This is a genomic window from Duganella sp. AC917 (assembly GCF_979258245.1).
In genome coordinates this window covers 5,480,879-6,403,624 of sequence record NZ_OZ409848.1, presented here as the reverse complement: position 1 = coordinate 6,403,624, position 922,746 = coordinate 5,480,879, and the positions used below count along the sequence as shown (strand labels likewise).

764 protein-coding genes, 14 tRNA genes, 6 rRNA genes, 9 pseudogenes and 3 riboswitches (1 of these 796 running past the window's edge) are annotated in these 922,746 nt (G+C 63.7%); of the genes and pseudogenes, 322 read left to right on the top strand and 471 right to left on the bottom strand.

Annotated features, from left to right (window positions below):
* Positions 1-19 carry the beginning of a TadE/TadG family type IV pilus assembly protein gene (locus tag ACZ0BA_RS27960; RefSeq protein WP_463454394.1) on the bottom strand. Its footprint begins 476 nt before the window's first position, so 19 of the gene's 495 nt are visible here — the first part of the coding sequence; it begins with the start codon at positions 17-19; its stop codon lies beyond the left edge, outside the window.
* A 410-nt stretch (positions 20-429) separates the two neighbouring features.
* On the opposite strand from ACZ0BA_RS27960, the gene ACZ0BA_RS27955 reads away from it, so the two are divergent.
* From ACZ0BA_RS27955 to ACZ0BA_RS27875, 17 genes are all read left to right on the top strand, one after another.
* Positions 430-2,103, top strand: coding sequence for a sensor histidine kinase (locus ACZ0BA_RS27955; protein WP_463454393.1), 1,674 nt, complete (start codon positions 430-432; stop codon positions 2,101-2,103).
* A gap of 14 nt (positions 2,104-2,117) precedes the next feature.
* A complete protein-coding gene (locus tag ACZ0BA_RS27950) occupies positions 2,118-2,798 on the top strand; it encodes a response regulator (protein WP_463454392.1) in 681 nt (226 codons plus the stop codon).
* Positions 2,799-2,939: 141 nt separating this feature from the next.
* Positions 2,940-3,188 (top strand): Flp family type IVb pilin, encoded by a 249-nt coding sequence (locus ACZ0BA_RS27945; RefSeq protein WP_463454391.1) that lies wholly within the window; start codon positions 2,940-2,942, stop codon positions 3,186-3,188.
* Between the two features lie 63 nt (positions 3,189-3,251).
* A complete protein-coding gene (locus ACZ0BA_RS27940; protein WP_315399693.1) occupies positions 3,252-3,425 on the top strand; it encodes a Flp family type IVb pilin in 174 nt (57 codons plus the stop codon).
* 27 nt (positions 3,426-3,452) lie between these two features.
* Complete coding sequence (locus tag ACZ0BA_RS27935; RefSeq protein WP_315399693.1) at positions 3,453-3,626, top strand: Flp family type IVb pilin; 174 nt, start codon at positions 3,453-3,455, stop codon at positions 3,624-3,626.
* Between the two features lie 290 nt (positions 3,627-3,916).
* Complete coding sequence (locus ACZ0BA_RS27930) at positions 3,917-4,090, top strand: Flp family type IVb pilin (RefSeq protein WP_463454390.1); 174 nt, start codon at positions 3,917-3,919, stop codon at positions 4,088-4,090.
* A 109-nt stretch (positions 4,091-4,199) separates the two neighbouring features.
* Entirely contained in the window at positions 4,200-4,775 is a 576-nt protein-coding gene (locus ACZ0BA_RS27925; RefSeq protein ID WP_463454389.1) for an A24 family peptidase, read from the top strand.
* Positions 4,776-4,871: 96 nt separating this feature from the next.
* On the top strand, positions 4,872-6,266 hold the full coding sequence (locus tag ACZ0BA_RS27920; RefSeq protein ID WP_463454388.1) for an ATP-binding protein: 1,395 nt from the start codon (positions 4,872-4,874) through the stop codon (positions 6,264-6,266).
* Positions 6,267-6,292: 26 nt separating this feature from the next.
* Entirely contained in the window at positions 6,293-7,144 is an 852-nt protein-coding gene (cpaB, locus tag ACZ0BA_RS27915) for a Flp pilus assembly protein CpaB (RefSeq protein WP_463454387.1), read from the top strand.
* A 33-nt stretch (positions 7,145-7,177) separates the two neighbouring features.
* The gene (locus ACZ0BA_RS27910; RefSeq protein ID WP_463454386.1) at positions 7,178-8,728 is read left to right on the top strand and encodes a type II and III secretion system protein family protein; all 1,551 of its coding nucleotides are present in this window, start codon (positions 7,178-7,180) and stop codon (positions 8,726-8,728) included.
* An 8-nt stretch (positions 8,729-8,736) separates the two neighbouring features.
* Complete coding sequence (locus ACZ0BA_RS27905) at positions 8,737-9,033, top strand: hypothetical protein (protein WP_463454385.1); 297 nt, start codon at positions 8,737-8,739, stop codon at positions 9,031-9,033.
* Between the two features lie 35 nt (positions 9,034-9,068).
* Positions 9,069-10,238, top strand: coding sequence for an AAA family ATPase (locus ACZ0BA_RS27900; protein ID WP_463454384.1), 1,170 nt, complete (start codon positions 9,069-9,071; stop codon positions 10,236-10,238).
* An 83-nt stretch (positions 10,239-10,321) separates the two neighbouring features.
* Complete coding sequence (locus tag ACZ0BA_RS27895) at positions 10,322-11,659, top strand: CpaF family protein (protein WP_463454846.1); 1,338 nt, start codon at positions 10,322-10,324, stop codon at positions 11,657-11,659.
* An 8-nt stretch (positions 11,660-11,667) separates the two neighbouring features.
* Positions 11,668-12,642: a type II secretion system F family protein gene (locus tag ACZ0BA_RS27890; RefSeq protein ID WP_463454383.1), complete on the top strand. Its 975-nt coding sequence runs from the start codon at positions 11,668-11,670 to the stop codon at positions 12,640-12,642.
* 9 nt (positions 12,643-12,651) lie between these two features.
* Entirely contained in the window at positions 12,652-13,587 is a 936-nt protein-coding gene (locus tag ACZ0BA_RS27885) for a type II secretion system F family protein (protein WP_463454382.1), read from the top strand.
* A complete protein-coding gene (locus ACZ0BA_RS27880; RefSeq protein WP_463454381.1) occupies positions 13,587-14,660 on the top strand; it encodes a LytR C-terminal domain-containing protein in 1,074 nt (357 codons plus the stop codon). Before ACZ0BA_RS27885 ends, ACZ0BA_RS27880 begins: the two co-directional genes overlap by 1 nt.
* A 41-nt stretch (positions 14,661-14,701) precedes the next feature.
* Complete coding sequence (locus tag ACZ0BA_RS27875; protein ID WP_463454380.1) at positions 14,702-16,960, top strand: Ig-like domain-containing protein; 2,259 nt, start codon at positions 14,702-14,704, stop codon at positions 16,958-16,960.
* Positions 16,961-17,016: 56 nt separating this feature from the next.
* Here the strand turns inward: ACZ0BA_RS27875 and waaF are convergent, their stop codons facing one another.
* Both waaF and ACZ0BA_RS27865 read right to left on the bottom strand, forming a co-directional pair.
* The gene (gene waaF, locus ACZ0BA_RS27870; protein WP_463454379.1) at positions 17,017-18,057 is read right to left on the bottom strand and encodes a lipopolysaccharide heptosyltransferase II; all 1,041 of its coding nucleotides are present in this window, start codon (positions 18,055-18,057) and stop codon (positions 17,017-17,019) included.
* Positions 18,054-19,100 (bottom strand): O-antigen ligase family protein, encoded by a 1,047-nt coding sequence (locus ACZ0BA_RS27865; RefSeq protein ID WP_463454378.1) that lies wholly within the window; start codon positions 19,098-19,100, stop codon positions 18,054-18,056. The genes waaF and ACZ0BA_RS27865 overlap by 4 nt, the downstream gene beginning before the upstream one ends.
* Positions 19,101-19,341: 241 nt before the next feature.
* Here ACZ0BA_RS27865 and ACZ0BA_RS27860 point away from each other — a divergent pair, with 241 nt between their 5' ends.
* The 3 genes from ACZ0BA_RS27860 (at position 19,342) to ACZ0BA_RS27850 (ending at position 22,616) form a co-directional block, all read left to right on the top strand.
* Positions 19,342-20,199, top strand: coding sequence for a glycosyltransferase family 2 protein (locus tag ACZ0BA_RS27860; protein ID WP_463454377.1), 858 nt, complete (start codon positions 19,342-19,344; stop codon positions 20,197-20,199).
* A 63-nt stretch (positions 20,200-20,262) separates the two neighbouring features.
* Positions 20,263-22,317, top strand: a complete 2,055-nt coding sequence (locus ACZ0BA_RS27855; RefSeq protein WP_463454376.1) for a glycosyltransferase family 9 protein — start codon at positions 20,263-20,265, stop codon at positions 22,315-22,317.
* 35 nt (positions 22,318-22,352) lie between these two features.
* Positions 22,353-22,616, top strand: a complete 264-nt coding sequence (locus ACZ0BA_RS27850) for a DUF6139 family protein (protein ID WP_463454375.1) — start codon at positions 22,353-22,355, stop codon at positions 22,614-22,616.
* An 11-nt stretch (positions 22,617-22,627) separates the two neighbouring features.
* Here ACZ0BA_RS27850 and ACZ0BA_RS27845 read toward each other — a convergent pair whose 3' ends face one another.
* Positions 22,628-23,233, bottom strand: coding sequence for a response regulator transcription factor (locus ACZ0BA_RS27845; RefSeq protein WP_463454845.1), 606 nt, complete (start codon positions 23,231-23,233; stop codon positions 22,628-22,630).
* Between the two features lie 34 nt (positions 23,234-23,267).
* Complete coding sequence (locus ACZ0BA_RS27840; RefSeq protein ID WP_463454374.1) at positions 23,268-24,872, bottom strand: sensor histidine kinase; 1,605 nt, start codon at positions 24,870-24,872, stop codon at positions 23,268-23,270.
* Between the two features lie 284 nt (positions 24,873-25,156).
* On the opposite strand from ACZ0BA_RS27840, the gene ACZ0BA_RS27835 reads away from it, so the two are divergent.
* Entirely contained in the window at positions 25,157-26,065 is a 909-nt protein-coding gene (locus ACZ0BA_RS27835) for a DUF535 family protein (protein WP_463454373.1), read from the top strand.
* 75 nt (positions 26,066-26,140) lie between these two features.
* Here the strand turns inward: ACZ0BA_RS27835 and dnaE are convergent, their stop codons facing one another.
* Together dnaE and ACZ0BA_RS27825 are read right to left on the bottom strand one after the other, a co-directional pair.
* On the bottom strand, positions 26,141-29,704 hold the full coding sequence (dnaE, locus tag ACZ0BA_RS27830) for a DNA polymerase III subunit alpha (RefSeq protein WP_463454372.1): 3,564 nt from the start codon (positions 29,702-29,704) through the stop codon (positions 26,141-26,143).
* A gap of 115 nt (positions 29,705-29,819) precedes the next feature.
* Positions 29,820-31,451, bottom strand: a complete 1,632-nt coding sequence (locus ACZ0BA_RS27825; RefSeq protein ID WP_463454371.1) for a hypothetical protein — start codon at positions 31,449-31,451, stop codon at positions 29,820-29,822.
* Between the two features lie 125 nt (positions 31,452-31,576).
* Here ACZ0BA_RS27825 and ACZ0BA_RS27820 point away from each other — a divergent pair, with 125 nt between their 5' ends.
* Positions 31,577-32,473, top strand: a complete 897-nt coding sequence (locus ACZ0BA_RS27820; protein ID WP_463454370.1) for a sulfurtransferase — start codon at positions 31,577-31,579, stop codon at positions 32,471-32,473.
* A gap of 46 nt (positions 32,474-32,519) precedes the next feature.
* Here ACZ0BA_RS27820 and ACZ0BA_RS27815 read toward each other — a convergent pair whose 3' ends face one another.
* Positions 32,520-34,058 carry a class I SAM-dependent methyltransferase gene (locus tag ACZ0BA_RS27815; protein WP_463454369.1) on the bottom strand — a complete coding sequence of 513 codons (1,539 nt, stop codon included), beginning with the start codon at positions 34,056-34,058 and terminating at the stop codon, positions 32,520-32,522.
* Positions 34,059-34,189: 131 nt separating this feature from the next.
* Complete coding sequence (locus ACZ0BA_RS27810; protein WP_463454368.1) at positions 34,190-35,305, bottom strand: acyltransferase family protein; 1,116 nt, start codon at positions 35,303-35,305, stop codon at positions 34,190-34,192.
* Positions 35,306-35,407: 102 nt separating this feature from the next.
* On the opposite strand from ACZ0BA_RS27810, the gene ACZ0BA_RS27805 reads away from it, so the two are divergent.
* Positions 35,408-36,502 carry an acyltransferase family protein gene (locus tag ACZ0BA_RS27805; protein ID WP_463454367.1) on the top strand — a complete coding sequence of 365 codons (1,095 nt, stop codon included), beginning with the start codon at positions 35,408-35,410 and terminating at the stop codon, positions 36,500-36,502.
* Between the two features lie 4 nt (positions 36,503-36,506).
* Here ACZ0BA_RS27805 and ACZ0BA_RS27800 read toward each other — a convergent pair whose 3' ends face one another.
* From ACZ0BA_RS27800 to ACZ0BA_RS27780, 5 genes are all read right to left on the bottom strand, one after another.
* Complete coding sequence (locus ACZ0BA_RS27800) at positions 36,507-37,853, bottom strand: TolC family outer membrane protein (RefSeq protein ID WP_463454366.1); 1,347 nt, start codon at positions 37,851-37,853, stop codon at positions 36,507-36,509.
* Between the two features lies 1 nt (position 37,854).
* Complete coding sequence (locus ACZ0BA_RS27795) at positions 37,855-39,213, bottom strand: HlyD family type I secretion periplasmic adaptor subunit (RefSeq protein ID WP_463454365.1); 1,359 nt, start codon at positions 39,211-39,213, stop codon at positions 37,855-37,857.
* Positions 39,214-39,219: 6 nt separating this feature from the next.
* Positions 39,220-41,010: a type I secretion system permease/ATPase gene (locus tag ACZ0BA_RS27790; RefSeq protein ID WP_463454364.1), complete on the bottom strand. Its 1,791-nt coding sequence runs from the start codon at positions 41,008-41,010 to the stop codon at positions 39,220-39,222.
* 373 nt (positions 41,011-41,383) lie between these two features.
* Positions 41,384-43,960 (bottom strand): beta strand repeat-containing protein, encoded by a 2,577-nt coding sequence (locus ACZ0BA_RS27785; protein WP_463454363.1) that lies wholly within the window; start codon positions 43,958-43,960, stop codon positions 41,384-41,386.
* Between the two features lie 420 nt (positions 43,961-44,380).
* Positions 44,381-45,682, bottom strand: a complete 1,302-nt coding sequence (locus tag ACZ0BA_RS27780) for a FecR domain-containing protein (protein WP_463454844.1) — start codon at positions 45,680-45,682, stop codon at positions 44,381-44,383.
* Positions 45,683-46,079: 397 nt separating this feature from the next.
* On the opposite strand from ACZ0BA_RS27780, the gene ACZ0BA_RS27775 reads away from it, so the two are divergent.
* The 13 genes from ACZ0BA_RS27775 (at position 46,080) to rffA (ending at position 63,024) form a co-directional block, all read left to right on the top strand.
* Positions 46,080-47,963 (top strand): CHASE2 domain-containing protein, encoded by a 1,884-nt coding sequence (locus tag ACZ0BA_RS27775; protein ID WP_463454362.1) that lies wholly within the window; start codon positions 46,080-46,082, stop codon positions 47,961-47,963.
* Positions 47,960-49,210 (top strand): tetratricopeptide repeat protein, encoded by a 1,251-nt coding sequence (locus tag ACZ0BA_RS27770; protein ID WP_463454361.1) that lies wholly within the window; start codon positions 47,960-47,962, stop codon positions 49,208-49,210. The genes ACZ0BA_RS27775 and ACZ0BA_RS27770 overlap by 4 nt, the downstream gene beginning before the upstream one ends.
* Positions 49,211-49,246: 36 nt before the next feature.
* Complete coding sequence (locus tag ACZ0BA_RS27765) at positions 49,247-49,996, top strand: Crp/Fnr family transcriptional regulator (protein WP_463454360.1); 750 nt, start codon at positions 49,247-49,249, stop codon at positions 49,994-49,996.
* A 120-nt stretch (positions 49,997-50,116) separates the two neighbouring features.
* A complete protein-coding gene (locus ACZ0BA_RS27760) occupies positions 50,117-50,917 on the top strand; it encodes an ABC transporter permease (RefSeq protein ID WP_463454359.1) in 801 nt (266 codons plus the stop codon).
* Positions 50,914-52,155, top strand: a complete 1,242-nt coding sequence (locus tag ACZ0BA_RS27755) for an ABC transporter ATP-binding protein (RefSeq protein WP_463454358.1) — start codon at positions 50,914-50,916, stop codon at positions 52,153-52,155. Before ACZ0BA_RS27760 ends, ACZ0BA_RS27755 begins: the two co-directional genes overlap by 4 nt.
* Complete coding sequence (locus ACZ0BA_RS27750; protein ID WP_463454357.1) at positions 52,152-53,444, top strand: FkbM family methyltransferase; 1,293 nt, start codon at positions 52,152-52,154, stop codon at positions 53,442-53,444. Before ACZ0BA_RS27755 ends, ACZ0BA_RS27750 begins: the two co-directional genes overlap by 4 nt.
* A gap of 11 nt (positions 53,445-53,455) precedes the next feature.
* Positions 53,456-56,380 (top strand): glycosyltransferase, encoded by a 2,925-nt coding sequence (locus tag ACZ0BA_RS27745; RefSeq protein ID WP_463454356.1) that lies wholly within the window; start codon positions 53,456-53,458, stop codon positions 56,378-56,380.
* Positions 56,370-57,569 carry a glycosyltransferase family 4 protein gene (locus tag ACZ0BA_RS27740; protein ID WP_463454355.1) on the top strand — a complete coding sequence of 400 codons (1,200 nt, stop codon included), beginning with the start codon at positions 56,370-56,372 and terminating at the stop codon, positions 57,567-57,569. The genes ACZ0BA_RS27745 and ACZ0BA_RS27740 overlap by 11 nt, the downstream gene beginning before the upstream one ends.
* A 174-nt stretch (positions 57,570-57,743) precedes the next feature.
* Positions 57,744-59,795, top strand: a complete 2,052-nt coding sequence (locus ACZ0BA_RS27735; RefSeq protein ID WP_463454354.1) for a hypothetical protein — start codon at positions 57,744-57,746, stop codon at positions 59,793-59,795.
* Positions 59,795-60,754 (top strand): glycosyltransferase family 2 protein, encoded by a 960-nt coding sequence (locus ACZ0BA_RS27730; protein WP_463454353.1) that lies wholly within the window; start codon positions 59,795-59,797, stop codon positions 60,752-60,754. Before ACZ0BA_RS27735 ends, ACZ0BA_RS27730 begins: the two co-directional genes overlap by 1 nt.
* Before the next feature lie 25 nt (positions 60,755-60,779).
* Positions 60,780-61,523 carry a GNAT family N-acetyltransferase gene (locus tag ACZ0BA_RS27725; protein ID WP_463454352.1) on the top strand — a complete coding sequence of 248 codons (744 nt, stop codon included), beginning with the start codon at positions 60,780-60,782 and terminating at the stop codon, positions 61,521-61,523.
* Positions 61,520-61,885 (top strand): hypothetical protein, encoded by a 366-nt coding sequence (locus ACZ0BA_RS27720; RefSeq protein WP_463454351.1) that lies wholly within the window; start codon positions 61,520-61,522, stop codon positions 61,883-61,885. Before ACZ0BA_RS27725 ends, ACZ0BA_RS27720 begins: the two co-directional genes overlap by 4 nt.
* Before the next feature lie 11 nt (positions 61,886-61,896).
* Positions 61,897-63,024 carry a dTDP-4-amino-4,6-dideoxygalactose transaminase gene (rffA, locus tag ACZ0BA_RS27715; RefSeq protein WP_463454350.1) on the top strand — a complete coding sequence of 376 codons (1,128 nt, stop codon included), beginning with the start codon at positions 61,897-61,899 and terminating at the stop codon, positions 63,022-63,024.
* Positions 63,025-63,137: 113 nt separating this feature from the next.
* Here rffA and ACZ0BA_RS27710 read toward each other — a convergent pair whose 3' ends face one another.
* The gene (locus tag ACZ0BA_RS27710) at positions 63,138-64,802 is read right to left on the bottom strand and encodes a DEAD/DEAH box helicase (RefSeq protein ID WP_463454349.1); all 1,665 of its coding nucleotides are present in this window, start codon (positions 64,800-64,802) and stop codon (positions 63,138-63,140) included.
* A gap of 354 nt (positions 64,803-65,156) precedes the next feature.
* Between ACZ0BA_RS27710 and ACZ0BA_RS27705 the strand changes: the two genes are divergently transcribed.
* Positions 65,157-68,312: a diguanylate cyclase gene (locus tag ACZ0BA_RS27705; RefSeq protein WP_463454348.1), complete on the top strand. Its 3,156-nt coding sequence runs from the start codon at positions 65,157-65,159 to the stop codon at positions 68,310-68,312.
* Between the two features lie 14 nt (positions 68,313-68,326).
* A complete protein-coding gene (locus ACZ0BA_RS27700) occupies positions 68,327-68,506 on the top strand; it encodes an oxidoreductase-like domain-containing protein (protein WP_463454347.1) in 180 nt (59 codons plus the stop codon).
* A gap of 37 nt (positions 68,507-68,543) precedes the next feature.
* Here ACZ0BA_RS27700 and ACZ0BA_RS27695 read toward each other — a convergent pair whose 3' ends face one another.
* From ACZ0BA_RS27695 to ACZ0BA_RS27680, 4 genes are all read right to left on the bottom strand, one after another.
* Positions 68,544-70,235: a methyl-accepting chemotaxis protein gene (locus ACZ0BA_RS27695; protein ID WP_463454346.1), complete on the bottom strand. Its 1,692-nt coding sequence runs from the start codon at positions 70,233-70,235 to the stop codon at positions 68,544-68,546.
* A 185-nt stretch (positions 70,236-70,420) separates the two neighbouring features.
* Complete coding sequence (locus ACZ0BA_RS27690; RefSeq protein ID WP_463454345.1) at positions 70,421-72,673, bottom strand: TonB-dependent receptor; 2,253 nt, start codon at positions 72,671-72,673, stop codon at positions 70,421-70,423.
* A gap of 226 nt (positions 72,674-72,899) precedes the next feature.
* The gene (locus tag ACZ0BA_RS27685) at positions 72,900-74,786 is read right to left on the bottom strand and encodes a putative bifunctional diguanylate cyclase/phosphodiesterase (protein WP_463454344.1); all 1,887 of its coding nucleotides are present in this window, start codon (positions 74,784-74,786) and stop codon (positions 72,900-72,902) included.
* A 614-nt stretch (positions 74,787-75,400) separates the two neighbouring features.
* The gene (locus ACZ0BA_RS27680; RefSeq protein ID WP_463454343.1) at positions 75,401-76,006 is read right to left on the bottom strand and encodes a LysE/ArgO family amino acid transporter; all 606 of its coding nucleotides are present in this window, start codon (positions 76,004-76,006) and stop codon (positions 75,401-75,403) included.
* 88 nt (positions 76,007-76,094) lie between these two features.
* Here ACZ0BA_RS27680 and ACZ0BA_RS27675 point away from each other — a divergent pair, with 88 nt between their 5' ends.
* A complete protein-coding gene (locus ACZ0BA_RS27675) occupies positions 76,095-76,988 on the top strand; it encodes a LysR family transcriptional regulator ArgP (protein ID WP_463454342.1) in 894 nt (297 codons plus the stop codon).
* On the opposite strand, the gene ACZ0BA_RS27670 is transcribed toward ACZ0BA_RS27675, so the two are convergent.
* Together ACZ0BA_RS27670 and ACZ0BA_RS27665 are read right to left on the bottom strand one after the other, a co-directional pair.
* A complete protein-coding gene (locus tag ACZ0BA_RS27670; protein WP_463454341.1) occupies positions 76,985-78,082 on the bottom strand; it encodes a histone methylation protein DOT1-like protein in 1,098 nt (365 codons plus the stop codon). The two genes, ACZ0BA_RS27675 and ACZ0BA_RS27670, sit on opposite strands and share 4 nt — an antisense overlap.
* A 118-nt stretch (positions 78,083-78,200) precedes the next feature.
* Positions 78,201-78,563, bottom strand: a complete 363-nt coding sequence (locus ACZ0BA_RS27665; protein WP_463454340.1) for a DUF5710 domain-containing protein — start codon at positions 78,561-78,563, stop codon at positions 78,201-78,203.
* Between the two features lie 131 nt (positions 78,564-78,694).
* On the opposite strand from ACZ0BA_RS27665, the gene ACZ0BA_RS27660 reads away from it, so the two are divergent.
* Complete coding sequence (locus ACZ0BA_RS27660; RefSeq protein WP_463454339.1) at positions 78,695-79,588, top strand: bifunctional helix-turn-helix transcriptional regulator/GNAT family N-acetyltransferase; 894 nt, start codon at positions 78,695-78,697, stop codon at positions 79,586-79,588.
* A 19-nt stretch (positions 79,589-79,607) separates the two neighbouring features.
* Here ACZ0BA_RS27660 and ACZ0BA_RS27655 read toward each other — a convergent pair whose 3' ends face one another.
* Positions 79,608-81,095 carry a tryptophan halogenase family protein gene (locus ACZ0BA_RS27655; RefSeq protein ID WP_463454338.1) on the bottom strand — a complete coding sequence of 496 codons (1,488 nt, stop codon included), beginning with the start codon at positions 81,093-81,095 and terminating at the stop codon, positions 79,608-79,610.
* Positions 81,096-81,295: 200 nt separating this feature from the next.
* On the opposite strand from ACZ0BA_RS27655, the gene ACZ0BA_RS27650 reads away from it, so the two are divergent.
* On the top strand, positions 81,296-81,958 hold the full coding sequence (locus tag ACZ0BA_RS27650; RefSeq protein WP_463454337.1) for a hypothetical protein: 663 nt from the start codon (positions 81,296-81,298) through the stop codon (positions 81,956-81,958).
* A 1-nt stretch (position 81,959) separates the two neighbouring features.
* Here ACZ0BA_RS27650 and ACZ0BA_RS27645 read toward each other — a convergent pair whose 3' ends face one another.
* Positions 81,960-83,063 (bottom strand): Gfo/Idh/MocA family protein, encoded by a 1,104-nt coding sequence (locus ACZ0BA_RS27645; protein WP_463454336.1) that lies wholly within the window; start codon positions 83,061-83,063, stop codon positions 81,960-81,962.
* 106 nt (positions 83,064-83,169) lie between these two features.
* Positions 83,170-83,796: a LysE family translocator gene (locus ACZ0BA_RS27640; RefSeq protein ID WP_463454335.1), complete on the bottom strand. Its 627-nt coding sequence runs from the start codon at positions 83,794-83,796 to the stop codon at positions 83,170-83,172.
* Positions 83,797-83,945: 149 nt separating this feature from the next.
* Here ACZ0BA_RS27640 and ACZ0BA_RS27635 point away from each other — a divergent pair, with 149 nt between their 5' ends.
* Entirely contained in the window at positions 83,946-84,425 is a 480-nt protein-coding gene (locus ACZ0BA_RS27635; protein ID WP_463454334.1) for a DUF3016 domain-containing protein, read from the top strand.
* A 70-nt stretch (positions 84,426-84,495) separates the two neighbouring features.
* On the opposite strand, the gene ACZ0BA_RS27630 is transcribed toward ACZ0BA_RS27635, so the two are convergent.
* The 8 genes from ACZ0BA_RS27630 to ybiB all read right to left on the bottom strand — a co-directional run bounded on the left by ACZ0BA_RS27630 (position 84,496) and on the right by ybiB (position 93,008).
* Positions 84,496-84,780 (bottom strand): hypothetical protein, encoded by a 285-nt coding sequence (locus ACZ0BA_RS27630; RefSeq protein WP_463454333.1) that lies wholly within the window; start codon positions 84,778-84,780, stop codon positions 84,496-84,498.
* 89 nt (positions 84,781-84,869) lie between these two features.
* Positions 84,870-84,948: transfer RNA gene (locus tag ACZ0BA_RS27625), tRNA-Ile, on the bottom strand.
* A 102-nt stretch (positions 84,949-85,050) separates the two neighbouring features.
* Positions 85,051-87,294, bottom strand: coding sequence for an RNA polymerase sigma factor RpoD (gene rpoD, locus ACZ0BA_RS27620; protein ID WP_463454332.1), 2,244 nt, complete (start codon positions 87,292-87,294; stop codon positions 85,051-85,053).
* Between the two features lie 511 nt (positions 87,295-87,805).
* Entirely contained in the window at positions 87,806-89,602 is a 1,797-nt protein-coding gene (gene dnaG / locus ACZ0BA_RS27615; protein WP_463454331.1) for a DNA primase, read from the bottom strand.
* 132 nt (positions 89,603-89,734) lie between these two features.
* Positions 89,735-90,184, bottom strand: coding sequence for a GatB/YqeY domain-containing protein (locus tag ACZ0BA_RS27610; RefSeq protein ID WP_463454330.1), 450 nt, complete (start codon positions 90,182-90,184; stop codon positions 89,735-89,737).
* Positions 90,185-90,315: 131 nt separating this feature from the next.
* Positions 90,316-90,528 carry a 30S ribosomal protein S21 gene (gene rpsU, locus ACZ0BA_RS27605; RefSeq protein WP_008451879.1) on the bottom strand — a complete coding sequence of 71 codons (213 nt, stop codon included), beginning with the start codon at positions 90,526-90,528 and terminating at the stop codon, positions 90,316-90,318.
* A gap of 205 nt (positions 90,529-90,733) precedes the next feature.
* A complete protein-coding gene (locus tag ACZ0BA_RS27600; RefSeq protein ID WP_463454329.1) occupies positions 90,734-91,951 on the bottom strand; it encodes a BaiN/RdsA family NAD(P)/FAD-dependent oxidoreductase in 1,218 nt (405 codons plus the stop codon).
* Between the two features lie 67 nt (positions 91,952-92,018).
* Positions 92,019-93,008 carry a DNA-binding protein YbiB gene (ybiB, locus tag ACZ0BA_RS27595; RefSeq protein ID WP_463454328.1) on the bottom strand — a complete coding sequence of 330 codons (990 nt, stop codon included), beginning with the start codon at positions 93,006-93,008 and terminating at the stop codon, positions 92,019-92,021.
* 112 nt (positions 93,009-93,120) lie between these two features.
* Between ybiB and ACZ0BA_RS27590 the strand changes: the two genes are divergently transcribed.
* Entirely contained in the window at positions 93,121-94,179 is a 1,059-nt protein-coding gene (locus ACZ0BA_RS27590; RefSeq protein WP_463454327.1) for a 3-deoxy-7-phosphoheptulonate synthase, read from the top strand.
* 11 nt (positions 94,180-94,190) lie between these two features.
* Here the strand turns inward: ACZ0BA_RS27590 and ACZ0BA_RS27585 are convergent, their stop codons facing one another.
* A complete protein-coding gene (locus tag ACZ0BA_RS27585; protein WP_463454326.1) occupies positions 94,191-94,505 on the bottom strand; it encodes a Rieske (2Fe-2S) protein in 315 nt (104 codons plus the stop codon).
* A 210-nt stretch (positions 94,506-94,715) separates the two neighbouring features.
* Between ACZ0BA_RS27585 and tsaD the strand changes: the two genes are divergently transcribed.
* Positions 94,716-95,756, top strand: a complete 1,041-nt coding sequence (gene tsaD / locus ACZ0BA_RS27580) for a tRNA (adenosine(37)-N6)-threonylcarbamoyltransferase complex transferase subunit TsaD (protein WP_463454324.1) — start codon at positions 94,716-94,718, stop codon at positions 95,754-95,756.
* Positions 95,757-95,782: 26 nt separating this feature from the next.
* Here the strand turns inward: tsaD and ACZ0BA_RS27575 are convergent, their stop codons facing one another.
* The 8 genes from ACZ0BA_RS27575 to ACZ0BA_RS27540 all read right to left on the bottom strand — a co-directional run bounded on the left by ACZ0BA_RS27575 (position 95,783) and on the right by ACZ0BA_RS27540 (position 101,358).
* Positions 95,783-95,965 (bottom strand): hypothetical protein, encoded by a 183-nt coding sequence (locus ACZ0BA_RS27575; protein ID WP_463454323.1) that lies wholly within the window; start codon positions 95,963-95,965, stop codon positions 95,783-95,785.
* 224 nt (positions 95,966-96,189) lie between these two features.
* Positions 96,190-97,425: a metal-dependent hydrolase gene (locus ACZ0BA_RS27570; RefSeq protein WP_463454322.1), complete on the bottom strand. Its 1,236-nt coding sequence runs from the start codon at positions 97,423-97,425 to the stop codon at positions 96,190-96,192.
* 9 nt (positions 97,426-97,434) lie between these two features.
* Positions 97,435-97,959 (bottom strand): AAA family ATPase, encoded by a 525-nt coding sequence (locus ACZ0BA_RS27565; RefSeq protein ID WP_463454320.1) that lies wholly within the window; start codon positions 97,957-97,959, stop codon positions 97,435-97,437.
* A 3-nt stretch (positions 97,960-97,962) separates the two neighbouring features.
* Positions 97,963-98,253 carry a DUF427 domain-containing protein gene (locus tag ACZ0BA_RS27560; protein WP_463454319.1) on the bottom strand — a complete coding sequence of 97 codons (291 nt, stop codon included), beginning with the start codon at positions 98,251-98,253 and terminating at the stop codon, positions 97,963-97,965.
* A gap of 13 nt (positions 98,254-98,266) precedes the next feature.
* Positions 98,267-99,328, bottom strand: a complete 1,062-nt coding sequence (locus ACZ0BA_RS27555; protein WP_463454317.1) for a sensor domain-containing diguanylate cyclase — start codon at positions 99,326-99,328, stop codon at positions 98,267-98,269.
* A gap of 109 nt (positions 99,329-99,437) precedes the next feature.
* Positions 99,438-100,091 carry a DsbA family oxidoreductase gene (locus ACZ0BA_RS27550; RefSeq protein WP_463454316.1) on the bottom strand — a complete coding sequence of 218 codons (654 nt, stop codon included), beginning with the start codon at positions 100,089-100,091 and terminating at the stop codon, positions 99,438-99,440.
* Between the two features lie 78 nt (positions 100,092-100,169).
* Positions 100,170-100,808 carry a glycerol-3-phosphate 1-O-acyltransferase PlsY gene (plsY, locus tag ACZ0BA_RS27545; RefSeq protein ID WP_463454315.1) on the bottom strand — a complete coding sequence of 213 codons (639 nt, stop codon included), beginning with the start codon at positions 100,806-100,808 and terminating at the stop codon, positions 100,170-100,172.
* A 58-nt stretch (positions 100,809-100,866) separates the two neighbouring features.
* The gene (locus ACZ0BA_RS27540; RefSeq protein WP_315213853.1) at positions 100,867-101,358 is read right to left on the bottom strand and encodes an aminoacyl-tRNA deacylase; all 492 of its coding nucleotides are present in this window, start codon (positions 101,356-101,358) and stop codon (positions 100,867-100,869) included.
* Between the two features lie 48 nt (positions 101,359-101,406).
* Between ACZ0BA_RS27540 and ACZ0BA_RS27535 the strand changes: the two genes are divergently transcribed.
* The gene (locus ACZ0BA_RS27535; RefSeq protein WP_463454314.1) at positions 101,407-102,414 is read left to right on the top strand and encodes an endonuclease/exonuclease/phosphatase family protein; all 1,008 of its coding nucleotides are present in this window, start codon (positions 101,407-101,409) and stop codon (positions 102,412-102,414) included.
* A 17-nt stretch (positions 102,415-102,431) separates the two neighbouring features.
* On the opposite strand, the gene ACZ0BA_RS27530 is transcribed toward ACZ0BA_RS27535, so the two are convergent.
* Positions 102,432-103,610 carry a putative bifunctional diguanylate cyclase/phosphodiesterase gene (locus ACZ0BA_RS27530; protein ID WP_463454312.1) on the bottom strand — a complete coding sequence of 393 codons (1,179 nt, stop codon included), beginning with the start codon at positions 103,608-103,610 and terminating at the stop codon, positions 102,432-102,434.
* Positions 103,611-103,827: 217 nt separating this feature from the next.
* Here ACZ0BA_RS27530 and ACZ0BA_RS27525 point away from each other — a divergent pair, with 217 nt between their 5' ends.
* Together ACZ0BA_RS27525 and ACZ0BA_RS27520 are read left to right on the top strand one after the other, a co-directional pair.
* Positions 103,828-105,063, top strand: coding sequence for an efflux RND transporter periplasmic adaptor subunit (locus tag ACZ0BA_RS27525; protein ID WP_463454311.1), 1,236 nt, complete (start codon positions 103,828-103,830; stop codon positions 105,061-105,063).
* Between the two features lie 2 nt (positions 105,064-105,065).
* The gene (locus ACZ0BA_RS27520; protein WP_463454309.1) at positions 105,066-108,194 is read left to right on the top strand and encodes an efflux RND transporter permease subunit; all 3,129 of its coding nucleotides are present in this window, start codon (positions 105,066-105,068) and stop codon (positions 108,192-108,194) included.
* A gap of 93 nt (positions 108,195-108,287) precedes the next feature.
* Here ACZ0BA_RS27520 and ACZ0BA_RS27515 read toward each other — a convergent pair whose 3' ends face one another.
* The 7 genes from ACZ0BA_RS27515 to ACZ0BA_RS27485 form a co-directional block, all read right to left on the bottom strand.
* Positions 108,288-108,467: a hypothetical protein gene (locus tag ACZ0BA_RS27515; RefSeq protein WP_463454308.1), complete on the bottom strand. Its 180-nt coding sequence runs from the start codon at positions 108,465-108,467 to the stop codon at positions 108,288-108,290.
* Between the two features lie 70 nt (positions 108,468-108,537).
* A complete protein-coding gene (gene xerD / locus ACZ0BA_RS27510; protein WP_463454307.1) occupies positions 108,538-109,443 on the bottom strand; it encodes a site-specific tyrosine recombinase XerD in 906 nt (301 codons plus the stop codon).
* Positions 109,419-109,916, bottom strand: a complete 498-nt coding sequence (locus tag ACZ0BA_RS27505) for a methylated-DNA--[protein]-cysteine S-methyltransferase (protein WP_463454843.1) — start codon at positions 109,914-109,916, stop codon at positions 109,419-109,421. Before ACZ0BA_RS27505 ends, xerD begins: the two co-directional genes overlap by 25 nt.
* Positions 109,917-110,404: 488 nt before the next feature.
* Positions 110,405-111,685: a TRAP transporter large permease gene (locus ACZ0BA_RS27500; RefSeq protein WP_463454306.1), complete on the bottom strand. Its 1,281-nt coding sequence runs from the start codon at positions 111,683-111,685 to the stop codon at positions 110,405-110,407.
* Positions 111,682-112,251: a TRAP transporter small permease gene (locus ACZ0BA_RS27495; protein WP_463454305.1), complete on the bottom strand. Its 570-nt coding sequence runs from the start codon at positions 112,249-112,251 to the stop codon at positions 111,682-111,684. The genes ACZ0BA_RS27500 and ACZ0BA_RS27495 overlap by 4 nt, the downstream gene beginning before the upstream one ends.
* Positions 112,252-112,326: 75 nt before the next feature.
* A complete protein-coding gene (locus ACZ0BA_RS27490) occupies positions 112,327-113,313 on the bottom strand; it encodes a TRAP transporter substrate-binding protein (RefSeq protein ID WP_463454304.1) in 987 nt (328 codons plus the stop codon).
* A gap of 54 nt (positions 113,314-113,367) precedes the next feature.
* Positions 113,368-113,589: a hypothetical protein gene (locus ACZ0BA_RS27485; RefSeq protein ID WP_463454302.1), complete on the bottom strand. Its 222-nt coding sequence runs from the start codon at positions 113,587-113,589 to the stop codon at positions 113,368-113,370.
* On the opposite strand from ACZ0BA_RS27485, the gene ACZ0BA_RS27480 reads away from it, so the two are divergent.
* The 4 genes from ACZ0BA_RS27480 to ACZ0BA_RS27465 all read left to right on the top strand — a co-directional run bounded on the left by ACZ0BA_RS27480 (position 113,579) and on the right by ACZ0BA_RS27465 (position 116,565).
* Positions 113,579-115,471: a PAS domain S-box protein gene (locus ACZ0BA_RS27480; RefSeq protein ID WP_463454301.1), complete on the top strand. Its 1,893-nt coding sequence runs from the start codon at positions 113,579-113,581 to the stop codon at positions 115,469-115,471. The two genes, ACZ0BA_RS27485 and ACZ0BA_RS27480, sit on opposite strands and share 11 nt — an antisense overlap.
* Positions 115,472-116,059 carry a response regulator transcription factor gene (locus ACZ0BA_RS27475; RefSeq protein ID WP_463454300.1) on the top strand — a complete coding sequence of 196 codons (588 nt, stop codon included), beginning with the start codon at positions 115,472-115,474 and terminating at the stop codon, positions 116,057-116,059. It begins immediately after the preceding gene.
* 64 nt (positions 116,060-116,123) lie between these two features.
* Positions 116,124-116,408 carry a BrnT family toxin gene (locus ACZ0BA_RS27470; RefSeq protein ID WP_463454299.1) on the top strand — a complete coding sequence of 95 codons (285 nt, stop codon included), beginning with the start codon at positions 116,124-116,126 and terminating at the stop codon, positions 116,406-116,408.
* A complete protein-coding gene (locus ACZ0BA_RS27465) occupies positions 116,359-116,565 on the top strand; it encodes a hypothetical protein (protein ID WP_463454298.1) in 207 nt (68 codons plus the stop codon). The genes ACZ0BA_RS27470 and ACZ0BA_RS27465 overlap by 50 nt, the downstream gene beginning before the upstream one ends.
* Before the next feature lie 6 nt (positions 116,566-116,571).
* On the opposite strand, the gene ACZ0BA_RS27460 is transcribed toward ACZ0BA_RS27465, so the two are convergent.
* The gene (locus tag ACZ0BA_RS27460) at positions 116,572-118,329 is read right to left on the bottom strand and encodes a DUF885 domain-containing protein (RefSeq protein ID WP_463454297.1); all 1,758 of its coding nucleotides are present in this window, start codon (positions 118,327-118,329) and stop codon (positions 116,572-116,574) included.
* Between the two features lie 67 nt (positions 118,330-118,396).
* Complete coding sequence (queG, locus tag ACZ0BA_RS27455) at positions 118,397-119,518, bottom strand: tRNA epoxyqueuosine(34) reductase QueG (RefSeq protein ID WP_463454296.1); 1,122 nt, start codon at positions 119,516-119,518, stop codon at positions 118,397-118,399.
* A gap of 83 nt (positions 119,519-119,601) precedes the next feature.
* Between queG and tsaE the strand changes: the two genes are divergently transcribed.
* Genes tsaE through ACZ0BA_RS27440 form a run of 3 tightly spaced genes read left to right on the top strand, consistent with a single transcriptional unit; the run spans position 119,602 to position 122,424 of the window.
* Positions 119,602-120,087, top strand: coding sequence for a tRNA (adenosine(37)-N6)-threonylcarbamoyltransferase complex ATPase subunit type 1 TsaE (gene tsaE, locus ACZ0BA_RS27450; RefSeq protein WP_463454842.1), 486 nt, complete (start codon positions 119,602-119,604; stop codon positions 120,085-120,087).
* The gene (locus ACZ0BA_RS27445; protein ID WP_463454295.1) at positions 120,051-121,535 is read left to right on the top strand and encodes an N-acetylmuramoyl-L-alanine amidase; all 1,485 of its coding nucleotides are present in this window, start codon (positions 120,051-120,053) and stop codon (positions 121,533-121,535) included. The genes tsaE and ACZ0BA_RS27445 overlap by 37 nt, the downstream gene beginning before the upstream one ends.
* 46 nt (positions 121,536-121,581) lie before the next feature.
* A complete protein-coding gene (locus ACZ0BA_RS27440) occupies positions 121,582-122,424 on the top strand; it encodes a D-hexose-6-phosphate mutarotase (RefSeq protein ID WP_463454294.1) in 843 nt (280 codons plus the stop codon).
* A 15-nt stretch (positions 122,425-122,439) separates the two neighbouring features.
* Here the strand turns inward: ACZ0BA_RS27440 and ACZ0BA_RS27435 are convergent, their stop codons facing one another.
* Positions 122,440-123,450, bottom strand: a complete 1,011-nt coding sequence (locus tag ACZ0BA_RS27435; RefSeq protein WP_463454293.1) for a carbonic anhydrase — start codon at positions 123,448-123,450, stop codon at positions 122,440-122,442.
* Positions 123,451-123,609: 159 nt separating this feature from the next.
* Positions 123,610-124,254 (bottom strand): VTT domain-containing protein, encoded by a 645-nt coding sequence (locus tag ACZ0BA_RS27430; protein WP_463454291.1) that lies wholly within the window; start codon positions 124,252-124,254, stop codon positions 123,610-123,612.
* Between the two features lie 137 nt (positions 124,255-124,391).
* Between ACZ0BA_RS27430 and ACZ0BA_RS27425 the strand changes: the two genes are divergently transcribed.
* Genes ACZ0BA_RS27425 through miaA form a run of 3 tightly spaced genes read left to right on the top strand, consistent with a single transcriptional unit; the run spans position 124,392 to position 128,267 of the window.
* Positions 124,392-125,315, top strand: a complete 924-nt coding sequence (locus ACZ0BA_RS27425) for a peptidylprolyl isomerase (RefSeq protein ID WP_463454290.1) — start codon at positions 124,392-124,394, stop codon at positions 125,313-125,315.
* A gap of 8 nt (positions 125,316-125,323) precedes the next feature.
* On the top strand, positions 125,324-127,309 hold the full coding sequence (mutL, locus tag ACZ0BA_RS27420; protein ID WP_463454289.1) for a DNA mismatch repair endonuclease MutL: 1,986 nt from the start codon (positions 125,324-125,326) through the stop codon (positions 127,307-127,309).
* A 1-nt stretch (position 127,310) separates the two neighbouring features.
* Entirely contained in the window at positions 127,311-128,267 is a 957-nt protein-coding gene (gene miaA, locus ACZ0BA_RS27415) for a tRNA (adenosine(37)-N6)-dimethylallyltransferase MiaA (protein ID WP_463454287.1), read from the top strand.
* Positions 128,268-128,280: 13 nt separating this feature from the next.
* Here the strand turns inward: miaA and ACZ0BA_RS27410 are convergent, their stop codons facing one another.
* Positions 128,281-128,685 (bottom strand): VOC family protein, encoded by a 405-nt coding sequence (locus ACZ0BA_RS27410; RefSeq protein ID WP_463454286.1) that lies wholly within the window; start codon positions 128,683-128,685, stop codon positions 128,281-128,283.
* 158 nt (positions 128,686-128,843) lie between these two features.
* On the opposite strand from ACZ0BA_RS27410, the gene ACZ0BA_RS27405 reads away from it, so the two are divergent.
* The 5 genes from ACZ0BA_RS27405 to ACZ0BA_RS27385 all read left to right on the top strand — a co-directional run bounded on the left by ACZ0BA_RS27405 (position 128,844) and on the right by ACZ0BA_RS27385 (position 130,776).
* A tRNA-Met gene (locus ACZ0BA_RS27405) sits at positions 128,844-128,920 on the top strand.
* A gap of 132 nt (positions 128,921-129,052) precedes the next feature.
* Positions 129,053-129,271, top strand: coding sequence for a DUF2515 family protein (locus ACZ0BA_RS27400; protein WP_463454841.1), 219 nt, complete (start codon positions 129,053-129,055; stop codon positions 129,269-129,271).
* On the top strand, positions 129,262-129,675 hold the full coding sequence (locus tag ACZ0BA_RS27395; protein WP_463454285.1) for a DUF2515 family protein: 414 nt from the start codon (positions 129,262-129,264) through the stop codon (positions 129,673-129,675). Before ACZ0BA_RS27400 ends, ACZ0BA_RS27395 begins: the two co-directional genes overlap by 10 nt.
* 322 nt (positions 129,676-129,997) lie before the next feature.
* Positions 129,998-130,375 carry a hypothetical protein gene (locus ACZ0BA_RS27390; RefSeq protein WP_463454284.1) on the top strand — a complete coding sequence of 126 codons (378 nt, stop codon included), beginning with the start codon at positions 129,998-130,000 and terminating at the stop codon, positions 130,373-130,375.
* Positions 130,369-130,776: a PIN domain-containing protein gene (locus tag ACZ0BA_RS27385; RefSeq protein WP_463454283.1), complete on the top strand. Its 408-nt coding sequence runs from the start codon at positions 130,369-130,371 to the stop codon at positions 130,774-130,776. Before ACZ0BA_RS27390 ends, ACZ0BA_RS27385 begins: the two co-directional genes overlap by 7 nt.
* Positions 130,777-130,808: 32 nt before the next feature.
* Here ACZ0BA_RS27385 and ACZ0BA_RS27380 read toward each other — a convergent pair whose 3' ends face one another.
* From ACZ0BA_RS27380 to ACZ0BA_RS27370, 3 genes are all read right to left on the bottom strand, one after another.
* Positions 130,809-131,279, bottom strand: a complete 471-nt coding sequence (locus ACZ0BA_RS27380) for a hypothetical protein (RefSeq protein ID WP_463454282.1) — start codon at positions 131,277-131,279, stop codon at positions 130,809-130,811.
* Between the two features lie 14 nt (positions 131,280-131,293).
* A complete protein-coding gene (locus ACZ0BA_RS27375) occupies positions 131,294-132,274 on the bottom strand; it encodes an extracellular catalytic domain type 2 short-chain-length polyhydroxyalkanoate depolymerase (RefSeq protein WP_463454281.1) in 981 nt (326 codons plus the stop codon).
* A gap of 189 nt (positions 132,275-132,463) precedes the next feature.
* Positions 132,464-133,390: a LysR substrate-binding domain-containing protein gene (locus ACZ0BA_RS27370; RefSeq protein WP_463454280.1), complete on the bottom strand. Its 927-nt coding sequence runs from the start codon at positions 133,388-133,390 to the stop codon at positions 132,464-132,466.
* A 110-nt stretch (positions 133,391-133,500) separates the two neighbouring features.
* Between ACZ0BA_RS27370 and ACZ0BA_RS27365 the strand changes: the two genes are divergently transcribed.
* Complete coding sequence (locus ACZ0BA_RS27365; RefSeq protein ID WP_463454278.1) at positions 133,501-134,586, top strand: tartrate dehydrogenase; 1,086 nt, start codon at positions 133,501-133,503, stop codon at positions 134,584-134,586.
* An 85-nt stretch (positions 134,587-134,671) separates the two neighbouring features.
* Positions 134,672-136,027, top strand: coding sequence for a dicarboxylate/amino acid:cation symporter (locus ACZ0BA_RS27360; RefSeq protein ID WP_463454277.1), 1,356 nt, complete (start codon positions 134,672-134,674; stop codon positions 136,025-136,027).
* Between the two features lie 17 nt (positions 136,028-136,044).
* Here the strand turns inward: ACZ0BA_RS27360 and ACZ0BA_RS27355 are convergent, their stop codons facing one another.
* Positions 136,045-138,381 (bottom strand): glycoside hydrolase family 31 protein, encoded by a 2,337-nt coding sequence (locus tag ACZ0BA_RS27355; protein ID WP_463454276.1) that lies wholly within the window; start codon positions 138,379-138,381, stop codon positions 136,045-136,047.
* A gap of 463 nt (positions 138,382-138,844) precedes the next feature.
* Between ACZ0BA_RS27355 and ACZ0BA_RS27350 the strand changes: the two genes are divergently transcribed.
* The 6 genes and pseudogenes from ACZ0BA_RS27350 to ACZ0BA_RS27325 form a co-directional block, all read left to right on the top strand.
* On the top strand, positions 138,845-141,742 hold the full coding sequence (locus tag ACZ0BA_RS27350) for a TonB-dependent receptor (protein ID WP_463454275.1): 2,898 nt from the start codon (positions 138,845-138,847) through the stop codon (positions 141,740-141,742).
* A 17-nt stretch (positions 141,743-141,759) separates the two neighbouring features.
* Positions 141,760-142,896, top strand: coding sequence for a glycoside hydrolase family 88/105 protein (locus ACZ0BA_RS27345; protein ID WP_463454274.1), 1,137 nt, complete (start codon positions 141,760-141,762; stop codon positions 142,894-142,896).
* Between the two features lie 13 nt (positions 142,897-142,909).
* Positions 142,910-144,193 (top strand): DUF2264 domain-containing protein, encoded by a 1,284-nt coding sequence (locus tag ACZ0BA_RS27340; RefSeq protein ID WP_463454273.1) that lies wholly within the window; start codon positions 142,910-142,912, stop codon positions 144,191-144,193.
* Positions 144,194-144,197: 4 nt separating this feature from the next.
* Entirely contained in the window at positions 144,198-146,552 is a 2,355-nt protein-coding gene (locus ACZ0BA_RS27335; RefSeq protein ID WP_463454272.1) for a beta-galactosidase, read from the top strand.
* 27 nt (positions 146,553-146,579) lie between these two features.
* Positions 146,580-147,041, top strand: coding sequence for an AAA family ATPase (locus ACZ0BA_RS27330; protein WP_463454840.1), 462 nt, complete (start codon positions 146,580-146,582; stop codon positions 147,039-147,041).
* A 54-nt stretch (positions 147,042-147,095) separates the two neighbouring features.
* Positions 147,096-147,518 (top strand): annotated as a pseudogene (locus ACZ0BA_RS27325) (DUF4276 family protein); the annotation flags it as partial.
* 64 nt (positions 147,519-147,582) lie between these two features.
* Here the strand turns inward: ACZ0BA_RS27325 and ACZ0BA_RS27320 are convergent.
* Complete coding sequence (locus ACZ0BA_RS27320) at positions 147,583-148,395, bottom strand: AraC family transcriptional regulator (protein WP_463454271.1); 813 nt, start codon at positions 148,393-148,395, stop codon at positions 147,583-147,585.
* A 123-nt stretch (positions 148,396-148,518) separates the two neighbouring features.
* On the opposite strand from ACZ0BA_RS27320, the gene ACZ0BA_RS27315 reads away from it, so the two are divergent.
* The 4 genes from ACZ0BA_RS27315 to ACZ0BA_RS27300 are packed head-to-tail and all read left to right on the top strand — an operon-like array spanning position 148,519 to position 152,120.
* The gene (locus tag ACZ0BA_RS27315; protein WP_463454270.1) at positions 148,519-149,451 is read left to right on the top strand and encodes a 4-hydroxyproline epimerase; all 933 of its coding nucleotides are present in this window, start codon (positions 148,519-148,521) and stop codon (positions 149,449-149,451) included.
* Entirely contained in the window at positions 149,448-150,554 is a 1,107-nt protein-coding gene (locus ACZ0BA_RS27310; RefSeq protein WP_463454269.1) for an NAD(P)/FAD-dependent oxidoreductase, read from the top strand. Before ACZ0BA_RS27315 ends, ACZ0BA_RS27310 begins: the two co-directional genes overlap by 4 nt.
* Positions 150,547-150,861: a (2Fe-2S)-binding protein gene (locus ACZ0BA_RS27305; protein WP_463454268.1), complete on the top strand. Its 315-nt coding sequence runs from the start codon at positions 150,547-150,549 to the stop codon at positions 150,859-150,861. Before ACZ0BA_RS27310 ends, ACZ0BA_RS27305 begins: the two co-directional genes overlap by 8 nt.
* On the top strand, positions 150,858-152,120 hold the full coding sequence (locus tag ACZ0BA_RS27300) for an FAD-dependent oxidoreductase (RefSeq protein ID WP_463454267.1): 1,263 nt from the start codon (positions 150,858-150,860) through the stop codon (positions 152,118-152,120). The genes ACZ0BA_RS27305 and ACZ0BA_RS27300 overlap by 4 nt, the downstream gene beginning before the upstream one ends.
* Before the next feature lie 11 nt (positions 152,121-152,131).
* Here ACZ0BA_RS27300 and ACZ0BA_RS27295 read toward each other — a convergent pair whose 3' ends face one another.
* The 5 genes from ACZ0BA_RS27295 to ACZ0BA_RS27275 all read right to left on the bottom strand — a co-directional run bounded on the left by ACZ0BA_RS27295 (position 152,132) and on the right by ACZ0BA_RS27275 (position 157,449).
* Complete coding sequence (locus ACZ0BA_RS27295; protein ID WP_463454266.1) at positions 152,132-153,124, bottom strand: LacI family DNA-binding transcriptional regulator; 993 nt, start codon at positions 153,122-153,124, stop codon at positions 152,132-152,134.
* Between the two features lie 112 nt (positions 153,125-153,236).
* Positions 153,237-154,640, bottom strand: a complete 1,404-nt coding sequence (locus tag ACZ0BA_RS27290) for an MFS transporter (protein ID WP_463454265.1) — start codon at positions 154,638-154,640, stop codon at positions 153,237-153,239.
* Between the two features lie 216 nt (positions 154,641-154,856).
* Complete coding sequence (locus ACZ0BA_RS27285; protein WP_463454263.1) at positions 154,857-156,155, bottom strand: MFS transporter; 1,299 nt, start codon at positions 156,153-156,155, stop codon at positions 154,857-154,859.
* A 90-nt stretch (positions 156,156-156,245) separates the two neighbouring features.
* The gene (locus ACZ0BA_RS27280; RefSeq protein WP_463454262.1) at positions 156,246-156,566 is read right to left on the bottom strand and encodes a thioredoxin family protein; all 321 of its coding nucleotides are present in this window, start codon (positions 156,564-156,566) and stop codon (positions 156,246-156,248) included.
* 10 nt (positions 156,567-156,576) lie between these two features.
* Positions 156,577-157,449 carry a ChaN family lipoprotein gene (locus ACZ0BA_RS27275; protein ID WP_463454261.1) on the bottom strand — a complete coding sequence of 291 codons (873 nt, stop codon included), beginning with the start codon at positions 157,447-157,449 and terminating at the stop codon, positions 156,577-156,579.
* Between the two features lie 235 nt (positions 157,450-157,684).
* Here ACZ0BA_RS27275 and ACZ0BA_RS27270 point away from each other — a divergent pair, with 235 nt between their 5' ends.
* A complete protein-coding gene (locus tag ACZ0BA_RS27270) occupies positions 157,685-158,017 on the top strand; it encodes a PEP-CTERM sorting domain-containing protein (RefSeq protein ID WP_463454260.1) in 333 nt (110 codons plus the stop codon).
* A gap of 69 nt (positions 158,018-158,086) precedes the next feature.
* Here the strand turns inward: ACZ0BA_RS27270 and ACZ0BA_RS27265 are convergent, their stop codons facing one another.
* Together ACZ0BA_RS27265 and ACZ0BA_RS27260 are read right to left on the bottom strand one after the other, a co-directional pair.
* Positions 158,087-158,488: a DUF3224 domain-containing protein gene (locus tag ACZ0BA_RS27265; protein ID WP_463454259.1), complete on the bottom strand. Its 402-nt coding sequence runs from the start codon at positions 158,486-158,488 to the stop codon at positions 158,087-158,089.
* Between the two features lie 12 nt (positions 158,489-158,500).
* The gene (locus tag ACZ0BA_RS27260; RefSeq protein WP_463454258.1) at positions 158,501-160,081 is read right to left on the bottom strand and encodes a sensor histidine kinase; all 1,581 of its coding nucleotides are present in this window, start codon (positions 160,079-160,081) and stop codon (positions 158,501-158,503) included.
* Between the two features lie 198 nt (positions 160,082-160,279).
* Here ACZ0BA_RS27260 and ACZ0BA_RS27255 point away from each other — a divergent pair, with 198 nt between their 5' ends.
* Positions 160,280-160,645, top strand: coding sequence for a hypothetical protein (locus ACZ0BA_RS27255; RefSeq protein WP_463454257.1), 366 nt, complete (start codon positions 160,280-160,282; stop codon positions 160,643-160,645).
* On the top strand, positions 160,638-161,483 hold the full coding sequence (locus ACZ0BA_RS27250; RefSeq protein ID WP_463454256.1) for an HDOD domain-containing protein: 846 nt from the start codon (positions 160,638-160,640) through the stop codon (positions 161,481-161,483). The genes ACZ0BA_RS27255 and ACZ0BA_RS27250 overlap by 8 nt, the downstream gene beginning before the upstream one ends.
* Before the next feature lie 135 nt (positions 161,484-161,618).
* Here the strand turns inward: ACZ0BA_RS27250 and ACZ0BA_RS27245 are convergent, their stop codons facing one another.
* Complete coding sequence (locus tag ACZ0BA_RS27245) at positions 161,619-161,951, bottom strand: hypothetical protein (RefSeq protein WP_090323567.1); 333 nt, start codon at positions 161,949-161,951, stop codon at positions 161,619-161,621.
* 524 nt (positions 161,952-162,475) lie between these two features.
* Here ACZ0BA_RS27245 and ACZ0BA_RS27240 point away from each other — a divergent pair.
* Together ACZ0BA_RS27240 and ybeY are read left to right on the top strand one after the other, a co-directional pair.
* The gene (locus ACZ0BA_RS27240; protein WP_463454255.1) at positions 162,476-163,567 is read left to right on the top strand and encodes a PhoH family protein; all 1,092 of its coding nucleotides are present in this window, start codon (positions 162,476-162,478) and stop codon (positions 163,565-163,567) included.
* Complete coding sequence (ybeY, locus tag ACZ0BA_RS27235) at positions 163,551-164,015, top strand: rRNA maturation RNase YbeY (RefSeq protein ID WP_463454254.1); 465 nt, start codon at positions 163,551-163,553, stop codon at positions 164,013-164,015. Before ACZ0BA_RS27240 ends, ybeY begins: the two co-directional genes overlap by 17 nt.
* Here the strand turns inward: ybeY and ACZ0BA_RS27230 are convergent.
* Positions 164,003-164,329, bottom strand: coding sequence for a YrhB domain-containing protein (locus tag ACZ0BA_RS27230; RefSeq protein WP_463454252.1), 327 nt, complete (start codon positions 164,327-164,329; stop codon positions 164,003-164,005). The genes ybeY and ACZ0BA_RS27230 overlap by 13 nt on opposite strands.
* Before the next feature lie 293 nt (positions 164,330-164,622).
* On the opposite strand from ACZ0BA_RS27230, the gene ACZ0BA_RS27225 reads away from it, so the two are divergent.
* The 9 genes from ACZ0BA_RS27225 (at position 164,623) to ACZ0BA_RS27185 (ending at position 174,307) form a co-directional block, all read left to right on the top strand.
* Positions 164,623-165,513, top strand: a complete 891-nt coding sequence (locus ACZ0BA_RS27225) for an HlyC/CorC family transporter (RefSeq protein ID WP_463454251.1) — start codon at positions 164,623-164,625, stop codon at positions 165,511-165,513.
* The gene (lnt, locus tag ACZ0BA_RS27220) at positions 165,513-167,084 is read left to right on the top strand and encodes an apolipoprotein N-acyltransferase (protein ID WP_463454250.1); all 1,572 of its coding nucleotides are present in this window, start codon (positions 165,513-165,515) and stop codon (positions 167,082-167,084) included. Before ACZ0BA_RS27225 ends, lnt begins: the two co-directional genes overlap by 1 nt.
* A gap of 99 nt (positions 167,085-167,183) precedes the next feature.
* On the top strand, positions 167,184-168,110 hold the full coding sequence (gene glyQ, locus ACZ0BA_RS27215) for a glycine--tRNA ligase subunit alpha (protein ID WP_463454249.1): 927 nt from the start codon (positions 167,184-167,186) through the stop codon (positions 168,108-168,110).
* A gap of 5 nt (positions 168,111-168,115) precedes the next feature.
* The gene (gene glyS, locus ACZ0BA_RS27210; protein WP_463454248.1) at positions 168,116-170,224 is read left to right on the top strand and encodes a glycine--tRNA ligase subunit beta; all 2,109 of its coding nucleotides are present in this window, start codon (positions 168,116-168,118) and stop codon (positions 170,222-170,224) included.
* Positions 170,225-170,806 (top strand): D-glycero-beta-D-manno-heptose 1,7-bisphosphate 7-phosphatase, encoded by a 582-nt coding sequence (gmhB, locus tag ACZ0BA_RS27205; protein WP_463454247.1) that lies wholly within the window; start codon positions 170,225-170,227, stop codon positions 170,804-170,806. It abuts the gene before it with no gap.
* Between the two features lie 68 nt (positions 170,807-170,874).
* Positions 170,875-171,567 (top strand): lysophospholipid acyltransferase family protein, encoded by a 693-nt coding sequence (locus ACZ0BA_RS27200; RefSeq protein ID WP_463454839.1) that lies wholly within the window; start codon positions 170,875-170,877, stop codon positions 171,565-171,567.
* A gap of 17 nt (positions 171,568-171,584) precedes the next feature.
* Positions 171,585-172,562: a M48 family metallopeptidase gene (locus ACZ0BA_RS27195; protein ID WP_463454838.1), complete on the top strand. Its 978-nt coding sequence runs from the start codon at positions 171,585-171,587 to the stop codon at positions 172,560-172,562.
* 351 nt (positions 172,563-172,913) lie between these two features.
* Positions 172,914-173,990: a patatin-like phospholipase family protein gene (locus ACZ0BA_RS27190; protein ID WP_463454246.1), complete on the top strand. Its 1,077-nt coding sequence runs from the start codon at positions 172,914-172,916 to the stop codon at positions 173,988-173,990.
* Positions 173,991-174,127: 137 nt separating this feature from the next.
* Positions 174,128-174,307, top strand: coding sequence for a hypothetical protein (locus ACZ0BA_RS27185; RefSeq protein WP_463454245.1), 180 nt, complete (start codon positions 174,128-174,130; stop codon positions 174,305-174,307).
* A 21-nt stretch (positions 174,308-174,328) separates the two neighbouring features.
* Here the strand turns inward: ACZ0BA_RS27185 and waaA are convergent, their stop codons facing one another.
* The 9 genes from waaA to rfbB all read right to left on the bottom strand — a co-directional run bounded on the left by waaA (position 174,329) and on the right by rfbB (position 183,403).
* On the bottom strand, positions 174,329-175,630 hold the full coding sequence (gene waaA / locus ACZ0BA_RS27180) for a lipid IV(A) 3-deoxy-D-manno-octulosonic acid transferase (RefSeq protein WP_463454243.1): 1,302 nt from the start codon (positions 175,628-175,630) through the stop codon (positions 174,329-174,331).
* A 5-nt stretch (positions 175,631-175,635) separates the two neighbouring features.
* Positions 175,636-176,661 (bottom strand): lipopolysaccharide heptosyltransferase I, encoded by a 1,026-nt coding sequence (gene waaC, locus ACZ0BA_RS27175; RefSeq protein ID WP_463454242.1) that lies wholly within the window; start codon positions 176,659-176,661, stop codon positions 175,636-175,638.
* Positions 176,662-176,664: 3 nt separating this feature from the next.
* Positions 176,665-178,047 (bottom strand): phosphomannomutase/phosphoglucomutase, encoded by a 1,383-nt coding sequence (locus ACZ0BA_RS27170; protein WP_463454241.1) that lies wholly within the window; start codon positions 178,045-178,047, stop codon positions 176,665-176,667.
* A 182-nt stretch (positions 178,048-178,229) separates the two neighbouring features.
* Positions 178,230-178,556 (bottom strand): H-NS histone family protein, encoded by a 327-nt coding sequence (locus tag ACZ0BA_RS27165; RefSeq protein ID WP_463454240.1) that lies wholly within the window; start codon positions 178,554-178,556, stop codon positions 178,230-178,232.
* A gap of 66 nt (positions 178,557-178,622) precedes the next feature.
* Positions 178,623-179,717 (bottom strand): glycosyltransferase family 4 protein, encoded by a 1,095-nt coding sequence (locus tag ACZ0BA_RS27160; protein WP_463454239.1) that lies wholly within the window; start codon positions 179,715-179,717, stop codon positions 178,623-178,625.
* 302 nt (positions 179,718-180,019) lie between these two features.
* Positions 180,020-180,877 (bottom strand): dTDP-4-dehydrorhamnose reductase, encoded by an 858-nt coding sequence (gene rfbD, locus ACZ0BA_RS27155; RefSeq protein ID WP_463454238.1) that lies wholly within the window; start codon positions 180,875-180,877, stop codon positions 180,020-180,022.
* On the bottom strand, positions 180,874-181,419 hold the full coding sequence (gene rfbC, locus ACZ0BA_RS27150; RefSeq protein WP_463454236.1) for a dTDP-4-dehydrorhamnose 3,5-epimerase: 546 nt from the start codon (positions 181,417-181,419) through the stop codon (positions 180,874-180,876). The genes rfbD and rfbC overlap by 4 nt, the downstream gene beginning before the upstream one ends.
* The gene (rfbA, locus tag ACZ0BA_RS27145; protein ID WP_463454234.1) at positions 181,416-182,321 is read right to left on the bottom strand and encodes a glucose-1-phosphate thymidylyltransferase RfbA; all 906 of its coding nucleotides are present in this window, start codon (positions 182,319-182,321) and stop codon (positions 181,416-181,418) included. Before rfbA ends, rfbC begins: the two co-directional genes overlap by 4 nt.
* 11 nt (positions 182,322-182,332) lie before the next feature.
* Entirely contained in the window at positions 182,333-183,403 is a 1,071-nt protein-coding gene (gene rfbB, locus ACZ0BA_RS27140; protein WP_463454232.1) for a dTDP-glucose 4,6-dehydratase, read from the bottom strand.
* A gap of 140 nt (positions 183,404-183,543) precedes the next feature.
* Between rfbB and ACZ0BA_RS27135 the strand changes: the two genes are divergently transcribed.
* Entirely contained in the window at positions 183,544-184,410 is an 867-nt protein-coding gene (locus ACZ0BA_RS27135; protein WP_463454231.1) for a symmetrical bis(5'-nucleosyl)-tetraphosphatase, read from the top strand.
* Between the two features lie 5 nt (positions 184,411-184,415).
* Here ACZ0BA_RS27135 and ACZ0BA_RS27130 read toward each other — a convergent pair whose 3' ends face one another.
* The 7 genes from ACZ0BA_RS27130 to ACZ0BA_RS27100 are packed head-to-tail and all read right to left on the bottom strand — an operon-like array spanning position 184,416 to position 190,607.
* Positions 184,416-185,861: a serine hydrolase gene (locus ACZ0BA_RS27130; RefSeq protein ID WP_463454229.1), complete on the bottom strand. Its 1,446-nt coding sequence runs from the start codon at positions 185,859-185,861 to the stop codon at positions 184,416-184,418.
* 52 nt (positions 185,862-185,913) lie between these two features.
* A complete protein-coding gene (locus ACZ0BA_RS27125) occupies positions 185,914-186,660 on the bottom strand; it encodes a lysophospholipid acyltransferase family protein (protein WP_463454228.1) in 747 nt (248 codons plus the stop codon).
* Between the two features lie 8 nt (positions 186,661-186,668).
* Positions 186,669-187,994, bottom strand: coding sequence for a dihydroorotase (locus ACZ0BA_RS27120; protein WP_463454227.1), 1,326 nt, complete (start codon positions 187,992-187,994; stop codon positions 186,669-186,671).
* Positions 187,995-188,002: 8 nt separating this feature from the next.
* Positions 188,003-188,968, bottom strand: coding sequence for an aspartate carbamoyltransferase catalytic subunit (locus ACZ0BA_RS27115; RefSeq protein ID WP_209724073.1), 966 nt, complete (start codon positions 188,966-188,968; stop codon positions 188,003-188,005).
* 19 nt (positions 188,969-188,987) lie between these two features.
* Positions 188,988-189,506, bottom strand: a complete 519-nt coding sequence (gene pyrR, locus ACZ0BA_RS27110; RefSeq protein ID WP_463454226.1) for a bifunctional pyr operon transcriptional regulator/uracil phosphoribosyltransferase PyrR — start codon at positions 189,504-189,506, stop codon at positions 188,988-188,990.
* Between the two features lie 9 nt (positions 189,507-189,515).
* On the bottom strand, positions 189,516-189,902 hold the full coding sequence (gene ruvX, locus ACZ0BA_RS27105; protein ID WP_463454224.1) for a Holliday junction resolvase RuvX: 387 nt from the start codon (positions 189,900-189,902) through the stop codon (positions 189,516-189,518).
* A gap of 30 nt (positions 189,903-189,932) precedes the next feature.
* A complete protein-coding gene (locus ACZ0BA_RS27100) occupies positions 189,933-190,607 on the bottom strand; it encodes a YqgE/AlgH family protein (RefSeq protein ID WP_463454223.1) in 675 nt (224 codons plus the stop codon).
* A gap of 202 nt (positions 190,608-190,809) precedes the next feature.
* On the opposite strand from ACZ0BA_RS27100, the gene ACZ0BA_RS27095 reads away from it, so the two are divergent.
* Entirely contained in the window at positions 190,810-192,255 is a 1,446-nt protein-coding gene (locus ACZ0BA_RS27095; protein WP_463454221.1) for a cryptochrome/photolyase family protein, read from the top strand.
* 21 nt (positions 192,256-192,276) lie between these two features.
* Here ACZ0BA_RS27095 and ACZ0BA_RS27090 read toward each other — a convergent pair whose 3' ends face one another.
* The 6 genes from ACZ0BA_RS27090 to ACZ0BA_RS27065 all read right to left on the bottom strand — a co-directional run bounded on the left by ACZ0BA_RS27090 (position 192,277) and on the right by ACZ0BA_RS27065 (position 201,871).
* Positions 192,277-197,796, bottom strand: coding sequence for a hybrid sensor histidine kinase/response regulator (locus tag ACZ0BA_RS27090; RefSeq protein WP_463454220.1), 5,520 nt, complete (start codon positions 197,794-197,796; stop codon positions 192,277-192,279).
* A gap of 38 nt (positions 197,797-197,834) precedes the next feature.
* Positions 197,835-200,138 carry a methyl-accepting chemotaxis protein gene (locus ACZ0BA_RS27085; protein ID WP_463454219.1) on the bottom strand — a complete coding sequence of 768 codons (2,304 nt, stop codon included), beginning with the start codon at positions 200,136-200,138 and terminating at the stop codon, positions 197,835-197,837.
* 80 nt (positions 200,139-200,218) lie between these two features.
* Positions 200,219-200,788: a chemotaxis protein CheW gene (locus ACZ0BA_RS27080; RefSeq protein ID WP_463454217.1), complete on the bottom strand. Its 570-nt coding sequence runs from the start codon at positions 200,786-200,788 to the stop codon at positions 200,219-200,221.
* A gap of 3 nt (positions 200,789-200,791) precedes the next feature.
* Positions 200,792-201,157, bottom strand: coding sequence for a response regulator (locus tag ACZ0BA_RS27075; protein ID WP_463454216.1), 366 nt, complete (start codon positions 201,155-201,157; stop codon positions 200,792-200,794).
* Between the two features lie 19 nt (positions 201,158-201,176).
* Positions 201,177-201,599: a response regulator gene (locus ACZ0BA_RS27070; protein ID WP_463454215.1), complete on the bottom strand. Its 423-nt coding sequence runs from the start codon at positions 201,597-201,599 to the stop codon at positions 201,177-201,179.
* 119 nt (positions 201,600-201,718) lie between these two features.
* The gene (locus ACZ0BA_RS27065; RefSeq protein WP_020701174.1) at positions 201,719-201,871 is read right to left on the bottom strand and encodes a rubredoxin; all 153 of its coding nucleotides are present in this window, start codon (positions 201,869-201,871) and stop codon (positions 201,719-201,721) included.
* 95 nt (positions 201,872-201,966) lie between these two features.
* Between ACZ0BA_RS27065 and thiD the strand changes: the two genes are divergently transcribed.
* A complete protein-coding gene (gene thiD, locus ACZ0BA_RS27060) occupies positions 201,967-202,818 on the top strand; it encodes a bifunctional hydroxymethylpyrimidine kinase/phosphomethylpyrimidine kinase (RefSeq protein ID WP_463454214.1) in 852 nt (283 codons plus the stop codon).
* 41 nt (positions 202,819-202,859) lie between these two features.
* A complete protein-coding gene (hemL, locus tag ACZ0BA_RS27055) occupies positions 202,860-204,164 on the top strand; it encodes a glutamate-1-semialdehyde 2,1-aminomutase (RefSeq protein ID WP_463454213.1) in 1,305 nt (434 codons plus the stop codon).
* Positions 204,165-204,208: 44 nt separating this feature from the next.
* Here hemL and ACZ0BA_RS27050 read toward each other — a convergent pair whose 3' ends face one another.
* Both ACZ0BA_RS27050 and ACZ0BA_RS27045 read right to left on the bottom strand, forming a co-directional pair.
* Complete coding sequence (locus ACZ0BA_RS27050) at positions 204,209-205,492, bottom strand: ABC transporter ATP-binding protein (RefSeq protein ID WP_463454212.1); 1,284 nt, start codon at positions 205,490-205,492, stop codon at positions 204,209-204,211.
* 15 nt (positions 205,493-205,507) lie between these two features.
* Positions 205,508-207,238, bottom strand: coding sequence for an ABC transporter permease (locus tag ACZ0BA_RS27045; protein ID WP_463454211.1), 1,731 nt, complete (start codon positions 207,236-207,238; stop codon positions 205,508-205,510).
* Between the two features lie 300 nt (positions 207,239-207,538).
* Between ACZ0BA_RS27045 and ACZ0BA_RS27040 the strand changes: the two genes are divergently transcribed.
* Complete coding sequence (locus ACZ0BA_RS27040; RefSeq protein ID WP_463454210.1) at positions 207,539-208,279, top strand: GAF domain-containing protein; 741 nt, start codon at positions 207,539-207,541, stop codon at positions 208,277-208,279.
* A gap of 204 nt (positions 208,280-208,483) precedes the next feature.
* Positions 208,484-210,115 (top strand): methyl-accepting chemotaxis protein, encoded by a 1,632-nt coding sequence (locus tag ACZ0BA_RS27035; protein ID WP_463454208.1) that lies wholly within the window; start codon positions 208,484-208,486, stop codon positions 210,113-210,115.
* A 75-nt stretch (positions 210,116-210,190) separates the two neighbouring features.
* Here the strand turns inward: ACZ0BA_RS27035 and corA are convergent, their stop codons facing one another.
* From corA to mpl, 9 genes are all read right to left on the bottom strand, one after another.
* Positions 210,191-211,159, bottom strand: coding sequence for a magnesium/cobalt transporter CorA (corA, locus tag ACZ0BA_RS27030; protein WP_463454207.1), 969 nt, complete (start codon positions 211,157-211,159; stop codon positions 210,191-210,193).
* Positions 211,160-211,300: 141 nt separating this feature from the next.
* Positions 211,301-212,011, bottom strand: coding sequence for a monofunctional biosynthetic peptidoglycan transglycosylase (mtgA, locus tag ACZ0BA_RS27025; RefSeq protein ID WP_463454206.1), 711 nt, complete (start codon positions 212,009-212,011; stop codon positions 211,301-211,303).
* Positions 212,008-212,826 (bottom strand): shikimate dehydrogenase, encoded by an 819-nt coding sequence (gene aroE / locus ACZ0BA_RS27020; RefSeq protein WP_463454205.1) that lies wholly within the window; start codon positions 212,824-212,826, stop codon positions 212,008-212,010. The genes mtgA and aroE overlap by 4 nt, the downstream gene beginning before the upstream one ends.
* Before the next feature lie 2 nt (positions 212,827-212,828).
* Positions 212,829-213,716, bottom strand: a complete 888-nt coding sequence (locus ACZ0BA_RS27015) for a TonB family protein (protein ID WP_463454203.1) — start codon at positions 213,714-213,716, stop codon at positions 212,829-212,831.
* A 64-nt stretch (positions 213,717-213,780) separates the two neighbouring features.
* Positions 213,781-214,491 carry a DUF6445 family protein gene (locus tag ACZ0BA_RS27010; protein ID WP_463454201.1) on the bottom strand — a complete coding sequence of 237 codons (711 nt, stop codon included), beginning with the start codon at positions 214,489-214,491 and terminating at the stop codon, positions 213,781-213,783.
* On the bottom strand, positions 214,488-216,542 hold the full coding sequence (locus ACZ0BA_RS27005; protein WP_463454199.1) for a ribonuclease catalytic domain-containing protein: 2,055 nt from the start codon (positions 216,540-216,542) through the stop codon (positions 214,488-214,490). The genes ACZ0BA_RS27010 and ACZ0BA_RS27005 overlap by 4 nt, the downstream gene beginning before the upstream one ends.
* A gap of 20 nt (positions 216,543-216,562) precedes the next feature.
* Entirely contained in the window at positions 216,563-217,156 is a 594-nt protein-coding gene (locus ACZ0BA_RS27000; RefSeq protein WP_463454837.1) for a chorismate--pyruvate lyase family protein, read from the bottom strand.
* 14 nt (positions 217,157-217,170) lie between these two features.
* A complete protein-coding gene (locus ACZ0BA_RS26995; RefSeq protein WP_463454198.1) occupies positions 217,171-217,749 on the bottom strand; it encodes a YqiA/YcfP family alpha/beta fold hydrolase in 579 nt (192 codons plus the stop codon).
* Positions 217,746-219,122: a UDP-N-acetylmuramate:L-alanyl-gamma-D-glutamyl-meso-diaminopimelate ligase gene (gene mpl / locus ACZ0BA_RS26990; RefSeq protein ID WP_463454197.1), complete on the bottom strand. Its 1,377-nt coding sequence runs from the start codon at positions 219,120-219,122 to the stop codon at positions 217,746-217,748. The genes ACZ0BA_RS26995 and mpl overlap by 4 nt, the downstream gene beginning before the upstream one ends.
* Before the next feature lie 88 nt (positions 219,123-219,210).
* On the opposite strand from mpl, the gene ACZ0BA_RS26985 reads away from it, so the two are divergent.
* The 8 genes from ACZ0BA_RS26985 to ACZ0BA_RS26950 all read left to right on the top strand — a co-directional run bounded on the left by ACZ0BA_RS26985 (position 219,211) and on the right by ACZ0BA_RS26950 (position 226,262).
* On the top strand, positions 219,211-219,870 hold the full coding sequence (locus ACZ0BA_RS26985) for a hypothetical protein (protein WP_463454196.1): 660 nt from the start codon (positions 219,211-219,213) through the stop codon (positions 219,868-219,870).
* A complete protein-coding gene (locus ACZ0BA_RS26980; RefSeq protein ID WP_463454195.1) occupies positions 219,863-220,408 on the top strand; it encodes a TlpA family protein disulfide reductase in 546 nt (181 codons plus the stop codon). Before ACZ0BA_RS26985 ends, ACZ0BA_RS26980 begins: the two co-directional genes overlap by 8 nt.
* 95 nt (positions 220,409-220,503) lie before the next feature.
* A complete protein-coding gene (gene aroQ, locus ACZ0BA_RS26975; RefSeq protein WP_463454194.1) occupies positions 220,504-220,941 on the top strand; it encodes a type II 3-dehydroquinate dehydratase in 438 nt (145 codons plus the stop codon).
* Between the two features lie 98 nt (positions 220,942-221,039).
* Complete coding sequence (accB, locus tag ACZ0BA_RS26970; protein ID WP_463454193.1) at positions 221,040-221,507, top strand: acetyl-CoA carboxylase biotin carboxyl carrier protein; 468 nt, start codon at positions 221,040-221,042, stop codon at positions 221,505-221,507.
* Between the two features lie 111 nt (positions 221,508-221,618).
* Positions 221,619-222,995, top strand: a complete 1,377-nt coding sequence (accC, locus tag ACZ0BA_RS26965; RefSeq protein WP_463454192.1) for an acetyl-CoA carboxylase biotin carboxylase subunit — start codon at positions 221,619-221,621, stop codon at positions 222,993-222,995.
* Positions 222,995-223,927, top strand: coding sequence for a 50S ribosomal protein L11 methyltransferase (prmA, locus tag ACZ0BA_RS26960; protein WP_463454191.1), 933 nt, complete (start codon positions 222,995-222,997; stop codon positions 223,925-223,927). The genes accC and prmA overlap by 1 nt, the downstream gene beginning before the upstream one ends.
* Before the next feature lie 8 nt (positions 223,928-223,935).
* Positions 223,936-225,312 (top strand): DUF3426 domain-containing protein, encoded by a 1,377-nt coding sequence (locus tag ACZ0BA_RS26955; protein WP_463454189.1) that lies wholly within the window; start codon positions 223,936-223,938, stop codon positions 225,310-225,312.
* A gap of 11 nt (positions 225,313-225,323) precedes the next feature.
* Entirely contained in the window at positions 225,324-226,262 is a 939-nt protein-coding gene (locus ACZ0BA_RS26950; RefSeq protein ID WP_463454188.1) for a carbohydrate kinase family protein, read from the top strand.
* 70 nt (positions 226,263-226,332) lie between these two features.
* Here ACZ0BA_RS26950 and ACZ0BA_RS26945 read toward each other — a convergent pair whose 3' ends face one another.
* Both ACZ0BA_RS26945 and ACZ0BA_RS26940 read right to left on the bottom strand, forming a co-directional pair.
* Complete coding sequence (locus tag ACZ0BA_RS26945) at positions 226,333-226,848, bottom strand: YggT family protein (protein ID WP_090323710.1); 516 nt, start codon at positions 226,846-226,848, stop codon at positions 226,333-226,335.
* 93 nt (positions 226,849-226,941) lie between these two features.
* Positions 226,942-228,066 carry a transcriptional regulator gene (locus ACZ0BA_RS26940; protein ID WP_463454187.1) on the bottom strand — a complete coding sequence of 375 codons (1,125 nt, stop codon included), beginning with the start codon at positions 228,064-228,066 and terminating at the stop codon, positions 226,942-226,944.
* A 1,049-nt stretch (positions 228,067-229,115) separates the two neighbouring features.
* Between ACZ0BA_RS26940 and ACZ0BA_RS26935 the strand changes: the two genes are divergently transcribed.
* Entirely contained in the window at positions 229,116-229,337 is a 222-nt protein-coding gene (locus ACZ0BA_RS26935; protein WP_463454186.1) for an FAD-dependent monooxygenase, read from the top strand.
* Positions 229,337-229,921: an FAD-dependent monooxygenase gene (locus tag ACZ0BA_RS26930; protein WP_463454185.1), complete on the top strand. Its 585-nt coding sequence runs from the start codon at positions 229,337-229,339 to the stop codon at positions 229,919-229,921. Before ACZ0BA_RS26935 ends, ACZ0BA_RS26930 begins: the two co-directional genes overlap by 1 nt.
* A gap of 52 nt (positions 229,922-229,973) precedes the next feature.
* Here the strand turns inward: ACZ0BA_RS26930 and ACZ0BA_RS26925 are convergent, their stop codons facing one another.
* The 10 genes from ACZ0BA_RS26925 to ACZ0BA_RS26880 all read right to left on the bottom strand — a co-directional run bounded on the left by ACZ0BA_RS26925 (position 229,974) and on the right by ACZ0BA_RS26880 (position 241,932).
* Positions 229,974-231,089: a ribonucleotide-diphosphate reductase subunit beta gene (locus ACZ0BA_RS26925; RefSeq protein ID WP_463454184.1), complete on the bottom strand. Its 1,116-nt coding sequence runs from the start codon at positions 231,087-231,089 to the stop codon at positions 229,974-229,976.
* A 96-nt stretch (positions 231,090-231,185) separates the two neighbouring features.
* Positions 231,186-234,125 (bottom strand): ribonucleoside-diphosphate reductase subunit alpha, encoded by a 2,940-nt coding sequence (locus ACZ0BA_RS26920; RefSeq protein ID WP_463454182.1) that lies wholly within the window; start codon positions 234,123-234,125, stop codon positions 231,186-231,188.
* A gap of 275 nt (positions 234,126-234,400) precedes the next feature.
* On the bottom strand, positions 234,401-235,021 hold the full coding sequence (ampD, locus tag ACZ0BA_RS26915; protein ID WP_463454180.1) for a 1,6-anhydro-N-acetylmuramyl-L-alanine amidase AmpD: 621 nt from the start codon (positions 235,019-235,021) through the stop codon (positions 234,401-234,403).
* On the bottom strand, positions 235,018-236,466 hold the full coding sequence (locus ACZ0BA_RS26910) for a sigma-54-dependent transcriptional regulator (RefSeq protein ID WP_463454179.1): 1,449 nt from the start codon (positions 236,464-236,466) through the stop codon (positions 235,018-235,020). The genes ampD and ACZ0BA_RS26910 overlap by 4 nt, the downstream gene beginning before the upstream one ends.
* Positions 236,467-236,479: 13 nt before the next feature.
* A complete protein-coding gene (locus ACZ0BA_RS26905) occupies positions 236,480-238,174 on the bottom strand; it encodes a sensor histidine kinase (RefSeq protein ID WP_463454178.1) in 1,695 nt (564 codons plus the stop codon).
* 15 nt (positions 238,175-238,189) lie between these two features.
* Positions 238,190-238,507, bottom strand: coding sequence for a PP0621 family protein (locus ACZ0BA_RS26900; protein ID WP_463454177.1), 318 nt, complete (start codon positions 238,505-238,507; stop codon positions 238,190-238,192).
* Positions 238,504-239,307, bottom strand: coding sequence for a cytochrome C assembly family protein (locus ACZ0BA_RS26895; RefSeq protein WP_463454175.1), 804 nt, complete (start codon positions 239,305-239,307; stop codon positions 238,504-238,506). Before ACZ0BA_RS26895 ends, ACZ0BA_RS26900 begins: the two co-directional genes overlap by 4 nt.
* Before the next feature lie 22 nt (positions 239,308-239,329).
* The gene (locus ACZ0BA_RS26890) at positions 239,330-240,127 is read right to left on the bottom strand and encodes an ABC transporter ATP-binding protein (protein WP_463454174.1); all 798 of its coding nucleotides are present in this window, start codon (positions 240,125-240,127) and stop codon (positions 239,330-239,332) included.
* Positions 240,124-240,957 (bottom strand): ABC transporter permease, encoded by an 834-nt coding sequence (locus tag ACZ0BA_RS26885; protein ID WP_463454173.1) that lies wholly within the window; start codon positions 240,955-240,957, stop codon positions 240,124-240,126. The genes ACZ0BA_RS26890 and ACZ0BA_RS26885 overlap by 4 nt, the downstream gene beginning before the upstream one ends.
* Positions 240,958-241,932: an ABC transporter substrate-binding protein gene (locus ACZ0BA_RS26880; RefSeq protein WP_463454172.1), complete on the bottom strand. Its 975-nt coding sequence runs from the start codon at positions 241,930-241,932 to the stop codon at positions 240,958-240,960.
* Positions 241,933-242,280: 348 nt separating this feature from the next.
* Between ACZ0BA_RS26880 and ACZ0BA_RS26875 the strand changes: the two genes are divergently transcribed.
* The 3 genes from ACZ0BA_RS26875 to ACZ0BA_RS26865 all read left to right on the top strand — a co-directional run bounded on the left by ACZ0BA_RS26875 (position 242,281) and on the right by ACZ0BA_RS26865 (position 246,578).
* Positions 242,281-244,470, top strand: a complete 2,190-nt coding sequence (locus ACZ0BA_RS26875; protein WP_463454170.1) for an NHL repeat-containing protein — start codon at positions 242,281-242,283, stop codon at positions 244,468-244,470.
* Positions 244,471-244,576: 106 nt separating this feature from the next.
* On the top strand, positions 244,577-245,944 hold the full coding sequence (gene ffh, locus ACZ0BA_RS26870; protein ID WP_463454169.1) for a signal recognition particle protein: 1,368 nt from the start codon (positions 244,577-244,579) through the stop codon (positions 245,942-245,944).
* A gap of 235 nt (positions 245,945-246,179) precedes the next feature.
* Entirely contained in the window at positions 246,180-246,578 is a 399-nt protein-coding gene (locus ACZ0BA_RS26865) for an SWIB/MDM2 domain-containing protein (protein WP_315213528.1), read from the top strand.
* Positions 246,579-246,650: 72 nt separating this feature from the next.
* Here the strand turns inward: ACZ0BA_RS26865 and ACZ0BA_RS26860 are convergent, their stop codons facing one another.
* The 4 genes from ACZ0BA_RS26860 to ACZ0BA_RS26845 all read right to left on the bottom strand — a co-directional run bounded on the left by ACZ0BA_RS26860 (position 246,651) and on the right by ACZ0BA_RS26845 (position 256,157).
* Positions 246,651-247,652 (bottom strand): LacI family DNA-binding transcriptional regulator, encoded by a 1,002-nt coding sequence (locus ACZ0BA_RS26860; RefSeq protein WP_463454836.1) that lies wholly within the window; start codon positions 247,650-247,652, stop codon positions 246,651-246,653.
* 186 nt (positions 247,653-247,838) lie between these two features.
* Positions 247,839-250,994 carry a glycoside hydrolase family 2 TIM barrel-domain containing protein gene (locus ACZ0BA_RS26855; RefSeq protein ID WP_463454168.1) on the bottom strand — a complete coding sequence of 1,052 codons (3,156 nt, stop codon included), beginning with the start codon at positions 250,992-250,994 and terminating at the stop codon, positions 247,839-247,841.
* A 90-nt stretch (positions 250,995-251,084) separates the two neighbouring features.
* The gene (locus tag ACZ0BA_RS26850) at positions 251,085-254,045 is read right to left on the bottom strand and encodes a TonB-dependent receptor (RefSeq protein ID WP_463454167.1); all 2,961 of its coding nucleotides are present in this window, start codon (positions 254,043-254,045) and stop codon (positions 251,085-251,087) included.
* Between the two features lie 363 nt (positions 254,046-254,408).
* Complete coding sequence (locus ACZ0BA_RS26845; RefSeq protein WP_463454166.1) at positions 254,409-256,157, bottom strand: M61 metallopeptidase family protein; 1,749 nt, start codon at positions 256,155-256,157, stop codon at positions 254,409-254,411.
* 139 nt (positions 256,158-256,296) lie between these two features.
* On the opposite strand from ACZ0BA_RS26845, the gene ACZ0BA_RS26840 reads away from it, so the two are divergent.
* The gene (locus ACZ0BA_RS26840; RefSeq protein WP_463454165.1) at positions 256,297-257,088 is read left to right on the top strand and encodes a hypothetical protein; all 792 of its coding nucleotides are present in this window, start codon (positions 256,297-256,299) and stop codon (positions 257,086-257,088) included.
* Positions 257,089-257,186: 98 nt separating this feature from the next.
* Positions 257,187-258,044 (top strand): annotated as a pseudogene (locus ACZ0BA_RS26835) (YifB family Mg chelatase-like AAA ATPase); the annotation flags it as partial.
* 463 nt (positions 258,045-258,507) lie between these two features.
* On the opposite strand, the gene ACZ0BA_RS26830 reads toward ACZ0BA_RS26835, so the two are convergent.
* The 4 genes and pseudogenes from ACZ0BA_RS26830 to ACZ0BA_RS26815 form a co-directional block, all read right to left on the bottom strand.
* Positions 258,508-260,046: a recombinase family protein gene (locus ACZ0BA_RS26830; protein ID WP_463454164.1), complete on the bottom strand. Its 1,539-nt coding sequence runs from the start codon at positions 260,044-260,046 to the stop codon at positions 258,508-258,510.
* Between the two features lie 276 nt (positions 260,047-260,322).
* Positions 260,323-260,580 (bottom strand): HigA family addiction module antitoxin, encoded by a 258-nt coding sequence (locus tag ACZ0BA_RS26825; RefSeq protein WP_463454162.1) that lies wholly within the window; start codon positions 260,578-260,580, stop codon positions 260,323-260,325.
* A gap of 234 nt (positions 260,581-260,814) precedes the next feature.
* Positions 260,815-260,958: pseudogene (locus ACZ0BA_RS26820) on the bottom strand (transposase domain-containing protein); the annotation flags it as partial.
* A gap of 112 nt (positions 260,959-261,070) precedes the next feature.
* Positions 261,071-261,448, bottom strand: a pseudogene (locus ACZ0BA_RS26815) (helix-turn-helix domain-containing protein); the annotation flags it as partial.
* A 104-nt stretch (positions 261,449-261,552) separates the two neighbouring features.
* On the opposite strand from ACZ0BA_RS26815, the pseudogene ACZ0BA_RS26810 reads away from it, so the two are divergent.
* Together ACZ0BA_RS26810 and ACZ0BA_RS26805 are read left to right on the top strand one after the other, a co-directional pair.
* Positions 261,553-261,882, top strand: a pseudogene (locus ACZ0BA_RS26810) (transposase); the annotation flags it as partial.
* A gap of 293 nt (positions 261,883-262,175) precedes the next feature.
* A pseudogene (locus tag ACZ0BA_RS26805) lies at positions 262,176-262,517 on the top strand (helix-turn-helix domain-containing protein); the annotation flags it as partial.
* Positions 262,518-262,651: 134 nt separating this feature from the next.
* Here the strand turns inward: ACZ0BA_RS26805 and ACZ0BA_RS26800 are convergent.
* Positions 262,652-263,029, bottom strand: a complete 378-nt coding sequence (locus ACZ0BA_RS26800; protein ID WP_463454161.1) for a hypothetical protein — start codon at positions 263,027-263,029, stop codon at positions 262,652-262,654.
* A 475-nt stretch (positions 263,030-263,504) separates the two neighbouring features.
* Between ACZ0BA_RS26800 and ACZ0BA_RS26795 the strand changes: the two are divergent.
* A pseudogene (locus tag ACZ0BA_RS26795) lies at positions 263,505-264,173 on the top strand (ATP-binding protein); the annotation flags it as partial.
* Positions 264,174-264,244: 71 nt separating this feature from the next.
* Here ACZ0BA_RS26795 and ACZ0BA_RS26790 read toward each other — a convergent pair.
* The 4 genes from ACZ0BA_RS26790 to ACZ0BA_RS26775 all read right to left on the bottom strand — a co-directional run bounded on the left by ACZ0BA_RS26790 (position 264,245) and on the right by ACZ0BA_RS26775 (position 269,635).
* Complete coding sequence (locus tag ACZ0BA_RS26790; protein WP_463454160.1) at positions 264,245-265,213, bottom strand: hypothetical protein; 969 nt, start codon at positions 265,211-265,213, stop codon at positions 264,245-264,247.
* Positions 265,214-265,330: 117 nt separating this feature from the next.
* Positions 265,331-267,031 carry a phospholipase D-like domain-containing protein gene (locus ACZ0BA_RS26785; RefSeq protein WP_463454159.1) on the bottom strand — a complete coding sequence of 567 codons (1,701 nt, stop codon included), beginning with the start codon at positions 267,029-267,031 and terminating at the stop codon, positions 265,331-265,333.
* 74 nt (positions 267,032-267,105) lie between these two features.
* A complete protein-coding gene (locus ACZ0BA_RS26780) occupies positions 267,106-269,451 on the bottom strand; it encodes a DOMON domain-containing protein (protein ID WP_463454157.1) in 2,346 nt (781 codons plus the stop codon).
* 13 nt (positions 269,452-269,464) lie between these two features.
* Positions 269,465-269,635 carry a hypothetical protein gene (locus ACZ0BA_RS26775; RefSeq protein ID WP_463454156.1) on the bottom strand — a complete coding sequence of 57 codons (171 nt, stop codon included), beginning with the start codon at positions 269,633-269,635 and terminating at the stop codon, positions 269,465-269,467.
* Between the two features lie 238 nt (positions 269,636-269,873).
* Between ACZ0BA_RS26775 and ACZ0BA_RS26770 the strand changes: the two genes are divergently transcribed.
* The 6 genes from ACZ0BA_RS26770 (at position 269,874) to ACZ0BA_RS26745 (ending at position 280,942) form a co-directional block, all read left to right on the top strand.
* Complete coding sequence (locus ACZ0BA_RS26770; RefSeq protein ID WP_463454155.1) at positions 269,874-271,172, top strand: glycoside hydrolase family 28 protein; 1,299 nt, start codon at positions 269,874-269,876, stop codon at positions 271,170-271,172.
* A gap of 2 nt (positions 271,173-271,174) precedes the next feature.
* Positions 271,175-272,665: a pectinesterase family protein gene (locus ACZ0BA_RS26765; protein WP_463454154.1), complete on the top strand. Its 1,491-nt coding sequence runs from the start codon at positions 271,175-271,177 to the stop codon at positions 272,663-272,665.
* A gap of 90 nt (positions 272,666-272,755) precedes the next feature.
* Positions 272,756-275,572: a TonB-dependent receptor plug domain-containing protein gene (locus tag ACZ0BA_RS26760; RefSeq protein WP_463454153.1), complete on the top strand. Its 2,817-nt coding sequence runs from the start codon at positions 272,756-272,758 to the stop codon at positions 275,570-275,572.
* A 16-nt stretch (positions 275,573-275,588) separates the two neighbouring features.
* Positions 275,589-277,253: a glycoside hydrolase family 43 protein gene (locus ACZ0BA_RS26755; RefSeq protein ID WP_463454152.1), complete on the top strand. Its 1,665-nt coding sequence runs from the start codon at positions 275,589-275,591 to the stop codon at positions 277,251-277,253.
* A gap of 14 nt (positions 277,254-277,267) precedes the next feature.
* Entirely contained in the window at positions 277,268-279,091 is a 1,824-nt protein-coding gene (locus ACZ0BA_RS26750; RefSeq protein WP_463454151.1) for a glycoside hydrolase family 28 protein, read from the top strand.
* Between the two features lie 12 nt (positions 279,092-279,103).
* Positions 279,104-280,942, top strand: coding sequence for a glycoside hydrolase family 28 protein (locus tag ACZ0BA_RS26745; protein ID WP_463454150.1), 1,839 nt, complete (start codon positions 279,104-279,106; stop codon positions 280,940-280,942).
* A gap of 6 nt (positions 280,943-280,948) precedes the next feature.
* Here ACZ0BA_RS26745 and ACZ0BA_RS26740 read toward each other — a convergent pair whose 3' ends face one another.
* Positions 280,949-282,568 carry a methyl-accepting chemotaxis protein gene (locus tag ACZ0BA_RS26740; RefSeq protein ID WP_463454149.1) on the bottom strand — a complete coding sequence of 540 codons (1,620 nt, stop codon included), beginning with the start codon at positions 282,566-282,568 and terminating at the stop codon, positions 280,949-280,951.
* A 212-nt stretch (positions 282,569-282,780) separates the two neighbouring features.
* On the bottom strand, positions 282,781-284,412 hold the full coding sequence (locus tag ACZ0BA_RS26735) for a methyl-accepting chemotaxis protein (RefSeq protein WP_463454148.1): 1,632 nt from the start codon (positions 284,410-284,412) through the stop codon (positions 282,781-282,783).
* 372 nt (positions 284,413-284,784) lie between these two features.
* Here ACZ0BA_RS26735 and ACZ0BA_RS26730 point away from each other — a divergent pair, with 372 nt between their 5' ends.
* The 3 genes from ACZ0BA_RS26730 to ACZ0BA_RS26720 all read left to right on the top strand — a co-directional run bounded on the left by ACZ0BA_RS26730 (position 284,785) and on the right by ACZ0BA_RS26720 (position 287,540).
* Positions 284,785-286,521 (top strand): M1 family metallopeptidase, encoded by a 1,737-nt coding sequence (locus tag ACZ0BA_RS26730; protein ID WP_463454147.1) that lies wholly within the window; start codon positions 284,785-284,787, stop codon positions 286,519-286,521.
* On the top strand, positions 286,518-287,024 hold the full coding sequence (locus tag ACZ0BA_RS26725; protein WP_463454146.1) for a hypothetical protein: 507 nt from the start codon (positions 286,518-286,520) through the stop codon (positions 287,022-287,024). Before ACZ0BA_RS26730 ends, ACZ0BA_RS26725 begins: the two co-directional genes overlap by 4 nt.
* Positions 287,025-287,198: 174 nt before the next feature.
* Positions 287,199-287,540 carry a DUF1840 domain-containing protein gene (locus ACZ0BA_RS26720; RefSeq protein WP_090323773.1) on the top strand — a complete coding sequence of 114 codons (342 nt, stop codon included), beginning with the start codon at positions 287,199-287,201 and terminating at the stop codon, positions 287,538-287,540.
* A gap of 27 nt (positions 287,541-287,567) precedes the next feature.
* Here the strand turns inward: ACZ0BA_RS26720 and ACZ0BA_RS26715 are convergent, their stop codons facing one another.
* Both ACZ0BA_RS26715 and ACZ0BA_RS26710 read right to left on the bottom strand, forming a co-directional pair.
* Positions 287,568-291,479 (bottom strand): two-component regulator propeller domain-containing protein, encoded by a 3,912-nt coding sequence (locus ACZ0BA_RS26715; RefSeq protein WP_463454145.1) that lies wholly within the window; start codon positions 291,477-291,479, stop codon positions 287,568-287,570.
* 80 nt (positions 291,480-291,559) lie between these two features.
* On the bottom strand, positions 291,560-292,453 hold the full coding sequence (locus ACZ0BA_RS26710; RefSeq protein WP_463454144.1) for a LysR family transcriptional regulator: 894 nt from the start codon (positions 292,451-292,453) through the stop codon (positions 291,560-291,562).
* 154 nt (positions 292,454-292,607) lie between these two features.
* On the opposite strand from ACZ0BA_RS26710, the gene ACZ0BA_RS26705 reads away from it, so the two are divergent.
* Positions 292,608-293,552: an aromatic alcohol reductase gene (locus ACZ0BA_RS26705; protein WP_463454143.1), complete on the top strand. Its 945-nt coding sequence runs from the start codon at positions 292,608-292,610 to the stop codon at positions 293,550-293,552.
* Positions 293,553-293,664: 112 nt separating this feature from the next.
* Here ACZ0BA_RS26705 and rrf (ACZ0BA_RS26700) read toward each other — a convergent pair.
* The 6 genes from rrf (ACZ0BA_RS26700) to ACZ0BA_RS26675 form a co-directional block, all read right to left on the bottom strand.
* A 5S ribosomal RNA gene (rrf, locus tag ACZ0BA_RS26700) occupies positions 293,665-293,777 on the bottom strand.
* 144 nt (positions 293,778-293,921) lie between these two features.
* Positions 293,922-296,794: ribosomal RNA gene (locus ACZ0BA_RS26695) — 23S ribosomal RNA — on the bottom strand.
* Between the two features lie 230 nt (positions 296,795-297,024).
* Positions 297,025-297,100, bottom strand: a tRNA-Ala gene (locus tag ACZ0BA_RS26690).
* A 24-nt stretch (positions 297,101-297,124) separates the two neighbouring features.
* Positions 297,125-297,201, bottom strand: a tRNA-Ile gene (locus ACZ0BA_RS26685).
* A gap of 63 nt (positions 297,202-297,264) precedes the next feature.
* Positions 297,265-298,793 (bottom strand): 16S ribosomal RNA (locus ACZ0BA_RS26680).
* The 16S, 23S and 5S rRNA genes sit together here with 2 tRNA genes alongside, the layout of an rRNA operon.
* A gap of 202 nt (positions 298,794-298,995) precedes the next feature.
* On the bottom strand, positions 298,996-299,229 hold the full coding sequence (locus ACZ0BA_RS26675) for a hypothetical protein (RefSeq protein WP_463454142.1): 234 nt from the start codon (positions 299,227-299,229) through the stop codon (positions 298,996-298,998).
* On the opposite strand from ACZ0BA_RS26675, the gene cobT reads away from it, so the two are divergent.
* The 3 genes from cobT to ACZ0BA_RS26660 are packed head-to-tail and all read left to right on the top strand — an operon-like array spanning position 299,222 to position 301,642.
* A complete protein-coding gene (gene cobT, locus ACZ0BA_RS26670; protein ID WP_463454141.1) occupies positions 299,222-300,259 on the top strand; it encodes a nicotinate-nucleotide--dimethylbenzimidazole phosphoribosyltransferase in 1,038 nt (345 codons plus the stop codon). The genes ACZ0BA_RS26675 and cobT overlap by 8 nt on opposite strands.
* A 12-nt stretch (positions 300,260-300,271) precedes the next feature.
* The gene (locus ACZ0BA_RS26665) at positions 300,272-301,060 is read left to right on the top strand and encodes an adenosylcobinamide-GDP ribazoletransferase (RefSeq protein ID WP_463454140.1); all 789 of its coding nucleotides are present in this window, start codon (positions 300,272-300,274) and stop codon (positions 301,058-301,060) included.
* Positions 301,061-301,063: 3 nt separating this feature from the next.
* Positions 301,064-301,642 carry a histidine phosphatase family protein gene (locus tag ACZ0BA_RS26660; RefSeq protein ID WP_463454139.1) on the top strand — a complete coding sequence of 193 codons (579 nt, stop codon included), beginning with the start codon at positions 301,064-301,066 and terminating at the stop codon, positions 301,640-301,642.
* On the opposite strand, the gene ACZ0BA_RS26655 is transcribed toward ACZ0BA_RS26660, so the two are convergent.
* Positions 301,598-302,356, bottom strand: a complete 759-nt coding sequence (locus ACZ0BA_RS26655; protein ID WP_463454138.1) for a DUF6445 family protein — start codon at positions 302,354-302,356, stop codon at positions 301,598-301,600. The two genes, ACZ0BA_RS26660 and ACZ0BA_RS26655, sit on opposite strands and share 45 nt — an antisense overlap.
* A 116-nt stretch (positions 302,357-302,472) precedes the next feature.
* Positions 302,473-302,691, top strand: a riboswitch (cobalamin riboswitch).
* Positions 302,692-302,788: 97 nt separating this feature from the next.
* Between ACZ0BA_RS26655 and ACZ0BA_RS26650 the strand changes: the two genes are divergently transcribed.
* The 12 genes from ACZ0BA_RS26650 to ACZ0BA_RS26595 all read left to right on the top strand — a co-directional run bounded on the left by ACZ0BA_RS26650 (position 302,789) and on the right by ACZ0BA_RS26595 (position 315,506).
* Complete coding sequence (locus ACZ0BA_RS26650) at positions 302,789-304,666, top strand: TonB-dependent receptor domain-containing protein (protein WP_463454137.1); 1,878 nt, start codon at positions 302,789-302,791, stop codon at positions 304,664-304,666.
* 101 nt (positions 304,667-304,767) lie between these two features.
* On the top strand, positions 304,768-305,790 hold the full coding sequence (locus ACZ0BA_RS26645) for a FecCD family ABC transporter permease (protein ID WP_463454136.1): 1,023 nt from the start codon (positions 304,768-304,770) through the stop codon (positions 305,788-305,790).
* A gap of 1 nt (position 305,791) precedes the next feature.
* Entirely contained in the window at positions 305,792-306,565 is a 774-nt protein-coding gene (locus tag ACZ0BA_RS26640) for an ABC transporter ATP-binding protein (RefSeq protein WP_463454135.1), read from the top strand.
* Positions 306,562-307,221, top strand: coding sequence for a cob(I)yrinic acid a,c-diamide adenosyltransferase (cobO, locus tag ACZ0BA_RS26635; protein WP_463454134.1), 660 nt, complete (start codon positions 306,562-306,564; stop codon positions 307,219-307,221). The genes ACZ0BA_RS26640 and cobO overlap by 4 nt, the downstream gene beginning before the upstream one ends.
* On the top strand, positions 307,215-308,516 hold the full coding sequence (locus ACZ0BA_RS26630; protein WP_463454133.1) for a cobyrinate a,c-diamide synthase: 1,302 nt from the start codon (positions 307,215-307,217) through the stop codon (positions 308,514-308,516). The genes cobO and ACZ0BA_RS26630 overlap by 7 nt, the downstream gene beginning before the upstream one ends.
* Positions 308,513-309,061, top strand: coding sequence for a bifunctional adenosylcobinamide kinase/adenosylcobinamide-phosphate guanylyltransferase (cobU, locus tag ACZ0BA_RS26625; RefSeq protein WP_463454132.1), 549 nt, complete (start codon positions 308,513-308,515; stop codon positions 309,059-309,061). The genes ACZ0BA_RS26630 and cobU overlap by 4 nt, the downstream gene beginning before the upstream one ends.
* Positions 309,062-309,063: 2 nt before the next feature.
* Positions 309,064-310,029, top strand: coding sequence for an adenosylcobinamide-phosphate synthase CbiB (gene cbiB, locus ACZ0BA_RS26620; RefSeq protein WP_463454131.1), 966 nt, complete (start codon positions 309,064-309,066; stop codon positions 310,027-310,029).
* Positions 310,022-311,002, top strand: a complete 981-nt coding sequence (cobD, locus tag ACZ0BA_RS26615) for a threonine-phosphate decarboxylase CobD (RefSeq protein WP_463454130.1) — start codon at positions 310,022-310,024, stop codon at positions 311,000-311,002. Before cbiB ends, cobD begins: the two co-directional genes overlap by 8 nt.
* A gap of 10 nt (positions 311,003-311,012) precedes the next feature.
* The gene (locus ACZ0BA_RS26610) at positions 311,013-311,918 is read left to right on the top strand and encodes a cobalamin-binding protein (RefSeq protein ID WP_463454129.1); all 906 of its coding nucleotides are present in this window, start codon (positions 311,013-311,015) and stop codon (positions 311,916-311,918) included.
* Between the two features lie 25 nt (positions 311,919-311,943).
* Positions 311,944-313,377 (top strand): cobyric acid synthase, encoded by a 1,434-nt coding sequence (locus ACZ0BA_RS26605; RefSeq protein WP_463454835.1) that lies wholly within the window; start codon positions 311,944-311,946, stop codon positions 313,375-313,377.
* Entirely contained in the window at positions 313,374-314,057 is a 684-nt protein-coding gene (bluB, locus tag ACZ0BA_RS26600) for a 5,6-dimethylbenzimidazole synthase (protein ID WP_463454128.1), read from the top strand. The genes ACZ0BA_RS26605 and bluB overlap by 4 nt, the downstream gene beginning before the upstream one ends.
* A gap of 36 nt (positions 314,058-314,093) precedes the next feature.
* Positions 314,094-315,506, top strand: coding sequence for a DHA2 family efflux MFS transporter permease subunit (locus ACZ0BA_RS26595; protein WP_463454127.1), 1,413 nt, complete (start codon positions 314,094-314,096; stop codon positions 315,504-315,506).
* Here the strand turns inward: ACZ0BA_RS26595 and ACZ0BA_RS26590 are convergent.
* The 15 genes from ACZ0BA_RS26590 to ACZ0BA_RS26520 form a co-directional block, all read right to left on the bottom strand.
* Positions 315,490-316,401 (bottom strand): phytanoyl-CoA dioxygenase family protein, encoded by a 912-nt coding sequence (locus tag ACZ0BA_RS26590; protein WP_463454126.1) that lies wholly within the window; start codon positions 316,399-316,401, stop codon positions 315,490-315,492. The two genes, ACZ0BA_RS26595 and ACZ0BA_RS26590, sit on opposite strands and share 17 nt — an antisense overlap.
* A gap of 67 nt (positions 316,402-316,468) precedes the next feature.
* Complete coding sequence (locus tag ACZ0BA_RS26585) at positions 316,469-318,484, bottom strand: beta strand repeat-containing protein (RefSeq protein ID WP_463454125.1); 2,016 nt, start codon at positions 318,482-318,484, stop codon at positions 316,469-316,471.
* Between the two features lie 69 nt (positions 318,485-318,553).
* Positions 318,554-320,578 carry an esterase-like activity of phytase family protein gene (locus ACZ0BA_RS26580; RefSeq protein ID WP_463454124.1) on the bottom strand — a complete coding sequence of 675 codons (2,025 nt, stop codon included), beginning with the start codon at positions 320,576-320,578 and terminating at the stop codon, positions 318,554-318,556.
* Positions 320,579-320,725: 147 nt separating this feature from the next.
* Positions 320,726-320,838 (bottom strand): 5S ribosomal RNA (gene rrf, locus ACZ0BA_RS26575).
* Positions 320,839-320,969: 131 nt separating this feature from the next.
* Positions 320,970-323,842, bottom strand: a 23S ribosomal RNA gene (locus tag ACZ0BA_RS26570).
* A gap of 230 nt (positions 323,843-324,072) precedes the next feature.
* Positions 324,073-324,148 (bottom strand) — tRNA-Ala (locus ACZ0BA_RS26565).
* 24 nt (positions 324,149-324,172) lie between these two features.
* Positions 324,173-324,249: transfer RNA gene (locus ACZ0BA_RS26560), tRNA-Ile, on the bottom strand.
* Positions 324,250-324,327: 78 nt separating this feature from the next.
* Positions 324,328-325,856 (bottom strand): 16S ribosomal RNA (locus ACZ0BA_RS26555).
* 396 nt (positions 325,857-326,252) lie between these two features.
* Positions 326,253-327,731 carry a GTPase domain-containing protein gene (locus ACZ0BA_RS26550; protein WP_463454123.1) on the bottom strand — a complete coding sequence of 493 codons (1,479 nt, stop codon included), beginning with the start codon at positions 327,729-327,731 and terminating at the stop codon, positions 326,253-326,255.
* A complete protein-coding gene (locus ACZ0BA_RS26545) occupies positions 327,728-329,200 on the bottom strand; it encodes a DUF2868 domain-containing protein (RefSeq protein WP_463454122.1) in 1,473 nt (490 codons plus the stop codon). Before ACZ0BA_RS26545 ends, ACZ0BA_RS26550 begins: the two co-directional genes overlap by 4 nt.
* A 58-nt stretch (positions 329,201-329,258) precedes the next feature.
* Positions 329,259-329,987 (bottom strand): phosphatase PAP2 family protein, encoded by a 729-nt coding sequence (locus ACZ0BA_RS26540; protein WP_463454121.1) that lies wholly within the window; start codon positions 329,985-329,987, stop codon positions 329,259-329,261.
* Positions 329,959-331,575, bottom strand: coding sequence for a phosphoethanolamine transferase (locus ACZ0BA_RS26535; RefSeq protein ID WP_463454120.1), 1,617 nt, complete (start codon positions 331,573-331,575; stop codon positions 329,959-329,961). Before ACZ0BA_RS26535 ends, ACZ0BA_RS26540 begins: the two co-directional genes overlap by 29 nt.
* A 181-nt stretch (positions 331,576-331,756) precedes the next feature.
* Positions 331,757-332,983, bottom strand: coding sequence for a sensor histidine kinase (locus tag ACZ0BA_RS26530; protein ID WP_463454118.1), 1,227 nt, complete (start codon positions 332,981-332,983; stop codon positions 331,757-331,759).
* Complete coding sequence (locus tag ACZ0BA_RS26525) at positions 332,970-333,659, bottom strand: response regulator transcription factor (protein ID WP_463454117.1); 690 nt, start codon at positions 333,657-333,659, stop codon at positions 332,970-332,972. Before ACZ0BA_RS26525 ends, ACZ0BA_RS26530 begins: the two co-directional genes overlap by 14 nt.
* Positions 333,660-333,683: 24 nt before the next feature.
* Positions 333,684-334,460: an enoyl-CoA hydratase gene (locus ACZ0BA_RS26520; protein WP_463454116.1), complete on the bottom strand. Its 777-nt coding sequence runs from the start codon at positions 334,458-334,460 to the stop codon at positions 333,684-333,686.
* A 72-nt stretch (positions 334,461-334,532) separates the two neighbouring features.
* Between ACZ0BA_RS26520 and ACZ0BA_RS26515 the strand changes: the two genes are divergently transcribed.
* Both ACZ0BA_RS26515 and ACZ0BA_RS26510 read left to right on the top strand, forming a co-directional pair.
* The gene (locus tag ACZ0BA_RS26515; protein WP_463454115.1) at positions 334,533-335,849 is read left to right on the top strand and encodes an MFS transporter; all 1,317 of its coding nucleotides are present in this window, start codon (positions 334,533-334,535) and stop codon (positions 335,847-335,849) included.
* A gap of 78 nt (positions 335,850-335,927) precedes the next feature.
* Positions 335,928-336,365: a universal stress protein gene (locus tag ACZ0BA_RS26510; protein WP_463454114.1), complete on the top strand. Its 438-nt coding sequence runs from the start codon at positions 335,928-335,930 to the stop codon at positions 336,363-336,365.
* A 9-nt stretch (positions 336,366-336,374) separates the two neighbouring features.
* Here the strand turns inward: ACZ0BA_RS26510 and mltA are convergent, their stop codons facing one another.
* Complete coding sequence (gene mltA / locus ACZ0BA_RS26505) at positions 336,375-337,598, bottom strand: murein transglycosylase A (RefSeq protein WP_463454113.1); 1,224 nt, start codon at positions 337,596-337,598, stop codon at positions 336,375-336,377.
* Positions 337,599-337,608: 10 nt separating this feature from the next.
* Here mltA and ACZ0BA_RS26500 point away from each other — a divergent pair, with 10 nt between their 5' ends.
* Complete coding sequence (locus ACZ0BA_RS26500; protein ID WP_463454112.1) at positions 337,609-337,740, top strand: hypothetical protein; 132 nt, start codon at positions 337,609-337,611, stop codon at positions 337,738-337,740.
* A 33-nt stretch (positions 337,741-337,773) separates the two neighbouring features.
* On the opposite strand, the gene apaG is transcribed toward ACZ0BA_RS26500, so the two are convergent.
* Positions 337,774-338,148, bottom strand: a complete 375-nt coding sequence (gene apaG, locus ACZ0BA_RS26495) for a Co2+/Mg2+ efflux protein ApaG (protein ID WP_090326982.1) — start codon at positions 338,146-338,148, stop codon at positions 337,774-337,776.
* 176 nt (positions 338,149-338,324) lie between these two features.
* Here apaG and rpe point away from each other — a divergent pair, with 176 nt between their 5' ends.
* From rpe to trpC, 7 genes are all read left to right on the top strand, one after another.
* Positions 338,325-338,990: a ribulose-phosphate 3-epimerase gene (gene rpe / locus ACZ0BA_RS26490; RefSeq protein ID WP_463454111.1), complete on the top strand. Its 666-nt coding sequence runs from the start codon at positions 338,325-338,327 to the stop codon at positions 338,988-338,990.
* Position 338,991: 1 nt separating this feature from the next.
* Complete coding sequence (locus ACZ0BA_RS26485; RefSeq protein ID WP_463454110.1) at positions 338,992-339,675, top strand: phosphoglycolate phosphatase; 684 nt, start codon at positions 338,992-338,994, stop codon at positions 339,673-339,675.
* A 212-nt stretch (positions 339,676-339,887) separates the two neighbouring features.
* Complete coding sequence (gene trpE, locus ACZ0BA_RS26480; protein WP_463454109.1) at positions 339,888-341,384, top strand: anthranilate synthase component I; 1,497 nt, start codon at positions 339,888-339,890, stop codon at positions 341,382-341,384.
* A gap of 1 nt (position 341,385) precedes the next feature.
* On the top strand, positions 341,386-341,949 hold the full coding sequence (locus ACZ0BA_RS26475) for an anthranilate synthase component II (protein ID WP_332854901.1): 564 nt from the start codon (positions 341,386-341,388) through the stop codon (positions 341,947-341,949).
* A 62-nt stretch (positions 341,950-342,011) separates the two neighbouring features.
* Entirely contained in the window at positions 342,012-343,049 is a 1,038-nt protein-coding gene (gene trpD, locus ACZ0BA_RS26470) for an anthranilate phosphoribosyltransferase (protein WP_463454108.1), read from the top strand.
* A gap of 12 nt (positions 343,050-343,061) precedes the next feature.
* The gene (locus tag ACZ0BA_RS26465) at positions 343,062-343,727 is read left to right on the top strand and encodes a LysE family translocator (RefSeq protein ID WP_463454107.1); all 666 of its coding nucleotides are present in this window, start codon (positions 343,062-343,064) and stop codon (positions 343,725-343,727) included.
* A 7-nt stretch (positions 343,728-343,734) separates the two neighbouring features.
* The gene (gene trpC, locus ACZ0BA_RS26460) at positions 343,735-344,535 is read left to right on the top strand and encodes an indole-3-glycerol phosphate synthase TrpC (protein ID WP_463454105.1); all 801 of its coding nucleotides are present in this window, start codon (positions 343,735-343,737) and stop codon (positions 344,533-344,535) included.
* A 29-nt stretch (positions 344,536-344,564) separates the two neighbouring features.
* Here trpC and ACZ0BA_RS26455 read toward each other — a convergent pair whose 3' ends face one another.
* From ACZ0BA_RS26455 to ACZ0BA_RS26425, 7 genes are all read right to left on the bottom strand, one after another.
* On the bottom strand, positions 344,565-345,773 hold the full coding sequence (locus tag ACZ0BA_RS26455) for a GGDEF domain-containing protein (RefSeq protein ID WP_463454104.1): 1,209 nt from the start codon (positions 345,771-345,773) through the stop codon (positions 344,565-344,567).
* Between the two features lie 240 nt (positions 345,774-346,013).
* Positions 346,014-347,843, bottom strand: coding sequence for a M61 family metallopeptidase (locus tag ACZ0BA_RS26450; protein ID WP_463454103.1), 1,830 nt, complete (start codon positions 347,841-347,843; stop codon positions 346,014-346,016).
* Positions 347,844-347,871: 28 nt separating this feature from the next.
* The gene (locus ACZ0BA_RS26445; RefSeq protein ID WP_463454102.1) at positions 347,872-348,456 is read right to left on the bottom strand and encodes a nucleotidyltransferase family protein; all 585 of its coding nucleotides are present in this window, start codon (positions 348,454-348,456) and stop codon (positions 347,872-347,874) included.
* 5 nt (positions 348,457-348,461) lie between these two features.
* Entirely contained in the window at positions 348,462-350,711 is a 2,250-nt protein-coding gene (locus ACZ0BA_RS26440; protein WP_463454100.1) for a xanthine dehydrogenase family protein molybdopterin-binding subunit, read from the bottom strand.
* Positions 350,712-350,722: 11 nt separating this feature from the next.
* A complete protein-coding gene (locus ACZ0BA_RS26435; protein WP_090326937.1) occupies positions 350,723-351,181 on the bottom strand; it encodes a (2Fe-2S)-binding protein in 459 nt (152 codons plus the stop codon).
* Positions 351,182-351,265: 84 nt separating this feature from the next.
* Positions 351,266-351,994 carry a DsbC family protein gene (locus ACZ0BA_RS26430; RefSeq protein ID WP_463454099.1) on the bottom strand — a complete coding sequence of 243 codons (729 nt, stop codon included), beginning with the start codon at positions 351,992-351,994 and terminating at the stop codon, positions 351,266-351,268.
* Positions 351,995-352,040: 46 nt separating this feature from the next.
* Positions 352,041-353,252 carry an FAD-dependent monooxygenase gene (locus tag ACZ0BA_RS26425; protein WP_463454098.1) on the bottom strand — a complete coding sequence of 404 codons (1,212 nt, stop codon included), beginning with the start codon at positions 353,250-353,252 and terminating at the stop codon, positions 352,041-352,043.
* 77 nt (positions 353,253-353,329) lie between these two features.
* Between ACZ0BA_RS26425 and ACZ0BA_RS26420 the strand changes: the two genes are divergently transcribed.
* Positions 353,330-353,405: transfer RNA gene (locus ACZ0BA_RS26420), tRNA-Phe, on the top strand.
* 104 nt (positions 353,406-353,509) lie between these two features.
* Positions 353,510-354,595, top strand: coding sequence for a hypothetical protein (locus ACZ0BA_RS26415; RefSeq protein WP_463454097.1), 1,086 nt, complete (start codon positions 353,510-353,512; stop codon positions 354,593-354,595).
* Between the two features lie 48 nt (positions 354,596-354,643).
* Here the strand turns inward: ACZ0BA_RS26415 and ACZ0BA_RS26410 are convergent, their stop codons facing one another.
* A complete protein-coding gene (locus ACZ0BA_RS26410) occupies positions 354,644-355,063 on the bottom strand; it encodes a hypothetical protein (protein ID WP_463454096.1) in 420 nt (139 codons plus the stop codon).
* 347 nt (positions 355,064-355,410) lie between these two features.
* Here ACZ0BA_RS26410 and ACZ0BA_RS26405 point away from each other — a divergent pair, with 347 nt between their 5' ends.
* The 9 genes from ACZ0BA_RS26405 (at position 355,411) to rnk (ending at position 361,183) form a co-directional block, all read left to right on the top strand.
* Complete coding sequence (locus tag ACZ0BA_RS26405) at positions 355,411-355,755, top strand: PAAR domain-containing protein (protein WP_463454095.1); 345 nt, start codon at positions 355,411-355,413, stop codon at positions 355,753-355,755.
* Between the two features lie 194 nt (positions 355,756-355,949).
* The gene (locus tag ACZ0BA_RS26400; protein ID WP_463454094.1) at positions 355,950-356,552 is read left to right on the top strand and encodes a lysozyme family protein; all 603 of its coding nucleotides are present in this window, start codon (positions 355,950-355,952) and stop codon (positions 356,550-356,552) included.
* Positions 356,549-357,103, top strand: coding sequence for a hypothetical protein (locus ACZ0BA_RS26395; protein ID WP_463454093.1), 555 nt, complete (start codon positions 356,549-356,551; stop codon positions 357,101-357,103). The genes ACZ0BA_RS26400 and ACZ0BA_RS26395 overlap by 4 nt, the downstream gene beginning before the upstream one ends.
* 81 nt (positions 357,104-357,184) lie before the next feature.
* Entirely contained in the window at positions 357,185-357,604 is a 420-nt protein-coding gene (locus tag ACZ0BA_RS26390) for a YidB family protein (RefSeq protein WP_463454092.1), read from the top strand.
* 24 nt (positions 357,605-357,628) lie between these two features.
* Positions 357,629-357,847, top strand: coding sequence for an antitoxin Xre/MbcA/ParS toxin-binding domain-containing protein (locus ACZ0BA_RS26385; RefSeq protein WP_463454091.1), 219 nt, complete (start codon positions 357,629-357,631; stop codon positions 357,845-357,847).
* Between the two features lie 148 nt (positions 357,848-357,995).
* On the top strand, positions 357,996-360,026 hold the full coding sequence (locus ACZ0BA_RS26380) for a S9 family peptidase (protein ID WP_463454090.1): 2,031 nt from the start codon (positions 357,996-357,998) through the stop codon (positions 360,024-360,026).
* A gap of 74 nt (positions 360,027-360,100) precedes the next feature.
* Positions 360,101-360,259 carry a hypothetical protein gene (locus ACZ0BA_RS26375; protein ID WP_463454089.1) on the top strand — a complete coding sequence of 53 codons (159 nt, stop codon included), beginning with the start codon at positions 360,101-360,103 and terminating at the stop codon, positions 360,257-360,259.
* Positions 360,260-360,265: 6 nt separating this feature from the next.
* Positions 360,266-360,442 carry a hypothetical protein gene (locus ACZ0BA_RS26370; protein WP_463454088.1) on the top strand — a complete coding sequence of 59 codons (177 nt, stop codon included), beginning with the start codon at positions 360,266-360,268 and terminating at the stop codon, positions 360,440-360,442.
* A 333-nt stretch (positions 360,443-360,775) separates the two neighbouring features.
* Positions 360,776-361,183 carry a nucleoside diphosphate kinase regulator gene (gene rnk / locus ACZ0BA_RS26365; RefSeq protein ID WP_463454086.1) on the top strand — a complete coding sequence of 136 codons (408 nt, stop codon included), beginning with the start codon at positions 360,776-360,778 and terminating at the stop codon, positions 361,181-361,183.
* A 90-nt stretch (positions 361,184-361,273) separates the two neighbouring features.
* On the opposite strand, the gene ACZ0BA_RS26360 is transcribed toward rnk, so the two are convergent.
* A complete protein-coding gene (locus ACZ0BA_RS26360) occupies positions 361,274-364,084 on the bottom strand; it encodes a M16 family metallopeptidase (RefSeq protein ID WP_463454085.1) in 2,811 nt (936 codons plus the stop codon).
* A gap of 111 nt (positions 364,085-364,195) precedes the next feature.
* Positions 364,196-365,881: a M28 family metallopeptidase gene (locus ACZ0BA_RS26355; protein WP_463454084.1), complete on the bottom strand. Its 1,686-nt coding sequence runs from the start codon at positions 365,879-365,881 to the stop codon at positions 364,196-364,198.
* A 129-nt stretch (positions 365,882-366,010) separates the two neighbouring features.
* Here ACZ0BA_RS26355 and ACZ0BA_RS26350 point away from each other — a divergent pair, with 129 nt between their 5' ends.
* The gene (locus ACZ0BA_RS26350) at positions 366,011-366,829 is read left to right on the top strand and encodes a DNA-formamidopyrimidine glycosylase family protein (protein WP_463454083.1); all 819 of its coding nucleotides are present in this window, start codon (positions 366,011-366,013) and stop codon (positions 366,827-366,829) included.
* Here ACZ0BA_RS26350 and ACZ0BA_RS26345 read toward each other — a convergent pair.
* A complete protein-coding gene (locus ACZ0BA_RS26345) occupies positions 366,771-368,186 on the bottom strand; it encodes a GntP family permease (RefSeq protein ID WP_463454081.1) in 1,416 nt (471 codons plus the stop codon). The genes ACZ0BA_RS26350 and ACZ0BA_RS26345 overlap by 59 nt on opposite strands.
* A 108-nt stretch (positions 368,187-368,294) precedes the next feature.
* Positions 368,295-370,151 carry a hypothetical protein gene (locus ACZ0BA_RS26340; protein ID WP_463454080.1) on the bottom strand — a complete coding sequence of 619 codons (1,857 nt, stop codon included), beginning with the start codon at positions 370,149-370,151 and terminating at the stop codon, positions 368,295-368,297.
* Positions 370,152-370,329: 178 nt separating this feature from the next.
* On the opposite strand from ACZ0BA_RS26340, the gene ACZ0BA_RS26335 reads away from it, so the two are divergent.
* The 4 genes from ACZ0BA_RS26335 to ACZ0BA_RS26320 all read left to right on the top strand — a co-directional run bounded on the left by ACZ0BA_RS26335 (position 370,330) and on the right by ACZ0BA_RS26320 (position 374,234).
* Entirely contained in the window at positions 370,330-371,502 is a 1,173-nt protein-coding gene (locus tag ACZ0BA_RS26335) for a TIGR04552 family protein (RefSeq protein WP_463454078.1), read from the top strand.
* Between the two features lie 81 nt (positions 371,503-371,583).
* Entirely contained in the window at positions 371,584-372,618 is a 1,035-nt protein-coding gene (locus ACZ0BA_RS26330) for a hypothetical protein (protein ID WP_463454077.1), read from the top strand.
* A gap of 117 nt (positions 372,619-372,735) precedes the next feature.
* Positions 372,736-373,749 carry a hypothetical protein gene (locus tag ACZ0BA_RS26325; protein ID WP_463454076.1) on the top strand — a complete coding sequence of 338 codons (1,014 nt, stop codon included), beginning with the start codon at positions 372,736-372,738 and terminating at the stop codon, positions 373,747-373,749.
* A 26-nt stretch (positions 373,750-373,775) separates the two neighbouring features.
* Positions 373,776-374,234, top strand: coding sequence for a hypothetical protein (locus ACZ0BA_RS26320; RefSeq protein WP_463454075.1), 459 nt, complete (start codon positions 373,776-373,778; stop codon positions 374,232-374,234).
* A 108-nt stretch (positions 374,235-374,342) separates the two neighbouring features.
* On the opposite strand, the gene ACZ0BA_RS26315 is transcribed toward ACZ0BA_RS26320, so the two are convergent.
* From ACZ0BA_RS26315 to ACZ0BA_RS26295, 5 genes are all read right to left on the bottom strand, one after another.
* Positions 374,343-377,501, bottom strand: coding sequence for a S8 family peptidase (locus ACZ0BA_RS26315; protein ID WP_463454074.1), 3,159 nt, complete (start codon positions 377,499-377,501; stop codon positions 374,343-374,345).
* 16 nt (positions 377,502-377,517) lie between these two features.
* Complete coding sequence (locus ACZ0BA_RS26310; protein ID WP_463454073.1) at positions 377,518-378,315, bottom strand: NF038120 family PEP-CTERM protein; 798 nt, start codon at positions 378,313-378,315, stop codon at positions 377,518-377,520.
* A 423-nt stretch (positions 378,316-378,738) separates the two neighbouring features.
* Positions 378,739-381,387, bottom strand: coding sequence for an aminopeptidase N (gene pepN, locus ACZ0BA_RS26305; protein WP_463454072.1), 2,649 nt, complete (start codon positions 381,385-381,387; stop codon positions 378,739-378,741).
* Positions 381,388-381,474: 87 nt separating this feature from the next.
* Positions 381,475-383,532: a S9 family peptidase gene (locus tag ACZ0BA_RS26300; protein ID WP_463454071.1), complete on the bottom strand. Its 2,058-nt coding sequence runs from the start codon at positions 383,530-383,532 to the stop codon at positions 381,475-381,477.
* A gap of 117 nt (positions 383,533-383,649) precedes the next feature.
* Positions 383,650-384,453, bottom strand: coding sequence for a hypothetical protein (locus ACZ0BA_RS26295; protein ID WP_463454069.1), 804 nt, complete (start codon positions 384,451-384,453; stop codon positions 383,650-383,652).
* 132 nt (positions 384,454-384,585) lie between these two features.
* Between ACZ0BA_RS26295 and ACZ0BA_RS26290 the strand changes: the two genes are divergently transcribed.
* From ACZ0BA_RS26290 to ACZ0BA_RS26265, 6 genes are all read left to right on the top strand, one after another.
* Positions 384,586-385,164, top strand: a complete 579-nt coding sequence (locus tag ACZ0BA_RS26290) for a TetR/AcrR family transcriptional regulator (RefSeq protein ID WP_463454068.1) — start codon at positions 384,586-384,588, stop codon at positions 385,162-385,164.
* Between the two features lie 70 nt (positions 385,165-385,234).
* Positions 385,235-385,945, top strand: coding sequence for an SDR family oxidoreductase (locus tag ACZ0BA_RS26285; protein ID WP_463454067.1), 711 nt, complete (start codon positions 385,235-385,237; stop codon positions 385,943-385,945).
* A gap of 382 nt (positions 385,946-386,327) precedes the next feature.
* Complete coding sequence (locus ACZ0BA_RS26280; protein ID WP_463454066.1) at positions 386,328-386,930, top strand: hypothetical protein; 603 nt, start codon at positions 386,328-386,330, stop codon at positions 386,928-386,930.
* A 191-nt stretch (positions 386,931-387,121) separates the two neighbouring features.
* Positions 387,122-388,477, top strand: coding sequence for an MFS transporter (locus ACZ0BA_RS26275; RefSeq protein ID WP_463454065.1), 1,356 nt, complete (start codon positions 387,122-387,124; stop codon positions 388,475-388,477).
* A 71-nt stretch (positions 388,478-388,548) separates the two neighbouring features.
* Positions 388,549-390,948 (top strand): S9 family peptidase, encoded by a 2,400-nt coding sequence (locus tag ACZ0BA_RS26270; RefSeq protein ID WP_463454064.1) that lies wholly within the window; start codon positions 388,549-388,551, stop codon positions 390,946-390,948.
* Positions 390,949-390,950: 2 nt separating this feature from the next.
* Positions 390,951-392,285, top strand: coding sequence for an alpha-amylase family glycosyl hydrolase (locus tag ACZ0BA_RS26265; RefSeq protein ID WP_463454063.1), 1,335 nt, complete (start codon positions 390,951-390,953; stop codon positions 392,283-392,285).
* A gap of 11 nt (positions 392,286-392,296) precedes the next feature.
* On the opposite strand, the gene ACZ0BA_RS26260 is transcribed toward ACZ0BA_RS26265, so the two are convergent.
* Positions 392,297-392,833 (bottom strand): DUF2058 domain-containing protein, encoded by a 537-nt coding sequence (locus tag ACZ0BA_RS26260; RefSeq protein ID WP_463454062.1) that lies wholly within the window; start codon positions 392,831-392,833, stop codon positions 392,297-392,299.
* Between the two features lie 139 nt (positions 392,834-392,972).
* Positions 392,973-394,376, bottom strand: a complete 1,404-nt coding sequence (locus ACZ0BA_RS26255) for a M20/M25/M40 family metallo-hydrolase (protein WP_463454060.1) — start codon at positions 394,374-394,376, stop codon at positions 392,973-392,975.
* Between the two features lie 158 nt (positions 394,377-394,534).
* Between ACZ0BA_RS26255 and ACZ0BA_RS26250 the strand changes: the two genes are divergently transcribed.
* The 4 genes from ACZ0BA_RS26250 to ACZ0BA_RS26235 all read left to right on the top strand — a co-directional run bounded on the left by ACZ0BA_RS26250 (position 394,535) and on the right by ACZ0BA_RS26235 (position 398,252).
* Complete coding sequence (locus ACZ0BA_RS26250; RefSeq protein ID WP_463454059.1) at positions 394,535-396,778, top strand: family 1 glycosylhydrolase; 2,244 nt, start codon at positions 394,535-394,537, stop codon at positions 396,776-396,778.
* Positions 396,744-396,819, top strand: a tRNA-Phe gene (locus ACZ0BA_RS26245). The genes ACZ0BA_RS26250 and ACZ0BA_RS26245 overlap by 35 nt, the downstream gene beginning before the upstream one ends.
* A gap of 235 nt (positions 396,820-397,054) precedes the next feature.
* Positions 397,055-397,966 carry a LemA family protein gene (locus ACZ0BA_RS26240; protein ID WP_463454058.1) on the top strand — a complete coding sequence of 304 codons (912 nt, stop codon included), beginning with the start codon at positions 397,055-397,057 and terminating at the stop codon, positions 397,964-397,966.
* A 58-nt stretch (positions 397,967-398,024) separates the two neighbouring features.
* On the top strand, positions 398,025-398,252 hold the full coding sequence (locus ACZ0BA_RS26235; protein WP_463454057.1) for a hypothetical protein: 228 nt from the start codon (positions 398,025-398,027) through the stop codon (positions 398,250-398,252).
* A gap of 52 nt (positions 398,253-398,304) precedes the next feature.
* On the opposite strand, the gene ACZ0BA_RS26230 is transcribed toward ACZ0BA_RS26235, so the two are convergent.
* From ACZ0BA_RS26230 to ACZ0BA_RS26220, 3 genes are all read right to left on the bottom strand, one after another.
* Positions 398,305-398,847, bottom strand: a complete 543-nt coding sequence (locus tag ACZ0BA_RS26230) for an FxDxF family PEP-CTERM protein (RefSeq protein ID WP_463454056.1) — start codon at positions 398,845-398,847, stop codon at positions 398,305-398,307.
* Positions 398,848-398,913: 66 nt separating this feature from the next.
* Positions 398,914-400,794: a S53 family peptidase gene (locus ACZ0BA_RS26225; protein WP_463454054.1), complete on the bottom strand. Its 1,881-nt coding sequence runs from the start codon at positions 400,792-400,794 to the stop codon at positions 398,914-398,916.
* 312 nt (positions 400,795-401,106) lie between these two features.
* The gene (locus tag ACZ0BA_RS26220; RefSeq protein ID WP_463454053.1) at positions 401,107-401,259 is read right to left on the bottom strand and encodes a hypothetical protein; all 153 of its coding nucleotides are present in this window, start codon (positions 401,257-401,259) and stop codon (positions 401,107-401,109) included.
* 33 nt (positions 401,260-401,292) lie between these two features.
* Here ACZ0BA_RS26220 and ACZ0BA_RS26215 point away from each other — a divergent pair, with 33 nt between their 5' ends.
* Positions 401,293-401,799, top strand: a complete 507-nt coding sequence (locus ACZ0BA_RS26215) for a host attachment protein (RefSeq protein ID WP_463454052.1) — start codon at positions 401,293-401,295, stop codon at positions 401,797-401,799.
* Positions 401,800-401,926: 127 nt separating this feature from the next.
* On the opposite strand, the gene ACZ0BA_RS26210 is transcribed toward ACZ0BA_RS26215, so the two are convergent.
* Positions 401,927-404,167, bottom strand: a complete 2,241-nt coding sequence (locus ACZ0BA_RS26210) for a sugar nucleotide-binding protein (RefSeq protein WP_463454051.1) — start codon at positions 404,165-404,167, stop codon at positions 401,927-401,929.
* Positions 404,168-404,356: 189 nt separating this feature from the next.
* Positions 404,357-405,130 (bottom strand): AraC family transcriptional regulator, encoded by a 774-nt coding sequence (locus ACZ0BA_RS26205; RefSeq protein WP_463454050.1) that lies wholly within the window; start codon positions 405,128-405,130, stop codon positions 404,357-404,359.
* A gap of 90 nt (positions 405,131-405,220) precedes the next feature.
* Here ACZ0BA_RS26205 and ACZ0BA_RS26200 point away from each other — a divergent pair, with 90 nt between their 5' ends.
* The 5 genes from ACZ0BA_RS26200 (at position 405,221) to ACZ0BA_RS26180 (ending at position 410,709) form a co-directional block, all read left to right on the top strand.
* A complete protein-coding gene (locus ACZ0BA_RS26200) occupies positions 405,221-405,883 on the top strand; it encodes an MSMEG_1061 family FMN-dependent PPOX-type flavoprotein (protein WP_463454049.1) in 663 nt (220 codons plus the stop codon).
* A 127-nt stretch (positions 405,884-406,010) separates the two neighbouring features.
* The gene (locus tag ACZ0BA_RS26195; RefSeq protein ID WP_463454048.1) at positions 406,011-407,702 is read left to right on the top strand and encodes a GH39 family glycosyl hydrolase; all 1,692 of its coding nucleotides are present in this window, start codon (positions 406,011-406,013) and stop codon (positions 407,700-407,702) included.
* Between the two features lie 353 nt (positions 407,703-408,055).
* On the top strand, positions 408,056-409,636 hold the full coding sequence (locus ACZ0BA_RS26190) for an isocitrate lyase (RefSeq protein WP_463454047.1): 1,581 nt from the start codon (positions 408,056-408,058) through the stop codon (positions 409,634-409,636).
* Positions 409,637-409,765: 129 nt separating this feature from the next.
* Positions 409,766-410,266, top strand: a complete 501-nt coding sequence (locus tag ACZ0BA_RS26185) for a type VI secretion system amidase effector protein Tae4 (RefSeq protein WP_463454046.1) — start codon at positions 409,766-409,768, stop codon at positions 410,264-410,266.
* Positions 410,263-410,709 (top strand): type VI secretion system amidase immunity protein Tai4, encoded by a 447-nt coding sequence (locus ACZ0BA_RS26180; RefSeq protein WP_463454045.1) that lies wholly within the window; start codon positions 410,263-410,265, stop codon positions 410,707-410,709. The genes ACZ0BA_RS26185 and ACZ0BA_RS26180 overlap by 4 nt, the downstream gene beginning before the upstream one ends.
* Before the next feature lie 47 nt (positions 410,710-410,756).
* On the opposite strand, the gene ACZ0BA_RS26175 is transcribed toward ACZ0BA_RS26180, so the two are convergent.
* From ACZ0BA_RS26175 to ACZ0BA_RS26135, 9 genes are all read right to left on the bottom strand, one after another.
* Positions 410,757-412,484, bottom strand: coding sequence for a methyl-accepting chemotaxis protein (locus ACZ0BA_RS26175; protein ID WP_463454043.1), 1,728 nt, complete (start codon positions 412,482-412,484; stop codon positions 410,757-410,759).
* Positions 412,485-412,639: 155 nt separating this feature from the next.
* Positions 412,640-413,590 (bottom strand): AraC family transcriptional regulator, encoded by a 951-nt coding sequence (locus ACZ0BA_RS26170; RefSeq protein WP_463454042.1) that lies wholly within the window; start codon positions 413,588-413,590, stop codon positions 412,640-412,642.
* Between the two features lie 115 nt (positions 413,591-413,705).
* Positions 413,706-415,250, bottom strand: a complete 1,545-nt coding sequence (locus tag ACZ0BA_RS26165; RefSeq protein WP_463454041.1) for a carboxylesterase/lipase family protein — start codon at positions 415,248-415,250, stop codon at positions 413,706-413,708.
* 176 nt (positions 415,251-415,426) lie between these two features.
* On the bottom strand, positions 415,427-418,300 hold the full coding sequence (locus ACZ0BA_RS26160) for a TonB-dependent receptor (protein WP_463454040.1): 2,874 nt from the start codon (positions 418,298-418,300) through the stop codon (positions 415,427-415,429).
* Between the two features lie 368 nt (positions 418,301-418,668).
* The gene (locus tag ACZ0BA_RS26155; RefSeq protein WP_463454039.1) at positions 418,669-419,334 is read right to left on the bottom strand and encodes a DNA-binding protein; all 666 of its coding nucleotides are present in this window, start codon (positions 419,332-419,334) and stop codon (positions 418,669-418,671) included.
* 107 nt (positions 419,335-419,441) lie between these two features.
* On the bottom strand, positions 419,442-419,846 hold the full coding sequence (locus ACZ0BA_RS26150) for a YgiW/YdeI family stress tolerance OB fold protein (protein WP_463454038.1): 405 nt from the start codon (positions 419,844-419,846) through the stop codon (positions 419,442-419,444).
* A gap of 117 nt (positions 419,847-419,963) precedes the next feature.
* Positions 419,964-421,331, bottom strand: a complete 1,368-nt coding sequence (locus tag ACZ0BA_RS26145) for an ATP-binding protein (protein ID WP_463454037.1) — start codon at positions 421,329-421,331, stop codon at positions 419,964-419,966.
* On the bottom strand, positions 421,321-421,986 hold the full coding sequence (locus ACZ0BA_RS26140) for a response regulator (protein WP_463454036.1): 666 nt from the start codon (positions 421,984-421,986) through the stop codon (positions 421,321-421,323). The genes ACZ0BA_RS26145 and ACZ0BA_RS26140 overlap by 11 nt, the downstream gene beginning before the upstream one ends.
* 110 nt (positions 421,987-422,096) lie before the next feature.
* A complete protein-coding gene (locus ACZ0BA_RS26135; protein WP_463454034.1) occupies positions 422,097-422,630 on the bottom strand; it encodes a GNAT family N-acetyltransferase in 534 nt (177 codons plus the stop codon).
* A gap of 121 nt (positions 422,631-422,751) precedes the next feature.
* On the opposite strand from ACZ0BA_RS26135, the gene ACZ0BA_RS26130 reads away from it, so the two are divergent.
* Both ACZ0BA_RS26130 and ACZ0BA_RS26125 read left to right on the top strand, forming a co-directional pair.
* Complete coding sequence (locus tag ACZ0BA_RS26130; RefSeq protein ID WP_463454033.1) at positions 422,752-422,886, top strand: hypothetical protein; 135 nt, start codon at positions 422,752-422,754, stop codon at positions 422,884-422,886.
* Between the two features lie 111 nt (positions 422,887-422,997).
* Positions 422,998-423,453, top strand: coding sequence for a fasciclin domain-containing protein (locus tag ACZ0BA_RS26125; RefSeq protein ID WP_463454032.1), 456 nt, complete (start codon positions 422,998-423,000; stop codon positions 423,451-423,453).
* Positions 423,454-423,524: 71 nt separating this feature from the next.
* Here the strand turns inward: ACZ0BA_RS26125 and nhaR are convergent, their stop codons facing one another.
* Positions 423,525-424,424 carry a transcriptional activator NhaR gene (nhaR, locus tag ACZ0BA_RS26120; RefSeq protein WP_463454031.1) on the bottom strand — a complete coding sequence of 300 codons (900 nt, stop codon included), beginning with the start codon at positions 424,422-424,424 and terminating at the stop codon, positions 423,525-423,527.
* Positions 424,425-424,540: 116 nt separating this feature from the next.
* Between nhaR and ACZ0BA_RS26115 the strand changes: the two genes are divergently transcribed.
* From ACZ0BA_RS26115 to ACZ0BA_RS26105, 3 genes are read left to right on the top strand one after another with little or no spacing between them, the layout of a single operon-like run.
* A complete protein-coding gene (locus ACZ0BA_RS26115) occupies positions 424,541-424,915 on the top strand; it encodes an HPF/RaiA family ribosome-associated protein (protein WP_463454030.1) in 375 nt (124 codons plus the stop codon).
* 12 nt (positions 424,916-424,927) lie between these two features.
* Positions 424,928-425,884, top strand: coding sequence for a TerC family protein (locus ACZ0BA_RS26110; RefSeq protein WP_463454029.1), 957 nt, complete (start codon positions 424,928-424,930; stop codon positions 425,882-425,884).
* A 23-nt stretch (positions 425,885-425,907) separates the two neighbouring features.
* Complete coding sequence (locus tag ACZ0BA_RS26105) at positions 425,908-426,330, top strand: tellurite resistance TerB family protein (protein WP_463454028.1); 423 nt, start codon at positions 425,908-425,910, stop codon at positions 426,328-426,330.
* A gap of 59 nt (positions 426,331-426,389) precedes the next feature.
* Here ACZ0BA_RS26105 and ACZ0BA_RS26100 read toward each other — a convergent pair whose 3' ends face one another.
* Positions 426,390-426,965 carry a histidine phosphatase family protein gene (locus tag ACZ0BA_RS26100; RefSeq protein WP_463454026.1) on the bottom strand — a complete coding sequence of 192 codons (576 nt, stop codon included), beginning with the start codon at positions 426,963-426,965 and terminating at the stop codon, positions 426,390-426,392.
* A gap of 159 nt (positions 426,966-427,124) precedes the next feature.
* Here ACZ0BA_RS26100 and ACZ0BA_RS26095 point away from each other — a divergent pair, with 159 nt between their 5' ends.
* The 3 genes from ACZ0BA_RS26095 to ACZ0BA_RS26085 are packed head-to-tail and all read left to right on the top strand — an operon-like array spanning position 427,125 to position 429,055.
* The gene (locus ACZ0BA_RS26095) at positions 427,125-427,916 is read left to right on the top strand and encodes a metal-dependent hydrolase (protein WP_463454834.1); all 792 of its coding nucleotides are present in this window, start codon (positions 427,125-427,127) and stop codon (positions 427,914-427,916) included.
* A gap of 18 nt (positions 427,917-427,934) precedes the next feature.
* Complete coding sequence (locus ACZ0BA_RS26090; protein ID WP_463454025.1) at positions 427,935-428,612, top strand: type 1 glutamine amidotransferase domain-containing protein; 678 nt, start codon at positions 427,935-427,937, stop codon at positions 428,610-428,612.
* 14 nt (positions 428,613-428,626) lie between these two features.
* Positions 428,627-429,055 (top strand): DUF2177 family protein, encoded by a 429-nt coding sequence (locus tag ACZ0BA_RS26085; protein WP_463454023.1) that lies wholly within the window; start codon positions 428,627-428,629, stop codon positions 429,053-429,055.
* 13 nt (positions 429,056-429,068) lie between these two features.
* On the opposite strand, the gene ACZ0BA_RS26080 is transcribed toward ACZ0BA_RS26085, so the two are convergent.
* Together ACZ0BA_RS26080 and ACZ0BA_RS26075 are read right to left on the bottom strand one after the other, a co-directional pair.
* Positions 429,069-429,845, bottom strand: coding sequence for an anti-sigma factor family protein (locus ACZ0BA_RS26080; protein ID WP_463454022.1), 777 nt, complete (start codon positions 429,843-429,845; stop codon positions 429,069-429,071).
* Positions 429,842-430,345, bottom strand: a complete 504-nt coding sequence (locus ACZ0BA_RS26075; RefSeq protein ID WP_463454020.1) for an RNA polymerase sigma factor — start codon at positions 430,343-430,345, stop codon at positions 429,842-429,844. The genes ACZ0BA_RS26080 and ACZ0BA_RS26075 overlap by 4 nt, the downstream gene beginning before the upstream one ends.
* A 106-nt stretch (positions 430,346-430,451) precedes the next feature.
* On the opposite strand from ACZ0BA_RS26075, the gene ACZ0BA_RS26070 reads away from it, so the two are divergent.
* Together ACZ0BA_RS26070 and ACZ0BA_RS26065 are read left to right on the top strand one after the other, a co-directional pair.
* On the top strand, positions 430,452-431,786 hold the full coding sequence (locus ACZ0BA_RS26070; protein ID WP_463454019.1) for a S8 family serine peptidase: 1,335 nt from the start codon (positions 430,452-430,454) through the stop codon (positions 431,784-431,786).
* A gap of 100 nt (positions 431,787-431,886) precedes the next feature.
* On the top strand, positions 431,887-432,486 hold the full coding sequence (locus ACZ0BA_RS26065) for a hypothetical protein (RefSeq protein WP_463454018.1): 600 nt from the start codon (positions 431,887-431,889) through the stop codon (positions 432,484-432,486).
* 170 nt (positions 432,487-432,656) lie between these two features.
* Here the strand turns inward: ACZ0BA_RS26065 and ACZ0BA_RS26060 are convergent, their stop codons facing one another.
* Together ACZ0BA_RS26060 and ACZ0BA_RS26055 are read right to left on the bottom strand one after the other, a co-directional pair.
* Entirely contained in the window at positions 432,657-433,667 is a 1,011-nt protein-coding gene (locus tag ACZ0BA_RS26060) for a LacI family DNA-binding transcriptional regulator (RefSeq protein WP_463454017.1), read from the bottom strand.
* A 6-nt stretch (positions 433,668-433,673) separates the two neighbouring features.
* Entirely contained in the window at positions 433,674-434,507 is an 834-nt protein-coding gene (locus ACZ0BA_RS26055; RefSeq protein WP_463454016.1) for a polysaccharide deacetylase family protein, read from the bottom strand.
* A gap of 232 nt (positions 434,508-434,739) precedes the next feature.
* Here ACZ0BA_RS26055 and ACZ0BA_RS26050 point away from each other — a divergent pair, with 232 nt between their 5' ends.
* From ACZ0BA_RS26050 to ACZ0BA_RS26015, 8 genes are all read left to right on the top strand, one after another.
* Positions 434,740-437,754: a TonB-dependent receptor gene (locus tag ACZ0BA_RS26050; protein ID WP_463454015.1), complete on the top strand. Its 3,015-nt coding sequence runs from the start codon at positions 434,740-434,742 to the stop codon at positions 437,752-437,754.
* Between the two features lie 103 nt (positions 437,755-437,857).
* Positions 437,858-439,411, top strand: coding sequence for a tryptophan halogenase family protein (locus tag ACZ0BA_RS26045; protein WP_463454014.1), 1,554 nt, complete (start codon positions 437,858-437,860; stop codon positions 439,409-439,411).
* Between the two features lie 19 nt (positions 439,412-439,430).
* The gene (locus tag ACZ0BA_RS26040) at positions 439,431-440,141 is read left to right on the top strand and encodes a SapC family protein (RefSeq protein ID WP_463454013.1); all 711 of its coding nucleotides are present in this window, start codon (positions 439,431-439,433) and stop codon (positions 440,139-440,141) included.
* Entirely contained in the window at positions 440,134-441,138 is a 1,005-nt protein-coding gene (locus tag ACZ0BA_RS26035; protein WP_463454012.1) for a cupin-like domain-containing protein, read from the top strand. Before ACZ0BA_RS26040 ends, ACZ0BA_RS26035 begins: the two co-directional genes overlap by 8 nt.
* Positions 441,139-441,151: 13 nt before the next feature.
* Positions 441,152-442,675 carry a tryptophan halogenase family protein gene (locus ACZ0BA_RS26030; protein ID WP_463454011.1) on the top strand — a complete coding sequence of 508 codons (1,524 nt, stop codon included), beginning with the start codon at positions 441,152-441,154 and terminating at the stop codon, positions 442,673-442,675.
* Between the two features lie 156 nt (positions 442,676-442,831).
* The gene (gene pulA / locus ACZ0BA_RS26025) at positions 442,832-445,924 is read left to right on the top strand and encodes a pullulanase-type alpha-1,6-glucosidase (RefSeq protein WP_463454010.1); all 3,093 of its coding nucleotides are present in this window, start codon (positions 442,832-442,834) and stop codon (positions 445,922-445,924) included.
* A gap of 124 nt (positions 445,925-446,048) precedes the next feature.
* On the top strand, positions 446,049-446,345 hold the full coding sequence (locus ACZ0BA_RS26020) for a PsiF family protein (protein ID WP_463454008.1): 297 nt from the start codon (positions 446,049-446,051) through the stop codon (positions 446,343-446,345).
* A gap of 103 nt (positions 446,346-446,448) precedes the next feature.
* A complete protein-coding gene (locus ACZ0BA_RS26015; protein WP_463454007.1) occupies positions 446,449-449,010 on the top strand; it encodes a chemotaxis protein CheW in 2,562 nt (853 codons plus the stop codon).
* A 39-nt stretch (positions 449,011-449,049) separates the two neighbouring features.
* On the opposite strand, the gene tcuC is transcribed toward ACZ0BA_RS26015, so the two are convergent.
* A complete protein-coding gene (gene tcuC / locus ACZ0BA_RS26010) occupies positions 449,050-450,363 on the bottom strand; it encodes a tricarballylate/proton symporter TcuC (protein WP_463454005.1) in 1,314 nt (437 codons plus the stop codon).
* A gap of 231 nt (positions 450,364-450,594) precedes the next feature.
* Between tcuC and ACZ0BA_RS26005 the strand changes: the two genes are divergently transcribed.
* Together ACZ0BA_RS26005 and ACZ0BA_RS26000 are read left to right on the top strand one after the other, a co-directional pair.
* Positions 450,595-451,251: a GIN domain-containing protein gene (locus ACZ0BA_RS26005; protein ID WP_463454004.1), complete on the top strand. Its 657-nt coding sequence runs from the start codon at positions 450,595-450,597 to the stop codon at positions 451,249-451,251.
* 103 nt (positions 451,252-451,354) lie between these two features.
* On the top strand, positions 451,355-453,244 hold the full coding sequence (locus ACZ0BA_RS26000; protein ID WP_463454003.1) for a putative bifunctional diguanylate cyclase/phosphodiesterase: 1,890 nt from the start codon (positions 451,355-451,357) through the stop codon (positions 453,242-453,244).
* 12 nt (positions 453,245-453,256) lie between these two features.
* On the opposite strand, the gene ACZ0BA_RS25995 is transcribed toward ACZ0BA_RS26000, so the two are convergent.
* Positions 453,257-454,147 carry a head GIN domain-containing protein gene (locus ACZ0BA_RS25995; RefSeq protein ID WP_463454001.1) on the bottom strand — a complete coding sequence of 297 codons (891 nt, stop codon included), beginning with the start codon at positions 454,145-454,147 and terminating at the stop codon, positions 453,257-453,259.
* Positions 454,148-454,276: 129 nt separating this feature from the next.
* Between ACZ0BA_RS25995 and ACZ0BA_RS25990 the strand changes: the two genes are divergently transcribed.
* On the top strand, positions 454,277-454,651 hold the full coding sequence (locus tag ACZ0BA_RS25990) for a nucleotide pyrophosphohydrolase (RefSeq protein ID WP_463454000.1): 375 nt from the start codon (positions 454,277-454,279) through the stop codon (positions 454,649-454,651).
* On the opposite strand, the gene ACZ0BA_RS25985 is transcribed toward ACZ0BA_RS25990, so the two are convergent.
* The 8 genes from ACZ0BA_RS25985 to ACZ0BA_RS25950 all read right to left on the bottom strand — a co-directional run bounded on the left by ACZ0BA_RS25985 (position 454,648) and on the right by ACZ0BA_RS25950 (position 465,836).
* Positions 454,648-455,565: an alpha/beta hydrolase gene (locus ACZ0BA_RS25985; RefSeq protein WP_463453999.1), complete on the bottom strand. Its 918-nt coding sequence runs from the start codon at positions 455,563-455,565 to the stop codon at positions 454,648-454,650. The two genes, ACZ0BA_RS25990 and ACZ0BA_RS25985, sit on opposite strands and share 4 nt — an antisense overlap.
* A gap of 91 nt (positions 455,566-455,656) precedes the next feature.
* Positions 455,657-458,125, bottom strand: coding sequence for a TonB-dependent receptor plug domain-containing protein (locus ACZ0BA_RS25980; protein WP_463453998.1), 2,469 nt, complete (start codon positions 458,123-458,125; stop codon positions 455,657-455,659).
* Between the two features lie 68 nt (positions 458,126-458,193).
* Positions 458,194-458,736 (bottom strand): RidA family protein, encoded by a 543-nt coding sequence (locus ACZ0BA_RS25975; RefSeq protein ID WP_463453997.1) that lies wholly within the window; start codon positions 458,734-458,736, stop codon positions 458,194-458,196.
* A 24-nt stretch (positions 458,737-458,760) separates the two neighbouring features.
* On the bottom strand, positions 458,761-459,180 hold the full coding sequence (locus tag ACZ0BA_RS25970) for a c-type cytochrome (protein ID WP_463453996.1): 420 nt from the start codon (positions 459,178-459,180) through the stop codon (positions 458,761-458,763).
* Positions 459,177-460,802 carry a flavin monoamine oxidase family protein gene (locus tag ACZ0BA_RS25965; protein WP_463453995.1) on the bottom strand — a complete coding sequence of 542 codons (1,626 nt, stop codon included), beginning with the start codon at positions 460,800-460,802 and terminating at the stop codon, positions 459,177-459,179. The genes ACZ0BA_RS25970 and ACZ0BA_RS25965 overlap by 4 nt, the downstream gene beginning before the upstream one ends.
* Before the next feature lie 389 nt (positions 460,803-461,191).
* Positions 461,192-463,069: a Mu transposase C-terminal domain-containing protein gene (locus ACZ0BA_RS25960; protein ID WP_463453994.1), complete on the bottom strand. Its 1,878-nt coding sequence runs from the start codon at positions 463,067-463,069 to the stop codon at positions 461,192-461,194.
* Positions 463,069-463,200: a hypothetical protein gene (locus ACZ0BA_RS25955; protein WP_463453993.1), complete on the bottom strand. Its 132-nt coding sequence runs from the start codon at positions 463,198-463,200 to the stop codon at positions 463,069-463,071. Before ACZ0BA_RS25955 ends, ACZ0BA_RS25960 begins: the two co-directional genes overlap by 1 nt.
* 314 nt (positions 463,201-463,514) lie before the next feature.
* Positions 463,515-465,836: a DEAD/DEAH box helicase gene (locus ACZ0BA_RS25950; RefSeq protein ID WP_463453992.1), complete on the bottom strand. Its 2,322-nt coding sequence runs from the start codon at positions 465,834-465,836 to the stop codon at positions 463,515-463,517.
* Positions 465,837-466,046: 210 nt separating this feature from the next.
* On the opposite strand from ACZ0BA_RS25950, the gene ACZ0BA_RS25945 reads away from it, so the two are divergent.
* Positions 466,047-467,042, top strand: a complete 996-nt coding sequence (locus ACZ0BA_RS25945) for an alpha/beta fold hydrolase (protein ID WP_463453991.1) — start codon at positions 466,047-466,049, stop codon at positions 467,040-467,042.
* Between the two features lie 103 nt (positions 467,043-467,145).
* Here the strand turns inward: ACZ0BA_RS25945 and ACZ0BA_RS25940 are convergent, their stop codons facing one another.
* A complete protein-coding gene (locus ACZ0BA_RS25940) occupies positions 467,146-467,412 on the bottom strand; it encodes a hypothetical protein (protein ID WP_463453990.1) in 267 nt (88 codons plus the stop codon).
* 64 nt (positions 467,413-467,476) lie between these two features.
* On the bottom strand, positions 467,477-467,767 hold the full coding sequence (locus tag ACZ0BA_RS25935) for a hypothetical protein (protein ID WP_463453989.1): 291 nt from the start codon (positions 467,765-467,767) through the stop codon (positions 467,477-467,479).
* Between the two features lie 215 nt (positions 467,768-467,982).
* On the opposite strand from ACZ0BA_RS25935, the gene ACZ0BA_RS25930 reads away from it, so the two are divergent.
* The 4 genes from ACZ0BA_RS25930 to ACZ0BA_RS25915 all read left to right on the top strand — a co-directional run bounded on the left by ACZ0BA_RS25930 (position 467,983) and on the right by ACZ0BA_RS25915 (position 474,287).
* Positions 467,983-469,617, top strand: coding sequence for a M28 family peptidase (locus ACZ0BA_RS25930; protein WP_463453987.1), 1,635 nt, complete (start codon positions 467,983-467,985; stop codon positions 469,615-469,617).
* Positions 469,618-469,721: 104 nt separating this feature from the next.
* Positions 469,722-473,042: a DUF6701 domain-containing protein gene (locus ACZ0BA_RS25925; RefSeq protein ID WP_463453985.1), complete on the top strand. Its 3,321-nt coding sequence runs from the start codon at positions 469,722-469,724 to the stop codon at positions 473,040-473,042.
* Between the two features lie 90 nt (positions 473,043-473,132).
* The gene (locus ACZ0BA_RS25920) at positions 473,133-473,834 is read left to right on the top strand and encodes a dienelactone hydrolase family protein (protein WP_463453984.1); all 702 of its coding nucleotides are present in this window, start codon (positions 473,133-473,135) and stop codon (positions 473,832-473,834) included.
* 9 nt (positions 473,835-473,843) lie between these two features.
* A complete protein-coding gene (locus ACZ0BA_RS25915) occupies positions 473,844-474,287 on the top strand; it encodes an acyl-CoA thioesterase (RefSeq protein WP_463453983.1) in 444 nt (147 codons plus the stop codon).
* A 16-nt stretch (positions 474,288-474,303) separates the two neighbouring features.
* Here the strand turns inward: ACZ0BA_RS25915 and ACZ0BA_RS25910 are convergent, their stop codons facing one another.
* Positions 474,304-474,798: a DUF3016 domain-containing protein gene (locus ACZ0BA_RS25910; RefSeq protein WP_463453982.1), complete on the bottom strand. Its 495-nt coding sequence runs from the start codon at positions 474,796-474,798 to the stop codon at positions 474,304-474,306.
* Between the two features lie 325 nt (positions 474,799-475,123).
* Here ACZ0BA_RS25910 and ACZ0BA_RS25905 point away from each other — a divergent pair, with 325 nt between their 5' ends.
* The 5 genes from ACZ0BA_RS25905 (at position 475,124) to ACZ0BA_RS25885 (ending at position 482,270) form a co-directional block, all read left to right on the top strand.
* Complete coding sequence (locus ACZ0BA_RS25905) at positions 475,124-476,629, top strand: DUF3369 domain-containing protein (RefSeq protein ID WP_463453981.1); 1,506 nt, start codon at positions 475,124-475,126, stop codon at positions 476,627-476,629.
* An 87-nt stretch (positions 476,630-476,716) separates the two neighbouring features.
* The gene (locus tag ACZ0BA_RS25900) at positions 476,717-479,197 is read left to right on the top strand and encodes a TonB-dependent receptor plug domain-containing protein (RefSeq protein ID WP_463453979.1); all 2,481 of its coding nucleotides are present in this window, start codon (positions 476,717-476,719) and stop codon (positions 479,195-479,197) included.
* A 24-nt stretch (positions 479,198-479,221) separates the two neighbouring features.
* A complete protein-coding gene (locus tag ACZ0BA_RS25895) occupies positions 479,222-480,154 on the top strand; it encodes an SAM hydrolase/SAM-dependent halogenase family protein (protein ID WP_463453978.1) in 933 nt (310 codons plus the stop codon).
* A complete protein-coding gene (locus ACZ0BA_RS25890; RefSeq protein ID WP_463453977.1) occupies positions 480,151-480,606 on the top strand; it encodes a nuclear transport factor 2 family protein in 456 nt (151 codons plus the stop codon). Before ACZ0BA_RS25895 ends, ACZ0BA_RS25890 begins: the two co-directional genes overlap by 4 nt.
* A 194-nt stretch (positions 480,607-480,800) precedes the next feature.
* Positions 480,801-482,270, top strand: a complete 1,470-nt coding sequence (locus tag ACZ0BA_RS25885) for a hypothetical protein (RefSeq protein ID WP_463453976.1) — start codon at positions 480,801-480,803, stop codon at positions 482,268-482,270.
* Positions 482,271-482,317: 47 nt separating this feature from the next.
* Here ACZ0BA_RS25885 and ACZ0BA_RS25880 read toward each other — a convergent pair whose 3' ends face one another.
* The 5 genes from ACZ0BA_RS25880 to ACZ0BA_RS25860 form a co-directional block, all read right to left on the bottom strand.
* A complete protein-coding gene (locus ACZ0BA_RS25880) occupies positions 482,318-482,680 on the bottom strand; it encodes an antibiotic biosynthesis monooxygenase family protein (protein ID WP_463454833.1) in 363 nt (120 codons plus the stop codon).
* Positions 482,680-483,867: a cytochrome P450 gene (locus ACZ0BA_RS25875; protein WP_463453974.1), complete on the bottom strand. Its 1,188-nt coding sequence runs from the start codon at positions 483,865-483,867 to the stop codon at positions 482,680-482,682. The genes ACZ0BA_RS25880 and ACZ0BA_RS25875 overlap by 1 nt, the downstream gene beginning before the upstream one ends.
* Before the next feature lie 99 nt (positions 483,868-483,966).
* Positions 483,967-484,473 carry a nuclear transport factor 2 family protein gene (locus ACZ0BA_RS25870; RefSeq protein WP_463453973.1) on the bottom strand — a complete coding sequence of 169 codons (507 nt, stop codon included), beginning with the start codon at positions 484,471-484,473 and terminating at the stop codon, positions 483,967-483,969.
* A 12-nt stretch (positions 484,474-484,485) separates the two neighbouring features.
* Positions 484,486-486,429, bottom strand: a complete 1,944-nt coding sequence (locus ACZ0BA_RS25865) for a GAF domain-containing sensor histidine kinase (protein ID WP_463453972.1) — start codon at positions 486,427-486,429, stop codon at positions 484,486-484,488.
* A gap of 109 nt (positions 486,430-486,538) precedes the next feature.
* The gene (locus ACZ0BA_RS25860) at positions 486,539-487,042 is read right to left on the bottom strand and encodes a hypothetical protein (protein ID WP_463453971.1); all 504 of its coding nucleotides are present in this window, start codon (positions 487,040-487,042) and stop codon (positions 486,539-486,541) included.
* Positions 487,043-487,262: 220 nt separating this feature from the next.
* Between ACZ0BA_RS25860 and ACZ0BA_RS25855 the strand changes: the two genes are divergently transcribed.
* Complete coding sequence (locus ACZ0BA_RS25855) at positions 487,263-489,857, top strand: YncE family protein (protein ID WP_463453970.1); 2,595 nt, start codon at positions 487,263-487,265, stop codon at positions 489,855-489,857.
* Between the two features lie 5 nt (positions 489,858-489,862).
* On the opposite strand, the gene ACZ0BA_RS25850 is transcribed toward ACZ0BA_RS25855, so the two are convergent.
* Complete coding sequence (locus ACZ0BA_RS25850) at positions 489,863-490,105, bottom strand: hypothetical protein (RefSeq protein ID WP_463453969.1); 243 nt, start codon at positions 490,103-490,105, stop codon at positions 489,863-489,865.
* A 260-nt stretch (positions 490,106-490,365) separates the two neighbouring features.
* On the opposite strand from ACZ0BA_RS25850, the gene ACZ0BA_RS25845 reads away from it, so the two are divergent.
* The gene (locus ACZ0BA_RS25845; protein ID WP_463453968.1) at positions 490,366-490,785 is read left to right on the top strand and encodes a hypothetical protein; all 420 of its coding nucleotides are present in this window, start codon (positions 490,366-490,368) and stop codon (positions 490,783-490,785) included.
* Between the two features lie 15 nt (positions 490,786-490,800).
* Here the strand turns inward: ACZ0BA_RS25845 and ACZ0BA_RS25840 are convergent, their stop codons facing one another.
* Positions 490,801-493,848, bottom strand: a complete 3,048-nt coding sequence (locus ACZ0BA_RS25840) for a CHASE domain-containing protein (RefSeq protein WP_463453967.1) — start codon at positions 493,846-493,848, stop codon at positions 490,801-490,803.
* 185 nt (positions 493,849-494,033) lie between these two features.
* Positions 494,034-494,753: a 7-cyano-7-deazaguanine synthase QueC gene (gene queC, locus ACZ0BA_RS25835; protein WP_463453966.1), complete on the bottom strand. Its 720-nt coding sequence runs from the start codon at positions 494,751-494,753 to the stop codon at positions 494,034-494,036.
* A gap of 219 nt (positions 494,754-494,972) precedes the next feature.
* On the opposite strand from queC, the gene ACZ0BA_RS25830 reads away from it, so the two are divergent.
* Together ACZ0BA_RS25830 and ACZ0BA_RS25825 are read left to right on the top strand one after the other, a co-directional pair.
* Positions 494,973-496,883, top strand: coding sequence for an autotransporter assembly complex protein TamA (locus ACZ0BA_RS25830; RefSeq protein ID WP_463454832.1), 1,911 nt, complete (start codon positions 494,973-494,975; stop codon positions 496,881-496,883).
* Entirely contained in the window at positions 496,883-501,457 is a 4,575-nt protein-coding gene (locus tag ACZ0BA_RS25825) for a translocation/assembly module TamB domain-containing protein (protein ID WP_463453965.1), read from the top strand. Before ACZ0BA_RS25830 ends, ACZ0BA_RS25825 begins: the two co-directional genes overlap by 1 nt.
* 31 nt (positions 501,458-501,488) lie before the next feature.
* Here the strand turns inward: ACZ0BA_RS25825 and ACZ0BA_RS25820 are convergent, their stop codons facing one another.
* The gene (locus tag ACZ0BA_RS25820) at positions 501,489-501,617 is read right to left on the bottom strand and encodes a hypothetical protein (RefSeq protein WP_463453964.1); all 129 of its coding nucleotides are present in this window, start codon (positions 501,615-501,617) and stop codon (positions 501,489-501,491) included.
* A 50-nt stretch (positions 501,618-501,667) separates the two neighbouring features.
* Positions 501,668-504,127: an alpha/beta hydrolase family protein gene (locus tag ACZ0BA_RS25815; RefSeq protein WP_463453963.1), complete on the bottom strand. Its 2,460-nt coding sequence runs from the start codon at positions 504,125-504,127 to the stop codon at positions 501,668-501,670.
* Between the two features lie 232 nt (positions 504,128-504,359).
* Here ACZ0BA_RS25815 and ACZ0BA_RS25810 point away from each other — a divergent pair, with 232 nt between their 5' ends.
* Entirely contained in the window at positions 504,360-504,893 is a 534-nt protein-coding gene (locus tag ACZ0BA_RS25810) for a hypothetical protein (RefSeq protein ID WP_463453962.1), read from the top strand.
* Positions 504,894-504,902: 9 nt separating this feature from the next.
* On the opposite strand, the gene ACZ0BA_RS25805 is transcribed toward ACZ0BA_RS25810, so the two are convergent.
* A complete protein-coding gene (locus ACZ0BA_RS25805) occupies positions 504,903-505,754 on the bottom strand; it encodes an alpha/beta hydrolase (protein WP_463453961.1) in 852 nt (283 codons plus the stop codon).
* 84 nt (positions 505,755-505,838) lie between these two features.
* Here ACZ0BA_RS25805 and ACZ0BA_RS25800 point away from each other — a divergent pair, with 84 nt between their 5' ends.
* The 3 genes from ACZ0BA_RS25800 to ACZ0BA_RS25790 all read left to right on the top strand — a co-directional run bounded on the left by ACZ0BA_RS25800 (position 505,839) and on the right by ACZ0BA_RS25790 (position 507,240).
* Positions 505,839-506,360 carry a DUF2975 domain-containing protein gene (locus ACZ0BA_RS25800; protein ID WP_463453960.1) on the top strand — a complete coding sequence of 174 codons (522 nt, stop codon included), beginning with the start codon at positions 505,839-505,841 and terminating at the stop codon, positions 506,358-506,360.
* The gene (locus tag ACZ0BA_RS25795) at positions 506,360-506,602 is read left to right on the top strand and encodes a helix-turn-helix domain-containing protein (RefSeq protein WP_463453959.1); all 243 of its coding nucleotides are present in this window, start codon (positions 506,360-506,362) and stop codon (positions 506,600-506,602) included. The genes ACZ0BA_RS25800 and ACZ0BA_RS25795 overlap by 1 nt, the downstream gene beginning before the upstream one ends.
* 101 nt (positions 506,603-506,703) lie before the next feature.
* Complete coding sequence (locus ACZ0BA_RS25790) at positions 506,704-507,240, top strand: hypothetical protein (protein WP_463453957.1); 537 nt, start codon at positions 506,704-506,706, stop codon at positions 507,238-507,240.
* Here the strand turns inward: ACZ0BA_RS25790 and ACZ0BA_RS25785 are convergent.
* The 5 genes from ACZ0BA_RS25785 to ACZ0BA_RS25765 form a co-directional block, all read right to left on the bottom strand.
* On the bottom strand, positions 507,237-510,071 hold the full coding sequence (locus tag ACZ0BA_RS25785) for an ATP-binding protein (protein ID WP_463453955.1): 2,835 nt from the start codon (positions 510,069-510,071) through the stop codon (positions 507,237-507,239). The two genes, ACZ0BA_RS25790 and ACZ0BA_RS25785, sit on opposite strands and share 4 nt — an antisense overlap.
* A 3-nt stretch (positions 510,072-510,074) precedes the next feature.
* A complete protein-coding gene (locus ACZ0BA_RS25780; protein WP_463453954.1) occupies positions 510,075-510,872 on the bottom strand; it encodes a hypothetical protein in 798 nt (265 codons plus the stop codon).
* Complete coding sequence (locus ACZ0BA_RS25775; RefSeq protein ID WP_463453953.1) at positions 510,865-512,244, bottom strand: hypothetical protein; 1,380 nt, start codon at positions 512,242-512,244, stop codon at positions 510,865-510,867. Before ACZ0BA_RS25775 ends, ACZ0BA_RS25780 begins: the two co-directional genes overlap by 8 nt.
* A gap of 138 nt (positions 512,245-512,382) precedes the next feature.
* On the bottom strand, positions 512,383-513,159 hold the full coding sequence (locus ACZ0BA_RS25770; RefSeq protein WP_463453951.1) for a DUF3108 domain-containing protein: 777 nt from the start codon (positions 513,157-513,159) through the stop codon (positions 512,383-512,385).
* A gap of 1 nt (position 513,160) precedes the next feature.
* Entirely contained in the window at positions 513,161-514,378 is a 1,218-nt protein-coding gene (locus tag ACZ0BA_RS25765) for a DUF3108 domain-containing protein (RefSeq protein WP_463453950.1), read from the bottom strand.
* Positions 514,379-514,509: 131 nt separating this feature from the next.
* Between ACZ0BA_RS25765 and ACZ0BA_RS25760 the strand changes: the two genes are divergently transcribed.
* Positions 514,510-515,316, top strand: coding sequence for a PhaM family polyhydroxyalkanoate granule multifunctional regulatory protein (locus ACZ0BA_RS25760; RefSeq protein ID WP_463453949.1), 807 nt, complete (start codon positions 514,510-514,512; stop codon positions 515,314-515,316).
* A gap of 34 nt (positions 515,317-515,350) precedes the next feature.
* Here the strand turns inward: ACZ0BA_RS25760 and ACZ0BA_RS25755 are convergent, their stop codons facing one another.
* From ACZ0BA_RS25755 to ACZ0BA_RS25735, 5 genes are all read right to left on the bottom strand, one after another.
* On the bottom strand, positions 515,351-515,533 hold the full coding sequence (locus ACZ0BA_RS25755; protein ID WP_463453948.1) for a hypothetical protein: 183 nt from the start codon (positions 515,531-515,533) through the stop codon (positions 515,351-515,353).
* A gap of 162 nt (positions 515,534-515,695) precedes the next feature.
* Complete coding sequence (locus tag ACZ0BA_RS25750; RefSeq protein ID WP_463453947.1) at positions 515,696-517,393, bottom strand: response regulator; 1,698 nt, start codon at positions 517,391-517,393, stop codon at positions 515,696-515,698.
* On the bottom strand, positions 517,390-518,148 hold the full coding sequence (locus ACZ0BA_RS25745) for a sensor histidine kinase (protein ID WP_463453946.1): 759 nt from the start codon (positions 518,146-518,148) through the stop codon (positions 517,390-517,392). Before ACZ0BA_RS25745 ends, ACZ0BA_RS25750 begins: the two co-directional genes overlap by 4 nt.
* Before the next feature lie 134 nt (positions 518,149-518,282).
* Positions 518,283-520,022, bottom strand: a complete 1,740-nt coding sequence (gene mnmC1 / locus ACZ0BA_RS25740) for an FAD-dependent 5-carboxymethylaminomethyl-2-thiouridine(34) oxidoreductase MnmC1 (protein WP_463453945.1) — start codon at positions 520,020-520,022, stop codon at positions 518,283-518,285.
* Positions 519,995-520,555: a DNA-3-methyladenine glycosylase I gene (locus tag ACZ0BA_RS25735; RefSeq protein WP_463453944.1), complete on the bottom strand. Its 561-nt coding sequence runs from the start codon at positions 520,553-520,555 to the stop codon at positions 519,995-519,997. The genes mnmC1 and ACZ0BA_RS25735 overlap by 28 nt, the downstream gene beginning before the upstream one ends.
* Before the next feature lie 108 nt (positions 520,556-520,663).
* Between ACZ0BA_RS25735 and ACZ0BA_RS25730 the strand changes: the two genes are divergently transcribed.
* Positions 520,664-521,128, top strand: a complete 465-nt coding sequence (locus tag ACZ0BA_RS25730; RefSeq protein WP_463453943.1) for an OsmC family protein — start codon at positions 520,664-520,666, stop codon at positions 521,126-521,128.
* Positions 521,129-521,138: 10 nt separating this feature from the next.
* Here the strand turns inward: ACZ0BA_RS25730 and ACZ0BA_RS25725 are convergent, their stop codons facing one another.
* The 3 genes from ACZ0BA_RS25725 to ACZ0BA_RS25715 form a co-directional block, all read right to left on the bottom strand.
* Positions 521,139-524,105 carry a diguanylate cyclase gene (locus ACZ0BA_RS25725; protein ID WP_463454831.1) on the bottom strand — a complete coding sequence of 989 codons (2,967 nt, stop codon included), beginning with the start codon at positions 524,103-524,105 and terminating at the stop codon, positions 521,139-521,141.
* 205 nt (positions 524,106-524,310) lie between these two features.
* Complete coding sequence (locus tag ACZ0BA_RS25720) at positions 524,311-524,838, bottom strand: DUF4142 domain-containing protein (protein WP_463453942.1); 528 nt, start codon at positions 524,836-524,838, stop codon at positions 524,311-524,313.
* A 155-nt stretch (positions 524,839-524,993) separates the two neighbouring features.
* Positions 524,994-525,488, bottom strand: a complete 495-nt coding sequence (locus tag ACZ0BA_RS25715; protein WP_090326449.1) for a winged helix-turn-helix transcriptional regulator — start codon at positions 525,486-525,488, stop codon at positions 524,994-524,996.
* A gap of 512 nt (positions 525,489-526,000) precedes the next feature.
* On the opposite strand from ACZ0BA_RS25715, the gene ACZ0BA_RS25710 reads away from it, so the two are divergent.
* Complete coding sequence (locus ACZ0BA_RS25710) at positions 526,001-526,819, top strand: response regulator transcription factor (protein ID WP_463453941.1); 819 nt, start codon at positions 526,001-526,003, stop codon at positions 526,817-526,819.
* Positions 526,820-526,862: 43 nt separating this feature from the next.
* On the opposite strand, the gene ACZ0BA_RS25705 is transcribed toward ACZ0BA_RS25710, so the two are convergent.
* The 3 genes from ACZ0BA_RS25705 to ACZ0BA_RS25695 form a co-directional block, all read right to left on the bottom strand.
* Entirely contained in the window at positions 526,863-528,410 is a 1,548-nt protein-coding gene (locus ACZ0BA_RS25705) for a methyl-accepting chemotaxis protein (RefSeq protein ID WP_463453940.1), read from the bottom strand.
* A 66-nt stretch (positions 528,411-528,476) separates the two neighbouring features.
* On the bottom strand, positions 528,477-529,070 hold the full coding sequence (gene pnuC / locus ACZ0BA_RS25700) for a nicotinamide riboside transporter PnuC (protein ID WP_463453939.1): 594 nt from the start codon (positions 529,068-529,070) through the stop codon (positions 528,477-528,479).
* Between the two features lie 37 nt (positions 529,071-529,107).
* Positions 529,108-530,316, bottom strand: a complete 1,209-nt coding sequence (locus ACZ0BA_RS25695) for a M48 family metalloprotease (RefSeq protein WP_463453937.1) — start codon at positions 530,314-530,316, stop codon at positions 529,108-529,110.
* Positions 530,317-530,584: 268 nt separating this feature from the next.
* Here ACZ0BA_RS25695 and ACZ0BA_RS25690 point away from each other — a divergent pair, with 268 nt between their 5' ends.
* From ACZ0BA_RS25690 to ACZ0BA_RS25680, 3 genes are all read left to right on the top strand, one after another.
* Positions 530,585-533,581: a TonB-dependent receptor gene (locus ACZ0BA_RS25690; RefSeq protein ID WP_463453936.1), complete on the top strand. Its 2,997-nt coding sequence runs from the start codon at positions 530,585-530,587 to the stop codon at positions 533,579-533,581.
* A 135-nt stretch (positions 533,582-533,716) separates the two neighbouring features.
* On the top strand, positions 533,717-535,081 hold the full coding sequence (locus ACZ0BA_RS25685; RefSeq protein WP_463453935.1) for a S41 family peptidase: 1,365 nt from the start codon (positions 533,717-533,719) through the stop codon (positions 535,079-535,081).
* Positions 535,082-535,257: 176 nt separating this feature from the next.
* Complete coding sequence (locus ACZ0BA_RS25680) at positions 535,258-536,040, top strand: substrate-binding periplasmic protein (RefSeq protein WP_463453934.1); 783 nt, start codon at positions 535,258-535,260, stop codon at positions 536,038-536,040.
* Between the two features lie 37 nt (positions 536,041-536,077).
* Here ACZ0BA_RS25680 and ACZ0BA_RS25675 read toward each other — a convergent pair whose 3' ends face one another.
* The 7 genes from ACZ0BA_RS25675 to ACZ0BA_RS25645 all read right to left on the bottom strand — a co-directional run bounded on the left by ACZ0BA_RS25675 (position 536,078) and on the right by ACZ0BA_RS25645 (position 547,688).
* Complete coding sequence (locus ACZ0BA_RS25675; RefSeq protein ID WP_463453933.1) at positions 536,078-537,250, bottom strand: zinc-binding metallopeptidase family protein; 1,173 nt, start codon at positions 537,248-537,250, stop codon at positions 536,078-536,080.
* Between the two features lie 231 nt (positions 537,251-537,481).
* Positions 537,482-538,126 (bottom strand): YdcF family protein, encoded by a 645-nt coding sequence (locus tag ACZ0BA_RS25670; protein ID WP_463453932.1) that lies wholly within the window; start codon positions 538,124-538,126, stop codon positions 537,482-537,484.
* Complete coding sequence (locus ACZ0BA_RS25665; protein ID WP_463453931.1) at positions 538,123-538,821, bottom strand: hypothetical protein; 699 nt, start codon at positions 538,819-538,821, stop codon at positions 538,123-538,125. Before ACZ0BA_RS25665 ends, ACZ0BA_RS25670 begins: the two co-directional genes overlap by 4 nt.
* Before the next feature lie 89 nt (positions 538,822-538,910).
* Positions 538,911-540,557, bottom strand: coding sequence for a hypothetical protein (locus tag ACZ0BA_RS25660; protein WP_463453930.1), 1,647 nt, complete (start codon positions 540,555-540,557; stop codon positions 538,911-538,913).
* A gap of 62 nt (positions 540,558-540,619) precedes the next feature.
* The gene (locus ACZ0BA_RS25655) at positions 540,620-541,591 is read right to left on the bottom strand and encodes a transglutaminase family protein (protein ID WP_463453929.1); all 972 of its coding nucleotides are present in this window, start codon (positions 541,589-541,591) and stop codon (positions 540,620-540,622) included.
* Positions 541,588-544,287 carry a circularly permuted type 2 ATP-grasp protein gene (locus tag ACZ0BA_RS25650; RefSeq protein WP_463453928.1) on the bottom strand — a complete coding sequence of 900 codons (2,700 nt, stop codon included), beginning with the start codon at positions 544,285-544,287 and terminating at the stop codon, positions 541,588-541,590. Before ACZ0BA_RS25650 ends, ACZ0BA_RS25655 begins: the two co-directional genes overlap by 4 nt.
* 44 nt (positions 544,288-544,331) lie before the next feature.
* On the bottom strand, positions 544,332-547,688 hold the full coding sequence (locus tag ACZ0BA_RS25645; RefSeq protein ID WP_463453927.1) for a transglutaminase family protein: 3,357 nt from the start codon (positions 547,686-547,688) through the stop codon (positions 544,332-544,334).
* A 281-nt stretch (positions 547,689-547,969) separates the two neighbouring features.
* Here ACZ0BA_RS25645 and ACZ0BA_RS25640 point away from each other — a divergent pair, with 281 nt between their 5' ends.
* Positions 547,970-549,184: an AAA family ATPase gene (locus ACZ0BA_RS25640; protein ID WP_463453926.1), complete on the top strand. Its 1,215-nt coding sequence runs from the start codon at positions 547,970-547,972 to the stop codon at positions 549,182-549,184.
* 100 nt (positions 549,185-549,284) lie between these two features.
* Here the strand turns inward: ACZ0BA_RS25640 and ACZ0BA_RS25635 are convergent, their stop codons facing one another.
* Entirely contained in the window at positions 549,285-550,892 is a 1,608-nt protein-coding gene (locus ACZ0BA_RS25635) for an alkaline phosphatase D family protein (RefSeq protein ID WP_463453925.1), read from the bottom strand.
* Positions 550,893-551,187: 295 nt separating this feature from the next.
* On the opposite strand from ACZ0BA_RS25635, the gene ACZ0BA_RS25630 reads away from it, so the two are divergent.
* Positions 551,188-552,099, top strand: coding sequence for a hypothetical protein (locus tag ACZ0BA_RS25630; protein ID WP_463453924.1), 912 nt, complete (start codon positions 551,188-551,190; stop codon positions 552,097-552,099).
* A gap of 52 nt (positions 552,100-552,151) precedes the next feature.
* On the opposite strand, the gene ACZ0BA_RS25625 is transcribed toward ACZ0BA_RS25630, so the two are convergent.
* The 13 genes from ACZ0BA_RS25625 to ACZ0BA_RS25565 form a co-directional block, all read right to left on the bottom strand.
* A complete protein-coding gene (locus tag ACZ0BA_RS25625) occupies positions 552,152-552,925 on the bottom strand; it encodes an enoyl-CoA hydratase (protein WP_463453923.1) in 774 nt (257 codons plus the stop codon).
* Between the two features lie 68 nt (positions 552,926-552,993).
* Positions 552,994-554,190 carry an acetyl-CoA C-acyltransferase gene (locus ACZ0BA_RS25620; protein ID WP_315397862.1) on the bottom strand — a complete coding sequence of 399 codons (1,197 nt, stop codon included), beginning with the start codon at positions 554,188-554,190 and terminating at the stop codon, positions 552,994-552,996.
* Positions 554,191-554,220: 30 nt separating this feature from the next.
* On the bottom strand, positions 554,221-556,620 hold the full coding sequence (locus ACZ0BA_RS25615; protein ID WP_463453922.1) for a 3-hydroxyacyl-CoA dehydrogenase/enoyl-CoA hydratase family protein: 2,400 nt from the start codon (positions 556,618-556,620) through the stop codon (positions 554,221-554,223).
* 18 nt (positions 556,621-556,638) lie between these two features.
* Positions 556,639-558,429, bottom strand: coding sequence for an acyl-CoA dehydrogenase C-terminal domain-containing protein (locus ACZ0BA_RS25610; RefSeq protein WP_463453920.1), 1,791 nt, complete (start codon positions 558,427-558,429; stop codon positions 556,639-556,641).
* A 46-nt stretch (positions 558,430-558,475) separates the two neighbouring features.
* On the bottom strand, positions 558,476-559,078 hold the full coding sequence (locus ACZ0BA_RS25605; RefSeq protein WP_463453919.1) for a TetR/AcrR family transcriptional regulator: 603 nt from the start codon (positions 559,076-559,078) through the stop codon (positions 558,476-558,478).
* A gap of 233 nt (positions 559,079-559,311) precedes the next feature.
* Complete coding sequence (locus ACZ0BA_RS25600; protein ID WP_463453918.1) at positions 559,312-559,686, bottom strand: RNA-binding S4 domain-containing protein; 375 nt, start codon at positions 559,684-559,686, stop codon at positions 559,312-559,314.
* The gene (gene clsB / locus ACZ0BA_RS25595) at positions 559,683-560,846 is read right to left on the bottom strand and encodes a cardiolipin synthase ClsB (RefSeq protein WP_463453917.1); all 1,164 of its coding nucleotides are present in this window, start codon (positions 560,844-560,846) and stop codon (positions 559,683-559,685) included. The genes ACZ0BA_RS25600 and clsB overlap by 4 nt, the downstream gene beginning before the upstream one ends.
* A gap of 8 nt (positions 560,847-560,854) precedes the next feature.
* Positions 560,855-561,682 carry an endonuclease/exonuclease/phosphatase family protein gene (locus ACZ0BA_RS25590; RefSeq protein WP_463453915.1) on the bottom strand — a complete coding sequence of 276 codons (828 nt, stop codon included), beginning with the start codon at positions 561,680-561,682 and terminating at the stop codon, positions 560,855-560,857.
* 131 nt (positions 561,683-561,813) lie between these two features.
* A complete protein-coding gene (locus ACZ0BA_RS25585) occupies positions 561,814-562,053 on the bottom strand; it encodes a DUF4160 domain-containing protein (protein WP_463453914.1) in 240 nt (79 codons plus the stop codon).
* Between the two features lie 73 nt (positions 562,054-562,126).
* Positions 562,127-562,588 carry a dihydroneopterin triphosphate diphosphatase gene (gene nudB / locus ACZ0BA_RS25580; protein ID WP_463453913.1) on the bottom strand — a complete coding sequence of 154 codons (462 nt, stop codon included), beginning with the start codon at positions 562,586-562,588 and terminating at the stop codon, positions 562,127-562,129.
* A 65-nt stretch (positions 562,589-562,653) separates the two neighbouring features.
* Complete coding sequence (gene aspS / locus ACZ0BA_RS25575; RefSeq protein ID WP_463454830.1) at positions 562,654-564,453, bottom strand: aspartate--tRNA ligase; 1,800 nt, start codon at positions 564,451-564,453, stop codon at positions 562,654-562,656.
* 61 nt (positions 564,454-564,514) lie between these two features.
* Positions 564,515-565,135 carry a DUF502 domain-containing protein gene (locus ACZ0BA_RS25570; RefSeq protein WP_315397839.1) on the bottom strand — a complete coding sequence of 207 codons (621 nt, stop codon included), beginning with the start codon at positions 565,133-565,135 and terminating at the stop codon, positions 564,515-564,517.
* A 69-nt stretch (positions 565,136-565,204) separates the two neighbouring features.
* Complete coding sequence (locus ACZ0BA_RS25565; protein ID WP_463453912.1) at positions 565,205-565,510, bottom strand: FmdB family zinc ribbon protein; 306 nt, start codon at positions 565,508-565,510, stop codon at positions 565,205-565,207.
* A gap of 251 nt (positions 565,511-565,761) precedes the next feature.
* On the opposite strand from ACZ0BA_RS25565, the gene ACZ0BA_RS25560 reads away from it, so the two are divergent.
* Positions 565,762-565,962, top strand: coding sequence for a hypothetical protein (locus ACZ0BA_RS25560; RefSeq protein WP_463453911.1), 201 nt, complete (start codon positions 565,762-565,764; stop codon positions 565,960-565,962).
* Between the two features lie 66 nt (positions 565,963-566,028).
* On the opposite strand, the gene ACZ0BA_RS25555 is transcribed toward ACZ0BA_RS25560, so the two are convergent.
* The 8 genes from ACZ0BA_RS25555 to ACZ0BA_RS25520 form a co-directional block, all read right to left on the bottom strand.
* Positions 566,029-566,631 (bottom strand): class I SAM-dependent methyltransferase, encoded by a 603-nt coding sequence (locus ACZ0BA_RS25555; RefSeq protein WP_463453910.1) that lies wholly within the window; start codon positions 566,629-566,631, stop codon positions 566,029-566,031.
* 2 nt (positions 566,632-566,633) lie between these two features.
* A complete protein-coding gene (gene ubiB / locus ACZ0BA_RS25550; RefSeq protein WP_463453909.1) occupies positions 566,634-568,202 on the bottom strand; it encodes a ubiquinone biosynthesis regulatory protein kinase UbiB in 1,569 nt (522 codons plus the stop codon).
* Positions 568,199-568,822, bottom strand: coding sequence for a ubiquinone biosynthesis accessory factor UbiJ (locus ACZ0BA_RS25545; RefSeq protein ID WP_463453908.1), 624 nt, complete (start codon positions 568,820-568,822; stop codon positions 568,199-568,201). The genes ubiB and ACZ0BA_RS25545 overlap by 4 nt, the downstream gene beginning before the upstream one ends.
* Positions 568,823-568,922: 100 nt before the next feature.
* Positions 568,923-569,894 (bottom strand): Tim44 domain-containing protein, encoded by a 972-nt coding sequence (locus ACZ0BA_RS25540; protein ID WP_463453907.1) that lies wholly within the window; start codon positions 569,892-569,894, stop codon positions 568,923-568,925.
* 17 nt (positions 569,895-569,911) lie between these two features.
* A complete protein-coding gene (ubiE, locus tag ACZ0BA_RS25535) occupies positions 569,912-570,646 on the bottom strand; it encodes a bifunctional demethylmenaquinone methyltransferase/2-methoxy-6-polyprenyl-1,4-benzoquinol methylase UbiE (protein WP_315397821.1) in 735 nt (244 codons plus the stop codon).
* Between the two features lie 74 nt (positions 570,647-570,720).
* Positions 570,721-572,013, bottom strand: coding sequence for an alpha/beta hydrolase family protein (locus ACZ0BA_RS25530; protein ID WP_463453906.1), 1,293 nt, complete (start codon positions 572,011-572,013; stop codon positions 570,721-570,723).
* 20 nt (positions 572,014-572,033) lie between these two features.
* Positions 572,034-573,314, bottom strand: coding sequence for an LLM class flavin-dependent oxidoreductase (locus ACZ0BA_RS25525; RefSeq protein WP_463453905.1), 1,281 nt, complete (start codon positions 573,312-573,314; stop codon positions 572,034-572,036).
* Positions 573,314-575,566, bottom strand: a complete 2,253-nt coding sequence (locus tag ACZ0BA_RS25520; RefSeq protein WP_463453904.1) for a TonB-dependent receptor — start codon at positions 575,564-575,566, stop codon at positions 573,314-573,316. Before ACZ0BA_RS25520 ends, ACZ0BA_RS25525 begins: the two co-directional genes overlap by 1 nt.
* Before the next feature lie 210 nt (positions 575,567-575,776).
* Between ACZ0BA_RS25520 and ACZ0BA_RS25515 the strand changes: the two genes are divergently transcribed.
* Together ACZ0BA_RS25515 and ACZ0BA_RS25510 are read left to right on the top strand one after the other, a co-directional pair.
* Positions 575,777-576,829, top strand: a complete 1,053-nt coding sequence (locus tag ACZ0BA_RS25515; RefSeq protein ID WP_463453903.1) for a LacI family DNA-binding transcriptional regulator — start codon at positions 575,777-575,779, stop codon at positions 576,827-576,829.
* Positions 576,830-576,838: 9 nt separating this feature from the next.
* Positions 576,839-577,768 (top strand): aliphatic sulfonate ABC transporter substrate-binding protein, encoded by a 930-nt coding sequence (locus ACZ0BA_RS25510; protein WP_463453902.1) that lies wholly within the window; start codon positions 576,839-576,841, stop codon positions 577,766-577,768.
* Between the two features lie 23 nt (positions 577,769-577,791).
* Here the strand turns inward: ACZ0BA_RS25510 and ACZ0BA_RS25505 are convergent, their stop codons facing one another.
* From ACZ0BA_RS25505 to ACZ0BA_RS25480, 6 genes are all read right to left on the bottom strand, one after another.
* Positions 577,792-578,190, bottom strand: a complete 399-nt coding sequence (locus ACZ0BA_RS25505; protein WP_463453901.1) for a PIN domain-containing protein — start codon at positions 578,188-578,190, stop codon at positions 577,792-577,794.
* 2 nt (positions 578,191-578,192) lie between these two features.
* Entirely contained in the window at positions 578,193-578,408 is a 216-nt protein-coding gene (locus ACZ0BA_RS25500; protein WP_463453900.1) for an AbrB/MazE/SpoVT family DNA-binding domain-containing protein, read from the bottom strand.
* Positions 578,409-578,475: 67 nt separating this feature from the next.
* Entirely contained in the window at positions 578,476-578,904 is a 429-nt protein-coding gene (locus ACZ0BA_RS25495) for a gamma-butyrobetaine hydroxylase family protein (RefSeq protein WP_463453899.1), read from the bottom strand.
* A gap of 25 nt (positions 578,905-578,929) precedes the next feature.
* Entirely contained in the window at positions 578,930-579,349 is a 420-nt protein-coding gene (locus ACZ0BA_RS25490) for an HIT family protein (RefSeq protein WP_463453898.1), read from the bottom strand.
* Between the two features lie 26 nt (positions 579,350-579,375).
* Positions 579,376-583,389: a DUF3683 domain-containing protein gene (locus ACZ0BA_RS25485; protein WP_463453897.1), complete on the bottom strand. Its 4,014-nt coding sequence runs from the start codon at positions 583,387-583,389 to the stop codon at positions 579,376-579,378.
* Between the two features lie 225 nt (positions 583,390-583,614).
* A complete protein-coding gene (locus ACZ0BA_RS25480) occupies positions 583,615-584,106 on the bottom strand; it encodes a YqaA family protein (protein ID WP_463453896.1) in 492 nt (163 codons plus the stop codon).
* Between the two features lie 276 nt (positions 584,107-584,382).
* On the opposite strand from ACZ0BA_RS25480, the gene ilvA reads away from it, so the two are divergent.
* From ilvA to rapZ, 5 genes are all read left to right on the top strand, one after another.
* Positions 584,383-585,918, top strand: a complete 1,536-nt coding sequence (gene ilvA / locus ACZ0BA_RS25475; RefSeq protein WP_463454829.1) for a threonine ammonia-lyase, biosynthetic — start codon at positions 584,383-584,385, stop codon at positions 585,916-585,918.
* A gap of 74 nt (positions 585,919-585,992) precedes the next feature.
* Positions 585,993-586,826 carry an NADPH-dependent 7-cyano-7-deazaguanine reductase QueF gene (gene queF, locus ACZ0BA_RS25470; protein WP_463453895.1) on the top strand — a complete coding sequence of 278 codons (834 nt, stop codon included), beginning with the start codon at positions 585,993-585,995 and terminating at the stop codon, positions 586,824-586,826.
* A gap of 318 nt (positions 586,827-587,144) precedes the next feature.
* A complete protein-coding gene (locus tag ACZ0BA_RS25465) occupies positions 587,145-587,627 on the top strand; it encodes a PTS sugar transporter subunit IIA (protein ID WP_315223119.1) in 483 nt (160 codons plus the stop codon).
* A 101-nt stretch (positions 587,628-587,728) separates the two neighbouring features.
* Positions 587,729-588,664 (top strand): HPr(Ser) kinase/phosphatase, encoded by a 936-nt coding sequence (gene hprK / locus ACZ0BA_RS25460; protein ID WP_315223117.1) that lies wholly within the window; start codon positions 587,729-587,731, stop codon positions 588,662-588,664.
* 4 nt (positions 588,665-588,668) lie between these two features.
* Positions 588,669-589,529, top strand: coding sequence for an RNase adapter RapZ (gene rapZ, locus ACZ0BA_RS25455; RefSeq protein ID WP_463453894.1), 861 nt, complete (start codon positions 588,669-588,671; stop codon positions 589,527-589,529).
* 16 nt (positions 589,530-589,545) lie between these two features.
* Here the strand turns inward: rapZ and ACZ0BA_RS25450 are convergent, their stop codons facing one another.
* The 8 genes from ACZ0BA_RS25450 to ACZ0BA_RS25415 form a co-directional block, all read right to left on the bottom strand.
* The gene (locus ACZ0BA_RS25450) at positions 589,546-590,628 is read right to left on the bottom strand and encodes an enoyl-CoA hydratase/isomerase family protein (protein WP_463454828.1); all 1,083 of its coding nucleotides are present in this window, start codon (positions 590,626-590,628) and stop codon (positions 589,546-589,548) included.
* A gap of 142 nt (positions 590,629-590,770) precedes the next feature.
* Positions 590,771-591,130: a ribosome hibernation-promoting factor, HPF/YfiA family gene (gene hpf, locus ACZ0BA_RS25445; protein ID WP_090326216.1), complete on the bottom strand. Its 360-nt coding sequence runs from the start codon at positions 591,128-591,130 to the stop codon at positions 590,771-590,773.
* A gap of 75 nt (positions 591,131-591,205) precedes the next feature.
* Positions 591,206-592,687: an RNA polymerase factor sigma-54 gene (locus ACZ0BA_RS25440; protein WP_463453893.1), complete on the bottom strand. Its 1,482-nt coding sequence runs from the start codon at positions 592,685-592,687 to the stop codon at positions 591,206-591,208.
* A 9-nt stretch (positions 592,688-592,696) separates the two neighbouring features.
* Entirely contained in the window at positions 592,697-593,449 is a 753-nt protein-coding gene (gene lptB, locus ACZ0BA_RS25435) for an LPS export ABC transporter ATP-binding protein (protein WP_315219209.1), read from the bottom strand.
* A 2-nt stretch (positions 593,450-593,451) separates the two neighbouring features.
* Positions 593,452-594,033, bottom strand: a complete 582-nt coding sequence (lptA, locus tag ACZ0BA_RS25430) for a lipopolysaccharide transport periplasmic protein LptA (protein WP_463453892.1) — start codon at positions 594,031-594,033, stop codon at positions 593,452-593,454.
* A gap of 37 nt (positions 594,034-594,070) precedes the next feature.
* Complete coding sequence (lptC, locus tag ACZ0BA_RS25425) at positions 594,071-594,664, bottom strand: LPS export ABC transporter periplasmic protein LptC (RefSeq protein ID WP_463453891.1); 594 nt, start codon at positions 594,662-594,664, stop codon at positions 594,071-594,073.
* 12 nt (positions 594,665-594,676) lie between these two features.
* Positions 594,677-595,207 (bottom strand): KdsC family phosphatase, encoded by a 531-nt coding sequence (locus ACZ0BA_RS25420; RefSeq protein ID WP_463453890.1) that lies wholly within the window; start codon positions 595,205-595,207, stop codon positions 594,677-594,679.
* Entirely contained in the window at positions 595,207-596,205 is a 999-nt protein-coding gene (locus ACZ0BA_RS25415; protein ID WP_463453889.1) for a KpsF/GutQ family sugar-phosphate isomerase, read from the bottom strand. Before ACZ0BA_RS25415 ends, ACZ0BA_RS25420 begins: the two co-directional genes overlap by 1 nt.
* A 128-nt stretch (positions 596,206-596,333) precedes the next feature.
* Here ACZ0BA_RS25415 and ACZ0BA_RS25410 point away from each other — a divergent pair, with 128 nt between their 5' ends.
* Entirely contained in the window at positions 596,334-598,316 is a 1,983-nt protein-coding gene (locus ACZ0BA_RS25410) for a cation:proton antiporter domain-containing protein (protein WP_463453888.1), read from the top strand.
* Between the two features lie 13 nt (positions 598,317-598,329).
* On the opposite strand, the gene ACZ0BA_RS25405 is transcribed toward ACZ0BA_RS25410, so the two are convergent.
* The 3 genes from ACZ0BA_RS25405 to ACZ0BA_RS25395 form a co-directional block, all read right to left on the bottom strand.
* Positions 598,330-599,526: a GGDEF domain-containing protein gene (locus ACZ0BA_RS25405; protein WP_463453887.1), complete on the bottom strand. Its 1,197-nt coding sequence runs from the start codon at positions 599,524-599,526 to the stop codon at positions 598,330-598,332.
* Between the two features lie 90 nt (positions 599,527-599,616).
* A complete protein-coding gene (locus tag ACZ0BA_RS25400; RefSeq protein WP_463453886.1) occupies positions 599,617-600,468 on the bottom strand; it encodes an MOSC domain-containing protein in 852 nt (283 codons plus the stop codon).
* A gap of 121 nt (positions 600,469-600,589) precedes the next feature.
* Entirely contained in the window at positions 600,590-602,224 is a 1,635-nt protein-coding gene (locus tag ACZ0BA_RS25395; protein ID WP_463453885.1) for an NYN domain-containing protein, read from the bottom strand.
* 202 nt (positions 602,225-602,426) lie between these two features.
* Here ACZ0BA_RS25395 and ACZ0BA_RS25390 point away from each other — a divergent pair, with 202 nt between their 5' ends.
* A complete protein-coding gene (locus tag ACZ0BA_RS25390) occupies positions 602,427-603,653 on the top strand; it encodes a glycosyltransferase (RefSeq protein ID WP_463453884.1) in 1,227 nt (408 codons plus the stop codon).
* 38 nt (positions 603,654-603,691) lie between these two features.
* Here the strand turns inward: ACZ0BA_RS25390 and ACZ0BA_RS25385 are convergent, their stop codons facing one another.
* Positions 603,692-612,190 carry a DUF4214 domain-containing protein gene (locus ACZ0BA_RS25385; protein WP_463453883.1) on the bottom strand — a complete coding sequence of 2,833 codons (8,499 nt, stop codon included), beginning with the start codon at positions 612,188-612,190 and terminating at the stop codon, positions 603,692-603,694.
* Between the two features lie 165 nt (positions 612,191-612,355).
* Positions 612,356-613,357 carry an aldo/keto reductase gene (locus tag ACZ0BA_RS25380; RefSeq protein WP_463453882.1) on the bottom strand — a complete coding sequence of 334 codons (1,002 nt, stop codon included), beginning with the start codon at positions 613,355-613,357 and terminating at the stop codon, positions 612,356-612,358.
* A gap of 116 nt (positions 613,358-613,473) precedes the next feature.
* Between ACZ0BA_RS25380 and ACZ0BA_RS25375 the strand changes: the two genes are divergently transcribed.
* Positions 613,474-614,424: a LysR family transcriptional regulator gene (locus ACZ0BA_RS25375; RefSeq protein ID WP_463453881.1), complete on the top strand. Its 951-nt coding sequence runs from the start codon at positions 613,474-613,476 to the stop codon at positions 614,422-614,424.
* 9 nt (positions 614,425-614,433) lie between these two features.
* Here the strand turns inward: ACZ0BA_RS25375 and ychF are convergent, their stop codons facing one another.
* Complete coding sequence (gene ychF, locus ACZ0BA_RS25370) at positions 614,434-615,525, bottom strand: redox-regulated ATPase YchF (protein WP_463453880.1); 1,092 nt, start codon at positions 615,523-615,525, stop codon at positions 614,434-614,436.
* Between the two features lie 275 nt (positions 615,526-615,800).
* On the opposite strand from ychF, the gene ACZ0BA_RS25365 reads away from it, so the two are divergent.
* Together ACZ0BA_RS25365 and ACZ0BA_RS25360 are read left to right on the top strand one after the other, a co-directional pair.
* Entirely contained in the window at positions 615,801-616,448 is a 648-nt protein-coding gene (locus tag ACZ0BA_RS25365) for a glycine zipper 2TM domain-containing protein (RefSeq protein WP_463453879.1), read from the top strand.
* Positions 616,449-616,569: 121 nt separating this feature from the next.
* A complete protein-coding gene (locus ACZ0BA_RS25360) occupies positions 616,570-618,399 on the top strand; it encodes a DUF885 domain-containing protein (protein WP_463453878.1) in 1,830 nt (609 codons plus the stop codon).
* A gap of 19 nt (positions 618,400-618,418) precedes the next feature.
* Here ACZ0BA_RS25360 and ACZ0BA_RS25355 read toward each other — a convergent pair whose 3' ends face one another.
* The 8 genes from ACZ0BA_RS25355 to ACZ0BA_RS25320 all read right to left on the bottom strand — a co-directional run bounded on the left by ACZ0BA_RS25355 (position 618,419) and on the right by ACZ0BA_RS25320 (position 625,893).
* A complete protein-coding gene (locus tag ACZ0BA_RS25355; RefSeq protein ID WP_463453877.1) occupies positions 618,419-619,729 on the bottom strand; it encodes an amidohydrolase in 1,311 nt (436 codons plus the stop codon).
* Between the two features lie 59 nt (positions 619,730-619,788).
* On the bottom strand, positions 619,789-620,370 hold the full coding sequence (gene pth / locus ACZ0BA_RS25350; protein ID WP_463453876.1) for an aminoacyl-tRNA hydrolase: 582 nt from the start codon (positions 620,368-620,370) through the stop codon (positions 619,789-619,791).
* Between the two features lie 110 nt (positions 620,371-620,480).
* On the bottom strand, positions 620,481-621,116 hold the full coding sequence (locus ACZ0BA_RS25345; protein WP_463453875.1) for a 50S ribosomal protein L25/general stress protein Ctc: 636 nt from the start codon (positions 621,114-621,116) through the stop codon (positions 620,481-620,483).
* Between the two features lie 162 nt (positions 621,117-621,278).
* Positions 621,279-622,229, bottom strand: a complete 951-nt coding sequence (locus ACZ0BA_RS25340; RefSeq protein ID WP_090326037.1) for a ribose-phosphate pyrophosphokinase — start codon at positions 622,227-622,229, stop codon at positions 621,279-621,281.
* A 147-nt stretch (positions 622,230-622,376) separates the two neighbouring features.
* A tRNA-Gln gene (locus tag ACZ0BA_RS25335) sits at positions 622,377-622,453 on the bottom strand.
* A gap of 80 nt (positions 622,454-622,533) precedes the next feature.
* Positions 622,534-623,412 (bottom strand): 4-(cytidine 5'-diphospho)-2-C-methyl-D-erythritol kinase, encoded by an 879-nt coding sequence (ispE, locus tag ACZ0BA_RS25330; RefSeq protein ID WP_463453874.1) that lies wholly within the window; start codon positions 623,410-623,412, stop codon positions 622,534-622,536.
* Positions 623,413-623,443: 31 nt separating this feature from the next.
* The gene (locus ACZ0BA_RS25325; protein ID WP_463453873.1) at positions 623,444-624,064 is read right to left on the bottom strand and encodes an outer membrane lipoprotein LolB; all 621 of its coding nucleotides are present in this window, start codon (positions 624,062-624,064) and stop codon (positions 623,444-623,446) included.
* A 50-nt stretch (positions 624,065-624,114) separates the two neighbouring features.
* Complete coding sequence (locus ACZ0BA_RS25320; RefSeq protein ID WP_463453872.1) at positions 624,115-625,893, bottom strand: tetratricopeptide repeat protein; 1,779 nt, start codon at positions 625,891-625,893, stop codon at positions 624,115-624,117.
* 162 nt (positions 625,894-626,055) lie between these two features.
* On the opposite strand from ACZ0BA_RS25320, the gene mutM reads away from it, so the two are divergent.
* The 3 genes from mutM to mutY are packed head-to-tail and all read left to right on the top strand — an operon-like array spanning position 626,056 to position 630,002.
* Positions 626,056-626,889, top strand: a complete 834-nt coding sequence (gene mutM / locus ACZ0BA_RS25315) for a bifunctional DNA-formamidopyrimidine glycosylase/DNA-(apurinic or apyrimidinic site) lyase (RefSeq protein WP_463453871.1) — start codon at positions 626,056-626,058, stop codon at positions 626,887-626,889.
* A 26-nt stretch (positions 626,890-626,915) separates the two neighbouring features.
* Positions 626,916-628,844, top strand: coding sequence for a dynamin family protein (locus ACZ0BA_RS25310; RefSeq protein WP_463454827.1), 1,929 nt, complete (start codon positions 626,916-626,918; stop codon positions 628,842-628,844).
* A 27-nt stretch (positions 628,845-628,871) separates the two neighbouring features.
* On the top strand, positions 628,872-630,002 hold the full coding sequence (gene mutY / locus ACZ0BA_RS25305; RefSeq protein WP_463453870.1) for an A/G-specific adenine glycosylase: 1,131 nt from the start codon (positions 628,872-628,874) through the stop codon (positions 630,000-630,002).
* Here the strand turns inward: mutY and ACZ0BA_RS25300 are convergent.
* From ACZ0BA_RS25300 to ACZ0BA_RS25255, 10 genes are all read right to left on the bottom strand, one after another.
* The gene (locus ACZ0BA_RS25300; protein ID WP_463453869.1) at positions 629,999-630,280 is read right to left on the bottom strand and encodes a hypothetical protein; all 282 of its coding nucleotides are present in this window, start codon (positions 630,278-630,280) and stop codon (positions 629,999-630,001) included. The genes mutY and ACZ0BA_RS25300 overlap by 4 nt on opposite strands.
* A gap of 7 nt (positions 630,281-630,287) precedes the next feature.
* On the bottom strand, positions 630,288-630,632 hold the full coding sequence (locus tag ACZ0BA_RS25295) for a hypothetical protein (protein WP_463453868.1): 345 nt from the start codon (positions 630,630-630,632) through the stop codon (positions 630,288-630,290).
* Between the two features lie 54 nt (positions 630,633-630,686).
* Positions 630,687-631,823, bottom strand: coding sequence for a deoxyguanosinetriphosphate triphosphohydrolase (locus tag ACZ0BA_RS25290; RefSeq protein WP_463453867.1), 1,137 nt, complete (start codon positions 631,821-631,823; stop codon positions 630,687-630,689).
* Between the two features lie 12 nt (positions 631,824-631,835).
* A complete protein-coding gene (gene aroKB, locus ACZ0BA_RS25285) occupies positions 631,836-633,479 on the bottom strand; it encodes a bifunctional shikimate kinase/3-dehydroquinate synthase AroKB (protein ID WP_463453866.1) in 1,644 nt (547 codons plus the stop codon).
* 51 nt (positions 633,480-633,530) lie between these two features.
* Positions 633,531-635,711: a beta strand repeat-containing protein gene (locus ACZ0BA_RS25280; protein WP_463453865.1), complete on the bottom strand. Its 2,181-nt coding sequence runs from the start codon at positions 635,709-635,711 to the stop codon at positions 633,531-633,533.
* Between the two features lie 72 nt (positions 635,712-635,783).
* Complete coding sequence (gene pilQ, locus ACZ0BA_RS25275; RefSeq protein WP_463453864.1) at positions 635,784-638,012, bottom strand: type IV pilus secretin PilQ; 2,229 nt, start codon at positions 638,010-638,012, stop codon at positions 635,784-635,786.
* Positions 638,009-638,560, bottom strand: a complete 552-nt coding sequence (locus tag ACZ0BA_RS25270) for a pilus assembly protein PilP (RefSeq protein WP_463453863.1) — start codon at positions 638,558-638,560, stop codon at positions 638,009-638,011. Before ACZ0BA_RS25270 ends, pilQ begins: the two co-directional genes overlap by 4 nt.
* Positions 638,557-639,231 carry a type IV pilus inner membrane component PilO gene (locus ACZ0BA_RS25265; RefSeq protein WP_463453862.1) on the bottom strand — a complete coding sequence of 225 codons (675 nt, stop codon included), beginning with the start codon at positions 639,229-639,231 and terminating at the stop codon, positions 638,557-638,559. The genes ACZ0BA_RS25270 and ACZ0BA_RS25265 overlap by 4 nt, the downstream gene beginning before the upstream one ends.
* An 11-nt stretch (positions 639,232-639,242) precedes the next feature.
* Positions 639,243-639,857, bottom strand: a complete 615-nt coding sequence (locus ACZ0BA_RS25260; RefSeq protein WP_463453861.1) for a PilN domain-containing protein — start codon at positions 639,855-639,857, stop codon at positions 639,243-639,245.
* Positions 639,857-640,933: a pilus assembly protein PilM gene (locus ACZ0BA_RS25255; protein ID WP_463453860.1), complete on the bottom strand. Its 1,077-nt coding sequence runs from the start codon at positions 640,931-640,933 to the stop codon at positions 639,857-639,859. The genes ACZ0BA_RS25260 and ACZ0BA_RS25255 overlap by 1 nt, the downstream gene beginning before the upstream one ends.
* A 308-nt stretch (positions 640,934-641,241) precedes the next feature.
* Here ACZ0BA_RS25255 and ACZ0BA_RS25250 point away from each other — a divergent pair, with 308 nt between their 5' ends.
* Entirely contained in the window at positions 641,242-643,629 is a 2,388-nt protein-coding gene (locus ACZ0BA_RS25250; protein WP_463453859.1) for a penicillin-binding protein 1A, read from the top strand.
* A 22-nt stretch (positions 643,630-643,651) separates the two neighbouring features.
* On the opposite strand, the gene ACZ0BA_RS25245 is transcribed toward ACZ0BA_RS25250, so the two are convergent.
* Both ACZ0BA_RS25245 and cyaY read right to left on the bottom strand, forming a co-directional pair.
* On the bottom strand, positions 643,652-645,664 hold the full coding sequence (locus ACZ0BA_RS25245; RefSeq protein WP_463453858.1) for an acyltransferase family protein: 2,013 nt from the start codon (positions 645,662-645,664) through the stop codon (positions 643,652-643,654).
* A gap of 107 nt (positions 645,665-645,771) precedes the next feature.
* Positions 645,772-646,101, bottom strand: coding sequence for an iron donor protein CyaY (cyaY, locus tag ACZ0BA_RS25240; RefSeq protein ID WP_463453857.1), 330 nt, complete (start codon positions 646,099-646,101; stop codon positions 645,772-645,774).
* Positions 646,102-646,140: 39 nt separating this feature from the next.
* Here cyaY and lptM point away from each other — a divergent pair, with 39 nt between their 5' ends.
* From lptM to ACZ0BA_RS25215, 5 genes are all read left to right on the top strand, one after another.
* Positions 646,141-646,404 (top strand): LPS translocon maturation chaperone LptM, encoded by a 264-nt coding sequence (lptM, locus tag ACZ0BA_RS25235; RefSeq protein WP_463453856.1) that lies wholly within the window; start codon positions 646,141-646,143, stop codon positions 646,402-646,404.
* Positions 646,405-646,409: 5 nt separating this feature from the next.
* Positions 646,410-647,687 carry a diaminopimelate decarboxylase gene (lysA, locus tag ACZ0BA_RS25230; protein ID WP_463453855.1) on the top strand — a complete coding sequence of 426 codons (1,278 nt, stop codon included), beginning with the start codon at positions 646,410-646,412 and terminating at the stop codon, positions 647,685-647,687.
* Between the two features lie 94 nt (positions 647,688-647,781).
* A complete protein-coding gene (locus tag ACZ0BA_RS25225; RefSeq protein ID WP_463453854.1) occupies positions 647,782-648,936 on the top strand; it encodes a helix-turn-helix domain-containing protein in 1,155 nt (384 codons plus the stop codon).
* Between the two features lie 173 nt (positions 648,937-649,109).
* Positions 649,110-650,678, top strand: coding sequence for a GH39 family glycosyl hydrolase (locus ACZ0BA_RS25220; RefSeq protein WP_463453853.1), 1,569 nt, complete (start codon positions 649,110-649,112; stop codon positions 650,676-650,678).
* A gap of 91 nt (positions 650,679-650,769) precedes the next feature.
* Complete coding sequence (locus ACZ0BA_RS25215; RefSeq protein WP_463453852.1) at positions 650,770-652,401, top strand: family 43 glycosylhydrolase; 1,632 nt, start codon at positions 650,770-650,772, stop codon at positions 652,399-652,401.
* Between the two features lie 54 nt (positions 652,402-652,455).
* Here the strand turns inward: ACZ0BA_RS25215 and ACZ0BA_RS25210 are convergent, their stop codons facing one another.
* The 7 genes from ACZ0BA_RS25210 to ACZ0BA_RS25180 all read right to left on the bottom strand — a co-directional run bounded on the left by ACZ0BA_RS25210 (position 652,456) and on the right by ACZ0BA_RS25180 (position 658,733).
* Positions 652,456-652,602, bottom strand: coding sequence for a hypothetical protein (locus ACZ0BA_RS25210; RefSeq protein WP_463453851.1), 147 nt, complete (start codon positions 652,600-652,602; stop codon positions 652,456-652,458).
* A gap of 5 nt (positions 652,603-652,607) precedes the next feature.
* The gene (locus tag ACZ0BA_RS25205) at positions 652,608-652,838 is read right to left on the bottom strand and encodes an Rpn family recombination-promoting nuclease/putative transposase (protein WP_463453850.1); all 231 of its coding nucleotides are present in this window, start codon (positions 652,836-652,838) and stop codon (positions 652,608-652,610) included.
* Positions 652,839-652,871: 33 nt separating this feature from the next.
* A complete protein-coding gene (locus ACZ0BA_RS25200; protein WP_463453849.1) occupies positions 652,872-653,486 on the bottom strand; it encodes a protein-methionine-sulfoxide reductase heme-binding subunit MsrQ in 615 nt (204 codons plus the stop codon).
* Between the two features lie 2 nt (positions 653,487-653,488).
* A complete protein-coding gene (msrP, locus tag ACZ0BA_RS25195; protein ID WP_463453848.1) occupies positions 653,489-654,466 on the bottom strand; it encodes a protein-methionine-sulfoxide reductase catalytic subunit MsrP in 978 nt (325 codons plus the stop codon).
* Positions 654,467-654,606: 140 nt separating this feature from the next.
* Positions 654,607-655,761: a c-type cytochrome biogenesis protein CcsB gene (gene ccsB, locus ACZ0BA_RS25190; protein ID WP_463453847.1), complete on the bottom strand. Its 1,155-nt coding sequence runs from the start codon at positions 655,759-655,761 to the stop codon at positions 654,607-654,609.
* Positions 655,762-655,840: 79 nt separating this feature from the next.
* On the bottom strand, positions 655,841-657,934 hold the full coding sequence (locus ACZ0BA_RS25185; RefSeq protein WP_463453846.1) for a cytochrome c biogenesis protein ResB: 2,094 nt from the start codon (positions 657,932-657,934) through the stop codon (positions 655,841-655,843).
* Between the two features lie 127 nt (positions 657,935-658,061).
* Positions 658,062-658,733, bottom strand: coding sequence for a c-type cytochrome (locus tag ACZ0BA_RS25180; RefSeq protein WP_463453845.1), 672 nt, complete (start codon positions 658,731-658,733; stop codon positions 658,062-658,064).
* 148 nt (positions 658,734-658,881) lie between these two features.
* Here ACZ0BA_RS25180 and yihA point away from each other — a divergent pair, with 148 nt between their 5' ends.
* The 4 genes from yihA (at position 658,882) to ACZ0BA_RS25160 (ending at position 662,017) form a co-directional block, all read left to right on the top strand.
* On the top strand, positions 658,882-659,613 hold the full coding sequence (yihA, locus tag ACZ0BA_RS25175) for a ribosome biogenesis GTP-binding protein YihA/YsxC (protein WP_463453844.1): 732 nt from the start codon (positions 658,882-658,884) through the stop codon (positions 659,611-659,613).
* Between the two features lie 22 nt (positions 659,614-659,635).
* On the top strand, positions 659,636-660,652 hold the full coding sequence (gene hemB / locus ACZ0BA_RS25170) for a porphobilinogen synthase (RefSeq protein WP_463453843.1): 1,017 nt from the start codon (positions 659,636-659,638) through the stop codon (positions 660,650-660,652).
* Between the two features lie 112 nt (positions 660,653-660,764).
* Entirely contained in the window at positions 660,765-661,349 is a 585-nt protein-coding gene (locus tag ACZ0BA_RS25165; RefSeq protein ID WP_463453842.1) for a TetR/AcrR family transcriptional regulator, read from the top strand.
* Between the two features lie 98 nt (positions 661,350-661,447).
* Positions 661,448-662,017 carry a DUF308 domain-containing protein gene (locus ACZ0BA_RS25160; RefSeq protein WP_463453841.1) on the top strand — a complete coding sequence of 190 codons (570 nt, stop codon included), beginning with the start codon at positions 661,448-661,450 and terminating at the stop codon, positions 662,015-662,017.
* A 48-nt stretch (positions 662,018-662,065) separates the two neighbouring features.
* Here ACZ0BA_RS25160 and acpA read toward each other — a convergent pair whose 3' ends face one another.
* Positions 662,066-664,207 (bottom strand): acid phosphatase, encoded by a 2,142-nt coding sequence (gene acpA, locus ACZ0BA_RS25155; RefSeq protein ID WP_463453840.1) that lies wholly within the window; start codon positions 664,205-664,207, stop codon positions 662,066-662,068.
* A gap of 146 nt (positions 664,208-664,353) precedes the next feature.
* Here acpA and ACZ0BA_RS25150 point away from each other — a divergent pair, with 146 nt between their 5' ends.
* Positions 664,354-665,619 (top strand): cytochrome-c peroxidase, encoded by a 1,266-nt coding sequence (locus tag ACZ0BA_RS25150; protein ID WP_463453839.1) that lies wholly within the window; start codon positions 664,354-664,356, stop codon positions 665,617-665,619.
* Positions 665,620-665,633: 14 nt separating this feature from the next.
* On the opposite strand, the gene ACZ0BA_RS25145 is transcribed toward ACZ0BA_RS25150, so the two are convergent.
* The 6 genes from ACZ0BA_RS25145 to clpP all read right to left on the bottom strand — a co-directional run bounded on the left by ACZ0BA_RS25145 (position 665,634) and on the right by clpP (position 671,739).
* Positions 665,634-665,834 carry a hypothetical protein gene (locus tag ACZ0BA_RS25145; protein WP_463453838.1) on the bottom strand — a complete coding sequence of 67 codons (201 nt, stop codon included), beginning with the start codon at positions 665,832-665,834 and terminating at the stop codon, positions 665,634-665,636.
* Between the two features lie 32 nt (positions 665,835-665,866).
* Positions 665,867-667,102, bottom strand: a complete 1,236-nt coding sequence (locus ACZ0BA_RS25140; protein WP_463453837.1) for an ABC transporter permease — start codon at positions 667,100-667,102, stop codon at positions 665,867-665,869.
* On the bottom strand, positions 667,099-668,355 hold the full coding sequence (locus tag ACZ0BA_RS25135; protein WP_463453836.1) for an efflux RND transporter periplasmic adaptor subunit: 1,257 nt from the start codon (positions 668,353-668,355) through the stop codon (positions 667,099-667,101). The genes ACZ0BA_RS25140 and ACZ0BA_RS25135 overlap by 4 nt, the downstream gene beginning before the upstream one ends.
* On the bottom strand, positions 668,352-670,337 hold the full coding sequence (locus ACZ0BA_RS25130; protein WP_463453835.1) for an HlyD family secretion protein: 1,986 nt from the start codon (positions 670,335-670,337) through the stop codon (positions 668,352-668,354). Before ACZ0BA_RS25130 ends, ACZ0BA_RS25135 begins: the two co-directional genes overlap by 4 nt.
* On the bottom strand, positions 670,334-671,005 hold the full coding sequence (locus ACZ0BA_RS25125) for an ABC transporter ATP-binding protein (protein ID WP_463453834.1): 672 nt from the start codon (positions 671,003-671,005) through the stop codon (positions 670,334-670,336). Before ACZ0BA_RS25125 ends, ACZ0BA_RS25130 begins: the two co-directional genes overlap by 4 nt.
* A 119-nt stretch (positions 671,006-671,124) precedes the next feature.
* Entirely contained in the window at positions 671,125-671,739 is a 615-nt protein-coding gene (gene clpP / locus ACZ0BA_RS25120) for an ATP-dependent Clp endopeptidase proteolytic subunit ClpP (RefSeq protein ID WP_463453833.1), read from the bottom strand.
* 159 nt (positions 671,740-671,898) lie between these two features.
* On the opposite strand from clpP, the gene ACZ0BA_RS25115 reads away from it, so the two are divergent.
* Positions 671,899-672,600, top strand: a complete 702-nt coding sequence (locus ACZ0BA_RS25115) for a sigma-70 family RNA polymerase sigma factor (RefSeq protein WP_463453832.1) — start codon at positions 671,899-671,901, stop codon at positions 672,598-672,600.
* A gap of 149 nt (positions 672,601-672,749) precedes the next feature.
* On the opposite strand, the gene ACZ0BA_RS25110 is transcribed toward ACZ0BA_RS25115, so the two are convergent.
* From ACZ0BA_RS25110 to ACZ0BA_RS25075, 8 genes are all read right to left on the bottom strand, one after another.
* The gene (locus ACZ0BA_RS25110) at positions 672,750-676,331 is read right to left on the bottom strand and encodes a M1 family aminopeptidase (protein ID WP_463453831.1); all 3,582 of its coding nucleotides are present in this window, start codon (positions 676,329-676,331) and stop codon (positions 672,750-672,752) included.
* Positions 676,332-676,340: 9 nt separating this feature from the next.
* The gene (locus ACZ0BA_RS25105) at positions 676,341-677,264 is read right to left on the bottom strand and encodes an ABC transporter ATP-binding protein (RefSeq protein ID WP_463453830.1); all 924 of its coding nucleotides are present in this window, start codon (positions 677,262-677,264) and stop codon (positions 676,341-676,343) included.
* 133 nt (positions 677,265-677,397) lie between these two features.
* A complete protein-coding gene (locus ACZ0BA_RS25100; protein WP_463453829.1) occupies positions 677,398-678,297 on the bottom strand; it encodes a hypothetical protein in 900 nt (299 codons plus the stop codon).
* A gap of 169 nt (positions 678,298-678,466) precedes the next feature.
* Positions 678,467-680,476 carry an FAD/NAD(P)-binding protein gene (locus tag ACZ0BA_RS25095; protein WP_463453828.1) on the bottom strand — a complete coding sequence of 670 codons (2,010 nt, stop codon included), beginning with the start codon at positions 680,474-680,476 and terminating at the stop codon, positions 678,467-678,469.
* 74 nt (positions 680,477-680,550) lie between these two features.
* Positions 680,551-683,700, bottom strand: coding sequence for an efflux RND transporter permease subunit (locus tag ACZ0BA_RS25090; protein ID WP_463453827.1), 3,150 nt, complete (start codon positions 683,698-683,700; stop codon positions 680,551-680,553).
* A 3-nt stretch (positions 683,701-683,703) separates the two neighbouring features.
* Positions 683,704-684,879, bottom strand: coding sequence for an efflux RND transporter periplasmic adaptor subunit (locus tag ACZ0BA_RS25085; RefSeq protein WP_463453826.1), 1,176 nt, complete (start codon positions 684,877-684,879; stop codon positions 683,704-683,706).
* Positions 684,880-685,074: 195 nt separating this feature from the next.
* The gene (locus ACZ0BA_RS25080) at positions 685,075-686,427 is read right to left on the bottom strand and encodes an ATP-binding protein (RefSeq protein ID WP_463453825.1); all 1,353 of its coding nucleotides are present in this window, start codon (positions 686,425-686,427) and stop codon (positions 685,075-685,077) included.
* Positions 686,424-687,152 (bottom strand): response regulator, encoded by a 729-nt coding sequence (locus ACZ0BA_RS25075; protein WP_463453824.1) that lies wholly within the window; start codon positions 687,150-687,152, stop codon positions 686,424-686,426. The genes ACZ0BA_RS25080 and ACZ0BA_RS25075 overlap by 4 nt, the downstream gene beginning before the upstream one ends.
* Positions 687,153-687,384: 232 nt before the next feature.
* Between ACZ0BA_RS25075 and ACZ0BA_RS25070 the strand changes: the two genes are divergently transcribed.
* Complete coding sequence (locus tag ACZ0BA_RS25070; protein WP_463453823.1) at positions 687,385-687,861, top strand: Spy/CpxP family protein refolding chaperone; 477 nt, start codon at positions 687,385-687,387, stop codon at positions 687,859-687,861.
* A 341-nt stretch (positions 687,862-688,202) separates the two neighbouring features.
* Here the strand turns inward: ACZ0BA_RS25070 and dsbD (ACZ0BA_RS25065) are convergent, their stop codons facing one another.
* Positions 688,203-690,119 (bottom strand): protein-disulfide reductase DsbD, encoded by a 1,917-nt coding sequence (gene dsbD, locus ACZ0BA_RS25065; protein WP_463453822.1) that lies wholly within the window; start codon positions 690,117-690,119, stop codon positions 688,203-688,205.
* Positions 690,120-690,289: 170 nt separating this feature from the next.
* Here dsbD (ACZ0BA_RS25065) and ACZ0BA_RS25060 point away from each other — a divergent pair, with 170 nt between their 5' ends.
* Positions 690,290-691,966, top strand: coding sequence for a M28 family peptidase (locus tag ACZ0BA_RS25060; protein ID WP_463453821.1), 1,677 nt, complete (start codon positions 690,290-690,292; stop codon positions 691,964-691,966).
* 70 nt (positions 691,967-692,036) lie between these two features.
* Here the strand turns inward: ACZ0BA_RS25060 and rplQ are convergent, their stop codons facing one another.
* From rplQ to rplC, 28 genes are all read right to left on the bottom strand, one after another.
* On the bottom strand, positions 692,037-692,435 hold the full coding sequence (gene rplQ, locus ACZ0BA_RS25055) for a 50S ribosomal protein L17 (RefSeq protein ID WP_090325907.1): 399 nt from the start codon (positions 692,433-692,435) through the stop codon (positions 692,037-692,039).
* 181 nt (positions 692,436-692,616) lie between these two features.
* Positions 692,617-693,594 (bottom strand): DNA-directed RNA polymerase subunit alpha, encoded by a 978-nt coding sequence (locus ACZ0BA_RS25050; protein WP_008444343.1) that lies wholly within the window; start codon positions 693,592-693,594, stop codon positions 692,617-692,619.
* Between the two features lie 109 nt (positions 693,595-693,703).
* Positions 693,704-694,327: a 30S ribosomal protein S4 gene (rpsD, locus tag ACZ0BA_RS25045; RefSeq protein ID WP_363503864.1), complete on the bottom strand. Its 624-nt coding sequence runs from the start codon at positions 694,325-694,327 to the stop codon at positions 693,704-693,706.
* 235 nt (positions 694,328-694,562) lie between these two features.
* Positions 694,563-694,967 (bottom strand): 30S ribosomal protein S11, encoded by a 405-nt coding sequence (gene rpsK / locus ACZ0BA_RS25040; protein WP_008444339.1) that lies wholly within the window; start codon positions 694,965-694,967, stop codon positions 694,563-694,565.
* A 14-nt stretch (positions 694,968-694,981) separates the two neighbouring features.
* Positions 694,982-695,347 carry a 30S ribosomal protein S13 gene (rpsM, locus tag ACZ0BA_RS25035; protein ID WP_019923475.1) on the bottom strand — a complete coding sequence of 122 codons (366 nt, stop codon included), beginning with the start codon at positions 695,345-695,347 and terminating at the stop codon, positions 694,982-694,984.
* Positions 695,348-695,374: 27 nt separating this feature from the next.
* Positions 695,375-695,488, bottom strand: coding sequence for a 50S ribosomal protein L36 (gene rpmJ, locus ACZ0BA_RS25030; protein ID WP_005663407.1), 114 nt, complete (start codon positions 695,486-695,488; stop codon positions 695,375-695,377).
* A gap of 20 nt (positions 695,489-695,508) precedes the next feature.
* A complete protein-coding gene (gene infA, locus ACZ0BA_RS25025; protein WP_005663428.1) occupies positions 695,509-695,727 on the bottom strand; it encodes a translation initiation factor IF-1 in 219 nt (72 codons plus the stop codon).
* A gap of 18 nt (positions 695,728-695,745) precedes the next feature.
* Positions 695,746-697,080 (bottom strand): preprotein translocase subunit SecY, encoded by a 1,335-nt coding sequence (secY, locus tag ACZ0BA_RS25020; RefSeq protein ID WP_463453820.1) that lies wholly within the window; start codon positions 697,078-697,080, stop codon positions 695,746-695,748.
* Between the two features lie 32 nt (positions 697,081-697,112).
* Complete coding sequence (rplO, locus tag ACZ0BA_RS25015) at positions 697,113-697,544, bottom strand: 50S ribosomal protein L15 (protein WP_090325894.1); 432 nt, start codon at positions 697,542-697,544, stop codon at positions 697,113-697,115.
* Positions 697,545-697,571: 27 nt separating this feature from the next.
* Complete coding sequence (rpmD, locus tag ACZ0BA_RS25010) at positions 697,572-697,754, bottom strand: 50S ribosomal protein L30 (protein ID WP_090325890.1); 183 nt, start codon at positions 697,752-697,754, stop codon at positions 697,572-697,574.
* A gap of 10 nt (positions 697,755-697,764) precedes the next feature.
* A complete protein-coding gene (gene rpsE / locus ACZ0BA_RS25005; RefSeq protein WP_026334874.1) occupies positions 697,765-698,283 on the bottom strand; it encodes a 30S ribosomal protein S5 in 519 nt (172 codons plus the stop codon).
* Between the two features lie 9 nt (positions 698,284-698,292).
* The gene (gene rplR / locus ACZ0BA_RS25000; protein WP_020704378.1) at positions 698,293-698,655 is read right to left on the bottom strand and encodes a 50S ribosomal protein L18; all 363 of its coding nucleotides are present in this window, start codon (positions 698,653-698,655) and stop codon (positions 698,293-698,295) included.
* A gap of 13 nt (positions 698,656-698,668) precedes the next feature.
* On the bottom strand, positions 698,669-699,202 hold the full coding sequence (gene rplF, locus ACZ0BA_RS24995) for a 50S ribosomal protein L6 (protein ID WP_090325882.1): 534 nt from the start codon (positions 699,200-699,202) through the stop codon (positions 698,669-698,671).
* A gap of 10 nt (positions 699,203-699,212) precedes the next feature.
* Positions 699,213-699,608, bottom strand: coding sequence for a 30S ribosomal protein S8 (gene rpsH / locus ACZ0BA_RS24990; RefSeq protein ID WP_008444325.1), 396 nt, complete (start codon positions 699,606-699,608; stop codon positions 699,213-699,215).
* Between the two features lie 14 nt (positions 699,609-699,622).
* Positions 699,623-699,928, bottom strand: a complete 306-nt coding sequence (rpsN, locus tag ACZ0BA_RS24985) for a 30S ribosomal protein S14 (protein ID WP_463453819.1) — start codon at positions 699,926-699,928, stop codon at positions 699,623-699,625.
* Positions 699,929-699,935: 7 nt separating this feature from the next.
* Positions 699,936-700,475: a 50S ribosomal protein L5 gene (gene rplE / locus ACZ0BA_RS24980; protein WP_090325878.1), complete on the bottom strand. Its 540-nt coding sequence runs from the start codon at positions 700,473-700,475 to the stop codon at positions 699,936-699,938.
* Between the two features lie 6 nt (positions 700,476-700,481).
* Positions 700,482-700,796, bottom strand: coding sequence for a 50S ribosomal protein L24 (rplX, locus tag ACZ0BA_RS24975; RefSeq protein ID WP_209723690.1), 315 nt, complete (start codon positions 700,794-700,796; stop codon positions 700,482-700,484).
* 9 nt (positions 700,797-700,805) lie between these two features.
* On the bottom strand, positions 700,806-701,174 hold the full coding sequence (gene rplN, locus ACZ0BA_RS24970; protein ID WP_008444317.1) for a 50S ribosomal protein L14: 369 nt from the start codon (positions 701,172-701,174) through the stop codon (positions 700,806-700,808).
* 268 nt (positions 701,175-701,442) lie between these two features.
* Entirely contained in the window at positions 701,443-701,715 is a 273-nt protein-coding gene (gene rpsQ, locus ACZ0BA_RS24965) for a 30S ribosomal protein S17 (protein WP_090325872.1), read from the bottom strand.
* Positions 701,712-701,903, bottom strand: a complete 192-nt coding sequence (gene rpmC, locus ACZ0BA_RS24960) for a 50S ribosomal protein L29 (RefSeq protein WP_090325867.1) — start codon at positions 701,901-701,903, stop codon at positions 701,712-701,714. Before rpmC ends, rpsQ begins: the two co-directional genes overlap by 4 nt.
* Before the next feature lie 12 nt (positions 701,904-701,915).
* Positions 701,916-702,335: a 50S ribosomal protein L16 gene (gene rplP, locus ACZ0BA_RS24955; RefSeq protein WP_020704376.1), complete on the bottom strand. Its 420-nt coding sequence runs from the start codon at positions 702,333-702,335 to the stop codon at positions 701,916-701,918.
* A 2-nt stretch (positions 702,336-702,337) separates the two neighbouring features.
* Complete coding sequence (gene rpsC, locus ACZ0BA_RS24950) at positions 702,338-703,156, bottom strand: 30S ribosomal protein S3 (protein WP_463453818.1); 819 nt, start codon at positions 703,154-703,156, stop codon at positions 702,338-702,340.
* A gap of 11 nt (positions 703,157-703,167) precedes the next feature.
* Positions 703,168-703,500: a 50S ribosomal protein L22 gene (rplV, locus tag ACZ0BA_RS24945; RefSeq protein WP_173595008.1), complete on the bottom strand. Its 333-nt coding sequence runs from the start codon at positions 703,498-703,500 to the stop codon at positions 703,168-703,170.
* A complete protein-coding gene (rpsS, locus tag ACZ0BA_RS24940; protein ID WP_008444295.1) occupies positions 703,497-703,772 on the bottom strand; it encodes a 30S ribosomal protein S19 in 276 nt (91 codons plus the stop codon). The genes rplV and rpsS overlap by 4 nt, the downstream gene beginning before the upstream one ends.
* Positions 703,773-703,782: 10 nt before the next feature.
* The gene (gene rplB / locus ACZ0BA_RS24935) at positions 703,783-704,610 is read right to left on the bottom strand and encodes a 50S ribosomal protein L2 (RefSeq protein ID WP_463453817.1); all 828 of its coding nucleotides are present in this window, start codon (positions 704,608-704,610) and stop codon (positions 703,783-703,785) included.
* The gene (gene rplW / locus ACZ0BA_RS24930; protein WP_090325850.1) at positions 704,610-704,924 is read right to left on the bottom strand and encodes a 50S ribosomal protein L23; all 315 of its coding nucleotides are present in this window, start codon (positions 704,922-704,924) and stop codon (positions 704,610-704,612) included. The genes rplB and rplW overlap by 1 nt, the downstream gene beginning before the upstream one ends.
* Positions 704,921-705,541 carry a 50S ribosomal protein L4 gene (gene rplD / locus ACZ0BA_RS24925; protein WP_090325845.1) on the bottom strand — a complete coding sequence of 207 codons (621 nt, stop codon included), beginning with the start codon at positions 705,539-705,541 and terminating at the stop codon, positions 704,921-704,923. The genes rplW and rplD overlap by 4 nt, the downstream gene beginning before the upstream one ends.
* 3 nt (positions 705,542-705,544) lie before the next feature.
* Complete coding sequence (gene rplC / locus ACZ0BA_RS24920) at positions 705,545-706,201, bottom strand: 50S ribosomal protein L3 (protein WP_090325842.1); 657 nt, start codon at positions 706,199-706,201, stop codon at positions 705,545-705,547.
* A 325-nt stretch (positions 706,202-706,526) separates the two neighbouring features.
* Between rplC and ACZ0BA_RS24915 the strand changes: the two genes are divergently transcribed.
* Positions 706,527-706,670, top strand: a complete 144-nt coding sequence (locus ACZ0BA_RS24915) for a hypothetical protein (RefSeq protein ID WP_463453816.1) — start codon at positions 706,527-706,529, stop codon at positions 706,668-706,670.
* A 224-nt stretch (positions 706,671-706,894) separates the two neighbouring features.
* Here ACZ0BA_RS24915 and ACZ0BA_RS24910 read toward each other — a convergent pair whose 3' ends face one another.
* Positions 706,895-707,098 (bottom strand): hypothetical protein, encoded by a 204-nt coding sequence (locus ACZ0BA_RS24910; protein WP_463453815.1) that lies wholly within the window; start codon positions 707,096-707,098, stop codon positions 706,895-706,897.
* A 32-nt stretch (positions 707,099-707,130) separates the two neighbouring features.
* Positions 707,131-707,328: a type II toxin-antitoxin system HicB family antitoxin gene (locus ACZ0BA_RS24905; RefSeq protein ID WP_463453814.1), complete on the bottom strand. Its 198-nt coding sequence runs from the start codon at positions 707,326-707,328 to the stop codon at positions 707,131-707,133.
* 177 nt (positions 707,329-707,505) lie between these two features.
* On the opposite strand from ACZ0BA_RS24905, the gene ACZ0BA_RS24900 reads away from it, so the two are divergent.
* The gene (locus ACZ0BA_RS24900; protein WP_463453813.1) at positions 707,506-708,090 is read left to right on the top strand and encodes a hypothetical protein; all 585 of its coding nucleotides are present in this window, start codon (positions 707,506-707,508) and stop codon (positions 708,088-708,090) included.
* A 66-nt stretch (positions 708,091-708,156) separates the two neighbouring features.
* On the top strand, positions 708,157-708,321 hold the full coding sequence (locus tag ACZ0BA_RS24895; protein WP_463453812.1) for a PEP-CTERM sorting domain-containing protein: 165 nt from the start codon (positions 708,157-708,159) through the stop codon (positions 708,319-708,321).
* Between the two features lie 103 nt (positions 708,322-708,424).
* Here ACZ0BA_RS24895 and ACZ0BA_RS24890 read toward each other — a convergent pair whose 3' ends face one another.
* From ACZ0BA_RS24890 to ACZ0BA_RS24870, 5 genes and pseudogenes are all read right to left on the bottom strand, one after another.
* A complete protein-coding gene (locus ACZ0BA_RS24890) occupies positions 708,425-708,703 on the bottom strand; it encodes a type II toxin-antitoxin system RelE/ParE family toxin (RefSeq protein ID WP_463454826.1) in 279 nt (92 codons plus the stop codon).
* A gap of 19 nt (positions 708,704-708,722) precedes the next feature.
* A complete protein-coding gene (locus ACZ0BA_RS24885; RefSeq protein WP_463453811.1) occupies positions 708,723-709,118 on the bottom strand; it encodes an antitoxin PaaA2 family protein in 396 nt (131 codons plus the stop codon).
* A gap of 184 nt (positions 709,119-709,302) precedes the next feature.
* A pseudogene (locus tag ACZ0BA_RS24880) lies at positions 709,303-709,371 on the bottom strand (DUF817 family protein); the annotation flags it as partial.
* Between the two features lie 346 nt (positions 709,372-709,717).
* Positions 709,718-710,713, bottom strand: coding sequence for a cupin-like domain-containing protein (locus ACZ0BA_RS24875; protein WP_463453810.1), 996 nt, complete (start codon positions 710,711-710,713; stop codon positions 709,718-709,720).
* Positions 710,714-710,781: 68 nt separating this feature from the next.
* A complete protein-coding gene (locus ACZ0BA_RS24870) occupies positions 710,782-713,775 on the bottom strand; it encodes a TonB-dependent receptor (RefSeq protein ID WP_463453809.1) in 2,994 nt (997 codons plus the stop codon).
* A 351-nt stretch (positions 713,776-714,126) separates the two neighbouring features.
* On the opposite strand from ACZ0BA_RS24870, the gene ACZ0BA_RS24865 reads away from it, so the two are divergent.
* A complete protein-coding gene (locus ACZ0BA_RS24865; protein ID WP_463453808.1) occupies positions 714,127-715,434 on the top strand; it encodes an ROK family transcriptional regulator in 1,308 nt (435 codons plus the stop codon).
* A 95-nt stretch (positions 715,435-715,529) separates the two neighbouring features.
* Here the strand turns inward: ACZ0BA_RS24865 and rpsJ are convergent, their stop codons facing one another.
* The 5 genes from rpsJ to rpsL form a co-directional block, all read right to left on the bottom strand.
* Positions 715,530-715,847, bottom strand: a complete 318-nt coding sequence (gene rpsJ / locus ACZ0BA_RS24860; protein ID WP_005663509.1) for a 30S ribosomal protein S10 — start codon at positions 715,845-715,847, stop codon at positions 715,530-715,532.
* A gap of 129 nt (positions 715,848-715,976) precedes the next feature.
* On the bottom strand, positions 715,977-717,167 hold the full coding sequence (tuf, locus tag ACZ0BA_RS24855; RefSeq protein WP_090325678.1) for an elongation factor Tu: 1,191 nt from the start codon (positions 717,165-717,167) through the stop codon (positions 715,977-715,979).
* Positions 717,168-717,238: 71 nt separating this feature from the next.
* Positions 717,239-719,344, bottom strand: a complete 2,106-nt coding sequence (gene fusA, locus ACZ0BA_RS24850) for an elongation factor G (RefSeq protein WP_463453807.1) — start codon at positions 719,342-719,344, stop codon at positions 717,239-717,241.
* 108 nt (positions 719,345-719,452) lie between these two features.
* Positions 719,453-719,923 (bottom strand): 30S ribosomal protein S7, encoded by a 471-nt coding sequence (gene rpsG / locus ACZ0BA_RS24845; protein ID WP_090325819.1) that lies wholly within the window; start codon positions 719,921-719,923, stop codon positions 719,453-719,455.
* A 157-nt stretch (positions 719,924-720,080) separates the two neighbouring features.
* On the bottom strand, positions 720,081-720,464 hold the full coding sequence (gene rpsL / locus ACZ0BA_RS24840) for a 30S ribosomal protein S12 (protein ID WP_025603541.1): 384 nt from the start codon (positions 720,462-720,464) through the stop codon (positions 720,081-720,083).
* Positions 720,465-720,755: 291 nt separating this feature from the next.
* Here rpsL and ACZ0BA_RS24835 point away from each other — a divergent pair, with 291 nt between their 5' ends.
* On the top strand, positions 720,756-722,465 hold the full coding sequence (locus ACZ0BA_RS24835; RefSeq protein WP_463453806.1) for a phosphoethanolamine transferase: 1,710 nt from the start codon (positions 720,756-720,758) through the stop codon (positions 722,463-722,465).
* 32 nt (positions 722,466-722,497) lie between these two features.
* Here the strand turns inward: ACZ0BA_RS24835 and ACZ0BA_RS24830 are convergent, their stop codons facing one another.
* The 3 genes and pseudogenes from ACZ0BA_RS24830 to ACZ0BA_RS24820 all read right to left on the bottom strand — a co-directional run bounded on the left by ACZ0BA_RS24830 (position 722,498) and on the right by ACZ0BA_RS24820 (position 726,236).
* Entirely contained in the window at positions 722,498-723,454 is a 957-nt protein-coding gene (locus ACZ0BA_RS24830) for a TIGR01777 family oxidoreductase (protein WP_463453805.1), read from the bottom strand.
* A gap of 146 nt (positions 723,455-723,600) precedes the next feature.
* Positions 723,601-725,208, bottom strand: coding sequence for a methyl-accepting chemotaxis protein (locus tag ACZ0BA_RS24825; protein WP_463453804.1), 1,608 nt, complete (start codon positions 725,206-725,208; stop codon positions 723,601-723,603).
* A 114-nt stretch (positions 725,209-725,322) separates the two neighbouring features.
* Positions 725,323-726,236: pseudogene (locus tag ACZ0BA_RS24820) on the bottom strand (LysR family transcriptional regulator).
* A 119-nt stretch (positions 726,237-726,355) separates the two neighbouring features.
* On the opposite strand from ACZ0BA_RS24820, the gene ACZ0BA_RS24815 reads away from it, so the two are divergent.
* Positions 726,356-727,225 (top strand): NmrA/HSCARG family protein, encoded by an 870-nt coding sequence (locus tag ACZ0BA_RS24815; RefSeq protein ID WP_463453803.1) that lies wholly within the window; start codon positions 726,356-726,358, stop codon positions 727,223-727,225.
* Here ACZ0BA_RS24815 and ACZ0BA_RS24810 read toward each other — a convergent pair.
* Positions 727,186-728,799, bottom strand: a complete 1,614-nt coding sequence (locus ACZ0BA_RS24810; RefSeq protein WP_463453802.1) for a MutS-related protein — start codon at positions 728,797-728,799, stop codon at positions 727,186-727,188. The genes ACZ0BA_RS24815 and ACZ0BA_RS24810 overlap by 40 nt on opposite strands.
* Before the next feature lie 195 nt (positions 728,800-728,994).
* Between ACZ0BA_RS24810 and ACZ0BA_RS24805 the strand changes: the two genes are divergently transcribed.
* The 8 genes from ACZ0BA_RS24805 (at position 728,995) to ACZ0BA_RS24770 (ending at position 739,955) form a co-directional block, all read left to right on the top strand.
* On the top strand, positions 728,995-730,263 hold the full coding sequence (locus ACZ0BA_RS24805; RefSeq protein WP_463453801.1) for an efflux RND transporter periplasmic adaptor subunit: 1,269 nt from the start codon (positions 728,995-728,997) through the stop codon (positions 730,261-730,263).
* Positions 730,264-730,294: 31 nt separating this feature from the next.
* Complete coding sequence (locus tag ACZ0BA_RS24800) at positions 730,295-731,032, top strand: ABC transporter ATP-binding protein (protein ID WP_463453800.1); 738 nt, start codon at positions 730,295-730,297, stop codon at positions 731,030-731,032.
* 10 nt (positions 731,033-731,042) lie between these two features.
* Positions 731,043-732,359 carry an ABC transporter permease gene (locus ACZ0BA_RS24795; protein WP_463453799.1) on the top strand — a complete coding sequence of 439 codons (1,317 nt, stop codon included), beginning with the start codon at positions 731,043-731,045 and terminating at the stop codon, positions 732,357-732,359.
* An 11-nt stretch (positions 732,360-732,370) separates the two neighbouring features.
* Positions 732,371-733,609: an ABC transporter permease gene (locus tag ACZ0BA_RS24790; protein ID WP_463453798.1), complete on the top strand. Its 1,239-nt coding sequence runs from the start codon at positions 732,371-732,373 to the stop codon at positions 733,607-733,609.
* A gap of 61 nt (positions 733,610-733,670) precedes the next feature.
* The gene (locus tag ACZ0BA_RS24785) at positions 733,671-735,029 is read left to right on the top strand and encodes a sigma-54-dependent transcriptional regulator (RefSeq protein ID WP_463453797.1); all 1,359 of its coding nucleotides are present in this window, start codon (positions 733,671-733,673) and stop codon (positions 735,027-735,029) included.
* Between the two features lie 53 nt (positions 735,030-735,082).
* The gene (locus ACZ0BA_RS24780; RefSeq protein WP_463453796.1) at positions 735,083-736,411 is read left to right on the top strand and encodes a sensor histidine kinase; all 1,329 of its coding nucleotides are present in this window, start codon (positions 735,083-735,085) and stop codon (positions 736,409-736,411) included.
* A 9-nt stretch (positions 736,412-736,420) separates the two neighbouring features.
* Positions 736,421-737,221 (top strand): spermine/spermidine synthase domain-containing protein, encoded by an 801-nt coding sequence (locus ACZ0BA_RS24775; protein WP_463453795.1) that lies wholly within the window; start codon positions 736,421-736,423, stop codon positions 737,219-737,221.
* A gap of 298 nt (positions 737,222-737,519) precedes the next feature.
* A complete protein-coding gene (locus tag ACZ0BA_RS24770) occupies positions 737,520-739,955 on the top strand; it encodes a TonB-dependent receptor plug domain-containing protein (protein WP_463453794.1) in 2,436 nt (811 codons plus the stop codon).
* Positions 739,956-739,959: 4 nt separating this feature from the next.
* On the opposite strand, the gene pdxR is transcribed toward ACZ0BA_RS24770, so the two are convergent.
* Positions 739,960-741,444: a MocR-like pyridoxine biosynthesis transcription factor PdxR gene (gene pdxR, locus ACZ0BA_RS24765; protein ID WP_463453793.1), complete on the bottom strand. Its 1,485-nt coding sequence runs from the start codon at positions 741,442-741,444 to the stop codon at positions 739,960-739,962.
* An 81-nt stretch (positions 741,445-741,525) separates the two neighbouring features.
* Here pdxR and ACZ0BA_RS24760 point away from each other — a divergent pair, with 81 nt between their 5' ends.
* Both ACZ0BA_RS24760 and ACZ0BA_RS24755 read left to right on the top strand, forming a co-directional pair.
* Positions 741,526-742,239 (top strand): pyridoxamine 5'-phosphate oxidase family protein, encoded by a 714-nt coding sequence (locus ACZ0BA_RS24760; RefSeq protein WP_463454825.1) that lies wholly within the window; start codon positions 741,526-741,528, stop codon positions 742,237-742,239.
* A gap of 175 nt (positions 742,240-742,414) precedes the next feature.
* Positions 742,415-745,150 carry a TonB-dependent receptor gene (locus tag ACZ0BA_RS24755; protein ID WP_463453792.1) on the top strand — a complete coding sequence of 912 codons (2,736 nt, stop codon included), beginning with the start codon at positions 742,415-742,417 and terminating at the stop codon, positions 745,148-745,150.
* A gap of 25 nt (positions 745,151-745,175) precedes the next feature.
* On the opposite strand, the gene ACZ0BA_RS24750 is transcribed toward ACZ0BA_RS24755, so the two are convergent.
* The 10 genes from ACZ0BA_RS24750 to ACZ0BA_RS24705 form a co-directional block, all read right to left on the bottom strand.
* On the bottom strand, positions 745,176-746,879 hold the full coding sequence (locus ACZ0BA_RS24750) for a hypothetical protein (RefSeq protein WP_463453791.1): 1,704 nt from the start codon (positions 746,877-746,879) through the stop codon (positions 745,176-745,178).
* The gene (locus tag ACZ0BA_RS24745) at positions 746,876-748,972 is read right to left on the bottom strand and encodes a hypothetical protein (RefSeq protein WP_463453790.1); all 2,097 of its coding nucleotides are present in this window, start codon (positions 748,970-748,972) and stop codon (positions 746,876-746,878) included. The genes ACZ0BA_RS24750 and ACZ0BA_RS24745 overlap by 4 nt, the downstream gene beginning before the upstream one ends.
* Positions 748,956-750,017, bottom strand: a complete 1,062-nt coding sequence (locus ACZ0BA_RS24740) for a hypothetical protein (RefSeq protein ID WP_463453789.1) — start codon at positions 750,015-750,017, stop codon at positions 748,956-748,958. Before ACZ0BA_RS24740 ends, ACZ0BA_RS24745 begins: the two co-directional genes overlap by 17 nt.
* Positions 750,018-750,044: 27 nt before the next feature.
* Complete coding sequence (locus ACZ0BA_RS24735; protein ID WP_463453788.1) at positions 750,045-750,962, bottom strand: DUF58 domain-containing protein; 918 nt, start codon at positions 750,960-750,962, stop codon at positions 750,045-750,047.
* Positions 750,962-751,957 (bottom strand): AAA family ATPase, encoded by a 996-nt coding sequence (locus tag ACZ0BA_RS24730; protein WP_463453787.1) that lies wholly within the window; start codon positions 751,955-751,957, stop codon positions 750,962-750,964. Before ACZ0BA_RS24730 ends, ACZ0BA_RS24735 begins: the two co-directional genes overlap by 1 nt.
* A gap of 2 nt (positions 751,958-751,959) precedes the next feature.
* On the bottom strand, positions 751,960-752,580 hold the full coding sequence (locus ACZ0BA_RS24725; RefSeq protein WP_463453786.1) for a DUF4159 domain-containing protein: 621 nt from the start codon (positions 752,578-752,580) through the stop codon (positions 751,960-751,962).
* A gap of 16 nt (positions 752,581-752,596) precedes the next feature.
* Positions 752,597-753,934 (bottom strand): TldD/PmbA family protein, encoded by a 1,338-nt coding sequence (locus ACZ0BA_RS24720; RefSeq protein ID WP_463453785.1) that lies wholly within the window; start codon positions 753,932-753,934, stop codon positions 752,597-752,599.
* Positions 753,935-753,937: 3 nt separating this feature from the next.
* The gene (locus ACZ0BA_RS24715; protein WP_463453784.1) at positions 753,938-755,575 is read right to left on the bottom strand and encodes a TldD/PmbA family protein; all 1,638 of its coding nucleotides are present in this window, start codon (positions 755,573-755,575) and stop codon (positions 753,938-753,940) included.
* A gap of 74 nt (positions 755,576-755,649) precedes the next feature.
* The gene (locus tag ACZ0BA_RS24710) at positions 755,650-756,987 is read right to left on the bottom strand and encodes a TldD/PmbA family protein (RefSeq protein WP_463453783.1); all 1,338 of its coding nucleotides are present in this window, start codon (positions 756,985-756,987) and stop codon (positions 755,650-755,652) included.
* A gap of 18 nt (positions 756,988-757,005) precedes the next feature.
* The gene (locus ACZ0BA_RS24705) at positions 757,006-758,643 is read right to left on the bottom strand and encodes a TldD/PmbA family protein (RefSeq protein WP_463453782.1); all 1,638 of its coding nucleotides are present in this window, start codon (positions 758,641-758,643) and stop codon (positions 757,006-757,008) included.
* A 484-nt stretch (positions 758,644-759,127) separates the two neighbouring features.
* Here ACZ0BA_RS24705 and ACZ0BA_RS24700 point away from each other — a divergent pair, with 484 nt between their 5' ends.
* Positions 759,128-759,949 carry a class I SAM-dependent methyltransferase gene (locus ACZ0BA_RS24700; protein ID WP_463453781.1) on the top strand — a complete coding sequence of 274 codons (822 nt, stop codon included), beginning with the start codon at positions 759,128-759,130 and terminating at the stop codon, positions 759,947-759,949.
* Between the two features lie 14 nt (positions 759,950-759,963).
* On the opposite strand, the gene ACZ0BA_RS24695 is transcribed toward ACZ0BA_RS24700, so the two are convergent.
* From ACZ0BA_RS24695 to ACZ0BA_RS24645, 11 genes are read right to left on the bottom strand one after another with little or no spacing between them, the layout of a single operon-like run.
* A complete protein-coding gene (locus ACZ0BA_RS24695; RefSeq protein WP_463453780.1) occupies positions 759,964-761,451 on the bottom strand; it encodes a methyl-accepting chemotaxis protein in 1,488 nt (495 codons plus the stop codon).
* A 44-nt stretch (positions 761,452-761,495) separates the two neighbouring features.
* Entirely contained in the window at positions 761,496-761,999 is a 504-nt protein-coding gene (locus ACZ0BA_RS24690; RefSeq protein ID WP_463453779.1) for a chemotaxis protein CheW, read from the bottom strand.
* A 9-nt stretch (positions 762,000-762,008) separates the two neighbouring features.
* The gene (locus tag ACZ0BA_RS24685; protein ID WP_463453778.1) at positions 762,009-763,697 is read right to left on the bottom strand and encodes a methyl-accepting chemotaxis protein; all 1,689 of its coding nucleotides are present in this window, start codon (positions 763,695-763,697) and stop codon (positions 762,009-762,011) included.
* 30 nt (positions 763,698-763,727) lie between these two features.
* Positions 763,728-764,798 carry a protein-glutamate methylesterase/protein-glutamine glutaminase gene (locus ACZ0BA_RS24680; RefSeq protein ID WP_463453777.1) on the bottom strand — a complete coding sequence of 357 codons (1,071 nt, stop codon included), beginning with the start codon at positions 764,796-764,798 and terminating at the stop codon, positions 763,728-763,730.
* Positions 764,795-765,301 carry a chemotaxis protein CheD gene (locus ACZ0BA_RS24675; RefSeq protein WP_463453776.1) on the bottom strand — a complete coding sequence of 169 codons (507 nt, stop codon included), beginning with the start codon at positions 765,299-765,301 and terminating at the stop codon, positions 764,795-764,797. The genes ACZ0BA_RS24680 and ACZ0BA_RS24675 overlap by 4 nt, the downstream gene beginning before the upstream one ends.
* A gap of 8 nt (positions 765,302-765,309) precedes the next feature.
* Positions 765,310-766,116 (bottom strand): CheR family methyltransferase, encoded by an 807-nt coding sequence (locus ACZ0BA_RS24670; RefSeq protein WP_463453775.1) that lies wholly within the window; start codon positions 766,114-766,116, stop codon positions 765,310-765,312.
* A 28-nt stretch (positions 766,117-766,144) separates the two neighbouring features.
* Complete coding sequence (locus tag ACZ0BA_RS24665; RefSeq protein ID WP_463453774.1) at positions 766,145-766,750, bottom strand: chemotaxis protein CheW; 606 nt, start codon at positions 766,748-766,750, stop codon at positions 766,145-766,147.
* Between the two features lie 21 nt (positions 766,751-766,771).
* Positions 766,772-768,976 (bottom strand): chemotaxis protein CheA, encoded by a 2,205-nt coding sequence (locus tag ACZ0BA_RS24660; protein WP_463453773.1) that lies wholly within the window; start codon positions 768,974-768,976, stop codon positions 766,772-766,774.
* Positions 768,977-768,995: 19 nt separating this feature from the next.
* Entirely contained in the window at positions 768,996-769,304 is a 309-nt protein-coding gene (locus tag ACZ0BA_RS24655; RefSeq protein WP_463453772.1) for an STAS domain-containing protein, read from the bottom strand.
* Positions 769,301-769,669, bottom strand: coding sequence for a response regulator (locus tag ACZ0BA_RS24650; protein WP_090325726.1), 369 nt, complete (start codon positions 769,667-769,669; stop codon positions 769,301-769,303). Before ACZ0BA_RS24650 ends, ACZ0BA_RS24655 begins: the two co-directional genes overlap by 4 nt.
* A gap of 30 nt (positions 769,670-769,699) precedes the next feature.
* The gene (locus ACZ0BA_RS24645; protein WP_463453771.1) at positions 769,700-770,821 is read right to left on the bottom strand and encodes a methyl-accepting chemotaxis protein; all 1,122 of its coding nucleotides are present in this window, start codon (positions 770,819-770,821) and stop codon (positions 769,700-769,702) included.
* A 335-nt stretch (positions 770,822-771,156) separates the two neighbouring features.
* On the opposite strand from ACZ0BA_RS24645, the gene aqpZ reads away from it, so the two are divergent.
* Together aqpZ and ACZ0BA_RS24635 are read left to right on the top strand one after the other, a co-directional pair.
* A complete protein-coding gene (gene aqpZ, locus ACZ0BA_RS24640) occupies positions 771,157-771,879 on the top strand; it encodes an aquaporin Z (RefSeq protein WP_463453770.1) in 723 nt (240 codons plus the stop codon).
* 181 nt (positions 771,880-772,060) lie between these two features.
* A complete protein-coding gene (locus ACZ0BA_RS24635) occupies positions 772,061-772,690 on the top strand; it encodes a Crp/Fnr family transcriptional regulator (protein ID WP_463453769.1) in 630 nt (209 codons plus the stop codon).
* A gap of 76 nt (positions 772,691-772,766) precedes the next feature.
* On the opposite strand, the gene panD is transcribed toward ACZ0BA_RS24635, so the two are convergent.
* From panD to ACZ0BA_RS24620, 3 genes are all read right to left on the bottom strand, one after another.
* Entirely contained in the window at positions 772,767-773,126 is a 360-nt protein-coding gene (gene panD / locus ACZ0BA_RS24630; RefSeq protein WP_463453768.1) for an aspartate 1-decarboxylase, read from the bottom strand.
* A gap of 109 nt (positions 773,127-773,235) precedes the next feature.
* Positions 773,236-774,843 carry a serine hydrolase gene (locus tag ACZ0BA_RS24625; RefSeq protein ID WP_463453767.1) on the bottom strand — a complete coding sequence of 536 codons (1,608 nt, stop codon included), beginning with the start codon at positions 774,841-774,843 and terminating at the stop codon, positions 773,236-773,238.
* Positions 774,843-776,690, bottom strand: coding sequence for a M1 family metallopeptidase (locus tag ACZ0BA_RS24620; protein WP_463453766.1), 1,848 nt, complete (start codon positions 776,688-776,690; stop codon positions 774,843-774,845). Before ACZ0BA_RS24620 ends, ACZ0BA_RS24625 begins: the two co-directional genes overlap by 1 nt.
* 132 nt (positions 776,691-776,822) lie before the next feature.
* Positions 776,823-777,008, top strand: a riboswitch (yybP-ykoY riboswitch).
* Between the two features lie 8 nt (positions 777,009-777,016).
* Here ACZ0BA_RS24620 and ACZ0BA_RS24615 point away from each other — a divergent pair.
* Entirely contained in the window at positions 777,017-777,592 is a 576-nt protein-coding gene (locus tag ACZ0BA_RS24615; protein ID WP_463453765.1) for a TMEM165/GDT1 family protein, read from the top strand.
* 182 nt (positions 777,593-777,774) lie between these two features.
* On the opposite strand, the gene ACZ0BA_RS24610 is transcribed toward ACZ0BA_RS24615, so the two are convergent.
* Positions 777,775-786,579: a GH36-type glycosyl hydrolase domain-containing protein gene (locus ACZ0BA_RS24610; protein ID WP_463454824.1), complete on the bottom strand. Its 8,805-nt coding sequence runs from the start codon at positions 786,577-786,579 to the stop codon at positions 777,775-777,777.
* Positions 786,580-786,826: 247 nt separating this feature from the next.
* Positions 786,827-788,923 carry an aminotransferase class V-fold PLP-dependent enzyme gene (locus tag ACZ0BA_RS24605; protein ID WP_463453764.1) on the bottom strand — a complete coding sequence of 699 codons (2,097 nt, stop codon included), beginning with the start codon at positions 788,921-788,923 and terminating at the stop codon, positions 786,827-786,829.
* Positions 788,924-789,104: 181 nt separating this feature from the next.
* Here ACZ0BA_RS24605 and ACZ0BA_RS24600 point away from each other — a divergent pair, with 181 nt between their 5' ends.
* The 3 genes from ACZ0BA_RS24600 to ACZ0BA_RS24590 all read left to right on the top strand — a co-directional run bounded on the left by ACZ0BA_RS24600 (position 789,105) and on the right by ACZ0BA_RS24590 (position 792,730).
* Positions 789,105-789,593: an Lrp/AsnC family transcriptional regulator gene (locus ACZ0BA_RS24600; protein ID WP_463453763.1), complete on the top strand. Its 489-nt coding sequence runs from the start codon at positions 789,105-789,107 to the stop codon at positions 789,591-789,593.
* A gap of 57 nt (positions 789,594-789,650) precedes the next feature.
* The gene (locus tag ACZ0BA_RS24595; protein WP_463453762.1) at positions 789,651-790,835 is read left to right on the top strand and encodes an HPP family protein; all 1,185 of its coding nucleotides are present in this window, start codon (positions 789,651-789,653) and stop codon (positions 790,833-790,835) included.
* A gap of 89 nt (positions 790,836-790,924) precedes the next feature.
* A complete protein-coding gene (locus ACZ0BA_RS24590) occupies positions 790,925-792,730 on the top strand; it encodes a DUF885 domain-containing protein (protein WP_463453761.1) in 1,806 nt (601 codons plus the stop codon).
* A gap of 79 nt (positions 792,731-792,809) precedes the next feature.
* Here the strand turns inward: ACZ0BA_RS24590 and ACZ0BA_RS24585 are convergent, their stop codons facing one another.
* Positions 792,810-793,268 (bottom strand): acyl-CoA thioesterase, encoded by a 459-nt coding sequence (locus tag ACZ0BA_RS24585; RefSeq protein ID WP_463453760.1) that lies wholly within the window; start codon positions 793,266-793,268, stop codon positions 792,810-792,812.
* 185 nt (positions 793,269-793,453) lie between these two features.
* Between ACZ0BA_RS24585 and ACZ0BA_RS24580 the strand changes: the two genes are divergently transcribed.
* Positions 793,454-794,881, top strand: coding sequence for a sensor histidine kinase (locus ACZ0BA_RS24580; RefSeq protein ID WP_463453759.1), 1,428 nt, complete (start codon positions 793,454-793,456; stop codon positions 794,879-794,881).
* Here the strand turns inward: ACZ0BA_RS24580 and ACZ0BA_RS24575 are convergent, their stop codons facing one another.
* The 14 genes from ACZ0BA_RS24575 to ACZ0BA_RS24510 form a co-directional block, all read right to left on the bottom strand.
* Positions 794,882-795,487, bottom strand: a complete 606-nt coding sequence (locus ACZ0BA_RS24575) for an ArsR family transcriptional regulator (RefSeq protein WP_463453758.1) — start codon at positions 795,485-795,487, stop codon at positions 794,882-794,884. It lies immediately after the preceding gene.
* A 345-nt stretch (positions 795,488-795,832) separates the two neighbouring features.
* Positions 795,833-800,065, bottom strand: a complete 4,233-nt coding sequence (gene rpoC / locus ACZ0BA_RS24570; protein ID WP_090325692.1) for a DNA-directed RNA polymerase subunit beta' — start codon at positions 800,063-800,065, stop codon at positions 795,833-795,835.
* A 114-nt stretch (positions 800,066-800,179) separates the two neighbouring features.
* A complete protein-coding gene (gene rpoB / locus ACZ0BA_RS24565) occupies positions 800,180-804,286 on the bottom strand; it encodes a DNA-directed RNA polymerase subunit beta (protein WP_463453757.1) in 4,107 nt (1,368 codons plus the stop codon).
* A gap of 298 nt (positions 804,287-804,584) precedes the next feature.
* Positions 804,585-804,959, bottom strand: a complete 375-nt coding sequence (gene rplL, locus ACZ0BA_RS24560; protein WP_463453756.1) for a 50S ribosomal protein L7/L12 — start codon at positions 804,957-804,959, stop codon at positions 804,585-804,587.
* A 90-nt stretch (positions 804,960-805,049) separates the two neighbouring features.
* A complete protein-coding gene (gene rplJ, locus ACZ0BA_RS24555; RefSeq protein WP_463453755.1) occupies positions 805,050-805,589 on the bottom strand; it encodes a 50S ribosomal protein L10 in 540 nt (179 codons plus the stop codon).
* A gap of 313 nt (positions 805,590-805,902) precedes the next feature.
* Entirely contained in the window at positions 805,903-806,598 is a 696-nt protein-coding gene (gene rplA, locus ACZ0BA_RS24550) for a 50S ribosomal protein L1 (RefSeq protein ID WP_090325687.1), read from the bottom strand.
* A gap of 2 nt (positions 806,599-806,600) precedes the next feature.
* Entirely contained in the window at positions 806,601-807,032 is a 432-nt protein-coding gene (gene rplK, locus ACZ0BA_RS24545) for a 50S ribosomal protein L11 (protein ID WP_093561569.1), read from the bottom strand.
* Positions 807,033-807,153: 121 nt separating this feature from the next.
* Positions 807,154-807,783 (bottom strand): transcription termination/antitermination protein NusG, encoded by a 630-nt coding sequence (gene nusG / locus ACZ0BA_RS24540; protein WP_463453754.1) that lies wholly within the window; start codon positions 807,781-807,783, stop codon positions 807,154-807,156.
* Entirely contained in the window at positions 807,783-808,166 is a 384-nt protein-coding gene (secE, locus tag ACZ0BA_RS24535) for a preprotein translocase subunit SecE (RefSeq protein ID WP_463453753.1), read from the bottom strand. Before secE ends, nusG begins: the two co-directional genes overlap by 1 nt.
* Positions 808,167-808,201: 35 nt before the next feature.
* Positions 808,202-808,277, bottom strand: a tRNA-Trp gene (locus ACZ0BA_RS24530).
* A 67-nt stretch (positions 808,278-808,344) separates the two neighbouring features.
* Positions 808,345-809,535, bottom strand: a complete 1,191-nt coding sequence (tuf, locus tag ACZ0BA_RS24525; RefSeq protein WP_090325678.1) for an elongation factor Tu — start codon at positions 809,533-809,535, stop codon at positions 808,345-808,347.
* A gap of 143 nt (positions 809,536-809,678) precedes the next feature.
* A tRNA-Thr gene (locus ACZ0BA_RS24520) sits at positions 809,679-809,753 on the bottom strand.
* A 54-nt stretch (positions 809,754-809,807) separates the two neighbouring features.
* Positions 809,808-809,881 (bottom strand) — tRNA-Gly (locus ACZ0BA_RS24515).
* 48 nt (positions 809,882-809,929) lie between these two features.
* Positions 809,930-810,014 (bottom strand) — tRNA-Tyr (locus ACZ0BA_RS24510).
* Between the two features lie 230 nt (positions 810,015-810,244).
* On the opposite strand from ACZ0BA_RS24510, the gene ACZ0BA_RS24505 reads away from it, so the two are divergent.
* Entirely contained in the window at positions 810,245-813,553 is a 3,309-nt protein-coding gene (locus ACZ0BA_RS24505) for a bifunctional diguanylate cyclase/phosphodiesterase (RefSeq protein ID WP_463453752.1), read from the top strand.
* A 55-nt stretch (positions 813,554-813,608) separates the two neighbouring features.
* On the opposite strand, the gene ACZ0BA_RS24500 is transcribed toward ACZ0BA_RS24505, so the two are convergent.
* Positions 813,609-815,192: a DUF3369 domain-containing protein gene (locus tag ACZ0BA_RS24500; RefSeq protein WP_463453751.1), complete on the bottom strand. Its 1,584-nt coding sequence runs from the start codon at positions 815,190-815,192 to the stop codon at positions 813,609-813,611.
* A 231-nt stretch (positions 815,193-815,423) separates the two neighbouring features.
* Between ACZ0BA_RS24500 and ACZ0BA_RS24495 the strand changes: the two genes are divergently transcribed.
* Positions 815,424-815,900: a chemotaxis protein CheW gene (locus tag ACZ0BA_RS24495; protein ID WP_463453750.1), complete on the top strand. Its 477-nt coding sequence runs from the start codon at positions 815,424-815,426 to the stop codon at positions 815,898-815,900.
* Here the strand turns inward: ACZ0BA_RS24495 and ACZ0BA_RS24490 are convergent.
* Both ACZ0BA_RS24490 and ACZ0BA_RS24485 read right to left on the bottom strand, forming a co-directional pair.
* Positions 815,897-816,922: a J domain-containing protein gene (locus tag ACZ0BA_RS24490; protein ID WP_463453749.1), complete on the bottom strand. Its 1,026-nt coding sequence runs from the start codon at positions 816,920-816,922 to the stop codon at positions 815,897-815,899. The two genes, ACZ0BA_RS24495 and ACZ0BA_RS24490, sit on opposite strands and share 4 nt — an antisense overlap.
* Positions 816,923-817,037: 115 nt before the next feature.
* Positions 817,038-818,189 carry a class I SAM-dependent methyltransferase gene (locus tag ACZ0BA_RS24485; RefSeq protein WP_463453748.1) on the bottom strand — a complete coding sequence of 384 codons (1,152 nt, stop codon included), beginning with the start codon at positions 818,187-818,189 and terminating at the stop codon, positions 817,038-817,040.
* 82 nt (positions 818,190-818,271) lie between these two features.
* Between ACZ0BA_RS24485 and ACZ0BA_RS24480 the strand changes: the two genes are divergently transcribed.
* The 3 genes from ACZ0BA_RS24480 to ttcA are packed head-to-tail and all read left to right on the top strand — an operon-like array spanning position 818,272 to position 820,469.
* Complete coding sequence (locus tag ACZ0BA_RS24480) at positions 818,272-819,075, top strand: SDR family oxidoreductase (protein WP_463453747.1); 804 nt, start codon at positions 818,272-818,274, stop codon at positions 819,073-819,075.
* A 34-nt stretch (positions 819,076-819,109) separates the two neighbouring features.
* Complete coding sequence (locus ACZ0BA_RS24475) at positions 819,110-819,508, top strand: dihydroneopterin aldolase (RefSeq protein WP_463453746.1); 399 nt, start codon at positions 819,110-819,112, stop codon at positions 819,506-819,508.
* Between the two features lies 1 nt (position 819,509).
* A complete protein-coding gene (ttcA, locus tag ACZ0BA_RS24470; RefSeq protein WP_463453745.1) occupies positions 819,510-820,469 on the top strand; it encodes a tRNA 2-thiocytidine(32) synthetase TtcA in 960 nt (319 codons plus the stop codon).
* A 72-nt stretch (positions 820,470-820,541) separates the two neighbouring features.
* Here ttcA and ACZ0BA_RS24465 read toward each other — a convergent pair whose 3' ends face one another.
* From ACZ0BA_RS24465 to ACZ0BA_RS24455, 3 genes are all read right to left on the bottom strand, one after another.
* The gene (locus ACZ0BA_RS24465; protein WP_463453744.1) at positions 820,542-822,323 is read right to left on the bottom strand and encodes a M14 family metallopeptidase; all 1,782 of its coding nucleotides are present in this window, start codon (positions 822,321-822,323) and stop codon (positions 820,542-820,544) included.
* Between the two features lie 82 nt (positions 822,324-822,405).
* Complete coding sequence (locus ACZ0BA_RS24460) at positions 822,406-823,995, bottom strand: S41 family peptidase (RefSeq protein WP_463453743.1); 1,590 nt, start codon at positions 823,993-823,995, stop codon at positions 822,406-822,408.
* 60 nt (positions 823,996-824,055) lie between these two features.
* Positions 824,056-824,967 (bottom strand): LysR family transcriptional regulator, encoded by a 912-nt coding sequence (locus tag ACZ0BA_RS24455; RefSeq protein WP_463453742.1) that lies wholly within the window; start codon positions 824,965-824,967, stop codon positions 824,056-824,058.
* A 104-nt stretch (positions 824,968-825,071) separates the two neighbouring features.
* On the opposite strand from ACZ0BA_RS24455, the gene ACZ0BA_RS24450 reads away from it, so the two are divergent.
* A complete protein-coding gene (locus ACZ0BA_RS24450) occupies positions 825,072-826,283 on the top strand; it encodes an MFS transporter (RefSeq protein WP_463453741.1) in 1,212 nt (403 codons plus the stop codon).
* Positions 826,284-826,331: 48 nt separating this feature from the next.
* Here ACZ0BA_RS24450 and ACZ0BA_RS24445 read toward each other — a convergent pair whose 3' ends face one another.
* From ACZ0BA_RS24445 to hppD, 4 genes are all read right to left on the bottom strand, one after another.
* Positions 826,332-829,025: a TonB-dependent receptor plug domain-containing protein gene (locus ACZ0BA_RS24445; protein ID WP_463453740.1), complete on the bottom strand. Its 2,694-nt coding sequence runs from the start codon at positions 829,023-829,025 to the stop codon at positions 826,332-826,334.
* Positions 829,026-829,208: 183 nt separating this feature from the next.
* A complete protein-coding gene (locus ACZ0BA_RS24440) occupies positions 829,209-829,388 on the bottom strand; it encodes a hypothetical protein (RefSeq protein WP_463453739.1) in 180 nt (59 codons plus the stop codon).
* Positions 829,389-830,121: 733 nt separating this feature from the next.
* Complete coding sequence (locus ACZ0BA_RS24435; protein WP_463453738.1) at positions 830,122-833,697, bottom strand: indolepyruvate ferredoxin oxidoreductase family protein; 3,576 nt, start codon at positions 833,695-833,697, stop codon at positions 830,122-830,124.
* Between the two features lie 128 nt (positions 833,698-833,825).
* On the bottom strand, positions 833,826-834,956 hold the full coding sequence (gene hppD / locus ACZ0BA_RS24430) for a 4-hydroxyphenylpyruvate dioxygenase (RefSeq protein WP_463453737.1): 1,131 nt from the start codon (positions 834,954-834,956) through the stop codon (positions 833,826-833,828).
* A gap of 125 nt (positions 834,957-835,081) precedes the next feature.
* On the opposite strand from hppD, the gene ACZ0BA_RS24425 reads away from it, so the two are divergent.
* Positions 835,082-835,603, top strand: a complete 522-nt coding sequence (locus ACZ0BA_RS24425; protein WP_463453736.1) for an Lrp/AsnC family transcriptional regulator — start codon at positions 835,082-835,084, stop codon at positions 835,601-835,603.
* 69 nt (positions 835,604-835,672) lie between these two features.
* Here ACZ0BA_RS24425 and ACZ0BA_RS24420 read toward each other — a convergent pair whose 3' ends face one another.
* From ACZ0BA_RS24420 to ACZ0BA_RS24355, 14 genes are all read right to left on the bottom strand, one after another.
* Positions 835,673-836,614 (bottom strand): UbiA family prenyltransferase, encoded by a 942-nt coding sequence (locus tag ACZ0BA_RS24420; RefSeq protein ID WP_463453735.1) that lies wholly within the window; start codon positions 836,612-836,614, stop codon positions 835,673-835,675.
* Positions 836,615-836,620: 6 nt separating this feature from the next.
* The gene (locus ACZ0BA_RS24415) at positions 836,621-837,580 is read right to left on the bottom strand and encodes a hypothetical protein (RefSeq protein WP_463453734.1); all 960 of its coding nucleotides are present in this window, start codon (positions 837,578-837,580) and stop codon (positions 836,621-836,623) included.
* Between the two features lie 66 nt (positions 837,581-837,646).
* Entirely contained in the window at positions 837,647-838,036 is a 390-nt protein-coding gene (locus ACZ0BA_RS24410; protein ID WP_463453733.1) for a DMT family transporter, read from the bottom strand.
* Between the two features lie 146 nt (positions 838,037-838,182).
* Positions 838,183-840,039, bottom strand: coding sequence for a protein-disulfide reductase DsbD (dsbD, locus tag ACZ0BA_RS24405; protein WP_463453732.1), 1,857 nt, complete (start codon positions 840,037-840,039; stop codon positions 838,183-838,185).
* Positions 840,036-840,935, bottom strand: coding sequence for an FAD:protein FMN transferase (locus tag ACZ0BA_RS24400; RefSeq protein WP_463453731.1), 900 nt, complete (start codon positions 840,933-840,935; stop codon positions 840,036-840,038). Before ACZ0BA_RS24400 ends, dsbD (ACZ0BA_RS24405) begins: the two co-directional genes overlap by 4 nt.
* A complete protein-coding gene (locus tag ACZ0BA_RS24395; protein ID WP_463453730.1) occupies positions 840,929-842,110 on the bottom strand; it encodes a DUF3570 domain-containing protein in 1,182 nt (393 codons plus the stop codon). The genes ACZ0BA_RS24400 and ACZ0BA_RS24395 overlap by 7 nt, the downstream gene beginning before the upstream one ends.
* 13 nt (positions 842,111-842,123) lie before the next feature.
* A complete protein-coding gene (locus tag ACZ0BA_RS24390; RefSeq protein ID WP_090325633.1) occupies positions 842,124-842,339 on the bottom strand; it encodes a DUF4266 domain-containing protein in 216 nt (71 codons plus the stop codon).
* Positions 842,336-842,830 (bottom strand): TlpA family protein disulfide reductase, encoded by a 495-nt coding sequence (locus tag ACZ0BA_RS24385; RefSeq protein WP_463453729.1) that lies wholly within the window; start codon positions 842,828-842,830, stop codon positions 842,336-842,338. Before ACZ0BA_RS24385 ends, ACZ0BA_RS24390 begins: the two co-directional genes overlap by 4 nt.
* 12 nt (positions 842,831-842,842) lie before the next feature.
* Positions 842,843-844,999, bottom strand: coding sequence for a choice-of-anchor D domain-containing protein (locus ACZ0BA_RS24380; protein ID WP_463453728.1), 2,157 nt, complete (start codon positions 844,997-844,999; stop codon positions 842,843-842,845).
* 43 nt (positions 845,000-845,042) lie between these two features.
* Positions 845,043-845,387, bottom strand: coding sequence for a JDVT-CTERM system glutamic-type intramembrane protease MrtJ (mrtJ, locus tag ACZ0BA_RS24375; RefSeq protein ID WP_463453727.1), 345 nt, complete (start codon positions 845,385-845,387; stop codon positions 845,043-845,045).
* Positions 845,388-845,509: 122 nt separating this feature from the next.
* Positions 845,510-846,187: a GNAT family N-acetyltransferase gene (locus tag ACZ0BA_RS24370; RefSeq protein ID WP_463453726.1), complete on the bottom strand. Its 678-nt coding sequence runs from the start codon at positions 846,185-846,187 to the stop codon at positions 845,510-845,512.
* Between the two features lie 52 nt (positions 846,188-846,239).
* A complete protein-coding gene (locus ACZ0BA_RS24365) occupies positions 846,240-847,538 on the bottom strand; it encodes a multifunctional CCA addition/repair protein (RefSeq protein ID WP_463454823.1) in 1,299 nt (432 codons plus the stop codon).
* A 5-nt stretch (positions 847,539-847,543) separates the two neighbouring features.
* Positions 847,544-848,257 (bottom strand): glutathione S-transferase family protein, encoded by a 714-nt coding sequence (locus tag ACZ0BA_RS24360; protein WP_463453725.1) that lies wholly within the window; start codon positions 848,255-848,257, stop codon positions 847,544-847,546.
* A gap of 24 nt (positions 848,258-848,281) precedes the next feature.
* Positions 848,282-850,276 (bottom strand): lytic transglycosylase domain-containing protein, encoded by a 1,995-nt coding sequence (locus ACZ0BA_RS24355; protein ID WP_463453724.1) that lies wholly within the window; start codon positions 850,274-850,276, stop codon positions 848,282-848,284.
* A 32-nt stretch (positions 850,277-850,308) separates the two neighbouring features.
* Between ACZ0BA_RS24355 and ACZ0BA_RS24350 the strand changes: the two genes are divergently transcribed.
* Positions 850,309-850,908, top strand: coding sequence for a 5-formyltetrahydrofolate cyclo-ligase (locus ACZ0BA_RS24350; protein WP_463453723.1), 600 nt, complete (start codon positions 850,309-850,311; stop codon positions 850,906-850,908).
* Positions 850,909-850,957: 49 nt separating this feature from the next.
* Here ACZ0BA_RS24350 and metF read toward each other — a convergent pair whose 3' ends face one another.
* From metF to metK, 4 genes are all read right to left on the bottom strand, one after another.
* Positions 850,958-851,785, bottom strand: a complete 828-nt coding sequence (gene metF, locus ACZ0BA_RS24345) for a methylenetetrahydrofolate reductase [NAD(P)H] (protein ID WP_463453722.1) — start codon at positions 851,783-851,785, stop codon at positions 850,958-850,960.
* On the bottom strand, positions 851,778-852,128 hold the full coding sequence (locus ACZ0BA_RS24340) for a phage holin family protein (protein WP_463453721.1): 351 nt from the start codon (positions 852,126-852,128) through the stop codon (positions 851,778-851,780). The genes metF and ACZ0BA_RS24340 overlap by 8 nt, the downstream gene beginning before the upstream one ends.
* 78 nt (positions 852,129-852,206) lie before the next feature.
* On the bottom strand, positions 852,207-853,634 hold the full coding sequence (gene ahcY, locus ACZ0BA_RS24335; protein ID WP_463453720.1) for an adenosylhomocysteinase: 1,428 nt from the start codon (positions 853,632-853,634) through the stop codon (positions 852,207-852,209).
* Positions 853,635-853,660: 26 nt separating this feature from the next.
* Positions 853,661-853,728: riboswitch (S-adenosyl-L-homocysteine riboswitch) on the bottom strand.
* A 178-nt stretch (positions 853,729-853,906) separates the two neighbouring features.
* Positions 853,907-855,073: a methionine adenosyltransferase gene (gene metK / locus ACZ0BA_RS24330; protein WP_463453719.1), complete on the bottom strand. Its 1,167-nt coding sequence runs from the start codon at positions 855,071-855,073 to the stop codon at positions 853,907-853,909.
* Between the two features lie 199 nt (positions 855,074-855,272).
* On the opposite strand from metK, the gene ACZ0BA_RS24325 reads away from it, so the two are divergent.
* From ACZ0BA_RS24325 to dapF, 3 genes are read left to right on the top strand one after another with little or no spacing between them, the layout of a single operon-like run.
* A complete protein-coding gene (locus ACZ0BA_RS24325; RefSeq protein ID WP_463453718.1) occupies positions 855,273-856,127 on the top strand; it encodes a lysophospholipid acyltransferase family protein in 855 nt (284 codons plus the stop codon).
* Entirely contained in the window at positions 856,124-857,002 is an 879-nt protein-coding gene (locus ACZ0BA_RS24320) for an LpxL/LpxP family acyltransferase (protein WP_463453717.1), read from the top strand. The genes ACZ0BA_RS24325 and ACZ0BA_RS24320 overlap by 4 nt, the downstream gene beginning before the upstream one ends.
* A 10-nt stretch (positions 857,003-857,012) precedes the next feature.
* Positions 857,013-857,876 (top strand): diaminopimelate epimerase, encoded by an 864-nt coding sequence (dapF, locus tag ACZ0BA_RS24315; RefSeq protein ID WP_463453716.1) that lies wholly within the window; start codon positions 857,013-857,015, stop codon positions 857,874-857,876.
* Here the strand turns inward: dapF and ACZ0BA_RS24310 are convergent, their stop codons facing one another.
* Positions 857,877-859,466 carry a tetratricopeptide repeat protein gene (locus tag ACZ0BA_RS24310; RefSeq protein ID WP_463453715.1) on the bottom strand — a complete coding sequence of 530 codons (1,590 nt, stop codon included), beginning with the start codon at positions 859,464-859,466 and terminating at the stop codon, positions 857,877-857,879.
* 458 nt (positions 859,467-859,924) lie between these two features.
* Here ACZ0BA_RS24310 and ACZ0BA_RS24305 point away from each other — a divergent pair, with 458 nt between their 5' ends.
* The 9 genes from ACZ0BA_RS24305 (at position 859,925) to ACZ0BA_RS24265 (ending at position 868,302) form a co-directional block, all read left to right on the top strand.
* Positions 859,925-860,986, top strand: a complete 1,062-nt coding sequence (locus ACZ0BA_RS24305; RefSeq protein WP_463453714.1) for a porin — start codon at positions 859,925-859,927, stop codon at positions 860,984-860,986.
* 162 nt (positions 860,987-861,148) lie between these two features.
* The gene (locus ACZ0BA_RS24300) at positions 861,149-861,817 is read left to right on the top strand and encodes a DUF484 family protein (protein WP_463453713.1); all 669 of its coding nucleotides are present in this window, start codon (positions 861,149-861,151) and stop codon (positions 861,815-861,817) included.
* A gap of 17 nt (positions 861,818-861,834) precedes the next feature.
* A complete protein-coding gene (locus ACZ0BA_RS24295) occupies positions 861,835-862,770 on the top strand; it encodes a tyrosine recombinase XerC (protein ID WP_463453712.1) in 936 nt (311 codons plus the stop codon).
* Positions 862,771-862,932: 162 nt separating this feature from the next.
* A complete protein-coding gene (locus tag ACZ0BA_RS24290) occupies positions 862,933-864,012 on the top strand; it encodes a CobW family GTP-binding protein (RefSeq protein ID WP_463453711.1) in 1,080 nt (359 codons plus the stop codon).
* Positions 864,013-864,124: 112 nt separating this feature from the next.
* A complete protein-coding gene (gene dksA / locus ACZ0BA_RS24285; RefSeq protein WP_090325594.1) occupies positions 864,125-864,571 on the top strand; it encodes an RNA polymerase-binding protein DksA in 447 nt (148 codons plus the stop codon).
* A 181-nt stretch (positions 864,572-864,752) separates the two neighbouring features.
* Positions 864,753-866,096, top strand: a complete 1,344-nt coding sequence (locus tag ACZ0BA_RS24280) for an STAS domain-containing protein (protein WP_463453710.1) — start codon at positions 864,753-864,755, stop codon at positions 866,094-866,096.
* Between the two features lie 91 nt (positions 866,097-866,187).
* Positions 866,188-866,730, top strand: coding sequence for an ATP-dependent protease subunit HslV (gene hslV / locus ACZ0BA_RS24275; protein WP_463453709.1), 543 nt, complete (start codon positions 866,188-866,190; stop codon positions 866,728-866,730).
* Positions 866,727-868,067, top strand: a complete 1,341-nt coding sequence (hslU, locus tag ACZ0BA_RS24270; protein WP_463453708.1) for an ATP-dependent protease ATPase subunit HslU — start codon at positions 866,727-866,729, stop codon at positions 868,065-868,067. The genes hslV and hslU overlap by 4 nt, the downstream gene beginning before the upstream one ends.
* Positions 868,068-868,095: 28 nt before the next feature.
* Entirely contained in the window at positions 868,096-868,302 is a 207-nt protein-coding gene (locus ACZ0BA_RS24265) for a hypothetical protein (protein WP_463453707.1), read from the top strand.
* Between the two features lie 45 nt (positions 868,303-868,347).
* Here the strand turns inward: ACZ0BA_RS24265 and ACZ0BA_RS24260 are convergent, their stop codons facing one another.
* Complete coding sequence (locus tag ACZ0BA_RS24260; RefSeq protein WP_463453706.1) at positions 868,348-868,947, bottom strand: outer membrane beta-barrel protein; 600 nt, start codon at positions 868,945-868,947, stop codon at positions 868,348-868,350.
* Positions 868,948-869,112: 165 nt separating this feature from the next.
* On the opposite strand from ACZ0BA_RS24260, the gene ACZ0BA_RS24255 reads away from it, so the two are divergent.
* The 3 genes from ACZ0BA_RS24255 (at position 869,113) to ACZ0BA_RS24245 (ending at position 872,492) form a co-directional block, all read left to right on the top strand.
* Positions 869,113-869,859, top strand: a complete 747-nt coding sequence (locus tag ACZ0BA_RS24255; protein WP_463453705.1) for a helix-turn-helix domain-containing protein — start codon at positions 869,113-869,115, stop codon at positions 869,857-869,859.
* A 243-nt stretch (positions 869,860-870,102) separates the two neighbouring features.
* Complete coding sequence (locus ACZ0BA_RS24250) at positions 870,103-870,822, top strand: hypothetical protein (RefSeq protein WP_463453704.1); 720 nt, start codon at positions 870,103-870,105, stop codon at positions 870,820-870,822.
* 38 nt (positions 870,823-870,860) lie between these two features.
* Positions 870,861-872,492, top strand: coding sequence for a methyl-accepting chemotaxis protein (locus ACZ0BA_RS24245; RefSeq protein ID WP_463453703.1), 1,632 nt, complete (start codon positions 870,861-870,863; stop codon positions 872,490-872,492).
* Positions 872,493-872,511: 19 nt separating this feature from the next.
* Here the strand turns inward: ACZ0BA_RS24245 and ACZ0BA_RS24240 are convergent, their stop codons facing one another.
* The 18 genes from ACZ0BA_RS24240 to gpmA all read right to left on the bottom strand — a co-directional run bounded on the left by ACZ0BA_RS24240 (position 872,512) and on the right by gpmA (position 893,317).
* Positions 872,512-874,782, bottom strand: a complete 2,271-nt coding sequence (locus ACZ0BA_RS24240; RefSeq protein ID WP_463453702.1) for a patatin-like phospholipase family protein — start codon at positions 874,780-874,782, stop codon at positions 872,512-872,514.
* Between the two features lie 9 nt (positions 874,783-874,791).
* Complete coding sequence (locus tag ACZ0BA_RS24235) at positions 874,792-875,520, bottom strand: type II secretion system protein N (RefSeq protein ID WP_463453701.1); 729 nt, start codon at positions 875,518-875,520, stop codon at positions 874,792-874,794.
* An 11-nt stretch (positions 875,521-875,531) separates the two neighbouring features.
* Positions 875,532-876,752, bottom strand: coding sequence for a type II secretion system inner membrane protein GspF (gene gspF, locus ACZ0BA_RS24230; protein ID WP_090325573.1), 1,221 nt, complete (start codon positions 876,750-876,752; stop codon positions 875,532-875,534).
* A 10-nt stretch (positions 876,753-876,762) separates the two neighbouring features.
* Positions 876,763-878,184 carry a type II secretion system ATPase GspE gene (gspE, locus tag ACZ0BA_RS24225; RefSeq protein ID WP_463453700.1) on the bottom strand — a complete coding sequence of 474 codons (1,422 nt, stop codon included), beginning with the start codon at positions 878,182-878,184 and terminating at the stop codon, positions 876,763-876,765.
* A gap of 14 nt (positions 878,185-878,198) precedes the next feature.
* Positions 878,199-880,514, bottom strand: coding sequence for a type II secretion system secretin GspD (gene gspD / locus ACZ0BA_RS24220; RefSeq protein WP_463453699.1), 2,316 nt, complete (start codon positions 880,512-880,514; stop codon positions 878,199-878,201).
* Positions 880,515-880,560: 46 nt separating this feature from the next.
* Positions 880,561-881,334: a type II secretion system protein N gene (locus ACZ0BA_RS24215; protein WP_463453698.1), complete on the bottom strand. Its 774-nt coding sequence runs from the start codon at positions 881,332-881,334 to the stop codon at positions 880,561-880,563.
* 28 nt (positions 881,335-881,362) lie between these two features.
* A complete protein-coding gene (gspM, locus tag ACZ0BA_RS24210) occupies positions 881,363-881,875 on the bottom strand; it encodes a type II secretion system protein GspM (RefSeq protein WP_463453697.1) in 513 nt (170 codons plus the stop codon).
* Between the two features lie 34 nt (positions 881,876-881,909).
* Positions 881,910-883,160, bottom strand: coding sequence for a type II secretion system protein GspL (gene gspL, locus ACZ0BA_RS24205; protein ID WP_463453696.1), 1,251 nt, complete (start codon positions 883,158-883,160; stop codon positions 881,910-881,912).
* 37 nt (positions 883,161-883,197) lie between these two features.
* Positions 883,198-884,190 carry a type II secretion system minor pseudopilin GspK gene (gene gspK, locus ACZ0BA_RS24200; protein ID WP_463453695.1) on the bottom strand — a complete coding sequence of 331 codons (993 nt, stop codon included), beginning with the start codon at positions 884,188-884,190 and terminating at the stop codon, positions 883,198-883,200.
* A complete protein-coding gene (locus tag ACZ0BA_RS24195; RefSeq protein WP_463453694.1) occupies positions 884,190-884,846 on the bottom strand; it encodes a PulJ/GspJ family protein in 657 nt (218 codons plus the stop codon). The genes gspK and ACZ0BA_RS24195 overlap by 1 nt, the downstream gene beginning before the upstream one ends.
* Positions 884,843-885,229, bottom strand: a complete 387-nt coding sequence (gspI, locus tag ACZ0BA_RS24190; protein WP_463453693.1) for a type II secretion system minor pseudopilin GspI — start codon at positions 885,227-885,229, stop codon at positions 884,843-884,845. The genes ACZ0BA_RS24195 and gspI overlap by 4 nt, the downstream gene beginning before the upstream one ends.
* Positions 885,230-885,231: 2 nt before the next feature.
* A complete protein-coding gene (locus ACZ0BA_RS24185; protein ID WP_463453692.1) occupies positions 885,232-885,708 on the bottom strand; it encodes a GspH/FimT family pseudopilin in 477 nt (158 codons plus the stop codon).
* 20 nt (positions 885,709-885,728) lie between these two features.
* Positions 885,729-886,172, bottom strand: coding sequence for a type II secretion system major pseudopilin GspG (gene gspG / locus ACZ0BA_RS24180; protein ID WP_363499372.1), 444 nt, complete (start codon positions 886,170-886,172; stop codon positions 885,729-885,731).
* Between the two features lie 206 nt (positions 886,173-886,378).
* Positions 886,379-888,511 (bottom strand): amidohydrolase family protein, encoded by a 2,133-nt coding sequence (locus ACZ0BA_RS24175; protein ID WP_463453691.1) that lies wholly within the window; start codon positions 888,509-888,511, stop codon positions 886,379-886,381.
* A gap of 37 nt (positions 888,512-888,548) precedes the next feature.
* Positions 888,549-889,301: a HesA/MoeB/ThiF family protein gene (locus tag ACZ0BA_RS24170; RefSeq protein WP_463453690.1), complete on the bottom strand. Its 753-nt coding sequence runs from the start codon at positions 889,299-889,301 to the stop codon at positions 888,549-888,551.
* 44 nt (positions 889,302-889,345) lie between these two features.
* Positions 889,346-890,989 carry a S41 family peptidase gene (locus ACZ0BA_RS24165; protein ID WP_463453689.1) on the bottom strand — a complete coding sequence of 548 codons (1,644 nt, stop codon included), beginning with the start codon at positions 890,987-890,989 and terminating at the stop codon, positions 889,346-889,348.
* A 14-nt stretch (positions 890,990-891,003) separates the two neighbouring features.
* On the bottom strand, positions 891,004-892,623 hold the full coding sequence (locus tag ACZ0BA_RS24160; protein WP_463453688.1) for a peptidoglycan DD-metalloendopeptidase family protein: 1,620 nt from the start codon (positions 892,621-892,623) through the stop codon (positions 891,004-891,006).
* A complete protein-coding gene (gene gpmA, locus ACZ0BA_RS24155) occupies positions 892,571-893,317 on the bottom strand; it encodes a 2,3-diphosphoglycerate-dependent phosphoglycerate mutase (protein ID WP_463453687.1) in 747 nt (248 codons plus the stop codon). Before gpmA ends, ACZ0BA_RS24160 begins: the two co-directional genes overlap by 53 nt.
* A gap of 108 nt (positions 893,318-893,425) precedes the next feature.
* Here gpmA and ACZ0BA_RS24150 point away from each other — a divergent pair, with 108 nt between their 5' ends.
* The 5 genes from ACZ0BA_RS24150 (at position 893,426) to ACZ0BA_RS24130 (ending at position 896,459) form a co-directional block, all read left to right on the top strand.
* Complete coding sequence (locus ACZ0BA_RS24150; protein ID WP_463453686.1) at positions 893,426-893,881, top strand: rhodanese-like domain-containing protein; 456 nt, start codon at positions 893,426-893,428, stop codon at positions 893,879-893,881.
* 15 nt (positions 893,882-893,896) lie between these two features.
* On the top strand, positions 893,897-894,157 hold the full coding sequence (gene grxC / locus ACZ0BA_RS24145; protein ID WP_463453685.1) for a glutaredoxin 3: 261 nt from the start codon (positions 893,897-893,899) through the stop codon (positions 894,155-894,157).
* Between the two features lie 158 nt (positions 894,158-894,315).
* Positions 894,316-894,795: a protein-export chaperone SecB gene (gene secB, locus ACZ0BA_RS24140; protein ID WP_463453684.1), complete on the top strand. Its 480-nt coding sequence runs from the start codon at positions 894,316-894,318 to the stop codon at positions 894,793-894,795.
* 118 nt (positions 894,796-894,913) lie between these two features.
* Entirely contained in the window at positions 894,914-895,357 is a 444-nt protein-coding gene (locus tag ACZ0BA_RS24135; RefSeq protein WP_463453683.1) for an SH3 domain-containing protein, read from the top strand.
* Between the two features lie 58 nt (positions 895,358-895,415).
* On the top strand, positions 895,416-896,459 hold the full coding sequence (locus tag ACZ0BA_RS24130; RefSeq protein WP_463453682.1) for an NAD(P)H-dependent glycerol-3-phosphate dehydrogenase: 1,044 nt from the start codon (positions 895,416-895,418) through the stop codon (positions 896,457-896,459).
* Positions 896,460-896,485: 26 nt separating this feature from the next.
* On the opposite strand, the gene ACZ0BA_RS24125 is transcribed toward ACZ0BA_RS24130, so the two are convergent.
* From ACZ0BA_RS24125 to mscL, 3 genes are read right to left on the bottom strand one after another with little or no spacing between them, the layout of a single operon-like run.
* Positions 896,486-897,175 carry a DUF2461 domain-containing protein gene (locus ACZ0BA_RS24125; protein ID WP_463453681.1) on the bottom strand — a complete coding sequence of 230 codons (690 nt, stop codon included), beginning with the start codon at positions 897,173-897,175 and terminating at the stop codon, positions 896,486-896,488.
* Positions 897,176-897,180: 5 nt separating this feature from the next.
* Positions 897,181-898,356 carry a Do family serine endopeptidase gene (locus tag ACZ0BA_RS24120; RefSeq protein ID WP_463453680.1) on the bottom strand — a complete coding sequence of 392 codons (1,176 nt, stop codon included), beginning with the start codon at positions 898,354-898,356 and terminating at the stop codon, positions 897,181-897,183.
* Positions 898,357-898,395: 39 nt separating this feature from the next.
* Positions 898,396-898,821 (bottom strand): large conductance mechanosensitive channel protein MscL, encoded by a 426-nt coding sequence (gene mscL / locus ACZ0BA_RS24115; RefSeq protein WP_463453679.1) that lies wholly within the window; start codon positions 898,819-898,821, stop codon positions 898,396-898,398.
* Between the two features lie 369 nt (positions 898,822-899,190).
* Between mscL and petA the strand changes: the two genes are divergently transcribed.
* From petA to ACZ0BA_RS24070, 9 genes are all read left to right on the top strand, one after another.
* A complete protein-coding gene (gene petA / locus ACZ0BA_RS24110) occupies positions 899,191-899,799 on the top strand; it encodes a ubiquinol-cytochrome c reductase iron-sulfur subunit (RefSeq protein WP_463453678.1) in 609 nt (202 codons plus the stop codon).
* 3 nt (positions 899,800-899,802) lie between these two features.
* Positions 899,803-901,215 carry a cytochrome b gene (locus ACZ0BA_RS24105; RefSeq protein ID WP_463453677.1) on the top strand — a complete coding sequence of 471 codons (1,413 nt, stop codon included), beginning with the start codon at positions 899,803-899,805 and terminating at the stop codon, positions 901,213-901,215.
* 34 nt (positions 901,216-901,249) lie between these two features.
* A complete protein-coding gene (locus tag ACZ0BA_RS24100) occupies positions 901,250-902,014 on the top strand; it encodes a cytochrome c1 (protein WP_463453676.1) in 765 nt (254 codons plus the stop codon).
* Between the two features lie 115 nt (positions 902,015-902,129).
* The gene (locus ACZ0BA_RS24095) at positions 902,130-902,741 is read left to right on the top strand and encodes a glutathione S-transferase N-terminal domain-containing protein (protein WP_017877976.1); all 612 of its coding nucleotides are present in this window, start codon (positions 902,130-902,132) and stop codon (positions 902,739-902,741) included.
* A 100-nt stretch (positions 902,742-902,841) separates the two neighbouring features.
* A complete protein-coding gene (locus tag ACZ0BA_RS24090; protein WP_463453675.1) occupies positions 902,842-903,324 on the top strand; it encodes a ClpXP protease specificity-enhancing factor in 483 nt (160 codons plus the stop codon).
* 26 nt (positions 903,325-903,350) lie between these two features.
* Positions 903,351-903,426: transfer RNA gene (locus tag ACZ0BA_RS24085), tRNA-Thr, on the top strand.
* Between the two features lie 200 nt (positions 903,427-903,626).
* Positions 903,627-903,890: a helix-turn-helix domain-containing protein gene (locus tag ACZ0BA_RS24080; protein ID WP_463454822.1), complete on the top strand. Its 264-nt coding sequence runs from the start codon at positions 903,627-903,629 to the stop codon at positions 903,888-903,890.
* 2 nt (positions 903,891-903,892) lie between these two features.
* Positions 903,893-905,239 carry a type II toxin-antitoxin system HipA family toxin gene (locus ACZ0BA_RS24075; protein WP_463453674.1) on the top strand — a complete coding sequence of 449 codons (1,347 nt, stop codon included), beginning with the start codon at positions 903,893-903,895 and terminating at the stop codon, positions 905,237-905,239.
* A gap of 73 nt (positions 905,240-905,312) precedes the next feature.
* Positions 905,313-906,224 carry a LysR family transcriptional regulator gene (locus ACZ0BA_RS24070; RefSeq protein ID WP_463453673.1) on the top strand — a complete coding sequence of 304 codons (912 nt, stop codon included), beginning with the start codon at positions 905,313-905,315 and terminating at the stop codon, positions 906,222-906,224.
* A gap of 13 nt (positions 906,225-906,237) precedes the next feature.
* On the opposite strand, the gene ACZ0BA_RS24065 is transcribed toward ACZ0BA_RS24070, so the two are convergent.
* Positions 906,238-906,951 (bottom strand): SDR family oxidoreductase, encoded by a 714-nt coding sequence (locus tag ACZ0BA_RS24065; protein WP_463453672.1) that lies wholly within the window; start codon positions 906,949-906,951, stop codon positions 906,238-906,240.
* 308 nt (positions 906,952-907,259) lie between these two features.
* On the opposite strand from ACZ0BA_RS24065, the gene ACZ0BA_RS24060 reads away from it, so the two are divergent.
* Positions 907,260-907,526 (top strand): hypothetical protein, encoded by a 267-nt coding sequence (locus ACZ0BA_RS24060; RefSeq protein WP_463453671.1) that lies wholly within the window; start codon positions 907,260-907,262, stop codon positions 907,524-907,526.
* Positions 907,527-907,580: 54 nt separating this feature from the next.
* Positions 907,581-907,715: a hypothetical protein gene (locus ACZ0BA_RS24055; protein WP_463453670.1), complete on the top strand. Its 135-nt coding sequence runs from the start codon at positions 907,581-907,583 to the stop codon at positions 907,713-907,715.
* Between the two features lie 191 nt (positions 907,716-907,906).
* Here the strand turns inward: ACZ0BA_RS24055 and ACZ0BA_RS24050 are convergent, their stop codons facing one another.
* The gene (locus ACZ0BA_RS24050; RefSeq protein WP_463453669.1) at positions 907,907-908,830 is read right to left on the bottom strand and encodes a LysR substrate-binding domain-containing protein; all 924 of its coding nucleotides are present in this window, start codon (positions 908,828-908,830) and stop codon (positions 907,907-907,909) included.
* A 162-nt stretch (positions 908,831-908,992) separates the two neighbouring features.
* Here ACZ0BA_RS24050 and ACZ0BA_RS24045 point away from each other — a divergent pair, with 162 nt between their 5' ends.
* On the top strand, positions 908,993-909,712 hold the full coding sequence (locus ACZ0BA_RS24045; protein ID WP_463453668.1) for a glutathione S-transferase family protein: 720 nt from the start codon (positions 908,993-908,995) through the stop codon (positions 909,710-909,712).
* A 35-nt stretch (positions 909,713-909,747) separates the two neighbouring features.
* Here ACZ0BA_RS24045 and ACZ0BA_RS24040 read toward each other — a convergent pair whose 3' ends face one another.
* The 3 genes from ACZ0BA_RS24040 to ACZ0BA_RS24030 all read right to left on the bottom strand — a co-directional run bounded on the left by ACZ0BA_RS24040 (position 909,748) and on the right by ACZ0BA_RS24030 (position 914,427).
* Positions 909,748-912,054, bottom strand: a complete 2,307-nt coding sequence (locus tag ACZ0BA_RS24040) for an ATP-binding protein (protein ID WP_463453667.1) — start codon at positions 912,052-912,054, stop codon at positions 909,748-909,750.
* A gap of 102 nt (positions 912,055-912,156) precedes the next feature.
* A complete protein-coding gene (locus ACZ0BA_RS24035; protein WP_463453666.1) occupies positions 912,157-913,926 on the bottom strand; it encodes a DUF885 domain-containing protein in 1,770 nt (589 codons plus the stop codon).
* Positions 913,927-913,977: 51 nt separating this feature from the next.
* A complete protein-coding gene (locus tag ACZ0BA_RS24030; protein WP_463453665.1) occupies positions 913,978-914,427 on the bottom strand; it encodes a cupin domain-containing protein in 450 nt (149 codons plus the stop codon).
* Between the two features lie 178 nt (positions 914,428-914,605).
* Between ACZ0BA_RS24030 and ACZ0BA_RS24025 the strand changes: the two genes are divergently transcribed.
* On the top strand, positions 914,606-915,256 hold the full coding sequence (locus ACZ0BA_RS24025) for a response regulator (RefSeq protein ID WP_463453664.1): 651 nt from the start codon (positions 914,606-914,608) through the stop codon (positions 915,254-915,256).
* 12 nt (positions 915,257-915,268) lie between these two features.
* On the opposite strand, the gene ACZ0BA_RS24020 is transcribed toward ACZ0BA_RS24025, so the two are convergent.
* From ACZ0BA_RS24020 to ACZ0BA_RS24005, 4 genes are all read right to left on the bottom strand, one after another.
* On the bottom strand, positions 915,269-916,243 hold the full coding sequence (locus tag ACZ0BA_RS24020; protein WP_463453663.1) for an alpha/beta fold hydrolase: 975 nt from the start codon (positions 916,241-916,243) through the stop codon (positions 915,269-915,271).
* Between the two features lie 155 nt (positions 916,244-916,398).
* A complete protein-coding gene (locus ACZ0BA_RS24015; protein WP_463453662.1) occupies positions 916,399-919,443 on the bottom strand; it encodes a sensor histidine kinase in 3,045 nt (1,014 codons plus the stop codon).
* A 122-nt stretch (positions 919,444-919,565) separates the two neighbouring features.
* Positions 919,566-920,351: a hypothetical protein gene (locus ACZ0BA_RS24010; RefSeq protein ID WP_463453661.1), complete on the bottom strand. Its 786-nt coding sequence runs from the start codon at positions 920,349-920,351 to the stop codon at positions 919,566-919,568.
* An 86-nt stretch (positions 920,352-920,437) separates the two neighbouring features.
* The gene (locus tag ACZ0BA_RS24005) at positions 920,438-921,439 is read right to left on the bottom strand and encodes an alpha/beta fold hydrolase (RefSeq protein ID WP_463453660.1); all 1,002 of its coding nucleotides are present in this window, start codon (positions 921,437-921,439) and stop codon (positions 920,438-920,440) included.
* 396 nt (positions 921,440-921,835) lie between these two features.
* Between ACZ0BA_RS24005 and ACZ0BA_RS24000 the strand changes: the two genes are divergently transcribed.
* Positions 921,836-922,651: a hypothetical protein gene (locus ACZ0BA_RS24000; protein ID WP_463453659.1), complete on the top strand. Its 816-nt coding sequence runs from the start codon at positions 921,836-921,838 to the stop codon at positions 922,649-922,651.
* Positions 922,652-922,746: the final 95 nt, after the last annotated feature.

Below are 922,746 nucleotides of genomic sequence, written 5' to 3'. Positions count from 1 at the left end.
GGTATCTATTCAAGTTCATCAAAAGGCTTCCGTGTGGCGGACAGCGAGGGGACAGGCGGGAGCGGACAACGCGCGGCACTGCGGCGGGGGCGAACCGGGCAACTTGCGCGCCGGGGCCGGCGCCACTGGATCGGGGTGGCGGTATGTCATTGTAGCGCGCTTGTTTTGTTTCGCGTAGTCATTTAATGTTTTCTTTCAACACCACCCGCGCGCGCCCGGCGATTGTCGCCGCCCCGGCGCCAGGCGGCGTCCCCAGACGCCGCTGGACAGGGCATGCTTCTATGCGTAGACTCCGACATGTCGTGAGCGCAACTATTTTGACTATCCTCTAATTTATGTCACTATAGTGAAACCAATGCTGTTGGGCAACCGTATACGTCCTACAGGCCGGGAGAGAGCAACACATTGGACAGCTTAGCCACAACTTTCATGCAGACAGCAACACACCAAGGTAACCGCGACGTCGCCGGCGCATCGATGATCTTCATCATGCGGTTGCTGCTGGCTGTCTCGGCGTTGCTGACGCTGTTCATCGCGCCGGACGACATGGGCGCCAGCGGCACGCAAGGCGCGCTGACCTGGCTCATCTTCACCGGCTACCTGGTGCACAGCGCCACCTTGCTGGTGGCCGCGCGCTACCACGGCAACCCGTTCTGGCACGGCAAGGTGGTGTACTGGCTGGACCTTGGCTGGTACTGCCTGATGATCTATTGCAGCGGCGGCGGCAGCAGCTATTTCTTTCCGTTCTTTTTCTTTGTGATCCTGACGTCGTCGTTCCAATGGGGCTTTGACGAAGGCGCGCGCATCACACTGGCCTCGGCGCTGGCGCTGACCGTGGCGACGTGGCTGGCAAACAACAGCACCAACCAGGCCCAGCTTTTATTGCGCACCACCTTTGTGCTCGCGCTGGGCTACATGATCGCCTACTGGGGTGGACTGGGATTGATACAGCGGCGCCGGCTTGGCCTGCTGCGCCAGGTCAGCCAATTGTCCAATCCACGTTTCGGCGTCGACCAGACCATCGCTTCGATCCTGCACCAGACCCGCGACTTCCACCAGGCCAGCCAGTGCCTGTTGCTGATGCGCGAGGGTCCCGACGAGCTGTGGCGGCTGCATTCGACCAGCGCCCAAGGCCAGGCGCGCCAGGGCACGCAGTCCATGCTCAGCGAGGCGGCCGCCGCGCCGCTGCTGGCGTTCCCGGCCGACCACCTGGTCCAGTACGGGCGCGCGCTGCATGCGCGCCTGCCGCGCACGCGCGAAGCGTGGAGCCGCGCGCGCACCGCCCCAAGCTGGCAGCGCCTCAGTGCCGACACCGTCGAGCCGCTGGCCGACCTGCTCGACGCGGCCTGGTTCGTCAGCGCGCCGGTGCCGCTGCGCAAAGGCGAGGGGCGCATCTACCTGGTGTCGGACCGGCACCGGCTGCATCGCGGCGATGCGGTGTTTTTACAACAGCTGGCGGCGCAAGTGTTCCCCGTCATTGAAAACATCATGCTGCTCGACCGCCTGGCGTCGGACGCGGCGTTCCGCGAGCGGCAAAAAATCGCCCGCGACCTGCACGACACCACCATCCAGCCCTACATCGGTTTGCGGCATGGCATCAGCGCCGTGCGCCAAAGCCTGGCGGCCGACCATGCCGCCGCCATCGAACTCGACCGTCTGCTCGACATGACTTCCCAGGTCATCACCGACATGCGCGCCTTTGCCAAGACCGTACGCCAGGGCGCCGCGCGGCAGGAGGCCGAACTGCTGGTGGCGCTGCGGCGCCAGGCCGGCCAGGTGCAGTCGTTCTACGGCATCGGCATCGAGGTGCGCGCGGCCGCCGATCTGAGCGTGAGCGACCGCCTGGCCGCCGAGGTGTTCCAGATCGTCAATGAAGGCATGAGCAACATCCGCAAGCACACGCGCGCGCGCAGCGGACTGATCGACTTGAGCAATGTCGACGGCCAGCTGCTGATCCGCATCGAAAACGACAGTCCGCAAGCGCCCGCGGTGAACTTCCTGCCAGGCTCGATTGCCGAGCGCGCCGCCGCGCTTGGCGGTACGATAGCGATCGAGCACCTGGCACGCGGCGCCACCGTCGTCAGCGTTGCCATTCCGGTCTAACCTTGGAACACGTCATGAGCACTGCCACCGCCTCCCCGATCCGCCTGCTGTTGGTGGACGATCACAAAACCATGCTGTGGGGTCTGGAAAAACTGATCGAAAGCGCCGGCGCCCGGCTGCAACTGGTCGGCACGGCCCACAACAACGACAGCGCCTTGCGCGAAGCTACCCGGCTGCGGCCGGACCTGATCGTGCTCGACCTCGACCTCGAGGGACGCAGCTCGATCGAGATCCTGCCGGCGCTGCTGGCCGATAGCGGCGCGCGCGTGCTGATCCTCAGCGGCAACCGCGACCAGTCGCTGCTGAGCGAAGCGGTACGCCTCGGCGCGCGCGGCGTGGTCGGCAAAGAGGCGCCGGCCGAGGTGGTGCTGGCGGCCATCGAGCAAGTCCATCGGGGCGAACTGTGCCTGGACCCGGCGCTGATGCAGGCGCTGCTCAACAAGATGGTCGCGCCGGCCCCGGCCGATCCGCAGGCCGCGCGCATCGCCGCGCTCACGCCCAAGGAACGCAAGATCGTCGCCATCGTCGCCGACAGCAACGGCGCGCCCAACAAGGACCTGGCTGCCAAGCTGTTCATCGCCGAGCCCACCTTGCGCAACAGCCTGACGACGATCTATCAAAAGCTCGGCGTCGCCAACCGGCTCGAGCTGTACGTCTACGCCACCCGGCACGGCTTGAACACGCCCATCGCGTGACACGGCGCCGGCTTCCCGCCGCGCCACCCCCCCTGCATTTCCCCCGCCAAGCCAGGCGGCAGGCCGCGCCCGTGACATTTGTCACGCGGCGGCGCGCGCATATGGTGACGATCCTCCCGCCGACAAAATGACATCCGTCTGATGTGGCGCAAAACGATCATCCGTAGAATTCATTACATCAGCAGCGCAAATGAAACAGCTGATAAGACGTCAGCCAGGAACGACCAACAGGAGTGCGGGATGCAAGGATCAAAAGGTAGGACGCGCGTCATCAGCCGGTTCATCGGCGATGCCAGCGGCGCCAGCCTGATCGAGTATGCATTGATCGCCGCGCTCGTTTCAGTGGTGGTCATCATTACGCTGCTAGCACTCTTAGGACCTAAAACCTGATCCCCGTTTTAGTGAAATGCCGCAGGAACTTTCGCAATCTCACTACATACAAGGAAACCAATCATGAACGCCATCAAAAATTTCATCAATGACGAAGCCGGCATCACCGCCATCGAATACGCCCTGATCGCCGCTGGCATCGCTGTTGTGGTCGGTACCGCCGCCACCGCCCTGGGTACCCAGGTCAAAGCCAAGTTCAACGCTGTGATCGTCGCCCTCGGCGGCACCGCTGTCTAATCGCTCCGCACGCAAAAGGAAACCATCATGAACGCCATCAAGAATTTCATCAATGACGAAGCCGGCATCACCGCCATCGAGTACGCACTGATCGCCGCCGGCATCGCCGTCGTGGTCGGCACGGCCGCCACCGCCCTGGGTACCCAGGTCAAGGCCAAGTTCAACGCCGTGATCGTCGCACTGGGCGGCACCGCAGTGTAATCGCGCCAACCGCGAAAACAAAGACCGGCCTGTGCCGGTCTTTTTTTATGTCCGCGCCGAGCCAGGCACCGCACAGCCGGCTGCGCGCATGACATTTGTCACGCTGCCGGGGCCGAAATCATGACGTTACTCCCGACCGCAAAGTGACATCCGTCCGCTGCCATGCATGACAAGCTTACGTAAAATTCAACACACCGTAGCGCAGTTGATTTGCTGGCATACCACAAACTTGTTTGCCGACACGCGCTATGCATCCGTTTCATAACCCCGAACGACACCAAGGAACCGCCATGCACGCGATCAAAAATTTCATCCACGACGAAGCCGGCATCACTGCCATCGAGTACGCACTGATCGCCGCCGGCATTGCCGTCGTGGTCGGCGTAGCTGCCACCTCGCTTGGCACCCAGGTCAAGGCCAGGTTCAATGAAGTGATCGTTGCCCTCGGCGGCACCGCGGTGTAAGCGGGATTCAAGCGCAAACGGGATCGGCCCGCGCCGGTCCATTTTTTTTGCCCTGCGCAAACATGCTGCGCTACTATCGACACACCCTTCCTTTCTGGCTGAACGCGTCATGAACAAGCTGCCCCTGATCCTGCTGTGCACCCTGCTGGCGCTGGCCGTCTGGAACGATCTGCGCACGCGCCGCATTCCCAACCTGCTGGTGTTCGGCGGCGCCGTGCTCGGCATCGCGCTCAACAGCCTGTACCCGGAAGGCGCCGGCCTGTTCATCACGCCGCAGGGGGGTATCGGCTTGCTATGGTCGCTCGCCGGCCTGGCCACCGGACTCGGGATGCTGCTGCCGATGTACGCCATGCGCGCGCTGGGCGCCGGCGACGTCAAGCTGATGGCCATGGTGGGCGCTTTCATCGGTCCGCTTGCGGTGGCAATCAGCGTGGTGCTGACCTTGCTGGCCGGCGGCGTGCTGGCGATCGCCGTCGCCGCCTGGACCGGCCGGCTGCGCGCCATGCTGCACAACACCTACCACATGGGCGTGTACGCTTTCATGCGCAGTCTCGGCGGCGGCCTGGCCAAGATCGAGGCGCCGGCCGAGGCCAGTGGCCGCCTGCCCTATGCGGTGGCGATCGCCGCCGGCACGCTGCCGTATCTGGTCTGGGGCGCATGGCGGGGCAAAGCGTTGTTTTCGTGAAAAGTGTGTCTTATTTTTGCCACGCAAGACACCTGACGTTGACGTAGATCAATTATCTGTCGACAATCTTCATATCAGTTTCACGACAAGGATTTCATGCACGCCGAGCCGGACCTCATGGCCGCCCACGCCGAGCGCGACGCTCCGGCCAACGCCCGCGCGCCACGCAGCATCGAGGAAACTGGACTGCCCTTCCTGTTCCTGACCGAACTGGTGGCCAAGGTCTTGTTCCAGCGCGGACAAGTACGGCTTCCCGAACTCGCTAGCCATTTGAAACTGAGCATCAGCGCGATCACGCCGCTGGTAACGTTTTTGCGCACCGAAAAACTGGTCGAGGTCACGCGCAGCGGCCACAGCGGCACGGACGCCGACCTGACCTACAACCTGACCGAAGCGGGCGCCCAGCGCGCCATCGCCTGCCTCAACCGCAACGCCTATGCCGGCCCGGCGCCGGTCACCCTGGCCGCCTACGTGGCCCAGGTGGCCGCGCAAAGCGTGCGCCACCTGCACGTCACGCGTGAGCATGTGCGCGCGGGTTTCCACGACGTGGTCGCCAACCAGGGCGTGCTCGACCAGATGGGCGCGGCGATGAACTCGGGCCGCGCGATGTTCATCCACGGTCTGGCCGGCAGCGGCAAGACCTTCCTTGCCGAGCGCCTGTGCAGCCTGCTACACGGCGTCATCGCCGTGCCCCACGCCATCATGGTCGACGGCGAGGTGGTGCCGTTTTACGACCCGGTCCAACACCGCGTGGCCGCCGGCGAACACCCGGCCGAGCCGGCCGAGGGCGGCGAACTGCTGCGCCAGCTCGACGCGCGCTGGGTGCGCGGCGTGCAGCGGCCGGCCGCGCTCACCGGCGGCGAACTGACACTTGAAATGCTGGATCTGCGCTTCGATCCCAACACCCGGCTGTACCAGGCGCCGCCACATTTGAAAGCCAACAACGGCATCTTTATCATCGACGACCTGGGACGCCAGCGTTGCTCGCCGCTGGAACTGATGAACCGCTGGATCGTGCCGATGGATCGTGGCGTGGATTATCTTTCGTTGCATACGGGCCACATTTTTCAGGTCCCTTTTGATGTAGTCGTGGTATTCTCCTCGAACTTCTTGCCAGAGCGATTATCCGACGGCGCCTTTCTGCGCCGGCTGGCCTACAAGATCGAAGTGCCGCCCCAAACCCAGGCGGAATATGAGCTGCTTTTCCGACAGGCGTGCACGCAATACGGCATGGAATTCGATGCCGACGCCTTCGCCTACCTGCTCACCGAACACCACGCAAAAGAAGATACGCCGTTGCTGGCCTGCTATCCGCGCGACCTGATCCGTCAGGTGCGCGACCTGGCCCGCTACGAAAACACGCCCGCGCGCGTCGACCGGCGTGCGCTCGACTGGGCCTGGAACAATTACTTCGCCGGCGCCGGCGCGCGCCGGGTCAGCGAACAACAGAAACAAGAACGCGAACGCCGCGACCGGCCGACGCCGGCCTGAGCACGACATAACCTGGAAAGCACAGCATGAGAAATACGCGGGCGTTGACGATGATAGGAGTGGCGCTGGTGATGGCGCTGGCGGCGGTGGTCCTGGCGGCCCAGTGGATCGCCGGCCAGTCGGCCAGCAACAGCAACAAGGTCGCCGTGGCGCTGCTCGACATCGGCATGGGCGCGCGCGTTACGCCCGAGCTGGTGCACATGGTCGACTGGCCGGTCAACTCGATGCCGCCCGGCGCCATCGTCGACGCCAAGGCGCTCGAGGGCCGCATCACGCGCACCGGCATCTTGCGCGGCGAGCCGCTGATGGAAAGCAAACTGGCGCCGGCCGGCACCAACGGCGGCCTGTCCGCCGTGGTCGCGGCCGGCAAGCGGGCCATGACGGTGCGCGTCAACGACGTCGTCGGCGTGGCCGGCTTCGCGCTGCCGGGCAACTTCGTCGACATCCTGGTCAACACCCAGAGCGACAGCGGCGGCGACACCGGCGTGCGCGAGCAAGCCATTTCCAAGATCGTGCTGGAACGTATCCTGGTGCTGGCCATCGCCCAGGAATCGAACCGCGACGACACCAAGCCCAAGGTGGTCAACGCCGTGACGCTGGAGCTGACGCCCGAGCAGGTCGAAAAGCTCGACCTGGCCCGCAGCGTCGGCACGTTGTCGCTGGTGCTGCGCAACCAGATCGATCCATTGTCGGCCAACACCGAGGGCGCCACCAAGAGCAGCCTGCTCGACGAAGGCAAGCCGCAGCCGGTGGCGCATGTGCCGGCGCCGGCCCCGGCCGCCCCCGTCGCGCCGCGAGCACCGCCACCGCGCCCGGCGCCGGCCGGCGACAAGGTCGAGATGATCAAAGGCCTCGAACGCAGTTCCCAGCAGTTCTAAACGATACAGCCCCTCACCAGAGAGATAGCCTTGATGACTGCATTCACGCGCGCGGCGCCGCCGGCGCCCTCCCGTCTTCCGCTGCTGGCCAGCGCCGCGCTGGCCGTGTGGTGCGCCCTGCCGGCCGCGGCCGCAGCCCCGGCGGCCCCGGTGGCCACGCCGGCCGCCACCACCGCGGGTACTGCGCGCAGCACCGAACTGGCCCCGCTGATGAACCTTTCCGAGGGCAAGTCGACCTTGATGCACCTGCCGTATCCGGTGGCGCGGCTGGCCGTCGGCGACGCCAAGGTGGCCGACGTCATGCTGATCAACCCGCGCGAAGTCTATATGCTGGGCAAATCCACCGGTTCGACCAACCTGATCTTGTGGAACAAGGCCAACCAGGCCACCATCATCGACATCGTGGTCGGCCTCGACACCACGGCGCTGCGCCAGCAGTTCGATCAGCTGTTCCCCAACGAAAAAGATATCCGCATCACCGTCTCCGGCGGGGCGCTGATCCTGTCGGGCGTGGTGAGCGACTCGGTGAAGGCGTCGCAAGTCATGGCGGTGGCCGGCGCCTACGTGCAACGCAACAGCCGCGCCGGCGCGCCGGCGGCGGCCCCCGCAGCGGCGCCGGCCGCCGGCGGCGACCCGGCGGCGGTGCTATCTTCCGCGACGCCGGCCACCACCGCCGCCGCGCCCGACAGCGCGGCGCCGGCCGGCGCGGGCGGCCGCGTGATCAATATGCTGGGCGTGGCCGCGCCACAACAGGTGATGCTGGAGGTGCGCATCGCCGAGATTTCCAAGACCCTGGTCGACCAGCTCGGGGCGAGCGTCGGCCTGGTCGGCAACAGCGGCAGCTGGACCTATACGCTGCTGAGCAATCTGCTCAGCGGCAATCCCGGCAAGATCGATGCCTTCAATTCGAAGAACGGCAAATTCCTCACCTTCGACGCGCAAAAGAACGACGGCCTGGTCAAGATCCTGGCCGAGCCGACGGTGATGGCCATCAGCGGCCAGGAGGCCAGCTTCCTGGCCGGCGGCAAGATCTTCATCCCGGTGTCGCAGGACAGCACCAGCGGCTTTCCGCGCATCACGCTGGAAGAAAAAGAGTATGGCGTGGCGGTCAAGTTCACCCCCACGGTGCTCGAAGGCGGACGCATCAACCTGAAAGTGGCGCCCGAGGTGTCCGAACTGAACCGCGAGGGCATCGGCATCACCTCCAGCACCAGCACCGCGACGTCGGTGCTGCCGTCGTTCACCACCCGCCGCGCCAGCACCACGGTGCAGCTATACGACGGCCAGAGCTTCGCCATCGGCGGCCTGATCAAGAACAACGTCACCACCAACATCAAGGCCTTCCCCGGACTGGGCGAGATACCGATCCTTGGCGCGTTGTTCCGCAGCAGCGATTTCCAGAGCGACCGCACCGAGCTGGTGTTCATCGTCACGCCGCACCTGGCCAAGCCGTTGCCGCCCAATCCCAAGCTGCCGACCGACGCGTATAGCGAGCCGAGCCGTACTGACTTCTTCTTGCGCGGCAAGCTCGAAGGCAGCGCGCCGCCGGCACCGCAAGGCGCCACCGGCTTTGACGTGAAATAGGACGGACCATGCCTGTCAACCTCGCTTCCATCGGCCGCCGCGCCGCCTCCCTGCTGGCGCTGGCCGCCGCCTGCGCGCTGTCGGGCTGCGCGATGTCGCCCAATATCGACCGCCAGTTCGGCGCCAGCGCCCGCGCGGCGGTGCTCCAGCAAACGCTCGATCCCCGCGCCGGCGACGACCGCCGGCCCGTCAACGGTCTTGACGCCCAAGCGGCCGCGGCCGCCTACGAGAACTACCAGCGCTCCTATTCGTCGCAGGGACAGCAGCAACAAAGCGGCTTCACCATCGGTTCCGGCCTCAAGTAAGCGGCCGGACCACCTACCAGCGAGCACGAACCAAATTGAAGATAGCCGTCATTTCCCGCGATGAGCGACACCTGGCCGACGTCATGCGCATGCTGCGCGCGCGCTCGCCCTCCGACGAGGTCGACCACCTGAACGGCGTGGCGCGCCTGTCGATGTTGGGCGAAGAACAGTTGCCGGACGTGCTGGTGATCGACCGGCCGTCGGTCGATGACGGCGACCTCGAACTGCTGGAGCGCTTCTCGGCGCAGCATCCGCGCGTCGCGTGCGTGGCGCTGTGCAGCGAGCGCGACCCGGATTTCCTGATGCACGCCATGCGCGCCGGCATCCGCGAGGTGCTGCCGTCGCCGGCCACCAGCGCCACGTTGAACACGGCCATCGAACGGATCGGCGAAAAACTCGAACGGCGCAGCCAGGCCAGCGGCAAGGTGCTGGCCTTCATTTCCTGCAAAGGCGGCAGCGGCGCCACCTTCCTGGCCACCAACCTCGGTTACGCGCTGGCGGCCAGCGGCAAATACAAGGTGGCGCTGATCGACATGAACCTGCAGTTCGGCGACGCCTCGCTGTTTGTCTCCGACCACAAGCCGCTGGCGACGTTGAGCGACGTGGCCCAGCAGATCCACCGCCTCGACCCGTCGTTCCTGGCCTCGAGCATGCTGGCCATCCTGCCCAACTACGGTGTGCTGGCCGCGCCGTCGGACCCGACCCACGCCAACGACGTCAAGCCGGACCACATCGACGCCATCCTCAAGCTGGCGCGGCGCCACTATGATTTCGTGCTGCTCGACGTCGGCCGCAGCCTCGACGCGGTGACCATCCGCGCGCTCGACCACGCCGACAATATCTATCCGGTGCTGCAAACCACGCTGCCGTACATCCGCGACGGCAAGCGCATGCTCAACGTGTTCCGCTCGCTCGAATACGCCAAGGACAAGATCAAGGTGATCGTCAACCGCCACGACAAGGGCGGCGAAATCAAGCTCAAAGATCTCGAGGGCGCCTTCGACACCGACGTCAGCATCACCATGCCCAACCACTACGACGCCGCCGCCCGCTCGGTCAACCAGGGCGTGCCGGTGATCCAGCTGGCGCCGACCAGCCCGCTGAGCACGGCGCTGGTCGAGCTCGCGCGCAGCCTGAGCGGCGAGGCCGCGCCCGAGCCGCAGGGCGGCGGCTGGTTGTCCAAACTGCGTCCGCGCAAGGCGTGACGGCGCCCCCGCCGTCCCCGCTCCGCCACCCTATTTTGTCCGCGTCCATCCGCCAAGGCTAAACCACCATGTCCACTCCACCGATCTCCCTGCGCGAACGACTCGAAAGCGGCGAAACCCGCGTGGCCGGCCAGCGCGCCGTCGCCATCGACAACCGCGCCTACCAGAAGCTCAAGCAGCGCCTGCACGCGCAGCTGCTCGACCGGGTCGACCTGGAAAGCATGCAGCGGCTGACGCAGGAGCAGATCCGCAACGAGCTGCGCAACCTGGTCGAAAAGCTGCTCGAGGAAGACGCGGTCGTCATCAACGACGCCGAGCGCAAGACGCTCACGCGCGACATCCAGAACGAAATGCTCGGCTTCGGCCCGCTCGAGCCGCTGCTCGAGGACCCGACCGTGTCCGACATCCTGGTCAACACCCACCGCCAGATCTACGTCGAGCGGCGCGGCAAGCTGGAACTGACCGACGTCACCTTCAGCGACGACGCCCACCTGATGAAGATCATCGACAAGATCGTCTCGCGCGTGGGCCGCCGCATCGACGAGTCGAGCCCGATGGTCGACGCCCGCCTGCCGGACGGCTCGCGTGTCAACGCCATCATCCCGCCGCTGGCCATCGACGGCCCGATCATGTCGATCCGCCGCTTCTCGGCCGACCCGCTGCGCCTGGCCGACCTGGTCGCCTACGGCAGCATGACGGCCGACATGGCCGAGGTGTTGCAGGGGCTGGGCAAGGCCAAGGTCAACATCCTGATCTCCGGCGGCACCGGCTCCGGCAAGACCACCATGCTCAACGTGATTTCCGGCTTCATCGGCCGCACCGAGCGCATCGTCACCGTCGAGGACGCGGCCGAGCTGCAACTGCAGCAGCCGCACGTGGTTCGCCTGGAAACCCGGCCGCCCAACATCGAGGGCAAGGGCGAGGTCAGCCAGCGTGCGCTGGTGCGCAACGCGCTGCGCATGCGCCCCGACCGCATCATCCTGGGCGAGGTGCGCGGCGCCGAGGCGCTCGACATGCTGGGCGCGATGAACACCGGCCACGAGGGCTCGATGGCCACCATCCACGCCAACACCCCGCGCGACGCGTTGACGCGGCTGGAGAACATGATCAGCATGGCGGCGGCCAACCTGCCGACCAAGGCGATGCGCCAGCAAATCAGTTCGGCTGTCGGCGTGGTGGTGCAGGTTTCGCGCATGACCGACGGCAAGCGCAAGGTCATGTCGATCCAGGAAGTGACCGGCATGGAGGGCGAGATGATCACGATGCAGGAGATTTTCACTTTCAAGCAGACCGGCCTGGGCGACGACGGCGCGGTGCACGGCCACCATACCGCCAGCGGCGTGCGCCCGCGCTTCATCGAGCGCCTGCGCAATTTCGGCATCAACGTCTCCACCGGCGCCTTCGATCCGGTGACCAAATAGGACCCGCCATGGACCTTCGTCTGATCCTGTTCGGCGCGCTGGTGTTCGGCGCCGTCGGCCTGCTGGTGTGGGGCGTTTTCACCGGCTGGAACAAAACCCGCAGCCCCGAGGCCGAACGCGTGGCCCGCCGCCTGCGCGCGGCCATCGGCGACAGCGGCACCGAACTGGCCGTGTCGATCACCAAGGAGCGCACCTACAGCCGCGATCCCGGACTGAACCGCCTGCTGACCGCCCTGCCCGGCATCGACCGGCTCGACCGGCTGCTGCTGCAAGCGGGGCGCACGATGACCACGGCGCAGCTGTGCGCGCTCATGCTCGGTTGCGCGCTGATCGGCTTCATCGTGTTCTCCAGCATGGGCCTGCCATGGCTCGCGCGTGTGGTGCTGGCGGCGCTGTGCGGCTGGCTGCCGGTGCTCGAGGCCATGCGCGCGCGCCGCCTGCGCATCACCCACATCGAACGGCTGCTGCCCGAGGCGCTCGACATGATGAGCCGCGCGATGCGCGCAGGCCACGCCTTTCCCACCGCGCTCAAGATGGTCGGCGAGGAGATGCGCGATGTGTTGGGCGCCGAGTTCCGCGTCGTCTTCGACGAGGTCAACTTTGGCGTGTCGATGCCGGACGCGCTGATGAACCTGGCCACGCGCGTGCCCAGCACCGATCTGCGCTACTTCGTCATCGCCGTGCTGATCCAGCGCGAGACCGGCGGCAACCTGACCGACCTGCTGACCTCGATCAGCGCCATCATCCGCGACCGCCTCAAACTGCTCGGCCAGGTGCGCGTGATGTCGGCCGAGGGCCGCATGTCCGCCTGGGTGCTGGGACTGCTGCCGTTCGCGGTCGGCGGCCTGGCCATGATCGCCAATCCCGGCTCGCTCGATCCGCTGTTCGTCGACCCGCTGGGACGCAAGATGCTGTACGGCGCGGCCGGCATGATGCTGATCGGCGTGCTGGCGATCCGCAAAATCACCCATATCCGGGTCTGAGGAGGCGCCATGACCCTGATCCAGATCATTTTCCTGGCCGTGCTGTTCGTGTTTGTCTTCGGCGGCATCCTGCTGGCGGTGCGCCTGCTAACGGTCAACCCTGTCAAGGACCGGCTCGAAGCGCTGCAGGAACGCAGCCAGGTGACCCGCCGCAGCGGCCGCTGGGTGGAGGCGGCCATCAACCTGGCCGCGCCGCTGGCCAAGCTGTCGGTGCCGACCGAGGGCTGGGAAAATTCGCCGGTGCGTACCCGCTTCATCAACGCCGGCTGGCGCACGCCCTCGACGCCGGGCCTGTTTTATGCCGGCAAGACCGGGCTGGCCGTGGCGCTGCCGCTACTGGTGTTCCTGTACCTGAGCAGCCGCGCGGCCGGGCCGGGGGACTTCAAGATGCTGTGGCTGGTTATGGCCGCCGGGCTTGGCTACTACCTGCCCAACGTCGTGCTCAACCACGTGCTCAAGAAGCGCCAGCGCGACATCTTTGAAAGCTTCCCGGACGCGCTGGACCTGATGACCGTCTGCGTCGAGGCCGGCCTGGCGATGGACGCGGCGCTGGCGCGGGTGGCCAACGAGATCGGCCTCAAAAGCGTGGTGCTGGCCGAGGAGCTGCAACTGGTGACACTCGAACTGCGCGCCGGCAGCGCCAAGGAAAAAGCGCTGCGCAACCTGGCGCTGCGCACCGGCGTCGAGGATGTCGACGCGCTGGTCACGCTGCTGATCCAGGCCGACCGCTTCGGCACCAGCATCGCCGATTCGCTGCGGGTGCAGTCCGAACTGCTGCGCACCAAGCGGCGTCAGCGCGCCGAGGAGCAGGCCGCCAAGATTTCGCTCAAGCTGCTGTTCCCATTGATTTTCTTCATCTTCCCGAGCTTGTTCGTGGTGCTGCTTGGCCCGGCGGTGTTAAATATTTACCGCAACCTGCTGCCGTCGCTGACGGGGACCAATTGATGGCCACCGTGGCGTGCCGTGGTCCTCGTTCCGCGCTGCTGCGGCTGCTGGCGCTGCTGACGCCGTGCGCGCTGCTGGCCGCCTGCGGCGCCGCGCCCACCCGTCCGCAATGGGCGGTGCAACCGATGACGCGCATCGAACACGCCGGCGGCGACGCCGCGGACGCCTTCTACCAGGTGGGGCGTTACCACCAACAGCGTGGCGAACCGGCCGCCGCCGCCGAGGCGTTCGCCCGGGCGATCGCGCTGCGGCCGGACCGTTTGGAAGCCCGCAACGCACAGGCGGTGCTACTGGCCGGACAGGGCCGGGAGGCCGAAGCGATCGCGCTGCTGCGACAGTTGCTGGCGGAGTTCCCGCAGGCGGCCCAGCCGCGCAATAACCTCGGTTATCTGTACCAGTTGCAGGGCCGGTCCGGGCAGGCGCGCGAGGCGTTCGAGCAGGCGCTGCGGATCGATCCGACGCACGCGCAGGCGCGCGCCAACCTGGCCGGCCTGATGCCGTCGGCGTCCACGCCGGCGCCGGCCGACCCGGTCGCGGCGCAGCCTGCGCCGGACGACTCGGCGGCCCGTCCACGGCTGCAACTGGTACAAGTGGCGCCGAACGAATTCAGCTTGCGCGCCCTTGCCGCGCCGGACGCGATGCAGGCAGCCGGCGCCGATCAGCGTCACGATGCCGATGTGGATGCCGATGCCGGCCCGGCGCAATCGATCCGGCTCCAGGTGGTCAACGGCAACGGTGTGCGCGGCCTTGGGGAACGTACCCGCCGGGTACTGGCGTCCAGCGGCGTCGCCACCGCGGCCAACACCGACGTGGTCAACCAGCGCGGCCACCACCAGCGCCGCACCGTCATCGAATATATTCCCGGCCAGCGTGCGCGCGCCGACCTGGCGCGCCTGGCGCTCAACGGCCCGGCGATGCTGTTGCCCGTGACCGGACTGCCCGGCGGGCTGTCGCTACGGCTGGTGCTTGGCAGCGACCATGCAGGTTCGATCCGGGTACCCGCGCCGCGCCTGGCAGCAACCACAAAACGCACCCGCTTGCCCCATGGACCGCTATTAACTATGCGCTATTAACGATGAATCAGCGCCGCCCCCCTTTTCATTCAGGAGTAATCATGCTCAGAACCACACCATCCCAGCGCTGGGCCAGCCACCTTATCGCCGCCTGCGGCACCGCGCTGGTCGCCATCGCGCTGACCGCGTGCGGCGGCGGCTCCGGCGGCGCCTCGGGCGGCTGCACCACGATCGATCCCAGCCGGCCCTCCAGCCTGCCTGGCTGCGGCAACGCTACTTCGCCAACAGGGAAGTCGGCCGTCACGTTGGCGCTGACCGATAGCGCCGGCGCCGTCGTCAGCAGCATCACGCCGGAGCGCGCCGCCACGGTCACCGCCGTCGTGCGGGATGCGGCCGGTCTGGTGGTGCCGGCCACGCTGGTCACCTTTACCAGCACCGACAAGACCGCCGTGTTCACGCCGGCCAACGGCGGCGCCATCACCGACGCCGGCGGCAAGGCCAGCATCACGCTGGCCGCCGGCACCGCATCGGGTGCGTTCGCGATCAGCGCCACCGCCACGGTCGCCAACGTGCCGGTGTCGGGCAGCGCCGCCTACAGCGTGCAGGCGCCGCAGCTGACGCTGGGCGCGCCGGTGATCGCACCGGCCACGCTGGCCGCCGGCGGCACCGCCAGCCTCACCGCCACCGTGCTCAACGGTAACGCACCGTATGCGCCGGCGCAGTCGGTCAGCTTCACGTCGCCATGCGTTGCCAACGGCAAGGCCCGCATCGCCTCGCCGGTCGTCACCGTCAACGGCGTGGCCAGCACCTCGTACACCGACCTCGGCTGCGGTGGCGTGGACGTGGTCACCGCCAGCTTCACCTTCAACGGCACTCCGGTCAGCAGCAGCGCCAGCCTGACGGTGCAACCGGCCAGCGCCGGCCAGCTGGCATTCGTGTCGGCCCTGCCGCAAAACATTGCGCTCAAGGGTACCGGCGGCGCCGGGCGCCAGGAAAGCGCCACCGTCACCTTCCGCGTGCTCGACCGCAGCGGCAACCCTGTTTCCGGCCAGGCCGTCGCTTTCGCGCTCAACACCAGCGCCGGCGGCCTGACGCTCAATCCGGCCAGCGCCACCACCGGCGCCGACGGACTGGTGACCACCACGGTCGCCTCCGGGACGGTCAACACGCCGGTGCGCGTGACGGCCAGCCTGCCCGGGACCGCCCTGAGCAGCTTGTCGGACCAACTCGTGGTGTCAACCGGGGTGGCGGAACAGAACAGCTTTACGCTGAGCGCGCTGGTCAAAAATATCGAAGGCGGCCAGTTCGCCGGCTGCGCCGCGCCGGCCGGCACCGTTGTCACCGCCCGCTTGGCCGACCATTTCCACAATCCGGCGCCGGACGGTACCGCCGTCAGCTTCACCGCCGAGGGCGGCTCTATCGATGCCTCGTGCCTGACCGGCCTGACCAGCACCACCCTGACCGATGGCACCGTCATCACGCAAAAGGGCACGCCGGGCGAATGCACGGTGCGCTACTGCGCCGGCAATCCGCGCCCGGCCGACGGCCGCGTCACCGTCCTCGCGTATGCGCTGGGCGAGGAGAGCTTCATCGATGCCAACGGAAACAACCAGTTCGACAGCACGGAAAGCTACACCGACCTGGGCGAGCCGTTCCGCAACGACCGCGCGGTCACCGACGGCAACGCCAACGGCGCCGACGACGTCTGGAAAACCGGCAGCGCGGTGCGCGCCAGCGGCGAGCAATACATCGATTCGAATGGCAGCGGCGGCTGGAACCAGAGCGGGAACGGCGCCTACAACGGCGTGCTGCAGGCCGCGCCCAACGTCAACACCGGCAACGCCAACACGGTGCATGTGCGGCTAGGCATGGTGATGGTGCTGTCGAACAGCGCGGCCAACGTGACGCTGCTGAACCAGGCGGTCAACGGCGCGCCGACCATCGGCACGCTGGCACTGGCGCAGTGCGTCAACGGCACGCCCTTTGTCAACACGCCGCGCAGCTTCCAGTTCGCCATCCGCGACGACAATCCGACCGTGTTCGCCGGCAACCAGCGCTCGGCGCACGCCGGGGATCCGCTGTGGCTGTTCGACCGGCCCGGCAATCCGCTGCCGGCCGGCACCGTGATCACGCTCACCGCGAGCAACGGCACGGTGATGGGCGGCTCCAGCTACACGGTCCAGAACACCAGCGCCGCCGATTCGGCAGCGTGGACGTACAACGTGCCGATGATCAGCGACGCCTCGCAGGACGCTTCCAGCCTGGTGTGTTCGAACACGCTGCGTACCGGCGCGCTGACCGTCACGGTGGTCACGCCAGCCGGCGTGGTCAGCCGTTTCAACTACCCCGTGACCGACTAGGGCGGGAAACAAAAACGGGCCGCGCAAGGCGGCCCGTCGTGTTCCGCGCGCGCGGCTCACATGGCCAGCATCGGCCGCAAACTTTGCCACACCAGCGCCGGCGCCATCTGCACCATGCAGTTCTGGTGCCCGAGCGGGCACTCGCGCTGCTTGCATGGCGAACAATCGAGCCGCAATGAAATCGACGCGGCCAGGTCCGAGAACGGCGGCGCGTGGCCGGGATCGGTCGGTCCGTACAGCGCCACCACCGGCCGGTTCAGCGCCGAGGCGATATGCAGCAATCCCGAATCGTTGGCCACCACCGCCGCCGTGCGGGCGATCAGCGCGATCGCCTCGGCCAGGCTGGTGGCGCCGGCCAGGTTGAACACGGCCGCGCCGGCGGGCATGGCGGCGGCCACTTCGGCGCACGCGTCCTTGTCCTTGGGCGAGCCGAGCAAGGCAATCTGCGTAGTGGCATCGTTAGCCAGGATGGCCTGGCCCAGGCCGGCGAAATGGCGCGCCGGCCAGCGCTTGGCGCCGCCGAATTCGGCGCCCGGCGCGAACGCCACCAGCGGCCGCGCCGGATCGATGCCGGTGCGCGCGCAGACGGCGGCGATTTGCGCGGCGCTGGCCACCAGCCGCGGACGCGGCAGCGCGGCCCGGAATGCTTGCGGCTGCGTAGCCAACGGCGCGCCGGCCAGCGCGGCGTAAAACGCCACCATCGGTCGCGGCGGCGTCTCGTCCCGATGCATGACGTTGATCAGGCCGTGCCGGCTCTCGCCCTTGTAGCCGACCCGCCGCTTGATGCCGGCCAGCCACGGAATCAACGCATATTTAATCGTGTTGGGCAGCACGTAAGCCTGGTCGTAGCCGCGCCGGCGCAACAGCCGCGCGTACTTCCAGCGCTCGCGCAGCTGCAGCGCGCCGTGGCGGAACGGCGTCTCCAGCACCTCGTCCACCTCGGCCATCTGGCGCCACACGGGCGACACCGCAGGCGGCGCCAGCACGTCGATCGGTTGCTCCGGATAAGCGGCGCGCAGCAATTGCAGCAAAGGCTGCGCCATCACGGCGTCGCCGATCCAGTTGGGCGAGATGACCAGGATGCGCGGCGCGCTCATGGCGCCGTCCGCGCGGCCGGGACCACGGGCTTGCCGGCCAGGCAAAAGCCGGCCAGCACGAACAGCATCAGCGCATAAAACATCGCCGCCCGCGTCGACCAGAAAATCACCTCGGTCAGGCCGAAACTGAAGTAGCTCAACGTCAGCAGCATGCCGGCCAGCGCCGGCGCGGCCACGCCGGGATGGCGCATCTGCCGCAGGAAAAACAGGAAAGGCACGACCAGGGTGGCCAGCCAGGCCAGCAGGCCGATGACGCCGCCGTAGACCAGTTGTTGCAGGATATCGTTGTGGAAGTGTTCGAACTCGAGCACGAAGGCCCGGCTCTCGCCGGTCTCGACCATGTGCTCGAGCTGCTGCCTGACGTCGCGCTCGCTAGCGCCCAGCAGCGGATGGCGCTCCATCACGCGCAAGGCGGTGCGCCACAATTCGAGGCGCACGCCGACATTGGTGTATTGCTGCTCGCCATCAACGTACTGGCGCACGTCGCTGATGCCTTGGTCGAAGCGGTCGCGGGCGCCCGTCTGCGGGATGAAATAGGTACTCACCAGCAAGCCCAGCCCCAGCAGCGCCAAGCCCTTGCGCAGCCGGCCGCGCAGCACGTGGCCGTAGCGCACCAGCAGCAACAACGACAACAGAATGGCGACCCAGCCGCCGCGCGTGCCGGTGGCGATCGAGCCGACCAGGCCGGCCAGCGCGCCCAGGCCGGGCCAGATAGCGGCGCGGCCGGCGAAATCGAGCGTGGCGGCCAGGCACAGCAAGCCCATGCACAGCATCAGGTCGCCGAAGGTGATGGCGTTGATCAAACCGCCCGGGCGTTCCATTCCCAGGCCCCAGCGCTGGTAGGCGATGAACCCGGCCCCGGCGAAGGCGCCGGCGATCAGTCCCCACCACAGCGCCTTGCGGCTGGGCCTGCACACCAGCACGCTTAGCATGGCGGTGGCCGAGAGCAGCATGCGCATCGGTTTTTCCAGGTTGCGCGTGCGGCCGTCGGGCATGGCGGCGATCACCGCCGCGACCAGCAGGAACAGCCCGAACGCTATCAAAACGCCACGAATCTCAGTAACATGAGGTAACAACGCTGGCGTCGCCCGGCGCCAATGGTAAAGTGCCAACACCAAAAACCCGACGCTGCACAAGCCCACGCCAAAGTTGGTAATCAAGACCAGAAACGGCAAACAAAAGACCAGGCTGTGGATAAAGACAGTGCGGACGGTGAACTTGGTTAAGGTATTATTCATTCATTTTTAGATATTATTACTACAGGGCATTTGTAGCGCTTATTACATGTCAGCCGTCAATATTTCACTCGTCATCACTACCTACAACCGGCCCGATGCGCTCACGGCCGTGGTCGACGCGTGCTTCGCGCAGTCCGACCTGGGGTACGAAATCATTATCGCTGATGACGGCTCGGGCCACAACACACGCCAGGCCGTGGCCGCGCTGCAGGCGCGCGCGCCGCTGCCGGTGCGCCATGTGTGGCAGGAAGACAAGGGATTCCGCGCCGCCCGCGCCCGCAACCTCGGCACCCTGGCCGCCAAGGGCGACTACATCATCTTTCTCGACGGCGACTGCGTGCCGCAGCGAAATTTTATCAGCCAACACAGAAAGCTGGCGCAACGCGGCCACCTGGTCTCGGGCAGCCGCGTGCTGCTGAGCGAAGCGGCCACCCGCCGAACCTTGGAACAGCACATCGACCTGCAGCGCCTGAGCCTGGCCCAGAAGCTGCGCTGGCGCCTCGGCGGGGACCTCAACAAGGTGCTGCAACTGATGATGACCTTGCCCGACTTGCAACGCTGCAGCAAACGCTTTACATGGCGCCGCATCAAGAGCTGCAACCTGGGCGTCTGGCGCAGCGACCTCGAGCTGGTCAACGGCTTCGACGAGAGCTTCCTCGGCTGGGGCCACGAGGACGCCGATCTGGTGATGCGCCTGTTTAACGCCGGCGTGATGCGCAAGGATGGCGCCTTCGCCACCGAAGTGTTCCACCTGTGGCATCGCGAAAACGCCCGCGACCAGGCCCGCAGCAACCGCGCGCTGGTGCGCCAGCGCGCGGTCGAACGCTGCACCTGGGCGGTGCGCGGATTGCGCGAGCAACAGGAGCCGGCGGCCCTTGCCGTTGGCCAGATAGTGCCGCAATGAACTGTTATAATCGGACCGTTCCACCCACACCATCCCGGCCCGCCGCCACCCATCCTCGCGCCCATGAATACTGCAAGTAACTCGCTGCCGCTAACCGAGACAGGCAGCCCGTTCGCTTCCGCATTGCTGTTCGCGCTGCCCGCGCTGGCTTTGGCGGCCGGCTACGGCGTCGGCGCGGCGCAAGTGGCGCTGTTGCTGATGTTCGTGCCGATTGTGCTGCTGCGCGCGCGTCCCGTCTGGAATGTCTACCAGCGCTACGGCGTCGAACTGGCCGGCGTGATCGCCGCCTTCTGCGCCTGGTTCGCCGTCGCGCTGCTGCGCGCGGTCTCGGGCGAGCCGATGCCGGCCGGCGCCGGAGTTGGCGCGCCGGCGCCGCTGTTGGCTTTGCTTGGCCTGGCCGGCATCGGCGTCATGTACCACTTGCGCCCGCGCGCGCGCCAGCTCTGGAGCGGGCTGTGCGCAGCCGGCCTGCTGGCCGCGCTGCTGGCGCTGTACCACCTGCCGGGTCGCGAGGCCGGCCTGCATCCCGCGCCAGCCTACGGCGACATGGCGCTTGCCTGCGGCCTGATGGGCTTGTGCGGCGCGGGCGCGCTGCGCCACACGCGGCTGGCCTGGCTGCCCGCGCTGGCGCTGCTGTGCGGCCTGGCCGCGTCGCTGCTGACGGGCGCGCACGGCTGGCTGGCCCTGGCGCTGGCGCTGATCCCGCTGCTGGTGTACGCGCGCGCGCTGGGCGACCGCCGCCTGCTGGCGCTGTGCGGCCTGGCGCTGGTGATCGCCTGCGTGATGCCGGCCGTCGGCATGGCCGGGCGTATCGGCGCCGCCTTTGACGAGGTGCAGCGCTACCTGGCCACCGGAACCGCGCTCGACGGCGCCGTGTTGCTGCTGCTGTACCTGGCGCCGCTGTGCCACTTCATTGTCCAGTTGCGCCGCCCGGACCGGGGCCAGCACCCGCTGGCGCTGGCCGGCCTGGTGCTGGTGGCGGCCTTTGTCGGCTTCAGCCTGGACGGAGCGCTGCCGCTGGCGCTGGCGCCCGAGCCGTTCTACGTGCTGCTGGTGGGCGGCCTGAGCGGCCTGTGCCTGGCGGCGCGGCATAATCCGCCGCCGCGCCGCATCATGATCACGCGCACCGACAACATCGGCGACGTGGTGCTGACCCTGTCGCTGGCCGGCTACCTCAAGCAAATCTACCCGCAGGCCGAAATCGTTTTCCTGTGCCGCCGCTACGCCGCCGCCGTGGTGGCCCAGTGCCGCCATGTCGACCGCGTGCTCACGCTCGAGGAGCTCGGCGACGACGCCGCCGGCGGCATGGCGCGCGCCAAATGCGACACCGTGCTGTTCGCCTTCCCGCGACGCCACCTGGCGATTGCCGCGCTGCGCGCCGGCATCGCGCGCCGGGTCGGCAGCAGCCGCCGCGTCTACCACTGGTTCACCGCCAACCGCCTGATCAACATCAGCGCCAAGAGGACGCCGCTGCACGAGGCCCAGCTCAGCTTCAAGCTGCTGCTGCCGCTGGGCATCGACTTTGTGCCGACCTTGGAACAGGTGTGGAAGCTGTACGGCCTGACGACGCCGCGCCACCCGGCCGCCGACGCCGTGCTGGCGGCGCCGGGCTTCAAGCTGATCCTGCATCCCAAATCGAACGGCAACGGCCGCGAATGGCCGCTGGAGCACTACACCACGCTGGCGCGCATGCTGGGCGCGGCCGGCGGCGTGCGGGTGCTGATCACCGGCAGCGCCGCCGAGGGCGAGCTGATCGCCAAACAGGCGCCGGCGCTGCTGGCGCTGCCGAACGTGGAAAACATGTGCGGCCGCCTCGACTTGGAGGCGTTCACGGCGCTGATCGGCGGCTGCGACGGCCTGATCGCCAGCGGCACCGGGCCGCTGCACCTGGCCGCCGCGCTGGGCCGGCCGGTGGTGGGCCTGTTCCCGCCGCTCAAGCCGATCGATCCGACGCGCTGGGCCGCCATCGGCCCGCGCGCGCACAACCTGGTCACGGCGCAGGCCTGCGGCAATTGCACCGATCCGGCGCGCTGCGGCTGCATGCTGGCGATCGCGCCGCAGCAGGTGTTCGACATCGTCCAGGGGTGGTGCGAAGAGGCGGCGCCGGCGGCCGCCTGAGCGGCGTGCGCGCCGGCAAATCAAAATCCGGTACTATGACTTTTTCGCCCCAAGGAGGACATGTCATGCGTGTGGATATTTATTGCCGAGATGAAGCACAAGGGAAGCACAGCTATTTAGCCGTGCCCGAAGGAAAGCCGATTCCCGAGGAAGCGACCAATACCGACTGGCACCCCGAGGCGCAGCGGGTCGAGGTCGACGACGACAGCGATGATCTGCCGCGCTATCACATCGTGCACCCGCTCGAGCAAATCGGCGCCAAGGGGTACGCCATCACCAGCCTGGACGAACAGCTGTAACGCAACGGGGGCTACGTCGCTGCGGCGTCGCCCTCATCCTCGAGCATGCTCAGCCGCACCAGGTCGGCGACGTTGCCGACACCCAGCTTGCTCATCAGGCGCGCCTTGTGCACCTCCACCGTGCGCACGCTGATGCCCAGCGCCGGACCGATGTCGCGGTTGTGGCAACCGCTCACCACCAATTGCATCACTTCCCGTTCGCGCGCGGTCAGGCCGGCCAGCAGGCTGGCGCCGGCGCTGCGGCGGCGCCGCTCGCCGGCGGCCAGGCGCGCGCGCGCCAGTCCCTCCTCGATGGCCGCGATCAGCTTGTCATCGTCGAACGGCTTTTCCAGGAAATCGACAGCGTCGGCGCGGAACGCCGCGCGCGCCGTGCCGACGTCGCCGTGGCCGCTCATGATGATGACCGGGATGCGGCAGCCGCGCGCGGCCAGCGCGCCCTGCAGCGCCAACCCGTCCATGCCGGACATGCGGATGTCGATCAGCAGGCAGCCGTTCCAGTCCGCCCGCCAGGCCCGCAGGAAATCCTCGCCGCTGGCAAACACCGCCGTCCGGTAGCCGCGCACGCCAAGCAGCAAGCCCAGCGCGTCGCGCACGGCCGCGTCGTCGTCGACGATCATCACCGCCAGGTCCAGTCCGCCCTCATGTTTCGCCTCATTCACCGCCATCGCCACCACGCTCCCGTTTCAATGTATCCGCCGTCACCACAGGCAGCGTCAGCCTGAAGATGCCATGCTCGCCCGCCTCGGCCCACAAGGCGCCGCCGTGCGCCTCCATGATAGCGCGGCTGAGCACCAAACCGAGTCCCAGCCCGCTGGCCTTGGTCGACACGAACGGCTCGAACAGGCCGGCCGCCAGCAGCTCCGGCACGCCGTGGCCGCTGTCCTCGACCGTCAGGCGCAGGTTGCCGTCGACGCCGCGCGCCGACACGGTGACCCGGCGCGCGCCGCGCGGGCGTGCCTGCGCCGCCTCGATGCCGTTGGCCAGCAGGTTGCGCAGCACCAGCGCCAGCTGCACCCGGTCGGCCAGCACGGCCAGCGCCGGCATCTCCCCGATCACCAGGTCGACGCCGTGCTCGCGCAGCGACGTCGTGAACTGGCGCGCCACCTCGGCCACCAGCGGCGCCGGCGCCACCGCCTCCAGCCGCAACGCGCCGCTGCGGAAGAAGTCGCGCAGGCGCCGCACCACCTCGGCCGCCCGTCCCGACTCGGCCACCATGTGGCCCACCGCGTCGCGCAGCAGCGCGCCGTTGTCGCCGCGCTCGAGCAGCAGTTCGCAAGCCTTGCCATAGGCGCCGAGCGCCGTTAGCGGCTGGTTGAGCTCGTGCGCCAGCGCGGCGGCCATCTCGCCGGCCGCCGCCAGCCGCAGCGAACGCTTCAACTCGCTCGACACCTGGCGCAGCTCGTCGACCATGATGCCGATCGAAAAACCCACCAGCGCCAGCGCCGCGTCGAGCATCTGCAGCTCGGGCACGGCGATGGCGACCGCGTGGTTCCACTTGACCAGGGCGCCGATGCCGGCCTGCAGCACGAACACCATCAGCGCCGCGCCGCGCAGGCCCTGGCGCGAGGCGGCCCAGATCACTGGCAGGAACAGGAAATAAAATTCCTTGAACTCGGACGTGGCGATGCTGCCGAACACCAGGTACAGCACGCCGCCGGCCAGCGCCAGGTAGGCCAGTGTTTCGGGCCGCCAGACTGCCGCGCGCAGCCGCTGGCGCCGCTCGGCGCCGGCCAGCATCCAGATCAGCGGCATCGACACCAGCGCGCCGACCATGTCGCCGATGCCAAAACGTATCACCGCCGCGTACCATTGCCCTGCCGGAATCAGGCCGCCCGCCGATAGCAGGCTGATGTAGACGACATCGTTGAGCACGGTGCCGACAGCGAGGATGGCGACCCAGTCGAACAGGCTGCGGCGGCACTCGAAGATGGCGCCGTCGGCGAAGCGGCGCCGCAGCGCCTGGCCGAGCATGCCGTAGCCAAAGGTCAGCCACAGCGACATGAGCACGGTAAGCGCCGGTCCGCCCGGCATCCCCCGCACCAGCACCTCGCCGGCAACCAGGGCGATGAACCAGGCCGGCGCCAGGCGCCAGCCGTAGCGCAGCCACAGCACCAGGCCCAGTGCCGGGTCGGGATTCCACGGCGTGATGTTCAGGCCGTACAGCGGATCGAGGTAGGTACTCCAGTCGAGCAGCAGATACAGCGCGATAAAGGCGGGAAAGCGCCAGACGCGCGAAGTGATCGGGGCAAAAGCCATCGGTGGCGTCCATGGGAGCGCGGGTGGCCAGGCGACACCGGAGGGAAACCCGTAATGCCGCGGCGGCCCGCCCGCGCGGTTCATATTTTCTGCTGCGCAATTATTAAGGGAAACACGTAGGGCTTTGCCCGAATTTACATGCCGTTACACAGAAGCTACCATTATCTTAACACGATGCAATTTGATTGCATCGTGAACAACAGCTCGTCACTGCCAGGCCGCCGCGACCGCGCGACGGGCGGTGTCCGCCCCGTCCGCCACAGCCCTTTCTTGAGAGACGCCTCATGTCGCAGCTGATCACCCTTCATTCCGGCACGGCCGCGTACACCGGCCTCAAACGCCTGTGCACCAGCATCAAGCTGGCCTGCCGCGCGTTGTCCGAACGCTCGGCCAGCAGCCGCTGGCTGCAACTGCTGAACTCGCATCCGATGTTCATGGACCTGGTCAAGGCCAAGCCGCAGCTGGTCTACAAGATCTACCGCCCCTACCTGAGCAAGAAATTCAGTTGCGACCAGCGCGTCGACCTGCTGGGCGCCCACTACCGCCTGATCCTCGGCCACGGCTTGACGGCGCTGACCTTGCGGGCGGCGCGCGCCAGCGTGCCGCTGGGCGCCGTCGAGGGCAAGTCCGGCATGGCCTACGAGGTTCGTCTGAGCGCGGTGGACCACATGGAGCGCGAGGGCGACCTGGCGCTGCAGCTGCTGCGCGGCGGCGAGCCGGTGTACACCTGCGCGTTCAGCTTTTTCGCGCTGGCGCTCGACACCCCCGGCCAGTCCGGCTACGGGGTCTTCGTCGGCTGCATGCAGGGGCCGCGCGACGCGCGCGGACTGGAGCTGATCCGCGAGGCCACGCGCGAGCTGCACGGCCTGCGGCCGAAGAATCTGATGGTCAGGCTGTTGGCGCGGATCGGCCACGATTTCGGCTGCGCCGAGCTGCGCCTGGTGGGCAACGACAACCGCGCCGCTTGGCGCGCGGCGCGCCAGGGCAAGGTACACGCCGACTACGACGCGCTGTGGAACGAACTGGGGGCCCAGCGGCGCACCGACGGCGACCACACGCTGCCGTGCGGCGCCCCGGCCGCGCCGGATCTGGCGCTGGTGCCGTCGAAGAAGCGTTCGGAGGTGCGCAAGCGCCACGAAACGCTGACGCGGCTGGCCGACGCCGTGTGCGCGGGATTGCGGGAGCGCCAATAGCGGACGGCGCACACCGCGCTTGCAGACCGGCGTCGGACCGCATGGCGTCCGACCGGATCGGGTTCGAGTCGCGGGTTAGTACTCGATTTCCACTTCGCTGGCGCCCAGGCCCTGCTTGAGCGCCAGCTGCAAATCGTCCGACGGCGCCACGCGCCAGCCCTCCCCCAGCTGCAACACGCACTTGACGCCCTGCGGCGCCACGCGCATCGCCACCGGCAGGCCATCGGCCATGCGGTGCGGCGCCAGCAACTCGGCCATCTTCTTGGCGTCGACATTGGTCGGCAGCGACAACGCCAGCTGCTTGCCGTAGTTGACGCGCGCGGTGACGATATCGAACACCCGCTCGGCCGAGATCCGCAGCCCGCCGGAGAAGCGGTCTTCCGACACCTTGCCGACGACGGCGAGGAACTCGTCGTCCTTGAACATGCGCTTGTTCTCTTCGAACACCTCCGAATACACGGTCACCTCGACCACCGCCGTCTTGTCGTCCAACGTGACGATGAGAATCTTGCCGCGCTGCGTCATCTGCGGCCGGATGCCTGTGATCACGCCGCACAGCATGCGCGGCTCGCGCGACGGCTCCAGTTCGGAGAGCTTGGTGCGGGCGAAGCGGCGTGCCTCCGGCGCGAACGAATCGAACATATGGCCCGACAAATAGAAGCCCAGCGCGATCTTTTCCTCGGCCAGCTTCTGGCGGTCGGTGAACGGCGCGCACTTGACGTACTCCGGTGGCGCCACCAGGTCGCTGTCGTCGCCGCCGAACAGGCTGACCTGGTTGGCCGCCTTGGCTTCCTGGTCGGCGCACTCCATCGCGAAGCCGACCGACGCCAGCAAAATCGCGCGGTCGATGTTGAGGCAATCGAAGGCGCCGGAGCGGATCAGCGACTCGATGGTGCGGCGGTTGATCTGCTTCTTGTCGACCCGCTTGCAGAAGTCGAACAGGCTGACGAACGGTCCGCCGGCGGTGCGCGCGGCGATGATCGCCTCGATCGCGCTCTGGCCCGAGCCCTTGACCGCGCCCAGGCCGTAGCGGATCTGCGTGACCTTTTTGCCGGTGGCCGACGGCGGCGGGCCGTCCGGCATGAAGCGGTAGTCGGACTTGTTGATATCCGGCGGCAGGATGGTCAGGCCGCAGATGTCGATCGAATCCTCGACCAGGATCTTGACCTTCTCGGTGTCGTCCATCGCCAGCGACATGTTGGCCGCCATGAACGCGGCCGGATGGTGCGCCTTCAGGTAGGCCGTGTGGTACGACAGCAGCGCGTAGGCGGCGGCGTGCGATTTGTTAAAGCCGTAGCCCGCGAACTTTTCCATCAAGTCGAAGATCTCGTCGGCCTTCTGCGCGGTCAGGCCGTCCTTGGCGGCGCCGGCGCGGAAGATCTCGCGGTGCTCGGCCATCTCCTCGGCTTTTTTCTTACCCATCGCGCGGCGCAGCATGTCGGCGCCGCCCAGCGAGTAGCCGCCGACGATCTGCGCCATCTGCATCACCTGCTCCTGATACACCATGATGCCGTAGGTTTCGGACAAAATGGATTCGGTGCGCGGATCGGGATAGTCGAACTTTTCGCCGTGCTTACGTTTGCAGAAGTCGGGGATCAGGTCCATCGGGCCCGGACGGTACAACGCCACCAGCGCGATGATGTCCTCGAAACGGTCGGGACGCGCGTCCTTCAACATGCCCTGCATGCCGCGCGACTCCAGCTGGAAGACGGCGACCGTCTTGGCCTTGGTCAGCAGCTCGTAAGACGGTCGGTCGTTCAGCGGCAGGCGCGCCAGGTCGAACTCGGCCTCCTTCGGATCGAGCGCCTTGATGTAGCGCACCGCGCGGTCCAGGATGGTCAGGGTGGTCAAACCCAAAAAGTCGAACTTGACCAGGCCCACGGCCTCCACGTCGTCCTTGTCGTACTGCGACACCACGCCGCCGTCGCCGCCCTGCGTGTACAGTGGGCAGAAGTCGGTCAGCTTGCCCGGCGCGATCAACACGCCACCGGCGTGCATGCCGATGTTACGGGTAATGCCCTCGACCTGCTGCGCCAGATCGAGCAGCTGCGCCACTTCCTCCTCGTTTTGCTGGCGCTCCTTGAGCATCGGTTCCTCTTCGATCGCCTCGGCGATCGACACCGGCTTGCCCGGCTTGAACGGAATCAGCTTGGAGACGCCGTCGCAGAAGTTATAGCCGAAGTCCATCACGCGGCCTACGTCGCGGATCGCGCCCTTGGCCGCCATGGTACCGAAAGTAGCGATCTGCGAGACCGCCTCCTTGCCATACAAATCCTTGACGTGCTGGATGACGCGGTCGCGCCCTTCCTGGCAAAAGTCAATGTCGAAGTCGGGCATCGAGACGCGTTCGGGATTGAGGAAGCGCTCGAACAGCAGGTTGTATTTCAGCGGGTCCAGATCGGTGATCAGCAGCGAATAAGCGACCAGCGAACCGGCGCCCGAACCGCGGCCCGGTCCGACCGGCACGCCGTTTTCCTTGGCCCACTGGATGAACTCCGCCACGATCAGGAAGTAGCCGGGGAACTTCATGTTGCAGATGGTATCGGTCTCGAACTTCAGGCGCGCCTCGTAGCGCGGCCGTTCCTTCTCGCGCCGCTCCGGGTCCGGGTACAGGTGGATCAGGCGTTTTTCCAGGCCGGCCTTGGACTCGGCCACCAGGAACTCGTCGATCGTCATGCCGGGCGGGGTCGGGAAGTTCGGCAGCTGCGGCTTGCCCAGCACCAAGGTCAGGTTGCAGCGCTTGGCGATTTCCACCGAGTTTTGCAGCGCCGCCGGCAGGTCGGCGAACAGCGCGCGCATTTCGGCCTGCGACAGGAAGCGCATGTTCTCGTTGAAGCGGCGCACGCGCTTGTTATTGGCCAGCATCTCGCCTTCGGCGATACAGGTGCGCGCCTCGTGGGCGATATACTCGTCGCCGGAGATGAACTGCACCGGATGCGTGGCCACCACCGGCAGGCCCAGTTTGGCCGCCAGCGCCACCGCATGGCGCACCTGCGTCTCCTGGTTGGCCTGGCCGGCACGCTGGATCTCGATATAGAAATGACCGGGGAAAATCGACGCCCACTTTTGCGCGTTCTTTTCGGCCAGCGCCGGGTTGCCGTTTTCGATGGCGATGCCGACGTCGCCGAAGTGGGCGCCGGACAGCACGATCAGGCCGTTGGCCGGATTATCGTCGGGCAGCAGGTCGTAGGTTTTCGACGCCAGCTCGGCCAGCCACTCGGTGCGGATCTCGGCGCGGCCCTTGTACTGGTTGGTCAGCCAGGCGGTCGACAGCAGCTCGCACAGCTGCAGATAGCCCATGCGGTTTTTGGCGAACAGCATCAGGCGCGACGGCTTGTCGCGGTTGTCGTCGTTGGTGATCCAGACGTCGACGCCGATCACCGGCTTGATGCCCTTGCCGCGCGCGCTCTTGTAGAACTTGACCATGCCGAACATGTTGGACAGGTCGGTGACGGCCAGCGCCGCCTGCTTGTCCTTGGCGGCCGCGCCGACCAGGTCGTCGATGCGCACCAGGCCGTCGACGATCGAGTACTCCGAGTGCACCCGCAGATGGACAAAGGCCGGACCGACCGGCGCCACCACGCCTTCATCAGGCGCCACGACGTGTTCCGCTAATTGCTCGTTTGCTACCATGTTCATATGCTGCCCACCGCTGGTTCAATAACCGGCTATTTTACAGCGGGGGCGGCTATTGCGAGGAATTTCCATCCGCCAGTCAGGCGCCACGCATCGCGGCAAGGGCTGGGACCAAGGCCTAGGGTTTTTCGACGGCCTTGCGGGCCGCCAGCAAGACCGCGCGGGGCGGCTGGTCCGACTGCGCGGCGATCGTCAGCAACTGCTGGAAATATGCACGCGCCGCGCCGGCGTCGCCGGAACGCTGGGCCGCCTGCGCGGCGCCATGGACCGACCAGAACCGGTTGGGCTGCTTGACCAGCGTCGCCTTGAATTGCGCCAGCGCCTGCGCCGGCTGCGCCAGCTGCAACAGCAATTCGCCCAGCATTTCGCGCGCAGGCACCAACGGCCCCGGCGTGATCGACGCCAGCTCGGTGACGTCCTCCATCGCCGCCGCCTGCTTCAGGCTGGCCAGCGCCCGCGCCGTGTCGCCCTCGGCGACCGCCAGCTGCGCGGCCACTTCCAGCCGCTGGATCTCGGTTTGATCGGCCCAGTAGTTGTCCTTGGCGGCGTTCATGCGGTCGCGCAGCGCGGCCAGCTCGGTCAGCGCCTGCTGCGCGGCCGGGAGATTCTTCAGGTGCGCCGCCCCCAGCCCGCGGGTGAAAACCGTGATCGAATCGGCGTATGCGAACGGGCTTTTGCGCGGCGCCAGCGCCAGCGCGCCGGCCCAGTCGCGGCGCTCCAGGCAGTAGCGCGCCGGGATGGCGGCGTTGGCGAAAAACGCCGCCGACGCCGGCGCCGCGCCGGTGGCGTTGGCCGGTTCGAAGCGCTTGAAGGTCTCGGCCGACGCCGTCACCAGACTGGCGGCAGCGGCGTCCTGCGCCGTCTGCAGGTAGGCGTACACCATGTAATCGCCCGCGTGCAGCTCGTCGGCCGGCTGGCCCGCCTTGTGCGCGGCCTGCGCCGACGCCAGATTGGTCGCGACCGACGCCTGCCAGTCGCCGATGCGGGTGAAGGTGTGCGACGGCATGTGCAAGGCGTGCGGCGTCGATGGTGCGATGGCGCCGTAGCGGCGCGCCGCCTGCGCCGCGCGCGCGGCCAGCTCCGGCTCGTCATAGGCGTGGATGATGTAGTGCGCCAGCCCCGGATGGTCCGGATATTTGGCAAACAGCGCTTCGAGCATGGCCCCGGCCTTGAGCTGTTTAGCGTAGGTCTTGTCGGTCGGATCGGCCGCCGCCGACAAGGCCAGCGCGTCGAAAATGCGCGCTTCGATATCGTCGGGATAATCCGCGCTGACCTGCGCCATTGCCGCTTCATAGGCGTTGAGGCGGGTCGCCTGGTCGATACGCGCCGCGTCCACATACAGGTGCGCCACCGCCTCCAGATACGCGCGCTCGCGCGCCGTCTTCGGCGGCCTGACCCGTCCGGCGTCGACCGCTTTGAGTCCCTGCGCCAGTTGCGCCGGAGACTTGAAGCCGGCGAACGGATTGCTCCAGCTGCTCAGCGCAATGCCCCAGTGCGCGACCCCGCAGTCCGGGTCGCGCCCGAGCACGGCGCGAAAGCCGTCGATGGCAGGACCGAACTGGAACGAGTGCATCAGGGCGACGGCGCGGTTGAAATCGGCCCCGACGGCGGCCGCGCACGAGGTGCTGAAATTGACGGTGCCGAGCGTTTCGGGCATGCCGTGGTGGTCGTGGTCCTGTGCCGTGGCGGTGGCCACTGTGGCCATCACGGCCAACAACAAGCACCCTGCGGCGGTGGCGGAGATACGCATTGGATCGGCTCCTGATGGCGGCTGCGGATAGTTGTCGATATTATCACACGGCGGCTAACCCGAGGCCAAACTCCGGCATTCGCGCGTATAATGTCGGCTTTCCCGTTTTTCGATCCGATCCCATCATGCTCGCTAATACCGCCTTACAAGCTGAAGCGCATGCCGCCGCCATCGCAGCCGCTGCCGCCCACGTCAACATCGCCGCCTACAAGTTCGTCACCTTCGACAACACCGAAGAGATGCGGCCGCTGTACCAGGACATCTGCCAGCGGCTCGGCCTCAAGGGCACCATCCTGCTGACGCCCGAGGGCATCAACATGTTCCTGTCCGGCCCGCGCTCGCATATCGACGAGTACCTGGCGTGGGTGCGCACCGACGCCCGCTTCGCCGACCTGGAGGTCAAGGAAAGCTATTCGGTCGAGCAGTCGCACAAGCGCATGCTGGTCAAGATCAAAAAAGAAATCATCACCATGCGCATGCCGCTGATTAAGCCCGAGGAAGGCCGCGCGCCGTTCGTCGACGCCAAGACGCTCAAGCGCTGGCTCGACACCGGGGTCGACGACAACGGCAAGCCGGTGGTCATGGTCGACACCCGCAACGATTTCGAGGTCGACGTCGGCACCTTCAACAACACGGTCGACTACCGCATCGCCAAGTTCACCGAGTTCCCGGAAGTGATCGCCGCGCACAAGCCCGATTTCGACGGCAAGACCGTGGTGACCTTCTGCACCGGCGGCATCCGCTGCGAAAAAGCGGCGATCCACATGCAGAACATCGGCTACGACAGCGTGTATCAGCTCGAAGGCGGCATCCTGAAGTATTTCGAGGAAGTCGGCGGCGACCACTACACGGGCGATTGCTTCGTGTTCGACTACCGTACCGCGCTCAATCCGAAACTGGAGCCGACCGAGACCGTGCAGTGCTTCGTCTGCCGCGCCGTGGTCACGCCGCGCCAGCAGCTGTCGCCGGAATATGTGTACGAGAAGTCGTGCCCGCATTGCTACGGCAAAAAGCAGGCGTAGTGCCGATCGGGCGGGCGGGTGCGTCCGGCGCCCACGCCCCTCCTCTTCATAGCACCTTGAGTTGCTGCCAGACCGGCACCTTGTCACGCAGGATGGCTTCAACGCGCGGCCGCAGTTCGGCGAGGTTGTCGGCATCCCCCTGTAGCGTCACGCCTTCCCTGGTCATGCTGCGACCCATCGCGACCAGCTTTTCCCATACCTGCTGGGTAACGGCGTCGCCGTATACCGTTCCTTTGCGCTGTGCCAGCACGCTGTAGACCAGGCGATCGAACACGTCGGCGCCAACGCCATTGCCCGCCAACGGCGAACACAGCACCTGGTATTCGTCGCCATAACGCAACAGCCGCACCAGCGCCGCGTTCATCCTTGCGGCGGCGTCGCTCTTGCCGCCGGCGTTCAGATACGCGACCGCCTGGCCAGTGTTGGCCAGCAGCACCGCCACCTCCATCAGACTGGTGATAGGCCGTCCCGCCAGCGCCGGCACCGCCTGCAATTCGCCCAGGGTATGCGGACGCGACGCCAAGGCGTCGCAGAAGGCGCCATACAGCTCGGCATTGCCGTTGAAGGTGCCCAGCGACGTCTTCAGTTCCGTGGTGCAGGCGCTGCGCGGCACCGCCAGCGCGACGCCGACCTGCGACAGTACCTCGGCCTGACGGATCGGGCTCATCTTGCGCAGGCCGCGCACGAACACGTCCTTGCGGAAAGCGTTATTGAGCATGTAGTCCTTCAGCGTTTCCTGCATGGCGCTGTCGGGGAAGGTTGCCACCACCGCCTGGCGTTCGGGCGTGAGGTACAAGCCGGGATACGCCATCGGCAACACCGCCGAGCCGGCATACTCCATTTTCGCCTTGGCCAGGTCGCGGGACACGTCGGCGTGGTACAGCGGCTGCCAATGTTTGTGCATGTATTCGTGCACCAGATAATTACGGTCGCCCGATTTCAGGCTGTCGAGTCTCAGCTTGATGGACGGATGCGCGTCGATGTAGCCCGACTTGGCTCCGACCAGGCGCTCGACGAAGCTGGCGGCGCCCTCCATCTCGACATTGCTGCGGTTGGGGAAGGCGTCGCCATATTCCACCAGCAAACGTTGCAGCGGCCCCGCGCCGGCCCAGCCGGGCAATGCGTTGTAACTGATATAGACCGCGCCGCCCGGTTTCAGATAGCGGCCGATGAAGTCGACAATATGCTGACGGTTCTCTGCCGTCACCCAGGTGTAGATGCCGTGCAGCGTGATGTAGTCGAACTGCGGCAGGCCGCCCGCCTTGCCTTGCGCCAGCTCTTCAAAACTGTTTTCCAGCAGCGTCAGATTGGACAACTGCGCGCCTGCGGCCAAGGCGCGGGCGCCGGCAACGTGCGCGGGATTGAAATCGGCCGCATAAAAGGTACCCTGCGGATTGGCGGCGGCCAGCACGTTGGCGGTCAGCCCGCGACCGAAGCCCAGCTCGAAATAGGTGAACGGTCCGGACAAGGTCGGCGGTTCATAGCCGTTCAATGCGCATACCAGATTCAGGTAGCCCGGCCCCTGCTCCGCGTAAAACCCGGTGGTGTATTCAACGTCCGATGCATAGCCTGCGGTCCAATCCATCTTTTTCTCCGTTCACGTATGCGAAATAGAACGGAAAGTATGACACTGTTTTAATTTTTCTGACAAGATGGACAACGAAACATCGGCCGCTTCGACGCGACCAGGCCGGGTCCGCCAGCGGCGCACCGGCGTCAGCGCGAGTTCTTGCCGGCAGCTTGCTGATCGTTGACGACGCCGTAGCTGCCGCGCAGCGCCAGGAACGGCAGCTCGATGGTGTGATAACTGAGCGTGGCAAGGCCCCACACCAGCGCGTACACCAGCGTCAGCGCCAACGCCGCATCGAGCCAACCGCTGCCGGTCCAGTGGACCATGCCGACGCGCTGGGCCAGTATCTGCACCACGCCCATATGCAGCAGGTAGAACGAGTAGCTGATCTTGCCGCCGTGCGTCAACGCGCGCCCGAACCAGCGCGGCAGCGCTGCGCGCCAGGCCACCCAGGCGACGATCACGCCCGCCCACACCAGGCTCTCCAGCATCGACCAACCGATCCAGAACGCCGACTTCGGCGCCGCCCCGAACGGCGCCACGTGCGCCTGCAGCGCGCTGGCGCACACGGCCAACACCATCGCCGGCGCCAGCAGCAAGGCGGCGTGCCGCTGCAACTGCGGCTGCCACCGCTGGAACGCCATCGCCGCCAGCATGCCGATGACGAACTGGTCGAAGCGCCCGACCGCCGTGCTGAAATACATCAGCGAGCTGTTGGTGCTGGCGCCATAGGCCATCAGCTTGAAAAACAGCATCAGCGCCAACACCTGCAACAGATAGCGCGCGCCGCGCTCGAGCGCGAAGCGGCTCAGCCACGGGAACACCAGGTAGAACATGAACTCGAGCGGGATGCACCACAGGGCGCCGGTCGCCACGCTGCGCGAGGTGGGCGAGTCGCCGAGGTTGGCCGACAGCAGGTACAGGATGTCCTGCGGCTCGAAAGTGTCGCGGTTGACCGAGAGCGCGACCACGAACAAGGTCAGGTACAACGGCGCGATGCGCAACAGGCGGTTGCGGATGAAGGGCCGGTAACTCAGCCGCCCCTGCCACTGGGCGATGCGCATGAACAAAAACCCGGACAGCGTGAAGAACAACGCCACCCCGGTGTGGCCTTCGTTGACGAGGCCGGCCCACGGCGTGTCCAGGCTGCCGCCACCCAACGCGCGCCACTGATGTGAGAAGTGAAACAGGAACACCAGCGTCGCCGCGACGCAGCGTAGCTGGTCGATGCGCTCGATGTAAGGCAGGTTCACGGATCTCATCGCCGGCCAATTCCTGATTGGATTGCACTATAATAACCCGCTTATCTCCTCCACGGTGAACCGCCGCGCGTCGGCCGCCGCACCAATTTTCCCCGGCCAGGCATGAACAAATTCATCTTCGCTAACCAGCTGCGCGGGATCGCCGCGCTGCTGGTCGTCATGACCCATTATTTCGGCACCTTTTTCGCCGAGCAGGACTTGCTGGCGGCCCGCACTTTCTCGCCCAACCTGCAGCTCACACCGGCACCCTGGGTCCACCTGTTCGAGCTGCCCTATCAGGGCCCGTTAGGCGTCGCGATCTTTTTCCTGATTAGCGGCTTTGTGATTCCTTATAGCTTGCAGAAAACCAGCAAGACCGGCTTTCTGCTCAACCGCATCTGCCGTATCTACCCCACTTATGCCGTCAGCCTCGGCGTGGGCACGCTGGCCATCGCCGCCAGCGCACAGTACTGGGGCCAGGCCTTCAGCTATGAACCCAAGGTACTGATGGCCAACGCGCTGCTGGTGCACAACCTGCTCAACCTTCCCTCGATGGATGCCGTCAACTGGACACTATCGGTCGAGGTCAAGTTCTACCTGCTGGCGGCGCTGGGAACGGCGGCTTTCTTCAGCCGCAAGCCGTGGTGGCAACTCGGCTTCCAGGCGTTTGCGGTGTGGCTCACGTGGTCTTGCGTCGACCGGAGCTTGACGCTGGTATTGATGGAGCTGAACTACATCCTCTTCATGCTGATCGGCGTATTGTTTCATCAGCACGTCAACGCGCGCATCAGTACCCGAACCCTGCTGTGGCGCATGCTGCTGTCGGTGGCGGTCTTCAGCCTGACCTGGTCGATCGGACCACAGCGCAGCCAATTCCCCGATGTGACGGTATGGTATTACCTCGCGCTGGCGGTGTTTGCGCTGTGCTATGCGTTGCGTGCACGCTTCCGGCCGCATCGCGTGCTCGATTTCCTGGCCGATATCAGCTATCCGCTGTACTGCGTACACAGCCTGGTCGGCTATGTGTCGATCAAAATCTTGCTGCACCAGGGCTTGCCGTATGGCGCAGCCGTGCTGCTGGCGCTGACTGGCGCGATCCTGTTGGCGTGGCTGCTGCATTTGACAGTCGAGCGCGGCAGCATGGAACTCGGCCGCAGGCTGGCAGAAGGCTTTGGGCGCGGCCGGCGGATAGCCGCCGCCGCGCCCCGGGAAGGTTGAGGATCTAGCGGAAGTATGCCGCCATGGCGCGCAGCGAATCATCGTCGAGCTTGCCTGAGGCCGATTTCAGCCGCAGCGTGCTGACCAGGTAGCCGTAGCGGGCCTGCGCCAGATCGCGCTTGCTCAGATAAAGCTGCTGCTGCGCATTCAACAGGTCCAGGTTGATGCGCACGCCACCTTTGATGCTGTGCTCGGTAGCCTGTATCAACAACTCGCCGGACGACACCGCCTTCTCCAGCGCGCGGATTTTCGCCGCACTGCTCAGCACCGACGCATATTGCTTGCGCAGCTCGATCAATACCTTGTCCGTCGTCGATTGCAAATCAGCCTTGGCTTTTTCCTGGCTGGCGACCGCCTGGCGCGTCGCCGAGCTGACCTGTCCACCGGAGTACAGCGGCACATTCAACTGGATGCCGATCGAGCGGACGGTGGAATCCTGGTTGTAGGTATCGACCGTGTTGGCCTTGTTCTTGCTGTAGGAGGCAATAAAATCGAGGCGCGGCGCGTGCCCGGCCTTGGCTTTATTGACCTCCTGATGCGCCGTCTCCACCGCATAACGCTGCGCCTGGATGTCGGGGCTATCGGCCAACGCGCCCGTCTTCAAGTCCTCCAGACTCCCGAGCGGAACCTGGCTGATCTTGAACGTTGGATTGAGGTCATCCAACCCCACCACGTCCTGACCGACCATCGCGGACAAGGTCGCCTTGGCGGTCTGCACATTGTCCTGTGCCTCCAGCACCTGCGCCTCGGCCAGATCCATGCGCGACTGGGTTTCAAGCATGTCGGTCTTGGTGCCCTCGCCCCTTTCAAACAGCTGATTGTTCACCTTTTGCTGTTCAGCATACATGTCGCGCTGCACCTCGGCCAGCCGCAACTGCTCGGTCGCGAACAACGCGTCGGTGTAGGCGGAGGCTACCCGCAAGATCAATTCTTGCCGGCGCGATTCGAACACTGCGGTAGCGTAATCGGTCTGTGCCAACCCTTGTTTGTAGCGGGCCCAGGAATCCATGCTGAACAAGGCCTGGCGCAGCTGCACCGATGCCTGGCGACTGGTATATTCCGGATGGGTCAACGACTTGTTACCGAGAATATTCACCGCCTCGACGTCGGCGCGGTTTTTACTGTTGGCATAGTTGGCGACGACGTTGGGCAACAGCAGACTGCGGCCGAGGATCTTGTTTTCCTGGCCGGCCAGGTATTCCTGCGTGGCAGCCTGGAACACCGAATCGTTGGTCAGCGCCGCTTGATACGCCTCGACCAGACCGAGTGCTGAAGCGTTGCCGCCATACACCATGAGTACAGCAGAGACGGCAGCCGCCAATGCATGTGTGCGCAAACTGAATTTCGCCACCTTAATCCTCCGACATCGACGTTTTGGCGCGGTCAAACACCGGTTTCAGCAAGTAGCTCATCATGGTGCGCTCGCCGGTTTTGACAAACATATCCACGGGCATGCCCGGCTGGATGTCCAGCTTTTTCATCGCGATGATATGGGCGCCGGTGTTGTCCACCCTGGCCTTGATCTTGTAGTACGGCGCGCCGGTCTTTTCATCGACGCTGCGGTCAGCCGACACCTGGATGATCTTGCCCGGGATGTGGGGTGTGCGGTTGGTGTTAAAGGCCGAGAACATCAACTCCACCGGCAACCCGACATGCACCTTGTCGACCAGATTGACGGCAAGCTGGCCTTCGACGATCAACTGATCGGAAGTTGGCACGATCTCCATCAGTTTGGCCCCGGGAGCGACCACACCGCCTTTGGTGAACACCGTCTGACCGACAACGATGCCGTCGACGGGGGAAGTGAGCTCGGTGTTGGCGACGTCGAAGTCCTGGCCGGAAATCCGGCTCACCAGCGCCTCGGCCTCGCGCTGGGTATCGGCCAGTTGCGTCCGCACTTCCTTCTGGTAATCCGATAACGTCTGGCTGCGCTTCATCTGCAATTCCAGCACCTGGCTGCGGGAGCGGCCGATGTTGCCGATATCTTCCGAGATGGCGCCGCTGGTCTGGACGAAGGTCCGGTCCAGATCGAGCATGCGGTTGCGCGCCACATAGCCGTCCTTGGCCAGGCTGCGCATGTTGTCGAGCTGCTCCTTCAAAATGTCGAGCTGCGCTTTTTTACTGTCGCGCGACTCCTGCAACCCCTTGATCTGTTGCTGAAGCCCGGCGATATTCTGGTCTATGCCGCCCAGTTGGCTCTGCAACGAGCTACGGCGCGACGAAAACAGCTGCTGCTGCAACGCGTAATTGGATTCAACGCGCGGGTCTTTACGGTCCGCCTCCAGCACGGCCGGGAAAGCGACCTGGCTCAAACCATCGCGTTCGGCCAGCAGGCGGGCTTCGGTGGCGCGCGCGGCAAAATACTGCGCGCGGGAAGTCTCGACCTGGGCGCTGGCCTGCACGCTGTTCAGCCTTATCAACAACTGCCCCGCCTTCACCACGTCGCCATCATGCACCAGGATATCCTGCACCTTGCCGGCACTTTGCGACTGGATCGCCTTGCGATTTCCTTCCGTGGTAACCGTACCCTGCAATGGCACGCCCTTGTCCAGCGGCGCCAAGGTTGCCCACAGCACGAAGCCACCCATGCCCAGCGCCACCACGAGCCAGCCCAACCGGCTGGCGGCGCGGGCATCGGTATTGACGGTTAACGGCGTGACGTCATGCGCGATGACCTCGGTGGCCGGTTCCTGCTTAGTAATGATCGCCATGTCTGCTTATTCCTGTTCGGTAGTGACGGCGCTTGGCGCCACGGGCGGCGTGCCCTGCGCTGCCAGTGCCTGCGCCTGGGCTTGTGCCTGCTGCGCCTGTAACTGTTTTTGATTGGCTTCCTGCAAAGCCTTCAGCACCTCGTTGGTGGGACCGAAGGCGGCGGTCACGCCATCGCGCAACATCAGCAACTTGTTGGTCGCGCCAATGATGCTGGTGCGGTGGGTAATCAGCACCACTGTCCTGCCGCGTTGACGCATGCCGTGGATGGCCTGCAACAGCGCCGCTTCGCCGACATCGTCGAGGTTCGAGTTTGGCTCGTCGAGCACCACCAGCGCCGGGTCGCCATACAACGCACGCGCCAAACCGAGCCGCTGACGCTGGCCGCCGGACAAGCCCGCGCCGCCGTCGCCCAGCACCGTGTCGTAACCCTCCGGCAGGTGCAAAACCATGTCATGGACGCCGGCGCGCTGGGCGGCCAGCACCACTTGTTCAGCATCGACCTTGCCAAAGCGCGCGATATTGTCGCTGACCGTGCCACCGAACAGTTCGATGTCCTGCGGCAGGTAACCCAGGTGCGGGCCCAATTCACCCTTGTTCCATTGATAGATATCGGCGCCGTCGAGGCGAACCTTGCCCATGACGGCAGGCCAGACGCCGACCAGCAACCGTGCCAGCGTCGACTTCCCGGAGCCGCTCGGGCCGATCACGCCCAGCACGTCGCCCGGCCCCAGGCCAAAGGTAATACCGCGCAGCACCGGCGTTTTCACACCAGGCGGCGAGGCAGTGACGCCCTCGACCGTGACCGCACCGCTCGGCTTGGGCAATTCCATGCCGGCGCCGCGCTCGGGATTATCGGCCAGCAGTTTGACCAGGCGGCCATACGCCGTCCGGGTGCTGGACCAGCTCTTCCAGACGCCGATCACCTGTTGCACCGGCGCCAAGGCCCGGCCAACCAGAATGGACGCGGCAATCATCATGCCGGCGGTCATTTTGTTCTCGAGGACCAGCAAGGCGCCAAAGCCCAACACCAGCGACTGCAGCGACACCTGCACAAACTTGGTAATCGCGCTGATCGTGCCGGATTTCTCGCTCGCTTGCGCCTGCAGGTTGAGGAACTTGCCGTGCAATTTAAACCAGCGCGCCTGCAGATTCGGCAGCATCCCCATCGATTCGATGACCTCGGCGTTGCGCAGGTTGTTGGAGGCCAGGTTGGTGGCCGCGATGGCCATTGTGTTGGCTTCCTGCAAAGGTTCGCGGGACACGCGCTCGTTGACATAGGCCAGCACGACCAGGATCACCGTCCCCGCCAGCGCGAAGAAGCCCAGCGAAGGCTCGAACACGAAGATGACGACCAGATACACGGGGAACCATGGCGCGTCGAAGAACGCGAACAAGGCGTTACCGGTCAGGAACTGGCGCAAATTGGTCATATCCTGCAGCGCCTGACCCGCGTTGCCGCCGGCCTGCTTGAGGTTTTGCTCGAACGCCGCGCTATACACCCTCTTGTTCAAATCCATGTCGAACTTGGCGCCCACGCGCACCAGCACAAAAGTGCGCACCAGCTCCAGCCCGCTCATCATCAGATAGGCGCCAACGATCATCAGGGTCAACATCAGCAGCGTGAATTCGTTGCGGCTAGCCAGCACCCGGTCGTAGACCTGCAACATGTATAGCGACGGCGCCAGCATCAACAGGTTGCTGATCGCGCTAAATACGCCGACGGTGACAAAAGTACTTTTGAACCGGGCCAGGACTTGCTCGATTTCATTTTTTGGATTGAGAAAATTAGTTTTCATGATCTTGCACTAAAGGCAATAGGGACCGCAAACAGCGGTGCGCGGAGCACACCGACGGAGTGACAGGGAGCGAAGTACGCGTCACGGAGAACGCTTGGGGTGCGAGAATGCAGACCGCACCTACATCAAAAAATGTGATCCCTGTCACAATTTCTGAAGCTTACCACAGAGCATTTACAAATACCAGACAGTCCACGGGTTTCACCACCAAAGTACGCCAAACCGCACGAACGGCAGCACAGGGCACCCTTCCAAGTGCGCCGGACGTAAAAAAACCCGCCCTGTGAGGGGCGGGTTTTTCATGTCAATCGAAAAGTAGCGCTGCTATTATCAGGTCAGACCACAACCGGCTGCCACAGCGCTACGACATCAATTAAGCATGGGTGCCGAAGGCGGTGGTCAGGTCAACGGTACCGGTCAGTTTAACGACCAGATCGGTTGCGTCCAGGCTACCAGCGGCCGAACCAGGAACGACCACGTCTTTGAACAGGTAGGTGTTGCCGTCAAATACGAACGAGACGATTGCCGCAACGCCACCAACGGCAGCAGAGTTGGATACGGTCGCAGCGTGTGCCAATGCCAGATCCAGGGTGGTGTCGCTACCAGCCAGGGTGAACTTCGACACTTGGGCAGCAATCGAACCGTCGATGGTCTTGCCACCGAACACCAGCACGTCGCTGGTCGAGGTCAGGTCAGCCGTTGCGGTTTCTTTGACTGCGTCGAAACCGGTAATGGTGTCCATTTTCTCGTAGGTCGAAACGGCGGTGATCACGTCATGGCCCGAGCCCAGAACAATGGTTTCTACCAGGCCAGCTTTGCCGGTGTAGGTCAGGCCGCCGGTCACTTCGCCGTCCAGGTTCAGACCGCCCAGTTTCGATGCGTCAACCGAGGTCAGAGCAACACCAGCCGAGTTGTCCAGGGTAACCGAGCCGTCGCCGGTCAGCACAACCGATTTCAGGGTGGTGTTGTTGGTGGCGTCAACCAGAATGGTCGAGCTAGCAGCGAAGAACGCTGGAGCATCTGCATCCGAGTAGTTCTGGGTGTTGACGGTCAGCAGGGTGCCAACGTCGCCACCGATGGTGGTGGAGATGGTTGCAGCGGTTTCCGAATGCACGGTCACGTTTGCGTTGGCTGCATTGACGGTGATGGTGCCGCCGGTTGCAACAGCGGTAACGTCAACGTTGCCACCGTAGGTCGCGCTGCCAGCACCGATTGCTGCGACATAGCCAACTGCCGAAGCGGTCAGGTCATCGTGAGCCACCAGAGCTTGCGAAGCGTTGGTGACGGTCGAAGCACCGACGAATTCCAGCGTGCTGAACTTGGTCAGGAAAGCAGCGTCAACCGAAGCGCCAGCGGTGAACTGGGCGGTTTCGACGCTGGTCACTGCTGCGCTCAGGGCTGCGAAGCCGGCTGCGTTCAGGGTGTAGCCGCCATCAACGATAACGGTGTCGTTGCCTTCGCCGCCGTTCAGGGACAGCGTGGTGCCGGCCAGAACTGCGCTGCCGAACGAGAACGCGTCGTCGCCTGCGCCGCCGTCAACGTTGACGGTGCCTTTGATGCCGGTCGCGCCAGTGGTGGTGCCCAGCACGCCGATAGCGATAGCGTCAGCGCCGTCGCCGGTAGCGACGTTCACGGTGGAGCCGGTTGCCAGCGAAACGCCGTTACCAGCGGCAGCTTTGGTGCTGAACGCGGTGTTGACGGTCACGACATCTTTGCCGCTGCCGGTGTTCAACGAGGTCACGGTTGGGCCAGTGGCCACGGTCAGGCCAACGCGGGAAGCCGAAGCGTCCAGGGTTGCCAGTGCGCTCAGGCCGGTGTGGGTGACAGCAACGTTGGTAACACCAACGTCACCAGCCAGCGACAGGGTCAGGGTTTTGATGGAGTCGGTGGTGTTGCTTTCATCCAGGATCACGGCGCCGGTGGCGGTACCGATAACCGAAGCGGAAGCCAGTTTGGCGCCATTCAGGGTCACGGTGCCGTCGGCTTTCACCAGTTTCACTGCGGCCGAGGTTGCGTCAGCAGTGGCGGTAACGGTGTTAGCAATACCGGTACCAGCGAAGGTCACGACTTGTTTAGCAACGTTTTTCACTTCGACACTGCTGCCATCGACGGCGATGTCGGTCGAACCAGTGTAGAAAGCGGCGTCAACAACAGTGGCAGTAGCAGCCAGGCCGGTGATGCTGATTTTTTCGATGTTCTTGACCGTGCCGACTTCAGCGTAGGTCGTTGCAGTCAGGTTCAGCGTGTCAACGCCTTGGCCGCCGTCGATCGTGTCGCCAGCTTGCAGGGTAGCGCTGGTGGCATTGAACGTGTCGTTGTAGATGGTGCTGGTGTTGGTCGGGGTGACCGGGGTGGTCACTGGCACGGCTGGAGCGTTAGGACCGAAGACGTCTGCACCAGCGGTCAGTTCGAACACAACACCGCGGGCAGCTGCGGCGGATGCCTGGACGGCGTCCAGCGAGGCCAGAGCGGCTTCCAGCGAGTCGTCGTCGGTGATGCCTGCCAGCCATTGCTTGGCAACCTGGTTAGCCGACGAACCCGAGTAACCGATGATCTGGTCGACGGTCAGGCTGTTGGTGAACTGGTCGGCAGCGGCGACTTTGTTGGTAACGGCGACCAAGTCGGCGTTCTGTGCGCTGTTAGCGATGGTGTAAGCAACGGTACCGATGGTCAGCTCGCCCGAATCCAGCTTGCCTGCCCAGTATTTCAGGCCGTTGACTTCAGCCGAACGGCCGAACAGGTTGATGTACAGTTGGTTAACGATTTCGAAGCTGCTGGCGCCATCGAACAGCGAGGTGTATTCGGTCGAGTTAGCGAACTGGCTAGCGATAGCTTCAACGCTGCCAGCTTTGTCGGCACGTGCTTGCCAGAATGCCAGACCAGCGGTGTCAGCTGGACGGTTGAAGTAAGCGATGTACAGCTGTTGAATAGCGGTAGTGGAAGTAGCCATTTATAAAACTCCTGGGGAACGCATTAAGTTGGATCTGCCGGGCTTTTAAAGCCCTTGCAGTACTACGGCAGTCATCATGGCAGAGGGAAACGCTGTTTGATGTGACGGTCATCACACGAATCAATAAATTTCGCCTTTTTCATGACTTTTTTAGTCGCCGATGGCAGTTTTAAATTAATTAACTGCCGCGCGAGATTATGGAAGAACCTAATTTGAAAATCAAGATTGATCTTTAATGACGAAACGATATCGACTTGCAGGCGCGAACCCGGATGATATCGGCATGATATTTAATCGGATACCGGGACATATTCAAGCGGCGCGCGCGGCTTAAATAACGGGCTATGTAGCGCGCCAGACGTGAAACGACCGCCGGGAGGCGGTCGTTGGGTGCTTAAAAGCCTGAGGCCGTTAGTCGTTTTATTTGTTCCAGTATGTGACGCCGTTGGCGACACGGGTAGCGTCCAACCTGGAATAAAACAAGTAGGCCGCGTCATTCCTGGCGCCCAATGTGCCATTGACATTCATGTTAATACTATTCCCGTTGGTGGCCGAACCGCCCAACTGGCCGTCGCGGGCGACTGCGCCGGTCGAACTGAGTTTAAAGCGGTCTGTCGCGGTAAGCAGATCAAACGAAGTCGCGAATGTCGCTTTACCGAAATCGACCAGCAATTTGCCGTTTTCGATCTTGGCCGCGTTAATGACGCCGGTCGCGCTGTTCTGAACCACGGCCTCGCTCTGGCTCAGGGCAAAGCCCGCGCTGCCCTGTGTCGGGGCCTGCCAATCGGCGCCTTTGGTGCGATAGATTGAATAATACTGATTGGTCGCGATCCGTTGCGAACCCTTTGCGGCCTGCTCGGAGGCGACCACATTGGCGCTTTTACCCGCCACCGCGGCCCAGCGTCCCCACACAATCTCGCTGTCGGGCACCGACGGCGCGGGAGGCGCGACCACCTCCGGTTTATCCGTGACCGGCACCTCCGGCGTCGACGGCGCGGTCGGCAGGTTGGCGACCTTCACCTGTTGCAACAACGCATCAGCTTTGCGTGGATCAAGGCTGGTCTCGCCGGCATTGGTCGCCGCCACCGGGCCTGCCGCCTTCGCCGTGGGTTCGTCGGGACGTGGCGGCGCGACGGCATCCGGCGCAACCCCGGCAGCATTGAGCAGCTTTGGTTCGGCCTGCCCCTTCTTTACTTGCAACATCTGACCCAGCTGGCCGGCAGCCAGTTCACGGCTGGCCGCGTGTTCGCATGGGCCGCCGCCGACCGGCGCGCAGCTGCCGCCGAAACCGCTAACCACGATGGCCCCCGACAGCACCGTGACATTCGAGGTTTGCTGATCGGTGAAGACGGTGAAGTCCGTGCCGCGCACACCAATGGCGGCCACCGGGGTGTTAAAGCGGAAATTCTGACGTGCCGCCTTGACGCCTTTGCCGGACACGCTGCGCGCGACGCCGGAAAGCAACTCGAACTTGACGCGCGTATTCTCCGGCTTTTCATTATCAATATGATAGGCCGTGATCCGCGCGCGGCTCGCGGGGCGCAGGATCAGCAAGCCGTCATCGACTGTTTTCACATATATATAGCCGGTCTTGCCGGTGACGATCTCGGCCCCCTCCAGCACCGCCTCGCCGAGTACGGCGGTCTTGTTGCCGGCGGTGACTTCGCCGCTGACAAAGACGATGCGGCCAGCCTCACCGGCCGCGGCGGCACCCGCCGCCACCGACAAGGCGAATGCCAGCGCGACGCCAAACAGGCGGGCGGCGGAACATGGCGAATTTAAACGAACCAACATAAGAGGGACTCCTTTTTTGTATCATCGAGCGGGGCTGCACCATTGTCAGTGACGCCTGTCACATCGATGTCCTTGCGACCTGCCCCCAGCGGGAATCCATGGCCGTTTCTCCAAAAAAACAACAGTTGCGCAGCCGGGCCCGCCAGCTTTTCACACTGTAGACGCAGCAGACATCAAATTCCATTATTGTTACTTTTGCTCACCAACGGCGCGGGCGAACGCTGCCCAACTAGCTGCAAGGCAACAACGTTAACCTGACCCAACACAAGGGCGTTATACTAGCGCAACCATCACAGGGCGCGACCCGCGCCAAATCTAACCGTTCATGCCATTCTCACCAACGCTACGCGCGCCGTTATCAAGATCCATTGCCGCGCGTGCGCCGATATTGTTGTGCGCCATGGTGGCGGTGGTGCTGGGCGCATGGTGCCAGTGGGGGGCAGGCGCCCCCGGCGATGAATGGCTGCGCGACCGGCTGCTGCGCCTGCGGGCGTCGGACGCGGCGGAAAACCGGCTGGTGGTCATCGACATCGACGAAGGCAGCCTGGCGGCGCTGGGCCCATGGCCCTGGCCGCGCGCGCGCCTTGCCAGCCTGGCCGAGCTGTTGCTCGGCCCCTATCAGGCACGCGGCGTGGCGCTGGACCTGGTATTTCCGGAGGCTGCGGACCGCGCCGGCGACACCCGTCTGGCCATGCTTGCGCAGTACGGCCCGGTGGTCCTGGCCCACGCATTCGATTTCAACGGCTCGCTGCCATTGCGGGTCGGCCACCCGACCGGCGGCTCGCCTGGCGCGCGCGGCCAAGCCATCGCCGCCAGCGGCGTGGTGGCCAACCATGCCGACCTCGCGGCCGCTAAAAAGATCGGCAATATCGGCTTCATTCCCGACCCGGACGGCATGTTGCGGCGGCTGCCCCTGCAAACCTGGTACGAGCAGCGCCGCTACCCCACCCTGTCGTTGGCGCTGCTCGAAGCGGCCGACAGCAAATTCCACATGCCGGCCGCAGCCGGTCCGCGCGGCATGGTTGGCAGCGCGAGCGACGGTTTGCTGCGCATTCCGTTCAGCCGCACTTGGGAGGCCTATACCGTCATTCCAGCCAGCATGATTCTGGCCCAGCAAGTGGCCCCGGCGCTGCTGGCCAACAAGCTGGTGCTCGTCGGATCCTCGTCGCTGGGCCTGTCGGACCGGGTCGCCACGCCGCTCAGTGCGTCCACCAGCGGGTTGCTGGTGCACGCCGCAGCGCTCAGTTCGCTACTTGACGCTGTCGAGGGCAGCGCGCCCGCGCCTTTGCCGGGCGCGGCCATCGCGTTATTGTTTACCGCTGCCGTGGGAGTGTTGTCCGCTCACACCCTGCTGCGCCGCTCGGCGTTGGCGAACATAGGCCTGTTGGCCGGCGCCAGCGTGCTATGGCTGGCGCTGGTGTGGACGCTGTTACCGCATGACGGCGTCTTCAACAGCGCCGGTCCGCTGCTGTCGTTTTTCTTCCTGCTCGCCGCCGGCGTGCCGTTCGCCTGGCAAATGTCGCAACGGCAGTCGCGCCGCTTGCTGGGCACGCTACGCCAGTACGTTGCCGACGCCGTGGTAGACCAGCTGCTGCGCCGCAACCTGGCCGATCCGCTGGCGCCGACCCGCTGCGAAGTCACCACCTTGATCGCCGACCTGGAAGGCTACACCAGCCACGTCGCCATCTTGCCGGTCGAGCAGGCGGCCCAATTGACGCGCGATTTCCTCGATTGCCTGACGCAGCCGGTGCTCGAGCAGCACGGCACGCTCGACAAGTACACCGGCGACGGCCTGGTGGCGTTCTGGGGCGCCCCGCTGCCCGTTGCCGACCACGCCGACCAGGCGCTGGCCGCCGCACGCGGCATCACCCGCGCCATGACCGCCTTCAATGCCGCGCGCGTCGCCCGGGGTCTGGTGCCGCTGCGGGTGCGCATCGGTATCGAAAGCGGCGTCGCCATGGCCGGCGACTTCGGCTCGAGCGCGCGCAGCATCTATACCGCCGTCGGCGACAGTGTGAACGTCGCCTCGCGCCTGGAGACGCTGGCGCGTGACTTGCCGCACGACATCATCATCGGCCCCGGCACGGCGGCGCTGGCGCAGCGCGAGCGCTTGCTGCCCATCGGCCAGACCACGCTGCGCGGCAAACAGGCGTTCACCGCCTTATACACGCTCGGCAGCCAGGCGCCAGCGGACGGAGTCCTGCCTTGAAGCGCAACCGTTGGTGTGCCCCCCTGCCGGCGCTGCTGTTCAGCCTGTTATGCCTGCTGTCGCCCGGCCTCAGCCAGGCGGCCGACGACACCCCGGCGCCGGCGGCGGCCGAGCCGGACCTGTACATGGATGCCATGCGGGCGATCGCCGCCGGCCGGCCGGACGACGCTGCCACGATCCTTGAACACATGCAGGCGCTGGGCGCGCGCCACGCGGGCGAGTGGCTGGAGCTGGCGCTGATCCACTGCGCGCTCGGCAACGCCGAGCGCGCCAGCGCCCTGTTTTCCGATATCGAGTCCCGCTTCTCCCCGCCGCCGGGGATCCAGGCCATCATCGCCCGGCAGCGCGAGCTGGGCTGCCTGGGCTGGCAGCCCAACCGCCTGTGGTCGGTGGGGATGACGCGCGGACACGACACCAACGCCAATCAGGGCGCCACCAACGGCAATATGCTGATCGGCGGCGTGCCGAGCGAGCTGCTGCCGGAATTCCGGCCGCAAGCCGATAATTTCAGCTCCGTCGCGGTGGACTACCTGCGCGAACTGAACCGCGCCGGCGACATCGCCTACGTGCAGGCGGTGGCGCGCCGTTACGACCAGTTGTCGCAATACGACACCACCTCGTTCTTCGGCAGTATCGAGCATAGCTTGCCGGTGCTGGGCGGCTGGCAGATGCGCGGATCGCTGCAGGCAGGCATCGGTACGCTGGGCGGGCGCCTGTACCAGCAACAGGGCCAGCTGCAACTGCGCGCCACGCCGCCGCTCAAGCTGCCGGACAATTTCCAGCTGCAACTGAGCGCCGGCGCGGCGCGCATCCACTACAAAACACTCAGCAACTTCGACGCCACCACCTTCGATGTGCGCACCCTGCTGGACTACCGCAAGGATACGCTGCGGCTGCAATCGAGCCTGGGCTACCTGGCCGACCAGGGCAACGACGCCCGGCCGGGCGGCGACCGCCGCGGCTGGTCGGCGCGGCTGTATGGCCGTCGCGCCCTGATCGGCAGCCTGCAGGGCGAACTCGATCTGAGCTACCTGCGCTGGCAGGGCGACAGCCTGTATTCGCCCGGCCTGATCGACCAGCGCCGCCGCCAGCACACCGGCGCCGCCCGCGCCGCGCTGATCTACCCGGTGGGCGCCCAGCACAGCGTGCAGCTGGAATGGCGTCTGGTCGAAAACCGCGAAAACATCTCGATCTTCCAGTACCGCAGTCAGCAGCTGCAACTGACGTGGCAATGGAACGCGCCGTGATCGCTGGCGTCCGGCCCGCTCTTGTAGAATAGCACCATGACTTCCTCTTCCATCAAGCAACCCGTGACGCCGCAGACCCCCGGCACGGCCCCGGCCATTCCGGCGGTCAACATCCAGGTGCATCTGCGCAAGATCCCGCTGCTGGCCGGCCTCACCGAGCCGGAGCTCGAGACCATCAAGGGCGAATTGCGCATACGGCAATATGCCAAGCGCGACGTGGTGCTGCAAAAGGGCGGCGAGGGCGACGGCCTGCTGTTCCTGCTGGCCGGCCAGCTGCAGGTGATCGACGTGACCGAGGACGGCCGCGCGATCGGCCTGCGCATGCTCGCGCCGGGCGACTTTTTCGGCGAGATCGCCGTCATCAACGGCTCCCGGCGCACCGCCTCGGTGCTGGCGATGTCGTCGGTGCTGGTGGCGTTCCTGCCGGCGCCGGCCGCGCTGCACATGTTTTCGCACTATCCGTCGGCCGCCAACCAGATGCTGCGCCACCTGGCCGCCAAGATCCAGCGCGACTCGGAATTCCGCTCGCTGCTGAGCATCAACGATACCAAGCGCCGCATCTACAGCTACCTGGTGCAGATGAAGACGCCGCAACAGCCCGGCTTGCCCGAGGTGGTGGAAAACCTGCCGACCCACCAGGATATCGCCAATATGATCAACACCAGCCGGGAGACGGTGACCCGGGCGCTGACCGCGCTGACCCAGCAGGGCATCATCCAGAAGGACATGCACCGGCTGATCATCGTCGATCCGCTGGCACTGCAGCGGCTGGTCGACGGCGTGTGAGGCGGGGTGGCCGGCGCGGTGCGGTATAATTGCCCGCTTTTTTACCGTCTCCGGCGGCGTTCGACTCTCTGAAAACATGACCATGCACACTCCCGCCCCCGCCGCCCCGAAAGTCCGTCCATGATATTCATGGGTCGCCTGCAAAATATCGCCAACTATCGCGGCTTCATCCTCGGCAGCGTGCAACGCGAGTTCCAGTCCAAGTACCGCAACTCGATCCTCGGCGCGGCCTGGACCGTGCTCAATCCGCTGGCCATGATCATCGTCTACACGGTGATTTTTTCGCAGGTGATGCACAACCGCCTGCCTGGCGCGAGCTCGGCGTTCGCCTACAGCATCTATCTGTGCGCCGGCGTGCTCACCTGGAATTTTTTCGCCGAAATCACTACCAAGGCGCAGTCGGTCTTTATCGACAATGCCGGTCTGATCAAGAAGATCAACTTCCCGCGCCTGTGCCTGCCGATCATCGTGGTGTGCAACGCCGGCGTCAACTTCGCCATCATCTTCGGCTTGTTTTCCGCATTCCTTGTGGTTTCGGGCAACTTCCCCGGCTGGGCGTATTTCGCCGTGTTCCCGGTGCTGGCGCTGCAGGTGGCGCTGGCCATCGGCCTGGGCATGATCCTCGGCGTGCTCAACGTGTTCTTCCGCGACGTCGGCCAGTTTTTCTCGATCAGCCTGCAATTCTGGTTCTGGTTTACACCGGTGGTCTACCCGGCCACGGTGCTGCCCGACGACGTGCGCCCGCTGCTGGCCTATAACCCGATGGCGCCGGTGATCCAGGCCTACCAGGACATCCTGGTCAGCGGCCACCCGCCGCACTGGCGCACCCTGCTGCCGACGGCCGTGCTGGCGCTGATCCTGTGCCTGCTCGGCATGCAACTGTTCCGCCGCCGCGCGGGAGAAATGGTGGACGAACTGTGAACGGCAGCATTCAAGTATCGAACCTGGGCAAGGCCTACCGGCGCTACCCGAGCCACCGCGCCCGCCTGCTCGAATGGCTGCTGCCGTCGCGCCCGCGCCACCAGAACATCTGGGTGCTGCGCGACATCAGCTTCAGTGTCGAGCCGGGCCAGGCGCTGGGCATCATCGGCATCAACGGCGCCGGCAAGAGCACCTTGCTCAAGCTGATCACCGGCACCGCCGCGCCCAGCACCGGCAGCGTGGCCATGCACGGGCGCGTGGCGGCGATGCTCGAACTGGGCATGGGCTTCCATCCCGATTTCACCGGCCGCCAGAACGCCTACATGTCCGGCCAGCTGCTCGGCCTGTCCGCCGACGACATCACGCGCCTGATGCCGGAGATCGCCGCGTTCGCCGAAATCGGCGAATACCTCGACCAGCCGGTGCGCGTGTATTCGAGCGGCATGCAGATGCGCCTGGCGTTCGCGGTGGCCACCGCGCGCCGCCCGGACGTGCTCATCGTCGACGAGGCGCTGTCGGTCGGCGACGCCTATTTCCAGCACAAGAGCTTTGAGCGCATCCGTGCCTTCCGCAACGAGGGCACCACGCTGCTGATCGTCTCGCACGACAAGGGCGCGATCCAGTCGATTTGCGACCGCGCCATCCTGCTCGACAAGGGCCGCGTCAGCAAGGAAGGCACGCCGGAGGAAATCATGGACCTGTACAACGCCATGCTGGCCGAGCGCGAAGGCGTCGAGGTGCGCCAGGAAGCACTCGAGAGCGGCAAGGTGCAGACCATCTCCGGCACCGGCGAGGCCACCGTCGCCGCCATCGCCCTGCTCAAGGACGACGGCACGCCGGCCGAGGTGCACGGTACCGGCACGCCGGTGAACCTGTGCATCGACGTTGACGTGCATGCCGACATCGCCGAACTGACCCTGGGTTTCCGCATCAAGGACCGGCTGGGCCAAAACATTTTCGGCACCAACACCTTCCACAAGCTGGTGCCGCTGAGCGGCCTGAAGGCGGGCCAGCGCGTGCGCGCGAACTGGCGCTTCCCGCTGATGCTCGGGCCGGGCAGCTACTCGGTGGCCACCGCGCTGCACAGCAGCGACAACCACCTCGGCCAGAACTACGAGTGGCGCGACCTGGCGCTGGTGTTCGAGGTGATGAACCTGCATCACAGTTACTTCGAAGGCAGCGCCTGGCTGAACCCTGACATCGACATTCACATCGCCCCCGGAGTTGCGCAATCATGAGCCTGACCTGCTACGCCCATCATTTCGAAGACGTGCTGCTGATGCGCGCGCTGGGCCATGTCGAGCGCGGCTGCTACCTCGACAGCGCCGCCAGCGATCCCGTGCACAGCAATGCCACGCAGGCGTTTTACGCGCGCGGCTGGCACGGGGTCAACCTGGAAACGTCGCCGTCGCTGCTGCGCCGGCTGCGCATCGCCCGCCCGGCCGACGTCAACCTGGCGCTGGCGGCCGCCGGCGCCGCCGGCGAAGCGCTGTGGTACGAAGTCGACCAGGCCGGCGCGTCCACCTTCGACGCCGCCCAGGCGCAGCGCGAGCGCGACGCCGGCCGCGCCGTGGTGCAGCACCTGGTGGCGCTGCAGACGCTGGACGCCATCTGCGCCGAACATATCGCCGGCGAGCTGCATTTCCTGCGCCTGGCCGACAGCGCCGCGCTCGCCGGCCTGGACCTGCAGCGCTGGCGGCCGTGGATCGTCGTGCTGCGCGCGCCCGGCCTCGCGCCGCTCGACACGCTGCACGCGGCGCGCTACCGGCTGGCCCACGCCGACGGCTACAACCAGTTCTATGTGGCCGACGAGCACGCCGCGCTGGCCGCCGCGCTGACGCTGCCGCCGCATCCGGCCGACAACTTCGTGCTGGCCGAGGATCATCACTACAGCCATCCGCTGGCCGAGTGGCGCGCGCGCACGGCCGCGGCCGAGGACGAGGCGCAGCAATCGCGCATCTGGGCCCAGGCCCACGTGCGCGAGTGGCGCGAAAAATTCGAACGCCTGAGCGCCGAGCAGCAACGCGCCGACCTGGCCGAGCAGCGCCTGGCCGAGATGAGCGGGCGGGCGCACCGCGCCGAGGCCCAGTTGCCGCACCTGAGCGCGCGCTCGGCGGCGGCCGACCTGGCCGAGCAGACGCTGGGCGCGGTGTACGCCAGCCTGTCGTGGCGCATCACCCGGCCGCTGCGCCAGGGCAAGCTCCACCTGGGCAAGCTGCGCGCCGGCAGCCGCGCGTTGCCGCGCCGCGCCGCCGGCGCCGTGCTGCGCCGGGTCAAAGGCCTGGCCGGCGTGGCGCTGCGCTTCGTCACCGCGCGGCCCAAGCTGTCGTTCTTCCTGCGCCGTAACATCGCCCGCCTGCCGTTCATGGTGCCGGTGATGCGCGCGCTCAAGCTGCGCTTGCAACTGAACAATAACCATGCGGGCGCGCCAGCGCCCATGCCCGCCGACCTGGATCGCCTGCCCGAAGCGGCGCGCCAGGCATTTGATGATCTGCGCCGCGCCAGCGGCCAGGCGCCCCGTTCCTGACCCGACCTCCTATGCGTATCGTAATCGACCTGCAAGCCTGCCAGGGTTCCAGCACCAACCGCGGCATCGGCCGTTATTCGATGGCCCTGCTGCAAGCGATGGTGCGCCAGGCCGGCGGCCACGAGCTGCATGTGGCCGTCAACAACCACTTCCCCGACAGCGTGCTGCAGCTGCGCCGCACGTTGGGCGCGCTGATGCCGCAAAGCCAGATCAGCGGCTACACCTTGCCCGCGCAGATCTGGGAACACCAGCCGCTCAACCACTGGCGCCTGCGCGCGGCCGAGCAATTGCGCGAGCATTATCTGGCCGGCCTGAAGCCGGACGTGGTTCACCTGTCGAGCCTGTTCGAAGGCCTGGGCGAGGACGCCTGCACCTCGGTTCTGCACGGCCGCGACCAGTTCGATACCGCCGTCACGCTGTACGATCTGATCCCGCTGATCCGCAAGGAAACCTACCTGACCGACCCGAACGTGGCCAACTGGTATTACCGAAAACTGCAAAGCCTGAAAAACGCCGAGCTGCTGCTGGCGATTTCCGGCCACTCGCGGCAAGAGGCGATGGACGCGCTGCAATTGGCGCCGCACCAGGTGGTCAATATTTCGTCGGCGGTCGACGACATCTTCGTGCCGCGCACCCTGGCGCCGGAGGCCGAGCTGGCGCTGCGCCAGAAATTCGGCCTGCAGCGGCCGTTCATCATGTACACCGGCGGCATCGACTACCGCAAGAATATCGAGGGCCTGATCGAGGCCTACGCCCGCTTGCCGGCCGCGCTGCGCCAGCAATACCAGCTGGCCGTGGTGTGCAGCATCCGCGAGGAAGACCGGCTGCGGCTGCTGGCGCTGGCGGCGCGGTTCGGCGTCCCCGACGGCGACGTGGTGCTGACCGGCTTCGTCTCCGACGACGACCTGGTGTCGCTGTACAACCTGACCGGCTTGTTTGTGTTCCCGTCGCTGCAGGAAGGCTTCGGCCTGCCGGCGCTCGAGGCGATGTCGTGCGGCGTGCCGGTGATCGGCTCCAACAACAGCAGCATCCCGGAAGTGATCGGCCGCGCCGACGCCCTGTTCGACCCGAACAAGGTGGCCGACATCAGCGCCAAGATGCACGAGGTGCTGGCCACGCCGGCGTTTGCCGACGACCTGCGCGCCCATGGCCTTAAACAGGCCCGGCTGTTCTCGTGGGACGCCAGCGCCAAGACCGCCATCGGCGCCTTTGAAGAGGTCCATGCGCGGCGCCAGCAGGCGCGCCGCGCCAGCGCGGCGGTGCCGCGCGCGGCCGCCACGCGGCGCCCGCGCATGGCGTATATCTCGCCGTTGCCGCCGGAACGCACCGGCGTGGCCGACCAAAGCGTCGAACTGCTGCCGGAACTGGCGCGCTATTACGACATCGACGTGGTGGTCAACGAACCCGAGGTCAAGGAACGCTGGATCGAGGCCAACTTCCCGGTGCGCAGCGTGGCATGGTTCGAGGCCAACGCCGGCCGCTACGACCGGGTGTTGTACCACTTCGGCAATTCCGGCTTCCACGCCCACATGTTCGACCTGCTGGCGCGCCATCCGGGCGTCGTCGTGCTGCATGACTTTTATCTGAGCGGCGCGGTGCACTACCTGTCGGCGCTCGGACGCGAACCCGATGCCTACGGCCACCGGTTGTACCAGTCGCACGGTTACGGCGCGCTGGCGCACGAGCTGGCCGAGGGCCGCGAGGCGTCCTACTACCGCTATCCGTTGAACAAGCCGGTGCTCGACCATGCGCGCGGCATCATCGTGCACTCGACGTATTCGCGGCAGTTGGCCGACCGCTGGTACGGCCCGGGCACGTCCGCCGACTGGCGCTACATTCCGCTGCTGCGGGCCCTGCCCGGCTCGCTGGACCGCGACGCCGCGCGCGCCGTGCTGGGCCTGACCGACAAAGACTTTCTGGTCTGCTCGTTCGGGTTGATCGCCATGACCAAGTGCAACGAGAAAATCCTCGAAGCGTGGATCAACTCCGAACTGGCCGGCGACGCCAACTGCCGGCTGGTGTTTGTCGGCGAAAACCATGTCGGCCCGTTCGGCAACGCGCTCGCGGCACGCATGGCCGGGCAGCGCAATGTGCAGATCACCGGCTTCGTGTCGATGGAATTGTTCCGCACCTACCTGGCGGCGGCCGATTGCGCCGTGCAGCTGCGCAGCCGTTCGCGCGGCGAGACGTCCGGCACCATCCTCGACAGCCTGGCCTACCGCCTGCCGACGATCATCAACGCCCATGGCTCCGCCGCAGAAATACCCGACCATGTGGTGATCAAGCTGCGTGACGAATTCCAGGACGAAGAACTCAGCGCGGCCATCATCCGCCTGCGCGACACCCCCGGCCTGTCCAGCCAGCTGGTCGACAACGCGCTCGAGTACATGCGGCGCGTACACCATCCGGCCGCAGTCGGCGCCGCCTACCATGAGGCGATCGAACACTTCTCCCGCCACAGCCCGCGCACCCAGTACGAACTGCTGGTCGGCGCGCTGGCCGACATCGGCGTGCCGGCCAACCCGTCGGAAGAAGACTGGATCACAGTGGCCGGCGCGATCGCCGCCAACGCCGTCGCCACCGGTTTGCCGCAGTTGCTGGTCGATGTGACCGGCACTGAGCAGGACGCGGCAGCGCAGGCGCTGTTGCTGGCGCTGCTGACAACGCCACCGGACGGCTACCGCGTCGAACCGGTGCGGCGCCTCCACGACAGCTATGTCTATGCGCGCCGCAGCACGCTGGCGCTGATCGGCCGCGAGCAACTGGTCATGGACGACGCCGTCGCCGACCTCAAGCCTGGCGACAGCCTGCTGGCACTGGGCGCCGAAGCGCCGGCGCCGTCGCTGGCGCTGCGCGGGATCGCGCTGCTGACGCGCGCCAACCTGGCCGCGCTGCTGCCGCCCGGCCACGCCGCAGGGGTAGCCGATGCGCACTGAGGCCATGCCGCAGCTGCTGATCGATTTGTCGGAACTGGTGCGGCATGACGCCCGCTCGGGCATCCAGCGGGTGGTACGCGGCATGTTGCAGGCACTGCTGGCGGCGCCGCCGGCCGGCCATGCGGTGCGCCCGGTGTACGACGCCGGCGGCTACTACGCCTACGCGGTCGCGCGCCAGGACGCGCACGGACAGCCGCGCTACGAGGCGGCCGACGCGGGCGAGGAACAGGCGCTGCAAGTGCGCGCCGGCGACCGCTTCATCGGCATCGATCTGAGCCTGGAAAGCGTGGTGCGCAACCGCGCCCTGCTCGCCAACCTGCGTCTGCATGGCGTGCAACTGTACTTCATGGTGTACGACCTGCTGCCCGTGCGCCAGCCGGGCTGGTTTGTCGATGGCCTGGCGGCAGCCTTCGGCCATTGGCTGCAGGCGGTGACCGAACTGGCCGACGGCCTGATCTGCAATGCCCGCGCCACCGCCGACGACCTGCTGGCGTGGCTGGAGCAGCATCCGCCGCGGCGCACACTGCCGCTCCATATCGGCTGCGCCGCGCTGGGCGCCGACCTGACCGCCACGCTGCCCACGCGCGGCGTCGGCGACGACGAAGCACAACTGTTGCAGCAGCTGGCGCAGCGGCCCACCTTGCTCATGGTCGGCACGCTGGAACCGCGCAAGATGCAGGGCCAGGCGCTGGACGCGCTGGAGCATTTGTGGCAACACGATACTGAGATGAACCTGGTGATCGTCGGCAAGCCCGGCTGGCGCATGGAGGCGCTGGCGAAACGCCTGCGCCGGCATCCCGAACAAGGGCGCCGCCTGTTCTGGCTCGAACGCGCCAGCGATGAACTGCTGCTGCAGCTGTACCGCGCCAGCAGCGCCCTGCTGGCCGCCTCGCGCGGCGAAGGCTACGGCTTGCCGCTGATCGAGGCCGCGCAGCACGGGCTACCCGTGATCGCCCGCGACCTGGCCGTATTCCGCGAAGTCGGCGGCGCCCACGCCTGGTACTTCCAGGCCGACGACGGCGCCCAACTGGCCGCCGCGCTCGACGCGTGGCTGCTGCTGCAGCGCGACGGCCAGGCGCCGGCCTCGGGCGCGATGCCGCGTCTCGACTGGGCCGCCAGCGCCAACGAGCTGTTGGCCTGCGTGCTCGCGCAACGCTGGTACCGGCGCGCGCCGCTGGCATTGCCGTAAGTTACAAATTATCACAAAATAAAACCGCCGGTCGCGCGCTGGAAATCCTCCGCACGCCAGTGTTTTCGGGCGTGCGGGCGATTTCAGACCAGTCGCGCCCGCCCGGGCATTATTGGCGATTTCACAATAGCCCGTTATACTGGGCGCTGTCTTTACAAGAATTTACCTCTCCTGATGCTTGCCACCCTCCCGCGCGGCAAACTGGTCCATCGCTCGCTGGTTGTATTGCTGGGCGTTAACCTACTGTTGCTAGCGTTCTATCTGGTGATCGATTACCAGTTGGTGTTTCACTCCGACTCCGCTGTCAAAAACCTGCTGGCGCAAGAGATTGCCGACACCGGCCAGTATTTTCCGCGCGACTGGAACTACGTCAACGGCGACCTGTGGGTGCTCAACACGCATACCTTCATCCTGCCGCTGCTCGGGTGGATGCACAACGGCTATCTGGCCCACGCCGCGTCCGACCTGGTGTCGGCCGCGCTGATCCTGTATGGCAGCTGGCTGCTCACCGGTCTGCTGGAACAAAGCCGGCTGGCGCGCCTGCTGGGCATGCTGGTGATCTCGGCCGGCATGTCGCTGATCATGGCCGAACACATCTACGGGCAGGCCGCGTACGGCTCGCTGTATTACATGGCCTGTCTGCTGCTGGTCGCCTACTGGTCGCTGAGCCAGGCGCGCGGCCGGGCACAGCTGCTGTGGGGCGCGGCCACCGCAACACTGACCGTGCTGGTGTTCTGGACCAACCCGCAGCGCGCGCTGCTGGTCTATGGTTTGCCGTTGCTGGCCGCCGGCACCGTTCAGCAGGCGCTGGAATGGCGCGATGCCCGCCAGGCGCAACGCCGTGTCGACCGGCGCCACGCGCTGGCCATGGGCGTGGTCGTGCTGGGTCTGATCATCGGCGCCGGCTTGAACTTCCACACGCTGGCCGGGGTGAACAACAATCAGGGCGTGACCGCGCTGCGCTGGCTCGACTTCAACGGCATGGCGCAAAACCTGGTGGCCGTCGTCGCCGGCGTGATGTGCCTGTTCGACGGGGTTCCGCATGCACAGGGCAAGGTGGCGTCCCTGGCCGGCGCCTATACGGCGTTGCGGGTCGTCGGCGCGCTGCTGCTGATCGTCATGCTGCCTTGGGGCGCATACAAGGCGCTGCGGCCGCAGCGCGGTCCGCGCCAGCTGGTCGTGGTGTTCGCGCTGGTCTCGTTTGCCACCAGCCTGTTCATCATGGTGGCCACGTCGCTGGCCGATATGCGGGCGCCCGAGTCGTCGGTGCGCTACCTGGTGCCGTCGCTGCTGTATCTGCTGCTGATCCTGGTCGGCGTGCTGCTGGACCGGCGGGCGCTGGCGCCGCTGCCACGCGCGGCCGGCATCGCCGCCGTGCTGCTGCTGGCGACCAGCGCGCCGACATCATATCTGTATCCGTTCAACGAAGTCACCGACATGCCCCGCCGCGGCCTGATGCTGAAGACGCCCGACCAGCAATTGGCCGACTTCCTGCAACAACAAGGTCTGCGCTACGGCTACGCCACGTTCTGGAACGCGGGCAAGGTCACCGTGCTGGCCGGCGGCGCCACGCGCGTGCGGCCGGTGGAACTGGCGCGCGGTTTGCCGCAACCGGTCCGTGTGCTCAGCTCGAACCGCTGGTACGCGCCGGCCGCCTGGCAAGGGCAGACGTTCCTGCTGCTGCGCGACGCCGAGATGGCGGCGCTGAACCTGCCACTGCTGGCCAGCTATGCGGGCCAGCCGCGCGTGCTGCGCTTTGCCGACGCCAACCTGCTGGTCTATCCGCGCAACCTGGCCGCCGTGCTGCCGGACTGGGACGTTGCGGCCAGCACGCCGGCGCACTACCGCATCGATGACAACACGCTGCACCAGCACGGCGCGATCGAGAACGGCACGCTGGTCATGCAAGCGGGCGAGCAAGGCAATCTGCACTATGGCCCGATGCGCATCGTGGCGCCCGGCGCCTACGCGGTCAGCTTTGCGATCGACACCGACGGCGCCGGCCAGGGCGACTTCGGCTTCGTCGATGTGGTCAGCGAGGGCGGTCAAAAAATACACGCGCGCCAGGCTATCGCAGCAGCCGGCAAACAACGCGTCATCTTACGCTTCGACACCAAAAAAACGCTCGACAGCGTGGAATTCCGCGCCTTCAGCAGCGGCCGCGGCCGCTTTACGCTGAGCGGTATCGACCTCGAACGCATCCCTACAGCTGTGGAGAACAAATAATGCCCGCAACACCCTTGATCTCGGTCGTGATCCCGGTCTACAAGGCCGAAAAAATGCTCGACGAACTATACCGCCGCCTGCGCGACGCGCTCGAGACGGTCAGCGCCGACTTCGAGATCGTGCTGGTCGAGGATTGCGGCGGCGACCGCTCGTGGGACGTGATCGAGCGCCTGGCGGCGGCCGACCCGCGCGTGGTCGGCCTGCAATTTTCGCGCAACTTCGGCCAGCACTACGGCATCACGGCCGGCCTGGACCATTGCCGCGGCGACTGGGTGGTGGTCATGGACTGCGACCTGCAGGACGCGCCGGAGGAAATTCCGCGCCTGTACGCCAAGGCGCGCGAGGGTTACGACGTGGTGCTGGCGCTGCGCGGTCCGCGCCAGGACCCGCTGCGCAAACGGGTGACGTCGTGGCTGTTCTACCGCCTGTTCAGCTTCCTGGCCGACATCGACATCGACGGCGACAGCGGCAACTTCCGCATCATGTCGCGCCAGGTGGTCGACAATTTCGGCCGCATGCGCGAGCAACTGCGCTTTTTCGGCGGCCACGTGCAGTGGCTCGGCTTCACCACCACCGGCCTGCAGGTGCGCCACGCCGAGCGCCTGGAGGGCGCCTCGACCTACACCTTCGCCAAGTTGTGCAAGCTGGCCGCCGACACCATCCTGGCCTACTCCGACAAGCCGCTGCGCATGGCCGCCACGCTGGGACTGACGATGGCGGCGGTGTCGTTCGCCTTCGGCGGCTGGCTGCTGGCGCGCGCGCTGCTGCAGGGCACGGCCATCCCAGGCTGGGCCAGCCTGATCGTCTCGCTGTACTTCATCGGCGGCCTGATCATCGGCATCCTGGGCATCCTCGGGATTTACCTGGGCAAGACCTTCGACGAGGTCAAGCGGCGCCCGCTGTACGTGCTGCGCCGCCTGACGCCCAACGCCGCGCCGACGCGCGCCCGGCTTGACTAACCGCCGACTTTTTCTGGAGCTTCCCATGCACATCACCCTCTCCGACATCGACCGCCAGCGCTTCGGCGTCACCGTCGCCAAGACCACGCTCGCCGGCGGCGAAGCGGTCGACGCAGTGATGGACTGGTGCGCCGACGCCGCCGTCGCGCTGCTGATCGCGCGCTGCCCGACCACCGAGGTGGCGCTGGCGCAGCGGCTCGAACAGGCCGGCTGCTTCCTGACCGACACGCTGGTGTACTACCGCAAACAGGCCATCGAAACCGACAGCGCGCCCCTGCCCGACGGCTACAGCACCCGGCTGGCCACGCCGGCCGACGCCGACGCGGTCGAGCGCCTGGCCGGCGCCACCTTCGCCGGTTACCTCGGGCACTACCACACCGACGGCCGGCTGCGCGCCGCCGACGCCGACCTGGTCTATTCGAACTGGGCCGCCAACGCCTGCCGCAACCCGGCGGTGGCCGACGCCGTGGTGCTGATCGAACACGCCGGCGCGATCGTCGCCTTCGCCACGCTCAAGACGCTGGCCGACGGCGCATTCGAGGGCGTGCTGTTCGGCGTGCATCCGGCGCACCAGGGCAAGCGCCTGTACCAGGCGCTGATGCGGCTGGCGCAGCACTGGGCCGGCGCGCGCGGCCTGGCGCACATGGTGGTGTCGACCCAGGTCACCAACCTGGCGGTGCAAAAGGTCTGGTGCCGCCAGGGCTTCGAGCCGTCGGGCAGTTTTTACACCTTCCACAAATGGTTCGACGCCCGAACGGAAGCGCCATGATGAATTATCTGTACATCGCCATGACCATCGCGCTGACCGTCTACGGCCAGATCATGCTCAAGCTGCAGGTCGGCAAGGCCGGGGCGCTGCCCGAGGCCGGCGCCGACAAGCTGCTGTTCCTGGTCAAGCTGCTGCTCAACCCCTGGGTGATCAGCGCCTTCGCCGCCGCCTTCCTGGCATCGGTGACGTGGATGGCGGCCATGACCAAGTTCGAGCTGGCCCACGCCTACCCGTTCATGGCGCTCAATTTCGTCATCGTGCTGCTGCTGGGCGCATGGCTGTTCAACGAGCCGCTGTCGATGCTGCGCATCGCCGGCGTCACCCTCATCTGCATCGGCACGGTCGTCGCCGCGCAAGGATAAAGGATAAAAACATGACCCCGATCCCGTTCAACAAACCCTTTATGACCGGCCGCGAGCTGTGGTACATCGCCCAGGCCCACACCAACGGCCACCTGTCCGGCGACGGCCAGTTCACCCGCCAGTGCCACGCCTGGCTGGAGAAAAAAACCGGCGCCCGGCGCGCGTTGCTGACCCACTCGTGCACGGCGGCGCTGGAGATGGCCGCGCTGCTGGCCGAGGTCGGCCCAGGCGACGAAGTGATCATGCCGTCGTACACCTTCGTCACCACCGCCAACGCCTTCGTCATGCGTGGCGCAGTGCCGGTGTTCGTCGACATCCGTCCCGACACGCTCAACATCGACGAGACCAAGATCGAGGCGGCCATCACCGCGCGCACCCGCGTCATCCTGCCGGTGCACTACGCCGGCGTGGCCTGCGAGATGGACACCATCATGGACATCGCCCGCCGCCACAAGCTGATCGTGGTGGAGGACGCGGCGCAGGGCATCCTGTCGACCTACAAGGGGCGCCCGCTGGGCAGCATCGGCCACATGGGCACCTACTCGTTCCACGAGACCAAGAACATCGTCGCCGGCGAGGGCGGCGCGCTGTTGGTGAACGACCCGGCGCTGGCCGAGCGGGCCGAGATCATCCGTGAGAAGGGCACCAACCGCAGCCAGTTCTTCCGCGGCCAGGTCGACAAATACACCTGGGTCGACATCGGCTCGTCCTACCTGCCCGGCGAGGTGATCGCCGCCTTCCTGTGGGCCCAGCTGGAGGAGGCCGAGGCCATCAACGCGCGCCGCATGGCGCTGTGGGAGGCTTACCACGCGGCCCTGGCGCCGCTCGAGGCCGCTGGCAAGCTGCGCCGCCCGATCATCGCCGAGGGCTGCGAACACAACGCGCATATGTATTACATCCTGCTGGAGTCGCTGGAAAAACGCACCCAGGTCATCGCCGACCTGAAACGCCAGGGCGTCAACAGCGTGTTCCACTACGTCCCGTTGCACAGCGCGCCGTACGGCCTGAAAAGCAGCCGCCACCACGGCGCCATGACCAATACCGACGCGCTGTCGGACCGATTGCTGCGTCTGCCACTGTGGGTCGGCCTGGAGACGGAGCAGGCGCGCGTGCTCGGCGCGCTGCGCGAGGCGCTGTAAGGCCGCCGCGCGGCCCGGCTTCGGCGTCCCGCCGGGGCAAAAAAAACCGCCAACGACGTTGGCGGTTTTTTTGCCTGTGCGGCGCGTTGCGGTGGCGCATCGCGCGCGGAAGCTTACTGCTTCGGCGCGCCGCCCAGCAGGAAGGCCAGCTTCTGCTTCGGCTTGGCGGTAGCGCCGCCCAGCGTGGCGCTTGGCGCCGGCGCGGCCGACTTGGCCGGCTCGTACGGCTTGAGGAACCATGGATCGACCTTGTCGCGGCGGCCCGAGCCGTATGGCGACGAACCGGCGCTGCGCGGGGCGCGCTCGCTGCGGTCACCCCGGTCACTGCGCTCGCCACCACGATCGCCCCGGTCCGAACGCTCGGACGGACGGCCGGCCGGCGCGCGGCCGGCGCTGTCGTCGCGGCGCGGACGGCGCTCGGCGCTGTCGCCGTACGACGGCGCCGGATTGAAGCCGGTCAGCTCGCCGCGTCGGATGGTTTGCTTGATCAGTTTTTCGATGTCGGCCAGCAGGCGCTCGTCCTTGTCCGAATAGATCGACAGCGCGTCGCCGGAGGCGCCGGCGCGGCCGGTGCGGCCGATCCGGTGCACATAATCCTCGGCGTTGTACGGCAGGTCGTAGTTGATCACGCACGGCAGATCGGTGATGTCGAGGCCGCGCGCGGCGACGTCGGTGGCGACCAGGATGTCGATCTCGCCCTTTTTGAACGACTCGAGCGCGGCCATGCGTTCCTGCTGCGTCTTGTCGCCGTGGATGGCCACCGCGCTCATGCCCTCCTGCTCGAGCCCCTTGGCCAGGCGCGAGGCGCCGATCTTGGTGTTGGAGAAGATGATCACCTGCTTGAGGTCGCGCTGGCGCAGCAGATGCGCGGTCAGCGCGTGCTTCTGGTTTTCCGGCACTTTATAGACCACTTGCGTGACCTTGTCGGCGGTCTGGTTGCTGCGCGCGACCTCGATCGTGACCGGGTCGGTCAGGAAGGTGTTGGCCAGCTTTTTGATTTCCGGCGAGAACGTAGCCGAAAACATCAGGTTCTGGCGCTGTTTCGGCAGCAGGTTGATGATGCGCTGCAGGTCCGGCAGGAAGCCCATGTCTAGCATGCGGTCGGCTTCGTCCATGACCAGCATCTGCACCTGACCGAGGCTGATGTTCTTTTGTTCGATGTGGTCCAGCAGCCGGCCCGGCGTGGCGATGACGATCTCGACGCCGGCCTTGAGGATGACGGTCTGGCCCTTCATGTCCATGCCGCCGAACACCACGGTCGAGCGCAGCGGCGTGTGCTGGGCGTAGGCCTTGACGTTCTCGGCCACCTGCACCGCCAGTTCGCGGGTCGGCGTCAGGATCAGCGCGCGCACCGGGTGGCGCGCCGGCGAGGTGCTGCTGCTGGCGTGGGCCAGCAGCATCTGGATGATCGGCAGCGCGAAGCCGGCGGTCTTGCCGGTGCCGGTCTGGGCTGCGCCCATGACGTCGCGCCCCTTGAGCAGCACGGGAATGGCTTCGGCCTGGATCGGCGTCGGGTGCACATAGCCCTGGTCGTTGAGCGCGCGCAGGATGTCCGGCGACAGGCCGAAATCGGCAAACCGGACTTGCTGCACTTGCGGGACTTCCAGCGGCGCGGGCGCCGCTGCTGGTGCTGGTGCTGCCGGTGCTTCTGGTGCATCTGGTTCTACTGGTGCATGCGCCTGCTGCGGCGCTGGCGCCTGGTGCGCCTCCGGCGTGGCGGCGGCTTCGGCGGCGGCCGGTTCGATGGCGGACGGGGTGGTGATCTCGGTTTCGGACATAGTGTATGCGGCGGTCCTGCGGCGGACAACCAAGCTTTCTTCAATTAACGACAAATTCTGCGCTGCCCGCCCCGGAGGCGCGCCCCACGACGGAGGCGGAACCGGGGAAGTGCGAAAAGGATGATGCGGTGGCAGCGCTATGGCAGCAAATACAACGAGCAGGAGACTATAAGCGCCGTAAACTATACCCTAAATACGGCAGATACGCTAAAAATGCCAGCTTTTATAGTGAAACCATTGCCTCAATGGCATGTATAATAGGGTTTCTGTAAAGAATGCAATCTGAATCCAGTCGGGCACCGCTCACTGACATGCAGCTCGTTACGCCATCGGATACCCCACCATGCTTGTGCTATGTTTGTGCTAATCACGGCCTTACGCCGCTGCCGTCGCCTGTTGCTGTCGCTCTCCTCCGCCGCCGCGCTGCCGCTGGCGTTGCTGGCAGTCTTGCTCACCGTGTCGCTGGCTGCCGCGCCGGGCGCCGCCGAGGCCGCGCCGTCGCCGTCGCTGCGCTTCAAGAAACTCGGCCCGCTGGGCGGCGACGAGCCGTCGATGCTGTCGATGATGCAAGACCGCAAAGGCTATGTGTGGGTCGGCACCCACACCAACGGCCTGTACCGCTATAACGGCTACCAGGCCGTCAAGTACACCAACATCCCCAACGACCCGACCAGCCTGCCCCACGACCGCGTCTCGGCCATCTACGAGGACAAGCAGGGCCGCATCTGGGCCGGCACCCAGGCAGGGCTGGCGCGCTTCAATCCCGAGAGCAACGACTTCACCGTGGTGGCGCCGCCCAAGGCGCCGAAGAACCATCGCATCGTCAAGAACATCATTTCCGACGGCAAGGACGGCATGTGGATCGGCAGCTGGGGCGGGCTGCAGCACTTCAATCCCAACACCGGCAAGTTCACCGTCTACGCCCACGACGACAACGACCCCGACAGCCTGGCCAGCAACGACCTCAACGCGCTGGCGCTGGACGACAAGGGCGGCGTGTGGATCGGCACCTGGCCCGGCGGCCTGGACTATCTGGCGCCCGGCGGCAAGGTGTTCCGCCACCACCAGGTCGACCCGGCGCCGGTGCCCGACGCCCGCGTCAACATCGTGCGCGCGCTGCGCTTCGACCATGGCGGCGCGTTGTGGATCGGCACCGAGTCCGGCGTGATCCGCTGGGACGGCAAAAGCGACTGGAACACCCGCAAGGCGATCGAGTCGCCGTACAGCCGCATCACCAATTTCGACGTCGACGACAAGGGCGTGCTGTGGTGCACCACCCTGTCGGCCGGGCTGCTGCGCTGGAACGAAGCCGACGGCAAGTTCGACCAGTTCGTGCACGCCTCCGACGATCCGTACAGCCTGCCGGGCGACAACCTGCGCGCGGTGATGCAAGACCGCGGCGGCATGCTGTGGATCGCCTCGTTCACCGACGGCATCGCGCTGGCCAACCTGTCGAGCGAGGGCTTCACGCGCCACGTGCCGTTCCGTATCGACCGCCGCTCGGCGCCGGCCAGCAACGCGTTGTTAAGCCTTGCGCGGGCGCCGGACGGGCGCCTGTGGATGGGCGGCAATGTCGGCATGAGCCTGTACGATCCGGCCACCAGCACAGTCGTCAAAAGCTACCACGCCGACGACAAGACGCCGGGCAAGCTGTCGCACGCGATCGTCTACAGCATGTTCCAGGACACGCGCGCGGACAAGGACGGCAAAAAGCCGCTGTGGCTGGGCACCTCGAACGGCTTGAACCGGCTCGACACGCCCGACAGCCCGTTCCAGGCCATCCACTTCGGCAACACGGCCAGCGACTACATCAACGCCATCGCGCCGGCCAGCGGCGGCGCGCTGTGGCTGGCCACCGGCAACAGCCTGATCCGCTACGACCCGCGCACCGACGCCCGCAAGTTCTATTACAACGACCCGCAGAACATCAGCAGCCGCAGCGTCAACGGCACCTCGGCGGTGCTGGAGGACGGCAGCGGGCGCGTGTGGGCCGGGTCCGAATGGAACGGCGGCGGGCTCGACCTGCTGGACCAGGCCAGCGGCAAGTTCACCCACTTCCGCCATGCCAACAACGACAGCGCCAGCTTGTCCGACGACAACATCGTCAGCCTGCACGAGGACGCCAAGGGACGCATCTGGGTCGGCACCAGCAAGGGCCTGAACCTGATGCAGACGCGCGCGGACGGCAAGATCGGCTTCAAGTCGTACGCGTCGGCGATGCGCGCGCACAAGATCCTGGCCATCGAGCACGACCTCGACGGCAATATCTGGTGCAGCACCATCGCCGGCCTGTACCGGCTCGATCCGGAGTCGGGCAAGGTCAGCCACTTCAGCGCGTCGGACGGCCTGACCGAGGGCTTCACGGTCAATTCGTCGGCCACCTCGGCCGACGGCGTGCTGTACTTCGGCGGCGTGCACGGCATGACCGCCGTGACGCCGGCCAACGTGCGCACCCGCTCGGTGCCGCCGCAGGTGGCCATCACCGACATCACCGTCTTCAACCACTCGCTGCAGAACGGCAAGCCGCGCGCCGACGTCAAGGCCGAGGGACCGGTGACGTCGCCGACCGCGCTGACATTGTCGTCCGAGGCGTCGGTATTCTCGCTCGAGTTCGCCGCGCTGCACTACACCGAGCCGTCCGAGAACCGCTACGCCTACCAGTTGCAGGGCTTCGACCGCGACTGGGTGCAGACCGACGCCTCGCACCGCAGCGCCAGCTACACCAACCTCAATCCGGGCCACTATGTGTTCCGGGTCAAGGCCGCCAACCACCTGGGCGTGTGGAACGAGGAGCCGGCTTCGCTGAAGATAACCATCACGCCGCCGTTCTGGCAGCGCTGGTGGTTCCGCCTGGGCATGGCGATCCTGATTGTCGGCTCGCTGGTGCTGGCCTACAAGATCCGCATCCACCGGCTGACCCGGCATCAGCTCGAGCTGGAGGCGCTGGTGGCCGCGCGCACCGGCGAGCTGGAGGAATCGAATCGCAAGCTCGCCGCGCTCAGCACCACCGATGGCCTGACGGGCGTGAGCAACCGCCGCGGCTTCGACCTGGCGCTGGAGGCCGAATGGCGGCGCGCCGCCCGCACCGGCCAGACCCTGGCGCTGTCGATGCTGGACGTCGACTACTTCAAGAAATACAACGACCACTACGGCCACCAGGCCGGCGACGCCGCGCTGCGCAGCGTTGCCGAGCTGATCACCTCGCACGGACGGCGCACCACCGACATCGTGGCGCGCTACGGCGGCGAGGAGTTCGCGCTGCTGGCGGCCGCCACCGACGCCACCGACGCCTTTGGCGCGGCCGAGGAGATTTGCGCGCAACTGGTGCTGGCGCGCATGCCGCACGAACAGTCGCCGTTTGGCATCATGACCATCAGCATCGGCGTGGCCGTGATCGTGCCGACCGAGGACACCTCGCCCGAGGTGCTGGTGGAGATGGCCGACCGGGCGCTGTACCGCGCCAAGGAAAAGGGCCGCAACATGGCGCTGCTGGCGATGCCGCCGTTGTGATGGAAGGGAATGCGATGAAGGCGGACGATCCCGAGCCGGTGGCGCCGCAGCCGCCGGACCCACGCGACTGCTGCCACAGCGGCTGTACCTGGTGTGTCGACGATATGTATCAGGATGAGTTGGAAAAGTACCGCGAGGCGCACAAAGCGTGGCAAGCGCGTCAAGAATCCCCGGAGAAACGCATGGCGGATTAGGCGGCACGCCGTAATCCCCCCTACGTGGAACCGTGGCTTAGAACGTTTCCCATTCGTCGCCATGGGCGACCTGTTTCACGGGCTTGGCCGGTTTCTTCGGCGCCAGCGCAACGCGCGCAGGCGCCGCCAGCGGCTTGCGCGCGACGCTGGCCAACGCCACCGGCGCGGCCACCCCGGCCGACCCGTTCAGCTTGAAGATACTGACCACCTCGCTCAACCGCGCCGCCTGATCCTGCATCGACTCGGCCGCCGCCGCGGCTTGCTCCACCAGCGCGGCGTTCTGCTGCGTGACCTGGTCCATCTGCGTGATCGCCACGTTGACCTGCTCGATGCCGTCGCTCTGCTCGGCGCTGGCCGAGGTGATCTCGCTCATGATGTCGGTCACGCGGGTGATGCTCGAGACGATCTCGTCCATTGTGGTGCCGGCCTGGTTGACCAGCTGCGAACCGGCCTCGACCTTTTCCACCGAATCGCTGATCAGCAACTTGATGTCCTTGGCGGCCGCCGCCGAACGGTGCGCCAGGTTGCGTACCTCGGTGGCGACCACGGCAAAGCCCCGGCCCTGTTCACCGGCGCGCGCGGCCTCGACCGCCGCGTTCAGCGCCAGGATGTTGGTCTGGAAAGCGATGCCGTCGATCACGGAAATGATGTCGACGATCTTGCGCGACGATTCGTTGATGGACGACATCGTGCCAACCACCTGCCCCACCACGTCGCCGCCCTTGATGGCGATGCCCGAGGCCGACTGCGCCAGCTGGTTGGCCTGGCGCGCGTTGTCGGCGTTTTGCTTGACGGTGCTGGTCAATTCTTCCATCGACGAGGCGGTCTCCTCCAGGCTCGACGCCTGTTCCTCGGTGCGCGACGACAGATCCTGGTTGCCGGCCGAGATCTCGGCCGACGCCGTGGCGATGGTGTCGGTGCCGCTGCGCACCTGGCTGACCAGGCGCTGCAGATTACCGTTCATGTCGCGCAGCGCGCCCATCAGCTGGCCCGTTTCGCAGGCGCTTTCCACCTCGATGGTGCGGGTCAGGTCGCCGCCGGCCACGGCGGTCGCCACCTCCACCGCTTGCCGCAACGGCGCCGAGACAATGCGGGCGATCCACAGCGCCAGCGCGATGCCGACGCCGATATTGATCGTCAGCAGGATGATCGAGGTCATGCGCGCGTTTTCGTAGGTGACGGTGGCGGCGTCGCTGGCCGCGTCGCCGCCGTCGACATTGAGCTTGACGAGCTTGTTGATCGACTCGGTGAGCGCCGCCATCGTCTTGGCAGACGAGTCGCGCGACAGCGCCCTCGCCTCGTCCTTCTGGCCGCCGGCGGAGAACTTCACAATCTGGTCATGGTCGAGCATGAAGGAGCTCCAGCCCTGGTCGAATTCGGCCACCAGCGCTTTTTCCTCGGGGCTGTTGATCAGCTTTTCGTAGGCCTCGCGATGCGCCTTTTGCGTGGCCAAGGTATCGGCCATGCGCTTTTCGTAGGTGGCAAACCCTTCCGGCTTGTCATTGATCATGTGCGCCAGCTCCCAACGGCGCATCTCGCCGATGTCGGTGCGCAATTCCAGCGCCATGCGCACGCTCGGCATCCAGTTTTCCGCAAGGTCGTTCGAGGCCTGGTTGACCTTGGCCGTCGACACCATCCCCGCCAAGCCCATCACCAACGTCAGCAACAGGACGACACCAAAAGAGACTATTAATTTGGTAGCGATTTTCAGGTCATAAAACCATTTCACGGCGCACTCCTCGAGCTCGAAAGACTCATAAGTATGAGCCGTTGAGCCGGGCACCACCAGCGCCGCGCAGCGTTTGTAGCCCATAAGCAACAAAGGCGTTCCACTCTCTAAACCTTGCGCGAAATGCAAAATTTATCGAGTGGAACGCCCCGCTCCGCGGTCGGCGGAGCATGCGCGGTGTCAGCTTACAGCTTGCCGGTCAAGGTCACGAAGACCTGACGCGGCGCGCCGGTCAGCAAGGTCTGCGCGGTACCGTTCGGATCGCGGGCCTGGAAGCCGTTGGTGCCGATGGTGCTGATGTATTCCTTGTCGAACAGGTTGGTCACGTTGACTTGCAGCGACAGTTCCTTGAGCATGCCCAGCGACTTCATCTTGTAGCCGGCCGACAGGTTGGCGAGCCAGAACGACGGCACGCCGTTGTCGTTCATATAGGTGTAGTAGCGCTTGCCGGTGAGCTTGCCGCCCAGCCGGGCGAACCAGCTGCCGGTCTCGTACGAAGCCTCGGTGCTGAACAAGTTGCGCGGCGCGTTGACCACGGTCTTGCCGCTGACCGGCACCAACGTGCTGCCGTCCAGGTAGTCCGACTTGTACTTCGAATCGTTGAAGGTGTACGAGTTGAACCAGCTGATTTCGCGGTTCAGTTTCCATACGGCGATCGCTTCCACGCCTTTGGTGTCGACCTTGCCGACGTTGACGAAGGTCGACGGGCAGCCGACGATGCCGGCGCAGGTGGCCACGCTCAGTTGACGATCGTCGAAACGGGCGTTGTACACGGCCAGCGAACCCTGGATCGCGGCGCGCTTGAAGCGGTAGCCAAGGTCGACGTTGGTGGAGGTTTCCGGCTTCAGGCTGGCGACCCCGGCGTTGTAGGCTTCCTGGGTCTGCGAGAACGGACCGCCCACGCCAGGCTGGTGCGCGCGCATGTTTTTCGAGGCCGAGGCGAACACTTCGTCGTCGGCGCTGAGCGCGTAGTTGACGCCGGCTTGCGGCAGGAAGTTTTTCTCGGCCGACAGCTTGCCGGCGGCGCGCGTGCCGACGATGTTGCGGGCGGCGATATCGACGCTCATGCTCTTGAAGCCGGCGTTGATCTTCAGCTTGCCGTCCATCAGGCTCAGGCTGTCCTGCACGTAGTACTGCGCGGTGGTGGTGATGAAGTTTTGCGCCCAGTCGGTGCGGAACGGGTTGCGCAGGTAGACCATGGTGTCGGCCGGGCCGGTGGCGGCGTAGTAGTTGCGGCTGCCCGTGTGGTCGGAACGCTCGCCCCAGGCGCCGGCGGTGATGGTGTGGTTGCCCAGGTCCCAGGTCAGGTCGGTCGTCACGCCGTGGCGCTTGATTTCGTATTCGGTGGTGCGGATCGAGATCGGATTGGCGGCGTCGGTGGCGACGTAAGGCGTGTACCAGTGGCCCTGGCCTTCGTTTTCGTGGTTGTAGACCGTGGTCTTCAGTTCCACCGTCGGCGAGAAGTTCAGGTCCAGGGTCAGGCCGCCCAGCGAATCCTTGCGCAGGCCGCCGGCCGAGTAATAGGCGTCGTCCAGGCTGTTGACGGCGCCGCTGAACTGGCCCTTGGCGGCGTTGACCGCGCGCTGCCAGTCGGGCTGGTAGTTGTCCCATTCGTAGCCGAGGCGGTTGAGCATTTCCTTCGACATGTCCTGGTAGTCGACTTCCTTGCGGTCGGAATGGTTGAAGAAGCCGGTCAGGCTGTTCTCGCCGAACTTGAATACGAAGCGCGAGTTGATCTGGTCCTGGTCCTGGGCGCCCTCGCCTTTGGTCTTGTCGGTGCGCTGGCGGGTGCCGCTGATGAAGGCCTTGACGGCGCCGTTGATCAGGCCGGTATCGACGCGGACGAAGGTGCGCGAGGTCGAGTCGCTGCCCAGGGTTTGCGAGGCGGTCAGGCCGCGCTCGTCGGTCGGCGCCAGCGTGAAGAACTGCACCGTGCCGCCCAGGTTGCTGGTGGAGGCGGTGCCCAGCGCGCCGGCGCCCTGCGACACCTGGACGCTGCCGATGTTTTCCGACGAAATGGCGCGGCTGATGTGCAGGCCGTTGTTGTTACCGTAGCTCATGTCGCCCAGCGGCACGCCGTCCAGCGTGAAGCCCAGCTGGCTCTGGTTGAAGCCACGGATGCTGAACGAGGTCGACCATTCATAGGCGCCGAACGGATCGGCGGACTGGAAGTTCACGCCCGGCAGCTTGTCGAGCACCTTCAACGGGCTGGTGCCCGGCAGCGCCTCGGCCAGATCGGCCTTGTTGATGTTCTGCACCTGGCGCGACTGGCCTCGGCCGGTGATTTCCACCGATTGCATCGGACCGGCCAGCGCGCCGGCGGCGGCTGCGCTGTCGGCGGCGTCGGCTGCATCGGCGGTGTCGGCCGCATACGCGTGGAAGGCCAGTGCTTGCAGGACCACCAGGCACAAAGGTTTCAGAGGGAAGCGCTGTTGCATGAGTGTTCTTCTTTCTTGCGGTTAGTGGAATGATCAACTCGCAAGATTGTAGGAACAGCATGTGACGTTACGATGACGATGTAATGACATCTGAATGACATGACAACAATTTGCAAAGCGAACCGGCCAAGAAGTCATCTTGCGGGACGCAGAAAACGTCATGTTGCGCGTGGTCATGTTTTGCAGCGGACGCGACGCCACCGGCAACCCTGGCCGTGGCGCCGGTTCACTGCGCGGCTGGTTGGCGCGCGTCGGCGAAGCGCAGCAGATCGTCCGGCGCGATCGGCCGGGAAAAGTGGTAGCCCTGCAAATAGTGACAGCCCATCTTCTCCAGGATCGCCGCCTGGCCGGCGGTTTCGACGCCTTCGGCCACCAGTTGCAGCCCCAAGCTGTGTCCCATGGCGATGATCGCGTTCACCAGGCTGTTGCTGCGCTCGCTGTGCTCGATGTCCATCACAAAGGCGCGGTCGATCTTCAAGGTGTGCAACTGGAACCGCGTCAGGTAGCTGAGCGACGAATAGCCGGTGCCGAAGTCGTCGAGCGAGATGCTCACGCCCAGGCTGCGCAAGCGGCCCAGCACGGCGCGCACCTGGCCGCCGTCGTCGATCAGCACCCGCTCGGTCAGTTCCAGCTCCAAGCGGCGCCCGTCCAGGCTGTTGCTGGCGAGGGCCTGCTCCACCAGGGTCACAAAGGCCGGGTCCGCCAACTGCCAGGCCGAGACATTGATACTGATCGTCAAATCGTCCAGCGGACCGCCGCGCCAGCGGGCCATCTGGCGGCAGGCCTCGTTCAGCACCCAAGTGCCGATGGCAACGATCATGCCGCTATCCTCGGCCACCGGAATGAAGCGGTCCGGCGGCACCCACCCCAGCTCGGCGCTATGCCAGCGCAGCAGCGCCTCCACCTTGGCCACCTTGCCGGTACCGGCGTCGACGATTGCCTGGTACAGCAGATTGAACTCGTCAGCCTCGATGGCGCCGCGCAAGGCGCCGTCGATCACCAACGCATTCTTGGCGGCGGCGTTCATCGCGTCATTGAAGAACCGCAGCTCGCCGCGCCCGGCTTTTTTGGCCTCGTACATGGCGATGTCGGCGTTGCGTATCAACATATCGCTATCGCTGCCGTGCAATGGATAGCACGCCACGCCAACACTGGCCGACACGGCGATCGCATGGTGCGACAGGTCGAAACGGCCGGCCATGGCGCTGATGACATGCCCGGCGCAGCGGCTGGCCATCGCGGTGGCGGTGCCGGGCGCCAGATCGGGCATGACAATGATGAACTCGTCGCCGCCGAAACGGGCCAGCACATCGTCGGGGCCCAGCACGGCGTACAGGCGGTGCGCCGTCTGGCGCAGCAGGTCGTCGCCAATGGCGTGGCCGAAGGAATCGTTGACGCGTTTGAACTTGTCCAGGTCGAGGAACAGCACCGCGCATTCGCGCCCTCCCGCCGCAGCGGCCGCAACCGCCTGCGCCAGCGAGACCGACACCGCATGGCGGTTGAAAAAGCCCGTCACCGGGTCGATGCGCGCGGCCTGGTAGAGCATGTCGTCCTTTTTCTTGCGCTCGCTTATATCGAGCAGCTGGACCAGGCAATACAGGCGACCGCGTTCGATGTAAGGTGACCCCATCATCTCGACCGGCAGCCTGGCGCCGTTGTGCAATCTAAACATTGCCGTTTCGGTCACTGGATACTGGACGTCCTTGGCATCCAAGCGGCGGAAATACTCGTCGGCCATGGCCGGGGTCAGGTCCGGCAACAGCTCGCACACGTGCTTGCCGATCAGGTCGGTGGCGCTGTCGAAGCCCAGCAAGCGGGCACAGCGCTCGTTGGCGACGTGGACATAACCGCGCCGGTCACGTATCAAAAACCCATGGCTGAGGCTGTCGATGGTACGCACGTAGCGTTGCTTGATCTCGTCCTGTACCGCATATATCAGCCCCAGCATCGACAATGTCTTGAGAATCGAGGTGCCGGCGAACCAAAGTAAATACAACGCCGGTTCCAGCGCAATGGACGATACGATGTTGAAGATACCGCGTGCCACCAGGGTATAGCCGAGCCAGCGGTAGCGCTGCTGGGCGCGGACCAGACGCACACCCATCCAGATCATGACAGCGCCGCTAATTGACGCGGTGGCCGGGGCGACCAAGTCATAATAAGCGTTCCACAACAGATAAAATATGCCGGTCAAGCCAGCGGCGGCGATTAATACCCTGCGCAAATGACTACGACGTAATGCCCCGAGAAAGTATTGGGTGCCGCTCCAATAACCCACCATGCCCGTTGTGAGCATCAGCGCGCATATAAACAAACGGATTTGATGCGGCATGAAATCGGTGCCAACAAACCACGTCATGACGCCGATCATTATCGCGATTTGGCCCACGCCCCAGAACAACGCATGTTTTTCTTTACGCTGGGTCAGCCAGAGAAAAACAAGCAAGGCGCTCAAAATGGCATCCGACGTAAAGGCCGCGGCCATTGTCGACTCACTTAAGTAATTGCCGGGTTCCATGCTGAAGTATTCCCAATGATCTGCGTGCCATATTTGGCAACTTTCAGCATTGTATGCGAAATGCCGACAGACACGTTCTCTGTGGAAATAAATCTACAACATGATTAGCTTACCAGGCGGGTAACCACCGGCTTCCGGAAGGAGAATGTGGTTTTCATGCCAAAAAACGGCACGTTCCAGCTGTTTTTCAGCATGACTGCACCGGCGGCTCACAGAAATAATGTGATCGCCAATATCCACATCACGACCGCGATCACGCCGTCCAGAATCTGCCACGCACGCGGACGCGAGAACACTGGTATCAAAAACCCGGCGCCGAATCCCAAACTGCAAAACCAGATAACTGAGGCCAGCATCGCTCCCAGCGCAAAATAAAGTCGTCCATCGCCGGGCTGCTGGCCACCTATCGATCCCAGCAGTACCACCGTATCCAGATAAACATGGGGATTTAATAAACTGAACGCCAGCATTGCCGCAATTACCGCACGCTGGCTGGTTGCGGGCTTGTTGTCGTCGCTTTTCATCCCGACCGGATTCAACGCGGAGCGCGCCGCTCTCACGCCGTACCAGAATAAAAATCCTGCACCGGCCAATTTAATCCAGAATAGCAAGGTCGGCGCCTCGACAATTAACTTCCCCATGCCGGCGACGCCGGCGCCTATCAGCACTACGTCGCAAATAATACAAATGGCTATACAGGTCAGCACGTATTCGCGTTTTAAGGCCTGCCTCAATAAATAAGCGTTTTGCGATCCGATGGCGACAATCAGCCCACCGCCCAGTCCCATGCCCTTCAAAAATGCGGCTACTTCCATGCGTCCTCCCCGTGTTGAAGGACGCCAGCTTAAACCGGGAACAAAGATAAGTATAATTAATATTACTGACCAAATATTAGGATCGCTAATGAGCAGAATCGACTATCGCGGACTGGCGGCGCTGGATGCCGTGATCGACCATGGCAGTTTTGACAAGGCTGCGGCAGCCCTGTCGATCACGCAATCGGCGGTGTCCCAACGCATCCGCATGCTGGAAAACAGCGCCGGCGAGTTGCTGATCGTGCGCAGCCAGCCGCCCGTGGCAACCGAAGCCGGCCAGCGGCTGATCGCCCATTACCGCCAAGTGCAACTGCTGGAAGCGGCGCTGACCGCGTTCCCGCACGCCGGTCCCGGCGCCCCTGCCCGGCCTGAAATCGCCATCGCCATCAATGCCGACAGCGCGGCGACATGGCTACATGAAGCGGTGGCGCCGCTGATGGGTACGGGCGACTGCATGCTGCATATTCGCCTGGACGACCAGGATCACACGATGACGATGCTGCGCGAAGGCCGTGTTTTCGGCTGCGTTACCAGTGAAACCGCACAAGTAGCCGGAACTTCCGCGACCCCACTCGGCGCGATGCGGTATTTGTGCGTCGCCAGTCCCGGTTTCGCCGCGCGCTGGTTCCCGCACGGATTTACCGCCGAGGCGGTTCAGCATGCGCCGAGCTTGCATTTCGACCGCAAGGACGCGCTGCAGACGCGCTTTATCGCGCAGCGCACCGGCTATACCGGGCGGGTGCCGCATCATTCCTTGTCGAGCTCGGAAGGTTTTGTGCGCTTTCTGGAGGCGGGATTTGCTTACGGCATGCTGCCGCTGCTCCAATGCGAAGCGCAGTTGAAGTCGGGAACGTTGGTGGATGTGGCGCCGGGACACGTGCTGGACGTGCCCCTGACCTGGCACATCTGGGATATTCAGACGCCGTTTACGCGGACGCTTTCGGACAGTATCATCGCGACCGCGCGCAAATGGCTGCTTTAGGCCGTGCCTGAGCGCGCGTCCATGGCGTCGAAGTCCTGCCGGACGCGCGCTTCCCACTCCGCCGGGTCTGGCTGATGCGGGCGCGTGATGTCCAGCGGCGGCAGCGATTCCAGTGTGCCGGTGCGCTTGTAAAGCATCACATTGGTCCAGGCGACCGTGCCGGCCGGGAAGTAATGCACCAACGTGAAGGCGGGATGCTTGAGCGCGTAGGTGGTGGTTGTCACCAGCGCACCCTCCTGCAACTCGCGCGCAAGTTTGTCGGCAAGCGCGTCCATCAGCGGGCCGAAACAGGTGCTGTACAAGAACACCAGGCTGGCGCCGCGCACGTCCACCTTGAACATGTCGCTTTCGACAAAGGCGATCCGCGAGGCGAGGCCGAGCAGGTGCTGGCCGGTGGTCGCTTCGCCGAAAGGCAAGGTCAGCGGGGCTTCCGGGGTGAGCGGCGTCGGCAGATGCGCCACGCCGCGCTCGGCCAAAACCAGCAGATTGTGCAGGCGCTGCAAGGCCATGCGATGGCGGTAGCCCATGCATTCGACGCCGATGCAGCGCTGGAAGGGAAACGCCAGCGCCGCCGACATCACCACCTTGCCCAGTCCGCTACCAAGATCGACCATGACGCCGCCGGGACGTATCGACGGCGCGATCGCGGCGAACAGGTTATCGAGCTCGTACCGCGCGAACTCGCCGTAGATGAGGCCGCCGTCTTCGATCAACCAGGCGCGGATTTCGTCATCGCTGATCTGTTGCAGGTCGCGGAAGCCGGGCGGTGGCGGTTGCTTGGGCAGCATGCCGTGAGGCTGTATGCTTGCCGGCAAAGTGCCGATCATCACGGCAAGATGCGGCCGCAGGCGCTGCAACAGGTACTCTCGGCGTGATTTGTCTTCCAGGCAGGCGCGCAGCGCATAGCCGACTTCGATGAATCCGAGAAAGTGGGAATCGGGCACCAAGTCCAGCAGCGGCCGCACATGCTTTTCACCACCTTGTATGCTTTGAAACAGCGCTTCAAAAACATCGGCGGGTTGCTTGAAGCTGGCGACTGGTGTGACCGGTCCGTCTTCAGTTCGAAAAACTGGCGGCGTGGTATGACTGTTCATCGGCGGCTTCGGGGTGGGTGTATCTCATACTGCATCTCATCAGTATTCTAGATCAGATCGATGCATTGTGTGGTCACTATCTCAATAGTTTCTATTTGAACACAGTATGAAAACGCTATCAACCCCGCAAACCGATGAGCAACCTGGCCACATCATCGTGCGCGGCCTGCCAGCCGGATGTCGCCAGCGCCGGCGCGCACACCGGGCACGCCTCGAACGGATTGCAGTCGTGCGGCAACTCCTGATACAGCTTGCCGATCACCGATTTGCCGATATAAGAGTCCACCGAGGCCGGCTTGGCCTTCGGCGCTGCGGCAGCCTTGGCCGGAACGAAATCGGCGCCGCCCGGCGGCAACCAGCGTTCGAACGCCTCGGTCGGCTTACCGTCCGGCACGTACCACGATTTGCGTTCGCCGTTCCAGCGCGCGCCCAAGGCCTTGGCCTCATCTTTTTCCGCGAACGGAACTTTAAGAAACATCATTTTCGCTACCTCCGCTGTGGAAACGCGCCATTTTACCGTCTGCCATGTGCGCCATGTTGACGCCACTGGACAACGGCGATATAGTTGCCAAACTACTTGCCAAAAGCAACCAATAATCTCATCGGAGCGATATGGATCAGCATGTGCGGCAACAGGCCGAGATGGTACGGCAGTTCAATCGTTTTTACACCGTGCATCTGGGCTTGCTGCGCGGGCGCTATCTCGACACCGACTACTCGCTCAGCGAAAGCCGGATGCTGTACGAGCTGTCGCAACGCCCTGGCTGCACCGCGAACCACCTGCGCACCAAGCTCGGCCTTGACGCCGGCTACATGAGCCGCATGGTGCGCTCGCTGACCGAACGCGGACTGATCGAAGGCGTACGGTCGACGCTGGACAAGCGCGCCATCCTGCTGAGCCTGACAACTAACGGCCAGGCGGTGATTGCCGACATCAACCATCGCGCCTCGTCGGAAACGGTACGCATGCTCGACCAGTTGGGTGAGGCGCAGCGCGCCGAGTTGCTGGCGGCGATGAACACGGTGCGGGAAATCCTGTCGCCGCCGTCCACCACCGTGGTGCGCGCCACGGCCGCACAACTGCATGACGCGCGGCACTTGCTGCATGAGTATTTCGACGTCATCGGCGTGGTGCTGCGCGACGACGACGACGCCATCCGCGCCTTCCTCGACGACGCCAGCTCGGCCATGTGGATCGCCTACGTGGACGGCGCCCCGGCCGGCTGCGTGGCGATGCGGCCGCTGCCGGACATCGCGGACGGCGGCGCGGTCGAGTGCAAGCGCCTGTATGTCGCCGACCGCTACCGACGGCGCGGCCTGTCACAGGCGCTGATGGCGGCGCTCGAGGACCACGCCGCGCACGCCGGCCACAGCGCGGTGTATCTGGACACCAAGGACGACTTGCACGCGGCGATCAGGCTGTACGATCAGCTGGGCTACGAGCGCTGCGAACGCTACAACGACAATCCGCAGGCCACCATCTTCATGCGCAAGCGGCTGGCTTGAACACCCGGATGGACAGGCTTTACCTGGCGACGGCGCGCGCCAGATAGTCGCCGACGTACGGCATCGTGGACACTTTTTGGATGATGTCCGCGCGCACCTGCGCCATGTGGGCTTGCAACGAGTCCCTGTCCATCGCGGCGACAAACGGATCGTCGACCTTCGGCACCACGCCCAACCCCAGCAACATCGAGATGAACGACGGATCGCCGAAACCGTCCTGATCGTAGATGACCACCCTGCCCGTCTCGCGGAACAGCTCGATCTGGTGGCGCACGCTGTCCGGGATCGGCATGTTGGCGCAGTAACGCCAGAACTCGGTATCGGTGCGCTGGGTCAGCTTGTAATGCATGATGATGAAGTCGCGCACGGACTCGTAGCGATACGCCATGTAGCGGTTGAACTCGGCGGTCGACTCGGGCAGGAAGTCGCGATCTGGGAAACACTCGATCAACTTGCCCACCGCGTTCTCGATCAGATTGATGCTGGTCGATTCCAGCGGCTCGATGAAGCCAGCCGCCAAGCCGAGCGCCACGCAGTTTTTGATCCACGATTTGCGGCGCCGTCCGGTGACGAAGCGCAGCTGCCGGGGTTCGTCGAGCGGCGCGCCGTCGAGGCCGTCGATCAGCACGCGGGCCGCCTCGTCATCGGTGGTGAACGCGTTGCTGTAGACGTGGCCGTTGCCGGTGCGGTGCTGCAACGGAATGCGCCATTGCCAGCCTGCCGCCTTGGCGGTGGCGGTGGTGAACGGTTCCAGCTTCTCGGCCTTGGCGCACAGCATCGCCAGCGCGCTGTTGCAGGGCAGCTGGTCGCTCCAGTCGTCATAGCCGGACTTGAGCGCGCCTTCGATCAGCAAGCCGCGGAAGCCCGAGCAATCGATGAAGAAATCGCCATCGATGCGGCGGCCATCCTTCAACTTCACGGCGGCAATAAAGCCGTCCTCCGGCCGCAGCTCGACGTTGTCGATGGTCGCCTCGATGCGCGTCACGCCACGCGCGATGGCGTACTCGCGCAGATGGATGGCGTACAGGGCGGCATCGAAATGGAAACCATAGGAATACGGATCCTCCGGGTTCGCCGGCGCAAAGCGGTGATTACGCGCCATCACCGTCGATATCGACCAGTTCTCATACGATGGAATGTTCTGGTCGACGCGCGCCAGGTGCAGCCAGTGCATGTGCGGCGACCGGCCAGCGATCTTCGGCCCGAAATCGCCGAAGCCATGGAAGAAACGGTTGCCGATATAGCCCCAATCCTTGAATTCGATCCCCAGCTTGAACGAGGCCTGGGTTTTGCGGAGGAATTCGGCGTGGTCCAACCCCAGCGAGGCGTTGAAATAGCGGATGGTCGGCAGGGTCGCCTCGCCGACGCCGACGGTGGCGATGTCGGGCGACTCGATCAACACGATCTGGCAGTCCTTGCCCAAGCGCTGGGCCAGGGGCGCGGCGGCCATCCAGCCGGCCGTGCCGCCACCAACGATCACTATCTTCTTCAACCTTCTGTCCGTCATATCGTCTCCTGGGTCTGGACAGTCGTACGCTGTCTCGCAGGAAATAAGTATAACAATGACTTCGTCGACAATAGCCGGGCTGGGCAAAATCAGCGGGTCAAAACGTCAAAATCGTAATCACCGGCACAACAAATGGACGCGGGATGCAAGCGACTGTGAGAAAATGGCGCCCAATATTTGACGATTCGACAGCACCCATCATGCCCACGATTGAACCTCTGACACTGACCTTGGCGGAACTGGCTACCCGCTGGAATATGACGGCAAAACAAGTTCTGGAATACGCCCCGGCCAATGGCTTGCCGATGTACTTCTACTTCGACGGCCTGGTATTCAATTTCGGCGATAAATGGCATCGCGCCAATGGCGACGCCAGCATCGCGCAGGACCTGGACTCGCACCAGACCCGCGCCGCCGCCATCGAAATCGATCTGCAACGGCAGACGCTGCACAAGCGTGGCCTGCTGAAGCTGACACAATGGGAAGAAGCGCTGACCGATGACGAGCTAAGCCATCAACAGGCCGAGGCAGATCGGCTGACGGAGGAGATTGTCCGGCTGACCGCGCTGCTCAAGCAACGCGGCGAAGACCGCCAGAACCATGTCCGCAACGGACTGCTGCGCGCCGCGCCCAGGACCTTGCATGAAATCGCCGAGCACGGCAAAACGCGGTTCCCGCAATTCGCCTTCATGCCGCACACGCCGCCCGGTGGCGAAGCGGAGGAAAAAGTCACCGCCGGCGCCGTCATCGCGATGGAAGACGGCTTTCCGCTGAAAGAACTGCTGACCGAGGACGACCTCGTGATCTCGATGCTCGACATCAAGATCGCCGAGGAAGCCGGCAATCACAAATCCAAGCGCTGAATTACAGCGCGATCCGCTTCTGCTCGCGCGCCGACTTGTAAATCGCCTCGATAATGCGCATGTCGCGCAACCCTTCCTCGCCGGGAACGATAGGCTCGCGGTTGTCGATCACGCATGTCGACATATGGTCGAGCTGGCCCGCCCACTGCGTCTTGCCCGGGCCCGGCGGCGGCGTGATCTCGTTGCTGCGGCCGTTTCCCACCCACAGGCGGTGGCCGCTGTAGGCGGTGCCAGGCTCCAGCTCGATCCGCCCTTTATCGCCCATCAGCAAGATATGGTTTTGATTGGCGCTGTACATCGACATGCACGAACCAATCACGCCCGACGGAAACTCCAGCTGGAACTCGATCATGTCCTCGACCTCGCGGAAACGCGGATCGGAACGGTCCGTGGTCTCCTTGGCGTACACGGCGATGGGCTCCTCGCCCGTCATGTAGCGCGCCGCCTGCAACGCGTAGATGCCGATATCCATCAGCGAACCGCCGCCCGACAGCGCCTTCTTCAAGCGCCATGACGAGTTCCCACCGGCAGTGAAGCCATGCTCGGAACGGAAATAGCGCAGCTTGCCGATCTCGCCGGCGCGGGCGCGGCGGATCGCCTCCAGGTTGTAGGGCTCGAAGTGGCTGCGATAGCCGATCATCAATTTCTTGCCGGCTTTTTTGCAGGCCGCGATCATCGTCTCGCACTCGGCGGCGGACAAGGCCATCGGCTTCTCGCACAGGATGTGTTTGCCGGCGGCGGCGCCACGCACGGTATATTCCTTGTGCATGAAAACAGGCAGGCAGATGTAGATGACATCGACCTCGGGATTGTCCTTGAGCTTGTCGTAGCTCTTGTAATCGTAGATGCCGGACTCCGGCACGCCGTATTCGGACGCCACGCGTTTGGCCTTGGCGGCGTCGCCGCTGACCAGCGCGACCAGTTTGCTGTGCTCGCAGTTTTTGAATTGGGGAATGATGACGCCGAGGCCGTAGCCGCCCAGGCCGACGATCGCATAACCGAGCTTGCGTCCGGGCGTCGCGGCCCATGCGGGCGCGCCAACCGCAGTGGCCGCCAGAGCACCGCCAGCGGCAAGAATAAGACTACGCCGATCCAAATCAATCATTCCCGTTTCTCCTTATTAGCGTTTATTTTGAACGCCAATTTTAGTATAGAAGCAACGCGCGCGATTGCATGAGGCCGGAAAAATCCGGCCGGGCCGGCGTCATCCTTTAACGCATGGCTGCGAACAAAGACACAAACATCGAGCCAGAGAAGGCCAGCAGCACGCCGGCGGCGATGCGATGCACCAGCGGCTGGCGTGGCGTCGCGCTCGGATAGGCCAGCACCGCCGAACCCATCGCGATCCACAGCGCGGCGATCGGCAACAACAGACTACTGAACAGCAGGTAAGCCTGCGACGTCGCGGCCATGCCATCGGTGAGCGGAGGGAACACCACGGTGGCGAAGAAGAACGCCTTCGGATTGAGCAGGGTCACAAAGAACAGTTCGCGCGGACCGATGGCCGCCTTGCCCGCAGCGCCGGCCTCGGGGGCGGTGCGCCACAACTTGATCGCCGAGTAAGCGATGTAGGTCGCCGCGCAGGCGCGCGCGACCGTGGGCGCCCAGGGCGCGATGGCGGCCGCCAGCGCCAGGAAGGCGCACCAGATGCTGATCGAGACCATGTAGCCGATCCATTCGGCAACGATCAAGCGCAGCGAGCGGCGGAGTCCATCGCGGCTGCCGGCAAGGAACAGCAGCGTATTGGTCGGTCCCGGCGTCAACAACACGGCGGCGATGGTCAGCGCCATCAACGTGGTGCCGTGCGGCGCCAGTTGCGACAGAGAAGGGAGATTCATTCAGTTATCCTTTTGAGTGCGCTTATCGGCAGCAATTTTGGCATGTATGCAACTAGATGCCCAGCGAAATATGCGCTGGATGAACGAGCGCTGGAATCGGCGTATATTAATAGTCACTGAGTTGGGTCTTCGCAAAGGATAGGTCATTCATGAATAAGTTCATCCGTAACGCCGGCGCGGCTGCCGCGCTCCTGCTTGCTTCCACGAGCGCCCTCGCAGCGGCGACGGTCACCTTTATCAATCCGGAAAAAATGACGGATGTGCCGCGTTTTTCGTCGGACCGCGAATCGATGGAGATGACCTTCCGTGATCACCTGAACGGACTGGCGTCCCAGCTACCGGCCGGACAGGAATTGAAGGTCGAGTTTATCGATATCGATCTGGCCGGCGATGTGTTCCCTAGGGTGCCGGTGCGGGATATCCGCGTGATGAAGGGCCAGGCGGACTGGCCCAGAATGCACATCCGCTACAGCATCGAGCAGGACGGCAAAGTGCTGCGCAGCGGCGACCGCGAATTGTCCGATCCGAATTATCTGATGGGCTCGCGCAGCTATAATCAGGATCTGTACGGGCACGACAAGCAGATGCTCGACGACTGGTTCAGGAAAGAAATCATCCCTGCGCGCTAGAGCGCGGCACTGGGCTGCCGACGGCGGGATGTAGACACATAAAAAAAGCCCGCTAACGCCGGGCTGGTTCTTACATAAGTCCAAAGTTCTTCAACAGCCCAGGTAGTATCTGCGCAAGGATGACGGCGGTGGCAACCCACAAAATAATCGTGGTCTTAGCCTCCGACACTGTTGCCCTGAGCTCGGCGATATCCGACTTTGTCGCGCCATTGGCTTTGATGATTCCAATATCCAATTTGATCGCGGCAAGCTCGGCGTCGAGTTTTTCAACGCGCTTTTCCATCCGCCCATCATCCGCGCTGTCAGATGCCTTGTCAATTGGAGGAGGCGACGGCGGTCGGATTTCGTGAGTCATCGTCATATCAGCAGAGTCGAAGAATCAATTTTCTAGGTGGACGAGTATCGCCAACCCTCTGTGTCCCTGCCTTATGTCACTACCGAATTTGGTGGGCCTCCCGTGAGTCGAACACGGCACCAACGGATTATGAGTCCGCTGCTCTAACCAAGCATGAGCTAGAGGCCCAAGGTATTGCAGATGCGCTGGGAACCGGCTAGCCCCTCTTACGCGCGCTCGCTTTTAAACGAACTCGCGAGCATAAGGGCTAGCACAGCAGCTAGTCAAGCCTTAGTTGCCTTCTAAGAAGCTTTTCAGCTTGTCGGAACGGCTAGGATGGCGCAGCTTGCGCAGGGCCTTCGCTTCGATCTGGCGGATACGCTCGCGGGTCACGTCGAACTGTTTACCGACCTCTTCCAAGGTGTGGTCAGTCGACATTTCGATGCCGAAGCGCATGCGCAGCACCTTGGCTTCGCGCGGCGTCAGCGAGTCGAGCACATCCTTGACGACACCACGCATCGACGCGTGCAGCGCCGCGTCGGACGGCGCCAAGGTGTTGTTGTCCTCGATGAAGTCGCCCAGATGCGAGTCGTCGTCGTCGCCGATCGGCGTCTCCATCGAAATCGGTTCCTTGGCGATCTTCATGATCTTGCGGATCTTATCCTCCGGCATTTCCATCTTGATGGCCAACGTCGCCGGATCCGGCTCGGCCCCGGTTTCCTGCAGAATCTGACGGGAAATCCGGTTCATCTTGTTGATGGTTTCGATCATGTGCACCGGAATACGGATGGTGCGCGCCTGGTCGGCGATCGAGCGGGTGATGGCCTGACGGATCCACCACGTCGCATAAGTCGAGAACTTGTAGCCGCGACGGTATTCGAACTTGTCGACCGCCTTCATCAGGCCGATATTGCCTTCCTGGATCAGGTCGAGGAATTGCAGGCCGCGATTGGTGTACTTCTTGGCGATCGAGATCACCAGACGCAAGTTGGCCTCGGTCATCTCGCGCTTGGCCTTGCGCGCCTTCATTTCACCGGCCGCCATCTGGCGGTTGATGTTACGCAGGTCCGGCAGCGGCAGCACGACGCGCGCTTGCAGGTCGATCAGGCGCTGCTGCAGTTCCTTGATTGTCGGAATGTTGCGACCGAGGATGGCGCTGTAGGCGTGGCCGGCGTTGACTTCGCCGTCGACCCAGTCCAGATTGGTTTCGTTGCCCGGGAAGACCTTGATGAAGTGGGCGCGCGGCATGCCGCACTTGTTGACGGCAACGTCGAGGATCTGCTTTTCGATGTGGCGCACTTCGTCGACCTGGCCGCGCAAGGTGTCGCACAGCTTTTCGACGACCTTGGCGGTGAAGCGGATGCCCAGCAGTTCGTACGAGATCGCTTCCTGGGCCTTGATGTAGGCCTTGGAGTTGTAGCCTTCCTTCTCGAAGGCCCGGCGCATCTTGTCGAACTGGGTGGAGATGACGTCGAACTTGTCGAGCGCGGCGTTCTTCAACGCTTCGAGCTGTTCGGCCGAGAAACCGGCGGCACCGGAGGCGCTCGCTTCTTCCTCTTCCTCTTCTTCCTCTTCTTCCTCTTCCTCTTCCTCGTCTTCCTCTTCGGTCGGCGCGGCCACGACCGGCGGCGCGACGTCGTCGCTGTCGTCGACCAGGCCGTCGACGATCTCGTCGATCTTGATCTCGTCGGCGCGGATGCGGTCGGACGCGGCAATGATCTCGGCGATCGTCACCGGGCAGGCGGAAATGGCTTGGATCATGTCCTTGAGGCCGTCTTCGATGCGCTTGGCGATTTCAATCTCGCCCTCGCGCGTCAGCAGCTCGACCGAGCCCATCTCGCGCATGTACATGCGGACCGGGTCGGTGGTGCGGCCAAAATCGGAGTCGACCGTCGACAGCGCGGCCTCGGCGGCGGCTTCGGCCTCGTCGTCGCTGGTGACGGTGGCCACGTTGTCCGACAGCAGCAGGGTTTCGGCGTCCGGCGCGTGCTCGTAGACGGCGATGCCCATGTCGTTGAAGGTGCCAATGATGCCCTCGATCGCTTCCGGATCGACGATATTTTCTGGCAGGTGGTCATTGATCTCGGCGTACGTGAGGAAACCACGTTCCTTGCCGAACTTGATCAGCGTCTTGAGTTTCTGGCGGCGGCGTTCGAGCTCTTCCTCTGTCGCTTCGGTGTCCGACGAGAAGGCGTCCTTGAGCAGCGCTTTTTCCTTGGCCTTGCGGTCCTTGGCCTTGGCCTTGTCGACGGCCTTGAGCTCGGCGCGTTCGACCGCGTTCAGCGCGGCGACTTCGTCGTTCTCCGGCTGGAATTCTTTCGGCTTGCGACCGCGCCGGCCCGGCACTTTGACCGATGGCAGCACATAGCCCGAGGTGTCGATGGCCGCGAGGGTGGCCGCGTCCGTGGTCTGGCTGACCACGGGCGGGTTGCCGCTGGCGACGCGCGTTTCCGACTTGTCCGCGGTTTTGGCGGATTGGGCGGTCACTTTGCTCGGCTTTGCAGCCGCGTTGGATTCAGGTTTCTTGATTGGCACAGGCGCTTTCGATTACACAACGACTTGCTTATTTAGGATAAAGTTTCTTGCGGTTCAATTTGTTTGGAACCTACGTCTTCGAACTTGCCGAGCAGTTCGACAATACTACGACTTACTTACACCCGGTCAGACAGATCGACGCGAACTCCACCGCTGTCGGCAAAATTCTACTGCATCCGGACACGTGCGTGGGGGCAAGAAACCATGACTAGGTTAGACAGCAAACAGAAGGTCCGCTGAGAGCGTCCCCACGGGAGGTTCGCTGACTAAACCAAAGCTGGCCCTGGCCGCCGACACTGCGTCTTTCCCATGTCGATCAAGAGCCTAACTTACTGAAAACAAACACACTTTGCACAAAAAAACGATGCCAAAAGACACAACACTTAGCGTTTTATTATAGCACGCCACTTTTCAATATCCAGAGGGAAGAAGCCCGCCTCCCCCTTCGGAACAATGACAAAAACATGACATCCCAAAACGCCGTGCAACGCCATCATATCGCACCGCAACATTATCGGTTCGCCAACTCCGCCTGCGCCTCGCGCAACAGTTGATCTTGTTGCGAAGTCAACTCCCGATAACGCACACCAATCTCGTCGGATGACAGCCCGGCGGCGAACAACTGACTTAATTCCTGCTTCAACGCGTCGTTCTTGACCTGGCGGATCGCCCCGCGCAGGAAAGCCCGCACTGCATCAAAATCGGACTCCGATTCCTTCACCACTTCGGCGATGATGCCGTCGTACTCGTCGCCCTGCGACTTCAGATGTTGCGCGAACGCCGCAAAACTGCCGTTCGGCCCCATCGCCTGCGCCGCCGTCACCAGCTGCGCCAAGCGCTCGGCCGGTTCGGCGCCGAAAAATTCAAACGCCTTCAACGCCGCCGCATCGATGTCGAGCGACAACGGCGGATGCGCCACCAGCAGCCGCACAATTTGCAATTCCAGCCCGACCGGCACCGGACGGCCGCTACGGGCAGGCGCCTTGCGGGCCACCGCCACCGGTTTGGCCAGTTCGAACAGCACTTCGATCTCGGACGGCGTGGTCTGCGTCAACTGCGCCAGGCCGCGCACGATTTGCAGGCGCAACGCCGTCGGCGTCATCGATTGCAGCAAAGGCTTGGCGTCGAACTGCGCGCGCGCCCTGCCCTCCGGACTTTGCAAATCATGCTCGCCGACCACTTCCTTGATCAGGAACTGCGATAGCGGCATTGCCTCGTGTATTTCCTGTTCGAACGCCTCCTTGCCATGCGCGCGGACGTAGCTGTCCGGGTCGTGCTCGGTCGGCAGGAACAGGAACTTGATCGTCTTGTTATCCGTCACGTGCGGCAAACAGGCTTCCAGCGCGCGCCGTGCGGCGCGGCGGCCGGCCTTGTCGCCATCGAAACTGAAAATCACCATGTCGGTCTGACGCAGCAGTTTCTGTACATGATGGGTGGTGCAGGCCGTGCCCAGGGTTGCCACCGCTTGCGGGAACCCCATCTGCGCCAGCGCCACCACATCCATATAGCCTTCCGTCACCAGCACATAACCCGCATCGCGGATCGCCTGGCGCGCCTCGAACAAGCCATACAGCTCGAAGCCCTTAGAAAATAAAGGCGTTTCGGGAGAATTCAAGTACTTTGGTTCGCCGTGGTCCAGCACGCGGCCGCCAAAGGCGATGACCTGGCCCTTGGTGTTTTTAATCGGAAACATAATCCGCTCGCGGAAGCGGTCGTACCGCTTGCGGTTGCCGCCGTCTTCGTCGACCTTGTCGATGACCAGGCCGGACTCGGCCAGCGCCACCGCGTCGTAGTCGGGGAAGATGCTTTTCAGGCCATCCCAGCCGGCCGGCGCGTAGCCCAGGCCGAAACGGGCGGCGATTTCGCCGGTCAGGCCGCGATTTTTCAGGTAGGCGATGGCGTCGGTGGCGCCGCGCAGCTGGGCGCGGTAAAAGTCGCAGGCCTGCGTCATCGCGTCCGACAGGGCCATGCTTTGCGCCTGCATCTGCGCGCGTTGCGCCGGCGGAATCTTGTCATCCTGCTCGGGCACCACCATGCCGACGTTCTGCGCCAGGTCTTTGACGGCGTCGACAAAGCCCATGCCCGAGTATTCGATCAGAAAGCCGATCGAGGTGCCGTGGGCGCCGCAGCCGAAGCAATGGTAGAACTGCTTGGTCGGGCTGACCGTGAAGCTGGGCGACTTTTCACTGTGGAACGGGCACAGGCCCATGAAGTTCGCACCGCCTTTTTTCAGCTGCACGTAGCGTCCGACAACGTCGACGATATCGACGCGGTTTAACAAATCGGAGATAAAAGATTGTGGGATCACAGGGCTGAACGGTCGGGTAATTTTTCAGACTATACCGCCGCGCCGATCCGGTTTTGATGCGAATCAAGGCACGGCAGCGGCAAAAACGGCGCCACGGTGATGTGCACGCGGCGCCGGCGCGTGGCACGCTGATTATGCCGGGGACAATGCCTTCTTGACCAGTGCCGATACAACGGTCATGTCGGCGCGGCCGGCCAGCTTCGGCTTGACGATGGCCATGACCTTGCCCATGTCCTGCGGACCGGCGGCGCCCGAGGCGGCCACGGCGGCGGTCACTTCGGCGGCGATTTCCTCGTCCGACAGGCCGGCCGGCATGTAGGCGGTGAGCACCAACAGCTCGGCTTTTTCGATGTCGGCCAAGTCCTGGCGGTTGCCGGCTTCGAACTGGGTGATCGAATCCTTGCGCTGCTTGATCATTTTTTCCACGATGGCGACGGTTTGTTCATCGTTGACCTCGATACGCTCGTCGACTTCCTTGCGCTTGATTTCAGCCAGGATCAGACGGATGGTGGCCAGGCGCGACGCTTCCTTGGCGCGCATCGCGTTTTTCATGTCTTCGGTGATTTGTTCTCTCAGGCCCATGTGGATTTCCCTTGGTAAATTAGTAGTGTAGAAATGCGAAAACCCGCTGCGGCGAGCCGGAGCGGGTATCTTTCTAACTCAACCCGCGGCGCAAGCGCCATGCTGCCGGGTTGAATCTGCGCAAAGCAGAATTAGAACAGTTTTTTCGGCAGCTGCTGGCTGCGGATGCGCTTGTAGTGACGCTTCACTGCGGCTGCCAGCTTGCGCTTACGCTCAGCCGTTGGCTTTTCGTAGAACTCGCGTGCGCGCAGTTCGGTCAGCAGACCGGTTTTTTCGATGGTGCGTTTGAAGCGACGCATTGCGACTTCGAACGGCTCGTTTTCTTTAAGGCGAATAGTGGTCATGTAAAAATTCAAACCGTTTGAGGTTATAGGGAGAAAGAGACTATAGCAGCTTTTGCAGCAAAATGGAACCCCACAGGCCGCGTGGGCGGCCCGTCGTGTGGTATTCCCTGCAAAAACAATGCGGCATCAGTGACACAACCTGAGGCAATCTTTCTATAACATCAACGATTGCACAAGCGCCGCTACAGCAGGAAAACCGAGTATATCAGACGGACTGCCCCGCCGCCACACCAGATGCCCACGCCCACTGGAAATTGTAGCCGCCCAGCCAGCCGGTCACGTCGACCGCCTCGCCGATGAAGTACAGGCCAGGCACCTTGGTCGCCATCATGCTCTGCTGCGACAACTCGCGGGTATCGACGCCGCCGCGCGTCACTTCAGCCTTTTTATAGCCTTCCGAGCCGTTCGGCGTCAGCGTCCACTGGTTGATGGCGGCGCCCAGCTTGCGCAGTTGGGCGTCGGGCAGGTCGGCCAGGCGGGCGTCCAGCGCGAAACCGTGCGCCAGCAGCAAGCCTTCGGCCAGACGCGCCGGCAGCCATTGCGACAACACATTGCCCAACTGCTTCTTGATCGTGCCCTTGCCCTCGATCAAGGTGGCAGCCAGATCCAGTTCCGGGATCAGGTTGATGACGATCGGCGTCCCCGGCGTCCAATAGCTGGAAATTTGCAGGATCGCCGGACCGGACAGGCCACGGTGCGTGAACAGTAAATCCTCTCGGAAGCGTCCGCCGGTCGGGTTGCGCCCCTTGAAGGAGCCGGTCTCAACGTCGACTTCCAGCGCGATGCCGGCCATTTCGACGAACGGCGCCCAGGCTTGCGGGTCGAACGTCAGCGGCACCAGCGCCGGGCGCGGCTCGACCATGCGCAGGTCGAACTGCTGGGCGATGCGGTAGCCGAAGTCGGTCGCGCCGATCTTCGGGATCGACAGGCCGCCGGTGGCGATCACCACGCTATCGGCTTCGATCGTGCCGCTATCGGTTTGCAGGACAAAGCCGCCCTCGCCACCACCGGCAGCACGTTCCACGCTCTGGACCTTGCACGGCATCCACCAGTGGACATCGCCGGCGGCGCACTCGTCCTTGAGCATTTCTATGATTTGTTCAGCCGAGTCGTCGCAGAATAGCTGGCCGCGATGCTTCTCGTGGTAGCCGATGCGATGCTTCTTGACCAGCGCGACGAAGTCGGCGGCGGTGTAGCGCGACAAGGCGCTCTTGCAGAAATGCGGATTCTCGGACAGGAAGTTGGCCGGGCCGGTGTTGATATTGGTGAAATTGCAGCGCCCGCCGCCGGAGATGCGGATTTTCTCGGCCAGCTTGGTGGCATGGTCGACCAGCACCACGCGTTTGCCGCGCTGGGCCGCCGTCGCCGCGCACATCATGCCGGCCGCGCCGGCGCCGATTACTGCCACATCAAACTTTGCCATATTGAGTTCCCATCAGATAAGGGGCGGTATTGTACGCGAGTCGCGCGGCCCGCCCCACGCTGCCGATTTACTCGATCGGCTCGCTGACCCGCTGGCGCGACTGCAAGGTGCGCGATACCAGCAGGCACTGCGCCACCTGCTCGGCGATCGACGGCGGCACCGGCACCGCGCCGCTCAGCACCGAGGCGATCCACTCGGCGGTGGCCGCAGCGCTCTTGTCTTCCGGCAGCAGCGGCAATTCGCCGACCTGGGTTTGCTTGGGCACCAGGGTCGTTCGCAGGCCGCCGTGGAACCAGTCGATCTGCTGCGCCTTGTTGGCGTTGGCCACGGTTTCGCCTTCGGTGCCGCGCATCAAAAAGGCGTCGCCGCGCTCGTGCAACGCCGACGTGGTGAAATATTCGCCCAGCATTTCCAGATACTCGGGGTGGGTGTAGGACACCAGCCGCAGCGCCGGTCCGGCGAACGGCTGCATGATCTTGACCAGGGTGTGGGTCGAATTGCGCACGCCCAGCCGGCGCCGCAGCGACAGCATGTACGCCAACTTCGGCGCCAGCGCGTCGATGGTGATGAAGGCGACGTGGCCCTTGGCCATCTCTTCCTCGGCCTCGGCGCGGTGGCGCACGGCGCTCACGCCCAGCGCCTCGAACACCTCGGCGCTGGCAACGCGGCCGAGGTCGTGCGCCACGCCGTGCACCAGCACCGGCACGCCCTCGCGCGCCAGCAGCATGGCCAGCAGCGGCGTCAGGTTGGCCATCTTGCGGGCGCCGTTGTAGCTTGGAATACACACCGGCGCGTACTGCCCCGGCGGCGCCGTCAGCGCCTCGAACGAGCCTTCGGCCGCGTCGAGGAAGCCGGCGATCTCTTCCACCGATTCGCCCTTGATGCGCATGGACAGCAAAATGCCGCCCAGCTCGAGGTCGGACACGCGTCCGTCCAGCATGGCTTGATACAGGTCGTGGGCGTCGTCGCGCGTCATGCTGCGGGCGCCGTTTTTGCCGCGGCCGATCTCCTTGATGAGACGGGCGGCGAGGAAGGGTTCAGTGTTCGATATCGTCATGACATCAAGCTTAAACGATTTTGCCGAAATGTGAAAAAACCTTACTGGCGGAACCGGTATTACCTAATTCGGCTACACTATGTATCTCCTCGAAAAGAAAAATAGTCCAATCATGATCTCCCCAGACATCGAAAATATCAACGTCACGTCATTCGCGCCGATGCCGTCGCCCGAAGCCCTGCACGGCAAACTGCCGCTGACCGACAGCGCCTCCGAGACCGTCATGAAGGGCCGCGAAGCCCTGCGCAACATCATCGACCGCAAGGACAAGCGCCTGTTCGTGGTGGTGGGACCGTGCTCGATCCACGACCCGGTCGCCGGCCTGGACTACGCCCGCCGCCTCAAGGCGCTGCAGGCCGAAGTGGCCGACACCATGCTGCTGGTGATGCGCGTGTATTTCGAAAAGCCGCGCACCACCACCGGCTGGAAGGGTTATATCAACGATCCGGACATGGACGACTCGTTCCGCGTCAATGTCGGCATGGAAAAGGCGCGCCAGTTCCTGCTGGACGTCTGCGAAATGGGCCTGCCGACCGCGACCGAGGCGCTGGACCCGATCTCGCCGCAATACCTGGGCGACCTGATCGCCTGGACCGCGATCGGCGCGCGCACCACCGAATCGCAGACCCACCGCGAGATGTCGTCGGGCCTGTCGACGCCGGTCGGCTTCAAGAACGGCACCGACGGCGACATCAGCATCGCCATCAACGCCATCCTGTCGTCGGCGCATCCGCACTCGTTCCTGGGTATCAACGCGCAAGGCAATGTGTCGATCGTGCGCACGCGCGGCAACGCTTACGGCCACGTGGTCTTGCGCGGCGGCGATGGCCGCCCGAACTACGATTCGGTGTCGATCGCGATCGCCGAGCAGGCGCTGGCCAAGGCCAAGCTGCCGGCCAATCTGGTGGTCGATTGCTCGCACGCCAACAGCTACAAGAAGCCCGAACTGCAGCCGCTGGTCATGGGCGACGTCATCCATCAGGTCGTGCAGGGCAACCAGTCGCTGGTGGGCGTGATGATCGAATCGAACATCGTCGGCGGCAACCAGAAGATTCCGGCCGATTTGAGCCAGCTGAAGTACGGCTGCTCGGTGACCGACGGCTGCATCGACTGGGAAACCACGGAAACCATGCTGCGCGACGCGCACCAGCAGTTGCTCAAGCGCCCCTGATTCGACACCTGTCAACCAAACGCCATCACCCTGGTGGCCACGCCAAACGACCCCGCCAGCGCCGCCTCGGCCTTGCTGGCCGGGGCGCCAAGTTCCTGCAGGTCCAGATAGACCTTGCAATCCTCGACCTTGACGGCATAGCGCCGTGCATTGCTTTCACGCGGCTCGACATCGACCGTCTCGAGCACGGCAAACACGCTTTCCTCGTCGGTGCGGAACAGCGCCACGCCCGGCAACTCCTGCCAAGCCAGTCCACGCGGCACCAGGCGCGCGCCGCTCAGCGGCACATCCTTCACTTTGCAAATCAGCTTCCATTGTTCCGACATAGCGCCCTCCGGCTGTCAACTTACGTCTCCTCTCTAAGCAAAACTGGTGCCACACGGCAAATCCGTTAAATCGAGGTCAAACCCTGTCCGATTGGCAAAGTTTCGCACCCGGCCGGTGCGGTGCGGGCATCGGCTGGTGCAGCGACGCAAGGTCAACGGGCGCGCTTTCCATTACAATGCCGGATTACACTTTCACTTTGCTGCCCTTCCATGATCGTTCTCGGCGTCGAATCCTCCTGTGACGAAACCGGCCTTGCGCTGTACGACACGCAACACGGCCTGCTTTCCCACGCCCTGTATTCGCAGGTGACGATGCATGAGGAATACGGCGGCGTGGTGCCGGAACTGGCGTCGCGCGACCACATCCGCCGCGCCATTCCGCTGCTGACGCAGGCGCTGGAAGACGCCGGCAAATCGCTGGCCGATATCGACGCGATCGCCTACACGCAAGGCCCCGGCCTGGCTGGCGCGCTGCTGGTCGGCTCGTCGGTCGCGTGCAGCCTCGGCCTGGCGTTGGACAAGCCAGTGCTGGGCGTGCATCACCTGGAAGGCCATCTGCTATCGCCGCTGCTGGCGTCGCAGCCGCCGGAGTTTCCGTTTATCGCGCTGCTGGTGTCGGGCGGCCACACCCAGCTGATGCGGGTGGACGGCGTCGGCCAGTACACCTTGCTGGGCGAAACGCTGGACGACGCCGCTGGCGAGGCATTCGACAAGTCGGCCAAGCTGCTGGGCCTGGGCTATCCGGGCGGCCCGGCGATTTCGCGCCTGGCCGAGTTTGGCGACCCGCTGGCGTACAAGTTGCCGCGCCCGATGCTGCACACCAAGGATTTCAATTTCAGCTTCTCCGGCCTGAAGACGGCGGTGCTGACGGTCGTGAAGAATCACGACGAGAAAGTCATCGCCAATATCTGCGAGCAGGACAAAGCTAACATCGCGCGCGGGTTCGTCGACGCGATTGTCGAGGTGCTGACGGCCAAGTGCGTGTCGGCACTTAAGCACACAGGGTTGAAGCGGTTGGTGATTGCTGGCGGGGTCGGGGCCAACTCCCAGCTGCGGGCTTCGCTGAACGAAGCCGCCGCCAAGAAAAAGTTCAAGGTGTACTACCCGGAACTCGAGTTTTGCACCGATAACGGCGCGATGATCGCTTTCGCGGGCGCGATGCGGTTGATGATCAACCCCGACGCGGCCAAACGCGACTATTCGTTCAATGTACGGCCGCGCTGGCCGCTGGACGAGATCAAGGTGGTGTAACGTTTAGCTCAAGGTTAGCCTTGGCCTTAGCCTTGGGCGAAGGCCATCGAGGCCAGCACGGCCAGGCCTACCAGTGGAATCAGGTATTTTGCTTTCACTTTGCCCAACGACACACCTTGCGCGGCGATGCGCTCGCTGCGCAGACGGTGCTCGTCTGCTGCCGACTCGTGGACCAAATTCGATTTTGCTTTATCTTCAGTTGCGTTCATAACGTCCTCCGTAAGATTCGATCTTCTTCCTTTCTCAATAGCAATGCAATTGTCGTGCCAAGAAGATTGGACAAAGTTTGTCCTAATCGATCTATTCTATGGATTTTTGTCTCAAACACACCACACGATACGGGTGGGCAAGCACTAAAACCGTGCATTTGCACCAATACTGTGGGCTGCACAGCAGCCACCGGAACAACCAACCCGGGCAAATTGCACCGATTTTAGTGTTGTGGTGACAGCAAATCCTGGCGCGGATAGCCCCAGCCAGGCACGGCCGCCGGGCACTCCGCTGCCGGTGCGATATGTAGCGTCGTAAAATTACCGCGCGGCGTCAGCGCGAAACGATAATCCGACAGTTCGCCCTTGGTCGTATCCAGCCACGGCGCGCGGCCGAAATGCAACCAGGCATCGACCTGACAGTTGCTGTTTTTCAAAGCGCGCAACTGGGCCAGACTGCCCTGCTTCGCCTCGAACTCCATCACCGACGACGACAACGCCCGCGCCGATTGCGATTCCACCAGCGCCGCCGGACACGAAAGCGGCGCCAGCCAGGTCGGCGCGACGCTGGCCACCCCGCGCCGCAAACGATAGCTTCCCGCAGCCTCGTGGCTCTCGACACTGATGTAACTCCAGCACAAAGGCTGCGACGGATACGCCGTCATCACCACATCGAGCACGCGCGACGACGTGTCGGCCTGGTGCAACGCCGTGATGATCAGCCGGCGTCCCAGTTGAGACGCCGCGCCCTGCACCGCGATAAAGCCGATACTGACGCCCAGCGCCAGCAGCAAGCCGGCCCTGCCCCCGGCCCGGGCGCGCCATTGCACCGTCCCGCACGCCAGCGCGACCACCAGCAGCGCGGCAAACGACGGCCAGCCCAGATATCCATGCGCCGCGAAGAACACCAGCGCCGCGAACAGAACGGCCAACCCGAGCCAACGGGCCCAGCGCCAGCGCATGATGAGCGCCATCGGCGTGCCAATCGCCACCCAGAACAGCGGTTCGACTATGAACACCATGTCGCCGAAGAACCAGCGGCCGCTGAACGGGTACCACGGATGCACGCCGTACGAATTGGTGTAGTCCATCAACAGATGCAGCGCGAAGCCCGCCGTGATGCTCGCCGCCAAGCCCCAGCGCGCCGTGCCGCTGGCCCTGAGCAGCGCCCGCGCCGACGGCCAGCACAGCCACAACAGCGCCGCCAGCAGCAAGGCCTGCGGCAGCGCCAGCAAGGCCGTGTGCGTATGACCGCGATGGTGCAGCAGGTAGCCCAGCGGATCGGGCAGCAGCCGCGTCAGGAACAGGTCGAGGTCGGGGAAATTGCTGGCCAGCGCGCACGACACCAACAGCAGACGATGCCGCACGCGCTGCGAAACGTCGTCCGCTTCGTGCTTGATGCTGCGATGTACCAATTCTCCAACGCCGAAACCGATGATGCTGTGGGTAATATTGTCCATGTGCCTAATCTAGATCGAGCAGCTGCTGCAGCCGGCGCGGGTAGTGGTTGAGAAAGTCTCGCGTGATGGCGAAGTGCTCCGTGTCCTCGTAGGCGACCTCGGTAATGCCGGTGCCGTCGAATGCGAGCGCGCATGCAGCGAGTCCGCGCTGGCGGACGTGCGGTCGAAGATCTCGTCCATGCGGGTGGCGACGTTGTGAAAGCTCTCGGCGCGGAAGAAGTACCGGTCGCGCGGCGCCTTGAAGCTCTTCGACAGCCGCAGCGCCTGATGCAACGGCGCCGCCTCCAGCGCCGTGTTGAGGCTGATGTTACGGCTGCCGCCGTCGATGCCGAAGCCCAGCGCCAGCGCGATCGATTCGAGCAGCGTCGATTTGCCGGCGCCGTTCTCGCCGATGAAAAACGTCACGTCCGGATGAAAGCTGATCGATTCGAGATCCCGCACCGACGGCACGTTGTACGGATGCCGGTCCCAGTCGACATCGTCGCCAAACTGCGCCGTGATCCTTTGCAGGTACGGCTTGGCCGACAACGCCATCGGCTAGCGCTGCACGTCCACGCCGCGCCAGAACGCGATGTGGTCCTTGATTTGCGCCGCCTTCTCGGACGGCTGCGGGTAGTACCAGGCGGCGTTCTCGTTGTCCTTGCCGTCGACGTTGACGGTGTAATAGCTGGCCAACCCTTTCCACGGGCAGCGGCTGGTATGGTCGCTGGCCTTCAGGTATTCGGACTTGACGGCCGATGGCGGAAAATAGACGTTGTTCTCGACGATTTCGACTTCGTCGTCGCTCGCTTGCGCGATGACAACGCCGTTCCAGGTAGCGGTGGGCATCAGGTGATTCCTTTCAGTGTCGTTCAAGGACCGCGCCTTCGACGCGGTTGCGGCCGGCGTGCTTGGCGCGGTATAGCGCGGCATCGGCCTGCCGCAGCAGGCTTTCGGCATCGTTGATTTCCATATGGTCGAACGCGCCGACGCCGAAGCTGGCGGTCACCGGCAGCGGCCGCGCGCCGGCGTAATGCAGCTGCGACTCGATTTTCAGGCGCAAGGTCTCGGCGAACTTCAGCGCGCCATCCAAAGGCGTGTTGGGCAGGATCACGCACAATTCCTCGCCGCCGTAGCGGCCGGCGATGTCGATCACGCGCACGCTCTCGCGCAACAGGCGGCCGACGCCGGCCAGCACCTGGTCGCCGACGGAGTGGCCGTGCTCATCGTTGACGCGCTTGAAGTGGTCGAGGTCGATCATCACGGCCGACAGCGGCGAGCGGAAGCGCTTGGCGCGCGCGGCCTCGAAGCGCAGCCGCTGCAGCAGCGAGCGGCGGTTGTGCAAGCCGGTCAGCTCGTCGGTGGTGGCCAGCAGCTCGAGCTCGCGCACGGCGTCGCCCAGGGTGCGTTCGCTGGCCCGCAATTCGATCAGCGCCATGACCTGGCGTCCCAGCCGCAACAGCAACGAGCGCTGCTCCGCGTCCAGGCTGCCGGGCTTGGTGTCCATGACGCACAGCGTGCCGATGGCGAAGCCGTCCGACGACGTCAGCGCCACGCTGCTGTACATGCGCATGTGCGGCGGGTTGACGGTCAGCGCCATGCGCGCGGTGCGGTAATCCTCGGTCAGGTCGGGAATCTCGGTGGCGGCCTCTCCCAGCACCGCCAGCGAGCAGTAACTCTCGCCGCGCGGCAACTCGCCCATGTGCATGCCGGCGCACGATTTGATCCACACCCGGTCGGCGTCGACCAGCGACACGAAGGCGTAGGGGACGTTGCAGATGCGCGCCGCCAGCTCGGTGAGGAAGCTGAAGTCTTCGCAGGCGGGGGAGTCGAGGATGTCGTAGCGGTGCAGCGCGGCCAGGCGGAACTGATCGGCTGGCGGGCGGGAGGTGGTCAGCGTGTGTACGTTGTCTGCGGCCAGCATTGGGGTTCCCCGGTAGCGACGTAGTCTTGTTATAGGTGGATACTACCAATTAATTTTATAACAAAACCATGCGTCACGGCGGGCCACCCCGCCGCTGACCCGTATATTTTTACGATTGCGACATGATTTCACGCAGCGCCTTTTCAAACACGGCCGCCGGTTGGCCGCCCGAGATCAAATGGCGTTCGTTGATAATGATTGCAGGCACCGAGTTGATGCCGTGGCGCTGGAAGAACTGCTCGCGCTCGCGCACCTCGGCGGCGTAGCGGTCCGATTGCAGCACCTCGGCGGCCACGGCCGTGTCCAGGCCCACCTCGCCGGCCACGCGCAGCAGCACCTCGTGCGAGCTCGGATCGTCGCCCAGCGTGAAATAGGCGGCAAACAGCGCCTCCTTCAGCGCGCGCTGCTTGCCATCGCCTTCGGTGTCGGCCCAATGCAGCAGGCGGTGCGCATCGAAGGTGTTGTAGATTCGACTACGTTTGTGCATGGCAAAATCGAAACCCACCTCGGCGCCGCGGGCGCGGATCATGTTGCGCGCCTGGTCCTGCTGCTCGGGCGTGGAACCGTATTTCTCGGTCAGGTGTTCGTCGATGTTCTGGCCTTCGGGGGCCATCTTGGGATTGAGTTCGAACGGCTGGAAATGCAGGCTGACGTCGGCATCGCCGCCGATATTGTCGAGCGCTTGTTCCAGCGACTTCAGGCCGATCGCGCACCAGGGGCAGGAAACGTCGGAGACGAAATCGATTTTGACGGGAGTGCTCATGCGGGGGCCTTTGCTGAAAGTGATAAGTCAGCATATAGCGGCGCTCGTCGCAAATTCAAGCGCCGGCCCCGCGATGCGTTAATTTTTTGCTTTGTTTTGCGTTTTGGCGGCGTCTTTGCTCTTGCTGCCGATGCGGCTTTCCTTGCCAGCGATCAAGTTCGAGATGTTCTTGCGATGACGGAAAATCAACAGCACGCACATGATGAACACGGCCCCCAGCTGCGGATCGAAGCCGAACAGCAGGCCGTAATAGAACGGCGCGAACAACGCCGCCACCAGCGCCGCCAGCGACGAGTAGCGGAACGCGAACGCCACCGCCAGCCACGTCACGAAGGTCGCCAGGCCCAGCCATGGGTTCAAGCCCAGCAGCACGCCTAACGCGGTCGCCACGCCCTTGCCGCCGACAAAGCGGAAGAATACCGGCCACAGATGGCCCAGGAACACCGCGATCGCCACCAGCGCGATGGTGGCGTCGCCGATCTGCAATTGCTGGTCGTAGCGCATCGCCAGCCACACCGCCAGCCAACCCTTGGCGCCGTCGCCGATCAAAGTGACGATGGCTGCCGCCTTGTTACCGCTTCGCAACACATTGGTGGCGCCGGGGTTTTTGGAACCGTAGGTGCGGGGATCGGCGATACCGAACAACTTGCTCGTGATCACGGCAAACGAGATCGAGCCGAGCAGATAGGCGGCTACGGTCATCCAAACTGTATTCATTGTTTCCTCAAAAAATGTGACATCCCCCGGGGGACCCGAGAATATACACTGCCAACGCTCAGTCGGCCAGAGCGCAGTGGACCGGCTTGGCCCCCAGCAGGTCGACCAGCACTTGCGGCGCGATGCCGACCAGATAGCCTTTCCTGCCGCCATTGATATAAATGGTTTCCAGCGCAAGGATGCTATCCTCGACGTACACCGGCAGCGCCTTGCGGGTGCCGAACGGCGAGGTGCCGCCGATCTGGTAGCCGCTGTGGCGCGTGGCCACGTCCGGTTTGCAGGGCTCGACCGACTTGCAGCCGATGCCGCGCGCCAGGTTCTTGGTGGATACCTTGCAGTCGCCGTGCATCAGCACGATCAGGGGTTTGGCGGCCTCGTCCTGCATCACCAGGGTCTTGACGACGTGGTGCTCGTCCACGCCCAGCTCCCGCGAGGACACGCTGGTGCCGCCATGCTCCTCGTAGTCGTACGGATGCTCGGTGAAAGGAACCTTGTGCTTGCGCAGAAACTGCGTCGCCGGGGTCTCGGAGATGTGCTCTTTTTTGGCCATGCGTGATACGCTGTTCGTGAAGGTTGTCGTCTACAGGAGTTTCTCATTATGCAGCAGGAAATTCGCTTTGCCACTTTCAATGTTTGCAATCTTTCCCAGCCTGGGGCGAAATTGTACGACAACTTGGCGCCGCTGACGGCGGACCATTACCAGGCCAAGGTCTTGTGGACCGCCCAGCAGCTCGACGAGCTCGACGCCGACGTCATCGGATTGCAGGAAGTGTTTTCGATGGCCGCGCTGCGCGACGTGCTGGCCGCCAGCCGCCGCTACCGCGAGGCGTCGCTGTCGGGCTTCGATCCTGCGCCCGATCCGCACACCGGCGAGCCGCGCCTGACGCCGCAGGTGGCGCTGGTGTCGCGCCTGCCGCTGGCCGCGCCGGCCCACGCCTATCAACTGTTTCCTGACGGTGTCGCCATGCCTGAGGGCAACCGCGACGCCGACCGCTTCGCCCGCGCGCCGCTGCACGCGCAGGTGGTGCTGCCGGACGAGCGCGTCATCGACGTGCTGGTGATCCATCTCAAATCCAAGCGCCCCGATTACCGCCACGGCGACCCCGGCGACGAGGCCATGCTGTACGCGCAGGCCAACCTGCGCTCGCTGATACGGCGCGGCACCGAGGCGGTCGCGCTGCGCGCGCTGCTGAGCCAGATGGACCGTGACGGCCGCCGCCCGCGCATCGTGCTGGGCGACTTCAACGACACCGCCGACGCCGTCACCACCACCATCGTCATGGGCTCGGGCTGCGTCGGGCTGGCCGACGAGGAACTGAGCGGGCGGCTGTTCGACAGCAACCAGATCCAGCGCGGCCGCGACCGCCTGCGCCATGTCGGCTACACCATCATCCACGAAGGCCATTACATGACCATCGACCATGTGCTGGTGTCGGAGGAATTCAACCCGGCGTCGCGTTTCGCGGTCGGCGAGGTGATGGATGTAACGTATCTGAACGACCATCTGTTGCAGGCCAAGCCGGAGGCGTCCGACCATGGGCAGGTGCTGGTGCGGGTGCGCATGTATGACGAACGCCGCGGCCGCGAGCGGGCCACCGAGATGTAACCAGACGTGTTTGGACATCAGCCGTCCAGCAGGCTTCCTAAGCCGTCCAGATCGCCATTCAGGCGGGCGTAGCGGCCCTGATACTGGTCGCAGCCGTTGTCGCGCAGGAAGCGCAGCTGCGCCTCGGTCTGCACGCCCTCCGCCAGCACCGTCAGCCCCAGGCTGTGCGCCATCGCGATGATGGCGTTGACCACCGGCGCGTGCACCACGGCATCTCCCCCACCGTCGCCCTCCCCGCCGCCGATGCCGCTGACAAACGACAGGTCGATTTTCAGCTTGTCCAGCGGATATTCCTTCAGATGCCCCACCCGCGTGTAGCCGGTGCCGAAGTCGTCCAGCGCCAGCCGCACGCCCAGCGTCCGCAGCGCACGCAACGTGGCGGCCGCGCCGGCGCTGTGCTTCATCAGCATCGCTTCCGTCAGTTCCAGCTGCAACAGCGCCGGCGGCAGGCCGGACGCCTCCAGCGCCGCGCGCACCTTGTCGACCAGATTCTTTTGCAGAAACTGCGTCTGCGATAAATTGACGCCGACCACCAGCGGATGGCCGGCGTCGTGCCAGCGCCGCGCCGCCAGGCAGGCCTGCTCCAGCACCCACTCGCCGATCCGCACCATCAGCCCGCTGTCCTCGGCGACGCCGATAAAGCGCTGCGGGCGCAGCAGCCCCAACGTCGGATGGTGCCAGCGGATCAGCGCCTCGGCCCCCAGCGGCCGGCCGCTGGCGATGTCGACCTCGGCCTCGTACTCCAGCGTGAACTGGCGGTTCGTCAGCGCGCGCCGCAACTCGTTCTCGAACGCCACCCGTTCGACGATCTGGGCGTTCATCTCCGGACTGAAGAACTGATAACCGTTCCTGCCGCTTTCCTTGACGTGGTACATCGCCAGGTCGGCGTTTTTCATCAGGGTTTCGATGTCGGCGCCGTCGTCGGGAAAAATGCTGACCCCGATCGACGTGCTCACGTGCAGCCGGTGAGGCTCGAGCACGAACTCCTGCGCGATGGCCTGCTGGATGGAGGCGGCCACGTGCGCGGCCTGCTCGATGCTGCCGATGTCGGCCAGGATGACGACAAACTCGTCGCCGCCCTGGCGGCTGACCGTGTCGACGCCGCGTACGCACTTGACCAGCCGCGCCGCCACATCCTTGAGCAGCAGGTCGCCGATATGGTGGCCGAGCGTGTCGTTGGAAGTCGACAAACACATGGCCCTCTCTTGGAGATCGCCCTCGCAGGCCTTCGCCATTCTTGCCCTTGCGGCGCAAGCGCCATTGACTTGCCTCAAACACCTTGATCCCGGTTTTTCGCGTTTCAGCCACGTTTTTGCACCACTCGTCGCATTTTGATGGCGACCGTCCTTGCAAATTCATAAAGTGCCAACATGCGCCGTCCCTCCGGCGCGACAACATTCGCAGAAGAACGATATGAAAATTGAAACCTTGCCCCTCACCTCCCTGCCCACCGTGCGTAGCAAAACCTGGCGCAAGCCGGCGATCGGACTGGGCGTCTTGATCGTGCTGGGCCTGGCCGCCGGCGGCTGGACCGTCATGCGCGGCAACCAGGCCGCCCCCACCGCGCCGGTGGCGCAGGCCGAGGGCAAGAAAGAGAAGAAACAGGAAGTCTTCGAACTGGCCAGCGGCGACATCGCGGCCATCGATGCCAGATCATTGGCGGTCAGCTTGCCCTTGTCCGGCTCGCTGGCGCCCCTGAGTTCGGCCACCATCAAGTCCAAGATCTCGGGCGTGGTGGAGGCCACCACGGTGCAGGAAGGCATGGCCGTCAGCGCCGGCCAGGTGCTCGCCCGCATCGACCAGGCCGACCTGCGCGCGCGCCTGCAACAGCAGCAGGCCATGCTCGACGAAGCCCAGGCCAAGCTGTCGATGGCGACCAAGAACGAAGCCAACAGCGAGGCGCTGCTATCGCAAAAGTACATCTCGCAAAACGCCTTCGATTCGACGCAGAACACGGTCGCGCTGGCGCGCGCCAACGTCAAATCGGCCGCTGCGATGGTCGAGATCGCCCGCATCGCGCTCAACGACGGCATCATCAAGGCGCCGATCAGCGGCATCGTCAGCAAGCGCCACGTGCAGGCCGGCGAAAAACTGGCGCCCGACATGCCCATCTATAGCATCGTCAACCTGGCGGAACTGACTTTGGAGGCGCAGGTGCCGGCCTCGGAAATCCCGCGCGTGAAGGTCGGGCAGGATGTGCGCTTCAAGGTCGACGGTTTCCAGAAACGCGAGTTTGCCGGCAAGGTGGCGCGCATCAACCCGGCCACCGAGGCCGGTTCGCGCGCGATGCTGGTCTACATCGCCGTGCGCAACGACGACAGCGCGCTGCGCGCCGGCATGTTCGCCAAGGGCAGCATCGTTACCGACCGCTCGGGTGTCGCGCCCATCGTGCCGATGACGGCGCTGCGCGACGAGCAGGGCAAGCAGGTGGTCTACAAGATTGAAAACGGCAAGGTGGTGGCGCAGCCGGTCACCCTGGGCTTGCGCAACGACGACGAAGGCTATGTCGAGGTCACCGACGGCCTCGACAAGGGCGCCAACGTCATCGTTTCCAAGTTGAACGCCGTCAAGCCGGGCGCGCAGGTCAAGCTGCCCGCGACCTTGACGCCAGCGACGCCGGCCAAAGCGGCCATGCTGGCGAAGGGCTGATCATGTGGATCACTAAAACCAGTATCCAGAACCCGGTGTTCGCCACCATGGTCATGGTGGCGCTCGTGGTGCTGGGCATGTTCTCGTACCGCGAACTGGGCATGGAAGCCATGCCCAACGTCGACATTCCCGGCGCGATGATCGAAGTCAATTACCCGGGCGCGTCGCCCGAGGCGGTCGAGAACGACATCACGCGGCCGATCGAGGAAGTGGTCAACACCGTCAGCGGCATCAAGACCCTGCGCGCCAACTCGTGGGAAGGACGCGGCGCCGTCTACGTCGACTTCGAGCTGTCGACCAATATGGACAAGGCGATGCAGGACATCCGCGACAAGGTCGCACAGGTGCGCCCGCGCTTCCCCAAGGAAGCCAAGGACCCGTTCATCGTCCGCTTCGAAGGCGAGAACAGCCGCCCCATCGCCCAGATCGGCCTGACCGCCACCGCCCACACCTTGCGCGAATTGTCGACCATGGCCGACCAGGTCATCGGCAAGCGCTTCCAGGGCGTGGCCGGCGTCGGCCAAGTGCGCCTGAACGGCATGGCCGCGCGCCAGATCCTGATCAGCCTGCGTCCCAACGACCTGACCGCGCAGGCCATCGGCGTCGACGAGGTCATCGCCGCGATCCAGGCCACCAACACCAACCTGCCGGCCGGCTCGATCAGCTTTGCCGGCAACGAGCAGCTGGTGCGCGTCGAGAACAAGATGAAGGAGGCGCGCGACTTCAACAAGATCATCGTCGCCCGCCGCGCCAACGGCCCGGTCTACCTGGAACAGGTGGCCACGGTGATCGACGGCGCCCAGGAGGAAATGTCGATTTCGCGCCTGAGCGGCCAGCGCGCCGTCACCATCGACATCACCAAGGTGCAGGACGCCAACGTGGTCGAGGTCGGCACGCGCATCCAGAAGGTGGTCGCCGAGCTGCAAAAATCGCTGCCGTCGGACATCACCTTGACCCTGCTCAACGATGAATCGGTCAAAGTGCAGAGCCAGCTCGACAACGTCAAGCGCACCATCATCGAAGGCGCCGTGCTAACCATGGTCATCGTGTTTTTCTTCCTGCACTCGTGGCGCTCGACCATCATCACCGGGCTGACGTTGCCGATCTCGGTCATGGCCAGCTTTATCGCGATGAAGGTGTTCGGCTTCACCTTGAACTTCCTGACCCTGATGGCGCTGTCGTTGTGCATCGGCCTGCTGATCGACGACGCCATCGTGGTGCGCGAGAACATCGTGCGCCACCTGGGCATGGGCAAGAACCACCGCAAGGCGGCCGAGGACGGCACCAACGAAATCGGCCTGGCCGTGATGGCCACCACGTTTGCCATCGTCGCCGTGTTCATCCCGGTGGCGTTCATGCAGGGCATCATCGGCCGCTTCTTCCTGCAATTCGGCATCACGGTCGCGGTGGCGGTGATGGTGTCGCTGTTCGTCAGCTTCACGCTCGACCCGATGCTGTCGTCGGTGTGGCCCGATCCGGTCAAGGACCGCTTCAAGTATGTGCCGTGGCTGGGCCGCCTGATGCATTGGCTGGAGGGCGGCGTCGACAAGCTGCACGTGGTGTACGGCAAAATCCTGGGCCTGGCGCTGCGCTGGCGCAAGCTGACCCTGGCGTTCGCCTTTGCGCTGTTCGCCGGCAGCCTGATGCTGGTGCCGATGATCGGCGGCGAGATGATGCCGGAGCAGGACAACGGCTGGGTCAACCTGCAGATGAAGACGCCGGTCGGCTCCAGCCTGGAATACAACGACAACAAGGTGCAGCAGGTCGAGGCCGCGCTCAAGGAATTCCCCGAAATCGCCCAGGTCATCGCCGTGGTCGGCACCGAGGACGGCCGCAACACCGCCCGCATCGACATGAAACTGGTCGACCGCAAGACCCACAAGCGGCCGTCGCAAAAAGTCATGGAAGGCAAGATCCGCGAACGCTTGTCCAAGATCGCCGGCATCACGATGTCGGTCGGCTGGAAGCCGATCTTCATTGCCATCCTCGGCACCGACGAAGGCAAGCTCGACACCGTTGCGCACCGCCTGATGGACAAGATGCGTCCGATCAAGGGACTGGTCGACCTGGAATATAGCCAGGAAGGCGCCAACCCGTCGACGACGGTCAAGATCAACAACGAGCTGGCCAGCGACCTCGGCCTGACCGTGCAGCAGATCGGCACCGCGCTGCGCCCGTTCGTGGCCGGCGACACCACCAGCCACTTCCTCGCGTCCGATGGCCAGAACTACGACGTCAATGTGCAATTGCCTAAGTCCGGCCGGCAAAAGGTGGCCGACCTGGCCGACCTGTCGCTGGCGTCGAGCAAGCTGGGGCCGGATGGCCGTCCGGTGATGGTGCCGCTGCGCCAGGTGGTCGACTTCGTGCCGTCGTTCAGCCCGCAAGTGCTCAAGCGCCAGGCGCTGCAGCGCCGGGTGGCGATTTACGCCAACACCGAAGGCCGTCCCGGCGGCGACGTCGACGGCGACGTGCGCAAGGCCATGAAGGAAATCGAGTTGCCGGACGGCGTGCGTTTCGACGTCGGCGGCAACGCCCAGGAGATGGAGGAAAGCATGACCTCGGCCATGGTCGCGCTCGGCATCGCGGTGATCTTTATTTATCTAGTGCTGGCGTCGCAATTCGGCAGCTTCCTGCAACCGGTGGCGATCATGATGTCGCTGCCGCTGTCGCTGATCGGCGTGCTGGTGGCGCTGCTGGCGACCGGCAGCACCTTGAACATCTTCTCGGTGATCGGTTTCATCATGCTGATGGGCTTGGTGACCAAGAATGCGATCTTGCTGGTGGACTTCACCAATCAGGCGCAGCGCGAGGGTGTGGGCCAGTTCGAGGCGATCATGAGCGCCGGCCAGGTGCGTTTGCGGCCGATCCTGATGACGACCTTGGCGATGGTGTTCGGCATGTTGCCGATGGCGATAGGCCTCGGGGAAGGCGGCGAGACGCAGGCGCCGATGGGCCGCGCGGTCATCGGCGGGGTGATCACGTCGACCATTTTGACCCTGGTGGTGGTGCCGGTGGCGTACACGTATCTGGACAACCTCGGCAAGCGCTGCGTGCGGTACTTCAAGCGCCGGCAGCATGCGGAGCATGAGGAAGCCGTCGAGCACCTGCACGTGGTAAGTAGAGCGGATTAGCGAAGCGTAATCCGCCATGAGCCGCCGATGGCGCATGCATGGCGGATTACGCGCTTCGCGCTAATCCGTCGTACGCGGAACCGTGGCTAAGCGTTATTCCTTGGCAGGCTCGGCGGCAGCATCGCCACCCTCTTCGTCCTCGACGACTTCGCCCTCCTCGGCCAGGCCCGGGTTGGCCTTCAGCTCGGCCTTGCGCCGGGCTTTTTCATCCGCTTTTTTCTTCTTTTCCAGCTCGCGCTGACGTTTTTCGTACTGGAAGTTTGTCTTCGCCATTTGCTACCTCTTCTCTATCCGGTTGATTACCTGCTTACATTATGACGTAGATACGGCCGATGCAAGTTTTTCAGCCTCGGGGATGATGTTGCGCATGCAGATGCTTCAAGCGTTCCCGTGCGACATGGGTGTAGATTTGCGTGGTGGAGATGTCGGAATGACCAAGCAATAACTGCACCACACGCAGATCGGCGCCATGGTTGAGCAAATGCGTGGCAAACGCGTGCCGCAGCGTATGCGGCGACAGCGGCGCCGTAATGCCGGCCTTCAGCGCATGTTTTTTGATCACCACCCAGAACATTTGCCGCGTCATCGGGCCGCCGCGTCCGGTGACGAACAGCGCATCGTCAACCTGGCCGTTGAGGATCACGCCGCGCGCATCTTTCACGTAGCGCTCGATCCATACCCGCGCCTGCTGCCCGAACGGCACCAGCCGCGTCTTGGCGCCCTTGCCGGTGACGCGCAGCACGCCGTCGTTCAGGCTGAGCTCGAGCATCTTCAGGTCCACCAGCTCCGACACGCGCAGGCCGCTGGCGTACATCAGCTCCAGCATGGTGCGCTCGCGCAGGCCCAGCGGCGTGTTGACGTCGGGCGCGGCCAGCAGTGCCTCGACTTGAATTTCGCTCAAGGTGTGGACGAAGCGATGCGGCTGCTTGGCCGATACCAGTTTCAGGCTGGGATCGTCGGTGATGCGCCGCTGGCGCAGCAGCAACTGATAAAAACGCTTGATCACCGACAGCCGCCGGTTGGACGAGGTCGCCTTGCCGCTGTCCTCGTGGCGCGCGGCGATATAGCCCTGGATATCGTGCGTGGCCACCGCCGCCAGGCCGGGCACGCTCGGCCGCTGTGACTCCAGCCAGCGGGCGAACAGGCGCATGTCGCGCCGGTACGCTTCCAGCGTGTTTTTCGACAGCCCGTCCTCGAGCCACAGGCTGTCGCAGAACTCGTCGATCAGAGCAGTGTTGTCTGTTGCCATGCGTACTCGCTCGATCCTTCGTGGGCCAGCAGCCAGCGCTTGATGCCCAGCAGGTAGCCGTTGGGGTCGTCGCTGTTGGCAAAGCCGCCCAGGCCGGCGGCGGAGGTGACGCGGTGGCACGGCACCACGATCGGGAACCAGTTGGCGCCGCAGGCCTGCCCCACCGCGCGCGGCGCGGAGCCGATGTGCCTGGCCAGTTCGCCATAGGTGCGCACGCTGCCGCGCGGGATCGAGCTGATGGCGCCCCACACGGTTTTCTGGAAGTCGGTGCCGGCCTGCTTGAGCGGCAAGTCGAAGCGGTGGTCGGCGTCCTCGCAATAAGCTTGCAGCTGGGTAACAGCCAGCACTGCGGTCGCGTCCTCGGCATCCTTCGCATCAAAATGGGGCGGCAAGTAACACAGCTCAGTGATCAGACCACTTGCGGTGCGCACGCCGATTTTCCCGAATGGCAATTCGACGATGGCAGAAAAAATTTCACGCTGTTGTTGTATATTCGTCACAGTTGATGCACCAAAAAAGATCTCCGTTGTCCTGACTCGCATATCGCAACGCACCATCATGTTGCGTGCCCGCGACAGTCCTTTGCCGAACAAGTCGCGCACGACCTCCGGCGGGCGCCGTGCAGCGCTGCCCGCCACGCCCGCATTGTAAAACGCCAGGCGAAAAAAAACGCACCAGAAGGTGCGTTTTTAAACCTGCTTCACGTTCCCGGTCGTTTGCGTGTCCCCGTAGCGCGCTTGTGGCGGCCTGCAGCGACTATCACAACGACATTCTGTAAAACGTGTGTCTCCTCGATCGATTGCCGGTATTAAGTACCGATTCTATCCACACTCCCCACCTACAATTCCTTGCTGCTATCACCGAACCAACTAGCTTATTCGGATTTCCTCTAGAGCGACGCCATCATAACGTATCTTTTTCGGTTTTTCCCGTTTTTTTCAGGTTGCAGCGCAGCGTTACTTTAAGAGTAAATTAAATTTGGGAGCCACAAAGAAATTTGTGGTACATATGTGACCAAAATCAAGAAGCCCAGCATTGTCAACAGCCATGGCCATACGGCAACGGTCAATTCGGTGATGCCCATCTTGGTAATACCGGAGGCCACGTACAGATTCAGGCCGACCGGCGGATGGCACATCCCGACTTCCATGTTGACTACGATCAAGATCCCGAAGTGGACCGGATCGATGCCTAATTTCATCGCTACCGGGAACAGAATCGGCGCCATGATCAGCACGATCGACGACGGTTCCATCACGTTACCGGCCAACAGCAGCAAGATGTTGGTCACCAACAGGAAGGTGATCACGCCCAGGCCCTGGCCGGTGATCCACTCGGCCATCGCCTGCGGGATGTTCTCGCTGGTCATCAGGAACGAGAACAGGATGGCGTTGGTGATGATGTAGAGCAGCATCGCCGACATCGCCGCCGAGTCCAGCAATACCTTGCCAACCTGCTTGAGCTTGAGATCCTTATAGACGAACACGGCAATGATGAAGGCGTACACCGCCGCCATCGCCGCCGCCTCGGTCGGCGTGAAGCTGCCGCTGTAGATGCCGCCCATCACGATGACGATCAGCAGCAGGCCCCAGGCGCTCTTGCGGAAGGTCGACCAGCGCTCGCCCCAGCTGGCTTTGGGCATGCGCGGATAGCCATGCTTGCGCGCCAGATACCAGGTGGTCAGGCCCAGCAGGAAGGCCAGCATAATGCCGGGCACCACGCCAGCCATGAACAGCTTGCCGACCGAGGTGTTGGTGGTGACCGAATACATCACCATCACGATGGACGGCGGGATCAGGATGCCCAGCGCGCCCGAGGTGGTGATGACGCCGGCGCCGAATGCCTTCGGATAGCCCTGGCGCACCATCGCGGGGAGAATGATCGAGCCGATCGCCACCACGGTGGCCGGCGACGAGCCGGAGACCGCAGCGAACAGCGCGCAGGCCAGCACGCCGGCCAACGCCAGGCCGCCGTGCCAATGGCCGACCATCGAACTGGCGAAGTTGATCATGCGCCGCGCGACGCCGCCGTGGGTCAGGAAATTACCCGCCAAAATAAAGAACGGGATGGCCATGATCTCGAATTTCTCGATGCCGGTGAACAGCTTGAGGGCCACCGTATCGATCGGCACCTCGGTCATGGTGAACAGGAAGGTCAGCACCGTCAGGCCGAGCGAGATGGAGATCGGCATGCCGGTCAACATCAGCGCCAGCAGCAGCACGAAGATAATCAGGGCGTTCATGCTTGGGCTCCTTTTTCAGCCTTCAATTCGTCGTCCAGACCCTCGACGTGCGAGTGGTCGTGCTTGGGCAATTCGCCGGTCTTGACGAAGGACACCAGCACCTGCAGGAAGCGGAAGCACATCAGGTAGGAGCCGAGCGGCACGGCCAGGTACACGATCCACATCGGCATTTCGAGGTCGGCCGAGGTCTGGTCGGTCTGCGCCATGTGGTGGACGAAGTTGGCGCCCAGGGTGCCGATGATGCCGGTGAACAGCGCGCCGGCCAGCAGGCCGAAGACGACGAATTTATTGCGCCAGGGCGTGCTCATGCGGTTGATGATGACGTCGACGCCGACGTGGATGCCGGTGCGCACGCCATAGGCCGCGCCGAACTTGGCCATCCAGACGAACATATAGATGCACGCTTCCTGCGCCCAGCTGGTATTGAGTTGAATCAGGTAATCCTGCAGGCCGGGAATCGGCAGCCCGGACAGGTAGCGGTGCAGCACCGATACGAAAATCAGAACGGTCGCCGCGCCCATGAGGGTCGCGATGATCCATTCTTCGAGTTTATCGAGGAATTTCATGGAGGGATCCTTCAGTGAGGAATTATGGACGGGGCGGCGAGCGCCACCCCGTCAGGCGAGCTATTTCAGTAAAACTTACTTTGCCGCTTCTTTGTTGATGGCCGAGATCAGGTCTTTACCGATCCGGCTTTCCATCGATTGCTGTACCGGCAGCAGGGCCTTGCGCCACTCCGCCTGTTCTTTCACGCTCAAGGTGTAGATCTCGGTCTTGCCGGTCTTCTTGATCGCTTCGAGCGCAAGATCGTTGTCGCGCTGGGCGATCGCCTTCTCGAAGGTGGTCGCTTCCTTCATCGCCTTGTCGAGCGCGGTGCGGATGTCCGGCGGCAGGCCGTCCCAGAACTTCTTGTTGACGATGACCGCGTAACCCAGGTAGCCGTGGTTGGACACGGTCACGTACTTCTGCACTTCATGCATCTTCTGCGTGTACATGTTCGATGGCGGATTCTCGGTGCCGTCGACCACGCCGGTCTGCAGCGCTTGATACACTTCCGAGAACGCCAGCACCTGCGGGTTGGCGCCCAGCGCGCGCATTTGCGCGTCCAGCACCTTGGACGACTGGATGCGCAGCTTCAGGCCTTTGAAATCGGCCGGCACGCGCAGCGGCTTGTTGGCCGACATGACCTTGAAGCCGTTGTCCCAGAACGCCAGGCCGGTGATGCCCTTCGGTTCCAGCTTCTTCATCAGACCCTTGCCGATTTCGCCTTCGGTAACGTTGTACAGCGCGGTCTTGGACGGGAAGATGTACGGCAGGTCAAAGGCCTCGAATTCCTTCACGCCCAGCGGGCCGAACTTGGCCAGCGACGGCGCCAGCATCTGGACGGCGCCCAGTTGCAGCGCTTCGAGCTCTTCCTTATCCTTGTACAGCTGGCTGTTTGGATAGACTTCGACCTTGACGCGGCCGTTGGTGGCCTTTTCGGCCAATTGTTTAAACCGCTCAGCGGCCTGGCCCTTCGGCGTGTCGGTCGCCACAACGTGGCTGAATTTAATGACGATCGGAGCTTGGGCGTAGGCGTTAAAGCTCAATGCTGCGCTCAGCACGAGCAATGCGTGTTTCAGTTTCATGAAGTCTCCAGAGGCGGTGTGAAAATACACTATTATTGTAGTTTGATAGATTCTTCAGGACAACGTCGCATTATTCAATTGTGGAAAACCACAATGATCCTTTTCCGCCAACGCTATACCCTGAGCGCCCATGACAAACCCGCATTCACAGCCGCTTTCAGCCCGACGCCCCAGCGCAAATTCGGCGCTGCGCTGGCTGCTGCCGATCGTGCTGGTGTTGTTTTTTCTCGCGATTTTAATTTGGTTGCCGTGGCAGGCGCGCCAGATGGAGAGCAACGAGCGTCAGGAACAGCTGATCGCCGATACGCTGTGGGTTGAGCAAACGATACGTTTTCAACTGGGACGCGACGAGGAAAGCCTGGCCGCGCTGGCGCAGGAGATCGGCCTTGGCCGCCTGACGCCGCAACAGGGCCACGACCGGCTGGCGCGGGTACTCCGGAACGGCAAGGAACTGCTGCGGGTGGTCTGGCTGCGCCCCGACGGCTCGCTGGCCGCCACCAGCGATCCGCAGGCCGCGCCGGTGGTGCTGACGCCGGCCTCCCGCGCGACCATGGAGCTGACCCGCAAGACCCGCAACGCCATGTACACGCAGCCCGAGGTCCAAGCGTCCAACCCCTCGGCCGCGCCGTCGGAAGTGCTGATGGATTATCACGTGCCGTTGTTCAGCGGCGCCGAGTATCTGGGCGACCTGGTCGCCACCTATAAAACCAGCGCCCTGCTCGACGAAATGGTGCCGTGGTGGTTCGCACAGGACAACCAGGTCACGCTGGTCGACCGCGACGACAAGGTGCTGGCGCGGCGCGCCGCCGCCGGCCCGGGTCATGGCGTCTACACCCACAAGCGCGCGCTCGACCTGCCGGGGGCCTCGGTGCGACTGGTGACGGACAGCGTCAAGAGCGCGCCCAAGCTGCTGCCCAATCTGCTGGTCGGCTCGGTCATCGTGCTGTCGCTTGGACTGTTATGGAGCCTGGTGGCGCTGTGGGGGCACATCTCGCGGCGCCTGGCCGCAGAGGGCGCGCTGCGCCAGCAGATGTCGTTCCGGACCGCGATGGAGAACTCGCTGGTGACCGGCCTGCGCGCGCGCGACCTCGAAGGCCGCATCACCTACGTCAATCCGGCGTTTTGCCAGATCGTCGGCTACCCGGCCGAGGAAATCGTCGGCCGCCTGCCGCCGATGCCCTACTGGGCGCCGGAGGCGATGGCGGAATACCAGACCCGCTTCGCGTCGGTGCTGGCGGGCCGCGTCACGCCGCAGTTCGAGACCTTCTTCCAGCGTCCCGACGGCCAGCGCGTGCCGGTGCTGGTGTTCGAGGCGCCGCTGGTGGACAACCACGGCAAGCAGACCGGCTGGATGGGCTCCATCCTCGATATCTCCGACCGCAAGCGCGTCGAGGAACTGAACCGCCAGCAGGAAGAAAAGCTGCAAGCCAGCGCGCGCCTGGCGACGATGGGCGAAATCGCCTCGATGCTGGCGCATGAACTGAATCAGCCGCTGGCCGCCATCTCCAGTTACACCACCGGCGCGCTCAATGTGCTGGGGCGCGCGCAGGACAACGGCAACGCGGTCGACGCCGGGCTGTTGAAGCCCGCGCTGGAACAGGCCAGCGCCCAGGCGCAGCGGGCCGGCCAGATCATCCGCAGCGTGCACGAATTCGTCAAGAAGCGCGAACCGCTGCGCCAGTCCGTCGGCATCCAGTCGCTGCTCGACGGCATCCAGGCGCTGATCGAGCTGCAGGCGCGGCAAAGCTACGTCTCGTACCAGACCAACATTCCCGAAGATTTGCCGGCGGTGCTGGCCGACCGCGTGATGATCGAGCAGGTGCTGTTGAACCTGACCCGCAACGCCATCGAAGCGATGCAGCACATTCCGCCACAGCGGCGCGTGCTCAACGTGACGGCGGAGTATGATGCGGCCACCGCGCAGGTAAGCGTGGCGGTGATCGACCAGGGCCACGGCATTCCGGACGAGGTGGCGCAGCGCCTGTTCTCGCCGTTTTTCTCGACCAAGGCGGAAGGCATGGGCATGGGACTGAACATCTGCCGGACTGCGATAGAATTCCACGGGGGCTCGCTCACGTACAGCCCCAATCCGCAAGGCGGGACCATATTTACGTTCGTGCTGCCGGCGGTGACGGTGGCCACGGAACAGGAGACTTAAATGCTGCATATCGTCGATGACGAAGCGGTCGTGCGCGACTCGCTGACCTGGCTGGCCACTTCGCGCGGCATCGCTTCGCGCGCCTACGAGGGCGCGCTAAAGTTCCTGCAACAGGTGGAGCTGGGCGAGTTCGACGCCGACGGCGACTGCCTGCTGCTCGACGTCCGCATGCCGGACATGAATGGCGTGGCGGTGTTCGACCAGCTGGCCGCGCGCGGGCTCACGCAGCGCCTGCCGGTGATTTTCTTGACCGGCCATGGCGACGTGCCGATGGCGGTCGACACGTTAAAACGCGGCGCCTTCGACTTCTTCGAGAAGCCGTTCAACGACAATCAATTGATGGACCGGGTGCAGGAAGGCCTGGCCGGCTCGCGCAAGGCCGGCGAAATGGCAGCGGTGCACGCGCGCCTGGCGACGCTGTCGGTGCGCGAGCGCGAGGTGCTGGACCTGATCCTGGCCGGCAAAATGAACAAGGTGGTGGCCGACCAGCTGGGCATCAGCATGCGCACGGTCGAGGTGCACCGCGCGCACATCTTCGACAAGATGCAGGTCAAGACGGCGGTCGAGCTGGCGGGCTTGCTGAAGTAAAGCCCCATCAACTTGCTTGATTTCCCTCATATCGCCGCCTAACATGGGATGACATGATCGCCCGATGATTACATGGGACGACAATAAACGGCGAGAAAACCTACGGAAACACGGCATCGATTTTGCTGACCTGGAAGCCGTTTTTGACTATCCAATGCTGTCCGAGCAGGACAGCGGCGCCGGGCACAACGAAATACGTTTAAAAAGCCTGTGCATGTTTCGCGGGAACGTTGTCGTCATGATCTGGACAGCACGTGACGACAACGCGCGCATCATCTCTTGCAGATACGGTGACAAACATGAAACGCAAAAGTATTTTAGAAACCTATTTCACCCAAGAACAAATTGACGCGGCAATTGCGAGGGCACCCGATTGGGTTGACGATCCGGATTCGCCTTACGATCCAAATGATGAGGCAGCGGTAGAGGCCTACTGGTCAAAGGCCAAGATCACGCTGCCCGGCCAACACCCGTTCCAAAAAACGCCAAAAAAAACGGGTACCTGACGCGCATCACCCCTTCTGCGTGGCGATCCACTCGTCCACCACTTTCTCCAGCACCGACAGCGGCACATCGCCCGTCTGCAGCACCGTGTTGTGGAAGCCTTTGATCGAGAACTTGTCGCCCAGCGCCTTCTCCGCCTTAGTGCGCAGGTCCAGGATGCGCAGCATGCCGATCTTGTACGCGCACGCCTGCCCCGGCATCACCACATAACGCTCCACCTCCGCCGCCGGAATGCCGTAATCGATGCCCTGCTGGCGGGTCCACTTCATCGCATGCAGGCCGGTATCGACCACCAGCCGCTTGGCGCGGAACAGCTCCGCGTCGAGCTGCCCCAAACGTCCCACGGTATCGCCGTCATACCACTTGTTTTCCGCCGCCAGCTGCTCCGCATACAACGCCCAGCCCTCGACATACGCCGAACCGGAACCGAACACGCGGTCGCGGCGATAGCGCGGCAGCCCGTTGTTCTCCTGCTGCAGCGCGATCTGGAAATGATGGCCCGGCACCGCCTCGTGGTACACCAAGGTGCGCATGCCAACGATGCGGAAGTCCGGTCCCGGCATCGGCGCCCAGAATACGCCCGGCAGCGTGCCGTCCTTGGCCGGCGCCGAGTAATGCGCGGCTGCCGTCTTCTCCGTGAACGCAGGCTCGCGCTTGACCACCACCGGCGCTTTCGGCGTGACGTCGAACAAATCCTTCGCACGCGCCTCGGCGTCGCGCATCAGCGCATCGTAGCGCGCCAGCATCGCCGGACGCGGGTCGGCTTCCTTCGGCTGCGAATCGGCTTCCAGCTTGACCATGCGCTCCTTGATGCCGCCATCCTTGTAGCCCAGCGACGCCAGCAAACCATCCATCTCCTTCTCGATGCGCGCCACTTCCTTCAGGCCGATCTCGTGGATCTGCTGCGGCGTGTAGTCGGTGGTGGTCATGCGGCGCAGCGCCAGCGCATACGCTTTATCGCCATTGGGCAGGCGCCACAGGCCGGCATCGGCGGTGGTGCGCGGCAGCTGCTCCTGCAACAGCTTGCGGGTGCGTTCGAAGGCCGGCAGGATGGCCTGCTTGACGGTGGCCGTGGCCTCGGCGGTGAATTTGGCCTGCTGCTCCGGCGAGACATCCTTCAACGCCGCCATGCGCTGCGCCAGCGAGGCGACCAGCACATTCTTTTCCGCGTCGCCATCGAGGAAGCGGTCCAGCTGCCCGATCGACGATTGCGTGATAAAGGTCGGCATCAGGAAGCCACGGCCGGCGGCGCCCTGCGCACGCGCGATGCCGGTGTCGATCTTGCCGGCGACGGCCTTCAGGCGCGCCAGATAGTTTTCGACGTCGCGCTTGTTGCGGATCGGATGCTGCTGCGACAGGAAGTTCACCAGCTGCACATGCAGGCCGGTGAACTGGTTGAATACGAACTGGTGATCCTCGAACGCCACCGCGTCGACCGTGCCCTGCAGGTTCCACGCGATGGCTGCGGCGCTGGCGCGCTGCTGCGGCGTCAGCGCCTTCTGGTCGATTGCCGCCAATTGTTTGAGCGAGGCTTTGGCCTCGGCCACCTGGGCCTTGCGGTATTCCGGCGTGTTCGGCGTCAGCGCGCGGTCCAACTGGTCCTGCTCCTTGCCGCCGAAGTACTGCTTCTGCGTGGCCTGTTCCGGATCGCTGCGCACCTTGGCGTTGGCGACCTTGTCGGCCCATGCGTCGAAGCTGACCGCCTGCGCGGCGAGGGAAAAGGAGGCGTCGGCGAGCAGCGCTATGAACCTGGTTGAAGTTTGCATGGGCATCGGTCTCTAAAGGGAAAATAACCGCATGAGTGTAGCCCAATCGGGCCACGCAAACCAGCGCTCAGGCCTGCGGCGCGGGCGCTTCGGCGTGACAGGCCAGCGCCCATTCGACATGCTCGCGCACCAGCGCCGACGGGTGCCGCAGCCGCGCCGTGAGCGCGCCGACGATCGCTGAATCGCCCCTGGCGCCGGCCGCCGCCGCGTTACCCAGGCCGACCGCCAGATTGCGCAGCCAGCGCTCATGGCCGATGCGGCGGATTGGGCTGCCCTCCATCTTGCGGTTAAATTCTTCCTCGCTCCAGCCGAACAACTCCACCATCGAAGCGCTGCCCAATCCATGGCGCTCGTCGAAATCGGGCAGCACCGCGCGCTGCGCGAACTTGTTCCACGGGCAGGCGGTCTGGCAGTCGTCGCAGCCGTAGACGCGGTTGCCGATCAAAGGCCGCAGCTCGAGCGGGATCGCGCTTTTCAGCTCGATGGTCAGGTAGGAGATGCAACGCCGGGCGTCGAGCCGGCCCGGCCCAAGGATCGCCTGCGTCGGGCAGATGTCGATGCACGCCGAGCACTGGCCGCAATGGGCGCCGGTCGGCGGGTCGACCGGCAGCGGCAGGTCGACCAAAAATTCCCCCATGAAGAACATCGAACCTGCCGTGCGGCTAAGCAGCAAGGTATGCTTGCCGCGCCAGCCCAGGCCCGCCTTCTCCGCCAGCGGCAGCTCCATCAGCGGCGCCGAATCGGTGAACACGCGGTAGCCGAAATCGCCGATTTCGGCCTTGACCTTGTCGGCCAGCTGCTGCAGCCGCGCGCGCAGCACCTTGTGATAATCCCTGCCGCGCGCGTAGACCGAAATGACCGCCGCCGACGGATCGTCAAGCCGGCGGCGTTCGCGCTCGCGCCAGTCCTGCGCACCGCCGTTTTCGTCGTCCCTCGGCAGATAGTTCATGCGCGCGCTGATCACCCGCACGGTGCCGGGCACCAGTTCGGCCGGGCGGGCGCGCATCATGCCGTGGGCCGCCATATAGTCCATTTCACCGTGCATGCCCGCGTCGAGCCACGCCCGCAAGCCCGCCTCGGCATGACTGAGGTCGATGTCGGTGATGCGGATTTCGGCGAAGCCCAGCTCCACACCCCAGCGCTTGATGCTGAGGGCAAGTTCGGCTAAATTGGATTCTGGCAAGGACATTCAGTGGCTTAACGAGGGTACACCCTGCAACGACGCGGGCGGTTACAATGGCTGGCGATCCAACCAACATGACATTCTATTCGATGCAGCACTTCACAGCCCATCTCCACGACGAAGCCGCGACCGCCGCACTGGGCGCGGCCCTGGCGCGCACGCTGGCGCCGGGCCTGACGATCTACCTGCACGGCGACCTTGGCGCCGGCAAAACCGCCCTCACCCGCGCCCTGCTGCACGCGGCGGGCCACGCCGGCACCGTCAAAAGCCCGACCTACACCTTGTCGGAACCATATCGGATCGATCTGGGCGGCCGCGCGGTGAGCGTCATCCATTTCGATCTGTACCGCATGGGCAGCCCCGAGGAATTCCTCGACGCCGGCTTCCGTGAAGACTTCAACGGGGACAACATCTGCATCGTCGAGTGGCCTGAAAAGGCCGACCGCGTGCTGCCGCCGCCCGACATCGACCTGTACCTGACCGTGGCCGGCAACGGCCGTGATGTAGAATTGCAGGCGTCCACCGCCCTGGGTAACTCATGCCTTCAAAGCCTCAAATTCGCTCCCAACATGTGAGCGCGGAGTCCACTCCGGCCGTCTCGCGGCGCACCGTCCTGAAGGCCGGCGCCACCCTCATGCTGTCGGTGACCTCGCTGGCGGCGCCGCTGCGCGCCAGCGCCGCGCAAATCCTGGCGGTGCGCGTGTGGCCGGCCGACGACTACACCCGCGTGACGCTGGAAAACGACGCCGTCCTCAAGGCCACCCACTTCATCGTCAAGGACCCGGAGCGCATGGTGGTCGACATCGAAGGGCTCGAACTCAATCCCACGCTCAAAAGCCTGGTGGCCAAGATCCAGTCCAACGACCCGTACATCAAGCAGGTGCGCGTGGGCCAGAACCGGCCCAACGTGGTGCGCCTGGTGTTCGATTTGAAGGAAGAAGTGCGGCCGCAGGTGTTCACGCTGCCGCCGGCGGGTAATTACAAGGACCGCCTGATCTTCGACCTGTATCCCGTCAAGGAAGTCGACCCGATCGCCGCGATGATCGAAAAGGGCAACTGGTCCAGCGACGGCAAGCCGCCGTCCGAGTCGGCATCCGCAGCCGCGGGCAGCACGCCGAAAGGCGACATGCCGCCGCTCAAACCGGGCGAAGCGGAAATGGCCGCCAGCGCGCCGACGCCGCGCGAGCAGCTCGAAGCGCTCAAGCCGGACATGAAGGCCGAGCCGCGCATCGAATTGCGCGACCAGGTCAGGACCGCCGAGGCCCAGGCCAAAGCCGCCGACAAGGCTGACAAAGGCGAAAAGAACAACGTGGTGAGGATGATCACCATCGCGCTCGACCCCGGACATGGCGGCGAAGACCCCGGCGCCTCCGGCAAGAACGGCAGCAGGGAAAAGGACATCGTGCTGGCCATCGCCAAGCGCCTCAAGGCCAAGCTGGAGGAAGCGCCCAACATGCGCGTGATGCTCACGCGCGACGGCGACTACTTCGTCCCACTCGGAAAACGCGTGGAAAAAGCGCGCAAGGTGCAGGCCGATTTGTTCGTGTCGATCCACGCGGACGCCTTCGTGCAGCCGACCGCGCGCGGCTCGTCGGTGTTCGTGCTGTCGGAAAAAGGCGCCAGCTCGACGGCCGCGCGCTGGCTGGCCGACAAGGAAAACCAGGCCGACACCATCGGCGGCGTCAACGTCAAGAACCACGACCGCCAGCTGGCCAGCGTGCTGTTCGACCTGTCCACCACCGCGCAGATCAACGACAGTCTGAAGCTGGGCAAATCGGTGCTGGGCGAGATCGGCGGCATCAACCGCCTGCACAAAGGCTCGGTCGAGCAGGCCGGCTTCGCGGTGCTCAAGGCGCCCGATATTCCGTCGATCCTCATCGAGACGGCCTTCATCTCGAATCCGGAGGAAGAAGCCAAGCTGCTCGACGACGGCTACCAGAACCAGCTGGCCAACGCCATCGTCAAAGGCATACGGCGTTATTTCGCCAAGAATCCGCCGCTGGCGAAGAACCGGCTGACCTGACCGGTATGACCGGCACCCATCACTTCATTCACCTTACGGAAGAACCATGGCTGTAGTTACGATGACAGAATTCGGCGCCCTGCCCGCAGTACGCCTTACCGCCGCCGATGGCGCGCAAGCGACGGTGTCGCTGTTCGGCGCCCATCTGCTGTCCTGGAAAACCGCCGACGGCAAGGAGCGCCTGTTCGTCAGTTCGCAAACGCCGCTCGACGGCAGCAAGGCGATACGCGGCGGCGTGCCGGTCATCTTCCCGCAGTTTAATGTGCGCGGCCCTGGCCTGCGCCACGGCTTCGCCCGCGTCAGCACCTGGCGCCTTGCGGACAGCGGCGGCGATGGCGGCCGGTCGTTCGTGGAGTTCAGCCTGAATCAGGACGATCTGGAGTCGGAACACGCGCAGGCTTGGCCGCACGCCTTCGAGCTGACCTTGCGCTTTACCCTGCACGGCGACGCCCTCGACGCCGATTTCACGGTCCATAACAGCGGCGCCCAGGCCTTCCCGTTCGGCGTGGCGCTGCACACCTATTACGACGTCGGCCACCTGAGCGCGACCAGCATCAGCGGCCTGCAGCACCAGCAGTATACCGACCATCATCTGAACACGGCCAGGCAAGAGCATCCGGCGCTGCACTTCACCGAGAAGCACGACCGCCTCTATCAATCGACGCCGTCGCTCACGCTGAACACGGCCAACGCCACGCTGCGGCTCGAGCAGCAGGGTTTCAGCGAATGGGTGGTGTGGAATCCGGGTCAGGCCGATGCGGCCGCGCTGGTCGACCTGGCCGACGACGAGTATCTGCGCTTCGTCTGCATCGAGCCGGCGCGCGTGGACCAGCGGCCGCTGGAAGCCGGCGCCGCCTGGACCGGCAAGCACCGCATCTGCGCCGACTGAGTTAAAGGCCCGTCCTTAGTTCGATTCTTTGATGATACGGCCGGAGCCCGGCTGGACCGGCCGCGAATTCAAGGGATACAGGCGGCTGAACAGCGCCAGCTGGGCCGGCGAGGCCTGCACCGGCTCCTTCATCACCAGCCATAGCACGCCCTCCTGGCAGGGCGGCGTCGTCATCGATCCCATGAAGGTGAAGTAGTCGCGCCGCGCCGGCAGCAGGTCCATCGGATCGAGCACCACCGACGGCGCCTGCGTCTCCAGTTTTTCCAGCGGCAGGTTATTCCACACCGTCTGGATCACCGGCTGCGCCTTGCCGCGCTCCAGCAGCAGCGCCAGCATGGCAATGCGCCCTTCCACGTCCTTGTGCACCAGGTGCACCACCATCTCATAGCCCTTGCCGTTGATGCGCTCCTCGGACGGCCGGTGAAAATGGAACTGCACCAGTTCATACATGCGGTTCTGCACCGTAAGGAAGTTGCCTCCTCCGACCATCACCTGCACCGTGTGGCCGTTGTCGGTGACGTTGAATGTCGACGGGTGGTAGTCAAAGCTGATCTGCTCCAGTTCGACCTTCATGCCGTCGCGGATATCGATCGGCGATTGGCGGTTGCCGCTGCCGCATTTGGCCCACGCGGGATTGATCTTGCCCCAGTTGGCGGGACCGGTCTCGCCTTCGTAAGACCAGGTATTGCTGAAGAATTTGGGCGCGGCCGGCGGCGGCGCGGCGGCAACCACCGCGGCCGCCTTCTTGGCCTTGGCCGCCGCGGCGGCCCGTGCCTGCTGGTTGGCGCGCATGATGGCCAGGCGCGCGGCGATTTTGGCCGACAGTTCGGCTTCCGCATCGGCTTCGGTCGGCTTGCGCACCGGCGAGGCCGATGCGCCCGATGTGCCGGATGCGCCGTCACGCGCGCCCACACCCGCGATCGGGGATTTCGCCGACGGCGAAATGAGCGGATCGGTTGCGGCGGCGGCGGTCGTGACGACGCAGCAGCAGGCAATCAGGGTGAGAAGGACGGGCACGGTACGCATGAGTTTCCAGAGTAAGAAGAATTACATACTGGTTTACGGATGCATTTGGGCAAAACTTGAGACGTGCCGACGTTGGCAGGGAGAATTATTTCTGGAAGAACCCGACGCGCGGACGGCGCGCCGGGGTTGATACAAGCGAGGAGCGAGGCTGGCTGCGGCTTAGCGGCCCATCACGCGGCGGCCCAGCTTCCAGGCGCCGCCCAGTGCCATCGGCACCACGGCCACGCCGACGCCGACCATGACGATCTCGGTCAGGTGGTCGCGCACCAGTGGAATGTTGCCGAAGAAATAGCCGGCCGTGGTCAGCAGAACAACCCACAGCACCGCGCCGGTGATGTTGTACAGCTGGAAGCGCGTATGCGTCATGTCGGACACGCCCGCCACGAACGGCGCGAAAGTGCGCACCACAGGCACGAAACGCGCCAGCACGATGGTCTTGCCGCCGTGTTTTTCAAAGAAGTCGTGGGTTTTGCGCAGGGCGTCCTTGTTCAGCCAGCGGTAATCGTGGGTGAAGACCTTCTGCCCGATGGCCTCGCCAATCCAGTAATTGAGCGTATTGCCGGTCACCGCCGCCGTAATCAGCAGGAACATCAGCAGCGCCAGGTTCATCTCGCCCACCGCGCACAGCGCGCCGGCGATGAACAACAGCGTGTCGCCCGGGAAGAAAAACAGCACGACCAAGCCGGTCTCGCAAAAGATAATCGCGAACAGCACCGCGTAAACCAGGGTGCCGTATTGTTGAATGATCACTTCCAATGTTTTGTCGACATGAAGGATCATGTCAAAGAATTGCGCGAAATCCATATTCTTCCCATAAAGTGTGCGCCGGAATCATACACCACCACTGCCGCGAACGCCCGAAGTTTCCAGCCGTTGCCAAGCAGTTTACAATCGTCCGTGTGCCCGCAGCAAGCGGACACGCCTAACCAAGGAGATTCCGGATGTCCCTGACCGATTTTCTACGTATTTATACTTACGCCATCCCGTTCACCGCGCTGGCCGCGACCGTCTCGGCGGCCGACCTCCCGGCCAGGCCGAGCGCCGGCGATCTGGTCAAACAATCCAAAGCCACCGACTGGCGTCCGCTCGACCCGAACAACACCCTGTACATGGAACTGCCGGGCGGACGCGTGGTGATCGAGCTCGCGCCCGACTTCGCGCCCCAAAACATCGCCAACCTCAAGACCCTGGTCAGGGAAAAGTACTTCGACGGCCTGGCGGTGCTGCGCTCGCAGGACAACTACGTGGCCCAGTGGGGCGATCCGGACATCGAAAAGAACCCCAAGCCGCTCGGCACCGCCAACGCCAAGGTGGCCGGCGAATTCACCGTCCCCATGGCCAATGATAAGCATTTTGTGCGCCAGATGGACTTCGACGGCTACGCGCCGCAAATCGGCCACTCCAACGGCTTCCCGGTAGGGCGCGATCCGAAGACCAAAACCACCTGGTTGGCGCATTGCTACGGGATGGTCGGCGTAGGGCGCGACAACGCCACCGATAGCGGCAACGGCGCCGAACTGTATGCCGTCAACGGCCACGCGCCGCGCCACCTGGACCGCAACATCACCGCGATCGGACGGGTGGTGTCGGGCATGGCGCTGCTGGCGACGCAGCCGCGCGGCGGCGAGGCGATGGGCTTCTATGGTGCGAACGAGACCAAAACGCCGATCAAATCGGTGCGTCTGGCGGCCGACGTGCCCGAGGCGGAGCGTAGCAACCTGGAGGTGATGCGCAGCGAGGCGCCGATTTACAAGCAGGTGATCGAGGCCCAGCGCAATCGCGGCGGGCCATGGAACAAGTTCTCGCCCAACTACGTCGAGTTGTGCAACGCGCCGATACCGGTGCGCGAGCGCCCGGCGTTATAATCCCTGCGATGAACGCGCCCGACACCACCACTCCCCGCTCTCCACGCCCGATCCAGGCCCTGCCCGACCAGCTGATTTCGCAGATCGCCGCCGGCGAGGTGGTCGAGCGGCCGTCCGCCGTCGTCAAGGAGCTGCTGGAAAACGCGCTGGACGCCGGCGCCACGCAAATCACCGTGCGGCTGGAGGAAGGCGGCGTCAAACGCATCGCCATCACCGACAACGGCCGCGGCATCCCGCCCGAGCAGATGCCGCTGGCGCTGGCCCGGCACGCGACCTCGAAAATCGCCTCGCTGAACGACCTGGAAAACGTCGGCACGCTCGGCTTCCGGGGCGAGGCGCTGGCGTCAATCGCCTCGGTGGCCGCCGTCACCCTGACCTCGCGCACCGCCGACGCCGCGCACGCGTGGGAAATCGTCGGCTCGCACAACGGCACCGTGGCGCCGTCGTCCGGCGCGCTGGGCACCACCATCGACGTGCAGGATTTGTATTTCAACACGCCGGCGCGGCGCAAGTTCCTCAAATCCGAGCAGACCGAATTCGGTCACTGCGCCGAAGTCGTGCGCCGCATCGCGCTGGCGCGGCCGGACGTGGCGTTCTCGCTCAGTCACAACGGCCGCACCATCGACCACTGGAACGTCAGCGAAATGGCCAAGCGCAGCGCCCATATCCTCGGCGACGGCTTTGCCGAGGCGCGCCTGCCGATCGACGAAAGGGGCGGCGCGCTGCGCCTGCACGGCTACGCCGGCCTCCCGACCGCCTCCAAGGCGCGCGCCGACGGCCAGTTCTTCTACGTGAACGGCCGCTTTGTGCGCGACAAGGTGCTGGTGCACGCGGTCAAAGCCGCCTACCAGGATGTGCTGCACGGCGACCGCTTCCCTTCCTATGTGCTGGCGCTCGAACTCGATCCGGTGCTGGTCGACGTCAACGTCCACCCGTCGAAGATCGAGGTGCGCTTCCGCGACAGCCGCGCGGTGCACCAATTCGTCTTCCACGCGGTGCAGCGCGCGCTGGCATCGACATCGGCCACCTCGCACGGCAGCGTGCCGTCGCCGCTGCCGGCGGCCGAAAGCCTGGGCAGTGCGGCCTGGCGCGGCGAGCAAACCTCGTTCGGACCGCTGCTGGGGCCCGCGCTTCTGGATCCGGCTTATTCGCCGACGTTCTCGCCGTCGCCGTTCGGATCGCGTAGTGCCGATGGCGCTAGCGCGGGCTTCGGTGCCGGCGCTGGCTATGGCACGCCGCGCTTTGGCGCCAACGAGGGCGGCGTCGCCCAGAACACCGAGAAGTATGGCGCGCTGTTCGGCGGCGCCGGCCGCATCGACGGCTACCGCGCCGAAGCGGATATGACACTGCCGCAAACGAGTCCGTTCACGGTATCCGCCGCCGCCATGGCGCAGGAGGAGTTCCCGCTCGGCTTCGCGCTGGCGCAGCTGCACGGCATCTACATCCTGGCGCAGAACACCAAGGGGCTGGTGCTGGTCGACATGCACGCCGCGCACGAGCGCATCCTGTATGAACAGTTAAAGAACGCGCTGGAGAGCCGTGTCGCCGGCGAGGAGATGCAGGTGCAGCCGCTGCTGATCCCGGTCACCTTCTACGCCGACGCCATCGAAGTGGGCACCGCGCAGGAACACCAGGAGACCTTGCAGGCGCTCGGCTTCGACATCGCCGCGCTGTCGCCGACCACCCTGGCGGTGCGCTCGGTGCCGGTGCTGCTGAAGAACGCCGACGCCCAAACCCTGGCGCGCGACGTGCTGCGCGACGTGCGCGAATTCGGCGGCTCGCGGGTGCTGATCGAGCGCCAGAACGAACTGCTTGGCACCCTCGCCTGCCACACGGCGGTGCGCGCCAACCGCATCCTGTCGACCCAGGAAATGAACGCCCTGCTGCGCCAGATGGAAACCACCGAACGCGCAGACCAGTGCAACCACGGCCGCCCGACCTGGGTGCAGGTGGAAATCGGCGCGCTCGATAAGCTCTTCCTGCGCGGCCAATAAGATGAGCGCACCTGTTTCAAAGCCGTTGGCGGTCGCCATCATGGGGCCGACGGCGTCCGGCAAGACCGCGTCGGCGCTGGCGATCGCCCAGCGCATCCCGTCCGAGATCATCTCCGTCGATTCGGCGCTGGTGTATCGCGGCATGGACATCGGCACCGCCAAGCCCACGCGCGAGGAGCGCGCCGCCGCGCCGCATCACCTGATCGACATCCTCGACCCGCTCGATTCGTATTCGGTGGCGCAGTTCCGCACCGATACGCTGCGGCTGGTCGACGAGATTGTCGCGCGCGGCAACCTGCCCTTGCTGGTCGGCGGCACCATGCTGTACTTCAAAGGTCTGGCCGATGGGCTGGACGACCTGCCGGGCGCCGATCCCGCCCTGCGCGCGGAGCTGGAAGAGGACGCGGCGCGCATCGGCTGGCCCGCGATGCACGCCAGGCTGGCCGCGCTCGACCCGGAAACTGCGGCACGGCTGGCGCCCAACGACGCCCAGCGCATCCAGCGCGCGCTGGAGATCTGCGCCTTGAGCGGCAAGCCGATGTCCGAGCTGCTGGCGCTGCGGGAGAAGACCGAACTGCCGTTCGAGCTACTGTCGTTCGCGCTGGAGCCGTCGGACCGCGCGGTGCTGCACCAGCGCATCGCGCGCCGCTTCGACATCATGCTGGAAGAATCGGAAGACGGTAATCTGATCACCGAAGTGGAAGTGCTGCGCCGGCGCGGCGACCTGCATCCGGGACTGCCGTCGATGCGCTGCGTCGGCTACCGGCAGGCGTGGGAATATCTGGACGGGACGATCGACTACGCGACCATGCGCGAGACGGGCATCATCGCCACGCGCCAGCTGGCCAAGCGCCAGTTGACGTGGCTGCGGTCCATGCCGGAGCGGGTGGCGCTCGATTGCCTGGCGCCCGATCCGGCCGGCGCGATGCTGGCGCGGATCGCCGAAAAGCTGGGCTAGCCCATTACGCCGCTTACGTCGTCGGCGGCGCCGAATCCATATAAATGATTTCCCACAGATGGCCGTCGAGGTCCTGGAAACCGTGGCCGTACATGAAGCCATGGTCCTGCGGCTCCTTGTAGGCGCTGCCGCCGGCCTCGATGGCCTTGTTGACCAGCGCCGTCACCTGGTCGCGCGACTCCACCTGCAGGCACACCAGCACCTCGGTCGAGGTGCGCGCGTCGCTCAGCGGTTTGGGTGTGAAGGTCTTGAAGCGCTCCTCGGTCAGCAGCATCACGAAGATGTTTTCGGCGACGATCATGCAAGTGGCGCCCTCGTCCGTGTAATGCTGGTTGAAGGAATAGCCCAGATGGGTAAAGAACTGCACGGATTTAGGCAAGTCGCGCACAGGCAAATTCACAAAAATATTGGTGGCCATACCATCTCCATTTCGTTATATGCTGATAGTTCTGACGTCAGGATACCAATATGCTAACGTTTTAGCGACCTCCACGCGCTTGCCTGCATTTTTTCGGAAAAATCTTTGGACCACTCTTGACAGTCCAAAGCCGAACCCCGATAATGCTGGGCGTTGCAGGTGATATAGCTCAGTTGGTTAGAGCACAGCATTCATAATGCTGGGGTCGGTGGTTCAAGTCCACCTATCACCACCAAGATTCCGAAAGCCGTAATTCATGAAAATGAGTTACGGCTTTTTTGTTTTTTTGTGCATCAACAAAACATCGCCCTTCCCGGCGACTACATTGGAGTGTCTCGACCATTGCACGGGACGCTCATGAAACGCTATCACATCACGCTCGGCGCCAGTACCACCGCCGGGGGCAAGGTCATCACTGCCAGTAGCTGGCGCCGCCTACATGTACGATCAACTGGCGCTGGGCTACACTGTTCTGTTCCTGGACATCTACCCCCTCCACAGGTTCTATATGCTGCGCGGTTTGAAGCATTTAGAAAAGTGCATTGGTGAGCGCACAAAAATCGCTGGTAGCGTTCTTTGCCGGTAGCGCAGGAGACGCTCGCTTTTGGTCGCGCCTATGACGATGTCCTCAAGGCCTTCGATATGATAGAGCGAAATCAGATAACAAAAAGTGTAGAACGGCTCGCGTATCATGAGCGAATCAATATACTCCAAGCGACCATTTACGATGATATCGCCATGAGGCGGGCACTTGATTTGAATCAATTCTCGTGGTTGACCGGCTTTCCAAGCGGTGTAGCCGCAGAGATTGGGCTAACGCTTTTTGCTGAATTTTGCAGCGTACAACGCGGGCGGAACATTGCCGAGGCGAGTGACGCCGCTGGCGGCCGTAAAAGCTTTCGCATAACGGTCATGGTGCACCGCACAGGGTGCTTTGGCCAGTTGACGTTGCAAAACTACCATTCGGCAAGCCTTCACCGCGATACTTAAGTCATTTGATTGGATCGAACAAAAATGAATTAGCGAAAAGTGTTGAGAGGTTGGCATGCCACGAGGAAACCAACGTGCTTCAAGCAGTCCGACCTGATGCATTTGCGGCATCCCTACTTTCGCCATCGACCATGCAAAAGAGCTTTCCAACCTCGAATACGCCGCGAATAAGAATCACCGCCTCGTTTCTGCAAAACCGCAAATACGCTGCTCTGAAATACGCTTCTCTGTATTCTCGACGCGCCGAAGGCCTTTCAGCCAATTTGCGCTACACTGGTTCATATGAACTGTCGACACGAGGTATGTCATGCGGAAAATAACTTTGGACATTGAGGATAGCCACTTCGCCGTGTTCGAACAAATAGCGCGAGCGAAAAACGTCGACGCGCTCGAGATTATCAGCAGGCAGATCAAGCAAACGGCGGGCCTTCTTGAGCAGGTAAGGCTGCTGACAACCGACAGCCTGGAGAACAGAATTTCCAAGGAGTTGGCGGCGTTAGGCTTTCTCGACCTAGCGGCGTGGGCCGGGAAAACGGATTTGAAACAATCGACGCTCGCCGAGGCGCAGACCAACACACTTGAGGAGCGCCGCGCTGCGCGTCTCGCCATACTGCTGCACGGCGGGCCGCTATGGGCTGGCGAAGAAGGAAAGCCGAAGGATGGTCTGGTCTACGAACAGGAGCTGCGCGCGGAATGGTGAGCGTACTTTTTGATAGCAATATTGTAATCGACCACATTCTCGGAATCCCGGAAGCCACCTTCGAACTGGCAGCCTACGACGACGCCGCGATCAGCGCCATTACTTGGATGGAGGCGACCGTCAAGCTCGACACGACGGCCATCAAAATCTTCGACACGATCCTGTTGCTGGCGGGGGTTAAGGTGATCCAGACGAACGACGAGATCATGCGACTCGCCTCTCAGTTGCGCAACACGTCTGGCAAAAAGCTGCCCGACTGCATAATACGCGCGACGGCGATCTGCCAGGGCCGCACCGTTATCACGCGCAACCCGGGGGATTTCGGGGGCGTCGGGCAGTGTCACGTCCCATACGAGATTCATGGCGGCGAAGTCAGCAACGTCAAGCCTCCTCTAGAATAGGTCAGTCCCGGCACCCGCAGAAAATCCAAGTTTCAGCCGACCTTCCGGCTCGCCCAATAACCATAATCGACATCGATGTTTTCCAGCAGCCCCAGGAAATCGGTGGCCTGGCTCGACAGCAGCTGGCCCAATTGCAAGGTGAGATTGCACTGCTTCTCCACCAGTTTGGACATGGTGTTGGCCTGCCGCAGCTGTCCGTAGTCTTCAAGCAGTATCGTGCAGCCCTTGCGCAAGTTCAGGCCCTGCTGATGCAGGCGCTGGCCGATGGCGGACGCCAAGTGCATCGATTCGCTCCACACGGCCGGGTCCCACAGCCGGGCGGTCAGCGCAAGCGACAGCGCGCCGTTGTTGATCATGCTCGCAGCGTATTTCTGCGTCAGCCTTTGCGCGGTCCTGGCATGCCGCACGTGCGTTTCCGCGCTGGCCTCAAGCGCGCCGGCTTCGGCCGCCAAGTCTGGTTCGGGGTTCGATTTCAATACAACGGCAACGGGGTATGGACTCAAGGCGTTCTCCATCATCAAGCGCAAAAGCGGTCCAGCATGGAGTGAATGGCCTTGATCTGCACGGCATCACGAGAGTAGTAAAGCGAATTCTTATCCCTGCAGCTGTAGCCCCACCAATCCCAGCAGCCATCCGGATTTTGCACGTCGCCGTTGTCGGTGCCTTCTGCCTGCGGATACAGCACGATGATGTCGTTGCTTTCGGCGATTTCGTTGTAGCCGGTGCTGACGATGTAGCGGTTGCCGTAGGGAGGCTGGTTGGCGACGTCGGCGCGGCCGCTGACGTAGTCGGTGTAGTTGTAGCCCTGTTTGCAGCCGTGCAGGGCGATATGCACGCGCGGCTGCTGCACCGCGCCGGACAGCACCCGCGACGGGATGTAGGCGTAGCCGAACTGGCTCATGCTGGTCCCGCGCGCCTCCGTGCCAAGAAACTCGTTCTGGTCGAAGCGCAGCAATTGGCCGGCGGCCCTGTCGGCGGGCGGCTTCAAGCCGGCGTAAATATGCCGCAGGATGTCGTGCGACTGCATGAAGCCGCCGTTGTTGATGTAAGGCGGCTGATTCGTCGCCAGCACCGAATCCTCGGGATTGTTAGTGATGATGCAATGGCGCGACGGCACGTTGTCGTGGTACGCGATGTTCTCCGCCTTCACGCCCAACGCCTCGTAGAACTGGCGGGTTTGCGCCACCACGTCGGAATACACCACGTCGTCCTGGCTGCCGGTGAAGATGTAGAGTCGGTCGTCGGCGAGATTGGCGACATCGTCGATCAAGCCCTCCCGGGCCGATTCCCGCGTCAGGGCGGCCAATTGCCGCGCATCGGGCGCGGTTTGCGGAATCAGGGGGCTCATGCAGATGTAGAGGGAATTCTCGATATAGGCATCCTCCTCCGATAACAACTGCCGCGAACGATAAGTCTCGGCGCAGCGGAACGGGCCGCCGGCGATGATGCCCGCCCCCGCGAAACTGGCCGAGCGCGCCAGGTGCAACTGCACCGTCATGAAGGCTCAGGATGACAGCCCCGAGATTGAATTTGCTGCTTCGACGCCCCGTACGATCCAAGTTGAACAATTTTTGCGCCTGCACTGACGAACATCGTGGTCTCCCTGTTGCGATGACAGTTGTAGCGACGTGCTGGCCTCGTGGAAACGCTATTGTCTGATCTCCCTGTTACTGGTTCTTGCGATTTATCAAAACTTTCGCTCAAACGTCTCGCTCAGGAAATCGACGAAGGTCCGTATCCGCGCCGACAACTGGTGCCGCTGTGGATACACGGCGTAGATGTCGGCGTCCGGCGTGCGCAAACCCGGCAGCACCCGCACCAGCCGTCCCGATTCCAGATAGCGCTCGACGTCCCACTCGGCGCGCATCAGGATGCCGTGGCCGTCCAGCGCCCAGTTGACGGCGATCTCGCCATCGTTGGTGGTCAGATTGCCGCGCACTTTGACCGACTGTGCGTCCCGCTCCGGCTCGCGTGCCGATTCGCGGCCGGCGAACAAACGCCACACCCCGTAAGCCTCGTCGCCCTGGCGGATGCAGATGCAGTTGTGGCGTCGCAGTTCGGCCGCCGACTTGGGCTCGCCGTGCAGCGCCAGATACTTCGGCGCGGCGCACAACAGGCGCCGGTTCGGCGCCAGCCGTTTGGCGATCACGCGCGCGTCGGACGGCGCGCCGAAACGGATGCACACGTCGAACTGGTCGTCGGCCAGCGCCGGCGGATCGACCGACAGCTGCAACTGCACGTCCACCTCCGGATAACGCAGCACGTAGCGTGAAATCGCCGGCGCGATGTGCAGCCGCCCGAAACCCAGCGTGGCGTTGACCCGCAACTGCCCTTTCGGCACTCCCTGCGATGACGTCAGCAGTTGATCAAGATCGGCGATCTCGCCCAGGATGCGCCGCGCATGCTCGAGCAGCACCTCGCCCTCCGGCGTCATGCTCATGCGCCGCGTGGTGCGGTTCACCAGCGGCACGCCGACGCGCGCCTCGATGATGGCGAGCCGCTTGCTGACCGCCGACGTGGTGATGCCCAGTTCGCGCGCGGCGGCGCTCAGGCTGCCGGCGCTGGCCAGCGAAACGATGAAGCCCAACTCGGCCGGCTGAAATCCGCTGCTCATGATCGATTGTGGAGTTTGAGGTTAACAATGGTTTGAGTTTAGCCCGCTAATGTGGCGCCGTCCGCCCGTTACAGTGGCCTCCACCCCGCCATTTCAACAGGAGACCATGCATGAAGACCTACCACATCGCCACCATTCCCGGAGACGGCATCGGCAAGGAAGTCGTACCGGCCGGCCAGCAGGTACTGGCCGCCCTCGCCGCCAACGGCAGCGCCTTCCGTTTCGAATTCGAAGGCTTCGACTGGGGCGGCGATTACTACCGCAAGCACGGCGTGATGATGCCCGCCGATGGTCTCGACGCCCTGCGCGGCAAGGACGCCATCCTGTTCGGCTCCGCCGGCGACCCGGACATCCCGGATCACATCACCCTGTGGGGCCTGCGCCTGAAAATCTGCCAGGGCTTCGACCAGTATGCCAACGTGCGCCCCACCCGCATCCTGCCCGGCATCGACGGCCCGCTTAAACGCTGCAAACAGGAGGATCTGAACTGGGTGATCGTGCGTGAAAACTCGGAAGGCGAATACTCTGGTGTCGGCGGCCGCGTACACCAGGGCCACCCGATCGAGGCGGCCACCGATGTCTCGATGATGACCCGCGTCGGCGTCGAACGCATCCTGCGCTACGCCTTCAAGCTGGCGCAATCGCGTCCGCGCAAGCTGCTGACGGTCATCACCAAGAGTAACGCCCAGCGCCACGCGATGGTGATGTGGGACGAGATCGCGCTGGAAGTGTCGCGCGACTTCCCGGACGTCACATGGGACAAGGAACTGGTGGACGCGGCCACCGCGCGCATGGTCAACCGCCCCGCCACCCTCGACACCATCGTCGCCACCAATCTGCACGCCGACATCCTGAGCGACCTGGCGGCGGCGCTGGCCGGCAGCCTCGGTATCGCACCGACCGGGAACATCGATCCGGAACGCCGCTATCCGTCGATGTTCGAGCCGATCCACGGCTCCGCCTTTGACATCATGGGCAAGGGCCTGGCCAATCCGGTCGGTACCTTCTGGTCGGTGGTGATGCTGCTGGCGCAGCTGGGCGAGCATGACGCGGCCGACCGCGTGATGCGGGCGGTGGAAGCCGTCACCGCCAATCCCGCGCTGCACACGCGCGATCTGGGCGGCACCGCCACCACCGCGCAGGTGACCGACGCCGTGTGCGCCATCCTCGGCGCCGGGGAGCGCCGCGCCGCCTAGGTCCTCCCCCAGTCAGCGTCCCGACCGGCCGGCAGAGCCCAGGCGGGATGCGCCCGACGCAGCACATACAACAGGAGACTTCACCATGTATAAGCGTTTCTTTGGAAAGCTGTACGTCCAGGTGCTGATCGGCGTGATCGCCGGCGGCTTGCTGGGCTTTTTCCATCCGCAGTTAGGCACCGACTTCAAACCGCTCGGCGACGCCTTCATCCGCCTGATCAAAATGGTGTTCGCGCCGGTCATCTTCGCGATGGTGGTACTCGGCATCGCCAAGATGGAGAGCATGAAGGAACTGGGCCGCGTCGGCGTGCGCGCCCTGATCTACTTCGAAGTGATGTCCACCTTCGCGCTGCTGCTCGGCCTTGTCGTGGTCAACGTCGTCAAACCCGGCGCCGGAATGAACATCGACGTCAGGACACTCGACACCAGCAGCATCGCCAGCTACACGGCGGCGGCCAGCAAAACCGGCGGCTTCACCGACTTCCTGCTGCACATGATCCCCTCCAGCGTCATCGACGCGCTGGCCAAGAACGACATCCTGCAAATCCTGGTGTTCGCAACCATGTTCGGCATCGCGCTGTCGCACATGGGCCGCCGCGCGAAGCCGGTGGTCGACTTCCTCGACGCCTTCTGCAACAGCATGTTCATCATGGTCACGATGATCATGCGGGTCGCCCCGCTGGCGGCGTTCGGCGCCATCGCTTTCACGGTCGGCAAGTACGGACTCGGTTCGCTGGTCTCGCTGGGCCAGCTGATGGGCAGCATGTACCTGACCTGCGTGGTGTTCGTGTTCGGGGTGCTGGGCGTGGTCGCGCGGTTGTCGGGCTTCAGCCTGTGGAAATTCCTGCGCTATATCAAGGAGGAGCTGTTCACCGTCCTGGGCACCAGTTCATCGGAATCGGTGGTGCCGCAGTTGATGCGCAAGCTGGAACACGTGGGCGTGTCCAAACCTGTGGTCGGCCTGGTGATTCCGTCCGGCGTGACCTTCAATCCGGACGGCCAATGCATCTACTACACGATGGCCGCCATCTTCATCGCCCAGGCGACCAACACGCCGCTGACCTTGACCGATCAACTGGTGGTCCTTGGGGTGCTGATGCTGACGTCCAAGGGTTCGGCAGGCGTGACCGGCTCCGGTTTCATCACGCTGGCGGCGACGCTCGCCTCGCTCGGGAACATTCCGGTCGCCGGCATGGTGCTGCTGCTCGGCGTGGACCGCTTCATGTCCGAGGCGCGCGCCATCACCAACACCATCGGCAACGCCGTGGGAACGATGGCGATCGCCCAGTGGGTGGGCGCGCTGGACCGCGACCGCATGCACCGGGTGCTGAACGGCGAATCGACGGAAGAGGAATTGCGGGCGCTATCGGCCAAGGTCGACGAGAACGACCAGGACGATAGCGATCCTCTGAAACACGTGGGGCGGATTAGCGCAGCCTAATCCGCCATGCGCCGGATTTACTTCCCGATCACCTTGACCAGCTTGGCCAGCGCCTTGTCACCGCCGCTCAAGCTTTGCGTGGCGTCGTTCCAGCGCAATTTGGTGGTGGTCGCGCCCTTGCCCTTCTCGTAGTCGTAGCTGGCGCCATCGTCGTCATACAGGTTGAACTCCCCGTCCCTGCCAGGATAGACATGGATGGCGGCGATCGCCTGTTTGGTCGCCGTCGACTGGATGTCCGCCCCGACCGGAACGATCGATCCCGCCTTGACGAACACCGGAATGCGCTCGATCGGCGCGGCCACCTTGACCCACTGGCCGCCGCTGAATTTCTGGTTGGTCCAGTAGTCGTACCAATCGGCGCCCGCCGGCAGATAAACATCCTTCTGCGTCTGTCCCTGCTCGGTCACGGGCGCCACCAGGAAGGCGGGGCCGAACATGTATTCGGTGCCGATATTGGCGACGTTCGGATCGCCAGCGAAGTCCATCCACAACGGACGCATGAACGGCGCGCCGGTGTCCCAGGTAGTCTTGGCGCTCGAGTACAGATACGGGATCAGACGGTAACGCAGGCGGTCGTAGTCAGCCAGGATGGTCTCGGCGGCGCGGCCGAACGACCACAATTCATTGCCCTTGCGGTCGCCGTGCACGCGCAACGTCGGCAGGAAGGTCCCGTACTGGAACCAGCGTGTGAACAGCTCCGGATAATCGTGATACTGGCCGATTACGTCGCGCGCGTCGGATGGATCGAGTAACGGCGCCTTGGTCGCGGTGGTGACCTGCGGCAGTCCCTGCCAGCCGCCGATGTCGTTGCCCCAGTAGGCGATGCCGGAAGCGGTCATGTTCAAGCCGGTCGGCACCTGGCGCGCCAGCGCTTCCCAGCTTGGATGTATATCCGATGACCAGAACAGCGCACCGGTGCGCTGCGAACCGAGATACGCGGCGCGCGACAGGATCAGCACACGCTTGTTCGGCTTCCAGGCGCGCATGCCCTGCGCCACGCCTTCGACGTGCAGCAGCGGGAACAGGTTGTGGTAACGGTCGCCCGATCCGATCGAGTAGAAGAAACCGTCCGGCACCAGGTCTGGCTCGGTCTCGTCGAGCCATGGATAGTCGAAGCCGCGCGCGAGGATATTGTCGCGCGCCTTTTGCCAGAACCACGCGCGCGCGGCCGGATTGGTCGGGTCGATCAAGCCACCGGTGCGGTCGGAGCGGAACGGCAGGCCATCGACGGTCTTGCCGTCCTTGTCCTTGAGCAGGTAGCCCTTGGCATCGAGCTCGTTGAAGTAGCGTCCCGACGTTTCGTAGCGCGGCCAGATCGAGATGATCGACTGCATGCCCATGTCGTGCAGCTGCTTGTTCATACCGTCCGGGTCGGGGAACTCGGCCGGGTTGATGTCCATCTGGCCCATGCGGGTCCAGTAGAACCAGTCCAGCACCATCACGTCGAGCGGATACTTTTTCTCGCGGTAGGTCTTGGCTACCTTCAGCATCAGGTCCTGACTGTCGTAGCGCGCCTTGGACTGGATCAGGCCAAAGGCCGCCTTGGGTGGAATCGGCGTTTTGCCGGTCAGTCGCGCATAGCCCGAATACAGCTCCTCCGGCTTGTCGCCCGTGATGACGAAGAAGCTGACGCGTTCCCCCACCTTGGACTGGAACACCGTGCGGCCGTTGATGCCGGCGACAAAGCGCGTGGCCGACGGGTTGTCCCACACGATGCCATAGGACTTGGAACTGACCATGAACGGCACGCACACGGTCTCGCCGGCCGGCGCGTCGTACCAGTGGGCGCAATCGATGGTGCGGCCGCGCAGGTCCAGCGCGCCGGTCGATTCCTGGTTCTGGCCCATGCCGTAGTAATGCTCGTCGGCCGGCGCGGCGAAGGCGGCGCCTACCTGGTAAGTCTTTTCGGTGTTGACGGTCTGCGGCGACATCTCCCAGCTATTCATACTGAGGATGGTCTCGCCCCTGGCGTTTTTGACCTGCAGCCCGACCGGCGCCAGTTGGGGCGCGAAGTACTTCTCGCCGGTGCTCGGCACGCGCGGCGCCGGGGCGGCGTTGACGTGCAAGGTCAGCGCGGACGAGGCGAAGGTATCGCCGTCGGCGCCGGCCGTGTGCTTGAAGGCGCTGGCGTCCGCGTGCTCGGCGATGATCCCGTAGCCCGGCGCCTTGAGCGCCTCGTCCTTGTCGGCCGCGATGGAGACGTGGACGATGTTCGGACCGTAGGCTTGCACCGATACCCAGGCGCCGCTGCGGTCGAGCGTGACGAGGGGCGCGGCCTGCGCGGCGCAAGTGAAGGAGAAAGCGAATGCGACGGCAAGCACCGGCGACGCGGGACGAAATGAACGCAGTTTCATGGGGTTGTTCCTGTGATTACAGGCCGATAATTTTGTCTGGATCGCAACGGGGTGGCAAGTGTGAAAATCACCAAACCGGCGACCGAAATTTAACGCGGGTTTCCGGGAATAACGTCCGAGCGCTTCTGAAGAGTTGCCGAAGCGTCAGTTTTTTGCCACAAGTCGTATAGAAAAATTGCGTCCGCCTATACGAAGTGGGAATAGCACCACACGGAAATAATCATCTTGGTGATTGTTTATGACTTTTATGACAATTCCCTGCTCATGCTTGCAAGTCACCCGCTTCCGCCCGACCGGCCTGCTGAGAGGGAAACCGCCATATTCTTCCCCTGCGGAAACCGTTTAACTTGCGGTCGATGAAACCGGGTCCGCAGGTTGCTCACTGTTTGCTAAATGACTAGTCTTGACTCTGCCAGGCAGGAGACGGCTTAGGCAACCCAGAAATCAAACACTGAGGATAAAAATGAAAAAGAAGACATTGGAGACGATGGTGGCGCTGGCGCTGGCCGCCATGTACACCCCGGGGGTGCTGGCACAGGAGACTCCCGCAACCGCCAGCGGCGAACCCGCCGTGGCCGCACCGACGGCCGCCGCCCCCACCCCTGCCCCTGCTCCGGCAGCACAAGACAAGGTCGAAACCGTGGTCGTCACCGGTTTCCGCTCCAGCCTTCAGAAGGCGCTCAATCTTAAAGCCCAGGCCATCGGCGTACGCGATTCCATCGTCGCCGAGGACATCGGCAAATTCCCCGAGGCGAACGTCGCCGAATCGCTGCAGCGCGTGCCGGGCGTGATCCTGAACCGCGACGAGTCGTCCGGCGAAGGCCAGCGCATCTCGATCCGCGGCCTGCCGACCGACTATTCGGTCACCACGCTGAACGGCGCGCCGGTCAACACCACGTCGACATCGACCATCGGCAGCGCGGCGCGCGGCTTCAACTACGACGTGTTCGCGTCCGAACTGTTCGGCCGCGTCGACTTCTACAAATCGCCACTGGCCGAGTTGACCGAGGGCGGCCTCGGTGGCGTGGTCGATTTGCAGACCCCGCGCCCGTTCGACAATCCGAAACGCACCATTCGCTACGGCCTGACCGACACCTACAACACCGCCTCCAAGCACCACGACCCGAACGGCTTCGTGCTGTACTCGAACACCTGGGACAAACTGGGCTTCCTGATCGGCGCCTCGCACTCGGGCAGCGTCAACACCCGCTCCGGCTTCGAAGCGACGGGTGGCTACAACAGCTCCTTCAACGGCAGCCAGAATCCGGTGAAAGGCAATTTCGCACTCAGCCTGGATTATGACGATCCACGCGCCAACCTGTCCGGCTATACCCGGGACCAGATCGACAAGGCCCTGCTGCCGCGCATCTACCGCTTCTACGGCTCGCAAAACGAGCGCACGCGCGACGGTCTGGTGTCGTCGCTGCAGTGGAAAACGCCAACGCTCAACCTGAGTTTCGACACGATGTACTCAAAGCTGGAGAACACCCGCGAGGAAACGCTGTTCGGCATCCTGGTGCGCAGCACCAAAACCAGCAACCGCACGCTGCCCGCTGGCGCCAACGGCAACAACGGCCTGATTCCCGTTGACGTGAAAATCGACCCGGCCACCAATCTGCTGACCGGCACCTTCGCCAACACCACCTACAACGCCGGCGCCGGCTACACCAAGGACGAAACCGAATTCGGTTACGGCGCCTTGAACGGCAGCTGGAAGGTCAGCGACAAATTGACCCTGACCGGCCAGGCCAGTTTGAACCAGAGCAGCGCCACCAGCGCCACCGGCCAATTGTCCGGCTTTATCTACGGCGCGCAATCGACCATCGACTACGGCAGCGACCATGTCTACCCGTCGATCTCGTCGCCGACCAGCTACACGGATCCGAACAACTGGAGCGGGTTCGCCGTCAGCACCGGCTGGACCAAGGAAACCGACAAGGGCAAGCAGGCGCGCGTTGTGGCCGACTGGGACTACGACCTGCCCGGCGAATGGACCGGCCACCTGAAGGCAGGCCTGACGTTCGTCTCCACCACCAAGGGCGTCAACAAGCGTAACGGCACCTCGCTGGCGACGGCAAAGTTGAACAGCATCGGCGCCGCCGGCATGCGCAACGGCATGACCAGCAACCTGCCGATCGATAACCTGGACTTCGGCGCCGGCTGGCCGCATTCGTGGAGCACCTGGGACAGCAACTACTTCTACTCGCAGTTCGATCCGAACACCTACAATCCGCAATCGGCGTTCACGCCTTCGCAAAGCTTCACCGCGCAGGAAGACGTCAAGACCGCGTTCGTGCAGTCGGACTTCAAGGGCAAAGTCGCCGACCACGAATTGCGCATCAACGCCGGTGTGCGCTTCTCCGGCACCGACACCAAGATCGACAACTTCAAGCAGCAGGGTGCAAGCCTGGTCTACTCGCCAAACCATGAACAAGGCTCGTACAGCAACGTGCTGCCGGCCGTCAGCGGCGCCTTCGACCTGACCGAAAACCTGATGTGGCGCGCCTCATGGGGCAAAACCATCACGCGCGCTTCGCTGTCCGTTATCGCGGCGCAGACGGTGATCCCCAACCAGTTCGACAACACCGCCACCTCGGGCAATCCCAACCTGCGCCCGCAGCAGTCGAAGAATCTGGACACCAGCCTGGAATGGTACTTCTCGCCAGGCAGCCTGCTGTCGGCGGCGTACTTCAAGAAGGAGCTGACCGATGCCACCGTCGCCAATACGCAGATCGTCACCTTCGGCTCCCTGGGCCTGCCCGACACCGCGCTCGGCCCGTTGTTCCAGGACGCCAGCGGCCGTGTCGATCCGAATCTAGCGATGACGCTGCGCAGCTACACCAACGCCGGCCGCCAGACCTTGAAAGGCTACGAGCTGGCTTACCAGCAGGCGTTCAGCTTCCTGCCTGCGCCGTTCAACGGCATGGGCGCACTGGCCAGCTACACGCACATCGATCCGTTCAACAGCGCCAAGTGGGTCACCAACGCAGGCAAGGAGATCGAAGTCAATTCGGTGCCGAAGTACGCCTACAGCACCACGCTGTATTTCGAGAACGGTCCGATCGCGATGCGCATGTCCTATAACTACAAGGGCAAGTCGCTCAACGGCGACAATCCGCGCAACCTGGGCGACGATTTGATACGCTGGCGCGCAGGCCGGGGCTACCTCGACGCCAACATCAGCTACAAGATCAACGAGAAGCTGGAGTTCCGCATCGACGCGCTTAACCTGAGCAACACGCTGGCCTTCGATTACTTCGAGGACGCGAGTGGCCAATACGGCAGCGGCAAGAAGACACGGATGGACTATGCGAAGTATGATGGCCGCACCATCAAATTCGGCATCCGCGGAAAACTCTAAGGGACCATCACCAACCTATGATGAAACGACTCTTCGCAACCGGCGCGATCGCGCTGGGTTTGGCCGGCTGCACTACCGTGCCGCCGGCGGTCGACACCTCCGAACAGGAGGTTGTCGCGATTATCAACAAGGTCAACGACTACTGGCAGCAGCGCGAAACGCCGCAGAAGTGGGCGTTCTGGGATATCGCCGCCTACCATACCGGCAATATCGAGGCCTACAAGATCACCGGCAATCCGCGCTACCGCCAGTATTCCGAGGATTGGGCCATCCACAACCAATGGCAGGGCGCGAAGTCCACCGACAAAACCAAATGGAAGTACCAGTACGGCGAAACCGACGAGCATGTGCTGTTCGGCGACTGGCAGATTTGCTTCCAGACCTACGTCGATCTGTATGAGCTGGACAAGGTCAAGGATCCGCGCAAGATCGCCCGCGCGCGCGAGGTGATGGAATACCAGATGAGCACCGCGCAGAAGGACTACTGGTGGTGGTCGGACGGCTTGTACATGGTGATGCCGGTGATGACCAAGCTGCATAAGGTCACCGGCGAGCGCAAATACCTCGACAAGCTGCACGAGTATTTCGACTATTCGAACAGCATCATGTACGACAGCGAAGAGCGGCTCTACTACCGCGACGCGCGCTACGTCTATCCGAAGCACCAGAGCGTCAACGGCAAGAAGGACTTCTGGTCGCGCGGCGACGGCTGGGTGTTCGCCGGCCTGGCCAAGGTGCTGGCCGACCTGCCGAAGGACGACGCGCACCGCGCCGACTACGTGGCCAAGTTCAAGGGCATGGCGCAGGCGCTGAAGAAGGCGCAATCGGACGATGGCTACTGGACCCGCAGCCTGCTCGACCCCGCGCACGCGCCGGGACCGGAAACCAGCGGCACCGCGTTCTTCGTCTACGGCTACCTGTGGGGCATCAATAATGGCGTGCTCGATCGCGACGAGTACCTGCCGACGGTACGCAAGGGCTGGAACTTCCTGAGCAAGACGGCGCTGCAGCCGGATGGCCGGATTGGCTACGTGCAGCCGATCGGCGACCGCGCCATTCCAGGCCAGGTGGTCGATCAGAATTCAACCACGCCGTTCGGCGTTGGCGCGTATCTGCTGGCGTCCTCCGAAATGGTGCGGCTGCTGAAAAAATAAGAACGGAGACACGATGGAACGACGCAATTTTATACAGGCCGTGATGGCCGGTTCGGCCGCCGCCACCGTCGCGAATGGCGCGCTGGCTGTGACGCCTGCAGCGGAGGCACCCGCCTCGACGGCCGGTGCCGACGGCAAGACCGCGCGCGCGCAACTGGCCGCGCTGGCGCAAAAAATGACCGAACCGGTGCTGACCAATATGGCGGCCGGCACGCTGAAGAAAAACTTCGCGCTGGAAGTGAGCCCCACGTGGGATGGCCGCAACAAGGGCGTGGCCTACCTCGAGTGCTTCGGCCGGCTGATCGCCGGCGTCGCGCCGTGGCTGGCGTTGGCCGACGACGGAACGCCCGAGGGCCGAACCCGCAAACGCCTGCATCAACTGGCGCTGCAAAGCTACACCAACTCGGTCGACCCGGCCAATCCCGATTACCTTCTGTGGAAAGGCCCGGGACAGACGCTGGTCGATTCGGCCTACTTCACCAATGCCCTGATCCGGGCGCCGAAAGCGCTGTGGGAGCCGCTCGACGCCAAAACCAAACAGCGCATCATTGCCGAGATCAAGTCGCTGCGCCGCATCGAGCCACCGTACATCAACTGGATGCTGTTCGCGGCCATGAACGAAGCCTGGCTGATGTCGATCGGCGAGGAGTTCGATCCGCTGCGCATGAACGTCGCGATCCGCAAGATCAACGAATGGTATGTCGGCGACGGCTGGATCAAGGACGGCGACGCCTTCCACTTCGATTACTACAATGCCTTCGTCATGCACCCGATGCTGGTGGAGATCCTCGACGTGCTCGATCAGAAAAAAGGCGCGTTCTGGAACGGCAAGCCGGAGGAGCTGCGCGCGCAGGCGGTCAAGCGCATGCAGCGCTACAGCGAGCACCTCGAGCGCTTCATCTCCACCGACGGCAGCTTCCCGCCGATCGGCCGCTCGCTGACCTACCGCACGGCGGCCTTCCAGCCGCTGGCGCTGCTGGCGTTGCGCAAGCAGCTGCCGGCCAGCCTGCCCGAGGGCCAGATCCGCGCCGCGCTGCAGGCGGTGCACAAGGCAGTGTGGACCGCGCCCGGCAACTTCACCAAGGACGGCTACCTGACCATCGGCTTCGTCGGCCACCAGCCGGAGCTGGGCGACTGGTACTCCAACAACGGCAGCATGTATATCGCCTCGGCCAGCCTGCTGCCACTGGGCCTGCCGGAGAGCGACAGCTACTGGACCTCGGCGCCACAGGACTGGACCCAGAAGAAGGCCTTCGCCGGCGCCCGTTTCCCCAAAGACTACCCAGTCAACTACTGATCATATGACCACATACAAGATTTCACGACGCGGCGTGCTGCGCGGCGCCAGCGCCGCCATGGGCGGCCTGCTGCTGCCGATGGCGGCCCAGGTCCACGCCGCCGCCTCCGCGCGCTTCGCCATCGGCGACAGCGACTTCCTCCTCGACGGCCAGCGCCTGCAGATCCGCTGCGGCGAAATGCACTTCGCCCGCGTGCCGCGCGAATACTGGACGCACCGCCTGAAAGCCATCAAGGCCATGGGCCTGAACACCGTGTGCGCCTACCTGTTCTGGAACTACCACGAATGGCGCGAAGGTAAATACGACTGGGCCGGCCAGCGCGACGCGGCCGAATTCTGCCGCCTGGCCCAGGCCGAGGGCCTGTGGGTGATCCTGCGTCCCGGTCCCTATGCCTGTGCCGAGTGGGAGATGGGCGGCCTGCCATGGTGGCTGCTGAAAAAACCCGGCGACAGCTTCCTGCGCACGCGCGACGCCAACTATATGACGCCGGCCAAGCGCTGGATGAAGGAAGTCGGCCGCGCGCTCGGCCCGCAGCAGATCACCAAGGGCGGCCCGATCCTGATGGTGCAGGTGGAGAACGAATACGGCTTCTTCGGCGAAGACCTCGACTACATGCGCGAGATGCGCCAGGGATTGCTGGACGCCGGTTTCGACGTGCCGCTATTCCAGTGCAATCCGACCAACGCCGTCGCCAAGACCCATCTGAAAGAGCTGTTCTCGGTGGCGAACTTCGGCAGCGATCCGGCGGCCGGCTTCAAGGTGCTCGACCAGGTGCAGAAAGGGCCGCGCATGTGCGGCGAATACTACTCCGGCTGGTTCGACACCTGGGGCGCGCCGCACCGCCGCGGCTCGGCCGCCGGCGCGGTGGCCGACATCCAGACCATGCTCAAGGCGAACGGCTCCTTCAGCCTGTACATGGCGCACGGCGGCACCACTTTCGGCCTGTGGGGCGGCTGCGACCGCCCGTTCCGTCCGGACACCACCAGCTACGACTACGACGCGCCGATCAGCGAAGCCGGATGGACCGGCGAGAAATTCCACGCCTACCGCGACGGCATGAAGCCCTACCTGATGGCCGGCGAAACGCTGCCGCCGCCACCGCAGCAAAACCCGCTGATCGCCATCGCGCCGTTCACGTTTAAGCAGTCGGCGACGGTGGCCTCGGCGCTGCCGGTGGACGCTATCAAGGCCGTCTCGCCGCAGCCGATCGAGCAGTACGACATCAGCCGGGGACTGGTGTCGTACAAAGTCACGCTGCCGGCCGGTCCGGCCGGCACGCTGGAAGCGGCCAAGGTGCGCGACCTGGCCTGGGTGTACGTCGACGGCAAACAGGTCGGCACCATGGACACGCGCTACCGCCGCTTCAAGGTCGACCTGCCGGCGCGCAGCCGCCCGGTGACCCTGGAGATCCTGCTCTACACCATCGCCCGCGTCAACTTCGGCGTCGAGATCCACGACCGCAAGGGCATGCACGGGCCGGTGCGTTTCGCCGGACAGCCGCTGGAAAACTGGGAAATCCGCGCCATCGACTTCGACGCCGACGGCGTGCTGCCGCCGCTGAGGTGGAAAACCGGCCGCGCCCAGGGTCCCGCCTTCTGGCGCGGCAGCTTCGACGCGCCGCAAACCGGCGACACCTTCCTCGACATGTCGAGCTGGGGCCAGGGCGTGGTGTGGGTCAACGGCCGCTGCCTGGGACGCTACTGGAACATCGGGCCGACGCAGACCATGTACCTGCCCGGCCCATGGATCAAGCGCGGCCAAAACGAGGTGGTGGTGCTGGACCTGACCGGCCCGCAAAGCGCGCGCATCGCCGGCTTGAAGGCGCCCATCCTCGACAAGCTGCGTCCTGAACTCGATCTGGCCCGGCCGCCGAACAAGGACAAGCCGGCGCTCGACGGCGTAAAACCGGCGCACGAAGGCGAGTTCCAGAACGGCGCCGCGACCCAGGATGTCAAGTTCGCGCAAGCGGTTAGCGGCCGCCAGGTGTGCCTGGAGTCGCTCGACGCCTTCGACGGCAAGCAGTTCGCCGCCATCGCCGAACTGGCGCTGCTTGGCGCGGACGGCAAGACGCTGAACCAGTCCAACTGGACCATCGCCTACGTCAGCAGCGAGGAACGCAGCAAGGAGGACGGCTCGGCGCTTAACGCGATCAACGGCCAGGCCACGGACTTCTGGCATAGCGCCTACAGCGGCAAGGCGCCGCATCCGGTCCATCCGCACCGCATCATCCTCGACCTGGGACAGTCGGACACCGTGGCCGGCCTTCGCTACACGCCGCGCCAGGGCGCCGACGGCGTGACCGGCCGCATACGCCACTACCGCGTCTACGTCGGCGAGCAGCTGGTCAAAACCGGCTGAAACCGCGTACCGGGTTCGCGCCGCCGCATTCCAGCGCGTGGCCCTTTTTTCCACGACTTCATCTTCGAGCCGGAGGCGAACGACCTGATACGACTGCGTTGGAAGCATAAGGGCAGCGACGACTATTTCGACGCGAACATGCTATCGGATGGCACGCTCAGGTTCATTTGCATGACGACCCTGCTGCTGCAACCGACGCTTCCGACAATGATCCTGCTCGACGAGCCGGAACTGGGGCTTCATCCGTTCGCCATGCAATTGCTGGCTGCGATGATGCGCTCGGCCAGCAAGGATACTCTGATCATCGCATCGACACAGTCCGTCACACTGGCCAACCAGTTCGATTGGCAGGACATGGTGGTGGTGGACCAGGTCGAAAACGCCTCTCATTTCCGACGTTTGCACGAAGAAGAGGTTGCGCATTGGCTGGAGCAATACAAGCTTGGCGATGTCTGGGAGATGAATGCCTTGGGAGGAACCCCTGAATGATCCGTCTCGGCATCAGCACGGAGGGCGCGACGGAGCGGGAAAGGGTTCGATCGCGTCAGCACGCTGTATGACTTCTACGGATTCAAAGGGCGCCAGGCACGCACCGTCGCCGAACTGGAAGTGGATATCGGCGCCTTGGCGGCAACCGCGCATCGGCCACGCCTGATCCCATATGTTCAACACTATGAATTTGAGGCGCTGCTGTTCGCCGTGCCCGAGCAAACAGTGGAATGGATGCAGGCCCCGCAAGCGCTCGCCCCGATGCGGGAAGCCGTTCAGCGTGCGGGCTCGGCGGAACAGGTCTACGACCGCGTCGAGACTAGTCCGTCGCATCGCATGAAGGCGCTGTTTAGCAACTACGACAGGAAACTGCACGGTCCCGAGATTGTGGAACTGGCGGGATTGGCTGCGATCCGACTGCATTGCGCACGTTTCGATGACTGGATCACACAGCTGGAAAGCTTGGCCGGTCGCTAAACGCACGCCCACATGACCAACAGCAGGGCGCGCAACCGGGTTGCAATCGCTGGCGCCGCGATAGTCACCTGAGCGCCGCCGCCCCGGGCTGCCGGGCCGGCTGGCCGGCGGGTTGGGCGGGCGCTTTGCCCGCCAGTTGGCGGTACTGGCTCGGTGTGACACCGGTGGTGGCCTTGAACTGGCGCGTGAAGGCGGAATGATCGCCGTAGCCGCAAGCCTGGGCGATTTCGGCCACGCTGGCGCCGCCGCCAAGCATGCGCGACGCCGCTTCAACGCGGGTCTGGATGATCATCTGCCTCGGCGTCAGCTGGAAAATACGCAGGAAATAACGCTCGATCTGCGCCACCGACATGTTGGCCGTACGCGCCAGTTCCGCCAGGTGCAGCGGCTGGCCATACTGCTCCTGTATCAGGTTCACCGCCGCCGCCACTTTGCGGTAGGCGGGATTTTTCTTGTCCGCCATCGCCAGGTCGCGCGAGATGCCGGTCAGGCCGACGATGCGGCCGTCGCCATCGCGCAGCGCCGTCTTGCGCGTCAGGCACCAGCCGGGATCGCGGCTGGGATACAAATGCAGCTCCAGCTGGTCCTCGATGTCGTTGCCCCCGGAGAGCACCGCCATGTCCTGCGCGACGTAGGACTGGCCGAAAGGATGGGCGAAGACTTCGGCCGGGGTGCGTCCGATCAGCGCCGATTTGTGCCGACGACCGCACCGCTGCACCAGCGTCTGATTGACCACCACATACCTCCCCTGCACGTCCTTGACAAAGAAAACCACGTCCGGCAGCGCGTCGAACAGTGCCTCGGCGAAGAAGGGATCGGCTATGCCTGCGCCCAGCGCTTGGCGTGCGGGGTCGTCGGGGAGGGATGAATTGTCCATGGCTGCGATTGTGCCAGCGCTGCGGCCGGCAGTCTGCTGTTTTTTAACGATTGTGCAGATTTCGTCATTTAACATGCGTAGGCGATGCAAGACAGCCCGGCTGCGGAAGCCTAATATTTGAGCATGAAAACCATCACCATCATCGACTCCCATACCGGCGGCGAGCCTACCCGGCTGGTCACCGGGGGCGGCCCGGACCTGGGCAACGGCCCGCTGGACGAACGCCTGGCGCTGCTCAAACGCGAACACGACACCTTCCGCTCCGCCGTCGTCTGCGAGCCACGCGGCTCGGACGTATTGGTCGGCGCGCTGTTGTGCGAGCCGCACGCCGCCGATTGCGCGGCCGGCGTCATCTTCTTCAACAACGTCGGCTACCTGGGCATGTGCGGCCACGGCACCATCGGCCTGGTGGCCTCGCTGGCCTTCATGGGCCGCATCGGGCCGGGCCGCCACCGCATTGATACGCCTGTGGGCGTGGTCGAGGCGGAGCTGCACCAGGATGGCAGCGTCACGGTCGACAATGTCGCCTCCTACCGCAGCCGCGCGCAGGTGAGCGTGGACGTGCCGGGATACGGCCTGGTCACCGGCGACGTCGCCTACGGCGGCAACTGGTTCTTCCTTGTCGCCGGCCACGGACTGGAACTGAACGTCGCCAACGTCGAGGCCTTGACCACCTACAGCGCCGCCATCGGCGCCGCGCTGGAGCACGACGGCGTCACCGGCGACGGCGGCGCGCTGATCGACCATATCGAGCTGTTCGCGCCATCGCGCACCGGCGCCGACAGCCAGAGCTTCGTGCTGTGTCCCGGCAAAGCCTACGACCGCTCGCCGTGCGGCACCGGCACCAGCGCCAAGCTGGCTTGCCTGGCGGCCGACGGCAAGCTGGCCGAAGGCGCGCTGTGGAAGCAGGAAAGCGTCATCGGCAGCGTGTTCGAGGCGTCCTACCGCTATCGCGGCGAGCAGCTGATCCCCAGCATCCGCGGCAAGGCATGGGTCAACGCCCAGGCGTCGCTGATCCTCGATCCGACCGATCCCTTCGTGTGGGGCATCCGGTGACCAACACCGACGTGATCGTCGTCGGCGCCGGCATCGTCGGCGCGGCCTGTGCGGACGCGCTCAGCGAGCGCGGACTGCGGGTGGCGGTCATCGAGCAGGACATCGCCGGCGGCGGCGCCACTGCCGCCGGCATGGGCCACCTGGTGGTCATGGACGACAACGCGGCCGAACTGGCGCTGTCGGCGTATTCGGTCTCATTGTGGAACGATCTGGTGGGCGAGCGCCCGCAGCGCCACGAGTACAGCGGCTGCGGCACCATCTGGGTCGCCGCCGATGAAGAGGAAATGGACGCCGCGCGCGTCAAGGCGCAAACGCTGTCGGCCTACGGCATCACCTGCGAACTGCTGTCGCCGGCGGCGCTGTACGCGCGCGAGCCGCAGCTGCGCGCCGGGCTGGCCGGCGGCCTGCTGGTCAAGGGCGATGGCCTGGTCTACCCACCCAAGAGCGCGCGCATCCTGCTCGACCGCGCGATGCGGCGCGGCGCCGTCACCAAGCGCGCAGCCGTCACCGCCATCGAGGACAACGGCGTGCTGCTGGCCGACGGCACGCACCATCAGGCGCAGCACATCGTGCTGGCCGCCGGCTCGCGCTCGTCGGCGCTGCTGCCGGAGCTGCCCGTGCAGCCCAAGAAAGGACACATCGCCATCACCGACCGCTACCCCGGCTTCGTCCGGCATCAGCTGGTGGAGCTCGGGTATATCAAAAGCGCCCATGCCGCCAGCGGCGATTCGGTCGCCTTCAATCTGCAGCCGCGCCCCACCGGACAAATATTGATCGGTTCCTCGCGCCAGTTCGACACCACCGATCCGGCGGTGGAGCCGGGCATGCTGCAGCGGATGCTCAGGCACGCCACCAGCTTCACGCCAGCGCTGGCGCAGCTCAACGTGCTGCGTTGCTGGACCGGCCTGCGCGCCGCCACGCCCGACGGCCTGCCGCTGATCGGACCGCACCCGGCGCGGCGCGGCCTGTGGCTCGCCACCGGCCACGAAGGCCTCGGCATCACCACCTCGCTGGCGACGGCGCAGCTGCTGGCCGGCCAGATGCAAGGCGAGAGCACGCGCATTCCCACCAATCCCTACCTGCCCCGCCGCTTCCATGTTTGAATTCGCCGCCCACACTTTTGCCAACAACCGCACCAACGGCGACACGGGCGATAGCATCACCGTCAGCATCGATGCCCGCGCCATCAGCGTGGCGCCCGGCGTCAGCGTGGCCGCCGCCATCGCCATGGCCGGCAGCATCGTCACGCGGCGCTCGGTCGGCGGCGCCGCGCGCGCGCCGTTGTGCGGCATGGGCGTCTGCCAGGAGTGCCGGGTGACCATCGACGGCCGCCCGCACCAGCTCTCGTGCCAGACCTTGTGCGCCGATGGCATGCACGTGCAGACCGGCGCGCTGGAGCGCGCGGCATGAGTCGCTACGACGTCCTCGTGATCGGCGCCGGGCCGGCCGGACTGGCGGCGGCGCATGCCGCCCGCGCCGGCGGCGGCAAGATCGGCATTGTCGACGACAATCCGCTGGCCGGCGGCCAGATCTGGCGCGGCGGCCCCGATCAACAAGCCGATCAGCGCGCGCAAACACTGTGGACCGCGCTGCGCGACGCGCCCGATGTCACCTTCCTGCCGCAAACGCGGGTGCTGTATGCGCCGGAAGCGGGCCAATTGCGGGTGCAAACGGCGGCAGGGTCGGACACGCTGCGCTTCGGCCATCTGATCCTGGCGACCGGCGCGCGCGAGCGGCTGCTGCCCTTCCCCGGCTGGACCCTGCCCGGCGTGACCGGCGCCGGCGGCTTGCAGGCGCTGGCCAAGGGCGGCTATCCACTGCGGGGCAAGCGGGTGGTGGTGGCCGGCAGCGGCCCGCTGCTGCTGGCGGTGGCGGCCACGCTCAAGCTCAAGGGTGCGCACATCATCGCCATCATCGAGCAGGCGGCCACGCCGGCGATGGCGCGCTTCGCGCTTGGCTTGCTGGCGACGCCGTCCAAGGTGACGCAGGCGTTGCGGCTGGCCGCGCAGCTCAAGGACGTGCCGTACCTGCGCGATAGCTACGTGCGCTCGGCGCATGGCGACGGCACGCTGCAATCGGTGATGGTCCAGCGCGGCAAAGGGCGCGAGCTCGAAACGCTGCAGTGCGACTACCTGGCCTGCGGCTACGGCCTGATACCGAATGTGGAACTGGCGCAGGCGCTCGGCTGCGCGACCGCCAGCATCGGGGCGCAAACGGTGGTCGAAGCGGACCACTGGCAGCAAACCTCGGTGCCCGGCATCTACTGCGCGGGCGAAGGCACCGGCGTGGGCGGGGTCGACCTGGCGCTGGTGGAGGGCCGCATCGCCGGCTTGTCGGCCACCGGCCAGATCGTGCCGACGCACGCCGATTTCGGCCAGCGCGCGCGCTGGCGCACATTTGCCGCCAGCCTGGCGCGCACCTTCGCGCTGCGGCCGGAGCTGGCCACGCTGGCCGGCGACGACACCATCGTCTGCCGCTGCGAGGACGTCTGCCACGGCGAACTGCGTACGCACACCGCATGGCGCTCGGCCAAGCTGCAAACGCGCTGCGGCATGGGGCCGTGCCAGGGCCGCATCTGCGGCGGCGCCACCGAAGTCTTATACGGCTGGCGTCCCGACGCGGTGCGCATGCCGATATCCCCGGCCCGGATCGACACCATCATCGCCTGAAGCCACGCGGCTTAATTGCGTTTGGCGATCGAGGTGCGCAGCACCAGTTGTGGTTCGATCATCGTGGTGTCCGACGGCGGCTTGCCGTCGATGGCGGCGATCAGCTTTTCCATCGCCGCCACGCCCATGCGCTCACTTTGCAGATCGACCGTGGTCAGCGCGGGCGACGTGTATTGGCCGTACTGGATGTTGTCGAAGCCGGCCACCGAGATGTCGGTTGGCAGGGTGAAGCCCAAGGTTTGCGCCGCCTTCATGAAGCCGAGCGCGATCAGGTCGTTGTAGCAGATCAAAGCGTCCGGATGCTCGGCGCCCAGCATGATGGCCGAGCACAGGCGCTCGCCCTCCGCCGACGTCGGCGCGCTGCCTTCGTAGACCGTCAATTCCTGCCCGTAGCCCTTCAGGCATTCCTGGATCGCGTCCAGCCGGTCCTCGTCGCGGCGCGAGCGCGGGAAGCGCAGGTAGGCGATTCGCTTGTGCCCCAGCGAGACCAGGTGCCGCACCAGCATGCCGGCGCCGCGATGGTCGTCGCTGCCGACCCACGGTAAATTCAACCGCGCCGGCCGGCCGAAATACACCAGCGGCTTGCCCAGGTCCATGACCCAGTCCATTTCCGATTCGAGCATGCGCGAGAAGATGATCAGCCCATCGACCCGCCGGCTGAGCGCCTCGAGCAAGGGCCGCTCGCGGTCGGGATTTTCTTCGGTGTCGACCAGCAGCAAGGTGTAGCCGTGCGCCAGCGCGACCCGGTTGGCGCCCTTGACGATGCTGGTGAAGTGGGGATTGCCGACGTCCAGCACCGACAGGCCGATGCTCTTGGTGCGCCCGGTGATCATCGATTGCGCCAGCGGATTGGAACGGTAGCCGAGGCGCGCGATGACGTCCTTGATGGTCGCCTCGACCGCCGGCGAAAAGCGCTGCGCGCCGTTGACGAATTTGGAGACGGTGGCCGTGGAGACACCGGCGGCCGCTGCGACGTCGCGTATGGTTGCTACATTTTTTTTCATGATCGGGTTGTCGGGTCGGCGCGGCGCCAAAGCGGCGATATTAGCACGCGCCGTTCAACCCTCCGGCGGCAGCGCCGGCCGGGAAGCCGACGCCGCGCCCAACCCGGCCCGCCTACAGGTCGGTGATTTCCTTATGGCGCGGCACCAGCGCCTTCATCACGCCCCACGCCACCAGGTAGGCCAGCGCGCAGATGGCGAACATGATCATGTAGCCGGTGCGGATGTCGTTGACCGATTTGTAGTAATCGAACACCCAGCCACCCAGCTTGGTCAGCGCGACGCCGCCGATGCCGCCGGCCATGCCACCGATGCCGATCACCGACGCCACCGATTTTTGCGGGAACATGTCCGACACGGTGGTGAAGATATTGGCCGACCAGGCCTGGTGCGCCGAGGCGCCCACGCCGATCAGCAGCACCGGCACCCAGAAGCTGATCTCGCCCAGCGGTTGGGCCAGCAGCACCACCAGCGGGAAGAAGGCGATGACCAGCATGGCCTTCATGCGGCCGTCGTACGGCGCGTAACCGCGCGACATGAAGTAACTCGGGAACCAGCCGCCTCCGATCGAACCGATCATCGTCATGCTATACAACACGGCCAGCGGCACAATGATGGCGTCGCCCTTCATGCCGTATTGCGCCGACAGGTAGGTGGGGAGCCAGAACAGGAAGAACCACCAGACGCCGTCGGTCATGAATTTACCGAAGGCGAAGGCCCAGGTCTGACGGTATTTCAGCAGCTGGAACCACGAGACTTTTTTGGCGGCGGCGGCCGACGCTTCTTCGGTTTTCTCGACCGGCTGCACCGAGTCGCTGCGGATGTAGGCCAGTTCGGCCTTCGACAGGCGCTTTTGCTGTTCCGGCTTTTCGTACAGCCAAAGCCACACGGCCATCCACAGGAAGCCCAGCGCGCCGATGATGATAAAGGCCGACTGCCAGCCGTACAGCGCGGCGATGACCGGCACCGTGATCGGCGCCAGGATCGCGCCGATGTTGGCGCCGGAGTTGAAAATGCCGGTGGCAAAGGAGCGTTCCTTCTTGGGGAAGTACTCGGCGGTGGCCTTGATCGCGGCCGGGAAGTTGCCCGCCTCGCCGACCGCCAGCACCGCGCGCGAAATCATGAAGCCGACAATCGACGGCACCAGCACCACGCCGAACGCGGCGCCGAGCACGGCGACGCCCTCGCCCATCGGCACCGAGAACGCGTGCAGGATGGCGCCGAGCGACCAGATGACGATCGCCACCACGTAGGCGGCCTTGGTGCCGATCTTGTCGACCACGCGGCCGGCGAACAGCATCGAGATCGCGTACACGAACTGGAAGGCGGCGGCGATGTTGGCGTAGTCGGTATTGGTCCAGCCGAATTCCTTGGACAGGTCGGGCGCCAGCAGGCTCAATACCTGGCGGTCCAGGTAGTTGACGGTGGTGGCAAAAAACAACAGTGCACAGATGGTCCATCGGTATTTACCGACGGTTTGGCCCACCACGTGCGGAGTTACTGGCTCGCTCAGGTTCATGGCATCACTTATGTTTTGGTTTTGGTGATGATCTCTCGGTCTCCACGAGATCACTTTAGTCGTATGTCATCGTACAACTATAAAATTTGTTAAGCAAGCACAAAGATCAGCCGGTTGAAGTGGTTATGCGCAAGAAAATGATTGATTCGTGACGCGGCGGCGCCGACCGCTGATCGGCGCCGCGTCCGCTCCAATGGAGCGGTGTTGTGGATGACCTCAGGCGGCCTTGGCGACGCGGGCGTCGCCGGTCCCCACCAGCAACAGCGCGATCAGGCTGATCACGGCCGCGCCGGACAAATAGTAGCCGACGTACTGCAAGCCGTAGTTGGTCGCCAGCCAGGTGGCGATGTACGGCGCCAGCGAGGCGCCGAGAATGCCGGCCAGGTTGAACGTCAGCGAGGCGCCGGTGTAGCGCACCTCCGGCGGGAACAGTTCGGACAGGATGGTGCCCAGCGGGCCGTAGGTCATGCCCATCAGCCCCAGGCCGAGCGACAGGAACACGGTAATCTGCACCAGGCTGCCGGAGCCGAACAGCGGCGCCAGCGCCAGCCCGAACACGGCGATCGCCGCCGAGACCCAGATCAAGGTGGTGCGGCGGCCGTAGCGGTCGGCCCACAGCGCGGCGACCGGGATCGTCAGGCCGAAGAACAGCACCGCGATCAATTGCTGGATCAGGAAATCCTTGCGGCTGAACTTGAGCGCCGTGGTGCCCCAGCTGAGCGCGAACACCGTCATCAGGTAGAACAGCACGAAGGTGGCCAGCGCGATCAGCGTGCCCAGCACCAGCACGCGGCCATGGTCGCGGAACACCGTCACCACCGGCACCTTGACGCGTTCGTTCTTGTCGAGCACCTTCTGGAAGTCCGGCGTCTCGTGGATTTTCAGGCGGATGTACAGGCCGACGATCACCAGCAGCGAGCTGGCCAGGAACGGGATGCGCCAGCCATAGCTGAAGAATTCGGCGTCGGTCAGCACTTCGCTCAGCAGCAGGAAAATGCCGCCCGACAGGAAGAAGCCGATCGGCGCGCCCAGTTGCGGGAACATGCCGTACCAGGCGCGTTTGCCCGGCGGCGCGTTCTCGGTGGCCAGCAATACCGCGCCGCCCCACTCGCCGCCCAGGCCCAGGCCCTGGCCGAAGCGGCACAGCGCCAGCAGCGCCGGCGCCAGCGTGCCGATCTGCGCGTAGGTCGGCAGCATGCCGATCACCACGGTCGAGATGCCCATCATCAGCAACGCCGCGACCAGGGTGGCCTTGCGGCCGATGCGGTCGCCGAAGTGGCCGAACACGGCCGAGCCCACCGGGCGCGCGAAGAAGGCGATGGCGAACGTGGCCAGCGACTGCAAGGTGGCGGCGGCCGGATCGCTGGCGGGGAAGAACAGCTTGGGGAACACCAGCACGGCGGCGGTGGCGTAGATATAGAAATCGAAGAATTCGATCGTGGTGCCGATCAGACTGGCAAACAGCACCGTGGATGGCGAATTGGTCTTGGACGATCCCGGTTGAGACTTGCTCATGCGTGAGGCTCCTGCGGATGGGTGGTGCGCCTCATCATACACACCACGTCCGCAGCTTGCCAAGCAGATATGATTGCTCTTTGTGAGCGGTTAGTGATCGATTTGCGACAGCCCGGCGGCGATTTCGCCGGGTGCGAGCGGACGCACCACGCGCGCCACTTCCTGGCCGTCGCGCAGGAAGATCAGTGTCGGCCACAGCTTGACGCGGTAGGAGCGGCCCAGCGGACGGCCGGGTCCGTCCTCGACCTTGTAGTGGTTGACGGCGTCATGCCCGGCCATCGCCTGTTGCAACGGCGGCTGCGCGGCCATGCAGTGCCCGCACCAGTTGGCGCCGAATTCCAGCAACGTGGCGCCGGGCATGGCGTCGATCTCGGCACGCTGCGGCGCCTCCGGAATGTAGACAGTTTTCATCTCTATCGTTCTATTTGGTCTTGAATTTGGCACATGGATCGGCGCGCTGTTGCGTCTTGAGGTTGTGCACCACGTCGTACAGGCCGGCACTGTCGCCGCCCTCCACAAAACCCTCGCTGCGCACGGTCAGTATAGGCTCAATCAGATTGAGCCAGCGCGCGACTCCGATGTCCTTGCGCACGTGTCCGTTGCCGGCGATTAGCACCACGTCGAGCGGCCGCTGGTCGCGGACGATCTTGGCCATCCAGATATCGCGGGCGACCTGGGCGTTGACCATGCCGTCGATCATCATCTCCGGCATCATGTTGCAGTGGCCGATGGCGATCTCCTTTTGCTGGGCGGCGCGAACGTCGGCCGGCAGCGGCTGGTCCAGCCGGTAGTCCTTGATGCTTTGCGGGTCGAAGGTGGCGGTGATGCCGTCGCGCACCACGCGCGAGGCGTCGGCGCGCGACAGGTTGCCGGCGACCAAAGGCAAGTGGTAGGTCAGCGCCAGCTGGATCAGCGGGTAATACAATTGCCAGTCCCAGCGGGCGCCATTGACGACGCGGATCACGCACTGCGCGTCGAGACAGCCTTTTTGCGCCTTGTTCAGCAAGTCCTGGTCTTCACGGTCGAACTGTTCCATGACGATGGCCGGCCGCCAGCCGCCCTCCACCCGCTGGCGCAGCAAATCATAGCGCAGCCGGTGCCCCGGGACATTGTCGTGTACCTCGCCCAGCAACCACACCTGCGGATTGGGGCCGACCGGTGCCGTCGCAGCCTCCCCGGCGTCCGGCGCCGCCGCTTGACGTGGGCCGCCGGCACACCCGGCCAGCGTTAACAGACCGACAAATATTGTCGTAAATCCAATTGTCCGCCAGCTTTTTTTATTTATGGATATCATCCTGCTCCTCACCTCTGCATTCGCAAAAAAGTTGCGGTAAATGCCAAATACCACCCGCTGTTGTTGCGGTGCAATAAAAAATTTCTCTGACATAAACACAGATAGTAATATGTTATGAATTGTGGTTTAATAGTCTTTGCGCAATAAACGTCCAACGCACTGCGGCCGCAAGTTTAGGGTGTCTGCATTAAATTGCTCTTAACGCCGCCGCCGCAGTATTGCCATAGGAAGAAATATGAAAATAACAAAACTTTTAACATCCCTGCTATTCGCGCTGAGCTTTGCCGGCGCGGCCCATGCCAAGGCCGACGCCGCACCTGCGACGCCTAACGCAACTGCAACAATTGACGCGGAAAAATGCGCGCCGGACTCGACAGCTCCATGCCTGACGGCCGACGACGACAATGTCGATCTCGCCGCGTTGCCGAAAGCCAGTCCGCCGCAGCAGGTCGACGCCGCCGCTTCCCCGGTGCCGGAACCGCAAACCTTCGCCATGATGGCGCTGGGTCTGGCGCTGCTAGGGTTCTCCTCGCGACGCCGCCAGCCATCGGCCAAGTTCGAGAACTAAGGCGCGTTACGTGGCACGACAAATCCCGCCCGGTGCGGGATTTTTTTCGTCCATTGGCACCAAGGGTCGTTAATCGGCGCCCGCCAATACGTAGTCGAAATCGTAGTAGTGTTTGCCGCCTTCGATGCGGATGTTCAAGGTGCCGCTGAGGCCTTCGAGCTCGTCCCGGCCCGAATCGGGCACCACGGCCACCGCCAGACTGGGCGATCCGCGCTCCATGATGCCGCGATGGTGCAACAGAAAGTTGCCGTGCCTGCCTTCGAGACTGCCCTCGACCCGCTCGATGGCCACGTACACGCCCGAGCCCAGTTCGCTGTCCATATAGGCCAGCATCTCCCCCTTGCCGCTGGCACTCAGCGCGCCATGGTATTGCTTGTCGAGCGACATGCGGCCCACGCCCGTGTCGGCCGCGACCGCCGACGTCGATTCCGGCTGCATCTTGACGCTGAACTCCCCTGATATCCTGCTCATCGCTGCTCCTGGTTACGCGGGCAGGCGCGCTTCCGCCTGCCCGCTGGTGTCGTCGACCGGCGTCACGCACGGCATGCGCAGCGTGAAACTGGCGCCATGGCCCAGCACGCTGGCGACCGTGACCGTGCCGCCGAATTGTTTGGCCATCAGGTTGAACACGATGTTCAGCCCGAGCCCGGTGCCGCCCTGTCCGCGCCGGGTGGTCACGAACGGATCGAACACCTTGTCCAACATTTCCGGCGCGATGCCCTTGCCGTTGTCGCTGACCCGCATCTCGATCCAGTCGCCCTGGCGCACAACGTCGATGGTGATGCGGCCTTCGTCGTCCGGCTCGAAGGCGTGGTCGACGCAGTTGAGCGTCAGATTGGTGATCACCTGCGCCAGCGCGCCCGGGTAGCTGTCGAGCATGATGTCGGGCGGGCAATCGATGCCGACCGCGATATGCGTCTTCTTCAGCTTCGGCTGCAGGCTGGACACGACCTCGTTGATATAGTCGCGCAATTCGAAGCGCCGGCGCGCCTCGCTGACCTGGTCGACGGCGATCTGCTTGAAGCTGTGGATCAGGTGGGCGGCGCGATAGGCGTTGTTCATGATCAGGCGCGTGCTTTCGGCGGCCGTGTCCAGATAGCGCAGGATGTCGGATTTCTTGATGTTGCCGCCCTCGACGGCCAGTTGCACCTTCTCGGTCGCCTCCATCAGCACCGAGGCGCTGGTCAGCGCGATGCCGACCGGCGTGTTGATTTCGTGGGCGACGCCGGCCACCAGGCCGCCCAGCGAGGCGAGCCGCTCGGCCTGCAACAGCGATTCCTGCGTACGGCGCAGGTCGGCCATGGCTTTGGCGGTGGCCTGGGCCGATTTGCGGGCCTCGTCCTCGGCCTCGCGGATGCGCTGGATGTTCGATTTGACCTTGCGCTGGATGGCGTTGAAGCCGCGGATGACCTCGCCGAGCTCGTCGTGGCGGCTGTCGGCCAGTTCCTCGACCTCGTCGCTGCCGCGCGTGGCCAGGTCGAACAAACCGTCGCGCAGGCGCTTGAGCGGGTCGAACACGATACGCAGCGACAACGCCAGCGCCGCCACCAAAATCAGGTCGAGCAGCAACACCTCGATCACCTTGCGGCGCACCTCGGCCGCCAGTGTGGCGTCGATCTGAGCGCGGCTGAAATTGACCACCACGCGGCCGACGATGACCGGCTTGAGCGCGGACCCGGCGGCGCCGGAGTCGCGATAGGCCAGGTCGGCGACCACCGGCGTGCCGGCGACGGCGGCGTCGTTCTCGATGGCGCTGATTTTGCCGTCCTCGTGGCGCAGGCGGCCTGAGAAAAGCCCGACCGAGGTGTCGTAGACGCGGATCGACACCAGTTCGGGCGGCATCATTTCGGCCGCGACGATGTTGTCGACCTTGGCCTTGTCCAGGTCCCACAGGGCTGACGGCAAACTGGTTTGCAGTCGCGTCAGCACACCCTGGCGCAGGCGCTGGCTGCTCACTTCGAGTTCGTGACCCAGGCTATATTGCGCATAGGTGCCGGAAATGCCCAGCACCAGGGTCACGATGACCACGAAGAGCAGCGTCAAACGGCCTTGAATACCAGACATCGAACAACCTCCCCCGACCACGTATTTGACGGCAACGTCCCAATGTACGGTATGGGCTGCGTCTTGGCAAGAATTTGGACCATCGACGCCGGGGGCGGCCCGCCGCCGGCAGACTTCCCCGGCGGGCAATGGTAATATCGAGACCTACGTGGGCCGCCCGAAGCGCCGGCCAACAACCCGAACATCACCGGAGGCACCATGGCGGGCAATTATCATCAACTGGCGATCGCCGAGGTGCGGCCCGGCATGGTCCTGTCCGACGTGCTGCTCGACGCCCAGGGCCATGTGCTGCTGCCGCAGGGCACCGTGCTGACCGAGGCCACGCTGGCGCTGATGCCGCGCCACGGTATCGCCGTGCTGCCGATCGTGCGCGAGGAAGTGGCGCCGGAGGTGGCGCAGGCCGTGCTGACCCGGCATCAGGCCCGTATCGACAGCCTTTTCCGAAAAAACGATGCCGACAGCGACAGCGACTGGGCTACCGCGCTGCTGCGCCGTTTCGTCACCGACTTCCGGCTCGGCGCGCCGGAACAGGAGCAGACCAGGGAGAACCCGGCACATGAGTAACACGCTCAGCTACGACGACGTCGTGCGCAACCTCGACGACCTGCCGTCGCTGCCCGCAGTGGTGATGGAATTGCTCAACAGCATAGACCAGGACGATGTCGATATCTCCGTGCTGGCCAAGAAGGTGTCGTACGACCAGGCGCTGACCGCCAAGACGCTGCGGCTGGCCAATTCGTCGCTCTACGGATTGCAGGTCAAGGTCACCACCATCCAGCAGGCGATCACCTACCTGGGTTTCCAGACCACCCGCAACCTGATCACGGCGGCGGCCGTCACCGGCTGCTTCGCCGAGGGCCACTGCCCCGGCTTTGACCACAAGGCATTCTGGCGCCATTCGATTGCCACGGCCGCCTGCGCCAAGGTGCTGGCGCGGCAAATGCGCTTTAATCAGGACTACGCCTTCACGGCCGGGTTGCTGCACGACATAGGCAGGCTGGTGCTGGTATCGTGCTTCCCGAACCAATATTCCATCACACTGGCCTACCGCGAGGAACACGACTGTTATTTGCTGGAAGCCGAACGCAAGGTGCTGGGCGTCGATCACGTCGACGCCGGCATGGCGCTGGCAGAACACTGGAATTTTTCCGACACGATGCGGCTGGCCATCGGCGGCCACCACGATCCGGAAGCGCCCGGCGCGGGCTTTTTGGCGACCATCATTCATGTGGCCGACGCCATCGTGCACGCGCTCGATCTGGCGCAGGTGCGGGACGATCTGGTCCCGCCCGTGTCCACCGTGGCCTGGACCGCGCTAGGCCTCGATGAGGAAATCTATCTGCAACTGTTCCGTGAAACCGAACTGCAGTATGAAGAAATTTCGATGGTGCTGCTGAGCTAACAGACTACGCTGACGGACTGTCTACCTGGACAAAACGCACGAAAACAAAGAACGCTACCTGCCGGCCGGTTGGACGCGACGTCGAATGGACGCAACGTCAACCGCGGCGCGGCAGGTGCGGAAGCTGCGGGCGCATTAATGACGCGCGTAGTTTCCGGCCTCGGCCTTTTCTGGACGCTCTTCAGGCTTCGGACGGCCCTGGGCATCGGACAGGCGGTACTTGGTGCGGCGGTCGCCCATCAAATCACGGAGGTCGCGAATGCTCATGCCGGTCACTTCGTGCATGCGGATCAGCAGCGAAGCGCCGACCGGCAAACGGTGGTGACGGATTTTGCTGATGACTGGCGGAGCCACTTCCAGCAGGCGCGACAGCGCGGCGTCGTTTTTCAGTTGCATCTTGCCGAGCAGTATGTCCAGCAGATGGTTCGGGTTATAGCTTTCTTGGGAAGCAAGAGCGTGGTGTGCCATGATTTTCCTCGGTGGTTGGTTGGAGAGATAGTGCTGGTCGGAACTTAAGGACAACTTAGAATTTATCAATTATCTGCATGTTGGATAAGCAGCTAACAGAGCGTCTAAATTACCTGCGGCCCGGCCTCCTAATTGCCTTTCGTGCAAGAGAATTCTATGCTTAAAGGGACTGCTCTAGCTGGCGGACGGTGGCCAAAGATTGTTTGACATCAACCGCCGGCTAGAAAACTTAACAACTATGCTATTTCATCACATGGGGCCGGAGGGTGTCGCACGCAACAACTTGTAGGAAACTGTTACATGAAGCAAGTTCATGCAGAGCAAGGCCGGTTCGCTACCCAGCGGCAATTGTGTCGTGGTTGGGGCAACGGCTGGCGGGCCGGGGACCGCTGTGGGCGGGCCCGGCAGTGGCCGGAGCCCCGCTTCAAAATGCGGCGCGGGCGCGGTTTGCATCGGCAAATTAAGCTAAACTAGCGCCTGCGCGCAGTGCGCCCCATCCCGCCTCATCTTATTTAGTCATTCCATTGAAAACCAAAACACCCGTTCAGCCGCATTATTTTGTTCCAGAGCCGCTCGATAACTCGCGCCTGGCCCATTTGTGCGGTCCCCTCGACGAAAACCTGCGGCAGATTTCCGCAGCGCTGGACGTCACCATCTTCCGTCGCGGCGAGAAATTCATCGTCAGCGGCCACAATGCAGAGCGCGCGGTACAAATCCTCGAGCAGTTCTACGCGGTCGCCAACAAGGTCGTCCCGATTGAAGAAGTGCAACTTGCGCTGGTGGAGCAGCGCGCCGGCCTGGCCGCAGCGGCCACGGCCGCCGCTGGGACGACCGCCTCCGGCGGCGACAGCAAGCCGCATTCGGTGGCCGAGGCGCCGTTCGTGGAGCCGGACATCAACAGCCCGGTGCTCAAGACGCGCCGCGCCGACCTGCGCGGGCGCACGCCGCACCAGATCCGCTATCTGCGCAACATTCTGGAGCACGACATCAGCTTCGGCGTCGGCCCGGCCGGCACCGGCAAGACTTATCTGGCCGTGGCCTGCGCCGTCGACGCGCTCGAGCGCGATGCCGTCAAGCGCATCATCCTGACCCGTCCGGCCGTCGAGGCCGGCGAGCGGCTCGGCTTCCTGCCGGGCGACCTGGCGCAAAAGGTCGATCCGTATCTGCGGCCGCTGTACGACGCGCTGTACGACCTGCTGGGCTTCGACCGCACGCAGAAAATGTTCGAGAAGCAGGTCATCGAGATCGCGCCGCTGGCGTATATGCGGGGGCGCACCCTGAACCACGCGTTCGTGATCCTCGACGAGGCGCAAAACACCACCGTCGAGCAAATGAAAATGTTCCTCACGCGCATAGGTTTCGGCAGCAAGGCCGTTATCACGGGCGACGTCACGCAGGTGGACTTGCACAAGAGCCAGAAAAGCGGCCTGGTGGACGCGGTCCAGGTGTTGAAGGATGTGCGCGGCATCGCCTTCAGCCATTTCAACAGCGAAGACGTGGTACGGCACCCGCTGGTGGCGCGCATCGTCGACGCCTACGAAACGGCGCACAACCACGAAGCCGAGATCGCTCCCCTACTCAAAGCCACCGCACTGAAAAATGTCCGTAAAAAATAAATTGACCTTGTCGGTGCAGTATCCCGATGCCCGTTTGAAAGAAGTCATCACCCGTGCGGCGATCCGCAAATGGATACAGGCGGCGCTGTTCGCCCCGGCCGAGCTGACCATCCGTTTCGTCGACGCCGACGAAGGGCGCGCGCTCAACAAGCAATACCGCGGCAAGGACTACGCCACCAACGTGTTGACCTTCGCCTACAACGAAGGCGAGGAACTGGATGACGACGCCCCCACGCGGGCCGACATCATCCTGTGCACCGACGTGCTGGAGAAGGAAGCAGCCGAGCAGAATAAATCGCTGGAGGAGCACACCGCGCACCTGATCGTGCATGGCGTGCTGCACGCGCAGGGCTACGACCACGAGGACGACGAGGAAGCGGCCGAGATGGAAGGCATCGAAACGGAGCTGTTGGCCGAACTCGGCTACGCCGATCCCTATGCGGAATGACTCAGGCGCCCATCAGCTCCGGCGTCGGACAGTTGGGAGATCGCCTGCTGCCAAGGCACTGCTGTGGGCAGCGTGGCGACCTCTCCGTCCCTGAGAACCAAAATTGGTCCGTTGCCTGCGAGCGCAAACATGGGGTCGCGGGTCCGGAGAAAATCGGCTGAATTGTAGAAAAACAGCCAGCCTTGCTTCAACTCTTTCGTTTCGGCGGCCAAAATGTGGAATTCATCGCCCGCCAACCTGCCAAGCTGCTCGACCTTTGCTTGAGCGATTTTTAGAGCGGCGCCGCGATTGAGCTTATCATTGAGCGTATCCATTAGTTGCTCCTTAAAAAACGAAACCCGGTGTAGCCGATGACCACTGCGGCTGCGCCGGTTTGCCCGTGTCGGATTGATGCGTCGAACCGTGCCGGCCAGGATACCCATTGCACGGCCACTATCGCAGGAAGAATTCGACCAGCATGCCCGATAAATCGGCCGGTGCGCTGAGAAAACTCAAACGTTATCTCGAGTCGTTCCCCCACAAGATTCGCTGTTTTTCCGTCAAAAACCTGCTAACTTCCGCTTTTGGTGTATCCTATACCCCTTCGTAACAACGGCTCACGCCTACTATGCAAGAGCACTCTAGTGGCGTCAAAACTGACGCCAAACCCCATCGGTCACTGTTTGAACGCCTGACCGCACTGATTTCCCCCGAGCCTGAGAACCGAGCGGAACTGCTCGAAGTTCTGCACGACGCGCACGAACGCAACCTGATCGACGCCGACGCCTTGTCGATGATCGAAGGCGTGTTCCAGGTCTCCGACCTGTCCGCGCGCGACATCATGATTCCCCGTTCGCAAATGGATGTCATCGACATCTCCAAGCCGATCGAGGAATGGATGCCGCAAGTGCTGGCCACGGCCCACTCGCGCTTCCCCGCCATCGAGGGCGAGCGCGACAAGGTAATCGGCATCCTGCTGGCCAAGGACCTGCTGCGCTACTACGCCGAAGAATCGTTCGACGTCCGCGACATGCTGCGCCCGGCCATCTTCATCCCCGAATCCAAACGCCTGAACGTGCTGCTGCGGGACTTCCGCGCCAACCACAATCACATGGCGATCGTGGTCGACGAGTACAGCGGCGTGGCCGGCCTGATCACCATCGAGGACGTGCTCGAGCAGATCGTCGGCGACATCGAGGACGAATACGACTTCGACGAGGAAGAGGACAACATCCTCTCGATCAAGGAAGGCGTGCACGGGCCGCGCTGGCGCATCAAGGCGCTGACCGAGATCGAGCAGTTCAACGAAGAGTTGGACACCTCGCTGCCGGACGACGACGTCGACACCATCGGCGGCCTGGTCGCCAAGCACCTGGCGCGCATGCCGCACAAGGGCGACATCTTCGACTATCAGGGCATGCGCTTTGAAGTGCTGCGCGCCGACGCCCGCCAGATCCACGTGCTGCTGGTGGAAAAACTGCCGCCCGCCCCCGACGCCGGCGCCGGCGCCACGCAATAATGCGCTTTCGCCGCGCCAATCCGAACGATCCGCCCAAGCCGCAGCGCAGCACCAAAGGTCGGATGATCATCACCCTGCTGGCCGGCGCGATGTGCGTGTTCGCCTTCGCGCCGTTCGGCTGGTGGCCGCTCGAGATCCTCGGTCTGGCGACCCTCTTCTATCAAGTGCTGCGCAGCGCCGATGTCAAAAGCGCTGGCCTGATCGGCTGGGCCTTCGGCTTCGGCTGGACCGCCGCCGGCACCCACTGGCTGTATGTCTCGCTGCACGACTTCGGCGCCATGGCCGCGCCGATCGCCGTCGCCGCCGTGCTGCTGCTGGCCTGGGGCATGGGCTTCTACGTGGCGCTGGCGATGGGCGGCGCGGCCTGGCTGCGCAAACGCTGGTCGCTGCCGCTGCCGGCCGCCAACCTGCTGGTGCTGCCGGCCATGTGGGCGCTGTTCGAATGGGTGCGCGCCTGGCTGTTCACCGGCTTCCCGTGGATGTCGTCCGGCTACGCCCACAATCACAGCCCGCTGGCCGGCTACGCGCCGGTCATCGGCGTCTACGGCCTCGGATGGCTGGCGGCCGTCATCGCCGGCGCCCTGCTTTTGCTGCTGCACCGCACCCGCATCAAGGCGGCGGTGCTGGTCGTCGCCATCTGTCTCGGCGGCGTCGGCCTGACGTACCTGCAATGGACCTACCCGGAAGGCAAGCCGATTTCGGTGCGTCTGCTGCAGGGAAACATCGCGCAAAGCGAAAAATTCGACGGCGCCCGCGTCATCGAGACGATGAAGCTGTACCACGACGCCATCACCGCCGCGCCGGCCGATTTGATCGCCACGCCGGAAACGGCCATCGTCATGCTGCCGCAGCAGCTGCCGCCGGACTACCTGCCCGGCATCGCCCAGTTCCTGACCCAGACCAACAGCAACCTGATACTGGGCATTCCGATGGCCGACAGCCAGGCCGCTTATTTCAACAGCGTGATCGGCCTGACGCCACGCCAGGGCAGCGGCTACTACCGCTACGACAAGCACCACCTGGTGCCGTTCGGCGAGTTCATTCCGCTCGGCTTCCGCTGGTTCGTCAACCTGATGTCGATCCCGCTGGGCGATCAGACCAGCGGCGCCGACATCCAGCCGGCGTTCCAGATCAAGGACCAGCGCGTGCTGCCCAACATCTGCTACGAGGACTTGTTCGGCGAGGAGATCGCCGCGCAGCTGAACCACCCGGCGCAGGACCAGCAGCCGGCCACGATGCTGCTCAACGTCTCGAACCTGGCCTGGTTCGGCGACACCATCGCCATTCCGCAGCATTTGCAGATCTCGCAAATGCGCACGCTGGAGACGGGCCGGCCGATGCTGCGGGCGACCAATACCGGCGCCACCGCCATCATCGACGGCCATGGCGTGATCCGGCACCAGTTGAAGGTCAACACCTTCGGCACGCTGGCCGCCAACGTTCAGGGCATGGCGGGCAGCACCCCCTTCATCATCTGGGGCAACAAGCTGTTCCTGCTGCTGGCGGCGCTGGCGTTGGGCGGCGCATGGTTTTGGGCGCGGCGCGCAAAAAACCAGGCCAAAGCGGCGTAATCTCCACAGGCTGCCGGCAAAACCCGCTAAAATTGCCGCTTTAGCATAACCGCAACCGCACGCCCCTCGCCCCGCGAGGCGTGCCATCGACCACACAAGATGCTGACATTTCAACAAATCATTCTGACCTTGCAAACCTACTGGGACAAGCAAGGCTGCGCCCTGCTCCAGCCGTACGACATGGAAGTCGGCGCCGGCACCTTCCACACCGGGACCTTCCTGCGCGCCATCGGACCGGAACCCTGGCGCGCCGCCTACGTGCAGCCGTCGCGCCGCCCGAAGGACGGGCGCTATGGCGAGAACCCGAACCGCGGCCAGCACTACTACCAGTACCAGGTGGTGATGAAGCCGGCGCCGGAAAACATCCTCGACCTGTATCTCGGTTCGCTGGAGGCGCTGGGCCTGGACCTGAAACAGAATGATGTGCGCTTTGTCGAAGACGACTGGGAGTCGCCGACCTTGGGCGCCTGGGGCCTGGGCTGGGAAGTGTGGCTGAACGGCATGGAGGTGACGCAGTTCACCTACTTCCAGCAAGTCGGCGGCCTCGATTGCAAGCCGGTGCTCGGCGAGATCACCTACGGCATCGAACGTCTGGCGATGTACCTGCAGGGCGTGGAAAACATGTACGACCTGGTATGGACGACGTGGGAAGAAAACGGCGAGACCAAGACGCTCAAGTACGGCGACGTCTTCCACCAGAACGAAGTCGAACAATCGGCTTACAACTTCGAGCATTCGAACGCCGAACTGCTGTTCGCCCAATTCAACAACCACGAATCGGAAGCCAAGCGCCTGATCGAGGCGCAACTGACCTTGCCTGCCTATGAGCAGATCATGAAGGCGTCGCACAGCTTCAACCTGCTGGACGCGCGCGGCGCCATCTCGGTGACCGAACGCGCCGCCTACATCGGCCGCGTGCGCGCCTTGTCGCGCCTCGTGGCGCAGGCCTACTACGAGTCGCGCGAGCGCCTGGGCTTCCCGATGGCCCCTGGCCTGGCTGCCCCCGCTGCTGAACAAACTGTATAAATAATATGACCCAGACCCTCCTCATCGAACTGCTGACCGAAGAATTGCCGCCGAAGGCGCTCGCCAAACTGGGCGCGGCCTTCGCCGCCGGCATCGTCAACGGCCTGAAAGTACGCGACTTCCTCGAAGCCGACAGCGTCGCCACGTCGTTCGCCTCGCCGCGCCGCCTGGCCGTCTCCGTCACCAACGTGCGCGCCACCTCGCCTGACAAATCGATCCGCGAAAAAGTGCTGCCGGTGTCGGTCGCGCTGGACGCCGCCGGCAACGGCACGCCGCCGCTGGCCAAGAAACTGGCCGCGCTGGGCTTCCCGAACCTGACCGTGGCCGATCTGGAACGCGCGCAGGACGGCAAGGCCGAGAGCTTCTTCCACACCTACACGGCGGCCGGCAGCGCGCTGCAATCGGGCCTGCAGGCCGCGCTGGAGGAATCGGTGGCCAAGCTGCCTATCCCTAAAGTGATGAGCTACCAGCGTCCGGACGGCGCCACCGTGCAATTCGTGCGTCCCGCCCACAGCCTGATCGCGCTGCATGGTTCGACCGTGCTGCCACTGACCCTGCTGGGACTGACCGCGTCGAACGTCACCGAAGGCCACCGCTTCCTGACCGCGCCGGGCCAACGCGAAGTCACCATCGCCGATGCCGACGGCTACGCCGACACCCTGAAATCCCAAGGCAAAGTGCTGGCCAGCGTCGAACAGCGCAAGGAACAGATCCGCGCCGACCTGCTGGCCAAGGCCGGCGCCGACCAGGTGCTGATGCCCGAATCGCTGCTCGACGAAGTGACCGCGCTGGTCGAATGGCCGGTGGTCTACGAGTGCCACTTCGAGGAAGAATTCCTGGCCGTGCCGCAGGAATGCCTGATCCTGACCATGCAGACCAACCAGAAATACTTCGCGCTGACGGACGCCGACGGCAAGCTGCGTTCGCGCTTCCTGATCGTCTCCAACATCGCCACCGATACGCCGGCCGCCATCATCGGCGGCAACGAGCGCGTGGTGCGTCCGCGCCTGTCCGACGCTAAGTTCTTCTTCGAGCAGGACAAGAAAAAGACGCTGGAATCGCGCCTGCCGTTGCTCAAGAACGTGGTCTACCACAACAAGCTGGGCACCCAGGCCGAACGCAGCGAGCGTGTCAGCGCGCTGGCCGGCTTCGTCGCCACCCAGATCGGCGGCGACTCCGCACTGGCCACCCGCGCCGCCAAGCTGTCCAAGGCCGACCTGTTGACCGACATGGTCGGCGAGTTCCCCGAGCTGCAAGGCATCATGGGCACCTACTACGCCCGCAACGACGGCGAACCGGAAGACGTGGCGCTGGCAGCCTCCGAACACTACCAGCCGCGCTTTGCCGGCGATGCGCTGCCGTCGACCGTCACCGGCACCGCCGTGGCGCTGGCCGACAAGCTCGAAACCCTGGTCGGCATCTGGTCGATAGGCCTGCAGCCGACCGGCGATAAAGATCCGTTCGCGCTGCGGCGCCACGCGCTTGGCGTGCTGCGCATGCTGATCGAAAAACGCCTGATGCTGTCGATCCGCGGCCTGCTCGATTCGGCCGCGCAGCAGTTCACCGGCATCGCCGGCTTCAAGGACCCGGTCATCGAAGTCACCGCCTTCATGCTGGACCGCCTGCGCGGCATCCTGCGCGAGCGCGGCTTCTCGCCGAACGAGATCGAAGCGGTGGTCGCCCAGAACCCGGACCGCCTGGACGACATCGTGCAGCGCCTGGAGGCCGTCAAAGCCTTCGCCGCGCTGCCGGAAGCGGCCTCGCTGGCCGCCGCCAACAAGCGCATCACCAACATCCTGAAAAAGAACGAGGAAGCGCTGGCCGCGACCGGCGGCGCCGGCGTCAACGCCGATTTGCTGCAGGACGAAGCCGAGAAGAACCTGGCCGCCGCCGTCACCCGCGTCCAGCCGGACATCGACGCCGCCTTCATCCGGGGCGATTTCGCCGACGCGCTCAAAACTCTGGCGCAGTTGCGCGACGAGGTCGACGCCTTCTTCAACGACGTCATGGTCATGGCGGAAGATGTCGCCCTGCGCAACAACCGTCTGGCATTGCTGTCATCGCTGCATGGCATGATGAACCGCGTGGCCGACATCTCGAAACTGGCGGCATAAATGGGTACGCCGTCCCTGAAACTGATCATCCTCGATCGCGACGGCGTCATCAACCATGATTCGCCCGATTTCATCAAGTCGCCGGCCGAGTGGATCCCCATTCCCGGCTCGCTGGAAGCGATCGCCCGCCTGAACCAGGCCGGCTATCGCGTGGTGATCGCGTCGAACCAGTCGGGCATCGCGCGCGAGTTCTTCGACATGACGACCTTGAACGCGATCCACGCCAAGATGCACCATCTCGCGCAGCAGGTCGGCGCCGACATCGACGCGGTGTTCTTCTGCCCACACGCGGCGGCCGACAACTGCGATTGCCGCAAGCCGAAGCCGGGCATGTTCAACGAGATCTCGCAACGCTACAAGATCAGCCTCAAAGGCGTGCCGGTGGTCGGCGACTCGCTGCGCGACCTGCAGGCCGGCTATGTCACCGGCTGCGTGCCCTACCTCGTCCTGACCGGCAAGGGCGAGAAAACCCAGCAAACCGGCGGCCTGCCGCCGGGCACCCTGGTGTTCCCCGATCTGGCGGCGATGGTGGTCCACCTGATCAAAACCAGCGTGCCGCCGGCGCTGCACATCGTTAGCTAACAAAGTATTTGGAGTCTGCATTGGGTCATCCCGTATTATTTTTGCGTTCCCTGATCTTCACCATCATCATGGTGATATCGACCGTGGTCTGGGCGCTGGTCTGCTTCCTGGTTGCGCCGCTACCGTATAACAAGCGCTTCTGGGTCACCGCCCGCTGGAATGTGTTCATCGTCTGGTGCGCCAAGGTTATCTGCGGCATCCGCTACGAGATCAAGGGCGCCGAGAATTTCCCGGACGCGCCGGCGGTGGTGCTGTCGAAGCACCAGTCGGCGTGGGAAACCATCTTCCTGCTGCCTAACCTGCCACGCCCGCTGGTGTTCGTCTTCAAGAAGGAAATCCTTTATATTCCGTTCTTCGGATGGGCGATGGCGCTGCTGCGCATGATCCCGATCGACCGCAAACAAGGCAAGAACGCGTTCAAGCATGTGGTCCGCCACGGCAAGCGCAGGCTCGCCGACGGCCAATGGATTATCATGTTCCCCGAGGGGACGCGGATTCCCGTCGGCCAGGCCGGCAAGTACAAAAGCGGTGGCACGCGCCTCGCCATCGCGACCGGTGCGGTGGTCGTGCCGATCGCGCACAACTCCGGCGAGTGCTGGCCAAAAAACTCTTTCATCAAACGGCCCGGCCTTGTTACAGTATCGATAGGTAAGCCAATTTCGCCAGAAGGACAAACTCCGGACGGCATGATGCAACAGGTGGAAACTTGGATAGAATCAGAAATGCGCGTCATTTCGCCCCACGCCTACAACGCTGGCTAGACGATCTCGCCACGTTGGTGAAGCCGGCGTCGCCGCAAGACGACGCCAGCCAGCTTGACCTGTTCGCACGGGAGGCGCAGGCGCAGGGTCAACCTTCCTCCACCAAAACCGTCTACACCTCGCCGGTGTGGTCGGTGCCTCCATCTTCCAGCAAACCTCCCCCGATTTCCCCGTATATCGCGCCCCCCGTGGAGGCGCTGTCGCCGCCCGCCCCTGCCATCCCGGTCAAGCCGCGCGTGACGCCGACGCCGCCCGAGCCGCCGCCGACGGCCAAGCGCCAGTTGATGGTCGGTGACTTCATCCTCGAATACGACCTGCGCCGCTCGACGCGCCGCTCGATCGGCTTCATGATCGACGACGACGGCTTGCGCGTGACGGCGCCCAAGCGCATCAGCATCGCCGAAATCGACAATGCGATCCGCACCAAACAGCACTGGATACTGAGCAAACTCAAAGAACGGCGCGAGCGCCGCGCCGCGCGGCTGCAAAAGCCGCCGGTGGAATGGATCGACGGCGCGCAGCTTCCGTACCTTGGGGCGGACATCACCTTGCGGCTGCTGGTGGGCGGGCGCAATCGCACCAGCTACAACCCGGCCACGCGCGAGTTGTCGATGGTGCTGGTACCCGGCGCCACCGAGACGCTGCTCAAGGAGCGCGTCAAGTCCTGGTATCAGCAGGAAGCCAAGGTGCTGTTCGAGCAGCGCCTGGACCTGTACGCGGCGCGTCTGGGTGTCAGCTATAGTTCGTTCGGCCTGTCGTCGGCCGGCACGCGCTGGGGCTCGTGCACGGTCGACCGCAAAATCCGCCTGAACTGGAAATTGATCCATTTCTCGCTGCCGCTGATCGACTATGTGGTTGCCCACGAACTGGCGCACACGCTGGAAATGAACCACAGCGCCGACTTCTGGAACACGGTCGGACGCATCTACCCTGCGTACGACGACGCGAAGAACCTGCTGCGCAAAAGGGCGCAGGAATTGCCTGTGCTGTTTTAAACCCGCCGTGGCCAGCGCCGGGCGACATGCTGAACCCGCAAAATCTCGACGACGCCCCCACGCACTCGGTATGGAATGACCGGCGGATCTCATTCATTTTGCTGTCGATAAGGCAGCGTCCCGCCGATTTCTCGCGCGCTCGACATGCCAGAGCCATCTTTTGAAATAACGCCATCGTGCCGGGTTCTACCGCCATCTCCGCTCTTAGTGCCGAGTCGTCCCTAGCACCTGACTATCATATTGCACCGCACAATTTTATTGCCTCATGGAATTACCTGTGGTATTTTGTCTCATGTTTGGCTTGATCTGAGTCAAAAAAACGGCAAATTGTGTCACTAAAACGGGGGTTATATGGGTCAGGTAAGTGCAACCAAGAAGATGGGTTTGGTACTGGGTGGCGGTGCGCCAAATTCACCATTGATCGCGGGGGCGCTGGCTGCATTCCTCGACCAGGAAGTTGAGTTCGACGTGATTTCCGCCTCCGGCGCGGGCGTGCTGATGGGGCTGCTGTACACGGCGCCGCTGGAAGGATCGCCGCGCGAAGCGCTCAAGCGCTGGGCCGACGCCGGTGTGGCCGACACGATCTACAAAATGATGCCCGTCAATTATAAGATTTTCCACAAGCCGGGCAAGGAAGCGGACGCCTTCCGTGGCGTGTTCACGCCGCAGGCCGGCAATCCGATGTTCCCGGGCCTGCCTAATGTGCTGAGCGGCTCGATCCCGTGGGCCGACTGGACCCAATTGATGATGTCGACGATGTCGCCGTCCAACCTGTCGTCCAAAAGCCTCGGTTTGTGCGCCCACGCGCCTTTCCTGGAAGGCTCGATCGACTTCTCGGCCATCTCGAAGATGAAGCCGGAGTTCTACATCAACGCCTACAACCTGAACCAGCACAGCATGAAGATCTGGGACAAGCGCGAGATCCAGGTCGAGCATGTGCGCGCCGCGCTGTCGTTCCCGCTGCTGTACGCGCCGACCACGATCGACGGCGAGGATTATATCGAAGGCGCCGCGCTGGAGACGTTGAATTTCGACCCGTTCATCGAGGGCAAGGGCGAGCACGCGGACACCGACGTGCTGGTGGTGCTCGACATCCTGGGCGACGAGCGCCTGCTGCGCAAGCCGCGCGACCTGTACGACGCATGGGTGGGCTCGATGATCACGCCGCTGGTCAACATCTCGAAGCAGCAATTGCGTTTGTTCGAGCTGGAACACAACACCGACCACAAAACCGGTGAGCCGAAGCGCCACATGCTCAAGCTTGAGCTGATGGCCGCCGTGCCCGATCAGCACATTCCGCACACGATGGACTGGTCGACGTCGAATATGCAACTGCTGTTCGACGTCGGCTACAAGGCGGCGACGCGTTTCTGCCGTCAGAACGCGGATGTGTTGCGCTTTGCCGAAGATACCGAGATGGCTGCTTAAGTACAGGCATTCGCGGCGCATGCCGGATGATGCCCCTCCGGCGCATCCGCTTTCTGTTTCTTTCCTGTTTTCAATCGGATCGGGGTGTTGCCTGGTCCGGTCTACAATGATTCGACCACGATTTCCCGGAGGCGAACATGAGCGAAAACGCACCAATCAACCCAGGCGACGAAGCGCCGGCCGGCACGCCGGGTACCGGCGAAGACGTCTGTCCGATTTGCCACGGCACCGGCAGCGTGCTTGAAGCGGACGATACCATCGCCTGCGGCAACTGCGGCGGAACCGGCGTCATTACCGAAGGCATCGGCGGCGGTTAGCACCACCCGAAATGGACCGGATCAGCGCTTGATGAGCGGCGCCAGCAACGCCAGCGTGCGGCGGGTGGCGCCGCGGTACTGGTTCGCGAACGCCAGAGCGCCCTGTCCCATCGCGGCGCGCGCGTCGTCGTCGCGCAACAGACGCGCGGCGGCGGTCACCAGCTCGGCCGCGTCGGCTACGCGCTGGGCGCCGCCGGCGGCCAGCGCATCCTCGGTCGATTCGGCGAAATTAAAGGTGTGCGGTCCGATCAGCACCGGCTTGCCCAGCGCCGCCGGTTCGATCAGGTTTTGCCCGCCCAGTGGCAGCAGGCTGCCGCCGACGAAGGTGCAGTCGCACGCCGCGTAATAGGCGAACATCTCCCCCATCGAATCGCCCAGCAGCACATCGATATACGCGGGAATGGCGCCTCCGTCCGCGCCGTCCAGCGCCAGCGCGCTACGCCGCTGAACGTTCAACCCCGCCTCGCCAACCATCCTTGCCACTTCGTCGAAGCGCTGCGGGTGGCGCGGCACGATCAGCAGCAGCACATTGGCCGGCAGCCCGGCACGCCCTTCGCGTACGGCCTTCAGTATCAGCGCCTCCTCGCCTTCGCGCGTGCTGGCGAACAGCAGCACCGGCCGCGCGCCGATGGCTTTACGCAGCGCCGCGCCGGTGGCCAGCGCCGTCTCCGGCACCACCACGTCGAACTTGATGCTGCCGGTGACTTCCACCTGCTTGACGCCGAGCGAGCGCACCCGCTGCGCGTCGGCCTCGGTCTGCGCGGCGACCAGCGAGATGCCGTGCGCCGCGTCCAAAATCAGCGAACCAAGGCGCCCCGCCTTGCGCAGCGAGCGCTCGGACAGGCGCGCGTTGGCCAGCACCACCGGCACACCGCGCGCGCCGCAGATGGCGATCAGGTTCGGCCAGACTTCGGTCTCCATCAGAATGCAGACCGCCGGTTTGAAATGCGCGATGAAGCGGCCGACCATGGTGCCGGTGTCGTACGGCAGATAAGATTGCGTCAGCCGTGCGCCATGTTTGGCAAACAGCGACTTGCCGGTGGCGCGGCCGGTCGGCGTCATGTGGGTCAGGATGATACGGCCGGTCGGATACTGCGCCAGCAGCGCGTCGATCAAGGGCTCGGCCGCGCGCGTTTCGCCGACCGACACCGCGTGCACCCACAGCACCGGACTGGCAGCCGACGAAGCCGAACCGTCGCCGTAAAACCCCAGCCGCTCGCCCCAGTGCCCGCGATAGCCAGGTTCCTTGCGGCCGCGCAGCCACAAGCGCGCCAGCACCAGCGGCAAGGCCAGCCACCACATCACAGAATAGAAGATACGCATGAAGCTCAGCCCAGCAAACTCCTGGCCGCAGCCAGTACTTCGGACACGGACGGCGGCGCGCCCCGATCGCCCAGATTGATGATGCGCGGCGACCAGTTACCCTCGGTCTTCCAGCGCGGCGAATCGGCGTAGATTTCGACCGTCGGCCGTACGAAAGCGGCGGCGATGTGCGTCAATCCGGTGTCGACGCCGATCACCAGCGCGGCATGGCGCGCCAGCAGCATGGCGTCCGCCATCGACAGCTTGGGCAGCACCCGCGCGTTCGGCAGATTGGCCGCCAGATGTTCGGCTTCGGCCTGCTCCTTCGGGGAGCCCCATGGCAGCAGGATGGTCATCGGCGCCAGTTCTCGTCCGAGGGCGATCCAGTTCTCCGGTGCCCACTTCTTGGGATCGCGCGCGGTGCCGTGGAAGTACACCACATAAGGCTCGGCCGGCATCCACGCAGGACGCGGCTCGTCGGCCGAGATTTCCGGCAGGCCGAAATCGGCCGGGGTGTCGACCTGGTAGCCCAGCGCGGCGGCTGCCACCAGGCGGCCGCGCGCCACCGCGTGCGTGCGCGGGTCGGTCGGAACACTCAGGTTGTGGAAAATGCGGGAGACGCCCTCGTAGCCCGAGCCCTCGCTGCCATTGGCCAGGCCGACCTTGCGGCCGCCCTTGACCACCCGCGCGGCGCCCATGATGATGCCGGTCTTGAGCAAGCCCTGGGTATCGAACACGTAGTCGTAGCGCTGCTGGCGCAAGGTACGGAAGAAGGCCTTGATCTCGGCCCGGGTCTCCGGCTTGCCCAGGCTTTTACGCCAGCGCCGCAGCGCGAACGGAATGATGGTCCGCACGCGGGCGTTGAGCCGCACCAGGCTGACGTAGCCCTCCTCCACCACCCAATCGATGTTCGCGTCGGGGAAGCGGCGGGCGATATCGGCCACCATCGGCAGGTTGTGCAGCACGTCCCCCAGCGAGGACACGCGCACCAGCAAGATGTTGAGCGGCTGGGGCTTGGACTTGGGCTGACCGTCGCCCGTTTGGTGCGACATCGCTTAGAAAGGCAGTTCCGCGTCCGGCTTGGCGGCCAGGATCACGCTCTTGAACTGGCCCTGGATGCGTGCCAGCGCTTCCGGCGTTTCCGCTTCGAAGCGCATCACGATCACCGGCGTGGTGTTGGACGAACGCGCCAGGCCGAAGCCGTCCTCATATTCCACGCGCAGGCCGTCGATGGTGATGATCTGCACATTGCCCGGGAATTTCGCATCCGCGCGCAGCTTGTCCATGACGATGACGTTTTCGCCTTCGCTCAGGTGCAGGTGCAGCTCGGGGGTGCTGTCCGACTGCGGCAGGGAATTGAGCAGCGCCGACGGATCGGCTTCGCGGGTCAGGATTTCCAGCAGACGCGCGCCCGAGTACAGGCCGTCGTCGAAACCGTACCAGCGGTCCTTGAAGAAGATATGGCCGCTCATTTCGCCGCCCAGCGGAGCGCCGGTCTCGCGCAGCTTGGCCTTGACCAGCGAGTGGCCGGTCTTGTACATCAGCGGAACGCCGCCGCTTTTGGTGATGTACGGCGCCAGGTGGCGCGTGCATTTGACGTCGTACAGAATCTGCGCGCCCGGATGGCGGGTCAGCACGTCGGCCGCGAACAACATCATCTGGCGGTCCGGATAGATGATCTGGCCGTCCTTGGTCACCACGCCCAGGCGGTCGCCGTCGCCGTCGAAGGCGATACCGATTTCGGCGTCGGTCTCCCGCAGCGCGCGAATCAGGTCCTGCAGGTTCTCGGGGTGGGCCGGATCGGGATGATGGTTGGGGAAGTTGCCGTCCACTTCGCAGAACAGCTCGACCACTTCGCAGCCCATGCCGCGATACAGGTCGCCGGCGAAAGCGCCGGCCACGCCGTTGCCGCAATCGACGGCGATCTTGATCGGACGCGCCAGCTTGACGTCGCCGATGATGCGCTCGAGGTACTGTGCGCGGATGTCATGGGTGCTGTAGGCACCCTTTTTCGAAGCAGACGAGCCGTCGTGGTCGACGATGCGCTGATACAGCGAGGTAATCGCTTCGCCGTGGATCGCTTCGCCGGCCAGCACCATCTTGAAGCCATTGTAGTCCGGCGGATTGTGGCTGCCGGTGACCATGATGCCCGACGCCGCGCCCAGCACATTGGTGCCGAAATAAACCATCGGCGTGGCCACCACACCCAGATCGATCACGTCGACACCGGCCAGCTGCAGGCCCTCGGCCAGCGCCGCCGTCAGCGACGGGCCGGACAGACGGCCGTCACGGCCGATCACCACCCTGGTCTCGCCCTTGTCCAGCGCGGCCTGGCCGAACGCCTGCCCGATCGAACGCGCTACGCCCGCATCCAGGGTTTTGTCGATGATGCCGCGGATGTCGTAAGCTTTGAAGATCGTTTTGGATAAGGAGACCATTTTGGATTTTTGATGTGCCTGCCAGGGCGATGCGGCGCCGGACTTCGGCGCACTGCCCCGCCCTGGACGCGGATTAGAGGAAAAATAGGTGCTGGCTGCGCTGTAGCAGACATAGCACGATAGTGTAAGTCTGATACCGGCGGCAGGCAAGCCCGCCGGCCGGTCGCGGGCGCTAAAAACGTTTAAACCTTCAGGCCGGCGATGTCTTTGCCGGCGTCCAGCCATTCCTTGACCCATTTCGGCTGCCGGCCGCGGCCGGTCCACTGCTGGCTTCCATCGGCCGGATTGCGGTAGCGCGGCGCCACCGCGCCGGTTTTCTTGCCGCTGCCGCTGCGGACCGGGGCGCCGGAGCCGACCAGCTCCTTGAGCGGAACGCCAACGCTTTGGGCGATGGCCAGTATTTGTTCGCGGGCTTTGGCCAGATCCTGGCCCTCGCGCTGTTTCAATTCGCGTTTCACTTGTTCTTGCAGATTGCGCAAATCCGCGGAAGACATATTCGACAGGTCCATTGGGCTTTCCTTTAGGTGATGACGATATAAAGCGCTGCGCGAATATATTACATCAAGCCCGGGAAATCATATTTTCTTATGGCGGATCATCCAGCGTGGCGCTTTAAAGCGGACAATGCGTACATAAATCCAGATGTAACTGCTGATAAACAAAATACAAAACACCATTAATACCCAGGTGTGGCGCCAGAATACGGTGGCGGGCAACACCGCCATCAGCGAAAACATCCACAAATACGGCGACGTCAGCGAATTGCGGCGTATCAGCGCGCGCGCCTCCTTGCGTCCGACCGCCCATTGCACCACGCGGCGGAAGATCAGGCTATGCAGATGGATACCGTCGGGCATGGCCGGAGATTTACCGCGCACGAACATTCGGCGATAAACCGAAAACAAGGTTTCAAAGGTTGGATATATTAATAACAACGCGGCGTACCAAGTGGAAACTTGCGGATTGCGCATTACCAAGAGCAATGCCAGTTCGCCCAACATAAAGCCGATGAAATATGCGCCGCCGTCGCCCAGGAATATCATGCCGACCGGATAATTCCAGATCAAAAAACCGGCGGTGGCGCCCGCGACCATCAGCGCGGCGATCAACACGAACATATCGTTGACCTGCAACGCGACATAGCCGAGCGAGAGCAGCATGCAAATGCAGACCACGCTGGCCAGGCCATTGAAACCGTCGATGATATTAACCGCGTTGGCCACGCCGGCCACCGCCAGCACCGTCAGCGGCAGCGTGATCCACACATACTGGATGGGCCAGGCGGCGAAGGGAAAGTCGATCCGGTCGATGCGCGCGTCGAGCAAGAAGTAGCCCAGCGCGGCGGCGGCCATGGTCAGCAACAGACGCCGCGTGGCGCTGACGCGGCCCGTGTAATCCTCGACGATGCCGCCGACAAAGGCGACCGCCGAACAGGCCAGCAGCGAAGCGAGCCAATTGCCCATGGCCGGCACGCGCCAGATGGAAATAGCCGAACTGAGCGCGACCGACAGGAATATCGACAGCCCGCCGATCCGCGCGACGTGGTGCGCGTGCACTTTCTGGACGCCGCCGAAATCCGAATCCAGCGCCGGCCCGTGCAATCTCGATTCTTTGATAACCAGCAGCGTCAGCAGCGCGGAAGCGATAAAGCTCAGTAAAAAGGAAAACATATTTTATCTATACAAAATTACCGGATGCGCTCGCCAGCACAAAGGCCAGTCATTGTCCGCCGGGTTGTCAGCACGCTAACCCGCGATTGTACCGGATTGGACACGGCAATCCTGAATTGATGGCGGGGACGCTGCATTGCGTCAAACCTCGCGTCAAACATTGTTGGCGTTTTTAACAACGGCGGCGATACATGGCACGGCCGCATCCGTTTGACGGTGCGCCGGCATCATAACAGCAGAAAATTGGTCGGATGCGATTGCTTACCAATCGATACAAATGACGGCCGCACTCAATCTATGCGTCAATCCATGCAAAGACGCAGCGCCGCTTTCCAATCCGGCACGTCGCAAAAGCGCGTCATCAGCCGCTGCGACGACAGCACCGAGTATTGAGGGCGCCTGGCCGGGGTCGGATATTCTGCGCTGGTGATCGGCACCACGCGGCACGCCAGTCCGGCCGCCTCGACGATCGCCTGCGTGAACTCGAACCATGTGGTGCTGCCCTGCGCGCTCAGGTGATAGACGCCGCTGTGCTGCGCCCACCAGTCCGCGCCGCCCGCACGCGCCTGCGCCAGCACCAGCGCCGAGGTGTCGGCGATGGTGCGGCTCCATGTAGGCGCGCCGTGCTGGTCGGCCACCACGCGCAACTCGTCGCGTTCCCTGGCCAGGCGCAGCATGGTCAGCAGGAAGTTCTTGCCGCGCATGCCGTACACCCAGCTGGTGCGGAAAATCAGGTGCGGAATGCCGGCCTCGGCGATGGCTTGCTCGCCGGCCAGCTTGCTGGCGCCATACACGTTGAGCGGTCCGGTCGTGTCGCCCTCCACGCGCGCGCCCGGCTGGCTGCCGTCGAACACGTAATCGGTCGAATAATGCACCATGGCCGCGCCCAGCAGCCCGGCTTCGCGCGCCATCAGCCCGGGGGCCTCGGCGTTGATGCGGTGCGCCAGCGCCGGCTCGCTCTCGGCCTTGTCGACCGCCGTGTAGGCGGCCGGATTGACGATCAGCCCCGGCTTCACGCGGCGGATCACGTCGCGCACCTGGTCCAGATCGGACAGATCCATGATCTGGCGGTCGACGGCCACCACCTCGCCCAGGCCCTGCAGGCTGCGCGCCAGTTCGTAGCCGACCTGGCCGGTGCTGCCGGTCAGCAAAATCTTCACGCGAACACCTCGGCCGCTGCCAGCGGCAGCGCCGCCAGGTCCTTGTTCGACAGGGTCGGCGTCAGCGCCAGCGGCCAGTCGACGCCGATGGCCGGATCGTTCCACAAAATGGCACGCTCGTGCTCGGGCGCCCAGTAATCGGTGGTTTTATACAGGAACTCGGCGTTCTCGCTGGTGACCACGAAACCGTGCGCGAAGCCGGCCGGTATCCACATCTGGCGCATGTTCTCCGCGCTGAGCTCGGCGCCATACCATTGCCCGAACGTCGGCGAACCCTTGCGGATGTCGACCGCGACGTCGAACACCGCGCCGGCGGTCACGCGCACCAGCTTGCCCTGCGGTTGCTGGATCTGGTAATGCAGCCCGCGCAACACGCCCTGGCGCGAGCGCGAATGGTTATCCTGCACAAAGGTGGCAGTGACCCCGGTCGCCTCGGCGAACTGGCGCGCGTTGTAGCTCTCGTAGAAGAAACCGCGCTCGTCGCCGAACACGCGCGGCTCGAGCACCAGCAAACCTTCCAACGGCGTGGTGATGACCTTCATCGTGGCACGACCTTATCTTCCAGGATCTGCAACAGGTACTGGCCGTAATTGTTCTTCTTGAGCGGTTCGGCCAGCTTGCGCAGCTGGGCGGCGTCGATATAGCCTTTGCGGTAGGCGATTTCCTCCGGACATGCGACCTTCAGGCCCTGGCGTTTCTCGATGGTGGCGATGAACTGGCCCGCCTCCAGCAGCGACTCGTGGGTGCCGGTGTCGAGCCAGGCCATGCCGCGTCCCATCACCTCGACATTGAGCTGTTGCTTCTCTAGGTAGACGCGGTTGACGTCGGTGATCTCCAGCTCGCCACGCGCGGACGGCTTGATGGCGGCGGCGATGTCGCACACCTGGTTGTCGTAGAAATACAGGCCGGTGACCGCGTAGTTGGACTTGGGCTCCTTCGGTTTTTCCTCGATCGACACGGCCTGGCGGTCGCCGTCGAACTCGACCACGCCGTAGCGTTCCGGGTCCTGCACGTGGTAGGCGAACACGGTGGCGCCGTCGACCTGTTCGCTGGCGTGGTTGAGCAGCGCGTCGAGATCGTTGCCGTAATAGATGTTATCGCCCAGGATCAGCGCCGACGGCGAGTCGCCGACGAATTCCTTGCCGATAATGAAAGCTTGCGCCAGGCCGTCCGGCGACGGTTGCACCGCATAGCTGATGCTGATGCCCCACTGGCTGCCGTCGCCAAGCAGGTCCTGGAAGCGCGGCGTGTCTTGCGGCGTCGAGATCAGCAGAATGTCGGTCATGCCGGCGAGCATCAGCACCGTCAGCGGATGGTAAATCATCGGCTTGTCGTAGATCGGCAGCAATTGCTTCGACACGCTCATCGTCACCGGATACAAACGGGTGCCGGAGCCGCCGGCCAGGATGATGCCTTTGCGGCGGTTGCCGGCTGTGGTGCCCATGGTGCCCATTATTATTGGCCTTCGCGATTAAAGTAGTTGGTTTCCACCCATTTGGCATAGCTGCCCGACTGCACGTCGTTCACCCACGGCTGGTTGTCCAGATACCACTGCACAGTCTTGGCGATGCCTGTCTGGAAGGTTTCGGCCGGTTTCCAGCCCAATTCACGCTCAAGCTTGCGGGCGTCGATGGCGTAGCGGCGGTCGTGGCCCGGACGGTCCTTGACGTAGGTGATCTGGGCCCGATAGCTGGCGCCGTCCGCTTTCGGGCGCAGCCGGTCGAGCATGTCGCACAAGGTGTGCACCACGTCCAGGTTGGCCATTTCGTTCCAGCCGCCGACGTTGTAGGTCTCGCCCAGACGGCCCGCCTCCAGCACCCGGCGGATGGCGGCGCAATGGTCGCTCACGTACAGCCAGTCGCGCACCTGCTGGCCGTCGCCGTAGATCGGCAGCGGCTTGCCCGCCTGCGCGTTGGCGATGATCAGGGGAATGAGCTTTTCCGGGAAATGGTACGGGCCGTAGTTGTTCGAGCAGTTGGTGGTGACCGTCGGCAGGCCATAGGTATGATGGTAGGAGCGCACCAGATGGTCGGACGCGGCCTTCGACGCCGAGTACGGGCTGTTCGGCGCGAACGCGGTGGTCTCGCTGAACGGCGCGTCGTCCGGGCCCAGCGTGCCGTAGACCTCGTCGGTGGACACGTGCAGGAAGCGGAACGCGGCCTTTTCCTGCTCCGGCAGCGCCGACCAGTAGGCGCGCGTGGCTTCGAGCAGGCTGAAGGTGCCGTTGATGTTGGTGTTGATGAATTCGCCGGGGCCGAGGATGGAGCGGTCGACGTGGCTTTCCGCCGCGAAGTGGACGATGGCGCGCGGCTTGTGCTGTTCGAACAATGCGAGCACCTGGGCCTGGTCGCAGATATCGCCGCGCACAAAGACATGGCGCGGGTCGTTTTTCAGCGACGCCAGATTGTTCAGATTGCCGGCATAGGTCAGCTTGTCATAATTGACAACAGGCTCGTCGGACTGCGCCAACCAGTCGAGCACAAAGTTTGAACCGATAAAACCGGCACCACCCGTAACAAAAATCATTTAGTATCCCGCAGCAAGAGTCAAAACAGTCGTAAGAGTGATTTTATGTGAAACTGCGCTGCCTACGGGCAAAAATCAACACTCGCACTCTGATTTCAGGGTAATTCAGTTTCCAAAGCAACGAACCAGAGAGCTACCATATGAAAACCTATGTAATCGGGGATTTACAGGGCTGTCACGAGCAGGCCTTGTCCATGCTCGACAGCATACGCGCGCACGCGGCCGAAGTCGGGGTGGCCGAGCCCGCCATCCTGTTCGCCGGCGACCTGATCAACCGTGGCCCGGATTCGCTGGCCACCCTGCGCCACGTGCGCAAATTGTGCATGGCCAGCGGCGGCCTGATCGACAGTGTGCTCGGCAACCACGACCTGCACCTGCTCGCGGTCGCCTACGGCATTCGCCCTGAACACAAGTCCGACACGCTGGCCGACATCCTGCACGCGCCCGACCGCGACGAGCTGATCGACTGGCTGCGGCGTCGTCCGCTGGCGATCCAGGTCCAGGGGCACGTGGTGGTGCACGCCGGCCTGCTGCCGCAATGGAGCGCCGACGAGGCCATCGCGCTGGCCGGGGAGGTGCAGCAAATGTTGCGCGGCCCGGACGACAGCTTCGCCGAGTTCCTGGCCGAAATGTACGGCAACCTGCCCGATCAGTGGTCCGACGACCTGCGTGGCGCCGACCGGCTGCGCTGCATCATCAACGCCATGACGCGGCTGCGCTTTTGCAGCGCCGACGGCGTGATGGATTTCAAGATGAAGGAAAGCGGCACGGCCGACGAAGGTTCGGGCCTGATGCCGTGGTTCGACGTGCCGGGCCGGCGCAGCGCGCGCGACACCGTGGTGTTCGGACACTGGTCGGCGCTGGGGCTGACGTTGAAGCCCAATTTGATCGGTCTTGACAGCGGCTGCGTGTGGGGCGGTCAGCTGTCTGCGGTGTGCCTGGAGGACCGTAGCGTGCTGCAGGTGCAATGCCCGGAGTTCCAGGAGCCGAGCAGCAAGAAAAAGTAAGCCCGTTAGCGCGGTTTGCGCAACCGTGCCAAACCTTTGATCGCGTATTCGTTTTTTGGATCGAGCGCCAGAGAGCGCTCGAAATGGGCGATGGCGCCCGCCGTATCACCGCGCCCGGCGGCGATGTCCGCCAATCCATCATGGCTGTACGCCGACGCCGGATACAACCCCAGCGTGAAATTGAACATGGCGGCGGCATCGACCGGCCTGCCCGCCTCGATCAAATCGTAAGCCAGATAAACCAGCGCCTCCTCGCCGCCGGCCGGCGCAGGCTGCAGGCCGCTATAATGTCTCATGCCGGCCTCGACGCCGTCGCGCGCGATCACATCCCACAACCCATCGCGCAACTGCGCGGTCGGCTGCTTCGTCGGCGCGCCGAACAGGATCGCCGCCAGCGCGTTGCCAACGCCGCCAGCCGAGGCCCGGTCGCTATTACTCAGCACGATCACGGTGACGCGTTCGGCGGGAAAGCGCAGCAGATACGTTGAAAATCCGTTCTCGCTACCGGAGTGCTCGATGCTGCGCCGTCCCAGTTTTTCACCGATTTGCACGCCATAGCCATAGCCCTTCTTCACCGGCGCAAACATCTCGTCGAGCGACTTGCGCGACAGCAGTCGCTCCGAATACAGCGCCTGGTCCCACAGCAGCATGTCGCCCACGGTCGACTGGATGCCGCCGGCCGCGTAGCTCACCGTCGGGCTCATGTAAGGAGCGTTGATGAACCGCGTGCCCAGCGAGTAATAACCGCTGGCGCGGTTCGGCAGCAAGGTCCGGCTTTCGTCGTATACCGTCTGCGACATGCCCAGCGGTGTAAAGATCTTTTCCCGCAGATAGTCACCGTAGGATTTGCCGGAGGCGCGCTCGATTACCACGCCGAGCAGCACATAGCCGGAATTGCTGTACTTGAATTGCTCGCCCGGTGTGAACCGCAACGGCAGATCGCGGAACAGCGCGACCAGCTCGGGACGCTTGTAGCTGCGCAAGGCCAGCACCTCGTCCCATTCGGACAGGCTGGAGTAATTTTCGATGCCGGAGGTATGCGTCAGCAGATGGCGCAGCGTGATCGGTTTCCAGGCGGCGGGACACTGGTCGATATACTGGCAGATGGGATCGCCCACCTTGAGCTTGCCCTGCTCCTGCAGCTGCATCACCGCCAGCGCGGTGAATTGCTTGGTCAGCGAGGCGATGCGGTAGACGGTTCGCGCCGTGTTCGGCACGTCGAGCTCGTAATTGGCCATGCCGTAGGAGCGACTGAAAACAGGCACGCCGTCGCGCGCGACCAGCACCGTTCCGCTGAAATGGTCGTGACGGGTCGAGGCCTGCAAATACGCATCGAACCGCGCGTCGAGCGGCAGCTCGGCCTCGACGGACTCGGCGGTGGCCGGCCGCGCAAACAGGCATGCGGCAAGCACCGATGCCATCCAAATGACTTGAATTGCCTTGCGCCGCATACGTCCTCCTTTGTCGAGGAGAACAGAATACCTCAAGCGCGGGCGGCGCGGCCTAGTGCGGCGCCGCCGTCACGCCCAAGGCGGCGGCCACGGCCTGGTGCGTCACCTCGGCCAGCTCGCGGCGGTGCGCGCCCATCGTGTCGATCGGCGGCAGCACCATCAATTTCGCCATCACCGGCGGGCCGTCGAGGATGGCGATGATGCTTTCGGCGAAGGTCATGTCGCCGATGAAATCGACCGACGGATGACGCGCGCCCTTCGGATCGACGTACGACAACGCCACCGGCTGCACCGGCACCTTGGCGTCGATCGCCGCCTCGAACAAATTGGCATGGAACGGCAGCAGGTTGCCCTGCGAAGAGGTAGTGCCTTCGGGGAAGAAAGCCACGCGCTCGCCGCGCTCCAACGTTGTCACCAGTCCCTTGAAGATATGCCGCAGATCGCGCCGGTTGCCGCGCGAAATGAACACGGTGCCGGCCTTCTCCGCCAGCCAGCCAGCCAGCGGCCACGAGCGGATCTCGGCCTTGGCGACGAAGTGGCTCGGGTGCAGGCTGTGGACGACAAAAATATCCAGCCAGGACACGTGGTTGGCCACCACCACCGCCCGCTCCAGCATCGGCGACGCCGCCTGCTGCTCGACGCTGACGTTGCACATCTTCAGCAACCGGGTCGACCAGCGGCGGATGTGGTCGTTACGCTTGTCCTGGCTTATCCACGGAAACACCGTGGCGCAGATTCCCATCCCCAGCAGCACGTGCAACATCACCCGCGCCAGGCGGAAGATCATCGAAATTTTCATTCAGAAAATCAGCCGCGTTGGTAGGCGACGTGACCGGCCACGATGGTGGTTTGCACCTGCCCCGTCAGGTTGTAGCCGACGAAAGGCGTGTGCTTGCCCTGGCTGGCCAGCGCCGCCGCTTCCACCGTCCAGGTGGCCTGCGGATCGAAGACGCAGACGTCTGCCACCGCGCCGACCGACAAGGTACCGGCGGACAGACCGGCAACCCGTGCCGCATCGGCCGTGATGCGCGAAATCGCCCGCGCCAGCGGCCCCATGGCGGCCTTGCCGGCGCCGTCGAGCTGGCCGGCGGCGTAGTCGTCGGCCCATTTCAGCGTCAACGACAGCAGCAGCTCCAGCCCGGTGGCGCCGGGCGAAGCTTCGCCGAACGGCAGCAGTTTTTCATCGTCGTCGACCGGCGTGTGGTCCGAGCACAGCGCGTCGATGGTGCCGTCGAGCAGGCCGAGACGGATGGCGTCGCGGTCGCGCTGGCTGCGCAGCGGCGGCGTCAGGCGCGCGTTCGAGTCGAAGAAGCCGATGTCGGCGTCGGTCATGTGCACGTGGTGGGCGCCGACGTCGCAGGTGACCGGCAAGCCTTCGTTCTTGGCCTGGCGCACCAGCTCGATGCCGGCGGCCGACGACAGGCGGCACAGGTGCACGCGGGCGCCGCTCGAACGCATCAGCTCGAAGATGGTGTGCAGCGCGATCGTCTCCGACATCACCGGCACGCCGGACAGGCCCAGGCGCGAGGCCAGCGGACCGCTGGCGGCGATGCCGCCACGGCCGATGTGCGCGTCCTGCGGGCGCAGCCACACCGTGTAGTTGAAGGTTTTGGCGTACTGCATCGCGCGCAGCAGCACGTTGGTGTCCTCGATCGGCTCCTCGGCCTGGGCGAAGCCGATGCAGCCGGCTTCGGTCAGCTCGGCCATCTCGGTCAGCGCCTTGCCCTTGAGGCCGACGGTGAGCGCGCCCAGCGGGTGCACGTGCGCCTGGTTCAGGGTTTTGGCGCGGTGCTTGAGCATTTCCACCAGGCCCGGTTCGTCGAGCACGGGGTCGGTGTCCGGCGGGCAGATCAGGCTGGTCACGCCGCCTTGCATCGCCGCCTGCATTTCCGATTCCAGCGTGGCCTTGTATTCGTAGCCAGGCTCGCGCAAGCGCGCCGACAGGTCGACGAAGCCCGGCGCGACGATCATGCCGACAGCGTCGATGGTCTGATCCGCCGTGAAGCCGGCCGGCGCTTCGCCGACCGCCAGCACCTTGCCATCGGCGATGTACAAGTCTTGCCTGGCGTCGATGCCGTTGGCCGGGTCGACCAAGTGGCCGTTCTTGATATGGAGTTTCTTATTCGAGTTCATTCCTGCTTTCATCCTTGCGTTCCCGCCACAATGCTCATCACCGCCATCCGTACCGCGATACCGAACGTCACCTGCGGCAAGATCACCGCCTGCGGACCGTCCGCCACCGCCGAATCGATTTCCACGCCACGGTTCATCGGCCCCGGGTGCATGACGATCGCGTCCGGCTTGGCCAGCGCCAGGCGCTCCGGCGTCAGGCCGTAGCTCTTGAAGTATTCCTGCGCCGACGGCAGCAGCGCGCCGCTCATGCGCTCGTTTTGCAGGCGCAGCATGATGATCACGTCGACACCCTTCAAGCCTTCTTCCATGTTGGTGAAGGTGCGCACGCCCATCTGCTCCAGGCCGCCCGGCAGCAAGGTGTGCGGGCCGATGGCGCGTACTTCCGGCACGCCCAACGTGGTCAGCGCGTGGATGTCCGAACGCGCGACGCGGCTGTGCAGGATGTCGCCGACGATGGCCACCGTCAGGTTGGTGAAGTCCTTCTTGTAGTGGCGGATCGTGTACATGTCCAGCAGACCCTGCGTCGGGTGCGCGTGGCGGCCGTCGCCGGCGTTGACCACGTGAACGTGCGACTGCTTCGTGTCATGCAGGTGCTTGGCGATCAGGTACGGCGCACCCGACTGCGCGTGGCGCACGACGAACATGTCCGCGTGCATGGCCGACAGGTTGTCGATGGTGTCGAGCAGCGATTCGCCCTTGCTGGCCGAGGATGCCTGGATGTTCAGGTTGATGACGTCGGCCGACAGGCGCTTGGAGGCGATCTCGAAGGTGGTGCGGGTGCGGGTCGAGTTCTCGAAGAACAGGTTGAACACCGACTTGCCGCGCATCAGCGGCACTTTCTTGACGTCGCGGTCCGAGATGCCGACGAACGACGAGGCCGTGTCCAGGATGTGATTGAGGATGGATTTGGGCAGTCCCTCGATCGACAGCAGGTGCTGGAGTTCGCCGTTTTTATTCAGTTGCGGATTGAGCATGGTGGTGGGGTCGTGGTGATTATGAGGCGTGGTCTATGGTGAGCGTGAAGGTGCCATCGTCGGCGCGCTTGAGCACCAGCGCCTGCCCTTGCGGCACGGCCACATGCGCGGCGACGAAATCGGCGGCCACCGGCAACTGGCGCTCGCCGCGGTCGACCAGCGCCGCAAGCATGATGCGCGCCGGGCGGCCGTAGTCGAACAGCTCGTTGATCGCGGCGCGCGTCGTGCGGCCGGTGTAGAGCACGTCGTCGACCAGCAGGATGTTGGCAGCGGCAACGTCGAAGCCGATGTTGGTCGGCTTGACCTCGGCCGGCAAGCCCTTCTTGGCGTAATCGTCGCGGTAGAAGGAGACGTCGAGCACGCCGCAGCGGGCCGACAGGCCCAGGTCGGCCGCGAGGCGCTCGGCGATCCAGGCGCCGCCGGAGTGGATGCCGACGATGGCGACGTCGGCAACGCCTTCCAGGCCGGCCTTGACGTCGGCCAGCAGGGCCGCGTACAGCGCTTCGGCATCGAGTTGGTGGGGGTTCAGTGTGGACATGGTGGTTCGCTAGGTTGCGTCGAAATATTGTTGCAGAATGATGGCGGCGGCGCGGTCGTCGATGACCTCGCCGCGTTTGGCGGAGATCACCGCCGACGAATAGCGCTCGTCGACCAGTTCGACCGGCAGGTTGAAACGGCCGTTGAGCTGGTTGGCGAACTTGCGCGCGCGCGCCGTCATGTCGTGCTCGGCGCCGTCGGGATGCATCGGCAGGCCGACCACGAGGCGGGCGGGTTTCCATTCGTCGAGCAAGGCCTGGATCGCGGCAAAGCGCGTGGCGTTGTCGACGGCGGAGATGACTTTGACTGGCTGGGCCTGGCGAATCATGGTGTTACCCATGGCAACGCCGATCCGTTTGACGCCGAAATCGAAAGCGAAGATGGTGTCGACACTCACGGTTGCCCAGACTCGAACAGGTCACGCGGATTACGCATGGCCGGCCTCGGATGTCAGCATCAGCGGATCGATGCCGAGCAGGCGCATGGCGGCCGTGTAGCGTTCCTCGATGGGCAGGTTGAACAGGATTTCGGGATCGGCGCCGACCGTGAGCCAGCCGTTGCGGCCGATCTCCTCTTCCAGCTGGCCCGGGCTCCAGCCCGAGTAGCCGATCGACACCAGCATCTGCGGCGGCCCTTCGCCGGCCGCGACCGCCTCGAGCACGTCGATCGACGTCGTGAACGCGATATCCTTGGTCACCGTCAGCGACGACGAGTAGCGGCTGCCCGGCGTGTGCAGCACAAAGCCGCGGTCGTCCTGCACCGGGCCGCCAAACATGATGGGCTCGTCCACGTGCGATTCCAGGCCCGTGCCCTCTTCCAGCTTCAGGTCTATGCGTTCGAACAACACTTGCATGGTCATATCGGTGGGTTTGTTGATCACCACGCCCAATACGCCGTTCTCGTTGTGCTCGCAGACGTACACGACGGTGCCGCCGAAGACAGGATCTTGCATGGAAGGCATTGCAATAAGGAAATGATTCGCCAGATTCAAGGATGGGGTGGCGCCGGTGCCGATCGGGCCCAACTCGTCAATCTCCTCCTGGGGTTCCCCCTTGCTCAGGGCCGATACAGGTAGAGTTTTGTCGATTTTGCTCTTCTTCATACGCGTTGCTCTCTCTGTGCTGGGTGCATGATGCTACCGTGCCGCCGCGACATCCTTGCGTTGTACCGTGCATTGTCCCGCGCTTGTCCTGGACAAATGCTGTAACATCGCGCCGCTGGCAGCTGTCTCTCTCACCGATAGTTTACACTGAATTGAGGGTGCGGCCATGATTGCGTTCCCCCACGAGATTGACACAGACCGAATGAAACTGAAATCGTCCCTGGTATGGCTGCGCCGCGATTTGCGCGTTTTCGACCATGTCGCCCTGAATCAGGCGCTGCAGGACAGCGCCACCGTGTATTGCGTTTTTGTCTACGATACGACCATCCTGGACGTCTTGCCTCGCCGCGACCGCCGTGTCGACTTCATCCACGCCAGCCTGGCCGAGGTGGCCGACGAGCTTGGCCTGCTGGGCGGCCACCTGATCGTGCGCCACGCCGATCCGGTCACCGACATCCCGGCGCTGGCGGCCGAGCTGGGCGTCGAGGCGGTGTTTTGCAACCACGATTATGAACCGCAAGCGATCGCCCGCGACGCCGCCGTGGCCGAGGCGCTGAAGGACGCCGGCCGGCGGTTCTTCAGCTACAAAGACCAGGTGATTTTCGAGAAAAGCGAAGTGCTGTCGCAAACCGGTGGCGTGTTCTCGGTGTTCACGCCGTACAAGAATGCGTGGCTGAAAAAGATGACGGCCGATCCATCGGTGCTGGCGCCATACCACATCGAACCGCACGCGGCGCGGCTGGCGCCGCCACCGTCGCCCGCGCCCACCCTGCCGACCCTGGCCGAGCTAGGCTTCGAACCCAGCAACCTGGCCGAGCTTAATATTCCGACCGGCATGTCCGGCGCGGCCACACTGTTCGACGATTTCCTGCCGCGCATCGCCGACTACAAGACCGCGCGCGACTATCCATCGGTCAAAGGCCCGTCCTATCTGTCGCTGCACTTCCGTTTCGGCACGTTGTCGGTGCGCCACCTGGTGCGCACGGTGGTGGACCTGATGGCGCGCGGCGCCGGCGGCGAAGGCGCGCCGGTCTGGCTGTCCGAGCTGATCTGGCGCGAGTTCTACGCGATGATCCTGTTCCACAACCCGCACGTGGTCGGCGGCGCCTACAAACCGGCCTACGATGCGATTCAATGGGAGACCGGACCGGAAGCGGACGAACTGTTCGCCGCGTGGTGCGAAGGCCGCACCGGCTATCCGCTGGTGGACGCGGCGATGGCGCAGCTGAACCAGACCGGTTATATGCACAATCGCTTGCGCATGGTGACGGCCTGCTTCCTGATCAAGGATTTGGGTATCGACTGGCGCCGTGGCGAAGCGTATTTCGCACTGCATTTGAACGACTTCGACCTGGCGTCGAACAACGGCGGCTGGCAATGGGCGTCGTCGTCGGGATGCGACGCGCAGCCGTACTTCCGCATTTTCAATCCGATCACGCAGTCGGAGAAATTCGAGGCCGGCGGTAAATTCATCCGGCGTTATCTCCCGCAGTTAAAAGACCTGGGCGACAAGGAAATCCACGCGCCATGGCAAACCCCGCGCATGCTGCCGCTGGATTACCCGGCGCCGGTCGTCATGCACGACGAGGCGCGCAAACGCACGCTGGAACGCTATGAAGTGGTGAAAAAACCCGCCCAGCCGGAGTAAGCGGCGAGGCGGGTACTGCGATCATTTCAACAAACCCGTGATCGTCTCCAACAACACCGGCTCCTGGAACGGTTTGCCGAAATACGCGTTCACCCCAAGCTGCAACGCGTAGTTGCGGTGCTTGTCGGCGCTGCGCGAGGTGATCATGATGATCGGAATATCCCTGGTCCGAACGTCGCCGCGCACATTGCGCGTCAGGTCGAAACCGTCCATGCGCGGCATTTCTATATCGACCAGCATCAGATCGGGCGTGATGTCCTGCAACTGCTCCAGCGCGTCCACGCCGTCCTTGGCCAGCACGACGTTGTAGCCTTCGCGCTCCAGCAGGCGCTGGGTGACACGCCGCACCGTCATCGAATCGTCCACCACCATGATGGACCTCGTGTTCGGACGCGCTTGGGCCGGATCGGCCGCGCGCGCGTAATTCCGCCTTGCCTCCGGCTGCTGCGCCAGATGCTGCACCAGCGCCACGGGATTCAGAATCAGCACGATATCGCCGGTCCCCAGCACCGTCGCCCCGGCGATACCGGCGAGGCGCGACAACTGCGGACCGATATTCTTGATGACCACCTCCCGGTTACCCAGCACCTCGTCGACCCGCACCGCCAGCCGCTCGTTGCCGTTCTTGAGCATCATCACGGGCGCCGACCGCTGTGCCGGCAGCGGCGTATCCGCCTCGCCGAGCAAGGCGGGCAGATAATGCAGCGCGGCCTGGTGTCCCTGGATCGGCACGAAGCCGTTTTGATGGGCCTCCGCCAGCGCCGCGTCCTTCATCTGCAGCACCTGCTCGACCAGGATGGACGGGAAGGCGTAGGTCTTACCGCCGGCATCGAGCAGCACCACTTGCGTGACCGCCAGGGTCAACGGCAGGCGGATGGTGAAGCGCGTGCCTTTGCCAGGCTCCGAAAACATATCGACGCGCCCGCCCAGCGATTGCGCCTCCGACTGCACGATGTCCATGCCGAGGCCACGCCCCGACAACTCGGTCAGCGATTCGGCGGTGGAAAAGCCCGGCTCGAAAATCAGATCGGCGATCTGCGCTTCGGTGACCTCGTCCTCCTCCAGCAGCAGGCCGCTGCTGATCGCCTTGGCGCGAATGCGTTCCAGATCGAGGCCGGCGCCGTCGTCGCTAAATTCGATGACCACCTCGTTGCCCTGCTGCGTGACCTGCACCAGCAGCTCGCCGGTCTCGTTCTTGCCCGCCGCACCCCGGGCGGCGCGCGACTCGACGCCGTGGGCGATGGCGTTGCGCAGCAAGTGCTCGAACGGCGCGGCCATGCGTTCCAGCACGCTGCGGTCGATCTCCACGGCGCTGCCGCGAATGTCCAGATTGACGCGCTTGTCCACTTCCTTGGCGCTTTGGCGCGCCACGCGGAACAACCGCTCGGAGATGCTGGCAAAAGGCACCATGCGCACCCGCATCAGGTCACGCTGCAGATCGCGCGTGAGGCGCGCCTGCTGCACCAGATCGTCGCTGGCGGCATCGACGCCACGGGTCAGGCTTTCGTGGAACGAGGCGACGTCGTTGACGCTTTCGGCCATCATCCGGGTCAGTTCCTGCAGCCGGGTAAAGCGGTCGAATTCGAGCGGATCGAATTCGCGGTCGCTCGACACCGACATGCGCGAGGCGATCTGCGATTCGGCCTGCATTTCCAATTCGCGCAGCTGGCGGCGCAAGCGCGCCAGGTTCTCCGAGAAGTCCAGCAGCGACGAGCGCAGGGTGCCCACTTCGTTCTCCAGCCTGGAGCGCGAAATCGATACCTCGCCGGCCTGGTTGACGAGACGATCGAGGATGTCGGCGCGCACCCGCACCAGCGGCGATCTGGCGCCTGCCGCCGGCTCTTCGCCCGGCGGCACCGGCGACGCAATGCCGGCGGCATCTTCAGCTTCGGGAGCGCCATCGCCGCCCGCCGCCGCCGGCGCTCCGGCCTGGATGCTTTCGACGTCGGCGGCAAGACCGGCGACACCTTCCTTCGACGCGGTCGGGTTGAACGCGTCCGGACGCTGCAATTGCTCGAACAGCAGCAAGGCATGGTCGTAGTGCGCGAGCAGCTCGTCGAACGCCTGCGGCGTGGCGAAGCCCGCGTGCACCATGTTTTCGATGTGGGTTTCGATTTCATGCGCGTGCTGGCCCAGGCGCATCGCGCCGGCCATGCGCGCGCTACCCTTGACAGTGTGCAGCAGGCGTAGCAGGCCTTGCGCGTGGGACGTGTCGGCGGGATCATGCTGCCAGGCGCGCAGCGCTTCGCCCACTTGCGGCAGCAGGTCGGCGCCTTCTTCGAGGAACACCGGCAGCAGATCGGCGTCCAGGTCGTCGTTGAAGAGCGCCGGCGCGGCGGCCAGGATTTCCGGCTCGGCCGGCGCCAGTTCGATGATCTCGGCATCCACTGCCGGCGCGGCCATATTCAGTGGCGGATCGGCGAAGGCGTCGTCAAAGGCCGCGTTGAACAGATCATCGATGCTGTCATCGGCACGCACTTCGGCCTTTTTCGGCTCCGGCGCGGCCACCGGGGCGTCGGATTCCGGAACGCTGCCGCTGATGACGTTGTAGGTTTCCCTGAACAGACGATCCAGCGGGGTCTCTTCGACTTCGGCTCCGGCTTTGGTTTCGTCTTCGGCCGCCTCCGGCTGCGGCGGCGTCGCGATGTTTTCCATCGTCTCGGCCATCATGTCATCCAGCCGCGCCTCGATATCCTGGCCGGCGCCAGGCGGCGTGGCGGCCAGTTGCTCGCTCAACTGCCGCAAGGCGGCGATCAGCTCCGGCTGCGCTGCGGGCATCTCGCCCTGCGCAAAACTCTGCAGCATCTGGCGGATGCGCTCTACCGCGAAGTCCAGCAAATCGTGCTGCGCCTGGTCCAGGTGCGGGGCCGGCGGCAGCAGCGATTGCAGCGTCGCCTCAAGCGCCAGCGCCACTTCGCGCAAGACCTTGAAGCCGACCGTGCCCGATGTGCCGGCCAGCGTGTGCGACGCCTGCAACGCCTCCGGATTGACCGGGCGGCGCGGCTCGTGACGCCACTCGCCGAAGTCCTGCTGCAACAGGCGAACCAGTTCGTCCGTCTCGTGCAGATAGATGTTGTACAGCGGCAGAGGGATGTCCAACTCGCCGATATGCTTGACGTTGTCGTCGCGCGGGGCCAGCGGCGGCGCCACCGTGGGGAAATCGATGACGTTGCCGGCCGCCGCAGGTGGCGCGGGTGGCGTTGGTGGCGTTTGTGGTGCCGGTGGTGCCGGTGGCGTGGTCTCCGCCGCAGGCGCTTCTTCCGCCGCCTGCTCGGCTTCCTCGATGAAGAACGCACCACCCTCCCGAACCCGCACGGCGGCGGCGATTAACGCGCCGGCATTGCGGTCCGAAACGCCGGCCGACGCCAGCTCGGCAACCCACGCCCGCAATTCCCGCGCGGCCGCGGCCAGCAACTCGAACAGCGCATCGGAAGAAGGCCGCTCCTCGGCCAGCCAGGTGTTCATCATCCGCTCGACCGCTTGCGCGGCGTCGGCGAACTGGTTCAACGCCACCATCCGCCCGCTGCCTTTGAGCGTATGGAAGGATCGGCGCAAGGTGATCAGGGACTGCTCGCTGGCGGATTCCGAACGCGGCTTGTCCAGCGTGGCGTCGACAAAGTCCAGCGTCTCACGCGCCTCGGCGATGAAGATCTCCAGCAGCTCGGCCTCCACCGCCGCGTCGCTGGCGGCGGGCGGCGGCGCCTCCGCCGGCATCGACGCCGGCGCCGGCGCAACCACTTCCTGATCCAGCACCGGTATCGATTCCGACTCCGCCATCTTCTTGAAGGGCACCGAGCGGAAAGTACCCTGCTGCGCATCGAAGGTGAAACGCTCGCGCGCGCCGGCCGCGTTCTGCGCCAGCATATCGACAAAGAATCCCAGTGCGCCGACATTTTGCGCGATGTCATCGAGCGCCTTCGACTCCTGCGTGGCATCGCCATCGCCGGCGGCCAGCGAAAGCACAGCAGCCTTGACGTGCTGCGCCGCCTTCATCGCGTCTTCTTGATCGAGCATCGCCAGCGCGCCCTGCAACTGATGCAGCACCGGATCGAGTTCCGCCAGCGAAGGACGCCGGGAAGGATCGATGTAGTACTCGTCGAGCACCTTCTCCACCTGGCGCAAACCGGTTTTCATTTCCAGCGCCAGCGCGATGGCGGTGTCGTCCTGCCGCATCTGCCGCGTCAGGCCGTTCTGCCACTGCGCCGGCTCGGGCGGCGTATCGCCGGACACCAGCGCCAGCAAACGTGCGCCTATCGTATCGGCACTCGCCGCGAAATCGGTCGGCAGATGACGAATGCGCTCCAATCCATGTTCGGCGAACAGCAGCGCGGTCGCCATTTCCAGCGCCAGCTCCTCGCTGCGCCCGGCCGAGACGGCGGTGCGCGCCACCTCGGCCAACTGGCGCATCAGCGCACTGAGGGCCGGGATATTGAGCTTGTCGCATTCGCACGCGACATCCGTCAGCGCCGTGTCGAACGCCGCATCGAGCGCGGGATCGATTTCCGCCTCGGCCAGTCTGTCCCAACTGGCCTTGGCCTGGACGATGCCGCTCTTGGCGCGCTCCAGCGCCTCGCTGTCGATCTGACCATAGCGGCGGGTTTCGTAATCGGCAGGCGCCAGGCCGTCAAGCGCGAACGCGGCGCGCATCTTCCTCGCAGCCGGCGATTCGGTGTCCGGGCCGGCCGCCGCGATGAAGAACAGCGCATCTCGCAACATCGTATCCGGTTGCGCCACCGTGCCCTGGCTCAGACGGCGAATTTGCAGATTGATCAATCCGAACAGCTGTTTCACATACAGGCCGCCCGCCAGTTCGCCACCGGCCACCAGCTCGGCGAAGCCCTGCATCGCCAGCCAGAAGGTGCGGGCCTTGTCGTCGCGCTGCGCATCGGCGACCAGCTTCACGGCATCGAGCAGCGCGGCGGCGTGTTCCCGCTGCTGCGCCGGCTCGGTGCTTTTCAGGTAAGGCAGCAGCGCGCGTTCGAAGCGCTGGCGGTAGGCCGGGTAGTCCACCAGAGCGTCGGCGCCGGCGCCGGCGCCGGAATGGGCGGCATCGGCGACATCGGGTTCCGGGATCCGCGACAAATCGGGGAAGAACAGGTCCGCCGGATGTATGCGGTCGCCGCCTATCATCTCCTGCACCGCGCGATAGTACGGGAACAGCCTGGCCGGCTGCGACGGCGCGCCCTCCAGCAGTTCCTCCAGATACTCGACCAGCGCCTGATAGAGCTGCGACACCGCCTCCACATGGTCGGTGCTGCACTTGACCGTGCCGGACTTGAAGCGGTCCAGCGCCGCCTCGGCCAGCTCCGTCATCTGGCTCACACCGTCGATATCGACCATCTGCAAGGCGCCGTGGGCCTGGTGCAAATGCGATTTCGCGTGTTGCAACTGCGTCGCCTGATCTTCCGCCGCCCTGCCGCCCGCTTCGACCAGCGCGGTCCTGGAGCGCGCCAGCGACTCCCGGATTTCGACCATCACCCAGGACAGGGGTCCGGTATCCAATTGCGGTTGCGGCGGTATCGAAAAATCAGTTGTGGTCATGCTTGCCTAGGCCTTTCGTTGAGGTGCGCGGCGTGCGTTCAGGACGCGATGCGGAATCGCGCCACCGAGTTTTTCAGTTCCTGCGCCAGCACCGACAGTTTATGGATCGATTGCGCGGTTTGCTGCGTGCCGTCCTGCGTCTGCTCGGTCACCGTCAAGATGTGTTGAATATCGTTCGCCACGCCGTTGGCCGATGTCGCCTGCTGGCCGGTGGCGAGCGAAATACCGGAAATCAGTTCTGCCAGGTGGTTCGACACCTGTGAAATGTCGTTCAGCGCCGTGCCGGCGGCATCGGACAAGCGCGCGCCTTCGACCACGCCCTGGGTCGATTTTTCCATCGCCGCGACGGCGTCGTGGGTATCGGTCTGGATCGTGCGCACCAGCGCGCCGATCTGCTTGGCCGCTTCGGCCGAACGCTCCGCCAGCCGCTGCACCTCCTCCGCGACGACCGAGAAACCGCGCCCCGCCTCGCCGGCCGACGCGGCCTGGATCGCCGCGTTCAGCGCCAGCACGTTGGTCTGTTCGGTGATGTCGGAAATGAGCTCGGTGATTTCGCCGATCTCCTGCGACGATTCGCCCAGCCGCTTGATGCGCTTGGAGGTGTCCTGGATCTGGTCGCGGATCTCGTGCATGCCCTTGATGGCGTTTTCCACCGCCGTCGACCCTTGCTGCGCCGCCGCCACCGACTGGCGCGCGACATCGGCCGATTCGCTGGCCGAACGCGACACATCGGTGATCTCGTTGGCCATCTTGGCGACGGTGGCGCTGGCGTCCTGGATCTCGCGCGACTGCCGCTGCGACGCCTGCAGCAGGTTGCTGGCGATGGTTTGCGCGTGGGTGGAAGCCTTGGTCACCTGCTCGGCGGTCGCGGTCACGCGTCCCACCAGCCCGCGCAGCTCTTCGACCGTGTAGTTGACCGAGTCGGCGATCGCGCCGGTGATGTCCTCGGAAACGGTGGCCTGCACCGTCAGGTCGCCGTCGGCCACCTCCTGCAGCTCGTTCATCAGCCGCAGAATCGCGGCCTGATTCTGGTCGTTCATGGCCTTGGCCTCCTCCTCCTGGCGCTGCGACTGCTGGCGCATCGCTTCGGCCTCCTGGCGGCGGCGGTCGGCGCCGCGCGTGCGGTTGTGGGAGTCCATCAGCAATACGCGGCCGATCGCCGCCGCCGTCATCAAGGTCAGCAAACCGCCGGCCACCATCAGCCAGAACGTCAGGTCGAGCGAATCCTGGTCTTCGCGGTACGCCTGCTGCAGCACCGACAGCCGTTGGCGCAGGGCCTCGTTGTCGTTGAAGATCAGCTGTTCGGCGGTCTTGGCGGCGCTGAATTTATCCAGTTTATTGAGGATCGCCGTCACCAGCTTTTGATATTCCTCGAAGTCGCCTTTTAGCGCGGTGAATTTATCCCGCAGGTCCGCATCCCGCACCGCCGCGATGCCCAGCGGCGCGCTGCCGTTGAGGAAACCGTCGACCGTGTTGCGGAACACCGTGGTGTCGCGCCCGAGCTGGAACGCGGTCTCCGAGCTGATGCCGCCGGCGGTCAGGAATTCACTGGCGCCACGGCTCATGCGCTGGGTCAGCATCGACAACCCGCCCAACGCGGCCAATTCCCGCCCTGTGCCGCCGCGTTGCAGCTTGATGGCGGTGATTTCCTCGGTGCGCGCCAGCAGGTCGGGCGACATCGTATTGAGTTTGCGCAGCGTCTTGTCCACCCCGCTCAAGTCCGACTTCAGGGTCAGGATGGTGTCGGCGGCGATGTCGGTCGCACTCCATTGCTTGCTTGCCGCAGCCACCACCGGCGCCAGCTCGGCGCGCGGCTCGCCGATTTCGCGGCCCTGGTAGGTGCCGCCGCGCGTCATCAGCCTGATGTCGTTATCGAGCTCCTTGCGGCTTTCCTCAAGCTGGCGGAAGCCCTCGGCGCTGCCCTGCACGGCGTTGGGCGCCGCCTTGCCGATGCGCTGGGAGTGCATCAGCGCGTCGCTGGCGACCTGGGTCTGGGCCGAGCGGTTGGCGCCGTGGATGAAGTTGAGCGCCACGAACAGCGCGCTCGCGCCCAGGCTTACCGCCAGCGCGGTCGATAAAATACTCAATTGGCGCTGCGCCGGCAGATGGCCGATCAGCGGAAGTTTGAAGGCTGCGGCGTCGGCGGGGGCCACGCGGGTGCCGAGACGGCCCAGCGCATCGCGCAAGCGCAGCGGCGCGCCGCCGTCGGCGGTGCCGGCGGTGGCCCCGGCGGCGGCATGCATGAACTGCGAATCGCCAGCCTCGCCGAATTCCGAATTCGCTGTCAGGTCCTGGTCGGCGCTGCGGTTGCCATTCGAGGAACTACCCATCTTGAAAGCCATACCACCCTCTCCGGATTAATTTATGCGACCCGCGCCGCGGCCCGCCCGTGTCGCCGCCAATCTTCCGCAGTGTACGTGCATCACAGGCCGACTTGCAGAAAAGCGGGATCGCGCACCAGCTGCGCCAGATCGATCCGGGTCCAGCATTGTCCCTCGGCGTCGTCGAAGTGCTGTCCGCACCATGCCGGCGCGGGGTCGGCAGGCGGCGGAGCGGCCTGCATGTCCGCCAGCTTGCGCAGGCCCAGCACGCGCCCGGCCAGCAGCGCGCAGTTAAAGCCGAGTCCCGGCGCGAAGGTGATCAGGCGGCGCTCCGAGACCGGGGTATCGTCGGCGCCGGCGCCCTGTCCCTGGTAGCGCGCCAAGTCGATCACGCCGGTCAGGTTGCCGCGAATATTAGCCAGGCCCTGGTACCAGGCGCGCGTCAGCGGCACCGGCGTCACCGGCTGCGGCGGCACGATCTCGCCGATCTGGGTCAGGTCCAGCAGGCACAGACGACCGCCGATCAGCACACCGAGTTCGCGCCCGCCGACATTGGCGCCGGTCTTGGCCGCTTGCATGCGCTCGAGCAGCTGCACCTGGTACTGGCGCAGGCGGCTGCGGCGTTCGGTGCCGGCCGGCGCGGCGGCGCTGTCGGGCGTGGTGTCGGTCATCGCCTAGCCCAGGGCGGCGATTTTCGCCAGCAGATCGGCCGCATCGACCGGCTTGACCAGATAATCGCGGGCACCCTGGCGCAGGCCCCAGATACGGTCGGTCTCCTGGTTTTTGCTCGAGCAGATAATCACCGGCAAATCCTGCAGCGCCGGATCGCGGGCGATCGAGCGCGTGACCTGGAAGCCGTTCGCGCCGGGCATGACCACGTCCATCAGAATCAGCTGCGGCTTGTCGGCCTTGATCTTGGCCAGCGCCTCCTCGCCGTTTTCGGCGACAGACACCGAAAAGCCGTTGCGCACCAGGATATCGGTCAGGTAGTAACGTTCGGTGGGCGAATCGTCGACGATCAAAATGCGTTGTATGGCCATAATTCCCTCTGCGGCTTTGTTATTCTGGTAACGGGACGGGCGCGCCGCCGGTGTGCTCGCGCACGGCGGCCAGCAGGCTATCCTTGGTAAATGGTTTGGTCAGATAGGCGGCCGAGCCGACCATCGCGCCGCGCGCGCGGTCGAACAGCCCGTCCTTGGAGGACAACATCAGCACCGGCGTGGCGTGGAATTTCGCGCTTTTTTTGATCAGCGCGCAGGTCTGGTAACCGTCCAGGCGCGGCATCAGGATGTCGCAAAACACCAGCGCCGGGTGGTGGTCGTTGATCTTGGCCAGCGCGTCGAAACCGTCTTCGGCCAGCACCACCTGGTAGCCGGCCTGGCTCAGGAAGATCTCGGCCGACCGACGTATCGTGCTGCTATCGTCGATCACCATGATTTTCAGGGCCGAATCGGGCACATTAGCTTGCGGCGTGGTCGTCATAATCGGGTCGCTGGGGTGATGCTACACGATAGCATAGGCGGAGCGGCCGGTGCGCCTTGCTGGCGCCGGCCGCCGCCGGCAGGCCCGGGCCGGGTGAATCCGGCACCGGCCGGCTGGCGTCAGATGGCGACCATCTCGAAATCGTCCTTGCGGGCGCCGCATTCCGGGCAGCTCCAGTTCATCGGCACGTCGGCCCAGCGGGTGCCGGGCGCGATGCCCTCGTCCGGAAGGCCGGCCTGCTCGTCGTAGATCCAGCCACAGATCAGGCACATCCAGGTCTGGAACTCCTGCGTTGTTTCATTGCTACTCACGTCTGCCACCCTTCAATCAAGTAAAATGCTGAATTAGGTATCTTAATCTACCAGCCGTGCAAAACCAAACTTCTCCTCTCATATTAAGCTTCGGCGCTGCCGATCCGGCCGGCGCGATGGGCGTCCAGGCCGACCTGGCCGCTTTTTCGGCCCTTTCGTGCACCGGACTGGCCGTCACCACCGCGTTGCTGATCGGCGACAGCGCGCGCGTCGAAGACGTGCAGGAAATCGATCCCGACTGGGTTTCCGATCAGGCCCGCGTGGTCCTGGAGGACATGACCATGGCCGCCTTCAAGGTCGGCGCGCTGACCAATATCGAGCAGGTGGCCGCCATCGCCGAGATCCTGTCCGACTATCCGGACGCGCCGCTGATCCTCGATCCGTTCAGCTCCCGCCTGCCCGACCTGCCCGACAACGACGCCGAGGAATTGCTCACCGCCGTGCGCCAGTTGCTGGTGCCGCAGGCGACCCTGCTGATGCTGTCGCTGGTGGAATTGGGCCGGCTGGCCGAAACCTGGCGCGAAGGCGCCGAGGACACGCTCGAATCGGATGTCGAACACCTGCTGGCCCTGGGCTGCGAATTCGTGCTTGTCACCGGCACCCCGGCTGGCACGCCGCAGGGCGACCCGACTTCACCCAACATCCTGGCCAACACCCTGTTCGGCGCCGAGGGCATGGTTAGCCACGACGCCTGGCAGCACCTGCCGGGCCCCTTCCTTGGCGCCGGCGGCACCTTGTCGGCGGCGATCGCCGCCTTCATGGCGCGCGGCGCCGACGTGCCCGAGGCGGTGGCGGCGGCGCAGGAATACACCGTCGGCGCGCTGGCGCACGCGCAGCGCTACGGCATGGGCAAGTTCGTGCCCAACCGCTTTTTCCATTTGCTGACCACGGCCGCCGACATGCAGTAAGCGCGGTCGCCGTCCACACACCTGATATTGAAGATGCCATCATGACCACGAACACGATCAACACCTCGAAAAACGATACCCTGTTCGCCCGCGCCCAGAAAACCACGCCGGGCGGCGTCAACTCGCCGGTGCGCGCCTTCCGTTCGGTCGGCGGCACGCCGCGCTTCATCACCCGCGCCGAAGGCCCGTACTTCTGGGACGCCGACGACAAGCGCTATATCGACTACATCGGCTCCTGGGGGCCGGCCATCGTCGGCCACGCCCACCCGGTGGTGGTCAAGGCGGTGCAGGAAGCTGCCGCGCGCGGCCTGTCGTTCGGCGCGCCGACCGAAGGCGAAGTGCTGATGGCCGAGGAAATCTGCCGTCTGGTGCCGTCGATCGAGCAGGTGCGCCTGGTGTCGTCGGGCACCGAGGCGACCATGAGCGCGCTGCGCCTGGCGCGCGGCGCCACGGGCCGCGACAAGATCGTCAAATTCGAAGGCTGCTATCACGGCCACGCCGACTCGCTGCTGGTCAAGGCCGGCAGCGGCCTGCTCACCTTTGGCAACCCGACGTCGGCCGGCGTGCCGGAGGACTTCGTCAAGCACACCCTGGTGCTGGACTATAACAATGTCGAGCAACTGGAAGAGGCGTTCGCCTCGTTCGGCGACGAAATCGCCTGCGTCATCGTCGAGCCGGTGGCCGGCAACATGAATCTGATCAAGGCCAGCGAGGCCTTCCTGCAGTCGATGCGCGCGCTGTGCACCGAACATGGCGCGGTGCTGATCTTCGACGAGGTGATGTGCGGCTTCCGCGTGGCGCTGGGCGGCGCGCAGGAACTGTACGGCATCAAGCCGGATCTGACGGCGCTGGGCAAGGTGATCGGCGGCGGCTTGCCGGTGGCGGCCTTCGGCGGCAGCGCCGAGTTGATGAGCAAGATGGCGCCGCTGGGCGCCGTCTACCAGGCCGGCACGTTGTCGGGCAATCCGGTGGCGGTGGCGGCCGGGATGACGACCTTGAAGATCATCCAGGAGCCGGGCTTTTACGAGAAACTGAGCGCCACGGCGGCGCGGCTGGCGGCCGGTCTGACCGAGGCGGCCAAGGAGGCCGGCGTGGTGTTCTGCGCCGATTCCGTGGGCGGGATGTTCGGTTTGTATTTCAGCGAGACGCCGCCGAACAACTATGCCGAGATGATGGCCGGCGACCGCGCGCGCTTCAACACCTTCTTCCACGCGATGCTGGACGAGGGCGTGTATTTCGCGCCGGCGGCGTTCGAGGCCGGGTTCGTGTCGGCGCAGCACAGCGATGCGGTGATCGACGAGACCATCGCGGCGGCGGGCCGCGTGTTCAAGCGGTTGGCCGCGTAAGAAGCCGCTGCCGGCTCGTACATGTACGAGCCGCCAGCAGCGCATCAAGTCTCGATGACGCCCGTATTGAAGTTGTACTCGAACAGATCCCCGTACCGCCCCCACTCGATCGCCACGCGCAACGCGCGCTCGGCCTCCTCGTCGCTCAGCGTGAACCGCAGCAGCTTGAGGAACAACTCCTCCGGCAAATCCCCGGACTTGTCCTGCTTGAGTCCATGGCAGATATACGCCACCAGCGGCACGTGCTCCAATAACTGCGCGCCGAACATCGCCTGCCGCTCGGCGTTGGCCGCCAGCGCATACCGCCCTCCCAATTCCGTCAGCAAAATATCGCCATTGGTCAGATAGGCGAAGCCCAGCAAAATAAGCGCGTTGAGCACCTCCAGCAGCTCGGCGTCGGTCAGCTCCGTCTCCTCGGCCAGCTGCGGCAAATCCGCCCGCCCGGAGAACGGCTCCTCGGCCAGCAGCTCCAGAATCCCCTCCATGTGGGCGATGTTCGCCTGCGGCAGGCGGTCGCCCAACTGCAGCTTGACCTCCTTCTCACTGATCAAACCGCGCCGTCCGGCGCCCGCCGTCATCAACTCGTAGACCTGGTCGATCAGATGACGCACCTCCGGCCCCTCCGCCTTGCGCGGCTGCGGCAGCGATATCGGCAGCTCGGCGCGCACCCGCCCCGGATCGCTGGCGAAGATCAGCACCCGGTCGGCCATCATCACCGCCTCCTCGATGTTGTGCGAGACCACCAGGATCGCCTTGGTCGGAATCCGCCCGGACTGCCACAGCTCGAGGATTTCCTCGCGCAGGCGTTCGCCGGTCAGCACGTCCAGCGCGGAAAACGCCTCGTCCATCAGCAGCACCTCCGGCTCCATCACCAGCGCGCGGGCGATGCCGACCCGCTGGCGCATGCCGCCCGACAGCTCGCGCGGCAGCGCGCCCTCGAAGCCGGACAGGCCGATCAGATCGATCACCTTTTCGGCGCGCTGCGCGCGCTCGGCCGCCGGCATGCCCTGCGCCTCCAGCCCCAGCTCGATATTTTTCTGCACCGTCAGCCACGGGAACAGCGCGAACGACTGGAACACCATGCGGATGCCGCGCGCGGTGCCGTACAGCGGCATGCCGCGATACAGCACCTGGCCGTCGTCGGCCGGAATCAGCCCCGCCATGATGCGCAACATGGTCGACTTGCCGGAGCCGGATTGTCCCAGCAGCGCGACGATTTCGCCCTCGTGCAGCGTGAAGTCCACGCCCTGCAGCACCGCGCGCGCGGTGCCGTCGGCGGCGCGGAAGTGTTTGCCGACCGATTTCAATTCAACGATAGGTGTGCTCATGGTGTGCTCCCGATTCTAGAAATGCAGCCGGCTCTCGGCCAGCTTGTACAGGCGGCGCCAGACGAAATGGTTGAAGCCCATGACGAAAATGCACATCACGCCGATGCCCAGCGCGATGCGCGGAAAGTCGCCGGCGGTGGTCATCTCGTTGATGTAGCTGCCCAATCCATGCGCCTTGACGTTGGTCGCGCCCCAGCTGACATATTCGGCCACGATGCTGGCGTTCCACGAGCCGCCCGACGCGGTGATGGCGCCGGTGACAAAGCTGGGAAAGATCGCCGGCAGCAGATAGCGCCGCCATTTGAGCCAGCCGGTCAAGCCGAAGTTCTGCGCCGCGTGACGCAGCTCGGTGGGGATCGTCGAGGCGCCGGCGATCACGTTGAATAGCAGGTACCACTGGGTGCCGAGGATCATCAGCGGCGACAGCCAGATATCCGGGTTCAGATGGAAGCGCATGATCAGTATCACCGCCACCGGGAACACCAGGTTGGCCGGGAACGCGGCCAGGAACTGCGCCACCGCCTGCGTGCGCGAGGCCCAGCGCGGATTCATGCCGATCCAGACGCCCACCGGCACCCAGATCACTGAGGCGAGCACCAACAGCAGCATCACCCGCAGCAGCGTGTAAAACCCGAGCACGAACACATGTCCGACTTCGCTCCAGCCGACCTCCGTGCTGATGAAATGCCCCAGAGTCCACAGCGCGTAAAACACCACGGCGGCGATGATCGCATCCCATACCCGCTGCGCGCCCAGCGCCTGGGTATGACGCCGCGCGCGGATCGAGGTGCCGTCGTGCCCCAGTCGGAACAGGGCGATGGAGCGCGACAGCAGCTCGCCGCACCACGCCACCAGCGCCTGCGTGCGCTCGGTGCGGCGCAGCCATGTCAGCAGCCACGATTGCTGGGCGGTGTCGCCGCCGGTTTCCTCGAAGCGGAACTTGTCGGCCCACGCCAGCAAAGGCCGGAAAAACAGCTGGTCGTACAGCAGCACGGCGATCAGCATGGCGAAGACCGCCCAGCCCATCGCGCCAAGGTCGCTGCGCTCGATCGCCAGCGCGATGTACGAACCGATGCCGGGCAGTTTGATGTTCTGGTTGGAGACCGAGATCGCCTCCGACGCCACCACGAAGAACCAGCCGCCGGACATCGACATCATCATGTTCCACAACAGCCCTGGCATGGCGAACGGCAGCTCGAGCCGCCAGAAGCGCTGCCAGCCGGAGAGCTGGAACACGCTGGCCGCCTCCGACAACTCGGCCGGCACATTGCGGAAGCCCTGGTAGGCGGAAAACGCCATGTTCCAAGCCTGCGACGTGAAGATGGCGAAGATCGCCGCGCATTCAACGCCCAGCAGGTTACCGGGGAACAGCGCGATAAAGGCCGTCACCGTGATCGACAGGAAGCCCAGGATGGGTATCGACTGCAGGATGTCGAGCAGCGGCACCAGCACTTTTTCGGCCAGCTTGTATTTGGTGGTCAGCGCGGCGAACACGCAGGCAAATACCACCGACGCGCCCAGCGCGATAAACATGCGCAACGTGGTGCGCAGCAGGTAGTAAGGCAGGTTGGTTGGGTCGAGCGACAGCGGCAAGGCCTGGCCAAGCTCGTAGGGACGCGCCATCTGCTGGCCGCCATAGGCCAGCAGCACGAAGACGGCCAGCACGATGGGCAGCAGCGCCCAGTCCCAGCGGTTGCCGCCGGCTTCGACCACTTGGCGGGGGAAAAATTGGCGTTTCTTGTTCATGACTTGTGGCCGGCAGAGTGTGACTGGCGGCCATTCTAAAGGAAACCGGTGTCAACTTTATTACAGTTACGAAAGTTCGCCGGTGCCAGCGCGCGACCGGACAGGCGAAGATGTTTTCTAAATGACGATTTTGATGATACTTCCGATCGGGTAGTGGCAATCATTGCATATAGTCATATTTTTGTTACTCATAAACAACTAAATCATCATTTTCGTCAATTTAAGTAATTTCCACACGGAAATTAAAGTACAATCGCTTCACGATGTGTTGCTCACTCCACCATGCAGAAAGCGAACCAGATGCCCCATAGCAAAGACTCCGTCCTGACCACACGCGCTACCGCCGAGCTGCTCGGGGTTGCCGTCAGCACGGCCCAGCTATGGATAGAAAATGGCGCGATTCCGTCGTGGAAGACGCCGGGCGGCCACCGCCGCGTGCGTCTGAGCGCCGTGCGGCGCCTGATGGAGCAACGCAGCGGCGAGAGCGCGCCTACCACCCCTGCCAAGGCCAGGCCCGCCAGTGACATCGAATTCCTGCCGGCAGCCGCGCCGCTGTATCCGGTCGCGCACGACGAGGCCGAACGCCTGCTGGCGCTCGACGCCGCGCGCCTGATCGACACGCCACCGGAGTCGGTGTTCGACCGCCTGACGTGGCTGGCCAGCCAGGTCACCGACTCGCCGATGGCACTGATCAGCCTACTGACCTCGCGCCGACAATGGTTCAAATCGCGGATCGGCGTGGAAGTGGGCGAGACGCCCCGCGACTGGGCTTTCTGCAGCCACGCCATTCTGCAAAACAGCCTGTTTGTGGTGGAGGACGCGACCCGCGACCCACGCTTCCAGGACAATCCGCTGGTCATCGGCGAGCCGCATATTCGTTTTTACGCCGCGTTTCCGCTGCTCGACGGCGGCAACCAGCCGCTGGGCACGCTGTGCATACTGGACCGCGAACCGCGCAAACTCAGGGACCGCGAAGTGCGCTCCCTGCGCGAACTGGCGGCGTTGGCATCGGAAGAAATTCAGCGCCGCGTTCCGCGCTAAGGATTGCATCGACACGCGCCGCCCCCGCCCTCGCCGGCGCGTTCAAACATTTAGCAATTATGCATCGATAGAAGCACATTCGTCGGCCTCGCCCAGCTCATGCGATCGCCAATAAAACAATATTGTCGCCGCCTCGCGGTCCCGTTTCCCCCACCAGCTGCCGCCGGATTTTGTGGAAACCCTCAACATGTCCCGGAAAATAATATGAACGCGTTTAAAAAACTCAAAATCGGTACCCAGTTAAGCCTCGGCTTTGGCATGCTCACCGCCTTCATGCTAATTCTGGCGGCCGTGTCGATTGTCGGCGTGTCCTCGATCGCCGACGCCGTCAAAAATCAGGACCGTCTCACCGACACCAGGCTGATACCGTTATACGCGGCGCGCGAAGCGTTGGCCCAAACCGGCCTGGCCGCGCGCAACGCCTATATCTTCACCGACGAAGCCCAGGCCGCCAAGGAACTGGCCATCGTCGACGAGCAAAAGGCGCTTTATCTGGCCGCGGTGGAAAAGATGACACCGGCCTTCGCCGGCAACGCCCAGTTCGACAAGGTCAAGACCGGCCTGCTGGCGATGGCCGAGGCACTGAAACAGCCGCGCAAACTGCGCGAAGGTCAGCAGATGGAAGCGTTCGGCAAGTTCCTGGTCACCGAATGCAGCCCGCTGCGCCGCCAGATCGTCGCCGACATCGCCGTGCTGGTCACGGCCGCGCAGAAGGAAGCCAACGCCGCCAGCGACTTGTCCGAAGGCCGCGCCGCCGCCGTGCGCAGCTGGGCCATCGCGCTGACCGTTGTCGCCTTCTTCCTGAGCGTACTGATCGCCACCCTGATCAAGCGCCTGCTGCTGAAACAGCTCGGCGGCGAGCCGGGCTACGCCGCCGAGATCGCCAACCAGATCGCCGAAGGTGACCTGTCCGTCGATGTCGATGTCAAGGAAGGCGACCTGCATAGCCTGCTGCACGCGATCAAGAGCATGCGCGACAGCCTGGCCTCGGTCGTCGGCCAGGTGCGCCACGGCACGGACGCGATCGCCAGCGCCTCGGCCGAGATCGCCCACGGCAACGAAGACCTGTCGTCCCGCACGGCCACGCAAGCGTCGTCGCTGGAAAAAATCGCCACCGCGATGGAAGAGCTGACCTCGACCGTGAAGCAAAACGCCAGCAACGCCCACCAGGCCAACACCTTGGCCCAGTCGGCCTCGTCGGTGTCGGAACAAGGTGGCGAAGTGATGCAGCAAGTGACCGACACCATGGCCTCGATCAACGAATCGTCGAAGAAGATTGTCGACATTATTTCCGTCATCGACGGCATCGCCTTCCAAACCAACATCCTGGCGCTGAACGCCGCCGTCGAAGCGGCCCGCGCCGACGAACAGGGCCGTGGCTTTGCCGTGGTCGCCAGCGAGGTGCGCAACCTGGCGCAACGCTCGGCCTCGGCCGCCAAGGAAATCAAGGCGCTGATCGACGACTCCGTCACCAAGGTCGGCACCGGCACGGACCTTGTGCAGAAAGCCGGCACGACGATGCACGCGGTGGTAGACAGCGTCAAGCGCGTGACCGAGATCATGGGTGAGATCAGCGTCGCCAGCGCCGAGCAGAGCCAGGGAATCGGCGAAGTGAGCAACGCCATCGGCGAGATGGACGGTATGACGCAGCAAAACACCGCGCTGGTCGAGGAAGCCTCCGCCGCCGCCCAGGAATTGCAGGAGCAGGCAGCCGGTCTGGCCGGTCTGGTCGGTCAATTCAAGCTGGCGGCCGATCGTGGCCGTGTAGCGTCGGCGCCGCCGGCCGCCAAACCCGCCAAGGCAAGCCGTCCAAACCTGCGCCTGGCACGCGCCTAATCCGGGGTCAAGTCTGGCATTCGGACACGAGGTGAGCCGTAGCGCCGTCAACATGACGGCGCGCGCCTCGTTAAGTTACTTCAACCAACCGCGCCGGCGGAAGTACCAGAACGGCGCAATGGCGCTGGTGATCATCAGTACCAGCGCGAACGGATAGCCGAACGCCCAATCGAGTTCCGGGAACCAGCGCTTGAAGTTCATGCCGTAGATCGATGCGATCAAGGTCGGCGGCAGGAACGCCACGCTGGCCACCGAGAAGATCTTGATGATCTTGTTCTGGTTAATGTTGATGAAACCGACCGTGGCGTCCATCAGGAAGTTGATCTTGTCGAACAAAAAGGACGTGTGGCCGTCCAGCGATTCGATGTCGCGCAGAATCTGACGCGCCTCTTCAAACTGCTCGGCATTGAGCAAGCGTCCGCGCATCAAGAAACTGACCGCGCGCCGCGTATCCATCATGTTGCGGCGGATGCGCCCGTTCAAGTCTTCCTCGTGGGCGATGGAGTTCAGCGCGGCGGCCGCGTCCTGGTCGGTGAACTGTTCCTGCAGCACGCGGCCGCTGACTTCTTCCAGATTCTGATAGATGCCTTCGAGCGCGTCGGCCGAATATTCGGCGTCGGTCGCGTACAGGTCCAGCAGCACGTCCATGTAGTCGGCGATCGAACCGGGCCGCGAGCGGGCGCGCATGCGCACCAGCCGGAATACCGGCAAGTCATCGGTGTGGACCGAGAACAGCATTTTGCGCGCCAGGATGAAGGCCACCGTGACGATGCGCGACGGGCCGTCCTCCTCTTCCAGCAGGAAGTCGGTGCGCAGGTGCAAATCGCCGTTTTCCGCTTCGTAATAGCGGGCCGACGCTTCGATGTCCTTGACTTCGTCCTCGCCCGGCAAGGTCACGCCGTAGATGGCTTTGACCCATGCGCGTTCGTCGTCCGTCGGGTCGGTCAGGTCGACCCACACCGGCTCAACCTGCTCCAGGTCCGAGCGGCTGTCGATGGGCACCTGGTTCAGTCGGCCATTCTGGAGAACGAAAACATTAATCATGGGTACGCGAGCCTTCTGGAAACAGCGCAAGTGTACCCGCAAAGCCCCTGCCGAGGCCAGCCTGCCACGCGGTTTTTCGCCCTATCGGGTCGCTTTTGCGATCATTTTATCGGTTGCGGCGGCAAGCCGGGCCAAACAATCCTACGGCAACTCCGCCGATCCCATGCGGCGCAGGATGACACCGGTGCGCCGCGCCAGATAGCCGGAGTCGCGGTGCGTGTCGTAGAAGCGCGGATTGGGCAGCATCACCGCCAGCTTGGCCGCCTGCGAGGCGCCGAGGTTGGCGGCGCTGACGCGGTAATAATGCTGGGCGGCCGCCTCGGCGCCGAAGATCCCCCTGCCGAACTCCACCACGTTCAGGTAGATCTCGAAGATGCGCTCTTTGTCCATCAGCGTTTCCAGCATATAGGTGATGATCAGCTCCTGGCCCTTGCGCAGGTAGCTGCGCGAGCCGGACAGGAACAGATTCTTCGCCAGCTGCTGCGTGATGGTCGATCCGCCCGCGACCACCTTGCTCTTTTTGTTGTTCTTCTCGTAGGCTTTTTGCAGCGCTTCCCAGTCCACGCCCTGATGTTCGGAGAAATTGGCGTCTTCGGAAGCGATAATGGCGCGTTTCAGATTCTTCGAGATGCGGTTGTACGGCACCCAGATCTGCTTGATCTCGGCATTCGGATTTTTCTCGCGCAACGCCGCTTCCTGCTGGCGCATAAAGCTGGTGCGCGACGGGTTATGGTCGACCCACCACCAGATCTGCAGGAAGAAATACAGCTGCACCGCCGCGAACAGCAGCACCGGCAAAATGAAAATCCATTTTACCCAGCTCCATTTGCGGCCACCCTTGGCCGCGCTCATAGCTGCTCGCGCAAGCGTTGCAATACGTCGCCGGTGGCAGGATGCACGCCGCGCCAGACGCTGAACGCCTCGGCCGCCTGCTCCACCAGCATGCCCAGGCCGTCACGCAGCCGTGCGCCGTGCTGAGCGGCGAACTGCAAAAATACGGTGGGGGACTTCGAGTACATCATGTCGAAAGCAAGCGCGCCCGGCGCGAACACCGAAGGCGACACCGGCGGCACCTCGTCGCCCAGGCTGGCGGAGGTGGCGTTGATGACGATGTCGAAAGCGCCGTCGATGTCGGCGTAACCGCAACCCGACACCACACCCTCGCCGCCCAGCGCGGCAAACTGTTCCGCCAGCGCCACGGCGGTGGCCACGGTGCGGTTGGCGATGACCAGTTGCGCCGGACGGTGTTCAAGGATCGGCAGCACGACGCCGCGCGCCGCCCCGCCCGCACCCAACAGCAGCACGCGTTTGCCGGTGATCGTCACACCGGCGTTGCCGACGATATCCGCCACCAGGCCGGCGCCGTCGGTGTTGTCGCCGATGATGCCGTCCTCGGTGAAATGCAAGGTGTTGACGGCGCCGGCCGCCTGCGCGCGTATCGTCAGCGCGTTGGCGACCTTGACCGCCTCCAGTTTGAACGGCACGGTAACGTTGGCGCCACGGCCGCCCTCGGCGATAAAGGCGTGCACGGCGGCGGCAAAGCCGTCCAGCGGCGCCAGCCGTTTTTCGTATTGCAGGTCTTGACCGGTCTGGGCCGCGTAGGCGGCGTGTATCTCGGGCGATTTGCTATGGGCAATCGGGTTGCCGAACACGCAATAGCGATCCATCGTTATCGTCCTCCGCCGCTCATGTCGGCTTGTAATTTGTCGTCGCGGGTAAATTTGAATGTCGTGACGATCACCCACAGATCGTCCTTGTCCGCCGACAGCATGTTCGGCGGGAATTTGCCGAACGGCGCGGCGCGGCGCACGATGTTCATGGCGGCGTCGTCCAGCGCGGCATTGCCGGAGCTGCGGTCGACCTTGATGCCGCCTTCCTTTTCATAGATCGTGCCGTCCTGGAAAACCGGGATCGACAGCACCAGCTGGCCGTACAGCTTGCGGCCGTTTTTCTGGGGGAAGTTCAGCGTACCGATGGCTTCGATCCGCTTCTGCAGCGTTTTGTAGTACATCGCATAGCCAACCCCGCGCGTACTCGGCGTGATGAAGGTTTTCTTCGGGCGCTTGTTCTGGTCTTCGATGGTTTCGCTGATCTCGGCGGCGCGGCGGGCGATTGCCTTGCTGGCGTCGAGCAGGTCGGCGCCGCTCGGCAGCGGATCGGGCGCGGTTTTCTCGGTCACCGGCGGCGCGTTGAACGGGTCCGGCTTGGCCACGCGGGTCAGCAGATTGCGCTGGCGTTCCTCGAGCTCGGCGATGCGGCGCTTGGCGGCTTTGATGCTTTCGCCGTCTTCCGTCTTGCGCATGTCCGGCAGTGGCGACTTGGAACGGCCCTTGTCGACGTTACCGCCGCCGTCCAGATTGGCCTGGGCCAGCGCTTCGGCCTTCAGCGGTGCTTTGCTGTGCTTGGCGTTGACGAGGATTACTTCCAGGCCGGGATCGGTTGGTTTGACCGGCGCCGGCGTCGGAGCGACAAAGCGCACCGCGAGCATGGCGGCGTGCGCAACCACCGAGATGCCGATGGCGATATACAGGAAGCGGTTTTCTTGGAAAGATTTCACGCGGCAGGCTTCAGTTTCGTCGGTTCAAGGCAGTGCGCTGATTTTAACCGATTTACCACCCTCATCAGGCGGCGTTGCGGCGCGAGTTGAAGAAGGCGTTGACGGTCAGCCGCCCCGTATGCACGTCGTCGCGCAGCAGCGCGGGGCTGTGGATGTCTGCGCTGTGCGGCACCGTGCCGTGGTAGAAAATGGCCCGGTTGAAAGCCGGCTGCGCGGTGTAGACTTTTTCAAAGTAGCGGTCCGAGGCCACCGCGTAGCCGTCGCCGGCGCCGGTCAGCGCGGTAAATGCCTGGCGATCCAGTACGCTCGATTGCAACACCATGTGCTCGAACTCGGACGCCGAACAGGTTTGCCGGAAGAAGCCGGTGCCGCCCAGGCGCGGATCCTCAAACAGATACAACACCATGGCGCCGGTACCTTCCCGGTTGGGCTGGGGCACGGTGTCGAAGTGACAGACGCGCTGCAAATTACGCAGCTGCGGCGGCTGCAGCGTGGCCAATGCCAGCCGTGTTGCCAGCATCGTGGTGCGGCGCGCGCCAAGCGGCTTGCGCACATGCTGGACCACGAACTGATCGAAGGCCTGGGTCATCTCCGGCGTCAGGTTCAGCTCCGGGCCTGGAAAGTAGTTGTGGTCGGCATCGCTGAATTCCGCGCGCGAGCGGCTGGCCAGTTCGATCATTTTGTGCGGTTCTAGCAGCAAGTCGTCGACGATGACCAGGTTTTCTTCACCGTACAGGGGTACGACGCTGATCTTGGCGCGCGGATTGAACATCATGCGGCCGGCGGCTCGCTCGCTGTCGCCTCTTCCGCTGCAGCGCTCGCTTCGGCCGTGTTTTCCTCGGCGGCTTCGGGATCATTGGCGTCGCCGGCGGGAATTGCTTCTTCTTCCTCGTAGTCCAGCTCGGCATCGGCGGCAACCGCTTCGGTGGTCGGGATTTCCAGGATGCGCGCTTCAATCGACAGATCGACCTCGTCCCAACGCAGGATGTCGATCTTGACCTGGGCGCCGCGCGCCACCGACGGCATGCCCGGCAGACGGATGATCAGCGGAATGTCGACCAGGCGCAACACCTCGTCCTTGAGCACGACGGCCTCGACCTGGCGGGCATTTTCCTGACCCAGCCAACGCAGACACCAGTAGCGCTCCATGTTCGACTGGTGGTCGCCGTAGGCCGCATAGGCGGCGTCGAACTGCGACACGATGGCGAACAGTTCCGAGTCCTTTGGCTTGAACGGTGCAACCAGCGGCGCCGTCACGCCGTGCTCGGCGCAGGCGAGGATCTGCCACTGGTTGACCAGATCGGTATAGCGGCGCAGCGGCGATGTGCTCCACGCATACTGATCGACACCCAGGCCCTGGTGCGGCGCGGCATGGGTCACCATGCGCACCTGCATCTTGGCTGCCCAGCCGCCGACGCCCTGGCCCTGGCTGCGGTAGATGCCCGGCACGCCGTGATCGTGCATCAGCTTGCCCCAGGTGCTGTTGGCGAAGATCATCAGTTCGGCGACGATCTTGTCCAGCGGCGCGCCGCGCTTGCGGCGGCTGACGGTGACGATATCGTTCTCGACGTAGAAGTTGAAGTCGACGCGGTTGTTCTGTTCCGGCTTGAGGCCGAAGCCTTCGCGCTTGACCATGCGCGCAGCCTCCAACACCTGCGCCCATTGCCAGATCAGGCCAAGCTCTTCCTTGTGCGGATAGTCGCCCTCGCCGCTGGCCAGGGTTTCCTCGTTGACCAGATCGTCCAGGTCGTTGTGGCGCAGATTGCTTTGGATCGGCACCATCTCGGCGCGGGTCTCGGTGGCGATCACCGACCAGTCGGCCGGATTCAGGGTCGCGTACAGCGACAGCGCCGGGCAGGTCTTGCCTTCGGCCAGCGTGAACGCTTCGACGATGCCGTCCGGCAGCATCGTGATCTTATCGCCCGGCATGTAGACGGTGGACATGCGCGCACGCGCCATCTTGTCGACCGCGTCGTCCGGCTTGATGCCCAGGCCTGGCGCGGCGATGTGGATACCGATCTTGACGTTGCCGTCGGCCAGCTTGGTGACCGAGAAGGCATCGTCGATCTCGGTGGTGGTGACGTCGTCGATCGAGAACGCCTTGACGTCGGCCAGTGGCAGCTTGGTCGGCGCGACAGGCACCGGCACGTCCGGGAAACCGGCGCCGCGCGGGAAGCTCTCGAACAGGAACTTGGCCATATGCAGCGCCTTGGGCGACTCCACGCCACCGGCCGCGAGCATCAAACGCTGCGGATTGGTGTGCAATTCATTGCAAGCCGCTTCCATCGCCTTGTATTCGATCGAATTCTTGTCCGGCTTGAACAGCAGTTGCATGACGATGTTCTTCATCGATTCCGGCAACTTGTTGGCCTTCAGTTCCTCGACATACTGGGCCTGGACCAGCGCCTGCTGTTTCTTTTTTTCGATGCCAGCCTGCGCCGCGCGCAGGGACTGCTCCGGCGCGGCCTTGTAGCGGCCACGGCCCTTCTTGTAGAAATAGATCGGCGCGGAGTGCAGGCTCAGGATCAGGCCGGCGGCTTCGGCCGGCAGCGGCGCGTGGCCGAAATACTCGGCGCCCAGCTCGGCGAAGCCGAACTCTTCCTCGCCCGCCACTTCCCATAGGAAGTCGAGGTCGATCTCGGCGGCAACGGTCTTGGCCTGTTCCATCAAATCCGTCGGCGACGGCTTTTCGTACTGCAGCAGCACGTCCTTGATCTTGACCTTGCTGCGCTTGCCGCTGGCCATCTCCACCTGATAGGCCTCGCCCGCTTGCGACATCATGGTCCCGACCTTGAAATCGCCGGATTCTTCGAAAAATAGATTCATTGCTCGCTTCTGTTCGTTGTTTATTCGTTATGACTGCGCAGGTCCAGCACGGAAGGCAGAAACACTTCCGTGACCAGCAGAGTACCCTGACGGCGCCGATATAAACAGCGCCGTGCATATAATATGCGCTCTCGCGGGGGCCCTTGATTCTCCAGGCCCAGGGCCGACGCCGCGCGTTGCGCCAGCGGATGCTCTTCCCGCAATCTTGCAAATTCAGAAACACCACGCCGCACGCGCGGGTCGCCAAACAATGTCGTCCCCAGCGAGCGCTCGCCCAGTGCACTAAATAAAGGCCAATCGGCGGCCGTGGCCGACATCGGCACCACCGTGTGCGCAAATACCACCGGCGTATTATCACATCGCAGCAGCACTTCCCTCTCCCACACGCGGCCCGGGCGGTGCAGACCGATCGCGGCGGCCTCGTCGGAAAGGCAACGCGCGACGCGCTGATGCAGGCACTGCACGCGGAAAGCCTGGCTGTGCGCCTTCAGTCTGGCGGTCAGCGAACCGTCGGCCGTCAGCCACGGGCGCAGGGACGGCGGCGCGTTCAACGCCAGCACATGCGGCTGCCATCGGGTCTGGCGCAGCGAGGCGCCACGGGTACCGGGCGCCAGCGAAAACGGCTCCCTCAACGGCCGGCCTCGACGCCGCAAAACTCCAGCACCGCATCCAGATATTCGGGAAATTCGGAAATACTGTGGTCGCTGCCGTCGATCACGTGCTGGCGCGCGCCCGCATAATGCTTGGCCATATCGCGATAGTCCAGCACTTCGTCACCGGTGGCGGCGATCAAAAAGTAACGCTCGGGCCGGGTGATCGGATCGACCGCCAGCGCGCGCAGCTCGTCGATGTATTCACGCTTGAACTCGAACGGCTCGTCGGAATGGAATTGCGTTGTCACGCCGACATGCTTGTCCAGATCCTGCAGCGGCACGATGGCCGGATTGAGCAGCACGGCGCGGCAGCCGATGCGCTCGGCCAGCCAGGTGGCGTAGTAGCCGCCCAGCGAGGAGCCGATGATACTTAACTCTTGCGCCGGCACGCCCTCTATTAAAGAGAGCGCCAGTTCCATCGCCAGCTTCGGCGAGGCCGGCAACTGCGGGCAAACCAGCTGGTCCGACAATCCCAGCGCCGCCATGCGCTCGCTGATCACGCGCCCCTTCATCGATTTCGGCGACGAGCGGAATCCGTGCAGATAAAGAATCATCGCGCCAGCGCTTCCAGGATTTTGTTGTGCACGCCGCCGAAGCCGCCGTTACTCATCACAATGATCTGATCGCCCGGTTGGGCCGCCTTGACGATGGCCGCGACCAGCGCGTCGATATCTTCGTAGGCGCTGGCGATCTTGCCCAGCGGCGCGAGCGCGTCGCCCAGGCTCCAGCCCAGCGCCTGCTCGCTGCCGTAGCCGAACACCAGATCGGCGTCGCCCAGGCTGCCCGGCAGCGCATCCTTCATCGCGCCCAGCTTCATCGTGTTCGAGCGCGGCTCGAGCACGGCCAGGATGCGGGCGGTCTTGCCGACCTTCTGGCGCAGGCCGCCAACGGTGGTGGCGATCGCGGTCGGATGGTGGGCGAAGTCGTCGAACACGGTGATGTTGTTGACCGTGCCGCGCAGTTCCATGCGGCGCTTGACGTTGTCGAACGTGGCCAGCGACTTGGCAGCTTGCGACACCGGCACGCCAACGTGGCGGGCGGCGGCGATCGCGGCCAGCGCGTTGGCGCGGTTGTGCTTGCCGGTCAGGTTCCACTCGACCTTGCCGACCGTTTCGCCGCTGAAAACGACATCGAAACTGCCGTCATCGTATTCCTTCATCACCCATGCCGCGCCGTCGTTGTTGCCCGACCCGCCAAAGCTTTCCTTCTCGCTCCAGCAACCGCGCTTGAGCACGCGCTGCAGCGACGCTTCGTCGCCGTTATAGATGACGCGGCCGATGCCGGGCACGGTGCGCACCAGATGATGGAATTGCGTCTCGATGGCGCCCAGGTCGGGGAAGATGTCGGCGTGATCGTACTCGAGGTTGTTCAGGATCGCCGTCTTGGCGTGGTAGTGGACGAACTTGCTGCGTTTGTCGAAGAAGGCGGTGTCGTACTCGTCGGCCTCGATCACAAAGAAAATCGATTCCTTGTCACCTTGAATCCGGGCCGAGACGCCAAAGTTCAGCGGCACGCCGCCGATCAGGAAGCCGGGCGCGTAGCCGGCGTCTTCCAATATCCAGGTCAGCATGGCCGAGGTGGTGGTCTTGCCGTGCGTGCCGGCGACCGCCAGCACCCAACGGTCCCTTAATATATGTTCGCCCATCCACTGCGGGCCGGACACATACGGCAAGCCGCGATTGAGGATTTCCTCGATCAGCGGATTGCCGCGCGAAACCACGTTGCCGATCACGTAGAGGTCCGGATTGAGCGCGGTCTGCTCGGGGCCAAAGCCCTGTATCAGTTCGATGCCCTGGGCTTCCAGCTGGGTGCTCATCGGCGGATAAACATTGGCGTCGCAGCCGGTCACGCGGTGGCCCGCTTCTTTCGCCAGGACCGCCAGGCCGCCCATGAAGGTGCCGCAAATACCGAGTATATGAATATGCATGGTGTGTAACAGGATCGATCCGCACAAGTGAATACGCGATTTTACCTGAGGCGACGCCGATTTCCCGGTTAAGAGTATTATCTCGTCCATGACGCCGAATGTTATCGAAGAAGTCCTGCTGCTCCGCGCCGAGATCGCCGCCGCGGCCGCGCGCCTGATCGCCCAGGACGGCGCCGACTACAACGCCGCCAAGCGCAAGGCCGCCAAGCAAATCCTCGGCGACACGCAACCGCCGCCGAACCTGTTGCCGGACAACGCGCAGATCGAAGCCGAAGTGCGCATCTACCAGTCGCTGTTCCATGCGGACACCCAACCGGCCCGGCTGTTCCGGCTGCGCACCCTGGCGGTCGACATCATGGAAGGGCTGGCCGCGTTCCACCCGTTCCTGACCGGCGCCGTGCTGAACGGCACGGCCGGCCCGCACGACGACATCCACCTGCAGCTGTTTGCCGACAGCGCCAAGGAAGTGGAGATCTTCCTGCTGAACCGCAATGTACAAATCGACATCTCCGAGACGCCGCATTTCAAGGGTCCACGCTACGATCCCGTGGAGACGGTCAGCTTCATGTGGCACAACGAAGGCGTGCATGCAGCGCTGTATGAGCTCGACGACATGCGTGGCGCCGTCAAAACCCGTGGCGACAAGCAGGTGCGCGCCGATGTCGCCGCCGTGCGCGCGCTATTAGTTAGTAGTACCCATACAAGCACCAACGAACAAAACCCCAACCAAAACCCCGATCATGAATAAAAAACATCTGGCCGCCTATGTCGGCGTCGCCCTCCTGTTCGCCGCCTCCGGCGCCTGGGTCGGCTACAACAAACAAAACGCCGCGCCGATCACCCAAACCGCGCCGGCCGGTGTGACCGGTCCGGTGGCCGCCCTGTACGGGCAGACGCTGCCGGATGCCAAAGGCGCGCCAACTGCGCTGGCCCAATATAAAGGCAAGGCGATGCTGGTCAATTTCTGGGCGCCGTGGTGCGCGCCGTGCGTGCAGGAGATGCCGGAGCTGTCCGAGCTGGCAGCCGGAGAACTCGGCAAGAAGCTGCAAGTTATCGGAATCGGTATTGATTCGCCGTCAAATATCGCGGCTTTTAGCGACAAATATAAAATTACCTACCCGGTGCTGGTGGCCGGCATGAGCGGCACCGACCTGTCGCGGCAGTTCGGCAACGCCGGCGGCGGCCTGCCGTACACCGTGCTGATCGGCGCCGACGGCCAAGTCAAGAAGACTTATCTGGGGCGCCTGAAGTTCGACGAGCTGCGTAAGGACTTGGCAACGCTGTAACGGGCGCCGACAGGCGGTGCGCGAGTTTTTTTCTCTTGCCAATGCCGGCAGTTGGCGGCAAAATGCGGAACTTTCGCGGAAAACGGTCTAGAACCATGGCAAAAAACCTCCTACTGCTCAACGGTCCCAACCTGAATTTGCTGGGCACTCGCGAGCCAGAGGTCTACGGCGCCAGCACCTTGGCCGACGTAGAACAAGCCGCCCAGGCCCAGGCCGAGGCGGCCGGTGCGACGCTGTCTTGCTTCCAGAGCAACCACGAAGGGGCGCTGATCGACCGCATCCATGCAGCCAGGACCGAAGGCGTGGACGCCATCGTCATCAATCCCGGTGGTTTGACCCATACCAGCGTGGCCCTGCGCGACGCCTTGGCGGGGGTCGCGATTCCGTTTGTCGAAGTGCATATTTCTAATATTTACCAGCGCGAGTCGTTTCGCCACCATTCATTCCTGAGCGCAATCGCATTAGGCACGATCTGCGGACTGGGTATCGAAGGATATCGGTTTGCCATCGACTTCGCCCTTAAAAGGCGTTAATCTACGCGATCTGCGCGCAACACTTACGAACTTAACGCGGTATTGCCCACGAGGCGGCGCCGCTCATACTTTACATAACAAGATATTCCGGGGGTTACATGGATCTACGCAAGCTGAAGACCTTGATTGATTTGGTCGCGGAGTCGGACATCGCCGAGCTCGAAGTGACCGAAGGCGAAAGCAAAGTACGCATCGTCAAATCGTCGGCCCTGCCGCAAAACCAGATGGTGATGATGCAGCCGCAAGGCATGCAGCCGCAGTACCATGCCGCTCCCGCGCCAGCCGCCGCGCCGGCCGCAGCAGCTGCCCCGGCCGTCGCCGCCGAGCCAACCGGCCACATAGTCAAATCGCCGATGGTCGGCACCTTCTACCGTTCGTCGGCGCCAGGTTCGGCCGCGTATGTCGAAGTGGGCGCCGTGGTCAAGGAAGGCGACACCCTGTGCATTATCGAAGCGATGAAACTGTTGAATGAAATCGATGCCGACAAATCCGGCACGATCACCCAGATTCTGGTCGAGAACGGCCAACCGGTCGAATTCGGCCAACCGCTGTTTGTGATAGGCTAAGTCCGGTTTGCGCCCTCCCCCTCGGTGACGGGCGCGCCGGCTTTGTTCCGCATTCCCTCCTCTACCTGACGTTGCCGGTCTCCGGTACTCACAGACATACGCGAACCTATCATGTTTGAAAAAATCCTTATTGCCAACCGTGGCGAAATCGCCCTCCGTATCCAGCGCGCCTGCCGCGAAATGGGCATCAGGACGGTTGTGGTCCACTCGGAAGCGGACAAAGACGCCAAATACGTGAAGCTGGCCGACGAGTCGGTGTGTATCGGCCCGGCGCCGTCGTCATTGAGCTATCTGAACATGCCGGCCATCATCAGCGCAGCCGAAGTGACGGACGCCGAAGCGATCCACCCGGGCTATGGCTTCCTGTCGGAGAACGCCGACTTCGCCGAGCGCGTGGAAAAATCCGGCTTCGTCTTCATCGGCCCGCGCTCCGAATCGATCCGTTTGATGGGCGACAAGGTATCGGCCAAGCAAACCATGATCAAGGCCGGCGTGCCTTGCGTGCCCGGTTCCGACGGCGCGCTGCCGGACGATCCGAAAGCCATCGTGCAAATCGCCCGCAAGGTCGGCTATCCGGTCATCATCAAGGCGGCCGGCGGCGGCGGCGGTCGCGGCATGCGCGTGGTGCACACCGAAGCGGCGTTGATCAACGCCGTGGCCATGACCAAGACCGAAGCCGGCTCCGCCTTCGGCAATCCGGAAGTGTATATGGAGAAGTATCTGGAAAATCCGCGCCACGTGGAAATCCAGATCCTGGCCGACGAACACAAAAACGCCGTCTGGCTGGGCGAACGCGATTGCTCGATGCAGCGCCGCCACCAGAAGGTCATCGAGGAAGCGCCGGCGCCGGGCATCCCGCGCAAGCTGATCGAAAAGATCGGCGACCGCTGCGCCGAGGCCTGCCGCAAGATCGGCTACCGTGGCGCCGGCACCTTCGAGTTCCTGTATGAAAACGGCGAGTTCTACTTCATCGAGATGAACACCCGCGTGCAGGTCGAGCATCCGGTGACCGAAATGATCACCGGCATCGACATCGTGCAGGAGCAGATCCGCATCGCCGCCGGCGAAAAGCTGCGCTTCCGCCAGCGCGACGTGATGCTGTCCGGTCACGCCATCGAGTGCCGCATCAACGCCGAGGACGCGTTCAAGTTCACGCCGTCGCCGGGCCGCATCACCTCTTGGCACGTGCCGGGCGGTCCTGGCGTGCGCGTCGATTCGCACGCCTACGCCGGCTATTACGTGCCGCCGCACTACGATTCGATGATCGGCAAGGTCATTTCATACGGCGCCACCCGCGAGCAGGCGATCCGCCGCATGCAGATCGCGCTGTCGGAAATGGTCGTCGAAGGCATCTCGACCAACATTCCGCTGCACCGCGAACTGATGATCGACGCCCGCTTCATCGAAGGCGGCACCAACATCCATTATCTGGAACAGAAGCTGGCCGACATGCCGGATCTGCATAAACTGAGTTTGAAGGCGCAATAATGAGCTGGACTGAAATCGTCATCGAAATCGCGCGCGACCACGCCGAAGCCCTGTCGGACGCGTTGATGGAAGTCGGCGCGCTGTCGGTGTCCGTGGAAGACGCCGACGAAGGCACCGACCAGGAGCGCCCGCTGTTCGGTGAGCCGGGCATGGAACCGACCGAAGCGGCATGGGATCATAGCCGCGTCGTGGCGCTGACCAACGAGGATGACGACCAGGCCGCCATCGTGGCCGCCGCCGCAGAGCAGATCAAGCTGGCGACCTTGCCGAAGTTCACCACGCGCAAGGTCGAAGAGCAGGACTGGGTACGCCTGACGCAATCGCAGTTCGCGCCGATTCACATCGGCAAGAACATCTGGGTCGTGCCGAGCTGGCACGAGGCGCCGGATCCTGACGGCCTGATCCTGGAACTGGATCCGGGCCTGGCCTTCGGCACAGGCAGCCATCCGACCACCCGTCTGTGCATGGAGTGGCTGGAAGCGAACCCGGCGCCTGCGAAGACCGTGCTCGACTACGGTTGCGGTTCCGGCATTCTGGCGATGGTCGCCAAGAAGGTCGGCGCCGGCGAGGTGGTGGGTGTCGACATCGATCCGCAAGCGATCGAATCGGCGGCCGACAACGCCCAGCGCAACAAGTGCGAGATCGAATACTTCCTGCCGGACACCTTCGCCCAGTCGAAGCATGCCGAGCAGAAGTTCGACATCGTGGTCGCCAATATCCTGTCGAGCCCGCTGAAGTTGATGGCGCCGATGCTGTCGGGAAGGGTCGCGCCCGGTGGCGCGCTGGTGCTGTCCGGCGTACTGGCGCGCCAGGCCGAGGAAGTGGCCGCCGCCTATGCCCCGTTCATCAAGCTCGGCGTCTGGGCGGAACAAGACGGCTGGGTCGCCCTGCATGGCCGGCTCGGCAGCGATGCGGTACCCGCCCCGCGCTAACGGCAGCGATGGCGCTCGCCACTAAATGCCCCCACTGCAGCACGACATTTCGGGTCGCTCATGACCAGTTGAAATTGCGTGGGGGCATAGTGCGCTGTGGCTCCTGCAATGAAGTTTTTGACGGCAACGCGGCGCTGCTCGAGCCGCTGGCCACGTCGCTAGCCACCCCGCAACCGGTCTTCGCGCCGGTTGTGTCCGAAGCACCCTACTCCCCTCCGCCACCACCCGCGCCCTTCGATGAAGCGGTGGCCGGGTCGGATAACCACACCTTCGAACCGCCAAACGACGAACCGATCTACACCTTGGAGCTCGACAGCGCGGTGGACGAGACCGCGCAGGAGTGGCAGCCTGATCACGAACCTGCCGGCGAGCCCGAAGCCGGGATCGAGCCTTTGATTGAGCCCGGGAGCGACCCCGTAACCGAGCTCGAACCCGAACCCATCGCCGAACCGGAATCCAGTTTCACCGACGAAGAGCAAACCGCCGCCACCGAACCGCCTGCGGAAGACCCGCTCGACATCAAGCCGATGACGCATGAGGAACTGGAAGCCGCGTTGGCCGCCGAACTGGCGCTGATGGAGCAAAGCATCGCGCCCGAGGCAGTTGATCAGCAAGCGCCGACGTCGCCAGCGACCGTCGACGCGCGCCAGGAACCGACGCTGGACCCCGACTCCCGCTACGACCTCGAGGAAGCCGACGAGGAAGCGCTGGTCCAGCTCGCCGCCGCCCGGGAGCGCGACACCACGCCCCAGCTGCCGACGTTGCTGCGCGCCGCCTCCGCCCCGTCGCAAGACCACTTCGCGCCGCAGGCCGAAGTCCACAGCGTCGAACCGCCGGAACCGAAAGTGGAACCCGAGGACCCGGACGAACCGACCTTCCTCAAGCGCGACCGGCGCCGGGAGCGCTACGGCAAGACCATCAACATCGCCATGGGCGTCGGCTCGCTGCTGCTGGTCGGTGCGCTGGCGGCGCAAGGCTTGACCACCTTCCGCAACCCGCTGGCGGCCAGCTACCCAGCACTCAAGCCGACCTTGGAGGGCATCTGCGCTACACTCGGTTGCAAGATCGAACTGCCGACCCAGATCGACCAGCTCGTCATCGAACAGGGCGAACTGCAAACCCTGAGCGAGACCACCTTCTCGTTCACCACCTTGCTGCGCAACCAGAGCACCACCGCGCAGGCGTGGCCGCACATCGAACTGGTGCTCGACGACGCCAACGACAAGGCGATTTTGCGTCGCGTGTTCACGCCGCGCGACTATCTTGGCGCCGACGTGGCGCTGGAAAAAGGATTCGCCCCGCGCAGCGAGCAATCTGTCAAACTGTACTTTGAATTGAAACAGCTGAAAGCATCCGGCTATCACATCGCAGTCTTCTACCCATAAAGAACTATCACATGACACAGACCTCCATCATCTGCGGCTCGCTCGCGATCGACACCATCCTGCAATTCCCGGGCCGCTTCGACAGCATCCTGCTGGCCGACCAGCTGCACAAAGTGAACGTCTCGTTCCTGGCGCCGACGATGCGCACGGAATACGGCGGCTGCGCCGGCAACGTCGCGTACAACCTCAAGATGCTGGGCGGCGAGCCGCGTATCGTCGGCGTCATGGGCCAGGACAACGCCGCCTACATCGAGCGCCTGCACAAGCTGGACATCTCGACCGACAACATCCTGATCAAGCAGGACGCCTACAACGCCCAATGCTTCGTCACGGCCGACGAGGACAACAACCAGATCAACGCCTTCCACCCGGGCGCGATGTCGTACGCCCACGAGAACGACGTCGCCAAGGCGGGCGCGGCGGCGATCGCCATCATCTCGCCGGACGGCCACCTGGGCATGCAAAAGCACGCCGCCGACCTGGCCAAGCTGCAGATCCCGTTCATTTTCGACCCGGGCCAGCAGCTGCCGATGTTCAACGGCGCCGAGCTGATCGCCTTCATCGACAAGGCCACCTACGTCACCGCCAACGACTACGAAATGGAATTGCTGATGGACCGCACCGGCCTGACCTTGCCGGACATCGCCAGCCGGCTGGAAGCGCTGATCGTCACGCGCGGCGAGCAGGGCTCGGAGATTTACACCAAGGGCCAGCGTATCGAGATTCCGGTGGTCAAGGTCGCCGAAGCGGTCGACCCAACCGGATGCGGCGACGCCTACCGCGCCGGTCTGCTGTTCGGCATCACGCAAGGCTGGAAATGGGAAACGACCGGCCGCCTGGCCAGCCTGATGGGTGCGATCAAGATCGCCAGCAAGGGCGGCCAGAACCACAAGCTGACCGCCGCCGAGATAGCAGACCGCTTCGAAGCGGCCTTCGGCTACCGGTACTAAAAGATGTGGGCGGCGTGCATGGCGGATTAGGCGGCACGCCGTAATCCGCCATGCGCCGCCAGCGGCCAGGTCAACGGCCGTTGAAGGCCATGCCCAGCAGGATCTGGGCGATCTGCAGCGCGATCAGCGCCACCAGCAACGACAAATCGAGATTGCCCACCAGCGGCACCACGCGGCGGATCGGCTTCAGCAGCGGCTCGTTGAGCGCGCGCACGAACGGCGCCAGCGGCGCGTGCGGATTGACCCAGCTGAAGATCGCCTCGACCACCAGCAGCGCCATGAAGCCGTACAGTATCCATTTGAGGAAGCGCTCGAACGCGGCCAGCAGCACCGCCTGCGCCGGCCAGCCGGCAAAGAACAGCACCGACGTCGCCAGCAGCACAATCAGGAAGGCGCCGATCAGGCTGGCCCAGTCGTAGCCGCCCATGCCGGGCACGATGCGCCGCAACGGCCGCACCAGCCAATCCGATAGCTGAAACGTGAATTGGGCCACCGATTGCGGCGGACGAACGCGGATCGCCTGCATCCAGAAACGCAACAGCAAGGCGCCGCCCAACAGCGTGGCGATGGCGTCCACAATCAACATAACAATACTAAGCACGGTCCCTCCAAAAAAAAGCCGCTGTGTGATTGTCTCACACAGCGGCCGGTTGCCTCAGCAGGCACCTAAGTATTTAGCTTAGGATGGACGCGTGCTGGTTGGGAACGGCCATGCGGCCGCCGGTGCCAACACGGTTTTTGCCGCAGGCGCGGCAGCAGGAGTGGCTGGCTTGGCGACAGCTTCCTTCTTCGGTGCGGCCGCTTTAGGGGCGGCTTTTTTCACGGCTGGCTTGGCTGCCGGAGCAGCTGCTGCCGCGGCGACTGGAGCGGCTGCCGGTGCTGGCGCGGCGGCTGGCTTGGCGGCTGGTTTAGCAGCTGCCTTGACAGCTGGTTTGGAGGCAGCTGCCGGCTTGGCTGCTGCCTTAACCGGCTTTTTTGCTGCTGGCTTAGCCGCTGCCTTTGCAGCTGGCTTGGCTGCTGTTTTTGCCTTGGCGGCTGGTTTGGCGGCGACAGCTTTTTTGGCTGCTGGTTTGGCGGCTGGTTTAGCTGCTGGCTTGGCTGCTGCTTTCGCGGCAGGTTTAGCGGCTGGCTTGGCGGCCGCTTTTTTCGCTGCCGGTTTGGCGGCTACTTTTTTTGCTGCTGGCTTGGCTGCTGCTTTTGCCGCTGGCTTGGCCGCTGGCTTGGCTGCCGCTTTTTTAGCGGCTGGCTTGGCTGCTGCTTTTTTAGCTGCTGGCTTTGCTGCTGGCTTGGCCGCTGCTTTTTTCACAGCTGGCTTGGCTGCTGCTTTGGCCGCTGGCTTTGCCGCTGGCTTGGCTGCTGCTTTTTTAGCGACTGGCTTGGCAGCTGCTGCTTTTTTCACTGCCGGCTTGGCTGCTGGCTTGGCTGCTGCTTTCGCTGCTGGCTTTGCTGCTGGTTTGGCGGCGGCTTTTTTCACGGCTGGTTTTGCAGCTGGCTTGGCAGCGGCTTTGGCAGCTGGTTTAGCGGCTGGTTTGGCGGCAGCTTTCGCTGCTGGCTTGGCGGCTGCTTTCGCTGCGACAGGCTTTTTCGCTGGGGCGGCGGCTTTAGTAGCGGCCGGTTTTTTTGCTGCTGGTTTCTTTGCGGCAGTTGCCATTTTTAGTTCTCCTTCATCGGGGATGGAAAATTCACATACAAGATTTAAACCCGTCCGGCCCCGGATTGGGCCAGGCGAATTATTCATCGGCACAAACAGGACACTGTTTGCGCTAATGAATTCGGCACCAGCTGAACTGCTGCAACCCCTCACGAGTGCAGCGCTTCAGCCATCTATCTGTCCGCCGTCCGTGGCCGGCGCGGCGTGCAGATACAAATCTTGTTGCGACGTTTTGCGGGTGGTCGGGCGTGTGCTCAGCTCCAGGGACCTACGTCGCAGCCATCTACCGTTTTCGTTTTCAAACAAAAAACCGCCCAACCTGAACCGAATCAGGAAAGACGGTTGAACAAAAACGGTTTGGTCTTGTGCATATCTTTGTGAATCTGTATCCCGTGATCGCGATCATTTCTGCGGTGTGCGTACTTCGAAAAAATACGCACATTTATAAACACACATTTTCAATCTCGTAAAGTACACGAAAACCTTGTCGGTACGCAACCGGCACGAGAAGTATTCGTTCGCTTTTTTTCGTCTTATGCTCGCCATTTCACATACGCGTGGCAGTTCGCGCTTGCTCGCTCGCGACATCGTGGTGCGATGTGCGCGCTCAATCGAGTTCGAAAATGCGCTGGCCGCGCCGCGCCAAAAAATCGCGCTTCAAAGCGAGCCAATTGCCGCTTGGGTGTCTGCGATGTCGCCAGCATCTGCGCTCGTCGCTCGCCACCATCTTCCGAATTCGAGAGCGCTGGCGCATCGCATGCGCGCTGTCGCTACTCACTGTTTTTAAATTCGTCGCGATTATGAGACAGAGTGCGGGGAATGGCAAGCGGAATACTGCGATGCGCGACGACGCGGCCGCGCGGCGGCGCGTGACGATGTGCGTCGGCGAGTGTCGCGCGCGCGCGGCGAGGTGTCGGCGAGGTGACGGCGATCCGTGTGTGATGGATCGGCGATCGGTCGGCGATGGGTCTGCGACCGCCGTTCGCGCGCACGCGTCCACCGCGTGTCCGACTATTGGGTATCGTCGTCGGAGCTCCGCTTCGCACGACAGCGGTTTGCGGCAAAGGCGTCGAGCCGCGCACCCTGGAAATCTTCGAAGCGCTCGGTGTGGCCGATCGCATGATGGCCGCCGCTGGCCTCTACCCGCCGCAACGCAAGTACGCGCCGACGGCGGCTACGACGAGCAGTCGTCGACCGAAGGCATGGCGCCCTCGCCCGCCGAACCGTCCAACCTGCCGTTGATGCTGCCGCAGTATTTAACGGAGGCCGTCCTACGCGACAGGCTCGCCGAACTCGGACACGCGCCGCGCTTCGCCCACGAGCTGACCGGCTTCGAACAGGATGGCGAAGGCATCACCGCGCGCCTGACGAAGGCTGACGGCATGACGACGACCGTGCGGGACAAATCAGTCTGTGTCCGCTGATGGGCACCGATCTGTTCAAGCTGCAAATGCCGGTGCCGCTCGACGGCGACATCGACACCTCGGACGCGACGCTGGCCGGTGTCATTGCCGACCGCACCGGCCGTGCAGGCATTGCGCTGCACGCGGTGCATTGGAGCTCGGTGTACGAAATGATTTCGCGGCTGGCGGACCGCTTCCGGGTCGGCCGCGTCTTCATCGCCGGCGACGCCGCCCACATCCACCCGCCGACCGGCGGCCAGGGCTTGAACACCAGCGTGCAGGATGCGTGGAACCCGGGATGGAAGCTGGCGGCGGCGGTAGGCGGCGCGGCGGGGCAGCCGTTGCGCCTATTTACGTTGCTGGGTGGCGGCGCGTGGACCTTGCTGCGCTACGAGCCGGCCGGCGCCGGCACGATCGCGCCGCGCAAGGGTTTGAGAATAGTGACTGCTGGAATGAGCGGCGAGCTGCGCGACGATGGTGGGTATCTGCGCGCGGCGTACGGCTTCGCGCCGGGGGATGTGGCCCTGATCCGGCCGGATGGGTACATCGGCGCGCTGGCAAGCGCTGAAGCGGGCCTGGAGCAGTACCTCGCGCGCTTCGTATAAATGAAAAAGCCCGGCGCGAAGCCGGGCTTTTGCCATGCCACTCAAACCGCCATCAATCCCAGTTCAGCGCGCCGCCGGTCTGGTACTCGATCACGCGGGTCTCGAAGAAGTTACGCTCTTTCTTCAAGTCGATCATCTCGCTCATCCACGGGAATGGGTTCTCTTCCTGGTCGAACAAGGTCTCCAGACCGATCTGCGTGGCGCGACGGTTGGCGATGAAGCGCAGGTAACCCTTGAACATGGTCGCGTTCAGACCGAGCACGCCGCGCGGCATGGTGTCTTCGGCGTACGCGTACTCCAGGTCCACGGCCTTGAGGAACAGCTGCTTGATCTCTTCCTTGAACGCCGGGGTCCACAGCAGCGGATTTTCCATCTTGATCGTGTTGATCAAATCGATACCGAAATTGCAATGCATCGATTCGTCGCGCAGGATGTACTGATACTGCTCGGCCGCGCCCATCATCTTGTTCTGGCGGCCCAGCGCCAGGATCTGGGTGAAGCCGACGTAGAAGAACAGGCCTTCCATCAAGCAAGCGAAGACGATCAGGGACTTGAGCAGCTTCTGGTCGTTTTCCACGGTGCCGGTGGTGAAGGCCGGATCGGTCAGCGTGTCGATGAACGGGATCAGGAACTCGTCCTTGTCGCGGATCGATTTGACTTCGTTATAGGCGTTGAAGATCTCCGACTCGTCCAGGCCCAGCGACTCGACGATGTACTGGTAGGCGTGGGTGTGGATCGCTTCCTCGAACGCCTGGCGCAGCAGGTACTGGCGGCATTCCGGCGCGGTGATGTGGCGATAGGTGCCCAGCACGATGTTGTTGGCGGCCAGCGAGTCGGCTGTGACGAAGAAGCCGAGGTTGCGCTTGACCAGGCGACGCTCGTCGTCGGTCAGGCCGTTAGGGTTCTTCCACAGCTCGATATCGCGCTGCATGTTCACTTCCTGCGGCATCCAGTGGTTGGCGCAGCCGGCCAGGTATTTGTCCCACGCCCACTTGTACTTGAAAGGCACCAGCTGATTGACGTCGGTTTTGCCGTTGATGATGCGCTTGTCGTCGGCGTTGACGCGCAACGCGACTTGTTCGGCGTTGGCTTCGCCGGTGGCCAGTGCGGCCTCGTTGACTGCTTGTGGTACCGCTGGTGCGGCTTCTTCGTCCCAGGACAGCGACATAGTGTGTTTCCTTCTGAATTCGTGTATTCGGTCTAAAAAGAACCGCCCGGACGGGCCGGGACGGTTCTCTCTCTATATATATTAGTCAGCGCCGGCTTATTGGCAAGCTTCGCATTCCTCGAAGCCGTCGTCGCCAGGACGCAGGTAGCAGGCTTCGCCGTCCGCTTCGGCGGTGACCGCCGGAGCCGCCGCAGCGACAGGGGCAGCGGCAGCCGCCGAGGCGATCGCGCTGGCCGACATGCCGCCGTCCACCGACACCGCGTTCAGCGCGCCGGTCTTCGAGGTCGACTTCTCGGTATGCGTGGCCGAGGTGGTGCGCAGGTAGTAGGTGGTCTTCAGGCCGCGCAGCCATGCCAGCTTGTAGGTCTCGTCCAGCTTCTTGCCCGAGGCGCCGGCCATGTAAATGTTCAGCGATTGGGCCTGGTCGATCCACTTCTGGCGACGCGATGCCGCTTCCACCAGCCAGGTCGGCGACACTTCGAACGCGGTGGCGTAAATGTCACGCAGGTCGTTCGGAATGCGGTCGATCTTGGCCAGCGAGCCGTCGAAGTACTTCAAGTCGGCGATCATGACCTCGTCCCACAGGTCGCGCGCCTTCAGGTCGCGCACCAGGTAGGAGTTGATCTCGGTGAACTCGCCCGACAGGTTGGACTTCACGTACAGGTTCTGGAAGGTCGGTTCGATACAGGCCGACACGCCGATGATGTTCGAAATGGTCGCGGTCGGGGCGATCGCCACGCAGTTCGAGTTACGCATGCCGAACTTCTTGATGCGATCACGCACCGGGGTCCAGTCCATCGCCGACGACAGGTCCTGCTCCAGATAGCCGCCGCGCTCTTCGGCCAGCAGCTTGACGGAATCCTGTGGCAGGATGCCGCGGTCCCACAGCGAACCTTTGTACGATTGATAATGGCCGCGCTCTTCCGCCAGCTCGGTCGATGCCAGGTAGGCGTAGTAGCACACCGCTTCCATCGAGGTGTCGGCGAAGGCCACGCACTCCGGCGACGAGAACGGCACGCGCATCATGTGCAGGCAGTCCTGGAAGCCCATCACGCCCAGGCCCACCGGACGGTGGCGCATGTTGGCGTTGCGGGCCTTGTCGACCGCGTAGTAGTTGATGTCGATGACGTTGTCGAGCATGCGCATCGCGGTGCGGATGGTCTTTTGCAGCTTGACGTGATCGAGCTTGCCCTCTTTCATATGGGCAGGCATGTTGACCGAGCCGAGGTTGCAGACGGCGATTTCGTCAGGGCCGGTGTTCAGCGTGATCTCGGTGCACAGGTTCGAGCTGTGGACCATGCCCACGTGCGACTGCGGCGAACGGATGTTGCATGGGTCTTTGAACGTGATCCATGGGTGGCCGGTTTCGAACAGCATCGACAGCATCTTGCGCCACAGGTCCAGCGCGGCGATCTTCTTGAACACGCGGATTTCGCCGGCGGCGGCCTTGGCTTCGTAGCCCAGGTAGGCTTTTTCGAAGGCCTTGCCGACCAGATCGTGCAGGTCCGGGCAATCCGACGGCGAGAACAGGGTCCAGTCGCCCTTTTCCATCACGCGCTTCATGAACATGTCCGGAATCCAGTTGGCGGTGTTCATGTCGTGGGTGCGGCGGCGGTCGTCGCCGGTGTTCTTGCGCAGGTCCAGGAACTCTTCGATGTCCATGTGCCAGGTTTCCAGGTAGGCGCACACCGCGCCTTTGCGCTTGCCGCCCTGGTTGACCGCGACGGCGGTGTCGTTGACCACTTTCAGGAACGGCACCACGCCTTGCGACTTGCCGTTGGTGCCCTTGATGTGGGCGCCCAGGGCGCGCACCGGGGTCCAGTCGTTACCCAGGCCGCCGGCGAACTTGGCTAGCAGCGCGTTTTCCTTGATGGCGTCGTAGATGCCTTCCAGGTCGTCCGAGACGGTGGTCAGGTAGCACGACGACAGCTGCGAACGCAGGGTGCCCGAATTGAACAGGGTCGGGGTCGACGACATGAAGTCGAACGACGACAGCAGGTTGTAGAACTCGATGGCGCGCGCTTCGCGGTCGCTTTCGTTCAGGGCCAGGCCCATCGCCACGCGCATGTAGAACGCCTGCGGCATTTCGATGCGGACGTCGCGGACGTGCAGGAAGTAGCGGTCGTACAGGGTTTGCAGGCCGATGTAGCCGAACTGCAGATCGCGGTCGGCGACCAGCGCCTTGGCCAGGCGGGCCAGGTCGAATTCAGCCAGCTTGGTATCCAGCAGTTCGTTCTGGATACCCTTGGCGATGTATTGCGGGAAGTAGGTGATGTATTCGGCGGCCGCCGCGCCCTGCGCGACTTCCTTGCCGAAGACTTCCTTACGGATCGTGTGCAGCAGGATGCGGGCCGTCACTTGCGAGTAGGCCGGGTCCTTTTCCATCAGCGCGCGGGCGGCCAGGATGGCGGACTTGTGCAGCTCTTCGACCGGCACGCCGTCGTACAGGTTTTTCAGCGTCTCGGCGACGATGGCGTCGGCGTCGACGTGCTTTTCCAGGCCGATGCAAGCGGCGTTAATCAGGCCGGTGACGCGGTCCATTTCCAGCGGCTTGCGCTCGCCGTTTTCCAGCACGTGGATTTGCGGCGCGGCGATCTTGGCGCTGGCGCCCTGCGCTTCCTTGAGCGCGCGGCGCTCTTCCATGTGTTTGGCGCGGTACAGGACATAGGCGCGGGCGACATCGTGCTCGCCGGAGCGCATCAGCGCCAGCTCGACCTGGTCTTGCACGTCTTCGATGTGGAAGGTGCCGCCCGATGGCTGGCGGCGCACCAGTGCCGTCACGACGCTGGCGGTCAGCTGTTCTACGAGTTCGCGGATGCGCGCGGAGGCGGCGCCCTGGCCGCCGTTCACGGCCAGGAAGGCCTTGGTGACGGCGATCGCGATTTTCGACGGTTCAAACGCGACGACCGCGCCGTTACGGCGGATGATGCGGTAATCACCGAGGTCGCCCGCTGCCGTGGACGGGCTGCTGGCGGTGCTCGCAGCGGCTGCTGGTACCAGCGCTGGATTGATGGTGATGTCTTGTGTAGATTGCATTTAAGCTCCCCGATAACGGCGTGCAGTCAGTGCTGCGCGGCTATGTTTGTAAATAAAAAGGCCAAAATGAAGCGATCAGCCACACCTGCCTGGCTGGTTAAACTACTTTAATATGGGTGGTGAGTTGGTCCAGAGACTTGCTGTGAATTTATTAACCAGTGTCATGTGAACTACTATATCTAGTGATTGTGAAGATCCGATCCACTGATTGTAGTGTTCCGATGAGGCTAATACAAGGGGAAATTTTTGCGTTTCCGCCATTTTTTCGGTTGACTTTACAGAACGCCTTTTACGAAGCGCAATACAGCGCTAGCGGCCACTAACCCGGCCTCCGATATCCGGGTTTCTTCACAGAATTTCCGCCAACTTTTAACATAACAGTTCCAATCGAACAACGGTCCCGGGTCGGTTTTCCGGCCCGGCGCGATGTCCTCGTGGCCCTGGACGTCGGTCAGCGGGTAGCGCCGCCGCAGCGCCTCCGTCAGCGCCGCCAGCGCCCCGTACTGCGCCGGCGCGAACGGCGTGTCGTCGGTGCCTTCGAGCTCGATGCCGACCGAGTAGTCGTTACATTTTTCGCGTCCGCGAAACGACGACGTGCCGGCGTGCCAGGCGCGCTCGTTGGCCGAGACGTACTGGATCACCGTGCCGTCGCGCCGCACGAAGAAATGACTCGACACTTTCAGCCCGCGCAGGTCCGCGAACGAAGGGTCAGCATTATAGTCCACCCGGCCGGTAAACAGGTCGGAGACGTGGGGACCGCCAAAACAGCCGCCCGGCAGGCTGATATTGTGGATCACCAGCAGCGTGATGTCGGCCGGGTCGGGACGGCAGTCGAAGTTCGGGCTGTCGTAGCGGACCGCCGCCGGCCACCAGCCGTCCGCGCCTATGTCGTTCATGCCTCGGGCTCCTGGATGTTCAGCTTTTGCATCTGATAGCGCAGTTGGCGGAAGCTGATGCCCAGCAGCTGCGCGGCCTGTGTGCGGTTGAACTGCGTTTGCGCCAGCGCGCGCAGGATGATGTCGCGTTCGACCTGGTTCAGGTAGTCGGGCAGGCTGGCCGGCAGCGGTTCCGGCTGCGGCGGCGGCGGCGTTGGCGCGGGCGGCTGCGCCTCGGCGTCCGCCTGCGCCGGGATAGTCGGCAGCGGTATCCACATCGGCGCAGACGTTGGCGATGGCCCCGCGCCCTTCAGCGCCAGGTCGGCCACTTCGATCACGCCGTCGTTGGCGAAGGCCAGCGCCCGTTCCAGGATGTTTTCCAGCTCGCGCACGTTGCCCGGGAAGGAATAGCCGCGCAGCGCATCAAGCACGCCTTCCCCCAGCGCCGCCTTGTGCTCGGAAGTGCCGAGCCGCTCCAGTATCGCGCCGGTCAGCACGCCCAGATCGTCGAGCCGCTCGCGCAGCGGCGGCAGACCCAGCTCGATCACATTCAGACGATAGAACAGATCCTGGCGAAAGCTGCCCTGCTCCACGCACTGCGCCAGGTTTTTGTGGGTCGCACTAATAATACGCACGTCGACCGGCTCCTCGGCGGTGGCGCCGATCTTGCGCACGCGCCGCTCCTGGATCGCCCGCAGCAGCTTGACCTGCATCGCCAGCGGCAGGTCGGCCACCTCGTCGAGCATCAGCGTGCCGCCGTCGGCCGCCTGGAAAAAGCCGTCGCGGTCGTCGGCGGCGCCGGTGAAGGCGCCCTTGCGATAGCCGAAAAACTCGGCCTCCATCAGCGCCTCCGGAATCGCGCCGCAGTTGACGGCGACGAACGGTTTGCTGGCGCGCGAGCTTTGCGCGTGGATTTCGCGCGCCGCCAGCTCCTTGCCGCTGCCCGATTCGCCGTGGATGGCGATCGGCGCCATCGAGCGCGCCAGCCGGGCGATCTGCGCGCGCAGCGACTGGATCACCGCCGAATCGCCCTTCAGGCGGCTGGCCGGCGGCGTCTCGCTGGCCGCCAGACCGGCCGGCGGCGCGGCGTTCAGGCGCAGCGCCGAGCGCACCATCAGGCGCAATTGGTCCAGCACCACCGGCTTGGAGATGTAATCGAAGGCGCCGGCCTTGAGCGCGACGACGGCGTTGTCGGCGCTGCCGAAGGCCGTCACCACCGCGATCGGGGTGTTCTTGTGGGCGGCGCACACCTCGCGCACCAGCTCCAGCCCCAGGCCGTCGGGCAGGCGCATGTCGGTCAACACCAACTGGTAATCCCGGTCGGCCCCGGCCAGCAGCGCACGCGCCTCCGCCAGCGTCGCCGCGCTGTCGACGTCCAGCCCCATTTTCACCAGGGTCAGTTCCAGCAGCTCGCGCAGGTCGGCTTCGTCGTCGACCACCAGCACGCGGGGAGAACGGTCGCTCATGGCACTGACTCCTCTACTTTTGCGCCGGCTGGGCGAAGGTGATCACAAAGCGTCCGCTGGAGCGGCGGCCGCCATCGGGGCTGTCGCGGCTATCGAAACGGTATTCGTAATCGAGCCTGGCCTCGTTATTCAAACACAATTCGCGCGCCAGATACAGCCCCAGACCCGTGCCTTTGCTCGATGTGGTGTAAAACGGCTCGAACAGGTGGGCCCGCACCTCCGGCGAGATGCCCGGACCGTCGTCCTGCACATGCAGCTCCATGCGCTGGGCGTGGTGTGGATGGGTGAGCAGGTCGATCCGGATCGATTGCGGCCCGCCGCTGGCATAGCGCACGGCGTTGTTTAAAAGGTTAAGCACCACCTCGCGCAGATGCAGCGGATCGAAGCGCACCATCGTGCCCGGCGCCACCGACAGGCCGACGATGTCCGCCGGCAGGCCGTGGTTGTTGATGAATTCCGACCGCAAGTCGGCCAGGAAGCCGTCCAGCGCCAGCGGCTCGTTGTTCGGCTGCACCTTGCGCGACAGCTGCAGGATGTCCTCGACCATGCGGTTGACGCGCGCGACGTTGTCGCCGACGATCTTGAGCAGCCGCAGATGAACGGTGCTGTCCAGGTCCTCGCCCAGCAGCGCGGTGGCGTGGCCGATGGCCGACAGCGGGTTGCGCACCTCGTGGGCGATGCTGGCCGTCAGGCGCCCCATCGACGCCAGCTTCAGTTGCTGCGCCTGATTTTCAATGCCCGTCACGTCCTGCAAAAAAATCACGCTGCGCTCGATGCCGGCGCCGGAGGACGCGGTATCGACCGCCGCGAAGCGCACCTTCAGGTGCGCGGACAGGTCGCGGCGCGCGCTCCACGCGGCGGTCAGCCCTTGCAGCGCGGCGTCGCTGAACGGCTTGATGGTGACGAACACGGTGCTGAGGGCGGGATCGTCGCGCCATTCGGCGTACGCCTGCGCCAATGGCGCCAGCGGCGCGGCGGCCGACAGCTTGAAGTTCAGGTCCGGGCCGACCAGTCCAAGCATCTGCCGCGCCGCCGGGTTGCCGGCCGAGACGCGCCCGTCCGGATCGACCACCAGGATGCCGTCGCCGATATTGGCCATCACCAGCCGGTTGACCGCCTGCTGCACATTGATTTCCACGCCGCGCCGGATCGCCAGCTCCTCCTGGCCGATCAATTTGCCGGCCATGCGGTTGACCACCAGCACGGCGGCAAAGAAGGCCGCGCCGTACAAGCCCGATTGCAGCAGGCCGTGCTGGCTCTCCATCGCCAGCAGCTGCCACACGCTTTCGCCCAGCATGAACAGCGTCACCAGCGCGGTGCAGAACAGCGCCAGCACCAGCGGCGCGAGGATGGCCGATCCGGCCAGCGGGAACAGATACAGGATGGCCAGGCCGCTGCGCACGCCGCCGCCGGCGAGGTACAGCAGCGAGATGACGGCCAGGTCGCAGGCGATCTGCGACAGCAGTTGCAGCAGGAAGCGGCGGCGCCAATAGACGGCCGTCAGCGCGAAGGCGATCGCCAGGGCCAGATAGCCCAGGCAGAGCGGAAGGTAGGGATATGCGCCGGCGGCGCGCAGGCCCCGGCTGTCAAAGCTCAGGTAGACCAGCAGCACCAGCGCGATGACCACGCGCGTTGCGTTGAGCGTTTGCAGCGAGCGCCAGAAGGTGGCGCGCGATTCAGCCGACAGGGCTTGCAGGCGCGCGACCACCGGCCGGCCCCGGCCTCAGGCCGCCGGCGCGGCGGCGTGCGCCGCGCAGCAGTAATCGCGGCCGTTGGCGTGGACTGCCTCCGAGGCGGGGAAGAAAATGCCGCACTTGGCGCATTCGAGCATCGTCTCGGCGTCGGCTAGCGCCTTGTCGGTGCGCGCCTTGTAGACGGTCTGGCCGGCGGCTTGGTCGCCCCGCTGCCCCGGCGGCACCTCCTGGTTCGGCGGCGGTTGACGGAACTGCTGCTGGTTGCGCTTTTGCGCGCTGCGGATTTTGCTGCGGATCGCGAAGATCACCAGGAAAATCAGTCCCAGCCAAAACAAAATACGGCTCATGCCCATCCTTTATGCAAAACCACTTCAAACACAAAACGGCTGCCGACATACGCCAGCAACAACGTCGCAAATCCGGCCAGGGTGAAGCTCAGCGCCGTCTTGCCGCGCCAGCCACGGAAGCGCCGGCCGGCCAGCAGCGCGGCAAACAACATCCATGACAGTAGCGTAAACGCCGACTTGTGGTCCCATTTCAGCGCCTGGCCGAACAGCTGCTCAGAAAACACGATGCCCGACAATACCGTCAAACTCAATAGCGCGAAGCCGAAACCTATCATGCGGAACAACAGCTTCTCCATCGTCAGCAGCGCCGGCAGCTGGTCCAGCGCGCCGGACAGGAAGCTCTTGCGGTCGGTCGCCGCGTGCAGGCGCGCCTCCTGCAGCGCCATCAGCACGGCGTGGAAGGCGGCGATGGTCAGGGTGCTGTAGGCCATGGTGGCGATGGCGATGTGCCAGCCAAACAAGGAGGTTTTGCCCTCCAGCGGAATCAGGTTGCCGGGGAAGATGGCCTGCAGCGCGGCGGCGATGGCGGCGCTGGGCATGACCAGGCGGCGCATGCCGTCCAGGCTGAAATTACGGTTTTCCAGCCAGTAGGCCGCCACGGAGACCCACAGGGCCGACGACAGCATGGCCGCGAAACCGATCCGCAGCGAGCCGGCCGCCGCCACCTCCAGCCACAGGCCGGCGCCGTGCAGCGCCCAGGCGGCCACCGTCACGGCCGAAATCAGGCTGGCGCGGCGCGATGGCAGCGCGGCGCACAGGATGTACAGCGCGATGGCTGCGATGAACAAGTAGGTCTGCATGTCCGGCAGTTTACACCATCGTTCAGTCGACGGCTGCCATCCTCAGTTCGTCGTTGTGGTGACGCTGCTGTTCCTCCATGACCAGCTGTCCCAGTTCGCGCTTCAGCGCATTGAATTCGGCGGCGGCCGGATCGCGCATGCGCGGCAGATCGACGATCAGGTCGCGCTTGACGGTGCCGGGCCGGTAGGTCATGACGACGATGCGGTCTGCCAGGTAAATCGCCTCTTCTATACTGTGGGTGACGAAGATGATGGTTTTTTTCAGCTCGGACCAGATGCGCAGCAGCTCGTCCTGCAGATTGCGGCGGGTAAGCGCATCCAAGGCGCCGAACGGCTCGTCCATCAACATGATCGGCGAGTCCAGCGCCAGCACGCGGGCGATCGCCACCCGCTGGCGCATGCCGCCCGACAGGTCCTTGGGAAAGCGGCTGCGGAAGTCCTGCAGCGACAGCATGCCAAGCAGCTTGTCGACGACGGCGTTGATCTCGGCCTTGGGCATGCCCTTGATCTCCAGGCCGAAGGCGACGTTGTCGGCCACCGTCATCCAGGGGAACAGCGCGTATTCCTGGAACACCATGCCACGCTCCGGTCCCGGTCCGGCCACCAGCTTGCCGTCGGCGGTGATGCTGCCCGACGTCGGCGGCGCGAAGCCGGCCACCGCGTTGAGCAGGGTCGATTTGCCGCAGCCGGAAGGCCCCAGCAGGCAGACGAACTGCCCTTGCGGGATCTCCAGGTTGATGTCCTTGAGCGCCACCAGTTCGCGGTCGGCGGTCTGGAACACCTTGCTGACATTCGATACGACGATATGGGTAGCGCTCATTGGTTCTCCAGTCCGCGGTGCCAGCGCAGCAGGTGGTTATTCAGCTTGTTCATGCCGACGTCGATGGCCAGGCCGATCAAGCCGATGCTGATCATGCCGGCGATGATTTTGTCCGACCAGAAGTACTCGCGCGCCTCCAGGATGCGGAAACCAAGGCCGTTGTTCACCGCGATCATCTCGGACACGATCACCACGATGAAGGCGGTGCCGATGCCGATCCGCACGCCGGACAATATATAGGGCACGGCCGCCGGCAGGATCACACGCAGGAACATGGTGCCGCCGCTGGCGCCCAGGTTGCGCGCGGCGCGCAGGTAGATGCCGTCGACCTGGCGCACGCCCGCGATGGTGTTCATCAGCACAGGAAAGAAGGCGCCCAGCGCGATCAGGAACACGGCCGGCGGATTACCGAGCCCGAACCACAGGATCGACAGCGGGATGTAGGCGATCGGCGGGATGGGACGCAGCAGCTGCACCAGGGGATTGAGCCAGTCGTAGACCTTGGGATTGGCGCCCATGGCCAGGCCGATCGGCAGCGCCAGGCCGGCGCCGATGACGAAGCCCACCACCACCCGATACAGGCTGCCGATCGAATCGGTGATCAACTCGCCGGAGACGGCCCACGACAGCCAGCTGCTAGCGGCCGGATCGTAGGGCTGCAGCGGCAGCAGGTAGGCGATCCACTTCTCCACCACCGCCAGCGGCGACGGCAGCACCTGCGGATTGACCCAGCCGAGCATCGCCACCGCCTGCCACAGCGCGATGACCACGGCCGGCACCACCATGCCGACGGCGGCTTGCCGCCATGAAGAATTGGAGGGGGCGGCCATTTACTTCACGCCCAGGGTCTTCTTGGCCGCGTCGAGCAGGTCGGTCTTGACCCAGTCCTTGGCCAGCGGCGGCTTGCTCATGCGGCCAACGCCGGTCTTGACCATGACGTCGGTGGTGATCTGGATATGCTCGGGCGTGATGTCGTAGCTGTACGGCGAATTGCCGATGGCGTCGTCGAAATCGTCCTTGGTGATCTGGCCCTTGAACACCACCTCGCGCACATACTTCTCGGCCAGCGCCTTGTTCTCGATGAAGCTCTTGGTCGCCTGCACGAAGCAGTTCATGAACCGCTCGGCCACCGGCCGCTTCTCTTTATAGAACTTCTCGGTCATGACCATGGTGCGCACCGGCTCGCCGATCGGCGTGTCGTAGGGCTTGAGGATCTCGCTGCCGAAGCCCTTGTTGATGGCCTGCGACGACTGCGGCTCCGATTGCATCATGGCGTCGATGTTCTTGCCCAGCAGCGCCTGATTGAGGTCGGCGTAGGCCAGGAACACCAGTTGCACGTCCTTGCCCGGCTGGTCGGCGAACGTCATGCCGTTCTTTTGCAGCTCGGCCAGCAGCAGCACCTCCTGGATGCCGCCGCGCGTGACGCCGACCCGCTTGCCCTTGAGGTCCTTGACGGTTTTCAGGTTCAGGTCGGTGCGCCCGACCAGCCGCGCCCCGCCCTTGGCGAAGCCGGCCACCACGTAGATCGGCGCACCGCCGGCGCGGCCGGAGATGGCCGCCTCCGACGCCGTGGTGCCGATGTCGAGCTCGCCGGCGATGATCGCCTGCATCACGTCCAGCCCCTTGGCGAAGATATGCTCCTCGACCTTGATGCCGCACTTGGGCGCGATCTCTTTTATATAGGAGACGGCGCCGTAGTGGGCGAACTTCAGGTTGCCAAGACGGACCACGTCTTGCGCCTGGGCGCCAGCGGCGCCCAACAATAAACCCACGCACGCCATCGTGCAGATCGATTTCAGTCCCATCCGTCTCTCCTCGACTCTCGACATGGCCGGCGGCCATCTTGTTGTGTGGCGATCATAGCAAGCAGGCGATCACTTGCCTATCGTCATAAAGCGGCCGCCGTTGCTATTTGTTACAAAACAACCCTGTCAGAGTGACAATGCGTGAGTATTAATCGACTGTGAGCGTTGATAATAAGCATGATGAGTTAATAAAGTGGCGTCTATACCCATGAGATTACAAAGTTCCACCATAGACGTTGACCTGGCTCAAAGAACAAAGCTTCGAAACGGCGCCGCGAATGCCCGGGGAAATTCTCGGCTCGGGCTGCCAATGCGGGGTGCAAACAAACCACACAAGGGACGTCCAGCATGAAAGTCAATAAAACATACACACGCCGTAAATTCGTCGGCACCGCGATCGGCGCGCTGGTCGCGGCCAACCTTGCCGCCTGCGGCGGCGGTGGCGGTGGGACCACCACCTCGCCCACCTCCCCGAGCACGCCGCCGACGCCGGACGCGCCACAAACGATAGGCCTGAGTACGACCTCGAGCCGTATCCTCGGTACCAAGCCGGTCACCGTGACGGCGGCGCTGGGCCGTAGCGCCGACGTCACCTGGGCGCTTGGCACGGGTAGCCTGGGCACCCTGTCGGCCACCACCGGCGCCAGCGTCACCTACACGCCACCGGCGGCAGCCGTGAGCGCCGCCACGCCGGTCACCATCACCGCCACCTCCGCCGGCGTGACGGCGACGGCCAAACTGGCGCTGCTGCCGGACCCTCGCCAGAGCGCCGGCCTGGCCTTGTTGGCCGGCTCGCTGGGCGGACGCGGCCTGATCGATGGTCAGGGCACGGCGGCGCGCTTCATGCAGATCGCCGCCATGGACGTCGACCGGAGCGGCAATCTGGTGGTGGCCGACAGCAAATACACGGCCGACTACCAAAACCGCTTCACCGTCATTCGCGTCATCAGTCCATCCGGCAACGTGCTAACGGCAACGCCGCTGGCGTCGCTCAGCTACGGCCATGGCGACGGCGGGCCCACCACGGCGCAAACCGCACGGGTCAGCGGCCTGGCCGTCGCGCCCAACGGCGACATCTATTTTGTCGACTACGACGACAGCGCGCGCCTGCGCGTGCTGCGTGGCGGACAGATCACTACGTTGCAAAGCAACCTGACCGCGAAACGGGTGGTGATCGACCGTGATGGCAACATCTACCTGTACAACGAGTCGCAGGTGCTGCGCGTGGCTGCCGACGGCGCCAGCGCCACCTTGTTGGCGGGGTCCGCCGACGCTGCGGCGCAGGCCGACGGCCAGGGCGCCGCCGCCCGCTTCAGCAGCATCAGCGACGCCACCACCGATGCCAGCGGCAACCTGTACGTCAGCGACAGCAACACGCTGCGCAGAATCACCCGCTCCGGCCTGGTGAGCACCGTTGCCGGCCTCGCCAGCGCGGAGTTCGACGCCGTCGACGGCAACGCAGCCACGGCGCGCTTCGGCAGATTGATGTCGATCTCGCTGGATAACAATGGCAACATCGTCTCGCTCGAAGGAGCAAGCAAAGCCGGCAAGTCGACTTACCTCGTGCGCCAGATCACACCAGCCGGGGTGACGAGCACGCTGTACCAGGGCGCGGCAGCGCCGTACACGGGCCTCTCCCCCGCCAACGGCACCGCGACGGACGTGACCATGCTGCGCTTCAACAACGCCACGCGTACCATTCAGCTGGCACGCACCGCCCAGATCGACCAGCTGAAGGGTGGAGCCGTACAAGCGTTGGCCGGCTTCGAAGGCGACAGCGATCGGGAAATCGATGGCCCCGGCGAGACCGCGCGCTTCGTGCGCCTGAGCCATTTGGCCGCCGATCTGGCGGGCAACGTCTACACGATCGACTTTGCCGAGCCGTTCGGCGGAGCGCGCAACGAGGACGCGCACGGTCTGTGGCTGCGCAAGATCGCGTTGGACGGCAACGTCAGCACCGTGGTGGCCGACAAGGATTTCGCGCTCAAGCCGAACGGCATCGTGGCCGACGCCGACGGCAACATCTTCCTGTCGGCGCGCGCGCCGCAAAATTCGCTGGCGACCCGCACGGGCGGGGCGATCTACAAGGTCACGCCCGCCGGCGCGGTCACGGTCTTCGCCGGCGCCCCGACAGCGTTCTCGACTACGCCCACCGACGGCACCGGCGGCGCGGCGAACTTCGTTGCGCCACAGCTCCAGGGAATCGACATCGGCGGCAACCTGTATGTCAACGACGCCGGCAAGATCCGCAAGGTCACGCCGCAGGCGGTGGTGACCACCATTACAGCGCTGCCGGCCGGCCTGAACGCGGCGCCGAACGGGCGGGTCTACACGGTGGACGCCGATCGCAATGTCATTGACGCCACCGATGCCGCCGGCAACAAAACCGTGGCAGCGGGGGTGGCAGGCTTGCCAGGTACCCGCCTGGGCGCGCTGCCGGCCGGGCTGGAAGGGCCTTACGACATCGTCCCGACCGGCCCGAACAGCTTTGCCGTGATCTCCGGCGCCGCCGTTCTGCGCCTGCTGCTGCCCAACTAAGCGGGCGCAGCGCCGCATCGCAGCCAACCGGGGTGCGATGCGGTAAAATGGCGGCCATTGCCCGGCCTGGCGCCGGGCGCCTCCACGTCCATACTCCAGGTGCATCATGCTAGATAATCTTACCCAACGCCTTGCCAAGGTCGTCAAAACGATGCGCGGCGAGGCCCGCCTGACCGAAGCCAACACCGCCGAGATGCTGCGCGAGGTGCGCATGGCCTTGCTTGAGGCCGACGTCGCCCTGCCGGCCGTGCGCGAATTCATCGCCCGGGTCAAGGAAAAAGCCCTGGGCGAGGAAGTGATCTCCTCGCTGACGCCGGGCCAGGCGCTGGTCGGCGTGGTGCAGCGCGAGCTGGCCACCTTGATGGGCGCCGACCTCGGCCCGGAGGCCACGCAGCTGAGCTTTGCCCAGCAGCCGCCGGCGATCATCCTGATGGCCGGTCTGCAGGGTGTCGGTAAAACCACCACCGTCGGCAAGCTGGCCAAATACCTGAAGGAAGAAAAGAAGAAGAAGGTGCTGACAGTGTCGGCCGACGTCTATCGTCCCGCCGCGATCGCCCAGCTGCAATCGGTGACCGCGCAGGTCGGCGCCGACTTCTTCCCGTCCACCGCGCAGGACAAGCCGGTCGACATCGCGCTCGCCGCGCTCGACTGGGCCAAGAAGCACTACCACGACGTGCTGATCATCGATACCGCCGGCCGCCTGGGCATCGACGAGGCGATGATGACCGAGATCGCCGCCGTGCACGCGGCCGTCAAGCCGATCGAAACGCTGTTCGTGGTCGACGCCATGCTCGGCCAGGACGCCATCAACACCGCCAAGGCCTTCAACGACGCGCTGCCGCTGACCGGCATCGTGCTGACCAAGCTGGACGGCGATTCGCGCGGCGGCGCGGCGCTGTCGGTGCGCCACATCACCGGCAAGCCGATCAAGTTCGCCGGCGTGTCCGAAAAGCTCGACGGCCTCGAAGCGTTCGACCCGGCCCGCATGGCCAACCGCGTGCTGGGCATGGGCGACATCATGGCGCTGGTCGAGGAAGCGCGCAAAGGCGTCGACAGCAAGGCGGCGGCCGACCTGGCGCAGAAGATGAAGGTCGGCGGCAAGTTCGATATGAACGACTTCAAGGCGCAACTGGGCCAGATGAAGAAAATGGGCGGCATGGCCAGCCTGGTCGACAAGCTGCCGGCGCAGTTCCAGCAGGCCGCCGGCGGCGCCAACATGGACCAGGCCGACAAGCAGGTGCGGCGCATGGTCGGCATCATCGATTCGATGACACCACAGGAACGCGCCAAACCGGAGTTGATCAAGGCCACCCGCAAGCGCCGCATTGCCGCCGGCGCCGGCGTCCAGGTGCAGGAAGTGAACCGCATGCTGACCCAGTTCGAGCAGATGCAATCGATGATGAAAAAGCTCTCCGGCGGCGGCATGATGAAGATGATGCGCTCGATGAAAGGCATGATGCCGGGCATGCGCTAACGGGGGGAACGGTGCGCGAAAGCGCCCCCGTCAGCGTGCTCCATAGCGGCGCGAAAGCGCGGAAATATGCGGGTTTGCGCCCCTGGACGGTGCACTGGCCCACGTAGCAAGGTATTTACGTGGTGTTTCCGGGCAAAAACGCGAAAAAGACTTGCATAAGGCTTAAAACCCCACCAATATTAGCCGGTGCGATCAATTGCGCAATTTTCCATGTGTTCGTTAAGGAGGCTCGAGAATGGCAACAGCCAAAAAAACCCCAGCAGCAGCACCAGCTAAGAAGGCCGCGGCCGCTAAACCGGCAGCCGCGAAAAAAGCAGCACCAGCAAAAGAAGCAGCAGCCAAACCAGCCGCAGTGAAAAAAGCCGCGGCACCGGCCGCCGCACGCAAACCGAATGCCGCATTCATGAAAGCGATGACCCCATCGACCGTGCTCGCAGCCGTCGTGGGCGCCACCCCGCTGCCACGTACCGAAGTGACCAAAAAAGTCTGGGACTACATCAAGAAGCTCGACCTGCAAGATCCGGCCAACCGCCGCATGATCAACGCCGACGACAAGCTGAAAGCTGTATTCGGCGGCAAAGCCCAAGTGTCCATGTTCGAAATGACCAAGCTCATTTCCGACCACCTGAAATAAGCGCAGCGGCCGCCAGGCCGCGCCGGAGATGCCTCCCTCGCCCACGCGACGGAGGCATTTTTTTTGCCCGGCTTAAAGGCCGGCCAGCGAGGCGTCGGACGATTCGCGCGTGATCAACGTGAACGGCAGCAGCTTGTGCTGCACCGGCGCGGGATCGCCGGCGCGGCGGCGGCGGATCTGGTCGATCAGCAGGTCCACGGCGGCGCGCGCCATGTCGCTGATCGGCTGGTGGATCGTGGTCAGTTCCGGCCAGACGGTGGTGGCGACCGGCGTGTCGTCGAAGCCGCACACCACCAGATCCTCCGGCACCTGCAGGTGCAGGCCGTGCGCGACCGCCACCACGGCGGCGGCCATGTCGTCGTTGGCGGCGAAAATCGCACTCGGACGGGTTTTGTGCGATAGCAGCTGGCGCGCAGCCATCAGGCCCGAGCGATAGGTGAACAGGCCGGGCGCGACACGCTCCGGCAACACCGCCAGGCCGGCTGCGGCCATGGCGTCCAGATACGCCTTGTAGCGCAGCTGCGCCGGCGTGTGCAACGGGTCGCCCTGGATGAAGGCGATGTCCTTGTGGCCGCGCCCCAGCAGGTAGCGCATCATCGCCAGCGCACCCTCGTAGTCGTCGATGCGCACGGCCGATACGCCGGCCACCGGACGGCCGGTGGCGATCGCCACGGTCGGCATGCCGATCTGGTCGAGCTGCTTCAGCGCCGACTTGGAATCGCACAACGGCGGCGGCACCAGGATACCGTCAGCGCCGTTGGCGATCAGCCGGGCGATGGCGCTGCGCTGGCTGCGCAAGTCCTCGCAGCGCTCCAGGATCAACTGGCCGCCGCTCTGGCTGCACTGGTCCATCGCGCCGACCAGGAACGCGCTCATGTAAGCCGAGCTGGGGTTGCTGTACAGCAGGCCGACGCCCAGGGTGCCGACCCGGGCCGCGCGCGCGGCGAAATTGACCTGGTAGTTCAGCGATGCGATCGCCGCCGTCACCTTGTCGCGCGTGGCGTCGGAGACGTGCGAGTTGCCGTTCATGACCCGCGACACCGTCATGGCCGATACTCCGGCAACGCGCGCCACATCATAAATGGTTGCGCCGCTCTGGCTACGATCAGTTTGTTTTACAGGCACGTGGTTCCCTTGCTGGCTGGTCAGCGATTCCTTGGTTGATCAAGTGTTTGATTATATGCGATTGCGCCCGGCTCTCCGGCGTGGCAACCCGCAGGCGCCACCGTCGGAAAGCCGGGCGTTGCACTCATCTCCGCGTTATTGCTTCACCACCGACGGCGCCACCGTGAAGCTGTAGCTGGCCGGCTGCTGCTTGATGCGGTACTTGGCGTGGGCGCGGCCATCCAGACTCCAGCCCGTATCGCCGCCGACACCGACCTGCGCCAGGTCGATCAGCAACGAGCCGTCGCCGTGCGGCGCGATCTCCGAGCTTTTCCACACGCCGCGCGGACGCAGGTACAAGTCCTCGTACGGGAAGGCCAGCGCGTTGACCGACAACGGCGCCGCGCCCCGGACGGTGATGCCGGCGCCGCGCGCGTCGAACAGCGACAGCCAGCGCACGTCGGTCTTGTTGCCGCTCTCCTGCGGACGGCTGTAGCCATGGTACTGGTCGGCCACCTTGCCGGTGTAGCGGCCGATGGCGTAGCCGGTGCTGCGGTCCGAGTACGATTCCTGCGGTCCCCGGCCATACCACTGCACGCCGTCGAGCGTGTTGTCGTTGTCGAAGCGCAGGCCCAGGCGCAGCGGATCGGGCAGGTCGTCGCGCAGCGGCGTGAAGGTCGAGGCCACGCCCAGCACGCCGTCGGCGTTCAGCGTGTAGACGGTTTCCCAGTGGGCCGCGCCGGCGCCAAAGCTGTACAGCACCTTGACGCTGTTGGCGCCCGTCTCCACCGAGCGGACATTGCGCTGCTCGGTGAAGGTCTTCCAGACCTTGTGCGTTTTCTCGACTCCGGTGCCTTCGTCGTTGTCGTTCAGGCCGCGCCAGAAGTTGGGCGTGCCGCCTTTGAGCAGGATCTTGCCGTCGACGATGTAGTTGATCAGGCCGGTCTTGGCGTCCATCCGCAGCGACGCCTTGCCAGCTTCAATACGGATGTCGTCGCCATTGCGCGACGGCTTGACGGCTCTGGCCGCCTTCGCCACCCTGGTCGCCGGCGCCAGCACGAACTGCGACCAGCCGATCACCGTGCCGGCGGCCACGCCCGGGGTGGACGCGTCCCTGGCCTTGGCGCGCAGCGTCAGCACCTGCTCGCCACCGCCTCCGCCGCCTGTCTTCGGCAAGCGCAGCGGAATGTCGCGCCGGGACGCCGCAGCCACGGCCGGCACCTTCAACACGCCCTTCGACACTTCGACGCCGTCGTTGGTGACCACCCAGTCGAAATCCAGACCGGAGGTGTCCCTGAAGTCGTAGCGGTTGACCACGGTGATGGTGCCGGAGGACGGCTTGCCCTCGAACACCAGCGGCGAGTAAACCTTCTGCACCTCGAAGTATTCGGGATCGGGCGTGCGGTCGGCGCGCAGCACGCCGTCGCCGACCACGCTGTTGTCGCCGTTCTTGGGGTTGACGTCGAAACCGGAGGCCCAGAAGCGGCGGCCCTTGTCATCGTTCATATAGACCGTCTGGTCGACCCAGTCCCAGATGAAGCCGCCCTGCAGCTTCTTGTTGGCGCGGATGACCTGCCAATAGTCCTCGAAGTTGCCCAGCGAGTTGCCCATCGCGTGCGCGTATTCGCACTGGATCATCGGCTGCTTGTAGCGCGGATCGGCCGCATAGTCGGCCATCTTCTCGATATCGTCGTACATCGGCGCGTAGATATCCGTGTACGTGTTGGGCAGGTGCTCCTCGCCGATGGTGCCGTGGCCCAGATAGCTGATCAGACGGGTCGGGTCGTTGTCGCGTATCCACTGCGCCGCGTTGTCGAAGTTGGGACCGGTGCCGGCCTCATTGCCCAGCGACCAGAAAATGATCGACGGCGCGTTCTTGTCGCGCTGGACCATGCGCGACACCCGGTCCAGATGGGCCACCTTCCAGTGCGGCTTGTAGCCCAGCTGGATCTTCTCGCGCTCGCCCACCATGCCTTTTTCCATGGCCTGGTCGCCGGCCTGCATATAGCCGTGCGACTCGATGTTGGCCTCGTCCATCACGTACAGGCCGTACTCGTCGGCCAGGTCGTACCAGCGCGGATCGTTCGGATAGTGCGAAGTGCGCACGGCGTTGACGTTGGCCTGCTTCATCATCTCGATGTCCTTGCGCATCAGCTCCATCGACATCACGCGGTACGTCACCGGGTCGTGTTCGTGGCGGTTGGTGCCCTTGATCATCACGCGCTTGCCGTTCACACGAACCTCGCCGCCGGCCACCTCCACCGTGCGGAAGCCGATCCGGCGCGACGTCGCCGACAGCAGCTTGCCGTCCGCGTCCTTGTATTCGACCACCATGCGGTACAGGTTCGGCGTCTCGGCCGACCACGGCTTGACGTTGCGAATCACGCCGTCCAGCGCCAGCTGCTCGCCCTGCACGCGGCCGCCGGTGCTCAGCACCGCCTTGTCGCCGTCGTACACGGTGACGACGATCTCGCCGCTCGATGGCGCGCCGGCCAGCTCGGCCTTCAGAGAGAACAGGCCGTCCTTGTAGGTCTTCTTGTCCAGCAGCGCCGTGACCGTGTAGTCGCGCAGGCGCGACTTCGGCTCCGCGTACACGTAGACGCTGCGCTCGATGCCCGACAGGCGCCAGAAGTCCTGATCTTCGAGATACGAGGCGTCGGCCCAGCGGTAGACCTCGATGGCGATGCTGTTCTTGCCCGGCTTGACGTACTTGCTCAGATTGAATTCAGACGGCAGCTTGGAATCCTCGGAATAGCCGACCTTCTCGCCATTGACCCAGATGTAATAGGCGGCGCCGGCAGCGCCGATGTGCAGGAACACATCGCGTCCGTCCCAGTCGGCCGGCACGACGAAATCGCGGCGGTAGGAGCCGACCTCGTTGAGCGCAGGCGGAATGAACGGCTCGGCCATCGGGAATGGATACTCGATATTGGTGAAGATCGGCTTGCCGAAGCCCTGCGCCTGGATCATGCCCGGCACCTGGATCGTCTTCCAGCCCGCGAGGTCGAAGTCGCTGCGATAGAACTCCTTGGGCCGCGTCTCGGGCCGCTCGGAATACGCGAACGACCATGTGCCGTCGAGCGACAGATAATACTTCGACGCGGCCGGATCGGCGGCGATGGCTTTTTCCGTGCTCTCGAAATTGAAAAAGGTCGCCTTCATCGGCTCGCGATTGACGGCGACCACTTCGGGCTGCTCCCACTCGGTCGGTGGCGCCGCGTACGTCGCCCCCATGGACAGGCTGGCCAGCGCCAGCAGGCAGGCGTGGACGGAACGGCGCAGCGCCATCGGTTTTACAATCTCTTTTGCCATCTGTGTTTATCTCCTTTATTGTTTTTAGTCCCAAAAACGAAAAAAGACGGAAGGGGCGACCTTCCGTCTTGTCCATGGCAGCGCCCCGGTTTATTTACCGAATTTGTAGCGCAATGCCAGGCTGAAGGTCCGTCCATTGCCGTAGTGCTGGCGTTCCAGGCTGGTTTGATACGTGCCCGGCTCGCCGACATAACGGTTGATTGCCTTGTCGAGTATATTCGACGCGTTCAACGATAGCGTAAACTCATCGGTGAGCTGGTAGTTTATCGAACCGTCGAGCACGCCGTTGGAATCCATGTATCGTGCGTCGATCGGATTGGCCGATACGCCGAACAAAATCGACTCCGAGCGCCAGGTATAGACCAGGCGCGCGGACAGCTTGTTGTCCTCGTACAGGCCGGAGATGCTGTAGCTGTTCTTCGACTGCATCGGCTGCGGCGTGGCCACGATGCGCGGTGCGGCCGCGGTGCCGAAGTTGACCGGGTTCGACGTGTTGACGTGGGTATACGAGCCGGCCACGCCAAAGTTCTTCCAGATGCCGTCGAAGGCGTCGAGGAAGTACTGGCCGCCCAGTTCGATGCCGCGCACATAGCCTTTTTCCGAATTGACCGACTTGGTCACCGAATACTGACCGCCGGTGCAGCCGTTGTCGGCCGAACCGGTGTACGGCACGGCAGTGCCCACTGCCTGGCACTGCGTAATACCGTTGAAGAAACCGCTGATCTCCTTGTCGAAAATCGCCGCCGACACGTAGTTCGACTTGCTGAAATAGCGCTCCAGCGAGAAGTCGAAGCTGTTGGCCGTTTGCGGACGCAGATCCGGATTGCCGACGTTTCCGGTGCCGGTGACCGGATTGACGGTGATGCTCGGATTCAGTTGATCCAGGCCGGCGCGCGTCATGCCCTTGCCGTAGCCGAAGCGGGCCAGGAAATCCTGCGTGATGTAGCCGGTCACGTTCAGCGACGGCAGCGCGTTGGTGTACGACGTCTCGCGGAAGATCTCCGGATAGCTGGTCGGCGTGGTCTGGTTGTTGATGGTGCGGGCGGTGGCCTTGCCCTTGGTGCGCACCACGCGCACGCCGACATTACCGGTGATGCGGTCGTCGAAGGCCGAGAACTCGCCCATCATGTAGCCGGCCAGCGTGTTCTCGCTGATCAGGCGGCGCGCGTCCAGGTTTTCAAGGTAGTCGCCCTCCTGGCGGATGCCGGCGTTGGGGAACTGCGTGGCGACCTGGTTGCCCAGCAGACGGTCCGGCGCATACACCAGGTAGCCGCCCGAATAACCGGTATCGCCCTTCATGAAGTTGGTCGGCGATTGTTCGACCTGGCCGACGCTGGCCACCGAGATGGCGTTCGACCGATTCGCGGTGAGCGCCTTGCCGTCGGTGGTCAGCGGCCGGCCGCTGAAACTGTAATTGTTGTAAGTGCTTTCCTGGTGCGCATAACGGCCGCCGACCTTGATGCGGCGGAGCAGGCCGTCGCCGACGATGTAGGCGGCGTTGAGGGCGGTCGCATAACCGCTGTCGTCCCACTTCTGGTTGGTGCCGTTGTTGTAGTCGCGGTAGACGAAGCTGGCCGGGTCGGTCAAGCTCGGACCGGCAAAGGTCAGCTGATGCGGCGCGCCATCGGCGACTCGCGTGGTCGACCAGCCCAGGCCGGGCGCCGAATCGAGATTGACGGAACGGTTGTCCTGCTTCTGCGTGGCCTTGACGTAGTTCACGTCCCATTTCAACGCCAGGTTTTCGGTTGGATTCCAGTCCACGCCGCCGGCGGCGACCCAGGTCTTGTACGGACGGTGCTCGTCGCCGCCGACCGTATTGATGCCGGAGTTGAGGAAGGTGCCGCTGCGCAGACGCTGGCCCACCAGCGTATCGTCGGCGCCGCCGTTGGTGTTGCGATTGGCCAGCCCCTCGGTGAACGCGAACGGCGTGGTCTGCAAGTTCTGCACGTTGGCGCCGTCAACCGAGTTCAGGCCACGGTAATTCTGGTGGTATTCATAGTAGGTGTAATTGAATTCGGTGTAGGCGCGCAGCGTGTTGTCGGCGCGGTAGTCGGCCGCCAGGTTCAGCCCTTTACGCTCGCGCATAATGGTCTCCTGGAACACGTTGTTGGTCAGCGCGGGCGCCGTCATCACATTGCTTGCCTGCTCGGCCGTCAGCCCGCGCAGATCGGGCGTATTGGCGCCGACGGTGGCCGAGGTCGGCAAGGTCGGCACACCGGTCAGCAGGTTGACATCCGAGCGGCCCACATATGCCGGGTTGGCCTGCGACGGATTGTTGGTGGTGTTGGCCGCGGCCAGGGCCGCGTATTCCGCGCTGTCGGCGCGGATCGCGCGCTTGAAGTTCGCGCCGCCATTGGCCGGGTTGTTATCCGAACGCCCGGTGCTCTTTTGATAGACGCCGGCCGCCATCAGGCCGATCTTGGCGCCGCCCGACAGGTTCCAGCGGTTGGCCACCAGGCCGAACACCTCCGGCTCGGTCTCCTTCGCCAGGTCGTTGTATTTGCCGGCGATGCCCATCGACACCGTCAACCCTTTGAAATCGCTCGGGTTGCGGGTGCGAACGTTGACCAGGCCGCCGATGCCGCCCTCGATATGCTCGGCGCTCGGGTTCTTGTACACGTCGACGCCGGCGATCATGGCCGGAATCGCGCCTTCCAGATTGTATTCGCGGCTACCGGCGGTAAAGTAGGCACGGCCATTGACCTGCGACGCGGTCTGCCCGGACAAGCCGCGAATCACCAGACCGGAGCCGGCGCCGACCGGCGAAGCGCCCTCGCCGCCATAGCGGTAGCCCTGCACGCCGGGCACCCGGGTCAGGGTATCGACGACGTTAGGATCGGGCAGCTTGCCGATGTCCTCGGCGGTGATGGAATCGACGATCTCGACCGAATCGCGCTTGATCGCCAGGGAAGACCGCGCGCTGGCGCGCATACCGGTGACAACGACAACTTCGGGTTCCTGGGCCAGCGCGCAAGGCGCCACCAATAACCCCTGCCCTACGGCGAGCGCGAGCGCGGACACCTGTAACGCGACAGTGACTTGCTTGTTCATTGAATGATCTCCGTTATTGTTTTACACGGGCTTTGTGCCCGTTTATTTGAAACGCTGCCATGATATCGATAACAGTTTTCGATTGCATTGTACGACAGTTCGACACTTGCGGATCGGTATGTCTCTTTTTTCTAACAGTAAAAAAAACCGGCGGTTTTGAGGCCGCCGGCCAAGAGCGACGGGATAAAGCTCCACTGGAGGCAAAGCGATATCCAGCGATGCCGCGACAAACACTGAGAAAACAAGACCCGGGGAGACCGGGGGTGTACCGACAACGTGTTATCGATAACAGTTCGGATCGTAGCACATCTTTTTAGGCGCTTGAATTATTTTGCGATTATTTTTTTCTTGCGTGCGATGGCGCTACAACTTGCAACTGCTATCGGCGACGCCGGGGACGCGCTGCCACGGCCACACCTGGACGCGCTCGCCGCGCGGCAGATAGGTGACGGGAAAACGGCGGCCGTCGCGGGTGACGTTGAGCGTCAACTTGGCGTCTTGCTGGCCCTGGATTTTATCCATCGCCACCGCATAGGTCACCACGTCGCCGTCGCGCAGACCGGCCTTGGCCGCCCCGCCACCGGCCTGCAGGCCGCGTATGGTTTTGACGTCGCCCGCCAGCGAGGCCGGCTCGAAACCCAGCTCGAAGCGGCGCACTTTTTTGGCCGTGCGCTGGAAGCACGGACCGAAATCGTCGGACTCGGGCACGATCACCTCGCCCGCCAGCATGGCCTCGTGCAGCGCCGCGCCAGACGGGCCCAGTTCGCGCGCCAACAACTGGCGCCACACCGCCGCCATGTCGGCCGGCTTGGTGTCCGACGCTGCGGTGGGCCGCCCGTTGCGCTTCTGGTTCATCTCCCGCACCAGGTCGTCGAGCGAACGCTTGCCCTCGGACGCCTTGCGGATGCGCGCATCGACCACGGCAAAGTACATCGCGCCGCGATCGTATGGCAAGGTGCGGATGCGCGTGTCCTCCCAAAAACGCGGCATGATGTCGGCGTCCGGCGTGGTGTTGAGCGCATCAGAGTAATAGCGCGCGGCCGTGTGATTCAGGTCGTCCAGGAACTGTCGCGCCGTGATCAGGCCGGCGCGAAACGGCGCCAGCGCCTGGTAATGCACGGCGATGCCCTCGTCGTACCAGGCCGCGTCGACGCCCTCGGTCCAGGTGTGCGCCATCTCGTGGGACAAGGTGATCTTCAGCTCGTCTTCCGTCACCCCCTTGCCGTGCGTGATGATGAACGAGCGCGTCAGCGCGGCGCCGCCGCCGGCGTTGATCGGGTTATAGCGCAGGAACACGCGATAAGGCGGCGGCTGCTTGTCATCGCCGAAAAAACCGTTCATCCACTGATGCAGCTTGCCGGCCCAGTCCATCAGCGGCGCCGGATCGTTGGAAGGCGTGCCAAGCCACGCGGACGAAAAGCCGGACGGCGCCGCCTCGGCCGGCACGCGCGTCATCGGGCCGGCCATGAAGATGGTCGACCACAAGCGCGATGGCGCCCCGTTCGGCAGGTTCAGGTCGCCGTCGCCGAAACTCGACGTGGCGGTGGAATCCGTCCCCAGCTTGGACAAGTCCCAGCGCAACGACAGCGGATAATTTTTGTCGCCCTCGGGCAGCAGCAGGAACACATTGCCGACGCCGGAAAAGCCTCCGCCTTCCGTGCGCAAACTGTACGGCGGCGCCGCGCCCCTGGCCGGCGGCGTGTTGTCGATCGGCGCCTGATAGTGGATCACGAGATCGCCCTGCACCTCGCGCGTGGACGACCAATGGCGTACTGGACCATCGGGACCTTTGACGTCACGCGCGGCCAGCGGCACCTCGCCAAAACCATCGCGCACGACCAGCTCCTTCAGCGTCAGCGCGACCGTCTCCACATTGGCCACCACGCGCGGCAGCTTAAACAGCGGCACGCCGACGGCCGCCTGCACGTTTGGTATCGTCATCGTCACATCGACCACGCCGCTGCCGGCATCGATATTGTCGGTCTGTTTGAGCGGCCCCGGCTGAAGCGTCAGCACCAGCGGCTTGGGCGCCTGCGCGGCGGCCGAACCAACGGCCAGAACGGCCAGCAACAGGAAAGCGACAACGCGACGCGCGGCAACGTCTGCAAACATGGGTGCTCCGAAATGGCTGAGGTAGCTACGACTTTACCACCCACCAACATTTCGCCGCGCAACGTAGGCGCGAAGGTAAAGTTCATGCCCAATCGGTCGTTAATAAATGATGGCCACCATTAACCGTAGAGGCGACACCATGGTAAATATCACCAACACCGGAAACAGGATAATGGACAGCAAGGTGTCTTCCGGCCTGATGGCTGAAGTGCAGAAATCGCCCGGCAGCGCGGCCTCTGCGGCCGGCCAGACCACAAATGTCGGGACAGTGTCGGGAGGCGCCTCGATCTCCACCTTGGCCGCCAGACTGTCAAAGGCATCGACATCGATTACGGAAAGCACGAATGGCCTGGACCACAATGCTTTGAATGCCAAAGCCGAAAAGAATATCCAGACCATCCTCTACCCTTTCGAGGGCGAACAAAAAGCGGCTGCGGCAAAACAGGTGCCGCAACCAAGCGACGCGGCCTCGGCCCAGTCCGCCTCCGCGGCCACGGCCACGGCCTATCTTGAAGGGAATGGAGCCAATCCGTTCAAGGGACTGTCGCGCGAGCAGCTTTCCACCATCTCCAACGATGACAGCGGTTCCTTTACGGTGAACGAAAAGCGGGCCGCCTACCGCCAGGCCCATAGTGAAGAAGAGGCGTGGCGCATGCAGGTGATTGCCAAAGCGGTTCAGGAATACGAAAGCTCGGGCAAATTGACGGAGTTCTTCAAGGAATCGTTAGCGCACTTCATGGACCTGCCCAAGATGGAGCAAGCTCTCTATCCGGAAGATTACGCCAGCGGGTTGGCCGATAAGATTAAGCTGGACTTCAATTACTTTACCCACTCGGCCGGGGATGGCGCCCCCGCGCCCGGCACGCTGGCCACTTTAAACACGAATGCCAATGCGTCGAATATCGCAGACCTGATCAAATTCCCCGACTGACAAGGAGTTATATTCGGCCCGTCTGCTCACCCGCAAACCTACCCCGCGCGCCGCTTCCTATACTGGTCTGATCCACGCCACCAGCCCAGGGGAAATCGATGAGTCTAGCCGTGTTGAAAAGCCGCGCCCTGGCCGGCATGGACGCGCAGGAAGTCAACGTCGAAGTGCACCTGGCCAACGGCTTGCCCGGCTTCACCATCGTTGGACTCGCCGACACCGAAGTCAAGGAAGCCAAAGACCGCGTGCGCGCCGCCATCCAGAACGGCGGCTTCGAGTTCCCCGCCAAGCGGATCACCGTCAACCTCGCGCCAGCGGATTTGCCCAAGGAATCAGGCCGCTTCGACTTGCCCATCGCGCTCGGCATCCTTGCCGCCTCCAAGCAAATCCCCTCCTCCCGCCTGCATCAGTATGAGTTCGCCGGCGAGCTGTCGCTGTCGGGAGAATTGCGGCCGATACGCGGCGCGCTGGCGATGTCGCTCGCCACCCGGCGCGACGGCGGCCGCCTGGCCTTCATCCTGCCGCAAGCGAACGCCGACGAGGCCGCTCTGGTGGCCGACGCCGCCATCTATCCGGCCAGTTCGCTGCTGCAGGTGTGTGCGCATTTCGCCGCCAAGTCGGCCGAGTCGATGCTCTCGCGCCACGAATCGTCGCCGCTGATCGTGCCGGTGGAATATCCCGACTTTGCCGACGTTAAAGGCCAGATCTTCGTCAAGCGCGCGCTGGAGGTGGCGGCGGCCGGAAACCACAGCATCCTGCTGGTCGGCCCGCCCGGCGCCGGCAAGACCATGCTGGCCTCGCGCTTCGCCGGATTGCTGCCGGCCATGACGGACGAGGAAGCGCTGGAAGCGGCCGCCGTGCAATCGCTGACGGGCGGCTTTCGCATCGACCACTGGAAGCGCAGGCCGTTCCGCTCGCCGCACCACACCTCGTCGGGCGTGGCCCTGGTCGGTGGCGGCAGTGTAAAACTCAAAATTATATGAGAAGATTAAAAATAAGTGAGAAAAAATAACGCTTTTTGACAGTCCGCTAGCAACGCGACTGAGTATAAAATCCAAGATACGAAATTTAATTCTCGTAAGAAATGCGCACTTTCCTATGAAATGCGATGCGCTTGGTGCAAACTGCACTGCGTTATTAGATAATTGCATGCAAAATTAAATTTGTTTTTCTATGCGTTCACGCTGAAAAATTTTCTTCCTGTGTCCTATGTCCGCGTAGCGCTGACAGAAGCTAGGCAAACTCATGTAGCGACATGGCGATGATGAACTTGTCAATCTAACAACTAAATGATTTGCCTACTTCACGTGTCTCATTTCAATTTAACAATGACATTGCAGACCATCTTGAGCGGACGCTTACCTCGACATGGTCAGCGAGCGGGAAGGCCTGATCCTATCGCCTAATGCTTCATCGGTTGCCTTACTTCGCTGAGCTGGTCGGTAGGAAAAAGTCCGAAAGATTCCACCGCTGATTTGCCGCATACCGTTTGATGCTGGATTCTGTAAAGGCAATCGCCCGTTGAGCAAGGTCGCCCGTTGGGAACAGTAAGTACGAGGTGATGCTCCTGTTCGTTCGGTCCAGTAATGCAACGAGCAAGAAGTCGCACGCCTCAGCTAAACGTGCAGGTATTCGCCATCGATAGTACCCATATTTGCTGTCGTGGGCACACCGAATGGCGCGCATCGATACCGTCACACTTCGGTTTATCCGCAGCGTGTGGGGCGCTTCCATCAATTCTGCCGTGGCGCCGGCGCTGACTGCGAGAGCGGTGGCCTCGGCCACCATGCGGTCACGAAATCTATAGTTCTGATCGCGAGTGATGAGGAAGTCGTTGTTCCGAAGGTTTGGAATACCTGCCTGGGTAAATGCATCAAACAGCGTACCGAAGTGGCGAGCAATAAGCCGTGCCGTTGGCGAGTCTGGATCGGCATCTATCAGGGTGCTCGATATGCGACCGTGCGCAGTGTAGATCCGCTGCATCGACGTAATCAGTTCTTGGTCGGCATATCGCCGATGGCGTCGCGCTCGCTCTCGCGCAACAGCCCTGAAAAGTTCTTCGGGGACGATGGGCGTGATGGCGCCATCGCATCGCACCCATTCCTCGGGAGGGTTCCTCACCGCAGTCTGGCGGAGCTTGAAGGATGCTTTATTGAATATCAGGTTCCCGATGTATTTTTCATTTTGAAGCATTCCTCGCACAATGTCGGACGTCCATGGACCGCCGGCTTCCGTTGCAACCTCTTGATCGTTTAGTACTGCAGCTATCTTCCTATCGCCCACGCGGTCCTCGGCATACCATTTGAATACCTGGTTGACGACTGCGATCTCTGCTTCCGGCCCAGGTACAAGCACCACGCGGTGGATCTGTAGGACCTTCCACTCGCCGGCCTTAAGGATTTGTATGATCTTCCCATCCGAATCGAGCAGTGCGCGCCGCAACCCGTAGCCAGGTGGTCCACCCGTTTTGAAACCCATCGTAATCATTCGGCATTGGCCAGCGAAGACCTTGGTCGATAGCTCCCTGCTATACTCAGCGGCAGCAGCTCGCTTGAGCGCCTTGATGATCGCGGTGAACGGCGAGCCGTCGTTCTCGAACAACTCGGCGCAGTAAGCAACGTTGACCCCATTCACTCGGCACAGGTACTCGTAATGGGCGCTCTCGTCGAGATCTTGAAATCTGCCCCAACGGCTGATGTCGTACACGAGGATAACCGTGAAGTCGTGCTGGCCCTGCACGTCCTCTATCATTCGAGTGAGACCCGGCCGCCCCTTTTTCGTGAGGCCGCTCTTTCCAGCATCTTCGTAGATCGTCACTAAGTCGAGATCATGACTGGCTGCGTAGTCCCTGATCCTGTCCAGTTGGTTAGATGTCGAGTACATCTGGCGCTCGGTAGACATGCGAACATAAGCCGCAGCGCGCCGGCGCAACTTGGGCATCAACTCTGAAGGCATCTTCATTCTCGTGCTCCTGGTAGCAGTAGGCTTGGCGCGCACAGGATAGCTGATTTTGCCGGAGGTGCTAGAAAGCGCAGTGCGAGCTCAATCGGCACGGCTTTGTCGCAGAGGAGAGCAGCCGCAAACGTGAGTCCATGACTCGGTACCAGGCTTCGTGCAGCAACGCAGAGAAGAATGTGATTTTTCATCCCTCCGAATATAAAGGTTTGGAGCAACTGGGGGTTGCGATTGATCAAGCTGCGCAATCCACTAAACTGTCCGCATTCCCCCCGTGTCAGTTTACAACCGCTGCTGACAACTATCCCTCACAAACGCATCATATTGCACCTGCATCCCTGCCCATAGTTGTGAACTCGTGCCGAAAGCCGCACCCAAGCGAGCACTTAGCGCTGGCGATATGCAACCGGTGCCGGCAATGATCTGCGCAAGCTGCTGAGAGTCGATCCCAAGATGGACGGCGGCGGAGTCTATGGTTGATTCGCCCAGGTATTCTTTCAACACCTCGCCCGGGTGCGGCGGGTTGTGCATCACGGTCATTGTGTTCCCCACGTCCTTAGCCACGCTATCAGCGTGTGAGTATGATAACTCGGTCTTCCCACACCGTGTTAGTTTGCTTGAAGAATTGCGGGTCCCAGCCAAGCCAATTTTTTAAGAAAAAGATCACATTTCAGAACGTCGTAAGCGTCCGCTCGGCGCCGTCTTAAGTGCAATGGTGATTTGATCGATGATCGCATCACACCGCTGGGAAGCGGCGTCATCTCGAAGGGCTGCTGGCAGGTTGCAGTTCCAAGGCAAGAATTCATCAACCCGGTTGACGGGATGATCGGCGATATGCGTCAGCACGTGACGCAACCAAGCTTCGGGGTCGACACCGTTCAGCTTGGCTGTGCCGATCAGCGAGTAGATCGCCGTGCCCCACGGGGTGACGCTGTCGATTTCAGCGAGGAAGCGGTCGCGCCGTGTCAACTTCTTCTCGGCGGGTTATTCGAGGTCGGAAAAGCTCTTTTACATGGCCATGGCAAACAGTAGGGATACCTGTTCGTTTGCTGGCCGGATTGACCCTCTCAGATTGACCCTCCCTCCAGGTCCTCGCGAACGCCGCGACCCTGTCGTAAGATCCCTCGAACCCCAATTCCTTTAGGTCCTCATGGATCTGTTTGAGCGTGCGCCGCTGCTTGCGCGACTTGGCCGCCTCGGTCTTGAGGAGCGCTGAAAGCTGGAATGCGTATTTGTCGATAGCGCGGGTGGAGCGCCGCTCAGCGTAGGCTGGCTCTATGGTTTCCGAGCGCAGGTAGCGCCGGACGGTGTTTCTGGAGATGCCCAACCGCCTGGCTATCTCTCTCAATGGGATCTGCTCGCGAATGTGCCAGCGTCGAATAATGCCTAGTAATGCCACGTCGATCACTCCAATTCCCCGCTCAATGTCATGAGCAGGATTGTGTCCTAAACGTGGGTCAGATTCGTTTGCAAATTATGCGGCAAAGTGGGTCATATTTCGCTGCAAATCAACACTGGTCGTCATCTTGTCCCAAGTGCCCGATAAAATCTCAGTGCACAACGGGGACCAATCGCCGCATCGCCCGCTGGGAACATGAAGATTCCCTCGATAGGATGAGCAAGCGGTTAGCTGAGCGCGGAGACGTCGCGAGAATCAGGCGGCAAACAGTCGAACATCCATTCGGCACGTTAAAAGCTTGGATGGGGGCTACGCATTTTTTAACTCGAACGTTACCGCGCGTCAAAACAGAGATGAGCTTACATGTTCTAGCTTACAACTTGAAGCGTATGGTGAACATCATGGGGCATCAGGCGTTGAAAGCGGCTTTGTTGGGGGCGTGAGCCCTTTTTAACTTCGACTTGCGAGTCAGAGAAAGACGTAGCCCACACGACGTGCCCGTTCGCGGCACAGAAAGTCGGGTTTTCACACAGCCTGGGGCGGAAGCAGTCCCTCGCTGCCCTTTGGGTGATGGCCATAGCCACAGCTGAGCGTTGGCCGTGACGAACGAGAACGAGTGGCGGCGTTCCATGCGATTGGGTGGCGCCGGTCAGCGGGAACAGGGGGCGGCGGCTTAGGAGAATCGGTGGCGGCAGTGATGAGAATATTCACTCATGACATTGAGCGGGGAATTGGAGTGATCGACGTGGCATTACTAAGCAGTATTCGACGCTGGCACATTCGCGAGCAGATCCCATTGAGAGAGATAGCCAGGCGGCTTGGCATATCCAGAAATACGGTCCGACGCTAACTGCGCTCGGAAACCATTGAGCCAGCTTACGCTGAGCGGCGCTCCACACGCGCCCTCGACAAATACGCGTGCCAGCTTTCAGCGCTCCTCAAGACCGAGGCTGCCGACTTGCGCAAGCAGCGGCGCACGCTGAAACAGATTCATGAGGACCTAAAAGAATTGGGGTTCGAGGGGTCTTACGACCGGGTCGCGGCATTCGCGAGGACCTGGAGGGAGGGGCAATCTGAGAGGGGCAATCCGGCCAGCAAACGAACACCGCGATCACACTAGGCCAATAAATTCGCATAGCCGGCTTTGGCGTGCTTGGTGAAGCCGACGACTGTCTTTTCGTTGAAAGAGATGTGTCTACAGCCATGGCGTCACTAAGGCTCAAACTTCCTGGATCTCGTCAGGGTTAATTTGCGTACTGCTGCAGTCGACTTCACTAGAGCACTATCGTTCAACTCCACAAATTGGCCGTCTCGATCGAACCATCCACGACGCAAAATCTTGCCGACGGTCTGAACAACCAACGAGGGGTCTCGCCCGTCAGCAACGTAGCTTGGCATGTCAGGCCTCAGCGCCAATTTCACTCCTGGCTTAGACAGAATGCTGGGCAGCAGAGTTAACGCCTTTACTCCTTCGGCAATGTTCTTCCGGTATTGCGCTTTAGTCGGTTTGGGCACCCGCATGGTTATTCCACCGAACTCAACCAGCACGGTGGCAGGCCGGCAAGGCATGGTCTGTTTGAGTTTTTTCACGACACTACCTCCTTGAGGATCAGGCCAGATTGTACAGCCGGGTATCCCATATCATGGGATTGTTCATAAGGATGCAAACTCTTTGATGCTCAAGCCAATCGCGGTGCGGACCTCTTCAGCCGCGAAAATCCTGTAGTGGCCGGCCTAAGGTTACCGTGTCAGGTACAGGATGAAAAGTCCTATGTCAGTGGCGATCCGCCTAAAACGATTGTTGAAAGTCAAAGGGTTATCAAGGTTTTAGAAGTGCAACGCTGTAGCGTAGGATCGCAAACCACGCTGGACCTGCAGTCACTGACCGCAGCTGCCTCAAACACACATAAAAAATCGAGGTCATAGCTGAAAAAATTTGCCTCCCGCGTCCCAAAGATTCTCAAGTAAGTATAATTTCTTCTCCTCAAATTGCGTAAATGTCGCACGAGTTCTCATCTAGTTCTAATTTTTCTGAGCGTTTTAAAGGCGGTTTTCTCATTCAATTTTAATTTTTACAGGCAGCGTGCCGCGCCCCGGCGAGATTTCGCTCGCGCATCGCGGCGTGCTGTTCCTTGACGAGCTTCCCGAGTTCGACCGGCGCGTGCTCGACGTATTGCGCCAGCCGATGGAGTCCGGCCACATCACCATCTCGCGCGCGGCGCGGCAGGCCGATTTTCCCGCCCACTTCCAGCTGATCGCGGCGATGAACCCTTGTCCGTGCGGATACAACGGCCACATCAGCGGCGTCTGCAACTGCTCGCCGGATCTGATCAAACGCTACCAGGGCCGCGTCTCCGGCCCACTGCTCGATCGCATCGACATGCAAATGGAAGTGGCCGCCGTCGAGCCGGACGTGCTCAGCGAAGACGCCAACGGCGAACACTCGGCCGTCATTTGCGCCCGCGTGCAGGCCGCCGCCGAAGTGCAGTTGCAACGCCAGGGCAAGCGCAACCAATACCTGACCACGCGCGAGATCGACCAGTTCTGCAGGCCCGACAAAGCCGGCAAGGCGCGCCTGAGGGCGTCGATGGAACAGTTTCAATGGTCGGGCCGCGCCTACCACCGCATCCTGCGCGTGGCGCGAACCATCGCCGACCTGGCCCATGCCGAACGCATTGGCGAGGCGCACGTCGGCGAGGCGGTACAGTATCGGCGCGCGCTGCGCGACCGTTAAGCGTCACGCTTCCCGAGTGATACCTTTGGCTGCCGCATCGCCGCCATCGACGGGTAACTCAATCCGCACTGTCAATGCTGATAGATCGTACCGACATTGCCGCTACCCGCCTGCGCTATGCTGGCGGTGAAGCCGTCACCGACCTGGATGATCGTTGCCACATTCAGCGGCTGCAAACCCGGAGCCGTGACGCCGCCCTGCATGATGGTCGCGGTGTTGAGATTGCCGGTCTGCAGGATGGTCGATCCGTTAAATGTCAGATGCTTGGTGACGGTCGCCGTATTGGCGTCGCCGTTCTGGTTGATCACCGTGGGACTCCGGCCGCCGTTGCCGGTGTATGTCACCTGGTTGTCCGAGCCGTTTTGAACAATCGACATCCCGTCGCCAAAACTGCTGTTGCTGCGGGTGACATCCGCATTGTTGCGCATGCCAGTCTGGGACAACGTGATACCGCCTGTGAAAGAGTCCGCATATTGGCGAAGTGCAATGGTGTTGCCGATGCCGTCCTGGATGATGAGCGGGCCGCCATATGCGGCACCGTGTTGATCGAGCGTGATGACATTATCGGCGCCGGTTTGCCGGGTCTCGGCGAGATTGTCGACGCTGGTCTGACTGATATAGATGGTATTGCGTGTCCCCGACTGCATCGCGGTGGCCGCCGGTGAAAAATTCGCTACCTGACTGATCAGCACCAGGTTATCGTCGCCGGCCTGGCTGACGGTGGCTGTGGCATGGGTGGTGGTTCGCTCCTGCAGGATGCCCGCAAGGTTGCGGTTGCCGTCTTGCGTGATGGTGGCTGCGCCTCGTGAGGTCCTCTGCACAATGCCGCCCGCCACCGTGGCGCCGCCCGCAATATTGTCATTGCCGGTTTGCGTGATGACGGCTTGGGCGATGGCGCGGGCGTTCTCCTGCTCGATCGCCGCGCTGTTGTTGGCGCCGGTTTGCGCTACTGCCGAGGTAATCTGCGCCAGACCGGCCTGGCTGTACGTCAACAAGGCCAACGACACGGCCAGCGTTGCTGCGGATAATTTCGTTTTCATGATCGCTCCTGAGGGGTGGAAGGGGTGGTACCACCCCACAGTGTCCGAACTCAGCGCGCATGATTTTGACAGCGATCACGGTCGGCCACGATAAGCGCAGCGGTTCACCCGACCGCTTCAGGTCCGCATCCAGAACTTCCATTCAGCCTGTTGCTTTGCCGATTTCAAGCGCGGCTTTTGCCAGCTCGGCTTGTCGTCCAGTTTCTGCCACGGCTGCTTGCCCGCCGCCGTCGTGGAGGCGACATACTGCCGCCAGCGGTAATGGTCGTAGACCGATATGATATGCGCGGCGTACGACTCCGCCACGGCCCGGTCGCCCTCGATGACCAGGAAATTCTCGTCGTTGCCCTCCGATGCCATCTGGGAGAAATTGTGCGAGCCGGTGACGACGACCGGGTGTGCGCCGAACGGATCGATGCACATGACCTTGCTGTGCACGAGGACCGAAATCTTCCCGCCGCGCATGAACTCGGCAGCCCAGAACGAAAACTGCTGCTTGATGCCGGAAGGCGTGAACACGTCCAGGTTCATCGGATCCGATTTGCTGCCGCCGATAAGCTCCGCCATCAGCGCGCCGTCGGCGCCACCGACAAAACGGTTCAACACGCCGCGCACGAATTGTCCTTCTGCGCGTTCCTCTAATATATCCAGCACCGGGCCGTTCGGGCCGGGCATGAAGGAGAGGAACAAGATGCCGTCCTGTGCGCCCTCGACCAGCGCTTGAAGACGTTTGAGATCGGCGTTCCGGACAGTGGGCGTGAACCACGGCTCGATGTCGGCCGGCGCGGCGGTGCCCGCATCCGGCGCGGCGTTGCTGGCCTTTAGCGTCGATGGCGCCTCGCTTCCGGCTTCCGCCAAACGATGCCATTGCTTCAGATATTGGCCGGCCAGCTCAGCGCCCTCGATCAGCACCGCGTTGTTGATCTGCGTGAACAGCCCCGTCGGCGTCAGGTTGGTGGAGCCGGTCCATACCGACACCGGCTGGTCGCCGTCCGCGACGACAATGAATTTGTTGTGCCCCAGCGCACCCGGCTTGCCGGGATTGGCTGTCATGCGGTCGATGACGACGCAGCCGGCTGCATGCACCTTCTTCCTGCTCTCGGCGTTGCCGTCCGGCTCCTTCACCTTGGTGCTGCCGTTGGCCAGCACGATGTGGGCGCGCGGTCCGAGGTCGCAAAAGCGCTGCGTGACCTCGTCGTCCTCCAGCTCGAATAGCGCCGCGTACAGGCGGATGTCGGGATTGCTGTCGGCGTCGTCGAACAGCTTGCGCAGCGCCAGGATCAGCGAACCGCCGCAGAAATCGCGCAGGAATTCGCTGGAGACGTCCGATATCCGCTCGACCAGTTCGGTCCCCGTCTCGATCTCCAGCTCGGCGGCGACCTTGGCCATCCAGCGCGACGCGGCCATCGGGCGGTTGAAGAAGCAGCTCAGCCGTCCGCCGGCCGGCTGCACGGCGCTGACCTCGACCCATGTGCTGGCCCATTCCTGCCGTGGCGTTAGCGCGCCGGGTGTGCCGACCATCGGCACGATGCGATACCTGGCCCGGTCGTTAAAGCTCAGCTCGTGGTCGGTCCAGCTATAGCGCTGAAACGGCCACACATCCGAAGGTTGCCGCTGATCGGGGCCGCCGTCCATATCCTTGGCGAAGCCGACCCGGTTCAGCAGGAATTCGGGTTGGTCCGGCACGCGCGTGACATCATCGCTTTGCAGCCACACCCGCTCGATGGCGAAGCCGATGCAATTTTCCAGCGCTTCGGCACGCCAGATCAGAAAGGCGTCATCGGTGTTGCAGTACACATTCAGTTGGACCTGGCCCATCTGTTCCTCCGTACCGAAAGTTTGAATAGCGGAACCACCATAGCAGCAGCTTGTGACCGGCACATGTCAGCGGCTTACATCTCCCACTGGAACTTCATCGTCAGCGACTTGCTCAGCGTATCCGGCGCCCGCGTCTGGTCGCGCGAATAGCCGACCGACAGCGAGCGGCCGTGGCGCCACAGGTGGCGATACAGCAGCGACCGGTGCACTTGTCTTTCCGCCCAAGGCTCCAGCCCGGAGACGCCGTCGTCGCGGCGCGCGGCCGAGGTGTTCTGCGCCAGCAGACGCAGCGAATCGGCCGGCGTGAAGTGCAACATGCCCAACCAGCGCCAGCCGTTATCGACAAAGGCCGGCCGCCCCAACGTTCCCTGCACCCAGGCGCGGTTGACGCGCTGGTCCAGCTCCACCGCCCAGCCGCGCGGCAACGCGAAGCGCAGGCCCAGTTCGACCAGCGCGTTGCCACCCCGGCCGACGCGGTCGGCGTCAACGTCCAGCTGCTTGCCCAACGTCACTTCGGACCTGAGCTTGGTGATCCATGGCAGCGGCGACGTTTCCAGCCCGAAGTGCAGCGCCGGTACGTCGTGCAAGGGCCCCAGGCGGCGTCCGCGCTGCTGGTCGAAGCCGAGGTTCGCCCAGAAATCCGTCTGGCGGCCGGCGCGGAACCAGATGCCCGGTTGCAGCTTGCGCTCGACGATCTGGTTGGCCTGCTGGCCGGAGAACGTGTCGGACAGCGTGCGGATCTCGTGCAGGCCCAGGTGCGCCTCCATCTCGTACGCCTCGAAGGCCGTGTTCGCAATGTCCAGCCGGCGCGGACCTAGCCTGCGGTTGAGGTTGATATCGGTCTTGACGATGCCCGTTTGCGGCACAAAGCCGTTGTCGTTGACAAAGCCCGGGCCGACCGCCTCCAGCTTCAACTCGTTCCACCAGCCCTCGGACAGGTGCGTGTACTTGCCGGACGCATAGGCGCCGCTGCGCGCCGGCACCCGCACCGTGGCCGCCACCGGTTCGTCGATGAAGCCGGCGCTGGTTTGCGAGTGCATCAGCAGCCAGGTCGCTTGCTGGCCGTCGCCGCGCCATTGGCCGTCGAAGCCGAACACCTGGTTGCTGCCGGCGTCGCCATAGTCGCGCTGCGAGACGAAGGCGCCGAGCAGCGCGCCGCCGGCATGCCAGCGCCCCCGCAGCAGGCTGGTCAGGGTGCGCCGCGTCTGGTCGTACTCGGCCGTCTCGTAGGGGCCGCCACGCAGCACGATGCCGCCCTCCTGGTCGCGCAGGCTCATCGCCGTGGCGTCGGCCTGCGCCGCGCGCCAGGTGCCGCGCAGGCCCCATTCCGGATCGGCCACGGTGCGAGAGTAGAAGGCCGCCAGCGGCAGGCCCAGCACATCGGCGCTTTCAAGGAAGAAGCCACGCTTCTCCGGCAGGCTCAGCGCGATGCGGCTGGCGCCCGACGATGTCGGCTCGTCGATTTCTACCTGCGAGAAGTCCGGGTTCAGGGTGGCGTTGAAGACGATGTCCGCGCGCGGCCGGGCGTTGATTTCCAGGCCCAGGCTGGCCTGTTTGCCGCGCTGGCGGCCGGCGCTGTCGCTGTCGCTGGTCGAGCGCAAGGTCAACTCCGGCTTGATGTCGACGAAGCTGCGGTCGCGCACGGCGGCGACCGTGCCGCCCATGCCGTCGATGTCCTGCATCACGCCGATGTGGCCGATGGTGTCGGTGGTCAACGGGGTACTGGTTAGCAGCAGGCCGCCGGCGTGCGGCACGTTGCGCTCGATCATCACACGCCAGGCCTTGCCGTCCGCATACGGAAAGCGCAGGTTGGATAGCGGCCAGCGCACTTCCATGCTGTAGCCGTCCGGCAGCAACTGAACGGCGGCGTCGATCGGGAAATCGGGCCCGAGATCGGACTCGTCCTCGTCGACGCGGTACATGCCGTCGTTCAGCACGCCGGCGATGTTGACGCGCACAAACTGGGCGGCGCGGCCGTGGCCGGTCGGGTCGAGCCAGATGCCAATGAAGTCCTGGTCCGTGCCGACCTTGTCGCGCCGCGCCAGCGAGCCGCGCATGTTTTCGGGCGTGGGGTCCCAGGCGCGAATGCCGAACACCAGCGCGCCGTCGTCGATCAGCAGGCGCACGCTGGTGCGCAACGCGGCTGGCGGCGTATTGCCGCTGTTGGGCAGAAACTCGTGGAAAGTGTCGAATTCCTGCGCGGTTTGCCAGGCGTCTTCGTTCAACGCGCCATCCACCGTCACCGGCGAACTTTTATCGATCAGGCGTGCCGGCATGGGCAGGACCTTGCGCTGCCCGCGCTCGGCGGTCTCCAGCGCCTGCACCTCGCACGTCGCGGCCAGGCCGGAAAGAAACAGCACGCCGGCAGCGATGCGGGCAGTGCTCGACACTTTGCTCAATACTTTGATTAATTGGTCCACGGCCGCCTTCAATTCAGTCGCGGCCAAGCGCGCCGCGCGGGCGGTAGTTTAAACTAAAGAAATATCTTTTTGAGAACTTTTTCAAGGCGGAAACGCTCGCTGTTCGATATGGCCGGTGTTGTGAAATCCACCAATGCGCGTAATGATTCTCGCCATCTGAACCTGGAAGCATGGTTTCGCTCATTCTTATCTGCTAATCTTTTTTCCGCACCACGTAATGAAACACGCAACACACCACCGAGCGACCTCGGCCACCATATCGACGTGGCCCTCGTCTTATCGGCGCGGAGTACGCGAGGTACTCCAGTGAGCGCTGCCGAAGCAGCGCCTATAACTGGAGACATGTCATGCGCATCACCAACTTAGGCCCGAAAAAACGGCCTATTGCAGTATTTCCTCCTTCGTCCCTGTTGGCTTCGGCCATGGCTGCGGCACTGCTGTGCATTCAGCCACCGGTGCACGCACAGGACACGCGCGACGTGCGCGAACCAACCCTGCCGAAGTCCTGCGCGGTCATAACCGCCGAGGCCGCCAAGCTTGGCCGCGACGACGCCGCGCGCATCCAGAAAGCCATCGACCAGTGCACCCGGGGCGGCGCTGTCCACCTGGCGGCAGGCGGCAACAACCAGTCCAACACCAGCTTCATCGCCGGCCCGCTGAGCATCGGCAGCGGCGTCACCCTGGTCGTGGACGCCGACGTCACGCTATACGCCAGCACCAATCCCATGCTGTTCGACAACGGCGAAAAAACCTGCGGCACGCTGGATGCGGCCGGCAAGGGCTGCCGTCCATTCATCACCGTCAGCGGCGCCAAGGGCGCGGGCATCATGGGCGACGGCGCCATCGACGGCCAGGGTGGCCAGCCGATCGAAGGCAAACCCGAAACCTGGTGGCAGATCGCCCGCCGCGCGCAAAAGGAAAAGCTGCGCCAGAACGTGCCGCGCCTGATCCAGATCGACAACGCCCGCGACTTCACGATGTACCGCATCACCTTGCGCAACTCGCCCAACTTCCACGTGGCGTTGAACAAGGTGGACGGCTTTACCGCCTGGGCAGTGCGCATCGATACGCCGCATGACGCGCGCAACAGCGACGGCATCGATCCCGGCGCCTCGCGCAACGTGACCATCGCCCACAGCTACATCCGCACCGGCGACGACAATATCGCCATCAAAGCCGGCAACAACGGCATGAGCGAGAACATCTCGATCCTGCACAACCACTTCTACAGCGGCCACGGCATGTCGATCGGTAGCGAAACCAATGGCGGCGTTCGCAACGTGCTGGTGGACGACCTGGACATGGACGGCACCACCTCCGGCCTGCGCATCAAAAGCAACGACCGGCGCGGCGGCGTGGTGACCGGCATCGTCTACCGCAACGTCTGCCTGCGCGGCAACCGCTGGCCCTTGTATATCGACACCAACTACGAGCCCGGCCCGGCCGGCCAGCTGATCCCGTCCTACACGGGCGTGCGCATGGAAAACGTGCACAGCCTGACCCCGGGCCAGGTGGACCTGCAAGGCTACGACGACGCCCATCCGCTGCGCCTGACCCTGAAGGATGTGGTGGTCGACGGCAACCCGCCGGTCAAGACCTCATCCATCAAACTCGACGGACAGCTCAACGCGCCGGACGCGCACGCGCTCGATTGCGCCAAGCGCTTCGCGCCCTTCCCCGAAGGCCCTGACGCCTGGCCGGTCAAAGTCGCGAGGCAATGATCATGCGGCTCCTTTTTACCGCCCTCCTCGGAGCGGCGTTGCCGCCGCATGGTCAGGCCGCCGACACGCCTGAATGGAAACTGTCGCCGATGGCGCGCGCCACCGACGTCCAGGTCGATACACCGCTGCGGATTGTCTTTGATCGGCCTTCGGTGCTCGGCACCGAAGGCGCCGTGCGCATCTACCGCGTTGCCGACCGCGCGCTGGTCGACGAGCTGCGCCCCGGCGAAGACACGGATGTCATCGGCAATCCGGGCCAGGAATACAAGCGCGTGGTGCGCTACAACCCGATCACCGTGCAGGGCAAGACCGCGACAATACAGCCGCACAGCGCCAAGCTCGACTACAACACCGAATACCAGGTCGTCGTCGACGCCGGCGTGTTCGCCAGCGCCAGCATCGGCCCGTGGACCTTCCGCACCCGCGCGGCGGCGCCGACCGGCGCCAGCCTCAGCGTCGACGATGACGGCCCGGCCGACTTCCGCACCGTCCAGGGCGCGCTCAACCACGCGATGGGCGGCTTGCCGCGCACGGCGCCGGTATCGATCCGCGTCGCCAACGGCCGCTACGACCAGTTGCTGTACCTGCGCGGCAAGGACAACATCACGTTGCACGGCGAAAGCCGCGACGGCGTCATCCTGGAAGCGACCAACAACGACGGCATCAATCCGGGAACCGGCGCCGGACGCGGACCGCTGACACCGGCAGCCAACGGCGGCCGCTCGGTGTTCCTGATCGAGGACGCCGACATGGTCACGCTCGACAACCTCACCATGGTCAACACGACCGTGCGCGCGCACAGCAAGGGCGGACAGGCGGAAACCCTGGTCTTCAGCAGCGACCAGGGACGGCTGGTGGTGCGCGACGCCAGCTTCTTCAGTGAGCAGGACACGATACAGGTCAAGGGCTACTCGTGGTTCCACCGCACGCTGATCGCCGGCAATGTCGACTTCATCTGGGGCGGCAACCGCGCCGCGCTGTTCGAGGACAGCGAGATCCGCACCGTCGGCGACAGCGCACACGCCGGGGGCGGCGGTTACATCGTGCAGGCGCGCACCGTCGCGGAGGGCGAGCCGGGCTTTGTATTCCTCGACAGCCGGTTGACGCACGGACCCGGCCCGCTGGGGAACGACGTTCCAGCGGGCAAAGCCTACCTGGCGCGGCAGGGACCGCCAGCCACGTGGGACAACGTCAGCTTCATCAACTGCCGCATGGACAGTCATATCGCCGCGCAAGGCTGGGCGACGAAAAAGCCGCAGACACCTGAAGCCAGACCGGGCGCCGGCTGGGGCGAGTTCGGCAGCATGGACATGGCGGGCCGGCCATTGGATGTCAGCCAGCGCACGCCGGGGCATGCGCTAACGGCGGGACAGGTCGCGGCCCGCTTCGGCAGCCGCCAACAAATTTTCAGCAGTTTTAACAACGGCAAAGGCTGGAATCCGGCCATCGAAACAAGCACAGAACCACGTGGGGCGGATCAGGCGAAGCCGTAATCCGCCATCGAAGAGTCGCCAAAAGAGTTCCACATTGCACCACCAAGCATCACCACAGACGTTCCACTATAAAAAAACAGGAGACTGAACATGACAACCACCACAAAACCGCAACTCACCCTCAGCGCCATCGCCCTCGCGGTGCTGGCCCTGACCAACCCGGCCCAGGCCCAGGGCCAGCAGTCCGACGACAGCATGACCCGCGTCGAAGTGACCGGTTCGTCGATCAAGCGCATCGCCACCGAAAACGCCCTGCCCCTGACCACCTACAAGGCCGAGGAACTGGAAGCCCAGGGCCTGACCACGATGTCCGAAGTGGCCACCTCGCTGGTCACCGCCTCCACCAACGAACCGGTCGGCGGCGGCGGTGGCGGCACCATGATCAATATGCGCGGCCTGAACACCAACCGCACCCTGGTCTTGCTCAACGGTCGCCGCCTGCCCAACGAGGCGGTCGGCGCCAGCTCGGTCAACGTCGATGTCGTGCCGATGAGCGCGGTCGAGCGGGTCGAGGTGCTGCGCGACGGCGCCTCCGCCATCTACGGCACCGACGCCATCGCCGGCGTGATCAACTTCATCACCAAGCGCACCGTCAACAAGGTCAGCGTGAGCGCCGGCATCGTCAAGCCGCAACGCTCCGGCGGCGGCGAACAAAACAGGTTCTCCATCACCGGCGGCATCGGCGACCTGAAGAAAGATGGCTGGAACGTTTTCGCGTCGCTCGACACGCAACGCCGCACCTCGCTGATGCAAAACAGCCGTCCGGAAATCTGGGACCCGCAACGCATCGTGCAACTGGGCGGCACCGCCTTCAGCAGCAACACCTCCGGCTCGTCCTCGTCGCCGGCCAACTACACGGTCTACAACAACGGCAAGCCGACCACCACCACCGGCAACCCGTACTGGGCCACCGGTTGCGGCAGCAACTACGACTCGCCTTACAGCCTGGCCTCGACCAAGGCGTCGGGCGCCGGCGCCAAGACCTGTATCCTGGACCCGAACCTGTATCCGCAGCTGCTGCCGGACAACAAGCAAACCACGCTGTTCACCAAAGCCTCGGTCCGCCACGGCGACGACAAGCTGTTCACGGTGGAGATGCTCAACACCGAATCCTATATCGATGCGCTCAATCCGCCGCAGGTGGTCGGTGCGCAAACCGATTACGATAAACTCAACCCCGGCGTGCGCAAGCCGCTGTTCATTAACAACAGCAGCAAATGGTATCCGGGCGGCAGCGGCGGCGTGCCGGCCGTGGCCGGCGTCACCGGCCAGGATCTGGCGCTGACGTGGAGCCTGGACGAACTGGGCGCGGCCGGCACGCACGACCGCCAGAACACCAACCGCATCGTCGTCGCCGACGAGGGCGCGGTCATGGGCTGGGACTACCGCGTCGGCTTCAACGCCGCCATGAGCGAACGCCGGGTCGGCTACAAGACCGGCTTCGTCACCACGCCGGGCCTGTACGCGGGCGTGGCCAACGGCACGCTCAACCCCTTCGGCAAGCAGGACGCCGAGGGCCGCGCCTATCTCGACAGCATCAGCGTCGACGGCGCGAATTACCGCACCGCGCGCGTCAAATATTTCGGTCCGGATTTCAACCTGTCGCGCGAGCTGATGCCGCTGGAAGGCGGCTCGCTGGCGGTCGCCATCGGCGGCGACCTGCACCGCGAAATGTACAGCGACCGCACCAGCATGCTCGCCAACGAGGTGACCTACAAAACATCCGGCGCGCCGGGCACCAATCCCAAGGGCGCGCGCACCATCGGCGGCCTGTACATGGAGCTTGACGCGCCACTGAGCAAGCAGCTCGATGTCACCCTGGCGGCCCGCGCCGACCATTTCAGCGATTTCGGTTCGACCTTCAACCCGAAAGCCAGCGTGCGCTGGGAACCGCACACCGCCGTCATGCTGCGCGGCACCGCCAGCACCGGCTTTCGCGCGCCAACGCTGCCGGAACTGTACGGCGCGGCCCGCACCCGCACGCCGTCGGTCAACCGCTGGGATGACCCGCTGCTGTGCCCGAGCGCGACGCCGTCGCAGCCAAACACCGGCACCTTGACCACCGACCCGCGCTACACCGGCCTGAACCTCGACCCGGCGCGCGTCTGCAACACCCAGCTGACCACCCTGACCGGCGCCAATCCGGACCTGCAACCGGAAAAATCGCGCACCTACACCGCCGGCATCGTGCTGGAACCGGTCAAGAACATGATGCTGTCGTTCGATGTGTGGGACATCAAGATGAAGGGCACCATCGCGCAGATCACCGAAGACACCATCTTCTCGGACGTCAACCGCTACAACAACCTGTTCACGCGCAATCCGGACGGCACCCTCGATTACATCGTCGTCACCCGCATGAACATGGGCGGCCTGCACACGCGCGGCGTCGACGTCAGCTTCCGCTACGTGGTGCCGACCAAGCAATGGGGCAAGTTCGGCGTCAACCTGGACGGCACCTATGTCGACCAGTACGAAGGCCAGAACGACGCCGGCGGCGCCTGGGTAGACAGCGTCGGCCGTCCGGGCGCGCTGGCGACCGGTTCGACCTCCGCCAATACCTACATCTTCAAATGGAAGCACAACCTGCGCTTCTCATGGAACTACGCCAGGTTCGGCGCGCAGCTGACGCAGTCCTACACCTCCAGCTACGAGGATACCAACGCGCTGCCGACGCAAAAGCCGGGGCAGCCGTTCTACAACGTGATCGACCACTACATCTTGTATAACCTGAGCACCAACTACAAGTTTTCGGACAATCTGAAGGTGACCTTTGGCGTCAACAACCTGTTCAACGAAGAACCGCCGCTGTCGAACCAGCGTTTGAGCTCGCGCGTGGTGTTTGCGCAAAACATCGCCAAACCGATCGGCCGCGCCTACACCTTGCGTGCGGAATACACTTTCTGATGCCATGACCAGTAACATGAAAACAATGAACCGCTACAAAGTCGCCGGCGCCGTGCTGCTGCCCTTCGCGCTGGCCGCGTGCCAAACCGGCCTGGCCGACGCGCCGGCCAAGCCGGCCTCCTCACCATGGGTATCGGATCTCGGCAACGGCCAGTACAAGAATCCCGTGCTGCACGCCGACTATTCCGACCCGGACGCGATCCGCGTCGGCGACACCTACTATATGACCTCGTCGAGCTTCAATAGTTCGCCGGGCCTGCCGCTGCTGACCTCGAAGGACATGGTCAACTGGGAATTGGTGGGCCACGCCTTGCCGGCGTTGGTGCCATCCGAGCGCTTCACCGTGCCGCGCCATGGCGAGGGCGTCTGGGCGCCGTGCCTGCGCTATCACGACGGCAAGTTCTGGATCTTTTACCCCGACCCCGATCATGGCATCTTCGTCATCACGGCGGACCGTTTCGACGGCCAGTGGAGCGCGCCGAGGCTGCTGCTGCCGGGCAAAGGCATCATCGACCCGACGCCGCTGTGGGACGACGACGGCAAGGCGTATCTGCTGCACGGCTGGGCCAAAAGCCGGGCCGGCTTCAACAACATCCTGACCCTGCGCAACATGGCGCCGGACGCCAGCAAACTGTTGGATACCAAGGGCGCCACGCTCATCGACGGTAACGCGATCAAAGGCTACAAGACGCTGGAAGGGCCGAAGTTCTACAAGGCCAACGGCTATTACTATGTGTTCGCGCCGGCCGGCGGCGTCGAGGAAGGCTGGCAGTCGGTGTTCCGCTCGCGTACCCTGAATGGGCCGTACGAGGTGCGCACGGTGCTGGAACAGGGCAAGACGGCAATCAACGGCCCGCATCAGGGCGCCTGGGTACGGGCGCAAGACGGCAACGACTGGTTCCTCCATTTCCAGGACAAGCACGCTTACGGCCGGGTGGTTCATCTGCAACCGATGCGCTGGGTCGACGACTGGCCGATCATCGGCGAAACCGGTCCCAACGCGGGCGCCGGACAACCTGTACTCACCCATGCCAAGCCGGTCGCCGGCGCAGCCATCAAGACGCCGCCGACCTCGGACGAATTCGACGGCGCGCGCCTCGGCCTGCAATGGCAGTGGAACGCCAACAGCAATGCCCGGTGGTATACGCTCACCGAGCGCCCCGGCCAGTTGCGCCTGTTCACGCAGGCGGCGCCGCAGGCTGCCGACTATGTCCGCGCGGCGCCGTCGATCCTGGCGCAAAAGCCGCCGGCGCCGGAGTTTGTCGTCAACACGCGCGTTCAGCTCAACGACGCCAACAACGGCGACCGCGCCGGCCTGATCGTCAACGCCATGCAATATGCGTGGCTGGGCCTGCGCAAGACGGCCGACGCCACCCAGCTGGTCTACACCACCTGCGGCCCGGCCGTGGTGCGCTGCAAGGAAACCGCGACCGTGGTGCTGCCGGCTGCCCCGTCGTCGCTGTATTTGCGCATGACCATGGCCGCCGACGCGATGGCCAATTTTGCCTATAGCACCGACAATGTGACCTTCCAGACCGTGGGCCAGCCGCTCAAGATCAGCAAGGGGCGCTGGGTGGGCGCGCAGATCGGCCTGTTCAGCGTCGGCGACGGCACGTCCCGCAACGCCGGCGCCAAGGCGTCGAGCCTGGATGTCGATTACTTCCGCGTCACGGCGCAATGATGGAGACGAATAAAATGACACAAGTAATGAACCCGCAACGCCGCAACGTCCTGCGTGCGGCCTCGGCCGGCGCCATGCTGGGCGGCGCCGCGCCGCTGGCGTTCGGCCAGGCCACGCCCGCCTCCGCCGCCGCATCAGCCGATCCTTGGGCTGCGGCGCAGCGCATCATCGACCGTTTCGCCAAGCCGCTCGTGTTCCGCAAGGAGGACTTTCCGATCACCAAGTTCGGCGCCAAACCGTGCAAGCTGGCCGAGATCACCACCACCGGCGGTGACGAGCCACTGAAGCGCATGTCGCCGGTCGCCAAGTCGCCGGACTGCTATCCGGCCATCGCCGCCGCCATCGCCGCCTGCAACAAGTCCGGCGGCGGCCGCGTGCTGATTCCCGCCGGCGCCTGGTACTGCGCCGGGCCGATTGTGCTGCTGTCCAACGTCAACGTCCATCTGGCGGCCGGCGCGGAAGTGTATTTCAGCGCCAACCCGAACGACTACGCCAAGTACGGCGACATCGATTGCGGCAAGAACGGCAAGCTGGTGATTTCGCGCTGGCAGGGCAACGATGTGCTGAACTTCTCGCCGATGATCTACGCCTATAACCAGCGCAACATCGCGCTGACCGGCGAGGACTGGACCAGCATCCTCAACGGCCAGGCCGGCGTGCCGTTCGACACCGGCGGCGGTTCCTGGTGGGACTGGAGCGGCAAGAACAAGCAGGCGCCCATGCACGGGCGCAAGATCAATCCGGCCAATCCGGAATCGCTGGCGGCGATCGCGCCGTCGCTGTCGGACGCCGAGCGCGCATTGATCCAGGGCACCCGGCCCGACTGGCGCACCGATTCGCGCTACCTGCCGGCGCTGTCCGAGGCCGGCGTGCCGGTGGCCAAACGCATCTTCGGCATCGGCCACTACCTGCGCCCGTGCATGGTCGAATTCGTCGGCTGCACCGACGTGCTGATGCAAGGCTACCAACTGCTCGATTCGCCGTTCTGGCTGCACCACCCGGTCAACTGCCGCAATGTCCATTTCAGCAAGGTGCGCATGGAAAGCAAGGGCGCCAACAGCGACGGCTTCGATCCCGAGTCGTGCGACACCATCCTGGTCGAAGGCTGCGTATTCAACACCGGCGACGATTGCATCGCCATCAAATCCGGCAAGAACCGCGACATCGCGGAAGGTCCGACGCGCAACATGGTGATCCAGGACACCATCATGAACAGCGGCCACGGCGGCGTGACCCTGGGCAGCGAGATGGCCGCCGGCATCGAGCACGTGTACGCGCAACGCATCGAGTTCCGCAACGTCCACTGGGACAGCGACCCGCTCGGCACGGCGATCCGCATGAAGACCAATATGAATCGCGGCGGCTTCCTGCGCCATTTCTATGTGCGCGATGTGACCGTGCCCAACGGCGTGAAGACCACACCGGGTTTCTACAATCCGCTGCCCGGCTCGGTCATCAAGCCGAAGACGGTGTCGACCAGCGGCGGCGGCCTGATCACCATCGACTGCGACTACGCGCCGGCCGACGACGACGTGCGCAACCGTCCGCCGTCGGTGTCGCACGTGCACATTTCCAACGTCAAGGCGGGCAACGTCAAGATCGGCGGCGCCGAGGTGTCGTGCTACCAGGCCATGGTGATCCTGGGACCGGTGGCGACTAGCTTCAACGGCAAGCCCGGCACGCCGGTGTTGCCATTGACCGACATCACCATCATCGACTGCGACTTCGGCACGCCACGTAACGCCGAGCAGCCATGGTTCACGCACAACGTCAAGGGACTGACGTTGAACAATGTGCGCATCGCCGGCAAGACCATCTCGACGGTCCTGGACACCTGAGGCGGGATGACGATGATCACTTCAACCACCCACGCAGCCCGCCGCAACTTCATGCAGACCCTGGCGGGCGGTACCCTGGCGCTGGCCGGCGGCCTGCCGGCGCAGTTGCTCGCGGCCCCGGCCACCCCCAACGATCCCTGGCGCCAGGCACAGGCCATCATCGACCGCGTATCGAAACCGCTCACCTTCCGCAAGGAGGATTTCGTCATCACGGCGTTCGGCGGCAAGGCGTGCGCGGTGGTGCCGATCAACGCCTGGGTCGGCTCCAGCGACCGCGCCGATATCCACACGCCGGCGCCGGATGCGACCGATTGCTATCCGGCCATCAGCGCCGCCATCGCCGCCTGTCACAAGGCCGGCGGCGGCCGCGTGCTGATCCCGGCCGGCAACTGGCTGTGCGGCGGGCCGATCGTGCTGCTGTCGAACGTCCACGTGCATCTGGCCAAGGGCGCGCACGTCTACTTCTCCGCCAATCCGCTCGACTACGCGCGCCATGGCGAATTCGACTGCGGCGCCAACGGCAAGCTGTCGCTGACGCGCTGGGAAGGCAACGATTGCCTCAACTATTCATCGCTGGTGTACGCCCACGGCCAGCGCAACATCGCCCTGACCGGCGAGGACTGGACTTCGATCCTCGACGGCCAGGCCGGCCTGCCCTTCCCCGGCGATGCCGACTGCTGGTGGTCGTGGAAGGGCCGCGAGCGCAAGGGCGAGGTGCACGTGCCGTTCACCGTGGGCAAGGTGCAGGAAAGGCCGAACCCGCGCAACCGCCCGCTGACCGAAATCGCGCCGCATCTGTCCGCCGAGGAGGCCAAGCGCATCGAGGGCGACGATCCGTGGTTCCTGTCCGATTCACACTACCTGCGGGCGCTGAGCGAGGCGCGCGTGCCGGCCAAACAGCGCATCTTCGGCGTCGGCCATTTTCTGCGGCCGCACATGGTGCAGTTCATCAGTTGCACCGATGTGCTGCTGGCCGGCTACCAGACCACCAACACGCCATTCTGGCAGCACAACCCGGTCGACTGCGCCAATGTGCACGTGAAAGGCATTTACGCCAACAGCATGGGCGCCAACAACGACGGCTTCGACCCGGAATCGTGCCGCCACGTGCTGATCGAGGGCTGCCAATTCAACACCGGCGACGATTGCATCGCCATCGATTCCGGCAAGGGTACGGATACGCAGTTCGGCCCGTGCGAGAACGTGGTGGTGCAGAATTGCCGCATGCACAGCGGCCATGGCGCGTTGACCTTGGGCAGCATCATGTCCGGCGGCATCCAGAATGTGTATGCGCAAAACCTGGTGTTCGAGAACGCCAACTGGAAGACCGATCCGCTTAACATCGCCATCCGGCTGAAAACCAATATGGCGCGCGGCGGCTTTTTGCGCAATTTCTACGTGCGCAATGTGCAGATACCGAACGGCATTCGCACCACGCCGGCGTTTTACAAACCGACGCCTGGCTCGGGGATTCCGGAGAAGACGGTAGCGGCGGGCGCCGGGGGCGTGATCACGTTCGACTGTGACTACAGTCCGCTCGACGATACCATCCGTACGCGGCCGCCGCTGGTGACCAACGTGCATATCTCCGGTATTACGGTGGGCAATGTGCAGACCGGGGACGGCAAGTTCTCGTGCTATCAGCCGATCGTCGTACTGGGGCCGGTGGCGGTCAATTACAACGGGCCGGGCAAGCCGCAGATTCTGCCGGTGAGTAATGTCACCATCAGCGACTGCGATTTCGGCACGCCGGTGGCCAAACAACCGGCGTATCTGTACAACGTCAAGGATCTGGTGTTGAAGAACGTCACCATCGCCGGCAAGGTGCACAACCAGCGATTGTCGTCGTAGCCGCCGTCAAATCGTCGCCAGCGCCAATTGGGGTGGCGGCCGCTTTTGCGGCTGCTGGCCCGGCGGCGCGGCACGTCCCTGCTCAAGCTTGAACACGCTGACCACCTGCGTCAGATGCGATGCCTGGCTCTCCAGCGCCGCCGTCGCCGCCGCCGCCTGCTCCACCAGCGCGGCATTCTGCTGAGTCACCGCATCCATTTCGTTGACGGCCTGGTTGATCTGCTCGATGCCGACCTCCTGCTCGCGGCTGGCCGCCGTGATTTCGCTCATGATGTCGGTGACACGCTGGATGCTGTCGACCACCTCGGTCATCGTGGTGCCGGCCTTGGCCACCAGCAGATTGCCTGCGTTGACCTGCTCGACGGAGTCGTTGATCAAGGTTTTGATTTCCCTCGCCGCGCTGGCCGAGCGCTGCGCCAGGTTGCGCACTTCCGAGGCCACCACCGCAAAGCCACGGCCCTGCTCGCCCGCGCGCGCCGCCTCCACCGCCGCGTTCAGGGCCAGGATGTTGGTCTGGAAGGCAATGCCGTCGATGACGCCGATGATGTCCGAGATCTTGCCAGCCGACGCATGAATGTGACCCATCGTCGTGACAACTTCCGTGACCACCGCGCCACCCTGGCGCGCGACGTCGACAGCGGACACGGCCAACTGATTGGCCTGGCGCGCGTTGTCGCTGTTTTGCCTGACGGTGGAGGTCAGCTCCTCCATTGACGACGCCGTCTCTTCCAGCGCGCTGGCCTGCTGCTCGGTGCGCGACGACAGGTCCAGGTTGCCGCTGGCCACTTCCGACGTCGCGGTCGAGATCTCGTCGCTGCCGGCGCGCACCTGGGCGACGATAGTGTTCAGGCTGCCGGTCATGTCATTCAGCGCCCGTAACAGCGCACCGATCTCGTCCTTGCTTTGCACGTCGACATGGCCGCTCAAATCGCCGGCGGCGACGGTCTGCGCCAACACCACGGCCCGGTTGACCGGCACCGTGATCGACCGCGTGATGAACCAGCCGATCAGCACCGCCATGATGGCGGCGGTCGCCGACAGGATGACGCTCAATCGCACGGCCGACGCCCCTCCAGCCGCGATTTCCTCACCATCTTTGTTCATCAGCGATTCCTGAAAATCCTCCATCGCGTTGATGGCGCTGAAATACGGGGTCTGTACCGCTCGTAATTCCTTGCTCACGTATTTCCCGGCCTGCTCCGGCTGTCCATCCTTGATCAGCTTGACGAGGGCGTTGCGCACCGCCGTGTAAGCGTCGCGCCGCTCACTCAGTGTCTTGAATAATTCCTTCCCCTTGGGCAGCGTCAGCAGGCTGTTCAGCTTGACGATGTACTCTTCGTTCGCCTTCAGCGACACATCCATCTTCTCCAGCTGCTCCCGTACTTCGGCCGGGTCGGCAGCACCAATGACGGCGTTGCGCAGCAAGCGCGCCTGCACATTGACCTCGGTCTGGATTTGCCGGGCCAGCGTCAATTTGACGAAGCTGTCGCCCAGGATCCGGTCCGTCGCCTGATTGATCAGGTTGATGCGGGTGATCGCGACCAGCGCCACGGCCACCAGCAACACCACCACCACGCCGAACCCCAGGCCCAGCCGCGTTCCGATTTTCAAGTTAGAGATGTTCATGATAGTTTCCGTTGGGATCAATTGGCACTGCAATCGTTCGATGTTGATCCAACGGCGGTAGAACATATTGCGTCACAGCAAGCGGAGCGGCTGCGTGTTGTTGTGGAGCGTCAGCATGCGCTTTGATAGCCGCAAACGTTAAACGGCGCGGCCAGGCCGCGCCGTTCAGGCGTGTCGTCAGGGAGGGGCGCCGCCGTGCGCGGCGGCAGTGCTCAGCCGGCCAGCGCCAGGCGTGGGGCCGACCGCCGCGCCGGCGAGGATGCCTGCACTGCTAGCGGCGGCGCCGTCCGCGCACCGTTATCGAGCTTGAACACGCTGACCACCTGCGCCAGATGCGCGGCCTGCTGTTCCAGTGCGCCGGTCGCTGCGGCGGCCTCTTCCACCAAGGCGGCGTTTTGCTGCGTCACGGTGTCCATTTCAGTGACGGCCTGGTTGATCTGTTCGATGCCGACTTCCTGCTCGCGGCTGGCAACGGTGATTTCGCCCATGATATCGGTCACGCGCTGGATGCTGGCAACCACCTCGGTCATCGTGGTGCCGGCCTTGGCCACCAACCGGTTGCCGGCGTCGACCCGCTCGACCGAGTCATTGATCAGGGTCTTGATCTCCTTCGCCGCACCCGCCGAGCGCTGCGCCAGATTGCGTACTTCCGACGCCACCACCGCGAAACCGCGGCCCTGTTCTCCGGCGCGGGCCGCCTCCACCGCCGCGTTCAGCGCCAGGATGTTGGTCTGGAAGGCGATACCGTCGATAACGCCGATGATGTCCGAGATCTTGGCGGCCGATTCGTTGATCTGCCCCATCGTGGTGACCACTTCGTCCACCACCACGCCTCCCTGGCGCGCCACCTCGACGGCGGAGACCGCCAACTGGTTGGCCTGGCGCGCGTTGTCGCTGTTCTGCTTCACAGTGGAGGTCAGTTCCTCCATCGACGATGCGGTCTCTTCCAGCGCGCTGGCTTGCTGCTCGGTGCGCGACGACAGATCCATATTGCCGGTGGCGACCTCGCCGGTGGCCGTTGCGATCTCGTCGGTGCTGACACGCACCTGGCCGACAATGCTGTTCAGACTGTGGTTCATATCCTTGAGCGCCTGCATCAACGAACCTATCTCGTCTTTGCTCTGCACCTCGATGCGGCTGCTCAAGTCGCCGGCGGCGACGGTTTGCGCCAGTGCGACGGCGTGGTTCACCGGAATGGTGATCGAGCGCGTGATCAGCCAGCCGATCAGCGCGGCGGCGATGGCGGCAATCGCGGACAGTGCCACCGTCACGCGCACGGCGAAAGCGCCATCGGCCTCGGCTTGCTCGCCCGACTTCTTCATCAACGATTCCTGGAAATCCGCCAACGCGTCGATGGACTCAAAGAAGGCATTTTGCGGCCCAACCAGTTCCTTGAGCAGGTATTTACCGGCCAGGTCCGGCTGGCCGTCCACCAAAAGCTTGACGGTAGCGTCGCGGGTGCTCGCATAGACATTGCGGCGCTCGATCAATGTGGCGAACAGCGCTTTACCCTTTTCCGTATTCAGCAGGCTCTTCAGTTTCGCGAGATTCTGGACATTCTTTTTCACCGACGCGTCCAGCTTGGCCAGCGAAGCCGTCACTTCGGCCGGATCCGCCGCACCGATAATGGCGTTGCGCAGATAGCGCGCCTGCACGTTTACCTCGGTTTGGATATCTTGGGCCACCGTGACCTTGACGTAACGGTCATTCAGGATTTCATCCGTCGCCTTATTGATCATGGCGATCCGACTGATGGCGATGAAAGACACGACCAGCAGTAAAACAACGACCACGCCAAAGCCAAGGCCAAGTCGGGTTCCGATTTTTAAGTTAGTGATTTTCATTATATTTTCCGTTTTCGAGCTGCGGTGGCAGCGATGTCAGTGACAAACGACATCGACGCCGGTACTGGCGGCATGAGGTCGCTTGCGCGAAAAGCGGCAGGAATCTGGACGCGAAGGGTGAGAGCTTGTCCCGGGGGCCTGGGGACGGAAGGCAAGAAGCTGAACAGGGCCATCACTGACCCAGAACCAACAATTGATAATCACATCTTATCGAAGATCAAGGAAATTGCCAATAGTAAATAAAAAATCGAAGGTTGCCCCCGCGCCCGGCGGTTATTGCTGAGGCTGCCAGTCCACACTCCCGCGTCGGCGCTCCGGAACATGGGCGTTGCTGCTATATTGCCTGATCGACATCCGACCGTTGGAATACGCATGACACGCCTGCCTTTGTATCTCGCCGCCAGCGCCTTGCTGGCCGGCTGCGCCACGACGCAACTTCCGCTGACCGACTTCACCGCCGGCTCGGGCGGCCCGCGCGCGCCGGAGCAGTTGGCGGTCACGTTTGAAAAAGCCGATCTGTCATTGCGCGTCGATCCGGCCACGCAAAGCATCACCGGCGACGCTGCCCTGACCTTTGTCGCCAACGAGCTCGCCACCGCCCCGCTGACCCGCCTCGCCGTCGAGCTGGACCGCAACCTGCCGGTCGACGGCGCCAGTGTCGACGGCGTGGAATTGGCGCGCTCGGCAATCAGCAATCCGGACGGACGCCTCTATTTAACCTTGCCGACGCCGCTGCCGGCCGGCGCCCGCGCCACCGTGCGCATCCGCTATCACGGCGTGCCGCATGTGGCCAGGCGCGCCCCGTGGGACGGCGCCTTCACCTGGAGCAAAACAACGGACGGCCAGCCGTGGATCGCCACCGCCGTCGAGGGCGAAGGGTGCGACCTGTTCTGGCCCTGCATCGACCATCCGATGGGCAAGGCCAAGTTGATCGACCTGCACATCAGCGTGCCGGCGCCGCTGGTGGTCGCCGGCAACGGCGTGGCGGTCGGCATGGACGAAAAGGACGGCTGGCGCACCTACCACTGGCGCGCCAAAAATCCCAGCACCTACGGCATCGCGCTCAACATCGGTCCCTACCACATGCTGTCGGGCGACTACGCCAGCCGCTACGGCAATACCATCCCGCTGCGCATGTGGTATCTGAAAGGACACGAAGCGCAGGCCAGGGGGCTGTTCGCCGAGTTCGCGCCGATGCTCGATTTCTTCGAACGCCGCATCGGCCCCTACCCGTTCGGCGACGAGAAAATGGGCGTGGTCGAAACCCCGCACCTTGGCATGGAACATCAAACCATCAACGCCTACGGCAACGGCTACCTGAAGTCGCCTTACGGCTACGACTGGCTGTTGCACCACGAACTATCGCACGAGTGGTTCGGCAACCAGATGACCAACGCCGACTGGGACGACATGTGGCTGCACGAGGGCTTCGGCAGCTACATGCAGCCGCTGTACCTGCAATGGCTGCGCGGCGAGATGGAATTCCAGGCCGAGCTGTTCAACCAACGCAAGTCGCTGCGCAACAAGGTGCCGGTGGTCGGCGGCAAACCGCAGCGCATCGAAGACGTCTACGACGACAAGCGCGGCGGTCCGGGCAACGACATCTACACCAAGGGCTCGCTGATCCTGCACACGCTGCGCAACCTGATCGGCGACGACGCCTTCTTCCGCGCCACGCGCCGCATGGTGTATGGAACCGAGCGGCCCGCTCCCGGCAACTTCCAGCCGCGCTGGAGCAGCACGAAAGAATTCACCGCCATCGCCAACGAGGTGAGCGGGCGCGACCTGGGCTGGTTTTTCGACGCCTACCTGTACCACGCGGCGCTGCCGGAACTGGTGGAGACGCGCAACGGCGGCACGCTGCAACTACACTGGAAGCTCAAGGACGGCGGTGCGTTTCCGATGCCGCTCGAGGTGCGCGTCATCGACGACCAGGGCGAGCGCATCGTTCGTCTGCCGATGAGCGATGGACGCGGCGAACTGCCGCTGGCCGCCAACGCGCACTATACTGTCGATCCGGCGTCCCGCGTGCTGCGCCAGGAGCCGCATATCGACGAGTGGAAGCGCGACGAAGACGAACGCAAAAACAAGAAAGCGAAGGCATCATGAAAAAGATTTCGCTGGCGCTGTTGATGGCGGCCGCATTGGCCGCCTGCAGTCCGCAATACGACTGGCGCGATTACCGCAGCAACGACGCGCCGTACGCGGTGCTGTTCCCCGGCAAGCCGGCCAGCCAGACCCGCGACATCAAGCTCGACGACGTCGATGTGAAGATGACGATGACGGCGACCGAGGTGGACGGCGTGGTGTTCGCGGTCGGCAGCGCGCAACTGGCGGACGCGGCACGCACCCCGGCGGCGCTCGAAGCGATGAAAACGGCGCTGGTCAAAAACATCGGCGCCACGGTGACCAAAAGTGCGGCGTCCGCAGCCAACCGGCAGACGGTGATCGATGTTGAGGCCAAGGGAAGCCGGAACGGCGAACCCATGCTGCTGATCGGGCGCTTCATCGCCAAAGACACGCGCATTTACCAGGTCATCGTCATGGGCCGCGAGAAAAACATCGTGCGTGACACCGTGGAAACCTGGTTCAGCTCCTTCAAATTGACCTGAAACCGGGTGCTTTGCTTAGAAGACACTTAATTGACGTGCGCTAACGTCCAGACAGATGAGCTCGTCTCTTGTAAAGTTTCCATGGCGTCCTAATGTGAACAGCAACGGCATGCCGCTGCTTCGTCATTCGGCGCACCGTAATACCTTTGATCAATAATACTAAGAAAGCGCATCATGTTAATTGCCTTCAAATCCAAATCCAGCCCCGAAGTCCTGATGTATCAGGAACACGCCCAGCGCATCCTCGACCTGCTGCATAAAAATCCCACGCGCGGCGTGATCACCGCCGCCGAAGCCGAACAGGCGCTGTCGGTGCTCGAGCACGAAGTGGCCGAAAGCAAACTCCATCCTGAAAACGATGTCGAGCACGACATCCACGCGCACGAGAAGGAAGAGAACGAGACGGTCGAACACGCCGTCATGCAGCGCGTGGGATTCCACGCGCGCGCCTATCCGCTGCTGGAGATGCTGCGCTCGGCCAAACAGGAAAACGAAAGCATCATCTGGGGCGTGTAACGCACTAAGCAGTGGGAATGCGGTGGGTCAATCCCCGGTCAGGCTCGCCTTGAGCGGCAGGTCGATCGTGAACCGCGTCCCCACTCCCACCACGCTGTCGACCCGGATGGTGCCATCGAGCAGCGACGTCACGATGTTATACGTGATGCTCAGTCCCAGTCCGTTGCCGCCCTGGCCCAGCTTGGTGGTGAAGAACGGATCGAAAATGCGCGCCTGGTGCTCGATGGCGATGCCCGCGCCGTCATCCTGAAACACAATCCGCACCCGCTCCGGTCCCAAGCGCACCGCCCACAGCCGTATCACGCCGCCGCTGCGCCCGTCGAACGCGTGCAGCAAGGCGTTGTTGATCAGGTTGATGATGACCTGGCCGTAAGGCCCGGGGAAGCTGTCCATCTCGATGTCGTCCGGTATTTCCAGATCGACCTGATGGCCCGCCTTGCGGATCTGGTTCTTCATCGTCGTGACGATTTCCTGGCTGGCCTGGTGCAGGTCGAAATGGCGCCGCTTGGCGCTGGCCTGATCAACCGCCACCTGCTTGAAACTGTTGACCAGCTCGGCCGCATTGCGCAAGCTGCGCATCAGCAAGGTCGACGCTTCGCGCGCGGCGTCGATGAACTGCGTCAGGTCGGAGCGCCGCAGCACGTTGCCGTTCTGGCGCAGTTCGATCTCGGTGGTCTTGTCCTCGAGCGTACTGGCGATCACCAGGCTGTTGCCGATTGGCGTGTTGAGCTCGTGCGCGACGCCCGCCACCAGCGAGCCCAGCGCCGCCAGTTTCTCCCGTTCGACCAGCTGCTGTTGGGTGTCCTGCAACTGCCGGTAGGAGTCCGCGTTGGCGAACGCCACCGCGACATACGAGGCCAGCGTGGTCAGCATGTCGACATCGATGCGGTGATAGGCGTGCGCACGGTAGCTGTGCACGGTGATGATGCCGCGCACCTGGCCGCTGACCGAAATCGGCACATAGATCAGCGAGCGCGGCTCGGTCGGCAGCGAGCCGTCTTCAAGCGTGCCCATATTGTCGACGCCGGACACCAGCGCCAAGTTGGCGATGTAGTGGGCGTACTCGGTTTCCAGGTCGTTGATGAAAACTTCCTCGGCATGGTTGATGCACCACACCGCCAGCTGGTTCGGCTCCAGCATGCTGCGCGTGTACGGCGTATAGCGCTTGCCCTTCTCCATCGCGAACGGATATTCGATCAGCTCCTGCTCCGGCCGGTAGATGCCGATGCCGAACACGCTCGCGTCCATCAGCGCGTGCACTTGCTGGTAGAGCATGGACATGATGGCCTCGCTGTCGAGATTGGCCGTGATGCGCCGGCCGATATCGGACAGCAGCGAGATATTCCGGTGCGCCATCTCCACGCTGTCCTTCTGCAGTTCGGCCTCCTGCCGCTGGCGTTCGATTGACTCCTTCTGCAGCACCAGCTCGCGCGTGCGGCTGCCGACCTCCTCCTCGAGCGCCTGCTTCTGCCGCATCAGCATGCGGATGCGGATGCGGAACAGCAAATACGCCGCGCCCACCGCCAGGCCGGCCATGAGCACGCGGAACCACCACATCTTCCACAATGGCGGCGTGACGATCAGCTCGAGCACCGCCGGCTCCGGGCTCCAGACGCCGTCCTTGTTGGCGGCGCGCACGCGGAATGTGTAGTGGCCCGGGTCGAGGTTGGTGTAGGTGGCGAAGCGCTTGCCGGCGTCGGTCGTCACCCATTGCGGATCGAACCCCTCAAGCTGATAGGCATAGCGGTTGCGCTGCGGATCGGCGAAATGCAGCGCGGCGAATTCGATCGAGAACATGACGTCGCGGTGGCTCAACGTCAGCGTTTTGGCCTCGCCCAGCGGGCCCTTCGGCAGCACGTCGGGACGCCGCACGTCGCTCAGAATCGATTCGTTGAAGATGAAGAAGTCGGTGATGGCGATCTGCGGCAGGCGGGGGTTGTCATGAATGGCGGCCGGCTTGAACGCCGTCATGCCCGCCAGGCCGCCGAAGTACATCGTGCCGTCCGTCCCCTTGTGTGCCGCGCCGATGAAGTACGAGCCGTCGATCAGGCCGTCCTTGGCCGTGTATTGCTTGAAAAAGCCGCTGTCGGGACTGAACATCGCGATGCCGGCGGTGCTGCTGATCCATAGCCGGCCGCTGTCGTCCTCCAGGATGCCGCCGATCGGATCGACGACGCCACCGTTCTGGCCCGGATAGTAGCGGAAACGGATATCGCCGTCAGGCTGAGGCAGGGCCTTGCACAGGCCGGCGGCAGTGCCGACCCACAGCACGCCTTTGCTATCTTCGAAAATGAACGGCACCCTTTTGTGGCTCAGACTGTCCGGCCGGTTCGGGTCGTGGCGGTAGTGGCGGAATTTACCGGTGGCGCGGTCGAAGCGGTTCAAGCCGTTCTCCGTGCCGATCCACAGGATGCCCTGCCGGTCCTCCAGCAACGCGTAGACGCGGCCGTCGACGCTGTCCGGATTGTCCGGGTCGGACCGGTAGACGGTGACGGCGTCGGTGTCCGGATCGACGCGGTGCAGTCCGCTGCGCGTGCCGGCCCAGATAACGCCTGCCCGATCGACCATCAGCCGCTGGATCGACAGCGAGTTCGGATCGGCGTCGAACGGCACCCGTGTGTAGCGGCCTGTGACCGGATCGCGGCGGGCCAGGCCGGTGGAGGTGCCCACCCACAAGCGGCCCTTGAGGTCAGTGGCCAGCGCGATGACCACGTCGCCGGGCAGGGTGCCAGAGTCGCGCTCGTCGCGGTGCCAGGACTCGATCGTGCGCTTGGTCACGTCCAGCCTGGTCAGGCCCTCGCCGGAACCGAGCCAGAGTTTGTTGTCGCCGGCGCCGACAATGGCGCGAACCTTGCTGTTGGTTACGCCGGGCAGTACCCCGGACGACTCCGTGTAGCGCTCGAAGCCACCGCTGTCGAGGTCAACCCAATCGGCACCGGTGTACCAGTTGCCGACCCACAGCGTGCCGGTGCGGTCCTGGTACAGCGCGGTGATCTGGTTGTCGCCGATGCCGTGGCGGTTCAGGCTATCCCAACGGTAGCTATGGAACTCGCCAGTGGCCGGGTCACGCCGTTTCAGGCCGTCCGCCTGGGTGCCGGCCCACAGGATACCGTCGCTGTCGTGCATCAGGACGTTGACACGCAGATCGCCGAATGGCTGCGATACCGCCGGCGGCAAGCGCCGTGGCGTGGCGCCGTCGACCCGCCAGGCCTGCAGGCCGGCCATGGCGCCAGCCCACACAACCCCGTCCGGCCCCACCGAGAGCGAGGTGATGTTGTTCGATGGTGTGGAAACGGTTTGGGGCGTCAGATGAAGAAATTTGGCGGCGCCTTGAGGCAGCATTTCCAACCCGCTGGCGGTGCCGATCCACAGATTGCCGGACTGGTCGCGCGCTACCGCATTGACGTGGTCATCGGAGATACTGTCCGGGTCGGCCGGCGCATGCCGCAGCGTGCGCACCTGGCCAGTATTGATATCCAGATGCTGCAGGCCCTCGCTAGTGGTCAGCCACAAGCCGTCCTTGCCGTCGCCGATGATATTGGTGACGGCGATGTGACCGGGCTTGATGGCTTGGTGGACGAAGCCGCCTATGGACGGATCGTAACGATCCAGACCGCCTTTACTGCCGACCCACAAGCGACCGTGTGTGTCTTCGTGAAGCGCCTGCACATAGTTGTCGAGCAAGCTGTGCGGATTGCCGGGGTCGTTCTTGAAGACAGTGACGCGGTAGCCGTCGAAGCGGTTCAGGCCGGCTTGCGTGCCGATCCAGATGAATCCCTTGCGGTCCTGGATTACCCGCGTGACGGACTCCTGGGTCAGGCCCTGCTCGACGCCCAAGTGCTCGAACCGCAGGCTGAGGGGCGCGGCACGGACGAGCGAACAGAATGCCAGCAGAAGCAGGCAGCAAAACCGCGCCGTACGCATCGCGAACACTGACATAGGGTTGCACTCCAATATTGACTATATTGTAATGCAGAAACGTCGGGGCGCAGGCATTTCGCTGCGGCATGGGACCGCTTCTATGGGCCGATTTGGGTCGAATCGCGCGCTAGCACGACCATCCAGTCGACGAAAGCTCGGACTGAAGGAGAAAGGTGGCGGTTGCGGGGGTAGAGCACCGAGAGGGGAACGGCTGGTCCGCTTTGCTCCGGAAGCACCCGGACCAGGCGGCCTGCCCCAAGGTGGGGCGCGGCCAGGTTGCTGGCGATGCGTATCAGTCCGAGCCCCTCCAGTCCGCAACTGATGTAGGCATCTGTGTCGTTCACGGCAAGTCTGCCGCGCATGCCGATTACCTGCTCGCCTTCGTCCGCTGTGAAACGCCAGTCCATAGCCCGCCCGGTACGCCCGGAATGAAATTCGACCACCTTATGCTGCGCAAGACTAGTCAGTGATGACGGAACGCCGTATTGCTCAATGTAGCGGGGCGAGGCGCAAGTAACCCACTCGAAACTTCCGATGTTTCTGGCCACAAGCAGAGCGGACGACTGCGGTGTGCCCGCGCGCACGACACAATCGATGCCCTCTTGGATCAGGTCCACAGTGCGGTCACCCAAGGTAAGCACCAAGTCGAGGTTTGGATAGCGATCCAGAAATACGTCGATGGAAGGCAGCACGACCGCCCTTGCGAATGATGAGGTCATGTCGACGCGCAACTGACCACGTGGCAAGTTCGCGCTGTCGGAGAACGCGGCCTCAACGCTTTCGATTTCGCGCAGCATCTGCACGCAGTGATCGTAATAAAAACTGCCATTAGATGTCAGGCGCAAGCTGCGGGTCGTGCGCTGCAATAAGCTGACCCCTAACATGGATTCCAAGTCTTGAATCGCCCTGCTCACCGTTGAACGGGGGATGGACAACGTCTTCGCCGCCCCGGCAAACGTTCCCGCTTCGACAACGCGTGAAAAAATTTGCATCGTGCGTAACCTGTCCAAATAAATCCCCTCTCGCTAAAACAAATCGATTATCCCATTTTTAGCAATTCACAAAGCCCGGTGGCACGGCTTACGGCGGTCGATGGCGATTCCTATACTTCCACTTTTCAACCACCGTACCTAATAAGGATTCGCCATGAACGACAACCTCGACTACATTGAACTCGATAATATGCTGGTGCTCGGCGCTGGAGAACTCGGCATGGCGGTCTTACGCCAGCTCATTCAACGCCGAGGAAAGCCGGAAAGTTCCCTTGCGGTTCTGGTGTCGCCGAACTCGGTCGCAGCGCCCACACCGAAACAGGCGCAGAATTACAAGGACTTGCGGGCTGCGAATGTCCAGCTCCTTCCTTTCGATCTTGTCGGCCGCGCGGACGCGGATTTGATCGCGCTATTAAGCCGGTTCCACACCGTGATCAATTGCACCGGTTTCGTCGCCGGGCCGGGCACGCAAATCAGGTTGACCAAAGCGGTACTGCAGGCTGGCGTTGCAAGGTATTTCCCGTGGCAGTTTGGTGTGAACTACGATGTCGTAGGAAAGGGTAGCGGCCAGCCAGTCTTCGACGAGCAATACGATGTAAGAAGTTTGTTGAGAGCGCAGGTACGGACCGAATGGGTGATTGTATCGACCGGGATGTTTACTAGCTTCCTTTTCGAGCCGGCTTTTGGGCTGGTCGATTTCGACGAAGGTATCGTGCGGGGACTGGGATCGTGGGACACGAAGGTGACCGTCACCACACCCGAAGATATTGGCAAACTTACGACAGAGATTTTGCTCGAACGTCCCAGAATAGTGAACAAAGTGATATATGTCGCCAGCGATACCCTCTCCTATAGTGAGTTCGCCGATGTGGTCGATGAGGTCATAGGGCGTCGTTTTCGACGTGAGTTATTGACTGTCGGTGGGTTAATCGCGGAACTAGACCGGCATCCGGGGGACGGCATGATGCGCTACCGGCTTGCGTTTGCAAGCGGCGACGGCATGTCGTGGGATAAAGCGACCTCCTACAACGCCGTACGAGGTATCCCGACAACAAATACCAAGGCATGGCTCCGACAGGACAAGCAACGCGAAGCTTAAACTCTGATGCGGCTGGCAAGTTGCCAGCCGTCGTCCAGACGGAAAAAAGCCCCACCGGCACTGAACGCGATCTTGAGCGCGTTCTGGCTGGTGGGGCTTTTTAATATAACTAGCCTGACGATAACCTACTTTCACACTGGTTGCAGCACTATCATCGGCGCAGAGTTGTTTCACGGTCCTGTTCGGGATGGGAAGGGGTGGTACCAACTTGCTATGGTCATCAGGCATTGACTTGTACTGGGCTGCGCGCATTCGCGTCGCCCTGAATCTGGAAGTAGTAAGTAATCAGTATCTCAATACTGGGTAATGAAGTTGTATCAACGAACGTTTCAACGTACTTCTTATTCAACCATAACCTGCTAAGGTTATAGGGACAAGCCGTACGGGCAATTAGTATCAGTTAGCTTAATGCATTACTGCACTTCCACACCTGACCTATCAACGTCCTGGTCTCGAACGACCCTTCAAAGAGCTCAAGGCTCTGGGAAATCTCATCTCAAGGCAAGTTTCCCGCTTAGATGCTTTCAGCGGTTATCTCTTCCAGACTTAGCTACCCGGCAATGCCACTGGCGTGACAACCGGTACACCAGAGGTCTGTCCACTCCGGTCCTCTCGTACTAGGAGCAGCCCCCTTCAAATTTCCAACGCCCACGGCAGATAGGGACCAAACTGTCTCACGACGTTTTAAACCCAGCTCACGTACCACTTTAAATGGCGAACAGCCATACCCTTGGGACCGGCTACAGCCCCAGGATGTGATGAGCCGACATCGAGGTGCCAAACTCCCCCGTCGATATGAACTCTTGGGAGGAATCAGCCTGTTATCCCCAGAGTACCTTTTATCCGTTGAGCGATGGCCCTTCCATACAGAACCACCGGATCACTATGTCCTACTTTCGTACCTGCTCGACTTGTCAGTCTCGCAGTTAAGCACGCTTATGCCATTGCACTATTAGCACGATGTCCGACCGTACCTAGCGTACCTTCGAACTCCTCCGTTACACTTTAGGAGGAGACCGCCCCAGTCAAACTGCCTACCATGCACTGTCCCCGACCCGGATAACGGGCCAAGGTTAGAACCTCAAATGAACCAGGGTGGTATTTCAAGGTTGGCTCCACGAGAACTGGCGTCCCCGCTTCAAAGCCTCCCACCTATCCTACACAGATTGATTCAAAGTCCAATGCAAAGCTACAGTAAAGGTTCATGGGGTCTTTCCGTCTAGCCGCGGGTAGATTGCATCATCACAAACACTTCAACTTCGCTGAGTCTCGGGAGGAGACAGTGTGGCCATCGTTACGCCATTCGTGCAGGTCGGAACTTACCCGACAAGGAATTTCGCTACCTTAGGACCGTTATAGTTACGGCCGCCGTTTACTGGGACTTCAATCAAGAGCTTGCACCCCATCATTTAATCTTCCAGCACCGGGCAGGCGTCACACCCTATACGTCCACTTTCGTGTTTGCAGAGTGCTGTGTTTTTATTAAACAGTCGCAGCCACCAGTTTATTGCAACCCGTTCACCCTACTGAAGTAAATCAGCCAAGCTACAAGGGCGTACCTTTTCCCGAAGTTACGGTACCAATTTGCCGAGTTCCTTCTCCCGAGTTCTCTCAAGCGCCTTAGAATACTCATCTCGCCCACCTGTGTCGGTTTGCGGTACGGTCTCGTATGACTGAAGCTTAGAGGCTTTTCTTGGAACCACTTCCGATTGCTTCAGAACCTAAGTTCCTCGTCCCAGTCCCTTGAATTACGCGCCCGGATTTGCCTAAGCGCCTTCTATGAACCAGAAACTGCCTATTCCAACAGGCAGACAACCTTCCGCGATCCGTCCCCCCATCGCATCATACGACGGTGCAGGAATATTAACCTGCTTCCCATCAGCTACGCATCTCTGCCTCGCCTTAGGGGCCGACTCACCCTGCTCCGATGAACGTTGAACAGGAAACCTTGGGCTTACGGCGTGGGGGCTTTTCACCCCCATTATCGCTACTCATGTCAGCATTCGCACTTCTGATACCTCCAGCATCCTTTACAAGACACCTTCGCAGGCTTACAGAACGCTCTCCTACCATATGCTTACGCATATCCGCAGCTTCGGTGACTGGCTTAGCCCCGTTACATCTTCCGCGCAGGACGACTCGATCAGTGAGCTATTACGCTTTCTTTAAATGATGGCTGCTTCTAAGCCAACATCCTGACTGTTTTAGCCTTCCCACTTCGTTTTCCACTTAGCCAATCTTTGGGACCTTAGCTGGCGGTCTGGGTTGTTTCCCTCTTGACGCCGGACGTTAGCACCCGACGTCTGTCTCCCAAGCTCGCACTCATCGGTATTCGGAGTTTGCAATGGTTTGGTAAGTCGCGATGACCCCCTAGCCATAACAGTGCTCTACCCCCGATGGTGATACTTGAGGCACTACCTAAATAGTTTTCGGAGAGAACCAGCTATTTCCAAGTTTGTTTAGCCTTTCACCCCTACCCACAGCTCATCCCCTAATTTTTCAACATTAGTGGGTTCGGACCTCCAGTGCGTGTTACCGCACCTTCATCCTGGCCATGAGTAGATCACTTGGTTTCGGGTCTACACCCAGCGACTATCGCCCTGTTCGGACTCGATTTCTCTACGGCTTCCCTATATGGTTAACCTTGCCACTGAATGTAAGTCGCTGACCCATTATACAAAAGGTACGCAGTCACGGAACAAGTCCGCTCCTACTGTTTGTATGCACACGGTTTCAGGATCTATTTCACTCCCCTCCCGGGGTTCTTTTCGCCTTTCCCTCACGGTACTGGTTCACTATCGGTCGATTACGAGTATTTAGCCTTGGAGGATGGTCCCCCCATATTCAGACAGGATTTCTCGTGTCCCGCCCTACTTGTCGCACGCTTAGTTCCACACATCGCATTTCACATACGGGGCTATCACCCGCTATGGCTCCTATTTCCAGAGGATTCTGTTATGCGTCATGCTAAAACGTGCAGGCTCTTCCCATTTCGCTCGCCACTACTTTGGGAATCTCGGTTGATTTATTTTCCTGCAGCTACTTAGATGTTTCAGTTCGCCGCGTTCGCTTTGCATACCTATGTATTCAGTATGCAATGACCTAAAAGGCCGGGTTTCCCCATTCGGAAATCTGCGGATCAAAGCTTGTTTGCTAGCTCCCCGCAGCTTATCGCAAGCTACTACGTCCTTCATCGCCTGTAATCGCCAAGGCATCCACCATGTGCACTTATTCACTTGTCCCTATAACGTTAGCCCCTGCGCCGCTGACCGCGCGTCTACAAGGAGCGTTTATAGGAATAAGAAGTACTACGTTGTTGCGTTTGTTGATACATACAATCATTACCCATCGCGCCACCTGTCGGTGTCGCGATCAATAAAAATTTACTTACTTCTTCCAGATTGTTAAAGAACGTACAGCACTTGATCTCTAAAAGATCAAATCTAAACCTTGTGGCTTACATTTGAACTCTTGGTGGAGGATGACGGGATCGAACCGACGACCCCCTGCTTGCAAAGCAGGTGCTCTCCCAGCTGAGCTAATCCCCCTGAGATTTAATACTAGGGTAAAACTGGTAGGGCTGGTTGGACTCGAACCAACGACCCCCGCGTTATCAACACGGTGCTCTAACCAGCTGAGCTACAGCCCCAAATGCTGTTCTTTATATTGACAGTCGATAAGTGTGAACGCTTAATGAAGAGTGCCACTCTAGAAAGGAGGTGATCCAGCCGCACCTTCCGATACGGCTACCTTGTTACGACTTCACCCCAGTCACGAATCCTACCGTGGTAAGCGCCCTCCTTACGGTTAAGCTACCTACTTCTGGTAAAACCCGCTCCCATGGTGTGACGGGCGGTGTGTACAAGACCCGGGAACGTATTCACCGCGACATGCTGATCCGCGATTACTAGCGATTCCAACTTCATGCAGTCGAGTTGCAGACTACAATCCGGACTACGATACACTTTCTGCGATTAGCTCCCCCTCGCGGGTTGGCGGCGCTCTGTATGTACCATTGTATGACGTGTGAAGCCCTACCCATAAGGGCCATGAGGACTTGACGTCATCCCCACCTTCCTCCGGTTTGTCACCGGCAGTCTCATTAGAGTGCCCTTTCGTAGCAACTAATGACAAGGGTTGCGCTCGTTGCGGGACTTAACCCAACATCTCACGACACGAGCTGACGACAGCCATGCAGCACCTGTGTGATGGTTCTCTTTCGAGCACTCCCAAATCTCTCCGGGATTCCATCCATGTCAAGGGTAGGTAAGGTTTTTCGCGTTGCATCGAATTAATCCACATCATCCACCGCTTGTGCGGGTCCCCGTCAATTCCTTTGAGTTTTAATCTTGCGACCGTACTCCCCAGGCGGTCTACTTCACGCGTTAGCTGCGTTACCAAGTCAATTAAGACCCGACAACTAGTAGACATCGTTTAGGGCGTGGACTACCAGGGTATCTAATCCTGTTTGCTCCCCACGCTTTCGTGCATGAGCGTCAGTTTTGACCCAGGGGGCTGCCTTCGCCATCGGTGTTCCTCCACATATCTACGCATTTCACTGCTACACGTGGAATTCTACCCCCCTCTGCCAAACTCTAGCCTTGCAGTCTCCATTGCCATTCCCAGGTTGAGCCCGGGGATTTCACAACAGACTTACAAAACCGCCTGCGCACGCTTTACGCCCAGTAATTCCGATTAACGCTTGCACCCTACGTATTACCGCGGCTGCTGGCACGTAGTTAGCCGGTGCTTATTCTTCAGGTACCGTCATTAGATCTCTGTATTAGAAAGACCCGTTTCTTCCCTGACAAAAGAGCTTTACAACCCGAAGGCCTTCTTCACTCACGCGGCATTGCTGGATCAGGCTTGCGCCCATTGTCCAAAATTCCCCACTGCTGCCTCCCGTAGGAGTCTGGACCGTGTCTCAGTTCCAGTGTGGCTGGTCGTCCTCTCAGACCAGCTACTGATCGATGCCTTGGTAGGCTTTTACCCTACCAACTAGCTAATCAGATATCGGCCGCTCCAGGAGCATGAGGTCTTGCGATCCCCCACTTTCATCCTTAGATCGTATGCGGTATTAGCGTAACTTTCGCTACGTTATCCCCCACTCCAGGGTACGTTCCGATATATTACTCACCCGTTCGCCACTCGCCGCCAGGTTGCCCCGCGCTGCCGTTCGACTTGCATGTGTAAGGCATGCCGCCAGCGTTCAATCTGAGCCAGGATCAAACTCTTCAGTTTAATCTCTGTTACTTTTGCCGTTTTACCGGCACTCTTATTGCTAAGAGGTCGCTCACTCAAAATACTGACAGGCCACTACTTGCGTAGCGCCTATTTCATTACTTCTTGTGAACATTTGATATTTTAAGTTTCATGCAACCCGAAGGTCGCATGTGCACTTTCATCAAACGTCCACACTTATCGACTGTTAATTTTTAAAGAACTACAATTCGGTACTGCTTGCTGCCTGCTGAAGAAGCGTTGTGTTCATCAGCGAAGAGGCAAGATTATGAAGCGTTTCGAACATCTCGTCAAGCACTTCATTTTTCCCCGCTTCATTCTGCAACACGCTGTTTTGTGTGCGTCGTTCTGCGAGGGGGCGAACTATAGCAAGGGCCGCCGCTGCTGACAAGGGTAAAATAACAAATTCATCGATCGCTAAGCAGGCCATGTTCATTCTTCCAACAATCTCCCCTATTCATAACGATGCGCTGGGCGCACTGCTCGACAAAGCTATTAACAACAAGACCAAACCACTGGGCAGTCTGGGGGTGCTGGAATCACTGGCCAAACAGATCGGCCTTATACAGAACACCCGCGAAGTCGCGCTGACGCAGCCGGCCATTCTGGTTTTCGCCGCCGATCACGGCATCGTCGCCGAAGGCATTTCCGCCTACCCGCAGGACGTAACGTGGCAAATGGTGGAGAATTTTCTGGCCGGCGGCGCTGCCATCAATATCTTCGCGGCGCAGAATAATTGCGACCTGCGCGTCATCGACGCCGGCGTCAATCACAACTTCGGCCCGCGCGACGGCCTGACCGACCGCAAGCTCGCCAACGGCACCCACAACTTCGCCCAGGAACCGGCGATGACCCACGCCACCTGCGAGGCGGCGCTGGCCGCCGGCATGGTTTTGGCGGCCGAATCGCATGGCAATGTGGTCGGCTTTGGCGAAATGGGCATCGGCAACACCACCGCCGCCGCCGCGTTGATGCACAAGCTGACGGCCATCCCGGTGGCAAATTGCGTCGGCGCCGGCACGGGACTCTCGGCCGACGGCATCCTGCACAAACAGCGCGTGATCGAAGCGGCGGTGGCCCGGCACGACGCCGTCACCGAACCGTTGGACGTGCTGGCCACCTTCGGCGGACTGGAAATCGCCATGATGGCGGGCGCCATGTTGAAGGCGGCCGAAATGCGCAAGGTGCTGCTGATCGACGGTTTCATCGTCACCAGCGCGCTGCTGGTCGCCGCCCGCCTGCAGCCGGCCATCCTCGATTACTGCGTCTTCGCGCACTGCTCAGACGAAAACGGCCATCGGGAGATGCTGGCCGCGCTGGACGCCAAGCCGCTGCTCAATCTCGGCTTGCGGCTTGGCGAAGGCACCGGCTGCGCGCTGGCGCTGCCGCTGCTGCACGCGGCAGTCAACTTCCTGAACCAGATGGCGACGTTCGAATCGGCCCAGGTCAGCGAGAAGTCCGAGTAAGGGGCAGGCTCAGTGCACCAACTCCGACTGTTCTTCACCGCGCTGCAGTTTTTTACGCGCCTGCCGATCCCGCGCTGGGTGGGCTTCGATCCCGCCTGGCTCAATCAGGCGTCGCGTTATTTCCCGCTGGTTGGCGTGGTGGTCGCGCTGATCACCGGGGCAGTCTACGCAGTCGCCTTCAAGTTCTTCCCTCCGGTGATCGCCGTCATCCTGTCGGTCGCCGCCGGCATCTACGTCACCGGCGCCTTCCATGAAGACGGCTTTGCCGACATGTGCGACGGTTTCGGCGGCGGCATGACACAGGAACGTGTGTTGGAGATCATGAAGGATTCGCGCATCGGCGCCTATGGTGCGATCGGTATCTTCTGCCTTCTGCTGCTGAAGTGCGCGACCCTGACCCGCATACCGCCGTTCGGTGTGCTGGCGGCCCTGCTGGTGGCGCATCCGATGTCGCGATTGATGGCGGTCTCGCTGATCTGGCGGCTGGACTATGCGCGCGCCGAGGGCAAGGCCAAGGCGATGGCGCAGAAAATGAGCACCAAAGAATTCGCCATCGCCGCCGTCACAGCCCTGCTGCCGGCGCTGATGCTTATATATCTCGGTTGGCTGTCGTGGACAATGCTGATCAGCGGACTCGCCTTCGCGCTGGCGGCGACCATCTGGCTGGCGCGGAAGTTCGTGCGTCGCATCGGCGGCTACACGGGCGATTGCCTGGGCGCGGTGCAGCAGGTGACCGAAGCGATCTTCTATCTGTGCGTGCTCGCGGGTCTTCACACCAGCGCGCAGTTTGAGTTTTTCTAAGCCATGCGACTGATATTGGTGCGCCACCCCAAACCGCTTGTCACGGCGGGCGTCTGTTATGGCAGCACCGATCTGGAAGTCGCTCCCGAGGAGCTCGAACGCACGCTCGCCGCGCTGGCGCCGCAACTGCCGGCGGGTTTGCCGGTCTATTCCAGTCCATTGCGCCGCTGTGCCGGACTTGCGGAGCGTCTGTCGAATGATCCGATCTTCGACGCCCGACTGGTGGAAATGCACTTTGGCGGCTGGGAGATGCGCCGCTGGGATGACATTCCGCGCGCCGACGTCGACGCCTGGGCCGCCGATCTGGTCAACTACCAACCGGGCGGCGGCGAGAGCGTATTGCGGATGGCGGCGCGGATCGCGGCCTTCCACGCCGACCTCCAGCGCCAGCTCGGCGCCGACGGCGAGGCGATCGTTATCTGCCACGCGGGCGCCATGCGGCTGCTATCGGCCTGCGACGCCGGCCTGGCGCAGCACGAGATGGCCCTGCAGGCGGCCCGGACGCCGCACCATATCGCCTACGGTTCCACGCTGATCCTAGGTCGCGGCCATGCGCAGCTTGAAGAACGCGTTGACCGTTAATCTGCCGACCGTCGGATCGTCGACCATCAGCTCCGGCGCCGTGATGTGCCCCGAGTGGAACAACTCTCCGTTGTAGAAGATCGCCCGGTTGAACTTGGGCGCAACGGTCAGCACCTTCTCAAAATGCTCGTCCGATGCAATCGCAAATGTCGCCGGCGCGGTCGGCACCCGCGACTCCCCCGCCATGTCCTTGCGCTTCAACTCGCGCAGCATTGCGTCGATCTCCTGTAGCGGAACCTTGGGTTTGAAAAAATTGGTGCCGCCTAGCCGCTCGTCTTTAAACAGATACAGCACCATCGCTCCGACACCCTCCATGTCGTCCAGATTGTAGGAGTCGCGGTGCGGTATGCGCTGGCCCTGCAACAGCTGCTCCGGACGCCGCGTCACCAGCGACAGGCGGCTGGTGATGCCGAGCACCCGGCGCGCCTTGAGCGGCGCGCGCGCATGCAGCAGAAACGCCTCCTGCACGCTGGCGACGAAACGTCCGGTCAACGTCAATTCCGGTCCGGGATAGTAATTACCGGCAGAGTCGACGAACTCACTGCGCTGGAGCGCGGCGTATTCCACCATCGTCTCCGGTTCCGTCATGAAGTTATCGACGATGACGCACTGGTGGCCGTCGAAAAGCGGCACCACGGTCACCACCGGACGCGGATTGACCATGGGGCGCAAAACCACCGGCGCGGATGGCGGGGCAAGACGAGGGTCGAACATGGAGACTCCAGCAACGGCAGGTGAACCACCTGCCAAGGTGGCGATAATGATAGCAAAAAAGCCAGGGGCAATTCAGTGGTTTATTTTTCACTAGTTATCAAGTCTCCCACCAAACCCGTATAATGACCGGCTTTGGTGCCCGCGCGTCCGTCCGGATGCGCAGTTAAACGGGAAACACGAAGCCGCCCTGCGGCCCACGTGTGCTGCCCCCGCAACGGTAAGCAAGTGTCGCGCGACGCGCGACAAACCAGCTCTGACAACCACTGTGCTCCGCATGGGAAGGTGAGATGGTCTAACTTGCCAGCCCGGATACCGGCCAAAGCAGGTGGAAGTGGGCGAACGGGATGTGCGCGCGCAGCTCTCGGTTTTCCGCTTCCGTTCAATCTGGCCCACGGGGAAGTAGGCCGGTTGCTTCTAACAGAAAAATAAATCATGTCCTTTACTACCTCCCGCCCGGCGGCACTGACCTCGCTGGCATTGGCAATGGCCGCCGCCTTCACGTACACCGGCGCCTACGCCGACGAGGCGCCCGCCGACACCGTCGTGGTGACCGCCACGCGCACGCCGCAACCGCTGGCCGACATCATCAGCGACACCGTGACCATCAAGGCCGAACAAATCGCCGAAGCCGGCGCCGGCTCCGTGGTCGACCTGCTCAAGCGCCAGCGCGGCATCGAAGTGACGCGCAACGGCGGCGCGGGCAGCTCGTCGAACGTCTACATCCGTGGCGCCAACAGCAATCAAAGCATTGTGCTGGTCGACGGCGTGCGTATCGGCTCGTCCACCACCGGCGCCGCCAACTGGAGCGCCATCCCGCTGACCGCGATCGACCATATCGAAATCGTCTATGGCTCGCTGAGCTCATTGTATGGCGCCGACGCCATCGGCGGCGTGATCCAGATCTTCACCAAAAAGGGCCAGGGCGCACCGGCGGTGACGGCGTTCGCCGGCTATGGCAGCGACAAGACGCGCGAAGCCGACGTGACGGTATCGGGCGCCACCGGCGGTGAACACAGCTTCGGCTATGCGGTCAGCGCCGGCAAGGAAAAGTCGGACGGCTTTTCGACTTCCCGCCCCGGCCTGACCTCGTACAACCCGGACGACGACGGCTACGACAAGGAAAACGTCTCCGGTCAATTCAGCCTGCAATTGGCCAAGGGCTACGAGGCCGGCGCGCTGTTCATGCATAGCAAACTCGATTCGCAGTACGACGCCCTGCGTGCCGGCTCCTACAACGTGCGCAGCAAGAACGTCATCGACACCGCCAGCGTCTACGCCAAGGCGCAACTGCTGCCGGTCTGGGACAGCCTGCTGCAATACTCGGAGACCAAGGACAAAGGCGAAAACTACACCAATGCCACCGCCGCCGGCTATGCGCGCATCAAGACCAAGCAAAGCTTCATCACGTGGCAGAACGACGTCCAGATCGGCGCCGATATGCTGCAACTGCTGTACGAGCACCGCGAAGAGAAGGTACAAAGCAATGGCTCCAACGGTGTGCTGAACCGCCAGCGCGATACCAATTCGTTCGCCGCCTCGTACAACGCCCGTCGCGGCGCCAATCTTCTGAGCGCGAGCGTCCGCCGCGACAACACGGTCTACGGCTCGCAGAATACCGGCTCGCTCGGCTACGGCTACAACATCACGCAGGCGCTGCGCGCCACCGCCAGCTACGGCACCAGCTTCCGCGCGCCGACCTATAACGAGTTGTACTTCCCGGAGTATGGCAATCCAAACAACAAACCGGAGAAAGGCCGCAACGCCGAAATGGGCCTGCGCTACGACGACGGCGTGAACGCGCTGAGCGCCGGCTACTATCGCAACCGCCTGACGGACATGCTCGTCAACATCAACCCATGCCCGTTCGGCCGCGCCGGCTATCCAAGCGGCTGCGCTTACAACGTCAATCGCGCGACGCTGGAGGGGATCACGTTGTCGGCCGCCACCAAGCTGGCCGGCATCAACCTCGCCGCCAACCTCGATCTGCAGGACCCGAAGGATGAGACGACGGGCAAGCGCCTGCAGCGCCGCTCCAAAAAGCACGGCAACGTGACCGCCGACTATGGCATCGGCGCGCTGAAGGCCGGCGTTGAGCTGGAAGTGTCGGGCAACCGTTATGACGACGCGGCCAACAGCAATCGCCTGGGCGGCTACGGTCTGGTGAACCTGTACGCGACCTACGCCTTCTCGCGCGACTGGTCGGCGCTGGTCCGCTGGAACAACATCGGCGACAAGCAGTACGATCTGGCGCGGTACTACAACACGCCGGGTTCGAAGGTGTTTGCGGGTATTCGCTACGGTTATAAATAGACACGAAAACACGTGGGGCGGATTACGGGGTTATCGCTAAGCCTTGCTTAAGCTTGTAATACTGTAATCTGCCAGTGCTTCCCACTCTCCGAAAGTAGTGCATGCATTCTTTCTCACGCAATCTGCAGCAGCGCGCCGCCGTCACCCTGACCGGCCTGGCCCTGTTCGCGTTTGCCAGCCTGGTTTTCTCGGGCATGACCGGTTCGGTCGCGATTCCCCTTTCCGACATTCCCGCAGCGGTCAACGATCTGCTGCACGGCCAGACCACCACCTTGTCGGCCACCCTGCTCGACCTGCGCCTGAGCCGCGCCATCACCGCCTTCGTCACCGGCGCGGCGCTGTCGCTGGCCGGCGTCATGATGCAGGCACTGTTGCGCAACCCGCTGGCCGATCCTTATGTCCTTGGCATATCCTCCGGCGCCTCGGTTGGCGCGCTGGCCGCGCTGATGTTCATGTGCGCCGCGTGGATGGTCGACGCGGCGGCCTTCGCCGGCGCGGTGGTGGTCTCGATGATGCTCTACATGCTGGCCCGGCGCGACCTGCGCGGCGGCGCGGCGGCCGAAGGCGGCACCGCCCTGCTGCTGCTGACCGGCGTGATCCTGTCGTCCGCCTGCATGGCGCTGGTCACCCTGATGCTGTCGATCGCGCCGGAGAGCCGCCTGCGCACGATGGTGTTCTGGATGATCGGCGACCTGTCCGGGGCGCCCCTGCGCTGGATGCCGTGGGTGGTGCTGGCCGGTGCGCTGCTCTTCGCGCTGCGCAACGCGCGCGCCATGAACGTCATGGCGCTGCACGCGGAAGCCGCCGCCACCTTGGGCATCCGCGTCGGCGCCTTGCGCAAAGGCCTGTTCTTCACCTCCGGCCTGTTGACCGCCAGCGCCGTCACCAGCGCCGGCAGCATCGGCTTCGTTGGCCTGATCGTGCCGCACGCCTGCCGCTTCGCGGTCGGTCCCGACCACCGCTTGCTGATCCCGGCGGCGGCGCTGGCCGGCGGTAGTTACCTGCTGCTCGCCGATACGCTGGCGCGCACCATCATCGCGCCGCAGCAGCTGCCCGTCGGCGTGGTCACCGCCTTGATCGGTGCGCCCGTGTTCCTGTACCAGCTGCATCGGCTGCGTAAATAATATGATCAGCACCCACGACCTCTCCCTGAAAATCGGCCAGCGCCAGCTGATTGCAGACCTGAACTGGATGGTCCGCGACGGCGAATGCTGGAGCGTCATCGGCCGCAACGGCGCCGGTAAAAGCACGCTGCTGCGCACCCTCGCCGGGCTGCGCCCGACCGATGGCGGCCATGTCGCCATCGGCGGACGGGCGTTGAACGACTGGCCGCTGGCCGAACTGGCGCGCCAGCGCGCCTTCCTGGCGCAGAGCCGCAGCGACGCTTTTGCCTACACGGTGATCGAAACCGTGCTATCGGCGCGCCATCCCTACCACGACAACCGCTACTGGGAAGGTGGCGAGGACCAGGCCATCGCCATGAAGTCGCTGGAGGCCATGGAGGTGGCCGAACTGGCCGCGCGCGACGTGCGCACGCTATCGGGCGGCGAGCGCCAGCGCGTAGCCATCGCCGCCATGCTGGCGCAGGACACGCCGTTGCTGCTGCTCGACGAACCGGCCAACGCGCTCGATCTGGGACACCAGGTCGGCGTCATGAAGCTGTTGTCGCAGTTGTGCCGCGAACAAGGAAAAACCGCCGTCATGATCGGCCACGACCTGACACTGGCGCACAGCGTCTCGACCCACGCGCTGCTGCTGATGGGCGACGGCCGCTGGCTGGCCGGCACCACCGCCGACGTGATGCGGGCCGATCTCCTGAGCGAATACCTGGGCCACCCGATTGACATCATCCAGCACGGAAAACGCAGCATCTTCATCCCCACCGAGGACCAGCAATGACCGACCAGAATAAAGACAGCAGCGCAGACGGCACTGCGACCATCAGCGCCGAGACAGCGGCGCTCAACGAACGCCATCGCGTGCGCATGGAGCGCAAGAAGGCGATCATCGACGCGCAGATCGCCGCCGCCGATAAACAGATCGGCATCATCATCGTCAATACCGGCAACGGCAAGGGCAAGAGCTCGAGCGGCTTCGGCATGGTGATCCGCGCGCTGGGCCACGGCATGAAGGTCGGCGTGGTGCAGTTCATCAAGGGCGCGATGCAGACCGGCGAAGAAGCCTTCCTGCGCCGCTTCCCGGACGAGGTGAGCTTCCACACGATGGGCGAAGGCTATACCTGGGAGACGCAAAACCGCGAGCGCGATACCGAAAAAGCGCTGCTGGCGTGGGAACAGGCCAGGAAATTCCTGGCCGATCCGAATATCGGCCTAGTGGTGTTCGACGAACTCAATATCGCGCTGAAGTACCGCTACCTGGACGTGGAAATGGTGATCAACGATCTGCTGGCGCGTCCGCCGATGCAGCACGTCGTCATCACCGGCCGGGGCGCGCCGCCGGAGCTGATCGCCATCGCCGACACCGTGACCGAAATGGAAGTGGTCAAACACGCGTTCAAGGCCGGCATCGGCGCGCAACTCGGGACCGAATGGTAATGACGACCAGGGCCCTTCTGATTGCCGCCGTGGCTTCCGGCCAGGGTAAAACCACGGTGACGGCGGCGCTGGCGCGCAAGCTGGTTCGGCTGGGCAAGCGGGTGCGCGTGTTCAAGTGCGGTCCGGATTTCATCGACCCGATGCTGCTGGAACGCGCCAGCGGCGCGCCGGTGCGCACACTCGATCTGTGGATGGTCGGCCCGGACCAGTGCCGCGAGCAGTTGGCGCAGGCGGCCGCCGAAGCGGATGTGATCCTGATCGAAGGCGTCATGGGACTGTATGACGGCACGCCGTCGTCCGCCGACCTGGCGCGCGAGTTCGGCGTGCCGGTGATGGCGGTGATCGACGCCTCGTCGATGGCGCAAACCGCCGGCGCGCTGGTGCACGGCCTGCGCGACTATGGACCGGTCGACATGGCGGGCGTCATCGCCAACCGCATCGCCAGCGAAAACCACGCCAAAATGGTGGCTGCGTCGCTGCGCGATATACCGTTGTTCGGCACCATGCCGCGCCAGACAAGATCGCTGCCGGAACGCCACCTTGGCCTGGTGTTGCCGGGGGAAGTGGGCGACATCGACGGCTTGCTCGACACGTTGGCCGACCAGTTGGTGTTCGACGAAGAAGCGTGGGACCGGCTGCGCGCCATCGACATCGCGCTTCCGGCGCCCGTGGTGCCGCAACCGCCTGCGACACTGGCCGGGAAAACCATCGCCATCGCGCGCGATCCGGCATTCATGTTTCTCTACCCCGCCAATCTGGACACCCTGCGCGCCCTCGGCGCGACCTTGACATTCTTCTCACCGCTGGCAGACGAACCGGTGCCCGCAGGCGCCGACGCGGTCTATCTTCCTGGCGGCTACCCGGAACTGCACGCCGAGACATTGTCGCTGGCGGCCACCTGGAAATCGTCCATCCGCGCCGTCCACGCGGCGGGTAGCCCCATCGTCGCCGAATGCGGCGGCATGATGGCGCTGGCCGATACGCTGGCCGACCAATCCGGAGCGATCTGGCCGATGGCCGGCCTACTGACCGGCACTGTGGCAATGCAGCCACGCCTGGCCGGCCTCGGACCGCAAGCTCTCCCCACGGAACAGGGTATCCTGCGCGGCCACACGTTCCATTACTCCAAATTAGCGACAACAGTGGAGCCGGCGGCGCATACTATTAAACATCCCTCCGCAATACAAGGTGAAGCCTGGTATCGCGCAGGATCGCTCACCGCTTCGTATTTTCACGCTTACTTCCCATCCAACCCGGCGGCCGTCGCCGCCCTGTTTTCAAGGAGTCCGGTATGACACGCACACTCGTTCTGGGCGGCGCACGCTCCGGTAAAAGCGCTTACGCCGAGCGCCTGGCCGTAGATTCAGGCAAGGAAGTCGTCTACATCGCCACCGCCACCGCCGGCGACGCCGAAATGGCGGCCCGCATCGCCCACCACCGCGCCAGCCGGCCCGGCGAATGGACCACCGTCGAGGAGCCGCTGGCCCTCGGCAACCAGCTGCTGCGATGGTCGTCCCCCGACCGCCTGATCATGGTCGACTGCCTGACGCTTTGGCTCAGCAACCTGCTATTCAGCAGCGGCGAGCAGTATCCGGAGGTCGGCGAGATCGCGCTGCCGGCGCTGTTCCACGAGCAGCAGGACATGCTGGCCAGCGCGTTGATCAAATGTACCAGCGACGTGGTGCTGGTATCGAACGAGGTTGGACTGGGCATCATGCCGGCCGGCGCCATCTCGCGCTGCTTCCTCGACGAGCAGGGACGGTTGAATCAATCGGTGGCGGCGATCTGCGACCGCGCGGTGTTCGTCGCCGCCGGCCTGCCGCTGGTATTAAAAGGATAGCCGTGCTGTCAGAGTTGAGCTTTTACGCCGTTGCGGTGTTGATGGTGGCCGGCGTATTGCTGGACTTTTTACTGGGCGAGGCGCGCCGCTGGCATCCGCTGGTCGGCTTCGGCAATCTGGCGATGGCGCTGGAACGCCGCCTCAATCGCGGCGGCTTGCGCTTCTGGCGCGGCGTGCTGGCTTGGGCGCTGGCGGTGCTGCCGCTGACCGCCATCGCCGCCTTGCTGGTTTGGCTGGCAGCGCCGCTGAGCGCCTGGTTGGTGTATGCGCTGCACGCCGTCATGCTCTACTTCGCGCTGGGCCTGCGCAGCCTGCGCGACCACAACCTGCCGATCGCCGAGGCGCTGGCGCGGGAAGATCTGCCCAACGCCCGCTTGCTGACGGCCCGCATCGTCAGCCGCGACACCACCAGCGCCAGCGAAATCGAACTGACCAAGGCCAGCGCCGAATCCCTGCTTGAAAACGGCAACGACGCCGTCTTCGGCACGCTGTTCTGGTTTATCGTCGCCGGAGGTCCCGGCGCTGTCATGTTCCGCATGGCGAATACGCTCGACGCCATGTGGGGCTACCGCACTCCCCGTCTGCTGCAATTCGGCTGCGCCGCCGCGCGCCTCGACGACGCGCTCAATTACCTGCCCGCGCGCCTGACCGCGCTGTCCTATGTGCTGCTGGCGCCAGGACTGCAAGGAAAACGGCGCGCCTGGGCATGCTGGCGCGCGCAAGCACCGGCGTGGAGCAGCCCGAACGCCGGTCCGGTCATGGCCAGCGGCGCCGGCGCGCTGGGCGTGCAACTGGGCGGCGCGGCCATCTACGACGGCGAGATTGAAGAACGGCCCCCGCTGGGCCAAGGGGAACCTGCCACCGGCGCCGATATCGCCCGCGCATGGCATCTGGTGGTCCGCACCACGGCGCTGTGGCTGTCCTGCGCGCTGGTCGCGGCTTTTATTTTAGAGTACGCACATGCTTGAACATGGCGGCAACCTGCGCGACGCCGCGCTGCGTTTCGGCCGTGACGACTGGCTCGATCTGTCGACCGGCATCAACCCGCGCTGGTATCCGGCGCCGCCGCTGCCGGACAACGCGTGGCACCGGCTGCCGGAAGCCGATCCCGAACTGGCACGCGCGGCGCAGGCCTATTACGGCGCCCCGCTGATGCTGCCGGTGGCCGGCACGCAGGCGGCGATACAAGCGCTGCCCCGGCTACGCAAGCCGTCGCGGGTGGCCGTCACCGCGCCTTCGTACGCGGAGCACGCGCACCATTGGAACGATCACGGTCACACGCTGACCCAAACGCCCTACGACGAACTGGATGCGGCGGTGGCGGTCAGCGATGTCGTCGTCATCGTCAATCCCAACAATCCCACCGGCGCCACGGTGCCGTCAGCGAGGCTGCTGGACTGGGCCGGGCAACTGTCGGCACGCGGCGGCTGGCTGGTCGTCGATGAGGCTTTCGGCGACACATCGCCGTACAACAGCGTCGCAGCCCGCAGCGGCATGCCGGGTCTGATCGTCCTGCGCTCGGTGGGGAAATTCTTTGGCCTCGCCGGCATTCGCCTTGGCTTCGTGGCCGCCCACCCGGACCTGCTGCGCGGCCTGGGCGACCTGCTCGGCCCCTGGACCATCAGCGGCCCGGCCCAGCACATCGCCATTGCCGCGCTGCGCGACACCCAATGGCAAGCGGGCGCGCGCGAACAACTTAATGCCGGCGGTGCACGCCTGCGTCAGCTATTGGCCGCACACGGCATCGCATCGAACGGCACGCCGTTGTTCCAGTGGTGGGGCGAGGAGCGCCCCGAGGCGTTCTGGCAGCACATGGCGGAACGTGGCATCTGGGTGCGGCTGTTCAAGCACGCCGCGCGAGGCGTTCGCCTTGGCCTGCCGCCCGACGAAGCGGGATGGCGACGCCTGCAAACAGCATTAACCGAATGGACCAACCAATGAAGACAAGTCAATGAAGACCAACCACCTCGCGCTGACACGCTGTCTGTTCGCGGCCGCCATCGCCGCATCTGTTTGCACCACTGACGCCAGCGCCGCCCCCATCAGCGTGCGCGACGACGACGGCAACGTCATCACGCTGCAAAAGCCGGCCCAGCGCATCATCGCAATGGCGCCGCATGTGACGGAACTGCTGTATGCGGCCGGCGGTGGCGACAGGATCGTTGGCGCCGTCACCTACAGCGACTTCCCGGAGGCGGCAAAAAAGCTGCCGCGCATCGGCACCAACCGCCAGATCGACATGGAGCGGGTGATCGCCATGAAGCCCGACCTGATCGTCGCCTGGATGCACGGCAGCTCCGAGCGCCAGATCGAGACGCTGCGCCAATTGGGCATTCCGATTTTCCACAGCGAGCCACTGAAGCTGGATGGCATTTCCGATAGCCTGCTGCGCCTCGGCCAGTTGATGGGTACCGAAAGCGTCGCGCAACCCGCCGCCGCCGACATCCGCAAGCAGTTCGCGTCGCTGGCCAAGCAGTACTCCAACCGGTCGCCGGTAAAGATGTTCTACCAGGTGTGGGACAGGCCGCTCTATACGCTCAATGGCGCGTCCATCGTCAGCGACGCCATGCGGCTGTGCGGTGGCGTCAACATCTTTGCCGACCTCAAAACCACCGCGCCGGTGGTCAGCGTGGAGGCGGTGCTGCAAGCCGACCCGGAGGCGGTCTTCGGCACCGCAGAGAAGGACTACGGCGGCGTCGCGTTGTGGAAGCCATATACCACCATGAAGGCGGTCCGCAACGACAACCTCTTTACGCTCGACGGCGAGCTGCTGAACCGCGCCGGTCCGCGCATGGTCGCCGGCACCACCGCACTGTGCGAAAAACTCGAACTGGCGCGCCAGCACAGGAAGAATTAACGTGAGTTTTCCCTATTCGACCCTGATGGTACAGGGCACCACATCCGACGCCGGCAAGAGCACCGTGGTCGCCGCCCTATGCCGGCTGCTCAAGCGCCAGGGCGTGCGCGTGGTGCCATTCAAGCCGCAGAACATGGCCCTCAACAGCGCGGTCACCGCCGACGGCGGCGAGATCGGCCGCGCGCAGGCGCTGCAGGCCATCGCCGCCGGACTGGCGCCGCACACGGACATGAATCCGGTGCTACTCAAGCCATCGAGCGACATCGGCGCGCAGGTCGTCATCCATGGCAAGGTACGCGCCGAGATGAATGCGCGCGACTACCACCAGTACAAAACCGTGGCCATGCAGGCGGTGCTGGAATCGCACGACCGCCTGCTGACGCAGTACGACAGCGTGATCGTCGAGGGCGCCGGCAGCCCTGCGGAAATCAATCTGCGCGAGCGCGACATCGCCAACATGGGCTTTGCCGAAAAGGTCGATTGTCCGGTCGTACTGGTGGCGGACATCGATCGCGGCGGCGTGTTCGCGCATATCGTCGGTACGCTTTCGTGCCTGTCGGAGAGCGAGCGTGCCCGCACCATCGGTTTCGTCATCAACCGCTTCCGGGGCGATATCAAACTGCTGGAGCCAGGCCTGGAATGGCTGGAGCGGCAGACCGGCAAGCCGGTGCTCGCCGTGCTGCCGTATCTTCACGGCCTGTTCCTCGACGCCGAGGATGCGGTGCAGCCGGTGCAGGCGTCGAAGGGCGCCTTCCGCGTGGTGGTGCCCAGCCTTCCCCGCATGAGCAACCACACCGACTTCGACGCGCTGCGCGCCCATCCCGACGTCGATCTGCATTTCGTGCGCCAGGGCGAGCCGATCCCGAAGGCCGACCTGATCATCCTCCCCGGCAGCAAGAACACGCGCGGCGATCTGGAATGGTTGCGCGCGCAGGGTTGGCCCAAGGAGATCGACCGCCACCTGCGCTACGGCGGTAAGGTCATCGGCGTATGCGGCGGCTTCCAGATGCTGGGGGGCAGCGTCACCGACCCCCTTGGCATCGAGGGCAAGGCGGGCGATTCGCCCGCCCTCGGCCTGCTCGACATGGTCACCGAAATGACTGCCGACAAACGCCTGGAGCAAGTCCGTGGCACCTGCGCCTTCGATGCCGATGGCGCCACCGTGGCAGGCTATGAAATCCACATGGGCACCTCGACCGGCGCCGCGCTGGCATCGCCGGCCTTCCTGATCGACGGCCGGCCGGAGGGCGCGCGGTCGGCCGATGACCAGATACTGGGCACCTACCTGCATGGCCTGTTCGATACGCCCGAAGCCAGCGGCGCGCTGCTGCGCTGGGCCGGTCTGCATTCGGACCATACCGTCGATACCTCGGCGCTGCGCGAGGCCAGTCTGGATCGCATCGCCGACGCCACGCAGCCGCTGCTGGACGCGCTGATCGCGCTGAAGAAAACGCCATGAACCGGCATGCTTATTCGGACGCCGAGATCGGGGGCGTCTACCGCGCCATACGCGAGCGGCGCGACGTGCGCCACTTCAAGCCGGGACCACTGGAGGAAGGCCAACTGCTGCGCTTTATCGCCGCCGCGCACAATGGACCCAGCGTCGGCCTGATGCAGCCTTGGCGTTTCATCCGCATCGCCAATCCGCAGCTGCGCGCCACCATCCATCAACACGTGAACGAAGAACGCATCAAAACGGCCGAAGCGCTGGGCCAGCGCGCGGAGGAGTTCATGCAGCTGAAAGTGGAAGGCATACTTGCCTGCGCCGAGGTGCTGGTGGTCGGCCTGGTCGACAAGCGTGAGCATTATGTATTCGGCCGCCGGACCATGCCGGAGATGGATCTGGCGTCGGCCGCGTGCGCGCTGCAGAATTTCTGGCTGGCGGCGCGCGCCGAAGGTATCGGCGCGGGTTGGGTGTCCATGTTCGATCCGCAAAGGCTGCGCGAGATTTGCGGCATGCCGGAAGGCAGCCAGCCGATCGCGGTGCTGTGCGTGGGGCAGGTGGAGGAATTTTACACCGCGCCGATGCTGGAGCTGGAGCGCTGGGACCAGCGCCGCCCGCTGAGCGAGATCATGTTCGAGGACCGCTGGGGAGCCGGTTTCGAGGAAATACCTCGCGCCCCATACATTCCGGCCTAATGACCCAACCTTGCCTTTTATGTGACAATTGAAGGCATGAATACTTCCGCCGCCAAGCGCTATCTGCCCTGGGTCGTCGCCACTGCCCTGTTCATGGAGCAGTTGGACTCGACCATCGTCAACACGGCGATTCCCAGCATGGCGGTCAGCCTGCAGGTCACACCGCTGAGCTTAAAAGCGGTCGTCACCAGCTATATCCTCAGCCTCGCGGTGGCGATTCCGATCAGCGGCTGGATGGCCGACCGCTTCGGCACCCGGCGCGTATTCATGTCGGCGGTGGCCATTTTCACGGTGGCGTCGGTGCTGTGCGGGCTGTCCCTCAATTCACCGATGCTGGTGGCCGCGCGGCTGTTGCAAGGACTGGGCGCGGCGATGATGATGCCGGTCGGACGGCTGGCCATCATCCGCACCTTCCCCAAGGCAGAGCTGCTGGCAGCGATGAACTTCGTGATCATCCCGGCGCTGATCGGCCCCTTGCTCGGCCCTACCGTCGGCGGCTTGATCGTCCACTGGCTCACGTGGCGCGATATCTTCTTCGTCAACGTACCGGTGGGCCTGGCGGCGATTTTCCTGGCTTACCGCTACATGCCCGACTATCGTGGCGACGGCGTGCGGCCGCTGGACCTGATCGGCATGGTCCTCTTCGGCACCGGCGTGGCGCTGCTGTCATGGCTGCTGGAGGTCTTCGGCGAACATAAACTCGATGCGACGTCGGCGACGGTGCTGCTGCTGATCGCCGGCAGCCTGCTGGCCGCCTACGTGTGGCATGCGAAGGATGCCAAATTCCCGCTGCTGCGGCTAACGCTGTTCAAGATACGCACCTTCCGGGTGTCGGTGATGGGAGGCTTCATCACGCGCATTGGTGTTGGCGGCCTGCCTTTCCTGCTGCCGCTGTTGTACCAGCTGGGCCTCGGCCTGCCGGCATGGCAATCGGGCCTGCTGATGATGCCGTCGGCCGCCGCCGCGATGGGCATGAAGTTCATCTCGGTGCGCGTGCTGGCCCGATTCGGCTACCGCCAGGTGCTCACCGTGAACACGCTGTTGATCGGTCTGACCATCGGCATGTTCTCGCTGGTCCATCAGGGTACGCCGCTGTATGTGATCGTGATGATCAGCCTTTGCCTGGGCTTTTTCAATTCGCTGCAGTTCTCCAGCATGAACAGCATCGCCTACGCCGATGTGGAGAACGCCGATTCGAGCATGGCCAGCACCATCGCCAGTTCGATGCAGCAGTTGTCGGTGAGTTTCGGCCTGGCCGCAGGTTCGCTGATCACCGGCTGGTTCCTCGGCGACCTGCCGCAGTCGAACCGCCTGGCGCTGACCTCCGCGCTGCACTACGCCTTCCTCACGCTGGCAGTGGTGACAATACTGTCGTCGTTGACCTTCTGGTCGCTGCGCAAGGAGGATGGCGAAAGTATCAGCAGAGGCACGGCTAGCCGCGCGGCTTGACGATCAAGCGGTTCACATACGGATCGAAGATCAGCGGCCCCTGGTAAATTTCGGGCGCATACTGGTAGGCGTAGCTGGGCAGCAGCGAGTACTGTATCTGCAGCATCAGGCGCGGTTGCCGCGCCGGCGCCGTACCCTTGTGGATGCCGGCGGTATCGACGGCAAAACAGAAACCGCGCGAACCGATCGCCGTCAACAGCTTCTCGGCGCCGTAGGTGCTGGCGATTTCGGTGTCGCTGTAGAAGCGCAGGCGCATCGGCGCCTGGGTCAGATGGCTGCCGTGCAGATAAACGTGCGGCCCGGCGTCGAGATCGACATCGGTCAGGTAGACCAGCACCTTCAGATAACGCCAGTCTTCGGAATCGCGGTGAAACGCCTGCAACGCGCTGCAATCCCCTTGCACCGGAAACGACCAGCGCAGCCCGAGCGCGGAAATCGTCGGCTTGCAGTCCATATAGCGGGCAGCCAGTCCCAGCAGCGCAGGGCTGTTGGCCAGCGTGAGGATATGCGGACAAGCAATGACGTCGCGCAGGTGGTAGTCGGCCACGCGCACACCGGCGGGCGCCTGCATCAGCGTGAACGAGGCGCGGTCACGGTCGCGGTCAAACAAGACCTTGTTTTTGAGATAATCCTTGATGTCGTCGCATTGCGCGCTGTCCAACAAGTTTCCCAGCGGCGCGTAGCCGCTGCCGCACAGGTCGGCCAGCGCCGTCTGCTCCTGCGCCGTATTCGCGTACAACTCTTTTCCCGATCCCTGTCGCGCGCGCAATGCGCCGCTCAGCGCGCGTACCACCATGCGGCGCAGTGCGGGCCGCGTGACGATGCGTTGGCTGTAATACAACAGGCTGTGCAACGGGGCGAAACGGCGGCCGGGGGTCAGCTGCGCATATTCCATGGGAAATTCCTTCGAGGTTCACCCCTCAGAAGGTAACAACCCGCCGCCCCGTGCGCTTTGATATCGGCTAAACCCCTTGCTTGCGACGGCGTACCATGGTCCCGATCAGGCCCAGCCCACCCAACAACATAGCGTAGGTGGCCGGTTCCGGCACGGCTGCGGCGGTCACATCGGTATAGGCGCCGTCGAAGCGGAATATCGCCCGTTGGCCGTTGATACTGGTCATGCCGATCAACGCCAGGAAGCTGGTGTCGCTCGAGTAGTCGCCCAGCAGGCGGAAAGCGTAGCCGCCCGTCGCGGCTTCGGTAAAGGACAGCGTCTTGCCGCTGACCACGGCGCCCAGGCCGTTGAAGGTCAGCGACGAAGCACCGAGTTGCACCGAGGCGTTGTCGAGCAACGACAAGCTGGCAAACGTTTGGCCGTCCGCGCCCGCGTTGGTCAGGCGTAGCGCGCCGCCGTTCAGGATCAGTTGGCTGCCGGCGGCGATGCGGTTGGCGCCGTCCAGGGTCAGGGTACCGCCGCTCAGCACGGTGGTGCCGGAGTAGGTGCTTACACCGGACAGCACCACGTCGCCGCTTTTAAATTCGACGCTGTTGAAATTGGAAATCGATCCGGCGTAGGCGAAGCTACCGCCGGCCTGGACCACCATCGTGTTGGCGCCACCGACGCCGCCATTGATGCTGCCGCTGATGCTGCCGCCGGTGATGGTCAGGCTGTTGTTGCCGCTGCCCATTTCGATGGCCTTGCCGCTGCTGGCACCGCTGATGTTGCCGCCCGTGACGATGACGGTCTTGTCGGCGCCGGTCTTGATGGCGGCGTTGACCGCGCCACCGCCCTGGATGATGGCGCCCGCCTGGTTCAGGATGGTGACGGTATGGCCGCTGGCCGCGCCGATGGCGACGATGGCCGAATCGCTCTGCCCGCGTATCAGGCCGCCGGCTTGGTTGGTGATGGTCGCGTTGCCGTACAGCCCTTCGCGCGTGCCGTTGCTCAGATCGTTGCCAGCCAGGGTGATGCCGCGACCGACAGCGTTGGTATTGCCCGCCGAAACCAATCCCTCGATCGTGCCGCTGTTGGTGACGACGCCGCCGCCGAAGCTGATGCCTTCGCTGTAAGCCAAGCCGTCGGCCGGCGCGCTGAAGGCGTTGACCGAGCGGATGATGCCGGTGTTGGTGATGGTGGCAAGACCGTCCACGTCCAGTCCGTCGCCATCGCCGGTGATGCCGCGACCGATGATGCTGCCGTGGTTGACGATATTGGCGGTCTGGTTCTTGTTGAAGCCGTCCAGATTGACGCCGGAGCCGTTGTTGCCGCGAACCACGCCGCCGGCCAGGTTGGTCAGGTCGATGACGAAGCTGGCGCCGGCATTGTCCTGGCCGCCGGTGATGCCGTGGCGCCCGCCTTCGATCAGGCCGGCCGCGCCGTTGACGATCTTGATGCCAGTGTTGCCCTGGGCGTCGACACCATCGCTGCTGGCGCCGCTGGTGGTCAGCGAGCGGATCGTACCGTTGTTGTTGACGACGCCATTCACGCCGGCGCGCACCGCGTCGGCCTCGGTCGCCTGCAGCAGGCCGCCGCTGAAGTTGTTGACGACGTTGGCGCCGCCGGTGATCGAGCTGAAGTCGACCGCCTGCGCGCCACCGGCGCTGGCGTTGAGCGAGATCATCGAGCCATAGTTGTTCAGGGTAACGCTGGCGTTGGCCTTGTTCATCTGTATCACGTCGGCGTCGGCGGTCTGCATCAGGGCGGCGCCATTGGTGGCGCTACCGTTGATGATGACCAGGCCGGTGGCCCCGGCGTTGTCGCGGATCGCGCGGCCGCTGCCTGTCTGGCGGATGGCGCCCTGGTTGTTGAGTGTCGCGTTGTTGCCGGTGACGGTCACCGCCACCGCACCGCCGCCCACGGTCAGGGAGCCGGCGGCGGTCACTGTGCCAGTGTCGTCCTTACCGAGCGTGCGGACGGTGCTGCTGGCGCCGCCGATGGTGAAGTCGGCCGCGAAGGCCGTCTGCATGGTCAGCGGCAAGGTCGCCGCGACCAGCAAGGCCTGGATGGCGGAGGAAGCTTTCGGCAGCGTGATCGTCATAATTTGTCCCGGATATTGTAGTAAGCAAACTTTCAATATCCCATAAAATTATGACAAGATCGTGACGCGTTAGAAGGCTGTCAGCGCCTTGCTGAACTTAATCAGCCACAGACGGCTTGGACGCTCGCGGTCGTCGCCACGGGCGACGCGGATCGTGTTGGCGGCGTTGCAACCGGATGCGCTGCTGGTGATGATCACGCCGTTCGCGTCGACATTGCACTTGGTGACATCGGCATCGTCCACCGCCACGCCGGCCGCATCGTAGACTTTGGTTTTGAGGCCGAAGTCATTGTCGTTGACCAGCGCGAGCGTGTTGCCATCGACGATGGTCAAACCTTCGGCTTTTTCCGCCAGCCAGCCAATTGCGTTCAGGTCGAGCAACTGCGTTTTCTTCAGTGTCACCACCGACTTCCAGTCGGCGCCATTGACGGCCGCGCCGCCCATGCTGCTCTTTTCCAGATCGGATGTTGTCGCGTTGTAGGCGGCCGCCGCGATATCGGTGGCTGCGCCGATCTCCACCAGCATCAGCTTGTTGAATACCTTGCCGCCGGGCGCGGCGCCCTGCTCGATCACGATGAACTTGCCGTTACCGAGCGCGACCACGTCACCCAGCTTGGCGTTGCCGGTGCGGCCATCCTGGTAGTCGGCGCGATCGAGCGGATAGGCGTACATCTTGCCCGACGTGCCGGTGGTCGGATCGAACTCAACCCAACGGGTGAAGCGCGCGTAGCGTTCCACTGCCTCGTTCTTGCCGGTCACCGCGTATGGCGCGTTGCCGTCGCTAAGCGGACTTTGCAGGAAGGCGTGCAGCTTGTCGGTGGACGTGTCCAGTGCCATGCCTTCCATGCCGCGATTGGCACGGCGCTTGAGGAAGATTTCCGGCAAACCGCTGCCGGGTGCGTACTTGTTGAGGATGATGCCGGTGGCCGGATCGATCTTGACGATGAACGGACCATACTCATCCGACACCCATAACACGTTGCGTTTCTTGTCGAGCACGATCGCTTCAGAATCGAGCCCGCCGGCGTTGAAGGTGGCTTTGCTGCTGGCGTCGTATTTCATCACGTCCATCACCGGCAGCTCGGCCGAATTGCCGACAGCGCCGGGTGCTACCGGAAGGCCGGAGGCGTTGATGTTGGCCGACACCTTGATCGGCGTGGACGCTGTCAGCACCGCGCCGGATTTTCCGACGGTGATCAGCCCAAACGCGGGCGTAAAGCTTGGCGACGGGAAGATCTTGGCGCCGGTAACGCCGGTGCCGCTCAAGGACGGCAGATTCGGGCCGTCGCCGTTGGGGCCGCGGTCGGTCAGGCCGTAGAACTCCAGGTCGCCATTGGCGTTGAGACCTTTGAAGGCGATCGACGATCCGTACGATGGCAGGAACCCCAGCGGAAAGTCTTCCTTGACCTTGGCGTTGCTGCCCTCGTAAGGGATGTAGAAATTGTTGGCCGCCTGGATTTGATAGCGGGTCACGCTGACGGCGACATCACCCAGCTGATTCTTTTGCGTGAAGGATTCGTTGACCGGCGTGCCGACCGTCGAGGCCAGCGTGTCTTCGAAGTGCTCACGCACAAGGGCCCGACGGTTGTCGTCGACGGTGCGGGCGGCGTACTTGGCGCCGGCGGCTTTCAGGTTATCGGTCATGGCGGTATTGAAAGTGGTGGCGGACGCGCCGAAGTCCGCGCTTTTGGATGCCAGCGCGGTCTTCACGTCGGCGGCGAGCTTGATGCCGTTCGACGGATCGCTATCTTCATCCAGCAGCTGCAGGGCCAGCAAGCGGTTGATCACTTTGACGTCCTTGATGTCGGTAACGCCAGCCAGTTGCAGCGGCGTGATGGTGGCCGCGCACGGTGCGCTGCCCAGGGCAATACCGCCGATACTGAAGCTGACGGTGTCGCCAGCGTAACACGTGAACTCGCCTTTGGAAGTCGTGCTGGCTTTGGCGGCGGTACCGGCGACATAGTCCAGGTTTTCCACCGCGCCATCGAGGAACACGCCGGTCATCGACGGGCGCGCGGGCGCCTCGTTGTCGCTGCCACCGCAGCCGGCCAGGACGGAGAATACAGCGAGCGACAATAAAGGAAGAGTTTTCATGCTGGACCGCCTCAAAGTGAAAAAGAGGCAAGTCTAGCGAGCGCGTGTGACGCAGGTATGACAGGGAATAGGGACGGAAAAAAGCCCCACCGGCACTGAACGCGATCTTGAGCGCGTTCTGGCTGGTGGGGCTTTTTAATATAACTAGCCTGACGATAACCTACTTTCACACTGGTTGCAGCACTATCATCGGCGCAGAGTTGTTTCACGGTCCTGTTCGGGATGGGAAGGGGTGGTACCAACTTGCTATGGTCATCAGGCATTGACTTGTACTGGGCTGCGCGCATTCGCGTCGCCCTGAATCTGGAGAAGTAAGTAAATGGGGTAATGAAGTTGTGTATCAACGAACGTTTCAACGCACTTCTTATTCACCACAACCTGCTAAGGTTATAGGGACAAGCCGTACGGGCAATTAGTATCAGTTAGCTTAATGCATTACTGCACTTCCACACCTGACCTATCAACGTCCTGGTCTCGAACGACCCTTCAAAGAGCTCAAGGCTCTGGGAAATCTCATCTCAAGGCAAGTTTCCCGCTTAGATGCTTTCAGCGGTTATCTCTTCCAGACTTAGCTACCCGGCAATGCCACTGGCGTGACAACCGGTACACCAGAGGTCTGTCCACTCCGGTCCTCTCGTACTAGGAGCAGCCCCCTTCAAATTTCCAACGCCCACGGCAGATAGGGACCAAACTGTCTCACGACGTTTTAAACCCAGCTCACGTACCACTTTAAATGGCGAACAGCCATACCCTTGGGACCGGCTACAGCCCCAGGATGTGATGAGCCGACATCGAGGTGCCAAACTCCCCCGTCGATATGAACTCTTGGGAGGAATCAGCCTGTTATCCCCAGAGTACCTTTTATCCGTTGAGCGATGGCCCTTCCATACAGAACCACCGGATCACTATGTCCTACTTTCGTACCTGCTCGACTTGTCAGTCTCGCAGTTAAGCACGCTTATGCCATTGCACTATTAGCACGATGTCCGACCGTACCTAGCGTACCTTCGAACTCCTCCGTTACACTTTAGGAGGAGACCGCCCCAGTCAAACTGCCTACCATGCACTGTCCCCGATCCGGATAACGGACCAAGGTTAGAACCTCAAATGAACCAGGGTGGTATTTCAAGGTTGGCTCCACGAGAACTGGCGTCCCCGCTTCAAAGCCTCCCACCTATCCTACACAGATTGATTCAAAGTCCAATGCAAAGCTACAGTAAAGGTTCATGGGGTCTTTCCGTCTAGCCGCGGGTAGATTGCATCATCACAAACACTTCAACTTCGCTGAGTCTCGGGAGGAGACAGTGTGGCCATCGTTACGCCATTCGTGCAGGTCGGAACTTACCCGACAAGGAATTTCGCTACCTTAGGACCGTTATAGTTACGGCCGCCGTTTACTGGGACTTCAATCAAGAGCTTGCACCCCATCATTTAATCTTCCAGCACCGGGCAGGCGTCACACCCTATACGTCCACTTTCGTGTTTGCAGAGTGCTGTGTTTTTATTAAACAGTCGCAGCCACCAGTTTATTGCAACCCGTTCACCCTACTGAAGTAAATCAGCCAAGCTACAAGGGCGTACCTTTTCCCGAAGTTACGGTACCAATTTGCCGAGTTCCTTCTCCCGAGTTCTCTCAAGCGCCTTAGAATACTCATCTCGCCCACCTGTGTCGGTTTGCGGTACGGTCTCGTATGACTGAAGCTTAGAGGCTTTTCTTGGAACCACTTCCGATTGCTTCAGAACCTAAGTTCCTCGTCCCAGTCCCTTGAATTACGCGCCCGGATTTGCCTAAGCGCCTTCTATGAACCAGAAACTGCCTATTCCAACAGGCAGACAACCTTCCGCGATCCGTCCCCCCATCGCATCATACGACGGTGCAGGAATATTAACCTGCTTCCCATCAGCTACGCATCTCTGCCTCGCCTTAGGGGCCGACTCACCCTGCTCCGATGAACGTTGAACAGGAAACCTTGGGCTTACGGCGTGGGGGCTTTTCACCCCCATTATCGCTACTCATGTCAGCATTCGCACTTCTGATACCTCCAGCATCCTTTACAAGACACCTTCGCAGGCTTACAGAACGCTCTCCTACCATATGCTTACGCATATCCGCAGCTTCGGTGACTGGCTTAGCCCCGTTACATCTTCCGCGCAGGACGACTCGATCAGTGAGCTATTACGCTTTCTTTAAATGATGGCTGCTTCTAAGCCAACATCCTGACTGTTTTAGCCTTCCCACTTCGTTTTCCACTTAGCCAATCTTTGGGACCTTAGCTGGCGGTCTGGGTTGTTTCCCTCTTGACGCCGGACGTTAGCACCCGACGTCTGTCTCCCAAGCTCGCACTCATCGGTATTCGGAGTTTGCAATGGTTTGGTAAGTCGCGATGACCCCCTAGCCATAACAGTGCTCTACCCCCGATGGTGATACTTGAGGCACTACCTAAATAGTTTTCGGAGAGAACCAGCTATTTCCAAGTTTGTTTAGCCTTTCACCCCTACCCACAGCTCATCCCCTAATTTTTCAACATTAGTGGGTTCGGACCTCCAGTGCGTGTTACCGCACCTTCATCCTGGCCATGAGTAGATCACTTGGTTTCGGGTCTACACCCAGCGACTATCGCCCTGTTCGGACTCGATTTCTCTACGGCTTCCCTATATGGTTAACCTTGCCACTGAATGTAAGTCGCTGACCCATTATACAAAAGGTACGCAGTCACGGAACAAGTCCGCTCCTACTGTTTGTATGCACACGGTTTCAGGATCTATTTCACTCCCCTCCCGGGGTTCTTTTCGCCTTTCCCTCACGGTACTGGTTCACTATCGGTCGATTACGAGTATTTAGCCTTGGAGGATGGTCCCCCCATATTCAGACAGGATTTCTCGTGTCCCGCCCTACTTGTCGCACGCTTAGTTCCACACATCGCATTTCACATACGGGGCTATCACCCGCTATGGCTCCAATTTCCAGTGGATTCTGTTATGCGTCATGCTAAAACGTGCAGGCTCTTCCCATTTCGCTCGCCACTACTTTGGGAATCTCGGTTGATTTATTTTCCTGCAGCTACTTAGATGTTTCAGTTCGCCGCGTTCGCTTTGCATACCTATGTATTCAGTATGCAATGACCTAAAAGGCCGGGTTTCCCCATTCGGAAATCTGCGGATCAAAGCTTGTTTGCTAGCTCCCCGCAGCTTATCGCAAGCTACTACGTCCTTCATCGCCTGTAATCGCCAAGGCATCCACCATGTGCACTTATTCACTTGTCCCTATAACGTTAGCCCCTTGCGACTAAACAAAGGAGCGGTTATAGAAATAAGAAGTACTACGTTGTTGCGTTTGTTGATACATACAATCATTACCCATCGCGCCACCTGTCGGTGTCGCGATCAATAAAAATTTACTTACTTCTTCCAGATTGTTAAAGAACGTACAGCACTTGATCTCTAAAAGATCAAACATAAACATACGCGGTGCGCGTTGCTTGCATTTGAACTTTTGGTGGAGGATGACGGGATCGAACCGACGACCCCCTGCTTGCAAAGCAGGTGCTCTCCCAGCTGAGCTAATCCCCCTGAGATTTACTACTAGGGTAAAACTGGTAGGGCTGGTTGGACTCGAACCAACGACCCCCGCGTTATCAACACGGTGCTCTAACCAGCTGAGCTACAGCCCCAAATGCTGTTCTTTATATTGACAGTCGATAAGTGTGAACGCTTGATGGCGAGTTATTGCTAACTCAGTGCTACTCTAGAAAGGAGGTGATCCAGCCGCACCTTCCGATACGGCTACCTTGTTACGACTTCACCCCAGTCACGAATCCTACCGTGGTAAGCGCCCTCCTTACGGTTAAGCTACCTACTTCTGGTAAAACCCGCTCCCATGGTGTGACGGGCGGTGTGTACAAGACCCGGGAACGTATTCACCGCGACATGCTGATCCGCGATTACTAGCGATTCCAACTTCATGCAGTCGAGTTGCAGACTACAATCCGGACTACGATACACTTTCTGCGATTAGCTCCCCCTCGCGGGTTGGCGGCGCTCTGTATGTACCATTGTATGACGTGTGAAGCCCTACCCATAAGGGCCATGAGGACTTGACGTCATCCCCACCTTCCTCCGGTTTGTCACCGGCAGTCTCATTAGAGTGCCCTTTCGTAGCAACTAATGACAAGGGTTGCGCTCGTTGCGGGACTTAACCCAACATCTCACGACACGAGCTGACGACAGCCATGCAGCACCTGTGTGATGGTTCCCTTTCGGGCACTCCCAAATCTCTCCGGGATTCCATCCATGTCAAGGGTAGGTAAGGTTTTTCGCGTTGCATCGAATTAATCCACATCATCCACCGCTTGTGCGGGTCCCCGTCAATTCCTTTGAGTTTTAATCTTGCGACCGTACTCCCCAGGCGGTCTACTTCACGCGTTAGCTGCGTTACCAAGTCAATTAAGACCCGACAACTAGTAGACATCGTTTAGGGCGTGGACTACCAGGGTATCTAATCCTGTTTGCTCCCCACGCTTTCGTGCATGAGCGTCAGTTTTGACCCAGGGGGCTGCCTTCGCCATCGGTGTTCCTCCACATATCTACGCATTTCACTGCTACACGTGGAATTCTACCCCCCTCTGCCAAACTCTAGCCTTGCAGTCTCCATTGCCATTCCCAGGTTGAGCCCGGGGATTTCACAACAGACTTACAAAACCGCCTGCGCACGCTTTACGCCCAGTAATTCCGATTAACGCTTGCACCCTACGTATTACCGCGGCTGCTGGCACGTAGTTAGCCGGTGCTTATTCTTCAGGTACCGTCATTAGATCTCTGTATTAGAAAGACCCGTTTCTTCCCTGACAAAAGAGCTTTACAACCCGAAGGCCTTCTTCACTCACGCGGCATTGCTGGATCAGGCTTGCGCCCATTGTCCAAAATTCCCCACTGCTGCCTCCCGTAGGAGTCTGGACCGTGTCTCAGTTCCAGTGTGGCTGGTCGTCCTCTCAGACCAGCTACTGATCGATGCCTTGGTAGGCTTTTACCCTACCAACTAGCTAATCAGATATCGGCCGCTCCAGGAGCATGAGGTCTTGCGATCCCCCACTTTCATCCTTAGATCGTATGCGGTATTAGCGTAACTTTCGCTACGTTATCCCCCACTCCAGGGTACGTTCCGATATATTACTCACCCGTTCGCCACTCGCCGCCAGGTTGCCCCGCGCTGCCGTTCGACTTGCATGTGTAAGGCATGCCGCCAGCGTTCAATCTGAGCCAGGATCAAACTCTTCAGTTTAATCTCTGTTACTTTTGCCGTTTTACCGGCACTCTTATTGCTAAGAGGTCGCTCACTCAAAATACTGACAGGCCACTACTTGCGTAGCGCCTATTTCATTACTTCTTGTGAACATTTGATATTTTAAGTTTCATGCAACCCGAAGGCTGCATGTGCACTTTCATCAAACGTCCACACTTATCGACTGTTAATTTTTAAAGAACTACAATTCGGTACTGCTTGCTGCCTGCTGAAGAAGCGTTGTGTTCATCAGCGAAGAGGCAAGATTATGAAGCGTTTCGAACATTTCGTCAAGCACTTCATTTTCCCCGCTTCATTCTGCAACACGCTGTTTTGTGTGCGTCGTTCTGCGAGGGGGCGAACTATAGCAAGGGGCGAGAGTTCCCGCAAGGACTTTTAAAGCCCAGCCGCAACATCCGGGTACAGTCGGATCAAGGTGGCGCTTGCTATCTGCTTGATCAACGCCGTAGCCGCCTCGGTGTCGGCCTTGTCCCGGCGCAGGTCGCTCCACAATACGATCAGCGCGGCATCATGCTTCGCCACAGTCTGCTCGACCTCTTCCTGCCAGAAGGCCGGCGCCTCGTTCTCCACGAAGTTGCCACGTCCGCGACCAAAATGGGCGACGGCCAGGTAGCGCAAAATGCCAACAACCACTAGATTGCGCATGAAGGCATCCGTGAATTGCACGGCGGGCTGGTTGCGGTCCGTACTGGAGTTGAATCCCCAGGCCGCGCCAGCAAAGGTCAGCGCACCGATCACGCCGCCGAGTAATGCGCCGCCGCCAAGGGTCAAACCGCCGGCCATCACGTCGGCGGACAATCCAGTCGCCGCGCCTGAAATCACAGCGCCCAGCAATCCCGCCTGCGCCTTATCTATGGGAGCACGCACGGCAAAGTTCTCGCGCACCCGCTCATTGATCTTGCCGGCATCGGTTGGGTCGAGCTGGTGCAGGATCAGCATTTCGCGCGTCGACTCCACCGTCGCTTGGTTCAGTCGGGCGATCAGATTGCCCATCGCGCGGTCCTGACGCTGCTGTTCCTCGTTCTTGCCGATGCCCACCACCTTCAACGCCGACTTGAGCATGCTCGAAGGCACGGCGTCTACCACCTCGCGATCGCGCGCCGCCGCCGCCAACTGTTTGGCCAGCAACCGTATTGCGTGATCGTAGCGGCGCGCGTTGGCCGCTTCCCACGTCGCGAACAAACGGGCGTAACCGGCCTGCTGCGATGTATCGAGCAATTTCCCGACCATTTCATAGAAGACGCGCTCATGCACCCAGCAGCGGGCGAAGGCATCCAGCGCCAGCACTTCGCGCACCGCCGGATATTGGGCCAGATGCTCGCGCCAACGCGCCTGCTCGGCCTGCTCTTCCGCAGCCGGCCTTGGCCGGCCGGTCTGGTTCAGGAGCACCACCACCGGCTTGCCGATCCAGTCCAATATCTTCATTTCCGCCGGCACATAGCCAGCATCTTTCGGATTTTCCGAGGAGTTGACCAGATAAAGAACGACGTCAGCGGATTCCTTTGCGGTGCGCAAGGCATTCTGGCTGAGCCAGAACGGCCGGTCGCGGTAGCGATCCAACACTTCCCGCAGGAACCAGCCGATCGGATTGCCCGACTGCCCCAGCCGCTTCAGCAACCGCACCGAATCGCCAAAGCCCGGCGTATCCCACAATTGCAGGCTGTCGCCTTGCGGCGTCGTCAGCAAGGTGTGCGACTCGGCGAAGATGGTGACATGCGCGGCGTCGCGCACTTCGCCGACATCCATGCCGACCAGGGTGCGCGCCAGGGTGGTTTTGCCGTTGTTGGTATGCGAAATCAGCGCGAACTGGATGTGCACCGCGTCTGCGGCGTTTTTTTCAATAGAAACACTCATGCGGCAGCCGACAGTTTCAGCCCGACGCCGGCGTCGAGCGGGTGGATGGACGGGTCAAGCAGATTCACGACGGTCGCCGTGGTCTGATGGAAGTGGCAAAACTCCTGCCACAGGGCGGTTCTTTCGGCAAGACCGCGCTGGTCGGCCTGGCCCATGCGCTCCACATACGAGGACTCGTCGAGCAGAACGGCCACGCCGCGCGGCGTCGCCTTGACCAGGTAGTCGAGGAAGGCGCCGTGGTTTTCCTTTTCAGGCGTGGCGGTCAGGTTGAACAGCACCGCCGTCATCGTCACGCCAGGATCGTTGAGGTCGACGTCGCGCAGCACCTCCTGCGGCTCCTCGCCGTACGAGGTCGACGGCCGCAGCATTACGCGACCCTGTTCGCCGAACAGCATGGTGGCGACCTGCCCCAAGCCACGGTGCCGGGCCTCATCGACGGTAAAGCTGAACGGCAACACGCGCAGCATGCCGCCGCTGCCCGCGCCGATGGTTTCGTTGAGTTTGCGGAAATACGGCTGATCGAGGTCGATCGGGAACCGCCGGCTCAGCCGCGCCGCGCGCCAGTTGGCGACCAGCGCCAGCACCAGACGCGGCAGCACAACCAGCAGGAAGATCGTTGCCGCGTACAGGTGGACCCAGCGTGCGCCACCCTCGGGCGCCGTGGTCTGCGGGAAGCGCAGCGCCGCGATCTCGGCCAGCGTGAATCCTTGCAACGGGAACACGGCGATGGCCGGCGCAAACAAAAACGACAGCAGGCTATGCACTTGGGTGGCGTCGAGGAAGGTACTCTCCCAGCCGGCCGCATACTGGGACAGAAGTCCACGGCCATACAAGGAGAGCACGGCGCCGAGCGCGAACATGGCCGCGCCCAGATGGATGGTACGGCTGAGCCGGGCCGTCGTCAGTTTGGCGCTCAGCTGCGACCACTCGCCCAGAAAACCGAGCAATCCGGTCGCCAGCACCGGCGGCACCTTGCGCGGCACCGCCAGCTTGCCGACGCTCAGGCGGCGGATCAGGCCCGACTGCGGCCCGCCGGTGGCACGCGCAGGAATGAGCAGGCTGATCAACAAGCCCAGATACACCAGCAGGTTCCAGACGATGATCAGCAGAAGCGGCGCCGACAGCAGATCGACGCGGTGCGGATCGGTGATGCGGTCCAGCGCGGCGCCCAGCGCCAGCGCCAGCAGCGGCAGCAACCACGCCAGCGCCCGCAAGCCGGTTGAGCGCCTGGCGAAACCGGCAAACGCCGGCGTGCGCTCGGCAAGGCGTTTCAGTATCTGTTCCGAACGTTGCTGCAGGAAATCGTCGGGCGTCACGTCCGCATGCTTGTCCGAGGCCTGCCATTGCGCCAGTTCGCGCGCGCTGCGGCTGGCGTACATGCGGTCATCTTCGCTGAGCACCTCTTTTTTCTGGTCGGCCAATTCGATGGCGCGCACCAGGACGACCTCCCTGGCAATCTGCTCGTTCATAGTACTCCCGTGTTTGGTCAAAGCGACAACTCACGGGATTGTGACCTAATTTCCCGAATCAGGCCAATTCCGCACGGCGCTCCGCCGGTCTGAGCGCGCGGTAGAGCGCGTCGACGACGAAAACCGCGATCCACATCGACCAGAGCGTATGCGTCAGAAAGTGCGCCCCGCGCAATTGCTGCATCCAGCCGACCTCCAGGCCAAACGCCAGCATCGCGCAGCCCACGGCGGCCGCCATCCGGGGACGATGCGGCAACCAGAACACGGCTAGCGCCACCAGCCATAAAGCGCTGGACGCATGGCCGCCCGGCAGGCACTGCCCCGGCGACACGCCGGCCGGCAAAAACTCCAGCAGCCGCACATAGGGCTCGTGGCCGCCGTAGCGTTGCAAGTCCCAAGGGCAATGGGAATCGCTGAAATGTTTCAATACGCTGATGCAGCTTGGCACCAGGATCGCCGACAACGCCAGCACGCGCAGGCCGACCCGGCGCGGTCCGTTCCAGCGGGACTGCGGACGTGCCCAATCCCATGCGGCCAGGGCAACGGCCGTCACGCCCATTACCTGCAGGATGGTCTTCAATATGCCGTGATTGAACCGCTCGGCCAGCCAGGCGTGCTGCCAGGGAAACGTGCCGCTGGCGCGGTCGAACATGGCGTCGGCCAGCGCCAAGTCGATATCGGTATAGTTACCGATCCAGAGGATTAAGATGCCCGATAGTATTAAAGCACTGTCGATAGTGCGCAGCGCGCCGCGTTGTTTAAGACTGGTTAGCGAGCGTACAGGCATGGAATATATCAAGTCGAGGATTGTAGACGGCGGTGCTGATGTTCAGCATGCCGAGGAATGAATGGAACACATTGTCGTGCGAGAACTCCTGCCCACGACGCGCCTCCAGGCAGCGCTGGTCCAGGTTGAAACGGTCGCGGTAGCCCTGGTCCAGCCACAGCATGAAGGGCACATGGCGCTGCTCGTCCGGCGAGATGAAATACGGCGCGCCGTGCAAGTACATATTCTTTTCGCCCAGCGATTCGCCGTGGTCCGAGAAGTACATGAACGCGGTGTCGACATTGTCGGCGGCGCCGGCCGCGCGCAACACGTCGATGGTCTTGCTCAGGAAATGGTCGGTATAGGCGATGGTGTTGTCATAGGCCGCCACGATGGACTCGCGAGAGCACTTTTCCAGCTCGTTGCTGGTGCATACCGGCCCAAAACGCTGAAACGCGGGCGGATAGCGCTTCCAGTACGCCGGTCCGTGACTGCCCTTCTGGTGCAGCACGATGACCAGGTCCTGCTTGGCGTCGCGGATGATTTCCGGCAGGCCCTGCAGCATGCGCTCGTCAAAGCACTCCTCGTCATTGCAGAACGGATCTCCAGCCTTCGGCTTCGACATGTCCTCATACGTCACGCGGTCGCACACGCCTTTGCAACCCGAATTATTGTCCCGCCACAGCACCTGCAAGCCGGCATGGCTAAGCACGTCGAGCAACCCCTCCTGCGCCTTCGCCTTGTCCTCGGAATAATTGACACGGGCGAAGCCGGAGAACAGGCAGGGAACGGAAATGGCCGTAGCCGTGCCGCACGATTGCACATTGTTAAAATTGAGCAGTCCCGCCTGACGCGACAACATCGGATTGGTGTCGCGCTTGTAACCATTGAGCGAGAAGTTCATCGCCCGCGCGGTTTCGCCGACCACCATGATGGTGACCGTGCGGCGCTTTTGCTGCGCCCACAAGGTACCCTTCATGGCGTCGCTGCCGAGCGGCGCGATAACCGTCGCGCGCGCCATTTTATGCTTGACGAAGGAGTTGCCCGCCTGGATGACATTGGTGGGCGTCAGCAGAAACCGCATCTGGCGGTACTCGCGCACGGCCGGCGCCAGGGTTTTGAAAAACACCATCATCAGCGCGCCGGCAACCAGCAGGGATACGACGATCACGGCGGGATTGATCAGCAGCGCGCGGCGCAGTGGCGGAAACTCCAGTTTGAGGTGATACACCAGCAATGAAGGCAACACACCCAGTAGCGCGATCGTCAGCACCAGGCTTACGCTAAGCAGCTCGGTGGCCTCGTGGACATCGGTTTCCATCACGTTCTGCAACATCGAAGCGTCGATGGCGATGCCATAGCGGTTCATGAAATAGCTGCTGGACGCGGTGACGAAAAACAGCAGGATCAGCACCGGCTTGATCACGTAGCGGAAGCTGAAGACAGTCAGGAAAGCGTTGAACGCCAACGTCAGCAGCGTGAACGACGCCAGATACAGCGGCACATTGGCCAGTTGCACACCGCCAGTGGCAACAAAGAAGATTTGCCAAAAGCTAAAGTTGTACACCAATACAAAGAAAGCGGCAGCAGCGAGGGTCAAGTGTTGCACATGGACGTGCCGCGATGCCAGGAACGGTTTGACGCGCAATAACGGCAGCAACCGCGCGCGATGATGACTAAGACTTAAATTCGGATGTACGTTCAACGGAGACTCCTCAATTCCAGCCTCCACCTTAGTCACCCGCCAGTCAACTCCGCGTCAAAGATGCGTTAAATTTACGTTAAATGCCTCATGGAAATCGAATTTCGAACACGCTGCCACCGCCGGCGCGCTCGCTGTACTCAAGATCCGCCCCAAGATAGGCGCAGATGCGCTGCACCAGGCCCAAGCCGAGTCCGGTGCCCGACGATCCGCTGGCCGTGATGGGGATGGCCTCGTTCACCAGACGCGCGCGGGCCGCCGCCGGCAAGCCGGGACCGGTATCCTCGACGATCAGCGAACGGCCGGCCAGGCGCACCACCACCTCGCCCTGCATGGTGTAAAGGCATGCATTCCGCACCAGATTGCCAATGGCGGCAATCAACAGTTCGCGCGGCGCGTAAATCATGAAATCGTCGCCGCCGGCATAGCGCAGCTCCAACGGCTTGGACACCGTCAAGCTCTGGCATCGCGCCGCTTCCTCGCTCGCCAGCCCGGCGGCCGACACCGACGTCATCTCCAGCATGTCCGGCGAGCGCGCCAACCGCAACAGCACCGTGACGGAATCCGAGGCGTCGCGCGCGGCGCGATAGATGCGCTCGGAAGCGGCCTGGATGGCGGGATTGGCATGGGCCTGCGTCATCAGGATTTCCGCCGCGCCCGTGATCACGGTCAGCGGCGTGCGCAACTCGTGGCTGACGTCGCCGGTGAAGAAACGCTCGCGGTCGAGAACTTCGGTCAACTCCTTGGTACGTGCCGAGAACGCGCGCGCCAGGATGCCCAGTTCGTCAGGGCTGTCCTGCAACGGCAGGTCCTTGCGGCGCGCCTGCACCGCCGAGGCCAGCCCCATGATCGGCGCGACCAGGCTGTTGCCGATGTACGCCCCGAACATCATCGAGCAAATCAAAAACCCAATAAACCCGATGGCAAACATGCCATACACCACGACCTCGATTTTTTCGTACGCGCTGGCATGGTCGACCACCGCGTACGGTCCGCTTTGGTCGTGCCCCGACCAGACATGCAAATCGACGCCATCGACCGTGATCTCGGTAGCACCTTCGGGCAATTCACGCAAAGAGAGCGGGATCTCGGCGCCGTGATGAAAACTCAGGCCGGCCGGCATTTCCACCGGCAAGCCGCCGGCGTGGCGCGGCGATGCCCAGGCGGCCACTTCCTGCAGGCGCTCGTCGACCAGTTTTACCTCGATGCCTTCGACGGCAACGGCGGCGATGACGGCGAAAAACAGGATGCCGGCGGCGGCGAAGGTCAGATAGGCGACGACGATGCGGCGGCGCAGGGATTTAAACGGTGGCATCGGAGGCTAGCAATTTGTAGCCGATGCCCGGAACGGTGCGCAGCATGGCGAATTCATATGGTTTGTCGAGCGCCTGGCGCAGCGCGTGGATATGCGTGCGCAGCGCGTCGCTGTCGGGACGGTCGTCGCCCCACACTTCCTGCTCCAGCAATTCACGCGGCACCAGCCTCGGCGCTTGCGTCATCAGGCATTTCAAAATGGTGTATCCGGTCTTGGTCAGGACCAGCGGCGTGCCGGCGCGCTTGACCTCGAAATTCTCGGTATCGAAGCGCAAGTCGCCGACGCTGAGCACGGCGGCGCCGGTGGTCTGTCCACGCGCGCGGCGCAGCAGGGCATTCAGGCGCACCTCGAGTTCGACCAGCGAAAACGGCTTGACCAGATAGTCGTCGGCGCCGCTGTCGAAACCGGCGACCTTGTCTTCCAGCGTATCGCGCGCCGTCAGCATCAGCACCGGCGTGGCGTCGCGCAATTCGCTGCGCAGCTTCTGGCACAGCTCCAATCCCGTCATGCCGGGCAGCATGACGTCCAGCACGATGACGTCGTACTCGTGCTGTGCCGCCAACGCCAGGCCGGCGTAGCCGTTCGCGGCCGAATCGAGCACGTGCCCTTTTGCCTCCAGAAAGGCGTACAGGTTCGCCAGAATGTCGGGATTGTCTTCAATAATCAGGATGCGCATGACAGTCTAGCGTCCACCTTACAGTTACAGGCCATCGAAATTGGGCGACCGTTTTTCCAGGAACGCCTTCATGCCTTCTTTTTGAGCAGGCGTGCCGAACGCGGCGTGGAACAGACGGCGCTCGTAACCCACGCCTTCCGTCAGCGGCACCTCGAAGGCACGGTTGACGGCATCCTTGACCATCATCGCCACCGAAGTCGGCATGGCGGCGATGATGGTCGCCGCGGCCAGCGTTTCCTCGATCAGCTTGTCGGCCGGGACGATGCGCGACACCAGGCCGATACGCTCGGCCTCGACCGCGTCGATGGTGCGGGCGGTCAACAGCATATCCATCGCCTTGGCCTTGCCGATCGCGCGCGGCAGGCGCTGCGAGGCGCCCGCGCCGGGGGTGACGCCGATCTTGATCTCCGGCTGGCCGAACTTGGCGGTGTCGGCGGCGATCAGGAAGTCGCACATCATCGCCAGCTCGCAGCCGCCGCCCAGCGCGTAGCCGGCCACGGCGCCCACCACCGGTTTGCGCACGCGCAGGATGTGCTCCCAGTTGCGGCCGATGTAATTGTCGCGATAAGTATCCACATACGTATAGTCAACCATGGCGGCGATGTCGGCGCCGGCCGCGAAGGCTTTCTCGCTGCCGGTCAGGACGATGCAACCAATTGCCGGATCGGCATCAAACTTGAACAACGCCTCGCCAAGTTCGTTCATCATGCGGTCATTGAGCGCGTTCAGCGCCTTTGGACGGTTCAGACGGATCAACGCCACTTTGCCGTGCACTTCAACGATCAGGTCTTCATATTGCATGGTTGTTCCTCCACGATGGAATATTATGGGGTCGATTGTAGCTCCTATCCTTGCCGCTGGTATTATTGAACCTTGGCAACTTACTTCGGCGAGCTTCCCATTTTTACCTCCCTGCGCCGCCCGCTGCGCGACAAGCTGGCCGCTGACCCTCTGCTGGGCAACAGCGATTTTCTGCGTTACTGGTTCAGTGCCATCCTCAACGGCTTCGGTAGTTATGTCGGCGCGCTGGCCGTGCCGCTGTGCGCCGTATTACTGCTCAAGGCCACGCCGGCGCAGATGGGCATGTTGGGCGCGGCGGCGGCAATGCCGTTCGCCTTGTTCGCGCTGCCGGCCGGCGTGGTGCTGGACCGCAATCGCAAGCTGCCGATTCTTCTGGCGAGCAAAGCCATCCAGGCCGCCGCACTGTTCAGCATCCCCGCCGCTTACTGGATGGGCGTGCTGTCGGTCGAATGGATGTACGCGGTCGCCTTCACCACCGGCGCCTGCAATGTTGTCGGCGGCGGCGCCGAGCAGGTGTTCCTGACCAACCTGATCGGTCGCGAGCGCCTGATGGACGCGCAATCAAAATTCGCCGCCACCGACTCGGCCTCGCGGTTGCTGGCGCCGGGCCTGGCCGGCGTGCTGATCCAATGGCTCACCGCGCCCTACGCGGTGCTGCTCAACGCCTTTGGTTTCGTGATGTCGATCCTGTTGCTGCGCAATCTGAAAGCCAACGATCCGCAACCGGCGCCGTCCGACAAACACCCGTTGCGCGACATCCGCGACGGCCTGCAATTCATCTGGAAGCAGCCATTGCTGCGCACCCTGGCCTGGAGCGTGGGCGCCTGGCACATGCTGTTTTACGGTTACGCGGCGCTGGCGGTGCTGTTCGCCACGCGCGACCTGGGCATGAGCGCGGGCATGCTGGGGGCCGCGCAAATGGTCGGCGGCCTCGGCGTGCTGGCCAGCTCGATGCTGCTCAAGCCGCTGAGCCAGCGTTTCGGCGCCAACGGCACCATCCTGATCGGCATCGGCCTGACCGCCGTCGCCTTTACGCTGATGCCGATGATACCGGCGGGGCTGTTCGGCTACCCGATGGCCAGCGCGGTGGCGTGCGCGGCCCTGTCGTTCTTCCTCGACTGCGGCGTGATGCTGTTTGTCATGCCTTATATGGCCGTCAGGCAGAAAGTCACACCGGACGCCTACCTCGGCCGCATGGTGTCGACGATGCGCTTCCTGACCATCGCGGTGGCGCCGCTGGGCGCGCTGACGGCCGGCTATATCGGCGAACATTTCAGCGTCCGCACCGGCCTGGCGTGCGTGGCGGTGGGCGCCATCGTACTGACCGCTTGCATGGCCATGTCAGCGTCGCTGCGCGAGGCCGAACAGCCGGCGGTGGCCCCGACGTAATCGTCCCTACCGTGCGCCGGAAATCCGGCCAAGCCATTAGGCTGACTCCAGTATCAACGATCCTGCCAGGAGTGCGCCATGTTCAAAACTATACTACTGCCGACCGACGGCTCGGAGCTGTCGGACAAGGCGACCGCGAAAGCGGTCGAGTTCGCGAAACTGAATCGCGCCAAGATCGTCGGCGTCACCGTGATCCAGCCGTTGCCGCTGGCGACGCTGGGCGACGGCAGCGGCGTGATCGATTCCGGCGAGCTTGCCGTCAAGATGCAGGAAGCCGCGCGCAGCTATATCGACAAGGTGGCCGCGGCAGCGCGCGCGGCCGACCTTCCATTCGAAGGGGTGATTTCAGTGTCGCACACCCCGTACGAGGAGATCGTCGAGGCGGCGAAAAAATTCGACTGCGACCTGATCATGATGGCGTCGCACGGCCACAAGGGCATCAACAAACTGCTGCTGGGCAGCCAGACCGACAAGGTGCTGGCGAACACCACGCTGCCGGTGCTGGTGTTGCGCTAGCGTCAGCGGTTACGGCTGTTTGGGCAACAACACCCAGACATTGCCGCGCTGCTTCATGCGGCCGGCGTTTTCGGCCGCCTCGGTGCCGAAGCCGAAGAAATAATCGACGCGGATCGCGCCCCGGATCGCGCCACCGGTATCCTGCGCCATCACCAGGCGCTGCAGCGGAATATCGCTGTTCGGCTGCGTGGTGGCCAGGAACACCGGCGCGCCCAGCGGCAGCTGCGAGGCATCGATCGCCACCGAACGCTGCGGCGTCAGCGGCACGCCCTGCGCGCCCTTAGGACCGACTTTAGGGTCCGGCAGCCGCTCTTCCTTGAAAAACACATAGCTCGGGTTCGCATTGAACAGCTCCTGCATGCGGGTCGGATGGCCGGCGACCCAGGCCTTGATGCCCTGCGCCGACGCCTGCTGCAGCGTCAACTCGCCCTTGTCCACCAGATACTTGCCGATCGATTTGTACGGATGACCGTTCTGGTCGGCATACGCCACGCGCACGGTTTCCTGCGTGTCGGTCAGCTGGACGCGGCCCGAACCCTGCACCTGCAGGAAGAACGCTTCGACCGGATCGTCGACCCACAATAATTCCTTGCCGGTGAAATCGGCCTTCTCGATCTCGGCGCGGGTCGCGTACGGCACCAATTTCTTGCCGACCAGCTTGCCGCGCAGGCGCATGCCCTTCAGCTCGGGATAGACGCCGGCCAGGTCGACGGTGATCATGTCCTCCGGCACCTTGAACAGCGGCGTTTGATACGGGCCGCCCTTTTTACGGGCGCCACGCAGCAGCGGCTCGTAGTAACCGGTGACCAGCCCATCGGTGGCGCCGTCCGGCGCAATCACCTGGTTCGGCACCATGAACGACTCGAAGAAGGTGCGGATGGCCTTGTCGTCAGCGGCGTCGACACTGCGCGCGATCGAGCACGATTCCTTCCACATCGGCTGCTTGACCAGCACCGTGCACGAGGACATGAAGGCCGGCCAGGCGGCGCGCACATCATCGCGGTCCCAGCCGGGCAGCGCGGCAAAGGTGGTCGGCACCATCCGCAGCGCGGTCGGAGCGGGCGGCGTGGCAGGCGCCGTCGGCGTGGCGGGTGCGGAAGGTACGGCGGGCACGCTTGGCGGCGTCGGCTGGCCCGCCGGCGTTTGCGGCGGGATCGGCGTGGTGGTGCACGCAGCCAGCGAAAGCGCGACGACGGACAGCGGAACGAGTAGACTACGACGTGTAAATGACATAAGGATAGCTATGTGGGTATTGATGTTGGAAGCATGCGTGGCGTTTTTCCTGCTGGTATTCATCGTCTGGTGGACGATGTACCAGGGCAAAGGCAAAGCCAAAAAGTTGCCCCCGCCTGAACAGGATAACGATCCGAAATAAGGGAAGAAGCCGCGCGGCCGGCAAGCACGCGGATCAGTGAAGCGTGCGCGGCAGCGACAGCACGAACTCGGGGATCTTGGCCTCGAACTGGTGGCCATCCTCGGCCACGCAGAAATATTCGCCGACCATCGAGCCCTGCTGGGTTTGCAACGCGGTGCCGCTGGTGTATTCGAAATGTTCGCCCGGCTGCAGCAGCGGCTGATGGCCGACCACGCCCAGTCCGCGTACCTCTTCGATGTGGTTGTTGGCGTCGGTGATGACCCAGTGGCGCGAGATCAGTTGCGCGGCCACGGTACCGGTGTTTTTGATCGTGATCGAATAGGTGAACACGAAATTGGTGCGTTCCGGATCGGATTGATCCGGCAGGTACTGGGTTCTGACCGACACAGTAAATTCATAAGTGGCCATCGAAATTCCTTAAGGCTGAGGCGTGGGGTCGTAAAAAGATCAATTGCGATTGTATATCGTCGGGAGCCCATTGCACCGCAAATCCGCAACCGGTGCAAGGAAGACGCGGCCGAAAACGGGCGCGGCCGGGCCGGGCAGCGTAAAATAGCGCATCTTTTTAATGCAGGCCTCACGTCATGTCCAATTTCCGTATCGCTCCAAGCATCTTGTCCGCCGACTTCGCCCGTCTGGGTGAAGAGGTACGCAACGTCGTCACCGCCGGCGCCGACATCATTCACTTTGACGTGATGGACAACCATTATGTTCCGAACCTGACCATCGGCCCGCTGGTATGCCAGGCCATCCGCCCGCATGTGGACGTGCCGATCGACGTGCACCTGATGGTCAAACCGGTCGACCGCCTCATTCCCGACTTCGCCAAGGCCGGCGCCAACATCATCACCTTCCACCCGGAAGCGTCCGAGCACATCGACCGCTCGCTGCAACTGATCCGCGACCACGGATGCAAGGCCGGCCTGGTGTTCAATCCGGCCACCCCGCTGAGCTACCTGGAGCACGTAATGGACAAGATCGACATGATCCTGATCATGTCGGTCAACCCGGGCTTCGGCGGCCAGTCCTTCATTCCGCACGCGCTCAAAAAGATCGCCGAAGCGCGCCGCCTGATCGACGACTCGGGCCGCGACATCATGCTGGAAGTGGACGGCGGCATCAAGATCGACAATATCGCGGCGGCAGCGGCCGCCGGCGCCGACACCTTCGTGGCAGGCTCGGCCATCTTCGGCCAGCCGGACTACAAGGCCGTCATCGACGCCATGCGCGCCAACCTGGCGGCGATTTAAGATGAGCGTGCTGGCAGGCGTACGCGCCGCAATCATCGACCTCGACGGCACCATGCTGGATACGATTCCTGACTTCCACGTGGCGATCAACGGCATGCTTGACGAACTGGGCCTCGATTCCATCGAGCAAGAGCAGATCGCGCTGATGGTTGGGAAAGGTTCGGAAAACCTGATCCGCTCGGTGCTGGCGCTACAGGCGGACGCGGCCGGCGTCGAGCAACGCTTCGACGCGGCGATGGACGCCTACCAGCGACACTACCTGGGCATCAACGGCCAGCACAGCACGCTGTACCCGGACGTGATCGAAGGCTTGACGGCGATGAAGGCCAACGGCCTGCGCCTGGCCTGCGTGACCAACAAGCCGATCGCCTTCACCACGCCGCTGCTCAAGCTAAAGGGCCTGGACGGCTTTTTCGACGTGGTCTACGGCGGCGATTCCTTGCCGCGCAAGAAGCCCGATCCGCTGCCGCTGCAAACCGTGTGCGCCGATTTCGATCTGCCGCCAGCGCAAGTGGTGGCCATCGGCGACTCCTCGAACGACGCGCAAGCAGCCCGGGCTGCGGGTTGCCCGGTGTTGACGGTGCCCTATGGCTACAATCACGGACAGTCTATACACGGGATCGATTCCGATGGTATAGTAGACACGCTGCTCGAAGCGGCAAGCCGTATTAGTTCGCAAAATTAACCTTTAGCTGAACCACACCTGACCGAATGTCTTCCATCAAAAAACACAATGTCAACCAAACCGGCTCGATTGAGGCCTGGCTTTGGCGACGCTGGCAATCCTGGCAAAACTAAGCCGAACTGATTGCTGTCGCACGTGCACGCGCACCCGACAGGTTTTTTGACAACCCACCGCCAACCCACACCCCTATGTTGGCGGCATGGAGACAAGACATGACCGAACTCGAATTCAAATCGTTGGCCAACGAAGGCTACAACCGCGTCCCGCTGATCGCCGAAGCCTTCGCCGACCTCGAAACTCCGCTCACGCTGTACCTGAAACTGGCCCAGACCCAGAACGCCGGCAAGAACACCTTCCTGCTTGAATCGGTGGTCGGCGGCGAGCGTTTCGGCCGCTTTTCCTTCATCGGCCTGCCGGCGACGACCGTGCTGCGTACCTTCGGCACGCGCACCGAGATCGTCAAGAACGGCGCCGTGATCGAAACCCATGAAGGCAATCCGCTCGAATTCGTCGAGGCGTACCAGAAGCGCTTTAAAGTCGCGCTGCGCCCTGGCATGCCGCGCTTCTGCGGCGGCCTGGCCGGCTACTTCGGCTACGACACCGTGCGCCACATCGAAAAAACCCTGGCCAACACGCAGCCGAAGGACGATCTGGGCCTGCCCGACATCCAGCTGATGGTGACCGAGGAACTGGCCGTCATCGACAACCTCTCCGGCAAGCTGTATCTGATCGTGTACGCCGACACCACACAGCCGGAATCCTTCAGCAAGGCGCGCCAGCGCCTGAAGGACCTGCGCATGATGCTGCGCCGTGGCGTCGACGCGCCGGTGACCAGCGCCTCGGTGCGCACCGAAACCATCCGCGACTTCCCGAAAGAGGAGTACCTGAAGGCGGTCGCCAAGGCCCACGAATACGTGATGGCCGGCGACTTGATGCAGGTGCAGATCGGCCAGCGCATCCGCAAGCCTTACGTCGATTCGCCGCTGACTTTGTACCGCGCACTGCGCTCGCTGAACCCGTCGCCGTATATGTACTTCTACAATTTCGGCGACATGCAGATCGTCGGCGCGTCGCCGGAGATTTTGGTGCGCAACGAAACCCTCCCGGACGGCGAGAAAAAAGTCACGCTGCGCCCGATCGCCGGCACCCGTCCGCGCGGTTCGACGCCGGAGCGCGACGCCGAACTGGCCAGGGAACTGCTGGCCGATCCGAAAGAGATCGCCGAACACGTGATGCTGATCGACCTGGCGCGCAATGACCTGGGCCGCATCTCCGAGATCGGCAGCGTCAAGGTCACCGACCGCCTGGTCATCGAAAAATACTCGCATGTGCAGCACATCGTCTCCAACGTCGAGGGTAAGCTCAAAGACGGCCTGTCGAACCTGGACGTGCTGCGCGCCACCTTCCCGGCCGGCACCCTGACCGGCGCGCCGAAAGTGCGCGCGATGGAAGTGATCGACGAGCTGGAAATCTCCAAGCGCGGCATTTATGGCGGCGCCTGCGGCTACCTGTCGTTCGGCGGCGAGATGGATGTCGCCATCGCCATCCGCACCGGCGTGATCAAGGACGGCATGCTGTACGTGCAGGCCGCCGCCGGCATCGTCGCCGACTCGGTGGCCGAGATGGAATGGCAGGAAACCGAAAACAAGGCGCGCGCCGTGCTGCGCGCCGCCGAACAAGTGCAAGATGGCCTGGATGGGGAGTTCTGAGATGCTGCTAATGATCGACAACTACGACTCCTTCACCTACAACATCGTGCAGTATTTCGGCGAACTGGGTGAGGATGTGCGCGTGTACCGCAACGATGAAATCACGATCGCTGAAATCGAGGCGCTGAACCCGGACCATATCTGCATCTCGCCGGGTCCGAAAGACCCGTCGCAAGCCGGCATCTCGATCGAGGTGCTCAAGCACTTCGCCGGCAAAAAGCCGATCCTCGGCGTGTGCCTCGGCCACCAGGCCATCGGCGAAGCGTTCGGCGGCAAAGTCATACGCGCCAAGCAGGTCATGCATGGCAAAACTTCTTTAATCGCGCATACGGGCGTGGGCGTCTTCAAGGACCTGCCCTCCCCGTTCACGGTGATCCGCTACCACTCGCTGGCAATCGAACGCAGCTCGCTGCCGTCCTGCCTCGAAGTGACGGCATGGACCGATGACGGTGAAATCATGGGCGTGCGCCACAAGGAGTACGACATCGAGGGTGTTCAATTCCACCCCGAATCCATCCTGTCGGAACACGGTCACGCACTGCTGAAGAACTTCCTGGTTCGTTAAGCGGCGCGCCGCCCCTCGGGGGCCGGCTCCCCATCGCGCGTTAAAATAAAGAAGGAACTGCCATGGCTATCACCCATCAAGAAGCACTGCTGCGCTGTATCGAACACCGCGAGATTTTCCACGACGAGATGCTGCACCTGTTCCGCCAGATCATGTCCGGCGAGATGTCGCCAACCATGATCGCGGCCCTGACCATGGGCCTGCGCGTGAAAAAAGAAACCATCGGCGAGATCGCCGCCGCCGCGCAAGTGATGCGCGAGTTCTCCACCAAGGTGCCGATGGCCGACACCACCGGCCTGCTCGACATCGTCGGCACCGGCGGCGACGGCGCGCACACATTCAACATCTCCACCGCGTCGATGTTCGTGGCGGCGGCGGCCGGCGCGCGCGTGGCCAAGCACGGCGGGCGCAGCGTGTCGTCGTCGTCCGGCAGCGCAGACGTCATCGAATCGCTGGGCGCCAACATCAACCTCAAGCCCGAGCAGATCGCGCAATCGATCGCGCAGACCGGCATCGGTTTCATGTTCGCGCCCAACCACCACGCCGCAATGAAGCACGCCGCGCCGGTGCGCAAGGAGCTGGGCGTGCGCACCATCTTCAACATCCTGGGACCGCTGACCAATCCGGCCGGCGCGCCCAATATCCTGATGGGTGTTTTCCACGCCGACCTGGTGGGTATTCAGGTACGCGTGCTGCAGCGCCTCGGCGCGCAGCATGCCATCGTGGTCTATGGCCGCGACAACATGGATGAAGTGTCGCTGGGCGCCGGCACCCTGGTCGGTGAACTGATCGACGGCGAGATCCGCGAATACGAAATCCATCCGGAAGACTTCGGCCTGCCGATGATCGCCAGCCGCAACCTGAAGGTGGCCAACGCCGCCGAATCGAAGGCGAAGATGATGGAAGCGCTGCGCGGAGAGCCCGGCGCGGCGTTCGACATCGTCTCGCTGAACGCCGGCACGGCGCTGTACGCGGCCGGCGTAGCCAGCTCGATCGAGGACGGCCTGGCGCGCGCGCGCGTGGCCATCAACTCCGGCGATGCGCTGAAAAAGATCGAGCAATTCGTGCAGGTCACGCAAAGCCTCGGCTCCACCAACTAAAGGGCGGCGTTCATGTACGGCATCCACGACCTGACGCTGTTTATCATCTCCGGCCTGCTGCTCAACATCATGCCCGGTCCCGATTCGCTGCTGATCATGACGCGCAGCGCGACCCAGGGCTGGCGCGCCGGTTCGGCCGCGGCGCTGGGCATCGGCGCCGGCACCATGATCCATATTTTCGCCGCCGCGCTGGGTTTGTCGGCGCTGCTGTCGACGTCCGCCGCCGCCTTCACGGTGGTCAAGTGGGTGGGCGCCGCGTACATCATCTACGTCGGCATCGGCATGCTGCGCGCCAGGCTGCGCGGCGAGGCCGAGGCGAAGACCGATGACGCCCTGGCCGCCGCCACCGCCGCCGCGCGTCTGCCCTACCGCAGGATCTTCTTCCAGGGTTTTTTGACCAATGTGCTGAACCCCAAGGTGGCCTTGTTCTTCCTGGCGTTCGTACCGCAGTTTATCTCGGCCGATTCGTCCAGCAAGCCGCTGGCGTTCGTCATCCTCGGCTGCATCTTCAATATCAACGGCATGTTATGGTGTAACGGCCTGGCCGTCTTCACCGCCTTCGCCAGCGCGCGGCTCAAGGTCAAGCCGCTGGTCGCCCTTTGGCTCAACCGCGTCACCGGCGGCCTTTTCGTCGCACTCGGCCTGCGCCTGGCGCTGGCGGAACAACAATCATCCTAGGTCTATCATGTCCGACATCCTGAACAAAATCCTCGCGGTCAAAGCCGACGAAGTCGCCGCCGCCAAAAAACACCGCGGCTTCGCCAGCCTGCGCGCCGACGTCGAAGGCAATGCCGAACTGCGCGCCGACCTGCGCGGCTTCGAGGCCAGCCTGCGCGGGAAAATCGCCGCCGGTTCCGCCGGCGTGATCAGCGAAGTGAAAAAAGCGTCGCCGTCGAAGGGCGTGCTGCGCACGGACTTCCGCCCCGCCGACATCGCCGTCAGCTACGCCGCCAACGGCGCCGCATGCCTGTCGGTGCTGACGGACGAACAATTCTTCCAGGGCTCCGAGGCCTATTTGCGCCAGGCGCGCGCCGCCTGCGCGATTCCGGTGCTGCGCAAGGACTTCATGGTCGACATTTACCAGATCTATGAAGCGCGCGCGATGGGCGCGGACGCGATCCTGCTGATTGTCTCCGCGCTGGACCACGGCCTGATGGCGGAAATGGAAGCCTGCGCCCACGAGTTGGGCATGGGCGTGCTGGTCGAAACGCACGACGGCGACGAACTGACGGCCGCCCTGCGCCTCAACACCGCGCTGGTGGGCATCAACAACCGCAACCTGCGCACCTTCGAGACGTCGCTGGCGACCACCATCGGTCTGCTGGACCGCATTCCGCCCGAAAAACTGGTGATCACCGAATCCGGCATCATGGTGCCGGAAGACGTCAAGCTGATGCGCGACGCCAATGTTCACGCTTTCCTGGTCGGCGAAGCCTTCATGCGCGCGCCGGATCCGGGCGCCGAGCTGCACCGCCTGTTCAATTAAGCGGCCAGTTCGGCGAATTCAGGCGGACATCACGCCGACGCGTGCAGCGGTAACACCGCCTCGGCGGCGATCTCTATGCGGTCGCGGCCGCGTTCCTTGGCGCAATATAGCGCCCGGTCGGCACGCAGCAAAATATTGTCCAAATCCTCATCCGGACTGACCTGGCAGGCGATGCCAATGCTGACCGTATAGGGCGGCAAGGCGGCCGCCGCCGCGCTCTGCTCGCTATCCGTTTCCGAACGCGGCGCCCTGAGCACGGTCTGGATGCGCTCCGCGACATGGTGCGCCCGCTCCAGCCCGGTAGCCGGCAGCAACACGATGAATTCCTCGCCGCCGAACCGCGCAACATGGTCGGAGGCACGTAGCGCCTTCGCGATCACCGACGCCACGTCGGCAAGGACTCTATCGCCTGTAGAGTGTCCATAGCAATCGTTAATCGCCTTGAAGTAGTCCAGATCGATGCTGAGCATGGTCATGACGGTCTGTTCCCGGCGCATCAGCGCGTGTTCCTTGGCATAGACCTCGGTGAAACCCCGGCGATTCAGCACTTGCGTCAACGGATCGAGCGTCGAGCGGCGCTCCAGTATCACTTGCAAGCGGCGCGTGGCCACAGTCATGAATCCCACCGTTAATAGCAGCGTCATGAAGTGACTGGTGAGCAGATACAGGTTTTGATGCGTGCCGCTCACGAACAGATTCATATCTTCGCTGCTGTGGGTCATTGCCAGAACCCCGCGTATCAACACCACCACCGACTGGAACAACATCAGCAAACCAAAAAACATGGTCGAGAAATGACGCTCGCCATATCCCCATATCAGCACTACTTGATAGGAATATAAAACAAAAGCCAGAATCGAAAAGATGGCGAGACGCCCGGAGTAATCAGGATTAACGATCACGTAGTAACCGCTTGCGATCATTCCCAAAATCCAAACGAACTGAAATAACCACCACGAACACTCACGGCTGTAAAACATTTGCGTGCCGATCAGCCCAAAACCAAGTCCCCATAAAATAACGGCGTTCGCGCACAAGGGCGACAATATATTACCAAGCAGGCCGCTGGTCGAGGCGTAGATCCCCGACCCGAACGCCAGCAATATCAGGCTGATCGACCATTGTTTCAGCCCTTTAATTTCTCGGGGAAAACTCGAGTGTGCTGAATACAGGACGACACTCATCGCAACGGCCATCACGGTCGACAGCAAAACGATAGTGGCGGGATCGAGTGGCATAACTTGCGGATCGGTAGCTGACCAATGGAGAGTTATGGTTAAATTTTAAACCAGTTTCACAGTTGCCGGAAAATTAAGCTCGCGAAAAACGCTGCGCTGCACAAAAATCTGACACCTATGCCTACGCACGTGCCGAATTTTGGTGGTTACATGCCAATATTTAGCATGCAATGAACGAAAAGAAACCGCCAGCGCCAGCAAAACGGTGAGCCGTTGCGGCGGTGGCGGCGATTGCGGTGGTTAGCGCGCGGCGCTGGGGCGCAGGGGACCGGTGGATTTCTTGGCGACCGGGTCCAGCGCCAGGGTGATGCCGGGCACCCGGTCGCCTTGCAGTGTCATACTGAAAGTCATTAATTCATCGCGGCGGAAGGCGTGCACTTCCACGGTCGAGCCCACGCCATAGCGCGAAAGCAGCGTTTCAAGATTGGTCGCAGTCACACGTAAGCCATCGATCGCCACCAATAAATCCCCGGCCGATAAACCGGCCAGATGCGCCGCGCCATTCTCATGCACACTCGACAATTTGCAGTCATTACCGTCGCGGCCGATATTCGCATCGAGGCTCGGTTTCGACGATTTACGTTCATCGCTATATTTAACGCCGAACGGCGCCAGCATCTTGGCCAGCGGTACATCCTCGGTACCGCGTATATATTTGTCGAAGAATGGTTTAAAACGCCCGCCGCTGATTTCATCGAATAGCGCTTCCACTTCGGCCGGCGTCACGCCGCGTCCGCCGCCGTTATAGAAATCGCGCCCATACCGCTGCCATAATGCGCGCATGACGTCGTCCAGCGATTTCGCACCGCCGGTTTTAGCGCGAATGCTTAAATCCAGCGCCAGGCCGATCAGCGAACCCTTCGTGTAATAACTAATGATAGCGTTCGGTGCGTTTTCATCCTGACGGTAATATTTACCCCAAGCATCAAAGCTTGAATCGGCGACGCTTTGTTTGGTGCGGCCGCTGCCGCGCAGGACGCTACCGATGGTTTTACCCAACAACTTGAAATAGGCCGGTTCGGCGATCAGGCCGGCGCGCACCAGCATCAAATCGTCGTAATAACTGGTGAATCCCTCGAATAGCCACAATAACGGAGAATAATTCTCGACTTGCAAATTGTACGGCGCGAACGCCGCCGGCTTGATGCGCTTGACGTTCCAGGTGTGGAAATACTCGTGGCTGCAAAGGCCGAGGTATTGCAGGTAGCCGTCGCTGATATCCTTGTTGACCGCCGTCGTGCTCGGCAAATCGGCGCGCGCGCAGATCAGCGCGGTCGAGGCACGATGCTCCAGGCCGCCATAGCCGTCGCCAACCGCCAGGGTCATGAAGACGTAACGGTCCATCGGCGCCTGCTTCGATTTCGGCTCGAAGAAAGCGATCTGGGTTTCGCAGATTTTCTTCAGGTCCGCGCTCAGGCGCGCCAAATCCAGGTTCGGCACCCGGCCGCTGATAACGATGTCGTGCGGGATGCCGTGGGCCTTGAAGGTGGCCAGCGCAAAATCGCCCTGCTCCACCGGATGGTCGATCAGTTCATCGTAATTGGCGGCGATGTACGTGCCGAAACCATAACGCTTGGCCTTCAGCTCCGGCAGCGACGTCGCCACGCGCCAGCTTTGCGCCGCTTCGTCGGCGGGACGCTGAATGTCGACCACGTGCGCCTGGTCTTCCTGTCCCAGTACGCGCAGGAATACGCTGGTGCCGTTGAAGAAGGCGTGGTTCTGGTCCAGATGCGCGGCGCGCACCGACAAATCCCAGGCGTAGACTTCGTACCGCAAGGTCAGCGGGGACGGGCCGCTTTTCAGCGGGTCCTTTTGTGGCGCCGCCTGCCACGAGTGTTTATCGAGTTTGGTCAGCGCGACCGGCTCGCCGTCCGACTCCGCGCTGATGCGCACGATATTGCGCGAAAATTCACGGATCATGTAACTGCCCGGTATCCACGCCGGCAGCGCGAAGATCTGGCCGTCCGGCGCCGGCGCGTCCACCGTCAGCGTGACGTGAAACAGGTGCGCCGCCAGATCTTGGCCGACGATGCTGTAAGCGATCGCCGGGTTCTTGTTCGGTTTCTTCATCTCGGTCCTTGTGTTGAGGTCCTGTTGTTTATACATCGCCGCGCAAATCTCCGGGCGTATCGATATCGCGCACCACGCCGGCGTCGTCGACCGGTAACTCGTTCACCGCATGGCTTTTCAGGATTTCGCGCGCGCCCTGGTCGCCCGATAGCGCCAGCAGCAGGGGCAAATGAAAGCTGCTGAAGGCGACCGGATTGCCGCGCCGCCCCTCAAACACGGGCGCCGCGATGCGCGCGCCCCGCTCCACCGTGGCGGCCAGCGCGCGGATGGTTTCCGGTCGCACGTAAGGCATGTCGCCCAACGCAATCACCCAGCCTTCCGCGCCCTTGGTGTGTTCGATCGCCGTCGTCAGCGACTCGCCCATGCCCAGATCGGCGTCGCCACAGACGCGCACCTGGCATCCGAGGGCGCCCAGCAGCGCGGCGACCTTGTCGTCGCCGGGCCGCACCACCGCCAGCACGCGCGGCAGCGCCGCCAGCATGTTCTTCGCGCTGGCGACGACCACCGCGTCGCCAGCGGCGCCGTGGACGGGTTGCAGCAGTTTGTTTTGAACGCCGGACGGATCGAAGCGTTTTCCCCGTCCGGCCGCCAGCAAAATACCCGTCAACGCCATGTTATCTACGCCTTGGCCGTGCTCAAATCGAACGGCAGCTTGCGCAGGCGCTTACCGGTCAACCTGAACAACGCGTTGGCGAAGGCCGGCGCCAGCGGCGGAAGGCCCGGCTCGCCGATACCGGTCGGCGGATCGTTCGACGGCACGATATGCACATCGATCACCGGCATGTCGGTCATGCGCGCCACCGTGTAATCGCTGAAGTTCTGCTGATCCACCACGCCGTCCTTGATCGTAATCGCGGCGCCGGGCAATGTCATGCCAAGCCCCATCAGTGCCGCGCCCTGGATCTGCGCCTCGATTGTCAGCGGATTGACAGCCGTGTTGCAATGGACGGCGGCGGTGACCTTGTTCAGCTTTGGCGAGCCGTCCTTGTTCACGGACGCCACCACCACGTAGGCCACCACGGTGCCGAACGCCTCGTGCACCGCCACGCCCCACGCCTGGCCTTTGGGCAAAGCCTTCTTGCCGTAGCCGGACTTGGCCACCGCCAGGTCCAGCGCCGCGATGTGGCGCTTGCCCTTCTCGCCCATCAGCTTTTTGCGGTAGGCGACCGGGTCCACCTTGGCCGCGTGCGCCGCTTCGTCGATCAGCGTTTCCATCACATAGGCGGTGTGGGTCGCGCCGACGGAGCGCCACCACAGCACCGGCACGTTGGCCTTGACCGCGTGCGCGCTCAGGTTCAACGGCACTTCGTACGGCTCGCCCATGCCCTCGACCATCGTCGAATCGACGCCGTCCTTGATCATCACCGCCTCGAACGGCGTGCCGGTGATAATCGACTGGCCGACGATGACGTGGTCCCAGGCGACGATGCCGCCCTTGGCATCCATGCCGATGTCGGCGCGGTGCACATGCGAAGGCCGGTAGTAGCCGCCCTTGATATCGTCCTCGCGGCTCCACACCACCTTGACCGGTTCGGTCTTGCCTGCGGCCTTCCAGACCTTGGCGATGTTGACCGCTTCGACCAGATAGTCGGAACTCGGCACCGCGCGGCGGCCAAAGCCACCGCCGGCCGTCATCGTGTTCAGCACCACCTGCTCCGGCTTCAGGCCGGCGGTGGCGGCGATGGCGCCATGATCGAAGGTCTGGAACTGCGTGCCGGCCCACACCGTGCAGCCGTCCGCGCGCAGGTCGACCACGCAGTTGAGCGGCTCCATCGGCGCGTGCGCCAGGTACGGGAACTCGTAGACGGCGGAGATCTTCTTGGCCGCGCCGGCCAGTTTGGAGGTGTCGGCCTTGCGCACCGGCGTGCCGGCTTTACGCGCCAGCGTCTTGAATTCCGCCAGCTGCTTGTCGCTGCTGACTTTCTCGACGCCGCTGGTGTCCCACTCGATGACCAGTGCCTCGCGGCCCATCTTGGCCGGCCAGTAGCCGTCGGCCACCACCACCACGCCGCTGCCGCCGCGATCGGTCGACACTTGCAGCACCTCGATCACGCCCTTGATGGCTTTTGCCTTGCTGGCGTCGAACTTGGCGACCTTGGCGCCGAACGCCGGCGGCCGCGCCACCAGCGCCACTTTGCTGTCCGGCGCCTTGAAGTCCATGCCGAATTGCTGCGTGCCGTTCGATTTCGCGGCCGCGTCCAGACGCTTGACCGGTGTGCCGATGATGGTGAAGTCCTTCGGGTCCTTCAGCTGGACGCTGGCGGGCACCGGCTGCTTCATGGCCGCATCGGCCATCGCGCCATAGGTTGCCGTCTGGCCGGCCGGGCCGGTCAACGTGCCCTTCGACGTTTTGATCTGCTCGGGCGGCACCTTCCACTGCTCGGCCGCCGCCGCGATCAGCATCGCGCGCGCCTTGGCGCCGATTTCGCGGTACTGGATATACGAGTGGGCGATGCTGCCCGAGCCGCCGGTGATCTGGATGCCGAACAGCGGGTCCTTGTACTGCTCCCCGGCCGGCGCCAGCGCGCCGACCATGTTCGACCAGTCGGCGTCGAGCTCCTCGGCGATCAGCATCGGCAGCGAGGTTTGCACGCCCTGCCCTATTTCAATGCGGTTGACCTGCACCGTCACCGTGTTGTCCGGCGCGATGCGCAGGAAGGCGTTCGGTTCGTAGACCTTGGCCGGCGGCTGCTGCGCGTTGGCGAGGCGGCCGGCGCCGGGCAGGAAAAAGCCCAGCACCAGGCCACCGCCGGCGACCGCGCCGGCCTTCATGAAGCCGCGGCGCGAGACGCCGCCGGTGGTTGTCGCGAAGCCGGCGCCGGGGGCCAGCGCGGCCATATTTTCCTGATTCAGCCATTCGATACGCATACGGTGCTCCTTTAAGCGATGGTGCTGGCGGCGTCTTTAATGGCGGCGCGTATGCGTTGATAGGTGCCGCATCGGCAGATATTGCCGCTCATGGCGTTGTCGATGTCCGCGTCCGACGGCTTTTTGTTCGTGCGCAGCAGCGCGGTGGCGCTCATGATCTGGCCACTCTGACAGTAGCCGCATTGCGGCACGTCGAGCTTGACCCAGGCGTCCTGCACGGCCTTGCCGATCTTGTCGTTTTCCATCGCCTCGATGGTGGTGATCTTCTGGCCGACGGCCGCCGAAATCGGCGTCACGCAGGAGCGGATCGGTTCACCGGCCAGGTGCACGGTGCAGGCGCCGCACAGCGCCGCGCCGCAACCGAATTTGGTGCCGGTCATGTTCAGGTTATCGCGCAGAGTCCACAAAATCGGCGTCGATGGATCGGCGTCGACCTGCACGTCCTTGCCGTTGATATTCAAGGTGATCATTCAATTCTCCTGGAGGGAAACCGCTTATGGTGCTTATAGGTATAGTGAGGGGACCGCGTGGGTCCCCTGATAGAACGGTAAGGCTTACTGTTTGAGCTTGGCGAACTTCGCCTCGAGCGCCTTGGTGTCGACCGCGCCCGGAATGCGCGAGCCGTCGGCGAAGAAGATCGACGGCGTGCCGGACACGCCCAGCTTGCGGCCCAGCGCCAGCACCTCCTGGTTAGGATTGGCGCACGATTCGGCTGCGGTTGCCGGCATCTTACCGTTCAACATCCAGTCGTCCCAGGCCTTGTTGCGGTCCGTCGCGCACCATACCCCGGCCGATTTGGTGAACGAATCCTCGCGCAGGATGTTGTACATGAAGGTGTACACGGTGACGTTGTCGATGTCCTTGAGCGTGGTTTTGCGGAACTGCTTGCAGTAGCCGCAGTTGGGGTCTTCGAACACCGCGATCACGCGCGAGCCGTCGCCCTTGACGGATTTCAGGGCTTTGTCCAGCGGCAGATCGGAGAACTTGATCTTGCTGATGTCGTCGATACGCTCGCGCGTCAGATCGGTGCCCGTGGTCAGGTTGAAGATATGGCCGTTGAAGACATAGGTGCCGGTTTTATCGGTGTAGAGGATCTCATTGCCCATGCGGATTTCATATAGGCCGGCGTACGGCGTGGCCTTGACCGAATCGACCTTCACGCCTTCGCCCAGGCGCGGCTCGACCAGCTTCTTGATCTCTTCCTCGGTCGGCGCGTTCTGGGCCTGACCGCAAGACGCCATCATCACAGACAACAACAGCAAAACGAACTTACTTTTCTTCATGACATCTCCGGTGACTACTGACAGACCATGCCGCCGCGTTTTTCACTCACTTGCCCATGGCGTGAGAGATCAGGCGGCGCTTCAGCACAGGTAATTTATCCAACAAGTTTAATCCCAAATTGCGGACCACGCGCAGGGGTTCGAGGTCGGCCCCGAACAGACGCGCCAGGCCATCGGTGGTCAGCTGCATCAGCAGCACGTCTTCCTTGCGCGCGCGCTCGTAGCGGGCCAGCACGCGGTCGTCGCCGACGCCGCGCTGCGGTTCGCGCTCGTCCAGGGTTTTCATCAGCTGCGCCACGTCGGCGAAGCCGAGGTTCATGCCGTGGCCGGCCATCGGATGGACCACGTGGGCGGCGTCGCCGACCAACGCCACGCGCGGCGACGTCATCGCGTGGGGACGCAGCAGGCGCAGTGGGAAATCGCGCACCAGCTCCGGTTGCAGCGGCGTCAGGGCGCCCAGTTTTTCGGCGGCGTAGACGGCCAGGCGCTCGGCGATCTGCGCGGCCGATTCCTCGCGCAGCCGGTCGGCCAGCAGGTCCGGCGCCGACCACACCAGCGACACCTGGTTCCCCGGCAGCGGCAGCAGCGCCACGATGCCCTCGGCGCCGGTGAACCACTGGTAGGCGGCGCCATGGTGCGGCTTTTCGCAAGCGAAGTTGGTCACCACGGCGCGCTGGGCGTAGCTGCGGTAATCGAGGCCGATGTCGCACTGGCCGCGCACCCAGGAATCGGCGCCGTCGGCGCCCACCACCAGCTGCGCCTTGACGCTGGCGCCGTCGTCCAGTTGTACGGTGGCGTGGTCGTCGCCACGCAGCAGCTCCGTCGCGCGGCCATGGACCAGGGTCACATTGCGGGAAAATTTGAGGGCGGCGTCGAGCGCCTGGCCGAGATTGCGGTCTTCCAGTATCCACGCCAGGGTGCCGGCGTGGGCGCCGTAGGCGTCGAACGACAGGTCGCCGGCGCGGGCGCCATCGCCCTGGACGATCATGGCGTCGACCGGCGCCACGCGGGCGGCGTCGAGCGCGTCCCACACCTTCAGCGACGACAGCAGATCGCGGGCGGTGTGATTGAGGGCGTAGACCCGCGCATCCCAGCCGGCATCGGCGGCGGCCGGCGCGGAAGACGACGGCGGGCATAGCAAAGCCACGCTCAGGCCGGACTGGGCCAGGCCCAGCGCGGTGGTCTTGGCAATCGCGCCATTGCCAACAATGCAAATGTCACTCTCGATAACGCGCGGCGGGGACGATGGATTATTCATCCACCCATTATAGCGTTTGTGTGCGCGAGAAATTGTTCCTTGCAATTTCGCTTCGGCCTGCTATAATTCTGCTCCTTGGCCTGGTAGCTCAGTTGGTAGAGCAGAGGATTGAAAATCCTTGTGTCGGTGGTTCGATTCCGCCCCGGGCCACCAAGATTAAAGAAATCCGCTTCGATAGCGGATTTTTTTCGCGCCCATAGATATCAAAAATATAATCAACAATGCCGCACAGCACGGCGCCACTTCCAGGGAACCTTATGATCCGCAACACATCGACCATCCTTTTATCTTGCCTGCTGGCGGCCTGTGGCGGCGGGGGTGGCGGGGGCGCCAATAGTAGCGCGGGCGGTGGCAGTCCCGTGGCCGCGGTCGATAAAACCAGTCCAAGCGTTGGCGACTCCGCTACCTACAAACTGGGCGGCTACACCATCACGAACGTCACGTCCCAATATCCCTACGATCCCCAATACGAAACGGAATTGACCACTGCGGTGTCAGGTACGAGCGCAACCGTCAAGACGCTGTACGGCGACCAATACACCGGTTGGTTCGACGGCAGCGCCACGCTTAAAGGGAGCTATCAAGCGGGAAGGTTCTTGTTCTGCAAAGCCACCTACGCTGCGGGGACGTACGGTCCGCCAGCGCAACTGGCACTGAATGCGACGTGGGACAACAGCACGTCGTTTACACGTGATTGCGGCTCGGCAGGCGGCGTAAGCACCAGCAAACTCGCCAGCAAGGGCACGGTTGTGGCGATCGAAAGCGTCACCGTCGCCGCCGGCACCTTTACCGCGTACAAACTGGTCGCCACCGTCATCGACGAGACGACGTCACCAGATCCCTTTGGAACGCCGAGTGTGAGGGAGAAGCTCACCACCAAGGTCACAAGTTGGCTTGATCAGGAGACCGGCGTCGAACTGAAACGCATCGCCGAGGAATTGGCCGACCCGGCCACCGGCACCCGCTACGATCGCGACGTGGTCACGCGTGAACTAGTCGGTCTGTCGCATGCCAGATCGGGACGCCAAGTTCCGGTCACCGAGCGTTTCGCCGGTCAAGGCTGGAAAGGAAGCTATTCAGGCAAGCTGAGCGGCACTTGCTTCGCCTACATCTTTACCGCCGGAGTGATCGACGCCCGCTGCGCGGAAGGCACCGCCACCGTAGCCACATTCTTCCCGGAAGGGACGATCAGTAACAGCGGCCAAGTCGCCTTCGCTCTGCCGGCTGGCGGCGCAAACACACCGAAGTTCACGGGCCAAGCCGAATCCCTGACTAAGATCAGCGGCACCTGGTCCGACGGCGCCGGCGGCACCGGAACCTGGGTATTCACCCGCGACAATTAAACCAGTGACGGACCGCTGCTGGTCATTGGCTAGCAGCGAGCCCGTCCCTTACTCTTTCTTTTCCGTGAATTCGTCATCGATCACCGTGTCATCGGTGGACTTGGCAGGGTTGCGGCCCGTGAATTTGAAGACGGACCCGAACAAGCGATCGAATATCGCGCGCCGCAACCAGGGCAAGGTCAGAAGAAACACCGTCGTGACGCCGATGGACAGCGCGGCCACGTAGTCGCCCTGCCACACAAAGTGCAACAAGCACAGTGCCAGAATACTCACGATGAGCGGGCGACGGACCGGCTTAGGCAGCAGACCAACGATGCGCGGCTTACCTTTCCTGATCCAGGGGAATCTCGCAAACAGAACGGCAAGCAGCAGGCCTGCGACGAACCGGCCCGTGCCAAGTTGATCGGCCAATACGCCGACGACAAGGAAACCGGTATAGGCCATGGTGCCGGCCAGTGCTGCCAGCACCAATAATGCGACAGCGGCCGTTAGCTTGGGCAGGCGAACCGCCGTTCTGACTAATAAAGGTAGGATTAGGGTGCTCCTGCAAGTTGGGTCGGATGACGATTGCAAATTCTAACAGCACTTTCCGGAACATCGCCACGCAAGCAGACCAACATGTCCCTGCACGTCGGCGTGACGCATCTAGCGTTGAACATGCACGAGTGCCGCCTCGGCCACGTCAATTCGCAACGTTGACGCAAACTGCAACACAGGCCTGCTAACTAGATGTTTTCTGCGAATGCGCAAACTACGTTGTTACGGTCAGCCAAATAATTCCTATTGGCCATGCACTGTGCGTGTGGGGAGAAAGTATGAAGCGCTACACAATTACGCTAGGGGCAACCACCACGGCGGGCGGCAAGGTCATTTCGGCATCTAGTCATGGCAGCATCAACGGTTCCCCGATTGCTCTCGAAAACGATTTGATTTTCTGCCCTGCCTGCAAATCCCAAGGGAAAATACGTTGCATGGAGCCACGTATTCCCGAGCTTTGGAACGGCAAAAAAGTGGCGTTGGAAGATGACCTCTGCCTCTGCGGATGCCCCACTCCGCCGCGTCTGGTGCCGAAGCAGTCTCTCCGATGCCAACAGCTCAGTGGTCCCGGCAACGAGGAAACGTCGACATCCTCCCAACAAGCCCCCCCTGACGCGGAGTAGTGATGAAAGATTGTTCGACGAGAGATTTCTGTTGTGTGATGAGGATACCGGTGTGCCTATGCCGAACACCGAGTATGCGATACGGCGGGCAAACGGCCAGTTGGAGTTCGGCGTTACGGACGCGGAAGGAAGGACTCATCTGCTTACGACCACCATGGAAGCAGAAACCGTTGACATCTATTTGTGAGGGCTAAATGACGACAACCATCACTTCTCCTTCCGGCCGCCCCCTTCATCATCGTGCGACCAGAAACACGACTCCACGCGAAGATGCAGAATCAAAGGTGGTGCGTATCAAGCGAAACAAGGAACAGCGATTGGCCGAGATGAGGGAACATCTGAAGAATCCCAACATCCAGGCGTTTCTCAAGGCCGTTGCCGATGCGGAAGGCGGCGGGTATGACTTCAAATACGGCGCGGTGAAGGGAAAGAAAAAAGACCCTTGGCGCTTTACCGACTACTCGACGCACCCAGGTCCGGGGAGCGGTGGCGTGACCGCGGCCTCAGGCATGTATCAAATCAACAAAATCACGTGGCAAGATCACGGTGAACGTCGCATGGGGCTGACGGACTTTACGCCGGAGACGCAAGACCTCATCGCAGTATCAATGCTTCAGGGGCGTGGCGTCATTGATCAGATTAAAGACGGAGACATCGAGGCTGGACTCTCTCAAGCATCGAAACAATGGGCTGCGCTGCCCGAGGGAAGAGGAAAGCCCGGCCGCTACAACCAACCCTATGCCGAATTCGATCGCTTCGAGGTGGCATATAAAGCTGCCGGAGGAACGACCAAGTGATTAAAATCGCAATCACACTGACGATTCTGATCGGCTTCGCCTCGCTCGCGCAAGCTGATCCAGCTATGCCACAGGTTGACGAAAAATTCGTCGATGCACGGAAACGGCTCCACGCAGCGGGTTGGAGGCCAGATCCGGGTTCCCATGCGTCTTCTGGCGAATACATGGCACTTGATAGGTTGCTTGTCCAGAATGGATACCTGGAAGTCGATTACTGCAGTGTCGGACGGCCCTTTTGTACTCTACAGTACGTCAAGGGAGAGGCATGCCTGCGTGTGCAGACACAAGGCGAACAAATCAGCGCTATGAAAGTTGAGCGATGGTCCAATGCCTGCCGGGATCGCCGGACAGACGAGCAAGCGCATGTGCTACCAGCCGACGTGCGCTATCTCGCGCAATGGAAAAGCGACTGCCAGGACTTCGGTCAATGTGAGGGAATCGATGCCTATTTGCGAGCAGCGAAGAAAAAGCACGCAAGAGATCCCGAGGTAATGAAGGTCCTTAACACTTACGGGACTTCCCTCGAAATCGAACCTGGCCCGACTCGGTAAGCCGCTTGAAGAAACTTGTGCTCTAATGGTCATAACACTTATGCGGGGTTCCGCGTTTCCAACCACCACCTCAAGGAGCACATGATGGGATTACTCGATCAACTGGCAGGGCAAGTCATCGGTTCGCTGGGCGCCCAGAGGCAGGACTCCGTCTCCCAAAGCGATCTGCTCGGCGGTGTGATGGGCTTGATTAACAACGCCGGCGGCCTGCAAGGCATCCTGCAGCAGCTGCAATCGAGCGGCATCGCGGACCAGGTCGCGTCGTGGATCGGCACCGGCGAGAACGCCCCCGTATCCGGCAACCAGATCGCCGACGCGCTGGGCGCCGACAAGGTCGGCCAGATCGCCCAGCACGCCGGCGTCGATCCCGAACACGCTGCCACCGGCCTGGCCCAGTTGCTGCCACAAATTATCGACAAGCTCACGCCCGGCGGCCAGGTTCCGCCGAACGAATTGCTGGAGCAAGGTCTAAGTCTACTGCGGGGCAAACTTTTCGGCTAAACCATAGTTAGGCCGACTTTTAATATGGACAAGCTATCCAAAAACACGATGAAGTGGCGCGCTGAAAAAGTATGGCTGCGCGCGCTAGCCGTCTTTGAGGATGAGCAATCGGTCAAATGCTGGCTCACTCAGGAAATCAGATCCTTGGGTGGGGTGACGCCTCTTTCGCTACTGGACACCCCGGCCGGGTACGAGCTTGTGTTCGATACGCTGTGCCGCATCGAGCAAGGGATCGTGTCGTAACGGCGAACACGACACGTAAGATCCACGCCTGTAAAACCCCGTCCACACCCCGGATTGTGCGTTCTGTCGCATGGTCAACCTGGCAACTTCATATTGGCCTATCATCGACTTGTGATTTTTTCATTCTTTCCACAACGATGAGGTCCATATGAAGCGCTACCTGCTGTCCGCCGCCGTACTCGCCACCATGCTGCCGGTCCATGCCCAGTCCAACGCCCCATCGGACGCCGCCGCGCCGGACGTGCCGCTGATCGAGCGCACCAGAATCTTCGGCAATCCCAGCAAAACCGGCGGGCGCCTCAGCCCGGACGGCAAGTGGCTGTCATGGATCGCGCCGCGCGACGGCGTGCTCAACGTATGGGTCGCGCCGGCAGCAGACCCGTCCAAGGCCCGCCCGCTCACCGAAGAAAAAACCCGCCCCATCCGTACGGTCATCTGGGCGCCCGATTCCAAACAGTTGATGTTCGTTCAGGACAAGGGCGGCGACGAGAATTTCCTGCTGTACGGCGTCGACATCGCCAGCGGCAAGCAAACCAGCCTGACGCCGTTTGAGAAGACCCGCGTGCGGCCTATCGCCTACAGCAACAAGGTCAAGGACCGCGTGCTGATCGGCCTGAACAACCGCGATGCGCGCTGGCACGACGTCTACGTCCTGGAACCGGCCACCGGCAAGCTGACCCTGCTGCTGCAAAACGACGGCTACGCCGGCTTCATCGCCGACGAGCAGCTCAACCTGCGCGTGGCCGAAAAAGCCCGTCCCGACGGCGGCACCACCTATTTCCGCTTGAAGGACGGCAAGCCCGATGGCGAACCGCTGGCCGACGTCGGCCTGGACGACTCGCAGACCACGGCGCCGCTCACGTTCACCGCCGACGGCAAGACGCTGTACTGGACCGATTCCCGCGGCCGCAACACCTCGGCGCTGGTGGCGCAAGACGTCGCCACCGGCAAGACCACGGTGCTGGCGCAGGATGCGCGGGCCGATATCTCCAACGCGCTGTACGATCCCAAAACCGGCGCGGTGCAGGCCTACAGCGTCGACTACCTGAAGCAGGAATATGTCGCGCTGACCCCAGCCCTCAAGGCCGACCTCGACTTCCTGAAGAAAAACCTCAACGGCCAGTTCACGGTGGGCACGCGCACCGAGGCAGACGACAAATGGCTGGTGACGGTCGATTCCGTCTCGGCGCCGCCTGCCACCTGGCTGTACGAGCGCAAGGGCAAACGCCTGACCAAGTTGTACGTGACCCGTCCGGAACTGGAAGGCGCGCCGCTGGCGCAAATGTATCCGCAGGAGATCAAGTCGCGCGACGGCCTGACGCTGGTGTCCTACCTGACCCTGCCGAAATCGGCCAACGCCGACGCCGCGGGCAAGCCAGGCAAGCCGGCGCCGATGGTGCTGCTGGTGCATGGCGGCCCGTGGGCGCGCGACGGCTACGGCTACAACGGCTACCACCAATGGCTGGCCAACCGTGGTTACGCGGTGCTGTCGGTCAACTACCGCGGCTCGACCGGCTTCGGCAAAAACTTCATCTCGGCCGGCGACCTGCAATGGGGCCGCAAAATGCACGACGACCTGATCGACGCGGTCGACTGGGCGGTCAAGCGCGGCGTCACCACCGCCGACAAGGTCGCCATCATGGGCGGCTCCTACGGCGGCTACGCGACCTTGGCCGGGCTGGCGTTCACGCCCACCACGTTCGCCTGCGGCGTCGACATCGTCGGCCCGTCCAACCTGTTCACCTTGCTGCAGACGATCCCGCCGTACTGGGAAGCGGGCAAGCAGCAGTTCTACAAGCGCATGGGCGACCCGACCACCGACGCCGGCAAGGCGCTGCTGAAGGAGCGCTCGCCGCTCAACTTCGCCGGCGACATCCAGCGGCCGTTGCTGATCGGCCAGGGCGCCAACGATCCGCGCGTCAACATCGCCGAGTCGGACCAGATCGTCGCGGCAATGGCGGCCAAGAACATTCCGGTCACCTACGTCGTGTTCCCGGATGAGGGCCACGGCTTCGCGCGGCCGGTCAACAACATCGCCTTCAACGCGGTGACCGAAAACTTTTTGGCCAAGTGCCTGAGCGGCCGCGCCGAACCGATCGGCAAAGCGCTCAAGCCGTCGACCGCGCAGGTCAAGCACGGCGCCGAGTTCGCGCCGGGATTGAAGGAGGCCATGGAGTAAGCAACATGGCGCGGCTGTCGGCCTCTCATTGCTACACTGGTGACACGACGACAGCCTCGCCAAGGAGCAACACCATGCATCCACAACTCGGACTGGTCTGCATCACCCAGTCGAAAGATGTGCGATACCGCACGGTCACCCGCAAGCGCCTGCTGGAGCTGCCGCCGGACGACGACCCCAGCGTGGCCGAGATGCAGGCAAAGGCGCGCGCGACCTGGTCCGATCCGGCGTAGCAGCTGGTGCATATTTCCAGCGGCCGCGACGGCTTCAACGATCGGCAGCATGCCGATCTGATCGACGTGATGCCGGCCTGCTATGTGCACGCGCCCTATATCGAGATCGAAGCCAAGTCCAAGGAAGAGGCTATTCGCAAGTTGCGCGCGTGGCAATCGGGCGCCGCCAGCACGGCGGTTTGACACGCGCACGTAGCGGCCCGCGCCCTGCCGGAGCTTGGTATATACTGGTTCCAGGCACCCTCGATATCGATTCCATCATGAACATGTTCCGCACTTCCGCGAGGAATCATTGTTCGTCCCTGAACGAGGGAGCATCGCCTGCGGCCGCCCCAACGGTGCGAGACTCCGCCGGCCTTTCCCGGGCTCGGTAAGCGCCTCGCGAGACTTCCCGGTCTTCTTCGCACTGCCGAGCCACCCCATAGCGACAACCTGACACGCGATCGCCCCCGCACGCGGCTGTGCCACGTCCGCCGTGCCTCGCTTATCTGCAACCACTTACCTGGAGCCATCATCATGCAACCGAAAATCATCGTCTCATCGCTCGACGCCGAACGGCTCGAGATCCTGCTCGACGCCCTGCCGCCCGCCCAGGCCGCCGCCCACGAGGGCCTGCTGGAGGAGCTCGGCCGCGCCGAGATCGTAGCGCCGGAGGACATGCCGGCCGGCGTTGTCACCATGAACTCGACCGTACGTTTCCAGATCGACACCCCGCGCGAGGAATTGCGCCTGACCTTGGTCTATCCGAGAGACCTGGCCACCACCGCCGACGCGATTTCGATCCTGACGCCGGTCGGCACCGCGCTGCTGGGCTTGTCCGTCGGCGACACCATCGACTGGCCGCGTCCCGACGGGCAACAGGTGCGGGTAAGCATCCTCGAGGTGTCGCATCAACCGGAACAGGCAACAGCGGCCGCAGGCTGATTTTCCTACCGCAGCCCGGTGTGCGGCCAAAAAAAATCCCCGACGGCGTCACAGCCGGCGGGGATTTTTTGCGGCCTTGTCGGCGCGCAATTACAGCGGATTGCCGTCGGCGTCGATCTTGCGCACTTCGCCCAGCTTGAGCTCGCGCACACCGCTCTCGACCTTGCTCATGTCGCCCACCACTACCCACACCAGCTTGCCCGGCGCGATGGTGCGCGCGGCCAGCGCGTTGGCTTGCTCCGGCGTCATCGCCAGCACCGTCTCGGTGAAGGTGTTGTAGTAGTTCTCCGGCAGCTTGTACTGCAGGATGGTGCCGTAGGCGCCGGCCAGCTGGCCGGCCGTTTCAAACGAGCCCGGCAGCGCCAGCGTTTCGTTGCTCTTGGCCTCGCCCAGCTCGCCGGCGGTGATCGGCTTGGCGCCGGCGATGTCGCCGTATTCACGCACCAGTTCCTGCAGCGCCTCCTTGGTCTTGTCGCTTTGCACCGGCGACGTGCTCAGGTACAAACGCTGGCCCACCGCCGGCGACAGGCTGGAACGCACGCCGTACGACCAATGCTTGTCCTCGCGCAGGTTCATATTGATGCGCGAGCCGAAGTTGCCGCCGAAGATGTTGTTGACCACACCAAGCTGCACCGCGTCCGGCGAGTTGCGCGGCGGCGCCAGCTGCACGCCGTAGATCACGCTCTGCAACGCGCCCGGCTTGTCCATCAAATAGACCACCGGCTTGTCGAACGGCGCCACCTGGGCAATGTTTTTCTTCGGCGTCTCGCCGGCCTTCCAGCCGCCAAAGGCTTTTTCCAGCAGCGGCGTGATCTCGGCCAGCGTGGTGTCGCCCACCACCAGCAAGGTCGCGTTGTTGGGCTTGAACCAGGCCTGGTGGTAATTGACCAGGTCGTCGCGGCCGATGCGGGCGACGGCCGCCTCCGTGCCGCTGCCGGTCAGCGGCAGCGAATAGGCGTGGCCCTTGCCATACACCAGCGCTGGAATCACGCGCAAGGCCATCGTCGATGGATTGGCTTTTTCACGCTGGATCGCGGCCAGCTGGTCCTTTTTCAAACGGTCCAGCTCATTTTGCGCAAAGGCCGGACGCAGCAGCACGTCGGCGTACACGTCCAGCGCCTTCGGCATCGTCGCCTTGAGCGCGTTGAGCTGCACGAAGGCGCCGTCGAGATTGGTGCTGACGGAGAAGTTTGCGCCCAGCGATTCGAATTCCTCGCTGATTTTGGCGGCGCTGCGCGTGGCCGTGCCCTCGTCGAGCATGTTGGTCGTCAGGCTTGCCAGTCCCGGCAATTGCTGCGAATCGGAGGCGTAACCGGCATCGACCATCATCGACAGGTTGACCACCGGCGCCGCATGCCGTTCGGCCAGCACCACCTTCAGGCCGTTCGACAACGTGGCCTTCTGCATCGGCGGCAGGTTCAGCGATTCGGCCTTGCCCAGCGCCGGCGGTTTGCTGCGGTCCAGCGCGGCCGTGGTGGCAAAATTGGTGGCGAACGGCTTGACTTCCAGCACATAGTCGCCGTCGGACAGCCAGGCGTTCATCGCCTGCTTGACCTGCGCCGGCGTGGCCGCCTTGACCGCCGCCAGATACACCTTGTAGCAGTCCGGATTGCCGGTGTAGGTGGTGCAGCTGGCCAGCAAATCGCTCTTGCCGCCGAATCCGCCCACGCGCTCGACAATGCGGGTGTACGAGGCCAAAATCGCCGTCTTGGCGATCTCCAGTTCGCTGGCGGTCGGGCCGGACTTCATCAGCGCGCGCAATTCCTCGTCGGCGATCGCTTCCATTTTGGCGGCATCGGCGCCCGGGCGCGCGGTCAACACGGCATAAAACTGGCCGGCGATTTCCGAGCTGTTGTTGCCGGCGCTGGCGTCGCTCGCCAACTGGTCCTTGTACACCAGCCGCTTGTAGAAGCGCGATGTCTTGCCGCCGCCCAGCACTTGCGCGGCCAGGTCGAGCAGCGGTTCGGTCGCGGTGTGTGCGCCCGGCACATTCCATACGCGATAGATCCGGCCCTGCGGCACCCGGTCCTCGACCGTGCCGCGATGGGTGCCGGTGCGCTTGGCGATCCATTCCTTGTGCTTGGCCAGCGGCGGGCCGGCCGGAATGTCGCCGTAATATTTCTCAACCTTCTCGCGCGCCTGTTCGGGCGTGATGTCGCCGGCCAGCACCAGCACCACGTTGTTCGGACCGTAATTGGCCTTGAACCAGTCTTGCACGTCGATCATCGACGCCGCGTCGAGGTCCGCCATCGAACCGATCGTCGTCCACGAGTAGGGATGGCCGGCCGGCCAGGTGTTCTCAGTCAGCAATTGGCGCGTGACGCCGTAAGGCTGATTTTCGCCCTGGCGCTTTTCGTTCTGCACGACACCGCGCTGCAGGTCCAGTTTTTTCTTGTCGAGCACGCCGAGCAGATGGCCCATGCGGTCGCTCTCGGCGAACAGCGCGAAGTCCAGCATCGAGGTCGGCACGTTCTGGAAGTAATTGGTGCGGTCGGGATTGGTGGTGCCGTTCAGGTCGGTCGCGCCGATCTGCTGCATGGAATTGATGTAGGTCTTGTTGAAATTGTCGCTGCCGCTGAACATCAGGTGTTCGAACAGGTGGGCGAAGCCGGTCTTGCCGGGTTTTTCGTTCTTGGAGCCGACGTGGTACCAGGTGTTGACGGCCACCACCGGCGTTTTGTGGTCCTCGTGGACCAGCAGGGTCAGGCCATTCTTCAGCACGAACTTGGTGTACGGAATATCGGGAATGGCGATGTCGGATTTGGCCGGTGTGCTCTTACTAGCCGCTGCGGGCTTCGCCGCTTCGGCGGCGGTCGCGGATTGCACGGCGCTAGCGGCAAGCAAGGCAATCGACATCGCGACGGACGCCGCGATCGTGGTACGGCGTGTGGACATGGTCATGCGGTATCTCCTCGTGATGGGAATGAGCCTTGTAATGTGCGTCCCTGCAAAAACGCGCCGGCATGATAGCCGGCGCGCAACCATTTTATTGCATTTTAGTTAAATATAAAACTATTTACGCTTGGCCGCCGTCGCATCGCGCGCCGCGCGGAACTCGGCGTCCGGCGCCCAGTTCGGCCAAGCCTTCGACTCGGCCAGATCGCGGCCCAGCGAGTACAACATGCCCAGGTCGTGCGCCATGCCCTTGAACGACCAGGCCGCACTCCATTCGTCCGACGGCTGGTGGTAGTTGTTGGTGGTGTAGCTCTCCTCGGCCTGTTTGCCGGCGCGCAGTCCGCCGTCGACGAAATCGTTGCCGGAACCGTAGGAAATAGCCGGCACGCCGCGCTTGGCGAACGGGAAGTGGTCGGAACGGAAGAAGTAGCCGGCCTCCGGTTTCGGATCGGCCGAGTAGACCAGGTTCCATTCCTTGGCCTTGGCGACCAGCTGGTCGAGCAGCTCGACCTTGGCGCTGCCGGAAATCGTGAAGTTGCGCGACACGCCCTGCGGGCTCAACGCGTCCATATTGATCACGCCGACCGTCTGCGCCAGCGGATACAGCGGATTCTGCGCGTAGTATTCCGAGCCCAGCAAGCCTTTCTCCTCGGCCGTGACAGCCAGGAACAGCACGCTGCGGGCCGGTGCCGGCGCCTTGCCGTAGGCGCGCGCCAGTTCCAGCAGCGCAGCCAGGCCGGTGCCGTTGTCGACCGCGCCGTTGTAGATCTTGTCGCCCTTGGCGTCCGCCAGGCCGACGCCGAGGTGGTCCCAGTGGCCGCTGTAGATCACCGTCTCGTCGGGCTTGCTGGCGCCGACGATGCGCGCGGCCACGTTTTTCGACGTGATCACCTGCGCGTCGACTGCGTAGTTGGCCGACAGGGTCACGTCCTTGAGCTGCACCGGCTTGAAGTCGCGCGTCTGCGCCAGCTTCTTGAGCGCCGCGAAATCCTGGCCGCCGCGCTTGAACAGATCGACCGCCAGATCGTGCTGTATCCATGCCTCCATCGGCGCGTGCGCCTCGGCCGGCTTCTTGCGCACGATGTCGTACATCACATTGGTGTTGGAATTCTTCACCGTCGGCCAGCCGTACGAGGCCGGCGCGGTCTCGTGCACGATGATGGTGCCCAGCGCGCCGCGCTTGGCCATTTCCTCGTACTTGTAGGTCCAGCGGCCGTAGTAGGTCATCGCCTTGCCGCCGAACTCGCCCTGGCCGGTCTCGAAATCGGGATCGTTGATCAGCACCACCGCCAGTTTGCCCTTCAGGTCGACGCCCTTGAAGTCGTCCCACTTGCGCTCCGGCGCGGTCACGCCGTAGCCGACGAACACCAGCGGCGCGTTCTTGAAATCGACCAGCTTGAGGCCGCTCATCGACGCGCGCACCGCCAGGTCGTCGCCCTGCTTGAGCTCCTGGCTGCCCTTGGCGTCCTTGACCGACAGCTTGACCGGGCCCTTGATCTCGAAACGGCCCAGCGGCACGTCCTGCGTCCAGCTGCGCTCGCCTTTTTTGCCTTTGACCGGATCGCCGCCCGGCTGCATGCCGGCCGCCTTGAACTGCTCGACCAGATAGTTGACGGTCTTGGTTTCGCCGGCGGTGTTCGGGCCGCGTCCTTCGAATTCGTCGGACGCCAGCACCTTGACGTCCTGCGACAATTTCTGCGGGCTGAATTCGGGACCGGTGGCCGCTTGCGCCAGGCCGGCGGCAAGCAGGGAAGTGATGAGCAGCGAATGTTTCAAGATAAACCTTTCAAGATAAACCTGCATGGGAAACAGATCGGCAATACTGCCATGAAACCACAAGTCCAGCAATCGAACGGCGCTCGGTGGGCTGGCGAACGGTGCGCTGCCGAGCGCCCGGGCACACTGATCCTTCATTGCGAACGGGAGCATTCCATGCCTGAAGGACCATCGATCGTCATCATGCGCGAGCAGACGGCCGGCTTCATCGGCAAAACCATCGTGCAGGCGAGCGGCAACACCAAGGGCGTCGACATGGACGCGCTGCGCGGCCAGCAGGTGCTGGACCTGCGCAGCTGGGGCAAGCACTTCCTGATCCAGCTGCCCCACCTGGCGCTGCGCATCCACCTGCTGATGTTCGGCAGTTACCGGATCAACGAGCGCAAGGACGCGACAGCGCGCCTGAGCCTGCTATTTGACGATGGGGACGAGCTGAACTTCTACACCTGCTCGGTCAAGACGCTGGAAGGCGACCTCGACAGCAACTACGACTGGCGCGGCGACGTCATGTCGGATCAATGGTCGGCGCCGGCGGCGCTCAAAAAACTGCGCGCGGCGCCGGACACGCTGGTGTGCGACGCCCTGCTCGACCAGGATATTTTTGCCGGCGTCGGCAACATCATCAAGAACGAAGTGCTGTTCCGCATCCGCGTCCATCCGCTGTCGACGGTGGGCGCGCTGCCGGCGGCCAAGCTGCGCGAGCTGGTGGCGCAGGCGCGCGTGTACAGCTTCGAATTTTTGGAATGGAAGAAAGCCTTCGTGCTCAAGCAGCACTGGCTGGCGCACACCAAACGCGTGTGCCCGCGCTGCGACCTGCCGTTCCACAAAGGCCATCTGGGCAAGACCAAGCGCCGCAGTTTCTATTGCACCAACTGTCAGAAGCAGTATCCGCCGGCGTTGGCGCCGGATGTGCCCCTTAAACCAGCCCGGTCACGTAGTAAACCGCGATCACAAAAAACACCGCCACCGTCTTGATGATGGTGATGCCGAAAATCTCGCGGTAGGATTGCTTGTGCGTCAGGCCGGTCACCGCCAGCAAGGTGATGACGGCGCCGTTGTGCGGCAAGGTGTCCATGCCGCCGCTGGCCATCGCCACCACGCGGTGCATGACCTCCAGCGGAATCTGCGCCGCCTCGGCCGCCCGGATGAACTGGTCCGACATCGCCGCCAGCGCGATGCTCATGCCGCCCGAGGCGGAGCCGGTGATGCCGGCCAGCGTGGTCACCGACACCGCCGCGTTGACCAACGGATCCGGCACGCTCTTGAGCGCGTTGCTGACGGCAACGAAACCCGGCAGCGCCGCGATGACGCCGCCAAAGCCGTACTCCGACGCCGTGTTCATCGCCGCCAGCAGCGCGCCGCCGACGGCCGCCTTGGTGCCTTCGGCGAAGGCGGCGCGCACCCGTCCAAAAGCCGTCACGACCACAAAGATGATACCCAGCAGCAGCGCGCCCTCGACCGCCCAGATGCCGATCAGCGCTTTGATCGGCGTGGTGATCGGCGCGTGCAGGCCGGGCAAGGCGTCGGCGGTTAGCGCGTAGCTCTCGCCGTACCAGACCGGTATCATTTTGGTCAGCGCGAAATTGACCACGCCCACCAGCACCAGCGGCGCCACCGACAGCAGCGGATGCGGCAACCCGCGCGCGGACGTCTGTCCCGCATCGGCGGACGCCGGCTTGGCCTTATCCTCGACGCCGTAGCCTTCGCCGGTGGCCATCACCGCGCGGCGGCGCCATTCCAGGAAGGCCAGGCCGGCCGCCAGCGTGGCGATGCCGCCTATCGTGCCCAGCCATGGCGCGGCCCAGCCCGTGGTCTTGAAGAACGTGGTCGGGATGATGTTCTGGATTTGCGGCGTACCCGGCAAGGTGTCCATCGTGAACGAGAACGCGCCCAGCGCGATGGCGCCCGGCATCAGCCGCTTGGGGATGTCGCTCTGACGATAGAGCTCGGCGGCGAACGGATACACCGCAAATACCACCACGAACAGCGACACGCCGCCGTATGTCAGCAGCGAGCACACCAGCACGATGACGGCGTTGGCGCGCGTACGCCCGATGTAGCGGATCGCCGCGACGACGATCGACTCCGAGAAGCCGGACATCTCGATCAGCTTGCCGAACACCGCGCCCAGCAGGAACACCGGGAAATACAGTTTGATGAAGCCGACCATCTTGTCCATGAAGATGCCGCTGAACACCGGCGCCACCGCGCCCGGATCGGTCAGCAGCACGGCGCCAAGCGCGGCCACCGGTGCGAACAGGATGACGCTGTAGCCGCGATAGGCGGCCAACATCAGGAACACCAGTGCGGCGAGAACGATCAGAAAGGACATGCCGGCTCCTACAATATTAGCTTCCTGCTATTTTAGGGTTAAACACAAGCCGCCGTCGCCCGCACGACCTTTTTTGCGCGCTTTTTTTCGCGCCTTTGTTCGGCCCGCTTATTTCGGCAGCACCGTTACGCCGCACATGCGGTAAGGATAAGGCTCCTTGCCGACGGCCGCCTGGTGGGTCGCGCAACTGCCGGCATCAAGCTCGAGCCCGTACTGCGCCAGATTTTGCGCGATCGTTTCGACGGTCGCGCGATCGAGCGCGGCCAGGTCGAGGCGGTACTTGGCCGGCAGGTCGAAGGTGCAACCGCCGTCCGGCAGGTTGCGCACCTCGACCGTGCGTTTGAGCAGCCAGGCCAGCTTGCGGCATCCGGACGGGCTGTCGGTCATGCCCAACGCTTGCGCGACGGCCAGCTTGCGCAGGCGCGAGCCGTCGCGATCGTTCCTGCTGGCGGCGAACAGCACATAGTGCGGGCCTGCACGTTCGGCAATCGCCTTTTCGCGCAGCGCCTGCCAGGCCGGCGATTGGGGGAAGCCGGTTCCGACCGAAATGACCTTGACCTCGTGCGGCAGAAAGATCGACATCCATGCCGACGGCGGATTGGGCTGGGCGAGGAAGACGATGCTTTGCGCCGGTGTCGCGAACGGCGGCACCTCGGCGCTGAACGCGCGCTCGCCCCACGCCTGGTGTCCCCAGTTAGCAATCGGAAAAACGCCAATCACCAGCAACGCCAGCGCCAGGCCCGCCAGCCGCTGCCGCGAAGGAGCCAGGTAGCGCCAGACGATCCAGATCATCAGCGGCGCCAGCAGTTCGAGCGGCACCAGATAGCGGTAGATGCTGAACATGCGCATCCAGACCACGTAGGCGACGGCAAAAAACACCAGCGTGAAGGCCCCACGCGGATCGAGCGACAGCGGCGCGGTGCGCGGCTGGCCGGCGTGACGGCCGGCGTTGGCGCCCGCCCCGGCGCGGCGCAGCAACCAGGCCACGGCGAACGCGGCCAGCAACAGGTACAGCAATGGCCATAGCGCCAGCTTCATCGACACCTCGGAGACGCGGCGCGGGTTGAAGGCGAAGATGAACGGCCACAGCAAATTTTCGATCCAGCCGACCGGCCGGAAATAGAAATCGATGACGCCGCTCTCGGTCGCCAGCGGGCTGTGGAAGATGTTGTTAAATTGCGGGAACAGCGGATTGCCAAAGGTGTTCCACATCTTGACGAACCACCAGCCGGCCGTGGCCGCCATGCCGACGAGCACGCCCACGCCGACCACCAGCGCCAGCCGCAAGCGCTGCCACCACGGCAGCGGCACCGTCAGCAAGGCCACGCACAGCGCCACGGCATAGGTCGCGTTGGTCAGCTTGAGTCCGGCGCTCATGCCCATGACCACGCCCGCGCCGGCCATTCCCAGCGCCGTCGCGGCGCGCCATTGCGGCAGCCCATCCCAGTGGCGCAGCACCATGTACAGCGAACCGAGCACGAATAGCGCCGTCAGGTTGTCGCCCATCGTGTTGCCGAGTTCGCTCAAGAATCCCGGCGCGAACATGCAGGCGCCGGCGAGCAGCAACACCAGGCGCTGGTGCTTGCCAACCAGCGCGCGCGCGATGCCCGCCAACAGCACGAAGTTCAGCCCGTGCAGCGCGCCAAGCACGAAACCGACCAGCGGCGGCGCCAACCAGCGGTTCAGAAAATAATACGGCAGGTCGATGGTCGGATTGAAATAGCTCTGGAACCCGGCAGGCGCCAGATCGACACCGATGCGCCCGGTCATCAACGCATGCGCGTTATACAAATGATAGTTGCGCATGTCCCAGCCGTCGTCCTGGCCGAGCCAGACCGACATCAGACCGAACAGCACGGGAACGAGCGCCACGACGAGGCGACCGGCGCGCGGATGATTGAGCCAGGCTGTGCGGCGGGCGAACCAGGCGTCGAAGGCCGCCAGGCGGATGTGCAGCGCTTGCATGACATTCCTCAGCATTGAAAACGAAAAATCAAGGCCGCCATTATAAGCTTGCGAAAAAGAAAACCCTAATCATTTGCCATTTGGCAATAAGAGACACTGTCGGCGGTAACCGGTGGTATCGATTGACGCTCGCGGAACAGGCTGCAATACTGGACCATCGCAGCCTTTGCAGGACGCTATGACCGAACTACGAGCCTCGCTGAAAAGCGGCGGCAGGTTCTCGCTGAACTGGAGCTATCTGAACGCCATCGCCAACGGCGTGTCGGCCATCGACCTTGGCGCGCTGGCGTTGCGCAACCTCCACGACGCGCGCCAGTTCGTGCGCGAGTACGGCTTCGACCTGGAGCAGCCGGCCGCCCCGGCCATCATTGCCCGCGCCCACCGCGAGGCGGTCGACTTCCTCGCCTGCACCTTCCTCGCCCCGGAGCAGGCCGGATTGATCCCGGACGAGGTCAGCCATCCCGACGATCCGTTGCAACTGCTGGTGTACGCCTCGCTGCGCGGCAACAACGTCGATGTGCGGCGCATGTGGTCGTGCGCCGTGCTCAAGGTCATGCACGGCATCTTCTACATCGACAACAACCTCAAGCTGCGCCACTTCCACGCCATCCGCGCGCAGGTGTTCGCCACGCTCGACGAGGTGATCCGCCACGACGGCGACCGCCACTTCCTCACCGACGGCGAGGTCTGCCTGCCGATGCTGCACTACGAGCGCAAGGACAACAAGGGCCGCAAGAGCATCCTGCTCAAGCTGCTGCAAAAGGCCGCCTACCTGGCCGCCGACATCTTCGACCACCTCGGCGTGCGGCTGGTGTTCGCCACCCGCTTCGAATGCCTGCTGGCGCTGCGCAGCCTGCAACGCGCGCACCTGCTATCGGTCACCAATGTCGACGCCGAGCGCACCCGCAACACCTTGCTCGACCTGGAGGCGGCCAAGCAGATCTTCAATAAATACCGCGCCCGGATCGAGCACAGCGACGACTATCCGTTCGAATTGCTGCGCACCATGGACGCCGAGCTGGCCGACCTGGCGCAGCCGCAGACGCGCTGCGACAACCCGCACAGCGGCAGCGGCTTCAACAGCATTCAGGTGACGGTGCGCAAGATGATCCACGTCCAGCCGGACCATCCCAACATTGGCGCCGGCGGCGAGCAGGAATACGACGTCGGCTTTTTCTTCGAGTACGAGATCCAGCTGATGGACCAGGCCAGCTACGAGCGCAGCCTGGCCGGCCCCGCCAGCCACGACGCCTACAAGCGGCGCCAAGTCGACACCGCGCGCACCCGCGTGTTCGGCCGCGACCTGCTGCGCTGGATCGAAGAGCAACAGCCGATGCAAGCCAGAAATTAAAAATTAGACAATTCATTGTCAGGCTGCTACGATGGCCGCCTTTTGCGCCGGCACTCCGCCGGCCTGGCAGCCTGGGTCATCATGAAACATCTCAGTATATTGCTCGCCATTGCCGCCACGCTTTCCGCCTGCGGCGGCGGCGGCTCCGGCGGTGGCGCCTCCAGCGCGCCCGCTGCGGTCGTCGACACCCGTCCGGTGGTCGATGTGGTACCGACCGCCGGCGATTTTTATTCGTACCGACAAGGACTTAATTTCACCACGGGCGAGCAGCCGGTGCCGTCGACGCCCGAGGCCACCCGGTTCTACACCAATGCGGTGCGCCAGGTCGGCAACGACGGTTCATGGGCGGAGACTGTCGCGTTGGCGACTCAAACCTCGCCCAGCACGGAATTTCGCTACCGAGCCGACGGCTCGCTGATGGCGACCAAGGATCAGGGTTGCAGCGTTACCTACACGGCGGTCAGCTACCTCGCACCGAAAGATCTGAAGGTCGGGGCCGAATGGAGCGAAAACTACAGCCACGTCGACAATGGCAACTGCTTTTTCGAGAACGAGGTAAAAATGACCAACAAGGCGGTAGCGTTGGAAACCGTCACGGTCAACGCCGGCACCTTCGACACGGTCAAGATCGTCTCGACGGGCCTCCCGGTAACATACCCGGGCTATACCGAAACGCGCGAAGAAACCGTTTGGTGGGAAACGTCGACCCATCGGCTCATCAAATCCGTCAGCCGTATCAACCACGTGTCGACCGACGGCAGCAAAGCGAGCTCTATCTCGAGTGGTGAACTGATCGGCTACGCCAGCGCCAAGCAGGGACGCCGGAATTTGAATATCGAGCGCTTCGCCGGTCCCTGGGCCGGATCGTATGCAGGCACATACAGTGGGCAGTGCCAAGGTCAAGTGAGCGAGACCGGCAAGCTCGACGCGGATTGCGGCGACGGTCAGTTCATCGTTCATGGCGACATCGACGTCAGCGGCAGAGGCACTTTCTACCTGACCGTGAATGGTGTCAAAGGCCCGAGTTTCAGCGGCGCCTTCGAATCGCTGTTGGGCATCAGCGGCGCCTGGTCCGCCGGCGCGGCATCGGGCACCTGGAAACTCGAACACCAATAATCGCGGCGGCGCGGCGGCGCGAGCGGTGCGCCGCCAAACGAGCCCCGGGGCTAACATCGAAAGATGTTGCCGGAGAAGATATTGTCATACGCCCCACACCGCTGCCGCCTTCGCTGCTTGCTTCGCTACCTGCTCCTGGCGGCGCTGGCCGGCTTTGCCGGCGGCGCCGCCGGTCAGGACGCCCCGGCCCGCGTCACCGTCAGCGCCACCCGCGATCCGGTCGACAAGTCCTATCGAAAAATGATCGCCGGCATGGACCGGTTCGAGCGCAACCGCGCGCTCGCGCCGCAGGCCTCCCTTCGCTTCCAGTTGCTGCCGCGTCTGCCGACCACGCGGCTCGACGGCATCACCTTGCGCGTGGTCGGCGACGCCGTCACGCTGCCGGTACCGGTGGCGCCCGATCACACGTTTACCCTCGACCGCAACAACCAGGCGCTGCGCGAAGACGCGGCGCTAATTGCCAGCAGCAAGACAAGCACCCTGACCTGGCGCGCGCAGGTGCGCAGTCCCAACGTGCCGCCCGGCATGCGCCGCCTCGGCGACCTGCGCCTTGAATGCCAGGTCGGCGCCGAAGCGGGACTGCTGTCGAACAACGCCACCGTATTCGCCTGGCTGGGCGAACTGCTCACCGATCCCGACCGCGTCTGCTCCTCCGTCGACGGCAACTACCTGTTCTTCGCCGAGCGGCCGCTATTCGGCGTCACGCTGCGCGACGGTGCGCGCACTGAAACATTGCCGTTTTCCATGCTGTACGCGGGCGGCACGCAAACCCCGGACACCCTGCCCTTCTGCGATTGCCAGGTCTTGCTCGACCGCAGCTTCTATGCGCCGATCTGGGACCGGGGCTGGCCCGACGATACGCTGGTGTCGTTCGACTACATGGACGACCCGTCCGGCCCCGGCGGCGTGGCCGTCGCCGACAGCCATCGCACGACTGCGCAAATGCGCGCCGCGCTCGGCCCGGCCATCGAAGTTAGCTTCGCCAGCGGTTATCAGGTCTGGCGCTATCAATATCCCAGCGCGAAGCCGCCGGCAAAGGCGGAAGGCGGCACACCGGTCACTGCTGAATTTGTCATCCTGTTCGGCCCAGACGGCGTCGCCCGCAAAGCACGATTGAGCGAGCCCTTGTAATGCCGCGACGAATGGATCATGATGAAATGATGACTATCCCATTCCGCCCCCTACGCCTTGCCGCGGCAAGCCTGTTGATATCTGCCGCCAGCGCCTGCGGCAGCGCGCCGCCGCCCGCCTCTTCGACGGCGGCCGCCGCACCGGCGCCGGTGGCCGGCAAGACCGAAACGCTGTGGAAAAAAATCCAGGCCGCAAACGCCGACACCAGTTGCGACACCCAAAGCCAATGCCACACGATCGGTGCCGGCTCCAAGGCCTGCGGCGGTCCGGAGCGCTACATCGCCTGGTCGAGCAAAAACAACGATGGCGCCATGCTCAAGGAGTTGGTCGAACAGCACAGCGCGGCCCGCCGCGCCGACGACAAGCGCGACCAAATGATGTCGACCTGCTCGATGATCAGCGACCCCGGCGCCGTCTGCCGCGCCGGCCAGTGCACCCTCAATCCGGGCGGCGGCAGCACCACCAATCCAAGCAGGGCGGATTAGCGAAGCGTAATCCGCCAAGCTCCGCCAACGGCCTAACCAGCAAGACCAAACAAAAAAACCCGCAAGCCCAACAGGCCTCGCGGGTTTTTTACCACCACATCCCAACGCTTAGAACGCCAGCGCCTCCTTGGTGCGCGAGTTCTTAAACAGCGGCAACGGATCGGTCGTATCGACATCGATCACCGTCGCGCCCTGCTTGACCCCGCCCAGCAGATAGTTCACCACGCCCACATGGCGCTTGCCGGCGTCCAGCCCGGACCAGCTGATACCCACGCTGGCGGTGCCGCCCACAGTGGCCGTGCTTGGCAGAACGACTTTCAGGTTGCCGGCGGTCGAAGGCTGCACCACCCAGCTCGACAACGCATAAGTCGCCTGTCCACCGTTCGGACGGTAACCGATCACGCAGACGTTGTAGTCGCCGGCCGCCGGCGCCACCATCTGGATGGTTTCGTTGGCCGTGTCGCTGCCGCTGCTGAGGATAGGCGTGTTGCCGCGCATAAGGATCAAATCCAGGTCCGAATCGCCGCTGACGGCGCCTGTCGTGTCCGCATCGAACAACGAGAAGCGCGCCAGCATGGTGCCTGCCGGGATGGTCACCGGATGCAGGTTGACGCCGGGTGCGGCGCCGGCCTGGCACAGCGCCGCGTTGCTCTGGTTGGTATTGGCGGTGGCGATGGTGCGCGTCTCGCGAGTAGCCGGCAGCAAGCCGCCCTTGACCGCGCTCATGGCGCCGGCGAAACCGGTGCCGACCGTGACGATCTTGCTGCCGGTGGTCGCCTCGCTATAGACGCTGGCCGCCGCCGACAGGCCGGTAGCGCGCGCCGTCAGCGGGCTGCGCACGACATGGGTGCCGTCTTTCCAGGTCAACACGCCGTATGCCCAGGTGTCGAGCGGCGCACCATTGCGGGTCAACTTGACCGTGTAGCTGGCCTTGGCGCCAGCCGCCAGTACCAGCGTGGACGGCTGCACCGCCACCGTGAAACCCGGCAGCGAAGCGGTCGCGTTGTAGGTCGCGGTGGTCTTGCCGACGTTGGTGACGGTGCGCGTCAAGGTCAGGTTGCCGAGCACGTTGGCGGCGGTCAGCGATGCCAGGTTCAGGTTGTACGCGGCGATGCCGCCGCCGATCGAGGTGCACTGGGCGGTGGTGTAGATCAAGCCCTGGCCGCACAGGAAGCGCGCGTAATCGAGCGGCGCGATGTCGTACACCAGGCCGGGATCGGCCGCCGAGTTCGGCGCGATATGGCCGGCGCCCTGGCCCCATGGCAAGGTGCCGGCGTTGGTGGCGGACGTGTCCCACGCGACCTTGGAGGTCAGGCCGTCGCTGAAGGTGTCGGTGGCGCTGGTCATCAGCGCCGACTTGATGGCCGACGGCGTCCAGTCCGGATGCAGCTGCCTGAGCAGCGCGGCCACGCCGGCCACGTGCGGCGAGGCCATCGAAGTGCCGCTGTAGAAGGCCCAGTCGGTCACCGGCGCCGGCGCTCCGGCGGCCACGGCGTCGCGCTGCGCGCGCGTCAGGTCGGCGGTGACGGCGGCCAGGATGTCGGTGCCCGGCGCGGTCATGTCCGGCTTGAGGATGTTGGCGTTGGCCACGTTCGGGCCGCGCGACGAGGAGCTCGACATGATCGGCGCCTTGATCGTCGGATCGAAACTGGCGCGCAGGTTGCCCAGCGAGGCGACCGCCGTGTTCGGATTGGCGGCGATGTAGCTCTTCAGGATGGCGGTGTTTTCCTTGGCGATATGCACCGTCGAGACGGTGTGCGCCTGGTTGATGATGGTCGCCGCGCTGCCTTCGATGTTGGCGATCACCACGCCGACCGCGCCGGCCACCTTGGCGTTGGCGCTCTTGTTGACCAGCACGTTACCGCCGCGGTCGCACACCAAAATCTTGCCGGCGACCTTGGCCGGGTCCAGCAGCGGCGCCACGGCGTCGCTGGCGCCATAGCAGCGGTTCAACAGGGCCAGATCGGCGCCCGGCAGGCCGGCGTCCTTGGCCAGCACCAGCGGCGAGGTCGGCGTGTTGGCGTTGCTCGACGCGCCGGTCAGCTTGGCGCCGCTGCCGGTGACGGCGTCGGCCAGGTACAGGCGGTTGTGGGTCGAGTTGCCGACCGAAGCGAGCCATGGGCTGATGTGGCCGACCGGTGCCGGCGCGGTCGCGCCCGGTCCCTGGTTGCCGGCCGAGGTCGAAACGAACACGCCAGCGGCGGTCGCGCCGAGGAAGGCCTGTTCGGTCGCGTCGGCGAACGAGCCACCGCCGGCGCTCGAACCGATCGAGAAGTTGATGACGTTGACGCCATCCTTGACCGCCTGGTTGATGGCCGCGACGCTGTTGGACGGGGCGCAACCGTTCTTGCCGGTGCCGGCATCGGTCCAGCACACCTTGTAGGCGGCGATGCGGGCGCGCGGCGCCATGCCGCTGACCTTGCCGAAGTTCAGTCCGCCGGTCACGGCGGTCACGCCGGCGTTGCCGGCCGCCGTGCTGGAGGTATGGCTGCCGTGGCCGCCATGGCCTTCGGTGCCGGCCACCGAATCGCGCGCCGACAGGAACTCGGTCCAGTGCAATTCCAGGTTAGGCTCCTTGAAGTAGCGCGCGCCGATCAGCTTGTTGTTGCAATTGGCCACGCCGAAGCCCTCGCCCGTGTCGCAGCTACCTTTCCATGTCGCTGGCGGCGCGTCGTAGACCAAGGTCGAGCCGCTATGGCTCGGATTGCCGTCGCCGTCGACGCGGTCGGCGTAGCTCGGGTTCTCGGGCCAGATGCCGCCGTCGATGATGCCGACCACGATGTTCTCGCCGGACAGACCCTTGCCGCCCAATTGCTCCCACAGGCCGCCGGGCTGGTCCAGGCCCAGGAAGGTCGGGGTGTAGCTGGTGTCGAGCTCCATGAGGGAGTCGGCCGTGATGGCGGCCACGCCGCTGTTCTTTTTGAGCGCGCGCACCTCGTCGTCGGTCAGCTTGGCGGCAAAGCCGTTGAACACGACGTCGTATTTATGGGTGATCTCGGCGGCGTTGATCGTGCTGATGACCTCGCTCTGCTTGGTATCCAGATAGTTGATGTACGCCTGCACCGAGGCGGCGTCGACATTGAGGCGCTGGCCCTGGGCCGGCATCGTCGCGGCCAGGCCGGCGACCTGGCCGGTGTAGGTGGCGACCGGCTTGTCGGTCAGTTGCACGATATACGAGCGGCGCACGGACTCGGCATTGGCCGGGCCGGCGCCGATCAGGGCGGTGGTCAGCAGCAGGACGGCGGCGGAAATAGGACGGAGTTTCATGTAATGTGTTCCTTGCTCAGGCGTTGATCGTGGTGGCAGCGGCTGCGGCGGCGCGCGACTTGGCGCGGCGGCGCGACATCAGGCCCACCAGACCCAGACCCAGGCCCATCATGGCGTAGGTCTCAGGCTCCGGCACAGGCGCGACCGGGCCCACGGCGCTGAGGTTGAGGTTATCGAAAGCGAACTGGGCCTGGTTCTCGGCGCCCGCCAGCGGGCTGTAGCAGCCACCGGCGCCGTCGAACAGGCAGGAACGAATGACCAGACTGCTGAGGCTGACATTACCGAAAGCCGTCAGCGCGGTGGTGACGAACGGCGAATTGCCCTGTGCATTGAGCAGCGGGAAATCGTAGGCGACCGAAATGGTGGCGCCATCGGTGCGCGTGCCCAGCAACGTCAGCTGACCATACGAATAGCTGGGCAGGCCGCCGAGCGGCGCCAGGAAGGCGTAATCGATGCTCGACACCTGGAAGGCCGCGTTGTCGCCGCGCGCCACCTTCAGGCCGCCATCATTGACGCCCAGGTAGAAGTGGCTGGTGTTGCCGGTCGGGCAGGCGGCGATCGCGCACAGGTAGGGGTCGTTGCCGTCGCCGACGGCGCCGGCGAAACCGGTGCCGTCCGGGCCGGCGGCCGGAGTGTCGAGCACGGTCATGGTGTAGCCGTGCTCGCTCAAGGTCTCGGTGCCGGCGTAAATCGACGGGGCGATGGATTCGAAATCGATCACGGCAGCCATGGCTGGCGTGGCGCTCATCAGCGCAAGGGCGCCGAGGATGGCGCCGGTGAATTTTTTCAGTTGCGCTTGCTTCGTGTGGTTCATTTCACTGCCCTTTTGATGAAAGTAATGGCGCCATGGCCCGCCGGTCGGATCGCCCGTGGGACCTATGTCTACTCTTTGTAGGTAACAATGAATATAAACAAACAACACATTTTCGGTAACTTAAGATTAAGAGTTATTATTCACTAATCATAAATATTTACCAAACAAAATCCGGCCCGCACTATGAAAGCGACGTCATCAACTTGTCACGAAATTGTGCAGATTTCATCACTTTTCTGTTGTTCTTTTACAAAACAAGAAATCCTAAACGAAACCAACCAACGTCGAAAAAACTATCGGAATGAACTAAATTCCTGCATTATTCAGCCATCTGCGCGCTTGTCGCTTTCATCCTCCGACAAAGGCCTCAGGCGAAAAAAAAGCCAGCGCATGGCTGGCTTTGTGACGTAACGACAGGGGCAACTAAAATACTGTCATTGCTTTCTTTATGGAAACACAACGCTCATCTTCCTGATGTTTTACCAAAAGAGAACGTTTAGTTCCGGTCGACAAGTCCGGTAATTTAACAATCGCCGCCTGTAAGCGCGCTACGCTGGCCGGCGTGCACGCCGCCGGTATCATCGTCTCCGCATACGATCGCATAAAGACCGGACCGGCAACCTTGTCGACCTGCCCCAGCGTCGACAACCGCTGATCAGCGCTGAGCTCGCTCAACGCGCCCTGGCCGGCGGGATACATGGCCCCCATCGCCTGACGGATCTTCGAAAACGGCAACTTGGTTTGCAGATCGCCGATATTGGCAAGCCACTCGGCCTTGACCTTGGCGTCCGGACGGATCACGCGCGCGGCCAGCGCGGCGGCCTGCCCGCTATCGGACTTGTCGCGTTCCTGCTCGGCCGCCAACAGCGCCTCGCTGCCCGCGAAGGCAAACCGGTTCAGGCGGTTGACGATATCCCAACGCACGTCCTGGCTGACATTCAGGCCCGGCACTACCAGCTTGCCGCTGAGGATGTCGGCCAGTTGCGTCAGCGCCTTCTGGCTGCTGGCCACGCCGACGAAGGTGGCAAACCAGCGCCGCTGGAAATTCTTGTCGGCGCTGGCGGCACCGGTCGCCGTGAACGCCATCTGCTCCAGCTGGGCGCCCACCTTGGCCCGGTACGCGGCCGCCTGCGGCCCCATATCGTCGAGATAGGCCCTGGACTGCGCCACCTTGCCAAGGATGTTGCCTAGCAGCGTGTAATCCTTCTCGCCCGGCGCCTGCGTCAGCACGGTGCCCAGGAAGGCGTTCAGCGGCAGCTTGCCGTCGCGCACGCTGTCCCACAGGCTTTGCCACAGCATCGACCGCAGCAACGGGTCGTCGACCTTGTTCAGCCCCGCCTGCGCGGTGGCGAACGATTTCTTATCCAGCTGCACCTTCGCGTAGCCCCAGTCCTGGTAGTTCGGATACACCAGGTCCGGACAGGCCTCGCCCTTGAGTTCCGGCACGGCGGTGGCGGCGCCCTTGTAGGTCACCGCGACGTTTTTGCCGAGCGACATGCCGTCTTTGCCCAGATTGAACAGGCCGATCTGCACGCGCTGCTCGCGCAGGGTCGGCATGGCCGCGCTTGGCGCGCTCTGATGCAGGCTGAACGATTTGATCTTGCCGCCGGCGCAGCTGAACTCGGCGGCGATGGTGTTCACGCCCGGCTCGTACAGCCATTCGCGCGTCCATGGGCCGAGGTCGCGGTTGGCGGCCTGGGCCAGGCTGCCGATGAAGTCGTCGAGCCTGGCGTTCTGGTAGGAATACTTGACCAGGTAGTTGTGCACGCCCTGGCGGAACACCTCCTCGCCCAGCAGGTGGCGCAACTGCTTCAACGTCGAGGCGCCCTTGGAGTAGGTGATCGCGTCGATGTTGTCGAAAGCGTTGGCGGTCGACGGCACCGGCGTTTCGATCGGGTGCGTGGTGACGCGCTGGTCCTGCGTGTACGCTTGCTGCTTGGCGTTGGAATAGAAGCTCTGCCAGGCGTGGCTGAACTCGGTAGCCTCGGCCGTCGCCAACGTGCCCATGAAGGACGCGAAGCTCTCGTTGAGCCACAGGCCGTTCCACCATTTCATGGTCACCAGGTCGCCGAACCACTGGTGCGCCATCTCGTGCATGATGACGCCGGCCAGGCTCTCGCGCTGCGCGGCCGTCATCTCGTCCTGGTGCAGGAAGGCGCGCTCGGCGAAGGTGATCGCGGCGGCGTTTTCCATCGCGCCGTACAGGAAGTCCGGCACCAGCAGCTGGTCGTATTTTTCGAACTGGTAGGGCACGCCGAAGTACTGATCGAAGAACTTCAGGCCACGGCTGGTGTAGCTGAACCAGTCCTTGGGCGAGACTTGCGCAGCGACCGACTGGCGCGCGAACAGGCGCATCGGATACGGGCCGCTGTTGTCTTCCCACACCTTGTAGGGGCCGGCGTGCATCGAGAAGTTGTACGGGCTGAGTTTTTTGCTGCGCGGGAAGGTCCAGCGCTTACCGCCATCGACCTCGGCCACACCCGATTCGCGCATCGTCGACGACACCACCCAGTCGGCCGGCGCGGTGACGCTGACCTGGAAGGTGCCTTTCAAGTCCGGCTGGTCGAACAGCGCGAACATCTGGTGCGCGGCGGCCGGTTCGAAGTGCGAATACGTGTAGACGCGGCCGTCGACCGGATCGACCATGCGGTGCAAGCCCTCGCCGTTGGTGCTGTGCAAGCGCGTGTAGGCGATGGCGACGGTGTTGCGTCCGGCCTTCAGATCGCCCGGCGCCACGGTGATGAACCACTGGTTGTATTGCGGCGTGACGGCCTTGCCGTTGACGGTCAGGCTGCCGATGGTGGCCTTGTCGAGGTCGATGGTCAGCGGCTGGCTGGCGTCGCTCAGGTCGAACGTTAGCGTTGTCGTGCCGGAGAAGGTTTCCTTGCCGGTCAGCGCGAATTCAAGCGTGTAGTCGACATTGCTGACGCGCGCCGAACGGGCGGCCGCGTCCTCCTGCGACAGGTAGGCGTTCTCGGCGCGCGCGGCGGTGGCGTTGGCTGCGGCGGCGGTGTCGGCAATGGCCGCGCCATAAGCGAGCACCAGCGCTGCGACGATCATACTTTTTTTCATGTTCACATCCCTCAATATGGAAACGCCCGCGATGTGGGCGGGCGTCGGGCGTCGGATCGGGCGATCCGGCACAGCTTATTTTTTAGCTTATTTCTTCAAATACGTATCGAGCCAGTCGATCACGGTGTGATGCCACAGCACCGAGTTGGCGGGTTTCAGCACCCAATGGTTCTCGTCCGGGAACACCAGCAGCTTGCTCGGTATGCCCTGGCGCTGCAGCGCCGTGAACGTGCCCAGACCCTGCGAGGTCGGAATCCGGAAATCCAGATCGCCCTGCACCACCAGCATCGGCGTCTTCCACTTCTTCACCTGCAGCGCCGGGTTGAACTTTTCGTGCTTTTCCGGCACGTCGTAATACGTGCCGCCGTTTTCCCACTCGGTGAACCACAGTTCCTCGGTGGCATACGCCATGCCGCGCGTGTCGAACACGCCGTCATGGTTGACGATGCACTTGAAGCCGTCGGACCAGTTGCCTTCGATCCAGTTCATCATGAAGCCGCCGTACGACGCGCCCAGCGCACAGCTGCGCTCGCGGTCCAGCCACGGGAATTTTTGCACCGCCGCCGCCAGGCCCTTCTGCAAATCCTCGAGCGGCTTGCCGCCCCAGTCGCCGCTGATCGAATCGGTGAACTTCTGGCCGTAGCCGGTCGAGCCGTGGAAATCGATGAACACGGTGGCATAGCCGGCGCCGGCGTACACCTGCGGGTTCCAGCGATAGCTCCACGAGTTGCCGAAGCTGCCCTGCGGTCCGCCGTGCACCAGGAAGGCGATCGGGTACTTGACGCCGGGCTTGGCGTCCCACGGCTTCATGACGTGGCCGTAGACGGTCTCGCCGTTGGCGCCGGCGAACGAAAACTGCTCGGATTCGCCGAACTTGACATCGGCCAGCGCGGCCTCGTTCAATTGGGTCAGCTGCGTGGCTTTTTCGCCGCTGCCGCCGAGCTTAAATTTGTACAACTGCGCGCCGGACGACAGGTTGGTCTGCGCCATGACGATGGTGTCGCGCGCAACATCGAAAGCGCTGACGGAGCCGGCGCCGGTGAGCTTGCTGACCTTGCCGCTGGCGGCGTCGATGCGGAACAGCGGATGCTGGCCGACATCGTCGGCGGTCGCCAGCAGCGCCTTGCCATCCGGCGTCCAGCGGTAGTCCGCGATCGAACGATCCCAACTATCGGCGACGGTGCGCTTCTTGCCGCTGGCGACGTCGACCAGCACCAGGTGGAAGCGGTCGGCCTCGAAGGTCGGCTTGTCCATCGCCAGGTAGGCCAGGGTTTTGCCGTCGGGCGAGTAGCTGGCCTTGGTGTCCCAGGCCTGGTTGTCGGCGCTCAGGTTGGTCGGCGCGCCGCCGGTGGCCGGCACCGTGTAGACGTCGTAGTTGGTCGACCATGCCTCGGTCTTGCCGGCGATGCGCGCGGCGAACACCACCGTCTTGCCGTCGGGGCTGAAGCGGTACTCGTCGCGGTCGCCGAACGGCTTGGACGGCACGTCGCCGTCGAGCGCGCCGCTCAGGCTGACCGGCTGCGCGCTGACCTTGCCGCTGGCGTCGATCGGCGCCGAGTACAGCACGTTGTTGCGCCCGTCCGCCCAGGTATCCCAGTGGCGCACGAACAGCTTGTCGTAGAGCTTGCCGCTGGCCTTGTCCTTGGCATTGGCGTCCAGCCGCGCTTTGGTGCAGGCCAGGTCGGCGCAATCGCGGAACACGGCCAGGCTCAGCGCCAGGCGGTCGCCCTGCGGCGAGACGCGGAAGTTGTCGACGTCGAGCGCGAGGTCGGTGACCTTGGCCGCCTCGCCGCCGGCCAGCGGCAGCCGCCACACCTGCGACGAGCCGGAACGGGCCGACAGGAAATAGACGGCGTCGCCGTTGGGCGACCATTCGGGATCGCTGCTGCTGGCGTCGGCCTGGGTCAGGCGCACCGGCGCGGCCTTGGGCGCGCGCAGGTCCAGCATCCACAATTGCGTGTTGCCGCGGTTCTTGTCCATATTGGTGGCGCGCACGGTGTAGACGACGCGGGTAGCGTCCGGCGACAGCGCAGGGCTTCCGACCCGTTCCATGTTGACCAGGTCTTCCACGGTGAAGCCGCGCGGCGCGGCCATGGCGCTGGAGGCCGCAACAGCGGTCCCAAGCAGCAGCAGGGGTAATCTCATTCGGGGATCTCCGACGTTGTAGAAAAATACCGGCTGGTGGCCGGTCGCCGAGCATCATACCAAGTTCGCGCGACGGCAAGTAAACTGTTACTTTACGCAACGTTAGCGCTGCCGCTGCTAGTGGTGCCTGGGGAAGTCGGTGACGAACTGGCGGAAGCCCGGCGTGTTGCGCGCCTGGGCGATGGCCAGCCAGTAAGCCTCGATTTGCGGCTGGTGCTTTTGGTAGAACGCCTGGTTGACCATCAGGTAGACAGGTGTTTTTTGAAACGGCGCCGGCAGCATGTCGATCTGTCCCCGGTACTTGCGCGCGATCAGCTCGGCGCCCTCATCGCGATCGGTCACCACCGCCGCCACCCGGTTGCCGGCCAGCTTGGCGAACACCTGCTCCACGCTCGAGGCGCCTTCGTCGACGACGATGTCCATTTCGCGCAACATCGGCATATGCAGCAGATCCGGCTGCGCCCCCACCGGCTGCCGACCCAGGCCGGTGAAGCGCTGGCCGTCCCAGGCGACCGTGCCGCCGCGCCGGCGCGATACGGCAAAGTTCAACTCGCCCACGCTGCGTGCCGGATCGGGCTGCGCGCCCGTCATCGGATAAGCGCCGAACGCGGCGCGCTCGGGCGTGAAGGCGGCCAGCATGGCATCCACCTCGCCTTTGCGCAGGCGGTTCATGCACTGGGACCGGGGCGCCACGAGGCGGCGGATCGCCACCGGTTGCAGCGCCGACGCGCGCCGCAGCAATTCCAGCGATTGACCGCAGCCGTCCGGAAACGTCATCGGCGAAAACGGCTGGTCGAATATGCACACCGTCAGCTCCAGCGGCGCCGCCCGCAACGACGCGCTCACCGTCAAACCCGGCAACAGGATGGACAGCAATGACAGTAACGACACGCCGATCCCGGCCTTGGCTTTGGTACGCACAGTAGACAATCCATATTCACCATCGGTACGCTAACTATATAGTTGGTATTCAACATTTGTCTATGAAACAATAATTACGTCAGCGACGAAACAACGCTTGACTTATCTAAGACGACCGGTCATATTACGCGTATGCCCAAACCCAATGTCAAAGAACAAATCGTCGCCTCCAGTCTCACCCTGCTTCACAGCAAGGGCTTCAACGCCACCAGTGTGCAAGACATCACTGCGGCGGCCGGAGTGCCGAAAGGTTCTTTCTACAACCACTTCACCAGCAAGGACGAGCTGGGGGTGGAGGTATTGCGCCGATACACCGAGCAGGCCGGACAGATCGGCGCCGTGTTGGGCGATGCCTCGCTGCCGCCGCTGCAAAGGTTGCGCGACTACTTCGGTTTGATGGTCGCCTCCAACGCGGCGAGCGAATTCAACTGCGGCTGCATGCTGGGCAATTTCAGCACGGAGCTGTCGAACCAGGTGCCGGCAGTCCGCCAACAGGCGCGGCAGTCGTTCGCGTCGATGGGCGCGATGCTGGAACAAGTCATCGCACTAGCCCAGCGGGAAGGCGCGATCGCCAGCACCCGCCCGGCTGTTGAGCTTGCCAACTTTGCCGTCGATGCCTGGCAAGGAGCGGTACTGCGCGCCAAGGCCGAGCAAGACCGCGCGCCGCTGGACCGCTTTGTCGACGTGCTGTTGAACCAGATTCTCGTGTAATCGTTTTTTTTCTCCGGTTTTAAGATGACCGGTCATATTGTAAGTTGAACCGCTACTGAAAGGTATTATCATGAACGTCAAAGACTCCGTCGTCCTCGTCACCGGCGCCAATCGCGGCCTGGGCAAAGCATTGGCCGAAGCCGCCCTCAAAGCGGGCGCGCGCAAGGTTTACGGCGGCGCCCGCAATCCGGCGTCGGTCACCCTGCCTGGCGTCACGCCGATCAAGCTGGACGTGACCAATGCCGATGACATCGCCGCCGCCGTCCGCGCGATTCCCGACCTGACCATCCTGATCAATAACGCCGGCATCTTCACCGGCACCGATCTGACCGCGCCCAATGCTTTAGCGGTGATGCAACAGGAACTGGACACTAATTTCTTCGGCCCGATGGCGCTGAGCTCGGCCTTCGCACCGGCGCTGAAGAACAATGGCGGCGGCGCCATCGTCAACGTGCTGTCGGCGCTTGCGTGGATCACGCTGCCGGGCACCGGCACCTACAGCGTCTCCAAGGCAGCGGCGTGGGCGCTGACCAACGGCCTGCGCGGCGAGCTGCAAGCGCAGAATACCCAGGTGCTGGCGGCGCACATGGGTTACATGGACACCGACATGGTGGCCGCGATCGAAGCGGCGAAAACCGCGCCGGCCGAGGTCGCGCGCCTGATCGTCGCCGCGCTGGAAAACGGTGACGACGAAGTGCTGGTCGACGACATCTCCAGGCAGGTCAAGCAGGGCCTCGGCGCACCGCGCGGCGCTTATCTGGGCACGCCGCCGGCGGGCTGATTCCACCGCACCGCAACAAAGCAAGCCGCGCCATTACAGGCGCGGTTTGATACAAAACTTTTTTTGATAGTGACCCGCAAACGCTCACACGGCTCAGGAAAATCGGCGCATAATTTCCCACTCAGTCAGGTTGAGTACGCATCAGTAATCACCGGCATGGCAGGTGTATAACGCGTTTTCCCCGCCGGTAATCTTCGAAGTTGGACGCCGAAGTTGACACTTATTATTGCAGCACAATTAATGATTTCTTACTAGTTGTGAACAATTGTAAATCGACGTTGAATGAGCTGAGCTCAGCGCTAAGGTAGACCCTCTACCCGCGCTGGCTGCAGTCACTCCTCGCTTGCCGCGCAGCCGAAGTCAGACGAATACGGGAAACGTTATGCTAACTGCCACTTATGTCTTACTGACACTTTCCATCGAACAGAAAAAAGAACGCCACTTTATCGCGCGGCTGCTGCAGCATGTGCAGTCGATCGCGCGCCGCCCGCAGGAGATCGATCCTGTGTTCATCGAATCCCAGCTCAAGGAGCTGACTAGCTTTGCCGAAGCGCGCCACCAGCGCAAGGTCGAGGCCTGCCTGATGCCGGCCGTGCGCGCGGCCGATGCCAGTTGCGCGGCGTTGATGAACGATCTCGAAACGCTCAGCCGGCTGGGCGGCGCGATGCTCAACGCGGTGCACAAATGCCTGCGCCGGGCGATGCGGCGCAGCGCCTCTCAGGGCAAATTCCTGTGCCGCACCATCGACCTGTATTGCCAGAATCTGCTCAAGCGCCTGGACAAGGAAGAACAGGAGCTGCTGCCGCTGGCGCAAAAAGTCATCTCCAGCGACGAGTGGTTCGAGATCGGCACCCAATTCCTGGCGCAGGAAGACGGCGACGCCGCCACCAAGCCCGAATTGCGGCCGCGCCGCAACGTCGGCGGCATCGGTTATAGCGCGCGCGACAACGACCGCGCGCTCGGCGCCAGCGCCGTCCGCATCTAATCCTCCTCCCTGCGCCACGATGGTGCGTGAAAACGCCGCCATCGTGGCGCTTTGTTGTTTTGAGTTCCCCATTGCGCCAAACGCTTGCCTAAGAATTTAGGCGCGGCTAATATCGGCTACATGCAGACCACTCTTGCCACCGCATCGTGAACCATGGCGCCACGCTTCTGCACCTGCGCGGCGCTGCCGGCATGGATGCAATCTACCGCAAGATCAGCTGGCGGCTGCTGCCGCTGCTGATGCTGTGCTGCGTGGTCGCGTACATCGACCGCGTCAACGTCGACCTCGCGCAGCGCCACATCCAGGACAGCCTCGCTTTCGGCAACCAGGTCTTCGCCTGGGGCGCCGGCGTATTCTTCTTCGCCTACGCGCTGTTTGCGGTGCCTTGCAATCTGCTGCTGGAAAAACTCGGCACGCGCAAAATCCTGCTGCGCATGATGCTCGGCTGGGGCGCGGCCACCGCCGCCGGCGCCTTCGTGCGCACGCCGCTCGAGTACTACACGATCCGCTTCCTGCTCGGCATGTGCGAAGCCGGCTTCTTCCCCGGCGTGATCCTGTATCTGACGTATTGGTATCCGGCGTCGCGGCGCGCGCGCGTGTTCGCGGTGTTCACCTCGGCCACGCTGGTCGGCGCTATCGTCGCCGGGCCGCTGTCGGGCGCCATGCAGCAGGCGCTGCATCTGCACAGCGGCATGCAAGGCTGGCAGTGGCTGCTGCTGGCGCAAGGCCTGCCGGCCGCGCTGCTGGGCATCGCCGCCTACTTCCACCTCGACGACCATCCGGACGATGCCAAATGGTTATCGGGTTTCGAACAGCAGATGGTGAGGCAGGATCTGAACCGCGACGAGGCGGCACTGGCCAAGGCCGCCGGCATCGATGAAGACGACGACGAGGATGACCCGCCGTCGCCGTTCGCCATCATCTGGTCGCTGCTCCGCGATCCGGCCATCTGCCTACTGGGCCTCGCCAACGTGCTGCTGGCCAGCGCCAGCTACGCGCTGGCGCACTGGGCGCCGGCGCTGATGCAGCGCTGGGGCGCCGGCGGCCCGCTGCAACCGGGCCTGCTGGTGGCGATCCCCGGTATCGCCGGCATCGTCGGCATGATCGCCATCGGCTACGACTCGGACCGGCGGCGCGAGCGGCGCGGCCATTTCATCGCCTGCATCGTGCTGGCCGCCGGCGGCCTCGGTCTGGCGATCGCCGCCGACAACGGGCTGGCATGGTCGCTGGCCGGCCTGTCGCTGGCGTCGCTGGGCATCTCGTCGGCGCTGCCGCTGCTGGTGGCCATCCTCACCGACCTGCTGAACCGCCAGCGCGCCGCCATCGGCATCGCGCTGGTGGGCGGCCTGGCGACGATGGGCGGCGCCGTCGGACCGGCATTGGGCGCGCGCGTGCTGGCATGGGGCGACAGCGCCGCCATGCTGGCCGCGCTGATCGGCATGTTCCTGACGGCGGGGCTGATCCTGCTGCTGGCGCTGCGCATGGCGCCGCGCCGTGGCGGCCCGGACGCCAAGGATGGACTGAGAGACAAGATGGCTCGTAACTGACTGTTGGGCTAGAATCGTGGACGCGTCGCAATCCGGCGCTCCCGTTCACCCAACTTCAAAGCGAACCATCCATGCGTTTTGTCCTGCCCTTCTCCACCACGCTGGCCGCCACACTGGCTGCGGCGTTCACGACCTTCGCGGCGCACGCCGCCACTGTAGCGCCTCCGACACCGATCACGCTGGACCAGGCCATGGCCAATCCTGACTGGATCGGCAACCCGGTGGAATCGGCATGGTGGGGCTGGGACAGCCGCCAGGTCTACTTCAAGCAAAAGCGCGCCGGCTCGCCGCTGCGCGACACCTTCCAGATCGCCGCCGGCGCGCCGAAACTGGTCGACGACAAGCAGCTGGCAAACCTCGACAGCGCCAATCCGGTCTACAACCGCGATCACACGCGCGCCATTTTGCTGCGCAACGGCGACCTGTTCGAACGTGACCTGAAAAGCGGCGCGCTGACACAAATCCTGCGCGGCACCACGCCGGCCGCCGATCCGCAATACACGGCCGACGGCGCCGGCGTGCAGTTCCGCGTGGGCAGCGACTGGTTCAGCTGGAGCCGCGCCGAGCGCCTGGTCTCGCCGGTGGCCGTGCTGCGCACCGCCAAGGACCCGGACGCCGCGCCCGACGCCAGCGCGCGCCGCGACCTGCAACTGCGCCTGCTCTCGACCCTGGCGCGCCAGAAGGAAGAGCGCGACGCGCTGCGCGAGCGCCGCAACCAGGAGCGCGGCGCCGACGCCACCCGCGCCCCCCAAGCGATCTACCTGGGCGAGAAGGTCGTTATCGAAACCAGCTCGCTGTCGCCGGACGGCCGCTACCTGCTGGTGGTCACCAGCGCTAAGGACGGCGACAAGCGACGCGTCGGCAAACTGCCGAAGTACGTGACCGAATCGGGCTACGAGGAAACCGACGACGAACGCAAACGCGTCAGCGACGAAGGCCCGCAGCCGCACCAACTGAAGCTGATCGAACTGGCCACGCGCAAGGTCACCGAGCTGTCGTTCGACGCCCTGCCCGGCATCAACGTCGATCCGCTGGCCGAGATGCGCGCCGCGCGCAAGCTCGATGCGCTCAAAGGCAATCGCAACGTGCGCTTCGAAAGCCGCGACGAATCGATTCGCTGGAGCGACAACGGCAAGCAAGTGGCCGTGATGGCGCAATCCATCGACAACAAGGACCGCTGGATCGCCACCGTGGACCTGGCCGGCGCCAAGCTGCAACCGGTGCATCGCCTGACCGATACGGCCTGGGTCAACAATCGTGGCAACGGCTTCGGCTGGCAGCCGGACAACAGCACGTTGTGGTACCAGTCGGAGGAAAGCGGCTACGCCCATATCTATCTGCAACCCGCCACCGCAGGTGCGGCATCGCGCGCGCTAACCTCGGGCAAATGGGAAGCCAGCAATGTCGAATGGTCGGCCGACGGCAAGACCGCCTACTTCCTGTGCAACCCGAAACTGCCGGGCACTTATGAAGTCTGCTCCAGCGGCACAACCGGCGGCGCGCTGAAGGAACTGACCTCGCTGGGCGGCGTGGAAAGCTTCACGTTGTCGCCGGACGGCCGCAAGCTGCTGGTGCGCTACTCGACCGCCTACATGCCGGCGCAAATCGCCACTGTCGATAGCAGCGGCGGCGCCGCCAAACAACTGACCGACACCCGCAACGCCGACTACAAGGCGCGCGAGTGGATCACGCCGCAAATCGTCGCGGTGCCGTCGACGCACGGCGCCGATCCGGTATGGGCCAAGCTGTATCGTCCGGCCACGCTGGAGCCGGGCAAAAAATATCCGGTCGTGATGTTCGTGCATGGCGCCGGCTATCTGCAAAACGTCACGCAGCGTTTCCCGGTCTACTTCCGCGAGCAGATGTTCCACAACCTGCTGGTGGAAAAAGGCTACATCGTGCTTGATATGGACTACCGCGCATCGCTCGGCTACGGCCGCAACTGGCGCACCGCCATTTACCGCCAGATGGGCCATCCGGAACTGGAAGACTACATCGACGGTTTGAACTGGATGGTGGCCAACCACCAGGGCGACGCCAAAAACGTCGGCATCTACGGCGGCAGCTACGGCGGCTTCATGACCTTCATGGCGCTGCTGCGCGCACCGGACCAGTTCAAGGCTGGCGCCGCGCTGCGTCCCGTCACCGACTGGACCACCTACAACCACGAATACACCGCCAACATCCTCAACACGCCGGAACTGGACCCGGAAGCGTACAAGGTATCGTCGCCGATCGAATACGCCGACAAGCTCAAAGGCCACCTGCTGATCGCGCACGGCATGATCGACGATAACGTCTTCTACCAGGACTCGGTGCGCATGGCGCAGCGCTTCATCGAACTGAAAAAGGACAACTGGGAACTGGCTTCCTACCCGCTCGAGCGTCACGCCTACGTGCACGCGGAAAGCTGGTACGACCAATACCGCCGCATCTATCAGCTGTTTGAACGCACGCTCAAAAAGGACTGACATTGAAACGACTTGCCACCTTGCTGCCGCTGGCAGCGCTGATTTGCACCCTTGGAGCGCCGCTGCAAGCGGGCGCGCAGAAAATCGCGCCGTCCGAGGTCACCGTCAAGCATCCGGCGTGGACGCGCAGCGCGAACATCTACGAAGTCAATCTTCGCCAGTACAGCAAGGAAGGCACGTTGAACGCCTTTGCCGCCACGCTGCCGCGCCTCAAGCAAATGGGCGTGGACGTGATCTGGCTGATGCCGATCCACCCGATCGGCGACAAGAACCGCAAGGGCGCGCTGGGCAGCTACTACGCCGTCAAGGACTACCAGGCGGTCAGCCCGGAGTTCGGCAGCATGGACGACCTGCGGCGCATGGTCAAACAGGCGCACGGCCTGGGCATGCACGTGATCCTCGACTGGGTGGGCAACCACACGGCCTGGGACCACCCGTGGACCAGCGAGCACGCCGACTGGTACAAGAAGAACGACAAGGGCGAGATCCACGCGGTCAGCTTCAAGAACGACAGCGGCGCCACCGAGGAATGGGCCGACGTCGTCGGTCTGGACTACGGCAACAAGGCGCTGTGGACGGCCATGACGGACGCGATGGCGTACTGGGTGCGCGAAGCGGGCGTCGACGGCTTCCGCGCCGACGCCGCCGGCATGGTGCCGACCGAATTCTGGGATCAGGCGCGCGTGAAGCTGGACAAGATCAAACCGGTGTTCATGCTGGCGGAAGCGGACGAGCCGGCGCTGCACGCGCGCGCGTTCGACGCCAGCTACGACTGGCAGCTGAACGGCATCATGCAGAAGATTGGAAAAGGCCAGGCCGGGGCCGCGGAGTTGAAAGCGTACGTCGCCAACCCGGCGAAAAGCTACGCGCGCGACGCCTACCGGCTGCAGTTCACCAGCAACCATGACATCAACTCATGGCAAGGCACGGACAAGGATTTGTACGGCCCCGCAGCCGGCGCGATGGCGGTGCTGAGCTACACGCTGCCCGGCATGCCGCTGGTGTACAACGGTCAGGAAGCGAAGCTGGAAAAAAAGCTGGCCTTCTTCGAGAAGGACGCCATCGACTGGAAGACCACCGAGCTGGAAGGCTTCTACGCGGGCCTGAATCAGCTCAAGAAGCAGAATCCCGCGCTATGGAACGGCAAGGCCGGCGGCACGATGCAGGTGCTCGACGTGATCAACGACCAGCTATTCGCGTTCCGCCGCCAGCAGGGCAAAAACACGGTGCAGGTGATCGTCAACCCGACCGGCGTACTCCAGAAATACAAGCTGTCCGGCGACGAAGGCCAGGCCGTCATCAAACCCTGGCGCTGGCGCATCATCGTCTCGGGATGACCCCCGGGTTTTTACCACATCAAATCGTCGGGGATCTGGAACGCTGCGTACGGGTCGTCCTCTTCCACTGGCGTGGTGGTTTTATTCACCCGCACCACCAGCGAGGCGTCGCGCTCGGCGATCTTGTCGGCAATCACGCGCGGCACCAGCTCCACCGCGCCGTTCATCACCACGATCACCAGCCGGCCCGCGACCAGATGCTCTCGCACCGCCGGCGAGACGAAAATCCGCTCGATCTTGGTGCCATGCGTGAAGTTGTAGGGGATGTCGCCCTTGCCCTTGTCCTGGCGGTTCTGCCGCACCATCTGCGCAATCTGCGCAACGATGGCTTTCTGATTGGCGGCGGCGTCGCGCTGCGCGTTCGCTTCGCGCGCGCGCTCGGCGTTCTTGCGCTGCACTTCCAGCGCCGCGATGCGCGCTTCGTCGACGGTCTGCTCGCCGGTGCGGCGTTCGACCTTCTTTTGCTTGCTCTTTTCCTGGTTGGCCAGTTTGACCTTGGTCTTGTCGACCAGGCCGGCTTTCAAAAACTGCTCTTGTAACGAGACCATATCGGCTACTCCGTAAATAGGCTCCGCCGCCAGCGCTGCGGCGCCGGAATGCGGAAAGACGCTAGCATAGCAAATATGGCGCGGCCGCCGACCTTTTTGCCATGGCCCTTTGCCGCCCTCGGGAGAATAAGATGGCGCCCTATTCCGTCGCCAGCCGCTTGGCCAGGCGGTACAGGTATTCCTGGCCGTCGTACAGCGACTTCACGCGGATATGCTCATTGAGGCCATGCGCGCCGGAGCCTTCCGGTCCGTGGAACATGCCGCTGATGCCATAGGTCCAGATGCCGGCGTTGTTCAGGAAGCGGCCGTCGGTGCCGCCGGTCGCCATTGTCGGGATCACGGGTACGCCCGGCCACATGTCGTTGCTGATCTCTTCCACCGCCTTCATCAGGGTTGGCGTCAGCGGCGGCATCGGGCTTACCACCCCTTCGCCGATGCGGGTGATCTTGATCTTGTCGTCGGCCAGCACGCGCTGCAAGGTCGCCTGCACCTCGTCGATGGGCTCTCCCGGCAGGATGCGGCAATTGACGGTGGCGCGTGCGCGCTGCGGCAAGGCGTTGTCGGCGTGGCCGGCATCGACCCTGGTCGCCACGCAGGTGGTGCGCACGGTGGAATTGTGGCTCGGATGGAGCGCGTACAGGCGCTCCAGCGCCGCTTCGTCCGGCGGCTCGCGCAGGATCGCCTTCATGTCGGCGGCCACCTGCCCCTGCTCGATGCCGGCCATGCGCTCGTAGTACGCGCGCGTGACGTCCGACAGCTTGAACGGGAACGCGAATTTGCCAAGGCGCGACAAGCCGTCGGCCAGATGATAGATGGCGTTGTCGCGATATGGCGTCGAGCTGTGTCCACCCGGATTGGTCACCTCCAGCTGGAAGCTCTGATACACCTTCTCGCCGGCCTGGATGCCGTGGCGGACCGGCTTGCCGTCCTTGTCCAACATGCCGCCGCCACCCTCGTTCAGCGCCAGCTCGGCGTCGATCAACGGCCGGTGGTGATTGAGCAGGTATTCGACGCCGTCGAATTTGCTCGGCACCAGTTCCTCGTCGCAGGTCAGCGCCATCACCAGATCGCGCTTGAGGGCGGTCTTTTCCTTTTTGTAGCGGATCATGTTGGCGACAAAGGCCGCCGCCATCGCCTTGTCGTCGGAAGCGCCGCGCGCGTAGAACACGCCGTCCTCCTCGATCAGTTTGAACGGATCGCGGGTCCAGTCCTCGCGTTTGGCCTCGACCACGTCGATGTGGGCCAGCAGCAGCAAGGGCTTGGCGCTGCCGTCGCCCTTCAGACGCGCGACCAGGTTGCCCTTGGCCGCCCCGCCGGGCGGCACCACGATGCGCAGGTCGGCATCCTTGTAGCCAGCCGCCTTGAGGCGCTTGGCCATTTTGGTGACGGCGACGGTGCACGAACCGACCGAATTGGTGGTGTTGGTCTCGACCAGTTCCTGATACACCTCGCGCATCTGCTTTTGCACCGGCGTCAATTCGGCGCCGTAGGCCGTGCCCAAGACCGCCAACCCCGCACCCAACCACCATGCCGCTCGTCCCATACCGCTCCCGTCGAAGTTGATTGCAAAATAGATAGCACAGCGATGAAATTAATACCCCGACATAATCGATGTCAAGGAAAGTGTCCGGTATTCAAGGCTGCGCCGGGGTCAGATTTTCTTGTCCATACTTATTGCAAGTTCGACTACTCAGCCACGTTATGACGACAAACAACGATCTGGAGCTCTGGGGCGGTCTGGAGGCGACCGTTAACCGGGTGCGCGACAACTATTTCAGCCAAATGGAACAGAACGGCCACGACGGCAGAATCAGCGACCTCGACCGCTTTGCCTCGCTCGGCATCACCTCGCTGCGCTATCCCGTGCTGTGGGAACTGGTCGCGCCAGACGGCCTCGACAAGGCGGACTGGTCATGGACGGACGAGCGCCTGCCGGCCTTGCGCAGCCTGGGCATCTCCCCCATCGCCGGCCTGGTCCACCACGGCAGCGGCCCGCGCGACACCAGCCTGCTCGATCCCGCCTTCCCCGAAAAGCTGGCCGCCTACGCCGGCGCGGTCGCCCGCCGCTATCCGTGGCTCGAGCAGTACACGCCCGTCAACGAACCGTGCACCACGGCGCGCTTTTGCGGCCTGTACGGGCTGTGGTATCCGCACGAGCGCAGCGACCGCGCCTTCGTGCGTGCGCTGCTCAACCAATGCAAGGGCGTGGTGCTGTCGATGCGGGCGATCCGCGCCGTCAACTCAAAGGCCAGGCTGGTACAGACCGACGACCTCGGCAAGACCTACAGCACGCCGGAAATGGCCTGGCAGGCCGAGTTCTACAACGAGCGCCGCTGGTTGCCCTGGGACCTGCTGTGCGGCATGGTCGGCCCGGCCCACGCGCTGTGGGACTACCTGCGCGAAAGCGGCGCCAGCGCCGACGAGCTGCAATGGTTCCGGGACAACCCATGCCCGCCCGATGTCATCGGCATCAACTACTACATCACCAGCGAGCGCTGGCTCGACCATCGGGCCGAGCACTACCCGCCGCAGGACGTCGGCGCCGACGGCTATGCCGACGTGGTCGCCGCCCGCGCGCTGGAAACGCCGCGCCCGGGCATCGGCCCGCTGCTGCAGGAGGCCTGGGACCGCTACGGCCTGCCGCTGGCCGTCACCGAAGCCCACATCGACGCCAACCGCGAAGACCAGTTGCGCTGGCTGCTGGAAATCTGGCAGGCCGCCGGGCAAGTGCGGCGCGACGGCATCGACGTGCGCGCCGTCACCGTGTGGTCACTGCTGGGCTCGTTCGACTGGAATTGCCTGGTCACCGAGCGCAAGGGCTACTACGAAAACGGCGCCTACGACCTGCGCGGGCCCGAGCCGAGGCCGACCGCGCTGGCGACGTTGATGCGCGAACTGGCCACCGGACGCGAGCCGTCCAGCCCGGTGCTGCGGGGGCTGGGCTGGTGGCGCCGGCCGGTGCGGCTGGTGTGTCCGCCGATGCCGTTCGGGCCGTCGCTGGTGCCGGAGCTAACGACGCCCCCGGAATCGGGCCGGCCGATCCTGATCAGCGGCGCCAGCGGCACACTGGGCGGCGCCTTCGCCCGGCTGTGCGCCGAGCGCCACCTGGCCTGCCACGTGCTGACGCGTCAGGAAATGGACATCGCCGACCCCGCCTCCGTGGACGCCGCGATCCGCCGCTATCGGCCGTGGGCCATCGTCAACGCCGGCGGCTATGTCCGCGTGCAGCGGGCCGAGCAGGACGTCGACCGCTGCCTGCGCGAAAACGCCAGGGGACCGGTGATCCTGGCGACCGCCTGCGCCCGCCACGCCATCGAACTGCTGAGTTTTTCCAGCGACCTGGTGTTCGACGGCAGCAAGGGCAGCCCGTATGTCGAAAGCGACCCGGTCGCCCCGCTCAACGTCTACGGCCAGAGCAAGGCCGAGGCCGAGCAGCGCGTGCTGGCGGTCCACCCGCGCGCGCTGATGGTGCGCACCAGCGCCTTCTTCGGCCCGTGGGACAAGCATAATTTCGTCACGCGCGCGCTGCGGACGTTGGCGGCCGGCCAGCCGTTCACCGCCGCGAGCGACCTGATCGTCTCGCCGACGTATGTACCGGACCTGGTCGACACCTGCCTCGACCTGCTGATCGACGGCGAGTGCGGCATCTGGCACCTGAGCAGCGGCAGCGCGCTGAGCTGGGCCGACTTGGCGCGGCGCGCGGCGGACTTGGCCGGGGTATCGACCGCGCGGCTGCAGGCGCGCCCGGCCACCGCGCTGGACATGGGCGCCGCCCAACCGGTGTTCAGCGCGCTGGGCAGCGAACGCGGCCAGCTGATGCCCCCGCTGGACGACGCGCTGGGGCGTTACTTGGGGGCGCTGGACGGGGGACTTGGCGAATCCAGACAGGACTGCTACAATAGCGCGCCTTGGCCTGGTAGCTCAGTTGGTAGAGCAGAGGATTGAAAATCCTTGTGTCGGTGGTTCGATTCCGCCCCGGGCCACCAAGAACAGTATCAAACAAAAACGCCAACCCATGCAGGTTGGCGTTTTTGTTTGTGGAAAGAAAAGCCCCCCTCTCTTCGATACCTCGTGCGTCGCACAGCGACCTGCAGGAAGTGCAATGTTATGATTACGTACATTTTCGTCAACGAATGACGAGGTGGCGTGTGATATTGGCTACAGCAGGCTGTTCCACCGGAATCGCCGCTTCGCTCCCAATCAATAACAAAGGATGTCCTCATGTCGGCACTGTTCGATTTCATCGGTACAATCATCAAGCTCGCGATATATACCGTCATCATCCTCGCTGTCATCGCGCTGTTCGGGTACAACCAGTTGCGCGCATTGTCGGAGGCCGTCAAGGCGGCCTTTTCCAACATCGGCGTGACCGCCCGCAAGCAGGTGAGCCTGACAAACCAGTTGATCGAAGCCGTCAAGGGCTATGCCGATACCGAAAAATTTGTGCATTTGAAAATCTCGGACGACATCTCGGCGGCCAATATCGCCCAGATCCAGCAGGATTCGCACTCGATGGTGTCGGCGATTAACGGCCTGGCGCAGCGCTATCCGGATCTGAAGTCGAGCCAACAGTACAACACCTTGATGGACGCCATCTACAACGTCGAAAACGACCTGGAGCGGCAACGCGAACGCTACAACGAGGCAGCGCGGGCGTACAACACCAAGCGCACGTCCATTCCGCACGTGTTTTACTCCGCGGCGCTGGGATTCCGCAGTGCTCCGTACCTGGACTTGCACAGCGGCGAACCGCAAGACATGGGCATGCTCAATTCCATGAACAATGACGACGGCGAACGCGTCAAGCAATTGCTCGGCGCAGTAGGTTCGCAAACAGCCACTGTGCTGCGTACCGTCAGCAATAAAGCCGTAGAGCATGGCAAGGTCGCCGTTAACGCGGCGCAGACCAGGATGAAGCAGAATATGGTCACCGAGTATTCGTATCTCGATCAGGACCGCAATCCGCAAGGCCCGGTATCGCTCGACACGCTGTCGCAACTGCAAACGCAAGGCAAGGTTTCGGCCACTACGCCGGTCATGGCGATCGGCGATAAAGTCTGGACCACGCTCGGCGCGGTTATCAACGTAGAGCGGACCACCGATGCCGCCCGCCACGGCGACACCGCGCTATAGGAATTCCGCTGTTCAGCAGACGTTTTTGCTTTATGCTGTATGGAACAAGGAGTCAAACGTGGTTTCTTCTTCTATCGCATCAACGTCGCTGGTTCTGCTATGCCTGACCGCTTGCGCGCCGGCCAAGCAGGAGCCAGCGTCGCCCGCCCCGTCCACAGCAGCATCGAGCGCCGCGTCCGGCCAGCGCTGCGCGCCTCCACCGCCGGCCACCGCCACCAGCAAGTTGCGCCATATCCCCGACGAAAACGATCCCTGCGCCAATTCGCGCGGCTTGCCGCCACGCTGACATAAAAAAAGCCGCGATCGCTCGCGGCCTTCTGTCGCAACAACCCGACGACTCAAGCGCGACGGCGACGCGCGGCGCCAGTGACGAACACCATGCCGACCAGCAGCATCAGCACGGTCGATGCTTCCGGCACTGCGGCCACCGGTGCGCCGAAAATCTGCCCACCGTAGGCGCCGCCGTTGACCAGGTAGGTGCCGGCGACAAACAAGCCATACGTCCCGGAGTTCAGGAACAACGGCGCACCGGTGACCGAACCGACATTGGTGCCGTCGACGCCGTACAGCGTAGTCTTGTCGCTGTAGTCGAAGATGGCGAAGCCGCTGTCGGGGCCGGCAAAGCTCACGCCGGGCGAGCCGACCTGCAGCAGCGAGGTGATCGACACCGAGATATTCTGCGCGTCCGGCACGTTGAACAGGAAGATGTCGGCGAAACTGGTGCCGGCGACGTGCGCGGTATCGTTAGCGCCGGCGAAGGTCCAAGTATTGCTGAACACGCCAGGTGGACCGATATCCTTGGGGATGAAGATATCGGCGTGCGCGGCGGCGCCGCACAAGGCCAGCGTGGCGGCTACGATCAGTTGTTTTAGGAATTTCATTTGCGATCCGTTTAGAAAGTTATATGGAGGCAGCGGCACTCGCCGCTGCGGCTGCTTACTTGGTGGTTATTTGACGCCCAGCACCTTGGCCAGCGCGGTCACGTCCAGCGATCCCAGCCCGGTGGCCGGGTTGTATCCGGCGGTCGACTGGTAATACTGGTTGGTGCCGGCGGTGATCGGTTTGAACGGCGAGCCCGGACCGTAGCCGTAGGTTTTAAAGGCGGCGTACAACTGCGGGTTGATCGGTCCGACGCGGCCGTTCAAGCCGGCGCTGATCAACGTCAGGATGCCGTTCAATTGCGGCGCGACAAAGCTGGTGCCGCCCGAACCGGTCGACCATTCGCCGTTGGTGTAGACCGCGTAACCGCTGTACGGGTCGGCATTGAGCGACACGTCGGGCAAGTTGCGGCCGGCGATGTTGGCCGGGACATCGAGGTAGTCGCCATAGCCGGGGCCATTGTTGAACACCGAGTTTTCGCACACCAGCGATTGGGCCGCGGCGGTTTTCTGCACACCAGGCAGGTTCTTCTGGAACGACGGCACGCCGTACAGGGCGCTGACGCCGCCGCCACCGCCCACGGCCAGATAGTCGGAATAATACAAGTCGGTCCCGTAGTGGGTGACGATGTAGTTCTTCAGGTAATCCCAACCCCAGGCGCGCTCGGTCGGCACCGTCACGTTGCCGAACTTGTGCGGCGAGGTGTTGGGCAGCGTGGTGCCGCCGGCGGCCAGCACCAGCGGATCGGCGGCCGGGAAATCAACGCCAAGCAAGGTGGTGCACTGCGGGTAAGGCAAGCCACGGTTGATGTCGAACGCGCCCGAGTCGCCACTGGCGGCGATCACCGGAATGCCTTGCGCCGCAGCCTGCAAGAACACGGTATGGAAGGCGGCCAGGGTGGCGTCGTCGGAATAGACTTCCGGACTGCCCCAGCTGACCGACAGCACGTCGACCAGATTTTCATCCACCGCTTGCGCGAACACGTCGATGAAGCCGGCGTCGGTGTTCGGCGCCAGATACACCCGCAGTTTTGCGCCCGGGGCCACGCCACCGGACTGCTGCACGTCAAGCGTGGTTTCGCCAGCGCCGTCGCTGCCGGGACCATCGGACGGGTTAGGACCGCCGTCCACCAGCACATCCACAATGCGGTCGGCGCTCACCGGGAGGCCCAGCTGATGCCAGTAAGCATACGCGTCCGATTGCAGATAACCGGCCAGCGTGGCGATGCCAACAGTCTTGCCGGCGCCGGTGATGCCGCGCGCATACAGCGGGTTGATGTTGTACTTGGCAGCCAGATCGACCGTGGTGTACTCGCCGGCGGAACCACCAATGGCGCCGGCGACCTTGATATTGATGTCGTTGACCAGCGGTCCCGTGCGCGGCAGCGCGGTCGAGCGTTTATTGAACCGCGATTTCGTGCTGATGCCGCTGACCGATTTCACCACCGACGCCAGCGCCGCAGGGATGGTCGGCGCGGTGGCGGGCGCCTGGTAGCGCGCGCCCAGCAACGAATAGCTGTGTACGGTGGAACCGAAAGCGGCGGCGATCTGGGCGTTGGTGCCGGTGGCGGTGATCTGCAAGTTATTGCCGAAGACCTTGTTGACGGTGAAGCCTTTGGACTTCAGGTAGGACAGCACCGCCGCGACCGACTCCGCGCTTTGCCCGTAGGCGGCGGCGAACTGTTTCGGCGTGATGAACTTGCGGAAGTTGGGACTGGCCGGATCGCTCAGACCAGCAATGAAGGCGTCGAGCTGATCGGCGTTGCGCAGCGCCAGCGACAGGGAAATGGTCTTCACATCCGTCGCGGCGGCAACGCCCAGATCGACGATGCGCGGATCGGCGGCGACGCGCGGTTTCGTCAGCGGCGCCGCAACGGGCACGTTGATGGCCTGCGCACCGCAGGTCACGGCCGCCAAGGCGGCGCACATTATCAAAAGCTTGCTGTTCATTTGATCCCTTTTCAGCTGGCGTAAATGTTAAATGACGAATGATGTTGGAAAGCCAACTCTAGCATCGCGTTATCTAAATTTATAACTATTTTTTTACATATGAAAAGTCGACAAATGTAGCGAATTGCTTTGGATCCATCGTTATTTTGCTTAGGGAAACCATGAATCGACGCCGCATCATAGGGGAAGCCGGATGCTGGAGATGATAGTAAATAGATCGTGAACTGTTAATTATCGATGATCCTTACGTGACCATCATGAAACAGTTAGAAATATATGTTGTATGTAACCATCATCTTGCAAGCCGGGCAGTCACGCCTCGATCACCAGCGATCTGAATAGAAGAAAATCCTTTCCGCGCGAAACAACTTCCACGGCTGCGCGGTTTTTTTTCAGCACGCCTATACTCACTTCACACGCATCGCCGCGCGGCGAAATCCGCTGCGCCGGGCGTTGCACCACCATTCAATATGATCGTAATAGTTGACAGGAGGTAGCATGCAAACGACTTGGATTATCGCCGCCAATGCCGGCCGCGCACGGTTCTTTTCAGAGTCCGACCCGGCCAAACCATTGCAAGAAATCGAAGACATGGTCAACTCCGCCGTGCGCTTGCGCGTGCTGGAAACGGAGTCCGACAAAATCGGGCCGACCGCCGCCACCAACAGCGGCCACAACATCGGCGGAACCCAGGGGGTGGGCTTTGCGCACAACGGCAAAGTCGGCGCGCCGAACAAAGCCTACCAACCGGCGCACACGCCGGCCGAGCAGGAAGCGGAGCAGTTCGCCAAGGATATCTCGAACTACCTGCTGAAAGCGCACCAGGAAGGCCGCTTCGAAAACCTGGTGATCTCCGCTTCGCCGCAATTCCTTGGCGCACTGCGCTCGTTCATGGACCCGCACGTCAAGGCACTGATCAAGAACGAGGTCAACAAGGACTACACGCACTCCAGCGGACAACAATTGCGTGAGCATCTGCAGGCGCACCAGGCCAAGCCGGAATAAGGCCGCATCGATCATTTGGAACAATCAACGACGGCCGCTTCAATCGCCCGGACATCGAACCCGGGCGTTTGAAGCGGCCGTTCTGCCGCCCGGCCGGGGCGGCCAGGCGTGTCGGGCAAGTCGCGGGCTACTGGTTCGAGCGCGCGGTTATATAGCGGTCCGGATCGGTATGCAGCGCGGCGTAACGCTCGAGCGCGCTCGACAGCGGCGGCAGCAGCACCGCCCGCTCGCTCCCCAGCGCGCTGTACGCAGGCCGCGCCGCGCGCGCATGCAAGCGCTGGGCCGGCACCTTGTGCAAGCTCGCCGGCTCGACCCCGGCCGCGCACGCCGCCATCGCCGCCAGTTCGGCCCACGTGACCGGGGTCGCGTTGCTCAGGTGCCAAATGCCTTTTTCCTTGTCTATCAACAGGTCCAGACAGGCATGCACCAGGTCCGGCACGTAGGTCGGTGAGACGACCATGTCGTCCGCAGCCGCGAAAGGCCTGCCGGCGCGCATGGCGTCGAGCGCCTGGCCGACGAAGTTGCGCTCGTCCCACGGGCTGAAGAACGCGCTGCTGCGTATCACCAGCGCGTTGGGATGGGTGTCGAGCACGCGGGTCTCGGCCTCGGCCTTGCTGCGGCCGTACACGCCCAGCGGCGCGACAGCGTCGCTCTCGACGTAAGGGCGTTCGGCCCGGCCATCGAACACCAGGTCGGTCGAGAACGTGACAAAGCGCAGGTCGTTGCGGATGCAGGCCAATGCCAATATCGTCGGCGCCAGGGTGTTTTCGCGGAAGCAGCGCTGCGGGTCGATTTCGGCCTCGTCGACCCGCACGTAGCCGGCGGCGTTGATCACCGCCCACGGCCGGTAGCGCACGATCGTCGCCTCGACCGCTGCCGGATCGGTCATATCCATCTCGGCGCGCGAGACGATGTGATAGGCCAGGTTGCGCCGCTCGCACAGGCGGGCGAACGCGCTGCCGAGCGCGCCGTTGGCGCCGACGATCAGGATCGGCTGGACGAAATTGTCGCGGCCGACATCGAACAGCCCGCTCAGGTCGGCCACCGCCATCGGCGCGGCGACCGGCTTGACCAGCAAGCGCTCCGGCCGGCGCCACCAGCCACGTCCCTGCAATACCGGATGGGACAACGGCCGTCCACTGGCCAGTTCGCGCATCATTGCCGCCAGCGCGGTTGGTCGCGGGCCGTTGCCGCGCACGTCGAACGGTCCCGGCTCGTAATAGCCCCGGCATTCGGAGACCAGGCAGTTCCAGTCGTACGATCCCAGCAACGCCCACACGGTGACCGCGCGGATGTCGGCGCCGGCGCGGCGTTCGCGGTTGGCCGCGCTCCATACCTCCAGCAGCCAGCGCAACTGGTCTTCGCGGTTGGCGTCGATATGCGCTTCGGTGACGGCCACGGGCAAGCCGTAACGCTCCCACACCTCCGCCAGCAATGGACCGACGCCCGGAGTCGGCGTGGCCAGCACACGCGGCGTTTCGATGTCGGCATACGTCTGGCCCCGATACTGTCCGTGATAGGCCACCGGGTAGCGGTGCAGCCGGTGGTCCAGCCAGCGCTCGCTGGTGGCGTAGTAGTTGACGCCGATGATATCGGGCGGGCAGGGATTGTCGCGGAACCACAGCAACTGCTCGGCGCCGATGCCGGTGCCCAGCAGATAGTCCCACATCGCATGGCCGGGGTCGACTTTGCCGCACAACAAATCCCACGTGAGCCAGCGCCGCTCGTTGAAAAATTTCACCAGCGGCTCCATCGGTTCGGTGCCGTAGTTCTTGCTGATGTCGTCGGTCTGCACCAGCAAGGCGTGCGGATTGACACGGCGTATCGCGCGCATCGCCAGCACCGTGCCGCGACACTCGTTGAGCAGCGCCTGCACGAAGCTGCGGTCGTCCTTCGCGTGCGGATACCAAACGCCGTACAGGCCGCTGAAGCGCGCGGTCGTCAGCGGTTCATTGACCGGCGTGTAGTATTCAACCCAGGGATACCGGCTCGCCACCGCCCCCGCGTAGTCAGCCAGCTTTTCAGGAAAGTCCTCGTCCAACAGGCTGGTGTGGCGGGGGCCGCTGCCGTGATGGAGCAGGCCGACGATAGGCGTGACGCCCAGTTCGCGCAAGGCCGGCAAGCGCAGGTCCGACCAGCTCCAGTCGGCGTCGGCAAGCTCGCCCGGCGCGGTGCGTTCCCATAAAACCGGGTAGCGGATGGCGCTGACGCCGAGCGAAGCGAAACGCTCGAGGTCCGCCAAACGGTCGGCGTGGCCGTTGCGCTCCATCTGGCTGAAATACTGATCGCGTACGCGATTGACGGTGCATTCAAGACCGCCCCAAAGCGCCACCGACGACTCGGCTGTGTCTGGGTTGTAGTTATTCATGATGATCCTCTGGCATGACGAAAGCTTCAGCTTAGGGAGGGTCTATCGCCCGGTCTGTGAGTTGCCTTACACACGAACGTATCGCGCCAAACTTACCGAAACGGCACACTCGGCCGCAGCGGACGGCGGCAATCGGCGGTCGATGCAGGCTGGCATGACAATCGGCTCATGCGTTAGCCGCGTGTGGTTCTATCCGCGCCGGTATGCGGCGGGCGTGTCGCCGAAGGTGCGCTTGAACAAGCTGATGAATGCACTGGCGCTGGAATAGCCCAGATCGAACGCGACCGCCTGCACCGGCATGCCCTCGGCAAGCATCGCCAGCGAGCGCATCAACCTGGCCCGTTGCCGCCACGCGGTGAAGTTGAATCCGGTCTCGGCGACAAACCGCCGGCTCAAGGTGCGCGCGCCGATGGCGGCCCAGTCGGCCCAACTGTCCAGATCGCGATCGTCGGCCGGATCGTCGATCAGCGCCTGCGCGATCTTTTGCAAACGAACGTCGGTTGGCAGCGGCAAGCCGAACGGCTCGATCGGCAGGGTCCGGATCTCGTCGAGGATCACTTCGACGATGCGCTGCCTGGCCTCGCTCCACTGGCCTTCCGGCCACGTGCTCGCGCGCAGCACCGCTTCCCGCAGCAGGCCAGAGGTGCGGATCGTGCACGGACGGCGCGGCAAATCATGGCATGCCTCCTCGGCCACATAGGCGCTCCAGCCATGAAACGGGCCGTGCGACCGGCCCGAGTGGAAATGATGCGGCGGCAACCACACCGCGTGGATTGCCGGCACGATCCAGACGCCGTCCTCCACGCCGACCGACAACAGTCCCTGCATCGACGCGAACAGCTGGCCACGGGAATGCCGGTGCGGTTCGGTCACCAGCTCTTCATTCTGGCGGCCCTCGACGACGAACACCACCGGGCCTTCCGATGAATTGCTGGCGTGACGGTTGATGGATAGTTTGGCCATGGCCGCATTTTGACATTGAATGGCATCGATGGTGTACAGCCGCCACCAAAATCGCATTACTCTGGAGTTTTAGCCACCAGGGAGCAAAGCATGCAAACAGCCGACGGTACACCCGAGAGCACCATAGACCAGCAAGCCGTCGATCTCGACGCCCTGTACGCGCCACCCTCGGAGATGATCCAGAAGGCGGTGCTGGACCACCTGGTCGATTTCCACCTGGAGTATCTGAAGGCGGCGACATTTTTCTGCCTGGCGACCGGCAGCGAACAAGGACTGGATGCCTCGCCGCGCGGCGGTCCCGCCGGATTCGTGCACGCGCTCGATGCGCACACGGTCGCCTTTGCGGATTGGCCGGGCAACAACCGCATCGAATCGCTGCGCAATATAAAACAGGACGGTCGCCTCGGCATGCTGTTTATCTTCCCCGGGCTGGAAATCTTTATGCGCATAAACGGCCGGGGCGAGCTATCGACCGATCCCGCATTGCTGGCGCGGCTGGCCGAGGGCGGCCGCCCACCGAAGACCGCGACCGTGGTGCGGATCGATCAGGTGCTGCTACATTGCGGCAAGGCCATCAACCGCGCAAAATTATGGCGCGCCGATTCTCAACTCGGTCCTGCCGCGCTGCCGACCGTCGGCAAAATAATCGCCGCCCTCGGCAAACGCGACAACCCGCAAGCGGCCATGGACGATGCGCAAATCGAACAGATCAACCAGCACTACGATCACTCGGTGCGGAACGACCTGTACTAGCGGTGCAATACCGAACGCCAGGGTTCCGATATCCGATTCGGTATGCCATCTGATCGAAATTTCATTGGACCGTCGAGCGGTATGGGCCTACCGTCGCCCAACAACCCGTTTCGACGAGAGAATAACAATGAAGAGACTACTCACCGCGCTTAGCCTGGCGGCCGGCGCGCAACTGTGCTTTGCCGCCCCGCCATCCGCCCCCGCCCCTTCCGTCCCGGTCAAGCTGACCATCGACGCCGCCACGGTCCAGGGGCCGATGACGCCGATCTGGGCCTGGTTCGGCTACGACGAACCAAACTACACAACCGCCCCCAACGGCAAGAAGCTGCTCAGCGATATCGCCGCGCTGAGCCCGGTCCCGGTGTACGTGCGCGCGCACAACCTGATGACCTCGGGCGATGGCAGCTACGCGCTCAAGTGGGGCTCGACCGGCATGTACAGCGAGGACAAGGACGGCAAGCCGGTCTACAACTGGACCATCATCGACCAGATCTTCGACACCTATGTCGAACGCAAGATGAAGCCGCTGGCGCAGATAGGCTTCATGCCGCAGGCGCTGTCGCAGCGTCCGCACCCGTATCAGCATCAATGGAAGCCCGGCACGCGCTACGAGGAGATCATGACCGGCTGGGCCACGCCGCCGAACGACTACGACAAGTGGGCCGAGCTGATCTACCAATGGGTCAAACACAGCGTGGCGCGCTACGGCCAGAAGGAAGTGGAAAGCTGGTACTGGGAAGTGTGGAACGAACCAGACGGCCATTACCTGATCGCGCCCGATACCAAGCTCGAATACTTCAAGATGTACGACTACGCGGCCGACGCCGTCAAGCGCGCGCTGCCGACGGCGCGCATGGGCGGGCCGCACACGGCGGGCGCAGGACGCTTCATGGACGACTTTCTGGAGCACTGCCTGCGCGGCAAGAACCACGCGACCGGCAAGACCGGTTCGCCGCTGGACTTCGTGGCCTTCCACGCCAAGGGCTCGCCCAAGCTGGTCGAAGGCGTGGTGCGCATGGGCATGAACACCCATTTCAAACGCCTCGACGAGGGCTTTGCGCTGGTTGAAAAATATCCCGAGCTCAAAGGTATCCCGGTGATCATCGGCGAATCCGATCCGGAAGGCTGCGCCGCCTGCGGCATGCAGACCAACCCGGAAAACGCCTACCGCAACGGCACCCTGTATTCGAGCTATACGGCCGCCTCGATCGCGCGCGAGTTCGACCTGGCCGCGCGGCGCGGCGTCAATCTGATCGGCGCGGTCAACTGGTCGTTCGAGTTCGAAGACCAGCCTTGGTTTGCCGGTTTCCGCGACCTCGCCACCAACGGCGTCAACAAGCCGGTGCTCAACGTGTTCCGCATGTTCGGCATAATGACGGGCGACCGGGTGGCGGTCGGTGGCGACCAGGCCTACGACGCCGCGCGCATCATGGCCGACGGCGTGCGCGGCGCGGGCACCGACATCAATGCGCTGGCCACCAGGGACAAACACAGCATCGCGGTGATGGTGTGGAACTACCACGACGACGACGTCATCGACGCCGGCTCGCCGGTGGAACTACGCATCGCTGGTATTCCCGCCAAGCAGGTAAAGCTGCGCCACTTCCGGGTCGACAACGACACCAGCAATTCCTACACCGCATGGAAGCGGATGGGCGGGCCGGCCAACCCGACACCGGTGCAAATCGCCGCGTTGCAGAAAGCCAGCGAACTCGCGCAAGTGGGCGCCACATCGACGCTGAAAACGGCGGATGGCAATGCTGTGGTGAAGATGCAACTGCCGCGCCAGGCCGTATCGCTGGTCATCCTGAGCTACTAGTCAACCGTCCACGTTCCAACAAATTCCCATGCATGCGTCACCAGTGGCGCATGCTTTTCGCTCTCCCCTCCCCGGCTCCACTCAACAGCTGAAACCCAGTTTCACATCGCGGGATCGCGCCGCAATCGCCAGCGGCTCAACCATATCATTTTTTGAAAATCGGTTTCACATGCCAAAATTCAGAAACTAAGCCTTTGAAAATAAACGAATAAGTTTATGTCCTATGTCTTATATAAGACCTTGATGCATCGCACCAAAATGCCCTACTATTTAGTCATGCGGTTCGCACTTGACGACATACCAGAACTCAACGATTTTCCCCAAACGCGCTTTTTTTCTTTCAGGAGATAGACATGTCCCAATATCAAGACGACATCAAGGCAGTAGCCGGTTTAAAAGAACAACAGGGCAGCGCCTGGAATGCGATCAACCCCGAGTCGGCCGCCCGCATGCGCGCGCAGAACAAGTTCAAGACCGGCCTGGACATCGCCCGCTACACCGCCAAGATCATGCGCGCCGACATGGCCGCCTACGATGCCGACTCGTCCAAGTACACCCAGTCGCTGGGCTGCTGGCACGGTTTCATCGGCCAGCAAAAAATGATCTCGATCAAGAAGCACTTCAATAGCACCGACCGCCGCTACCTCTACCTGTCGGGCTGGATGGTGGCCGCGCTGCGCTCCGAGTTCGGCCCGCTGCCGGACCAGTCGATGCACGAGAAAACCGCCGTCACCGCGCTGATCAAGGAGCTCTACACGTTCCTGCGCCAGGCCGACGCCCGCGAGCTGGGCGGCCTGTTCCGTGAGCTGGACGCCGCCGAGGGTTCGGCCAAGGCCGCCATTCAGGACAAGATCGACAACCACATCACCCACGTGGTGCCGATCATCGCCGACATCGACGCCGGCTTCGGCAACGCCGAGGCGACCTATCTGCTGGCCAAGCAATTCATCGAAGCGGGCGCCTGCTGCATCCAGATCGAGAACCAGGTGTCCGACGAGAAGCAATGCGGCCACCAGGACGGCAAGGTCACCGTGCCGCACGAGGACTTCCTGGCCAAGATCCGCGCCATCCGCTACGCCTTCCTGGAACTGGGCGTGGACGACGGCGTCATCGTCGCCCGCACCGACTCGCTCGGCGCCGGCCTGACCAAGCAGATCGCCGTGACCGCCAAACCGGGCGACCTGGGCGACCAGTACAACGCCTTCCTCGATTGCGAGGAAGTATCCGCCGACGCGCTGGGCAACGGCGACGTCATCATCAAGCGCGACGGCAAGCTGCTGCGTCCGAAGCGCCTGCCAAGCAACCTGTTCCAGTTCCGCGCCGGCACCGGCGAGGCGCGTTGCGTGCTCGACTGCATCACCTCGCTGCAGAACGGCGCCGATCTGTTGTGGATCGAAACCGAAAAACCGCACATCTCGCAGATCGGCGGCATGGTCAGCGAAATCCGCAAGGTGATCCCGAACGCCAAGCTGGTCTACAACAACAGCCCGTCGTTCAACTGGACCCTGAACTTCCGCCAGCAGGTCTACGACGCGATGAAGGAAGCCGGCAAGGATGTGTCGTCGTACGAGCGCAGCAAGCTGATGAGCGTGGAATACGACCAGAGCGAGCTGGCGATCACGGCCGACGAAAAGATCCGCACCTTCCAGGCCGACGCCGCCCGCGAAGCCGGCATCTTCCACCACCTGATCACGTTGCCGACCTACCACACCGCCGCGCTGTCGACCGACAACCTGGCCAAGGACTACTTCGGCGAGCAGGGCATGCTCGGTTATGTGGCCGGCGTGCAGCGCAAGGAAATCCGCCAGGGCATCGCCTGCGTCAAGCACCAGAACATGTCCGGCTCGGACATCGGTGACGACCACAAGGATTACTTCAGCGGCGAGGCGGCACTGAAGGCGGCCGGCAAGGACAACACGATGAACCAGTTCTAACCCGTTCCGGACGAGGGTCAAGAATGGCAAAAAGCTCGCTGCGGCGGGCTTTTTTTTTCGCCCGTGCGCGCAGATGGCGGATAATCGGCAAGCGTCCGATCCTGCACAACCTCAACCAAGGAGCACGGCATGACCCGTCCCCGTTTCAACGATGCCTGGGCCGCTTCGCTGCGGATTTACGACCACGACAATTCCGCAGCAAAGGTGGCGGAGGTGATCGGCGGCTATGTGGCGAAGAACATCAACAATCCCAATCCGGCCCAGCGCTGGGAAAACACCTGCGCCGTGCGCATGAGCTATATCCTGGGGGAAGCCGGTCTGACACTGCCCGCGATACGGGGCAAAACCGTGTCCGGCGAGGACAAGCGGCAGTACTTTTTCCGCGTGCGCGACCTGATCGCCTATCTAACGCGGCAATGGGGCAAACCCGAGGTCGTGGAAATGCCCGCAGCCGGCGGCGGCATCCTGGCCGGCCGCCAGGGCCTGGTCCTGTTCGAGGTGACCGGCTGGACCGATGCGCTGGGGCATGCCACGCTTTACGACGGTAGCGCCTGCTACGACAAATGTTATTTCAACGAACCCGGCGCGGCCTATCGCACGGACCGCGCCAACTTCTGGTCCCTGCAATGACATCGCTCCGCTTCATGGCGCTGTTCGCTTGCACCGTGCTGTCGGCGCCGGTCCTCGGCGCCGATCAACACGCCGATTCGCCACAGGCCGGCGCGCGCACCTATGCGCAGAATTTCAAGGACATGGTGCTGGCAAGCTGCCTGGCGAAGGCCTACGAGAAAGATCCAGGCGCCGCCACCGACGCCGGCAGTAGCGTCAGCGCGCTGCGCGACTGGACCTACTTCGATATGGAGAAAAGTCCCGAGGCCGTCGAGGCGCTGGTGGACGAGTTTTTGGCGCGCGACTACGCCAACCCGCTGGTCGAAGCGGAGATTAAGGACGTCCGCTTCGATTTCCTCAAGTGCATGGATCTGTATCACAGCAAGGGGCTCGACAAATTGGTCAAGCGGCTGGTCATCCATCCGAAGCGCAGCTACAGGCAAGAAAACCGCCAGCGCCGCTAGTTTTCCAACGCTGGTCTAAGCGTTCAATGCGGATGTCGCACGCCGGTTTAAAACTCTTCCCAGTCATCACCCTTGCCGGCCGCCGAGACGGACGCCGCCGGAATCTTCTTTGCCGGCTCCTTGACGCGGGCCGGCGGACGTTGCGCCGGCGCGGCGACCTTGCGAACCGGCTGGGCCGACGACACGCGTGGCGGGCGTGCCGGCGCCGCAATGGCCGGTCCGGCCGCGCTCGCCGCCAGCTTGAATACGCTGACCACGTCGGCCAGCCGCGCCGCCTGCTCCTGCATGGCTTCCGACGCGGCGGCCGCCTCTTCCACCAACGCGGCGTTTTGCTGGGTCACGTCGTCCATCTGCACGATCGCCTGGTTGATCTGCTCGATGCCGGAGGTCTGCTCGGCGCTGGCCGATGTGATCTCGGCCATGATATCGGTCACGCGCCGCACACTTTCGACCAGTTCGGTCATGGTGCCGCCGGCCTGGCGCACCAGCACGCTGCCGGCGCTGACCTTCAGGCTCGAATCGTCGATCAGCGCCTTGATCTCCTTGGCCGCGCCCGCCGAGCGCTGCGCCAAGTTGCGCACCTCGGTGGCGACCACCGCGAAACCGCGTCCCTGCTCGCCGGCACGCGCGGCCTCGACCGCAGCGTTCAGTGCCAGGATATTGGTCTGGAACGCGATGCCGTCGATGACGCCGATGATGTCGGATATCTTGCTCGACGAATTGTCGATCTCGCCCATGGTCTCGACCACCTGGCCAATGACGTCGCCACCGCGCCGCGCCACCGTCGATGCAGCCTCGGCCAGTGCGTTGGCCTGGCGCGCATTGTCGGCGTTTTGTTTGACGGTCGAGGTCAACTCTTCCATCGACGACGCGGTTTCCTCCAGCGAGCTGGCCTGCTGCTCGGTGCGCGACGACAGGTCCTGGCTGCCGGCGGCGACCTGGGCCGACGCCGAGGCGATGGTTTCCGTACCGCTGCGCACCGTGCTGACGGTGTCGACCAAGCTGTCGTTCATGGCTTTGAGTGCCTGCAGCAGCTGGCCCAGCTCGTCGCCCCGGTCGACCTCGATCCGGCTGGTGAGGTCGCCGGCGGCGACGGTGTTGGCCACGCGCAGCGCCTGCGCCACCGGACGCGTGATCGAGACGGTGATCACGTAGCCGAGCAAGCCGGCCAGCGCCAGGATCGCCGCGCTCAGTCCGATCATGATGTTACGCGTGGTGACATAGGTCGATTGCGCCTCGGTGGCGGCATTGTTGGCCGCCTGTGACTGCAGCGCGATCTGTTCGGCGATCGCCTTCTTGTACGCGCCCAGCACCGGTCTGAGCTGGCTCGACAGATAGGCGCGCGACTCTTCAGGTTTGTTATCGGCGATCAGCTTGAGCAAGTCCTCCTGGCCCTTGACGTACTTGGCGTTGGACTCGATCATCGAAGCAAGCAGCGTGCGTGCCTGCGGGATTTGCAAGGTGCGGTCGAGCGTGTCCAGGTTCTTCTGAGATTCCTGGCGCAGCCCGGCGATCAGCTCGGCCTGGCGCTGGCGGTCGGCCGCCTCATCCGTCAGCATCATGTTGCGCAGGGCGATGGCGATGTCGCTGATGTTCCGATTGAGCGCGTTGGCGGTTTCAATCTTGGGCATGCGGTCGTTGGCGATAAAATGGGTGCTTTCATTGACCTTGCCTATCATGGTCACGCTGAGCGCCGTGACGGCCACCAGCATCAAACAGATGGCGCCGAAGGCCAGCGCGAGTCGCTTGCCGATGTTGAGATTCGAGATTTTCATGAGTCACCTTGCGGAATTATGGACGTGGTCGGCGAAGATTTGTATTTCGGTACAGCAAGATACTATGTCCAATTTGGTGCATTTTCGATGGCTAAACGTTAAAGACCCCGTGAATTTAAAAACTTTCGCACCGTTCTGGTTCGAAAATACAACAATCACTGCGCCGGTTCGCGTTGAACGTTGAGTTGTTGGATGGCCTTGATGTGCCGCAGCGGCGGCGCGCCGAACATGCGGCGGTATTCGCGGTTGAATTGGGTCGGACTTTCATAACCCACGCGGAAGGCGGCGGTGGCCGCATCGGCCGCCTCGCTGAGCATCAACTCGCGCGCATGATGCAGGCGCAAGTGCTTTTGGTACTGGAGCGGGCTCATCGCTGTCATGGCGCGGAAGTGGTGGTGCAAGGTCGACACGCCCATCCGCGCGATCTCGGCCAGTTGCTCGACGCGCAGCGGCGCCATGTAATTTTCCTTGAGCCACGAAATCGCCGTCGCCACCCGGTTGGTCTGCGTGCCGGACAGCGCGATGCGCCGCAGGTAGGCGCCCTGCTCTCCGCTAAGCAGCCGGTACAGGATCTCCTCGTGGATGTGCGTGGCGAGAAAGGGGATGTCGCGCGGCGTGTCCATCAACCCGATCAGGCGGGCCAGCGCGTCGAACAGCCCGGTGGTGGCCGTCCCCACCGCGATGGCCATCTCCCCGCGCTGGGGCGCGCTGGCGCGCACATCGTGCTGCACGATGATGCGGCGCAGGCATTCCAGGTCCAGCCGCAGCAATGCCGCGTAGTAGGGCTCGGCGTCGCTGGCGTCGAGAATCTGCACCGTCGTCGGCAGATCGATCGCCGTGAGCAGGAAGTTCGATTCGTCATAGTCCAGGACCGCCGCGCCGACGACCACCCGCTTACGGCCACGAATGATCAAGGATACGCTGGGCTCGTAGATGCTGGAAAACGCTGCGGACGGTTCGGTCAGCCGATATAAGGTAAGACCCGGAATGCCGGTCTCGAGGACCGGCGAGCGCCAGTCCAGCCGCTCGCAATCGGCCAGGATGCGGCGCCGCACGGGCAAGGTCTGCTCGCCGACCGGACGGTCCTTCTGCTCTGATGCTTTCACTGGCGCTCCCGAAATCTCACCTTGCCAGTCTAGCCGTCCTCGTGCGGATTTCGCCAGCACATTATTTTCAACGACAGGATTGGGCAAGAGTTAGGCAGGATCGATCCAGGCGCGCCTATTTGAACATCGCGGGAAACACCGACAAGTCGGGCAGCGGATAACGTTTGAGTTCGGCCTTGTCGCCGATAAGCATCAGCGACGCGTTGGTGCCGTCGTAAGCGGGCCAGGCCGGCAGGCCCTTCCCTTCCGGACGGCCGGTGGCGGCGAAATTGACCCAAGTGCGGGCCAGCCGTCCCGCCAGCTCGCGGTCGGACGTGGTCCACGCGCGGCCATCCTTGTCGAGATTGTCGAACACGTACGGGATCTCGGCGCCGTGCCCCGCGCCGCAGCCATAGCCGCATGGCGTCGCCGGCTCGGCCGGCTGGTGCGCGAAATAGTAGGCGTACGACTTAGAACGGGCATGGCGCGCGTGCAAATCGGCCCAGGACAGGATGCCCCAAGCCCACCAGTCGTTGGTCAGCTGATCGATCGAAGCTTTCGCCTGTGCATCGGTGGCTCCGGGATAACGCGCCAGCAATGTTGCCGGCGGGGCGTAGCCGAGCAAGGTCGTAACCAGCTCGCGGTGCCTGGCGGCCGTGAACTCGGTGGTGTCCAGGATCTCCGGCGCCAGGTCCTTGCCCTCCTCGGCGTTCCAGCCGACCAGCAGCGGGACGTCGTTGTGACGGCGCTGGCGGTAGCTGGTGATCAGATCTTCGCGCAACACGTGGCCATCGACTATCGCCCGCGCCGACCATGCCGGTTTCTGCAATTGCTCAACGCCCATCGTCCGCAGTTTCGCCAGATTCATCGCGCCGAGGCCTTTCGCGTAGGCGAGCCCTTCGGCTTCGGCGCCGCGGCGGTCCAAGCGGGCTTGGTCGTCCGCATTGAGCGACAAGGCATAGCCGCTTTCGGCGACGGCGCTGTGGAACAAGCCTTTGGCCAGCGGCGAGCCGATGAGCACCCCGACCGAAGTGCCGCCGGCCGACTCACCGGCGATCATCACGCGGTTCGGATCGCCACCGAAGGCGGCGATATTGCTTTTGACCCAGCGCAGCGCCGCGATCTGGTCTTGCAAGCCCTGGTTGCCGGAGGCGCGCTCCGGCGACTCCGCCGACAGTTCCGGGTGGGAGAAGAAACCGAAAATGCCAAGGCGGTAGTTCAGCGTGACGACGATGGCGCCGTGCCGGGCCAGGTTGGCGCCGTCGAAGCCGGCTTGCGCGGCGGTACCGCCGTAGTAGCCGCCGCCGTGTATCCACACAATCACCGGCAGCTTGTCGGCCTTCTCCGGCGCCCAGACGTTGAGGTACAGGCAGTCCTCGCTTTTCGGGTGGGTCACCCACACGGCGGTCTGCGCGCAAGCGGCGGAAAAGCTGGTCGCTTGCTTGACGCCCTTCCACGGCACCACCGCCTGCGGCGACCGCCAGCGCAGCGCGCCGACCGGCGGCGCGGCAAAGGGCACGCCGAGGTAGGTGCGCATGGCGCCGGCGCGTGTGCCTGCGATTTGGCCGCCGGTGACGTTGACGGTAGCGGTGGGTTCCGCGTGATCGGCAGCAACGGCCGCAATGGCCGTCACGCCTCCGAGGTGCAACGCGACCAGGGTGGCCGCACGTAAATGTCTCATTATTATATTCTCCGATAATGGTCGGAATGCTACTCGCTTTATTGCTTGGCAATAGTGTGAATTTGCGCAGCACCGTTTTCGAAATTCACCAGCTGCTTGCCGCAAAAAAAACGCGCCGGGGACCGAAGTCCGCGACGCGCAAATGAAATCGCCCCCTTGCGGCGACTACTACATCGTTACATCTTCCAGCGCAGGCCAACCGCGACCGAACGTCCGATCTGCAGCGTACCGAAACTGGTCGTCTGCGGATTACCCGCACTGCCGAAGTGGTAATACTGCTGCTGCATTTCGTTGGTCAGGTTGACACCGCTGATATCGACCGACATGTTGTCGTTGATCTTGTACGACACTTGCATGTCCACACTCTTTTCCGGACGACGCCAGATACCGAGGGGATTGGCAAACTGCGCCGCTTCGTTGGTGGACAGGAAGCCGGAGCGCCACACATAGGACAAGCGCGCGCTGACCGGGCCCTTTTCGTAAGCCAAAGTGGCATTGTAGGACCTGTTGGACACGCCGAAGAACGGTGTCTCGAGCTGGGCGACGACGTCGCCGGCATCATTGACCTCGGGCACGTTCTGCGACGACTTCAGTTTCGTAAAGCTGCCCTGGAACCCCAGGCCGTCCAGCATGCTAGGCAACCATTTCGGGAAGTAAACCAGACCGAGCTCAACGCCACTGATCGTGCCGTCGGAAGCGTTGACCGGCGAGTTGATGACGTAGTCATAGCCGTTCGTATGGTCGCCGCCCGAGGTCGAGTTGCGGAACGGGTCGTTTGCCGGATCGACGTGCACCCTGCGGCGCAAGTCAACGACCAGACCCTCGATCTTGCGCTTGAACGCAGTACCGTAGAGTGCGCTGTCCTTTTGGAAATACCACTCGGCCGTCAGATCCAGGTTCTTCGAGCGCGTCGGTTCCAGGTCCGGATTGCCGCCGCTGCCCGAGCCATAACCCACCCTGGTCACGTCGTCACCGAGTTGCAGGACAGGATTCAAACTACCGAAGTTCGGGCGGCGCAGGGTTTGCCCATAGTTCGCGCGCAGTACGACATCCTTGGCTGGATCGTAAATCAAGGTCGCGCTGGGCAGGAATTTGCTGGTCGACTTGCTGGCAGTGGTCGGCGTGACCACCTTGGTGGTGGCATCAACCTTATAGAAAGTCATGTCGGTGTCGACCTTGACGTATCGCACGCCGAAATTGCCGCGCAGGCGATTGCCAAACAGCTCGTTTTGGGTATTCCCCATCAGGAACAAGTTGCTCGTCTTTTCATCGACCTGGAACGTCTTCTGCAGCCTCAGTTGGTCCGTCGTCAGGAAATTAGGATCGGTCGAGCTGAACATCTTGCGCCAGTCGTCGATATGGTCGCGGATGTAGTAGGCATTGGGCTCCACCCATGAGCGCGGCACGTTCGAGATATCCGTGCCGAAGTTCGAGTTGGTGGAGGAATACTCCGGACCGAGCGAGGCAAGGTTGCGGTTCAAGGTGCCCGATTGGTTGCGGTTGGCCTCCGACGCCTTGCGTTCGTCGAGGCGCCCGCCGAAGTGGATCGTCTGGAGCACACCCCAGTCGGCATCGTAGACGCCCGACAGATTGGCCGTCGCGGCACTCCCCTTGTTGCGGTTGGCGGTATCGTAGAACTGCGCAACATTCCACTTGGTCGGGTCGGTCAGGTCGGCATTGTTGTTGTTGAAGCCGAACGCCGTGTTGCCGCCGCCGGCATTGAAGTCGACGTTGATGGAAGGCGCGACGCGATCAATCCGGGTGGCTGTGAATTCCGATTGAAAGCTGCTCGATTGGTACGACAGATCACCATCCAGCCTCAGCCTGTCGCCGATATCCCACTTGCCGTTCAGGGCATACACGCGGGAATCGGTCGCCGATGTGGTGTAGTCGCCGCTGTTGAAGGCATAGACGCTACCGACATTGCGGCTCTTGATGATGTTCGTTCCCGGGAACGTCGTAATCGTCCCGGCAGGGTTGCTGCCGAGATCTCCCCACCAGTCGGCAAAGCTGAACAACAACTGGTTGAAGGCCTTGTCACGATAACCGCTGTACATCGATTCGAAGGTGTAGACCGAACTGCTGTTCGGCTTCCACTGCAAGGCGAGATTGGCGGCGGGACGCTCGCGCTTGCCCTGCAGGTCGCTCTGGAAAACGGCGTCACGCGACAGGTAGTAAGGATAGGCTTTGCCGTTGAAATCGAGCGTAGAACCGGCTGCCGTCGGCAAACCGGTACGGGTGCCAGGTGTCCAGATGCTGGTGTCGGTGATGCGCTGCAAGGGCGTGTAACCGGCGGGGACTTCGGCGGCATTGGGGCTGACAAACGGCACCATCGCGCCTGGCGTCACGCTTTCATTACGGTACTTCGTCCGGCTTGCCGACAGATTGACCAGGGCACCGACTTCGCCGAACGGGGTTTCCCAGCGGTTGCTTAACAAGGCGCTGAGTTGCGGGTTCGCCTTTTTCGCGGGATCGAGATAGGTCTCACGCGCCAAAAGCGAAACTTTCGACCCCTTGAAATCGAACGGGCGCAGCGACTTGACGTCAACCTGGCCCGCGATTCCAACCTCCAACTGGCTGGCGTCGCGCGTCTTGTAGACGTCGATCTGGCGAACCAGGTTCGACGGAATGTCCTGCAGCGCTACCTGGGTGCCGGACGCGGTAAAAATAGTGCGGCCGTTCCAGGTGGTTTGGACGTCGGGCAGGCCACGGATGGACAAGGTGCCGACCTCGCCGCCTGAGCGGTTGGTGACCTGGATCCCCGTCACGCGCTGCAGCGCTTCGACGACATTGTTATCGGGCAGCTTGCCAATGTCTTCGGCAACAATCGATTCCACAACCTGGTCGTTGGTGCGCTTGATCGCCAGGCTCTTGATCAGCGAGGCCTTGACACCGGTCACGACCACGGTGTCGATCGGCGCCGTCTGTTCGGCGGCCGCTTGCGCCCACACGGAGGCGCTGCTCAGGATGCCGGCGCCGGCCAGGACGGCGACCGACAGCTTGATTTTCAGATGGTATTGGGGGCGAGTCCCCGTGGCAGGTACGCTCATGTGTTTGTCTCCGAAATTATAATTTTTGTAAATGATTTAGTGCGCGAGCATGTTTTCTTGTGCTGCGAAACTAATCTTAAGGAGCGAACCAAGAGCAAACCAATCAAATTTTTCCGTGTTCTGATACCGAAACCGTTATGACAACATGCTCTGAGTCATGATGTTGGTCGCGGCCGGCCGCGCCCGCTGCGGTCGGTCGCCGGGCGTGGAGGCTGGGAAAGAGCTGGATGCGGTGCGTATCGGCGGCCGGGGTGGCGCCTGATGAGGGAAGAGCCCGCCATGCGCGGCGGGGCACAAAAAAAATCTGCGGCCACGCAACAAAACGTTGCGTGAAAGCCGCACCGGGATGCTTTCCGCAGTGACGCGGGTTATTCCGCCTTGCGCGGTTCGCCGCTGCGGGCCGCGAGCCGCGCCCGCAAATCCTTGATCTCCGCCGCGAAATTGTCGCGCGCCGTGACCGCGCCGACCAACTCCATCTGGGCGTTGAGCCGCGCGTCCGACAACGCGGCGGCGGCCGCCACGTTGCGCTCGATCTGCGCGCGCAGGTCGGCCAACTGGCTGTCCTTGCCCTCGATGGCCAACTGGTCTTTAGCCTTGCCCACCAGCGCATCGGTGGCGATCCGGCGCGCGTCGCGCAGCTCGGCCTGCAACTGGTCGATCTCCTCGCCGCGCTCGGCCAGGGTGGCCAGCAACTCCTCGCGCTCGGCTTCGAACTGCTCGCCGGACTTGAGCAAGACCTCCAGATCCTCTTCCGACTGCGCCAGCGCCTCGCGCGTGCCGGCACCGGCCTCCTCTGCCAATTGCTGGGCCCACTTGCCCAGCGCGATGGCGATCGGCTCGGGAATATCCAGCTTGGGCGGCTCGACCGGTTTGGCGTTGTGCGCGCGCCACGCCGTCAGATGCTTGTGCACGGCATTGACGGAGGCGCCGTCGAGCGCCTCGCAAACCGCCTCGATGGTCACCCGCGTGCCATCGCGTTGTAACTCATCGGCCGCTGCGGCGACCTGTTCGGCTGTGACTTCTTGACGTGACATTACCTGCTCCAGTGGAAATTTAACAAATACGATCCCACAAGATACAGTTATTGTTACGCGTCGGCAAGAATATTCCAGCGAACGTGCACACCGCGCGCACAGCTTGCTTAGTTGCTCACAACCTTGATTTGCTTGACGTCCAAGGTCGATTCGCCAATGGTTTCCTTATCAAACTCGCCGGTCAGCTCGACCAGCGTGTTCTGGTCGATTTTCACGCCGTCCGGGAAGCGCTTGGCGTCGATCTCGACCGTGATTTTGCCGCTTTGGTCGGCAAACTCGTATTCCTCGCCGCCCTTGTGGTTGACCAGCTTGCCCTTGAGCTTGACGTACTGGTCGTCCTTACCCTTGGCCAGCAGATCCTTGGCGGTCATCACAGGCACGCTCGACGGGCCGGAATAGCCGGCCGGCGCGGCGTTGGTGGACGGTCCGGCGTAGCCGCCGGTCTGGGCGAAGGCGAAGGCCGAACCGGCCAGCAGGGTGGTGATGCAAGAGATTTGGAGTATGCGTTTCATGGTCTTGTCCTTTGTGGTGGTGTGTCGTTATCGGAACCTGCGGTTTGTTGCAGGCACAGACGCATTACACCGATTGGACATTAACCGTATCTTAAAGAATCCTGTTCTTGCTGTGCCTCATCGATCCGGCCAATGCAGCGTGACGCCCAAACCTCGGCTGTCGAGGCCGGTGCCGAACACGATGTCGATGCCGTGCAGGTCGGCGATGCGCTTGACGATCGACAGGCCGAGTCCGCTGCCGCCCTGCCCCTGTCCCAGCACGCGAAAGAACCGCTCCGTCAGCCGCTGACGGCTGGCATCGTCGACGCCGGGGCCGTCGTCGCGCACGGTGATGCGGTCGCGGCCGGCGATGCTGCTCGCCGCCACCTCGACACGGCTTCCGGCAGGGCAATAGCGCAGCGCATTGTCAATCAGGTTGCGCAGCATAATCTCCAGCATCTGCGGGTTGGCGTCCAGCTTGTCCAGATCGCAGCGCGCGGTCAGCGTGATGCCGCGCTGCTCGGCCTCGCCGGCGTGGGCCGCAAGCAGCCGCTCGAACAGCGGCGCGAGCGCGACCGGCTCGCGCACCAGTTGCTCGCGTGCCAGCGGGTCGAGCCGCGCCAGCGCCAGGAGGCTGTCGACCAGCCCCGTCATTCGCGCGATATCCTGGCGCAGCTTCTGGAAGGATACCGCCAGATCCGGATGCTGCCGCTGCAGCAGTTGCACGCGCATGTGCAGCCCGGCCAGGGGCGTGCGCAGTTCATGCGCGGCATCGGCGGTAAAGCGACGCTCCGCTTGCAGCGCCGCGTCCAGGCGGCCCAGCACGCCGTTCAACGCCGTCACGATCGGCAATAGTTCGCGCGGCTGGCCGGCGGTCGGCACCAGCGCCAGATCGTCGGGCGTCTTGGCTGCGATGGCCGACGCGGTGCGGTGCAAGGGCTTGAGCACGCGGCCGGTCAACAGCCAGCACACCAGCGCCAGCAAGGTCAGAAACCCCAGCACCGGCAACCACAGCGACTCGGCAAGTTCTCCCAGGATATCGAAACGCTTCTTGTATTTCTGGCCGACCTGCACCTCGAAGCGGCGCTCGTCGTCGCGTACGATGAACACACGCCAGCGGCGCTCGTCGACCTCGGGATCGGCAAAGCCGTGGCTGTCGTCAAAGCCGGTGACAAACGGCCGGACCGGCGCGCCGCTGGTGCGCTGAATCACCCGGCCGTCGACGACGATCTGGTATTGCATGTCGACCTTGCGGCCACTCGCGCCGCCCGGCCTTGCCGACGCCAGCAGGCCGCGCTCGTTCCATTCGGTGGTGGCGGCCATGATCATGTAGCCGGATTCCTCCAGCGCGTCGTCGAACACCTCATTGGTCTCGTGCCAGGCGATGACGGTAACGATGCCCAGGCTGGCCAGCCACAGCACGGTGCTGGCGGCCACAATCACCGCCAGCAGGCGCCGCCGCAGCGACCACGGCGCACCGCCCGCCTTTGTCGGCTTAGTCGCCATGATTCTTCAGCCGGTAGCCGAGGCCGCGCACGGTGACGATGCTGTCGGCGCCCAGTTTTTTGCGCAGATTGTGGATGTACACTTCGATGGCGTTGCTTTCCACCTCATCGCCCCAGCCATACAGCGTTTCCTCGATCTGGGCGCGGGTGACGATGCTGTTTTTGCGCAGCAGCAGCGCATACAGCACGTGGTACTCGCGCGCGGTCAACGCCACCGGCTGGCCGCCCAGGCTGGCCTGCTTGGTCTCGATATTGAGTGCGATGTCGGCGTGCACCAGGTCATTGCTGACCTGGTGCACGCCTCGCCTCGCGGCCGCCCGGATGCGCGCCGACATCTCCTCCAGCTCGAACGGCTTGACCAGGTAGTCATCGGCGCCCAGGTCCAGTCCCTCGACCCGGTCGGCCAGCGCGTTGAAGGCGGTGATGAGGATGACCGGCACGGCGTTGCCGGTGGCGCGCAGCTCGGCCAGCAAAGCGTCGCCGGACATGCCCGGCAGGCCACGGTCGAGCAGCACGCAATCGTAGCGATGGGTCATCAGCGCGGTCTGGGCGGAATCGCCACGCTGCACCCAGTCGACCGCGTGCTGGTCCAGCCGCAGCCACGCGAGAATGGTTTCGCCCAGGGAGGTGTCGTCTTCGACTAACAAAATGCGCATTGGCTGACTCGGAGAGGAAGTTGCCGCCAGTATGGCGGAAAACATCGCCGAGCTTGACGCGTTTGGATGAACCGAATCTTAAGGTGCCCGCCTATCGGGCGGGCAGCGACTCAAAGACTTTGCGAGCCTTCGCGCTCACGCGTATAAACGCCGATTGGCTTGCCGTGCATCTGGACATCCGACTCATACGTCAGTCCAAGGCGCTGCGCGACGCGAAGAGATGATTCGTTGGCTGAAGCGATAAGCGCACGGACTTTCGGCTCGCGTCGAATTTGGAACGAATAATTCAGGGCCGCAGCCGCCGCTTCGTTCGCGAATCCTCGCCCCCAGTACGCACGATAGGTGTTCCAGCCAAGCTCCATCACCGTTGAATCCTCGCGAAAGAATGCGCCGACACTGCCGACCAGTTGCCCGGTCTGCCTGTCCTCAACCGCCCACCATCCGGCGCGATCAATCAGCCACAGTCCGGCCTGCGAACCGAAGATCCGCCATGCCGTATCGCGGTCAGCCGGCGGGAAATGGGCCGAGCTCACGGGATCCGTTAAATGATCGACGAATGCGCCAAAGTCCGCACGCCGATATTCGCGAAGCAGCAGTCGTTCGGTCTCAAGATGCGGAACGGACATGTTGAAAGTATTATTCATGAGGAAGTCTATTTTGCTTGTATCGATCGGGATAGCTGCCCGATACCGTGGATGAGAATAGCAGTTCATTTGTCGGCAAAGCTCACGAATATCCACGCAAACCTCAATTCCGGGGACCCCGATGAAACTACCGACCGCGACCGTTTTCCTGCTTGCCGCCGTTCTGCCCTCACCGCTTCTGGCTGCAGACCAGCCCGACCTGCGCGCCGAGATCCTGGCTGCGGACATCAGCGTCAACAACCCAACTGAACCGTAGTTGAACCGCATTTCACGCCGCACAGTACGACAAATAGCGGACAAGATCGCCGTTGACCTATAAATTGTGCACATGCCGGTTCGAAAAACGGTTCACTCAAAGGAGATTTACATGAAGAAGATCTTGATCGCAGCAGCTTTCACCATGGCTTTCGGCGCGGCTAGCGCAGCAGATATCGTCGATACCGCAAAATCGGCAGGTTCGTTCAACACCCTCGTGGCGGCTGTGCAGGCTGCCGGTCTGGTCGACACGCTCAAAGGTCCAGGTCCGTTCACCGTGTTCGCACCGACCGACGAAGCGTTCGCGAAAATCCCTAAGGCCAAGCTCGACGCCCTGTTGAAAGACAAGGCCGCGCTGACCAAGATCCTGACCTACCATGTGGTGCCAGGCAAAGTGATGGCCGCCGATGTAAAACCAGGCAAGGTCAAGACTGTTGAAGGCGAATCGCTGACCGTGACTGCCAAAGACGGCAAAGTAATGGTCGACAAGGCACACGTCACCAAGACCGACATCGCCGCCGACAACGGCGTGATTCACGTCATCGACACGGTTGTCATGCCTAAATAAGTCTTAAAGTCTTAACGATTGCGACGGGCTGGGTTTTGCTGATGCAGAACCCAGCCCTTTTCCGTTGCGCGTCATGCCGACAGCGTCTCCAGCGCGGCCTGGCGTATCGCCTGCGTGGCAGGGTGGCTGATGCGCCGCTCGGTCGTGATCGCATAGACTTGCTCGCGCAGCGAAGGGATGGTGCCGATCATCATCACGCCGTATTGCGCGCAGATGGCATCGGCGATCGCCGCCGGCGCGAAGAACAGCCCCGCCCCCGACTGCCCGAACGCCTTGATCATGGCGCTGTCGTCAAACTCGCCAATCACGCGCAGACGCGGCACGTGCGTGTGCAGCCACTGCATCAGCCTGGCGTGAATGGCGAAATCCTCCCCCGGCAACAACAGCGGCGCGTTGTTCAGGCACTCAGGAAACGCGCCGCTCAAGGTTGCCGCCAACGAGGTGGCCGCGAACACGCCAAGTTCGCTTTCGCCCAACAGGTGGTTGTAGCCGCGCACGCTCAGATGGCTGGGCATCGCGCGGTCCGTGATAATCAGGTCGAGCTTGTGCACCGCCATGTCGGCCAGCAGCGCGGCCAGCCGTCCCTCCCGGCAGATCAGCCTGGTCGGTTCGGCCAGCTCCAGCGCCGGCGCCACCAAGCGGCAGGCGACCGCCTTCGACACCGAATCGGAAACCCCTACCCGGAACGTGGTGATTTGTGTGGCGGACTGATCTTTGACCACTTCCAGCAAGGCGTCGCCGGCGCTGAAGATGTCCTCGGCGTGGCGCAGCACCCGGTTGCCGGTCTCGGTCAGTTCCAGCCGCCGCCCTACTCGCCGGAACAGCTCGACGCCGAGGGCGTCGGCAAATTCGGTGAGCTGGCCGGAAATCGATTGCGGCGTCAAATGCAGCTGTTCGGCGGCCTTGGCGATGCTGCCGCTGCGCGCCACCATCCAGAAGTAACGCAGGTGTTTGTAGTTCAAGGTGGCCATTATCATTCCTTCAATAGATCGCTTTTCTCGATGCTTTAACCAAGTATATTCGAATTGTACGAATGATTGGGCGCCCCTATCATGGGTCTTGTCATCCACCAAGAAAGGAAATGATCATGAACATCGCAATCCAATCGAACGGCCTGGTCCTGACCGAAAGCCTGCGCGCCTACGTGTATCGCCGACTGGAAACGTCGCTGGGCTGGGCGCTAACCCGCCGCCTGGCCGTGTGGCTGTCGGACATCAACGGTCCGCGCGGCGGCCGCGACAAGCGCTGCAAGATTCAGATCAGCCTGGACAACGGCAAGACCGTCGTCATCGAGGACACCGAGGAAGACATGTACGCCGCGATCGACCGCGCCGCCGAACGCGCCGACCGCGCGCTGGCCCGCCAGCTGTCGCGCAGCCGGGAATTCACCCACGACAAAGTGGCCACCTTGGCGCCGGCGGACGACGAGTCCGACGACAAAGACGAGCGGCATAACAATTAAGCGGAGAGTCGCATGACTGGAATCGAGAACATCGCCACCGCCCCCATGTGGGCGGGCTTCGTCGCCTTCGTGCTGCTGATGCTGGCCGTCGACCTGTGGGTCTTCGGCGGCAACAAGGCGCACAAGGTGACGCTGCGCGAGGCGGGCGCATGGTCGCTGGGCTGGTTCAGCCTGGCGTTGGCGTTTAACGGCGGCCTGTGGTGGTATTTGAACGGCACTGTCGGCGCGGAGATCGCGGAACAAAAATCGCTGGAGTTTCTGTCCGGCTACCTGATCGAGAAAGCGCTGTCGGTCGACAACGTCTTCGTCTTCCTGCTGATCTTCACGGCCTTCCAGGTCAAGCCGGAGTACCAGCGGCGTGTGCTGATCTACGGCGTACTGGGCGCGATCGTCATGCGTGCCATCATGATTTTGGCCGGCGCGTGGGTGGTGAAGGAATTCAGCTGGGTGCTGTACCTGTTTGGCGCGTTCCTGCTGTACACCGGCGTCCAGATGATCAGGGCGGTCGACGATGAACCGGACGTCAAGAACAACCCGGTGCTGAAATTTGCGCGGCGCCACTTGCCGGTGTCGGAGGCCGATCACGGCGAGAAGTTCTTCGTGAAGAAAGATGGCAAGCGCTATGTGACGATGCTGTTCCTGGTGCTGATCCTGATCGAGGTGACCGACCTGGTGTTCGCGGTCGATTCGATCCCGGCCATCTTCGCCATCACGTCGGACCCGTTCATCGTGTTCACGTCGAACATGTTCGCGATTCTTGGTCTGCGGGCGCTGTACTTCCTGCTGGCCGATATCGCAGACCGGTTCCACTTGCTCAAATATGGCCTCGCACTGGTGCTGTGCTTCATCGGCTTGAAGATGCTGTTGCTGCCGTGGATACACATCCCGGTCCACATCTCGCTGTCGGTGGTGGCTTTGCTGATCGCAGGTAGCGTCGTCGCCAGCTTGTATGCGACACGTAAGAAATAAACTAATTTTGAAGGAGTAAGACAATGCGACATTACGAAACCGATAGCGCCAGCGCCGCTGGCCGACTCGTGGCCCTGTGCATGGTAGTTGACGGCAATATGGCGCCGTCCGAACTGCAGGCGCTGCAACGTTCGCGGCTGTTGGAGTACATCGACATCGATATCGACAATTTCCACGACCTGGTCGACGATCTGTGCAAAGACATGCTGACCACCGCCGTCAAGCACGAGCACGTGGTGCTGGACGAGGCCACCATCGACGCCCTGCTCGGCGAGATCCACGACCCGGCGCTGCGCCGCCAGTTGCTGCGGGCCATGTGGAACATCGCCGACGCCGACGGCGTGCTGGCCGATGCCGAGGCCAAGCTGCTGTCCCGTGCCTGCGCGGTGTGGTCGGCGGAGTCGCACTTCGTCAAAGAGGAAGTGCGGCAACTAGCGATACGCTGACCCGACTGAACGGGCAGGCAACCGAAAAAGCCGTCACCGCAAACGCGGTGGCGGCTTTTTTATTTGGGCAACGGCAACACGCCAACCGACTTGAGCGTGCCGTCCGGCTGCGCCAGCGCCACCACCATCTCGCCCTGCGACAGGCTCTCGCCGACCAGCACGCGGATGTTGATGTCGTGGGTGACCAGCACCAGATTGCCCGGCGCCTTGTGCGCGGACAGATAAGTGCGCAGCGCGTGCACTTTCTTCTGGCGCGCGGCGTCATCGTCGTCGAACATCGAATCGACCATCGGCTCCGGCCGCACGCGCCCGAATGCCAGTTGCGCCGTATGGATGCAGCGGCACCAACGGCTCGACAGCACCTGCGACACCGGCACCGCCCGCTCGCGGAAGGCCGCGCCGATGCGGCGCGCGTCCTGCCGTCCACTATCCGACAGATTACGTTGGGTGGCACACACTCCGAGCTTAAAGTTTTCCGGGTCGCCGATGCCCGGAACGGTCGCCGCGTGCCGGATCAACACCACGTGGCCGCCTTCGCTCAGTCGGCGCCAGAGTGCGGCGCTGTCCGTTTCACCAGCACCGGCGGGGCTTGCGCCCAGCAGCGCCAGCATTCCCAGAAATGAACGACGTAACATGCAACCTCCAAATGAGCGATTTTGGACAGTATGGACCTTGGCTCGACAGTGTGACGCGCTCTTCGCATGTGGCGTATGCTAAACATTCACCCAGATTAACTTGAGGAGCACTCCATGTCAGGCACATCGAAGACGCTGCGCGCCATCGCGGCAACGCTGATGCTCACCACCGCCTTTGCCGCGTCGGCCCAAGAAAAAGCGGGCAACAAGACCGAAGTGCAGTGGCTGGGGCAGTCGACTTTCAAGATCACCACGCCCGGCGGCAAGGTCATCGTCGTCGATCCTTGGCTGACAAGCAACCCGAAAACCCCGGCCGCCTACAAAAACCTCGACGCGCTGGGCAAGGTCGACCTGATCCTGGTCACGCACGGCCACAACGACCACTTTGCCGACGCCCCTGCGCTGGCCAAGCTGAACAACGTGCCCGTCTACGGCCCGGCCGGGCTGATGCAATCGGTGGCGGCACTGGAGATCTTACCGGCCGCGCAAGCGGTACGCTTCGGCAAGAGCGGCACCGTCACGCCGCTCGGCCCGGACATCAAGATCACCGCCGTGCACGCCGAACACAGCTCGGAGCTGGGCTGGAAGAACCCGGCCACCGGCAAGGACGAGGTGCACGTCGGCGGCGAGCCGGTCGGCTACATCATCGAACTGGAAAACGGCTTCAAGATTTACCACATGGGCGACACCGGCTTGTTCGGCGACATGAAATTCATTGGCGACTACTACAAGCCGGATCTGGCGCTGATGCCGATCGGCGGCCATTTCGTCATGAGCCCGAAGGACGCCGCGATGGCGACCCGCGAATGGCTGCACCCGCGCTACGTGATCCCGATGCACTACGGCACCACGCCGCAGCTCAAAGGCACGCCTGCCGAATACAGCGCTGCGCTGGGCAACGGAAAAACCAAAGTCATGGCCATCAATCCCGGCGACAAGCTGGACTTTTAACCGATACAAAGGACACATATGAACATTCTCATGGTACTGACCTCGCACGACCAACTGGGCGACACAGGCAAGAAAACCGGCTTCTGGCTGGAGGAGTTCGCCGCGCCTTACTACACGCTCAAGGAAGCGGGCGCCAAGCTGACGGTGGTGTCGCCTAAGGGCGGCCAGCCGCCGCTCGACCCGAAGAGCGACGAGGCCGATGCGCAGACCGAGGCGACCAAACGCTTCAAGGGCGATCCGGAGGCGCAAGCGGCGCTGGCCAACACCGGCAAACTGGCCGACGTGTCGGCCGCCGATTTCGACGCCGTGTTTTATCCGGGCGGACACGGGCCGCTGTGGGATCTGGCCGAGGACCGCGACTCGATCGCGCTGATCGAAGCGATGATCGCCGCCGGCAAGCCGGTCGCCGCCGTGTGCCACGCGCCCGGCGTGCTGCGCCACGTGAACGGTCCGGACGGCAAGCCGCTGGTCAACAGCAAGAAGGTGACGGGCTTCACCAACACCGAGGAAGAGGCGGTCGGCCTGACCAAGGTGGTGCCGTTCCTGGTCGAGGACATGTTGCGCGAGCGCGGCGGCATGTATTCCAAGCTGGGCGACTGGCAGCCGTACACGGTCACCGACGGCCTGCTGGTCACGGGACAAAATCCGGCGTCGTCCGAAGTCGCCGCCGAAGCCCTGCTTAAACTGCTGAAATAAACCAAGGACACCGCATGGACAACGCCGTCACTTCCCTCAACACGCAGCAATGGCTGTTCGGCTACGGTGCCGCGCTGCTGGCGCTGCTGGCAATCGATGCGCTGTGGCTGACGTTCTACATGGGGCCGGCCTACAAGGCGGCCCTCGGCGACCTGCTGCTGGCCCAGCCCAGGCTGGCGTCGGCCGCCGCCTTCTACCTGCTGTTCGCCGTCGGCGTGGTGGTCTTCGCGGTGGCCCCGGCGCTGCGCGCGGGCAGCTGGCAAACCGCCGCCCTGTTTGGCGGCTTGCTCGGCCTGGTCGCCTACGGCACCTACGACCTCACCAATTACTCGGTCCTGAAAGCCTGGCCGCTCGGGTTGACGTTGATCGACATCGTCTGGGGTGGCCTGCTGTCCGCAGCGGCGGCAGTGGCCGGCTACGCGGCGGCCAACCGCTTCGGCTGATGGGCGGAAGCGGTCAGCGCTTCCAGTCGCGCTGCCTGGCCGCCTGCTCGGCTTGCGCATCGAGCGCGGCGCCGGCGATGCGCGCGTCGATCGCCTCCAGCACGGCCGACGGCATGGCGCTGCCGGCTTGACGATAGGCGCCGGTCTTGCCCTTGGCCGGCTCCGTCATCATCACCAGCTTCCACTGCTCGCCGCTGCGGCAGGCAAGGCCGGCCGACTGACGCATTATAAAGCTGCGGCACAGCGCGCCATCCGTGGCGGCAAAGCTGACACCGATATCGACCGTCCCTCCCTTGGTGCCAGCCAATTGCTGCGACAGCGCCACCGCGAGCGGCCCCTGCGCCACCAGCGCACCATCGGCGCCGGCCACGGCGATGGCCGTTGCGCCTTCCCGCGCGGCGCCACCGCCCAGCGCCACGCTGCCCACCAGCACCCCCATCGCCAGCGCGGCGGCCATGCCGCCCCATTCCGGCCACGACCAGCGACCACGCTGCGCCTGCCCGGCTGCCTGGGACGTTGCCGCATGATGCGCGGCGCCGGCCCGGGCGGCACGCACCGCGCTCAAATCGGCCACCTTGCCCGGCAACGCCGCCGCCACCAGCCTGGGCGGAACGGGCTCGTCGGCGATGCCGGCAAAGGCGGCGAACACGTCGGCCCGCAACGCCTGATGCTGCGCCACCCTGGCGGCGACGGCCGGATCGGTGCGCACCGCGCGCTCGACCTCGCTGAGCGCCGGCTCGGCCAGTTCGCCGTCGGCGTAGGCCATCAGGGTTTCGTCGGAAAAGCTCATGTCGCGGTCCTCTTTTGATCGGATAATATTTCCTGCAATGCCGCGCGGGCACGCACCAGGCGGCTGGTCAGGGTGCCCATCGGAATTTCCAGCACTTCGGATGCCTCCTTGTACGGCATGCCGTCAACCAGCACCAGCGCCACCACCATGCGGTGCTCCTCGGACAGCATGCCGACCGCCTTTTCGATCGCCATCCTTTGCTGCTGCGCTTCGGCCGCCTGGTCGCCGACGTGCTCGCCCGCCTCCGCCGGGGCGAACAGGTTGTCGCGCCGGATGCGCGAGCGCGCCTCGTCGATCCACGCGTTTTTCATGATGCGGAAGATCCAGCTGTCCAGGCGCGTATCCGGTTGCCATTGCGCGCTGCGCGCCAGCGCCCGCTCGACGGCAATCTGCACCAGGTCGTCGGCATCCTCCCGGTTGTAGACGATGCTGCGGGCGAACCGGCGCAAGCGCGGCAGCAAGGCGGCGATGTCGTTGTTGATGGTGGCGTTTGCGGTCATGGATACCAGGTAAACGTCGGGGCGATGGATTTTAATCCCTGTGCCGTTCGTTTATTCATCGGAAGCCCAATCCTTATACTATCATCCGTCCATTATGCTAAACAGAATGCTACCTAACGTGCAACGGCTGCGATTGGTTTTCGCGCTGGCGTGTACCCTTGCCGTCGGCACCGCCGAAGCGCAATTGCGCCTGCCGCAGGTGCAACTGCCGCAATTACCGCAAGTTCCGCTGCGCGATGGCCTCGACGGCAATGTGCTGCGCGAGCCGGGCCGGCGTCTGCTGCAACGCGCCGAGACGATCGACCTACGGGCGCTGCGCCTGGACCAGGTCGGCGACTTGCTCAAGCGTCACCGCGAAGCATTGGAGGCCGATCCGCGTGGCGAACCGGTGGTCCGGCACGAGATCCTGGCATGGTCGCCCGGCCCGGCCGGCATCGCGGCGGCCAGGTCCGCCGGCTTGATCGTCCTCAACGACGGTGGCGACGACGCCGTCACCGTGCTGCGCGTTCCCGGCGGCGCCGACACGGGCGCCATGCTGGAGCGCCTGCGCGCGGCCGATCCCGACGGCGTCTACGACTTCAATCATATCTATACAGGCAGCGCCAGCGCGCCGGACACCCCGGCCACGGTGGCGCCGCAGGGTACCGCGAGCGCGGTGCCGGCCGGCAAGCCCGGCGCCGCCCGTGTCGGCCTGGTCGATGGCGGCGTCGCGCGCGACCACGAAGTGTTTCGCGACGCCGCCATCGTCCCCTGGGGGTGCGACGGCGCCAGCCATCCGAACCCGCACGGCACGGCGGTGGCCGCGCTGATGATCGGCCGCGCCGCCGCCTCGCGCTTCACGGGCGTGGCGCCGGACGCCAGGCTGTACGCGGCCGACATTTATTGCGACAGCGCCACCGGCGGTTCGGCGTCGCGGATCGCCGGCGCACTGGCCTGGCTGACCAGGGAGCAAGTGGCGGTGGTGAATATCAGCCTGGTCGGACCGCCCAACCGGATACTCGAACAAGTCGTCAAACGCATGGTGCAACGCGGCCATCTGCTGGTGGCAGCGGTCGGCAACGACGGTCCCGCCGCGCCGCCGCTGTATCCGGCCAGCTATCCGGGCGTGGTCGGCGTGAGCGGAGTCGATGTCAAAGGCCGGCCGCTGCCCGAGGCGGCGCGCGGGCCGCAGGTGATGTTCGCCGCGCCCGGCAACCAGATGGTCAGCGCCGCCATCGGCGCGCCGCCCTACCGCACAGTGCGGGGCACATCGTTCGCCTCGCCCATCGTCGCCGCGCTGCTGGCCGGCCTGCTGGACCGGCCCGGCGTGGAAGCGGCCGGGCGGGCGGTGGCCACCGTGGCGAAAACCGCGTCCGGCGTCGCCGCCGGCACCGTCAGCAACGAAATCGGCTACGGCGTGGTGGGCGCGGCGTTTCGCCTCGATCCCTCGGCGTTTCGGTAATGTTCAAAAATATTTTCATCGTGATGGATTAAACGGCCGGGCCTGGACGTTTTCCTTATGACAGCTGCGGATCGTCCGCGGCGCTAACAAGGAGAACATCATGACAAACGTCACCATTGCAAAACAACTGATCATCGCCCTGTCCATCGGCGTCGCCTGCTCCGCGCATGCGCAATTGCTGGGGCGCGCGGGCGTGGGCGGCCTGGTCGGCGGCGCCGGCAGCATTGGCGGCCAGATGAGTGGCATGGGCTCGTTCACGCGTTCGGCCGCCGGGACGATCGATACGGACCAGTTGCGGCAGACCCGCAATGGCGCCGCCGAGACCCGTAATAGCGCCGCCGAGACCCGCAACGCGAGCGGCCAGGGCGGCGGCAACGCCAGCGGTGGAGCGCACGGAGCGATCGGCGCGGATAGTGGCGGCGCCGGCATGATCGCCAGCAGCGCTGTGCAAGGCGCGCGCGGCGCGGCCAGTCCGTTGCGCGACGCCGCCGGGACACAGGTGGACAGCACCCGTGACTATGCGCGGTCGAGTGCGGCGAATGCCTCGGGCGCCGTCAACGGCAGCCGCGAGGCGGCAGCGGCAGGGGCAGGCAACGGCGTTGCGACCGCCATGGCGGCGAAACCCTCGGTGAATGCCAGCGGTTCGGCGAGCGGCTCGACCAGCGGTTCGGCGGGCGCCAATGAATCGTCGTCGAACTAAGCTCCCCCATGGAGAGACGCAGGGCGGATTAGCGTAGCGTAATCCGCCATGCATGCGTAGTCGGCGGCTCAAAGATGGCGGATTACGGCGTTCCGCCTAATCCGCCCGACGGTCTCCAGACAGAAGCGGGGTTTAGTAGCCATGGCGTGTCGCCAGACGCGGCGGCGCGATCAGCCGCCCGCCTTGGCCAGCGATGCGCGCAACGTCATCGTCACCGGGAATTGATGCGTCACCGGCCGCTGCAAATCGTAGCAGCCGTTCAGCAGCGCATTGAGCCCGTTCTGCGTCATCTCGCGCCACGGCATGTGCACCGTCGTCAGGCGCGGCGCCGCGAACTCCGCGCTCGGCGTATCGTCATAGCCGATCACCGACAGCTCGCTCGGCACATGAATTCCCGCCTCCTGGAAATACGACAACGCGCCGACCGCCATCTCGTCGTTGGCGCAGAACAGCGCGGTGCAGGCGTAGCCCGACTCGATCAGCTCCTTGGCCGCCGACCAGCCGCCGGCCGGCGAAAAATCGCGCTCCACCAGCCATACCTTGCCGGTGTCGATGCCGTGCGCCGCCAGCTCGTACATGAAGGCGTCGATACGCACCACGTTGTCCGGCAAACTAGACGGCCCGGAGACCACGGCGATCCGCCGATGTCCATGATCGAGCAAGGCGCGCGCCGCCAACCGTCCGCCAAGCTGGTGATCGACGGTGAAGCATTGCCCGGCGATGCTGTCGAAGTGATGATTCAGCAGCACTACCTGATGCTGCTTGGCGCCCAGCGCGGCGATGTCCTCCTCCAGCAGCACGTTGGTCATCAGGATCAGCCCGTCGCAGCCGCGTTCGATGAGAAACTCGATGCCTTCGATCGCCTGCTGCCGCGCGCCGCCCAGCCCGACGCCGAACGCCACCACCATGTGCAGGCCTGCGGTACGCAGCTCGGTATCGATGATTTGCAGGATGGGCGTATAAAACGTCCCGCTCAGCACCGGGATGTAGACGCCGATCATGCGGCTGCTGCCGGACAGCAGCGAGCGCGCCGCGTGCGACGGCCGGAAATCCAGCGCTTCGATCGCCGCCCGCACCTTGGCGATGGTCGCCGGCGATACCGAGCCCTTGCCGCTGACCACCCGCGAGGCGGTCCCCAGTCCCACGCCGGCGAGGCGGGCTACGTCTTTAATGGTGGCCACGAGTCGTCACTTTTGCTTTTTTACGTAAGTCATGATGTTCAGGAAGGTGTCGGTCCAGTAGGTGTCCCGGTTTTCGGCAAGGTAGCGCACCAGTTCCTCGTGCGCCGCAGCGGTGGTCACCAAGTAATCGCCGCCGACGCCATGGAAGGTGAAGTTGACCATCGTCCCCCGCTCGCCCGCCTCGCGCACCAGCGCGATCAGCTGCTTGCCGCTCAACCCCTCGGGGGCCAGCACGTTGACCGCGTGCGGGTCGAGCGCGGCCATCGACGGTGTCACCGCTGGTCCGCCGCCGGCCTTGATGGCGACGAACTGCCCGGCGATGGCCGGCAAATAGCTGGCGCGGCCGCCCAATGCTAGGGCCACCGTATCGCCGCAGGGCACGGTGTAGGTGCGTTCGCGCCGGCCGTCGATCGCGGCCAGCATGGTGTTGCCGACCAGGACTTGCTCGGCCATCTGCGCCACGCTCACGGTATCGAGATCGCGTTCCGGTCGCACCCATTCATGCCCCGGCGCCTTGCCGGAACACTGGTGGAACAGGCTGTGGTTGCCCAGCTCGTGGCCGTGCGCTGCGGCCGCGCGCCACGCCGCCATGCGCTGCCCGACCGAGGGCGCGGACAACTGCAGGTAGAAACTGGCCTTCAGGCCGTATTTGTCCAGTGTCGGCAGGGCGATGTCGAGCTGCGAGTCGAGCGAGTCGTCATACGCCAGGCTGACGGCGGCGCGCGCGCCGTTGGGCCAGCGGAATTCGGCCGGGGTGGCCGCCTGTCCCTGATCGGCGGCCGCCGTCGGCTGGGTCAGCAATAACGCGACCGCCAGCGTCGAAAAAAACCGGATTATCATCCTAAGTGTCTCATTTTGGAAACGTTCCCATATGGTGCACGGCTTGTTTTGCCCTGTCAACGAAAACCCGGCGCGTTTCCATGTCATTCCAAATTGACTTTAAAAAACGAACGATGCTATATTTGCCAGTATCGAATGGAAACCTTTCCAAGATTGCTGGGATATTTGGAAAAGTGGCGATGATGGGGTAGCAGGCAACGCGAGAGCGGCTTATAAAAACACTGGAGACAACATGCATTATCCAAAGACACGACAAAAACTGATGACCTTGGCCGTGACCGGCGCCTTCGTGGCCTCGGCCACTGCCCTGCCGGCGTTCGCGCAAACCCAGGCCGGCGTTCAGGCGGCGCCGGTCGACGTCGCCGGCGAAGCGCCGGTGGTGCAAAGCGTGGTGGTGACGGGCCTGCGCCAGGCGCTGATCTCGTCGATGAACCTGAAACGCAATTCCGACGGCGTGGTCGACGGCATCGTCGCCGAGGACATCGGCAAGTTCCCGGACACCAACCTGGCCGAATCGCTGCAGCGCATTTCCGGCGTATCGATCGACCGTTCGATCGGCGAAGGCTCGAAGATCACCGTGCGTGGCGTCGGCCCCGACTTCAATATGGTGCTGCTCAACGGCCGCCAGATGCCGACCTCCAACCTGGGCGACCTGAACGGGCGCGCCTTCGACTTCGCCAACCTGGCGTCCGAGGCGATCTCGCAGCTGCAAGTGTATAAAACCAGCCGCGCCGACACCCCGACCGGCGGCATCGGCGCCACCGTCAACGTCATGACGGCGCGTCCGTTCGACCGGCCCGGCCTGCATGCCAGCTTCGGCGTCAAGGGCGTGTACGACACCTCGAACGACAACCTGCCGGCCGACGTCAAGGCCAGCAACTCGACCACGCCGGAACTGTCCGGCATCTACAGCAACACCTTCGCCGACGGAAAATTCGGCATCGCCATCACCGGCAGCTACCAGGAACGCAACCTGGGCTACAATACCGCCGCCGTCTCCAGCGGCTGGCACGGCCCGGTGCGCGGCGACGAAAACAGCTGGGGCTCGATCCCGCAACCGGGCGCCGCCGGCTCGGAAAACATCACCAACCGCCCCGGCCCGAACGACGTCTACATGGTGCCGCAGAACCTGAACTACAATTTCAACGGCGTCAAACGCCAGCGCACCAACGGCCAGCTGACCTTGCAGTTCAAGCCGGTCAAGGAATTGGTCACGACGCTGGACTACACCTATTCGGAAAACAAGATACAGACCAAGCGCAACGATATCAGCGCGTGGTTCAACTTCGGCCCGTCGGCCAGCTCCTGGACCAAGGGTCCGGTGTCGAGCCCGCTGAGCTATTCCGAGATCATCCCGCGCAACGCCACCGATCCTACCATCGGCACGTCCGACGTGGCCATGGGCGGCGCCGACTTCGCCACCAAGACGCAGAACAAATCGCTCGGCTTCAACGCCGTGTGGAAGCCGAACAACGACCTGCGCCTGGAGCTCGACGCGCACCGCTCGACCGCCACCTCCGGCGCCGACAGCCCGTTCGGCTCGAGCAACACGCTTGGCACGGCCAGCTTCAGCCGTGGCACCACCACCGCCGACTTCAGCCAGGATTTCCCTGTGCTGAGCATGGAAGGCGTGGACTTCACGAAGGCCGGCCAGCAAGTCACCGGCTCGAACTTTAACAATTCCTACATGCGCGGCGAGGTCGAACAGGCCCAGGTCAAGGGCGCGTGGAAGGTGTTCGAGGCGTCCGAACTGAAATTCGGCGCCGGCACCACCAAGGTCGACAACCGCTCGGCCTTCTCCAACAACCAGCGCGACACCTGGGGCGGCGCCACCAAGGCGGCCGACTATCCAAGCAACGTCTGGCACAAGGACACCATCCGCCAGTACTTCGACAAGATCGACGGCAGCGACAATCCCGCGCTGTTCAACCAGTTTTACACGTTTAACTTCGGCCAGGTGCGCCAGCTGGCGGCCACGGCGTCCGGCCTGCCGGCGCTGTACCTGCCGAAGAGCACCTTCGACAACGACTCGCGCGTCGAGGAAAAATCGAAGTCCGCTTACATCCAGTTCAATACCGACTGGGACACGGCGTTGCCGATCCGCACCGCCCTTGGCGTGCGCTACGAGAAGACCGACGTCACCTCGACCGCGCTGGTGCCCGCCGCCACGAGCATCAGCTGGGTATCGCAGAACGAATTGCCGGTCGCCTTTGGCGCGCCAACCTTCACCACCTTGACCGGCAAGTACCACAACATCCTGCCGAGCCTGGACTCGGACATCGAGCTGACGCCAACGCAGAAACTGCGCCTGAGCTATGGCCAAAGCATAGGCCGGCCGCGCTACGACCAGATCCAGGGCGGTACCACATTGAATTCGCTGGCGCGGGTCGACGGCGGCAGCGGCAACCAGGGCAATCCGGCGCTCAAACCGGTCAAGTCGAAAAACCTGGACCTGTCCTACGAGTGGTACTACGGCCAGCAGAACTTCTTCTCGCTGGGCTACTTCCGCAAGGATTTGACCAACTACGCGGGTCAGTCGACCTTCAACGCCACGCCGTTCAACCTGCACACGCCGGTCGGCGGCGCGCTGTGGAACGAGGCGCTGGCCAATGGTTGCGCGACGGCGGACACCACATGTATTCGCAACTACATCTTCCGCAACCATCCGACGGCGCCGGGTGTGACGCGCGGACCGGACGACAACGGCACCGGCAACGCCACCGGCACCATCGTCGGCCAACCGAACGATCCGATCGCCAACTTCAAGATCAACTCGTTCGCCAACCAGAAGAAAGCCAGCCTGGACGGCATCGAGGTGAACTTGCAGCACATGTTCGGCAGCAGCGGCTTCGGCATCTCGACCAACTACACGTATGTGAACTCGGGCCTGAAGTACGACAACGCCAGGCTGGGCGAGCAGTTCGCGCTGGTGGGGCTGAGCAACTCGTCCAACGTGGTCGGCATCTTCGAGAACGACAAGTGGACCGCGCGACTGGCCTACAACTGGCGCGGCGAGTTCCTGTCGTCGACCTTCGACTCCTACGGCCCTAACCCGCAGTACACCGAGTCGTACGGGCAGATCGATTTGAGCGTCGGCTACAACCTCAACAAAAACATCAGCCTGCAATTCGAGGTGATCAACGCGGGCAACTCGATCCAGCGGGTGCACGGCCGCACCAAACAGGCGGTGGAATCGGTCACCCAGGCCGGTCCGCGCTACATGATCGGGGCGCGCTATAAGTTTTAATAATCCGTATTAATGTAGTGTAATTACAACCCTCGAAGGAAAAGGCCGCTGCCCGTCAGCGGCCTTGTCGGTTATACTTTCTGCAATGATCTGGGACGTTCCAATGGCCAATGACTTGATCCGCCGGATAGTGATAGTGGGAGGTGGCTCGGCCGGTTGGCTGACCGCCGGCCTGATCGCGGCCGAACATCGCGCGACAGGCGGTGCGGCCCCGTCCGAAGGGTTGCAGGTGACCCTGATCGAATCCCCCGACGTCGCGCCGATCGGCGTCGGCGAGGGCACCTGGCCTAGCATGCGCGACACCTTGCGCCGCATAGGCGTGTCCGAAGCCGATTTTTTCCGCGAATGCGACGCCTCCTTCAAGCAGGGCTCGCGCTTCAACCGCTGGTGCACCGGCGCCGACCGCGACTACTATTTCCATCCGTTTGTGTTGCCGCAAGGCTACGGCGAAGCAAACATGCCGGAACACTGGCTGGCGCAGCATCCCGACGTGCCGTTTGCCGACCTGGTCAGCTACCAGCCGCATCTGTGTGCGCGCGGCAAGGCGCCCAAGCAGGCGGCCACGCCGGAATTCGCCGCTGTGGCCAACTACGGCTACCACCTGGACGCCGGCAAATTCGGCCTGTTCCTGCGCAAGCATTGCCTGGAAAACTTGGGCGTGCGCTATGTGCCTGACCATGTAACCGGCATCAATTCGGCCGCCAACGGCGATATCGCCTCGCTGCAAACGCAACGCCACGGCGCGCTCGAAGGCGACCTGTTCATCGACTGCACCGGCATGCAGTCGCTGCTGCTGGGCAAGCATTACGATATCGACTTCGTGTCCCAGAAGCATGTTCTGTACAACGACTCGGCACTGGCCGTGCAACTCCCCTACCCCGAGGCCAATTATCCAATCGCCTCGCAAACGTCGTCGACCGCGCAAAGCGCCGGCTGGATCTGGGACATCGGCCTGCCGACCCGGCGCGGCGTCGGCCACGTGTATTCCAGCGCGCACATCGGTGACGACCAGGCCGAGGCCGAATTGCGCGCCTATATCGCGGCAACCGGCGGGCCGGAGGACATCCCCGCGCCGCGCAAGCTGACCTTCGAACCCGGCTACCGCGCCAAATTCTGGCATCGCAACTGCGTCGCCATCGGCTTGTCGGCCGGCTTTATCGAGCCGCTGGAGGCGTCCGCATTGGCGCTGGTGGAAATGTCGGTCGCCATGGTCAGCGAAGACATGCCCGCCACGCGGGCGGCGATGGACATCGTCGCCAAACGCTTCAACGAACAATTTACCTATCGCTGGGAGCGGGTAATCGACTTCCTCAAGCTGCACTATGTGCTGAGCAAACGCCGCGACAGCGCCTACTGGCGCGACAACACCGCTGCCGTGCCGGAGCGCTTGGGCGAGTTGCTGACCTTGTGGCGCCACCGCGCGCCGTCGCGCAGCGATTTCAACCGCATCGAGGAAGTGTTCCCGTCGGCCAGTTACCAGTACATTTTGTACGGCATGGGCCACACCACAGAATTTACCAAGCAACATCCGCACGAAGCGGCGATGGCCGACGGCTATTTCCGCGAGGCGGCCAACCTGACACAGAAGATGCTGGACGCACTTCCCACCAATCGCGAGCTGATAGAGCACATCAAACGCCACGGCCTGCGCACATAATGACCAACAGAGACAAGTTATGCCAAAACCAGTATTACTCAACAACGTCGAGCACAAGAACCTGCGCGTGATCACCCGGCGCGGCGCACGCTTCGGCGATGCGCAGATGGCCGCGCCCACCTTCCCCGCCGAGTTCCGCAACATCCAGGCGTGCTACCCGATCGTCTTCCGCCAGACCACCGACGGCGTGGGTTTCGAGCCGATCGCGCTGCTCGGGTTCCAGGAGGGCGAGAACCTGTTCCTGCAGGGCGAGCGCTGGGACGCGGTCTACATCCCGATGCTGGTCGAGCGCCAGCCTTTCCTGATTGGCCTGGGCGGACCGGATGGCCAGGAGCTCACGGTACATATCGACATCGAGAACCCGCGCGTCAGCGACAGCGAGGGTGAAGAAGTCTTCAAGCCGCACGGCGGCACCACCGATTATCTGGAGCGCGTGAACTCGCTGCTGGCGGCGATCCACAACGGCATGCAGGACACGCCACTGTTCGTGGCCACCCTGGTCGAACACGAGCTGCTGGAAAGCTTCGTGCTCGATGTGGGCCTGGACGACGGTTCGCAAAACCGCCTGGCCGGCTTCCACACGATCAACGAGGACCGGCTGGCCGCGCTCAGTGGCGACGTCATCGCCAAACTGCACGCCGGCGGCCACCTGCACGCCATCTATATGGTGATCGCCTCGTTGTCGAATTTCCGCGCGCTGATCGACCGCAAGAACGCGCTCCATGCCTAAAGCGATACGCGAAATCGCCGGCGTCGGCCCGCACCAGCTGACCGACGACATCCTGACCGCCACGCAGCCGCTCGTGCTGCGCGGCCTGGCCGCGAGCTGGCCGATGGTGCGGGCGGCGCGCGAATCGCACGAGCAGGGCGACGCTTACCTGCGCCGTTTCTACGGCGACGCCACGGTCGGCGCGATGCTGGGACCACCGGAGGCCGAGGGCCGCTTCTTCTACAACGAAGACATGAGCGGCTTCAATTTCTATCCGGTGCACGCCAAGCTGACCGGCGTGCTCGATGAAATCCGCGTCAAGCGCGATATGGAAAGGCCGCCGACGGTGTACGTGGGTTCGACCAGCGTCGAAACCTGCCTGCCCGGCTTCCGCGAACATAACGACCTCGATCTCGGCGGCCGCGATGCCCTGATGAGCATCTGGATCGGCAACCGCACCCGCATCGCCGCCCACTACGACGTGCCGGATAATCTGGCGGTGGTGGCTGCGGGTCACCGGCGCTTCATGCTGTTCCCGCCGGAGCAGCTGAAGAACCTGTATATCGGCCCGCTCGACTTCACGCCGGCCGGCCAGGCCATCAGCCTGGTGGACATGTTGAAGCCGGACTTCGACAAGTTCCCGCGCTACGCCGAGGCGCTGGAACATGCGCAAAGCGCGGTGCTCGGACCGGGCGACGCCCTCTTCATCCCCAGCATGTGGTGGCACCACATCGAGGCGCTGGACGCCTTCAATGTCCTGGTCAACTACTGGTGGCAGCGCACGCCGGAATTCATGGATACGCCGACCAACGCCCTGATGACGGCTTTCCTGACGATGCGCGGGCTGCCGCCGGAACAACGTAAGGCGTGGCAGGAAGTCTTCCGTCACTACATATTCGAAGCCGACGAAGAAACGGCGGAACACATTCCCGAAGCGGCGCGCCACGTCCTGGCGCCGTTGACGGCAGATGGCGCGCGTGCGCTGCGCGCCCAAATACTAAAAAAGCTGAACCGATAAGGAGACCGGCAAAATGCAAGACCAAAACAAAGACTCAACCAATCGGCAACCGGTGCGCCGGGTCGTCATCTGCGGCGGTGGCACCGCCGGCTGGATGGTCGCAGCTGGCATCGCCAAGGTGCTGGGCAAGCGCCTCGACATCAAACTGATCGAGTCCGACGAAATCGGCACGGTCGGCGTGGGCGAGGCGACCATCCCGACGCTGATGAACTTCCACAATCTGCTGGAGATCAACGAGCAGGAATTCATGGCCGAGACCCAGGCCACCTTCAAGCTGGGCATCTCGTTCGAGCAATGGCGCAACGTCAAGGAGAACTACATCCACTCCTTCGGCTTCACCGGCGTCGATCACTGGACGGCCGGCTTCCAGCACTTCTGGCACAAAGGCGTGGAACGCGGGCTGGCCGGCGACTACGGCGACTACTGCCTGGAGCTGAAAGCGTCGCTGGAGCACCGCTTCGCGCACCTGCCCAACAACGGCATGAACTACGCCTACCACCTGGACGCGAGCCGCTATTCCAAGTATCTGCGCCGCCTGAGCGAACCGCGCGGCGTGCAGCGCATCGAGGGCAAGATCGTCCGCTACACCAAACGCGATAACGGCGACGTGCGCTCGATCGTGCTCGAATCGGGGCAGGAAATCGAAGGCGACTTGTTCATCGACTGCACCGGCTTCCGCGGCCTGCTGATCGGCGACGCGATGGAGGAACCGATGGAGGACTGGTCGCAATGGCTGTTCTGCGACCGCGCCATCGCGGTGCAAACCGAAGCGGTCGACGACGCCGTGCCGCTGACGCGCTCCATGGCGCACCAGGCGGGCTGGCAATGGCGCATCCCGCTGCAGCACCGGGTCGGTAATGGCATCGTCTATTCGAGCCGCTATCTGGACGACGACACGGCGCGCAAGCAGCTGCTGGCCAACGTCGAAGGACGCACGCTGATCGAACCGCGCGTGATCAAGTTCAAGCCGTGCCAGCGCAAGCAAACCTGGAAGGGCAACGTGGTCGCCATCGGCTTGTCGAGCGGCTTCCTCGAACCGATCGAATCGACCAGCATCCACCTGATCCAGCGCAGCGTGGTGCGGTTGATGCAGATCTTCCCGGCCGATGGCGTACGCCAGTCGGACATCGACGAATACAACGCCCAGTGCCAGCGCGAGATCGAGCACATACGCGACTTCATCATCCTGCACTACCACGTCAACAACCGCACCGACTCGCAGTTCTGGATCGACTGCCGCGAGATGAGCATCCCCGCTTCGCTCCAGCACCGCATCGATCTGTTCCGCGACACGGGCCGGGTGTTCCGCGTGCCGGACGAGCTGTTCGCCGAAAACTCGTGGATACAGGTGATGCTGGGCCAGGGGATCATGCCCCGGTCGCACCACCAGACGGCCGACCTGATGGGCGACGAGGAGCTCAAGCAATTCCTCGGCAACATCAAGTCCAAAGTCGACCGCACGGTGGTGCAACTGCCGACGCACCAGGCCTACGTGCAGCGTTACTGCGGGCGCCCGGAGTCCGTCAAAGCCGCATAGCGGTTACCAGCCCCACCCCGAACGCCGCTCGATAGCGGCGTTTTTTTGTGCCAAAAATATTTATCACTTTCACATTCTTAAAGTAGTAATATTACACAGCCATCCGTTCCACAGACGTTCGGAGGCCACCACACCATACAGACAATGGAGACGCGCATGACAACGCACTGTAGTTTACTTTCACGCCTGAAATATATTTCGGCACTGGCGATACTGGCCGCACTGGCAGCCTGCGGCGGAGGCGACACCGACGCCACCGCCACGCCAACCGCAAAAACCCTGGCCAGCACCACCATCGGCGCAGCGGCCAGCCCGCAAGCCGCCGGCACCATCCGCATGCACTACCACCGCGCCCAAGGCGACGAGGCGCAATGGGGCGTCTACTCCTGGGAAGGCCCGACCAATCCCAGCCCCGCCTGGATCACGGGCCGCTTCATGTTCACCCAAAGCGACGCCTTCGGCCGCTACGTCGACATCCCGGTCGACACGGCGAAAGCCGCGATCTCCTTCCTCGTCACCGACGGCAGCGGCAATAAAAACTGCGGCAACGATCAATCGGCCACCTTCAACGCGAACATCGCCAGCGTCGGCCAGGAAGTCTGGATGCTGGAAGGCGACTGCACCGTCTACAATACCGAGCCGGCCATCAGCCTCGGAAATCTGAACAGCGCCAGCGCGCACTGGCTGTCCGCCACCACCTTCGCCTGGCCCGGCGTGCCCGCCGGCGGCAGCTATAAACTGTATTACGCGGCCAACGGCGGCCTGGGGTCCAACCCCGCTGGCGTCACAGGCGCCGATGGCAGCATCGCCCTGAACCCGATCGGCGCCCTGCCGGCGGCGCTGCGTGAAAAATATCCGCACCTGGCCGGCGCCACCGCGCTGACCATGTCCAGCACCGACGCCGCCGGCATCGCCGCCCGCGCCAGCAACCAGTTTGCGATCGCGCAATTCGACGCCACCGGCAAACTGATACAAGTGACTTCGCTGCAAACCAGCGGCATGCTGGACGACGTCTTCGCCGGCGCCGCCAAGGCCTCGCTGGGCCTGATCTACAGCCGCAACGGCGCTCCCACCTTCCGCATCTGGGCGCCGACCGCCAAGGCGGTCAGCCTGAATATCTATCCCGACGCGAACAGCCCAAGCATCGCCACGCGCGCCATGGTGCGCGATGGCGCCAACGGCGTATGGAGCTACACCGCGCCGGACGCCAGCTGGGTCAATCGCTACTACTACACCTACAACGTGCAGGTGCTCTCGCGCTGGGCCGGCAATACGATCGTCAACAACACCGTGACCGACCCGTACTCGCTCAGCGTCAGCGCCAACAGCCAGCGCAGCTTCGTCGCCAACCTCGATAGCGCGGCCCTCAAACCGGGCGGCTGGGACCATCACAGCCTGCCGCGGCTCGACCAGCCGACCGACATCGCGCTGTACGAACTGCATATCCGCGACTTCAGCGCCAGCGACGCCAGCGTGCCCGCCACCCATCGCGGCAAATACCTGGCCTTCACCGACGAAGGCTCCAACGGCATGCGCCACCTGCGCGAACTGCGCAAGGCCGGCCTGACCCATATCCACCTGCTGCCGTCGTTCGACTACGCCAGCGTCAACGAAACCGGCTGCACCACGCCGTCGATACCGAACGCCGCGCCCAACGCGCCCGACCAGCAAGCGGCGGTGGAAGCCACGCGTGGCGCCGACTGCTTCAACTGGGGCTACGATCCGGTGCACTACACGGCGCCGGAAGGCAGCTATGCGACCAACGCCAACGACGGCGCGGTCCGCGTACGCGAGTTCCGCTCAATGGTGCAGGGCCTGCACGAACAAGGCCTGCGGGTGGTGATGGACGTCGTCTACAACCACACCAGCGCCTCGCAGCAAGGGCCGCTGTCGGTGCTCGACAAAATCGTCCCGACCTACTACTACCGCCTCAATGCGGCCGGCGGCATCACCAACGACAGCTGCTGCGCCGACACCGCCTCGGAAAACGCCATGATGGCCAAGCTGATGATCGACTCGGTCAGCACCTGGGCGCGCGACTACAAGGTCGACAGCTTCCGCTTCGACATCATGGGCTTCACGCCGCTGCCGGTGATGAAGCGGCTGCAGGCGGCCGTCAACGCCGCCGCCCAGCGCGACATCTACATCTACGGCGAGGCGTGGAACTTCGGCACCGTCGGCAACGACGCCCGCTTCGTGCAGGCGCGCCAGGCCAATATGTACGGTTCGGGCATCGGCTCCTTCAACGACAGGCTGCGCGACGCGGTGCGCGGAGGCGGCTGCTGCGACAGCGGCGCGAGCCTGATCAACCAGCAAGGCTTCATCAACGGCGCCTTCTACGATCCGAACGCGCAATCCACGCAAACCAAGGACGACTTGCTGCGGCTTGGGGATCTGGTCAAGGTCGGCCTGTCCGGCACCTTGCGCGACTATGGCTTCATCGACCGCACCGGCGCCTGGCGCAAGAACTCGCAGATCGACTACTTCGGCCAGCAGGCCGGTTTCGCCGCCAACCCGGCCGAAACCATCAACTACATCGAGGCCCACGACAACCAGACGCTGTTCGACCTGAACGCCTACAAGCTGCCGCAAGCGACCAGCATGGCCGACCGCGTGCGGGTGCAGAATCTCGGCGCGGCGATTAACATCCTGTCTCAGGGCATACCGTTCCTGCACGCCGGACAGGAAATCCTGCGCTCCAAATCGATGGACCGCGACAGCTACGACGCCGGCGACTGGTTCAACAAGCTCGATTACAGCTACCAATCGAACGGCTTCGGCGTCGGCTTGCCGCTGGCTGGCGTCAACCAGGAAAACTGGCCGCTGATGTCGCCCATCCTCGCCAACCCGCTGATCAAGCCGGACACCAACGCCATCGTCAGCGCGAAGGACTACGTCAACGACATGCTGGAGATCCGCCAGGACAGCGCCCTGTTCCGCCTGCCCACCGGGGACGAGGTATCGAAGCGGCTGCGCTTCCACAACACGGGACCGGCGCAGATCCCCGGCCTGATCGTCATGAGCATCGACGGTCGCGCCCCGCTGCGCAGCGGCGACGCCAAATACAAATCGGTGGTGGTGGTGTTCAACGTCGACAAAGTCGGCAAAACGATCGCCATCCCGGAACTGGCCGGCCGCAGGCTGACGCTGCACCACGTGTTGCGCAGAACCCGCACCGGCGACTACGACAGCGCCGGCGGCAGCTTCACCGTCGCCCCGCGCGCCACCGCCGTATTTGTCGAACGATAGCGAAAATTACCGAGCCGTAATCTGCCGGGCACGTGGAAACTGTCCTGGCAGCAGCAACATCAGTTATAGTCTTCATGTGGCCACGGGCCCGACCATTCGCATTTCGACCGCAGAGGAAACCATGATGAAAAAACTATTCGTTGCCAGCCTGATCCTGTCATTGAGCGGCGCGGTGTTTGCCGCCGAACCGACAGCCCAGCAAAGCAAAATGAAAACCTGTAACGCCGATGCGACCGGAAAAAAAGGCGATGAGCGCAAAGCCTTCATGAAGCAATGTCTGAGCGCCAAACCCGCAGCCGCGGCGCCGGAAGCAAAACTGACGCAGCAAGACAAGATGAAAAAATGTAATGCCGACGCCACCGGGAAAAAAGGTGACGACCGCAAGACATTCATGAAATCCTGCCTCAGTAACAAGGCTTAATCCAAAACCAGCGCCATCCACACCCGATGGCGTTTTTTTTCGCCACTTTCCCGTCTGGCATAAAAATTGCTGTGGAAATACTTTTTTATGTCGGATCCGGGATATGAAAACGCCACCAGCCGCAAGCGCCGACACCTTTTTGCCGTATATGCCGGACGTCGCGCGCTGCGAACTGTCGCTGCGCGAACTGAATCAAATGTGGCAGCTGATCGAGTCGTCGGCCAAGATGAACTGCCCGGCCGAGGCCCGCCTGCTGCTGCCGGCGATGGTGGCCACGCGCACCGGTTTCGCGCAGCTCGAAAGCGCGCTGATCGCCAATCTGGTGCAGGAAAAGGTGCGCCATGTGCTGGCCGACCTGGGCACCCAGGCGCGCTACGCGATCGATATCCTGGTGCGCAACCTGTTCGAGCGCACCGCCGATGTCGGATTCCTGGCCACCGATGTCGATCTGTGCCGCTTTGTCGCCGGAATCGGCGATGACTGCGAGGACGGCGTCGGCCTCGAAGCGGCGCGCCAACGCCTGTCCGATTACCGCGACAAATACACCGTCTACGACGAGATCCTGTTGCTGGACCTGGACGGGCGTGTGCTGGTGCAGGCCGATCCCGCCACGCCGGTGAACCACAGCCGCGATGCGCTGCTGGCCGCGACGCTTGCCGCCTCCGGTTACGTAGAGACCTTCCGCGCCACCGACCTGCGGCCCGGCAAACCGCGCGCGCTGGTGTATTCGCACCGCATGCTGCATCCGGACAGCGGCGAGCCGGCCGGCGTGTTATGCCTGTGCTTCAATTTCGATCAGGAGATGGACGCCATCTTCGCGTCCTACCGCGATCCGTCGCACCGCGCCAACATGCTGCTGCTCGACGCGCAGGACCGCGTCATCAGCAGCGCCGATCCGCTGTGGATACCGGCCGGCGTCAAGGTGCCGACCAACGTCGACGGCCTGTCGCAGCTGTTGATGTTCGGCGGCCGCGAATACCTGGTGCGCACTTTCCGCTCCGACGGCTACCAGGGCTATCCCGGCCCGGCCGGCTGGAAGGGACAGTTGATGATGCCTGTCGATCTGGCCTTCCGCAACGCCGCCGCCGATGCGCTGGGCGGTGTCGATCCGCAGTTGATCGAAGGCTTGCTGTCGCACGCGCAGGCATTCAGCCCTACCCTTCATGAGTTAATGAGCGCGGTGACACGCACCACCCGCACCATCGAACGCATCGTCTGGAACGGCAAGGTCACCAGCGCCGCGAACGAAGGCCACGGGCATCACAGCGGCAACGTCAACAAGCTCAATACCGTCCTCGATCAGATTACCGAAACCGGTGGCCGCAGCGATGCGATCTTTTCACGCTCGATCCAGGATCTGTACCAGACGGTGCTCACGGCCAGCATCAGCGAGGCCGAACTGACTTCGCGGCTGCTGGTCGATATGTTGGACCGCAATCTGTACGAGCGCGCCAACGATTGCCGCTGGTGGGCGTTGAGCGCGCAGCTGCGGCGCGGCCTGGCCTATCCGTCGACCGAACAAGCCGCCGCGATGAATGATGTCCTGGCCCACATCAACAGCCTGTACACCGTGTACGCGCGCCTGTTCGTCTACGACCGCACCGGCCGCATCGTGGCCAGCACCGGCGAGGGCGATGGCCGGCCGACCAGTATCGGCGCCCAGGTCGATAGCGCCACACTGGGCCGCGTTTGCGCGCTGCGCAGCGACCTCGATCACTATCCCGAACCGTTCGCGCCATCGGCCTTGTACGGCGGCGAGCCGACCTTCATCTATCACGCGGCGATCCGCCATCCGGAACAGACGTCCACGGTCGTCGGCGGCATCGGCATCGTGTTCGATTCGCGTCCCGAGCTGCTCAACATGCTGCACAGCGGCGTCGCCGGCCGCCGCAATATGCACGCCTTCTTCATCACACCGGATCGCTGCATCCTGTCGTCCACGGATCCCGCCTGTCCGCCGGGCGATACGCTGGCACTGGACGCCAGCCTGCTGGCGGCGGCCGAAAACGGCGCCGGCGACAGCGTCTCGCGCATCATGCTGCATGGCGGCCAATATGTGATCGCCGCGTGCACGCGGGCCTCAGGCTATCGCGAATTCCGCGCCGGCGCGAACGCGGATATCGAACAGCCGGTGCTGTCGGTGCTGATCGAGTCGTTCGGCCAGGTGCGCGACAAATCGGCGATGCCGGCGCCGCCGGCGCAGATCGAGCGCCGCAGCGACACCGGTCCCGATTTCGCCATCTTCTATGCCGGCCGCACGCTGATGGCGCTGAAGGCGGCGCGGATACAGGAGGCCGTACCCTTCGCCAAGGTGCAAAAAGCCGCCGGCAACAATCCGGCCCGGGTCGGCATGCTGGACGTGCCGCTGGCAGGCGGTAAAAAGCATTTTGTGTGGGTGTTCGATCTGGCGCTGCTGGCGACGGGCAAAGCCGGTGTGGTGACCGACAACAGCCAGGTGATGCTGGTGCACCTGGGCGACAGCACCATCGGCCTGCTGGTCGACGACCTTCATTCGGTGCAGCAGTTCGATACCGCCGACATGACCGAATCGCCGATGGGATCGGACCAGTCGGCGCTGGCGCCGCGCCTGATCAAGGCCAACCAGGGCAATCTGCTGATACAGGAAATCGATATCGAACGCCTGTTCGCGCGCCTGCGCACCTGACGGCGGCAGGCCGCGCGCGACCGATAATGTGACGGCGCCTTACGCGGCCATGCGGCCGGCCGGGGTATCGGCGCCCAGCATGCGCTGGCGACGATACAGGACCAAGGTGGCGCACAGGCCGCACGCCGCGGCAAAGGTCATCCACCAACCAGGCGCGCTCTTGTCGCCAGTGTATTCGATCAGGCCCGTGGCGATCGCCGGCGTGAAGCCGCCGAACACCGCCGTCGCCAGGCTGTACGCCAGCGAGAAGCCGACCGTGCGCACTTCGACCGGCATCACTTCGGTCAGCGCCACCACCATGGCGCCGTTGTAGCTGGCGTACAGGAAGGACAGCCACAACTCCACTTCCAGCATGTGGGCGAAGCTGGGCGCATTGACCAGCCAGTGCAGCGCCGGATACGCGGTCAGGATCGCCAGCGCCGAAAAGCACAGCAGCAACGGACGGCGTCCGACGCGGTCCGACAAGGCCCCCATCACCGGCAGCCAGATGAAGTTGGACACGCCGACGCACAGGGTGACGATCAGCGCCGCGCTGGTGGTCAGGTGCAGCACACTCTTGCCGAAGGTCGGCGTGTAGACGGTGATGAGATAGAACGACACGGTGGTCATCGCGACCAGCATCATGCCGGAGATGACGAGCGCCCAGTTGTTCAACATCGAACGGAAAATCTCCCTGACCTCGGGGCGGTGCTTGCGGGCCTTGAACTCCTCGGTTTCCTGCAGCGAGCGGCGGATTACGAACAGCACCGGCACGATCATGCAGCCGACGAAAAACGGAACGCGCCAGCCCCACTCGCCCACCTGCGCCGGCGTGAGCCACTTGTTCAAGCCAAAGCCCAGCGCGGCGGCCGCCACGACGGCGACCTGCTGGCTGGCCGATTGCCAGCTGACGTAGAAGCCCTTGCGGCCGGGCGTCGCCATCTCGGCCAGGTAGACCGAGACGCCGCCCAGTTCCACACCGGCGGAAAAGCCCTGCAGCAGGCGGCCGGTCAGCACCAGCAGCGGCGCAGCATAACCAATAGTGGCGTAGCCGGGAACGCAGGCGATCAGCAAAGTACCCATGGCCATCAGCGCCAGCGTGACGATCAGCCCCTTGCGGCGGCCCACGCGGTCGACATAGGCGCCGAGGAAGATGGCGCCCAGTGGCCGCATCAGGAAGCCGGCGCCGAAGGTCATGAAGGTCATCATCAGCGACGCCAGCTCGTCGCCGGCCGGGAAAAAGGCGTTGGCGATGGCGGTGGCGTAGAACCCGAACAGGAAGAAGTCGAACATCTCCATGAAATTACCGCTGACGACGCGGAAAACAGTGCCGGGGCGCGATTGCGCGTTTTTTGGTGTAGCGGTGGGTGTCATGTGGTCCTCGATGCGGTGCGGTTTCTCCGGGATCATACGCCCTTTGCACGTGACTTGCCGGACGCTAGCGGGTCGCGGCGGGACGGCGTCACGCCGCAAAACGTAGCCGCAGCGCAACACATCGACATTTTCTTGCAGTTCGTCGCAAAGATGTCGGTCGCGGTGGCCAAGTTCAGTAAAATCAACGTTATCAAAATAAGTAACCATTGAACAAACCATCAAGGATTCACCATGCGCCGCACCGCTTCCGCTGTCCTGACCACCGCCCTGATCGCCGCCCTGACCTCCACCTTGTACGTCGTCAGCGCCCCGGCGCTGGCGGCCGAGTCGACCCGCGCGCTGCCGCCGTTCATCGCCGTCAACGCCAAGGGCGCGTTCGCGATGACGGTCGAAGCGGGCAAGACGCAGTCGGTGGTGGTGCGCGGCGATGACAAGTTCGTCGCCGATCTGAAGACCGCGGTGGTCGACAACGAACTGCAGATCTCCATGCCGGACCAGAGCTACACCGGTTCCAGGGGCGACCCGCGCATCATCATCACGGTACCCACCCTGAGCCGCGTGAAGGTCGAAGGCGCCGGCGAAACCATCATCAGCAAGGTCAATACCGACCGCCTCGACATCGGCTACCTGGGCGCCGGCCAACTGGTCGCCAGCGGCAAGGTCAAGTACCTGCGCCTGAACGCCAAGGGCGTGGGCCAGGTCGACACCCACGCGCTGCACGCGGAGCGGGTCGATGTCAATTTCGAAGGCGTGGGCAGCGTCAGCGTCTACGCCAGCGATCTGCTCAACGCCGTGGCCAAGGGCATGGGCTCCCTGAACTACTACGGCAAGCCGAAAACCGTCAACAAATCGGTGTCTGGCATCGGCAGCGTCACCGCCGGGGACTGAAACGGGCCCGCCGGTCCGGTGACACGGGTCGCGATTGCGGGTACCATCAGGATCGGAAACCACCAATAACAATAGATCCATCGCACCTGGGGGGACGGCTAACGTGGCTGCGCCGAACGACATAGCGCACTGGCGGGCGCGGATTTTCGCCAGGCTGCTGCTGATCGTGTTCCTGCTCGGACTGGGCACGGCCGTACCCAGCATGCTGCTGGCCGCCAGCGAGGGCATGTGGTCGATCGTCGTCATCGACGTTATCGCGCTGTCGTGGCTCGGCGCCATCCTGCTGCTGCGCCGCCTCGCCTACACCATCCGCGTGCTCAACTTCCTGGCGGTCGCCTTCCTGGTCGGCGTCGGCCTGCTGCTCAAGATCGGGCCGGTCAGCCAGATCTACCTGATGGCCATTCCGGTGCTTGCCGCCCTGCTGCTCGGACTGCGCCCGGCGCTGTGGATGCTGCTGTTGGCAGGTCTCGCGGTGATGGTACTCGGGTTCGATGAAAACGCCAAGCTGCAAATCGAGGGCATGCCCGACCATGCGTTTCTCAAGTCGGCCATCATCTCGATCAATTTCATGTTCATCACGGCGGTGCTGACGTTGTCCTGCGCCGTGTTGCTGCAGCAGCTGGCGCGCTCGTTCGACGAGCTGCGGGCCGGCGCCGATTCGCTGGAGCGGCTGGCGTTCTTCGACGTGCTTACCGGCCTGCCCAACCGCCGCCTGCTGATGGACCGCATCGACACGCTGTTGGCCAGTTCCGCGCGCAGCGCCACCTTCAGCGCGGTGATGTTCGTCGATCTCGATCGCTTCAAAACCATCAACGACGCGCGCGGCCACGCGATCGGCGACGCGCTGCTGTGCAAGGCGGCGGAGCGATTGAGCCAGCTGGTACGCAAGGCCGACACTGTGGCGCGCATTGGCGGCGACGAATTCGTGGTGGTGCTGGCGCACCTGGCCGACGATCTGGAGAGCGCCACCCGTGCCGCCCGCGCGGTAGCCGAAAAAGTCCGCCTGACCATCGGCCATGAGTTCGAGATCGACGGCCAGCTGTACACCTCGACCGCCAGCATCGGCGTGACAATGCTGCCCAAACCGCGCCAGGGCCAGGAGCTGGAACAGACCGCGCACGACCTGCTGCGCGAGGCCGATACGGCGATGTACCGCGCCAAGGCCGAGGGCCGCAACGGCATCGCCTTCTTCGAGATGGCGATGCAGACGGCGGTCGAACACCGGCTGTCGATGGAACGCGACCTGGCCACCGCGCTGGCCGGCGGCGAGCTGCGAATGCACGTGCAGCCGCAGGTCGACCGCGACGGCCGCGCCATCGGCGGCGAGTTGCTGATGCGCTGGCCACTGGCCGGCGGCGCCATGGTGCCGCCGTCGGTCTTCATCCCGGTGGCGGAGGAATCGGGACTGATACTGGCGCTCGGCGCGTGGGCGCTGCGCCAGGCCTGCGAGGCGTTGCTGCTGCTGGAGCGCGCCGGCGTGTCGATACCGCTGTCGGTCAATGTCAGTCCCAGCCAGTTCCGCCAGCCCGATTTCGTCGCGCTGGTGCAGCGCACCCTGGCCGACACCGGCGCGCCCGCCGACCGGCTGATACTGGAGGTGACCGAGGGCCTGTTGATCGACAAGCTGGAGGAAACCGTCGGCCGCATGCACCAGCTGGCGGCGCTGGGGCTGCGCTTCTCGATCGACGATTTCGGCACCGGCTATTCGAGCCTGGCGTACCTGAAGAAGATGCCGCTGTATGAGCTCAAGATCGACCGCAGCTTCATCATCGACGCCCCCGACGATGCCAGCAGCGCCGCGCTGGTGCAGTCGATCCTGGCGATGGCCGGCCATCTGGGGCTGCACGTGGTGGCCGAGGGCGTGGAAACGCGGGCGCAGGCCGATTTCCTGATCGGCCACGGCTGCCCGTGCCTGCAGGGCTATTTGTATGCGCGGCCGATGCCGCTGGCGGCGATGATCGACCAGCTGACAAACAATACAGCCGCCGCGTAGGACCGATGGTCCTTACTGCAGTACGCTGACGCGCTTTCCGCTGACGCTGCGCTGCGCCGGGTTGCCGTAGACGGTGACCCTTCCCGAGCCGCTGGCGTCGGCCACCAGCGATTGGCTGACGGCGGCCGAGATGCTGCCCGAACCATGCGTGCTCAGTTCCGCGCTCTGGCTGGTCAAGCCGGCCAGATCGGCGCTGCCGGAGCCGTACAGGCGCACGATCATGCTGCGCACGCTGCCGCTGGCGTTGACGCCGCCGGAGCCGTGCAGGTCCAGGCTGAGGGAGTCGCCGCGCAGGTTCCCCAGGTTGAGCCGCCCGGAGCCATTCAGGCTGGCCAGCGTGGACCCGCTTTGCTGGCCGGCCGCGTCGATGCTGCCGGAGCCGTTCAAACGCACCTCCAGCCGGCTGACATTGCCCGCCAACTGCACCGAGCGCGAACCGTTCTGGCCCAGCACCAGCGGGCCGCCATTCAGGCCGCTGACCGACAGGCGCCCGGAGCCGTTCGAATGAATCTGGCGCAGCTGCGCGGTGGTGTAGACCACCCGCAGCGGATTGGCCGTCCGCACGCTGCCTTCGACCCAGACGCGCAAGGTGCCGCCGCTGGCGTCGGTGCGCAGCAGCGGCAGCAGGTTGCTGTCGCCTTCGACCTGCAGCGAGGCCGCCTCGCCGACGCGCACCTCGACCTGCAGCGGGCCGTTGATATCGATGCCGTCCACATTGGCGCCGACGACGGCGTCGCGCCGCTCGACGGCGACCTGGCCGTTGCCCTCGACCGCGCTGCCGCCGAAGGACGACTTGTACTGCATATTGCCATCGTCCGGGATGACGATGACAGCGCAGCCGGCCAGCGTGGCAAGCGTCGAGAAGGCGGCGATGGTGGCGAAGGCGATGGCTGAGCGGCGCATGTTCGGGTGTCCGTGAAGTTATATAGTGCTGCCACTATAGCCAGCGACCACGGTCCGCGCGCGCGTCATGCGACAAACCGTCGAAAACGGGGGCTGAAGCGCAAAATGGATGGTGCTAACATGGCGGCCATGGATACCACACCCGCCTCCCCTTCCCCGGATACCCTGACCGAGCTGCGCGAGCTGACGCGCGCCTTCGCCCGTGAGCGCGACTGGGAGCAGTTCCACACCCCGAAGAACCTGGCGATGGCGCTGTCGGTCGAGGTGGCGGAACTGGCCGAGCATTTCCAGTGGCTGAACACCGGCGCCGACGCCGAACTCGATGACGCCAAACGCGCAGGCATCCGCCACGAGCTGGCCGACGTGCTGCTCTACCTGGTGCAACTGGCCGACAAGAGCGGCGTCGACCTGCGCGCGGCCGCGCTGGAGAAAATCGCCCTGAACGCCGACAAATACCCGGCCGACCGGGTGCGCGGCGACGCCCGCAAGTCGACCGAGTACTAGCGTTCCGCCGGCGGCAGGCCGATGCCGAGCGCCTTGCGGATCTGCGCCGAGACGATGGACCACGACGGCGACGTCGCCGCCACCTCGTCGTAGTGGCTTCCCCCCGGCAGCAGGATCACCTCGGCCGCGTCGCCGGCGGCGATGGCGCGGCGCGCGTAATCGTGTCCGGCCCTTGCCGGCGACACGGTGTCGAATTCTCCGTGGATCAGCACCGTGCGCACGCCGGACGGCAGCATCTCGGCCGGCGAGGTGTCGGCAAAAACGTCCGGCCGCGCGGCGCTCGGCGTGCCGGCCAGCTGCGCGGTGTCGCGCTCGCAGCTGGATTTGATCAAGGCCGCCTCGTTGCGCAGGTCGGCCAGGCCGCCCAAGCTAATCACGGTGGGTACGGGCAGCGGATCGGCCATGTACAGAGGGCTGGTGCGCGGCAGGCGAGAACGCGAGCCGGCCCATTGCGCCAGGTGGCCGCCGGCCGAGTGCCCGACCAGCACGATGCGCGACAGGTCGAGGCGGTGCGCCGGCGCCAGCGCCCGCAGGCGGTCCACCGCGGTGGCGACGTCGTGGTACATGCCGGGGTAGCCGCCGCCCGCCTCGTCGAAGCGGCGGTATTCGACGTTCCATACCGCCACACCCTGGCGCAGCAGGTCGCCGGCGATGTTGCGCATTTGCGTGATGCCGCCGAACTCTTTGGTCCAGCAGCCGCCGTGGATCACCACCGCGACCGGAAACGGGCCGTCGCCGCTCGGTGCAAACAATTCGGCGAACTGGGACGGCGCGCCGCCATAGGCCACGTGCAGGCTGGGGGCGGGGCCGGTCAGGGCCAGGTAGTCCTGCAGGGTCATCGGCGCGGCGGCCCCGGCGCCGGCGCTACCGGCGATGGCGGCGGCCAGCAGGGTTCTGCCCATTGTTTTCAACATGCGTCGCTCCTTGGTGTGAAGGCGTCATGCTACACCATAAAAAAACCGCCCCTTGGGGCGGTCGTGGCCAAAAAAACGCGCCGTCAGGCAGTTACCACTTGTAGTTGGCGCGAACGTAGTAGTAGCCACCGTTGATGCCGAACGGCGAGAACGACGGCAGCACCGTCACCGCGGCGTTGTCCAGCGCGGCGCGCTGGTCGGCCAGCAGCGCCGGATTGACACCGTTCGGGTAGGTGTTGAACAGATTGTTCGCGCCCACCGCCACCGACCATGCCGGATTGACCTTGTAGCCCACTTCCAGATCGGTGATGGCCTTGGCCTTGATCTCGGTCTTGTGATAGACCGAACCATCTTCGCTGCCGTAGTCGTTCGACTTGCCGTAGATCGCCTCGCGCAGGTTGATGGTCCAGTCGCCGATCTTCCACAACGCGCCCAAATTGACGCGCAGCTTCGGCGAGGCCGTCTCCAGGTTCGAGATGGCGGTCTTGTCGAGCAGCGTTTGCGGCAGCAGCTGCGTCGGCGCCTGATTGATCTTGGTGACTTCGACCTTGTTGTAGTTGGCCGCGATCGACCAGTCCACGCGGCCATAACCGCCGTAGTTCTCGTTCAACGTGGTGACGAACTCCAGTCCCCGGCTGCGGGTGTTGACCGCGTTCGAGAAGATGTTGATACCGGTCTGGCTGACGGTGCTATCGAGTACGTTGCCGTTGGCCAGGATCGCCGCCGTGACGGCCGGCGAGTTGACCGCGCCGCCGGAACCGTACAAGGCGCCCGAACCGACGATACGGTCGCGGATCTTGATCTGGTAGACGTCGAACGTGATATTGAGATTGCTGGCCGGGTTGAGCACCATGCCGAGACTGAGGTTGGTGGAAGCCTCGGGCTTCAAGCCGTCGACGCCGACCAGGCGCGCGCCCGGCGAGTTGGGCGCCAGCTGCACGAAGGCGCTGGTCGGGCCGACGTTGGTGGCCGAGTAGTACGACTCGGCCAGGGTCGGCGCGCGAAAGCCGTTACTGAAGGTGCCACGCACGGCCGCCATCGGGGTCAGCTCGTAGCGCGAGGTCAGCTTGCCGACCCTGGCGCTGCCGAAGTCGGAGAAGTGCTCGTAGCGCCCCGCCAGGTCGACCGTCAAGTCCTTGATCGGATTGCCAGCGATGTCGATGTAGGCGGCCTTGTTGGTGCGGCGATGGCGGCCGGCGTCGGTCAGCGAGAAGCCCGGATACGACTGCGAACCTTCCTTGTAGCGCGAGGCGGCGTCGCCGGACTGGATCTCGTACTTGTCGATGCGGTGTTCGACGCCGGCGGCAAAGGTCAGCGGCTTGCTCCAGCCGACATCGAATTCGCGGCTCGACTCGAACGTGGTGGTGAGCTGGCTGGCGATGAAGGCGCCGGCCTTGAAGGTGGTCGGCGAGAAGCCGGTGTCGGCGAACAGCGAGGCGTTGGCCGAATCTTCGACGCCGATCTCGGACTTGTCACGGCCATAGGTGGTGCTCAGGTCCAGGTTCCACTCGGCCAGCTTGCCCTTGACGCCGCCGGTCCAGCCAAAGTCCTTCTGGTTGATCTTTTCCTTCGGCGAGAAGCCCTGCGGGTACATCTTCGGAATGCGGGTAGGCAGGCGGTAGTTCTCGTAGGCGCGCGCGACCTTCTCGCCATAGGTGGCGATGCTGTAGATCTGGACGTCCTTGCCGACGTCCCAGCCGAAGTTGGCCGCCAATACCTGCAGGTGGTACTGGGCGTCGCCCTGGATCTTGTTCAGGTACGGGTAGCCGGGAATCGACGTCATGCCCGGCGCGGCGGCAAGGTTGCCGGCGTCGAGCAGGCGCGGGTCGATGCCGCCACGGTCGCTGTAGTCGTGGTATTTCGATTCGGCCGTCACGCTCAGGAAGGCGTCCTTGAACGGTTCGAAGCCGACATTGGCCGAGCCGCCGACGGTCTTGCCGCCGCCGTCCCAGTAGCCGCCGCCGGTGGCCGACGCGGTGCCGCCATGGTCGTTCGATTTGAGGATGATGTTGATCACGCCGGCGATGGCGTCGGAGCCGTATTGGGCGGCGGCGCCGTCCTGCAGCACCTCGATATGGTCGATCGCGGACACCGGGATGAAGTTCAGGTCGGCCGCGGCGCCGCCCTGGTACGGGCCGCCCAGCACGGCCAGGTTGGCGGTGCCGTGGCGGCGTTTGCCGTTGATCAGTACCAGCGTGTTGTTCGGGCTCAGGCCGCGCAGGCGGGCCGACAGGGTCAGGTTGGCGGTGTCGCCGCCGAAGGCTTGCGCGGTGAACGACGGCAGGTTCTGGGCCAGCGCCTGGATCAAGTCCGGCTGGCCGGTGCGCATCAGCGAGGCCGAGTCGAGGACCTGGATCGGCGAGGCGCTGTTCTCGGCCTTCATGCCGCTCGAACGGGTACCGGTGACGATCACCGACCCGGCCGACGCGGCGTCCGGCGCGGCCGCCGCGTCGACAGACTCGGCGGCGGCGTCGGCGGATGGCGGCGCGGCGTACGCGGCGCCGATCGCCAGGGTGGACAACACGGCTGCGACGCCGATCTTGAGTGTGGCCTTGTGCATATTTAAATCCCCAGTTGATTTATAAGAAAATTAAGTAAGACCTGAACCCGAACCTGAAACTGAAAACCTTATTTTTTGGCGACCACCACCTCGATCTCGACCAGCCAGCCCGGATTGCTCAAACCGGCCACCTGCACTACGGCGCGCGCCGGCAGGTTGGTCTGGGCGCCGCCGAAGTATTGGGTGTAGGCCTCCATGAAGCCCTTGGTGTCGCCCTTGCCGCCCTTGGCCGGATCGCCGACCAGGTAGACGGTCATCTTGACGACGTCGGACATCTCCAGCTTCATGCCCTCGAGGATCTCCTTGATCTTTTTGAGCACCGTCTCGGACTGCGCCTTGGTGTCGCCGAAGGCGGCCAGCGAATCCGGCGCGGCGGTCTTGTCGATCACCGCCGGCACCTGGCCGCTGATGAAGTGGATGGTGGCCGTCGGCGGGATCGACACCGCCAGCGCGATCGGAAAGTCCGAACCGGGAATCTTGTGGCGCACGATGTCGGCCTTCTCCTCCATCTTCGGCGCCTTCGTGGCGGCCATCGCCGGCGATGCCGACAACAGGCCGACGGCGGCGGGTATCAACAGTGCGGCGACTACGTGGCTCAATGCTTTGGTCATGGTCTCGTCTTCCTTTGGTTGTAATCAGTGTTTGTTCGACATTTCGGCGCTGCCGAAATGGGCCACGCCCAGCGCGTCGCGCAGCTTGAGCACCTCGGCCTCGGTCAGCGCGTCGGCCTTGTTGCCCCAGCTGGCGCGCACATACGTCAGGATCGCGGCCATGTCGGCGTCGCTGATGTTCTCGCTGAAGTCGGGCATGCCGCCGCGCCCCTTGAGCAGCACGCCGGCCACCTCCGCGTGGTCGCCGGTGACGAACTTGTTGCCGGCCAGCGCAGGGAACGCGCCCGGGATGCCTTTGCCGGTGGCCTGGTGGCAGGCCGCGCAGTTTTTGAGGAACAGCGCCTTGCCGTCCGGCGCGGTCGTCTGCGCCTGCGACGGCGCCGTGGCGGCCGCCGCGAATGCCGCCACGATGGTCATCGCGGCCTTTAGTAACGTGTCCCTCATGCGCTGGCCCTCGCGTGGATTTTGGCGATCTGCTGCCACGCCGATTCGATGGCGCCGGCCTGCCAGCCGGTCAGGTAGCTCAGGTGCTCGCCGGCCAGCATGATCCTGCCCTCGCCTTCAAGCAGCGTCGGATAGGCGGCGGCGCGGGTCTTCTCGGTCCACTCGGCCCAGCCGCCCAGGTTGTACTGCACCCGGTGCCACGCCACCGAGAACGCGTTCTCGAATTCGTCGCGGTACTGCGGGAAGATTTTCTGGCCGGCGGCGACGGCGAATTCGGCGCGTTCGGTCGGCGTCAGCGCGCTGACCTCGATGGCGGCCGTCTGGTATTGGTAATACCCGAGCAGCACGCCCTTCTTTTTCTGCCAACCGTAGGACGGCATCGAGATGGTGTTGATGCCTTTGAGGTCGGTGAGCACGTGGCCGCCGTAGATGTTGTCGTCCTCTTCCCAGAAGCGGCGCTTCATCTGCAGGCCGATCTTGCCGACCGGCGCGTAGGCCACCGTGGCCACGGCCTTCTTGAAACCGTCGGAGAAATCGGTGTCGATCTGGCGCAGCACCGACAACGGGATCGTGCACAGACAGTAGTCGGCCGTCACGCTGGAAGCCTTGCCGGTGGCGGTATCCTTGAAGGCCACCGTCACGCCCTTGTCGTTCTGGCGGATGGTCTGCACCTCTGCGCGGTAGCGGATCACTTTACCGACGCGCTTTTCAAATGCCTTCGGGATCGCGTCCATGCCGCCGACCGGCTGGAACATGGTGGCCTGCATCGGGAAGTCCTGCACCGCGCTGTAGACGTTGCCCAGCTTGGACGCCAGCAGGTCCTTGAAGCCCAGTGGGTCGGACTGCTTGCCGGGTCCCGGCTCCATGCCGGCGCCGGGATAGACGGCGAACCCGCGTCCGGTGCGGCCCTTGTATTTCAGGTCGGCGCCGGCCAGCTGGCCCTCGTGCGCCAGATAGTCGAGCAGCAGGCGCTTGTCGTCTTCGGTCAGTTCGGCGTCGAGCTGGTTGTTCTTGATCGACTTGGCCAGCATTTCGTCGACGTGGCCGCGCATGTCGGACTTGACCTCCTTGATGCGCAGGCGCTTGCCGGCGAAGGGACCGGCGTTTTCGGAATATACATAGGAGTGGTCGTTCTCGTTGACCATCACTTCCAGCGGCACCTCGAACAGCCGCGTGTAGTGCAGGGTCGACTGGTGATGCAGCGGGATGCGCCACGGGCCGTGGTTGATGTACTGGCCCTCGTCGAACTCGCAGGTCTGTTTGTCGCCGCCCAACTCGGTCAGGCTGAAGCCCTTGCGGGCGGTCTGGCAACGGCCGCCGGCGAAGGCGCGCGCCTCCAGGATCTGGCATTGGTAACCGAGCTTGCCCAGCTCATAGGCGGCGGTCAGCCCGGCCAGGCCGGCGCCGAGGATCAGCACCTTCTTGCCTTTGCCGCTGCCGCTCAGCGCGGGCGGCGCGGATGCCGCCGAGCCGATGCCCATGCCCCAGGCGTTCATGGTATTTAACAGCAAGCCGGTGCCGCCGACGGCGGCGGCCCGGTACAGAAAGTCCCTGCGGGTGAATGAACTAATCGAACTAATCGAACTAAACGATTTAAACGGTTTTACTGTTTTGCTATCCATCTGCTTTCCTCACCAGTCTGCCTGAAATACCTTGGGTCACTTGCTTGCCCATAGTTCCAATCTAGCAAGGCGCGTGCCATACGGAACAAACAAAACAAACATGCTTCATGCCGAAGGAAAGCCTTATGCCATCAGGGCTCCCGTTATCGAACAATGTTTTTACATGGCCGAAGGCGGCACACTTGAGCCGTCGCGAAAAGCGCTACCGGCGACGAACTTTATTTGCGTGAAACGGACTTTATTCGGCGCGCGGCGCGGCCCGCGAGCGTGGGCATGGCGGGCCGGCGGCGGCGTGCGGCGGCGGCGCGCACCAGCAAGTGGCAGGCATCGAAACAGGGAATCGGAGGATGCACGACGCTGGACCGCGCCGCGCGCAAACAGACGGAAACTCAGCCCGCGAAGCTGACCAGCACCGGCGCGCCGCCGCGCGCCGACGACAGCGGTGCGGGCGACGCCGCCGACCCGCGCGGCAGGCGGGCGATTTCCTCGGCCGACAGGTGCCGCTGGGCGGCGCAGGCGTCGTCCATGTGGCAGGCGTGGAACTGCATCGGCGCGGCCGGATCGAGCAGGTAGATCATGTCCAGGTTGGACGGATCGTAGGCCACCTTGACGCTCCACGGGCCGCGCAGGCGCGCGCGGTCGAACCAGCGTTCGTTGATGGCGCGCGCGCAGGTGTAAGTACTTTCGAACAGGCGGATGCCGTCGGTGCCCACCTGCGCCGCCGCCACCGGCATCAGGCTGCAGCGGATCAGGTGCTCGGGATAGGTTTTGAGGCTGCCGCCGCGATGGGCCACACCCCAGTCCCACAGTTGGCGCGGGGTGGCGTTGCCGGCATGGCGCAGCGGGTGGCGGTTGTTGTAATACAGGATGCAGTCGATGACGATGCGGGTGAACTGCTCCAGATCGAGCACGCCGTCGAGCCGGCACGGCGCGCCCTCGTCGTCCGGCGCCAGCAGGCGGAAGCGTTTTTCCAGCACCGCCTTCCAGTCGCCCGGGCCGTCGTCGACGGCGACGCAGCGCAGGTTGAAGTTGTTGAGCAAGGCCGGGTCCATGCCCCCCTCGCCGCCGTCGCGGGCGGCTGTCAGCGCGGCGTTGGCGAACAGGGTTTCGGGCAGGTGGCGGCACGGCCATTGCGCCGCCTCGATGCGGCGGCCGAACTGCTGGCTGTAGCGCTGCTTGTCGGCGCCGCAGTTGGCCAGCGCCAGCATCGCCTGCGGCCAGCTGGCCGGCCCCAGGCCGATATAGACGCCGGTGACCAGGCGGCTGAACGAATCGAGCGCGAGATAGATGCGCGGGCGGCCGATCGCCTGCCGGCGGTCGGCGCGCGAGACCAGCCGCACCTCGGCGCAGACGGCGTCGAGGTAGAAGCCGGCGCCGGGACGGCCCGGCGGCAGCGTCTGCGGCGACAGCGCGGCCGGCTGGCCGTTGACGGAGGACGGCACGCCGGCGGCGGGCTGCCAGGGCGCGGCCGCGCCGTCGCTGCGGCGCGCCACCTCGGGCGGACGGTCGTCGTCGTGGTCGAGCCAGTAGTTGAACTGGCCGAACGTCGGCAGCACGGCGCTGCGCGCGGCCGGCGTGGTCAGGACGCGGCCCGATTCCTCGTCGATGCGGCGCTCGACGAAGAACTCGTCGAGCATCTGTTCATAGGCGCCCAGGCGCGAAAACTTGGCGTGGCCGGCAGCGTAGCGTGCGATGGCGACGCGGAAGGTGCGGCGGATCTCCTCGTCGGCGTTCAGGCCGGGACCTTCGTCGGCGCCGTTCTTGCGCGGGCGTCCGCGCTTGATGCCGGCCGAGGCCTGGCGCACCTTGCCCTTGCCGCCCGAATTGCAGTAGTCCGGCAGCAGCGCGTTGGGGGTTTGGCCGCGCTGCCAGTAGCGGCGCAGGTAGCGGTAGATGGTCGGATGCGAGACGCCATGGGTGCCGGTGGCGCGGGCGATCAGCTGGCCGCGCTGGCGGGCCTCGTAGATGCCCGGCTCGAGCGCCACCAGCGGTTCGATGATCTCCCAGGCGCGCGCCCGCAGTTGCAGGTGCTTCGGCGGCAGCAGGTCCTGGCTGACCACCATCAGATAAGGGTCGGCCGGCAGCACGCTGGCGCGGCCGGCCCGGATGTCGGCGTGCAGCACCGACAGTTGGACGAGTTCTACATCGGCCGAGCGGGCCGCCACGTCGAAGACATAGGCGTGGCTCTGCTCGGGAGCGATCCACAAAATGCGGACGGTGCGCGGAGACGGATGCGTATAGTGCAGCAGATCGTTCCGCAGTAACATCAGCGCCCCTTGACGGTAAATGGCTTGGTATCGACGATGATCGCGTACGGGCCGGCCTGATTATGCTCGCGCAGCATCTGCGGCTTGAGCGAATCGACAAAGATGTTCCACAGCTTCCTGAATGATGTCATCTCAATGCTCCGATCTAAACGACTTGTCTCCAGGTGGAGGCGCCTCGCATTGCGCACCTTTTATAGGGATGTGCTATCACATATGCAATAAGCGGGCCAGCCTTGCCGTCGAGCAGCTTCTCCTATGAGAGTGATTCATGCGGGGTTTTTCCGGGGTCGGGTTTGCGTCCGGTCAAGCTTTGTTTTGGTGCAACGCAACAGCTGCGCGCACCTTGTCTGTGCAACAACAAGATCGGTGCGGCGCAATGCAAAAACGGGACCTCGCGGCCCCGTTCTGGTGTGTTGACAGCGACGGGCATGACGCCCGCACCGCTTTAGTATTTCTTGCCGGCCGGCTTTTTCTTCGGCGGCGTCGACTTGCCCGATTCGGGCGGCATGCGGTCCGCGTGACTGATTTTCAGCTGCGCGCCGCCGACCCAGACCTTGCCGAGGTGCTTGAACAGCTCGTCGGGCATGCCGTCAGGCAGCTCGACCATGCTGTAGGTGTCGAAGATCTCGATGCGGCCGATGTGCTTGGCCTCCAGCCCGGCCTCGTTGGCGATGGCGCCGACGATGTTGGACGGGGTGGCGGCGTTGTTGCTGCCCACTTCGATGCGGAAGGCGCTCATCGGCAAGGAGACCTTGCCCGGCTTTTCCTTTTTCTTCTTCGGCGCGGCGTCGTCCAGTTCCGTAGCGTCGACGCGGGCGGCGCGCGCCAGCGGCGAGGCGGCCGGCTTGTCGGCCGCGCGGGCGGCTGGCTGCGCGGCGGCCGGCGCCCGGGCCGGGGCGGCGGCTTTGGCCGGCGCCGGACGGGCAGGAGCGGTCGAAGCCGCCGAACCCGGGGCCGATGCCGCCGGGGCGCCGTCGCCGCCATCGCGGCTGATGCGCAGCTGCTGTCCCGCGACCTTGATGCCGGCCAGGTGATCGAGCACGTCGCCGGTCAGGTTGTCGGGCATATCGAGCACGCTGTAGTCGTCGTAGATCTCGATGCGGCCGATGTGCTTGGAGTCGATGCCGCCCTCGTTGGCAATGGCGCCGACGATGTTACCCGGCTTGACGCCGTGCTGGTAGCCCACTTCGATGCGGAAGGTCTGCATGCCCGGATCGGCGGCGCGCACCACGCGTTCCTTTTTCGGGAAGCGGTCGGCGCGGTCCGGACGCTCGGCGCGGTCGCCGCGGTCGAAACGGTCGCCGCGGTCGAAACGGTCGCCGCGATCAGCACGATCGCCGCGGTCGGGGCGGTCGGGGCGGTCGCCACGGTCATGGCGCTCGAAGCCGACCTGTCGGCCCGGGCGTTCGTCCCAGGTGGCGGCGGCGGTCTGCTGCTTCTTATCGAGCAGCAGCGGCACGTCGCCGCGCGCCATCTTGGCCAGCGCTGCGGCGATCTCGATCGCCGGGATGTTTTGTTCGCGCTCGAAGTCCTCGATCAGCGACTGGAACTGTTCCAGCTCGCCCTGGGCCAGGGTTTCGCTGATCTGCGACTTGAATTTGGCGATGCGCACGTCGTTGACGGCCTGGATGGTCGGCAGCTCGAGCATGCCGATCGGCTGGCGGGTGGCGCGCTCGATCGATTTGAGCAGGTTCTTCTCGCGCGGCGTGATGAACAGGATCGCCTCGCCGCTGCGGCCGGCGCGGCCGGTGCGGCCGATGCGGTGGGTATAGCTTTCCGGATCGTGCGGCACGTCGTAGTTGACCACGTGGCTGATGCGCTCGACGTCCAGGCCGCGCGCGGCGACGTCGGTGGCGACCAGGATGTCGATCTTGCCGTCCTTGAGCTGCTGGATGGTGCGCTCGCGCTGCGCCTGCTGGATGTCGCCGTTGATGGCGGCGGCCGAGAAGCCGCGCGCCTGCAGCTTGCTGGCCAGTTCCTCGGTTCCGAGCTTGGTGCGCGAGAAGATGATCATGCCGTCGAAGTTTTCCGCTTCCAGGATGCGGGTCAGCGCGTCGAGCTTGTGCATGCCCGACACCAGCCAGTAGCGCTGGCGGATGTTCTCGGCGGTGCCGGTCTTGGCGGCCACGGTGATTTCCTTCGGGCTGCGCAGGTAGGTGTTGGCGATGCGGCGGATCGCCGACGGCATCGTCGCCGAGAACAGCGCGGTCTGGCGGCTGTCGGGCGTCTCCTGCAGGATGCGCTCGACGTCGTCGATAAAGCCCATGCGCAGCATCTCGTCGGCCTCGTCGAGCACCAGCGTTTTCAGTTTGGAGAGGTCGAGCGAACCCTTGTCCAGGTGGTCGATGACGCGGCCCGGGGTGCCGACGACGACGTGCACGCCGCGGCGCAGCGCCGACAGTTGCGGCCCGTAGCTTTGGCCGCCGTAGATCGGCAGCACGTGGAAGCCGGGAATATGCGCGGCGTAGGTCTGGAAGGCTTCGGCCACTTGAATCGCCAGTTCGCGGGTCGGCGCCAGCACCAGCGCCTGCGGCGAGGTTTGCTTGATGTCGATGCGCGACAGGATCGGCAGCGCGAAGGCGGCGGTTTTACCGGTGCCGGTCTGCGCCTGGCCCAGCACGTCGAGGTTCTCGAGCAGCAGCGGGATGGTGGCGGCCTGGATCGGCGACGGCGTCTCGTAGCCGACGTCCTTGAGGGCCTTGATCAGCGGCGCGCTCAGGTTCAGATCGGCAAAAAGGGTGATGGGGGAGGTTGGGGTGTCAGACATGGCGTCACTCACAAGTATGTTCGAATCGCCTAATTGCGAAAGAAATTTGGGCGTAGTTTACTCTGTCTCGCCGGTTTCAGCCTTTTTTTGGGTGAAAACGCCTGCTTTGCGGGTAAATTAAGGGCAAATTAAGGCTGATCCGACTGTTCTGGATTGCCGTCCTATCGTGCGCGCCCTATATTGGCCGCTCCCCCGCCCCTGGAGAATGCCATGCCGTCCATCCGTTCCGCCATCCTGGCCGCCGCTGTCGTGGCGAGCGCCCCCGCCCTCGCCGCCACCTACGGCCCCCAGCTCGAAGGCTTCGCCTACCCGCACAAGCTGCAGTACTACGCTTTCACGTCGCAAGGCAAGGACCTGCAGATGGCGTACATGGACGTGGCGCCCACGGCCAAGGCCAACGGCAAGACGGCGGTCCTCCTGCACGGCAAGAACTTCTGCGGCGCGACCTGGGAACAGACCATCACCGCCCTGAGCGCGGCCGGCTACCGCGTGGTGGCGCCCGACCAGATCGGATTCTGCGCCTCGAGCAAGCCGGAACACTATCAATACAGCTTCCAGCAGCTGGCCGCCAACACCGAGGCGCTGTTAAAGAGCATCGGCGTCAAACAGGCGGCCATCGTCGGCCACTCGACCGGCGGCATGCTGGCCACGCGCTATGCGCTGATGTATCCGGAAGCGGTGTCGCGGCTGGTGATGGTCAATCCGATCGGCCTGGAAGACTGGAAGGCGCTGGGCGTGCCGGCGCGCAGCGTCGACCAATGGTACGAACGCGAATTGAAGATGACGGCCGATGGCGTGCGCGCCTACGAGAAATCGACCTATTATGTGGGACGCTGGAAGCCGGAGTACGAGCGCTGGGTCGACATGCTGGCCGGGATGAACGCGGGGCCGGGCAAGAAAATCGTGGCGTGGAACTCGGCGCTGATCTACGACATGATCTACACGCAGCCAGTGGTCTATGAATTTCCGCTCTTGAAGGTGCCGACCTCGTTGCTCATCGGCGACGCCGACACCACCGCCATCGGCAGCGACATCGCGCCGCCGGCCGTCAAGGCGAAAATCGGCAAGTACGAGGTGCTGGGCAAGCAGGTCGCCAGGCAAATCCCGAATGCGCATCTGGTGGAATTCAAGGGCATGGGCCACGCGCCGCAGATGGAAGATCCGGCCGCGTTCCACCGCGCGCTGCTGGAGGAGCTGAACCGATAAAAAAAAGAGACGGGGCGTATCCCGTCTCTTTTTTCTTGCACCGCCCAGGCCCGAAGGTCCGGGGCGGCACGTCATGCGCTAGCTGATGATGCCTGCGACTTGATTACTTGACTGGCGCTGGAGCAGCTGGAGCCGCCGGAGTTGCCGGCTCCGCAGGCGCTGGCTTGGCAGCTTTTTCAGCCTTGGCCTTCTTGTGATGCGCTTTCTTTGCCGCGGTGTGCTCATGCGGCGCGGCCGGTGCGGCTGGCGTTGCGGCGGGTGCGGCGACCGGAGCTGCCGGTGCTGCAGGGGTGGCCGGGGTTGCAGGGGCCTGGGCGAAGGCGGCGCCTGCGAACAGGGTGGCGATCAGGGTAGCGGTAATCTTCTTCATGATATAAATCCTCTTAAAACGGTGTAAATTATTTAAATTATTTTAGTAAAACTGACCCTTTTTTTTACTTCTTCACTGCCACTTCTTTCACTTCTTTGGTTTCAACCGTCGTAGCCGTCGAGGTAGCGGGGGCAGCGACTTTGGATTCTTTGGTTTCCTTGACCGTCTTGACCTTGTGCGCGCCGTGCTTGTCGGCTTTGGCTTCGGTCTTCACTTCGGTCTTGGTGGTGGTGGTCTTTGCTTCGGCGGCGACGGCTGGTTTGGTCTCAGGCGTGGCGGGAGCGGCGGCTGGCGCCTGTGCGAAGGCTGCGGTGGCGAACAGGCCGGCGATCAGGGAAGCGATAATTTTGGTCATGATGTGTTTCCTTTTTCTGGTTTCGGCAGCGGGACCATCCCGTGTCGCATGAGCAGAAAACGGGCCGCGATCCGGATGAGTTGACCGTCCTTACAACCTCTTACCGACTCTTACACTCGCTTACAAACGGTCGAAAATCCAGTAAGATATCCCGCGTCAGCCGAACAACCCACAAGAACCCCGAGCACCCCAAGCCACACAACCCAGGAACCCCTATGCGTCTTACAGTGTTAGCCCTCGCCGCCGGTATCGCCTTCCAGGCTACGGCCCAAGCCCAGTCCCCGAGCCAACCACCGGTCATCGCCGAGGCGCCGCTGCGCGCCCACCTGTCCTTCCTGGCCGACGACCTGTTCGAAGGCCGCGGCACCGGCCAGCGCGGCGGCGACCTGACCGTGCGCTATCTGGAGACGCAGGCCGCCATCATCGGCCTCAAACCGCTGGCCGGCGGCGGCTACCGCCAGTCCGTCAAGATCGAGGGCACCAAACTGCTGCCCGGCAGCCTGGTGCGCTTCGACGCCGGCGGCAAGACCATCGCGCCCAAGACCGGCACCGAGATCGTGTTCGGCACCATGAGCGGCAAGCAGGACGTCACCGTCGACGCCCCGCTGGTGTTCGTCGGCTACGGCGCCAGCGCGCCGGAGGAAAAGTGGGACGACTACAAGGACGTCGACGTGAAGGGCAAGATCCTGGTCATGATGGTCAACGACCCGCAGCCGACCGCCGAGGAGCCCAACCGCTTCGCCGGCAAGGCCTACACCTATTACGGACGCTGGCTGTACAAGTTCGAAGAGGCGGTGCGGCGCGGCGCGGCCGGCGCGCTGCTGATCCACACCACGCCGTCGGCCTCCTATCCATGGAGCGTGCCGGCCAACAGCTTTGGCCACGAACGCTTCCACCTGGCCGGCAAGGGCAACCCGGTCGAGGGCTGGCTGCAGGAAGACACCGCGCGCGCGCTGTTTGCCGCCGCCGGTTTCGACCTGGACGACTTGCGTGCCAAGGCCGAGCGGCGCGACTTCACGCCGGTCGACCTGAAGATCAAGGCCCACGCCGAGGTACGCAGCGCCGTGCGCCAGATCGAACAGTTCAACGTGGCCGGCATCGTGCCCGGCACCGACGCCAAGCTGAAAGAACAGGCGGTGATCTATTCGGCCCACTGGGACCACCTTGGCATCGACGAGGGCGTGCGCCGCGACGACAAGACCGACCATACCTACAACGGCGCCATCGACAACGCGTCGGGCACCGCCGCGCTGCTGGTGATGGCCGCCGAGGCGGTCAAGCATCCGGCCAAACGCACCCAGATCTTCCTGTGGCCGGCGGCCGAGGAACAGGGCCTGTTGGGCAGCGCCGCCTACGTGCAAAACCCGGCCTGGCCGCTCGACAAGACCACCGCCGATCTCAACCTCGACAGCATGAACTTCGTCGGCAAGACCAGCGACATCGGCGTCGCCGGCGCCGAGCGCAGCAGCCTGTACGACACCGCCGGCGCGGTCGCCAAGAAAATGGGCCTGACCCTGGCGCCGGCCATTCCCGACCTGTCGGGCGCCTTCTTCCGCGCCGACCATTTCAATTTTGCCAAGGCCGGCGTGCCCGCGTTCAACGTCGGCTCGGCCGTGTTTTCCGGCGACGGCCACTTCACCTTCGTCAAGGACCTCGAGCCTTCGCGCGCCAAGCTGGTCGCTTTCAAGAAGGACTACCATCAGGTCAGCGACGAGTACCGCCCCGAGTGGGATTTGTCGGGCATGGTGCAGCAGGCGCAATTCACGCTGAACCTGGGCTACGCGGTGGCCAACGCCCCTGCCATGCAGACCTGGAAGGCCGGCGACGCCTTCGGCAAGGTCAAGCGCTAACGACGGCGCAACCGGGCGCCGGTCTATCTGGCCGGCGTCTGATATATGCCACAGAGCAACACCTGAAACGCCCTATAATGCTGACAGGCATGTTCGGGTGGCGTATGACTTTCAATTTCTTCAGGCTTGTCGTTTTATTCACGACGCCCGCGCTGCGGCGTGCCGGCGTCGCCCTCGCGCGCCTGCCGCTTTCGCTGGTGCCGGCCTTCTGGCTGACGCTGGCGCTGGCGCTGCTGTCGGCGGCCAATGGCGCACGCGCCGCCACCGACGCCTTCGATGGCGGCCAGGTCACCGGTTGCAAACGCGCCAACACCACCTACACCTGCGACACCCTGTCGCAAGCGAACGACATCACCATCGCCAGCGGCTATACGGTGGTGGTCGGCACCGACGTTGCCTTCACCTACTTCCAGGTACTGAAGATGAGCGGCAGCGCCGTGCTGCGCGCCACCGGCGACCTCGACCTGCGCGGCCTGCAGACCGCCAACACGCAGGTGGCCGGCGGCACGCTGCGCGCCAGTGACGCCTTCCTGCTGGGCGCCAACGACCAAACCGTGACCGCCAACGTCGTCGCCGCCACCATCACCACCGGCGGACCGTCGACCCGCATCAACGGCAACGTCACCCTCAGCGGCGACGCCAACCTCGGCTCGAGCACGACCATCACCGGCACGCTGTCGGCGGCGACGGTGACGGCCGGCGCCAGCCTGCGCATCGACGGCGGCATCGCCGCCAGCGGCACCGTCAACCTGAGCTCGAGCAGCGCCATCAAGGGCGGCATCACCGGCATCGCCGGCGTCAACGGCGGCAGGAGCGGCGCCGTCACCACCGGCTCCGGCTCGACCATCACCGGCAACATCGTCGCCTCGGCCTTCACCTTGGCCTCGGGCAGCACGCTGGCCGGCGACATCAACGCCCCCACGGTCGAGCTGAGCGCGGCCAACGCCATCGTCACCGGCAACATCACCGCCACCACCTCGCTGGTGGTCGGCAGCGGCGCCAGCGTCACCGGCAAGATCGACTCGCCCAAGGTCGATCTGAACGCCTCCGGCGTCACCATCAAGGGCGACATCAACGCCGGCACCTCGCTCACGATTGGCAGTGGCAACACCGTCAACGGCAACCTCACCGGCACCACGTTGACGATCGCCGCGTCCAACGTCATCGTCAACGGCAATGTCACGATGAAGGGGGACGTCGACATCGGCTCGGGCGCCACCATCAACGGCGACCTGTCGGCGCGCAACGTCACCACCCACGCCTCCGGCGACAACATCAACGGCAACGCCTCCGTCAACGCCATCTTCCTCGACTATGGCGCCACCGTCGGCAAGACCATCACCTGCACCGGTCCCGGCGCGGTCGGCTGCAGCTGCGTCACCAAGGCCGACAGCAACTACCAGCCCAGCTGCGGCGCCCCGCCCGCCTCGCAGGCCCACCACATCCAGATCAGCCACGGCGGCAGCGCCCTCACCTGCCAGCCAGAACCGGTCACGCTGACCGCCTGCGCCAACGCCGCCTGCACGGCGCCCCATTACAACGGCGCCACCCAGGTGACCTTGCAGCCTGGCGGCGGCGTCTTCACCATCAGCGGCGGCACCAACAACGCCGCCTCGGTGCGCCAGACCACGGCCGGCACGGCCATCCTGTCGGCCAGCGGCGGCGCCAACCCCAGCACCTGCGTCAACAGCGCCAACGGCGCCGCCCCGTGCCAGATGGTGTTCAAAGACGATGGCCTGAGCATCTCGGCGCCCGACCATGTCGCCATGACCGACGCCAGTGTCACGGTGCAGGCGCTCAAATCGGTCAACGGCGGCAAGAGTTGCGTGCCGCTGGTGGCCAACCAAACGGTCAACGTCAACTTCAGCTGCACCTACAGCAATCCGACCGCGGCCAAGGCGGCCAATGTGCCGCTGTGGCTGCGCGACAAGAACGCCGCCAGCGCGATCGCGGTCGCTTGCGGCGGCGCCGGCGCGGGCGTGCCGCTGGCGTTCGACGCCAACGGCGCGGCCGCCGCCAACCTGCAATATGCCGAGGTCGGCACCGTCGCGCTCAAGGCCGCCTACCTCGCGGGCGGCCTCGGCGCAAGCAGCCCCGACAGTGTCACGTTCACCGCCGCCCCGGCCGGCTTCACGCTCACCGCCAAACGCGTGGCGACCGCGCCGGCGCTGGCCGCCGGCGTGTTCGCCAAGGCGAGCGAACCGTTTACGTTGACGGTCAAAGCCGTCAACAAGAAAGGCGACGTCACCACCAACTTCGGTAAGGAGCTCACGCCCGAGAACATCAAGATCGAACCGGTCGTCATCGAACCGGTCGTGATCGCCCCGGCCATCGCTGCCGGCAAGCTGTCCGACCCCACCCAGCCCATCGTCAACGGCGTCGCCACCGACACCTATACCTTCGACGAGACCGGCACGGTCAAGCTGACCGCGCGGCTCGAGCGGCTCAGCGGCTACTACATGAACAACGCCAGCACCGGCTTCAAGACCACCGGCGAGACCGCATCCCAGCGCTTCATCCCCGACCATTTCGACACCGTGCTGATGACCAAAACGGAGATTGACGCGCTGCCGGCCAGCCGGCCCGACGCCCGCGTCATGAGCTGCGCCAACCTGGCCGCCATCAACCGGCCGTGCCCGGACGCGGCGGGCAGCTTCATCAACGCCGGCCAGCCGTTCCTGGTCAAGGTGCTCGCTTACACCGGCCCCGGCGCTTCGGCCGCTCTCTCTAAAAACTACACCGGCGCGTCGGCCAGGCCGATCACGCTGACGGCGGTGACGGCCGCCGGCGTCCCCACGGCGACCGTGCTCTGGAGCGGAACCGCCCTGCCCCGCTATGGTTTCAGCGCCGGCGTCGGCATGCCGGCCGACCCGGTTGGCAATCTGCCCAAGGTCGATCTGGGCGCGGTCTACCCGAACAAAGTGGCGCCCGTGACCGTCGCCCTGCGCGCGTCCGACAGCGAGGATGCCACCTCGAACCGCGGCACCGTCTCCGTCGAAGCGCCGCTCACGGTGGTCAGCGGCCGATTGGCACTGGGCAACAGCTTCGGCGCCCCCGCCGCCGCCCAGCCGGTCGGCGCCGCGGCCGAGTACTACATGGGCGCCAACGTCGGCTGGGTATTCAACCCCCAGATGAAGGTCAGCGCCCCATTGAGCGCGACCGCAGCGGTCTTCAGCAAGTGCGACAAGGGACTTAATACCGCCCAGTGCGGTTCGATGCGGGTCGCCATGCCGCCAAACCAGCTCGACCTCGTCAACGGCAGCGGCACCTTCCGCGTCACGCCGCCGAACCCGGCGCCGACCACCATCGGCACCGCCGAGGTGTCCCTGGGCACGCTGATCCCCTACCTGCCGAGCGGCCAGGGCCACCTGACTTTCGGCATCTACCGCTCCGGCCCGGTGATCTACCGGCGCGAGGCGTACTGAGCGCTGCCCGCCGCGCCACCCAACCGGGCGCGCTGCAAGGGCGCGCGAAACAAGGTACGATGGCCGCTTTCTGCCCCTACAAGGAACGCCATGGAAACCAATTCGAAGTGGATCGACGTCGACACCGCCGACGGCAAGTTTGAAGCCTACCTGTCGCTGCCGCGCTCGGGCAAAGGCCCCGGCATCGTGTTGCTGCAGGAAATCTTCGGCGTCAACCAGCACATCCGCAACGTCGCCGACCAGTACGCCGCCGACGGCTACGTGGTGCTGGCGCCGGATCTGTTCTGGCGCGAGGGCGCCCACATCGAACTGGCCTACGACGGCGACGGCTGGAAGCGCGCCGTCGAACTGATGAACGCCACCGACGTCGACAAGGCCCAGGCCGACATCGCCGCCACCGTCAAGTCGCTGCGCGCGCTCGACGCCGTCGGCGGCCAGAAGGTCGCCTCGGTTGGCTTCTGCTTCGGCGGCAAGCTGTCGTACCACACGCTGGCCAACGGCCTGGTCGACGCCGCCGTGTGCTACTACGGCGGCGGCATCCAGAATTCGCTCGAGCGCGCCGACCAGATCAAGTCGCCGATGCTGATGCACTTCGGCGGCGCCGACAGCCACATCCCGGCCGACGCCGTCAAAAGCATCGCCGAACGCTTCGACAGCAACGACCAGGTCGAGATCCACGTCTACGAGGGCGCCGAGCACGGCTTCAACTGCAACCACCGCGACAGCTACCAGCAGCGCGCCGCCGCCCAGGCGCACGGCCACACGCTGGTGTTTCTTGGCGAACAGCTGTAAAGGGGCGCCATGGCACGCCTGACGCTGGACTTCCCGGACGACCAGTTCTATTTCGAGACCCGCATGACGGTGCGCAGCACCGACATCAACGCCGCCAACCATCTGGGCAACGACTCGATGGTGTCGATGCTGTCCGAGGCGCGCGCGCTGTTCCTGGCGCACTTCGGCGCGCCGGAGATCGACGCCGACGGCCTGGGCACCATCGTCACCGACCTGGCGACGACGTTCCGGGCCGAGGCGCACGCGCGCGACCTGCTGCTGTTTGAGGTGGGGGTGATGGACTTCAACCAGTACGGCGGCGACCTGGTGTTCCGGGTCACGCGCCCGGCAGACGGCAAGCTGATCGCCATGGCCAAGTATGGCTTTGTGTTCTTCAACTTCCAGAGCGGCCGGGTCGCGACCATGCCGCCGGCCTTCCTGGCCCACTTCCCCAAGGTCAACCGGCTCGGCTGACGGCCGGCCCGGCGGCTCAGCGGCTGGCCACCTTCGGCACGATGGTCTTGCCGAACCACTCGTCGATCATCTGTTTCTCGTAGCGCAGCGCGTCGCTGTCCGAATGGCGGCCCATGCGCTGCTGGTAATTCATGTTCGACAGGCGCTCGTCGCCGCTGCGCAAGGTCTGGCCGTTCTCTTCCAGCGTATAGCGCAGGTGCATCTGCGGCCAGTCGGCGCCGCCCCGCATGATGCGGATATCCTCGCCACCGCTGCGGCGCGGCCACAGCTGTCCGGCCAGGTCGATGTCGAGCACCTCGATCTTCAGGTTCTGGCCGGCCGGCAACTGCTTGTTCAGCGAGGCGAAATACTGCGCGAAATCCTTTTGCAGGCGCTCGCGCTCGATCTGGCTGCGCGGCATGTCGGTAAATTCCTCCGGCTTGACGAACGTGACGCTCACGTCCGCCCACGCGGCGCCGCTGGCCAGCAGCGACAGGGCGGCGGCCAGCAAGGGTTTGGTCATCAGGCGCATTTTGCTACTCCTTCACGAATTCGGTTCGGATCTTCGACTAATAAATATAGACCTTTTCCGCCGACCCCGCCGCGCCTGAATCGATTTGTTACCAATACCCGCGCTGGCCCGCCCCGATTAAAATTTTTCACTTCGGGATAGCAAAATTGTCGGAATCAAAGTATTGTTCGGCATATACGTAGTGTTACGTGAAACCAACACCACGCCGCTCCCGCCCGATAGTGTTGTGCAAAGCAACAGGAAATTTTATTGCTTGTTGTTAATGGCGTTGGAGACGATTACAATCGAAAACTAATCCATACGTCATTTAGCGGAACGTTCCCTTATGTCCTTTTTGTCATCTGCCTCGCCCAAGTTAGCGCCGTGGAAAGTTCTGTTGGTCGATGACGAACCGGACATCCACGACATCACCAAACTGACCTTGAGCCGCTTCCGCCTCGACGGCCGCGCGCTCAGCTTCGTGCACGCCTACAGCGGCGCCGAAGCCAAGGAAGTGCTGGCGCGCGAAACCGACATCGCGCTGGTGTTCCTCGACGTGGTGATGGAAAAAGAGGACAGCGGGCTCGAAGTGGCGCGCTGGATGCGCCAGGACCTCGACAACCAGTTCACCCGCATCGTGCTGCGCACCGGCCAGCCCGGCCAGGCGCCCGAGGAAAGGGTGATCGTCAACTACGACATCAACGACTACAAAGAGAAGACCGAGCTCGACCGCACAAAGTTGTTCACCACCACCTTTGCCGCGCTGCGCGCCTACCGCGACATCATGAAGGTCGAGGACGCCCGCCGGGCCCAGGCCAACTACCGCGAAGGCCTGGAACGCGTGATCGCCGCCTCGGCCCACATCTTCCAGCAACGCAACCTCAAAGACTTCGCCAACGGCCTGCTGCAGCAAGTGGTCGCGCTGCTGCGCCTCGAGCACAGCATGCTGCTGCGCCTGCGCGGCGCCACCGCTTTCGGCGGCGAACAGGAATACGAAGTGCTGGCGCAGATCGGCGACGACGACGGCACCCTGCTCAGCGACGCCGTGCTGGCCCAGCTCGACGCGGCCAAGAGCAACAAGATCTCGCGCGTCGAGGGCGACACCTACATCGGCTACTTCCCCAACAACAGCGGCAAGGCCTCGCTGCTGATCCTCAAGGGCGTCGACGAAATCTCCGAGATCGACACCAAGCTGCTGGAGGTGTTCTGCTCCGGCGTCGCCATCGCCTTCGACAACATCCTGCTGACCCAGGAGATCACCGACACCCAGGCCGAGCTGATCCTGCGCCTGGGCGACGTGGTCGAATCGCGCTCCAACGAGGCCGGCAACCACGTGCGCCGCATGGCCGAGGTGTGCCACCTGCTGGCCACCGCCGCCGGCATGCCGGAAGACGAGACGGCCGTGCTGCGCCACGCCGCGCCGATGCACGACATCGGCAAGATCGCCACGCCGGACGCGGTGCTGCTCAAGCCGGGCAAGCTCGACGCTGCCGAATGGGAAATCATGAAGCAGCACCCAACGGTCGGCCTGTCGATCCTGGACGGCTCGCAGCGGCCTATCCTCAAGGCGGCGGCCGTCATCGCCCACCAGCACCATGAAAAATTCGACGGCAGCGGCTACCCGCAGGGGTTGAAGGGCCACGACATCCACCTGTACGCGCGCATCGTCGCCGTCGCCGACGTCTTCGACGCGCTGATGCACAAGCGCTGTTACAAGGACGCCTGGCCGATCGAGAAGGTGGTCGAGCACCTGCGCGAGGTGGCCGGCCAGCACCTCGACCCGGTGTATGTCGACCTGCTGGTGCAAAACATCGACCAGGCCGTCGCCATCAACGAGCGCTTCCCGGATTAAGCCGCATAAGCATATTTGCAATCGGTTGTTGTTGAAACGAATTCCTTGCTCGTAAGATACTGGTCCAGACCAAGCAAGGAATCCGTCATGCCGCGCCACACCCGCCCCCAGTTGCCCCTGCGCCGCAGCGTCATCGCCTGCGCGCTGTTGCTCTCCTCGTTGCCTGCCGCCCAGGCGCAAGACACGCCCGTCGCTGACACCGCCGCCATCGACCAGGTCACCGTGGTCGGCTCGCGCGCGCGCAACCGCACCGTGTTCGACAGCGCCGTGCCGATCGACCGCTTCGGCCAGCGCGAGGTGGAAACCGCGCTGGCCAGCGGCGACCTCGGCGCCGCGCTGCAAAGCCTGTCGCCGTCGATCAACTTCCCGCGCATCGAATCGAGCGGCGCGGCCGACTCGGTGCGCGGCATCCAGCTGCGTGGCCTGGCGCCCGACCAGGTGCTGGTGCTGATCAACGGCAAACGCCGCCATGCCAGCGCCGTGCTTGACACCGAAAGCAGCTTTGCCGGCACCGTGCCGGTCGACGTCAACGCGATTCCGCCGGGCGCCATCGACCACATTGAAATCCTGCGCGACGGCGCCGGCGCCCAATACGGCAGCGACGCCGTCGCCGGCGTCATCAACATCGTGCTCAAAAAGGCGCGCGCCGGCGGCTCGGCCTCGGTCAGCTACGGCGCCAACCACACCGACTTCAAGCCCACCAACGACACCAAGACCGACGGCCAGACCACCATCGTCAGCGCCGACTACGGCGTGCCGGTGGGCGACGCCGGCTTCATGCGCTTCGGCGCCGAAACGCGCGACCGCAACCCGACCAACCGCGCCGGCGCCAGCGACGCCGGCTGGACCTCGTGGAACGCGACGCCGCAAGACCTGGCGCTCGACGGCCAGGTGGTGTTCAAATCGGGCGACTCGCAGCAAAAAAACCACTACCTGTTCTACAACGCGCTGGTGCCGTTGGGCGCGGGCGCAGGTATCGATGCCTACTCGTTCGCCACCGTCAACAAACGCAAGTCCGACGGCAGCGCCTACTTCCGCTACCCGGGCGACCCGTCCAACGTGGCGGCCATCTACCCGAACGGCTACCGTCCCAACACCAACGGCGACATGACCGACACCAGCGTCGTCGCTGGCCTGCGCCTGGCCAGCGGCGCCTGGAACTGGGACCTGAGCGCGCGCCACGGCGGCAACAAGTTCGACTACGACCTGTCCAATTCGGTCAACGCCTCGCTGGGCGCGGCCAGCCCGACCAGCTTCCACCTGGCCACCTTCGACTTCAAGCAAAACGCCGTCAACGCCGACGTCACGCGCGAGCTGGACCTGGGCATCGGCGCGCCGGTCAACCTGGCGCTGGGCGCCGAGTACATGCGCGAGAGCTACCACAGCTCGCCGGGCGACCCGGCGTCGTACGCCGCCGGAACCGAACCGTTCGCGCCACCGGGCGCGCAGGCCGGTCCGGGCCTGCGCCCGCAGGACGCGTTCGACGGCAGCCGCTCGATCCGCTCGGTCTACGCCGACATCGAAAGCGACATCACCAGCCGCCTGCTGCTCGGCGCGGCCGCCCGCTACTCGGACTACAGCGACTTCGGCAGCGCCAGCACCGGCAAGCTGTCGGCGCGCTACAAACTGAGCGACGGCTTCCTGTTCCGTGGCTCGCTGTCGAACAGCTTCCGCGCGCCGGCGCTGGTGCAAACCGGCTTCCGCTTCTCGACCTTGAACTTCAACCAAGACGGCAGCGCGCTGCAAACGGCCTCGCTGCTGCCGGCCAGCGACCCGCTGGCGCGCGCGTTTGGCGCCGAATCGCTCAAACCGGAGAAGTCGACCAACCTGTCGATCGGCGCCGCCTGGCGTCCACAGCGCAGCACCAGCGTCACGCTGGATGCCTACCGCATCAAGATCCGCGACCGCATCACCCGTACCAGCGACCTGCAAAGCGACGCCGCCACCGCCTACCTGGCCGGCATCGGCCGCACCGACATCCAGTCGGTGGCCTACCTGGCGAACCTGCTCGACACCACCACCACCGGCCTGGACGCGGTGGTCAACCACGACCTGCCGTTCGCCGGCGGCAAGCTCGATTTGAACGCAGCGCTCAACCTGAACAAGACCCGCATCGACAAGGCGCGCCAGAGCTCGGCAGCGCTGTCGCAGATCGACCCCGACCTGACATTGTTGACCGACATGAGCCTGTTCCGCATCCGCAACGCCTCGCCCAGGAACAAGCTGGTGCTGAGCGCCGACTGGCAGGCGGCGCAATGGAGCCTGCAAGCGAAGGCCACGCGCTTCGGTCCGCTCAAGGACTTCTCGTACGACCAGGACGCCGAAGTCATCGACGGCGTCAACGCCCAGCGCTTCGGCGCCGTCTGGACGCTGGATCTGGAGGCGCAATACAAGCTGACCAAGCAGCTGACGTTGGCCGTCGGCGGCGACAACATCCTCGACCGCTACCCGCAGCGCGTGCGCCAGACCAACAACGCCACCTACGGCGGCGCGTTGCCGTACAATTTTATTAATCCGATCGGGCTCAACGGCGCCTATTTCTACGGCCGCGTACGCTACACTTTCTAAGCTCAACATTAATTCGGGAACAACATGAAGCTCTCCAAACTGCTCGCCACCGCCTGCCTCGGCGCTTTACTCACGGCCCAGGCCGCAGTCCACGCGGCCCCCGCCGACGCCAAAAACGCGCTGGTGCTGATGTCCGACTTCGGCACCTCCGACGGCGCCGTCTCGGCGATGCACGGCGTCGCCTTTGGCGTCGACCCGACCTTGCAGGTGTCCGACCTGACCCACAACATCCCCGACTACGACATCTGGCTCGGCGGCTACCGCCTGTACCAGACCGCCAACTACTGGCCCAAGGGCAGCGTGTTCGTCTCGGTGATCGACCCCGGCGTCGGCACCGCGCGCAAGTCGGTCGTGCTCAAGACCAGGGAAGGCCGCTACTTCGTCGGTCCCGACAACGGCCAGTTCACCTTGATCGCCGAGCGCGACGGCGTGGCCGAACTGCGCGAGATCGACGAAAAGGTCAACCGCCTGGCCGGCTCCGGCGAGTCCTACACCTTCCACGGCCGCGATGTGTACGCCTACGTCGGCGCGCGCCTGGCGTCGGGCGCCATCACCTTCGAGCAGGTCGGCCCGGTGCTGCCGAGCGAGTCGGTGGTCAAGATCGCCTACCAGAAGGCCGTCCGCCAGGGCAACACCATTCGCGGCATCATCCCGGTGCTGGACGTCAAGTACGGCAACGTCTGGACCAACATTCCAAAGGCGCTGTTCGACGAACTGAAGGTCGGCCTGCATGAGCAGGTACAAGTGCGCATCCTGCACAACGGCAAGCAGATCGACAAAGTGATCGCACCGTTCGAGCACACCTTCGGCGGCGTCGCCAAGGGCAAGCCGCTGGTCTACCTCAACAGCCTGCTGGACGTGGCCATCGCCATCAGCCAGGGCAACTACGCTGCCAAGCACAAGATCGAATCGGGCATCGACTGGGAAGTGGAAATCACCAAGGTGCCGTCGAAATGAAAACCGGTCTGCTGGCGTGGGCGTGCGCGCTGTCGCTGAACGCGCTCGCCGCGCCGTGCCTGCCGACCGCCGACCTGATCGAACGCGACCGGCAGTACGAGGAAGCGCTGCGCGTCGGCGACGTCGCCTTCCTCGACCGCTGGCTGGCGGACGATTACGTGTGGGTGCACAATCTGGCGTCGCAGACGGAAGGCAAGGCGGTGGTGCTGGAGCGTTCGAAGAAGCCCGCCGTCGTGCACAAATCGCGCGCCACCAGCGACGTCCACGCCCACATTGCCGGCGACACGGTCGTGCTGCGCGGCCTGAGCACGGTCGAGCAATGGAACGCCGACGGCAAAACCTGGCGCAGCAACCGCTACCAGTTCATGCGCACTTACGTCAACGTCAGTGGCGAATGCAAACTGCTGTCCGTGCAAACGATGAAGGTATGGTCCAGCCCGGCTAGCGAATAACCAGCGTAACCAGCGGGGTCAAGTCTGTCATTCGGACACAAGCTCAACAACCAGCGGGGTCAAGTCTGTCATTCGAACACAAGCTCAACAGCCTACGCCTGGGGCCGTGTCCGAATGACAGACTTGACCCTCGCAGATGCGGAACTGATATCGGTTACTATCTTGTCAACTCAACTTTGCCGATGTCACCATTCATGACTGTCTACAAGAAGCACCAGCTCCGCCTTCTGCCCCTGGCCTTGGCCGCGTTCGCCACGCCGTGCTTTGGCGCTACCGACTGGAACGCCATCGCCCAGGCCGACATGAAGTTCGCCATCGACAAGGTGCGCAGCGGCCACGCGGGCAGCGTCAGCGGTCAGATCGATGTCACGGCGCCGCTGGAAGCCGGCGCCCGCACCGGTATGCTGGAAGCGGCCGACGCCAAGACCGAGCAGGACTATAAGCGTGCGCTGGTGCGCTTCATCAACGGCTTCGGCGATCCGCATACCGCCATCCAGCTCGGCCTGACGACCAAAGCCTGGACCGGCATCGTGCTCGATCACGTCGACGGCAAATTCCGCGTGGTCTGGTCGGAACCCAACTGGCCGCAAGCGCTGCCGCCGCGCGGCGCCATCGTGCAGAGCTGCGACAACGTCTGGACCGGCACCTACCTGAAAAGCAATGTCGCGCCGTTCAGCAATCACAGCCTCGAGTACACCACCACGCTGAGCGAGCTGGCGCGCAAATCGATGTTCGACGTCGGCCTCGGCTGGACGCCAAAGCAATGCCTCTTCCAGCACGCCGACGGCAGCACCCGCCAATACGCGCTGCCGCTGCGCGCGCTGGACGACGGCATCGGCAAAGAGCGCCTCGACGCGGTACGCAAAAGCTACCAGGCCAAGGCGCGGCCGGTCGGCGTCTACCGGCTGGCGGCGGACAAGCAATGGGTGGGCATGCCCGACTTCAACGGCGGGTCCTCCGGCGACGCCTACACCGCGCTGTACCCGAAGTTGACCGCTCTCAAGAACACCGGCTGGATCGTCTTCGACCTGCGCGGCAACGGCGGTGGCGATTCCAGCTGGGGCAACCGCGCCCTGCAGGCGCTGTACGGCGAGGCGTACGGCGAAAACTTGGGCAACACGGCGGCCTACATTAAATCGCTGACCGCCGACCAGGCCACCATCGACCTGTACCGGCGCTATGCCGGGCTCAAGGAGTTTGCCGCCTCCAAGCCGGAGTTTGAACGAGTCATCCTGAAACTCGAAGCATCGTTGGCCAGGCACGAACCACTGGCGCAGGTCGACTACACCAGCAGGGAAGAAGCTGCGGCCATCGCCGCCAAGGTCAGCCGCCGGCCGGGCGGTCCGCGCGTGGCCGCCGTGATCGACCGTGGCTGCTTCAGCTCCTGCATGAACTTCGTGCAGCAGATCGCGTCGATGGCCGACACGGTGCTGCTGGGCGAACCGACCATCGGCTACTCGCCGTACGGCGAAAACGGCCAACACAAGCTGCCCAGCGGCCAAGGCGCGATTGTCGTCCCGTCGGCGATCTACACCGCTTTCCAGGCCACGCGCGAACCGTTCGTCCCGGCGGTACGCTACGAAGGCAACATGGCCGACGACGAAAAGCTGATGACATGGGTAAACGACACGCTAACCCGCATGACGCCAAATAGCCCGAGATAGACCCCGGAATGACGTACGGCGGATTAGCGCAGCGTAATCCGCCAAGCTCAGTTCGCGGCTCCGGCAGGTCCGTGCGCAACACGACTATCCTCCGGCGCCTGCGCCCGCTCAACCAATCCATAGTCGCGTATCACACCCGCGATGCGCAACCGATAATCGGCAAAAACCCCCGCCCTGCCCTGCGACTGCGCGGCGCGATGCTCCTCCGTATTGCGCCACAGCCGCACCGCCTCCTCATCGCGCCAGAACGACAGCGACAGAATCTTGTCCGGCTGGCTCAAACTCTGAAACCGCTCGATGGACACAAAGCCATCGATGCCGGACAGCAGCGGCGCCAGATCCGCCGCCAGCGCCAGATACTGCTGCCGCGCGTGCGCATGCGGCACAACCTCAAAAATAACAGCGATCATCACTGCTCCTCCGATCCGACATCAAAGAACTCCGGCAAGCGCGCATTGGCCGACCGCCGATAGTCCCAGCCAAGTCCCGCCCGCGCCAGCGCCGCCGGCAACGCCAGCAAATGCCGCACGGCCACCGTAGCGATCACAAACGCCAAACTCTGCCCCGGACAAGCATGACGCCCATGTCCAAACCCGGCCAGCGGACGATCCGGCCGCTCCAGCAGAAACGCATCCGGCCGCGTATGGACGTGCTCGTCACGCGCGGCTGCGGCCAGCAGGAGCAAGACGGCATCGCCCGGCTGCAACGTCACGCCTGCCACGCCCGTCGCCTGCGCGACAAAGCGCCGCGTATTCTGCACCGGAGGATCGAAGCGCGCCACCTCCCGCACCAGCGCCGCCGCCAGCCCCGGCTCCGCGCGCAAACGCCGCTCCAGCCCAGGCTGCCTGAGCAACGCCACGATGCAATTACCAATCAGTCCGGCGGTGGCCTCATGGGTTTGCGACAGCAGCCCGATAACATTGGCGACGATAGCCTCTTGCGCGCGCCAGCCCTCGTCGGCGGCGCGCCGGCACAGCTCGCCCAGCAGCGTGCCACGCGTCACCGCGCCCGAGCGCACAACCCCGGAAAATTGCTGGTTCAAGGCTTGCGCGGCGGTGTTCGCCTGGCTCAGTTGTTCGGCCGTCGACAACGGCGACAGGCAACGCACGAACTCGGCCACCGACTGCGCCACCAGCGGCAGTTCCGCGTCGCCGGTGCCCAGCAGCTCGGCCACCACATAGGTGGGCAAATCGAATATCCAGCGCGTGATGGCGGCGCCGTCCGCCAACCCGTGCCGCAGCGCCAGCCGCGCCGCCAGGCGTTCGGTGTCACTGGCGACCGATGCCGCATCCACCGCCGCCAGCGCCTGCCCGATGACACGCTTGGGAACAACATGTCCGCGTCCGTCGTTCATGCGTATCAAGCGGGAGAAGATCGCGCCGGCGCTGGCGCCTTCAATCGCCGCCGGCACCGGCTCCGCGACCGGGCGCACCAGGCAAAACGGGTTCTCCAGCACTTGCCGGATCACGTCGTTCCGACTGGCGATCCACAGCCGCAGGCCGGCGTCGAAATACAGGTCGGGACCCGCCAGCAACTGGCGGTAATAAGGATAGGGATCGGGATGGCTGGCTGCGGCAACCGCGTTGGATGGATGCATGGACGTTTTCTGTTTGCTGGGGCGGCAGGGGTGCCACCCGGAAAACGTCCATGTTACGGATTGCGCCGCCCCGACACTTCGCTCAGTACCGAAGCATCATTACTTCGCGTCGGCGTGTTCGTAGCTGAAGATGCGGGAAAGCTTCCACTCTTTGCCCTGCAAGACCCAAAGTTGCGTGAAAATCGCCCTGCCGGCCAGGAACTCGGGTTTATCCTTTGGTACGACGATGAACTGGTGTTCGCCGGTCGACAGATAGCCGTAGACGACATCGTCTTTGCGCATCGGGAAAAATTTAACGGTGCCTGCAATCACCTCCCTGCGCAGGGTATGGTCGCCGCTGCCCATCTCGCTGTTGACGGCAGCCAGTGCCCTCTTGCCGATCAGCGTGCCGCCACGATCATGGTAAAACTCGACATCGTCGGCCAGGAAGGCGTTCATGGCAACCGGATCGGCGCGATTATAGGCACCCCAGTAGGCGTCGTCCGCTTGCCGGACGGCGGCCTCGGTATCGGCCGGTTTCGGTTCGGCGGCCACCGCATGCGCGTGCGCCACAACAAAAATCGCGGCCAAAAGAATCGAACGCAAACCCATCGAATTAAAAACCATGTCAGCGACCTCTTATTTTCGTTTGATCTTGGGGAAGCGCAGCTTGTAGTGCAGGCCCATGCCCGGCGCGCTGGCGACCTTGATGGTGCCGCCCAACGCACCGGTCACGAGATTGAACAGGATGTGCCCGCCCAACCCGCTGCCGCCCGAGCCGCGCTTGGTCGTAAAGAACGGATCGAACAACTGCGCCAGCGTGCCGGTGTCCATGCCGATGCCATCGTCGCTGTACTCGAAAACGACCGCATCGCCATCGAGCTTGCCGGTGATCTTGATCTTGCCCGGCTGCCCTTCCTCGTAACCGTGCACCAGCGAATTGACCACCATGTTGGTGACGATCTGCGACACCGCGCCGGGGAAGCTGGCCATCTCGATGCGGTCCTCGCAGTCGATCTCGACGGCGATAGGCTTGCCCTTGAGCTTGGGCTGCAGCGACAGCAGCACCTCATCGAGGTACTTGCGCAGGTTGAAGCTGCGGATATCGTCGGACGACTGGTCCACCGCCACCTGCTTGAAGCTGCGCACCAGCGCCGCCGCCCGCTGCGTGTTGGTGGTCATGATGCGCAGCGACTGGTCGATGATGTCGAAGAACTGGTTCAACCCATCCTCGTCGAGCACGCCCGCCGCCATGTCCTCGCGCGTCAGCTTGAGCTCCTCCACCAGATGGCTGGTGGCCGTCACGCAAATGCCCAGCGGCGTGTTGATCTCGTGCGCCACGCCGGCCACCAGGCGCCCCAGCGAGGCCAGCTTCTCTTGCCGCACCAATTCGCCCTGGGCGTCCTTGAGCGAGGTCAGCGCGCTTTCCAGCGCCGCGTTCTGCTCCTCCAGCGCGTCCTTGGCGCGGCGAATCTCGCGCTCGGCCTGCATGCGCGCGATCGCCACCGCGACGTGGCTGGCCATGAAGGCCAGGATGTCGAGGTCGCCCTGGGTGTAGATGACGGCGGCGTCGTAGCTCTGCACGATGATCACGCCATAGGCCTGGTCGCCCAGCAGCATGGGCGCGCCCATCCAGCTGGCGATATCGACGTTGCCCAGCGGCTGGGCGATCTCGCCGGCGGCCACCAGCGCGTTCAAGCCAGCCTTGTCGAGCATGGCCGCCTGCTTGTGGCGCAGGATGTACGAGGACATGCCGATGCCGAAATCGAAGCGCTTGACCGGCGCCTGGTCATCTTTTTCATCGACAAAATACGGGATGCTCACTTCCTCGGTGTCCGGATGATAGATCGCGATCAGGAAGTTCCGCGCCGGCACCAGTTCGCTGATGATGTCATGCAGCCGCGTGTTGAGCACATTGCCGCCGGCGGTCGTCGCCGACAGGTTGGCCAGCTCGTACAGCGCGCGCTGGATGGTCTCGGCGCGGCGCCGCTCGGCCACCTCGTGCGCCAGCAGCGCGGTGCGCTCCTGCACCGCCCGTTCGAGCCGGTCCATGCTTTGCAGGCCGCGCAGCGCGCTCGAGACGTGGTTGGCGATCAGCGCGAACAGCGCCTGGTCCTCTTCGCTGAAGGTGTGCAGCTTGTCGTAGCTTTGAATGACGATCGCGCCCAACACCTGGTGGTTCTGGTCCAGCAGCGGGCAGCCCATCCAGTGCTCGGCGATGGTGCCGATGCCGAAGCCGGCGTTGTCCTCGCGCTTGGAGACGTGTTCGGCCGCCGTCATGACGATCGGCTTGCCGCTGGTGACCACCGCCGCCGTCGGCGACTCGCCCGCCTTGAGCTCGAACAACTCGTCGCGGCTGGGCGGCTCGTCGACCTCGTCGACGAAATACACGAAGCGCACCTGGTTGACCGGTCCCTCGTGGTCGCTCAGCGCGACAAAGAAATTGGCCGCGTACATGATGCGGCCCAGCGCCGCGTGCACGGACTGCAAAAACTCGCTGATATCGGTGCAAGTGCTCGATTTCTGCCCGATTTCAAGCAACATCGACTGAACGGCTTCCAGGCGGGTGAGACGACTTTCCATCGAATTTCCTAAGTGGGATTGATGCACAGAGGAAATACTATCAGGTCAACGCCGCCTGCGGCCAGCGCTTGTCGCAGAAAGCAACGTTCGGGCCGTGGTTTACCGCCAATCAGGGCTTTTTGTAGCCTTTTTCGATCCATGCCGACGCGCTGGTCACGCTCAGCTTGAACGTCGGCGCCACGCGCACCTGGGCGATCTGCTCGCCGTAGGGGTCGAACGCGGTCAGGGTGGCGTAGGCGTCGTCCTCGTCGGGCACGATATCGAGCGCGACCTTGACCTGGCCGTCGTCGGTGCTGACGAACACGTTCTTGTGCAACTGGGCGTGCAACTGCTGCTCGTGGCGGCGGATCACCTCGTTGGCGGTCTTGACCAGGGTGTTGAAGGCGTTGACGTCGAGCGGCTTGGGATTTTTCTTGTCGCGGCCCATGGTCCAGGGACCGACCAGCGCCGGCTCCGGCTCGCCGTCCTTGATCATCGCGACCGCCCAGCCCTCGTCGTCGTCGTTCTTGATCACGCGCGCGGTCCAGCCATTGCCCTGCCACACGCGCGCCTCCTGGATCGGGGCGTCGTCGGCGGGCTGTTCATCGAAATCTTCCGGGTAGTCGTTGCTCATGCTTGGGGCTCGTGTTGAATTGGGTCGGGGGTGGAATCATAAGCGGCCAGCACCCGAACAACAATAGCCAGCCAACGATCCCCTTCCTCAACCGGACAGGCGGGGCGAAACCAAACCTGCAACCAAGAAACTTACATAGACACTGTGGCAATGAAATGCTATAGTTGTTGATTTTATAAAATAAGACAGGCCATCGAGCCTGGTCCACCAGGGAATTATTGTGAACACTACTTTGCGCGCTTATGCGCTAGCGGCCAGCTTGGCCACCTTGGCCGCGTGCGGCGGCGGCGGCGGCGGCGGCAACAACGGCGGCGCCACACCGTCCCAGCCAACAGCGGGCGCGACGCTCAGTTTTTCGCCGGCGACGGTCACGGCGGCGCTAAAGGCGGGCGAGTCGAGCACTATCGCTATCAACGCCACCGTCAACCGACCATCGGACTTCACCAGCCCGACCGTTTTTGCCTACGTAACGGATACCCAGGGCGTGCTGCTGCCCCAGCTGGAATTTAGCGCCACCTCGGCAACCGCCTATACCGCCGTGCTGCACACTTCGCCCTCACTGGCCGTCGGCGCCTACAACGGCAATTTCACGGTCAAGGTCTGCCGCGACTCGGGCTGCGCCAGCCAGTATCCCGGTTCACCGATGCAGCTGCCGTATGCCATCACGGTCGGTCCGGCCTCGCTGCCGGCGCTCTCCGCCATGGCGACGCAGCCGTTGGAGACGGTGGCCAATCAGGGCGCGCCCACCCCGGCAGCGGTCCGCGTGTCGGTCCAGGCCGGCGGTCGCGAGTGGCGCGCCGCCGCCAGCGACGCCTGGATCCAGCTGAGCGGCAACAGCGGCAGCGGCAACGGCTTCTTCAATGTCGTCTATGACGTAGCGGCGCTGGCGCCCGGCGTCCATCGCGGCGCCATTACAGTGAGCACCACCGACGGCCAGAACGTTACGCTGCCGGTGGCGCTGACCGTGCTGTCGCATGCTTTCTCGGTTACCCAGTCGGGCGTCGAATTCAACGCCGTCAACGGCGCCCCGATCACGCCGCAGGCGATCTCGTTTAACATCGACGGCATTCCGGCCGGCGGCGCCTGGAGCGCCAGCGCGGCCAATCCGTGGCTCGGCGTCACGCCCGGCACCGGCACCACGCCCGGCGTGGCCACCTTGTCGATCGATGCATCCAAAGGCGCGCTGGCCAGCGGCAGTTACAGCAGCAGCGTACGCTTGACGTCGCCGTCGGCCGACCCGCGCCAGGTGCCCGTCACCCTTACCCTGACCGCGCCCACGCTGTCGCTCTCTGCCGCCAGCGTCACGCTGGGCGGGCCTTATGGACGCGACTGGAGCGCTGGCCAGACCGTCAACCTGAGCCTCAACACCGGCGCCAATAGCTGGCCATGGAGTCTGTCCGGCATGCCGGCATGGGCGCGCGCCAACAGCGCGAGCGGCAACGTCGGCCAAACCGGCGCCGCCATCACCTTCAGCGCGGCGCAAGCGGCGGCGGGCTCCGGCGCGACCAGCGTCGTGCTCACCGCGGAGGCCAAGGTCAATGGCGATACCGTCCGCCAGCCACTGACGCTGACCATCAACAAGGATAAGCATCGCCTGCTGCCCGCCGAAACCGGCGTCGCACTGGTCGCCACGCCGGGCTGGTCGCGCCTGACGCGCACGCTCACCGTGTCCGACAACATGGCCCTGGCCGCGCCGTGGAGCGCGAGCAGCAATCAATCCTGGCTCAGCGTGTCCAAAACCGGCAACACGCTCTCGCTGCGCGCCGACCCTGCCGCGCTGGCGAGCGACACGCTGCACATCGCCACCGTCACGCTCAGCTCGACCGACGCCACCGTGGCGCCGCCGGAGCCGATCCGGGTCGCCCTGTGGAACGGCGCCGCCGCGCCAGCGGCAATGGTCAAGACCAGCATCAGTTATGGCAGCCTGGTCGCCGACCCGATCCGTCCGTACGCGTATGCGCACAACGGCGGCACCGCCATCGACGTCTACAACGTCTATACCGCCCAGCGCATCGCCACCATTGCCGGTGTCGGTGCCGCGTTGGGCGACATGGCCGTCAGCCCCAACGGCGACCGCCTGTACGTCTACGATACCGCCAACGCCACCATGGTGGTGGTCGACCTGGCCGCGCAGCGCAAGGCGTCGAGCTGGGCACTGGCGAGCGCGGTGGTCGTCGGCTCGCATCTGCAGGTGATCCGTCCGAACGGTGTGGAAGTGGTACTGGCCGCCGACCGCACCGCCTACCTCAGCAACGGCAAGGCGGTCGGCGCCAGCCCGATGGGGATCGGCGCGGCGGCCGCATCGGCCGACGGCAAGCGGCTGTACGTGCAGGACGAAGGCTATAGCCCGGCGACCGTCTACAGCTACGCCATCGACTACTCGGAAGTGGGCGGCGGCTCGCTGTTCTCGGCCCAGACCGGCTCCGGCTGGTTCCTCGGCAACGCCTCCAACGGCGCCGACATCGCCGTGGCGGCCAACGGCGACCGCGTGTACGCCGCCAGCGGCGCGCCATACGCGTGCCGTACCATCGGCGCGGCCAAGCTGGACTTCATCGGCTTCCTGCCCGGCGGCGACGCCTATCCAAACAACGTCGAGGTCGGCAGCGACGGCCGCATCTACTGCGGCATTTCGGGCTGGTACTCGGCGGCCGACGTCTGGGTGTACGCGGCCGACGGCACGCTGCTCAGCACCGTGAAGTTCGCCGGATACGCGCGCGCGCTGCGCCAGCGCCAGATGGTGGTGTCAGGCGACGGCATGATGCTGCTGGCCCTGACCGACGATCCTTTGCTGGTATTCGTCCCCGTCGGCCCTTGAGCCCACTAGCACGTCATACCGGGATGGCGCTGGATGATCGGCGGCTTGAGCGGTGTGACGCGCGGATCGATCGCCGGATCAGGCTTGTGATAGCTGAACGGCGTGATGATGATAGGCGGTATGGTCGGCGGCGCCGATGGCGGACCTTTGGGGCCGCCGCCGGAGCGTTGCCGTGCGCTGCGTTGGCGCGTTGTCCGGTTCAGGATCGAAGGTAACGATTGACCCTCGCTTATTGCTAGCCATGCCATGGTAAAGCCCTCCCTGCGCAAGTCAGGTTATCAGTATAGGCAGGGATATCTTTAAATCAAGGAACAAGCGGATATTTGTTTCCTGATCGGCTATCGTTTTAACATCCAGCCGGCGCGCCGCTCGTCGCCGCCCGGCGTCGTTCCATCCCGCAAATCCGCCGTTCCGTCGCAATCCGATGGCCGGCGGCGGCGCGCATCGCTACAGTTCAACCATGCCAACGCGACACGGCAAACGAACAACAACCACCAAGGGATCGATCATGGACAGCAAACTCGGCAAAACCAGCAAAACCAGCAACACCAAAAAAGTGGTACTCGGCGTTTTCATCCTGCTGCTGGCGGTGTCGGTGTGCCAGGCGGTGTTCGGCGACGGTATGACCGTCAACGTCGACGGCGACGAGATGGGCGGTCCGTTCGGCGCCTTGCTCGGCATCGTGCTGGGCGCCGGCGGCCTGCTGATCGGCGCGCTGGCAATGACGTGCGCGGCAGTGTTTGTCGGCCTGGTGTTCGCCGGCGTCGGCATCGTCCTGGTCAGCTCGCTGGTGCTTGCCGGCGTACTGCTGGCGGCGGCGATCTCGCCCCTGCTGCTGCCGCTGCTGATCCCGATCGGCGTGTACTGGTACTTCAGCAGCCGCTCCCGCAAGCAGCGCCTGCGCGCCACGATGGAACACGCGGTCTGACTGTTACTCCCCCTTTCAACCGGAAGCGGCCGGGACCTGAACTCCCGGCCGATCCGCCTCGACATCGATCAGCACCACCCGGTTACGCCCGCCGCGCTTGGCCGTGTACAACGCCTGATCGGCCCGCACCAGCGCGGCGTCGCCGCCCGTCTGCTTGCCCCCCATCACCGCGATGCCGATGCTCACCGTCACCGTCAGCTGTAAGCCGTCGCCCAGGCACATCGGCGTATCGGCGATGCGCTGGCGCAGACGGTCCGCAAACACCGCCGCCTTGCCCAGGCTGGCGCCCGGCAGCAGGATCGCGAACTCCTCGCCGCCGATGCGGCCCCGCATATCGATCTTGCGCTGGTCCTGGCGCATCAATTCGCTCAGCTGGCGCAGCACGGCATCCCCGGCCGCGTGACCGTATTCATCGTTGATGCGCTTGAAATGGTCAAGATCGAGCAGCAGCACCGCCGTGCAGGCGCCGATGTCGCGCTGCAGCCGCTCCTGCTCCTCGGCCAGCCGGGTCATGAATTCGCGCCGGTTCGGCAGCCCGGTCAGGAAATCGGTGGTCGCCAGCACCCGCAGCTCGTCGTGCATGCGGCGTTTTTCGGTGGTGTCCAGCGTCGACACGATGACGAAATCCAGGCTGTCGGTGTGGCCCGGCATCACCAGCAAGGTCAGTTCGTTGAGGCGGGTAACGCCGTCGAGCCGCTCGAAGCTGCCCTCGCAGGAAAAAAAGCGCTCGCCGCGCACCAGCGCCGTGACCGCGCGCGCGAAGCCGGGCATGGCCTCGGCGTCGAAGTTCTGCGCCAGGGTGATCGCCGACATGTCCTTGTTGCCCGGCTCGACGCCGATCTGCCGCAGCGCCGAGGCGTTGACGTCGAGGATGCGCACCAGCGACGCCAGCCGCCGCACCTGGCTCGGATTGGCGCTCAGGTAGCGCTCCATGTCGTCGACGCCGGACTGCGCCAGCTCGGCCAGCGCGCCGCGCACGGCCGACCAGTCCTGCTCCCACAGCGCCACCGGCGCGTGGTCGTACAGGCTGCGGAAGCGCGCCTCGCCGGCGCGCACCGCCTCGGCCACCTGCGCCTGCTCGACGGCGATGCCGGCCAGCCGCGCGGCCTGCTCGATCAGCGCGATGTTGGCGATGCTGGGCAGGCGCGGCTCCGGGTGGAACACGGCGAAGCTGCCCAGCACATTGCCGCCGGCGCCGAAGATCGGATCACACCAGCACGACCCGAGCCGCGCCTGCACGGCCAGGTCGCGGTGCGCCATCCACGACGGCGCGTTGCGGATATCCTCGATCACCACGCGCCCGCGCGTGCGCACCGCCTCGCCGCAGGCGCTGTGCAGCGCGTGCACCGATGTGCCGTGCACGGCCGCGATGAAGAAGGCCGGCAGGCTGGGCGCGGCGGTCACCAGCAGGTGCTCGCCCGAATCGTCGAGCAGCAGCACGCAGCACATCAAGTCCTCGTTGTCGGCCTCGACGCCTTTGACCACGCTCTCGAGGATGGTTGGCAGCGGCGCGCCGGTGGCCAGTAATTCGAGCACGTGGCGCCGGGTCTGTTCGCGCCGTTCGGTGTGGGTGCGTTCGGTGATGTCGCGGAACGACCACAGCCGCGCCGGTTCGCTGCCCAGCCGCAAGCCGCGCGTGTGCTGCTCGATCACCCGCCCGTCCTTCAGCCGCAGCAACTCGTGCTGGGCCTCGACCGGCATGCCGCGCTGCACGCCCGGCAGCAGCATCTGCTGGTCGTCGTCGAGCCGCGCGCCGCTGCCGGAATGGTACAGCTGTTCATCCATATGGCGCATCAGCACGGCGCCGTCGGCTTGCCAGTCGAGGCACTCGGGCACGCTCCACAATTCGCGGAAACGGCGGTTGGAATTGAGCACCGAGCCTTTCAGGTTGTCGACCAGGATACCGTCGATGGTGGAATCGAGAATGCTGCGCAACATCGCCTGGCTGGCCTGCGCGCTGTCGGCCAGCACCATCAGCGCCGCCTGGCCGTCCTTGAGCTCCCCGGCCAGGATGCGGCTGCGCGCCAGCGCCCGGTGTGCGCGCACCCGGCCCCGCGTCAGCATCCACGCCAGCCACGCGGCCAGCACGCTGAGCGGCACGCCGAACGCGGCGATCATCGACGCGCGGTCGGGACGCGCCGATTTCCCCGGCAACAGCGAGATGCGCAGGGTCCAGCGGTGGCCGGCGACGGCGATCTGCTGCAGGCTAGCGTGCGAGGTGGCGCTGGCGGCCGGCGCGCTGTCGTACATGCGCGCCTCCGGCGCCACGCGGTCGCCGTCGTAGATCTCCACGTCCAGCGCGGCGGTGCGGACGCTGCCGAGCCCGGCCATCAGGTCGGCCACCCGGACCGGCGCGAACACCCAGCCCTTGATGGCGGCGCGCCGCTCGGTCCAGCTGCGCACCGGCTGGCCGGTAGTGTACAAGGGCAGCATGATCAGAAAGCCGGCCTGCGGCTGCTGGCCCTGGTCCTGCACCAGGCCGATGCGGCCGGTCATCGCCGGCATGCCGGAGTCACGCGCCTGCTCCAGCGCGGCGCGGCGCACGGGATCGGACGCGGAGTCGAAGCCGATCGCCCGACGGTTGCTGTCGTTGAAAGGTTCCATGAACAGGGTGGCCGCGTACCACGGGCGCGCGCCCGGCGGGACCACATGGTAGTGCGGATAGTCGGTGCGCCGCACGAGGGCCTCGTGCGCCTCGCGCTGCCCGGCGCCGATCAGCTCGATGTAGCCGATCGCCTGCACACCGGGAAAGTGCAGACTGAGCTCCTGCCCGGCCAGATAGGTGCGGAACTCGTCGCGGTCGACTTCGAGCGAGCTGTTAAACAGGCCCTGCACGCCGTACAGCACCTGGACATAGGTCTGCATGCGCTGGTCGAGCTGGTTGACCAGTTCGCGCACGCGGCCGTCGAAGTCGGCCTGGGCCTCCTGCTCGGCGTCGGCGCTGGCGCCCTGCCACAGCAAGGCGGTGACCCCGAGGCTGCCGGCCAGCACCAGCGCCGGCAGCACGCGCTGCGACAGCAGGACCTGCACCAGCCGGCGCAACTGTGCCTGGATATCGGCCATGTCCGGTTAACCTGGGACCTGCAACTGGTGTGCGTACGACATCGAGGGTGTTCCCCTGGCTAAGTTGCATTCGCTAACGAACTCATCCTTATCCTAACAGGGTCCAGTCCAAGTTGACAACAAAAGCGCTGTGTCAATTTAGCACTTGGTTTTCACTCAATAATGATGGCGCGACAAGCGGCGGCTCACACGGCCGGTTCACCTTCCGCCTGCACGAACTGCCGATACCCGCGCGCGCGCAGTTCGCACGCCGGGCAGGTGCCGCAGCCATAGCCCCAATCGTGCAGCGCGCCACGCTCGCCGAGGTAGCATGTGTGGGTGCCGTCGCGGATCAGGTCCACCAGCGGCTGGCCGCCCAGCTCCTGCGCGAGCTCCCAGGTCTGGCGCTTGTCGCGCCACATCAGCGGCGTTTCCAGCTTGATGCGGGTGTCCATGCCCAGGTTGAGCGCCACCTGCAGCGCCTTCATGGTGTCGTCGCGGCAGTCCGGGTAGCCGGAGAAATCGGTCTCGCACATGCCGCCGACCAGCACCGTCAGCCCGCGCCGGTAGGCTACCGTGGCGGCGACCGTCATGAACAGCAGGTTGCGTCCCGGGACGAAGGTGTTGGGCAGGCCGTTGGCCTGGGTTTCGATGGCGATATCGTGGGTCATCGCCGTCTGCGAAATCCGCGAGATCAGCGACAGGTCGATCATATGGTCCTCGCCCAGTTTGGCGTCCCAGCCGGGGTTCTGGGCGCGCAGGCGCGCGATGACGTCGGGACGCACGGTCAGTTCCACGGCGTGCCGCTGGCCGTAGTCGAAACCGATGGTTTCAACGCGCGCGTAGTGTTTCAGCGCCCAGGCCAGACAGGTGGTGGAATCTTGTCCACCACTAAAAAGCACCAGAGCGGAATCGGTAGGCAGCATGACATTTTCTTTCAGGGGTAACACGATGTTATATGTACGCCATCTTTAAGGGCGATCCGGTAACATGGCGCCTAGCGCACACCCTGATGGAGTCTCATGTTACCGGCATCGCCTGCAAAAAAAATGGCAAGATCACGAATTTTGGCACAACTTGCGCCAAAAGTATCTTGCCGCCACGCAGCATTTACAGTGTTACTGGCTTTTGCCACGGGCGCGCTGATGAATGCCGGTCCGGCTTTTGGACAAACCACGGACCAGACGCCGGCCCCTTCCACCGCTGCGGACGAAGGCCAGGCGGCCCCGCAAGCGGAAGCGGCCGCTGCCAGCCCCGCCCCGGTGGTGTCGGCCGGCATCAAGTATGACGTCAAGATCGACGCGCCCGAGCCGCTGGACGATCTGCTGGCCAAAAACCTCGATTTGATGCGTTTTCGCGGCAATGCCCGCATGACCCGCGAACAACTGTTCCGGCTGGTGCGCACCACGCCGGAACAAATCCGCACGCTGGTGGCGACGGCCGGCTATTACTCGCCCGAGGTCAGCGTCAAGCTCGACCGTGATGCGGCGCCGCTGGCGGTGCAGGTCACCGTCGCCCCGGGCCAGCCGGTGCGCGTGGGCGAGGTCGACATCGTGTTGCAGGGTTTCTCGCCCAATCCCGACCAGCGCGCCAGCAACCAGTTCAACGCCGACGCCCTGCGCGGCAGCTGGCCGCTGAAACGCGGCGAAATCTTCCGCCAGGACGACTGGGAAGCGTCCAAGCGCGCGATCTTGCGCCAGGTGGTGCAAACCCGTTATCCGCGCGCCCAGCTGCTCGAAAGCCAGGCCACCATCGACCCGGAAAGCCACCAGGCCAACCTGCGCGTGGTGCTCGACAGCGGTCCAGAGCTGCGCTTCGGCGAGTTGCGCATCGAAGGCTTGAAGCGCTACCCGGAATCGGTGATCACCAATCTGAACCAGATCGATCCGGGCGACTATTACAGCGAGGCGGCGTTGCAGTCGTATCAATCGCGCCTGCAGGACACCGGCTATTTCAGCAGCGTCGAAGTAAGCGCCGACATGAGCGCCATCCTCAACGAGCAACTGGAGGCGGCCGCCGCCACCACCCCGCCTGCGGGCGCCGAGCCCGGCGAAGCGGCACCCGCGCCGATGCCGCGCTCGGACAACGCGGCCTCGATGGCGCCGCTGCCGCTGCTGGTGCGCGTGACCGAGAACAAGCGCAAGAACGTCAGCGCCGGTCTCGGTTACAGCACCAACACCGGCAACCGCGCGTCGCTGACGTACGACGACCTGGCGATCTTCGGCCTGCGCCTGAAAAGCGCGCTGACCCTCGAGACCAAGCGCCAGACCGCGCGCGGCGACTTCTACTTCCCGGTCACGCCGGAAGGCTACAACCATAGCATCGGGGCCTCGTACGAGCGTAGCGACATCGAGGGCGAAGTCACGGCCGTCACCAGTATCGCCGGCAAGCGCGCATGGGGCACGCCGCTGCTCGAACGCAGCATCTCGCTCGAGCTGCTGAGCGAGACCAAGACCGTGGTCGGCCAGGAATCGGTCACCAGCAAAAGTTTGCCGGTGACCTACGCCGTCACCTGGCGCCGGGTCGACAACCTGCTGATGCCGACCAAGGGCTACGCGCTCAACGCGCAGGTGGGCGGCGCGCTGCTGCCGATCCTGACCGACGAGGCTTTCGTGCGCGCCTACACGCGCGGCATCTACTATCTGCCGCTGAACACCACCTCGAACATCATCCTGCGCGCGGAAATTGGCGCGCTCGGTTCGCGCAGCAAGGTCGGCGTGCCGGCCGTGTACCTGTTCCGCGCCGGCGGCGACCAGTCGGTGCGCGGCTACGCCTACCAGGAGCTGGGCGTCAAACAAGGCGAGGCCACCGTCGGCGGCCGCTATCTGGCCACCGCCAGCGCCGAATACCAGTACTGGTTCAAGCCGCAGTATGGCGCGGCGGTCTTCTACGATGCCGGTAACGCCGGCGACACCTTCAGCGCGCTGCATCCGAAGTCCGGCTACGGCATCGGCGCGCGCTGGAAAAGTCCTGTGGGTCCGATCAATGTCGATGTCGCGTACGGACACGCGGTTCAAAAATATCGTCTGCACTTCTCGCTGGGATTCACCTTCTGATGGCCGACCATAACAACACCGAGCAGCCTGGCGGTCCCGATTCCGCAGTCGCTCCCGCTAGTCCGCGTCCACGCCGCTGGCCGCGCCGCGTCCTGATTTCACTGGCGGTGCTGGTCGTGCTGCTGGCCGGCGCCTTCTGGCTGCTGGGCCGCGAATCGACCTTGCAGCAGCTGGTCGCGCGCGTCTCCAAGGCCAGCGGCGGCACCATCGCCGTCACCGACGTCAGCGGATCGCTGTACCACCGCATGCATATCGGTAAGCTGGTCTATCGTGGCAAGGACAGCGTCATCACCGCGCAGAACATCGACATCAACTGGTCGCCGCTGCAGTATTTTTCGGAAGGCCTGGCGATCAGCGAACTGCATGTCGTCGCATTGACGGTGCAAAGCAAAGACTCGTCCGAGCCGGCCAAGATGCCCGAATCGCTGGCCGCGCCGTTCCGCCTCAGTCTTTCGGACGCCCGGCTCGACAAACTGACGCTGGTCAGCGACACCGGCACCAACGTGATCGAGAACCTGCGCTTCGAACTGTATGGCGACAAGACCAGCTGGCACCTGCAGGACGCATCGGCCAAAACGCCGTTCGGCAACGCCAAGGCCGACCTGACCATCGCTGCCACCAAGCCGTTCGCGTTGCAAGGCAAGGCCTCGCTGACACAGGCGGCCGCCCCCGCCGTCAAGCAGTCCGCCGGAGCCAAACCGGCGCAACCCGCCGAAAGCGCGGCCGCCGTCCCGGCCCAGTTGAACGTGAGCGCCGGCGGCAGCCTGGCGCTGCTCAACCTCAAGGCGCAGGGCGAAGCCGGTCCGGCCAGCGGCGACGCCACCGTGTCGCTGGCGCCCTTCGACCCGATCATCCTGCGCGCCATCGACCTGACCGCGCGCGACGTCAACCCGGCCGGCTTCGAAGCCGGCCTGCCGGCGGCGAGGTTCAACCTCAAGGTCACGGCGGCGATCACGCCGGACCAGAAGCTGTCCGGCCAGTTCGCGCTGGTGAACCAGGACAAGGCCGGCCCCATCGACCGCGAGGCACTGCCGCTGCAAATCTTCAGCGGCCGCCTGGGTGGCACCTTGACCGCATCGCTGCTGGAAAACGTGCTGCTGGACCTGGGCGCGGCCGGCCACTTCACCGGCGGCGGCGACGTCCAGCGCAAGGGGCCCGACGCGGGCATCGACGCGGCCAACTTCAAACTGCACACCGACCGCCTCGATCTGAGCCACCTGCACACCAGCGCCAACAAAACGACGGTGGCAGGCGACATCGCGCTTTCCAGCACGCCAACCAAACAAACCCTGAACGCCAACCTGGCGCAGGCCGGCCTGAAGCTGGATGTGCAGGCCACCCTGGCCGACGCGATGCTGCAACTGCAACAGGCACGCTTGCAAGCGAAGAAAGGTACGATCAGCGCCACCGGTCAATTGGCCCTGAAGGACAAGCAGGCCTTCAGCGCCAAGCTGCGCGCCGACCACTTCGATCCTTCCGCACTGGGCACCGGTTTCCCGGTCGCCGATCTGAACGCCGACGTCAACGCCAGCGGCGCCATCGCGCCGGCGTGGCAGGTTGCCGCCGATTTCCAGATCAAACCAAGTAAATTGTTCGGCCAACCGCTGACCGGCAACGGTAAGCTCAAGGCCGACGCACAACATATCAGCGGCATTGACGCCAAGGTGACGATGGCGAAAAATAACGCCGAGATCACCGGCAGCTTCGGCGCGCCGGGCGAGAAGCTTCTGTGGAAAGTCGACGCGCGTCAGCTGTCGGCCGTCAGCAGCGATCTGCTGGGCGCGATCAACGCCAGTGGCGTCGTCACCGGCACCATGCAGGCGCCGCGCAGCAGTTTCGAGGCGGACGCCAAAGGCTTGGGGCTGGCCTCGGCCAAGCGTCCCGCGCCCGATAGCCTGATCCACGCCAGCGGCAACGTGGCGCTGGCCGGCGCCAAGAAAATCCCCGAAGTCAAAATGAACGGCACCGTGCAGCGCCTCAACCCTGCGGCGTTCGGCGCGGCGCAGAGTGGCGCCATCAACGCCACCTTCACCGCCGACGCGCAACTGTCGACCGACTGGCGCGCGGGCCTGAACCTGACCTTGCAGCCGTCCACCCTGGCCAGCGCACCGCTGACCGGCTACGCCAAACTGACGGCCAGCAAGGACGAAATCCGTGACGCCGACATCGACCTGCGCCTGGCCACCAACCGGCTGGTGGCCAAGGGCAGCTTCGGCAGCGCGCTCGATAAGCTGGAATGGAAGCTCGAAGCGCCGCAACTGGCCGCGCTCGGACCGCCGTTCGGCGGCGCGCTGCGCGCCAGCGGCACGCTGTCCGGCACCAGCGCACGGCCGGCGATCGCGCTCACGCTCGACGGCAGCGCCCTGCGCCTGCCCGGCCAGCAGCAGATCGCCGCCATCCGCGGCAGCGCGACGTTGGGCAATACGGTGGCCATGGCCGCCACTGTGCCGGCCAGCGCCTCCACCGGCGCGCGCCGCGCGGCCAATCGCGAAGGGAATAGAGACGTCACGGCCGACGTGCCGCTGGTGAGCGACATCGAAATCACGCTCTACGAATCGCCATCGATCAAGATCGACAAGGCCCGCCTGCAAACCAGCGGCTCGCGCAGCGGCCACACCATCGAGGTCAGCGCCAGCAATCCGCGCTTCGACGCCTCGCTGCGCGTCAAGGGCGCCTGGGCCGACGACGCCTGGACCGGTACCATCGACTCGCTGCAAAACAAGGGCCGCTTCGCGCTCAACCTGGTCGCGCCGGCGCCACTGCGCCTGGTGGCGCCGGACGGCAGCGGCGTCGCCGGCTTGACGCGTCCCGAGAAAATCTCGCTGACCAACGCCACCATCAAGATCCGTGATGGCGCGATCCGCATCGACAGCGTCGAGAAAAACGGCGGCGCGTGGCGCAGCAAGGGCCAGGCCAACGCCGTGCCGGTCAACTATCTGGGCCAGCTGTCCGACGCCTGGCGCGAGAACGTGCGCGGCAACCTGACCATCGGCGCCGACTGGGGTCTGAATCTGCAAGCGGGCACCAAGACCAGCGCCCCGGTGCTGGGCGGTTCGGTCCACGTGTTCCGAGAACAGGGCGACCTGACCATCATCGGCGCCGACCTGTCGCAGGCGCTGGGACTGACCAAGCTCGATGCACGCGTCGACGTCAACAACGGCACGCTGCGCACCCGGCTCGATGTGGATGGCACCCGCGTGGGCCAGGCGCGCATCGATGGCAGCGCGCAGCTGCGCGAAGGCCGCCTGGGCGACGACAGCCCGTTCACCTTGGAAGGCAACGCCAATATGGGTTCGCTGGCCTGGCTCGCGCCGCTGGCCGGCCAACCGGGACTGGAGATCGATGGAACCCTGAAGCTGGCCATTGCCGGCAGCGGCACGCTGGGAGCGCCGCAGCTGAATGGCGACATCAACGGCGAAAAACTGGTGGTCAACCTGCCCGACCAGGGCATCAAGCTGCGCAACGGCGTGCTGCAGGCGCGCCTGGGCGGCGACCAGTTGCAGCTTCAAAAGCTCAGCTTTGACGGCGCCCAGGGCCGCGCGCTGGCCGACGGCTGGATACGTTACGCCGGCAATGAGGCCACCATGGCGCTCAAGCTCACCGCCGACAAGCTGGAATTGCTGTCGCGTCCCGACCGCATCCTGGTCGTCAGCGGACAAAGCTCGCTGACGCGCGACGCCAAGCGCTTCCAGCTCGACGGCAAATTCCGCGCCGACCGCGCCAACATCGAGCTGGCGGGCGAAGGCGGGCCGACCATCAGCAACGACGTGGTCATCGTCGGCAAGGACGCGCCGCAGACCAAGGCGGCGCAAGGCATGCCGCTCAATGTCGATGTCGAAGCCGATCTTGGCGACGCCTTCAAGCTGCAGGGCAAGGGGCTGGACGCGCGGCTGGCCGGCGCGGTGCGCATCCGCATCACCGACCGCCGGGCGCCGCGCGTGAACGGCAGCATCCGCGTGGTGGATGGGACGTATGCGGCGTATGGCCAGAAGCTGGCGATCGATCGCGGCGTCATCAACTTCACCGGCGCCTATGACAATCCGGGCCTGAACATCCTGGCGGTGCGCCGTCGCCCCGAGGGCGAGCAGCTTAGCGAAACCAATGTCGAAGCTGGTGTGGAGGTGCGCGGCACGGCGCTGGCGCCGGCGGCCAAGCTGGTGTCGACGCCAACGGTGCCGGACAGCGACAAGCTGTCATGGCTGGTGCTGGGCCACGGCATCGAGAACACGGCCGGCAACGACATGGCGCTGCTCAGCACCGCCGCCGGCGCGTTGTTCGGCGGCAGCGGCGGTGGCGGCACGGGCAAGCTGGCGGGCAAACTGGGATTGGACGAACTGGGTGTGGGACAGGCGTCCGGTACGTCGTCGGCCGGCGCGGCGACGGGTTTGCAGAACACGGTGGTCACGATCGGCAAGCGCATCTCGTCGCGCGCCTACGTCAGTTTCGAACAAGGCGCGGGAACGGCCACCAGTCTGGTCAAGCTGCGCTACAAGCTCAATCCGCGCATCACCTTGCAGTTCCAGACCGGGACCAACAACGCGCTGGACGTGTTGTACACCTGGGCGTTCGACTAGCCGGTTGACTAACGACCAAACGCCCGGAGGGTCAGCTCGGATTGTGGTCGGGGACCGGGTCGTCCTGCGGCACCGGTTGTGGCACATGCGACGGTGACGGCGGCGCCGTGTCATCGTCCGGCAACGGATCGGGCGCGCGGTGGGAGGTGACGAATTCCATGATCTGCACTCCAGTAAAAGGGCGGGCGTCCATTCTACGACGCCCGCCGATTACACCGGTTTCGCCTGACGCACGTACTTGTCCAGCCAGGCGTTGGTCTCGTACAGCATGTGCAGGATCGATTCGCGCGCCCGATACGCGTGCGATTCCTTCGGCAGCATCACCAGCCGCGCCGTCCCGCCCAAGCCCTTGATCGCCTGGAACATCCGCTCGCTCTGCAACGGGAAGGTGCCGGAATTGCTATCCTCCTCGCCGTGGATCAGCAGCATCGCATCCTTGATCTTGTCGGCGTTATTAAATGGCGACATGGCCTGGTACACGGCCTGCGCCTGCCAGAACGGCCGCTCCTCCGACTGAAAGCCGAACGGCGTCAACGTGCGATTATAGGCGCCGCTGCGCGCGATCCCGGCGCGGAACAGGCGCGTATGCGCCAGCAGATTGCCCGTCATGAAGGCGCCATAAGAATGCCCGCCGATGGCGATGCGATGGCGGTCGGCCACGCCGCGCCGCACCACTTCGTCCACCGCCGCTTGCGCGTCCGCCACCAGCTGCGGCAGATAAGTGTCGTTGGGCTCCTCCTCGCCGCTGCCGACGATCGGGAACGACGGATTGTCCAGCACCGCATACCCCATCGCCAGGAAGGCCGCCGGCCCCCAGTAACTGACCGAGTTGAAACGGTACGGCGAACCGGTGGTCTGACTGGCCGCGCCGGCCGATTTGAACTCCTGCGGATAAGCCCACATCAGCAGCGGCAGCGGGCCGTCGCGCTCCTGCTCATACCCCGGCGGCAGCATCAGGGTGGCCGTCAGCTCGACGCCGTCGTTGCGCGGATAGCGGATCTGCTCCTTGCGCACGTCCTTCAACTGCGGCGTCGGATGCGGATAATCGGTCAACGCGCGCAGCTGCTTGCCGGCCGGTTTGGTCAGGTCGCGCAGAAAATAATTTGGCCGCTCGGTGGGCGACTCGCGCGTCGTCAGCAGCGAGGTGCCGTCGTCGTTGAGCACCGCCGCCACGTTCTCGAAATACGGCGCCTCGCTCTGGAACAGCCGCGTTTTCTGCTTGGTCGTCAGGCTCAGACGGTCGATGAACGGACGGTCGCCCTCTGGCGTGGCGCCGGCGCCGTCGAGCAGGATGGTGGTGCCCGGCCCGATCAGCAAGCGCGGGAAACCGGTGGCGTCGGCGCGCATCACCGGCGAGCCGGGACTGTTGTAGCGGTCCTCGTAGGAACCGGCGTAAATCAGTTCGGGAGGCGTCGACAGATGGCCGGGCGCGATCATCCATTGCTTGTAGTCGCGCGTCTTGTGCCAACGCTCGTTGATCAGCGCGACATCCTCCCTGCCCCAAGCGATGCCGGCATAGCGCATCGTCAGCCGCGCCAGCACCTTCGGCGGTTCGGCGAATGGCGCCGCATGCAGATACACCAGGTCGCGGATGCCGTCGACCACCGGCCGCGCCGGATCGCCGCCATCCTGCGCCTCGGCCCACACCAGCGAGGCCGGCGCGTCGGCCCGCCACGACACATGGCGCACGCCGTCGGAGACGGCGTCGTTCCCCGGCGGCAGGCCCTCCTCCAGCGGCAGGTTCGCCACCGTGTGCAGCAAATCGCCATCGAGGTTGCGCACGTCGACCCGCTCGCCGAAGCTGTTGGCCGGCACGATATACGAATACGGCCGCGTGATGCTTTGCGTGAGCAGGTACTCGCCGCCGGGCGCGATCGAGGTGCGCGAATACTGGCCGGGCGCGCCGATCATGCGTCCCTTGCCGTGCAAATCGAGCAGCACCATCTGCACCGTCACATAGTGCTCGAACAGGCGCGCGTCGTCCTCGTTCTTGAGCAAATCCTGATAGGTGCGCAGCTGGCGCATGGCGCCATCGGCCTCGCTGTCCTGCTGGATCGGGCCGGACGGAATGCCGGTCGACACGGGCGCTTTGCCCATGCCGGTCGGACGCCAGTGCACCAGCAACCCGCTGCTGTCGGGCAGCCAGTTGAAGCCGCGCGTGAGCACCGCCGACAGCGGCTGCGCCGACAGGCGGCTGGCTTTGCGGGTGGCGATATCGACCAGCCACAGTTCCACCGCGCCGCGCTCGCCCTTGAAGGCCATGTGGGTGAAGGCGAGGTGGCGCTGGTCCGGCGACCAGGCCAGGTCGGAAAGCCGCAGGCCGCGCGGCAGGCCACGTATCCGGGTTTCCTTCTGCGTGGCGATATCGAGTAGCGCCAGATCGGTGCCGAACGAGAAGCGCGACGACGAGCAGGTGCGCGGATTGATGCGCAGGCCGGCCAGTTTCAGTTCGGGCTGCGCCACTTCGGCGATGCCCGGCAAGGGCGGCGTTTGCACCACGGCGGCCAGGTCGCGCTGGGGACTGAGACTGAGCGCCGGCGCGCGCGGCGCATCGACGATGGCCTGCAGTGCGGCCGGCGGCAAACGGTAGCCGCCCTCCTGCGCACCGGCCTGCGGCGAGGCGGCCATCAAACCTAAATTCAGGGGCAGCATGGGGATCTGTTTGTTCATGGAGGTCCTTTCGGTCCAGAGGCAGGGGCTGCTGAGGTTCAGTGTGCTTATGCCGGACGCGAATGTCAATGCGTGCAGGCATCTGGTGACAGTCATCGTCACAATCAGTCGTGACAATCTGTAACGCCATGCTGCAACGCGCAACAGGGAATGCCGGTGCGCAGCCACGCTGGGGCCGCGCCGCAGTCTCGCGTACAATCGCAGTTCTTCGAATGACGCGGCTGGATAGACTATGGAAATGACAACGCTGACGTTGCTACTGCTGGTTCCCCTGGCGGTGTGGCGTATTTACTCGCGGCTCAAAAAAATGATGGTCCGCACCAAGTCCGAACTGTGGCGCCATTACACAATGGCGAGCGTGATGTCGTTGGTGCTGCTGGTAATGTTGGGCCTGCTGATCGGCAAATGGATCGCGCTCGGCGCACTGGTCGCGGGCGCCGTCGCCGGCGCGCTGCTGGGCCAGCGCAACCTGCGCCTGACGCGCCTGGAAAACAAGCCGGATGGCTTTTTCTACACGCCGGACCGCCGCATCCCCCTGCTGGTGACGATGTTGTTCGTCAGCCGCCTGATCTACCGGCTGTTCGAAGCGTACCTGCATATGCATGACGGCCTGGCGCTGGACCCGGACTTCCTCGGCAACCCGGTCACGGCGGTGGTGTTCGGCCTGCTGGCCGGCTATTTCGTTACCTACAGCCTGCTGCTGGTGCGTTGGCACAAAAGCCAGAAGCCGCTGCCACGCCCGATCGACATCTTCGACATCAAATAGGCGCCAGGCCTACAGCATCGCCACCTGCCGGATAAACGCGCAATACGCCGGCTGCGTGGCGGGACTCGACAACACGTCGTTATGCCCCGCCCCGGGCACCACCAGCATGCGCTTGGACCGCGACGGCATCGCCTCGTACACCTTGGCCGCCAGGCGCGGCGGCGTGACCTTGTCGTCGGCCCCCTCCAGCACCAGCGCCGGCCCGGCGTACCCCGCCACCGCCGCCACGTTATCGATGTCCGTCAGCGGCTCGCTCAACTCCAGTCGCACGAACGGCCAGACATACCAGGGCAGCATGGCGTTGCCCCAATCGCGCGCGTTGGTGGTGGTAGATTCCAGCACCAGCGCGCGCGCGGCCGGCCGCTGGCGCGCCACATAGGCGGCGATGAAGCTGCCCAGCGACTGCCCGTGCAGCACCACCCTGCCGGGATGCCGGGCGTTGACGAAATCAAAAGTCTGCAAGGCGTCGGCCTGCATCGCGGCGATGGTCGGCACGCCGGTACTACGGCCATAGCCGCGGTAGTCCACCATCACCACGTCCACGCCGCAGGGCGCGACCGCGTCGAGCACACCCCGGCCATGTTGGTCGAGATGGAAGGCGTTACCGCCGAAATACAGCACCGTCATCGCGTCGCCTGGCGATGCGGAACCGCGGCTGGCGGCCACGCCGGCCAACTCGCCACCGGCCACCGGCAGCGTGACCGGCGACAGCCGCCATGCGGGCGCGGCAGCCGCGTCCAGCATGCCTTCCGGCCGCGCATCGCCCGGCCGGTCCGGACGGATCACATTGCGCTCGGTAATTTGCACCGCGCACCCCGTCGACAAGACCAGCGCGAGGCCGGCGATCACCACATTTCTCATTTTCAGCTTTCGTTTTTAAAGGTAGAATTAAATATACAACAATAAGTATTTACTGTAAAACGATAAGTTTTTTGGGAGGTGACGATGAATACACGTTTTATCCGGTCGCTGCTGTGGCTGTTCCTTTGCATACAAACCATGTTTTTTGTCCTGGCGTGGACCACCTTCGAACCCGCAGTCGGCGCGGTGGTCGTGAACATGACCGCCACCGGCGTCGACTCGGCGGCCAAGTTGGCGATGACGCCCGGCCAGCGCGCGCTGTGCGCGCTGATCGCGCTACCGGCGCTGCTGACCTTGGGTTACGGACTGTGGCGGCTTGACCGCTTGTTGCTGAACTTTCGCCGCCAGGACCTGTTCACTTCGCAGTCGATCGGCCACCTGCGCATGTTTGCCGGCGCCACGTTGCTGTCGACGATACTGTCGATCATCGAGCCGCCGGCCCGCGCATTGGCGTTGTGGGGCGGGCGCAAGGGGCATCTCGAGTTCACGGTGGGCGTCAATTCGGAACAGCTGATGCTGATGCTGGTGTGCGCGCTGTTCTACCTGATCACGCGGTTGATGCAGGAAGGCCGCCGGCTGGCGGAGGAAAACGAAAGCTTCATCTGATGGCGATACTGATCAATCTCGACCTGATGCTGGCACGCCGCAAGATCAAATCGCGCGAGCTTGCGGCCTACGTCGGCATCACGGAACAGAACCTGTCGCTGCTCAAATCGGGCAAGGTCAAGGGCATCCGCTTTGCGACGCTGGAGAAGATCTGCGAGCGGCTCGAGTGCCAGCCCGGCGACATCCTTGAATGGACGCCGGACGATGCCGCAAGCGACGATGGCGGCGATGAAAGCGTATAAAAATGCCACGCCTTTTAAACGACAGTGCTATCGTTACGCAGCGGGACCGGATGCAAACGGTGCTATCCTGAAGTATCCGCACAGCAATAACTTGCATGACCATGAATACGTCTATCTACGACAAGACCGCCAAGGGCAAGGAGGAGATTGCGACGCGCAAATATCAGCTTGCGCCGCGTCTGCGCACCTTGCTGGTCCTGATCGATGGCCGGCGCACCGAGGACGAGCTGCTGCGCAATGTGGCGGGCTTGGGGCTAGGCGCTAGCGCGCTTGCCGAATTGCTCGAGCATGGCTACATCGTATTGGCGACCAGCTACGCTACCCTGGCCGAAGAACCCGCGCTGCCCGAAGCGGCATTGGCCGACACCGCGCCAACGCCGCAAGTGCAGGCGCCGAGCCCCGCGCAGCTCGCGCAGTTCCAGTTGATTTATGATTTCTACAACAAGACCATCAAAAATACCATCGGCCTGCGCGGCTTCACCTTGCAGCTGAAGGTGGAAAAAGCCAGCAGCGTCGCCGAACTGCGCGAACTGCGCCACCCCTACATCGAGGCGGTGCAGAAAGCGCGCGGCAGCGAAACCGCCGCCGCCCTCGCCCGCCAGCTCGACGAGCTGTTGGGCATCGCGCCTGCCGGCTAGGCCACCTTGGCGGCGGCGCCGTCGGTCCGGCGCTGCAGCACGAAGATTGGCTGCGCCCACTCGGTATCCTTCTTCTTTTTACTCGTGATGAGCGTCAGTTCGGAAGGATCGTAGACGTCCGTGTTGTGCGTCAGCGGTGTGGTCATCAGATACTGGGCGTCGGTGTTCTTCAGGAACTCGCCGACCAGCTGGATGTTACGGATATCCAGGTGGGCGAACGGTTCGTCGATGAACACGAAGCCGCCGGAGCCGTCTTCCGACTTCAGCAAACCAATCAGCAACACCAGCGATTTCATCACCTGCTGGCCGCCGGACGCTTCGCCGTCGTTCATGCCGATGATGCCTTTACCGTCGAACTTGAAACGCACGTGCAGGCCGGCCTGCGCCAGTTGCGTGTCGTCGTTCTCCAGCCGCACCGGGTCGGAGTGCACCTCGATGCCCGCCAGCTCGCCCAGCTCCTTGATGTTCTTGGAGTAGGTCTTGATGGTGTAGCGCAGCCGCTCCATATAAGCGCCACGGGCGTTGCCGGTGGCCTCGATGGCGCGGTTGTTCTGGTAGCGGCGCTCCTCGGTCTCGGACTGGCGGCCGCTGAGCTGATCGTTCAGCCGCTGGTATTGGTCGATGACCGTCGCATCGAGTTCCCAGTCGCTGCGCGCCAGGCTGGCCTCCAGGCTGTGGATACGCAGATTGACCTGGTGCGCGTTCTGATGATCGCCGACCAGGCGCAGGCGGCGTTCCGGACGACGCCAGCTTTTCGGCAGATGGCGCCACGCCTTGCGCAACGACAGCAAGGCGCGCGCATGATCGGCGCGCTGCTCGATCTGACGCTTGTTATTAAGGCGCATACCGGCTTCCGCTTCCGACAAGGCGAAGCGCGCGTTCTGCCACGTGGTGTCTGCGCGGGTGCGTGTGACAACCGCGTTCTTGATCAGGTTTTGCAGCTCGCCAAGGCGGGTGCCGACCTCGGTGCGTTCTTCCTTCAACGGCACGGCGTTGCGCGCCGCCTCGTCGAATTCGTCCTGGCGCGCGGCCAGTTCCTTGGCGGCATCGACACCGGCCAGGCGGGTTTTGAGCGCGCTGATTTCCGATGCCAGTTTCGAGACGATCAACGTCAGCGCGTCCTCCTGCGCCTCCAGCGCCGGCAGCGATCGTTGGATCGCTTCCATACGCTGCGTGCGGCCAGCGGAGCCAAAGCGGTAGCGCGAAGCTTCGACGAAGAGCGAGCGGCCGCCGCGGCGTTCGCGGTGGTAGGCGTCCGGCGTGATCCACTCTTCGTGGTTGCCCAATTTGGCGCCGGCATCGACGGTGTCCACGCGCGTGATGCGCGACAGCTGCTCCACCAGCCAGGCCGGAACCTTGGCCGAGAACTTCACCACCGACATCAGGCTGTCGTCCTTGACGGTTGGCGCGTTGACCAGGTCCGGCACGATGAAGTGGCGATAGCGTTCTTTTTCCGCCAGACGGTAGGCCGACGAGGCGTCGCTGGATTTATCCAGCAGCACCACCGAGGCATAGCCGCCAAGTACACCTTCGATCGCGCCCTGCCAGCGCGCATCCGTCACTTCGACGATATCGGACAGCATGGCGTGGCCGATGCCGGCGTCGTTCAACGCGCGGCGCATGGTGCGCTGGGCTTCCGGCTCCGGCATCGCGGTCTTGCCCTGCAACGCCGAGATGGTCGACAGTTCGCCGGCGATCTTGGCGGCGATGGCGTCGCGCGCATTGCGCTGGCGCGCCAGTTCGATTTCCTTTTCCTGCAGCTGCTGCGCCACTTCGGCCAGGTCGGCGCCGGAATCGGCGGCCAGCTTTTGCAGGCGCACTTTCTGCTCCAGCAGGCTGTCGAGCGGCTTGAGTTTGCCGTTGATGTGCGTCAGGCGCGTTTGCAGCGACGTCGACTCCTGCTCCAGCACTGTCTCGTGCTGCTGCGCGTCGGTCAGGGCCTTGGCCTGCGCCGCCAGTTGGTTGCGCTTGTCTGTGATCTGCTGGTCGGCCTGCATCAGCGGCTTGCGCGCCTCGCGCAACTGGCGGCTCACGTTGCCGTGCTTTTCGCGCGCCTCGTGGTATTCCAGCGTCGGAAGAACCTCTTCCTGCAGGTTGCGGCGTTCCTTGTTCAGGTCTTCCCACTGGTGGTAGTTGGCCACGCGCAGGCGCAGGCCTTCCAGGTTGGTCTTGGAAGCTTCCAGCTCCGTTTCGAAGCGTTTCAGTTCGACTTCGGTGTCGCGCTGATGGCGCTTGGCCTCGTCGTACGCGTCCAGCACTTCCTTGTCGCCGAAGACCTGGAACACCAGGTCAAGCAACTGGCGTGGCGCGTATTCGCACAACTTGTCGGTCTCGCCCTGCTCGAGCGCCAGCACTTTGGCCATCGCCGGCGACAGGCCGGCGTTGGCCAGGCGCTTGCGGTAGTTCTCGACGCCGAGCCAGTCGTTACCGGCTTCGCCGATGTCTTCGATCTGCACGTTACCGGGACGCATAAGGTACTGGCGCTTCCAGTCGCCGCCGTTCTTCTGAATCTGGCAGAACAGCGTGACCTCGTCGTCGCTGAAAAAGCCGGAGCTGCGGAACGGACGGTTCGACAGCTGCTTGCCGACGTTCTTGTTGTCGACCACGGCGCGCAGCCAGGCGGTCTGCTGGCCGCTGTGGCGCGCGTAGTGCTTGTAGGTGCGGCCCATCGAGCAATCGAGGCCGAACAAGGTGCGCAGCGCGTCGAGCAAGGTGGTCTTGCCGGAGCCGTTCTGGCCGGCGATGGTGATGATCTTGGCGTCCAGCGGGATGTTCTTGATGCGCTGCCAGTAATCCCAGTGGACCAGTTCTAACGATTTGATGTGAAACATGGTTTAGTCCTTGGTGGGCAGGTCGGTGTCGTCGGCGGACGGTGCGTCTGGCGGGCTGTCGGCCGGGATGTCGAAGGCCGGCACGTCGTCTTCCACGTCGGCCACCGGCTCCGCAACCGGTTCGTCGTCGTTGGCGGCGATCGGCGGCGTGCGGCGCGGCACCGGAATGACCTGCGCCGGCGAACGTTTGAAGACGTCGGCCAGCGCGCCGTTGATGATGCGCTCCTTCAGCTGGTCGGTGTCCATCATCAGGTCCAGCAGCGGGCCTTCGACGATGACGTCGCCACGGCGCTCGATGAAGCCGAGTTTCGCCAGGATGCCGAGGTTCATATCGAGGCGGGTCTTCTTGCCCAGCTTGTCGCCGAAGTCGGCCAGCAGCGCCTTGTAGGCGATGCCGATCGAGGTGTCCTCGGCGCGCGGCAGCGGCTTCTCGATGCCGAACATGTCGTTCTGCTCATCGTCCGCGTGCTGGTGGGTCTCCTGGCGCTCGCGCTTGGGCAGGATGATCTGCGCCCACAGCACGACCAGCAAGGCCACGCCATCGCGCGACAGACCGAAGTTATTGTTTTGCCAGACATCGCGCGCGCCGAAGATCTTCGGTTCGATGGCGCGGTGCAGCGCCAGCGTGACATGGTCGGCGTAGACGTTGTCGAGCAGTTTGAGGCCGGTGGCCAGCAGGCGCGCGTCGACTTCGGCGCGGAACAATTCGTCCGACAGCACGCGCTTGACCAGTTTGTCGTCGCGGCGCAGGTGTTGATGCGTCAGCAGGCGCGCGATCAGGATTTGGGAATCGTCATTCATCGGACTTGTCGCCTTCCGGTTTCAAAGAAAGTGAGAGGGAGGCCAGGGACATCGCCGCCACGTGCAAATCGGGCAGCTGCACCATTTCGTCGCAGGGGTTGAAGGTGACCGGCAGGCGCGCCAGGTCGCCGGTGGCGCCCTGCAAACGCGCCTCGTCGGCGTCGCCCAGCAACGGCAGCAGCGAGGCGCGGTAAGACGCCACCGCGAAGGTCGCCGGCAGGAGCGAATCCTGCACCGGGATCGATGGCGGCGGCTCGCCGGCGGCGCCCGCGGCCGGGAATTTGGCCAGGGTGGCGAAGTCGGACAGGCGTGACAGCCATTCGTCGAGCTCCTGCTGCATGGCCGGGCCGTCGCTGATGGTGGTCGGCGCGTCCTCGCCGGACGGCAGGCCGCCGGAGACGGCGCTGACGGCGCGGTCGGACAACAGCTCGGTCTCGGCGACGTCGATCATCTCGGCCGGGGTGATAAACAGCGGCACCACCGGCTGGTCGATGGCGCCTTCGGCCAGCGACGCCAGGTCCTCGTGCAGCAGCAGCCAGCGCTTGATGTCGGTGGTCGACAGGCCGGATTGGCCCAGGTGCACGCGCTGGCGCTCGATCTGGTTCAGGGCGCGCGAGAACATGCCCTGCATATTCAGCAGCGCCGATTGCGCGCGGCCGATGGCCTGCGCCGCGCGGTGGGTGGCGCTGTCGGCGTTTTCGTCGGCCAGGATGGCGCGCAGGATCTCGGAGCCCTTCTCGACCCAGTCGCACGCCATGTGCCACTTGGCCTGCGAAGCGCGCAGGCGGAACTCGGAGCCGGAAGCGATGGCGTCGGAGAATTCCTCGGTAAGTTCGACCAGGCGGCCCAGCAAATGCTGCAGCTGGTCGACGGTCACGCCGCCCATCACCTGGGCGCCGGCCACCTGCGACAGCAGATAGCCCATGTCGGCCGGATCTTCCTCTTTGCCCATCGCCAGCAGCGCATCGATCGCCGACAGCACGTTGCGCGCCATCGGCGTGACGCGGTAGACGGCATGCTGCGCGTCCCATGCCAGCAACTGGTTGGTGCGCAGGCGCATCAGCACCGTCTCCAGGCTCTCGGGCAGCAGATAGGCCAGGCGGGTGTTGATGTCGGCGCGGCTGAAACTGGCCGAAGCGGTGTCGGAGGCCAGCTCGCGCAGCACCAGCAGGCGCACCAGCACGCCGTCGAAACCGCCATGGAACAGCGCCGTGAACACTTGCAGCAGCGGCTGCGCGCGTTTCAGGTGGTAGACCTGCTCGATTTCGTCGGCCGAGATGTTCGGCTTGAAGTGGGCCTGGAGGCTGCTTTGGGTGTCTTGCTGGTCCAGCGCCGGATCGGACGCGGACTCACTTGTTATAGGTTCAATCATTCTCTGCCATTCTGGTCGCAACGCGATTGCAAATAGTGCAACAAAGCATCATCATCGCGGGGGCGTCAGTATAGCAGGCGGGCGGGGTCAGGTCCGCCATTTGTATACGGCCCCGGGCACGCGGGGCCACACACATAATTATTTCTTGGCAACTTTATCCAGCGTCTGGTCGACGAAATCGCCGTCGGCGTCCTTGAACACCACCCGTACCGGATACCAGTCCATCGACGGCGCCAGCCACAGGTCGACCTGCGAGCCCTTGTCGTCGTCGAGCGGCTGACGCACCAGGTGCACCGCGCTGACCTCGCCGGAGCCGGTCTGCACCGGCTCGACGTTGGCGACCTTGAAGCTCCACTGCTCGGCATTGCGGCGGCCGGCGACGAAGTACGCCCATTCGCTGCCCGGCTTGAACTTGTCCGCCGCAGCCCGCGCCTGCGCAGCGATCTGCCACTGGATGCTGGCGCGATCCTGCTCGCCGCCCTTGATCGGGTACGTCTCGTCGCCGACGCTGAAGCTGATGGTCTTGGTGTCGCGCTTGAAGCTGATGGTGTTGGCCTCCTTGCGGAAGCGCTTTTCATAAAACGCCACCGGCGCCAGGCCGTAGTCGTCGATCAGCCCTTCGCTGCGGGTTTCGAGGATCTTGCCGAAGATGGCGGCGCGGCTTTCCACCACCAGCGAGTATTTGCCGTCGCCGGCGCGCCACTGCACGCCGGCCGTGCCGTTGATGGTCAATCCGTGCTGTTTGGCGGTGATGTTGTAGCTCAGGTCCGCCGACGGCGGCGCGTTGTGCGCCCGCTTGGCGCTGGGATGCGGGCCGGGCGTGTCGTCGGCCGCGCGGGCGCCCGTCATGGCGGCTGCGGACAGGGCCAGCAGCACGGCGGCGCTCAGCAAACGGACGGTGTGGGATTTTTGCATGTTATTTTCCAGATTCTGTGATCGTAATATTGGAGACGGTTTGCGTGGTCAGCGCGCCGCTCGATTCGGTGTTGCGCATCTGTACCGGGTACCAGTTCATCCCCGGCGCCAGCCATATGTCGAGCCGCGACGAATACGTGCCCGGCTTGGGCGGCCGCGTCAGGTGCCAGGTGACCAGCTTGCCCATCTTGGTGTTGAGTTCTTCCTCGCCCACCAGCTGGAAGCGGAAGATCGTCGCCTCCTTCTCGTCGCCCACCTGCAGGTCGATATCGCCGCCGAACTGGTTGATGTCGGCGCGGCCGATGCCGCCCAACTGGAACGGCACCGTCGCCTTGTCCTGCGCCCCCGTCAGCAGCGGATAGCTGCGCTCGGACGCGGAGAACGTGATGGTGCCCTGGTCGCGGTTGAAATGGGTCGCGGTCTCCGCCCGGCGCGTGCGCTTTTCGGTGACCTTGACCGGTGCGATGCCGAAGTCGTCGATGACGCCCTCGCTGCGCAGCACCAACAAGTTGACGCGCGTCACCAGCAGGCTGACACCGGCTTCGAGCGAGGCGTCGTAACGGCTGCCGTCAGTATGCCACGTCATCGACGCGGAGCCCGCCCATTTGGTGCCGTCGGCGTCCACCCGCGCCACGGCCATGTCGAACTTGGCGGACGGCGGCAGATGCACTTTATAACGCCGCGTGCCCTGCGGAGCGACCTCGGCCGGCACGGCCGGCGCCGGTGTCGGCGTCTCGGCGGGCGCCGGCGGCGTGCCGGTTTGCGCCTTGCCCGCCCCGGGCTGGGACTGGCCGGCGCGCTTGCCGCCAGCCGGCGCGCCGTCGCCGCCATCACCGCCGCCACCGCCAACATCACCCGGCGCCGCAGCGTCACCGCCCGCCACCGGGGTGGCGGCGATGGCGAGCAGCGCGTCGGTCGCCGGCGCCGGTTCCGGCGGTGGCGGCAGCTCCCTCGGCGGCGGCGGGCGCTTGACGCGCGGACGCGGCGCCTCCTGCGGCGCCAGCGGCTTGACGTCGACCAGCGGCGCGCTCTCGACGCGCTTCGGCAGCGTCAGTCGCAATTGCGCCGTCATCACCGATGGCGGATGGGGCGAGGTGCGCGGCGCGGACGATCCAAGATGGTTGCCGGCCCAGTCGATTGCCGCCAAATGCAGCGCCAGCGTGGCCGCGCAGACGACCAGCAGGCGTCGGCGTTGAAAGAGGTAGGAAACAATCGTCATGGCGCTAGTTTAACGTGTTCGGCCAAAGCCATCGGTCCACCGCCGCGCACCGATGGAAATGTTGTCAAAATCTTTTTGAATGCGGCCCGGATATCTGCTACGCTGAAAGCTAAAATCCACAGGAGACAGATATGGCCAATACGCAAATGCCGCACATCCCGGGCGCCGGAGTGATGACGGATACTTTAGATTTCGTCAAAAACCTGTGGGGCAGCATGAGCGTGCCCGGACTCACCGCGCCGACGCTGTCGGTGGAGGAACTGGACAAGAAGATCAACGATCTGAAAGCCGTCGAGGCCTGGCTGAACCTCAACATGAGTATGCTGCGCGGCAGCATCCAGGCGCTTGAAGTGCAGCGCGGGACCATCGCCACGCTCAAATCGGTCGGCGCCAGCCTGGCGGCGGCGGTCAACACGGGCGCCAACGACAAGTCGATCTTCGAATCCAATCCGTACGCTTCGGCCTTCTTCCACCATGCGCGGGAAGCCGACAAGGCGCCCGCGAGCACGCCGTCATGGCCGCACGCACCTGCTCCGGCGCCGGCCCAACAAGCCGCGCCCAAGGCGCCGGACGCCGCGTCGCCGCCCAAGCCGGTCCCGGACGCCGCCGCCGCGCAGATGCCCAATCCCGCCGTGTGGTGGAATATGCTGCAGGATCAGTTCAAGCAGGCGGTATCGACGGCCATGGCATCCGAATCGATGATGGCCGATGCCGCCGCGCGCGCCACCGATACGGCGGTCAAATTCGCCAACGCCGCCAGCGCCACCGGCAAGCCCGCCGCGAAGGACGCCGACGGCGGCAGCGCGAAAGCGGCCAGCGCCACGTCGACCAACCCGGCCGCGCCCGACCAGGCGGCCGGCGACAAGCCGGCCACTAAAAAAGCCGCGGTCAAAGCCGCGCCGCCGAAGGCCGGCAAGCCCGGTTCCGACAAGCCTTAGCCGGTACACGGCGCCCCGCCGCCAGCGCCAGGCCTTACGCCAGGCGCTGGATGCGGATGGCGTCCACCATGCCGTCTTCCTGGCGCTGCACTTTTTCGATATCGATCAAGCCCTCCTCTTCGAGCAGCTTGGCGCTGTCGTGGGCGGACTGAAAACTGTCGAGCGTATCGCCCTTGGCGGCGACCGGCCGTATCCAGGCCACGCTGCCTACTTTCATCTTCGTATACACTTCTTTTGCGATATCACGCATATGGTTTTGCCCTTTATTTCAAGGCGCAGACAGGGCTGCGCCGCGATTCAGTGTAATCATTTGGTGACCCGGAAACAAGTTCGCTGTTGCGCCCATCCGTCACCGGGAACTGGCCGGCGTCGCTCGGCGTCAGTCCGCAATAGCGCCGTTGGCGGCCTCGTACTCGCTTGCCGCCGCCGCCGCCACCACGCCGGACACCGGCGCCAGCATCGCCAGCTGCTCCATCAACTGCGCGAACCGCAGCTGGCCCGGCGCGATCGCGTCGACGTGCATCAACACGCCGATGGCCTCCTCCGCCAGCTCGCGCACATAGCCCGTCTGGTGCAGTTGCGAGATCAGGATCTGCGCCGAATTAAACAGGATGCGCATATTGTGCGGCAGCGCCTTGCGCGCCACCCGCATCCATTCGACCGCCTCGATCAATTTGCCGGTCTTCCACAGCAGCACGCCGGTGTTCATCATGTCGGCCGCCTCCTTGCGCGAGGACTTGATCAACTCGACGCCCTCCTCGCCCATGCGCGCCTTGTCGAAAATCTTCTGCACCTCCTCGAGCAGCGGCGCGTTGTCATGGTTGTTGCGCGCCACGTAGCACAGCAAGGTCACCGGCGCCTCCTTGACGCCGACGGCGAACAGCAAGGTCGCCATATCGAGGCAGGTGGTGCTGTCCGGCCGCTGCTTGCTGTCGTCGGCCAGCAGCGCTTCCAGCTCGTCGCCGGATTTGCGGGCGCGCCGGAAGTCGCCGCTCTCGTGGTACACCAGGCCCTCGGTGATCTTGGCGCGCAAGGTGACCTGGTCGCCGCCGAACTGGTGGACCGCCGCGTTCAGCAAGCGTATCGCTTCCTTGGTGTCGTTCTTCTGGCCGCACACGCGCGCCAGGCCGAAATACGCGTCGACCGTCTTGGCCACCGAGTACTCGCCCATCTCTATGCATTTGCGGAAGGCTTTTTCCGCCACCGGGATATTACCGAGCTTGAGCGCCGTCTGCCCGAACGCGCGCTGGCGCGGCACCGAATTGGGCGACAGCTTGGCGGCTTTTTCCAGCACGCCGAAGGCTTCCTCGTGCTTGCCCTGCTGCTGGTACGACAGCGCCAGCTGGTCGAAGGCGTCGATGTAAAAGCGGTTGTCGGCGATCACCGCCTGGAACATCTGCTGCGCCGCTTCGAGTTCGCCGGCGCTCATGCGGATCTTTCCCAGGCCGCAGCGCGCCCAGTTGTAGTCGCGCTCCTCGAGCACCTTTTCGTACACCGCGCGCGCCTGTTCCGGCACGCCGCTTTTGAGCAGCAAGGTCGCCTTCATCCGCTGCAGGTCGATCTCGTGCAGCGGATAGAGCGCGATCTGCTCTTCGCACAGGCGCGCCGCGCGCAGGTAGTCCTTGTCGGCGAAGGCCTGGTCGATCTCGCGGAAGATCTGCTTCTTGTTCCACACGCGGTTCAGGCGCGTCAACAACACGCCTTCGGTGATCGGCTTGATGATGTAGGCGTCCGGCTGGTGCTCGGCCGCGCCCATCACCGACTCCACACTTTTCTCGGCCGAGACCATCAGCCACACGCTGCTGGGCAGCATCAGGTTGCGCAGGCGCGCCTCCTCCAGCACCTGCTGGCCGTTCTTGCCGTCGCCGAGGTTGTAGTCGCACATGACGACGTCGTAGCGCGTCTTCGACAGCAACACGATCGCCTCGCCGCCGCTGGCCGCTTGGTCGATATGCTTGGCGCCGAGGTTGCGCAGCGATTCGCGCAGCAGCTGGCGGATGCCGACGAAATCGTCGACCAGCAGATAGCGCTTCTCGGCCCAGTCGATCTCGCCGACAGCTTGGGTTTCCGCGCTCATGGCAGCCGCAGGATGAAGCAGCCGCCGCCCAGGGCGCCGCTGTTTTCCAGGGCGATGCCGCCGTGGCGCTGGCGATGCTTGTGCATCTTCGCCACTTCGCTGGAAAAGTACAGACCGAGGCCGCTGCTGTTGCTGAGGAAGTTGACCTTGTTCACGCCGGTCTTCATGGCGTCCGCGCCGGCTTCCAGGATCGCCGGCGGAAAACCGCCGCCGTTGTCCTCGACGCGCAACTCCAGATAATCGCCGTCGATGCGGATCGCCAGCCGCACGCGGTCGCGCGTGTAGCGGATGGCGTTGTTGATGGCGTGGACCAGCACACCGATGATCAAGTCCTCGTCGAAGGTCCAGATGGCGTCCGCCGGAAAATCGACGTCGAGCGTGACGCCGCGCGATTGCAGCAGGATGCGCGCCTGGCCCCTGACCTGGTCGACCAACTCGCTGACACGATGGGCGGCGGGATCGAACGGGTAACCGGGTTTGCCCACCTCCTTGTACAACGCAAGCAACTGGATCAGGTTGTCGTTGAGGCGGCGGGTCTGGTACAGCATCTGGCCCAGTTGCTCGTATTGGGGTTGCCCGGCGCTGGAGGAAGGCGGCGCGGCGGCGGGGGTGGACGCGGGGGTGGAGGCGGCGATCAGGTTCTCCAGAGTGCCGCTGAGCACGCTGATCGAGTTCTTCATGTCGTGCACCGTCGACGCCAGGAACATCAGCAGCTCTGGCGATCCCTCGTAGTGCTGCGCTTGGTCTTCGTCCATTTGTGCGGTGCTCGCGCCCGGTTCAAAGGCTGATTATATCCTGCGGGATATAGCCTAGCCAACGCCGGCGTCGCTAGTGTGCGCATGATATTTGCGCAAGCGCAACGCCGGTGTGGCGTCGGGAGCACTGCCGATCACTGGCTGCGGCGGCGCTCTTTGAGCAGGAAGCGGCCCGGATCGAGCGCGGCGACCAGGCTCGCCTCCAGCGGCGGCGGCGCGTTCTCCAGTTGACTGACCAGCAACTCGGCCATCAGCGGCGCCCAGATCAGGCCGCGCGACGCGTAACCCAGCAGGCCATACAGGCCGGGGTGGCGCGGCACGTCGCGCAGGCGTTCCAGGCGGCCGGCGGCGCCGTGGTCGGGCAAGGCGCCGCACAGCGGCAAGCGGTCCGGCGCGGCGCAGCGGAATCCGACCCGGCCCGCCAGCGGCGCGCTCGCCGCCAGCGCCGCGACGGCGTCACCCGGAACAATCTCCGCCAGCCGGGTGAGGTTTTCCAGCTGGCTGTCCGCGCGCAGTTGCGGATCGTCGTCGCTGTCGTAGGTCGCGCCGGCGCAGACAATGCCGTTGGCGGCCGGCGTCACGTACGCCTCGCGGCACACCACCAGCGGCAGCCGGGGGGCGCCCGCCGAGCCGGGATCGTCCAGCGTCAGGTGCGTGACCTGGCCGCGCAGCGCCGACAACGGCAGCTGCGCCGCCTGCGCGATGTCGACCGCGCCGGTGCCGCCGGCCAGGATCACCGTCGGCGCCCGCGCAATCGTCGCGCCGTCAGCTGCCAGCACGTGCCACTCGCCGTCGATGCGCCGCAACGCCAGCGCCTGCGTATGGAACAGACGGCGCAGGCGTTCGCCGCAAGCGTCCAGCATGGCCTCGCACAGCGATGCCGGCCGCGCCCAGCCGCCCTGCTCGAACAGCCAGCCGCCATGCGGCGTCTCGCCACCGAGCAAGCGGCCGGCGTCGGCGGCCGTCAGCCAGCGCGCGAACTCCGGCGGATAGTCCCATGCCGCCAACACGTCCTGCTGCACCCTGGCGTGCGCGGCGTCGCGCGCCAGTTGCAGCACGCCGCAATCGGCGCCGTCGAAGGCCTTGCCGACGCCACCCAAGCGACGCCACTCGCGCAGCGCGAACAGATAGGCGGCGCGGCTCAAGCGGGTCGGAATATTGTCGTCCTTCGACAGCAGCGGCATGAAGATGCCGGCCAGGTTGCCCGACGCCTCCTGCGCCGGCCGGGCGTGGCGCTCGATCAGCGTGACCTCCCAGCCATGGGCGCACAGGCGATGGCAGGCCGACGACCCGGCCAGGCCGGCGCCGATGACGATGGCGCGCCGCTGCGGTTCTTGTGGCGCTGGCGGCGCCGGCTTGCGGCTTCGATACACCGCGCCGACATCGCGCGAGCCGGCGATGGCGTCGCAGGCGAAACCGGCCGCCGTCAGCGCCCATACCAATGACTCGTCGGGTGCGTGCGCGTGCAAGGTCGCCTGCGGCGCGGCCAGCTTGGCCAGGCCGCGCGCGAAGCCCGAGACAAAATCCGGCGCACACGAGCAAATCTGGAAGTCGTCGACCCGCGCTTCGACTTGCGGCAATACGGCGTCGAGCGCGCCAACCAGCAGATCGAGCGTGACGTGGCCGTCATCGAGCACGATACGGTGGAAGCCTGGCACGTTCAGCGGCCATTGGTCGCGCAGCCGCGCATCGGCGATGCGCGCCGCCTCGGGCAGCGCCGGCGCGATGGCCAGGTAGTGCAGCGGCGCGCCCGCGGACGAAGATGCCGCCGCCCACGCGGCCAGAAACCGCGCGCCGTCGGCGAAGTCGGTATCGAGTACGACGCGCCGTGGCGCGCTTGCCGTCGTCACTTGCGCCGCTTCCGGCAGAAACACGCCGGATCATGATCGTCGACCATGCCGATGCCCTGCATATAGGCGTAAATGATGGTCGAGCCGACGAACTTGAACCCCAACTTGCCCAAATCCTTGGAAATGCGGTCCGACAGTTCGGTCTTGGCGGGGCGAGGATCGTCGCCCAAGACGATGGGCTTACCGCCGACATAAGACCACAGCAGCTGATCGAGGCTGCCGCCGCCGTCACGCAAGCGCAGGTAAGCCTGCGCGTTGGTGATCGCCGCCGCCACCTTCAACTTGTTGCGCACGATGCCGGCATCGGCCAGCAGCGCGGCCACCTTGGCGGCGTCGTAGGCGGCGATCTTGGTGGCGTCCCACTGGTCGAAGGCGGCGCGGTAGTTCTCGCGTTTATTGAGGATGGTCTCCCAGCTCAGCCCCGCCTGCGCGCCCTCCAGATTGAGCATCTCGAACAGGCGCGTCTCGTCGTGGCACGGCACGCCCCATTCGGTGTCGTGATAGTGCAGGTACAGGGGGTTGGCCGGATTGGCCCAGCCGCAGCGGATTTTGGTCATCGCATCGAGATCGCAGGTCATCGGGAGGGCAAGTATAGCAACCGGGAGGCGCCGCCGGCCAGCGGGTTAGAATGAAGCCCTTATCGACGCTAACGACAGGAGCTTTGCATGCAATTCGAGGCAACACTGGAATGGAAACGCGATGGACAGGATTTCCTTGGGCAGCGCTACAGCCGCGCGCACACGTGGCGCTTCGACGGCGGTGCTGTCGTGCCGGCGTCGTCGTCGCCGCTGTCGGTGCCGCTGCCGATGTCGGACGCCGCCGCCGTCGATCCGGAGGAGGCGCTGGTGGCCGCCGCGTCGAGCTGCCATATGCTGTTCTTCCTGTCGATCGCCGCCAAACGGGGACACACGGTCGACAGCTACACCGACCGCGCCGTCGGCACGCTCGGCAAGAACGCGCAGGGGAAGATGGCGATGACGCGTATCGCGCTGCGTCCGGCGATCGTGTTTGCCGGCACCGCGCCGCCCGGCGACGATGAACTGCACGCGATCCACCACGAAGCCCACGACAAATGCTACATCGCCAATTCGCTCAACTTCGAGGTGGTGGTGGAGGCGCCGCCGGCGTAGTCCGGCCGGCTCAGGTTTCCAGGTCGCTCGACAAGCCCACGCGCCGGCGCTCGCCGCCCAGCGACAGCGGTCCTTCCAGATTGCTGACCAGCCGCACCTCGCCCTCGCTCAACGCCTCGTCGAGCCGGTGCATCAAGCGCGGGAACAGACCGTCGGCGCGCGCGCGTTCGGTGCCGTACAACGCCGCCCAGGCGTTGCGGCCGGAGCGCTTGGCGATGTACAGGCCCTGGTCGGCCAGCTCCACCACCTGCGACCATGACAGCAGGCGCGGTTGCGAAGGCAGGAAAGGGAAACAGGCGAAGCCGATCGAGCAGGTCTTCGACAGGCGCACGCCGTCCGGCAGCACGAATTCGCGCTCGGCGACGACACGGCGCATGCGCTCGACCACCACGCGCGCGTCGTCGCGGTGGGTGGCGCGCGCCAGCACCAGAAACTCCTCGCCGCCCCAGCGGATCACGTAATCCGATTCGCGGAACACTTCGCGCAGGCGCTCGGTCATCTGCACCAGGATGGCGTCGCCGGCGGCGTGGCCGTAACGGTCGTTGACTTCCTTGAAGTGGTCGATGTCGACCATGAAGAACACCAGGTCGTGGGCCGCATGCGGCTCGCGGCCGGCCGGCTGCTGGCCGCGATGCTGGCCGCCGTCGTAGCCGCGCAAGCTCATGGCCACATCAGCGTCGACGTTGCGCAGGAAGAAGCGGCGGTTGCGCAGGCCCGTCAGCTGGTCGGTCAGGCTGACCTCCTCGAGCGCCTGGTAGGCGCGTTCGAGCTCCAGGTTTTTTTCCACCAGCTGCTCCTGCGTCGCGCTCAACGTCTTCAGGGTCGCCGCCACCTGCCGGTAGGCGCTGGCGTTATCGAGCGCGATCGCGCCGAACGCGCACAAGCTGCGGAAGATCAGCCGTTCGCGCTCGCCGTAGGCATTGGCGTGCAGCGACTGCACCGTCATCGCCCCCAGCACGCGCTCGCCCACGCGCAGCGGCGCGAACAGCAACGTCAAGGTCGGCAGGGTTCCCGGGATCAGGTTCGGCGTCAGGCCGGCTTCGCCCAGTTCGATCAGGATCTCGCGCCGCTCGCGCACGCAGCGCGATGAGTTGGCGCGCGGGTCCGCCAGCGAGTAGCGCACCTCCGGCAGCGGATTGCCCGCTTCGACGCCGAACGCGCACGACAACCACACGCCGTTCGGCTCGAGCAGGAAAATCGCGAAGTGCGTGGCGTCGAGCAGTCCGTGCACGTGGCGGTCGAGCGCGCGGAACACCGCCGCCGCGTCCAGGTGCGCGGTGATCTCCTGGCCGATCGCGCTCAGGTGCGCCAGCGTGGCGCTGGTTTGCTGCAGCACCTCGGCGCGCTGCGCCTCGGCCGCCGCCAGCTGGCGATGGTGCTCGGCCTCGGTCTGCGCGCGCTCGGTCTGGTATTGCACCTGCATGGCGATGGCGCGATTGGTGGCCTGCTGGCTGTGGGTCTGGTCGCGCGCCGCGCCGGCCCGCAGCGCGATCGCGTACGCGCGCGCGTGGTCGCCGATGGCGGCGTACTCGCGCGCGGTGGCGTCGAGCAGCACGCCGGGCACCGTATAGCCGTCGATGGTGGCGGCGATCTCCAGCGCCAGCAGCAGGTAGTGCAGCACCGGGTTGGGCGCCATCATCAGGTCAGGCTCGGGCAGTCCGTGGGCGGCGTGCTGGGCGTGGATGTCGGCCAGCACATTGAGCGCGGCGATCTGGCCCAGCGCGTCGCCATGCTCGCGCGCCAGCGCCAGCGCGCCGCAGACGGCGTCCAGCGCCTCGTCCGGCCGGTTCAGGTGCGACAGCGCGTGGGCCTGGCCGCGCCGCGCGCTGCTCTGGAAGTCGTTTTGCGCCAGCGCGTCGCCGCGCGCGGCCAGCCGGGTGAAGCTGTCGAGCGCGGCCGCGTGGTTGCCCAGGTCGAGCGCCAGGTCGCCCTGGTATTCCAGCGCCACCGCGTACGCGCGCGAGCCGGACAGCGGCGCCAGTATGGTCAGCGCCTCGCGTAGCAGGCTCTGCGCGGCCTCGCGCTGGCCCAGCTGGCGCAAGGTTTCGGCGGTCTGCATCAGGCACATGCCGATGGACAGCGGCCAGCCGGCCGGGCGCGCCAGGTCGAGGCCGCGCTGCATCCATTCCAGCGCCGCTTCGTGCGCGTTAAGGCTGGTGAAGCCGTTGCCGATGTTGGTGGCGATGATGATGGCGCGCCGAATCTGGCCGGTGATCAGCGCCATTTCAAAGCTGGGCATCAGATGGCCGATGGCGCGGCCATACTCGCTGCCCTGGAAGGCGCAGGTGCCGAAGTAGTCGCTGACCCAGCCGGCGGCGATCGGCGCCAGGCCGCCCAGATCGGCGCCGAAGCGGCCGTCCCATCGCTGCTGCGCGGCCCGCCAGTCGCCAAACGCCGCGCAAATGCCGGCGGCGGCGTCGATCACGTCGATCCGCACCGGATCGCCGCCGGCGCGGGCCGCCTCGCCGGCCAGCGCCAGCCAGCGCTCGCCGGCCGCGCTGTCGCCGCGGTCGTTGGAGACCCAGGCCAGCACCCAGCAAGCGTCGGCGCGCGCGCAGGCCGACGCTGCCCACGTTCCGTCCGCCATGGCGGACGCGCTGGTCGCCGGGGCGGCGGACATGGATGGGGAAGCGGAGTCGGAAGCTGAAACGGGAGCCGAATCGGCGGCGCAGCCGGCGGCGGCCTGCTCGAACAGCGACATTGCCTGTTCGGCCTGGTATTGAGCGGTGTCGAGCTGGCCTTCGAGCCACTCGGCCTCGGCGGCGATCAGCAGCAGACGGCCGCGCACCACCAGCGCCTCGTCCGGCGATAGCGCGCCCAGCAGCGGAGCGATGTCGGCCGACAGGGCGCGGGCGCGCGCAGGGTCGCGCTGGCGCAGATGCCAGGCGAGCGCCACGAGCAACGGCAGGCGCGCCGCGCCGGAAATTTCCGGCAACACCGCCTCCCACCGCGCCAGCTCCTCATCGAGCGCAAACATCTCCACCAAGTGACGTCCTTTGACTGTGTTTCATCCGACGGGCTAGTTGCCCGCACGCACTTAAACGCTGTGACAGCATTATTCCACAGTTTTCAGGCACCTCCGCCGCACGGCTCCAAGTGCCTGATTGCAAAGCGATTTCAGTTCCCGGTGGAAATTTTAAAGACGCGCCGGCGGCTGCCGCCAACCGGCTGCGACACTGTCATTACTGCGCTCTAGGCGCCCCGCCCTTGCCCGCGACCTGCGGCACGGCGTTCATGTGCTGATCAATGACGGGCTGCAACTTGGCCGCCAGCGCCTTGACATCGGGATCCTTCGCCTTTTGCTGGGCGTCGGTGACCAGTTTGTGGGCGACCTTATGGTCCTTGACACCGGCGTTGGCAATGTAAGCCTTGTCGAACTCCTCGCCGCTCAACGAGTTGAGCTTGTCGGCCATCTTCTTGTGCTTGGCATCGGGCTCGGACGGCAGAGTCACATTCTTGGCCTGCGCCACCTGTTTTACCTCTTGCAAGCCCTTCGTGTGGTCGTCCACCATCTTCTGGGCAAAGGACTTGACGTCGGGAGAAGTGGCTTTTTGCACGGCGATCGTAGCGGCGGCCACCTCGTTGACGTTGGCCTGCGCCATGTCCGTGAGATAACGCTGGTCGTCCTTGCCCAAATTTTGCGCAAAGGCCGCGCCGGCGGCCAGCAGCCCCAGGCACGAGGCGACGGCGATCCTGATCTTGTTGTTCATGACGGGTTCCTCATAAAAGATGACGAGGAACTAATTTTACAAAGGCTGGACAAGGGCGGACGCACCTTACGGCTATGCAAGAACGGCCCTAAAAAGCACGGCCACAAATAAAAAAAGCGCCGGCAAGCCGGCGCCTTGTAGGGGTATAACAACGCTTAGGAAGCGTGTTTGCTGATCTCGATCAAACGAGTACGCATGGTGTCGCTGGCGGCCGGGCCGGGAGCGAACATATAGTCTTCATCGTTGATGGCCAGGCCGCTGTTGGCGTCGACCAGCACCTGATCGGCCGGTTTGCCGGTTTCGCGGCTCACCACCAGCAGGCTGGCGCCTTCCGGTGCCAGGTGGTCGTTGCCCCAGGCGATAAAGGCCAGCAAGACAGGCTTGAAGTCGCGGCCGGCCTTGGTCAGCAGGTATTCATAGCGCGGTGGACGGGCGCTGTACTGGCGCCGTTCCATCAGGCCGCCCTCGACCAGGCCGGCCAGACGGCGGGTCAGCATGTTCGGGGCGATCTTCAGGCTTTTTTCAAATTCGTCGAAACGCGACAGGCCGTAGAAGGCGTCGCGCAGGATCAGAATGCTCCACCATTCGCCAACTTTACCCAGGCTGCGGGCGATAGGGCAAGGCATGCGGCCGAAATCGGTATGTTTCATGTGTAACTCCTCGGTTCAGATGAACAGGAAATGGGTGACAACACAGCGTGCGATGCGCCTTACGCGCATACCGGCTGTAACAACGTGTGACTCTTCTGCGAGCAAACCCCTGTGACCATGTGTGATTTTTCTGGTGTCAATTTCGTCTCCTCTTTTTTGCCCTGCGGTTTAAGTACTTTCCCTCTGAAACACAAGCTTCATCAACCGGTCGACATGGGGTGTTGGCCTGCCACCACGGACCACAACCGGGCCGCGCGCAGCGGCATCGGGATGTGCGCCTGGTTTTCATGTCTGCCCCCATAATTAACAATTGAGCGACGGTGCCTAAGTGTGTTGTACAGGACAATTTCCGTCCCTCAACACCTGAACCAATTATTGATGATCTAAAAAAACCGCGCTTTTGCTGCAAGTGACTACGGTTTTGGGAGCGTAGAAAACTATTAAAAATTTTTAAAAGATAGGCATAATACGCAACAGGGCGTGAAGAATTTATCAACCAAGCAAGGTGAACCATGCCGACGGCCAGCGACAGTACGCAGCGCAAAATCCTCATCGTGGACGACTCCGCGTTCGAGCAGCGCGTGCTGGTCGACCTGCTCAGCGAACTGCCCTACAAGGTGTCGGTGGCCTTCAACGGCCTGCAGGGCTACCAGTTGGCGCTGGCCAATCAGCCGGACCTGATCCTGCTGGACGTGCGGATGCCTAATATGGACGGCTACACGGCGTGCAGGTTGCTCAAAGCCAACCCTGTGACACAGGACATCCCGGTGATTTTCCTGAGTGGCGCCGACGCCGACGAAGAGCGCATCATGGGCCTGTCGATCGGTGGCGTCGACTATGTCTCCAAGCCGTTTTCGCCGGGCGAACTGGCGGCCCGCATCCAGGTACACCTGAACTTGTCGCGCCGGGTCAGCGACCGCGGCCAGCAAGCCTCCAACGACGCCGAGCCGGCTTCGGCCGTCCCAGCGGGCGGGGGCGACAGCGATCCGGACGCGGTGATCGTGGCGGCCGTCAAGCGCCTGATCGACGACAACCTGGCCAGCCTGCCGGGCCTGGCCGAGATCGCCCGCAGCGTCGGCACCTACCGCGAAAAGCTGTCCCAGATCTTCCGCGAGCAAACCGGCATGACGGTGTTCGCCTTCATCCGCGAGGCCCGCATCCGGCGCGGCGAAGAGCTGCTGCGCGACACCGACATGGATGTTCAGGACATCGCGCTGCTGATCGGATTTAACAATGCTGGCAATTTCGCCACGGCCTTCCGCGAGCGCACAGGCATCACGCCAAGCGCCTTCCGCAGCGCGAACCACCAAAGAAAAACGCCGCAGGCCTGATGGCCGGCGGCGTCCACGGTCGAACTGTTGACCGGATTGTTTTTTAGCGCAGCCGGAACACGCTGACCACCGCCGCCAGATTGGCGGCCTGCTCCTGCAGCGAACCGGCGGCGGCGGCCGCCTCCTCGACCAGCGCGGCGTTTTGCTGCGTCACCTCGTCCATCTGGGTGATGGCGCGGTTGACTTCCTCGATGCCGGTGCTCTGCTCGTGGCTGGCGGCCGAAATCTCGGCCACCACGTCGCTGACGCGGCGCACGCTGGCCACCACCTCGCTCATCGTCGTGCCGGCCCGCTGCACCAGCGCCGTGCCGCTGTCGACCTGGGTCACCGAATCGTCGATCAGTTGCTTGATCTCCTTGGCCGCCGCCGCGCTGCGCTGGGCCAGGTTGCGCACCTCGCTGGCGACCACGGCAAAGCCGCGCCCCTGCTCGCCCGCGCGCGCGGCCTCGACGGCGGCGTTCAGCGCCAGGATGTTGGTCTGGAAGGCGATGCCGTCGATCACGCTGATGATGTCGACGATCTTGCGCGAGGCCGCGCTGATCGCCTCCATCGTGGCGATCACCTCGCCCACCACCTGGCCGCCGTCGGTGGCCGTGCCGGACGCCGATTGCGCCAGCTGGTTGGCCTGGCGCGCGTTGTCGGCGTTCTGCTTGACGGTCGAGGTCAGCTCCTCCATCGCCGAGGCGGTCTCTTCCAGCGAGCTGGCCTGCTCCTCGGTGCGGCTCGACAGGTCGAGGTTGCCGCTGGCGATCTGGGCCGACGCGGTGGCGATGGTGTCGGTGCCGCCGCGCACCTCGCCCACCACCCGCAGCAGGCTGTCGTTCATGGCCTTGAGCGAGAGCATCAATTGCCCGGTCTCGTCCTTGCTGTTGCTGACGATGTGGCCGGTCAGGTCGCCCTCGGCGACGCGGCGGGCGATCACCACCGCCTCCTGCAGCGGCGCGGCGACCGCGCGCGACACGGTCGTCGCCAGTACCAGGCTGATGACGATCAGCGCCACCAAGGTGCCAAGGATCAGCTTGCGGGCCAGCGAAAACGTCTGCGCGGCCGAGGTGTCGGACGCCATGCTGCCGTCGTCGTTGATCTTGACCAGCGCGTCGAGCTGCTCGTTGACCTGGCGGAACACCTTGTTGGAGGCGCCACGGAACAGCGCCCGCGCCTCGTCCTTCTGGCCGGCGCGCGACAGCGCCGTCAGCTTTTTGCTTTCGGCCTGATAAATCTCCATGGTTTTCTGCAGTTCGGCGTAGATGCGTTTTTCCTCCGGCTCCGACACCAGCGTTGCGTAAGACGCCTGCTGTTTGCCCAGGGTTTCGAGCCGGGTCGCCATCGACTTCTCGGTGGCGGCCATCTCGGCATCCTCGGACAGCAAAATATGGGTCGATTCGGAGATACGGTAGCGCGACATCGAGTTCTGCACCTGGCCCAGGTAGCGCACGGCCGGCATCCAGTTGGTGGCGATGTCGGTGGAGGCCTGGTTGACCTTGGTCAGCTGGGTGATCGAGAACAGGCCGAGAAAGCAGGTCAGCGCGATCACCACCGCGAACGCCAGAATTAACTTCTTGCCTATTTTAAGATCATAGAACCATTGCATTTTGCGCTCCATATTTTTTCCACTTGGAAATGAATGATAGAGCGCGTGCCGGTCAAAGTCGATTCTTTATCGTAATTTCTCTGCACCTAGTTGTAGGTTAGCCTCTTGGCCGCGCATCTGCCGGCGCCAGAAAAACCAAGAGGCCAGCGCGTTGAGCCAGTACGCCACGTACAGCGCGGCTGTCAGGTACAAGCCCCGGCTGGCGTACAGTGGAATGGAGACGGTGTTGACCAGCAGCCAGAACGGCCAGGTCTGCAGCCGGCGCCCCATCAGCAGCAGTTGCGCGATGATGCTGAACATCAGCACGGCCGAGTCGATGAACGGCGCGTAGGCGTCGGTCCAGGCCTGCAGCATCAGGCCGTAGGCGGCGGTGGCGGCCAGGCCGGCCACGGCCATCGAGCCGACCAGCAGCGGCCGCGCGTTGGAAATCGGCAGCGCCCCGCCGCCACCGCCGGTCCACTGGCGCCAGCCGATCAGGCAGGTGACGATGAAGAAGCCTTGCAGCGCGACGTCGGCATACAGCCGGGAGCTATAGAACAGCGCCGCCAGCATCGAGCAGCCGATCACGCCCAGCCACCACGAATGTATATTGTTGCGCCCGGCGAGCACGATGGATAACGCCATGACGGCATTGGCGGCGATTTCCAGCGGTGTGGTCAAAAGTGCGTCCTTCGATGGGGGGTGGCGGATCGGCCAGCTACTCGCGGCAATCGGGCGGCAGCAGCCGGGCCGGAATGCCGTCGCTGCCGCAGCGCCATGCCACGCGCTTATTCTCGTCCAGGCTCGGCGTGAACGCAATAGCCTTGCCGCGATAGTTCAGGTCGGCCGGGAACACGTGCACCGCGCCGTTGGCGACGTCGACCGTGATGTTTTGCACCACGTGGTTGGGATCGGCCATCGCGTAGCCAGCCTGCTCCAGCGTGGCCGGGGCGCTGCCGTGGGCATAGAAATAGCGCTCCACCGCCGCCGTCGCCTCCTTGCCGACGCCGACCACCTGCGTCATGCGCGCGCGCGTGGTGTAGTCCTGGTAGGCGGGCACCGCCACCGCCGCCAGCACGCCAGCCAGCGCCAGCACCGCCAGCAGCGAACCGGCGCCGCCAACGCCCAGCCTTGGCACGAACAGCGCAAGCAGATAGGCCAGGCCGTGGCGGCCGGGCTGCTCGACCTCGTTGCCGCCGGCCAGACCGCGCACCACCGCCATGCGCTTGACCAGCCACGGATAGTCGCCGACCAGTTCGTGGAACGACATCCAGAAACCGGACGACTGCTGCGCCTGCGCGGCGTAGCCGGCCGTGCTCAGCTGGCGCCAGCGCTTGCCGCCCGCCGCCAGCGCCGACAGGCCAGCCTGTGCGCTGTCGAGATCGTCGCAGGCGTGGAAACCGTGGCGGTCGCACGTGTATTCGCGCGCGCGGGCGTACGCCGCGCCCAGCAGCGGAACAATCGAGGCCGGCGCCAGCAGCGCCGACCAGCGCAGGTGCTGGCGTTTGAGGTGGCCGATCTCGTGGCCGATATAGAAATTGATCGCGTCCGGGCGGTCCTCCAGCGCGTCGACCACGTCCGAATACAGCACGATGAAGTTGTTGCCGAGAAAGCGTATCGCAAAGGCGTTCAGGCTGCCGGCCATTTGCAGCAGGTAGGCCTCCGGCGCCTGCTCGAGGCCGAGCCGCCGGCAGCAGGCGTCGATGCGCTCGCGCAGGTCGGGAAACTGCTCGGCCGTGATGCGCACGCCGGTGCCCTTGAGCCAGGACACCAGCGCCGACTGCGCGAAACAATAAGTGATAAAGAACAGCAGCAAATAGACCAGCGCCATGCCCATGGTCGCCGCCAGCAGGCCGGCCCAGACGACTAGCGACACGGCCAGCATGATGCCGAACAGCGCTCTTTCGTTCTTGTACACCAATTCCATACGGCTCCCGGCCTGATAAAGTTTCCAGGAAGCTATTCTAGCGGCTTATTTGAAAAAAATACAACTCTTTCTGATAACGCCCGACGAGGGTCCCGTGCGGCGCATTGTAGTTAGCAAGCAACGCTGGACTCCGCAAAATCCTTCAATAAATCAACTACCTGATCGTTTCCGCAGCGCTGATTTTTCCCGCGTTGAACTCGCATATGATCGATTTTCCCTAGCAGGGAGAGACATCCACACAGCAACATAAAAAACCAAAAGGATACGCATGAAGAACCGGAACGCCCTTAGTCCGCTCAAACCATCCGTGCTCGCCGTCATTGGCGTGCTGGCCGCGATGGCCGCTCCCGCCCGCGCGCAAACCGCCGCGCCGACCGAACCGGCGCAGCCGGCCGCGCAGGCCGCCGACTCCGTCGTGGTCGTCACCGGCTTCCGCGCCAGCCTCAACAGCGCGCTGAACACCAAGCGCGCCAGCGACGGCATCATCGACGTCATCAAGGCCGAGGACATTGCCAAGTTCCCCGACGCCAACCTGGCCGAATCCTTGCAACGGGTGCCGGGCGTATCGCTCACGCGCGGCGACGGCGGCGAGGGCAAGCAGATCACCGTGCGCGGCCTCAACGCCGGCTTCACGCGCGTGCGCATCAACGGCATCGAGGGCGTGACCGCCACCGGCGCCTCCGACATCAACGGCAGCACCAACCGCGGGCGCGGTTTCGACTTCAGCGTGTTCGCTTCGGAGCTGTTCAATAGCCTGGAGGTGCGCAAGACCTCCGAGGCCAGCGTCGAGGAAGGCTCGCTTGGCGCCACCGTCGACCTGCGCACCGCGCGTCCGTTCGACTTCAAGGGCCGCACCTTCAGCCTGGGCGCACAGGAGATGCACAATTCGCTGTCGGAAAAATACAGTCCGCGCATGACGGCGCTGCTGTCCGACCGCTGGAAGACGCCGTACGGCCAGTTCGGCGCGCTGATCTCGGCCGCCTACTCGAAGCGCACGGTGCAGGAGGAAGGCTACGAGGCGGTCGAACTGCTCAGCGCCAGCAACGACGGCGGCTTTTGCGCGCCGGCCGGCTACACGCCGCAAAACCCCGCCAACAACGCCATTAAAGGCATCAACGCCGCCAATTGCGGCTTCGGCGTGCCGCGCACGTCCAACCTGGCCGCCTACAACGACGTCATGTCGCGCACCGACAACTACGGCGGCACGGTCGCCAATCCGCTGCCCGGCTCGGGCGCGTTCGCGCCGCGCATTCCGCGCTACCGCCGCTCGATGACGCAGTACGAGCGCTCCGGCGTGACCAGCTCGCTGCAGTGGCGTCCGAACGCCAGCACCGAGCTCAACCTCGATCTGCTGGGCGGCAAGTTCAACAACAAGCGCTACGACAACTACATCTCGGCCATCTCGTTCGGCCGCAGCCTCGGGCAATCGAACGGCAAGCCGCAAACGTCGATCCTGGAGAGCCACTTCAACGACGCCGGCAGCTGGGACTACGGCAAGTTCAACGCGGTCGACGTCCGCAGCGAGGGGCTGCTGGACGTCTACTCGACGCTGTTCCGCCAGCACGTATTGTCGGGCCGCCACGACGTCACCGACCGCCTGAAGATCGACTTCCTGACCGGCCAGTCGCGCTCGGACCTGGACGAGCCGCAACGCACCACGGTGCAACTCGACTCGCCCAACGCCAACGGCTACTCGTTCGACTTCCGCAACAACCGCAACGTGCCCGCGATGAACTTCGGCGTCGACGTCACCAACCCGAACAGCTTCAGCTTCGCGCCGCAGGAGGCCGACGGCACCTTCCACGGTCAGTTCGTCGGCCGCTATCTGCACACGCGCAACACGCTCAAGACCAACCAGATCAACGCCAGCTACGAGCTCAACGACAACCTGACCCTGCGCACCGGCTTCTCCAAGCGCGACAACAGCTGGACCAACGTCGAAATCGGCTCCGGCGGCAACGGCCTGGCCTTGCCGGCCGGCGTGGGCATGGGCGATATCACACGCCAGATCGGCGGCTTCGGCAAGGGCCTCGACGCCAGCGGCGTGCCCAGTTCATGGGCCGCCGTCGACCTCGACAAGTTCCTCAAGGTCTACAACATCGAGTGCCATTGCAGCGAGGTGCCGGGCTCGAGCTACAACTACCTGAACCAGGCCAACCGCGGCGTCGACGAGTCGATCAAGGCGCTGTTCCTGGCGGCCGACTTCAAGTACGACCTGTTCTCGATCCCGCTGCGCGGCAACGTTGGCGTGCGCCACGCCCGCACCAACGTCGACAGCTTCGCCCTGCTCAACGCCAACGGCGTGCTGGAGCCGGCGCGCTTTAAAAACAGCTACCGCGACTACCTGCCGGCGCTGAACGTCTCGGCCACGTTGCCGCACGACGTCATGCTGCGCTTCTCGGCCGGCAAAACGCTGGCGCGTCCGGAGTACACCGATCTGGCGCCGTCGACCACGCTCAGCACGCAGGTGCAGACGGTCACGATCGGCAACCCCAACCTGGCGCCGATCCGCGCCAAGACCTACGACGTGCAGGCCGAGTGGTACTACGCCAAAAACGCCATGGTGTCGGTGGGCGCCTTCCACAAGGATATCGGCACCTTCATCCAGGGCGTATCGGAGCGCGCGGTGTTCTCGACGCTGGGCTTGCCGGAGTCGATCCTGCTCGGCGGCGGTTGCAGCATCACCGGCGGCACGCCGGCCTGCGCCACCCTGCCCAACACCACGGTGGTGGTCAACCGCCAGGTCAACACGCCAGGCGGTCCGCTGACCGGGTACGAGTTCAACCTGCAGGCGCCTTTCAGCTTCCTGCCGGGGATCTGGGCCAATTTCGGCCTGCTGGCCAACTACACGCACGTCGATTCGAAGATCACCTACATCACCCGGGTGGACAATCCGAACACGGCCGCCAACGAGCTGCTGACGCGGCGCGCCAACTTCACCGGCCTGTCGCCCAAGGCGCACAACCTGACGTTGTTCTATGAGGACAAGCTGTTCAGCGCCAGGGTGTCGGCGGCGCATCGTTCATCGTATCTGCTCAACGTGTTGGGCGATGTGCAGGGGCACGACTTTACCGTGGTCGACGGGTCGACCAATATCGACTTCAGTATGTCGTACAACATCACGCCGCAATTGCGCATCAGCCTGGAGGGCCAGAACCTTAACGATACGCCGCTGCGCTATGGACGCGATAGCCAGCGCAACGACACCTTGCTGTACGTGCATTCGGGGCGCACGTTCGTGGTGGGCTTGAACTACAAGTATTGATCGTCCGATCAATGCTCCGCGCCACGGCGGCGATGACGCATTCCATGCCGTCAAAACCGCCGTTCGTCGCGCCCCGCTGGCCTTCGCCGCCAGCAAGCACTACAGTCATCCCATGATTTTTCCACATGGAACCAGATGACGCTCAATTCCCACCGCGCAAGCCTCGCCCTGCTGGCCGTGATCGCCGCGACCGCGCTGCTGGCCGCTCATTGTGCACGGGCGCAAACGGCACCTGTCTTCACGCCGGAACAATTGCGGGCCGACCTGCGGTTCGTCCAGGACGCCATCGCCAGCACCCATCCCGATCTCGGATTCTCGACCGACGCCGATCAATTGCGGCAAACCTACCGGCGCATCGATGCGCAACTGGACAAACCGATGACACGCGACCAAGCCTGGCGGGTGATGGCCACACTCAACCCCGTGTTCGCCGACGCCCACCTGGCCTTAACGCAGCCCGACGCTGGCGGCCAGAGCGAGTCCTTCCTCGCCGGCGGTGGTGGATTTTTTCCGTATGAGATGGTGGTAGACGCTCAAGGCGGTTTGGCCATCCGCGCCGAACTGGGCGGCGCCGCCTCGCCGCTGGCTGGGGTGCGCATAGAAAAGATCAATGGCGTACCGGCGCGACGCGTCGTCGCCGAGTTGCTGGAGCGCTGCCACGGCGACACGCCCGCTTTCCGCGCCGATCTGTTGTCGACCCGCTGGCCTTTCATGTACTGGAAAATGTACGGCGCCCCGGTCAGTTTCGACTTGCTGACTGCCGAAGGCCGCCAACTGCGCGTAAAGGCTGGCGGCAAATTACCGGCCTACCTGGACGGGCAATCGCAATTCGACCGCCAGTTCCGTTTCGAGCTGCTACCCGGCGACGCCGCGCTGATGACGGTCAACACTTTTTACTGGCCGGACAAAAAGCGGTTCACCGATTTCACTGAAAACGCCTTCACCCAGCTGCGCGACGCCAAGGTCAAGACGCTATTGATCGACGTGCGCGCCAACGGCGGCGGCAACGACGACATGTGGATCGATGGCATCCTGCGCTACATCGCCGACAAGCCCTATCGCTGGGCCTCGACGTACAAAAAGAAGGTGATAAAAGGCCGCGAGAGCGCCACCGAGAAACTGGGCGATGCGATCGACGGCACGATAGAAAAATGGCTGCCTCCGCAAACGGACGACCCGTTGCGTTTCAACGGCGTGACCTACGTGCTGGTGGGGCGCAACACCTATTCGTCGGCCATCCTGTTCAGCAACGTGGTACAGGACTTCGGCTTCGCCAGGTTGGCCGGCGCGCCAGGCTCGGCGCGAACGCGGCAAAGCGGCGGCACGCAGAATTTCGTGCTGGCAGCCAGCGGCTTGTCGCTCGGCGTGCCGCGCCTGATCTTCCAGCGGCCGTCCGGCGCGAGCGATGGAGCGCTGGTGCGCCCGGATCTGCCGCTGCCGGACAGCCCGTACGACAGCCGGCAACTGCTTGACGCGGTACTGGATCCGGCGCGACATTGACGTGGACCACGCGTCCGCCCGCCGTAGGCCCGACCGCCCAACGGCCGCCTCACTTGCACGATGCATGCCGTGATTGCCGGAGGAAATCGCCTTCCGGTAACAAAATTTTGCCGCAGCCGATAATCTGTGGGAGCATAGCCGACAGGAGCACCGCGTCGCGGTGCAATGGGGGCTGCTTGAAGCTGTTACGGCTGTTGAAATTCTGTGCAGGGCTATCGCTCTGCGTGCCGGGTCTGGCCGCCGAGGCGCCCGCGCTGCATTTCGCCGCCGAGGAGTGGCCGCCGTTTTTCAGCCGTTCGCTGCCGGGAAACGGTCTGACCGGCACGCTGATCGGCGCTGTGGCCACGCGCATGGGCTACGCCGCGCGGATCGATTATTTCCCGTGGAAGCGCGCGATGGAGGTCGGCCTGCACGACAGCGGCTACGCCGGCGTGGTGGCGTTGCTGCGCAATCCGGAGCGGGAGAAGATATGCTACTTTTCCAGCGCCGTCGGCAGCCGGCAGTCGGTGCTCGCCTATCTGACGGACAAACCGGTCACACCCGCCGCGCTGACGGAGCTGAAGGCGATGCGCATCGGCACGGTGGGCGGCTACTCGTACGGCGAGCAGTTCGACGAGCTCGCCCGCAGCGGCGTGTTGACCGTCGAACCGGCCATCAGCGACGAGATCAACCTGCGCAAGCTGCTGGCGCGCCGCTTCAGTGCCATCGTCATCGAAAAACGCATGCTGCGCTACTTGCTGGCCGCCGGGCCCTACACGCCGGCCGACCGTGCGCGCGTCGGCGTCGCCGACAACCTGTTCCCCACACGCAGCGTGCACGTTTGCTTCCAGCACACGCGTCAGGGTCTGCAACACCAGCAAGCGTTCGACGAAGCCGCGCGGGAGGTGGACCTGGCCAGGATCGAGCGCGACTACTGGCGCGACATGCAGGACGCGACCGCGCGGCCGGCGATGCCGTGAGCAGGCCGGCGGGTGCCTGCAGGGGCCGTCGTCGGCGTCACGCGGCCGCTTGTGGCTGCGCCGGGGGCTGTTGCGGCAACGGCGCCGCGGGTGCTTTCGTCTTCGGCGCCGCAGCGGCGGCCTTGGCGACCGGCTTGGGCTTGTCCTTTTCCACCTGCGCCAGCACTACCTTGTGGATGAAGTGCAGCTTCTCCTGCACCGGCGTCGGCAGCTTGAACGGATACGAGTCGGGCGTGCCGACGCTGCGGTTCAAGCTATTGAGCACATAGGTCAGCGCGAACCAGTCCGAGATAATTTCGTCGAAGGAATCGATCTTCAGTGGCGGCGCGGTGATCACCATTTCCGGTTCCTCCTTCTTGCGCGGCTTGAGCGACAGGCCGCAGGCGTGCGCGGTCTCCAGCGTATCGATCATGTGCAGGTAATGCGCCCACGTCTCGGCCCAGTCCTCCCACGAGTGCGAGCTGGCGTAGGTGCTGATGAAGTGCTGCTCCCAATCGGCCGGCGCGCCGTTCTCGTAATGTTTCTTCAGGCTCTCGCTGTAGTCTTCGCGCTCATCGCCAAACAGCTCGCGATAGCCGTCGATCCATTCGCTGTCGGCAATCAGGCGGTCGAAATAATAGTGTCCGCTCTCATGGCGGAAATGGCCCAGCAAGGTGCGGTAGTGCTCATGCATCTGCTCGCGCGTGCGCTCGCGCTGGGCGGGATCGGCCTCGGCGATATTAAGCGTGATCAGCCCGTTGTCGTGGCCGGTCATCACGCGCTCGTCTTCGCCCGGGCCGTCCTCCAGGAACTGGAAGGCCAGGCCGGCTTCCTCGTCGGTCTCCTTGGACACCGGCGTCAGGTGCAGCGAATACAGCGAATACAGCAGGCGGCGCTTGGCCGATTCGAGCCGCTGCCAGAACAGGTGGTTCTTCTCGTTGCTGAGCGTGGGAATGACGACGGTCAACTGGCAAGACGCGCAAAGCTCGTTCGGATCGTTGGCGTCGAGCATCCAATTACACACCTGATGGTTGACGTAGTTGCTGCATTGCTTGTAAAGGCGGCCCGCGTCATTTTTGTTCAGGCTGCGCCAGGTGCCCTCCCCCGCTGCCTCGAAGCTGCTGACGACGCGCTGCTCCGGCTGGTAGCCGAGCATGCTGTCGCAATTAAAGCACAGCGTGTTTTCGAAGAAGACTTGCTGTGCACACTTGTCGCAGTGAAAGGTTTTCATTTGGTTTGGACGATAGGTTGGTGCGACGCCGAAAGGCACGCTTGGCGACATCATACCCACGTGTAGTCCAGCGCTCAGTTAGGCAGCGCGCATTGCGGGTTTGCTTTACCATCAAACTATGGAGGGTCACCGGCCTGCTTCATTATTTTGACGGACGTATTTTCAGTTCGTACGACCTTGGATCCTGGAAGCCGGCACCGGGGTCAAGTCTGTCATTCGGACACGACCTCATCAGCCCAACTGCGGGTACTCCGCGCATCCGTCGATTTCCGCCAGGAAGCCCTCGGCTGTATAACGCGGGATCTTATCGAATTCGCTGAGCACGCGGGCGCGAAATTCCTCATGTTCATGCCAGCGATCTGCGGGAATATTGAAATAATTGACGGGTGCTACTGACAGGCTCAACCCCGGCCAGTGTTTTTGCAACGTCATCAGGTAGCGCCGGGTCGAGCACATTTTACCGATGACGACGACGCTGCGAATCGCGCTGATGTCCATCATTTCCGCCACCCTTGCCATGCCGAAGCGGACGTTTTCGCCGGTATTTGTCGCAGCGGTTTCCAGTATCAACGCGCTTTCAGGCATTCCGAGCTCCATCAGCCGCTCGGCAATCACGTCCGCCTCGGCCAACGGCAAGGCGCCGGTGCGTCCACCGGAGACCAGCAGGCGGCTAAACATGCCGCTCCGCCACAGTCCATGGGCAGCCTCGCAAAACTCCGGCACGCCATGGCGCGTCCCGAACAGAAATCCCAGGTCCGAAACGCTCGCCGGAAACGACGGCATGATGTAGTCCGCTATACGCTTCAACTCGTCATGTGACATTCCCTTGGTCAAAAGTCCGGCCGGACGCTCCGCGTCGGTGGCCGATGGCTTCAACGCCTTTCCGCCTGGCATAGCCCCTTCGGCGCCCAGTGGTGCACCAGGGTGGTGGGCGGCAACGAAGCATCATGCAAAATGAGCGCAAAACCCTTTCGAGGGTCCGGCCCCAAAGCCATAAGCAACATAGGCGGGCCGCCGCGCACGGTCATGCTGTTGCCTGCGCCGCGCCCGACCCGGACGCCGTCCGGCGTCTCCAGGCACGTATCGCCGCTGACCGCGTAAAACGCCTCGGGTCCCGAATGCACATGGATGGGGGCGGTCATGCCGGGGCTGAAGATGGACTGGAGGAACTCGGCGTCATAGGAAACGTTGCGGTCGACAACCATCGGCCCCACATCGGCGATGTGCTGGCCGTTGGGCGGACGCGTCCCGACAGGCCCGACAGTGAACAGCCAGATCTTGCCGAATGCGTTGATGACCGAGCCGTTGCCGCTCTCGGCCCGGGCAGCCTCCACGGTGGGGTAGTTATACAAGCTCCAATAGAGCGCATCGGCAGGAGGCTTACCCAGCGGTGCGTGCGCAAGCAGGCAGGCCGGGCCCGGCCGTTCGTTGTCCAGACCATCGGCATTGCAAGGCCGCGATGTCGCTTGGGCGAGTGCGGACGAGCTGGCCAGCAACAATACCGTCGCAGCAGCGCCCAGCATCGCCATTTTCGCCATCGACGCGATCGTCATTGCGTAGTTCGACACCATGAAACCTCCTTGGATAATCCCCGGATCAATCTCGCTCAACTTGTTCGAGCTCTAGCGCCACGAACGTTGCCTTGCCACTGGGTGCATTCCTATTTCGCGTCGCGCCCGGTTGGCGCCGTCAGCGCCGCCAGCACCTTATCGATATCGGCATGGTAGAACCGCGTTTGCCGCAGATACGGTTGCTGGCACGGCGCATTGAGCTTTCCGCCGTCCCGCAGGCCCAGTTCGATCCGCTGGCGGCCTGTGCAGGCTGCCGCGATGGCGTCCCCGGTGGCCGGGTTGCCAAACACCGGCAAGCCTTCAATGCGCGTCACGTAGGCGTCTTTTGCAAATGTTTTACAGCCTTTGATGCCGTCCAGGATGATCCCTTCCGGCGTCTCGGTCGTCCCGCTGCTGCCGCCGCAATTGTCCATCATTAACTTGACCATCGCGCGCAACACCATCGCGTCGCGCTGCGCCTGGGTTGGCGGTTGCGGCGTCGCCAGTCCGGTCGCGTCGAAAAGTTCGATCCAGTGTTGCGCCATGCTGCCGTCCGCGCCCAAGAGCGGGCCCAGCCAGCGTGGTTCGCACGGCACGGTGGCGCCGCACTCGAGCGATCGGCCGAAGTCCGGCTTGCCGCCGGCGCCGAGCTCCTTGTAAAAATTGTTGATGCGGGCCATCGCCGTGCCCGCACCCTGGCGCGCCGCCAGCACGTAGGTGTAGGCCGCCAGCCCACAGCTGTACTCGAGCCGGTTGCCACCGATGAAACGCGGCGACATGCCACGCCAGTTTTGCCGCTCCACGTACAGACTGCAATTGCTCCATGCCTGATCAAGATCGGCGGCCGCCTGCGCAGGCGTCAGCCAACCTTGCGCGACGGAGGTCATCCAGCGCAAAAATTCGCCGCCGCCTTCGTGGATCAGGCGCCGGTCGGCATATTCGTCAACCGCGTCGCGCAGCTGGAAGCGGTGGCTGAACTCATGCGCCACCAGCACTGTCAAGCTGGCCTCTTCGGTCGGACCCGGATCGGCGGGCCAGTTGAATAATGTCAGCCGCAGCACGTCGCTGGCGTCGCCGCCGATGCTCGGGCCACCCGGCCTGGTCGCGTACACCGCCGCCATGATCGGCGGCTTGTAACTGGCATCCGGCAACGCGCCGTGCAGGTAATTTACCGTGCCGGCTGCCACCAGCTTGATCTGGGCCACCGTCGCGTCGGACAGGCGCGGATCGAACCACGCCACCGGCTCGCCGTCACGCTGTGGCTGCACTGCCTGCAATAACAGCGCCGCCGTGTCCTCGCCGGCGTTGGCCTCCGCTACTTTCTGGTAGGAGCGGCCGTTCATCAGGATGCCCGGGGCGGAAAAGTGGTAATTGACCTTGCCGCAGCTGTCGGCCAGCGCGTAATTGGACAGGTGGACATACGTGCCCTGACCCAAAGGGAACGCCGCCGGATAGCCCGGCAGATCGGTCGCTGTCGGCACGCGGAAGCGCAGTACCGGACAAACACCCTTGCCGCGCGCGAGTTGATCGGCGCCGGCGGCGCCACAGTCGTCCAGCGCTTGCCAATTGGCGCGCGTTTTCGCGCCATCCGGCCCGTTTTTGACAAAGGGAACGGCGGCGCACTGCGGCGGCAAGGTGTAGTCCACTTCGATCGCATCGGGCTTCAACAGCCGCAGATGGACATCGACGCCCTGCCCGCTCGCGCCGGCCGACAAAGTCGACGCCATGGTGGTCACAACAATATGCCAATACTTCATCCGCGCCATCCCTGTCCCTGAATGTCTTTTGTTCGGCTATCTATCGGCATGCCGCCGCCGGTTCACCCCAGCTCCAGCGGCGTGACGGTGACGTTGACCTGCAAGCCCTGTTCTCCGCCGCCAAGCACGATGCCGCGCATCGGCGTGACGTCGCTGAAATCGCGCCCCCAGCCGGTGACGATGTGCTCGTGCTGCACCAGGCAGCGGTTGGTCGGGTCGAAATCGATCCAGCCCAGCGCCGGGTCGTACACCGACACCCAGGCGTGCGACGCGTCCGCGCCGATCATGCGCGGCTGCCCTTCCGGCGGGTGCGTCAGCAGGTAACCGCTCATGTAGCGCGCCGGCAGGCCCAGGCCGCGCAAGCCGCCGATCATCAGCTGCGCGAAGTCCTGGCACACGCCGCGCCGTCCGCTGAGCACTTGTTCGAGCGGCGTCGAGATGTCTGTGGCGGTGCTGTCGAACTCGAAATCGTCGAAGATCCGCTGCGTCAGGTCCAGCGCGGCGTCGAGCAGCGGCCGGCCGGCGCCGAAGCTTTCGCGCGCGTAGTCGGCCAGCTCCGCGCTCAGGCTCACATGCGGTGACGCGTACAGGTACTGGCATGCCTCCAATGTGGCGTCGCTGCGGTCGGTCAGCATCAGATCGCGCACCAGTTCCCACGGCGCGCTGTCGGCGATCTGCTCGAGCGTGCGGCGCGGGTACAGCGCCAGCGTCGATTCGACGTGCACCAGCAATGCGCTGTGCGGCGTGGCGATGCTGAAGTGGCGCGTCAGGTTGCCGAAGTAGTCGGCGCCGTCGGTGATGTCCTCGGCCGGCGGGTCGGTCACGATCCGGTGCGATTCCGTGCGCTGGTAGTCGAACGAGCGCGGTGTCATGTGCAGGTACTGCTGCGACAGCGACACCGCGCTCTGGTAGCCGTAGCGGGTCTGGTGCACCACCAGGTAGCGCGCGCATGCCGCCTGCGTTTGCGGCAGTGGCGTGTCGCTGGCGGTATTCGGCAGCGGGCTGGCGGTTTGCTGGGTTTGGGATGGCGTCATCGCGCGTATCCGGGCGCGCATGGCGTTTCGAACTTGTTTTGCGTACTGCCCGTGTAGCTGAAGAACTGCAATCCGATTTGCTCGGCCATCACTTCGCTGGCGTTTTGCACGCGCGCCAGCAGGTCGATCAAGCGTCGATTGCCGCCATAGAGATCGGCCTCCGGCGACAGCGACAGCAGCTCGCTGTGCAGCGGCGCGAGGTTGTGTTCGCCGCAAGGTCCGTAGACCTTGGCGATCTTGCGCAAGCCTTCAAGGACCCCGTGCAGCTGGTGACTGATCGAACGCGGATTGCTGTCGTCGAGGATCAGCAGGTCGAGCACCGGCAGCCATTCGGGCTGGGCGCGATAGCGGGCACGGTAGGTGACGATACTGTCGGACAGCTCGAGCACCCAGTCCAGGTTACCTTCCGGGTCCATGCCCAGCGCCGCCCGCAGCACCATGCTCTGGAATTGCAGCCGCTCGAGGCGCCGACCGAGCGACAGGAAGCGCCAGCCCATGTCGCGCGTCATGCCGTCCAGGCCGAAACCGGTCAGTGTCATCAAGGATGCGGCGGCGTCGTCGAGGATGGTCATCGCCTCCGATTGCGACGGCAGCGTGGCGCCGCCCGCGCGTTCGACCAGCCGGTTCAGCGCGCGCCAGTTGTCGACCGACAGCCGCTCGCGCAACTGGCTGGCGGTGTTATAGAGCTGTTGCTGCTGGCGCGCCAGTCCCGGCACGTCCGGCGAGACCACCGCCAGCAACAGCGCCGCTTCGATCTGGGCGTCATGCGCGATCACCGGCGGCGCTGGCTCCGGCTCCGGCGTGCCGCCCACGCTTTGGCTTTGGCTTTGGCTTTGTCCCTGGCTTTGACCCTGGCTTTGATCCTGGCTCTGGGTCTGCGTCTGCTGGTCCTGGCTTTGGGTTTGCTGATCCTGGCTCTGGCTCTGTTGGCTCTGTCGCTGCGCCGGCTCGGGTTCCGGCATGGGGGTCAGCTGGAACCAGGCGCACAGCGATTCGACGGTCGGCCATTCGGCGCCCGGATAGCCGGCGCGCACGTTGAAAACGATGTTGAGCGCCACCCGCAACAGCCGCGCGATGTCGTCGCAGCGTTCCGTGTGGCGGCCCAGCCAGAACAGGTTCTCCGCCATGCGGCTCGAGAGCTGCGTGTCGTCGCGCACCAGATCCTGCGCCGTCATGATGCGGGGAACGGGTTGCTGGTGACGCGCCTGCGAACTGGCCTGCACCCACGTGTCCTTGCTGCCACCACCGTGCTGCATGGTGATGACGCGCGCGTCCGGCCCGGTGGCCACGCGGGTCAGACCGCCCGGCATGACGACATAGCCGTCCGGCGTGGCGCACGCGAACACGCGCAGGCCGATCGAGTGCGCGTTCAGGCGCCCGGTGCCGGGCTGGTACACCGGCCCTTGCGACAGCCGCACCAGCTCGTGGGCGACGTAGTTGTTCGGGTTGGCCCGCATCTGCGCGATCAAGGTGGCGCGCGCGGCATCCTTCAGATCGCGCCCATAAACCGGCGGCTGGCGCAGTTGCGGGAACGCCGGCATGATCACCAGCTGGTCCAGTTTTTCGATCGCCTCTTCCAGCGCGGCCGGCTCGCCGCACCACCAGGTGGCCACCGACGGCATGCGCAGCGGCTGGCCTAGCAAGCGCTCGCTGAGCGCTGGCAGGAAGCCAAGCAAGGCGCCCGATTCCAGTAAATTCGAGCCAAGGCTGTTGGTGACCAGGACGTTGCCCCGGCGCGCCGCCTCGGTCAGGCCGGCCACGCCCAGCGCGGAGTCGGAGCGCAACTCCAGCGGATCGCAGAAATCGTCGTCGACGCGGCGCATGATGACGTGCACCCGCCGCAAACCGGACAGCGTCTTCATGAACACGATGCCGCCGCGTACCGTCAAATCGCCCGCCTCCACCAGCGGCAGCCCGAGGTAGCGCGACAGGTAGGCTTGTTCGTAATAGGTTTCGTTGTAAGGGCCGGGCGTAAGCAGCACGATCAGCGGCGCCTCGCCGGCGCGCAGAGGATGGGCGTCGCCATTGGCGGCGCAGCGGCGGCCCCACTGGGCCAGGCTGTCGCGCATGGTGCCGAAGAAGCCTTCGAGCGGGCGCACCTTCATGTCGCGCAGCAGCGCCGGGAAACTGCGTCCGATGATGGAGCGGTTTTCCAGCGCGTATCCGGCGCCCGACGGCGACTGCGTGCGGTCGGCGGTGGCCCACCAGCGGCCATTGGGCGCGCGCGCCAGGTCGACCGCGTAGAAATGCAGGGCGATGTCGTCCGGATGGCGCATGCCATGTGCGGCGCGCAGGAAGCCGGCGTGACCGTGAATCAGCGCCGGCGGCAGCAGCCCCTCCTTGAGCATATTCTGCGGACCATAGACGTCGCCCAGCAGGCGGTTCAGCAAGGTGGCGCGCTGGATCACGGCCGCCTCGATGCCCTCCCATTCCTGGCGTGGCAGGATCAGCGGCAGCAGGTTCAGGTCCCACGGCCGGTGCGTGCCCTTGGTGTCGCCGTAGACGGTATAGGTGACGCCGTTCTGGCGCACCTCGCGCTGCACCGTTTCGAGGCGCTGGCGCATCAAATCGGGCGCTTCGGCGCGCAAGCCGTCCAACATGGCGCGCCAATGCGGACGCGGCTCTTTCGAGGCGTCCAGCATTTCGTCGAAACTATCCGGTGCGGCCAGATATTTGGATAGCAGTTGCTTAGGCATCGCGGTCGATCGGCTTTTCTTCTAGTTTTTCTTCTATAGTGCGCTCAATCGGGCTGCCAGCGCAAATCGAGCGTCATCGGCAGGCTCGGATTCAGTGCTTCCTTGTACACATACATCTGCCCCGGCGTGTGCCCATGCGCCCAGAATCGGGCAAAGCGACGCGCCTCGGCGGCGTTGGCGTTGATCGGCGAGCTATCCTCGCTGCGCCCGCCCGGGTGCACCACGTGGTAGGTACAGCCGCCGATCGCGCGTCCGCTCCACGTGTCGACCAGGTCGAACACCAGCGGCGCCTGCACCCTTATGCTCGGGTGCAGCGCAGACCACGGGCTCCAGGCGCGGAAACGCACGCCGGCCACATATTCGCCCGGCACGCCGGTCGGATGCAACGGCAGCATGCGGCCGTTGCAGGCGACCACGTGGCGCCCGTCCGTCAGGCCGCGCACCAGCAGCTGCATGCGCTCGACCGACGAGTCGACGTAGCGCGCGGTGCCGCCGCCGGTCATTTCCTCGCCCAGCACGTTCCATGGTTCGATCGCCTGGCGCAGCTCCATCTCCACGCCCTCGTACACCACGGTGCCGAAGCGCGGGAAGCGGAATTCGATGAACGGATCGAACCAATGCTCCTCGAACTGGTAGCCGGCCGCGCGCAAATCGCGCGCGACGTCGCGGATATCCTGCGCCACGAAGTGCGGCAGCATCCAACGGTCGTGCAGCGCCGTGCCCCAGTGGACCAACTTGGCCTGGTAGGGCTGGCGCCAGAAACGCGCGACCAAAGCCCGCAGCAACAGCATCTGCAAAAGGCTCATACGCTCGTGCGGCGGCATCTCGAACGCACGGAATTCTACCAGACCGAGTCGGCCGGTCGGACCGTCGGGGGAATACAGCTTGTCGATCGAGAACTCGGAGCGGTGCGTGTTACCGGTCAAATCGACCAGCAGATTGCGCAGCAGGCGGTCGACCATCCACGGCTTGTCGCCCTCGTGGAGGGTCGGCAGCACCTTGTCCATTTGCTGGAAGGCGATCGCCAGCTCGTACAGATTGTCGTCGCGCGCCTCGTCCACGCGCGGCGCCTGGCTGGTCGGGCCGATGAAGGTGCCGGAGAACAGATACGACAGCGCCGGGTGGTTTTGCCAGTACGTGATCAGGCTTTTGAGCAGGTCCGGACGACGCAGCATCGGGCTGTCGGCGACAGTCGCGCCGCCGAGGGTGGCGTGGTTGCCGCCGCCGGTGCCGGTGTGACGGCCGTCGTTCATGAATTTTTCGGTGCCGAGGCGGGTCTTGCGCGCCTCTTCGTACAAGGTGGTCATGTTGTGCACCAGCTCATTCCAGCTGGCCGCCGGCTGCACATTGACTTCGATGACGCCCGGGTCCGGGGTCACGCTCAGCAGCTTGACGCGCGGGTCGCGCGGCGGCTGGTAGCCTTCGAGCCACAGCTTCATGTTCAGGTGCGCGGCGGTGGTTTCGATGGCCGTCACCAGCGCCAGGTAGTCCTCGATGCGCTTGAGCGGCGGCATGAACACATGCAGGCGGCCGCCGCGCACCTCGACGCACAGCGCGGTGTGGATCACTTCACGCGGCGCCGGCGCCGGGTCGACTTTTTTGGCGGCCGATTTGCGGGCGGCCAGATCGACCTCCGCATGCGACGGCACGCCATCGCCCTTGGCCGCCGGCGCCAGCGGCCCGCGCGGCTCGAACGGATCACGGTCGAATTCCGGCTCCTCGTCCTCCGGCTGCACCCATGGCAGCGCGTTGAGCGGCAGGCGCAGGCCGAGCGGCGATTCGCCCTCGATCAGGTACAGATGTTCGCGCTTGAGCGGCCAGGCCGACGTGCGCCAGGTGGTCGGCAAGGCGATCGACAGGCGCGCCTTGGCGTCGTCGGTCAATTCCTCGGGTTTAAGCGGCAGCACGTAGCCGGCCACCTCGCCAAGGCCGTTTTCCAGCAGGCGCGCCAGACGGCGGCGCTCCTCCGAAGACTTCAGGTCGGCCTTGAGCGGATCGAGGTTGACCGGCAGGTTCTCCTCGCGGCGGGCTTGTACCAACACGTCCTCGTAGGCCGGAATCGGGCTGTCGGACGGCAGGCCGAGGGTGCTGACCAACGCCTCGGTGAAGCGCTTGGCGTGTACGGCGTCGTAGCCGTCAGCCTTTTTCTCGTCCGAGAACAGCGCCTTGTTGCGCCAGATCGGCTGGCCGTCGGTGCGCCAGAAGATATTGAGCGCCCAGCGTGGCAGCGGCTCGCCCGGATACCATTTGCCCTGGCCGTAATGGAGCATGCCGCCGGGGGCGAAGTGGTTCTTCAGGCGCAGCATCAATTCGCCGGCCAGTTCGCGCTTCTTGTCGCCGTGCGCGAGGGTGTTCCATTCGGCGCCGTCCATGTCGTCGATCGACACGAAGGTAGGCTCGCCGCCCTGGGTCAGGCGCACGTCCATCGCTTGCAGGTCGTGGTCGACCTGCTGGCCGAGGGCGTCGATCTTGTGCCAGTCGGCGTCGGCGTACGGTTTGGTCACGCGCGGATCCTCGTGGATGCGCGTCACGGTCATCACGTGGTGGAATTCCACCTCGGAGACATCGGTGAAGCCGCTGACCGGCGCGGCCGACGACGGGATCGCGGTGCAGGCCAGCGGAATATGGCCCTCGCCGGCCAGCATGCCGGAGGTCGGATCGAGGCCGATCCAGCCGGCGCCGGGGATATAAACCTCGGCCCACGCGTGCAGGTCGGTGAAGTCGACATCGGTGCCGCTTGGGCCGTCGAGCGCCGCCTGGTCGGCTTTCAATTGAATCAGGTAACCGGACACGAAGCGCGCCGCCAGGCCCATGCCGCGCAGGATCTGCACCAGCAGCCAGCCGCTGTCGCGGCAAGAGCCGGAGCGTTTTTCCAGCGTCTCGGCGGGCGTCTGGACGCCAGGCTCCATGCGCACCAGATAGCCGATGTCGCCCTGCAGGCGCTGGTTGATCGCGACCAGGAAATCGTTCGTCATCAAATCTTTTTTGATGATGTCGCGGCGCGCCATGGCGATCCACTCGACCACCTCGGGATCTTCCTCGAAGTGCAGATACGAGCCCAATTCAAGCTTGAGCGCGTCTGGATAGGCGAACGGGAAATGTTGGGCGTAATCCTCGAGGAAGAAGTCGAACGGGTTGATGACCGTCATGTCTGCGATCAGGTCGACCGTGAAGTCGAGTTCCTTGGTCGCTTCCGGAAACACCGCGCGGCCGATGTAGTTGCCGTACGGATCTTGCTGCCAATTGAGGAAATGCTGCGCCGGCGTGATGCTCAGCGAATACGACAGGATCGGCGTGCGCGCGTGCGGCGCCGGGCGCAGGCGCACCTCGTGCGGCGACAGCGTCACAAGACGGTCGAATTTGTAGTTGGTTTTATGGTGCAGGGCGACACGGATGGCCATTCGGTAGTGCCTTTCGGTAAGTATTGCACGGGACGAAGGCAGGTGTCCTGCCGAGGCGCCGGAGATAATCTATTGTGTTGATGATAAAGCAGGATCCGTACCTGCGCCTGATGAGGTCAGCGGGTCGGCCCGGGAGATATTGACAAGGCGTTCACTTGCGTAAGGTTAGCCATAGTAGCTGAAAACGCCTGAAATCCCGGCACCCGACATGAATCCGGTCTTTATTGACCTTTATCCCGTTTGTGATAACTTTATCCAAGCACGGATAAAGCGGGATAAACATGAATCCTTTCTACTTTGCGAGGCCGGGACTCACCCAGGCACTGGTGCGCGACTTAACTGGTGGGAATTTGTTCAGCGATGCGGCCAACGGCATCTTCCTGGCCGCGCCACGACGCACGGGCAAATCCACGTTTCTGCGAAATGAGCTCCAGCCCGCGCTGGAAAACACCAACCGTGTCGTGGTCTACGTCGATCTGTGGAGTGACAAAAACCGGGACCCCGGGGCACTCATCGCCGAAGCAATCGGCAAGGAGCTTGGTAAGCACCTAGGCATCGTCGCCAAAACGGCTAAAGCGGCAGGGATCGAGCATGTCGGTCTGGGCAGTTGGCTGAAGATGGACCCGTCAAAAATTGGCAAGACAGATGGTCTGACACTGGCCGAGGCAGTGCGTGCGCTATGCGAAACTTCGGGAAAAGCGGTCGCGTTGATTATCGACGAGGCGCAACACGCGCTGACCAGCGTCCCGGGCGAGAGCGCCATGACCGCCCTCAAATCTGCCCGCGATCAACTCAACACGCCGGTTGCCGCAAACCTGCTGCTCATCATGTCCGGCTCCGATCGGGATAAACTGCTCAGACTGTTGAACACGAATGCCGCGCCATTTTTCGGTTCTGCCATCTCTATCATGCCGCAGCTGGGTGTGGATTTCATTGGCCACATCGCCGAATTGATCACTCACACTTATCCTCAGTTGGCGCCTGTCGACATTCCACTGCTATGGGAGGCATTTCAACGGTTTGCGCACAGACCTCAACCATTTGTCAGAACGCTGGGCCAAATCCTCAATCCCATCCATCCGCCGGCCCGGGGATTTGAGCGACAGGTGCTTGAGATGGCGGATTTGCAAAGAGCCGACGATGAGCGCGCGATGGAATCCGCGTACTTGGCGCTGCGTCCGCTTGAGCAAGCGGTGCTATGGCGCATGCTTGAACAAAGCGACCGGTTCCGGCCCTACGATGCGGACGCCCTCTTCTTTTATCGCGAAAAGACGGGGGAGAAAATTACCGCACAAAAAGCGCAAAACGCGATCGAGACATTGCGCATGCAGACGCCGTCGCTCATCTGGAAATCCGCGAAAGGCGAATACGCATTGGATGATACGGGAATGAAAACCTGGTTCAAACAGCGCTGCGAAGCAGGTCTTTGGCCGCCGCAGTCCCCGGACCTCAATGATCCCAAAGAGAATGGCCACGACGAGCAGCTAAACTCTTAGCCGCCGCGGCCCAAGTAGTCCGCAGGCGTTTAGACTTGACCTTGCCCCGACAGGCCAAGCCCGACGCCCGCTACCCGCGTACCCGCAACTTCTCTACGCTCTAAACACCCGCCGCCGGCAGCGTCTGTGCAAACTGCGAGACGCCGTCGAGGTTGAACAGCTCGACCTTCATCGCCTTGGTCTTCGGGTCGATATTGACTTCACCAAAAAACTGGTAGCCGGCAAACGGCGAAGAGTTCTGGATCAGCGGGCTTTTCGAGAATACCGCAGTCGGGCCGAAGGTTTTGTCGAGCACGCCCGGGCCGAAGGTGCCAGCATTCATCGGGCCGGCGACGAATTCCCAGAAGGGGGAAAAGTTCGTGTAGCGGGCCTGGGCGGGATCGTAATAGTGGGCGGCGCAGTAGTGGACGTCGGTGGTGATCCAGACCACGTTGGGGACAGCCTTGATGCTACTGAGCAGGCGAGCCATTTCGAGTTCGCGGCCGAGGGGAAGCCCGTCGTTGCCGTTGGCAAGTGCTTCCCATAAAGCTTCACCTTGGGCGTTCTTGCCATCGCCGACGTTCAGCCCGATCGGCATGTCTGCGGAGATGACTTTCCAGGTTGCGGTCGAGGCTTTCAGTCCGGCGATCAGCCATTCCACCTGTTCACGACCCATGAAGGCCGAACTGGCGTCTTCCACGGTTTGCAGATTGGTGCTGTTCGGACCACGGTAGCTGCGCATGTCGACGACGAATACGTCCAGCAGCGGGCCGTGCGATATCGTGCGGTAGATGCGCTGCGGTTCGCTTTGCTTGTAATAGCGCATCGGCGCGTATTCGAGGAAAGCGCGACGGCCACGGGTGGTGAGGGTCGCAATGCTTTTTTCGGTGTAGCGGGTGTCGGCCGATAAATCCTTGGAAGCGCTGTAGTTATTCGTCACTTCGTGATCGTCCCATTGCCAGACCTGCGGCACCTGGGCGGCGAACTTGCGGAAGTTCGCATCCATCATATTGTAGGCATGGCGGCCACGGTATTCCTTCAGCGTTTCCGCGACCTTGCTGACTTCTTCCGTGACAAGATTACGCCAGACCTGGCCGTTTTCCGCCGTTACCTGGGCCAGGATCGGACCGTCGGCATAAATCGTGTCGCCGTTGTGGATGAAAAAGTCCGGGTCGCGCAAACGCATCGCTTCATAGATTTTCATGCCGCCAAAATCGGTATTGATGCCCCAGCCCTGGCCGCACTGGTCACCGCTCCAATGGAAACGCACGGCCCGGGTGCCATCGGCGGGCGGCGTGGTCCTGAACTGACCCGAGATGGTTTCGCTTTCGATTTTCGAATTGTTGGGATCGACATAGCGCACACGCACGAAGACCGTCTGGCCGGCGGGCAACCCGGTCAGGTCGACACGGGTGGTGAAATCGGTGGCGTCGCTGGCAGTGGGACCGACGATGCGGCTGGCGTTGTTGAAACGGTCGCTGGTATCGTATTCGACAATCATCTGCGCGTTGCGGTCGCTGCGGCTCCAGATGATCGCCCGATTATCCGTAATGTCGCCAAACTGTAATCCCGACGGCATCTTGGGTCGTTCGTTCTCACTGACGCCGATTGCAATAGGGGTGGTGCCGCCGCCGCAGCCTCCAAGCAGCAGCGGGCCGCCCAATGCCGAACTGCCCACCAATACCCCACCCTGGGCCAGGAAACTGCGACGCGAAATCGATGAAGTCATGCTTGCTCCGATCATTTAAGAGCGAACAAGCTTAGGTTTTTAATATGACATGGCGATGAAATCGTCAATGGAACGGGCGCCGTCCCGGCGTACAACGCTACCGACGACCAGCAATGAGACGGCTATAGCAATTAAGTGGGAGGCCTATCAAAGTTTTCACCCAAGACGCCGTTAACCATCGAGTAGGGCAAAGAAAATTTAACCAGGCATGCATCTCTTAAGGAGCAATATCATCGCGTCCGTCGACAAACTGTCGAATGCCTCAATTCAGGGAGGCGCTAGCGCTACGAGCAAGATGTCTAGATCGCCGAATAACGCCGTCTCCAATCCCAACGGCTCGTTCGCCGCGACCGCCGCGAACACTTCAATGCGGGAGGTCGCCATTAGCGGACGTGGAATGCTGATTTCCAGACTTTTTGGTGGAGATGAAAGTACGTACACTGGCGAAGTCAGGACTAACAAAAACGATGGTACGGGTGCGTTAACGCCATTCCTCACGGCTCAGGATCGTGCATTACTGGAAGAAATGTATGTCTACTCGGTAGAAAATGGGATCGATTTGAAGCACGTGGACGCGCTCGGGGGTGATCTTGCCGGCTACCGAAAACATGGTAAGTCCGCGCCCCATGAAGGGCAATACGACCTTGAGGGGCACCAACGAACCGTCGAGCTGTCAGCGACTAACAAGGTTGCCGCCGAGAGAATTGCTGACAGCGACGCCTTAAACACCACACGGCTCGACGCAGGCTTCATTCAATCTGAGCTGGACACAAGTGGACATGCGGTGAATCACGCCTTCCTGGAACGCATGGTGGAGGTTTTTTCCATCGGCGGCGCCAGTGATCAAGCTACTTCCGCCAATCGCGGCCCGATTGCCGCATATAGTGCCGAATCCAACAAACTCGTCGTCAAGCACTCCGCCGATGTTCGCCTGGTGATCCCCGAGGCGGACTATACGAACATCGACGGTGTGGGACATTGGCGCACCCCGGAACTGGCGGAGCAGCACCGGCTTTCTCAACAAACAGCCGCCGGTACGGCCGTGTCCTCCCTGCTGAACGGCCGCAACCAGGACATTCAAGCCTTTTTAGATTTACTAAAAGGTTACGGCAAATTGAACAATATCCCTCAACAAGCGATCTCGCAATTGATAGGACTGCTCGACGGACCGACTGTGGCTGAAAATGATAGAAAGTCCAAAGTCTAATCCAGATTGAAGCCGGTTCCCAGAGGCCAATGACTCCGCCTGCGGAATCGAATCAGGTGAACTGGCTGAAATCCGGCTTGCGCTTCTGGAAGAAGGCGGTGAACGCTTCCTTTGCCTCCGGCGCCGTCAGCATCGCGCTGAACAGCTTGTTCTCGGCGGTGATGGTTTCGCTGACCAGTGCGTTGCGGCTGGCCTTCATCAGCTGCTTGGTGGCGCGGATCGAACTGGCTGGCAAGGCCACCAGCTTGGCCGCCTGCCCTTGCGCGAAAGCGAGCAGTTCGGCGGCCGGCAGTACGCGCGACACGAGCCCCATTTCCAATGCCTCTTGAGCGAGGAACGCTTCGCCCAGCATCAGCTTTTCGGCGGCGCGCGGGTAGCCGGCGATTTGGGTCAACAGCACGCTAGAGGCGAACTCGGGACACAGGCCCAGCTGCGAGAACGGCATCGAGAACTTGGCCGTATCGGCCGCATAGACCAGGTCGCAGTGCATCAGCAAGGTGGTGCCGATGCCGACGGCGGCGCCGGCCACGGCTGCAACCACCGGCTTGGTCGTGCCGCTGAGCGCCATCATGAATTTGAATACCGAGCGGTCTTCCAGCGTGCCGGACGACGGCGCCGTTTTCATGAAGTCTTCCAGATCGTTGCCGGCGGTGAAGATCTCGGGCTTGCCGACGATCAGGATGGCGCGCACGGCCGCATCCTGCTCTGCTTCGTTGATGGCGTCGGCCATGGTTTGGTACATCGCGGCGGTGATCGCGTTCTTGCGTTCCGGACGGTTGAATTCCAACGTCAGGACGCCGTTTTCCTTGCTGCTCAAAATATCCATGCTATCTCCATATGACAAGGGCGCCGTGGTTGCCCGACAGCGCCCTCTTTTTAATTACCCGATCAGACTTATACGCGCTCGATGATACCGGCCGCGCCCATGCCGGCGCCGACGCACATCGTCACCATGCCGTATTTCAGGTTGTTACGGCGCAGCGCATGCACCACGGTCGCGGCGCGGATGGCGCCGGTCGCGCCCAGCGGGTGGCCCAGGGCGATCGCGCCGCCCATCGGGTTCACTTTGGCCGGGTCGAGGCCCAGGTCGCCGATGACGGCCAGCGCCTGCGCGGCAAACGCTTCGTTCAGCTCGATCCAGTCCAGCTGGTCCTGGGTGATGCCGGCGGCCTTGCAGGCGTCCGGAATCGCAAACTTCGGACCGATGCCCATGATTTCCGGCGGCACGCCCTTGACGGCGAACGACGAGAACTTGGCCAGCGGGGTCAGGTTGTGCTCGCGCAGGAATTTCTCCGACACGACCAGCAGCGCGCCGGCGCCGTCGGACATTTGCGAGCTGTTCGCGGCGGTGACCGAACCCTTGGCGGCGAACACCGGCTTCAGCTTGGCCAGCGATTCCATCGTCGAGTCGGCGCGGGCGCCTTCGTCGGTGTCGACGGTGCGGGTTTTGACCTTGATTTCACCGGTGCTCAAATCAGGCGTGCGGGTGATGATCTCGACCGGCGTGGTCTCGTCCTTGAAAAAACCGGCCTGCTGCGCGGCGATGGCGCGGCGGTGCGATTCGACGGCGAACGCGTCCTGCGCTTCGCGCGACACTTTCCATTGCGTGGCGACCTTCTCGGCGGTCAAGCCCATGCCGTAGGCCATGCCGACGTTTTCGTCGGTGAACATGTTCAGGTTCATCGATGGGTGGTGGCCCATCATCGGCACCATCGACATCGATTCGACGCCGCCGGCGATCATGGCATCGGCTTCACCGACGCGGATGCGGTCGGCGGCCATGGCCAGCGCCGTGATACCCGAGGCGCAGTATCGGTTGATGGTGACGCCGCCGACGGTCTTCGGCAAGCCGGCCAGCAGCACCGCTTGACGGGCGATGTTGAAGCCCTGCTCCGCTTCCGGGAACGAGCAGCCGATGATGGCGTCGGTGATCAGCGCCGGGTCCAGACCTGGCGCCTGCGCCAGCGCCGATTGCAGCACGCGCACCAGCAGGTCGTCAGGGCGGGTCTTGTTGAACATGCCGCGCGGCGCCTTGCCGATCGGGGTGCGGGTGGCGGAGACGATGTATGCGTCTTGAATTTGTTTGCTCATTATGTTTCCTGTTCAGTATCGGTCGGCGGCTTAGTTGCGGACCGGCTTACCGGTTTGCATCATGCCCATGATCCGCTCTTGCGTCTTCGGATGGTTCAGCAGTTCCAGGAAGGCTTTACGCTCCATGTCGAGGATCCACTGCTCGCTGACGAACGAACCCTGGTCGATGTCGCCGCCCGAGACGATCTCGGCGATCATGTCGCCCAGCTTGAAGTCGTGCGCGGAGATGAAGCCGCCATCGCGCATATTGACCAGTTGCGCCTTGATGGTGCCCCAGCCGTAACGGCCGGTGACCTGGATCGGCGTCTTCAGCGGCGGACGATAACCCTTGTCGAACATGGCGCGCGCTTCAACTTTGGCAACGTGCAGCAGCTCGTACGGGTTGAAGACGATGACGTCGTCTTCCTTCAGGTAGCCCATCGCCTGCGCTTCGAGCGCCGACTTCGACACGTTGGCCGTGGCCGCGTTGGTGAAACCGGTTTTCAGGAATTGCAGGATGTCGTTGCCCTTGGCTTCCTTGAAGGCGCGCAATGCCGCTTCCTTCAGGCCGCCGCCGGCAGGAATCAGGCCCACGCCCACTTCCACCAGGCCGATGTACGACTCGATCGAGGCCACGCGCTTGGACGCGTGCAGTGCCATTTCGCAGCCGCCGCCCAGCGCCAGCCCGGCCACAGCGGCCACCACCGGCACGTTCGAGTATTTCATCGCCATGAAGGTGTTTTGCAGTTCGCTGATGATCGGATCGACCGCTTTCGCGCCGCCCTGCATGAACGCAGGCAATGCCGATTGCAGGTCGGCGCCGGCCGAGAACGCGCCGCCTTCGGCCGCGTCCGAGTTCCAGATGACCAGGCCCTTGAAGTTCTTCTCCGCTTCGGCCAACGCCTTGCGGTAGCCGGCGATGACGCCAGGGCTGATCACATGCATCTTGGTTTTGAGCGAGATGATCAGCACGTCGTCGCCGGTATGCCACAGGCGCACGTCGTCGTCTTCATGCACGGTGGTGCCGGCTTTCTTGCCGTCGATCTCGCCGCTGCCGAACACCGGCGCGCGGAATACCTGACGGTCATAGACGGACAAGGTCGAGCGCGGAACGAACGATTTCGACACGGCCGAGTACGAACCTTCCGGCGTGTGCACGCCGCCTTTTTCAGCGACCGGGCCTTCGAACACCCAGGCTGGCAGCGGCGCGGAGCACAGCGCGTTGCCGGCGTCGATGTCTTCCTTGACCCACTGGGCGACCTGCGTCCAGCCTGCCGCCTGCCACGTCTCGAACGGACCGGTGGTCCAGCCGAAGCCCCAGCGCATGGCGAAGTCGATGTCGCGCGCGTTGTCGGCCACGGTGTCCAGATGCACGGCGATGTAGTGGAAGGCGTCGCGGAAGATCGCCCACAGGAACTGGCCCTGTGGATTGGTCGATTCGCGCAGCGCTTTCATTTTCTTGACCGGATCTTTTTCCTTCAGGATGCGGGCGATGATGTCGGCGGCCTTGCCGCCGCCGGCGACGTACTCACCGGTGGCGAAATCCAGGCGTTGAATGTCCTTGCCGACCTTTTTATAGAAACCGGCGCCGGACTTCTGGCCCAAGGCGCCTTTTTCAACCAGTTTCGCCAAGACTTCCGGCGTCTTGTAGACGGCGGCGAACGGGTCGTTCGGCAGGTTGTCCTGCATCGTTTTGATCACATGGCCCATCGTGTCCAGACCGACCACGTCGGCGGTGCGGAAGGTGCCCGACTTGGCGCGGCCCAGCTTGGCGCCGGTCAGGTCGTCGACCACGTCCACGCTCAGGCCGAACTTCTCGGCTTCGTGAACGATCGCCAGGATGCCGAACACACCGACGCGGTTGGCGATGAAGTTAGGCGTGTCTTTCGCGCGCACAACGCCCTTGCCCAAGGTGGTGGTCAGGAAGCCTTCGAGCTGGTCGGCGATTTCCGGCTTGGTCGCTTCGGTCGGGATGATCTCGACCAGATGCATATAACGCGGCGGGTTGAAGAAGTGCACGCCGCAGTAGCGCGATTTCAAATCGGCGTCGAAGCCTTCGGACAGCTTGGTGATCGACAGGCCCGAGGTGTTCGAGGCGAAGATGGCGTTGGCGCCGATGTGCGGAGCGACCTTCTTGTACAGGTCGTGCTTCCAGTCCATGCGCTCGGCGATCGCTTCGATGATCAGGTCGCACTCGGCCAGCTTGGCCAGGTCGTCCTCGTAGTTGGCCACTTCGATCAGCGCGGCGTGGTCCTTGTTGCCCAGCGGCGCCGGCGACAGCTTCTTCAGGTTCTCGATGGCTTTCAGAACGATGCCGTTCTTCGGGCCTTCCTTGGCCGGCAGGTCGAACAGGACGACAGGTACTTTGGCGTTGACGCAGTGGGCGGCGATTTGCGCGCCCATCACGCCGGCGCCCAGCACGGCTACTTTTTTAACGATGAAATTGGTCATGTCGTTTCCTCTAGTCTCTTAGAACAGGTCGGCGTCGAGTGCCATCAGGTTGGCGGAGCCCGAACGTGCCTGGCGGATCAAGGTTGCGGTTTCAGGCTGCAGGCGGGCGAAGTAGAAGCGTGCGGTCGCCAGCTTGGCTTTGTAGAAATTGTCGCCGCTGTCCTCTTTGGCCAGTGCGATCTTCGCCATCTGCGCGAAGAAGTAGCTGTATACCATATGGCCGACAACGCGCAGGTACGGTACGCAGGCGGCGCCGACTTCGTCCGGATTCTGGAACGCTTTCATGCCGATTTCCATGGTGAGCTTGGTGACTTTGTCGCCCAGGTCGCCCAGCGGGGTGATGAATTCGCTCATCGCTTCGTCGGTGCCGTTGTCTTCGACAAACGCCTTGATCTTCTCGCCGAACTTGCGCAGCTTGGCGCCGTTGTCGCCCAGAATCTTACGACCCAGCAGGTCGAGCGACTGGATGGTGTTGGTGCCTTCGTAGATCAGGTTGATGCGGGCGTCGCGCACGTACTGCTCCATGCCCCATTCGGCGATGTAGCCGTGGCCACCGAACACTTGCATCGCTTCCGAGGTGGCGATCCAGGCGTTGTCGGTGATGAAGGCCTTGACGATCGGGGTCAGCAGCGCGACTTCGTCGGCCGCTTCCTTGCGCACTTCTTCGTCCGGGTGGTGCAGTTCGCGGTCGATCTGCAGCGCGACGTACGAGGTGAAGGCGCGCGCGCCTTCGGCAAAGGCCTTGCCGGTCAGCAGCATGCGGCGCACGTCCGGGTGCACGATGATGCGGTCGGCCGGCAGTTCCGGATTCTTCACGCCCGACAGCGAGCGCATCTGCGTGCGGTCCTTGGCGTAGATCAGCGCGTTCTGGTAAGCCACTTCGGTCAGGCCCAGCGACTGCATGCCCACGCCCAGGCGGGCCGCGTTCATGAACACGAACATGGCGTTCAGGCCCTTGTTCGGCTGGCCGATGATCCAGCCTTTGGCGCCGTCCAGGTTCATCTGGCAGGTCGAGTTGCCGTGGATGCCCATTTTTTCTTCGATGGCGCCGCAGGTGATCGGGTTGCGTTCGCCGACCGAGCCGTCTTCCTTCGGCAGGAACTTCGGCACCAGGAACAGCGAGATGCCTTTCGAGCCTTCCGGCGCGTCCGGCACGCGGGCCAGCACCAGGTGCAGGATGTTCTCAGCCATGTCGTGCTCGCCGGCCGAGATGAAGATCTTGTTGCCTGTGATAGTCCAGGAACCGTCGGCCTGCGGCAGCGCCTTCGAGCGCAGCAGACCCAGATCGGTGCCGCAGTGCGGTTCGGTCAGGCACATGGTGCCGGTCCACTCGCCCGAGACCAGCTTCGGCAGGTAGGTTTTCTTTTGGTCGTCGGTGCCGTGTTCCTTCAGGCACTCGTAGGCGCCGTGCGACAGGCCCGGGTACATGGTCCAGGCCTGGTTGGCCGAGTTCAGCATTTCGTAGAACGAGTTGTTCAGCAGCACCGGCAGGCCCTGGCCGCCGTATTCCGGATCGCACGCGAGCGCGGCCCAGCCGCCGTCGACGTATTGCTTGTACGCTTCCTTGAAGCCTTTCGGCGTCGTCACGGAGTGGGTCGCGGCGTCGTGCTTGCAGCCTTCGCGATCGCCCGAATGGTTCAGCGGGAACAGCACTTCCGACGTGAACTTGCCACCCTCTTCCAGCACCTGGTTGATGATGTCGGCATCGATTTCGGCGTAGTCCGGCAGTGCCTTCAATTCTTCTTGCACATTGAGCAGCTCGTGCAGCACGAATTGCATATCCCGGATTGGCGCGACGTATTGACCCATGTTTATTCTCCTGATGACTACTTAAATTAGTTTAAATGCGTGATGTTTAATGAGGTACTTCTGCATTACGGTACGATACGATCAAGCGTTCGAAGCCGACGCTGGCGCGCTCAAGGCTGCCCGGAATGCGCAGGAAGCGCGCATCGTGGTGCAGGGCCAGGATCAGGCCGTACATCTCGTAGACCAGCTGCTGCGGATCGGTGTCCGCTTGCAAGTCGCCGCATTCGATGGCTTGCTTCACGCAGCGCAGCAACGCGCCCTGCCAGGCGCCGACCATCGCCATCAACTCCTCGCGGATCGGTCCCGGACGGTCGTCGTACTCGACCGCGCCGCTGATGTAGATGCAGCCCGAGGCCACCTCCACGCTGACACGCTTGACCCAGCGCGCGAACATCGAACGAAGGCGCTGCAAACCGCGCGGCTCCTTGACGCTGGGGAAAAACACTTCCTGCTCAAAACGGTGGTGATACAGCTTCAGTACTTCCAACTGCAAATCTTCACGCGATCCGAAGTGCGCGAACACACCGGATTTGCTCATGTTCATCTTATCTGCGAGCAATCCAATGGTCAGGCCTTCGAGGCCGTCCCGGCTGGCCAAGTCCAGCGCCACATCCAGGATGGCCGCGCGAGTCAGCTCGCCCTTGCGCATAAATTTAGTTGAGGTATTAATAACTTGCATCCCAAGGTGTAGTTACATGGAGAAAAGAACATTCTGCTCCACTTCGTTTACTCCGTGTGAAAAAATTGCGAACGCTCGTACTATTATCCAATGGTGGATAAAAGTCAAACAGTACATTTAGAGGTGGGAGTCTATTGCTGCAGTGCGGCAATAGGGATGGAGGGAGGGAACGCGGCAAGCCCTCCACAGGCGGGTGGCGCCTGTTATGAAAGCTTGCCGATCTGCCGGCGGTCGCGCTTGGTGGGACGGCCCTTGAAATCGGCGGTCGGCTCGCGGAAGTTCTTGCGGTTCTCGGCCAGGTTGGCGCGCCGCTCGACGCTCTCGTCGGTTTCCTCGTACAGATTGCGGGCGATCGGCGCGGCCTGCCGCACGTCGGACAGGTTCATCACATCGATCTCCCACCGGTCGGAGCCGTTGTCGATGTCGAGCTTGTCGCCGATGCGCACCGCGCGCGCAGGCTTGACCTTGTCGCCGTTGACCTTGACCTTGCCCGCATCCACCGCGTCCGTGGCCAGCGAACGCGTCTTGAAAAAGCGCGCCGCCCACAGCCATTTATCCAGTCTGACACTATCGCTCAAGCGTATTTCCCCACGGAGAACAACCGCATCACGGTCCGGTAAAACACGAACGCGATTTCGTAACCGATGCGGCGGAAGCGGCCGACGTGCTCAAAGTCGTCATAACTGATCACCACGCCGTCGGCGACGGCCGCCTCGATGTGCCGGCGCAGGTTTTGCGCGAAGGCCGCATCCTTGATGATCACGTTTGCTTCCTGATTCAAAAACAGGCTCAAGCCGTCCACATTGCTCGAACCCACGGTCGCCCAGTCGTCGTCGATGACGGCCACTTTGGCGTGCAACTGGGTTTTATGATATTCCACCACTTTGACGCCGGCCGCAAGCAGCTTCGGATAGAACGAGTGCGCCACCGCATCCTGCAGCCAGATTTCGCCGACGCCGATCAGCAGCGTGACGTCGACGCCGCGCTCGGCGGCGGCGGCCAGCGCGTGGCGAAACTTGCGCCCAGGCGCGAAATACGGATTGGCAAGCAGCACGGTTTTACGCGCGCGGCCGAGCGCCTGCAAGTAGGCGCGCTGTATCGTCCGGCGGTTGCGCAAGTTGTCGCGCACCACGAAGCCGGCATGCACCATATTGGCGGCCGCGATCTTGTTGACCTTGCGCGCGTCGCGATACAGGCTGATGCGTTTCATCAGCCCCATCTTGCCCAGGCGCTGCCACTGCGTATCCGCCTCGACATGGATGGACGCCACCAGCGGGCCGCGCACCTGCACCGCGAAGTCCCAGCGCGGCGCCGACAGGCTGATCGCGTGGTTGTAGTCGCAGAACATGTCGTCGTTGATGTTGATGCCGCCGACCAGCGCGACCTCGCGGTCGACCACGCAGATCTTGCGGTGGGTGCGCGTGATGCCGCGTGTGAACCACGGATTGAAAATGCGGTGGTGCACGCCGGCGGCCTCGAGCTTCTCGTGCATGCAGTTGATCTTGCGGCGCCCGGTGCCCCACCAGTCGGTGATCATGCGCACGTCGACGCCGCGCCGGGCGGCGGCCGACAACGCGGCCAGCACTTTCTGGCCAGTCTCGTCGTCGGCGAAGATGTAGGTCTCGAAATAGATTTCGTGGCGCGCCGCGTCGATGGCGCCGATCAGGGCCGGGAAAAATTCAGTGCCGGTGTAGAGCAGCGTGACTTCGTTATCGGCAAGTAGTTTGACGGCGCCCATGGCGTTCCCTACCCCAGCGACAGCGACGCCACGATGGGCGCATGGTCGGACAGCTTGGCCCACAGGCTGCCGTGCATGACCTCGGCCGATTCGACCTTGAAGCCGCGCACGTAGATGCGGTCGAGCCGGAAGAACGGCAGCGCCGACGGGAAGGTCCGCGCCGGGCTGATGGTGGCCTTCAGGCTGGCCTTGCGGCGCAAGGTGCGCAGGATGCCGTCGACCTGCGCGTTGGTACCCAGCTCGTCGAACGCCTCGACCACGCCCAGCGCGTTGCGCAGCTCGCCGCTGAGCGTGTTGCGCCAATCGTTGAAATCGCCGGCGATGATGACCGGCTCGCCATCCGGCGCCGATTCGCGCACGGCCGAGATCAGCGCCTGCGTCTGCCGGCGTCGCCCCGCCTCGAACAGCCCCAGGTGCACCACGTAGCAATGCACCGGGCCGTGCTCGGTGTTGAGCACGCAATGCAGGATGCCGCGCTGCTCGTAGGCGTGGTCGGAGACGTCATGGTTGTTCATGTTGGCGATGGGGAACGCACTCAGCAGCGCGTTGCCGTGGTGGCCGTGATCGTACACCGCGTTCATGCCGTAGGCCGCGTGCAGGTGCCGCGACTCGCCGGCGAAGTATTCATGCTGCGCCGCAGCGGGCCAATGCTTTTGACCCAGCTGTTCGGCCCCGTATTTGGCGGCCTTGAGGTCATGCTTGCCTTGTACCTCTTGCAGAAAAACCACATCGGCGTTGAACAGGCCGATCGCCTGTTTAAGCGCCAGCACACGCGGCTCGGCGCGGATGGAGGACACTCCCTTGTGGATATTGTAGGTGGCGACTCGAATTTTCATACGAAACATTCTAACCCCGAGCACGGCTTCGTGTGCGTTCGCCTCCGCACATACCGATCCGCAGCACTCAGCCAGGACCGTCGTTGCCGGCTTGCCTGTCGTCCGAGGACACGACGATCCGGCTAGGTTCGTCAGGGATGGTCGAAATAGTCATTCCAGCGACTTAAAAAATCCAACCGGTAGTCGACGATGATGCGGATGATCTCGCGCACTTCAAGCGGGCTGAAGCCGACGTTGCGCACCACGGTCGCGCTCTCGATCCAGAACTTGGCGGACTTGCGGTCCTTGTCCACATGCAGGTGCGGCGGATCACCCCTGACCCGCCGGTGAAAATAGAAACGGTAACCCCTGAGCCGCAACAGCGTCGCCACAACATCCCCCGGAACTTGCTCCGAATTCCAAAGTATGCGCGGCACAGTCCGCCGCTATTTGATGCGGCACAAGTTAGCCAAGTTGCTTCAGAAGCTGCTGGGGAAGTTGCAAAATCGCTTCGGCATTGGAAAAAGAAAAACATTTATCGGCCGCTTCCAGATGCGGCAGCCAAGCGTAGTTCAGATGCTCGCGCGGACTAAGCGTGATGGCGATATCGCGCGGCACCTCCACGCTGAAAACATGCTCGGTGTTTTCCGTCACGCCGGGTGCGTAGCGGTGGCGCCAGACCGGGTAGATGGTGTAGATGTTGGACAAGTGCCAGTCGCGCAGCACGATGCGCTCGCCGTCGGCGACGATGCCGGTTTCCTCGAACAATTCGCGCGCGGCGGTCGCCAGCAAAGGCTCGTCGACGGCGTCGAGCGAACCGGTCACCGATTGCCAGTAGCCGGGCTTGTCGGCGCGTTCGATCAGCAGCACTTGCAGGTCGGCGGTATGAATCACCACCAGTACGGATTCAGGTATCTTATATGGCATAGGTTGGGACCAAAGAAAAAGGCGCCACGTGTGAACGTTGGCGCCTTTTCATTATGCCAGACTAATTAACTGGCGACTTTTGGCTCGACAGCACGCAGGCGGATATGCAATTCCTTCAGCTGCTTCTCGTCCACTTCCGACGGCGCCTGGGTCAGCAGATCCTGCGCGCGCTGGGTTTTCGGGAAGGCGATCACGTCGCGGATCGAATCGGACTTGGTCATCAGCGTCACGATACGGTCCAGGCCGAAGGCCAGGCCACCGTGCGGCGGCGCGCCGTATTGCAGCGCGTCGAGCAGGAAGCCGAACTTCAGGCGCGCTTCGTCGGCGTCGATCTTCAACGCGCGGAACACTTTCGATTGCACTTCCTCGCGGTGGATACGGATCGAACCGCCACCCAGTTCCCAACCGTTCAGGACCATATCGTAGGCCTTGGCGATGCAGGCGCCCGGATTGGTTTCCAGCATGTCCTCGTGGCCGTCCTTCGGCGCCGTGAACGGATGGTGGGTCGCGGTCCAGCGGTCGTTTTCCTCGTCGTGTTCGAACATCGGGAAGTCGACCACCCACAGCGGCGACCAGACGTCGTCGAACAGGCCGGCGTTCTTGCCGAATTCGCTGTGACCGATCTTCACGCGCAGCGCGCCGATGGCGTCGTTGACGATCTTGGCCTTGTCGGCGCCGAAGAAGATCAGGTCGCCGTCTTCGGCGCCGGTCAGCTCGATCACCTGGGCCAGCGCGGCGTCGTGCAGGTTCTTGACGATCGGCGATTGCAGGCCGTCGCGGCCCTTGGCCTTCTCGTTGACCTTGATGTACGCCAGGCCGCGCGCGCCGTAGATGGCGACGAACTGGGTGTACGCGTCGATTTCCGAACGCGGCATCTCGGCGCCCTTCGGTACGCGCAGACCGACCACACGGCCGTTAGGCATGTTGGCGGCGCCCGAGAACACTTTGAAGTCGACGTCCTTCATGACGTCGGTCAGGTCGGTGAACGACAGCTTGACGCGCATGTCCGGCTTGTCCGAACCGTATTTGCCCATGGCTTCCGAGAAGTTCATGACCGGGAACGGGTTGGGCAGCTCGACGTCCATCGTGTTCTTGAAGACGATACGTATCATTTCCTCGAACAGGTCGCGGATTTCCTGTTCGGTCAGGAACGAGGTTTCGCAGTCGATCTGGGTGAATTCCGGCTGGCGGTCGGCGCGCAGGTCTTCGTCGCGGAAGCACTTGGTGATCTGGTAGTAACGGTCGAAGTTGGCCACCATCAGCAACTGCTTGAACAGCTGAGGCGACTGCGGCAGCGCGAAGAAGCTGCCGGCGTTCACGCGCGACGGCACCAGGTAGTCGCGCGCGCCTTCCGGGGTCGACTTGGTCAGCATCGGCGTTTCGATATCGATGAAGCCCAGGTTGTCCAGATACTTGCGCACTTCCATCGTCACCTTGTAACGCAGGCGCAGGTTGTTTTGCATCTGCGGACGGCGCAGGTCCAGCACGCGGTGGGTCAGGCGGGTGGTTTCGGACAGGTTGTCGTCGTCCAGCTGGAACGGCACGGCAACGGAAGGGTTGAGCACTTCCAGCTGCGAGCACACGACTTCGATCTTGCCCGACTTCAGGTTGCTGTTGACGGTGCCGGCCAGGCGGTCCTTGACCACGCCGGTCACGCGCAGGCAGAACTCGTTGCGGACGTGTTCGGCGGCCTTGAAGACTTCAGCCTGTTCCGGATTGCAAACGATCTGCACCAGGCCTTCGCGGTCGCGCAGGTCGATGAAGATCACGCCGCCGTGGTCGCGGCGACGATGTACCCAGCCGCACAGGCTGACGGTTTGGCCAAGCAGCGCTTCAGTGGTGAGGCCGCAGTAGTGAGTACGCATTGAGGACATGTTATTTCTCGGTTCAGGTTAGATTGCTCGTGAATTCGGTGTGCTGCTGTTTTTACTTGCTGACGACTTCAATGGCTTGGGGCACGCTTTCCGGCGCCACCACGCCCATCGAGACGATGTACTTCAGGGCCGCGTCGACCGACATGTCGAGTTCGACCACATCCTTGCGCGCCAACATCAGGAAAAAGCCCGAGGTCGGATTCGGCGTGGTCGGCACGTACACGCTGACGTAGTCGCCCACCAGATGGTTCTTGACGTCGCCGCCGGGCGTGCCGGTCAGGAAGGCGATGGTGTACGAGTTCTGGTGCGGATACGGGATCAAGACCGCTTTGCGGAAGGCGTTGCCGGACGACGAGAACAAGGTGTCCGACACCTGCTTGACGCTGGAATAAAGCGAGTTCACCAGCGGAATGCGCTTGAGCAGCTTTTCCCACATGCGCACCACGTAGTTGCCGACCAGGTTATTGGTCAGCAAACCGGTCAGGAAGACGATCAGCACGGTCAGCAAGGTCCCGAGGCCGGGGATGTCGAAGCCGATCAGCGTGTGCGGCTGCCAGCGCTCCGGCACGAACAGCAACGACTGGTCCATCGTGTTGATGACCAGGCTCAGCACCCAGGCGGTGATCGCCAGCGGCACCAGGATCAGCAGGCCGGTAATGAAATATTTACGCATCGAAGACTCTTATATGGGTGCTCATGTGGGTGGAATGACGGGCGGCAGCGGCCCGGCCGCTGCCATCCTTCAGGCCGACCCCGTGCCGCTCGCCGGTTTGGCGGGCGTGCTCGCAGCCGCGTCCGCCTTGGGCGCGTCGGCTTTGGCCGCACCGTCCACCGGCCCGGTGGACACGCCCGTCGCCGGCGGCGTGCCGCCACGGAAGTCGGTCGCGTACCAGCCGGTACCCTTCAGCTGGAAGCCAGCGGCGGTCAATTGTTTCTTAAACGACTCCTTGCCGCACGACAGGCAAACAGTCAGCTGCGGGTCGGAAATCTTCTGCAAGACATCCTTGGCAAAACCACATGCCTCGCAGCGGTAAGCGTAGATCGGCATCTATTACTCCGCAAAAATCATCAAAACCCTGAATTATAAAGCTTTTTACATGCCCCTAGCTTGTTTCCTCTGGTTAAGCCCCGCAGGGCCCCTGAATGCTATCGATTTCATTTGCAAAATTTACTCGTAAATTATCTGGAAGCATGATTTAATACCGAACTCCAGCGCTGATTTCCCAATCCATGAATCGCCGCCACGATGCTGTCCTGACTCTCGACGCACGCGCATTCAAACCTTGATTGGGATATATGATGAAGAAATACCTGTTCGCCGGCTTGCTGGCCGCCACGCTGTTCTCCCCTGCCTTCGCGCAAAGCAAATTCGCCGCCGGATCGCCGGAACAACCTGTTCACCGCCGCACCGTTGTCGCCGCCATGGTATTGCTGGTTGTGCTCGGTTTGGTGAGGCAACCTCTGACCCGGCCGTCCAAGACACGCCACGTGGATGCCTGAGCGCCGAGTGCGCATGCATGGCGGATTACGCTACGCTAATCCGCCCCACGTCTCTCCTTGGCATTTTTAGCCATGTGGTCGCCGGCGCCAGATCATCCAGCGCTCCTTGCCTTCGAATACGGGGATGGAGTCGCTGACCGGGTCGTCGGCGATACACTCGAAATCTTGTCGCAATAGCAGGTCCAACTGCTCATGGCCGATTCCGAACGGCGGCCCTTTCGCCACATCGTCAAAAAAGAAATAGCCTGCCAGCAGTGCTCCGGCGGGCAACAACGCCGCCCAGCGCGCGGCCACCCTGGGCCACATCGCGCGCGGCATGGCGCACAAAAAGGCGCGCTCGTAAATCAGTTGCAACGGCCGCGCCGGTTGCCAGGCGAAGAAATCCGCCTCGACCACACGGTCCGCGTGCTCGCCAGCGGCCAGCTTGCCGGCCCGCACGGCCTGCGGCGAAAAATCGATTGCCGTAGCGTCCCAGCCTGCGGCGGCTAAAAACGCCAGCTCGTAGGCCGAACCGCAACCGGGTATCAAAGAAACCATCGGCGCGTTGGCGGCGGCGAAATTGCGCAGCGCCAGCGGCACGCCACCGCGATCCCACGGCGTGAAGCTGCGCGCAAAGCGTTCATCCCAGAACGCCGGCGACAAGGGATCGCGCTGCGCGAAGTCAGCCATGATCAGAGCAAATGGTGCCAGCGCGAATACAGCTGGAAGCCCGCCACGCCCAGCCCGACCGCGACGGCGAAATAGATCACCGCGCCGAGCAGGCGGTTGGTGCGCTGCTGTTCGTGGATCAGCACCTTGATCAGCTCGCCGTTGTCGGCCGGCTTCTCGCCCTGTTGCTCAAGCGCCCGATAAACCAGACGCGGCAGTTGCGGCAGGATCTGCGTGTAGCGCGGCGCCTCGGCCTTCAAGCGCTGCAACAGGCCTTGCCAGCCGACCTGCTCGGCCATCCAGTTTTCCAGATACGGCTTGGCGGTCTTCCACAGGTCGAGGTCGGGGTCGAGCTGGCGGCCCAGGCCTTCGATGTTAAGCAGCGTCTTTTGCAGCAGCACCAGTTGCGGCTGCACCTCGACGTTGAAACGGCGCGAGGTCTGGAACAGCCGCAGCAGGATCTGGCCGAAGGAAATATCCTTCAGCGGGCGGTCGAAGATCGGTTCGCAGCAGGCACGCACCGCCGATTCGAGTTCGTCGACGCGGGTTTCCTTCGGCGCCCAGCCCGATTCGATGTGCGCCTCGGCCACGCGCTTATAGTCGCGGCGGAAGAAGGCCAGGAAGTTTTGCGACAGGTAATCCTTGTCGTAGTCGTTGAGCGTGCCGACGATGCCGAAGTCGAGCGCGATGTAGCGGCCCAGGGTTTCAGGCTCGATCGACACCAGGATATTGCCCGGGTGCATATCGGCGTGGAAGAAGCCGTCACGGAACACTTGCGTGAAGAAAATCTCGACGCCGTCGCTGGACAGTTTTTTGAGGTCGACGCCAGCCGCTTCCAGCTTGTCGATCTGCGACACCGGCAGGCCGTGCATGCGCTCCATGACGATGACGCTGTTGGAACAATAGTCCCAGTACATTTCCGGCACCATCAGCAGCTTGGAATCGGCGAAGTTACGGCGCAGCTGGCTGGCGTTGGCCGCCTCGCGCATCAGGTCCAGCTCGTCGTGCAGGTATTTGTCGAACTCGGCGACCACTTCCTTCGGCTTCAGGCGCTTGCTGTCGGCCCACACGCGGCCGACCCACTCGGCGGCGATGTGCATCAGCGCGACGTCCTCGTCGATGGATTTCTTCATGCCCGGACGCAGCACCTTGACCGCAACCTGCTTGCCGTCTTTCAACGTGGCAAAGTGCACTTGGGCGATCGACGCCGACGCCACCGGCGTGCGCTCGAACGAGGCGAACAGTTGGTCCGGATGGGCGCCCAGCGATTTGCGGATCTGCGCGATGGCCAGGTCGGAATCGAACGGCGGCACCCGGTCCTGCAGGCGCGACAGCTCGATCACCAGGTCGGCCGGGATCAGGTCGCTGCGGGTCGACAGCACCTGGCCGAACTTGACGAAGATCGGTCCCAGGTCCTCGAGCGCCATGCGCAGGCGCACGCCGCGCGGGGCGGAAATGTCGCGCCAGAAAATGATCGTGTCGATGAGTTTGGCGGTGCGCGGCACTTTGAGGCCGGAAATGGCGATTTCGTCGAGACCGTAGCGTATGGCAACCCGCAGGATTTTCAGCAGGCGTAAAAATTTCAAAATCATTGGGTTCCCAGTTTCTGTTCCAGTTTGGCCAGGCGCTTGGCGGCCCGTTCCACGTCATCGCGCAGGCGCACCACGTCGGCCGAGAATTCCTCCACCGCCTGCGGGCGTATCAGCACCTGTTTTTCATCGAGCAGGAACTCGGCGACGTTTTCGGCCAGCTTCTGATGGCCCGTCTTGACCGCCTCGAACGCGGCCTTGGCGCCCGACACCATGCGCACCGCCGCCACCTGGCCGACCACTTTTTCCAGGTCCGATTCGGCCTCCCAGCGCAGCGACGTGCTCAGGCTGGAGATGGCGTTGGCAAAATCGGCGTCGCCCTCGATGCGCACATACGAAAAAGCACGCTCGCGGTTTTGCGCGATCAGCGGCAAGTCCGACAATTTGACCCTGATGGTAACCCGCGCCGCTTCATCGGCCGGTGCGGCCTCGAACATACCGTCGGCCGTCACGCGCAGGCGCAGCGCGACGGTGCCCGCGTCGATGCAGGCGACCTTACCGGCGTGGCGCTGCAACTCCTTGCGCGCCCATGGCGCCTGCGCCAGCAAATGGTTGACGGCCGCGCTGGCCGGCGCGGCGGCGGACAACAGGGCGGATAAGTGACTGAAATTCGGTGGGGTCATCGGTGGTCGTCGCTCAAACAAGTTCTTTACGCCAGAAAAACAAAACCGCCCGGAAAGCGGGCGGTCTCGATCTTACCAGTTCGCCGGGATTTCCCGGTGATCAGGCTAACTGTTGAATACCAGCAAGCAACCAGCCCGACGCGCCGGAGACCGGCTTGGTCAGGTTCCAGACCTCGTTGAACGGCTCGGCCAGCGCGTCCGGCGCGGGCTTGATCATGCCAACGAATTTGACGCTGGCCAGGTATTCGGTCTCGGTCGTCTCGATGCCCAGCAGCTCGGCATCAATGCTGACGACGTCGGTGTAATCCTTCTGCGCGCCACGTTCGTTGATCTGCATTTTCATCTCGGCAAATACTTCAGGCGTGGTGAACTCGCGGATGTCGGCGGTGTCGCCCTTGTCCCAAGCCGCTTGCAGGCGGATGAAGTTGCTTTTGGCAACACGCAGGAACGACACGGCGTCGAAATCGGCCGGCACGCCCCAAGGGGTGTGCGGCGCCGGCGCGGCCTGCACCGGCTGGTATTGCTGCTCAGGCTGCAGGCGCGAACCGATTTCCGGCGTGCCGCCGCTTGCCGGCGCAGTGTAGGCGTTGGCGTTGCCATTGTTGTTGCTGTAGGCATTGCCGCCGCCATTGAAGCCACCGCCGAAATTACCGGCTGCCGCCGGCGCCACGGTCGGCTGCGACTTGCGGCGGAACATGCGGAAGATGAAGTACGCGGCGCCGGCCAGCAACGCCAGCATCAACATCGTGCTCAGGATGCCGGCCATCGCGCCGCCAATACCCAGGTGCGAGAACAAAGCGCCCAAGCCCAAGCCCAGCAGCGCGCCGCCGAGAATACCTTTCCACATGCTCGGACGTTTGGCCGGCATCGCGTTAGGCGCGGCCGGCGCTGGCGCCGGGGCGGCCTGGCGCGGAGCCGGCGTCGGCGCGGCGGCCGGCGGCATGCGGTTGACGTTTTGCGATTGGCGGCCGATCGAACGATTGCCGCCGGCGGGACGCGCGGTCGCCTCGGCCAGCATCGTGAAGGCGGATACCGCGACAACCGCGGTAATCATCAGTTTTTTCATGTTCATGGTCATTCCTACAGTATTTACAGTTTGATACCGGTGTGTAAAGCGGCCACACCTGCCGTCAAGTTGTAATACGTTACCCGTTCCAGACCCGCCTCTTCCATCATGGTTTTGAGCGTGTCCTGGTCCGGATGCATGCGGATCGACTCGGCCAGATAGCGATAACTTTCGGCATCGCCGGCAATCTTCTGGCCCATCCAAGGCAACACCTTGAATGAATAAATATCGTACGGCTTCTGCAGAGGCGCCGCCACTTTCGAGAACTCCAGCACCAGCAACTTGCCGCCGGGCTTCAAAACGCGGCGCATTTCCGCAAGCGCCTGATCCTTGTGGGTCATGTTGCGCAGCCCGAAGGCGACGCTGACGCGGTCGAAATAGTTGTCGGGGAAGGGCAATTTTTCCGCATCACACAATAAGGTGGGGGTCAACAGCCCGCGATTCAAGAGGCGGTCGCGCCCAACGCGCAACATCGACTCGTTGATGTCGGTCAGCCAGACCTCGCCGGTCGGGCCGGCCTGCTTGGCGAATACCTTGGCCAGGTCGCCCGTGCCGCCGGCGATGTCGAGGCACTTGAAACCGGGGCGCACGGCCGCGTTGGCGATGGTAAATGTCTTCCACAGACGGTGCAGGCCACCCGACATGACGTCATTCATGACGTCGTACTTGGCGGCGACGGAATGGAAAACCTTGGCGACTTCGCGGACTTTGTCGTCTTCAGCGACCGTTTTGTAACCGAAATGGGTGGTATTTGTCATGGTGGCAGGCCTGTTAGTTTGCCTGCATTATACAAGCGCGCAGGTAATTTTCCCTCCCGCGCGCCCTTCAATGCCTATTGTGCCTGTCGTGCGGGCAGGTGACGCCACTCCAGCCCGAGCGCGGCGCGCTTGCGGAAGCCCTTCCACAGGCCGGGATCAGGCTTGATGGTGCCGTCGGCGGCCAGCGGCGGCAACTCCAGATACGGTTGCAGCGGCTGCGCCTTGAGGTGGACGCCGAGGAAAGCGGTCACGAAATGCTGGTTGATGTTATTGAGGCGGCGGCTGTCCCACACCGGCTCGGCGTAGGCCATGAAGTCGTCAAAGCTGGACCATGTTGCCGGTGACGGCGGATTCGGCGCCGAATTATGGCGGCCGCCCTGGTAAGTTAGCAGATAGCGGTCCGCGTTGACGGCGCCCTCGAAGATGCGCACCACGCCGTCCTTGTAGCCGGCCACGTCGTCCTGGTCGCCGCTGATGAACAGGACCGGCGTGCGCACGCCGGCCAGGCCTTCCGCATCCCACACCTTGTGCGCGCCGCCCCATGGCGCGAACGCCACCACCGCCTTGACGCGGGCGTCGCGGCGCGATGCGTAGTCGGCGTTGCCTTGCTGGTTCACGGCCAGCTTGCCGCCGGGGACATAGGCTGCGGCGGCGGCGCTGACACCCGCGCCGACCGTATTCAGCGCACCATAAGCGCCCATCGAATAGCCGATCAACGCGGTGTTGCCGGCGTCGGCCACGCCGGCGAGGAAATTGCCGCTTCCCGGCTTGGCCCATTCCGCTACCATGTCGAGCACAAACAGGTCGTCGAGGCGCCGATTCAGCAAGGTGCTGGCGAAACCCGCCTTGTCGGCGCGCGTCGATTCGGGATGGTCGATCGCCACCACGACGTAGCCCTTCGAGGCCAGGTTCTCGGTCAGGTAGCTCATTTGCAGCCGCGAGCCCGGATAGCCGTGCGAGACGATCACCAGCGGATAGCGTCCGGCGACCGGCGCCGCGTCGCGCGCCGCTCGGCCGTTGAACTGGAACGGGGTGTTGGGACGGGCGGGGTCGTTGGGGCCGGAGCCGAGAACGTCGGTATAAACCGTATGCTCCTTTTGCCCCGCCGCCAGCGTGGCCGGATACCAGACTTCCAGCGTGATCTTGCGGGTGTAGCGCGGGTTCGGATTGGCATCGCTGTAATGGAGCACGTCCAGCTGGTCCGCGTGCTCGGCGACCAAGGTGCGCACACCGACCGGCAACGCGCCGCGCGCGGCCAGCTCCGGCGCGTCGGGACGCAAGTCGCCGAAGTACTCCTGCGCGTGCAAAGGCGCGATGAACGCCGATACGGCCAATGCCGCGATCACAATCCTGCCAGCTAACTTCATGCTTGTCCTCGTCGATGAACTCATAACCCCAAATGCTCCCGCAGCGTCGTGCCACGGTACTCGGTGCGGAACAATCCGCGCCGCTGCAGTTCCGGCACCACCAGCGACAGAAAATCATCCAGCCCGCCCGGCAAGGCCGGCGCCATGAAATTGAAACCGTCCGCCGCCTCCTGTTCGAACCAGGCCTGCATCTGGTCGGCCACCGCCTGCGCCGTGCCGACCACGGTGAAGTGCCCGCGCCCGCCGGCGATGCGCTCGTACAGCTGGCGTATCGTCAGATGCTCGCCCTGTGCCAGATCGATCAGCAATTGCTGGCGGCTGCGCTGGCCGTCCTGCGTCTGCGGCAGTTCCGGCAACGGGCCATCCAGCGGATAGCCCGACAAATCGAAGTTGCCGATCATACGGCCCAGCAGCGCCAGACCGGCCTTCGGCTCGATCAACCGCTGCAACTCACCGAACTTGTCGTCCGCCTCGCCCTGCGAGCGCCCCACCACGGCGAACAAACCCGGCATCACCTTCAATGACTCCGCCGCCCGGCCGTGCGCCGCCACCCGCCGCTTCATGTCGCGGTAAAAATCCTGCGCCTTCGCCAGCGATGGCTGCGCCGTGAACACCACCTCCGCCGTGGCGGCGGCCAGGTCGCGCCCCGCCTCGGAACCGCCGGCCTGCACCACCACCGGGCGCCCCTGCGGACTGCGCGACACGTTCAGCGGACCAGCAACGGCGAAATGCGGGCCGCGATGATCCAGCTTGCGCAGCCTGGCGGGATCGATCAACCGGCCGCCATCCTTGTCGTTAATAAGCGCCCCATCTTCCCAACTATCCCACAATCCCGTGACAACCTGATGAAATTCGCGCGCCCGCTCATAGCGCGCAGCGTGCGCCACATGCTGGTCGCGGCCGAAATTAGCCGCTTCGGCCGCGTTGTCGGACGTGACCAGGTTCCAGCCCGCCCTGCCCTCCGATATCTGATCGAGCGACGCGAACTGGCGCGCCACCGTGTACGGCTCGTTGTAGGTAGTCGTGGCGGTGCCGATCAAGCCGATCTTGTCGGTCGACGCGGCCAGCGCCGACAACAACGTCAATGGCTCCAGCGCCGGCACGCCGCCGGTCAGCGCCAGGCTGTCGGCAAAGAATACCGCATCCAGGCAAGCCCGCTCCGCGCTTTGCACCTGCTGCCGGAATACCTTGAACGGATTGGATTCCAGGTCCGTCTTCGGATGCCGCCACGCGGCCACGTGGTGCCCGTGCCGCATCATGAAGGCGGCGATGCTCAGTTGCCTGGTCGGTGCGCCTGCCATCAGAACTCCTTACGCGCGGTGATGCCGAAATAACGCTCGTCGTCGCGCGGCACGGCGCGCGTGACGTAGCCGGTCGAGGTGACCAGATTGGTCGCGTAGGATTTGTTGGCCAGGTTTTTACCCACCAGCGCGATGCGCCAGCCACCTGGCGTCGACGACAAAGCGATGCTGGCGTTGATGACGCCATACGCGCCCTGGATCGCATCCGGCGACTGGAACAGGTCGAACTGCGTCTTGGCCTGATAGGTGTAGTCGGCCGAGAAGTCGACGATCAAGCCGTTTTGCAGCGGCAGCGCGTAGTTGGCGCGGGTGAAGGACTTCCACTTCGGCGAAAACGGCAGCGGCTGGCCATTCAGGTTGCACGAGGCCGTGGCCGCCGGCGGGCAGTTGAAGCTGTCGATAGTCGCGTCGGTGTAGGCCAGCGAAGCGGTCAACGTCAGCTCGCGGGTCGGCCGCGCATTGATATCCAGCTCGACGCCCTTGGTCGACACATCGCCGGCGTTGATCAGGCGCGTGATCACGGTGCCGGCGACGGTGTCGTAGAAGTTGGCCTGGTAGTTAGAATATTTGGTGTTGAAGACGGCGACGTTGGCGGTCAGCCGCCGATCGAAGGCGCTGGCCTTCAGCCCCAGTTCAAAGGAATCGGAGGTCTCCGGTTTGAGCGCCAGCGTGTCGCGGCCAAGCATGTTGAAGAAGACGTTGTAGGCCGGTCCCTTGTAGCCGCGCGAATACGTCGCGTAAGCATTCACGTCTCGCGACAGCTGGTACTGCAGCCCCACACGCCCGGAGTAGCCGTCCTCGCTGGTCGAGCCGCTGTTGCTTACCCCGGGCTGAACGCCGGGGAAGGCCGCCGTCGACGTCGACGTGCGGACATGGTCGTACGACAGTTCATCCTTGGTCCAGCGCGCGCCGGCGATGGCGCGCCACTCCGGCGTCAGATTGAACGTGCTTTCGCCGAACAGTGAGTAGCTGTCGTTCTTGACGCCATAGTCGGCGCGACCGGTGTTGGGCGCCGTGGTGGTGGTGACGATGCGCTGATAAGTTTCGCGGTCCTTGCCATGCAGGTAGAAGGCGCCGACGACGTATTCGAGGAACTGGTCCTTCGGCGACGCCAGGCGCAGCTCCTGCGACACCTGGCGGAATTCGACGGTGCCGATATCGCGCGTTGCCGGATACGCGGCCGAGATGCGCGCCGCTTCGGCCGCATTGCCGATAGCCGAGGTGCTGGTGTACTGCTGGTTGTCCCAGTCGCGCACCGCCGTGATGGAGGTCAGGGTGTAGCCGCCGTTGCGCCAGTCTACCTGCGCGGACAAGCCCTTGTTGGTATCGCGGATATCGCTTGGGATGTCGGTGTTGATGCTGCGGTTTTCGGTCGACGCGACGACCGGCGCGATCGCCTGCGAGAACGGTGCGCTGGTCGACTTGTAGGCCGTGAAGGACGGCGACGCGTTCGAGCGCAGGTAATCCGCGATCAGGCTCACGTCGAGATCCTTGTTCGGCGTGATATCGACGCGTGCGCGCACGCCCTTGCGATCGTAGCCATTGACCTTGCCGCCGCCGGCGTGCAGGTTGTCGACATTGCCGTCATAGTCCGCATACAGCGCGGTGACGGCGGCGGTGACCACGCCCGGCTGGATGGTGCCGGACAGGCCGGCGCGCACCCGCTTCTCGCTGCCCTCGTACCAGGAGGCGTCGACAAAGCCGCTGGTCTGCTCCGACGGCTTGCGGCCGATCACGTTCAACACGCCGGACGACGCGTTCTTGCCGAACAAGGTGCCTTGCGGTCCCCGCAGGATTTCAATGTGTTCGATGTCCAGCAGATCCAGCGTCGCCTGGCCCGGACGCGCGTACACCACGCCGTCGATCACGGTCGATACAGTGGGTTCCACACCGGGGGACGTCGAGATGGTACCGATACCGCGCACGAAGATCGTCGAATCCTTGTTGCCACCCTGCTGGCGGAAGGTCACGCTCGGCACTTCCTGCACGATGGTGTCGATGCTGGTGCGGTTGGCTTGGGCCAGGTCGTCGCCATTCAACACCGACACGGCCACCGGCACCGATTGCAGCGAGGCGTTGCGGCGCGTCGCGCTGACCGTCACGCTGGGAACGGCGGCGCTGTCGGCGCGTTCCAGAATCGGCGCGCTGGCCGCATCCAGCGCATCCGCCGCGTCCACCCCGCCGGCCCACGCCGAGCTGACAAGCAAAGCGCCCAACGTCAGCGCACCGATATTTTTACTGTTGTTCTTCATTGCCGATCCCTTGATTTGACAGCGCCGTTCGCGCCATATGCGGAAAATCCACTTTCATCGTCGAAGAACCAACTTAGTTCCCCGCCTGACGTTTGCTAGACTTTGAATGGTACCGATACCCTTTTTTTAGTGTCGGTGCGGGCCGATTTGAAGTCAAAGAATTAAAAAACCCATCGATATGTCTTTTTTAAATATGCGCAAACGAAGCCTATGAGCGAACCGGAAAGCACACGCAAACGCCGTGGCTCCGGCCGCGCGACCATCCACGACGTGGCGCGGCTGGCGGAAGTCGGCTCGATCACGGTGTCGCGCTACTTCACGGAGCCGGGCCGCGTCGCGGCCGCACGCAGCGCGCGCATCGCCGCCGCCGTCAAACAACTGGGCTACGTGCCCAATCTGATGGCGGGCAGCCTGGCGTCGTCGCACAGCCGCATCATCGGCATGGTGATCCCGAACATCTCCGGGCCGATTTTCGCCAGCACCATCCAGAGCTTCAGCGATACGCTCAGCCGCCACGGCTACCAGCTGCTGCTGGCGTCGAGCTATTTCTCGGCCAAGCAGGAGGAGAACGCGGTGCGCGCCTTCCTCGGCTGGAAGCCGGCGGCGCTGGTGGTGACAGGCCGGTTCCATAACCGCGCGACCGAAAAGCTGCTGAACACCGCCGGCATTCCGGTGGTGGAGACGTGGGACTACGATCCGCGCCGCAAGCCGATACAGGTTGGCTACTCCAACATCGCCGTCGGCGAGCAGGCGGCGCGCTATCTGTACGCCAAAGGCTATCGCCGCATCGCGTTTGTGCAAAACAGCCTGGCGGGCGACCTCAGTGCCGTGGACCGCAGCGACGGCTACGCGGCGGTGATGCGCGAGCACGGACTGGAACCGACTATCTACGTGCCGACGGCGGAGGCGCCGTTCGACGCCGGCAAACAGGCCATCGAGGCGCTGGCGCTGAAACCGGCGCGGCGTGGCGGCCAAGCCGAGGCGATCATCTTCGCCAACGACAATCTGGCGGCAGGCGCATTGCTGGCGGGGCAGCGCGCCGGCCTGGAGATGCCCGGGCAATGCGCGATCGTCGGCTTTGGCGACTACCCGTTCTCGCCGCTGCTGCTTCCCAGCCTGACCACGATCCGCCCGCCGGGCCGCGAGATCGGCGAGATCGCCGCGCTGCGCATACTGGAGCAGTTGGGCGTGCTGCCGGCGTCCGGCCAGGACACGCGTTTGAATCTGCTGGCCTGCGAACTTATCGAGCGCGAAAGCGCATAAAGGAAAACCATGAAGAACATCGTCGCCGGCTTGCTGCTGGCCCTCCCCCTGCTGGCGCACAGCGCGCCGGCCATCACCATCGGCTTCCAGAAAAGCAGCGGCTTGCTGGGCATCTTGAAGAATCAGGGCACGCTGGAGAAGGCCTTCGCCGGCGAGCAGATCAAGTGGATCGAATTCCCGGCCGGTCCGCAGATGCTGGAGGCGCTCAACGCCGGCAGCATCGATTTCGGCAGCACGGGGGCGCCGCCGCCAGTGTTCGGGCAGGCGGCCGGCATCGACCTGCTGTACGTCGCGGCCGAGCCGGCGCCGGTCAACAGCGAGGCGATCTTCGTGCCCAAGGAATCGACGGCGCGCACGGTGGCGGATTTGAAAGGCAAGAAGGTCGCGTTCCAGAAGGGATCGGGGTCGCACTTCCTGCTGGCGTCGGCGTTGCAGAAGGCGGGCTTGAAGCTCAGTGATATCAAGCCGGTGTACTTGTCGCCATCGGATGCGCGCGCGGCGTTTGTCAGCGGCGGCATCGATGCGTGGGTGGTGTGGGACCCATATTTCGCGTCGGCGCAGAAGTCGTATCAGGTGCGAGTGCTGAGCGACTACACCGGGCTGCCGCAGGCGAACGGATTCTATCTGGCGTCGCGCAAGTTCGCGACGCAGTCGCCGAAGGTGTTGGCGGCGCTATTGGGACAGGTGGCGCTGACCGGCCAGTGGGCCAACGGGCACACGAAGGAAGTGAGCGCGATGCTGGCGCCGCAAATGGGACTGCCAGCGGATATCGTGGCGACCTGGCAGCGCCGCACGCTTTATGGCGCGGTGCCGGTCAGCGCCGCCATCGCCGCTAATCAGCAGCGCGTGGCGGACGTGTTCTATCAGCAGAAATTGATACCGAAGCCGATCAATGTGGCAGGAAGCGTATGGCCATGGCAACCGGCCATCGCCAGATAACGCCCAAGTGACACCACACATGATTACCTCAACAAAGAGCAACTGGCCAATCTGCTGGCGCGCATATCAAAAGTGTACATCGGTGAACAACCGAGGGTTCGGCTGTGGGCAAGAATAAGACAGTTAGCGAAGTTGGCTTTGCTGTGGCCCCACATCTCCAAGGCGCGCGCAAGCTCTGGATCGTTTTCAAGCCGTACCTCGCCAGCCTCGAGCAAGCTTACAAGTACAGAGATTATTTCGGCCTTGGAATATTGGTAAGCGCTACGAAGCACCCATTCGCACTCCAGTACGACTAACGTTGTCACCAGGGCTAAATGGCCTGATGCTTTGGCTTTATTGATGAGTCCGGCTGCGAGCCGACACTGGGCGACATCGTCTTTCACGATGAATCGGATCAAGACGTTCGTGTCCAGTGAGATCATCGCTAACGCGACATCTGCTCAACCGGAACAGGTTCTTGCCCTTCTCGGTACAGCATTCCTTCAAGGTCCGTGATACTGCGATTTCGCGCCCTGACGATCGCTGCGCCGGTCAGGGACATCGTAATTCGGACGATATCACCGGGCTTGATTCTGAGCTGCTCTAGAATTTCCTTGGGCAATGTGACATTGCCATTTTCATCCGCAATAACATCACACATACTCACCTCCGTTTTCCTCCCAGCTTAGCGAAGAAAACCGAAAGCGCAAGTGCGCTGCGTCAGTGTCTCAGTGCTTATGCCCGCACGAAGGACCATGCACATGCGGCGCCGGCGCCGGGGTGTTGGCGGGATCGCGGCCGCTGTCGCCCTCAAGTCCGGAAGCGTGCAGGCGGTCCAGATAATCCTGCCACAGCTTGTCCTTCTCGTTACCCAGCTTGTACAGGTAATCCCACGTGAACAGCCCAGTGTTGTGTCCGTCTGTGAAGGTTGGCTGCACCGCATAGTTGCCGACCGGGTCCAGCGCCGCGATGCCCACTTCGCGTTTGCCGACTTGCAGCACTTCCTGGCCCGGACCGTGGCCCATCACTTCGGCCGACGGCGAGTACACGCGCATCAGCTCGAACGGGATGGTGAACGAGGCGCCGTCGTCGAAGGCGATGTCGAGTACCTTGGACTTGTTGTGGACGGTGATGGCGGTTGGATTCTTGGTACTCATAGGTGGTCTTTCAATCAGGCTTCAATCAGGCGTTCAGACGTTCGACAATGGCCGCGTGCAGCGCCGGCACCAGCGCGCGGCGCGCGGCCAGCACTTCCGGCGCAGCGGAACGCACCGCCGTGGCAAAGCTCGAGTTGGGGAAATGCGCATCATCCAGATAACGCGGAATCACATGCCAGTGCACGTGCGGCGTCATGTTGCCGAAGCTCGCGAGGTTAATCTTCTCAGGCGCCATCACGGCGCGCTGTGCCGACTCGACCGCGAACACAACCTCCATCACACGGCCACGCTCGGCCGCGCTCAGATCCGTCATCTCCTTGACGTGGTCGTTCCACACCACGCGCGTGAACCCGGGATATTCGGCATCATCGACGGCGATCACCGACAGCTGATCGTCGCTCCAGATGACGACGCCCTCGGCGGGCGCCGCCAGCAACTTGCACAAATCACAGGTGTGAGCAAACCCCGCCGTCACACCAGCACCCGCTCGATGCCACCGTCGTTGGCGCGCTTGACGTAATCGGCCATCCAGTTGTCGCCCAGCAGATGCTTGGCGATCTCGACGACGATGTAGTCGGCCGTGGTGCCGGCGTCCTCGCCGTAGCGCGACACGCCGCCCAGGCAGGCCGGGCAGCTGGTCAGGATCTTGACCTCGCCCTCGAAGCCGTCGGCGCGCAGCTTGTCGGCGCCCTTGATGACTTCCTCTTCCTTGCGGAAGCGCACCTGCGTCGAGATGTCCGGACGCGCGATCATCAACGTCCCGGAATCGCCGCAGCAACGGTCGTTCTTCTCGATCTTGACGTTGTCGTGGGTGGCGATCAGGCCGTTGACGGTCTTGGTCGCTTCCTGCAACTTCATCGGCGTGTGGCACGGCTCGTGGTACATATAACGCGTGCCCGTCACGCCTTCGAGGCGCACCTGCTTCTCCAGCAGATACTCGTGGATGTCCATGATGCGGCAGCCCGGGAAGATCTTCTCGAACTCATACGTCGCCAGCTGGTCGTAGCAGGTGCCGCATGACACCAGCACCGTCTTGATGTCCAGATAGTTGAGCGTGTTGGCCATGCGATGGAACAGCACGCGGTTATCGGTCATCATCTTCTCGGCCTTGTCGTACTCGCCCGAGCCGCGCTGCGGATAACCGCAGCACAGGTAGCCCGGCGGCAACACGGTCTGCACGCCCACTTCCCACAGCATCGCCTGCGTCGCCAGGCCGACCTGCGAGAACAGCCGCTCCGAGCCGCAGCCCGGGAAGTAGAACACCGCCTCGGTATCGGCCGTGGTCTTCTTCGGATTGCGGATGATCGGGATGACCTTATCGTCCTCGATGTCGAGCAGCGCGCGCGCGGTCTTCTTCGGCAGGCCGCCCGGCATTTTCTTGTTGATGAAGTGAATCACCTGCTCGCGCACCGGCGGCTTGCCGGTGGTCGGCGGCGGCGCCTTGGTCTGCTTCTTGGCGAATTTCTTCAGCAAATCATTACCCAGGCGCTGCGCCTTGTAGCCGATCCCGACCATCGCCGCGCGGGTGGCGTTGATGGTGGCCGGATCGGTGGCGTTGAGGAAGAACATCGCTGCCGACTTGCCCGGATTGAACGATTTCTTGTCCATCTTGCGCAGCAGGTTGCGCATGTTCATCGACACGTCGCCGAAGTCGATGTTGACCGGACAGGGCGTCACGCACTTGTGGCAGACGGTGCAGTGGTCGGCCACGTCCTCGAACTCTTCCCAGTGCTTGATCGAGATGCCGCGACGGGTTTGTTCCTCGTACAGGAACGCTTCGATCAGCGACGACGTCGCCAGGATCTTGTCGCGCGGCGAGTACAGCAGGTTGGCGCGCGGCACGTGCGTCGAGCACACCGGCTTGCACTTGCCGCAACGCAGGCAGTCCTTGATGCTGTTGGCGATCTCGCCGATATCGCTTTGCTGCATGATCAGCGATTCGTGGCCCATCAGCCCGAACGAAGGCGTGTAGGCATTGGACAGATCCGCTTCCATGCCCGGCAGGTTCAGCAGCTTGCCCTTGTTGAAGCGCCCTTCCGGATCGACGCGCAGCTTATAGTCGCGGAACGGGCCGATTTCTTCCTCGGTCAGGAACTCCAGCTTGGTGATGCCAATGCCGTGCTCGCCCGAGATGACGCCGTTGAGCGAACGCGCCAGCACCATGATGCGTGCGACGGCGGCGTGCGCCAGTTGCAGCATTTCGTAGTGGTCGGAGTTGACCGGCAGGTTGGTGTGGACGTTGCCGTCGCCGGCGTGCATGTGCAGCGCCACGAACACGCGCCCGCGCAGCACGCGCTTGTGGATCGCGGTCGCCTCGTCGAGGATCAGCTTGTAAGCCGCGCCGCTGAAGATCTGGCGCAGCTGGGCGCGGATTTCCTGTTTCCACGTCACGCGGATGGTGCGGTCCTGGACGATGTCGAACAAGGTCGCGTCAGGTTGTATCTTCAGGCGTTCGTCGAACACGGCCAGCAGGCGCTCCAGGCCCAGCGCGGCCAGTTCGCCGGTGACGGCGTTCAACGGCTTGTCGAGCTCGGACAGCAGATAGGTCCAGCGCGCGTGCACCTGTGCCAGCAACGCTTCTGCCTGCTGCACGCGGTCGCCCAGCATTTCCTCGTCGCCGACGCCATCGTCGGCGTCGTCGCTCTTGCCGATCGGCAGATTGCCGGCGGCGAAGAACTCGCGCAGTTCGTCGACCAGTTGCAGCTTGTTCTTGATCGACAGCTCGATGTTGATGCGCTCGATGCCGTCGGTGTACTCGCCCATGCGGTTGAGCGGAATCACCACGTCCTCGTTGATCTTGAAGGCGTTGGTGTGGCGCGCGATGGCGGCCGTGCGGGCGCGGTCGAGCCAGAACTTCTTGCGCGCCTCGGGGCTGACGGCGACAAAGCCCTCGCCCACGCGGGTGTTGGCGATGCGCACCACTTCCGACGCGGCCATGGCCACGGCGTTTTCGTCGTCGCCGACGATGTCGCCGAACAGCGCCATCTTCGGCAGCACGCCGCGTTTCGACTTGGTGGCGTAGCCGACCGCGCGCAGGTAGCGCTCGTCCAGATGCTCCAGACCGGCCAGGCGCAAGGTGGCGAACTGCTCGCCCTTGGCCGGCAGGCCGTCGAGGTAATCCTTGATTTCAACGATGGACGGGATCGCGTCGCGCGCCTGGCCGAAGAACTCCAGGCAGACGGTGCGCGCGAACTTCGGCATCTTGTGCAGGATCCAGCGGCCCGAGGTGATCAGGCCGTCGGTGCCCTCCTTCTGGATACCCGGCAGGCCGGACAGGAACTTGTCGGTCACGTCCTTGCCCAAACCTTCTTTGCGGAAGGTGCGGCCGGCGATCTCCAGGATCTCGGTCTTGAACGGCGCGCCTTTGGATTCGCCGCGCGCGCTGGGATGCGTCCACTCCAGTTTGAAGCGGGCCAATGGGGTGTCGTGGATCTTCGACAGATTGTGGTCCAGGCGCGTGACTTCGAGCCAGTCGCCGTTCGGATCGACCATGCGCCACGAGGCCAGGTTGTCGAGCGCGGTGCCCCACAGCACGGCCTTCTTGCCGCCCGCGTTCATGGCGATGTTGCCGCCGATGCAGGAGGCGTGCGCCGAGGTCGGATCGACCGCGAACACGAAGCCGGCTTTTTCAGCGGCTTCGGAAACCTTGTTGGTGATGACGCCGGCGCCGGTGTAGATGGTGGCGTATTCCTTGTCCAGGCCGGGCAGCACCTTCATCTCGACCGGGCCCATGTTGAGCAGCTTCTCGGTGTTGATGACGGCCGACATCGGCGTCAGCGGAATGGCGCCGCCGGTGTAGCCGGTGCCGCCGCCGCGCGGGATGATGGTCAGCCCAAGTTCGATACAGCCCTTGACCAGGCCGGCCATTTCCTCTTCGCTGTCGGGCGTGAGCACCACGAACGGATACTCGACGCGCCAGTCGGTCGCGTCGGTCACGTGCGAGATGCGTTTCATGCCGTCGAAGCAGATGTTGTGCTTGTCGGTGTAACGGCCCAGCACCTTGTAGGTGCGCTTGCGCAAATCGTAGACCTGCTTGAATTCCTCGCCGAAGTCGGCCACCGCCTTGCCGGCGGCGCGCAACAGCTTGACCACGTTGACGCTGCGCTGCTTGGCGGCGTCCGACTCGCTGCCGTCGTCGTCGATGGTCAGGCGGCGCTTGTCGACCTCGGCCAGACGGTGGTGCAGCGCGTTGATCAGCTCCTGGCGGCGCTTTGGATTGTCGAGCAGGTCGTCCTGCAGGTACGGATTGCGGCGCACGGCCCAGATATCGCCGAGCACCTCGTACAGCATGCGGGCCGAGCGGCCGGTCTGGCGGGCGCCGCGCAGTGCGTCGAGCAAGCTCCACGATTCCTCGCCCAGCAGCCGGATGACGATCTCGCGATCGGAAAACGACGTGTAGTTATAAGGAATTTCGCGGAGACGCTGGGCCTCCGGTCCGTGGGGCGTTTCCGCCAGCAGAGCTTGGATTTGTGCAGGAGCATTCATTATGCGATTGGACTTGTAAACAGTACCGGGGGAGTGTCATTCTAGCGTATTGCGACGCACCATGTCGGAACAGCCTTAGAAGCCGGGGGGACTCTCGCGTTGGCCGCCCTGCGCTATTAATTTGCGGATGAGCCCGATCACGTGTTATAAAATTCAATATTGCCGTTAAAAACGGAACGAAATTCAGAATCCAACGCATCGGGCGATACGATCCATTGCACCAGATTAGCCCAACATCTGCCCGATCCGGTGCCAGACGCCGTCCGGCACATACAACAACAAGGTCGTCATGGTCAGGTAGCGCAGCAGTTTGCCGACGCACATGTAGGCCAGGCTGGGCCAGAAAGGCAGCTTGAGCCAGCCGCCCAGGGTGCACAGCGGATCGCCGATGCCGGGCAGCCAGGCCAGCAACATGGTCTTGGCGCCGTAGCGCTCGAGCCAGTGGAACCAGCGGCTCTTGCGCTCCTTGGCGAAGGTGGTTTTGGCCTGGTAGCCGATCCAGTAATCGACCGCACCGCCCAAGGTATTGCCGACGGTGGCCACGGCAATCGCGCTCCAGAACAGTTCCGGATTGGCTTTGATGACGGCAAACACCGCCGGCTCCGAGCCCAGCGGCACCAGGGTGGCCGACACAAAGCTGATGAGAAAGACCGATGTCAGGCCCACTTCTGGCGCCGCGAGCACGTTGAGCAGCCAGGCGATTGCAGATTCGATCATCGGTTTCTTTAACGAGAAGAAAGTGTCCATTATAATGATCCGCACACCGCACGATTGAACCGCCCGGTCCTTGCCTACAGGCATCGGACCCGCGCCCTGCCCGACCCGGTCACCCGCCGGATAGTTAGCATCGACCCGCCGCGGAGCCTTCCGGGGTCAAGTCTGTCATTCGGACACGAGCTGTGCCGTAGCCGCTGTTACAGCACAGCTCGTGTCCGAATGACAGACTTGACCCCGGCGAAGGTTCCAGCCCTCTGGAATCACTGTTTGAAGACTATGACTATCGACTATCTGAAGAAAATCCTGACCGCGCGCGTTTATGACGTCGCTGATGAAACTCCGCTGGAACTCGCGCCGACCTTGTCGCAGCGTTACGAGAACCGAATTTATTTCAAGCGCGAGGACATGCAGAGCGTGTTCAGCTTCAAGATTCGCGGCGCCTATAACAAGATGGCCCACCTGAGCGACGCGCAGCGCAAGCGCGGCGTCATTTGCGCCTCGGCCGGCAACCATGCCCAGGGCGTGGCGCTGTCGGCGGCCAAGCTGGGCTGCCGCGCGCTGATTGTCATGCCAACCACCACCCCGCAGGTCAAGATCGACGCCGTCAAGGCGCGCGGCGGCGCCGACGTCGAAGTGGTGCTGTTCGGCGAGTCCTATACCGACGCCTACAACCACGCGCTGACCCTGGAACAGGAGCAGAAGCTGACCTTCGTCCATCCGTTCGACGATCCGGACGTGATCGCCGGCCAGGGCACCATCGGCATGGAAATCCTGCGCCAGCACTCCGGCCCGATCCACGCGATCTTCGTGGCCATCGGCGGCGGCGGCCTGATCTCTGGCGTGGCGTCGTACGTCAAGGCGATCCGCCCGGACATCAAGATCATTGGCGTGCAGACCATCGATTCGGATGCGATGGCGCGCAGCATCAAGGCCGGCGAGCGCGTCACCCTGGCCGATGTCGGCCTGTTCTCGGACGGCACCGCCGTGCGCCTGGTCGGCGAGGAAACTTTCCGTATCGCCCGCGAACTGGTCGACGACATCATCATCGTCGACACCGACGCCATCAGCGCGGCCATCAAGGACGTGTTCACCGACACCCGCAGCATCCTGGAACCGGCCGGCGCGCTGGCCATCGCAGGCGCCAAGGCCTACATCGAGCGCGCGGCAATGACCAAGGACCCAATCAAGAACGAGACGCTGATCACCATTGCCTGCGGCGCCAATATGAATTTCGACCGCCTGCGCTTTGTTGCCGAGCGCGCCGAACTGGGCGAGGCGCGCGAGGCGGTGTTTGCCGTCACCCTGCCCGAGCAGCGCGGCAGCTTCAAGCGCTTCTGCTCGCTGGTGGGGCCGCGCAATGTCACCGAGTTCAACTACCGTATCAGCGACAAGGACGAGGCGCACGTGTTCGTCGGCGTGCAGATCGCCGACCGTGGCGAGTCGGGCGCGCTGGCGCGCAAGTTCGAGGAGCATGATTTCAAGACCTTGGACCTGACCCACGACGAATTGGCCAAGGCCCACATCCGCCACCTGGTCGGCGGCAAGAGCGGACTGGCCAAGGACGAGCTGCTGTACCGCTTCGAGTTCCCGGAACGCCCGGGCGCGCTGATGCGCTTCCTCGACAGCATGGCGCCGAACTGGAACATTTCGCTGTGCCATTACCGCAGCCAGGGCGGCGACGTCGGCCGCATCCTGATCGGCCTGCAGGTGCCGTCCGAGGAGATGGGCGCGTTCGCGCAGTTCCTTACCACGCTCGGCTACCGCTACTGGGACGAGAGCGCCAATCCGGTGTACAAGCTGTTCCTGGGCTAGCAAGGCCTGGCGGGCTTGGAACGCGCGGGGTGAAATTAGGCTACCATTTCACCTTTACCGTTTCAAAGCCCGCCATGACCAACTCCGTCGACCTGTCCCCGCTGGGAAAAACCTCCGCCTACCGCACCGATTACGCGCCGGAGCTGCTGTTCCCGATCCCGCGCCAGGGCAAGCGCGACGAGCTGGGCCTGGCCGGCACGCTGCCGTTCTTCGGCGTCGATATCTGGAACGCCTACGAAATCTCGTGGCTGAACCAGCGCGGCAAGCCGCAGGTGGCGATCGCCCGCGTGACCTTTCCGGCCGATTCGCCCAACATCATCGAGTCGAAATCGTTCAAGCTCTACCTCAATTCGTTCAACCAGACCCGCCTGGAAAACGTGGTGGCGCTCAAGTCGCTGCTGCAACAGGACCTGACCGAGGCCGCCGGCGCCAACGTCCACATCACTATCACCCAGCCGGAGGAATTCGGCATGATCTCGATGGGCGAACTCGACGGGCTGCTGCTGGACCGCCTCGATATCGAGGTCGACAACTACAGCCCGTCGCCAGCAATACTGAAGGCCGCGCACGACGAGGAGCCGGTCGAGGAAAAACTGGTGTCGCACCTGCTCAAGTCGAACTGCCTGGTCACCGGCCAGCCCGACTGGGCCAGCGTGCAGATCCACTACGCCGGCCCGCAAATCGACCAGGAAAGTTTATTGAAATATCTGATCGGTTTCCGGGAGCACAACGAATTCCACGAGCAATGCGTCGAACGCATCTTCGTCGACATCCTGCGCGAATGCGCGCCGCAGCAACTGGCGGTGTACGCGCGCTACACCCGTCGCGGCGGTCTCGACATCAATCCGTGGCGCAGCAATTTCAGCACGGCACAGAAACCGCCCAACCTGCGCGGCGCACGTCAATAGCCAAAATCAGGCGTATGATGTGCTCAATGATGTGAACAATGATGCGTCTTTTGTAAGAAATGAGCGCATCGGCGTAAAAACGCGAAAAATCGGAAAACCCCGGCGGTTTGCAGCGAAAAACCGGCGTTTTCGTAGTTTATAACGCATAAATAGCAAATGCTTTCTGTGGTGCATATTTAATAACACCCGTGGCAGCCCAGCGCGCCGGCTGCCTGACGTCAAAGCAACGCCGGCGCGAGCGAATTCATGTTGCACGGCGCACAAACAAGCCTATAATTCGGCGGCACGCCTTGTGCGTCGTAACATTCTTATCGTCTTATGAATAACCTGAGCAAAATACTCTCCCTCGACAATGTGCTGCTTGATCTGGAAGTCTCCAGCAAGAAGCGGGCATTCGAGCAAGCCGGCCTGATCTTCGAAAACAATTGCGGCATCGCCCGCTCCACCGTCTCGGACAACCTGTTCGCGCGCGAGCGCCTCGGTTCCACCGGGCTCGGTCATGGCGTAGCCGTGCCGCACGGCCGCATCAAGGGCATGAAGAGCCTCAAATCGCCGCTGGCCGCGTTCGTCCGCCTGGCCGAGCCGATTCCGTTCGAGTCGCCCGACGGCAAGCCGGTCAACCTGCTGTTCTTCCTGTTGATTCCGGACCACGTCACCCAGCAGCACCTCGAAATCCTGTCGGAAATCGCCGAGATGTTCTCGGACGACGCCTTCCGCACCGCGCTGAGCACCGACCCGGACCCGAAATCGGTGCACTCGCGCATCATCAACTGGATGCCGAGCCTGCAGGCGGCAGGCTGACAAGCCGGCTCCGAAGTGGCTTGCAAGCATGAGGTGCTGGACAATAGGTTAAACTAGGGACGTAGCTCCACCTTAGTCCAACCTTGAGATAAAGACGACCCATGCTGCAAACGCCGCTGACGATACAAAGGCTTTACGACGACAATCGCGAGAGTTTGCAGCTCGGCTGGTTTGCCGGCTTTCCCGGCGGCGAGCGCCTGATCTCCGGCGACGTCGCCTCCGCCGCCGATCAGGTCGGCCACTTGAACACCATCCACCCGGGCCGCATCCAGGTTTTCGGGCACCAGGAAATCAATTACTACCAGCGCCTGAAGGCACTTACGCGCGCCCACGTCATCGGCGAGCTGATCGCTGGTGGCCCGCCGGCGCTGATCATCGCGCAGGGCCTGGAAACGCCGCCCGACATCCTCGCCATCTGCGACGAAAAAAACATCCCGCTGTTCTCCACTCCGTTACCTGCCGCACAGGTGATCGACTTCCTGCGCGTGTATCTTTCCAAGAAGCTGGCGCAACGCATCATCATGCACGGCGTCTTCATGGACGTGCTGGGCGTGGGCGTGCTGATCACCGGCGACTCCGGCCTCGGCAAGAGCGAGCTCGGCCTGGAACTGATTTCGCGCTCGCACGGGCTGGTGGCCGACGACGCGGTCGAGTTTTCGCGCATCGCGCCGAACATGATCGAGGGCCGCTGCCCGGCCTTGCTGCAGAATCTGCTGGAAGTGCGCGGGCTGGGCTTGCTGGACATCAAGGCGATCTTCGGCGAGACGGCGGTGCGCCGCAAGATGCGCCTGAAACTGATCGTGCATCTGGTGCGCCGTGGCGCGGCCGAGGAGGAAGTGGAGCGCTTGCCGTTCCAGTTCCCGACCGAGGACGTGCTGGGCCTGCCGATCCGCAAGGTCGTCATTCCCGTCGCGGCCGGCCGCAACATCGCGGTGCTGCTGGAGGCCGCGGTACGCAACACGATACTGCAATTGCGCGGCATCGACACATTACAGGAGTTCATGGAGCGCCAACGGCAAGCCATGAGCGGAGATTAAATTCATGCGCATCGTCCTCATCACCGGCATCTCCGGCTCCGGCAAATCGGTGGCCCTGAATGTGCTGGAAGACACCGGTCACTACTGCGTCGACAACCTGCCGCCGGCGTTGCTGTCGAACCTGGTCTCGACCCTGGCCGAGGAAGGCTTGCAGGCGCTGGCGGTGGCGGTCGACGCCCGCAGCGCCGAATCGCTGGCCTCGCTGCCGGCCGACGTCAAGCGCCTGCGCGAAGAGGGACACGACGTCAAGGTCATGTTCCTGACGGCAAACACGCACTCGCTGGTGGCGCGCTTCTCGGAGACGCGCCGCAGCCATCCGCTGTCGCACGAGCTGCGCCCGGGCCAGAATCCGGCCGCGCGCCGCACCTTGATCGAATGCATCATGGAAGAGCGCGAGCGGCTGTCGGCCATCGAGCAGTTGGGCCATGTGGTGGACACGTCCGAACTGAGCGCCAACAAGCTGCGTGCCTGGGTCAAGGATCTGGTCGCCAGCGAGGGTGCGCCGCTGACCTTGTTCTTCGAATCGTTCGCCTTCAAGCTGGGCGTACCGATGGACGCCGACTTTGTGTTCGATGTGCGGGCGCTGCCGAATCCTTATTATGATTTGACGTTGCGTCCGCTGACCGGGCGCGACACGCCGGTGATCGATTTCCTCGATGCCCAGCCGAGCGCCATCGAGATGCTGGGCGACATCCGCGCGTTTGTGGAAAAGTGGCTGCCGTTCTTCAAGACCGACAACCGGAGTTATCTGACGGTGGCGCTGGGTTGTACCGGCGGCCAGCACCGGTCGGTGTACATGGCGGAGAAACTGGCCGCGTATTTCCATCCGAACGAACGCGTGGTATTGCGCCATCGCGAGCAGTAGCGTCCGGCGAGGACGGTTAAAGGTGTCGCAGCGGGTGGGCATAGTCCGGCCACACCGGTTCGAATAGCCGCTGCACCATTTCCCCCGTCACAGCCTCCAACGACGGCGGATTCCATTTCGGCGCGTTGTCCTTGTCGATGACCAGCGCGCGCACGCCTTCGATGACCTCGCCATGCTCAAACACGCGCCGCACCAGCGCGCGTTCCATGCGCAGGCAGCCGGCCATCTCCAGCGCCGCGCCGCGTGCGATCAACTCGTGCGTCACGCACATCATCAGCGGCGACCGGCTCGCCATCGTGCGCACAGTTTCAAGCGCGAACGGGCTCGCGTCCGACTCCAGCGACGCAACGATCGCCGGCACCGACCCCGCGCCGAAGTGACGGTCGATGGCCGCGCGCTCAGCCTCCAGCTTGCTTGCCCCGGCATCGCCCCTGAACGGCTCGGCGAAGGCCGCGATCGCCTCGACCAGCTCCGCGCCCGGGGTAGCCTCCAGAATCGCGTACAGCACCTCCAGTTCGTCGGACGGCACATAGTGATCGGCCAGTCCCGCATACAGCGCATCGGCGGCGCCGATCGTCACGCCGGTCACGCCCAGATAGCGCCCCAGCCCGCCCGGCGCCCGCGACAGGAAATAGCTGCCGCCCACATCCGGGAACAGGCCGATATTCACCTCGGGCATCGCCATCTTCGTGCGCTCGGTGACGATCCGCACCCGGCTGTCCGGCCCGCTCTGCGCGATGCCCATGCCGCCGCCCATGACCACGCCGTCCATCAGCGCGATGTAGGGTTTGGGATAGCTGTGCACCAGATGATTGAGCGCATACTCCTCGGTGAAGAAATCTTCGATCAGCGCGCTGCCCGCTTGCGGCGTGGCGCGGCCGGCCTCGTAAAAGAAGCGGATGTCGCCGCCGGCGCAGAAGGCCTTTTCGCTGCTGCTGCGGATGACCACGGCTTCGACATCCGAGTCGTCACGCCAAGTCAGCAGCGCCGCCGTGATGGCGCGCAGCATTACCAAAGACAGGGAGTTCAACGCCTTGGGCCGGTCCAGCGTGATAAAGCCGGTGCCGTTGATGATGCTGGTGTGGACCAATTCGCTCATGATGCCGCCGTCGCGTGATAAAAAAGCCATTCTACCGCCGAAACGGGATAAATTATTTTCACCAGATCGCAGCCGGACACAAATCGCGGACACAAAAAAGGGCGCCCTTGCGCCCTTTGTTGGATGGTGCCGGAGGCCGTTGTTATAGGGCGGCGGCAGCGGGTTCGTAGCTATCCGGGAGATGCTTGATCGCATCGTGGCCGTGCTGCTGAACTTTGGATTTGTACTTCATGACCTGACGGTCAAGCTTGTCGACCAGGGTGTCGATGGCGGCGTACAGGTCTTGCGACAGGCTTTCCACGTAGACGGTCTTACCCGACATGCGCAGGTTGATTTCAGCCTTTTGCCGTTTTGATTTCTCTTTAAGGTTATCTACAGTCAGGATGACAGCAATATCAATAACTTGATCGAAGTGACGAGTGACACGTTCCAGTTTGTTCTGCACGTATTCGCGGATGGCCGCGGTCACTTCGAGATGATGTCCACTGATGGTCAGATTCATACACGCTCCTAAAGATAAATGTCGCTTACGGTCAGTGCCGCGCCCATTGCGGCCGGGCGCACAGTGACCAAGTCACTACAAAGACTTGCGGAGACTAACGGGAGGGATTTTCAACGCTTCGCGATATTTGGCAACAGTCCGTCGCGCAATCACCATGCCTTGTTCCCCCAGCATGTCCGCAATCTTACTGTCGGATAAAGGATTTTTAGGGTCTTCAGCTCCTGTCAATTGAACAATGAGTGCCCGTATCGCCGTCGAACTTGCTTCACCGCCCGCTTCGGTGGCGACGTGGCTACCAAAGAAATATTTCAACTCAAACATGCCGTGCGGCGTCAGCATGTACTTTTGAGTCGTTACCCGAGAAATAGTGCTCTCGTGTAAACCCAGTGTATCAGCAATTTCGCGAAGCACAAGGGGGCGCATGGCGACGGCGCCGTGCGAGAAAAAGTTCTTTTGTCTTTCTACTATCGCCTGGGCTACCCGCAGGATGGTGTCAAAGCGCTGGCGCATGTTCTTGATCAGCCACTTGGCCTCCTGCAGCTGGGCCCCCATTGCGCCCTCGCCCTTGCCCTGTTTGAGCAGGTTGGCGTACATGGCGTTGACCCGCAGGCGCGGCATGACGTCGTTATTCAGGCTCACCTGCCAGCCGCTGCGCGACTTCTTGACGATCACGTCCGGCACCACGTAATCGGACACGTCCGAGGCGAACGCCGAACCGGGATGCGGATTGCACAGGCGGATGACGGCTTGCGCCTCGCGCAGATCCTCGTCGTCGCACACGAGCGCCTTCTTCAGCTTGTTGAAATCGCGCTGGGCGAACCACGTCAGATGGTTTTCGACGATGGTCAGCGCCATGCGCCGCGTCACCAGCGCGATGCCGGGCAGGCGCTTGATCTGCAGCGCCAGGCACTCGGAGGCGTTGCGCGCGCCCACGCCCATCGGGTCGAAGCTTTGCAGCATCGACAAGGCCGTGCGCAGTTCGTCGATGTCGACTTCCAGTTCCTCCGGCAGGCGCGCGTGGATTTCTTCGAGCGGCTCCTCCAGGTAGCCGTTCTCGTCGAGCGCGTCGATGATCAGCTCGACCAGCGCGCGGTCGCGCATCTCCAGCACGGTCACGCGCATCTGCTCCATCAGGTGCTCGCGCAGGGTGCAGTGGTTGGCCTCCAGTTGCGGGCGCGCGTCCTCGTCGTCGGGCGCCTTGCTGCGGCCGGCGTCGCTCCAGTCGACATCGGCTTCGCTGCTGGTACTTTCGGTATCGGCGGCCGGGCCGTCGTAGTTGTCGGCGTCGGCCGGGGCCGGCGCGTCCTGCTGGTTCGGCGGGCCTTCGGGCGGCGCCTCGCCGGATGGCGCCTGCTGGCTGATGGCGCCGTCGGACAGCAGCCGCAGCGAGCGGTCGAGCGGATCGTCCAGACGTTCGAGCAAGGGATTATCGGTGAGCAGCTGCTCCAGTTCCTGGTGCAGCTCCAGCGTGGACAGCTGCAGCAGACGGATCGACTGTTGCAGCTGAGGTGTCAGCGCGAGGTGCTGCGACGTGCGCAGTTGCAATGACTGTTTCATGGGGCGCTATTACATTCTGAAATGTTCACCCAGGTACACGCGGCGGACCGACTCGTCGGCGATGATGTCGTCCGGCCGGCCTGAAGCCAGAACCGAGCCCTGGTTGATGATATACGCGCGGTCGCAAATGCCCAGCGTCTCGCGCACATTGTGATCGGTAATGAGGACGCCGATATTGCGCTCCTTGAGGAAGCGCACGATGCGCTGGATCTCAATCACGGCAATCGGGTCGACCCCGGCGAAAGGTTCGTCCAGCAGCACGAAACGCGGGTTGGTGGCCAGCGCGCGGGCGATCTCCACACGGCGGCGCTCGCCGCCGGACAGCGACAGCGCCTGGTTTTCGCGCAGCTTTTCGATTTGCAGATCGGCCAGCAGGGTATTGAGCCGTTCATCAATGGCAGCCTTGGATAAAGGCTTGCCGTCCACTTTCTGGATCTCGAGGACGGCGCGGATATTCTCTTCCACGGTCAGCTTGCGGAACACCGACGCTTCCTGTGGCAGGTACGACAAGCCGAGCGAAGCGCGGCGGTGGATCGGCAGCGAGGAGATGTCGACGCCGCTGATGTCGATGGTGCCGGCGTCCGACGGCACCAGGCCGACGATCATGTAAAAGGACGTGGTCTTGCCGGCGCCGTTGGGGCCGAGCAGGCCGACCACTTCGCCGCACTCGACTTGCAGCGACACGTCATGCACGACCTGGCGCTTGCCGTAGGTCTTTTGCAGGCCGCGTACGATCAGGGTGCTACCGCATGTTGGCTCCATGCTTATTTCCCCGCCGCTGGATTGGTTGCCGGGGCCGCCTTGACGGACGGCTGGATCACCATCGTGCTGCGGCCGGCGCCGGGTTTGCTCTCGCCGCTGGCGGTGTTTTTCACAGCGAAGAATTCGCGGCGGCTGTCGTACGAAATGAACTCGCCGTCGACCTGGCTGGCGGTCTTGCTGCCTTCGAGCTTCTTGATCTCGGCCTTCGAGAACAGTTTGACCAGTTCGGTCTTGCCATCGTATTCGATGCGATCGGCGCGGCCTTCGACCCACTGGTCGCCGGCGCCATCGAGCTTTTGGCGGAACGTCGCCTGCACGCCGGCGCCGCCGGTCAGCACCACGAACTGATAGCCTTCCGGGTCTTCGGTGACGACCGCCTTGGGCGACTTCATCAGCAAGGTGCCGCGCGTCAGCACGACGTTGCCGGTGAAGGTCTTGATCTGCTTGACGTCGTCGGCGTCGAGGTTGTCGAAGGTCACCTGGGTCGGCTTGTTGGAGTCGGCTTTTTCGGCATGGGCCGGGCCGATGGCGGCCAGCAGCAGCGCCGCCGCCGACAGCATCGCCTTCAAATTCAGTTTCTTCATCGTCGTGTCCTTCATATCTCTGTCTAGCTTGTATTAATTAACGAGGCGCCTTGGGCGGTATCGTGATCGTTCCGCGTCCGCCCAGTTGCAGCTGGCGCGTCGCGTTATTGGTTTTCATGCCGGTGCCGCTGGAGGTCGTGCTGCCCAGTTTCATCTCCACCGGCGCCTTGGTTTCCATCCGTTCCTCGTCCGGGAACACCGTCAAGGTGCTGGTCTGCAGACGCATCGCCTCGGCCTTGGGCGAGCCCGGCCGCACCACGTCGACGTTGCCGTTGAGCGTGACGCGCGTGTTGTTCTGGTCGACCCGCGCGGTGTCGGCGTGGATCGTCATCGGCGGCTGCTGGGTCGCCAGGCTGTTCAGGAACGGCTTGTCGATATCGGACGAGTCGTCGACCGGCCGGTGGGTCAGCTTGTCGCCGGAAATGATGTACGCCGGCTTGCCTTCCTTGGTCATGCGCACCAGGCTGAAGCGGTCGATGATGTAATCCGGCTCGTTGAGGAACTGGTCCGCCTGCTGCTCCTGGCCGGACTGGTTGACCACCTGCACCAGCCAAAAGCTGCCGACGGCGACAAACACGCCGATGATCATCGTCAGCGTCAGCTGCCAGCGATGTGCTGTTCTTTTACGCATGATTACACTCCGTCACACCATGAACTGCGCCAGCACGCGCTCGTACGTGCCTTGCGCGTGCAGCAGCAGTTCGCACACTTCGCGCACCGCGCCGCGCCCGCCCTGCGCCACCGTCACGTGATGCGCGCGCTCGATCACTTCCTTGCGCCCGCCCGGCACCGCCACCGCGAAACCGACCCGCGTCAGGATCGGCAGGTCGACGACGTCGTCGCCGATGAAGCCGACCTGTTCTGCCGTCAGCCCGGTTTTTCCCAGCAGCGCGTTGAACGGCGTCAGCTTGTCGTGCCCGCCCTGATGCACAAAGCCGATGCCCAGGTCGGCGGCGCGCCTGGCCACCTGCGGCGACACGCGCGCGCTGATGATGGCCGTTTGCACGCCGGACTCCTGCAGCAGCTTGATGCCCAGGCCGTCATATACGTTAAAGGTCTTCAACGCTTCGCCCTCGGCGCCGTAATGCAGGCTGCCGTCGGTGAGCACGCCGTCGACGTCGAAGATCATCAGTTTGACGCGCGCGGCGCGTTCCACATAAGTCAGCTCGGTCATCAGATTACCTTTGCACGGGTCAGGTCGTGGATGTGCAGCGCGCCGACCAGCTTGCCGTCGGCGTCGGTCACCAGCATCTGATTGATGCGGAATTGCTCCATCACGGCCACGGCGTCGACCGCCAGTTTTTCCGGCGAGATGCTGCGCGGATTCGGATGCATGACGTCGCGGATCACCACCTTCGTGAAGTCCTGGACCTTCTCGATCATGCGGCGCAGGTCGCCGTCGGTGAACACGCCGATCGGCTTGCCGCCGGCGTCGACGATGGCGGTCATGCCCATGCCCTTTTGCGTAATTTCCAGCAGCGCGTCCGTCAGTTTGACGTCGGCGCCGACCTTCGGCACGTCGTCGCCGCTGCGCATGACATCGCGCACGTGCGTCAACAGGCGCCGGCCCAGCGCGCCGCCCGGATGGGAGCGCGCGAAATCTTCTTCGCGGAAACCGCGCAGGTCCAGCAGCGCGACGGCTAGCGCGTCGCCCAGCGCCAGCGTCACCGTGGTCGAGGTCGTCGGCGCCAGGTTCATCGGGCAGGCTTCCTTGGCCACGGCCACGTTCAGGTGGACATCGGCGATCACGGCCAGGCTCGAGCCCGGCTTGCCGGTCATCGCGATGACTTTGCTGCCCATGCGCTTTACCACCGGCAAGATGGTCATCAGTTCGGCGCTCTCGCCGGAATACGAAATGGCAATGAAGGCGTCGTCGGCGGTGACCATGCCGAGGTCGCCGTGGGCCGCTTCGGCCGGGTGCACGAATAGCGCCGGCGTGCCGGTCGAGGCCAGGGTCGCGGCGATCTTGCGGGCGATGTGGCCCGACTTGCCGATGCCCGACACCACCACCCTGCCCTTGCAGTTTAGCAACAGGGCAATGGCGCGCACGACGCTGTCGTCGTCGCCCAGGCGGGCGTTGAGCGCGGCGATGGCGTCCGCCTCGTTTTGCAACGTTTCACGGGCGAGCCGCAATGCGTGCCCGGCCATATTTGCGTCAAAAGCTTTCAGCATTGTTTTTTCATGGGTTACACTCATACCCAAGTATAGCCGAATTGGGAAAGCAAAAAACTTGCCAGTCAAAACATAACGCCCGGCCTTGGCGACAAACAACTAAATATTATTTTACCGGCTATGTTGAAATGACGTTTTCACCCCTGGAATTAACCCTGATACTGCTCGGCAGCGCCGTGTTGGGCGTGGTGGCTTTCCGCATGATGCACCTGCCGCCGATGCTCGGCTACCTGGCCGTCGGCATCCTGATCGGCCCCCACGCGCTGGGCTGGGCCGAACAAAGCGAGGCCACCCACGGACTGGCCGAGTTCGGCGTAGTGTTCCTGATGTTCTCCATCGGCCTTGAATTTTCGCTGCCCAAGCTGATGGCCATGCGCGGCATCGTCTTCGGGCTCGGCATGGCGCAGGTGGTGTGCACCATAGGCGCCACCATGCTGTTCGGCTGGACCATCGCCACCCAGCTGCCCCCTTCCATCCAGATCAGCTGGCAAGCCTCGTTCGCGCTGGGCGGCGCGCTGGCGATGTCGTCGACCGCCATCGTGGTCAAGATGCTGACCGAGCGGCTCGAGCTCGAAAGCGAACACGGCCGCAAGATCATCGGCATCCTGCTGTTCCAGGATCTGGCCGTGGTGCCGCTGCTGATCCTGATCCCGTCGCTGGGCCAGCGCCCCGACGCGCTGGTCGAAACGCTGGCCTGGGCCGGCGTCAAGGCGGTCATCGTACTGGCGCTGCTGCTGTTCGTCGGCCACCGGCTGATGCGCGGCTGGTTCACCATCGTCGTCAAGCGCCGCTCGCAGGAGCTGTTCATGCTCAACCTGCTGCTGATCACGCTGGGCGCGGCGTGGATCACCGAAAAGGCCGGGCTGTCGCTGGCGCTGGGCGCCTTCGTGGCCGGCATGCTCATTTCCGAGACCGAATACAAGCACCAGGTGGAAGAGGACATCAAACCGTTCCGCGACGTGCTGCTGGGACTGTTCTTCATCACCATCGGCATGCTGCTCAACGTGCGCCTGGTGCTGGAGAACTGGTGGCTGGTGCTGGTGTTGCTGGGTGGCCCGGTGCTGCTCAAGTTCGCGCTGATCGCCGGCCTGGCCAAGCTGTTCGGCTCGTCCGACGGCGTCTCGATCCGCACCGGCCTGGCGCTGGCGCAGGCCGGCGAATTCGGCTTCGTGCTGCTGAATCTGGCCGGCGGCAGCAAGCTGATGGACCCGTTCATCATCCAGGTGGTGCTGGCGTCGATGGTGCTGTCGATGCTGGTGGCGCCGTTCATCATCGCCAAGTCGGACCAGATCGTCATGAAGGTGTCGAGCAACGAATGGATGATGCAATCGCTGGCGCTAACCAAGATCGCCAGCCGCACCATGTCCACCAGCAAGCACGTGATCGTCGCCGGTTTCGGGCGCAGCGGCCAGAGCCTGGCCACCTTGCTGAGCGAGGAAAACATCGAATACCACGCGCTCGACCTCGACCCCGAACGGGTACAGGAGGCGCAGACGGCCGGACGCCAAGTGTCGTACGGCGACGCCGCGCGGCGCGAAAGCCTGATCGCGGCCGGCATTTACCGTGCCAGCGCGGTGGTGATCACCTACGCCAGCACGCCGTCGGCGCTCAAGGTGCTGCATCTGGTGCACGAGCTGGCGCCGACGTTGCCGGTCATCGTCCGTTCGCACGACGACACCGACCTCGACCGGCTGAAGGCGGCCGGCGCGGCCGAGGTGGTGCCGGAACTGATGGAAGGCAGCCTGATGCTGGCCTCGCACGCGCTGGTGATGCTGGGCGTGCCGTTGCGGCGCGTGGTGCACCGGGTGCAGGCCGCGCGCGAGGAGCGCTACGCCTCGCTGCGCGGCTACTTCCGCGGCGTCAGCGACGCCGGCGAGGACGCGGACCTCGAGCGCCTGCACTCGGTCACGCTTGACGGCGGCGCCACCGCCGTCGGCCGCGCGCTCGGCGAGATCGACGTGCCCGGATCGGGCGCCGAGGTGACCACCATCCGGCGCGGCAAGACGCGGGTCGACGCCAGGCCGGACACGGTGCTCGAGGCCGGCGACGTGGTGGTGGTGCGCGGCGGTGCCGACGCCGTCACCCGCGCGGAAAACCGCCTGCTGCGCTAGCGGCCGGCCAGCCTCAATCCTGGTGCAGGGGGGCGGGTGCCGGCGCCGGCGGCACGCTGACCACGCGGTTGCGGCCGGCATCCTTGGCCGCGTACAGCAAGGTGTCGGCCTGGGCCACCCAGGCGCGCGCCACCGCCAGCGGGTCGCCTTCGGTCTCGCCCGGGTTCAGACACGCCACGCCGATCGACACCGTCACCGACAACTGCAGCTCCGGCGACAGCGCGATCATGGTGCCGGCGATGCTGGCGCGGATGCGCTCGGCCACAAAGGCGGCGCTGTCGAGGTCGGCGTCGATCAGCAGCACGACGAACTCCTCGCCGCCGAAGCGCGCCACCGCGTCCGAGGCGCGCAGCTCGTTCTTGATGCGCGCGGCCACCTCGCGCAACACATCGTCGCCGCCGCCGTGGCCGACAGTGTCGTTGACGCGCTTGAAATGGTCGATGTCGATGTACATGAACGAGATCGGATACGACTGGCGCCGCGCGCGGGCGATCTCCTCGAGCAGCCGGCGGTCGATGTAGCGGCGGTTGTAGACGCCGGTCAGCGAGTCGGTCAGGCCGATGTACTTGAGCATCTCGTTGCTGATGACGTTTTCAAGGCAGATTGCGATGATCGACGCCATGTGCTCGATGAAGTCGGTGCCCAGGCTGGGCGTGAAGCGGGTCGGATCGCGGCTGCCCAGGTTCAGGCTGCCGATGACGCGTTTGTTACGCAGCAGCGGCACCAGCGCCACACTTTGCAGCCCGGCCGGCGCGTTCGGGAACGCCCGCGCGTGGCGCTGCGCGTCGTACATGCCCAATAGCGGCTTGGGCGGCGGCGCGGCCGGCCCGCGCTGGCAGAGGTCGAAACCGAGGCCGTCGAGTTCCTCGACGAAGATCAAATCGGGAAAATCGGCGAACACCACGTCGAGCTTGAGCATGACCTCGCGGATGTCGGCGCCCTCGTCGACCAGGCTCAAGGTCACACTGTCGAGCTCGGAGATCACCGGCAGCACCCGGAAGATGGTGCCGACCAGCTCGGGGAAGTTGGCCGCGCCCACGATATTCAGGTCGAACGCCTGGTGGCGCGTCATGATCGAGTGGTTGCGTTCGGCCTGTTCCAGCAGATACGCCATGCGTGCCCGCAAAGCCTGGTTTTCGGCCGCCAGATCGTTCGCGCGCGCTGCGTGGTCGGTCGGCGTCGTTACTTTGCCAGTGGCGGTTTGCGTCATAGTTGCCCTTACTGTTCAGCCGGTTTTCATGTCATTGCAACATTACGCCAAGTTGTGCCCGTTGGGAATGCAAAAGGACGCCCAAATGCATTAAAACGCCAGTGTAACGACGATTTCCTGACCGACGCGCACGCGTTGGCCGTCGCCGGTGATCAAAATGCTGTTCATGCCGAAGCAAATGGCGCCGTCGAGCTCGGGCTTGGCGCGGTAGCCTTGCATGATGTCGAGCGGGTTGGGACCGAACACGCCGGTGGCCTGGTCGATCGACGGCATCGGGCAGCGCGGGCACGGTTTGACCGGTTTGAGCAGCGCGTCGCCCATCTGGAACGACTCGGCGTAGTCTTCCTCGAACGCCTCGATGCCGCCGATGACGAGGTTGGGCCGGAAGCGGTTCATCGGAATCGCCTCGCGGCCGGCGCCGCGCAGCTTGTCGTTGAGGTCGTCCAGCGAGGACTCGCCCACCACCAGGATCGGATAGCCGTCCGAGAACAGCGTGGTGGCCGGCACGCCCTTGGTCCAGGTCTCGCTGACGGCGCGGGTGGCGTTGGCGTGGAAGCGCGCCAGCCGGCAGCGCACGCCGATGGCCTTGCTGAACCATTCGGCGGTCAGGTCGTCGCAATCGTAGGCCAGGATGGTGTGTTCCCAGATTTGCGTCGACAGGGTCGGCGCCAGATCCGGGTCGGGCAGGCCGAGCGGAATCTCCAGGCGCAGCATGCCGGGCGCGCGCAGCTCCAGCGTATGGGCTTTCAGCGTGGGAGTGATGAGCGCCATGCGCGGATGCTCGCGTTGTGTCATGCACACGCCGTCCTCGTCGACGACCATCCATTCGCGGTCGTAGATCTGTTCGGTCATCAGTCCGGCCGTGGTCAGCGTGGCGTCCTGCAAGGCCACGCCGGCGCAGGATTTGATCGGATACAACGTCAGGGCGGAAAGGATGGGCATGAGGCGGCTACCTTTATGGCGGCATCCGCCGCACTGGTTAATAAGACCGTAACATTGTCATTATACGATCCACAGCCGCCCCTGCCGGGGCTTACTTTTTCATCCGCTTACCGTTCAGCGTTCACTCGTCCGACGCGGCGGCCTTGGGAGCGCGTGGCTTGCGGGGCGCGCGCGGCTTGGCCGGCTTGGCCGGAGCAGCTGGTGGCGCTTCGACCACTTCGGACTCGACCACCACCGGCGCGGCCGGCTCGGGCGCTGCCGCCACCGGCTCGGCGGCGGCGTTGCGGCCCTTGCCACCCTTGCCGCCCTTGGCCGGCTTGCCCTCGTCGGCCTGCGGCTTGGCGGCCGCTTTCACCTTGCGCGCAGGCGGCTTGGCGCCGCTTTTCTTTTTCGCCGGGACCGGCGCGGCCGCTTCCTCCGGCACGGCCTGCGCGGTGTCGGCATAATCGTCGGCGACCGGCAGATCGACCGCCAGTTCCGTAACAACAGGCGCCTCGGCGGCGGCCACGGCGCCCTGGCCGTTGCGCTCGCCCTGCTTGCGGCCGCCGCGATTGCCGCGTCCGCGGCCGCGATTGCGGTCCGAGTCGGGCTGCGACGATGGCTGCAACGCCGGCTGCGCGTCGCCCTGCGCGTCGGACTGAGCCTCGGCCTGGTCGACTGCCTGCTCCGGTTCGGTCTGCCACGCGGCATAGGCGGCCACCACTGGCGCCGCGTCGTCCGCGTCGTCGTCGGTGTTCTCGTCGCCGCCGTCCTGTTCGGCGCGCGCCTGCTGCGCCAGGCGCTCGGCCTGGCGTTCGGCAAAGCGCTCGGCGGCGGTGCGGCCGCGGCCGCGGCTGCGGCGCGATTCCTGCTTGCCGGCTTCCTGCGCCTCGACGCCAACGTTACCATTGTCGGATGCCTGCGTCTCGCCGGCGCCCTGCATGGCGCCGTTGGAGGCGCCGCTGCTGCGGTACACGTAGGCGCCGGATTTTTCGTCGCGGCCGAATTCGAGCAGGCCGCGCGCCTTGCATTCCTCGATCAGGTTGCCGAAGGTGCGGAAGCCATAATACGACTCGCTGAAGTCCGGCTTGCGGCGCTTGATCGCCTCTTTCAGCACGGAGGCCCAGATCTTGCCGCTGTCGCCGCGCTCGAGCACCAGCGCCTCGAAGGTGTTGACGGCGATTTCCACCGCCTGGTTGCGGCGCTTGTCCATTTCTTCGCGGCGGCCGCGCTCTTCTTCCGGCGAACGCTTGACGGCCGGCTTGTTGGCCTCGCCCGCGTCGCGCTTGGCGCGGCGGCTCTCGCGCACCAGGTCGTCGTAGAAGATGAATTCATCGCAGTTGGCCACCAGCAGGTCCGAGGTCGACTGCTTGACGCCGACGCCGATCACCTTCTTGGCGTTCTCGCGCAGCTTCGACACCAGCGGCGAAAAATCGGAATCGCCCGAGATGATGACGAAGGTATCGACATGCGACTTGGTGTAGCACAAGTCGAGCGCGTCAACGACCATGCGGATGTCGGCCGAGTTCTTGCCCGACTGGCGCACGTGCGGGATCTCGATCAGCTCGAAGTTCGCCTCGTGCATCGGCGCCTTGAACGCCTTGTAGCGGTCCCAGTCGCAATACGCCTTCTTGACCACGATGCTGCCCTTGAGCAGCAGACGCTCCAGCACCGGCTTGATGTCGAACTTGTCGTAATTGGCGTCGCGCACACCGAGCGCCACGTTTTCAAAATCGCAGAACAGCGCCATGCTGACGTTATCGTTGGAAGAAGCCATGAAGAGTATTTTTCTAGTGAGGGAATGAGGCGGTGCGGAACGCGAACGCGGCGGTCCGACGAGCGGATAATGCGACGATTATACCCAACAAAGGGCGCCGCGCCGCCAATCGTACAGCTGGGCTGACAAGCGCTGATGATTGACGGCAATGTATACTGGCCGTCAGCGCGGCAGCCCGCCGCGCCCGCACCGGGGTCACGCCTTGCAAGCACGCCATAAATATCTGTTTATCCACCAGAACTTTCCCGGCCAGTTCAAGCATCTGGCGCCCGCGCTGGCGGCCCGGGGACACGAGGTGGTCGGCCTCGGCATGTGCGAACCGAGCGTCGCCACCCCAGGCGTGCGCTACCTGCGCCACACGGTCGAGACCGCCGCCCAGCGCTCGGCCCCGTCCCAGCTCAAGGATTTGCAGGGCAAGCTAATGCGCGGGGAATCGGCCGCCGCCGCGCTGCAATCGCTCAAGGAACAAGACTATTCGCCGGACGTGATCGTCGTCCATCCGGGCTGGGGCGAGGCGCTGTTCGTCAAGGACGTCTTCCCGCGCGCCAAACTGCTGATCTACGCCGAGTACTACTACCAGGCCGAGGGCGGCGACTCCTTCTTCGATCCCGAGTTCTCGCGCCCGGACGCGGCGGCCGTGCAGCGGCTGCGGCTGCGCAACACCCATCTGCTGCACGCGATGTCGGCGGCGGACGGCGCCCTGTCGCCCACCAGATTCCAGCGCGACCGCCATCCGGCCTGGTTCCGCGAGCGCATCTCGGTCATCCACGACGGCATCGACACCGACCGCTTCCGTCCCGACGCCCACGCCTCGGTGCAATTGCGCTCGGCCGGGCTGACCTTGCGCCCCGGCGACGAGGTGGTGGTGTTCGTGGCGCGCCAGCTGGAACCGTATCGCGGCTATCACATCTTCATGCGGGCGCTGCCGGATCTGCTCAAGCGCCGGCCCAACGCGCGCGTGGTGATCGTCGGCGGCGACGGCGTCAGCTACGGCGCCGCTCCGCCCAAGGGCAAAACGTGGAAACAGATATTCCTCGACGAGGTGGCCGGGCGCCTCGATGGCGGCCGCGTGCATTTCGTCGGCAAGGTGCCGCACGCGGTGCTGACGCAATTGATGCAGGTGGCGGCGGTGTACACCTATCTGACCTACCCGTTCGTGCTGTCGTGGTCGCTGCTGGAGGCGATGAGCACCGGCTGCCTGATCGTTGCCTCGCGCACCGCGCCGGTGGAGGAAGTGATCGAGCACGGCCGCAACGGCCTGCTGGTGGACTTCTTCAACCACCAGGCGATGGCGGCGGCCGTGGCCGACGCGCTGGAACGTCGCGCGGAACTGCAACCTCTGCGCGACGCCGCCCGCCAGACCATCGTCGAGCGCTACGACCTGCAGCGGCAGTGCCTGCCGGCGCTGCTCGATTTCGCGCGGCCTTGAAGTAATCTTCGGACCGCGCCCGCTTCTCTATCGCCTCCTTAGATGATGTAGTCCGCCAGCGCCGTCGTCGGCGTGCCGACCAACACCGCCACCTGGGTCAGCTCGGCGGCGGAGACCAGCGCGTCGTTGCCGCTCGATTTGAACAGATACAACGACGTGGCGCTGGCGGTCGAGACGGCAAACAGCGCCGTCTGGCCCACCGTGTACGCGCCCTCGGCCGAGCCGATCACCTTGGCCGCGTTGGCGGTCGACGCCGTCGCCATCAGCTGGCTGAACACCACCAGCTCGGCCGCCGACCCGAAGACGCCCGGCGCGCTGCGCAGCATGGCGCCATCAAGTGTGGCGTCGCCGTTACCCAGCGCGAGGCCAGTCTGGCCGATGCGCAGTTGATCCGTACCCGACACGAAGTCGGTCACCGTGTCCGTGCCGGCCACGCTGTTGAACACGAAGGTGTCGGCGCCCGCGCCTCCGGTCAACGTGTCGCTGCCGGCGCCGCCGTCGAGCAGGTCGGCGCCACCGCCGCCGAGCAACTTGTTGGCGGCGCCGTTGCCGATAATCTGGTTATCCAGCTCGTTGCCGGTGACGTTGACCGCCTCCGCGCCGACCGCCGACGTGATGACCGCTTGCTCCACGTTAGCGGCCAGCAGATACGTGCCGGCGCCGGTCAGCGCCACACGCACCAGGTCGTATGCGCCCTCCGGCGTCTCGACGACCTTGTCGTTGACGTTGTCGACGACATAGACATCGCTGCCGTTGCCCCCTGTCATCGTGTCGGCGCCGGCGCCGCCGTCAAGGATATCGTCTCCGTCGGTGCCGAACAGGTTGTCGGCGCCGCTGCTGGCGGTGTTTTGCTGCACCTGCGCCAGCGTCATCAGGCCGGTATCGCTGAACTCGAAGTTTTCCACGTTGCGCACCGTGTACACATGACCGTCAGCATCGGTCAACACGGTGTCGGTGGCGTTCGGGCGGAAGATGCTGTAGCTGCCGAATGCGTTCAGGCGGAATAGGCCGTCCACGCCAGCGCCGCCGTCCACCGTTGCGCTGCTGCTTTTCTCCACGTAGAAGCGGTTGGCCATGCCGTTGCCGGTTCCGGCAAAAGCGCCGGCGCCGTCGTACACCAGGTCCTCGACATTGGCCGTGAGGGTGTAGGCGGCCAAGGTGGTAAACACGGCGTCGTAACCTTCGCCGGCGTTTTCCCGGACCTGGTCGCCGCTGTCGGCCACCACGTAGATATCGTCACCGGCTTCGCCGGACAGGGTGTCGTTGCCGGCGCCGCCGTCAAGCGTATCGTTGCCAAAGTTCCCGCGAAGGTTGTTGGCGGCGGCATTGCCGACCAGGTAGTTATTCTCCCAGTTGCCGACGATATTGATGGCGGCGGTGCCGCTGATGAAGGCGTCCTCCAGATTGACATCCATCTCGTAGGTGCCGGCCGTCGCGAACCCCACTTCGACCGTGTCGTGGCCACCGCCCGCCACCTCGTACGTGATGTCGCGCGGGGAGGACACCTTGTAGAGGTCGTCGCCACCAAGGCCTATCATCAGGTCGTCGCCGGCGCCGCCGTCGAGGATGTCGGCACCGGCGCTACCAAAGACGGTATCGCTGCCGGGGCCGACGCTGTTGGTGAGCGCCTGCTCCATCGTCATCGAGGTGTCGCGGAAGTCGAGCCACTCCACGTTGCGCACGGTGACCTTGGCGCCGGTGTAGTGCGTCAGCAAGGTATCCGTCGCGTTCAACCGCACGATGGTGTAGTTGCCGTAGTAATCCAGGCCCTCCACCATGTCCATGCCGACGCCGCCGTCGATGCTGTCGGCACCGGCCGACGCTTCGAACAGGTCGTCACCGATGCCGCCAAGCAGCGTGTCGTTGCCGCTGCCGCCCATCAGATAATCGTTGCCGGCGCCGCCGTCGAGCCGCGATCCGCCGCTGGCCGCCGCCATCACATTGTTGAGCGCGTTGCCGGTGCCGTTGAACGTGCCGGCGCCAACGGCAAACAGCAGCTCGACATTGGGGCCCAGCGTGTAGCTGGACAGGCTGGTCAGCACCGAGTCGATGCCGGCGCTTGCCAGCTCGCTGACCACGTCGCCCGTCTCGGTGACGATATAGATGTCGTCGCCGACGCCGCCGAGGAGCTGGTCCGCGCCGGCGCCGCCGTCGAGGGTATCGTTGCCGGCGCCGCCATTCAACACATTCGCGGCCGCATTGCCGATCAGCTCGTTATTCAGGGCGTTGCCGACGAGGTTGACCGCCACCCCGGCCGCCGCCGTCACCGTGGCATTTTCCACGTTGTCGGCCAGCGTGTAGGTGCCGGCCGCGAGCAGCGCCACCTGCACGGTGTCGATGCCGCTGTCCTGGTTTTCAAGGACGATACTGGCCTTGTCGGCGATCACATAGATGTCGTCGCCCATGCCGCCCTCGAGCGTGTCGGCGCCGAGGCCACCGTTCAATATATCGGCATCCGCGCTGCCAAGCAGGTGGTCGCCGCCGGGGCTGGGGAGATTGTATTGCAACTCGTCGACCGTCAGGCGCGCGTCGCTGAACTGCACCGATTCCACGTTGCGCAACGTAACGGTCTTGCCGGCGCTGTCGGTCAGCATCGTGTCGGTCACGCTGACGCGGGTCACCGTCACCTGGTCGTGGGCCACCGACTGCATCCAGACCAGGTCGTCGCCCTGGCCGCCGTCGACGGTGTCATTGCCGCCGCCACCGAAGAACTGGTCGGCGCCGGAGCCGCCGATCAGACTATCATTGCCGGTGCCGCCGGTCAGTAGATCGTTTCCGTCTCCACCGTCGATCTTGTTGCCGAAGTTGCCGCCGGTGATCTCGTTGTCGAGCATGTTGCCGGTGGCGGTGAAGGCGGCCTTGCCGGTGTAATTGAGCAGCTCGACGTTGGCAGTTATCGTATACGTCGCCAGCGTGGTGCGTACCAGGTCCCGGCCCGCCTCCACGGCCTCGGTGACCACGTCGACGGTGTCGTTGACGAGGTACACGTCGTCGCCATCGCCACCGAGCAGCTTGTCGCTGCCGGCGCCGCCATCGAGGGTATCGTTGCCGGCGCCGCCGGTCAGCGTGTTGGCGGCCGCGTTGCCGGTCAACAGATTGTCGAGGTCGTTGCCGGTCAGGTTGACCGCCACCGAGGCGGCCGCGGTCACCTTGCCGTTCTCGACGTTGTCACCCAGCGTGTAGGTACCGGCGGTGGCCAGCGCCACCAGCGCGGTATCGGTGCCGGCGTACTGGCCTTCGTTAATCACATCGCCCAGGTTATCGACGACGTAGGTATCGTCGCCGTCATAGCCATCCATCGTGTCGGCGCCGGCGCCGCCGTCCAGCGTTTCGGCCTCGGCGCTGCCGTACAGATGGTCCCTGCCGGCGCTCGGCACGTTGTACACCACGCTGTCGAGCAGCTGCGGACCGTCGGAAAACTCGAACAATTCCACATTGCGCACCGTCAGCACGTTACCCGCTTTGTCGGTGAGCACGATGTCGTCCGCGTTCGGCCGGGTGAGGACATAGTCGGCCCGCGCGCCGAGGCCGGTCAGCACGTCGATATCGGCGCCACCGTCGATGGTGTCCCTGCCGGTCGCGCCGGCGAAGGAATCGTTGCCGACGCCACCGGTCAGACTGTCGGCGCCACTGCCGCCGGTGAGCAGATCGTTGCCGGCGCCGCCGTCAAGCTTGTTGCCGGCGTTGCCGCCGGTGAGGATGTTGTCGAGCGCGTTGCCGTTGCCAACGAAGGCCGCCTTGCCGGTGTAGGCCAGGTTCTCGACATTGGCCGCCAGCGTATAAGTGGCCAGCGCGGTGCGCACGGCGTCGTTGCCCTCGTCCGCCAGCTCGGTGACCACGTCCGCAGCCACATCCACCAGATAAGTGTCGTCGCCGCTGCCGCCAACGAGCTTGTCGGCGCCGGCGGCGCCGTCGAGGGTATCGTTGCCGCCGGCGCCGATCAGCGTATTGGCGGCCGCGTTGCCGGTCAGCTGGTTGTCAACGTCGTTGCCGGTCAGGTTGACCGCGACCGAGGCCGAGGTCACCCTGGCGATCTCGACGTCGCCGCCCAGCGTGTAAGTGCCGGCGGTGCTCAGCGCCACCAGCGCGACATCGGTGCCGAAGTACTGGCCTTCCTCAATGACATCGCCGAGGTTGTCGATGAAGTAGGTATCGTCGCCATCGCCGCCATTCATGGTGTCGGCGCCGGTGCCGCCGTCCAGCGTATCGGCGCCGGCGGTGCCGTACAACCGATCGTTGCCGATGCTGGGAACGTTGTACAGCACGCTTTCAAGCGATTGTGGGCCGTCGGCAAACTCGAACGATTCCACGTCGCGCAGGGTGAGGACGTTGCCCGCCTTGTCGGTCAGCACGACATCGCCCGCGTTCGGCCGCGTGACGATGTAGTCGGCGAACTTGCCCAGGCCTTGCAGCACATCGGTGCCGGCACCGCCATTAATAGTGTCCTTGCCGGTCGCGCCGATGAAGGTGTCGTCGCCCAGGCCGCCAATCAGGTTGTCCGCGCCGGCGCCACCGATGAGTTGGTCGTTGCCCAGGCCGCCATCGAGCTTGTTGCCGGCGTTGCCGCCGGTGATCACGTTGTCGAGCGCGTTGCCGGTGCCGGTGAAGGCGGCCTTGCCCGTGTAGGCCAGGTCCTCGACGTTGGCCGTCAGCGTGTAGGTCGCGAGCGACGTCCGCACACCGTCGGCGCCCTCGCCCGCCAGCTCGGCGACGACATCGCCGGCCGCATCGACGACATAGCTATCGTCGCCGCTGCCGCCGACCAGCCTGTCCGCGCCGGCGCCGCCGTCGAGCCTGTCGTTGCCGGCGCCGCCGGTCAGCGTATTGGCCGCCGCGTTGCCGGTCAGTTCGTTGTCGAGTGCATTGCCGGTGAGGTTGACCGCAATGGACGCCGCCGCCGTCACGGTGGCGTTCTCCACGTTGGCCGCCAGCACATAGGTGCCGGCCGCCGTCAACGCCACCTGGACCAGGTCGACGCCCTCGGCGTCGTTTTCCAGCACCACGTCGGCCGCGTTGAGGATCAGATAGGCGTCGTCGCCGAGGCCGCCGCTCAGTGTGTCGACGCCGAGGCCGCCATTGAGCAAGTCGTTGCCATCGGTGCCGCGCAAGCTGTCATTGCCGGGACTCGCGATGTTGTCCTGCAGCTGCTCGAGCGTCCTGTCGCCGTCGGCGAACGCGAAGTTTTCCACGCCGCGCACGGTGAGCACGTTACCGGCGCCATCGGTCAGCACGGTGTCGGCCAGCGTAGGCCGCGTGACGACATATTCGCCGAACGTGCCCAGGCCCTGCAGCAGGTCGCTGCCGGCGCCGCCGTCGATGGTATCCTTGCCGGTCGCGCCGATGAACGTATCGTCGCCCAGGCCGCCGATCAGACTATCGGCGCCATTGCCTCCTGTTAGTTGATCGTTGCCGGCCGCGCCGTCGAGCTTGTTACCGGCGTCGCCGCCGATGATCACGTTGTCGAGCGCGTTGCCGCCGCCGGTGAAGGCGGTCTTGCCCGAGTACGTTAAATTCTCGACGTTGGCCGTCAGCGCGTAGGCCGCCAGCGAAGCCTGCACGGTATCCGTGCCCTCGCCCGTCAACTCGGTAACGACATCGCCAGCGGCCTCCACCACATACGTATCGTTGCCGCTGCCGCCGACCAGCTTGTCCGCGCCGGCGCCGCCGTCGAGCCTGTCGTTGCCGGCGCCGCCGGTCAGCGTGTTGGCCGCCGCATTGCCGGTCAAGATGTTGGCCAGTTCATTGCCGGCCAGGTTGACCGCAATCGAAGCCGCCGCCGTCACGGTGGCGTTCTCCACGTTGGCCGCCAGGGTGTAGCCACCGGCGGCCGTCAACGCCACCTGGACCAGGTCGACGCCCTCGGCGGCGCTTTCCAGCACCGCGTCGGCCGCGTTGAGGATCAAATAAGTGTCGTCGCCCAGGCCGCCGCTCAGCGTGTCGACGCCAAGGCCGCCATTGAGCAAGTCGTCGCCATCGGTGCCGTGCAAGCGGTCGTTGCCGGGGCTCGGGATGTTGTCGTGCACCTGCTCGAGCGTCTTGTCGCCGTCGGCGAACGCGAAGTCTTCCACGCCGCGCACGGTGATCACGTTGCCCGCGCCATCGGTCAGCACGGTGTCGGTCAGCGTTGGCCGTGTGACGACGTAATCGCCGAACTTGCCCAAGCCCTGCAGCAGATCGATGCCGGCGCCGCCATCGACGGTGTCCTTGCCGGTGGCGCCGGCAAAGGTATCGTTGCCCAAGCCGCCGATCAGATTGTCGGCGCCATGGCCACCGGTAAGCTTATCGTTGCCGGCCCCGCCGTCGAGCTTGTTGCCGGCGTCGCCGCCGCTGATGACGTTGTCAACGGCGTTGCCGGTGCCGCTGAACGCGGCCTTGCCGGTGTACTCCAGGTTTTCGACGTTGGCCGTCAAAGTGTAGCTTGCCGACGACGCCCTCACGGTGTCCGTGCCTTGGTCCGCCAGTTCGGTCACCACGTCGCCGGCCACGTCCACCCAATACAGGTCGTCTCCTGTGCCGCCGATCAACTTGTCGGCGCCGGCGGCGCCGTCGAGCATGTCGTTACCGGCGCCGCCGGTCAGCGTATTGGCCGCCGCGTTGCCGGTCAGGACGTTGGCAAGGTCGTTGCCGGTGAGGTTGATCGCCACCGTCGCGGCCGCCGTCACGGTGGCGTTTTCCACGTTCGCTGCCATCGTGTAGCCGCCGGCCGCCGTCAACGCCACCTCGACCAGGTCGAGGCCCTCGCCGGCGTTTTCCAGCACCACGTCGGCCCCGTTCAGCAGCACATAGGTGTCGTCGCCGAGGCCGCCGCTCAAGGTATCGATGCCGAGGCCGCCGTTGAGCACGTCGTTGCCATCGGTGCCGCGCAGCTTGTCGTTCAAGACGCTCGGCACGTTGTCCTGTACCTGCGCCAATGTCCGGTCGCCGTCGGCAAAGGCGAAGTTTTCCACGCCGCGCACGGTGATCGCGTTGCCCGCGCCATCGGTCAGCAGCGTGTCGGTCGCGGTCGGCCGCGTGACGACATAGTCGCTGAACTTGCCCAGGCCTTGCAGCCGGTCGTCGCCGGCGCCGCCGTCGATGGTGTCCCTGCCGGTGGCGCCGACGAAGGTGTCGCTGCCCAAGCCGCCAATCAGGTTGTCCGCGCCCTTGCCGCCGGTGAGTTGGTCGTTGCCGGCCCCGCCGTCGAGCTTGTTGCCGGCGTCGCCGCCGGTAATCACGTTGTCGAGCCCGTTGCCGGTGCCGGTGAAGGCTGCCGTGCCGGTGTATGCGAGGTTTTCAACGTTGGCCGTCAAGGTATAGGTGGCCTGCGAAGCGCGCACGGTGTCCGTGCCCTCGCCCGCCGACTCGGTGACCGCGTCGCCGGCCACATCCACCACATAGGTATCGTCGCCGCTGCCGCCAATCAGCCGGTCGGCGCCGCCGGCGCCGTTGAGCGTGTCGTTGCCGGCGTTGCCGGTCAGCGAGTTGGCGGCCGCGTTGCCGGTCAGGACGTTGTCGAGTGCATTGCCCACCAGATTCACCGCGACCGCGGCGCTGGTCACCGTCGCGTTCTCGACGTTGGCCGCCAGCGTGTGGGTGCCAGCCGCGGCATAGGCGACCTGAACCAGGTCGGTGCCTTCTCCCATGTGCTCGACAACGACGTCGCTGCCGACGTTGACCACGTAGGTGTCGTCGCCAAGGCCGCCGGCAAGCTGGTCGGCCCCGGCAGTGCCCTTGAGCGTGTCGTTGCCCGACACGATCACGTTGCTGGTGACCGATTCGCGCGTGCCCAGTCCATCGGTGTAGCTGGCGGTGACGGTGATCGGTTTGCCGACCTGCGCCGCCGTGAGCGTGAAGCTGTCCGAGGTCGCCCCATTGATAGGCACGCCGTCGGCCTTCCACTGGTAGCTGACCGTGCCGAGGCCGTCGGCGTCGGCAAGGGTATTCGAAGCACTCAGGATCTGGCCTTCGACCGCCGTGCCGTTGGCGATGACGGTCCCCGTCGCCGGGTTGTTGGGCGCGGCGCCAGTCACCAGCGCTATGGTTTGCGGCAACGCCGCCAGCGCCACGGCAAGCGAGGCGTTGTCGGTGACCGTCGTCAAGTACGCCTTGGCGAGCGCGGCGGCGGTCGGGTTGGCGTAGCCGCTGATTTCAGCCCCGGTATCGAGCCCTTCGGTGAACGCTTGGGCAGCGACGATCTTGTTGTTCAGCGCAGTCAAGTCTTCGAAGCGGGCGCCGTCCGCCAGCGTCGTCAGGAGATCTGCAACGGTGATGCTGCCCTTTTGCAGCAAATCGGCCCAGAAGACCAGGCCCGCCATCTCGGCGTGACGGCCGAATAAGTTCGCGTACATCTGGTCCACAATCTGCGCGTTGGACAAGCCGGCGATGGCATAGGCGAATTCCGCCGAAGTGGACAGGGCCGTTTTTACGGCGGCCAGTCCACTGGCGGGATTTTGTTCAACAGGCCCCAACCAGAAAGCAAGGCCGGCGGGATCGGCGGGACGGCCGAGATAGACAACGTAGAGTTTTTGAAGGTCGTGTACGTTGCCGCTGACTGCCATAACTACTTCTCCCGGGAAGCTGGTGCCAGCTTCCGTAATGGTTGGTGGATTTCCTAAGGATGTTGACAAGAATATTATCATTTCTCATAGGAAATGACCAATATAAATTACTAGACGGCCAATAAATGATTAATCGCAGCAACTAAACAGCGCCCGCGCCGCGGTTCAGCGCTCGACGAGGTCGAAGTCGCCCTGGGCGTAGCGGGCGCCCTGCACGCTCGCCGCGCTGAAGATGGCCTCGATGGCGTCCACGTCCGCTGGTTCGAGCGCCACGTCGGCGGCGGCCGCGTTCTCCTCGAGGTGGGCGATACCGCGCGCGCCGGGGATCGGCACGATCCGCTCGTCCCGGCCCAGCAGCCAGGCCAGCGCCAGTTGCGCCATCGTGACGCCGCGGCCGGCGGCCAGTTGCGACAGCCGGCCGATCAGCGCCAGGTTGCCGCGCAGGGCGGCCTCCTGGAAGCGCGGCAAGGTGCGGCGGAAATCGTCCGGCGCCAGCGCGTCGGTCGAGGTCAGCGCGCCGGTCAGGAAACCCCGGCCCAGAGGACTGTACGGCACGAAGCCGATGCCCAGCTCGCGGCACACGGGCAGCACGTGGCGCTCGGGGTCGCGGCTCCACAGCGAGTATTCGCTTTGCACGGCGGCGATCGGGTGCACCGCGTGGGCCCGTCGCACTGTCCCGGCCGACACTTCCGACAGCCCGAGGTGGCGCACCTTGCCTTCCTTGACCAGGTCGGCCATCGCGCCGACCACGTCCTCGACCGGTACCGACGGATCGGGGCGGTGCTGGTACAGCAGGTCGATCGCCTCGACGCCGAGCCGCCGCAGCGAGCCGGTCACCGCCTCGCGGACATGTTCGGGCCGGCTGTCGACGCCGGCCATGCGCTCCAGTCCCTGGCCGTGCGGCAGGATGCGGAAGCCGAACTTGGTGGCGATTTGCACCCGGTTGCGCACGCCGCGCAGCGCCTTGCCGACCAGCTCCTCGTTGACGTAGGGGCCGTAGACCTCGGCCGTGTCGAAGAAGGTGACGCCAAGGTCGACGGCACGTTCGATGGTGCGGGCCGAGACCGCGTCGTCGCCGCCGCCATAGGCGAAGCTCATGCCCATGCAACCCAGACCGATGGCCGAGACCTGCAAGCCGCCGTTGCCTAATTTCCGCTGTTTCATCATTTCCCTTCGTCGTTGAATAATAGAAAAGATGATATGTTTGCCTTACAATCAATACAATCAGCGGAAATCCACTTGTACCACTGAACAAATTTCATTAATCACGGAACTCCGTCCTGATGCGCCACGACCTCAACGAACTTGAAGTATTCATCGCCGTGGCGCGCCACCGCAGCTTTCGCAAGGCGGCGGAGGAAAGAAACGTCACCGCCTCGTCGCTGAGCCACACCATGCGGGCGCTGGAGGCGCGGCTGGGCATCCGCCTGCTGAACCGCACCACCCGCAGTGTCGAGCCGACCGAGGCCGGCAAGCACTTGTACGCGCGCGTGAGCGGCGTGATCGCCGACCTGGACCAGGCGCTCGACGAGGTCAACGGCTTTCGCGACACAATCCAGGGCGCGCTGCGGCTCAACGTGCCGCGCCCGGCGGCGCGCCTGCTGCTCGCGCCCCTGCTCGGCGGCTTTTTGAAGGTCCATCCCAACGTCACGATCGAGGTCGTCACCGACGACCAGCTGGTCGACATCGTCGCCGGGGGCTACGATGCCGGCGTGCGCTTCGGCGAGAGCCTGGCACTGGACATGGTCGCCGTCCCCATCGGCGCGCCGCTGCGCTTCGCCGTGGTAGCCTCGCCCGAATACCTGGCCGTGCATGGGCGCCCCGGCGCTCCGCTCGACCTGCGCGGCTTGCCGTGCATCGGGCGCCGCTTTCCCAGCGGCGTGGTTTATGCCTGGGAGTTCGCGCGCGACGGCGAAAACGTCGCTGTCGGCGTCGACGGTCCGCTGGTGCTCGACGACGACGAGATGATGGTCGACGCGGCCCGCGCCGGCGTCGGCATCGCGTTCGTCCACGAGTACTACGCCCTGGAGCACACCCGCCAGGGCACGCTGGTGCGGCTGCTGGACGCGTGGTGCCCGGCCATGCCGGGCTTCCACCTGTACTACCCCAGCCGCAGGCACATGTCGGCCGCATTGCGCAGCTTTGTCGACTGGTGCGTCAAGCACCGCCAGGACCAGGCGGCCGGCGCGGATGTGAAAAAGCCCCGTCTCGACGGGGCTTCGAAGTGGCGGTGAAACGAATGCTTAGACGTTGAACAGGAAGTTCAGCACGTCGCCATCCTTGACCACGTATTCCTTGCCCTCGGCGCGCATCTTGCCCGCCTCCTTGGCACCGCCCTCGCCCTTGTACTGGATGTAGTCGTCGTAGGCGATGGTTTGCGCGCGGATGAAGCCGCGTTCGAAGTCGGTGTGGATGACCCCGGCCGCCTGCGGCGCGGTGTCGCCGATGTGGATGGTCCAGGCGCGCACTTCCTTGACGCCGGCCGTGAAATAGGTCTGCAGGCCCAGCAGGTTGTAGGCGGCGCGGATCAGGCGGTCCAGCCCCGGCTCTTCCATGCCCATGTCGTTCAGGAATTCGGTCTTGTCGGCGTCTTCCAGGTCGGCGATCTCCGCTTCGATCGAGGCGCAGATGGCAACGATCGGCGCGTTTTGCGTGGCGGCGTAGGCGGTCAGCTGGTCGAGCAGCGGATTGTTCTTGAAGCCGGTGTCGGACACGTTGGCGACATACATGGCCGGTTTGGCGGTGATCAGGCACAGCGGCTTGATCAGGGCCATCTCATCGGCGTCCAGGCCCATGGCGCGCACCGGCTTGGCTTCGTTCAGGTGCGGCACGATGCGCTCCATGATGGCCAGCAGCTTGGCCGCGTCCTTGTCGCCCGAGCGCGCTTTCTTGTTTTCGCGGTGGATGGCTTTTTCCACGGTGCCCAGGTCGGCCAGCGCCAGCTCGGTCTGGATGACTTCGATATCGTCCAGCGGGCTGACCTTGCCGGACACGTGGATCACATTGTCGTCCTCGAAGCAGCGCACGACGTTGACGATGGCGTCGGTTTCGCGGATGTGCGACAGGAACTGGTTGCCCAGGCCCTCACCCTGCGAGGCGCCAGCCACCAAGCCGGCGATGTCGACGAATTCGACGATGGCGTTGACCATGCGCTCTGGCTTGACGATCGCGGCCAGCGCGGCCATGCGCGGATCCGGCACCTCGACCACGCCGACGTTGGGCTCGATGGTGCAGAACGGATAGTTTTCAGCCGGGATGCCGGCTTTGGTCAGGGCGTTGAAGAGGGTGGACTTGCCGACGTTGGGCAGGCCGACGATGCCGCATTGGAGACTCATGGAAAACCTTTAATAATCAAATGTTGCCGGCAAGCGGCTGGTGAAAAACGGCCGACTCGGGCGTTTTTGAATATTCCTGCTATTTAAAGCGTTCAAGGATCAATTGTACCTCCCCCGCCGCCAGTCTTCAAAAAAACCCGGCCGTCGGCCATGCCGATCATGCATTCAGGAACAATTGCTTACATTTGATACGAAATCTGCGTCACCGCGATGCGCCTGCCGCGCGTTAATTGCTTGTAATCATACAAGCCACTCAACACATAAAAGGTAGAAAAATGAACAACACATCCAATTCCAAGCTGCATCCGATGATCATGGCCGCCGCAGCCGCCGTTGTGCTGGTCAGTGGCGTGGGCGTTGCCGCCATCATGGGCTGGCTGCCTTCGTCGAATTCACACAATCAGGATCCGGCGCTGGCGCCCAACGGCCAGCCGCTGGTCGAACAATCGGCACCAGCCGCGCCGGGCCGCGACCAGGTGCGTGAACCGGTGCGTGAACAAGTCCGCGAACCCGTCCGCGAGCCAGTGCGCGACGTTGTGCGCGACAAGCCGGTCGTCAAGCACACGCCGGTCAAGAGCGCGCCTGCGGTCTGTAACAACTGCGGCGTGGTCGAAGCCGTCAACGAAATCGAAACCCGCGCCGAAGGCAGCGGCGTCGGCGCGGTCGGCGGCGCGCTGGTCGGCGGCCTGCTGGGTAACCAGGTCGGCGGCGGCAACGGCCGCAAACTGGCCACCGTGGCCGGCGCCATCGGCGGCGCGGTTGCCGGCAACCAGATCGAGGGCCGCGTCAAAGCCAACAAGAGCTATGACATCGTGGTGCGCATGAACGATGGTTCGGTACGCAAGTTCCACCAGACCGAGCAGCCATCGTGGCACCAGGGCGACGACGTGCGCGTGGTCGACGGCGGCCTGCGTTCGAACTAATCTGCTGGGCGGGATGGCAATGTCCCGGTCAATTGTTTAGTGCTAGACTTCCTGGAGAACAATTGCCCACGTCAAGATAAGCCGCCTGATGGGCGGCTTATCTGCTTACCAGGAAATGTCCATGCCCCACACTCGCTGCCGCGCTTCGCTGCGGACTTCGGTACTGATCACCACCCTCCTTTTTACCGGCGTCGGCATGTTGCCCGCTCAAGCCGCACAGACTTCCACAGCCCGGGCCGGCCAGGCGCAGCAACAGCTGGCCAAGCTGGCGGCCGCGTTCCACACGGCGCGCTGCAAATTCGATCCGCTGCTGTTTGCCACCGCCAACGGCGACAGCCGCTACAACGATCAAATCGGCCTGGCCATCTCCCCGTCGGTGCGCGCCGCCCAGTTCACGCTGTACCGCCAGATGCAAAAGCAGTTGATGGCCGTGCGGCGCGACCAGCTCGGCGAGCCGGACCAGCTGACCTACGATTTGCTGTCCTACGAACTCAATAACGCGATGCAGCTGGAGTCCTTCCCGGAACATCTGCTGCCGCTCAACCAGTTCGACAACGTCCCTAGCACCTTGGCCAATTACGCCGACGGCACCGGTTCGCAGCCGCTGGGCACGGTCGCGCAATATCAGGCCTACCTGAGCCGCCTAAAGCAGTTGCCGGGCTGGATAGACCAGGCCATCGTCAACATGAAGCAGGGCATCCGTGCCGGCATCGTGCAACCGAAGGCGATCACCGTGGCGATGCTGCCGCAGTTCCAGAACCTGCGCGCGGCCACGCCGGAAACAAGCGTCTACTATTCGCCGATCACGCGCCTGCCGGCGCAGTTCTCCGCCGCCGACAAGCAAAAGCTGACGGCGGCCTACCTGAATACCGTCGACACAAAAATCGCCCCGGCGCTGACCCGCCTGGTGGACTTCCTGCAAAACGAATACCTGCCGGCCAGCCGCGCAAGCACCGGTTGGAGCGCCCTGCCGAACGGCGCGGCGTGGTATGCGGCCCGCATCAAGGACAGCACCAACCTGCCGCTGACGCCGGACGCGGTGCACGCGCTGGGCCTGAAGGAAGTGGCGCGCATCCAGCAGCAGCTGACGGCGCTGGGCCCCAAGCTGGGCTACGACGGCCCGGAAAAGCAACTGCCGCAATGGATGGCCGGGCAACAAAAGTTCAACATCTTCACCACCGACGAGCAGGTGCTCGACGCCTACCGCACGCTGTACGCGACGGTGCAGGCCAAGCTGCCGACCTACTTCAGCCTGATCCCGAAAGGGAAGATGGAATTGCACCTGGAACCGGAGCTGACGCGCGCGACCGCCTCCGACCACTACACGCCGCCGGCGGCGGACGGCTCGCATCCGGGCGTGTTCTGGCCGGTGGTCAACGATCCCAAGCAATACAGCCGGGTCGACATGGTCAGCCTGTTCCTGCACGAGGGCGTGCCGGGCCACCACCTGCATGCCGCGCTGTTGAAAGAGTTGGATCTGCCGGACTTCCGCAAGTTCAGCACCGAAAACCCCAATAGCGCGGCTTATACAGAAGGCTGGGCCTTGTATTCGGAGACCCTGGGCCGCGAGCTGGGCCTGTACGACGATCCGGTTGCCTATTACGGCCACTTGAACGCGGAGATGCTGCGCGCCGCGCGCCTGGTGGTCGACACCGGCATGCACGCCAAGGGCTGGAGCCGGGAACAGGCGATCGCCTATCTGGCCGACACGCTTGGATGGAGCGAGGCGCGCGCGAAAAACCAGATCGAGCGCTACATGGTGTGGCCGGCGCAGGCGCTGAGCTACAAGATCGGCTCGCTGAAAATCCTGGAGCTGCGCGCGCGGGCGCAGGCGGCGCTGGGCGACAAGTTCAGCTACCAGAAATTCCACCAGGTGGTGATCGGCGACGGCACCTTGCCGTTGCCGATTTTGGAGGCGCGCGTCGACAAATGGATCTCGGCCAGCAAATAGCCGCGAGTTTTACGACCGCTTACTTTGCGAGCACGTTGAGCACCGCCAAGGTCATCGCCTGCGCCGCCGTCTTGATCGACGGCTCCGGCACCGGCGCGTAGTACGGCGAGTGGTTGAAGGCGATCGGCTTGCCGCCCGGCTTGTCCGCCTCGGCCACCGCCTTCGGATCGTAGACGCCGGTGAAGAAGAACATCGACGGAATGCCTTCGTTGGCGTACACCGAGAAATCCTCGCTGGCGGTCATGGCCGGCATGCGCGCAACATTGGCGTCGCCGAAGGCTTGCTTAAGCACGCCCTCGGTGCGGGTGACCAGCGCGTCGTTGTTAACGATGGCCGCGCCGCCGGTGATCAGCTCGACATCGGGCGCCGGCGCGTCCGCCATCGCGGCCGACGCGTTGGCGATGCGGCGCACGCCGGCCAGGATCTTGGCGCGCACGGCCGGGTTGTAGGTGCGGATGGTGCCGCGCACCTTGACCGAGTCCGGAATGATGTTGCCGACGCTGCCGCCGTTGATGGCGCCGATCGTCACGACGCCAAATTCCTTCGGATCTTTTTCGCGGCTGATAACGGTTTGCACGTCGACCACGAAGCGGGCGGCGATGGTGATCGGGTCGAGCGCCTTGTCCGGCGCCGAGCCGTGGCCGCCACGCCCCTTGAAGGTGATTTCGATAGCGTCCGAATTCGACGAGACCGGACCACTGTTATAGCCGATGGTGCCGTAGGCCAGCGGCCACGAGTGCAGCGCGAACGCGTAGTCCGGTTTCGGGAAGCGCTTGAACAGGCCGTCGTCGAGCATGGCCTTGGCGCCGGCGACGATTTCCTCGGCCGGCTGGCCGATGAACATCAGCGTGCCCTTCCATTGAGCTTTCATCGCCACCAGGGTGCGCGCCGCGCCCAGCCAGGCGGTCATGTGAACGTCATGGCCGCAGCTGTGGGCGACCATCGTATCCTTGCCGTCGAGCGTGGCGTGGGCCTTGCTGGAATAAGGAAAGCCGGATTTTTCCTCCATCGGCAGGCCGTCCATCTCGGTGCGCACCAGCACGGTCGGGCCGGCGCCGTTTTTATAGATCGCGACGATGCCGGTCTTGCCGACCTTCTCGGTGACGTCGAAACCGATGGCGCGCATCTCGGCGGCCAGCTTGGCGGCCGTGCGCACTTCCTGGAAGGCCACCTCCGGATGCGCGTGCAGATCCTTGTAGATCACATCGAGCTTGGGATACATGCCGTCGATCTGTTTGGCGACGGCGCCGCTGTCCTGTGCCTGCGCCGGCGTCTGAGCAACGGCAAACAATAAAGATGTTACGAGTGCGGCGATCGGCAAGCGCTTCATTGATGGCATCCTTAGTCTAGGAGAAATAGTTCCCTCAGCATACCATCGACACGGCGGCTTCAGACAGTATGTAGTTTCATCGTGGCGGCCTCGAACTTGCCTTCGACAATCAGCGGCATCACCTGCAGCGATTTCTCGATGGACTGCTCGATCAGGTCCTGGTCTTCGCGGCGCGGCCGGTGCAGCACGAAGTCGGCCACCTGCTGCTGCAGGCTGAGCGTGCGCGGATGGCCGATGCCGAGGCGCAGCCGCCAGTAATCCTGCGTGCCCAGCGCGGCGGTGATGTCCTTGAGGCCGTTGTGGCCGCCCGACGAGCCGCCCTTCTTCAGGCGCGCGATGCCGGGCATCAAATCGAGCTCGTCGTGCACCACCAGCACTTCGTCCGGGTTGATCTTGAAGAAGCGGCACAGGCCGCCGACCGATTGGCCGGAGCGGTTCATATACGTCTGGGGTTCCAGCAGATACACCTCGTGGCCGGCGACCGAGGCCTTGGCCATCATCGCGTTGTACTTGGTCTCGCGCTGCAGGCGCGCGCCGACGTCGTTGGCGAGGTTGTCGACCAGCCAGAAGCCGGCGTTGTGGCGGGTTTGTTCGTATTCGGCGCCGGGATTGCCGAGGCCGACGATGAGACGTATGGGCATGGGATGCTCAATTAAATAAACGATATTATCGGTCAAACGAAAAAAAACCCCCGACGGCCTTGGGCTAGCGGGGGTCCTTCATTGCCGCCGCATCGCTGCGGCGTTCAATATTACTTCTTGGCTTTAGCGGCTGGCTTGGCATCGGCTGCTGGAGCGGCTTCAGCGGCATCAGCTTCGGCCGACACGTGACCTGGCGGCACCGAAGCGGTGGCGATGGTCAGGTTGGTGCCGGCTGCAACAGCGGTAACGCCTGCTGGCAGGGTCAGTTCGTCGATGTGCAGCGAGGTGCCGACGTCGATGTTGGTCAGGTCGACGGTGATGAACTCTGGCAGGTCTTTTGGCAGGCACGACACTTCGATTTCGTTGGCGACGTGGCTGATGGTCGCGCCGTGCAGTTTGACTGCTGGCGAAACGTCGGCGTTGGCGAAGTGCAAAGCGACTTTCATGTGCACTTTCTTGCCTGCGTCGACGCGCTGGAAGTCAGCGTGCAGAACCAGTTGCTTGAACGCGTGGACTTGGAAGTCGCGCAGCAGCACTTGCTGGGTCTTGCCGTCGATTTCCAGATCCAGGATCGACGAGTGGAAGGCTTCTTTTTTCAGCGCGTGGTACAGCGCGTTGTGGTCCAGCGAGATGGTCACTGGCGCTTCGGTACCGCCGTAGATGATGCCTGGGGTTTGGCCCGAATTGCGCAGGCGGCGGCTCGCTCCGGAACCTTGCAATTCGCGTTTGAATGCAACAACTTTCATGTGTAACTCCAAAAATAACAAGGCTCGCGCCTCGTGTTATGAAGCCCCCGCGACCAGGGTGCTTCGAAAATGAGCTGACTGCGCTCATGAAACCGGGAAGTACAACGGCGCGCGAGGCATATTTGCCGCGCGCGCCGCTAAAAATAGTAGCGTCGTTTATCTTTAATCGATAAACAGGGAGATCACCGAATCGCCCTTGATGATGCGTTTGAACGTCTCTGCCAGCAATGGCGCACAGGTCAGCTGACGAATCTTGCCGCAGGCGCGGGCCGCGTCGGACAGCGGAATCGTGTCGGTTACGACCAGCTCGTCCAGCGACGAATTGGCGATGCGCTCGATGGCCGGGCCGGACAGGACCGCGTGGGTGCAATAGGCCACGACCTTGGTGGCGCCGCGCTCTTTCAGCACTTCAGCCGCCTTGACCAAGGTACCGGCGGTATCGACCATGTCATCCATGATGACGCAATTGCGGCCTTCGACTTCACCGATGATGTTCATCACTTCGGAAACGTTGGCTTTCGGACGACGTTTGTCGATGATGGCCAGGTCGCAGCCCAGGCGTTTCGCCAGCGCGCGTGCACGAACCACACCGCCGACGTCCGGCGACACCACCAGCAGGTCCTGGTAGTTCTTCTTCTGCAGATCGCTCAGCAGAATTGGCGAAGCATAAATGTTATCGACCGGGATATCGAAGAAGCCCTGGATCTGGTCCGCGTGCAGGTCCATGATCAGGACGCGTTCGACGCCGGCGCTTTCCAGCATGTTGGCCACCACTTTGGCCGAGATCGCAACGCGCGCCGAACGCGGGCGGCGGTCTTGACGGGCGTAACCGAAATAAGGGATGGCGGCGGTGATGCGGCCTGCCGATGCGCGTTTCAACGCGTCGACCATCAGGATCAACTCCATCAGGCTGTCGTTGGTTGGTGCGCAAGTCGATTGCAGAACGAAAACGTCTTTACCGCGAACGTTCTCGTTAATCTCGACCATCACTTCGCCGTCCGAGAATTTCGAAACGTTTGCCTTGCCGAGTGGAATGCCGAGATTTTTTGCGACTCCTTCTGCCAACGCAGGATTAGCGTTGCCGGTAAAAACCATCAGGTTTTCGTAAGCCATGGGAGTCCCAGAGATAGTCGATGAAATTTTTGATGTCGCCAGCGGAAGCCGCGTGGCGCTGTACTAGAATGATCCGCGCCGGGCGCGGACATTGATGCTTGCCTTGGCCGGAGACTAGTGCCTCGACGGTGTCGCAAGGAAAACGAATGGCAGGGGAACAAGGATTCGAACCTTGGTATGCTGGAATCAAAATCCAGTGCCTTAACCAGCTTGGCGATTCCCCTACGCAACTGACTGCTTGTCGCTACAACGGCGAGTATTTTATCGCCAATTTCACGCTAAGCCAAATCTTTTTTTTACCCGTCTACAACATTTGAGTGAGTGGATGCTGCATCAGCGCTTTGGCCTTCCATGCTTTCCACTTGGCGGGTACTTGTTGAAGTACCGCGTCGGCGTCTGCCTGGGTTGCCACTGCACAAAATACACAAGCACCGGAACCAGTCATCCTGGCATCACCGTGAGCACTGAGCCATTCTATCGCCTCTGCTACCGGCGGGAACAAACTCGTTGCCACTTGCTGTAAATCGTTCTTTCCGTACCCCTTCAAATCAGTTTGATTTTCGTGGTAGCTGGAAAAGTCCGTTATTATGACGGCCGGGGTATTCCTTGTCAATTGTTCTGAGCAAAAAATTGCCGCGGTCGGTACCGCCACCCCTGGTTCGATGACGACATACCAACAATCAGGCGCTTTCACCGGTTGCAGCGCCTCGCCCACGCCCTCGGCAAACGCGGTTTCGCCAAAAATGAAGAACGGGATGTCCGCGCCCAGCGGCAGGCCCAACGCCATCAACTCCTCCTTGGTTAGACCGGCGCCCCACAAATAGTTCAATACCATCAAGGTGGTGGCCGCGTCCGACGACCCGCCGCCCAGGCCGCCGCCCATCGGCAGCACCTTGTCGATGGCGATATCGACGCCGCGCGGCAAGCCGCCAGTGCGGCGCAGCACTTCGGCCTGCAACAGCCGGGCGGCGCGGATGATCAGGTCGCCCTCCTCCGGCACCCCTTCGATCGCGGTCACGCGGCGCAAGGCGTCGTCGTCGCGCAAGGTGAAATGCAGGGTGTCGCCATGGTCGACCAGCTGGAAGACCGTCTGCAGCAGGTGGTAGCCGTCGGCGCGGCGGCCATTGACGTGCAGGAACAGATTCAGTTTGGCCGGAGCCGGGCAATTCTTCAGACTGGTCATCGGGATTGGTGATCGGTGTTAACGGGCCGCGTTATTGTGCGGCGGGGTCGATGACGATGCGGATCGACATGTCGTCGACCTGCTGGCCCAGCGCGATGCGGGTGACGTCGATGCGTTTCGGCTGCGGCACGGCGGCCGCGTCATCCTGCCAGGACACGTAGTCGAGCTTCCAGCCGTCGCGGGTCACCACCGTGTCGCTGGCCGGCGAGGCGGTGAAGCGGCTGCCGTCGGCGGCGACCGCGTGGCCCTGCAGCCAGTCGCGCAGGCCGGAGACAGGCAAGGTCCAGCCCAGGGTTTGCCGGGTCAGGCTGTCGAGGTCGGAGGCGGTCCGGGTCGGCTCGCCGCTGCGCTTCAACGTCGCCGAGGTCGGCGTGACGTTGATGACGGCCACAGTCTGTCCGGTCGGCGAGATCAGGTTGACGTCGGTGTTGGCGGCCGTTTGCCGCCACGTGAACTTGCCGCTCAGCGACTCCTGCTTGCCGTCCCGGCTGTAATTGATGGCGATGCGGCCGGCCAGGTCGAGCGTGTCGCGATACGGCGCGACAGCGGTGGTCGAGCGTGGCGCGGAGGTCGTGGCGCAGCCGGCCAGAACGGCCAGCGCGCCGGCCAGTGCCAGCGCAGCCGCAGGACGGCGGAAAATGGAAATCGTCATCAGTGGTATTGGTTAAGGTTGAAATGCCGGGTTTGAATGGCAGAGTTTAATCACAGCTTTTGGTTCAGGCGCGCCAGCGTGTTCTTCAACGCATCGTTTTTCGGGTCTTTGGCCTGGGCTTCCAGCCAGATCTTTTGCGCGCCGCTGGTGTCGCCCTTGGCAAACAGCACTTCGCCCAGGTGCACGGCGATCTCCGGGTCGGCGCGCAGCGCGTAGGCCCGGCGCAGCAGCGACTCGGCCTCGTCCAGCTTACCCATGCGGAATTGTACCCAGCCCATGCTGTCCATGATGAACGGATCGCCCGGCGCCATCTTCATCGCCTGGTCGATCAAGGCGTAGGCTTCCGGCAGGCGTTCGTTGCGCTCGGCCAGCGAGTAGCCCAGCGCGTTGTAGGCGTGCTGGTTGTCCGGCGCGGCGATCATCACCTGGCGCAGCGCTTTTTCCATCAGCTCGACGTTGCCGAGCTTTTCCGCCACCAGGGCAAAGTCATACAGCAGGTCCGGATTGTCGGGATAGCGCTTGATGGCGTTCTCCAGCACCGTGTAGGCGGCGCGGGTGTCGCCGGCGTCGCGCAACAACTGGGCGTCGGTCTGGAAGATCTGCGCCTGGTCGGCGGGGTCGGCCGGGGTCAGGGCGGCCAGCTGCTTGCGGGCGCCGTCGACATCGCCCTTGCGCGCGGTCAGCGTCGCCATTTTCATGCGCGCGTTCAGGTACAGCTTGGGATCGTCGCCTTCGATTTTCTCCAGCCACTTGTAGGCGGCGTCGAAGTCGCCGCGTTGCTCGGCGATCTGCGACAGGATGAACAGCACCTTGGACGGGTCGCGCTCGTCGTCCGGATGGTCGTCCATGACGGTGATGAACCGCGTGAAATACTTTTCCGCCTCGGGCAGATCGTTGGTCTGCATCGCCATCACACCCAGCGCGTACAAGGTGGCGATGTTGTCGGGCTGGTCCTTCAGCAAGGTCAGGAATTGCTGCCGGGCCGGCTCGAGCTGCTTGGAATCGACCAGGATGCGGGCGTAGGCGGCACGCACCTCGCGCGCCTTCGGATATTTCTCCAGGAAGTCGGTCAACACCTTGCCGGCGGCGTCGATGTCGCCGGAAACCTGCGCCATCGTCAGCACCGCCAGCTCGGAGTCGGGCTTGATGGCCTGGGCTTTTTCCGCCTCGGCGCGGGCGCGCTCGGTATCGTTGATGGCAAAGGCGCCCTGCGCCAGGATCAGGTGGCTTTCCAGCATATCGTCATACGGCGCCAGTACGCGCTGCTGCATGGCGAAGGAGGCCGCCTTGTCTTTGGCGCGCAGCATGAATTGCTGCATTTGCATCATCGCCATGCCACGCTGGGCCGGCGGGGCGACCTTCAGGCGATGGGCGAAAATCGCTTCGGCCTCGCTCAGATCGTCGTTGACGACGGCAAATCCGAGGAAATACTGGGTTGCCTCGTCGGACTCGGGCGCCAGCTCGCGCCACAGGCGGATCGCCGCCAATGCCTCCTGGCCCTGTTTGGCGGCCAGCGCCATCTCGGCCGCGCGGCGGGCCAGGCGCGGATCGCGGGTCTGCTGGGCCAGCGACAGCATCGTGATATACGCGCCCTGCCATTGCCCCTGCTTGAATTCGAGCTCGGCCTTGGTGATGCGGAACAGCATGTCGCCGGTCAGCGCATTGTTAGGCAGCACTTCCGGGACCGGCGCGGGCGCCTCCACCACTGCGGCGGCGCTGTCGGGGGCGGCAGGGTCGGGGGCGGCACTGGACTCGCCCTCTTTTTGCGGCGCTATGGCGCACGCGGACAGCACGGCAGAGAGGGTTACAATGGCGAAAGCGTTTTTCAAGGGAAGATCCTGGTCAGCAATGGTCGGCAATTTGGCGATGATTCTACGCGCAACACATCGATCGCGTGTTTTGACTAGTGTAACCAAATATTTTGCCCCAGCCAGGTTGCGGCCGCTTTCCACGCCCCGATATTCGACGATTAGCCCTCATTTGACATCCACATGCCAGAATTACCAGAAGTTGAAGTGACCCGGCGCGGCGTCGCGCCCCATATCGAAGGACGCACCGTGCACGACGTGGTACTGCGCCGCGAGGGCCTGCGCTGGCCGTTTCCCGCCCAGCTGCAACAATTGCTGGCCGGGCGCGTGGTGGTGCGCACAGGGCGGCGCGGCAAATACCTGCTGGTCCATTTCGAGCACGGCACGCTGATCATCCACCTGGGCATGTCTGGCCACCTGCGGGTGATGGAAACGGGCATCGAGCCGGAAAAACACGACCATTTCGATCTGGTGGTCGAGGGGCCGCAGGGCAAGCAAGTGCTGCGCATGAAGGACCCGCGCCGCTTCGGCGCCGTGTTGTGGCATGACGATGCCGATGGCCTGCTGGAACACCACGTGCTGCTGCGCGCGCTGGGCGTGGAGCCGCTGGAAACGGGCTTTACCGGCAAATTGTTGTACGATCAGACCCGCCAGCGCAGCGCGCCCGTCAAGCAGGTGCTGCTGGCCGGCGATATCGTCGTTGGCGTCGGCAATATTTACGCCTCGGAAAGTTTATTCCGTGCGGGCATCAATCCGAAGACGCCGGCCAAGCGCATCAGCCTGGCGCGCTACGAGAAACTGGCGCAGGCGATCCGCGAGATCCTGGCCGAGGCCATCATCCAGGGCGGCAGCACCCTGCGCGATTTTATTAGCGTCAACGGCCAGTCGGGTTATTTCCAGCAGACGTATTTCGTCTATGATCGTGCTGGCGTGCCCTGCAAGGTGTGCGCGGCGCCGGTGCGGCAGATCAAGCAGGGGCAGCGGTCCACTTTTTACTGTGTGAACTGCCAGAAGTGAACTCTCAAACAAGGGCGGAAAGCATGATGGCCAGGGATTTCGAGCACTACAGCGCCTGGCGTCAGGGCGTGGTGACGGCGCTGAAAAATTACCAGTCCTGGGTGGCGGCCGCGTCGCTGACCGACGCCGCGACCGACCAGCGCATCGCCCGCACCCTGGCGCGGCTGGCCGACGATAAACTGTCGGTGGCCTTTGTTGCCGAGTTCTCGCGCGGCAAATCCGAGCTGATCAATGCCATTTTCTTTGCCGACTACGGCCAGCGCATCCTGCCGTCGGCGGCCGGCCGCACCACCATGTGTCCGACCGAGCTGATGTACGACCCCAGTTTCGCGCCATCGATCCGCCTGCTGCCGATCGAAACCCGGGCCGACAACCTGTCGACCGGCGATTACCGCGATCAGCCTTCGGCCTGGACCGTGCTGCCGCTGAACCTGGAAGTCGGCGCCGACATGCACGAGGTCTTCAAGCAGGTCAGCATGACGCGCCACGTGCCGGTCGAGGAAGCCAAGCGCTACGGGCTGTACGACGAGGACGATCCCGACATGCCGGTCACGCTCAGCGAGGACGGCAAGGTCGAGATTTCGCTGTGGCGCCACGCCATCATCAACTTTCCGCATCCGCTGCTCAAGCAGGGACTGGTGATCCTCGATACGCCCGGTCTGAACGCCATCGGCACCGAGCCGGAACTGACGCTGAATTTGATTCCGAACGCGCACGCGGTGCTGTTCATCCTGGCCGCCGACACCGGCGTGACCAAGAGCGACATCGAAGTCTGGCGCAACCACATCGGCGCCGGCGCCGGCCGCCTTGTCGTGCTCAACAAGATCGACAGCATGTGGGACGAGCTGCGCAGCCAGGCCGAGGTCGACGTCGAGATCGAACGCCAGCAGGCCAACGTCGCGCACGTGCTGGCGCTCGAGGCGCGCCAGGTGTTTCCCGTCTCAGCGCAAAAGGCGCTGGTGGGCAAGATCACGCAGGACAGCGCCCTGCTCGACCGCAGCCGCCTGCAGGCGCTCGAGACGGCGCTGTTCGACGAGCTGATCCCGGCCAAAAAGGACATCGTACGCCGGCAGTTGAGCGAGGAACTGCGCGCGCTGAGCGTGGCGCAGATGGCCCTGGTCAACGCGCGCTCGCGCGGCATCGTCGAGCAGCTGCACGAGCTCAAAAGCCTGCGCGGCAAGAACCAGACGGTGATTGCCCACATGATGCGCCGCATCGATGTCGAGAAAAAGGAATTCGACACCAGCCTGTTCAAGCTGCAGGCCACGCGCGCCGTGTTCACCCGCCTGTCGACCGAGCTTTACACCAGCATCGGCATGGACATCGTGCGCGACGATATCGACCTGGTGCGCGAGCAAATGCAGCGCAGCCGCTTTTTCACCGGCGTGCGCGAGGCGGTGCGCAACTACTTCGAACGCATCCGCGCCAACCTCGACGCTTCCGAGCGCAAGACGGTCGAGATCAGCGAGATGATGGGCGTGATGTACCGCCGCTTCGCCAGCGAGCACGGCTTGACCCTGGCGCTGCCGATGCCGTTTTCGCTGGCGCCGTACCGCGACGAGATCGCATCGATCGAGGCGATCTACTACAAGCAGTTCGGCACCGCGACCCTGATCACGACCAGCCGCGTGGTGCTGATGGAGAAGTTCTTCGACACCATCGCCTCGCGCGTGCGTGGCTGCTTCAAGTCGGCCAACAACGACGCCGAGGCGTGGCTGAAGGTGATCATGGCACCGCTGGAGGCGCAGATCCGCCAGCACAAGGAGCAGCTCAAGCACCGGCTGGCGTCGATCCAGCGTATCCACGACGCCACCGACAGCCTGGAACAAAAGATCGAGGCGTTCGAAAGCAGCCAGCAACAGCTGGATGCGCAAAAGCTGCGCCTGACCGAACTGGCGGCCGCCATCGGCACCGCCATCAACGCGGAATTCGTGGCGCTCGACGCCGCCGCGTGAATTTTCAAGATCTAATTTAGGAACACAATGAAGGTTGAAGTTGTTGAGAATTTTGCCGATCCGAGTTTTTCATCGGACCTGATCGGCTGGCAGAAACAGCATGGGCGCCACGCGCTGCCATGGCAAAACACCACCGACGCGTATCTGATCTGGCTGTCCGAAATCATGCTGCAGCAGACGCAGGTGTCGGCGGTGCTGGGCTATTACGCGCGTTTCCTGGAGCGCTTTCCGACCTTGCGCGACCTGGCGGCGGCGCCGGTCGAGGATGTCATGGCGCAGTGGAGCGGCCTGGGCTACTACACCCGCGCGCGCAACCTGCACAAGTGCGCGCAGCGCGTGGTGGCCGAGTATGACGGCGTGTTCCCGTCCGACCCGGCATTATTGGCCGAGCTGCCCGGCATCGGCCGCTCGACGGCGGCGGCGATCTCGGCGTTTTCGAGCGGCACGCGCGCGGCCATCATGGACGGCAACGTCAAGCGGGTGTTCGCGCGCGTGTTCGGCATCGACGCCTATCCGGGCGAGCGCCGCACCGAGGAGATGATGTGGCGCCGCGCCGAGGCGCTGTTGCCGGAGCAAGGCATCGAGTCGTACACGCAGGGCTTGATGGACATGGGCGCGACCCTGTGCACGCGCAGCAGCCCGTCGTGCGAACGCTGTCCGATGCAGCCGCGCTGCGTTGCCTTCGCCACCAACCGCACCAAGGATCTGCCGGTGCGCAAGCCGAAGAAAACCTCGCCGGAGAAGCATTCGGTGATGCTCGCGATTATCGACAACGGCCAGGTGCTGCTGGAGCAGCGGCCGCCGACCGGCATCTGGGGCGGCTTGCTGTCGCTGCCGGAGCTTGACGGCCATGTGCTGGCGGAAGACGACGACATCCCGGCGGCCGACGACGACGTGTTGATGCTGGCGGTCGGCAAGTTCGGCGAGATGGAATCGCACGAGCGACTGTCGACGGTCACGCACGTGTTCACGCACTACAAGCTGCACATCGCGCCGTACCGGGTGACGTTGGCGCGGCGCGTGCCGATGGCGGCCGAGGCCGGCCACGTCTGGTACGACGCCGCCAGGCTGGCCGACGCGGCGCTGCCGGCGCCGATCAAGAAGCTGCTGCTGGAGTTGATGGGCGATGCGCGCGATGCGCAGGCGCGGATGTTTTAGGAAAGAAGTTTGAGAAATGCCCATGCGACCGCAGGTGCGGCGAAACATGTTACGACTAACCACCACCGCAAGCGATCACGCTCCTTCAGCAACAGCTTCAATTCCAGCTCCGAGAGCTCCAATTTCAGCTCTCTTTTTGCCTCAGCCGATGCAATGGCAATGCGTGTCTCCATTTGTATCAGTTCCACTTTCGTAGCGAATGTAGCCTGCCTGCGGGCTGCGATGTAGGCCTCTACAGAACTAAAACTTCTTTCCGGATCATAGATTTGATCGCTCATATCCACCTCACGGGAATGTTCGAACGATGGCAAGCACAACGCCTGCGACGGCGACGATGGCCCCAACACTCCAGCGCAGATGCCGATTCCCCATGGCGAGAACTTTACTTTCCAAATCGGCTATTTTGATAGTCAGTCTCAGCTCCGCCGCACCTAATTCCGTGCGCAGTTCGGCCACATTCTCTTTGGTCGCGTAGTTGGACTGAATAACGGCGACGCGCCCCTCGAGGCGCACAGCATCCTCCTTAGTCGCGTAGTGATCGCGCGCAAAAGAAACCTCCGCACTCAGTGTCGCAGCGGCTTTCTCCACCGAAGTAAGGCGCTTATCGATTGGGGTGATTTGCTCGTCCATCACCCATGATCATCCTAACGACGTTGATGATCAAGAGTGTTCGATTGATTCGACTCAAAGCTCGTCGAGCGAGAAAAGACGGCGGTGTTCGCGGATGGCGTAGCGGTCGGTCATGCCGGCGATGTAGTCGGCGATCTTGCGCGCCTGCTTGCCGACGTCGCCCGATTTGTCCTGGTAATCCGGCGGCAGCAAGACGGGCTCGGCCATGAACGATTCGTACAGTTCGCGCACGATGCGGCTGGCCTTCACGCGCATGCGGTTGACCTTGTAGTGGCGGTACAGGTTCTCGCGCAGGAAGCGCTTGAGCTCGGTCGCGTCCTTGCGCATCGGATCGGAGAAACGGATCAGCGGCGGCGCCGCGCGCACATCGTCGATGCTCTTCGGCGCGGCGTCGGCCAGCAAGGCGCCGGAGGTGACGATCAGGTCGTCGGCCAGCGCCGTGATCAGGCGCCGCAACGTTTCGTAGATCGCGCGCCGTCCCGACAACCCCGGGAAGGTCTGCTGCACGTCGCGCCACAGGCGCGCGAAAAAATCGACCTGCTCCAGCTGCTCGATGGTGATCAGGCCCGAGCGCAGGCCGTCGTCGATGTCGTGGCTGTTGTAGGCGATCTCGTCGGCCAGATTGGTCAGCTGCGCCTCCAGCGACGGCTGCGTGCGGTCGATGAAACGCACCGCGACCGGTCCCAACAACCGGGCGTTGGTCAGCGAGCAGTGCTTGAGGATGCCCTCGCGCGTCTCGAACATCAGGTTCAGGCCGTCGTAGGCGCCGTAATGCTCTTCGAGCTCGTCGACCACGCGCAGGCTTTGCAGGTTGTGTTCGAAGCCGCCGTGTTCCTTCATGCATTCGTTGAGCACGTCCTGGCCGACGTGGCCGAACGGCGTGTGGCCGAGGTCGTGCGCCAGCGAGATCGCCTCCACCAGATCCTCGTTCAGGCGCAGGTTGCGCGCCAGCGAGCGGCCCACCTGCGCCACTTCCAGGCTGTGCGTCAGCCGGGTGCGGAACAGGTCGCCCTCGTGGTTGAGGAACACCTGGGTTTTGTATTCGAGCCGGCGGAACGCCGACGAATGGATGATGCGGTCGCGGTCGCGCTGGAACTGGCTGCGCGACGAATGCGCCGTTTCCGGATAGCGGCGGCCGGCGCCGCCCGCTGAATGGGCGGCGTAGGGAGCCAGGTACTCTTCGGGCAGCATCGTCGCCCCCGCCTAGACGCTGGCGGCCAGGGTGGCCATCAGCAGCTCGCGCGGCGCATTGGTGATGCTTGGCGCACCCAGCGGCTTGAGCAGGATGAACTTGATGGCGCCGCCCTCGTTCTTCTTGTCGACCTCCATCAGCTCGAGCCAGCGCTCGGCGCCCAGGTCCGGCGCCTTGACCGGCAGGCCGGCCGCCTCGACCAGCGCGCGCACGCGCGCCACGGTGGCCTCGTCGACCAGTCCCATGCGATGCGACAGGTCGGCCGCCATCACCATGCCGCAGCCGACCGCCTCGCCGTGCAGCCACTGGCCGTAGCCCAGGCCGTTCTCGATCGCGTGGCCGAAGGTGTGGCCGAAGTTGAGGATGGCGCGCAGGCCGCCCTCGCGCTCGTCCTGGCGCACCACGTCGGCCTTGATCTCGCACGAACGGGCGATCGCGTACGCCAGCGCGCCCTTGTCGCGCGCCATCAGCTTGGCGATATTGGCCTCGATCCAGTCGAAGAAGGCGGCGTCGATAATGGCGCCGTGCTTGATCACCTCGGCCAGGCCGGCCGACAGCTCGCGCGCCGGCAGGGTTTCCAGTGTCGACGTGTCGGCGATCACGGCGCGCGGCTGGTAGAACGCGCCGATCATGTTCTTGCCCAGCGGATGGTTGATGCCTGTCTTGCCGCCGACCGACGAATCGACCTGCGACAGCAAGGTGGTCGGCACCTGGATGAAATCGACGCCGCGCATGTAGCTGGCCGCCGCGTAACCGGTCAGGTCGCCGATGACGCCGCCGCCGAGGGCGATCAGGGTGGTCTTGCGGTCGGCCTTGTTGGCCAGCAGCGCATCGAAGATTTGCATCAGGCTCGGCCAGGTCTTGAACTCTTCGCCGTCCGGCAGCACGATAGTCGTTACTTGCTTGCCGGCACTGCGCAGTCCGGCCTCGACACGCTCCAGGTACAGCGGCGCGACGGTGGTGTTGGTGACGATGGCGACCTTGCCGCCGTGGACGTGGCGCGCCAGCAGCGCGCCGTCGGCCAGCAGCGCCGGGCCGATCGAGATCGGGTAGCTGCGCTCGCCCAGGTCGACATTCAACAGGATGGTGGATTCTTCGTTCATCGATGGTTCCGCTTGGGTGACGCAGTTGGGCGCGGCCTCGCAGGCCAGTCTCTCCAACTGGGTCAAAATGGATTGGACCATGGATTGTACGTTAGGTCGGCCGGTATCGATCACCACGTCGGCGATCTCCATATACAGCGGATCGCGCACGGCCATCAATTCCTCGAGCTTTTTGCGCGGGTCGGCGGTTTGCAGCAGCGGCCGGTTCTTGTCGTGCGCGGTGCGCTGCAGGATGCTGTGGACGGTCGTGCGCAGGTAGATGACGGTGCCGCGGGCCTTGAGGAAGGCGCGGCTGTCCGGATCGAGCACGGCGCCGCCGCCGGTGGCCAGCACCAGGTCCTGTTGGCCGGTCAGCTCGCGGATGACCTCGGCCTCGCGCCGGCGAAAGCTCGGCTCACCCTCGATCTCAAAGATCCAGGGGATGGAGGCGCCGGTGCGGGCCTCGATCTCGTGGTCCGAATCCATGAACCGCAGACCCAGTTTGCGGGCCAGAATGCGGCCGATGGTGGTCTTTCCTGCCCCCATCAGCCCGACTAGAAACACATTTTGCATGCACGATCCAACTAAATTGCGGGCGACGTCACCGGCCGGCCCGCACCTTGCTTAGTTGCGGTCACTGCACGATGTCGCCACCCCGTAAGGGCTGACCACGCCTGGTGGCGTAATGTTTTGATCACTGTAATCAGAGCTCAAGCCCATCAAGTGTACCAGAGAGGTGTACGAAGACTCCGTGCCGGAAGATGCCGCGCCGCGAATGGTCAGGTTGACGTCGAGCCAATTGACGAAGTTGCGCGGGTACACCAGCGACACGAGCGCGCGCCCGCTGGCGTCGGTGACCACGTTGGTGGTGACCGTCACCGGAATGCCCGGCTGCAGGCTGCCATTGCCGTTCAAATCCTCGCCCGGATCGAGAATCCCGTTGCTGTTCAGGTCCTCGTTGGCGCAGCTGGCCGTCTGCACCCGTTCCCACGGCCCCTGGGGCGCCTTGTAACTGAGCGCCCCCTTGTAGTAGCGGTCTGGCAACACCGAAGCGGTCAGCTTTACGCCCGGCACGGCGTTGCCGGCCGCGTCGGTGACGATGACGGCGTAGTCGGCCTGGTAGGTGGCGCTGTTCGGCACGCCGATGGTGTTGCCGGTGCCGGCGCTGATGAACAGCGATTTTTGCGCCACGGTCAGGTTGACCGCCGCTGTGGCGCCGGAGCCGCCGATCACCCGGGCCTGGATGCGCACGCCGTCGGTGGCGGTGGCGGTGGTCCCCGCCACAAAGCTGACGGTGGCCGAACCGTCGGCGGCGGTAAGCGCTTCGGACGGCTGCGTCAGCGTGCCGCCGCTCGGATCGGTGATGATGGAGAAGGCCACGATGGCGTTCTTGACCGGGTTGTTCTGCGCCGGACCGTCGCGCACCACGGCGCGCAAGGTGGCCTGCTGGGTGGTGCTGCCGGCCGTGTTGGCGCCGATCACGGCCGGATCGGCCTGCAGCGAGATGGTGGCCGTGGCCGTCAGCGGCGCGACAAATTCCAGTTCGGTCTGGGTGGTCAGGCCGGCCGCGCTGGCGGTCAGCGTGGCGACGCCGGGGCCGGTGGCGTTGAGATACGCCACCGCCGCGCCGCCGCTCAGCGGTAAGGTGCCGGCCAGCGGCGCCGTGCAGGCGGCGTCGCTGTAGACGACGCCGCGCGAGCTGGTGATGGTGACGTTGCCGATCGGGCCGCCGGTGACCGCCACCTGCTGGCAGCCGCCGATGCTGGCCGTGGCCTGCACGTTGCCGCCGGCGTTGAGCGAGCGGATCGCGAACGTCGACGAGTTGATGGTGATGCCGGCCGAGGCCGCCTCCCCCATCGCGCGCACGGTGACCACGTCGGCGCTGCCGCCGCTGGCCGTGTAGCTGAGGATCAGCTGGCCGGCGGAGTTGGTGACCGCCGCGCCGCCGCCCTTGACCACCAGCGTGTTGGCGTTCGAGGCGAACACCACCGGCTTGCCCACCAGCGCGTTGCCGGCCGAATCGACCAGTTTGACGGTGATGTCGTCGCTGGCGCCGACGTTGATGGTGCGCGCGGCGTTGATGGTCAAGCCGTTGCCGGCAACGTTGACGATGGTGGTGACCGGCGCGGCGCCGGCGGCCGTGGCGGTGATCCGGATCGCGCGCGAGGTGGCGTCGGCGCCGGTGCCGAGTTTCTCGGTGACGATGCCCTGGGCGTTGGTGGTGCGGCTGGTCAGCGTCAGACTGCCCGAATCGGCCCGCAGATCGACCGGCACGCCGGGCATGACGGTGTTGTTGGAATCGCGCACCAGCGCCACCACCGTCACCTCGTTGCCGGCGGTGCCGGCCGACGCCAAGGTGCCGGTGTCGGTGGTCAGCGACAAGGTCGGCACGGCGTTGACGACGTCGATCGTGACCGGGCTCGAGGTCCTGCCGCCGGCGCTGGCCGTCACGGTGATCTTGCGCAGCGCGCTGTCGCCCTTGACGCTGAGTTTTTCAACCACCTGGCCGGAGGCGTTGCTCAGCCGGTTGGTGCTGGTCACGGTGCCCGAGCTGGTGGCAAAGCTGACGGTTTCGTTGGCCAGCGCGTTGCCGCCGCCGTCCTTGACGATGGCCGTCAACGTCACCTCGGTGCCGTCCAGGCCGGACGATGCGATGGTGGCCGCATTGGCCGTGAGCACCACGCTGGCCGCCTTCGACGGCGCCACCCCGGCGCTGTTGGCGCCGGGCGAGCCGCCACCGCCGCCGCACGCCGCGAGCACGCCCGCGCACACCACCATCACCAGCCATCCCGTGAATTTTTTCATGACGTGTTCCTATCTTTACCAGAAATAAGTGCATCACTCGAATACGGCTGGCCGGGTCAGCGTGTCCGCATGTCAGCGGGTGGACAAACGCTCGGCGACGATCTTGGGTGTAATAAAGACCAGCAACTCGGTCTTGTCGTGGGTGCGCGAATTGGTGCGGAACAGATAGCCCAGCACCGGCACGTCGCCCAGCAATGGCACCTTGCTGGTGGTGTTGCGCTCGGTTTGCTGATAGATACCGCCCAGCACCACCGTGCCGCCGTTCTCGACCATCACCTGCGTCTTGACGTGCTTGGTGTCGATGGCAAAGCCGGCGCGCGTCTCCTGGCCCACGCTGTCCTTGTTGACATCGACGTCGATGACAACGTTGCCGTCCGGCGTGATCTGCGGCGTCACTTCCAGCCGCAGGTTGGCCTTGCGGAACTGGATCGACGTCGCGCCGCTGCTGGTGGCCACCTGGTACGGCAGTTCGATGCCCTGCTCGATCAGCGCGATGGCCTTGTCGGCGGTGATCACGCGCGGGCTGGAGATGATCTTGCCGGTGCCGTCGGCCTCCAGCGCCGACAGTTCCAGGTTGAGGAAGCGGTTGGCCGCCGACGAAAACAGGCTGATCGCCAGGCTGCCGGCCGGCACGCCGTTGATGTTGGCCGCCGGCAGGTTGACGAATTGCGTGTTGTCGAAGGTGCCCTCGGCGAGCGACACCTGGCCGGTGATCTGGCCGACACCGTTCATGTTGCCGCCGATGCCGACGCGGGTGTTGCCGTTGCCGATCTGGTAGCCGGCGTCGCCGCCACGGATGGTGCGCATGTCGGCGAAGCCGAGCTTGGCGCCGAGGTTGCGGGTGAAGGTGTCGCTGGCCTCGACGATGCGCGCCTCGATCAGCACCTGCTTGGTGGCGATGTCGGTCTTGGCGATCAGGCGGCGCACGTCCTCGAGCTTGGAGGCGATGTCGGTAACAAACAGCTGGTTGGTGCGCGGCTCGATGATGGCACTGCCGCGCTTGGACAGCATGCGGTTCTTGGCGTCGCCGCCGTCGATCCCGAACACGGTTTTGAAGGCCTCGGCCTTCTGGTAGTTGAGCTGGAAAATCTCCGACTTGAGCGGCTCGAGGTCGGCGATCTGGGCGCGTTGCTCCAGCTCCAGCTTTTCCTTGGTCAGCAACTCCTCCTTGGGCGCGATCCACAACACGTTGCCGTTCTTGCGCATGTCCAGGCCCTTGGCCTGCAACACCACGTCAAGCGCCTGGTCCCACGGCACCTCCTTCAGGCGCAACGTCAGGTTGCCGCTGACGCTGTCGCTGGTGATGATGTTCAGGCCGGAAATGTCGGCGATCGCCTGCAGCGCCGCGCGCACCTCGACGTTCTGGAAGTTGAACGACAGCTTCTCGCCACGGTAACCCTGCGAGCCCTGCGTGAGCTTGTTGGGGTCTTCCTTGATCGGCTTGATGTCGATCACCAGCTGGGTGTCGCTTTGATACACGGTCTGCTCCCACAGCCCGCGCGCCTCGACCGTCAGGCGCGTGTTATCGCCCTGCGGCACGCTGGTGACCAGCGACACCGGCGTGCCGAAGTCGCCGACGTCGAGCCGGCGACGCAGCGTTTCCGGCAGGCCCGTCTTGAGGAAGTCGACCACCACGCCGGTCGGCGTCTGGCGCACATCGACGGCCACCTGGTTGTTGGGCAGGTCGACCACGACCCGGCCCTCGCCGTTGGCGCCACGGCGGAAATCGAGGTCGCGCAGCATGGGCCGGCCCGTGGCGGCCGGGGCGGCGGCGGCGCTTGCAACAGCCGGCAGGCCCCGGGCGTCGACCGCCGTGGCCACGCCGCCGGAACCGTCGATGGTGAGAATGATGGCTTTGCCGTCGATGGCGGTGGCGTAGTTCAGACTGCGCTTGAGGTTGAAGACCAGGCGCGAGCGCTCGCCCGCCTGCACCACGTTGACGCTGCGCAGGTCGCCGGTATTGAACTCCTGCGTGGTCTTGCCGGTGCCGTTGACGGTGGCGCCGAGGTCCAGCGCGATACGGGGCGGGTTGGTGATGGCAAAGCCGATGGGGAGTTTGTCGGGCGGGTTTTTCAGCGCGATCCTGACGATGACATTAGCGCCTTGCTGGTTGGCGCTGATCGACTCGATGGCATTGGCGGCGACGGTGGAAGCGGAGGAGGCAGTGGGCGCGGTGGCCGGCTGGGCGTTGGCATACGGCTGCGGCGCCAGGGCCGAGGTCAGGGTCACGACCAACCCCAGGGCCCATAGCGGAGCGCGGCGGGCGGCCGGCGCGCGCCGGACCGTGATTCGAGCGGTCATTTGATATTCTCCTTGCTTTCCTGCAGTTCCAGCTTCGACATGCGTTCGACCCAGTCGCCGGTCGCATCCTGGACGATTTCCCGGATGCTGACCGCGTCCTCGGTAATGCCGGTGATCCGGCCGTAGTTCTGTCCGATATGCTGGCCTTTGACGACCTGGTGCACAGAGCGGTCGATCTGCAGCACCGCGTGCATCACGCCGCTCTTCTCGATGGTGCCGACCATCTTGACGGTGTCGAGCGGGTAGCTCTCCAACAATTCCTTGCGCCGCTCGACGTCCGGACGCAGCCCGCCGCCGGTGCGCGCGTCCAGCTTGGCCAGCTCGGCCAGCAGCTTGTTCGGATTGAACGGATCGACCACGTCCTTCTGCGCGTAGGCGAACGGGATGAAGGTCTTCGGCTCGGCCAGCGGCGGCACTTTCACCTTGGTCTGGGCGTCGACCTCGCGCATCCACGCGCGCACCTGCTGGGCGTCGTCGTCGCCGCAGGCAGCCAGCAGCGACAGCGCCGCCGTGATCAACCACCATCGAAGCGGGGTCCGGGCACTCATGATTTTTTCGCCGCCTTTTTCTTGTCGGCGGCCGCCTTGCGCTGCGCCTGCACTTCTTCCGGATCGAGGTAGCGGAACGTCTTGGCCACCGCCTCCAGGGTCAGCACGCCATCCTTGCCGGTGCCCAGCGCCATGTTGTTGAGGGTGACGATGCGCGACAGATTGGCCATGTCGCCGGCGAAAGCGCCGATGTCGTGGTAGCTGCCGGTGACCTTGATATCGATGGGCAGCTCGGCGTAGTAATCCTTGACCACAACCTGGGCCGGCTTGAACAGCTCGAACTGCAGGCCGCGTCCGGAGCCGGCCTGGTTGATGTCGGTCAGCAAAGCGGCCATCTCTGCCTTGCTGGGCAGCTGTTTCTGCAAGCGTTCGACATACTGGTCGACCTGCACCTTCTGGGCCCGCAGCGCCTCCAGGTTGATCGCCTGGCCGGTTTTGAAGCGGTATTCGTCGCGCAGCTTGAGTTCGGCCTGGGCGCCGGCGTCCTGCTCCTCGAACTGCGAGCTCCAGTAGCCGAAGTAGCCGGCCGCCATCACCGCCGCCGCCACGCCGATCGCGCACAGCAGGCGCGGCGCCAGCGGCCACTGGCCGGGATGACGGTCGTTGAGGTTGCGGAACTGGCCGGCCAGGCGCGCGCCCAGCTGGTTCAGATCGAGGTTTGTTGTCGCCATCGCCATCGCTCCTAGGACCGGGCCGACGGCTTGGGCCCGGCCTTGTCGCCTGGCGCGCCATCCTTGTCGCGCGGACGCTTGATATAAACCATCAAGTTGAATTCGACCACTTTCTTGCTGGTCTTGCCCTGGCCGAGCGCGGTGGACTTGACTTCGATCAAGTCCGGGCGCTCCAACCACGGCGACACGCCCGCCAGATTACGCAGCAGCTCGGACACGCGCTCCTGCGACTGCGCATAACCCAGCACCGACACCTTCTGCCCCTCCTGCTTGAAACTTTTCAAATAAACGCCGGGCGGGGTCTGCCTGACCAGCTCGTCAAGCAGGTAGACCGGCTGGTTGCGGTCGCCCTGCAAATCCTCGACGGCCTGCTGGCGCGCCTTGAGCGCCTCGATCTCCTGCTTCAATGTGGCGATCTCGGCGATTTTCTTGTCGAGCCCGCCGATGGCGGTTTTCAGCACCTGGTTGCGCTCGCCCTGGATCGAGATCGCGCGGGCGTTGTAGCCGCCCACCAGCAGCACCACGCCAACGCCGATGACGCCGCCCAGCGCCAGCAGCGCAAAGAAGGCGGACTTCTTTTGCTTGCGTTTTTCCTCGCGGTGGGGCAACAGGTTGATGCGTATCATCAGCCGAACCTCCGCAGCGCCAGGCCGCAGGCGACCAGGTAGGCCGGGGCATCGACGCGCAGCTGCGCCTCGCGCACCGACGCGCCCAGCTGCATGCCCTTGAACGGCGAAATCACGGCGTTGGCGATCCGCGTGCGGCCGGCCACCAGCTCGAGCAGGCCGGGGATGACGGCGCAGCCGCCGGCCAGGAACAGCTGGTCGACCCGGGTGTAGGGGGTGGACGTGTAGAAGAACTGGATCGCGCGCGTGACCTCCATCGCCGCGCTCTCGAGAAAGGGCGTGAGCAGCTCCGGCACGTAGTTGTCAGGCAGGTCGCCGCTTTTCTTGCGCGCCTCGGCCTCTTCGAACGCCATGCCATAGGCGCGCACGATGTCCTGGGTCAGCGAATTGCCGCCGAAGGGCTGCTCGCGCTCGTAGACGGTGGCGCCGTCGAGCATGACGGAGATATGGGTGACCTGGGCGCCGATCTGGAACAGCGCCACCACCTGGCCGGCGCCGGCCCCGGGCAATTGCGCGGTGACGCGGTCGAGCGCGGCGCGGGCGGCGTACGATTCGATGTCCATCACGGTCGCCTTCAGGCCGGAAGCCTCGGCGATGGCGACCCGGTCCTCGACCTTTTCGCGGCGCGAGGCGGCCAGCATGACCTCGATGTCCTCGGGCGAGTTGGCGGCCGCGCCGATGACGTCGAAGTCCAGGCTGACCTCGTCGAGCGCGAACGGGATATATTGGCTGGCCTCGGATTCGACCTGCACCTCGAGCTGGTCCTCCGACAGGCCGGACGGCAAGATGATCTTTTTGGTAATGACGGACGCCGGCGGCATGCCCAGCGCGGCCAGCCTGGCGCGGCTGCCGCTTTTCTTCCACACGCGCCGCACCACCTCGACCACCTGGTCCATGTTCTCGATGTTGCCGTCGACCACGGCGCCGCGCGGCAGCGGCTCGGCCGCGTAGCGCTCGAGGCGGACCTCGCCCTTGGCGCCCTGGGCCAGTTCCACCACGCGCACGCTGGAAGTGCTGATATCCAGGCCCATCAGCGGCGGACTGCCCTGCCCGAACAGCATCTTGAAGTCGATCATGCGAGTGTCTCCGGCGCCTCGACAGAGGCTGTGCCCTAAAAGCCTTGACGAGGCTGCTTCACGCCTAAGTCCGGCTTAAGCAAGCTCCCACATTAAATCGTGGCAATTTAAGTGTAAAGATATTTCTGCTGTGCACGATTATTCCAGTGTGAGGGTTTCGCCACACTTATTATCGACCGCGTGGCAGCAACAACAACTCCGTTGTTTTGTTGTCCATTGGAAAGTATTTCTGTCGCAAGGCAGAGCGCGCCGCAGGGGTAGTCGCTCGCTTATAATGCTTCGCACTCATAACAGAAAGATCGCACCGCATGGCTTCCTCCAATTCGGCTCCGCCCCCTTCCTCCGACAAGTCCGCCAACGGGTCGGGTAAAACCTCGGGTAAGAACGGCGGCAAAAAACCGGGCAAATCGCCGTCACGCTTCCTGCTCATGGCCGGCCTGTCGGTGCTCGGTCTCGGCGTGGGCGCCGTGCTGCTGGTGGTGTTCGGCCTGGCGATGGCCTACCCCAACCTGCCGGAACTGGACACGCTGACCGACTACCGCCCCAAAATGCCGCTGCGGATCTTCTCGGCCGACAACGTGCTGATCGGCGAGTTCGGCGAGGAGCGCCGCAACCTGGTGCGCATCAAGGACATCCCGGACGTGATGAAAAAAGCCGTGCTGGCGATCGAGGACGACCGCTTTTACCAGCACGGCGGCATCGACTACACCGGCATCCTGCGCGCGGCCGTGCACAACGCCACCGGCGGCGCCAAACAGGGCGCCTCGACCATCACCCAGCAGGTGGCCCGCAACTTCTTCCTGTCGAGCGAACAGACGCTCAAGCGCAAGGCTTATGAAGTCCTGCTGGCGTGGAAGATCGAAAAAAACCTGACCAAGGACCAGATCCTCGAGGTCTATATGAACCAGATCTACCTGGGCCAGCGCGCGTACGGCTTCTCGTCGGCCGCGCAGATCTATTTCGGCAAGAACCTGCGCGACATCACCGTGGCCGAGGCCGCCATGCTGGCCGGCCTGCCGAAAGCGCCGTCGGCCTACAACCCGGTGGTCAACCCGAAACGCGCCAAAACCCGCCAACAGTACATCCTGCAGCGCATGCACGCTTTGGGCTACATCACGGACACGCAATTCGAGACCGCCAAGGCCGAGCCGCTGAAGGTCAAGACCGACAGCAGCGAGTTCGGCGTGCACGCTGAATACGTTGCCGAAATGGCACGCCAACTGGTCTACGAACAGTTCAAGGAAGACACCTACACGCGCGGCCTGAACGTGTTCACCACCATCACCAAGTCCGACCAGGACGCCGCCTACCTGGCGCTGCGCAAGGGCGTCATGGATTACGAGCGCCGCCACGCCTATCGCGGCCCGGAGGCCTACGTCGACATCCCTGCTAAAAAGGAAGAGGCCGACGACGTCATCGAGACCGAGCTGGCCGACCACCCGGACAGCGACGACATCGTCGCCGCCATGGTGCTCAAGGCAACGCCGCAGCAGATCGTCGCCGTCACCGCCTCCGGCGAGGAGATCAAGATCGCCGGCGCCGGCCTGGAGATGGGCCGCTCGTGGCTGTCGGAAAAAGCACCGCCGAACAAGCGCATCCGCCGTGGCGCGGTGATCCGCGTGATGCAGGAGGGTAAGGACTGGGAGCTGACGCAGATGCCGCAGATCGAGTCGGCCTTTGTTGCGGCCAGCACCGAGGACGGCGCCATCAAGGCCATGGTCGGCGGCTTCGACTACAACCGCAACAAGTTCAACCACGTCACCCAGGCGTGGCGCCAGCCGGGCTCGTCGTTCAAGCCGTTCATCTACTCGGCCTCGCTCGAGCGCGGCCTGTCGCCGTCGACCATCATCAACGACGCGCCGATCTCGTTCGACGCCGGCCAGACCGGCGGCCAGGCGTGGGAGCCGAAGAACTACGACGGCAAGTACGAAGGTCCGATGACGATGCGCCGCGGCCTGACCAAGTCCAAGAACATGATCTCGATCCGCATCCTGCACAAGATCGGCGCCAAGTACGGCCAGGAGTACACCACCCGCTTCGGCTTCGACGCCGACAAGAACCCGCCGTACCTGACGTTGGCGCTGGGCGCGGGCAACGTCACGCCGCTGCAGATGGCCGGCGCCTACTCGGTGTTCGCCAACGGCGGCTACAAGGTCAGCCCGTACCTGATTTCCAAGGTGACCGACGCCGACGGCAAGATCCTGTCGCAGGCCAATCCCGACAAGGCCGGCGACGAAAAGAACCGCGTCATCGACGAGCGCAACGCCTTCCTGATGGACAGCATGCTCAAGGACGTGGTGCGCTATGGCACGGCGGCCAAGGCGCTGGTGCTCAAGCGGCCCGACATCTCCGGCAAGACCGGCACCACCAACGATTCGATCGACGCCTGGTTCGCCGGCTACCAACCCAAGCTGGTGGGCATCGCCTGGATCGGCTACGACCAGCCGAAAAACCTGGGCAACCGCGAGACCGGCGGCGGCCTGGCGCTGCCGATCTGGATCAATTTCATGCAGAAGGCGCTGAAGAACATCCCGATCGAGGAGCGGGCCGTGCCGGAAGGGGTAATGCTGGTGGGCGACGAATACTATTACGCGGAGAATCCGCCGGGCACCGGCGTGCACAACATCGACGGCGCCGCCCAGGGCACGCCGGCGGAAGAGAAAGCCAAGGACGCCGTCAAGAACGAGTTGTTCTGACGGCGCGGGCGGCAACGCGCCGTCAGCGCGGGTCGGCGCCGGTGACCGCCTTGACCAGCAGGCTCCTGCCCACCAGATCGGACGTGGCCGGCATGAAATGCCCGTAGTCGTAGCTGGTGATCCCCGTCTTGGGATCGTCGCCGATATAGGTCATGCAGCCGGACCGGTTGCACAGGAAGTCGATCAGATTGACATAGACCACGCTGTCGCTGCCGGGGAACCCGGCTTGCAGCGCGGCGTTGTAGTCGACGACGGCACGGTCGACGCCGGTGAAGGTACGGCGCGGCTTGGTCATCCATAGCTGCGTCATCATCAACTTGGGCAGATCCTCGCTCCAGTGCGGAGTCGGGCCGGTGAACACCACCTTCTTGACGCCCATGCCTTTGAGCCGTTCGGCGATCCGCTGGAATCCTTGCAGCGTATGGCTGGCGTTTTGACCAACCACCACCACATCCGGATGCGCTTGCAAAACGGTTTGCATGGCGAACCAGTTGCTCTGCTGGCATTGGTCGGTGCGCGACGGCGCCAGCGCCTCCACCGTCGGGTTGCAACCGGACGAGGCCACTTGCAGCACTTGCCAGTCGACCGGCAGGTTGCGGCGCAAGCCATACGACAAATGTTCGGCGTGGGAATCGCCCCACAGCAGCACCGCCTTCGGCTTGGCCGGATCGCGCTGGTAGCAGCTGGCCGGGATCGATGCGCGCGGCACCGACGTGACGTTGCCCGCGCGGTAGCGCTCGATATCGAAGAACTGGCATTCGACGTGGTATTTTTCAGGCAAGCCAATACGCTGAAAGAAACGCCACTGCGCCGGATTGTTCTCGAAGTAATCGGCGTATTGCTCGCGGCCATGGACGCGGAATTGAAAGCCGTCGCCATACCAGGTGGCGGCACCGATGCCGGCCAGTAGCGCCATCAGCGCCACCAGCAAACCATTTTTGAGCCCGGTGTTGCCGCCCGAACGGATCGGCTTTTCCAGCACGCGATAGCTGAGCCATGCAAGCAGCCCTGCCAGCACCATGGCGCCGGCGCGCAACCAGGTTGACGACGGTGCCCGCTCGATCAGCCGGATGAACACCAGCAGCGGCCAGTGCCACAAATACAAGGGGAAGCTGATCAGACCAATGGCAACCAGCGCGCGGTTGGCCAACACCACGCGGTTGATCCAGGCTTCGCCGCCAGCGGCGATCAGCAAGGCCGCGCCTAGCGTCGGCAGCAACGCCCACCAGCCCGGGAACGCGCGCGCCTCGGTGATACGAAGCAAGCCGACAACGATCATCGCGGCGCCCGTCCACGCTTGCAGGTTACGCCACAACACGCCCTGCATCAACTGCGGCTGGAAGCGTCCAAACAGGCCGTGGCCGCGCAATGTCATGCAGGCCAGCGCCGCGCCCGTGAGCATCTGCCAGAAGCGCGTCTGCGGCGAATAAAAGGCGCGGACCGCCTCCCCATGGACCGAAGCGACGTTGAGCCCGAACGACACCAGCGCCAGCGCGATGGTCAGCGACAGCAGCGGCCAGCCGCGGCGCGCGGCAAACCACAACAGCGCCGGCCAGACGATATAGAACTGCTCCTCCACCCCGAGCGACCACAGATGCAACAGCGGCTTGGTGTGCGCTGCGCTGCCGAAATAGCCGCTTTCTCCCCACAACATGAAATTGGCGATGAAACCGGCGCCGCCGGCGATGTGCTTGCCCAACTGGCGGTATTCGTCGCCCAGCATGACGAACCAGCCCAGCGCGTAGCACACCGCAAGCACCAGCGACAGCACCGGAAAGATGCGGCGTACCCGCCGGCCGTAGAAATCGGCAAAGCTGAAGCTGCCGCGATCGAGGTTGCCGACGATGATGGACGTGATCAGGTAGCCCGAAATGACGAAGAAAACATCCACGCCGATGAAGCCGCCCTTGAGCGCGCTCGGGAACGCATGGAAAATGATCACACACAAGACCGCGACCGCGCGCAGGCCATCGATGTCTGGGCGGTATTTCGGGTGGGCGGCTGGGACAGCGGGGACGGCGGGGAACTTGGCCATGGGAGACGCGGCCATCGGCATTGCACGATTCATTGGGGGCAGGAAGAGTAACTAGCTGCCAATTTTACCATGCCGCAATCCGCCCCCGGGCATGGCCGGGGTGCCGGTTACCCGAGCCTGACGGGAGCGCCGCCCTGGGCGCTGACGATCTCCGACAACGCCGCGAACAGCTCGGAGCCGTCGCGGGTATTGAGCCACTGGCCCTCCTTCTGGCGGTAGTGGAAACCGCCCGAGCGGGCCGCCACCCACAACTCCTGCATCGCCGCCTGGCTGTTGACGATGACCTTGGAACCGTTGTCGATGAACTCGATTTCCAACACATTGCCACTGCGGCTGCACTCGACGTCGACCATGTCGTCGTCGTTCAATCGGTCCAGGGCCGCCTCGATGGCGTCAAGGGTGGCTTCGGCCTGCGCCAGGAATTCTGATTCGCCCATGCTACACTCCAATATCTATAGTCAATCCATGATTTTATCGTGAAGTCCTCTTTCCGTTTGTTTATCGGCGCCGCCACCGTGGGTCTGACCGTATTATTGAGCGGCTGCGGCCAACCCGGCCCGCTGTACCTGCCCAACCCGACCGCCAAGCACGCCAAGAGCGGCGCGGCCAAGGTAACGCCCGCCAGCACCCCGGCCAGCCTCACGCCGGTCGCGCCAAGCGACACCCCTCCCGGTCCGGTCACGCCGGCTCCCGTGACGCCGTCCCCGGTTCCGTCCACTCTCCCAGTACCCCAACAATAATTCCTATGTCGCAATTTTCGTATCAAGACGGCGTGCTGCACGCCGAAGGCGTCGCATTGAGCGCCATCGCCGAACAATTCGGCACCCCAACCTATGTGTACTCGAAGGCCGCGCTGCTGGCCAACTTCGCCTCGTACGCCGACGCCTGCGCCGGGCGCGACGCGCTGGTCTGCTACGCGATGAAAGCCAACTCCAACCTGGCGATCCTGGACCTGCTGGCGCGCCAAGGCGCCGGCTTCGACATCGTCTCCGGCGGCGAGCTGCTGCGCGTGCTGGCCGCCGGCGGCGACCCGCGCAAGGTGATCTTCTCCGGCGTCGGCAAGAGCGTCGACGAGATGCGCCTGGCGCTGTCGCACGACATCCTGTGCTTCAACGTCGAATCGATCCCCGAGCTGCACCGCTTGAACGAAGTGGCCGGCGCCATGGGCAAGACCGCGCGCGTGTCGCTGCGCGTGAACCCGAACGTCGACGCCAAGACCCACCCGTACATCGCCACCGGCCTGAAGGCCAACAAGTTCGGCGTCGCCTTCGACGACGCGCTGGCCACCTACCGCACCGCCGCCACGTTGCCGCACCTGGAAGTGGCCGGCATCGACTGCCACATCGGCTCGCAATTGCTGGACGACGCCCCGCTGCTCGAAGCGCTCGACCGCCTGATCGAGTTGATCGACCAGCTCGGCGCCGAAGGCATCGAGCTGCACCACCTCGACATCGGCGGCGGCATCGGCATCGACTACCGCGAGGCCGGCGAAGCGGCGCCGGTGCCGGTGGCCGACTACCTGGGCCGGCTGTTCGCCAAAATCGACGCCTGGCGCGCCGCCCGCCACGACGGCAAGGCCATCAAGGTGATCTTCGAGCCGGGCCGCTCGATCGTCGGCGACACCGGCGTGCTGCTGACCCGGGTTGAATTCCTCAAGCACGGCGAAGAGAAGAATTTCTGCGTGGTCGACGCGGCCATGAACGACATGGCCCGCCCGGCGCTGTACCAGGCCTGGATGGACATGCAGCCGGTCTCGATCGGCAACGCCGACGCGCTGACGTACGACGTGGTCGGTCCGATCTGCGAATCGGGCGACTGGCTGGCGCGCGACCGCGCACTGGCGGTCGCCGCCGGCGATCTGCTGGTGATGCACACGGCCGGCGCGTACGGCATGACGATGGCGTCGAACTACAACACGCGCGGTCGCGCGGCCGAGATCATCGTCGACGGCACCGTCTGCCACGAGGTGCGCCGGCGCGAAAACCCGGCCGACCTGTTCGCGCTGGAATCGCTGATCAAGTAAGCCGGCGGTCGCCGCAGGAAGCCGCCCGCCGCCAGGCCGGCGGCTTCCTGCCTGATGACTCAGCCAAAAACAACCCATCCGCGCCCGGCCACCGATGCAGGAATTCTATAAAAAGACGCTGTATGGCTTTCTTGCGCTGCTCGCGGCCAGCGCGCTGGCCGGCTACGTCTGCCTGAGCCTGAGCTATCTGAGCGCGCCGCTGCTGCCGCTGCGGGACAGCGCCCTGCCCTGGCGCGTCAAGCCGGACTCCGACCTGCCGCAATCGCTGGCGCGCATCGACGCCGACAGCCGCCGGCTCGGTTTCAATTTCAAACTGTCGTCGGACGCCCGCTACCCCTTCGCCGCCGTCGGTCTGTTCTTCGCCGGCCGCGACGGCACGCCGGTGCACGTGGACCTGTCGCGCTACACGTCGGTGACCTTGCTGGCGAAGTGCAACCCGGCCAATACCTTAAGCCTGACCGCGTCGACCTTGGAGAAAAAAGTTTCCCGGCGCGGCGACTGGCTGACCTACCGCGCGCCATCGGCATTTTTCTCATGCGGCCGGAACGGCTCGTCGGTCGAGCTGGACCTGACGCGCCTGGAAACGCCGCAATGGTGGTTCGACATGTTCAAGCTGGACCTGTCGCACCAGGCGTACAAGCTGGACCAGGTGCCGAAAATCTCGATCGGCAGCACCTTCCAGAGCCCGAAGGACATCGATTCGCGCGTTGACATCGACAGTCTGGTGCTGACCGGCCGCGACTACCGCTACCTGACGGCGCTGGCGGTCCAGCTGACCATATCGTGGGCCGGCTTCGGCCTGTGGACGTTCCGCCGCCATACGCGCGCGCTGATCGCCGACGTCCAGGAAAAGCTGCGCAAGGATATGCCGATGGTGGCGTATCAGCAATTATCGATCGAACCGCACCGGGACAAGGAAAAGGCGACGATATTGCGCTTTATCGCCAGCGGCTATGCGAATGCGGAACTCGATCTGGATAAAATCGTCACCGAGACCGGTGTTAATCGAAACAAAATCAACGATATTCTCAAATCCGAATTCGGCCACACCTTCAGCGGCTATTTGAATAAAGTGCGGCTTACCGAAGCGGCGCGCCTGCTGGCAGAAAAAGAAACGGCGGCGGTGGCCGAAATCGCCTATTCGGTCGGCTACAGCAACGTCTCCTATTTCAACAAGCTGTTCAAGGAGGAGTACGGATGCACGCCGAAGGCCTTCCGTACCGTGTGCGCCCGCCCACCCGGCGCCTAGCCGCGCGGCGTGGTTAGCGCTAACACCAACTCTGAAATTCGTAGCAAAATCTGCATTGTCATAGCAATATCGCCGAAGCATGCTAGCGTGTTCAGCCTTCCGACGCTACGCTTGGCGATCCTGCCGCGTTGCCGACGCCGCGGTGTCCGTCCACCTTTAGAAAGCCGACACGAATGAGTCTGAAACCACTCGCAGCGATGCTGCTCAGCGCAGCCCTGATATTGCCAGTCCATGGAAACGCACAAGATCGCGTCGTCAATCTTGACGTCAATCAGGTTCAGGGAAAACTAAATAAAACCTTTAATTTTGCGATCGGCGCCGGCCGCGCCAACGAGGGTTTGCGCGCGGATTGGCAACAGCAACTGGCCGAAATAAAACGCGACGCCGGCTTTAAATATATCCGCATGCACGGTTTGCTCAGCGATGACATGGGCGTCTATAAAACCGACGCCAAAGGCAATGACGAATATAGCTTCCAATATATCGATGCGTTGTTCGATTATCTGCTGAGCATTGACGTCAAACCATTCGTGGAGCTCGGGTTCATGCCGTCGCCCTTGGCCAGCGGCGACAAAACCATCTTCTGGTGGAAAGGCAACGTCACGCCGCCGCGCAGCTATGAGCGCTGGGAAAAGCTGGTGCAGGCGCTGACCAAACACTGGACCGAGCGCTACGGCCGCGCCGAAGTGGCCAGCTGGTACTTCGAAGTATGGAACGAGCCCAACCTCGACGGCTTCTGGGCCGGCACGCAAGCCGACTACTTCAAGCTGTACGCCCACGCCGCGCGCGGGGTCAAGAGCGTCGATCCGAGCTACAAGGTAGGCGGTCCGGCCACGGCCGGCGCGGCCTGGATCCCGGAGATGATTGCCTACTGCAAGGAAAACAACGTCCCGCTGGACTTCGTCAGCACCCATACTTACGGCGTCGGCGAAGGCTTCCTGGACGAGTTCGGCACCAAGGGCACCGTGCTCAGCAAGGACGAAGCGGCGATCAGCGGCGACGTGCTGCGCAACCGCAAGGAAATCGGCGCCTCGGCGATGCCGAAGCTGGAGCTGCACTACACCGAATGGAGCTCGTCGTACACGCCGAGCGATCCGACGCATGACAGCTACCACCAGGCCGCCTACATCCTGCAAAAGCTCAAGCAGGTCGGCAACAACGCGCAATCGATGTCGTACTGGGTCTTCACCGACATTTTTGAAGAGCCAGGTCCGCGCTTCGAAGCCTTCCACGGCGGTTTCGGCCTGATGAACACGCAAGGCATCAAGAAGCCGGCGTATTTCGCCTACCAGTTCCTCAACCAATTGGCCGATAACGAGCTGAAGAATAACGACGCCCAGTCGCTGGCGACGGCCAACGCCAAGGGCGACGTCCAGGTGCTGCTGTGGGACTACACGCGCACGCTGCCGGAAGGCATCAACAACCAGCAATATTTCATCAAGGACCTGCCGCCCAAGAACAAGGGCAAGGTCGACGTGAAACTGCAAGGCTTGAAGAAAGGCACGTACAACGTCAGCATCGCGCAAGTCGGCTACAGGAAAAATGACGCCTTTACCGCCTTCATCGGCATGGGTTCGCCAAAACAGCTGACCCGGCCGCAAGTCGAAGCGTTGAAAGCCGAAGCCACCGGCAAGCCGTCCGAGCGCCGCACGGTGCGGGTGGGCGCCGACGGCCGCGCCAGCCTGTCGCTGCCGCTGCGCGAAAACGATGTCTACCTGCTCAAGCTCACCGCCGGCAAATAAGTCCAGCCCCCAACTCCGGGGTCAGCTCCCTATTTCTACACGGGCGGGTGCTCGCGCCCTCGCCCACCTGTTATTTGACTGGAGACAGCACGTGACCAATCAATCGCGCAGAGACGCGTTTAAAACCTTGCTGGCCGGCGCCGGTGCCGCCGGCCTCGGCATAGCACCGGGCGTCGCATCGGCGGCCGACTGCGCCGCAGCGCCCGCCGGGGCGGTAACACGCCAGTGGCGCCGTGGCATCGAGGGCCAACGCCAGGCCGATCAGGGCGACGGCACCTACATCAATCCGATCATCTCGGGCGACCATCCGGACCCGACCATCCTCAAGGACGGTAGCGACTACTACCTGACCTACTCGTCGTTTTACTCGTATCCGGGACTGGTGATCTGGCATTCGACCGACCTGGTCAATTGGCGGCCGGTCGGTCCGGCGTTGACTAAACCATTGGGCACGATTTGGGCGGTCGACCTGTGCAAGCACGACGGTAAATACTTCATCTACATCCCGGCCGCGCCGGATGGCAACACCTGGTCGATCTACGCCATCTGGGCCGACCGCATCGAAGGACCGTGGAGCGAGCCGGTGGACCTGAAAATCAGCGGTTGCATCGACCCCGGCCACATCGTCGGCGAGGACGGCAAGCGCTACCTGTTCGTCAACGGCATCCGCAAAATCCGCCTGGCCGATAACGGGCTGGCGGCCGACGGCCCGCTCGAGCAAGCGTATAAGCCGTGGCGCTATCCGGACGATTGGGTGGTCGAGAATTTCGCCCCGGAAGGCCCCAAGCTGCTTCGGCGCGGCAAGTGGTACTACCTGGTGACCGCCGTCGGCGGCACATCCGGACCGGTGACCGGGCACATGGTCATCGCCGCGCGATCGACGTCGATCCACGGGCCTTGGGAGCACTGCCCGCACAATCCGCTGGTGCGCAGCCTGAGCACGGCCGAGCCATGGTGGTCGCGCGGCCACGCGACCCTGGTCGAGGGTCCGGCCGGCGACTGGTGGATGGTCTACCACGGCTACGAGAACGGCTACCGAACGCTGGGCCGCCAGACCCTGCTCGAACCGATGGAATGGACCGACGACGGCTGGTTCCGCGCGCTGGGCGGCGATTTGTCCAAGCCGCTGACCAAACCCAGGGGCGGCAAGCCGGGGCCGGCCGGTCAGGCTTTGTCCGATGATTTCAAGCGCAACCGCTTCGGCGTGCAGTGGGCGTTCCACGACCCGGCCCCGGACGAGATGCAGCGGGCGCAATACACCGCGCAGGGATTGCGGATCGCCGGCCGTGGCGCGTCGCCGGCGGACAGCCGGCCGCTGACCTGCGGCGTGGGCGACCGCAATTACGAGGTCGAACTGACGATGGAGCTGAACGGCCAGGCCGAGGCTGGGCTGCTGCTGTTCTACAACCACAAGGCCTTCGTTGGGCTGGGCTTCACGCCGGAGCTGATCAAGACGTTCGAGTATGCGGAGGAACAACCGTGGATGCGCGCCAATCGGGCGACGTCGTCGGTGCGGGTGCGCATGACCAATGACGATCATGTCGTCACCTTCCGCTACTCGCACGACAACGGCAACACCTGGGTGCTGCACGGCTTGCGCATGGAGGTGTCCGGCATCCACCACAATGTGTTTGGCGGATTCCTGAGCTTGAAGGTGGGGATTTACAGCGCGGGCAGCGGGAGTGTGGTGCTGCGCGACTTTAAGTATCGGGCGTTGGCCTAGCGCGTGTGGTCGCTGGTCCGGTTGGCCGGGCTGGCGACCGCGATGCGGCGGAGGTCAAGCCGACTGCTTGTCGGCAAAGATTTCCCGAATCGTCTTGGCCTCGAACAAGCGGTCAAACCAGCGGTCGAGGTCCTCCATTCCGGCCCGTTCGATACGCTTGTCCAGGCGGGATGACAAAGGTCCAAAGCGCTTGATAAGCATTTGTCTTAACCGATCCCGGTGGACATCAAGCATCGCTTCGTTTCGGCAAAATTGCCGATGCTGGAAAGGGCTTCGCTACTCAATCTGCGTTGATCAACGAGAACGTAACGCTGTGCCGCTTGCAATGGTTGCAGATCCAGCGGCAGCGGCGCAAACATGTCTGACATGCTGGTGCAAGCCGACCACGGACGCTTGCCGTTGTATAGCACAACAGGAAAGACGGGCGGTAGTTGCAACGGTTGCGGCAGGGCGCGTGCAATCGTCGTGGACTACGCCGCCCTGGCTTTCACCCGCGCCCAGTACACGCGCATCAGCAGCAGCACGCCGAGTATCGTGCCGTAGATAATCGGTTCGGTGAAGTTGTGCTTGCCCGCCTTCATCCACCAGAAATGCAGGATCGCCAGCGGCGCGATGACGTAAATCAGGCGGTGCAGCCATTGCCAGCGCTTGCCGCCCAGGCGCTTGACCATGGCGTTGGTGCTGGTCACCGCCAGCGGGATCAGCAGCACAAAGGCAATGAAACCGACCGTGATGAACGGCCGCTTGAGCACGTCCTTCCACATCTCCGCGACATCGAAGAAGTGATCGAACCACAGGAAGGTCATGAAGTGCAAAAACGCATAGAAGAACATGTACAGCCCCAGCATGCGCCGCAGCTTGATCAGCCAGTTCCACCTGGTCAGCCGCCGCAGCGGCGTCACCGCCAAGGTGAAGCACAGGAAATACAAAGTCCAGTCGCCGGTGCCGCGCGTGATGAATTCGAGCGGCTCGACCAGTTGCCCGGTCAGCGTCAGGTACACCATGCGCAGCAAGGGCACCAGCGCCAGCAGGAAGACGGCAGCCTTGATCAGGCTGGCCTGGCGCGCGGTCGGATTGAATACCATCGTTAGAAGAACTTCTTCAGATCCATGCCGGCATACAGCGGCGCAACATCGTTGTAGCCGTTGAACATCAGCGTCTTGCGCTTGCGCGCCAGGAAGCCATCTTCGCCGATGCGGCGCTCGGACGCCTGCGACCAGCGCGGGTGGTCGACTTCCGGATTGACGTTGGAATAGAAACCATATTCGCGCGGCGCCGACAGGTTCCACGACGTGCGCGGCTGGTCCTTGACGAAGCGGATCTTGACGATCGACTTGCCCGACTTGAAGCCGTACTTCCACGGCAACACCATGCGCACCGGCGCGCCGTTCTGGTTGGTCAGGTTCTCGCCGTACATGCCCAGGGTCAGCAGCGCCAGCGGATGGTTGGCCTCGTCGATGCGCAGGCCTTCGGTGTACGGCCAGTCGAGCACGCGACTGCCGACGCCCGGCATTTGCTTCTTGTCGGCCAGCGTGATGAATTCGACGTACTTGGCGTTGCCGGTCGGCTCGACCTTTTTGATGATTTCGGAGAACGAATAACCGATCCACGGTATGACCATCGACCAGCCTTCCACGCAACGCAGGCGGTAGACGCGCTCTTCCAGCGGCGCCAGCTTCAGCAGCGCGTCGATGTCGAGCGTCATCGGCTTCTTGACCTCGCCTTCGATGGTGACGGTCCACGGACGGGTCTTCAAGGTGCCGGCGTTTTGCGCCGGGTCGCTCTTGTCGGTGCCGAACTCGTAGAAGTTGTTGTAGCTGGTGGCGTCCTTGTACGGCGTCTGCTTGTCGAGCGCCGAGTAGGCCGGATTGAGCTTGGCCGCCAGCTTGGGATTGGCGCCCTGCGCGAACGCTTCGCGGTTGGCCATTTCCAGCAACGCCGCGCTGCCGACCGCGCCAAGGGCGATCTGCTTCATGAAGCTGCGGCGCGATTCGTACAACTCGCGCGGCGTGATTTCCGACGAAAACGGCAGGTCGATGCCGTTGGGGCTACGCTTGATCAGCATGTTGACTCCAGAAAAGTGCAAGGTTCGGACGCGGGTACCAATAGCCTGAACATTACACTAATCGTTGCAACCCGCTGATTACATTGCGATTACATTTTGTTATCAAACCCGCAACCCGCAAGACGGGTTCGGCGTGCGGGTTAAAGTTTGCCGTAGGAATGCAGACCGGACAGGAACATGTTGACGCCCAGGAAGGCGAAGGTTGTCACCAGCAAGCCCACCAGCGCCCACCAGGCCGCCGGACGGCCGCGCAGGCCGGTCATCAGGCGCATGTGCAACCAGGCCGCGTAGTTGAGCCAGACGATCAGCGCCCAGGTCTCCTTCGGATCCCACGACCAGTAGCCGCCCCATGCCTCGGCCGCCCACAGTGCGCCGAGGATGGTGGCGATCGTGAAGAAAGCGAATCCGGCCGAGATGGCCTTGTACATGACGTCGTCGAGCACCTCCTCCGAGGGCAGGCGGTCCTTCAGGTAGCCCGACGTTTTCAGCAGATAGGCCGACGCGACCATCGCGGCCAGCGCAAAGTTGCCGTAGCCGATGAAATTGGCGGGCACGTGGATTTTCATCCACCAGCTTTGCAGCGCCGGCAGCAAGGGCTGGATCTCGGCGGCGTCGCGCGAGGTGGTGTACCAGAACAGGAAGCCGATGGCGGCGCTGATGATCAGCAGCACGAACGGGCCCATCTGGCGGGTGGCGTAGCGCTGCTCGAAATACAGGTAGAACATCGCGGTGATCAGCGAGAACAGGATGAAGACCTCGTACAGGTTCGACACCGGAATGTGGCCGACATCGGCGCCGATCAGGTAGGACTCGTACCAGCGCACCATCATGCCGGTCCAGCCAAGCACCACGGCGGCCCAGCTCAGCTTGGAGCCGAGGCTGGAAATCGACTCGGAGCGACCGGCAAAGCCTATCCAGTAGAACATGGTGGACAGGCAGAACATCACGCTCATCCACAGGATTGCCGACTGGCTCGACAGCATGTAGCGCAGCCAGAATTTGGTGGTGGCCATGTCCAGCTGGCCGTCGTACATCGAGATCGCCCACAGCGACAGCAGCGCCACCAGCGGCATCAGCCAGCGCACCGGCTTCCAGTGCCAGCCCAGCGCCGCGAAGGTCGGCGCGGCCAGCAGCAGAATGGTCTTCTCGTAGACGTCCATGTAATGGCCGTAGCGGTTCAGGCCGAACACCGCGCCGGCCAGCAGCGCCAGCGCGAAGACCCAGTCGTACGTCGTCAATCGCTTGAAATAGCCTGGCGCCTGGATATAGGTTTGCTGAGTTTTAGTAAGTTCCATCGTGTTCTCCGGTACCGCTGGGTTGCTGCCTGGTTGCCATAGTCTACTCCGATCCGCCGCGTCGATGCGCGACCGACCGTTACGCCCACTGCGGCAACTTCTCTTTCAAAGTTTCAAATTCGCGTTCGAAATCGAGCGTCTTGCGCTGCGTACTCATAGCCATCAAGGCCTCGGCGCCGTCGGCGTCCGCGCGGTCCTTGATCCACACCCACAGGCGGCGCTCGCGGATGTAGAACATCGAAAACACGCCCAGCACCAGCAGCGCGCAGCCGAGGTAGACCACGTTCTTTCCCGGCGAGCGCGTCACCTGGAACACCGACGCCTTGACCTCGACGAACTCGTCGAGCTGCAGGTACACCGGGGCGCCGTAGAAGAACGCGTCCGACAGCGCGTTGGTGGCCAGCAGCAGCCAGCGGCCGTGGCTCTCGTCGGCGCTCACTTCCGGCAGGCCGGACTTGGCGCGCGCGGCCTGCCACAGCTCCCACAGGCTGCCGTTGAGGATCTTCATGAACACTTCGGCGGTCTTCTCGCGGCCCGCCTCGGGCACTTGCTCCAGGAACTGCGAAATCGACAGGAAACCGGCGGCCTTGCTGTCGCCGGCGAACAGGGTCAGGCTTTTTCGCGCCGACGCCTCGATCTGCTCGCGCAGCGTTTCCGCGTTCGGTCCCTTGGGCGCGGCGCGCTCGGCGTAGCGTTTGGCGGCGGCGTCGCGCAGCGCCGGATCGGTCAGCGCCGCGCGCAGGCGCATCCACTCGTTGACGGTGTGGGCGTCGTCCGACGGAATGCGCAGGAAGCTGAACGGATCGGACGGATTGGAGCGCACGCCGGCCAGGAACACCGTGGCGCCGTCAACCGTGACCGGCTGCATGTAGTTCTGGAATTCGCGCGCCTGGCCGGTCTTGTCGCGCAGCTTGTATTGCACGCTCGGGCCGACGTTCTTCAAGTCCTTGTTGTTGGCGTTGCGGCCCGCCGAGCCGGTGTGCTTGTCGAGGCCCTGCGCGAACTGTTCCTGAAGGCTCTTGCCCTGCGTGACGGCGCGCGCGTCCTGGCTGGCCAGGTTCTCGACGTTGAACGGCCGGAAGCCGGACCACTCGACCGTGTACTCCTTGCCCAGCGGCGTATTGCCGCCGACTTCGCCGGCGATCGCGAAGGGCGTGGTGTCGGCGCCGCTCATCGGGAAACCGGTCAGCTTCAGTTTGCTGCCGCCATCCTCAAAGCTGGACTGGTAGATCGCCAGGCCCTTGTACAGCAAAGGTTTGTTGACTTCGATGACGGCCTTGACGATTTCGCCGGTGGCGTGGTCCTTGACCTCGACCTCGCTGGCAAACAGCTTGGGCATGCCGGTGCTGTAGAAGTCGATGGTGAATTTTTTCAGCTTGATCGTCACCGGCAGTTCCTGGATCAGCACGCCGTCGGCGCGCTGCAGCAATGCGCTGTCGCTCGACGCGCCTTCGGGAATCAGGGTGTTGCCACGGAAGGTGGGATTGGCCGTGCTCAGGCGGTGCTGCTGCGGCACCGCCGAGATCAGGCCGCTGCCGCTGAACGGCGTCTTGCCGAGGAACCATTCCTGGAAGCGGATCGGCATGTCTGAATCGAACAGCGCGCCGACGCAGATGATGACGATGGCCGAGTGCGCGAAGATGTAGCCGAACTTGTTGGCCGCGCCCCGCTTGGCCGCCAGCAAGACGCCGTGGTCCTTCTCGACCAGCTTGACCTTGTAGCCGGCGTCGGCCAGGCGGGCGGCGGTCTGCTGCGCCAGCGCCGCGCGGGCCAGCGGCGCGTGCCACTGCATTTTGTGATGGAAATTCAGCAGCGACTGCTCGCGCACGTTCTCGCGCCAGCTGCGCATGTCCTTGATCATCTTGGGCGAATTACGCGCAATGCACAGCGAGGTCGACGTCACGAGCATGCCCATCAACAGCAGGAACCACCACGCCGAGTACACCGAGTACAACCCGACCTTGTCGAACACCGCGTGCCAGAACGGTCCGAACTGGTTGATGTAGTTGGTCGTCGCCTCGTTCTGCTTCATTACGGTGCCGATGACGGCGGCGATGGCGATCATCGCCAGCAGCGCGATGGCGAAACGCATCGAGGAAATCAGTTCAACGATCTCGCCAACGACGGGGCGGCGGGTCTTCAGTTCGATACCGGTGGTGCTGGGGCTGCTCATGCGTGGGACGTCTCAATAAAGATGCAACTGACAAGTGTATCACCCGGCACCAACAAAAAGGGCAGCCCGCTCGCGCTGCTGCCCTGGTGTTCGCGGCGCCGCCCCGACGGGCACGGCAAGGACGCGCTTACTTCAAGCCGGCGACGTAGTCGGCGACCGCTTTCATTTCCTCGTCCGACATGCGCTGCGCGATCGTGCTCATCTGCGCGCTGTTCTTGCGGCCGCCGGTCTTGAACGAGGCAAGCTGGGCGACGGTGTAATCCTGATGCTGGCCGGCCAGGCGCGGGTATTGCACCGGAATGCCGCCGCCGCTGGCACCGTGACAGCTGGCGCAAGCCGGCACGTTCTTTTCCGCGATGCCGCCACGGTAAATCTTCTTGCCCAGTTCGATCGTATCCTTGTTCTTGGCCGCCCCGGGCTTGGTGGCCTGGGTGCTCAGCCAGGCTGCGACGTTGTGCTTTTCCTCGTCCGTGAGCATCTTGGCGTAGGTCGTCATCACCGGTTGATTCCGTTCCACGGTGGTAAAGTTCACCAACTGCTTATAAATATAGCCCTCGTGCTGGGCGGACAGTTTCGGATTGACGGCGATGGTCGAATTGCCGTTGGCGCCGTGGCAGGAAACGCATGCCGGCAGGCCGCGCGCGTTGTCGCCGTCGGTGTACAGCGCGCCGCCCTTGGCAGCGTCAATTTTCGGCGCGGCGGCCGCGGCGGGCTTTTTCTCTTCGGCGGAGGCGGAGGCAGAGACTGCCAGCAGAGCGATGAGCAAGGATTTTACAAATGGTGAAAACACACGATTCATTCAAGCACCCTGAGACGAGTCTAAAAAGATTTTTTTGAAACTGTCGCCCACGCTAGCACGAAATATGCATGGCAACACTTCGTAACCACTCATTGTACAATAGCTTTCCAGCATATCTGCTCCCTTTTGTTGCATTTTTCCCCATCCCATGTCCAAACTCTGGCAAGCCCGCTTCTTTACGACCGTCAACCAATTGCGTGATCTGCCCGATACCACGGTGCCGGAAATCGCCTTTGCAGGTCGCTCCAACGCCGGCAAATCGACCGCCATCAACATCTTGTGCAACCAGAAAGGTCTGGCGTTCGCTTCCAAGACCCCTGGCCGTACCCAACACATTAACTACTTTTCGATCGGCGGCGCGCACGTCGCGCAGCACCGCAAGGACCCGACCATCGTCGAGGAGATCGAATGCCTGCTGGTCGACTTGCCCGGCTACGGCTACGCGGAAGTGTCCGGCTCGGCCAAGCTGCACTGGCAGCGCCTGCTGGGCGACTACGTGCAGCGCCGCGAACAGCTCGCCGCGCTGATCCTGATCATGGACTCGCGCCGTCCGTTCACCGACCTGGACATCCAGATGCTCGAATGGTTTGCCCCGACCGGCAAGCCGATCCATTGCATTCTGACCAAGGTTGACAAGCTCAACCGCAACGAATCGGTCAACGTGCTGCGCCAGGCCAAGGCCAAGCTCGACAGCTATGTTGACGAGGACGGCGAAGGTTTCCCTTTCACGGTGCAACTGTTCTCCGCGCTCAAGCGCATCGGCATCGACGAAGCCAACGACAAGATCCTGGAACTGGCCGGCGTCACCGACGATGAAGCGGCGGCCCAGGTCGAGCTGATCGAGATGGAAGACGACGTCGACCCGGACGACAAAAAATAATTCTGTTTTAGAGGTTTTCACGATGCATACGCCCCACGTACCCGCCCAATTTCCCGGCATCCGCATGCGCCGCATGCGCCGCGACCCGTTCTCCCGCGCGCTGATGCGCGAAAACGCGGTAACGGCGTCCGACCTGATCTATCCGGTGTTCATCCTCGAAGGCACGCACCAGCGCGAGCCGGTGCTGTCGATGCCGGGTGTGGAGCGGGTTTCGGTCGACCTGTTGCTGAAGGTGGCAGAGGAATGCGTGAGCCTGGGCGTGCCGGTGCTGGCGCTGTTCCCGGTCATCGACGTGTCGAAGAAAACCCCGGACGGCGTCGAGGCGGCCAATCCGGAAGGCCTGGTGCCGCGTGCCGTGCGCGCGCTGAAGCAGGCGTTCCCGGATCTGGGCATCCTGACCGACATCGCGCTCGACCCGTACACCAGCCACGGCCAGGACGGCCTGATCGACGAGAACGGCTACGTCATCAACGACATCACCACCGACATGCTGATCCGCCAGGCGCTGTGCCATGCGGACGCGGGCGTCGACGTGGTGGCGCCGTCGGACATGATGGACGGACGCATCGGCGCGATCCGTGCCGCGCTGGAGGAAAAGGGCCACATCCACACCCGCATCATGGCGTACTCGGCCAAATACGCGTCGGCGTTTTACGGCCCGTTCCGCGACGCGGTCGGCTCGGCCGCCAATCTCGGCAAGGGCGACAAGAACACCTACCAGATGGACCCGGCCAACTCCGACGAGGCCTTGCGCGAAGTCGGCCTGGATCTGGCCGAGGGCGCCGACATGGTGATGGTCAAGCCGGGCATGCCGTATCTGGACATCGTGCGCCGCGTCAAGGATGAATTCAAGGTACCGACCTTCGCCTATCAAGTCAGCGGCGAGTACGCGATGCTCAAGGCGGCAGCGCAAAACGGCTGGCTGGACCACGACAAGGTGATGATGGAATCGATGCTGGCGTTCAAGCGCGCCGGCGCCGACGCCGTGCTGACCTACTTCGCGCTGGATGTGGCGCGCTTGCTCAAAGCGGCGAAGTAAGCACGCGCAAGCACTGTAAAAATGGCCGGGTGCGATCCCGGCCATTTTGCATTAACAAGCCCGGACCCAGATTTTTATTGACGGCCTACCTACTGGAAGGTAGTATTCGTCCATGAATAAATTATCCAACACCTCCGAAGAGATTTTGTCCTGCGCCCGGGGCTTGATCATCGCGGGCGGCTATAACGGCTTCAGCTACGCCGATATAGCCGACGTGGTCGGCATCCGCAAAGCCAGCATCCATCATCATTTCCCCAACAAGGTGGATCTGGTCAAGGCGCTGGTGGTGCGGCACCGCAGCGCAACCGAGGAAGGAATGGCCGGTCTCGAGCAAGCCATCGCCGATCCAGTGGAACAGCTGCGCGCGTACATCCAGTACTGGTCGCAATGTATCGAGGATCTGAGCGCGCCGTTTTGCGTCTGCGCCCTGCTGGCGGGCGAGCTGCCGATCTTGCCCGAAGAGGTCGCGGTCGAGGTGCGCGCCTATTTCCGCTTTCTGTCGGCCTGGATGGCGTCCGTTCTGGCGCGCGGAATACAGAAGGGAACGATGCATTCGTCGTACACGCCGCAGATCGAGGCGGAAATCTTTATGGCGACGATCCACGGCGCAATGTTGTCGGCCCGCGCCTATGGTGACGCCTCCATGTTCGCCACGATTGCCAACAACCAGCTAACTCGTTATCTGTCGCAACCATAGTGTCGCCGGTCTGGAAGACGGGTCAACCGCTCCGAGACCGGCGCGTTTTTTTAACCAAGTAGGCTACCAACTAGTAGGTAAATAAAATGGAAAAGTATATGTCCCAACAAATCGAAGCCGTCGATGGCCCCTCGCAGGAAAACTGGCTCACGCGCTACTACTTCGTTCGCGCAGGTATTGCGGCCGCGTGGGTGGTCGCGGCGCTGACGATCGCAAAAGGCTCGGCCAGCGCCAGCGCCTTGCTGCTCGTCGGCTATCCGGCCTGGGATGCGCTGGCTAACTTCATCGACAGCAAGCAAAGCGGCGGACTGGCAAAAAACCGCACGCAGCTGTTCAACGTCCTGGTCAGTCTCGCGGTCGCGCTGGCGATCGCCGCCACCTTGCCCGATATGCACCGCGTGCTGGGCGTGTTTGGCGCCTGGGCCATCCTGTCCGGATTGCTGCAGCTCGGCACCGCGTTACGCCGCTGGAAAGGCTGCGGCGCGCAATGGGCGATGATACTCAGCGGCGCGCAGTCGGCGCTTGCGGGCGGGTTCTTCCTTTTCCAGGCGCAAATGCCTGCGGTACCGTCGATCGCCACTGTCGCCGGCTACGCGGGTTTCGGCGCGTTCTACTTCCTCGTATCGGCGCTGTCCTTGCGTTTCGCAGCATGGCGCCGGCGGCAATGACAGGCGTTCCAAACGCCATCGCCGCCCGCCTTCTATCGCGTCGCCGCTCTACTCCTGCGGCGTCAGCGCCAGCGCAGCGCTGAAGTCGCCCATCGGCTTGGCGCCGTTTGCCGCCAGTGCCTGATCACGCAGCGTCAAGCCGTCGAGCACCGGCAGATTGAAACGGTGCGTGATGGCGCGCAGGATCGAGGCCGAGTCGTACTGCGTGTGGTCGACCGAGCCCTTCTTCACGAACGGCGACACGATGATTGCCGGCACGCGCGTGCCCGGGCCCCAGCGGTCGCCCTTCGGCGGCGCGGCGTGGTCGTAGAAGCCGCCGTTCTCATCGTAGGTGACGATGACCAGCATGTTCTTCCACTGCGGGCTCTGCTTGAGCTTGGCGATGACGTCGGCGATGTGGGCGTCGCCATCGGCCACCGACGCGTAGCCGGGATGCTGGTTCAAGTTACCCTGCGGCTTGTAGAAGGCCACCGGCGGCAAGGTGCCGGCGGCGACGTCGGCCACGAATTGGGTGTCGTAATCTTTCAGGTGAGCCGCGCGGTAAGCCGGATTCGTCACCGGGTCCATCGCGGCGAAGTAGTTGAACGGCTGGTGGTGGAACTGGAAATTCGGCGGATTGGCAAAGGCGCCACGGCCAACCGCGGTGGCGTTGGCGGTGGTGCTGCTCCAGGCGCCGGCATACCAGGCCCAGTCGATGTTCTTGCTGGTCAGCATATCGCCGATATTCTTTTGCGTCTGCGGGGGCAAGGTGTTGGCCTTGGCCGGATCGGCGAACAAATGGCTGCCGTCGGCGCCGGCCGGGGCGTTGCTGCTCGGCTGGTACGGCGGCTGCATGGTGTTGATCGCATAGAACATGCCGCTGGCGTCGGCCGGCGTCAGGGTGCTGTCGTTGACATAGGTCTGCGGGCCGTTCAGCACGCTGGTCGGAGACGTGGCCGACGGCGTCAGGCGGACGAAGTTGCCCTTGGCGTCGACATCGATCTTCGAGATCGACGCGGCGGCCACCGACTTGTCGGCGTTCGGGTATTGCGGCGCGCACGCGCAGATCAGGTATTGGTGGGTCAGGAACGAGCCGCCGAAAGCCCCGATGAACAGATTGTCCGCCAGCGCGTATTGTTTGGCGATGTCCCACATCTTCATCTTGCTGCCGTCGTAGTAGCCCATGGTCAGGCCGCCGGCGTCCGAATACAGGGCGAACTTGTCGTTGGCGCCGCCGTTGATCTGCATCTGGTTGTTGTAGAAGCGGTGCACCAGGTCGCGCGTGATGACCGACTGCGGGATCGCGATCGGGCTATTGGCGTCGTCGATCTGGAACGGTTTGTTCGGCAGGTTGGCCGATTGCGCCTGCGTGATCACCAGGCTCTGGCCGGCGGCGGTCATGCCGCCCCAGGTCGGCGGCAGCACCGGCAGCGTGCTGTTGTCGACATCCTTCTGCGCCACGTAGCCGCCGGTCGACGTCGGGTTGACGCCGGGCACACCGTTCGCGCCCGGGAACAGGCCGTACAGATTGTCGAAGCCACGGTTCTCCGCATAGATGACAACGATGTTCTTGATGTTGCCCAGCGCGGCGCCGGCGCTGATGGCGCTGGCCACGTCGGTGCTGGCGCTCTGCGTGCCGGCGGCGGCGATCACGGCGGTGAAGTTGTCGTTCTCGGCTTTCAACTTCGTTTGGTCGTCGCCGGTAACCTTGTTGACGTCGGCCAGCAGATTGCTTTCGGCCACGCCGATGCGCGCGGCCAGTTGGGCGCTGGCCTTGGCGAAGTCGCCGCCGTTAGCGTCCATGATGGCACTCAGCTCGGTGCTGATGGCGTCGACGATGCCGGTGTGGCCGCTCGGTGCGCGAAACACCAATTTCCGCGTGACCTTGGTGCCGGCGTCGCCCGGCGCGTCGTGGCGGATGGCGTCGGTGTCGACGGTGACCAGCAACGGGCCGTTGCTGGCGCCCGTCACTTTAAAACTACCGTCGGCGCCCGTGCGCACGCTGCCCGAATTGCTGTCGCAAGTCAGCTTGGCGCTGGTGCTTTCAAGGCAGACCGCCGCGTTCTCGTAATAACTGCCAACCACCTGGCCGGACAGGGTCGGTACGTCGCCGTCGGACGAACCGCCGCAGGCCGTCAGGCCGGCGCCGACGCCGGCCGCCAACAGCAACAGCGGCAGCGGGCGCAGGACCGTTTTCAGTTTGGATGTCATGTTCTTGCCTTGTGGGTGGGATGAAAGCGGCTCATGCTAGGCGGCGAATGTGTCAGGACGATGAAATGAAAGCGCCTGAAACGTATCGTTTTGTATCGTTTTCTAACAGTCATGTAGTCGTCATGTCATATGGGTAGTCTGTGCGGATGAAAATTATTTATGCACTGCTGCTGGCCGCGCTGCTGGGCGCCTGCCAGCGCCCGACCGCTGTGGCGACACCGCCCTCCGTCCCGACCGCCACTGCCGATGTGGCACGCGCCGCCTATGCGCCGCCGGCGGGACGCCGGCCAACGGTGCCCGAGTTGACCGAGCTCGGACGCGCCATGTTCAACGACGTCAGCCTGTCGGCGTCGGGCAAACTGGCCTGCGCCAGCTGCCACAGTCCCGACAACGCCTACGGTCCCAACAACCATCTGGCGGCGCAGCTGGGCGGCGCGGACGGCAAGACCGAGGGCACCCGGGCGACGCCGTCGCTGCGCTACATTCAGAACGCGCCCGCCTTCAGCGAGCATTACCACGATGACGACGGCGACGACAGCACCGACGCCGGTCCCACGGGCGGCCACGACTGGGACGGCCGCGCGCGGTCGGCGCACGAGCAGGCGCTGGGGCCGCTGCTATCGGCGCGCGAGATGGGCAACAAGGACGAGGTGGCCGTGCTGGCGCGGCTGGAGGCCAGTCCGCTGGCGGCGAAGTTCCGCGCGGTGTATGGCGCCGATATATTTTCAAGGCCCAACGCCGCCTTGCAGGGTGCGCTGATGGCGCTGGAGGTGTTCCAGGAAAGTCCGGCCGATTTCTACCCGTACACCAGCAAGTACGACGCCTTCCTGCGCAAGCAGGCCACGCTGTCGGCGCCGGAGCTGCGCGGGCTGCGGGTGTTCAACGACGAAACCAAGGGCAACTGCGCCTCGTGCCACATCAGCAGGATCTCGCCGGGCGGCGTGTTTCCGCAGTTCACCGACTACGGGCTGATCAACATCGGCGTGCCGCGCAACCGCAAGCTGCTGGTCAACGCCGATCCACGGCACTACGACCTCGGCCTGTGCGGACCGGACCGCACCGATCTCAAGGACCACAGAGAGTATTGCGGCCGTTTCAAGACACCGTCGTTACGGAACGTCGCGTTGCGCAAGGCGTTCTTTCACAATGGCAGTTTCAGCCGGCTGGAGGACGTGGTGCGCTTCTACGCCACGCGCGATACGGCGCCGATGAAATGGTATCGGCAGCGCAAGTTCGACGACCAGCCGGCCGGGCTGGAGGGCAACGTCAACATGGATGCGCCGTTCGGCGCGCGCCCCGGCGGCACGCCGGCGCTGAGCGAGCGTGATTTCGCGGACCTGGTGGCTTTTCTCAACACGCTGACCGACGGTTATCCGCTGCCCGCGGCAGGACGGGGAAGCAAGTCGAGATAGCCCGGGTTGCGGGACTACGAAGGTTTGTCGCCGGCTATTTTTTCCAGCAGCTCCGGCGGGATCGGCTGGCCGTTTTTGCCCAACTGGCGCACCGTTTCATTCAGCAGATTCAAGCGCGCGATCTTCACGGCGGCCCAGGCGACCAGGCCGACGATCGGCACCAGAAGGGCGATGATCGGCACCAGTATCGGCGACAAATCGGTCAATGGATTCATATTTTTCTCCAAAAGTTCATCTGTTATGTTCTTCAGCCGTCGCTGCGCAAGGCGGCGATCGGGTCCAGCGCGGCCGCCTGGCGCGCGGGGAACACGCCGAACGCCAGCCCCACCGCCACGCACGCCAGCACCGCCGCGATCAGGCTGAACGGTGACCACGCCACCGACCAGCCAGCCAACGCGGCGATGCTGTAGGCCGCCACGGCGCCCAACACCACCCCCAGCAGCGCGCCGCTGACGGCAATCACCAGCGCCTCGGCCAGGAACTGCTCGACGACGTCACGCCGGCGCGCACCCAACGCCCGCTTCAGCCCCACCTCGCGGCGCCGCTCCAGCACGTTCGCCAGCATGATGTTCATGATACCAATACCGCCGACCAGCAACGAAACCGCCGCGATCGAACTCATGACGATGGCGAAGATGCGCTGCGTCTGCTGGTTCTGGCGGTACAGGCCCATCGGCACGATCAGGTTGGTGTCGTCGGCGCCGCCGTGGCGCCGGGTGATCAGCGCCTGCAGCACGCTCGCGGCCTGGTCCGGCGCGACCTTGCCGTCGAGACGCACGCTGATGCCGTCGACCTCGTCCTCGATGCGCTTGAAGTTGAACCGCGCCCTGCCCGTCTCCCACGCCACGAACAGGCGCTCGTCGTCCAGACCCAGCTTGACGCCCTCGAAATCGGACTTGGTTTGCGCGCGGTCGCCCAGCACGCCCACCACCTCCAGCCAGACATGGTTGAGCTTGAGACGGCGGCCGAGCGCGGGTTCGTCGCCGAACAGCGTGCGCGCCAGGCGGGCGCCGAGCACGCACACCGGCGCCAGCGTGGCGCTGTCGGCCGGGGTCAGCCAACGACCGCTCGCCAGGCGCAGTCCGCCATGCTCGGCATAAGCCGGCGAGACGGCATAGGCGCGCGCCGGCACCACGCGCTGCCCCAGCACCAGTTGATCGACCTTGATTTCCTTTTTCATCGACACCGACACCGCGCCCGGCACCACGGCCAGCGCCGCCGCGCCGTCGGCGGCCGACAGTCCCAGCGAGCGCGAGCGGATATCCTTGAGCTGTTCGGGGTCGATGGCCTTGCTTTCGACGAGCACGTTGTCCAGCCCCAGCTCGGCGACCAGGCGCAACGCCTCGCGCTTGCTACCCTCGCCGACGGCCAGCATGGCGACGATGGCGGCCACGCCGAACACCATGCCCAGCAACGTCAATCCGGTACGGAGCTTGCGCCGTTGCAGCTCGGTGACCGCTTCGCGCATCAATGCCAGGTTCATGATTTCACCGTTGGCGACGGCGGCAGCAGCACGATGCGCGCACCGGCCGCGACACCGCTTTTCAGTTCGCTGCGCACGGGGCCGCGCTGGCCCAGCTCGACCTTTTGCCTGGTTTGCTTGCCGTGCGCCTCGGTGTAGACGACGTAACCGGCGCCGTCCTGCACCAGCGCGATGTTGGGCACGGTCAGCGCGTCGGCCTTGGCCACCAGTTGCACCGTGCCGCGCAAAGCCTGCCCGGGTTTGAGGCCGAGCTTGCGCGCGGTGGCGGTGTCGATGGCCGCGTCGAAGTCGCTGTACTTGACAGGCGACTCCTGCGAGGTGGTGCTGGCGTTGCTGCCGACCCGCGTCACCTTGAGATCGAGCTCGGTGCCGGTGCCGGCCAAGCGCACGCGCACCGGCAAGCCGGTCTTCAGGCCGAACACCTGGCCCTCGGCGACGCTGAAATGGGCCACCAGTTGGTTCAGATCGGGCAAAGAGCCGAACTCCTGGCCCGCCACCTGTGTGGAGCCGATCTCCGCCTTGGTGCCGTCCCACTTGGCGGTCAGCAGGAACACGCCGTCGTGCGGCGCCACCAGCTCCAATGCGGCCAGGCTGTCGCGCTGCTGCGCGGCGGTGCGCACCACGCTGTCGCGCTGGGAGTGCAGCACGGCGTCCTGCGCGGCCGTGCGCGCCTGCGCCTGACCGCCCTTCCATTCCAGATATGTGCGCTTGGTGGTCAGGAAGCCGACATCGGCCAGCGCGTCCAGGATGTCGTTGCGGGGGAAGATGCTCAGGTCGACGCTGGCGTAGCGCCGGCTCAGGCCCAGGTCGTCCTCGACCTTGGCGCGGTCGCCGGCCAGTTTGTCGCGTTCGACATCGGCCGCGCTGGCGCTGGTCTGCTCGGCCAGGGTCTTGCGCAGCAGCTCCAGCTCGGCCTGCGACAACTCCATGCGCGACTGCGGCGAGTCGAAGCGCGCCACGACCTGGCCCTTTTCCACGCTGCTGCCGTCGGCCACCATGTCGACCAGCATGCGCTGGCTCCAGTTGTTGCCGGGCACGTTGAGCGGCGTGCTGGCGGCGGCCTTGATCTCGCCATCGACGGCCAGGGTTTCCAGCCATGGGCGTGGCGCCAGCGTTTCGGCGGCGGCGCCGGATGACGCGGCGTCGCTACCGCAGCCGGTCAATGATGCGCCCAATGCGATGGTCAATGAGATCGTCAATGAGATGGCGAGCGCCAACGTCGCCGCCCGTGGTTTGCGGGTATCGCGGATCATCGTTTTTTCTCCGCTGCAGGCGCGGCGGCGGCAACCAGCACCGCCTGCACCGCGGCGCCCGGCTTAAGGCCGCTGGTGCCGGCGTCGAACTGCAATTCGACGTCGCGCACGATGCTCGGCTGGGCGGTCGATTTGCCGTGGAAGGCACGACCCAGGCCGACCACGCGCGCGTTCAGCGTCTGGTTGCTGCCCGGTACGGTCACGCGCGCCGCCTGCCCCACGCGTACCAGCGACGACTGCGCCTCGGGTACGTTGGCGGCGACGTACAGTTGATCCGGATCGGCCAGGGTGGCCACCGTCAATCCTACCCACACCTGGCTGCCGGCGCTGAATTTCTGGCCATCGAACCCGGTGCGGTAGACCACCAGCCCCCGGCGCGGCGCCACCACCTTCAGCGCCGCCTGGCCCTTGGCCAGCGCGGCGATCTGCGTCTGCTGTTGCGCGATCTCGGCCTGTAGCCCTTCGCGCTCGGCCTGGCGGGCGCGCATTTGCGCCTGATGCTGCGTCAGCGCCAGCTTGGCCAGCTGGTTTTTCTCGGCCTTCTCGATCACCAGCTTGTCGTAGTCGACGCGCCGTATCAATTCCTTCGGCATGGTGGCCTTGCGGTCGGCCTTGTCGGCGTTGCTTTGCGCCTCCGCCACGGCCAGTTCGCCCGCGCGGTCGGCCTCGGTCTGGTCGAGTTTGAGCTTGTCGAGGGCGCGCAGCTTTTCATTCAGCGTTCCCTGCTGCTGTACCAGCCGGGTGGTGACGTCGTTCGATTCGAACTGGGCGATCTGCTGCCCGGCCTCCACCATGGTGCCTTCGGGGGCGATCTGCGCCAGCTTGTACTGCCAAATGTGGGGAATGCTCGGCGGCGACACCGGCAACGCACCGCGCGAGGCGATCTCGCCCTCGACGGTGAGCGCCTCGCCGCCCGGCGGCGCGACAGGCGTTGGCGAAGATGCCTTGGTCGCGTGCGGTTCGATCAAGGCGCTCATGCCCGCCACCAGCGGCAGGCCGTGGCCCTCGGGCAAGGTGATCTTGACGCGGAAGTAACGGCCCAGGCCCCAGCTGGCGCGCGCTTCCGGCGCGCTGGTGATGGACTTGATTTTGCCGATGACGGCGGCGGTGGCGGTGGCCGGCACGGCGTCGAAGCGCAGGCTGACCTGCTGCCCCTCGGACAGGTAGGGCCGGTCCGCCTCCAGCGCCCAGGCGGTCACGGCCATCTCGCCGTTGCCCAGCACCACGCCGGCGGTGTTGCCCGGCCACGCCGACGAGCCCTCCTCGAAGCGCTGGCCCATCCACGGGCTGTAGCCGTGCACCACCACGCCGTCGCGTTTGGCGCGCACCTCCGATTGCGCCAGCTGGGCGAGTTGGAAGGCAAGGTTGATCTGCAGCTTCTGCACTTCCAGCCGGCCATCCTCGCGACGGCGGCCGACCGCCTCGCGCGCGCTGACGTCGGCGTCGCGCTTGATCGCCAGGTCGCGCGTGGTGCTGCCGAGCGCGGCCTGGTGGCGGTCGTAGTCCAGCACCGAGATCTGCGTCTTCGGCAGCGCCGCCTCGACCTTGGCCTTGGCCAGCGCGGCCTGTGCGGTGACCAGCGCCTTCTCGGCCTCGACGGCGGCAACTTCCAGTGTCGCGGTGTCCTTGGCGGCGCGCGCGCGTGCCTGTTCGAGCTCGGTTTCCAGCCGGTCGATGTTGGCGGCGCCGCCGGTCTCGACGCGCAGCACCACGTCGCCGGTTTTGACGTGGGTGCCCTCGGCAACGAAATTGCGCAGGGTCAGCGGTGAGGAGTTCGACGGCGGCACGGTGATCGTTTGCGAGTCGAGCGCCTCGACCTCGCCGGTCAGCAGCACAGGTCGGCGCTGCGGCGCTGCGGCGACTGCAGTCTTGTCAGTGGTGGCCACGGAGGCCCCGGCCGGGCCGACATCGAGTCCCAGCGCGGCGGCGACGGCCAGCGCCAGCAATGCGGCCGCCGACAGTGTCAGCGTGGCGCGGCTCACGCCCCGCCTTCGGCAATGCGGCCGTCGCGCAAATGAATGGTGCGCTGGGCGCCAGCGGCAATCGCCGGATCGTGGGTGACCAGCACCAGCGTCTGGCCGCCGGCGTGCAATTCGCGCAGCAGTTCCAGCACGTCGGCCGCGCTGCGCGAATCGAGGTTGCCGGTCGGCTCGTCGGCCAGCAGCAGCGCCGGCTGGTTCAACAGCGCGCGGGCGATGGCGGCGCGCTGCAACTGGCCACCGGACAACTGGCCCGGCAAGTGGCCGATGCGCTGGCCCAGGCCGATACGCTCGAGCAGCGCGACCGCGCGCTCGGCGGCCCCGGTGTCGGCATGGCGGGCATAGCGCTGCGGCAGCAGCACGTTCTCGAGCACCGTCAGGCGCGGCAGCAGATGGAACGACTGGAACACGAATCCGATGCGGCGGTTGCGGACATCGGAGGCGGCGTCGTCGTCAAGCGCGCTGATCTCGTCCTGCGCCAAGCGATAGCGGCCCGTGTCCGGACGGTCGAGCGCGCCAAGCACGTTCAGCAAGGTCGACTTGCCCGAGCCGGACGGGCCCATGATGGCGACAAACTCGCCGGGCGCGACCCGCAAGTCGATGCCGTCCAGCGCGTGGATCTCGTTACCGCCCTGGCGGTAGGTCTTGCGAATGTTACTGAGCTCGATCATGCCGGGAAGTATCCCGGCGTCGCGATATTTTGTCAATTCCTTAACTTGTTATTTCTTGTAACCTCCGAGGGCAGCACCAACACTTCGACCCAAGCGCGGCGCTAGTGGCGTGCGGCTGCTCAGCCGGCGTCGCGCGTCACCAGCACGCGGTCGATCAGGCCGTATTCGGCGCCCTGGCTGGCGGACATGAAATGGTCGCGGTCCGAGTCCTTTTCAATCCGCGCCAGCGTCTGTCCGGTGCGTTCGGCATAGATGGTGTTGAGGCGGTGGCGCAGGTACAGCACCTCGCGCGCCTGGATCTCGATGTCGGAGGCCACGCCCTGCGATCCGCCATGCGGCTGGTGGATCATGATGCGGGCATTCGGCAAGGCGTAACGCTTGCCGATCGCCCCCGCCGCCAACAGGAAGGAGCCCATGCTGGCGGCAAACCCGGTGCACAGCGTGGACACGTCCGGCTTGATGAACTGCATCGTGTCGTAGACCGCCATGCCGGCGTACACCGAGCCGCCGGGCGAATTGATGTACAGTGAAATATCCTTGTTGGGGTCTTCCGACTCCAGGAACAGCAACTGCGCGACGATCAGGTTGGCCGATTGCTCAGTCACCTCGCCCACCAGGAAAATCACGCGCTCCTTCAGCAGGCGCGAGTAGATGTCGAAGGCGCGCTCGCCGCGTCCCGTCTGTTCGACGACGGTGGGCACCAGGCCGAGCGCCAGCGGAGAATTCAGGTTCATCATTGTCCTTTCGGGTTTGGAATAATCAGCAGATTGATTACTATCCGCTTGACGCCCACGCCACCGCGCCGTGTGACGGCAAAAAAATATATAGTTGATGTGTCACATCCGGGCTGCGCCGGGCGTCATGTGGCACCAGCCCCATCACAGGAGATTTCGATGCCACCCCTTCACGATACCGACGGCGTCATCTTTGAAACGCTGCGCCCGCGCCTCACGGCCATCAGCCGCCGCATTGTCGGTAGCGAAGCGGAAGCCGAGGATGTCGTGCAGGATTGTTTTTTCAAATGGCAAGGCGTCGAACTGGCGGCGCTGGCGACCCCGGCGGCCTGGCTGACCACGGTCGTGCAGCACCAGTCGATCGACCGCCTGCGCAAACGCGCACGGGAAATGGTGACGGCCCGCAATGCGATGGATCTGGCGCCCGGACCAGATCCAATGTCGCCGGAGGAAGATTTATTGCGACGCGCCGAGCTGGGCGAGGCGCTGGCGCGATTGCTGGCCCGCCTGTCGCCGTCCGAGCGCTTGGCGCTGGTGCTGCATGAAGTGTTGGAATGCGAACATGCCGACATCGCGGCCGCGCTCGGCACAACGGCGGTGAACGCGCGTCAATACCTGGCGCGCGCGAGGCGGCGCTTGCGCGAAAACGATACGAAGATGCCGGCCAGCGAGAAGCTGTGCCGCGAGTTGATACGCCGCTTCCAGGCCGCGATCAACGACCGGGACGTGCCGGCGATGGTGACGCTGCTGGGCGACGAGCAGCCGGTGTCGGTGGTTGCCGTGCCGTTGCCAACGATGCGCACCGGCGTCAGCGCCAACGATGCGTTGTATTCCCCTCGCCGCCCCGCCCTGGTCGCTTAAATCGGCCCACTCCGATGCCGCATAGGGCGGATCAGGCGGAACGCCGTAATCCGCCATCGATGAGCCGTCGGCGGCGCACACATTGGCGGATTACGCTGCGCTAATCCGCCCTGCTTGGTTCCGAATGACGCTTGATACCTGCCCTGGAGTTAATCAACCACTACTTCCTTGCGGTTGTCGCGCGAGACGCGGTCAATCATCTTGTTGTACGGGTCGACGCCGACGTCGAACGGTTGTTCCTTGACCGTGACCGTGACCACCGGATCGCTGCCGACCAGTAGCCGCTTCTCGGTGAACAACACCCGCTCCTCGCTTTCCTTGGCGCCCGGCGCGCGCGCGAACACGGCGATTTCCACCGGCTCGTCGTAGGCGCGCGGCGTTTCCTTGCCTTTGCCGTCCGCTTCCATCTTGGCCAGATGCAAGGTCATCGTGACGTCCCATTGGCCGTCGGCGCGTTTCTTCGCCTTGGCTTCGGTCACGCGGTTGTCGTAGAAGACGATCTTCTCGAACAGGTCGGTGATCAGCGCTTGCTTGTCCTGCGGCGCTTCGGCCCGGATGTAGGCCAGCAACTCGCGGCTGGTGGTGTACGGCGCCTCCTGATACGCCTTATCCTGCAGGAAGCGCTTGAGCGCGCGGTTGACGGCCGCTTCGCCGATCTCGTCGCGCAGACGGTAGAACACCAGGCTGCCTTTGCGGTAGTGGATATATTGCTGGTTCTCGACGCGGAACAAGGGCTGCTCTTCGATCAGCTCGCCGCCACGGTCGCGCAGATAGCTGTCCAGCTCGAAGCGCAGGAAGCGCCGCAGCTTGCTACGGCCGTATTCCTTTTCCATCACCATCAGCGCCGAGTATTGCGCCAGCGATTCGACCAGCATCGTCGCGCCCTGGACGTTGGCGCCGACCACCTGATGTCCCCACCACTGGTGCGCCATCTCGTGCGCGGTGACGTAGTAGACATAGTCGATGTCTTCCTTGTCGCGCAGGTCGGCGATGAAGCCGATCGATTCCGAGTACGGGATCGTGTTGGCGAACGATTGCGCGAAACTCTGGTAGTTCGGGAACTCCAGGATGCGCACCTGCTTGTGCTGGTACGGCGTGTAGTTGGCGTCGTAGTAATCGAGCGACTTCTGCGCCGACGTGATCATGCGGTCGACGTTGTAGGCGTGCTTGCTGTCGTAGTAGACCTCGATCGGCAGGCCGCGCCATTCGCCCTTCTTGACGTTCCAGCGCGCCGACAGATACGCGAAGAAGTTCACCATCGGCCGGTCCATCTTGTAGTGGAAGTAGCGGCGGCCGCCCTGCTCCCAGCTCTTTTGCAGGTAGCCCGGCGCGATGGCGATCTGGTCGCCGCTGGTCGAGACCGTGGTCTCGAAGTTGATCCAATCCGCTTCGCTGCCGAAGGCGTTGTTGGCGCGCGCCTTTTCATCCTCCAGCTTGGCCATGCGCCGTGGTTCGCCCAGGCCACGCTTGCGGCGCTCGTTGCGGTCCTTGAGCTCGACGTCGCTCTGATAGCCGAAGTGCGGGAAGAACTCGGCGTTGTTGAAGAAAGTGCCGTTCAGGTTGACGGTGTCGGGCTCGCCGCTGTTGGTAAAGCCCTGGTGGCTGACATCGACGGTGAATCCAAGGTCGATCCGCGCACCGGGCGCGATCGGCTGTGCCAGCTTGAGGACCTTGAAGCCGGCGATCTTGTCGTCCAGCACGACCTGGTGCGCCGGCAGATTCGCAAACCGCGTTTCGATGTCAGGATTGAGCTGGATGCGCAGTTCGGACAGCGGCAGGCCGGTTTTGTTCTCCAGCAGATAGCGCCCGCGTATCGCCACCCGGCGCTCGGCCGGATAGATGTCGACATCGGCGCGCACATCGGTGATGCGCGGCTGCGGCAGGTCCTTGTACTTGCGGTAGTTCTTCTCGTAGTCGGCCTGGCGGTCCATGGCGACATCCGTCGGCACGTACTTGTTGAGCACGTTGGTGTTGTAGAAGATCCAGGCGCCGGTGCCGATGAAGCCGGCCACGCCTAGCGCCAGCGCCACGCCGGCGCCGCCCTTCAACCGCGCGCCGGCCAGGCGCAGACGGCCGCGCCATGGCCGCGCCAGGCCGCGTACCCAGAACGCCTGCGCCAGGATCAGCGCCGACACCGTGAACAGGCTCCAGTACAGCGCGTACCACGACCAGCCTTTGAGGAAGTGGCCGTAGCCGTTCATGTCCGAATAGCGCATGGCCGGCAGCGCGCCGAAGTTGTACAGATTGTGGTTGAAGTGCATCACGCCAAGCACGATCTGCGACACCATCAGCAGTATCACCAGCAAATAGCCGATGAACTTGTTATTGGTGAGCACCTGCAACGCCAGCGCGAATAGCCCCATCAGCACGAAGAACGCCGATTCCAGCAGCACGCCCTTGATGTACAGGCCAACCTCGATCGGCGCGCCGCCCTTGAACAGCTGGAAGCCGGCCGCCGCCACCGCGCCGGTCAGCAGGAAGCCGAAGATGACGCCCACCAGCGCGACGCATTTGGCCACCAGCGGCGCCCAGTCCGGCACCGGCATGGCGTCGCCGACGTCGGCGATCTTGACCTGGCGTTCCTTGAAGATCAGTTCGCCGGCGTAAAAGGTCAGCACGATGATCAGCATGAAGTTGAAGGCGCCGCTCAGGGTCTGCAACATCAGGTGCGTGACCGGATAGACGGCGGTGCCGAAGATGTTGTCGGCCTGGGTGGCGGCGCCGATAAAGTTGAGCACGCCGAACAGCAGCATCACGAGGAAGGGCACGCTCTTGAACACGGCGCGGGCGTCGAAGCTGAGGATGTGCCAGCACTGGACCCAGCCGGTGGAGGCCTGGAAGCGCGGCGCGATGCGCGGCAACGCGGCGGCCGGCGGCGCGACAGGCGCGGCGGCGGCCAGCTTGGCCTTGCCGAACAGGCGGCGGCCGGTGCCGACGCGTTGCGGCTTGAACAGGATCAGGGTGGCAATGAAGAAGATCGCCGCGACGCCCAGCCACAGCAGGCGGTTGGCCAGCAGGTAGCCGGTGAACGGCGGCAAGCCGGCGTTGGCCTCGGCCGCCGAGAAGTAGCGGGTGGCCCGGCTGAAGGCGCGCACGCCGAACGGATCGACCAGCACGGCGATCCATTCATTGTTGATGTCGCGCGTGAAGGCGCCGGCGACGGCCCACAGCACGAAGAAGCCCAGCACGCCGACATAGACCAGCATCATCGAGCGGGTCGTGGCCGCCAGCAGCATCAGCAGCGCGCCGACAAACAGCAGGTTTGGGATGACGAAGAAGGCGAAGCTCCACAGGTAGGCGGCGCCCGGCAGCGGCCCGACGCGGGCCTCGTCCACCCACGGCATCGCCGGACCGAGCAGCATGCCGATGGCGATCAGCACGAAGATGGCCAGGCAGGCCACCAGGCCGGCGCCGAAACGGCCGAACAGGTATTGGTACTTGCGCATCGGCGTGGCGAACAGCATGTCGGAGATGCCGACCTCGCTGTCGCGCAGCACGGTGCCGGCAATGAAGATGGTGACGATGAACATCGACATCACGGTGAAGGTGCCCATCAGCTGCGCCACGACCGTCGGCGCGTTGCGGTGGACGTTGCCGATGGCGCCGCCGACCTGGATAGCGTCGCTGGTAGTGGCGCCGAACGCCATCAGGCCGAGGATCAGGCCGCTGACCCACAGCAGCGGCTGGCGCAGCTGGTAACGTAAATCGAATTTGAAGAATTCAAGCAACATGGCGGCCCCTTACGCTGCGACCGGCGCGGTGGCGGGCGACGCGGCCGGGGCGCCGGGGGCGGCGCGCGCGGCGTTGCGCACGTGCAGGAAGTAGACGTCCTCCAGGTCCGGCTCGACGGCGATGAAACCATCGTCGGGCTGGCTGTCGGCGTAGACGTTGATCTGCGGCTTGCCGCCGACCAGGCGGGTGTGCAGCACGTTGAAGCGCTGCTGGTATTCCGGCAGCGCCTCGGCGCTGACGCTGCGGCGCCAGACCTTGCTCTTGATGGTGTCGATGGCCGCCAGCGGCTCGCCCTGGCTGAGCACCTCGCCCTTGACGATGATGGCCATGCGCGGGCACAGGTCGGTGACGTCGGCCACGATGTGGGTCGACAGGATCACCACCACCTGCTCGCCGATCTTGGCCAGCAGGTTGAGGAAGCGGTTGCGTTCGTCCGGGTCGAGGCCGGCGGTCGGTTCGTCGACGATCACCAGGCGCGGCGAGCCGAGCAGCGCCTGGGCGATGCCGAAGCGCTGGCGCATGCCGCCCGAGTAGGTGCCGAGGTTGCGCTTGCGCGCTTCCCACAGGTTGGTTTGCTGCAGCAGCGCCTCGACCGCTTCCTTGCGCTCGCCGCGCGCGGTCAGTCCCTTGAGGACGGCAAAGTGGTTGAGCAGGGTTTCCGCGCTCACTTTGGGGTAGACGCCGAAGTCCTGCGGCAGGTAGCCGAGCTGGCGGCGTAGCGCCTCGGGCTGGGCCAGCACGTCGAGGCCGTTGAAATCGATGCTGCCGCTATCAGGATCTTGCAAGGTGGCGATGGTGCGCATCAGCGAGGACTTGCCGGCGCCGTTGGGGCCGAGCAGGCCGAACATGCCGTTCGGGATGTCCAGGCTGACGTTGTTGATCGCTTTGACGCCGTTGGCGTAGGTCTTGCTCAGCTGTTTGATCGATAGCATGGAACGCATTCTCCTGATAAGGGACGGACCGGGTCCGTGGCAAGCTTACTATAAAGTAAAGTTGCAAACTTAGCAGGATTTTGCGATGGGCGGCAAGATTTGGGGGATGGACGGGAAATTCCCGCCCATCGCCCTACGGCCGGTACTCGGGGAACATCTCTTTCAGCAGGAACGCGGTCAGTTCCTTCTCGTCTTCCTTGCGCGCGCTCATATGCACGGTTTTGCCCAAGCGGCGCGATTCCCATTCGAAATCGCCCGGCTTTTCCTTGCGGATGATCTTGATCATTTCCTTGACCACGGCCGTTTCGATGTCTTTCTCGCCGCCCTGGTCGACGTGGATCTGCTGCAGCCAGTTGCGCTTGAAGTTGGTGTTCCAGCCACGGAATTTGACGTCCGCGCTGTTGGAGCGCTTGTCGACCGAGAACACGCCGCCCGTGTCGTCCTTGTCGACGCCGCTCGAACGGCCCTGGGCGCCGGCGATGTTGGCCTTGGCGATGCGCAGCGCGCGGTCGTTGGCGCTCTCTTCCGGCGCCGGCGGTGCCGGCTGCGGATTGTTCGATTCGCGCGCGGCGCGGCGCTTGGCGATCATTTCCGACATGTCGGCTTCCGGCGGCGGCGTCATGGTCGCCTGCACCGGCGGCACGTAGGTTTCCAGCTTGGGCTTGACGGCCGCCGGCGTCTCACGCGTGACGGTCTGCTTGCGCGGTGGCGGCGGCTTGCTGGCCTTGGCCACCTCTGGCTTGGGCTTGGGCGTCGGTTTCGGCGTCGGTTTGGTCGGCGTGATCGGCTGCGGCTGGATGTAGACCATCTGGCCACCCTTGGGCGGCGCCGAGGTCTTGGTCTTTTCCGGCGCCGGCGCGATGAAGTAATACAACACCGCCAGCAAGTGCAGGGCGATCGAGATGCCGATACCGATGCGGTTGGTCTTGGGTTTGCGGTCCCACGTGGCGAGCGGCTCCCCGACCTGCGGCAGGGGTTGGCCGCAGGTTTCGCAATATCCGGTTGCGGAAAGAATATGGGAGTCGTGGTGCAAGATACCAAACCTTGTGCGTGAAAATGCGGCCATAGTGCCAGAGTCCCGATGGTTTGGAAACATCTGTTCAGGACCATCATACCGCGCCGTTCAAATCGGTGCGCGTATCCCAAGTATCCACTTTACAATTTTCACGTCTTGATGGGTGTTACCGTATGTATCCAGGCCTTTATAAAATGACATGCTGGGGGTCGTTCACCGAAGCCGGCGCGGCCGTGGCGGCAAGCTGGCCGGGGTTGCGCCCGGCATGGCGGCGGGGATAGTCGGCCATTTGGGCGAACATGGCCGTTACGCAGCGGTCGGCGTCCAGCACCTGGCGCGAACGCAGCATCGGGCGCGGCAACGCATGTGTGTAGTAATGACAACCCTCGACCGGATAACCGAGCGCCCACATGTTGCGCGCCGGTTCACCCTGGCTGTTGAGCGGCTGGCCGGCCTCGTCGATGTCGATGCCGCCCGGATGGAACATGCCGTTGTAATACGGCCTCACCAAGCCGCGTTTTAACACATTACGGATCAGTAATGACTCATCCGTCTCGGGGAAAAAGGCGTCCAGCCGGGCCACGACCAGCACATCGATCGGCCGGCGCTCGGTGCCGTTGGCGAACTTGGTGCTCAGCACGTAGGTCGCGTCGTCCTCGTCGGTCTCGACCACGCTGTTGGGGCCGGAGACGATGTCGATGACGCCGGCGTCGAGCAGCGCCAGCAGCTCCTCATTGCGGCGCAGCGGCGGACCGAAGGCGGCGCGGTTGATGGCCGGATGGTAGACGTTGAGGAACTTGCGGTGCGAGGCCGGCGTCAGGCCGCCGTGCTCGATGGCCGCCTGCAAGGTGGCGCGGACGTCGCGCAGCACGTCGGTGGCGGCCTTGGTCGCGCTGCCGATGTTGCCCAGCCGCGCCTCCCGCAGATCGGCTTGCAGCCAGTCGGAAAAAAAGCCGCGGAATTCGTCGAGGTCGGCGAACTGGCGCTCGCGCAGCGGAAACAGCAGCGCGTCGATGACCGCCTCGTCCTCCGCGTCCGGCACAAAGGTGAGCGGATCCGGCACCAGGGCGGCTGATAACAGCGCCTGTTGGATGGCGGCGTCGGCTGCAGAATCGGCCGGGCGCGTGGCCGGCAGCGCGGCGCTGCGGGCCAGCGTGTTGCGGTAGACCCAGGCCATTTCGCGTTTAAGCAGCGGCAACAGCTCGCGGTCGAAATCGAGCTGGCGGCTGCCGCGCGTGGCCAACGCAGCGCGCCGCAGCGCCTCGACCGCGTCCTGGGTGAAGTAATGCGGGTGGTGGCGACCGTCCAGGCCCTTCTGGTTGATGCCGCGCGCCGCGTACGGCAAGCAGTTGCGGGAACACAAAGTCAGTTTCGGCTCGCGCCCGGAGCGCTGGTAACGTACTCCCTGCCCGTTCGGCTCGCCGTTCGGCTGGCGCACGAAAGCGCCGCCGCGCCCGACCGTGAACTCGGCGATGACATCGTGCGCGCTCAGGCCCAGGCCCTGGATCGCCACGCGCGCCTCGGGGCCGACCCCGGCCAGCTTGTCGAGCGGATAGACGTGGCGCACGAACGACAGGCGGCTGTTGTAGCGCGCATGGTCCTGCGCGAACCTGGCCAGCGACGCGTCCAGATCGCTGGGCAGATTGCGGCCGTGCCCGGTGGTCAGGAACACGAAATCGCTGTGGACGATGAAGCCGTTCTCGAGCTCGATGGCGGTGCGGCCGTCCTGCTGCTGCCACAGGTCGTTGGCGCGCAGACGGTGGTGGGTGAGCGTGACGCAGGCCGGCAACGCGACGGCGACCTGCTGGTAGGCCCAGGCCAGGTATTCGCCCAGCAAGCTGCGCGGCAGATAATCGGACTCGGTGACGCCCTCGCCGGCGCCCGCGATGCGGTGATAGTTGTCGCCGAAACGGCGGTAGCCGCTCTGGCGCGCCCAGGCCGTCAGCGACGGCGTGGCGCACACCGGCGCGTGCAGCACGGCGCCAAGCGCCGGGAACGTGGTGACCTGGCTGGCCACCGTGTTGATCAACAGGTGCTGCGGCTGGCGCGTGCCGTGGGCGCCGGGTCCGCATTCGCCGGGCTCGATCAAAATGACATCGAGCGGCAGCTGGCGGCTGCCGTCGATCGCGGCGATACGTTCGAGCACGCTGAGCCCGCGCGGCCCCATGCCCACAATGGTGACACTGTAGCGTTTCATTTTCGATCGCCTCTTTTTTTCATAGCCAACTTGCCTATGATAAATAGACGACCGTCAAATTAACTTGTCACCCGTCAATGCTTGACTATGTTCACCGCCTTCAGTGGTATGGCGTGCACACTTTCCGGCCCGTAATCGACGACGTCCCCGGCCATCTCGGCGTCGCTCATCGGGCCGGTGCCGCTGTACTTGTCGAGGAACAAATAGATGACCGGCGTGATGTACAAGGTGATCACTTGCGAGAAGATCAGGCCGCCCACCACGGCCAGGCCCAGCGGCTGGCGCAGCTCGGCGCCGGCGCCCAGGCCCAGCGCGATCGGCAGCGCGCCCATCAACGCTGCCAAGGTGGTCATCATGATCGGCCGGAAGCGCAGGATGCAGGCCTCGCGGATCGCCTCGGCCGGCGTGCGGCCCTCGTTGCGCTGCACGTGCAGCGCGAAGTCGATCATCATGATGGCGTTCTTCTTGACGATACCGATCAGCATCAGGATGCCGATGATGGCGATCATCGTCAGGTCCAGGTTAAACAGCCGCAAGGTCAGCAAGGCGCCCACGGCGGCCGACGGCAGGCCCGCCAGGATGGTCAGCGGGTGGATATAGCTTTCGTACAGCACGCCCAGCAGCACGTAGATGACGCCCAGCGCGGCCAGGATCAGGATCAGCTGGCTGCCCTGGGAATTCTGGAACACCGCCGCGTCGCCGCCGTAGTTGGTGATGATCGACGGCGGCAGGCTCATGTCCACGCCCATGCGGTCGATCTTGGCGGTGGCCGTGCCCAGCGGCACGTCCGGCGCCAGGTTGAACGAAATCGTGATCGCCTGCAGCTGGCCCTGGTGGTTAACGGCGGTCGGGCCGATGGTGCGCTCGACGCTGGCAATGCTCGACAGCTTGACCAGCTGGCCGGTCTTGTTGCGCACCGAAATCTTGGTCAGCGCGCTGTCGAACTGGCGGTCGGCGTCGGCCGCCTCCAGGATCACGTAATAGCTGGCGGCCGGCGAATAGATGGTCGACACCTGGCGCTCGCCGAACGCGAGGTACAGCGCGGTGCGGATGTCGCCGATCGCGACGCCGAGGTTGTTGGCCTTGTCGCGGTCGATCCGCAGCGACGCCTGCAAGCCCTTGTTCTGCGAATCGCTGGTGACATCGCGGAAGTCGGGGTCGTTGCGCATCTGGTCCAGGTATTTCTGCGCCCAGTCGTTGAGCGCACCCGGGCTGACCGATTGCAAGGTGTACTGGTAGCGGCTCTTGGACTGGCGCCCGCCCAGCTGCAGGTTCTGCACCGGGCTCAGATACACGGCGATGCCGGGTACCGTCTTGGTGGCCTTGCGCAGGCTGTCCAGCACCTGCGGAATCTTTTGCCGCTCGCCGCGCGGCTTGAGCACCAGGAACATGCGGCCGCTGTTGCCGCCGCTAACGAAGGAGGTCACGTCCTGCACGTTGGGATCGGCGCGGATCACGGCCACCACGCGGTCCTGCAAGGCCATCAGCGCGGCCGACGAGATATCCTCGGAGGCCTCGGTATTGACGCGGATCTGGCCCAGGTCCTCCTCCGGGAAGAAGCCCTTCGGTATCGTCGTGTACAGCACCACCGTCAGCGCGAACGTGCCCAGCGCGGCCAGCAGCACGATCGGACGGTAGCGCAGCGCCACGTCCAGGGTGCTGGCGTAGCCGTTGCGCAGCCGGGTGAAGCCGGCCTCGAACCAGCGGCCGAGGAAGTTGCCCTTGTCATGCTCGGGATCGATGGTGTCGGCCGGCAGCAGGCGGCTGGCCAGCATCGGCACCAGCATCAGCGACACCGCGGCCGACACCAGCACCGACAACGCCACGACCACGGCGAATTCATGGAACATCAAGCCGATCACGCCGGGCATGAAAAAGATCGGAATGAACACGGCCACCAGCGAGACCGAGATCGAGATGATGGTGAAGCCCATTTCCTTGGCGCCGATCAGCGACGCCTGCAGCGGCTTCTTGCCCATCTCGATATGGCGCACGATGTTTTCCAGCACCACGATGGCGTCGTCGACCACCAGGCCGACGGCCAAGGTGATGCCCAATAATGAAATATTGTCGAGGCTATAACCGAAGGCGTACAGCAGGGCCAGCGCGCCCAGCAGCGAGATCGGCATTGTGATCGCCGGGATAAACGTCGCGGCGGCGCGGCGCAGGAACAGGAAGATCACCATGACGACCAGGAAGATCGTCAGCAGCAAGGTCAGGTTGACGTCGTGGATGGCCTCGCGGATCGACACCGAGCGGTCGTTGACCAGGTTGATCGTGATCGATTCCGGCACTTGGTTCTTGAAGCGCGGCAGCAGCGCGCGCACGCCGTCGACCACCTGCACGGTGTTGGCGTCGGGCTGGCGCTGCACCAGCAGCACGATCGAGCGTTCGCCGTTGTAGCTGCCGGCGGTCTTGACCGACTGGAAGCTGTCCTCGACGGTGGCGACGTCCTTCAGGCGCACCGGCTCGCCGTTGCGGGTGGCGACGATCAGCTCGGAGAATTCGGACGCCTTCATCAGCTGGGCGTTGCCCTGGATGGTCAGGGTCTGGCTGGGGCCGTCGAGGATGCCCAGCGGGGTGTTGGCATTGGCCGACTTGATCGCTTGTTGCAATTCATCGAGCGTCAGGTCGCGCGCGTTCATCAGGTCCGACTTGGCGCGCACGCGCACGGCAAAGCGCTTCTGGCCGTTGACGGTGACCTGCGCCACGCCAGGCAAGGTCGACAGGCTGGGCGCGATCAGGTTCTCGGCGTAGTCGTTCAGCTCGGCCAGGGTCATCGACGGCGACGTCATCGTCATGAACAGCACCGGCGCGTCGGCCGGGTTGACCTTGCGGTACGACGGCAGGTCGGTCATCTCGACCGGCAACTGGCGCTGGGCGCGCAGCAGCGCGGCCTGGACGTCGACCGCCGCCTCGTTGACGTTGATGCTCGGATCGAACTCCAGGGTCAGCGAGGTGTTGCCCAAGGTGTTGGTGGAGGTGATCAGCGTCAGGCCGGCAATGGTGGAGAACTGCTTTTCCAGCGGCAGCGCGACCGACGAGGCCATCGTGTCGGGCGAGGCGCCCGGCAGGTCGGCCGAGACGTTGATGACCGGCGTGTTATAGCTGGGCAGCGCGGCGACCGGGATGTAGAAGTACGACAGCACGCCCGCCAGCACCAGGCTCAGCGACAGCAGCACCACCATCACGGGGCGCCGTATGCACAGCTCGGAGATGTTCATCGCTTAGCCCTTCTGTTTCGCGTTGTCCACGGTCGGGTCGGCCGGCTTGTCGGCACCGGCGATCCGCACCTTGCCGCCCGGCCGCAGGTTTTGCTTGCCGTCGACGACGATTTTCTCGGTGCCGCTCAATCCGGACACGGCGGCGTTGTCGCCAAAGGAATGCAGCCGCTTGATGTTGACCACCTTGGCGGACTGGTCGTTATCGACCGTGTACACGAAAGTGCCACGGGTGTTGCTGATGATAGCGTTTTGCGGGATCACCGTCGCGTCCTTGATCACGTGCGAGATCAGCTGGGCGTTGACGTACTGGCCCGGCCACAGGCTGCTGCCCTTGTTGTCGAACTGCGCCTTGACGCGGATGACGCCGGCCACCGGATCAACGGTGTTGTCGATGAAGCTCAGCGCGCCGTTGATTTCCTTGTCGGCCCCCCCCAACGTGACCTTGACCGGCACCTCGCCGCGCTGCTTGGACTCCAGCAGCGACGCCAGCGCCGACTCCGGCAACGTAAAAGCGACGTTGATCGGATCGAGCTGGGTGACGGTGGTCAGCGACGTTTCCAGCTGCACCAGGCTGCCCGGATAGACGTTGATGGCGCCGACCCGGCCCGTCATCGGCGCGCGGATCGTGGTATAGCTGGCGTCGACGCCCACCGCGCTGGCGGCGGCGATGTCGGCCTGCAGCAACGCACGGGCCGACTCGACCTGGCTCCTGAGCGTGTCGACGGCGCCCTGGGCGACGAACTTCTGTTCCAGCAGATCCATCGCGCGCTGGTACTGGCGCTCGGCGTCGGCCAAGGTGGCGCGGTCGCGCGCGACCTGGGCCTGCGCCTTTTGCACGTTGGCGCGCTGGCTGCGGTCGTCAAGCGAGAACATCAGGTCGCCCGATTTGACGTACTGGCCTTCCTTGATGTGGACCTTGGCGATGGTGCTGGTCGTTTGCGGATGCAGGTCGACGGTGCTGACCGGCGTGACGGTACCGTTCGCCTGCAGCACGACGGCGACATCCTGGCGCTTCGGCGCGACGACGCTGACCGTGGTCGGCCCCTGCGGCCCGTTGCCGTTCTTCGACTGGGCGCCGGCCGTTTGCGCCGCCCCGGAGTTGCCGTGGGTCGCGTACCAGATACCGCCGGCAAGGACCACGATGGCGCCCACCACATATGCTAACGAAGATTTTTTCATTTTTTTAAGCCAGGGTTTTACGAATGAGTGTAACGCTGAATTACTAAGCTGAATTACTACTGAACTGCTGCTGAACTGCCGGTGAGTTATTGCCTAGGTGCATCAAGGCGAAGCATTGTCGCATGGTTTGAGACCAAAAATCGCTCTGCTTCGATACTGTGTGTTGTTTTTGCCTGACGTGAAACGCCGCGCGGATCAGCGCACGGCGTAGTACTCCGGCACCACCAGGGTGACCTCCAGGCCGCCGTCGGCGTGGTTGGCCAACACCACGTTGGCGCCATGCTGCTCGGCGATGTTGCGGGCGATCGTCAAGCCCAGACCGGTGCCGCCGGACTCGCGCGATCGCGACGTTTCGATGCGGTAGAACGGTTCGAACACGCGCGCCATCTGGTCGTCCGGAATGCCGGGGCCGCCGTCGCGGATGCGGATGCGCGCAGCGCCCACCAAACGCTCGACGGTAACATTGGCGTGATGGCCATATTTGACGGCGTTGTCGATCAGGTTGACCAGGCAGCGGCGGATCGCCAGCGGCCGGCCCATCAGCGCCATGCCGGCTTTGCCATTCAACTCGACCGGCTGGCCGCTGTCGGTGGCGTCGCTGCAGACGCTGTCGAGCAGCGAATCCAGATCGAGCGCCTGCATGGTTTCGGTGGTGTCCATGCTGCGCGCCAGGTCCAGGCCTTCCTTGACCATTTGCTGCATCGCCGACAAGTCGTCGATCAGGCGCTGCTGCAAATCGGGGTTGTCGACCTTTTCCAGCCGCAGGCGCAGCCGCGTGAGCGGGGTTTGCAAGTCGTGGGTGATGGCGGCAAGCATTTGCGTGCGCTGCATGATGTGCTGGCGGATGCGCGCCTGCATCGCGTTGAAGGCGGCGCTGGCCTGGCGGATCTCGGCCGCGCCGCTGAGCACGACCGGTGGATGGTTGATATCGTTGCCCAGGTCCTTGGCGGCCTGCGCCAGCAGCTTGAGCGGGCGCATCGTCATGCGCGTGACCAGGTAGGCCAGCACCGCGACGCTGAACAGGAAAGGCAGTAGTGCCAGCATCTCGCTGTACTCGGTGGCCGGCTTCTCGGGCGGCGGCAGGATCGACAGCTTGAGCAGCGCGCCGTCGCGCAGGCGCACGCGCATCGCCTCGCAGGCGCCGCCCCATTGCGACGGCGCGAAGATGTAGCTTTGACGCGGCTGGTAGCAGGCGGCCGGGCGCTCGCGCAGCGGCATCAGCTGGATGCCCTGCCCGAGGCGCTGCTGCAGGCGGGTGGAGAACTCGGTCTGGCCGGTGGTCTCGGCCAGCGGCTCGTCGGGACGCTGCAGCAGGATGGTGCCGCGCGTGGCCATGCGCAGGTAAATGGCGCGCGACGGCTCCGGCAGCGCCTCGGCGGTCGTGATCAGTTGTTCGGCGCGCTCCATCGCGTGGAAATCGCGGTAGCGTTCGAACGCGCGGGTACGCTCGCCGACGGCCAGCCACTGGGTCAGCGCGGCCGAGGCGATGATGCCGAGCAGCAGGACGGTGAAGACCCGGCCGGTCATCGAGCCGAAGAAGGCTTTCAAGGGTGCGGTTCCACGGTGACCTGGCCGGCCAGCACGTAGCCGCCGTTGCGCACGGTCTTGATGATTTGCGGCACGCGCGCGTCCTCGCCCAGCTTTTGCCGCAGGCGGCTGATCTGGATGTCGATCGAACGGTCGAACGGGTCGGCGTCACGGCCCTGCGTCAGGTTCAGCAGCTGGTCGCGGTTGAGCACGCGGTTCGGATGTTCGAGGAACACCTTGAGCAGGCGGAACTCGGCGCCCGACAGCATGATGACGATGCCGTCCGGATTGAGCAGGTGGCGCGCGGTCAGGTCCAGCGTCCAGTTGGAAAAGCGCATCTGCTGCGCCTTGTCGGCGCCGCTGCCGCTGGGCATGGCGTTGCTGCGGCGCAGGACGCTGCGAATGCGCGCCAACAGCTCGCGCGGCTCGAACGGCTTGGGCAGGTAATCGTCGGCGCCCATCTCCAAGCCAAGGATCCGGTCGAGCGGCTCGCCGCGCGCGGTCAGCATGATCACCGGCAGGGTCGACTGCGCGCGCAGTTTGCGGCACAGGGTCAGGCCGTCGTCGCCGGGGAGGTTGAGGTCGAGCACGACCAGGTCGGGTTTGGCTTCGTCAAGCATCTTCCACATGGCCACGCCATCGGCGGCGCACAGCGCGCGGTAGCTGTTCGATTCGAGATAGTCGGCCAGCAGGGTACGGATGTCGCGATCGTCGTCAACGATCAGAATAGTAGATGTGGGTTCCATGCCTTAATTATCCTTAGTTCAGACGCGCCTGACCAATCACCAATTGTATCGTCTTGTATATGACTGCCAGGGGCAAGGGTCCGGCGTAACAGGGCGAAACATCTGGATACAAACACTATGACACGGGAAACGTCATGGCAATCTTCGGCTGCGAAGATGGGTTCAAGCGCGGCAACAAAACACCGCGATACCTCATGAATTACTGAACTACTCATCGATAAAGGAAATCACCATGAACATCCTTCGCAAAAGCATACTGATTGGTTTTACGGTGCTGGGCATGGCTGCCGCGCACGCCCAGGACACGGCGCCGGCCGCGGGTCCGGACCGCGCCGCCAACATGGAGCAGCGCCGCGCCAAGATGTCGGAGATGTACGCCAAGCGCCAGGCCAGGCTGCATGACCAGTTGAAGCTGACGACGCAGCAGGAATCGGCCTGGGCCAGTTATCAGGCGGCGATCAAGCCGTCGGCGCCAAGCGGGCCGCGTCCGCAGCGCGGCGAGTTCGCCAAGCTGTCGGCGCCTGAACGTCTGAGCAAGATGATCGAGATGACCAAGCAGCGCGAAGCAAAGATGGAGACGCACCTGACCGCGTTGACGGCGTTCTACGGCCAGCTGACGCCGGAGCAAAAGAAAGTATTTGACGAGCGCGGCATGGGCGGCAAGCGCGGCGGCCATGGCGAGCGCGGCGGCTGGCGCCATCACGGCTGATCTGGCGCGCCTCCCGGCGCCCGCCTCCCGGGGTCAAGTCTGTCATTCGGACACGGCCTGAACATTCGCCTCCCGCCTCCCGGGGTCAAGTCTGTCATTCGGACACGGCCTGAACATTCGCCTCCCGGGGTCAAGTCTGTCATTCGGACACGGCCTGAACATTAGGCGGTCTGGACCGGCTAAGCCCGTGTCCGAATGACAGACTTGACCCCCGCAGTTGTCATTCGGACACGGCCTGAACATTAGGCGGTCTGGCCCGGCTAAGCCCGTGTCCGAATGACAGACTTGACCCCCGCAGTTAGGCTAAGCCCGTGTCCGAATGACAGACTTGACCCCCGCAGTTATGGGAACGCGCGCGACAGCGACGCGTGGAACTTGTCGGCGTTCTGATACCCGATCACGCGCGAACCGGGAACCTCGCGCCCCTGGCCGTCGAACAGGATGATCCCCGGCGGGCCGAACAAGCCGAAGCGCTTTAGCATGGCCTTGTCGTCGGCGTCGTTGGCGGTCACATCCACTTGCAGCAGAACGGTGTTGGCGAGCTTGTCGCGCACCTTGGCATCGACGAAGGTCAGCTTCTCCATCTCCTTGCACGACACGCACCAGTCCGCATAGAAATCCAGCATGGCGGTCTTGCCGCCGGTTTGCGCCAGCACCGCGTCCAGCTGCGCCACGGTCTTGATGCGCTGGAATGCCAGCGGCGTATGCTGCGTGCCCGTCAAATGCGCCAGCGGCGCCAGCGGATCGCGTCCGCCGCTGACCACGCCGACCAGTTGCGTCAGCCCCAGCACCGCCACCACCACGCCCACCGTCTTGCCGACCCAGGCGCCGGAGTTGAGCACAAGATACATGCCGTAGCCGACCAGCAGCGCGGCCCAGCCCATCATCTGCACCGCCGCCGGCAGCACCGGCGACACCAGCCACCACGCCATCGCCAGCATCAGCACGCCAAAGAAGCGCTTGACCGAGTCCATCCATTTGCCGGCCTTGGGCAACAGAGCGCCGGCCGAGACGCCGACCAGGATCAGCGGCACGCTCATGCCGACCGCCATCGCGAACAACGCGGCGCCGCCGATGACAACGTCACGCGTCTGGCTGATGTAGACCAGCGCGGCGGCCAGCGGCGCGGCCACGCAAGGACCGACGATCAGCGCCGAGATCGCGCCCATGATGAACACGCCAGCCAGCTTGCCCGACGACTGGCGGTTGGAGACGCCGCTGAGCCGCGACTGCAGCGCGGCCGGCACTTGCAGGTCGTAGTAGCCGAACATCGACAGCGACAGGATCGCCATCATCACGGCAAAGGTGCCCAGCACCCAGGGGTTTTGCAAGGCGGCCGACAAGCCCTCGCCCGCCAGGCCGGCGGCCACGCCCAGCGCGGTGTACACGATGGCCATGCCCAACGCATACGTGACCGACAGCAGCAGGCCGCGTCCACGGTTGCTACGGTCGCCCTCGCCGACGATGATCGATGACAGGATGGGCACCATCGGCAGCACGCACGGCGTGAACGACAAGCCCAGGCCGAGCAAGGCGAACAATGGCAGGATGACCAGCAGGCTGCCGGTCTTGAGCGCGGCTTCCAGCTTGCCCGATTCGCCGACCGGCGCGGCAGCCACGGCGGGCGCCGCCGGCGCCGGTGGCACGATGTCCTCGGCGGTTGGCTTCGGAATGGTGTAAATGTTGACGCCGGGGCTGACGGCGGCCGGTTTGCCTTCCCCAACGGAGGCAGCAGCCGTGGTCGCCACAGACGTCGCCGCTGCCGCTGCCGCAGCCGGTTTTACGGCAGGCGTCGCCGCACCCTTGGCCCCCGGCGCGGCCGGGAGCGGCACCGAGCCGCTGCCTGTCAATTGCACCTTGTAATCTTGCGGCGAGTAGCACAGGCCTTTTTCCGAGCAACCCTGGCCGCTGACCAACAAGGTGAACGGGCCGTCGACATCGACCGGTATCGTGATCGTGACGTTCTGGCGATAGGTTTCGACATCCTTCTCGAAGGTGGCGTCGTAGTGGACCTTGCCGGCCGGGATCAAAGGCGTGCCGAGCCTGGCGCCGACAGCGCTGAATTTGAACGGTTCCCGGTACATGTAATAGCCGTCGGCAATCTGGAAGTTGACTGCGATCGTGTGGCCGTCGACCATGCGCGCGGAGAACTTGAACGCTTGCGCGGGATCGAGGAAGTCCTGGGCACGGGCGGGACCGGCCAGCAGCACGGCGATCAGGGACAACAGCGTGGCAAAAAAACGGGCAAAACGAGACATGAAAACCTTCTATCAGCGGGGGATGGTCGTTGAAGCAAGTGGGATAGTACACCGAGCTGTAGTTTCCCGCCCGCGCCCCGGGGCGGGTGGCAACGATTGCGCCGGCCGGAATGCGCCGGCCTCCCGGTTTTGTGCGAAACTCGGCTTTTACCTCTCTGGAGTTGCCGCCGATGTCTCCGTTACGCCCCTTGCTGTTTTCCGCCCTGGCGCTGGCCGCCGGCCCGACCCTGGCGCAGGCGCCCGACAAAGCGCTTGCCGCCGTGTCCGCCGACGATTTACTGATCCATATCAAGACTTTGGCGTCCGACGAGTTCGAGGGCCGCGCCCCGGGCTCCCCCGGCGAAGCGAAGACGGTGGCGTATCTGGAGCAGGAATTCAAGAAGCTCGGCCTGAAGCCCGGCAACCCGAACGGCAGCTGGGTGCAGCCTGTGCCAATGCGCGGCATGACGCCGACGCCGTCGTTCAGCTACACCATCGGCGGCAAGACCGTGGCGCTCAACTTCCCTGACGACTATGTCGCGCATTCGACCAGCCAGCCGGCCACGGTCAGCGTCGACAAGTCCGATATCGTGTTTGTCGGCTACGGCGTGCAGGCGCCCGAGTACGGCTGGGACGATTACAAGGGCGTCGATGTGCGCGGCAAGACCATCCTGATGCTGATCAACGATCCGGCCGTGCCCGACCCGAAGAATCCGGCCGAGCTCGACCCGTCCATGTTCAAGGGCAAGGCGATGACCTATTACGGCCGTTGGACCTATAAGTACGAAATCGCCGCCAAGCTGGGCGCTGCGGCGGCGATCATCATTCACGAGACCAAGCCGGCCGCTTATCCGTGGGACGTGGTGCGCAGCGGTGGAAACGGCGAGAACTTCAGTCTGCTGCGCGACGGCCCCGATCCGGACGCGCCGGCCGTGCCGGGATGGATACAACTGGACAAGGCGAAAGCGATGATGGCGGCCGCCGGCTACGATTTCGATACGCTCAAAAAGCAGGCGCTCACCAAAGGCTTCCGTCCGGTCACCCTGAAAGGCACGGCCAGCTTCAAGATCGACAATACGGCGCGCACCGTCAACTCGAACAACGTGGTGGCGATGATACCGGGCAGCGATCCCAAGCTGAAGGATGAATTCGTCATCTACAGCGCGCACTGGGACCACCTGGGCATCGACGAGCGGCTGCCGGGCGAGCGGACCAGGCAGATTTATCACGGCGCGCTCGACAACGCCTCCGGCGTGGCCGCGCTGATGGAGATCGCCAAGGCCTACAAGGCGCTGCCGCCGGGCCAGGCGCCAAAGCGTTCGATCCTGTTCCTGGCGACCACCGCCGAGGAGCGCGGCCTGTTGGGCGCTAAGTACTACGCCGCCAATCCGCTGTATCCGCTGAAGAAGACGGTCGCCAACATCAACATCGACGGCATCAACGCCTGGGGCAAGACGGCGCAGATCGAGAACGTGACGTCCGGCCATTCGAGCATCGACGCGCTGCTGGCCAAGTATGCCAAAACCCAGGGCCGGGTGATGGACGGCGATTCGCGTTCCGAACTGGGCAGCTTCTACCGCGCCGACCAGCTGGAGTTCGCCCGCGTGGGCGTGCCGGTGTTGTACACCAAGGCGCGCAGCCGCTATCTGGACAAGCCCGAGAACTACGCGCGCGAGAAGGTCGATTACTACTTCTCGAAGGACTACCACCAGGTGACCGACGATTTCCGTACCGATTGGGACTTCAGCGGCGGCGTGCAGGACATCCAGCTGCTGTTCCAGGTGGGACTGGACATCGCGCAAGGCGCCACGCCGACGTGGAACGCCGGATCGGAGTTCAAGGCGGCCGGCGACAAGCGTTTGAAATAGCGGACGCGCGGGCATAAAAAAAGCCAGGCTGAGCCTGGCTTTTTCTAGATCACTACAACAACAGCGAAGATTACTCTTCAGCGGTTGGTGCGGCGTCGATGTCGGTGACTTCTGGACGGTCCATCAGCTCAACGTAAGCCATTGGAGCGTTGTCGCCAACACGGAAACCCATTTTCAGGATGCGCAGGTAGCCGCCGTTGCGGTTTGCGTAACGTGGGCCCAGTTCTGCGAACAGCTTCAGAACCATTTCACGATCGCGCAGACGGGAGAATGCCAGACGCTTGTTTGCCAGGGTGTCGGTCTTGCCCAAGGTCAGGATCGGCTCGATCACGCGACGCAGTTCTTTCGCTTTTGGCAGCGTGGTTTTGATGGCTTCATGACGCAGCAGGGAAACGGTCATGTTGCGCAGCATTGCCAGACGGTGGGACGAGGTACGATTCAGTTTACGGAGGCCGTGACGGTGACGCATGGTACTTCCTTTCAGGTGTTTAAATCCGAGTTCTTCGATCGCTCACGTGTGACGGTGGGCGCGGACCGGTTCTAGGGATAACGCCCGGCACAACATGTGCCGGGCGGGTGATGCAAAATTTTAGTCAGTTGGTAACGGGGCAGAACATCGCTGCGCGATGTCCAGCACCGTCACCAAGTTGTTACTTCTCCAGCCCGGCAGGCGGCCAGTTTTCCAGCTTCATGCCCAGGGTCAGGCCACGGGAAGCCAGAACTTCCTTGATTTCGTTCAGGGACTTGCGGCCCAGGTTTGGCGTCTTGAGCAGTTCGTTTTCCGAACGCTGGATCAGGTCGCCGATGTAGTAGATGTTTTCCGCTTTCAGGCAGTTGGCCGAACGCACGGTCAGTTCCAGATCGTCCACTGGACGCAGCAGGATCGGATCGACCAGCGGCGCGCGCGATGGTGCTTCGGCGGCGGCTTCGGTGCCTTCCAGGGCGGCGAACACATTCAACTGGTCAACCAGGACGCGTGCCGATTGACGGATCGCTTCTTCCGGCGAGATGACGCCGTTGGTTTCGATGTTGATGATCAGCTTGTCCAGGTCGGTACGCTGTTCCACGCGAGCGGACTCGACGAAGTAGGAAACGCGGCGCACCGGCGAGAACGACGCATCCAGAATGATGCGGCCGATGGTTTTGTTGGTGTCTTCGGACAGGCGGCGAACGTTGCCCGGCACATAGCCGCGGCCTTTTTCAACCTTGATCTGCATGTCCAGTTTGCCGCCGGCGGTCAGGTGGGCGATCACGTGGTCCGGGTTGATCAGTTCCACGTCGTGTGGCAGATCGATGTCCGAGGCCAGGATGGCGCCTTCGCCTTCCTTTTTCAGGGTCAGGGTGACGGAGTCACGGTTGTGGACTTTAAAGACCACGCCCTTCAGGTTCAGCAGCAGGTCAACGACGTCTTCCTGCACGCCGTCGAGCGACGAGTATTCGTGTACAACGCCTGCGATCGTCACTTCGGTTGGCGCGTAGCCGACCATCGACGACAGCAGTACGCGACGCAACGCGTTACCCAATGTATGGCCATAGCCGCGTTCGAACGGCTCCATCACTACTTTAGCGTGGCCGGCGCCGAGCGCCTCTACATCGATAATACGTGGCTTCAACAGACTGTTTTGCATGTAAATGTCCTTTTCAATACCCTCGGCGCGTTAGGCCGATAAGGCTGATGGCATTAGTGAAAACGCCCACTCTCAATTGAGTGGGCGGGATGTTTGCTACGAACTACGATTAACGCGAGTACAGTTCGACGATCAGCGATTCGTTGACGTCGTTGGCGATCTCGTTACGCTCCGGCAGGGACTTGAAGGTGCCTTCCATTTTCTTGGCATCGACCGACACCCAGCTTGGCATGCCGACTTGTTCAGCCAGCGACAGCGCTTCAACGATACGCACTTGCTTCTTCGACTTTTCGCGCACGGCAACGACGTCGCCGATCTTGACCGCGTACGAAGCGATGTTGACCACTTGGCCGTTCACGGTGAACGCTTTGTGCGATACCAGCTGACGCGCTTCAGCGCGGGTCGAGCCGAAGCCCATGCGGTATGCAACGTTGTCCAGGCGGGTTTCCAGCAGCTTGAGCAGGGTTTCGCCGGTGTTACCCTTGCGACGGTCCGCTTCAGCGAAGTAGCGACGGAACTGACGTTCCAGCACGCCGTACATACGCTTGACTTTTTGCTTTTCGCGCAGTTGGTTGCCGTAGTCCGAGGTGCGGGCACCCGACTTGACGCCGTGCTGGCCTGGTTTGACGTCCAGTTTGCACTTGCTGTCGAGCGAGCGACGTGCGCTCTTCAGGAACAGGTCAGTACCTTCACGGCGGGAGAGTTTTGCTTTAGGTCCGATATAACGTGCCACGATGCTTCCTTTTTATAAATAATAACGCCCCAGCCACAGTCGGCATGAGCCGCGATGCGGTTAGGCGCTAGTCTGATCCTCAGGGTGGGCCAGACGGTGGCTTAAATACGAATAACCCGCCGAATGTCTTCGACAGGCGACAACAGCCGGGCAGTATAACCGTTTCCGGCTTTCTGCTCCAGCGATTTCTAACAGCCGGAAGGTGGCGAAGCGAACTTCGCCGCCGACCGCGCGATTAGATACGACGACGTTTTGGAGGACGGCAGCCGTTGTGTGGCACTGGGGTAACGTCCTGGATCTCGGTGATCTTGATGCCCAGGTTGTTCAGTGCGCGCACTGCGGATTCACGACCAGGACCTGGGCCCTTGATACGCACTTCCAGGTTCTTCACGCCGCATTCAACAGCGACTTTACCAGCCGCTTCAGCCGCAACCTGCGCTGCGAACGGGGTCGATTTACGCGAACCCTTGAAGCCAGCACCACCGGAGGTCGCCCACGACAGCGCATTGCCCTGACGGTCGGTGATGGTGATGATGGTGTTGTTGAAGGAAGCGTGAACGTGCGCGATACCTTCGGCGACGTTCTTCTTGACCTTCTTGCGTACGCGCGCTGCTGCTGCGCTGCTTTGTTGCTTAGCCATGTGATTTCCCTAGATTATTTCTTGAGCGATTGAGCGGCTTTGCGCGGGCCCTTGCGGGTACGTGCATTGGTGCGGGTACGCTGACCGCGGACCGGCAGGCCCTTACGGTGACGCATACCGCGGTAGCAACCCAGATCCATCAAACGCTTGATGTTCATGGACAGTTCGCGGCGCAGATCGCCTTCGACGATGAATTTAGCTACTTCATCGCGCAGCTTTTCCAGCTCGCTGTCGTCCAGATCCTTGACCTTTTTATCGGTCGCAATACCCGTCGCGGCGCAGATGAACTTTGCGCGTGGGCGGCCTACACCGTAGATGGCCGTCAGGCCGATAACGGTGTGCTGATGATTTGGGATATTAACCCCTGCAATACGTGCCATTCGTTATTCCTCGATAAATAACGGTTATTAACCTTGACGCTGCTTGTGACGCGGTTCGACGCAGATTACGCGAACGACGCCCTTGCGCTTGATGATCTTGCAGTTGCGGCAGATCCGCTTGACTGAGGCGTTAACTTTCATTTTGCTCTCTCTTTGGTTAGTTACTTGGTCCGGAACACAATGCGTGCTCGGCTCAGATCGTAAGGTGTCAGTTCGACCGTCACCTTGTCGCCAGGAAGAATGCGGATATAGTTCATCCGCATTTTACCCGAAATATGCCCGAGCACCACGTGTCCGTTTTCCAGCTTTACTCGAAATGTTGCATTGGGGAGATTTTCAAGAATCTCGCCCTGCATCTGTATGACGTCGTCTTTTGCCATTCGGTATGTTTACCGCGCTTATCGCGTCGGAATTCCGCCTTTGAAATTTGCTTTGCGCAGCAGCGATTCATATTGCTGCGACATCACGTAGTTTTGTACCTGGGCCATGAAATCCATGGTCACAACCACAATAATCAACAGAGAAGTACCCCCAAAATAGAACGGTACCTTCCACTCGGCTTGCATGAATTCCGGCAACAAACACACCAAAGTGATGTAGATGGCGCCAGCCAGTGTCAAACGTGTCAGGATCTTGTCGATGTAACGGGCAGTCTGCTCACCGGGACGTATCCCTGGCACAAAGGCCCCGCTTTTCTTCAAGTTATCCGCTGTTTCCTTGCTGTTGAAGACCAGCGCCGTATAGAAGAAACAGAAAAACACGATCGCAATGGCATACAACAGTGCGTGGATGGGCTCGCCTGGCCCCATCGATGCTGCCAAATCTTTCAGGAACCGGACGACAGGGTTGGCCGTATCGGCGCCCTGCGTGAACCAGCCCACGATCGTTGCCGGGAACAAGATAATCGACGAAGCGAAAATCGGTGGGATCACGCCGGCCATGTTCAACTTCAATGGCAGGTGCGACGTTTGTCCACCGTAAATCTTGTTACCCACCTGGCGCTTGGCGTAGTTCACCAGAATCTTGCGCTGGCCACGTTCGACAAACACCACGAAGAACGTCACCGCCACCACCAGTATCATGATGATGATTGCCGAGAACGCGCCGATCGACCCGTTGCTCACCGATGCGCCCAAACCGCCCAGCGCAGTCGGCAACCCGGCCGCGATACCGGCGAAGATGATGATCGAGATCCCGTTGCCCAGACCGCGCTCGGTGATCTGCTCGCCGAGCCACATCACGAACATGGTGCCGGTCAACAAGGTGACGACCGTCACGAAGCGGAATCCGTAGCCGGGATCGAGCACCAGACCAGGCTGGGACTCCAATGCCACGGCAATCGACAACGCCTGGAACAGCGCCAGCACGACCGTGAAATACCGGGTGTACTGGGTGATCTTGCGACGGCCCGATTCGCCTTCTTTCTTCAGCGCTTCCATCTGCGGCGACACGATCGACACCAGTTGCATGATGATCGAGGCCGAGATGTAAGGCGTGATACCCAGCGCAAAGACTGTGAAGCGCGCCAGAGCGCCACCGCTGAACATGTTCAACATGCCCAGGATGCCGCCCTCTTGCGACTTGAACAGCGCGGCCAATTGTACCGGATCGATCCCGGGAACCGGGATGTGAGCGCCGATACGATAAACCACCAATGCACCAAGCAAGAACCAGAGCCGGTTCCAAGGGAACCCGGCTGCCGCACTTTTAGCCAATTGTGGATTAGTCGCCAATTTTCGCTCCGATCAAGCTGTTAGCGGTCAACTCAGGCTACCGAGCCGCCGGCTGCTTCGATGGCCGCTTTCGCGCCAGCGGTCACTTTCAGGCCTTTGAGGTTCACCGCTTTGGTGATCTCGCCGGACAGAATGACGCGCACGTCGCGGGCCAGCACAGCCAGAACACCGGCTTGCTTGAGCACCAGGATGTCGACGTCGCCGACCGGCAGGTTGTTCAGGTCGGACAGGCGCACTTCAGCTTTGAAGGTGGCGTTGAGCGACTTGAAACCGCGCTTAGGCAGACGGCGTTGCAGAGGCATCTGACCGCCTTCGAAACCGACTTTGTGGAAGCCGCCCGAACGCGATTTTTGACCCTTGTGACCACGGCCCGAGGTTTTACCCAGACCGGAGCCGATACCGCGGCCGACGCGACGCTTGTAGTGCTTGGCGCCATCGGCTGGTTGAATGGTATTCAGTTCCATGATTTCTCCGTTTGTAAGCCCGGGGGCTTACGCAACTACTTTAACGAGGTACGATACTTTGTTGATCATGCCGCGCACGGATGGGGTGTCTTGCAGCTCGGAGACCGAGTTGACACGACGCAGGCCCAGACCGCGGACGGTGGCACGGTGGTCTTCACGCGTGCCGATCAAGCCCTTGACCAATTGTACTTTGACGGTTTTGGTTGTCATAACGTTCACCTTAGCCCAGGATTTCTTCTACCGACTTGCCGCGTTTCGCAGCAATTTCAGCAGGAGTACTCATTTTTGCCAGACCATCCAGCGTTGCACGGACCAGGTTGTACGGGTTGCTCGAGCCGGTGGATTTCGCCACGACGTCGGTCACGCCCATTACTTCGAAGATCGCGCGCATTGCGCCGCCAGCGATAACGCCGGTACCTGGTTTCGCAGGCGACATCATCACTTTCGATGCGCCGTGACGGCCGGTAACGGTGTGCTGCAGGGTGCCGTTTTTCAGGTTGACCTTGATCAGGTTGCGACGGGCTTCTTCCATTGCCTTCTGCACACCAACCGGGACTTCCTTCGACTTGCCCTTGCCCATGCCGATGCGGCCATCGCCGTCACCAACCACGGTCAGCGCGGCGAAACCCATGATACGACCACCCTTGACCACTTTGGTCACGCGGTTGATCGCGATCATTTTTTCGCGCATGCCGTCATCCGGCTTGTCGCTTGCCATTTTTGCTTGCATTTTTGCCATGATCGTTCCTTAGAACTTCAGACCGGCTTCACGCGCGGCTTCTGCCAGCGCCTTCACACGGCCGTGGTAACGGAAACCGGAGCGGTCGAACGCGACTTCGGTAATCCCTGCTTTCAGTGCTTTTTCTGCGACGCGCTTGCCGACGATCGCGGCAGCGGCAGCGTTGCCGCCCTTGCCCGATTTGCCAGCCAGTTCGTTGCGCACTTCGACTTCTGCCGTGGAGGCCGATACCAGAATTTTGGCATCCGGCGAGATCAGGTTCGCGTAGATATGCAGGTTAGTGCGGTGTACCGACAGGCGGTTCACTTTCTGTTGCGCGATCTTGATCCGGGTTTGGCGTCCGCGGCGCAGACGTGATTCTTTCTTGTCCATCGTCAGCCCCTAGTTACTTCTTCTTGGTTTCTTTGATCTTAACCACTTCGTCCGCATAGCGAACACCCTTGCCTTTATAAGGCTCTGGGGAGCGGTAAGCGCGAACTTCAGCAGCCACTTGGCCCACTTGCTGACGGTCGATCCCTTTGATGATGATCTCCGTTGGCGTTGCGGTAGCGCAGGTGACGCCGGCTGGCATCGAGTGCACGACAGGGTGCGAGAAGCCCAGCGACAGATTGAGCTTGTCGCCTTGCGCTTGCGCCTTGTAACCCACACCGACCAGGTTCAGCTTTTTCTCGAAACCCTTGGTGACGCCGGTGACCATGTTGTTGACCAGGGCGCGCAGCGTGCCGGACATGGCATTGGCTTCGCGGCTGTCATCGGCCGGGACGAAATTGAGGGTTCCTTCTTTGTTTTCCACTTTGACCTGGCCGTTGAGGACCTGGGTCAAGACGCCCAGCGGGCCCTTGACAGTGATCGCCTGTGCGGAGATGGCGACATCAGCGCCAGCTGGCACAGCGATTGGCATTTTAGCTACACGAGACATGTCTAACTCCTTATGCGACGTAGCAAATAACTTCGCCGCCGACACCGGTAGCGCGTGCTTTGCGGTCCGTCATGACGCCTTGCGGAGTCGACACGATCGCCACACCCAAGCCATTCATCACAGTAGGGATCTCGTCCTTGCCCTTGTAGACGCGCAGGCCCGGACGGGACACGCGCTCAAGGCGCTCGATGACGGGACGGCCAACATAATACTTCAAACCGATTTTCAGTTCCGCTTTGCCACCAGCTTCGGCAACAGCGAAATCTTCAATGTAACCCTCGTCCTTGAGGACGTTGGCAATCGCAATTTTGACTTTCGACGATGGCATGGCCACGGTCGTTTTTTGCACGCCCTGGGCGTTACGAATGCGGGTCAGCATATCGGCGATAGGATCGCTCATACTCATTGCATATTCTCCTATTACCAGCTTGCTTTAGTCATACCCGGAATCTCACCACGCATGGCGAATTCACGGAGCTTGATACGGCCCAGACCGAACTTACGGAAAGTGCCACGTGGACGACCGGTGATGGCGCAGCGGTTACGCTGGCGGGTCGGTGCCGAGTTACGTGGCAGCGTCTGCAATTTCAGACGCGCTTCGTAACGTTCTTCTTCCGACTTCGACTGGTCGTTAATGATGGCCTTCAGCGCGGCGCGTTTCGGGGCAAACTTGTTTGCCAGGTCGACGCGTTTTTGCTCACGGTTAATCAGTGCGAGTTTTGCCATGATCTTCTTAGTTCCTGAACGGGAATTTAAAGGCGGCGAGCAGAGCTTTCGCTTCGTCGTCGGTCTTGGCGGTGGTGGTGATCGAAATGTTCATACCACGCAGCGCATCGATCTTGTCGTACTCGATCTCAGGGAAGATGATCTGCTCTTTAACACCGATGTTATAGTTGCCGCGGCCGTCGAACGAACGACCATTGACACCACGGAAATCGCGCACGCGCGGCAGGGCCACGGTAATGAAACGATCGAGGAACTCGTACATGCGAGCGCCACGCAGGGTGACCATGGTACCGATCGGGTAGCCTTCACGGATTTTGAAACCCGCGATAGCTTTGCGCGACTTGGTCGTCACTGGCTTTTGGCCAGCGATCTTGGTCAGGTCGCCGACGGCGTGTTCGAGGACTTTCTTGTCCGCGATGGCCTCACCAACACCCATGTTCAGGGTGATCTTGGTCAGGCGTGGAACTTCCATCACCGACTTGTAACCGAATTTCGCGGTCAGGTCGGCGACGACTTTATCTTTATAGAATTCTTGGAGACGTGCCATGATTTCTTAAGCCTTCACTACTTCGCCGGACGATTTGAAGACGCGGACTTTTTTGCCATCCACTTCTTTGAAACCGACACGGTCTGCCTTGCCACTAGCTGCATTGAACAATGCAACGTTGGACACGTGAATCGGCATAGTCTTGTCGACGATACCACCTTGTACGCCAGTCATTGGGTTAGGCTTGGTCGCTTTTTTAGCGACGTTGACGCCTTCAACCACGACATGCTCCGCATCTACACGACGCGAAACGACGCCACGTTTGCCCTTGTCTTTCCCGGTCAGAACGATGACTTCGTCGTTTTTACGAATCTTATCCATTACGACTCCTTACAGGACTTCCGGTGCCAGGGACACGATCTTCATGAACTTTTCAGTGCGCAGCTCGCGCGTCACTGGTCCAAAAATACGGGTACCGATCGGTTCCAGCTTGGCGTTCAACAGAACGGCGGCATTGCCGTCGAACTTCACCAGGGAACCGTCTTGGCGGCGAACACCTTTAGCGGTGCGCACAACCACGGCGTTATAAATTTCACCTTTTTTGACACGGCCACGTGGCGCGGCGACTTTGACAGTCACTTTGATCACATCGCCAATGCCAGCATAACGGCGCTTGGAACCGCCCAATACCTTGATGCACATTACTTCTTTGGCACCGGTATTGTCGGCCACTTCGAGCCGGCTTTCAGTTTGAATCATAGTATTCTCTTTCCCAACTTAAGCCGAAGAATCCACACAATGCGGACCTGCGGTCAGTCTTGGTCCCGCCAGCGCGCCCATGCAGGGCGTGATGTTTGGGTGCTTGACCTTCGTACTGCGACCGACCGCACGGTTCTGCGTCTGTGGCCAGACACTTTGCGGCGTTACATGAACGAAGCCCGCAAGTATATAACACAACTCGCGGGCTTGCAAGAACTAATTAAAAACACCGCCCCCGGCCCGTGAAGACCGGAGGCGGCAATTTCAATTAAACGATTTGCGCGGCTTGCACCACGCGCGTCACGGTCCATGCCTTCGTTTTGGAGATCGGACGACCTTCCACGATTTCCACCGTGTCACCGGTTTTCACCTGGTTGGTCTCGTCATGCGCGTGATACTTGTTCGAGCGCATGATGATCTTGCCGTACAAAGGATGCTTGACGTGACGTTCGATCAGAACGGTAACGGTTTTGTCCATTTTGTCGGACACCACTTTACCGACCAGCGTGCGCTTGAGCGGCTTGTTCACTGTTTCGGTCATTTGGCTTCCTTGGTGTTCATTACCGTTTTTACACGTGCGATGTCGCGACGTACCTTCTTGAGCTGCGAAGTGTTGCTCAGCTGCTGCGTCGCGATTTGCATGCGCAGGCCGAACTGGGCCTTCAACAGGTCAGTCAGCTCTTTTTGCAGAGCTACCTGGTCTTTGCCGCGGAGTTCAGATGCTTTCATATTTCACTCCTGTTATTGGCCGACTTGGCGGACCACGAAGGTGGTCGCCAGCGGCAGTTTGGCAGCGGCCAGGCGGAATGCTTCGCGCGCCAGTACTTCATCCACGCCGTCCATTTCGTACAGGACTTTGCCCGGACGGATTTCAGCGACGTAGTACTCTGGATTACCCTTACCGTTACCCATACGAACTTCGGCTGGCTTGTTCGAAATCGGCTTGTCCGGGAAGATGCGGATCCAGATACGGCCGCCACGTTTGATGTGACGGGTCATGGCGCGACGAGCGGCTTCGATCTGGCGTGCCGTGATACGACCACGGGCAACGGCTTTCAGACCGAATTCACCGAACGACACCGAAGTGCCGGTGCCATGCGAAATGCCGGTGTTACGGCCTTTCTGCTCTTTACGATACTTCCTGCGTGCTGGTTGCAGCATGATTATTCTCCTGCTTTCTCGGCCGGCTTGGCGGCGGCGGCGCTACGAACGCGCGCTGCGCCTGGGGCGGCTGGTTTAGCACCGGCGCCGGCGCCGGCTGGACGCGGACGGCCAGCTGGTTTGCCGTCGTCACGACGTGGGCCACGTGGCTTTTTCTCGTCCGGCGGGGTATCGATGACTGGTGCGTCGCCGTTTGGCGCGCGGTCGCCCTTGTAGACCCACACCTTGACACCGATGATGCCGTAGGTGGTTGCCGCTTCGCTGGTGCCGTAGTCGATGTCGGCGCGCAGGGTGTGCAGTGGCACACGACCTTCGCGGTACCACTCTTTACGAGCGATTTCGATACCGTTCAGACGACCCGACGACATGATCTTGATGCCCAGGGCACCCAGACGCATGGCGTTTTGCATGGCGCGTTTCATCGCGCGACGGAACATGATGCGCTTTTCCAGCTGCTGGGCGATCGAATCGGCGATCAGCTGCGAGTCGATTTCCGGCTTGCGGATTTCTTCGATGTTCACGTGGACAGGCACGCCCATGATCTTGGTCAGCGCCGACTTCAGTACTTCGATGTCTTCGCCTTTTTTACCAATGACCACGCCCGGACGCGAGCTGTAGATCGTGAAGCGCGCGTTCTTGGCTGGACGCTCGATGACGATGCGGCCGACCGAAGCGTTCTTCAGCTTGGTCTTCAGGTAGGCGCGCGCCTTCAAGTCTTCGTTCAGCATCGAAGCGAAGTTGCTGTTGCCAGCATACCAACGCGAGGCCCAGTTACGGGTAACCGACAGGCGGAAGCCGGTTGGGTGGATTTTTTGACCCATGCTATAGCTCCTTAGTTGCCGACGGTCACGTAAATGTGACACGATTGCTTCGAGATGCGATCACCCCGGCCCTTAGCGCGTGCGGTGAAGCGCTTGAGGATCGGACCCTTTTCGACGTAGATGACTTTGACGAACAGCTCGTCGATGTCGGCGCCATCGTTGTGCTCGGCGTTGGCGATAGCCGACTCCAGCACTTTCTTGATGATGGTCGCGCCCTTTTTCGGGCTGAATTGCAGAATGTTGAGTGCTGCGTCAACTTTCTTGCCGCGGATCTGGTCGGCCACGAGGCGACCTTTCTGATCCGACAAGCGCACACCCTTGAGGATTGCTTTGGTTTCCATTATTTCTTCGCCTTCTTGTCAGCGGCATGGCCCTTGAACGTGCGGGTCAGCGCGAATTCACCGAGCTTGTGACCGACCATGTTCTCGGAGACGTACACCGGCACGTGCAGCTTGCCATTGTGGACGGCGATCGTCAGGCCGATGAAGTCAGGCATGATGGTCGAACGACGGGACCAGGTTTTGATTGGCTTTTTGTCTTTGGCCGCTTGCGCCGCTTCGACTTTTTTCACCAGGTGGGCGTCACAGAACGGCCCTTTTTTCAATGAACGAGTCATGTGCTACCCCTTATTTCTTGCCGCGGCGCGAGACGATCATGGAAGAAGTGCGCTTGTTGCTGCGGGTCTTCTTACCCTTCGTCTGTTGGCCCCAAGGCGACACTGGATGACGACCAGCTGCGGTTTTACCTTCACCACCACCGTGCGGGTGATCGACCGGGTTCATGACCACACCGCGAACGGTAGGACGAACACCGCGCCAGCGCATCGCACCGGCCTTACCGATTTTACGCAGGCTGTGTTCGGCATTGCCGACTTCACCCACGGTTGCACGGCACTCGATGTGCACGCGACGTACTTCACCCGAACGCAGGCGAACCTGGGCGTAGGTGCCGTCACGGGCCATCAGAACGACGCCGGCGCCGGCGGAACGGGCCATCTGGGCACCCTTACCTGGCAGCATTTCGACGCAGTGCATGACGGTACCGACCGGGATGTTGCGGATCGGCAGGCAGTTACCCGACTTGATCGGCGCTTCCGAGCCGTTCATGACGGTGTCGCCGACGCTCATGCCCTTGGTGGCGATGATGTACTGGCGCTCGCCGTCGGCGTAGCACAGCAGGGCGATGTTGGCGGTGCGGTTAGGATCGTATTCGATCCGTTCCACTTTCGCTGGAATCGCGTCTTTCTGGCGCTTGAAGTCGATCAGGCGATAGTGTTGCTTGTGACCACCACCGATGTGACGGGTGGTGATGTGGCCGTTGTTGTTACGGCCGGCGGTCTTCGATTTTTTCTCAACCAGGGCTGCGAACGGACGACCTTTGTACAGGTCCGGGTTCACAACCTTCACCATGCCGCGACGGCCTGGCGAGGTTGGCTTCATCTTAACGAGTGCCATTATTTAGCCTCCTCGGAGAAATTGATTTCCTGGCCAGGCTTCAGGCACACGAAAGCACGCTTGGTATGGTTGCGGCGGCCGGTGTGGGCACCGGAACGCTTCTGCTTACCTTCGCGGTTGACGGTCTGCACCGATTCCACTTCGACCTTGAACAGCAGTTCAACGGCGGCCTTGATTTCTGGCTTGGTCGCGTCCGTGGTGACACGGAAAACGATCTGTTCGTTCTTTTCCGCGACCATGGTGGCCTTCTCGGAAATGACCGGAGCCACGAGCACCTTCATCAGGCGCTCTTCGCTAAATTTCAATGCGCTCATGCCAGCATCTCCTCAATCTTGGCCAATGCGGCCTTGGTCACTACAATTTTCTTGTAGAACACCAGCGACATTGGATCTGCGTGACGTGGCTCAACGACCAGAACGTTCGGCAGATTGCGCGAAGCCAGTTCCAGGTTTTCGTTGGCGACATCGGTGATGATCAGTACCGAGTCAAAGCCCATGCCGGTCAGCTTTTGCGACAGCAGCTTGGTTTTTGGCGCTTCGATCGCGAAATCTTCGACCACAACCAGGCGCTCTTCGCGGGCCAGCTGGGACAGAATCGAGCAGATACCTGCGCGGTACATCTTCTTGTTCACTTTGTGGGTGAAGTTCTCGTCAGGCGAGTTCGGGAAGATGCGACCACCGCCGCGCCACAGTGGCGACGACGACATACCAGCGCGAGCGCGGCCGGTGCCTTTTTGGCGCCATGGCTTTTTGGTCGTGTGGTGGACTTCTTCACGGTCTTTTTGTTTACGGTTGCCGCTGCGAGCATTGGCTTGGTAAGCAACGACGATCTGGTGGATCAGGGCTTCGTTGTAGTCGCGGCCGAAAATGGTGTCGGCGGCAGCTACGTTAGAGGCGGCTTGACCTTGAGCGTTCAAGAGCTTGAGTTCCATCGTTTAAGCTCCCTTCTTTGCTTTAACTTTGACAGCAGGCGATACGACGACCTGGCCATTTTTCGCGCCAGGAATCGCGCCTTTGACCAGCAGCAGCTGACGGTCGGCGTCGATACGGGCGATTTCGAGGTTCTGCACGGTGCGGGTGACGTCACCGAGGTGACCGGTCATGCGCTTACCTGGGAACACGCGGCCTGGATCCTGCGCCATACCGATGGAGCCTGGAACGTTGTGCGAACGCGAGTTACCGTGGGTGGCACGGCCCGAAGCAAAGTGGTGACGCTTGATGGTACCGGCATAGCCTTTACCGATCGTGACACCTTGAACGTCGATCTTTTGACCGACTTCGAACAGCGAAGCGGCAACGACATCGCCGGCTTTCAATTCTGCTGCCTTGGTGGCGTCGACGCGGAACTCTTTCAACAGAGTACCGGCTTCAACACCAGCTTTAGCGTGGTGACCAGCAACAGCCTTCGTTACGCGGGAAGCGCGACGTTGACCGAATGCGACCTGAACTGCGGAGTAACCATCAGTTTCAGGAGTTTTGATTTGCGCAACACGGTTGTTCGATACATCCAACACGGTGACCGGGATCGAGTCCCCTTCATCCGTGAAGATACGCATCATACCAACCTTGCGACCGAGAAGGCCAAGGCTCATTTTTTCTCCAATTCCCACCTACGATTGGGCGGGGATATGTTGAACTACAAAATTAGTACGGACCAATAAAAGGTCGAATCCATACCGAAGCCGGCTAGTGTAGCGTGAAAAGGGGCTTGACGCAACAACTAAGTACGGGGTATGTCGGGTTTACGCGGAATTATCGGGCCGGTGTGGCGGGACGGGGGAAAGCGAGGCGGCATGCGGGTTGCGGCGGGGAGACGGTAGCGGTGAAAAACATTCCTGATTGCCAAAACTCAAGGCGCGAATGGCGGCGCGGCGTCACGCTTCCAGTTCCCACGAACCCACGTCACAGGAGCTGAGAATGAACGAACCCATCCCGCACGTGAAAGAGTCCATCCCGGAATTCGCCCCGCCGTTTTTGTCTATCTGGCATTTTTGGTCGCCGCCCTGGCCATTGGCAACAACCACTCCTGCAGCGGCGGTCTCGGATTTTACGCGCTGCTAGGGGTGGCGGGTCTACTGGTCCTGCTCGTATGTCCCTTCTTTGTATCCAAGAAACGGGGATCAATCACGCAATTCGTAATGAGCGTTTTCTATTTTTTGCTTGGAATCGCTGTGTGGGCTGGGTCATTTGCGCTTGGCGATATGCGTTTTATGTGCAGCCTCTTCTAACCGGCCTCGCGTATTCTGGCCGGCAGCAACTTCGTCTGCCGCATTTCGTAAGGCGGATTAGCGAAGCGTAATCCGCCACGCTCCGTCGGGGACCCTAACGCCCTCCCCGCTATCGCGCAGCCGCAGGCCAAGCAGTACATCGTCAAGCCAGAAAATGAAGTCGGTGCCGGTGCTGATCTGGTGCCAGCGGCGCACCGTTTCCGCCAGCGGCAGAAGAATGCCGAAGATCAGCGCCAGACGGCGGCTAAATGTATGGGTCACCGGGTCACCATAAAGGATGTTATATCTGGCGTTTACGCCGTGACTATGACTTCTTTCACATCGGCGTCATCGAACTGCTCTTCCAAAACGGATGAGTATTCTCCGATCGCAGTCTTAATGTTTGCGATCGCTTCTGCCTCGGTCTCTCCATGTGACCAGCAACCCGGCAAAGGCGGTACGGAGACGCTGTATCCCTCCTCCGAGTAGCACAACGCTACGCGATATCGCATATGACCCTCCCCAAAGGGATTCATTGCAGGCCGCCAATGGAGTCCGACCGACTGCTGAGCGGGATCAATCGACTCGCTTCAGGCGTCGGTAGCATGAACTCCCACCAGCCATCGCTGGCTCCCGCCCCACTCTTTCCAATCGATAAAAAAGGCGCCCGACGGCACCAAGGAGACGTCATGAATAAACTGTTGCGCACGATATTGCCCGTATTGGCCGCCTGCGCCAGCCTTGCCGCCGGCCCCGCGCTGGCCGGCGCCGGTGGCACCACCAGCATCGGCAACGTCACGCTCGGCGTCATCGACCTCACGCCGCAGGACGACGCCAACGCCGGCTATATCATCGATTCCTTCGACACCCGGCTCATGGTCTACACCGACAGCAGCAATACCGGCGGCGGCTTCTATCCAACCACCGTGACTCCGCCGCCTTACACCGCCGGCAACGCGCAGATGGCGCACAGCTCGGCCACGGCCGGCGCCACCACCACCGGCGCCGTGGGCAATGTCGCCGCTCACGTCACCACCGGCACCGCCCTCGGGCTGGACAACATGATCAGCGCCGACAGCCAGCAGTGGATATGGCTGACCCTATCCCCGCATACATTGCTGACCGTGTCCGGCGATGTGCTCACTGATGCCACGCGCTCGCTCAGCGTGGGCGAAGGGTATCGCGTCTTCAGTTGGGCGTCGGTCGATATCAGCGACAGCGAGATGCACACCTCCAGCTATTTGTCGCGCGAGAGCGCGTTGATCTGGGGCTAGGACACCAGCGCAGCCAGCAACAGCGAATTCTTCACCCTGGCCTTCGCCAACCCGGGCGTCACCGCCATGGCCGTGAGCGTCAACTTCCTCGCCTATACAGACATCACTGTGACGGCGGCCGTGGTGCCGGAGCCGACCACCTACGCCATGCTGCTGGCCGGCTTGCTGCTGACGGGCAGAGCCGTCCGGCGTGCGGGCCGCACATCCTGCCCCTTGGCTCTAGGCCCTTGACGCAACAACTAAGTACGAGGCATGTCGGGTTTGCGCGGAATTATCGGCCGGTGTGGCTGGACGGGGGAAAGCGAGGCGACATGCGGGTTGCGGCGGGGAGCGTCTACGAGGTGCCTGGCTTCGACCATTGCCTGGAAGTGTGTAATATCCGCAAAACATACACGCGGTCGCCTACTACCTTGTATACCATCGAATAATGGCGATGAACGATAAGTTCCCGGGTCCCAGCCTCCCTCCCCGTCCGTCCCATATGCGGGTGAGAGGCAAGGAGCGCTGCTTGCGCAGCGATAGTGCGCAGCAGTTTTTCGGCACCGCGAATGCTACCGGTGGAGATTTTACGGGCGATCGCCTCAAGATCGCCAAGCGCCCTCGCCCTCCACACCACGGCCGGCACTGTGGCCTCAGCTTAATTTCAATGCCGCGCGTATTTGACGCATTGCTTCCTCATGCGGGATCGGTGGACTCGGGTCGTCCAGCGCTTCTTGCACCTGGGCCCTGAACCAAGCGTTATATTCCGGGTCCACTTCCGTGAAGGACGCATCCATCGGTCTGTCGGGGCCGTTACACGCCACTTCAAAATGCACGACACCAAGTTCCCGTAATTCCAGTTCAACGTCCGTAAGCGTCGCAAATGCCGCTGCTAAGCCTTCGGATGGGCGGCTAAGCGCGCGCACATTCGCATGGGTATGAATAAAAATACGCCAATTGCCATTGGCGCCGACGACCGACACGTCGCAATCCTCATTCGAGTCCACCAACGCGCGCAATTCCTCGAAATCCAAAGTATTCGCGTTCATAGCGGCTCCTTCGCAAATTCTTTACCATTGTCTCAGCCTACCGGGCAACCCGCTCGCTTCGTAAGAGCGGGCCTCCTAAAAAAAGCCATTATATGCCCGCACCGCTCGCGCACGATCACGCCTCGGGAACGTGGATGCGGGGCCTTGATGTGCTTCAAATGGGCGACGATGGTGAAGGTCATCGCAAGTCGAACAGCCGCCATGCCTGAATGATATAGCTGCCGACGGGGGCGTACATGAAGCCGGAGAACAGATGCCGAAATACAGGAACTCGACCGCGAAGCGTGGGGCGCCGCGCAATCCGTGGCGGGTGGAATTGTCGAGCAAATGCAGGTCTAGCGCAGCGAGCATGGCGTATCCGGTTAGGCAATTGACAACAGCCTACCGGCGTCGGAAGATCCTGTCCAGAACTCCGCCAGCACTCACAGCAACCCGGCAGCCCCGGAACAGAGACGCTGTAGCCCTCTTCGGATTTATGAAGCGCAACTTGGTATCGCATGTCGCCTCCCGCTCAAAATTCAATTTTAGGCCTCGGCGGTCCCCGAAGTCTGCCCCGGCGCAATGCCGGGTCGTGCCAAGTCCCCGGCCACGGAAAACGTCTAACGGTTCAGGCGCCGGAGGATCTGCGCCCGCAACATGCGCGCGGCGTTGTCGTCGAGCGGCGCCAGCGAGTGGCGCGCGGGCGGCGGAATGTGCGCCGCCTCGGTGCCGTCGCTGTCGAACACGTAATGGCGGAAGATCTCCTTCCACGCGGCGCGCTGGGCCGGCGGCAGGTCGCGCAAGGTCAGCAAGGCGAGCGACAAGGTGCTGGCCGGCGTGTCCATCCAGTCCGGCGACTGGCGCCACCAGTAGTTGATCAGGATATTGAAGGCGTCGAGCCCCTCGACGTGGTGCCACCACATGCTGGGGATGAACAGCGCGTCGCCGGGCGCCAGCTCGGCCGATTGCGCATGCCGCAGCGCTTCGGCAAATAAGGGGAAGCGCTCGAAGTCCGGCTGCGCGAAGTCGACCAGGCTGACCGATTGCCCGGCCGGCGTGAAGTCGAGCGGGCCGACATACATGTTCTTGAGCTGGTCCGGCGGGAACAGGGTGAAGCGGCGGCGACCTGCGGCCACGCAGGCCAGGTTGTCCGGCACGTCGTAGTGGGCCGGAATGCGGGTGCGGTTGCCGATCCAGATGCTGGCCAGCGGATCGCGCGCGCCGAGGTCGACATCGTTGTCGGCGCGCAGGCCCGGCAGGCAGGTGTCGACCGTGGTCGAGCCCACGTACAAGGTGGGCGGATCGGCCGCGTCCAGATGCGCGAGCAAGGCGTCGAGCACCTGATCGAAGCGCACCATCTGCGACGAGAAATTAAAGCCGCTGAGGTCGTCGTTATAAAAGATGCGCCCACCCGTGCCCGGGGGGCTGTGGCTGGCCAGCACGGTGGCGTCGCGGTAAAAGCGGCGCAGATAGGCGTCGGCGTCCCGCGCCGAGGTGCGCGCGGCGCGCACCAGCGGCCAGTGCGCTACCAGCCCGCGCAGCACCAGCGGCACCGGCGAGGCCAGAATATCGTCGGACAGCGGCGCGCCGCCGTCCACTTCCACTATCTCTTGCATCGACTTCCCCAATGAAAAAGGCCGTCGCATGGCGACGGCCCGTGGTGCTACCGAACGCTACAGTCTAATTAGAACTTGTAGCGCGCGCCCAGCATGTAACGCGGACCGGCTTGCGTCACGTTCAAAGTCGAACGCTCGGTGCGGCCGTACTGGCGCTGGGTGGCGTTGGTCAGGTTGATGACCTCTGCCTGCAGGCTCAGCTTGTCGGTGACATTGTACCCAACACTGATGTCGGTCTGGCCGTACTTGTCGGTATAGACAGGTGCCGGACGGCCGCCGCCGGCGTCCACGGTCGCGGCCAGGAAGCTGTCGCGCCAGTTGTAGGCCACCCGCACGGACCATTTCTGGTCTTCGTAGATACCCACCAGGTTGGCCGAGTTGCTCAGACCCAGGATCGCGAATTGATCCTGCACATTGGCGTCGTCGTACTTGGTCGGCGAGGTCACGTACGTGTAGTTGGCCTGAACGCCGAAGCCGGTGCGGCCGAACATGTGCTGCACGTTGATCTCCGCGCCCTTAACCGTGGCCGACTTCTGGTTGGCATACGAGGTCAGCAGGAAAGGCATCAGCGGATCGGTCGCCAGGCCGGTGATCTTGCCGTCGAGGTTGCCGTCCGACTTGACGCCAAGGTATTCCACGCCCGGTTGTCCACGGAAGTTGGTCAGGATGTAGTTGCGCAGGCAGTTGGTGTCGGCCGCCGAGCAACCGGCGCCACGTGCGGCGTTGTAGTACGCGCCGCCGACCGGCGTATGCAGGTCGTACAGCGGCGTCGACGTTGCCGTCTGGCCGGCGTAGTTGTCCATCTTCTTGTGGAAGCCGGCGATCGACAGCACGCTCTGCTGGTCGTAATACCATTCCCACGACAAGTCCAGATTCTTCGACTTGACCGGTTTCAGGGCCGGGTTGCCAACCGAGGCGGTGCCGCCGGTGAACACGTTGCCGATGGTGCCGAGCGTCAAGCCGCCCTGCATCTGGTCATAGCGCGGCCGTCCGATGGTGGTGCCGACGCTGGCGCGCAGCTTCATGTCGGGACGCAGATCGGCGTCGAAGTTCAGGCTTGGCAGCACGTTGTTGTAGCTGGCTTCCTGCGTGCTGTACGACGCGCCGGCGAACTTGAGCGGCAATTCATTCTGCGATTCCCACACGACGCCGGTGCCCACCAGTACTTGCGCCACCGAGGTGACCTTGGTGCGCTCCATGCGCACGCCGACCGACGTATGGAACGGGATGGCGGCATCCCAGTCGGTGCCCAGCGAGACGTAACCGGAGCTGGTTTTTTCCTTCAGCTCGCGGTCGGTGTCGGCGCTGTCGAAATTCGGCAGGTAGGTCGACAGGCCGGTGGCGGCGGCCGTGGCGGCGCGCACCTTGCCGAAGTCGAAGGTGTAGAGCGAACCGAACAGCTCTGGCGCATTGTGGCCGCCGAACTCCTTGAAGAACGAGCCGAGCGAATTGGCCTGGAACAGGCTGCCTGGATAATCGGACGCCTTGGAGGCGCCGCCCCAGCTGTTGTTCTGCACGTTCGAATAGGTCGACCGGTTGGTCGAGTCGGTGTAGCCGACGCCGAAGTTCAGCTCGGACGCCTCGAACAGCTTCAGGTTACCCTTGGTCTGGGCCTGGTTGATGGTGGCCTTCTGCCAGCTGTTGTGGAACCACGAACCGGTCGCCTGGATCGGTTGGGCCGTCAGGTTAGCCGCCGGCATGCTCACCACCGGCAACTCCTTGGTGAAGTCGACCATCGTATTGCCGCGGCTGTAGCTGGCGTTCGACAGGTTGTTCTCGCTGCCCCATGGGCTGTCGGCGCCGGATTCGGCGGTCGAATGGTGGAGGTCGAGCTCCAGGCGCAGGTCGTTGCTGGCCTTCCACACGGTGTTAAAGCCGATCGACTTGTTCTTGGTCTTGGTCGCGTAGTCGCCGCCCACCACCGAGATGTCCTGCGGCGACGTGTACGTTTCCATATAGGTCAGCGGGGTCTGCACCTTGCCGCCCGGCCAGGTGCTGGTCGAGGTCGGGGTCTGGCCGAACCATACGCTCAGCTCGTTGCGCTTGGTCTGGATCTTCTGTTCCGAATACGTCAAGTCCAGGGTCGTGGTCAGTTCCTTGACCGGACGGAATTGCAGCGCCAACTGGCCGTTGGTGCGCTGACGCGAAATGGCGTTGACGCCGTAGCCGAAGTTCTGCGGAATCAAATACAGATCGGTCGGACCGGGACGGTTGGTGATGTTCCCCGAACCCGGCTGGCCAGGCTGCGGCAGGGTTGCGCCCTCCGGCAGGGTCGCCGAACCGAGGTACGGGCCCTGGTAGCCGTTGGCGAGGCCGGCGCGGTTAAAGCCGGAGTCGCGGCGCTGGTGGCTAGCGCTAACAGCGATGCCGAAACGACCGTCGGCGCTGGTGTTGCTATAGATGCCCGATACTTCCGGCGTGACGCTGTCGCCCTTCAACGAGCCTGGCAGTTCGCTGTTGGAGTTGTCCTTGACGGCCTTGGCGCCGATGCTGGCGCGCATGCCCGGATTGTCCAGCGGACGCGCGGTCATCACGTTGATGGTGGCGCCGATGCCGCCGGTCGGGCTGTCGGCGCGGCCGGTCTTGTAGACCTGCAGCTGGGAAATGGCTTCCGACGCCAGGTTCGAGAAGTCGAACGAGCGGCCCGACAGGTCGCTCAAGTCGGTGGTCGGCATCTGGCGGCCGTTGAGCAGCACCAGGTTGAAGTCGGGACCGAGGCCGCGCACGGTGACCTTTTGGCCTTCGCCGTTGCTGCGGTCGATCGACACGCCGGAAATGCGCTGCAGCGATTCGGCGAGGTTGGTGTCGGGGAATTTACCGATGTCGTCGGCGACGATGCCGTCAACGATGCCGTCGGCGTTGCGCTTCATGTTCATGGTTGACTGCATGCTGGCGCGAATGCCGGTCACAACGACCTTCGGGCCGTCGGCGCCGTCACCCGGCACACCGGCGGTCTGGGCGAATGCCGGGACGAACGTGGCACAGGCGCCGGCTACTGCCAGGCAGATCAAACGACGCTGGCTCAGAGGACGCTCTGAAAACGTTTTCAAATTTTTACGCACTGGATCTCCTTAATTATATTTTTCTCCGACGCATCGAGCAGGGTCGAGGCAACGTCGGAAGTGGTAACACGTCAAACAACCGCAACAACTGTCGACTTAGTTCAATCGAATAACAAATGAATAAGGTGAGGCTAGAATAAGAGCAAAAAATACATTAGTCAATTGATCGAACGAATTACCGCGCCAAATCCGGGAGCTGTTGTAATAATGCACCACCCGTGACCGCACCGCCGCCGCTTGGCGCATTTTCGCGCCTTTGATGCGGAAATCGGCACAAAAACCTCCCCAAGATGGGGCAAGGTCCGAAGTCCGCAGCGCGGCTCCGTCGTGTATGATCGCCGCAATGCCAATTTGAAAACAAAAACCATGATCGTCGCCGGCGACCAGCAACTGCTCAAGCAAATCAACCGCATGGCGCTGGTGCGCCACCTGTGCGGCGCGCCCGGCCTGTCGCGCGCCGCGCTGGCCGAGGCCGTCGGGCTGACCAAGTCGACCGTCAGCCTCCTCGTGCGCGAGCTCATGGACGAAGGCTGGATCGGCGAGAGCGCGCTGGTGAGCACCGGCGCGCTGGGCCGGCGCGCCACGCCGCTGCACATCGAGCCGGGCCGCCTGGCCTTGCTCGGCGCCGAGTTGGGCGTCGGCGCGGCGCGCGTGGTCGCCACCGACCTGCTGGGACGCGTGCTTGACGAGCGCGCCCTGCCCTACCCCGATCTGGCCGACCCGGCCGCCTGCGTGCGCGTCATCGCCGACGAGCTGGTCGCGCTGGCGCGGCCCGGCGGCGCGCTCGACGGGCGGGCCATGCTGGGCCTGGGCATCGGCGTGCCCGGCGTGGTCGACGATGCCAGCGGCCTGCTGCGCTATGCGCCGCACCTGGGCTGGCGCGACGTCGACGTCGCCGGTCAGTTGCGCGCCTGCTTCGCCGGCGGCGCGCTGGCCGGGTTGCCGCTGTTCATCCAGAACGAGGCCAACGTCGCCGCGCTGGCCGAGCTGGAGTTTTCCGGCCAGGCCGGCGCCGATCCGCTGATCTACCTGAGCATCGGCTACGGTGTCGGCGCCGGCATCGTTGTCAACGGCCGGCTGCTGACCGGCCTGTACGGCTTCGCCGGCGAGGTCGGCCACACGATTTTGCAGCAGGGCGGACCGGCCTGCTCGTGCGGGCGGCGCGGCTGCGCCGACGCCCTGATCGGCATGCGCGCCGTCATGGACCAGGTGGACGGCGACACCGGCGACGCCGGCAACACTGGCGATCGGGGCAATGGCGTCGACAGCGGCAGGCTACGCGGACCGGAGCGACTCGAGCGGCTGTTCGCGCGGGCCGAAGCGGGCGATCCGGCCGCGTGCCGGGCGGTCGAGGCGGCCGGGCGTCACATGGGCGTGCTGCTCAACAATCTGTGGGTCGCGTTCGATCCGATGTGCATCGTCGTCGGCGGCGCCGCGCTGCGCCTGGGCGAACGCTTCATCGCGCCGGCGCGCGCGGTGCTGGGCGACTACGCCGACGCCACGCAACTGCCGGCGCCGACCATCCGTACGCCGCACTTCGGCGCCAACGCCATCGCCATCGGCGGCGCGGCGATGGCGCGCCATCACCTGATGCGTCCGTTCGCCGGCCAAGGCGCCGGGCCGGCGCACGCCAATCCCTACGACCCGTACGTGTCGTGACGCCAATAAAAAAGCCGGGCGTGCTCGCGTTGGCGAACAGGCCCGGCTTTTAGAAACCGTGGACGGGAACGATCCCGTCCACCGGTTAAAATCGATTACTGCAGTTTGATTTCGACATCAACGCCAGCTGGCAGGTCCAGCTTCATCAGCGCGTCAACGGTCTTGTCGGTTGGGTCGACGATGTCCATCAGGCGCTGGTGGGTGCGGATTTCGAACTGGTCGCGCGAAGTCTTGTTGACGTGTGGCGAACGCAGAACGTCGAAACGCTGGATGCGGGTTGGCAGTGGGACTGGGCCCTTGACAACGGCGCCGGTGCGCTTAGCGGTGTCAACGATTTCCAGTGCGGACTGGTCGATCAGCTTGTAGTCGAAAGCCTTCAGGCGGATGCGGATTTTCTGGTTTGGTGCGGACATGATTTTTCCTTGAAAAGAGCGAACTGGCAACTATGTAGCGCCAGCAATATTTAAAAGAACGAGTTGTAACGCGTAAGGGTCGACATGGTATCACACCATGCCGACCCTGTTTCAATCACGCAAAATTAATTAAGCGATGATTTTAGCAACAACACCGGCGCCGACGGTACGACCGCCTTCACGGATTGCGAAACGCAGGCCTTCTTCCATCGCGATCGGGTTGATCAGCTTGACGGTGATCGACACGTTATCGCCTGGCATAACCATTTCTTTGTCCGCTGGCAGTTCGATCGAACCGGTCACGTCAGTCGTACGGAAGTAGAACTGTGGACGATAGTTGTTGAAGAACGGGGTGTGACGGCCGCCTTCATCTTTCGACAGGACATAGATCTCGCCGGTGAAGTGGTTGTGCGGCTTGATCGAACCTGGCTTGGCCAGAACCTGACCACGCTGTACGTCTTCACGCTTGGTGCCGCGCAGCAGCAGACCAACGTTGTCGCCAGCTTGACCCTGGTCCAGCAGCTTGCGGAACATTTCCACGCCGGTGCAAGTGGTCTTGACGGTGTCGGTGATACCAACGATTTCGATCTCTTCGCCGACTTTGATGATGCCGCGCTCGATACGACCGGTCACAACGGTACCGCGACCCGAGATCGAGAACACGTCTTCCACTGGCATCAGGAAGGCGCCATCGACTGCGCGCTCTGGCGTAGGGATGTAGCTGTCCAGTGCGTCGGCCAGACGCATGATCGCGTCAACGCCCATTTCGCCTTCTTTGCCTTCCAGCGCCATACGGGCCGAACCTTTGATGATAGGCACGTCGTCGCCTGGGAATTCGTATTTCGACAACAACTCACGAACTTCCATTTCAACCAGTTCCAGCAGTTCTGCGTCGTCGACCAGGTCGCACTTGTTCAGGAACACGATGATGTATGGAACGCCAACTTGGCGGGCCAGCAGGATGTGTTCGCGGGTCTGTGGCATTGGGCCGTCAGCTGCGGAGCACACCAGGATCGCGCCGTCCATCTGGGCCGCGCCGGTGATCATGTTTTTGATGTAGTCGGCGTGGCCTGGGCAGTCAACGTGTGCGTAGTGACGGGCAGCGGTTTCGTACTCGACGTGCGCGGTGTTGATGGTGATGCCGCGTGCTTTTTCTTCCGGAGCCGCATCGATCTGGTCGTATGCTTTAGCTTCGCCGCCGAATTTCTTCGACAGAACGGTAGCGATTGCAGCGGTCAGGGTGGTCTTGCCGTGGTCGACGTGGCCGATGGTGCCGACGTTGACGTGCGGCTTGGTCCGTTCGAATTTACCTTTTGCCATTTTATTCTTCCTTAGAACAATGTTTTAAATATGCGCCCCGGAGGATCTCCCGAGGCGCAAAAATACGAAAATTACTTAGCTTTAGCAGTGACGATCGCGTCGATAACGTGCTTAGGCGCTTCCGAGTAGTGCTTGAATTCCATCGTGTAGGTAGCACGACCTTGCGTTGCGGAACGCAGCGTGGTCGAGTAACCGAACATTTCGGACAGCGGCACTTCAGCTTTGATGATCTTGCCACCGCCGCCTGGGATCTCGTCCATGCCCTGCACCATACCGCGGCGGGACGACAAGTCGCCCATCACGGTACCGGCGTAGTCTTCCGGCGTTTCCACTTCCACAGCCATCATCGGCTCCAGGATAACTGGCGACGCTTTGCGGCAGCCTTCCTTGAACGCCATCGAAGCGGCCATCTGGAACGCGTTTTCGTTCGAGTCCACATCGTGGTACGAACCGAAGAACAGCGTGACCTTGACGTCGACCACTGGGTAGCCGGCCAGAACGCCGGTGTTCAGCGTACCGCGCACACCCTTTTCAACCGCAGGGATGTACTCGCGTGGCACCGTGCCGCCTTTGATGGCGTCAACGAATTCGAAGCCCTTGCCCGGCTCTTGCGGTTCGATCTTCAGAACCACGTGACCGTATTGACCACGACCACCCGACTGCTTGACGAACTTGCCTTCGGATTCTTCGCAGGTCTTGCGGATCGTTTCGCGGTAGGCAACCTGTGGCTTGCCGACGGTCGCTTCGACGCCGAATTCGCGCTTCATACGGTCGACGATAATTTCCAGGTGCAGCTCGCCCATACCACCGATGATGGTCTGGCCCGACTCTTCGTCGGTCTTGACGCGGAACGACGGATCTTCCTGTGCCAGGCGGTTCAGTGCCAGACCCATTTTTTCCTGGTCGGCCTTGGTCTTTGGTTCCACGGCCTGCTGAATCACAGGCTCAGGGAAGACCATGCGCTCCAGAACGATGATCGAGGTCGGATCGCACAGGGTTTCGCCCGTGGTCACGTCTTTCAGACCAACGGCGGCGGCGATGTCGCCGGCGCGCACTTCTTTGATCTCTTCGCGCTGGTTCGCGTGCATCTGCAGAATACGGCCCAGACGCTCTTTACGACCCTTGACCGAGTTGTACACGGTGTCGCCCGAATTGACGGCGCCCGAGTACACGCGGAAGAAGGCCAGCTGGCCGACGAACGGGTCGGTCATGATCTTGAACGCCAGCGCCGAGAATTTCTCTTCGTCGGACGGCTTGCGGGTGGTCGGGTTTTCGTCTTCGTCCGTACCGCCGACATCTTCGATGTCCAGTGGCGACGGCAGGTATTCGATAACCGCGTCCAACATGGCCTGAACGCCCTTGTTCTTGAAAGCGGTACCGCACATCATCGGCACGATTTCCGAAGCGATGGTGCGATCGCGCAGCGCTTTCTTGATCTCGGCTTCGGACAGGTCGCCCTCTTCCAGGTACTTGTTCATCAGTTCTTCGGTCGCTTCAGCGGCGACTTCAACCATCTTCTCGCGCCACTCGGCGGCCGATGCTGCCAGCTCTTCCGGGATCTCGACGTAGTCGAACTTCATGCCCTGGGACGCTTCGTCCCACAGGATGGCTTTCATCTTGACCAGATCGATAACGCCTTTGAAGTTTTCTTCAGCGCCGATCGGGATCTGGATCAGGACCGGGTTCGCCTTCAGGCGAGCGCGCATCTGCTCGTAGACCTTGAAGAAGTTGGCGCCGGTACGGTCCATCTTGTTGACGAAGGCCAGACGTGGCACTTTGTACTTGTTAGCCTGACGCCATACGGTTTCCGACTGTGGCTGAACACCGCCCACTGCGCAGTAAACCATGCAAGCGCCGTCGAGCACGCGCATCGAACGTTCCACTTCAATGGTGAAGTCGACGTGGCCCGGGGTGTCGATGATGTTGATGTGGTGCTCAGGGAAATTGTTAGCCATCCCTTTCCAGAAGCAGGTGGTCGCTGCGGACGTAATGGTAATGCCGCGCTCTTGTTCCTGCTCCATCCAGTCCATGGTGGCGGCGCCATCGTGAACTTCACCGATCTTGTGGTTCACGCCCGTGTAGAACAGAACGCGCTCGGTGGTGGTGGTCTTACCTGCATCGATGTGAGCGGAGATACCGATATTGCGGTAGCGCTCGATGGGGGTCTTGCGGGCCATAGTTATTCCTAAATCTTTGAATGGACAAAACCGAGCACCATTTTTTGGATAAAAAATGAGCCCGGCCTCGAACAACAGATAACAGCCAGAAAAATCTGGCCGATTTTATTAGAAGCGGAAGTGCGAGAACGCCTTGTTCGCTTCAGCCATGCGGTGCACTTCATCGCGACGCTTCATCGCGCCGCCACGGCCTTCGGCCGCTTCCATCAGCTCACCGCCGAGGCGTTGTGGCATGGATTTTTCGCTGCGCTTGTTAGCCGCTTCACGCAACCAACGCATCGACAGGGCCATACGGCGCACTGGGCGTACTTCAACCGGCACCTGGTAGTTTGCACCACCGACGCGACGGGATTTAACTTCAACCAGTGGCTTGGCGTTGTTGATCGCGGTAGCGAACACTTCCAGCGGATCTTTGCCGGATTTCGAAGCGATGTGCTCGAAGGCACCGTAGATGATGTTTTCTGCGACCGATTTTTTACCGGACAGCATCAGAACGTTCACGAATTTGGCGACATCCGTGTTGCCGAATTTTGGATCCGGCAGAATTTCGCGCTTGGGTACTTCACGACGACGTGGCATATCAATTCCTTTCAATCTTCAGTTGAGGTGCGCAGATATGGGATTCGCACTCTCGCGGAGGGCCATCATAGCCATCCACTTACTCGACCAGTTGCGGTCGATTACATTCACTAAGCTAGCTGCCACCGAGCGAAAACTTTTGTATTTTTAATGCAGATTACTTCTTACCAGCTTTAGCGCGCTTGGTACCGTATTTCGAGCGAGCTTGCTTACGGTCTTTGACGCCCTGGGTATCCAGTGCACCGCGAACCATGTGGTAACGCACACCCGGCAAATCTTTTACGCGGCCGCCGCGCAGCAGGACAACGCTGTGCTCTTGCAAGTTGTGGCCTTCACCGCCGATGTACGAAATGACTTCGAAACCGTTGGTCAGACGCACTTTGGCGACTTTACGCAAAGCCGAGTTAGGCTTTTTAGGAGTGGTGGTGTACACACGGGTGCAAACACCACGTTTTTGCGGGCTGTTTTCCAGCGCCGGCGATTTGCTTTTCACGGTCAGAGCGACACGTGGATTGCGAATCAGTTGATTGATGGTTGGCATCGTTCTAAACCCAACTAAATAACAACGTTGAACACCCGGACAACATGTCCGGGGACTAAAACCTAGTCCCGATCTAATGTGCAGCGGAGGCGCGAATAGCCACTCGCAGGGAGCGGCCCGAAACAGCGTATACGATGCGCAGACTAAATGGAGAACTCGCGAGTATAGACGTGATCGGGTGACCAGTCAAACTTTTTCGCGGCAACATGCGATGTGACAGACCGGTAAAAACTGGCCTGGAAGCAAGAAAACGGCTGATAATGGCAAACATTAACACATCTTGCCTCTGGAATGCGCCGCCTCTTCTCCGTACCGTCCCCGTCCCTGTCACCGGCCGCGCTGTTCGTGCTGGCCAGCTACCTGCTGTTGTCGCTGGTGCCGTGCGTGCCGTTGTTGCTGGGGCGGCCGGTGCCGGACCTGGGCCGCATCCTCGCCGCCGAAGTGCTGGCCTGGGTGGCGGTGTGGGCCGTGTTCCAGCGCCCCGCGTGGTTCCACTGGCTGCTGCTGCCGGCGCTGCTGGCGCTGCCGACCGAGACATATCTATTTATGTACTACGGCCAGGGCATCTCCACCCACCACCTGGGCATCATCGCCGAGAGCAGTCCCAAGGAGGCGATGGAATTTCTCGGCAACAAAATCTGGTGGATGGCGGCGGTCATGGCCGCCGTGCTCGGCTGGTGGGTGGCGCTGCAGCTGGCCGCGCAGCGCAGTCCGGCGCTGGCGTGGCGCGGCCGCAGCCGCTGGATTGCGCTCTCTATATTAGTGGTGTTGGCCGCATTGGCCGCCACCGGACGCTCGCCGCTCGGTTCTGGCGACTTCGCCTCGTCCTGGCCGCTTGGTTTGCCGGCGCGCGGGCTGGACTTTTACAAGGAGCGCGTCTACCTGACGCGCCTGGGCGAGCGCAGCAGCGCCTTCCGGTTCCAGGCGCACCAGCCGGAGCCCAACGAGCGGCCGGAAATCGTCATCATGGTGCTGGGCGAATCGTCGCGCTACGACCGCTGGGGCATCAACGGCTACGCGCGCGACACCACGCCGCTGCTGCGCCAGGAACCGAACCTGGTGACGCTGAGCGACGTCATCACGGCGGTGTCGGCGACGCGGCTGTCGATCCCGGTCATCATCTCGCGCAAGCCGGCCATGCAAAGCCTCAAGGAAGGCTTCTCGGAGAAATCCTTCCTCACCGCCTACAAGGAGGCCGGCTTCAAGACCTGGTGGCTGTCGAACCAGATCTCGTTCGGCGAGTTCGACACGCCGGTATCGGTGTTCGCCAAGGAAGCGAACGTGATTCAGTTCATGAACCTGGGCGACTACAAAAGCCGCTCCAACCTCGACCAGGTCCTGCTCGAACCCTTGCGCCACGCAATCGCCGACCCGGCGCCGAAAAAGCTGATCGTGCTGCACACCCTGGGCAGCCACTGGAACTACAGCCAGCGCTACCCCAAGGATTTCGACAAATGGCAACCGTCGCTGTACGGCGTCGACAAGCCGGTGCACACCGACATCAAGATCAAGCCGGAGATGAACAACAGCTACGACAACTCGATCCTGTACACGGACTGGTTCCTGGCGCAGGTGATCGGCCAGCTCAAGGACACGGCGCAGCTGACGTCGATGATGTACGTCGCCGACCACGGCCAGACTTTATATGACGGCAGCTGCAACCTCGCCTTCCATGGCCACAACACGCAGTACGAATTCCACGTGCCGGCGCTGGTCTGGTATTCGGACGAATACAAGGAGCGCTACCCGGGCAAGGTCGCTCAACTGCTGCGCCACCGCAAAGCCCGCCTGGCGACGGAAAACATCTTCCACACCCTGCTGGACCTGGGCGACATTCAATATGCGGACGAGCGGCTGGAATGGAGCTTCATCAACAAGCGTTTCAAGCCGCACAAGCGCTACGTCGACAGCTACGGCTGGAGCAACTACGACAACGCCAGCTTCAAGGGCGACTGCCGCGAGGTGATGGACAAGGGCAAGCCGCTGAAGCAAGAGAAATGAGCTCCCGCACTGCGGGCAACTGCGGATTGAAATCAGACCAGGCTGCGCAGGGCACCGTCCAGGCTTGGGTGGCGGAACACGAAGCCTTCAGCCATTAGCCGCTCGGGGACGACACGTTGCCCCTCGAGCAGCAGATCGGCCTGCTCGCCCAGCGCCAGCCGCATCGGCCAGCCCGGCGTCGGGAAGCCGAAGGGCCGCCTGAGCACCATCGCCGCCACGCGGCTGAATTGCGCCTGGCGGACCACCTCCGGCGCGGTGAAGTTGTAGGCGCCATCCGCGTCGCCACGGCACAAATGGGCGATGCCGGCGATCAGGTCGTCGACGTGTATCCACGACAGCCACTGCGTACCGCCGCCCAGCGGACCGCCCAGCCCGAGCTTGATCGGCAGCAGCATCGCCGGCAGCGCGCCCTGCGTGCCCAGCACCAGTCCGAAACGCATGCGCGCCACGCGTACGCCGTGTGCCGCCGCTCCCTGCGCGGCCTGCTCCCACTCACGGCAGAGATCGGACATCAACATCGGCTGCGGGCCGTCCTTCTCGGTCAGCGCCGTGTCGTCCCCGCGCTTCTGAATGCCGTAGTAACCGATGGCCGACGCAGACAACAACAGCGCCGGCTTATGCCCGGCGGCGGCGATCCAGTCGACCAGCTTTTGCGTGAGGCCGACACGGCTGGCGCGCAAGGTCGCCAGCCGCCCCGCCGTCCAGCGCCAGCCGAGGATGCGCGCGCCGGCCAGATTGACGATCACGTCAAACACCCGCGACAGCGGCAACTCGTCCATGGCGCCGACGCACTCGACCCGCCCGTCGAACAGCGCCGTGGCCCGCTGCGGGTCCCGGCTGAGGACGGTGACGCGGCGGCCGTCGGCCAGTAACGCTTTCACCAGCAGTTGCCCGATAAAGCCGGTGGCGCCGGTCACCAGGAAGTTGCGCGGCGCGTCGCCGAAGCGCGTGGCGGTATGAACGGTGTTGTCTTGGGAGCTTATGGTCATGCGGTCGCCTTGTGGGTGGAAGATTCACCACACGTCCTGTCGGCGCGAGGATGATGGAATTGCTTCATTTCTGTCACTTTAGAAATAATGGAATTCCCCAGGCGCCATGTCAAGCAGACATCGCGCCCGGCCGCGACAAACACGGGTCACGCCAGCGCCAGCCGCCGTCCGGCTGCGCCGGTAGCACGTGCCGGCACGCCACCGGCGTCGATCTTGAAGATACTGACCGTCTGCGCCAGCTCGCCGGCCTGGTCCTGCAGCGATTGCGTGGCGGCGGCGGCCTCCTCCACCAGCGCGGCGTTTTGCTGCGTGACCTGGTCCATCTGCGCGATCGCCTGGTTGACCTGGTCGATGCCCTCGCTCTGTTCGCGGCTGGCGACGGCGATTTCGCCGACGATCTGCGTCACCTGATGGACGTTGCCGACCAGCGTGTTCATCGTGGTGCCGGCGCGCTCGACCAGATCGGTGCCGAGCTGGATCTTCTCCACCGACTTATCGATCAGCAGTTTGATTTCCTTGGCGGCGGCGGCCGAGCGTTGCGCCAGGTTGCGCACCTCGCTGGCGACCACGGCAAAGCCGCGTCCCTGCTCGCCGGCACGGGCGGCCTCGACCGCCGCGTTCAGCGCCAGGATGTTGGTCTGGAAGGCGATGCCGTCGATGACGCCGGTGATATCGACGATCTTGCGCGACGATTCGTTGATGTCGTTCATGGTCGTGACCACTTGATGCATCACCTCGCCGCCCTGGGCGGCAGTGCTGGAGGCGTCCGACACCAGCGCGTGCGCGTGCTGCGCGTTTTCCGAATTCTGCCTGACGGTGCTGGTGAGCTCTTCGATCGACGCGGCGGTCTCCTCGAGCGAGCTGGCCTGGGTCTCGGTCCGCGACGACAGTTCCATGTTGCCGGCGGCCAGCTCCTGCGAGCCGATGTTGATCACCTCGGCGCCACGCCGCACCCGCGACACGGTCGACAGCAGGTCCTGCTGCATGCGACGGATCGCCCCCAGCAGCCGCTGGATCTCGTTGTCGCCGGATTGCTCGATGTGCGCGGTCAGGTCGCCATGCGCGACCTGGTCGAGCAGCGCCACGGCACGCTCTAGCGGAACCAGCACCACCGACTTGAGCAGCAGGTGCACGCCGACCACCAGCGCCAGCGCGGCGGCCAGGCCAAGCGCGACCAGCCACATGACCAGTTTGTACGCGCTGGCGCCGGCGGCCATCAGCTCGTTGATTTGTTCGTCGCTGAGTTTCTGATACTTCTCCAGCTGGGACGAGAAGGCGGCGCCGGTCGGCGTCAGTTCTTTGGTGTTGATCGTGGTGTAGGCGTCGGTATCGTTCGCCGCCAGCGCGGCGGCTGCGCGCTCGAGCACGCGGGACTGGGCGCGGCCGGCCTCGATCAGGCTGGCTTTCATCTGCGCGTCCTGGCCCGGATAGGCGGGCGCCTTTTCATACTTGTCGATGAAGTCCAGCGTGCGCTGATAGGATTTTTTAGCGTTGCCCAGCGCGGAGTCGCGGTCTTCCTTGCTGCCGCCGTCCTTGACGGTGGTGTAGGCGCGCGTCAGCGCCGAACGGGTGCGGGTGGTGTCCTTGTAGGCATCATTGATAACGATCACCTGCGAGCTGATCTGATGCACCGTCGCGATCGCCTCGTTGGACTGCTTCAACGCATAAATACCCAGGCCCGCCCCGACCAGCAGCATGCCGGCAAATAACAGCAGCACACCCATCAAACTTGCCCGCACAGTCACGTTGTTCATCTTTTCCCCGCATTCATCGAATTCTCATTGCCCTTTGGCAATAATGTGAATCCCGAATATACCAACAAAGTGACAATCAAGCGATGAAAAATGCGATCTGCCCGGCAAGTTTAACTAGGGAAATGTGGTATTCGGGCGACCTGCTGAAGGATTAGGCACGTTGAAAGATCCATCGGGGTACTGGCTGCACATGAATTCCACGAACGCCCGCACTTTCGGGCTCTGCAGCCGACGTGACGTGTGCAACACCCACAATTCGACTTCGTCGTCGGCACTGCCCCAGGACACCAGCACTCCTTGTTCCAGCAGGTTGCCGATGATCGATCGCGGCAGCAATGCCGCGCCGGCGCCGGCGGCGATGGCGTCGCGCGCCATCAACAGCGACGACGCCCGCAGCACAGGCTGTGGCGCGACGGTGAGCCGGCCGCCGCTGACGGACCAGACATCGCCGTCACGGTAGCTTGGCGTGACCACGGCCGCGACCGGCACGGGGGAGCCGCCGCCCGCCGCCGGCCTGCTGACCGATGGCGCAGCGGCAAGAATCAGTCTGTCCCGGGCAAAACAACGGCCGACCAAGGTGGTGTCGGAAGGCGGATTGATCCGGATCGAGACATCGAAATGCTCGTCGACCAGATTGACGACCCGGTCCTCCGCCACGGCCTCGATCTGCACCGCCGGGTAGCTGGCCAGAAAGCGCGCGGCAATGCCGCCCAGCGCCATTTGCGAAAACAACAACGGCGCCGAGATCCGCAGTACGCCGCGCGGCGTGGCAAGGCTGTCCGCGCCGCAGCCACCGCTTCCGCGACCTCGTGCATCGGCCCTTCCGTTCGGCGCAGCAACATCTGACCCGCCTCGGTCAACTCCAGGCGCTGCGCACCGCGCTCGATGAGCCGTATCCCCAGCGCCTGTTCAAGCTCTGCCACGCGCCGCGACAGCGTCGCCTTGGACCGGCCACTGGCCCGGCTGGCCTTGCCGAAGCCGCCGTGGACGGCCACCAGCTGAAAATCTCCCAGCGCATTGAAATCCATAGTGTCTCAATATTGATACGATATGTCTCGATTTTATGGTCTATTCAATTAATTTGAAACACCTTATTCTGGGTTTCTGCGCAGGCCTTGCGCCCCACAAACCAACTGAAGGATTTATCATGACCATACTCGTCACCGGATCTACCGGCAATGTCGGCCGCCAAGTGGTGGAACAACTCGTCAAGCGCGGCGCCAGTGTGCGTGCGCTGGTGCGCGATCCCTCTAAAGCCGATTTCCCGCCGGGCGTCGACGTCGTCAAAGGCGACCTGATGGACGTCGACTCGCTGCGCAGCGCCTATTCGGGCGTCTCGACGCTGTTCCTGCTCAACGCGGTCACGCCGGACGAATACACCCAGGCGCTGATCGCCCTCAACCTCGCCCGTGAGGCGGGCATCGAGCGCATCGTCTATCTGTCGGTGCTGCACAGCGACCGGTATCTGAACGTGCCGCATTTCTCGGGCAAGTTCGGCGTCGAGCGGATGATCGAGCAGATGGGCCTGAACGCCACCATCCTGCGTCCGGCCTATTTCATCAATAATGATCTGACCGTCAAGGACGTGGTGACCGGATACAACATCTATCCTATGCCGGTCGGCAGCAAAGGCCTGGCGATGGTCGATACGAGCGACATCGCCGAGGTCGCAGCCATCGAACTGGTGCGTCGCGAGCAGTCGGCAACGCCGTTGCCGATCGAGCGCATCAACCTGGTCGGTCCCGACACGCTCACCGGTCCCGCGATCGCCGCGATCTGGACGGAAGTACTGGGCCGTCCCGTCACCTATCCGGGCGATGACACCGCAGGCTTCGAAAAGAACCTGCGCCAGTTCATGCCAAGCTGGATGGCTTACGACATGCGCCTGATGAGCGAGCGCTTCCTCACCGAGGGCATGGTCCCCGAGGCCGGCGATGTCGAGCGCCTTACCAAGCTGCTGGGCCGTCCGCTGCGCTCTTACCGCGACTTCGCTTCGGAAGTCGCCAGCGCGGCCTGAGTGTGACAGGGCCCGGCGAGCACCGACTCGGAGTCCGCCGGGTGGGCCATGTAGTCGCTGAGCCAGTCGTACACGCGGTTGGCCTTGGCCGAGATGTCGGCATCGAAGCCGCGCGCGGCCAGCAGTGCGATACCGTTGGTTTCCTTCAGCACGCCGGGCGCCAGCAACAGGCGTCCGCCCACGCGGCTGACGCACCACGGCGACAGCGTCTCGCGCAGCAAAGGCGCCAGCACCAGGTTGTGCGACGAGACGATCACCCGGCCCGACGCCGACAAGGTATGCAGCACGGCGGCGGCGGCCGATATCGATTCCAGATGGTTGGTGCCCCGGAAAATCTCATCGATGATGAAGATCGCCGGCGCCTGCCCGGCCAGCGCCAGCAGCTCGCGCGCGCGCCGCAGCTCGGCGATGTACAGGCTCTCGCCGCCGTCGAGCGCATCCTCGTTCTGCATGCTGGAGTAGACCGGCAGCGACGGCGTGACGGCGCTGTCGGCGTAGCAGAAACCGAAGGCGCGGGCCACGATCAGATTCAACCCCACAGTACGCAGCAAGGTACTTTTACCGATGCCGTTCTGGCCGGAGATGAACGCGCCCTGCCGCTCCAGCGCAAATGACAACGGCGCCGGCTCGGCCAGCAGCGGATGCACCGCGTGCGCCAGCGCCACGTCTTGTCCCTGCTCGGCCCAGCAATATCGTGGCGTGTCCGCCAAGTGCCGCGCCAGCGCCAGATCCGCCTCCAGCGCCGCGACCCGCTGAAAACTCGCGCGCAGCACATCGCGGTTGGCGCGCACCACTTCGCGGCTGTTGAAGTAGTGGCGGATGTTCATCAGCCAGAGCCAGTCGGCGTATTCGCGCACGCCCGGCAGGATGGCCATCGGCGAGCGGCCGATGCCGCGATTGATCTTGCCGGCGAAGGCCGCGTCGTCGCGCAGGTCCGCCGTCGGCGGACGGTCGACTTTAGACAGCAGCGTATGCGCGCGCAGCATCTGCTGCAGCGTCGCGAGGATGCGTCCCCATTCCGCCGCCGCCTCGCCAAAGCGCATCTGCACCAGCGACAGCGACAACCACAATCCGAGTGTCACGCCCCACAGCGGCAAAAAGCCGCTCACCAGCGCCAGCACGGCCGACAGCAAAAACGCCACCGGCAGCCATGGCAGCCAGCCGGCCCAGCGCGGCGTGGGCGCCGGCTCGGGCCCGAACAAGGCCTCGCTGACTTCCCGGTCGGCGCGGCGCAGCCCCTCGCAGGCCGTCAGCAATTGGCGCCGCTGTTCGACGTCGTCCACCAACGTCCGCACCCGGGCGGCGGACGCGGACACCTGATCGCCGCCATCGGCCGGCGCGTGCAGCCGGCGGTGCAGCTCCTGCTGCCCGAGGATGCTGGTGCCGCGCGCCAGCTGCGCGCTGTATTGCGGCAGCAGCATATCGTCCCAGGTCTGCGCATCGAGCACGCCGCCGTCGCGGTCCAGCGTGCGCCGGTACAGCGCCACATCGCTGGCGACGAACGGAAAGTCGCCGATATCGCTTGCCGGCATGGCGGGCAGCAGGAGGCGGGTAAGCCTGTCGATCAATGTCATGAAGTTGAAAATTCTGGTTGAGCCAGAGCGGCATATGATTCCAATTGGCAAAATATCAACCCGGCCGGACGCGACAACGGACAACGGCGGACACCCGGACAGCGGACAGGCGATCAGGAAACCTTTCAAATTCAAGCACTTACGAAGTGGCACGAATCGTGCAAAGCCTCGGATATCTTTTTCTCGATAAACACCATGATCCGCGACACCTCCAGCCAAGACGCCGTCATCGCCGCCCCCAAGGGCCAAACGGCCAAGCGCCGCCTCGTCATCGCCGCCGGCACCCTCGCCGTGCTGGCGGTGGCATACTCGCTGTTCCACACCTGGCGCGGCAGCGACCACTCGGTCAACATCTCGCGCCTGCGCATCGCGGAAGTCACGCGCGGAACGCTGATCCGCGACGCCGCCGTCAACGGCCGCATCGTCGCCGCCATCAGCCCCACCTTGTACTCGACGTCCGCCGCCACCGTCACGCTCAAAGCGGCCGCCGGCGACACCGTTAAAAAAGGCGACGTGCTGGCGGTGCTGGAATCGCCCGACCTGTCGGACGCGCTTAAACGCGAACAATCGGCCTACGCGCAGATCGAGGCCGACGTCGAGCGCCAGAAAATCCTGGCCCGCAAACAAAAGCTGCTGGCCCGGCGCGATGCAGACACCGCCGAAATCGACCGCCTGTCGGCCCAGCGAACGCTCGAGCGCTACGACGCCGTGGCCAACGACGGCATCGTCGCCAAGATCGACTACCAGAAAGCCAAGGACGCGTTGAACTCGGCCGAGATCCGTGCCCGCCATGCGCGCCAGGCGGCCGAACTGGAAAGCGACAACGTCGCGCTGGAACTGACCTCCAAGGTCAAGCAGCTGGAGCAGCAGCGCATGGTGCTGTCGAACGCCCAGCGCCGCGTCGACGAGCTGACGGTGCGCGCGCCGGTCGACGGTTTCATCGGCACGCTGTCGGTGGCCAACCGCAGCGTGGTGCCGCTCAACACCCCTCTTATGACGCTGGTCGACCTGTCCAAGCTGGAAGTGGAGCTGGAAGTGCCCGAGACCTACGTCGCCGACATCGGCCTGGGCATGGGCGCCGAGATCAACGTCGGCACCGGCACGGCCAGCGGCAAGCTGTCGGCGCTGTCGCCGGAGGTGGTCAAGAACCAGGTGCTGGCGCGGGTGCGCTTCAACGGCGCCCAGCCGGCCGGCCTGCGCCAGAACCAGCGCGTCACCGCGCGCCTGCTGATCGACGAAAAACCCAACACGCTGATGGTGCAGCGCGGCCCGTTCGTCGAATCCGAAGGAGGCCGTTTCGCCTATGTCGTCCGCGACGGCATCGCCATCCGCACCCCGATCAAGATGGGCGCCACCAGCGTCTCCGCCGTGGAGATTCTCGATGGCCTGAAACAAGGCGACAAGATCGTCATCGCCGGCAGCGAAACGTTCGAGAACGCCCCGCGCGTCTCGATTAACAACTAATTTGTCCGAACCCAGTCCGAAGGAATCCATTATGCTGCGCATGCAAAACCTGAGCAAAGTCTATCGCACCCACATGATCGAAACCCACGCGCTGCGCGGCTTCGAGATCAACGTCAAGCAGGGCGAGTTCGTCACCGTCACCGGGCCGTCCGGCTCCGGCAAGACCAGTTTCCTCAACATCGCCGGCCTGCTCGAGGAATTCACCGACGGCGAGTACATCCTCGATGGCATCAACGTCAAGGGCATGGACGACAACGCCCGCTCGCGCCTGCGCAACGAAAAACTCGGCTTCATCTTCCAGGGCTTCAACCTGATACCGGACCTGTCGTTGTTCGACAACGTCGACGTGCCGCTGCGCTACCGGGGCTTCAACGCCGCCGAGCGCAAGGAACGCATCGAGGACGCGCTGGCCAAGGTCGGTCTGGCCTCGCGCATGAAGCACTATCCGGCCGAACTGTCCGGCGGCCAGCAACAGCGCGTGGCGATCGCGCGCGCGCTGGCCGGCTCGCCCAAGCTGCTGCTGGCCGATGAACCGACCGGCAACCTCGATACGCAGATGGCGCGCGGCGTGATGGAACTGCTCGAGGAGATCAACGCCCAGGGCACCACCATCCTGATGGTGACCCACGATCCGGAACTGGCGGTGCGCTCGCAGCGCAATGTCCACATCATCGACGGCCAGGTGTCGGACCTGGTGCGCAAGGCGCCGTCGCTGTTCGACGCCAACCACGCCACGGCCGGCGCCGACGGCAAGTCGCACGTCGCCTGAGGAGGCCAGCATGCTCCAGTACTATTTCATGCTTGGCCTGCGCAGCCTGCGCCGCAATCCGGCGCTGACCGCGCTGATGGTGCTGACCCTGGCCATCGGCGTGGCCGCCAGCATCGCCACGCTCACCATTTTGCACGTGATGTCGGGCGATCCGATCCCCAACAAGAGCGACCGCCTGTTCGTGCCGCTGATCGACAACGGCCCGCTGGAAGGCTGGTCGCCAGGCGATGAGCCCAACGACAACCAGATCAGCTACCGCGACGCCACCAATCTGCTGCGCAGCAAAGCCGGCGAGCGCCGCACGGCGATTTACGGCGTCGCCGGACCGATCGAGCCGGCCCGCAAGGACGTCAGCGTGTTCAGCGCCAGCGGCCTGGCGCCCGGCGGTGACTTCTTCAACATGTTCGATGCCCCCTTCCTGCACGGACAGGGTTGGAGCCCGGCCGACGACAAGGCCGGCGCCGACGTCGTGGTCTTGAGCCGCAAGCTGTCCGAAAAACTGTACGGCGACGCCGATCCGGTCGGCCAGCGCATGACCTTCGCCGGCTTCCAGTATCAGATCGTCGGTGTGCTCGACACCTGGAACGTCATCCCGCGCTTCCACCGCGTCATCGGCGACAACGACGGCGCCTTCAGCGACGAGGACGATTTCTTCATCCCCTTCTCGACGGCGGTGCGCCACGAGATCCAACAAAACGGCAACACCAGCTGCAGCGACGATTTCGGCCCCGGCTTCCAGGCCTTCCTCGGCTCCGAATGCACGTGGATCCAGTTCTGGTTCGAGACCCGCAGCGCCGGCGATCGCGCCGAACTGCAAAGCTTCCTCGACAGCTATGCCATCGAGCAGCGCAAACTGGGACGGCTCAAGCGCAACGCCCCCAACAAACTGTACGACGTGCGCGAATGGCTCGACCACCTGAAAGTGATCGGCAACGACAACAAACTGTCGGCCTGGCTGGCTTTCGGCTTCCTGGTGCTATGCCTGGTCAACACCATCGGCCTGCTGCTGGCGAAGTTCTCGGTGCGCGCCGCCGAAGTGGGCATCCGCCGCGCGCTGGGCGCCTCGCGCCGCGAGATCTTCCACCAGTTCCTGATCGAGACCACGGTGGTCGGCCTGGCCGGCGGCGCGCTCGGCCTGCTGCTGGCGTTTGGCGCGCTGGCGCTGATCGCCATGCAGTCCAAGGCGCTGACCATGGTGGCGCACATGGACTGGGTCATGTTGCTGACCACCTTCGCGCTGGCGGTGCTGTCGGCCGTGCTGGCCGGCCTGCTGCCGACCTGGCGCGCCTGCCAGGTCACGCCGGCGCTGCAACTCAAATCCCAATAAGGAGGCCGTTCATGGAAATTCGCCCGATTCTCTCCGCGCTGTTGCGCAACAAGACCGGCCCTATCCTGGTGGCCGTGCAAGTCGCGCTCAGCCTCGCCATCCTGGCCAATGCGCTGCACATCGTGCAGGTGCGCCAGGCCGTGTCGGCGCGCGAAAGCGGCCTGGCCAACGAGCAGGACGTATTCGCGCTGCAGATCCGCCACCTGAAGCCCGGCGGCCATGAAGAGCAGCTGACCGCCCAGCGCACCGAGGCGGCCATCTTGCGCGCCGTCCCAGGCGTGCTGTCGGTGGCCATCACCAACCAGATGCCGCTGTCACGCTCCGGCAATTACAGCAGTTTGTCGACCGACCGCAAGCAACTCAAAAGCAGCGCCACCACGGCCAACTACATGGGCCCCGATTCGCTGGTCAAGACCTGGGGCCTGCGGCTGGTCGAGGGCCGCGACTTCGTCCCGGGCGACGTGTTGGAACTCGACGAAAACCTCAGCAACGAGTTCCCGAAGACCAGCATCGTCACCCGTGCGCTGGCGGAAAAACTCTGGCCGGGCCAGAGCGGCTTTGTCGGCCGCACCTTCTACTACGGCAGTGGCAACGACTCTAGGGAGATGCGGGTGGTCGGCGTGGTGGAAAAACTGCAAACGCCGGACGCGGCAATCAAGGAGGGCGGCGAGTTCTCGACCTTGCTGCCGGTGCGCCGCACTGGCGGCAGCGGCTCGAGCAACTTCACGCTGCGCGCCGAGCCGGGGCAGCTCGATCGCGTCGTCAAGGAGGCCGAGGCGGCGGTGCGGGCGGCCTCGCCGATGCCGGTGATCGTCAAGATCAAGACCATGACGGAGATGCGCACCGACCGCTACCGCGCCGACAACGCGCTGGCGTGGATGCTGGTGGCCGTCAGCGTGCTGCTGCTATTGATCACCGCCAGCGGCATCGTCGGCATGGCCAGCCTGTGGGTGACGCAGCGGCGCAAGCAGATCGGCGTGCGCCGCGCCCTTGGCGCCCGCCGGATCGACATCCTGCGCTACTTCGTCACGGAGAACGTCATGATCACCAGCGCCGGCGTGGCGGCCGGCGTGCTGCTGGCGCTGGGCCTGAACCAGCTATTGGTGAGCAAACTGGAAATGGCGCGCCTGCCGGCCGGCTACCTGCTGGCCGGCGCCGGCGTGTTCCTGGCGCTGGGCGTGGCGGCGGTGTACGGGCCGGCGTGGCGCGCCGCCACCATCTCGCCGGCGACGGCGACCCGCAGCGCGTGACGGCGGCCGGAAGATGGAGATCGCGGCACCCGGCACGGCGCGACAATGTTATGCTAACGCCATGCCTACCGTACTAATCATCGACGACAACGCGGCCGTCGCCATCGCCCTCGAAGTGCTGTTCTCGCTGCACGACATCGACGCGGTGCGCGCCGCCTCGCCCGAAGCCGGCCTGGCGCTGCTGGCGCGCCAGCCGGTCGACCTGGTGATCCAGGATATGAACTTCAGCGCCGACACCACCTCCGGCGAGGAAGGCACGGCGCTGTTCCGCGCCATCCGCGAGCGCCACCCCGACCTGCCGGTGATCCTGCTGACCGCCTGGACCCATCTGGACGCGGCGGTCGACCTGGTCAAGGCCGGCGCCGCCGACTACCTGGCCAAGCCGTGGGACGACAACCGCCTGATCGCCACAGTCAACAACCTGATCGAACTTGGCGTGACCAAGCGCGCGCTGCACCAGCGGCTGCAAACGGAGCTGCGCCAGCGGCGCGAGCTCGAACGCGGCTACGACCTGCGCGGCATGGTGTGGCAGGACCCGGCCACCGAGCGCGTGGTGCATCTGGCCTGCCAGGTCGCGCGCGCCGACGTGCCGGTACTGATTTCCGGCCCCAATGGCACCGGCAAGGAATGCATCGCCAACATCATCCAGGCCAATTCCTCGGTGCGCGACGGCCCGTTCGTGGTGCTCAACTGCGGCGCGCTGCCGGCCGAATTGATCGAGGCCGAGTTGTTCGGCGCGGAAGCCGGCGCCTACACCGGCGCCTCCAAGGCGCGCGAGGGCAAGTTCGAGGCGGCCGACGGCGGCACCCTGTTCCTCGACGAAATCGGCAACCTGCCGCTGGCCGGACAAATGAAACTGCTGCGCGTACTGGAGACGGGGCGCTTCGAGCGCCTCGGTTCCAACCGCGAACGCCAGGTCAAGGTGCGCGTGGTCAGCGCCACCAACGCCGACCTGCAGGCGATGATCCGGGCCGGCAGCTTCCGCGAGGACCTGTTCTACCGCCTCAACGTGATCGAGCTGCGGCTGCCGCCGCTGTCCGGGCGCCCTGCCGATATCCTGCCGCTGGCGCGCCACTTCCTGGCGACGCAACAGGAGCGCCAGCAACCATTGCAGCTGCACCCGTCGGCGCAGGCGGCGCTGGTCGCGCACCCATGGCCCGGCAATGTACGCGAACTGAAAAACGTCATGGCGCGCGCCGGCCTGCTGGCCCAGGGCGACACCATCAAGGTCGGCGACCTCGGTCTGCCGGCGGCCGCCGCGACCGCGCTGGAAGAAGGCGTGCGGGAGCCCGACCGCGACGCCATCGGACTGGCTCTGAGCCGTGCCGGCGGCGTGGTGGCGCAGGCGGCGGCGGAATTGGGCCTGTCGCGCCAGGCGCTGTACCGACGCATGGAACGGCTGGGCATCGCCCGTCCCTGATGTCTCCCACGCCCGCGTCGAAAGACCAGCAATCAGGCCAGGGCCGCAGAGCCATGCGTCTTTCGCTGCTCACGCGCTGGACGGCGCTGATCGGCACCCTGCTCACCGTCGGCATCCTGATCGCGCTGGCCCTGACCCGCTTCTTCCCCGACAATCCGGGCCTGGTGCTGGCGGTGTGCCTGCTGTGCGTACTGCCGATCTCGATCATCACGATCCGCTCGCAACTTGAATACATGCTGTCGCTATTCCGCGCGCTGACCGGCACCGTCACCAGCTACCGCGATGGCGACTTTTCCTTCAGCCTGCACTGGCCGCAGAACGATGAACTGAGCGACCTGGTGGCCGCGCACAACGCGCTGGGCGACGTGCTGCGCCAGCAGCGCCTCGAGCTGGTGCAGCGCGAACTGCTGCTCGACACCATGGTGCAGAACACGCCGGTGGCGATGCTGCTGGTGAGCGAATCGGGCCCGGTGGTGTATGCCAACATCGCCGCCCGCCAGCTGCTCAACGAGGGCCGCAAGCTGGAAGGCCACCGCCTCGACGACGTTCTGGCGCAAGCCTCGCCGGCGCTGGTCGAAGCGCTGGCGCGCGGCGGCGACGGCCTGTTCACCACCAGGGATGGCGCCAGGGTCGACGACATCGACGAGGAAGAGGTCTACCACCTGGCGCGCCGCAGCTTCAATCTGAACGGGCGGCGGCACGAACTGCTGCTGCTGCGCCAATTGACGATGGAGCTGCGCCGTCAGGAAGTACAGACGTGGAAAAAGGTGATCCGCGTGATCAGCCATGAGTTGAACAATTCGCTCGCGCCTTTGACATCGCTGGCCCACTCCGGCGCGGAGCTGGTGCGACGCGGCCAGACCGAACGCCTGCCGCAGATCCTGGAAACGATCGAGGAGCGCACCCGCCACCTGGAGAGCTTCATCCTCGGCTACGCGCGCTTCGCCAAGCTGCCGACGCCGCGGCTCGAACCGCAGCACTGGGCGGCGTTCCTGGCGCGGCTGGCGCAGCAGGTCGAGTTCACGCTGACCGGCGAGCCGCCGGCCGAACCCTGCGCCTTCGACGCGGCGCAGCTGGAACAGGCGCTGCTCAACCTCCTCAAGAACGCCCACGAATCGGGCTCGCCGGCCGCCCAGGTCGCGCTGGAAGTGCGCCGCCTGCACGAGGCGGTGCGCATCGATGTGCTGGACCGGGGCCCCGGCATGAGCGACACCGTGCTGACCAACGCGCTGGTGCCCTTCTACTCCACCAAACGCAGCGGCACGGGCCTGGGCCTGGCGCTGGCGCGCGAGATCGCCGAGGCCCACGGCGGGCGCATCACCCTGGCCAACCGCGACGGCGGCGGCTTGGCGGTGACCATGCTGCTGCCGCTGGCCTGCTAAACTGGCGGGATGTCTGCCAAACCTGCTTCCAATTCCGCCCCAAAGTCCGCCCCCGGCGCCGTGCGCTACGACCAGCCCGGCCATCCGCCGGCCACCATCACCGAATTCGAAGGCGTGCGCAGCCTGCACCTGGGCACATCCTGGGTGCAGGGCGCCATGCGCCTGTCCAAGCCGGACAACATCGAGCTCGAATACGTGCAAATGATGATGATGTGGCTACTGTTTAACGACAGTCCGCGCCACATCGTCCAACTGGGATTGGGCAGCGCGGCGTTGACCAAGTTCTGCTACCGCCGCCTGCCGCAGGCGCGCGTGACGGCGGTCGAACTCAATCCCAACGTCATCGCCGTCTGCAACGCGCAATTCGGCCTGCCCTCGAACGACGAGCGCCTGAATGTGATCGAAATGAACGCGATGGACTTCGTGCTCGACCCGGCCAACCACGGCACCGTCGATGTGCTGCAGGTCGACCTGTACGACGAGGAGGCGCGCGGACCGGTGCTCGACTCGCCCGAGTTCTACCAGGCCTGCCACGACTGCCTGCGCGACGGCGGCATCATGACCACCAACGTCTTCGGTGATTTTTCCAACTACGACAAGAATTTGCAGACCATGGAGCAGGTGTTCGACGCCGTGGTCTGGCTGCCCGAGGTCCACGACGCCAATATCGTCGTCATCGCGTTCAAGCAGTCGCCGGTGATCGATTTCGCGGTGCTGTACGAGCGCGCCGGCGCCATCAAAAAGACGCTTAACCTGCCCGCCAAATCGTGGGTCAATGGTCTCAAAGGGTGGATGCTGGACCAGCAATAGTCAGGCTGTCAACGCGCTGTCGAAGGACGCACCGGCGTAGCGCATTTTGCGTCTATCGATATGCAAGCGCCTCATACCGATGCAGGCGCGCCACAGTTTCGCACCATTTTGCGGCGGGTAATGTCCGGGCCGTCGGCCAGATTACGTCACATCCGTTGGTAACGCGAGCAATATTAACAATCGTACACATTCTGCAACAAGTTGGTGCATGCCGCGTTGCGGCCGTGCGACAGCTCAAGATAGTATTTTCTCAACGACCGCTACCAGCGGCGTCCCACAAAAACAAAGTGAGAAATACATGACAAGAGCACCTCAATTCAAGCGCACGCTGCTGGCCAGCGCCATCCTGTTGCTGGTAGCCGGTCCGGGCCTGGCACAAACCCAGGCCGCCGCCGACGAGCAGTTGGCCAAGGAACAGCAGGTCGTCGTTCTCGGTTCGCGCACGGTCGCCAAAACCGCGCTCGACACCTCGGCGCCGGTCGGCCTGATCGGTCTGAAGGACCTGCAAACCGCCGGCCCGCTGGAACTGGGCAAACTGCTGCAAACCCTGGACCCGTCGTTCAACTTCTCGAGCACTTTCGTCAGCGACGGCACCGACAGCATCCGTCCGGCCACCCTGCGCTCGCTGGGGCCTGACCAGGTGCTGGTACTCATCAACGGCAAGCGCCGCCACCAGCAGGCGCTGGTCAACGTCCAGCAAACTGTCGGACGCGGCTCGGCCGGCACCGACATCAACGCCATTCCGCTGGCGGCGATCCAGCGCATCGAAGTGCTGCGCGACGGCGCCGCCGCCCAATACGGCTCGGACGCCATCGCCGGCGTGATCAACATCGTGCTCAAGACGCAGACCAACGAGACCTCACTGAGCGGCACCGTCGGAACGACTTCCGAAGGCGACGGCGACCTGTACTCCGGCAGCGCCAACACCGGCTTCGCGCTGGGCCAGGACGGCGGCTTCCTTAACCTGACCGTCGAGGCGCGCAAGCGCGGCGAAACCAACCGCGCCGGCCCCGACTCGCTACGCGCGAACCCGCCGCGCGTGACCCAGCATCTGGGCGACAGCAACACCCGCGACACCTACTTCTGGTGGAACGGCGCCATCCCGATCGACAAGAGCAGCGAGTTCTATGCCTTCGGCGGCCTGTCCAAGCGCAAGAGCGATTCGTTCGGTTTCTTCCGCTCGGCCGGCGACGACCGCACCGTTCAAGCGGTGTACCCGAACGGCTTCCTGCCGGCGATCCACACCGACATCAAGGACGCCTCGTTCGCCTTCGGCTATCGCCGCGACCTGCCCAACGACTGGAAGGCCGACGTCAGCGTCAACCATGGCGCCAGCGAACTGGCGTTCCACGAATCCGACAGCCTGAACACCAGCTACTGGTACGAGCCGAAACCGGGCGGCGGCATCTACGCCGAATCGCCACGCGAGGCCGACACCGGCACGCTGAAATTCGACCAGACCACGGTCAACGCCGACATCAAGGGCCCGGTCAAATTCGGCGACAGCAGCGTCTTCGTCGCCGCCGGCTTCGAATACCGCCGCGACAACTACCAGATCGTCGCCGGCGACCCGGTCTCCTACCAGTACGGCCGCACCAACAACCCGGCGATCGGCATCACCACCCCGAGCGGCGCGACGGCGGCGGCGGGCATCCAGGGCTTCCCTGGCTACACGCCGGCGACCGCAGTCGATTCGGGCCGCCACAACATCGCGCTGTTCCTCGACGCCGAGCACAAGCCGCTGGACAACCTGACCCTGGCCGGCGCCGTGCGCTACGAGAAGTACTCGGACTTCGGCAGCACCGTCACCGGTAAGCTCAGCGCGCGCTACGACCCGACCAAGAGCGTCGGCTTCCGCGGCAGCGTCTCGAGCGGCTTCCGCGCGCCCAGCGTGCAGCAGCGCTTCTACAGCTCCGTGTCGACCAACCTGAATAACGGCGTGCTGACCGAAACGCTGACCGCGCGTGAGGGCAGCTCGGTCACGCAGGCCTTCGGCATCGCCCCGCTGAAAGAGGAAACCTCGACCAGCGGCAGCGTCGGTATGGTGCTGCGCCCGGCCAAGAACATGTCGCTGACGGTGGACGCGTACCAGATCAAGATCAAGGACCGCATCGTCTTCTCCAGCGAGATCGCACCGGAAGCCGGCGGCGGCCCGATCACCAACATCCTGCGTCCGCTGGGCGTGGGCCAGGCGCAGTTCTTCACCAACGCGGTCGACACCCGCACGCGCGGGCTGGACGTGGTGGCCGAGCACACCACCCGTTTCGCGGCGTCGTCGCTGGTGCTGTCCGGTCAACTGGGCTTCAACAAGACGGAGGTGAGCAAGCGTCATTCGACATCGTCGGTGCTGACCGGCGAGCAGCTGTTCGACCAGGCGCAGGTCACGCTGATCGAACGCGGCCAGCCGCGCAAGCACCACGTGGTGGCGGCCGACTACACGGCCGGCGCGTGGAACGTCAACACCCGCGCCAACTACTATGGCGAAGTGCAGGCGCAAAGCTTCAGCCCCCTGCACACGTGGGATGCCAAATGGCTGGTGGACGCGTCGGTGCGGTATGGCTTCAGCAAGCGCACCTTCCTCAGCGTCGGCGTGAACAACCTGTTCAACGAACTGCCATCGGAATGGACCAACGGCGGCGACTTCCCGAAACTGGGCTTCACCCGCTGCTGGGAAACCTGCCCGATCGGCGTGAACGGCCGCTCGATGTACGTGCGCGTCGATACGGCGTTTTAATGTGCTAGCGTGAACGGTTGGCGGCAAACGCCGCAAGGTGCACGATCGCCGCCAACCGTTTGACCAAATCATCCATCTGCTCGGCCGGCACCTGCGCGTAGCCCAGCATCAAACCGCGCCACCCCGACGCCCCCTGGGTATCATGCCGGCTCAATGCGTTGACCACAATGCCGTGCTCCAGCGCCTGCCCGCTCACGGCCACATCGTCCATCGTCCCGTCCCTGAAGCGCAGCGCCAGGTGCATGCCTGCCGATCCGCCATGCACCGTCGCCACCGCGCCCATATGCCGCTGCAGCGACGCCACCAGCGCGTCGCGGCGCTGCCGGTACAAGCGGCGCATGCGCCGCACATGCAGCGCGAATTGCCCGCTGCGTAAAAACTCCGCCAGCGCCAACTGTTCCGCCACCCGTCCGCTGGCATGCGACTGCGCGCGCATCAACGCGAATTCCTGCTCCAGCGCCAAAGGCACCACCACGAAACCGATCCGCAGCGACGGGAACATGGTCTTGCTGAAGGTACCCAGATACACCACCGGCGCTTCCGGCGCCAGCCCCTGCATGGCCGACAGCGGCGCGCCATCATGCCGGAACTCGCTGTCGTAATCATCCTCGATGATCAGCGCACCGGCGCCGCGCGCCGCCTCGATCAGCGCCAGCCGGCGGCGCAAACTGAGCACGCTGCCCACCGGATACTGGTGCGACGGCGTCGTGTAAATCAGGCGCGGGGGCCGCAACAACCAATCTTCCGGCGCTGGCGCCATGCCGTCGTCATCGACCTCGATCCCCGCCACATTCAGCCCCGCCGCGCGTGATGCCGCCATCGCGCCGCCATAGCCCGGGTTCTCGATCCAGATCGTGTCGCCGCTGTCGGCCAGCGCGCGCAAACACAGATCCAGGCTGCTTTGCGTACCGCCCGTGATGAACACCTGGCCGGCATCGCAAACCACGCCGCGCGCCGCGCGCAGATGGTCCGCGATGGCCTCGCGCAGCAGCGGCTCGCCAGCCGGGTCGCCGTAATTGAGCTGTTCCACCGTCAGCGAACGCCATGCGCGTTCCAGCATGCGTCGCCACAAGGTCAACGGAAAATGGTCGAGCGCCGGCACGCCGGGAACGAAGGCGCCCATCATCTCGGCAGGACCCGGCAACGGACGCAAGCCCCGCGCGCGTAGCGACAGGCCCGCGTGGGCGGACGCCGGCGCCGGCTGCGCCGACGACGGCTTGCGGTCCGCCGCGATCGTCGCCACCACGGTGCCACGGCGGTCGGTGGTGACGAAGCCTTCGCTGGCCAGCTGCTCGTACGCGTACAGCACCGTGTTGCGCGCCAATCCCAACTCCTCGGCCAGCGCGCGCGACGCGGCAAGCCGCGTGCCGGCGGCCAGGGTGCCATTGCGGATCGCCGTGCGCAAACATTCATGCAACATGCGCTGGCGCGGCCAGCCCCGGTGGCTGTGCTGCGCCGTATAACCGGTGATCAGCAGTGACATATCCATTTGTGGCCCCATAAGATTACATATATCTGGACCTGTTTTCAGGGCCAGCAAGCCATTATATTGATGTTTCACTCATTTTGGATGGAGATCATGACCGCAGCAGCCACCCCCGCCAGTTCAGCCAGCCCCGCCGCCCACCCCAGCGACCGCACCCGCGTACGTCGCAGCGCCGAGAGGGCGCAGTACGACACCGCCACCCTGCACGCCATCATCGACGACGCCTATCTGTGCCACATCGCCTTCGTCGACGCCAAGGGTTCGCACTGCATCCCCACCGCGTGCTGGCGCGAGGACGGGCATCTGTATATCCACGGCTCCAATGGCAGCCGCATGCTTAAACGCCTGATGGAAAGCGAGACCTGCGTAACGATCACGCACCTGGACGGGTTGGTGCTGGCGCGATCGGCCTTCAACCATTCGATGAACTATCGTTCGGCGATGATCTACGGCCGCTTCGAGGTGGTCACCGACGAAGCCGAGCGCCATCGCTCGCTGGAAGCCTTCATGGAAAAGCTGGCGCCGGGACGTCAGGCACAGGTCCGGCCGGGCAACGACAAGGAGTACGCCGCGACGACGATCATGCGCATATCGCTGGAGGAGGCGGCCTGCAAGGTGCGCAGTGGCGGGCCGAACGACGATGAGGAGGACATGCAATGGCCGGTTTGGGCGGGCGTTCTGCCGTGGGAACGGACGCCGATGGCGCCGCAGCGGGACACGGCTTGCACCATTGAGGCACCAGACTACGTCAGCGCCTGGGGATGTAGTCCGACTACACTAAGCAATACCAATTTGTAGCAAACACGCAACTGAAAGCGTTTTCAAGGGCTGTGACTTGTCCTAGGTTCAGCTATTTGATGTCACAAGATAAAACTTAATTTGACTTGGTTTCTAGTTTTAATACAAGATCGGGCTCAGGCGTCATGAGAACGCCGAGCATCCGACCCCATGTAAAACATCTGGAGACAAGACAATGCAAGCCAGTCCAAGCACCCCACGCGGCGTTAGCGCCGCGCCTCCCCTCACGCCCGTCGCCGCCGCCTGCGCGCTGCTGATCGCCGCCTTTTCCACACCGCTGCACGCACAGAACGACAGCGCGGCCTCCGCGCAAGCCGGCGACGCGCCGATGTCGAAAGTCGTCGTATCGGGCATCCGGCGCGGCATCGAGGATGCCATCTCGGTCAAAAAAGAGTCGACTTCGATCGTCGAATCCATCTCCGCCGAGGATATCGGCAAGCTGCCCGACGTCAGCATCGCCGAATCGATCGCACGCCTTCCGGGCCTGGCCGCGCAGCGTGTCGGCGGCCGCGCGCAAGTGATCAGCATTCGCGGCCTGTCGCCGGACTTTGCCACCACCTTGCTCAACGGCCGCGAACAGGTCAGCACCGGCGACAATCGCAGCGTCGAATTCGACCAATATCCTTCCGAGCTTCTGAGTGGCGTCACCGTCTACAAAACGCCGGACGCTGGACTGGTCGGCCAGGGCCTGTCGGGCACCATCGACATGCAGACCGTGCGCCCATTGGCCTTCCCGGGCCGCACCTTCTCGGTCAACGTGCGCGGCGAGAAAAACTCGATGGGCAAGATCGCCGACACCAAGGACACCGGCCATCGCCTCAGCGCCAGCTACATCGACCAGTTTGCGAACCGCACCGTCGGCGTGGCGATTGGCGTGGCCAGCCTGGAGACGCCCATCCTGGAAAACCAGACCGGCACTTACGAGCCGTTCGAACAGGCGCCCGTGTCGGGCGTCCCGGCCGGCACCTTCGTCACTGCCGGCGTCAAGGCGCTGGCCAAGAGCGGCACGCTGAAACGCACCGGTGTGATCGGCGTGCTGGAATACCGGCCATCGAAGCAGTGGTCCAGCACCATCGACTTGTTCGCCTCCGAATTCAAACAGGTGGACACCAACAACCAGTTCGAAGTCAATCTGGGCGGCTACAACGGCAGCAACAACCCGGTCGGCTTCAACTACGCCAGCACCAATATCGTCAACGGCACGCTGCTGGGTGGCACCGCCACCGGCGCCTACCCGCTGGTGCGCGGCCAATACAACCACCGCAAGGACCAGATCCGCACCGCCGGCTGGGCCAATAAATTTAACTTCGGCAGCTGGTCGCTGCTGGCGGACGCCAATTACTCGCAAGCCAAGCGCGATGAGACCTACCTCGAAAACAATCTGCAGCTGCAAAGCGCGACGGGGGGCGCTTTCAACGATCCCTTGATGACGGTCGGCTGGAACACCGGCCGCTTCGCCACCATCGCCGGCACGCTCAATTACAGCGACCCGGCCAAGCTTTTTACCGGTAACTCGATCTACGGTTACGGCAGCACCTATTCGCCGCATTTGAAGGACACGCTGAAAAGCTTTAAGCTGGCGGCCACGCTGCCGGCGCCGGATAGCCTGGATGCGTACCTGCGCGGTTTCGACGTCGGCATCAACTACAGCGACCGCACCAAGACCAAGCGCCAGCCATCGGGTGACTTGTTCGCCACCGGGAACCCAACCATCTCCAGCGACTTGCTCTACTCGCCGGTGGACCTGGGCTTTGCCGGCGCGGGGGTGGTCCCTTCGTGGAATGTGCCGGGGGTGATCGCCAAGTACTTCAACCCGATCAACTACAGCCTGGCCAACAACGCCGGCACCATCAGCCGCGCGTGGGACGTCCAGGAGAAAATCACCACGGGCTATGCGCGCGCCAACATCGAAAGCGAATGGGGTGGCGTCGCCGTGCGCGGCAACATCGGCGCACAGCTGCTGCATACCGATCAATCGTCGGACTCCCTGTACGCGGATGCCGCCGGCGTGGCCCATCCCTACACCGACGGCAAGAGCTACAACGACGTCCTGCCAAGCATGAACCTCGCTTTCGGCCTGCCGTCGGATCAAACCGTGCGCGTCTCGCTGGCCAAGCAAATCGCCCGGCCGCGAGTGGATGAACTCAACGCCGGCTTTAACTTCACCGTCGATACCGGGACGCGCCTGCCGAGCGGCAGCGGCGGCAACGCCAGGCTCGATCCTTGGCGCGCCAAGGCTTTCGACCTGTCGTGGGAAAAGTACTTCGCCAAGAAGGGTTACGTCGCGCTGGCCGGATACTACAAAAAGCTCGACACCTACATCTACAAGTTCTCCGAGACGCGCGACTTCTCGCAGTACACGCCCGGCACCATCGCCATCACCAATTCCGGTCAGTACACCACTTCGTACAACGGCAGCGGCGGCACGCTCAAGGGGGCGGAGTTGTCGGTGTCGGTGCCGCTGGAGTTGGTCACGCCGGTGCTGGACGGCTTCGGTGTACTGGCCAGTACCTCGTACACCAAGAGCGGCATCGACATCAAGGAAGTCAACGCCTCGATCGGCAAGATCGAACTGCCCGGCATGTCGCGTCACGTCACCAACGTCACGCTGTATTACGAAAAGGCCGGGTTCTCGACGCGTGTGAGCACGCGTCGGCGTTCGGACTATGTGGGCGAGATCGGCAACTTCGCGGGCGATCGCCAGTTGCGTTATGTGGTCGGCGACAGCCCGGTCGATTTCCAGATCGGCTACACCTTCAACGACGGCGCGTACAAGGGACTGGGGGTACTCCTGCAGGTCAACAACCTGACCAACGAAGCGTATGAGACCTACGCCAACAGCAAGGACCGTCAGCTGGAGTATGCCAAGTACGGGCGCACTGTTTTGTTCGGGGTGAATTACAAGTTCTAAAGGCGAGACTTGGGGCGGATTCGCGCTAATCCGCCCTATGTGGTTCCGTGGCGGCCTTGGGGTCACGGAACCACAGCATCAACATGCATAAGCCAAACAGCAGCGCGAACGGTGTCGTCGACAACGGTCGCTCCGTCGTTGCCGTGATGCCTGCCGGCGCCCTCGCCGCATACTGCGCAGTCGCCTCACGCCGCAAGGAACGCTGCCACTGCGGCCAATCGCCATCCCCATAAACATAGGTCATCCCCGCCGTCGGCATGCCGGCGGCGCTAAAGCGTGTCCACCCCGCGCGTTGCGGCCACCAGGCCGCACAAGGTCCGTCCGCCTTGTCCCCACGCGCCTGCAAGGCCAACGCCGGCCCACCCTCGACACGCAGCAACGCCCCGGCATCGGCGCCTTGCGCACATACCTCGCTGCGCAAACCCGCGACCGGCATCGGGTCCGCCAATCGCCATTCGGTTTTGCGCACACCGGCCAACACCATCCGGTCCATAGCGTCCTGCCACCACAATGCCAACGCTTGCGGCGCGCTGATCGCGTACCGGTGCCACTCCGAGACGCCCACCCAGATCACCCGACCCTGGCGTACATCGCGCTGCCAGAGCCACGGTTGCTTGCGGCTGTCCCTGGCCAGCACCGACCATGGCCCGTCACCGCGATCATCGGGATTCAGCGTCGCCGGCGGCATGACCAAGGAAACACCCCCTGCACTAAACTGGCGCTGGTCTTCCTTCTCCGTCGTCGGCGATTGCGGCCGAAGGCGCAGACCCAGCTCGCGCTGCCAGAATCCGGCGTCGGAAGCATTTGCGCCCAGTACCACCAGCGGTACGCCCTGCCCCGTCGCGGCCAGCAGCGCCGCGCGTGCGGATGGCGCCAGCTTTTCGCCATAGGCGGCATCGACGAACATCGCGTTGGGCGCGGTGATCGGTTCGCGCGCCATCTCGCTGCGGGCAATGGCCTTGCCCAATGTGACGCTCCAATCGACGATCGCACCACTGTCGGACAACAACCGGTTCAATGCGCGCGCATCGAACGAAGCCGCATCGAACCGGCCCTGTACCTGCAACGGCAGCGCTTCGCTCACCTGCAGCGGCACCGGCCCCTCCGCTATCGTTTTACCTTTGGCGTCCAACAGGCGCGCACGCAGCACCATCGCCTCGGCCACCGGCGGCAACCATTGAACCGACAGCTGCGCGGCCGGCGCACTGTTTGCTGCTACGGCGCCGGAATCGGCCAGCACCTGCTTGTTCTCTGCCAGCAGCTGCAGGCGCCAGCCGGCCGGCGCCTGCGGACGCCGCACCGTCAATGTGAAAATGCGCCCGAGCGGCATCGTGCGCGGGAAGTCGAGCGACAGCAGATCCGCCTGCGCCGGTTTCCATTGCAGCAGCCGCGCGGGCAGATCCTGCCATTGCGCCTGGCGCAGCCCATCCCCGACCATGGCGATGGCAGTGGCGCCGGGTATTCCGCGCAACGTGGCTTCGTCGATCCGGCCGCTGGCGTCGGTGACAACGGCCAATGCCTCGCCACCCTTGGACGGCAGCCGGATGTCGGCCAGCGAGATCGCCAACGCCGCCGCGCCTGCCGTGATCAGCAGCGCGTTGATCCACTGCCGTTTGCGTCCGAACAAGATGGCGCTCGCAAAACCGGCGGCCAGCGTCAGCACCGGCAAAACCAACGTCTCGGCATCGACCGTGGCGATATTCATGATGGAGACCACTGTGCCGCTCATCGCGCCTCCTCCTTGCCATTCCACGCCCGCGCGAACGGACTATCGACCGACGACCTGGCCTGCAACAGCACCGGAGCATCGGTCAATGTGCCACGCAGCCAGGCGCGCAGTTCGGTGCGGCACGGCACGCAGCCGTCCATCACGTCCTGCACCGCGCGCTGCGCACTCAGTTTTTGCTCTTGATCGGGAATGCGCGCGGTAATGGTGTCGCGCGCGGACTTGCTCCACAGCGCAGGCAACGCGCCATCGGCTGCCAACGACTGCACCAGTTCCCGCACCTCGGCCGGGACGCTGTCGCTCGCGGCGCCCTGCGCGCGCTTGTAGCTCATCGCGCCGACGATATCCCCGCTCATGCGCTTCTCTTCCTTCAACGCTGGCGGAACAAATGCCGTGCGATGCAGATAGACCCGCTCCGCCGCCTGCAACTCCTTGATCGCCTCCAATGCCTTGTACTCGGGCGCAAGCGCCGGCTTGGGCGCGATCGCGCGCAGCGATTTTTCGGCATCCCACATCGCCGACAGCGCTCGTTTCAACACCGCCTTGGTCTGCGGGTCGAAGATGGTGGCGTTGTCCTCCTGATCATGGACGTGGCCGAATTGATGCATGGCCGCTACCTCGCTGCCCATTTTTGCAGCGCCTCCGTGATGCTCCTCGTCGGCATGGCCGCCAGCCTTGTGTTCATCCTCTTCACGCTCACCTTCCTTGCCGCCGGCGCCGCCATGTCCATGCTCGTCGCCGAACAAACTCGACTCCTCGCCCAGGAACTGACCGTAGCGCAGCCGCAGCGCGGCCTGGTCGGCGGCGATGGCTTCGCTGCGCGAGCGCAGCGTGGCTGCTGGCATCTTCGCATTAGCTTGCAGATCGGCGACCAACTGTTCGGTATCGATGATGATCTGCCGCTGGCTGCGCAGGTTCTCCGGCTTGGCCAGGGACGGCAGCGCAGTTGAATCCAGGCTTTCGGCATCCGGGCCGGGCAGGCGCAGCGTGTAGGTCGGCGATTGCGTGGTGTGGGGATTCTCGGGCGCGTTATCCGTGGCGCGTACGAAGAAGTACAACTCGTCGCCCGGCTCCATGCCAAGTTCCGCCAATGTCCATTGCTTCTTCCAGCTGCGCGACTTTGGATCGGCCGATTTCGGCAGCGGCACTTCGCGATCGGTGAAGCGGACATTCTCACCGCTGCCGCGCGCCAGCGTCATATGCAGACTGGCACGCGAGATCGCGTGGTCGTCCTTCGCCAGAACGGAAAGCTGGACGGCTTTCACATCCTTGGCCAGCAGGTGGATCAGCTCCGTCGGTTCGATGATGGTCACTTGCGGCGACTGGTCGGGGATGACGCGGATGTTGTAACGCGTGCCGGCAGCACCGCGTGTACGCCAAAACAGCGAGTCCTCGACGCGCTTCAACGCGCAATCCGCGCCGATGGACAGCGCTTGCCCGTCGCCCAATTCGACCACCGGCTGCGCGCCAACGGGCTTGCGCACGCACCAGCGCACTTCCGAGTATTGCGGAATCTGGATGTCGCGCGCGGCGGTCTCGAATCCGGCAACGCCGGTGTAGGCCGGCGGCGTGACACGCAAATATACCTCGCCGTCGACAATCGGCTTGCTGGCGGGTGCGGCTTTCTGCGCTGCGAAGGGTGCAGTCGGCTTCGCCTGGAAGCCCCAGGCCGCGCCGGCGGCGATCAGGCTTGCCACCAGCGGTACCAGGCCATATCGCACGCGATTACGCGCAATACGGCGATAGTCGTCGTCCGTCAGCACCTGGGCGAGACGGGACTGCAGCCGTTGCTGCTGCAAACGCGCGATCGGGGTCTTCGCTTCGGCGGACAGCAACGTGCTGCTATCTTCCAGCGCAGGGATGGCGGCGTCCAGCCACGACGGCCATTGATCGGCGATCCGTCGGCGCAAGCGGTAGATGTCCGCGGCAAGCCAGATCACCCATATGGCGATGGCCGCCAATACGGCCGCCCGGGCGCCTGGCAGCAGGGTGGCGGCAAGCGCCAGAGGCACCAGCGCGGCCAGCCAATACGGCAGTCGCCGACGCAGGACCGCGCCCCACAAGCGGCGGCGCAGGATGTCAGTTTCGCCGTGCATGGGCAAGTATCCGTTCCAAGATAAACAATGCGAACAAAACGTAGGCCAACCATGCCGCAGCTTTGGCGTCGATACGGCCTGGCGCTGGGGCGAGGCCCTTCGTGAAGGCCTGCGACGGCATTGGGTATGCCGGCGCCGGCGCTGCGCGCAGGGACTGCCATGCTTCGTAGAGCGCGCGGGCGGTGTCGGCGTCACGCGGTGGGAAGGCATCCGAGGTCCAAAGCCGACCGCGTGGACTGTCCACATACTTCAACGTCACGCCATTGACGGTGATCGCGCTGGCGTTTTTCAACTCGGGAAAAGCGCGCCCCTGAGCCGATGCGGTGGCTATCCACCAATGCGGCGCGCGCCAGCTGGTGGGCGGCGCCTCGCCCGGCACGTCCCACACAACAAGCCCGGTGTTCACATCGGGTGCGTTGGCCATCACGTAACGGTTGCTTCCATTGCCAGCTTTATCGAACGCGGCGAACAGCGAGCGCCAGACGGCATCGCTCACGGAGGTGGTGGATAGCACCACAGGATGACGCACAACCGCCGGCGTGGCCTCCGGATTCGTAACCGGCATCGTTCGCACTTCCACCTGATGGTTAAACAGGGGCAGGCGCGCCGGCATAGGGATTTGTCCGGCGCGGGCGACGATCAGCAGCCTGGCATCGGGACGCCAGTCGCGTTCATGCTGGCGCAGCCACTGCAACGCATCCGGCGGCAAATCGATGCGCGGCGCATCCGAGAAGCCGGCAGTGCCAATCTCGCGCTCCGCCCAAGCCTTGTCGGCACCCGCGTCGATCAGCACCGTATTACCACGCCACGGGAAGATGGTGGCGGCCAACCAGGCGATCAACGCAAGCAACAGCAGGCAGCGCACCAGCAGCAAAAGGCGGTCGCGCCATTGCCAGACGCGCAGCTGCTCCGGCGCGGCGACGGGAAGGAAACGCGCAGTCGCCAGCAGTTCCGCCTTTAAACGCTGCCGCTTCTGGCGATGCCACCAGATCGGCAACAACAATACGGGTAGTGCGAACCACCACAACGGATAAGAACTCAGCATCGGCTATCCATCACAATCTTCCATGGGTCATTTGGCGCGCGCCCCCGCCAGCCGCAACCAGTTACGTAAAACGGCATCCAATTCCTGCTCGATGCACGCTTCGTAGTGGACGATATTGTTCTGACGGCAGCTGCCAGCGACGCTGTCGAAGTGCGCGCGGCTTTGCTGTTTGTAGCTTTCACGATCGCGATTACTCATACGGTGCAAGCCGTCGCTCCGTTCCGGATCGCGATAACCGGCGCCGGATTTGAAACTGGCGTCGACTTCCGCCTGCGTGCGCAACGTCAGCAAGCGCACGTCATGCCGCAGCTTGCGCAAGCGAAGCAACGCCTCGCTCAACGGCGATGGCCAGTCGAGGAAATCGCTGGCGGCGAAAATCAGGCTGGGCGAACGGGCGAAATGCAGGTTCGCCTTCAGCACCTCCGCACTGGGCAAGCCGCCCTCGGGGCGCGCCTTTGACAGCTGCGCCAGCACGCGCTGCAACTGGCGCGGGCCGCGCGTGGCCTGCGTGAACTCCACCTTGCCGCCACGGCAAACCACCAACCCGAAGGCGTCGCCCTGGCGCTGCGCGATCGCGGCCACGCAAGCGAGCACCGTGCGGGCGAACCACAGCTTATCGACACCGTTGATCTCGCGGCTGGGTTCCGCCATCGAGGCGGTGGCGTCGAGCCACAACCACGTCGCGACATGGCTGTCGCGCTCCGCCTCGCGCACGTAGTAGCGATCGGCGCGCGCCAGCAGCTTCCAGTCGACACGGCGCCACTCGTCACCCGGCGCATAGGCGCGGTACTCGGAGAACTCGACACCGGCGCCGCGTTCGCGGCCGGCATGCAGGCCATGACCGAGACCCGCCAGCACGTGACGGATCACCAGCTCAAGGTCCTTGGTCTGCACCATCATCGCCGTCATGGCGGCGGTGTCGGCGGTCTTCGGGTTCGCTTGCATCAGTCCGGACGAATATGCTCGCGCAGGGCCAGCAGGATGTCGGCGATCGCCACGCCATCGGCTTCCGCCTCGAAATTGCGGATCACGCGGTGCGCCAACACCGGCAGCAGCATCTCGCCGATGTCCTCGCGCGTGACGGCCAGCCGGTTGTGCATCAACGCGCGCGCCTTCGACGCCAGCACCAGCGCCTGTCCCGCGCGCGGTCCGGCGCCCCAGCCGACATGCTTCTTCACTGCGGGCGCCGTGGTCAGCGCGGGCCGGGTGGCGCGCACCAGCCGCGTGGCATATGCCAGCAGGTGGTCGCCGATCTCGATATCGCGCACCAGCTGCTGGAGGCGCAGCAGCGTCGCCACGTCCATCACCGGCTCGGCGTCTTTGAGGCCGGCGTTGGTGGTGGCCGACACCATCATGATCTCCTCGGCCTCGGTCGGATAGACCACGTCGATGCGCAACAGGAAGCGGTCCAGCTGCGCCTCCGGCAGCGGATAGGTGCCTGCTTGTTCGATGGGATTCTGCGTCGCCAGCACGAAAAATGGCTTCGGTAGCATGTGCGTCTGCCCGGCGAAGGTGACGCTGCGCTCCTGCATCGCTTCCAGCAGCGCCGATTGCGTCTTCGGCGGCGCGCGGTTGATCTCGTCCGCCAGCAGCACCTGCGTGAACACCGGGCCTTGCTGGAAACGGAACTCGCGCTTGCGCGTGGCGTGATCCTCTTCAAGTATCTCGGTACCGACAATATCGGACGGCATCAGGTCCGGCGTGAACTGCACACGGTGGAAGTCCATCTCGGTCGCCTGCGACAGCGACTTGACCAGCAGGGTCTTGCCCAGGCCCGGCACACCCTCGACCAGCGCGTGGCCGCCGGCCAGCAGGCAGATGATCAGCGAGTCGATCACGTTCTCCTGGCCGATGATCACCTTCGACATGCTCGCCTTCAGCGCCACCACCTTGGCGCTCAGCGCGCCGATTTCACTTTCACTCCAGGCGATTGCGCCCATCTTTAAGCTCCCAACGCATATTGAATGATATTGACCGCAAAGCGGGTGTTGTCGATCGCCAGAAAACGCTTGTTGCGGAAGTCGTAGTCCCACTCGCAGCCATAGTCTTTATTGCTGTACAAAAGCCGCACGCGGCCACCGATTTCCACCGCCTTCAGATAGTCGTGCACCAGATCGTCGCCCCAGCCGTTCAGCTCCACGCTGGTATTGGGCGGGCCGTCAAACTTGAAGAAGCTCGAATACACCGGATGGTTGTTCGGGATCTTCTGCAAGGCCCTCTTGCCGAAGATGCTGGCAATCTCGCCTTCGAAGGACTTGGCGAACAGGCCGTCGATGTCATGGTTGCAGTCGTCGACAAACAAAAACCCGCCACCCTTGATGTAGCGCTCCAGATTCTTGCGTTCGGCCGCCGTGAACTGCACCAGCTTGTGGCCGGCGAAATAGCAGAACGGCGCTTCGAGCATCTTGGGATCGGACAGCGCGACGATGCGCTCGACGGGATCGACCCGCAAGGTCGTGTACTCGACCAGCGAATTGAGCACGTTGCTCGGCATGCGGACGTCCACATCCCAGTCGCCCGACTCGTAGGTCAGGCGGGTGAAGTAGAAATCGTAATTGGCCACGCGCTGTCCTTAACCTTTACACCGCGTCCGACAACGAAGTGAAGTTGAAATCGCGAACCTTCATCGGCGGGATCATCATCTGGAAGCGCACTTCGTCGCCGCCAATGACGACCGGCTTACCCAGTTCGTCGATATTGTTCAACATCGTCACCGGACTTTCGTTGAAGCGGAAGTTCTTGATCGGGTGCTTGATCTTGCCGTTTTCGATATAGAAGGTGCCGTCGCGCGTCAGGCCGGTGAGCAGCAGCGATTGCGGATCGACCATGCGGATGTACCAGGTGCGCGTGACCAGCACACCTTTCTTGGTCGATGCGATCAGCTCCTCGGTGGACTTGCCGCCACCGGACATGATCATGTTGCCGTGACGGCCGAAGGCGCGCTGGCCCTGCTTCTGCGCCCAGTATTGGGTGTAATCGAGCGACTCGACCTTGCCGCCCTTGATCACGTCCGTGCGCTCGCGCGCCAGCATCGAGGCGTTATCCCACGCCAGCACCGGCACATCGGTGTTCCATGGATCGGCCCACAGGTTGACCTGCTCGTCGAACAGCTTCTCGCCAAGACGGTTGCCGCCACCCTTCTTCGACAGGAAACTGCGGCCCTCGTCGGCCTGGCGCGCATCGAAGGCGCCGAACATGCGGCCGATGATCTCCGACGTCGCCGCCGGCTCCAGGATCACCGTGTAGCGGCCCGGCTCCAGCGCTTTCGCGTCGACCGACTTCAGTGCTTTTTCGATCGCGACATCGGAGGCTTCCCGCGCATCGAATTTTGCGGCATCGTTGGCCGAGCGGGTCACCCAGCCGGAACCGCGCCCGTCCTCGGTGCGGGTGGTGACGGTGAAGCCAAGATTGGTCAGGGTCTGGTAGCCGAATACGCCGTTCGAGTTGGCGACGGTTTCAAAGCCGGTGCTGTCGCTGAAAAAGCCGGCGGCGACCAGTCCCTTTTTGCGCGCGGAGTTGATGCTCTGCGCGGCCACTTCTGCGCGGTACTCAGGGTCGATGGCGGCGGTGGCCGCACTGTAGGTGCTGGAGCCCTTGTACAGCTGCGTTTTAATCGCAGGTACGAACTCCGGGTTCTCGGGCGCCAGTCGCGCCACTTCCTCGGCGCGGCGCACAGCTTTTTCCAGCGACTTGTCATCGAACTCGTTGACCGACGCGGTGCCCTGGCGCTTGCCGAAAGCGACACTGACCGTCAACTGCGTGTTCTCCACCAGTCCGGCCGTCGATACGCTGTTACGCGCATAACGGATGTTCCCGCGACGGTTGCCGCTGATTTGAACGCGGCACTCGTCGGCCTTCGACAGCGCCATGACCTTGTCGCAGACGGCTTTCGCTTCCTGTTGATTCAGCATCTTCATGATTTATCCTATCTTGCGAGCGGTGTTGATGACGTTGATGCCGTTGAAGCGCGTGGTCGGAGAGCCATGCGAGACGCAGCTGACCTGGCTCGGTTGGCCTTTGCCGTCGAAGAACGAGCCGCCCATGCGCCAATCGCGCTCGTCGCACAACGCCGAACAGGCGTTCCAGAACTCCTGGGTGTTGGACTGGTAGGCCACGTCCTCCAGCGGATTGGTGATCTTGCCGTTTTTGATTTCGAAGTACAGCTGCCCCCCGAACTGGAAGTTATAGCGCTGCTGGTCGATCGAGAACGAACCCCGGCCGAGAATATAGATCCCCTTCTTGACGTCCTTGATCATGTCGTCCGGCGTCAGCGGCTTTTTGCCTGCCTGCAGGGAGACGTTCGGCATGCGCTGGAACTGCACGCTGCTCCAGCTGTCCGCGTACGAGCAGCCGTGCGATTCCTTCTCGCCGATGACGTGCGCCTGGTCGCGGGTGGCCTGGTAGTTGACCAGGATGCCGTCCTTGATGATGTCCCAGCGTTTGGCGGGCACGCCCTCGTCGTCGTAGCCGACGCAAGCCAGCGAACCTGGCGTGGTGCGGTCCGCCACGAAGTTGACCCGCTCCGAGCCATACTTGAATTTTTTGCTTTGCCATTTATCGAGCGTGGCGAAACTGGTACCGGCATAATTGGCTTCGTAGCCCATTACCCGATCGAGTTCGGTGGCGTGGCCGACCGACTCGTGGATGGTCAGGAACAGGTGTTCCGGCGACAGCACCAGATCGTATTTCCCCGGCTCGACCGATTTCGCGGTCAGCTTCTCCCTGGCCTGGCGTCCGGCGGCGCGCGCGTCCTCGATCAAATCGTAGGCGCCTTTGTACAGCGTGGTGACGCCGCCGGCGGCCTTGAACTTGTTTTCGGGCTTCACATCGAAGAACTCGTAGCCCATGCTGGCCGGCGACGACAGGCCGTCGCGCGTGCGGAAGCGGTTGGTGGCCTTGTCGACGGCGGTCGCGGTCAGCGGCGACCACAAACGGTGCATGTCCTGATCGATGTAGGAACCGTCGGTGGAGGCGAAGTACTTTTGCTGGTTCACCTGGAACAGCATCGACTGCATGAAATTGGCGCCAGCGTCCATGCCGGCCTTGTTCGCCGCGATCAGCATCTCGGCCTTTTCCTTGATGGGCACCGTGCGCCAGTCCTTCTTGAACGGCGTGGCCCATGCGACTTCGCCCACGCCCTTGACGGGCGCCAGTTGCACAGGCTCGCTTTGCAGCTTGGCGTTGGCCTTGGCGATGGCGACGGCCTGGCGCGCCGCTTCAGCCACCGAGTCCAACGTCATGATGTTGGTCGAGCAGAAGCCGTAGGCGCCGCCGGCGATCACGCGCACGCCGACGCCGGACGATTCGGTGTTGACGATGTTTTCCACGTTCAGATCGCGCGTGGTGATGAATTGGTTCAGGTAGCGGCCGATGCGCACATCGCAATAGCTGGCACCGGCCTTGGTGGCCGCGTTCATCGCGGCGTCGGCCAGCGATTTTTTGAACTGCACGGCCATGGGGTTGAGCAGCTCTTCGGCCGCGATGGCGTTGCCAAAGACCGGAATCAGCAGGCTGCCACCGGCGGCGGCGCCGACTTTTAGAAATGAACGACGTTCCACATAAACTCCTGAAAAATATGAGCGAGCCGGCACACGTCCCGCCAAAGGCGCGACGCGTGCCAACTTATGCCGTTTTACACCGCGTCCGACAGAGACGTGAAGTTGAAGTCGCGCACCCGCATCGCCGGGATCAACAACTGGTAATCCGACTCGTCGCCAGACAAAATCTCCGGCTTGCCCAGTTCATCGATGTTGTTCAACATCGTCACCGGGCTTTCGTTGAAGCGGAAGTTCTTGATCGGATGCTTGATCTTGCCGTTCTCGATGTAGAAGGTGCCGTCGCGCGTCAGGCCTGTCAACAGCACCGACTGCGGATCGACCATGCGGATATACCAGGTCCGGGTGACCAGCACGCCCTTCTTGGTATTGGCGATCAGCTCCTCGGTCGACTTGTCGGTGCCTGCCATGATGATATTGCCGGGGGCACCAATGGCGCGCTGGCCCTGCTTCTTGGCCCAGAACATCGAGTAGTTCAGGGAGTTGATCTTGCCGTTCTTGATCAAGTCCTGACGCTCGCGCGCCAGCATGCTGCCGTTATCCCACGGGAGCACCGCGACGTTCTTGTCCCAAGGGTCGGCCCAGACGTTGACCTGCTCGTCGAACAGCTTCTCGCCCATGCGATTGCCGCCGCCCTTTTTCGACAGGAAGCTGCGGCCTTCGTCGGCCTGGCGCGCATCGAAGCCGCTGAACATATAGGCCAGCAGGTCCGAGGTGGCGGCCGGCTCCAGAATGACCGTGTAGCGGCCAGGTTCGAGCGCCTTGGCCTCGACCGAGCGCAGCGCCTTTTCGATCGCCACGTTGGACGCTTCGCGCGCGTCGAACATGCTGGCGTCGCCCACGCTGCGCTTGGCCCAGCCGGAACCGCGGCCATCCTCGGTGCGCACGGTGACGCTGAAATCGAGGCCCGTATCGCGCTGGAAGCCGAACACGCCGTTCGAATTGGCGATAGCGGTGAACTTGGAGCTATCGGTGAAAAAGCCCGCCGCCACCAGTTTGTTCTTCTTGCTGTTTTCGATGCTGTAAGCCGCCACCTGCGCGCGGAATTCAGGATCGATGTCGGCGGTTTTCTGGAAGAAGGTCTCGCTACCCTTGTATTGCTGCTTGCTCGGCGTCGGCATGAACTCCGGGTTCTCCGGCGCCAGGCGGGCCAGGTCCTCGGCGCGGCGCACGGCCTTTTCCAGCGACTTGTCGTCCAGCTCATTGATGGTGGCGATGCCCTGCTTCTTGCCGAAGGCGACCGACACCACCAACTGCGTGTCTTCGATCAAACCGGCGGTCGACACGGCGTTACGCGCGTAACGGATATTGCCGGTGCGGCTGCCGCTCAGGTTCACTTCGCACTGGTCGGCCTTGGTCAGCGACAGCACCTTGTCGCAGATACGCTTGGTCTCTTCTTGACTCAAATTCTTCATATTCTCTGTTCTCCAGGCTTAGCCGATTTTGCGTGCGGTGTTGATGACGTTGATGCCGTTGAAGCGCGTGGTGCTGGCGCCGTGCGATACCACCGACGACTGCGAAGGCTGGCCTTTACCGTCGAAGAAGGAACCGCCCATGCGCCAATCGCGCTCGTCGCAAATGCCGGCGCAGGCGTTCCAGAATTCCTGGGTATTGGACTGGTAGGCGACGTCTTCGAGCATCTGGCCGATCTTGCCGTTCTTGATTTCGTAGAACAGCTGGCCGCCGAACTGGAAGTTGTAGCGCTGCTGGTCGATCGAGAAGGAGCCGTCGCCGACGATATATATCCCCTTCTTGACATCCTTGACCATTTCGTCCGGCGTCATCTTCTTCTTGCCCGCCTGGAGGGAGACGTTGGGCATGCGCTGGAACTGCACGCTGCTCCAGTTATCGGCGTACGAACAGCCGTGAGATTCTTTTTCGCCGATGATGTGGGCCTGGTCGCGCGTAGCCTGGTAGTTGACCAGGATACCGTCCTTGATGATGTCCCAGCGCTTGCACTTGACGCCCTCGTCGTCGTAGCCGACGTTGGCCAGCGAGCCTGGCGTGGTCTTGTCGGCGACGATGTTGACGATGTCCGCGCCGTACTTGAATTTCTTGCTCTGCCACTTATCGAGCGTGGCGAAGCTGGTGCCGGCGAAGTTGGCCTCGTAACCCAGCACGCGATCGAGTTCGGTCGGGTGGCCGACCGACTCGTGGATCGTCAGCCACAGGTGTTCCGGCGACAGCACCAGGTCATATTTGCCCGGTTCGACCGACTTGGCGGTCAGCTTTTGCTTGGCCTGTTTGCCGGCCGCGCGCGCGTCTTCGATCAGGTCATAGGAGCCGGTGTACAAGGTGGTCACGCCGCCGGCGGCCTTGATCTTGTGCTCCGGACGCGCGTCCAGGTATTCGTAACCCATGCCGACCGGCGAGGACAAGCCCTGGCGCGAACGGAATTTATTGGTCTTCTTGTCGACGGCGGTGGCGAACACCGGCATCCACAGGCGGTGCAGGTCCTGGTCGATGTAGGAGCCGTCGGTCGATGCGAAGTACTTCTGCTGGTTCACCTGGAACAGCAACGATTGCATAAAGCTCGCGCCACCGTCCATGCCGGCCTTGTTGGCGGCGATCAGCAGTTCGGCCTTTTCCTTGATCGGGACCGTGCGCCAGTCCTTGACGATCGGCGTGGCCCACGACACTTCGCCCACGCCCTTGACCGGGGCCAGTTGAACGGGTTCGGTCTGCAGCTTGGAGTTGGCCTTGGCGATGGCCACCGCTTGGCGGGCCGCGGCGGCCACGCCGTCCGGCGTCATGTCGTTGGTGGCGGCGAAGCCATAGGCGCCGCCGGCGATCACGCGCACGCCGACACCGGCCGATTCCGTGTTGACGACGTTTTCGACATTCAGGTCGCGGGTGGTGATGAACTGGTTCAGGTAGCGGCCGACGCGCACGTCGCAGTACGAGGCGCCCGCCTGCGTGGCCGCCGTCATCGCGGTATCGGCCAGCATTTTCTTGACCTGCAGGGCCATGGGCGCCAGCAGTTCCTCGGCGGCGATCGCGCGACCGAAGGCGGGCAGCAGCATCGTGCCCAGGGCCAGACTACTAATATTGAGGAATGCACGTCGTTCCATCGTATCTCCAAACGTAAGGCAATGATTGTGGGCCATCCGCCCAAGGTTCTGCTTTGCTTTTATTTGCTCTTCTAGCGAGTCCTACTCGTATAGCTTTTGCTTCTTTACGCCGCACCTGAATATCCGTCGCCGTTTGGGCGGGAATGCCAATATTAGCGCCGGATCAAGGATCGGGATAGGCAAAATGTATGCCATCAACAACAACGAAACACTGTGTTACAAGAGTCCCCCGACCACGGGTCAAACGGGCGCAAAGGAAGGGAAAGTGTCCGCAAAAGTGTCCGCGAAGTGTCCGGGCGGTGTCCGCGAGTGTCCGCGATTATTGGGCGCCATGCGCAAAGCGGTCCACGTCGATGCGCCTGGAAGCGCGCCGCACTCCGGTGGTGCGGCCGTCGCAATTCGCTTGACCTGTTGGCATGCATGGCCGATGATCGCGCAGGGCGGGCGACTGCGCGCCGCCAACAGAACCCTCAGGAGACTTTGCATGAAGAGTTATCTCGTAGCCGCCCTGGCCACCACCACGCTGTTCGCTGCAAGCGGCGCGATTGCCGCCACCGAAGCGACCGACGTCAAACTGAAGTCCGCCATCGCCGCCAGCACCCGCACCCCGGCCAACGTGCAGCGCGACGCCTATCGTCATCCTTACGAAACGCTAACGTTCTTCGGCATCCGTCCGAACATGACGGTAGTGGAGCTGGCGCCGGGCGCCGGCTGGTACACCGAGATCCTGGCGCCGTACCTGCGCGATGGCGGCAAGTTGATCGCCGCCGGCAGCGACCTGGCCGCGCCGGACGAGCGCGAACGCAAGAGCGCCGAGCGTTTCATGGCGCGCCTCAACGCCAACCCGGTGTACAGCAAAGTGGCGCTGGGCGTGTTCTCGCCGCCGCGCAAATATGAATTCGCGCCGGCCGGCAGCGTCGACATGGTGCTCACCTTCCGCAATATCCACAACTGGATACCGGCCGGTCCGGAGAATATGAAAGCGCTGTTCGCCAGCGTTTACACCAGCCTGAAACCGGGCGGCGTGTTCGGCGTAGTCGAGCATCGCCTGCCGGCCAACAAGACCCAGGACGAAACGGCCAGCAGCGGTTACATGCACGAGAAGTATGTGATCGGCCTGGCCGAAGCGGCGGGCTTCAAGCTGGCGGCCAAGTCGGAAGTGAACGCCAACCCGAAAGACACCGCCGACCACAAAGGCGGCGTCTGGGCGCTGCCGCCGACCTACGGTAACAAGGACGAGGACCGTGCGAAGTATCAGGCGATCGGCGAAAGCGACCGCATGACACTGAAGTTCGTCAAACCGTAATCAAGTAACGGGGATCAGAACCGGGTGAACTTGTTTTCGTCCGGCGATCCCTGGGCGGCCACGGAGACGGTCCGTGCGCCGCGCGCCATCGCCGGCGCCGCCGCGCCGCCCGCACCTTTGGATGATGCGCTGCGGCGCACCGGCACTTGCTCCTCGATGGCATAGCGTTTGAACACCGCCATCAATTGGCCCAGCTGCTCGGCTTGGGCGCTCATCTCCTCCGACGTTGCCGCCAACTCTTCCGAGCTGGCCGCGTTGACCTGCGTGGTCTGGCTAAGCTGATTGACCGCGCTGTTAATCTGGCGCACGCCGGAACTCTGTTCTTCCGACGCCGCCGATATCTCCTGCACCAGGTCCGACGTCTTGCGGATGTTGGGCACCAGCGCATCGAACATCACGCCGGCCTGCTCGGCCAGATCGACGCTGTCGGCCGCCACCTTGCTGATCTCCTGCGCCGCCACCTGGCTGCGCTCGGCCAGCTTGCGCACCTCGGCCGCCACCACTGCGAAGCCCTTGCCGTGTTCGTGCGCGCGCGCCGCCTCGATGGCCGCGTTCAGCGCCAGCAAATTGGTTTGATAGGCGATATCGTCGATGATGCTGATTTTGCTGGCGATCTGGCGCATCGCCGCCGCCGTCGCCTTCACCACCTCGCCGCCGCGCGTCGCGTCGACGGCCGCCTGGGTGGCGATGCCGTCGGTGATCTTGGCGTTCTCCGTGTTTTGCGCGATCGACGCCGTCATCTGCTCGATCGACGCGCTGGTTTCCTCGACGCCCGCAGCCTGTTCGCTGGCCGCCTGCGACAGCGACTGCGCGGTCGAACTGACTTCCTGCGACGCCCCGGCCAGGCCGGCGACCACCATCTGCACCTCGCGCACGATGCCCGACAGGCTGCGCGCCAGCCAAACCGCCAGCACGCAACCGAGTATGGCAATCACTACATCGATGGACAGGATCAGCCGCTTGGCCGAATCGGTGACTTCGGTCATCGTCGCCGACTCGCGATCGGTCATACTGTCGTTCAGCTTGAGCAGCTTGCGGAAAGCGCCCGCAATCGCTGCGTCGGCGCCCTTGATCGATTTATCCATCTCCGTTGCGCCCATGCCTTTCGCATGCATCGACTCCAGCTCGACCATGCTGTCGCCATAGGCTTTGACGCCAGCCGCCACCTCGCCCAGTAGCACCTGCTCTTCCGCGCTCATCGCACCGGCGGCCTTGTAGTTGGCCATTTCCTTGTCGATATTGGCCAGCGCGGCACGGAACTGGGTGTTCTGATCGCCGCCGCGCAGGATGTAGTTCTTGAATTGCTGGACCGCGTGGCCCTGCGAGATGACGCCCTCCAGCACCGCGTTCTTGCGGGCCAGCGTCACGCTCTCGAAGTGGCTCCACTGTTCATGCAACGCCGTCAGCTTGGCGAAGGCGATAAGCCCCAGCACGACAACCAGCAGCACGATGGCGCCGAATCCGGCGTGCAACCGGGTTTCCATTTTCATTTTCTTGAACATGACTTCCTCCTGGGGTAGTGCGTTGGTGCGGACGCGGTGCGCGGCTACACGTGATCCAAAGCGGCGGGAGCGATTCCGGCCAGGTTGCCGACCGACGCCACGCGCCGCACGTCCAGCAGCAGCACGAAGCGGCCATTGACCTTGCCTATCCCTTGCAGCATTTCGGCGCGCACTTGCGCGCCCAGGCTCGGCGCCGGCTCCACCTCGGACGGCGGAATGTCGAGCACCGCGTTGACCGCATCGACCAGGATGCCGATCACGAAGGCGCCGCCATCGGCGCCATCGCCGTCGACTTCAACGACGATGATGCAGGTGCGTTTGCTGATCGCCACCGGCTCGCGCTCCAGCCGGCACGCCAGGTCGAGCACCGGCACCGCCGTGCCGCGCAGGTTGATCACGCCGCTGATACAAGGTGGCATTTGCGGCACCGGCGTCACGCCGGCGTATTCCAATATCTCGCGCACGGCCAGGATACCCATCGCGAACATGTCCTGGCCCAGCATGAAACTGAGGTACTGCGGCTCGGAGCCTTGCACGTTGTTCATCATGCGCCTCGCTTAAAATTTAACGAAATGCGATTCGTCCGGGTCGGCCATGTCCATCATCTGCTTGCTGCTGCCATGGCCGGACCGGCCGCGCCCGGTGGCGGATTTGAGCGGCTTGGCCGGCGCCCGTGTGGTACGCAACGGACGCGAAGAGCCGGACAGCTTGAAGAACGACATGGTCTCCTGCAGTTGCTCGGCCTGGCCGCTCATCTCCTCGGCGGTGGCGGCCAGCTGCTCGGACGCGGAGGCGTTCTGCTGGGTGGTCTGGCTCAATTGGGTGATGGCCGAATTGATCTGGCCCACGCCGGCCGACTGCTCCTCCGAAGCCGCTGTGATCTCCTGCACCAGATTGGAGGTGCGGCGGATGTTGGGCACCATTTCGTCGAGCAGATGGCCGGCCTTCTCCGCCAGTTCGACGCTGCTGCTGGCGACTTGTTCGATCTCCTGCGCCGCGATCTGGCTGCGTTCGGCCAGTTTGCGTACCTCGGCCGCCACCACCGCGAAGCCCTTGCCGTGCTCCCCCGCACGCGCCGCCTCGATCGCCGCGTTCAGCGCCAGCAGGTTGGTCTGGTAGGCGATATCGTCGATGATGCTGATCTTCTTGGCGATCTGCTGCATCGCCGCCACCGTCGACTTGACCGCCGCGCCACCCTCCACCGCCTCCAACGCCGCCTTGCTGGCGATACCGTCGGTGACCTTGGCGTTCTCGGTGTTCTGGGAAATCGACGCCGTCATCTGTTCGACCGAAGCGCTGGTCTCCTCGGTGCCCGCCGCCTGCTCGCTGGCCGCCTGCGACAGCGACTGCGCGGTCGCGCTGACCTCCTCGGAGGCGCTGGCCAACGACTCGGCGCCGTTGTTCACGTCCTGCACGACCTGGGACAGTTTGTCGATCATGCCCTTCATCGCCGCCAGCAGGCTGGTGGTGTCGCCCGCCCGGACATCGACATCGGCACTGAGGTCACCTTCGGCTACCTTGCGCACGATCGCCGCGGCATAGGAAGGATCGCCGCCCAGCTGGCGCATGATGCCGCTCAGGATGAACAGCCCGATCCCCAGCAGCAGCGCCAGCGCGACACCGGCACTGACATACATGCTATTTTTCGCAGCGGTGGCGGCGGCATCGGCGTGCTTGACGTCGTCCTCGCCGTACTGCACATTCAGCGCCACGAGCTTGTTGAGGCTTTCGGTGGCGGCGTGAAACGCCTCGCGGTTGTCCTGCGTGGTCTTGTGGATGGCGGCGAACAGCTCCTTGCGGCGGGCGCCATCGGCGCGCGCGATCTGTGTCGCCAGATCAGTGACGATCAGGTCGCGCGCCTTCCACGCGTCCCATTGCTTGACGAAGGTCTTCCACTGCGCGGCCTCCTCGGTTTCCTGTGGCAGCGCATCGTAGACCTTCCAGGCAGCGTCGATCACACTCCAGATCTCCTGCTTGCGTTTGATCTCATGCGTGACATCGCCCGCTTCCTCCGGATACATGCCTATCAAGTCCATGGCGCGGTTCGACGAGCGCAGCGCAGTCTGCCCCTCGTTGATAATCATCAGGCTGCGCACCGACGGCATCCGGTTCTTGCCGAGCGTGTCGAGCATCTCGCCCTCGGTCTTCAAGCCGGTGAAGGCGATGACGACCACCACCGCCAGCGCCAGCAGCGCCACCGCCAGCAATGCCAGGATCTTGGTCCGGACGGTCAAGGTTGAAAGCATGATGATTCCCTTCGTTGAAAATGCGATGTGTTAGGACAGCTGTTGCAGGATTTCGCGATAGATCGCATTGAGTGAAACTGTTTTTTCGACGCCGCCGCGTTTGACGGCCTCCTTGGGCATGCCGTAGACCACGCAACTGGCCTCGTCCTGCGCCACGGTGCGCGCGCCGGCCTTGAGCATCTCCAGCATGCCGGCGGCGCCGTCGTCGCCCATGCCGGTCATGATCACGCCCAGCGCGTTGGCGCCCGCCGCCCGCGCGGTGGAGCGGAACAGCACGTCGACCGACGGCCGGTGACGGTTGACCAGAGGACCATCGACTACTTCGACGAAGTACTGGGCGCCGGTGCGGCGCAGCAGCATGTGCTTGCCGCCGGGCGCGATCAGGACCTGCCCTTGCAGCACGCGGTCGTTGTTGGCGGCCTCCTTGACGCGCACCTGGCACACGCTGTCGAGGCGCGCCGCAAAGGCGGCGGTGAATTTTTCCGGCATGTGCTGCACCACCACGATGCCGGGGCATACGCGCGGCAGCGATGTGAGCACCTCCTCCAGCGCCTGCGTGCCGCCGGTGGAGGTGCCGATCGCCACCACGCGTTCGGTGGTGGCGGTCATCGGCCTGGCGTCGGCCGGCGGCAGCACGGCGTCCGCATTGAGCTTGGCGGCGACCGGCGGCAGCGGCGCGCGTCCCGCCAGCCTGCCCACGCGCGCGCCCGACGCCGCCCGCACGGCCGACACCAGTTCGTCGGCGCTGTCGTGCAAAAACTGCTTGAGGTCCAGGCGCGGCTTGGTGATGATGGCGACCGCGCCGGCGCCCAGCGCCTCGACCGACGTCTGCGCGCCCTTCTCCGTCAACGTCGAACAGATCACCACCGGGGTCGGGCGCTCGGCCATGATCTTGCGCAGGAAGGTGATGCCGTCCATCTTGGGCATCTCGACATCGAGCACGATCACGTCGGGCCACTGCACCTTCATGCGCTCCATGGCCAGCAGCGGATTGGCCACCGCGTAGGTGACGGTGATGCCCGGCGCGGCGTTGAGCAGACCGCTGAGGACCTGGCGCACCACGGCCGAATCGTCGACGATCATGACGTTTATTGCACTCATGCGTTTTCCCTGGTGCGGATAGCTTTCGGTTCCGGCGGAATCTGGCGGCTCAACACGTCGCCGCTGCGGATGGTGAAGATCAATTGCCGGTGCCCTTCGCCAAACAGGCTTTCGGACACCACATGTATGCCGTTCTTGTGCAGCATGTCGCGCGCGAAGTCGCCGTTCTGCAGGCCGATGTCGCGCACGTTGGGATTGCGGGGAAACATGGCGCCGCCGCCGAAGATCTTGGCCTGGCACTGCGCGGGCGCCACGTCATGGCGCGCCAGTCCGTCCAGCAGCAGATGCATGGCGTCGTCGCCGTACATGCCCGGCTTCTCGTGCGCTTTGCGATGCGCGGTGCCCGGCAGCAGAAAGTGCGACATGGCGCCGATGCGACGCCCCGGATGCCACAGCGTGACGGAGACGCAGGACCCCAGCAGCGTGCGCACGCGATAGCGCTCGTCGCCGATGAAATAATCGCCGGGCATCAGAAAAATATCGATCAGTTTCGAATCGGGCATGGCGACCGCTATGCCTTCCTGTAGATCGATGGCGCCACAACCGACAAAGTGTCATTGATGTCGTTCAGGGTCTCGGAATGGCCGATCAGGAAATAGCCGCCGGGACGAAGTTGCGCCAGCAGCCGGGCCACCACCTGGCGCTTGGTCTCCAGGTTGAAGTAGATCATCACGTTGCGCAGGAAGATCACGTCGAAGCAGCCGATCTTGGGCAGCGGCGCGTTCAGGTTCACCTGCTGGAACTGCACCCGCTGCCGCAACCCGCGTTCGATCAGCATGGTGCCCGCCTCGCTGCCCTGGCCCTTGAGGCAAAAGCGCTTCAGGTAATCCTGCGGCATCTGCGTGGCGCGCTCCATCGGATAATGGCCGCTGCGGGCCCGCTGCAGCACACGGGTGCTGATGTCGGTGCCCAGCACTTCCCAGGCGGCGTCGCCCAGCACGTCGGCCAGCACCATGGCGATGCTGTAGACCTCTTCGCCGCTGGAGCTGGCCGCGCTCCACACGCGCATCGTCTGGCGCTTGTCGCGCGCGTCGAGCGCCAGCTCGCGCAGCAGCTGGAAGTGTTTGGGCTCGCGGAAGAAATAGGTTTCGTTGGTGGTCAGCAGATCGACCGCCATCTGCAGCTCGGCGGGGTCCGAGCGGCTTTCCAGCAGGCGCAGATAATCGGTGTAGCTATCGAGCTGATAATGCGCCAGGCGCTTGGCCAGGCGGCCGCTGACCAGCGCCTGTTTGCCGTTGGACATGGTGATACCGGCGGCGTCATAAATGAAGCGCTGGAACTGCATGAACTCACGGTCGGAAATGGCTACCAAAGGCATGATGCGTCACATTCAGATAACTGGGAAATCAGGAAAGCAGCGGAGGAGCGCCAGCGGCCGTGTCGTTGGCGCCGGAACGGGCCATCTCCACCACCTCTGCGGTCGACAGCACGCGGTCGATCGCCAGCAGGATGACGAACTTGCTATTGAACTTGCCGATGCCGGCGATGAAATCGGGGCGGATGCGGGTGCCGAAAGACGGCGCCGGCTCGATGTCGCCGGCCGCGATCTCCACCACGGCGTTGACAGCGTCGACCAGCATGCCCAATACCTGCTTGCCGTCGCCGGTGCCTTCGACTTCGACGATGACGATGCAGCTGCGCTTGGTGATGGCGCTGGGATTGCGGCCGAAGCGGGCCGACAGGTCCATCACCGGCACCACGGCGCCGCGCAGGTTGATCACGCCGCGCACGCATGCGGGCATCATCGGCACCGTCGCCAGGCTGCCGTATTCGATGATCTCCTTGATGTGCAGTATGCCGACGGCGAACTGCTCCTGGCCCAGCATGAAGGTCAGGAACTGGCTGGGCAGCGCCGCCCCGCTTTGCAGCGCGACGATCGCATTGCTGCCGTAGGTGACGACGTTGTTCGCCGATAGCGGACTGGCGGCGGCGTTGGCCGACTGGTTAATCATTTGCGTAGTCTCCTTGTTTCACTAGGCGGCCAGGGCCACCGTGCCTTTGCCGCCGACAGCCTGCATCAGCGATGCCACGTCCAGGATCAGTGCCACCTCGCCGCTGCCAAGGATGGTCGAGCCGCTGATGCATTTGACTTCGCTGAACATGGGGCTGAGCGGCTTGATGACGGTCTGGAATTCGCCCAGCAAGGTGTCGACTACCAGGCCGGCGCGGGTGGTGCCCAGCTTGAGCACCACGATGCTCTCGCGCCGCGTGGCCGCGCCGTCGATGCGGAACAGCGACCGCAGACGGATGAACGGCAGCACCTGGCCGCGCAGATTGCAGTAGTCCTGTCCCGGCTCGGTGGCGAACTCGATGCATTCCTCGATCATGTCGAGCGGGATGACGAACACGGACGCGCCGACCTGCACCAGGAAGCCGTCGATGATGGCCAATGTCAGCGGCAGGCGCACGGTGACGGTGGTGCCGGCGCCCTCCCTGCTGTTGACGTCCACGCTGCCGCGCAGCGCGGTGATGTTACGCTTGACGACATCCATGCCGACGCCGCGTCCGGACAGGTTGGTGACCTTCTCCGCCGTCGAGAACCCGGCCTCGAAGATCAGGTTATAAATCTCGCTGTCGCTCAGTTTGCGCTCCGGATCGACGAGCCCGCGCTCGACCGCCTTGGCCAGGATTTTCTCCTTGCGCAGGCCGCCGCCGTCGTCGCTCACTTCGATGACGATGCTGCCCGATTCATGGAAGGCGTTCAGTTTGATCATGCCCTTGGCCGGCTTGCCGCTGGCGATGCGCACGTCGGCCGGCTCGATGCCGTGGTCCATGGCGTTGCGCACCAGGTGCATCAGCGGATCGCCGATTTTCTCCACCACCGTTTTGTCCAGTTCCGAATCCTCGCCGTCGACCATCAGGCCGATGTCCTTGCCCAGCTCACGCGCGACATCGTGCACCACGCGCTGGAAGCGGTTGAAGGTGGCGCCGATTTTGACCATGCGCAGCTCCAGCGCGGCGTCGCGCACTTCCTCGACCAAACCGGATAGCGTCGACGTGCATTCCTGCAGATCGGTGTTGTGTATCTGCTGACCGATCATGCTGGCGCGGGCGCCGGCGATGATCAACTCCCCCACCAGGTCGATCAGGCGATCAAGCTTGTCGGAATCGACGCGCACCGAACGGCTTTCCTGCGCCTTCTGCTCGACCACCTGCTTCTGCTTGGCCAGCGCCGCCTCCACCACCACCGGCGGCACGTTGCCGGCGGCGACCAGGATGCTGCCCAGGCGCGGCGGCGGCTCGTCCGCGTCACCGTTGCCTTTCGCCTCGCCGCTGGACTGCTGTTGCAGCGCGCCCGCGAGTTCGGAGGCGGTCACGCTGCCGCACAGGACCAGGATCTCGCCCAGGCGCGCCGGCAGTTCCGGCAGCGCGCGAATCAAGTCCACGTATTGCGACACTTTGCTGTGTGGCGGGATGATGCGGATCTCGCAGTCGTCCTGCACGAACTCGAACACGCCGACGATGGCCTCGCGGTCGGCGGAGCTATCGAAGGCGATCTCGAATCCCAGGTAGCACAGCTCCGCGTCCATTTCCTCGGCCGCCGGCAGGGCGTCGGGCACGGTGGCGATGCCGACGATCTTGCCCAGCTTGGCCAGATAACGCAGGAACGCGATCGGATCCATCCCGTTCTGCAAAACGCCACGGCCGAAACGCAACGAGATATGCCAGTAATCGCTGTCGCCGGCCACCTTGTCGATGCGCTCGACGCCGGGCTCGGACTGCACGGTCAGCGACTGCGCCGACGATTGGGCGTGGTCATGGGCGCCACTGGCCTCGCCATGGCCGCCCGACATATGCCGGCGCAGCTGGTGCAGCAGCATCTCGCCCTCGGGCGCGGTGTCGGGATCGGCCTCCAGCTGGCCGGCGGCCAGCGCGTCGGTCATGCCGGACAAATAGTCGCAGCACGACAGCAGCAGCACGATCATTTCATCGTTGATCACCACGCGGCCGTCGCGGACCTCGTCCAGCAGGCTTTCCACCACATGGGTGAAGGCGACGATGTGATCGAGGCTGAATAATCCGGCCGAGCCCTTGATGGTGTGGGCGGCGCGGAAGATGGCGTTGATCGCCTCGCCCTGGTCGCCGGCGATGTCGATATTGAGCAGCGCGTTCTCCATGTCCTCCAGGAGCTCGCGGCTTTCGGTGATGAAGGTCTGTAGCGCTTCGTCCAGGTTCATGACTGGCCCTCCGATGAATTTAGCTGTGGATCAGCAGGGCGTCGCCGAAGAAGGCGCCCAGGTTGAGCATCTCGACAATCTCGACGACGGCGGGGCTGTGGTTCAGCAGGCGCAGTTCGCGCTGGTCTGCACTCGCCGTGTTCTTGGCCAGCATCAGCACCTGCAGGCCGGCCGTATCGAGTTCGGTCACGCCGGACAAGTCGATCTCCAGCACCGGCGATTTGCGCAGCGCCTCCAGCACGGTCACCTTCAGATCGGCGGCGCGGTAGATCGTCAGCTCGCCGTCGATCGCAAGGCGCGTGACGCCGCCGGCGTCGTCGGAACTCACGGCAGCACCAGCTTGGCGACAGCGCCGAGCAGCACTTCCGGCTTGAACGGCTTGACCACCCACGCCTTGGCGCCGGCGGCCTTCCCCTCTTCCTTCTTGCCCTCCTGCGATTCGGTGGTAAGCATGATGACCGGCGTGAAACGGTAGTTCGGCAGCTGCTTGAATTCCTTGACGAAGGTGATGCCGTCCATGTTGGGCATGTTCACGTCGCACACCACCAGATGGATTTTCTGGCCGGTGCATTTGGACAGCGCGTCGACCCCGTCGCGGCCTTCGATGACGTCGTAGCCGGCGCCCTTGAGCGCGATGCCCACCACCTGGCGCAAAGACGCGGAATCGTCGACCACCATAATCGTTTTTGCCATGGTTTTTCTACCTTGTTATCTATCTGTGATTCAGAAAAAAGTGATCTCGTCGGCGGCGGCTGCGACCGGCGCGGCGTGCCTGGAGCCGCCATGCACCGCGTGCTCCTCGGCCATCGCGTAGGTCTTCTGCAACTCGTGCAGCAGTGGCGCCGGGTCGAGCGGCTCGAGCACGTGGCCGGCCTCGTAGCGCACGCGGTTCTCGCGCAGCAGCGACGGCAGCAGCTCCATGTTTTCGCGCACGTGCGCCATCACCTGACTCACGCGGTCCTGGAACTGCAGCTGCACCAGTGCCTGGCCAACCTCGCCCTGGATGCCGATGCTCTCCTGCTTGAGCAGGTCGGACGACTGCACCAGCGCGTCGGTCATGGTGCGGAAGTCGGCCAACACGGTGTCGATCATGCCTTCGGCCGATTGCATCGAGCGGTTTTCCTGCTCGCTCGATTGCTCGGCCGCCTGGCTGGCGGCCAGGATCGCGCTGCTGATCAAACCGACCCGGTTGGAGATGTTGCGGCCCGTCTCGGCGGAGCGGCTCGACAGGTTGCGCACCTCTTGCGCGACCACCGCGAAGCCGCGTCCCGCCGGTCCGGCGCGCGCCGCTTCGATCGCGGCATTGAGCGCCAGCAGGTTGGTTTGCGCGGCGATGCTGGCCACGCCTTCGGCCATGTCGCGCAGCTCGCGCGTGAAGCGTTCCAGGTCCTTGATCTGCGTGAGCATGGCCTGCTTGGACGTCATCGCCGATTTCATCGACGCCACCACGGAGCCAAGCTGCGACTGGCTGTGTGCGAATACTTCGGTCATCGACGGTGCGCCTTTGCCGCCGTCGATGCTGGACACGTGCAGCGCGTTGTCGAGCTTATCGACGATGCTGGAGAAGCGTCCGGCCAGGTCGGCGACGGCTTCCTCCATTTGCGTGCGGGAGTTCTCGATATGCCGGCACCAGATCGGCAGCACGGCATCGCCGAAGCGTTCGCGCCCGTCGAGGTAATCATCGACCATCGACGATGCGCCAGTGCCGGCCTGCGTTTGTCCGAACGCGCACCACGCGGCGGCGGCCAGCAACAACGCCGCCCACAGCACCGTGTACCAACCCCACGCGCCCCATCCCGCCACGATCGTTCCGAGCGCGCCGGCGCCGGCGAGCGCAAACGGCATCACGACGCTTCTGTCTAATACAAAGGAATTTGTCTTCACTAATCACCACGCTGAGGTCTCAAAAACGTTGCCGATGGAAACGTCTGAAGGTCCACTCTATCGCACTTGAACCGCGTTTGTTCCCATAAAGTTTAAATCTGGCAGGCTCATCGCGTAATGCTGTTGCACCCGCGCAACCACAAACGGCGCCTTATGGAGACTAGCAAAACGGTACTTTCATGCATACCGCAGCAGGTCGTAGACTCTCGACAATGTTTAACTTTCGATGTAGATTGGCAAGGTTGCATAGCTGCTATGACAGCGTCGCACCCCCCACTTAAATTGAAGGAAAAACTATGAAACAATATGGCGCGGAATTTTTTGGAACATTTTGGCTTGTGCTTGGCGGCTGCGGCAGCGCGGTGCTGGCGGCGGCCTTTCCCGGCGTCGGCATCGGCCTGCTTGGCGTGTCGCTGGCGTTCGGCCTGACGGTGTTGACGATGGCGTACGCGATCGGCCACATCTCCGGCTGCCACCTCAACCCGGCGGTGTCGATCGGCCTGTGGGCCGGCGGCCGCTTCCCTGCCAATAAGCTGCTGCCGTACATCGTGGCGCAGGTGCTGGGCGCGATCGTCGCCGGCGGCGTGCTGTATGTGATCGCCACCGGCAAGGCCGGCTTCGACGTGGCCGGCGGCTTCGCCTCCAACGGCTACGGCGAGCATTCGCCGGGCGGCTACTCGCTGACGGCGGCGCTGGTGACCGAGGTCGTGATGACGATGATGTTCCTGCTGATCATACTGGGCGCGACCGACGAACGCGCGCCGAAGGGCTTCGCGCCGCTGCCGATCGGCTTCGCGCTGACGCTGATCCACTTGATCAGCATCCCGGTCACCAACACCTCCGTCAACCCGGCACGCAGCACCGGCGTGGCGCTGTACGTCGGCGACTGGGCCACCGCGCAGCTGTGGGCGTTCTGGGTCGCGCCGATCGTCGGCGCGCTGCTGGGCGCCGCCATCTACCGCGTCATCGGCAAGCCGGAGCAAGTGAGCGAAGTGACAAACGTACGTAAAGCGGCTTAACAGCGAAATCAGTCACCCCGCTGGTCCGGACGCATAAGCCGGACCAGCCCATCCCCGCGCATTCGCGCACCGCCGCACCCTGCGACGCGAAAAGGTTTACACTTCGTCCTCGCCAGGCCGGCTATTCACACACCGGCATCCATCCCACCATCGCCGGTTGCATCAGCCGCGCCATCGAAACATGAATCAGGCATTTTTAGAGCACAGAGCAAAGTACCGCGACGCTGTCACCCAACGCTACCGCGTGACCCCGGAAATGTACGACGAGGTATCGCGCCTGCTGGCGCCGATCGCCGCGCCGGTCAGCATGCGCAAGGGCGAGTACCTGCAACGCATCGGCGAGCTGGCGCAAAGCGTGTACTGGCTGCACAGCGGCGTCGCCCGCACCGGTTTCGTCACCGACGCCGGCGCCGAGGTGACCTTGTACTTCCGCACGGACGGCCAGGCCGCCGCCGCCCAGGACGATCTACTGCGGGCCGACCAGAACCAGTTGTCGCACAATTTCGTCATCGCCGAAACGGCGGTCCACGGCTACCGCATCGATTGGGTCGCGTTGAGCGGCCTGGCGCAGCGCCACGGCGTGCTGCGCGACTATTATCTGAAGGCCTCGGAGCACCTCATCATCGACCAGGGCAAGCGGCTGTACTTGAGCGTGTGCCCGGCCGTGGGCCGGCTGGCGGCGTTCCGGCGCGACTATCCCGGCCTGGAGCACCGCCTCTCGCAAAAGGTAGTGGCGTCCTTCCTCGGCGTCACGCCGCAGTACATGTCGCACCTGCTGCGCCAGGACGCGGCCGACAACCAACGCAATTAGGCGGGACGAAAAAAAAGCGTCACGGGGGACGCTTTCCTGGACCGGAACGCGCTCTATGCGCGCCCTATGTGCGGTCCTATTTCTTCATGCCGGTGATCTTGTTCTGGCCATCGACGAACACGATCTTCGGCTTGTAGTCGGCGATTTGCTCTTCGGTCATCGGCGCGTAGGTGCAGATGATCAGCAGGTCGCCCAGATGCGCCTTGCGGGCCGCCGCGCCGTTCAGCGAGATCTCACCGGTGCCGCGCAGGCCCGGAATCGCGTAGGTCGCGAAACGCTCGCCGTTGTTCACGTTATACAGATCGATATGCTCGTTCGGCAGAATATCGGCCGCCTCCAGCAGATCCATATCGATACCGCAGGAACCCTCGTAGTTCAGATCCGCCTGCGTGACAGTAACCCGGTGCAGCTTGGCGCGCAGCATAACTCGTTGCATAGACATCTTCCTCATCCCTCGATTAGTAATCATTCAAGCTTGCCAAAGTGCCTTTGCGGGACCCGGTGCAATGCGAGGTCGGTATCATATCACTAGCCGCCCTCGGGCGCTATTTTGGCGAGGGCGTGAAGTTCAGGTCCTGGAAGTCGTAGCTGAAGTCCGTCTCGGTCGAAATCGGCGCCATCTTCATGCGCTCGATGCTGCCGTTCGGGTTCAGCGCGAACGTCACGTAGGCGTCGGCGTTGAAGCTGCGCTCCTTCCAGCGGACGATGAAGGTGTCGTGCTGGAAGTGCTCCAGCTCCCCGGTGAGGTCCGGCGTGCGGGCGAAGCGCATCACGCGCTTGCCGCCTTCGGCCGCGATGGTGACCTTGCCGTACCACGGATCTTCATACGTGCCGTCGTAGGACGCCAGCGGCAGCGACGGCGACGACTTGGCTGCGCGCGCCGTGTGCTCCTTGCCCAGCCGCTCCAGCTCCTCCTTGTGGGCCGCCGCCTCCTGCTCGGCATACAGCTTGATCCAGTCGCTGGCCGGCACCTTCAGGTACTGGTCGAGGATGCGCCAGTACAGCGCCGACATCGCCGGGCTGTTTTCAGCATTGGTCAGAATCGCAATGCCCAGTTTTTCTTCGGGCACCATCAGCACCGTCGAATAGAATCCCACCAGCGCGCCGCCGTGCATGGCGATCTTGCGGCCCTTGTAGTCGCGCAGGCTGAAACCCAATCCGTACGCGGAGAAGTTAGGCTTGGTCGCGGCCAGCGCCGGTTTCGGTTCGCGGATGCGGATCGGCGTTTGCTGGGTCCACATCTCGGCCAGCTGCTTGGCACCGATCAGCTGCTTGCCTTCCGGGGTCTTGCCGTCGTTGAGCAGTAAATTCATCCAGCGCGCCACATCCTCCGCGCTGGTGTTGATGCCCACCGCGCCGACCGCGTTCGGCACCGGTATCGGCTTGACCACCACCGGCTTGTCATCGACCTTGCTGTGCGGGGACGCGTAGTCGGCGCTGGCCAGCATCGCGGCAACGCTGGTGGTGGTGCCGTCCATGCCCAGCGGCGTCAGGAAGCGGTCGCGGATGGCGTCGCCCCACGGCTTGCCGTCCTTCTCCGCGATGATTTTGCCGGCGACGATATAAAGCAGGTTGTCGTAGGCGTAGCTGTTGCGGAAGCTGGTGGCCGGCTTGATGTAGCGCAGCCGCGCAATGATCTCGTCGGTGCTGAAGCTGGTCGTGGGCCACCACAGCAGATCGCCGGCGCCCAGACCCAGGCCGCTGCGGTGCGTCAGCAGGTCGCGCACCGTCATCGAACCGGTGACGTAGGCGTCGTACATCTGGAAGCCCGGCAGGTGCTTGGTGACCGGGTCGTCCCAGGCGATCTTGCCCTCGTCGACCAGCATCGCCAGCGCGGCGGCGGTGAAGGCCTTGGAGTTGGACGCCACTTCGAACAGCGTCTTGCCGTCGACCGGTTTGGGCTCGCCCAGCTTGCGCACGCCGTAGCCCTTGGCCGCGACAACCTTGCCGTCCTTGACGATGGCGATGGCCATGCCCGGTACGCCAAAGGTTTTGAGGGCGCGGTTGACGTCGGCGTCGAGGTCGAAGGCGGGAGCCGGCGCCGTCGTCGTGGCGGCGGTGCTTGCAGCTGCCGTTGTCGTAGCAGTTGCGGCACCGGACACCGCGCAAAGCGATGCCACCAGCGCCGCGACGATAGTACGGGAGAACTTCATCATCGATTCAGTTTGAATTGTTTGTCGACCGAGGCCTGCGTCACCGGATGATAGTGGTCGCGCGCCTTGGCGTAGACGGCGCGTGCCCAATCTTTGTCCGCAGGGTTCTTCAACAGCGCGCTATACAGCGGCACGACGAATTTCTGCCGGCCCACGCTCATGAGGAACTTGTTGAGCGGCTCGCGCACGTTGTAGCCGGCCTTGACGGAGCCGAGGTAGAAGCGGTACGCGATCTCGTTGTTACCGCTCTTGGCCAGGCCGAACGCCTGGTCCAGCTCCTGCATCTGCGCAGCGGTGGCCTTGCCCTCGATATCGTTCAGGAAGTGCATCCACTCGAGCGCGATCCAGCCCTTTCCGCCCAACTCGGCGGTCGGCAGTTCGCCCTTGAGCCACGCGGTGCGTTGCGCGTCGAGCGCGGCGAGGCGCGGCGAGACCGCGCGCACGGCGGTGGCGGGAATGCCCGGGCCATACAGCCATTCGTCCAGCTCCGCTTGCGGCATGTACTCGGGATGCGCTTCGAGCAGGTTCTTTTTCAGATACTCGACGAATTCCTCCGTGGTGGCCGACTTGAACGCGTGCTGGTCGAACCATCCGCGCAGGAACGGATCGAACACCTCGCGTCCGGCGCGCTGCTCGATGGTGCGAAGGAACCACGCGCCCTTCGGATAAATCAGGCCGCCGTCGGCGTAGGTCGACGGATCGGTGTCCGGGCCGCGCGTGGACAGCGCCTGTTTGGAGGCCGGCACGGTCAGCAGCGACACCAGCGCCTCCTCCTGCTCGACCTGCAGGTTCATCTCGGCGATTTCGGGGCCGTAGATTTTCTCGACGATGCGGGTGGTGACGTAGGTGGTGAAGCCCTCGTTGAGCCACATGTGCTTCCACGAGGCGTTGGTCACCAGGTTGCCCGACCAAGAATGCGCCAGTTCATGGGCGATCAGATCGACCAGACTGCGGTCGCCCGCGATCATGGTCGGCGTGAGGAAGGTCAGGCGCGGATTTTCCATGCCGCCGTACGGGAACGACGGCGGCAGCACGATCATGTCGTAGCGCTCCCACCGGTAAGGTCCGTACAGGCTTTCGGCAGCGCTGATCATCTTCTCGGTGTCGGCCAGTTCGCTGGCGGCGGCCTCGATGCGCGCCGGTTCGGCGTAGACCGCCGAGCGCGCACCGAGCTTGCGCACCTCGATCTCGCCGATGGCGATGGCCAGCAGGTACGACGGAATCGGCTGCGCCATCTTGAACTTCCAGCCGCCTTCGCCGGTGGCGGCGGGGTCGTTGTCGGCGCTCATCAACACGCGCAGGCCGGCCGGCGCGTCGATGCGCGCGCTGTAAGTGAAGCGCACCGCCGGCGTATCCTGAACCGGCGCCCACGAGCGGGCGTTGATGTCCTGCGACTGACTGAACATGAACGGGCGCTTGCCCGACATGGTCTGCGCGGGCGACATCCATTGCAGGGCGGCGGCCGACGGCGCGGTGCGGTAGTAGACGCGCACCTTCTGCGGCTGGAACGGCAGCGCGATGCGCAGCGCCCGGCCCTTCTGCACATCGAGCTTGTCGAGCATGAAGGAGGCCGAGGTCCAGCGGCCGCTCGGATTGAGCACCTGCACCTTGGCGATATTGAGTTCATTCGTGTCGAGCACCAGCGTACGGGCCGACTTGTCGATCCAGTTCAGCGTCAGCTCGGCGTAACCGCCCAGCGTCTTGCGGCCGAAATCGGCCTTCAGGTCCAGATACAGGTCGCTGGTGCGGACCTGATCGTAGCGCGCGTAGCTCAAAGGGTCGGCGTGGGCGGCGAGCGACATCAGTGCGGTTAGCACCAACGCGGACAGTGTCTTCTTGATAGGCATGGTGATCTTTTCAATGTTGGTCTGAAGCGCGATGCAGAATATCACAGGCATGTAACAGGCATGTGTGCGGCCGCCAACGGAGGCGAATAAAGCACCGTGGTAGAGCCGGGGGCGAAAGGCTGTGCTAAAATACGCGCCGAAATTGGGGAGTAGTCGGCTTGCGCCTCCCGGCGCAGGAACCTGTATCAACATAATCGGTCCGCAGACCGTGGTGCAGGTGGTTGAAAAACTTGACGAGACCATGATCGAGGGGCGGCCATGATGGGCCGGAGTCGCGCCTGGATCATTGGTTAATCGTTACCGGCCCGCGTACTTCTTACCTCCTCATGGAAGCATTCCTCGTCTCCACCGGCATTGTCGCTCTCGCAGAAATCGGCGACAAAACCCAGCTGCTCGCTTTCGTCCTGGCCGCCAAATTCCGGCGCCCGCTGCCCATCATTGCCGCCATTTTCATCGCCACCATCGCCAACCACGCGTTCGCGGCGGCCATCGGCACCTGGATCACCGGCCTGCTGGGGCCCGACACCTTGCGTTGGGTGCTGGGCGCGTCGTTCCTGGCGATGGCCGCATGGACTTTGGTGCCCGACAAGCTCGATGACGAGGATACCCGGCTGGCGGGTTACGGCGTGTTCATGACCACCCTGATCGCCTTCTTCGTCGCCGAGATGGGCGACAAGACGCAGGTGGCCACGGTGGCGCTGGCCGCGCGCTACGACGCGCTGGTGGCCGTCGTCTGCGGCACCACCCTCGGCATGATGATCGCCAATGTGCCGGCGGTCTACCTCGGCGACCGGATCGCCAACCGGGTCTCGCTCAAGCTGGTGCACGGCATCGCCGCCGCCGTCTTCGCGCTGCTCGGCGTGGCGACGCTGTTGGGCGCCGGCGCCAGCCTGGGCGTCTAACCCCAACCCGGGGTCAAGTCTGTCATTCGGACACAAGCTCAGCCCTGCGAGCGCCTTAAGGATGGGGCCGTGTCCGAATGACAGACTTGACCCCGGCGATTACGGTCATTCGGACACAAGCTCAGCCCTGCGAGCGCCTTAAGGATGAGGCCGTGTCCGAATGACAGACTTGACCCCGACGATTACGGCAGCTCTTTTGCGGGAATGGCCGGCCGTGCGGGCAAACGCAGTTCGACCTGGTGGGTCATGCCAGTGTCGATCAGCGCGATCACCTGCTCCTGCTGCGGCACGCCGTCGACCGTCAGCACCGGCACCGCGCTGGCGTTGGCACTGTCGTCGTACACCACGCGGATCACATACGACGATGTCTCGTAGCGGTAGGTCAGCGTGAACGTGTTCCAGCCGGCCGGCATGCGTGGCGTCAGCGTCAGTTGCTGCGCGCTGCGCGTCAGGCCAAGCAGGGACTCGATGATCAGACGGTACATCCAGCCCGAAGAACCGGTGTACCAGCTCCAGCCGCCGCGCCCCACGTGCGGCGCCACCGCGTAGACGTCGGCCGTGACCACGTACGGCTCGACCTTGTACCTGGCCGTGCCCTCCGCCGTCCCGCCGTGCATGACCGGGTTGATCATGCGCGCCAGTTCCCACGCGCGTTCGGTATCGCCCAGGCGGGCGAACGCCATCGCGGTCCAGATCGCGGCGTGGGTGTATTGGCCGCCGTTCTCGCGCACGCCCGGCACATAACCGCGGATGTAGCCCGGATTCGGGCCAGCCTTGTCGAACGGTGGATCGAGCAGCTGGATGATGCCGGAATCGCGGCGCACCAGGCGTTGGTTGACCTGCTCCATGGCGCCGCGCACGCGCGCCGGATCGGCCGCGCCGGACAGCACGCCCCAGCTCTGCGAGATCGAATCGATCTGGCATTCCTCGTTGGTGTGGGAGCCGAGCGGCGTGCCGTCGTCGAAATAGGCGCGGCGGTACCACTCGCCGTCCCAGGCGTTCAACTCGACGTTGGCGGCCAGCTTCCTGGCCTCCTCGCGGCACTCGGCCGCGAACACGCTGTCGTCCTTCATGTCGGCGACGTCGGCGAAGCGTTGCAGCACTTCGCACAGGAAGAAGGCCAGCCAGACGCTTTCGCCTTTGCCATGCTCGCCCACCTTGTCCATGCCGTCGTTCCAGTCGCAGGAGCCGATCAGCGGCAGTCCGTGTTCGCCGAAACGCAGGCCGTGACGGATCGCCTGCACGCAATGCTCGTACAAGGTGCCGCTCTGGCCCGAGCGGCTTGGCAGGTCGTAGTAGGAATCCTCTTCCGGCTTGACCGCGCGCCCTTCCAGGTATGGCAGGCTTTCCTCCAGTACGCTCATGTCGCCGGTGCTGGCGATATAGCGCCAGGCGCCCAGCGGCAGCCACAGATAATCGTCCGAGCAGTGCGTGCGCACGCCACGGTCCGACGGCGGATGCCACCAGTGCTGCACGTCGCCCTCGAGGAACTGGTGGGCGCCGCACAGCAGCAGCTGGTCGCGCAGCAGGTGTGGCTGCGTGTGGATGGTCGCCATCGCGTCCTGCAGCTGGTCGCGGAAGCCGAACGCTCCACCCGACTGGTAATAGCCGCTGCGGGCCCAAATGCGGCAGGCGATGGTTTGATACATCAACCAGCCGTTGGCGATGACGTCGAGCTCCGGTTCCGGCGTCTCGATGCGTACCGCGCCCAGGGTTTTTTCCCAATGCGCGTGAACGGCGGCCAGAGCCTCTTGCGCGGCGCCTGCGCTGCGATGTTTTTGTACCAGGCTGCTGGCGTCGGCGTTACGGCGGCCGGCCACACCAAGCACGAAGACGATCTCTCGCTCCTGGCCCGGCAGCAGGTCGAACGGCGCCTGGATGGCGGCGCAGGCGTCGAGCCCCGCGCCGACCTTGCCGGAGAGGCGCGAGCGGCGCAGCGCGGCCGGCGCGGACAGCGAGCCGTTACGGCCGAGGAATTCAGCACGGTCGCCGGTGATCGAGCGCAGGCTGGCGTCGCAATTGAAGAAGGCGACGCGGCCGGTGAACTCGGTGTTGTACGGATTGCGGGCGAACATCGCGCCGCTGACCGGATCGACCTCGGTGAGTATGTGCATGCCGGACTTGGAACGCATATCGCCCAGCACCCATTCCACATAGCCGGTGACCGTGAGCTTGCGCGCCACAAGCGTATCGTTGCGCACCTTGATCACGGTGTACTTGATCGGTGCGTCCGTCGAGACGAAGGTGGTCATCTCGGTGGCGATGCCGTTCTCGCTATGTTCGAACACGCTGTAGCCGAAACCGTGGCGCGTGACATAGTCGCCGGCGCCGCGCGCAGGCAGCGCGGCGGGCGACCAGAACTCGCCGGTCTGCTCGTCGCGTACATAGAAAGCTTCGCCGCTGGCGTCGCTGACCGGATCGTTGTGCCATGGCGTCAGGCGGTATTCATGCGCGTTCTCGTGCCAGGTGTAGGCCTGGCCGCTCTCAGAGATCACGGTGCCGAACTGCGGATTGGCCAGCACGTTGGACCACGGCGCGGGCGTGCGCTGGCCTTCGCGTGTGGTGATCACGTATTCGCGGCCGTCCGGCGTGAAGCCGCCGATGCCGTTTTCCAGCATCAGCGCGCGCGCCGGACGCGCTGATGGAATGACCTCGCCGTACTCGCCACGTCCGTCCGCCAGCAATGGCGGCATACGCATCGATTGCGGGCCCGGACGCTTGATCTGTTCGGCCAGCGGACCACGGGTGTCGCTGAGGATGGCGCGCGCCACCGACTGCAGCAGGATGCGGTCCTCGTTGGAGATCTGGTCGGCCAGGCGGACGAAAATACCGCCCGGGCGGTCGACCGCCTGCGCGTCGATGCCGGAGGCGATCAATCCCATGATTTGCTCGTGCAGCAGCTGGCGGTATCCCGACTGGTCTTCATACCAGATCACAAGGTCGACCACCAGGCCTTTGAGGCGCCAATAGGCATGCGCCTGCACCATCTGGCGTACCAGATCGATGTTGGCCGGGTCGCGGATCTGCAGCAGCACGATCGGCAAGTCGCCGGAGATCGCGTACGCCCACAGGCCTGATTGACCGCGATGGTTCTTGACCAGGGTACCAACGTCGGCGCGCAGCGCGGCGTTCGGGTAGATGACCGAGTTGGCCAGGCGGCCGTACAACTGCGCGTCCGCCTCGCTGGCGTTGAGCTGGCGCAGCACGACCTGGCTGTGGGTCCACGCCAGTTCGAAGGTGCGGTCTGCCAGGTGGCGGTCCTGGTATTTGTCGATCAGGTGCAGCGCGGCGTCGCGCTGCTCGGTCATGCCGGTGACGATATCGACGGTGGCCGTCTGGTCCGGCTTGAGGGTGATCGTGTAACGGATCGCCACAACCGGATCGAGCACCGAGCCTTCGGCGCCGTCCAGCGGCCCGCTTTCCAGCAGCGCGCGCGGCGCGGCGGCCGTGTTGCCGCGACCGAGGAAGCGCGAACGGTCGGTCTCGAAAGACACTTCGACCACCGGCGCGTCGTGCACCGTCATCGAATGCAGCATAAACGGCATGGCCTCATCGCCGCCGCGCGGACGGCGCGTGCACAGGATCGCCTGCTGGTCGCGCAGGATCTCCGTTTGCACGAACAGTTTGCTGAAGGCCGGGTGGGCGGCATCGGCCGCCGCCGGCGCCATCACCACCTCGGCGTAGCTGGTCACCTCGATGGTGCGCACGCTGTCGCTCTTGTTGGTGATGCGGGTGCGGCGCAATTCGATGTCGTCTTCCGGCGAGACCACGATTTCCGTGTACAGGTCCATGCCGCGGTCGGAGCGGCGGAATTCTGCGCGCCCTTCCGAGAAGATCACTTCGTATTTACGCGGGTCGACCAGGGTCGGTTGGTAGGTGGTGGACCAGAACTGGCCGTCGTCGAGGTCGCGCACATAGCAGAAGTTACCCCAGTTGTCGCGGGTGCTGTCTTCACGCCAGCGGGTCACGGCCAGGTCGCGCCAGCGGCTGTAGCTGCCGCCGGCGTTGGTGACCATGACGTGATAGCGACCGTTCGACAGCAGCTGGGTTTCCGGCACCGGTGTGCTGTGCTGGGTCAGCACGCGCATCGGCGCGGCCTGCTGATCGGGCACGGTCGAACGCAACGCCGCCAGATCGGTGGTGTTGGAATAAAAGGCGCCAGCCTGCGGGCTGCGTTCCTGCAGCACCAGCAGGGTCGATTGCAGCAGCGGGTCGGATTCGAAGCGGCGCTGCATCGGCCGGTCGTGCAGCAGATAGCTGAGCGATAACAGGCCCATACCCTGGTGGTGGACCATGAACGAGCGCACCACGGCGCAGCTCTGGCCACGCGGCAGGCGCGAGGCGGTGTAGTCGATCGCTTCGTAGAAGCCGTAGCGGCCCATGAAGCCCAGTCCCGCCATCTTCTGCAGGTTCAGGCAAGCCGCTTCCGGCTGCACCATCAATCCCATCATGGTCGCGTAAGGCGCGATCACCAGGTCGTCGGCCAGGCCCCGCTTGAGGCCCAGGCCTGGAACACCGAAGGCGCGGTACTGGTAATTAAGGCTGGTATCGACGGTGTTGTAGCCAGATTCGGAGATCCCCCACGGCACGCCGCGGTTCTTGGCGTAGTCGATCTGGGCGTCGATGACGGCGTTGTAGGTCTGGTCGAGCAAGGTGCTCGGGTAGTTCGGCATCACCAGCAGCGGCATCAGGTACTCGAACATCGAGCCGCTCCAGGACAGCAGCACCGGCTTGCCGGCGACGATGCACAGTTGGCGGCCCAGCGCGAACCAGTGGTCCTGCGGCAGCTGGCCCTGGGCGATGGCGATGAAGCTGGCCAGCCGCACTTCTGAGGCCAGCAAATCGTAGTAGCTGGCGTCCAGGCGACGCTCGCTGACGTTGTAGCCGATCGCCAGCAGATTGGTGGTCTCGTTGTACAGGAAGCCATATTCCATCTGGGCGAATCCGCAACTGCGCTGCGCCAGTTCGGCCAGCGCGCGCATGCGCCCGTGCGCTGCGGCGCTGCCCTGCTCGAGCAGCTGCGCCAGTTGATGCTGGCGTTCGCGTTCGGCCGGGGCCAGGTCGGTCACCGGAATGGCGGCGGTGGCGTTGGACAGGCTGGCAAGCTCGCGCAGCGTCGGCACGCGCGTCATGCTGGTGTCGAACAAGGTATCGGCCGACAGGTTGACCCATGGCGTCAACACCGCCAGCTCGTCGAGGGCGGCGTGGCTTTGTTGGACCAGCGAGGCGCTCCACATCGCGGCGTCGCTTTGCGGGTCGACCTGCGCGTGCAGTGCTTCAGCCGCCTGCGCGGCCAGCACCAGCCATCCGTTCAATTGCTGAAGATGGGTAGGATCGGGCTTCGCGGCCAGTAGCGCCAGCAGCGGCGACAGATCCGGCGACATGACGATGGATTCGGCACCCTGGCTGGCGACGGAAGGTGCGACGCCGTCGGCGCCGGCGGCGCTGGTAGCGCTGATGGCGTTGGCACCCGCGATGCTGCCGGCCTGCGTGCGGGCGATGGCGGCTTCGTCGAGCGTCTCTTCGAGCACGCGCACCGTGGCCAGCATGCCATCGATGATTTGAGGGCCGACGACCGGCTGGTCGAACATGCCGGTCAGGCCGGGCTGCAACGTCAGCAGGTGGCCGGCCAGATTGCCGCTATCGACCGTCGATATATAGATCGGGTGAAGCGGCTTGAGGGTTTGGGTGTCGTACCAGTTGTAGAAGTGTCCCTGGTGGCGTTCCAGCTTGTCCATCGCGTCGAGCGTGGCGCTGGTGCGCGCGATCAGTTGCGACACCGTGATGTAGCCGAAGTCGCACGCGCTCAGGTTGGCCAGCAACGCCATGCCGATATTGGTCGGCGAGGTGCGATGGGCGATCACCTGTACCGGATGCTCCTGCATGTTATCGGGCGGGAGCCAGTTGTCGTCCGGGCCGACGAAGCGGTCGAAATACGCCCAGGTGCGGCGCGCCAGCTTGTGCAGGAAGACACTCTGCTCCGGCGACAGCTGCGCGTCCTTGCGCTTGATCGGACGGCTGATCCAGTCCGCCACGGCCGGCGCCACCAGCCACGCCAGCAGGAACAGCGCGGCCGGCGCCAGGCTGGCGGGACGCCAACCGAGCAGCATGCCGCCGATGAACAGCGCCAGCACAGGCGCCGGCCACATTCTGACCCAGGTGCTGGCGTTGGCGCCGGTGCGTGACAGCGCCGAGGCGCGCCACTCGAGCATGTGGCGGTGCGAAACGAGCATGCGGTAGACGCTGCGCACGATCGCGTCAAGGCTGAAGTAAGCCTCGTACGGCAGGAACACCAGCATCAATATCGCGTGCGAGAAGTGCAGGCCGGTGCGGCGCATGCTCGCGCGCAGATGCTGGCTCCATAACGTGTCCTTGGGCCGGTGCAGCAGGTCGTGCAGCGCGCTGACAAACGGCGGCAGGAAGATCACGGTCAGCACGGCGCCGGTCCACAACCACGGGTCGGGCAGCCAGCGCCAGGCAACGATCAGCGACAGCACCAGCGCCGGCGCAGTCAGGCTGCGGCGCAGATTGTCGAACAGCTTCCAGCGCGACAGCAGCGACAGCGGATTTTTCTCGCGCTTGCGGCCGGGGCCCGGCACGCGGCCGAACAGCCACGAGATCAGCTGCCAGTCGCCGCGTATCCAGCGCTGGCGGCGGCTGACGTCATCGCTGTAACGGCTTGGATATTCTTCATACAGTTGTGCGTCGCTCAGCAAGCCGGCGCGCAGGTAGCAGCCTTCCAGCAGATCGTGGCTCAGCACCTGGTTGTCGGGCAGGCGGTGTCCCAGCACTTGCTCGAAGACGTCGACATCGTAGATGCCCTTGCCGATGAAGGAGCCTTCCAGGAACACGTCCTGGTAGACATCCGAGACGGTGCGGGTGTACGGGTCGATACCCGGCTCGCCGCCGCATAATTTTTCATAGTGCGACGCGTTTTCGCTCGGCAGGCTGACGGCCACGCGCGGTTGCAGGATGCCGTAGCCTTCGACCACGCAGCCGCGCACCGCGTCAACGCGCGGGCGGTTCAGCGGATGCATCATGGTGGCGATGAACTGCGCCGCCGCGTCGCGCGGCAGCTGGGTATCGGTATCGAGCGTGATGACGTACTTGATGCTTTCGAGCTGGCTGACATCGCCGACGACGACCGAGAATTTGTCGCGCGCACCGCTGCGCAGGAAGCGGTTCAGATCCTGCAGCTTGCCGCGTTTGCGTTCGTAGCCCATCCACGCGCCTTCTTGCGGATTCCACAAGCGCGGGCGGTGCAGCAGCAGGAACGGCGTGGCCGGGTCGCCACTTGGGTGGATGGCGTATTTGCGGTTAAGTTGTTCGATCCGGAGCTGCATCTGCTCGAGCAGCGCGGCGTCGCCCGGCAGGGTCTCGGCCGGGGCGTCGGCGAAATCGGTCAGCAGGCAAAACACCAGGTTGGGATCGCGATTGGCCAGGAAGCGCACTTCCAGCTGCTCGCACAACTCCTCGATATTATCCTTGCTGTAGGCCAGCGTCGGCACCACCACCAGCGCCCTGCCCTCGGCGGGAATGCCGTCTTCGAGGTCCATGCGCGGCAGCGGATTGGGATGGGTGATCTGCGTGGTCACCCAGTTTACGAGGCTCAGCGCCAGCTGGCTGCTGCCCAGCAGCGCCAGCACGCCCAACGCCACCAGCACGATGCCGTTCACGCCATGGAAGGCGGCGCGTTCCAGCAGCAGCGCGGTGGCGACAAAAGTGATCGCGGCGATCGCGCCAAGGTATGAAGTGAGCGGCGAGGCGCCCGACGTGTGGCGGAACACTTCACGCCACGGACGGCGCATGCCGGTCTGCTTTTCCAGCGCGGGCAGGCCGCGGCCGATCAAATAGAAACCGACGTGGCTGTGGCGTTCATCGCCGCTGTTGGCGTTCGCCATGGCCAGCTGCAAGGCTTGCTGCGCCACTTCGACTTCCGACAGGCGCGAATGCTTGGAGATCTTCTCGACCGAATGGCGGTAGTGGTCGCGCGTGGCGAACTCCATCTTGCCATAGACGCCGGCCGGGTCCTGGCGCAAGGTCTGTTCGACCAAGCTCATGGTCTCGACGAACTCCTGCCAGTCCATGGTGCCGAGGAAGCGCAGGCTGCCGATGCTGTTGGCGATCGAAACCTGTTCGGCGGCCTGCTGCTGGATCTCGGCCTGGATCTGCTGTTCGATGGTGTGGCCCGATTCGGCCAGGCGGTGCGTGATCCACGACAGCGCCAAGGTCAGCGCCGAGCTTTGTCCTTGCAAACGGCGCGCCAGTTCGGCGACAAACGCGCTGGTGATCGGCGGATTGGAACGGGCCATGTCGGCCACCATCAAAATCAGGCCGCTCGGATTTTTTTCCACCACCTCGGTCATCTGGTCCGCCCAGCCGTTGGCCAGATCGCGGTCGGCGCGGTTGTCGGCCACACGCACGGCCACGCGGCGCAGGTTCTCGATCAGCGCGAGGCGCAGCATGATCGGAATCGCCCACAATTCGCCCAGCTTGAGCGGCGCGATTTCCTGGTAGGCGATCACAAAGCGGCGCAGCGATTCCGGATCGACGCGGCCGTCGCCGTGCGAGATGATTTCCAGCGCCAGCTTGTAGACGCGCGGGCAGCCTTCCGGCGCGCCGCGGCTCAGGCGCGGCAGCTCCTTGCTGTAATCCTTGGGCAGGTGGCGGCGGGCGATGCGGATCTGCTCTTCGATCAGGTAGAAGTTATCGAGCAGCCATTCCGATGCCGGCGTGATCTGCCGGCCGGCCTTGACGGCCTCGGTCAGTTCGTCACAGGTCGTGTTGATGAAGTCGGCGTTTTCCGACAGCCGCGACAGCAATTGGTCGGGACCGCCGCGCGTGCTCAGTTCGTGGTGGGCCGCCAGCGTTTTGCCATGCGCGCCCATCTGCGCGGCGCTGAAAAGTTCCGCGCGTAAGGGCAGGTCTTCGTCATCTTCATCGGAGACCAGGGACGCTGTAGTTGATTCGCGGAAACCGAGCGTCATCTCGGGCAGTAGGGGATTGGACTTTTTCAACTTATACCTCGCTCTGTTGCATGCGAGACGCGGCACGCGCTCCGGCTACGGGCGCGACGAATCTGCGAATGGGAAATTATGTGCTAAGGCATCGTACGGTGGCGCACGAAAAGTCACTGTACGGTGGCGAACATACTGCTGAGTGAGCAAGCGTTGGAGCAAAAGAAAAGGGCCCCTCGGGCCCCTTGGGTGACTTGCATTTTAACGTCGGTGGTTGCTACGCGGCCAGTGCCAAACCGCCGCTCAGGCTGTACGCTTGATCGTAGCCGAGGCGACGCAGGCATTGGGTCGCTTTCATACTGCGGTTGCCGCTGCGACAGAAAAACACGAGCGGCCGCTGTTCGCCGTGCAACCATTCGCTGGCCTGTCCAGCCAGGCGACTTAAAGGCACGCTATATGCCACATGGCCTCCCGGACCGGGCACGGCGGTGGCCGCGAACTCGTAGGCCTCGCGCACATCGATCAAAACGGTGTCCGGATGCGCGCGCAAAAACGCATCGAGCGCGGCGCGATCAAGCTGCATGTCGGACTGCATGGGCAGTTGCGCCTCGGCAGTCAACATTGCCGCTGAGTGCTTTGTCATGCTGGCACAGAACTGATTCTGGTCGTCGCGGGTCGGGCACAGCAGCGTGCGCGTTCCGCTGAGCGCCGGCAACGCTTCGTCGTCCGAACCGGCGCTGAACACGAAACGCACTGAAGCGGCCGGCATGCAGCCGCCATCGGCAGCACCCAGCAGATATGCGCGCGACGCGTTGTCGGGGCCGATGACAACGCGGGCCAGCACTTGTTCGCCCAACGCGATCACGCGCGCGGCCGCGCCGCTCTCCAACGTCACCATCGACAGCGCCTCGGACGGCCAACCGAACTCGTCCACCGGGGCGGCAACATAGTGATCGCCCAACGCGTCCACCAGCAACTGGCGGCCGGCGTCCGGCATGGTGCCGACGACGGCCAGCACGCGATAATTTTGGCAGCGCACGTACGAGGCGATGCGCGGCGTCATTTCCGGCAACGGATCGATGACCACGCAACTGCCGCTGGCCGCGTCCAGCAGCAGCCAGCTGCACGCGCCTTCGACGCCCAGTTGCAGCAAACCGTCGTGCGGCACGGCGGCACCCTCCGATGCGATCAGGCAACTGGCGCGCAGCGCGGCGCCGCAGCGCTCGATGCGGGCACAGGCTGCGGCAATGGTCTCCTCGTCCGCCAGCGGGCCGAACGACATGCGGATGGCGCCGGCGCTGCGCCACAGCGGCACGCCCATCGCGTCGAGCACGTAGCTGGGCGCGGCCTTGGACGACGAGCAGGCGCTGCCGGCGCTGACGCGCACTTGGGCAGCGTCGAACACATCCATCAGCTCGCGGCTCGACAGCCCTGGCACGGAGAAGTTGAGCGTGGTCGGCAACGCCTTGTCGAACGGATTGTTGAACACGATGCCAGGCAAGGCGGCGCGCAGGCTGTCGGCCAGCCGCGCGCGGAAGCGCCACAGCTCGTCGTGACTGCGGAAGGTGTCGCCGCGTTCGAGCGCGGCCAGCACGGTACCGAGCGCGGCGATGCCGGCCATGTTCTCGGTGCCGGAACGCTGGCCCGCCTCCTGGCCGCCGCCCATGATCAGCGGCGTGAACGGCGCGCCGGCGCGCACGTACAGCATGCCGATGCCTTTGGGCGCGTAGAGTTTGTGGCCGGAAAATGGCGCGTAGTCGATGCGGGTGGCGGACAGGTCCAACGTCAGCTTGCCCAGCGCCTGAACGCAGTCGACCATCCAGTAGGCGGCGGTGCCGGTCTCCCTGATGACGGCCTCGATACCGTCGAGATCGCTGACGACACCGGTTTCGTTGTTGGCGGCCATGGTGCAGATCAGCGCGGCCGAGCCGGCCACTTGCCTCAGCAGCACCAAATCGTGGGCGCCGCTGGCGTCGACCGGCAACTTGTGCAAGGTGAGGTTCAAGCCCAGTAAGCGGTTCCAATGGGCCAGGCTTTCCGGCACTGCCTTGTGTTCGGTCGCGCCGTAGACCAGCAGGCTGCCGATGGCCTCGCCGCGCGCCTGACGCTCGCGCAAGGCGACCAGGGCCGACAGCACCGAGGTCTGGATGCCTTCGGTTGCGCCGCTGTTGAACATCAAGCGGCCTTCGCCGACACCCAGCAGGCGCACCGCGCACGCACGCGCCTGGTCCAGCACGGCTTTGGCCTGGAGTCCGGTGGCGTGGGTGCTGCTGGGATTGCCGAAGCGTTGGCCCATGGCGTCGATGGCCGCGCCGATGGCGGCGGGCAGAACGGCGGTGGTGGCGTTGCCGTCAAGGTAGATTTCAGTGGTCATGGTGTGCGCTGCGAAGAAGGATCGGTCAGCTGAACAGTTTAACCAAGGCCTACGGAGAAAACATGCCAAAATAGTCTGCCATTAGCGGTATATTTAGCATGGCTATGCTACGCTGAACTATAATTTAGAAAGAATCATCTTTTTGCCAGCACACAGCGCCATTCTTTTTGCCCTATTCAACATGAATTCACTCGATAAATTCGACTGTGCCATCCTCGCCGCGCTGCAAGTCGACGGCACGCTCTCGATCGCCGCGCTCAGCGAGAAGGTTGGCCTGTCCAGCACGCCGTGCTGGAAACGGGTCAAGCGCCTGGAAGAGGAAGGCTATATCGAAAGCCGCGTCGCCATCGTCAACCGGCGCAAGGTCGGCCTGCCGGTCACCGTGTATGTCAGCGTGCGCACCGGCCAGCACGACGCCAAGTGGCTCGACCGATTCGCCGCAGCTGTCATGGCGTTGCCGGAGGTGCAGGAATTCCACCGCATGAGCGGCGACGTCGATTACCTGCTCAAGGTCGTCACCACGGACATCGACGGCTACGACGCGTTTTACAAGCGCCTGATCAAGGTCGGCCAGCTGACCGGCGTCTCGTCGGCGTTCTCGATGGAACAGATTAAATACACCACCGCGCTGCCGCTGGAGCTGATGTCGCACCACGTGCCGCACCAATAAGGTGCAGGGACAGGCTCTACATGGGATAATGGTTATTTCAAATACTCATTAAGCCCCATGCGCGCTTTCCTGGACCGCTGGCTGCCCAGCCCTACCACCGCCAGCGGCGCCGAACAGCTGCGTGCCGCCATCGGCGCCCTGTGCGGCCTGCTCGTCACCGCCGTCCTCAGCCACTTCCTGCTCGAACCCAGCAGCGCCACCATCTTCATGGTCGCGCCGGTGGGGGCCTCGGCCGTGCTGCTGTTCGCGCTGCCAGCCAGCCCCCTGGCCCAACCCTGGTCCGCCATCGGCGGCAACGTCGTCAGCGGACTGGTGGGTGCGGCCTGTGTGCGCTGGCTGGGCCCGGGTTCGCCCATGGGGTTGCCGATGCCGATGTTGTGCGGCGTGGCCGTCGGCGCGGCGATTGCGGCCATGTTCGCGATGCGCTGCCTGCATCCGCCCGGCGGCGCGGTGGCCTTGACCACCGTCATCGGCGGTTCCGCCGTGCACGCGGCCGGTTTCGAATTCGCACTGCTGACGGTGCTGGTCAACACCACGTTGCTGACCGGCATGGCGATCATTTACAACAACCTGACCGGTCGCCGCTATCCGCACACGCAGCAGGCTATCCATCCGAATCCGCATGGCACCAAGGACGCGGTACCGACCGTGCGGCTGGGCTTCAAACCAGAGGATCTGGACGCCGTGCTCAAGCAACACGACCAGGTGCTCGACATCAGCCGCGACGATCTGGAATCGCTGTTCATGCAGACCGAGCAGCGCGCCTACCAGCGCCGCTTCGGCATCATCAATTGCGCCGACATCATGTCGCGCGACATCGTCAGTGCCGAATTTGGCACCGAACTGGAAGAGGCGTGGCAGCTGATGCGGCGCCATCACGTGGCCGCCTTGCCGGTGCTCAACCGCGCGCGCAGGGTGATCGGCATCGTCACGCAAACCGATTTCCTCGACCATGGCGGACTGGATAATTACGGCGACATCCGCCGGCAACTTCGACGCTTCCTGCGCAAGAGCGGCGTCACGCACACCGAAAAGGCCGAGGTGGTCGGCCAGATCATGACCCACCACCCGACCACGGCGCGGCTCGACACGCCGATCGTCGACCTGGTGCCGCTGATGGCCGACTCCGGCTTCCACCACATTCCCGTGGTGGATGAGGAGCAGCGCTTCGCCGGCATCATCACGCAATCGGACCTGGTCGCGGCGCTGTATGAGAGCCGGTTTGCCGAAGCGGCGGCCTGATCCGGCTTGATACAATTTGTTTCGTGGCCGGGCGTCGCTATGCCTTATGCTAGTCGCCGCCAGAGTTCTCATTGACCAGGAAACAAAACATGAAGCATGCATCCCGTCTTGCCAGCGTCGCGGCCGCGCTCGCGCTGGTATTCATTCCAATCAGCCATGCCACCGCCGCGCCGGAAACCGCCGTGCCACGGGTTAGCGCCACGCCCGCGCACCAGGCGCTGCTGGCCATTGCCGACCAATACTACGACGCCGTCGCCCGCTACGAGCCGATCGGCGCAACCGAGAACGGCGACAACCGCTACGACGACCAGCTCGGGCTGAGCATCTCGCCCGGCAAGCGCGCGCTGCAGTTCAAGATGTACCGCGATTTCAGCAAGCGCCTCAAAACCATCAAGCGCGCGCACCTGAACGCCGACGACCGCATCAACTACGACATCCTCGCCTACGAGCTGCGCGGGCTGCTGGCCATGGAGCGCTTCCCCGAGCACCTGTTGCCGATCACGCAGATGGACAGCGTACCGGTCGTGCTGGCCAACTACGCAGGCGGCGAGGCCTCGCAGCCGATCGCCACCGTCAAGGAATACGACGCCTACCTGAGCCGCATCTCACAGATGCCCGCGTGGATCGACCAGGCCATTGCCAATATGCGCGACGGCATCAAAAAAGGCATCACGCAGCCGAAGGCCATCATGATCTCGGCGCTGCCGCAGTTCAAGAAACTGGTCAGCGACACGCCGGAAGCCAACATCTTCTACACGCCGATCAAGAAACTGCCGGCCGGCTTCAGCGACGCCGACAAGCATCGCCTGACGGCCGCCTACCGCAAGGCCGTCGGCGACGACATCATGCCGGCGCTCGCCAGGCTGGCGACCTTCCTGGAAAAAGAGTACCTGCCGGCCTGCCGCACCTCGACCGGCCTGGGCGCGTTGCCGGACGGCGCCGCCTGGTACCAGGCGCGCGTGGCGAACGCCACCACCACCACGCTCAAGCCCGACGCGATCCACGCCATCGGCCTGCGCGAAGTGGCACGCATCCAGCAGCAATTCGCGGTGCTCGGACCCAAGCTCGGCTACACCGGCCCGGCCAAAGGGCTGCCGGTGTGGGTTGCCGCGCAGGATAAGTTCCGCCCATTCAAGACGGAAGAAGAAGTACAGGCCGTGTTCCACAAGCTGAACGATGTGCTCGACACCAAGCTGCCACAGATGTTCACGCTGATGCCGAAGGCCAAGCTGGACCTGCGTCTGGAGCCCGAACTGAGCCGCGCCACCGCGTCGGACCACTACACGGCGCCGGCCGGCGACGGTTCGCGCCCGGGCGTGTTCTGGTCGGTGGTGAACGATCCGACCAAGTACGGCAGCACCGGCATGACCACCTTGTTCCTGCATGAGGGCAAGCCTGGCCACCACTTCCACATCGCGCTGATGCAGGAACTGAACCTGCCCGACTTCCGTAAATACGGCGGCAACAACGCCTTCACCGAAGGCTGGGCGCTGTATTCGGAAACCCTGGGCAAGGAAATGGGCTTGTTCGACGATCCGGCGCAATACTTCGGCCACCTGAACGACGAGCTGCTGCGCGCCACCAGACTGGTGGTCGACACCGGCATGCACGCGCAGGGCTGGACCCGCGAGCAAAGCATCCAGTACATGCAGGACACGCTCGGTTATGACGACTACGCCAAGACCGAGACCGAGCGCTACATGGCGTGGCCGGGTCAGGCGCTGGGCTACAAGATCGGTTCGCTCAAGATCGTCGAACTGCGCCACCGCGCGGAAGAGGCGCTGGGCGAGCGCTTCAGCCTGCCGAAATTCCATGAGGTCGTGCTCGGCGACGGCACCGTGCCGCTGGCGCTGCTCGAGGAGAAAGTCGACCGCTGGATCGCGTCGCAGCGATAAAAAGGGACAACCCGCGACCACCCGCGATAACCCATGCACGGGTCGGCCGACGCAACGCCGGCCGACCCGTCTTGCTGCTTTACTTCTCGTAGCGTTTAATGCGTTTGATCACCAAATCGGGCAAGGCCGTAATTTGCTTGGCATGGTTGGCGAAGACGATGTGCTGGCGTCCGACCGATACCGGCGTTCCTCCTGAAAAGAAGCGAAACTCCAGCCAAAACGAGCACTTCTTCACGTCGTAGACGTTCATCTCGCAATGAACCTCCTGGAACGGGAACGTCTCCCGCAGATAGTCCTGCTCTGCGTGCTTGGTGATGAACACTCCCTCGTTTTGCAACATGTCGCGGGCGATGCAATCGTAGAACCACTTCTCGCGACAAATGCCCTGCCACTCGAAATACCGCGCAAAGTAGGTGTTGCCGTAGGCGTTGGAATCCTTCAGATAAATCGTCAGTGTGTGCGTGAAGGTTTGCTTGGCGTTGGCAGCGATGGCAGCGGTGATTTCGGCGATTTCAACTTCGGTAGCTTGCAGTAACATGGTAACCCCCTATAAGTGTGACCCCGGCCGGGCGGCCGGTGGCGTCGCCCGCTCGATGCGGGCAATTCCACTTAATGCGGGATGGAATGCGGCTTGTTTGATATAACGCAAGTGTCTTTCTGAAATACAAGCAAGTTAGGGTGTCCCGCGCAATACTGCGACTATTGCCAAAGCTAAGCGCGCACATGCACTCTCTACTACCCGCCCTCGTCTCGCTGCTATTCCTTTCCTACGGGATATACGTGGTGCGGTCGCGCGGCGTGAGCCGCATCAGTCTGACGTTCTTCCTGCTCTGCACCACCACGTTTTGCTGGCAGTTCTCCTGGGCGGTGTTGTTCCAACTCCGCGACCCGGACGAGGCGCTGGCGGCGGCCAAGCTCGGCTATTTGTTGATCCTGTTCCTGCCGACCACCTTGTACCACTTCATCGCGGAACTCACCGCCCAGCGCGGGGACCGGCGCTGGGTCGAGCTGTCGTATGTCATCGCCGGGCTGCTGGGCGTGGTTCTGCTGAGTAGCGACTGGATCGTGGCGGGGCTCTACACTTATTTCTTCGGCTTTTATCCCAAGGCCGGTTTCCTCCATCCGCTGCATTTACTGCAGACCGGCGTCGTCGTGGGCCGTGGCCTGTGGCTGCTGTACCGCCGCCAGGTGTTGGCGGTTTCGACCGAGAAAACCCGTTTGCGCTATTGTCTGGTCAGCCTGTTCATTTACTTTTTCGCCTCGGTCGACTATCTGTGCAACTACGGCGTCCAATTTTATCCGCCGGGCATGCTGTTCGTCGCCGCCAGCCTCGGACTGATCGCCCAGGCGATGGTGCGCCACAACCTGCTCGCCGACCCGATGGAAGTGGCCGCCACCATCGCGCATGAAATGCGTACCCCGCTGGCGACCATCCGCAGCCAATCGCGGGCGCTGGCGAAATGCCTGCCCGAGCTGCTGGCCGGCTACCACCGCGCAGTCGAACACAATCTAATGGAGCCAACGTTGCAGGCTTCGCAACTCGCCTATCTCAGCAAGCTGACGCAGCACATCGACGCCGAGATCAGCCGTTCAAATTTCGTCGTCGACATGATGCTGGCCTCGGCCCGCGCCGGCATGCTCGACCGCAGCGACTTCGCCGTCTACTCGATCAAGAAATGCGTGAATGAAGCGCTGGCCTGCTATCCGTTCGAAAGCACGATGCGCGAAAAGGTGGCCGTCAAAGGTGAGCACGATTTCACCTTTTACGGTTCGGACGTGTTACTGGTCTATGTGTTGTACAACTTGTTCAAGAACGCGCTTCACGCGATCAAGTCGGCCGGGCATGGCGAACTGGAAATTGAATTCTTTATGACCGGCGGGGTTAACAAGCTGCTGGTGACGGATACCGGTGTGGGAATTCCCGACGACGTACTACCGCATGTTTTCGAACCGTTTTACAGCACCCGGCATAATGGCGGCGGCACCGGCATGGGGCTGGCGTTTTGCCACCGGGTGATCACCGCGTTTGGCGGACAAATCCATTGTGAATCCCAGGCGGGACGCTATACGCGATTTTCTTTATCGTTTCCGCATAAGCCGGCGACGACGTCTGCGCCAATGACCAGATCATGGAATACCACAACCGGTTAATTAAACGGCATTCTCTTCGGTGCTGATCTTTTCCAGATCGCTTTCATCGCCCAACACGTAGATCTTCTGTTCCCGTAAAACCTGCAAGATAAAAGGCTGCTGCTCGCGCAAGCGACGCTTAAAATCCGGGATCGAATACAGGTTGGGATTGATCTTTCTGCGCAATAACCGTTCGGCGACCGGCAGCCTGGATAATAATTCACCGTAGCTGGTGTTATCTCCAATCAACAATAACTCCACGGGCGTATCCATGCCCTCCTGTTCCTTGGCGGTGGCGCCATATACAAACGCCACGTTCAATACGTGCTGCAGCGGCGCCAAAGCTGAATTCAATACGCTAACCAGGCCAAAGGTCTTCTTGACCAGGCTGCTTAATTCGCCGAAGACGATGCAATCCTTGTTGGGCTTGAAGCGGCGCACATTGCCGATGCGTTCCGATGTGATGACGCCGGACTCGTGCAGGCGTTTGAGCTCGCGCTGGGCCGAGGCGCTGCCCAATCCGGTCAGGCGCATGATCTCGTTGAGGTGGAAACCTTGATTGACACGTACAAAGAGCAAGCCCAGCAGTTTCTGCTGGGCGGGAGTGAAGAGGGCTTGAGCGATCATGAGCCAGATATTAGCATGAACGAACTAATTGCTGGCGCAACTCCTCCGTCAGGTCCACCAATTCTACCGGCACTATACCGCAGGGACCGGGGGCGCGCGGCGCGGTTGGCTTGTCGGCAGAGCTTGGCGGATTACGGCGTGCCGCCTAATCCGCCCAACGCCTATCCGGGGCATGACGGGTAATGCGACCGATGGCGCACCGGCGACTTTATTTGGCGCCGCGATTAAACCGAATTGAAACTGTTTATAAGTTTCTGAAGAATATTATTTATGGCTTGAGATAAATAAACCGGACATAAAAAAACGGCACCCGAAGGTGCCGTTTTATATTGCGCTATGTGTCTATTACGCTTCGCCGTCATGCGGGGCAACCGTTTCGGTCGCTTCCACATCGCCGCCGGACATCGAGGCTTTTTCTGCCAGTAGCAGAGCTTGACGCTCTTCTACTTCCCACTGCTCTTTCTCTTTGCGAGCGCGGTGGAATGCCAGACCCGTACCGCCTGGAATCAGACGACCAACGATGACGTTTTCTTTCAGACCGCGCAGACCATCGCGCTTGCCCATGATTGCGGCTTCCGTCAGAACGCGGGTGGTTTCCTGGAACGATGCGGCCGAGATAAACGAATCGGTCGACAACGATGCCTTGGTAATACCCAGCAGAACGTTTTCGTAGGTTGCAGGGATCTTATTCTCCACATTCATACGGTCGTTTTCATCCAGCAGTTCCGAACGCTCAACCTGCTCGCCAACGATGTAGTTGGTGTCGCCGGCATTAACGATCTGAACGCGACGCAGCATCTGACGCACAATGACTTCAATGTGCTTGTCGTTAATCTTAACGCCCTGCAGACGATAAACGTCCTGCACTTCGTCAACGATATAACGCGCCAGCGCTTCGATACCCAGCAGACGCAGAATATCTTGTGGATCGGCAGGGCCGTCGACAATCATCTCGCCCTTGTTCACCACCTGGCCGTCGTGCACCAGCACTTGCTTGTCCTTGGTAATCAAGAACTCGTGCTTGTTGCCGTCCATGTCCGTGATTTCCAGACGCTGCTTACCTTTGGTTTCCTTACCGAATGCAACCGTACCGGTCACTTCGGCCAGCATACCCGCGTCCTTCGGCGAACGTGCTTCGAACAGCTCGGCAACGCGCGGCAGACCACCGGTAATATCGCGGGTCTTCTGCGATTCGGTCGGGATACGTGCCAGCACTTCGCCGACCGATACCGCCTGGCCGTCTTTCACCATGATCAGCGCGCCGACCTGGAAGCCGATCGCCACCGAGTGTTCGGTGCCGGCGATCTTGACTTCTTCGTTCGAGTCGTTCAACAGTTTGACCTGTGGACGCAGCGTTTTGGTCAACGAACCACGACGTTTCGCATCGATCACGACCAAAGTCGACAGACCGGTCACTTCGTCCACCTGACGGGCAACGGTCACGCCTTCTTCGACGTTCTCGAAACGCACCACACCGGCGTACTCGGTGATGATCGGACGGGTCAGCGGATCCCATGTCGCCAGGGCCGTACCGGCCTTGATTACCATGCCGTCCTTGACGATCAGGGTCGCGCCGTACGGCACCTTGTGACGCTCGCGCTCACGGCCGTGGTCGTCGGTGATCAGCACTTCGCCCGAACGGGAAATGACGATTTGCGCGCCCTTGCCGTTGGTGACGTAACGCATGGTCGAGGTGAAACGGATGGTACCGTTCGACTTCGCCTCCACCGACGAGGCAACCGCCGCACGCGATGCCGCACCACCGATGTGGAACGTACGCATAGTCAGCTGGGTACCTGGTTCACCGATCGACTGCGCGGCAACCACACCGACAGCTTCGCCGGCGTTGACCAGCATGCCACGGCCCAGATCGCGGCCATAGCACTTGGCGCACAGGCCGAAGCGCGTGTCGCAAGTCAGCGGGGTACGGACCTTGACTTCATCGATCGACAAACGCTCGATCTCTTCAACCATGTCCTCGTCCATCAGGGTGCCGGCTTCGTACAAGGTCGCCTGGGTTTCCGGATTGACGACGTCGTTGACCACCACGCGGCCGAGGATACGGTCGCGCAGCGCTTCGATGACTTCACCACCCTCGACCATTGCCTTCATCAAGGTGCCATTGGTCGTGCCGCAATCATCTTCGATGACGACCAGATCCTGGGTCACGTCGACCAGACGACGGGTCAGGTAACCCGAGTTCGCGGTTTTCAGCGCCGTATCGGCCAGACCTTTACGAGCGCCGTGGGTCGAAATGAAGTACTGCAAAACGTTCAGACCTTCGCGGAAGTTCGCGGTGATCGGCGTTTCGATAATCGAACCATCCGGTTTCGCCATCAGACCACGCATACCGGCCAGCTGGCGAATCTGCGCAGCCGAACCGCGGGCGCCCGAGTCGGCCATCATGTAAATCGCGTTGAACGATTCCTGGGTCGACTTGGTGCCGTCACGCTTGATGACGTCTTCCACTTTCAGCTGGTCCATCATGGCCTTGCCGACTTCGTCCGAGGTTTTGCCCCAGATGTCGACGACCTTGTTGTAACGCTCGCCGGAGGTCACCAGACCCGAGGCGTACTGCTGCTCGATCTGTTTGACTTCGGATTCCGCAGCCGAAATCAGGGTGACTTTTTGTGGCGGTACCAGCATGTCGTCCACGCAGATCGAAATACCGGCGCGGGTTGCCAGGCGGAAGCCCGACTGCATCAGTTGGTCAGCAAACACGACCGTCGCGCGCAGGCCGCACTTACGGAACGAGGTGTTGATCAGCTTGGAAATCTCTTTCTTTTTCAGCGCGCGGTTCAGCACCGAGAAAGGCAGGCCTTTCGGCAGGATTTCCGACAGGATGGCGCGGCCGATCGTGGTCTCGTAGCGAGTCACGGTGCGGACGAATTCGCCGGTCACTGGATCTTTTGGATTCTCGACGATACGCACGGTGATGCGGGTCGTCAGTTCCACTTCCTTGTTGTCGTAGGCACGAATGACTTCCGACACGTCCTGGAACAGCATGCCTTCGTTTTTCGCGTTGATCGCTTCGCGGGTCGCGTAGTACAGACCCAGCACGATATCCTGCGACGGAACGATCGACGGTTCGCCGTTCGACGGGAACAGGATGTTGTTCGACGCCAGCATCAGGGTACGCGCTTCCATCTGCGCTTCGATCGACAGCGGAACGTGCACAGCCATCTGGTCACCGTCGAAGTCGGCGTTGAACGCCGCGCAGACGAGTGGGTGCAGCTGGATGGCCTTGCCTTCAATCAGGACCGGCTCGAAAGCCTGGATACCCAGACGGTGCAGCGTGGGCGCACGGTTCAGCATGATCGGGTGTTCGCGGATCACGTCTTCCAGGATGTCCCAGACGACCGGCTCTTGAATCTCGACCAGCTTCTTGGCGGCCTTGATCGTCGTAGCCAAGCCCATCAGTTCCAGCTTGTTGAAGATGAACGGCTTGAACAGCTCGAGCGCCATCAGTTTCGGCAGACCGCACTGGTGCAGTTTCAGCTGTGGACCAACCACGATGACCGAACGGCCCGAGTAGTCGACGCGCTTACCCAGCAAGTTCTGACGGAAACGACCGCCCTTACCTTTGATCATCTCAGCCAGCGATTTCAGCGGACGCTTGTTGGCGCCGGTCATCGCTTTGCCGCGACGGCCGTTGTCCAGCAGCGAGTCGACCGCTTCTTGCAGCATGCGCTTTTCGTTGCGCGTGATGATCTCTGGAGCACGCAGCTCCATCAGACGCTTCAGACGGTTGTTACGGTTGATCACGCGGCGATACAGATCGTTCAGATCCGAGGTCGCGAAACGGCCGCCGTCCAGCGGGACCAGCGGACGCAGTTCCGGCGGCAGCACCGGCAGCACTTCCATGATCATCCACTCAGGCTTGATGCCCGAACGCTGGAACGCTTCCAGCACTTTCAGACGCTTGGCGTATTTCTTGATCTTCGCTTCGGACTTCGATTCCTTCAGTTCCACGCGCAGGGTCTCGGCATCGCGGTGGATGTCGATCGAGCGCAGCAGTTCACGGATACCTTCGGCGCCCATGAAGGCGGTGAAGTCGTCGCCGTACTCTTCGTACTTGGCGGCGTAGTCGTCTTCCGACATGATCTGGCACTTCTTCAGCGGGGTCATGCCTGGATCGGTCACGACGTATGCTTCGAAGTACAGCACGCGTTCGATGTCCCGCAGGGTCATGTCCAGGACCATACCCAGACGCGACGGCAAGGACTTCAGGAACCAGATGTGCGCGGTTGGCGACGCCAGCTCGATGTGGCCCATGCGCTCGCGGCGCACTTTGGCCAGGGTGACTTCAACGCCGCACTTTTCGCAGATCACACCGCGGTGCTTGAGGCGCTTGTACTTGCCGCACAGGCATTCGTAGTCCTTGATAGGACCAAAGATCTTGGCGCAGAACAGGCCGTCGCGCTCAGGTTTGAAGGTACGATAGTTGATGGTTTCCGGCTTTTTAACTTCGCCGTAGGACCACGAACGGATTTTTTCAGGCGAAGCGAGACCGATCTTGATCGCGTCAAAGGTCTCGTTCGTCTGTACTTGCTTGAATAGATCGAGCAGTGCTTTCATGTATCACTCCAGAGGTGATTAAACTTCTAATTCCTGAGACTACATCGCCCGGCCGGGTTGCCCCGCCGGGCTTTGTGCTTCTCAAACCAAATGACTAGCTAATTCAGCAGTCTTTTAGTTTCGTTCGAGGTCGATATCGATACCCAGCGAACGGATTTCCTTGACCAGCACGTTGAACGATTCAGGCATACCGGCGTCGATCACGTGGTCGCCTTTGACCAGGTTTTCGTACACTTTGGTACGGCCGTTGACGTCATCGGACTTCACGGTCAACATTTCTTGCAGCACGTACGATGCGCCGTACGCTTCCAGTGCCCACACCTCCATCTCACCGAAGCGCTGGCCGCCGAACTGGGCTTTACCGCCCAGTGGCTGCTGCGTTACCAGCGAGTATGGACCGGTCGAACGCGCGTGCATCTTGTCATCGACCAAGTGGTGCAGTTTCAGCATGTGCATCACGCCAACGGTGACCTTGCGCTCGAATGCTTCGCCGGTGCGGCCGTCGTACATCGTGACCTGGTTCTTCGACGGCGTCATACCCAATTTCTGGGCGATGTCGTCAGGGTACGCCAGATCCAGCATGCGGCGGATTTCCGATTCGTGCGCGCCGTCGAACACCGGCGTAGCGAACGGAACACCCTTCTTCAGGTTGTTCGCCAGCTTCATGATCTCTTCGTCGTCGAACTGGTCCAGATCTTCCGGACGGCCGTTCTCGTTGTAGACGGTGGTCAGGAACTTGCGCATCTCTTCGACTTTGATCTGCTGTTGCAGCATCTCGCCGATACGGATACCCAGGCCTTTTGCCGCCCAACCAAGGTGGGTCTCGAGAATCTGACCCACGTTCATACGCGAAGGAACACCCAGCGGGTTCAGCACCACGTCCGCCGGCGTACCGTCGGCCATGTATGGCATGTCTTCGACCGGCACGATACGGGAAACCACACCCTTGTTACCGTGGCGACCCGCCATCTTGTCGCCCGACTGCAGGCGGCGCTTAACGGCCAGATACACCTTGACCATCTTCTGCACGCCAGGTTGCAGCTCATCGCCTTGCGTCAGCTTCTTGCGCTTCTCTTCGAAGGCCAGATCGAACTGGTGACGCTTCTCGTTGATCGATTCCTTGATCGCTTCGAGGGCGGTGGCGGCGGCGTCGTCGGCCGGACGGATGTCGAACCAGTGGTAACGGTCCAGATCGTCCAGGTATTCCTTGGTGATCTTGGCGCCCTTGGCCAGCTTCTTCGGACCGCCGTTGACGACCTGGTTGATCAGCATTTTTTCCAGACGCTGGAAGGCGTCGCCCTCCACGATGCGCATCTGGTCGTTCAGGTCCAGGCGGAAACGCTTCAGTTCATCGTCGATGATCTGTTGCGCGCGCTTGTCGCGAACGATGCCTTCACGGGTGAACACTTGCACGTCGATGACGGTGCCGATCATGCCCGAAGGCACGCGCAGCGAGGTGTCTTTGACGTCCGAAGCCTTCTCGCCGAAGATTGCGCGCAGCAGCTTTTCTTCCGGGGTCAGCTGGGTTTCGCCTTTAGGCGTCACTTTACCGACCAGCGTGTCGCCGGCTTGTACTTCGGCGCCGATGTAGACGATACCGGACTCATCCAGACGAGCCAGCTGGTTCTCAGCCAGGTTCGAGATGTCGCGGGTGATTTCTTCCGCGCCCAGTTTGGTATCGCGAGCAACAACGCTCAGTTCTTCGATGTGAATCGACGTGTAACGGTCGTCTTTAACGACGTTTTCCGAGATCAGGATCGAATCTTCGAAGTTCAGACCATTCCATGGCATGAAGGCCACGGTCATGTTCTGGCCCAGCGCCAATTCACCCAGGTCGGTCGATGCGCCGTCGGCGATCACGTCGCGCTTGGCAACACGGTCGCCCACCTTGACGATAGGACGCTGGTTGATGTTGGTGTTCTGGTTCGAACGGGTGTACTTGATCAGGTTGTAGATGTCGACACCGACTTCGCCGGCGGTTGCTTCGTCATCGTTCACGCGAATCACGACACGGCCCGCATCGATGTAGTCGACGATACCGCCGCGCAGAGCCTGCACGGTGGTGCCCGAGTCGACTGCCACGGTGCGTTCGATACCGGTACCGACCAGTGCTTTTTCAGGGCGCAGGCAAGGAACTGCCTGGCGCTGCATGTTGGCACCCATCAATGCGCGGTTCGCATCATCGTGTTCGAGGAACGGAATCAGCGACGCGGCGACGGAAACGATCTGGCCAGGCGCCACGTCCATGTACTGGATGCGCTCTGGCGAGACCAGAATGGTTTCGCCGGCTTCACGGGCCGAGACCAGCTCATCGCTGAGCGTGCCTTCGCTGCTGATGGTCGCGTTCGCCTGAGCGATGATGTAGCGGCCTTCTTCGATTGCCGACAGGTAATCGATCTGGTCGGTGATCTTGGAGCCTTCGACCTTGCGGTACGGGGTTTCCAGGAAGCCGTATTCGTTCAGGCGGGCGTACAGCGCCAGCGAGTTGATCAGACCGATGTTCGGGCCTTCAGGCGTTTCGATCGGGCACACGCGGCCGTAGTGGGTCGGGTGCACGTCGCGCACCTCGAAACCAGCACGTTCGCGGGTCAGACCGCCAGGTCCCAGGGCGGATACACGACGTTTGTGCGTGATTTCCGACAGCGGGTTGGTCTGGTCCATAAACTGCGACAGCTGCGACGAACCGAAGAATTCACGGATCGCGGCCGAGATCGGCTTGCTGTTGATCAGGTCGTGCGGCATCAGGTTGTCCGCTTCGGCTTGGCCGAGGCGTTCCTTGACGGCGCGCTCGACGCGCACCAGGCCGGCGCGGAACTGGTTTTCGGCCAGTTCGCCGACGCAACGTACGCGACGGTTACCCAGGTGATCGATATCGTCGACTTCGCCGCGGCCATTGCGCAGTTCCACCAGGATCTTGATCACGGCCAGCACGTCTTCGTTCGACAGCGTCATGGCGCCGGTCAGTTCGTCACGGCCGATGCGGCGGTTGAACTTCATGCGGCCGACGGCGGACAGGTCGTAGCGGTCGGCGCTGTAGAACAGGCCGTTGAACAGCGCTTCGACGGAGTCTTCCGTTGGCGGTTCGCCAGGACGCATCATGCGGTAGATCGCGACGCGGGCGGCCATCTGGTCGGCGGTGTCGTCGATGCGCAGGGTTTGCGAAATGTACGCGCCCTGGTCCAGATCGTTGGTGTACAAGGTCTGGATTTCGCTGATGTTGGCTTCGCGCAGGCGGCCCAGGACGTCTTCGGTCAGCTCATCGTTGGCGGACGCGACGACTTCGCCGGTCTCCGGATCAACGATGTTCTTGGCCAGCACGCGGCCCAGCAGGTAGTCTTCCGGCACGGAAATATGCTTGATGCCGTTCGATTCGATGTCGCGCACGTGCTTGGCGTTGATGCGCTTGTCCTTCAGCACCAAGGTCTTGCCTTCTTTGTTGACGATGTCGAAACGCGCGACTTCGCCACGCAGACGCTCGGCAACGAATTCCATCTCCGCGCCTTCCGAGCGCAAGTTGAAATTGTCGAAGACGAAGAAGTTCGCCAGGATTTGCTCGTGCGACATGCCGATCGCCTTCAGCAGGATCGTGACCGGCATTTTGCGGCGACGATCGACGCGGAAGAACAGGATGTCTTTCGGGTCGAACTCGAAGTCCAGCCATGAACCGCGGTAAGGAATGATACGCGCGGAGAACAGCAGTTTGCCCGACGAGTGGGTCTTGCCGCGGTCGTGCTCGAAGAACACGCCAGGGGAGCGATGCAGCTGCGAAACGATGACGCGCTCGGTACCATTGATGACGAACGAACCGGTGGTCGTCATCAAAGGCAGTTCGCCCATGTAGACTTCCTGTTCCTTCATCTCTTTGACGACCGGCTTGGTCGGCGATTCCTTGTCCAGGATCACCAGACGTACCTTGGCGCGCAATGGCGACGCGAACGTCAGGCCACGCAGTTGGCATTCCTTGACGTCAAAGGCAGGATCGCCCAGGACGTACGACAGGAACTCGAGACGCGCAAAGCCATTGTGCGAAACGATAGGGAATATCGAGGTAAAGGCCGACTGCAGGCCGTCGTTCTTGCGGGTCGACGGTGCGACGTCTTCCTGCAGGAAACTATGGTAGGACTCGAGCTGGGTAGCCAGCAGGAACGGAACGTGGTGAACGTTGGCGCGCTTCGCGAATGATTTGCGAATGCGTTTCTTCTCAGTAAATGAGTAGTGCATGGACACTCCGTGAGTGACAGAAAGGATAAAAAATTCAGGTTTTGCCAGTGCGCGAACCGGTCAGCATCAACCGCCCCACAGCCACTTCAGCAACAATCTCGGCTGCATGTCACACAGACGAAACCTGAAATCTCTACCATTTCCAGCTGATTTGAATAAACTACTAACCACTGCAGCGTCGGACAATACGCTACAAATACGACGAGGACGACAAAGGAGCCAAAGCCGGATTTCCTCCCTTTCGAAAGGAAATCCGCAGCTTTGGCTCGAGGCGCTAACTAGCCGCCGTACAACTTGATTACTTCAGTTCAGCCTTGGCGCCAGCTTCTTCCAGCTTCTTCTTAGCGGCTTCAGCGTCAGCTTTCGACAGGGCTTCTTTGACGGTCTTAGGAGCGCCATCAACCACGTCTTTGGCTTCTTTCAGGCCCAGACCGGTGATTTCGCGAACAGCTTTAATCACGCCAACTTTGTTCGCGCCGATTTCGGTCAGAACAACGTTGAATTCGGTCTGTTCTTCAACAGCCGCGCCAGCTGCGGCGCCGCCAGCTGCTGGAGCTGCCATTGCTGCGGCCGAAACGCCGAATTTTTCTTCGAAAGCTTTGACCAGGTCGTTCAGGTCCATTACGGACATTTCGCTAACTGCTGCCAGGATGTCGTCTTTGCTAATTGCCATTTGAAACTCCAATAATTTATTGATTCGTTAGTACATCAGATTGGTACTTGAGAAAAACCCGCCCTGGCCCAGGCCAGGGCACAGCCGCTATTAAGCAGCTGGGGCTTCTTCTGCAACCGCTTCTTCAGCAGCAGCAGGAGCGCCTTCGGATTTTTTCGCTGCCAGAGCAGCCAGACCACGTGCAAAGCCCGACACCGGAGCCAGCATAACGCCCAACAACTGCGAAATGAGGACTTCACGGCTAGGAATGCTCGCCAACGCGGTAACAGCTGCTTTATCCAGCTGTTTGCCTGCGTAGTTACCTGCGGTGATGACCAGTTTGTCGTTGGTTTTAGCGAAGTCAGCGATGACTTTAGCTGCTGCAACGGCATCGTCCGAGATCGAGTAGATCAACGGACCGGTCATGCTGTCTGCCAGGTTGGCGAACTGCGTGCCTTCGACGGAGCGACGAGCGAGCGTATTTTTCAACACACGCAGGTACACGCCTTGAGCGCGCGCTTTGGCACGAAGTTGCGTCAAGTGAGCAACCTGGATGCCACGATATTCGGCCACGACGATAGTTTGCGCAGTTGCTACTTTTGCGGAAACTTCGGCGACGACGGCCTTTTTGTCATTCAGATTGAGACCCACGGTCAACCTCCTTAAATGATGACGGGCGACTGCCTGCCATCGGTTCGAACAACGGCGTCCGAGGTTTAGGAGTCCAATGGACTACGAAACTTGATCGGGTACACCATCTGCGTTGGGCGGAAAATCCAATTAACCCGGCGCCTGCCTGCTGCGCTGAGCCCAACGGTCTTTGATTGTCTGGCCGGAATTGCAAGCAACGCCGACCAGCCCAAAGAACTGCGCCAAGCTTTTCAGCTCGACGACTAAATTTATTCAGTGGGTATCAGGGTCGAACACGCTGCGCGCATCCGAACCTGACACCCAGTTGTTGCCTTTAAGCAGCCAGGGTAGCCTGGTCAACACGGACGCCAGCGCCCATGGTCGACGACAGGGAAACCTTGCGCAGGTAAACACCTTTGCTCGATGCCGGCTTGGCTTTGTTCAGCGCGTCGATCAGGGCAACCAGGTTGCTCTTCAGATCGGCGTCGGCGAACGACTTGCGGCCGATCGTAGCGTGGATGATACCGGCTTTGTCGGTACGGTACTGAACTTGACCGGCTTTCGCGTTTTTCACGGCGGTAGCGACGTCAGGGGTAACAGTGCCGACCTTCGGGTTAGGCATCAGGCCGCGTGGGCCCAGGATCTGACCCAGGGTACCAACGATACGCATGGTGTCTGGCGAAGCGATGACGATGTCGAAAGGCATGTCGCCGGCTTTGACGCGCTCGGCCAGGTCTTCCATACCAACAACGTCGGCGCCGGCGGCTTTGGCCTGCTCGGCTTTTTCGCCCGAAGCGAACACGGCGACGCGAACGGTCTTGCCGGTGCCGGCTGGCAGCACGACGGAACCGCGAACGACCTGGTCCGACTTCTTAGGATCCACGCCCAGCTGAACCGATACGTCGATCGATTCGTTGAACTTGGCGGTGGCCAGCTCTTTGATCAGCGCAACAGCGTTGTCGAAGGCATAGGTCTTGGTGCTATCAACTTTGGATTTGATAACTTTAGCGCGTTTGGACAGTTTTGCCATGATTACAGACCTTCCACCGTGATGCCCATCGAACGTGCGGAACCAGCGATGGTGCGTACAGCAGCATCCATGTCGGCAGCGGTCAGATCTGGGGTTTTCAATTTAGCGATTTCTTCAGCTTGAGCGCGGGTCAGCTTACCGACTTTGTCGGTATGTGGCTTCGGCGAACCTTTGGTGACACCCGAGTGCTTCTTGATCAGGTAGGTCGCTGGCGGCGTCTTCATCACGAAGGTGAACGACTTGTCGGCGAACGCGGTGATGACGACCGGAATCGGCATGCCTGGTTCCATACCCTGGGTCTGCGCGTTGAACGCTTTGCAGAATTCCATGATGTTCAGACCGCGCTGACCCAGCGCTGGACCGATCGGTGGGGATGGGTTTGCTTTACCAGCTGGCACTTGCAGCTTGATAAAACCAATGATTTTCTTTGCCATGATGGCTCCTATCTTGGGTATGAGTAGTAGCGCCCCGCCATGCGATCCATTGCATGGCGGGGCTCCTCTGGTGCCAGATTGTCGGGGTTTTTACACCGTCGCCCGTTCTGGCGAACGGTATTTATACTTTTTCGACCTGGCCGAATTCGAGTTCGACTGGTGTGGCGCGGCCGAAGATGGTGACCGAGACGCGCACTTTCGATTTCTCGTAGTTGACTTCCTCGACATTGCCGTTGAAGTCGGTGAACGGGCCATCCTTGATGCGGACTTGCTCGCCCACTTCGTACAGCACTTTTGGCCGTGGCTTCTCGACGCCCTCTTGCATCTGCTGCATGATCTTGTCGATCTCGCGCGCTGGAATCGGGGTCGGCTTGTTCGATTTGCCGCCGATGAAACCGGTCACCTTGTTGGTGTTTTTCACCAGGTGCCACGTCTCGTCGGTCATTTCCATCTCAACCAGGACATAGCCCGGGAAGAAACGACGCTCGGTGACGGACTTCTGACCGTTCTTGACTTCGACCACTTCTTCGGTCGGCACCAGGATCTGGCCGAACTGGTCTTGCATGCCGGCGCGTTCAACGCGCTCGGTCAGCGCGCGCTGCACGCTTTTTTCCATACCGGAATACGCATGAACAACGTACCAGCGTTTGTTGCTCACTGGAACGCTTACCGGCGCCGCAGCGGCCTCGGTTGCCGGCACTTCACCGGTCACCGATTCGCCTGCCGCATCATCTTGCACGTTTTCGTTCATTATTTTCGTATGCCCAGAATGAGATCGTACAACAGGAATTCCAACGTCTTATCCGTGCCCCACAGGAACAGCGCCATGACCAGCACAAAGGCGAACACGATGCCGGTGATCTGGGCCGCTTCGCGACGGGTGGGCCAAACGACCTTTTTCGTCTCGCGTACGGCTTCTTTGGCGAAATTCAGGAAATCACGGCCAGTCGACGAAGTCCACAAGAGCAGAACGGCAAAAGCCAAACCAGCTACAAGTGCGCCTGCGCGTACGAGAGCTGGTTTGTCTGACAGGTAATAAAACCCCACCACGCCTGCGATCACAACGGCTATTGCCAGTGCAACCTTAATCTTGTCATTCGACGTGCTGACGGTCTGCACGGATTGATTTGACATTTAATTTACTTTCGGTGCCCTGCACCTGAAAACGGTGGCAGGGACGGAGGGCATCGAACCCCCAACCTTCGGTTTTGGAGACCGACGCTCTGCCAATTGAGCTACGTCCCTACGTAAAACTACAAAGGATATCGATTATACCACCAGGGACGCCCCTGGTGGTAAGTCAGGATATTCCTTAAGCGATGATCTTCGCAACAACACCTGCACCAACGGTACGGCCACCTTCGCGGATTGCGAAGCGCAGACCTTCTTCCATCGCGATCGGGTTGATCAGCTTGACGGTGATCGACACGTTATCGCCTGGCATAACCATTTCTTTGTCCGCTGGCAGTTCGATCGAACCGGTCACGTCAGTCGTACGGAAGTAGAACTGTGGACGATAGTTGTTGAAGAACGGGGTGTGACGGCCGCCTTCATCTTTCGACAGGACATAGATCTCGCCGGTGAAGTGGTTGTGCGGCTTGATCGAACCTGGCTTGGCCAGAACCTGGCCACGCTGTACGTCTTCACGCTTGGTGCCGCGCAGCAGCAGACCAACGTTGTCGCCGGCTTGACCCTGGTCCAGCAGCTTGCGGAACATTTCCACGCCGGTGCAAGTGGTCTTGACGGTGTCGGTGATACCAACGATTTCGATCTCTTCGCCGACTTTGATGATGCCGCGCTCGATACGACCGGTCACAACGGTACCGCGACCCGAGATCGAGAACACGTCTTCCACTGGCATCAGGAAGGCGCCATCGACTGCGCGCTCTGGCGTAGGGATGTAGCTGTCCAGCGCATCGGCCAGACGCATGATCGCGTCAACGCCCATTTCGCCTTCTTTGCCTTCCAGCGCCATACGGGCCGAACCTTTGATGATAGGCACGTCGTCGCCTGGGAATTCGTATTTCGACAACAACTCACGAACTTCCATTTCAACCAGTTCCAGCAGTTCTGCGTCGTCGACCAGGTCGCACTTGTTCAGGAACACGATGATGTATGGAACGCCAACTTGGCGGGCCAGCAGGATGTGTTCGCGGGTCTGTGGCATTGGGCCGTCAGCTGCGGAGCACACCAGGATCGCGCCGTCCATCTGGGCCGCGCCGGTGATCATGTTTTTGATGTAGTCGGCGTGGCCTGGGCAGTCAACGTGTGCGTAGTGACGGGCAGCGGTTTCGTACTCGACGTGCGCGGTGTTGATGGTGATGCCGCGTGCTTTTTCTTCCGGAGCCGCATCGATCTGGTCGTATGCTTTAGCTTCGCCGCCGAATTTCTTCGACAGAACGGTTGCGATCGCAGCGGTCAGGGTGGTCTTGCCGTGGTCGACGTGGCCGATGGTGCCGACGTTGACGTGCGGCTTGGTCCGTTCGAATTTACCTTTTGCCATTTTAGACTCCTAACGATTTGGTGTGATTGCCCGGGCTCGCGCCCGACTGTCTGTGAATACTGCTGAATTTTCTGCTGAATTTTTACTGCGGTGCCGCTCTCTCGCGGCGTGCTGCGTATTACTTATGCTGATGCTGCGAATTCTGGTGCCCTTTACGTGGATTGAACACGTGGCCTCTCCCTTACCAAGGGAGTGCTCTACCACTGAGCTAAAAGGGCTGATGGGGTACTGCTATTTGATGCCCTGCCTGCGCATCTGCATTGCAACAACACTGGAGCGGGTGAAGGGAATCGAACCCTCGTCGTAAGCTTGGAAGGCTTCTGCTCTACCATTGAGCTACACCCGCGAGGTATCGTTCATTTCACTTTTGCTACTCAGTCTCACCGCAACAACTTGGTGGAGGGGGCTGGATTCGAACCAGCGTACTCATAGAGAACAGATTTACAGTCTGTCGCCTTTAACCACTCGGCCACCCCTCCGCGAGGAACCGCAGAGTATGAAGCAATTACTTTGACCTGTCAACCCTCCAATTTCGCTTGGAGCGCGATATTTTGCGTTCCTGAGGATGAACCGTCTGCTTCGGGGCGAGATTTTAACTGGACCGCGTGCAAAAGTGCAAGTGTTGTTTTTACGTCGAATGATTTCCTATACAATCGGTCGCAGCTGGACCCGCTTTTCGACCCAACCACGCGACCCGGGAGCACCGCAGTTGAACACCACGCAGCTGTATTCCCCCGGCTCAGGCCGACGTCATCTGGCGCTGGCCAACCTGGCCTTGCTGGCCGCTTATCTGATCGCCGGCCGCCTCGGCCTGATGCTGGCGCTGCCGCCCGGCTACGCTTCCCCGATTTTCCTGCCCGCCGGCATCGCCCTGGCCGCCTGCGCGGTCGCCGGCCTGCGGCTGCTGCCGGCCGTCGCGCTGGGCGCGCTGGGCGTCTACCTTGCGGCCTTCTGGCAAGGCGTCGGCGGTCTGACCGCGCCGGTGCTGCTGGGCGCGCTGTCGGCCGCCGCCGGCGCCACCTTGCAAGCCTTTGTGGGCGCCGCCCTGTTCCGCCGCCACATCGATCCGGCCATCGGCTCGGGGCGCGACGTGGTGCGCTTCATCCTGCTGGCCGCCAGCGTCACCGTGATCGGCTGCACCGTCTCGCTGTCGGGCATGCTGCTGGCCGGCGCGCTGCGCTGGGACGGCCTGGTGGGCGACTGGCTGGCGTGGTGGATGGGCGACACCATCGGCGTGCTGCTGGCCGCGCCGCTGACGTGGATCGTCATCGGCCGCCCGCGCGCGCTGTGGGAGCGCCGCCGCCTGCTGGTCGGCCTGCCGCTGATGCTGTCGGCGGCCGCCTTCATCGCCATCTACGTGCAAGCCGATAAATGGGAAAGCAACCAGCAGCTGCAAACCTTCCGCCTCAAGGCGCAGCAGACCGGCGACCTGCTGCAGGCGCAGTTTAGCGAACACGAACGCTTCATTTACGCCATGGCCAAGGCGCTCAACGATCCGAACCGCATCCTGGGCGCGGACGACTTCAGCAACCTGGCCCACGGCTACCTCGACCAGCGCCCCGAGCTGCTGTCGATGGGCTGGCTGGTGCCGGTGGCCGGCGCCGACCGCGTCGCCTTCGAGGCCCGCGCGCGCCAGCATGTCGCACCCTCCTTCGAGATCCGCGAGCGCTCGCTGACGGGCGCGCTGCGCGCGGCGGGCCAGCGCACGCGCTACTTCCCCGTCACCTTTGTCGAACCGGCCGAGGGACGCGACTATGTCGGCCTCGACTTCCTGTCCGAGGACCAGCGCCGCGCCGCGCTGGAACGGGCGATCCAGTCCGGCCAGCCGACAGCGACGGCGCCGCTGCAGTTCGCGCGCACCCTGCCCGGGTTCGGCGTTCTGCTGTTGCAAACGGTGTATCCCAACAGCGCCCAGCACCAGCCGGTCGGCTCCTTGCTGATCGCGCTGCAGTTCGACGCCTACCTCGACCAGGCGCTCAAGCGCTCCGAATTCGAGCATTTCCTGGTGCGCTTCGAGGACATGGACGACGAAACGCCGGGCCGCACGCTGCGCGACAGCCTGCTGCGGGCGCCGGGAGCGGGCGACTTCCAGCACCAGCTGCACTTCGGCGGGCGCATCTACGAGCTGACGCTGGCGCCGACGCCGGCCTACCTGCAGCAGCAGCGCGGCTGGCAAAGCTGGACCGTGCTGACCTGCGGCCTGCTGCTGACAGGTCTGCTGGGCACCTTGATGCTGCTGATCAGCGGCGAACGCGCGCGCATCCAGGCGCAGGTCAAGGACAGCACGGCGCGCCTGCGCGAGCGCGAAGCCAGGCTGCAGGCGATTTTGAACAAGGCCGCCGACGCCATCCTCACCATCGACGGCGACGGCCTGCTGATGTCGGCCAACGCCGCCGCCGGGCGCCTGTTCGGCTACACGCCCGAGCAGATGACGCGCCTGCGGCTCGAGCGCCTGGTGCCGGTCGGCGTCGGCGAGGCCGATGGCCTCGACGCGGCCGGCCTGCTGCGCATGATCGCCTGCGGCGTCACGCACGACTACACGCTGACCGGCTGGCGCAGCGACGGCAGCGAGTTCCCGCTGGCGATCTCGGTGAGCGAGGTCGAACTGCCCGACGAGCACCTGTTCGTCGCCATCCTGCACGACCTCACCGAGCAGCGCATGGCGCAGGAGCGCATCCACCGCCTGGCCCACCACGACACCCTGACGGGCCTGGACAACCGCCTGTCGCTCAACCTGCGCCTGGAGCAGCTGCTGGCGCAGACGCGGCGCGCGCACGGCGCGGCGGCGGTGCTGTTCATCGACCTCGATCACTTCAAGAAGATCAACGACACCCACGGCCACCAAACCGGCGACCTGCTGCTGGTGGCGGTGGCCGAGCGCCTGCGCGAACTGCTGCGCGAGGTCGACATCATCGCCCGCCTCGGCGGCGACGAATTCATTGTCGTCGCCTCCGGCGCGGTCACGCCGGCCGACATCACCCACGTCGCCGTGCGCATCGTCGACTCGCTCACCGCGCCGTACGACCTGCAGGGCAAGACCATCCACAGCGGCGCCAGCGTGGGCGTGGCGATGTTCCCGTCCGACGGCGACGACGGCAGCACCCTGATGCGCCACGCCGACACCGCGATGTACGCCGCCAAGAGCCAGGGACGGGGCAACTTCCAGTTCTTCTCGGCCGAGATGAACGTCGCCACCCACGAGCGGCTGATGCTGGAGAACCGCCTGTGGCAGGCGCTCGAGCAGGAGGAATTTGAACTGTATCTGCAGCCGCAGGTGGAACTGGCCACGCAGCGCGTGATCGGCGCCGAGGCGCTGCTGCGCTGGCACCATCCGGAGCTGGGCATGGTGGGGCCGGACCGCTTCATCCCGATCGCCGAGGAGTCGGGGCTGATCCTGCCGCTGGGCGACTGGGTGCTCAAGCGCGCCACCGCGCTGCTGTCGGCATGGCGCGGCACGCCGCTGGCGCATCTGCGGCTGGCGGTCAACCTGTCGGCGCGCCAGTGCCACGGCGCCGGCCTGCTGCCGCACCTGGACCATCTGCTGGCCAGCCAGGGCATCGATCCGGCGCTGCTGGAACTGGAGATCACCGAGTCGGCGGCGATGCAGGACCCGGAGCGCAGCCGCGCGCTGCTGGTCGAGCTGCGCTCGCGCGGCATCAAGGTGGCGATCGACGATTTCGGCACCGGCTATTCGTCGCTCAGTTATCTGAAATTGTTCGAGATCGACCGCATCAAGATCGACCGCGGCTTCGTCAAGGATATCGAAACCGATCCGGACGACGCGGTGATCGTCGCGGCAACCATCGCGCTGGCGCATTCGCTGGGACTGGGGGTGGTGGCGGAAGGCGTGGAAACCGAAGCGCAACGCGACTTCCTGCGCGCCAAGCAGTGCGACGAAGCGCAGGGCTACCTGTTCGCGCGGCCGATGCCGGCCGCCAGCTTCGAGGCGATGGTGCAAAACGAAGATGCAGGGGATGCGCAACCACGGAACCACGTAGGCCGGATTAGCGCAGCGTAATCCGCCAATGCATGCTCCGCCGGCGGCTCATGGATGGCGGATCACGGCGCTCCGCCTAATCCGGCGTGCGCCCGATGGTCGGATCGCGCTCGATCAGCTCCAGCAGCGACGCCACCACCTCCGGATCGAACTGCTTGCCGGCGCGCTCGGTGATATAGGTCATCACCTCGGTATGCGGCCACGGTTCCTTGTACGGCCGCTCGTGCAGCAGCGAGTCGAACACGTCGACCACCGCGACGATGCGCGCGGCGATTGGTATCGCGGTGCCCTTGAGCTGATTGGGATAACCATTGCCGTCGAAATGCTCGTGATGCCCACCGGCGATCGCCGCGCCGTAGGTCAGGTAGCTGACACCATCGACCATGCCGGCGGCGCGTTCCAGGATCGCCCGGCCGACGGCGGCGTGGGTCTGCATCTCGGCGCGTTCCTCCGGCGTGTGCGGTCCCGGCTTGAGCAGGATGTGGTCCGGCGTGGCGACCTTGCCGACGTCGTGCAGGATGCTCGCCAGCCCGATCATCTCCAGCAGCTGCGGCGTGATCTCGTCGGGATAGGAGCCGCGTTCGGCCAGCCGCGCGGCCAGCGACGACGACAGCTGCTGCACGCGCCGCACATGGCCGCCGGTGCCGCTGTCGCGGAACTCGGCCAGGTCGGCCAGCGCCACCACGGTGGCCTCCTGCGCCTTGCGCAATTGGCCGAACATGTACAGATTGTCGAAGGCCGCCGCGATCCGCTGGCAGAACACCTCCAGCAAGTCGCGCTGGATCTGCGCCAATGGCCACGGCGGCGTGACCGAGATGGCCACCTCGCGGTTTTCCTGCGTGTGGATGAACAGCACGTTGGCCGGATGATCGAACTGGCTTTTCTTTTCGGCGAAGGCCTTGGCGATGGTCGGCCACAGCGGATGGCCGGTCGGCATCAGCTCCGCCTCGTTCAGTTGCGCGTAGCCGCCGGTGGCAGCCACCACGCTGGTGACGCCGGTGTCGCCCTGCATCAGGCATAGCACGCCGTCGGAGCCGACATCGAGGATCGCGCTGACCTGATTGAGCACGCCGGAGGCGAATTCGCGCAGCGAATGGATCTGGTACAGATTGGTGGCGCCGGCCAGGATCTTGCCCAGGCCGACGCGGCTGCGCTCAAGCATGTTGAGGCTCTCGTACGCGCGCAGCGCCGAGATCACGGTGGTGAACAGCTTCTGCGTGGTCAGCTCGGTCTTGGCCTTGTAGTCGTTGATGTCGTATTCGATGATGACGCGCTGCTCGGGCGCCTGGCCCGGCTGGCCGGTGCGCAGCACCACGCGCACGATGGCGTTGTGCAGTTCCTCGCGGATGCGGCGCGCCAGTATCAGCCCGGCGTCGTCGGTCTCCATCACCACGTCGAGCAGCACCAGCGCGATGTCGGGCGTGTCGCGCAGGATGTCGAACGCTTCGCGCCCGCTGTAGGCGGAGAACAGTTCGAGCTCGCGGCCCTTGAAGCTGACGTTGCGCAGCGCCAGCCGCGTGACGGCGTGGACGTCGACGTCGTCGTCGACGATCAGCACGCGCCATTGGCGCTGGTCGGGCGCGCCCGCGCCCTCCGCCGGCGGTAGTTCCTCGTCTTCCTCGATCAGCCAGTCGTCGTCCGAGGCGGTTGGATCTGTCATACAAAAATCTCCTGGAGGGTGCGGCGTCCGGCCGCGCCGTGTGCCTTCGCTGAGGCTAGCATAATCAGATTCCCCCACTGTGACAAGCTCCGTGGAAGCGATAGCAACAGCGCGCCACTTTTTACTAAACAGCGCTTTTCCAACGCTCGTCACGGCGCCCCGACTCTGATACTCTTGGAAAGCCATCGACACCGGTGGATCAACATTTCAAGGAATACAAGGACCATCGCCATGCAAGAAAACGCATCCGATATCGCCGGCCGGGAGTTCCTCGCTTTCACGCTCGGCTCCGAGGAATACGGCATCGACATCCTCAAGGTGCAGGAGATCCGCGGCTACGAAGCCGTCACCCGCATCGCCAACGCCCCGGAGTTCATCAAGGGCGTCATCAACCTGCGCGGCATCATCATCCCGGTGGTGGACATGCGCATCAAGTTCAATCTGGGTGAACCGGTGTACGACCAGTTCACCGTCGTCATCATCCTCAACATCAATGGCCGCGTGGTCGGCATGGTGGTCGATTCGGTGTCCGACGTGACCACCTTGACGCCCGAGCAGGTCAAGCCGGCGCCGGAGATGGGCACCGCCTTCAGCTCCGACTACCTGATCGGCCTGGGCACCATCGACGAGCGCATGCTCATCCTGGTCAATATCGACAAACTGATGTCGAGCGAGGAAATGGGATTGATGGAGACGGTGGCGACTTAATTGCTGATCGCCGGCGTGTTCGCGCCGGTACCGGCAGCGGCGGTGCGGCTTGGGGCCGTGCCGGCGCCGGGACCGGAGCCCGAGCAGCCGCCGCGGCTGGCGCCGGGATCGAGGTTCTGGTAGCGGATCTCGTACTTGCCATTCGATAGTTTGTCGACCATCAGCTTGTCGTGCGCCTGCACATAGGCATAGCGCACATTGGCGCGCCGTTCGACGTCGTAGACCTTGATGAACACCGCCGAAGCGTTGTTGGCGTTGTCGACCATCAGCTGGATGTCGTCGCCACGGTTACCGATGGTGAATCCTTCGATATAGCCGGAATTGGCCGGCCACGGCTCGCCGTTGGGCGCGACCAGGTTCTGACTGTCGTTGTCGCAATCGGGCGTGACGCCCGGCAGCACGATCTGCGACATCGCCAACACCTTGACCGGCGCGCCCTTGGGCGCCGGCGACGTGTCGGCCTCGGGATAGAACGGCCGGTGGGCGGCCCAGTCATCGCGTTCGCGCTCGCGCGGTTCGGCCTTGGCGGCGCGCTGCGCCTCCGCCTTGGCGGCGCTGCGCACTTTACCGCCCAGCGCCGCCTCCAGCAACGCCGACTCGGACGCCATCGTCCCGCCGAGCCAGCCCACCACCAGGCAGCCGGCCAGCGCGGCCCACCACTTCCATTTGCGCAGCGGCGCCGGCAACGGTTGCGGATCGTCGACCGGCTCGGGATTCCAGCGGTCGGCGTCGTGGCGGTGCTTGTCGGCGCCGCGTCCGTCCTCGTTGCGGGTGCTCTCGAGCCATTCGATTTCCCACTCCTCGGCGGCGATCCACTCGTCGTGCTCGCGGCGGCGCTGGGTGTCCGACAAGGTGTCGTAGGCGCCGTTGAGAATGGCCATGATGCGCGCAGCCTTTTCATCACCCGGGTTTTTGTCCGGGTGATATTTTTGGCTGAGGGCCTTGTAGGCCGCACGTATGACTTCCTGAGGCGCCATGCGCGACACTTTCAGGTTGTCATAGTGAGTGTGTATCTTTCCCATTGTTCCTAAGGCGTTAAATCGACGCTCGATCTTCCATCATAGCCGATCTTCGCCCGCTCATCGCACCGTCGAGGCGGCGAATCCCTTTGCTTTTCCAGCTATTGTGCCATTTTGTCTACAAACGATGACTGCGGTCATGCATTGTAATGGCGTCAGGCAACGTTACGTTCTTTCCTATCACCAAGACTTTAAACAATTCGCCCATCTCCGCCGGCGACAGCAGTTTTTGCACGGCGCCCGCCTGCGGCAGGTAATTCAGCGTGTCGGTCGGATCGGTGCGCAGCAGCAGATCGCCGATGCCGGCGCCGATCAGGAAGGTCGCCTGGTTCAGATAGGCCAGCACGCCGGCGCCGGCGTCCTGCGCCGCCAGCGCCATCGCCGTAAAATCGACGTGGGCGGTGATGTCCTGCAGACCCGGATAATAAAACGGGTCCGGATGTGCGTGGTGGCGGTAGTGGCACATCAGCGTGCCGGTGGCGCGCAGCCCCAGATAGTATTCGTGCGCCGGGAAACCGTAGTCGAACAGGAAGGCGGCATTGGCGCCGCCGTTGCGCAGCATGCGCGCCAGGGTCGCCATGAAGCCGCAGGCCACGCCGTGCACCTCGGTGACGTAACCGACCGGCAGCTCGGCGTGGTCGGCGATCTGGCGCCCGATCTGCGCCAGCAGCGCGTCGTCGGCAGGCGCTTCGTGCCAGTCGAAGCGGCCATCGCGCACCGTCACGCGCAGCTCCTGCCAGCCTTCCGGGTGCTTGGTGACCAGATGCACCGGCATCGCGTCGAGCACCTCGTTGCCGAAGACGACGCCGTCGAAGGCGTCCGGCAGCGCGTCGAGCCACTCGACCTGCGGGAAGTCGCGCAGCCGCTCGCGCTGGCGCGCGCGCAGTTCGCCGGACAGCTCGACGATGAAATAGCGCTCGACGGCGACGCCGTCGGCCGCCATCGCGGTCAGGATGTCGAACGCCAGCTTGCCGGTGCCGGCGCCGAATTCGAGGATGCGCGGCGCGCTTTGGGCGATAATAGCGGCTGCGACACGCGCCAGCGCGGCGCCGAACAGCGGCGTCAGTTCCGGCGCGGTTGTAAAATCGCCATCTTTGCCCAGCTTGGCGGAGCCGCCGCTGTAGTAGCCCAGATCGGGCGCATACAGGGCCAGCTCCATGAATCGGGCGAAGGAAATCGCGCCGTCATTGCGTTCGATGTCGGCGGCGATCAGGTTCTGCAGGGCGTGGGACGCGGCCAGCGCGTCGCTAGAAGGTACGGGTAGGGACATACCGGCATTGTAGCGAATCGGCGCCCGCACGTGACACCCGCGACATTTTTTAACATCGACCAGACAGGCATACGCATCGACCATGACCACGCCGCAGCACACTCCACCCCAGGCCGCCCCGGCGACCGCCCGCGTCGCCCTCGTCACCGGCGCCGGGCGCCGCATCGGCCGCGCCATCGCGCTCGGCCTCGCGCGCGCCGGCTGGGACGTGGCGGTGCACTACCGCGCCTCGGAGGACGAGGCGCGCCAGGTGGCGGCGGAGATCGTCGCGCTGGGCCGGCGCGCCGTCACGCTGCAGTGCGACCTGTCGGACGAGGCGGCGGTGCGCGAACTGCTGCCGCGCGCCATCGCCGTCCTCGGGCCGGTGCGCTGCGTGGTCAACAACGCCTCGCTGTTCGACTACGACAGCGCGGCCGATTTCACCTCCGCCCGGCTCGACGCCCACATGCGCGCCAATGTCGCCGCGCCGATCCTGCTGTCGCAGGCGCTGCACGCGGCGACGGTCGGCAGCGGCGGCGAGCCGGCCGCCGTCATCAACCTGCTCGACCAAAAACTGTACAATCTCAATCCTGATTTTTTGTCGTACACCTTGTCCAAGGCCGCGCTGCACACCGCCACCACGATGCTGGCGCAGCAGCTGGCGCCGGCGGTGCGGGTGGTCGGCATCGCGCCCGGCATCACGATGGTGTCCGGCGACCAGACCGAAGCCGGTTTCGCCAACGCGCACCAGCAAACCCCGCTGGGCCGCTCCAGCACCCCGGAGGACATCGCCGACAGCGTCGTCTACGCCGCCTCGGCGCGCGCCATGACCGGCACCACCTTGCTGGTCGACGGCGGCCAGCACCTGATGCCGCTGCCGCGCGACGTGATGTTCCTCGCCAAATGAGTCAGTAGAATTTAAATCGAAAGAAGGTAATCCCATGTTGTCCGCCCTGTCCCACCCGAGCCTGACCGACTGCCGCCGCCTGTTCCTGCGCAATTACGAAGTGCTGATCAACATCGGCGTGTACGAATTCGAAAAGAAGGGCGAGCAGCGGCTGCTGATCAACGTCGACCTGTACATCCCGCTGTCGGTGTCGACGCCGAGCCACGACCAGCTGGACGAAGTGGTCGACTATGACTTCATCCGCGACACCATCGCCAAGCTGATGTCGCGCGGCCACGTGCAGCTGCAGGAAAGCCTGTGCGACGACATCGTGCGCGCGATGCTGGACCACCCGCGCGTGCGCGCCGCCCGCGTCTCGACCATGAAGCCGGACGTGTATCCGGACTGCGAAGGCGTCGGCGTCGAAGTATTCAAGATCAAGGATAACGTCTGATATGAACGCCCCACTCCATCTCCCGCAACAACTGCAAGCGCCGGCCGCCGCGCCGGAGCGCGACCCGACCGATTCGCGCCGCTTCGAGCTGCTGCAAAAGAAGCTGCGCACGCAAACCGGCAAGGCGATCGTCGACTTCGACATGATCACCGAGGGCGACCTGGTGATGGTCTGTATGTCCGGCGGCAAGGACAGCTACACGATGCTCGACATCCTGATGCACTTGCGTAAAATCGCGCCGGTCAAGTTCGACCTGATCGCGGTCAACCTCGATCAGAAGCAGCCGGGCTTCCCGGAGCACGTGCTGCCGGAGTACTTCCAGAAGATCGGCGTGCCGTACAAGATCGTCGAGCAGGACACCTACAGCATCGTCACCGAGAAGATCGAGCCGGGCAAAACCACCTGCTCGCTGTGCTCGCGCCTGCGCCGGGGCATCCTGTACCGCACCGCCAAGGAGCTGGGCGCGACCAAGATCGCGCTGGGCCACCACCAGGGCGACATCCTCGAGACCTTCCTGCTCAATATGTTCTACGGCGGCACGATCAAGACCATGCCGGCCAAGCTGACCGCCGACGACGGCGAGAACGTGGTGATACGCCCGCTGGCCTACTGCCGCGAGCAGGACATCGAAAAGTACGCCGGCAAGATGGGCTTCCCCATCATCCCGTGCAATCTGTGCGGCTCGCAGCCGAATTTGCAGCGGCAGGCGATGAAGGAGATGCTGGCGACGTGGCAGCAGAAAAATCCGCTGTGGATCAAGAGCATGTTCACCGCGATGGGCAACATCAAGCCGTCGCACATGATGGACCGTGGCCTGTTCGACTTCAGCAAAAACGAAATGCGCGAAGCCGAAGGCGGCTTCACCGGCGACATCCTGTTCGACAAGGACGAGAGCATCACCCTGGACGGCGTCAACGGCGCGTTCGCGATCCAGAGCGAGGCGCTCAAGCGGGCGTCTTGAGAACGCCGTTTTTTGTCACAACGCAGGGCGGATTAGCCGGAATGGCGTAATCCGCCACGTGCCGCCAGCGGCTTAAAACTTCTGCGCCGTGCGCATCACCGGATAGAGGTTGAAGCGCTCGTCCCACGACGAATGGCGGCGGGCGAAGAACTCCAGCCGCGCCTCCTGGCTCTTGTTGAACGCCGCGTCGGTATCGAGCTTTTTCTGGAACTCGGCGCGCAGCGCGGGATCGGCTTCCAGCTGCTCGCGCGCGACATCCTCGGCCACATACTCCTCCATGTACTCCTTGCGCTCGAAGGCGTTATTGAACTCGCCCCAGGCCAGCAGGGAGTCGGCGCCGCGCGGCTCGAGCATCGTCATCACCAGGCGCGCTTTCGGCTGCGCGATCGGCACGAACAGCGAACCCTTGGCGACGCTGCGCCGCTCGCGGCCCCAATCGCCTTCCACCGCCAGCGACTGCCGCCCTTCGAACGACTGCGCGCCGAATGTCGTTTTGCTGGCGCGGAAAGTCTCCACCTCCGCCGCCATCTGGTCCACACCCAGCACCTTGAACGTGATGCCGTGCTGTTTCAGCTTGGCGGCCACCCTCGGCGCGTCGGCCAGCGGCACCAGATAGCCGCCCTTTGGCGCGGCCACCCGCAGATCGGGCACGATTTCGTCGCGCAGCGGCACCGTCCACACCTGCGGCTTGCTTTCGTCGTAGTGCGTCATCAGGCCGCCCGACACCTCCGAATGGGCACGCGTGTATTCGTAGCCGGGGAACTGGATGGTCTTGGCGTTGAACGTGGTGCGATAGCTGAGCGGCACGTCGGCGCCCGCCAGCGTCGCCGCGCGCGCGTCCGCCTCGCGCGCCACCTTCAGCCACTGCTGGCCGTGCGCGCCGACTTGCGACAGCAGCGAGACGATGGTGTTGTGCGTGATGCGCACGCGGGTCGGATAGTCCTTCCACGAGTGCGTTTCGACCAGCATCCCGAAGCGGTTACGCATCGGGAAGTAGCCGGTCGAAAAACGCGGCGCCGGCATGCTGTCGACAAAGCCGGAGGCCGGATCGTCGTTGACCGCAAACGAGATGTAGTACGGCTTCGGGTCCGAGCCCTGCGCCGTCAGATCCGCCATCACGGCCGTGCGCAGCGCCAGGCCGGCCTGTTTGAGTTCTTCGTCGCCGCCGTGCACCGGCTCGACCTGGATCGAGACGTCCGGCTGGAACTTGGCGCCGTCGGTCACGTGCAGGTCGATGTAGGCCAGCGGATCCCAGGCGTTCACCAGCGCCAGCATCGACTGCATCTCCGGCGCGTCGGCTTTGACGTAGTCGCGATTGAGGTTGTAGTTTTGCGCCGTGGTGCGCCAGCCCATTTCGACCGGGCCGCGCTGGTTCGGCCGGTTCCACTTGCCGAAGCGCTCATGGCCGTCGACGTTGAACACCGGGACGAACAGCAGCACCTGCTTGTCCAGCGCGACGGGGGCGACCTTGTTCTCCAGCGCCTCGCGTAATGCAAGGAAGCCGGCGTCCTTGCCGTCGATCTCGCCGGCGTGGATGCCGCCCTGCACCAGCAGCACCGGCAGGCCGCGTTTTTTCGCCTGCTCGGCCGTCAGCGCGCCGGTGCGCGAGACGGCCAGCGCCAGCATCGGGCGCCCTTCCGGCGTGCGGCCGAATTCGAAGCACCGCACCTGTTTCGGATACGCCTTCTGGAAGCGCGCGCACAGGTCCACCACCTCGTCGTAACGGCCGGTGTTCTGGAAGCCGGATCGCTCGGCGATGGTGCTCAGGGCGGACGACGGCGCGGCGGCCAGCGTGGGGGCGGAGGTGGCGACTGCGGAGGTGGCAAAGGCAAGCAGTATGGCGGAACGAATCATGGACAGGCTTCCAGCGTGGGGTTGATCGACCGGTGCCTGCGCCGGCACCGGATACGCTGGAAATTATAGTCGGCTTTGCACGCTAGCGATCACGGATCGCTATTTCCTTTGCTTGTGGGCGTACCAGCGTCATGGCGCCCGAACCAGCAGTGGGGCTGGCGGAGCGCGCGCGGCTCATCATCGGCTGCGCCGGGCAGATGCCGCCGGCGCGGTAGCTCAGCGCCGTCGCCAGCAGCCGCTCGGCGGTGTCGCCCAGTTCATGATCGAGATCATCGGCGACGCGGCAGGTCGGCTGGAAGCCGTCGGCGTAGTCGCCAAAGCCCTTGTGGTTCGTGCCCTGCAACTGGATGGCGAAATACGTGGTGCCGCAGTTGTTCGCCGGGACGAAGCCATACGGCTTGCCGCACGTGTCGCCACCGATCAGGTTGACCTCGATGTCGATGCCGCGCAAGCCGTTGATCACCGATTCACTGGCCGAGCAGGTCCCCGGCGTGGTCAGGATGGTGACGCGTTTGAACCCCAGATACGGCAGCGCGCTGCCGCCGGCCAGCTGCGACGACGGGAAGCCGACCGCCTTGGCGCGGAACAGGTCCGGCGACCGCGGCGCGGTCTTATCGTTGTAATGGGTTTGTTCGAAGATCTTGCCGCTGGTGGCGGCCGGTCCGGCGATCATGTAGGCCAGCTCGCTGGCCACGGCCAGGTAGCCGCCGCCGTTGTAGCGCATGTCGAGCACCAGGTCGACGATGTTGTCCGACTTGAACCTGCCTATCGCCTTCGCCAGTTCGCTTTCGGACAACTGGTTGTGGTCATCGAACTGCAGGTAGCCGACCTTGCCGGTCGGCGTGTCGATGGTTTTGACGTTTTGCACCGGTGGACTGCTCACCTGCGCGGCCGCCAGGTTGACCGTCAGCGGCACGCCGGCGCGCGTCAGCACCAGCGTATGCCGCTCCCCGGTCGTGGCCGGGAACAGGCCGGCGTTGAGCCGCGCGACGCCGTCGCTGGTGTTGTCGGTCAGCGCGACGCCATCGACGGACGAGAGGGAGTCGCCGCGCCGCATGCCCGCCAGCGCGGCGGGCGACGCCGGCGTCACCATGGCCACGTTCCACACGCGCGGCGCCGCCGCGTCGGCGTTGCGCGCCCACGTCACGCCGTAGCCAATCTCGGTGCCGGAACTCGACAGATCTTCCCACACCTTGGTCGAATAGGTGAAGTGGAAGCGATCCTTGGCCCGGCCGGAAGTGGTGGTCGCAAACGTCTTGTAGTCGTCGAAGAAGTCCACCGCGCGCGTGTAGTTTTCCAGCCGCAGGTCGGTGGGCAGTTCGCGGTACCACAGGTACGTCTCGCCGTAGAAGGAGCGCAGCCAACGCAACTCGTCCATCAACGAGCCTTGCGAATCGGAGCTGCCCGGACGCGGGCGCTCGCAGCGATTGGCCAACGCCAGCCAGTCGGGCGGATTATTCGGGTCGATCACGGGCGGCCCCACCGGCGGTGTCGACGGGGACGGATCGACGACGGGCGGCGTCGGCGTCACGACAGGTGGCGTCGGCGTCACAACGACCGGGGCCGTGGGTGTGGCGGCAGGCGCGTCACCTCCGCCGCCGCCGCCGCATCCGGACAGCAGCGCCAGCGCCGTCGCGGCGGCGATGGCCAGGCGTATCGAATATTTTTTCATAGCGAACATTATAGACGGCCAGGCGGCCTGCGACGCCGGTCCGGCGGCCTATTTCACGATTCAGGCCTGCAGATCCGGATCGTCGCGAAACAGATCCGCGATCCATGCCGCGAACACGTTCAGGCGCGGCGACGCCATGCGTCCCTGCGGATACAGCAGCGAAATCGGCATCGGTGTCGGCGGCAGATCGTGCAGCACCTCGACCAGCGCGCCGCTGGCCAGATGATGGCGCACCTGATAGCGCGCAGCCTGGATCAGGCCCATATGCTGCAGCGCGCAGATGATGTAGGCGTCCGGATCGTTGACCGCGATGGCGCCGCGCACGGCCATCGTCACCACGCTGCCGTCGGCGACGAAATCCCAGTCGAACGGGCGGCCGGTGCGTCCGGAAAAATGCGTCACGCCGCGATGCGCGTGCAGATCCTCGAGGGTTCGCGGCACGCCATGGGCGGCCAGGTAGGCCGGCGAGGCGCACGTCAGAAACCCCATGCTGCCGATGCGCCGGCCGATCATCGACGAATCCTGCAAGTCGCCCACCCGCAGCGAGCAGTCCAGCCCTTCGCGCGTCAGATCCTTCACCTGCTCGCTGAGCGATACCACCAGATCGATCTCCGGATAGTCGCGGCAAAAAGCGCCGATGTGCGGCATCACCAGGTTGCGGCCGACCGCGCCGGGCAGCTCGACCCGCAGCCGGCCTTTGGGCCGGGCCGCGCTCTGGCCCCGGAACGTGCCCTCGGCGTCGTCCACCGCCTGCAGGATTTCGAGGCATTTCCTGAAGTAGTCGGCGCCGTCGGAGGTCAGCGACAGGCGGCGCGTGGTCCGCTGCAGCAGCTGGGTGCCGAGAAACGCCTCCAGCTTCTTGATGGTGGCCGTCAACGCGGCACGCGGCAGGTCCAGCGTTTCGGCCGCTTTCGTGTAGCTATTGGCCTCGACGATGCGCACAAATACCTGCATGGCCTTCAAACGATCCATGATTGTTCATATAAAGTGAAAAGTATGGAGGCATTATGCCCTAATTATCTTTCGGTCCCGTTTGTCTACACTAGCCTCATCGACATTCACTTCTGGGAACCATCATGAACAAAACCACGGAAACCGACATCAGTCCCGGCATGGTGCTGCTGCTGGCCGCCGCGACAGGCCTGATCGTCGCCAACCTGTACTACGCGCAAACGCTGGTCGGCCCGATCAGCGCGGCCACCGGCCTGTCGGCGCAGGCGGCGGGCCTGATCGTCACGTTGACGCAGATCGGCTACACCATCGGCCTGCTGTTCGTCGTTCCGCTGGGCGACCTGCTGGAAAACCGCCGCCTGATCGTCGGCGGCCTGCTGTTCACATCGGCGATGCTGGTGCTGGCCGCGTTCAGCACCAGCGCATGGCTGTTCCTGACCGCCGCGCTGGGCATCGGCCTGGGCTCGGTGGCGGCGCAGATCATCGTGCCGTTCGCCGCGCACCTGTCGAAGGAATCGACGCGCGGCCACACGGTGGGCAAGGTGGTCAGCGGCCTGCTGCTGGGGATCATGCTGGCGCGCCCTGTCGCCAGCCTGGTGGCCGACGCCAGCAACTGGCACGTCGTCTTCGGCGGCGCCGCGCTGATCGTGCTGGCCGTGGCGCTGGTGCTGCGCGCCAAACTGCCGCTGCGCGTGCCCACCTCGAACATCACCTATCCAGCGCTGATGGCGTCCCTGTGGCACCTGTTCCTGCGCACGCCGCTGCTGCGCCGCCGCGCCGCGTACCACGCCGGCCTGTTTGGATCGTTCAGCTTATTCTGGACCGTCACGCCGCTGATGCTGGCCGGTCCGCAGTTCCACCTGTCGCAGACCGGCATCGCCATCTTCGCGCTGGTCGGCATGGCCGGCGCCGTGGCCTCGCCAATCGCCGGGCGCCTGGCCGACGCCGGCCATACCCTGATGGCGACGGCCGCCGCGCTGGCGCTGGGGGTGGTGGGATTCGCGCTGCCGATGATCGCGCCGGAGTCGCGCAACGTCGGCCTGGCGATCCTGGTGATCGCCTCGATCGTGCTCGATATGGGTGTGGCGGCCAATCTGGTGCTCGGCCAGCGCGCCATCTTCACGCTCGGGGCGGAGGTGCGCAGCCGTTTGAATGGCGTGTATTTCGCGCTGTTCTTCGCCGGCGGCGCATTGGGTTCGGCGCTGGGCGGCTGGATGTTCGCCACGCACGGCTGGCAGGCCGCGCTGCTGACCGGGATGGCCTTCCCGGCCCTGGCGCTGGTGTACTGGGTGACCGAGTATCTGGGGCATGGCGCCGCGCAGCGTAAAGCGGCTTGAGTGGGACTGTGGCGGCACACGGGGCGATTCCCGTGCGCCGCCATCGCGTCAGGAACCGAAGTGGTAGTTCAGCTCCACCCAGCCTTGACGTCCGACCGGGCTGTAACTGCCGACCGGATAATACGGCCAACCACCAGTGGTATCGCTTTTGACCTTGTTGAACAGGTTATTCACCGCCACCGAAACCGTGGTGCGCGTATTGATGCGGTACACCGCGCTCGCATTGACCAGGGTGGTCGGCGTCAGATAAGCCTCCCCCGCGCCGTTGGGCACCTTGCTGTAGCGCTGCAGGAACAACGTGTTCGACCACTTTTCCAGATTCCACGTCACACTCGCATTGAGCTTGTCGCGCCAATCGGGATTGGTCAGGTCCTTCAGATCGTCGTTCAGCGGATCGCCCGAGAACTGGCGCGACTTCTTGTCCAGCGTCTTCGAATAATTCAGCTTCGAGACGAACGTACCCCAGCCGGCCGTGCGCAGCACATGCTTGACGCTGACATCGATGCCGTTCACGCTGGTGGACGCGGCGTTGATCGGATTGACCGTGATCTGGCGGATCTCGCCCGGCTTGTTCAGCGCCGTCAGCGGATTGCGTTCGATGCGGGCGATGGCATCGGCGCAGGTCGGCGACGTCAGGTCGTCGGCCATGCGGCAATCCGACTCGTCGCGCAGCAGCTTGTCGGCGTTCAGGTTGGTCACCAGATCGTCGATCTTGATGTTCCAGTAGTCGAGCGAGACGTCGAAGTCCGCGCTCGGCGACCACACCAGGCCGAGGCCCGTCGAACGGCCCTGCTCCGCGCGCAGATCCTTGCTGCCGTTCTGCACATAGTCCGACCCCGGCGAGACGTTGGCGAACTCGCAATCGGCGACCGGCTGGCCGGCCTTCGCGCAGCGGTAGTAGTCGGTGGTGGACGAATAGTAGCCGGTGCCGCGCGCCTTGAAGATATAGTTCATGTCCGGCGCCCGGAAGCTGGTGGCGTAGTTACCGCGCACCAGCACCTGCTTGACGGGACGCCATTCCAGGCCGCCGTTATAGGTGGCCTTGCCCTGATCGCGGCCGGCGTAGCTGTAATGGTCGTAGCGGCCGGCCAGCGTGGCCGACAACTGCTGCAGCAGCGGCACGTTGGCCTCCACGCCCAGCGCGTAACGCTTGCGGGTGCCGGCGGTGACGTCGGCCGGCGGCGCAAGGTTGAAGTAGCCCTGGTTGATGCGTTCATCGGGACGGTTCGAGAACCCCTGCTTGCCCACCTCCGCCACCGTCGCCAGCCTGACCGGACCGGCCGGCAGCGCGAACGCCTCGCCGTTGGCGGACAAGCTGAGGGTATTGGTCCACGACTTGTCGTCGCTGTGCGTGAAGTCGGTGATGCTGTCGAATTCGGCCGGCGTCAGGCGGCGCGTCAGGCGCGACTGGTCGGGCGCGAAGATCGCCACGCCGTCGGCGTCCACGCCCAGTTGCGGGCCGAGGAAGAAGCTGTCGATATTGGCCAGCGCGCGCGGCGCCTTGGCCTGGCTCTTGTAGAGCGACGCCGTGTAGCCCGCCTCGTACTGCCAGCTGCCGGCGAGCTGCCCCTTGGCGCCGAACGACAGCGAACTGGCCTGGTCGTCCCAGGTGCGGTTGTAGCGATCGACGCCGCCGATCTCCTCGGGCGAGATGTATTTGTTCCAGGCTTCGTAGTTGCCGGTGTTCTGGTTGACGAAATAAGCGTCGGTGAGCGAGCGCGAGGTCCACGACGGGCCGCGCGTGTTGTTCGAGCTGCGGTTCTTGCCGTACAAGCCCTCGACGAACAGGGTGGTGGTCGGCGACAGCTCGTAGTTGGCGCTGCCGAACACGTTCTGGCTGCTGTTTTTGGTCTGCGTGGTCCAGTAGGTGGGGCCGACGTTCGGGCTGGCGCAGTAGCTGCCGGTTTTGGCGGTGTACTTGACGGCGCTGCCGTTGAAGACGTCGCCCAGCCCTGCGCAGGCGTCGCCCAGATCGACATAGCGCCCGCCGCTGACATTGCGCCGGCCCAGGATCGAGGTCGGCGCCACGCCGGTTTTGCTGCTCATGAAATCGCGGTCGCGGCTCCACAGCGGATCGCGCTCCAGCAGCTCGATGCTAAATAGCGTATTGAGTTTGTCGAAGCTATGGCCGCCGGTGAACTGCAGGCGCTTGTCGCCACCGCCGCCGCGCGAGGTACCGCCCGCCTTGAGGTTGATGTCGTAGCCCTCGGCCTGTTTTTTCAGGATGATGTTGACCACGCCCGCCACCGCGTCCGAGCCGTAGACGGCCGAGGCGCCGCCGCTGAGGATCTCGATGCGATCGACCACGCTCGACGGAATATTGGCCAGGTTGGTGAAGTTGACCATACCATCATAAGCGATCGGGAAATCGGCCATGCGGCGACCGTTGAGCAGCACCAGCGTGTGGTTCGGGCCCAGGCCGCGCAAGCTGATGGTGTTGGCCGACGGCGTGAAGGTGTTGCCGAAGTCGGCGCCCTGCGTGAAGCCGCTGTTCTGGGTCTGGTTGCTCAGGGCGTCGAAGACGTTGCGGTAGCCCTGCTTGGTGATGTCCTCGCCGGTGATGACGGTGACGGCCGACGGGCCCTCCAGCGTGGCGCGCGGAATGCGCGAACCGGTGATGACGACTGCGGGCTGGCTCAGGGTTTCCGAGCCTGCCACCTGCGCGCTGGACGAGCCGGCAGCGCCGCACAGCAGCGCGATAGCGCCTGCCGCCAGCGGATTCAATTTAAATTTTGTTTGCACTGAAGTGGTCCGGTAAAAGATGGGGATGCCATCCTATCAACCACCGGACCGGAAATGAACGAACGAATCCGCGCAAGCTTATGCATTATTTTGGTGCATGGGCACAATGCAGCTCTAATGCTGAGTGCGAAGATGCGGTGGACGTGGCAACATAGGTCGTACAGCGCGCAACGTGCCAACCCGCTATTTTTTCCGTACTATCACTTTAGCGGCCGGTGGCTCAAAGGGCTTTGGTTGCGGGTAGTGCGTCAGCAACGCGCTGGATCCAGCCAACCGGACATTGGCCTGCCGCTCCGGCGTCCAGCTATTGAATTCACGTTGAGCTTGGTGGATTTGTTCGACAAGACTACTGGGCTTTTTCATGATAGTTCTCCAACTCGCTTCTACACTTGCGGCATGCGTAGGTTCAACGCCAAGATAAGACGGGGAATCTCGTTTGATACTATAGCAGTTTCAATATCGAGATATGTATTTTGAAAACGTAGGAAGCGAGGCTTACCGCCTAGCTCCTCCGAACGAATCCGCCTGACCTCTGCAATGCCAGGCAACGCGACCGCATCCCCGCTACCGCTATCCGTACGAAGGCGAGTTCCCTCATCCATCAAATGGGAAATTCTATTGTCCTCAGTCTCAAGACTATGATCGGTTCCAAAAAAAATCTCTATCTGCCGACTCAATTGAATCGTCTTGGCCTTGTACCCCACGGCTTGTAGCTCGCGCTAGAGAACGGTGATCACAGGCTCGAGGTTCACGCCGATGGGCCCCACGATACCGAATACTGGTTCAGGGTGCGGGTCGGGTGAGAGCGGATGGCCAAGGATAGGTTTCGCTGCTTGGCCCCTGCCCGGACCTGTTAACAATTGGGGATCGACGTGGGCCGGCGGCCGCTTTTTTATCGCATGCTTAGGCATCTCCCCTCCTGATTCCCGGTACGCTTTGGTCCGTAAGCGCGACAATAAGTCCGAGTATCCGGCGGTGCCGAATTTTCGTCAAACAATCATCTGGCAAATGCGGAAAAAACCATGGCATTTGATATATATAAAGGAAAGGCCCCGAAATGGGGCCAATCTGGACACAACCTTTGATTCGAACCGGTCTAAGCGGCGTGCGTGTGGCTGTCCAACGGCACCGGCGCGACCGGCTGGCCGAAAGCGGCCAACAGCGTCGCCTCCTTTTGCTTGGCTGACTTCAGGTGGCGTTCCTTCACATGGCCGTAACCGCGAATGTCTTCCGGGATGCTGGCGATGGCCACCGCCTGCGCCAGGTTCTCCGCCGTCAGCTTCGGCAGCAGCGAGGCCACCGTCTGGCGGTACTCGCCGATCAACGCGCGTTCCATCTTGCGCTCGGCCGTGTAACCGAAGATATCCAGCGCCGTGCCGCGCAGCCCTTTGAACTTGGCCAGCATGCCGAACGCCTTCATCATCCACGGACCGAATTCCTGCTTGATCAGCCGACCCTGGGCGTCATGCTTGGCCATCAGCGGCGGCGCCAGGTGGAATTTGAGCTTGATGTCTCCCTCGAACATGCCGGCGATCTTCTGCTGGAACGCGCCGTCGGTGTACAGGCGCGCGACTTCATACTCGTCCTTGTACGCCATCAGTTTGTAGTAGTAGCGCGCCACGGCCTCGCTCAAACGGGTCGACTTGCCCAGCTTGGCCTCCTCGGCGCGCACTTGGTCGACAAACGCCTTGTACTGCTGCGCATAGTCGGCGTTCTGGTATGCGGTCAACAGCTCGATGCGGCGGTTGACGATATCGTCCAGCGTCTGGGTGCGTTTGAATTCGATCACCTTCGCCGGCGTGGTCAGTTTGGTGACCGAACCCAGGTCGTGCGCGGCGGTGCGGCCCCAGTGGAAGGCGGCCTTGTTGAAGTTGACCGAGATCGCGTTCAACTCGATTGCCTTGATGATGGACGCTTCGCTCAGCGGCACATGGCCTTTCTGGAACGCGTAGCCCAGCATGAACATGTTGGTGGCGATCGAGTCGCCCATCAACGCGGTAGCGATCTGGCCGGCGTCGACGAAGTCCACCTGGTCGTTGCCGCAGGCGCGCACGATCTCGCTGCGCGAGCCGACGTCCGGGAACTGCCAGTCCGGATTCTTGACGAAAGCGGCGGTCGACGAACCGGTCGAGTTGATCATCGCGTGCGTGCGGCCCTCGCCCATGCGCGACAGGGCGTCGCGGCTGGCGGTGACGATCAAGTCGCAGCCGATCACCAGGTCGGCGCTACCGGTGCCGACGCGGGTCGAGTGCAAATCGGCCTGGTTGTCGGCCAGGCGCACGTGCGACATCACCGGACCGCCCTTTTGCGCCAGTCCGCTCATGTCCAGCACGATGGCGCCCTTGCCTTCGACGTGCGCCGCGACGGCCAGGATCTGGCCGACCGTGACCACCCCGGTGCCGCCGATACCGGTGATCAGGATGCCGTACGGCGTATCCGTGGACGGCAGCACCGGCATCGGCAAGATAGCGGCCGGCGAGTCGCCGGTGGCCGCCTTCTTGGGTTTCTTCAGCGCCCCGCCTTCGACCGTCACGAAACTCGGACAGAAGCCGGTGGTGCACGAGAAGTCCTTGTTGCAGGACGACTGGTTGATCTGGCGCTTGCGCCCCAGTTCCGTCTCCAGCGGCTCCACCGACAGGCAGTTCGATTGCACGGAGCAGTCGCCGCAGCCTTCGCACACGGCTTCGTTGATGACGGCGCGCTTGGCCGGATCCGGATACTCGTTGCGCTTCCGGCGGCGACGCTTCTCGGAGGCGCAGGTCTGGTCGTAGATCATCGCCGACACGCCCGGCTTGTCGCGCAGCTCGCGCTGCACGTCCATCAATTCGCTGCGATGGCGCACGGTGACGCCTTCCGCCCATTTGTAATCGGAAGGGTATTTTTCCGGTTCGTCGGTGACGACGATGATCGGCGTCACGCCCTCGGCGGCGATCTGGCGCGAGATCATGCCCGGATCGAGCGGGCCGTCGAAGGCCTGGCCGCCGGTCATGGCGACGGCGTCGTTGAACAGGATCTTGTAGGTGATGTTGACCTTGGCCGCCACCGCCGCGCGGATCGCCAGTATCCCGGAGTGGAAGTAGGTGCCGTCGCCCAGGTTGGTGAAGACGTGCTTCTCGTTGGTGAACGGCGCCTGGCCGACCCAGGTCACGCCCTCCGCGCCCATGTGGGTGAAGGTCGAGGTTTCGCGGTCCATCCACAACACCATGTAGTGGCAGCCGATGCCGGCCAGCGCGCGCGAGCCTTCCGGCACCTTGGTCGACGAATTGTGCGGGCAGCCGGAGCAGAAGTACGGTGTGCGGTCGGTGTCCGGGTTGGCCTTGGTCGGCAGCGTCTTGAGCGCCAGCTCCTTCGCTTCGAGGAAGGCGACGCGCTGCTTGACGCGCTCCGCCACCGGATGGCCGTCGCAGTAGTGGGCGATGCGCGAGGCGATGGCGCGCGCGATCTGCGCCGGGTTCAGTTCATAGGTGGCCGGCAGCAGCCAGTCGCCGTGGCCGGTCTTGCCCTTGTTGCTCCATTCGCCGGTGTCGTCGAACTTGCCGACCACGCGCGGACGCTGGCCGTCCGGCAGGTTGTACAGCTCCTCCTTGAGCGCGTACTCAAGGATCTGGCGTTTTTCCTCCACCACCAAAATCTCGTCGAGGCCCTTGGCGAATTCGTGCACGCCGTCCGCCTCCAGCGGCCAGGTCATGCCGATCTTGTACAGGCGGATGCCGATGTCGGCGGCGGCCTGCTCGTCGATGCCCAGATCGGCCAGCGCCTGGCGCGTGTCCAGGTAGGATTTGCCGGCGGTGATGATGCCGATCTTCGGCGTCGGGCTGTCCCAGATGATTTTATTGAGCTTGTTGGCGCGCGCGTAAGCCAGCGCTGCGTACCACTTGTAGCTGTTCATCCGAACTTCCATATCGAGCACGGTGTCGGGCCAGCGGATATTGAGGCCGCCGGCCGGTAGTTCGAAGTCGGTCGGTAGCTGGATCTGCACGCGGTCCGGGTCGAAGTCCACCACGGCGCCGGATTCGATGATGTCGGTCACGCACTTCATCGACACCCACAGGCCGGTGTAGCGGCTCATGGCCCAGGCGTGCAGGCCGTAGTCGATGTACTCCTGGACCGACGACGGATACAGCACCGGAATGCCGCAGGCGTTGAGAATGTGGTCCGACTGGTGCGCGGTGGACGAGGATTTGGCCGCGTGGTCGTCGCCGGCCAGTACCAGCACCCCGCCGTGCTTGGCGCTCCCCGCATTGTTCGCGTGTTTGAAGACGTCGCCGCAGCGGTCGACGCCGGGGCCTTTGCCGTACCACATGGAGAAGACGCCATCGTATTTGGCGTCCTTGAAAAGATTGGTCTGCTGCGTGCCCCACACCGCTGTCGCGGCCAGGTCCTCGTTCATCCCGGGGTGGAATTTGACGTGGTGGGCATCGAGGTACTTCTTGGCCTTCATCGCCGTCATGTCGACGCTGGTGACCGGCGAGCCGCGATAGCCGGTGATATAGCCGGCGGTGTTGAGGCCCGCCTTGAGGTCGCGTTCGCGCTGCATCATCGGCAGGCGTATCAGCGCCTGGGTGCCGGTCATGAAGGCGCGGCCGCGTTCCAGCGTCCATTTGTCGTCCAGTGAAATGTCGTCCGACTGGGCGCCCGGGTCCAGCAGCGTACCCTTGTGAGGTGCGTTCATTAATGTCTCCAATATTCTCTGAAATACTGAGCGCGGCAACGCCGGTTAGGCCCTTCCGCGCGATTGCCGGTGCTCCGTTCTATGCGGTGCTACCGGCGGTTTTTCCTGCGATTTCTACTACTATAAGCCTATGCGGGCGCTTTAGCCGGATCTTGCAACACGCCGCGCTTGATCTGATCCAATTCGATCGATTCGAACAACGCCCGGAAATTACCCTCGCCGAAGCCCTGGTCGCCCTTGCGCTGGATGATCTCGAAGAAGATCGGACCGATGACGTTTTGCGTGAAGATCTGCAGCAGCAGTTCGCGCTCGTTGTCGTTGCTATGACCGTCGATCAGGATGCGCAGGCGGCGCAGGTCTTCCAGGCGCTCGCCATGGCCCGGCAGGCGACGGTTGACCAGTTCATAGTAGGTCTCGATGGTGTCCTGGAAGGCGATGCCGGTGGCCTTCATCTGCTCGATCGAGGTGTAGATGTCGTCGGTGCCCAGCGCGATGTGCTGGATGCCTTCGCCATGGTATTCGTCGAGGTACTCGGCGATCTGCGACTTGTCGTCCGACGATTCGTTGATCGGAATGCGCACCTTGCCGCACGGGGAAGTCATGGCTTTCGACTTCAGGCCGGTCAGCTTGCCCTCGATGTCGAAGTAGCGCACCTCGCGGAAGTTGAACATCTTCTCGTAGAAGTCCGCCCATTCCTTCATGCGGCCGCGATGGACGTTGTTGGTCAGGTGATCGATGTAGGTCAGGCCATTGCCGACCGGGTTGGCGTCCGCGCCCGGGATGGCGACGAAGTCGACGTCGTAGATGCTGATGTCGCCGATCGATCCGGGTTCAGCTCCTTTATCGCCGCTGTTTTTGCCGCGCCAGCGGTCGACCAGATAGATCAGCGAATCGCCCACGCCCTTGATGGCGGGGATGTTCAGTTCCATCGGGCCGGTCTTGTTGTCGAAGCCCCAGGCGCCCAGGTCCAGCGCGCGCTTGTAGGCGGCCGCCGCATCCTGCACGCGGATGGCGATCGCGCACACGGACGGGCCGTGGTGGCGCGCGAAGCGCTGGGCGAACGAGTCCTGCTCGGCGTTGATGATGAAATTGATGCCGCCCTGGCGGTACAAGGTCACGTCTTTATGGCGGTGGCGGGCGATCGCGGTGAAGCCCATGCGCTCGAACAGCGCGCCGAGCGCTTTCGGATCGGGGGCGGCGTATTCGACGAATTCGAAACCGTCGGTTCCCATCGGGTTGTCCCAAGGCTGGAATTGCATGCGTGTCTCCTCGTTAGAATAGCGCCAGTATAGTCCCGCGCCGAGAGCATTAAATTGCAAACAATTCACGCCCTTGGCCATTTTGCGCAATAATATTGCCTCAACACTGAATTACTGAGGGATTTATGACCAAAATTGCGCTGGATAAAACCGATCGTAAGATTCTGTCCATTTTGCAGGCCGACGGCCGGCTGTCGAACCAGGACGTGGCCGAGCTGGTCGCGCTGTCGCCGTCGCCGTGCCTGCGCCGCATCAAGCGGCTCGAGGAAGCGGGCGTGATCCGCCAGTACGTGGCGCTGCTGGACCCGGACAAGATCGGTCTCGGGCTGCTGGCGTATGTGAATGTGCGGCTGGAAAAGCACAGCGACGCTGCCGCGCACAGCAACGCCCGCGCGCTGGGCGCGCAGAACGCGCCGGCCTCGCCGCGCGCCGACTTCGCCGTGTCGGTCGAGCAGTGGCCGGAGGTGGTGGCCTGCTACGCGATGACGGGGGAGATGGATTACCTGCTGCGCGTGCACGTCGAGGACATGGACCACTTCTCGCGCTTCATGATGGCGACCTTGCTGCGCCATCCGGCGGTGCTGGACGTCAAATCGAGCTTTGCCTTACAGCGCGTCAAGGACACGACGGCGCTGCCGCTGGTCTAGCGAAGTACGGAAAAATCAGAAGCGTGGGGCGGATAGCGGCGTGCCGCTCGATCCATCCCGCGCGGAGGCCTAAATAACCGGCAGTGTTGCCAGTCCCGCGAGTCCGGCGCATGTCAGAATGATGGCGATACTGGCCGGGTCGGTACTGACGTGCAGTAGCGGATCTTCGTCAATCTGCATGCGAAAAGATAGCAACCAGAGCCGGGCTATCCAGATGAAAAACAGCGGCACCACAAAAAACAATGGAAGCGGCGACGGATATAACTTTGCCACATCTCCTGAATTATAATAAAGCATCAGCACCAACGCCGAAATCACCGCCGAGCTGATGCCGAACATGGCGACCGGGATACTGTCGGCAGGCACATATCCCCTCCCTGCCACTGTCAGCACGTTTTCTTTTTTAAGCCGCACCAGTTCATTGTGGCGCTTTAGCAGCGCGAGCGATAAAAACAGGAAGAACGAATAGGACAACAACCAGAAAGACAAATGGATATCTGTCGCCGCCGATCCACCGATCACCCTGACAGTGTATAAGCCTGCCAGCATGGCCACATCGATCAACAATATTTTTTTCAAATAGATCGAATATAAGACCGTTAAAACAAAGTAAAAACAAACGACTTTGAGCAGGGGAACGCCTCCCGCAGCCGCAACCAGCAACCCGGCACCGCCAAGCAAAGCGCTACAGCAAAGCGCGCTGAGACGAGAAATCGCCCCAGCAGCAATGGGCCGCATTTTCTTTCGCGGATGCAAGCGATCGTGGCGTACGTCCAGCACATCGTTCAACAGATAAGCGCTGGACGCGCACAGGCAGAATGCGATAAATGCAATCAGGCAGGCGCGCCACGTGTGCAAGTCGGATGAGTGAGCGGTGAGCACGGGAACGAATATCAGCGCGTTTTTCAGCCACTGTCGGGGACGCATCGCGCGTACCATCAACATGGTACCGTTCACTGTGTCAGCATTTTTTACTATCGATTCTTGCATAGTTTTTTCACGGTCGTCCATACGCGGCTACAGTCGCCGCTTCCTCAGCGGGCCGATCGCATATACAGCAAATGGAATCAGGAACGGGTATAAACTCCAGATTGCCCGTCCATCCACCCTCACCGAAAGCGCGGCATAGAGCGGCGGCAGCGCCATTAAAAACAGCATGGTTTTAAGTGGCGCCAATTCTCGCGGACTATTTCTCATCCCAAACACGGCAAGAGGAATCACGATGATGGCGGCACTGGCAAGCGACAACAGGGCACGAACGTCGTGCAGCGCGGCCCAAACGGTACCCAGGCTCGGTACCCAAACATACCTCGGCAGCCCGCTAAACAAATGCCACCGGACAAACAAGAGCCACGCCACTGCGGCGGCCACTGCGGCAAGCCCGGGCAAAATAGGAATCCGCCGATAGGCCAGCAACCAGAACACGAGAAGAATGTTCTCTTCCCTGACGGCAGTCGCCCCGAGTCCAGCGCCCAAGGCAAGCCAAGGCTGCCCACTGACGACGCCCAATACAAACAAAGCCCGTCCACAAATTGCGCCCGGATCGGTCAGCAGATAAGAACCGTACCAAAACGTCGGCACTGAGAATATCAGCAACAGGCCAGCGAAAATCGCCTGTTTGCGATTTCCGCCTACGCGATCGACAACCAGCGCCATTGCAGTGGCCGCTACCGTAATGCAGGTCCAATTAACTCCGGCAAAGGTATCCCGTAAATTACCCGGCAAATACGCGGCAAGTGCGGGAATGAGCACGCGGTAAGGGAATGGTGCGCGCAGTTCGCTAAACGGGATTTCGCCCCTGAGGTAACGGGCGGTATTAAAATATGCGAGCGAATCTTCTACCGTCATTCCCCAATGGGGCAACAACACGACAAAAGCGCTGCCGGCGAACAGCGCAAACATGCCCAGGCATTGCAGCATCGTCCAATTCGAGCTGGCCGAGATGGCGCGGATAGTATTTTCTTTTTTTGTGAACATCGCAGTTAAACTTTGGAAAGCGGGTGATTTTACGCGACGCTCACGTGCAAGCGATGCCGCAGGCGGTTATTTTGTCAGCAGCACGCAGGAAATACACAGCAAAACCATGCCGATCAACTTATTCGAACTTAGCGCCTCGCCGAATATCAAATGGCCGGCGAACGCAATCAGCGTCATGGTTACGATGGTCATGACAGGATAGGCAACGGTGATGTCGGTCTTCGCCAAGGCCAGACGGTAGGCACCAAAACCGGCGACATAACACGTCATCGCTCCGCCCAGCCAATATAATTTGACCGCCATGTCGGGTTCAGTATGGCTGGCAGATATTTTGATCATCACGGTGGCAAGGGCACTAAACAAGCCGGCCACGGCGCACCAGATGTATCCTCCAAATATAAGAATCATGTGGTCTGGTCGAAGAGTGAACGCCATAAATAGCGTTTGAAAGACCATGATTTTACGTCATTTATGCCTGTTTCCGGACTCTAAGTCCATCGCGCGATAAAAAACAGGATATTTGCAGGTGTACCGATCAGGGCAATAAACACGTTGGGCGATTAAGCAGCACGCTTAATCGCCCAACGTCGATCAGTCGAACTTCACGAACCGACGTAGCGGTTCAGGTGCTGCAGGAACGGTTCGGCGGCGAGGAAGCCGATGATGCGGCTGTTCGGGATTTCCTTGCCATCCTTGAAGAAAATCAGGCCCGGTGGCCCGAACAAGCCGAAGCGCTTCATCAGCGCCTTGTCGTCGGCGTTGTTGGCGGTGACGTCCACCTGCAGCAGCATCACCTCCTTCATTTTGCCGCTGACGGCCGGCTTGGAGAAGGTGAACCGCTCCATCTCCTTGCATGCCACGCACCAGTCGGCGTAGAAGTCCAGCATCACCGGCTTGGTGCTGGTGGCCAGGATCTGATCCAGTTCGGCCACCGTTTTGATGCGCGTGAAATGCGCCTCGCCGCCGGCGGCGCCACCGCCAGCAACGCCCTCGGCGCGGGCGGCGGTCAGGTGGCCCAGCGGCTGCAGCACGTCGCGGCCGGCGCTGGCGGCGCCGGTCAACTCGAACAGGCCGACCAGCAGGAAGGCCAGTCCCAGCGTCTTGCCGATATAGGCACCCAACCCGGCGCCCTTTGGAATGCCGTCGAACACGTGCAGGAACATGGCGCACAGCAGCGCGAACACGCCCCACATGATCATCATCACGGTCACCGAGAACACCGGCGTGACCATCCAGATGGCGACCGCGATCAGCAGCAGGCCGAAGACCTTTTTGACGCCGTTCATCCAGGCGCCCGCGCGCGGCAGCAGGCTGCCGGCCGACAGACCTGTCAACAGCAGCGGCACGCTCATACCGACCGCCATCGAGAACAGCGCCCAGCCACCGGTCCAGACGTTGCGCGTCTGGCTGATGTAGAGCAGCGCGCCGGCCAACGGACCGGCCACGCACGGACCGACGATCAGCGCCGACAAGGCGCCCATGATGAACACGCCGGCGAATTTGCCACCACCCATATTACCGCTGGTGGAGCTCAGGCGGCTTTGGAGGCTGCTCGGCAGCTGTAACTGATAGACGTCGAACATCGACAGCGAGAGCGTGAACAGCAAAGCGCCGAATGTCAGCAGCACCCACGGTTTTTGCAGTGCGGCGGCCAGGCCTTCGCCGGCCAGGCCGGCGCCGACGCCGAGCGAAGTGTAGACCAGCGCCATGCCAAGGCTGTACGCCAGCGCCAGCATGAAGCCGCGACCCCGCGAGACATTGCCTTCACCGACGATGATCGACGACAGGATAGGCACCATCGGCAGAACGCACGGCGTGAACGACAGCAGCAGGCCGAAGACCAGGAAAGCCAGGCCGATACGCCAGGCGCTGCCGCTTTGCAGCGTGCGCTGTGCCAGCGAGCTGTCGTCTTCCGGGGCGGCTGCGGGGGTGGATGCCGCAGCGGGTGTGGCGGCGGGGACGGCAGCGGCGGGCGTGGCTACGGCGGCCGTATCGACCGGCGCCAGCTTGCCGGGCTTTCTCGGATCGACGTGGTAGCTTTGTTCGGCCGGCGAGTAACACAGGCCGGCGTCCGCGCAGCCCTGGTAACCGACCAGCAGCGTGTACGGCTCCTTGGCCGTCACGGGGAGGTCGACCACCAGCGTGTCCTGGTAGGTCTCCATCTCCTTGTTGAAATTGGTGTCGAATTTGCGTATGCCGTTCGGCAGCACCGGCGCCGTCACTTGCGCGCCATCGGCGGCGTTAAAGCTCAAGCGATCGCGATACAGATGGTAGTCCTTGGCGATCTTCCACGTCAGCCGCACGGTCCTGGCGTCCAGCGCCTCTGCGGTCAGCTTGAAGGCCTGATCCGGCTCCAGAAAATCGCCGGCCCGCACCTGGCTGCCCGCAAACAGCGCGATCAGCGCCACCAGCATCGTCGCCAGCATCTGCAACCGCAGCATCCATTTTTGTCGTTTCATGAGATATCCCTATACAGCATCTGCCCCTGATCATCGATGGTCAAATAACCCATGTCAGAGGCGTTCAGAAAATTGAGTCCGCCCTGCTGCTTGAGCATGGCGATCGTCGAACAACTACCTGCCGCTATCGCCATCGGCGCCATCACGCTCACCGAGCGCCAGTGCCGCACCGGCATGCCGGTGCGCGGATCGAGGATGTGGCAGTAGCGCTGTCCATCCAGTTCAAAATAACGTTCGTAGTCGCCGCTGGTGGCCAGCGCGCCCTGGCTGATCGGAATACTGGCCACCACCGCGTCGGGATCGCGCGGGTCCTGTATGCCGATGCTCCACGGGCGGCCGTCCAGCCTTGGGCCGATAAAGCGCATGTCCCCGCCCAGGTTCACATACCCGTGCCGCACACCGGCCTCGATCAGCATGCCGGCCGCGCGGTCGGCCGCGTACTCCTTGCCGAAGCCGCCGAAGTCGATCTCCATGCCGGCCTGGCGCAGATAGACCTCCTCGCCCTCGCAGGCCACCTTGTTCCAGCCGACCAGCGCCAGCAGGGGGTCGAGCACCTGCGCCTTCGGCACGCTCGGCCGGCGGAAATCCCAGGCCCTGCGCAGCACGCCGGAGGTGATGTCGAACAGCCCCTCGCTGGCGCCGTGCAACGCGGCGGCGTACGACATCAGCGCCATGGTCTCCTTGTCGCAGGCGACCGGCGCCCGGCCGGCCGCCGCGTTGATGCGCGAGACGATGCTGTCGGGCCGGTAGCGCGAGTACTTCTCTTCGATCCTCCGCACCTCCGCCACGGCCTGCCGCGACAGCAGTTCGGCCGTGTGGGCGTCGGGCGCGGCCAGCCGAATCTCGCAACGGCTGGCCATCGCGTCGAACGCGGTGCGGTGGATCGCGTCTACCATTGCCGGTTGACCGCGATCTGGAAGGTCTGCGCGCGCAACGGCTCAAGTCCCGGGCTGCCGGAGTGGAAGGCCCGCCAGCTGCCGCGCTGCTGGTAGGCCGAGGCCTTGACGTCCACCGACCACAGCTTGTCGATCTGCTTGCTGACCTTGAGCCCCACGGTCACCGCGCCAAAGCCCGACAGGCGCTGGTCGGCCGACGAGAAGCCCGGATTGGCGGCGTTGAAGCCGGGCGGGAACGGCGTGCCGAACACCGGATCGTAGACCGGGTCGAAGTAGAAGTCGGCCGCGCTCTGCGTGTACAGGCGCACTTCCGGCGTCACCGTCCAGCCCTGCGACAGCGGCTGCACGTATTCCTGGGACAGCGTGTGCCCACGCACGCCAAAGCTGTCGCGGTAATAGCGGTAGGAGGTGCGGCTGATGCCACCGGTCGATTCGACATGGTGGTTCCAGCGCGCCAGCACGGTGCTCTCGTTGCGGCTGCGCGGGCGGTTGTCGAAGGCCTTGTACGGATCGGAGAAGAAGCCACGGCCACGATCGTGCGCCAAGGTCAGTTGCACCACGTCGTTCTTGGTCAGCACCTGGGTCACGCCAACCAGCAGATTGGTGGTGTTCTTCTTCGCGCCGACGACGGCGCCGCCGGTGGAATTGATCTCGTCGTTGGACCGGCCGAAACCCGCCGACCACGTGGTGTTGCGGTCTTCGCTCTCGAAGGTGCCCTGCAGCGACAGCGCGCGCGACACGTAATCGTGCTCCGTCGAGTAGCTGGCGCCGACCGACACGCTGCCACGATCGAGGTAGCGCTTGAGCGAAACGTCGCCGGCCTTGCGGTCGTCGTTCATGCGCGAGGCGCCCGAGACGGCCGTGTGATAGCGCGGCGAGGCGCCCGACACGTCGTCCGTCACCGCCGAGGCGCTGATGCTCCAGACGCCGGCCACCGGCGCCATAATGGACACCGACGGCGCGTGCACGCGGATGCGGTCCATGTCGGACTGGCTTTCGCGGTAATCGAGATAGCCGATGCTGATCACGCCATTGGTAGGCGGCGCTTCGGCGTGGGCCTGGACGCCCGGCAGCAGCAACGCGGCCGCCAGGATCGAACCGGCCAACGACGGTGCCGAAGATGGCGACGCCGGCGGCTGGCCGTCGTCATGCGTGGTGGTTTTTTTGCTCGTCATAGGAAATTCCATATCAGTTGCAACCGCAGCCGCCACCACCCACACCGGCGCCGCCCGACGAGGACTCGCGGCTGGTGTAGATATGGTCGTCGTAACGGCTGAACAAACCGCCGTCGTTGAAGGTCATCTCGGGTTTGGCCAGCGTGCCTTTTTCCCACGGCTGGACATTGCCGAACGAGGCGCAGCCGGACAGGCTGGCGGCCAGCGCCAGGGCGATCAGGGTTTTCATTTAACGGCTCCCAGTGCGGATTGAATTTTCGCTTCCAGTTCGGCGCGGTCGGCGTCGCGGAAGCCGGAATGCTCCAGCAGGACCTTGCCGTCAGGCCCGATCAACACGCTGCTCGGCATGCCCTTGATGCCGTACTGGCGCGGCGTGGCGCCCTTCGGATCGAAGGCGATGGTGAACTTGGCCGGTGTGGCGGCGAGGAAGGTCTTGGCATCCTCGCTCTTGGCGTCGACGTTGATGCCGACGATCTGCAGTCCGCGTGGGCCGTACTTGGCCTGCATCTCGTTCATCCACGGGAAGGATTGGCGGCACGGGCCGCACCACGAGGCCCAAAAGTCCACGTACACCACCTTGCCGGTCAGCTTCGCCAGCTGGACCGCGCCGTCCATGCCCTGCAGGTCGAACTGCGGCGCGGGGGCGCCCTTCTCCAGCGCGAACGCGGACGATGCGCTCAGCGCGGCGGCCAACAATAACGATATCGCTTTGATTTTCATAATGACTCCGGGTTAGTTTTGTTCGTCACGGCTGCTATTGCCTGCGCTGCGACGGCGCCACACGACCACGCCGAGCGACAGCATGACCAGCAACGCCAGTATTGGATCGTTGACGCTTTGCGAGGCCGAGCAACCGCCGCCACCGGCGTTTTGCGGCGTGACATTCGACGGCCCGGCGTTGGCCTGGCCGCTCAGGGCGATCGTCCAGCTGCTGCCGGCCACGCTGGACTGGATCACCACGTTGCCGCTGTTGCCGCCGGCGTTGACAGGCGTGTAGCCCACCACCAGGTCGCAGGTGGCGCCAGGCTGCAGCGTGAACGGGAAGGCGGCGCAGCCGGTGCTGTCGGCGACGGCGGCGAACGGACCGCTGAAGGCGGCGCTGGCCAGGGTCAGTGGTGCCGAGCCGCTGTTGGTCAGCGTGAAGCGGCGGGTAGGCGCTGCCGCACCGATGGTGACGGCGCCGAAGTCGAAGCTTTGCGGGTTCAGTCCCAGCGAAGGAGCGCTGACCGCGACCGCCACGCCGTTGCCGCTCAAGGGCAGCGTGAACTGGGCGCCGGCGTCGGTCACCACTTGCAGGTTGGCGCTGCGGGCGCCGGCCGCCGTCGGACGGAAGGCGGTGGTGATGGTGCAGCTGGCGCCGGCGCTGATGGCGCCATTGGCCGCGCAGGTGCCGCCGGTGACGAAGTCGCCAGCCTGGTTGCCTGCGATGGTCAGGGTCGAGATGCGCACCGCCGCGCTGCCACTGTTGCTCAGGGTCGTCGTGTGTTCGGCCGCGCTGGCGCCGACTTGCGTATCGGCGAAGGCGATCGGACCGGTCTCGGACAGCACCGGGATGCCGACCGATTGCGTGGTGCCGCTGCCGGTGATGGCCACCTGCACCGCAGCCGCATTCGATGTCACGCCCAGCGTGGAGGTCACCGCGCCGTCGGCGGTCGGCGCAAAGCGCACCGGTACCGAGCAGCTGGCGCCGACGGCCAGCGTGGCGCCGCAGTCGCTGGCGGCGATGGTGAAGGCACTCGATCCGGTCAGGGCGATGCGCGTGAAGGCGACAGCGACGTTACCGGTATTGGCCAGCACCACCGCCTGCGACGTGGCCGGGGAGCTGATCGTGCGCAGACCGAAGGCCAGCGCGGACGGCGTGGCGGTCAGCGCCGGCGCGGCGGCCGACGCGGTGCCGGACAGGCCCACGGTGGCATTGCCGTTGGTGGCGTTGGAGGCCAACGTCAGGCTGGCGGCAAAGGCGCCGGCAGCGGTTGGCGTGGCCAGAACCGTGACGTTGCAGCTGGCGCCGGCCGCCAGTGGCGTGGCCACCGCGCAGTTGCCGCCGAGCGTGAAGATATTGGCGTTGGCGCCGCCCAGGGCGATGGCGCTGAAGGTCAGCGGCGCCTGGCCGCTATTGGTGACACTGATGGTGGCGGCGGCCGACGCCGCGCCGGTCAGCTGCGCGCCAAAGTTGATGCTCGGCGCAGACAACGAGATCGTCGCCTGCGGCGTGGCGTTGCCGGTGCCGCTCAGGGCGACCGTGCTGCTGCCGCCGGTGGCGTTGTGGGTGATGGTCAGGGTGGCGGCGCGCGCGCCGGCCACGGTGGGACGGAAGCTGACCTGCACGGTGCAGTTGGCGCCCGCCGCGATGGCCGCGCCGTTGGCGCAGCTGCCGCCGGCCAGGCTGTAGTCGCCGGCAGCGGCGCCACCCAGCGAGATGTTACCGATGTTGAGCGCGGCGTTGCCGGTGCTGCTCAGGGTGGTGCTCAACGGCGCGCTGGTCTGCCCGATGCTGGTGCCGCTGAAGGCCAGGCTGGCCGGCGCCAGCGTGGCCGCCGGCGAAGCCGTGACCGAGGGATTGCCGATGTAGGCCGCCAGGTCGGCCAGTTCGGCGGCGCTGAAGCGGCCGGCGAACTGCCCCATTCCGCCACCAGCGTTGCGGGCGATAGCGGCGGCGATGACGGACGGCTGATTAGCGCCACGCTGGATGTTACTGACGTTGTTGGCCGGAGAGGCGCCATGACAGGCGACGCAGGTGCCGCCGCCGCCGACAGGGCCGTTCTGGTACAGGTTCCGGCCGTTCAATGCGTTTTGCGCGTGCGCGGACTGCGAAGCCAGTCCCAATAGCAGCGCCGCTGCCGCTGCCGCCGCGTATTGCGGCCGGAATTCCAACGTTAAACCTGTCATGCCACTCTCCTGAAGTTGATCTTGAAGTCGATCTAAAATAGATCTATGAACCGCAGACAGAGATAGCAAAAGCATTGAACGCGCTGTGCATCAACGCGCACCACCACCAGTTGCGGGTGCGCTGATAAAGTAGCGCCAGCGCCAGCCCCGGTAGCAGCACAGCGACGGCGGCCTGCCAGCCGGAGCCCAGGTGCAGCAGCCCGAAAGCGGCCGTCGACACCAGCACCGGCCAGGCCTGCGGCCACGAGCGCCGTATCAGCCACTCCTGCAGGCCGGCGCGGACCACGCACTCCTCCAGCAGCGGCGAAAGCACCAGCAGCCGCAGGCAAACACCGAGGTCGGGCGCCCGCAACTGGGCGCCGCACAGGGCGTCCGCCGCCCAGGGCATGGGCAGAAGTGATGAAATCAGCGGCACGTTAAGAAGCCTGGTTACCGGTTTGCGTATCTTGTCTGACCGTTCATTCCAGGCCAGCCGGCAAAGGTTCTAACTATAGTGAGAGAAAATGCGATTTATTTTCGACCGGTCAGGCGACCGAGCCATTTGGTGGCGAAGCGCTTGTTCGCCTTGAGGGTGTAGTCCAGCGTGGCGAATTGCTCGTCCAGCGCTTCCTGCAGCATGCTGGCCGGATTGGCCGGCGTCAGTTTCAGATAGGCGTCCGCCTCGCCGTAGTCGCGATGGATTTCCATGCCGGCTTTTTTCGCGATGTGCATCATCGTCTTGTTCGACGACAGGCAGTGCATATATAAGGTGTCGACATCGCTGTTGCGGCAGTGGATGGCGGCGCGCTCGAACAGCTTGGAGCCGACGCCCATACCGCGCGCGCTCTTGCTGACCGAGACGCCGAATTCGGCCACCCGCTCCTTCTCGGTGACGGCGCTTTTGGACTCGTCGCGCGGCGCGAACGCCAGATGACCGACCGCCACCAGCTTGAACAAACGGTTGTACACGCCGAACACCATGTCGCGCGAAAAATCGATCTTGTTGACGTACTTCTCGACCTGCTCGTCGGGCAGCCTGGTGCCGAAGCGCAGCAGCCGGTCGCTGCTCTCGAGTTCAAGGAAATGCTTGACCATGCGCCGGCGATCGCGCTCCTGCAGCTCCTTGACGAGCACCGTCGGACGGCGTTTGCCGTCTTTGTGCTTGCCCCAGCGGCGCAGCGGATTTTGGAACAGATCGATGGAGTTCATAGTGGCGGACAGAGTATGGTGCGGTGCACCATCGAGGTCATTGTACTCCTCTTTAGACAGGCCCGCCGTCCGGTGCGCCCGCCTGCAGCGGCATGCCCGCGTCATCTTCGCCGTCAACGTCGGACGCCCGCAGCGCCACTTTGACGGCCGTCACCCGCGCCCGATGCACGAATTCCGGTATCCGCTGCGGATGCTCGGCGCAGGCCTGGGCGATCTCGCCTGCATTGACGCCGCGCGCGGCCGCCATCGCCGCTTCCAGGTGCGCCAACTGCGGAAACGGCGCGTCGAGGTAGCTGGCCGACGCCCCGATACGGCCGCGCGAATCGCATTCCGTCGCCAGCAGCATCTGCGAAAACCGCGCCGGCTTGCGGAAGGCGTCGCAGCGCTCCAGCAGCTTGACGATGGTGTTGGGCCGCAGCTGCAGCGCCCGACCCACGTTGCCGTGTTCGCGCGCGGTCATCACGGCCAGGTCGCGGCAATCGGTCGGCACCTTGAGGCGCTTGCACACCTGCTCGACCAGTTTGACGCCCAGCGCCTCGTGGCCGTGGTGCGCCGGCCAGGTGGCCGACGGCGTCACGCCCTTGCCCAGGTCGTGCATCAGGCAGGCGAAGCGCGTCGGCAGTTCCAGCCCGGCGCGCGCGGCGCAGTCGATCACTTGCAGGATGTGGGTGCCGGTGTCGATCTCGGGATGCCATTTCTCCGGCTGCGGCACGCCCCACAGCACGTCAAGCTCCGGCAGGATGCGCGCCAGCGCGCCGCAATCGCGCAGCACCTCCAGCATGCGCGACGGCCTGGCTTCCATCAGCCCGCGCGACAGCTCCTGCCACACGCGTTCCGGCACCAGCGCGTCGACCTCGCCCTGCTCCGTCATCTGGCGCATCAGCACATTGGTTTCCGGCGCCACGCGGAAATCGCTGTAGCGGGCGGCGAAACGGGCCACGCGCAGGATGCGCACCGGGTCCTCGGCGAAGGCGTCGGAGACGTGGCGGAACACGCGCTGTTCGATATCGCGGCGGCCGCCGAAAGGATCGGTCAGCGTGCCGTCGTCGGCGCGCGCGATGGCGTTGATGGTCAGGTCGCGCCGGATCAAATCCTCCTCCAGCGTGACGTCGGGGGAAGTGTGGAACACGAAGCCCTTGTAGCCGGGGGCGGTCTTGCGCTCGGTGCGGGCCAGCGCGTATTCCTCCTGCGTCTTCGGATGCAGGAACACCGGGAAGTCCTTGCCGACCGGGCGGAAGCCCTGCGCCAGCATGTCGTCCGGCGTGGCGCCGACGACCACGTGGTCGTGGTCCTTGACCGGCAGTCCAAGCAGCGCGTCGCGCACGGCGCCGCCGACTACATAAATCCGCATCATGATTAATCCGGCATGGTGTCGTGCTTGGGCAGGAATTCGGTCTCGGCCAGCGCCCCGGCCACCCAGCTGGCGACCGCCGGATGCGCCAGCACGCGCTGGCAGTAGGCGTCCAGCGCCGGCGCCAGCGACACGCCGTAGGTGCGGAAACGCATCACCACCGGCGCGTAGTAGGCGTCGGCGATCGAGAAGTCGCCGAACAGGAACTGGTGGTGGCCGAAGCGCGACAGACATTCCTCCCAGATCTCGCTGATGCGGCCGATGTCGGCCTGCGAGCCGTTGGTGCGGCCCTTGCCGGGGAAGCTGGCGCGGATGTTCATCGACATCGCCTTGCGCAGGTCGGCGAACCCGGCGTGCATCTCGGCGCAGACCGAACGCGCCATCGCGCGCGCGGCCACGTCCTGCGGCCACAGATGCAGCTCCTGGAACTGTTCGGCCAGATATTCGCAGATCGCCAGGCTGTCCCAGATGGTCATCTCGCCGGCCAGCAGCACCGGCACCCGGCCGCTGGCCGAGTAGCCGCAGATGCGGTTGGCGGTATCGTCCTGGTCGAGCAGCACGCGCACCTCCTGGAACGGGATGCCGAAGGCCGTCATCGCCACCCAGGGCCGCATCGACCATGACGAATAATTCTTGTTGCCGATGATGAGCGTCAGGCCCGGCTCGCGCGCGGCGGCCAGGGTGGTCGACAGGCTGGGATCAAGTTTGGTGGTCTGCATGATGCGTCCGTGGTGATGGTGTGGTCAACGCGAGCCGTAGCTCGCTTCCTGCTCTTCTTCTGGCGTGTAGGAACGCGGCGCGACGGTGCCGATGCGCGCCTTCAGCGATTGCGGACGGCCCTGGAACAAGGCCGCGTAATAGGTCGCATTCGACATCACGTTCTTGACGTAGGTGCGGGTCTCGTAAAACGGAATGGTCTCGATGAAGATGGCGCTGTCGATCGGCTTGGTCAACGTGGCGCGCCAGCGGCGCGAGCGTCCCGGCCCGGCGTTGTAGGCGGCCGTGGCCAGCACCTCGGAGCCGTCCATGTTCCCGAGCACCATGTTCAGGTAATTCGTACCCAACATGATGTTGGTGCGCACATCGGTCAGCATGTCCTGCGCGAAGTCGGTCAGGCCCAGTTTCTTGGCCACCCAGCGCGCGGTCGAAGGCATCACCTGCATCAGGCCCGAGGCGCCCACGTTCGACTGCGCGCCCAGGATGAAGCGCGACTCCTGCCGCATCAAGCCATACACCCAGGCCTTGTCGAGGCCCAGCGTCTGCGTGGCCGGATGCATCACGTCGTGGTGCGGCGACGGGAAGCGCTGCGTGTAGTCGACCTGGATGCGGGTGCGGTCGGAGGTGCTGACCATGCGGTCGAGGATCTCGTTCTGGCGCGCGAATTCGGCGGCGGCCAGGTATTGGCGTTCGTCCAGGCCGCGCAGGCCCCAGTTCCATTCGCGCGTGCCCTCGAAGCGCAGGCGCATGCCGAAGAACTTGAGGGAGCGCTGGAAGTTGGGATTGGCGGCGATGGCCGCGATCTCCGCCGGCGTGATCGGTAAGCCTGGCAGCGGAATCGTGATCAGGTTACCGGTTTCCTCCAGCGCCAGCTGGCCATAGAAATTCGGCTGGTCCGAGATGCTGCGGAACAGCCGCTCGGCCTCCCCGGTCGGATGGTTGCTCACGCCCGCTTCGGCCATCAGCGCACGGCCCATCCAGTAGATCCAGGCGGGATCGTCGCGCAGCGACGCCGGCATCGCCTGTATGCTGGCCTTGACCTGGCGCCAGTCGCCGGCGCGCAGCGCGATCCGGGTTTTCCACTGGATCTGGTCGATGGACAGCTTGGCGCCGTTCGAACGGCGCCAGTAATCGGCGGTGTCGTCGGACAGCGAGTACGACGATTGCAGCGCGATCGCCGCCCAGCCTTCCTGCCGCTCCTGCGGTGACAGTTGCGACGAGGCCTTCTCCAGCGCCAGCGCCGCCAGCTTGACGCTGGTCTTGGCCATGCGGCCTACCGCCACCACGTAGATCTCATGTTCGGTGCGGCCGCCGCCCGGTCCCTTGGCCAGCGCCAGCGCCGGCGTGTCGACCGCCTGCACCGCTTTTTTCTCCGGACCGCCCAGCAGCGCGACGATGCGGCGCGCCTGCCCGGTGGCGTTGAATTCGCCGGCCAGGCGCAGTTGTTCATACAGGTCGTTGGCGTCGAACTGGCCGGTCTGGAACAGCGTCGCGATCAGGCCCGCGCATGGCTCGCCGTAGACGGCCGGGGATGTCAGCAGCGCGCGCGCCTCGTCGGCCACTTTCTGGCCCTTGAGCGCGCGCGATTGCAGCGCGTAGCATTTGACCTGGGTGTCGTCATTGAGCACAAACAGCGGCAGCTGTTCGTCGAAGGTGACCCAGTCGCGCTTGCGGCCCAGGTCCAGCAGCCAATCGTTGCGCAGGCGGTCGACGATGGCCTGGCCTTCGTAGCGCTTCATGAAATCGCGGATTTCCGCGTAGGGGACGTCCTTCAGCCGCGATTTGAGCCGATAATAATCGACATACGAAGGAATGGAATAATTGGCAAGGCGGGCCGCGTAGAAATCCACCTTGGCCGCGTCGTCCTGGCGCACCGCGTCGCGCATCAGCAGGAACGCGTCGTCCTGCCGCTTGGTCTCGGCGCCGATATCCTCCGCGTGGGCCAACGACATATACGACGGATTGAACGCAACCCAGGCCACGACGACAACGCCGGCAATCCATTTCGAAACGGAAATCAATGTGCAACTCTCTTTAAGCGGTAAATGTATCCATGACCAGCGACCCTAGAATACCACGTGCCGAGATCGAACGAATAGCCCCGACCGCTCTGCAAAAGGCCGATTTGCGCAAGCGGTTGCTGACCGCGCGGCGCGCGCTCGATCCGGCCGCGCGGGCCGCGTGGGACCATGCGATCGGCGCGCGCGTGATCGCGTGGTGGCGCGCGGCGCGGCCGGCCGCGCTGGGGGTGTACTGGCCGCTGCGCGACGAGCCGGATCTGCAGGCGGCCTACGTGGAACTGGAGCGCCTGGGCGCGCGGCTGCTGCTGCCGGTGGTGGTGGAAAAACACGCGGCGCTGGCGTTCGCGGACTGGCGCATCGGCGAGGCGATGGTCAAGGATGCGATGGGGGTGGCGGTGCCGGCGGATTTGCGGCTCGAAGCGGCACCTCCGCCTGCGCTGCTGGTGCCTTGTCTGGGATACAACCCGCAAGGTTATCGATTGGGCTACGGCGGGGGATTTTACGACCGCACGCTGGCGCGGGCGCCAAGGCCGGAGACGGTAGGCATCGCGTACAGCTGTCTGGAAGTGAAGTTCGACAGCGACGCGCACGATGTGGCGCTGGACCGCATCGTCACCGAAATCGGCGGATGATGTGGCCATGCAGGCCACATCATCGTCTCACCATCGTCTCACCATCGTCTCACACCAGCCGTTGCCACAGCGCGGTGGTCGCCGCGGCCTGGTTCATGCTGTAGAAGTGCAGCCCCGGCGCGCCGCCGGCCAGCAGGCGTTCGCCCAGCTGTGAGACGACATCGAGGCCGAACGCCTTGATCGACGCGGTGTCGTCGCCGTAGCTGGCCAGCTTCAGTCGCACCCAGCGCGGTATCTCGGCGCCGCACATGTCGGAAAAGCGCATCAGCTGCGTGTAGTTCGTGATCGGCATGATGCCGGCCACGATGGGGATATCGATGCCCATCTTGCTGGTCTGGTCGACGAACTGGAAGTAGGCGTCGGCGTTGTAGAAATACTGCGTGATGGCGGCGTTGGCGCCGGCCTTCACTTTGCGCTCGAACGCCAGCAGGTCGTCCTGCGGCGACTTGGCCTGCGGGTGCACCTCGGGGTAGGCCGCCACTTCGATGTGGAACCACTCGCCGGTCTCCTGGCGGATGAACTCCACCAGCTCGTTGGCGTAACGGAATTCGCCGGACGCGCCGTAGCCGCTCGGCAGGTCGCCGCGCAGCGCGACGATGCGCTTGATGTTGTGCGACTTGAATTCGGCCAGGATGGCGCGGATCGACTCGCGCGTGCCGCCCACGCACGACAGGTGCGGCGCGGCGTCCTCGCCGGCAGCCAGGATCTCGACCACCGTGTCCAGGGTGCCGCGTTGCGTGCTGCCGCCGGCGCCGAAGGTCACGGAAAAATATTTGGGTTTCAGTTCGGACAGCTTGGCGCGCGTGACGCGCAGCTTTTCCGCGCCTTCCGCCGTCTTCGGCGGAAAGAATTCGATACTGAAATTATGACTAGTCATCTGAGTTCTTCAAAAGTAAGGTAGACAGAGCCCAGGAAATTACGCTGTACAACAGTGCGCCGCCGATCGCCGACAGGAAGCTATCGACGTGGAAGCCGTCGACGAATTGCGCCACCAGCCAGAACATGAAGCCGTTGATGACAAAGATGAACAGTCCCAGCGACAGCATGGTCACGGGCAAGGTCAACAGCAGCAGCACGGGGCGGATCAGCGTGTTTACAAGGGCCAGTACGAAAGCCGCGACGAGGGCTGCGCCTATGCTTGTGACATCGACAGAATGCATCAGGTAAGGAATTGCCAGCAGGGCAACCGCATTGATTAACCAGGTAAGGACCAAACGCATAACTAAGTCTCGCTGCAAAAAATAAGGTAGATACAAACAGGGCCGGCAACAGACGCCGGCCCCGCTCACACCGTTACATTAATAACGGTAGTGGTCCGGTTTGTACGGACCTTCCTGCGTCACGCCGATGTAGGCCGCTTGCTCTTCGGTCAGCACGGTCAGCTGGGCGTTCAGTTTTTTCAACTGCAGGCGCGCCACTTTCTCGTCCAGGTGCTTCGGCAGCACGTACACGCCGACCGGATACTTGTCGGTGTTGGCGAACAGCTCGATCTGGGCGATGGTCTGGTTGGCGAACGACGAGCTCATCACGTACGACGGATGGCCGGTGCCGCAACCCAGGTTCACCAGGCGGCCTTCGGCCAGCAGGATGATTCGCTTGCCCGACGGGAAGATCACGTGGTCGACTTGCGGCTTGATATTTTCCCAGGTGTACTTCTTGAGCGCGGCGACGTCGATCTCGTTGTCGAAGTGGCCGATGTTGCAGACGATGGCCTGGTCCTTCATGGCCAGCATGTGCTTCTCGGTCAGGATGTGATAGTTGCCGGTGCAGGTGACGAAGATGTCGCCGTGTTCGGCGGCGTAGTCCATGGTCACGACGCGGTAGCCTTCCATCGCCGCCTGCAGCGCGCAGATCGGATCGATTTCGGTGACCCACACCTGCGCCGACAGCGCGCGCATGGCCTGGGCCGAGCCCTTGCCGACGTCACCGTAACCGGCGATGACGGCGACCTTGCCTGCGATCATGACGTCGGTGGCGCGCTTGATACCGTCGACCAGCGACTCGCGGCAGCCGTACAGGTTGTCGAACTTCGACTTCGTGACGGAGTCGTTGACGTTGATCGCCGGGAAGGCCAGCTTGCCTTCTTTATGCATCTGGTACAGGCGGTGCACGCCGGTGGTGGTTTCCTCGGTCACGCCCATGATTTGCGGCAGACGCTTGGAGTACCAGCTCGGGTCGATCGCCAGGTGCGCCTTGATGGCGTTGAACAGGCAGATCTCTTCTTCCGAGCCTGGCGCGGCCAGCACCGAGATGTCTTTTTCGGCGCGCGCGCCCAGGTGCAGCAGCAACGTGGCGTCGCCGCCGTCGTCGAGGATCATGTTCGAATAGACCGCGTTGCCGGCGGCGTCAGCCGGCCACTCGAAGATGCGGTGGGTGTAGTCCCAGTATTCGTCCAGCGTTTCGCCCTTGATGGCGAACACAGGCGTGCCGGCGGCGGCGATGGCGGCGGCGGCGTGGTCCTGGGTCGAGTAGATGTTGCACGAAGCCCAACGGACCTGGGCGCCCAGCGCTTCAAGCGTCTGGATCAGCACGGCGGTCTGGATGGTCATGTGCAGCGAACCGGTGATGCGTGCGCCCTTGAGCGGCTGGGCGGCGGCGAATTCCTCGCGGATCGCCATCAGGCCAGGCATTTCGGTTTCAGCGATGCGGATTTCTTTGTCACCCCAGGAAGCCAGGGAAATATCGGCGACCAGGTAGTCTTGTGCGGATTTGAGTACGGCGTTCATCACGCCCTCCTTTCAGTTAGAAAAAAGTAACGTGAGCGCGGTTGCAGATTCCGAGCCTGGCAAAAATGAATTCGTCGCAGCGCTCCTCGGAAGGTGCATTTTAGCACCAGCTTGGCGCGCAGCACAGCGGCCTTGCCAAAATAAGCTGGGTCAAGCGAGGTTCAAGCAACACTCTTCGGGGTCAAGTCTGTCATTCGGACACGGCCTCTAGCGTAGAAAACCTTCCACGGTAGAGCTTGTGTCCGAATGACAGACTTGACCCCGGCGTTGTTTTAGTTCAGGCCGGCGGCGGCGCGCAGGATCGCGGCCTTGTCGGTGCGCTCCCACGTGAATTCCGGCTCTTCGCGGCCGAAGTGGCCGTAGGCGGCGGTCTTGGCGTAGATCGGACGCAGCAGGTCGAGCATCTGCACGATGCCTTTCGGACGCAGGTCGAAGTGCTCCATCACCAGCGCGGCGATCTTGTCGTCGGGGATGACGCCGGTGCCTTCGGTGTAGACCGTGATGTTGATCGGACGGGCCACGCCGATGGCGTAGCTGACCTGCACCTGGCATTGGCGCGCCAGGCCGGCGGCGACCACGTTTTTGGCGACGTAACGGGCGGCGTAGGCGGCCGAACGGTCCACTTTCGTCGGATCTTTACCGGAGAACGCGCCGCCGCCGTGCGGGCTGGCGCCGCCGTAGGTGTCGACGATGATCTTGCGGCCGGTCAGGCCGCAGTCGCCCTGCGGGCCGCCGATGACGAAGCGGCCGGTCGGGTTGACCAGGTACTTGGTGTCGACCAGCCATTCGCGCGGCAGCACCTGCTTGATGATCTCTTCGATCACCGCCTCTTCGATCTGCTTGTGCTGCATTTCCGGCGCGTGCTGGGTCGACAGCACGACGGTGTCGACCGCGACCGGACGGCCGTTGACGTAGCGCAGCGTGACTTGCGATTTGGCATCCGGACGCAGCCAAGGCAGGCGGCCGTCCTTGCGCAGCTGCGACTGGCGCTCGACCAGGCGGTGCGCGTAGTGGATGGCGGCCGGCATCAGCTCGGCCGTTTCGTCGCAGGCGTAGCCGAACATCAGGCCCTGGTCGCCGGCGCCCTGGTCGAGGTCGATACCGGCGCCTTCGTCGACGCCCTGGGCGATGTCCGGCGACTGCTTGTCGTAGGCCACCAGCACCGCGCAACCGCGGTAGTCGATGCCGTAGTCGGTGTTGTCGTAGCCGATGCGCTTGATGGTTTCGCGCGCGACTTGAATATAATCAACGTTGGCGTGCGTGGTGATCTCGCCGGCCAGCACGACCAGGCCGGTGTTGCACAGCGTTTCGGCGGCAACGCGGGCCTTCGGGTCCTGCTCGAGGATGGCGTCCAGAATGGCGTCCGAGATTTGGTCGGCGACCTTGTCGGGATGGCCTTCCGAGACGGATTCGGAAGTGAAAAGATAATCGTTTGACATCGCAAGCTCCTGATACTGGTTGAGAATGGTTGTCGCTCACCCAATACGGCTTGCGACGCTTTAGCGATATTTATATTCCGCTTCGCAAGTTGTCTGTTAACTCAGCGGTTACTGCATACGTGGTATTTTACGCTTCTTAAAAAAATTTTGGCTAGGGCAATAGCAGCCGGACGCTCCTTGATAGTGACGATTTAACTTCATGCTTGTTTATCTTTTCAGATTTTTATCGATTTTCCCGCTGCCGCTGCTGCATGCGGTCGGCGCCGCTTTGGGCTGGCTGGTTTATCTGTGTTCTCCCTCGCATCGTCGGCGTATGCGCGAGAACATGGCCCTTGCCGGCTATTCCGGGCATCTGTCGGCGGCCATTGCCGAGGCCGGAAAAAGTATCGTCGAGCTACCGTTTGTGTGGTGCGCGTCGCCGCAACGGGTGTCGCGCCTTGCCACCGCCGAAAACTGGCAATTGGTGCAGACAGAGCTCGACGCCGGACGTGGAATCGTGTTCCTGACGCCACACTTGGGCTGTTTTGAGATCGTCGCGCAGGAAATCGCGCTGCGCACCGAGCTGATGGTGATGTACCGCCCGCCCAAGCAGGCCGCGCTCAAGCCGCTGGTCGAGGGCGCGCGGGCGCGCAAGAATCTGCTGTTGGCGCCGGCCAATATGTCCGGCGTGCGGATGCTGGCGAAGTTCCTGAAGAAAGGCAAGCCGATCGGCGTGCTGCCCGACCAGGTGCCGCAGGAGGGCGAAGGCGTGTGGGCAGATTTCTTCGGCCGCAGCGCCTATACGATGACCTTGCCGGCCAAGCTGGCGCAGATGGGCGACGCCACCATCATCGTTACCTACGCCGAGCGCCTGCCCGGCGGCAAGGGCTTCGTGGTGCGCTTCGTGCCATTCGACGGCACGCTCGACGGCGACACGGCGGCGCAGGCGCGCGCCATCAACGCCGCCATGGAGCGTCTGATCGCCCGCAATCCCGAACAATATTATTGGAGCTACAACCGCTACAAGGTGCCCGCCGGCATCGCCGCGCCGGTCGCGGCGGGAGGCCGGGCATGAAGCTGTTATTAGGATTGATGTGGCTGCTGCACTGGCTGCCGCTGCCGCTGCTTGGTCGGGTCGGCAAACTGACCGGCAGCCTGTTGTTCATGACCCTGCGCTCGCGGCGCCACATCGCGCTGACAAATCTGCGCCTGTGCCTGCCGGAGCTGAGCGAGAAGCAACGGGTCGACATCGCGCGCGGCCATTTCCAGGCGTACTCGCGCAGCGTGTGGGAGCGCGGCATCCTGTGGTGGGCCTCGGAGGCGCGCCTGCGGCGGCTGATCCAGGTCGAGCCCGGCCCGGTGCCGGTGGCGGAGATGACCGCCAAGCCGACTATCCTGCTGTGTCCGCACTTTGTCTGCCTGGACGTGGCCGGCGCCTCGATCGCGATGGTGGCCAGCGCGTCGTCGATGTATGTACAACAAAAGAACCTGGTGTTCGACAAGGTGCTGCGCGCCGGCCGCGCCCGCTTCAAACCGGTCAAGCTGTTCACGCGCCAGGACGGCATCAAGCCGATCCTGCGGGCGTTGCGCGACAAGCTGCCCTACTTCATGCTGCCGGACATGGACTTCGGTGAAAAGGATGCCGAGTTCGTACCGTTCTTCGGCATCGAAGCGGCCACGCTGACGGCCACGGCCCGCATCGCCGCCACCACCGGCGCCCAGGTGATGCCGGTGATCGCCACCTTCCTGCCAAACTATCAAGGTTATCGTGTGAAGTTCTATCCGGTGTGGGACAATTATCCCGGCCCAGACATGGTCGCCGCCACCCGCCGCATGAACGAGTTCATCGAGGAAAGGGTGCGTGAAGCGCCGTCGGAGTATTTCTGGACCCATAAACGCTTCAAGACGCGGCCCAACGGCGAGCCCTCACTGTACCAACGTTCGAAGTAGAAGACAGACGATGAAACTCAAATTCACCAAGATGCACGGCGCCGGCAATGACTTCGTGGTCATCGACGGCATCAACCAGCAGATCGACCTGACCGCGTCGCAATGGAAGCTGCTGGGCGACCGCCGTTTCGGTGTCGGCGCCGACCAGATCCTGCTGGTGGAAAAACCGACCCAGCCCGGCTGCGATTTCCGCTATCGCATCTTCAATGCCGACGGTGGGGAAGTGGAACAGTGCGGCAACGGTTCGCGCGCCTTCGTCAAGTTCGTCTCGGAAAAAGGCTTGACCGACCAGCGCAGCATCACCGTCGAAACCAAGGCCGGCGTCATCGCGCCGCGTCTGGAAGCCGACGGCAGCATCACGGTGGACATGGGGCCGCCGATACTGGACGCGCCGCGCGTGCCGTTCGACGCCGAAGGCTTGCAAGGTGAACGTCAGGGCGCCGCCACCGTGTGGCCGCTGGTGCTGGAACTGGCCGGCGCCAAGGAAAGCGTGCTGATCTCGGCGGTGTCGATGGGCAATCCGCACGCGGTGCAAGTGGTCGACGACGTCGACGCGGCGCCGGTGGAACTGACCGGCCCGCTGATCGAGCACCACCCGCGCTTTCCGAACCGGGTCAACGCCGGCTTCATGCAGATTGTCGATCGCGGCCACATCAAGCTGCGCGTGTTCGAACGCGGCGTCGGCGAGACCTTGGCCTGCGGCACCGGCGCCTGCGCGGCGGCGGTGGCCGGCATTGCGCGCGGCCTGCTCGACAGCCCGGTGCGGGTCGATGCGCGCGGCGGCCAGTTGTCGATCAGCTGGGCGGGCGAAGGCCAGCCGGTGCTGCTGACCGGCCCGGCCGTGACCGTGTTCGAAGGCGAGATGGAAATTTAATCAGGCGGCCAGCAAGTCATCGCCCCCGGCCGCCGGCAACCAGGTCTTGAGCCGGTACAGACGCTGGCGGTAATTGCCTTCCGGGCCGTCCGGTCCGCCGTCGGTGGCGTCGAATAGCCTGCTGATGCGGTCCAGCGCCTGGCGCTCGCGGGCGGTGCGCAGCAAAATCAAACGCCGCTTGCTGCGCCCGTAACTGGCGCGGATATCGACCACCAGGCAATGCCCCTGGTCGGCCGCCTTGACATCGAGCAGCAGCGCCTCGGCGCGGCTCAAGCCAAACAACTCCGCCAGTTCCAGCCGCGCCGCCAGCAAGGGCTGGCTCACCGTCAACTCGCGCGTGACGCAGCCGGCGATGCTTTCGGTCCAGCCCGACTCCTTGGGCGCCTGCGCGATGCGCTCCAATGCCGCGTTCGCCTCGTCGCAGCCTTGCGCCGCCGCCTTCTGCAACCAGTACACCGCGCGCACGTCGCTGTTCTCGTCGTTGCGGCGGTTGCGCCAGGCGTACATGCCGCATTCGAGCTGGGCGCCGCAGTGGCCCATTTCCGCCGCCCGCTCCAGGTACGATTGCGCTTCGGCCACGCAGCGCTGCGAGAACTCCGGCTTCAGATAAATACGCGACAGCGCGAACCAGGCGTCCGCCAGCCCCTGCTCGCCCGCCAAGGTCAGCCAGCGTATCGCCCGCTTGAAATTAACGGCGGCGATGCCCTTGGTCTGCCGCTTGCCCTCGCTGTCCATGCGCGCGAACCACAGGCCCAGCGCCAGTTGCGCGTTGCGCTCGCCACCGTGCGCGGCCAGCTCGCGGCATTGCCGCAGCTCGGCTTCGTATCCTGGCGCGCTGTCGAGGAGGCTGGCGCAGCGTGCAAGCAACGTCAGCTGTTGCGGGCCGAGCGGCCAGTCCGCCGCCCGCGCGGCCTCGGCGTCGCAGGGCGCGTCGGCCAGCAGCTTGCGCAGCGGCGGCATCGCGCGTTGTAAAAACACGTCGCGGTCGGTATGCCAGGCCTCGTCGAGCATCGCATAGTGGGACGACGCCATGCCGTAATCGGCCATGTGCGCGGCCCATTGCTGGCGCCCGCCGGAGCGGTGCGCCGACGGGCGCGGACCGCGTCCGGAGCGCGCCGACACCGGCGCCGACAGCGGCGCGTTGACCGCCGGCGCGCCGCCCTGCTGGGCCAGCAGCCACTGCGCTTCCACCGAGCCGGAGCGGGCGGCCGTGTCGAGCGCCTGCAAGGCCTTGTCGCGCAACTGGGCGTGTGGGACTTCGGCGGCGTCGTGCTGCGGCGGCTGGTTCAACACCAGTTGCGCCAGTACCACACCGGCTTGCTGGACACCGGCGTCATAGGCGCGGTCGTACCAGGACAGCACGGCCGGAAGGCAATGTTGGGCGTGTTCGAAAGGGACGTGACTACCGATCAGCATCCAGGCTTCGTCCTGGTCCTGCAGCGCGGCGCGGTTGAGCCAGTGCAGTGCCGTTGGCAAGCTCAACGGAAGGCTGGCGCCGCCGAACAGATACAGCTTCCCCAACGCTAACTGGCAGACCGCGTCTCCGGCGCGGGCGCCCCGTATGATCCCTAACTCTTCTCGATTTGCCATCGTCTCACTATGAATGTGATTTATCGAAGCGGGCGGTGCGTCGTCGCCGTTGCCAGCGGACCGGCTCACCATGAGACTCCAAGTGTAGCGTGCCATCGACGCCACACCCTAGACATAATGCGCGGGCGCTTGATCTGCCACAAGCTCAAACCCCCTGCCGCCCCTGTACGCTGGAGCTGTTTTGATGCTTTCATGAAAAGAAATAATGCGGCAATAGCAGGTTAGACGCTGTAACAGGCAAGGCCAGGCGAGCGGCCGGGGGACCGCCGATCGAGCGTTTCGAAAATACAACAAGAAGCCGCGATTCCCCCGCTTTTGACACAAACAAGGCGCCATAGCCGACCATTCCAACGCATTTGCCCCGGTGACCCTTTAAGGTTCGATCCAACCGGGAGAGATGAAGCGGCCGGAAAAGCACTAGACCTTTGTACGATTGACTCTAAAAAGGAATAACTCAAATGATCAAAAAATCTTTGGTGACCGTGGCACTCATGGGCGCGTTCGGCGCCGCATCCGCGCAATCGTCCGTCGCCATTTATGGCACTCTGGATGCAGGCCTTTCCAAGCGTACCAACTCCGGCAACACCACCACGATGGTGGGCAAGCGCGACAACAACAAGCTGGGTTTCCGCGGCGTCGAGGACCTGGGCAACGGCCTCAAGGCCCTGTTCCAGCTGGAGATCCGCTATGAGCCGGACACCGGCGTCATCGAAAACACCACCCGTCCGCTGTTCCAGGGCCAGAGCCGGGTCGGCCTGCAAGGCGGCTTCGGCACCGTGCGCATCGGCCGCGGCCTGACCGCGTTCCAGGAAACCAGCACTGCCTTCGAACCGTGGGCAGGTATGCCGGCCACCGCCGGCTACCAGACCGACCTGCAGGTGGCCGGTTACACCAGCGATCCGCTGAGCGCGGCGGGCAACTCGGCCAACCGCTTCTCGAACGCCGTGTTCTATAACACCCCCGTGATCGCCGGCATCTTCCAGCTGAACGCCACCGTGGCCTCCAAGGAAGCCAACAACGGTCCCGTCATCATCGGCCGCGGCACCGCGCTGGCGCCGCAATTCACCGCCAACAGCATGGCCGCCGTGGTGCCGTACTCGCTCAGCGCCACCGCCACCAGCGGCCCGTTCGCCGCTTATGGCGCCTATGAGCGCAACGCCGTCGACACCAAGCTGTGGTCGGTCGGCGCGTCGTTCAAGCCGATCCCGGACTTGAAGCTGATGGGCTCGTACCAAAAGCAGGATCAGGAAGAAAGCGTGTTGATCAATCCTGAAACCAAGGCCTGGCTGATCGGCGCGAACTACACCATCGGCCCGGGCATGATCCGCGCCGGCTATGGCCAGAAGAAACCGGACAACCAGGCCAACAGCCCGAACATCGCCAAGACCAAACAGGTTTCGGTCGGCTACGACTACAACCTGTCGGCCCGCACCTACCTGTACGTGGACGCGGCCCGCAAAAAGATCACCCCTGCCACGACGTTTAATTTCTACAGTCTCGGCATACATCACAACTTCTAAACCTCGCGGTCGGCAAGAACCGCTGGTGTGACGTTGGGGATACGGACAAGGGCGACCTTGTCCGTTTTTTTTCGCGCGGCGCCATGTCGTTTTTCGTTTAGTACAAACCGTTGCGTCGGTTAAAATGTGCCACTGGCCTTAACCCTTGCAGATAGAACACTCATGACCGTCCCATTGGATTCAACACTTGTCGCGCAGTATCTGACAGAACACCCGCACTTCTTCGAAGAACACGCCGACTTGCTTGGTGAAATCAAACTGGCCAGCCCGATCACCGGCCGCGCCGTCTCGCTGCAAGAGCGGCAGATGGAAGTGATGCGCGACAAATACAAGGCGCTGGAACTGCGCATGAGCAATCTGATGCGCCTGGCTTCCGAAAATGAAGCCATCGCCAACAAGTTCCACCGCTGGACCAAGGTGTTGCTGGAGTCCGAGGATGTGGGTTCGATGCCACACTCGGTCGTCAGCGGCCTGAAGTCGGCCTTCGACGTGCCGCAGGTGACCTTGCGCATGTGGGGCACCGAAGCCGAGTACGACGGCGAATGGTTCGTCAAGGGCGTGTCCGAGGACGCGCGCATCTTTGCCAACAGCCTGATGGCGCCGTATTGCGGCACCAACAAGGACTTCGAAGCGGTGCGCTGGCTCGACGACGCCTCCGGCATCACCTCCACCGTGATCATCCCGCTGCGCAAGCCGGGCAACAAGACCGCCTTCGGCCTGCTGATCCTGGGCTCGGCCGATCCGGCCCGCTTCACCTCGTTGATGGCGACCGACTTCCTGGTCCACATCGGCGAAACCTCCAGCACCGCGCTGGCCTGGCTGCTGGCCTAAGGCACGGCCACCACACCATGGGCGCCGAACCGGACAGCAAGCTAGCCTGGATCGACGTCTATCTCGGCTATTTGCGCACCGAGCGCAAGCTGTCGGCGCACACCACCTCCGCCTACGCGCGCGACTTGCAGGAACTGGCCGCGCTGTCGGACGGCCACGAGTGGCCGGCCATCGACCATTTCATGATACGCCGGCTGACCGCCAAACTGCACGCAAAAGACCTCGATCCGCGCTCTATCGCGCGCAAACTGTCCAGTTGGCGCGGATTTTTCGGCTGGCTCGGCGACCGGATCGCGCTGGCGGCCAACCCGGTCCAGGGCGTGCGCGCGCCGAAACGCGCCAAGACGCTGCCGCGCGCGTTGTCGGTCGATGACGCCGTGCATCTGGTGGCGCCGTCGGCGCCGCGCGCCGGCAACGGCGCCGAACCGGCCGACCTGTGCAACCGGGCGATGTTCGAACTGTTGTATTCCAGCGGCCTGCGGGTGTCAGAACTGGCCGGCCTGGACCTGACCGCCGGCAAGGAAGCGCTGGGCTGGGTCGACCTCGACAACCGCGAGGTGATTGTCACCGGCAAGGGCAACAAGCGCCGCGTGGTGCCGGTGGGCGCCGCCGCGCTCGAGGCGCTGGCGGCGTGGATCGCCGTGCGTCCGGCGCCGGTCGACGGCGGCAACGCGTTGTTCGTCAGTACCCGAGGCACCCGCGTGTCGCCGCGCGTCATACAGCAGCGTTTGCAGGCCCATGGCGTGGCCGCCGGCGCCCCGGTGCACGTGCACCCGCACATGTTGCGTCACTCGTTTGCCTCGCACGTGTTGCAATCGTCCGGCGACCTGCGGGCGGTGCAGGAAATGCTGGGACATTCGAGCATCAGTTCGACGCAGGTCTACACGGCGCTCGATTTCCAGCATCTGGCCGAGGTGTACGACAAGGCCCACCCGCGCGCCAAGGTGAAATAGCTGAAATCGCGCCACACGCAACCGTAAAATCCGGGCCGTACTGACACTGCTCAAATGGACCAATTGCTAGCACAATTGAAATTCCGGCATAATCGGCCGATTGCATTTTTGCGATTGAGCCCCATATGGGGTTCCCGTCCACCAGACTCAGGCTGCTAGAACATGGAACTGATCCCCACCACCATCCTGACCGGCTTCCTTGGCGCCGGCAAGACCACGTTGCTGAACCGTATCTTGCAAGAACAGCACGGCATGCGCATCGCCGTCATCGAAAACGAGTTCGGGCAGGAAAACATCGACAACGAAATCCTGGTCCAGGATAGCGGCGAACAAATCGTTGAAATGAACAATGGCTGCATCTGCTGCACCGTCCGTGGTGACCTGATCGTGGCGCTGACCGGCCTGGCGCAAAAGCGCGCGGCCGGCGAGCTGCACTTCGACCGCGTCGTCATCGAGACGACCGGCCTGGCCAATCCGGGCCCGGTGGCGCAGACCTTCTTCGTCGACGAGGAAGTGGGCACTCACTATATGCTCGATGCGGTGGTCACCGTGGTCGACGCCCGCCATGCGATGGACCAGCTGGACCAGCACGAGGAAGCGCAGCGCCAGGTCGGATTCGCCGACAAGATGCTGCTGTCGAAGACCGACCTGGTCACCGAGGACGCGCTGGCCACGCTGACCGCCCGGCTGAAGCGCATCAACCCGCGCGCGCCGATCGGCAAGGCCGACTTCGGCCGCGCCCCGCTGACGGACGTGCTCGACCTCAAGGGCTTCAACCTGAACGACAAGCTGGAGCTGGACCCCGATTTCCTGGCCACCGACCAGGCCCACGACGACGACCACGTGCACGACGAGCACTGCGGCCACGATCACGGACACAACCATGGCCACGAAGGCCACGGTCACGATGGCCACGACCACAACCACCATCACGGCCACCACAGCGACGATATCGCCGCGTTTGTGTTCAAAAGTACACGCCCGTTCGACACCGCCAAGCTCGACGAGTTCCTTGGCGGGCTGGTAAATGTTTATGGGCCTCGCATGCTGCGCTACAAAGGCGTATTGTTGATGCAAGACGCCGATCGCAAGGTGGTGTTCCAGGGCGTGCACCAGATCATGGGCAGCGATCTGGGCGCGAAATGGGGAGAAAACGACGTTCGCGGCAGCAAAATGGTGTTTATAGGTAAAAATCTGCCAAAAGACATCTTTATTAGCGGTTTAGAACAATGTCTGGTATAAACTATCCGGGTTTTGTGGGGATGGCTAATTTGTCACTAATTTGCCACGGTGACTGCCACAAATCCGGGCTGATTAATTTGAAAACTCTGTCGTATCGAAGGTAAGCGAAGTTATGACCAAAACTAATAAATCGACCCCCGCCGCCGCCGACCGCGTCCTGACCGAAGAAGAAATTCTGAAGATGGATGAAAAGGATTACATGAATCCGGCGCAAATGGCATTTTTCAAAGCTAAGCTGCAAGCTCTTGAGAAAGAGCTGCTGAAAAACGCCGGCGAAACCACCGAACACCTGCGCGAAACCGTGCTCGTTCCGGACCCGGCCGACCGCGCCACGATCGAAGAGGAACACGCGCTGGAACTGCGCACCCGCGACCGCGAGCGCAAACTGCTGAAGAAGGTTCAGCAGTCGATCGTCGCCATCGACGGCGGCGACTACGGCTGGTGCGAGGAAACCGGCGAGCCGATCGGCATCCCGCGCCTGATCGCCCGTCCGACCGCCACCTTGTCGCTGGAAGCGCAACAGCGCCGCGAACTGAAACAGAAACTGTACGGCGACTAATCGCGCGGGCCGGCCCCTACGACCGGCCCGTTGCACGCCCGACCAGAAGGCACGCGCTCGCCGCGTGCTTTTTTACGTGCTTTTGCACGCACCCTTCCCATCCGTAATAAGTTCTCCTTGCTCTTCCGCTACACTACGCTGACGCCAGCATTGCACCGGCGCCAATGACAACGAGGCAAGCGTGGGACTGTTTTCGCTATTCAAAAAAACCGATCAGCCGCGCCCGGACCAGGCGCCGGACCCGCTCGGCGACGACGACGACGCGCGCCTGGCCGCCAACAGCGAAACCGCGCGCCAGCACCAGCAGGCGCGCCAGCGCGAGATCGCCCGCGCCACCGCCATGAAAATCGACGCCATCGAATCGGCGATGGCGTTCGACATCTTCAACGAGCCGGAGCCGGCCTGGGGCAGCCGCCCGCCCGCGCGCCGCGCCGGCACCAGCACCCTGACCGGCGCAACCGGCAACCAAGGCGAGCCCGGCACCGGGGCGCTGGCCGACGTCCCGACCACCATGCTGCTAAGCGACGACGACCTGCCGGAGGCGGCCGTGGAGGCGCAGACCGCGCCGGTGGTCGAGGAAATCGCCATCCTCTACGCCAACGGCCAAAGCGCGGCGGCGGAGCAGATGCTGACCGGCAGCTTGGGCGCCGGCCAGGACCGCACCGTCTGGTGGATGCTGTTCGACCTGTACCAGGCCAGCGGCCGGCAGGAGCGCTTCGACAACCTGGCGATCGACTACGTCAGCACCTTCGAAACCTCGCCGCCGTCGTGGAACGCGCAGGCCGAACCGGCGGCGGCCTCGCCCGGCTGGGCCGGCGTGACGCCGACCACCACCTTCAGCGGCGTGCTGGGCGAACCCATCGCCGGCCAGCTCGAGGACCTGCTGCGGCTGGCCGACGACCACCCGGTGCTGCGCCTGGAATTTCACCGCGTCACCGACATCGACGCCCAGGCCTGCTGGCTGCTGCTCGACACGCTGCGGCGGCTGCAGGACCGCCAGCGCGAGCTGATCCTGGTGGGCGCGGCCGAGCTGGCCGCGCAAATCCGCGCCGGCATCGCCATCGGGCGTCCCGACGACACCGAGGCGCCGTGGCTGCTGTTGCTCGAACTGCTGCAACTGCTCAACCGCGAAAAGGAATTCGAGGAAACCGGCATGGACTATTGCGTCACCTTCGAGGTGTCGCCGCCGTCGTTCGCGGCCCCGCACAAGGTGGCGATGGCGCCGGCCCAGCGGGCGCCGTCGTCGCCGGACCGCTACATGCTGCCGCCGGTGATGGAAAGCCAGCTCGGCGCGCTGCTGCCCGCCATCGAGCACTACGCCGGCCAGTATCCGACCATTGTGTTCGATTGCTCGCGCCTGCTGCGCATCGACTATCCGACCGCCATCGGCCTGCACGCCTGCCTGCAACCGCACGCCGCCCAAGGCCGCAAAATCGAATTCCGCGACGTGAACCATCTGGTGACGGCCCTGTTAAGATTACTCGGTTACGGCGATATCGCCCGGCTCTATCCGCATAAGTACTAAGCACAACTCCTGTTTGTACCAACTTGCAATTCCAGTTTCCAGCCCCACTTTTCAGTCTTGAAGCAGCTCGCGTCATTACTCTGAGGTCAATATGGAACAATTTCACGGTACCACCATCCTGTGCGTGCGCCGGGGCAAAGACGTCGCCCTCGGCGGCGACGGCCAGGTCACGCTGGGCAACATCGTCATGAAGGGCACGGCCCGCAAAGTGCGCAAGGTCTACCAGGGCAAGGTCCTGGTCGGCTTTGCCGGCGGCACCGCCGACGCCTTCACCCTGCTCGACCGCTTTGAAGGCAAGCTGGAAAAGCACCAGGGCAACCTGTTGCGCGCCTCGGTCGAGCTGGCCAAGGACTGGCGCACCGACCGCGTGCTGCGCCGCCTGGAGGCGATGCTGCTGGTCGCCGACAGCGAATCGACCCTGGTCATCACCGGCAACGGCGACGTGCTCGAGCCCGAGGACGGCGTCGGCGCCATCGGTTCGGGCGGCACCTATGCCCAGTCCGCCGCGAAGGCGCTGGTGGAAAATACGGAACTGTCGCCCGCCGAGATTGTCAAAAAATCACTGACCATCGCGGGCGAGTTGTGTATCTACACCAACTTGAATCACATCGTTGAAACACTGGAACCAGCATGAACATGACTCCCCATGAAATCGTCGGCGAACTCGACAAGCACGTGGTCGGCCAGGGCAAGGCCAAGAAGGCGGTCGCCATCGCGCTGCGCAACCGCTGGCGACGCCAGCAGGTCGAGGAGCCGCTGCGCCACGAGATCACGCCCAAGAACATCCTGATGATCGGCCCGACCGGCGTCGGCAAGACCGAAATCGCGCGCCGCCTGGCCAAGCTGGCCGACGCGCCGTTCATCAAGATCGAGGCCACCAAGTTCACCGAGGTCGGCTATGTGGGCCGCGACGTCGACACCATCATCCGCGACCTGATCGACATCGGCGTCAAGCAGACCCGTTCGGCCGAGATGGCCAAGGTGCGCGCGCGCGCCGAGGACGCCGCCGAGGACCGCGTGATCGACATCCTGCTGCCGCCGGCGCGCGACTTCGGCTTCCACCAATCGACGCCGTCGGACGCGCCGCCGGCCGGCGACGCCACGCGCCAGACCTTCCGCAAGCGTCTGCGCCAGGGCGAGCTGGACGACAAGGAGATCGAGCTCGATCTGGCCGAGACCGGCCCGCAGATGGAAATCATGGCCCCGCCCGGCATGGAGGAAATGACCGAGCAAATCAAGTCGATGTTTTCCGGCATCGGCGGCGCGCGCAAGAAGGCGCGCAAGGTCAAGATCAAGGAGGCGATGAAGTTCCTGATCGACGAAGAGGCCGCGAAGCTGGTCAACGAGGACGAGATGAAGCAGAAGGCGATCCAGAACGTCGAGCAGAACGGCATCGTGTTCCTCGACGAGATCGACAAGATCGCCTCGCGTTCGGAAGTGGGCGGCGCCGACGTCTCGCGCGCCGGCGTGCAGCGCGACCTGCTGCCGCTGGTCGAGGGCACCACCGTCAACACCAAGTACGGCATGATCCGCACCGACCACATCCTGTTCATCGCGTCCGGCGCCTTCCACCTGGCCAAGCCGTCGGACCTGATTCCGGAGTTGCAGGGCCGCTTCCCGATCCGGGTCGAGCTGGAGTCGCTGTCGATCGCCGATTTCGAGCGCATCCTCACCAGCACCGACGCCTGCCTGACCAAACAGTACGAGGCGCTGCTGGCGACCGAGAACGTCAAGATCGAGTTCTCGCCGGAAGGCATCACCCGTCTGGCGGAGATCGCCTATTCGGTCAACGAGCGCACCGAAAACATCGGCGCGCGGCGCCTGTACACGGTGATGGAAAAGCTGCTGGAGGAACTGTCGTACACCGCCAGCGAGGACAGCGGCAAGGTCATCACGATCGACGCGGCCTACGTCAACGAGCGGCTCGACGCGCTGGCGGTCAACGAAGACCTGTCGCGCTATGTGCTGTAACCGCGTGCTGTAAAAAGGGAGGCTGGCGATGGCGAACAAGGCCTTGTCCACGCGTCAGAAGATGACGATCCGCGTCGAGCCGTCGCAAAAGCCGCCGCGCAACCCGGTGGCGCTGGCGGCCAAGGCGCGTGCCGGCGGCGCCGGTCCGCATGCCAAACCGGCCGCGGCCGAACGCCAGGCCGCCAAGCGCCTGCTGGCCAAGGCCAAGCTGAAGCCGGACCCGGACGAGCAGTAAAAACCGTCGGCGGGCGCCGGTGGTGGCGCCCGCGCTCGGGTAATCCTAGAAGTTATATTTCACGCCGACGCTGACCGTCGCGGGGTCGGTCTTGGTGTAATCCAGCTTGATCGGCATGTAGTTCAGGTCGACTGTGGCGGACATGTTCGGGCTGAGCTTGTAGGCCGCGCCGACGCCGGCGATGACGCCGGCGGTGTCCCTGCTCCAGTTGTAGGAAGGATAGTCCTTCATGTCATAGCCGCTCTTGGTGTGCGTGTACGTCGCGCCCAGCCTGCTTGTCAGCGACCAGTTGTCATTCAGCTTCAACGCGGTGGTCCAGCTCAGGGCCGCACCGTTGGCCCGCGTCTTGATGCCAGGAGCCGCATAGTCGGTACCCAGCCAGTAACCGTCCTGTCTCAACCTGGTCGTGTACAACATCAATTCGAGCGCGTGCACCTGCTGCAAACCAAACGCCGTGCTGCTGCCTATGGTGAGCCTGCCGTACAAGCGGGTCAGCGCGCTGGTGTTGCCGTCGTAGACAACTGCGCCAACGTCGGCGCCTACGTAGCCGGGAGAGACGGGTCCTGCATCGGCCGCCTGGGCACTTGAGATGCTGGCGAGGACGGCAATCATGCCCGCGCACAGGGTTTTGATCATGGTGGACATAGTTTCCTGGAGTGTAGTGGTTCGGGGCGCCGTCCCTTCTGCGAGGGACAGCGGACGCAGTGTGGCCCACATCCGCGCGTTGTCCTATTTGAATGTTCCAGGAACCACTTTTCAGCACAGCAAGTACCGTGCTACGATACCTTTGTTTTTTAAACAAGGGACGCCATGAGCTCACCGGAATTGCTGTTGCAGGTACTGCGGACCCAGATGCGCACCGCCGGCGTCACCTACAAAATGCTCGCCGAGCGCATTGCCATGAGCGAGTCGAGCGTCAAGCGCATGTTCGGTCAGCAAGACATGTCGCTGTCGCGGCTGGCACAGATCTGCAAGGCGGCCGGCGTGGCGATGGAAGACGTGCTGCGCGGCGCCGCCGACGCCACGCCGCAGGCAGACGCGCTCACGCTGACCCAGGAAAAATCGCTGCTGGCGCAGCCGCATCTGCTGCTGATGGCGATCTGCTGCCTCGGCCACTGGACCATCGAGCAGGTGCTGGAAACCTACGACCTGACCGAACCCGAATGCATCATGCTGCTGGCCGAACTGGACCGCCTTGGCGTGATCGAACTCAAGCCGCTGAACCGTTACCGCCTGCGCGTATCGAACGCGTTCCGCTGGCTGCCCGACGGCCCGGTTCAGCAATTTTTCCGCGAGCACGCGGTCAGCGATTATTTTGGCGGCAGCTTCGACGGCGCCGGCGAAACCTTGCTGTGCCTGCCGGCGCGGTTGTCGTTGCCAAGCGCGCAGGAGCTGGTCGGACGCATCCAGCAACTGGCCGGCGAACTGGCGCGGCTGCACCAGGGCGACCGCAAGCTCGCGCCGCACGAGCGCGATGGTTTCACCTTGCTGGTCGGCTTCCGCTCATGGGAATTCGCCGCCTTCACCGCGCTGCGTCGGGCCCAACCAAAGATCTGATCGACGCGGGCAAGCTCTTTCCCACCACAGCCGCCGCTGCTGTCCCTCCGCCCGCGAACAGGCGGCGGAATGTTGCCTCACGCCTACAAAAAGCGACATTTGGTTACCGATCAAATACGCTTCCACCGAAATTTATATAGAACCTGGAACCGATAATGTATCTTCGCTTTATACGAAGTTACATTTCACGTCACTATTATTTACTAATCGAAACCTAAATGAAGTTCGATTGGTTATAGATCCATGTTATATAAAATTTCAGACTTGCTCAAAATAGTCAAGAGTGTCGATTCGCTACCATCGATGCTTTTTGTCGCGGTGCTCATGCACGCGTCACCCGCGTGGGCCGGTCGGCCGCTGGTCACGGAAGATGCCGGCGTATTGGATGCCGGTAGCTGCGAATTAGAAAGCTATATCGCTCGATATAATCGTCCGTACGTCAATCTCCGCTGGATGCAATTGGGTTGTGGGACCGGTTTAAATACGCAGATAAATGCTGGTGCGGGCAGGGAAAATACCGGTTCGAGCCATGCCACCATCGCGGCGACAAGCGGAAAAACTTCGATTCGCAAGCTCACCGCCGAACAATCGGGCATCGCTGTTGCTTATTCAGTACTGGCGGGGGACCACGCCGACCATATGCGGCACGAGTCCACCGAAGTCAAAGCGGTACTGACCGTTCCGCAGCAGCACTGGCTGCTGCATGCGAATATCGGCTTTATACGCGCGCCGTCTTCCACCACCAAAACCACTTGGGCGCTCGCCCTGGAGCACTGCAACGCTATCGGCCCCATCGATCTGATGGGAGAGATATTCGGCGACGACAGGGACGCGCCGACGGCGCAGATCGCCGCGCGCTGGACCGTCATCCCGGGCCGCTTGTTTCTCGATAGCTCATGGGGCGCCCAGTTCAATAGCGCAAAGAGCCGGCAGGCATCCATCGGTTTAAAACTCGCATTTTAAAAATACCCCTTCATTTCAAACAGGACAGGAAACCGCACATGTCTATTAATAATTTCTCCGTCGGCAAGCGCATCGGCATTATTGCTGGAACCGGACTCGTCATAAGCGTAATCATAGGCGCCTTCGCGATCATCCAGCTTAACAACGTCAATGGCGTGGAAATCGATTTGGTGGAGGATGCATTGCCCAGCATGAAAATCATCAATAGCATCAATGACGATATGAATAACATTCGTGAAAACGAACTCAATTATGTTATCGCAAAAAATCCGCAGGAGATCCAGAAAGAAGAAGCCGCCGCGCGCGAATACCGGAACGGGGTAGCCAAGAAAATTGAGGACTACACACGCCGCATCGATAACGACGTGGAGCGCGCCGCATTTGCCGATTTAACCAGGCAGATAGCGCTTTATTATGCCGAGCACGAGAAAACCTTGAGCGCCGCCCGCGCCAATCCCGGACAGGCCGACGCCGCGCTGGCGGCGCAGGCGCGCGACGTGTCCGGCAAAGTCTTCGACGAATTGGGCAACAAGATTGATGCGTTAGCGAAATACAACGACGGCGCGGTCAACGACGTGTACGTGCAGGCGCAGGCAAGCCACGTCACCAGCCTGCGGGCGATCATCGCGCTGCTGGTCGGCGCGCTGGCGTTGGCGGGCGCCTTGACCTGGTGGATCACACGTGGACTGCTCAAACAGCTGGGCGGCGAACCAGCCGAGGTCAGCGACATCGCCGGACGCATCGCCAACTGCGATCTGATGGTGGACGTGCGCGTCAAGGCCGACGATAGCGCCAGCGTGATGTACGCGATGAAGTCGATGCGCGACAGCCTGGTGCAAGTGGTCAGCCAGGTCCGCGCCTGTACCGATTCCATTACCGCCGGCTCGACCGAGATCGCCACCGGCAACCTCGACCTATCGTCCCGCACCGAACAACAGGCCAGCTCGCTGGAAGAGACGGCATCGTCGATGGAAGAGTTGACCAGCACCGTCAAGCAAAACGCCGACAGCGCGCGTCAGGCCAACCAGTTGGCCATCTCGGCGTCCGGCGTCGCGGTCCAGGGCGGCACGGTGGTGGCGCAGGTGGTCGATACCATGGCCTCGATCAACGCTTCGTCGAAGAAGATTGTCGACATCATCGGCGTCATCGACGGCATCGCCTTCCAGACCAACATCCTGGCGCTGAACGCGGCGGTGGAGGCGGCGCGCGCGGGTGAACAAGGGCGCGGCTTCGCGGTCGTGGCGTCGGAAGTGCGCAATCTGGCGCAGCGCTCGGCGGCGGCCGCCAAGGAAATCAAAACGCTGATCAATGATTCCGTCGAGCATGTCGATGCGGGCGCCAAGCTGGTCGACCGGGCCGGCGCGACCATGTCCGACATCGTCGAGTCGATCACCCGCGTGACCGACATCATGTCCGAGATCGCGTCGGCCAGCATCGAGCAGACGGCCGGCATCGAACAGGTCAATATGGCGATTTCAGAGATGGACGGCGTGACCCAGGCCAACGCGGCGCTGGTGGAACAAGCGGCCGCTGCCGCCGGCTCGATGCAGGAGCAGGCGCGCACCTTGTCCGAAGTGGTCGGCGTATTCAAGCTAGACGATGGCGGCGGCGCCGCGCAGCGGCCGGGCAAGCCGTCGGCGGCCTCGCGTGAAAGGCTGCTGTTGTCCTAACCGTTGTGCCGCCGCACAGTCACCAGATCGGTCCCAGGAACAGATACAGACTGCTGTCGCCCGACTTGGTGGCGCCGCTGCCGAAATACAGCGGCCCAAAGCGCGTGTCAACGGCAACGAAGCCGCTGGCCGCCTGCTTCAGCGATCCCAGCTTGAGCGGGTTGTCCGGCCCGTAGGCGGCGCCCGTCTCCAGCGAAAAGCCGAGCCGCACGTCGCCGCCCAGCGCGGTCGGCATGACGCCGATGCGTTTGGCCATGACCACCCGCCCGAGCACCGTGCGGCTGCCCAGGACCGAATCGTTGGTGGTGCCCGACAGCCGCAGGAAGCCGCCGAGGGTCGATTGCGAGGCGCCGCCCTGGTTGCGCGCCCATTCGCCATACACGTGCCCGGCCCAGCTGCCGAAGCTGAACGCTTTAAGCGCCTGCACGCTTTGCCGCGTCGGCACCGGGCCGTCGCGTCCGCGCGTCATCAGCCGCTGCAATTCCATGCTGAACAGCGTCCCGCGCGTCGGGAAGGCCACCGTATCCAGGCTGTCGATATTGAACGACAACGCGCCGAAGTTTTGCGATTCGCGCACCTCGGTCGGGTCGTGCGGGATGGTCTGCTGGGACGTGACCGTCTGCCGCACCGCCGTGTAGCGCAGATCGCCCCAGTTGCCGAACTGGCGGCCCAGCGCCACCGACACGCTCTTGGCCTTGTAGCCGACACGCGACTGGCGAAAGCCCGAGGCATCGAACACGTTGAACGCCGACGAGCCGTACTGCAGCTCGGGCGCCACATACCATGGCGACCCCGCCCCCAGCGGCTGCCACCACTGCGTGCCGATGACGCGCTCGGTGCCCACCCGCGCGACCGTGCGCAACTCCGCGCCCCAGTCGTTGAGCGAGGACAGCACATGCATGACCTTCAGCTCGAAAGCATTGTTGTCGGTGAAGTCGCTGTTCAATTCCAGGCCCACGCGCAGGCGGCTGCGCGCCCAGTCGGCCTCGGTTGGCTTGATCAGCACGCTGCGGCCGTCCTGGTCGTCGCGAATCTCGGTCTCCACCCGCGCCAGGTCGCCGCGCCCGAACAGCTGGTTGCCGGCGCGCTGCGCCTGTTCGCTGGTGATCATCTGGCCCACCTTGAGCCCGGATTGCACCGCCAGCGCCTGCGGGTTGATGCGTCCGCTCGGCGCCACCTCCAGTTTGGCCAGCCGCACCGGCTGGTCGATCGGCACCGGCGCCGACAGGCGGTTGGTTTCATAGGCGGCGTACTGCGCCTCGGGCAGCGCCAGGCGCACCAGCTTGTCGCTCATCGCGCGCACCGCCGCCTCGCCTTCCTTCATCGCGCGGTCGTGGCTGCCGAAATCGAGGAAGCCGATGCCGCCCAGGTCGGGCGCCAGCAAAATGTCGCCGGGCGCGAGCTCCTTGAGCGAGCGCTGGACATTCTGCTCGGTGAGGATCTGCAGCATCTGCTGCGCGACGCTGACCGCGCTGACCAATTCCTTTTCCTGCGCCAGCGGGGTGCCGACGTTGACCGCGATGATGATGTCGGCGCCCATCTCGCGCGCCACGTCGACCGGCAGGTTGCGCACCAGGCCGCCGTCGACCAGCAGGCGCTGGTTCACGCGCACCGGCGCAAACACGCCCGGCACCGCCAGCGAGGCGCGCATCGCCAGGAACAGCGGCGTGTCGCGCAGCTCGACCAGCTCGCCGGTGACCAGGTCCGAGGCGACCGAGCGGAACGGCAGTTGCAGCAGATCGACCGGCTTGTCGCGCGCGCCGTGCGGCAGCACCTGCGTCAGCGCCAGTTCCAGCGCCTCGTTGCCGGCGGCGGCCGGCGGCAAGGTCACGCCGTCCAGGCGCGCGCCCAGCTCGATGCGCGAAGGCAGCAGCAAATCCTCCTCACGGCGGCGGTAGGCCAGTTGGTCGCGCGGCGGACGGTCCGCCACCACCGCGTTCCAGTCGGTGCGGCGCACCAGTTGCTCCAGCTGCTCGACCGAACTGCCGGCGGCGAAGGCGCCGCCGACCACGCTGCCCATGCTGGTGCCGACGACGAAATCGACCGGAATGCGCAACTCCTGTAACGCGCGCAGCACGCCGATGTGGGCGAAGCCGCGCGCGCCGCCGCCGGACAACACCAGCGCGATCTTCGGGCGCGACTTGGCCTCGGCGGGCGGCGCCGGAGCGATGGCGGGCGCCACCGAGGCGGCATTAGGATGGACCGGCGTCTGCGCCGACGCGCCCAGGCAGGCGATGGACAAGAAAAAGCCGCAGCAAACAGCTGCGGCCAGGGAGCGGGCAATAACCATAAGCCTCTCTTATTGTTGACGGTCGAAGCCGGGAACGGGCGCGATGGTGGTCGATGAGGTGCTGGAGCGCGGCGGATTCTGCATCCGCTGCTGCTGTTGCTGCATTTGCTGTTGCTGTTGCTGCTGTTGCAATTGCTGCTGTTGTTGTTGCTGTAATTGTTGCTGCTGCGGGGTCTGCATCGACGGCGGCGGTTGCATGGCCGGCGCTGGTTGCATCGCCGGGGCCGGCGCGGGCGTCGGCGGCTGTGGGGTCACCTGAACACCCTGCTGCGCCGCTGGCCCGGACTGATACGGCTGGCCACCGGCCGGCCCCGGCGAACTGCTGGAACCGGCGTCGCTCGGCAAATCGATGCGCGTGACGGCGCCGCCCTCGGACAGCAGCACATACTTCGGATGCACTTCCTTAATCGTCACGCCCGGCGCCACTTCCTTGCCGATGCCCAGTGCCAGCGCCGGTTTGTTGTCGACGGCCAGGATGGCGGCGCTGCCGACACCGCCCGAGGCGACCACGCCCTTGAGCTGGTAATTGCTGGCGGCGGCGACCGAGATCTGGCCGCCGAACAGCCCCTTGGCGGCGTCCAGGTTGAGCGCCACCGGCGGTGGCGGCGGTGGCGCGGCGATGGCGCGCTGCGGCGGCTTGAACAACTGCAGGCCCCAATACGCCAGCGACACCGACAGCAGCACCACGGCCAGCACGCTACCGATCAGTGGCAAACGCTTTAAAGATTCATGCTTCATAACTTCCCTTGTCAGCGTACCAGCTGATTGATTTCGATGATAGGCATCAGCACGGCCAGCACGATCAGCAACACCACCACGCCCATCGCCAGGATCAGCGCCGGTTCCAGCAGGCCGGCGATGGTCAGCGTGCGCCGCTCCAGGTCGGCCTCCTGCGCCGAGGCCGCGCGGTCCAGCATGGCCGGCAGCTCGCCGGTGATCTCGCCGGCGCGGATCATATGGATCAACATGGGCGGAAAATGCTTTTGCGCCGACAGCGAGCGCGCCAGGCTCACACCCTCGCGCACGGCGTCGCTGGCCTCTTCCACCAGTTCCTTCATGGCGACATTGGATAAGGTATCGCGGCTGGTTTCCAGCGCGCGCAAAATCGGCACGCCGGAGCCGGTGGTGATCGCCAGCGTGCTGGCGAAGCGCGCCGTGTTCAGGCTGCGTTCGAACTTGCCGTACAGCGGCGCCGTCAGCAGCCAGGTGTGCCAGCGGCGTTTGAGCGCGGGATTTTGCAGCGCCCGGCGCCACATGAACCACGCGCCCACCAGCAGGATCGCCACCACGATGCCGTAGTTGCGCACGAAGTCGGACACGGCCAGCATGATAATGGTCAGCACCGGCAGCTTTTGCTTGGTGTTGGCGAACACCGAGACGATCTGCGGCACCACATAGGTCAGCAAGAAGATGACGATCGAGAACGCCACCACGGTGACGATGGCCGGATAGGTGAACGCCAGCCGCACCTTTTGCACCAGCGCGTTGCGGCGCTCGATGTAGTCGGCCAGGCGCGAGAGCACCCGCGACAGCTGGCCGATCTGCTCGCCCGAGGCCACCAGCGCCCGGTAGATCTCGGCGAAGTCGCGCGGATGGCGTCCCAGCACGTCCGACAGCGCGGCGCCGCCGATGACCTCCGAACGGATCGAGGCGATCAGGTCGCGCATGTACGGCCGCTCGGCCTGCTCCAGCAGCGCCGTGAAGGCTTGTTCCAGCGGCAGGCCGGCTTCGAGCAGGCTGGCCAGCTGGCGCGTGAACAGCGCCAGCTCGGTGGTCGACAGCCGCTCGCCGAAGCCGCGACTCTTGGCCACGCCGGCGGCGTCGATCTGCGCGGCGATGGCGTCGACCTTCAGCGGCACCAGTCCCAGGGTGCGCAGCTCGGAGCGCGCCGAACGGGCGCTGTCGGAATTGAGCACACCTTTTTTGGTGGCGCCGCCGGCGTCGACGGCTTCATAGCGGAATGCGGGCATCGTCTTCGGCCTAGTCTTTGGTCACGCGCAGCAACTCGGCCTGCGTGGTGATGCCGGCCGCCAGCCAGCGTTCGCCGTCGTCGCGCATCGTGTGCATGCCGCTGCCGATGGCGGCGGCCTTCACTTCGGCCTCCGAGGCGCGGTTGTGGATCTGGGCGCGGATCTGCTCCGTCGTCTCGAGGAATTCGTAGACGCCGACGCGGCCCTGGTAACCGGTGTGGCCGCAATGCTCGCAGCCGACCGCGTGCCACAGCTGGCCGTCAAAACTCTTGCAGTGGCCGCACAGTTTGCGCACCAGCCGCTGCGCCAGCACGCCCAGCAACGACGACGACAGCAGGAACGGTTCGATCCCCATGTCCAGCAGGCGTGTGACGGCGGCGGCGGCGTCGTTGGTGTGCAGGGTCGCCAGCACCAGGTGGCCGGTCAGCGAGGCCTGCACGGCGATCTGCGCCGTTTCCAGGTCGCGGATCTCGCCGATCATGATCACGTCCGGGTCCTGGCGCAAAATCGCGCGCAGCGCCTTGGCGAAGGTCATGTCGATGCGCGGGTTGACCTGGGTCTGGCCGACGCCGTTCAGGTCGTACTCGATCGGGTCTTCCACCGTCATGATGTTGGTGGTGGCCGCGTTCAGCAGCGACAGCGCCGCGTACAGGGTGGTGGTCTTGCCCGAGCCGGTCGGCCCGGTCACCAGCACGATGCCGTGCGGCTGGTTGATCAGCGCGTCGAACTTGGGCAGCATGGTCTCGCTCATGCCCAGGTGGTTCAGGTCGAGGCGGCCCGCTTCCTTGTCCAGCAGACGCAGCACGGCCCGCTCGCCATGGCCGGTCGGCAAGGTCGAGACGCGCACGTCGACCGGCTTGCCGCCGATGCGCAGGGTGATGCGGCCGTCCTGCGGCAGGCGCTTCTCGGCGATGTCGAGCTGCGCCATGATCTTGATACGCGAGATCAGCGAGCCGTGGATCGCCTTGCGCGGACGCACGATGTCGCGCAGCGAACCGTCGACGCGGAAACGCACTACCGAGGTTTGCTCGAACGGCTCGATGTGGATGTCGGAGGCGCTGTCGCGCAGCGCCTGCGTCAGCAGCGCGTTGATCATGCGGATCACGGGCGCGTCGTCGGACGATTCGAGCAAGTCCTCGATGGCCGGCACGTCCTGCAACAGCTTGGTCAGGTCGAGCTCGGCGTCGAACTCGTCGGCCACCATCGAGGCGTTGCCGCCTGCGCTGGCGTAGGCGGTGGCGATGGCGGTCTCGAGGTCGGCGCGCGTCATGCTCTTGAGCTGAATGCGGCCGAAGCGGCGCGACACCTCGGCAATGGCGGCCGGCGCCGTGGCGCCGCACACCATGACGTCCACCGTGTGCTCGGCGGCGTCGCTTTGCTGCGCCAGCACGACGAAGTCGCGGGCGAAGGCGTAAGGTAAAAGATTACTCATGGCTGTGGCTTATCTCACTGCTGGGGTTGCTGCTGCTGTTGCTGCTGTTGCTGTGGTTGCGGCTGCACATTGTCGGCGCGGCCGGGCACGCGTGGAATCGGCGCCGGCGGAATCGGTTTGGCGACCACGCCGCCACCGCTCAGCACGCCGTTCTGCAGCGCCGGCAACACCGGCTGGCCCAGGTCCTCGACCAGCACGCTTTGCGGCGGCTTGATCGCCTCTTGCGACGAACGCATGTAGTCGTAGCGGTCGGTCGCCAGGCTGGTGCTCTGCTCCTGGTTACGGATCACGACCGGGCGCAGGAACACCATCAGGTTGGTCTTCTTGCGGCTGCGCGTCTGGTACTTGAACAAGTTGCCGATGATGGGAATGTCGCCCAGGCCGCGCGTCTTGTCGGTGCTGTCGCCCTCGGTGTCCTCGATCAGGCCGCCAAGCACGATGATCTGGCCGTCGTCGGCGATCACGTTGTTCTCGATCACGCGCTTGTTGATGGTGATGCCGGCGGTGGCCGTCAACGTCGATTTGTCGACGCTGGAGGTCTCGTGATAGATCGCCAGCTTGATGGTGCCGCCTTCGGAAATCTGCGGGCGCACTTTCAACGTCAGGCCCACTTCCTTGCGGTCGATGGTCTGGAACGGGTTGCTGTTGGTGCCGGACGTGGTGGTGAACTGGCCGGTCAGGATCGGCACGTTCTGGCCGACCGAGATCGTCGCCAGCTCGTTGTCGAGCGTGATCATGTTCGGCGTCGACAGCACGTTGGCATTGCCGTCGGACTCCAGCGAGCGCGCCAGCAGGCCCAGGCCGAGACCGCCGGCGACCTGCTTGAACAGGCCCACCGTCAGGCCGGAGCCGGGCAGCGTCGGCGTGGTGGTCGATGTCGAGCCGTTGAGCAAGGACAGGGCGACATTGCCGATGTTGTTGTTGCTGCCGCCGATCGACGATTGCTGCAGGCCGCCGAGCCGGTACTTGCTGTCCGCATTGCCGGTGGCGCCCAGCCACTGCACGCCGAATTCGGACGCCTTGTCGGACGTCACTTCGACGATCAGCGATTCGATATAGACCTGCGCGCGGCGCACGTCGAGCTGGTCGATGACGGCGCGCAAGTTGCGGTACACCGATTCCGGCGCCGTGATGATCAGCGTATTGGTGGTGGCGTCGGCCTGGATATAGCCGGCCTGGCCGCCGCCGCCCTGCTGTTGCTGCGAATTGTTGTTGCCCGTCAGCAGAGGATTGGTCGGGCCGCTGCTGCCGCCGCTGGCCGAGCTGCCGTTGCTGGAGCCACCGAAGCTGCCGGTGTTGCTGCTCTGGCCGCCCATGCCCTGGTTGCCCTGGCCGCTGCCGGTGCCGTTGCCCGTGCCGCCCTGCTGGTTGGTCGACGAGGTGTCGCCCGACACCAGCGCGCGCAGCGTCTGCGCCAGCTTGGTCGCCTCGGCGTTCTTCAGGTAGACCACGTGGACGTTGCCCAGTTCCTGGGTCGGCTGGTCGAGCTTGGCGATCAGCGACTTGGCCAGGTTGGAGCGGGCCGCCGACGGAGCGCGCAGGATCAGCGAATTGGTGCGTGGATCGGCCAGCACGCTGACCCGGCCGGCCTCACCGCCGCCGGCGCCCGGTGCGCCAGTGCCGCCGCCCGCGTCCATCAGCTTGTTGACCATCGAGGCCAGATCGCTGGCGATGGCGTAGCGCACCGGAATCACGTCGAGGTCGGCCACGGCCGGCGCGTCGAGCGCGGAGATGATCTTGGCCAGTCGCTTCAGGTTGTCGGCGTAGTCGGTGATCACCACCGTGTTGTTGCCCGGATTGGCGTTGATGGTGTTGTTGGGCGAAATCAGCGGACGCAGCACGGTGACGACGTTGCCGGCCGATTCGTAGTTCAGGTGGAAGATCTGGCTGACGATCTGGTCGCCCTTGATCTGCGTCGGCGCCGAGCCGATCTGGGTCGGACCCGATTGCAGCTTGGCGTCCGCCTCCGGCACCACCTTGGCGTAGCCGTCGCCGCTGACGACGGCGTAGCCTTGCAGGCGCAGCGCCGAGGTCAGCAGGCTGAACGCCTGCGACTTGCTGATCGATTTTTCCGACACCAGGGTGATCGTGCCCTTGACGCGCGGATCGATGACAAAGGTGATGTTGGTGTAGTGGCCGACCGCCTTGATCACCGACTCGATGTCGGCGCCGACAAAGTTCAGCGCGGCGTCATCGGCGGCGGCCTGGGCCAGGGTCGGCCACAGCAGCCCGGTGGCCGGCACGGCGGCGAGCGCACAGCACAGCATCGCACCCGCGCTCAGGCGGCGCAGCGCGGGAAGATTGGAGTTGCTCACGGACTGTTTTTTCATTGTCTGAACTTTGTATCTAGTGTTGGGACGAAAAATTTAATTATCACTAACGGACCTCCAGCGCGATGACGTTGCGGTCGCTGCCGGGACGGCGCTGGCCTAGCAAATTCAACAGATTGGCCAGCGTCTCCTCGTGGCCCTTTGCGGCCTCCGCCTGCCCGGAAAACTGCAGACGGCCATTATTCAGGTTGCCGCGACCGCTCAGCAACAGCGGTCCCTTGACGGAATCGAGCGTCAAGGCGGCCTGCTGGCCGCGCCAGTCGAGCGCCAGCGTGTAGCTGCCCAACGGGCTGACCGGCGCCAGCCGCGACGACATGTCCGTCATCTCCAGCGTGGTGCGGCCGTTGACGGCGATCTGACGGTCCTGCAGCGCCAGCTCCAGCGCGGTCCACGACAGGCGCATGGTGCCGCTCGGCGCCAGCGTGTTGAGCGGCGCGCCCAGCCCGGCCAGGCCCTGCGCCGGCAACAGCAGCGCCGACGGACTCAGCTGCCATTGCGACCAGCTGCCGCGGAAGGTCACCGGCTGCGCCAGCGCCTCGCTGTTTTCCAGCCGCAGATCGACCATGCCGACCAGCGCCAGCGGCGAGATGCGCCAGCTGAAACGCCCCGGCAGCAACGGCGTGACCGGCCGGTTGCCGCCCGCCGCGCCGCCGATGAAGGCCGAGCCGCGCCACAGCGTACCTTGCGCGTCGCCAAGGGTCAGACGCCCGCCGGTGCGCTGTTCGACAATCGAACCGAGCCAGGTGGCAGGAAAAAATACCGCCAATGTGACCAGCACGCTGAGCGCAATGGTCAGCAACCATAGCACGGCGCGCTTCATGCATGTCCTTTTTGCGCAAGCCGCATGCTCATCGCGCGCCCTGGCGCAAAGTCAGCGTGGCGTTGACCATGCCGGCCGTGTCCTGGGCCGTGAAATTGGCGTCCTGCACGGCGACCCGGCTTTCGGTGCGCACCGCGTCCAGCCAGGCGACGATGCCGGCGAACGCCACGTTGTTGAGCTGCACCTTGGCGTACTCGCCGGTGATGTTGACCGACTGCGCCGTCAGGCCGCGCGCGGCCAGGCTGGCGGTCAGGCTGTCGCGCGTCATCGGCGTCGGCTCGATGGTGTTCTGGCCGCGCAAGGCGGCCGCTTCCAGCGCCATCGCCTGCAACTCGGCGGCCTGTTGGCGCAGCACCGGCAACTCTTTGCTCAGTTTCTCGCGCCCCTCGAGCGCCGGCGACAGCAACACGCCGTAGAACAGCGCCAGCACGACCACGACGCCGCCGATGGCCAGCAAGCGGCGCTCCTGTTCGGTACGCGCCAGCCAGAAGGCCGACGCCCGGGCGCGGTAGTCCTGTATCGTTTGATCGAGTTTGCTCATGCCGTTGTGCTCATGGTTCTATTTATCGTGATGCTCATGGTTTGGCCGCGCCGGTGCTGGCGACGCGGATTTGCCAGGTGCCGGGATTGGCTTCGGTCAATTCCAGCTTGCGCGCCTGCAGCGCGGCGCGGATTTGCGTCATCGCGGCGGCGTCGACGGTATTAGGTTTGACCTTGGCCTGCAGAGCGCGTTCCCTATAATCCAGGCTGGCGATCACATCGCGCTTGGGCAACACGCTCAGCGCCTCGGCCAGATTGGCGCTCATGGCGATGAAGCCGTCCGGCGCTGCCTGGCCGTCGTCGGCCTTGGCCAGCGAAATGTTCTTGCGCATTTGCGCGACCGGATCGAGGATCACGGTTTCCTTCGGATACGCCGCCCTGAAGGTTTGCATCATGGCCAGGCGCACCTCGTTGGCTTCGCGCTTGAGGCGCATCCATTCGACGTTGAGCCCCACCACGTTGACCAGCAGCGCCAGCGCGGCGATGCGCAGCGGCCAGCGCCAGCGCTGCCACTCGCGCGCCGAGGCGCCGGCCGCGCCCAGCGCCGGCGCCAGGTCCAGCCCGGCCGAACGCGATGCCGCGACCCAATGTTGCCAGTGGTCCTCGGCCAGGCTGACGCCGTGCGGCGCCGTGGCCACGTCGGCCATCAGCGGCTCGAATTGCTTCATTTGCTCCGGCGACAGGTACAGGGTGACCGGCTCGTCGCCCGCCATCGCGCGCAGGGTGTGCAGCGCCGCCACCGGCTCGGCCGGCAGCGCCAGGCCCATGCCGTCGTATTGCGAGCGGCGCAGGATCAGCTCGTAGCCGGCCTCGCCCAGGCTCAGCGCGGCCGAGACCGATCCCGGCTGGAACGGCAGGCACAACTGCATCGGCAGCACCGAGACGCTGTGCGCGCCCTGCGCCAGCAGCGCCTTGACCAGCACCTCGAGCCAGGCGCGCTGCACCACGGCGACGGTGCGCACGCCGTCGGCGTCGGCCGCGCCGGCGGCCAGCACGCAATCGGCCGTGTCGCCCAGCACTTGTTCCTCGACCAGCGCCGGCAACGCCGCCTTCAGGCGCGCGGCCGACAGCGGCGGCGCCTTCACGCGCAGCAAGGTCGCGTCCGAGGCGGCCAGCATCAGCACCACCTTGCGCGAGGCGGCGATCAAGTCCCCCAGGTTGCCCAGCGGCGACGTGCCCTGCCGCTCCAGATGGCCGCCGTCGCCGACCAGCGCGAACGGGCAGGTCTGGGCGGCGCCGCTGTCGACGCTGGCCTTGGCCGGATAGCGGATAAATAATGTACTCAAAGGGTCTCGCTTTCGTTGATCGCTCTACATTACTGCTCTAGTATTCCCGTATCCACACCACCGTGGTCATGCCCGTCGGCGCCCGCGACAGCAACGACACCGTGTCCAGCGCCGCCCGGTCCAGCTTGACCTTGCTGAAGGCGAGGAAATAGTCGCTGCGCACGTCCACCTCCACCGCCGTCTTGCGCTGCGCCGCGCCCATCTGCGGCTGCTGTGTGAAATCCGCCATCTGCCTATAGTAAGCGCCCTTGCGGGTGTTGACCATGGCCGCCGCGTCGCCCAGTGACAGGTCCGGCACCAGCGCCGCGATCAGCTCGGGCGGCGCGGTGTTGACGTTGACCTTGGTTGGCTGCGGCAACACGATGACGAACTCGCGCAGCCGCTCGACCGCCTGCGGCGTAAAGCCGCTGACCGACAACAAATCCTCCAGCCGGACGAAGCCCATCGGCTCGACGCTGCCCGACGCCGGCACGCTGCCCGGCGTCGGGCCTTGCGGATTTGTCGGCGGCGCGGTTTGGACCGGCTGCGTCATCGCCACCTGCATGGCCACCTGCTGCGCCAGATTCGGGTCTAATTGCAGATTTGTCAAGAGGCGTTGCAGCACGCCGATCTGCGCCTTGTCGGGAACCCGCGCCGTGGCAAGGTTGGCGAGATTGTAGCGCGACTGCGCATCGACAATCTTGCCCGACAGGGTGGCGTTGAAATCCTCGCCCTCCTGCCGCTCGCGCTCGACATAATCGTCCAGCCGGGTCTCTTCCAGCGGCGTCGACCAGATGCCGTTCTGGCGCGTATAGAGCTGCGAATCGAGGAAATCCTGGAACAGGATCAGGCGGCTCAAGTCCAGCGCGCCGCGCACGATCCAGCGCGTTTGCAATTGCAAACGCTGGTTTTCCATCGAACGCACCTGCACCTGCTGCTGCCAGAACAGGCTGGTGACGATGGTCACGGCCAGCGTCGTCAGCAGCAGCGCGGTGATGACCGCCACGCCGCGCTGGCGGCCTGGCGCGCGGCGTCGGCGTACCGGCCGCATCACAGCGCCCCCAGCAGGAATGATTTGACCATCGGCACTTCCTGGCCCTGCAAGGCCAGCGACACTTCCAGCCCGGTCGGCGCGGTTGCAGTGTTAGGACCGGTGCCCGTGCCAGTGCCCGTGCCGCCCGTCGTCAATCCGGCCGCCGGTCGCCATTCGGTGTTGATCCAGTAACGCGCGCCCATCGACAACACGTCCGACTGCAGCGCCACGCTGGCGGCGGTGTCGGTGTCGCTGAGCGCGGCCTGCCACAGCGCGTCGAGTTGCAGCAGGTCGCGCGTGGCGTTCGATTCGCGCCGCGTCAGCACGCCGTCGCGCACGCGGTAGGCCACCACCTGCAGCCGGGTCGGCTCGTTTTCCGTCATCACCACCCGCACGAAGGTCAGGCGGTCGTTATCGGCCAGCATGTAGGCGCGGTTATTCAGCAAGCTCGACGTGGCCATGCTGGCGCAATCGCTCTGCAACTGCGCGAACGCCAGTTGCAGGCCGCGCGTCTGCTCCATCTTGGCCGTGAGCGACTCGCGCGAGCGGATGATGCCGTCCAGGCCGCGCCAGCCAAGCACGGCGACGATGGCCAGGATGGAAATGGCCACCAGCAATTCGATCAAGGTGAAGCCGGCGCGGCGTCCACGCCGCCGGACAGCGATGCGCGTCATGAATTGAGCACCAGTTGCACCAGCTTGATGATGCGGCGTTCCGGCTGGGCCTGGTCATAAACGCTGACCTCGACCCGGCGGAAGCGCGGATTCGGGCTGGCGATGACTTCCTCCTGGCACATCAGCTTCATGTCGCCCTGCGGGCATTCGAAGGTTTGCTTGCCGACCGCCGGGAAGGTTTTGGACAGGCGCAGCTGCACCAGCCGGTTCTCCGCCGACCAGGTCGCCATCATGGCGCCGCGCAGGCCGTTGCTGTTCTGGGTCAGGCTGCCGACCGCGCGCAGCGACGCGCCCAGCGCGGTGCCGACGATAACCAGCGCCACCAGCACTTCGAGCAGCGTAAAGCCTTGATGGTTGTGGGAGGGTCGACGCATCTTGTTCATGATCAGTCCACCGTGAAATGGCCGATGCCATCGGCGCGGATGGCGACGCTGCCACCGCCGCCGGTCATGGTTAATACAAAGGGTTTGTCGACCGGTTCGCGGCCGAAGATGATGCGCAGGTTGTTGTCGTTCTGGACATTGGCGGGCGGATCGAGCATCAACGTCACCGGCCCCTGCTTGAATTCGCGCTCGCGCAGCAGGTCGTCCTGCACCGCCAGATCCCACTGCTTGTCGTTGCGGATCAGGAAGCGGTAGCCTTCCGGCCCGGCCTCGAAGGCGATCTGGCGGTTGCGCACGATCGCCTCGTCGCGCGCCAGTTGCAGCAGCAGCGCGATGCGTTGGGCGTCCTGCAGCATGGCCTGCTTCTGGCCCGGCATCGCGCTGAGCGAAACGATCCCCAGCGTGATGCCCAGGATGACCATCACCACCAGCAATTCAATCAGCGTGAAACCCCGGCTCGGCCGGCGCGCGGCGCGCATGATGGGCTCTCTCCGTGTGCTTAGTTTTCCCAGGAGCCGATGTCGGCGTCGTCGCCGGTGCCGCCCGGAGCGCCGTCGGCGCCCAGCGAGTACACGTCGACCTCGCCCTTGATTCCTGGCGACAGGAACTGGTACGGCGCGCCCCATGGGTCCTTAGGCATTTTTTCCAGATAGCCGCCGGACTTCCAGCCGTTGGCGGCCGGGCCGCTGGTCGGCTTGGTCAGCAGCGCCTGCAGGCCCTGCTCCGTGGTCGGATAACGCTGGTTGTCGAGCTTGTACAGCTTGAGCGCCTGCATGACGGTGGCGATATCGACCTTGGCCGCGGCCACTTTCGATTCACCGGTGCGGCTCAGCAGCTTGGGCACGACCAGCGCCGCCAGCACACCCATGATGACCACCACCACCATGATTTCGATCAGCGTAAAACCGCGCGCGGCGCGACGTTGAGGTGTTGCTTTTTTCATAATTTACTACCAAATTAAAGTGAGTGCAGAGTATAAGGCCGAAACAGCGGTCTCAGAGCGGGCAGAGGCGTGATTTTTGCGTTCCGGGGCTTAAACCGGGCTTAATATTCGACGGTTTTCACTTGCTTTTACCAGCTTGTCATCGGTTTGTCATGGCATTGTCACACGCTTGTCATGCCGAGCCCGCTTGGGGCCCGGCATGATCGTCAGTCGTGCTTGCGGGCGGTCGCCTCGATGCGGTTGCGCGCGCCGTCGTTGCCACCGCCGTGCGCGAGGTCGACCTCGGCCACGGCGGCAGCGGTCTTCGCCACCTGCGGCGCGTCCTTGACGAACGGGGCGATGCCCAGCGCGGCGTCGATCTCGCTCGGATAAATCACATAGCCGCGCGTGATCACCGCCGACACCTTGCGCACGTCCTTGATGTCCTTGGTCGGGTCGCCGTCCACCAGCACCAGGTCGGCCAGCTTGCCCGGCGTGATGCTGCCGCGATCGTTGCTGGTGCGGGTGTAGCGGGCGCCGTTGCGGGTGGCCACTTGCAGCGCCTGGGCCGGCGTCAAACCGGCCTTGACCAGCAGCGCCAGCTCCGAGTGCAAGGTGAAACCGGCGATGTCGTCGGTGCCGGCCACAATCGGCACGCCGGCGCGGTACATGACGCCGACGAAGTCGACCATCTTGCCATAGGATTTTTCATAGCGCTTGAGTTTCTCGGCGCCGTCGATCTTCATGGTGCCGACCGCGAAGCCGCGCGCCACGTCCGGCGGCATGTTGGCGGCGAAGTCCGCGTACGGCTCGTTGATGTCGCCGTCGCGCTGCTTGAGGAAGGCGAACGCCGACATGGTCGGGTCGATGGCGATTTGCTTTTTGGCCAGCTGGGCGACGAAGTCCTTGACCGGCTTGGAGTTGAAATCAAGATCGGCCACCTTCTCGGCCGGCAAAACGAAGCGGTTCAAGTTGCGCGTTTCGGTGTCGGGCTTGACGAAAAAGTTCAGCAGCACCTGGTTGATGTGCTGGATTTCGTCGTAGCCGGCGTCGAGCGCCTGCTGCGCGCGCAGGCCGGCCGGCACGTGACCGGAAACGCGCATGCCGCGCGTATGGGCGTAGGCGACCGTTTCCTTGAGGATGTCCTTGGGGAAGGAGTTGTAGATCTTCAGCTGCGGATAGCCGCGCTGCGCGTACCAGTCGATCGCGTCCTTGGCGCCCTGCAAGTCCTTGATGACGAAGCCACCGTTGGCGCTGTACTGGCTCTCGCCCTCGAGGAAGCCGGCCGGCACCACTTGCGGCCCGAGCAGCTTGCCATCGGTGGTTTCGTCGAGCATCGCCTGCAGCTGGGCGTTGTCGTTGCCCATGTCGCGCACGCTGGTGATGCCGGTCGAGATGTTGAGCGCGCCGGACCAGCGGTCGACGTGGCCATGCATGTCGAACAGACCCGGCAGCACGATGCGGCCGCCGGCGTCGATGGTGTTGGCGGCCTCGCGCGCCGGCGAGCCGGCCGGCTGCACCGAGGTAATGCGTCCGCGCAGGATATAGATATCCGATGGCGCGCCGACGGTGGCTTTCTCGCTGTCGAACACGCGTGCATTCTTGACCAGGGTCAGGCCCGGCAACGGATGCTGCAATTTGGTGGCGACATCGGCCAGCATCTTGCCCTCGGCGACCTTCTGGCGTTTGGCCAGTTCGGGGATGACGTTCTGCCAGCCTTCTTCCAGCGCGTTCATGAAGCCGGGAATGATGACGGCGAACAGGCGCGGCTTGGCATCGGTGGTGGCCCACATGAACGAGGGCGACAGGCCGATGCCGGTTTGCGCCAACAACTGCACGGTTTGCTTCTGGCCGGCGCCGTTGGTGATTTCCAGGGAATCCAGCTTGGTCTGCGACAAGGTGCCCGACGGCAGCAGCGGCAGTTTGTTGTCAGGCGCGGCCGCCAGCGCGGTAATGGCGGTGGAAATCACCTCGAACGAGCTGTTCAGCGGTACATAGGCGGCCGGGCCGGCGACGGTTTTCTTGCCCTGCTCCGAGGTCGATTTCCACTCGGCCTGGTCGCCCTTGCGCTCGAAGCGGTCGTCGACCACGGCGCCAAAGGTGGAGTTGCCCTTGACCGCGTACTCGGTCATGGTGCCGTCGGCGCCGACGCGGAACTGCTCGGTCAGCTCGGGGCCGCGGCCGTTGTTCTTGTAGATGAAACGCACCTTGGTCACGCCGTCGTCCTGACGCTCGACCACCTGCTCGCCCATCTGCTTGCCGCTCTCGGTGTAGATGACATACTTGGTGGTACTGGCGGCCTGGGCGCTAAAGGCGGCGGCAAGTGCCAGCGGGATTAAGGCGAGTCGTTTCGTCAGCAAGGTCTTCTCCTGGTGGTGGACTGGTGGTGGTGATGCTTTATTGTTTTGTGGCGCAGACAGGGCAGGCGTCGTTGCGGCCGACGCCGATGCTGGTCCATTCCATGTTCAGGCCGTCGAGCATCAGCAGCCGGCCCGCCAGCGAGTTGCCCACGCCCATCAACAGCTTGAGCGCCTCGGCCGCCTGCATGGCGCCGACCACGCCCACCAGCGGCGCGAACACGCCCATGGTGGAACAGGCGACGTCCTCGAACTTCTGGTCTTGCGGGAACAGGCATGAATAACAGGGGTTGCCTGCCTCGCGCGGGTCGAACACGCTGATCTGGCCGTCGAAGCGTATCACCGCGCCGGACACCAGCGGCTTGCCCTGCGCCACGCAAGCGCGGTTGACGGCGTGGCGGGTGGCAAAGTTGTCGGTGCAGTCGAGCACGACGTCGGCGGCGGCCACCAGCTCGGCCAGGCGGGCGTCGTCGGCCCGCTCGGTGAGCGCGCTGACGACGATGCCGGGATTAATTTCTTGCAAGGTGATGCGCGCAGACGCCGCCTTGGGCTGGCCGATCCGCGCCGTGGTGTGGGCGATCTGGCGTTGCAGGTTGGTCAGGTCGACGGTGTCGTCGTCGACCAGGGTGATGTGGCCGACGCCGGCCGATGCCAGATACAGCGCCGCCGGCGAGCCGAGGCCGCCGGCGCCAATCACCAGCGCGTGCGCGGCCAGCAGCTTTTGCTGGCCTTCGATGCCGATTTCGTCGAGCAGGATGTGGCGCGAGTAGCGCAGCAGTTGCGAATCGTCCATGGTCTCAACCGGCAGCCGGGCCGCCTTTTATCGATGTTATTCGGTTATTCGGCGACCGGCTGTTTCGCGGCTGGCTTGGTGTCGCCAGCCTTGGATTTGGCTTCGGGTTTGGCGGCCGGCTTGCTGACCGGCTTACCACTTGGCTTACCACTTGGCTTCACCTCAGGCTTGGCCGGCTTCACATCGGACGTGCCATCGGGCTGGGCGTCGGACTTGATGGCCGGAGCGCTATCCGACTTGATCTCGCCAACGCCGTCACCGCCGGCCGCCGCGCCCGCCTCCACCTTCGACAGTTTGACCGGCAAGCCCTTGAAGTGGTTCAGCGCCTGCGCCAGCTGGAAGTCGTCCTTGGAGCCGAATTCGACCGGTTTGGATTTCTTCGCCAGCGACGCCATGCGCTGCGCATCCTCCAGCCCGTCGCGCTGGGCGTTCAGTGCCTTCAGCGCCAGGCTCTCGCCCTCCGGGTCCTTGTCGTTGCCCAAATGCTTTTGCAGGTCGGCTTCGCGCATGCGCAGGCTGTTCAAGCCGTCGCCGTCGGCGGTCTCGTCGACCATCAGGTCCGGCACGATGCCGCGCGCCTGGATCGAGCGGTTCTGCGGCGTGTAGTAGCGCGCCGTGGTCAGTTTGACGGCGGTATCGGCGGTCAGCTGGCGCAGGGTCTGCACCGAGCCCTTGCCGAAGGTCTGCGTACCCATGATGGTGGCGCGCTTGTAATCCTGCAACGCGCCAGCGACGATTTCCGACGCCGAGGCCGAACCGGCGTTGACCAGCACGACCATCGGCACGTCCTTCAGGCCGGCCGGCAGCTTGGCCAGCGGATCGGACTTGGCGCGCGGCGCGTAGAACTCGGGACGGCCGTAGAAGGTTTCCTTCGACGACGCCAATTGGCCGTTGGTGGAAACGATCACCGAATCCTTGGGCAGGAAGGCGGCCGAAACGCCGATCGCGCCCGGCACCAGGCCGCCCGGATCGTTGCGCAAGTCCAGCACCAGGCCCTTGATTTTCGGGTCTTGAGCGTACAGCGCGGTGATTTGCTTGGCCATGTCGTCCAGGGTCGGTTCCTGGAACTGCGAGATGCGTACCCAGGCGTAGCCCGGCTCGACGATCTTGGTCTTAACGCTTTGCACGCGGATTTCCTCGCGCGTGATGGTCATGACGATCGGCTTGTCCTCGTCCTTGCGGCTGATGGTGACGGCCACCTTGGACCCGGGCTCGCCGCGCATCTTCTTGACGCTTTCGTCGAGCGACATGTTCTTGATCGGCGTGCCGTCGATGCGGGTGATCAGGTCGCCCGTCTTGATGCCGGCCTTGAAGGCGGGCGTATCTTCGATCGGCGAAACGACCTTGATATAGCCGTCCTCCATGCCGACTTCGACGCCGATGCCGACGAATTTGCCGGCGACGGTCTCCTTCATCTCGCGGAAGGCTTTTTTGTCCAGGTAGACCGAATGCGGGTCCAGCGAGGACACCATGCCGGAAATGGCGTCGGTGACGAGTTTCTTGTCGTCGATGTCGACCACGTAATCGGTCTTGATCAGGCCGAACACGTCCGACAGCTGGCGCAATTCCTCCAGCGGCAACGGGGTGCCGCCGGCTTTCTGCGCAATGGCGGGAAACTGCAACGAGGCGGTGACGCCGGCGATGACGCCGAGACCGATCAAACCCATGCTCTTAATCTTGTTGCCCATTTTCTCCGCGAACCTTAAAACTTGACCCAGCCAGCCGGATCGAATGCCGTGCCCTGATGGCGAAGCTCGAAGTATAGCCCTGATTCCTCGTTGCCGCCGCTGTTGCCCGCGCTCGCTATCGGGTCGCCCGATTTGACGATGTCGCCTGCCCTTTTCAGCAACGATTGATTATTACCGTAAATACTCATGTACTGGCCGCCGTGGTCGACGATGATCAGGTTGCCGAAGCCGCGCAGCCATTCGGCAAACACCACCCGGCCGCCGGCGACGGCGCGCACGTCCGCTCCTTCTGCCGCGCGGATGAAGACGCCCTTCCAGCTTGGCCCCTGGCCGCGCTTGCTGCCGAACCTGGCCGCGACCTGGCCGCTGACCGGCGAGCGCATCTGGCCTTTGAGGCTGGCGAAGGCGCCGGCCGGCGCGGCCGGCGCCAGCGCGATGTCAGCGGCGCGGGCCGGCGGACGGGCCGGCTCCTCGACCGGCTCCCGGACCGGCTCAGGGGGCTTGACCGCGACTTTCGGTTCGTCGGCGTCGATCGGATCGGGCCTGGCAGGCACCGCCGGCTTGACCGGTGGAGCCGACTGGGCTGGCTGCGAAGGTTTAATCGTGCCGGCCTTGTTGGCGTTGGCCTTGGCCAGACGCTCACGCTCTGCCTGCGCGGCGGCCGCTGCCTTGGCGCGGGCTTGCGCTTGCGCCAGCAGCGCCGCTTTTTTCTCGGCGTCGGCCTTGGCCTTGGCGGCGGCGCGGGCGGCCGCCAGTTGTTCCTGGCGCTTTTTCTCGGCGGCGGCGGCAATCGCCTGCTCCTCGATCAGCTTGTTCAACTTGTCGACCAGGCCGCTGATGCGCTGCTCGTCGCGCTCGACGTTGCCCGCTTCCTTGCGCTGGGCCACCAGCTTTTGCGACAAGGTCGACAGCAAGGCCGCGCGGCGGGTCTTTTCCTGTTCCAGCTTGTTCTTTTGCTGCAATTGTTCCTGCGCGATCTCGGCCAGCTCGTCGTTGGCGTTTTGCGCCTCGGCCTGATTATCCTCGACGGCCTTGAGGTTGGCGCGCAGCGCATCCAGCAAACGGGCCTGTGCCTGCGACACATAGGCCATCATCTGCAGATCGCGGTTGATGCGGTTGGGGTTGTCCCCGGACAGCAATAATTTGATCCGGTCTTCATTACCGGCGACATAATGCTCGCGCAACAGCTTGGCCAGCTGCTGCTTTTGCAGCGCGACCGTGGCCGTCAGCCGCTCGCGCTCGCCGCTCAGCTGCTGCAGCTTGGTGTGGGTGTCGCCGAGCTCCTGCTGCAGGTCGCGCAGCGCGCGGTTGGCGTCCGAAATCGCCTGTTCCGACTCGGCCAGCGTATCGGCCGCGTCGTCCTTGGCGCTTTCGGTCTTGCTGATGTCCTTTTTGAGCGCCGACAGCTTTTGCTGCAAGCCGGCGCGCTCGGCCTCGGCCAGCGCCTTCTGCTTGCTGCGCTCGGTCGGCTTGCCCGACCTGACGGTCTGGGCATGGGCACTCAACGACGTTATCAACAGCAAGGCCGCGCCCGTGACGGCGGCAGCCCTGCGCCAACCTTTAAATGAAGAATGAGACAAATTACTTGGCCTTGCCCTGGTTGGCGACGGCCGCCTGGGCCGCTGCGATGGCATCGGCGTCGCCGAGGTAGTAGTGGCGGATCGGCTTCAAGTCGGCGTCCAGCTCGTAGACCAGCGGCTGGCCGTTCGGGATGTTGAGGCCGACGATGTCGTTGTCGCTGATGCCGTCGAGCATCTTGATCAGCGCGCGCAGGCTGTTGCCGTGGGCCGAGATGATGATCTTCTTGCCGGCGCGGATGGCCGGGGCGATTTCCTCGTCCCAGGCCGGCATCACGCGCGCCACGGTGTCCTTCAGGCATTCGGTCAGCGGAATCTGCGACTTGTCCAGGCCGGCGTAGCGCGGGTCGTTGAACGAGGCGCGGTCGTCGCCCTCTTCCAGCGGTGGCGGCGGCGTATCGTAGCTGCGGCGCCATACCAGCACTTGCTCGTCGCCGTACTTGGCGGCGGTCTCGCCCTTGTCCAGGCCCTGAAGCGCGCCATAATGGCGCTCGTTCAGGCGCCAGTCGTTCTTGACCGGCAGGTACATCATATCCATCTCGTCGAGCGACAGCCACAAGGTGCGGATCGCGCGCTTGAGCACCGACGTGTAGGCCAGGTCGAAGGTGAAGCCCGATTCCTTGAGCACCTTGCCGGCGGCCTTGGCCTCGGCCACGCCTTTTTCGGTCAGATCGACGTCGGTCCAGCCGGTGAAGCGGTTCGACAGGTTCCAGGTGGATTCGCCATGGCGCATGAATACAATTTTGTACATGAGGACTATCTTCAAAAAAGGAGTGAATCGGAGGGATTACCAGTGCTTTAAGAACTCTTCCAGCTTCTATTTTATAATGCGCGGATTAAGTTAAACCATTGGAACCCCGTGAAATTCTTCATTGACAATATTTTCATCATCGCCGTCGTCGTTCTGTCCGGCGGCGCGCTGCTGTGGCCCTTGCTGACCCAGCGCGGCAAACGGGCGACCCCGCAAGACGTGACGATGTTGATTAATCGTAGCAAAGCCACCATTGTAGACGTACGGGACGCGAAAGAATTCGCCAACGGTTCCCTGCCGGACGCGAAGAACATTCCACTGGCCGAACTGGACCAGCGAATCGGCGAACTGGACAAGTTCAAGAGCAAGAGCGTGGTGGTGGTTTGCCAATCCGGCGCACGTGCATCGTCGGCTGCGGCTAAACTGTCCAAAGCCGGCTTCGCCGACGTGGTCAATCTGGACGGTGGACTTGCCGCATGGCAAAAAGCCGGCCTGCCACTGGCCAAGCCCTCTGCGACACCGTCGAAATCGCCGGTAACGCTGACCAAGCCGCAGGCAAAATAATTGGAAGGAAGCATCATGACGACCGAAGTGATCATGTACACCACCGCCGTGTGCCCCTACTGCACCCGCGCCGAGCGCCTGCTCGAATCGAAGGGCGTGACCGAACTGAAGAAAATCCGCGTCGACCTCGACCCGGAGCAGCGCGTGCTGATGATGCAAAAAACCGGCCGCCGCACCGTGCCGCAAATCTACATCGGCGACAAGCACGTCGGCGGTTTCGACGATTTGTATGCGCTCGATCAAGCCGGCGGCCTGTCACCCTTGTTAAATGGCTAACTGACACCAAATACAACGCGCGGGCAGAAATCCTTTGTATCCATAGTGGTTTTGATACAATTGCCCTCGCGTTTGATCTGGGCTTTTATTCGGCCATCCCAAGCCAACATCATCTGAGCGGCGCGTGCCGCTCGTTTTCACTATAACGAAAGCGTTCCATGTCTGAAGAAAACCTGCAACCAGTATTCCAAATCCAACGCGTCTACCTGAAAGACATGTCGCTGGAGCAACCGAATTCCCCAGCTATCTTCCTGGAACAGGAAGCGCCAACCATCGAAGTCGCGCTGGACGTGGGCGCCGAGCCACTGGCCGACGGCATCTTCGAGTCGACCGTCACCATCACCGTGACCGCCAAAATCAAGGACAAAGTCGCTTTCCTGGTCGAAGGCAAGCAAGCCGGTATCTTCGAAGCCCGTAACATCCCTGCCGATCAGCTCGATCCGCTGCTGGGTATCGGTTGCCCGAACATCGTCTACCCTTACCTGCGCGCCAACATCGCCGACGTGATCACCCGTGCCGGTTTCCCACCAGTGCACCTGGCCGAGATCAACTTCGAAGTGTTCTACCAGCAGCGCCTGCAAGCCGTGGCCGATGCCGCCGCAGCAGCGCCTGCCGTCGACAGCACCACCACGCACTAATCGGCGAGACGGTTTCGCTTAGAGTTATACTGTAGCAACGTCGCCGGACGCTCGTCCGGCGGCTGTTTGACCCGACTAGCCGCGCCCCGCGCGCTGTCCTCCCTCAGCAAGGTAAGCCATGACATTTCCCCGTTTGATCGCAGGTTTGAGCCTGATGTTGGCCGCCGCGAGCAGCCACGCGTTCGACTTCAAAACGGTAGGCGCCGCGCCCGTGGTGCTGTACGACGCCCCGTCGACCAAGGGCGGCAAGCTGTTTGTCGTGCCGCGCGGCGCGCCGCTCGAAGTGGTGCTGGCCTACGGTGAATGGCTCAAGGTGCGCGACGTCAACGGCGAAATGGCCTGGACCGAGGCCAAGGGCCTGAGCACCAAGCGCAACGTCATCGCCCGCGTCGCCAATCTGAAGGTGCGCGCCACGCCGGACGACGCCGCCGCCGCCGTCTTTACCGCCGACAAGGGCGTGTTGATGGAAGTCAGCGAAGTGGCCGCCGGTGGCTGGGTCAAGGTGCGTCACCGCGACGGCCTGGTCGGTTACGTCAAGAATGCCGAGATCTGGGGCATATAATCCCAGCATCTGAATAACGGCCCGCGCGACTCCGTGGACGCAGGCCGAACGGGGACCCATGCAAGATAATCAAACCAAACAAGCGGCGTCCGGCGCGCGCAAGGTGACCGTGCTCGGCGCGGGCGCCTGGGGCACCGCCGTCGCCATCGCGCTGGCGCAGCGCCACGATGTGCTGCTGTGGGGCCGCAACAGCGCCTCGCTGCAAGCCATGGGCGAGGCCCGCGACAACACCGAATACCTTTCCGGCCATCCCTTCCCCGACCGTTTGCAGGTTGAAACCGGCTTCGACGCCGCGCTGGCGCATGCTGCCGGCGCCGACGGCCTGCTGATCGCCGCCTGCCCGGTGGCGGGCTTGCGTCCGTTGCTGGAGCAGCTCAAGCCGCATGCGGTGTCGCATGTGGTGTGGCTGTGCAAGGGCTTTGAATATGAAACCGGCCTGCTGCCGCATCAGATCGTCCGTGAAGTGCTGGGCGACGGGGTTGCCGGTGGCGCCTTGTCGGGACCGTCGTTCGCGCAGGAAGTGGCGCGCGGGTTGCCGTGCGCGCTGACCATCGCTTCGCGCTCGGCGGCCTTGCGCGATTGCGTGGTGGCGGCCGTCCATGGCGGCAATATCCGCGTGTACTCGAGCGAGGATCTGGTCGGCGTGGAAGTCGGCGGCGCGGTCAAGAACGTGCTGGCGATCGCCACCGGCGTGGCCGATGGCTTGGGCCTCGGGCTAAATGCCCGTGCCGCGCTGATCACGCGCGGCTTGGCGGAAATCACGCGCCTGGGTACCGCGCTGGGTGGTCAGATCGAGACGTTCATGGGCTTGACCGGGATGGGCGATTTGATCCTGACCTGCACCGGCGACCTGTCGCGCAACCGCCGAGTGGGCCTGGGTCTGGCGCAGGGCAAACCGTTGGAAACGATCGTGCAGGAATTGGGGCATGTGGCCGAAGGCGTACCGTGCTCGAAAGCGGTGCGCGAGCTGGCGGCCAGGATGGGTGTCGACATGCCGATCACCAACGCGGTAGCGGGCGTGCTGTTCGACGGCGACCAGCCGCAAGCGATGGTGACGAAATTACTGTCGCGCGACCCGCGCGACGAAAAGGTCAAACGCTAGCCACGCAATTCCGGGGGTGGATTTAATTACTCGTCCACGGTTTCTTCTTTTGCTTCGCGCATCCATGCCACCAGCGGGAACGCATCCTTCAAGCCGTTGACGATCAGCGGCACCAGCAACTCCGGCTTGTTCATCGGCACATCGATCTCGGTCCACACGAAGAAACTCTTCAGCTTGATGTATTCGATGTGCTCGTGATCGGCGTCGAAGCCCTTCGGCGGACGCATCAGCTTGCCCTCGTCGCGGATATCGCCAAACGTCAGGCGCAGCTTTTTGTTCTTCAGCACCTTTTTAAAGCCGGCCGCATCGTCGACCATGTGCTGGCGCAGCGCCTTCAGGCGGCCCGCCGGCGGCATGTACTCGCCCGCGCCGAACAGCAACCTTCCCTGTCCGTCGATCTGCATGTAGTACGTCGGACCGCCGGTCTGGCTGGGACGGCGCATGTCGTTCGGCGCCACCGCCGCCGAAAAGCGCGTCTTATACGGGCTCTTGTCATGCGCGAAACGCACGTCGCGGTTGATGCGGAACATCGCCTTCTTCGGATTGCTGAACTTGACAGCCGGATCGAACTTGCCGACCCCGGCGATCATATCGGTGACCACTTGCAAAAATTCTTCGCGCAAAATGTCGTAGCGCGGCTTGTTCATGATGAACCACGGACGATTGTTGTTGTCAGCCAGTTCTTTGAGGAATTGAGTCAGATCGCGTAAATGCATTGGGTTTACTTTATTTTGGCGCTGGCCGGACGCTTGCCGACCGTGACGTCGACTGTCGTTTCGCGGCTCTTACGCAAGATCGTCATTTTAGCTTTTTCGCCCGGAGTCAGTTGGGCGATCAGGTTGAGCATGCCGTTGGTGTCGGTGACGGGCTTGCCGTCGACCGTCAGCAGGATGTCGCCCGGCTTGATGCCGCCCTTGTCGGCCGGGCCGTGGCGCACCACGCCGGCAATGATGGCGCCGCTCTGGCGCTTGAGGCCGAAGCTGCTGGCCATCTCCGGCGTGATTTCCTGCGTTTCCACGCCGATCCAGCCGCGCACCACGTGGCCGGACTTGATAATCGCCTCCATTACCGTTTTGGCCGTCGAAACCGGAATGGCGAAGCCGATGCCGACCGAGCCGCCGCTTTGCGAATAAATCGCCGAGTTGATGCCCAGCAGGTTGCCGGTGACGTCCACCAGCGCCCCGCCCGAGTTGCCGAAGTTGATCGCGGCGTCGGTCTGGATGAAGTTCTCGAAGTGGTTGATGTGCAGGTTGTTGCGTCCCAGCGCCGAGATGATGCCCATCGTCACCGTCTGGCCGACGCCGAACGGATTGCCGATCGCCAGCACCACATCGCCCACCTGCGCCTGCTCGGCCTGCCCCAGCACGATCACCGGCAGCTTGTCGAGCGAGATCTTGATGACCGCCAGGTCCGTCTCCGGATCGGTGCCGACCACCTTGGCGGCGGCCTTGCGGCCATCGGCCAGCACCACCTCGATCTCATCGGCGGCCTCGACCACGTGGTTGTTGGTCAGGATATAGCCCTCGGCCGAGACGATGACGCCGGAGCCAAGGCTGGCCTCGTCGTCGTCGCCTTCGCCGTCGCGGTCACGGTCGCCGAAGAATTTTTTAAAGAACGGGTCGCGCAGCAGCGGATGCTTGCGGTGCTTGGGCTTTTTGCTGGTGATGATGTTGACCACGGCCGGCATCGCGCGCCCGGCCGCCGCCCGGTAGGAGCCAACGGCCGAGGCCGGCGTCTTGCCCGGTCCGGCTTCCAGCATGACGGCCGGCCGCTCGGGGCTGCCCATCTGCTGCAGGCGTATGGGCGCCGCGCCCTGCGGCACGACGGCCGCGTAGACGAAATACAGCGCCAAAACGACGGTCACCGTTTGCGCAAACAATAACCAGAGTCGTCGCATAGCTTGAATCTGCCGCCCGGCGGGCGGGGTCCTTGGTGATTATTTCTTGAGGGCGTCGCGAATTTCGCGCAGCAACACGATGTCTTCGGCCGGCGGCGCCGGCGGCGGCGTGACCACCGGATGCTCGCGCAGCTGGCGCGCGCGGTTCATCAGCCGCACCATCTGGAAGATGACGAAGGCCAGGATGATGAAGTTGAGCAAGATCGTGGCAAAGTTGCCATAGGCGAACACGGCGCCCAGTTTCTTCGCTTCGGCCAGGCTCAGGCCGGCGGCTTGGCCGTTGAGGCCGATGTAGTAGTTGGCGAAATCGAGCCCGCCGAACAGCTTGCTGATCGGCGGCATGATGATGTCGGTCACCAGCGAATCGACAATCTTGCCGAAGGCGCCGCCGATGATCACGCCGACGGCGAGGTCGACCACATTGCCCTTCATCGCGAATTCTTTGAATTCTTGCATCATTGTCATTTTTACATCCTCGACGTGTGGTCATTTGTGAACAAAACTGCCGATGGATCATACTATTTTTTCAATTAGATTCCAAACACACTAGCGGTTCACGCATTTGGACAGCGATTTACGTTATAAGTTTGACCTATATCAATTGACGAAACGGCCGGGTCCCCTCATAGGGCAGAGTCAGCCAAAAATCAAGCCCAAAACGGTGCGAAAAACGCCTCAATTGGGGTTACGGCAACGTTTTTGCTTTAAATCGCTACACGGTTACCTTATAATTTAAGGTTGCTAGAAGCTACATTCGTGCTTCATCAAGTTTTCGTTTTCAGGATTGTTCGCGGTTTCCAGATTTTGTTCGCACTTTGACTGATTGGGGTTTGTATGAGTAACGAAAAGCAGGTCGATTCCGGCCGTCGCGGTTTGCTCGTCGCAACAGGCGCGGCGGGTGGTGTAGTGGGTCTGGCAACCGCGGGGGCGCTGGTGAGCACCTTCCAGCCGTCGGAACGGGCGAAAGCCGCCGGCGCGCCGGTCGAGGTGGACATCTCGGCGCTCAACCCCGGGGAAATGACAACGGTCGAATGGCGCGGCAAGCCGGTCTGGATCATCAAGCGCACCCCCGAAATGGTGGCGTCGCTGAAAAAGACCGACGGCAAGGTCGCCGACGCCGAGTCGAAACGCAATCCAGAAGAATTCACGCCCGAGTACGCCCGCAACGAGTGGCGCTCGCGCAAGCCCGACATCCTCGTCGCGGTCGGCATCTGTACCCACCTCGGCTGTTCGCCCTCGTCCAAGTTCGCGCCCGGTCCGCAGCCATCGCTGCCGGACGACTGGGAAGGCGGCTTCCTGTGCCCATGCCACGGCTCGACCTTCGACATGGCCGGCCGCGTGTTTAAAAACAAGCCGGCGCCGGACAATCTGCAGGTTCCGCGCTACATGTTCTTGAGCGACAACAAGCTGGTCATTGGCAAAGACGAGAAAGGCGAGGCGTAAATCATGGCGGCTTTCAAAGAGACAAAACTGCCGGCCAACGCGCCGGTGGCACAAAAAGCACTTGGCTGGGTCGATGACCGCTTTCCCCTGACCAAGCTGTGGAACGACCAATGGGGCAAATACTACGCCCCGAAAAACTTCAACGTCTGGTACATCTTCGGCTCGCTGGCGATGCTGGTGCTGGTGCTGCAAATCGTCACCGGCATCTTCCTGACCATGCACTACAAGCCGGACGCGCTGCTGGCCTTCGGCTCGGTCGAATACATCATGCGCGAAGTGCCGTGGGGCTGGCTGGTGCGCTACATGCACTCGACCGGCGCGTCGGCCTTCTTCATCATCATCTACCTGCACATGACGCGCGGCCTGCTGTACGGCTCGTATAAAAAGCCGCGTGAACTGATCTGGCTGTTCGGTTTCGCCATCTTCCTGTGCCTGATGGCCGAGGCCTTCTTCGGCTACCTGCTGCCATGGGGCCAGATGTCGTACTGGGGCGCCCAGGTGATCGTCAACCTGTTCGGCGCCATCCCGCTGATCGGACCGGACCTGTCGCTGTGGATCCGCGGCGACTACGTCGTCTCCGACGCCACGCTGAACCGCTTCTTCGCGTTCCACGTGATCGCCATTCCGCTGGTGCTGCTGGGCCTGGTCGCGGCGCACTTGATCGCGCTGCACGAAGTCGGCTCGAGCAACCCGGACGGCATTGAAGTCAAAGAAAACCTGGGCCCGGACGGCCATCCGGTCGACTCGATCCCGTCGCACCCGTACTACACCGTGCACGACCTGTTTGGCGTCTCGATCTTCCTGCTGATCTTCAGCACCGTCGTGTTCTTCGCGCCGGAAATGGGCGGCTACTTCCTCGAGTACAACAACTTCCTGCCGGGCGACTCGCTGAAAACCCCGCTGCACATCGCCCCGACCTGGTACTTCACCGCGTTCTACTCGGTGCTGCGCGCCACCACCGCCGACTTCATGTGGGTGCTGATGTTCTTCGTGGCCGCCTACGTGGTGTTCGTCTGGCTCAAGTCCAACCTGCCGCGCCTGGTGAAAATCGCCATTGCCGTCATCGCGCTGCTGGCCATCATCGGCATGCTGCCGCAGATCCTCGACGCCAAGTTCTGGGGCGTGGTGTTCTTCGGCGGCTCGGTCGTGATCCTGGCCTTCATGCCATGGCTCGACAAGTCGCCGGTGCGCTCGATCCGCTACCGCCCGACCTGGCACAAGTATGTGTACGCCGTGTTCTTCCTGTCGTTCCTGACCCTGGGCTACCTTGGTACCCTGGCGCCGACCGACGCCCGCACGATCGTTTCGCAAGTGTGCACCCTGCTGTACTTTAGCTTCTTCCTGTTCATGCCATGGTGGAGCACGATGGGCACGTTCAAAAAAGTGCCCGACCGCGTCGTCTTCTCCGCGCACTGACCGTACCTTGGCCAAAGTATATAAAGGACATGACATGAATTTTGCAAAGAAACTGCTTGCCGCGCTGGCCCTGCTGCCGGCCCTGGCGTTCGCCAACGAAGGCGGCGTCGCGCTCGACAAGGCGCCGGACCGGTCGAACAACATGGCGGCGTTGCAACATGGCGCCAAGCTGTTCGTCAACTATTGCCTGAACTGCCACAACGCCTCGTCGATGCGCTACAACCGCCTCAAGGACCTGGGCCTGAGCGAAGAGCAGATCAAGTCGAACCTGCTGTTCACCGGCGAAAAGGTCGGCGAGATGATGACCACCAACATGCGGCCGAAGGATGCCAAGGTCTGGTTCGGCGTGGTGCCGCCGGATCTGTCGGTCATTTCGCGCGCCAAATCGTCCGGCGCCGGCACCGGCGGCGACTATCTGTATACTTACCTGCGCAATTTCTACCAGGACGACACCCGTCCGACCGGCTGGAACAACCGGGTGCTGGAAAACGTGGCCATGCCGCACGTGCTGTGGGAGTTGCAGGGCATCCAGAAGATCAAGACGGTCGAGGTGGAAGATCCGCACGAACACGGCAAGATGGTGCATCAGTTCGCCGGCTTCGAGCAGGTCAAGGCGGGCAGCATGAGCAAACTGGAATTTGACACTGCGGTGGCCGACCTGGTCGGTTACATGGAGTGGATGGCGGAGCCTGCGGCGCAGACCCGCAAAAAATTGGGCGTGGCGGTGGTATTGTTCATGTCCCTGTTCGTCTTGCTGGCATGGCGCCTGAACGCGTCGTTCTGGAAAGAAGTTAAATAATCGAGAGCGCCGGCTGGCCCGGCGCTTGTTTTGCGATGTCCGCCGTTGGCGGGCGATCGATCCGGGGTGATCCGTTCGCGGGTTCACCCCCTTAGTTTTTAAGGAACTACAAAAAATGATGGTTCTCTACTCGGGTACAACCTGCCCATTTTCGCAGCGCTGCCGTCTGGTCCTGTTCGAAAAAGGCATGGACTTTGAAGTGCGCGACGTCGACTTGTTCAACAAGCCGGAAGATATCTCGACCATGAACCCGTATGGTCAGGTGCCGATTCTGGTCGAGCGTGAATTGATTCTGTACGAATCGAATATCATCAATGAATACATCGACGAGCGCTTCCCGCATCCGCAGCTGATGCCGGCCGACCCGCTGATGCGCGCGCGTGCGCGCCTGATGCTGTTCAATTTCGAAAAGGAATTGTTCGTCCACGTGCACGTGCTCGAAAGCGAGCGCGCCAAGGGCAACGACAAGAGCCACGACAAAGCGCGCGCGGAAATCCGCGACCGTTTGACCACCTTGGCGCCGCTGTTCCTGAAGAACAAGTACATGCTCGGCGACGAGTTCTCGATGCTCGACGTGGCCGTCGCGCCGCTGCTGTGGCGCCTGGACCACTACGGCATCGAACTGTCGAAGACCGCCGCCCCGCTGATGAAGTACGCCGAGCGCATCTTCTCGCGTCCGGCCTACATCGAAGCGCTGACGCCGTCGGAAAAGGTCATGCGCCGCTGATCGGTTCGATCGCGGAAACGCCGATGTTTAGTTGAAATTATCGGCGCGCCACCCGTATTGAAGCGGGGGCGTGCCGTGTTTTACCGTAGTCTGGAATACCATGTCCGAAATCTCTACCAAGCCCTACATGCTGCGCGCCATTTATGAGTGGTGCACCGACAGCGGCTATACGCCCTACCTGGCCGTCAAGGTCGACGCCTCGACCACCGTGCCGATGGAATATGTGAAAAAAGGCGAAATCGTGCTCAACATCAGTTTCGGCGCCACGTCGGGACTGAAGATGGACAACGACAGCATCCGCTTCCACGCCCGCTTCGGCGGCGTCTCGCGCGAAATCTACGTCCCGGTCAACAACGTCATGGCGATCTACGCCAACGAAAACGGCCAGGGCATGGCGTTCGAGCCGCAAACCGGCGGCGCCGACGCGCCTCCACCGGCCGAGGAAACCAGCGTGCCGGGCCCGTCGCTGGCAGCCGTGCCGACGCCTGCGCCGGAGGGCAAAAACGAGGCGCCAAGCGCCCCGCAGGACGACAACGACCCACCCAAAAAGGGCGGGCGCCCCACCCTGACGCGGATTAAATAGCGTATAATTTGCCCCGTACAAGTTTCGCCGACTTAGCTCATTTGGTAGAGCAGTTGATTTGTAATCATCAGGTGGCCAGTTCGAAACCGGCAGTCGGCACCAGAAATAAGCAGGGATATCAAAGGGTTGCAAGCTTCGGCTTGTGACCCTTTTTTGTTTGTTCCACACTTGTGGTGCGGTCTCGTCGACGTCTGGCAGAAATTTATCTGAATATCAGATAATTTGTCTTTATCTGAAATTCGGATATATTGACTTTATCTGAAATACAGCTAAAATTCGATTATCTGAATATCGGATATTTCATGTCAACTACACCTGCATCCCAGCTTATCATCACCACGCCACAGCTAGGTCAGCTGCTTCTGTCCACCCGCAAGCGGCGCGGACTCACGCAGACCGCCGTGGCGAATCGCCTTGGCCTGAGCCAGAATCGCATTTCTCACCTAGAGCAACATCCAGATGAAATCAGCGTCAAGCAGCTGCTCAGCTGGTGCGCGGCGATCGGCTTGGACCTACGGCTCGGCGAGCGGATCGAGGGCGAGCCAAGCAGTCCTGCGGAGTGGTAATCATGGGCCGCCGCGCGCATAGCCAAACACTGCACCTCTGGGCTAATGGGGACTACGTCGGGCGTTGGACAGTCAAAGCATCAGGAAACTCGGAACTGCAATACGACGCGGCGTGGCGCAACTCCACGCGCGGACGCCCCATCTCGCTATCGTTGCCGTTCAATCTACATAACGAGCCACTAAAGGGAGACCGTGTATCGCACTACTTCGACGGGCTGCTGCCCGATAGCGACACCATCCGCAAACGGGTTGCCGTCCGGTTCAAGACCGGCTCCACCGATGCATTCGATTTGCTCGCGGCAGTTGGCCGGGACTGCGTGGGGGCTCTGCAACTTCTGCCGGAGGGTGCCGAGCCGGAAGGCTTGGGCAAGATCGACGGCATAGCGGTGGATGATGAAGCAATCGAGCGGCACCTGCTGGACGTGGTCAATCCGGGCCACTACGGCGGTATGCAAGACCCCGATGACGATTTCAGGATTTCGCTGGCCGGCGCGCAAGAGAAGGACGCCTTCCTGTGGTGGAATGGAAAATGGCTGAAGCCTCGCGGCGCGACGCCGACGACCCACATCTTCAAACTCCCCATCGGGCTGGTCGGCGGGCGACGGGCCGACTTCTCCACGTCGGTTGACAACGAGTGGCTATGCCTGCGGCTGTTCAAAGAATACGGGCTGCCCACGGCGAATGCGGAGATTGCGACATTCGGCTCCCAACGGGTGCTGGTCGTCGAGCGTTTCGACCGGGCACTGTCGCGCGATGGGAAGCAGCTGTTCCGACTGGTTCAGGAAGATTTCTGCCAGGCGACGGGCACCTCGCCTCTGATGAAATACGAAAACGAAGGCGGCCCGGGCCTGCAGCAGATATTCACCCTGCTGCAACAGTCGCAACAGGCGGTTGCGGATATGCACACGCTCATGGCCACGCAGCTTCTGTTCTGGATGCTGCGGGCGCCGGATGGGCACGCCAAAAACTTCAGCATCCAGCTGCTCGCCGGCGAGCAGCGCTTCAAGATGACGCCGGTCTATGACGTGATGTCCGCCTACCCCGCCATCGGCAATGGCCCGAGCCAGTGGGCGGAGCAGGACGTCAAAATGGCGATGGCGCTGCTAGGCAAGAACAGGCACTACCTGGCGCATAAAATCATGCGGCGACACTTCAACAGCACCGCGAAGAAGGTCGGTTACGGCGAGAGCGCGGAGCCGCTTATCCAGGATTTCATTACGCGCACGCCTGCCATTGTCGACAAGGTCCGCACCGAGCTGCCACCCGGGTTCTCGGAAAAGGTCGCCGACCGGATGCTCGATGGCCTTCTCGCCGCCGCGCAAGCCTTGGAACGGATGCCCGCCATCTAACCGCACCCTTGGCATGTAATTCACGCAAGCTCAACACTTGCCCACCCGCCGCAAAGCGCTTACATTGCATGCCATGGCGAATTCCGATCCCTCCTTCGACGACCTCCTGATCTTCCTGGCTGTTTGCAACGCGGGCGGCTTCCGCACTGCGGCAACGCAACTCGGTCTTTCGCCCTCGACCGTTAGCGAGACGATCACCCGCATCGAAACGCAACTAGGCGTGCCGCTGCTCGCCCGTACGACGCGCAGCGTGATGCCGACGGAGGCGGGCCGGACGCTGGCCGATCGCCTCGCGCCGCTGCTGTCCGACGCCCGCGCGGCGCTGCACGACGTCACCAGCCCGGACAAGGAAGTGCGTGGCTTGCTGAAATTGAATGTGACCGGCGCCGTGATGGTCGATATCCTGCCGCCGCTGCTCGACAAGTTTTTGCTGCGTTACCCCGACGTGCGGTTGGAAATCATGGTCGAGGATCGCTTCGTCGATATCACCTCGGCCGGCTGCGACGCCGGCATTCGCTATGGTGAGCACCTGGCGCAGGACATGATCGCCGTGCCAGTGGGGCCGGCGTCCCAGCAACTGGCGCTGGCCGCCTCGCCCGCCTATCTCGCGCGGCGCGGCATGCCTCAACATCCGCACGAGCTGACCTTGCACGACTGTGTGCGCATGCGTTTTTCGAGCGGCGCGCTGTCGCCGTGGATATTCGAGAAAGACGACGAGCTGCTGACGGTCGATCCACACAGCCGTCTGGTGGTCGGCGTCGACGCGGCGGCGGCGGTGATCGCGCTGGCTGCGGCAGGGCACGGTTTGGTATGCACCTTCCGCAACTGGCTCGATCCGGATCTGGCACGCGGCACGCTACTGCCGGTGCTGCCCGAATGGTGGCACCGGTTCGAAGGTCCACAGCTGTACTTCCCGCGTCGACGGATGACTGCGCCATTGCGCGCCTTCGTCGACCTGCTCGCCGAAAACCGTCTGCCCGGATAAATCTGCCAACGATTTACCAGCGCACCGGCCCCTCTGCGCTGATGAACTGCCCATGGATCTCCCTGTCGGGCAGCAACGCCAACCGTACCGGTGTGGCGGCGGCTTCTTGGGGCGTCAGGAAACCGCTGTGACCGTTCAGATCGGTAGCGACATAACCGGGACACGCCGCGTTGACGACGATCAGGGTGTCGCGCAGCTCTGCGGCCAACTGCACCGTGAGCATGTTCAACGCCGCCTTGGAGGCGTTGTAGCCTGCCAGGCGCACGGCATAGTAGGGCGAGGTAGGGTCGCCGTTGATGGCGATCGAGCCCAGGCTGCTGGACATGTTCACGATACGTGCTGCCGGCGCCTCATGCAGCCACGGCAGCATCGCCTGGGTGACGGCAAGCGGGCCGAAAAAGTTGGTATCGAATATGCTCCTGACGGCGGCGAGATCGGCCTTGCCGGGCGCGCCGTCGGCGCTATCGCTGATTCCGGCATTGTTGACCAGAATGTCGAGCCGGCCGTGGCTGGCGCCGATGGCCGCTGCGGCCTGCGCGATGCTGGCCATGTCGGTCACGTCCAGCTGGACGAAGCGGGCGTCGATTCCTTCGCTGCGCAGTTGCCCGGCAGCCGTCTCTCCGCGCACCGCGTCGCGCGCGCCCACTAGTACGGTGATCTGTTCGCGTCCCAACTGCCGTGCGATTTCCAGCCCGATGCCTTTGTTCGCCCCAGTGACCAAGGCCACGCGCTTGCTGCCGTTTTCCATATTAACCTCCGCTGTCTAAAGAGGTCATGATCTGGCAAAAGGTTGGGCTTGATAAGACGGGACGGATCGAACGGGCTGTTCCGATGAGCGAACAATACCAATGCAAGCGTGGCCAATGCGTAGGCAACAAACTAAAAGTCCAAGGAGGACAACAGAATCGGGCCAGCGAAGAACGGAAGCGATACTATGCTTGGCAATCTGCGACATCATCGCGGCCCGACGAAGCAATCACTCCGCCGTGAAGTCCTGATCGGGCCACGCGCGCGCAATCTTGCTACAATCAGCCCATGCGACAATTCTTTGCCATGGTCATCGCGCTGGTCTTCGTGCTGCACAGCTCCGTGCTGGCGGCAGCGCCGGCTCGCCTGTGCTGCAAGGGCGCCGATTGCCCCGTAACGCAATGCGTGGCCACCGATTGCCTGCCGACCGCACTGCCCGCCGTCGCCCCCGATATTGCCATGCCCGCATCGACGCCGATACGCCTGCAAGCCTACTGCCCCGCCCCCGCCATGTCCCCCGCGCCAGCGAAAGACGTCTGGTGCCCGCCTGATTAGCACGCCGAAGTGATGTAAACACGAACTTAACTTCTAGCTAAAAAGGAAATACCAATGAAATCAATCCTCATCAAAGCATCGGCCGTGACGGCCATCCTGCTGGCTTCGGCCGGCGCTTACGCGGCAACCACAATGGATTGCTGCGCCAGTCTGGACTGCTGCCTGAAGATGCTGTCCTGCTGCTTCTAACAGGTAACAACTAAAAAGGCCTGCCGGTGACGTGTCGCTGGCGGGCCTTGCGCTATGGCGAAGTGGCTTAAGGATACTGAATCCACAATCAGCAAATTGAGCCGCCGATACTTTTGCCGGAACGAAGATCGACGCCAAAGTCGCATTGGTAGCCGTCAGAAGGCCGATAGCTACACGTCGGCGGAATACCGTTATTGAACCGGCGACGAATGGAGGGTTGAGCGCAAAAAATCCACAAATGCGCGTACCTTGGCTGATAGATGGCGGTTCTGAGGATACAGAATGGAAAATGGCCGCGATCGGCCGCCATGTTCTTGAAGCACTTCCACAAGGTCTCCCCGCTTCACGGCGCTTGCGGTTGCGAAACGGTAGGTCTGGTACAACCCACCACCTGCATTAACCCACGCAACGCAGCCAAGTGCATCATTAAGTATGCGCATGCGGCTGCGTACCGGATAATCTAATTCTTCCCCATTTGCACCCTTGAACAACCAAATCAGCGGCCGGCCCGTATTGGGGGACACGTATTGTATGCAATCGTGCGACTCCAGATCGGCAACCGCGCGAGGCGTCCCTTTTTTCTTCAAGTATTCCGGCGTCGCGAAGACACCTAAAGACGCGTCTTCCAGTTTGTATGCCACCAGCCGTGAATCGCGCTGGATGCCGAGCCGTATCGCCACATCGAAGCCCTCTTCCACAAAATCGATGATCTTGTCCGAGATACTGAGCTCAATCTCGATCTGCGGGTAAGCCTCAGTAAATTGTGGCATCAGAGGCAACAAGCGATGCGTCCCATACGCAGCACTGACGCTGATGCGCAGCAGTCCGCGCGGCACGGTCTGCGCGCCGGTAATGGCGCGCTCGGCTTCGGCGATCTGCTCCAGCGCCACCTGGCATTCCTTCCAAAAGAGCTGGCCTTCGTTGGTGACCTTGATACTTCGCGTGGTGCGGGAAAACAGCCGTACGCCCAGACGCCGCTCCAGCCGGCTGATCGATCTACTGACGGCAGCGGGGGTGAGACCGAAGAACTCCGCCGTCGCAGTGAAACTGCCCAACTCTGCCGCTTTGCAAAATTGCTCGATGCTGCCGAGCTGCATGGTATCCACGCTTGCCATGGTCTATTCCAAAATGTAATAAATGAAGTGATTCTAGCCCCATTTATCTGCAATGAACAAATCAATACACTTCAGTCATTGCTTGCGTAGCGACAAATGCAAGTAAGCCGGCGAGTACACAAGGCCCGCCGCACCGTCCGCTCTTACTAAAAGGAAATGACCATGAACACCAAACTCCGTCTCTTTACCTCGCCTTCGGCTTTCCCCAACCCGCAGCGCCTGCGCCTGTTCATGCACGAGAAAGGCATTGCCGATCAGTTCGAGGAGCAAATCTACGACATGAGCCCGGGCGGCGAACAGCGCCAATGGCCGCATCTGAAAATGAATCCGTGGGGTGAAACGCCCACTCTGCAGCTGGCCGATGGAAGTTTTATATCCGAAACCGCCGCCATCGTCCGCTATCTCGATCAAGCTTATCCCGGTCGGCGCATCATGGGCGAGGACCCGTTGCAGCAGGGGCTGGACAACATGTGGGATAACCGCGTCTGGGTGCATATTCTCTATCGCATCGTCACTGCGTTCCATGTCCTGCACCAGGGGCTGGGACCGAAACTGGAACTGACGACCAATCATGCGTGGGGAGAGCATAGCCGCAAGGAGGCGCTGGCCCATGCGGCACTGGTCAACCAGCACCTGTCCGACGGACGCGACTGGCTCCTCGGCGGGGACGAGCCGACCTTCTCGGACATCACACTGGCAACCGCGATCGCTTTCTCCAAATTCCCGATCAATGCCACGCCGCTGGACGAGCGTTTCGAGCATTTGGATGCGTTCTGGCGCCGCTGGCAGCTGCGTCCGAGCTTCCAGGCGGCCTACGCCGACGGAAACAGCGGCATACCGGAACTGGATGCGTTGGCCAAGACAAAGGCCGAGGGAAAATAATCCATCGCACCAGTGCAGTGCATCGATGCCCAGAGTCAAGCCAGATTAGTCTCTGGCGCCTTACCTGGCGTCATAACCGCCAACGTCTCGGCCAGCTCCAGGGTCAGCGTCGCCAGTTGCGGCCTGACGGCGTCCAGCGCACCGGCGTCCGCCAGTTGCTCGATGCGCGCGCAACGCGCGTGCACGCTATCCGCACCAAGAAACGCGGCGGCGCCCATCAGGCTGTGCACAGCCAGCGCGACTGCCAGGGCGTCGCCGTCGTCCAGCCCCTGCCACGCCGCCGTCAGCAGTCGCGGGCCTTCGATCACGAAGGCCGAGTGCATGGCGCGGTGCAACTTGGCGTTCACCTCCGGCGAGCGCAAGCCGGCGGCTGGCAGTTGCGCCACCCCGAACATGTCGTCGAGCTCGCTCAACGCCGGCGCCCCGGCCGCCATGGCGCGTTGCTCGCCGATCAATGGCCTGCCGTTCGCCAGCAACGCTTCCAGCTGACGCGCGATCTCGGTGTGCAGCGCGATTTCGTCGATCGGCTTGGCGAGGAAGCCGTTGGCGCCCGCCGCCAGGAAGCGTTGCCGCTCCTCGGCCGTGGCGTTGGCCGTCAGCGCGATCACCGGCACGGAGGCGTCGCGCACGCCGTCGAGCCCGGCGCGCAGGCGCTGCAAGGCGGCCATGCCGTCCATGCGCGGCATGCGGCCGTCCATGATCACCAGGTCGTAATCGCGCGCGGCCAGTTCCTCCAGCGCCGCGACACCTTCCTCGACGATGGTGAGGCTGTGGCCCATGTTGCTCAGCAGCTCGGTCAAAATCACCTGATTGGTGCTGCCGTCCTCCGCGCACAGCACGGCCAGGCGCGCGGCATGCGGACGGCGCGGTTCCTCCACCCGCACGGCCACCGGCGCGCCGGTCTCCAGCGGCAGATACACCCGGAACACACTGCCGATACCCGGTTCGCTGACCGCCTCGATACGCCCGTCCATCGCGCTGACGATGTTCTTGCAGATGGCCAGGCCCAATCCGGCGCCGCCATATTTGCGCGAAGTGGCGGCGTCGGCCTGCTCGAACTTCTGGAACAGCCGCCCAAGCGCCTCGGCTTCGATGCCGATGCCGGTGTCGCGCACGGCGAGAACGATGCCCTGCCCGCCGTCTTGCGCCACGCTCACGCGCACTTCGCCGCGCTCGGTGAACTTGACGCCGTTGCCGACCAGGTTCACCACCACCTGGCGCAGCCGCGTCGGATCGCCGCGCCACCAGGCCGGCATCCCCGGGGCGAACTCGACGATGAGCGAAACGCCCTTGGCCTCGGCGCGGTCGGCCAGCAGGCCGACCACGTCGTTGAGCATGCCGGCCAGGTCGAAGTCCAGCACCTCCAGCGGCATCTTGCCCGCCTCCAAGCGCGAGAAGTCGAGGATGTCGTTGATGATCTGCAGCAGCACCTCGGCGTTGCTCAGACTCAGGCGCAGCTTGTCGCGCGTGTTCGGCGCCACGCCGGCGTCCTTCATGGCCGAGCGCAGCATGCCGATGACGCCGCCCAGCGGGGTGCGCACTTCGTGGCTGATCATCGCCAGGAAGTCGCTCTTGAGCTGGTTCGATACTTCCGCCGCGCGCTGCGCCGCCAGCGATTCGGCCTGGCGCTCCTGCGACGCCCGCAGGTCCGCCTCGCGCGCATGCAGGGTAGCAATTTGCGCTTCCAGGATTTGCCGGTAGCGGGTTTCATTGTCGCGGCTACGGTCGTGGATGACACGCTGGCGGGCCAGCGCGCCGTCGAGCCCATGCAGCAGGTAGGTGCACGACACCGTCAGCACCGAGGACACCAGCAGGAAATTCACGGTCAGGATAAACCAGTGCGCCGGCAGGCCGACCTCGACCACGGCCAGGCCCGGTTCGATGCCGCCCGCGTAGCCGGCCAGGAACAGGGTGGCGCCGCACCACAGCAAGGTCACGATGGCGGCGCGGCTGCCGATCAGCACGGTGCACAGTACCGGGACCGCCAGCAGATAGATCTGCGACAGCGGCCCCAGCGAGAACAGCAGCACCACGGCGATCAGGTAGACGATCGCCAGCAGCGCGCCTGCGCGCCACTGATATGGCATATCGCGCCGATAGTGCAGCCAGCCGATGCCGGCAAGCGCGATGATGTCCGTCGCGACCATCGGCAAGTGGCCCTGCCGCATCCCGGCCCACATGCTCGGCGCCAGCACCAGCAAGCCCAGCCAGAAAGCCACCGAACACAGGCCGTTCAGCAGCCGGTTGCGCCAGCCCTGCAGGTCCTGGTCGCCGTGTTCCGGGCGCTCCATGCGCCGGTACAAGGCTGCGCGCAGGGCGCGTACCGGTGGGCTGTCTATCAAGGGGATCTCACAGAAATAGAAATAGAAACAGGCGCGATTCTACTACTTTCCGTGAGTAATTAGCATTGAGATATGGAAGCTGCCATGGCCTCCAGCGCCCCTTCAGCGCTGCGCCGGCACGAATTCCTCCATCACCGCCTTGCGCAGCAATGTTGGCGGCACCAGCCCCTGCGCCAGGATGAAATCGTTGAAGGACTGGCGGTTGAACTTGCTCCGCAATGCCACCTCGGCCGCTTGGCGCGTTTCCATCAGCCGCTGATAGCCATAAAAATACGACGTTGCCTGGCCGGGATCGCGGAAGGTGTAGCGCTGCATTTCCTGCGTCGCCATGCCTTCGGACAAACCAACCTCTTCCATCAGGAAGCTCACCACGCCGGCCGGCGTGATCTCACCGAGGTTGACCATCGGGTCCAGGAACGCGCGCGCGGCGCGCTGCATGCGCGCCTGCAATGCGAACAACTGGCCGTCGAGCGGCTCGAAAGGTTGCATCTCGGCCTCGGCATACAAGGCCCAGCCTTCCGCGTTGACGCTGTTGAACGCGAACACCGCGCGCGCCGTCGATACACCGGTCTCGAGCATCTTGGCGAACTGCAGCTCATGGCCCGGGCGCGCCTCGTGCGCCGTCAGCGTCCAGCTCCCCGCCTGGTGCGTGAAATCGTCGAACACCAGCGTCTTGCCGCCGGCGTCCGGGGGCAAGCCCGTCGTCAGCACGAATTCGCCGTATTCGCCGGTGTTGCCGATCAGCCGTGGCGGGTTCATGTGCGGCGCCGGCTGGCGCGCGTTCTCGGCCGGGGTGGCCAGCCGGATCAGCGCCGGGCGCTCCGGCAGCGAGACGATGTGGTGCTCGCGCACCGCCGCTTCGAGCTGCGACAGCCGCCGCGCGTATAGCGGCATCACCTGGTCGGCGGCAAGCTGCTGGCGCTTGAGCGCCTTGATGACGGCGCGGTAGTCCGGGTCGGCGAGCTTGTGCTCGCGCGCCACCAGGCCGGCCGTGATGGCGATCTGGTTGCGCATCTCGGCAAACGACGTCAGCGCCTTGGCGACCAGTTCGCCCGGCGCGATGTCCACGCCGATCTGATGCAGCCGGTCCGCATACACCTCGGGCGGCAGGCGGTGATCGGCGCGCGCCAGCGGCAGGATCGACGTGCGCACCTCGGCGTCATACGCCGCCAGTTGCCGTTCCAGCGCGGCGTAGGCCGGCTCCCAGCCGCGCACGCGGCACTTGACCAGCAAATCCTTGATACCCTTGAGCAAAAGCGGGCTGTCGTTCAGCGCCTGCTCCACTTCGCCCCGATACGGTCCCAACAAGTTCTTGTCCGCCGCCTGGCGCTCCCGCAGCCGCTCGATGGCCAGCTCGGTGATCGGGCGGTAGCCCTCGGTCAGGCCGGCGTATTTTTGCAGCCGCGCGACGATGGCCTGCTGGCGCTGCGGCGGAATGCGCGGGTCGAGCGTGTCGCGCACGACGCCGAACAGCAATTGGCCGACATTGACGTACGGCAAAAAATACCGGCGGTTCAGCGCGGCCGAGCGCAGCTGGTCCTCGCCGGCCTTGATCAGGATCTCCAGGTCTTGCCGCACTTTGCGGTCGCCTTCGCCTTCCAGCCGGCGGCGCAGCTCGCCGAGGGCGGAGTCCGTGTCCTGGCGCAGCGGCGCGAATTGGTCGCGCGACATATCGACGATTTGCTCGTCGAAGCCGTCGACACCCAGCTCGCTGGCGCGCTCGGGCGAGTACCGGGCGACGACGTCCAGCAGCAGCCGCGCATTCTCGTTGCTGCGCTGGACCCAGGCCGGCTCGGCTGCCAGTGCCGGGCCGCCGAAGCAGAAGCCGAGGCAGGCGATCAGGCCGCGCAGCTTGAGGTGAGTCTTCAACATTATTACGTTATCCCTCTAGTTGGTTGCGGCCGATCACCGGCCTGAATGACATTATTTGTCGAGAATGACAATTGGCTTGTTCTTTTCCACCAGATAGGTGGCCAGTTCGGACGTGATGCCGGCGCCAACGTTCTTGGCCGAGTGGACCGCGCCGGCAGGGATATAGATCGACTCGCCGGCCTTGAGGCGGACGACCTTGCCGTTCAATTCGTACTCGATGACGCCGTTCAGCACGTAGGCGATCTCGACACCAGGGTGCGAGTGCTTGGGGAACGAGGCGCCGGCGGCGAAGTCGACGCGGACCTGTATCGCTTCCCTCGTGCTGTCGAACTCGCTGCGCACGGTTTCAGTGCGGGCGATGCCTTTGGCGTCGAACTTGGGGGCGCCAACCGGCGCGGTGGACACGTGGTCGTGGACGGCGACCGGCGATTGTGCCTGGGCTTGCTGGCAGAGGGCCAGCAACGAGGCGGCGGCAAGAGCGATGGGTGCGATTGATTTCATGGTGTTTCCTTCGTGGTGAGTAAAGCGTCGTAAATGATGCATAGCAAGCCAATGGCGGCACGATGCCGAACGTAACTTCTGGTTATCGAGGGACGAACAACCCCGGGTCATCGATCACCGTTGTTGTCCAACTTGTATTAAACTGCGCGCAGCCCACCGCCAACCCCACGGAGCACACGTGTCGAGCAGTACCGAACCATCCAGCACCAGCAAGCCAGTCCGCATCCTCCTGGTCGACGACCACCCGATGATCCTGGCGGGCCTGGCCGACACCATCGCCAACCAGCCCGACCTGCAAGTGGTGGGCGAGCTCGACAATGGCCTGCGGGTGCTCGAGACGTACGAAACCTTGCGCCCGGACCTGACGATCATGGACATCGCCATGCCCGGCCTGGACGGCCTGCAGGTGCTCGAGGCGTTGCGGCAGCGGCATGGCCAGGCCCGCGTGATCATGCTGACCACGCTGAGCGGCGACCATCAAATGCGCCGCGCACTCGAGCTGGGCGCGGCCGGCTTCCTGATGAAGCACAGCCTGCGCAAGGATCTGATCGACGCGATCCGGGCGGTGCACGCAGGCCACCGCTGGATTCCCGCCGACGTCGCGCGCACGCTGGTCGAGCGGCTGGGCCAGCCGCACCTGAGCGAGCGGGAGATGGCGGTGCTGTCGAGCGCCGCCGCCGGCAACGGCAACAAGCAAATCGGCGTGCAGCTCGGCATTGCCGAGGACACCGTCAAAGCCCACATCCGCACCATCCTCGCCAAGCTCGACGCGCACGACCGCACCCACGCGGTCGCCATCGCGGTCAAGCGCGGCATCATCTCCCTGTAGCGGCCGTCAGGCTCAGCCCTTGATGAACGCCAGCAGGTCGTTGTTGACGCGGTCCTTGTGGGTGTCGGTCAAACCGTGCGGCGCGCCTGGATACACCAGCAGCTTGGCATGCTTGACGATCGCCGCAGCGGCGCGGCCGGAAGCGTCGATCGGCACGATCTGGTCGTCGTCGCCGTGGATGATCAGGGTCGGCTTGTCGAACTTCTTCAGGTCCTCGCGGAAGTCGGTTTCCGAAAACGCCTTGATCGAGTCGTAGGTATTCTTGTGGCCGGCCTGCATGCCCTGCGCCGTCCACGAGTTGATCAACCCTTGCGAGACCTTGGCGCCCGGACGGTTGAAGCCGAAGAACGGACCCGACGCGATGTCGATATACAGCTGCGCGCGGTTGGCGGTCGAGCCGGCGCGGATGCCGTCGAACACGTCGATCGGCAGGCCGCCCGGATAGTCGGCCTTCTTGAGCATCAGCGGCGGCACCGCCGAGACCAGCGCCAGGCCGGCGACGCGCTTGGTGCCGTGGCGGCCGACGTAGCGCGCCACCTCGCCGCCACCGGTGGAAAAGCCCACCAGCACCGCGTTCTTCAGGTCCAGCGCCTCGATCACCTGGGCCAGGTCGTCGGCGTAGTGGTCCATGTCGTTGCCGTCCCATGGCTGGCTCGAGCGGCCGTGGCCACGGCGGTCGTGGGCGATGCAGCGGTAGCCGCGATCGGCCAGGAAGATCATTTGCGATTCCCAGCTGTCCGAGTTCAGCGGCCAACCGTGGCTGAAGACGACCGGCTGGCCGGTCTTCGGCCCCCAATCCTTGTAGTACAACTCGACGCCGTCGCGCGTCGTCAGGGTGGAAATCTGGCGGGTCTGCGGTTTGGACGGCGCGGCGGCGGAGGCGTTGAGCGAGACGCCCGCTGCGGCCGTGCCGGCTGCGGCGGCGGCCGTGGCTGCGCTCATCAGGACATTGCGGCGGCGCTGGTCGGGATTGGTGTGGTTGGTCATGCTTTCCTCTCTTCGGTATCAATGGTTGGCACGATGGATCTGCCAGCCATAGCGTACCGTGGCGCGTCGCCGCCGCCATCGCCACGAAGAGCGCGGACGCGCTAGCTCTTTCGAGCTAGCGGCCGTTAAGCGGCCGTCAGGCCACTAGGCGTCCATCAGGCCGCCCTGGCCTGGCGACGCGGGCGCAAGCGGGCGAACAGCGCCGCCGAGCGCCCGCCCACGTAGGCGTGTTCGGCCGGGATGTCCAGGTACATGGCGGTGCCCTTGCCCGGCGTGGAGACCAGCTTGTAGCGCGCGCCGACCGCCTCGGCGCGCTCGCCCATGCCGACCAGGCCAAAGTGATTGGGCCGCCCGGCGCCGCATAACAAGGCCGCCGGCATGCCGCAGCCGTCGTCGCACACCAGCACGGACAGGCCGTCGGCGCGGTAGTCGATGATCAGCTCGACCTTGTCCGCCCTGGCGTGGCGCGACGCGTTGAACAAGGCTTCGCGGGCGATCGCCAACACCTCGCCGCGCAGCCGCGGCGACAGCGCGCGCGGCGTGCCGTGAATACTCGCGGTGAAGCGGTGCTGCAGCAGCACGTGGCCATATTGCGTCAGCGCCTGCCCCAGTTCGCCGGGCTCGCCGGCGGTGCGCAGGTCGGCGATGCAGTCGCGTCCCTCGGCCATCAACTCGTCGGCAAGGTCCAGCGTCTGTTCGAGCTTGCTCCGCTCCGCGGCGCTGATCGGCAGGCTGCGCGCCTGCTGCTGGAACAGCATGATCAGGCCCTGCACGCTTTGCAGCACCGTGTCGTGCAGGCCGCGCGCGATGCGTTCGCGCTCGGCCAGGCGCTGCTGCGTGCGGTCGCGCATGCGCGCCGTCAAATGCCGCACCCGCAGCCGGTACAGTCCGCCCAGCAGCAGCGCCGCCAGCAGCACCAGCAGCGCCATGAACCAGCCGGTCTCGACGAAACGCGGCGGCAACGTCAGCGCCAGCGTGGCGCCGGTCTGGTTCCACACGCCGTCCTCGTTGGCGGCGATCACGCGGAAGCGGTAGTCGCCCGGACCGAGGTTGGTGTAGACCGCTTCGCGCCGCATGCCGGCATCCTGCCAGTCCCGGTCATAGCCTTCCAGCTTGTAGCGGAAGCGTACCCGCTCGGGCATCGCCAGCGCCAGCGCCGTGTAGGCGATGCGCAGGTCGCGGCGGCCGGTCGGCAAGCGCACGCCGTTGGCCGTGGCCGCCGACGTGACAGCGTAAGCCAGGTCGCCCGAGCGCAGCGACAGCACCTGCACCGGCGGCGCCAGCGGATTGCGCGCGATGCCGGCCGGGTCGAGGGTGGACACTTCGCTGCCGGTGGTGAACCACAGCCTGCCGTCGGTGCTCTGCGTCATCGACGGCAGGGGACGCAGCTGTTCGGCGCCGCCGACCAGGCCGTCGAGCGCGTCGAAGCGCTCGTAAGGAAACGGCCACGCCTGTTCGCGCAGCAAACGCTCGACATCGCCGGCGGCGATGCGGCTGATGCCCTCGGCGCCGTACAGCCACAGGTCGCCCGCGCCGGTGCGCACCATGCCGGAGATGCCGCGCAATTGCCGCCCGCCGGCCGGCGTCGCGCTGTGCCAGCGCCGGCCGTCGTGCCACGCCAGCCCGTTCTGGCCGCCGGCCCAGACGCGCGCGCCGTCCACCAGCAGCGATTGCACATTGCCCAGCCCCAGCCCGTCGGCCTCGCCGAACACCCGCACCCGCTGGCCGTCGAGCATCGCGATTCGGTTATGCAAATAGCCGGCCCACACGCGCCCGGCGCGATCGGTCGCCAGCGACAGCGCCAGCTGTTCGGGCAGGCCCGGCAAGCCGCCGTCCTTGCGCCAGGCGCCGTCGTCGATCCTGAACAAGCCCTGGCGCGACAGCGAGATCCACATGCGGCCGCTGGCGTCGATGGTCATGGCCTGGGTATCGTGCCCGACCAGCTCCGGCGGATGCGGCAAGCGCGTGACCGCGCCGGACGTGGCGCGGTGCCAGCGCTCGGCGTCGTTGGCCAGCCACAGGCTGCCGTCGGCGGCGCGGTAGGTGCCCGTGAGCTGGAAGCTCCCCACTCCCTCGTGGGGGCCGGCGGCGGTGTAGCGGCGCAACGGATGGCGCCAGTCGCCGATGATCACGCCGCCGTTGTGGTCGGCGATCACGCCGGGACGGTCGAAGGCGGTATCGACCGGCACCGAGCGCAGGCGGGTACGCCGCAGCCGGTCCAGGCCGGCCGAGGTTCCGATCCACAGATTGCCTTCGCGGTCCTCGAACGCGGTTTGCGGCAGCGGACCGCTCATGCCGTTTTCGCGGGTCATCTGGCGCGCGTCGGCGGCCTTGCCCACGTACGGCGCCTGGCGACGCTCGAGCGCGTTGACCTTCAAGATCCACATATTGCCGTCGCGGTCGAACAGCGCGCCGTTGCCGCCCAGTTCCGCGCGCGGCGCCGGATTGCCCGGCGGCGGCGCGGTCAGCACGCGGTAATGCTTGTCGACGCCGTCCGAGCCCCACAAGGTGCCGTCCGGCGCCTCGGCCATCGCCATCAGGTCGATGTACGGCCAGGCGCGCCGGTAGCGGGGCTGGCCGGGGTCGCGGAAGTAGATCCCGCCTTCGACCGAAACCCACTGGCGGCCGTCGCGGGTATACAACACCTGCCGCGCGTGTTTTTCCGGCAGGCCCTCCGCTTCGCCGACCACGCGAAAGCGCGTCGCGCCCGGCGCCAGATGCCCAAGGCCGCTTCGGGTGGCGGCCCATACGCTGCCGTCGGGCCCCTCCGTCATCGTGAAAATCGCGCCCTTCGGCAGGCCGTCCGCCTCGGTGAACAGCCGCACGCCACCGGCGCCGAACACGCTGATGCCGCCATAGCGCCCGCCCACCCACAGGCGCCCGTCGCGCGTGGTCAGCAGTCCGAGCGTGCTGTCGGAGTGCAGCCGATGGCCCTGCACGCGCTCCATCCGCTCGAAATCGACGCCGTCGAAGCGGAACAGGCCGTTGGGCGAACTGATCCACAGCCAGCCGTCCAGGGTTTGCGTAAATTGCAGCACGTCGGCCGGCGCGCCGCGCTGGCCGTTCCACGCGGTATGGGCGTAGTTGGCCAGGGCGGGCATGGCGGCGGCCGCCTGGGACAGCGCCAGCGCGGTCAAGGCGACGGCGCGGCGCAGCCAGGCGGACGCGAGGTGGCGCGCGCGCGGAGTCGGGCTCTTCAACGAAGGTTCGTTTTCGTAGGGTTAGTAAGGACGGGAACACCAGTGTCCGGGGTGCGCGGGGGCCCGCAACGGTGTTGCTTCGATTATAAAAGGGTCGGCGCCGCCGGTAAAGCCGGGGTCGCCTATTTCTGCGGCGGATAGTTTTTGACGAATTCGGCCAGCTTGCGCGTGGAGTTCTCGCCCCACCAATTCCACACCGCCTCCACCTGCTCGGCGTGGCCGTCGAAGTAGGCGTGGCTGGCGGACAGCCACAAGGTCGATGTGCGTACCGGCGTGGTCAGCCGCGTCAGCGCGACGCCGTGCCGGGCGGCGACGACCGCGTCCAGCACTTCGATATTGGCGATCGACATCGCAAAGCCGTCGGTGCGCTTGATCGCCACCTTGTCCATGTTGCTGTAGGCGTCCGGGGCGCCGTCGTCGACTTTCAGTCCCTCATCGCGCAGTTGCTCGCCCAGCGGGGAGCCTTGGTTGGTGGCCAGCGTGTGCGTCTTGAAATAATGGCGCGGATCGAGCGCGGGCGACAGGCCGTCGCCGGCACGCACGTACACCACCGCGGTCATGCGCAAGCCGCGCCGCGCGTCGAGCTGGCCGGCCCTGGAGGGCAAGGCCGAGTACGGCGCTTCGCCGTCGCGCAAATCGACCGGCGCCAGATCGATGCTGCCGCTGATGAGCGCAAGCCGGATGCGTGCGGTCGGCAGGCGGACCAGTTCGGCCGTGCAGCCGACGCTGCGCACGGCGAGCCGGAGCAAATCGGCGCCGGCGCCGGCGATCTCCGGCACCACCGCGCCGTTACCGAAGTAGTAAGGCGGGCGTTCCCGATCCGGATAGGCGACCCGGATGACGCATTCGCGGGCGTGCGACTGACCGCACAGCAGCAGCAAGGTAGCGGCAAACGCCATCAGGTTCATGCAGAACTCCGGTTGGATCTGCTGAGTATAACGTCACGCGGCGGGCTTGGATCACGCCAAGCCCGCCGCGTTCGGTTTTGCGACGATCAGGATTGAGCAAACGCAAGGAAGTCGGCGTTGAACTTCTCTTTGTGCGTATCGGTCAGGCCGTGCGGCGCGCCAGGGTAGACGATCAGCTTGGCGCCCTTGACGATGGCGGCCGAGGCTTTGCCGGCGGCGTCGATCGGCACGATCTGGTCGTCGTCGCCATGGATCACCAGGGTTGGCTTGTCGAACTTTTTCAGGTCCTCGCGGAAGTCGGTTTCCGAGAACGCCTTGATCGAGTCGTAGGTGTTCTTGTGGCCGGCCTGCATGCCCTGCGCGGTCCACGAGTTGATCAACCCTTGCGAGACCTTGGCGCCCGGACGGTTGAAGCCGAAGAACGGACCCGAGGCGATATCGATATACAACTGGGCGCGGTTGGCGACCGAGCCGGCGCGGATGCCGTCGAACACTTCGATCGGCAGGCCGCCCGGGTTGCTGGCGGTCTTGAGCATCAAAGGCGGCACCGCCGAGATCAGGCCCAGTTTGGCGATGCGCTTGGTGCCGTGGCGGCCGACATAACGCGCCACCTCGCCGCCACCGGTCGAGAAGCCGGCCAGGATGATGTTCTTCAGGTCCAGTTTTTCGATCAGTTGCGCCAGGTCGTCGGCGTAGTGGTCCATGTCGTTGCCGTCCCATGGCTGGCTCGAGCGGCCGTGACCCCGACGGTCGTGGGTGATGACGCGGAAGCCGTTGTTGGCCAGGTGGAAGGCTGCCGATTCCCAGCTGTCGGCGTTCAGCGGCCAGCCGTGGCTGAGTACGACCGGTTGGCCGGTGCGCGGACCCCAATCCTTGTAGTAGATCTCGACGCCGTCGCGGGTGGTGATGGTGCTGACCGATTGGGCCACCGGGCCGCCTTTGACGACCGGGGCGGCTTGGGCGGCGCTGCTCATCGCTGCCAGCGGCACGGCCACGGCGGCAACGGCTGCTGCCGCGGCGCCGGCGCTGCCGAACAGGGCGGAACGGCGGGAGAGGCTGACTGCTTGGTTTTGGATGTCTTTGCTCATGATAGGCTCCTGGATGATTTAATTAAATAACTGACGATTTAGTAGCTCACTATGCGATTACTGTTTATGTCGCTGTTGAGCCGCCGATGTGAGAACTATATATCGTGCGCTATTCGATAGCAAGCTATTTTTAAAAATATTTTAGGATCTTCGCTGCGACGCACGTCCGCGATCGCCACGCTTACTTTGTTTGAATAACTGCTACGGCGTCCAAGCCCGACACTTCAGCTTTCTCCGCAGTCGTATGCATCACCTGCAGGTGCCGGCGTCGGATGCGATCGCCCTCCGTTGTTCGCTTGGTGCTCACTTCGGTTCGACATTCAGGATGCCGGCCAAATCACAGGATTTTTCATTTGAATTCTGTGTTAGTCTTTTTAAACCAAGCAGGAGGTCGAGATGGTTTCTGTCACATATACGAGCACCACCCCCGCACGCCAAATCGGTGTAGCAACGCCAGGCTCGAATGGCGAGGTAAAGACGACGACGTCGGTCAAGGCCTCGTCGGTAGCCTCCTCGTCAGCGGCAAAGAGTGCTTCCGATGGGGTGACAATCTCCACGCTTTCGAGCAGATTATCAAAAGCGGCGGACCACACCACCGCAAGGCTAGAGGGGTTGGATAACAACGGTTTGAGAGACCAGCTCAATGGCGACATAAAAAAAATATTCTACGACCTTGATAGCGCCCATAAAGCGGATGCCGCGAGCGAAGTGCCTGAACCCAACGATGACACTTCCGCCAAGTCGGCCACGTCGGCCACCGCATTTGTCGATGGTAAAGGCCCCAATCCCTTCGCCGGGCTGTCGCGAGACCAATTGTCGACCATCGCGCACGACGAGAGCGGCACGTTTACGGTCAATGAGCGGCGCGCGGCCTTCACGCAGGCCCGCCAGGAGGAGCAGGCATGGAGGTCCCAAGTGGTTGCGGAAGGAATCCGGGAATATAAAGAATCAGGGAAAATGACTAACTTTTTCCAATCCGTGCTAGACCATTTCGAGGGATTGCCCGAGCTGGAAAAAGCAACCTACCCGAAAAATTATGCCGATGATTTGCGCGCAAAAGTGAAACTGGATTTCAACTATATAAATCATTCCGCCGGGGACGCGGGCCCAACGCCGGGTTCAATAGCCGATATGACAAAAAACATGAAATCGAACGATATCGATTTATGGAAGCTTCTGGGCATGGGCCCGGATCGGTCCGTTTCATCCTGAAATGAATATTTAGAAGGAGTCACCTACTGCCGTCATGCCAACCACCAGCGGGGGAACGGCGATTCCTGTCCGTGGCTGAGATCGCGGCACCAGTT

Excerpts from the sequence above, each read along its gene's own strand:
- ACZ0BA_RS27955 (WP_463454393.1), top strand. The coding sequence starts at position 430 with ATGCAGACAGCAACACACCAAGGTAACCGCGACGTCGCCGGCGCATCG.
- ACZ0BA_RS27950 (WP_463454392.1), top strand. The coding sequence starts at position 2,118 with ATGAGCACTGCCACCGCCTCCCCGATCCGCCTGCTGTTGGTGGACGAT.
- ACZ0BA_RS27945 (WP_463454391.1), top strand. The coding sequence starts at position 2,940 with ATGTGGCGCAAAACGATCATCCGTAGAATTCATTACATCAGCAGCGCA.
- ACZ0BA_RS27940 (WP_315399693.1), top strand. The coding sequence starts at position 3,252 with ATGAACGCCATCAAAAATTTCATCAATGACGAAGCCGGCATCACCGCC.
- ACZ0BA_RS27935 (WP_315399693.1), top strand. The coding sequence starts at position 3,453 with ATGAACGCCATCAAGAATTTCATCAATGACGAAGCCGGCATCACCGCC.
- ACZ0BA_RS27930 (WP_463454390.1), top strand. The coding sequence starts at position 3,917 with ATGCACGCGATCAAAAATTTCATCCACGACGAAGCCGGCATCACTGCC.
- ACZ0BA_RS27925 (WP_463454389.1), top strand. The coding sequence starts at position 4,200 with ATGAACAAGCTGCCCCTGATCCTGCTGTGCACCCTGCTGGCGCTGGCC.
- ACZ0BA_RS27920 (WP_463454388.1), top strand. The coding sequence starts at position 4,872 with ATGCACGCCGAGCCGGACCTCATGGCCGCCCACGCCGAGCGCGACGCT.
- cpaB (WP_463454387.1), top strand. The coding sequence starts at position 6,293 with ATGAGAAATACGCGGGCGTTGACGATGATAGGAGTGGCGCTGGTGATG.
- ACZ0BA_RS27910 (WP_463454386.1), top strand. The coding sequence starts at position 7,178 with ATGACTGCATTCACGCGCGCGGCGCCGCCGGCGCCCTCCCGTCTTCCG.
- ACZ0BA_RS27905 (WP_463454385.1), top strand. The coding sequence starts at position 8,737 with ATGCCTGTCAACCTCGCTTCCATCGGCCGCCGCGCCGCCTCCCTGCTG.
- ACZ0BA_RS27890 (WP_463454383.1), top strand. The coding sequence starts at position 11,668 with ATGGACCTTCGTCTGATCCTGTTCGGCGCGCTGGTGTTCGGCGCCGTC.
- ACZ0BA_RS27885 (WP_463454382.1), top strand. The coding sequence starts at position 12,652 with ATGACCCTGATCCAGATCATTTTCCTGGCCGTGCTGTTCGTGTTTGTC.
- ACZ0BA_RS27880 (WP_463454381.1), top strand. The coding sequence starts at position 13,587 with ATGGCCACCGTGGCGTGCCGTGGTCCTCGTTCCGCGCTGCTGCGGCTG.
- ACZ0BA_RS27875 (WP_463454380.1), top strand. The coding sequence starts at position 14,702 with ATGCTCAGAACCACACCATCCCAGCGCTGGGCCAGCCACCTTATCGCC.
- waaF (WP_463454379.1), bottom strand. The coding sequence starts at position 18,057 with ATGAGCGCGCCGCGCATCCTGGTCATCTCGCCCAACTGGATCGGCGAC.
- ACZ0BA_RS27860 (WP_463454377.1), top strand. The coding sequence starts at position 19,342 with ATGTCAGCCGTCAATATTTCACTCGTCATCACTACCTACAACCGGCCC.
- ACZ0BA_RS27855 (WP_463454376.1), top strand. The coding sequence starts at position 20,263 with ATGAATACTGCAAGTAACTCGCTGCCGCTAACCGAGACAGGCAGCCCG.
- ACZ0BA_RS27850 (WP_463454375.1), top strand. The coding sequence starts at position 22,353 with ATGACTTTTTCGCCCCAAGGAGGACATGTCATGCGTGTGGATATTTAT.
- ACZ0BA_RS27845 (WP_463454845.1), bottom strand. The coding sequence starts at position 23,233 with ATGATCGTCGACGACGACGCGGCCGTGCGCGACGCGCTGGGCTTGCTG.
- ACZ0BA_RS27840 (WP_463454374.1), bottom strand. The coding sequence starts at position 24,872 with ATGGCTTTTGCCCCGATCACTTCGCGCGTCTGGCGCTTTCCCGCCTTT.
- ACZ0BA_RS27835 (WP_463454373.1), top strand. The coding sequence starts at position 25,157 with ATGTCGCAGCTGATCACCCTTCATTCCGGCACGGCCGCGTACACCGGC.
- dnaE (WP_463454372.1), bottom strand. The coding sequence starts at position 29,704 with ATGAACATGGTAGCAAACGAGCAATTAGCGGAACACGTCGTGGCGCCT.
- ACZ0BA_RS27825 (WP_463454371.1), bottom strand. The coding sequence starts at position 31,451 with ATGCGTATCTCCGCCACCGCCGCAGGGTGCTTGTTGTTGGCCGTGATG.
- ACZ0BA_RS27820 (WP_463454370.1), top strand. The coding sequence starts at position 31,577 with ATGCTCGCTAATACCGCCTTACAAGCTGAAGCGCATGCCGCCGCCATC.
- ACZ0BA_RS27815 (WP_463454369.1), bottom strand. The coding sequence starts at position 34,058 with ATGGATTGGACCGCAGGCTATGCATCGGACGTTGAATACACCACCGGG.
- ACZ0BA_RS27810 (WP_463454368.1), bottom strand. The coding sequence starts at position 35,305 with ATGAGATCCGTGAACCTGCCTTACATCGAGCGCATCGACCAGCTACGC.
- ACZ0BA_RS27805 (WP_463454367.1), top strand. The coding sequence starts at position 35,408 with ATGAACAAATTCATCTTCGCTAACCAGCTGCGCGGGATCGCCGCGCTG.
- ACZ0BA_RS27795 (WP_463454365.1), bottom strand. The coding sequence starts at position 39,213 with ATGGCGATCATTACTAAGCAGGAACCGGCCACCGAGGTCATCGCGCAT.
- ACZ0BA_RS27790 (WP_463454364.1), bottom strand. The coding sequence starts at position 41,010 with ATGAAAACTAATTTTCTCAATCCAAAAAATGAAATCGAGCAAGTCCTG.
- ACZ0BA_RS27785 (WP_463454363.1), bottom strand. The coding sequence starts at position 43,960 with ATGGCTACTTCCACTACCGCTATTCAACAGCTGTACATCGCTTACTTC.
- ACZ0BA_RS27775 (WP_463454362.1), top strand. The coding sequence starts at position 46,080 with ATGCCATTCTCACCAACGCTACGCGCGCCGTTATCAAGATCCATTGCC.
- ACZ0BA_RS27765 (WP_463454360.1), top strand. The coding sequence starts at position 49,247 with ATGACTTCCTCTTCCATCAAGCAACCCGTGACGCCGCAGACCCCCGGC.
- ACZ0BA_RS27760 (WP_463454359.1), top strand. The coding sequence starts at position 50,117 with ATGATATTCATGGGTCGCCTGCAAAATATCGCCAACTATCGCGGCTTC.
- ACZ0BA_RS27750 (WP_463454357.1), top strand. The coding sequence starts at position 52,152 with ATGAGCCTGACCTGCTACGCCCATCATTTCGAAGACGTGCTGCTGATG.
- ACZ0BA_RS27745 (WP_463454356.1), top strand. The coding sequence starts at position 53,456 with ATGCGTATCGTAATCGACCTGCAAGCCTGCCAGGGTTCCAGCACCAAC.
- ACZ0BA_RS27740 (WP_463454355.1), top strand. The coding sequence starts at position 56,370 with ATGCGCACTGAGGCCATGCCGCAGCTGCTGATCGATTTGTCGGAACTG.
- ACZ0BA_RS27735 (WP_463454354.1), top strand. The coding sequence starts at position 57,744 with ATGCTTGCCACCCTCCCGCGCGGCAAACTGGTCCATCGCTCGCTGGTT.
- ACZ0BA_RS27730 (WP_463454353.1), top strand. The coding sequence starts at position 59,795 with ATGCCCGCAACACCCTTGATCTCGGTCGTGATCCCGGTCTACAAGGCC.
- ACZ0BA_RS27725 (WP_463454352.1), top strand. The coding sequence starts at position 60,780 with ATGCACATCACCCTCTCCGACATCGACCGCCAGCGCTTCGGCGTCACC.
- ACZ0BA_RS27720 (WP_463454351.1), top strand. The coding sequence starts at position 61,520 with ATGATGAATTATCTGTACATCGCCATGACCATCGCGCTGACCGTCTAC.
- rffA (WP_463454350.1), top strand. The coding sequence starts at position 61,897 with ATGACCCCGATCCCGTTCAACAAACCCTTTATGACCGGCCGCGAGCTG.
- ACZ0BA_RS27710 (WP_463454349.1), bottom strand. The coding sequence starts at position 64,802 with ATGTCCGAAACCGAGATCACCACCCCGTCCGCCATCGAACCGGCCGCC.
- ACZ0BA_RS27705 (WP_463454348.1), top strand. The coding sequence starts at position 65,157 with ATGTTTGTGCTAATCACGGCCTTACGCCGCTGCCGTCGCCTGTTGCTG.
- ACZ0BA_RS27700 (WP_463454347.1), top strand. The coding sequence starts at position 68,327 with ATGAAGGCGGACGATCCCGAGCCGGTGGCGCCGCAGCCGCCGGACCCA.
- ACZ0BA_RS27690 (WP_463454345.1), bottom strand. The coding sequence starts at position 72,673 with ATGCAACAGCGCTTCCCTCTGAAACCTTTGTGCCTGGTGGTCCTGCAA.
- ACZ0BA_RS27685 (WP_463454344.1), bottom strand. The coding sequence starts at position 74,786 with ATGATCTGGATGGGTGTGCGTCTGGTCCGCGCCCAGCAGCGCTACCGC.
- ACZ0BA_RS27680 (WP_463454343.1), bottom strand. The coding sequence starts at position 76,006 with ATGGAAGTAGCCGCATTTTTGAAGGGCATGGGACTGGGCGGTGGGCTG.
- ACZ0BA_RS27675 (WP_463454342.1), top strand. The coding sequence starts at position 76,095 with ATGAGCAGAATCGACTATCGCGGACTGGCGGCGCTGGATGCCGTGATC.
- ACZ0BA_RS27670 (WP_463454341.1), bottom strand. The coding sequence starts at position 78,082 with ATGAACAGTCATACCACGCCGCCAGTTTTTCGAACTGAAGACGGACCG.
- ACZ0BA_RS27665 (WP_463454340.1), bottom strand. The coding sequence starts at position 78,563 with ATGATGTTTCTTAAAGTTCCGTTCGCGGAAAAAGATGAGGCCAAGGCC.
- ACZ0BA_RS27660 (WP_463454339.1), top strand. The coding sequence starts at position 78,695 with ATGGATCAGCATGTGCGGCAACAGGCCGAGATGGTACGGCAGTTCAAT.
- ACZ0BA_RS27655 (WP_463454338.1), bottom strand. The coding sequence starts at position 81,095 with ATGACGGACAGAAGGTTGAAGAAGATAGTGATCGTTGGTGGCGGCACG.
- ACZ0BA_RS27650 (WP_463454337.1), top strand. The coding sequence starts at position 81,296 with ATGCCCACGATTGAACCTCTGACACTGACCTTGGCGGAACTGGCTACC.
- ACZ0BA_RS27645 (WP_463454336.1), bottom strand. The coding sequence starts at position 83,063 with ATGATTGATTTGGATCGGCGTAGTCTTATTCTTGCCGCTGGCGGTGCT.
- ACZ0BA_RS27640 (WP_463454335.1), bottom strand. The coding sequence starts at position 83,796 with ATGAATCTCCCTTCTCTGTCGCAACTGGCGCCGCACGGCACCACGTTG.
- ACZ0BA_RS27635 (WP_463454334.1), top strand. The coding sequence starts at position 83,946 with ATGAATAAGTTCATCCGTAACGCCGGCGCGGCTGCCGCGCTCCTGCTT.
- ACZ0BA_RS27630 (WP_463454333.1), bottom strand. The coding sequence starts at position 84,780 with ATGACTCACGAAATCCGACCGCCGTCGCCTCCTCCAATTGACAAGGCA.
- ACZ0BA_RS27610 (WP_463454330.1), bottom strand. The coding sequence starts at position 90,184 with ATGGGCCTGAGAGAACAAATCACCGAAGACATGAAAAACGCGATGCGC.
- rpsU (WP_008451879.1), bottom strand. The coding sequence starts at position 90,528 with ATGACCACTATTCGCCTTAAAGAAAACGAGCCGTTCGAAGTCGCAATG.
- ACZ0BA_RS27600 (WP_463454329.1), bottom strand. The coding sequence starts at position 91,951 with ATGGCAAAGTTTGATGTGGCAGTAATCGGCGCCGGCGCGGCCGGCATG.
- ybiB (WP_463454328.1), bottom strand. The coding sequence starts at position 93,008 with ATGACGATATCGAACACTGAACCCTTCCTCGCCGCCCGTCTCATCAAG.
- ACZ0BA_RS27590 (WP_463454327.1), top strand. The coding sequence starts at position 93,121 with ATGATCTCCCCAGACATCGAAAATATCAACGTCACGTCATTCGCGCCG.
- ACZ0BA_RS27585 (WP_463454326.1), bottom strand. The coding sequence starts at position 94,505 with ATGTCGGAACAATGGAAGCTGATTTGCAAAGTGAAGGATGTGCCGCTG.
- tsaD (WP_463454324.1), top strand. The coding sequence starts at position 94,716 with ATGATCGTTCTCGGCGTCGAATCCTCCTGTGACGAAACCGGCCTTGCG.
- ACZ0BA_RS27575 (WP_463454323.1), bottom strand. The coding sequence starts at position 95,965 with ATGAACGCAACTGAAGATAAAGCAAAATCGAATTTGGTCCACGAGTCG.
- ACZ0BA_RS27570 (WP_463454322.1), bottom strand. The coding sequence starts at position 97,425 with ATGGACAATATTACCCACAGCATCATCGGTTTCGGCGTTGGAGAATTG.
- ACZ0BA_RS27565 (WP_463454320.1), bottom strand. The coding sequence starts at position 97,959 with ATGGCGTTGTCGGCCAAGCCGTACCTGCAAAGGATCACGGCGCAGTTT.
- ACZ0BA_RS27560 (WP_463454319.1), bottom strand. The coding sequence starts at position 98,253 with ATGCCCACCGCTACCTGGAACGGCGTTGTCATCGCGCAAGCGAGCGAC.
- ACZ0BA_RS27555 (WP_463454317.1), bottom strand. The coding sequence starts at position 99,328 with ATGCTGGCCGCAGACAACGTACACACGCTGACCACCTCCCGCCCGCCA.
- ACZ0BA_RS27550 (WP_463454316.1), bottom strand. The coding sequence starts at position 100,091 with ATGAGCACTCCCGTCAAAATCGATTTCGTCTCCGACGTTTCCTGCCCC.
- plsY (WP_463454315.1), bottom strand. The coding sequence starts at position 100,808 with ATGAATACAGTTTGGATGACCGTAGCCGCCTATCTGCTCGGCTCGATC.
- ACZ0BA_RS27540 (WP_315213853.1), bottom strand. The coding sequence starts at position 101,358 with ATGGCCAAAAAAGAGCACATCTCCGAGACCCCGGCGACGCAGTTTCTG.
- ACZ0BA_RS27535 (WP_463454314.1), top strand. The coding sequence starts at position 101,407 with ATGCAGCAGGAAATTCGCTTTGCCACTTTCAATGTTTGCAATCTTTCC.
- ACZ0BA_RS27530 (WP_463454312.1), bottom strand. The coding sequence starts at position 103,610 with ATGTGTTTGTCGACTTCCAACGACACGCTCGGCCACCATATCGGCGAC.
- ACZ0BA_RS27525 (WP_463454311.1), top strand. The coding sequence starts at position 103,828 with ATGAAAATTGAAACCTTGCCCCTCACCTCCCTGCCCACCGTGCGTAGC.
- ACZ0BA_RS27520 (WP_463454309.1), top strand. The coding sequence starts at position 105,066 with ATGTGGATCACTAAAACCAGTATCCAGAACCCGGTGTTCGCCACCATG.
- ACZ0BA_RS27515 (WP_463454308.1), bottom strand. The coding sequence starts at position 108,467 with ATGGCGAAGACAAACTTCCAGTACGAAAAACGTCAGCGCGAGCTGGAA.
- xerD (WP_463454307.1), bottom strand. The coding sequence starts at position 109,443 with ATGGCAACAGACAACACTGCTCTGATCGACGAGTTCTGCGACAGCCTG.
- ACZ0BA_RS27500 (WP_463454306.1), bottom strand. The coding sequence starts at position 111,685 with ATGAACGCCCTGATTATCTTCGTGCTGCTGCTGGCGCTGATGTTGACC.
- ACZ0BA_RS27495 (WP_463454305.1), bottom strand. The coding sequence starts at position 112,251 with ATGAAATTCCTCGATAAACTCGAAGAATGGATCATCGCGACCCTCATG.
- ACZ0BA_RS27490 (WP_463454304.1), bottom strand. The coding sequence starts at position 113,313 with ATGAAACTGAAACACGCATTGCTCGTGCTGAGCGCAGCATTGAGCTTT.
- ACZ0BA_RS27480 (WP_463454301.1), top strand. The coding sequence starts at position 113,579 with ATGGAGAGCAACGAGCGTCAGGAACAGCTGATCGCCGATACGCTGTGG.
- ACZ0BA_RS27475 (WP_463454300.1), top strand. The coding sequence starts at position 115,472 with ATGCTGCATATCGTCGATGACGAAGCGGTCGTGCGCGACTCGCTGACC.
- ACZ0BA_RS27470 (WP_463454299.1), top strand. The coding sequence starts at position 116,124 with ATGATTACATGGGACGACAATAAACGGCGAGAAAACCTACGGAAACAC.
- ACZ0BA_RS27465 (WP_463454298.1), top strand. The coding sequence starts at position 116,359 with ATGAAACGCAAAAGTATTTTAGAAACCTATTTCACCCAAGAACAAATT.
- ACZ0BA_RS27460 (WP_463454297.1), bottom strand. The coding sequence starts at position 118,329 with ATGCAAACTTCAACCAGGTTCATAGCGCTGCTCGCCGACGCCTCCTTT.
- queG (WP_463454296.1), bottom strand. The coding sequence starts at position 119,518 with ATGTCCTTGCCAGAATCCAATTTAGCCGAACTTGCCCTCAGCATCAAG.
- tsaE (WP_463454842.1), top strand. The coding sequence starts at position 119,602 with ATGCAGCACTTCACAGCCCATCTCCACGACGAAGCCGCGACCGCCGCA.
- ACZ0BA_RS27445 (WP_463454295.1), top strand. The coding sequence starts at position 120,051 with ATGCCTTCAAAGCCTCAAATTCGCTCCCAACATGTGAGCGCGGAGTCC.
- ACZ0BA_RS27440 (WP_463454294.1), top strand. The coding sequence starts at position 121,582 with ATGGCTGTAGTTACGATGACAGAATTCGGCGCCCTGCCCGCAGTACGC.
- ACZ0BA_RS27435 (WP_463454293.1), bottom strand. The coding sequence starts at position 123,450 with ATGCGTACCGTGCCCGTCCTTCTCACCCTGATTGCCTGCTGCTGCGTC.
- ACZ0BA_RS27430 (WP_463454291.1), bottom strand. The coding sequence starts at position 124,254 with ATGGATTTCGCGCAATTCTTTGACATGATCCTTCATGTCGACAAAACA.
- ACZ0BA_RS27425 (WP_463454290.1), top strand. The coding sequence starts at position 124,392 with ATGTCCCTGACCGATTTTCTACGTATTTATACTTACGCCATCCCGTTC.
- mutL (WP_463454289.1), top strand. The coding sequence starts at position 125,324 with ATGAACGCGCCCGACACCACCACTCCCCGCTCTCCACGCCCGATCCAG.
- miaA (WP_463454287.1), top strand. The coding sequence starts at position 127,311 with ATGAGCGCACCTGTTTCAAAGCCGTTGGCGGTCGCCATCATGGGGCCG.
- ACZ0BA_RS27410 (WP_463454286.1), bottom strand. The coding sequence starts at position 128,685 with ATGGCCACCAATATTTTTGTGAATTTGCCTGTGCGCGACTTGCCTAAA.
- ACZ0BA_RS27385 (WP_463454283.1), top strand. The coding sequence starts at position 130,369 with ATGGTGAGCGTACTTTTTGATAGCAATATTGTAATCGACCACATTCTC.
- ACZ0BA_RS27375 (WP_463454281.1), bottom strand. The coding sequence starts at position 132,274 with ATGACGGTGCAGTTGCACCTGGCGCGCTCGGCCAGTTTCGCGGGGGCG.
- ACZ0BA_RS27370 (WP_463454280.1), bottom strand. The coding sequence starts at position 133,390 with ATGAGCAGCGGATTTCAGCCGGCCGAGTTGGGCTTCATCGTTTCGCTG.
- ACZ0BA_RS27365 (WP_463454278.1), top strand. The coding sequence starts at position 133,501 with ATGAAGACCTACCACATCGCCACCATTCCCGGAGACGGCATCGGCAAG.
- ACZ0BA_RS27360 (WP_463454277.1), top strand. The coding sequence starts at position 134,672 with ATGTATAAGCGTTTCTTTGGAAAGCTGTACGTCCAGGTGCTGATCGGC.
- ACZ0BA_RS27355 (WP_463454276.1), bottom strand. The coding sequence starts at position 138,381 with ATGAAACTGCGTTCATTTCGTCCCGCGTCGCCGGTGCTTGCCGTCGCA.
- ACZ0BA_RS27350 (WP_463454275.1), top strand. The coding sequence starts at position 138,845 with ATGAAAAAGAAGACATTGGAGACGATGGTGGCGCTGGCGCTGGCCGCC.
- ACZ0BA_RS27345 (WP_463454274.1), top strand. The coding sequence starts at position 141,760 with ATGATGAAACGACTCTTCGCAACCGGCGCGATCGCGCTGGGTTTGGCC.
- ACZ0BA_RS27340 (WP_463454273.1), top strand. The coding sequence starts at position 142,910 with ATGGAACGACGCAATTTTATACAGGCCGTGATGGCCGGTTCGGCCGCC.
- ACZ0BA_RS27335 (WP_463454272.1), top strand. The coding sequence starts at position 144,198 with ATGACCACATACAAGATTTCACGACGCGGCGTGCTGCGCGGCGCCAGC.
- ACZ0BA_RS27320 (WP_463454271.1), bottom strand. The coding sequence starts at position 148,395 with ATGGACAATTCATCCCTCCCCGACGACCCCGCACGCCAAGCGCTGGGC.
- ACZ0BA_RS27315 (WP_463454270.1), top strand. The coding sequence starts at position 148,519 with ATGAAAACCATCACCATCATCGACTCCCATACCGGCGGCGAGCCTACC.
- ACZ0BA_RS27305 (WP_463454268.1), top strand. The coding sequence starts at position 150,547 with ATGTTTGAATTCGCCGCCCACACTTTTGCCAACAACCGCACCAACGGC.
- ACZ0BA_RS27300 (WP_463454267.1), top strand. The coding sequence starts at position 150,858 with ATGAGTCGCTACGACGTCCTCGTGATCGGCGCCGGGCCGGCCGGACTG.
- ACZ0BA_RS27295 (WP_463454266.1), bottom strand. The coding sequence starts at position 153,124 with ATGAAAAAAAATGTAGCAACCATACGCGACGTCGCAGCGGCCGCCGGT.
- ACZ0BA_RS27290 (WP_463454265.1), bottom strand. The coding sequence starts at position 154,640 with ATGAACCTGAGCGAGCCAGTAACTCCGCACGTGGTGGGCCAAACCGTC.
- ACZ0BA_RS27285 (WP_463454263.1), bottom strand. The coding sequence starts at position 156,155 with ATGAGCAAGTCTCAACCGGGATCGTCCAAGACCAATTCGCCATCCACG.
- ACZ0BA_RS27280 (WP_463454262.1), bottom strand. The coding sequence starts at position 156,566 with ATGAAAACTGTCTACATTCCGGAGGCGCCGCAGCGTGCCGAGATCGAC.
- ACZ0BA_RS27275 (WP_463454261.1), bottom strand. The coding sequence starts at position 157,449 with ATGATATCCATAAATAAAAAAAGCTGGCGGACAATTGGATTTACGACA.
- ACZ0BA_RS27270 (WP_463454260.1), top strand. The coding sequence starts at position 157,685 with ATGAAAATAACAAAACTTTTAACATCCCTGCTATTCGCGCTGAGCTTT.
- ACZ0BA_RS27265 (WP_463454259.1), bottom strand. The coding sequence starts at position 158,488 with ATGAGCAGGATATCAGGGGAGTTCAGCGTCAAGATGCAGCCGGAATCG.
- ACZ0BA_RS27260 (WP_463454258.1), bottom strand. The coding sequence starts at position 160,081 with ATGTCTGGTATTCAAGGCCGTTTGACGCTGCTCTTCGTGGTCATCGTG.
- ACZ0BA_RS27255 (WP_463454257.1), top strand. The coding sequence starts at position 160,280 with ATGGCGGGCAATTATCATCAACTGGCGATCGCCGAGGTGCGGCCCGGC.
- ACZ0BA_RS27250 (WP_463454256.1), top strand. The coding sequence starts at position 160,638 with ATGAGTAACACGCTCAGCTACGACGACGTCGTGCGCAACCTCGACGAC.
- ACZ0BA_RS27245 (WP_090323567.1), bottom strand. The coding sequence starts at position 161,951 with ATGGCACACCACGCTCTTGCTTCCCAAGAAAGCTATAACCCGAACCAT.
- ybeY (WP_463454254.1), top strand. The coding sequence starts at position 163,551 with ATGTCCGTAAAAAATAAATTGACCTTGTCGGTGCAGTATCCCGATGCC.
- ACZ0BA_RS27230 (WP_463454252.1), bottom strand. The coding sequence starts at position 164,329 with ATGGATACGCTCAATGATAAGCTCAATCGCGGCGCCGCTCTAAAAATC.
- ACZ0BA_RS27225 (WP_463454251.1), top strand. The coding sequence starts at position 164,623 with ATGCAAGAGCACTCTAGTGGCGTCAAAACTGACGCCAAACCCCATCGG.
- lnt (WP_463454250.1), top strand. The coding sequence starts at position 165,513 with ATGCGCTTTCGCCGCGCCAATCCGAACGATCCGCCCAAGCCGCAGCGC.
- glyQ (WP_463454249.1), top strand. The coding sequence starts at position 167,184 with ATGCTGACATTTCAACAAATCATTCTGACCTTGCAAACCTACTGGGAC.
- glyS (WP_463454248.1), top strand. The coding sequence starts at position 168,116 with ATGACCCAGACCCTCCTCATCGAACTGCTGACCGAAGAATTGCCGCCG.
- gmhB (WP_463454247.1), top strand. The coding sequence starts at position 170,225 with ATGGGTACGCCGTCCCTGAAACTGATCATCCTCGATCGCGACGGCGTC.
- ACZ0BA_RS27200 (WP_463454839.1), top strand. The coding sequence starts at position 170,875 with ATGGTGATATCGACCGTGGTCTGGGCGCTGGTCTGCTTCCTGGTTGCG.
- ACZ0BA_RS27190 (WP_463454246.1), top strand. The coding sequence starts at position 172,914 with ATGGGTCAGGTAAGTGCAACCAAGAAGATGGGTTTGGTACTGGGTGGC.
- ACZ0BA_RS27185 (WP_463454245.1), top strand. The coding sequence starts at position 174,128 with ATGAGCGAAAACGCACCAATCAACCCAGGCGACGAAGCGCCGGCCGGC.
- waaA (WP_463454243.1), bottom strand. The coding sequence starts at position 175,630 with ATGCGTATCTTCTATTCTGTGATGTGGTGGCTGGCCTTGCCGCTGGTG.
- waaC (WP_463454242.1), bottom strand. The coding sequence starts at position 176,661 with ATGTCGCACCAAACGGGCGACGGTCAGCCCAAGTCCAAGCCCCAGCCG.
- ACZ0BA_RS27170 (WP_463454241.1), bottom strand. The coding sequence starts at position 178,047 with ATGGTCTCCTTATCCAAAACGATCTTCAAAGCTTACGACATCCGCGGC.
- ACZ0BA_RS27165 (WP_463454240.1), bottom strand. The coding sequence starts at position 178,556 with ATGGACCTGTCGAATATGTCTTCCGCGGATTTGCGCAATCTGCAAGAA.
- ACZ0BA_RS27160 (WP_463454239.1), bottom strand. The coding sequence starts at position 179,717 with ATGTTTTCCTTTTTACTGAGCTTTATCGCTTCCGCGCTGCTGACGCTG.
- rfbC (WP_463454236.1), bottom strand. The coding sequence starts at position 181,419 with ATGAAGGTCATCACCACGCCGTTGGAAGGTTTGCTGGTGCTCGAGCCG.
- rfbA (WP_463454234.1), bottom strand. The coding sequence starts at position 182,321 with ATGGGCACCACAGCCGGCAACCGCCGCAAAGGCATCATCCTGGCCGGC.
- rfbB (WP_463454232.1), bottom strand. The coding sequence starts at position 183,403 with ATGATTTTTGTTACGGGTGGTGCCGGTTTTATCGGTTCAAACTTTGTG.
- ACZ0BA_RS27135 (WP_463454231.1), top strand. The coding sequence starts at position 183,544 with ATGAAAACCTATGTAATCGGGGATTTACAGGGCTGTCACGAGCAGGCC.
- ACZ0BA_RS27130 (WP_463454229.1), bottom strand. The coding sequence starts at position 185,861 with ATGCGGCGCAAGGCAATTCAAGTCATTTGGATGGCATCGGTGCTTGCC.
- ACZ0BA_RS27125 (WP_463454228.1), bottom strand. The coding sequence starts at position 186,660 with ATGAAAATTTCGATGATCTTCCGCCTGGCGCGGGTGATGTTGCACGTG.
- ACZ0BA_RS27120 (WP_463454227.1), bottom strand. The coding sequence starts at position 187,994 with ATGAACTCGAATAAGAAACTCCATATCAAGAACGGCCACTTGGTCGAC.
- ACZ0BA_RS27115 (WP_209724073.1), bottom strand. The coding sequence starts at position 188,968 with ATGCTCAATCCGCAACTGAATAAAAACGGCGAACTCCAGCACCTGCTG.
- pyrR (WP_463454226.1), bottom strand. The coding sequence starts at position 189,506 with ATGTCCACACTGAACCCCCACCAACTCGATGCCGAAGCGCTGTACGCG.
- ACZ0BA_RS27100 (WP_463454223.1), bottom strand. The coding sequence starts at position 190,607 with ATGAAGAAGAGCAAAATCGACAAAACTCTACCTGTATCGGCCCTGAGC.
- ACZ0BA_RS27095 (WP_463454221.1), top strand. The coding sequence starts at position 190,810 with ATGAAACTGAAATCGTCCCTGGTATGGCTGCGCCGCGATTTGCGCGTT.
- ACZ0BA_RS27090 (WP_463454220.1), bottom strand. The coding sequence starts at position 197,796 with ATGACCACAACTGATTTTTCGATACCGCCGCAACCGCAATTGGATACC.
- ACZ0BA_RS27085 (WP_463454219.1), bottom strand. The coding sequence starts at position 200,138 with ATGGCTTTCAAGATGGGTAGTTCCTCGAATGGCAACCGCAGCGCCGAC.
- ACZ0BA_RS27080 (WP_463454217.1), bottom strand. The coding sequence starts at position 200,788 with ATGACCGACACCACGCCCGACAGCGCCGCCGCGCCGGCCGGCACCGAA.
- ACZ0BA_RS27075 (WP_463454216.1), bottom strand. The coding sequence starts at position 201,157 with ATGGCCATACAACGCATTTTGATCGTCGACGATTCGCCCACCGAACGT.
- ACZ0BA_RS27070 (WP_463454215.1), bottom strand. The coding sequence starts at position 201,599 with ATGACGACCACGCCGCAAGCTAATGTGCCCGATTCGGCCCTGAAAATC.
- ACZ0BA_RS27065 (WP_020701174.1), bottom strand. The coding sequence starts at position 201,871 with ATGTGCCTGATCTGTGGCTGGATCTACGACGAGCAGGCCGGCCTTCCG.
- hemL (WP_463454213.1), top strand. The coding sequence starts at position 202,860 with ATGACCACGAACACGATCAACACCTCGAAAAACGATACCCTGTTCGCC.
- ACZ0BA_RS27050 (WP_463454212.1), bottom strand. The coding sequence starts at position 205,492 with ATGAGCACACCTATCGTTGAATTGAAATCGGTCGGCAAACACTTCCGC.
- ACZ0BA_RS27045 (WP_463454211.1), bottom strand. The coding sequence starts at position 207,238 with ATGAACAAGAAACGCCAATTTTTCCCCCGCCAAGTGGTCGAAGCCGGC.
- ACZ0BA_RS27040 (WP_463454210.1), top strand. The coding sequence starts at position 207,539 with ATGCCCCATAGCAAAGACTCCGTCCTGACCACACGCGCTACCGCCGAG.
- ACZ0BA_RS27035 (WP_463454208.1), top strand. The coding sequence starts at position 208,484 with ATGAACGCGTTTAAAAAACTCAAAATCGGTACCCAGTTAAGCCTCGGC.
- corA (WP_463454207.1), bottom strand. The coding sequence starts at position 211,159 with ATGATTAATGTTTTCGTTCTCCAGAATGGCCGACTGAACCAGGTGCCC.
- mtgA (WP_463454206.1), bottom strand. The coding sequence starts at position 212,011 with ATGAGCGCGGCCAAGGGTGGCCGCAAATGGAGCTGGGTAAAATGGATT.
- aroE (WP_463454205.1), bottom strand. The coding sequence starts at position 212,826 with ATGGATCGCTATTGCGTGTTCGGCAACCCGATTGCCCATAGCAAATCG.
- ACZ0BA_RS27010 (WP_463454201.1), bottom strand. The coding sequence starts at position 214,491 with ATGATGTTCAATCCGCGCGCCAAGATCAGCGTCGTACCCCTGTACGGT.
- ACZ0BA_RS27005 (WP_463454199.1), bottom strand. The coding sequence starts at position 216,542 with ATGAATCTATTTTTCGAAGAATCCGGCGATTTCAAGGTCGGGACCATG.
- ACZ0BA_RS26995 (WP_463454198.1), bottom strand. The coding sequence starts at position 217,749 with ATGATTCTTTATCTGCACGGATTCCGCTCGTCGCCGAAATCGATGAAG.
- mpl (WP_463454197.1), bottom strand. The coding sequence starts at position 219,122 with ATGCATATTCATATACTCGGTATTTGCGGCACCTTCATGGGCGGCCTG.
- ACZ0BA_RS26985 (WP_463454196.1), top strand. The coding sequence starts at position 219,211 with ATGACGCCGAATGTTATCGAAGAAGTCCTGCTGCTCCGCGCCGAGATC.
- ACZ0BA_RS26980 (WP_463454195.1), top strand. The coding sequence starts at position 219,863 with ATGAATAAAAAACATCTGGCCGCCTATGTCGGCGTCGCCCTCCTGTTC.
- aroQ (WP_463454194.1), top strand. The coding sequence starts at position 220,504 with ATGGCAAAAAACCTCCTACTGCTCAACGGTCCCAACCTGAATTTGCTG.
- accB (WP_463454193.1), top strand. The coding sequence starts at position 221,040 with ATGGATCTACGCAAGCTGAAGACCTTGATTGATTTGGTCGCGGAGTCG.
- accC (WP_463454192.1), top strand. The coding sequence starts at position 221,619 with ATGTTTGAAAAAATCCTTATTGCCAACCGTGGCGAAATCGCCCTCCGT.
- prmA (WP_463454191.1), top strand. The coding sequence starts at position 222,995 with ATGAGCTGGACTGAAATCGTCATCGAAATCGCGCGCGACCACGCCGAA.
- ACZ0BA_RS26955 (WP_463454189.1), top strand. The coding sequence starts at position 223,936 with ATGGCGCTCGCCACTAAATGCCCCCACTGCAGCACGACATTTCGGGTC.
- ACZ0BA_RS26950 (WP_463454188.1), top strand. The coding sequence starts at position 225,324 with ATGACACAGACCTCCATCATCTGCGGCTCGCTCGCGATCGACACCATC.
- ACZ0BA_RS26945 (WP_090323710.1), bottom strand. The coding sequence starts at position 226,848 with ATGTTGATTGTGGACGCCATCGCCACGCTGTTGGGCGGCGCCTTGCTG.
- ACZ0BA_RS26935 (WP_463454186.1), top strand. The coding sequence starts at position 229,116 with ATGGCGCCCTCGCCCGCCGAACCGTCCAACCTGCCGTTGATGCTGCCG.
- ACZ0BA_RS26930 (WP_463454185.1), top strand. The coding sequence starts at position 229,337 with ATGGGCACCGATCTGTTCAAGCTGCAAATGCCGGTGCCGCTCGACGGC.
- ACZ0BA_RS26925 (WP_463454184.1), bottom strand. The coding sequence starts at position 231,089 with ATGTCGCTGTCCTGGGACGAAGAAGCCGCACCAGCGGTACCACAAGCA.
- ACZ0BA_RS26920 (WP_463454182.1), bottom strand. The coding sequence starts at position 234,125 with ATGCAATCTACACAAGACATCACCATCAATCCAGCGCTGGTACCAGCA.
- ampD (WP_463454180.1), bottom strand. The coding sequence starts at position 235,021 with ATGAACGACATAGGCGCGGACGGCTGGTGGCCGGCGGCGGTCCGCTAC.
- ACZ0BA_RS26910 (WP_463454179.1), bottom strand. The coding sequence starts at position 236,466 with ATGAGCGACCGTTCTCCCCGCGTGCTGGTGGTCGACGACGAAGCCGAC.
- ACZ0BA_RS26900 (WP_463454177.1), bottom strand. The coding sequence starts at position 238,507 with ATGAGCCGTATTTTGTTTTGGCTGGGACTGATTTTCCTGGTGATCTTC.
- ACZ0BA_RS26895 (WP_463454175.1), bottom strand. The coding sequence starts at position 239,307 with ATGCAGACCTACTTGTTCATCGCAGCCATCGCGCTGTACATCCTGTGC.
- ACZ0BA_RS26890 (WP_463454174.1), bottom strand. The coding sequence starts at position 240,127 with ATGAGCGCTACCCATATCGTCGTATCGAATGTCAGCAAGGTGTTCCAG.
- ACZ0BA_RS26885 (WP_463454173.1), bottom strand. The coding sequence starts at position 240,957 with ATGGCCGCCCCCTCCAATTCTTCATGGCGGCAAGCCGCCGTCGGCATG.
- ACZ0BA_RS26880 (WP_463454172.1), bottom strand. The coding sequence starts at position 241,932 with ATGGGACTGAAATCGATCTGCACGATGGCGTGCGTGGGTTTATTGTTG.
- ACZ0BA_RS26875 (WP_463454170.1), top strand. The coding sequence starts at position 242,281 with ATGAAAGTCAATAAAACATACACACGCCGTAAATTCGTCGGCACCGCG.
- ffh (WP_463454169.1), top strand. The coding sequence starts at position 244,577 with ATGCTAGATAATCTTACCCAACGCCTTGCCAAGGTCGTCAAAACGATG.
- ACZ0BA_RS26865 (WP_315213528.1), top strand. The coding sequence starts at position 246,180 with ATGGCAACAGCCAAAAAAACCCCAGCAGCAGCACCAGCTAAGAAGGCC.
- ACZ0BA_RS26855 (WP_463454168.1), bottom strand. The coding sequence starts at position 250,994 with ATGGCAAAAGAGATTGTAAAACCGATGGCGCTGCGCCGTTCCGTCCAC.
- ACZ0BA_RS26850 (WP_463454167.1), bottom strand. The coding sequence starts at position 254,045 with ATGAACAAGCAAGTCACTGTCGCGTTACAGGTGTCCGCGCTCGCGCTC.
- ACZ0BA_RS26845 (WP_463454166.1), bottom strand. The coding sequence starts at position 256,157 with ATGTTTGCAGACGTTGCCGCGCGTCGCGTTGTCGCTTTCCTGTTGCTG.
- ACZ0BA_RS26840 (WP_463454165.1), top strand. The coding sequence starts at position 256,297 with ATGGTAAATATCACCAACACCGGAAACAGGATAATGGACAGCAAGGTG.
- ACZ0BA_RS26830 (WP_463454164.1), bottom strand. The coding sequence starts at position 260,046 with ATGAAGATGCCTTCAGAGTTGATGCCCAAGTTGCGCCGGCGCGCTGCG.
- ACZ0BA_RS26825 (WP_463454162.1), bottom strand. The coding sequence starts at position 260,580 with ATGACCGTGATGCACAACCCGCCGCACCCGGGCGAGGTGTTGAAAGAA.
- ACZ0BA_RS26790 (WP_463454160.1), bottom strand. The coding sequence starts at position 265,213 with ATGAAAACGAAATTATCCGCAGCAACGCTGGCCGTGTCGTTGGCCTTG.
- ACZ0BA_RS26785 (WP_463454159.1), bottom strand. The coding sequence starts at position 267,031 with ATGGGCCAGGTCCAACTGAATGTGTACTGCAACACCGATGACGCCTTT.
- ACZ0BA_RS26775 (WP_463454156.1), bottom strand. The coding sequence starts at position 269,635 with ATGAGCGAAACCATGCTTCCAGGTTCAGATGGCGAGAATCATTACGCG.
- ACZ0BA_RS26770 (WP_463454155.1), top strand. The coding sequence starts at position 269,874 with ATGGCTGCGGCACTGCTGTGCATTCAGCCACCGGTGCACGCACAGGAC.
- ACZ0BA_RS26765 (WP_463454154.1), top strand. The coding sequence starts at position 271,175 with ATGCGGCTCCTTTTTACCGCCCTCCTCGGAGCGGCGTTGCCGCCGCAT.
- ACZ0BA_RS26760 (WP_463454153.1), top strand. The coding sequence starts at position 272,756 with ATGACAACCACCACAAAACCGCAACTCACCCTCAGCGCCATCGCCCTC.
- ACZ0BA_RS26755 (WP_463454152.1), top strand. The coding sequence starts at position 275,589 with ATGAAAACAATGAACCGCTACAAAGTCGCCGGCGCCGTGCTGCTGCCC.
- ACZ0BA_RS26750 (WP_463454151.1), top strand. The coding sequence starts at position 277,268 with ATGACACAAGTAATGAACCCGCAACGCCGCAACGTCCTGCGTGCGGCC.
- ACZ0BA_RS26745 (WP_463454150.1), top strand. The coding sequence starts at position 279,104 with ATGATCACTTCAACCACCCACGCAGCCCGCCGCAACTTCATGCAGACC.
- ACZ0BA_RS26740 (WP_463454149.1), bottom strand. The coding sequence starts at position 282,568 with ATGAACATCTCTAACTTGAAAATCGGAACGCGGCTGGGCCTGGGGTTC.
- ACZ0BA_RS26735 (WP_463454148.1), bottom strand. The coding sequence starts at position 284,412 with ATGAAAATCACTAACTTAAAAATCGGAACCCGACTTGGCCTTGGCTTT.
- ACZ0BA_RS26730 (WP_463454147.1), top strand. The coding sequence starts at position 284,785 with ATGACACGCCTGCCTTTGTATCTCGCCGCCAGCGCCTTGCTGGCCGGC.
- ACZ0BA_RS26725 (WP_463454146.1), top strand. The coding sequence starts at position 286,518 with ATGAAAAAGATTTCGCTGGCGCTGTTGATGGCGGCCGCATTGGCCGCC.
- ACZ0BA_RS26720 (WP_090323773.1), top strand. The coding sequence starts at position 287,199 with ATGTTAATTGCCTTCAAATCCAAATCCAGCCCCGAAGTCCTGATGTAT.
- ACZ0BA_RS26715 (WP_463454145.1), bottom strand. The coding sequence starts at position 291,479 with ATGTCAGTGTTCGCGATGCGTACGGCGCGGTTTTGCTGCCTGCTTCTG.
- ACZ0BA_RS26710 (WP_463454144.1), bottom strand. The coding sequence starts at position 292,453 with ATGCAAATTTTTTCACGCGTTGTCGAAGCGGGAACGTTTGCCGGGGCG.
- ACZ0BA_RS26705 (WP_463454143.1), top strand. The coding sequence starts at position 292,608 with ATGAACGACAACCTCGACTACATTGAACTCGATAATATGCTGGTGCTC.
- cobT (WP_463454141.1), top strand. The coding sequence starts at position 299,222 with ATGTTCATTCTTCCAACAATCTCCCCTATTCATAACGATGCGCTGGGC.
- ACZ0BA_RS26675 (WP_463454142.1), bottom strand. The coding sequence starts at position 299,229 with ATGAACATGGCCTGCTTAGCGATCGATGAATTTGTTATTTTACCCTTG.
- ACZ0BA_RS26660 (WP_463454139.1), top strand. The coding sequence starts at position 301,064 with ATGCGACTGATATTGGTGCGCCACCCCAAACCGCTTGTCACGGCGGGC.
- ACZ0BA_RS26655 (WP_463454138.1), bottom strand. The coding sequence starts at position 302,356 with ATGTTCGACCCTCGTCTTGCCCCGCCATCCGCGCCGGTGGTTTTGCGC.
- ACZ0BA_RS26650 (WP_463454137.1), top strand. The coding sequence starts at position 302,789 with ATGTCCTTTACTACCTCCCGCCCGGCGGCACTGACCTCGCTGGCATTG.
- ACZ0BA_RS26645 (WP_463454136.1), top strand. The coding sequence starts at position 304,768 with ATGCATTCTTTCTCACGCAATCTGCAGCAGCGCGCCGCCGTCACCCTG.
- ACZ0BA_RS26640 (WP_463454135.1), top strand. The coding sequence starts at position 305,792 with ATGATCAGCACCCACGACCTCTCCCTGAAAATCGGCCAGCGCCAGCTG.
- cobO (WP_463454134.1), top strand. The coding sequence starts at position 306,562 with ATGACCGACCAGAATAAAGACAGCAGCGCAGACGGCACTGCGACCATC.
- ACZ0BA_RS26630 (WP_463454133.1), top strand. The coding sequence starts at position 307,215 with ATGGTAATGACGACCAGGGCCCTTCTGATTGCCGCCGTGGCTTCCGGC.
- cobU (WP_463454132.1), top strand. The coding sequence starts at position 308,513 with ATGACACGCACACTCGTTCTGGGCGGCGCACGCTCCGGTAAAAGCGCT.
- cobD (WP_463454130.1), top strand. The coding sequence starts at position 310,022 with ATGCTTGAACATGGCGGCAACCTGCGCGACGCCGCGCTGCGTTTCGGC.
- ACZ0BA_RS26610 (WP_463454129.1), top strand. The coding sequence starts at position 311,013 with ATGAAGACCAACCACCTCGCGCTGACACGCTGTCTGTTCGCGGCCGCC.
- ACZ0BA_RS26605 (WP_463454835.1), top strand. The coding sequence starts at position 311,944 with ATGGTACAGGGCACCACATCCGACGCCGGCAAGAGCACCGTGGTCGCC.
- bluB (WP_463454128.1), top strand. The coding sequence starts at position 313,374 with ATGAACCGGCATGCTTATTCGGACGCCGAGATCGGGGGCGTCTACCGC.
- ACZ0BA_RS26595 (WP_463454127.1), top strand. The coding sequence starts at position 314,094 with ATGAATACTTCCGCCGCCAAGCGCTATCTGCCCTGGGTCGTCGCCACT.
- ACZ0BA_RS26590 (WP_463454126.1), bottom strand. The coding sequence starts at position 316,401 with ATGGAATATGCGCAGCTGACCCCCGGCCGCCGTTTCGCCCCGTTGCAC.
- ACZ0BA_RS26585 (WP_463454125.1), bottom strand. The coding sequence starts at position 318,484 with ATGACGATCACGCTGCCGAAAGCTTCCTCCGCCATCCAGGCCTTGCTG.
- ACZ0BA_RS26580 (WP_463454124.1), bottom strand. The coding sequence starts at position 320,578 with ATGAAAACTCTTCCTTTATTGTCGCTCGCTGTATTCTCCGTCCTGGCC.
- ACZ0BA_RS26550 (WP_463454123.1), bottom strand. The coding sequence starts at position 327,731 with ATGAGTGTTTCTATTGAAAAAAACGCCGCAGACGCGGTGCACATCCAG.
- ACZ0BA_RS26545 (WP_463454122.1), bottom strand. The coding sequence starts at position 329,200 with ATGAACGAGCAGATTGCCAGGGAGGTCGTCCTGGTGCGCGCCATCGAA.
- ACZ0BA_RS26540 (WP_463454121.1), bottom strand. The coding sequence starts at position 329,987 with ATGCCTGTACGCTCGCTAACCAGTCTTAAACAACGCGGCGCGCTGCGC.
- ACZ0BA_RS26530 (WP_463454118.1), bottom strand. The coding sequence starts at position 332,983 with ATGCCACCGTTTAAATCCCTGCGCCGCCGCATCGTCGTCGCCTATCTG.
- ACZ0BA_RS26525 (WP_463454117.1), bottom strand. The coding sequence starts at position 333,659 with ATGCGCATCCTGATTATTGAAGACAATCCCGACATTCTGGCGAACCTG.
- ACZ0BA_RS26520 (WP_463454116.1), bottom strand. The coding sequence starts at position 334,460 with ATGCAATATGAAGACCTGATCGTTGAAGTGCACGGCAAAGTGGCGTTG.
- ACZ0BA_RS26510 (WP_463454114.1), top strand. The coding sequence starts at position 335,928 with ATGTTCAAAACTATACTACTGCCGACCGACGGCTCGGAGCTGTCGGAC.
- mltA (WP_463454113.1), bottom strand. The coding sequence starts at position 337,598 with ATGTCATTTACACGTCGTAGTCTACTCGTTCCGCTGTCCGTCGTCGCG.
- ACZ0BA_RS26500 (WP_463454112.1), top strand. The coding sequence starts at position 337,609 with ATGTGGGTATTGATGTTGGAAGCATGCGTGGCGTTTTTCCTGCTGGTA.
- apaG (WP_090326982.1), bottom strand. The coding sequence starts at position 338,148 with ATGGCCACTTATGAATTTACTGTGTCGGTCAGAACCCAGTACCTGCCG.
- rpe (WP_463454111.1), top strand. The coding sequence starts at position 338,325 with ATGTCCAATTTCCGTATCGCTCCAAGCATCTTGTCCGCCGACTTCGCC.
- ACZ0BA_RS26485 (WP_463454110.1), top strand. The coding sequence starts at position 338,992 with ATGAGCGTGCTGGCAGGCGTACGCGCCGCAATCATCGACCTCGACGGC.
- trpE (WP_463454109.1), top strand. The coding sequence starts at position 339,888 with ATGACCGAACTCGAATTCAAATCGTTGGCCAACGAAGGCTACAACCGC.
- ACZ0BA_RS26475 (WP_332854901.1), top strand. The coding sequence starts at position 341,386 with ATGCTGCTAATGATCGACAACTACGACTCCTTCACCTACAACATCGTG.
- trpD (WP_463454108.1), top strand. The coding sequence starts at position 342,012 with ATGGCTATCACCCATCAAGAAGCACTGCTGCGCTGTATCGAACACCGC.
- ACZ0BA_RS26465 (WP_463454107.1), top strand. The coding sequence starts at position 343,062 with ATGTACGGCATCCACGACCTGACGCTGTTTATCATCTCCGGCCTGCTG.
- trpC (WP_463454105.1), top strand. The coding sequence starts at position 343,735 with ATGTCCGACATCCTGAACAAAATCCTCGCGGTCAAAGCCGACGAAGTC.
- ACZ0BA_RS26455 (WP_463454104.1), bottom strand. The coding sequence starts at position 345,773 with ATGCCACTCGATCCCGCCACTATCGTTTTGCTGTCGACCGTGATGGCC.
- ACZ0BA_RS26450 (WP_463454103.1), bottom strand. The coding sequence starts at position 347,843 with ATGAAGAAACCGAACAAGAACCCGGCGATCGCTTACAGCATCGTCGGC.
- ACZ0BA_RS26445 (WP_463454102.1), bottom strand. The coding sequence starts at position 348,456 with ATGGCGTTGACGGGTATTTTGCTGGCGGCCGGACGGGGAAAACGCTTC.
- ACZ0BA_RS26440 (WP_463454100.1), bottom strand. The coding sequence starts at position 350,711 with ATGCGTATCGAATGGCTGAATCAGGAAAATATGGCCGCGCTGGCCCCC.
- ACZ0BA_RS26435 (WP_090326937.1), bottom strand. The coding sequence starts at position 351,181 with ATGATCACCTTGAATATCAACGGCAAGGACGTGCAGGTCGACGCCGAT.
- ACZ0BA_RS26430 (WP_463454099.1), bottom strand. The coding sequence starts at position 351,994 with ATGAAGAAAAGTAAGTTCGTTTTGCTGTTGTTGTCTGTGATGATGGCG.
- ACZ0BA_RS26425 (WP_463454098.1), bottom strand. The coding sequence starts at position 353,252 with ATGAATAATCCATCGTCCCCGCCGCGCGTTATCGAGAGTGACATTTGC.
- ACZ0BA_RS26415 (WP_463454097.1), top strand. The coding sequence starts at position 353,510 with ATGATCCGCAACACATCGACCATCCTTTTATCTTGCCTGCTGGCGGCC.
- ACZ0BA_RS26405 (WP_463454095.1), top strand. The coding sequence starts at position 355,411 with ATGAAGCGCTACACAATTACGCTAGGGGCAACCACCACGGCGGGCGGC.
- ACZ0BA_RS26400 (WP_463454094.1), top strand. The coding sequence starts at position 355,950 with ATGACGACAACCATCACTTCTCCTTCCGGCCGCCCCCTTCATCATCGT.
- ACZ0BA_RS26390 (WP_463454092.1), top strand. The coding sequence starts at position 357,185 with ATGATGGGATTACTCGATCAACTGGCAGGGCAAGTCATCGGTTCGCTG.
- ACZ0BA_RS26385 (WP_463454091.1), top strand. The coding sequence starts at position 357,629 with ATGGACAAGCTATCCAAAAACACGATGAAGTGGCGCGCTGAAAAAGTA.
- ACZ0BA_RS26380 (WP_463454090.1), top strand. The coding sequence starts at position 357,996 with ATGAAGCGCTACCTGCTGTCCGCCGCCGTACTCGCCACCATGCTGCCG.
- ACZ0BA_RS26375 (WP_463454089.1), top strand. The coding sequence starts at position 360,101 with ATGCATCCACAACTCGGACTGGTCTGCATCACCCAGTCGAAAGATGTG.
- rnk (WP_463454086.1), top strand. The coding sequence starts at position 360,776 with ATGCAACCGAAAATCATCGTCTCATCGCTCGACGCCGAACGGCTCGAG.
- ACZ0BA_RS26360 (WP_463454085.1), bottom strand. The coding sequence starts at position 364,084 with ATGACCATGTCCACACGCCGTACCACGATCGCGGCGTCCGTCGCGATG.
- ACZ0BA_RS26355 (WP_463454084.1), bottom strand. The coding sequence starts at position 365,881 with ATGCAGGTTTATCTTGAAAGGTTTATCTTGAAACATTCGCTGCTCATC.
- ACZ0BA_RS26350 (WP_463454083.1), top strand. The coding sequence starts at position 366,011 with ATGCCTGAAGGACCATCGATCGTCATCATGCGCGAGCAGACGGCCGGC.
- ACZ0BA_RS26345 (WP_463454081.1), bottom strand. The coding sequence starts at position 368,186 with ATGTCCTTTCTGATCGTTCTCGCCGCACTGGTGTTCCTGATGTTGGCC.
- ACZ0BA_RS26340 (WP_463454080.1), bottom strand. The coding sequence starts at position 370,151 with ATGCAAGCGCTGCACATCCGCCTGGCGGCCTTCGACGCCTGGTTCGCC.
- ACZ0BA_RS26335 (WP_463454078.1), top strand. The coding sequence starts at position 370,330 with ATGACCGAACTACGAGCCTCGCTGAAAAGCGGCGGCAGGTTCTCGCTG.
- ACZ0BA_RS26330 (WP_463454077.1), top strand. The coding sequence starts at position 371,584 with ATGAAACATCTCAGTATATTGCTCGCCATTGCCGCCACGCTTTCCGCC.
- ACZ0BA_RS26320 (WP_463454075.1), top strand. The coding sequence starts at position 373,776 with ATGATGACTATCCCATTCCGCCCCCTACGCCTTGCCGCGGCAAGCCTG.
- ACZ0BA_RS26315 (WP_463454074.1), bottom strand. The coding sequence starts at position 377,501 with ATGAAACTCCGTCCTATTTCCGCCGCCGTCCTGCTGCTGACCACCGCC.
- ACZ0BA_RS26310 (WP_463454073.1), bottom strand. The coding sequence starts at position 378,315 with ATGAACCACACGAAGCAAGCGCAACTGAAAAAATTCACCGGCGCCATC.
- pepN (WP_463454072.1), bottom strand. The coding sequence starts at position 381,387 with ATGAAAAAAAGTATGATCGTCGCAGCGCTGGTGCTCGCTTATGGCGCG.
- ACZ0BA_RS26300 (WP_463454071.1), bottom strand. The coding sequence starts at position 383,532 with ATGAGATTACCCCTGCTGCTGCTTGGGACCGCTGTTGCGGCCTCCAGC.
- ACZ0BA_RS26290 (WP_463454068.1), top strand. The coding sequence starts at position 384,586 with ATGCCCAAACCCAATGTCAAAGAACAAATCGTCGCCTCCAGTCTCACC.
- ACZ0BA_RS26285 (WP_463454067.1), top strand. The coding sequence starts at position 385,235 with ATGAACGTCAAAGACTCCGTCGTCCTCGTCACCGGCGCCAATCGCGGC.
- ACZ0BA_RS26280 (WP_463454066.1), top strand. The coding sequence starts at position 386,328 with ATGCTAACTGCCACTTATGTCTTACTGACACTTTCCATCGAACAGAAA.
- ACZ0BA_RS26275 (WP_463454065.1), top strand. The coding sequence starts at position 387,122 with ATGGATGCAATCTACCGCAAGATCAGCTGGCGGCTGCTGCCGCTGCTG.
- ACZ0BA_RS26270 (WP_463454064.1), top strand. The coding sequence starts at position 388,549 with ATGCGTTTTGTCCTGCCCTTCTCCACCACGCTGGCCGCCACACTGGCT.
- ACZ0BA_RS26260 (WP_463454062.1), bottom strand. The coding sequence starts at position 392,833 with ATGGTCTCGTTACAAGAGCAGTTTTTGAAAGCCGGCCTGGTCGACAAG.
- ACZ0BA_RS26255 (WP_463454060.1), bottom strand. The coding sequence starts at position 394,376 with ATGGGACGAGCGGCATGGTGGTTGGGTGCGGGGTTGGCGGTCTTGGGC.
- ACZ0BA_RS26250 (WP_463454059.1), top strand. The coding sequence starts at position 394,535 with ATGACGACAAACAACGATCTGGAGCTCTGGGGCGGTCTGGAGGCGACC.
- ACZ0BA_RS26240 (WP_463454058.1), top strand. The coding sequence starts at position 397,055 with ATGTCGGCACTGTTCGATTTCATCGGTACAATCATCAAGCTCGCGATA.
- ACZ0BA_RS26230 (WP_463454056.1), bottom strand. The coding sequence starts at position 398,847 with ATGAAATTCCTAAAACAACTGATCGTAGCCGCCACGCTGGCCTTGTGC.
- ACZ0BA_RS26225 (WP_463454054.1), bottom strand. The coding sequence starts at position 400,794 with ATGAACAGCAAGCTTTTGATAATGTGCGCCGCCTTGGCGGCCGTGACC.
- ACZ0BA_RS26220 (WP_463454053.1), bottom strand. The coding sequence starts at position 401,259 with ATGGTGGTGCAACGCCCGGCGCAGCGGATTTCGCCGCGCGGCGATGCG.
- ACZ0BA_RS26215 (WP_463454052.1), top strand. The coding sequence starts at position 401,293 with ATGCAAACGACTTGGATTATCGCCGCCAATGCCGGCCGCGCACGGTTC.
- ACZ0BA_RS26210 (WP_463454051.1), bottom strand. The coding sequence starts at position 404,167 with ATGAATAACTACAACCCAGACACAGCCGAGTCGTCGGTGGCGCTTTGG.
- ACZ0BA_RS26205 (WP_463454050.1), bottom strand. The coding sequence starts at position 405,130 with ATGGCCAAACTATCCATCAACCGTCACGCCAGCAATTCATCGGAAGGC.
- ACZ0BA_RS26200 (WP_463454049.1), top strand. The coding sequence starts at position 405,221 with ATGCAAACAGCCGACGGTACACCCGAGAGCACCATAGACCAGCAAGCC.
- ACZ0BA_RS26195 (WP_463454048.1), top strand. The coding sequence starts at position 406,011 with ATGAAGAGACTACTCACCGCGCTTAGCCTGGCGGCCGGCGCGCAACTG.
- ACZ0BA_RS26190 (WP_463454047.1), top strand. The coding sequence starts at position 408,056 with ATGTCCCAATATCAAGACGACATCAAGGCAGTAGCCGGTTTAAAAGAA.
- ACZ0BA_RS26185 (WP_463454046.1), top strand. The coding sequence starts at position 409,766 with ATGACCCGTCCCCGTTTCAACGATGCCTGGGCCGCTTCGCTGCGGATT.
- ACZ0BA_RS26180 (WP_463454045.1), top strand. The coding sequence starts at position 410,263 with ATGACATCGCTCCGCTTCATGGCGCTGTTCGCTTGCACCGTGCTGTCG.
- ACZ0BA_RS26175 (WP_463454043.1), bottom strand. The coding sequence starts at position 412,484 with ATGAAAATCTCGAATCTCAACATCGGCAAGCGACTCGCGCTGGCCTTC.
- ACZ0BA_RS26165 (WP_463454041.1), bottom strand. The coding sequence starts at position 415,250 with ATGAGACATTTACGTGCGGCCACCCTGGTCGCGTTGCACCTCGGAGGC.
- ACZ0BA_RS26160 (WP_463454040.1), bottom strand. The coding sequence starts at position 418,300 with ATGAGCGTACCTGCCACGGGGACTCGCCCCCAATACCATCTGAAAATC.
- ACZ0BA_RS26155 (WP_463454039.1), bottom strand. The coding sequence starts at position 419,334 with ATGTCACGTCAAGAAGTCACAGCCGAACAGGTCGCCGCAGCGGCCGAT.
- ACZ0BA_RS26150 (WP_463454038.1), bottom strand. The coding sequence starts at position 419,846 with ATGAAACGCATACTCCAAATCTCTTGCATCACCACCCTGCTGGCCGGT.
- ACZ0BA_RS26145 (WP_463454037.1), bottom strand. The coding sequence starts at position 421,331 with ATGGCGACTAAGCCGACAAAGGCGGGCGGTGCGCCGTGGTCGCTGCGG.
- ACZ0BA_RS26140 (WP_463454036.1), bottom strand. The coding sequence starts at position 421,986 with ATGCGCATTTTGTTAGTCGAAGACGACACCTCCCTGGGCGAAACCATT.
- ACZ0BA_RS26135 (WP_463454034.1), bottom strand. The coding sequence starts at position 422,630 with ATGAATAATACTTTCAACATGTCCGTTCCGCATCTTGAGACCGAACGA.
- ACZ0BA_RS26130 (WP_463454033.1), top strand. The coding sequence starts at position 422,752 with ATGAAACTACCGACCGCGACCGTTTTCCTGCTTGCCGCCGTTCTGCCC.
- ACZ0BA_RS26125 (WP_463454032.1), top strand. The coding sequence starts at position 422,998 with ATGAAGAAGATCTTGATCGCAGCAGCTTTCACCATGGCTTTCGGCGCG.
- nhaR (WP_463454031.1), bottom strand. The coding sequence starts at position 424,424 with ATGGCCACCTTGAACTACAAACACCTGCGTTACTTCTGGATGGTGGCG.
- ACZ0BA_RS26115 (WP_463454030.1), top strand. The coding sequence starts at position 424,541 with ATGAACATCGCAATCCAATCGAACGGCCTGGTCCTGACCGAAAGCCTG.
- ACZ0BA_RS26110 (WP_463454029.1), top strand. The coding sequence starts at position 424,928 with ATGACTGGAATCGAGAACATCGCCACCGCCCCCATGTGGGCGGGCTTC.
- ACZ0BA_RS26105 (WP_463454028.1), top strand. The coding sequence starts at position 425,908 with ATGCGACATTACGAAACCGATAGCGCCAGCGCCGCTGGCCGACTCGTG.
- ACZ0BA_RS26100 (WP_463454026.1), bottom strand. The coding sequence starts at position 426,965 with ATGTTACGTCGTTCATTTCTGGGAATGCTGGCGCTGCTGGGCGCAAGC.
- ACZ0BA_RS26095 (WP_463454834.1), top strand. The coding sequence starts at position 427,125 with ATGCTCACCACCGCCTTTGCCGCGTCGGCCCAAGAAAAAGCGGGCAAC.
- ACZ0BA_RS26090 (WP_463454025.1), top strand. The coding sequence starts at position 427,935 with ATGAACATTCTCATGGTACTGACCTCGCACGACCAACTGGGCGACACA.
- ACZ0BA_RS26085 (WP_463454023.1), top strand. The coding sequence starts at position 428,627 with ATGGACAACGCCGTCACTTCCCTCAACACGCAGCAATGGCTGTTCGGC.
- ACZ0BA_RS26080 (WP_463454022.1), bottom strand. The coding sequence starts at position 429,845 with ATGAGCTTTTCCGACGAAACCCTGATGGCCTACGCCGACGGCGAACTG.
- ACZ0BA_RS26075 (WP_463454020.1), bottom strand. The coding sequence starts at position 430,345 with ATGACCGCAAACGCCACCATCAACAACGACATCGCCGCCTTGCTGCCG.
- ACZ0BA_RS26070 (WP_463454019.1), top strand. The coding sequence starts at position 430,452 with ATGCTACCTAACGTGCAACGGCTGCGATTGGTTTTCGCGCTGGCGTGT.
- ACZ0BA_RS26065 (WP_463454018.1), top strand. The coding sequence starts at position 431,887 with ATGACAAACGTCACCATTGCAAAACAACTGATCATCGCCCTGTCCATC.
- ACZ0BA_RS26055 (WP_463454016.1), bottom strand. The coding sequence starts at position 434,507 with ATGATAATCCGGTTTTTTTCGACGCTGGCGGTCGCGTTATTGCTGACC.
- ACZ0BA_RS26050 (WP_463454015.1), top strand. The coding sequence starts at position 434,740 with ATGCATTATCCAAAGACACGACAAAAACTGATGACCTTGGCCGTGACC.
- ACZ0BA_RS26045 (WP_463454014.1), top strand. The coding sequence starts at position 437,858 with ATGGCCAATGACTTGATCCGCCGGATAGTGATAGTGGGAGGTGGCTCG.
- ACZ0BA_RS26040 (WP_463454013.1), top strand. The coding sequence starts at position 439,431 with ATGCCAAAACCAGTATTACTCAACAACGTCGAGCACAAGAACCTGCGC.
- ACZ0BA_RS26035 (WP_463454012.1), top strand. The coding sequence starts at position 440,134 with ATGCCTAAAGCGATACGCGAAATCGCCGGCGTCGGCCCGCACCAGCTG.
- ACZ0BA_RS26030 (WP_463454011.1), top strand. The coding sequence starts at position 441,152 with ATGCAAGACCAAAACAAAGACTCAACCAATCGGCAACCGGTGCGCCGG.
- pulA (WP_463454010.1), top strand. The coding sequence starts at position 442,832 with ATGACAACGCACTGTAGTTTACTTTCACGCCTGAAATATATTTCGGCA.
- ACZ0BA_RS26020 (WP_463454008.1), top strand. The coding sequence starts at position 446,049 with ATGAAAAAACTATTCGTTGCCAGCCTGATCCTGTCATTGAGCGGCGCG.
- ACZ0BA_RS26015 (WP_463454007.1), top strand. The coding sequence starts at position 446,449 with ATGAAAACGCCACCAGCCGCAAGCGCCGACACCTTTTTGCCGTATATG.
- tcuC (WP_463454005.1), bottom strand. The coding sequence starts at position 450,363 with ATGACACCCACCGCTACACCAAAAAACGCGCAATCGCGCCCCGGCACT.
- ACZ0BA_RS26005 (WP_463454004.1), top strand. The coding sequence starts at position 450,595 with ATGCGCCGCACCGCTTCCGCTGTCCTGACCACCGCCCTGATCGCCGCC.
- ACZ0BA_RS25995 (WP_463454001.1), bottom strand. The coding sequence starts at position 454,147 with ATGCGCCGCTCAGCCATCGCCTTCGCCACCATCGCCGCCTTCTCGACG.
- ACZ0BA_RS25990 (WP_463454000.1), top strand. The coding sequence starts at position 454,277 with ATGGATACCACACCCGCCTCCCCTTCCCCGGATACCCTGACCGAGCTG.
- ACZ0BA_RS25985 (WP_463453999.1), bottom strand. The coding sequence starts at position 455,565 with ATGTTGAAAACAATGGGCAGAACCCTGCTGGCCGCCGCCATCGCCGGT.
- ACZ0BA_RS25980 (WP_463453998.1), bottom strand. The coding sequence starts at position 458,125 with ATGCACAAGGCCACACTCAAGATCGGCGTCGCAGCCGTGTTGTCCACC.
- ACZ0BA_RS25975 (WP_463453997.1), bottom strand. The coding sequence starts at position 458,736 with ATGACCAAAGCATTGAGCCACGTAGTCGCCGCACTGTTGATACCCGCC.
- ACZ0BA_RS25970 (WP_463453996.1), bottom strand. The coding sequence starts at position 459,180 with ATGAGGGACACGTTACTAAAGGCCGCGATGACCATCGTGGCGGCATTC.
- ACZ0BA_RS25965 (WP_463453995.1), bottom strand. The coding sequence starts at position 460,802 with ATGGATAGCAAAACAGTAAAACCGTTTAAATCGTTTAGTTCGATTAGT.
- ACZ0BA_RS25960 (WP_463453994.1), bottom strand. The coding sequence starts at position 463,069 with ATGTTACTGCGGAACGATCTGCTGCACTATACGCATCCGTCTCCGCGC.
- ACZ0BA_RS25955 (WP_463453993.1), bottom strand. The coding sequence starts at position 463,200 with ATGACATCATTCAGGAAGCTGTGGAACATCTTTGTCGATTCGCTCAAG.
- ACZ0BA_RS25950 (WP_463453992.1), bottom strand. The coding sequence starts at position 465,836 with ATGTCTGACACCCCAACCTCCCCCATCACCCTTTTTGCCGATCTGAAC.
- ACZ0BA_RS25945 (WP_463453991.1), top strand. The coding sequence starts at position 466,047 with ATGCCGTCCATCCGTTCCGCCATCCTGGCCGCCGCTGTCGTGGCGAGC.
- ACZ0BA_RS25940 (WP_463453990.1), bottom strand. The coding sequence starts at position 467,412 with ATGAAGAAGATTACCGCTACCCTGATCGCCACCCTGTTCGCAGGCGCC.
- ACZ0BA_RS25935 (WP_463453989.1), bottom strand. The coding sequence starts at position 467,767 with ATGACCAAAATTATCGCTTCCCTGATCGCCGGCCTGTTCGCCACCGCA.
- ACZ0BA_RS25930 (WP_463453987.1), top strand. The coding sequence starts at position 467,983 with ATGCGTCTTACAGTGTTAGCCCTCGCCGCCGGTATCGCCTTCCAGGCT.
- ACZ0BA_RS25925 (WP_463453985.1), top strand. The coding sequence starts at position 469,722 with ATGACTTTCAATTTCTTCAGGCTTGTCGTTTTATTCACGACGCCCGCG.
- ACZ0BA_RS25920 (WP_463453984.1), top strand. The coding sequence starts at position 473,133 with ATGGAAACCAATTCGAAGTGGATCGACGTCGACACCGCCGACGGCAAG.
- ACZ0BA_RS25915 (WP_463453983.1), top strand. The coding sequence starts at position 473,844 with ATGGCACGCCTGACGCTGGACTTCCCGGACGACCAGTTCTATTTCGAG.
- ACZ0BA_RS25910 (WP_463453982.1), bottom strand. The coding sequence starts at position 474,798 with ATGCGCCTGATGACCAAACCCTTGCTGGCCGCCGCCCTGTCGCTGCTG.
- ACZ0BA_RS25905 (WP_463453981.1), top strand. The coding sequence starts at position 475,124 with ATGTCCTTTTTGTCATCTGCCTCGCCCAAGTTAGCGCCGTGGAAAGTT.
- ACZ0BA_RS25900 (WP_463453979.1), top strand. The coding sequence starts at position 476,717 with ATGCCGCGCCACACCCGCCCCCAGTTGCCCCTGCGCCGCAGCGTCATC.
- ACZ0BA_RS25895 (WP_463453978.1), top strand. The coding sequence starts at position 479,222 with ATGAAGCTCTCCAAACTGCTCGCCACCGCCTGCCTCGGCGCTTTACTC.
- ACZ0BA_RS25890 (WP_463453977.1), top strand. The coding sequence starts at position 480,151 with ATGAAAACCGGTCTGCTGGCGTGGGCGTGCGCGCTGTCGCTGAACGCG.
- ACZ0BA_RS25885 (WP_463453976.1), top strand. The coding sequence starts at position 480,801 with ATGACTGTCTACAAGAAGCACCAGCTCCGCCTTCTGCCCCTGGCCTTG.
- ACZ0BA_RS25880 (WP_463454833.1), bottom strand. The coding sequence starts at position 482,680 with ATGATCGCTGTTATTTTTGAGGTTGTGCCGCATGCGCACGCGCGGCAG.
- ACZ0BA_RS25875 (WP_463453974.1), bottom strand. The coding sequence starts at position 483,867 with ATGCATCCATCCAACGCGGTTGCCGCAGCCAGCCATCCCGATCCCTAT.
- ACZ0BA_RS25870 (WP_463453973.1), bottom strand. The coding sequence starts at position 484,473 with ATGGTTTTTAATTCGATGGGTTTGCGTTCGATTCTTTTGGCCGCGATT.
- ACZ0BA_RS25865 (WP_463453972.1), bottom strand. The coding sequence starts at position 486,429 with ATGGAAAGTCGTCTCACCCGCCTGGAAGCCGTTCAGTCGATGTTGCTT.
- ACZ0BA_RS25860 (WP_463453971.1), bottom strand. The coding sequence starts at position 487,042 with ATGAGCAACGACTACCCGGAAGATTTCGATGAACAGCCCGCCGACGAC.
- ACZ0BA_RS25850 (WP_463453969.1), bottom strand. The coding sequence starts at position 490,105 with ATGGCATGGCTAGCAATAAGCGAGGGTCAATCGTTACCTTCGATCCTG.
- ACZ0BA_RS25845 (WP_463453968.1), top strand. The coding sequence starts at position 490,366 with ATGGACAGCAAACTCGGCAAAACCAGCAAAACCAGCAACACCAAAAAA.
- ACZ0BA_RS25840 (WP_463453967.1), bottom strand. The coding sequence starts at position 493,848 with ATGGCCGATATCCAGGCACAGTTGCGCCGGCTGGTGCAGGTCCTGCTG.
- queC (WP_463453966.1), bottom strand. The coding sequence starts at position 494,753 with ATGCTGCCTACCGATTCCGCTCTGGTGCTTTTTAGTGGTGGACAAGAT.
- ACZ0BA_RS25830 (WP_463454832.1), top strand. The coding sequence starts at position 494,973 with ATGAATGCCGGTCCGGCTTTTGGACAAACCACGGACCAGACGCCGGCC.
- ACZ0BA_RS25825 (WP_463453965.1), top strand. The coding sequence starts at position 496,883 with ATGGCCGACCATAACAACACCGAGCAGCCTGGCGGTCCCGATTCCGCA.
- ACZ0BA_RS25820 (WP_463453964.1), bottom strand. The coding sequence starts at position 501,617 with ATGGAATTCGTCACCTCCCACCGCGCGCCCGATCCGTTGCCGGACGAT.
- ACZ0BA_RS25815 (WP_463453963.1), bottom strand. The coding sequence starts at position 504,127 with ATGAACAAACAGATCCCCATGCTGCCCCTGAATTTAGGTTTGATGGCC.
- ACZ0BA_RS25810 (WP_463453962.1), top strand. The coding sequence starts at position 504,360 with ATGGAAATGACAACGCTGACGTTGCTACTGCTGGTTCCCCTGGCGGTG.
- ACZ0BA_RS25805 (WP_463453961.1), bottom strand. The coding sequence starts at position 505,754 with ATGAGAAATGTGGTGATCGCCGGCCTCGCGCTGGTCTTGTCGACGGGG.
- ACZ0BA_RS25800 (WP_463453960.1), top strand. The coding sequence starts at position 505,839 with ATGAATACACGTTTTATCCGGTCGCTGCTGTGGCTGTTCCTTTGCATA.
- ACZ0BA_RS25795 (WP_463453959.1), top strand. The coding sequence starts at position 506,360 with ATGGCGATACTGATCAATCTCGACCTGATGCTGGCACGCCGCAAGATC.
- ACZ0BA_RS25790 (WP_463453957.1), top strand. The coding sequence starts at position 506,704 with ATGAATACGTCTATCTACGACAAGACCGCCAAGGGCAAGGAGGAGATT.
- ACZ0BA_RS25785 (WP_463453955.1), bottom strand. The coding sequence starts at position 510,071 with ATGTTTCACATCAAATCGTTAGAACTGGTCCACTGGGATTACTGGCAG.
- ACZ0BA_RS25780 (WP_463453954.1), bottom strand. The coding sequence starts at position 510,872 with ATGAATGACGATTCCCAAATCCTGATCGCGCGCCTGCTGACGCATCAA.
- ACZ0BA_RS25775 (WP_463453953.1), bottom strand. The coding sequence starts at position 512,244 with ATGATTGAACCTATAACAAGTGAGTCCGCGTCCGATCCGGCGCTGGAC.
- ACZ0BA_RS25770 (WP_463453951.1), bottom strand. The coding sequence starts at position 513,159 with ATGCAAAAATCCCACACCGTCCGTTTGCTGAGCGCCGCCGTGCTGCTG.
- ACZ0BA_RS25765 (WP_463453950.1), bottom strand. The coding sequence starts at position 514,378 with ATGACGATTGTTTCCTACCTCTTTCAACGCCGACGCCTGCTGGTCGTC.
- ACZ0BA_RS25760 (WP_463453949.1), top strand. The coding sequence starts at position 514,510 with ATGGCCAATACGCAAATGCCGCACATCCCGGGCGCCGGAGTGATGACG.
- ACZ0BA_RS25755 (WP_463453948.1), bottom strand. The coding sequence starts at position 515,533 with ATGAAAGTAGGCAGCGTGGCCTGGATACGGCCGGTCGCCGCCAAGGGC.
- ACZ0BA_RS25750 (WP_463453947.1), bottom strand. The coding sequence starts at position 517,393 with ATGAGCGCGGAAACCCAAGCTGTCGGCGAGATCGACTGGGCCGAGAAG.
- ACZ0BA_RS25745 (WP_463453946.1), bottom strand. The coding sequence starts at position 518,148 with ATGGACGAAGACCAAGCGCAGCACTACGAGGGATCGCCAGAGCTGCTG.
- ACZ0BA_RS25735 (WP_463453944.1), bottom strand. The coding sequence starts at position 520,555 with ATGACCAAAATCCGCTGCGGCTGGGCCAATCCGGCCAACCCCCTGTAC.
- ACZ0BA_RS25730 (WP_463453943.1), top strand. The coding sequence starts at position 520,664 with ATGCAATTCGAGGCAACACTGGAATGGAAACGCGATGGACAGGATTTC.
- ACZ0BA_RS25725 (WP_463454831.1), bottom strand. The coding sequence starts at position 524,105 with ATGTTTGCGCTCGATGAGGAGCTGGCGCGGTGGGAGGCGGTGTTGCCG.
- ACZ0BA_RS25720 (WP_463453942.1), bottom strand. The coding sequence starts at position 524,838 with ATGAACAACAAGATCAGGATCGCCGTCGCCTCGTGCCTGGGGCTGCTG.
- ACZ0BA_RS25715 (WP_090326449.1), bottom strand. The coding sequence starts at position 525,488 with ATGAAACATACCGATTTCGGCCGCATGCCTTGCCCTATCGCCCGCAGC.
- ACZ0BA_RS25710 (WP_463453941.1), top strand. The coding sequence starts at position 526,001 with ATGCCGACGGCCAGCGACAGTACGCAGCGCAAAATCCTCATCGTGGAC.
- ACZ0BA_RS25705 (WP_463453940.1), bottom strand. The coding sequence starts at position 528,410 with ATGCAATGGTTCTATGATCTTAAAATAGGCAAGAAGTTAATTCTGGCG.
- ACZ0BA_RS25695 (WP_463453937.1), bottom strand. The coding sequence starts at position 530,316 with ATGGAATTGGTGTACAAGAACGAAAGAGCGCTGTTCGGCATCATGCTG.
- ACZ0BA_RS25690 (WP_463453936.1), top strand. The coding sequence starts at position 530,585 with ATGAAGAACCGGAACGCCCTTAGTCCGCTCAAACCATCCGTGCTCGCC.
- ACZ0BA_RS25685 (WP_463453935.1), top strand. The coding sequence starts at position 533,717 with ATGACGCTCAATTCCCACCGCGCAAGCCTCGCCCTGCTGGCCGTGATC.
- ACZ0BA_RS25675 (WP_463453933.1), bottom strand. The coding sequence starts at position 537,250 with ATGAAAACCTTTCACTGCGACAAGTGTGCACAGCAAGTCTTCTTCGAA.
- ACZ0BA_RS25665 (WP_463453931.1), bottom strand. The coding sequence starts at position 538,821 with ATGGTGTCGAACTACGCAATGACGATCGCGTCGATGGCGAAAATGGCG.
- ACZ0BA_RS25660 (WP_463453930.1), bottom strand. The coding sequence starts at position 540,557 with ATGAAGTATTGGCATATTGTTGTGACCACCATGGCGTCGACTTTGTCG.
- ACZ0BA_RS25655 (WP_463453929.1), bottom strand. The coding sequence starts at position 541,591 with ATGACGCCATCCCAAACCCAGCAAACCGCCAGCCCGCTGCCGAATACC.
- ACZ0BA_RS25650 (WP_463453928.1), bottom strand. The coding sequence starts at position 544,287 with ATGCCTAAGCAACTGCTATCCAAATATCTGGCCGCACCGGATAGTTTC.
- ACZ0BA_RS25645 (WP_463453927.1), bottom strand. The coding sequence starts at position 547,688 with ATGGCCATCCGTGTCGCCCTGCACCATAAAACCAACTACAAATTCGAC.
- ACZ0BA_RS25640 (WP_463453926.1), top strand. The coding sequence starts at position 547,970 with ATGAATCCTTTCTACTTTGCGAGGCCGGGACTCACCCAGGCACTGGTG.
- ACZ0BA_RS25635 (WP_463453925.1), bottom strand. The coding sequence starts at position 550,892 with ATGACTTCATCGATTTCGCGTCGCAGTTTCCTGGCCCAGGGTGGGGTA.
- ACZ0BA_RS25630 (WP_463453924.1), top strand. The coding sequence starts at position 551,188 with ATGTCTAGATCGCCGAATAACGCCGTCTCCAATCCCAACGGCTCGTTC.
- ACZ0BA_RS25625 (WP_463453923.1), bottom strand. The coding sequence starts at position 552,925 with ATGGATATTTTGAGCAGCAAGGAAAACGGCGTCCTGACGTTGGAATTC.
- ACZ0BA_RS25620 (WP_315397862.1), bottom strand. The coding sequence starts at position 554,190 with ATGAGCAAACAAATTCAAGACGCATACATCGTCTCCGCCACCCGCACC.
- ACZ0BA_RS25615 (WP_463453922.1), bottom strand. The coding sequence starts at position 556,620 with ATGACCAATTTCATCGTTAAAAAAGTAGCCGTGCTGGGCGCCGGCGTG.
- ACZ0BA_RS25610 (WP_463453920.1), bottom strand. The coding sequence starts at position 558,429 with ATGGGTCAATACGTCGCGCCAATCCGGGATATGCAATTCGTGCTGCAC.
- ACZ0BA_RS25605 (WP_463453919.1), bottom strand. The coding sequence starts at position 559,078 with ATGCGCAAGGGCGAGCTGACTCGCGCGGCCATCCTGGATGTGGCGCTG.
- clsB (WP_463453917.1), bottom strand. The coding sequence starts at position 560,846 with ATGGGCGCCGTCAAACTACTTGCCGATAACGAAGTCACGCTGCTCTAC.
- ACZ0BA_RS25590 (WP_463453915.1), bottom strand. The coding sequence starts at position 561,682 with ATGAAAATTCGAGTCGCCACCTACAATATCCACAAGGGAGTGTCCTCC.
- nudB (WP_463453913.1), bottom strand. The coding sequence starts at position 562,588 with ATGCCATATAAGATACCTGAATCCGTACTGGTGGTGATTCATACCGCC.
- aspS (WP_463454830.1), bottom strand. The coding sequence starts at position 564,453 with ATGCGTACTCACTACTGCGGCCTCACCACTGAAGCGCTGCTTGGCCAA.
- ACZ0BA_RS25570 (WP_315397839.1), bottom strand. The coding sequence starts at position 565,135 with ATGCGTAAATATTTCATTACCGGCCTGCTGATCCTGGTGCCGCTGGCG.
- ACZ0BA_RS25565 (WP_463453912.1), bottom strand. The coding sequence starts at position 565,510 with ATGCCGATCTACGCTTACCGCTGCGAGGCATGTGGTTTTGCCAAGGAT.
- ACZ0BA_RS25560 (WP_463453911.1), top strand. The coding sequence starts at position 565,762 with ATGAAGAAATACCTGTTCGCCGGCTTGCTGGCCGCCACGCTGTTCTCC.
- ACZ0BA_RS25555 (WP_463453910.1), bottom strand. The coding sequence starts at position 566,631 with ATGGCTGACTTCGCGCAGCGCGATCCCTTGTCGCCGGCGTTCTGGGAT.
- ubiB (WP_463453909.1), bottom strand. The coding sequence starts at position 568,202 with ATGATTTTGAAATTTTTACGCCTGCTGAAAATCCTGCGGGTTGCCATA.
- ACZ0BA_RS25545 (WP_463453908.1), bottom strand. The coding sequence starts at position 568,822 with ATGACCCCACCGAATTTCAGTCACTTATCCGCCCTGTTGTCCGCCGCC.
- ACZ0BA_RS25540 (WP_463453907.1), bottom strand. The coding sequence starts at position 569,894 with ATGAACATGAAAAAACTGATGATTACCGCGGTTGTCGCGGTATCCGCC.
- ubiE (WP_315397821.1), bottom strand. The coding sequence starts at position 570,646 with ATGACAAATACCACCCATTTCGGTTACAAAACGGTCGCTGAAGACGAC.
- ACZ0BA_RS25530 (WP_463453906.1), bottom strand. The coding sequence starts at position 572,013 with ATGAAGTTAGCTGGCAGGATTGTGATCGCGGCATTGGCCGTATCGGCG.
- ACZ0BA_RS25525 (WP_463453905.1), bottom strand. The coding sequence starts at position 573,314 with ATGGCAGGCGCACCGACCAGGCAACTGAGCATCGCCGCCTTCATGATG.
- ACZ0BA_RS25520 (WP_463453904.1), bottom strand. The coding sequence starts at position 575,566 with ATGAAGAACAACAGTAAAAATATCGGTGCGCTGACGTTGGGCGCTTTG.
- ACZ0BA_RS25515 (WP_463453903.1), top strand. The coding sequence starts at position 575,777 with ATGAGCGAACCGGAAAGCACACGCAAACGCCGTGGCTCCGGCCGCGCG.
- ACZ0BA_RS25510 (WP_463453902.1), top strand. The coding sequence starts at position 576,839 with ATGAAGAACATCGTCGCCGGCTTGCTGCTGGCCCTCCCCCTGCTGGCG.
- ACZ0BA_RS25505 (WP_463453901.1), bottom strand. The coding sequence starts at position 578,190 with ATGATCTCACTGGACACGAACGTCTTGATCCGATTCATCGTGAAAGAC.
- ACZ0BA_RS25500 (WP_463453900.1), bottom strand. The coding sequence starts at position 578,408 with ATGTGTGATGTTATTGCGGATGAAAATGGCAATGTCACATTGCCCAAG.
- ACZ0BA_RS25495 (WP_463453899.1), bottom strand. The coding sequence starts at position 578,904 with ATGAGTACCAAGAATCCAACCGCCATCACCGTCCACAACAAGTCCAAG.
- ACZ0BA_RS25485 (WP_463453897.1), bottom strand. The coding sequence starts at position 583,389 with ATGAATGCTCCTGCACAAATCCAAGCTCTGCTGGCGGAAACGCCCCAC.
- ACZ0BA_RS25480 (WP_463453896.1), bottom strand. The coding sequence starts at position 584,106 with ATGATCGAATCTGCAATCGCCTGGCTGCTCAACGTGCTCGCGGCGCCA.
- ilvA (WP_463454829.1), top strand. The coding sequence starts at position 584,383 with ATGACTATCGACTATCTGAAGAAAATCCTGACCGCGCGCGTTTATGAC.
- queF (WP_463453895.1), top strand. The coding sequence starts at position 585,993 with ATGACCAACTCCGTCGACCTGTCCCCGCTGGGAAAAACCTCCGCCTAC.
- ACZ0BA_RS25465 (WP_315223119.1), top strand. The coding sequence starts at position 587,145 with ATGAATAACCTGAGCAAAATACTCTCCCTCGACAATGTGCTGCTTGAT.
- hprK (WP_315223117.1), top strand. The coding sequence starts at position 587,729 with ATGCTGCAAACGCCGCTGACGATACAAAGGCTTTACGACGACAATCGC.
- rapZ (WP_463453894.1), top strand. The coding sequence starts at position 588,669 with ATGCGCATCGTCCTCATCACCGGCATCTCCGGCTCCGGCAAATCGGTG.
- ACZ0BA_RS25450 (WP_463454828.1), bottom strand. The coding sequence starts at position 590,628 with ATGAGCGAATTGGTCCACACCAGCATCATCAACGGCACCGGCTTTATC.
- hpf (WP_090326216.1), bottom strand. The coding sequence starts at position 591,130 with ATGAATCTGACCATCAGTGGACATCATCTCGAAGTGACCGCGGCCATC.
- ACZ0BA_RS25440 (WP_463453893.1), bottom strand. The coding sequence starts at position 592,687 with ATGAAACAGTCATTGCAACTGCGCACGTCGCAGCACCTCGCGCTGACA.
- lptB (WP_315219209.1), bottom strand. The coding sequence starts at position 593,449 with ATGGAGCCAACATGCGGTAGCACCCTGATCGTACGCGGCCTGCAAAAG.
- lptA (WP_463453892.1), bottom strand. The coding sequence starts at position 594,033 with ATGAAGAAACTGAATTTGAAGGCGATGCTGTCGGCGGCGGCGCTGCTG.
- lptC (WP_463453891.1), bottom strand. The coding sequence starts at position 594,664 with ATGCGTAAAAGAACAGCACATCGCTGGCAGCTGACGCTGACGATGATC.
- ACZ0BA_RS25420 (WP_463453890.1), bottom strand. The coding sequence starts at position 595,207 with ATGACCGAGCTGACTTATGTGGAACGCGCCGCGCGCGTCAAACTGATG.
- ACZ0BA_RS25415 (WP_463453889.1), bottom strand. The coding sequence starts at position 596,205 with ATGCTGAAAGCTTTTGACGCAAATATGGCCGGGCACGCATTGCGGCTC.
- ACZ0BA_RS25410 (WP_463453888.1), top strand. The coding sequence starts at position 596,334 with ATGACGTTTTCACCCCTGGAATTAACCCTGATACTGCTCGGCAGCGCC.
- ACZ0BA_RS25405 (WP_463453887.1), bottom strand. The coding sequence starts at position 599,526 with ATGACGCAAACCGCCACTGGCAAAGTAACGACGCCGACCGACCACGCA.
- ACZ0BA_RS25400 (WP_463453886.1), bottom strand. The coding sequence starts at position 600,468 with ATGCCCATCCTTTCCGCCCTGACGTTGTATCCGATCAAATCCTGCGCC.
- ACZ0BA_RS25395 (WP_463453885.1), bottom strand. The coding sequence starts at position 602,224 with ATGGCTTCTTCCAACGATAACGTCAGCATGGCGCTGTTCTGCGATTTT.
- ACZ0BA_RS25385 (WP_463453883.1), bottom strand. The coding sequence starts at position 612,190 with ATGGCAGTCAGCGGCAACGTACACGACCTTCAAAAACTCTACGTTGTC.
- ACZ0BA_RS25380 (WP_463453882.1), bottom strand. The coding sequence starts at position 613,357 with ATGATGAAACAGCGGAAATTAGGCAACGGCGGCTTGCAGGTCTCGGCC.
- ACZ0BA_RS25375 (WP_463453881.1), top strand. The coding sequence starts at position 613,474 with ATGCGCCACGACCTCAACGAACTTGAAGTATTCATCGCCGTGGCGCGC.
- ychF (WP_463453880.1), bottom strand. The coding sequence starts at position 615,525 with ATGAGTCTCCAATGCGGCATCGTCGGCCTGCCCAACGTCGGCAAGTCC.
- ACZ0BA_RS25365 (WP_463453879.1), top strand. The coding sequence starts at position 615,801 with ATGAACAACACATCCAATTCCAAGCTGCATCCGATGATCATGGCCGCC.
- ACZ0BA_RS25360 (WP_463453878.1), top strand. The coding sequence starts at position 616,570 with ATGCCCCACACTCGCTGCCGCGCTTCGCTGCGGACTTCGGTACTGATC.
- ACZ0BA_RS25355 (WP_463453877.1), bottom strand. The coding sequence starts at position 619,729 with ATGAAGCGCTTGCCGATCGCCGCACTCGTAACATCTTTATTGTTTGCC.
- pth (WP_463453876.1), bottom strand. The coding sequence starts at position 620,370 with ATGCCCATACGTCTCATCGTCGGCCTCGGCAATCCCGGCGCCGAATAC.
- ACZ0BA_RS25345 (WP_463453875.1), bottom strand. The coding sequence starts at position 621,116 with ATGAAAGTTGTTGCATTCAAACGCGAATTGCAAGGTTCCGGAGCGAGC.
- ACZ0BA_RS25340 (WP_090326037.1), bottom strand. The coding sequence starts at position 622,229 with ATGGCTTACGAAAACCTGATGGTTTTTACCGGCAACGCTAATCCTGCG.
- ispE (WP_463453874.1), bottom strand. The coding sequence starts at position 623,412 with ATGACCAGTCTGAAGAATTGCCCGGCTCCGGCCAAACTGAATCTGTTC.
- ACZ0BA_RS25325 (WP_463453873.1), bottom strand. The coding sequence starts at position 624,064 with ATGACGATTTCCATTTTCCGCCGTCCTGCGGCTGCGCTGGCACTGGCC.
- mutM (WP_463453871.1), top strand. The coding sequence starts at position 626,056 with ATGCCAGAATTACCAGAAGTTGAAGTGACCCGGCGCGGCGTCGCGCCC.
- ACZ0BA_RS25310 (WP_463454827.1), top strand. The coding sequence starts at position 626,916 with ATGGCCAGGGATTTCGAGCACTACAGCGCCTGGCGTCAGGGCGTGGTG.
- mutY (WP_463453870.1), top strand. The coding sequence starts at position 628,872 with ATGAAGGTTGAAGTTGTTGAGAATTTTGCCGATCCGAGTTTTTCATCG.
- ACZ0BA_RS25300 (WP_463453869.1), bottom strand. The coding sequence starts at position 630,280 with ATGAGCGATCAAATCTATGATCCGGAAAGAAGTTTTAGTTCTGTAGAG.
- ACZ0BA_RS25295 (WP_463453868.1), bottom strand. The coding sequence starts at position 630,632 with ATGGACGAGCAAATCACCCCAATCGATAAGCGCCTTACTTCGGTGGAG.
- ACZ0BA_RS25290 (WP_463453867.1), bottom strand. The coding sequence starts at position 631,823 with ATGCTGCCCGAAGAGTACCTGGCTCCCTACGCCGCCCATTCAGCGGGC.
- aroKB (WP_463453866.1), bottom strand. The coding sequence starts at position 633,479 with ATGCAAAATGTGTTTCTAGTCGGGCTGATGGGGGCAGGAAAGACCACC.
- ACZ0BA_RS25280 (WP_463453865.1), bottom strand. The coding sequence starts at position 635,711 with ATGAAAAAATTCACGGGATGGCTGGTGATGGTGGTGTGCGCGGGCGTG.
- pilQ (WP_463453864.1), bottom strand. The coding sequence starts at position 638,012 with ATGACCGCTCGAATCACGGTCCGGCGCGCGCCGGCCGCCCGCCGCGCT.
- ACZ0BA_RS25270 (WP_463453863.1), bottom strand. The coding sequence starts at position 638,560 with ATGAGTGCCCGGACCCCGCTTCGATGGTGGTTGATCACGGCGGCGCTG.
- ACZ0BA_RS25265 (WP_463453862.1), bottom strand. The coding sequence starts at position 639,231 with ATGGCGACAACAAACCTCGATCTGAACCAGCTGGGCGCGCGCCTGGCC.
- ACZ0BA_RS25260 (WP_463453861.1), bottom strand. The coding sequence starts at position 639,857 with ATGATACGCATCAACCTGTTGCCCCACCGCGAGGAAAAACGCAAGCAA.
- ACZ0BA_RS25255 (WP_463453860.1), bottom strand. The coding sequence starts at position 640,933 with ATGATCGACTTCAAGATGCTGTTCGGGCAGGGCAGTCCGCCGCTGATG.
- ACZ0BA_RS25250 (WP_463453859.1), top strand. The coding sequence starts at position 641,242 with ATGGCTTCCTCCAATTCGGCTCCGCCCCCTTCCTCCGACAAGTCCGCC.
- ACZ0BA_RS25245 (WP_463453858.1), bottom strand. The coding sequence starts at position 645,664 with ATGGCCAAGTTCCCCGCCGTCCCCGCTGTCCCAGCCGCCCACCCGAAA.
- cyaY (WP_463453857.1), bottom strand. The coding sequence starts at position 646,101 with ATGGGCGAATCAGAATTCCTGGCGCAGGCCGAAGCCACCCTTGACGCC.
- lysA (WP_463453855.1), top strand. The coding sequence starts at position 646,410 with ATGTCGCAATTTTCGTATCAAGACGGCGTGCTGCACGCCGAAGGCGTC.
- ACZ0BA_RS25225 (WP_463453854.1), top strand. The coding sequence starts at position 647,782 with ATGCAGGAATTCTATAAAAAGACGCTGTATGGCTTTCTTGCGCTGCTC.
- ACZ0BA_RS25220 (WP_463453853.1), top strand. The coding sequence starts at position 649,110 with ATGAGTCTGAAACCACTCGCAGCGATGCTGCTCAGCGCAGCCCTGATA.
- ACZ0BA_RS25210 (WP_463453851.1), bottom strand. The coding sequence starts at position 652,602 with ATGCTTATCAAGCGCTTTGGACCTTTGTCATCCCGCCTGGACAAGCGT.
- ACZ0BA_RS25200 (WP_463453849.1), bottom strand. The coding sequence starts at position 653,486 with ATGGTATTCAATCCGACCGCGCGCCAGGCCAGCCTGATCAAGGCTGCC.
- msrP (WP_463453848.1), bottom strand. The coding sequence starts at position 654,466 with ATGCTGATCAAGCGTAGCCCCAACGGCATCGACCTGCCGTTTTCGTCG.
- ccsB (WP_463453847.1), bottom strand. The coding sequence starts at position 655,761 with ATGGAACTTACTAAAACTCAGCAAACCTATATCCAGGCGCCAGGCTAT.
- ACZ0BA_RS25185 (WP_463453846.1), bottom strand. The coding sequence starts at position 657,934 with ATGAGCAGCCCCAGCACCACCGGTATCGAACTGAAGACCCGCCGCCCC.
- ACZ0BA_RS25180 (WP_463453845.1), bottom strand. The coding sequence starts at position 658,733 with ATGAATCGTGTGTTTTCACCATTTGTAAAATCCTTGCTCATCGCTCTG.
- yihA (WP_463453844.1), top strand. The coding sequence starts at position 658,882 with ATGTCCAAACTCTGGCAAGCCCGCTTCTTTACGACCGTCAACCAATTG.
- hemB (WP_463453843.1), top strand. The coding sequence starts at position 659,636 with ATGCATACGCCCCACGTACCCGCCCAATTTCCCGGCATCCGCATGCGC.
- ACZ0BA_RS25165 (WP_463453842.1), top strand. The coding sequence starts at position 660,765 with ATGAATAAATTATCCAACACCTCCGAAGAGATTTTGTCCTGCGCCCGG.
- ACZ0BA_RS25160 (WP_463453841.1), top strand. The coding sequence starts at position 661,448 with ATGTCCCAACAAATCGAAGCCGTCGATGGCCCCTCGCAGGAAAACTGG.
- acpA (WP_463453840.1), bottom strand. The coding sequence starts at position 664,207 with ATGACATCCAAACTGAAAACGGTCCTGCGCCCGCTGCCGCTGTTGCTG.
- ACZ0BA_RS25150 (WP_463453839.1), top strand. The coding sequence starts at position 664,354 with ATGAAAATTATTTATGCACTGCTGCTGGCCGCGCTGCTGGGCGCCTGC.
- ACZ0BA_RS25145 (WP_463453838.1), bottom strand. The coding sequence starts at position 665,834 with ATGAATCCATTGACCGATTTGTCGCCGATACTGGTGCCGATCATCGCC.
- ACZ0BA_RS25140 (WP_463453837.1), bottom strand. The coding sequence starts at position 667,102 with ATGAACCTGGCATTGATGCGCGAAGCGGTCACCGAGCTGCAACGGCGC.
- ACZ0BA_RS25135 (WP_463453836.1), bottom strand. The coding sequence starts at position 668,355 with ATGATCCGCGATACCCGCAAACCACGGGCGGCGACGTTGGCGCTCGCC.
- ACZ0BA_RS25125 (WP_463453834.1), bottom strand. The coding sequence starts at position 671,005 with ATGATCGAGCTCAGTAACATTCGCAAGACCTACCGCCAGGGCGGTAAC.
- clpP (WP_463453833.1), bottom strand. The coding sequence starts at position 671,739 with ATGAACCTGAATTCTCCGCTGGCGCTCGGCCTGGTGCCCACCGTCGTC.
- ACZ0BA_RS25115 (WP_463453832.1), top strand. The coding sequence starts at position 671,899 with ATGCCACCCCTTCACGATACCGACGGCGTCATCTTTGAAACGCTGCGC.
- ACZ0BA_RS25110 (WP_463453831.1), bottom strand. The coding sequence starts at position 676,331 with ATGTTGCTTGAATTCTTCAAATTCGATTTACGTTACCAGCTGCGCCAG.
- ACZ0BA_RS25105 (WP_463453830.1), bottom strand. The coding sequence starts at position 677,264 with ATGCTATCGATCAAACAGCTGAGCAAGACCTACGCCAACGGCGTCAAA.
- ACZ0BA_RS25095 (WP_463453828.1), bottom strand. The coding sequence starts at position 680,476 with ATGAAACGCTACAGTGTCACCATTGTGGGCATGGGGCCGCGCGGGCTC.
- ACZ0BA_RS25090 (WP_463453827.1), bottom strand. The coding sequence starts at position 683,700 with ATGAACATCTCCGAGCTGTGCATACGGCGCCCCGTGATGGTGGTGCTG.
- ACZ0BA_RS25085 (WP_463453826.1), bottom strand. The coding sequence starts at position 684,879 with ATGAAAAAATCTTCGTTAGCATATGTGGTGGGCGCCATCGTGGTCCTT.
- ACZ0BA_RS25075 (WP_463453824.1), bottom strand. The coding sequence starts at position 687,152 with ATGGAACCCACATCTACTATTCTGATCGTTGACGACGATCGCGACATC.
- ACZ0BA_RS25070 (WP_463453823.1), top strand. The coding sequence starts at position 687,385 with ATGAACATCCTTCGCAAAAGCATACTGATTGGTTTTACGGTGCTGGGC.
- dsbD (WP_463453822.1), bottom strand. The coding sequence starts at position 690,119 with ATGTCTCGTTTTGCCCGTTTTTTTGCCACGCTGTTGTCCCTGATCGCC.
- ACZ0BA_RS25060 (WP_463453821.1), top strand. The coding sequence starts at position 690,290 with ATGTCTCCGTTACGCCCCTTGCTGTTTTCCGCCCTGGCGCTGGCCGCC.
- rplQ (WP_090325907.1), bottom strand. The coding sequence starts at position 692,435 with ATGCGTCACCGTCACGGCCTCCGTAAACTGAATCGTACCTCGTCCCAC.
- ACZ0BA_RS25050 (WP_008444343.1), bottom strand. The coding sequence starts at position 693,594 with ATGCAAAACAGTCTGTTGAAGCCACGTATTATCGATGTAGAGGCGCTC.
- rpsK (WP_008444339.1), bottom strand. The coding sequence starts at position 694,967 with ATGGCTAAGCAACAAAGCAGCGCAGCAGCAGCGCGCGTACGCAAGAAG.
- rpsM (WP_019923475.1), bottom strand. The coding sequence starts at position 695,347 with ATGGCACGTATTGCAGGGGTTAATATCCCAAATCATCAGCACACCGTT.
- rpmJ (WP_005663407.1), bottom strand. The coding sequence starts at position 695,488 with ATGAAAGTTAACGCCTCAGTCAAGCGGATCTGCCGCAACTGCAAGATC.
- infA (WP_005663428.1), bottom strand. The coding sequence starts at position 695,727 with ATGGCAAAAGACGACGTCATACAGATGCAGGGCGAGATTCTTGAAAAT.
- rplO (WP_090325894.1), bottom strand. The coding sequence starts at position 697,544 with ATGGAACTGAATACCATTCAACCAGCCGATGGCGCCAAGCACTACAAG.
- rpmD (WP_090325890.1), bottom strand. The coding sequence starts at position 697,754 with ATGACAACCAAAACCGTCAAAGTACAATTGGTCAAGGGCTTGATCGGC.
- rpsE (WP_026334874.1), bottom strand. The coding sequence starts at position 698,283 with ATGGCAAAAATGCAAGCAAAAATGGCAAGCGACAAGCCGGATGACGGC.
- rplR (WP_020704378.1), bottom strand. The coding sequence starts at position 698,655 with ATGGACAAGAAAGAATCACGTCTGCGCCGCGGACGCCAAACCCGGATC.
- rplF (WP_090325882.1), bottom strand. The coding sequence starts at position 699,202 with ATGTCTCGTGTAGCTAAAATGCCAATCGCTGTGCCAGCTGGCGCTGAT.
- rpsH (WP_008444325.1), bottom strand. The coding sequence starts at position 699,608 with ATGAGTATGAGCGATCCTATCGCCGATATGCTGACCCGCATTCGTAAC.
- rpsN (WP_463453819.1), bottom strand. The coding sequence starts at position 699,928 with ATGGCAAAACTCGCACTGATTAACCGTGAGCAAAAACGCGTCGACCTG.
- rplE (WP_090325878.1), bottom strand. The coding sequence starts at position 700,475 with ATGGCACGTCTCCAAGAATTCTATAAAGATAAAGTCGTCGCCGACCTG.
- rplX (WP_209723690.1), bottom strand. The coding sequence starts at position 700,796 with ATGGATAAGATTCGTAAAAACGACGAAGTCATCGTTCTGACCGGGAAA.
- rplN (WP_008444317.1), bottom strand. The coding sequence starts at position 701,174 with ATGATTCAAACTGAAAGCCGGCTCGAAGTGGCCGACAATACCGGTGCC.
- rpsQ (WP_090325872.1), bottom strand. The coding sequence starts at position 701,715 with ATGACCGAAACAGTGAACAAGCCGCTCAAGCGCACGCTGGTCGGTAAA.
- rpmC (WP_090325867.1), bottom strand. The coding sequence starts at position 701,903 with ATGAAAGCATCTGAACTCCGCGGCAAAGACCAGGTAGCTCTGCAAAAA.
- rplP (WP_020704376.1), bottom strand. The coding sequence starts at position 702,335 with ATGCTGCAACCAGCACGCAGGAAGTATCGTAAAGAGCAGAAAGGCCGT.
- rpsC (WP_463453818.1), bottom strand. The coding sequence starts at position 703,156 with ATGGGTCAAAAAATCCACCCAACCGGCTTCCGCCTGTCGGTTACCCGT.
- rpsS (WP_008444295.1), bottom strand. The coding sequence starts at position 703,772 with ATGACTCGTTCATTGAAAAAAGGGCCGTTCTGTGACGCCCACCTGGTG.
- rplB (WP_463453817.1), bottom strand. The coding sequence starts at position 704,610 with ATGGCACTCGTTAAGATGAAGCCAACCTCGCCAGGCCGTCGCGGCATG.
- rplW (WP_090325850.1), bottom strand. The coding sequence starts at position 704,924 with ATGAGCGCATTGAAATTTAGCGAAGAGCGCCTGATGAAGGTGCTCGTG.
- rplD (WP_090325845.1), bottom strand. The coding sequence starts at position 705,541 with ATGGAACTCAAGCTCTTGAACGCTCAAGGTCAAGCCGCCTCTAACGTA.
- rplC (WP_090325842.1), bottom strand. The coding sequence starts at position 706,201 with ATGAGCCTTGGCCTTCTCGGTCGCAAGGTTGGTATGATGCGTATCTTC.
- ACZ0BA_RS24915 (WP_463453816.1), top strand. The coding sequence starts at position 706,527 with ATGAACGAACCCATCCCGCACGTGAAAGAGTCCATCCCGGAATTCGCC.
- ACZ0BA_RS24905 (WP_463453814.1), bottom strand. The coding sequence starts at position 707,328 with ATGCGATATCGCGTAGCGTTGTGCTACTCGGAGGAGGGATACAGCGTC.
- ACZ0BA_RS24900 (WP_463453813.1), top strand. The coding sequence starts at position 707,506 with ATGAATAAACTGTTGCGCACGATATTGCCCGTATTGGCCGCCTGCGCC.
- ACZ0BA_RS24895 (WP_463453812.1), top strand. The coding sequence starts at position 708,157 with ATGGCCGTGAGCGTCAACTTCCTCGCCTATACAGACATCACTGTGACG.
- ACZ0BA_RS24885 (WP_463453811.1), bottom strand. The coding sequence starts at position 709,118 with ATGAACGCGAATACTTTGGATTTCGAGGAATTGCGCGCGTTGGTGGAC.
- ACZ0BA_RS24875 (WP_463453810.1), bottom strand. The coding sequence starts at position 710,713 with ATGCAAGAGATAGTGGAAGTGGACGGCGGCGCGCCGCTGTCCGACGAT.
- rpsJ (WP_005663509.1), bottom strand. The coding sequence starts at position 715,847 with ATGTCCGCACCAAACCAGAAAATCCGCATCCGCCTGAAGGCTTTCGAC.
- tuf (WP_090325678.1), bottom strand. The coding sequence starts at position 717,167 with ATGGCAAAAGGTAAATTCGAACGGACCAAGCCGCACGTCAACGTCGGC.
- fusA (WP_463453807.1), bottom strand. The coding sequence starts at position 719,344 with ATGGCCCGCAAGACCCCCATCGAGCGCTACCGCAATATCGGTATCTCC.
- rpsG (WP_090325819.1), bottom strand. The coding sequence starts at position 719,923 with ATGCCACGTCGTCGTGAAGTACCCAAGCGCGAAATTCTGCCGGATCCA.
- rpsL (WP_025603541.1), bottom strand. The coding sequence starts at position 720,464 with ATGCCAACCATCAATCAACTGATTCGCAATCCACGTGTCGCTCTGACC.
- ACZ0BA_RS24835 (WP_463453806.1), top strand. The coding sequence starts at position 720,756 with ATGCGCCGCCTCTTCTCCGTACCGTCCCCGTCCCTGTCACCGGCCGCG.
- ACZ0BA_RS24830 (WP_463453805.1), bottom strand. The coding sequence starts at position 723,454 with ATGACCATAAGCTCCCAAGACAACACCGTTCATACCGCCACGCGCTTC.
- ACZ0BA_RS24825 (WP_463453804.1), bottom strand. The coding sequence starts at position 725,208 with ATGAACAACGTGACTGTGCGGGCAAGTTTGATGGGTGTGCTGCTGTTA.
- ACZ0BA_RS24815 (WP_463453803.1), top strand. The coding sequence starts at position 726,356 with ATGACCATACTCGTCACCGGATCTACCGGCAATGTCGGCCGCCAAGTG.
- ACZ0BA_RS24810 (WP_463453802.1), bottom strand. The coding sequence starts at position 728,799 with ATGACATTGATCGACAGGCTTACCCGCCTCCTGCTGCCCGCCATGCCG.
- ACZ0BA_RS24805 (WP_463453801.1), top strand. The coding sequence starts at position 728,995 with ATGATCCGCGACACCTCCAGCCAAGACGCCGTCATCGCCGCCCCCAAG.
- ACZ0BA_RS24800 (WP_463453800.1), top strand. The coding sequence starts at position 730,295 with ATGCTGCGCATGCAAAACCTGAGCAAAGTCTATCGCACCCACATGATC.
- ACZ0BA_RS24795 (WP_463453799.1), top strand. The coding sequence starts at position 731,043 with ATGCTCCAGTACTATTTCATGCTTGGCCTGCGCAGCCTGCGCCGCAAT.
- ACZ0BA_RS24790 (WP_463453798.1), top strand. The coding sequence starts at position 732,371 with ATGGAAATTCGCCCGATTCTCTCCGCGCTGTTGCGCAACAAGACCGGC.
- ACZ0BA_RS24785 (WP_463453797.1), top strand. The coding sequence starts at position 733,671 with ATGCCTACCGTACTAATCATCGACGACAACGCGGCCGTCGCCATCGCC.
- ACZ0BA_RS24780 (WP_463453796.1), top strand. The coding sequence starts at position 735,083 with ATGCGTCTTTCGCTGCTCACGCGCTGGACGGCGCTGATCGGCACCCTG.
- ACZ0BA_RS24775 (WP_463453795.1), top strand. The coding sequence starts at position 736,421 with ATGTCTGCCAAACCTGCTTCCAATTCCGCCCCAAAGTCCGCCCCCGGC.
- ACZ0BA_RS24770 (WP_463453794.1), top strand. The coding sequence starts at position 737,520 with ATGACAAGAGCACCTCAATTCAAGCGCACGCTGCTGGCCAGCGCCATC.
- pdxR (WP_463453793.1), bottom strand. The coding sequence starts at position 741,444 with ATGGATATGTCACTGCTGATCACCGGTTATACGGCGCAGCACAGCCAC.
- ACZ0BA_RS24760 (WP_463454825.1), top strand. The coding sequence starts at position 741,526 with ATGGAGATCATGACCGCAGCAGCCACCCCCGCCAGTTCAGCCAGCCCC.
- ACZ0BA_RS24755 (WP_463453792.1), top strand. The coding sequence starts at position 742,415 with ATGCAAGCCAGTCCAAGCACCCCACGCGGCGTTAGCGCCGCGCCTCCC.
- ACZ0BA_RS24750 (WP_463453791.1), bottom strand. The coding sequence starts at position 746,879 with ATGAGCGGCACAGTGGTCTCCATCATGAATATCGCCACGGTCGATGCC.
- ACZ0BA_RS24745 (WP_463453790.1), bottom strand. The coding sequence starts at position 748,972 with ATGCACGGCGAAACTGACATCCTGCGCCGCCGCTTGTGGGGCGCGGTC.
- ACZ0BA_RS24740 (WP_463453789.1), bottom strand. The coding sequence starts at position 750,017 with ATGCTGAGTTCTTATCCGTTGTGGTGGTTCGCACTACCCGTATTGTTG.
- ACZ0BA_RS24735 (WP_463453788.1), bottom strand. The coding sequence starts at position 750,962 with ATGCAAGCGAACCCGAAGACCGCCGACACCGCCGCCATGACGGCGATG.
- ACZ0BA_RS24730 (WP_463453787.1), bottom strand. The coding sequence starts at position 751,957 with ATGGGCGCAATCGCCTGGAGTGAAAGTGAAATCGGCGCGCTGAGCGCC.
- ACZ0BA_RS24720 (WP_463453785.1), bottom strand. The coding sequence starts at position 753,934 with ATGAAGATGCTGAATCAACAGGAAGCGAAAGCCGTCTGCGACAAGGTC.
- ACZ0BA_RS24710 (WP_463453783.1), bottom strand. The coding sequence starts at position 756,987 with ATGAAGAATTTGAGTCAAGAAGAGACCAAGCGTATCTGCGACAAGGTG.
- ACZ0BA_RS24705 (WP_463453782.1), bottom strand. The coding sequence starts at position 758,643 with ATGGAACGACGTGCATTCCTCAATATTAGTAGTCTGGCCCTGGGCACG.
- ACZ0BA_RS24700 (WP_463453781.1), top strand. The coding sequence starts at position 759,128 with ATGAAGAGTTATCTCGTAGCCGCCCTGGCCACCACCACGCTGTTCGCT.
- ACZ0BA_RS24695 (WP_463453780.1), bottom strand. The coding sequence starts at position 761,451 with ATGTTCAAGAAAATGAAAATGGAAACCCGGTTGCACGCCGGATTCGGC.
- ACZ0BA_RS24690 (WP_463453779.1), bottom strand. The coding sequence starts at position 761,999 with ATGATGAACAACGTGCAAGGCTCCGAGCCGCAGTACCTCAGTTTCATG.
- ACZ0BA_RS24685 (WP_463453778.1), bottom strand. The coding sequence starts at position 763,697 with ATGCTTTCAACCTTGACCGTCCGGACCAAGATCCTGGCATTGCTGGCG.
- ACZ0BA_RS24680 (WP_463453777.1), bottom strand. The coding sequence starts at position 764,798 with ATGAGTGCAATAAACGTCATGATCGTCGACGATTCGGCCGTGGTGCGC.
- ACZ0BA_RS24675 (WP_463453776.1), bottom strand. The coding sequence starts at position 765,301 with ATGCCCGATTCGAAACTGATCGATATTTTTCTGATGCCCGGCGATTAT.
- ACZ0BA_RS24670 (WP_463453775.1), bottom strand. The coding sequence starts at position 766,116 with ATGCCTTTGGTAGCCATTTCCGACCGTGAGTTCATGCAGTTCCAGCGC.
- ACZ0BA_RS24665 (WP_463453774.1), bottom strand. The coding sequence starts at position 766,750 with ATGATTAACCAGTCGGCCAACGCCGCCGCCAGTCCGCTATCGGCGAAC.
- ACZ0BA_RS24660 (WP_463453773.1), bottom strand. The coding sequence starts at position 768,976 with ATGAACCTGGACGAAGCGCTACAGACCTTCATCACCGAAAGCCGCGAG.
- ACZ0BA_RS24650 (WP_090325726.1), bottom strand. The coding sequence starts at position 769,669 with ATGGCAAAAACGATTATGGTGGTCGACGATTCCGCGTCTTTGCGCCAG.
- ACZ0BA_RS24645 (WP_463453771.1), bottom strand. The coding sequence starts at position 770,821 with ATGCCGTTTGCGCTCGCCGGCGCCGGCGCGCTCGGAACGATCGTGGCG.
- aqpZ (WP_463453770.1), top strand. The coding sequence starts at position 771,157 with ATGAAACAATATGGCGCGGAATTTTTTGGAACATTTTGGCTTGTGCTT.
- ACZ0BA_RS24635 (WP_463453769.1), top strand. The coding sequence starts at position 772,061 with ATGAATCAGGCATTTTTAGAGCACAGAGCAAAGTACCGCGACGCTGTC.
- panD (WP_463453768.1), bottom strand. The coding sequence starts at position 773,126 with ATGCAACGAGTTATGCTGCGCGCCAAGCTGCACCGGGTTACTGTCACG.
- ACZ0BA_RS24625 (WP_463453767.1), bottom strand. The coding sequence starts at position 774,843 with ATGAAGTTCTCCCGTACTATCGTCGCGGCGCTGGTGGCATCGCTTTGC.
- ACZ0BA_RS24620 (WP_463453766.1), bottom strand. The coding sequence starts at position 776,690 with ATGCCTATCAAGAAGACACTGTCCGCGTTGGTGCTAACCGCACTGATG.
- ACZ0BA_RS24615 (WP_463453765.1), top strand. The coding sequence starts at position 777,017 with ATGGAAGCATTCCTCGTCTCCACCGGCATTGTCGCTCTCGCAGAAATC.
- ACZ0BA_RS24610 (WP_463454824.1), bottom strand. The coding sequence starts at position 786,579 with ATGACGCTCGGTTTCCGCGAATCAACTACAGCGTCCCTGGTCTCCGAT.
- ACZ0BA_RS24605 (WP_463453764.1), bottom strand. The coding sequence starts at position 788,923 with ATGACCACTGAAATCTACCTTGACGGCAACGCCACCACCGCCGTTCTG.
- ACZ0BA_RS24600 (WP_463453763.1), top strand. The coding sequence starts at position 789,105 with ATGAATTCACTCGATAAATTCGACTGTGCCATCCTCGCCGCGCTGCAA.
- ACZ0BA_RS24595 (WP_463453762.1), top strand. The coding sequence starts at position 789,651 with ATGCGCGCTTTCCTGGACCGCTGGCTGCCCAGCCCTACCACCGCCAGC.
- ACZ0BA_RS24590 (WP_463453761.1), top strand. The coding sequence starts at position 790,925 with ATGAAGCATGCATCCCGTCTTGCCAGCGTCGCGGCCGCGCTCGCGCTG.
- ACZ0BA_RS24585 (WP_463453760.1), bottom strand. The coding sequence starts at position 793,268 with ATGTTACTGCAAGCTACCGAAGTTGAAATCGCCGAAATCACCGCTGCC.
- ACZ0BA_RS24580 (WP_463453759.1), top strand. The coding sequence starts at position 793,454 with ATGCACTCTCTACTACCCGCCCTCGTCTCGCTGCTATTCCTTTCCTAC.
- ACZ0BA_RS24575 (WP_463453758.1), bottom strand. The coding sequence starts at position 795,487 with ATGATCGCTCAAGCCCTCTTCACTCCCGCCCAGCAGAAACTGCTGGGC.
- rpoC (WP_090325692.1), bottom strand. The coding sequence starts at position 800,065 with ATGAAAGCACTGCTCGATCTATTCAAGCAAGTACAGACGAACGAGACC.
- rpoB (WP_463453757.1), bottom strand. The coding sequence starts at position 804,286 with ATGCACTACTCATTTACTGAGAAGAAACGCATTCGCAAATCATTCGCG.
- rplL (WP_463453756.1), bottom strand. The coding sequence starts at position 804,959 with ATGGCAATTAGCAAAGACGACATCCTGGCAGCAGTTAGCGAAATGTCC.
- rplA (WP_090325687.1), bottom strand. The coding sequence starts at position 806,598 with ATGGCAAAACTGTCCAAACGCGCTAAAGTTATCAAATCCAAAGTTGAT.
- rplK (WP_093561569.1), bottom strand. The coding sequence starts at position 807,032 with ATGGCAAAGAAAATCATTGGTTTTATCAAGCTGCAAGTGCCAGCTGGT.
- nusG (WP_463453754.1), bottom strand. The coding sequence starts at position 807,783 with ATGAACGAAAACGTGCAAGATGATGCGGCAGGCGAATCGGTGACCGGT.
- secE (WP_463453753.1), bottom strand. The coding sequence starts at position 808,166 with ATGTCAAATCAATCCGTGCAGACCGTCAGCACGTCGAATGACAAGATT.
- tuf (WP_090325678.1), bottom strand. The coding sequence starts at position 809,535 with ATGGCAAAAGGTAAATTCGAACGGACCAAGCCGCACGTCAACGTCGGC.
- ACZ0BA_RS24500 (WP_463453751.1), bottom strand. The coding sequence starts at position 815,192 with ATGACAGATCCAACCGCCTCGGACGACGACTGGCTGATCGAGGAAGAC.
- ACZ0BA_RS24495 (WP_463453750.1), top strand. The coding sequence starts at position 815,424 with ATGCAAGAAAACGCATCCGATATCGCCGGCCGGGAGTTCCTCGCTTTC.
- ACZ0BA_RS24490 (WP_463453749.1), bottom strand. The coding sequence starts at position 816,922 with ATGGGAAAGATACACACTCACTATGACAACCTGAAAGTGTCGCGCATG.
- ACZ0BA_RS24485 (WP_463453748.1), bottom strand. The coding sequence starts at position 818,189 with ATGTCCCTACCCGTACCTTCTAGCGACGCGCTGGCCGCGTCCCACGCC.
- ACZ0BA_RS24480 (WP_463453747.1), top strand. The coding sequence starts at position 818,272 with ATGACCACGCCGCAGCACACTCCACCCCAGGCCGCCCCGGCGACCGCC.
- ACZ0BA_RS24475 (WP_463453746.1), top strand. The coding sequence starts at position 819,110 with ATGTTGTCCGCCCTGTCCCACCCGAGCCTGACCGACTGCCGCCGCCTG.
- ttcA (WP_463453745.1), top strand. The coding sequence starts at position 819,510 with ATGAACGCCCCACTCCATCTCCCGCAACAACTGCAAGCGCCGGCCGCC.
- ACZ0BA_RS24465 (WP_463453744.1), bottom strand. The coding sequence starts at position 822,323 with ATGATTCGTTCCGCCATACTGCTTGCCTTTGCCACCTCCGCAGTCGCC.
- ACZ0BA_RS24460 (WP_463453743.1), bottom strand. The coding sequence starts at position 823,995 with ATGAAAAAATATTCGATACGCCTGGCCATCGCCGCCGCGACGGCGCTG.
- ACZ0BA_RS24455 (WP_463453742.1), bottom strand. The coding sequence starts at position 824,967 with ATGGATCGTTTGAAGGCCATGCAGGTATTTGTGCGCATCGTCGAGGCC.
- ACZ0BA_RS24450 (WP_463453741.1), top strand. The coding sequence starts at position 825,072 with ATGAACAAAACCACGGAAACCGACATCAGTCCCGGCATGGTGCTGCTG.
- ACZ0BA_RS24440 (WP_463453739.1), bottom strand. The coding sequence starts at position 829,388 with ATGAAAAAGCCCAGTAGTCTTGTCGAACAAATCCACCAAGCTCAACGT.
- ACZ0BA_RS24435 (WP_463453738.1), bottom strand. The coding sequence starts at position 833,697 with ATGAACGCACCTCACAAGGGTACGCTGCTGGACCCGGGCGCCCAGTCG.
- hppD (WP_463453737.1), bottom strand. The coding sequence starts at position 834,956 with ATGCAATTCCAGCCTTGGGACAACCCGATGGGAACCGACGGTTTCGAA.
- ACZ0BA_RS24425 (WP_463453736.1), top strand. The coding sequence starts at position 835,082 with ATGACCAAAATTGCGCTGGATAAAACCGATCGTAAGATTCTGTCCATT.
- ACZ0BA_RS24420 (WP_463453735.1), bottom strand. The coding sequence starts at position 836,614 with ATGGACGACCGTGAAAAAACTATGCAAGAATCGATAGTAAAAAATGCT.
- ACZ0BA_RS24415 (WP_463453734.1), bottom strand. The coding sequence starts at position 837,580 with ATGTTCACAAAAAAAGAAAATACTATCCGCGCCATCTCGGCCAGCTCG.
- ACZ0BA_RS24410 (WP_463453733.1), bottom strand. The coding sequence starts at position 838,036 with ATGGTCTTTCAAACGCTATTTATGGCGTTCACTCTTCGACCAGACCAC.
- dsbD (WP_463453732.1), bottom strand. The coding sequence starts at position 840,039 with ATGAAACGACAAAAATGGATGCTGCGGTTGCAGATGCTGGCGACGATG.
- ACZ0BA_RS24400 (WP_463453731.1), bottom strand. The coding sequence starts at position 840,935 with ATGGTAGACGCGATCCACCGCACCGCGTTCGACGCGATGGCCAGCCGT.
- ACZ0BA_RS24395 (WP_463453730.1), bottom strand. The coding sequence starts at position 842,110 with ATGACGAGCAAAAAAACCACCACGCATGACGACGGCCAGCCGCCGGCG.
- ACZ0BA_RS24390 (WP_090325633.1), bottom strand. The coding sequence starts at position 842,339 with ATGAAAACCCTGATCGCCCTGGCGCTGGCCGCCAGCCTGTCCGGCTGC.
- ACZ0BA_RS24385 (WP_463453729.1), bottom strand. The coding sequence starts at position 842,830 with ATGAAAATCAAAGCGATATCGTTATTGTTGGCCGCCGCGCTGAGCGCA.
- ACZ0BA_RS24380 (WP_463453728.1), bottom strand. The coding sequence starts at position 844,999 with ATGACAGGTTTAACGTTGGAATTCCGGCCGCAATACGCGGCGGCAGCG.
- mrtJ (WP_463453727.1), bottom strand. The coding sequence starts at position 845,387 with ATGCCCTGGGCGGCGGACGCCCTGTGCGGCGCCCAGTTGCGGGCGCCC.
- ACZ0BA_RS24370 (WP_463453726.1), bottom strand. The coding sequence starts at position 846,187 with ATGAACTCCATCGATCTGTTCCAAAATCCGCTGCGCCGCTGGGGCAAG.
- ACZ0BA_RS24365 (WP_463454823.1), bottom strand. The coding sequence starts at position 847,538 with ATGCGGATTTATGTAGTCGGCGGCGCCGTGCGCGACGCGCTGCTTGGA.
- ACZ0BA_RS24360 (WP_463453725.1), bottom strand. The coding sequence starts at position 848,257 with ATGCAGACCACCAAACTTGATCCCAGCCTGTCGACCACCCTGGCCGCC.
- ACZ0BA_RS24350 (WP_463453723.1), top strand. The coding sequence starts at position 850,309 with ATGACCAGCGACCCTAGAATACCACGTGCCGAGATCGAACGAATAGCC.
- metF (WP_463453722.1), bottom strand. The coding sequence starts at position 851,785 with ATGACTAGTCATAATTTCAGTATCGAATTCTTTCCGCCGAAGACGGCG.
- ACZ0BA_RS24340 (WP_463453721.1), bottom strand. The coding sequence starts at position 852,128 with ATGCGTTTGGTCCTTACCTGGTTAATCAATGCGGTTGCCCTGCTGGCA.
- ahcY (WP_463453720.1), bottom strand. The coding sequence starts at position 853,634 with ATGAACGCCGTACTCAAATCCGCACAAGACTACCTGGTCGCCGATATT.
- metK (WP_463453719.1), bottom strand. The coding sequence starts at position 855,073 with ATGTCAAACGATTATCTTTTCACTTCCGAATCCGTCTCGGAAGGCCAT.
- ACZ0BA_RS24325 (WP_463453718.1), top strand. The coding sequence starts at position 855,273 with ATGCTTGTTTATCTTTTCAGATTTTTATCGATTTTCCCGCTGCCGCTG.
- ACZ0BA_RS24320 (WP_463453717.1), top strand. The coding sequence starts at position 856,124 with ATGAAGCTGTTATTAGGATTGATGTGGCTGCTGCACTGGCTGCCGCTG.
- dapF (WP_463453716.1), top strand. The coding sequence starts at position 857,013 with ATGAAACTCAAATTCACCAAGATGCACGGCGCCGGCAATGACTTCGTG.
- ACZ0BA_RS24310 (WP_463453715.1), bottom strand. The coding sequence starts at position 859,466 with ATGGCAAATCGAGAAGAGTTAGGGATCATACGGGGCGCCCGCGCCGGA.
- ACZ0BA_RS24305 (WP_463453714.1), top strand. The coding sequence starts at position 859,925 with ATGATCAAAAAATCTTTGGTGACCGTGGCACTCATGGGCGCGTTCGGC.
- ACZ0BA_RS24300 (WP_463453713.1), top strand. The coding sequence starts at position 861,149 with ATGACCGTCCCATTGGATTCAACACTTGTCGCGCAGTATCTGACAGAA.
- ACZ0BA_RS24295 (WP_463453712.1), top strand. The coding sequence starts at position 861,835 with ATGGGCGCCGAACCGGACAGCAAGCTAGCCTGGATCGACGTCTATCTC.
- ACZ0BA_RS24290 (WP_463453711.1), top strand. The coding sequence starts at position 862,933 with ATGGAACTGATCCCCACCACCATCCTGACCGGCTTCCTTGGCGCCGGC.
- dksA (WP_090325594.1), top strand. The coding sequence starts at position 864,125 with ATGACCAAAACTAATAAATCGACCCCCGCCGCCGCCGACCGCGTCCTG.
- hslV (WP_463453709.1), top strand. The coding sequence starts at position 866,188 with ATGGAACAATTTCACGGTACCACCATCCTGTGCGTGCGCCGGGGCAAA.
- hslU (WP_463453708.1), top strand. The coding sequence starts at position 866,727 with ATGAACATGACTCCCCATGAAATCGTCGGCGAACTCGACAAGCACGTG.
- ACZ0BA_RS24265 (WP_463453707.1), top strand. The coding sequence starts at position 868,096 with ATGGCGAACAAGGCCTTGTCCACGCGTCAGAAGATGACGATCCGCGTC.
- ACZ0BA_RS24260 (WP_463453706.1), bottom strand. The coding sequence starts at position 868,947 with ATGTCCACCATGATCAAAACCCTGTGCGCGGGCATGATTGCCGTCCTC.
- ACZ0BA_RS24255 (WP_463453705.1), top strand. The coding sequence starts at position 869,113 with ATGAGCTCACCGGAATTGCTGTTGCAGGTACTGCGGACCCAGATGCGC.
- ACZ0BA_RS24250 (WP_463453704.1), top strand. The coding sequence starts at position 870,103 with ATGTTATATAAAATTTCAGACTTGCTCAAAATAGTCAAGAGTGTCGAT.
- ACZ0BA_RS24245 (WP_463453703.1), top strand. The coding sequence starts at position 870,861 with ATGTCTATTAATAATTTCTCCGTCGGCAAGCGCATCGGCATTATTGCT.
- ACZ0BA_RS24240 (WP_463453702.1), bottom strand. The coding sequence starts at position 874,782 with ATGGTTATTGCCCGCTCCCTGGCCGCAGCTGTTTGCTGCGGCTTTTTC.
- ACZ0BA_RS24235 (WP_463453701.1), bottom strand. The coding sequence starts at position 875,520 with ATGAAGCATGAATCTTTAAAGCGTTTGCCACTGATCGGTAGCGTGCTG.
- gspF (WP_090325573.1), bottom strand. The coding sequence starts at position 876,752 with ATGCCCGCATTCCGCTATGAAGCCGTCGACGCCGGCGGCGCCACCAAA.
- gspE (WP_463453700.1), bottom strand. The coding sequence starts at position 878,184 with ATGAGTAATCTTTTACCTTACGCCTTCGCCCGCGACTTCGTCGTGCTG.
- gspD (WP_463453699.1), bottom strand. The coding sequence starts at position 880,514 with ATGAAAAAACAGTCCGTGAGCAACTCCAATCTTCCCGCGCTGCGCCGC.
- ACZ0BA_RS24215 (WP_463453698.1), bottom strand. The coding sequence starts at position 881,334 with ATGAAGCGCGCCGTGCTATGGTTGCTGACCATTGCGCTCAGCGTGCTG.
- gspM (WP_463453697.1), bottom strand. The coding sequence starts at position 881,875 with ATGAGCAAACTCGATCAAACGATACAGGACTACCGCGCCCGGGCGTCG.
- gspK (WP_463453695.1), bottom strand. The coding sequence starts at position 884,190 with ATGCGGCCGGTACGCCGACGCCGCGCGCCAGGCCGCCAGCGCGGCGTG.
- ACZ0BA_RS24195 (WP_463453694.1), bottom strand. The coding sequence starts at position 884,846 with ATGACGCGCATCGCTGTCCGGCGGCGTGGACGCCGCGCCGGCTTCACC.
- gspI (WP_463453693.1), bottom strand. The coding sequence starts at position 885,229 with ATGAACAAGATGCGTCGACCCTCCCACAACCATCAAGGCTTTACGCTG.
- ACZ0BA_RS24185 (WP_463453692.1), bottom strand. The coding sequence starts at position 885,708 with ATGCGCGCCGCGCGCCGGCCGAGCCGGGGTTTCACGCTGATTGAATTG.
- gspG (WP_363499372.1), bottom strand. The coding sequence starts at position 886,172 with ATGAAAAAAGCAACACCTCAACGTCGCGCCGCGCGCGGTTTTACGCTG.
- ACZ0BA_RS24170 (WP_463453690.1), bottom strand. The coding sequence starts at position 889,301 with ATGGACGATTCGCAACTGCTGCGCTACTCGCGCCACATCCTGCTCGAC.
- ACZ0BA_RS24165 (WP_463453689.1), bottom strand. The coding sequence starts at position 890,989 with ATGGGCAACAAGATTAAGAGCATGGGTTTGATCGGTCTCGGCGTCATC.
- ACZ0BA_RS24160 (WP_463453688.1), bottom strand. The coding sequence starts at position 892,623 with ATGCCATCGCAGCGGCCCAGGCGGCCGTCGCCAACCAGGGCAAGGCCA.
- gpmA (WP_463453687.1), bottom strand. The coding sequence starts at position 893,317 with ATGTACAAAATTGTATTCATGCGCCATGGCGAATCCACCTGGAACCTG.
- grxC (WP_463453685.1), top strand. The coding sequence starts at position 893,897 with ATGACGACCGAAGTGATCATGTACACCACCGCCGTGTGCCCCTACTGC.
- secB (WP_463453684.1), top strand. The coding sequence starts at position 894,316 with ATGTCTGAAGAAAACCTGCAACCAGTATTCCAAATCCAACGCGTCTAC.
- ACZ0BA_RS24135 (WP_463453683.1), top strand. The coding sequence starts at position 894,914 with ATGACATTTCCCCGTTTGATCGCAGGTTTGAGCCTGATGTTGGCCGCC.
- ACZ0BA_RS24130 (WP_463453682.1), top strand. The coding sequence starts at position 895,416 with ATGCAAGATAATCAAACCAAACAAGCGGCGTCCGGCGCGCGCAAGGTG.
- ACZ0BA_RS24125 (WP_463453681.1), bottom strand. The coding sequence starts at position 897,175 with ATGCATTTACGCGATCTGACTCAATTCCTCAAAGAACTGGCTGACAAC.
- ACZ0BA_RS24120 (WP_463453680.1), bottom strand. The coding sequence starts at position 898,356 with ATGCGACGACTCTGGTTATTGTTTGCGCAAACGGTGACCGTCGTTTTG.
- mscL (WP_463453679.1), bottom strand. The coding sequence starts at position 898,821 with ATGACAATGATGCAAGAATTCAAAGAATTCGCGATGAAGGGCAATGTG.
- petA (WP_463453678.1), top strand. The coding sequence starts at position 899,191 with ATGAGTAACGAAAAGCAGGTCGATTCCGGCCGTCGCGGTTTGCTCGTC.
- ACZ0BA_RS24105 (WP_463453677.1), top strand. The coding sequence starts at position 899,803 with ATGGCGGCTTTCAAAGAGACAAAACTGCCGGCCAACGCGCCGGTGGCA.
- ACZ0BA_RS24100 (WP_463453676.1), top strand. The coding sequence starts at position 901,250 with ATGAATTTTGCAAAGAAACTGCTTGCCGCGCTGGCCCTGCTGCCGGCC.
- ACZ0BA_RS24095 (WP_017877976.1), top strand. The coding sequence starts at position 902,130 with ATGATGGTTCTCTACTCGGGTACAACCTGCCCATTTTCGCAGCGCTGC.
- ACZ0BA_RS24090 (WP_463453675.1), top strand. The coding sequence starts at position 902,842 with ATGTCCGAAATCTCTACCAAGCCCTACATGCTGCGCGCCATTTATGAG.
- ACZ0BA_RS24080 (WP_463454822.1), top strand. The coding sequence starts at position 903,627 with ATGTCAACTACACCTGCATCCCAGCTTATCATCACCACGCCACAGCTA.
- ACZ0BA_RS24075 (WP_463453674.1), top strand. The coding sequence starts at position 903,893 with ATGGGCCGCCGCGCGCATAGCCAAACACTGCACCTCTGGGCTAATGGG.
- ACZ0BA_RS24070 (WP_463453673.1), top strand. The coding sequence starts at position 905,313 with ATGGCGAATTCCGATCCCTCCTTCGACGACCTCCTGATCTTCCTGGCT.
- ACZ0BA_RS24060 (WP_463453671.1), top strand. The coding sequence starts at position 907,260 with ATGCGACAATTCTTTGCCATGGTCATCGCGCTGGTCTTCGTGCTGCAC.
- ACZ0BA_RS24055 (WP_463453670.1), top strand. The coding sequence starts at position 907,581 with ATGAAATCAATCCTCATCAAAGCATCGGCCGTGACGGCCATCCTGCTG.
- ACZ0BA_RS24050 (WP_463453669.1), bottom strand. The coding sequence starts at position 908,830 with ATGGCAAGCGTGGATACCATGCAGCTCGGCAGCATCGAGCAATTTTGC.
- ACZ0BA_RS24045 (WP_463453668.1), top strand. The coding sequence starts at position 908,993 with ATGAACACCAAACTCCGTCTCTTTACCTCGCCTTCGGCTTTCCCCAAC.
- ACZ0BA_RS24035 (WP_463453666.1), bottom strand. The coding sequence starts at position 913,926 with ATGTTGAAGACTCACCTCAAGCTGCGCGGCCTGATCGCCTGCCTCGGC.
- ACZ0BA_RS24030 (WP_463453665.1), bottom strand. The coding sequence starts at position 914,427 with ATGAAATCAATCGCACCCATCGCTCTTGCCGCCGCCTCGTTGCTGGCC.
- ACZ0BA_RS24020 (WP_463453663.1), bottom strand. The coding sequence starts at position 916,243 with ATGACCAACCACACCAATCCCGACCAGCGCCGCCGCAATGTCCTGATG.
- ACZ0BA_RS24010 (WP_463453661.1), bottom strand. The coding sequence starts at position 920,351 with ATGAACCTGATGGCGTTTGCCGCTACCTTGCTGCTGCTGTGCGGTCAG.
- ACZ0BA_RS24005 (WP_463453660.1), bottom strand. The coding sequence starts at position 921,439 with ATGAGCAAAGACATCCAAAACCAAGCAGTCAGCCTCTCCCGCCGTTCC.
- ACZ0BA_RS24000 (WP_463453659.1), top strand. The coding sequence starts at position 921,836 with ATGGTTTCTGTCACATATACGAGCACCACCCCCGCACGCCAAATCGGT.